Here is an 890,235-nt window from a genome sequence, read left to right on the forward strand (position 1 = left end):
GTGCGAGCCGGCGGTCGTTCGCCGACGAGCCGGTCACGCTCGATACTGTCGCGCAGTTGCTGTGGGCGCTGCAGGGCGTCACACACGAACGGGACGGCATCGACATGCGAGCCGTCCCGAGCGCGGGAGCGACCTATCCGCTGGTGGCCGATCTCGAAATCGCGGACGGCGGCTGTACGGATCTCGAACCGGGCTGCTACCGCTACGATCCGGATCGGCACGCGCTCAAGCGTCGCGTAGAGAGGGAGATCCGCGACGAACTCACAGCGGCCGCACTCGATCAGCCGGTCATCGCCGGTGCACCCGCTGTCGTCGCGCTGTCAGCGGAGTACGACCGCACGACTGGCAAATACCCCGAGCACGGCGAGCGCTACGTCCACATGGAGGCCGGCCACGCTGCACAGAACCTGCACCTGGTCTGTGAGGCACGCGGACTGGGGAGCTGTCCGGTGGGTGCGTTCGACGACGAAGCGCTTTCGGAGGCGCTGGCGCTGGAACCAGCGTTCGAGCCGCTGTATCTGCTGCCGTTCGGCCGGCGACCGGCCGACAGCACGTAGCCGCTTTCGAACCGCTCAAACCGCAGCGGCCCGAGGCTCGACTATGGGCGACCCACTCGATTCTCGCGAGGCACAGGCCGCGGAAGTGATCGATCGACTCCACGAGGAGTACCCCGACTCGACGATCTCGCTGAACTTCTCCGATCGTCTCGAACTGCTCGTCGCGGTCGTCCTCTCGGCACAGTGCACCGACGAACGCGTCAACGAGGTCACCGAGGAACTGTTCGAGAAATACGAGAGCGCCGCGGACTACGCCGCAGCCAGCGAGGACGAACTCGCCGAGGACATCTACGGCGTCACCTTTCACAACAACAAGGGCGGCTATCTCAAGGGGATCGGCGAGCGACTGTCTGCGGAACACGACGGCGAGGTCCCGGATACGATGTCCGAGCTGACCGACTTGCCGGGCGTCGGCCGCAAGACCGCGAACGTCGTCCTCCAGCACGGCCACGATGTCGTCGAGGGAATTGTCGTGGACACGCACGTCCAGCGACTCACCAGGCGACTCGGGCTAACCGAACGCGAGCGGCCGGAAGCGATCGAGGACGATCTCACGTCGCTGGTGCCCCGAGAGGAGTGGCAGGCGTTCACCCACCTGTTCATCGATCACGGCCGAGCGGTCTGCACCGCACGCAATCCCGACTGCACTGACTGTATTCTGGCGGACATCTGCCCGTCCTCGAAGCGTGATCACGACGTGGATCTCGCCAGCGGCGAACCCTGGTAATCAGGACAGCGATCGGACAACCTATCGCGACGGTCCCGAGAGATTCAGTCGCTATCGAGCGCGGAAAGAGCGACTCAATCGCTGTCGAGCGCGGAGATGAACACCGCGAGCACCGGGACGATCTCCAGACGACCGACCCACATCAGAAAGACCATCAGCAGTTTCGAGGCGTCCGAGAAAAACAGGTAGTTTCCGAACGGCCCCAGCCGACCGAAGCCCGGGCCGATGTTCCCGATCGTCGCCAGAGAGGCGCTGACCGCCTCCAGCGTCGAGAGTTCGATCCCGATCCGGGCCGTATCGAGTGAGATGAACACTGCCGAGAACCCGAACAGCAGGATGTAAAGCAACGTAAAGGCCGCGATACCGCGGACCGCGTCCTCGTCGACGACACTGCCACTGAGCCGGACCGGCTTGACCACGTCAGGGTGGGCCGTCGTGTACAGCTCGCGTCGGATCGTCTTGAACACCACCAGCCACCGGACGACCTTCACGCCACCGCCGGTCGAACCCGCCGAGCCGCCGATAAACATCACGAACAGCAGGAAGACCTGCGCGTGCGTGTCCCACTGTGCGAAATCCGAGGTCGCGTACCCGGTAGAGTTCAACAGCGACGCGATCTGAAAGGCGGCCTGGCGGAACGTGTTCTCGGTGACGCCGCCCGTGACGCCGCCGATGTCGAGCGGCGGGGCCGCGCCGCGAACGAGCAACAGCGAGAGCACCGCAGTCGTCACCGCGATCGCACCCGTATAGGCCCGAAACTCCGCGTTTTCGAGCATCACGTCGAATTCGCCTTTCAGGACGTGCCAGAACAGCGCGAAGTTGACCCCCGCGACGACCAGGAAGGGGATCGCGGCCCACTGGACGGCCGCCGAGAAGTACGCGATACTTTCCGCCTGCGGGGAGAACCCGCCCGTCGGCAGCGTCGTGAACCCGTGCGCGACGGCGTTGTACAGGTTCATATTCGGCGCGAACCCGGCCAGATGCAAGCCGTACATCACCACGATATACGCGATCGTGAATCCGAAGTAGATCAGCCAGAGGACGCGTGCGGTCTCGGCGATCTTCGGCGTCAGTTTCTGGAGTTCGGGGCCCGGCGCTTCCGAGGCCATCAGCTGAGCACCGTTGACGGCCACCTCGGGGAGGATCGCGATCATCAGGACGATGATCCCCATCCCGCCGAGCCACTGGGTGAGCTGGCGCCAGATGAGCAGGGCGTGGGAGTGCTGTTCCAGGCTGATCTGGCCCATCACGGTCGCCCCCGTCGTCGTGAACCCGCTCATCGACTCGAACAGTGCGTTGACGGGATCGACAAGCGTCGAACTCGTCCCGAACCCGGCCAGCAGATACGGAATCGTACCGACGAGCGCGGCCGTGAACCAGGCCAGTGACACGAACACCAGCGCTTCTCGGGGCCCAATGTCCGGGTCAGGGTCGACCCGTTCGAGTACGAGCCCGAGCGCCAGAACGAGCACGATAGAGAGCGCGAACACCCAGATATCCTCCATATAGACGACCGCGACGAACAGCGGCACAAACATCGTGACCGCGAGATACTTGAGGCCGGTGCCGAGGAGGCCGACACTCGCCTGCCAGTCCACTCGCCACGACATAGGGGTAGCAAATCCTCTCGGCGGTATCAAAGTATCGGAAAGGTGGCCGACGTCCGGTGCTAGCTCCCGGCCTCAGATCGCTTCCAGCGTCTCCTCGACGATCTCCTGCGCGGCGAAGACCACGATATGGTCGTTCTCCTCGATGATCGTGTCGCCGCGCGGAATCACGTACGTGCCATCACGGGCGATCGCGCCGATCACGACGCCGTCGGGTAGCTCTTTGATCGACTCGCGGATCGGCCGGCCGACCAGCACGCTGTCGGCACCGACTTCGACTTCCAGCACTTCCGCCCGGTCGTCCTCGATGATGGCGACGTTCTCGGCGTGTTGCTCGCGGGTGAACCGCGTGATCTCCTCGGCGATGGCTTCGCGGGGATTGACGGCAATGTCCACGCCGACGGCCTCGAAGAGGTCGCTGTAATCGCCGTCCTCGACGACTGCGATGGAGCGACCGGCACCGAGCCGCTTCGAGAGCAGCGCCGAGAGGAGGTTCCGCTCGTCGCTGCCCAGCGTCGCGATGGCGACGTCGACCTCGTCGATGCGTTCGCGCAGCAGGAACTCCTGGTCGGTCGGGTCGTTCTCCAGCACGGTCGTCTCCGGGAGGGTCTCGGCCAGATACCTGGCTCGCTCCGGGTCAGGTTCGACAAGGCGGTTGGGAATCCCCCGCTCGCTCAGGAGTCCGGCGACCTCGAACCCGATCTCGTCCCCACCGAGGATCAAGACGTCGGAGATGTCGTCGACCTCCGGTTCGATCGTCCGCGCGAACCCGCTAACGCTCTCGGGTGAGCCGATCACCACCACGTCGTCCCCGTCCCGCAGGCAGGTGTCGCCGGTCGGGATCACGACCTCCTCGTCCCGAAGGATCGCCGCGAACGTCAGCGAATCGAACGTGTCGGCTTCCGCGACGGACATCCCGGTGATCGGCGTCTCGTCGGTGACCCGAAACTCCGCCATCTGGATGAGGCCGTCGGCGAAATAGTCGACGTCCTCGGCCCCGGGCAGCCCGATCACTCGAACGATACTCTGGGCGGCGAGCAAGTTCGTGCCGACCATGAGGTCGATCCCGAGCGCGCCCTCCGACTGGTTCCAGGTGTCGAGGAACTTCGTGTTGCGGACGCGGGCAATCGTGAACGCGTCCGAGATCGTCTTGGCGGTCCCACAGGAGACGATGTTCGTCTCGTCGTCGTCCGTGCAGGCGATGAGGAGGTCGGCGTCGACGATCCCGGCCTCCCGAAGCGTCTGCAGTGAGGACCCGTCGCCTTCGACGGCCAGAACGTCGAGCGAATACGTCAGCGTGTCCACACGGTCGCTATCAAGGTCGATCACGACGACCTCGTGGTCGTCGGCGAGGCTCGCGGCGACTGTCGAACCAACCTCGCCGGCACCGACGATCACAACGCGCATCGGTAGCCCCTGAGTTCAGTCATCGGATCGCTGTAACGGCGGGCGTTACAAGTCGATTTCCCTCTCGAACAGTATGCTGTGATCGGCGACAGGCTTACCGGACGGTCGTTGATCTCCCCTCCAACCCGTGCTATTGGGGGTTCGGCCTCGGGTAACAGTCGAACGAATTAAGAAGGCCCTCAGGCAGAGTACGAGTATGAGCACCGTCCGCGAGCTGCGACGGTTGGGTTCGGTACACACACAGGTGATCGACCGTGTCTGACTCACTGTTCAGGCGAGTGATCGTGCCAATTGCTAGCCAAGACGACGCACGCGCGACGACGCGGGCGCTCGCGTCCCACGTCGACAGCGTCGCCGGGACAGTCGTCGCCGTCCACGTCGTCGAGAAGGCCGGCGGCGCGCCGGACAAGGCCTCCGTCGAGCAACGCGAACGCGACACCGAGGAGATGTTCGACATCGTTCGCGCACAGCTTGAGGCCTACGACGTGGACCTGGAAACGGAGATCCTGTACGGCACCGATGTCGCGGAGACGATCGTCGAAGCTGCCCACGAGATGGACGCCTCCTCGATCGTCTTCACGCCGCGAGGCGGGAGCCGCTGGATCAGACTGCTCGCCGGGGATGTCGCCCTGTCGCTGATCTCCGAGAGCGACCTCCCCGTCGTCGTCCTCCCCGACGAACCGGAGGTCGACGACGGATGAGCGCGGGTGACCAGGAACTCGCCCGGGACCTGGGCTTTCTGGAGGCCTACACGATCGGCCTGGGAACGATGATCGGGGCCGGCATCTTCGTCCTCCCGAGCATCGCCGCCAACCAGGCCGGGCCGGCGAGCATGGTGTCGTTTTTCTTCGGCGGGATGGTGTCGCTTCTGGCGGCGCTGTCGCTGTCGGAACTGGCGACGGGCATGCCCAAAGCCGGCGGGAGCTACTACTACGTCAACCGGGCGCTGGGCCCGTTCTTCGGAAGCATCGTCGGCTGGGGAATGTGGGCCGGGTTGACCTTCGCTAGCGCCTTCTACATGATCGGGTTCGGCCAGTACTTCCTGTCGGGGCTCGGATCCTACGTTCCGTTCCTTGCGGAGAGCGAACTCGGCATCACCGTCGCCGCGCTCGTGATGGCCGCTATGCTGACGGGGGTCAACTACTACGGTGTCAAGGAGACCGGTTCGTTGCAAAACGTGATCGTCCTCTCGCTCGTCGCGCTCATTCTCGCGTTCCTGGCGCTGGGCGCGCTCAGTGGACCGACGATCGGCGAGTTCAATCCGTCCGGCTGGCCCGCGGTCGCCGCGACTATCGGGACGGTGTACGTCTCGTTCATCGGCTTCGAGGTGATCGCCACCAGCGCCGAGGAGATCAAGAATCCGAGCCGGAACCTCCCACTGGCGATGATCGCCGCCGTCGTGACGCCGACGCTGATGTACGTCGGCGTCATGTGGATCTCGACCGGGACGCTGTCGATCGGCGCGCTCGATGCCTCGAACATTCCGGTCGCCGACGTCGCCGCGGAGTTCCTCCGCGGGTTCGCGTCGGCGATCCCCTTTGTCTCGGTGTCGCCGGGTGCGCTCGGTGCGGCCGGGTCGATCGCCATGATCGTCGGCGCGGTGCTGGCGACGATCTCCTCGGCGAACGCGTCGATTCTCTCGGCCGCACGGGTCAACTTCGCGATGGGGCGTGACAAGATCCTCGTCGAATGGCTCAACGAGGTCCACGACCGATTCCGAACGCCGTACCGATCGATCACTGCGACGGGCATCATCACGCTGGTCCTCATCGCCGTCGGAGCCGGGATTGGAACGCTCGCGGAGGTGGCGAGTTTTATGTATCTCGTCACGTACGCCCTGGTCCACGTCGCCGTCGTGGTGCTCCGGCGAGCCGAGCCGGCCGATTACGAGCCCACCTTCCAGATCCCGAGCGTCCTGTATCCGTTCGTTCCGATCCTCGGCGCGCTGGCCTGTCTCGCGGTCCTCTTCCAGATGATCGTCACCTTCGAGCCGATGGTGCTTCTCGGCGAGGGGGTCGTCGGCGTCGAGATCGCGCTGCCGTTCACGATCTCGGTCGTGGGCATCATCGGTATCGGAATTATCGCCGCCGGGATCGCGTGGTATTACACCTACGCTCGCGACCGCGCACCGAGTCAGAGCCTGGTCGGCGACGCGATCGCCCCGGAACCGGCCGCGGCCGCGGACAGAGACGGTCGGTATCGGGTCGTCGTCCCGGTCGCGAACCCCGAAACCGAGCGTGATCTTCTTCGGATGGCAGCCGCGAGCGCCCACGCTCACGAGGACGACAACGCCGAGCTCATCGCGGTGAACGTCATCGAGGTTCCCCAGCAGACATCGCTCTCCCAGGACGTCGCCTTCGAGGAAGAGCGGGTCGAGCGCCAGCAGGAACTGCTGTCCGCTGCTCGTGACATCGCGGCTGAGCTGGATATCGGCCTGCGGACGCGGGCGATCGTCGGCCGCGACACCGGATCAGTGATCCTCGACGTCATCGAAGAGGAGGACGCCGACCACGTCTTCCTCGGCTGGAAGGGAAGTCGAAGCACCAGAGAGCACGTGCTGGGTTCAACGATCGATCCGGTCGTCGGCAGGGCGTCGTGTGACGCGACGCTGGTGAAACTCGGGCCGGAGGAAACGCCCGGCGAGGGCGATATCATGGTGCTCGCAGGCGAAGGCCCCCACGCTCCGGTTGCCGCTCGCCGTGCGGCCGAGTTCGTCACCACTGCCGGCGAGGACGCGACGCTCACGCTGTTGAACGTCCAGCAACCGGAAGACGGAGACGAAGACCAATCGCCCCAGGAGCGAGGCGAGGCGTTGATCGACGATCTGGCCGAGCGGGCGGGTATCGAATATATGCAGTACGACCAGCGGGTCGTGGTCGCCGAAGACGTCGAGAGCGCGATACTCGAAGCCGCTGACGACTACGACACGGTCTGTGTCGGTGCGACGCGATCCGGCCCGGTCACGCAGGCGGTGTTCGGATCAGTTCCCGAGGCCGTCGGCGAAGCGGTCGACCGGACAGTCGTCATGGCCCGCGGTCCCGAGGAGTCGACGATGTCGATCCGCGAGGCCATCGCTCGCCGACTCTCGGTGTCATAGACACACGAGTCACCTGCGAGTCGATAGTTTTTCCACCTATTCTCTCTGAATTGCCGATCATGTATCTCATCATCGTCGGCGCGGGCGACATCGGAACGCCCCTGATCGAGATTGCGACTCGATCGGGCAACGAGGTCGTCGTCATCGAACGTGACGACGCGAAGGCAAACCGGGTCGCCAGCGAATACGACTGTCTGGTGTTGAACGCGGACGCGACGGTGCGCGAAACGCTTGAGGACGCGGGTGCTGACCAGGCGGACGCGGTCATCTCCACGACTGATCAGGACGCGACAAACGTTATGGTCTGTCTGCTCGCACAGGAGTTCGACGTTCCGAGTATCCTGTCGGTCGTCCACAACCCCGAGCATATGGACCTTTTCCGGCAGATCGGCGTAAACACGATGGAGAACCCCCAGCAACTCATCGCCGAGCACCTCTATCGGTCCATCGCCCGTCCTGCGATCGTCGACTATATGCGGATCAGCGAGGAGGCTGAAGTCTTCGAAATTACGGTCACGGAAGACGCACCGATTGTCGGGAAAACACTACAGGAGGCCGCAGCCGGGGACCTTAGCGACGACATCCTCGTCGTCGCCATCGAGCGCGAGGGCACGGACAAGCCGATCACCCCACGCGGGAACACGCGAATCGAAGCCGGTGACCTGCTGACTGTCTACTCGGCAGTCGGCGCAAATCCGGAGATCACGGACATCTTCGGCCATTACGAGGACACCACGGAATGAACGGGACGAAAGCGACGCTCGGACGTGACATCGGCCGGATGCTCGAAGCGCTCGCCGGACTCGTCGGGGTCACGGCGGTCGTCGCGCTCGTCTGGGGCGAGTTCTACGTCGTGCCCGCGCTCGCGGTCTCGGCGGCGATCCCGTTCGGCGTCGGGTACGCGCTGACGACGCTGTTCGCGGACGCCGAGGACCCCGGGAAACTCCACGGGATGATGGTCGCGGCCTCGGGCTGGTTCGCGGTCGCGCTGTTCGGCTCGCTACCCTTCCTGCTCGTCGCCTGGACTGCCGAACTCGATCCGGCACTGCTCTCGGTCCCGTCCTCGGCCCGGACCACGACGCTCGCGGCGTTCACGGAACCGCTGAACGCGTTTTTCGAGAGCATGAGCGGCTTCACCGGGACGGGGCTGACCATGACCGACAACGAGGAAGTCCTGCCCCGGACGCTGCAGTGGTGGCGATCGTTCATCGAGTGGATCGGCGGCGTCGGCGTGATCGTCCTGACGACGGCGATCCTCGCCCGACCCGGCAGCGGGTCGCTGACGCTCTACGAGAGCGAGGCGCGCTCGGAGAAGATCCATCCCTCCATCGTCTCGACGGTCCGAACAATCTGGTGGATCTTCGTCCTCTTTACGTTCGTCTCCATCACGCTGCTGTGGCTGGTCGGGATGCCGATCTGGGGGGCGATCAACCACGCCATGACCGGGCTGGCGACCGGCGGCTTCTCGATCACGGATAACTCGATTGCGACCTACGACAGCGTCGCGATCGACTTCGCGCTGCTGCCGATCATGACGCTCGGCTCGATCGCGTTCCCGATCCACTTTCTCATCCTCCGGGGCGACCTGAAGAACTTCTACACCGACCTCCAGACGCGGTGGGTCTTGGGCGGGTTCACCCTCGGATCGGCGTTCCTCTGGGCGCTGGTGTACTTCGGCGGCACCTACGGCTCGGCGTTCACGGCGTTGCGTTACGCGCTCTTCCAGTTCGTCTCCGCGATGTCCTGTACAGGCTTTCAGACGGCCGTCAGCTCGACGAACGTCGCGCTGGGCAACTGGACGGCCGCCGCACAGCTGACCGTCGCTGGCGGGATGGTGGTCGGCGCAGCCGCGGGGTCGACCGTCGGCGGGATCAAGCTCATCCGGCTAGCGACGCTGATCAAGGGCATCCAGCACCGCGTCTCCGACGTGTTCTATCCCGCATCGGCAGTCCGACGGCTTGAGATCGACGGCCGTCGACTGGACGAGCGCGAGGCCAGACGGGAGTTCGAGGAGGCGGGGATCATCGCCGTCCTCTGGGTCGTGTTCCTCACGATCGCGATGTTCGTATTGTTGCTCGTCCTGCCGATGGGCGAGTACACCCTCGAGAACGTCATCTTCGAGGTCGCCAGCGCCCAGGGCAACGTGGGCCTGTCCGCGGGGATCACCGGGCCGTCGATGCCCGATCTCGGCAAGGTGATGTTCCTGTTCAACATGTGGATCGGCCGCCTGGAGATCATCCCCGTGCTGGTGTTGCTTCGGGCGATATTCAAGCGCGGAGGGGTCTACCAATGAACGTCCAGGACGTCCCGCTGATCGGACAGGTGCTCGAATCAGGCGCCGACGACCGGGTGCTCGACGGCCTGCTGCTATCGGGCCCGATCGTCATCGCGCTCATCGTCCTGCTGGGGCGGAATCTGTTGACCGAAGGGATTGCCGTGACGTATCTGCTCGTGTTCGTCGGCTACGTGGCGTATCTGGGCCTGCAGTGAACGTCGGCCGCACATCTATGAGACACTCTCTTACCGTCGTCCGAACAGACGCCGCCAGAGGCTCCGACCGTTCGACCGCTCCGCGATGACGACCGAAGCGTCGACCTCGTCGAGGATGTCCAGATGGAGCGTGTTGCGGACCAGACGCGCGAGCACACCACGCTCGCTGGCTCCGAGGATCAACATCGTGTGGTCCTTGGCCTCGCGTTCGATCGTCGCCTCGATTTCGCCGGACTCGTCGACGAGTATCTCGGCGTCCTCCAGCCCGTGGTCGATCGCCCAGTTTTCGAGGAACTGCTCGCCGTCCTCGACGTCTTCGGGGCCGTCCGCGACGTACAGGAGCGTCACCTCAGCATCTCCGACCGACTGCAGCGCGGACGCGACTTCCGCGCTCAACTCGGCGTTGGGGCCACCGATCGTCGGGAGCAGGATCCGTGACGTGTCGATCCCCTGGTCGTCGACGATCAGGAAGTCACATGGGAGTCGGTTCGTGAGTTCGCCGATCGGCCGTTCGGCGCGCGCGGCGTCCCACAGGCGGTCCTCGCCCCAGCCCATCACGACGAGGTCGGCGTCGTCGCGGTCGGCGATCGTGAACAGCTCCTCGAACGATCGGTGGGAGACGACCGTCGAGGTCTCGACGTCGACGTCGTATGCGTCGGCGACGCTACAGACCTCCGAGAGCAACTGATCCGATTCCTCGACGAGCTCCCGTCTGGAGTTGCTGTCGTATCGGCTCCGGGACGGCGTCTGAACGACGTACACGGCGTGGACGACCGCCTGTTCGTGCGCGCTGGCGATGGCGCTGGCGAACTCGACCAGTCGCTGTTCAGTGCGGGGGTTCGAGATCGGGACGAGGATCCGGTAGGTCCCCTCGTCGGTGCGAGCGTGTTTCGCAGCCGTGTCGATCACGGGGACGTACGACCGTCCGACCAGTCCGCCGAAGGCCCACTCTTTCGGTGAGAGCCGACGGTTCGCCCCCTCGAAGCGGGCCGACTCCAGTCGGTGTTCGGTCGTCTGGAAGTAGTTGACGACTGTCACGAGCACCACGCCTCCAACTGTGTTACCCAGCAAAACGGGAATGACGAAGTCCGTCATTCCGACCAGAACCGCCAGATCACCGACAAACACCAGATACAGCATCTCGGTGAACGAGACGACGACGTGGAAGAGTCCGCCCAGCGGGATCGCCAGAAAGGCGAGATAGACGACGACCAGCCGGGAGATGGTATCGCGTGCGCCGTACTCGACCCAGACGACGCCGGCGACGATCAGGCCGGCGAAGGCGGCCTTGGTAAACAGCGCGGCGGGCGCGGTCTCGATACCCTTGTGGGCAATGTCGTAGGCCACCAGGGCTTCGGCGTCAGAGAGGACGCTCCCGTATGCCAGCGCCGCTGCCCCGAGGGCACCGCCCATGAAGTTCCCGGCCAGGACGACGACCCAGTTACGAAGCAACGCCGGGACGCTTGCGAGGCGCTCGATCGTGAGCGCGACCGGCGGCAGCGTGTTCTCGGTATACAGCTGATAGCCGCCGATGATGATGTAGATGAACCCGAGCGGATATAGTAGCGCGCTCAATATCGGGTGCCCTCCGGTCGAGGCCGTCAGTGAGACGTACAGCAGGAAGGTGATCGTGATCGCGAAGCCGGCTGCCAGCCCGCTAAAGAACAGTTCCCGGCTCCCGGAGGTGATCTCTTCGTCGGCAGCGGCGATGATCCGCTGAAACACCTCGTCGCTCGAGAACCGGTCGCGGATCACCCGGCCGGCCGCAGGAGCGCCGCTTCTGGAGCGCTCGACCGCTTCTCTGACGTCTTCCTCGCCGTCGGAATCCCTCATCGATCGGGTGCTGTGGCGGCACCGGCAAGGGTGTTTCCCTTGACCACCAACGTCGACCGAACGTGGGGAGTCGCTTACCCGCCTTCGCTGATTGCCGGCCCCGGAGGACTCATCCGTCCAGCCACTCTAGTGGACATATGGCACCATACACGAACCAGTATCGAGTCGACGCGACCTTTGACGAGACGATCGACGCCGTGACCGACGCCCTCTCCGAAGAAGGGTTCGGCGTCCTCGCCGATATCGACATGCAGGCCGCGTTCCAAAATAAACTGGACAAGGAATACGCACGATACCGGATTCTGGCCGCGTGCAATCCGCCGCTGGCCTACGACGCGCTCGACATCGAGTTCGAACTCGGGGCGCTGTTGCCCTGCAACGTGGTCGTCTACGAGACCGACGAGGGTGCGACTGGCGTGAGTGTCGTCGACCCCCGGGAACTGATGTCGATCGTCGACAACGAGGACCTCGAACCGATCGTCGAGGACGTTGCAGATCGGCTGGAAGCCGCGCTGGAGGCCGTTCCGCAGGCTCGCCCCGTCGACGACAGCGCAGCGTAATCCCGGAGCCGACATGACCGACAGGATCACGTCATTTTTGTTTCCGCTCCCCCAAGATCCGGATATGCGGGACTCGCGCACGACCGCAGTCCGCTCGTGTACCGACAGCCAGCTCTGCCCAGCCGCGCTGGGCTGTCGGTGACGTTCTCGTCCGCTGGGCATCGTCTCTGACTACCACATAGACTACACGACAAATGTTCAATCGTATCCGCGAGGACGTCCGGACCGCACGCGCCAAGGACCCGGCCGCGACAGGTCCGCTGGAGGTCCTCCTCACGTACCCGGGATTGCACGCTATCTGGCTGTATCGCATCGCACACTGGCTACACGGGAACGGGTTCGGGTTGACGGCCCGCCTGCTGTCACACGTGACCCGCTTTCTCACCGGCGTCGAGATCCATCCGGCCGCCGAGATCGGCGATCGGTTCTTCATCGATCACGGGATGGGGACCGTGATCGGCGAGACCGCCGAGATCGGCGACGACGTGCTGCTCTACCACGGCGTCACGCTCGGCGGGAAGTCCATGCGCCGCGAGAAGCGCCATCCGACTCTGGAGGACGGCGTCACGATCGGCGCGGACGCGACGCTACTCGGCGACATCACCGTCGGTGAGAACGCCAGCGTCGGTGCCGGAGCGGTCGTCCTCAGCGACGTGCCATCTGGGATGACCGTCACCGGCAACCCCGCGGAGGTCGCCGGCGACAGCGACGACGTTCCGCTGACCGACGACGTTCGCGCCAACAGCGGGTCGGCGTCGGACGGTGACGCATTACTCGGGGCGGACTGCTGTGACGACGACAGCGGCCTCCAATAGCGCGCGCAAACGCTCTCGCCGATGACTTTCGATTCCTCCAAATGCCGATGACTCCCGATCCCAACGAGTCCCTTCGAGCCGACTCGAAACTCGGACCCGCCGTCGACGCAGTCGGACCGCTCCGCGTCGAGCCGGCCGAGGACTTCTTCGCGCGGTTCGTCGTCTCGATTCTGCGCCAACAGGTTTCGATGGAATCGGCAGCGGCGACCAGAGAGCGGCTGTTCGACGCGATCGAGGTCACGCCCGAAGGCGTCCTCGACGCCGACGACGAGATCCTCCGGGACGCCGGTCTGTCCCGCCAGAAAACCGGATACGTCAACAACGTCGCTCGGGCGTTCGTCGAGAACGGGTACTCCCGGGCGTATTTCGAGGGGATGGACGACGACGCTGTCCGGGCGGAGCTGACCTCGATCACCGGCGTCGGCGCGTGGACGGCCGACATGCAACTGCTCTTCTCGCTGGGCCGGCCCGACGTCTTCCCGGTCGGTGATCTGGGGATTCGGAAGGGGATGGCCCGACTGTTCGACGATCTCGCCGTCGAGGATCGAGCGGCGATGCGTGACCGCGCCGAGCGCTGGGCACCGTATCGGAGCTACGCGAGCCTGTATCTGTGGCGCGGGGTCGAAGGCGACGATGTCGACGGTTAGTCGACGGGACCGGGAGTCGCTTCGGTCGACTCCCCAGACCGATCGGGTACGTCTACCTCGCGGATCGGCGTCGCGAACACGTACAGCAGCGCGGCCCCGACGAGGAACGAGGCCCCGAGTGCAGCGACGGCAGCGATCGGCGTGAAGAGATCGGCGAACGCGCCGCTGCCGATCCTGAAGGGCACGCCGGCGACCGCCCGGACCATCGCGATCGCGGAGATGACCGTCGCGCGGCCGACCGAGCCGATGTGATCGTTGATGTAGCGGCTCGAGATGGGGAAGATCAGGCTGTTGGAGCCTTTCATCACGAAGAACATCGGGAAGACGGCGACCGGGGCGAACACGGGCACCAGATAGAAGGCGCCGATGGCGACCGGCAACAGCAACATCGCTTTGCGGACGCCGAGCCAGGACTCCACCTCGGCGGCGTAGTCGCTACCGATCGCCGAGATACCCATGAACGAGGCGTAGAAGAACCCGAGCGTCGCGGCCTCCTCGACGCCGTAGGTCGCGAGCACCGCACCGAAGGACTGTTCGAGCGCGTCGCGAACCACCGGCTGGATGTACATGTCGGCGGTCATCAACGCGCCGGAGAACAGTGACAGGTAGACCACGAACCAGCGGAGTTCGCGGGCGGTGATCCGGTCGCGGATCGTCGGCAGGGCGTCGAGCATCGAGAGGCTCTCGCCCTCGGCCTGGCGTTCGTCGTCGGCGGCGTAGGCGGCGTTTTTCGGCAGTCGGAGGACGAGACCAACGTTGAGCACGCTGAGCGCGACGGCGGCGTAGAAGGGGTAGTACGGATCGGCGACGTACAGCAGCCCCCCGGCGATCATCGTGACTGCCTGGACGGCCTTCGAGACCGCTCCTGCACGGCCGGAGACCCTGGTGTACTCGCCTTCGATGTCGTGTTCCTGGAGGGTGTCGTACAGCCAGGCGCTGCCGCTCCCGGAGACGAACGTCTGCCCGAACGACAGCGTTCCAAAGACGAACAGGAACCCCCAGAAGTCAGTCGCAAACAGATAGCCGGCGTTGGAGAGCAGGAACGTGACGGCGGCGATGACGAGGCTGTTGCGACGCCCGATCCGATCGCCGACGTAGCCCGTCGGGATCTCCCCGCCGACGACGATGAGCGCCTGGATCGTCGCGATGATACCGATCTCGGTGTAGCTCAGCCCGTTCAACAGGAGAAAGAGCGTGTAGATCGGATACGTGAATCCCGGACCGCTGGTCGCGCGGTAGAGGTAGTACTTCAGGACGGTGCGAGAGGCGTCGACCATGGCTGTGGATCGGTGTCTGTCAGTCTACGTTTGCGTGCCGAAGTTCGTTGCAACCTGCGAGCGGTGCGTGAGACCAGCGATCTGCGGGCGAGCCGCGCACCAAGGACCGGAGGGACGCGCTCGCGATCATCGGTCGGCGAGCCACTCTTCGGCGAGCAGCCCGTACCGTCGACTGTCGACGTACTCGCCCTCGTAGAACGTCTCCTTCCGGAAGGAGCCTTCCTGCTCGAAGCCGAGCGATTCGAGGGCGGCCTGGGAGGCGTCGTTGGGTTCGATGACCATCGCCCAGACCTTGTTGAGCCGTCGCTGCCCGAAAGCGTGATCCAGCAGGAGTGCCGTCGCTTCCGTGACGTAGCCGTTGCCCTGGTGGTCCGGCGCGATCCAGTACATGAGCATCCCAGATCCGTGCGGCTGGTTGACCCACGGGATGCCGACCTCGCCGACGCGGGTCAGACCGTCCGCGTCGCCGGTCGTCATCGCCTCGCGGTCGCCCGTGCAGATCAGAAACGCCATCCCGTCGTCGTCATCGCCGTACACGCGCTCCTCGAAGTGCTCCTCGACCTGCTGGCGGTTCCGCGGCGAGACGTCCGTCAGCGGTCGCCGGATCGACTCCTCGTTGCGGTGTTCTTCGAAGAACTCGTAGTCCTCTTCTTCCCAAGTGTGGAGACTGACCGACTCGCCACGGAGGAACGCGGGACCGGGCATCAGACATCACTCCATTCCGTTTCGAGCAATCCGTAGCGCAATACGTCGACGTGTGCACCGTCCTGGAACATGGCCTCGCGGAACTGCCCCTCGCGGGAGAACCCCAGTGATTCGAGCAGACCACGGGAGGCTTCGTTCGTGGCGAGACAGTCCGCCCGGACGCGATGGAGCCGAAGCTCTTCGAAGCCGTATTCGAGCAACAGCGACACCGCTTCGTGCCCGAGACCCTGGCCCTGATGTTCGGGCAGGATCCAGTAGGCGAGATCGGCCAGGCCGTCCCCCTCCCGGACGTCCGGGAAGGTGACGGCACCGACTGTCTCGTCGTCGGCCGTCGCGACGAACCAGTAGCCATCCCCACCTGAGACGGTGTCCTCGTGGAACTCCTCGAGGGCCTCGCGGTTCGTCGCCGAGTCGATACACAGCGGGACGCGGAGATCAGGGTCGTTTCGCGCGCGGGCGAACGCGCCGAGGTCGTCCTCCTCGACGGGATGGAGGGACACGCGTTCGCCGGATCGAAAGATCGGACCGGGCATGCCACCCTGTTCTGGAGGGGGACAAAAAGCACTTGTGGGGTCGTGACACGTGTTAACACCCGATTTCGGGCCAAAGCCCATGACGCTGGCAGTCGTGGGCGGGAGTATGGGACTCACGAACCGGAGCGACACGTTCGACCTCGACGGCGAGACGACCGTTCACCGACTGGGGTACGGCGCGATGCGAATCACGGGCGAGGACATCATCGGCCGACCCGACGACGAGGACGAGGCCCGGCGGGTACTCCATCAGGCGCTCTCGCTGGGCATTGATTTCATCGACACCGCGGACTCGTACGGCCCGGGCGTCAGCGAACGACTGATCGGCGAGGCGCTCGCACCCTATCCGGACGAACTGGTCGTCGCGACCAAGGGCGGACTGCTGCGCAATACGGACGGTGACTGGCTCCCGCAAGGCGATCCGGACTATCTTCGCAACGCCGTCCTCGCGAGCCGGGATCGATTGGGAGTCGACACGATCGACCTCTATCAGTATCACCGGCCGGATCCCGATACGCCGTTCGAGGACTCCGTCCACGCGCTCGCGGAGATGAAAGACGAGGGGCTGATCCGCCACGTCGGGCTGAGCAACGTCTCCGTCGAACAGCTCGAAACTGCGCGCGATATCGTCGACGTCGCGACTGTCCAGAACCAGTACAACGTCGCCGACCGCGAGGACGAGGACGTCCTGCAGGCCTGTGAGGAGTACGACGTCGGGTTCATCCCCTGGTTCCCGCTCGGGGCTGGCGAACTCGACGAGAAGGCCGACGCCCTCGATGCGATCGCCGAGGCACACGACGCCACCCGATATCAGATCGCGCTGGCGTGGCTGCTCCAGCACTCGCCGGTCACGCTGCCGATTCCCGGCACCTCAAGCGTAACACATCTGAAAGAGAACGTCGCTGCCTCCGAAATCGAATTGAGCGACGACGAATTGGCTCGTCTGCGATAGCGTCGCCGGAGTGGCTGAGAGGGGCGAGGATCGTCGCTCACAGCATCACTGTCGGGCGTCTCGCTCGGGCTCGATGTAGACTTTCTTGACGAACGGCTCGACTGCCCTCAGCTCCTCCTCGATATCAGTGATATGCCCGTCCATCTCGGCGGTCGCGATCCCGGACTCGAACGCCACGTCGGCGGTCACCAGGAGGCGACCGGGGCCGAAAAAGACCGTCCGAAAGTCGACGATCTCGGCCACGCTATCGTGGGCGGCGACAGTTTTTCGCAGTTGCTCTTCTTCCTCCAACGAGAGACTCTCACCCAGCAGGAGACGCTTGTTCTCCCAGGCCAGCGCCAGGGCGAATCCCATCAGCATGATCCCGATCAAAAGCGCCGCAGCGGCGTCGTAGACCGGATTGTGGGTCACTTCGGTGAGGTAGATGCCGAACAGCGCGAGCCCGGCCCCCGAGAGCGCGACGGTGTCCTCAGTGAACGCCGTCAGCGTCGTCACGTCGCTGGTCTCGTGGAACGCTTCCCGATAGCCGCTCCAGCCGTGGACCTCGATCTGGCGTTTGAGTTCCGTGTTGGCCTTGTGGAGGGCATATGCCTCGAAGAGAATTGCGCCGACCAGAACGGCGTAGTTGACGTAGACGGCGGGGAAGCTGACACCCAACAGCTCCGGTTGCGTCGGGACGCTGTGGGCCCCACCGTGGACCAGTTTCTCGTAGCCGTGGGTGGCACTCTCCCAGCCGGCGATGCCGAACAGGAGCACCGACACGAGGAAGCTGTAGAAGAACTGCGCTTTCCCGTATCCGAACGGGTGGCGCTGGTCTGCCGACTGCTGACTGTAGCGGATGCCAATCAGCAAGAAGACCTGATTCCCGGTGTCGGAGATCGAGTGATACGTCTCCGAGAGCATCGCGGGGCTCCCGGTGAGCGTGAATCCGACGAACTTCAGGACGGCGATCGCGCCGTTCGCCAGCAGCGCCGCGAGCACGACCCCCTTGCTGTTGCCAGCCATCCCCCGTGACTGCTCTGCCGACTGGCAAAGAAGTACTGGTCGTTCAGGTGCGTCGACGGGACCCGCAGGAGAAACTGTAAACAGCCGGCCCCTCGGCACATCGATTTTGTCACATCGATTACTGCCGTTCGTACGTGTGGAAATCGACCGCTTGCTCCAAGAGTTCGTCCGGAATCCCGGGCACTTCCTCGTCGCGGACGGCCCCCAGGTCGTCGAGTCGGTCGGGGTCGCGTGGGAAGTCACGCAACTCGAAGTGCACGTCGATCCCCGCTTTCGCGCCCTGGCCGAGCGCGACCGGGATCTGGTTGTGCCCCGGCGTGCAGTCGCCCACCGCGTAGACGCCGTCGACCGAGGTCTCGCCGTGGTCGCCGACCTCGATCGTGCCGTCGTCGTTGATCGCACAGCCGAGCTCCCGGGCCAGGCCGTTGTTGTACTCCGCGCCGTACATCGCGAACCCGCCCTTGTACTCGCGGGTCTTCCCGTCGCCGGACTCCGCCCGACTGCTCGTGGGGCGCTGTCCCACGCTGTCCTCGAATTCGAGCGCTTTCAGCCAGCCGTCCTCGCCGTTCTGGACGCCCGTGACGTCCGCGTGGATCACGTCGATAGGGTGGTTCTCCAGGACGGCGGCGCTCTCGTCGCTCCATTCGGGCTCCTTGCCGCGGGTCAGCAGGTCCACCTCGTCGGTGAAGTTCAGCATAATCGCGGCGACGTGGACGGCGCTCTCGCCGTGGCCCATCACGTACACCGGTTCGTCGACGAACATGTGGGCGTCACAGTGCAGACAGTAGTGCAGTCCCCGGCCGGTTCTGGGGAGCGGTGGGTCCGGACGGACGTCGTTGAACCCCGTCGCGAGCACGACCATCTCGGCGGCGTAGTCGGCGCTGTTGCCCGATAGTCGGAACTGCTTCTCGCCGTCTTCGGGACGGGAACACGAGGCGACCATATCGCGGTGGCTGTCACAGCCGTACGCTTCCAGTTGCTCCTGGCCGATCTGGAGAAACTCCATCCCGCTGGTCTCCTCGCGGACGCCCAGCAGGTTGTGGACTTCCTGCATCATCGCCGCACGACCGCCGCCGCGACTGACGACTGCCGTCTGGTGGCCGAGTCGCGTGCTGTACAGCGCCGCCGTCATGCCCGCGGGACCGCCCCCGACCACGACGACTTCGTACTCGTGGAGATCGGTTTCGTCGCTCACGTCCGGGAGGGACTTGACCGACGACTAAATAGATGTAGTTACACAGGCGTAACGACCTCTCAGACCGCTCACCCGCTCGATGCTGAACTGCCCCGTCCCCGTGCCAGGTTACGGGTTCGATTCGTCGATACCGTGTTCGACGCCCCAGCTGACCAGTTCCGAGACCACCGGTTCCAGTGCATCCCCGCGCTCGGTCAGCGAATACTCCACGCGAACGGGCTGGTCGTTGACGATCTCTCGATCGACGAGCCCGTCCTCTTCGAGACTCGTCAGGCTCTCGGAGAGCATCTTCGAGGAGATGCCGACGATCTCTCCTTTCAGCGCACTGAATCCCAGCGGGCCGTTCTCGAGCAGCTGGTAGACGATACGGAGGTGCCACTTCCGACTGAGTGTTTCCTGAACTGCGTCGAACACCTCGTCCGGTTCGACGAAAATCGTCCTGTCAATTCCCGCGCCCGATCCGCTCGACGAAACGATCCCCGATTCTGAACTCATGTAGTACTGTGACAGACGCCCGGACGGATAGTTAACCACACTCTGGCGGGAGATCCGTTCTCCCATCTCCACCAGATTTATATATCAGTTCGTCGGTCGACCGTCCCGGAACCGCTCCCAGAACACCTCGTTCAGCCCCTGCTCGGACTCGGCGTCCCGGTAATCCTCTTTGGTGAGGTTCGCCTCCTCGATGAGCGACGCGGCCTCGCCGGCCCACGCGTAGAAGCCGACCAGTGTCTCCTCGCGCATCTCGTCGAGCGCGATCGAGTGGTACACGTTGACGTATCCGCCGGACTCGCGGTTGAGTTGGGACTTCTCCAGCAGTCCGAACTCGACGAGGTCGTTGAGATACGTCCGGACGGTGCTGACGTCGTAATCGAGTTGTTCGGCCAACTCCTCCGGGGAGAGCGGTCCCTCACCGATGACACACAGACAGATATCGAGTCCGGGCTTGGGAAGACCGAACGCGTCGAGCAACACCTGGCGGACATCGGGCGGTCTGATGTCGAGTTTTGTCTCCGTGACCCGCTCCGTCACCTTCTCCGCCCTGAAGGGCGGAGCTTGTCGGTGGACTCCCGTTCTGACCACTAGACAGTGGTAGGCGTGAAGATGCCGTTCACGTTCACCGTCCCCGACTTCAGGGCAAGGTGACCGGTTGCCCCTCCAGAACCAGACTTCTGCCAGTTCTGGAGTAGTTTCCGGGCGATGTTCTTCGCTGCGTTGTAGTCGGCGTGGTATTCGCGCCCGCATTTCAGACATTCGAACTCGTCACCATCGCGGTTATCCTCGTGGGTAAAGCTACAGGCAACGTGACTACACCGTTGACTGGTGTACTGTGGCGCGATTTTCTCGACGGCAATCCCGTACTCGGCGGTTTTGTACTCGGTGTACTCCTGGATGCGACGGAACGCCCACTGCTGGAATTTGGAAGCGTCCGAGATACGTTCGCGGATATGTGTCAGCTTCTCGAACGCGATGTGCGTACAGTCGTGGGCGAGCGCTTCCTGCACCAGTGCCTTCGAAACACGATGCAGGTAATCTTCGCTCCAGTTAGCGAATCTGCCACCGAGTGATTGCATCGTCAAGTGGGCCGACCGTGTGCCTGTTTGTTGCATTTGTCCACGCCGCCTCTCGTATTCTCGGCGTTTGTGGTTGAGGTAGTCGGCGTTGCCGATGAACGCGCCACTCGAAGTGACAGCGAGATGTCCATCCACATTCAAGTCTACGCCGAGAACCGTTCCGTTCTCGGCATCTTCCGGCTCTGTGTCCGTCTCTTTCACGACAGCGATGTGGAGGTAGTAATCACCGTCACGGTGATGCAACGTCGCTTCGCGCTTCTCCCACTCGTCAGCAAAGTAGGTTGTCGGTGGCACATCCTCGTCAGGGAGGATGTACTCGGCTTCGATACGTCCGTCCACGGTGGCAAGCGTGGCGTGCTCGTCGTAGTAGGTAATCGCGTTGCGGTTGTAGACGACCGAATCCGACGTGAACTGTGGTTTCGAGGGATTCTCGCCATCTTTGCGTTTCTCGGCACAGGAATCGAGTGCGTCGGCGGCTCGATTCCGAGCGGCGCACACGAGGTCAGCGTTGAGTTCGTCGGTGGCTTCGCGTACCTCGTCGTATGTCCGGTCGTGTAGTTCAGTTTTCGACGTAACGATGTAGCCGTCTTCTGTGCCGTTCCAGCCGTCGTCTGCAACCATCTGCGCGGCCTGTTTGAAGCGGTCTATCGTCTCTTGGAGAAGGCGGTGAGCATCGTCGTCTACGTCGAGTTTCACGACGGCGGTACGTCGAAGCTCCACAATCACCATATGAGTTTGAATAAGTATAAAATTTATTCATATATTGGAACAGTAATAGAGAGTCAGTTGTGGTGTTGCCGGTGGATTGGGACACGGAGCGTACGCGATTCCCACCCGGCGTGAACGCCGGGATTCCCTCGCTGTATGAAGATGGGGCGGTCCCAGTCCTGAGCAGTCCGGAGCGCGCTCGATCTGCGTTTTCGAAGACGAACAGACCGCACCAGCAGGAGCGGAAGCCCGACCACTCGTCACTGAACGCCTGGGCGTTCCTCGACACGCATTCACGACGTACAGATCCGGCGACAGGACGTCAGCGCGTTCCCTCGACGAGTCGTTTCAGGTGTTCGGACGGGACCGCGCCCCGTGCGGCGTGCCCGTCGTAAGCGAACGTCGGAACGCCGGTGATGCCGTCCTGCTGGGCGTCAGTGAATCGCTCTCGAAGGCGGTCGCGGCGTTCCTCGTCGGCGACTGCCTGTCGGATCTCGTCACCGTCCACGCCGGCCTCTTCGGCGATGTCGGCCAACACGTCGACGTCACCGATGTCCCGCCCTTCGACCCAGAGCGCCTCGAAGACCGCCTCGTCGAAGGCGAGCCACCGGTCGGGATACTCGGCCTGCACATAAAGCGAGGCGACCTGCGCGTCGAAGGAATCGACGTCTTCGGGGAGATCGTCCAGCGACAGCATCTCGTCCGCGCCGTACTCGTCGCGCAGTCGGGCCACGTTCTGACGAACCTGCTCGAAGTACGCGTCGTCTTTCCCGTCCTCGACCGAGTGATCGATCTCGCCGTCTGGTCCGCGCTTGTGACTCCGAAGGTCGAACGGACGCCAGTCGATCGTCAATTCGCTCTCCCGGGTTTGCTGATACTCTTCGAGGGATCGTCGGCCGAGATAGCAGAACGGACACACGTAATCCGAGTACACGGTAATCCGGTCGTCGGTTCGGGTCATCGCCCGTCAGTACGGGCTCCGATCGGAAAAGGAGTCGAGTGAGATCGAGGTAACCGACTCCGGTGGGCGGTCGGCGTGCTAGATGAATTCAGAGTTTTGCGGGCCGTTCGTAACGTGTACCTCGAAGGGCTGGGTGCTCACGTCGTCCTGTTCGACGAGGTGCCAGTAGGTCTCGGCCATCTCGTCGGGATCGAGAAACGTCTCGTCCCTGCGGCCGGGGAACCGTTCGCGGACGCCTGGGGAGTCGATCTGGCCGTCGATCACCACGTGCGCGACGTGGATCCCTTCGGAACCGAACTCCTGGGCGATGTCCATCGCCATGCCACGGGCAGCGAACTTCGCCGCGGTGAACCCGATCGCTCCGCCGAGACTCCGCACTGCGGACGTCGCACCGGTGAAGATGACTGTCCCACCGCCCGTCGCAAGCATGTCCCCGACGGCCTCCTGTGAGCAGACGAACGCCCCGCGGCCGTTGACCGCCCAGGCCTGCTCGAACTCCTCGACACTGGTGTCCATCAGGCCCGTCCAGGAGGCGGCGCTCGCGTGGTTGACGAGTACGTCCACCGGACCGAACGCCTCCCGGACCGCCTCGAACCCATCGCGGATACCCTCGACATCAGTGAGGTCGGTCTGTACTGCGAGTCCCACTCCGGGATCAGGGAGATCGGCGGCGAGTTCCTCGAGGTAGTCCGCCGAGCGGGCGAACAGCGCGACCTGACAGCCCTCGGCCGCGAACTTCCGCGCGAGGGATGCACCGAGCCCTGGACCGACGCCGGCGATGACTGCTGTGCGTGGCATGGGTAGACGTGGCTCTCGCCGGACAAAACCGTGTTGACGAAGCTCGTCGGTCACAATCGCATTGACGAACCACCTCGGACGAAGCCGCATTGATTGCGTTCACGCGATACCGAGTCCGCCGAGGATCAGTCGGATCCCGATCAAGGTCAGAAGCCCGAGGACGCCGGCGCGGCGCTGTCGTTCGCCGATCCTCGTTCGGAGGCGCTTCCCGACGGCAACGCCGGCGACTGCCGGGAGTACAGCAACAGCGGAGGCGAGCGCGATCGCAAGGCTCGGGTAGAGACCGAGCGCGCCGGCGGCACCGATCCGGACCGCGTTGAGCCCGAGAAAGACCATCGCGACGACGCCGACGAACACGCCGTGAGAGAGGTCACAGCTCCGCAGGTACGCGATCAGCTGGACGCCGACGTTCGTCCCGCCAAACAGCAGCCCCGAGACGGCCCCGACGCCGATCATCCCCGCCGTCGACTCGACGAAACAGCCCTCCTTCGCACGGTCGAGGCCCGGAACCGGGACCACACGCTGGGCACTGGCGACGAAGGCCAGCGAGACCGCGCCGAGCCCGACCTTCAGCGGTCCCTGGGGGACGCGATCGAGAACGACGAGCCCGACGATCGTGCCGACCAGCGCGGCGAGGATCAGCGGCGTGAACCGGCGACCACACGTCCGCAGGTCTTCGAGCGAGAGATCCCGGATCAGCGAGAGGTTTACACCCAGAATAGGCGCGATCATGAACACGACGGCCGTCGCGGGGTCGATCGCCGTCGCCAGCGCCATCGTCCCCACGAGCGCGAATCCGAACCCGGCGAGGCCGTTGACCGCGCCAGCGACGACGATCACGCCGGCCATGGCCGCGATCAGTTCGGGCGTGAATGCTTCGAACACATGCTGCACACCGTTGGCAACGATCTAAACAGTATGGCTACCCCCAGGTAAGGGCGTAATCGGAGCGAGGGGCAAGTGTCCGTCGACGTGGCTGCCCCGCCTAACCGAAACGTTACTCGACCTTCTTTAGCGAGGCACTCGTCGGTGTCTCCATGCAAGAATTCGATTTCATGGTCATCGGCTCCGGTTCGGGGCTGGACGTCGCCAACGTCGCCGCCAACCAGGGCCAGTCGGTCGCGGTCGTCGAGAGGGGGCCGCTCGGCGGAACGTGTCTCAACCGCGGCTGTATCCCGTCGAAACACTTGCTGTACCACGCCGACATCCTGGAGACCGTCGAACGCGCCGACGAGTTCCGGATCGACGCCACAGTCGAAAGCGTCGATTTCGCTGAGATCGTTCGGGCAGTCAACGAGGAGGTCAGCGAGGACGCCGAGTCGATCCGTCGGGGGCTCGAATCCTCGGCTCGACACGACCTGTTCAAGGGTGAGGCCCGGTTCGTGGACGACCGGACCGTCGAGATCTCTGGGGGGGAAGACGATGGGGCCCGACTCCGCGCGGAGACAGTCCTCGTCGCCGCCGGGACGCGCCCGGCCGTCCCGAACATCGACGGCATCGACGAGGTCGAGTACATGACCAGCACGGAGGCGCTCCAGCTCGAAACACCGCCCGAGCACCTCGTGATCGTCGGCGGCGGATACATCGCCGCGGAACTGGGCCACTTCTTCGGGACCTTCGCCAGCGAGGTGACGATCGTCGGCCGGCGACCGACCCTCCTGCCGGAAGCCGACGAGGAGGTCGCCGCGGCCTTCACCGACCGCTACGCCGATCGCTTCACCGTCCACACGGGCCACATGGCCACGGCGGTCAGCGAGGAGAACGGCCAGATCACGGTCGAAGCACGGCCCTACGAGTACGGCGAGGACGCGGGCGTCGTCGAAGGCGAAGACCCCGTGAACGTGACGGGTGACGCGCTGCTGGTCGCCGCGGGCCGCGTGCCTAACACCGACGTTCTGAACGTCGAGGCGACCGGCGTCGAGACCGACGATCAGGGGTTCGTCGAGACCGACGAGTATCTGCGGACCGACGCCGAGGGGGTCTGGGCGCTGGGCGACATCGTCGGGGAGTACCTGCTCAAACACAGCGCCAACCACGAGGCCAGGACCGTGGCCCGGAACATCTTCGGCGGGGACCTCCAGCCAGTGGACTACAGCGCCATGCCCTTTGCCGTGTTCGCTTCGCCGGAGGTCGCCGGCGTCGGAGCGCACGAGTCGGAGTTGCGAGAGGACGACCACGAGTACGCGACGAACACCTACCAGTACGGGGACACCGCCCGCGGCGACGCGATGAACGCCGACGGGTTCGTGAAGGGGATCGTCGACCTCGACGGGACGATACTTGGGTGTCACATCGTCGGTCCGGACGCCTCGACGCTGATCCAGGAGGTCGTCGTCGCTATGAAATCCGGCTCGGGCACGGTCCGGGACGTCCGGAACGCGGTCCACGTCCACCCGGCACTGCCCGAGGTCGTCCAGCGGGCGTTCTCGGGGCAGTTCACCCGTGGAGGAGGCGAACACGACCACGATTACTGATCGGCACCACGTAACGTGTCCGTTACCCCGTTACCAGTTCGTTCGCAGAGACTTATTCCGCCACCGCAGCCATCGAGAGTTGTAATGACGAAAGCAGCAGTTATCATTCTGTCAGGAACAGAGTCACATGCGGACAGGGGGCGTCTCGTCAACGGACTGGAGACGGCCAAAGAGTTCGCAGAGACCGAGGGCGACGACGTCGAGTTGATCTTCGACGGTGCGGGCACCCAGTGGATCCCGAAACTCGAAGACGAGCGCAACGACTACCACGACCTCTACCGGACGGTGCGCGAGGACACGTCGGTCTGTGACTACTGTGCCGGGGCGTTCGGCGTCGCGGACGCGGTCGCCGACGCCGGCGTCGTGACGCTCGACGACCACGACGGCCACCCGAGCGTCCGGTCGCTCGTCGACGACAGCTACGAGATTATCACGTTCTGACTCGGTTGTACGATCGGATTGCAGGCCCAGCAGGCGCAAATCGCTGCTATTCGAGACGGCCGTCCGATTCCACAACAGTTGTCACGAGAGGTGCCCAGCGACCCGTATGCTCGTCGCACTCGGGGACACACACGGGACTCGATCACACAGACTCGAAGGCCGGACACGGAACGCGGTTCGAGAGGCCGAATACGTCTGTCATACCGGCGATTTCACGACCGAGCGTGTCTACGAGGCGATCGCCGAAGCGGCCGGTAGCGAACGGGACGGCGCGCCACTATCGGCAGTCACGGGCAACAGCGACGACCCGGATCTCGCGGATCAGCTCCCGGATACCGTCACTGTCGAGTACGCCGACCGGACGATCGTCGTCGTCCACGGCCACGAACACGATCGCACGGCGCTCTCGTTGCTGGCACGCCAGGAGGACGCCGATATCGTGCTCGTCGGACACACACATCGACCGGGCATCGAGGAAACACCACACTGTCTGCTAGTCAATCCGGGTAGCCACGCCGACCCGCGGGGGAACCGACCGGCGCACGGCGAGATAACACAACAGGGCCAGGGGGTACGAATCGAGATCCGGACGCCGGACGGCTCCCTGATAGCCGATCGGACGCTCTCGGACTGAGCGGCGGCAATCGCGTCTGGAGGGCCGAAGCGGATCGGCGGGCACGGGGTGGCGGCTGTAACCCGACCGCTCGTACTCGTCTTCGCGGGACGGACCAACCGTCACCATCGCTGTGTATTGGCGGGACGGTAAAGGTGCTACCGGAGGCTCAAATGACGGTTTGAGTTACAGTCCGAGGGGGAAGAGTCACCGGGCGTACCAGACGAACAGCCACAGCAGCAAGATTGCGAGACCGCCGGCGAAAAACAGGAGTCCGGGTTCGACGCCGGCTGCGACACCGGCAGTGTCGGAGGCCTGCGCTGTTGTCTCCTGGGCAATGGTCGTTGCTGTCGTGTCGACCCCCGTGCTCGCCGTATCGGTCATATTCGGGGTCGTCGCGTTCGCAACGTCGAGTACGTATTTCGTCCCGTTGCGGTCGACGAAATATAGGGACCCGCTGTCGGTCGCGTTCACCAGCGTTTCGTTGGCGACGACATCGGTCACGTTGCCGGTATACGTGTACGTTCCGTTCGCACCGAACGTCACGGCCGACTCATCAATCGTTTCGGAGGTCACTTCGGCCGTCGTCGGTCCCTCCTCGACGGGAAACATCTCGATCACTCCACCCGACTGCGAACCGGCGGTCCCGCCCGGTGTCGGCGTCCCAGCGCCGGTCGAAACGCCGTTGGTATCCCCGACCGTTCCACCGTCGCCGTACAGTCGCTGAACAGCGAGGCCCCCGATCCCGAGCAGCCCGACCCCGCCGAGCAGGCGCGACAGGGCCGCCTTGAGCCCCGTCGTCCCGTCCTCGTCACCGGCGAAGATGACCAGTGGCTTGTCAGCAGGGGCGTAGACGTCCATCTCCCGACCCTTCGCGGAGTAGGCCGTATCGACGACCGAAACCGCACCGGCCGACTGGAGCTTTTCGAGGTGGTACTGCGCGTTCTGCAGCGACGTATCTACCCGATCGGCCAGCTCCGAGGGGGGCGCGGGTTCCTCGTGCAGTTCGGCCAGCAGTTCTCTGGCCGTCCCGGAAGACAGCGCGGAGATCACATCGTCGGCGTCGTCACTGTCGACGCCGATCACCCGTGGCTCGGCGTCAGCGGACGACGTATCCGGCCTGGAGGGCAGCAGCGACATTATCATTCGATTACACAGCCCGGTGTATGAATCTTGTCCGTCGTGTCCGAGCAGCCAGCAGATGTTGACATCCTCCCCCGCGTAAACAGAGGGAGAGCGAAGCTCTCCCAGGCAGTCGGGCGTAGCCCGACGACGCGGAGGAATCCCGACCACGTTTGGGAGTTTCAGGTTTAACGACCCCACCGAACACCCAGTCAGTGCGAATCTGAGCAGGGTGTTCGCGGTCTAAACCGGGTGGGACTGCTGGGAGTGCCAAGCCCCCGGTACTCCTATCCTCGGTCATGTTCGGACTCCCAGAGTTGTTTTTGCCTCGGGGAGTCCGGCAGACTTCAACGGACCCGGAGTTACTTTGTGTGATGTGTGCGGGCAGTCCGGCACCGCGCTGGCTCATTATAGGAACCAACCGTTCACCGGACTGGTTCCGGATACTGTCTCATTGTTTGGGGCGCAGGCCGCCTCCGTAGGACGGGTCGGAATCCGCTCCATTCCGACTGATTCCTACTATATTGTAAGTCGATTTGTTACTTAAATGTTACTGTGTGAAACTCAGAGCAGGAGTTCGAACGGTGGTCTGTTACCCAGAGTGACGGCGCGTATCCACGTCCCCAGAAATCTCCGATTTCTGGTGTGCGAACGAGACGCGTCGCGTCTCGTCAACGGCCCGAAGGCCGTGGTATTGGGCCTGGTCAGCGTATAATACACAGCTATCGGACCCGCGTCGCTGATCGTCTGCAAAAAAACAGTGGTAGTTCAGTCCGACTTACTCGATGCGACCGACGACCTTCTCGTACTCTTGGGCGACCTTGTCCCAGTCGACGACCTCGAAGAAGTTGTCGATGAAGTCCCCGCGGTCCGGGCCGTAATCGTAGTAGTAGGAGTGCTCCCAGACGTCCAGCGCTAGGATTGGGTGGGAGCCCCACAGCGCGCCCTGATCGTGTTTGTCGACGACGAGGTTCCGAAGTTGCTTCGCGACCGGGTCGTATACCAAAAGCGCCCAGCCACCGGCGGCGCCAGCGGCGGCTTCGAACTCGCCCTTCCAGCCTTCGTAGGAACCGAAGTCCGCCTCGATACGCTCGCGGAGATCACCGTCGGGCTCGCCTCCACCGTTGGGGTCCATGTTCTCCCAGAACAGCGTGTGCAGGTAGTGTCCGCTACCGTTGTGGGTCACGTTCCGGATGGCGGCTCCCGAGGAGCCGAACTCGCCGGCCTCGCGGTTCTCCGCGAGGGTCTTCTCGGCGCTGTCGAGACCGTTGACGTACCCCTGATGGTGGGTGTCGTGGTGCCATTCGAGCACCTGCTCGGAGATGTGCGGTTCGAGGGCGTCGTAGTCGTACGGGAGTGGCGGCAGTTCGGGTTCCGAATATTCGCTCATTGAAATTCCTCCATGATACTAGTCGGTCGGTGACCTGTTAAACCTTGAGGAAACATTCGGTAACACCCCACAATATTTGGCCCCAGACGGGGACCATACGGCATCGCTGACCGCCACGTCTTTTCACGACCACCGCGATGTGACAGATATGAAGGTGACGTTTCTCGGGACGGGGAGTGCGATGCCAACCGGTGATCGCTTCCAGACCGGGTTGCTCGTCGAGTCCGGGTCGGATCAACTGTTGGTCGACTGTGGAAGCGGCGTCCTGCACGCCCTCCAGCGGACAGACGTTGGATACGAGGGTGTCGATACTGTCCTGTTGACACACCATCATCTGGACCACGTCTCGGACCTGCTGGCGCTGTTGAAAGCGCGCTGGCTCGCCGGGGCCGACTCGCTGGCGGTCGCTGGCCCGCCGGGCACCTCGACGCTCGTCGACGATCTACTCGACGTTCACGACTACCTCGACGGCCGGATCGACCTCGCGGTGAGGGATCTGACCGGGGAACCGTTCTCGCTGGCCGGATTCGACGCGCGAGCGACCGAAACCAGACACTCCAAGCAGTGTTTCGCCTATCGACTCACCCATCCGGCGACGGACGCGACCTTCGTCTTCAGCGGCGACAGCACAGCGACGCGGGAGCTGCTCGCGTTCGCCGAGGGAGCCGACGTGCTCGCCCACGACTGTTCGTACCCCGACAGCGTCGAGACCGACACACACGCGACGCCGAGACAGCTCGGCCAGGCGCTGGCGGCTACGGGTGCGACGTTCGATCGGCTCTATCTCACGCACCTCTACCCACACACGGACGGGCGCCATGAGGAGATGCTCGATTCGATCGGCGAGTACTACGACGGCGACGTGCGATTCGCCGCCGATGGGCTGACGATCGATCTGGGGTGAGTCGCCGGGATCAGACCCGCGGGAGCGTTACTTTGAACTCAGCGCCGCCGGACTCGCTGTCGGTCGCCGAAACGGAGCCACCGTACGATTCCGTCAGTGCGCGCACGAATCCCAATCCCAGTCCCGTCCCGCCGCTGTCCGGTCCTTTTTGCCCCATCTCGAACAGTTCGTCGCGAATCTCGTCCGGGATCCCGCTACCGTCGTCAGCCATACCGACGGTGACGGTAGAAGGGGTTTCCTCGACGTACATCGTGACCGTGACGTCGCCATCGTTGTGGACGGCCGCGTTCGACAGAATGTTCTGGAAGACCGAATCGAGCAAGTCCCCGCCGTAGACGCGATAGTCGAATGCGGACGGTTCGAACTCGATCGTCAGTGATTCGTACTGCGACCGGATAGTGTCGAGGACGGATCCGAGGACGACCCCGAGCGCGCGCGGTTCGGGTTCCTCTTCGGCCTCGAGCGTCGAGACGAGGTCGCCGACGCGCTGAATCAGGTCACTCGAACTCTCGGCCGCGCGGTGGATCTTCTCCGCGTAGCGCTCGTGTTCGCCGTCGAGTTCGTCCGCGAGGATATCAGCGAACCCGGAGATGACCTGGAGGTCGTTCCCGAGGTCGTGGCGTAACAACCGATCGTACAGTTCGATCATCTCCTTGCGCTTTTCCAGATCCGTCCGTGCCCGTTCGAGTTCCTGGTGCGACCGGATGTTACTGATCGCGGTCGCGGCGTGTGACGCCAGGATCTCGAGCGGTGTGGCGTACCTGTCGCCCATGTTCTCGTTACTAGTGGTTCTGACGACGAGGACGACGACCACGTCGTCGACGATCGTCGCAGGAACCGCCAGTGCCGTCCGTACGCCAGAATCGTCGCTTACGCGTGCCCCGTCCCCCGTCTCCACCGTCGTCTCACCGGTCTCGACAGTCGTGCGCGCGACGGCGCTGGGTCGGTCCCCAACCGAGAGCGACGGATCCGTACTCTCGATGATCTCCGGTTCGCCCGCCCGGACCTCGAGAAACGTCGTCGACGTGAAATCGAACAGCAGCGACACCGCCTCGAGCGTGAGCGAAACGACTTCGTCGACGGTCTCACAGCTGTTGAGCGCCTGACCGTAGTTGTTGAGGTCGGCAACCTGCCGGGCGAAGTCCGGCTGTTCTTCGAATGACATTTTCCGGGACAGACCCTAATTATCCTGGTATTACTGCATGAAGACAAAACCGTTTCGGTCAGCCCCGATATCGCACTCACGAGATCCGGTAACGCAAGAGCGCGGCGATCCCGCCGAGATTTGCCAGCTGCTGACCGGGGTCGAACTCACCGGAGAAGACCGTCACGTCACCGCCTTTCTGTTCGGTCGTCTCGATGATCCGATCGACGTCGATCCCCCACTCGCCCTCGCCGGATCGTTCGGAACGGAGTCGATTATCGAGGACGAGCAGGTGCTCGATCGCGCCGAAGTCAGCCGCCTCGGCGACCTGATCGGGTCCGTAGGCGACCTCCTCGCCGGTCGCGATCCGCTCAGTCAACTCGTCGATCAGTTCGGCCTCGGCCGCGATACGGGTCTGCTGCTGGATGTCCTCGACCGCGCCGCGCTTGAGGACCTCGTGGACGCCCCGATCACCGACGGCGCTGGTATCGACAGTCGTGATCGATTCGGCCAGTTCCGGGGCAGCGTCCTCGATGTGCTCCAGGGCGTCCTGTTTCGTGAATCCAGGGCCGGCGAGGACGATCGCGTCCACGTCGAGACGGCTCAGAACGTCGGCCAACTCCTCGAACAGTTCCGCACGCGAGCGGGCGTACTCGCCTTTCCCGGTCGGCCCGGCAATGCTGGCGCGCTCTTCGGTCCCGTACTGGGCGATCGTATGCACGTACGCCTGTCCCTCCTCGACGGTCGCGACGGCGACGTCGGGGCTGTCCGCCGCCTCCTCGGCCGCTTCGAGTCGTTCGAGCTGATCGGAGCTCCAGACCTTCTCGATCTCGAGTTCGGTGTGTTCCTCGACGTTGATCGTGTGATGTAACCCGAGCTGGTCCTCCCGCGAGCAGTCGGCGATGACGCCCGAGATGCGCAGTCGGTTGGCGAACTTCGCGAACTCGACGTCTTCGACGTCCAGTTTCACCCAGAGGTGCTCGCGTTCGCCCCCGGTGTCCCGGAGTTCCTCGTCGTCGCGCTGGATGCGTCGGGTCGTATCCCCGGCGACCTGATCGCCCGGATCGATCACGTACGAGAGGTGCCACAGGTCGTCGAGGCTCTCCGGGACGACAGTGATCCGCTCGCCCCCGCCCTCGACGCGCTGGCGCTCTGCGATTCGCATATTGTTTGCTCCGGTTGGCGTCGGTAAGTGCCTGCTGATCGCACGGCCGTCACTGCTCGCGATGGACGAGCGTGCCCGGACGGTCCCCGGAGAGAAACGCCCCCAGCTCCGCCGGTCCGAACACCGACGCGGGCGTCCCCAGTTCGAGCAAGGCCCGAACCTTGCCTGCCATGCCACCAGTCACGTCGGTCGCCTCGCTGTCGCCCAGCGCCGACGCCACCGTCTCGAAGTCGCTGATCCGATCGATCACCCTGCCATCGTCGTCGAGGACGCCTGGAACGGTCGAACAGACCCCGACCCGGTTGGCGTCCAACTGTCGGGCGAGTCGCGTGACGATCTCGTCGCCGCTGAGGATCGTCGCGCCCGCCCCCGCCTGGGCGACGACGTCACCGTGGGTGACCGGCACGAACCCCTCCCCGAGCATCGTCGCGATCGGCTCGCCCGGAAACGTCGTCGTCCCGTCGTCGTCCCGGGACGCGACCGAAAGGGGACGGACCGGCAGTGCTGACACACCCCGATCCTGCAGCGCCTCGACGACGGCACTGTTCAACTCACCCATCGCGTCGTGGATCTCCCGGACGCCCGTCGCGTCGTGGGTCCCCTCCGTGTCGGAGACGGCGTGAGCAGCGGCGTGCGGGTGACCGAAGCTCCCGCCGCCGTGAACCACGATCAGTTCGTCGTCCGCATCGGCGACCGCGTCGGCCGCGTCCGCGAGCGCTTCTCTGTCGACGGTTTCGGGCTCGTCTTTCGCCGTGACGACGCTCCCGCCGAGCTTGAGAACCGTCGTCACGCTTCCACCCGGACCCCGTCGGTGTCCAGTTCCGCCCGGAAGACCGACTCACAGCCCCGTGTGTACCGCAGGGCCGTCTCGGCCCCGTCGCCCGGATCGAGCGCGACGATGCAGCCGCCACCGCCGGCGCCGGTCAGCTTCGCGCCCAGCGCACCGCCCTCGCGGGCCGCCCAGACCATCGAATCGAGCGACCGCGAGGAGACCCCCAGCGCGGACAGCAGCCCGTGATTGAAATCCATCAACTCGCCCAGTTCCTCGAGGTCACCGTCGTGGAGCGTCTGCTCGCCCTCGCGGACGATATCACCGATCGCCGAAACCGTATCGGCGGCGAAATTGTATTCCTCCCGGCGCTGTCGGACGCCGGCGACCAGCGCGCCCGTATCGCCGGAACCCCCGTCGTAGCCGATCACGAACGGGAGATTGGGAATATTCGAAATGCGCCGACAGTCCTCGCCCTCGACCCGGACCGCACCGCCCATCGCCGAACAGAACGTGTCCGCGCGGGACGCCTGTCCGTCCTGGACCTCGTATTCGACACGATACGCCCGATCGGCGATCTCGGCGGCGTCGAGTTCGACGCCCAGTTCGCGCGTCGCAGCGTCGATGGCCGCGGTCACGACCGCCGCCGACGAGCCCAGGCCCGCCCCGAGCGGGATCGAACTCTCGATCGTCACGTCGAAGCCCGCGTCGGGTGTGTCAGCGGCGTCGCGTGCCTGCTCGATCGCGCCGTTGATATATCCCATTCCCTCTTCGAGCAGGGGTTCGGCGACGTCGACATCCGGCGTTCCGGCCGCGTCACCGTCGTATTCGACAGTGAACCCGTCGAGTGTCAGGTCCGTCGCGTTGACCCGAAGTTTGTCGTCGTCGCGGCGTTCGGCGGTGACCCGCGCACGACGTTCGATGGCACACGGGACCGCGGGTTCGCCGTACACGACCGCGTGTTCCCCGAACAGATACACTTTCCCGGGGGCGCTTGCAGTGACCATATCCCTCGTTGCAGGCCGGGGTACAAAGTGTGTTTCCAACGAATGTGCCGACGGGGCAATCGACGAGCGCCGATCACGTCGCGTATCGGTCCGGCAGCTCAATCTCCTCGGGAGCCGGCATCCAGAAGTAATCGAACGTCACGCCGAGCGTCAGCGGCAGGAAAACGATCCCGATGACGACCATCGCCGGGGAACCGAGATCAGGCCCGAGACCGAACGCCCCGCCGAGCACGAGCGTCAGTGCCAGCAACACGACCGGACCGATGAGCGCCGTATACACCAGACTCCCCCAGGACGTCGCGAGTCGAACCCTGAAGAATCGAGTCAGCAGTGCCCCGACGGCACTATTTGTGAGGAGAATGACCGCGAGTCCGATCGCGTCCGCGACGCTGACCATACTGACGGTATCGACTCGATGCTCTTTGCCGTATCGCTTGCGGCAACCTCCGAGACGCGAACGACGAGTAGCGACTATTCCAAACCCCGTCGTTCACGACGGGGGGATGTCATTCGAGGCAGATGTACGTCCGCGTGTCGGTGATCCCTTCGAGAGCGCCGATATCGCTGGCGACTGACTCCATCACGTCGTAGATCTCCGCCTCGACCGCCTCCGCGATGATGTCGTACTGGCCGGCGACGATATGCGCCTCCTCGACGCCGTCGGTCGCTCTGACCGACGCCAGAAGGTCCTCCGACTTGCCCGCCGCGGTCTTGATCGTGACGTACGCCCGCACCATTATGTGGAGTGGTACAACACCACACGGTAAGTACGTTGTGCCTGCCGCGGCACATACCTTTATGACTGCGGTCGGTATACCTTCCTGTATGCGATACGTTATCGTGGGTGCTGGACGCGTCGGGCTCCGGACGGCCCGCGCGCTCCGCGAGAGCGGCCACGAAGTCGTACTCGTCGACCGATCCCACGAACGGGCGGAACGGGCCAGGACCGACGGGTTCGACGTGATCGAGGGCGATGGATCGGTCGAGGAAACACTCCGGGACGCGGGACTGGAGACGGCGGACGCGCTCGGCGGGCTGACCGGCGATCTCAACACGAACTTCGCCGCCTGCCTGATCGCCGACCACCACGACTGTCGGACGGTGATGCGGATCGACGAGGACTACCGCGAGGAGATCTACCGCAAGTACGCCGACGAGGTCGACGAAATCGTCTATCCCGAACGCCTGGGCGCGATCGCCGCGAAAAACGCCCTGCTGGGCGGGAGCGTCCGGGCCATCGCCGACGTGGCCCACGACGTCCAGCTCGTCGAACTGACGATCACCGATGCGTCACCGGTGCGGGGCTACAGTATCAGCGAGCTCGAACTGCCGGCCAACACCCGATTGCTCGCGTTCGGCAAAGCGGACGAGCCACTGACGGTCCCCACGGACGACGTCTCGCTCGAGCGCGGCGACCGGCTTGTCGTCGTCGCCGAGTTCGACGTGCTCGGAGACGTCCGAAACATCGTCGTCGGCGAAACCGGCCGAGCGGCTCTCGGAGGTGCCTGAATATGGTTATCGCATACGTTATGGTCAAAGCGCACACCGGCGAGGCGGACCGACTCAAAGACGAGATCGAACGACTCGACGGCGTCGTCGACGCGCACATCGTCGCCGGCGACGTCGACCTCATCGCGAAAGTCGAGGTCGATTCACCGGCAAACGTCAAGGACATCGCTGCGACTCACATCCAGGACATCGACGGCGTCGAAAGCACTCAGACCTACATCGCGATGGACTGATGCGGTCGGTCACGTGTCCGTGACAGAGCGGTCAGAGCGGCGTCCCGCCGCGTTCGCCCTGTGCACCGCCGGACTGGGCCTGATCGAGCAGTCCCGCCACCGGTGGCTGATAATCGTAGCCCGGTACGATCCCTTCGACGTAGGTCCCCTCGACGTACTCGACCAGTGCTTTCGCGACGTCTGCCGCCTGTGATTCGCTGCCGCTAGTGAACGCGTACGTGATCTCGACGGTCTCGTCGATCCGGCGGACCTCGAACGTATCGAGTTCGACGTTCGCCCGTGTGGCCATCGGCGCGTCCTCGAGTCGCCGTTCGAGCGTCTCGAACCATCCCTCGGCGACTGCGGGACCGACGACCTCCCCGACGACCGCCGACAGCGTCGGCACCGTCACATCCACGACGTAGCGCCGGTTCCAGTCCGCATCCGTCTGTTCGACCGTCACGGTCCCGTCGAACGGTGTCGTCGTCACGGCCGCACGGTCGTCCGTGACATCGTAGCCGTCGTGTGTCTCGAACGCTTCACGCACCGCATCGGGCAACTCGTGTGTCATTGGCCTATATACGGTCGGGACGCGCAAAAGGACATCGTGTCCGAAGCTTCGAATCCACCCAGCGACTCATAGTGACCGTTGTAATGATTTACCGGTGCGACCGCACCAGTCGTGCGGTCAACCCGGAACAGACTTACAACGGTCGCTATCACACGACCCTCACGTCTGTTCGCCGCAGAATACGCACGGCTCGTTACACTCGCTGTTCGCCTTTTCGAGGCGCTCCCGATGGTCGCGCCTCGCTATGCGAGGGATGGGATTCGAACCCGACTGCGAGACGATCGGCCTCACTGCGTTCGGCCGCTGCGACTCGCGTAGTTCGAATCCAACAGCGGCACTCGTCGCTCACGAATGTGTGAGCGACAGAGTGCGAGGGATGGGATTCGAACCCATGGACCCCTGCGGGAGCGGGTCTTAAGCCCGCCGCCTTTGGCCTAGCTCAGCCACCCTCGCGCAGCCACCACTCGGGTCGGCCACGGAAAATCGGTTTCGGTCCGAACCGCTACATCTCGTAGGCGTAAATCTGCTCCGGATCCGGGAAAAACGCCGACGGATCGTCGTGCTCGATCGTTCCTAAATGGGTCCCATCGAGCTTCTGTACGTGTGTGAACATTCGACCGCGATCCATTGCGGCTCGAACCAGCGGTGCCGCGAACTGGAGCTTGTAGCTGCCAGCGATAAATACGGCGATCTGTTCGTCGTGATCGAGACACTCCGTGACGAGGAACGCGAGCCCGTCGATCTGGGCCTGATAGACACCCGTCTCGTCGAAGTCGGCCTGCTCGTCCATCTCGGTGAACTCCGCAGCATAGTTTCCGGGGATGACGTGTGAGAAGCCCCACTCGTCGGTGTCTCCGGACGCCGGGGGCTTCGGGGTCGTGTCCCCCGCCGGAATAGCCACCGTGTCGTACCCGCTGTCCTGGCGATCGGCGGCCATCCGTCGCATGTCCGTGATTGTCTGCTCCCATCCGGACTGGGCCTGTTCGCTCGCTTGCGCCAGGTGCTCGGTGATATCTGGCTCCGTTCGGTTCGGACCGGTTCTGACCATGCCTATCAGTGGCACTGCGCGCAAATAAAGGACACGCGTACGTCTCCGGGAATGGGACCGGTGTACCGGCTGTTCGGAGTGATGTCGGGATATCCGTGGCTCCAGAAGCAAAAAGCGGGACGGGCGATATGACCAGCGTGCGCAAGCGGTCAAGACAGACAGACAGACGACAGCAGTCCAAGCGAGTACCGGTCGTCTCAGACAGAGACGCCGGCGAACAGTTCCAGAACGAGCGAGATGCCGAGGACGACGAGGCTCGTCACGAATACTTTCAGATCCCGGCTGACCCGGTCTTCGACCGGGATCTGCAGATCACGAAGCGGCGGCAAGTCGTGGAGTCGCTCCTCGAACCCCCACGGGCTATCGGATTCGACGGTGATGCGTTTCGTATCCTTCGAGGGACGTTTTGGCTGGATGCCGAAGCTCCCGAGTCCGAACAGCAGGAACCCGATATAGAAGAGGACGTATTTCAGTGTCAACAGTCCGTTACCGAACAGGAAAGAGACGACGCCGCTAACCGCGACGATGGCCGCGGCGACGGCACAGACCCAGACGATCAGATCGACCGCACGGTGGGTGTTACTCGTCACTCGTACGACGCTCGATAGTGGATTCGACATCCTCGTAGTCCCCGGTATGTCGATGACAGTAGCTGGCCTTCCCTGATCCGGAAACGTCGTGGAACTCGGGGCTCTGGGTGTCACAGACGCTGCCGAACTCCTCGTACAGTCGCGTTCGCGCCTTGTCCGGATACCCGGCCTTGAGGTCTGCGACGGCCTGCTGTATCTCCGACTCCACACCGTCGGGGAGATCCAGATCGCCGAACAGATCCTCGACGCTCTCGTCGATGTCGTCGAACCGTGAGAACACACCGAGTTGTCGCCTGGCGAGGTCGGACGCGCTCAGATCGATCCGCGACCGCTCGCGGACCACCTCGCGGAATCGCTCGACTGCGTCCCACGCCTCGTTGCTCATTTCCGGTGGCATATGCGCTTCACTGCCGAAGTCCTCATCAAGGAGTTCCTGGCCTCGCTCGGGATACCCGGCTTTGACGTGATCGACCGCCTCCTCGACTCGCAAGTGAGCCTTCGTCGGGAGCATCGCCCCGTCGAGCGCATCTGCGACCTCGTCGCCGATATCGTCGAACTGCGAGAACAGCCCCAGACGGCGTTTCATGCGACCCGTCAGACCGATCTCAGTCTCAGTTCTCTCCCGCACGATCTCACGGACCGACTCGATCGCGGCCTCCGAGGTGGCGTCGAGTTGCGTCGGTCTGATCTTCGCTGGACAGCGTGTCGCGAACGGGCACCCGGCGGGGGGATCACGCGGGCTCGGTGGCGTCCCCGGGAGCGTAATCCGGCGAGATGAGTGCGTCGGATCGGGCCGTGGGATCGCGGAGATGAGTGACTTCGTGTACGGGTTCGACGGGTTCTGGAACAGGTCTTCGGTTTCGCCCAGCTCCATGATCTTCCCGAGATACATCACGGCCACTCGATCACAGATATGTCGAACGACAGAGAGGTCGTGTGCGATAAACAGGTACGTGAGATTGAACTCCTCCTGGAGGTCCTCGAGCAGGCTAATGATCTTGGCCTGCACGCTGACGTCCAGTGCCGAGACCGGTTCGTCGAGAACGAGGAAGTCAGGTTCGAGAGCCAGCGCCCGGGCAATGCCGATACGCTGACGCTGCCCGCCGGAGAACTGGTGGGGGTACCGGAAGTAGTGTTCGTCCCGGAGTCCGACCGCCGACAGCAGCTCGAAGACGCGTTCACGTCGGTCCTGTTTTGTCTGCCAGTCGTGTGCATCGAGCGGTTCGCGAATGATCTCCCCGACCGTCATGCGGTCGTTGAGACTGGATTGAGGGTCCTGAAACACCATCTGGGCGTTCTGGCGCCACTCTTTCAGGTCCGAGCCGGACAGCGCTGTCACGTCGGTCCCGTCGAAGGAGATCGATCCCTCGGTTGCCCGTTCGAGTTGCAGGAGAGTTCTCCCGAGGGTACTCTTGCCACAGCCGGACTCGCCGACGAGGCCGAGTGTTTCACCTCGCTTGATCTGGAAGTCGACACCGTCGACGGCCTTCACCGGCGGGCCGGCGAAGAACCCATCGCCACCGTAGTACTTCTTCAGTCCAGTGACGTCTATGAGTACCTCTTCGTCTGTAACCGTCTCGCGCTGCGCCGTCATCTGACTCATGCTTCGTCACCCCGGTGCTCATCGTCGGCTATCTCGGTGTGCTGCCTGACACGCTCTTCCTCGGATTCCCCGTCCGGGTACAGGAGACATGCCGCAGTATGGTCGTGTTCGTCGTTGACGGACACGTGCTGTGGCGGGACGTTGTCACAGGCGTCGAACGCTTTGGGACAGCGAGGAGCGAACCGACAGTATGACGCAGGTTCGTTCGGAGTCGGAACCTCTCCCTCGATCGTTTCGAGTCCCTCCTTTCGAGACTGTTCGCCCGGAATCGAGTCGATCAGCGCCTCCGTGTAGGGGTGTTTTGGATTGGCGAACAACTCTTCGACCGGTGCCTGTTCGACGATCTGACCGGCATACATGACGTTGACGCGATCCGCGATGTCCGCGATGACCCCCATGTCGTGGGTGATGAACAGGATCGAGAGGCCGCGTTCCGCTTGCAGGTCCTTCAGCAAGTCGAGGATCTGAGCCTGAATGGTCACGTCCAGCGCCGTCGTCGGTTCGTCACAGATCAGGAACTCGGGGTCACAGGCGAGCATCATCGCGATGACGGCTCGCTGGCGCATCCCGCCGGAGAACTCGTGGGGATATTCGTCCAGGCGACGCTTCGGGTCCGGAATACCAACTGCCTCGAGGAGCTTCGTCGCCTCCTCCGTCGCTTCCGGACCGGTTATGCCTCGATTCACCTTCAGCGACTCACGGATCTGATTGCCGACGGTGTAGACCGGGTTGAGCGACTGTTGGGGATCCTGGAAAACCATCCCGATTCCGCTGCCGCGGACGGAGCGATACTCCGCATCCGAGAGTTCCGTGAGTTCTTTCCCGTTAAATCGGATAGAGGACTCCGATCGGACCCGTCCGGGAGAATCGATCAGACCCATGATAGACCGGGCCGTGACGCTTTTACCCGATCCGGACTCGCCGACGATTCCGACCGTCTCACCGCGCTTGACGTCGAAGCTAATCGAATCGACGGCCCGAATCGTCTCACGATCGGTGTAGAACACCGTCTGCAGGTTCTGTACCGAGAGGATCGTATCACTATCTGTCATATTAGTAGTAGATTCTGAACTCATTAGCCGCCACCTCCGGCCGCTGCTTCTTCGCCTTCATCGCCGACAGTCTCGGGGTCGATAGCGTCACGGATGCCGTCACCGAGCGCGTTCAGCCCCGTCACGAGCAGGACGATCATCAGTCCGGGGAGCAGGGAGATGTGCCACGATGGCCCGGACACGTAGTCCTGCCCGAGCGAGATTGCCCGTCCCCAGGCCGGCGTCGGCGCGGAGATGCCGAGGCCGTTACCGAGGAACGACAGCGCCGACAGCGAGATGATGATCCCGCCGGCGGACATCGAGGCGTATACGAGCAAGTACCCGAGGATGTACGGGAACATGTGCTTGCGCATGATCTTGCGTGGTGTCTGGCCGTAGCTTTTGGCGGCCAGGATCCACTCCTCCTGTGCCACCTGTAAGGCGGGCCCACGGACGGCCCGCCACAGGAACGGCCACGTTGTGAATGCAAATACGAGAGCCAACAGCATACCGCCGTCGAGAATCTGCCCGAGCCAGTGGTTCGCGAACACGGCACTGACCATGATCAAGAGCAGTAGCTGTGGGACCGATACGACCCCATCAGCGGTTGTCAACACCGCGAGATCGACACTCCCGCCGTAGTACGCCGAGAACATCGACAGCAGGGCCGCGATGATGGCTGCACCGATGATCGCGATGCCCGTTACGATCATCGTGATCCGGGCACCTCCCATCATGAACGTGAACAGATCGCGCCCGTTCGGGATCGTCCCGAACGGATGGAACCGACCGTAGTCGTCGTAACTCATCGGCCCGACGTTCTGCGAGCCGCCTTTCGACTTGGATCCGAAGTTCGCCTGCCCGACGTACGTCGTCTGGACGCTCCCGTCCTCTTCGGAATAATACTGTATCGTGTACTCGTATGAGCTCTGGATGTTCCGCTCGACCGTCGTCGGACCGAGTGCCGGGCCGAACACGGCCATCGTCAGGAACAACACCAGGACGACGATACCGAACTGGCCCCACTGGTGGTCCCGCAGGTTTTCGATGATGTTGTCCGTCGGCGTCCAGTCGGCTTCGCGGTAGTGTTTCCGGTAGACGAGCCAGCCACGGAACGTCCAATAGGCCGTAAACAGAGAGTACGCGATGATGAGGGAGAACCGGAGCGCCCACGCGTAGGCGGGTGGCAGTCCGAGGAACGTCCCGTTCCAGCCGCTGTTCGGTCCGGTCTGATAACCCTGGTTCGGAATGACATCACGGCTGAACAAGGTGATGATATTATCCGTGAATCCGCCGGCGCCTCGTAGCGTCGACACGAGTGTGTTCTGAACGTCGACGATCATCTGCTCGGCACTCGCCGAAACGAGTCCGACCAGCACGTCAAGCAGTCCGGTCACCCCGAGAACGAGCGCATCCAGCGCGCCGAGCACGATGCCGGCGTACGTGCCGAACTCGACGGCGATCAGAATCGACATCGGAACCGCCCACATCAGGAACGGCCGGGGATTGTTGCGTATCCGAGTGCGCAAAGCGAGACCTTCCCGTTCAGTCGTCTCTTCTCGAAGCGTCGAAGTATCTTCGGACATCTTATTCAGCCTCCTCGAGAGTGATCCGCGGATCGATATACGTGTACAACAGGTCCTGCGTGATGTTGAACGCGACCTGGATGATGATGAACAGGAAGACGAGTGCCATCACGACCGGGATGTCCGGTCCGAGCACGGCCCGGAAGAACAGGTTTCCGAGCCCGTTGATCCCGAACACGCGTTCCACGAGGACGGAGCCACCGATCAGGAGGTAGAACTCGCCCATGATGACCGGTAGCAGCGGAACGACCGCGTTCCGACCGACATGTTTGAAGATGATACGCTGGGTCGACAGACCCTTTGCCTTCGCCGTCTCGACGTATTTCGAATTGATGCTCTCGAGCACGGCAGTCCGCCCGATCCGGACCTCGTTCCCCATCGACGAGGAGCCAAGAACCAGTGCAGCAGGGAGGATCCACTTGAATGCCGTCCCCATCGGACGCGGATTCGGAACTGGGATACCGAGCGCTTCCAGATACGGAACCCCCTCGAACACGGGATAGACGGTGAAGAGACGCCCGAGAACGTCCGGTGTCCCGGACACTGGCGTCTCGACGAGTAACGTCCGATACCAGTCGAGGTGACCGCCGACGGAGATCAACCCGGCGAGCATCACGGCCAGCCAGAAGTTCGGCATCGCACGCCAGATGATGCCGAATCCCGACGCGGTGTAGTCACGGAACGTGTTCGCTCGGAGTCCGGCATAGAGTCCGACAGGAATCCCAACGACCAGTGCAACCATTACCGACCAGAACCCGAGCCATATCGTCGCGGGCATGCGGCCGACGATGAGCGATAGCGCGTTCGTGCCGCGCTGGACCGTCCAGGACTGGCCGAACTGGAAGGTTACGAGATCGGTGATAACCCTGAAGTATTGGCGCCACAGCGGCACCTTCTCACCGTTCGGATAGATGATGTTGAGTTGGATTCTGAGCTGTCGAACGTCGGCCGGGGTCGCTTGCTGACCGAGAATCGTTCCCACCGGGTCGATCGGTCCGAGATAGAGGATCAGAAACGACATCGTGATCCCGAATATCATGACCGGGACCGCGAGAAGGAGACGCTTGACGAGATATAGCGTCCGGTTCATCGCGAGTCACCCCTATAGCTGCTCCGCGCGGGCGCGCTCTCGGTGCGCCTCACGCACGCACGTACACGATACGGTCGGCACAGCGACGATTGCGAAAACGGTTGATCAGCCGGAGTCTGTACCATGGCAAACAGATTACCCGATGGAAACAATGCCGCGGATTTAACTATGTTGGTTCGGGCCGTCTATTGCTCTTTCCAGTGCTGTTCGTATCCCTCAGGACCGCCTGGGTAGACCTGTGGGGGCGTCAGGTGGTATGCGGGCTCACCGCGCCCCTTGAACACGCTTCCGTCACCGGCGTTGACGAAGTCCCCTCGCGTGAGCACGTACGCCATCGCCTGTCGGACGGCTTTCGGGACTTCCTCCATGTTGAAGGCGATGTAGTAGGTGTTGATCGCCGGCGTCCGCGACATGTTCACTGTCGTATCGTCACCGATCGGGCCGTACTCGCCGAGTTGCTGTGCGCCCTCGCTGTCGGTGAAATTGACTTTTGCGGAGTCGTACTGCGAGGTCGGAATCGCGGAGACGTCCGCGTTGCCGTTGATGAATCGGTTGTAGATCGAGTTGGGCTCCGAGAGGATCGCGTCTTGGACCCCGTCGACGGCAGGCTCGCCGTCGTGATAGTCTGCGAATGCGGACGCGCGGAACTCCCCGCCAGTGCCGGACTGCCATTCCTCGAAGACGAACGGGCCACACCCGACCGGGTTCGTCGAGAACTCCTGCCAGTCCATATCGCCGTCGTACCCCTCGATATCGCCGACGATTCCCTCGGGAACGACCGAGAACGCCGAGTAGGCCAGTACTTCCAGCGTGTAGCCGAAGGCGTTCCGCAGCGTGATCGTGAAGCTGTAGTCGCCGGTCGCCTCGACGGCAGTCGAACCGGACACCACGCTCCCGTCGTCGTTCTCCTCTCTGTCGATGTCGAGGACGCTGATCGGGAAGTAGGTGTTCGAGGAGTTGGTCGATTCGACGAGTCGCCGGATCGAATACACCACGTCGTCGGCCGTCACTTCGCCGTAGTCGCCGTGGAACTGGATCCCCTCTTTGAGGGTAAACTCGTACTCCGTGAGATCGTCGTTGACGGAGTAGTCCTCGACGATGAGCGGCTCGACTTCCGTCGTGCCGTTGACGTAGTTCATCGGCGCGTCGAACATGTCCATGATCTTCGATCCGCTCGCAGTGTTGCCTGACGCGATCGGATCGAGCGAGTTGAACGTACCGGAGGTCCCGTTCAGGATATCGTCACCTTCGAGCCCCCTCACCGTCGTGCTGGTCTTCGCACGGGACGGCCCCATCCCGCCCGGCGGGTCGTAGTCGACCTTGTCATACCAGTACACGTCGTCGACGGTGTGATAGACCGGCAGCAGTGCCGCGGACTCCCAGAGGAGTTCCTCCATCCGTGCGGTCGCCTCCGCCCGGACCGACTGGGCCTCCTCGGTCTGCTCAGGGTTGTCCTGGATCCGGTCGAACTGCTCGGTCATATTCTGGCGGACCTCCGAATCGCCCTTTGCGTCTTCCGACCAGAACAGCCGAGCGCCGTTGGGCGTCGATCCCTCGGCGTCGTAGACTGTATTCTCGGGATCGATCAGCTGCAGGAAGTTCCGCGCTCCGGGATAGTCGGCGATCCAGCCGAGCGTGAACGCCTCGTGGTCCCCCTTCTCCGTCGTATTGAGGAGCTGACCGAAGTCCGCGTCGGAGATGTTCATATTGATGTACGCCGAATCAAGCCGGGAGCGGATCGTGTTCGCCATCTCCTTCCACGCCGGCGAGACGTACTGCAGCCAGTCGAGATCGTACCGGTTGTCCGGGCCGTAACCCGCCTCTTCCATGACCGATTTGGCCTCGTCGATCATCAGTTCGTTCGCCCCATACGGATAGGCCGTATCGGAACCGGAATTGGTCACGTTACCGTTATCGTCGTCGTCGTCCCCGGTACAGCCGGCGAGACCGATCGTCAGCGCTGACGCACCGGTCGCCTGCAGGAAGCGGCGACGCTTGATATTCTTTTGGTTGGACATCCTGTGGGATTCATTGGCAGGCCGAAATTTAAGTCTACCGGCTATATCCAATATGGCATCCGTGGAATAGAGTGTCCTGTGTATGTATAGTTAAAAGATATATTGAGATTATATATACCTAAAGGTGAAGCCCGATCTCGGTCGAAGCCCCGAAGCATTTGAGAGTGGGCTGACGAGATTGTGCCATGGTTTCGCCGTCCTGGCACCAGTACGAGAGCGACGAAGGGAGCACTGTCGTCGGCGACCTCCGCGTCTCCGATCCGATCGAAGCCGCACACCTCGATGTAGAGCGGGAACTGCTCGCGTATCTGCCACCGAGCTACGAATCAAGCGACAGGCAGTATCCTGTCGTGTACATGCACGACGGGCAGAACCTCTTCGACGAGGCGACCAGCTACGACGGCGAGTGGCGGGTCGACGAGACGATGACGGAACTCGCCAAAGAGGGGACCGAAGCGATCGTGATCGGGATTCCGAACGCCGAAGACGAGCGACCGATCGAATACGCGCCGTTTTACGATCCGGTCGAGGTCCCGGACGACGCAAACCTCCCCCGAGAGGACATCGAACCGCTCGGGGACGCGTACACCGACTGGCTGCTCGACACCGTCTGTCCGGCCGTCGAGTCGGCGTTTCGCACGTCTTCGAAACGGGGCGTCGTCGGTTCGTCGATGGGCGGGTTGATTAGCCTCTACTCGTTCTTTCGCGATCCCGAAGCGTTCGCGTTCGTGGGCGCGATGAGTCCCGCCGTCAGCGGACCCTGGCACGGGATACAGGAGTTCATCGAAACGGCGGGCCACGTCGACGGACGGATATATGTCGACGTCGGCGGAGCGGAGTTCGCCGACGACCCCGACCAATCGGCACAGTTCGAGGAGGGAGTGAAACAGCTCGTCGAAACGCTGGAGGCGATCGGCTACGCTGACGAGTTACAGTACGTCTACGACGCCGACGCTGTGCATCACGAATCCGAGTGGGCTAGACGATTCCCCGAAGCGATCCGATTCCTGCTCGGGTGACCAGCGACTCAGCGTGTTCCCGAGGTGATCAGGCACACGACTCACAGAGTGCGTGCTGGCGGTATACGGTCGAGCTTTCGAGTTCCTGCCCGCACTCCTGACAGTTCTGGTACGCTTTGACTTGCATACGCTTTCTCACAGTACACTGGGACATAAACAGTTTGCAGAACGGGCGGGTTCTGCCCCTTTTTAGGTCGGCCAAAACAATATTGAGAAGGGAACGTTTTTGCCGTGTCCGAGCAAATTATCCGGTTGAGCCATGGATGCAACAGACCTACAGGAGATGCTCGAACAGAACGGCGAACTGATGGTTGCGGTCAGCGAGTTCGATCAGCCACTCGAACTGCACCTGCACGACGCCGAGATCAACGAGGAGACGGTCCGTCTGGAACTGACCGACGGTATGCTGGAGTTCGACGTCGATGAGGTCACCGGTGCCTGGCAGCACACCCACTCTCTCGCAGACCTCGGTCTCGAATAACGGCCCGTTTTTCGGACATCACTGATATTTCTAACCGCATCGGACGAGCAGCCAGTGCGGGGTTCCGATACTGTCGGAAGAGTACAATCGCTATCGTAGTATTGTAGAGTAGCCAGGAGATATGCAGGACGACAGTACAAAAATCAAGTTCTCGTGCATTATTCACCTATATTGGAGCGGATCCGAGAGTTCGGAAGGCTTTAGTAGTGTAGTATCTATACAATATACTGCAACGGGGACCACTCCCCAGCCGGGGTCGGCGTCGAGCCCCGACCGCGACTGATCGACGCGATGCCATCCATCCCACGGCGGTTGACAAACACGACCGCCACTTGACCGAACCGGAACTTTTGGCCTCCCCGGCGTTCCAGTTCGGTGCTTTTCACGCACGTCAAAAGTTCCAGTCGCAACTACCAGCTCATTCACGGACGGTGCGGGCACAGACTACCAGCCCATCAAAATACCGTCGGGCGGCGTTCCGATCCGGAGTTACAATTCGCGGAGTTTCCGAAGTACCTGGCCGCGGTACTCTTCGTCGCTCTCGACGCCTTTCTTCTCCAGGACGTTGCGCTGGAGCTTATCGAGAGCGACGTTGAACGCAGTTTCGGCCCCGTATCCCTCTCCGGAGCCGGCCATCTGGCCCTTGTTCGTCCGGAGGCGGATCTGACACTGGATCAGCGGCGTCCCGCGGAGTTTCTCCTTGTGCTCTTGGAACCGGACGTGGGCGTGATGGACCTGCATGTCCTGGTACTTGTCGGCGACTTCCTCGATTCCGATCCGGATATCGTCCCGTGAGATAGTATCCAGTAGCTTGATGTTGGTGATCTGGACGTCCATGTGCTCCTCTTCGGTGAACGTCAGCGCCCGAAGGACGTCCGTCTTCGTGATGATCCCGGCGACGAGCGAGTCGTCTTCTTCGGGCGTGACGACCAGTCCAGCGTAGTCGTTTTCGAGCATCGTCTCAACCGCGTCCTGGACGGAAGTCGAGAGCGTCGTCGTCTCGACGGGGCTACTCATCGCGTCGTAGACGGGGAGATCGAGGATGCGATCGACGTCGCCCGCTCGCTCGCCGACAGTCGACTTGTCCATATCGCGGACGACAACGTCGACGATGTCGTGGCGAGTGACCATCCCGGCGAGCTGGCCGTCCTCGTCGATGACCGGGAGACGGGAGATCCCGTTCTCTCGAAGATGGTTGATCGCTTGCCCGACCTGTGCGCTCTGGTCGATCGAGATGACGTTCTCGGTGTAGATCTGATCGACCGTCAGCGCATCGAGATTCTCCAGGACGGCCTCGAGGATGGCGTCGTCGGTGACGACACCCCAGAGACGGTCGGCCTCGAACACCGGCGCGACTTTGATCCCGCCTTCGACGAGCACGCGCGCGGTCTCGCGAAGGTCCGCCGTCCGATCGACTTTCGGTGCGTGCTGGGCCATCGCTCCCGCTTTGGCCTGGTCCTCGACGTGCGACTGTACCAGCTGTTTCTGGGTGATGACGCCCTCGTAGTCGCCGTCGTCGGTCACGAGAATGCCCTTGGGATTGTCCCGCTCGAAGATCGACCGGACTTTCCCGAGGCGTTCATCGACGTCGACTGCGACGTATTCGCTGGTAGCAATATCAGCAATATCCATCGTACACCTAGAGATAGGTTGCCAAGGGTAATCAAAGTTAACCTCGTTTTCGACACTGACATCCGGACGAGTCGTCCGGAGCGGGCGACGGCAATCTGGACAATCGTCACTCTCAAGAGCGTCGGCGTCGGGGATACGCTCGATGCGTCACGACCACATTATCAGCGCGAAACAGCTCTCCAGAGGGGACATCGAGGAGGTGCTGGACCACGCTGCCGAGATCGCGGCCGATCCGGAGGCCTACACGGATCGCCACGCCGGGACGCTGCTCGGTCTGCTCTTTTTCGAGCCGAGCACGCGGACGAAGATGAGTTTCAGCGCGGCGATCAAGCGACTCGGCGGCGACATCGTCGACATGGGACCGGTGGAGTATTCGAGCGTCAAGAAGGGTGAGAGCCTCGCCGACACGGTTCGGGTCGTCGAGGGGTACGCGGACGCGCTCGTCATGCGCCACCCGAGCGAGGGGTCAGCACAGATGGCCGCGGAGTTCGTCGACGTCCCGTTGCTCAACGGCGGCGACGGGGCCGGCCAGCATCCGACACAGACGCTGCTCGATCTGTACACTATCCGGGAGAACGCGGGACTGGACGACCTGACGATCGGGATCATGGGTGATCTGAAGTACGGGCGGACAGTCCATTCGCTGTCGCACGCGCTGACGAACTTCGATGCTCATCAGCACTTCATCAGCCCCGAGAGCCTGCAACTACCGCGCTCGGTCCGGTACGACCTGCACGAGGAGGGCGCGACAATCCGGGAACACACCGACCTGGAGGAGATTCTGCCGTCGCTCGACGTGCTGTACGTCACGCGCATTCAGCAGGAGCGGTTCCCCGACGAGAACGAGTACCGCGAGGTCGCCGGCGAGTACCAGATCGACGCCGCGACGCTCGAGGCTGCCAGCGACGATCTCACCGTCATGCACCCGCTCCCGCGGGTCGACGAGATCGACCACGATATCGACGACACCGACCACGCGACGTTCTTCGAACAGGCGCACAACGGCGTGCCAGTCAGAATGGCACTGCTCGATCTCCTGCTGGAGGGACAACGATGACTGACGATCAGAAGCTCCGCGTCAGCAAGATCCAGAACGGCACCGTCATCGACCATATCGCCGGCGGGCAGGCGCTGAACGTCCTCGCGATTCTCGGGATCGACGGCACCGCCGGCGAACCGATCAGTATCGTCATGCACACGCCCAGCGACCGGCTGGGGACCAAGGACATCATCAAAGTCGAGGGGCGGGAGCTCAGCGAGGCCGAAGTGGACGTCCTCTCGCTGGTCGCGCCCGCGGCGACGATCAACATCATCCGCGAGTACGACGTCGTCGAGAAACACCGGGTCAACCGTCCCGAAGAGGTCGTCGGCGTACTCGAATGTCCGAACCAGCACTGTATCACGACCGAGAACGAGCCGATCGAGTCGCACTTCGAAGTGCTCGAAGACGGCGTGCGGTGTACCTACTGCGATACGATCATCCGGGAGGACCTCGCCGCACACATCCTCGCCGGCTGATACCGTCCGGTTCGAGGGGAAAGATTTTATCCGATCGGATCGTGGGTTGAAGTGATGTCTACGAAAACGAAGCTCCTGCTCGCCGTCGTCGCCCTGGTACTGGTGTACAAACTCGCAATCAAAGACTGAAGAGAGCAGCGATCACGTCTGCGAACGTGACTGACTTGCCGCTGGCTCCCCTGGTGGGGGTATGGTCGGCGTCGTCACGCGAAACGAACCCGAGCTATCGTGGTCGGAATTCGACCGCGCTTTCTACGAGTACAAGGCCGCCAGCGGCCGTGCCAGTGAACCCACGGCCGAGGGTATCAACACGCTCTCGTGTTTCGCCGACGACGCGACCGTTCGCGAGCGGCCCGAACTCGCCGCGCGGACCCGCGACGGCGACCCGGCGACGAGCGACCGCTCGGACCTCGATCGGTCGTACGTCTGTCCGACCCAGGAGTCCTATCGGGACGGCCTGCTAGAGATGATCGAAGACGCCGGCCGGGCGAGCGGTGACGTGCGACTCGACGACGTCGGTTTCTCCCGCTCGACGTACTGTCACTGCGACCGCTGTACCCGACAGTTTGCCGACAGCGAGTACGACGAGTGGGGCACCTGGCGCGCGGGTGTGATCACCGACTTCCTGTCGGCCGCACGCGATCGCGTGCCCGGCGATCTGATCGTCGGCCTCTATCCCGATCCGTATCCCGGGCACCTCTACGAACGGGCCGGGATCGACCTCGACGCCATCGAGTCCCTGGTCGAGGAGTTCGTGATCCCGCTGTACGATACGAGTTACGACACCACCTACTGGCTCGAATCGATCGCGAGCGGGTTCGCCGATCGCCTCGACACTCCCACGAGCGTCGAACTGTACGCCGACGTCGAGATCGACCCGCTACTCGCGGCGACGGCGACCGTCGAGCCGTACGCCGAGTCGGTGCTGTACGGCTACGACGCCAGCACAGCCAGAGCCGCTCTCAGACGGGGGCGGGCCGACGACCGGGACGGGGTCACTCACCGATCGGGCGATCGATGATCGTGTCCATCGACCGGACGGTGCCCGTTCAGGACTCCTCGAGCCACGACCGCAGCACTGACCGATCGCGGGTATCCTCCGGTAACGTCTCGAACCAGCGTGCCTGCAGGATCTCATCGTCCGGATCCTCGATCGACAGCGCCGTCGACTCGGCGCGCCCCGCGAAGATCGGCAGGACGCCCCAGGTCTGGTGGCCGTCGCCGTGAAACTCGACGCGGCCGAGCAGCGCTATCCCATCGAACGTGGCTTCGATACCCGCTTCCTCGGCGAGTTCGCGACTCGCGGCCGCCTCGAAAGACTCCTCACCGTCGACCTCGCCGCCGGGCAACACCCACATGTCGACATCCCGGTGGCGGACGAGCAAGACCGCACCGCTGTCGTCGGTGACGACCGCGTGCACGCCGTACGGGAGGCCGTTCTCGGTCACGCGCTGGGCGATCGTCCGGAATCGGCGCCGGGAGACCCACCGCGTCTTCGTGAACTCGGCGATGCCGTCGTGTCTGGACTGGAGATCGTGATACAGCTGCTCGGCCTGCTGGTCGGCCTCGTCGGCCAGATACCACAGGTTGTCGACGGCCGTCATGACCCTGGAAGAGACGGCGGTCTGTGTGACTGCAAGCGACCATCAGGGGCGTGTGGGGATTTCATACTCCTACCTTGCACGGAGAGCGGTATAAGTTTTCGACCGGGTCGAATCAGTCCCTTTTTTAGCGGTCCCGGAAAACGATTGCCCATGAGCTTCGAAGAAGACGATAGCGTCATTCTGCACGACGAGCACAGCGATTTCGACGGCGAGACTGGGACGATTACCAACAAGATGGAGACGATGTTCGGCGACGCCAACTACATCGTCAGCTTCGAGGACGGCAAAGAGCAGGGCGTCCCCGAGGACAACCTCGAACCCGCCGAAGAAGACGACGAAGCCGAGAAAGACGACTGACCAGATGTCGTCGGTCCCGTTTCACTACATCGATCTCCGGGCGTTCTGCTACGCCACCGAGGACGAGAAACGCGTAACGGAGGCGCTACGGACGCTGTTGCCCGAGGAGTTCGATATCCAGCGCATGGAAAACGAGGGGCACCACGGCGACCGGATTGTCGTCCTCTCGGCGCGCGTCGAGAACGCGGACGACATGCGGGTGGTGCTGGATCAGCTCGGTGAACTGCCGGCCGAGCAGCGCCAGCGACTGCTCGATGAACTCGACGAGCGGGTCACCGACAACACCGAGCTGTTTCTCACCCTGGAGAAACAAGCGGCCTTTGGCGGGGACGTACGCCTCGGTGACGGCATCACGATCCGGGCAAAAGTCGAGGCCTATCCCGCGACCAAAGAAGCCGCCGTCGAGAACGCACGCGACGTCCTCGAATCGCTGTAATGTTCGCGCCCACGATGACACCCTACGAGGCCGTTCACGCCGATCCTGACGGCGACGCGACCGTCGCCAGACTCGCGCTCACGGCGAGCGAATACGGCTACGACGGACTCGTCGTCCGCAATCACGGCGACGCGCTCACCGACTCCGACGCCGACCGCATCAGCGAGGAATACGGGATCGACGTCGTCGATGGCGTCGAGATTCGGGCAGCTGACCCGGCGCGCGCGAGTGGATTCGTCGGCAATCACCGGGATCACCGAACGATCGTCGCAGTCCACGGCGGCTCGGTCGAGATGAACCGCTTCGCCGTCGAACAGCCGGCCGTCGACGTGCTCGCTCATCCGATGGTCGACGACGGCGACTTCAACCACGTCCTCGCGAAGGCCGCCGCGAAGAACAACGTTCACGTCGAGCTCTCGCTGGCGCGCGTCCTGCGGTCCGACGGGGGCGAACGCGTCCAGGCACTGCGCGACCTGCGGAAGCTCCGGGAACTCCTCGGGGACGCCGACGCGCCGTTCGTCGTCAGCGCCGACCCGCGGAGCCACCTGCAGTTGCGCGCGCCACGCGAACTCCGGGCGCTCGGCGAGGTATTGGGGTTTGACCCGGACGTGGTCGAGACCGGGCTGGCGGCCTGGGGCGAGCTCGCCGAGCGCAATCGCGAGCGCGCCAGCGACGCGTTCGTCGAACCGGGCGTGTGGATCGACGAGGAGTGACGGGCACGGCTCGAACAATCGAGCCTTCTTTGCCCGCGCCGGCCGAACGATCCTCTATGACTGACGACGTTGCGGAACACGCGGCCAGGTTCGACGAGAAAGCCGGCGAATACGACGACGGCGACCACAGCCCCGAGTACCGCCAGTGCCGTGATCTGGTGATCGAGCACGCGGCGGTCGACGCGGACGACATCGTGCTCGACCTGGGAACCGGAACTGGCGCGATCGCGCTCGCGCTGGCGTCGGATGCCGACCGCGTGATCGGACGGGACGTGAGCGAGGGCATGCTCGGGCAGGCCCGCGAAAAGGCTGCCGAGGCAGGCATCGAAAACGCCGAATTCGACACCGGGCGGTTCCGGGAGCCGAACGTGGACAGCGACGTGGATGTCGTCGTCTCGAACTTCGCGATGCATCACCTCTCGGATGCGGACAAGCGCGACGCAATCGACGTGATCGCGGGACTCGCACCCGACCGGTTCGTACTGGGCGACGTCATGTTGTTCGGTGAGGCCGATCCCGAGGAGCCGTTCTACTCGCCGGCGGTCGACGATCCGGCGACGGTCGGCGTGCTGGCGGATGCGCTGACCGACGCCGGGTTCGCGCTGACGGCCGTCGAGCGGGTCCACGAACAGGTCGGCGTGCTCGTCGCCGAGCGGGCAGGGGCGGATCAGACGTGAAACACCTGCCGAAACACCTCCAGCCACGGTGGCGATACCTGACCGTCCGGCTCGAAACGTGGCCCGACGGGACCCTTGATCGGGGCCCCTTCCAGCGGGAGGTGTGGTACGCCGCACAGAACCTGCTCGGCGACGTCGCCAGCGCGGACGCCGACCTCACGGTCGTTCGCTTCGAGAGCTGGGAGGGCGGCGCCGAAGCCATCGTCCGGGTCCGACGCGGCGAGAGCGAGCGTGCCAGGGCAATGCTCGCGTGTGTCGACGCGGTCGGGACGGACCCGGTCGGACTGCAAGTCGCGGGCATCAGCGGGACCGTCCGGGCCTGTGAAGAAAAGTATATGCGTGGGCCGCCGGAACGAACGGAGCAGAGACGCGTCACAGTCGAAGACGCGGAGCGGTCGGCCGTCGCCCGGAACGGGCGGCTGGACTACCGCACAGACGACGGGTTCACGGCTGGGACGGAACTCGACACCGAGTAACTATGCAGGGAAACCAACAACAGCAAGCGTACGATCGGGGTATCACGATCTTCTCGCCCGACGGACGCCTCTATCAGGTCGAGTACGCCCGTGAAGCAGTCAAACGCGGAACGGCAAGTATCGGCGTTCGAACACCCGAAGGCGTCGTACTGGCCGTCGACAAGCGGATCCGGTCGCCGCTGATGGAGCGTTCCTCCGTCGAGAAGATCCACAAGGCCGACGACCACATCGGAATCGCAAGCGCCGGCCACGTGGCCGACGCTCGCCAGCTCATCGACTTCTCGCGCCGACAGGCCCAGCTCAACCAGCTGCGCTACGACGAGCCGATCGGCGTCGAGACGCTGACGAAGGCTGTCACCGACCACATCCAGCAGTACACGCAGGTCGGCGGCGCGCGACCCTTTGGCGTCGCGCTGATCATCGCTGGTGTCGCCGACGGCGAGCCGCGCCTGTACGAGACTGACCCCTCCGGAACGCCATACGAGTGGAAGGCCCTGGCCGTCGGGGCCGACCGCAACGACATCCGCGAGTACCTCGAAGAGCACTACGACGCGGAGATGACTCTGGACGACGGGGTCGGGCTGGCGCTCTCGGCGCTGGCATCAGTCACCGACGGCGGCCTCTCGCCCGAGGGGATCGGCGTCGCCACCATCAGCGTCGAGGACGAGCGGTTCGAACAACTCGACGAGCGGACGCGGCGTGAGCACCTCGAAGCCAACGATATCCTGGCTGGCGAGGACGACGAGACCGACGAGGAGTAGCGGTTCGGCGTCGCTCCGTTCTGGTTGCGAGTTCCGCCCGTAGAGGGACGACACGGGCTAGTCTTCGTAGGAGATGCGTTTGACTCGTCCGGGGACCGACCGGTACTCCCAGATGTGACTCCCGTCCCTGGCCGGCTTGACGCGGTCGACCTGTTCGAGCCCCTGTTTGATGCAATCCCACCACGTCGACTCGGAATCATAGCCCGCCGGGAACTCCTCGTAGAGCGCGTCGACGAAGTCGTTGCGTTTGGCCGTTTCGAGGTCGCGCAACAGCGCGAGCGCGGCTCCGACGGCCCGCCGCCGCCGCGCGACGAGGTCCTCGTCGTACCCGGGAACGTCGATGGTATCGAGATCGGCGATGTCCTCGCCGATGCGGCGATCGGTGTCGTTGATGGCCGTCTGTGAGCTGTAGTTGATCCCGGATCCGACGCCGTCGCCGAGCCGTTCGCGCGTCTGTGCCACCGCCCGACGGGCGAACTCGTCGAAGCGGTTCGCCTCGACGTTCGAAAGCGCGTGGGCGCTGTCGGCGATACTCTCGTCCTCGATCCGGGCGACATCGGGTGCGAGGTTCGTACCCATGACTGTCGCCAGGTCGTCGGGATCAGGCGGGTCGGCTTCGACCTCGTGTTCGATCGGCGGCGTTTCGACGTTCTGGAGGTCCATCTCCGTGGCCTGCTCGGCGTACGCGCTCAGCAGCGCGGCGCGCTCGTCGTCGCTGTCGATCGCGAACCGTCGGCTGACGATCCATTCGAGATACGCCTCACGCGTCTCGAAACCCAGCATATCGGCCTCGACAGCTAGCCCGCGTGCCGTCTCCTCGGACACGTCCAACTCGAACGTGGGCATTCGATAGGCGATACACGGGTAGCTGCCTTGAATGTTCCCCGGACAGTCCCGACAACTATCGATCGTGACAAGATGTCTCCGCCCAGAATTGTACCCAGCAGCAAGCCAGGGGAGGGATTTGAACCCTCGAACTCCCGATTACAAGTCGGGTGCTTGGACCACCCAAGCTCCCCTGGCGCGGTTGTACGTAGTGGGGAGGGACTTTAAGACGTATCGCTTTCGACCGACTTTTCGAAGGTCACCCGATGGGGCTGGTAACCACGATCCCGATAGAACTGCCGGGCCATGTCGTTGTCGGCCATCGCCTCTAGCGCGATCGCGTCCGCACCGTCCTCGGCGAGCACCCGTTCGGCAACGTCGAGCAACTGCGTTCCGACCCCCTCGCCGCGGGCCTCGGGGACGACGTAGAGATTCTGAATGACACCGCGGGTCGACGATTTCGCGAAGGTGCTGCCCGCCATCGTGAACGTAACGAAGCCGACGATCCGGTCGCCCGACCGGGCGATCCGGGCCTCGTCCTGTGCGATCCGCCGGGCGAACAGCTCGCTGATCCGAGTTCGATTGCTCTCGGTCCGGAGATGGGAGCCGTACTCGCGCTGCCCTGCCGCCAGATCGATCCACTGGACAACGAGCTGGTCGAGGTCGTCCATCGTCGCGGCCCGGATCTCGACTGTCGTCTCACTCATCGCTTGGATCGCCCGAGAGAGGCAGTGGCAGTCACGATCGGACATCGCGGCAGTCCGGACAGAGCAACTGCCCGTTGAACGAGACGAGATCGGACGTGAGCGCGCCGCATCGCTCACAGATCCCCTGATCGCTGTACCCGCCGTCGGCGTTGGCGGCGCCCTCCGGTTCGGATTCGATGCGCGCCGGTTCGACCTCCTGGTCGGTTGCCGTATCGCCCGGAGTGAACGTCGTCGCCGCGATCACGTCTCGCTGCGTGAGGACGCCGAGCGGTTCGCCGCTGTCGTCGGTCACGACGAGCAGAGTCGCCGACTGGGCGAACAGCGCGTCGACCGCGGCCTCGATCCCCTGGTCGGCCATAACGCTGGGTACCTGTTCGGACATACACTCCGTCACCGATGCGTCGGCGCGCCCGTCGTCGACGAGCCACGAGAGCGCGTCGCTGGCCGTGACGACGCCGACCGGATCCTGTCCCCTGAGAACGACCGCACCCGGAGCGTCCTCCGCGATCAACAACTTGGCCGTGTCGCGAATGGTATCCGAGCCACTCACCCCCACGAAATCACGGGTCATCGCCTCCTGTACTGTGACGTCACCATTCATACCTGACTTTTCGGGAGGTGTCGTCTAAAAGGTATCTGCAGTACGTTTATACGGCTCTCGACCGTATGCTTATTGTTGCCACAGGCGATTACTCACCGGCCGAATACAGGTGATCTCTCAACAGTCGAGTTCGACGTCCGCGCCCGTCGCCCGACACTCCTCCAGCGCGTGTTTGGCGGCCATGCCGGCCTCGTCAGCGCGGCGGCCCTCGCCGACGCCGACCTTGAGTTCGACGCCGACGTCCGCACGGACGTGGTCGATGGCGTCCTGGTAGGCCGCCGCGTCCATCTCCGGGCAGACCGCGATGATGTTGTCACCGCCGACGAAAAACGAGAGGCTATCGTAGGCCTGTCGCATGTACTTCATGAGTGATGCGTAGCCCTGTTCGATCCGGATGAACGTGTCGAACTCGCTGAGCTGGTCGGTGTATTTTCCGGTCGCGTCGTTGACGTCGAAGTGAGCGATGCGGAGGTCCTCGTCGGTCCGGAACTCGTCGTCGATGTGGCGACCGCGCAGGATCTCCCGGCGGGACTTGTCCTGGGCACTGCCGGCGTCTTGCAGCTGTTCGGTCGCCGTCGCGAGCGCGCCTGCAGGCGTCTGTCCAGTCGCGACGCTGAGGCTCATGGTGACGGGATAGCGGTTGCGGATCGACTCCTGGAGCGTCGCGTGATCCTCCATCGACGAGCCGTTCGAGACCGCGATCATGTTGTCGAATCGGGTGAAGAAGGTGTAGCCGCCGCGGTTGCCAAAAAACTGGGCGAGATCGGCGTACAGTCGCGATTGGAGCGTCTGGAGATCGACTTCCCGGCGTGGTTCGGGCGTAACTGTCCAGGGACCGTAGTTGTCGATCTGGACGTGAGTGAGCTGCGTGTTCGTCACAACTGTCCGGGACTAGCGGGCCGGGTGATATTGGTGTGTCGATCCACTACGCACGTTCGTAGGGCCAATAGTCAGCCTCGCGCATCGCTCGCCCGAGCGCTTGGTGGAACTCGGGGAAGTCCTCGAACGTCTCGCTGTCGACATACTCGAAGATGTCCGCGACGCTGACGACGGTCTCGTAGTCGATCCGAACCGGATGGTCGCCGTACCGATCGACGTATTCGGTCGCCGTCAGCGGGAAGTCCTCCTCGGAGACTTTCTTCGCGAGGATGGCGTGACCGTACTTGCGCCGGCCCTCACTGCCTTCCTCGCCGTCCGGATCGTGTGGCCAGTCCATGTCGAGAACTGTTCCGGTCAGGGCAAAAGGATTGTCCTCCCAGCCGTCGATGGATTGATCCGACCGCCCCGCGAGGCACGTCCTGAACGAATGTGTGCGAACAGGGGCCGGACGTGGTCACGCCGTGGGGTGCTGGCAGCCAGCACGGCGCTACTTGCGGGTTGTACGAGCGAAGGACCGCCGGCGACGGACAGCCAACCACCGTCGGCCGATACGGAGACGTCGACGGGCGCGGGGGATGATCTCCGGGACATCGTGTTCCGGGAGACGGCCGACGGCGCACTAAAACTCGATCTGTATCTGCCGGACAGGGGCGACGCGAGCCCGTTCGTCGTGTTCGCGCACGGCGGCGCCTGGATCGTCGGCGACAAGGGACACCGACCGATGTTCGAGCGCCTGACCGCAAGCGGGTACGCCGTCGCGGACATCCAGTATCGACTCGCCCAGCAGGAGCGCTATCCAGGCCCGGTCCGTGACGTCGTCGCCGCGGTCAAGTGGGTCCGGGACAACGCTGGGGAGTACGACATCGACGCGTCGCGTGGCGCCCTCGCAGGGTACTCCGCCGGCGCGCATCTGGCGATGCTGGTCGGGCTCGCACCGGGTCACGAGCGTTTCCGGCCACCGGAGTACAAACCCGGCGTCCCGGCGAGCGTCGACGCCGTCGTCGGCTACAGCGGCCCGTACGATTTCACGACGCCGGATGCCGACGGCAACCCGGCCGTGACGGCGTTTTTCGGATCGGACGCCAGCGAAGCCACCCTCGCCGAAGGGTCGCCCGTGACCCACGTCGATCCCGACGATCCGCCGGTGATGCTCGTCCACGGGACGGACGATTCGATCGTCCCGTACCGGTCCACTACGGTACTCGCCGACACGCTTCGGGAGGCGGACGTTCCGGTCGAGGTGGTCACCGGGGACGGCGCGGGACACGGGATGATCGACGACCAGGACTGGCGCGAACAGACGCTGCCGCGTCAGATCGAGTTCCTCGATACCCATCTCGACGGGACGAGGTAGCGTCGGCAGGGGAACAGCCGGACCGCCGCACCGGTCGAAACGGCCCGGCCGCTACGCTCACTCGGTCTCGCCGTTCCGGATATCTCCGACGACGACTTCGTCACCGACCGAGATCGTGCTCCCCCGGGAGTCGGACGGCGTTCGCGTGTTGACCATCACCCGGTAATAGTGATCGAACCGGTCCTCGTCTGCCCACGGCGGGAGCGTCTCGCGGCGCCGCTCGACGAACGTGGTCCGAAACCCCTCGGTTTCACGGCCGGTATCGGGGTCACGCGCGGGAACGACACAGCGCTGGCACGGCCCCATTCCCTCGAACGTGACGCGGCCGACGTCGAATCGGCGACGTTCGCCACTCCCGGCATAGAGGTGATCCTCCCAGAACGGTTCGGCCTCGACCACGAGATTCGGGCGGAGCCGGCGGCGCATTTCGGTCGGCCCGTCGACGGCGTCGAACCACTCCGCGACGGCGTTCAGGGTGCCCGTCGAGATGACCGTCGGCCCCTTGTCAGTCGTGTCGTCGGGGAACCCGAGCCGGTCGTCCGAGTCGAGTTCGATCGACGGCTCGAAGCGCTCGGTGAGCCACGCCTGCGCGCGTTCCCGTTCGCGTTCGAGATCGAACCTGGCCGTTTCCTCGCCGTCGTCGAACGCCACGATCGTCCCGGCGGGATCGAAGTCGGCGTCGATGCGATGGACCGCGGCCGTTCGTTTCCCGTTGACGTACTCGCCGTCGCCGTCGACCATCGCGTACTGTCGGTCCCGGGCCAGGGAGCCGCCGGGGCCGACCGTCGCCGTCTCGACGCTGCGGCCGGGAAGGGACTTGATCGGGTAGACGTAGATCGACTCGACTCGCGGCATGTACGGATCCAGGTCCGGGCCGATGCAGTCGGTTGCGGTTCGAGCAAATTTGGCGAGTATCCCGTGGTGCGAGCAAACGCGGCGAGTACTGCGGCGGGCGGCTACGTCGAGTCGACGGTTGCACCGCTCGTCGCGGCCTCGACGACGCGCACCCGTCCATCGAGTCCGAGGTCGTCGAGCGCGTCGCGAGCCGTCCGTTCGGCCGCCCCGGCCGTCTCGGCGTGTGTGATTCCATAGACAGTGGGCCCCCAGGAAGACTGTCCGGCCCCGGAGACGCCGGGAATCGAGTCGAGCGCGTCGACGAGTCGACCCGCCGGCGGACGGTAGACTCCGCCCTGTTCGTCGGCGTACCAGGCACCGTTCAGCCGACTCAGTCGTGCGACAGCGCTGCCGAAGGTCTCGTGGTCACCCGTCGCGATCGCCGGCAGCAACTGCCGCGTCACCACGAGCGCGATGTCGTCGGCGATCCCCGGATCGGCCCGCTCGACGACCGATCGAATACCCGCGTCCTCCGGTTCGCCGCTGAGCCCGCGTTCGGTCTCAGGGGTCACCAGCAGGAATCGCCACGCATCGGGCACGTCGTGGCGTGCGATTACCGGTGGGACTGTCCATTCGCCCTCTGCTGGCGGCTCGCTCGTGAACAGCTCCGTCGGATGACCGGCGTCGGCGACGAACCCGCCGGCCTCGAAGGTCGCGACGCCGACGCCGCTTCGACCACCGCGACCGATATCGGGCGCGATGGACCTGGCAGCGACGTCCTCGTCGTATGCCCGGGCGATCGCGACCACGCTCGCGAGGGCGAGTCGCGTTCCACTCCCGAGACCGACGTGTCGCGGGAGGCGCTGCTCGACTGTCACGTCCGCCCCCGGCACGTCGAGTATCTCGACCGCTCGTTCGACGTACGGCGTCCCACCGGACCAATCACAGCGCACGTCCGACGCGCGCTCGGCGCTGAGAACGAGGCGCGGCTCCGAGAGGCCGACGCCGACGCCACCGTAGAGACGGTCGTGTGCCAGCGAGAGGTTCTGGAAGCCGAAATGGATCCGACCACCGACCGTAACGCGTGCCATACGTTCACTGATCGGGACTGCTGTAAGTCCCTTCCGAACCGAACGAAAGCGAGAGTCACTCCGCTCGGTAGTCGGCGATTCGGTTCCGGATTCGTCCGGCGACCTCGAGCGTCCGGTCCCGAGAGCGCTCCATGAGATCCACGTATTGATCGTAATAGCGTTCCGCGAACCAGACGGACAGGAACGCCAGCGCGATCCCGGCGACGACATCAGTCGCCCAGTGAATTGCGAGATACATCGTCGAGAGACAGACCAACGCGGCGAGCACGACCGCGATCGGCGTCCACAGCGGATAGCGATCGCGAGTTTTGACCGCCATGATGGCGATGGTCGTCGAGACGGAGGAGTGCAGCGACGGGAAGACGTTGGTGTTGGTGTTCACCATCGAAGTCAGCAGCTGTGATTCCGGCCACACGTTGTACAGCACTTCGACAGCTCCGAGATTGTAGTAGTTGCGCGGCCCGTACGCGATAAAGGCGATATACAGGATCACACCGACGACATAGTTGAACGCATAGGCCAGTGACAACGTCCGAAACGGTCGAAGGTCGGTCGAAAGGAGGTACGCGAGAAACGGGAACGACAGCAGATACACGTAGCCGAAGACATACACGACCGGGAACAAGAGCCCCGCTCTCGGTATCGGGAGCGATTGAACCGCAAGTACCACGGTGCCGCCCTCAATCTCGTAGATGAGCGAACTCAACTCGTATCCGACCCGCCAGGAGAGTTCAGAGCCGACGCTCCGAAGCGTGGCCATCGATCCGAGCACGATCCCGAGAAATACGAAATACGGGAGCGCTCGTCGAATTTGTCTGCCGATGCCTCGACGAGCTACTGCACGGAGTTGTGCGACACCGACGATAGCGACGAGAGAAATGCCGAGGAGGACTGCAGTAACCGCTATAATCCGCACCACAATCGCTATCAGGATCGCTGTCGAGGGATCGTCCAGAACCATTAGTACACGAGGATGTCGTCGTCGGTATAGTGATACCCGGCGTTGCTGAAATGCTTGCGGGCGTTCTCGGTGAACAGTTCGTCTTCGACTCCTGCGAACGGAACTTCGGGATCGCCGTTGTTCCACCTGAGATCCTCGGGGATCCACGAGTCCTCTAGGACTGGTGTCGTCCGTGGTTCGGCGTATCCGTCGAAGATCGATTCGACAATCGCACCTTTGTTGATGAGGTGGGCGACGGCTCGCCGAAAGGACGGGTTTCGGAGCGGCCGACGACGCGTGTTGAACCCGACGTGATACAACGTCCGGGACTCGCTGGTCGCGAGAGAGAGACCGTCCCGACTGACGACCCCTGAAACGATTTTGTTATCGAGTGACGGGGCGGTAACGTCGGCCGCGTTTTCCCGGAGATAGGCAACCATCGTCAGATCCGAGGGGGTCAGGCTGACGACCAGCTCCGAAAACGCTAGCTGTCCGAACCGGTCGGCGAGCGGAGATCCGTCGTCCCGGTTGAGCGGATGCTCCTCGAAGCGACTGAAACGAACCGATTCCCCCTCCGTCCGGTTGGCCAGGGTCATCGGACCGGACCCGACAGCACCAGTGTTGTCGTGACCAATCGCTCGGGTGATGCCGCGGCGCGCGTTCGAGACGCGAGTCCGGGATCGCCAGACGTGTTTCGGCAATAGCGGAACCGTGAGCAGAGCGGGGGCGGTCGCGGCGGACGAGTCGACCCGGAACCGGACCGTTCGATCGGTTTCGACTGTCACGGTGTCGACGGCCTGTGCCTGGCCCTGGAATCGAGGCGCCGGGTACTCAGCGTCTGCATTGCCGAGCGCCGTGTCCTCGAGGAAGTCGTACGTGAACTCGACGTCCTCGGCAGTGATCGGCTCACCGTCGTGCCAGTAGAGGTCCGACCGGAGGGTGACTGTGAGCTCGTCGTCGTCCGTGACGAGTTCCCAATCTTCGGCGAGCCACGGTCGAACGGCATCGTCGTAATACCGGGCAAGAGGATCGTACAGCAGCGATGTGACGAGATCGAACTCGTTGATCCAGGGGACGAGTGGATTCAACTGCTGGGTGATCGATCCGTCTTTGGTGGTGATCCGAAGGGTCTCGTCGGTCGCCGAGTCCGAGGCGGGTTCGAGTTCGAGCAGCCAGGTCGGATCGCGAAGCGGCGCACGCTCCCAGCCCTCGAAGGCGTCGGTGCTGATCGCGGCAATGGCCTGGTCCGTGGCGATCGGAACGAACGGTTGCTCGCCGGCAACCGTATCGAGGACGCGCCTGATCGTGTCCGTCCGCTCCTCTCCGGTCTGGCGGTGCTGTTGGGCGAGGGACTCGTCCAGCGAGATATCGGCGAAGCCGAAGGGGTTCTGCCATCCGAGCGCATCCGTATACGTCGACGTCAGTAACGGCCGGAGGTAGTCGGGATCGCGTCCGATCGGCATCGTCCCGACGTACAGATCGAAGTCCCGATCGTACAGGACCTGTCTGCGGAACTGCCTGGGCGGGACCAGCGGGAACCGTGTGTCGATGCCGACTTTCTTGAGTCGTTCGACGAGCTGGCCAGCGATTTCGTTCGCCCGTCGATCCCAGTCGGCCGGGGGAGCCATCACACGCAGCGAGATCTGGTCGAGCGACGAGAAACCCAGAAACTGTCGCATCGATCCGAGGCAACCGCCCAACAGTCCGCTCGCAGCGACAGCCCCACCCGCAGCTACCTGGCGTCGTGTTAACCGTGCTCGGTTATCTTCGTCCATCTGTTTCCACCACAGCGTTGTCATGCTATCCGGGGACCAACCGGACCGGTATCGAGCTATATAACCGAACTGGACAGTGGCATATCAAGGTGTCGACTCATCGCTACTGTTAGGAATATATCAATTACGCCGCGGGGCAGCGCGTATCGACCGTCAGCCTATTACAGCGGTGTGCCGAACGGAAAATAGCGATGCCAGTGGAGCTATCGGGCACACACGCGACCGCAACGGTGATGATCGACGACGAGTCGCTTCTGGAGCAGTCGGCCCGCGAGCAGATCCAGACCCTCATCGACCACGAAGCGTTCACCGAACCGGTGGTCGTCATGCCGGACACACACTGGGGTGCCGGGGCACCGGTCGGATTTACGATGTCACTGCCCGACCGGATCGTCCCGAACGTCGTCGGCGTCGATGTCGGCTGTGGGATGGCCGCGACGAACCTCGGGGAGACGCTGCCACTGGACGACAGCGAGCGCGAACGCCGCGTCCGCGAGGCCGTCCCAATGGGGCGAGACGTGCACGACTACGCGGACGCGCCACACCTGGTCGATCAGTTCCCCTTCGAGCGGGCGAACCAGGTCTTCAAACGGTTCGAGGAGGCCTATCGCGAGCGGTTCGGCCGGTCGATCGAGCCGATCACCTTCGAGTTCTCGGGCTACGACGAGCAGTACTTCAAGGACCTCTGTGATCGCGTTCTCTCCCGGAAGCGCCAGGGGATCGGCCACATCATCAAAAGCGCTGGCACGCTCGGTGGTGGCAACCACTTCGTCGAGTTCGCCCGCGCACGCGACTCCGGTGACTACTGGCTGATCATCCACAGCGGGTCGCGCTATCTGGGGCTGGCCGTGGCCGAATACTGGCAGCAGCGGGCGACCGAACTGCGGAACGCCGACGCGATTCGGGCAGCGATACCCGAGGACGACTACCGGTATCTCGAATTCGACCCCGAGTCAGTCAGCGACGCCGAGTTGCACGCCTGGGTCACCGGCGGGATGGGGCAATCCCACATCGACCGTGAGGCAGTGCTCGAGGATCTCGAGGGGGAAGCGATCGAGCGAACATTCGATCGGCTGAACGGTATCGAACCGGACCCACAGGCGCGCAATACGGATCTGGACTACCTCGACGGTCGGGAAGCCCACGGCTACTACGTCGATATGCTGTTCGCCCAGCAGTACGCCCGCTGGAACCGAGAGTTGATGAGCGACGCCATCTGTGCGGCGCTTTCCGTCGAGTCAGTCGATCGCTTCCAGTCGATCCACAACTACATCGACTTCCACGATCTGACGGTCCGGAAAGGTGCGACGCCGGCCAGGGACGGACAGCGACTCGTGATCCCGTTCAACATGGCGGACGGCTCGATACTGGCCCGCGGAACGGGCAACGACGACTGGAACGAGACGGCACCCCACGGTGCGGGCCGGACGATGAGTCGCCGAGAAGCCAGCGAACGCGCGTCAGTCGAGCAACTCCGCGACCGTATGGACGGCGTCTACTCCGAGTCACTGGTCGAGTCAGTGCTGGACGAAGCGCCGATCGCGTACAAGGACGCCGATCGGATCGCCGCAGCGATCGAACCGACCGCAGAAATACTCGATTGGCTAGAGCCGGTGCACAACCTCAAGGCGCTGGAGTGACCGGCCTACGGGAACAGACCGGACTTTTCGGCGGCGTCGAGGACGCGCTGGATCGAGACAACGTACATCGCAGTCCGGAAGTTCGGCGTGTCGTGTTCCTCGTGGGCGTCGGTCATCGCGTCGAACGCGTCAGTGGTGAGCCGTTCGAGTTCCTCGTTGACTCGCTGTTCGGTCCAGGCGAAGCGCTGGCGGTTCTGGACCCACTCGAAGTACGAGACGGTCACGCCGCCGGCGTTCGCGAGGATGTCCGGGACGACGTGGACGTCCTTCTCGGCCAGGATCTCGTCGGCGTCGGGCGTGATCGGGCCGTTGGCCGCCTCGACGATGACATCGGCCGACACGTCCTCGGCGATCTCGGCGTCGATCGCGTTCTCGAGTGCCGCGGGCACGAGCAGGTCGACGTCCAGTGTCAGCAGTTCCTCGTTGGTCAACTGTTCGCTCGCACCGTCGTAGCCGACGACGCTGCCGGTCTCGGCCTTGTAATCTTTGACCGCCTGCGCGTCGAGCCCGTCAGCGTTGTAGATCGCGCCGCTCGAGTCACTGACTGCGACGATGTCGGCACCCTGTTCCTCGATGAGTCGCGCGCCGATCGAGCCGGCGTTCCCGTAGCCCTGCACCGCGACGGTCGCCTCGGAGATGTCCTGATCGAGGTACTCGAAGGCCTCTCGGGCGGTGATGCTGACCGACCGACCCGTCGCCTCGACGCGACCCTTGCTGCCGCCGGTCTCGAGGGACTTGCCGGTGACGACGCCGGGCTCGGTGGTGTTCTCCAGGGTCTCGTAGGTGTCTTTGATCCAGTTCATCTCCCGCTGGCCGGTGTTGACGTCCGGCGCGGGGATGTCCTTGTCCTCGCCGATCAGCGGCCGCAGCTCCTTCGCGAACGTCCGCGTAATCCGCTCTAGCTCGTCTTCACTGTACTCGGCGGGATCGATCTCGATACCGCCCTTGCCTCCGCCGTAGGGGATGTCGACGGCTGCACATTTGTACACCATCCATCCCGAAAGGGCCTTGACCTCCGCCCGGTTGACACCGGGATGGTACCGGATCCCGCCCTTGTACGGCCCGCGATCGCCGTTGAACTCCGATCGGTACGCGCGGAACGTCTCGATGGAGCCGTCGTCCATCTCGACCGACAGCGTCGTCTCGAGAACGCGTTCGGGCTGTTTGAGTCGCTCGATCATCCCCTCGTCGGCGTCGAGGTATTCGGCCGCGTCATCGATCTGCTCCTGTAAACTCTCAAATGGGTTTACTTCGTCCACCATACCCTATCGAAAATCGACGATCGGCAAAAAGTTACCGTTATCAGCCCGATGTATATGAACGATTGAACATTTCCTGATCGGGCGCGTCACAGCCGTTACCGGGGATTATCACCGGAATTGTGCTCCGACAAGGTCGAAGGTGTTAAGCGAGTGTCGGACCCCAGAAGGGGATATGTCCCGCTGGTTCGCCCCCGGAACGTGGTGGTATGCGCTGCCGCTGTTGCTGGTCGCGGGGCCACTCATGTTGCTTGCGCCGTCAGTCGGTGCCGGGACGGCGCTCGCGGGACTTGCCGTGCTGTACTTTCATCGCGATCCCGATCGCGAATCCCCGGACGCGGGGTACGTCTCACCGGCAGACGGGACAGTTTCGGTCATCAGGGAGGAAGGCGATCGGTTGCGCGTCGGCGTGTTCATGAACCTCCATCACGTGCACGTCAACCGCGCGCCGGCCCCAGGTGAGATACGGGAGACGACACACGAACCGGGAGCGCACCGACCGGCGTTCTCGAAGGAGTCGGATCGCAACGAGCGACTCCACGTGGACTTTCCGGACTACCGTGTCACACTGATCGCCGGGGCGTTCGCTCGTCGGATCCATCCCTATGTCGAGGGCAGCGAGTCGGTCGACCGCGGTGAGCGGATCGGTCACATCTCTTTCGGCAGTCGCGTCGACGTACTCTTTCCGCCATCGGTGACACATGCGGACCTGCGGGTCGAGCGTGGCGAGTCGGTCAGAGCGGGTGAGACGGTGCTCGCGACGGAGCCATAAGGCGGTTCGGTGCCGGTCAGAGCGTCCCTTTCGTACTCGCGACGTCGGCGCGACGGTCGTCGATCCGCGTCGCATCGTCAAGCGCACGAGCGAGACATTTGAACAGCGCCTCGATCTCGTGGTGGGCGTTCTGGCCGTCCACCTCGGCGTGTAGCGTCAAGCCAGCGTTCATCGCGAGCGAGCGCAGGAAGTGCTGTGCCATGTGGCTGGTCAGCTCGCCGACGTCCGACTGTGAGAAAGCGCCGTCGAACGCGAAGTACGGCCGCCCGGAGATATCCAGGACGACACCAGCGACGGCCTCATCGAGCGGGACGCAGCGGTCGGCGAATCGCTCGATGCCGCGCTTGTCCCCGAGTGCCTCCTCGAGCGCCTCGCCGATCGTGATCGCGACGTCCTCGACGGTGTGGTGGTCGTCGATCTCCAGATCGCCGTCACAGGTCACGGTCAGATCGAACAGCCCGTGCGTCGCGAACGATTCGAGCATGTGATCGAAAAAGCCGATACCGGTGTCGATCGTCGCGTCCCCGTCGCCGTCGATGTCGAGCGTGACCTCGATCTCCGTCTCGGCGGTGGTCCGCGTCACGGCCGCGGTTCGGTCGGTCATATCAGCACCCACGTGGGCCTGCCCCAAGAGTGTGTCTGGTCGCCGGACACCGGGACTGCGAACAGCTACCCACGGGAGGTCTCAGATATTCGGATCGGCGCGTCTGGCGATCAGGACGGTCGGTGCGACGAGGACGGTCATCGCGAGCGGGATCCACATCGCCGTCCGAATGGAGGTGAGCGCCGCCAGTGCCCCCATCGCGACCGGAACGAGCGCCAGGCTGACCGACGCGACCGAGGTCGAAACCGCATTGATCGGGCCGCTGTACTCCGGCGCGGCCTGCGTCCCGAACGCAAGCAGTGTCGGAAAGATACCCGAGACGAGCGCGCCGAGAACGACGACCCCGGCGAAGACAGCGGTGCCGTCCGCGAGGAAGAAGGTCCAGACGAATACGGGTGCGATGAGGATCTCCAGCGCGATGACCAGCGGACCGTACGGGACGCGCTCGGCGATCAGCGTGTAGACGAACCGTCCGGGGATGTAGGCGACGATGAACGCGCTGAGCAGGAGGTTGGCACGCGTCGCGCCGAGGTCTGCGATCTCGCCGCCGAAGGTCGGCAGCCAGAGGAACATCGCGCCCTCCAGCCCGGTGTGGAAGACGAGCGCGACGACCGTCGCCCCGACGGCCGGCGTCCGGAAGAGTTCGAGCGCGCCCGCGACGTCCAGCGCCTCCTCGGCGTCGACGTTGGGAGGATCGAGTCGCCAGACGAGCGCGGCGACGACGCCGAACGCGACCGCGAGCGTGACGTACGCGTACCGCCAGTTCCCGAGCGCGACCGCGAGGCTCAAAACAGCGGGACCGGACGCCGCGCCGATCGCCCACGCCATATCGTAGAGGTTGAAGACTCGCCCGCGAGCGTTCGAATACAGGTGGCCCAGCAGCGGGCGATCCAGTCCCCGAGAGACGCCCGTCCCGAGGCCGCGGACGACGAGCAGTCCGAGATACGCGACGAACACGGGCGCCAGTGCCATCCCGAGGACGCCGAGGACCGTGACGACGATCCCGCCCAGGAAATACCGTCGCGTGTCGATCCGGCCGGCGACAGCGCCGGCGGCCAGGACCGTGACCGCGAACCCGAGCGTGCCGGCCGGGCCGACCAGCCCCTGCAGTCCCTTGCCGATTCCCCACTCCGCTTCGAGGATCGGCAACAGCGGCCCGCGCATCTGCAAGCCCAGCCCTTCGAGCGCGACGAACAACACGATCGCGAGCGTCCACAACGGCCGGGACGTGTCGGTCCGCGGATCCGTCTGGCCCGTCTCTGCCATACGTCGAACTCCCGATGAGAAACGCAAAAGCGTTGCGAGATGATCGAGCGACGGTCGGAAGGACTCTCATGGCGAGTGACAGTTCCGGCCCGAAGACCAGCTAAAACAGCCCGGCCAACGCTGCGAAAAGCATCGATCACTTATAATCGACAGCCCGACCTCTCGGATCGAAATAGATAATCTTACTTCGGAGGCGAGTAAACACCGATAGTGTGCCGGAACGTCTCGTCGCGTTCGAACGGTCGCAGACGCTGGCTATGGCCGCGAATGGCCAGTCAGTCTTTGCGGGGTCGGACGCGACGCCGGTGTCGCTCACGCGCACCGGTCGGTCCCCGAGCGGGCCGCCGGACGACGGCAACGCGACAAACGGAGGCGAACACAGATGACACTCATTACGGACATCACGCTCCGACGGATACTGGACTCGCGAGGTAACGCCACTGTCGAAGCCGAGGTCACCACCGAGGACGGTGGCTTCGGTCGCGGTGCCGCCCCGAGCGGTGCGAGCACGGGCGAACACGAAGCACTCGAACTGCCGGCCGAGGAGGCCATCGAGAAGGCCGAAGCCGACGCCGTTCCCGCCCTCGTCGGCGAGGTCGACGCCACCGACCAGCGCGCAATCGATGACACGCTACACGAGGTCGACGGGACGGACGACTTCTCGGGTATCGGCGCCAACAGCGCGGTCGCGATCAGCATGGCCGCCGCCAAGGCCGGTGCCGACGAACTCGGACTCCCGCTGTTCCAGCACCTGGGCGGGACCTTCCGGGGCGATCAGTTCCCCACGCCGCTGGGCAACGTCGTCGGCGGCGGCGAACACGCCGAGGAAGCCACCAACATTCAGGAGTTCCTCTCGGCGCCGGTCGGCGCACCGAGCGTGACCGAAGCGGTCTTCGCGAACGCGCAGGTCCACGCCCGTATCGGCGAACTCCTCGAAGAGAAGGGCGTCCCCGCCAACAAGGGCGACGAGGGTGCCTGGGCGCCGCCGATCGGCGACGACGAGGCCTTCGAAATCGTCGACCAGGCCACCACCGAAGTCAGTGACGACCTCGGCTTCGAGATTAGCTTCGGCCTGGACATGGCCGCCGCCGAGATGTACGAGGACGGCGAGTACGTCTACGAGGGTGAGGCCAACCGCTCGACGGCCGAACAGATCGACTACGTCGCCGAAATGGTCGATGAATACGACATGGCCTACGTCGAGGATCCGCTGGACGAAAACGACTTCGAGGCCTTCGCCGAGTTGACCGACCGCGTCGGCGACCGGACGCTCATCTGTGGCGACGATCTGTACGTCACCAACGTTGAGCGCCTCCAGGACGGCATCGACAAGGGCTCCTCGAACTCCATTCTCATCAAGCCCAACCAGATTGGCACCCTCTCCGACGCCGTCGACGCCATCGAACTCGGGGCGGAGAACGGTATCGTGTCGGCAGTCTCCCACCGTTCGGGCGAGACCGAGGACACGACGATCGCCCACCTCGCCGTCGGCGCCGCCGCACCCTACATCAAGACCGGCACCGTCGCCGGCGAACGTACCGCCAAACTGAACGAACTCATCCGCATCGAAGAGCAGGTCTAAGCGACGGTACGCCGCTCGACGAGTCGTTTCCGAATTGCTACATTTTTCGTGCTGATCACCGACAGCGGCGGCTACTGTACCTACGACAGCAGAACGGCTGCTGTACCTGCATCGGCGCGGCGGTTGCTGTCAGTCCGCACGCGAGGGGAACGACACCGACTCGCTGTCGCCGCCGGTGGACGTGGGTCTGACGGACCCCCACCAGGCGGCGATAGATTCGCTGCCCAGCAGCGCGAACCCGGCGAAGACCGTCAGGAAGCCGACGGCCGTCATCACCGAAATCGTCTCGCCGAGCAGTGCCCAGCCGCCGAGCGTCGCGACCGCCGGAACGACGTAGAAGACGAGGTTGGCCTTGATCGGACCGGCAGCGTCGATGAGGCCGAAGTAGGCGACGTAGGCGACCGCGCCGGCGAATATCCCGACGTATCCCAGTGCGAGCAGCGCTTCGCTCGACCAGACGATCGTCGCCGCGGACTCGCCGGCGGCGGCGCTCATTCCGTGCGTGAGCAGCGCCGCGAGCGGCAGCCCCCAGGCGATCCGGGCGGTACTCGACAGCGTCGCGTCCGCCCGTCGGACGAGAACCGTCCCGAATGCGCCGCTGGCGGCGCCGACGAGGATGAGGAGCTTGCCGAGCCCGCCAGCGAGCAGCGTCGCCGGATCGGGATCGACGACGAGCACGACCCCGAGCAGTCCCAGCGCCATCCCGGCCGCACCGCGGGCGGACAGCCGCTCGTCGGACAGCAGGACGGCGGCGAACACCGGCGTCAGGATCGGGTTGAGCCCGAAGACGATCGCACCGACGGCACTGGTCGCGTACTGCTGGCCGACGAACAGCAGCGCGTTCGCGAGCCCGATCACGAACACGCCAGTCGCGACGATACCGAGCAGATCACTCCGGGTGCGCGGAACGAGCTCCGATCGGGGAATCGTCGCGACGGCAAACGCCGCCAGCGCGACCGCGGCGATGTCGAACCGGAAGGCGACGAACAGAAGCGGCGGGAAATACGCCAGTCCGGCCTTCGCGGCGACAAAGGTTCCACCGAACAGCAGACTCGCCGCGGCGAACAGCGCGAGCGTGCGGCGGCCGACCATTCAGCGCGACACCTCCGAAACGAGCAGTGAGATCATACCTATCTGTACGGGCTACAACCCGATAGATGTCGTTAGAAAGGGTTTCACGGGTCTGACGCACCCAATACCGTGCAGCCAACACGGAGGATGCAACAGAAACGCGGCGTGCAACAATTGCACGGTCGGTAGGGTAGTGAGGACACGCCGACAGCGTGATCGCTGTCGGAACGGACAGCGTTTTGCCCCCGTGGACAGATCAACGGATATGGACTCGGTGCTGGAGGAAGTCGAGTTCCTCGCGCGCTCGGAGAACCGCGTCGAGGTGCTGACGGCGCTGGCCGACAGCCGCCGGACGCGACGCGATCTCGAGGCTGAAACCGACGCCTCCCAGGCAACGCTCGGGCGGATCCTCGGTGATTTCCAGGAGCGATCGTGGGTTCGCAAGGACGGGAGCGAGTACGTCGCCACCGCGACCGGCACACTCGTCGCCAGGGGACTGACTGACCTGCTCGAAATCCTCGAAACGGAGTGTGAACTCCGGGGACTGGTCCGGTATCTGCCCACCCACGCGATGGACTTCGACCTGCGCCACCTCGCTGACGCGACGATCACGACACCGACACAGACGCGGCCGAACGCGCCGGTTCGGCGGTTGCTCGACCTCGTGGAGACGGCAGACGAAGTCAGGGCCTTCTCGCACGCGTTCAACGAACAGAACCTGACAGTGATCGAACGGCGTGTCACCGCGGGTGAGCTGTCGTTTTCCGGCGTGCTCTCGCGGAACGCGATCGAGGCACTGGCGGACGATCCCGAACTAAACGACCGCTTGCGGTCGCTACTCGCGGCCGAGGACACCGAGATTCACGTCCGGGAGGAGGGGATCCCGCTCGCGGTCACGATCGCCGACGACACCGTCCACATGCTCCTGCGAGACGAAACCGGCGTGTTGCGTGCGTCAATCGACACTGACGACGAGGCTGTCCGATCGTGGGCGACCGATACGTTCGATCACTACTGGCGCACTGCGACGTCGCTCGCAGACGATGACCTGCAGGTCTGATACGGTCGGTTCTAACGATTTACCGGTACGATCGCATAACGGATGCGATCGATCCGGAACAGACTCACAACCGATCGTATGAGGCCTCGTTCGGACGATCGAACCGCTTTTGACTGCTGAACGGGAATCCCCGTTCGATGAACGTCCTCGTTGTCGGTGCCGGTGAGATGGGTCGCTGGTTCGGGGCTGTCCTGCAAGACGATCCCGATCTGGCAGTCGATCTCGCCGTCACCGACGCCGACCCGGCCATCGCCGAGGCGGCCGCCGACGCGATCGCGGCGCGTGCCGTGCCTCTGGAGACTGACGAGCGGTTCGACCTCGTCTGTGTCGCCGTCCCGATCCCGGCGACCCGAGACGTGATTGCCGAGTTCGCCGACAACGCCACGGCGGCCGTCGCAGATCTAGCCGGCTACATGGCCGGGCCGCTCGCGGCCATGGCCGAGCACGCGCCCGAACGCGAGCGGATCAGCCTGCACCCACTGTTTGCGGCCGCGAACGCGCCGGGCAACGTCGCAGCGGTCGTCGAGAACGGCGGCGAGATCGCCACAGCGGTCCGGTCCGCTCTGAGCAGCCGTGGCAACCGCTGGGTCGAGACGGATGCCCCGACCCACGACGAGGCGATGGAGACCGTCCAGGCGAGCGCCCACGCGGCCGTCCTCGCGTTCGCGCTGGCCGCCCGTGAGGTTCCCGAGGCGTTCCACACGCCAATATCAGCGGGCCTGTTCGACCTCGTCGAGCAGGTGACCGGGAACGACCCGCGCGTCTACGCGGACATTCAGGAGACCTTCGAGGGAGCCGGGGCGGTCGCGGACGCAGCGGGACGACTCGCCGACGCGGACAGAGCGGAGTTCGTGGAACTCTACAGGGAGGCAAGCGATGAGTGACCAACGGCAGGCGATCCGGGAGAACGCACAGTATCTGCGAAACGTCCGGCCGATCGACCCCGAAGAGATCCACGAATACGTCGAGGGACAGCCCCACCCAGGTGTCGTCCGGACGACGCTGCGGGAGCTCGCCCCGGAACTCGACCTCGTCGAGCGCGAGGACGGCACGTTCGTCCCCGCACCCGACGGCCCGGCCGAGATCGATTTCGACGGCGTCGAGGCGTTCCCGGAGCGATACGCGCGGGCACTGGAAGATATGCTGGTCGAGACGTTCGGACCGGGGTGGCCGGAGGGGACTAGCGGCGATCGGCTACGCGAGCGGCTGGTCTCGCTGAAGGACGCCTACTTCGACCAGCGATCAGTCGAGTACGACGAGTTGACCGCGCTCGCGTACGCGATCTACCACCTGCCAAACACCTACGCGGCCACCCAGTACGTGCTGGCGGACCTGGCGCGCGAGGGACGGATTCCGTCACGGCTCCGGGTGCTCGACGTCGGCGCCGGGACCGGCGGGCCGGCGATCGGACTCGCGGAATTGCTTCCGGACGAGACGCTCGTGGAGTATCACGCGGTGGAGCCGAGCGCCAACGCGGACGTGCTGGAGCGGTTGCTGTCCGAGACCGGGCGGAACGTCCACGCGACGATCCACCGCGAGCGCGCCGAATCGTTCGATCCGGACGGGACGTTCGATCTGATCGTGTTCGCGAACGTCCTCAACGAGCTTGCGGAGCCGGCCACGGTACTCGATAAGTATCGCTCCGCGCTCACACCGGACGGCTCGGTCGTGGCGGTCGAACCGGCCGATCGGAACACTGCGACCGGACTTCGGCGCATCGAGCGGGCTGTCGAAGACGAGTACACGATCTACGCGCCGACCTGCCGGCTCTGGCCGGACCGGAGGCCCAGTAGCGACTGCTGGTCGTTCGATCGGAAGCCGGACCTGTCGATACCGCCCTTCCAGCAGCGGCTCGAATCGGCCGCCGATGGCCGTTTCGAATCCGGTGCGTTCGAGAACGTCGACGTGCAATACGCCGTGTCGATCCTGCGGACGGACGGGGCCGAGCGGGTCGAGTACACGCCGGATCGATCACGAGTAATCCCGCTCGGTGAGGCCGAATCGGTCGTGACCGACCGGGTCGATCTGGTCGCGATCAAACTCAGCCACGACCTCGCCGACGGCGGCAACCCGCTCTTTCTGGTCGGCGACGGCAGCGAGAGCGAGGACGTCTTCGCGGTGCTCGTCGACGACTCGGCACTGACCCGTCCGCTCGCGGAGGCCCCCTACGGGGCACTGCTCGATTTTCAGAACGTGCTCGTGCTGTGGAACGGCGACGAAGAAGCCTACAACATCGTAGTCGACGACGAAACGGTCGTCGACGCTGTCGTCTGAGCGCGACGATACAGCGATACCGTCGCGTAGCGACCGCACCAACGCTACGGGTCGATCGGATCGATCCCGTCACGTCGTCCGTCGAGCACGCCGAACCGATCGCCGCGGCGGCGTTCGAGCCAGTGAAGCAGCCGTTCGGCCCAGCGGAGTTTGCGGCGCTTCGTCGGGCCGACCGTCGGATCGTCGAACGCCCAGCCGGGGAAGACGAGCTCGCTCGCGCCGAAGTGATCGGCCAGAAACGCCGCACGGTCGCCGTCCGTGAACCCGCCGAAGTTCCGAACCGGGTGACGCGGGGCGGCCTGGGTGGTGGGAATCACCGAATCGAGCCGACAGCGTGGGACGTACTCCCGGATCACGATCGCGTTGTCGCCGTGGGCGTGGATCGCGACCGGCGTCTCGTAGTTCGTCAGTCGGACGGCAGTGTCTGGCTCCCCGTCGAGATCAGTGACCAGACAGTCCACGGCGATCCCGTTCGCGAGCAACCGCTGTCCGGCGCTTGAGGCGGCGACGACGGTGTCAGCCGCACGAGCAGTGGCCAGTTCGTCCTCCAGGGAAGGGGCCGCGCCGGCGATCGCCACGCGCTCACCGGTGAAATCGAGCCCGTCGCCGAAGGTATCCGCCTCCGATGCGCGCAGGAGTCCGGCGTACACGTCGCGGGCGCGCTCGTCGTCCACCCGGTCGTAGCCCATGTCGGCGAGGATCCGCTCGTAGACCGGTTCCCAGGTGTTAAAATCCATCTCAGTCGAGCCGCTCCGCGATCGTCGCGAGTGCGTTGCCGAGGGCGCCACCGTCGATATCGCTCGCCAGCGCACGGAGCGCGGCCGGCGACCCGACCAGCAGGTCGCTGTCGCCGTCGCCCGGCGCGTAGACGCCGCCGTGTGCCGGCACGTGCGTGTCGAGCCGATCGCGCTCGGTCGGCGACAGTCCCGTGAGTTCGAAGACAGAGACGACCGACTGCGTGGCCGTCGCCGGCTCGGCACCGACGCGCTCGCAGTGGCGCTCGGCATCGCCGACCGTCTGCACGTCGAGTTCCTCGATGTCGATCGCGCCGTCGTCGATACGCTGACGGGTGAACGCGTCCCCGACCAGGGCGGCGTCACGCGTCTCGGCCACGTCGTGGGTTCGAATGACATGTGCGCCACGTTCGACCGCCATCGACGTGGCCGCCAGACTGACCGGCAACGCCTCCTCAGTCGAGCGATCCGCGATCGACCGGAGGAAGTTCTTGCGGTTGATCGAGACCAGGAGTGGTCGTCCAAGTCCCCGAAACTCCCGGAGCCGTCGGAACGTCTCACGGTCGTCCTCGATCGTCTGGGACTCGCTCCAGCCGCCAAAGGCCGGATCGACGATCGTCTTCTCGGTGAGGCCGTGCTGTTTGAGCGCCTCGTAGACCTGATCGACGTACTCGGCCTGGCGTGCCCACTCCGGCGACCGTCGATCGGCCCAGGGCGTCTCCTCGACGGCGCCGGGCCGTTCCAGATCCGGCGGACTCGCCATCTTCGCCACGGCGACGTCGTACTCCCTGCAAATCTCGGGCATCTTCGGGTCCGCGAACCCGGCGATGTCGTTGATCATATCGAACCCCCGATCGATCGCGCGCTCCGCGACCTCGTGATAGCGCGTCTCGATGGAGAACACGGCGTCGCCGCCCACCGACTCGATCGTCTCGATCGCGATATCGAGTCGGTCGAGTTCCTCCTGTGCGGAGAGCACGTCGAAGCGCTTGTTCGCCGATTCGAGCCCGATATCGACGATATCGGCGCCCTGGTCGATGAGTTCGCGATCGACGTATGCGGCCGCCTCGCTCGGGTCGTCATAGACGCTCGGATCGTACGGTGACTCGCGGCTGACGTTGAGTACACCCATGATACGCGGCGGATACCCGTCGCCGACCTGCAAGCCGGCAGCGTCGACAGTCTGCATGTCCGTCCAGACGACCCGGGAGAAGAAAAACGGCAGGGAGGCGGCTAGCCCGTCGTGTTGACGTTGTCAGTCCAGTCCGGCTCCTCGACGGTCGTCGCGTCGACATCCGTCACCGTATACTGGTAGGCGAGAGTGAGCTCGGCGCCCTGGACGGTCGTCCCCGAGGCGCGGATCGTCGTCCGCGTGATCAACCCGTCGTCGGTGACGAGCATCGTCGCGTTGAACGTCTCAAGTTCAGAGAACGACGAGCCGATGCCCGAGGAGAGTGCAGGTAGTCGGTCCCGACCGCTCGCGGTGTACTTCTGGACGGTCTCGTTTTGGAACTCGGTCGTTCCGTCCTCTAGCAACGACGCGTTCATGTTGTCGTACAGGGTCGTCCACCCGACCGACGTGAAGTTGACCGGCGTCGGTTGTGCGGACATGTTGTACGGCTCCTGGTCGTAGTAATACTGCGCGTCCTGGACCTGTGTCGAGTTCGTCCGCTGGAACGTTTCGTCCCCAGCCGTGTATTTCACGGAGTTCTGCTGCAGCGAACCCTGTGACGATGACTGACTTACTGCGGCAGTCTCCAGCCCGACCTGTTCGGCAAGGTCGTAATACGTGACGACCTCGGTGGTCGAAACGCTCGGACTCCCGTTGACCGTATACTGCTCGAGTATCTGCGCGCCCTCGGTCAGCGAGTCCGCGGATTCGACCTGCGTCTCGTGGCCGGCAGCTAATTCGTCGAAGTCGACGTCACTTTGCGGTGTCGTCTCGTTCGGTGTCGTGGTCTCTCCTGGTGTCGTCTCGTTCAGCGGCTCGCCGTCAGTGGACGTGACGCTGGGGGTTCCGTCGCCGCCGGTGTTACAGCCGGCAAGCGCGACGAGCCCCACCGCCAACAGGACGAGCAGCACCTGTTTGGTCTTCGGGGACAGTAGTCGGTCCATCGACTCGCTATTTCATATGAACGGGGATAAGTGATGTCTTTCGTGCGGACTGCTGTAAGCGGTTCCGGAGTGACTGCCCGAAGTCGGGCGGTCGTGGCGATGAGCCTTCAGCAGTCCGTATGGTTCCGAGTTGCCCCTCTCGGCACGTTGAAGTGGCCACTCGCCCGTACGTGTCGTATGTACCTCGCTGCGGAAGCGTGGCCGGATCTGGAATCGTATTTCGAGTCTGAATCGCTCGCGATCGTCCCGCTCGGCTCGACTGAACAGCACGGCCCACATCTCCCCGAAGGGACCGACCACCTGATCGCCGAGGGGTTCGCTCGCGAGACCGCGTCCCGGACCGGATATCTCTGTACCCCGACGATCAACGTCGGCGTCAGTCCCCACCATCGGCAGTTCCCCGGGACGATGTGGGTCGATCCCCCGGTGTTCCGGGACTACGTCGAAAGCTTCTCTCGAAATCTCGCGTATCACGGGATCGACCGAATCGTGTACGTGAACGCTCATGGCGGCAATGTCCAACACCTCCGGGAAGTGGGTCGGCGTTTGCACGAAGACGAGGTGGCGTTTGCTGTGGAGTGGATGTGGGACGAGAGTATCCCTGAGCTGGTCGACGACGTGTTCGAGCAGAACGGCCCGCACGGCGGTCCCAAGGAGACCGCACTGATCCAGTATCTCGAATCCGACCTCGTTCACGAGGATCGCCTCGAAGACGCCAGAGACGGTGGCGTGCCGGACATCGAGGCCGCCGAGACGACGAAGTTCGGCGCTCGGACCTTTTACGACGCGGTCGACAACTCGGACAACGGCGTGTTCGGCGACCAGACCGACGCGACAGCCGAAAAAGGCGAACGGCTGTTCGAGGCAGCTACCGATCAGCTCGTCCAGCTCTGTGACTGGCTCGACGGCCAGGACATCGAGGAGTTACTCCCCGAACCGCGCGTCTGAGCGGTTCCGTCGAGACGATTACGCCACCACGACGTGCGGAGTCACTCTTCTTTGCGGGACTTGAGCCACCGATCCAGACACTCCCGGATCGCAGCGTCGCGATTGCCGCGGTGCTCGGTGAACGCCACGTCGTCGAGCGCCTGCAGCGTCTCCTCGTCGAACTCGATGGTGACCGTGTCCATGTCGAGAAACGTCTCGTCCATTACCCACAACTGGGGTGTTTCGGGCCCAAATAGGTTCGTCAGACGCGCGTCACAGAACGAACAGCAACCCACCAGGCCAGGACTACTCGTCGATGAGCTCTTCGAACTCGGGCAGGATGTCCTCGTCCGTGTCAGCGTCCGTCGTCTCGCGATCGGCTGACGCCTCGTCGGTGTCGGAGGCAGTCTCCTCGGCTGTCGATGTCTCGTCGCTCTCCTCGTCGTCCGATTCGTCCTCGATCTCCTCGATTTCGAGGACTTCCAGCGGGATGTTCTCCAGACGCTGCCCGATCTCCTTGCGTGCGATCCGGGCCGCGTGTTCGTCGCGTTCGACGTTGAACACCGTCATCTCCAGTTCGAGTGCGACGAGGCTCTCGTCGGCGGCGATGTACGCGGGTTCGAGTTCCTCACCACAGTGTGGACAGGACCGACTGCCCATGTTGATCTCGACGTAGTTGAGATCGGGATTGAGCATCTCGCCCGTCTTCGAGATGGCGATCCGAACCGCTTCGTCGGGTGTCTCCACGTCGTAGACGGGAACGGCAGCCTCGACGACAACTCGACAGTTCATATATTGGTATTACTGTCCCACCGATATGAAGGTTAGCCACAAGGAACCGCAACCGAAAAGCGACTGGCTCCCCGAGCGCGACCGAATGAACGCTGGACGGATCGACGTGGCTGAACTGGACGGCGGGCTCGATCTGCAGGCGACCATCGAGAGCGGGCAGTCGTATCTCTGGCGACGCCCGGACGGAGAGATGTACGACGGCGACGAGCAGCGCGGCGGCGACGCCTGGTACGAGACAGTAGTCCGGATCGACGACGGATCGATCCGTCTCGACGCCGGCGACCCGGTCGTCGTTCGCGTCCGTCAGGACGACAGCCACCTCGACTGGGAGTCGACGACCGACGCCGAGTGGATCGTGCGATCGCTGCTCCGGCTGGACGACGACCTGCCGGCGATCCGCGCGGCAACGCCCGACGACGAGTTACTCGAACGCGCCTACGACCGATACTGGGGGCTGCGTCTAGTGGCTGATCCGCCCTTCGGCACGCTGATCTCGTTCATCTGTTCGGCACAGATGCGCGTCTCACGGATCCACGGGATGCAGGTCGCACTGGCCGAGACGTTCGGCGAGACGGTAACTGCCGACGGGCGCTCGTATCCGGTGTTTCCGACGCCGGAGCAACTCGCGGCCGCCACGGAGTCCCAGTTGCGCGATCTCGGGCTCGGCTACCGCGCCCCGTACGTCCAGCGGACCGCGGAGATAGTCGCCTCCGGAGACGCCCACCCCGAGTCAGCACGCGACCGGCCCTACGAAGACGCCCGGGAGTACCTGACACAGTTCGTCGGCGTCGGCGAGAAAGTCGCCGACTGCGTTCTGCTGTTCGCGCTCGACTTTCTGGAAGCGGTCCCGCTAGATACCTGGATCCGGACGACGATCGAGGAGTACTACCCCGACTGTGACCGCGGCAGCTACGCCGAGACGTCCCGGGCGATCCGACAGCGTCTGGGCGGCGAATACGCCGGGTACGCACAGACGTACGTCTTTCACTACCTTCGCAACGAGGAGTGAGTCGTCCTGAGTTCGAAAAGAGACTCGCCTTTGCCGCGTGCGCCGTGCGTTCCTCGTAGGGTTCGAATCGGCTGACGATTACAGTCGCTCGCGGGTTTGCGAGCGACAGAAATGCGTGGGACCGGATTCGAACCGGACCGAGAAATGCTCGCTCCCGATGGTCGCTGCGCGTTCCTCGTTGGGTTCGAATCCTCATCACGATTTTGTCACTCACGGTTTGTTCGTGACAAAAATGCGTGGGACCGGATTCGAACCGGCGGACCCCTACGGGACAGCGCCCTCAACGCTGCGCCGTTGGCCTGGCTTGGCTACCCACGCACGCTGTGGGATTCTGCATCCGTGTATTTCCGAGGGGGAGTAAAATGACTGTCGGTTCGGTCCGCCTCCGGGAGTCAGTGACGTGTCGCCTCCGGTCGAGACGGAATTCAAAACGGTTGTTTCAAGACGACCAATCCATAATACGGAGGTATGGCAAAATACTCGACCGGCGGTGGTTCCGGCGACACCGGCGGGAGCTGCGAGCTCTGCGGTGCGACCGACGCCTCGCTCGAGACGGTCAACATCGCTGGCGCACAACTCCAGGTGTGTTCGAGCTGTGCCCAGCACCGCGACGACGCGAAAGGCACCACAAGCGAGACCGACTCCGAGAGGACGGATACCGACCGAAAAAAGCGGGCCGCCCAGAACGCGGCACGGATCCACGACGCCCAGCAAGCCGACGCATCACACTGGGAGGACGGCGCGGACTACGACGACGATCAGCTCCCATACCTCGTCTCCGATTACGGACGGCGTGTGACCGAGGCGCGACAGGACGCGGGTCTGCAACGCGAGGAGTTGGCCGACGATCTCGGCATCGACGAATCGGAACTGCTCGCGGTCGAACAGGCCCGTGCGACCCAGGCCGGCATCGGCGGCTCCGTCATCACCGCTCTGGAGGACCGACTCGACATCGAACTGGCCGACACCTGACTCATTCTCACGAAAAGCTGGCCTCTCACACACCGCGACGGGCGAAGTAATTAGGCGATACCGGCCGAAACCGCACACGTGAGCGACGCGTACGAGGCCATCGTCTACGATCTCGACGGGACACTGGTAGAACTGGATGTCGACTGGGGACAAGTCCGTCAGGAGGTCGCTGCCATCCTCGAAGCACGCGGCGTCGATACTGACGGCGCGACGCTGTGGGACCTGTTCGATCGCGCTAGAGCGGCCGAAGAGCACCCCGCCGTCGAGCAGCGGGTCGCGGAGTTCGAACGGGAGGGCGCCCGAACGTCGAGGCGTCTCCCGCTGGCGGCGGAACTGCCGCGCGAGGAGGCGACCGGGGTCGTTTCGCTGAACGCCGAATCAGCGTGCCGGATCGCGCTCGAAGTCCACGGACTCGACAGCGCCGTCGACGTGCTGGTCGGGCGTGACACGGTCGACGAATCGAAGCCGCACCCCCAGCCGTTGCGGGCCGCGCTTGCGTCCCTGGACGCGTCTCCGGATCGATCCCTGTTCGTCGGGGACTCGGCGTCGGACGCCGAGACGGCACGACGGGCCGGCGTCGACTTTCAGTCAGTCTCGGACCGGCTCGACTGACGGCGCGCGTACACGTACACGAAAGTCGCAGTCAGGAACCAGACGAGGGCACCGACCCGCACTGCGAAGGCGGCGCGTGCGCCCCACGACGCGAGCTCGACGAACGCCGAGGTGACTGCGACGACCGGCGCGCCGACGACAATCGTCGTGACGAACGTGACCTGCATGACCCAGCCGTAGTCGACGCCGTCCGGATCGGTCGTCTCGACGCGGGCAGGCATGTCAGCCGATCCGCGCTCACGACTCGAATCCGTTTCGGTTCTGGCAAGCCGACTGGGTTTTTCCTTCTCCCGCCCGAACGGTCGGGCATGCGCGCGAAGGACATCCGGGAACGGAAGGGCGACGACGAACCGCTGACGATGCTAACGGCCTACGACGCGCCAACAGCCGCAGTCCTCGAAGAGGCAGGGGTCGAGATGTTGCTGGTCGGCGATTCGGTCGGGAACCTCCGGCTCGGCTACGATTCGACGATTCCCGTCACCGTCGACCAGATCGCGAGTCACACGGCCGCGGTCGCACGGGCGAGCGACGAGGCGATGGTCGTCGCCGACATGCCGTTTCTCTCGTTCGGCGCCGATCCGGACGAGGCGGTCGAACACGCCGGACGGATGCTCAAGGAGGCCAACGCCGACGCTGTCAAGATCGAGTCCGGTCCCCACACGGTCGAACTCACCAGGCGACTCACGCAACTCGGCGTCCCCGTGCAAGCACACCTCGGGCTGACACCGCAACACGAAAACGAGACCGGCCTCTTCCGACAGGGCACCGAGGAGTCCGCCGCCAAGCAGATTCTCGATCTGGCCCACAAACACGAACGTGCGGGGGCGTTCTCGCTGGTGCTCGAACACGTGCCCGCGAACGTCGCCCGGCAGGTGACCGAAGCGATTTCCATCCCCACGATCGGCATCGGGGCCGGTCCGGACTGTGACGGCCAGGTGCTGACCGTCGACGAAGTGATCGGCCTCTCCGAATCTGCCGCGCCCTTCTCGGAGGTGTTCGGGGACGTCCGCGGCGAGATGCGCTCGGCCGTCGAATCCTACGTCGCCGCCGTCGAATCCGGCGAGTTCCCGGCCGACGACCACAGCCACTACGAGGACGACATCGACGACCTGCACTGATCCCGGTGGTGTGCCAATGGCACGAACAACCCGCCGTTCAGTGTTGTCGTACCCGACCGCCGGGCAGCCCCAGAGTGTGAACCGCAATTCAGCCGTTATGTGCTAAACCGACCCCGTACCCCACCAAATCTAGGAAAGATTTATATAGAAGTACTACTAACTTGGAGTTAGCATGACTGCAACCCAACGGTTAGACGAGGACATGCCGGTGAGCCGCTACGAGTACGATGACAGCGTGGTGTTGGCGGCCGATCTGGGCGCGAGCGAGGCCACCGCCGAGATCGTCGGCGACACAGTCATTGTCGTCGCCGAGCCCGAGCAGTACGATCTGGCCCTGCCCGAGGGTGAGGATGCACGAGCGTTTATCAAAAACGGCGTTCTCACTGTCGAGGTGGAGCGATGAAACTCACTGTCAAACCGCTCAAGCAGAAGGACGCGGGCCGGGGGCTCGCCGCGATCGACCGGGTCGCGATGGACGAACTCGACCTGGAGAACGGCGATTACATCGTCCTCGAGGGTCGCCAGGGCGGGCGCGCCGTCGCGCGCGTCTGGCCGGGGTATCCCGAGGACAGCGGCGAGGGTGTCATCCGGGTCGACGGACGGCTCCGCCAGGAGGCCAACGTCGGGATCGACGACGCGGTCGAAGTGGAGAAGGCGGACGTCAAGCCCGCCCGGTCGATCACGGTCGCACTCCCGCAGAACCTCCGCGTGCGCGGGAACATCGGCCCGCACGTCCGCAACAAGCTCAGCGGACAGGCTATCACGCAGGGTCAGACCGTTCCGTTCTCGCTGGGGCTGGGCCCGATCTCGAACGTCGGCGGCCAGAAGATCCCGCTGAAGATCGCCGAGACCGACCCCGAGGGGACGGTCGTCGTGACCGACCAGACCGAGATCGAGATCAGCGAACAGCCCGCCGAGCAGATCACCGAAGGGACTGCCCAGGACGAACGCGAGACGCCAAACGTCACCTACGAGGACATCGGCGGGCTGGACGACGAACTCGAACAGGTCCGGGAGATGATCGAACTCCCGATGCGCCATCCCGAACTGTTCCAGCAGCTGGGGATCGAACCGCCGAAGGGCGTCCTGTTGCACGGCCCGCCGGGGACCGGCAAGACGCTGATGGCCAAGGCCGTTGCCAACGAGATCGACGCCTACTTTACGACGATCTCGGGGCCGGAGATCATGTCGAAGTTCTACGGCGAGAGCGAAGAACAGCTCCGGGAGATCTTCGACGAGGCCGAGGAGAACGCGCCGGCGATCGTCTTCATCGACGAACTCGATTCGATCGCGCCCAAGCGCGGCGAGACCTCCGGTGACGTCGAGCGCCGCGTGGTCGCCCAGCTGTTGAGCCTCATGGACGGGCTCGAAGCACGCGGTGACGTGATCGTCATCGGCGCGACCAACCGCGTCGACGCGATCGATCCCGCGTTGCGCCGCGGCGGTCGTTTCGACCGGGAGATCGAGATCGGCGTCCCCGACCGGGACGGCCGCAAGGAGATCCTGCAGGTCCACACCCGCGGGATGCCCCTCGTCGAGGGCATCGATCTCGATCACTACGCCGAGAACACCCACGGGTTCGTCGGGGCCGACCTCGAGCAGCTGAGCAAGGAGGCCGCGATGAACGCGCTCCGACGGATCCGTCCGGAGATCGACCTGGAAGCCGACGAGATCGACGCCGAGATCCTCGAGTCGATGGAGGTCACCGAGACTGACTTCAAGGAGGCCCTGAAGGGGATCGAGCCCTCCGCGCTCCGTGAGGTCTTCGTCGAGGTGCCGGACACCACCTGGGAGGACGTTGGCGGTCTGGAAGACACGAAAGAGCGCTTGCGCGAGACGATCCAGTGGCCACTGGAGTACCCGCAGGTCTTCGAACAGATGGACATGCAGGCCGCGAAAGGCGTCCTCCTGTTCGGCCCGCCGGGGACCGGCAAGACGCTGCTTGCCAAGGCCGTCGCCAACGAAGCCCAGAGCAACTTCATCTCCGTGAAGGGGCCGGAACTGCTCAACAAGTACGTCGGGGAAAGCGAGAAGGGCGTCCGCGAGGTCTTCGAGAAGGCCCGCTCGAACGCCCCCACGGTGGTGTTCTTCGACGAGATCGACTCCATCGCCGGCGAGCGCGGCCAGGGCATGAGCGATTCCGGCGTCGGCGAACGGGTCGTCTCCCAGCTGCTGACTGAACTCGACGGGATCGAAAGCCTCGAAGACGTGGTCGTCATCGCGACGACGAACCGGCCGGACCTGATCGATTCCGCGCTGTTGCGTCCGGGCCGGCTGGACCGCCACGTCCACGTGCCCGTTCCCGACGAGGAGGCACGCCGGAAGATCTTCGAGGTCCACACGGTGGACAAACCGCTGGCCGACGACGTCGATCTAGACGAACTCGCCGCCGAGACCGACGGCTACGTCGGTGCGGACATCGAAGCGCTGTGCCGCGAGGCTTCGATGGCTGCCAGCCGGGAGTTCATCAACAGCGTCTCGCCGGAAGAAGTCGACGAGAGTATCGGCAACGTCCGGATCAATCGCGAGCACTTCGAGGCCGCGATGGACGAGGTCGGCCCAAGCGTCGACGAGGAGACGCGCGAGCGCTACGAGGAGATCGAGGAGCGCTTCGATACCGCCGAGAGCGAACTCGACGACAGCGGAAGCGTCAGCCGGACGTTCCAGTAGCGAGCCGGTCTGATTTCTGCGGCCGCCGACCGATACGCTCTTTTCGACGCCCGCGCGAACTCGACGCATGAGTCACCAGATCGCGGTGATACCCGGCGACGGAATCGGACAGGAAGTAACGCCTGCAGCCGTCGAAGTACTGGAAACGCTCGATATCGATTTCGAGTTCGTCGAGGGCGAGGCCGGCGATTACGTCGCAGAAGAGACCGGCGAGCCGCTCCCCGAGGCGACCGCCGACCTCGCACGCGATGCGGACGCCACGCTGTTCGGCGCGGCCGGCGAACACGCCGCGGACATCATTCTCCCGCTGCGTGAGATCGTCGGCTCCTACGCCAACGTCCGCCCGGCGAAGGCGTATCCCGGGCTAAACGCCGTCAAACCCGAGACGGACATCGTGTTCATCCGCGAGAACACCCAGGGCGTCTACTCGAAGATCGAAAGCGAGATCGCCGACGGTGTCTCCACGCTGACCCGCGTGATCACCCGCGACGCCTCCCGGAAGATCGCGGAATACGGTTTCGCGTACGCCGAGGAACACGGCTACGAGAACGTCACCATCGCCCACAAAGCGAACGTCATGCGCGAAACCGACGGGATGTTCCTGGAGGCTGCCGAGGACGTAGCGGCCGAGCGAGGGGCCGACTACGACACCGCGCTAATGGACGCGCTGGCGATGAAGCTCGTGATGAACCCCGAAGACTACGGCGTGATCATCACGCCGAACCTCGCTGGCGACGTCCTCTCGGACCTGGCGGCCGGACTCGTCGGCGGACTCGGGCTGTTGCCCAGCGCCAATATCGGCGACGACAACGCACTGTTCGAACCGGTCCACGGCTCCGCGCCCGACATCGCCGGCCAGGGCATCGCGAACCCCTCAGCGATGATCCTCTCGGCCGCGATGTTGCTCGATCACCTCGGATACGACGAACAGTCGACCCGCGTCACCGAAGCCGTCGAAGCCGTGCTGGCTGACGGGCCACACACGCCGGATCTGGGCGGCGACGCCTCGACCGAGGCGTTTACGGCAGCCGTGATCGACCAGCTGTAGACGTTACGAACAGTACTGGCCGACCGGAGACGGATCGACCCGTTTATCACTCCCCGCCGAGTCAACACCGGCTAGTAGACCGCGCCGTGTGACGGCGTGTCGATAGCCATGATACTGACAGTAACACCGAATCCGGCAGTCGACCAGACGATCGAGATGGAGGAACCGCTCGAAGCCGACGCCGTTCAGCGCTCGACCGGCGCACACTTCGACTCTGGGGGCAACGGGATCAACGTCTCGCAGTTCGTCACTGCGCTGGGCCACGAGACACGGGCGACCGGCATCGTCGGTGGCTTCACCGGCTATTTCATCAAGCAAGATCTCAAGCGATTCGACGTGCCGATCGACTTCTGTGAGGTCGACTCGGCGCCGACCCGTATGAACACGGCGATCCTGGCGCCGAATCACCAGTACCGGCTCAACCAGTCCGGCCCCGAAGTCGACGGCGAAGTCGTCGACGAACTCGTGGCCGTCCTCGAGGAGTACGACCCCTCGATCGTCAACATCGGCGGCAGCCTCCCACCGGGAATGGAACCGGAGGACATCGACCGGCTCGCGGGGGCCGGTGACTGGGACACCGCTCTGGACATCCACGGCGACGACATGATGGCCCTGGAGGGGACCTACGAGTACGTCAAACCCAACGAGATCGAACTGGAGGAAGCGACCGGCATCGAAGTGACGGACATCGACGACTGTGCGGAGGCCGCCCGACAGCTCCGGGGCGAAGGGTTCGAGCGCGTCATCGCGTCGCTCGGCTCGGAAGGGGCGATGATGGTCACGCCCGAGGAGACGCTGTACGCGCCCGCCCTCGACGTAGAGGTCGTCGACACCGTCGGCGCCGGCGACTCGATGTTCGCCGCCATCATGTGGGCCTACGAGCAGGGCTGGGACGATGAGCGAGCGCTGCGTGCCGGCGTGGCCACCTCGGCGAAAGTCGTCGGTCACTCCGGGACAGGCGTCCGCCAGCTCGACCCGACGGATCTGATGGACGACGTCCGGGTCTGGACGCTCAAAGGCTGAGCCGTTCGGCTGTTTGCTACCGCCACAGTTCTGTATCGCCGAAAGAGGTAACGAGTAGCCTGTGCAATAGACTGTATGGAACGAAAAATAACAATTGTCCCGGAAGCAGGGTTGCACGCACGGCCGGCGTCGAAACTGGTCGAGACGGCCAACGAGTTCGAGTCCGAACTGCAGATCGCCGCCGACGGCGAGGACCCGGTCGACGCGCGTAGCATGCTCGCAGTGTCGAGTATGGCCGCCGAGCAGGGCGAGGAAGTCCGACTGATCGCCGACGGCGATGACGCCGAGGCCGCGCTGGACGCGCTGGAGCGGGTCCTCACAACGCCGGAGGACGAGTACGATGAGTGAACGGACGCTAGAAGGAATCGGCGTCACACCGCTGTCTGGCGTCGGAACGGTCGTCTGGTATGACCAGGAAGTCGAACTATCCGAGCCGCCCGCGCCGGAGGACGTCGATACCGACGCCGAACACGATCGCTTCTCGAACGCGCTCGGCACGGCGCGCGAGGAGCTGCAGGCCGAACGCGACCGGACCGCCGAGGAAGTCGGCGAAGACGAGGCCGAGATCTTCGACGCACACCTGCAGTTCCTCGACGATCCGCAGATCACCGGTGCCGTCGAAGACGCGATCGACGAGGGGCTGCCCGCCGAGCACGCCATCCAGGAGGGTTTCGAGGGCGCGATCGAACAGCTGGAAGCGGCAGGCGGCCGGATGGCCGAGCGCGCGGACGATCTGCGTGACATCCGCGACCGATTGCTCCGGATCGCCACCGACGCCGAGCGTCTCGACCTGTCGGAACTGCCCGAGGGAACGGTCCTGCTCGCGGAGATGCTCACGCCCAGCGACACCGCACAGCTCGATCCTGATCGGGTGGCCGGCTTCGCGACCGCGAAAGGCGGTCGGACCTCCCACGCGGCGATCTTCGCCCGCTCGATCGGCATCCCGGCGGTCGTCGGCGTCGGGGAAGACCTGCTCGACATCGAAGCCGACGCCGAGGTCGTCGTCGACGGGGACGCCGGCAACGTGATGGTCGACCCCGACGAGGAGACCCGCGAGCGCGCCGCGGAGGGCCGCGACGTTGAGATCCGGACGGACCGCGTCGAGACGGCCGACGGCCAACCCGTCGAAGTGGCGGCGAATATCGGCACCGCCGCGGAACTGGAGGGCGCAGTCGCGCAGGGCGCCGACGCAGTCGGGCTGTTCCGGACAGAGTTCCTGTTTCTCGACCGGGAGACGCCGCCGGACGAGGACGAGCAACTGGAGACGTACGTCGAAGCGCTTGACGCGTTCCCGGAGGGGCGCGTGGTCGTGCGGACACTGGATATCGGCGGCGACAAGCCGATCCCGTACGTCGAGGCCGAGGAGGAGGACAATCCGTTCCTTGGAACGCGGGGGATCCGCCGGTCGCTCGGGCCTGACGCGGAGCTGTTCCGCACGCAGCTACGGGCGTTGTTGCGTGCGGGTGCCGAGGGCGACGGTGACCTGGCCGTGATGTTTCCGATGGTCGCGACTGTGGAGGAGGTCGACCGGAGCCTGGAGATCGTCGAGGACGTGGCGTCGGAGTTAGACGAGGCGGAGATTGACTACGCCGTGCCCGAACTCGGCGTGATGATCGAGACGCCGGCCGCGGTGTTCATGGGCGAGCAGCTGGCCGAGCGGCTCGATTTCTTCTCGATCGGGACCAACGACCTCACCCAGTACGTGATGGCCGCATCACGCCAGAACGAGGCGGTCGCGGACCTGCACAACCCGCGCGACCCGGCCGTATTGCGCGCGATCGATCAGGCCGTCGACGCGGCCCACGCTGGCGACGCCTGGATCGGCATGTGCGGCGAGATGGCGGGCGATCCCGAGCTAACCGAGTTGCTGCTCGGACTGGGGCTGGACGAACTGAGCATGAGCGCGGTGACGATCCCGGACGTGAAGGCGAACGTGGTCGAGACCGACACGGCCGAGGCCCGGGAGTTCGCGGAGCGAACTCTCGCGAGCGAGACGAAGGCACAGGTGAGCGAACTGCTCGACAGTCGATAGAAGGAATTCGGCAGGAGCCGAACGGCACATCGGCTCCAGTGTGTGACTACTGAGTGCTGTCCTGCGCGACAAGTAGATCGAACGCCTCGTCGGCCGGCTCGTCGTCCGGGGTCAAATAGCCCGCTGCGAAGGCCGTATAGACCGTCCCGCCGCCGAGGCTGACATCGAAGTCGGCAACGACCTCGCCGTCGTTTGTGTCGGTGTCGCCGCGGATCTCGACTGTGTAGTCGTTGGCCGCGACTTCGACGTAGCCGGAGCCACCGTACGGGACGCCGTCGAAGAGCACGACGTCGCCGCCGGCCGCCGTCACGTCGACTGCGGGCGCGTCCGGCGACACGTGGACGACCCGGAGACGCGACTGATCGGAACCGACCTCGCTGTTGTCGTCTTCGAGTACGAGCGGCTCGAACGGTTGATCCGCGTCGTCCCCAAGTTCCCCGGTTGCTGCGACCGTGTAGTCAGTGTCCGGGGCGACCGTCACCGGACCGGAGAACACGGACGTGTCCGGATCGCCGGCGGCCGTGATTTCGATCTCGTGTTCGGCGGCCGGCACGGTCAGGTAACTGCTCACGGCACCGAAGGCGACGTCCTCCAGTACGGCGTCACCGTTCACGTAGACGTCGACGTTCGGCGCGTTCGGTGACATGTGAGCGACGCGGAGACGACCCTCAGGTTCCGGCGCCGGGCCGCGACCGTCGACAGTCGCCACGAGCAGGTCGAACGGGGTGTTCGCGGGCTCGTCGTCGGGCGTCAGGTAGCCCGCGGCGAAGGCCGTGTAGACGGTCCCGCTCTCCAGCGTGAGTTCGTAGCTCGCGACGATGTCGCCGTCGTTGTCCTCGGTGTCCCCACGGATCTCGACTGTATACGTCCCGGCCTCGATGTCGACGGTCCCAGACTGGCCGTACCCGACGCCGTCGAAGAGGGTGACCGCGCCCCCGTTGGCTGTGATGTCGACGGCTGGTGCGTCCGGCGACGCGTGGATGACCTTGAGGCGGGCAGTCTCGTCGTCCAGTTCACTGTTGTCGTCGTCGAAGACGAGCGGCTGGAAGGGCCTGTCTCCATCATCGCCGAGTTCGCCGCTCGCCGAGATCGTGTAGTCGGTGTCGCCTTCTACGGACACCGTTCCAGTGAAGACCTCGGTGTCCGGATCTCCAGCGGCCGTGATCGTCACGTCGTGATCGCCCGCCGGGACCGACAGATAGCCACTCACCGCACCGAACGCGACGTCTTCCAGCACCGCGTTGCCGTCGACGTAGACATCGACGTTCGGAGCGTTGGGCGACATATGTGCGACCCGGAGCCGTCCCTCGGGTTCCGGTTCCGGTGCGGGGCCGCGCCCGTCGGCAGTCGCCACGAGCAGGTCGAATGGGGTGTTCGCGGGTTCGTCGTCGGGCGTCAGATAGCCGGCAGCGAAGGCCGAATAGGTGGTGCCGCCCTCTAGCGTGAGTTCGTAGCTCGCGACGATATCGCCGTCATTGTCCTCGGTGTCGCCGCGAATTTCGACAGTGTACGTGCCCGCATCGACCTCGACGGTCCCGGACTGACCGTACGCGACGCCGTCGAAGAGGGTGACTGCGCCCCCATTGGCCGTGATGTCTACGGCTGGTGCGTCCGGCGAGGTGTGGACGGCCTGCAGACGGGCCGTCTCCTCGTCGAGTTCGCTGTTGTCGTCCGCCAGCACGAGCGGTTCGAACGGCTGATCCGCGTCGTCGCCGATCTCACCGATGGCTGCGACCGTGTAGTCGGTGTCGGGGTCAAGCGTGACCGTCCCCGAAAAGACTGCCGTGTCGGGCGTCCCCGCGGGCGTGATCTCGACGTCGTGGTCGCCGGCCGACACGGAGAGATACCCGCTCACGGCACCGAACGCGACGCCTTCCAACACCGCGCTACCGTCGACGTAAACGTCGACGTTCGGGGCGTCGGGCGACATATGCGCGACTCTGAGCCGAGCCTGCTCCGGTTCGGGTGTCGGCGTGTCGGTCGCCGTCTCCGTGTCGGTCTCCGTTTCCGTATCGGTGTCCGACTCGGTCGTCCCGTTGCCATTCCCGTCTCCGTCAGTACAGCCGGCCAGTGCGATGGTCGAGCTCGCTCCGATCCCCACCAGCAGTTTGCGCCGCGTCGTTAGCTTGTCTGTCATGGACACCTGTATCTGACAATGAAAGACGGTTAACAATTTCCGAAGATCAGACTCAAATTCGTCGCGAAAGTGCCGAAGTTCACGCGTAAAACCCTTCACAATCCAATCTGTTTTTGAGAGAGAATTGCGTCTGATCTACCAAAACCCATATCTTGTTGGTTCGGATAGGTCAGACCGATGGGTTCGTTCATGCGGCCACACCCGCTCATACCAGGCGCTGCCGACAGCCGCTGCCGCCTTCGAGCCTCTCGGTCGGACAGCCGCCGATCGCCAACTCCCGGAAAGGGAAGTGTCCGACCGATGGGTTATTTTGTGCCGAGAGCGGATCAAATGGCATATGGAGGCGGTGCTATGGCAAACGTTAGCCGGGACGCGGGGCGGTCCCAACCGGGCGCGTATTCTGCGTGCGCTCGACGACCGGCCGCGCAACGCCAACCGCCTCGCGGAGGAGCTCGATCTCGCGTACAACACCGTCAGACATCACCTCGATGTGCTGGAAGACAACGAGATCGTCACGAGTACCGACGAGAGTTACGGCGTAGTGTACCTCCCGAGCGGGCGGGCGCGCCAGCACTGGGACACCATCGAGGAGATCGCCTCACAGGTAGAATAATGACCGACAGCCGAACTCGAACGCGCGGGGCACAGGGAGACCGACTATGACGTATCTCGAAACGCTCCTGGACGCTGCGCGTGTCGCGGCGACACTGAATATCGTCCTGTTGACGGCATTGATCGTCATCTGGGGACGGCTCTATCGGGAGATCAGATCGACGTTCACGCTCGGCTCGATCGTCTTCGCCGGGTTTCTCCTCGCGGAAAACGTCGTCGCGCTGTGGTACTACTTGAGCGCACCGACCGCCACGCCCGCGCTGCTGACGGTCCCACTCGCTGTCGAAGTCATGATGGCCCTCCAGATCCTGGAAGTCTTCGGCATCGCGACGCTGCTGTACATCACCTGGCAGTGAGAGCGGTTGTCCCGAGTTCGGAAACACCTTTTACCCGTCCCCAAGTAGGACCGATATATGATATCCCTTGACGAAGCAGTCACGGCTCGCCTGGAGAGTCACGGCGAGCGCTTCGAAGTGTTAGTCGATCCGGACGCTGCCCTGGCGATCAAGCGTGGGGAGTTCGACGGCGAGCTCGAGGACGTCATCGCCGCCGAGGACGTCTTCGAGAACGCCTCCCGAGGGGACCGCCCACCCGAGAACGCGCTGGAGGAGGTGTTCGACACGACCGATCCGCTGGAGATCATCCCGGAGGTGATCGAGCGCGGGGAGATCCAAATCACGGCCGAACAGCGCAAGGAGATGCAAGAACAGAAACGCAGGCAGTTGATCCAGCGGATCACGCGCAACGCGGTCAACCCGCAGATGGACGATGCGCCCCATCCGCCCGAACGCATCGAGTCCGCCCTGGAGGAGGCCGGCTTCCGAGTCGACCCGATGGAGCCAGTCGAAAATCAGGTCGATGAGGCGCTGGACGCGCTCCGGCCGGTGATCCCGATCCGGTTCGACGAGGTGACCATCGCCGTCCAGTTGCCGCCGGATTATGCGGGCAGTGGGCAGGCCAGGATCCGCGAGTTCGGCGAACTTCAGCGCGAGGAGTGGCAGAACGACGGCTCATGGGTCGGGGTCATCCAGTTCCCGGCCGGTCTGCAGAACGACTTCTACGACCTCGTCAACGAAGTCTCCAGTGGGAGCGCCGAAACGCGGATGATACAGGACGAGGACGACATCAGCCGGCGGTAGTGAGGGGACTACTCCGGTACGTCGAGAGTGAGTTCCCCGGTACGGACCGCGTCGACGAACTCCCAGGGGAAGTAATGCGACCAGCCGTCGACATACGAGAGGTCCTTGTCGTCGACGACGACGTAGCCGTCCGCATCCGGGAACAGCTCCGCGAGCATCTCGACGCGGCGGGCACGGCGGGGCCAGCCGTCGACGCTGTCGTCGTCGTCAGTTTCGGTAAACTCCCGATACCACTCGTTTTCTAGTTCCAGGACGGCCTCGCGAACGCCAGGGATCCCGGCCTCCGATTTCAGCTCCTGGTTGCCGATCGCCCAGACCTCGTGGTTCGTCTCGGCGTCCCAGTGTTCGATCCAGGAGAGCGGCACCGCCTCTTTGTTCGCGGGCGGGTTCACATCGACTGTCTGATCACGATCGAACGCCAGTATCAGTTGTCCAGGTGTAGTTGACATATGTCCCGAGAGTAGATTACGCTTTTTTGAATCCGACGGCGAACCCGCCGACGAAGCCGGCACCGACGCCGGCAGTGGAGATGAACGTCTCGACCCAGCTCTGGGCCTGCCTCGTGCCGGTTTCGCCGGCTTTCGTCAACCCGGCCGTCAGCCGGTTCCAGTCGACGGAGATGATCCCCCGCGATTCGAGATACTTGAACAGCACGAGTTCGGCACCGACGATGACCGCGATCACCTTCGCGATTTTCTTCGCAGCGAACCCGATGAACAGCCCGAGCGCGCCGCTACCGCCGACTTCTAACCCGAGTTGGGTCATATCGAGCTCTACCATATTCCTGTTGTCACTGTCGGGCGTAATGACTCTTGTGTCCCCTTGCAGACCATGTCGTGTTCACACGGGAAGCGAAAACTCCCGGACCGGCACGTTCCGGTGGCTGTCCCAGACGGACAGCCGATCGGCCGTCCAGCGGACCGGTTCGATCTCCCGGTCGGTAAGCCGACGCGCCGCGGCCAACTCGCCACCGCGTGCGATCGTCACGTGTGGCGTGTAGTCGTCACCTTCGATCCCCGCAACCGGATCGAACACCGTACACAGCCGCTCGTGTAACGCCCGGAGTGCGGGGCTCTCCACGGAGAGATACACGACCGGGGCAGAACCGGTCGGCGCCGTCTCGAACAGATCGATACCGGTCACTCGGAGGTCGAACGGCTCGACGCCCGTCAGTTCCGTGTGCACCTGCGTAGCGAGCCGAGCGCCGTCTCCATCGCCGAGTCGCTTGCCGACGAGCGTGTGTTGGCCGCGCTGGCGAGTACGGGCGCGCGGGAGCTCCCGCGCGAGTTCGCCGGCCAGTCGTGTCACCGTCGACGGCGGCGGGACGTTCAGGCTGTACACGGTCCTCGATAGACGGCTGCCGACAATAAGCGTCGCGATCCGACAGCCGCTACCAGTGGCAATCTGCGCGGAGATCGGCGCTTGCCAGCGGTCCTACAGGCGGTCGAACAGCCACAGCACGATCAACACGACGATCACCAGACCCAGCAGCGGCCGAAACGGTCCGAGTAACCAACCGAGGATCCCGAGGATTTCGCCAACGATCTCCAGGAGGACCAACACGACGACCAGTACGAGAACGATCTTCAGGAGGTCTTCCGCGTCCATGGATAGACGTGTGTCTGACACTCCCAAAGGTGTTGTGGCTGCGCCCGTATCGGATTCGATGCCGCACCGAGAAGCCGTGAGGCCGCTGCGTCGTTCTCTCATGATGTGTGATAACACCCATATAAGAATTAACTCGCCTCCGAATAAAGACTTATTACCGTCTGGCGTCTACAGTTAGATACAATCATGGCTGCAACACTACAATCCCAGCACACGGCACCGTTTACGATCAGTGAGGCGGATAGTGACGCGTTTCCCGGGACTGCGGTAGTCGCGAAAACGAAGCGCTACACCTTCTACTGGCTGGCCGGCGAGGAGCCGATCCTCCTGACAGTCAAAGACTACGATGGAACGAACGTCACCGGCGAGGTCGATCCGCCCGATAGCATGATCGAGCGGGTCGCACAGGCTGGCTAGGAAAGACGCCGCGATCAGTCCGCGGGTCGTTCGATGTCCGCCTGTTCACACAGCGCATCGGCCTGTTCGCGCGGGAGCCGATCGCGGAGCCGCCGCAGGATTCGGCCGCCGTCGCCGCGCTCTGATTCGATCGCGCGAACCAGCGCGAGCGCGCGCTGTACCCTGGTTTTGCGCCAGGACTGTGCCCTGGACTCGTAGGTCCGGATCGCACGCAGCAGGTCGACCTTCCGGAACTCCGGCCAGTACGGCGCACAGAAGTAGACGGCCGCCTCGTTGCCGTTGGCGTGCCACGGCAGGAAATTTGAGGTCCGTTCGTCACCGCCCGTCCGAATGATGAGATCGACGTCCCGGGTCGGCCCGTCGTAGAGTCGGTTCTCGATCGTCTCGACGTCGACGGCCGCGGGATCGATCTCGCCGTCGCGAACGTCCCGGGCGATGTCGCTGGCTGCGCCCAGCAGTTCCGCCCGTCCGCCGTACGCCAGCGCCACGTTGAGGTGGAACTGATCGTACGAACGCGTGCGTCTGTCGGCGTACGCAACGGCGTCCTGGACGCGCTCGGGCAGGCGATCGATCTCGCCGATCGCCCGGATTCGGACCCCGGACTCGTGAACCCGATCGGCATCGGCGAACTCGCGGAGTTTCTCCTCGAGCAGGTCAAAGAGCGCCTCGCGCTCCTCCGGCGGCCGGTTGAAGTTCTCCGTCGAAAAGGCATACAGCGTCAGTTCCTCGATATCCAACTGGGCACACCAGTCGAGCACCGCCTCCGTCGTCTCGGCGCCCTCGCGGTGTCCGTCGGTCGTCTCGGCCCCCTGCTTGCGGGCGTAGCGTCGGTTCCCATCCTGGATGACGGCGATGTGGTCCGGCGTTCCCGACAGTTCCCACTCCAGCAGCGTCTCGTAGAGGCGTGTTGCAGGTCCTCGAAGCAACGATCGCACGTTTCAGTAGTGACGGCGAGTCGATATGAGTGTTGTGTTCCGACCCGGACATCGTGAGGCGTATTAGGCCGGATGACACAGATCCACTAATGCCCGAGGAGATCATCGACGAGGAACTGTACCAGCAGGCCGAAGAACTGCTCGAGCCGGGCGAGATCGAGCTCAACGGCCTGATCGTACACACGGATCTCGGTCGCGACAAAGAGGCCGAACTGAACCAGACGACCATCGAGATCGGCGACATCGTCGCGGAACACGCTGCGCCCGACGAGGAGACGTTCGTCTATTCGGGCACGGACGACCCCGAGTTCGGACTCAACCAGCATCAGGGACTGACGCTCGAAGACGAGGAATTCGTCTGGGAGTGCCAGCAACTCCTCCGGGACGGAACGTTCCGCATCGTCTTCTATTACGAAGCCGACACCGACCAGGACGCGGTCCTGGAGGCCGTCTCCGAAGCCGGGTACACAGTCGTCGGTGTCGAGGGGCCACACTCTGAGTGACCCCGAGTGTGTCACACCGACACATCGGTCTTGGACAGATTTAGATACTGGCGGACGTAATATGACCTAGAGACAGACACCGTGATCGCATCGATAGCAGGTGAGAGTACGTGACAACGTCGACAGGCGTCATTACCGGTGTGAGCGTATCTCATCGGCAGGCCGACGTGGGCGAGATCGAGTCGGCAGCGGCGAGCAGTCAGCGCGCCGCGGTCGAGCGTCTCCTCGACCATGCGGCCGTCACGGAGGCGTTTGCCATCCAGACGTGCAACCGGGTCGAAGCCTACGTGGTCACCGACGACGCCGGGGCCGGACGGGCCGTCCTCGAATCGTACGCGGCCGACATCCCCGACTCGGTCCTCGAGTGGCTGGACCACGAGGCGAGTCTCCGTCACATGATGCGCGTGGCGAGCGGTCTGGAGTCGCTGGTCATCGGAGAAGACCAGATCATCGGCCAGGTCAGAGACGCCTACGAGGACGCCCGGAGTATCGGGGCCGTCGGGCCGGTGCTGGAAAGTGCGATCACCAAGGCGATCCACGTCGGCGAGCGCGCCCGCTCGGAGACGGCGATAAACGACGGAGTCGTCTCGGTCGGGAGTGCCGCCGTCGAGTTGGCCGCCACCGAGCACGACCTGACGGATGCGACGGCGACCGTGGTCGGGGCCGGCGAGATGTCGACGCTCGCGGCGAAAGCACTGGACGCCCGGACGGACGCCGATCGGTTGCTCGTGGTGAACCGGACGGTCGAACGGGCCGAACGCGTCCTCGATGCGGTCGAAATGGACGGACAGCCCCTCGGCATGGACGCGCTGGAGCGGGCAGTGTCGGCCGCCGACGTCGTCGTTTCGGCGACCGGTAAGCCTGACCCCGTCATCGATCCCTCGCTGGTAGCCGCGACCGGCGAGACCGTGGTCTTCGATCTCGCCCAGCCACAGGACGTGCCGGAGTCGGTCGGCGAACTGGCGAACGTGACGCGATACGATCTCGACGCACTCGAATCGGTGACGGAAGAGACGCGCGCCAAGCGTCGGGAAGCCGCACTGGCGGTCGAGGAGGTGATCAACGAGGCGTTCGAGGAGTTGCTCACCCAGTACAAGCGAAAGCGAGCCGACGAGGTCATCTCCGCGATGTACGAGGGTGCGGAACGTCGGAAGACGGCCGAGCTAGAGCAGGCGTTTGCAAAGCTCGATCTCGACGAGGAGGAACGCGAGGTCGTTGAATCGATGGCCGACTCGATCGTCAACCAGTTGCTCGCGCCGCCGACGAACGGGCTTCGGGACGCGGCCGAGGCCGACGACTGGTCGACGATCAACACGGCCCTGCAGCTGTTCGATCCGTCGTTTACCGACGAGGAGACGGACGGACTCGCGGCGATCGCCGAACACGCATCCGGAGGGAGCGAGGGGATGCCGCCGGCGATCCGAGATCGGCTCGACGACAGGACGTGATCGTCACACGCTGGCGGTCAACTTTTTTGCGGCTGCCGTCGGAGATGTACACGTGAACTGGAAGCGCCGAATCCGGAGCAGCTTCGTCACTGGGACGATACTGGTCGCGCCGCTCGTCGTCACGCTCGTCGCGTTACGGTTCGCACTCGGCTGGCTGACCGGCTTCGTCGAGCCGGTCGTCTCCGCGGGGAACCTCGCGCAGTTCACCGGCGACATCGAGTTTCTCGCACGGTTGCTGGCAGTCGTGGTCATGATCGTGTCCGTAGGCTTGGTCGGACTGTTCGCTCAGTGGAGCGTGACCAGCCGGTTCTTCGGGGGGTTCGGTCGACTCGTTGGCTTCATTCCGATGGTCCGCGTGATCTATACGGGCGTGCAGGGGGTCGCGAACTCGCTCGTCGAGTCGACCGACCGCTACAAGAGCGTCGTACTCGTAGAATACCCACGGGACGACGTCTATTCGCTCGGGTTCATCACCGCCGAAAGCCCGGAGAGCGTCACGACGGAGATCGGCGAGGCGTACAACGTCTACATCCCGAACAGCCCGAATCCGACCAACGGCCATCTCGCGCTCGTTCCGGAGTCGGAAGTCCACGAAATCGATATGTCGGTCCGGCGTGGCGTCCGATTGATGGTTACGACCGGGATCGCGGAGACGAAAGACGAACTCGAACAGTTCGACGCCGACATCAGCGGGGCCGTCGAGGCTGCGACCGAGTCGGACGACTAGGGACTATAGATACGCCGCGTCCCAGCGGGTCGGTTTGCGGCTGTTGCCGCAGTTGTCACATTCGATTCGACCCATCGCGTCCATCGCGTTGGCGAGTTGTTCGCAACTGCCACAGTAGTAGCCGTACCGTTCACCGCGGTCCCGATCGGCATACACAGGGTAGAACGGCCCCAGCGAGCCCCGTTCGGCGTCGTCCCGATCGGCGTACACCGTCTCACCGTCCGGCGTCTCACAGGCAGTGAGTCCGGACGGCTCCTCGATGTAGATGTTCTCGACGTGGGTGCGGCTGGCGATCTCGACGTCACGGCGGCCGATCCGCTGGAATCCCTGGCGTTCGAAGAAGCCGTTGCCCTCGCTGTTCTCCGCGAGCACCCGGCCCTGAATCGCGCTTGCTCCGCGTTCGTGGAGGCGATCCCGCGTCGCCTCGAACAGTTCGGTGCCGATGCGTTCGCCACGGTACGACGGATCGACGTGCAACCACAGCAACATCGCCGTTTGCTGGGTGTCAGACCGCTCGAAGACGGCCGCGTCCTCGAGTGTGCTCTCGGAGAATCCGACGACCTGGTCGTCGCGCTCCGCGACCAGCAGGAGGCTGTCCTCGTCGTTCAGTCGTTCACACAGGTTGTCTTCGGTGTACCACTCCTCAATCGCGCCGGTGATGGCTTGCGGGCTCAGCGAGTAGGACGTCTGCAGCGACCGCCGGGCGATGTCCCGGATCGCCGGCCGGTCCGCAGGCGTGGCAGGACGGACGTTCATGCCGGAATGTTCGTCCCCAGTCGTTAAAAAGACAGCCGCTCGTGCGAATTCTGCGCTCGTGGCAGGGGAATCATAAGAGTGTCGTAACGCTAAAGAGTCAAACACGCCTTTTAGTAGGTAACATGAACAACGAACGTGCAGTCGGGAGGGGGTTCTGTGGGTGTCGAGATTAAGGAGTCGCCGGTAACGGACGCCGAATTCGAGGCGATGCAGGAGTTCGTGCGCGACTACCTCAGGGCCAGCGTCGAGACCGAGGACGAGGGGGGCCGCATGCGGTGGTACCCCTGGCACTCGGCGAAGTACCGGTTCAACCACATCCTGAACGTCGTCGACCTCGCCGAGGAGATCGCTCGAAAGGAGGGCGCCAACGCCGACGTGACTCGAGTCGCGGCGCTGTTTCACGACGTCGCAAAGCTCGAAGCCGAGCAGGACCGCCACGCCGAGGTCGGTGCGAAGATCGCACAGGAGTACCTGACCACGCATGGGGACTATCCGCCGTCGTTCGTCGAGCAGGTCGTCGACGCGGTACGGGACCACTCCTATCAGGGCGAGCTAACGGATCTCGCGCTGGAGACGCAGTGTCTCATCGAGGCGGACATCCTCGACAAGGTCGGTGCCAACGGCGCGACGCTCTTGCTGTTGCGGATGGGCTATGAGTCCCGGACACACATGGACGCCGCCGAGATGGTCGGGCGCGTCCTCGAACGCGGACGGGACGCCAAAGAGCGCATCCGCAGCGACACCGCCGAAAGCGTCGCCCACCGCCGCATCAAGCGGGTGAAGTGGCTCAAGGAGTGGCTCGAAGCCGAGGTCGCGGATATGGACGCGGACGACCCATTCGATCCCGACAACGACGACCAAACAGAGCAGTAGATCGGATCGGCGACTCCAGCCAGTCGATCGGTACCGACAATCAGAGGAGGGTACGTACCGCGTCGATGACGAACAGCGCGCCGAACCCGGCGAATGCGACCGCACTCAGCGTCGCGACCGCCGGAGCGAAGCGATCGACACGCTCGCGGCCGGCGACCAGCGCCGCCGGGAACGCGACGATCCAGAGGACGATCCCGGCGAACAGCCCGGCGATCAAAAGCGGCGTCCCGGTCCTAACGATCAACACACCGGCCAGCGGCGACTCCGAGGACAGCGCCGTCGCCAGCACGTCGATCCGTCCCGGATCGAGCAATCCGACGCCGACAGTGAGCCAGAAGACGATCTGATAGGGGTTGGTGATCGCGAGCGTGAACGCCTTCAGGAACCCGTGTCCGGTCGTCTCCGAATCCTCGCCCTGAAACGTCACGGAGAGATCCCGGACGGCATCGTAGGCGAAATACCACAAGAGAAGCCCACCGATACCGACCATGAGTCCCTGGACCGTGGGAGAGCGCTGGACGACCGTGACGGCACCGAGCAGCGACAGCGCGAGAAAGCACGCGTCGGCGATCATCGCCCCGAGCCCCGCGGTAAAGCCCGCACGCCAGCCCCTGACGACGCTCTCTTCGGCAATGACGGCGTTCATCGGTCCCGGCGGTGCGGCCAGCGCGAGCCCGAAGACGGCACCTGCACCCGCGGTCGCGAGCACCTCGAAGAAACTCATCAGCGTGGTTTCGGGGCTGTCGGTGAAAAGCCCGACGAGTTCAGCCACCGGTGCCCCGACGGGTTCACCTACTGATACATCCCCACGGGCTGAGCCTGTGAGCTCTCGTCGCCGGCCTGTTGCATCCGCTGGGCGAGGCGCTCTTTGGCCTCGCTGATCTCCTGGGCCTGCTCGACCAGCGTCTCCGTCTCGACTTCGACGTCGGCGATCGGCTCGACGACCCGGTCGAGGACCGCCTTCGCCGCGGCCGGGTCCGGGAACTTCGGGGACGCCTCGACGACGAACCCGAGCGCCTCCAGCCCCGCTCGTTCGGCGTGATAGATGAGCGCGCCGGTCGGCCCGCTGACGACGCCGCGCTCGCCGGGCGTCGAGACGTCGACGCCGTCCAACTGCGCGCCCGCTCCGGCGATCGAGAGGCCGACGACGTCGGTCGTCTGGCCGTCAGAACGCTGGGTGCCCGAGATATACAGCGGGAGCGCCCCCTGTTCGTCGATCCAGTTCGTAACGCAGGCGGCGAACTCCTCCGCGGCCGACGGCGAGATCGGGACGTCGCTCTGCAGGACCAGTAGATCGCGTTCCGCGTCCGCGTGGATCCGGACCGGCGGCTCGACGCCGTGGCCGCCCTCGTCGTAAATCGCGACTTCCGGCAACCCCTCGCAGTGAATCGACGCGTAGCGGTCCATCCCGTAGGTCTCGACGAGGTGGTCGGCGGCGATCTTGCCGACGAGACCGAGTCCAGGGAGTCCCTCGATCAGGACCGGCTCGTCGAGCTGGATATCGTCACGGTGTACGTTCACATGCGCCATGTGACATCATACGGCGGGACGTGGCTTACCGTTTGGCCTTCGAAACCCACAAGCCCCGAGTTCGCCAAGGGACGGTCGATGGACGTGCTGTCGCGATACGAGCCGATCGTCGAGGACTACGAGGCCTTTCTGTCGGCCTGTGAGCGGCCGCTCCCCTCGGTCGTCCGGGTCAATACGATCAAAGCGACCGTCGAACGTGCCAAACGGGGACTCGCGGAGGCCGGCATCGAGCTCGATCCGGTCGAGTGGCACCCGCGCCTGTTTCGGTTGCCGGCGGACCAGCCGGGCGCCAACTGGCCGTACTCCCACGGCTGGATCCACGGCCAGGAGGAGGTCTCGGCCATCCCGGCGACCGTGCTCGATCCCGACCCCGGCGAGCGGGTCTGGGACGCGACTGCCGCCCCGGGGAGCAAGACCACGCAACTGGCCGCACTCATGGACGACCGCGGACTGCTCGTCGCGACCGACAGCAATCTCGGCCGCCTGTCCGCGCTGCGCTCGAACACCGAACGGCTGGGCGTGACGAACGTCGCCGTCACCAACGAGGACGCGCGCAACCATTCGCTGAAACCGTTCGGGGGCGAGCCCTACGACAAGGTCCTGGTCGACGTGCCCTGCTCGTGTGAGGGGACGATCCGCAAGAACCCGGACACCCTCGAGGAGTGGTCACTGGGCCACGTCACGGGCATTGCCGACGTACAGCGGGCGATCCTCGAACGGGCGATCCAGACGACCCGCGAGGGCGGCACGGTCGTCTACTCGACGTGTACGTTCGCGCCCGAGGAGAACGAGGCCGTGCTGGATTACGCGCTCGACGCCGAGGACTGTCGGCTCGTCGAGTTCGAGTTGCCGCTAACGTATCGGGACGGCGTGACCGAGTGGGATGACGAGGTTTTCGACCCGCAAGTCGAGCGGGCGAAGCGGATCTATCCACATCACAACGACACGGGCGGCTTTTTCGTCGCGAAACTGGAGGTGCTGGGATGAGCGAGAACGTCAGCCATCGGTTCGACCGACTGCCGGCCACGGAAGCCAAACGGGACGTCGAGAGTCGACCGACCCGTGAGGCGATCGTAGACTTCTGGGCGGACCGGTTCGGGGTCGACCCCGAGGCGTTCGAGGCCTACACCTTCTGGGAGCGGGGCAACGGAAAGGTCTGGGCGTTCGCGGACGACCTGGAGACGCCGGTCGACGTCGAGGCGCTGGGGATGTCGTTCATGCGCACACGCCAGGAGCACTGGAAGCCGACGACCGAGGCCGTCCAGCGGTTCGGGGCCCGGGCAACTCGAAACGTCATCCACCTCGACCGCGGGGCGGCCGAGCGCTTCCTGGCCGGCGAGGACCAGCAACGAGAATGGGACGGCGACTGGGGGTATCTGATCGTTACGCACGACATTGCAGGCGAGCCCGAGCCGATCGGTGTCGGCCTCTACGTCCACGGGGAGTTGCGCTCGCAGATTCCCAAGGGCCGTCGCCGCGAGTTCGGCGGCGAATAACGCCGGTTTCGGCCGTTCGAGACGGCAGCGATAAGTGCGCCGGGACGGATCCACGGGTATGCACGCGACTGCGAAGGCCCACCCGATCCAGGGGCTGGTCAAGTACCACGGGATGCGCGACAGTGAGCTTCGGTACCCGTATCACGACAGCATCAGCGTCTGTACGGCACCGAGCCACACGAAGACGACCGTCTCCTTCGAAGCGGAGGCGGAGACCTACGTCGTCGACGGCGAGACGGTGACCGGCCGCGGCGCCGAGCGGATCCAGTCAGTCCTCGACCGCGTTCGCGAACTGGCCGACATCGACCGTCCGGCCCGCGTCGAGAGCGAGAACTCCTTCCCGACGAACGTCGGGTTCGGGTCGTCGTCGTCGGGCTTTGCCGCGCTCGCGATGGCCGCCGCCGACGCCGCCGGGCTCGATCTGACTCGCCCCGAGATCTCGACGATCGCCCGTCGCGGGTCGGCGTCGGCGGCCCGAGCGGTCACCGGCGGCTTCTCCGTTCTCTATTCAGGCAAAAACGACGAGGACTGCTACGCCGAGCGGATCGAGACCGACTTGGACGAGCAGCTACACGTCGTCGCGGCGCTCGTCCCGACCTACAAGGAGACGGAAGCCGCTCACGCCGAAGCGACCGAGAGCCACATGTTCGACGCCCGGCTGGCCCAGATCCACGAACAGATGGACGAGATGCGCGACGCGCTCCGGGCTGGCGACTTCGGACGAGCCTTCGAGTTGGCCGAGCGTGACACCCTCTCGCTGGCGGCGACGACGATGACCGGCCCGTCGGCGTGGGTCTACTGGCAACCGCAGACGATCGAGATTTTCAACGCCGTCCGACAACTCCGGTCCGAGGGCGTCGAAGTGTACTTCTCCGGTGATACGGGCGCGAGCATCTACGTCAACACGACCGAACAACACGTCGAGAGAGTCCAGGAGACGATCTCGGAACTCGGCATCGAGACGCGCCACTGGACGGTCGGCGGCCCCGCTGAAGTACTCGCCGACGAGCAAGCGCTGTTCTGAGCGGTCGCTTGGGAGGAGTGCCCACGATATGAACCCGCATACAGAAGTATCGCCAGCGGACCGGCAGGGACGGCAACCACAGTTCTCCCGTCCGGCGGTCTACCCGTATGACAGTGAGAAACAATGACCCCCTCGACCGGAATCCTTTAATAGCAGAAAACTGTAGAAGGAGGTACCAGAACGCTCCTGGCGTTCGGCAGCATCGTGCGACGCCCAACATGACAGGGAATCTCGTTATCAGGCGCCAGCCGACTTCTAGCGGTGTCTCTGTCACAAACGGGAGCTGTATGGCATCGGAGGGTTTCAAACCATGGCAGACTCGATAGACGAATCCAAGAACGTATCGGTAACAGACGAAGAACTCGAAACGAAGTCCAAAGGCGAGCTTATCAAGCTCGCTGGCAAACTTCGGGATCGACGCAACGACCTCAACCAGCTCGCTTCTGAGCGCGCGTCCGACCGCGACGATCTGAACGCGAAGACGCGCGAGAAAGTCGACGAAGCACAGGAGCACCGCGAGAAGCGCGACGAGCTCAACGAGCAAGTGCAGGAACACAAAGAGAGCCGAAACGAGCTCAACGCGGAAGCAAACGAGCTGTTCGAGGAGGTCGAGCAGAAGAAAAACGAGCTCGAACTCGACGAAGGCAAGAACATCGACCAACTCGAAGACGAGATCGAGGATCTCGAGTTCAAACAGCAGACAGAAGTCCTGGGTGCCGAAGAGGAGCGCGAGCTGATCGAGAAGATCGAGCAGAAACGCGAGAAGCTCCAGGAACGCAAGGAGAAGCTCGAACAGACCGGCGACATCGACGAGCTCAAAGAGGAGGCCGAGGAGATCCGATCCGAGGCGTCCCGCCATCACCAAAAGGTCACGGAGCTGGCCGACGAGGCCCAGAAGCACCACAACAAGATGATCGAGGCCTATCGCGAGGCCGACGAGATCCGTGACGAGGCCGACGAGATGCACGAGAAATTCGTCGAGGCCCAGGAAGCGGCCGACCAGCACCACGAGGACTTCGTGCGCGTCCAGAAGCGTCTGCGCGAGCTAGACAAGAAGGAAGAAAAGGAAGAGCGCCAGGAGCGCGAGCAGAAACAGGAAGCCGCCCGCGAGGAGGCCGAGGAGATCTACCAGAAGTTCAAAGACGGCGAGACCCTCGAAACCGAGGATCTCATGAAGCTCCAGAAGACGGGGCTGCTGTAATCGAGCGCTGTTCTGTCGTCGCTGTGAACGCGAAGTGTCGAAGGTTTTTATAGATTCGCCGTCTGCTCTGTGCTGTGACAACGCTGGTCGTCAGTATCGATCGGGGTGGGGCAGTCACGGGCGGGATGGATGCCCCCATCGTCGGATGGGACGCCGTCGAGTCGCTAGTGGCGGAGTTCGGCGTCAAAGACCCGGAGGACAGCCAGGTGAACTGCCTGCTGGAATCGCTCCGGGTCGCCCGCGATCTCGAAGACAGCGGCGAGGACGCGGTCGTCGCGATCCTCTCGGGCGTTGGCGATCCGGTCAGTATCGACCGGGCAGTCGCACGCCAGACCGACCAGCTCCTCGCGGAACACGACCCCGATTCGGCCGTCGTCGTCGTCGACAGTGCGGAAGACGAGCGGCTGGTCCCGATCATCGAGAGTCGGATCACCGTCGACGCGGTCGATCGGGTCGTCGTCCGGCAGGCCCGCGATATCGAGTCGACGTACTACCTGCTCAAGCAGTTCCTCGGTGACGAGGAACTCCGGGAGACGGTGTTCGTGCCGGTCGGCGCGGCGCTGATCATCTTCCCGGTCCTGCTACTGGTCGGCAGCGTTGCCGTCGCATTCGGTGCGATAGCGGCCGTGTTCGGTGGGTTTCTCCTCTACAAGGGACTCGGAATCGACGAGTTCCTCGAAACCGCAACGGCACAGATCCAGCAGGCGCTGTATTCGGGGCAGGTCGCGATTGTCACGTACGTGGTGGCGGCCGGACTGGCGTTGATCGGCATCTTCGCCGGCGTGCTCGGGGTCTCGAATATCTCGACCGACGCCGAGCTCCTGATCGGTATGCGGTTCATCTACGACGCCATCCCCTGGGTGACCGGCGCGGCGCTGGCAGCCAGTACCGGTCGGCTCGTCGACGAGTTCATCCGCGACGAGAGAGTTCACAGCGCGTACCTGAATCTACCGTTCGGGGCGGTCGCTGTCGGACTGGTCGTCCGCGGGATCGCTGCGTACTTCCTGACGCGAAGCGAGACGGTGGCGCCGGTCACGGTCCCGGCGATCGAATTCGGACCGCTCAGAATCGCCGAGACCGCCCTGGATCCCGGCGTTGGACTCGGGCTCTACCTGACCGCCGGCGTGCTCGTGAGTCTGCTCGGCGTCCGGTTCGCGGCGTATCTGAACGCGACGACCGGCGACGAGGCAGACGCCGCGGGCGAGGGCAACTCGCCGGGCTAGAGGACAATCCCTATGAATGCCGGGGCACCGACCCCGCCGTATGGACGAAACGATCCACGCGACCGGCCACGAGAACGTCACTGCGACTCACGAGAGTACCTTCGAGTTAACCAGCGACGACTACCTCACGCCCGCTGGCGACTGTATCCTCGGGGTGGAGGCCGACCGAGTGCCGACCGATTTCGACGAGGCGTTCGTCGCCGCGTGTCAGTCCGCGGGCGCGACGATCACCGCCACACTCGAAGCCGGCGATCACACGGTGACCGTCACGGGTCGCGGGCACCCGGATCTGTCTTTCGAGAACGACCGCTCGATGGTCGCCCGCACGAGCGAGTACGTCGACGACCGCACGATCATGATCGGAGCCGAGGCCGCCGCGTCGAATCTCGATCGCGGCTTGATCGAGGCGCTGTCGGCTGGTGCCGAGTTGACGCTGACGCTCTCGGTCGAGTGACCGCGGCGTTTTTTCGATTCCGACCCGGAGTACTCCGTATGTCCGACGACGAGCCAGCCGAAAACATCAGCGGCGGCGACGCGGGCGGCGGACAGGCCACGGTCTTCGAGACCGGGCAACCGGCGACCCGTGCCGAAGCCGTCGTCAATCGACTCGGGGAGTTGTACTGGCAGAAGACCTACGGCGGCCGGGACGCCTTCGAGTCGCTGGTCCGGACGATCCTCAGCCAGAACACCTCCGATACGGCCAGCCAGCCCGCCCACGACAGTCTGATGGAGCGGTACGGGTCTGGAGATCTGGTGGCGAGCCTGGCCGAGGCCGACCAGCAACGCCTCGCCGAGACGATCTCCTCGGCGGGGCTGTACAACCAGAAGTCCGAGCGGATCGTCACGATCGCCGGGCGAATCCGGGAGCAGTACGGGAGCGAAGCGGCCTTCGACGAGTTCGTCCGCGAGGGCGACGCCGACGAGGTTCGCGATTCCCTGCTCGCGTACAACGGCGTCGGCCCCAAGACGGCGGATTGTGTCTTGCTGTTCTCGGGCGGGCAGGACGGCGTCTTTCCCGTCGATACCCACGTCCATCGGATCGCTCGCCGGATCGGACTGGCGCCGCCTGACGCCGACCACGAGACGGTCCGGGAACACCTGGAACGGGACGTGCCCGGCGAGAAATGTGGCTTCGGGCATACGGCGATGATCCAGTTTGGCCGGGAGTACTGCAGCGCACGCAAACCGGCGTGTCTGGACGACCCCGAGGCCTGCCCGATGGCCGATCTCTGCGATCAGGTCGGGGTCGACACGGTGGGCGAGGTCGTCGACCCGAGCGAAGCGGCAGACTGAGAGGGGGAGGTATGGTGGCGGTCGCATTTCGGGCCGGAAACGGTGAAAGTGGATTTTTATACACGCCGTCGTCTACACCCGACTACGATGCGCGTAGACAGACGGTCGATTCTCGTCGGGTTCGCTGGTGCCGGTGCCGTCCTCGCGTTGTTGCTGTGGGTGATCGGTATCGACGGAGTCGTTTCCCATCTGAGCGAAGCGCGGCTCCCGGTCGTCGCGGTCCTATTCGGCCTCGTTCCGGTCTGGCTCACCGCCTGGGGGCTCTGTCTCCACACCGTCCTGCGTGCCCTCGGAACGCCAATGTCCCGAGTGCGTTCGGTCGTCGTGTTCGTCGCCGCGACCTTCGCCAACCAGGTCACGCCGTTCGGACAGGCGGGCGGCGAGCCGATCAGCGCGCTGTTGATCTCCGAGGCTGCCGGCACCGAGTATGAGAACGGGCTGGCGGCCATCGCGAGCGTCGATACGCTGCACTTTTTCCCGTCAATCGGTCTGGCAGTCGTCGGGTTCGGCCTGTTCGCGCTGCGCGGGTTCGAGTTCGGTCGGAGCGTGCTCGTGGCCGGCGCCGCCGTCGCGGTACTCGTCGCCGGGGTCGCCAGCGCGCTGGCGCTCGGCTGGCGGTTCCGAGACTGGATCGAATCGATGGCCATTTCGCTTCTCACACCGGTCGCCCGGCGGGCGGGCCGTATACTGCCCCGAGTCAGCCCGCCGAGTCGGGACGGAATCAGCGAGCGCGTGGACGGCTTTTTCGTCTCGATCGAACGCGTCGGCCGCAACCGGCGGCTGCTGGTGCTGGCCACGACGTTCTCGTTGGCGGGCTGGTTCACGCTGGCAGTCTGTCTCTGGGTTGCGCTCGCCGCGATCGGGTTCGTCGTCCCCTTCCCGGCGATGCTGGTCGTACTGCCCGTGGCGAGCATCGCGGGCGTCTTTCCGGTCCCGGGTGGTCTCGGCGGCGTCGAGGCGGCGTTCGTCGTCATGATCGTCTCCACCACCAGCGTCGCGACGACCGCCGCGACGGCGGCCGTCGTCATCTATCGGGGGGCGACCTACTGGCTTCCGATGCTGGTCGGTGGCGGTATCGCTGCCGTGCTCGTCGACGGTCGTCGTCGTGCTCCGAGCAGCGGACAGTGAGCAACTTTTTTTGCGTTCCTTCGGGACCGTTGACGTATGCCCTCCCTGAGTCGAGTCGTTCGTGGGTCCGTCGGCATCGCCCTCGTCGGGCTCGTCGTCTTCCCGGTGTTGGTGAGCGACGTCGCACGATTCGACACGTCCGTCTCGCCCCCTACTCTGCTTGAAACGCATGTGTTGCTCGGGGCTGCGCTCGCCGTCTTCGCAGGCTCGCTGCTGTTGTATCTGGTCTCGCTGCTCGGCGAGGATCCAAATGCGGTTGTCTACTCCGGTCGATCCGTCGAAGCGCTGGTACCCGTCTACGACGAACCCGACGTCCTGCATCGGTCCGTCGAGCGGCTGCTGGCCTCGTCGTACGAGAATCTGACCGTCACGGTGGTCTGTGAACCCGGCGACCGCCCCTCGATCGAACGGGCTGCCGAACTGACAGCGGATCACGACTGTGCCCGATACATCGTCAACGGGCGTCCCGGATCGAAAGCAGGAGCACTCAACTACGCTATCGAACGCAGCGATGCCGATGTCGTCGCGCTGTTCGACGCCGATCAGGAACCCCATCCGGATCTCATCGCTCACGGAATGGCCGCACTCAAAGATCACGAGGTCGCTCGCGTCCGCAGTCTTCCGCGATCGGACGGTCTCTTGGAATCGATCGTCTACTACGAGTATCTGTTGCTCTTTTTCCTGCCGCAGAAACTGGTTCGGACTCTGCTTGGGCTGGGGTTCGTCGGCACCCGGAGCGTGTTGATCGAGCGATCGGTGTTCGAGACGGTCGGTCTGTTCGACGAAGACGCGCTGACCGAGGATATGGACTTCACCCATCGGTGTCATCAGGCGAGTCTCTCGATCCGTGAGCTGTCCTATTACCCCTGTTTCGAGGAGTCAGCACACACGCTTCGGGACTGGTGGGGCCAGCGCGTCCGCTGGATGACTGGGCACGTCTCCGTCTGTCACGGCCACCTCCGGAGGTGGCGAAACGCGCTCGATACCGAGTTCGCAGGTTCGATGCTGACGCTGGTTGGCACGTTCACAGCCGGAGTCGGCCTGACAATGACGATCCCGATGCTCGTCGTGGCGGCCGCCGCCAACCCCGCTCTCATCACCGCGGAGGTGGGCGGGATGTACGCTGTTATGCTCGCGACCCGGGTGGTCGACAACCGCGTCGCGGACCTTGACGGGCTCGATCTCGGATGGCTACTTATGCCCATCGTACTGACGGCGTTCGGATTCGTTATCGTCCGGGCCGTCGTCGGCTACGCCGTCGGCGAAGGCGTGAGATGGTATCAGGTCGACAAGCACAGCTGAGTCGGTCGGGGCACCCAGTTCACAGCCGGGCCGGACGACGCGTCCCCCCACTCGACCGGAATCCGCCGTTCCCGCGTTTCCGCGCGATCGAGCAGCCGTTCGATCCGCTCGTCCATCGAAGGGGCGCGTCGGAAGGAGACGCGTCAGGACCCCGTCTTTGTCGCCCTGAACGTACAGCGCCGCAAGCAGCCCGCGTTCGGCGCCCCCAGAGGGGCGACAGCGACACGCGGATGATCGATCCCCAGCGACGAGCGGAGCCGGCCGGCTCATACGCGTATCAACGGACGGACAGCGTTCACTTTTCGCGACTCCCGGCTACCTCGACAACGGGGTCGCCCGACGCCAGCGTTCGACCTCGCGTGCCAGTTCCCGTCGTTTCAGGAGGGCGAAGCCGCCGAATATCAGCAGGAAGCCGACGCCGGTCGCGGCGTCGATGACTTCCCCGAGAAACGCGAATCCGACGACCGCCGCCACGACGGGGGCAAGGTAGGAGACGAGGTTGATCTCGACGGGGCCGAGCTTTTCGAGCAGATCGAAATAGACGAGAAAGCCGACAGCGCTGGCGACGATCGAGAGATAGCCCAGGGCGACGACTGCCCGCGGCGTCCAGTCGATCGCCGCGATGGACTCGCCGGGCAGCGCCAGCGCAAGCAGGTGCATCAGGAGGGCCCCGCCGACCATCGACCACGCCTCGAGGGTCTCGATGGGGAGTCCGGCGTCGAGCCAGCGAGTGAGGACACTCCCGAACGCGAACGACAGCGCGGCGCCGAAGATCAGCCCCACGGAAACCGTATCACGGGTGAACAGGTTCGCCGGATCGGGGCGGACGAGTACGATCACACCAGCCAGCCCGAGCAGGAGTCCCGCGATGCCGACCGTCGTCAGCCGTTGTTCGGGCAGCAGCAAGCGAGCGAATCCGGTCGTGAGGACGGGCGAGAGGCTCACCACGACGGCGGCCGCGGCACTGGTCGTGCCCTGTTCGCCGACGAACAACAGGGCATGATAGCCCGCGATCAGAAAGACCGATCCGACCGCGACGGCGGCCAGCTCGCGACGCCCCGTCGGATACCATCGGTCGACAGCCACGGCCGCGTAGCCGAGGACGAGCACGCCCGCGACGTCGTATCGGATCGCAGCGAACAGCACGGGCGGGATGTCAGCCAGCCCGGCCTTGATCGCGACGAAGGCGCTGCCCCAGAAGACGGCCAGCGCGACGAACAAAAGGACGTTCCGGTAGCGCACGTCTAGACCGAGACACCCCGTTCGCTGAGCGTTCGGAGCACGTCCTCGCGGGAGATGATCCCGACAAGCTGGTCGTCCTCGACGACCGGCAGTCGGTTGATGTCCCGGTCGGGATCGGCCAGGTGATCGATGACAGATTCGACGCTGTCCTCCGGCGAGACAGTCACGACATCGGTTATCATCACGTCGCGGATCGGTTTGCCGGCGTTTTTGACGAGGTCGACGCCGACGTCGAGGTCGCTCCAGGAGAGATCAACGCTGTAGGTCAGCGTCTCGACGAACGGCGGGAAACCGACCGGGATCCACAGCCGTCGGTTCGACGGCTGGAAGAGATCGACCAGATCCGTTTCCGTGACGATACCGACGACCGCCCCGTCTTCGACGACCGGAAAGCCGCTGAAGTCCGCTTTCGCGAGGCGAGTCAGTACGTCGCTCACGTCGTCGTCGGGCGTGACCGTTTCGACCGGACTGGTCATGATCTCGCGGGCAGTGACCATACGCGGGACAACGGCCGGCCGGGCCGTATGCGTTCCGGTGATGCCTGTCCGACCCGGTGATGATCGACGTACCGTCGCCGTGTCGGAGCCACAGTTTTACGTAACTGGACCACGAACTGCTGATATGGCCGCATACGGCCGGCCGTCACTTCGAGATCTGTTCGACGAGTCGCCGACGCCGCACATCGCGCATCCGCCCCGGACCCATCACCGTGATTTCTACGTCGCCACCGACGGGTCCCTTCGGGACGACGGGGGCGGACTCGGCGTCGTCATCGAGACGCGCGACGGCGAGCGCGTCGACCGACTCTCGCTTGACCACACTGTCTCTGACAACAACGTCGCGGAATATCGGGCGTTGCACCTCGGACTGGACGTGCTCGCCGATCGCACGCCGTCCGACGCTCGCGTTGGTGTGCTCGTCGATCACGACCAGCTGGCCAGCAACGTCAACGCCGCGGTGCTGGACGCCTGTCGATCGACAGCCCCGTCACCCCATCAGCTCGTGATCCCGCCGGCGACGACTCACCACTGGCGTGGCATCCGTGCTCGGATCAACGGGTTCGACGAGATCCGCGCGGCACGGATCGCGAGCGCTGACAACCCCGCCCACCCGCTCGCAAACGCACCCGGGGAATACGGACACGTCAACGACGGCCCAGACCGATGCATCCGACCTGACCCGATCTCCTCGTCCGATCGGCCGATCCCGCCGCCGTCGCGTTCGGATCGCGGTGCGAGCGACTGATCGTTCGGGACACGGGCCAATCCGGCGAATCGACGTGGCCGATGGCTCCCGTCGTACGGCAGACCGAGTTCTGATCGGTTCAAAACGCGCGAAAAAGCGTTAGACGGGGCCGACCGATCAGTTCCCGGTCGAATCGCTATCGGATCCGTCGCCCGTCTCGTTGAACTCCTCCGAGCCGGGCATCTCGGCGTCCATCTCGTCGATGACTTCGTCGGGATCTTTGATCTCGGTGTCGTCGGCGCCCTGTTTGACCGCCTGGGCCTGTTCTTCCATCTCCTCGACGTCGACCTCGGCCTCCTGGTCGATCTGTCCGAGGATCTCCTCGATGTCGTCCAGCCCGAGCATCTCGCGGGTCGCCTTGTCGAACTCCATTCCTTCGAGTTCGTGACCGTCTGTTTTGGTGTCGCTACCCGTGAGATGTTTGCCGTAGCGGCCGACAAGCGAGGTGAGTTCCTGGGGCAGGACGAACTTCGTCGACTCGCCCTTGCCGATCTCCTCCAGAGTCTCCATCCCGCGCTCGATGACGGCACGTTCACCCATCGATTCGGCGGATTTCGCCCGCAGCACCGTCGAGATAGCGTCACCCTGGGCTTCGAGGATCTGACTCTGCTTTTCACCCTGCGCGCGGATGATGTTGGACTGCTTTTCACCCTGGGCCTGCTCGACGGCGGAGCGCCGTTCACCCTGGGCTTCGAGAATCATCGCACGGCGGCGACGTTCCGCGGAGGTCTGCTGTTCCATGGCCTGCTGGACGTCCTTGCTCGGGTTGACTTCCCGAACCTCGACGCTCTCGACGCGGATCCCCCACTCGTCGGTGGGTTCGTCCAGCTCTTTGCGGATCTTCGCGTTGATCTCCTGTCGTTTGTTGAGCGTATCGTCCAGTTCCATGTCGCCCAGCACCGCCCGCAACGTCGTCTGGGCGAGATTCGAGACTGCACGCTTGTAGTCGTCGACCTGCAGGTACGCTTTCTTCGCGTCCATGACCTTGATGTAGACGACCGCGTCGGCGGTCACCGGCGAGTTGTCGCGGGTGATCGCCTCCTGGCGCGGCACGTCCAGGGTCTGGGTCCGCATATCGAACGTGTGTGTATTCGAGACGAACGGCGGGACGAACGCGATGCCCGGCTCCAGGAGCTTCCGGTACTCCCCCAAGACGGTCAGCGCTTTCTTCTCAGTAGCATCCGTGATGACGACCATCTGCCAGACGACGGCGACAGCGACGGCCAAAATGATGAGGCCGACAAGTGCCAGACCGCCCCCCAACAACTGTAGCGGGACCAGTGCAAACATGCGTCCGGGCCTTCGGCCGACCAGGTAAAAAGTGTTCGGTGACCATCACACTCGACCGCTATCGACCGATTGCCTGCGACAGCGATCGGTTACGCTACTTCGGGGTCCGGTTCGCGGTCGCCGTCGTCACGTTCCCGGGCGAGTTCGCGGTCGATCTCGTCTTCCTCCAGATCCTCGAAGTTCTCGACGGTCAGGACGTTGCCGCCGCCGGGATCGACAACGATGATTTCGGTCCCCTCTTCGATCTCACCGCTGAGCGCGCGAGCCTGATAGTTGGGGTTGAACCCACCCTCGTCGAGCTTGACCTCGCCGCTGGTCTCGGTGACGCGTGCGGTGACGCGACCGGTCTTCCCCTGCAGCGAGTCCGAGTCGCTCGTCCGTGCCGTCCCTTTCCCCCCGTAGATATCGAACTCCCGATAGCCGTAGAGAGCTGCTCCACCGATGAGCATAACCGTCACAGCCAGCACGAACATCGTCGCGATCGCACCGAGCGAGCCGGGCAACGCCAGGCCGACCAGCCCGGCGCCGAGCAGCGCGATCCCGAGAACGATGAAATGCGCCCCGGGGACGAACGCCTCGGCGATGACGAGTCCGGCACCAGCCAGTAACAGGAGCGTCGACAGGCCGAAACCGAGCCACTCAACCATATAGATCCGTTCGGCTTCCGACTGGATAATCCTTCGGTCCCTACGGTCCCGCACCGGCCAGGTAGAACTGCAGGAAAAACGCGAGCGCCAGCAGGACGCCGACGATCAAAAACAGGACGTTCTCGAACGCCGGCGACCCGGTCTCGATGACCTCGCTGTCGCTGGTCGGGGAGCCGAAGACGTTGCCCTCGACCGCGCTCTGATCGTCGTCCAGGTCAGAGAGAGAAAACCGCCACTCGCCGGAGGTGTCGCCGTCGTCCACAACATCGCCGCCGTTGCCCTCGCTCTCGTCCATATCGTCGGCACCGAACTCCCAATCAGACTCGTCGTCAGCCATACGGGAACCAACGAGTTCAGTACCAAAAGGACTGGCGCTGCTGGGAGTGTGCGCTACTGGATGCGCATGCCAACCGGCGCGTCGTCGTGCGTCGTCAGCAGGTCGGCCTCGTCGCCGGCGGCCAGAATCATCCCGTTCGATTCGAACCCGAACAGCTCGGCTTGCTCCATGTTCGCCAGCAGGATTATTTTCGTGCCGGGCAGCTCCTTGAGGTCGTGAAGTTGCTTGATTCCGGCGACGACCTGTCGGGTCTCGACGCCGATGTCGACCTCCAGACGGACGAGCTTGTCCGAATCCTCGATCGGTTCCGCTGTCTCGATGCGGCCGACGCGCATGTCGATCCCTTCGAAGTCATCGAAACTGATCCGGTCTTCGACGAGCGGCTCCAGATCCATATCCCCGGATTGGTCTCCGTCAGTGTCGTCACTTTCGGTTTCCGCGTCGTCTTCCGCTGTTGCCTCCTCGACGCGCGCTTCGAGCTTCTCGTTGAGCTGTTCGACTCGGTCCGCCTCGATCTTCTCGAACAACTCGTCGGGCTCGCCGAAGGTCTCGGGCGGAGCGTCGTGAACGGCCTCGGTGGTCGTCTCGTGGACGCTGCCGCCCTCGCCGAGTTGGTCCCAAAGCTGCTGGGCCTTGCCGGGCGTGAGCGGCTCCAGCAAGATCGCGAGTGCCTTCGCGACCTGGACGCAGTCACGGATGACCTGCGCGGCCTGTTTGGGATCTTCATCGGTGAGCTTCCAGGGCTCGTTGCGCTGGATGTACTCGTTGCCGAAAGCCGCCAGCTCCACTGCAGCTTGACCCGCCTTGCGGATCGAGTAGTCGTTGATCGCCTCGCGGTAGGCGTCTACGGCTTCGTCGATCCGGTCGCTGACTTCCCCGGACACGTCCGCGTCGGGCGTCCCGTCGAAGTTCCGATGGGCGAAGAGCAACGACCGATAGAGGAAGTTCCCGACCGTGCCGACCAGTTCACCGTTGACGCGCTCGCGGAACTTCGACCACGAGAAGTCCACGTCTTGCTGGAAGCCGCCGTTGGTGGCAAGATAGTACCGCAGCAGGTCCTCGTGGAACCCTTCTTCCAGGTACTCACGCGCCCAGACTGCCCGGTTGCGCGAGGTCGAGAATCCCTTTCCATTCAGCGTCATAAACCCGCTGGCCATCACGGACCGGGGTGCGTTGTAGCCCGCGACCTTCAACATTGCCGGCCAGAAGATGGTGTGATGCTGGATGATATCCCGGCCGATGATGTGAACGATCTCGCCGTCCGATTTCCAGGCCTCTTCCCAGTCGTATACGTCCGGACCGACCTGCTCGGTGTACTGCTTGGTCGAGGCGATGTACTCGATGGGCGCGTCGACCCAGACGTACAGGACGAGATCCTCCGCGCTCGATTCGTCGTCACCGTCGATTTCGGGATAGTCAAAGCCCCAGTCGAGATCGCGGGTGATACACCAGTCCTGCAGGCCGTCCTCGATCCACTGGCGGGGCTGGTTACGGGCGTTAGGCGTCCCCTCTAGGCCGTCGAGGAACTCGGTGAGATACTCCGAGAGTTCCGAGACCTCGAAGAACTTGTGCGTGCGATCGCGGTACTCGGCGCGATTGCCCGAGATCGTCGAGACGGGGTCCTCGATCTCGCCGGGTTCGAGATGGCGGCCGCACCCCTCGTCACACTCGTCGCCGCGGGCCGTCGCCCCGCAGTACGGACAGGTCCCCTCGACGTATCGGTCGGGGAGGGGCTGATCGTCCTCGGGGTCCCAGGCGACCTTGATCTCCTTCTCGTAGATGTACCCTTCCGCTTCGAGTTCGCGAACGATCTCGTGGGTCAGCTCGCGGTTGGTCTCCTGGTGGGTGTGGCCGTAGTGGTCGAACTCGACCGCGAACTTCGGGAACGTCTCCTTGTACTGCTCGTGATATTCGAGGGCGAATTCCTCGGGATCGACGCCCTCCTGGATGGACTGGACGGCGATGGGCGTGCCGTGCATGTCCGACCCGCAGACGAAGGCGGTCTGCTGACCCAGTTTCTCCAGGGCGCGACTGAACACGTCGCCGCCGACGTAGGTCCGGAGGTGGCCGATGTGCAGGTCGCCGTTGGCGTAGGGCAACCCGCAGGTCACCACCGCGGGCTCGTCGGTCGGAAACTCCTCGTGGCTCATACCCGTTGTTATCGCTATTCGGGACAAAAACCCGCTGGTTTGCCACGCCGAGACGGTACCCAACACGTGCCGCTGCACACTCCGCGGTAGGCCTCGAAACGCGACAGCGAAATCAGAGGGGTCGCTATCAGTTGTTCGCGTCCCGGAACCGATACCGGTAGGGCTGATCGCGGATGATTTCGACATCACCGTACTGGGCGCGTCGCCCGAGGACGGTGGCAATGCGGTGGGCGCTGTCGAAGTCCTCGCCGTGCTCCTCGAGCAGATCGAGAATTTCGCGCGCCGTCAACGGCTCGTCAGCGTCGGTCTGTTCCAACACCGACCGGATCCGCTCGAACTCGCCGCGACGTATGCGCATACGCTTACATACGGGCTACTCACCCATTAAACGGCGTCAGACAGCCGTCAGACGGCTTCTCGACAGAAATCCCCGACTGCAGCCGAACGGTCACCGGCGGTGGTTGTCAGACGATCACGTGACAGTGTCACACTGCCGTGTCGTATTCGTCCTCGAAGTCCCGCTGCTCGCGGTAAGCCGCGACGAACCGCTCGACGTCGAACTCGGACAGCTGTGACTCGAACTCGGTTGTGAGATCCTCGTTTTCGACGTGGCTGATCGCGTGGTCCATCAACTCGACGAGCAGTTCTACGACGACGTGGTGGAGTCGGCGCGCGTCGAAGTCGCTCACCCAGATCAGGGCCGCCCCGACCTGCCCGTCCTCCGAAACGTCCTTGACGGCGACCTCCTCGGGGAACTCCTCCATGACCGACCCCATGAGATGGGGCATCGAGAACTCATCGTACTCGTCGTCGGTATCGATGACCGCCCGTAGCTGGTCGGCGATGTCCTCGGGGACGAACCGCGAGAGCGGATGAGCGTCCGTCACGATCGCGTGCGTCCCACTGCAGTCACAGTCGAACTCGCGCTGGCCGAGGTCGAACTGTCGCGGCGAGACGGACTCCCCGCAAGGTAGCTCCATCCGTTCCCCGCCGCCGGGGACGCGTGGCTCTGACATGTCTGTCGGTTAGACGCTCGCGCGCTTAAACGCGGCGCCTGCGGTATCACTCGTGGACGGAGTCGAACGGCTTTCGAGACCGCATCATCACTGGGGTTACATCGCCGACTGTGCTGCCGTCTCCGTGTCCTCGCGCAACTGGACGTACGTCTCGGTCACGAGTGCCGTCCCGAAGGCCAGGTTGACCCCACTGAGCAGTGGGGCACCGACCGTTCCAGCGGGCCCGGCGAGCAGCGACGCGGGCAGCCACGTCCCGATAGCAACCACCAACAGCACCACTGCCAGCCCGAGCACCGTCCAGCGGTTGCCTTTCACCAGGCCCCAGGAGCCGGAGATTGCCTGAATCGGTCCCTTGTCGGAGACTGCGATCTCCTGACGGACGAACAGGAGCCCCAGATAGACGAACAACGCAGGAACGAACAACAGGAAGAAGGTCAGCGCGGAAACGATCACGATCGCGAGGTAGATCAGGATCACGGCCACGAAGCCGTACGCCGTCGCGATCGGCAGCCGACGTGCCGCCAGCGCGCGTGGTACCCCGTCCAGTTCGTCATTTGCGAACGCTCGCACGGCGACGATCCGGATGGCCTCGACCAGGATCGCTAGCCCGAGCAGTCCGACCAGCAGGACGGGGACCGAGAGGTCGACCGTCAGTCCAGCTGCGTCGATCGCCTGTTCCAGGTCCGTGATGAGCTGTTGGGCCTCGGGTTGGCTGGTATCAGCATTCTCGCGAATGAGCGTCAGGGTGTCCTCGAACACCTGTACGAGCAGCGATTGCGCGAGGACGTCACTCGCGACCCCGACGATCGTCAACGCGGCGACGATCTGGGCACCAGTCACCGACAGGAGACTGTCGAAGGCATCCGCCAGTAGCTGATACAGATCCGGAGATTCATCCAGCGTCGGGTCGTCGAACTGCTCAGCGGACATCGTGCCCCTCCGTGCGCTTCGCTCGCGCATCCGCCCCTATCACTTCCCCAATTCGACCGTGCGAACGATCGGATAGCCTCATCTATCCGAGGTTCGACCAACAGGGAGATAAAACCGTTCGTTTCGGGTGGTTTCACAGCGGACAGACAAGCCCGTATCAGGGCCAGTCGTCGCGCCCGTCCTCACCGTCCTGTCCGGGCGGTTCCGGTTCACCCAGTTCCCAGTCAGCGGCGTCGGCTGCCTCGACGACGTCCAGATACTCCCAGTCGACCGAGGTCGCCAGTTCCTCGTCTTCCTCGCTCGTCCCGATGTAGACGTATCGCGGCGTCTCGAACTGATCTCGGACGTTCTTGAGACTCTCCTCGCGACCCCGTGGACCGGAGAAAAAGTCCTGTCGGATGCGGTGTTTCCGCGTGAAGTTGGTCACGACGTAGGTCGGCTTCTCCGAGACCACGCCGACGTACTCGCTCCACTGGCGCGCGCTGGAGAACACCGTATCCGGTTGCGCCAGTCGCTTCAGTGCTTCCAGATCGAAGGCGAGTGTCATCTCGCCGCTTCCGCCGTCCATATCTGGGTATCGCGGTGGCGCGCGCAAAACGGTGTCGGTCGGGTGTTCGTCGGACAAGTGAACCGTCGCAGGAGGCCTCACAAGCAGCCACCACAGCCGTCGACGAGCAGTCGGATACAGCGGAGATGCGTATATTCGTTAGTGGTTTATCCGATAGGGGCGGCCAGTACCATGACGATGCTGGACAAGAAACAGTATCGCATGAATGCTCGGTTGGCGGTCGTCGGGTTGATCGCCCTTGCAGTCCTCGCGGGCTGTTCGTTTGGGGGAGGCGACCGGACCGTGACTGGCATCGAGTCCTTCACCGAGACGACTGGGGAGCAACCCTGGCACGAGGCCGGCGCGAAGACGATCGACGGCACCGTAGTCGAGGTCATCGACGGTGACACGATCGACGTGCGACTGGCGAACGGCACGATCGAGCGGGTGCGGCTACTCGGGATCGACACGCCCGAGACGCACGTCGAAGTCCAACCGGACGAGTACGAGGGCGTGCCGGATACTGAAGACGGACGGACGTGTCTACGCGATGCCGGTGAGGCTGCGAGTGAGACGGTCGAAAATCGCCTCGCCAGCGAGAGAGTGACGCTGTTCCTCGATCCAGAGGGCGACACCCGCGGCGGCTATGGGCGGTTGCTGGCGATCGTCGTCCACGACAACCGATCGATCAACTACCAGCTCGTTCGTGGCGGATACGCGCGACTGTACGACACCGAGTTCACCATGCGCGACGAATACGCGGCCGCCGAACGGATTGCGAGAGACGATAACCGTGGACTCTGGACGTGTCGCAGTGACCAGCCAGCGTGAATTGAATGTTCCCCCGCGCACGGTGGCGCAGGGAATCCTGCTCTCACGAGGACAGGCTTCCTGTTTCCACGACATGACTTGCAGACACAGACTCAAACTGAGTCGTGCCCGTAGCAGTCACAGTCTCCACAGGCGTTTCTTCGGGCCATCCCAGCCCTAGTGCAGCAAACCCCCGTTTGAGGACGTTCATCGCCGCGTTCGCGTCCCGATCCGTCTCGAATCCACAACTCGGACAGGAGTGGTCCCTGACCCAGATCGGCTTTGCCGTCTCCACGCCGCATCGAGCGCACTCTTTCGTTGTCCCCTTGGGTTCGACCTGCACGACGTGACACCCGTACAGGTCGGCCTTGTATTCGAGAAGCGTGATGAACTGTCGCCACGCCGCGTCCTGCTTGTTGCGAGCGTTACCGTCGCCCTGAAGCATACTCTGAACGTTCAGGTCTTCCACGAACACGGCATCGTATTCACGGACGAGCCACGTCGTTATTTTGTGCTGGTAGTCCAGCACTTTGCGCCGGATGTGACGCTTCACCTTGGCGACCTTCTGGCGTTGTCTCTCGTAGTTGTTCGACCCGTGTGCTTTCCGCGAGAGGTTCCGTTGCTCGCGCCGGAGTCGCTCGTATTCGTCTTCGAGGTCGAGCCAGTCCACGGTCGTCCCGTCCGAAGTGTGGATGTATTTCTGGATGCCAAGGTCGATACCCACGCTGTTGCTCGCGTCCAGCGAATCCACATCGGGTTTCTCGGGCAGAACGGCATCATCGGTTTCCAACCCGAAGGAGACGAACCACTCGCCAGTTGTCTCCTTTTTCATCGTGACTTCGTTGATCGTGGCGTGGTCAGGAATTGGGCGTGAGTATCGGATTTTCACCCAGCCGATCTTGCTGAAGCGGACGTAGGCGTCCGTGTCGTGGCCCCTCTTTTCATCGAGGTCGAAACCACTCTGGTTGTACGTCACGCTCCGGTACTCACTGGGTGCTTGTCGTGTGAGCCGACCGACGTTGTACCCCTTCTCTTTCTTTTTGCGAAGATTCGAGAGATTGTGGTGGAAACGTGCGACGGTGGCTTGGGCGGCTTTCGAGTGCAATTCAGCAAATATCGGCCACCGCTGTTTCCACTCGGGGAGGTTGTTGTTCTGGTCGTACTCGCTGGGCTTGTCGTCCGCTGGGCTGTTCTCGTAGTCCCAGCGGACGTGGTTGTAGAGTTGGCGATGTACATCGAGATGGTGTTCCAGCCGCTCCGCTACCTCGTCTGTCGGGTAAGCCTGGTAGCGGTGGCTGTATTCCATCGCTATCTCCCGATTGTCAATATATCGACTTAATGGTTTGTATCCTGGTGTGACGGCTGCATCCCCGACCACGGTGGGTCGGGGTATTCGCCTCGATATTTACATAAACTACTTTTTGATATAGCAAATGATGGGGGGCTCGGTAGCGCAGCGATGGCTGTAGGTGCAGGCCGGCTATACTCGCTAGATGTAACCGGAGACAGGGAGTCAAAACGGAACGTCGCGCGTCGGGAGGCGAGCAGAAATGCCAGTTCGGATGGCCGAGTTACGACGGCGCCACCAATACGAAGAGCCCGTACAAGAACGCAATACCCCCGAACAAAATACCCCACAGACTCCCGTAGGAAGCTAATCCACCCATCTGTGGAGGGAAAATTTGCAAAGCCATCAATATGACGAGTACGGCGAGTAACTGATCAGTCCGCCCAGACATGTGGTTATAGATCAAATTCACTGGATATTAATTTTTCCTTCTAAAGTATCGCCATCAGTGAGATCCGACTTCAGTAGACCCCGAAATCAGTATATCTATTTGAGAGGTGCGTCAGTGCACGTCAGTATTTGAGGTACTTCAGCGATCTCGACAGGGCATTTGTGGAAACTGGATTCCGGAGTCAGCGCGTGGATGGTCGGGCCGGCTACGAACAAAGAAGTTGTGAGTTGGCCGAACCGTGCTACCCGAACATCTGGCGCATCATCGGGTGCATCTCCATGAGCTGCTCTTCGGCGATCTCCTCGTAGATCTTGTAGGTGATCGAGACAGTCAGCAGCAGTCCCGTTCCGGAGACGCCACCGATCGTACCGAGCATGTTCGCCGCGACGGCGAGCAGCCCGACGAGCGCACCGCCGATGACAGTCACCTGCGGAATGTAGCGTTCGAGCACCTTCTCGAGGACACCGGGGTTCTGGCGGAACCCGGGAATCTGCATCCCGGAGTTCTGGATCTGCTGGGCGGTGGCTTCCGGGCCCATATCGGTCGTCTCGACCCAGAAGATGGCGAAGATTGCGCCGCCGATGACCATGAACGTCAGGTCCACGGCCACCCGAAGCAGGATCTGCCAGACCTCCGGGTTACCGGTCGGGGTCGTGACGAACCACATCCAGTCAGCACGGCTCTGGATCGGCGCCAGATAGTAGAACAGCCCGCTTATCGGCTGCCCGTCGGCGAACTGTCCAGCCCAGGCGGGTAGCGAGGTCTGGGAGTTGAGTAGCTGCCCGATGAACTGAATGTTCTGCTGGAGCGCGCGCACGAGAATCATCGGCAGGACGCTCGCGTAGATGAGCTTCACCGGGAAGCGCCCACGCGCGCCCTTGACTCGAGCGTGGCTCAGCGGAATCTCGACCCGGACAGACTCGGCGTAGACGACGATCACGAAGATCAACACCGTCGTGACGATCGCGAGGATCCCCGAGATCTGTCCGCCACCGCTCTGGAACCCGAAGAAGAGGTTCTCCGCGGAGACGGGCAGGCTACCGAGCGCCATCCGGATGTACGCCGGGATGATACCGAGTGTTGCACCGGGAAGGGCTTCGATAGCGATGAGGCCACCGATCAGACGCTGGCTGACGCCGGCGATGATGAACAGACCGACACCACTACCGACGCCCCACTTGCTGATCACCTCGTCCATGAACAGGATGAGGACACCGCCAACGAAGACCTGGCCGAACATGAGCCACTTGACGCCCATGGTACCGATCCCGAGCGAGTCAGCCACCGCTGGGTCGGCCGGCAGGAAGTTCCCGGCGAACACCATCGGGAATCCCGTCAGGACGACCATCACGATCACCAGCAGCTTCTGTAGTCCCTGATAGAGGACCTGATCTCGGGGATTGTTCTGAGTATCAAGTCCCAGCAGGTCAGCACCACCTAACAGCTGCAGGACGATGCTTCCCGTGACGATCGGACCGATACCGAGATGCACGATCGTCCCCTGACCGCCCGCGAGGATCGATCGGAACTGACCGAACGCGTCCTGACCGCCCGTCCCGAGCCCGAACAGGTAGACGTTCGTCAGGAAGAAATACAGGACCAGGACCCCCGCGGTCCAGCCCAACTTCCGTTTGAACGGCACGTGCCGATCGGGCCGCGCCACGGAGGGCATGCGGGTGAGCAGCGGTTCGGCGGTATCCTTCCAGCTCATCGTTATTCGTTGTCGTCGTCGGATTCGTCTTCAGCCTGTCGCTTCTCGCCGCGCTCGGTGAGCTCGACGCTCCCGCCGGCGGCTTCGACCTTCTCGCGAGCGGTCTCGGAGAAGTCATCAGCGACCACTTCGAGTTCGTTGCGAACCTGCCCGGCACCGAGCACCTTCACGACATCCGTCTCGGCGGTCGTCTCGACGACCTCGCGGGCATCGATCCGATAGCCGCTGTCGGTCTCCTCGGCGAGGCCGTCAGCTGCAAGCAGCGGCGCGTCCTCGTCGAGTTCCCGAACGTCGATCGTCTCGACGGTCTCTTTGGCCTTCTCGGGACGCGTGAACCCCGACTTGCCCAGCGGCTCGTGGTTGTGGAATTCGTGTTTGTCGCGACCAGCGGCACCGCGACCGCCACGGTGGCCGGCCCCGCGTCGGTTCTTGTGGGTGCCGCCGCCGTGCGTGCGCGAGCCGCGCTGGCGTTTCTTCTTGCTCGTCATTATCGCATCGCCTCCAGGAGCTCGTCGATGTCTTCTGTCGTCTGTTTACCGAGCTGCCCGCCTTCCTTGGTGGGATGTTTGATCCCCTCGTGACCGCCCCGCGGCGGGTGCAGTCGCAGCGTCGGCGACAGCCCCTGCTCTTTCAGGGTCGTCTCCTCTTCGAGCAACGCCTCGGCCAGTTCACCGACGCTATCGTAGTCGGTCTCCCAGCTCGCCCACCAGCTATCGTCCTCGAAGCCGTCCCCTTCGAGGGGCTCGGCCCGCTTCTTGAGGAGCGTCTCCAGGACGTCCTGGCTGGGTTCGCCGTGAGCGACCCAGTCGTTGACCTTGGTGATCATGCCTCGGTAGGTGTCTGTGTCCGGCACGAGCGTCGCGTGGTTGACGCGACCGAGGTTCAGCATGTCGAGGGTATCCTCAACCCCGCTCGTCATGTCGATCTCGCCGCGGAGCTGAACGACCGCCTTCATTATTCGATCACCTCACGCTGTTCGTAGGCTCGCTGGGGCACGCGCGCTTCGGCGGTGTTCCGCAGGGCGTTGAACGTCGCCTTCGCGAAGTTGACCGTCGTACGCGTGTTCCCCGACGAGCGCGTCCAGATGTCCTCGATACCCGCGAGTTCGAGCACCTTACGGACGGTTTCCCCGCCCGCGAGGCCGAGCCCGCGCGGTGCGGGCTGGAGCTCGACTTCGACGCTACCGGCCTTGCCGGTCGTGCGCAGCGCGACCGTGTGCGGTCGGCCACAGCCACACTCCCAGGAGCCACAGCTCCGGGAAACGTCGATGAGGTTGAGCTTGGCAACGTCGATCGCTTTCTGGATCGCGCCGCCGACCTGGTCGTCACGCCCCTCGGCGTAGCCGACCAGTCCGTCGCGATTGCCCACGACGACGACACAGCGGAACTTGACTCGGCGGCCCGAGTCGGTCATCCGCTGGACCATGTTGATGTCCAGTACCTCGTCCTCCAGATCGGGGACGAGCTGGTCTACGATCTCCGGCTCTTTCAGCGGCAGGCCGGCGTTGAGGGCGTCGACCATCGTGTCGATCTCGCCCTCGGCTACTTTCCGGCCGAGCCGCGTCCGTGGTGTCCATCCGTCAGATTCGCTCATAGGTCGATGTCTCCCTCCAAGAGGATCTCTCGTGTGTCGTCGAAATGCGACGGCAGATCCGTCGCGTCGAAGTCCCCACTGTAGAGATCATCGTCCAGCGAGTCGGCATACTCGGCGATATGCTCGCCGCGGGTCCGCTCCCAGGGTGCGAGTACCTCGTCGTTGTGGGGAATTTCCAGGCCGGCGTCGATTGCGCCTTCCTGCACTGCGAATACTTTACTACCGGGTGTCGGGGTGTTGAGTCCGATGTCCAGCACGGCCGACTCGTAGCCGGCCTCGACGGCCCGCAGTCCGGCCAGCAGCCCCGTGAGGTAGGCGGCGGGGAGGTTGCCCGTCGGGGCTTCCCAGCCGTACGCCTCGAGGTCGCTGGAGACAGCGTTTGCGACCGTCTGGTCGCCGTTCGAGCCGCGAATCACCAGCTGCGCCCTGACATGTTTGTTGCTCTTGCGAGCGACCAGGCGTGGCTTGCCGGATTTCAACAGGCGCAACCGCTGATGGTAATCCGTCCGGGCCTCGCGGCGCCGGCGCATCGGAACGTTATATCGTGGTCCTGTCGCCATCAGTTCTCACCGAATTGGTCTTCGATATACCGCTCGAGATCGGCGACAGAGTCGAACTCGCCGCCGCTCGCGCGGTCGTATAGCGTGCGATACTCCGAGGCCGACAGCTCGTCTTCCTCGTCGCGAAGCTCACGCAGCCGACGCCGCTGGGCGCGGATGCGCGACCGCCAGTCGTCTTTCTCGTTCTCGCGACCGCCGGATTTCCCCTTGCGGGAACCGTGCCCCTTCTGGTGGCCATAGGAGCGTTTCTGCTGGCGCTCTTTGGCACGACCACGGGAGTTTCCAGCGGCTGCTTCGGTCTGAATGAGTCCCTCATCGACCAGTTCGCGGACGTCCTCACGGGTGATCGCGTCGGCGATTTCGCCCTGGGCGTCGGGGTCGAACCAGACCCGGTTTTTCCCGACGTCCAGCACGTCCGCAGCCAGTCGCTTCTGTGCGCTGAGATCAGTCATTCTGACACCTCCACTTCGACGTAGGTAGGGTTGAGGACGCGAATGCCGGCGTCCTCGGCTTCCTCCTCGATCCGCTCTCGCTTGCGCGCGCCGACTTTCGAAGCGATGCGCACGGCCTGGGTGTCACCGTCGACGCCCTCGAGGTCGTCCACGTTGTGCACGCGGACTTCCTCGAAGCCGCTCGGATGCAGGCCTCGGACTGCCTCGGGGGTCCGGAAGCCGGCTTCGACTTTCGGACCCTTACCCTTGATACCGCGTCGCTGTTTGGAGAGGCCGCCACGGGGCTCGCGCCACGAGGTCGGCGTGCGCTTTTTCTTGTGGTAGTCCTGGCGGTTGAACTGCGGCTTGCCGACCCGCTTGCGCTGGGTCAGCAGTCGCTCGGTCTCCTCGTCCAGGTCGGGCGTCTTCTCGACCAGCCCGCGCGGCTGGAGTTCAGTCTCGACGTCCTCGGCCTCCGCGGCTGCTTCGGGTTCGTCCGTTTCGACGTCACCCTCTGCCTCTTCGGAGACTTCGAGTTCGCCGACGTCGGCTTTGATACGCGCAGCGAGCGCGTTCCCGACACCTTCGGCTTCGGCAAGTTCTTCCTGTGAGGCGGCTCGGACATCCTCGACCGTCTCAAAGCCAGCCTCGCGCAGCGCGTCGGCCTTCGCGTCGCCGACACCACTGATGTCTGTCAACGCTTCGAATTCGTTGTCTTCGTCTGCCATCAGGCGTCACCTCGGTTCGGTTTCTGCGTAATGTAGACGCCGTCCTGGAAGACCCGCACGTCCTTGTCCGTGACGCGCGTCAGCTGCTCGATGTCGGCAGCCGTCTGTCCGACGTCTTCGATGCTCGGGCCGGAGAGCGTGATCTCCTCGCCGTCGACGTCGACATCGGTATCGCCGTGGATCGGCGTCTTTCGCGGGGCCTTCTCCCCGAGGAAGTTTTCGATGACGACCTCGTCGCCTTCCGCACGGACCTGCATCGGGAAGTGAGAGTAGAAGATCTCCATCTCGTACTCCCACCCTTCGGTGACCCCGTGGAACATATTCTCCACGTGGCTCTCGAAGGTCCCGACGGTCGCGCGCGTCTTGGCGTCGTCCTCGTCGGATTCGATGACAAGTTCGTCGCCATCGATATCCACGGAGACGTCCGGGTACCAGAGTCGGCGCGTAACGCTACCCTGCGGTCCCTCGACCGTCAGCTCGAGATGGTCCATCTCGGCGCTGACATCGTCTGGAATTTCGAGTACTGTTCGTGCCATTGTTAGTAGACGTATGCGATCACCTGGCCACCGACGCCCTCCTCGCGAGCGTCGTAGTGGCTCATGATGCCGTGGCTGGTGGAGACAACGAGTGCACCGTAGTCCTGGGCGGGGAGGAACCGCTTCTCCCACTTCTCGAACTCGTCAGCGCCCGCCGAATAGCGGGGCTGCACGGAACCGCACTCGTTGATCGCACCCTTCAGTTCGACCTCGAACCGACCGGCTTTGCCGTCGTCGACGAACTCGAAGCCGCCGATGTACCCGCTGTCGTAGAAGACTTCGAGTACGCTGCCGATCTCGTTCGAGGCGGGCTCGACTGTCTGGGTCAGCTTTCCGACGCTCTCGGCGTTGTCGACTGCCGACAGCGCGTTGCTGAGTGGATCGTTTCCTGTCATTGTTAGCTGTACTTCTCGAAGCCCATGTCACGGGAGATCTCTCGGAAACACTGGCGACACAGCCAGATATCGTACTTCCCGACCAGACCCTGTTCGCGACCGCAACGCTGGCAGGCCTGCATCTGCCCGGTTCGCTTCGCGGCCTGCTCGCCAGTGGCTTCTTTCGATTCCTGCTCGGATTCGCTCATTCGTTCACCTCCACGTCGAAGGTCGACTCGACGAACGCGATCGCGTCCTCGGGATCGAGCCGGTGGTTCGAAGGGATCGGGCGATCGGCCTTGTCGCGCTTGGTGACGCGATAGCCGGGGCGGACGAGGTTGACCGTCACGTCCAGCCCGTAGATCCCGATCGTCGGGTCGTACTCCTGGCTCGGGAACTCGGTGTGTTCCTCGACCCCGAAGCTGAAGTTGCCCGTATCGTCGAACTGTCCGGCCGCAAGGTCGACCAGCGGCAGTGCCGTCTCCAGGAAGGATTCAGCCTGCTCGGCGCGAAGTGTGACCTTCGCACCGATCGGGTCACCCTGTCGGATGTTGAACTCCCCGACAGTCTCTTTGGCCCGCGTCCGAACGGACTGCTGGCCTGTGACCTCTTCGAGGATCTCTTCAGCGTTGGCGAGTTCGCGACCGCCTTCGCCGACGCCCATGTGAACGACAACCTTCTCGATATGCGGCTCGCGCATCTCGTGGAACTCGCCCTCCGCGCTTTCCGAGCTCATTCGTCGTCACCTCCTGCTTCCTCGTCGTCGGTCTCGTCTGCGTCGGCCTCGTCCGGAATGTCGGCGCCCGCATCGGCCTCCGGTGCAGCCTCTTCGTCCTCGTCGTCGCTCGTGAAGTTCTCGTCGATGACGACGACGTACTCCTCGATCGTCTCGAAGCCCTCGCCGCCGTCCTGTTCGACCAGGACGTTGTTCGGCGCACTGCTGGCGGTGACCTGGATCTCGTCGATCGTGCCGATCTCGCCGGCGTGCTGGCCGTCGACCGCCGTGACCAGGGCCCCTTCTTCGTACTCGAAGTGAGCGACGATCTCGTCGTCCTCGTTGGCGATGACGATCGAGTCACTGGGAGCGTACTCGCTAGCGTCGTCGACCAGTAGCGTGTGCCCGTCGTGCAACGTCAACTGGACGTCGCCGCCGGAGACGTGCTGTTTGCCGACGATCTTGCCGAGTTTGGATTCGGCGGCATCGGTGTCGATGGCCGTCAGCGCGAGCCGACCGCCCTCGCCGGGGAACACCCGGTAGTACTCCTCGCGCTCGGTAAACGCCAGGATGTCGAACATCCCGACCGGGCGCGACTCGTCGCTTTCGGGCGTGCCGTTGATCAGGATCTGATCCTGATTCAGCGCGTAGCGGGCTTCCTTGCGGCTGTCGACGTACCCCAGCACGTCCCGAAGGACGATCAGCAGGGGCACGCCGTCCTCACCGTGCGGGCCGGCATCGGCCTTGACGGTGAACGTCTGGGTCTTGCGCTCGACTGGCCAGCTGTTCGGTACCGAGAGTCGTTTCTGATGTTTCGTCATGCGCTATCCTCCTCGCTTTCCAGGCGCGCCTGCCGACGATCGTCCTCGAGATCGAGGTCGATCACGCGGAGGTTGCTCGACTCGAGCGGCCGGGGGACCTCTTCCCCGTCGGCTGTCTCGAGGGTCACTTCCTCGACGTGTACGACAGCGTCTCTGAGGTCGACGTTGACGACATCGCCTTCCTCGCCGGCGAAGTCGCCACGCATGACCTCGACAGTGTCGCCCTCGTTGACGCGGACCGATCGCTGGCCGTACTCCTCGCGGAGGTCTTCGGCCAGCGTCGCCCGCACCTGCGACTGCTTCTCGTGCAGCGGGGCGCGCCGTGTCTGGGTTCGCTGTTTCGATGGTTGCTCGCTCATGGTTCTATACGATCATTGTCGCTGTCGATGCGATACTGCCGAACCGCTCGGCGACTTCCCGCGCGACGGGACCCTTGATCTCGGTCCCGCGGGGGTCCTCGTTCTCGTCGACGATGACGGCCGCATTGTCTTCGTATTTGACGCGCGTGCCGTCTGGTCGGCGGATGGGCTTGCGCTGGCGGATGATCACTGCCTCGAGCACCTGGCGACGCATCTCGGGCGTCCCCTTGGTGACCGAAACGGTGATCTTGTCGCCCAGACCCGCCTTCGGGTGGCGGTTCTTGGTCCCCTGGTAGTTGGTGATGCTGATCACTTTGAGTTCGCGTGCGCCAGTGTTGTCGGCACAGTTGATCAGCGACCCCTTCTCCAGGCCCTGGGTGACGTCTGCTTTCAGCGCTTCCATCACTCGTCACCTCCCTCGACGGAAACGACTGCGTGGGATTTCGTCTTCGAGAGCGGTCGTGTCTCTGCTATCGTGACCGTGTCGCCGACCTCGATGTCGAGGCACGGCGGTGCGTGCGCGGGCACCCGGGACCGACGTTTCATATATCGGTCGTACTTGGGTACCTTGACGTCGTACTCGCGTTCGACGACGACGGTCTTCTCCATGTCTGTGGAGGCGACTGTGCCTTCGAGCGTCTGTCCGCGCACCGAAAGGGTGCCGTGGAACGGACAGTTCTCGTCGTCACAGCTCGTCTCCGGCTGTTGTACGTTCAGTCCTATCGCCATATGGAATCACCTGTGTGTTCTGTGCGTCGGGCCGGTCGTGCGACGAGTCGCTCTCCGTCGACGCGGACTCGCTGTCCGTCCGAAAGAGTGAACTCGAACGTCGCAGCCGCCTTCGGCACCAGTTTCTCGCGGGCGCGAGACGGTGACACCGCCTCGGACTCGCGGCGCGTAGCGCCGCGCTGGCCCGCTCGAACGTCCCGCGGAACGTCGTTCCGCGCTGGCCACGCCCGGTCGGCTCGCTCGATGTGCAACGTGTTGGCCGTCTCCATGACGACCTCGCCTTCGATGTCCAGCAAGTCGGGGTTGGACGCCGCCGTAACGCGGACGTCCAGTCCAACCAATTCGTGTCGCGCGAGCGTCTCGGGCGTGCGTGTCATCTTACTGCTCCTCCTCGAGATTGCCTGTCTCACGGTTCACACCGTTCGACGTATCTGGTGATCTCATTCGAGATCACCCTCTTCACGCTGGACCGTCTTGATCCGCGCGATTGTCCGACGGAGTTCACCGATACGGCCGGGGTTGTCCGGCGCACCACCGGCGGCCTTGACGGCCTCGGCGTTCAGCAGCTCCGTCTCGAGCTCCTCGAGCTCGTTCTGCCGTTCCGCGGGCGTCATGTCCCGCAGTTCTTCGACGTGGACGATGCTCATTGTTCGTCCTCCTCGCTCGTCTCGTCGTCCATTTCATCCAGGAGTTCCTCGGCTTCTGCCTCGGTCTCCTCGTCGAGTTCCTCGTCGACGGCCTCTTCGAGTTCGTCGAGGTCGTCCTCGACATCATCGTCGTCGGGCACGTCGACATCGTCGAAGTCTTCGGGCGCTTCCTCGGCGACTTCCTCGTCGATGTCGGGCGTCTCCTCGGTGTCGGCCGCCGCGGCCTCGCCCTCGTCAGGTTCGCCTTCGAGGAGTTCCTCGACGGACTCGCCCTCGACGTCCTCGACGTAATCGGCGACGTCAACATCGTCGTAGATCTCGAAGTCGTCCGGCAGCTCGGCCTCCGGCGGAATGATCTTGACGTCCACGCCGATCGTCCCGAGCTTCATGACGGCGACGCCCTGGCCGTGATCGACGATCTCCTGGGCGGGTTCGCCGTTGTGCTTGATGTAGCCACGGTTGAACTTCTCCACGCGCGAGCGTGCACCCGTGACCTTCCCGGAGAGGACGATCTCAGCGCCCTTCGCGCCGGCTTCCATGATCCGGTCGATCGTGGTGTGTCCGGCCTTCCGGAAGTACCAGCCGCGTTCGAGGGCGTTCGCCAGTCGATCAGCGACGATCTGGGCGTTCAGGTCCGGCTCATCGACCTCCTGGACGTCGACCTGCGGGTCTTCGAGGTTGAACTCCTCTTCCAGCGTGGTCGTGAGCTTGCGAATGTTCTTCCCGCCCTTGCCGATGACCATCCCGGGCTTCTCGGCCTTGAGGACGATCTGGGTTCCCATCGGAGTCTTGGCGACGTCCATGCCGCCGTAACCCGCACGACCCAGTTCGTCTGCGAAGAACTCGTCGATCTGGGTCCGCTGGAGCCCGTCTTCGATGAACTGCTGTTCGTCAGCCATTATTCCTCGACCTCCTCGAGGATGAGTTCGACGTCGACTTCCATGCTGTTGAACGCAGAGGCCCGCCCCATCGCGCGGGGCTGGCGTCCCTGGGTCTCGCCGACTTTGTGGGCCGCGACGTGCATGATCTCCATACTCTCGCCGTCAAAGCCCTGATGGTCGGCGTTGCCAATGGCGTTCTCCAGCAGGTCCAGGAAGGCGTTGCTGGCCTTCTCCGGGAAGCGACCGGCGTCCCAGCCGTCGATGTTCGTTCGATGGCCGACGCCCGAGTTGTGCTGTCGGAAGGGGACCGGCTGGTCACCCTCGATGACAGCCTCGAGGTACTCGACAGCCTCGCCGGCTGTCTTGCCCTTGATCTCCCGGGCGATGGCCTTGCTGTGCTTGTGGCTCATCTGCCGCTCCCGAAGCATCGCTTTCGCGGTCGTTTCGGGATCGGCTTCGACTGAGTAGCTGATTCCCATGGTTTATTTGAGCGGTACGAACTTCGAGGATCGGGTCGCCCCGATGCCGGCCTGTCCGTGTTCGACCGACGTTCGGGTGAGCTGGAACTCGCCCAGGTAGTGCCCGAGCATCTCCGGCTCGATTTTCACTCGCTCGAAGCTCTGCCCGTTGTGGACGGCGAAGGTCAGCCCGACCATCTCGGGGACGATCGGCATGTCCCGGAGGTGTGTCCGGATCGGGTTGTTGGCCGTCTGTTCCTCTTCGGCCTCGCGTGCCTCTTCGAGCAACTGCTGTTTCTCGTAGGACAGGCCGCGATTGATACTTCGCCGCACGCGTGCGGGGAGCAGTTCCGCGACTTCCTCGAGATCCATGTCCTGCAGCTCGTCGAGCGTGTAGCCACGGTAGGTAAACTCGCCTTCGTGGCCGATCTGGTAATCCGAGCTCATTCGTTACCACCGCGGCCAGTTCGCCGCGAAGAGATGTCCCCGACTTTCCGTCCCGGCGGGGCGTTACGGGAGATCGATTTCGGCTTGCCCGGGTGCTGGCGGCCACCGCCACCGAACGGGTGGTCGACGGCGTTCATCGCCACACCGCGGACCCGCGGCCAAACCATGCCGCGCGCTTTCGCCTTGTGATGTTTGTTTCCGGCTTTGACCAGCGGTTTCTCGGTCCGACCACCACCGGCGACCACGCCGATCGTGGCCCGGCACTGCGGATCGAGCTGTTTGAACTCGCCGCTCGGTAGTTCCACGACCGCGACGTTGCGGTCGTGACTGATGAGTCGGCCGTTCACACCCGAGGCGCGGGCGAACTTGCCGCCGTCGCCCTGGTTAGCCTCGATGTTACACACCGGAACCCCTTCGGGGATCTCCGCCAGCGGAAGGGTGTTGCCAGGTGCGATCTCGGCGCTGACGCCGACCTGGATCTCGTCGCCGACCCCGATGCCTTCGGGGGCGAGTACGAGTCGCTGGTCGCCGTCCTCGAACTCGACGGCCGCGATCGGCGACGAGCGGGCCGGGTCGTGCTCGATGTCGACAACTGTCCCGGAGACGACATCGCCGTCTTCGACAGTGCGATGCTGCAGATCGGATTTATAGCGGTGCGACGGGGCACGGAACGTCGGCGTCCCGCGACCACGTCGCTGTCCGCGAATGCGTCGTCCCATCTTAGAACACCCCGATTCGTGAGGCGACTTCCTGCGCGTCGTCGGCCTCGGACAGTGTTACTTCGGCTTTCTTGTTACCGTTCATCGTCACCATCGTCGTCACGTTCTCGATCGTGACGTCGAACTGCGTCTCGATCGCGTCGACGATCTCGTCTTTCGTCGCGTCGATATCGACGATGAACAGTAGCTTGTTCTGGAAGTCCATCTTGTCCATCGCCTTCTCGGTGACGTGTGGATGCTTGATCACGTCGCGTACGCTCATCGGTCAGCCACCTCCGCGAGTGCACTCTCGGTCCAGATCGTCAGGCGACCGGCGTCGCCACCGGGTGCGAGGTCTTCCGCGTTGACCTCGGCCGCGGTCGCGACGTCCGCGCCGGCGAGGTTCCGCGCGGCCTTCGAGGGTTCCTCGCTGGTCACGAACAGGATCGACTTCGGCCGGCGGTACTTCCGTCCGCGGGACTTGCCCTGTCCGGCCTTGATCTTCGTGTCGTCGGCGCGCTCGATGTCGGCGTGAACGCCGAGTTCCTCGAGGGTGTCGACAACTTCCTGGGTCTTCACGAGGTCCTCGAAGTCGTCGCTGACGACCAGCGGCAGTTCGAGGTCCGACTCGAACTCGTGACCGCGCTCGGCCACGACCTCGCTGTCGGCAGTCGCCGCGATCGCCGACCGGATCGCCTTCTGGCGCTCCTTGTCGTTGAGATCGAGACCGCGGTCTTTCTGTTCTTTCGGCGGGTGGGCCCGGCGGCCGGAGACGGCCTGGGGGACCCGCTTTGCGGTACCATCCTGGCGCGGGACGTGCGCCTGCCCGCGACCGCTGCCGAACGACTCGGCAGGGGTACGGAGGCCGGCGTAGTCGTCGCTGCCGTAGTCCTGCTTTCGGTTTGCCTGGGCGGCTTGGACCGCGCGCGAGATCAGGTCCGGCCGAACGGTCGTTTCGAAGACCGCCGGCAGGTCGATCTCGTCGTCGGCGTCGCCGTCCAGATCGTGTACTGTAGCCTGCATTCAGGTCACCCCTGGTTGGAGTCGGTGGAGACGTAGCGCAACTCGGGATCGAGTCGCGGGCTGTCGCTCGGGCGGACAGCCGGTCGGAAGCGCACGAGGCGCTTTTCCGGACCCGGCAGCGATCCCTTCACCAGCGTGTAGTTGCCCTCGACCTCGCCGTAGTTGACGAAGCCACCCTCAGGGGTGACCTCGTCGTCGCCGATGTCGAGAATGCGCTTGTTCAGCTCCGTGCGCTGGTGGTAGCCGGTCTGGCCCTGCTGGGGCACGGTCGACCGGACGCGGGAGGGGTTCCACGGACCGAGGTTGCCGATCCGGCGCCGCCACCCCTGGCGGGCGTGTTTGCCCTTCCGCTTCTGGACGCCCCAGCGCTTGACGGGACCCTGTGTCCCTTTGCCCTTGGTGACGCCCGCGACGTCGGCGTACTCGCCGGCGCGGAACACGTCGTTCATCGAGTGTTCGCCGCCGTCCTCGATAATCTCAAGCCCGTGTTCGACGCGCTCTTCGAGCGAGCCGCCGCCGACGCGTGTCTCCATCACGTCGGGTTTCTTCTTCGGGACGCCGTCGAGCTCGCTGGGGACGGTGTGGGTAATGAGCCGCACGTCGCCCAGTTCGCCCGCTTCAAGAGCGTCCGTGATCTGTGCCTCTGTACCGTCGGATCCGTCCTCGGGAAGGTCGAGGGTCCGGTCGAGCTCCGAGTGGAACTCGTCGGTCCAGACCTCCGTCAGCGGTCGGAGTCCGTACGGCGTGTCTTCGTAAGCTCGAAGCGCCACAGCCCGCATCGGTGGCGTTTCGACGACGGTGACGGGAACGGTCGTCTCCATTCCCTCGCGTGGCGAGTTCGGTTCGTCGTTGATGAGCACAACGTGTGTCATCCCGGCCTTGTAGCCGGCGAACCCCTGGACGCCAGGCTGTCCGTCGTCGTCGGGCCAGCTGTTGAACCGCGGCGTCTCGCTGGCCGACCGATTGCGCGGACTGAAACCCATCGAGCCTTTGCGTGGTCTGCTTGGTTGTGGCATCGGATTCTCACTCCGTGAGACTGAGGCAGGCCAGTGTTGCGAACATCGCTTCTTCGGTTCGCACCACCTCGCTGCCTTGATCCGGGATCGTGTTCAGCCAGAGGTCGAATCGGGTAGCGTCCGATTCGGATCCGGTGACCGTCTCGATCTCAGTCGGCCCGACACCGTCGGGGTCGATCCCCATGATGGCGGGCAACCCGCGCTCGGGCGAGCCAAACGCGACGGTCAGATCGCCCGCGCCGTCGTCCTCACCGTGGATCGTCCCGACCAGCTGGCCGAGACGGTCGGTCGTGAGTTCGACACCGTGGCGCGATGCGGCGATCCGCACGCCAGCGTCGGTACGCGAGAGCGCTTCGTCCAGGTCCGCACGGTCGACGGCAAACCCCGGAAGGGGTTCGTCGACGAGTTTCGCGCGGACCGGTCGTCGCGAATAGATCCTGACGGCAACGCGCTCCCCCTCGCTGACCTCCATTCCGGAGGGAACAGCCAGAGAGATCGGGTGTTGCATGCCGCAATTGACCCGAACGCGCCCATCAGATCCGACCTCGGTCACGAGTCCCTGTCTCAACGACCCCGAATCGTTCGATCCGGAGCCGGTCCGTGGTGTCACGTGGAGCGGCGGCAGGACGCCAACGGACTCCAGTTCGTCCCGCTTGCCCCACACCTCCTTTCGGAGGTACGGCGGCGTCGCGGCGTACCGTAAGACGGTTTCGACGAACCCGCCGTCCAACTTCCCTTCGCCGTCAGGGTCGGGGATGATCGTCAGCCGATCCGCCCGGAAGACCGTGGCCGCGCGGGCCACGTAACCGAGTTTGCGAGTCGCCTCGCGTTTGTCCTCGGCTTCCCGGGTGAGGGACGACGGCACGAGCACGCTGGTCGTCATGCCGTGACGCTTCCACGCCACGCCACTAGACTGTAGCGATTAGTCTTCGGTCCGCACCTAAAAGGGTAGCGGATTCCAGTGGTGGTGAGACGCCGTCGCACGCCTGCGAGCGACCCTCACGAGCGTAGTCACGGTGTGCCAGCACGTACCGCGACCGGCACCGTGCCATCCCTCCGAGTGCACAGCGCATCACATAGACACGCGCGAAGTCAGTTCGCAAAAATCGAATTTCCGGGACGGAACGGCAGTCAAACGGACAAATCCGGTGGCGGGACGGCGATTCGGAAGCCTTTTATTCTTCTCGGCGGTTGCTTAGAATGCGAACTGACGTGCGCCCGACCGACGGGCGAACGATGTGAGCGCTGGTGGTGTAGTGGTATCACAGGACCCTGCCACGGTCCTAACCCGAGTTCAAATCTCGGCCAGCGCACTTCTGTCGCTCGTAAACTCGCGAGCGACGCACGCGGAATACGGGGATTTGAATGAGAGCAGACACGCGCGCAGCGAATACGAGCACGTCTGCGCGTGGTCCGAATTTCGGCCGTGCAGCGTGTGGCGGCCCATCGGGTGAGTGTTCTCCGAGTCGTTGCTTGGTTCACCGTGAAGCTTTTTCTACTATCGCTACGCAACACCGAACGTGACAGATACGCTGCCGGTCCACGTCAACCGTGATCAGTTGCACGGCCTCGAGGTGCCCAACGAAGTCGAGGTGAGCGGATCGTTCGACGTGGTCCTGCAGAACCACGGGGAATCAGTCCACGTGCACTTGCACTTGGACGACGACCTATCCGATATCGCGACGCTGTCAGCGAACAACCATCACGTCGCGAGCGACTCGACGCGGCGTATCACCGTCGACGTATCGGGGTCCGGCCCCGTCCGCGGGAAGCTCAAAGTCGCCACGGCGTACGGTGCGACGACCCGATATGTGGACGTGATACTCACCGAACCGGAGCCGGAACCGCGGGACGTTGCTGTCGACGAGTCACTCTCGAAGCCACAGCCACGATCGACGCCTACCCGGACACGGGACCGTTCCGTCGATGCGTTCGATATCTCGATCCGTCCGGAGATCGCTGTCCTCGTTCTCGGTGCCGTCGCGCTGGCGGTCGCTATCGCTGCGACGCTTCTGTTCGAAAATACCGTCGTGCTGCTGGGATCGTTCGTCGTTCTGGCTGGCGTTCTCGTCGCGATATACCTCCTCGTCGCCTGACCTAGGCCGGCGTTTCCTCGCGCATGTCCGGCGGCAGCAGGTTCGGGATGCCGTCCTCAATCGGATACGTCTCACCGCATTCCGTACACGTCAGTGTGCCGGTGACGATCTCGCCCTCGTCGCGGTCCTGCGCGTCGAGTTCGAGTTCGGATTTATCGAGTGGGCAACAGACGATGTCGAGCAGATCCTCGTTCATACCACGGGTTCGGGGTCGGCTGGACAAAAAGGCCTCGGGTAGCGGTCGCGATCAGACCGCGCTGTCGTCTTCGACGAGTTGTCGCATCGACCGCTCCAGCTGACTGATCTCGGAGACCTGCTTGCTGTTGGCATCCGCGATCTCCTGGATCTCGTCGGCGGTATCCTCGGCCATCTCCGCAATCTCGTCCATCATCGATGCGACTTCCTCCGTCGAGGCTGCCTGGTCGTCGGTCGCGTTGGCGACCTCCTCCATGCCGGTCGTCGCGTCGCGAATCTTCTCGGCGATGTCATCGAGGGCCTGCATGGTCGCTTCGACCTCGGAGACGCCAGTCTCGATCTCGTCGGTCGCCTGTTCGAGGCTCTGGACGGTCGTCTCGGTGTCACGCTGGACGCCCTCCAGCATGTCCTCGATCGTCTCGGCGTGTTCCTGGGATTCCGTCGCGAGATTTTTGACTTCGTTGGCGACGACGGCGAACCCGTCGCCGGACTCCCCGGCACGTGCGGCCTCGATGTTGGCATTTAGCGCCAGGATGTTCGTCTGGTCTGCGATGTCGTTGATGAGCTCGACAATCTCGTCGATCTCGTTGACCCGCTCCTGGAGACGCGTCACGTCGTCGGCCACTTCGGTCGCCGCCTCGTCGATGTTCTCCATGGCGTTCATCGCGCTCTCGGCGGACTCTTGGCCGTCGTTCGCGGCCTCGACCGCGTCCTCGCTCGTCTTGGCAACGTCATCGGACGTTGCCGCGATTTCCTCGACAGTCGCGGACAGCGTCGACACCTCGCTGTTTGCCTGCTCGATCCGGGTTGTCATCTCCTGGGTGCCATCGCTGATGCCGTCAGAGCTGTCGGCGACCTGTTCGGATCGCGACCGCAGTTCCTGGATCGACGAATCGAGGTCCCGGGCGACCTGCTGGCGTCGTTCCATATCGTCCTGTATCGAGTCGATCAGGCCGTTCACACGGGTCGCGATCTCCCGGAAATCCCCTTCGAGATCGGCCGTGTCGATCCGTACGTCGAGGTTCCCGTCGGTGGCAGCGTCGACAGTCGTGTAGATACGACGCCGCGTGACGACCTGTTCGACGATCTCCTGCAGGTCCCGTTCGGGACGGTCGCCCGGCCAGGGTCGAACGAGGTTCGACACGCCGGCGTCGAGCGCCATCTGGACGATGTCGTCATTACCGGTCTCGGAGATAAGGACGTACGGAATGTTCGACGGGCGGTCGTCGACTTCCTCGTACAGCTCAATGCCGCTAACCCATTCGTTTCCGCGCGAGTCGCGTACTTCGACGAAGCTCACGACGCAGATCACGTCGTTCGTATCGAGTGCAGTCCGGGCGTCCGGGACGGACGTGACTGTCTCGACGGGTACGTCGGCGGTCACCGGCTCCAGCGTTTCGACGGCATGCTCTCGGTTGTCCGGGCGACAGACGACGAGCACGCGCCCAGTGTTTGCGGCCATTATACGGCGTTGGGTGCTCACTATACTTAAAAAATACTCGTGATTATCACGTTTGACTCTTCGACCGGGTAATCGGGACGGCCAACACGACCCCGATTCGAGATGTGATACTCGCACGACAACGCTTATTTATGCGATCGTGTAACCGTCTGACAATCGAATGCAAGTACAAGACATCAATACGAACGACCAACTGATCACGGGAATCCGCGAACAGATCGAGTCCGGTACGCACGAGATCCTGATCGGGACGTCGCCGGAGGTCTACGAGAAGATCGAAGACTCGCTGGCGGAGAGCTACGCCGACGGCGCGTTCATCGCACTCTGTCTCTACACTGACACACAGACGGCAGCCGAATACGACTTCGAGGAGACGGCGACGCTGGTTCGGGCCTGGGACCAGGAGCTCGACACGCTGTTGGCCGTCGACCAGCAGACCGGTGTCATCGGCATGCCCAACGAGGAGGAAGAAGAGGTGATCGGGCTCAAGTACGACACGGATCGACTCTACGGCCTGGCGTTCATGCAGTTCATGTCCCAGCACTGGGACGAGGGTGAGGAGGTCTACATTACGGACGCGCGACAGCTCCCGTACGAAACCGCTAACCTCCGGGACGCGGCACTGAACACCGCGTTGCACCTCCGTGAGGGGAACGCCGTCGGGTTCCAGGCGCGTGTTCGGGAGGCGCCCGCCGAGGAAGATTCCACCTGGCAGACGATGGAAGGGCAACTGACGACCGTCCGTCAGAGCTTCGTCGAGCCGAGTACGAATTCCTTTTTCGGCGAGATCGGGCTCGTCGGCCATACTGACAGGGATGGTCGCGTGACAATGGGAGGCCACGGCGCGTATTTCGAGGACTACGAGGCCCGGGACATCGTTCTCACGCCGATCTGACGACCGGTGTCATTCACGACGTATCGACAAGCCGCTCTTTATCCGCCCGAGAGAGCTGTTTGATCTCGTACTCGCGGGACATCGCCTCGCTTCTCGTTTCGTAGGACTCGACGTGTAGGAGTTCGACAGGCGTGCGCCCGCGGGTGTACTTCGCTCCCTGCCCGGCCTGATGTTCCTCGACGCGGCGCTCGACGTCCGTGGTATAGCCAGTATAGAAGGTGTCGTCGGCACAACGGAGGACGTACACGTGATGTTCGTCCGACATTCACGTCTGGCGAGCGCGCTGCTGGGCCACTTCGGCGATGCCGGCGTTTGCCGAGCAGTTGGGACACGCGAGAATCTCGCCGAACTCGTTGGCGAAGACTCGCGCGAACTGGTCCGAGACGTGTGCATTGCAGTGATTACACTTGGGCATTCGACTCCGCCGGTCTCTGCCGGCAAACTCCTATTAGAGATACGGGGGCAATACCCTTGGCCCGATATAGTTGGGTATGCTGGCCGGATCTGCATACCGCACAGTTCAAATTCGGTGAAGCAGCATGCAAACAGGCGCGAGCGACTCCGAGAGCGGCCGGAAACGGGAACGCTTATAAACTCCCCTCTGGAATAGCTGTCCTGTATGGCAGACCTAATCGTCAAAGCCGCTGTCAAGGAAGCGCTCGATGATATGAACGTCGCCTCGGACTTCTACGATGCCCTCGACGAGGAAGTCGACGAGCTGCTGGAAGACGCCGCTCGTCGCGCCGAGGCCAACGACCGCAAGACGGTGCAGCCGCGCGACCTGTAAGTCGGGCATCGTACTCCATTCCGTTTTTTATACGCTAGTGCACCAGCAGCTGCTATCGGATCGTTGCCGCCGCGACGATCCAGTCATCGTCCGTCGTCGTGGACGTACAGCAGTTCGCAGTAGTACTGTTCGCCGTCCGTTCGCTGGCGGCGTTGTTCGGGGCATGTATCGACGCGATCCGGTCCCATACCCAAAATACATTATCGAACGTTATAGATCTTGGCCACTGCTGATACTGGTGGCTATAGCATTTCGAACTGATTCGGCACGACGGTGTACCGGATGTCTGTACGAACTATACCAGTATGCGACGGGATCGAAGCGGTCGAAAAGAGGCAGAAGAGATATGCGAACAGTGCGGAAAACGCGGGACGTACGAGATCGCGGCCAACCGGGGGACGCTACTGACCCATTTAGGCGTCCAAGCCGAGGTCCTCGGCCCGTTCGTCGATCCAGGTCTGTAGTTCCTCGATGGCTTGCTCGCCTTTTTCCTCGTCCTTGAAGAGGTGCTTGAACCGGCCCTGAGGCTCGAGCCACTCATCGACCGGTTCGCGGTCGCGGATCTTGTTGACGCTGGTGATCTCGCCGTCTTCCATCTCGAAGACCGGGAACAGACCAGTTTCGACGGCTTTTTCGGCCAGATCGACGGTCTTCGCGGAGTCGAAACTCCAGCCGACCGGACATGGCGCGTAGACGTGGAGGAACTTCGGCCCCTCGATTTCGAGGGCCTTCTCGACTTTCTGTTTGAAGTCGTGCGGGTTGGAAATCGACGCCGTCGCGGCGTAGGGGATGCCGTGGTCGGCGGCGATCGAAATCATGTCCTTCTTGTTGGTGTCGTTGCCGATGCTCTCCTTGCCAGCGGGTGAGGTGGTCGTCGCCGCTCCGAACGGCGTCTGGCTGGAGCGCTGGACGCCAGTGTTCATGTACGCCTCGTTGTCGTACATGATGTAGAGAACGTCGTGGCCGCGCTCCATCATGCCCGACAGCGCGCGGAAGCCGATGTCGGCGGTCGCGCCGTCTCCACCGATTGCGATGATGTTGAGATCGTCGCTGTCCTCGACGTCGAGGTGGTCCGGATCACGCCGGTCGAAGGACTTGTAGGCGGCCTCGACACCGGCCGCGACCGATGCGGCGTTCTCGAAGATGTTGTGGATATAGCTGGTCCCCCAGGCGCTCTCGGGGTACGGCGTCGAGACGACTTCCATACAACCCGTCGCGTTGGTGACGATGGTGTTCTCGCCGGCGGCTTCGGTGATGTATTTCATCGCCAGCGCGGGGCCACAGCCGGCACACGCGCGGTGGCCGGGGTTCCACAGTTCCTCGCCGTGCTCGAGTTCGTCGGTGTAGTCCTGGTCTTGTAGGTCGGAGCTCATTGGTCGTCCCCTCCGTTGAGAAGTTCCGGACGCAGTTGCGGCCACGATTCGCTCTCCTTGAAGCCCATCTCGGGAGTCGCCGTCTTGACGTCCTCGATGATCTCGGCGATATCTTCGGGCTTGACGTCACGGCCGGCCATCCCGAGGACGTAGCTTTTGATCGGGGGCTGACTCTCGGCGTGATAGAGCGCGCCCTTGATCTCGCCGGCGAAGGCACTCTCGTAGCCGGGCGACATCTCCTTGGTCAGCACGGCGACGCTTTCGGCGTCGGCCAGCGCGTCCCGGAGTTCGGGAGCCGGGAACGGTCGGAAGACCCGGGGTCGGACCATCCCGACCTTCTCGCCGTCCTCGCGGTAGGCGTCGACGACGTTGCGGATCGTCCCGGCGATCGACCCCATCGCGACGACGATGTGATCGGCGTCCTCGGCGTGGTAGGTGTCAAGCATCCCCCCATACTCGGTGTAGTCCCGACCGAACACGTCGTTGAACTCCTCGACGGCGTCGGCCCAGACCTCGCGGGCGTCCATCATCGCGCGCTGGATCTCGTAGCGGCTTTCGGTCCAGTGTTCCGGCCGGGCGTACGCACCCATCGTCTTCGGGTCCGAGGGATCGAGGGTGTACTCGGGGTCCCGCGGCGGGAGGAACTCGCTGACTTTCTCCTCGTCGGGGATGTTGGCGGGTTCCTGGACGTGAGTCAGGATGAACCCGTCGAAGTTCGATAGCGCCGGCAGGTTGACCTGTTCGGCGACCCGGAATCCCAGCAGCACGTGGTCGATCGCTTCCTGGACGTCCTCGGCGTGGAACTGAAGCATGCCGCCGTCGCGCTCCGCGAAGGCGTCGGTGTGGTCGGCCCAGATAGAGAGGGGAGCCGACAGCGACCGGTTGGCGACCGCCATCACGATCGGGAGGCGCATCCCCGCGGCCGTGAAGAGGGGTTCGCTCATCAGCTTCAGGCCCTGACTGGAGGTCGCGGAGAACGCGCGAGCGCCGGCCGCCGACGCGCCGATACACGTCGAGGCAGCGTTGAACTCGCTGTCGACCTTGATGAACTCGCTGTCGAGTTTCCCGTCGGCGACCAGTTCGGAGAGTTTCTCGACGATACCCGTCTGGGGCGTGATCGGATACGCCGAGACCACGTCGGGATCGGCAGCCATGACGCCTTTCGCGACTGCCGACGTCCCCTTCATGACTTCCTGTTCGTCCGAGGGGTTCTCCTGTTCTGAAGGTTCAGCTCGCGCCATATTATGCCTCCTCCCGTACCATTTCGATGGCGTCGGTCGGGCACACGTCCGCGCAGATGCCACAGCCCTTGCAGTAGTCGAGATCGAACGCGTAGAAGTCCTCGCCTTCGACCGGCTTGGCGGCCTGGTCGGGACAGTACGTCTCACACTGTCCACACTCGATGCAGGTGTCCGGATCGACGACCGGTTTGAGCTCCCGCCAGGAACCGGTCTTGTTCGCTCGGGACGTGTTCGGTTCCGCGACGGCACCGGTCGTGATTTTCAGGTTCTCGTATGGGTCCTGTGTGTCGCTCATGCGTGTACCTCCGTGAACGCGTCAGTCGTTGCCGCAACGTTCTTCTGGCCGATCTCACCCTCGAACTTGCGCGTGATGACCGCCTCGAGGCTCTCCGTACTCAACTTCTCCGTCGCGCCCGCGAACGCGCCCAACAGTGCCGTGTTCATGATCGGGCGCCCGAGGTTCTCCAGCGCGATCTCGGTCGCATCGACGGTGACGATCTCCGCTTCGGTGTCGATATCGACGTCGTCCGGATCGGCGTCGGTATTGACCAGCAGCGTCCCGTCGTCTTTGACCCCCTTCGTCACGTCCACGTACTCGAGCAGGCTCGTGTCCTGAACGATGACGAAGTCCGGCTCTTCGACGTGGCTTCGCTCGGTGATCTTTTCGTCGCTATAGCGTACGTAGGCCTCGACGGGAGCACCGCGTCGCTCGACACCGAACGACGGTGTCGCCTGTGACCAGATGCCCTCTTCGTGGCCAGCCTGTGCAAGCAGCTGGGCAAGCGTAACTGATCCCTGCCCGCCGCGTCCATGAATTCGTATCTCGTACATTGTGTGTCCCTCCGGGAATGGTCCCTGACAGCCATACCGACGCAAACCGTCGGTATCTGGACCACCGTAGACACTCCTACGTCTTCCATCCACTCACCTGTTTACCCCCAAAATACGGGGTGTTTAAGAGATTCGGGGATATGGTTCAGGAACGTTCATCATCGTAGGGAAAATCGTTACAGATTTTCGAATTATCAATCATCAACTTTTCCGAGACGCTCGACCCCTGTAATACGGGAAGCGCGGTCGGAGACGCCGTGGCGCATCGGCCGAAGTGACCTTCGGATCGATCGCGCCGATGTGCGTTCGACCCCCAATATTTGGGCATGTGGATTGCCAATCTATGTCAATCGAAGTAGCGGCCACTGGGTGAGATATTATAATAAGATATATTATATTAGGATCGGTCGATCGTCCAGAAATGCGTGCATGGGGCCAAACGCCCGGTATTGTTACCCACTGAGTAGTATCTTTAACGAACAATACTATGATACATCCATCCCGATCCGCCAACGTTATACCCTAGCCCCTGTCAGAGAGTGGTATGAATTTGCACGCCAGAGAGATCAACCAGGACGTCAGGGAACTGGGAGAGCTCCTGGGATCGGTAATCAAACACCAAAGCTCGGAAGAAGCGTTCGACCTCGTCGAGACGATCCGGAACGCGGCCATACACTACCGACGTGGCGAGGCCGACAGTCGCAAACCGATCCACGACACGCTCGATCGCCTCTCACCCGAGAAACAGGATGTCATCGCACGTGCGTTTACTACCTACTTCGAACTGATCAACCTCGCTGAGGAACGCCAGCGCGTTCGGGAGATCCGAGAGGGGACTCAGGACGGGACGCTCGACGACAGCGTCCAGGAGGCCGCCGAGTACCTGCACGAAAACGACGTCGACCCGGAGACCGTCGAGTCGATCCTGGATGATATTCTCATCCAGCCGACGTTCACGGCCCATCCGACCGAAGCACGGCGGAAAACTGTCAAGGCGAAGCTCCGGGACATCTCCGAGAACCTGGAAGAGCTCGACGAAGTACGACTCACCGACAACGAGGACAGACGAGTCCGTCAGAACGTCCGCGCGCAGGTGACGAGCCTCTGGCAGACGCCGCAGGTCCGTGATCGGCGGCCCGAAGTCACCGACGAGGCCCTGAACGTTCAATGGTACCTCGAAAACGTCCTGTTCGATGTCATCGACGAGATCTACGAGGAGTTCGAGTGGGCGCTGGACGACATCTACGAGTCCGAAATCGACGTGCCCAAGCTCTACGAGTTCCGTTCGTGGGCCGGCTCCGATCGCGACGGCAACCCGTTCGTGACGCCCGAAGTCACCGCCGAGACGCTCGAACGACAGCGTGACGTCGTGCTCCCCCTGTATCGGGACCGTCTCAAGGAACTGTCCGGCGTGCTGACACAGGACGGGCGACAGATCGACGTCGGGGAACGCTTCCAGGAGCGGCTGGACGCCCACTGCGATCGACTGCCGGGTGTCGCCGAGGAAGCCAAAGATCGCTACCCCAACGAGCCCTACCGCCAGAAGCTCAAGCTGATGCGCGAGTCGGTGCTCCGGGTTTCGGACGTCCGATCGGGTGGCTACAGCGACGAAGAGGAGTTCCTCGAGGACCTGCAAGTCATCGCGGAGAGCCTCGAACAGAACGGCGCAGGTCAGATCTCGGAGCGGTACGTCGAGCCGCTGGTCCGGAAGGTCGCAACCTTCGGCTTCAACCTCGCGAGCCTCGACCTGCGTGACCACCAGGAGATGCATACCAACGCCGTCACCGAGGCCCTCGAACAGCAGGAAAACATCGATTACGAGGGTATGGACGAACAGGAGCGTCAGGAGTTCCTCACCGAGTCGATCCTGCAGGACCGACCGGTCATCGACATCGAGGACACCGAGGGCCTCTCCGACGAGGCCGAGCGCGTGCTCAGGCGGTTCGACGAGACGGCCGACTGGCAGAAGGAGTTCGGCGTCGACGCCATCGACACGTACGCGATCAGTATGTTCGAGGAGCCGTCTCACGCGCTGGAAGTGCTGTTCCTCGGCGATCAGGCCGGTATCGTCGATCTGCCGGGCTACTGCGGGTTCGATCTCGTCCCGCTTCTGGAGACCGAATACGCCCTCTCGGGCGCACGCCGGATCATGGGGACACTGTTCGAGAACGAGGCCTACGCTAAAGCCCTGGAAGCGCGGAACAACACCCAAGAGATCATGCTGGGCTATTCTGACTCCAACAAGGAGAACGGCTATCTCGCGGCCCAGTGGTCGCTGTACCGCAACCAGAAGCGGCTAGCGGAGATCCACGACGATTTCGACGTCGAGATGCGGCTGTTCCACGGTCGTGGTGGTTCGATCTCCCGCGGTGGCGTGCCGATGCACGAGGCGATGCAGGCGCTGCCCAACGAGACCTGCAACGGGCAGATCAAGTTCACGGAGCAGGGCGAGGCGATTGCCGAAAAGTACGCCGAGGACAACATCGCCGAACGGAACCTCGAACAGATGGCCAACGCGCAGATCAAGGCGCGACACACGGCCATGCACAACCCGATCGAGGAGATCCCCGACGAGTGGATGTCAGCGATGGAGACCGCGTCCGATGCCGCTCGCGAATCATACCAGGGACTGCTCGAGACCGATGGGTTCGTCTCCTTTTTCGAGCAGGCGACGCCGATCACCGTCATCGAGAACCTCAACCTCGGCTCCCGGCCCGCCTCCCGGAGCGAAGAGCGCAGCGTCGAGGATCTCCGTGCGATCCCGTGGGTGTTCTCCTGGACGCAGGCCCGCTGTATCATCCCTGGCTGGTACTCGCTGGCCTCCGGGTTGAACGCCTATCTCGACGACGGTGGGGATATCGAGACGCTCCAGAAAATGTACGAAGAGTGGCCGTTCTTCAACACGATCCTGGACCACGCGGCGCTGGCGCTGGCTCGGACCGACATGGAGATCGCCGAGGAGTACGCCGACCTGGCCGACGACAACCTCCGCAAACGGATCTTCCCGACGATCCGTACCGAATACGAAAACGCGGTCGACGTCGTGCTCGAAATCACCGGGCGCGACAGTCTCACCCACCGCGAGTGGCTCGAAGAGAATCTCGAACGCCGTAACCCCTACGTCGACCCGCTGAACCTCCTCCAGACCCGTCTGCTGGCACAGAGCCACCTCACGGAGACCGAAAAGCAAACCCTCCGACTGACCGTCCACGGAATCGCTGCCGGCATGAAAAATACCGGATAGCCGGGTCCTTTCCTGGTGGCGACGGCGTCGATTATCAGCCATTTATCACGTTTTCGGGGGACTATTTATTTATGTTCGGGTAGACATGTTCAACAGGAATGACGCTACACACGATCCTGCTGGCAGTCGGACCGGAGGACAACGACCGCGCGGAAGAACTCGCAGAGGCAGTCGTCGAGATCGGAAAGCCGGCCGACGCAGAAGTGGTGATCGCACACGTATTCACGGAAAGTGAGTTCCAGCGAGCCACCGAGCGGCTGGACTTCGACGGCGACATGGCAGACCCGAACGAGGTCGCGAAGCGCCACCAGACCGTCCGATCGATGACCAAGTTGTTCGACGAAGCCGGGATCGATTACTCGATCCGGGGTGAAGTCGGCGAACACGCCGAAGAGATCGTCGACCTCGCGACGAAGGTCGGGGCCGATCGGGTTATCGTCGGTGGCCGCAAGCGCTCGCCGACCGGCAAGGCCGTCTTCGGCTCGACAGCCCAGGCCGTCATGCTCGATGCGCCCTGTCCGGTGACGTTCGTCCGCGGCGCAGACAAAGAATAGAACCGTCGCGAGGTTTTTCGGCCGAAACGATCACTTGATCAGCGCAGCCTCGATCAACTCGAGCGGGTGACGGATGTCGTAGCCGGTTCCGTGTTCCATCTGGCTCGCGCAGGTGGGACACTCGGTCATGCCGGTCGTCCCCTCGGATTCCTCCATGTGTTCGAACATCTCCGACCCGATCTCCATCGACTTCTCGTATTTCTCGGACTTCCAGCCGTACGTGCCCGAGATGCCCGAGCAGGAATCGCCGACATCCTCGACCGAGACGCCGTCCAGGTTCCGGAAGAGTTCGATCGCCTGTCGCTCGAGCCCCTGATTGCGCGCGTGACACGGCGCGTGGTAGGCGAATTCGTCCGCGAGTTCGCCCGAAATCTCGGCCTGCTCGAGTTCCTGACGGACGTCAGTGTGGATACGGAGGTACTCGATGGCGTCGTACGTGTGGGCAGCGAGGTCGTCGATTCCGTCGATGTCGAACAACTCGGGATACTCGTTGCGCAGCGCCATCGAACAGGATGTACAGGAGGCGACGATGTCCGCACCGTCTTCGATCGCTGCGGTGAGGTTCTCGACGTTGGTCTCGGCGTGGCGACGCGCGTCGTCGAGCATCCCGTTTGCGAACATCGGCGTCCCCGAACACTTCTGTTCCGGCACCATGACCTCGTAGCCGAAGTACTCGTAGATGCGGACTAAGGCCTTCGCGACTTCTGGTGTGTTGTAATTCGAGTAACAGCCGTGGAAGTACGCGATCTTCTTGTCCTCAGAGTGGACTTTCGCGCCGCCGCGTTCGGCCCACCACTGACGGAACGTCTGTGTGGCGAACTCGGGGAACTCCCGTTCGCTGGGGATGTGCATGACCTTCTCCATCGCCCACCGGACCGGCCCGAAGTTCATGAAGAAGTTGGCCGTCCGGGGGACCATGCTCGCGAAGTACGCGGAGGTCCGGTAGTTCGCGAGGATCCGGTTGCGGACGTACTTGACGGAGAACTTCGAGACCTGGTTGTCGACGTACTCCCCGCGGGCGGTGTTGTGCATCTGGGCCAGGTTGACGCCCGACGGACAGGACGTATCGCACCGAAGACAGTTCGAGCACTCCGAGATCGACGGATCGATCTCGTAGTCGTCGTCGGTCTGTTTGAGCCGCCACTGCTCGGGGCCCTGGAACTTCGGCCCCGGGAAGTCGTCGTCGACTTCCGCGACCGGACAGTTGGTATCACAGGTCGAGCATTTGTAGCAGGAATCCGCGCCGGGACGGAGGTCGAACCCCTCGTCTTCCGGGAAGACTTCGAGCGGCTCGTATTCTTCTCCTGTGTTCGGTACGACCGGGTCGAACTGCGTCGGGTCTCTAGCGTCGCTCATTGTGCCTCCTGTGCCGCGATTCGGCCAGCATGATATCCTGTTGCGATCGAGACGCCGCTGCCGGATTTCTCGGCAGCGAAGTCATACCCGCCGAGGACCGAGCCGGCGGCCCGCAGGTTCTCGAACTCGGGTGATCCCGAGCCGTCGAGTGGCCGCAGTTCGGGATCGGGATCGACGCCGAACCCGGCGAACGGATGGTCGCCGAAGACGTCCTCGTCGAACCAGTCATACCGGTCCTCGGAGTGGGCGACGTGGCAGTCGAAGATCGGTTCGTAGACGTGCTCGCGATCGGACTCGACGCCCTTGCCGACGAGTCCGCCGGTCGCCAGCACGTACTGCTCGGCGCTGAACGGGATCCGGGCGTCCTGTTTGTCGACGTAGACGGTCTCGACGCGGTCCTGGCCGTCGAAGGAAACGACCGGATTACCGCTCTCGAAGTTGCCACCGACCTCATCGAGGGCCTCGAACAGTCGGTCCTCCAGTCGGACGCCGGGTAGGGACGGCGGCGTCGCCGGCACCTCGAAGACCTCTGTGCCGAGCTCCGCTTCCAGGGCCGCCCGCACGCCGGCGGCGTCTGCGTCGCCGAGGACAGCCGGCAGACCGATGCGCTGTTCGTTCTCGATCAGCGGGTTGAGGCGCTCAACCAGGGCGTCTCGGGCCCCGCGCTCGCGGCCCCGTACTTCTACAGGGCCGTTGTTTTCGAGGAGTTTGGCGTAGCGAGTGACCTTGGCGTCGTCCATCAGGTCCCCGGGGAACTGAATCGTCTCCCCGCGCACGTCGAACGGAACGCCGGCAGCCTCGAGGTGGGCCGCGACGTGCGGTGCGTCGAAGTCGGGCATCGCCTCGAACCCGACCAGCAGAAGGTCGCGGTCGTCGCTGGCGAGCCCGGCGGCCGCGCCGTCGGGGTATCGGGCGGTCGGCTTGACCGTCCCGCCGTAGGTCGGCAGCAGGGCATTGGTATCCGTGTGTCCGCCCCGATACGTGTCGACGACCGCGTCGAACATCGACATCGCGTCTCTGACAGTGTCCTCGCCGACGATGCGGTACGGGTGCTCTTCGGGGAGTTCGGGGATAGCGTCGTAGGGGTCGGTGAGCGGGCCCTCGCCGTTGGGCGTGTACCCGAGCACGTCGATCAGCCCCGAGGCTTGCCGGAGCGTACTCTGCTTGTAGGTTACCAGACGCACGTCCGCGCCCTCGCGGGCGGCCGAAATCGCGCTCGATAACCCGGCAAGTCCGCCACCGATCACCAGTACGTCCGACTCAATAGCCATCTCGCTCACCCCCGTCAGCCGCGACGTCTGCACCGCCAGACTCACCCGGCTGATCGGCTCCCGTATCGAACGCCGCGAAGTCGACCGGCTCGCCGTCCGCGGGGTCGTTGTCGCGGTTCTGAGTCGTCGCGTGCAGCGCGTAGTTCAGCATCGCCTGTGAGAGCTGCTCGCCCCAGAGGGCGTGGCGCTGCCCCTTCCAGCGCTCCTGGAGGAGTTCGTCCCAGGCCTCGCGGGCGACTCCCTCGTCGAAGGTCTCCCCGTCGACGCGGGTGTCGTGGAGTTCGCTCGCCAGCCGATGGACGCACATCCCACCCTGGCAGTTGCCCATCGAGGCGCGGGTCCGGATGCGGACAGCATTGAGGTCCGATCCGGACTGCCCGATGGCGTCCTGCACTTCCGCGCGCGTGACGCCCTCGCACTCGCAGATGACCGGGTTCGGGTCGTCAGTCTTGAGCACCTCGTCCGCGCGCGAGCCGAGTCGTTCGACGCTGCGACGGCCGATCGGCGATCGGAGCCCGAACTCCTCCATGTAATCGCGCAGGACCGAGAAGTCCTCGCTACCGGGCAGCGGTTCGTCGGCAGTTCGGCACTCGCGCTCGATACCGAACTGCTCGCAGACGTGGTCGCTGATCTTCTCGGCCATCAGCCGGTAGGTCGTGAACTTCCCGCCGACGATGCTCGTCATACCCGGCAGGTCGTCGCGCTCCTCGTGATCCAGCAGGAAGAAGTCCCGCGTGATGTCGGTCGGGTCCTCGCTGCCGACGTCCGGCGGTTCGTACAGCGGACGCACGCCCCAAAAGGAGCGGATCGTCCGCGCCTCATCGAGCATCGGCACGAGTTCCTTGAGCGTGTCGATCATCAGGTCGACTTCCCACTGTTCCTCGGGGTAGTCCTCGGGATCTTCGACTTCCTCGTCGGTCGTCCCGAGGATCGCTGTCGTCTCGTGGGGAACGACGATATCGGCGTCGCCTTTCGGTCGACAGCGGTTGATGACCGTGTCGACCTGCCGGATGTTCATGATCGTCATCACGCCCTTCGACGGTCGGACCTCGATGTCGACGTCGGCCATGTCGCCGATCTGGCCCGCCCAGGCACCGCTGGCGTTGACGACGTAGTCCGCACGGATCTCCTCGGTCCCCCCTTCAGTGCCGTGGACGCGGATTCCCGGGCCGGACTTGTGTTCGACCTCGACGCCGACGACCTCCCCGTCCTCGATCAGCAGGTCGGTCACCGGGGAGTGTGTCTCGATGCGCGCGCCGTGTTGCTCGGCGCTGGCGGCGTTCGCGACCACGAGTCGGAACGGGTCGATCGCGCCGTCGGGTACTGCGATCGCCTTGTCGATGTCCTTCGCGAGGTGGGGCTCGCGCTTGCGTGCTTCCTCGCCAGAGATTACTTCTGCCGGAATATCGCACTCTCGGCACCCTTCAAGTTTCTTCTGGAAGTACTCCTCTGTGTCTTCCGGGCGCTTGACGAACATGCCGCCGGTCATCTCGACACAGTGGCTTGCGATGTCCCGGAGGACGCGATTCTCCTGGATACACTCCTTCGCGCTGGCCTGATCGGAGACGGCATAGCGGCCGCCGCTGTGGAGCAGGCCGTGCATCCGGCCGGTCGTCCCGTGAGTGAGGTTCCCCTGTTCGACGAGCGTCACGTCCAGATCACGCATCGCGAGGTCACGCGCGATGCCGATACCGGTCGAACCCCCGCCGATCACGAGAACGTGTGGTGTGGAAGCCATCCGATAGAATGGAATCTGTCCCGAACGTACTTTATTGTTACCACTGTCCCCGAATTGCCCGTAAAGAACCGTCACTACGGATTGAGGTGGATATGTGTGAAGTAATATTTCATCGAAACGCGGCCACATGGCGGAATATTGGCGGATTTGTCAATGAGCTTGCGGCAGTTTTATAACGATTCACTGTGAGTTTTACTACCAACACGGCACTACTCGTAAAGTGTGCCGTGGGCACAAAATCACTAGCCATGTCAGACACATACGTCGGTGCGATCGATCAGGGGACGACCGGCACTCGCTTCATGGTCTTCGACCATGACGGGACGGTCGTCGCGAACGCGTACGAAAAGCACGAACAGATCTATCCGGAGCCGGGTTGGGTCGAGCACGACGCGATGGAGATCTGGGAAAACACCAAAGATGTCGTGATCAAGGCCCTCGGAAAGGCAGGTGTCGAGGCGAGCCAGCTCGACGCGATCGGGATCACCAACCAGCGTGAGACGACGATCGTGTGGGACGCCGAGACCGGCAAGCCGGTCCACAACGCGATCGTCTGGCAGGACCGCCGGACGACCGACCGCGTCGAGGAACTCCAAGAAGAGGACAAAGTCGAGTGGATCCGCGAGAAGACCGGCCTGGAGGCCGACGCGTACTTCTCGGCGACGAAAGTCGAGTGGCTGCTCTCGGAAGGCGATCCGGTCAAGATGCAGCGCGCGCGACCGCAGGATCTCCAGGAGCGAGCCCAGGACGGCGAGCTCATGATGGGGACCATCGACGCGTGGCTCACCTACAACCTGACCGGCAACAACATCACGGACGTGTCCAACGCGTCCCGGACCATGTTGTACAACATCAACGACATGGAATGGGACGACGAGCTCCTCGAGGAATTCGGCGTCCCCGAGAGTATGCTGCCGGAGGTCCGACCGTCCAGTGACGAGGATTACTACGGCTACACCGACCCCGACGGGTTCCTCGAAGCGGAAGTGCCGGTCGCGGGTGCGCTCGGTGACCAGCAGGCCGCGCTGTTCGGCCAGACTTGCTTCGACGCCGGTGACGCGAAGAACACCTACGGGACGGGCTCGTTCTTCCTGATGAACACGGGCAACGAGGCCGTATCGAGCGAACACGGGCTGCTGACGACCGTCGGCTTCCAGCGTTCGGGCGAGCCGGTCCAGTACGCGCTGGAGGGGTCGATCTTCATCACCGGTGCCGCGATCGAGTGGCTCGAGGACGTCGAACTCATCGACGATCCCACGGAGACGGCCGAGCTCGCGCGCTCGATTGATTCAACCGACGGCGTGTACATGGTGCCCGCGTTCACCGGGCTCGGGGCGCCACACTGGGACGGGCGCGCACGCGGGACGATCGTCGGGATGACTCGTGGCACCCGCCGCGAGCACATCGTGCGGGCGACGCTAGAGTCGATCGCCTACCAGACCCGCGACGTCGCGGAAGCGATGCAAGACGATTCCGGCGTCGAGCTGACCAGTCTCAAGGTCGACGGCGGGGCAGTCAAGAACAACTTCCTCGTCCAGTTGCAATCCGACATCATCCAGACCGATATCGCTCGTCCGCAGGTCGACGAGACGACAGCGCTGGGCGCGGCCTACGCGGCCGGGCTCGCGGTCGGCTACTGGGAGACGCTGGACGAGCTCCGGGACAACTGGCAGGTCGACCGCGAGTTCAGTCCGGAGATGGACCCGAACAAGGCAGACAAACTGCACGACCGCTGGGAAGACGCAGTCGATCGATCGCTCGACTGGGCACGGGAGGAATAAACGATGCCGGCAGAACTACTCGACCCGGCACTCGCCGCGGCCGATCAGGCTGACGTGGTACTGGAGACCTCACACTCCTGGGGGGACGTCGATGCTATCACGAACGTCCTCATAGATAACTGGTACATCCTGGTCGGTGCGGCAGCCGGCGGTGCGTTCGGTGCTGCGCTCGGCGCGCTACCCGCCTTCGTCTTCACTGGATTCCTCGTCCTCGCCGGTGTCGCCGGTGGCGGTCCGGGGGTCGCTATCGGGTTCGGCCCGGTCTTCGGCCCGCACATTTCATTCGCCGGTGGTGCGGCAGCGGCCGCCTACGCCGCGAAGAACGGACTGATGGAATCCGGAATGGATTACCACAACGGGAAGGACATTACCTTCGCACTCGGAAGTCGGCCCGATATTCTGGCAGTCGGTGCAGCGTTCGGTGTTTTCGGTATCGTGCTGGAGGAGCTCCTCCGACAGGCCGCGATCCCGACTGACCCGATCGCCTTCACCGTCGTCGCCAGCGCGTTCGTCCACCGAGCGGTCTTCGGCTACTCGGTCCTCGGTACCGTTAGCGACAAGGCCAGCGGACGCTTCGACATGGGTCCGTTCGAGCGCGAAGAGATGGGGAACAACCACAACTTCGGCGACGGTGAGAAGGACAACTCGGATATGCTCGCCGTGGAGCCGTGGCTGCCGAACATGTACAAGTGGTCCCACGTCGCCTCGATCGGACTGGTCGCCGGTGCCGTTGCCGGGTACATCGGTCTCCAGGTAGCAGCAGGTGGCCTGGCCAATCTCATGGTGGTCCCAGAGGGGACGAACCTCGCCAACGCACCTGCAGCCCCAGCAGTCTTCTTCGGGTTCGGTATCAGCGCGGCGTCGCTGATCTTCCTGAATCTGGGTGTCGCTCGGATCCCGGTCACTCACCACATGACGCTACCCGGTGCGACCGCGTTCTTCGCGGTCACCCAGACCGCAGGTAACGACGCGATCCTCGCCGGTGTGGATCCGATCGTGGGCTTGGTCATCGCCGCTCTCTTCGGCATGATCGGCGCACTCGTCGGTGAAGCTGGCCAGCGTATCTTCTACGCGCACGGTGGTACCCACGTGGACCCGCCCGCCTTCGCCATCTTCGTCACGATTTCGCTGATCTGGGTCCTAGCGATGGCAGGCGTCTTCGAGACCGCCGTGTGGGTCCCCGGCGGACTGTAATCGCTCACGAACTGCTTTTTCGGTCATTTTTTTAGCGCGTGTCCAAACGAAGAGGGAGTCGTATCACACAGATGGAAGTACCTCTCGTAGCAACAGCACCGACACGACACCACCGGCGGCGCCGCCGGCGAACGCCACGGCCGGCGTCTCGACGGCTATGATAGCGAGCGCCAGGAACGAACCGACGATCAGGCCGACGCCGACTGCACCGTGATGGTAGTTGCCCGTACCGGCGTGTGACTGGCTTGGAGACTGATCCAGCCCGTATCCAGAGATGCTGGCGAAGTACGGGATCGAAATCCGGACACCGATCGCAGCGAACGCCGCAATTGCGGCGTTGAGTGTGGCGTTGTTCGTAAACAGCGTCGCGAATCCGTACATCCCCATCGCGAAAAACAACGCGACGATTTTGCTCCACCGGTCGGCCTTCAACAACGCCTCGTCTACCTGCTGTTCTGCCATACGTCCCCAATGTCGGCCCATCCGCTTAATTGTTTGAGGCCGCAATCGGGCTGACACAGTCGAAACGATCACTTCATCCCTCAACCAGGGGCCTCGCGTAAAGAGATGGCAGACGCACGAACCACGCGACAAGCCCGTTTACTTGCACGATAGGAGGGTTCGACGACGCGGGAGTTCGGTCGAAGCAAACACCTATACCGGACCGCACAGTCATGTCGACTATGTCGGATCAGTTACTGCTCGAACCCGACGACCGCCGCCGCTTCGCTGCGGTCGTGGGGGCTATAACCGTCGTCACTGCCGTCCTGATCGAAGCAACGATCGGCGTCCGAGTCGCGGCCGCGCTGATCGTCGGACTGTTCAGCGGGCTCGTGTTCTTGCTGACGGCTGCGCTCCTCAAGCGGTTCGCGCCCGAATACTACCGGTGAACTGTCGGTCGATAACGCCGGTCAGATATAATAATCGGTTTGAAATGTTGATATCGAATCAAATCATTTTTTATTCCCGCCGGGCCAGTGGTAGTTATACAATAACGATTAACGATGGATCTTGCACAGCGGATCAGACGGCGGCGACGGCGAGGCGCCGACCGGCCAATCGTCCTCGACTACGAGCCGTTGAACCCGGTCGCGCACGTCCAGGAGCCGGTCGGCCGCGGACCCGTCCTCGAGCGAGTGCTCGATCATCTGGATCCCGTGTTCGAGGGGACGCTACCCCCGGACGTGTACGTCTGGGGACCCTCGGGGAGCGGAAAGTCAGCGATCGTCACCGCGCTGTTCGACCGACTACAGTCGATGACAGTCCAGCCACATGCGGTCATTCATACGTCCACGCGCGCCCAAACAGTCGAGCTTCCGACGTTCGTGTACGTCGACGCGCGGGTCGCCAACAGTGAGTTCCAGCTGTATCATCGTGTGCTGGAAGCGGTTAGCTCGGACGACGTCCCACAGCAAGGAGTGAGTACAGCCGAGCTCCGGTCGCGACTTCAGGACACGGTCGGCGGGAGTTCCGGGGTCGTCCTGGCTGTCGACCACGTTGACGAGCCCGAGTCGCTCACGACGGAGCAACTCACCGAGTGGTTCGAACCGTTCGGACACACCGTCTCACTCTTGCTCGTCGGACGAACCCCTGGTGAGGACGTTCACGGGGAGTGGCCAGATGAGGAGATCGAGATTCCCGGCTACGGACAACAGGTATTGATCGACGTGCTGATGACACGAGGGTCCGACGGTCTCGCTCGCGACGCGCTACAGCACTCCCAGGCGAGGAAAATTGCATCCTGGGCCGGCGGGGACGCACACGACGCGCTGGCGGCACTGTTCGGAGCTGCAGACCGGGCTGATGCCGCCGGCGTCGAGCGGATCCGCGACGAGGACGTCGAGACGGGGATCGACGCCGTGCCATCCCCGTGTGTCCCGCTCGGGGTCGTCCTGTCGCTTCGGGCGAATCGCCAGCGCGTACTCCGGGAGTTGCTCGATCTCGATTCCGACGAGCGCGCCTCGGTCACCACGACGACAAAAGCGATAGCCGGGATCGACAACATCGACCTCTCCCCAGGAACGGTCAAGCGATTCCTCTACGAGTTGGCGGAACGCGGCGTCGTCGAGCGCGTCTCGGCGTCACAGGCCGACGGCCACGGGCGGCCACCGAGCAGAGTCGAACCCAGGTTTCCGACGCTCGTGTTCAGACGACTCTACGACCTGCACCGACACGAGTAATTACTCCGGCACGCGGCTACGGTCGCCAGTCCCTCGCGTGAGACCGCTCGCGAGTGCGCCCTTCAACACGACGTCATCGCCCAGCGTCGTCAGCTTGATATCGGGCATGTTGACGAAGACGTGATCTTCGAGTCGCTCTCGGACCGGGTCGAGTACGAGTTCTTCGTTGTTGAGCGCGACGCTGCCACCGACGTAGATGACCAGCGGCGCATAGGAGTGGATGAGGTTGGCGAACCCCTGGACGTTCCAGTCGTTGACGCGCTCGATGACGTAGTCGGCAAACTCGTCGTCGCCCGCGTTGGCATACACGTCGATCGCCGAGAAGTCATCGCTCAGCACGTCCATATCGGTTTCCCAGTCCTCGGTCTCATAGAGGTGTTTCGCGTATCGAGGGATGTTCTGACCCGAAGCGTAGGCCTCCCAGTGACCGGGTTTTCCACAGCCACACTGCATGGCTCCGTCCGGGTCGAGCGTGATGTGCCCGACTTCGCCGGCGTTGCCGTCCCAGCCGCTGAGCACGTTCCCGTCGACACACACGCCGGCACCGATACCCGTCGAGATGGTGAGGTAGACCATGCTCGTGGGGTTCCGTTCACTGTAGAAGCGTTCGCCGATCACACCGGCGACCGTGTCGTTGTGAAGGTGGACGTTGTCGGTTTCGACAAGATTCCGGATCGGCCCGACCAACGGAATCCGGTCGATGCTATCGGGCAAGTTCGAGGGGTTTTCGACGGCGCCGTCGGTCAGATCCAGCGGGCCGATCGAGCCGATTCCCACGCCCTGCAGTGCTGTCGGATCGACATCCGCGTTCGCGCACGCGCTGCGAAGGGTTTCGAGGACCGCCTCGGTGACTGCAATCCCGGTTGGCCCCTCCGGCGTCCGCTGTTTGTGAGAACCTAGTTCCGCGCCAGTCTCGTCGCCGACGATGGCGCGCACGTGCGTCGCGCCCAGGTCGACCCCTGCGTATGTGGCCATACTATCGGCGTATCGTCCTTGCCACACTTAACTGCATATATTTACTCGCGCCGATGTGTGATTTTGATCTGACATTTCAGGACCGACACAACGCCATCAGAGCGGATGCACTCGAAGAAAAAGCGACTTTCGACCCGATACGTGAACGCAGCGAGCGACTGATACGTGAACGAAGCTGGCGAGCTGTTATTCCTCTCGAGCGCCCACGACGTCACGGTACAGAACCGCTCGTTCGGCATCCAGCGTGACGACAGTGCCGTTCTCGATGTCCGCAGGCACGTCCGCCTCGCCGATCATCGGCAGGTCAAGTTCGCGCGCGAGCACGGCAGCGCGACTGCCGGTCGCGTTGTCTTCGGCGCTGACGATACCACGGATATGATCGGCATCACCGGCGAGTTCGCCGTCGAACTCAGCAGGAATCACCGCGACTGCACCGTCCGGAACAGCCGAGAGGTCACCATCCTCGACACGGTGGATTTCACCCGTGACAATACCGCTGACGATCGGCGTCCCGGAGACAATCGTCTCCGCGGCCACGTGGATCTTGAGCATGTTCGAGGTGCCGATCCCGTCGAGTTCGGTCATCATCCCCGAGACGACGACCAGCGTATCGCCGTTGCGCGCGATGCCGGTGTCCAGTGCGGACTGGACGGAGTTCTGGATGATGGCGTCCGCACCCTCCGTCGTGTACGGCGTCGAGGTCGGGTGGATGCCCCACGAGAGGGCGAGCCGCCGCCGGACCCGATCGCTCGGGGTCGAGGCAATAATGGGAATACCAGGCCGGAACTTCGCGGCCTTCAGCGCGGAGTAGCCAGACTCGCTGGCGGCGACGATCGCGGTGGCGTCGACGTCTTCGGCGAGGAACCGGGCGGCGTGAGCCAGCGCGTCAGCCCGCGTGTCGTCGGCTTCGGGCACGCGTTGTTCGCGCAGTTCCTCGTACTCTTCGCTGTTTTCGACTTCTTCGACGATGCTGGCCATGGTGTCGACGACGCGTGCGGGGTGGTTGCCGATGGCGGTTTCCCCCGAGAGCATCACCGCGTCCGTCCCGTCCAGGACGGCGTTAGCGACGTCGGAGGCTTCCGCGCGGGTCGGCCGCCGGGACTCGACCATCGAATCGAGCATCTCAGTCGCCGTAATCACCGGCACGCCCGCCTGATTGCACTTCCGGATGATCCGTTTCTGGTAGAGCGGCACCACTTCCAGGGGCAGTTCGACGCCCAGGTCGCCGCGGGCGACCATGATGCCGTAGGCCTCTTCGATGATGCTGTCGAGGTTCTGGACGGCACCAGCCCGTTCGATCTTCGCGACGATCGGAATGTCGGCGCCGAACTCGTTGAGGGTGTCGGCGATCTCGCGGATATCCGAGCCGTCCCGGACGAACGACGCCGCGACGAGGTCGGCACCTTTCTCGGCCGCGACTTTCAGCTCTTCACGGTCTTTCTCGGTGACCGTCGGCAGGCCGAGTTCGACGCCGGGGATGTTGACGCCCTTGCGCGCCTGAAGTTCGCCGCCGTTCTGGACGCGCGCGTAGACATCGCTGCCGTCGACCTCTTCGACGGTCGTCTCGATGCGACCGTCGTCCAGCAGGACCCGATCGCCCGCCTCGACGGCCGAGATGTCCAGCGACAACCCGACCGCCTCGGGCGTGGCGTCGTCGCCTTGATAGAATCGAACCCGGGAGTCGGCCTCGAGATGGATCGGCTCGTCGATGTCGGCGGTGCGCACTTCCGGGCCGGGGATGTCGTGCATGACCGCGACCGGATGGTCGACCGATTCGTCGACCGCCCGAATCCGATCGATCGTCTCGCGGCGCTGCTCGGGCGAGCCGTGGCTGGCGTTCAACCGCGCGACGGACATCCCGGCCTCCGCCAGGGCCGTGATCTCCTCGGTCGAATCCGACGCCGGACCGAGTGTACAGACGATTTTCGCGTTACGCATCGCTACAGCCCTCCGCACCTGTCCAAAACCCGTTGGTTGATCCGTTGTACATACCTTGAGACTGCATTCCCCGGGATTATGAAGCTTGTTAGACCGCGCTCGTTCTGTGGCGAGTGACCGACCCACACGGATTCGGCAATCCATGCCGGTTTATCGTCGCTGTCACTGCCCCAGGTACTGTGAGATAATAGTATGACTACGTTCCATTTCAATAGACGATACTGTATGGCAAATCTTTATTTATAGACTGGATCAACCCACTGCCATAGCGAGCCTGGTGACCGTCATGCCGACGATCACTGGCTGCTGATGGGCGCACAACAGGATTACAGATGACGTATTCAGACAGGCACGCACACAGAGACCAACTATGAGCAGTGATCAAACCGACGGGTCGGACAAGAGCTCGAGAGGCGGCGGGCTCATGGGCATCGTACGAAAGATACTCCCGGAATTCATTCGAAAGAGCTTCGCGATCAAATTCGGTATCGCGCTATTGATAATCGGCCTCTCAGTCGGGGCGGCCGGATTCGTGGGATCGGAACTCGTCAAAGACGAGGTCCACGACCAGATCAACGATCAGTACAGCAATCTCGCGAAAAACGATGCGAACGGGCTACAGACGTGGGTCGCGGACAACGGCCAGGAGACGCTGCAGTTGACGAGGATTTTCGACGGGAAGACCGACGCGGAAGTTCACGACTGGCTGTCGACCGAAAAGAACCAGGGCGGAGACTATCTGAGCCAGGGATACACGATCCACTACGTCAAGCCGGGCAACGGTTCGGACCCCGCACAGATCGTCGCGTCCACCGACGGCGCACCCGATCGGTCCGCGATAAATCCGAACGAAAACAGGACGGCACCCGTTTCGGGTATCAACCAGACCGTCGCAGCCGAACTGGCGGACCTGAAAGACTCCGGAGATACGATCAGGCTGACGGACGCGTACATCAGCGACGAGGGGACCTCACGGTTCGGAGGCATACATCTCGCATACATCGCCCTCGTCGATGACCCCGGTACCGGCGAACAGCGGGCAGTCATCTACTCGATCGCAACGGAAGCGTACACTGGCGGCTTTACTGCCGGTCTCGGCACTGGTCTCGACAGTGGCGTCGCGATGGTCGTCGACGACGACGACCAGATCATCATGGAGGGGTACGCGAGTTCGATCCACGACTCGATCCACCAGTACGACCAGTGGAAGAAACCGATCACGGAGGTCCGCAGCCAGAACAGCCGCGTCGGCATGGCATCGGACACGGCTGCGGGCGGTGTCCTCGATGGGTCCAAATGGGATCAGGCGACTAACTATAACCTCAACGGGGAGAGATACGTCGTCGGTGCGGCACCAGTCACCTCTGTCACCCTGAGCGGTTCGACCTCGGTCGAGGTCGACTGGGTCGTGCTCGAACACACGAACCGCCAGACTGCATACGGTGACGTCGAGGCGGTCTCGAACCAGTCGCTCGCTGCGACCCTCGTCGGCGTCCTCCTGATCGGCATCTTCGGTGCAGTGCTCGGCCGGAACACGTCCAAGTCCATCGACCGGCTGAAAGGCAAAGCCGAGGAGATGGAAGAAGGAAACCTCGACGTGGACCTGTACTCGCCACGCGACGACCAGATCGGGCAGCTATACGGCGGCTTCGCCAACATGCGCGATGCGCTGCAACAGCAGATTGAAGAGGCCGAACAGGCTCGCAAGGAAGCGGAGGTATCCCGAGCGGAAGCGATGGAGATGTCCAACTACCTCCAGGACCGGGCCGACGAGTACGCGGAGATCATGCAGCAGTGTGCCTCCGGTGATCTCACCCAGCGGATGGAACCCGACGGGGAGAACGAGGCGATGGATCGTATCGCCAGCGAGTTCAACGAGATGATCGACGAACTCGAGAAGACCACCGGACAGCTCAAAAGCTTCGCCGACGAAGTCGAGACCGCCGGCGAGGTCGTCCAGACCTCTTCGGAAAGCGTCCGGGACGCCTCCGAGCAGGTCGCGGATTCGATCCAGAAGATCTCCGACGACGCCTACGATCAGAAAGAGCGTCTCCAGGAAATCTCCAACGCGATGGACGACATCGCACACGATCTCGAAGAGTTCGCCGCCGAGAACGACGTCGACTTCGGCGACTCACTCGATCGCATCGAGGAGATCGCCACCACGCTGAACCAGGTCGTCGAACTCAGCGAGCAGACCATGGCCGAATCCGAAAACGTCGCCGGCGCTGCCGAGGAGCAGGCCGCTGAACTCAACGAGGTCAGCCAGCGCGCCGAAGACCTCTCACGCTACGCGCGCCCGCTGCGGGAGGTCCTCGATCGCTTCGAGACCGAGTCCGAACACGAGTTCTACTTCCCGACCGGACCCGGCTCGGGCGAGGCCAACGTGCCTGACGACGAACAGTAGCGCCGTATCGTCTACTGTCGTGACCTGACCGAAACTCGTTTTCCGGATCTCGGCGCTGCCGTCAGCACAAGCTACAAATCACGCCCGGCAGTACCTTCGGGCATGTCTGGGGAGGCCGATCGTCGACTCGTTATCGCAGGGACAGGTATCGCCGGCCTGACGGCCGCCATCTACGCGGCGCGGGCGAACAACGATCCACTCATTCTGGAAGGCGACGAGCCGGGTGGCCAGTTGACGCTCACGACCGACGTCGAGAACTACCCGGGATTCCCGGAGGGAATCGGTGGCCCCGAACTCATAAACAACATGAAAGAGCAGGCACGAACGTTCGGGGCCGAGATCGAGAACGGCGTCGTCGAGACCGTCGAGGAGGGAGACCCGATCGGGGTGACACTCACGAACGGACGGTCGCTGACGGCGGACGCGTTCATCGCTGCGTCGGGAGCGAGCGCTCGGACGCTCGATATCCCCGGCGAGGACGATCTCATGGGGTACGGCGTCTCGACGTGTGCGACCTGTGACGGCGCCTTCTTCCGCGACGAGGATATGCTGGTGATCGGGGGCGGCGACGCTGCCATGGAAGAGGCGAACTTCCTGACCAAGTTCGCCGACACCGTCTACATCGCCCACCGTCGGGAGGACTTCCGGGCCGAGGAGTACTGGGTCGACCGTATCATGGAGAAAGTCGACGAGGGCGAGGTAGAACTGCTAAAGAACACGGAAGCGACCGAGATCCACGGCAGTCAGGCCGACGGCATCGATCACGTCTCGCTGGTTCGGCACCCGGACGGCCACCCGAAAGCGAAACTCGAGTCCGGGCAGGGAGATGCGGTCGAACGGTCCGACCTCGATGTCGGCGCCGTCTTCCTGGCGATCGGGCACACACCCAATACCGAGTACCTCGAAGACACGCCCGTCGAACTGGACGAGGCGGGCTATATCCAAACAGAAGGGGGAAGCGGCGGCGGACAGACCAAAACCGGTGTCGAGGGGATCTTCGCCGCAGGTGACGTCGTCGACTATCACTACCAGCAGGCCGTGACGGCCGCCGGGATGGGCTGTAAGGCGGCACTCGACGTCGACGAGTACCTCGAATCGATCGAGCAGGAGGCGGCCGGTATCGAGACGGCACAGGCGGGCGACTGATCTCGATCCGAAGACCCTTGAGTCCGGTCGCCGAAACCAGTGGTATGGCTGACGATACTGTCACGCTGACGATCGAGGACGACGACACGACCGACGAACTCACGGTGCCGATCGCGCTGATCGAGATGCTGCGCGAGGAAGAGGGCGAGACGCCGGCCGAGATTATCGGTGACATCGCAATGTTCGGCCTCGCCCAGCGGATCCACGGAGCGATCCACCACGGACAGGGCGAGCCGCCACAAAACGTCAAAGACGCCGAACAGCGGACGATGGAGCTGTTCGAAGACCGGTTCGGCGCGAGCTACGGCGAACTTACCGGCCACGACCACTAGACTGCCGATCTTTTTGCGGCCGCTATAGCAACGAAGACAGCGACGAATGCGGCGATGAAGCCAAACCCAGGGCCGCTCCCGTCGGCGGCCGTCGTCTGCTCCGCGCTGCTGGCAGTCGTCTGACTCCCGGCGTCGACAGTCGATCCAGCGTCAGCACCGTCCAGATCGGACGGGGAGTCGTGGACAGCCGAGAGCGCCCCGACTGATGGGGCGTTCACGATTCGGACAGTATCACCGGTCCGATCGAGAGCGAACGCATCGGCGAACGGGCCGTCCGGGATCTGCCAGACCCCTGCAGAGACGTTGACTCCGTCTTTCGATCGGATCTCGTCGCGATACGCGTCGAGAAACCGTTGGGCCGTCGTCGCGTTCGACCAGCGCGTCTCCCAGACGTAGCCGTCCGCCGAGCCGTTCGCGTACGCGTAGAGGACGCCGTTACGCCAGGCCAGCGCCCTGTCACCGAGTATCGCCGTCAACCCCATGGCACCGACGCGGTCCGGCCCACCCTGGCGCGTCCAGCCGTCGGCCGATCGGTCGGGCACGGACAACGGCGACGACGGTGCGATCCCGGCCTGGCTTGCGGTCTCGGCCTGTCGTCCGTGTAACGCGGTGACGCTATATTCGGGCGGGTTCCGGTGTGCGGCGTCGACGGCGTCGAACCCGCCCCGATCGACCAGGCGGCTGACGTATTCACCGCCGAGCGTGTACGGGGCTTGGAGATACGGAAAGAGTCCGTACTCGACGCCGACATCCGGCCCAGTCGCGAAGGGACGCTCATCGGCACAGTCCCAGGACCCGTTGGTACAGTACTGTTCGTAGACGCTGTCGAGGTAACTCGCCTCGCCCTCGACGACGGCGTCTTTGGCGTGTTCGCCGTCAAGCGTCGCCCGCTGGTACCGCTCGGCACTGAGATCGAACTGCTGGTGCTGGAGGACGTGGACGAGTTCGTGAGCCAGCAACGTCGGCGGAACGGTCGGCTCGGACGGATCGTCGGTGATCAACACGACGGTTTCGGACCCCTCTTCGGCGGCCCAGCCGGCGACGCTCCCGACGAGCGTCCCGAGAAGGACTCGCTCGGCATTGCGGTCCTCGCCGATCACGAACAGCGCTTCCCACTGCTGGCCGGTGCCGCGAAACTGCGTGATGTTGCCCTCGATGCGATCCTCGACTTCGCCGGGTCCGATAAATTCGATCGCGACATCGTCAGTGAACTCCAGCCCGCGGATCCGTTCCAGTCGAGCCATCGTTCGGTACTTGTATCGCTGTAGTTCGGCGTCCGAGAGCCCGTCATACTGATCGACGTCGACGGACTCGTTGTACCAGTAGCCGCCTTCCCACCCGATTCGGTCCTCGTCAGGGTCCGGTGGCACGTCGGTCGTTTCGTTGCCGACCCGGTCCGACTGAGACGCGTCACCGTCGACAGCCCAAGCGGTCCCGCCGCTCGCCCCAATCACGAGACAGAGCGCCACCAGAACGAAGGCCGTTCGTGGCCACGACATGGTCGTGTAAACGCAGATGCCGCGAATAGTGGTTTCGGTCGTCAAAATCCGTAGCTATCCGAGATTCCTCAAAAGTGGTCCGAAACGGACCGTCAACGGTACAGCCGGATGGCTGCTGTCCTACGACCGCTGAAAGTGTTTACTGCCGGCAATCTGACTAACCGGTCAGTTACTATAATCCTTTGGATTAGTCTGCGCGGAAAGATAGTCAACGACCCACTCGCGAATATTGCCGTAACTATCAGTTATAGATTGCTAGATCTATATGAGTGTAGTACATGACTGATCAGGATTCTGTGGGGCCACAGTACTTCGGGACACGGTGTGTCCACGCCGGCCAGCACCCGGATCCGGAGACGGGTGCGGTCGCACCGCCGATCTACCAGACAACGTCCTACGCCTTCGAAGACGCCGAGCAGGCAGCCGACCAGTACGCCTTGCAGGCGGAGGGCAACATCTACTCGCGGTTCGACAATCCAACCGTTCGGATGCTGGAGCGTCGACTGGCCGACCTCGAGGGTGGCATCGACGCCGTCGCGACCGGGTCGGGGATGGCCGCGCTCGACGGGATCACCTTCCTGCTGGCCGAAGCGGGCGACAACGTCGTCTCGGCGTCCTCGATCTACGGGGGCACACATAGCTACTTCACGAAAACCGCGAGCCGTCGTGGAATCGACGCCCGCTTCGTTGACACCCTCGACTACGACGGCTACGCCGAGGCGATCGACGAGAACACGGCCTACGTCCACATCGAGACGATCGCTAACCCGTCACTGGTGACGCCGGACATCGAGCGCATCGCGGAGATCGCACACGACCGCGATGTCCCGCTGGTCGTCGACAACACCTTCGCGACGCCCGCGCTCTGTCGCCCGACCGAACACGGCGCGGACCTGGTCTGGGAGTCCACGACGAAGTGGATCCACGGGTCGGGGACGACCATCGGGGGCGTCATCGTCGACGGCGGCACGTTCCCGTGGGCCGACCACGCGGAGGACTATCCCGAGATCGGGGCCGAGAACCCCGCGTTCGGGACGAACTTCGCCGAGCAGTTCGGTGATCGGGCCTTTACCGTGGCTGCTCGTCAGCGAGCGGTCCGGAGCCTGGGCGACGGACAGGCACCGTTCGATGCCTGGCAAACGCTCCAGGGCGTCGAGACGCTTGCCCTGCGGATGGAGCGCCACTGTGAAAACGCCGCCCGCGTCGCCGAGTGGCTCGACGACAACGAGGCGGTCGCCTGGGTCCAGTACCCCGGACTGGAAAGCCACGAGACCCATGACAATGCGGCTGAATATCTCGAAAACGGATACGGCGGGATGATCGCGTTCGGTCTGGAAGGCGGCTACGAGGCGGGCAAGCGACTCTGTGAGGAGACCGAACTCGCGCAGTTTTTGGCCAACGTCGGCGACGCGAAGACGCTGATTATCCACCCGGCCTCGACGACTCACGCCCAGTTGAGCGAGAGCGAGCAGCGCGAGAGCGGCGTCACGCCCGACCTCGTTCGGCTGTCGGTCGGGATCGAAGACGCCAGAGACATCATTGCGGACCTCAAAGCAGGTATCGAGTAAGCATGGAGGTCGAGCGCGGGACGGTCTCGCTGGGCGAGTTCGAGTTCGAGTGCGGTGAGTCGATCCCGGACCTGGAGGTCGCCTACGAGGCCTACGGGGAGTTCACCGGCGACAACGCGGTGCTCGTGTGTCACGCCCTGACCGGCAGCGCACACGTCGCCAGCCACCGCGACACCGCCGAGACGAGCGGCCAGGCCCGGGCCTGGTGGGACGACATCGTCGGCCCCGGGAAGGCGATCGACACTAACGAGTACTACGTCGTCTGCGCGAACGTGCCCGGCTCCTGCTACGGGACGACCGGTCCCGCGAGCGAGAACCCCGAGACGGGCGAGCCCTACGGGACGGATTTCCCGCCGGTGACGATCGGCGACTGGACCGAAGCCCAACGTAAGTTGCTTGACGAACTCGGCGTGCCCGCACTACACGCGGTTGTCGGCGGGAGCGTCGGCGGAATGAACGTCCTCGAGTGGGCCAAGCGCCACCCCGACCACGTCGATCGGATCGCCTCGATCGCGGCCGCCGCCCGGGTCGATCCACAGGGTCTCGCGCTCGACGCGATCGCCCGCCGGGCGATCACCACCGACGAGCACTGGAACGGCGGCAACTACTACGGCGGCCCCAGCCCGGACGACGGGCTCGCCATCGCCCGCCAGATCGGCCACGTCATGTACCTCTCGAAAGCCAGCATGGAGAAGAAGTTCGGCCGCAGAGCGGCAGGACGGGACGCCGTTCGGTCGTTCCCGACCGATCCCGCCGCGTCGTTTTTTCCATATCGGGACATCGAGTCCTACCTGGACTATCAGGCCGAGCGGTTCGTCGAACGGTTCGACGCCAACAGCTATCTGTACCTGACCCGGGCGATGGACAACTACGATCTCGCGTCGGGCTTCGAATCCGACAGCAATGCGCTGGCCGCCTTCGAGGGCGAGGCGCTCGTGATGTCCTTTACCGCCGACTGGCACTTCACCGTCGATCAGGCCGAAGACCTGGCTGAGTCGCTCAGAGCCGCCGACGTTGGGACTGCACATCACGTCGTCGAGTCCGACCACGGTCACGACGCGTTCCTGGTCGAACCCGGCAACGTCGGCCCGCCGCTGGCGGACTTTCTGGATGAGGGGGTCGACGGCACAGCCATCTCCGATACCGAGGACGACGGTATCGAGGAGAGTCGGGAGTTCGCACCCGTCCACAACAGCCTTTTTTCGGCGTGAGTGCCGAGCGAGGGTAGAGTCGACAGGCGAGCAGGCCGAGGGCGGTTCACAGATCCGCGAGGAGCCCCGAGACGAACTCGATCTCGTCGTCGTTGATGCCGTGGCCCATTCCCTCGTAGAGCCGTTTCGTCACGTCCCCGCCCAGTCGTTCGAAGACGGCCGCCGACTCGCGGACGCGCTCGGCGGGGATGTGCGGATCGCTGTCGCTACAGCCCAGGAAGACCGGCGTGCCGTCCAGATCTCCGTCGTACGCCTCGAGGTCGATCGACTCGCCGATGAGACCGCCGCTCAGCGCGACGACCCCGCCGTAGCGATCCGGATTCCTCGCGGCGAACTCGCTGGCGAGGCACGCGCCCTGCGAGAAGCCCAGCGAAACAGTGTTTGCAGTCGGAATCCCGGCCGATTCGGCCTCAGAGATGGCTCCACCAATAGCACGCAGTCCCGACGTCCGCCCCGGTTCGTTGGATTCGACAGGCGCGGTGAACGGGTTCGGATACCACGTGTTTCCGGCCGCCTGGGGCGCGAGATACGCGATATTCTCGACCTCGAAGTGGTCGGTTAACTGGAGGACGCTCTGGGCAGTCGCACCCCGACCGTGGAGCAGAATCGCCGCGGCGTCGGCGTCGTCGAGGTTGCTTCCGGCTGTCGTGAGCGGCTGGTCCTGATGTGGCGAGTCGCTGTCGTGCATGCGAACGGTTGGTACCCGAAGTCCTTAACGTCCCCGCAGTCCCCGAAAATCGGAGCTAATTGGACGATTGCGACTGCCCCATCGCAACGGGTCGAAACCTCGCGTGAACGCTACTCGGCTTCGATATACGGCAGGTCCGCGACGGTCTCCTCGACCTTGCTCATGTTCGAGTACATGAGACTCGTCGTGTCCCAGATGCCCTCGACGAGCGCCTGCTGCATCGCGCCGTCGATCTCGACGTCGACAGTGGTGTCGCCGTAGGTGACCGTCTCAGCCTCGACGTCGATGTGGATGTCCTCGTCGGGATTGGCCTCGATCCACTCCTGGATCTCGGTGACGGTCTCGTGGTCGGCCGTGGCTGCGGGGATGCCGAGCGACTTGCAGTTGTCCCGGAAGATCTCGGCGTAGGACTCACCGACGACCGCGTCGATGCCCCACCGCATCATCGCTTGCGGGGCGTGTTCCCGGGACGAGCCCATCCCGAAGTTCTTGTTGACGACTGCGACGTTCGCACCCGCAAAGCGGTTCAGCGGGTGATCGTTGAACTCGCCGTCGTCGCGCCGGGCGTCATAGAAGAGGTAATCGGCCATGTTGTCGAAGGTGACCTCCTTCATGAACCGCGCCGGCAGGATCTGGTCGGTGTCGATGTCGTCGCCGTAGATCGGCACACCGGTCCCCGATACGTCCGTGATATGCTGGGGTTTGTCGACCATCAGTCAGCCACCTCCGAGACATCCTCGGCAGTCAGTGCATCCGCCCGGTCGTCGTAGAAGCGCCGCACGTCCGTGATCTCGCCCTCGACCGCCGCCGCGGCGACCATCACCGGGCTCATCAGGACCGTCCGGCCGTCCTTGGACCCCTGTCGGCCGATGAAGTTGCGGTTCGAAGAGGACGCGGCCGCCTCGTCACCTTCCAGAGAGTCGTCGTTCATCGCCAGGCACATCGAACAGCCCGCCCGTCGCCACTGGAAGCCGGCCTCGATGAACGTCTCGTCGATACCCTCGGCCTCACACTGACGGCGAACGGTCTCCGATCCGGGGACGGCCAGCGCACGCACGCCATCGTCGATGGTGTGGCCCTCCAGGATTTCGGCGGCGCGCCGGAAGTCGCTGACGCGTCCGTTCGTACAGGTGCCCAAGAATGCGACGTCGATATCGTAGCCCAGCATCGACTGGCCGGGTTCGATGTCCATGTGATCCAGCGCCTGCTGGGCGGCTTCTTGATCGGTCTCGGTCTCGAAGTCCTCGGGTGCGGGGACTGGCTCGGAGATCTCGACGACCTGCCCGGGATTGATACCCCAGGTGACCATCGGATCCATGTCGTCGACGTCGATCGTGACGACGTCGTCGTACTCGGCGTCCGCGTCGCTCGCGATGGACTCCCAGTACTCCTTGAGCTGTTCGAACTCCTCGCCCTCGGGGACGTACTCCCGACCCTTCAGGTAGTCGTAGGTGGTCTCGTCGGGGTTGATATAGCCCGCGCGAGCGCCGCCCTCGATGGACATGTTACAGACCGCCAGCCGGCCTTCCATACCGAGTTCCTCGATCGCGGGGCCGCCGTACTCGTAGACGTGGCCGACGCCGCCGTCGACACCCAGCTCCTGGATGATTTTCAGGATGATGTCCTTCGCGTAGACGCCCTCGTTGAGGCTGCCTTCGACCTCGATCCGCCGGACCTTCTGTTTCTCGGCGGCGATCGAGCCGGTCGCCAGGATATCCCGAATCTGACTGGTACCGACGCCGACCCCGATCGAGCCGAAGGCGCCGTGGGTCGCCGTGTGGCTGTCACCGCAAGCGACAGTCATGCCGGGCTGGGTCAACCCCAGTTCCGGCGCGACGACGTGAGTGATGCCCTGCCTGCCGGACTCGAAGTCGAAGAACGTGATGCCGTTCTCGGCCGTGTTCGTGTCCAGCGCGTCCAACATCTTCTCGGCCTGGTCGTCCTCAAGTGGCCGCTTGCGCTTTGCCTCCTCGGTCGGCGCGATGTGGTCGGTCGTCGCGAAGGTCCGCCCGGGATAGGCGACGTCGATGTCGCGCTCCCGGAGCATCCCGAACGCCTGCGGGCTCGTGACCTCGTGGACGAGGTGCAGCCCGATGAACAGTTGATCCTGTCCGTTCGGCAGTTCGGTTACCTTGTGCTTGTCCCATACCTTGTCGTACAGCGTTCCTGAACTCATTCGAAATCGTTGTCTCCGTTGTTTCGTTTCACTTACAATCCGTTACTCGTCGCTCTCGTCCCAGTCGAACAGCTCGCGCAGGCGACCGCCCACGTCTTCGATATCGTGGTTCTGCTCGGCTTCTCGGAGCTGCTTGTAGCTGGGTCGGTTCGTCTGGTTCTCGGAGATCCACTCCTTGGCGAACTCGCCGTTCTGGACCTCCTGGAGGATCTGCTCCATCCCGTCGCGGGCCGAGTCGTCGATGACGTACTCCCCGCGGGTCAGCCCGCCGTACTCGGCAGTGTCGGAGACGGAATCCCACATCTCCATCAGCCCACCCTCGTAGATGAGATCGACGATGAGCTTCATCTCGTTCATAACCTCGAAGTAGGCCATTTCCTCGCTGTAGCCAGCATCGACCAGCGTCTCGTAGCCGACTTTCATCATCTCGGTGACGCCGCCACAGAGAACGGCCTGCTCGCCGAAGAGGTCGGTCTCGGTCTCTTCCTGGAAGGTCGTCTCGATGACGCCCGCGCGGGTGCAGCCGATGGCCTTCGCGTAGGCCAGCGCTTCCTCGTGGGCCTCGCCGGTGGCGTCCTGATAAACCGCGACCAGCCCGGGCACGCCCTCCCCGCGCTTGTAGGTCCGCCGGACGAGATGGCCCGGTGACTTGGGTGCGGCCATCGTCACGTCGACGTCCTCGGGTGGTTCGATCTGGCCGTAATGGATGTTGAACCCGTGGGCGAACTGCAAGGTGTCGCCCTCCTCGAGGTTGGGCTTGATAGCGTTCTCGTAGACGTCCGGCTGGACCGTATCGGGGACCAGCACGGAGACGACATCGGCCGCTTTCACGGCGTCGGCCGGCGTCTGTACGTCCAGGCCGTCGGCTTCGGCCTCCGTACGCGAGGCCGACCCCTCACGAAGGCCGACGACCACGTCGACCCCGCTGTCGTCAAGATTCTGCGCGTGGGCGTGGCCCTGGCTGCCGTAGCCCAGCACTGCGACTGTCTTGTCGTCCAGTACCGATTCGTCAGCGTCCTCGTCGTAGTATACGTCCGTGCTAAATTCGTCTACCATAGGTGAATTCTCGGGGATCGCTCAGTTATCGCTTTCCATTGTCGTCGCGCCCATCGTCTTCGAGCCGCGTTCGAGGGCGGCCGCGCCGGTGCGGACGATCTCGAGCACGTCGAACTGCTCGAAGGCCTCGATCGCGGCATCGATCTTCTGTTTGCTGCCGGTGATCTCGACAGTCACTGCGTTCGTCGAAGCGTCGACGGCGTCGCCACCGTACATCTCCGCGACCGCCTGCACGTCGTCGGGCTTGTCGCCGGCGACCTTGATCAGCGCCAGCTCACGGCGCATGGCCGCCGACTCCAGCTCCTCGACCTCGATGACGGGGATGAGTTTGCGGAGTTGTTTTTTCGCCTGCTGGACGCCCGGCTCAGGCTCCTCGATGACGATCGTCATCCGGGCGGTGCCGTCGTCTGTCGTCGCGCCCACAGTGAGACTCTCGATGTTGAACTGCCGACGGCTGAACAGGCTGGAGACCTCAGAGAGGACGCCGGGCTCGTGTTTGACCAGCGCCGACAGCACAGCCATCCGTGGCTCGTGTGTCGCTTCCGCTTCCGGATCGACACGAATCCCCTGGGAGTTGCGCCGACCCTCGGGCCGCATCCGCTGGTCCGGGGCCGGACCGGGCATTTCTCCGGGCATCTCAGATCATCTCCAGGTGCTGCTCGTTCAGGGCGAACAGTCCGTTGTCGCCGCCGGAGGGAACCATCGGGAAGACGTTCTCGGCGGGGTCGATGATCGCGTCGATCACGGCCGGGCCGTCGTACTCGCGAGCGGCCTGGATAGTCTCCTCGACATCTTCGGGATCTTCCAGCCGGAACCCGCGGGCGCCAAAGGCCTCCGCGAGCTTGTCGAACTCCGGCACCCACGGGTACTCGCTGGCCATCCGGCGGCCCTCGTAGAAGCCGTCCTGCCACTGGCGGACCATCCCGATCGCCTCGTTGTTGAGCACGACGTAGGTGATATCGAGGTTCTCCCGGACCGCGACCGACAGCTCCTGCATCGTCATCAGGAAGGATCCGTCCCCGTCGAAGGCGACGACCTCCGTATCGGGGGCGCCGATCTTCGCGCCGATCGCCGAGGGGACGCCATAGCCCATCGTCCCCAGGCCGTTGCTGGAGACCCACGTGCGCGGGTACTCGTAGGTCCAGAACTGGGCCGCCCACATCTGGTGTTGGCCGACGCCCGTGGTGACGATGGCGTCGTCATCGGCCAGTTCGTCGAACGTCTCGACGACGTGCTGTGGCTTGAGCGGTTCGTCGTCGGGCATCTCGTAGTCCAGCGGATACTCCTCGGTCCAGGTCCGGCACTGTTCGCGCCACTGATCGGCCGTCGGCGCGGCCGTCAGTGCGTCGTCGATCTGTTCGAGGACGCGCTCGGCGTCGCCGATCAGCGGGTGATCGGCTTCGATGTTCTTGGAAATTTCGGCCGGGTCAATGTCGATATGGATGACGTCGGCGTCGGGTGCGAACGTGTCGACGCCGCCGGTCAACCGGTCGTCGAATCGGGTGCCGACACCCAACAGTGCGTCACAGTTCGTGACGGCCATGTTGGCTGCGCCGGTCCCGTGCATACCGGCCATCCCCAGCGAGAGGTCGTCGGTCTCCGGGAACGTGCCGAGCCCGGGCATCGTCGTGATGACGGGGATCTCGTACTCGCGGGCGAACGATCGCAGTTCGTCGCTGGCCTCGCTCTTGATGACGCCGCCGCCGGCGAGGATGAGCGGTCGATCGGCCGCCTTTAGGGTCCGGGCCGCGGCCTCGACGGCCGACTCGTCGGCTTCGACAGGCTCGTCGTGGGTGTCCGGGGCCTCCGGCGGTTTCGGCCACTGGTCGGTCTCGCCTTTCGTGATGTCCTTGGGGAGGTCGACCAGCGTCGGGCCCTGCCGGCCCTCACGGGCCAGCGCGAACGCCTCGCTGACGTCGTCGCCGACCGTATCCGAGTGGTTGGCGAAGTAGTTGGCCTTCGTGACGGGCATCGTGATACCCGTGGTGTCAGTCTCCTGGAAGGCGTCGTTGCCGACGAAGTCGGTCGCGACCTGGCCGGTCAGCGCGATCATCGGGTCCGAATCCATCGCCGCGTCGGCCAGCCCGGTGATGAGGTTCGTCGCACCGGGACCGGAGGTCGCCATCGCCAGGCCGGGTTCGCCCGTGACGATCCCGTAGGCGTCGGCCGCGTGGGCCGCGCCCTGCTCGTGGGCCATCGTGATGTGATGGATCGAGGAGTCGTACAGAGCGTCGTAGACGGGCATGATCGCGCCGCCCTGGACGCCGAATGCGTGGTCGACGCCGGCCTGCTCGAGCGAGGCGATGATCGCCTCCGAGCCCGACTCGACCGTTTCGATGCCGCTCTCTCGTTCAGGAACTTCTTCTGGGTCCCGCTTGGGAATCGATGCGCGTTCACTCATGGTCGATCACTGTGTGTTGGGTGTCGTGTCTGCATTGCTGGTTGCTGGGTTGGTAGTCGGGAGCGATACCGGCCGAAACGAAAAGGGGGTGTAGCGGGGCCTAACGGGCCCCTACAATACCGCCGAGAAGGACGAGCGCGCCGCTGGTGGCGGGGCGATCCCGGATGCCAGCGGACTGTGTCATCAGTACGTGAATCTGTCCGTCCCGAATAATAAAGGTTCCGTGAGAGTCGATGTCGGGGCCGTGGGCGACACCGGGTGTGTGCCGGCGGCTGGTCGCCCGACGGATGGCGTGTCGACCAGTACCGCAGCCGCTGGTCAACCGCGAATGTGAACGCCGTCGGCGACATGGTCAGGCACGGACCTCCTCAGTTCGTGCGCGGTCGACGCCGACCTCGTCGGCGAACCGTTCGAGGACGTCCAGCGTGACCTGCCGTTTCTCCGCGCCGTAGTCCTTGACGCGGCGGGTTACCTGCCGGACCTCCTCGTCGGTCGGGTTGTACCCGGCCTCGGTCAGCCGCTCGCGGACGGAGTGGGTGCCAGTGTGTTTGCCCAACACCAGTTCGCGTTCGGCCCCCACCATCTCGGGCGTCATCACGCCCGGCTCGAAGGTGTCAGCGTTCTCGATGACGCCGGCGGCGTGGATGCCGCTCTCGTGGGCAAAGGCGTTGTCGCCGACGACCGGCTTGTTCCCGGGAGTGGCGATCGAACTCTTCTCCTCGATGAGCCGTGACAGTTCAGTGATCCGGGTCGTATCGATCCCGGTGTCGACATCGTAGAGGCTCTCCAGCGCCATCGCGACTTCCTCGTAAGCGGCGTTGCCAGCCCGTTCGCCGATGCCGTTGACCGACACCTGCGCCTGAGCCGCGCCGGCCTCGTAGCCCGACAGGGCGTTTGCCGTCGCCAGCCCGAAGTCGTCGTGGGTGTGGACGTCCACGCGGGCGTCGGTGTGCTCGACGACCGTCCCGACCAGATCCTCGAACCGGCCGGGGGTCGCGACGCCCGTGGTGTCCGGGATGTTGATCCAGTCGGTGCCCGCCTCGGAGACGGCCTCGACGACCTCGATCAGGAACGACTCGTCGGTCCGGGTCGCGTCCATCGGCGAGAACATGCACTCGACGCCGGCCTCTTTGACGCGCTCGACGGACTCGACCGCGCGGTGCAACGCGTCCTCGCGGGTGGCGTGCATGCTGTCCTGCAGTTGGACGTCGCTGGTCGAGACGAACACGTGAACCAGTTCAACGCCCGAATCGAGCGCCGCTTCGACGTCGTCCTCGACGACACGGGCCAGTCCACAGACGGTCGTCGAGGTCGAGGCGGCGATGTCCCGGACCGCCTCGAACTCCGCGTCGGAGTTGACGGGGAACCCGGCCTCGATGACGTGGGTTCCCATCTCGTCGAGCAGCGCGGCTATCTCGCGTTTGTCTTCGTAACTAAACGACGTACCAGGCGACTGCTCCCCGTCACGGAGCGTCGTATCGAAAATTCGTGCCTCGTCGATTTCAGAGGTGCTATCGAGTGTGCCCTGGAAGAACTCGATCCGCCGGAGACTCCGACGTGCCCTCGGTATGTTGGGTCATTTGCATCCGAATCAAGGTCGCTCGTGATATAAAAAGGTTGTTCTCCATCGTCACAGCGCGTGGACGGTATTTCAATGTCCGGGCCACACAATGGATAGTTGTCCGTTCGGGCACCGAGCTACCCCGATAGTCTGGACGGATGTCCGGTTCGACTCGACGAGAACGATTTTTGGTGGTGGCCGCCAAGGGACAACGTATGGCCGAGTTCGATCTCGATTTGCAGGCCGTCGAGGACAAACTCGATGGAACCGACGACGGGGACGGGCGGATCGTGCTCGATATCCTCGACGGAAGTACAGCCGACGAGGAGTGGGTCGAGTTGATCGAAGACGGGGACGTCCTCGTGCTCAGCGTCGAGGGCGACGTCAACGAGCGCGCGGCCGGTTTCGCCCGGGAGATACGGGATATGGGTGGAGAACTCGTCCACTTCCGAGGCTTTCTCGTCATCGCACCGCCGAACGTGGCAGTCGACACCGACCGACTCAACTGACCACGACCAGTGCCGAAAGTGCCGACGAGACCGCCCCGACGACGGTCTCCCAGACCGAGAAGTCAGTCGTGATCGCGAGTAGCGTATCGGCAGCGAAAAACGCGAAGATCGCCGCGCCGGCGAAGTGCGCCTTTCGGGCGTCGAACTGACTGGAGAACGTGTGGAAGAAGTACGCGTTCGCGAGACTCACGGGGATGATCGCGAGCATCTCGCCGACCCAGATCCCGGGATGAGCGCCGTACTGAGCCGCCAGCGTGATCGTGATCAGTTGGGTCTTGTCGCCGAACTCGCCAGCCGCCATCATCGCAAAGATCGGCAGCCAGCCGCCGAGGGCGTTGGGCACCTCGTAGCCGAACAACGAGACATCTAAGTCACCCTCGCTACCGAACGCACCGCCGTCGGTCGCAGTCGGTTGCGCCTGCTTTGCCGGGGCCGACCGCAACAGTAAGACCGCGAACACCGCGAACAGCGTTGCAGTGAACAGATCCAGGTAGAGCGTCGGCAGTGCTCCTTTCAGCGCGTTGCCGAAAAGGATCTCCAGCGCCGTCCAGCCGGCGAAGGCTGCCCCGGCGGCCGACACGACGACGAGCGGGTGATATCGTGTCGAGAGGCCCGCGATGATGAACTGGACTTTCTCGCCCGGAAGCACCGCGAGCTGTGCCGTCGCTGCGACGATCACGACCGTCAAGAACTCAGACACGGCGACTCCCTCCGGACCGACTCCGTCTCATTGCGAGAATTTAGACGCGTCTAATACGTAAACGTTCCGGAGCTAAATCCGCGACGGGTTCGTGAGCGGCACAGCTGATGAGGAGGTGTGAAATCGCAAGAAACCGTACGGCTGAGATCAGTACTCGGGTTCTTCGAGGACGAGCGACTGGTCGCGCCCGGGGCCGATCCCGACCGCGTAGATCGGCGTGTCGAGTTCGTCGCTGAGATACTCCAGGTACGCCCGGGCGTTCTCGTGCAGCGCCTCGTAGCCCGCCTCGGCGACGGCGCCCCAGTCTTGCTGTGGCCAGCCGTCGAACGTGCGAAGCGTGGCGTCACAGCGGGCCCACTCCTCTGTCGTCGGCGGGACCGTCTCCAGCTGTTCGCCGTCGAGCGTGTAGGCATGGCCGACGTTCACCTCGTCCAGTCCAGCCAGCGTGTCGACGTGGTTGACTACCAAACCAGTGAACCCGGACACACGCGCGGCGTGGCGGAGCATCGGCACGTCGAGCCAGCCGACTCGACGGGGACGGCCGGTGACGGTGCCGTACTCGTCGCCCTCCTCGCGGATGTACGTCGCCAGCTCCTCGTTGTCACCTTCGCCCTGCTCGTCGTACCCGGGCGTGTCCTCGACGACGCCGCCCAGTTCCGTCGGCATGGGGCCGGAGCCGACGCGCGAGAGGTACGCCTTGACGATGCCGATCACCTCGCCGTCGCCGACGACGCCAGGTGCCAGGCCGCTGCCGACGCAGGCCCCGCCAGCGGTCGGGTTCGAGGAGGTGACGTACGGGTAGTTGCCGTGATCGATATCGAGCAGCGTCCCCTGTGCCCCTTCGAGCATGACGTTGTCGCCCTCGGCCCGTGCCTCGCTGAGGAACTGGCCGGCATTGACGGCCATCGATTCCAGCCGGCGGCCGTACTCGCTGAACTCCTCGTGGAGGGCCTCGACGTCGAAGGCCTTCGGGTAGTCCAGTTCGTCCGGATCCAACCCGTAGACGTCCTCGACGATCGCGCGTTTCTGCGGGACGACGTACTCCAGCCGTTCGCGGAGCACGTCGGGATCGAGCAGGTCGCCGATGCGGACCCCGCGACGGCCGGCCTTGTCCTCGTAGGTCGGGCCGATCCCCCGGCCCGTGGTCCCGACTTCCTGGTCGTCCTCGCTTTTGACGTCCTCTTCGATGGAGTCCAGTACACGGTGGAACGGCATGATCACGTGAGCGCGCTCGGCAACTCTGATATCCGGATCGAGCCCCCGATCGCGCAGCGCGTCGATCTCCTCGAACAGTGTCCGCGGGTTGATCACGCAGCCGTTTCCGAGCACACCGATCTTGCCCCGGACCGCACCGCTGGGCACCAGCGAGAGTTTGTAGGTCTCCCCACCCTCGACGACGGTGTGGCCCGCGTTATCTCCGCCCTGATAGCGAACGACGACGTCGGCCGCGTCGCCGTAGAGATCGACGACGCCGCCTTTTCCCTCGTCGCCGAGCTGTGAGCCGACGATCGTGACAGTCATCAGGGTCGATTTCCCACCACCCGGGTAAACAGATTACGGTCCGACACCGTCGAACGGCCACGGACTGCTAGTGAACCCATCACAACCTCTAAATACCGGGGAATCGTAGTTCGCTGTAGCGATTTTCCTTCGGCCAGACAGCAACCTTTAAACCCTGGGCACACAAGTTAACGAATGCCATGATAGACCGGCTTGAGAAGGAAGTCGACATGCTGGAACGCCATCTGCAGGTACTGCGGATGGTCATCGAGAACGAACCGATCGGAATCGTGAAGATGTCCAACGAGACGGGCTACCCCCATCACAAGGTCCGGTACTCGCTGCGGGTCCTCGAGGAGGAAAACCTCATCGAGCCCTCCAGCCAGGGTGCGATCACGACCGAAGAGACCGGCGAGTTCGTCGACGATCTGGACGAGAAGATCGACCACATCGGCGAGAAACTCGAAGGGATGAAGATCGACGACGCGGCCGAAGTCGAAAACTAAAGTTCCGGCACCGAGAGGTGGAAGTCGTCGTCGCGTGACTCGACCAGACAGAGGTGAAAGCCGTCTTTTCTCGATAGTCGCACGAAGCTCTCGCGCTTGTCACGGCTGAGCAGCCCGCCGCCGGTCGCTTCCGCGGCCGTTTCGAGGGCATCCGGGTCGAAGAAGCTCGACGTGACGAAAAACGCGCCGGCGAGTCGCTCGTGTATGTCCCCAACCTGCCTCGCGGCGGTGACGAGGTCGGTCATCATCCCCTCGGTCGTCGCCGACCGGGAATCGTTGAGGTTCGTCACGATCAGCGGATTGCCCATCCGGTCGCGCACCACGACATCGAACGACGTATCCGCACGGGAGTCTCCGTCCTCGGCGTCCGCATCGGCCGAGACCGTACCGGCGAACTGCACGCGATCGATCCGGGGGATCGCGTCATACAGATCCGCGAGCGAACTCCGATGACCCGTGTCCCGGACCGCATAGAGGAGATCCTCGACGAGCCACGCGACGAATCGGTAGTGGATCGTCCCCTCGAGGAACGACTCGTACGGTTCGCCGTCGACGGTGGCCGTCGCGTCGTCGAACTCCGTGTGGTACTCCAGCGAGAGGTTGTCGTTGACGGCCGTCGCGTCGGCGTCGCCATCGTGGGCCGCCGACAGCGTCGCGCCGCTTTTCGAGCCGTAGCGGACGAACAGGTTCGTGCCGGCGATGGCTTCCTGCGGTGTGAGGGACTGTCCCGACGACGTATCACTGCCGGATGGAGGCGATCCCGCTTCGGACGAGGTTGTCTGTGCTTCGAGACGGTCCTCGAGAGTCGCCACCTGCTCGCGAAGCGTCTGCACCTCTTCCCGGAGGTCGTCCCGCTCGTCCCGGACCTGCTCGAGCTGGGCCTGCAGCTCGTCGCGTTCGGCTTCGAGGTCCCCGCGTTCGGCCTCGAGCTCGTCGATCCGCTGCTGAAGATCGGCGATTTCAGCCCGCGTGTCCTCGGACTGTGCGGGCTGGGAGCCCGCTGGCGAGCGCGTGGACGCCGATCGATTGGCTGCTGACCGGGCGGACGACTCGCTGTTCGTCCGGCGGTCGCCAGTCGCGCCCGCGGGCTGTTCGTACTCGGGGTCGGTGCCGGTGTGATCGTCCTCTGGAGTCCACGTCCGGCCGGGATCGACGGACGGGATCACGCGCCGCTCGAGGGAGGTATCACTGGAGCCGCCGTCCCGATCGTCGGATCCGCCCGCCGCGTCGTCGACGTGTTCGGTGATAGCAGCGTCGGCGTCACGGGGCTGGCGATCCCGTCGCGACCCGGACTCGCGGGACGGTGTGTCGGGTCGCCGGTCGCCACCACTCTGCTCGCGCCGACGGCCCTCTTCGCGCTCGGATGGCGCTTGCGCTCGTTCGCTCGGGTAGTCACGCGTGCTCTCGTCCTGTGACCGGGACGGTTGCCCGCGTTCGGACGCGTCGTCTCGCGCCGCCGGGGCATCACGCGCCACGTCATCGTCCCGCGTCGTCGGGGCATCACGCGCCACGTCATCGTCCCGCGTCGTCGGGGTATCACGCGTCGTTTCAGGTGGATCCGTACGCTCACGGGGGACCGTATCAGTGCCGCGCCCACCACGGTGTACGCTGTCGGCATCTTCCGACATCTCGGTCCGATCGGCATCTCCTGTCGAGGCTGCGGACTCGCCGGCGTCGCTCGCTGACGCGGACGAGTCGGTCTCGGCCGAACGGCCAGTATCGGCCGACAACTCGTCCGCTGGCACCGTATCGGTCGCCGGCTCAGCGTCCCGTGAGTCCGCAGTTGCGGACGTCTCCGCCTGCGAGCCGGCCGAGTCGGCGTCGGCATCGGCGTCAGCCGCGTGTGACGGATCAGCCGTCGCCGAGTCGGAAGCGTCGGTCTCCGATTGCGGTTCCTCGCCGGTTCCGGACGGAGGGTCGGATTCTGGCTCCTCGGGCTCCGGGATCTCGATCGGGTCGATCGACACCGGATAGACCTTGTAGATGCCGACCTCCTCGTCGGCACGCTCGAAGGCGTCCTCGCCGTATACCAGTCGCTCGCTCTCGCCGAGGAAGGCGACGCTCATCGATTTGCCGCCCTGGTAGAGAACGTAGTAGTCGCCGCTGAGGACGTTCTCCGAGAGTTCGACGTAGCCAGTGAAACCGCCGTCGGAGAGCTTTCGGTCGGCCTCGCTCAGCGCGGTCTCCTCGCTGTAGTATTTCGCCCGGACGTCGTCGCCCCGTTCCTGCATCACGGCCAGAAGCGAGAGCGCCGGCGTCGGTGCTTCCCGGACCGTCCCGGTCGCGTCCTCGAAGTCCTCGATGGACCCGCCGAGGACGTCGACAGCGGTCCCGTTGATCAGATACAGCGTCGCACGACCCGCCGTGACCGCACCGGAGAACGACCGGTCGGCGAGCGTCCGCAGTTGCTCGTAACCGTCGGTGAACGGACGCGATTCCCACTCGTCCACTCGGTCGGCCGCGCGCGTCGTCATTGTCATGCACAAGTCCCATCGTGGCCAAATAGTTTGCGCCGCTCGTCAGACACGTTCCGTTCGCCCGATACGTTCCCGCACGATGCTCGGAGCGGTAGTGACACGTCCCTCGAGGGGACAGCGGGGCGGCCGACACAACGATTCCGTCAAGGGCCTTGATGACAAACGAGCCAGTATGGATCCAGACGCGAACCGGCAGTCGTGGGCGGAGCGCTCGGGGGAGTTTTCGCCCGAATATTACGCAGGTATCGGAGAAAACGAGGTGAGCGACGCGCTGGCGACAGTACTGGAGTACTACGTCTCGACCGACGCGGCGATCCTCGAGATTGGCTGTAGCTCCGGCCGCCACCTCGAGTACCTGCGTCGGGCTGGGTTCGAGAACCTGACCGGGATCGACATCAACGACGAGTCTTTCGAGGTGATGGCCGAGCGATATCCCACGCTGGCGGAGACGGGGGCCTTTCGGGCGGGTGCAATCGAGGACATCGTCCCGGAGTTCGATGACGATGCCTTCGATGTCGTCTACTCCGTCGAGACGCTGCAGCACATCCACCCCGACGACGCGTGGGTGTTCGAGGAACTGACGCGTGTGACGGGCGATATCCTGATAACTGCCGAAAACGAGGGCAATAGCCCGGAGCGGGGCCGGTCGGACGGCGACGTGAGCTACGTCAACGACGAGTTCCCGCTGTATCACCGCGACTGGAAGCGGGTGTTCACCGACCTCGGTCTCGCTCAGCTCACCACGAAGCCGACGAACCGGGACACGGTACGGGTCTTCAGAACGCCGTGAATTACCCGAGACTGCCGTGAACGGTCAGGATAGGGGGTTCAACGCATCCAGAACCCACGGCAGCGGCTCCCGGTCGTACGGCCACTGTCCACAGGTAGTCTTGTTTATCGATCCGCCGGTCACCATTTCGAAGTACTTCTGTTTGTGACCGAGCCGGTAATGGCAGTTGTCAGGCTTTTGTTTCTCCCAGTAGATCTCCTGCATCGACGGCGAGTTGGGCGGGTCCGGCGGCAGATCCTCGTAGTTGGGAATGTCGTGGTCCTCCTGGAGGTCAACGGCAGCGTCGTTGCCCGGGATTACCGAGCTTTCGGCCCACAGGCCCGAGAGCAGTATCAGGACGACGAGCACGCCGGCGAGCGTCGACTGGCGTGACGGCACCGAGAGCTCGGCCGTGAGCACGCCAGCGCCGAGCGCGAGGAAGACGAAAAACAGGACGAGCTCGATAGTGCCCTGAAACTCCAGGAAGATCTGCAGCGAGTACAGTCCACCGCCGGAAGCGACCCACCAGTACGTCCGCCAGTCTCGCCGGATCGCCAGCGCGTAGCCGGCGAACGCAATCGGAACGAGCAAGAGTCCGGGGCCGAGTTCGACGATCAGCGTGAGCAACCGTCCGACGAGCGTGTACCGTTCGACGCCGTAGATCGGACCGAGGACGACCTCGACGAAGAGCGGGATCGTTCTGCCGGTGAGGACAAAGGGCAATACGGTCAGCACTGTCACGACGAGTCCGCCGGCAATCGTCCGTCCGGCACCGCGAGCGCCGCCGCGATCGGCGTTGATCGCGACGACGAGAAACGCGAGCAACCCGCCGAGTTGCCAGAAGCCGGCCGCGAGCGCGGCAGCGACGCCGCTGGCGAGAGAGCGGTCCTCGAGGGCGAAATACAGAGCCCCGGCACCACACAGGAACGCGAAGTACTTCGGCCGGATGCCGGCGTAGGGGAACGTGTACAGCGACGTGACCAGAAGCATCGACCCGGCGGCGACGAGCGCGGCAAAGCGATCGTCAGTGAGCCGGTGGGCCGTCAGCCCGACGAAGATGATCCCGCCGGAGACGGCGGCGACCGCGGCGATGATGCCGTAGATCTGGAGGACGGCCATGTTGCCGAACGACAGCAGCGCGAGGACGGCCGACACCCAGTAGATGAGCGGGGGCTTGAGATCCCAGATGTCGACGTACAGCGTCCCACCGTTCAGGATGTACCAGCCGCCGTGCTGGAACAGCGCCGAGTCCTTGTGGATGTAGAACGGCGAGCCCGCGAATTTCACGACCGTCGCGAGCCCCACCACGCCGACGGAGCCGGCGACGAGGACGACCCACCAGTTGTCCACCAGCCAGTCGTGCAACTCCCGAGTCGAGTCGACCGGCACGGCATCCGGGAATTCCATGGTAGCCGTCGGTTTCAACGGGACGCATAAATCCATTTTCAAGTTTAGCAGAGAGAGCGAGACGGCGAGCGACGCCGGCAAGAACAACGTTTTTGTAGCCGGTTCCCGGACTCCGACCCGATGGGAACGTGGTCGGGCTGGTTCGGACGCGCGAGCGAGCAAGTCCGCGACGACGTTCGCTCGGACCCGTATCTGGTCTATATCCTGCTCGTCACGCTCGTCCTTGCGGGGTTCTGGTTCTGGCATCGGGTTCCGATATTCGCGACGTGGGACGAACACGACCGGGTGCTCGATCCGCTGGTCACGTACAGTTCGGTCATCAACGACCCCAGTTTCAGCGGGCTCCGGGAGGGAATTACCTGGAGTCGAGAGCCGTGGGCCGGGACTACCTATCTGTACGTGATCGCGGTGTTGCCGGTCGTGCTCGTCGCAGCGCTGACCGGGCAGGTCGACGCCATCGCCGGGATCGGAATTCCGACCGGCGGCTACGCACACTACGAGACCTGGGCCTCGACGCCGCGCTGGGTGTGGACGTGGAGCCTCGTGCTCATCAGGCTCACGAACGTCCTGTTCGCCGTCGGGACGGTCTATCTCACCTATCGGCTCGGAACCCGGATCTGGGATCGGCCGACCGGTCGCATCGCGTCTGTCCTGCTCGGGCTGACGCTCGGATTCGTGAAACTCGCCAAGGAAGGCGGCGAGGACATCCCGGCGACGTTTTTCCTGCTCGCATCGCTGTACGCGCTCGTGCTGTTTCTGGAATCCGACGACGACAGGCGGTTCTACCAGGCCAGCGCCGCCGGTGCAGTGGGGATGGTCTTCAAGCTCACCGTCGCGCCGATCGTCCTGTTGATCGGACTGGCCCACCTGTTGGGTGCGCGGTCGGCGGACGGATCGTTCAGGGACGCGGTCTGGCGGCCGCGGTTGATATTGACAGGTGCCGGGATCGGACTTGCCGTGATGATACTCGGCACGCCGACGCTGCTAGTCGGATCGGTCCGGGAAGTCACGGCGCGGTGGTTTCTGAGCGGGGGCGAACGTGTGTCGACGGCAGTCGGCCCGACGGCCCCGACGTGGTGGTGGTTCCTGCGGACGTACTTCAGCGCGTTCGGGATCCCGCTGTTCGTCGGAGCGGTACTCGGCGTCGGCGCCAGTCTCTACCTCTTCGGGAAGCGGCTCGTCGCGCTCCCGGATCCGAGAGCGGCCGCGCCACAGCTGGACAGCATCTGGCTGCTCGTCGCTCACCTCGGAGCCTTCCTGTTGCTCATCTCGACGTGGCACGACTGGCGTGTTCATCACCTGCTCCCGACGTTCCCGGCGATTATGCTTCTGACAGCGTGGACGTTCAGGGAACTCGGACGCCGTCGCCGGACAGTAGCCAGAGTCGGGCTCGCGATACTGATCGTCTCGACGTCCATATACGCTGGTGTCGGCGTCGCGGGCTACGCGTCGATGCCCCGCGACGAGGCGACCGACTGGTTGCGCGACAACGCCGAGGAGAACGCGACGATGGAGACGTACTATCACGGATTCCTCGAAAACGCGATCCCACACGACATGCGGATCAATCCGATCTGGACGGACGACGAGAGCGCGATCGATCGCTGTCCCGCCTACATCCAGATCGGATACAAGGAACTGCTGTATCTGCGGGACATCCCTGACGACCAGCGGGGCTACGACGTGGATACGAACGTCGACGCCCGGGCGGCGTACGTCCGGGCACTGATTGATGGAAAGTACAACTACACGATCGTCAAGGAGTTCGGCGAGCGACCGCCGAACTTCGTCCCCGACCGCGCGGAGCCGGGATCGCTACGTGATCTGATCCCGCTGGGCATCTACCCTCACAGCGACCAGTACGGCGACGAACAGGAGTTCGCGGCAAACCAGTACGTCGCTATCCTGAAGCTAGACGGGGAGTGCAACCGGTCACGGGACCCGCCGTGGTGAATCGCTCGGGGTCAAGCCCGGGAGCATTCGCCTCGACCGCCGGTAAAGAATGATACCGTGGCCGCTGGGAACGACACGGCGCCTCCCCGGGGTTTATGCGAGCGCCGGGAGTAGATATCGAGAGCAACAGCTATGGCCGACGGAGACGCGGACCCGCTCGCGGAGTTCGAGTATCCCGCCGAGAAGCTCGTGTTGACAGACCGGCAGGCCGAAGTGCTCGCGCTCCGCGAGCGGGGGCTGACACAGGCCGAGATCGCCGATCGCTTCGATACGACGCGTGCGAACGTCGCGAACATCGAATCGAGCGCGCGAGACAACGCGGAGCAAGCGCGCAACACCGTCGCCTTTCTGGAGCTGTTAGACCCGCCAGTGGAGACCGAAATCGAGGCCCATACGTCGCTTTTCGACGTGCCACCGAGGGTGTACTCCGCGTGTGACGAGGCCGACGTCAAGGTCAACAGTTCCGCGGTCGAGCTGGTCGAGGAAGTGCGCTCGTCGGTCGCCGACGCAATCGAAGACAACATTCTCAAACGACCGATCCGAGTCTACGTCACGGAACGTGGCGATGTCCGGATCGCCGCCGGCAACTCGTCCGGTTCGTCATGACGAGCGCGCGAGATCAGTCGCCGGTGTACTGGCGAGCCGTCGTGTACGCGTCCCGGACTTCCCGAAACGCGACCTCATCGCCGCCCTGATCGGGATGGACCTCTTTGACGCGCTCGCGATAGGCGTCCCGAACGTCGGCGAGGGGCGCGCCAACGGGAACGCCCAGACGGGCGAACGCGGCCGCTGCCGGATGACCAGCCGGTCCGGCCGACTCCGCCGGCGTCTCGAACGGCAACCGCGCACCGAGAGCGACGCCGGGGAGTTCGTGCTCGACGAGGACCGGCGCCGTCCCCGTCCCGACGAGTCGGAAGTACGTCCGCGCGTCGAAGGTGATCGCCACGGCTCGCTCCGGGAGATAGAACGCCACTCGCTGGTCGGCGACAGTGTGATCCTCGATAAATTGCTCGCCGATCCGCCCGAGATACGCCCGGATCTCCGAGCGCCGACGCGCCTCGCTGTCGCCGGATCCGGACGGGCGGTCAGCCCCGGTCAGCCGGTCAGTCAGCACGAACAGCCCAGCGACGGCGAGGCTACAGGCCAGCCCCAGCGCGGTACCGACGACGAGCCAGGACGGTAACTGGGCGAGGCTATCGAGCACATCCCGAATACCGAACAGGGCGACAAGAATCGCTCGCTAGAGGCAACGCGTGCCCGATTCTAGCCGATATACCGGAGATCCTCTTCGGACGCTGCGGGGCCGCCGCCCTCCATCTCCTGGATCTTCCGGACGACCTCTTCCATCTCGTCGGCCCGATCTTCGAGCGACGCGAAGTCGACTTCGAAGCCGATGAGATCTTGCAGGACCTCCAGGACGGCCTGGGCACTTTTGGGATCGACCAGGTATCCCGAGGTCTCGCCCATCAGACAGGCCGCCGGGAGGTCGCGCCGGGCGCCCAGTCCGAGCAACAGGCCCGAGACGCCGACGATCCCGCCGGCGGGTTCGTCCTCGCGGAACTCGACGCCGACGGCTTCCAGGTCCTCGACCAGTTCGTCGCTCGTCGCCGCGCCCAACACGTCGTATTCCTCGATGAGTTCGCCGGTCGGGACGCCGCCGAGCGCGAACACCCGTTCGACGCCCAGTTGCTCGGCGACATCCAGGAACGTGTCAGTCAGGCCGTAATGACCCTGGCTGTCCTGGGCCTGGTGGTCACCGGTCAGCGTGATCAGGTCCGATCCAGTCTCGGTCTCGACGGCGTGGAACTCGGCGTGTGCGAGCTCCGCCGTGCCGTCTTCGACGGTGACCTGCGGCGGGAAATGCGTCGAGTAGACGCGCGCGACGAGCTGGCTGTCCAGTTCTTCGAGTACGTGCTCGGCAGCGAGTTTGCCGACGTGTCCGACGCCGGGCAGTCCCTCGACGAGCACCGGGTCCTCCAGGTCGGGCTCGGCGAGAATCTCGGTTTCGAACGTGTCCATACCCGCTACTCGCGGCGTCGCTGCTTAAGTGCCCGTCGGTACGAGCCGTACCGATCTTCCGGCGAAAAGGGGGCAGGGGCACTGTTGATGGCATCGGCCCCGCATTCGGGGCAGGTCTCAGAAAGCGTATAGATCGGCCGGTCGTGGGTATCCTGCCACGCCGAACAAATGCGAATATCGGATTTCATACCAGCGAGGGAGATTACTCCTCGTCGGTGTTGCGTTCACGGTGGTACTGCGCGGTGCCGCCGTGTACCTCGATCTCGTCGGCGGCCCGCTCGGCACTGGCCTCGAGTTGCGATTCGGCAGTCTTGTAGTCCGGCGCCCGGACCTTGATCCGGTACTCCGGCGACCCGACGTAGGTCACCTCGAGTTCGACTTCTTCGGGCACCTCGCCGTTTCCTTCGGCGGCCTGGAGTGCCTCCTTGATCGCGTCGACGCCGTCGCCGTCAAACGCTTGCAAGTCGACGTAGCCGGACACTTCGACGTACGGAACGGAGACGTTCTCCCGGGCAGTCTCGACGATCGCATCCACCTCGTCTTCGGAGAGATCGGTGTCTTCGAGCGCATCGTCACCGTGGATAGCCGCCTGCTCGAAGCCCTCGTACATCGATCCGAACGTCGCGAGCAGGTCGTTTCCGACGGCGGCGTACTTTTCGTCAGAGATGTCCTCACCGAAGGACTGCTCCATCCAGTTGTCGGCCTTGCGCTCGTTTTTCCACTCCTGGATCTTGTCCTTGCGCTGGTGGTCGTTGACGTCCTTCAGCGAGAGGTCGATCTGTTGGGCGGACTCGTCGACATCCAGTACCTTCGCGACGACCCGCTGGTCGGTGTTGACGTGATCGCGGACGTTCTTGATCCACCCGGAGGCGACTTCGCTGATGTGACAGAGACCGCGCTTGTCGTCGTACTCGAGCAGGTCCACGAAGACGCCGAAATCCTCAATCTCGTCGATGCGGCCGACGACGAGTTCGCCCTCTTCCGGCCACCCGCTGTACTTCATGGTTACCGTGCCTCGACGGTGTCGACGATGTCGCCCTCGATCTCGGCCATGCCGCCGGTCGGGACCGCGAGCGTGTGGCCACAGACTGCACAGGCGACCTCACTGGCAGCCTTGCCGAAGACGATCTGTTCGTTCTCACAGTCCGGACAGGCGACGGTGTAGAAGTTTCCAGCCATCGTATCTACTCCTGGAACTCCAGTCGGCCGGCACGCCATCCTTCGCGAACGTGGGCTTTGCCACACTCGCTGCAGCGGTAGGTGAGGTTGGTCTTCTTCGTGGGTTTGTCGCCACCGGGGACCTTCGAGAACTTGCCGTCGTTCCCGATGCCGGACTGGCGCTCACGCTGGCGGTCGTTGACCTTCTTCATACCGGAAGAGCGGCCCGACCGGACCTTCTCGACCTCGTGTTCGTGGTGCTCGTTACAGTTCGGACAGTACGTGTTAAATCGGCGTGGCATCTGCATAGCGAATCGACCTTGCGTGTGATTTCTCGCCGTCGCTTAAAACCCGTTTGGTTCCGTCCGGCCCGACCGCCGGCTCCGAAGTCCCTAAGTGCGGTTGCACCGAACGGGCGAGCATGAAGAACCTCATCATCAACGGCGATCCCGGGGACCTCCGCAAGGACGCCGTCATCGAGTACGACGGCGACGAGTACACCTGTTTCTCCGTCAAGCGCCAGGGCGACTGGCACGGACCGGACCGGCCCCAGCTGTGGTGTACGGTCGGCCAGGAGGACGAGCGTGAAGCCTACGAGCGTCGCCAGTACATCCCGATGCACCTGGATACGCTCTCAGCGGACGCCGAGGCAGTGACCGTCGTCGAGGCGTAGCCGGTACGTCCTCCATCAGGACGTGACCGGGAGTTACGTGCCAGTCGTAAGCGCCGACTGATCGACCCGATAGATCGTGACAGCCTGCCACTGTTTCTCGACGTGCACGGCATCCAGCTGGTCGACAGTGATCGGCCGATAGTGAACCCGCTCGTTCGAGCCGACGTAGATCAACTCGACGTCGTACTCGGCCAGTAACCGGCGCTGTTGGGCCGGCTGACCGGTGAATATCGTCTCGACGTCCTCGACGCGACGGTCGTAGACATCCGAGCCGCGATAGACGGCTTCCGGTGGCTTGCCGACCACGGTCGGAACGCCGGTCAGGCTGGCCGGCGCGTTGTCCCAGCGGTACTGCTGGCCGGGGTAGCTAACCATGTTCGGTTGCCCCTTGACTTCCTCGTCGAGCCAGTAGATGGACTCGTCTTCCGCAGGGTGGTCGGACTCGACGAAGGCCAGCGCGTCCATCGTCGGATCGACGTCCTCGTTCGCCGCGTCGATCAGCCAGATCCCGCCACCGAACGCGGCCGCGACGACGACCAGCCCGACGGCCAGTCGAGCCCCGGCACAGGACGCGTCACGGTCGGACGGTACCAGCGTCGGGGCCGCCCGCATCCCGATTCGTCCGAGAACGGCGAGGCCGAGCAGGAAGCTCGCGAACACGAGCCAGCCGGGCAGGACCGACAGCGGTTCGATCGGTACCGAGCCGGAGTCGGACAGCCCGAAGTGACCGGCGAGAACCAACAACCCGTACAGCGAGAGCACACCGACCAGTCCAGCTGCCACGATCTGGAAGGCGCGTCGCCACTGGCGGCCGGAGAGACCGAGCGCCGGACGGTGATCGGCCAGCAGTCGCACCAGCACGACCCCGGCCGCGACGGACGCGAGCACCCAGGCCTGGGCGTACACCTTGAACACCGTGTTGAACCGGCCGGGGATCGCGCCGTCCTGCAGATAGAGGAACTCCACGAGCACGATCAGCCCGGCGGCGGCGATCAACAGCACCGTCTCGAAGCCGAGTTTCGAGAGGGGGTCTCGATCCGTCGTAGTGGCCGTCTCATCGGACGGTCGCTCGTCCCGCAGCAGCGCCCATCCAATGAGGATCAGCGGAACGAACAGTCCGACAGCGGCGATACCGATCTCCGTCGTCACGGCGAGCGTCAGCGCGACGAGCGCGAAAAAGACCGGACGGGAGGACAGCGACGGTCGGGCGTGGCGATAGAGATACACCCAGAACAGAAGCAGGAACGCGCCGTGAGCGACGAGCAACTCCGCGAGCGTACTCCGGTGAGGAAGTACCCCGGGAGAACCGGTCGCGCTCGCCACCCAGAGCCAGTAGGGGGCCGACAACAGCCAGGCGATCGCGAGGACGGCCACGCCGGCGACAGTCGCGACGGCGAGGGTCCGCGCCTCGGTCCACAGTCGGTCAGTGGACGACACCGGCCGGCCAGTAGACGACGCGGAGCGGCCGGCGGACGACCGCACGTTCAGTATCGGCTGCTCGCGATCGAACAGTACCGCCATCGGCCGGTCCGGCGCGAGCGCGAGTGCCAAGACGGACAGTCCGCCGACGGCGGGGAACGACCAGGAGTTGACGACGGCGACGACGGCCCCGAGCGCCGGGACGACGCCGAAGATGGTCCCGAGCGTTCGGCGACGCGACCGATCCGCGCCGGCGACGAACACCTGAAAGAGCACCGCGGCGACGGCCAGTAGGAACGGCGTACTCATCATGTGGGCGTGCAGGTCGCCGTTGTACCACGCGAACAGCGGGAACTCCGTTATCGCGCCCTCGAGCACACGGCTGGCCGACCAGTAGTGAAACTCCGACAGCGACGATCCGATCCCGTACCCGCGCGGCAACGGGAGCAAGAGTCCGGCGAACGCCTCCCAGACACCTGCCAGCGCCGACGGGACCGTACCCAGCGGCCCGATCCGCGCTGCGACGGCATCCAGCAACGCGGCGCCGAACCGCAGCGGCGTCAGGAGGTTGCTGGCGAACCCGACGAAGAAGGCGGCCCCGATCCCGGCCCGTCGATACGAGAATCCCCGGTGGGCGGCGACCGAGCCGGCCAGCCCGTAGGCCGCCGTGACGAGCATGGCGTAGTACCCCGACAGTGCGAGGTTGTAGGCGAACCGCCCGGTGGTACCGGTCAGCCGCGCTAAAAGCGACGCGAGCAGGTGCCCGCCATAGTAATACCGGACGTGCTCGCCCGCGAACCAGGCGTCCTCGGGCGGGATCGTCGACCCGCGCAGCGAGGACTGCAACAGGCTCATATCGAGGAACTTCTCGCCGCCGCCGGGCGAGGCCGCCGGATCGACAGCCCGGATCGCGACGAGAAAGAGAAACGCGACCGCGAACACGAGCGCAGTGCGAGCGTAGGCGTCGTGATCGACCTCGAAACCGCGATAGATCGCAAACGCCGAGAGTCCGGCGAGCACGAGGAGACCAGTCCAGAGTCCCAGCTGGATAGACACGCGCCCGAGGACGAACACGACGAGCCAGACGACCGCCAGCGCGAGCGGGAGCGCCAGCGAAGCCCCGCGGTCCTCCATATCGGGCAACAGCGCGTGTGCGAGGGGCTGCCCGAGGTACAGCAACAGGAGGTACGTCACCAGCCAGAGCGCGACCAGCCCGTATTCCATCACGACCACGAACGGCGATCCGGGCAAAAGGCTTTGTGAATCGTCCACCTCCGGGGACGAACCCGATTGATGAGGGCTACTGCTCGCCGTCAGCGTTGCTCTCTGCGTCAGTCAGACTCCGAATCGCATAGGCCGCGCCGCCGATCGTGCCGAGCGCGCTCGAGACGACGCCGAACCCGGGACCGAAGCCGTCACCCGTCTCAGTCGCTGTGTCGGTGCCCGTCCCGGCGTCGGATCGAGTCGTGGTGGGGGTGGTCGTCAGCTCCGGTTCGACGGCGACATCGATCGTGGCGGTGTCGGACCCGCCCTGTCCGTCGGAAACAGTCACTTCGACGGAGACGGTGGCCGCCTCGCCGACCGAGGGCGCAGCGAACGAGGTCGTCGAACCGGTGTCGCCGGCGAGGTCGACGTCGGGCCCGCCAGCCTGCGTCCACGCGTAACTAAGCGTGCCGCCGTTGGGGTCAGAGGAGTTGCCGGCGTCGAGTTCGACCGTCGTCCCCGCCGGAACCGGCTCCTCGACGTCCGTGCTGAGCGTGACCTCGGCGACGGGCCCCTCGTTCTCCGACTGGGGCAGAACTGTCGTCGTCGTCGTCACTCCCGTGCTGTTGCCGTCGGTGTCGGTCACGGTCACCGTGAACTCAAGGGCCGTCTCCTCGCTGACCTCCGGTGCGGTGAACGTCGGGTCGGGCACTGTCGCATCGGAGAGCTCGGCCGAGGGACCGGCGACCTGCACCCAGTTGTAGGTGAGCGATTGGCCGTCGGGATCGGTCGATCCTGTCGCGTCGAGAGTCGCCTCCGCCGTCGCGAAGACGGTATCCGGCGCAGTCGCGCTGGCGGTCGGCCGCCCGTCGGCGTCCAGTTGCGGGACGAACGGGAGCCGGGTACCGTCCTCGAACGCCATCGCCTCGGACTGAGGGACGCCCTCGGGCGTGATCATGTCGAGAGCGTTCGAGTTTTCGCCCTCGGCGCTCCCGCCGCCGAAGTTCCACTCGGTCGGCTCTGCCTGGACAGTCCGGACCTGTCCGGCCGCGAACCCGTCGTACCCGAACAAAAGCGGGGCGAACTGGAGTTCCTCCGCGTCGCCGATCACGTCCGCCGGGAAGTCGAAGGAGATTGCCGGCAGGTCCGGATGGACTGTCGTCGCCACGTCCTCGGAGACGATCGATCCGTCGGCCGCTTCGATCGCCTGCAGATCGTAGCCGGTCACGGCAGCGCGGTAGTGGTAGGGCTGTGCGAAGTCCGTGTTCGTCCCCGTCCGGCCCTCCGTCGTCGCCGGAACGGCCGGGTCCGCCGTCGGGTCCCGGATGTAGACCTGCATGAAGTACAGCGAGAAGCCCTGGCTGCCAGACCACTGGTTCGTGATCTCGTCGTTCAGGTAGTAGACGAACCGGTAGCGATCCCCGGCCCGGTACAGCTCGACGTCCGTGATGTCGAACGTCCCGGGCGTCAGTATCTCGGCAGTCGGATATTCGTAGCTGCCGGGCCCGTGATCGTCGCCGGTCGGATCGCTCCAGTCGTGCACGAGCGTCCCGGAGAAGTTCGACAGCGGGAGCAGGGGGACGGCGTCGCCGCTTTCGAGAACTGTCGACTGGTCGGCTTCCTCCGCGAGTAGATCGATGACTGCTGGGGCGTCCTCAGCGTCGGCCCCGCCGAACGTCGTCTCGGTCGCCTCGGACTCGACCGGTCGGATCCCGCCCGGACTGTCGGGGTCGTCGCCGAATACGAGCGGGGCGACGGCCGCGCCGTCCAGCCCGCCGCCGAGAGCTGCCTTCGGCACCGAGACGGCAATCGCCCCCTGAGAGGGGTAGCCCGCAGCGTCGACGGACTCGGAGACAACCGTGCCGGTGGCGTCCTCGACGACGTTGCGACCTCGATCGCCCGTGGCGACGATCCGGTAGTTGTAGGGACTCGCGAAGGAGACGTTGGTGGCGGTTCGACCCTCAGTCGCGGTCGGGCCGTCGCCGTCGGTGGCGACGTACAGCTGGAGGTGCTGCAGGGAGAATCCGAGCCCGCCATCGAGCGGGTTCGTGATCTCGCCGGCCGGTTCGAGCACGAACAGGAGGCGGTCGCCGGTGTCCCTGATGGTGAACCGTTCGACGTCGAACGCGCCGTCGGTGAACGCCTCGCCGGTCGGGTAGGTGTACGTGCCCGGCCCGTCGTCGTCGCCGACCGGGTCGTCCCACTCGGCGAGCAAGTCGCCCTCGAAGGGGTCCGTCAGGACGAGATACGGGATCCCGGCGTCCGATGCGAGCACGTCCGCTGCCGACATGCCCTCCGGCGTGAACAGGTCGATCACGTTGGGCACGTCACCGTCGGCGCCGCCGAAGCGACGCTCGCCGGCGGACTCGTCGACGCGAGCGACGTTGCCCGGCGCGTCCGGATCGTAGCCCGCGACCAGCGGGACGAGTTGCTCGTCGGTCGGGTTGCCCGGCACGGCGTGTTTCGGGACGTCGACCCGGATCGAACGCGTCGACGGACTCGCGAACACCGATCCCTCGGCGATCGTCTCCCCGTCGGGCGTCTCGACGCGTGCACCGTGCTCGCCGTCGGCGACGATCCGGTACTGATACGGCGCCGAGAGCGTCGCGTCGATCCCCTCACGGGCCGCGGTCGACCCCGACGGGTCCGTCGGATCCCGGAGGTAGAGCTGCAAGTGCTGGACGGAAAAGCCGCCGTCGTAACCGAAGGAGTTCTCGATCGGCCCGTCGAACCGGAAGCGGAACTGATAGTCCGTCTCCGATTCGTGGAGGTCGAGACGGGTCAGATCGAGCGCCCCCTCGGCGTAGGCGTCGCCGGTCGGATACGTGTAGGGTACGTCGCCGGCGTCGTCGTCGATGCCGACGACGTGGCTCCCCAGCCCCGACAGCGACGGCGTCTCCAGGATCGCGACGGAGCCGACCTCGACGGTTGTGGTCTCGCCGTCGCCGTCGACGCCGAGGTCGTCGCCGGTACGCAGATCGGTCGTCGAGACGGAGCCGCGGAGATCGACGCGGGCGGAGTCGTCCCCGAAGTTCAGGACGACCACGACCGTCTGGTCGCCGGCGTCCCGGCCGTAGGCGACGACGTTCTCGGAGTCGCTCTCGTAGTAGGCGCCCCGGAAGTCGGCGTCGTGTGCGAGCGCGGGAATCTCCTCGCGGGCCGCGATCAGCGACTTGTAGAACGCCAGATGCTCCTCGTCGTAGTCGTCCCAGTTCATGAACGCGCGGGCGTACCCCTGGTCGGTGACGCGGGGTTCGCTGTACTCCGGCAGCGCCCGTTCCTGCCCGTAGTAGATCATGGGCGTGCCCGGGAGCGTGAACGTCGCCGCGGCGGCGGCCCGCTCGGCCTGCTTGTCGACGTTGTTGAGATACCGCGGGAGGTCGTGGTTCTCCAGGTACTGTAAGAATAGCGTCCGATCCGGGATCCCGCTGCGGTTGCGCTCGGTGATCGCGTCGACGACGTTGCTGGCATCCAGCCCCTGCCCGACGTCGACCAGCGTCTGGTAGAGCACGTCGTCGAAGTGCTGGTCGAACTCCCCTTCGCTAAACCGCCGCATGTAGGGGATGGTCTCGTCCAGCAGGAACGCGTCCTCGTCGATCGCCTTGACGCGCTCGCGGACCTCCTTCCAGAAGCCGTGGGGGACGCCGTAGCCGACGTCACACCGGAAGCCGTCGACCTTCTCGGCCCAGTAGTCCACAGCCGAAAGGACGTGCTCGCGCATCGCGACCGACTGGTAGTTGATGTTCATCAGGTCCGACCAGCTGAAGTAGTTCGCCGGCGAGCCGTCGGCCGTCCGTTCGTACCAGTCGTAGTATTTGGAGTCCTCGCCCGCATCGACGGTGTCCTGGAAGAACGGGTGTCGACGGGCCGTGTGGTTGATCACGAGATCGAAACAGACCTTGATGTCCTGTTCGTGGCAGGCGTCGATGAACGCCTCGTACTCCTCGACGGTCCCCAGTGCGGGTGCCGTCTCGAAGTAATCGATCGTGTCGTAGCCATGGGGACCGCCGACGGGGTCGTCCTCACGGTGGGTCGTCGCGTCGACGACCGGCGTGAGCCAGACCACGTCGACGCCGAGATCGGCCAGGTAGTCGACTTTCGACTGGAGGTACTGGAAGTCCACCTCGCCCGCTTCGGTGCCGAACGACCGGGTGAAGATCTCGTACATCGTCGCGTCCTTGAGCCACTCCGGCGGCGCGTTCAGCGGCGTGACCGCCCCCGCGTCGGCGTCGAGTTCGACCGTCTCGATGACGCTCGGTTGGTCGTCGACGGTGACGACGTGCACTCGCGCCGTGTCGTCGATAGCGTCGGCCGGCACGGTCGCCGTCGCACCGTCGACCCCGAGGTCGGAGTCGGTCAGGCCGTCCCGATCGTCGGTGAGGAATTCGACAGTCACGTCTTCGGGAGAGGTGTCGCTGTCCGGGGCGGTCGCCTGGTTGGCCTCGATCACGAACGCGTCTGCACCGGCGTCGTACTCACCGGTCGGCCGGACACGAGGCGGTCCGGCGGCGTCCGAAGCGGGCTCCGGGAAGACCCGAACCGTCAGTTCGTGCGTTCCGTCCGGCGCGTCGAGTTCGAGGACGTACCGGCCGGGGACGTCCGGATCGAACGCGACGACGTTGTCAGTCCCGTAATCGTACTCGGCGTCGTTCTCGTAGAACCCCTCGAGCTCGCTGTCCGGCGGCGTCTCGACGACTGTCCAGGTGAACGCATCGGCGCCGTAGTTGTCGGGATCGCGTTGGGGATCCGGGACACGGGGGGCCAGCAGATCCCGATCGTCCGGGGAGGGATCGCCCTTGTAATCGGCCGCTGGCGGGTCGACGAGTCGCTCGCCGGCGTGCATAACCCGCGGCGGCCCCGGATGGTGACTCTGTGGCGTGACGCCAGCCGAGAGTGCGCGTGCGGTTCCGTCTACTGTCGGCAAGACCGACAGCGCGCCGAGACCGGCGACGCTGCCGAGGTACTGTCTCCGTCGCATCTCTTGGGTGTGACGCGGTATGGACGGATATGTTTACTCAGAATCACATTTCTGTCCGTTCGATGAAGCGACGGGGGACTGACCGGTCTTGCGACAGTTGATCGGGGATGAGCGGGCCGCATCAGAAGAGTCCGGGCCGCGACGTGAGCACACGTATCGGTTGCGAGATAGGTATGCCGTCGAGATTGTGAAGACTCGTTCGGTACGAAGGGGCGAACGTCGGGCGAGACGGCCCCGGTGGCCGCGGGCACCGACGGCGAACTATCGAGTAGCACAGCATCGACGGCCCACCACCGAGTAGCAACAGCATCGACAGCCCACCACCGAGTAGCAACAACATCGACGGTCCGCCGGGTAGCAACAGGTTGAATCGGTCGCGCGTGGATAGACGAGGTATGTCCGAGTCGACACTGGAGGTTGACACCGAGGCAGCGGCGGACGCGTTCGGGGTTCTGTCCGACGATTCCAGGGTCGACATCCTGCTCGCGCTGTGGGATGCAGAGCAGTCGTCGTTCGAGGACCTCCGGCGCGCGGCGGGGATCGACGACAGCGGGCGGTTCAACTACCACCTCGATCAACTGGTCGATCGGTTCGTCCGGAAGACCGACGACGGCTACCGACTGACATCGCTGGGTGCGAACGTCGTCGATCTCCTCCTGGACGCGCGGTTCGGGCTCTCGCCGTCACCGATCGACGAGCCGACGAACGCCGACTGTCCGGCGTGTGGCGAGCGATTGCACGTCTATTACGAAGACGGGGACATGCGGCTGGCCTGTCCGTCGTGTGAGACCGTCGTCCACTACGGATTTTTCCCGCCGCGGGGCCGAGCGACCCGGACCGCCGAGGAGACCATCGACGCCTATTCGCGGCAGGTCTGGCGCGACGTCACGCTCGCTCATCGGGGCGTCTGTCCGCACTGTAGCGGTCGCATGGAGACACGAATCGAGGTCGATCCCGACTGGGCGATCGACGTCGCAGCCCAGGGACGCTGCAGGGACTGTGGGGCGCCCTACAGTTTCCCGATTGGATTGCACCTCCTCGCGGAACCGGCCGTCGTATCCTTTCTGGCCGATCACGGCACCTTCATCGACGAGCGGCGCTTCTGGGAGTTGGATTTCGTCTACGGCGATGCGGTCTCGGTCGTCTCGGAATCGCCGCCGCGGTATCAGGTCACGATCACAGCGGGTGCAGAGCGTCTAGAGGTGACTCTCGACGAGCAGTGTGTGGTGGTCGATATCGCGCGACACGTCCCACACTGATCGGATGGGCGTTACGCCAGAGACGGGAGATTCCACGGCCAAGGACACCGTATGTCTCGACAGAAACCGCAGTTGGTATGTCGCCTAGCCCACTCTGCTCGGATAAGATGGTAGACGTCAGCGTCATCGGCTGTGGTAACATGGGCGGCGCTCTGATCAGTGGGTTCGCCCGCGACGGCGAGCACCGGGTGACGGCGATCGACGCCGATCCCGACGCGCTCGAAGCGATCGAGGCGGACAGCACGGAGACGACAACGGACCTCTCGGCCGCCGAGGGAAGCGAAGTGGTCGTCCTCGCGGTCAAGCCGGACGTGGTCGCGACAGTGCTCGAAGACCTGGAGTTGTCGTCCGACCAGACGATCGTCACGGTCGCGGCGGGCGTCTCGCGGGCGTTCGTCGCCGATCGGACGGACGCGACGGTCGTTCGTGTCATGCCGAACCTCGCCGCCGAGACCGGCGATATGGCAGCCGCCGTTACTCACGAGGGACTCTCAGAGGGTGTTCGCGAACTACTGGAGACGGTCGGGGAGTACGCCGTGGTCGACGAGGAACTGATGGACGTCTCGACGGCCGTCAACGGGAGCGGGCCGGCCTTCGTCTTCTATCTCATCGGCGCGATGAAAGAAGCCGGAATCGAGGGCGGCCTCGAACCCGAGCAGGCCGAGACGCTCGCGGCCCAGACGTTCAAAGGGGCGGCCGAGACCGTCCTGCGGGACGAGCGCAGTGTCGACGAATTGATCGACGCCGTCTGCTCGCCCAACGGGACGACCATCGAAGGGATGGAGGTCCTGTGGGACAGCGACGTCGAAGGGAAAGTCATCGAAGCCGTGCAGGCGGCCGAACGACGGTCCGCGGAGATCGCGGAGGAGTTCGACGATGAGTGAAACGATCGGGACGGTCGACGCCGAGGAGATCGAGCAGGCACGCCAGCTGGCCGCAGACGCCCAGCGCGTCGTCGTCAAGGCCGGGACGAACTCCCTGACCGACGAGGACTCACAGCTCGACCGAGTCAAGCTCGACAAACTCGTCAGCGACATCATGGATCTGCGCCGGCGGGGCAAGGACGTTCTGCTGGTGTCTTCGGGCGCGATCGGCGCGGGAACGGGGCTGCTGGACAGGGACAGCGACACGGTCGAGGAAGGGCAGGCGCTGTCGACGGTCGGACAGAGCCACCTGATGCACCATTACACCCAGAGTTTCGACCGCTACGACCAGCAGGTCGCCCAGTTGCTGTTGACCGAACACGACCTGGAGAACCCCGAGCGGTTTACCAACTTCCGCAACACCGTCGAGACGCTGTTCGAGTGGGGCGTCGTCCCGATCGTCAACGAGAACGACGCGGTCGCGATCGAGGAGATCCAGATCGGCGACAACGACATGATCTCGTCGTCGATCGCGGTCGGGATCGGCGTCGACCTGCTGGTCACGCTGACCGACGTCGGCGGCGTCTACACCGGCAACCCCAAGCACGACCCCGACGCCGAACTGATCGAGGCGGTTGGCGACAACTACGACACTGTCCAGGGGGTCGTCGAGGAGACGACGACCGGCGGGTTCGGCGGTATCCAGACCAAGGTCCAGGGCGCCCGTGACGTCAGCGAGTACGGCATCCCGGCGATCATCGCGAAATCGACCGAGCGGGACGTGCTGGAAAAAATCGCCACAGCCAAACCAGTCGGGACGCTATTCGTCCCCATAAACGGTGTCCACGATGAGTGAATACGACACGGAAGCCCAGGTGACTGAGGCACAGCAGGCCGCGCTCCGGCTGGCGAACGTCGACGAAGAGACGCGCAACGCCGCGCTCAACTCGATCGCCGACGCGATCCGCGACAACGAAGACGCCATCCTCGAAGCCAACGCTGCAGACGTCGACGAGGCAGAGGAGATGCTCGCGGCAGGCGAGTACACCCAGGCGCTGGTCGACCGGCTCAAACTCGATTCGGGCAAGCTCGAATCGATCGCCGAGATGGTCGAGAGCGTCGCCGAGCAGGACGATCCGCTCGGCGAGACCCTACAGGCTCGCCAGCTCGACGACGACCTGGAGCTGTACAAGGTGGCGGTCCCGATCGGCGTCGTCGGGACGATCTTCGAGTCCCGGCCCGACGCCCTGGTCCAGATCGCCGCGCTCTCGCTGAAGTCCGGCAACAGCGTCATCCTCAAGGGCGGCAGCGAGGCCGGCGAGTCAAACCGGATCCTCTACGAGACGATCGTCGAGGCCACGGCCGAGGCTATCGACGCGATCCCGGAGGGCTGGGCCCAGCTCATCGAGGCCCACGAGGAGGTCGACCGACTGCTGGAGATGGACGACAAGGTCGACCTGCTCATGCCGCGTGGCTCCTCGGAGTTCGTCTCCTACATCCAGGACAACACCCAGATCCCGGTGCTGGGCCACACCGAGGGGATCTGTCACGTCTACGTCGACGGCGAGGCCGACCTGGAGATGGCCGAGGAGATTTCCTTCGACGCGAAGGTGCAGTACCCGGCAGTCTGTAACGCCGTCGAGACGCTGCTGGTCAGCGAGGCCGTCGCCGAGCAGTTCCTGCCCGGGATGGTCGAGCGCTACGAGGACGCCGATGTCACGCTGCGGGGCGACGACCGGACTCGCGAGGTCGTCGATGTCGCCCCCGCGACCGAGGCGGACTGGGACACCGAGTACGGCGACCTCGAACTGTCGATCAAGGTCGTCGAGGACGTCTACGACGCGGTCGAACACGTCAACACGCACGGCTCGAAACACACCGAGTCGATCGTCACCGAGGACGGCGACACCGCCGAGACGTTCATGACCGGGATCGACGCCGCTAGCGTCTTCCACAACGCCTCGACCCGCTTTGCGGACGGCTACCGCTACGGTCTGGGCGCGGAGGTCGGCATCTCGACCGGCAAGATCCACGCCCGCGGTCCGGTCGGGCTTGCTGGATTGACGACGTACAAGTACTACCTGGAAGGCGACGGACAGCTCGTGGCCACCTACGCCGGCGATGACGCTGAGCCGTTCACGCACGTCGATTTCGACGGCGAGTGGACGCCCGGTCAGCTGTCCGATCGGTAGTGGACGCCCTCGGCCTGCAGCAGTCCGATCGCTAGCCGCTCTTTGCTGGCAGACCGCCGGATTCGATTGCCACCACCGCCGAGGACTTAGTCCTGGAACACCAACACGAGGTAATGACAGAAACGGCGACGCTCGGCGGCGGCTGCTTCTGGTGTATCGAGGCGGCGCTCAAGGAACTCCGCGGGGTCGAGTCGGTCACGTCCGGCTACGCCGGCGGCGACGTCCCGAACCCGTCCTACGAGGCAGTCTGTTCGGGTTCGACCGGTCACGCCGAAGTCGTCCAGGTCGAGTACGACCCCGAGACGATCAGTTACCTCGAACTCCTGGAGGTCTTTTTCAAGGTGCACGACCCGACGACGAAGGACCGCCAGGGGCCGGACGTCGGCAGCCAGTATCGCTCGATCGTGCTCTATCACGACGACGAGCAGCGCCGGCAGGTCGAAGGGTTCATCGAGCGCCTGAACGAGGAGGTCTACGACGGTGGGATCGTCACGGAAGTCCAGCCGATCGAGACGTTCTACGAAGCCGAGGAGTATCACCAGGATTACTACGAGAAGAACCCTGCAGACGGCTACTGCCAGGTGCAGATCGAGCCGAAGGTCAAGAAGGTCCGCGAGGAGTTCGCGGCGTTGCTCGCGGAGTAGCCGACACCGTTTCGTAACCGGAACCGGAAACAAGGGCAGCGATCCGGCGACAGTATTAGGTACGTTCAAGAGTTGGTTCGGCTATGGCCATCGATCCAAACTTCGAGCAGAACCGCGAAAAGGTCGATCAGCACAACGGACACGACGTCTGGGGGCCGGTCGACGAACCCGAGTCGCTGGGGATCCACGGGACCCACGTCGCGGTCGATTTCGACATCTGTCTCGCCGACGGTGCCTGTCTGGAGGACTGCCCGGTCGACGTCTTCGAGTGGGTAGAGACGCCCGGTCATCCTGAGAGTGAGATGAAAGCCGATCCGGCCAACGAGAGCCAGTGTATCGACTGCATGCTCTGTGTCGACGTCTGCCCGGTCGACGCGATCGACGTCGACGGCAGCCGGCCGGACAGGGCCTGATAGATAGTCGACAGACAGCAACGATTCGGACCGAGGAGAGAGAGGCGGAATTGACTTACGAGGGGCACGACCAGATCGGGTATGGAGCTTGCGGCCGCGCTCCGGGCGGAGGCCCGGGACTGCAACGAGCGTCGCGTGCTCGTGCTCGCCGGCGAGCCGGAGACGACGCGCGACCGCGCGGTGGATGCGCTGGCGACGGCCGACATCCCTCTGGAGTCCACGACGCTGGTCGGCCCCGAGCCGTTCGTGAACTGTGAGCGACTCGATCCCGTCCACGCCAGCGAGTTGCTCGGTCAAACGCGAACGGCAGTCGTCTACGACGCCCACGAGTCGCTCCGTCCGAACGTGCTCGGCCAGGTCGTCGGGACCGTCGACGGCGGCGGGCTGTTCGTGCTACTCGCGCCGCCGCTGTCGGCGTGGCCCTCGCGACGGGACGACTTCGCCGAGGCGCTCGCCGTCCCGCCGTTCGGTCCCGAGGACGTGACCGGCCACTTCCGGGCTCGGCTGGTCGAGACGCTGTACGCCCATCGCGGGGTCGCCGTCGTCGACGTCGAGAGCGATACGGTCGAGTCCGATGGGCTGACCGATCCTGCCCCACGCCTGTCCGTACCCGGTCCGGCGGTTCCGGACCGGGATGACCGTGCGTTCCCCACCGAAGCCTACCGCGCCTGCCTGACGGGCGATCAATCCGAGGCGCTGGCGGCGATGGAGGCGCTTTCTGAACCGGGTGGGACAGTCGTCGTTGAGGCCGACCGTGGCCGGGGGAAGTCAAGTGCTGCGGGCCTGGCTGCGGGGTGTCTGGCGGCGTCGGGTCGGGACGTGCTCGTGACCGCGCCACAGTACGGGCGCGCCGGCGAGGTGTTCGCTCGTGCCCGGGAGTTGCTGAACGCTATCGAGGAGCCGGTAGCACTCGACGACGAGACGACGCCCCATCGGCTCTCGACTGACGAGGGACGAGTACGATACGCGCCGCCGACAGACGCCGTCGAGTTGCCCGACGATCCGGACGCGGTCGTCGTCGACGAGGCGGCGGCTTTGCCAGTTCGACTGCTTTCGGGGTTTCTCGACGCCCCCGCGGTGGCGTTCACGACGACGATCCACGGCTACGAGGGGGCTGGGCGGGGCTTCTCGGTCCGGTTCAAGGACCGGCTGGCCGAGTCCGATCGGACAGTCCGGGAGGTGCGCATGGACGAGCCGATCCGGTACGCGGCCGGCGATCCCGTCGAGGTCTGGGCGACGCGGGCGCTGTTGCTCGATGCGCGCCCGCCCGTCGAGCCGCTGGTCGCCAACGCCCGCCCGGAGACAGTGTCCTACGAATCCCTCTCGGCCGAGCGACTCCTGTCGGACGAGCACCTGCTTCGGGAGGCGTTCGGGTTGCTCGTGCTCGCTCACTACCAGACCGAACCCGACGACCTCGCGCGGCTGCTGGACGGCCCGAACGTCTCTGTTCGAGCGCTCGTACACGACGGTCACGTCGTCTCGGTCGCGCTCCTGGCCCGCGAGGGCGGACTGGACGCCGACCGGCGGGCAGACATGTACGAGGGCGCTCGGGTCAGGGGAAATATGCTGCCGGACGTGTTGACGACCCAGCTTCGTGACGAGGCCGCCGGGATCGAGACTGGCTGGCGCGTCATGCGGATCGCGACCCACCACGCGGCCCGCGGGCGGGGGCTGGGCTCGCTGCTGCTCGATCGGATCGAAGCGGAGGCGACCGGCGGATCCGTCTCGGCCAGCACGGGGGAAACTGGCGCGTGCGACTACCTCGGCGTCGGATTCGGTGCGACGCCGGAACTGGTCTCGTTCTGGGCCGACAACGGCTATCGGACCGTCCACGTCTCGACGACCCGCAACGACCGTAGCGGCGAACACTCCGCGATCATGCTGCGGGCGCTCTCGGAGGCGGGCGAGGCGCTACAGGACCGACACACGAAGTGGTTTCTCGAGCGCGTCCGGGGGATGCTCACCGACCCCCTCGCGGATCTCGATCCGGACGTGGTTCGGGCGGTGCTGTCGGCTGTCGACGGGTCGACCCGACTGGATCTCTCCGCATGGGAGTGGCGACTGCTCGCCGGCTCACCACACGGCGCAGGGCTGTTCGACACCGCGCCCGACGCCTTCCGCGCGCTCGCGCTCCGGGCGTTGACTGACGCCGGCAGCTCGACGCCCACTGGCGGTGGCGACCCCGCGATGGCCGACGGTCCGACGCGCACCGACACTGATGGCCCGACATCGACTGGCGACGGAGAACCGGCGCTCGAACCCCGGGCCGAACGACTGCTCGTTCGGAAAGTGCTGCAGGCCCACGACTGGGACAGTGTCACGGCGCAATTGGACTTCGTCTCCCGCCGGGAGTGCATGCGCGCGCTCGGGGACGTGACTGCACGACTGATCGAAGCGTACGGAACCGACGAGGCGAGAGCGGAACTGGAGCGATTCGAATGATTCGCGATCCAACGATACTCGCATCCCTGATACGCGGGGTACCGATTCCCGACCCGTTCGTCGCCGTCGCGTTCGCGTTACTGGTCGCGGGAGTCGTCTTCAGCGTCATCCCGCTGTTGCCGGGGCCGGTGTTGTCGGTCGCCGGCGTACTCGTCTACTGGTGGGAGACCGGCGACCCGGGCTGGCTGGCACTGACTGTGCTGCTCGCGGTCGGCGTGGCGGCGGTACTCGTCGACTGGCTGGGCGGGACGGCGGCCGCGAAGGGCAGCGGCGTCTCGACGCGGGTGAGCCTGCTCGCCGGAGTGGCCGGATTCCTCGGCACCGTCGTCGCCGGGCCAGTCGGCCTGCTCGTCGGCGTCGCGGGGACGGTGTTCCTGGCGAGTGTTATCCGCGAACGGGAAGCAGCCGCCGGGATCCGAACGGCGGCCTACGCGACCGCGGGCGTGCTCGGGACGGTCGTCGTCCAGACGCTGTTGACCGGCTCGATCCTCGTTGCGGTCGTCGTGATCGCGCTGCTGTGAGCGAGCCGATCGTCTCGCGGCGATAGCCGACTCGGGTAACCTATTTCACGCACGGCTGAGAAATATAAGGGAATGAGCGTCATCGACGTGGTCGGCCTGACGAAACACTACGGCGATATCCGGGCCGTCGAGGGGGTCGACTTCACCGTCGAAAAAGGCGAAGTCTTCGGCTTTCTCGGGCCCAACGGCGCGGGCAAGACCACGACAATCCGGACGATGCTGGGGTTGCTGAACCCGACCGCAGGACGGGCGACGGTGCTCGGCGCGGACAGCACCGACGAGCCGGCGATGATCGAAGCCAAGCGGTCGATCGGTTACCTGCCGGCCAATCCCGCGTTCGACGACGGTTCGACCGGCCGGGAGATTCTCGACCTCCACGCCTCGATCAAGGGCGACGATCGGCGCGAGGAGCTGCTCGACCTGTTCGAACCACCGCTCGATCGGGAGGTCAGGGAGTACTCCTCGGGCAACAGGCAGAAACTCGGCGTCGTGCAGGCGTTCATGCACGACCCCGAGCTGGTGATCATGGACGAGCCGACGAGTGGCCTCGATCCACTGATGCAACAGCGGTTCAACGAGTTCGTCCGCGCGGAACGTGAGCAGGACGTGACGGTGTTTTTCTCCTCGCACGTGCTCAGCGAAGTCCGACGGGTGTGCGATCGGGTCGCGATCCTCCGGGAGGGCGAACTCGTCACGACCGAGGCCATCGAGTCGCTGCTCGATCGCTCCGGGAAGTTCGTCCGCGCCAGGATCGCCGGCCACGTCGAGAGCGACGCCTTCGACGGCGACGAGGTCCATGGCTTCGAACGGACGCTGATCGAAGACCGCGCCGAGGAGTTGCTCGCGGCGACCGACTTCGAAAGCGACGCCGATGTCGTCACCGAGGTTCGGTTCACCTACACCGGCGATATCAACGACCTCGTAGCGGATCTCGCTTCGTACTCGTTCGTCGATCTCGACGTCGAGGAAGCCCCGCTCGAAGAGGTGTTCATGCGGTTTTACGGCCCCGAGCAGCGCGGACGAGCACCGCGAGACGAACACGGCGTCGCCGAACCTGCTGGAGGTGACGGGGGTGCTTGAACTCGCCCGTTACGAGGCGCGGCGTCGACTGAAGGGAGCACTGTATCTCACCGTCGGACTCACGCTGCTCGCGGGGATGTACATCGCGACGTTCCCGTCGATGGCGGAGGATATGAACCTCGACCAGTTCCTCGAGCAGATGCCCGAGGTCTTTCTGGAGTTGTTCAACATCGCGACGATGAACACGATCGAGGGCTTTCTCGCCGCCGAACTGTATTCGATCGGCTGGGTCCTCCTGCTGGGACTGTACGTGGCCTACAGCGGCGCGGGGCTGATCGCGGGCGACATCGACCGCGAGCGGATGGACGTTCTGCTGTCGCTCCCGATCTCGCGGGCGCGCGTGCTCGGCGAGAAGTTCCTCGGGCTGTTCGTGCCGATCCTCGTCGTGAACGTCGTCCTGCCGGTCGTCATCTACGCCGGGACGGCCGCGATCGGGTACCCGATCGATCCGGTCAACCTGACGGTCGTGCATCTGCTCGCGATCCCGTATCTGCTGGCCTGTGGTGCGATCGGGGTCGTCCTATCGGTGTTGACCAGCCGATCGTCAGTCGCCCAGCGCGGTGCCCTGGTCGCGATTTTCGGGTTGTTCCTGTTCGAGTCGGTGACCATCATCGCAGACTACGAGCAGCTGGGTTCGATCGCACCGATGCGGTACTTCGACGCGACGGCGGTGCTCGTCGAGGGGAGCTACGACTGGGCCGGCGGCGCGATCCTGCTCGGAGCGACGGCACTGCTGGTCGGCGCGAGCATGCTGTACTTCGGCCGCCGGGACATCGCGTGACGGTATCGTCCGTCGCTTCGACCGGTATGTGCCGCCCCCACACGCGGTACGCGCTTCGAAAGCGCTTTTAGGTACGGCAGTTCACTATCGGGTACAGCCTGCGCGGGGTTGATGATGCTCCTAGCCATCTAGGATTTGCGCGCGCCGGTTTCGGCGCGGCCGGAGGGTCGCCCTCCGAAACGGCGGGGGAGCGCGAGCCCACGTGCAGGAGGTGACCAACAATGCCAGTATACGTCGATTTCGACGTCCCTGCCGATCTCGAAGCTGACGCCCTCGAGGCGCTCGAGATCGCGCGGGACACAGGTTCCGTCAAGAAAGGTACCAACGAGACAACCAAAGCCGTCGAGCGCGGCTCGGCCGAACTGATCTTCGTCGCCGAGGACGTTCAGCCCGAGGAGATCGTCATGCATCTCCCCGAGCTGGCCGACGAGAAGGACGTGCCGTTCGTCTTCGTCGCCGAGCAGGACGACCTCGGAGAGGCCGCCGGCCTGGAAGTCGGCAGCGCGGCCGCTGCGATCGTCGACGCCGGCGACGCCGACAGCGATGTCGAAGACATCGCCGAGAAGCTCGAGGAGCTTCGGTGAGGTGAGCACGGATGAGTGCTGAGGAATCCGAAGACAGCGGATCCACGGCCGCCGAAGTCATCGAGGTCGTCGGCCGGACGGGGATGCACGGCGAGGCCATGCAGGTCAAGTGCCGCATCCGCGAAGGGGGAAACCAGGGCCGGATCATCACCCGGAACGTCCTGGGCCCGGTCCGGGAAGGTGACGTGCTCCAGCTTCGGGAGACTGCCCGCGAAGCCGACGCAATCGGAGGCCAGTAAGATGCCACAGACACGCGAATGTGACTACTGCGGGGGCGAGATCGAGCCCGGAACGGGAACGATGCTCGTCCGAACGAACGGGACGACGCTGTACTACTGCTCCTCGAAGTGCGAGAAGAACGCCGAACTCGGCCGGGAACCCCGCGACCTGAACTGGACCGCGGCCGGCCGCGAGAGCGACCGTCAGGAGACGGTCACGGCCGAGCGGGAGGCCGCCGAGAGCGAACCCGAGGAGTCAGAGACGACGCCGGACCCTGAAGAAGACGAGGCGGAGGACGTGTCAGACACGTCGAGCGAGGCAGACACCGAGGCCGAAGAGGACACGTCGGACGACGCCCAGTCGGACACATCAAGCGAGGAATCGGACGACGAAGACACCGAGGCCGAAGAGGCCGAGGCCTGAGCGATCACTTTCATTTCAACAATGAGCGAGCACGACGAGCGAACCTTCGTAATGGCGAAACCGGACGCCGTCCAGCGCGGGCTGGTCGGTGAAATCATCACGCGACTCGAGGAGCGCGGCCTGAAGCTCGTGGGCGCGAAGTTCATGCAGATCGACGAGGAACTCGCCCACGAGCACTACGCCGAACACGAGGACAAGCCCTTCTTCGACGGGCTCGTGGAGTTCATCACGTCCGGTCCCGTCATGGCGATGGTCTGGGAGGGCGCAGACGCAACTCGGCAGGTCCGCCAGATGATGGGCGCGACCGATCCCGCCGAGGCCGAACCCGGAACGATCCGCGGCGACTACGGCCTGGATCTGGGTCAGAACATCATCCACGGCTCCGATCACGAGGACCCCGGCTCGAACGAGCGCGAGATCGACCTGTTCTTCGAGGAAGACGAGCTGGTCGACTACGAGCGCGCCGACGCGACCTGGGTCTACGAAGACGCCGAATAGCATCCGTTCCGGCGTGAACGCCGGAGACTCTTCTCGTCGAGCGAACGGCGGCTACTCGTACTGGGCACAGACCCGTCGGATTCCTTCTTCGAAGTCGATCTCGGGTTCCCAGCCGGTGGCTTCCCGGAGCTTCGTCGCGTCAGCACAGGTGTCGTGAACGTATACGGAGTCGGGGATCGGGTTCTCGACGTATTCGGGGTCGACGTTCGTTCCGAGTTCGTCGTTAAGCATTGCGACGACGGTGTTGAACGAGTAGCGGTCGCCGGTCCCGACGTTGTAGACCCCTTCGAGTTCGTGTTCGGCGGTCAGGATCGCGCCGCGAACGATATCGGAGACGTGGGTGAAATCCCGGGTCTGCGTGCCGTCGCCGTAGAGGACGGGCGAGTCGCCGTGTGCGATGTCGTCGGCGAACTGCGCGATGACGTTCGCGTACTCGCCTTTGTGCGCCTCCGCGCCGCCGTAGCCCTGATAGACCGAGAAGAACCGCAGTCCGGCCATCGTCATGTCGTAGTGGTTGGCGAAGTACTCGGCGTAGCGCTCGCGGGCGAGTTTCGACGCCTCGTAGCCCGTGTTGACCGCGACGGGCATGTCCTCGGGCGAGGGGCCGGTCCGAGTCCCGTAAATCGACGAGGTCGAGGCGTAGACGACAGTGTCACAACCGTCCTGACGGGCCTGCTCGACGGTATTGACGAACCCCTCGACGTTGACGCGGGCGCCGCGCTGGGGGTCCTCTTCGTGCATCGCATACGAGGAACGAGCGGCCAGGTGAAAGACCACGTCCACGTCCGTTGGCAGGTCCGTGCCGACGACGGTCCGTTCGTGGAACTCGACATCGTCGACGAGGTTCTCCGGCGTCCCGAGCGAGCAGTCATCAACGACGATCACGTCGTTGTCCTCGGCGAGCCGATTGGCGAGGTTCGAGCCGATGAATCCGGCACCGCCGGTCACGAGTACGCGTTTCCCGTCCATGCGCGAACCAGCACGTGCGGACGGCAAAGACGTTTCGCTGTCGGACCGGATGGAATGGTTTTCATACGCTGGACAGCCAAGGACAGGTAGACATGGTCGGCTGGCCCCACCGTCGTGACCGCGATACGGGAGACAGCGAGACGAGTCGCCCGAACGAGAGCGAGTCAGTAGGGAAGCGGGCGTCGTCGACGCGCCGGCACTACCTGCAGACGCTCGGCGCTATTACGGCGGGGGCAGGGCTAGCGGGCGAGACGACACAGCTAGCGAACGCGGAGCGTACGTCGTGGCCACAGTTCGGCTACGACACGGCGAACACGGGGCACGCGCCCGAAAACCGGGCCCCGGTCGTCAACGCGGCCAAGCAGTGGGAGGCCGCGAACGACGCAACGAGCGGGTCGGTTCCCGTCGTTGCGGACGGCCGGCTGTTCGTGACCGTCGAGGACAACGTGTACGGCTATAATCTGGAAGACGGTGTAACGGGCGGTGACTGGTCGTGGCGACTCCGGGGCGAGAACGCGGTCGGTTCGACGCCGACAGTCGTGGACGGGACGGCCTACGTCGGCCTCGACAAGGATATCCGAGCAGTGTCGATCGAGGGAAACGAGGGCTGGACGTATATCACGGAGGGGCGCATCGAGACGTCACCCGTGGTGGCCGACGGGGTCGTGTACGCCGGAAGCCGGGACGAAAACGGGCGACTCCACGCCAGGGATGCGACCGACGGATCGGAAGTCTGGACGCACCAGACCTGGTCGCCGATCCGGTCGTCGCCGGCAGTCGCGGACGGAACAGTCTACGTCGGCAACGACTACGGGAACGTATACGCGATAGACACGGCGAGCGGGGAGAGACGCTGGACGTACAGGGACATCCCCGAACCGATCAGATCGGCCGTCGTCGTCGGAGACGGACGGATATTCGTCGCGGATGGCGCCGGTGTGCTGCATGCGATTCGCGATGGATCGGCCGACTGGTCACGCGACCTCGGTGTGCCGGTTGGCGTGTCACCGGCCGTCGCGGACGGGACAGTATACGTACCCGACTCGGACGGGACGCTGTACGCGCTCGACATCGGCGACGGGAGCAACGGCTGGACGGCGAGCATCGACGGTCCCGGAACGACACCAGTCGTAGCTTCGGGGACAGTCTTCGTCGGGACGAACGGCGGGACAGTTCACGCATTCGAGACGGTGGACGGGGCCGAACGATACGCAGCGGACGCCGGATCACCGGTACTGTCAGCCCCATCGGTAGCTGATGGTTGGCTATATGTCCTGACCGAGCAGGGCATCGCTGCGTTCTCGGAGTTCGTCAGCGCAGCCTTCGAGTACGAGCCGTCGAATCCGAAAACCGGACAGACGATTACCTTCGACGCGTCGTCGTCCGGTCCGGACCAGTTGATATCGTCGTACGAGTGGTCGATCGGCGGCCAGCAGGCGACAGGCGAGACGGTCCAGGCAACGTTCGATGATATCGACAACTACACCGTGGCGTTGACCGTCACTGGCGAGAACGGACTCACCGACACGACCGAGCAACTGATACCGGTCAGCGGACAGGCGCCGACAGCAGCCATCGAGCATACACCATCCGAACCCATCCCGAACGAAACCGTCACGTTCAGCGCGGCACCGTCGACCGACCCTGACGGTGAGATCGTCTCGTACCAGTGGCTGATCGGCACGGAATCGAAGTCCGGAGAGCAGATCGAGCACACGTTCGACCGAGCGGGAGAATTCCACGTGCAACTGACGGTAGAGGACGAAACCGGGAAAACCGACACGGTCCAGCAGCGGTTCGTGGTTTCGGAGCCGACGCCGACGGAGCCAACCCCGACACCGACACCAACGGAACCGACTCCGACACCGACACCGACGGAGCCGGCTCCGACCAATGACACCGACAGCGCGACCGGGGTCAGCGAGTCAACCGAAGACGAGTGGGTCCCGATCGGGGCGGGCGCGCTGACGACGCTGACTGGTATCGCCGGCTGGCTTCACTTCGGTCGCGACGTGCCCGAGGACGTACACGGCGTCGACAGCGCAGAAAACGGTCAGCCGGTAGATGACGAGCCGCCGGCGCAACTGCCGGACGACGAGTCCGAATCGGAGAACGAGTGACACGGGGCCGCGGGCGTCACCCCGGTGCCTGTACATATCGGGTGGCGACTGCCAGCACCGGGGAGTTTAAGTCGTATTATAACGAAAAACCGGTAATGTCATCGATCGAATTGACTCCCAGCCAGCGGAACATTCTCCAGGAGCTCGTCAATCTCTACCGCGAGCGGGAGAGTGCAGTCAAGGGCGAAGATATCGCCGAGCAGGTCGACCGGAACCCGGGAACGATCCGAAACCAGATGCAGAGTCTCAAAGCCCTGCAGTTAGTCGAGGGCGTGCCGGGGCCGAAAGGCGGCTACAAGCCGACGGCAAACGCCTACGACGCGTTGCAGATACAGGAGATGGAACAGCCAGCGGAAGTACCGCTCTTTCACGACGGCGAGCGGGTCGAGTTCGCGAACGTCGAGGAGATCAACCTGACGAGTGTCCACCACCCCGAAAAATGCCGGGCGGAGATCAAACTCCAGGGCTCGATTGGCGAGTTCGACGAAGGGGATACCGTCACCGTCGGCCCGACGCCGCTGTCGAAACTACAGGTCGTCGGGACGGTCGAGGGGAAAGACGACACCGGCAACAGCCTGATTCTGACGATCGACGACATGCTCGCACCCGCTGAGGAGCCGGAACACTAGCGCTCGACGGCCGCGCCGAGCGCCTCGAGTTCGTCGAAGAAGCCGGGGAACGACACGTCGACGTGTTCGATACCTTCGACAGTCGTGGTGCCATCAGCGACGAGCCCGGCGACCGAGAGCGACATGACGATCCGGTGGTCCGCGCGCCCGTCGACGGTCGTTCCGTCGAGATCACTGTCGCTGCCGTGGATCGTGAGCGTGTCGTGTTCTTCTTCGACCGAGGCGCCCATCGCAGTGAGCGATTCGGCCATCGCGGCGACGCGGTCGGTCTCCTTGTAGCGGACGTGCTCGCAGTCGACGATCCGCGTGGTTCCGTCCGCGACAGCCCCGAGGACGGCGATCGTCGGCAGCAGGTCCGGAGTGTCCGCGACGCTGACCTCGACGCCGGTCAGATCCGATCGCGTAACGTCGATCTCGCCGGCTTCCCGATCCCAGGTGAGATCCGCGCCCATCCGCTGGAGGACATCGACGATGGCAGCGTCGCCCTGCGCGCTGGGATACGCACCCGTGACAGCCAGGCCGTCCGGCGCGGCGAGTGCGCCCATCGCCAGCAGATACGAGATCGACGAGAAGTCGCCGGGGACGGTGTACTCGCCGCCGTCGGGATCGTAGGACTGTCCGCCCGCGACGACAAACCCCTCGGTTGTCGATTCGGCGTCGATCCCGAACCCCTCCAGCACTTCGAGAGTGATGTCGACGTAGGGGGCCGATTTGAGTTCGGTTTCGAGGGCGATCTCGATGCCACCGTCGGTGATCGCGCCCGCCATCAGCAGGGCGGTGATGTACTGCGAGGAGACGTCGCCCGGGATCGAGACGCGCCCGCCATCGACGGGGCCACCGACGACCAGCGGAGCCTGGCCGTTCCCGCGAGTACTCTCGGCGCGGCCGTCGAGTTGGTCGATGGCGTCCAAGAGCGGGCCCTGCGGTCGCGAGCGAAGGGAGTCGTCACCGGTGAGAACGGTCAGTCCGTCGCCGAGGGCGGCCGTGGCCGTCACGAGGCGCATGGTCGTGCCGCTGTTGGCACAGTCGATCACGTCGTCGGGAACCTCGGGGCGGCCGTCGAATCCCGTCACGTCGAGGCGGTCGTCGTGGCGGTCGACGCGACCGCCGTAGGCCTCGACCGCGCGCATCGTCGCTTTCGTGTCGGCACTCACCAGCGGATCGCGGACGGTCGCGCCGCCGGCGTAGCCGGCTGCCAGGATCGCTCGGTGCGTGTAGCTCTTCGACGGCGGGGCCTGGACGGTCCCGCCGACCGTCGATTGGGTGATGTCTGCGTCCATATGCGACCTCTCGGCGGCCTGGGTCAAACCACTTGCTACTGGGTGTTCGACGTGTGGCAGGAACGAGTACGTCCGGGCGGCGGCCGGGAGCGGCGTTCATGGCGCTCCCCGGGACGGGCAGGCCTGCCGCTCGCAGCTCGCGAGCGGCTACAGAAAGCGCTGGCGTCTTGGCGAGCAGCCAGCGACCGCTGGCCGTCTCGATGCTGTCCTGGTGGACATGAAAAGGGCGAGCGGGCGCAGCCAGGCGCTCGCGAGGGATTTCAGGAGATGAGCAGCTCTTCGCCGCGTTCGACCTTGATGCGACACGGCGGCGTGATCTTGTTGTACGCGCGGCGGTAGGCCTCCTTGACCGCGTCGGCCTGATCGACGTCACAGTAGGCCGTAAAGAGACGCTCGCCTTTCTGGATGCGGGCGGCGGTGCCGACGATCTTCCCGAAGGCGGCGCGCATCCCGTCGGAGACACGGTCCGCGCCGGCGCCAGTGGCCTGTTTGTTCTCTCGGATGACCTGATGCGGGAACTTCCGGAGGGTCATCTTGTAGTTACCCTCACCGAGTTCCTTGATCAGGTGGCGGTTAGCCGACAGCCGAGCGGCCTCCATCGAGCCGTGACGCAACTGTACTTCCTCTTCGACGAGGAGGCTGATCTGGACGGGGTAGTCCTCGGACTCCTTGTCCTTGTTGCCCATCTGGTGCTGTGCGATCTTCGACCCGGGAATGCCAGTGATGTACTCGCGTCGGGTGTACGACGGCTTGTCGATGTTTCGATACATCGAGGCGGGTTTGTCCGACATAGGTACTCTTGAAGAATACGTGGCCCAGCGTCGGGATAAGGGCTTCGAACCCCACCGAATACTGTGTCGCCCTAGCAGGGCCAGGATGATACCGTCGGTCGGTGACATCGACGTTACTGGTCTGTTTTTCCGGGGGGAGGCCGTACGGGGAGCCATGAACATGCTCATCGACGGAGAGTGGCGAACCGACGCCTACCGAACCACGAACGAGGACGGGGAGTTCGAACGCCAGACGACCGCCTTCCGCGACTGGGTTCAGGACGAGCCGGACGCGCGGTTCCAGCCGGAAGCAGACCGGTATCACCTCTACGTCTGTCGGGCCTGTCCGTGGGCCCACCGGACGCTCGTCACGCGGAAACTGAAGGGGCTGGAAGACGTGATATCGGTCGACTACGTCGATCCCTACCGGGGTGAAGACGGCTGGCAGTTCACGCCCGAGAAGGACGGCTGCACGCCGGACACGGTCAGCGAGGCGGACTACCTGCGGGAGATCTACGTACAGGCCGATCCCGAGATGACGGGACGGGTCACCGTACCCGTGCTCTGGGACAAACAGGAGGGGACGATCGTCAACAACGAATCCGAGGAGATCATGCGGATGCTGGATACGGCGTTCGACGATGTCGCCGAGAACGACGTGGATCTCTACCCCGAGGGCTATCAAGAGGAAGTCGATCGGATCATCGACGCGATCTACGAGCCGATCAACAACGGCGTCTACCGCACCGGATTCGCCGATGCCCAGGAAGCCTACGACGAGGCCGTCGAGGAGTTGTTCGACGCGCTCGACCACTGGGATTCGGTGCTCGCCGACCAGCGGTATCTCGCCGGCGACCGCCTCACCGAGGCAGACATCGCGATGTTCACGACGCTGGTCCGGTTCGACGAAGTCTATCACACGCACTTCATGTGTAACCACACGCTCATCCGCGAGTACGATAACCTCTGGCCGTATCTTCGAGATGTCTATCAAACCGGGAATATCGCTGAGACCGTGAACATGGACCACATCAAGGAGCACTACTACACGACCCATCCCGACGTGAGTCCCAAGCGGATCGTCCCGAAGGGGCCGGATCCGGACTTCGAAGCCGACCCCGGCAGGGACGACCTCCCCGGCGAGCCGCCGGCCGACCTGCGCGCAGAGGCGACACAGTAGGCAGGCATAGTCAGCTGGGGTGGATCAGCTCAGCAGCGCGAACGCCATCAACAGGCCGAAATACAGCACGACGAGCACGCCGACGGCGGCGATCCGGTAGCGCTGGAGGGGGTCCGCTTCAGCCTCGTATGCGGACTCGAAAGCCGCCTGTTCCTCGGCGTCGATGCGGTCGGGATGATCGATCCCGCGGTGAAGCGCGAGGAGCCGTTCCTCGGGAAACGGCCGTCCACAATAGGGGCACTCGTAGACCGGTTCGCCCGGCGGTACGTCGTATGTATCGGTGATCATAGGAGCGGGGGTTCGATGGTCGGCTGGGAGACGATGAACAGGCTCGATATCGTGTACAAGATCATGACGACGGTATAGGGATACTGGCTACGGATCGCCTGTAGCCGGCCGGGAAAGCTGTCGAACGCGACTGCGTGGGCGGCCCAGATCGCCAGGACGTGTCCCAGTAGGACGGTCGCCAGTCCGACGGCGTCGAACCAGCCCGGCAGGACGAGCACGGGGACAGTTGCCCGAAGCGTCAGCGGCGTCGCCGCCGTCGTAGCCAGCGACGGGGCCAACGTCAGGAAATAGCCCAGATAGTGAGCGAGGTGATAGCCGGCAGCGATCGCCAGCAGGGGCGGAGCGAACCGACGGGCCAGCGTCGCCGTCGACAGGTAGGTCCCCGCGAGTCGTCGACTGTACCGCGTGCCGAGCAGATAGACGCCCACGAACAGCAGGTACCCGCCGGCGAGAACCAGCAGATACAGCGCCAGCGGCGGGACGCCGGCCTCGACGACCGGTGTCGCGGCCGATTCCCAGGCGGGCGTCGCGACAAATCCGTCGTACGTGGTCGCCCACACCAGCGCGATGACGAACCCGACTTCATCGAATCCGTCGATCAGCCGAGTCTCGGCGAGCGCCGTTCCGGGCAACCGCAGTTTGATCGATCCGTTTTCGCGGGCCAGCGGCGCGAGACGGCCGTAGTACCGGAACACGCGCGCGACCGGGTCGACCGTCCCGAACCAGCGGTCCGGGCCGTAGGTGAACGCTCCGAGCAACGTGACGCCCGTATAGCCGGCGACGACAGCCGCCAGCGTCCGTGGCTCGTCCGCGACCGGACTGACGACTTCGATCCAGATCAGCGCGAGCAGGCCGACGACGCTCGGCCAGGCGCCCAGGCGCTCGGGATAGGACGACTCCAGAGAAGGGAGCCGGTCCGCGAGCGTCCGCCAGGGATTGAGCGCCGGCCAGACAGAGCCGACGAGATACGTCGACATCGTGAACCCAGCCCACCAGCCGACCCACACTAGCAGGACCGCCGCGTTCGCAGTCCCTCGTGACGGTCCGAAAAGGGCGATGACGAACACCCACGCCAGTCCAGCGACGCCGAACAGACGGAGAAGCGGCCGCGCGAGGGGCTCCCCGACGATCGGAAGGTCGCGGCGCCAGCCGTGGATCGCGTCGATCAGCGCCCGATCAGTGACGAGTGACGCGAGCAGGAACGACGCGCCGATCGCGGCCCCGCCAGTCACCAGAAAGAGCCAGGTCGGGATGGCGACGGTCTCGCGACCGCCGTCGCTCAGCGCCGCCCCGTGTGCCGAGACCGAGCCGACGGCCACGGAAAGCAGCGCTAGAAGGCTCGCGAGCCGGCCATATCGACGGCGGGACCGACAGGCGCACATACACGATATCCTTGTGTGGCCTGTCGTGGAATAGCTTCCGGACGGAAGTATAAGCAAACACCCCCGTATTCAGGGGGATTTTTAATATCCGGCCCGCTACGGGTGGGTATGAGTACCGCAGACTCCGAGGACCACGGGGAACATCACCTCCCGGCAGTCGAGGACTGGCCCCGCGGGTTCGGCGAGGCCAGCTGGTGGCCGTTCGTGACAGCCGTGGGCGGGGCGCTGATCTACATTGGCCTGGCGCTCGTGATCTGGAGCCAGAGTTCGAATCCGACGCTGACGACACTCGGCGGACGAGCGATCACGCTCCGGGTCGCCGCCGGCGGTGTCCTCTCGGCGAGCGTCCTGCTGTTGCTGGGTGGGATCTACGGCTGGCTGTATCACGCGTTCGTGGCTAACTACTGGGAACACGGCACCGAGCAGCGAGGCAGTAGCTCCCTCCGGTTCGGCATGGTACTGTTCCTGGGTTCGGAGATCGCCACGTTCGGTGCTGGGTTCGTCTATTACTTCTTCATCCGGTCGGGCGCGTGGAGTACCGATGCGTTTCCCGAACTGCTCGGGAGTCTGGTCGTGATCAACACCGCGATCCTGCTCGCGAGTAGCGTGACCCTGCATTTCGCACACGTCGCGCTTCGCAACGGGAACCGCCGGCGATTCGTGCGGTTGCTCGGGGTGACACTCCTGCTCGGGATCGTCTTCATCGGCGGACAGGCCTACGAGTACTACGAATTTATCGTCCACGAGGGCTTCACGATCCAGGGCGGAGCGTTCAACAGCGCCTTCTACGGACTGACCGGGCTCCACGGCGCTCACGTGTCGCTGGGCGCACTCTTGCTCGGAATCGTCTTCGTGCGGAGCCTCATGGGCCAGTACACCGAGGATCGTCATACATCTGTCAGTACAGTCTCCATGTACTGGCACTTCGTCGATCTCGTGTGGGTCTTCCTCGTCGTCTCGCTGTACCTCGGTGCCGAACTCTGATCGCGATCAAAAATATTTTATAGTAAACTGGTGTCGGACTGCAACAAGGGATAGTGTCACACGCGGGGGAAAGGATCGCCGACCGCACTTGGGGGGTTGCCACTTGGGGGTGGCACCAATGGAAAACGCGACTTGCGGTCGGCCGCGGCCCCGCGCCAGTTTGCTGGCGCACTATCCCGGTTCGATTTCGTCGGTGGCGACCAGCCCGGATCAGTCGTCAGATGCAGGGCCGGCCCCGGAAGCGGTGGGGTCCTGGATCCAGAGGTCGCCGAAAAGATCGTCCTGAGACAGCAGGACCTCCCCCCGGTGAGACAGAAAGAGCAGTCCGAGGAACGTCTCGACACGGGAGCCGGTAACGTCGCTGATCTCACGATAGAGAACTTCCGATCGGCCGGCGTTGTACTGCTCGTTGAGCACACGTTCGACGCTGCCGATGATCTCGTCGATGTTTTCGGCGTGGGCCGTCCCCGTGACCTCGGCCGCGGTCGGCTCCTCGTCCATCCGAAGATCGTCGGCACTTCGATAGTCGAGTTGCTGCGTCCCGCGCTGATACCCGTGTGGGGAGTCGCTGGTGTCGTACTCCCGGGATTCTTTCCACCAGGTGCCCCGCTCGGCATCGCGGAGTTCCCGGACAAGTTCGTCCAGCGTCTGGGGCATCCCGCGAGCGCGCTTGCGCTCGAGTCGGCGGTCGATCTCGGCGTCGAGTTGATCGAAGGGGTCGACGCCCAACTCGTCCTCGCCGAGCGGCTCGACCCAGGGGTCGTCGCCGTCAGCGGGTCCCTGATCCGCAGATTCGCCGTCGTCCAGCATAGCATCACTTTTCATGCGCACGAGCACACTCGCGTAGAACAGCGCACGGCCGGACGTTCGCAGATCCGCCTCTTCGAGTGCGTCGAGGAACTTGTCCGTCACCCGGACGACATCGATATCCCAGGGGTCGATCTCCCCGTCCTCCGCGAGCTGGACGAGCACTTCGACCGGCTCGACATCGTCTCCCGGCGTGCCGTCCGGCTCCGGCGGTCCGCCCGGATCACCCGATTTGCCGCCCGCGAGAACGCTGGTGCCGCCGTCGGGCAAACTGCGGTCGTCGTCCGGTTCCTCCCGGGTCTCGTGACCTGTGATGTCTAGCGGAATCTCGTCGTCAGTCATGGCTCGCCTCCAGGTTGCCACGCGACCGCGCTCGTGAGTCGCGTCTGGCTCCCCCGCTCGCTTTTTCGAGGATCTTCACTTCGTTCAGAACCTCCGGAGTCGCGTCTCTCCCCCCGCTCCCCGTTCTCGCTTTTTTCGAGGATCTTCACTTCGTTCAGATCCTCGCTAGTCTCGCGGGTCGCTTCGCTCGCGGGTCGATGCCCCTCCCCGCTCACTTTTTCGAGGATCTTCACTTCGTTCAGATCCTCGCTAGTCTCGCGGGTCGCTTCGCTCGCGGGTCGATTCTCTCCCCACTCGCGTCCGAGACGCTCCTGACAGTCGCGTCTCGCTCTCCCCGCTCGACTGTCGGAGACGCTCACTACCGTTCGCGTCTCCCTAGTCATCAGCAGGAACACCTCCTGCACTCAGATCGATCCCGGTAACCGCCGAGACGTTGTCCTGTTGCATCGTGACGCCGATTGCCCGTTCGGACCGTTCGAGCAGCGCCGAGCGATGGGAAACGACGACGAACTGGGCGTCCCCGGCGAGTTCGTCGACCATCTCTCCGACCCGCTCGGCGTTGGCCGCGTCGAGAAACGCGTCGATCTCGTCGAGCGCGTAGAACGGTGCCGGGTTGTGTCGCTGGATCGCGAAGATGAACGCGAGCGCTGTCAGCGATTTCTCGCCGCCGCTCATGGCATTGAGCCGCTGAATCGGCTTGTCGCCAGGCTGGGCCTTCATCGTCAACCCGCCGTCGAAGGGATCGTCCTCGTTTTCGAGATACAGGTGACCCGTCCCGTTCGAGAGGCGCTCGAAGATCGACTCGAAGTGATCGTTGATCGACTCGAAGGCGTCCATGAACGTCTCCTTCTTGCGCGCCTCGTAGGTCGCGATCCGCTCGCGGATCCCGTCTGCCTCCTCCTGAAGCGTGGCGCGTTTCTCCTCTAAGTCTTCGAGATCGGCCTGGACGTTGTCGTATTCCTCGATCGCGAGCATGTTGACCGGTTCTAGCGCCTCCATCTCGCTCTCCAGGCGACCGATCTGCGACTCGACCGTGTGGTGGTCCGGGATCTCCTCGGGGTCGTAGTCGCCGACCTCGCTCTCGAGTTCGTCGATCTCCCAGTCGAGGCGCTCTGCCGTCTCCTCCAGGGTGTCGAGATCGCTCTGAACGCGCTCGACGGCCTCTTTCTGCTCGTCGCGTGCGTCTTTGGCCGCGCGCATCTCCTCACGGAGATCCTCGCGTTCGGCCTTGAGATCGGCCAGCTCGTCTTCGAGGTCCTCGACCGCGGCTTCTTTCTCGGCGAGGACCGCCTCTTTGTCCTCGATCTTGCTCTCCAGTTCGGCGATCTCCTTCTGGCGGTCTGCCTTGCGGTTCTGTGCCGTCTCGATTCTCTCGTGGAGATCCTCGATGGCGTCCTCGGCGTACTCTTTCTCCAGTTGCTTCTCGTTCAGGTCGGCGTCCAGCCCGTCGACCTGCTCCTGGAGGTCGTCGATCTCCTCGTTGATAGCCTCTGCCTCGTCGGTGAGATCGGGCAGCTCGGAGTCTTCGATCTCCGCTTCGAGCTCTGCGATGTCCGTTTCGATCGCCTCGATCTCGGCTTCCTTCGCTTCGATGTCGGCTTCGATCTCGTCCATCCGATCGGAGACCTCCTCGCGTTCGGCCTCGATTTCTTCGAGGTCGTCTTCGAGATCGGCAATCTCCTCGTGGACGCCTTCGCGTTCGTCCTCTCGCTTTTCGATCTCGGCTTCGATGTCCCGGACCTGCTCTGTGGCATCGGACTTCCGGTCACGGGCGTCCTCAAGGCGGTCCTCGACGTCGCGGATGTCGGCACGGATGTCCTGGCGCTGGTCTTCGAGGTCGTTGATCCGCTGGGCGACCCGTTCGAGTTTCCCCTCGCTGCCCGCAAAGGAGTAGCGAGAGCCGCTCTGGGAGCCGCCGGTCATCGCACCGCTCTTCTCGACCAGATCGCCCTCCAGGGTCACCAGCCGGAACTCGCCCATCAACTCGCGGGCGGTCGCCATGTCCTCGACGACGAGCGTATCGCCCAGCACGTACGAGAAGACCGGCGCGTACTCGCTGTCGAAATCCACGAGGTTGTAAGCGAAATCGACCACACCCGGATGGTCGGGCTTGCCGGGCAGCGACCGGTGTTGCATCTCCGTGATCGGCAGGAACGTCGCCCGGCCGGCGTTGCGGGACTTGAGGTACTCGATGCACTGCTGGCCGACGCCGTCGTCATCGACCACGACGTGTGCCATCCGCCCGCCGGCCGCGGTTTCACAGGCGGTCGCGTACGTGCCGCTGACGCTGCCGAGCTGAGCGACTGTCCCGTGGACGCCCTCCTTGTCGGCGTTGAGGATCGTCGTCACCGCCCGGCCGTAGGAGCTGTCGCCGCTGTCGTCGGCTTTGGCCTCCAGCTGGGCGTACTCCTGCTGTTTGGCGCTGATCTCGTCCTCGATGGATTCGAGATCCGACTGCAGTTCACGCTTCTCTTCGGTAAGGTCCTCGACGACATCGGCGATCGTCTCGCGGTTCTGCTCGGCCTTGTCCAGTTCCGCCCGCAAGTCCTCGAGTTCGGCCTCGATCTCGGGGATCCGGGCCTCGGCGTCTTCGATCGCCGCTTCCTTCTCTCGCTGGTCGTTCGAGCGCCGCCGCGCCTCATCGAGCAGTCGATCCTGCTCGTGCTGGAGGTCGTTGCGCTCGGATTTAGCTTCCGCGAGGTCGTCCTTGCGCGATTCGAGCTCCTCGCGGACGTCGTCGAACTCCTCACCCAGCGCCTCGATTTCGGCCTCGACCGACTCCAGTTCGGCTTCCCGCTCCTGGATCTCGGCCATCAGTGAGGACTTGTTGACCTTGATCTCGCGGATCTCGCCCTCCAGATCGTCGATCGTCTCCTGCTTGCGGTCGATCTCGACGAAGGCCTGCCGACGCTCGGTTTCGGCGTCTTCCAGTTTCTCCTCGGCGGTGTCGATCTTGTCCTCCAGCCGTGAGATCTCGCCTTTGACCTCCTCAATCTCGCGTTTGAGCTGGAGTTGCTCGTCTTCGCCTTTCCGTTCGATCTCGCGGTTGAGTTCGGCCAGTTCGTCCTCCAGTCGGACGACCTTGCCCTCCCGTTCGTCGAGTTCGGCCTGCAACTCGGCGAGTTCGTCCTCCGTCTCGTCGATCTCGTCGCGGACCGCCGCGAGATCGTCCCGCTTGTCCTCCAGTTCGGCCGCCTTGCGGTAGCCCTCGTACTCTTCTTTTTGCTCGCGGAGATCCTGGTATTCGAGGGCGGTCTCGCGTTCGTCTTCGAGCTGATCGAGCCGATCCTGTTTCTCCTCGATGCGGAGATCGGCCTCCTCGATGCGGTCTTCGACGACGTCCAGTTCCTCGAAGGCGTCCTCCTTTTTCGCGTCGAACTCGGCGACGCCCGCGATCTCGTCGATGATCTGGCGGCGGGCGTGTGGAGTCATGTTGATGATCTCGGTCACGTCGCCCTGCATGACGACGTTGTACCCCTCCGGCGTGATCCCGGCCTGTGCGAGCAGGTCTTGGATGTCCGAGAGGTTGACCGACCGACCGTTGATGTAGTAATACGAGTAGTAGTTGTCGTCGGTCTCCTTGACGCGGCGCTTGATCGTGATCTCGTCGATCTCGCCGACCTTGTCGGTCCCGGCGGCGTTGACGACCTGTGAGCGATCGAGCGTGCCGTCGGCGTTGTCCAGCACGACCTCGACGCTGGCCTCCCGTTCGCCGGCCGTCTCGGCGCTTTCGTCCTGGTGGCCGGGGTTGTAGATGAGGTCAGTCAGCTTCTCGGCGCGAATGCCCGAGGTCCGGGCCAGTCCGAGCGCGAATAGCACGGCGTCGATAATGTTGGACTTCCCGGAGCCGTTCGGGCCGCTGATGGTGGTGAAGTCCTCGTAGAAGGGGATTCGTGTCTTCCGACCGAAGCTCTTGAAGTTGTCGAGTACGAGCTCTTTGATGTGCATAGGGGGTCAATGCTCCGCTGACGCCGGTTGGGCACCCGGTGGCGTCATACGGCAGTCCGTATCATGCGATGATGATGTCCGAATCGCCGTCCGTCTCCGGTTCGTCGTTGCGCTGCTCGTCCGTTGGATCGGTTTCCTGGGTGTTAGGTTCTTCGGCCGAGTCCGGCTCCGCGGCTTCCGAATCCGGACTGAACCCCATATCGGCGTCGACGGCGTTCTCCAGTTCCCGAATGCGAACCTTGCACTCGACCAGCTCGTCCGTCAGCCCGTCGACAGTCGCCTGCAGTTGATTGACCTGCTCTTCGAGCTCTTCGACGCGGTTACCGCACATATCCCTACCACACGTCCCCGTCCGGATAAACTTACGTCAGACATTCACATAGCAGCTGATACGTCCTCCCATCCCGGACCCGGACGCGAACGCTTTTCCGGACACCGCTCGGCCCAACAGGTATGAAACGCGGAGGGTCCGACGAACAGAAGCGCGCCGCAGGCGAATCCGCGGTCGACGCCGTCTCGAACGGGATGGTCGTCGGCCTTGGAACCGGAAGCACGACTGCCTACGCGATCCGTAAGCTCGGCAGACTGATCGATGACGGCATGGACATCGAGGGAATCCCGACCTCCTACCAGTCACGGCAGCTGGCCCGCGAGGTCGGGATTCCGCTGACGAGCCTCGAAGACGCGACGCCCGACCTGGCGATCGACGGGGCCGATCAGGTCGCCGACGGGACGCTGATCAAGGGCGGCGGCGCGGCCCATACTCGGGAAAAGCTGGTCGACGCTGCCGCCGACCGGCTGCTCGTCGTCGTCGACCCGACGAAGGAGGCGGACGCCCTCGATCATCCGGTGGCGGTCGAGGTGCTCCCGGACGCCCGGCGGACGGTCGCCGAGGCGGTGACCGATCTCGGCGGCGACCCGCAACTCAGGGCAGCCGAGCGCAAGGACGGCCCCGTCGTCACCGACAACGGCAACCTCGTGCTGGACTGTGACTTCGGGACGATCGAGGATCCGGCGGCGCTTGCGAGGGAGCTCTCGATGGTGCCTGGCGTGCTCGAACACGGCCTGTTTGTCGGGCTGGCCGACGAGATCCACTGTGGGACTGACGACGGCGTTCGCGTGAAGGAGCTATAGCGGGGTCACCCGGGGTGTTCTAGAGGACGATCCCGGTCTGCAGAATTGCGATCAGCGCAGTCAGCGTCGGGATCGAGACGAGCGTCGAGGTGAACACGACCGTCGAGACGTACGATTCCGGCGTGACGCCCTCGACCGAGCCGCCGGAGAACTCGCCAACGAGGATCAGCGGCGTCACGGCCGCCGGCGTCGCACATTCGAGGACGAACACCCGGGCGACAGTCGCCTGCGGCCCCTCCAGTCCGAGTCTGGCAAACGCTGCCAGCGAAAGCAGTGCGACGCCGACGGCGACGGCCGGCGCGAGGACCATCTTCAACGCGTTCGCGCGGACGACGCTGCCCAGGGCGGCCCCGAGTTCGGCGTTCGACAGCTGGATCCCGAGTAACAGCAACATCACGGGGATCGAGGCGTTGCCGACCATCCCGACGGTCTCCATGGTGGCGCTCTCGGCGGGTGGGAGAACCCCAAGCGATCCCGCGACCAGTCCGACGACGACGGCGTAGACGAGCGGGATCGAGAAGATCCGCCGAACGCCCGCCAACGCGCTCTCGTCGCGACCGCGGGCGGCGAGGTAGACCCCGAGCGTGTACAGCAGGACGCTCTGGACGACGATAAAGAGGACAGCCGTCGAGCGACCGACCGAGCCAAAGGCGAAATCGGACAGCGGGATGCCGTAGTTGCCGGCGTTACTGAACGAGCTCGTCAGTACGAACGCCCCGAGCAGGGGTTCGGTCTCGCCGGCGATCCGGCCGATTCCCTCGGCGAGAGCAGCCATCGTCAGGGTGAACCCCGTGACGCCGATGGCCAGCCACAGCAGCGTCTCCCCGCCCAGCGGCGTGGTCGCGACGCTGTGAAAGACCAGTGCCGGCGCGAGCACGTAGACGGTAATCGTGTTCAGCGGCCCGGCGTCGACGTCCTGCGTCCGGCCGAGCGCGTACCCGACCGCGGCGATGGCGATGATCGGCGCGATGGCGGTCGCGAAGATCGACAGCAGTCCCGAGTCGACTGGCGACACGAACGGGAGTCGCCCCGGAGCGTGCTTGTGCGTTGTGGATCGTTCCGGGGTTTGCACGTCTCGGTTCAACTCGCGGCACGTGCGTCGCGGATCGGCCCGATTTTTGTCCCCCGAGCACCCACCGCGAGACATGGCCAAACAGCCACACTTGCTCGTCGAGGAGGGCGACGTTCACGATCTGGCGCTCGTGCCGGGCGATCCCGGCCGCGTCGACCGCATCGCCGACCACTGTGAGGACATCGAACTCGTCGCCGAGAACCGCGAGTACAGGGTCGTCAACGCCACCTACGAGGGGCGACCGCTGACGATCTGTTCGACCGGCATCGGCAGTCCATCGGCCGCGATCGCCATCGAGGAACTGGCCGCGGTGGGCGTCGAGACCGTCCTCCGCGTGGGGACGACCGGCGCGCTCCAGTCGGGCATCGAGATCGGCGACATGATCGTCGCCACGGGCGCAGCCAAAGACGAGGGGACGACCAAACGCTACGAGTCCGCGACCGTTCCCGCCGTGGCCGAGTACGGCGTCCTCTCCGGGCTCGTCGACACAGCTGAACGGATCGAAGACGGGACGACCGGCGGGACCGTCCACGTCGGCCCGCTCGCGACTGACGACGCCTTCTACGCCGAAACGGACGAATACGTCGAGGCCTGGGAGGCGGCCGGGTTGCTGGCCGTCGAAATGGAGGCGGCGGCGCTGTTCACACTTGCCCGCCGGAAGGGGCTCGCCGCTGGCGCGATCTGCACCGTCGACGGCAACCTCGTCGAGGGGACCCAGAAAGGCGAAACCGAGAGCGAGGAACTCCCGGAGAAAGCCAGGAACAACGTCGAGCGGGCGATCGAGATAGCGCTCGAAGCCGCCGTGAAACTGTAACGCGAGGTCCCGTCGTGAGACTGCCGACAGTGTGAGGCCCGCGCGACGCGGAACAGGGCCGCGGATTTTTTGTCTCTGTGGGTGGATCGAACGGTAAGCTATGCTTGGCCCGGCCGAACGCGTGCGAGGGCTCCGGAAGCAACTCTCCAGACGGTTCCACGGGCAGGTCCGGGCGTTTCGCCGCTGGATCGAGAACACCCGCAACCTGGTACACCTCTCGGTGCTCGTCGCGCTGCCGCTGTTGCTGGGAGCCGTGACGGCGCTGTCGAACGCGATCGACCTCCTGCCGTTTCTCCTGTTCCCGCCGCTAGCGTCGGGGTCGTACACCCTCTTTGCCAACCCCGAGAGTCGCTACGCCTCGCCGCGGCGGTTCGTCGCTGGCCTCACCGCGGGCGCGTTCTCGGGCTGGATCGCCCTGGAACTCGCGCTTCGATTCTGGTATCAGCCCCAGCCCCAGACACTGGCTGCCGATCCCGGTGCCGTCGCACTCGGACTGCTTTTGACCGGTGTCGTCACCTGGGGGCTCGACATCGAAGAGGCGTCGGCGTTCGCAACGGCTCTTTTGGTGCACGTCACCGGCGCGAATCAGTTCGCGTATGTCCTCAGCGTTGCGGCGTCGAGTACTCTGGTGGCCGGCGCGTTCGTCCTCTGGCGGGACACGGTCTACGAACAGCGAGCGAACATCCTCTACGAGTCGACCCGGGGCGACGATCACGTGCTGGTCCCGACCGGCGGCCCCCACGAGGACGCGACCGCGATGCTGGGTGCGCGGCTCGCGGCCGCCCACGACGCGGGGAAGGTCGTCCTCTGTGATATCGTCGAAGACGAGGACATCGCCGCTCAGGAGCAGGCGCTGCTCGACGGGCACGGGGCTCGAACTGACGAGGAGAGCGACGTGCTCGTCCCGCAAGCCGACTCGGCCGGCGTCCAGCCGGGCGACGTACACCAGAACTGGGCCGATTTCGAGCGCGAACCACCCGATCACAGCGAGGGGGTGGACGCCGGCGATATCAGCCAGGACTGGGACGCCTACGACGAACGAGCGATCCGGGACCGTGCCAGAGATCGGGCCGTGGCGTCGTCGGCGACTGCACTGGAGGCCCGTGCCGAACGCATCGAGACGGTCGTCGGCGTCCCCTGTGAGGTCGTCGTCGCGGCCGGCAGCGGATCCCGTGCCCGGACGATCGCCAGGACGGCCAAAGAGACCGGCTGTGATCTGATAACGGTCCCCTATCGGACCGGGAACGATGGCCCCGCCCCGCATATCCGCGAACTGTTCCGGGGCGACATCGACGTGCTCGTCCACCAGTCCTACGACGGGCGGGCCCGGTGGTCGCGGGTCCTGGTGCCGGTGCGACAGGCCAGCGACGTCTCTCATGCCATGATCGACTTCGCGACGCGACTGACCGGCGGCACAGTCAGCGTGTGCCACTGTATCGACGCCGAACGCGAGCGTCGCGACGCCGAGGAGATGCTCGCGAACCTCGCCGAAACCGCGGACGGCCGCGTCGAGACGCGAGTCGCTCGCGCCGATATCGCGTCATTCCTCGAAGCAAACGCCAGCCAGTTCGACCTGATCGTGCTGGGATCGAGCCGGGACCGGAGCACCGCCTCGCGGTTCCTCTCGCCGCCGACGTACGAGCGGCTCGGGGATCTCGAATCGGACATCGCGATTCTCGACCGGAACTATTGAACACCGTCAGTGTCTGCTCGTGACCTACTGTCAGTGTCGGACCGTGACCCGCCGTCAGTGTCGGACGAAGATTCGTCCTCGGCGATCTCTTCGACATCCGCGCCCGAAGTGCCGAGGATCCGATCGGCGACCGACTCGACTTCGGCCCGACCCAGCGCCGACTGGACGAGCAAGTGTCCGCCGATGAGAGCCGGGCTGATGACGGTGTCAGCGCCGGCGCGCCGGAGTTTGTCGATGTTCTGTCGATCGGTCGCCGCCGCGACGATCCGGATGTCAGGGTTGAGCTCGCGGGCAGTTAAGATCGCCAGCGCGTCCTCGGCGTCGTTGTTGGTCGCGGCCAGCGCGCCCGCCGCGCGTTCGATCCCGGCGTCGAGCAACGGCTGTTCGTCGCTCGGATCGCCCGTCAGGACGGTCACGTCGCGACTCCGTAGCGACGACGCCCGGTCCGTGTCCGGTGTAACGACAATGTAGGAGCTATCGGCCGTCGTCAGTTCTTCGAGAATCGGTTCAGTCAGTTCGCCGTACCCCATGACGATGATGTGATTGTCGAGCATATTGAGTTGGGCCTCCGAAACCTGGCCGAGCGCGGCGGCAAACCGGGCTTCGAGCGCCGGGCCCAGTAGCGTCCCGGCGGCGGCGCCGAAGCTGGCGACGCCGAGCACGAGCACGGACATGCTGAACAGTTGGCCGATCTGCGTGGCGGCCGTGATGTCGCCGTAGCCGACCGTCGAGGCTGTCACGAGCGTGAAGTAGAACGCGTCCAGCGCCGTGTTCACGGCCGGGAAGTGCTCGCGCAGTGCGTAGGTCCCGACAGTGCCGTAGATCTGTGCGCCGACCAGCGCCGCCAGCGCCGCCATCTGAGCCGTCGAGAGCGACCACGAGTTCGTATACTGGTCCCGGCTGACCACAACCAGCGGGATCGACACCAGCGAGAGGGCGATCAGCGGCGTTGAGGTCGGCACCGGGACGCCGACCAGCGGCAACGTGAGCACGCCAGCCTGGACGAATCCCTGCAGCGCGGTGACCGGCAACAAAATCAGCGTCGAGTACCAGGCCGCACGCAGGCGTTTCCGGAGGCCATAGGCGCTGACCAGCATGAGAAAACCGGTCAGCGCGCCGGTGAATCCGGCGAGACGCTGGACCGATTCCGGGACGTAGACACCCAGCAAGACGAGTTCCTGGGAAGCGATATTGATGACCCCGACCGCAAACGAGAGGGCCGCGACGACCGTCACCAGCCAGACGGTCGTCCGTGCCCTCGGTCGCCAGACCATACCGCACTGTCGGCCGGGGAACGGTATAAACGTCACCGTCCAGGTCGCGATGCGATCGAACGGTGAAAACAGCGGATCAGCGGGAATTTGAGGGGGCGAGCCGGACTACTTGACGCCCTCGACTTCGAGCCAGGGGACCTCGACGAGCGCCGGGATGTGCGTCTCGATGTGGTGTTCCCAGACGCCTTCCTCGCCGAACGCTTCGCCGTGGTCGGCCGTGACGACGACGTCTCCATCAAGGTCCTCGACGAGATCGACGACCGACTCCATCGCGATCCGGAGGTTCTCCTCGTAGAGATTCATCGCCGCGCCGCGCGTCCCGTCTTTCATCACCGCACGCGGACCGAGTTCCAGCCACAGTCCCATCTTCTGGGCGAATTCGCTGTCGTCGAGCACGCTCTCGACCTTCGGGCGGACCGTCCCGACAACCGACGAGAGCACGCCGTCCTCGTCCTCGGACTGAGACTGCTGGGCACCCTGGCGTTTGATCCCCTTCTGAATCTGCTTGAGTTTCTGGCCCGTGCCACGCGAGAGGTACGGCGCGTGGGGTTGCATGTAGTGGATGACCGTGCGCTCGGCGGCCTCGACGGCGTCCTGATTGGCGTAGAAGGCCTCGTTGAGGCTGTCCGGCGGGACTGTCTCCAGGTCGTCGTCCCAGCCGGACTGCCAGACGTCGATGATATTGCTGATATGCTCGGTTGCCGTCCACTCGTAGCCGGAACTGGCACCCCACTTGAGTTCGTTGAGCGGGATCCCCAGATCGTTGATGAAGGGGTTCCCGGAAAAGTACGCGAGGTCGTGCTCGCCGGTGAACGTCTTCGAGGCCCATTCGGGGGTCGAGGAGCCGATACTCGTTCGCTTTTCGAGATCGCCCTCGAGATAGTCCTCGTAGACCTCGCTGAAGACGTCGTACCGGCAGGCGTCCAGTACGAGAATGTAGTCCCAGTCCGATTCGAGGAAGTTGTGATCCGCCATCACTGGACAGTAGTTCGTGCGTGTCTATCTATGTCTTTGGATTGCAGTCGAGAAAGTGGCTGCCAGGCGATTAGGCGTAGCGTTCGAGTTCGGGTCGGTCGATCTCCTCGAGCACGTCGTCGGCGATCGAATCGAGCAGCTGTCGTCCCTCGGCGGTGACCACACGGCCGTCGTTGCCTTTCGTTTCGACGTAGCCGGCGTCCTCAAGCTGCTGGAGCCCGGTGCGGATGATCTTTCGCGAGCCGTCGCTCTGGCTCGGGGGCCGGACCTGATAGCGGTTGGAACCGCCCTTCGTGTTGCCGTAGGCGGTGGCGAGCGATCCGACACCGACGGGGCCGTCGACGGCGACCTTTCGCAGCAGGCTGGCTGTACGGCGCGACCAGAAGTCGTCCTGCTCGGGCGGGAGCTCGCGGTCGACGCCGGTGGTCGTGAACTCGATCCAGTCGGGTGCCTCGACGTCGCCGTCGTCGGCGAGTCGGTCCGCGACGGCCTCGATGAGGTCCTCCGCGGGGACATCGTACAGTGTCGTCATTGAGCGTTTATACTGCGGTCGGTCATTTAAGGACATCGTCTCACGACGGCGAGCGAGCCGACGCTCCCGTGCGAGTCAGTTTATATCGGGACCGTCCTCGGCGACGATACCGGGCGCGTTACTGGCGACGATGATGATCTCTTCGGTGATGTCTTCCATCTGGTTGGCCAGATCGTCAAAGAGGATGGCCAACTCGCGGTACATCAGCGGTTGTTCGATCGAATCGTCCGCGAAGGCCGTCGCGATCACGTCGTTTCGGATCTCGTCACACCGGCTCTCCATATCTCTGATCGCCTGAATCTCCTCGGTGAGGGAGTCCGAAGCCTCGTAGGTGCCGAGATCGCGGACGAACCGCTCGATGACCGCCTCGAGCAACTCCGTCGTGTCCGCGACCTCGGCGGCCATCCGCTGGAGCCCCTCGAAACATGCGTTGTCGTGTGCCGGTCGCATCATATCGATCTCGTGAGCGATCCGCTCGGTGATGTTCACGACGACGTCGATCGTCCGGTAGAACTCGACGAGGGCGGACTGATTGTAGTTGATGCGCGTGTTGAGTTTGCCCATGTCGATGGGGTCGGCGTTTGTGATCAACGCGACGATCGCGAGATTGCGGTCGTCACAGTCACTTTCGAAGTCCTCGATCGACTCGATGGTCTCGCTGTAGTCTTCTCCGGCGGCGTACTGCTCGAGTAGTTCGGGCAGGAGCTCGATACCTGCCTGGAAGCTGTCCAGGTAGGCATCGGTGTGCGATTCGAGTTGCTGGCTGAAACTGGCTCCCTCGGACATACGACAGGCCAGGACGGCCGCAAGTAAAGAGTATTCGACTAGAGCCCGGTCGGTTCATGGATGAACGTCGTCTTCAGCCCCCACTCCTCGAGGCGATCCTGCAGGGCCTTGACCCCGAAGGTCTCGGTCGCGTAGTGGCCGGCGAAGAAGGCGTGAATCCCGTGTTCTTTCGCGAGATGGTAGGCTTTCTGCTTGCCTTCACCGGTAATGAAGGCGTCAGCACCGCTCTCGGCGGCTTCCTCCAGCCAGTCGACGCCGCTGCCAGTGACGATCGCGATGTCCTCGATCCGATCCGGTCCGAACTCCAGCACCTGTACGCCTTCGCCGCCGTGGACGAGTTCACCCGCAAGCAAGTCGTGCAGTGCGTCGACGCTGTAGGCGTCCGGAGCGGTCCCGCGCTGGCCGACGTGGACCGGGCCGAGTTCGCCGAACGGCTCGGTGTCGGTCAGCTCCAGGAGGTCGGCCAACCCGGCCGCGTTGCCGAGCGTCTGGTGGCCGTCCAGCGGGAGATGGGCCGCATACAGCGCCAGACCGTCCTCGATCAGCGGTGCGAGTCGCCGGTAAGCCGTCCCCGTCACGCGGTCGATCCCGCCCCAGGAGATGCCGTGATGGGCGATCACGAGGTCGGCCTGGGCGTCGACGGCCTGCTCGATCGTCGAGACGGCGGCATCGACGGTGACGGCGACCCGGGCGACCTCCCGATCGGCCGGACCGACCTGGAGCCCGTTGGCGCTCGCGTCGACGTCAGCGTACTCCTCGACTGCCAGTCGTTCGTCCAGCCGTTCGGCGAGTTCACCACAGCGCATAGTCCTCGTTCAGCGTCCTGTAGTGTAGTGGTTGCGATCACGCCCGGACGAGTTCGTCGCCGCGGTCTTCGAGCACGCCGCGGTCGATCAGGGCGTCCAGGATCGCGTGTGTCGTATTCCGATCGATCCCGTAGGCGCTCCGAGCGACGACAGTGATCTCCTCGATCTCGACGGGAAACTCGCGGTTCTGCAGGAGTTTCACGACCTTGTTGTACTCGGCACGCTCGAAGCTAGCGTCGTCCTGGGAATTGCCAGCCTGCTCGTCAGTGCTGTCGGACGTGGCCTCGTCCCCGGTCACAGTTGCGCCATCGGTCGTTTCTCGATCCCCCATCGCGGCAGCGTCCGCAGCTCGATCGTCCGAGGGCGTATCACCGTCGCCGTTGATCGGTTCGACATCAGTCGCGGTCATGTGGTCCTCGTCTGTTGGTTGCTCGAGCGTCTCCAGCGGGTCGTCGTCGAGGTCGACCGAGGGGCCGTCGGTCGCCGATCCGCCGTCGATGGCGGCAGCCAGCACGTCCTCGACGACGGTGGTCAACTTCTGGCGACACGACGGACACAGGACGACTGTTCGTCCGGTCTCGATGCGGTCTGACGTGACGAGCGAGTACTCCTGGAGTTGTGCGTCGACAGCGTCCCCGCAGAAATAACACGACGCGAGTCGATCCATATCGGTAACAAACGGGCACGGACCAAAACTATGGGTGCCTGACACCGAGGAGCGATACAGGGGGCAGTCGACCGTATGCTGAGGGTTACCGATCCGCCGTCGCATCCGCGTGCGCGAAGACGAACCCGCGAGCGAGTTTCGCTCCGAGGACGGCGGCCTGGTCGTCGTCCTGGTCGTTCACTTCGACCACGTCGGCACCGACAGCGTGAGGAGCGACCGCCCGAACGACCCGCCGCATCGTGGCCGGATCGAGTCCAAACGGTTCGAGCGTCCCCGTGCCCGGTGCGAACCCGGGGTCGGCCGCGTCGATGTCGACGCTCAGGTACGCCTGTCCGTCCAGTTGCGGTTTCCAGTCAGGGACCTCGGCCGGGGGCACGACCGTCACGTCGGCCTCGGCCGCTCGGTCCCACTCGCGTTCGCTGCCGGCACGCGCGCCGAGAATCACGGCCCGATCGGCGACATCCAGCGCGTGGTTGGTGACCGTCGAGTGGCTGTACGGATCGCCACCGAACTCCTCGCGGAGGTCGAGATGAGCGTCCAGACAGACGAACACGTCCGGATCCAGCGCCCGGACGGCCGCGACGGTGACGGTGTGCTCGCCGCCGAGCAATAGGGGAATCGCACCGTCTCGGTCAGCATCGCCGAGCACCCCTTCGAGATAGGTCAGATATTCCCCGACATCCCCGCCAGGCCGGACGTCGCCGTGGTCGTGGACAGCGAGGTCAGTGAAGCGACTGTCGGTGTGGTGGTCGTAATCCTCGAAGGATTCAGCGACGGCACGGATGCGCCGCGGGCCGAACCGCGTTCCGGGCTGGTAGGTCGTCGAGCGGTCGAGCGGTGCACCGACGACGACGTACTCGGCGGTCGCTCGATCCGCGTGCGCACCCGGGAACCCCGACATTCAGACGATCTTGCGCTGGCCCTCGTACTCGAGGAACTCGATCTCGTCGTCGGGACTCAGATCGGCCTCGTCGGGACTGACCATCACGAACGTCTCGTAAGTCTCGAGGTCCATAACCTGCAGTTCGTCACTTTCGACGTTGACGACCTGACCCTGCTTGCGCTCGATGATCGGGACCCACACCTTCGCGTCGACCGGCTGGGAGAGCGATCGCTTCTTGCCGTCGAAGACGCCCTTGCCCTCGATTCGAGCCTTGGCGCTGCCGTGTTTGCCCGGCTTGGCCGTGCTGTAACCGGTGATCTTGCACGGCGTCTCGTCCATCATCACGTAGCTGCCCTCGTCGAGCTCGCGGACCTCTGTCTGCTCTTTCGCCATGTAGCGTCGTTGCCCCCCGCCCAGTATAAACGGTTTGGAACGCCGCGAGAACGAAGTCGGTCGCCCGCTCGATCCAGAACGTGCATCCGGGCGCTTTGGCTTTGCGGCACTGCAGCGGCGGGTGACGATCGACCGGAGAGACCGGGCGGGACGTTTACATTACAGCCGGGCGAATCGAGGAGTGAATGGAGGGCGTGCTCTGGCAGTTGCTGGCGAGTTCCCGCGGGGCCGAGACGCGCGCTCACCTCCTGAGAGCGATCGACTCCCGGCCGCGCAATCCCAACCAACTCGCCGACGCCCTGGAAATGGACTACACGACGATCCGTCACCACCTCAGGGTGCTCGAAGAAAACAACGTCGTTACCGCCTCCAGCGACGACTACGGTGCCGTGTACCTGCCGACCGAACAAGTACGGAGTCACTGGGACACTGTCGAAGAGATCCTCGACACCGTCGTAGAGGATTGATCATGGGACGAAATTTGGAAAGTGCATATACTCTCGGCCGATCAAGGGGGTACCGATGGGCGTTTGGATGACTGTCGCGCAGGTCGCCGCCGCGAGCAATCTCGTGCTCATTGGAGCGATGAGTGCCATCTGGTTGCGAAACTACCGCCGCTACGGGGCCAGCCACACGCTGGCGTATCTGGTGTTCGCGGCGTTTCTGCTGGTCGAGAACGTGATCTGGCTGTACCTGTACCTCCTCAACGACGCGTTCGTTGGCTGGTACGCGGTGGCCACGCCGACGATACAGGTCGGAATGGCGCTGCTCTGTGGGCTGGAAACCCTCGCACTGGTCGCGATCGCACGGATCACGCTGGTCTGATTCCGGATGAAATTCGGATCGAGTTCGGAAATCGTACTTACCTTACCCGTCCGTGTATCCTGTCATGGAACCGACGAGACGACAATTCCTCGGGACGGCCGTACTCGCAGCCGCGGTCACCGGCTGTTCCGGAAGAGATAGATCGAACCCGACGACGGACGACGTGACGGTTTCGGTCCGGTCGACCGACGACCACGACGACATTCTGGTCGGCCCGGACGAGATGACCCTGTACATGTTCGCCCCCGACGAAGACGCAGGCGGGAGCACGTGTTACGACGCCTGTGCGGCCACGTGGCCGCCACTGACCGTGGCCGAAAGCCCGTCCGCAGCCGACAACGTGACGGCGACCCTGTCGACGATCACCCGCGACGACGGGTCGACGCAAGTCCTGGCCGGAGAGTGGCCGCTGTATTACTACGGGGGCGACGACAGCCCCGGTGACGTCGACGGGCAAGGCATCGACGACGAGTGGTACGTGCTCCAGCCGGATGGATCGCCACTCCGGGAACCGCCGACGACGGACGACGGCGGTGGAATCGGATACTGATACTGCCGGCTGGACGCTCGGACAGCGGGATGCCGAACGCCTTCGAAACGGCACAGCCCACAGCGTCAGTCGTGAACCTCGACGCTTTCGAGGGTGATCGGTGAGGTCGGTTGGTCGTTCGCGTCGGTGTCCGCCGAGCCGATGGCCTCGACGACATCCATCCCGTCAATCACTTCGCCGAAGACCGGGTGCTTGTCGTCGAGATGGGGCTGGGCCGCGAGTGTGATGAAGAACTGCGAGCCGTTGGTGTTCGGGCCGCGGTTGGCCATCGAGAGGACCCCGGGGCCGTCGTGGCGCAGTTCCTCGTGGAACTCGTCGTCGAAAGTGTAGCCGGGACCGCCGCGGCCGTTGCCCAGCGGGTCGCCGACCTGGACCATGAAGCCCTCGATCACGCGATGGAACTCCACCCCGTCGTAGAGGGGATCGATCCGCTTTTCGCCGGTGTCGGGATCCTCCCACGCGCCGGTGCCGGGCGCAATCTCCGTGTTCTCGTAGTCGTTGGCGCCCTCGGCCAGACCGACAAAGTTCTCGACCGTCCGGGGCGCTCGTTCCTCGAACAGCTGTACCTCGATATCGCCCTCGCTCGTGTGCAGCGTCGCAGTCAGATCCGAACTCATGGGCGTCACTGGCAGTCCGGGCGGCATAACAGTGGCGGTGCGGGAACACGTCGGCTCCGCCACGGGCAGAACAACCGCCCGACGGCAACGGGTATCGTGTCGGTTCGCTAACTCATGGCCAGAACCCTTTTGGTCGTCGGTGAACGTCTCTCACGTATCGCATGTCATCCGGTGACACGCAGACGGTCCTCGTCGTGGACGACGAACCGGACGTCGCTGACGCCTACGCCGCACAGCTGCGCGAGCAGTACACTGTGCGGACGGCTTACAGCGGCCAGAAGGCACTGGACGCGATCGACGAGACGATCGACGTCGTGTTGCTGGACCGGCGGATGCCGGAGATGTCCGGCGACGAAGTGCTCCGGACCCTGCGCTCGGACGGAATCGAGACACGGGTCGCGATGGTGACGGCCGTCGATCCGGATTTCGACATCATCGAGATGCCCTTCGACGACTATCTGACCAAGCCAGTCTCGCGATCGGAACTGTTCGAGACCGTCAGGCGGTTGCTCACGTGTGCCAAATACGACGAGCAGTTCCAGCAGTTCTACTCGCTGACGAGCAAGCTCGCGACGCTGCAGGCCAACAAGAGCCAGTCCACGTTAGCGGAAAGCGAGGAGTACGCCGAACTCACGGAGCGACGGGAGGCGGTCCGCGAGCACCTCGACGAGACGCTCTCGGAGTTCAACGACGACGCGTTCGCTGCGATGTTCCGCGAGTTGAACCCGAGCCCGCCGCTTCCCGACGAAGTGATCGAGTGAGAGAGTGTCGCTTCCGAAAGCCCTAACGTCGGTTCGCCCATAGGACGGGCCGAATGAGCGAGCAGTTGCCGGACGTCCAGGCGACCAGTCCGGACGTTACCGTGGGGTTGAATCGGGTCGGCGTCACCGGCGTCGAGAAACTCGTCAAGCTCGGTCGCGAGGACAAGCGACCGATCGTCCTGATGGCCGAGTTCGAGGTCTTCGTGGACCTGCCGTCCTGGCGGAAGGGCGCGGACATGTCCCGAAACATGGAGGTCATCGACGAGACGCTGGAAGCCGCCGTCGCCGAAGAAGTCTACCGCGTCGAGAACGTCTGTGGCGAGGCCGCCGAACGTCTGCTGGAGAAACACGACTACACCGAACAGGCCGAGGTGAAGATGGAGGCGGAATACGTCACGCGCGAGGAGACACCTGTAAGCGAGAAACCGACGCAGTCGACTGCCGACATCATCGCGTCGGCGACCGCAACCGAAGACGGTACCAGAGAGGAGATCGGTGCCGAAGTCACGGGCATGACGGTCTGCCCCTGCAGTCAGGGGATGTCCGTCGCGCGGGCCAGACAGACGCTGAACGACCTCGACGTCGAGGAGGAGGTCATCGACGAGTTTCTGGAGACGGTCCCACAGCCGGGACACTCCCAACGTGGGCACGCGACGCTGACCGTCGAGACCGACGGTGACCCCCCGGTCGATCTCAACGAGCTCATCGAGATCGCCCGCGAGTCGATGAGCGCCCGGATCTACAACCTGGCCAAACGCCCCGACGAGGACCACATGACCTACCAGTCCCACAGCGACGCCAAGTTCGTCGAGGACTGCGTCCGATCGATGGCTGAGGGTGTCGTCGAAGCGTACCCCGACCTGGGCGACGACGCAATCGTCCGCATGGAACAGTCGAACGACGAGTCGATCCACCAGCACAACGCCCACGCTGAGCGCGTCGCAGCCTTCGGAGATCTAGCCAGCGAGGTCAACGGCGACGACTGACATCCTCCACATAGCTAAAGCCGTGGGGTTCCCCCACTGGGGGTTGAATCCACGAGTAGCCGGAGGTTCGCAGGTTCGTCGTCCCGTGGGACGATGACCTGCGTTTCGGGCTGTGCCAGTACAGCCCCCGCCTCGGACAGCGGTTTCGAGAACTTGCCCAAGGCTCGTTTGCCAATATTGAGCGCACCGTTCTTGTCGGCATTGTCGTCCAGCCCACACTTTGGACACTCGAAGCGACCCTGCGTTGCTCGGACACCTTCGCAGGCACAGCGGTTGCACGTCTGCGACGTGTCGTATTCTTCGACCAACTGCACCTCGATACCCGCGTCGTAGGCCTTGTACTCGATGTAGTTCAAAAGGCGGGCGAACGGCATCTTGTGGGTCTTGTCGTTGACATACCGCCCTTTGTCGTTGTCTTTGCGAATCCCGCCGAGGTCGCCCACGACGATGACCGCGTTCCGTTCCTCAGCATCTTCTACAATCGAGCGAGCAATCTTGTGGAGGCGGTCGTCCACCTTTCGTGCCTCAGCGTCACCGATACGCTCGACTACCTGCTGTCCTTGTCGGGGTTTCGCCTTCCCGATGGACTTCCGCAATTGCTTGTAGTGTTCGCGGAGACGGCGCACTTCCTCGCCGTAGAACGTGGTCTTGCGGTCGGAAAGGAACGCGCAGGTAGCCATCCACCGTGCGCCTATGTCGATTGCCAGTACGTCGTCGTACTCGTCTTGGACGGTCACAGACCGCTTGACGACGAGATGGACGTACCAGTCACCGTCACGGCACACCAGTTCGCTGTCTCGAAGATTTCCCTCACGGACGAGTTGTGCGTCCTTTCGTGGGACGTGGGCTGGACACCAGATTGAGTTGCCCTGTCCTTTCTCGGGGTCATAGACAGGGACTTTCACCCACCACGACGAGAGAACGGTGTCCTCATCGTAGGCCACGTCGAACACGTCGTTGCGAAGGACGACAGGTTGTTCCGTACCGAGGTTCGGGTCTTTCTGCCGTTGTACTTTCGACGCCTGCTGGTCGGTTGCAGAGTACAGGTCAGCGTCTCCACCGTGAACTGCAGTCTGGAACGCCTCGTACTCACGGGCGAGCAGGTCAGCCTTCCTGTTGGTCAGCGAGTGAAGTTTGACCCGCACCGTGGTTGAGACGCTCCGTTGCAATAACTACTCACCTGCTTGGGCGTCGATGTACTCCTCAATGATTTCGCTGGACACGTCGTCCGCGCTTGAGACGAAGTACGAGCGCGTCCACAGCGACGGCAAGCCGAAGTCGAACTCGTCGCGGAGATGCCGCGAGGAGTAGCCCTTGACCTGTTGCATTATCTTGTTCGGGGCGAGTGTCGGGTCGCCCGTGATGAACAGGTGTACGTGGTCGGGGCGAATCGCCAACTCCAGTATCTCTAACCCGAGTTCGTCGGCCTTCTCCTCGATGAGTTCTTCGAGACGGGCGCGTACCCCGCCCTCAAGCACCGATTTACGGTATTTCGGACACCAGATGAAGTGGTACTGGAGTTTGTGGACGCTCGTACGTTCCCTGTCGAACCCACGAGGCATCGTCAGTATATAGATATCACTCACCTAAAGATGTTACGCAAACATCCAACCCCAGCCGTGGCTATGAACGTGGAGAGATTCCCAGTTGTCGGCTTCATCCACACCCGTAAACGGGTGGGCTTTCGCCTCGCTACCGCTGTAATCTCCACGGGCGGCTCACGGGAAGACGTGTCGCTCTCGATTTTGACCGGATATCATACATTCGGTGTGTTCGGGCGACCAAGCTACAAACTGGAGCAGCCCAGAATCATAGTGCCTCGACAGTCCCGATCACCGGTCACCGTCGTGCTGGCCGACACCGGGGATCGAGACGGCCGTCGCAACGCGCTCCATCGCCAGCGCGGTCGTCAACACGAGCGCGAGGTAGAACACCGCGACGATCACGTAGATCTCGGTCGTTCGGAACGTGTCCGAGGCGATGACGTCCGCCCGACCGAACAGGTCCAACACGGTGATGAACGCGGCCAGCGAGGAGTACTTGATGAGGTAGACGAACTCGTTGGTCCAGCCGGGGATGGCGTAGCGCAGCCCCTGGGGCAGGACGACGTGGCGGATCCCCGCCCACTTCGAGAGGCCGACCGATCGGGCGGCGACAAGCTGATCCTCGTCGACGGACTGCAGAGCCGACCGGATGTACTCCGACTGATAGGCCGAGGAGTTGATCGTGAACCCGACGATTGCGACGAAGACCGCCGCGCCCGGGATCGATCCGCTCCCGACGAGGTCGACGCTGTCGATCGCGCCCGCGAGCGGCAGTCCGTAGTACAGCAGGAACAGCTGTGCGAGCAGCGGCGTTCCGCGGATTAACTCCGTGTACGCCAGCGAGAGACGGCTGAGTACGGCCCCGCCGTAGACGCGCGCGACCGACAGCGGGATCGCGATGGCCAGCCCGAGCAGCATCGACGCGACGGTGAGATACACCGTTACGTACGCCCCTTCGGCCAGCGCGGGCGCGCTCTCGATGGCGAACGCGACGATATCGAGCAGCCAGACGAGCCAGCCGGTGGCGACCTCCGGCAGGCCCAGCGACGCGACGCCGTCGGCAGCCGACGCGAACGGTTCGGGCGAGAGCCAGGGCTCGCGATTCCTGACGGGCACCTCCGAGCGGATCAGACCCGGGGCGCCCAGCGCGTTGAACAGTCGGTCCAGTACCGCGTTGTGAGACGCCCAGCGCGCCAGCAGCCACGCCCAGAAGACGACCCCGACCGCGAGCACAGCAACACGTCGCCGCCCAGGGAGCTCGCCGACCGCGGCCGGTTCAGTCTCGTCGACGCTCATCGGTGAAGATCGGTCAGTTCCCCGAGGAACTCGCGGGTGCGGTCGTGGTCGGGCTGTTCGAAGAGCCGTTCTGGCGACCCGCGCTCGACGATCCGGCCGTTCTCGAGGAACGTCAGCCGGGAGGCGACCGAGCGGGCGAAGCCCATCTCGTGGGTCACCGCCAGCATCGTCATGCCGTCGTCGGCGAGGTCGCGCATGACGCCCAGCACCTCGCCGACGAGTTCGGGATCAAGCGCGCTGGTCGGTTCGTCGAACAGCATGAGGTCGGGATCCATCGCCAGCGCGCGGGCGATCCCGACGCGCTGTTTCTGCCCGCCCGACAGCTCCGCCGGGTACGAATCGGCCTGATCTGCCACGCCGACTCGCTGGAGGTACTGGTCGGCGCGCTCGGCGGCCTCCCGTTCGGACAGCCCCAGTACTTCGGTCAGCCCGAGCGTGACGTTCCCGCGGGCGGTCCGATGGGCGAAGAGGTTGAAGTCCTGAAAGACCATGCCGACACGCCGGCGCAGCGCGTTCTCGTCCATCGCGTGGACGTCCGCACCGTCGAGGTAGATCGCGCCGCCGTCGATCTCGGTGAGTCGGTTGACACACCGCAACAGCGTCGACTTGCCCGACCCGCTCGGGCCGACGATCACTTCGACGTCGCCGGCATCTAGCTCGAAGGTGACGTCGTGCAGTACCTCCTCGTCGCCGTAGGATTTCGAGACATCCTCGAAGCGTAGCAGACTCATTCTGTACCACCGGGGATCGAATAGCGTCGATGGACGGCCTCTAACGACCGGTTAGTCACAAAGGTCAACACGAAGTAGATCGCCGTGATCGCGAGGATAACCTCCATCACGGCCGTTCCATGACCGGGTTGCAAGTAGAGGTTCTCGGCGCGAGTCAGCAGTTCCGCCAGCCCGATCGCGAAGGCGATACTGGTGTCCTTGAGAACGATCGTGAACTCGTTTTGAAAGCCCGGCAGCGAGCGTCGCAGCGCCTGCGGGAAGACGACGTGGCGGATCGCCTGGCGCGTGCTCAACCCGACCGAGCGGGCGGCCTCGATCTGCCCGTCGTCGATCGACTGGATCGCACCGCGGAACACCTGGCTCTGGTAGGCCCCGCTTCGGAGCCCGAGCGCCAGCGTCGCCGAGAGAAACGCCGTGAGATCGATATCCAGCCAGGGGACCGATCCGAATCGGGGCAGGGGCAGGCCGAAATGAATCAACACGACAAGCACGACGATGGGCGTACCCCGGAGCAACACGCCGAACGTGCTGACGGCGCCGCTGAGCCGACCGGAACCGTATACTTCGATCGCGCCGGCAGGAAACCCGGCCAGGAAACCCAGCGAGAGGCTCGTGATCGTCAGCAGGACCGTCACGACCGTCCCCGCCAGCAGGTACTCCCAGTTGGCGGCGACGAACGCCCAGTCGCCGGCCTGCAGCGCGGTGTCGATCGGAGTCGCGGCCTGCAGCACAGTGTCGATCGGAGTCGCGGCCTGCAGCGCGGTGTCGATCATCGGTCTTATTCGAACCACTCGGCGACGAGGTCGTCGTACGTGCCGTCATCGCGTATTTCGGCGAGCGCGTCGTTGATGTCACCGATCCGGTCGTCGTCCTGACGCATCCCCATGCCGAACTGTTCGCCCGTCTCGATGACGAACGCGACCGAGACGTCCCGTCCGGCGGCGAAGTTGTTCGCGACGGGCTGGTCGACCACGACTGCGTCGACGTTACCGGCTTCGAGGTCTTCGACAGCCAGCACGTAGTTGTTGTACCGCTTGAGTGCGTCTTCGGCGATCACGCCCTCGTTGCGGAGCCGCTCGGTCTCGCTTTCGCCGGTCGTCCCCTTCTGCGCGCCCACGCGGGCCCCGTCGAGGTCGCTTTCGCCCTCCGGCTGGAAGTCACCGTCCGACTGGACGAGCACCGACTGATTCGATTCCCAGTACGGATCGGTGAACGCGATCTGTTCTTTTCGATCCGGGTTGATCGTCATTCCCGCCGCGATGAGATCGATGTCGTTGTTGTTCAGCGAGGGGATGAGCGAGCTGAACTTGAGATCCGACCAGTCGCCGACCTCGTAGCCGGCTCGGTCGATCGCCTCCTCGGCCAGGTCGATATCGAAACCGACGATCTCCCCGTCCTCCTCGTATTCGAACGGCGCGAACGCCGCGTTGGTCCCGGGTACGATCGTGTCGTCGTTGCCGCCCGAACAGCCCGCGATCGTAGCCGAGACACCGACCGCCCCGACCGTCTTGAGATACGCGCGGCGGTCCATGCTGAATCTGTGAGCCATATCCACGGATTCGTGGTCTCAGTGTTGAACGTTTCGAGCTATCTCGTATGATCGTTCGTTCACTTCCGGACAGCGAAGCGTCCAAAGCTGGCAGTTTTGAGGATCCGATCCTAAACGTGGCTATGACAACGATCGGAGTCGTCGGCGCCGGCGCGGCGGCCGCGGCCGCGACGTACGTGATCGACCGGGCGATCGAGGACGCCGAAGTGACGGTGCTCGAAAAGTCAGGCGGCCTCTGCGGTCGGGCAGCCACCCGTCGGCAGGGTCCGGTCTCCTACGATTACGGCGCGAACTACCTCAAAGACGACGATCCCCGGGTAACCGAGCTGCTCACCGAGACCATCGACGCGGACGGGTTAGTCGACACGCGGGGCCCGATCTACGCCTACGAGGCCGACGGCGAGATCGGGCCCGGGAGGGATAGCGACGGCCACAAGTGGAGCTACGAGGCGGGTCTGACCCAGATCGCAAAGCGGCTGCTCGGACGAACCGACGCGACAATCCACCGGAACACCCGTGTCGAAACAATCCACCGTGAGGGCAAGCGGTGGCGGCTCACCGACACCGACGGGACGTCGTGGGGGCCATTCGACGTACTCGTCGTCAACCCGCCGGCCCCACAGACGGCCGAACTCCTGCGGACGGCCGACTGGGACGATCCCCTGCGCGAGGACCTCTCTGAGGCGATCGACGCCGTCCCCTACCGGAGCGTCTGGACGGCCATCCTGCATTACCCGTTCGAGCAGGATCGGCCCTACTACGCGGTCATCAACACCGACGACGAACACGAGATCGGCTGGGTCGCCCGCGAGGAGTGCAAGCCGGGCCACGTCCCCGACGGCGAGTCGCTACTGGTCGTCCAGGCCGGCCAGGACTGGTCGGCGCGACACTTCGAACGCGACGCCGAGACCAACGTCGCCGAACTGATCGATCTCACCGCGGACCTGCTGGACGATGACCGACTCCGAGAGCCCGACTGGACCGACCACCAGGGGTGGCGATACGCCCTGCCGGACGACGCCGTCAGGCAGGGACCGCTGGATTCCGCGGCCGAAGAGCACGACCTGTACTTCGTCGGCGACTGGATCCCCGGCGAGGCACGGCTCCACGCGGCGCTGCGGAACGGACTCGACACCGGCGAGCAACTCGTCTACCGGCTGTCAGACTGACCGTATCAATCCTCACGGCCAGTGACCTTCCGGATACACGAGGAGCCAAAGGGGCCGAGCTCGCCGGTCTCGAACTGGATGAAATAGCCGGTCGACAGCGACGAGCCACAGCGACGACACTCGAAGTCACCCTCCCGTGAGACGACCTGGCTCTCGAAGCGGACGAACGAACCGGACCGCGTGCGGATTAGCCCGTCCTCGCGCTCGATGACCCCGCGTAGCTCGGCCGTGTCGAGGATCTCCCGGGTGAGATAGGGGTCGGTCGTGATGGTTTCGAGGCGGTCGATCGCCTCGGCGACCGACAGCGACTCGTCTTCGAGGTGGGCGAGCAGCGTCACGCCGAGTTCCACGGGATTGCTGTCCACACCGGCCCAACGGCCGGCGTGCGCAAGAAAGACACGACCACAAGGCGTATTTCGGTGGCCGGCACACCGTCAGGTAATGGACCGGCAGGTGCGGATCCAACTCGCGGGCGGGCTGGCGCTGGCGGCGACCGGCGCCCTCGGCATGCTCGTGGTCACGCCCGAACGGGCGCTCGGGTCGCTGCTGGCACTTGCCGAACGGCCGGGGCTGTTCGCGCTCGCGCTGGTCGTGTTGTACGGCGTCCGCTCGCTGGTGCTGTGGCCCATCTCGGCGCTATCGCTGCTCGTCGGGTTCGTCTACGGGCCAGCAGTGGGGATCCCGGTCGGCCTGGCCGGGGCTGTCTACACCTGTCTACCGCCGTACCTGCTCGCCCGGTACGCACCGCGAGAACGGGGGCCGCTCGCGCGGCTGCACGCCCTCGGCCGCTCGGCAGTCGACGTGACGGGCGATTTCCGCGGACTGATCGCCGCGCGCCTGCTGCCCCTGCCCGCCGACGGCGTCTCCTACGCGGCCGGGCTGACAGGGGTGCCCGTCGGACGCTACGCGCTCGGAACGCTCCTCGGCGAGACGCCGTGGGTGGTCGCGACCGTGCTGGCCGGCGCGTCGATGCGGACGTTCGCGCTCGAACGCGCCGGATCGACGCTGTCGCTGCTGCTGGCGGCGACGCTGCTTGGAGTGGTGCTCGTGAGTGGGCCCGCCTATCGGCGCCTCCGCCAGCGTGGCATATTTGAGGGGGCGACAGTCGATCAGTAGAACGTATCCGCACAGTCGAAGACGACGCCGTGTGCCGGACAGACGTACTTGCAGTGGCGACGATACATCGATCGGTCACACTGCGGACACGGCCGCCCGCCCGAATCAGTCATACATCTGCGTTCCGCAGGAGCGGGCTTGATCGTTGTGCTCGAAGCGGTGCTTTCCGGGAAATTAGCTAGGGAGTGTCAGCACTCGCTCCAGCCGCAGTTCTCGCAGGTCTTGCAGCCCTCGGAGTAGTACAGTGACATCGACCCACACTCGGGACACTCGGGGCTTTCGCCCTTGTCGATCAGTTCCTGCTGATCGCCGGTGGTCGTCTCCTGGGCGGCCGCCGCCCCGCCGTCAGTCGAGCGGGATTCGGTAGGCACTTCGGCCTCGCCCTCTTCGACCTCGTCCTCGAGTTCGGTGAGGTTCTGCTGCTGGGGATAGGCGCGCTCGATGTCGTCGTCGAGATACCGGCGCATCGCGGTGCCGATGGCGTCCGGGATTGACTGGATCTGCTCGCCTTTGTCCCAGGCGACCTTCGGCGAGCGGATGCCCTGGAGTTCGTCGGCGATCTCGTCGGGATCGACGCCGCTGCGTAGTGCCGTCGAGATCGTCTTGGCGAGCGCTTCGGTGAACGAGGCGGTGAAGCCGCCCGAGTTGCCGATGTTGGCGAACAGTTCGAACGGTCGGCCATTCTCGTCCTCGTTGATGTTGACGTACAGCTTCCCGTAGCCGGTGTCGATCCGCTGGGTGACGCCGTGGAGCACGTCCGGCCGCGAGCGCTTCTGCGCGTACTCGTCCACATCGCCGTCAGCGACATCGAGAATCTCCGCGATGGACTCGTCCAGCGCCGCCTGGACCTCCTCGCTCTCGAGGAAGCCCTCGATGCCGTCGAAGACCTCCTCGATCCGCGCGACGATCTCACCCTCGTCCATGTCGGCGAATTCGGCGTTCTGGGCGCGCGTGGTCAGCACCTGCTTGGAGCGGGTGCCGTCGCGGTAGTAGGTGACGCCCTTGCCGCCGTGCTCGTAGATGTACTCGAAGGCCTCCTTGGCGTCCTCGATGGTCGAGTCGTTGGGCGCGTTGACGGTCTTGGAAATCGCCGAGTCCACGCCGTCTTGGAGCGCACACTGGATCGAAGCGTGCTGTTTGGGGTCCAGGTCGCCAGTGGTGACGAACAACTCGCCGATGGCGTCGGGTACCGTCGTGAGACCGTCGATGCCGTCGAACTCGTTTGCGGCCATCTGCTCTTGGGCCTCCTTCTTGACGGCCTCGACGTCGAGGTCGTTCTCCTCCAGCGTCCGGAGGAAGTAATCGTCGAACTCCACGAGCATCTCATCGCCCTGCACGTCGTCGGAGACGTTCTTGTAGTAGGCGACGTTGTAGATGGGCTCACAGCCGCCAGTGGTGTTGCCGACCATCGAAGTCGTCCCCGTCGGGGCGATGGTCGTCGTGTTGTGGTTACGGATCGGGAATCCGTCTTCCCACTCCGCGGGATCGAGACCGGTGTGGTGCTCGAACCAGTCGGCGTATTCGGTAGGATCGGCGTACTTCGATTTCTCCCACTCGTCGAACGTGCCGCGCTCTTCGGCGAGTTCGTGTGAGGCCCACTTCGATTCGTGGTTGATGTGGACCATCAGCCGGTTGGCGATCTCGTTCGCCGGTTCGGTGCCGTACTGGACGCCCAGCTGGACGTACAGCTGTGCCAGGCCCATGATTCCCAGTCCGATCTTGCGCATCTCTCGGACCTTCTGCTCGATCTCCGGGACGGGGAAGTCGGACATCGTGACGACGTCTTCGAGGAACCGGGTCCCCATCTCGATGCGGTGATCGAACGCGTCCCAGTCGACGGCCCCCTCCAGGAACGCCTCGACGGCCTCGTCCGTCGAGTCGTACTCGTCGGCGTGAGCCGCCGACCAGACTCGCCAGTCGGGTGCATCCTCGTCGACGAGCGTCGAGAGGTTGATGTGTCCGAGGTTGCAGGCCTCGTACTCCTCCAGCGGCTGCTCGCCGCAGGGATTTGTTGCAAGCATTCGGTGGTCTGGATTTTTATCCACATCGAACGAATGTTCCTCGTTTGCGCGTTCGAGGTAGACGACGCCGGGTTCGCCGTTCTCGTGTGCGCCCTGAATGATGTGGTCCCAGAGCTCCGCAGCGGGAACCGACAGTTCCTCGCCGACCTCCACGTACTCGCCGAGGCCGAACATGTCGTACAGCTCCTTGGTTTCCTCGGTCGTGACGTGGGGTTCGCCCGTTCGAGGGTTGGTGAAGGTGAATTCCTCGCCTGCCTTCAACGCCTCCATAAAGTCGTCGGTGATCCCGACGGAGATATTGAAATTCGACAGATGGCCTTCGACGGCGTTGCGGAGATGTTCGGGGACCTTCCCGTCCTCGTCAATCAACTCGCGGGCCTCTTCGAGGGCGTCCTCGAAGGAGTTGTGGGTGAAGTCGTCGGGGTCGTTCAGCCGCAGCGTCTCCGCAAGCGAGACGTCCTTGTTCTTCGCGTGGATGAACTGGATGACATCCGGATGGGAGACCCGCATGACGCCCATCTGAGCACCGCGCCGAGCACCGCCCTGGGCGATGGTCTCACACATCTGGTCGTAGGTCCGCATAAACGTGATCGGACCGGAGGCGATCCCGCCGGTCGAGCCGACGGCGTCGCCGTACGGGCGCAGCTTCCAGAAGGCATAGCCCATGCCACCGCCGCTCTGGAACACCTGTGCGGCCTCCTTTGCGGTCTGGTGGATGTCGTCGATATCGTCCTCGGGGGAGTCGACGAAGCAGGCCGACAGTTGCTGGAGTTCGTCGCCGGCGTTCATCAGTGTCGGCGAGTTCGGCATGAAGGAGAGGTGCTCCATCATGTCCTGGTACTCCGTGGCGACGGATTCGACGTGTTCGCGGATCTCCACGGGAAGCTCGGGGACGATCGTCTCGTAGGCGAACTTGTTGACGTTGTACCGCGTCAGCGTCGTCTCGGCGTCGTCGTCGACGGAAGTCCCCTTCCCGAAGACCTCCTCGGCGAGCTCGTCCCGGCGGGGATGGTCGGGTTTAAGCTGGTCAGGGGTGACCGTGATCTCGGTGTCTTCCTTGCGAGCCTCGAAGACGGCCTCCGCCAGTGCGACGTTTTTCGCGACGCGTTCGAAGAGATCGTCCTGGGACTCGATCAGGTCGCCATCGGCGTCTTTCCGGAGGTAGCGAGCAGGGAGAATATTGTGATAGGCGTTGGCGGTGAGTCGCTCCTCCAGGGTGTCGCCTGTCGTGCGCTTGATCGGCAGCGAGATCTCGTCCGCGGAGAGGTCCGGCTGGCTCACGCGTCAGCCCCCCTGACGATGTCGCCCCGTCGTCGGTCGATACGTCCGGCGAAATGCGTACTCGTTTGTATCATTTGTAGCGGAAATCTGTTACTCGCCGATGCCACATTAAGGCGTCGGCTCCGTTACGTCGGTGTTTTCTCCGTCAGCACAGATGTCACTATTCATAACTTTCTCGGCCGCAGTGACGCCTGGTGGGTACTCCGCGTACGCTCGTATGGAATGTGTGGATCCTATTAATGGTGTCTAAACCGAAGTGAAAGTGAAATCCGGCGGAATCGATTCCGACGTTATCCGGCGGTCCCCAGGCGAAACGGAACGGTGTTTTCAGGTGGAGAGTGCCGTCAGCACCGGCGTGAGAGCCACAACAGAGCGCTACTCGGTATTGGTCGCGCTCCAGGTGTGTACGATGGTGCAGGCGGCGACCGTTGCCAGCAGACCGAGGAGTACGAGCTGGATTGCCCACGTCTATAGTCCGAAGAGCTACCAAGAATACCACAACAGGAGAGTACGGATGCGCACGGCTTTTGATTACGACAGCGTCGCGGACGCCGTCACAGCCGAGTGCTGCGCGACTGCGTCGTGTCGAGTTCGGCCACATCCGAGAGCGCCTGCTGACCGAGCCGTTTCATCGCCCGCCGGATCCTGGCAGAGACCGCCTGATCGGAGACGCCAAGTTCGTCGGCCAGTTCGACCATCGTCGTCCGTCGCGGCACGTCGAAGTATCCGCGCTCCAGCGCGAGGGCGATCGTCTGGCGCTGGCAGGGAGTGAGCAACGCACTCGTCTGTCCGCCGGCCGATTCATGGACAACGCGTTCGATCGAAATCGACACGTCTTGCTCGGAACAGCGTCGCTGAAAGTGATTGACGTCGTCGTGTGTGTCAAATCGGAGGTCGAAGTACCACCGGTTCGCGACCCCCCTGGCTCGCAGCACGGCGGCGTCAACCTCGCCGAGACACCGCAAGAACGGATCGGTCTTTGGCTGCCAGTTGACACGATACAGGCACTCCCCGTTTTCGCGCTGCAGGAAGCGGAACGACTCGGCAATCGAATGGCGCTGCATCGCTCCTTCGAAGGTTGCCTGATCAGGCACGTTCACCCACACGTACGAGAACAATCCGTCACCGATCGGCACGACCCGGTCGAATCGAATCCGGATCTCGGGGGCGATATCCAGAAGGCTCCCGAATGAGAGATCCGAACCCGGAATCGAAAGCTCCAGGACGATACTCATCGTTCACCCGCTGTTGACCCCCCGATGAACTGACGGCGGTTCGGCACATCAAATACCGAATTCAGTGCTGTTCTCCCCATCCCATTGTCAACTGGACACACGCATTAGTTATAAATCCTATAGTTCCGGCGAACCTCTCACCTAGTCAGCGCCTCGCTACTGCCGACGAGCGACGACATCCAGGAAATTGCGGATCAGATCGTGCCCGACCGCAGTCAGGACGGACTCGGGGTGGAACTGGACCGCTTCGAGGGGATACTCGCGGTGGCGAATCCCCATAACGAGTTCAGTACCGTCGTCGGTCTCGGTGGTCGCCGTTACCTCGAAGGAGTCGGGCACGTCAGTCGCGATCAGCGAGTGATAGCGTCCGCCCTGGAATCCCTGATCGAGGCCCGCGAACACGCCGTCGCCGTCGTGGTCGATCGGGAACGCCTTGCCGTGGATCGGGTCGGGCGCGCGACCGACCGAACCGCCGTAGGCATAGACGGCCGTCTCCAGGCCGAGGCAGACGCCCAGCGTCGGCACCTCGGGGCTGATCTCTCTGAGGACATCAGCGGAGACACCGACATCGCGGTCGTTTTTCGGATGGCCGGGCCCGGGAGAGATGACGATCGCGTCGGGATCGACCGAACGGACCTCCGCCAGGGAGGCGGTGTTGCGGAGTACCTCGGTCTCGGCGTGCTCGCTGGTGTACTCGACGAGGTTGTAGGTGAACGAATCGAAGTTGTCGATGAACAGCACCTGTGCGCCCTCGGCGGTGGTCGCGCTCATACGATACCCTCCCCGGACTCGGCCCGAATCGTCTCGATAGCGTCGATGACTCCCTGCATCTTGTTTTCGGTCTCCTCGTACTCGCGTGCGGGCACTGAGTCGGCGACGATCCCGGCCCCGGCCTGGACGGTGATCCGGTCAGCCGTAGCGGTGTCGGCGGCTTTCGATGGGGTCGTGGCGGCGTCTCCCGACGTGTCCGCAGTGGCAGGTACCGGCTGATCGGCCTCGATCGTCGCCGAGCGGATGACGATCGCGAAGTCGGCGTCGCCGTCCCAGGAGACGTAGCCGACGCCACCGCCGTACAGCCCGCGCGGCGCGCGCTCGAGATCGTCGATGATCTCCATCGCACGGATCTTCGGTGCACCCGAAAGTGTCCCGGCCGGGAACGTCGCCCGGACTGCGTCGAAGGCATCGGACTCCCCTGCCAGAGTACCCGTCACTGTCGATTCGATGTGCTGGACGTGGCTGTATTTCAGGACGTTCATAAACTCCTCGACGCGAACCGATCCCGGTTCGGCGACTCGCCGAACGTCGTTGCGGCCGAGGTCGACGAGCATCGTGTGTTCGGCCCGTTCTTTGCCGTCGGCCAGCATCTCGCCGGCCAGGCGGCGATCCTCGACGGGGCTCGTCCCTCGCGGGCAGGTGCCCGCGATCGGGTTGACCATCACGCGATCACCGTCGACCGAAACCAGCGTCTCCGGACTGGCACCGACGACGGTCAACTCGTCGTGGTCGAGCAGGTACATGTACGGCGAGGGATTGATCGAACGCAACGCGTCGTACAACCCGAGCGGATCGACGTCGCCGTACAGCTCCCGCTTGCGGGAGATGACGCCCTGGTAGATGTCGCCGTCCAGCACCGACTCTTTAGCCGAGCGGACGGCGTCCTCGTACTCGTCCTGTGGGCCCGCAGTCGCCGCTCGCTGATCGAACCCGTCGGTCGAGAGATCGGCCGCGTCCGCGAGCAGGTTTCCGACCCGGTCGGCCTCGGCCGCGAGTTCGTCGTACCGAGCGGCTGCGTCGTGGCCGGGCCCCAAAAGCGGCGTCGCCACGAGCGAGACGGTCTCCTCTGCGTGGTCGAACACGAGCGTCTTGGTCGTGAGGACGAACTGGGCGTCGGGGAACCGCGAATCGGGCCGGTCGAGTCCGACCTCGTCGAGCCAGAGGTCGTAGACGGCGTCGTAGGCCAGAAATCCGACGAGCCCGCCTTCCAGTAGCTGGCGGTCGTGCTCGGGGAACCCCCGGAGCTCGGCGTCGGGCAGACACGCACGGAGACTATCGAGGACGTCCCCACCGTTGGGCGCGAGCAGGTCGTCGTAGCGGTGGTCGAAAACCTCGACAGTGGTCTCCTCCTCGACGGTGACCACGCCGACCGGGTCGTAGCCGACGAAGGAGTACCGGGCGTGGCGGTCGTCCGGCGTCGGCGCGAACGCTCCGTCGGGATCGCTGGAGGCGACCTTCTCGGCGCTTTCCAGCAGGAACGTGTAGTCGGCCCCTTCGGCGTCGCTCGTCCGGCCGGTGAGCGCGGCGTAGGCCGCTAGCGGGTCGATATCGACGTCGAGGTCGGTCTCGACCCGGACCACGGCCGGCCGGTCGCCGGCGGCCAGGTCAGCGAACGACTCGCGCGTGCGGTCGAACGGCGCCGCACCCTCGCGAGGCGTCTCCGAAATGCCCTCCGCGTCGGTCATGGTACGACCCGGGCCCGGGTAGCCCGCTCGACAAACTGCTCGACTGCGTCGTGATCCTTGCGGCCGCCCTCGCGTTCGACGCCGCTGGCGACGTCGACCGCAAACGGATCGACCGTCTCGACGGCCTCGGCGACGTTGCCGGGCGTGAGCCCGCCGGCCAGGATAACGGGCACGTCGAGGGAGTCGACGATCTCGCGAGTGCGCTCCCAGTCGTGGGTCTCGCCGGTGCCGCCGCCACCCTCGGCGTCGATCGAGTCGACGAGCAGCGCGTCAGCGGCCTCGGCATAGGCGTTCAGATCCGTATCGGTCGGATCGACTGCGGCGATCACGTCGGCGGGCGCGTCCCCGAGCGTGGCGACCGCCTCGGGGTCGAGCCCGTGGACCTGGACGGCGTCGGGGCCAACCTGTTCGATCCGATCACGTGTTTCGGCCACGTCGGCGGGCATCGTCACGAGGACGGTCGAGACGAGCGGCGGAACCGTCTCCGCCAGTCGGGACGCCTCGGCAAGTGGGATCCCACGGGGCGTTTCCACGGTGACGCCGGCGATCAGTCCGACGGCGTCGACGCCGGCCGAGACCGCAGCCGCGAGGTCGGCCTCGTCGGTGAACCCACAGACCTTGACCCGCGTCATGTGCTGGCCTCGCGGAGTTCGTCGAGCTTCTCGGCGGCCGCACCCGAATCGATAGCCTGGCGGGCGGCTTCGACGCCGTCTTCCAGGCTGCTGGCCTGGCCCGCGACGTAGACGGCGGCCCCGGCGTTCGCGAGGACGATGTCCTGTTTCGCGCTGTTGACCGATCCCTCGACGATGCCCTCTAGATCCGCGGCGTTCTCGGCGGGCGTGCCACCTGCGACAGCAGCGATGTCGTGGCGATCGAGCCCCATATCCTCGGGCACGAGCGAGTACTGCTCGACGCCGCTTCCCTCGACTTCGGCGACGGTCGTCTCGTCGTGGACGGTGATCTCGTCCATGCCGGCCCCGTGGACGACTAGCGCGTGCTCGACGGGCATGCGCGCGAGAGCGTCGGCGATCAGCGGGACCAGGTCGTCGTCGTAGACCCCGAGCACCTGCGCGTCCGCCCCGGCGGGATTGGTCAGCGGCCCGAGCACGTTGAAGACCGTTTCGACGCCGAGTTCCTTGCGCGGACCGATGACGGCCTTCATCGCGGGGTGGAACTCCGGGGCGTGCATGTAGCCGATGCCCAGCGATTCGACGTGCTCGCGGACGGATTCGGGGTCGCTTTCGAGCGTGACGCCGACCACTTCGAGCACGTCGGAACTACCGGAAGAAGAGGAGACAGAGTAGTTGCCGTGCTTGGCGATCGGGACGCCCGCACCGGCAGCGACGATCGCAGCGGTCGTCGAAACGTTGATGGTGTCGTAATCGTCCCCGCCCGTGCCACAGGTGTCGACCAGCGGCGATCGATCGGGATCGATCGTCCGCGCGGCCTCGCGCATCCCCTGTGCGAAGCCCGCGATCTCGGCCTCCGTCTCGCCTTTCGCTCGCATCGCCGACAGGAGTGCCCCGATCTGTGCCTCCGTGGCGTCCTCGAAGACGGCCGTCGCCGCCGTCCGTGCTGCCTCGACTGTGAGATCTTCCCCGTCTGTGACGCGTTCGATGTATTCCTTCATGATGGACACCAGTGAACTGGTTCGTGTTGTAATGTACAAATCCGTTCATTGACTTAAGCGTGTCGGGAGAGAGCTCTGTGATCGACAGTACGATCATGCGTCACGTGGACAATCGCCGGACGCGGCGATCGTTTCGAAACCTTCAATTACCTCTGCCTGCAACGATGAGATGCGCTTGACCAGCGAGGGTTCGTGGTCTAGATCGGTTACGACACCTCCTTGACATGGAGGAGGCCGACGGTTCAAATCCGTCCGAACCCATTCGCGATTTTACACGCTTTCAGTTTCCGACGAAAGCGGCCGCTCTACCACGAATTTTGCCTAAACGAAGACCTATCGAACTCCTTACCATCCGGTTCGACAGTCGTTCCGGGAGCATCTGGATGGTGGGTACGACAAAGTGTCACTAGATTCCGGAGAGAGTGGGCGTCGGCGATCGAGAGGTCCCAAGAGTCAAACACCCGTACAGGCACGATGTGGTGAACTTCAAGTCCACGTGCAAATCGCTCTCGGTGCTCTTTATTTGAGATTCCACAAACGACGCATTCGGAGTCATCTCGTCGCAAGGCCCGGCGTCGCTGTCGGTGCCACACACCCCTGTACAACTTGGCCCAGTCAGAAACCGTCGAAATATCCTCCCCCCAGCAAGACATCGAGCAGTACTCTGTATCGAGCGATGCCCGACGCTCGAAGGACTCGCCACAACCCGTGCACGTCACCTCCACTTGGCGCTTTCGCGGTTCGTTAGCGCATTCGTTCGAACAATACTCACCGGCACGGACCGAAGGGTAATATCGAAACGTCTCTCCACACGTCGCGCAGTCGGCAGTCTCGAAGGACTCGCCCGCCGTGATCCCGTGGCGCGCGAGCCAGTAACAGATCGTCGTCTCTGCGACGCCACATATTTCGGCGATCTCAGCCTGATCGCTGCACTTGTGCAGATACTGTTCCCGGAGCCACGATTCGTCCTGATATCGCGGCGAACGCTCGACATCGAGTCGATCGAGCCACCGGCGGATCGTGCTGGACGAAACGCCACATTCGTCGGCGATGTCACTGGCGGACCACTGCTGTTCGACGTAGCGTTCGCGCAGATACGATAGCTCTCGATACGATCGGTCTGGTTTCGTATTCTCCGTATCAGAGTATCTATGATGTTTATTTTATTTGTCATAATTTAAGTATGTATCAGTGCGGGTGGCCGTACCCCGAACTAGACTCGCGACGTGATCATACAAGAACCTGGGGACGCGAACCGTCCAGACAACGGAAGAATGAAGATTGTCGTGTCATCTGATACTGCCGGCTGTAACTTCGTGGAAATATTCGCCACCGCGGGATAGCGACATTCTTCACGTGACCACGGCCGGTAGTATGAGGACAAAGGGCCCTCAACGGACAATCATAGGCTATCGGATGTGTCAGAGATAGGACTGTCAGATCACGCGCTCCGGACGTTCTCACCGACGGGTTCGCCGAACAGTTCCTCGTGGCGATTCTCGTAGACGACCGTCCCGCGGACCATCGTGAGTTCGGGGAAGACCGCGTCCATACCCTCGAAGGGCGTCCACTCACAGTTCGTGTGGGTTTCCTCGCCACGAACCGGCCGCGGATCGTCGGGATCGACGAGCACGAGATCGGCGTCGAATCCTTCCTCGATGCGACCCTTGTTCGAGAGCCCGAAGACCGCGGCGGGGTTGGCGGCGGTCAGATCGCGGACGCGCTCGTAGCTGAGATTGCCTTCGCGAGCCTCGTTCAACAGCAGTGGGAGCGCCGTCTCGACGCCGGGGACGCCGCTCGGTGCCTCCCAGATCGAGGCGTCCTTCTCGTCGCGCGTATGCGGCGCGTGGTCGGTCGCGATCATGTCGACGGTGCCGTCGACGACACGCTCGAAGACCTTCCGGCGACGGTTCTCCCGACGGAGCGGGGGGTTCATCCGGCCGAAGGTCCCCAGTTCGGGGAGATCGTCGCGAGAGAGAAACAGGTGATGGGGCGTGACCTCGCAGGTCATCCCCGCGTCGACCGCGATGTCGATCGCCTCGGGAGTGGATGTGTGAGCCACGTGGATCCGCGCGTCGTGGTCGTTCGCGACGGTACAGGCCCGGCGGACGGCATCGATCTCGGCCTGGGGCGTGCGGTAGGCGCTCCAGGCGTCGGCGTCGTCGCGCTCGCGTGCACTATCGTTAAACCGCGTCGCGTCCTCCGCGTGAACAGTAACGGTCACGCCGCGCTCGCTCGCCCGCGCGACGGCGTCGGCGAACAGATCGGCGTCGATTCCCATGTTGCCCGTCGAGTCGGCGAGAAAGACCTCCCCGAGTGCGAACAGCGGGCGGTCGAACAGTTCCTCCGGCTGCCACTTATCGGTGACGCCGCCGTTGATCCCGAAATCGACCAGCGAATCGGCGGCAAGCTTTGATTTCTGATCGAAGTGCTCGCCGTCGATCGTCGGCGGATCAGTGTTGGGCTGGTCGACGACCGTCGTCACGCCGCCGGCAGCGGCGCTCTTCGATCCGCTCGCCCAGGTCTCCTTGTGGCCGTAGCCGGGCTGGCGAAAGTGGACGTGGACGTCGATCATCCCGGGCAGGAGTCGCTTGCCCGAGGCGTCGATCGAACGCTCCTCGGCGGTAGTCGACAGCATCTCCCCAATCTCGGCGACGGTCTCGTCCTCGATCCGGACGTCCCGGGTGCGACCGTCCGGCAACGTTGCGCCCGTAATAAGCATACACCGGAGTGGAACGCGCGAGTGCCTAACGCTGACGATCTATCTCCCGTGGCGCGACCGCAAGGCCAGGCCCGGCCAGTTCACCAGATCTCACCCTCGTAGGATTCGGCCTCGCCCTCCCCCTCGAAGGAGACGCTCCCCGCGTCGGCGTACTCGACAGTCAGCGTCCAATCTTGCCCGTCCAGATCATCGAGTTCGAGGATCCGTAGTGCCGGAAGCGGCCCGGTTTCGATGTCGCCTTCGGTCTCCAGCGGGATCTCGCCGCGCTCGAACGTCGAGAGACGGTAGGTGACGTCGGTCCGACCGTCACCGTTCCACAGCAGGATTCGCTCCGTCTCGGCGTTGTCCAGGTGGGCCACGCCGACGTCACAGAGCGTCTCGACGATCGCCCGGGCCTGTTCGCCGGTCAGTCGCTCGCGGAAGTTGCCGAGCCAGTCCAGATCCGTCCGCTCGCCCGCGACGAACGCGCTCGCGTAGTCGTCGAGTTGGGATTTCGACCGAGCCGGAATCTCGAGGTGGCGAAGCAGTTCCCGGACGCGATCGAGGCGCGAATCCTCAGCGGCGATGACGTCGGCATCCGAGGCCGCGAGCCGAACGGTCACCGACGAACTGGTGTCGTGTGCGGGAATCGTAACTTCCTGTGTCCGGGCCTCGGGGTCGTACTCGACGGAGCCGTCCGCACCGTCGATCTCGACCGCAAGGTCCTCGCGGACGCCGCGGACGCACAGTTCGAGGTCCCGCGTCTCCGGGACGTGTTCGGTCGCGCCCGTGGCGGCCTCGACGGTCAGCTCGACCTGTCCGGGCTCGTAGGACTGGCGCAGGGTCGTCGTGGCGTATTCGCCGTCGCGATAGGCCCGGCTCGTCCCGTCGTCCTCGTAGAGGTCGAAGGTGTTGTCCGCGCCAGGGAACGCGAGCACTCGGAGCGTCTCGGGGGCAGCGGTGTCGCCGAACCCGGGCTCGCCGTCCATCGGGACGATCGCCCCCGCCTTCGCGTAGGACGGTACGTCGCCGAGATCGCCGTAGCGAGCGTGCAACCCGGCACGGGACGGCCTACCGGAATCGAACTCGAACCACTCGCCGTCGGGCAGCCAGACGGTCTGTCGGGCCAGGTTCGTCGCCTCGTCGCGCTCGCGGACGTGCGGAGCGACGACCAGTTCGCTGCCGAAGTAGTACTGCTGGGGGACGTGGTAGGCGAGTTCGGTCCCGGGGTGGTGGTAGTACATCGGCCGGATCAGGGGGACCCCCCGATCGTGGTTGCGCCAGGCCATCGTGTAGAGATACGGGATCAACGCGTGGCGCAGCCGCAGCGTCTCGCCCAGGGTCTCCCGGACCGTCGGCTCGAACGTCCAGGGGCGCTTGTCGATGTATTCGATGTTGCCGGTGTGGATCCGGTTTATCGGACTGAACGCGCCGAACTGTGCCCAGCGGGCGTACAGCTCGCCGAAGCCGGTCGGCGTCCCGGTGGCGCCGAAATGCCCGCCGATGTCGTGGCTCCACCACCCGAAGTCGACGTTGCTGCCCGTCGCGGTGAGATACGGCTGGAAGGCAAGCGAGTCCCATGAGATGTAAGCGTCCCCCGAGAAGCCGATCGGATACCGGTGGCCGCCGAGGCCACCCCATCGTGAGAGGATAAAGGGTCGCCGATCGTCGCGGGTCCGGTCGAGCGCGTGCAGGTGATTGAGCGCCCACAGCGGATCCAGTCCGTCCATCTCGGGTGATTCCTCCCACTGCTGCCAGTCGATCCACCAGAAGTCCACGCCCGTCTCTTCCAGGGGGTTGATCACGTGCTCGAAGTAGCCACGCAGGAACTGGGTGTCGCTGGCGTCGAACTCGACCGGCCGTTCGCTCGCCGGGTCGATCCCCATGTGCTCGGCGATGTCGGGATAGGCGTCTTCGTGGGGGTAGACACCCTCTGCAGGGTGGATGTTGAGCGTCGTCCGCAGGCCTTCCTCGTGGAGCCAGTCGATGAATCCCTCGGGATCGGGAAACAGTTCATCGTTCCACGTCCAGCCGGTCCAGCCGTTGTGGTACTCGTTATCGGTGACGTGCCAGTCCATGTCGAGCACACAGACCGACAGCGGCAGCTCCTCCTCGCGGAACCGGGTCATGAGTTCGCGGAGTTGGTCGTCGCTGTAGTGGTCGTACCGGCTCCACCAGTTCCCCAGCGCCCATCGGGGGACCATCGGCACGTCCCCCGAAACGGCCGTGAAATCCTCGAGCGCGTCGAGATACGCGTGGCCGTATCCGAAAAAGTAGATATCCTCGTAGTCCTCGTGGGCGTCGCGTGGCGTCACCCAGCCGTCCGCATCGAAGACGAGTCGATCAGTGTCCTCGTGGACGGTCCAGCCGTCGCCGCCGAGCAGCCCCGGTTCGAGGGCGGTGCTGCCCTCAACGCGATCGAGCGTCCGGACCGTCCCGCCCATGTTGCCCAGGTCGTCGTCGCCGTAATGCCAGACCGAGCCGAGTTCGCGAACGTGCGCGGACAGCGTCGACGGGGCGAACGGTTCGTTAGCCGCGTACTCCAGTCGGATCGCCTCGGTCTCGATGACGAGTCGACCGTCGTCACGAGAGGCCTCGAAGTCCGGAACGGGCTGATCACGGTGCCAGAACACCTGGCTCGGGCGATCCTCGAACTCGCCGTCCGGGTCGTACTCCGCCCGGACGAGCCGCGGTGTCAGAACTGTAAACCGAAACCGGTCGCCGCGGACGATCGCCGCCTCGTCGGCAACGGGGGAAAATTCAGGAACATGATACGACGCGAGTGTCATACCAACGACCTCCTCGGCGCGAGGGCAAAAGCGTACTGTCACGCGGCCGGGGGTGCGTGCACGTGCCCGAGCCGGTCAGACGACACGCGCCCGTCCATATCAGATATCTATCGTCGCGTCACCGGTCCCCGACTCGGAGACGGTCACGAAGTTGCCGTAGTTGAGTGAGAACTGCCAATCGTGCGTCTCCATCGTCGAGAGGGGGATCCAGTCGTACTCCGGAAGCGTTCCGTGTCGTGACTCGCCCTCGCGATTCGTCGGAACGCCACTGCGGTCGTACCGGGCGAACTGGTGAGTGATGTCCGTCCGTCGGGAATCGTTCCAGAAGAACAGTCGATCGTCGCCCGCGTAGTCGATCCGCTCGACGCCCGCATCGACTAACGTCTCCGCGATGGCTCGCAACTGTCGATCGGAAAGCGCTGGGGCGAAGTTCCCGAGCCAGTCGAGTGTCATTCGATCGCCTCGCAGGAACGCCGCCGCGTGCTCCTCGAGCGGGGGTTTCGATCCAGCAGGCATCGAGAAGTGCCGGAGCATCGTTCGGATCTGCGGGAGACGCCAGCCCGCGTCGGCACGCAGATTCGTGCCGTCGCCGTCGAGCGAGACTGTTAGCTCCTCGTCCGCATCGATTCGGTCGACAGTCACGGTCAGCGTCGCCGTCTCGTCGTCGTAGGACCGGGTGTACTCGGCACCGTCGACGGTCACGTCCAGACCGTCCCGGACGCCGCGGAAACAGATCTCGTAGGTCCGATCGTCGGGGACGTGTCCGATCTGGCCCCGACCCTGTCCGATGTCGAAAAAGAGCCGGTCGCCGTGCCACTCCTGTCTGAGCTCGGTCGTCGCGAAGTCCCCATCTCGGGAGGCACAGGTGACGCCGTCGTCCTCGTAGAGGTCGAAGGTATTGTCCGCGCCAGGGAACGCGACGACCCGGAGCGTCTCGGGGGCAGCGGTGTCGCCGAAGGTAGGATCGCCATCAAGCGGGACGATCGCGCCCGCTTTCGCGTAGACCGGCACGTCCGACAAATCGCCGTAGCGGGTGTGGAACCCGCCCTCGTATCGCTCGCCGGAGGCGAAGTCGTACCACTCGCCGTCGGGCAGCCAGACGGGACGACGCGAGAGGTGAGTGTCGTCGCCACGTTCGCGAACGTGTGGAGCGGCGAGCAACTCGCTGCCGAAGTAGTACTGGTTGGGTCGGTGATAGGCGGCGTCTTCCTCCGGATGGTGGTAGTACAGCGGCTGGATCGGCGGCTCACCCCGGGCGTGATTGCGCCGAACCATCGTGTAGAGATAGGGAATCAGTTCGTGGCGGCGCACGAGCGCGTCTTCGAGGGCGTCGGCGACCTCGCCGTCGTACTGCCAGGGCCGTTTGTCCACGTAGGGCATCTTCGCAGTGTGGATCCGGTTTATCGGACTGAGCACACCGAATTGTGTCCAGCGGGCGTACAGTTCCCCGAACTCGGTGGGATCGCCGGTCCCGCCGAAGTGGCCGCCGATGTCGTGGCTCCACCAGCCGAACTGGACGTTCGAGGCCGCACCGGTGAGGTAGGGCTGAAACGCGAGCGAGTCCCACGAGATCACCGTGTCGCCGGAGAACCCGACCTGATAGCGGTGGTTGCTGATATCCGCCCAGCGTGAGAGGACGAATGGGCGACGCCCGTCGCGCGTGCGGTCCAGCGCGTGCAGGTGATTGAGCGCCCACAGCGGATCCAGTCCGTCCATCTCGGGGGACTCGCGCCACTGCTGCCAGTCGATCCACCAGAAGTCCACGCCCGTCTCTTCCAGGGGATTGATGACATGTTCGAAATAGCCACGCAGGAACTGGGGGTCGCTGGCGTCGAACTCAACGGGCGTTCCAGTGTTGGGATCGATTCCCATGTGTTCGGCGATGTCGGGATAGGCGTCCTCGTGGGGATGCACGCCGTCGGCGGGGTGGAGGTTGAGCGTCGTTTTCAGCCCCGTCCCGTGGAGCCAATCGAGAAATCTCTCCGGATCCGGGAACAGTCCCTCGTCCCAGGTCCAGCCGGTCCAGCCGTTGTGGTGCGGGTTGTCGACGACGTGCCAGTCCATGTCGATGACACAGACCGACAGCGGCAGCCCTTCCTCGCGGAACCGGGACATCAGTTCGCGGAGGTCGGCCTGTGAGTACTCCCAGTAGCGGCTCCACCAGTTGCCAAGCGCCCACCGGGGAATCATCGGTACGTCGCCGGCGATGTCGGTGTACGCCCCGAGCGCGTCGAGATAATCGTGGCCGAACCCGAAAAAGTACAGGTCCTCGTAGCTCTCGTGAGCGTCTCGTGGAGTCACCCAACCGTCGTCGTCGAAGACGAGTCGGTCGGTGTCCTCGACGACGGACCAGCCGTCGCGCGAGAGCAGGCCGGGTTCGAGATCGGTCTGGCCGTCGACGCCGTCCAGCGTCCGAGTCGTCCCGCCGAGGGTGTCCTCGCCGTCGCCGTAGTGCCACGTTTCGCCGAACTCGGTGAGGACGATCGACAGCGCGTCGTCGCTGAATCCGGCTCCGATCTCGTAGCGCAGCCGTAGATACTCGGTTTCGATCTCCAGCGTGCCGTTCGCGCGCGTGACCGAGAACTCGGGGACCGGCTGGTCGCGGTACCAGACCGCCTGGCTCGGGCGATCCTCGAACGCCCCGTCGGGGGCGTATTCCAGTCGGACGAGTCGCGGTTCGAGTACGGTAAACCGGCAGTGCTCGGTCGTCACGGTCGCCGACTCGTCGGCGACTGGTTCGAACTCGGGCACGTGATAGTCGGCAAGTCCCATCGAGCCACCTTCGGCTGCCGCCGTCTTAAGTTCCGGTGGCGTCTGCCGGGAGATCGTAGGTGACGCCCGTCGCCTCCTCGGAGACGTCCCACAGTCGCTCGGCTGTATCCTGGTCGTAAGATTGCTCGCTGGAGCGCTGGATCTCGGGCGCGCCTCGCATGTTCAAGAACCCACCGGGCCCGACGTAGCTCCCGCCGTCGACATCGTCGGCGACAGCACCGTATATCATCGGGAGTGCGCCTTTTCGGGCCGACTGCGCGAAGACAGTGTTCGCGAGTTTCATCGCGGCATACACCAGCTTCGAGCCCGATTCGCGGCCCGTTCGGGCCTGCAGGTTCGTATCCGCGTAGCCGGGGTGGACGGCGAGGCTGGTGACGTCGCGGACGCCTGCCGTATCGAGCCGCCGCTGGAGTTCGTAGGCGAACAGCACGTTCGCCAGTTTGCTCTGTCCGTAGGCGTCCCATTTGCCGTACCCGCGCTCCCCGTGGATGTCATCGAAGTAGATCTCGCCGCGCTCGTGCACGCCGCTCGACTGGGTGACGACGCGCGCCTCGCCGTCACCGGCGCCCAGGAGACCCAGCAGGAGTCCCGTCAGCGCGAAGTGCCCGAGGTGGTTGACGCCGAACTGGGTCTCGAACCCGTCCGCAGTTTCGCGTCGAGGGATCGCCATCACGCCAGCGTTGTTACAGAGGACATCGAGCGAGTCGTACGTCTCACGAACGTCCTCGGCGAAGTCCCGGACCGACTGGAGGTCCGCCAGATCACACTCGCGGACGTCGAGTTGTCCGTCGGGCTCCTCCGCCTGGAGTTGCCGGCGGGCGTCGTCGCCCCGTTGGGTGCTGCGACAGGCCATGACGACTGTCGCCCCGCGCTGGACGAACACCCGCGTCGCCTCGAATCCGAGCCCGCTGTTCGCCCCGGTGACGACGATCGTTTTCCCGTCGAGTCGTGGCACGTCCTCGACAGACCAGTTGCTCATGGAAGCGTCCACGGGCCGGAAGGCAAAAACGGGCGCGCTCCGAACGGCATCTGATGTCCGATCCGGTTCCGATCACCGTGTACCGCCGCCACCCCTGTGAACTCTGTACGGAAGCGATCGAGACGATCGAATCGGTCGCCGATAGCGCGGAGGTCCCGGTCGACATCGAGACTGTCGACGTGGACAGCGACCCCGACCTCCGCGAGAAATATGGCGATCGCGTACCAGTTGTACTCGTAGACGGCGACACGCAGTTCGAGGTGTTCGTCGACGAGAGCGTGCTGGTCGGCGCACTCAGAGATGCGAGTCAGAGCACCTGACGCTGACAGGTGCCACAGAGGTTCTCCTCTTTGACGTCGACCTCGCGGACGGTCGGCGAGAAACTCATGACACAGCGCTTGTTGTCGCAGTGTTCGAGTCCGAGCGTGTGACCGATCTCGTGGACGACCTCCTTGCGGACGCGCTCGGCGAAGACCTCGCCGGAGGAGCGACTCGTGAGCCCCCCGTCGGAGGACGTCTGGAGCCGATACGTCGAGATGACCGAGCCGTTGCCGTCGAGATACGCGAGCCCGAAGACGTAGTTACGTCGGCGATAGAAGAGGTCCTCGTCCGTGATTGCGATGTTCTTCTGGCCGCCGCCGATCTCGCCCGCGAGTTCGATGAACTCCTCGGCCCGATACTGATCGCGATTAGAATCGTACGCGCCGGTCGGCGTCGCCTGCGCGTCGTGGACAGTCACGTCGCAGTCATAGACAGATCGGAGTCCGGCCGACGCCTCGCGCTTGACCGAGGCGGAGACATCACCGACCGGCACGATGTCAACGTGCATGTGTCCCGGTATGGGAGACAGGAAAGTGAATGTTACTCCCGCGAGCGGCCACAGCAATCCCTATCAATGAGGCAGCCAAGTAGACAGATATGTACGCAGACACGCTCGTGCTCGACGTCGACGGCGTCCTGGTGGACGTCGCAGGGTCCTACCGCCGCGCGATCGTCGAGAGTGTCGAACGGGTCTACGGAGAGACGATCGCCCAGTCCGCGATCCAGCAGTTCAAAGACGCCGGTGGATTCAACAACGACTGGGAGCTGACCGACGCCGTCGCGCTGTACGTGCTGGCCGGGCGCGAGGGCTTTCCGCTGAGCATCGAGACCTTCACCGACCGCATCGCCGCCTCGGGCGGGGGCCTGGTGGCGGCCCAGTCGGTCGTCGACGACGAACTGGACCCGGCCCCGCGCGAGCGTGTCCTCGGTGCCTGGGACCGCGACCGGCTGCGTGACGTCTTCCAGCAACTGTATCTCGGGGCTGACCTCTACCGGGAGATCGAGGGCGGCTCGCCCGAACTGCACACCGGCGGATACATCCACGACGAGCCGGTCCTGCTCGACCCGGAGACCCGCGACGAACTGACCGACCGGTTCGACATTGGGATCCTGACCGGTCGCCCCGCCGCCGAGGCCGACATCGCGCTGGAACGCGTCGGTCTGGACGTGCCCGAGGAGCACCGGTTCACGATGGGCGACTGGGAGGCTGGCAAGCCCGATCCCGCGGCACTGGTGATGCTCGCGGAGCGACTCGACGGCGCGACGGTCGCGTTCGCCGGCGACACGCTCGACGACATCAGGACGGCCGAGAACGCCACAGCGGACGATCCCGGCCGGACGTATCACGGGATCGGCGTACTGACCGGCGGGCTCAGCGGGGCGGCCGGCCGGGAGAAGTTCGAGCGGGCGGGCGCGACAGCGGTGGTCGAATCGGTCAACGACCTCCCGGAGTTGCTGGAACCGGTCGAGGAGACGCCGGCGGACTGATCGCGGAACGCTTAACCACCTCTCGGCGAAGGTACGGGTATGCAGATCGCGATACTCGGCGGTACGGGAGACGTTGGCGAGGGACTGGCGTTGCGGTGGGGCTACGACACCGACCACGAGGTCATCGTCGGCTCGCGCGACACCGAACGCGCCCGAGAAGCGGCCAGCAGCTACGAGTCGAAACTGGCCGAGCACGGTCGAGACGTAACCATCGAGGGTGCGAAAAACCCCGAGGCTGCGGCCGGCGCTGACGCGGTCGTCGCGGCGGTCCCGGCGTATCACCTCACAGACACGATCAAAGCGGTCGCCGACAAACTGGACGACGCGGTGCTCGTCACCCCCGCAGTCGGGATGCAGCGCGACGAGGACGGGTTTCACTACAACCCGCCCAGTGCCGGGAGCGTGACCGCGCTGGCGGCCGGCGCGGCGCCCGAGGACACCACCGTCGTCGGAGCGTTCCACAATCTCGCGGCCGGTCGGCTAGCGGATCTCGATGACGATCTTGAAATCGACACGCTGCTCGTCGGCGACGATGACGACGCCAAGGCGACGGTCGCCGATCTAGCCGACGATATCGAGGGACTGCGGCCGCTAGATGCGGGTGGACTCGCGAACGCCCCCGAGATCGAGGGAATCACGCCGCTGTTGATCAACGTGGCCCAGCACAACGACGGACTGCACGATCTGGGCGTGCGGTTCGAGTAGGTCAGTACCGGGACGACCAACCAGACTACAGTCTCAAGAGCCGAATTGCCAGGCCCAGACGCAGCCCGAGGCAAGTGACGAGGTTGTAATAATATTTAATTAGATGGAGCTGTACGGTTCGAACGTGACAGACCTCGCCCTGGCGGACTGGTTGCTCGCACTGATTCCGGCACCACTGGTTGCCGGGCTCGCCGTGGGCGTCCTCTCGTCGCTGTCGCTCGCGGCGGCGGTCGGGGCCGGCTCGGTCCCGGCGACGGGGCTGGTCGGATACGCGCTGTTCTACTCCGGACCGCAGTGAGGATCGAGTCCACCAGCCCGCAGGTTGGCCCCCGGTCTTTTTGTGCGAAGTCCGAGACATGATACGTATGTCCGATCCGGCCACTGGAGAGAACGTCGCCGGCGAACGACCGGAACCCGAGCCGGAAGGTGTCACCGACGAGACGACGGTCCAGGGCGACGACGTCGAGTTAGAGCGGACGATCGGACTCGTCGGCGGACTCGCGATCGGGATCGGGACGATGATCGGCGCGGGGATCTTCGTCTTCCCCGGGCTTGCGGCCGAGGAAGCCGGGCTCGCGGCCACACTTTCATTCGGGATTGGCGGGGTGATCGCGTTGCTCGTGGCGTTGCCGACCTCGGAGTTGGCGACGGCGATGCCCCGTAGCGGGGGTGGCTACTATTTCATTTCCCGGAGCATGGGTACGTCCTACGGTGCGATCGTCGGCCTGGGGCTGTGGCTCGGGCTCGTGTTCGCCTCGGCGTTTTATCTGGTCGGACTCGGCCACTACATCGTGGCCGTGCTCGCGGAGGTGGGTGTCGTTCTCACGGGACTGCCGGTCGGCCCCCACGTCATCCTTGGGTTGGTGTTCGGCGCCGGGCTGACGGCCCTGAGCGTCGGCGGGACCGAGAACACGGCGAAACTACAGAACGGGATTGTGGTTATCCTCCTCGCAGTCCTCACTGGCTTTCTGACCTACGGCGTCCTCGACGCGGCCGGCGTGTTCGGCCGCCAATCCGTCCCCCAGGAGTTCTTCTCACAGGGGCAACTCCCGGTACTGTCCACCGCGGCGCTCGTGTTCACGTCGTATCTGGGGTTCGCGCAGGTCGCGACGGTCGCCGGCGAGATCAAACAGCCGAGTCGGAACCTCCCACTCGCAATGGTCGGTTCGGTGATCGTGGTCACACTGTTTTACGTGGTGACGATCTTCGTCGCGACCAGTTCGTTCGGGGCCGACCGTCTCGGTACGTTCGGCGAGACAGCGATGGTCGAGGTCGCCCGCGATCTGCTCGGGTTGCCCGGCGCAGTGATGATCCTCATTGCCGGGTTGCTGGCGACCTTTTCCAGTGCGAACGCCTCGATCCTTAGCGCCTCCCGGTCGGTGTACGCGCTGAGCCGGGACGCGTTGCTCCCCCGGTGGGCCAGCAAGATCAATCTCAAGTACGGGACGCCCCACATCGCCCTGGGAATGGCCGGCGGGCCGATCCTCGTCCTCGTGGCGACCGACCAGGTCGAGATCCTCGCGGAAGTCGCCTCGTTCCTCCACCTGGTGATGTACGCACTGATCTGTGTGGCGCTACTTGTCCTCCGTCGGCGCGACCCGCCGTGGTACGATCCGAGCTTTCGGATCCCCGGGTATCCCGCGGTGCCGATTCTCGGCGCGCTCGCCAGCGCCGGACTGATCGCCTTCATGAATCCCGCCTCGATCGTGATCGGCGTCGCGGTCATGGGCGGGTCGTACCTGTGGTATCGCTACTACGCGACCGACGTGAAGCTCAAAGGAGACGTCTGACCATGACAGAACGACCATCAGTACTCGTCCCGATCCGCGTCCTCGAAGGCGAATCGATCCCCGACGGCGTGCCGAAGTTGCTTGCCGACGCCCACGTCGTCCTGCTGGGGTATCACGTCATCCCCGAACAGACCGCACCGGGGCAGGCCCAGATGCAGTTCGAAGAGCGGGCAACTGCCCGCATGGACGAACTCGAAGCACTCTTCGAGGAAGCCGGCGCGACGGTCGGGCGGCGGCTGGTATTCACCCACCAGGCCCAGAAGACGATCAACCGTCTCAGTCACGAGGAGGACTGTCTGGCCGTCCTCATCCCGGATACGGTCGCGGAGATGGACGACGTCCTCGTGGCCGTCCGCGGGACCGTCGGAATCGACCGGCTCGCCCGGGTTGTCGACGGCGTCTTCGCCGGGACCGACGCGACGGTGACGCTGTATCACGTCGCTCGCGAGGGCGAGAGTGAGGCGGACGCCCAGACGCTACTGGACGGGCTAGCCGACAGACTGACCGACAACGGGTTCGACGACGACCGCATCCAGACCCGGATCGAGCGCGAACAGGACCCGGTCGATGCGATCATCGACGCGACGGTCGACTTCGACGCGCTCGTGATGGGTGAATCCGATCCCACGCTATCGACGTTCGTCTTCGGCCTGCCGGCCGACCAGGTGGCCGAGCAGTTCCTCGGACCGGTGTTCGTGGTACAGCGGGAACGACCCGAGAGCGACGAGGAACAAGCGGAGTGACGAGTAGACTGCGGCCGACGGCCGTACGCTCCTCGGACGCGAGGAGACGCGAGCGCAAAAGTTCAGTCACCGAATGGATTGCCGCCGCCACCCATACCGCCCATGCCGCCGCCACCGCCGCCCTGTTGCATCTGTTTCATCATCCGTTCCATGTCGGCGTCGCCCATCCCCTGGAACTGTTTGAGGGTCCGCTCCATCATCTTGTGCTGTTCGAGCAGTTCGCGGATTCGGTCTTCGGGTTTCCCGGAACCACGGGCGATGCGCTCGATGCGCGACTTGCCGACCACTCGAGGGTTCTCCATCTCGCCTTCGGTCATCGAGTCCATGATGACCTGGAAGTCTCGCATCCGCTCTTCGGTGACATCCATGGCGTCGTCGGGGAGCTGGTCCATCATCCCGCCGCCCATCCCGGGGATCATGTCCATCACCTGATCGAGCGGCCCCATGTTGTTCATCGCCTCCATCTGCTTTTGCATGTCGTAGAGGGTGAACTCCCCCTCCATCATGTCCTCGGGGTCCCAGTCGTCCTCGTCGTCCTGGGTCTGCTCCATCGCACGCTCGACGCGCTCGGTCAGTTGCTTGAGATCGCCCATCCCGAGCAGCCGGGAGATGAACCCGTCCGGTTCGAAGCGCTCGATGTCCTGGACCGTCTCGCCGGTCCCGAGGAACGCGATCGTCGAGTCGGTCTCGTCGACGGCCGCGAGCGCGCCCCCACCTTTCGCAGTCCCGTCGAGTTTGGTGATGGCGACCCCGTCGATGCCGATCGCCTCCTGGAAGTCCGCGGCCTGTGACTTGGCGGACTGGCCCATCGCGGCGTCGAGCACCAGCAGATTGCGGTCGGGCTTGACTTCCGCTTCGATGCGCTCGATCTGTGCGATCAGTTCCTCGTTGAGGCCGTCCCGACCGGCGGTGTCGACGATCCGTACGTCGGCGCTCTCGGTCGCGTCCAGTCCCTCGCGGGCGATCTTGACGGGGTCGTCGGCGTCGGGGTCGCCGTAGAACTCGACCTCCGCGTTTTCGGCCATCTGTTTGGCCTGGTCGTAGGCACCGGGGCGGTCGGTGTCAGTCTGGATGATCGCCGGGCGCAGTCCTTTCGTCGAGAACCACCACGCCATCTTCGCCGCGGTGGTGGTCTTCCCCGACCCGTAGAGGCCGGCGAGCATGATCGTCTGTGATTCGAGTGGGAGGTCGGTCGATTCGCCGACGAGTTCCACGAGTTCCTCGTAGACGATCCGCAGCACCCAGTCGCGCGCGGACGTGCCGGCCGGCGGTTCCTCCTGTAGCGCGCGGGATTTGATGTCGTCCGAGAGCCCCATCACGAGGTCGACGTCGACGTCCGCCTGCAGGAGCGAGCGCTGAATCTCCTTGACGACGGCGTCGACGTCTTCCTCGTCGATGCGGGACTTGCCCCGGAGGTCGTCCAGGGCCCCGCGTAGCGATTGGCCGAGATCGTCGAGTACCATTTGCGTCTCGATAGGTGATTGGGGCGGTAAAGCCTTTTTGTCGGCGCTGTTGGTCGCGTTGCGTGACCGAATCTCCGTACGGCCAGTGGAACAGGCGTACTGATAAGGGGTTCCCGGACGACCGCCCGGTATGCAGACGCGCTTGCTGCCGGCGGCGGTCGTCACCGAGCGGACAGCGATCACGGACGTCGTCGACGCCGTCGAGGACGCCTTCGCCGCCTATGCCCGCGGGGACGTTCAAATGCCTGCCAAATCATACATCGACCTCCCGCAGTACAACGGCGATTTCCGGTCGATGCCCGCGTATCTCGATGCCGGTGACTGGGACGCCGCGGCGGTCAAGTGGGTCAACGTCCACCCCGACAACGAGGCGCAGTTCGGTCTCCCAACGGTGATGGGAACGATCGTCTACTCCGACCCGGAGACGGCCTTCCCGCTGGCGCTGATCGACGGGACGACGGTGACCCGGCTTCGAACCGGCTCGGCCGCGGCCGTTGCGACCAGACACCTCGCACGCGAGGACGCGAGTTCGCTGGGACTGGTCGGTGCAGGTACACAGGCGTACACCCAACTGGAAGCGATCGCCACGGTCCGGGACATCGAGGAGGTCGTCGTCTCAGACGTCGACAGCGAGGCCGTCGCCGAATTCGTCGGGGCGTTCGAGGACCGGTTTGCCGTCCGCGAGGGGTCGATCGACGAGGCGGCCGCCTGCGATGTCGTTTCGACGCTGACACCCGTCCAGCAGCCGATCGTCACCGAGGTCGGGCCCGACACCCACGTCAACGCGATGGGCGCGGACGCCGCTGGAAAACACGAGATCGCCGACGACGTGCTCGGGGAGGCGACGCTGGTGATCGACGATTACGAACAGTGCACCCACTCCGGTGAGATCAACGTCCCCTGGAGCGAGGGGTTGCTGGACGAGGAGGACATCTACGCGGAACTGGGCGAGATCGTCGTCGACGCGAAACCGGGCCGCGGCGAGGCCGGTGGCCCCGAAGGCGTGACGGTCTTCGACTCCACGGGGTTGGCGATCCAGGACGTCGCCGCCGCGCACGTCGCCTACGAACACGCCGAAGAGGCCGACGCCGGAACGCCGTTCAATCTGGTCGGAACCGACGTGTAGTGGCATCTACCGGTGTCGGGAATTCAATCGACAGCCATCCTGACGTCAGTTACCTCGAAGCGGGCGCCGCCGTCGTCGCCCGTCGTCGCGGCGATCTGCCAGCCGTGCGAGACGGCGATCTGGCGGACGCTCGCCAGCCCGAAGCCGCTCCCCTCCTCGCTGGTCGTGTAGCCGGCCTCGAAGACCCGGTCGCGTTCTGATTCGGGGATGCCGGGGCCGTCGTCCTCGACGTAGAACCCGTTGGGCAGGGCCCCGACCGTGACAGTCACCTCGTCGCCGCCGTGATCGAAGGTGTTCTTCAGGAGGTTCTCCAGCAGCCGCTTGAGCGCCGTCTCGTCGGCCTGAATCCTCCCGTCAGACTGTATCGCGAGCGTCGCGTCCTCGCTTTCGAGGCCGACCCACACCGACTCGACGGCGTCGACGAGCGAGACCGATCGAACGTCGGTCACGATCTCGGCTTCCCGGAGGACGCTAGAGAGATCACCGATCAGTTCGTCTAGCCGCCCGAGGGCGGTTTCGGCCGCGTCGAGGTGGTCGCCATCGCCCGTCTCACGGAACAGTTCGAGTCGCCCGCGTGCAGTCTCGAGGGGCGTACGCAGGTCGTGAGAGAGGACGCTGCCGAAGTGTTCGAACTGTTCGAGCTGCTGTCGAAGCTGTCGCTCCCGGCGCTTTCGCTCGGTGATGTCCCGTCCGATACCGGCCACTCCGAGAACGGTCCCGTCCGCGTCGACGATCCGGCGCTTGCGGAACTCGTATGGGATCGTCCGCCCGTCGCTGGTCACGAGTTCGGCCTCGATTCGCGATTCCCCTTCGGCGAGAGCCTGCTCGATATCGGCGGCGATCCGCCGTCCGTCGGCCTCCGCGAACAGCTCGGCCGGCTCCATCGTGAGCAGCTCCTGGCGGCTGTAGCCGGTCACCTCGACCGCTCGGTCGGTCACCAGCTCGAAGTTCCCCTCCGGGTCAATGACATAGAAGATGTCCTCCAGGAGGTTGAGCGCCGTCTGTAGCTTGTCGTGGGCGTCGTCCAGGCGCGCCTGGGCCTCGTAGGCCTCAGTCCGGTCTTCGACGACCTGCAGGAAACCGCGGTGGCGGTCGTCACCGTCACGGACCGCCGAAATCGTCACGTTGGCCGGGAACTGCGAACCGTCCTCGCGGACCCGTGGCCCTTCGACCGTCGTCGTGCCGTCGTCCAGCGCGTCCGCGAGAAGGTGGTCCGGGTATGCCTCGTTGCGGTTGTCGGGGTAAAACGTCGAGACGTGCTCGCCGATGATCTCCGAGCCGTCGTATCCGGTGATCCGCTCGGCCCCGTCGTTCCAGCTCGTGATGTACCCGTCCGGATCGAGCGTGAAGATGGCGTACTCCTCGACGGCCTCAACGAACAGCTCGAACTGCGATTGATCGCGCGTTCGGTCCTGCGTTTCGGCTACGTCCCGAACGAGACAGATCATCGCGTCCGCGTCGGTGTACGCGAGGACGTGATCGACGACGATTTCCTCGCCGTCGGCGGTCCGATGAACGGATTCGCCCGTCCAGCGACCCGTCTCGGGAACGCTCGGCAGGATCTCGTCGCAGACCTGTTCGACATGAGCGTCCGGATACAGGATCTCCCAGTGCTCGCCGACCAGCTCCGCGCGGTCGTAGCCGTAGATCTCGGCGTAAGCTGAATTGACATACCGGAACCGTCCGTGTTCGTCGAGGAGACCGATCCCCTCTCGGGCGGTCTCCATCGCCCGATAACTGTTCTGGACCTCCTGTTCGGCACGATGCCGACGAACGACGTTGGTAACCCGGTTGGCCAAGACGGCGTACTGATCGGTCCCGGACTGCTTCCGGAGATAGTCCGTCACCCCGCGGGAGATCGCCTCGCTGGCGATCCCCTCGCTCCCCTTCCCGGTAAACAGGATGAACGGAAGATCCGAGAACTCCTCGCGAACCACGTCCAGCAGGGCCAGGCCGTCCATCCCCGGCATGTCGTAGTCGCTGACGACACAGTCGATCCGCGGACCCTGGTCGAGACGGTCGAGGGCGTCGCTGGCGCTGGTCACGGTTTCGACGTCGAGGGCGTCTTCCTCGCGTTCCATATACACGCCCGCAACCTCGGCGAAGTCGGGCTCGTCGTCGACGTGCAACACCCTGATCGACGCCTGGCCGTTCAGTTCCGCCAGCGCCTCCAGTAGCGGGGGTGGCTGAGAGGGGGATTGTGTCGGCATACGACGTTCACTGCCCGGAAGATAGGACTCGACGTACAAGTGTTCCGGGGCCGACAAGCGGTCAGCGACCGTCGCGTGTGGCCCGCCTGCTACTCGATGTGCACCGCCGGGCGGAACGGTTCGGCCTGGCCGGCCTTCCCGCCGGGATCGTGTGGGTCGCCGTCCTCGGCGTAGACCTCGACAGTGGCGTCGAACTCGCGGGCGAGGAACGACCGGGCGGCCTCGTAGACCGACTGCTCGTCGATTTCACCCATCGCCCGGAGGGTTGCGTCATCGCGCTCGCGGACCACGCTCACCATCTCCTGTGCCAGGTCGTTGACAGCGTCGCCCTTCTCGCGCAGCGACTCGTGTTGCATGACCTCGCCCATGACGGCGCCGACGTCCGGCCCCGTTTCGACGACCTCCTCGAAGACGGTCTGCTTCCAGTCGGCGGCGACGTACAGTCGGATCGTCTCGGGGTCGGTGTCGGTCACGTCGGCGATGTCGGCGATGTCGTCGACGACGTCCGCGACCAGGCGCTCCTCGACTTCCGTCCGCGTGGACTCGAACGCGGGGTCTGGTTCGGGCCAGGCGGCGTCCTCGACGGGCTCGCCCTCCAGTTGCTCGTGGAGTTCGTTCGCCATGAACGGGACGAAGGGCGCGAGCAGCCCCAGTCGCGTCCGCAGCACTTCCCGGAGCGCCCACTTCGCGCCCGGTCGGTCGGTGTCGGTCCGTCGGCGATACCACGTCAGATGCTCGTCGAACTGGTAGAAGGCGGCCTGAGAGGCACTTCTGGTCTCGAAGCGGTCCATCGACTCGGTAGCCTCTCTGATCGTCGCCTGGAGCTTCGACAGCAGCCAGCGGTCGATGTGTTGCAGTTCGTCGCGCGCCCCGTCGGGCACGTCGGTGTCAATGACGTCCTGTGCCCGGCTCCAGAACCGTTCCAGCTGGTCGCGGGTCGTCGCGACCTGGTCGGCCCGCCAGTCGAAGTCCTGCCACGGCTCCGAGGAGTTCAACAGGAAGAACCGAACGGTGTCCGCGCCGTACTCCTCGATGGCCTCGCCCGGCAGGACGACGTGGCCCTTCGAAGAGGACATCTTCTTGCCCTCGAGCAGTCCCATCCCCATGACGGTGATCCCCTGGGGCCAGTCCTCCGGATCGAACAGCTCGGCGTGATGGAACAGGTAAAACGTCAGGTGATTCTGAATCAGATCGTTGCCGGAACACCGGAAATCGACGGGATACCAGTAATCCCACTCCTCGCGCAGTTCCAGGGCGGTCTCGTTGGGCTCCTCGATGTCGACTTCGACACCGTCCGGGGCCTCGTCGCCGTCCGCCCCGTAGAACAGCGTGTCGAAGAACGCCCGATCCATCTCCTCGGGCGGAACGTCCTGCAGCCGGTGGGCAATCGTGTAGTAGGACATGTAGATCGTCGAGTCGCTCAGCGGCTCGATGACGAAGTCCTCGTCCCAGGGCAGGCGCGTTCCCAGCCCGTAGTTGCGGATACAGGGCCACTCTTCGAGCCAGTCGATCGTGTGATCGTACTGCTCGGCGGTGCTCTCGGGAATCGCCTCCAGCTGTGCGACTGCGTCGTGAGCCTTCTGAGACCACTCCTCGTCGCTGTACCGGAGGAACCACGTGTCCTCCTGGGCGACCTCGACGTCGCCACCACACCGGCAGACGACCTCCTCGGTGAACTCGTACAGCAGGTCGAACAGGCCCGCATCGCGGTAGTGGTCGCGAAACCGTTCGCGGACGTCTTCGATGCGTTCGCCGGCGAACTCGCCGTAGCTGTCGAGCAACTCGCCGCTGTGGAACTCGTCTTGATAGAGGTCGGCAGTCACGTCCTCCAGTTGCGGGTCGTCGCTGGACTCGATCCCCGCGGACTGGACGGCGTCGCGGGCCGGGATCTCGCCGTAGCCGTCGATCTTCAGGATCGGGATGGGGTCGATCGCCGCCACGTCGTCGGGATCGATCCCGTACTCGCGCATCCGCTCGTCGTCTGCCTTGGCTTCCCGGAGGGCAACGTAGTCGTCGGGGGAGTGGGCAGGCACCGACATCACGACGCCGGTCGCGTTGTCGGCGTCGACGAAGTCGGCGGGCAGGACCAGTACCTCGTCGCCGGTGACGGGATTGGTGACCCGTTCGCCGATGATCTCGGCCGGATCGATCGTCTCGCGCACCTCGACCTCGCGGGCCTGCAACTCGAACTTCTCGACGGCCTCGCTGGAAGCGAACCAGGTTTCACCGTCGACGTCCGCCAGGACGTACTCGGCGTCGGGGTTGACGTAGGCGTTCGTGACGCCCCGAACCGTCTCGGGACGGAGCGTCGCCATCGGCGCGACGACGTCCCGACCGTCGATTTCCGTCTCGAACTTGACCAGCGTGAACTCCTGGAACTCGGCGTCCTCGCCCTCCAGCAGGTCGTGGGTAGTGACCGGCTGCTGTTCGTTCGTACAGTAGTTGACCGGGTTCAGCCCCTTCTCCAGCAGGCCGCGCTCCCTGAGCGTCTCGTACTGCCAGGTGATGAACTTCGAGTAGCGCTCGTCGTTGGTCGTGAACTCTCGGCGCCAGTCGACTGACAGACCCAGTTGCTTGAACCCCTTCTTGTAGTGGTTCTCGATGAAATACCGGGCGTAGCCCATCGGCGTCTCCAGCTGTTCGAGTTCGTCTTTGGGGACGTTGTAGGTGTCCTGCAGGACCGACAGCTGTTCCGCTTCGCCCTCTTTGAGCCGCTCGACGGCGCCGACGATCGGCGTGCCGGTGACGTGCCAGCCAAGCGGGAACAGAACGTTGTCCCCCTGTAGCCGACGGTAGCGGGCGTAGACGTCTGGGACGGTGAACGTCCGGACGTGCCCGATATGCATCCCGCCGCTGGGGTAGGGATAGGGGACGGTGATGAAAGTCGAATCCTCGTCATCCTGTGGGTCGGCCTCGTAGCGTCCCTGCTCGTCCCAGCGGGTGCGCCACTTGCGCTCTAACTCACCCGGTTCGTACGTCTCACGCGGCGGAGCGGTCATACCCACCGTTTCCGTCTGACTCCCTAAAAGCACTCCCATCCGGTCTTCGAGCGCGCTGGCGTCGGCCTGGCGTCTCCGCGGCGCGGCCCGTGGCGTTTATGTGAGCGGACTCGGTACGTGAGGATATGGCCGACATACTCGCCGAGAACCTCTCCGGCAAAGCCGTCATGGGTACGGACGGGGCTGAACTCGGTATGCTGTACAACATCACGATGGATCTCGAATCGGGCCGCCTCTCGAATCTGATCGTCGACCCCGACGAACACGTCGGCGACGTCGAGTTCGACTACGACGATCAGGGTCGGATCCTGGTTCCAGTCAACCGCGTCCAGGCCGTCAAAGACCACGTGATCATCGATCGCTAAATGTACGTTCTCGATTCGTCGGCGTTCATCAACGAGTATCACACGGACGCGGAGATTGCGACGATCCCGCTCGTCCGAGAGGAGTTGACCGACGAGAGCGCCTACCGGTTCGACGCGCTCGAAGGGTCGGGAATGCACCTCCACATTCCCGACAGCGAAACCGTCGAACGCGTCGAACGGGCCGCCCGCGAGACCGGCGACTACGAGGAGCTGTCCCGCACCGACATCCGGCTCGTCGCCGCGACGTTCGAACTGGACGGGACTCTGGTCACCGACGACTACGCGATGCAGAACGTCGCCGACAAACTGGAGGTCGCCGTCGACATCATCGCCCAGGAGGGCATCGACGAACAGCGCGACTGGCACTTCCAGTGTCAGGGCTGTGGCCGGGAGTTCGAGGAGAACCACGACCGGTGTCCGATCTGCGGGAGCGACCTGACACGCAAGAACCCGGCGTGAGGACTAGACCGTCTCGGCGTCGGTCGTTTCGAGCGCGTCGAGCCCAAGGTCGAGCAACTGCCGTAACACTTCTTCTTCGGTGAGATTGTTCTCGTGGGCCAGTCGCTCGACCGCCCGCGACAGATCGTCGTCACAGACGACGGTGTACCGGGTCGGCATATCGTGTGCTACTATTACTCACACAATAAACACCCGTCAGACGTGCGTCTTGCCTACCGGAAAAACAACAGGATCATAGCAGCCTCGATATCGTAGGTCGCGAGTACCCACTGGCCGGTAAAGAGGTAGGCGTTCCACAGTCCATGGGTGAGTATCGGGACGACGAGGTTGTCGGTCAGTTCGTATATTGTCCCGAGTATGAGTCCGAGCGCGGCAGCGACGGCCACGTAGACGAGTTTGCCGTCGCCCGTCAGCGCCACGAAGTGAACGATACCGAACAGCGCGCTCGCGATCAGCACGGCCGGGAGCGGTCCGTACGCACGCCGGAACAGCCCCTGTACAATCCCGCGGAACAACAGCTCCTCTCCGGGGCTGACGAGCAACAGCGTGACCGGGATCATGGCGATGAAGATCTCGGGGTTGGACTGCCCCATCGTGACGACGGAGTTCTCGGCGCTTTCGAACCCGAGCGACTGGGCGATCGATCCCAGCGCCACGTTCGTGACGAACAACACGACGGTCCCCCCGAGGGCGATCCCGATGTCCCGGAGTGACGGCAGCCGGGCCGTGACGAGGCCCCAGTCTGCCCTGACGTAGAGATACCCCACACCGACCAGCAGGAAGCCGACGAATTGGAGCGCGCTGGAGGCGATGTACGCGGTCGGGAGGAGCTGCTCCTCGGCGGAGTAGACGGGTATGAATTGCCCGATGACGACCACACCGGCGAGCGCAAGCGCGGTACCGACGACGAACGCGGCCACGACGATTCCGATGCTGTGTCCGGCCGCCCGGAGGCGCGTTTCGAAGTCCCCGACTGCGACGTACTTCGAGTCCATCTTCTCGTTTCGGGTACTGGCCGAGCCCGTATGACTGCACCGATCCCGGCCGTTTATTGCCCCATCGGACCAACGTCGGCCGATGACAGACACAGGCGCCGCGGAGCCCGACGAGGAGCGAGCGTACCGTGGCGTGCTCGGGGCCTTCCCTTACGCGTTGCGCCGCAGTGATTCGCGGCTGTTTCGATCGTACGCGCTGGTGGGTGGTCTCGCAGTGCTGGCAGTCACAGCGGCGTTCGTGCTCGCGTTGGTCTATCTCATCGGCGGCTCGTTCGGCGCACGCGCCGGCGTGTTCACGTTCTCACGAAGCTTCTACGTCGTCGTCGCGCTGTTCGTGATCGTGCCGCTCGTCGCTCCGATATTGCTCGTCGCGCGCCGCCACCGCCGGGGGCGGGGCGACCGGCGGTACGACCGCGCGCTGGCCGCGAGTGGCTATCTGTACCTGCTGTCGCTGTATCTCATGCTCGTGGTCTCCGCGCCCGCGGAGTTCCGTGACCCGGCCGAGCAGTACGGCGTTCTGGAGCCGGCGATCCGCTCGCTGTACGCGCTCCCACCGGCTGGCGGGCTGCTCGCACCGCTGTCGGCCGCAGGCGTCGTATATCTCGTCCATCGCTGGGTCCGGTGACAGCCGGCCGGATAGGGCACGCCTACCAGTCGAAAGGGCCAAACCGACCGCATCGTCTATCTGGAGGTATGGAACGGACCGAAGGGACCTTTCTGGTGAGTGAATCCGATTCGGAGACGGCGATTCTCACCGACGTGGCCACCAGCCAGGTGCACCCACTCGGCGAGCAGCCCGATCCGCCGCTGGAGGCCGGCGAGGTCATCGCCGGGATGCTCGTCGCGGAGCCACCGACGACAGCCATCTACACGCTCGATTCGATCGACGACCGCCGGACAATCCCCGTCGAACGGAGCGGCGAATCGCCAACAAAGCAGGAGCAAGAGATCGCCGCCGACCAGCCGGTCGGTGAACTGACTCGCCAACCACGGGCCGGCAAGGGAGAACTTCACGTGCTCACCGTCCCGGACGAGCAGACCGACCAGGCCGTCCAAGACGTACTTGACGATCCACAGACCGTCGCTCGCGCGGCGCGGCTCGGCGTCGACCGGGTCGAGATCCGCGCCGCCGATGGCGTATTGAGCGTTCGATACCTTCCGGAGTAGCGCGGACGACCTTCGGGAGTCCGCGGAGGTGACGAGCGGGGAGCGTTGGCGATCCGTGAGTAGCGCGGACGACCTTCGGGAGTCCGCGGAGGTGACGAACGGGGAGCGTTGGCGATCCGTGATGGCGCACGGACTTAGGAAAACTTATTCACGGGCGTCTCACACCCTGGCCTATGGTCGAGTTCGAAGTACCGGAAATCGATTACGACCGGTACTCAAACCGCCAGCTCGCGGGCCCCCCGCTCGCCGTCCTCGGGTTCGCGCTGCTGGTGCTCGTCGTATACTATCTCCTGCATGGGACGCCCGTCCCGCTCGGGTTCGATTTCACCGGTGGGACGGAGATGCGAATCGTGGCCGACGAGGGACAGTCGGCCATCCGCTCGGCGTTCGAGACGCCGATCGATTCGATCCGGCCGGTCCAGGGCAGCAACGAGTACATCGTAACGTTCCTGGATGAGGGCTCGACTAGCCTCCAGGATCTCCAGGCAACGGCTGAGGCGGCCGGGTTCGAGGTCGATCGGGCCAACACCCGTTCTGCCGCGTTCGGTTCGACGAACCAGCAGAACGCCTTACTCGGGCTCGCGGTCGCGTTCGCCGGCATGAGCGCGTTCGTGTTCCTCATCTTCCGGACGTTCGTGCCGTCGATAGCGGTCGTCATCTCGGCGTTTTCGGACATCGTGATCCCGCTGGCGATTATGGATCTGCTGGCGCTGACCGGCCTGTTCGAGATCAATCTCTCGCTGGGGACGATCGCCGCCCTGCTGATGTTGATCGGGTATTCGGTCGACTCCGACATCCTCCTCAACAACCACATTCTGCGCCGACGCGGCGAGTTTTACGAGTCGACGTACAACGCGATGCGGACCGGTGTGACGATGACGCTCACGTCGATCGTCGCGATGATCGTGATGACGGTCGTCGCGACGCTGCTGTCGATCCCGCTGTTGCCCGACATCGGGCTCATCCTTGTGTTCGGGCTCATGGCTGACCTGATGAACACGTACATGCTGAACCTCAGTCTCCTTCGCTGGTACAAGTTCGAGGGGGTGGCACGATGATCTCGCTGCGCGAGAACTGGCGGATCGTAATGCTCGTGGCCTTCCTGCTCGCGAGTGCGTTCGCGCTCGTCGGCCCGATCGGAGGAAGCGATCCCGGCACGCAGACGGACTTCGTCGAGCTGTCCGGCGAGCAGCAGGAACTCACGCTCGATCGGAGCACGATCCAGCTCGATAACACGACCCTTGAGACCACCAACGGATCGGATACCATCGTCGCGTCGAACGCGACGATCGAGGTCCGGGGAGACATAACTGACCGGACGGACGCCTCGGCGCGGGTGACCAACGGATCGATCACCGTCGCCGACGGCACACTCGTCGTTCCCTCGAACGCCGATATATCGAGGACACAAGGGACGGTCGGCATCCCGAACGAGACGACCCTTCGGGCGGAAAACTCCCAGGTGACGTTGGCCATCGAGCGGCAGGCTGATTCCGGGCTGACGAACCTCCAGTACGGGTTCGATCTCGCCGGGGGCACACGCATTCGAGCGCCGCTGGTCGGATTGCACGCAACGGACATCGACGTCGGGGACAACCAGTCGAGGGAGGTCAACGCCCAAATCGCCGAGGAACTCGGTGTCGAACAGATCGATGTCCGCGTCCGCCAGGGCACGATCGAGGTCTTCGACGACGACGTCAGTCGGGCCGAGTTCGCGAGCGCGCTCCAGTCGGCCGGCTACGGCGTGCAGGCCGAGGACATCAACAACGGAGTCACGTCCGAGACGCGCGCGAACGTCGTCAATATCCTCCAGAGCAAGATCGACCAGACAGGGCTGTCCGGCGGCACGGTGACGACTGTCGGTGACGGCCTCGTCGTCGTCGAAGTGCCGAACGCGGAGCCGTCGGATGTCCGAGACACCGTCTCCGAGCGAGGCGTCGTCCGCATCGTCGCCTCCGTGCGCGAACCCGGCAGCAACACGACCACGAACACCACGGTCATCACTGGCGACGACATCGCCAGCACCGGACAGATCGGGCCGCGGGAGGACGAGAACGGAAACATCGTCGGCTGGCAAGCACCGGTCACGCTCAACGAGCAGGGGGCACAGCAGTTCCAATCGCAGATGAACGCGCTCAATTTCACGGACGCTCGCGGGATCGGAAACTGTGACGCGACTGGGGGCGCGGACCGGCCCGGTAGCTACTGTCTGGTGACGACCCTCGACGGGGAACCAGTCCGGTACAACGGGATGGGGGAAGACCTCGCCGGCGGACTCAGAGACGGCTCCTGGTCCGACACGCCGACGTTCACGATCGGTGCCTCCAGCGCAGAGCAGGCCCAGGAAGTCAAGATCAGCCTCGAAGTCGGATCGCTGCCGACGAACCTCGACCTGACCGGCTCCGAACACGACATTTCCTACCTGCAGCCGAGTCTCGCACAGGAGTTCAAGTCGCTGTCGCTAGTCACTGGCCTGCTTGCGTGGTTCGGCGTTGCCGGAATGGTCTTCCTGCGATACAGGAAGGTTCGGGTCGCAATTCCGATGATCTTCACTGCGGTCGCGGAAGTGTTCATCCTGCTCGGGTTCGCGGCCGTCTCGGGACTCGCGTTGGACCTGTCACACATCGCCGGCTTGATCGCCGTGATCGGGACCGGGGTGGACGACCTGATCATCATCGCCGACGAGATCCTCCAGCAGGGCGAGGTCGCCACGGGGCGGGTCTTCGAGAGCCGCTTCCGGAAGGCCTTCTGGGTCATCGGGGCGGCCGCGGTGACGACGATCATCGCGATGAGCCCGCTCACGATCCTGTCGGTCGGCGACCTGTTCGGGTTCGCTATCGTCACCATCGTCGGTGTGCTCATCGGCGTGCTCATCACCCGCCCGGCCTACGGTGACATCCTGCGAAACCTCGTGTTGAGCGAGGATCAGCGGTAACGACTTTTCCCTCGGTCTCGTCTGTTCGCATATGGACGAGGATCACTACTGTGACACCTGTGAGCAGTCGGTCTCGCGCGAGGACGCCATTCGGCGGGAGACGATGGCCGATCTCGACCCGGACAAGTGGCAGGTGCTGTGCTGTCCGAACTGCGGTAATCGCCTGAAAACGGTCTTCGTCGGAAACGAGTAACGCAACGCGCCGACACCGATCACTCGAAGGCGTCGAGGCTCGCCTGTGCCGCAGCCGCCAGTGCGTCCTTGCTGGTCTGCCAGGAGGCACGGGCACAGTCGGGCAGCTCGTCGTACGTCTCGACGTGTGCCTGCAGGAACGCACGCGTCGTCGGATCCGACGGGTAGCCGCTCCCAACGTCACCGTATTTCGCGCTCAGCGCTCGGACGTGGGCGTCGCGAGCGACCTTCGCGATCACGCTGGCCGCGCCGACAATCGGGTGGGTCGCGTCGGCCTCGTGTTCGGCCCGCAGGTCGATGTCACCGTCCAGACGATCGCGCAGTCGCTGGCCGAATCGGACTGCGTTGGTGTCCCCGGCATCGACGTATCCCGAGAGTTCCGTGTCGTCATCGACAGCGTTGACAACTTTCGACAGTGCGCGAGCGTGGGCCTCGACGGTCAGGGTGTTCATGTCCGTCTCCTCGTCGTCGATCTCCCACACCGGGATCTCGGCGACAGCAACCTGGTCGGCGACCTCGCGGATCTCCTCAGCCATCTCCCCTCGTCGGTCCGGTGGGATATCTTTCGAATCGTCGACATCCTCGGGTAACGCACCCGGATCAGCGAGGACTGCCGCGGCGAACATCGATCCCAGGACGGGACCCTTGCCGGCCTCGTCGACGCCGAAACGCATGGCTATGGAGTTTAACTCGAAGAAAAAAGCCGTTGCGATCGGATCGAAATCGTCTGACGCACGTCGGCCGGGACGGCACTCGTCGGGTTCGATGTGGTATCACTCGACGTCACGGCGCTCTATCATGCGCTGGATCTCGTTGACTTTGGCGGCCTGTTGCTCGTTTGCGGCGGCGATCTCCTCGATCTCCTCGGCGACGCGCTCGGCGGATTCGGCGGTCTCGTCGACCATGCTCGCGACTTCCTCGGTCGAAGCGGCCTGGTCGTCGGTGGCTTCGGCGACCTCTTCGGCGCCCTGGGCGGCTTCGCTGACGGCCTGGTCGATCTTCCGGAGGATCTCGACGGCTTCCTCGACCTGGTCGATCCCCGATTCGACCTGTTCGTTGGCTTCCTGGATGGATTCGACGGTACGCTCGGTGTCGCTTTTGATGTCCGCGACCATCGATTCGATCTCCGCGGCGTTTTGCTGGGATTCCTCGGCCAGTGACTTCACCTCGTCGGCGACGACGGCGAACCCTTCACCCGCTTCACCCGCACGGGCGGCCTCGATCGAGGCGTTCAACGCCAGCATGTTGGTCTGGTCCGCGATGTCGTTGATCACGTCGACGATCTCGTCGATCTCGTCGATGCGATCGCGAAGTTGCGTGACGTCGTCGCTGACCTCCTGATTCGCGTCGTCGACCGACTCCATCGCGTCGATCGCCTCGTCGGCGACGCCCCGGCCGTCGTCCGCGAGTTGCCGGGCCTGTTCGCTGATCGCTTTCACCTCGTTGGCGCTCGATGCGACTTCCTCGACGGTGGCGCTGAGATTCGACACCTCGCCGGCAACCTCGCGCATGTTGTCCGACTGGTCCTGTGCGAGGTCGCTGATCTGCTGGGAGCTGTTCGAGACGTTCTCGGACGCGCGAAGCAATTCGTCGATTGCGCCCCCGAGATCCGCCGCCTCGACGTCGTCCGTCCCGAACTCGTCGTCGAGACCACCCATATCTGAAGCCATATATCGGTATTCGCGGGTCCCGGCTGATTAAACGTGACTCCGCAGTTATCAGGGCTGATAGAACTCGCTGAAGGGGATATCGGACAAACGAATCTCGTGTAACGCGCGCTATCGTGGTGATCCAGCCCCGACAGCAGTCGTGGACGAGCGAACGAGCGACGCGAGTGAGCGAATCAGCTGGAGAGGCGTGTACCGATGCGGCTGCTATATGGCTGTGCGTTGTTGTGGCGGTACGGTTGCTGTGGCGGTGCGGTTGCTGTGGCGGTGCGGTTGCTGTGGCGGTGCGGTTGCGGAAAAGCAAGCATACGGCGACGGAGTCGCCGTTTCCCCGGAATCGCCCTCTAAGGCGATTCCGGCATTTTTCCCCAAGTTTTTGCGATGAGGATTCCCGCAGCGAGCGTCGTGGCGCTCGCGAGGAAATCCGAAGAGGAAAAAGTGGTTCTCAGGCCATCGCGATGCCCTGCTCGGCTTCGAGCAGTTCGTGATAGCGGTTTCGGATCGTGACCTCGGAGATGTCCGCGACCTCCGAGACGGCGGCCTGGGTCGTCTTCTCGTTGGTCAAAAGCGAGGCGGCGTAGACCGCGGCGGCGGCCAGTCCGACGGGCGATTTCCCGGAGTGGACGCCCTGTTCTTTGGCGTTAGTCAGCAGTTCGCGAGCGCGGTGTTCGGCCTCCTCGGAGAGGTCGAGGTCGCTTGCAAACCGGGGGACGTAGCTCTCGGGGTCGGCGGGCTTGACTTCCAGGCCGAGTTCGCGGACGACGTACCGATACGTGCGGGCGATCTCGTCTTTGCCCACGCGAGAGACGTCCGTAATCTCGTCGAGGCTTCGGGGGACGCCGGCCTGGCGTGCGGCGGCGTACACCGCGGAAGTCGAGACGCCCTCGATGGAGCGTCCGGGCAGTAGATCCTCGTCGAGTGCACGGCGGTAGATCACTGAGGCGGTCTCGCGGACGTTCTCGGGCAGGCCAAGCGCGGAGGCCATCCGGTCGATCTCGCCCAGCGCCTGCTTGAGGTTGCGCTCTTTGGAGTCCCGGGTCCGGAACCGCTCGTTCCACTTGCGAAGGCGCTGCATTTTCTCACGCTGGTTGCTGGACAGGGAGTTGCCGTAGGCGTCCTTGTCGCGCCAGTCGATGTTGGTTGAGAGCCCCTTGTCGTGCATCATGTTCGTGGTGGGGGCACCCACGCGGCTCTTCTCGTCTTTCTCCTTGGAGTCGAACGCGCGCCACTCCGGCCCGCGGTCGATCTCGTCGGCGTCGACGACCAGTCCGCAGTCGTCACAGACCGTCTCCCCACGGGCGTCATCGGCGACGAGATTACCCCCGCATTCCGGACAGGTAAGGTCGTTCTGTTCGTCGGTTTCCGATTCTACTGTCGATCGTGATCGCGTGCGTGTTGACTCACTCATGGTTCGAGGGCGGGTGCTGTCCGGGCAGGAACATCCTGGTAAAACCCGGATTGTAGTCGCTGACCAATCGGTTAGTCTTAACCATATAAATATATTTCGGTATCTACAGCTGTAGTAGCGGTAGCGGCCCGGATCGCATGTCGTGGTGTCCCCTGGCACGCCAGTACAAGTGTGACACGAACAGTCAAGCCGGTCGAGGCCGGATCGCGAACCAATGCACGTCGCAGTCGGCAGTGCGAATCCTGTCAAGCAGCGGGCCGTCGAGGGTGTTCTCGATGACGCGACGGTCACACCCGTCGCGGTCGATTCAGGGGTACCGGAGCAGCCACACGGTCGCGCCGAGACAATCCAGGGGGCGGACACCCGGGCCCGTCGCGCACTGGCTGCGGTGGACGCCGATCTCGCTGTCGGTATCGAGGGTGGTGTCGGAACCAGTCCCAGGAGTGACGGGCTGTTTCTGGTGATGTGGGCGGCTGTCACTGACGGGGAGCGCCTCGAACGGGGCGGCGGCCCGTCGATTCGCCTGCCCGGGGCCGTCGCGGATCGGCTCCGCGCGGGCGAGGAACTCGGACCGGTGATGGACGATTGGCTGGACACGTCCGGGGTCGCGACTGGACAGGGCGCCGCCGGCGTGCTCACTGGCGGTGCGATCGATCGGGAGTCCGCGCTCGCTCACGCGGTCGCGGGAGCGCTGGGCCCGTTTCTGACGTCTCACTACGAGTCCTGAGTCGCGGGGACTTCGACCTCGTCGCGGTCGCGGCTCTCCTCGACGGCTGTCGTCAGCGAGACGTTGAGCCAGGCCATCGAGACCAGCCCGCCCGCGAGCGTCACCAGGTTCTTGACGGCGTGATCGACGACCGCGACGCTGATCGCCAGCGCGCCGCCCAGTGGCGTCAGTCCGACGACGATGATCGCGAACGCCCCCTCGTAGAGCCCGAGACCGGCGGGGGTCAGAGGCAACACCTTCGCGAGGTTACCGACGCTGACCGCGAAGAAGGCGACGCCGACGAGGAAGGGGGTAAGCTCGACGCCGAACGCCAACAGGACGATGACAGCGGTGAGCACGTCTATCGTCCAGATCAACAGGCTCGTCGTCCCGACCAGGGCGAACGCCCGCCGGTCGCTGGCGACCGTCTGGACGTCGCCCACGAACCGTTCGATCACACCGGCGACGTAATCGGCGTAGCTGTCACTGCTGAGCCTTGTGACGACCGACCTGACGTGGTTGCGGTCGCTGCGTGCGCTGAGAACGATCACGGCCGTCGCGGCGATCGCGGCCACGCCGACGCCGGCGGCGACGACCATCGCCGTGCGGCCCGCCTGTTCCTGCCCACCGGCCAACTCCGCACCGACGATCGCCGATTGCAGTTCCGCCGGCGACATCGTCGCGACCATACCCAGGACGACGGCGCCGGCCAGCAGCGCGATCGTCAGCAGGTCGAACACCCGCTCGATCGCCAACGAGGCGAACCCCGAGGGGTACGGGACCGACCGGCGAGCCTTCATCACGTATGCGCGGACGGCGTCGCCCAGCCGCGCGGGAAATACCAGGTTACCGGTCTGGCTGATGAAGATCGCGCCCGTCAGGAATCCCGGATCGGAGCGATAGCCGAGGCGATCGAGGATGTCCCGATAGCGCAGTCCCCGCAGGGGCCAGGAGAACACGTACACTACGGCCGCGACCCCGACGAGGGCTACGTCGGCACTTCGCATGTTCGCCCACACCTCGCCGGGATCGAGATACGTCGTCATCAACATCAGCGCGAGGGCGACCAGTACCGTTCCGGCGACGGCGCTCACCCGTCGGTCGATCCGCGGACTGACCGAGACCTGCCAGAAGGTGCGGACGATCTGGCTTCCCATCCCAAGGACATCCCGGACGAGATCGACCTTCGAGTCGCCTTTCGGCGTCCATTCGACGGGGAACTCCCTGACATTGTAGCCCGATCGCTGGGCCCGAACGAGTACTTCAGTGTCCCAGAACCAGTGGTCGTCTTCGACGTCTTCCAGCACGTCTAACAGGGCTGCCCGATCGAAAGCCTTGAACCCACACTGATGATCCCGTAGCTCCGAACGCAACAGCAATCGCACGAGCGTGTTGAACCCCTTGCTCGGGATGCCGCGTTTGGCGGGCCGGTCCGCAGTGTTGCCGGGAACCCATCGCGAACCAGTCGCGAACTCGTAGTCGCCGCTGCGGACGCTCTCGATCAGCTCCTCCAGATGAGACATATCGGTCGCCAGATCGGTGTCGAAATACGCCAGCGTCTCGCCGCGGGCCTGCCGGAAAGCGTACTCCAGCGCGCCGCCCCGGCCGAGACGCCGGTCGCTGTGGACGTGGCGCACGCGCTCGTCTTCGTCGGCCAGCCGGGACGCAATCTCGGGCGTGCGGTCCGCACAGCCGTCTTCCGCGACGATCACCTCGAAAACGCCTGCAGGTAGAAACGCTTCCAGCGTCGTGAGCGTGACCTCGACGGTCTGCTCGATCGTGTCCGCCTCGTTGTACGCGGGCAGGACGACACTCACCTCGACCGCACGGTTCATTGGTAGTTCCTATCGGTTACGGCCGGCAAGAACCTTCTGGTGACCGCCGAGACGACGACTAGTCGAGTTCGTGGCCGTCCTCGCGGGCCAGCCCTTCGAGGACGTACTCCGCGGACGTTCGGGTCGTCGCCAGCGGCGTATCGTGGACGTCACAGATCCGCAACAGCGCCGAGATGTCCGGCTCGTGGGGCTGTGCAGTCAGCGGGTCGCGCAGGAAGACGATCCCGTCGATCCGGTCGTTCGCGGCTTCAGCGCCGATCTCCATGTCGCCGCCGAGCGGCCCCGACTGCTTGCGTTCGACCTCCAGACCCGTCGCCTCGGCGATCCGCTGACCCGTCGTCCCTGTGCAGACAATGTCCACGGTCGAGAGGTACGACTGGTAACTCTCGGCGAAGTCGATCATCTCCGGCTTCTCGTCGTCGTGTGCGATCAGTGCGATGCGCGTCATAGTTCACCGTCTCGGCGCACCGTGAAACAAGTTTCGCGGACATAGCTGTAGGACTATCTCAGACGACCAGCGACACGTCCACTCGCTCCGCCCCGATCAGGACTCGGAGATCCCGACCGCGCCGTCCCGGTCGACAGTCACGGCCACTCCTTCCACGTCGAAGGTCACCGGCGGTTCCGTTTCGCCGGTTAGCACGGCCCGCAATATCTCGAAATCGACGTGTTCTTCGAGGGGTTCGACCGCATCGCGCGTCAGATCGCTCTTGGCGACGATCGCGTCGGCGATTACGTCCGAGGCCGGTTCCGGGGCGATCCAGGCGTCCGCATCGTCGGTGTCGCCGCCCTCGTCGCGAACGATGTACGGCTCATCAGCGCTCATACTCGTTGGTAACTGTGCCGGATATAAAATATTCGCGAACGGTTTCAGGCTCAGAAAGAGCCTGCGTCGTGCGCGAGGCGTGATAGATTCCCGAGACGACGTACTGGGCGAGCATGTCGCTCGCACATTCTTCGACCGTTACTCCGAAACCCCGCAAGCGGCCCAACGAGACGGTCGAGGCGGCGACAGAGCCGCCGAATCAGTCCGTTTCGGGCGATGAATATCTCTCGGTACACCGTGAAACCCTGATGCTATCCGCCCATATGATTTTTATCTGATTATTTAAATGAAGAAGTATAAGCAGATTTATTTATATTCTTGTCACTTCTCTTACTAGGCATGGATGGGAGAGAATCACTCACAGAAACGGGTAGTGACTCGACAGCCGGGTCAGACCGTTCCGTCGTGGACACCACGCACAACGAACTCGCAGTGCCGGAGGACCTCGAACACGATATCGTACCCTACGAGCACCCGACAGTCGCCGAAGTCCTGTACGAAGTAAGAGCATACTTCTCGGCTCACTCCGAGCAGGGCGTCGAGTCACCCACGGAGGAGTTTGTCGCCTCGCAGTTCTTTGATTTCAGCTATCTCGATCGCTATCAGGAACTCGAGTGGGAGTGGGTGCACAAGCCGTTCGCCTACGTCGCGATTCTGCACGACGACGAGGAAAACGAACAGCGCTATCACGTGGTCGAACCCGTGCTCGACGACTTCGAGCGATACGTTCGACGCGATCTCATCGAGTTGCTCCGGAACAACCTGATGTATCGCGACTTCGAGGAGAACGACCGCGAGGCGGTGTTTCGTCGTGAGGTGCGAACGCTCATCGACGAACAGGCCGCGACGATCAAGCCGGGGACGATCCACAAGCTCCTGTATTACCTGATCCGGGACTTCGTCGACTTCGGCCCGATCGACTCGATCATGCGCGACGGCGACATCGAGGACGTCTCCTGTGACGGCCACGACGTTCCGGTGTTCGTCTACCACCGCCGATACCGCGACCTCCGGACGAACGTGCGCTTCGACGCCGACCGACTCGACGCGTTCACCTTCCGGCTGGCCCAGCGGGCCGGCAAGCAGCTGACGATCTCGAATCCCCTGGTCGATGCGACGCTGCCCAACGGCTCGCGCGTACAGCTCACGCTGGGCGGGGACGTCAGCACTCGCGGCTCGAACTTCACGATCCGGAAGTTCTCTGACATTCCGTTCACACCGATCGAGCTCGTCGACTGGGGGACGTTCTCGATACAGCAGATGGCCTACTTCTGGCTGGCCATCGAGAACAACAAGTCGCTGATCTTCGCCGGCGGGACCGGCTCGGGCAAGACCTCCAGTCTCAACGCGGTGTCGTTTTTCGTCCCACCCTCCAGCAAGGTCGTCACGATCGAGGACACCCGCGAGATCGACCTCCCACACGAGAACTGGATCCAGAGCATCACGCGCGGTGCCGTCACCGCCGAGGGGCAGGGCGAGGTCACGATGTATCAGCTCCTGCAGGCCGCGCTCCGCCAGCGCCCCGAGTATCTGCTCGTCGGCGAGATCCGCACCGAGGAGCGGGTCGCGCTAACCTTCTTCCAGGCGATGTCGACCGGCCACACCTCGTATACGACGCTGCACGCCGATTCGATCGAGACCGTCCTCTCACGGCTGCAAAATCCGCCGCTGAACGTCCCGGCCCAGATGGTCCAGGAACTAGACGTCGTCTCCGTCCAGGAGCAAACGTTCATCGACGGCAAGCGCGTCCGCCGGACGAACTCGGTGACCGAAATCCAGTCCGATCCTGACGATCCGAGCACTATCCGGACACACGAAGTGTTCCGCCGGGACCCGACCAGTGACACCCACGAGATGGCCGCCGACTCGCAGCTCCTGCAGGACATCGCCGTCCACCGTGGCTGGAGCGATCGCGATCTCACTCGCGAGTTCGACCGCCGCCAGCGCGTCCTCGAATACCTGCTCGACAACGAGATTACCGGTTACCGTCCCGTTTCGAGTACGATCCGTCGATACTCGCGCGACCCCGACGCACTGCTCGAAGCGATCGAGGCCGGTACGCTCGATCGCGCCACCCTCGCCAACGGAGCGCCGGGCCCCTCGACGATCGACCCGAGCGATCTGGGTGTCGAGAACCTGGTGGAGCGACTATGAGCCAGGAGACCAGCGGAGATACCGAGCAGAGCGAGTTCGGCTTCCAGCAGTTCCCGTACGTCCAGGACGCACCCGGACTGGACGAGGGGGAGCTCCGTGAGACCTACGGCTGGTTCCGGGGCTACTACAAGGCCCGTCCGCAACGACATTTCGACCTCCAGCAGCGGCTCAATCAGGCCCGGTACGGCCAGAGCTTCGACGTCTATCTCGCCCGGAGCGCCTGGTATGCGGTGGCGGGCACGGCGACCGGTATCGTGCTCGGTCTCGTGGTCGCCTGGCTGCTCGCCGCGAGCGGTGCCGTCGAGGGGCTCACGAACCCCCTCGCCTACGACGGAGCTGTCGTCTACTACATCGCCGACCACAAGTCGCTGTTCGCCGGTTCGACGCTCGCGATCGTCTTCGCCGCGACATTCGGACTCGGGGCCTGGTATGTCCGATATCACTACCCGCGACTGGTTGTTTCGAGTCGCCGACGAAACATCGACGTCACTCTGCCGCACGCGATCGTCTTCATGTACGCGCTCTCGCGTGGCGGGATGGACCTGCTCGAGACCTTCAGCGTGCTCGCTGACTCCGAGGAGACCTATGGCGAGATCGCGAACGAGGCCGAGATGATCGTCCGCGAGGTGGAGTTCTTCGGCAACGACATGTATACCGCACTGCGGAACGTCCGCAACCTCACCCCGAGTGAGAACTTCGAGCGGTTCCTCGACGACCTCCTGGGCGTGCTCGATTCCGGGGGCGACGTCACGGTCTTCTTCGAGGACGAGTCCGAATCGTACCTCGAAGAGGCCCGTGACGAACAGCAGTCGTTCCTGGAAGTGCTGGCGCTGTTGAGCGAGTTCTTCGTCGTCCTGTTCGTCGCCGCGCCGCTTTTCGTCATCGTCATCCTTGTCGTGATGAGTCTGCTCGGCGCCCAGACCCTCACGGAGTTGACGCTGCTGGTCTACGTGATGCTCCCGCTTGCGATGGTCGGCTTTCTGGTCCTGCTGGATACCCTTTCGGAGCCGTACGTCCAGCCGGACGTCCACTTCGACGAGAAAGACGACGAGGTCGAGTCCGGCTTCGCGCTGCTGTGGGCGGTCGTCCGCGACACCCTCCCCGGCGTGGCTCCTAGACCGTCCGCCACGACGGCGATGCCCGCAGAACTGCAGTCCCGCCAGGGGAGCTATCTCGCCCACCGCCGACGCCAAGTGCTGCGGGCGAGGCTCGCAGATCCGCTCTCCGCGTTCCGCTCGAAACCGGTCTGGACCGTGCTCGTCACGCTCCCGCTGGCCGTGCTGGTGGGTGCAGCGTTTGTCGCAGCCGGCATCGCGATGCCCACGTGGGACGCGATGCTCGAACGACCGGTCCCGACGACGACGTGGCTGTTCGTCGTGCCGCTTCTGGTCGTGCTCGTGCCGCTGTCGGCCTTCCACGAGCGCAAGCGCCGCCGCGAGCAGTACTTCGCCACCCGGTTTCCCGACACGCTCTCGATACTGGCCAGTGCCAACAAGATGGGTGTCCCCATCGACGACGCCCTCGACCTCGCCTCACGCTGGTCCAGCGGCCCGCTGTCCGAAGAGATGGTCAAGCTCCGCAACGACCTGCGCTGGAACTACGATACGCGTGGCGGACTGCGCGCGTTCGCCGATCGGGTCGGCGTCCCACAGCTGTCCCGGACGATGACCCTGATCGCCGAGGGGATCCGGTCGAGCACCGACGTCGCGACCGTCCTGAGTATCGCCGCCAGGGATACCAAAGAGCGGTTCAAACTCGATCGCGAGCGCCGCCAGGAGTTGAGCCCCTACATCGCCGTCGTCGTGATCGGGTTCCTCGTGTTCCTGCTCGTCGTGGTGTTGCTCGACAGCGCCTACCTGGCGCCGATCGCCGAGGCACAGGCCGAGCCGACCACGCCGACGACGGGGGAGTCGGAGCTGCCCATGTCGATGACAGGTGTCCCCGTCGCGGCGTACAAGGCGCTGTTCCTGCACGCCGCGGTCGTCCAGGCCATCGGAAGCGGCGTCCTCGCCGGCAAGCTCGCCGACGACGACGCCTTTAGCGGCCTGAAATACAGCATCCTCCTGCTCGTCGTCGCTATCGCGGCGTTCGCGCTCATCTGATCATGATTCCGAACCACACCACTCAGTCCGATCGCCCACTCCGAATCGACAACCGCGCCGTCTCCGAAGTGATCGGCGCGATCCTCGTGTTCGCACTGCTGTTTCTCGTCCTGGCGCTGATCCAGCTCAACGCCGTCCCGGCCGCAAACAAGCAGGTCGAGTTCGAACACGACCAGCGCGTCACCCAGGACATCCAGGCACTGCAGGACGGGATCTATCAGGTCGGTACGACCGGAAGCGGTGCGACCGTTTCGATCGAGACCGGCGTCGTCTATCCGGAACGGTTCTTCCTGTTGAACCCCAGTCCAGCCACCGGAGCGCTGTACACGACAGACGCACAACCGCTGACTATCCACAACGCTACCGCGGTCGGTAACGTCGGCGACTACTGGAACGGCTCGAAACAGACGTTCACGACGAAGGGGATCACCTACCAGCCGGGCTATAACGAACTCGGCAACCCGGGAACGCTCACCTGGGAGCACTCGATGTTATACTCCAGGTACGACGGCGGGCAGTTGTACTTCTACGACGGGACGGGTTTCATCGACGGGCGACAGATTCAGCTGACGCTACTCGACGGGTCGCTCTCCTACGGTGGCCTCTCGACGTCAGTCCAGATTGCCCCCGTCAGCACGCGCACCGAGACGGTGACGATCCGTAATACGCCGGGCGAAGACCTCAGTATCGACATCGCGACCGGCCTCACGGCCGAAGAGTTCGCGGGCGTAGTCGACGCCGATCGCATCGATCGGATCGAGGAACGTGCCGACGGGCTCGCGCTGTACCTCGAAGACGGCGAGTACGAGTTGAGCATCGCGAAGGTCCGCGTCGGCCCGACGGCCACTCAGGAGCCGGGCCCGAGATACATCACCGACGCCGCCGGCAACGGGACGAGCATCCCGGAGAACACGACCCAGCGGTTCACCGTCGTCGTCCGCGACGAGTACAACAACCCGGTGAGCGGCGTGCCGGTGACGACCACCCCGACCAACGCGGACCTGTTGGGATCGGTCGAACCCGTGGACACCTCTCTTACTGGTAGCGACGGCCGGACGACGTTCCGCTACACTGCCCCGGCGGACGTCGATGGCAACGAGGACGTCCGGATCAGGACATCGATGGGTGACGGCACCGATCCCGGCAATTCGATCGATGTCCTGGAGCAGGCTACGTTCCGACTGACCGTCGTCGATTCGGATCGCTCCGGCAGTCCATCGAACACGACTGACGACGGCGTGTCGAGAATCAATCCGGGTGACGACGCCGTCCAACTGACGGATATCGCCGCCCCTGGCCCGAGCAGTTCCCTCCTCAATCTGACGTTCCAAAACGAGGGCAACGAAGCGATGACGTTCGACAAGATCCGTCTCCTGTTCTTCCGGACGGACGACAACAACGTCGGGACGACACTCAATGTCACGTCGCCGGTCATCTCTGATGAGATTAAAGCGTATGCCGATTACACGGACGTTCCCGACTTTACGATCCTGGACGGCGAGGAACTCACCGTCTCCTTCGAGGCGGACAAGACAGCAGTGAAAGGCGATTTCGTCGGGCTGTCCGTGCTATTCACCGACGGAACAGTGAACAACTACTTCGCTGACATCCCGTGACCGACGGACGGGGTTCGGTGCAAGGTTAGTTCTTTCCCCGCGTTCCTGCGGCGAATTATCGGAAAACAGATGCGCTACTCGATATTCTCGCCGTGATAGGACCCGTCGTAGGTGCCTTCGTGGTCGGCCTCGGCAAGGACGAGCTGGGCTATTCGTGCGCCCGTCTCGAGTTCGATGTCGTGATACACCTCCAGTAGCCCTTCACCGCGGCCCTCGTAGCCGGCGTCCCAGACCGCCGTATCCAGCATACAGGAGTTGCGAAGCAGCGACGATCGCGGATACAGAAAGCCGATGTGGCCCTCAGGTATCCGGATACGGTCGGCGTATCGCACGACGTATCCGCCGGGCGGGAGTCGGTAGACACCGTCGTCAGCCGCAACTTCCTCGCGCTCGCCGATCTCCTTGCCGTCAGTCCCGATCCGGCCGGGCGAGACCTGCTTGAAGACGGTATCGAGCGTGAGATCGACCCCGTTGGGCTGGACCTGCTCGGACGCGACGCTCCCCAGATGGTCGGCCACGAAGCCGCCACTTCTGAACATACCCACACAGGCGACCACCGCCGACTAAACGACTCCGGTTCCCACGTCGCCGTCGGTCCGATCGAGATTGGTAGCCGTGTCGTTGCGGTCGATCCCGCATTAGACGTTCATCGTCTATTCATATCAACTATCGAAACCGCAAGACGGCATCGAGGCAGTTTTCGCGGCAACACGCGGGATTTATGTCGATCCGCGGCGGACTCGTAGACGTTATGGGACAGACGCTCACGGAGAAAATCCTCTCCGATCACCTCGTCGAGGGCGAACTCGAGCCCGGCGAGGAGATCGGCATCGAGATCGATCAGGTCCTCACACAGGACACGACAGGGACGCTGGTGTGGCTGCAGTTCGAGGCGCTGGATCTGGACGAGGTCCAGACGGAGCTGGCGGCACAGTACTGTGACCACCAGACTTATCAATTCGACTTCAAGAACACGGACGACCACCGCTTCCTGCGATCGGCGGCGGGCAAGTTCGGCGCGCACTTCTCGCGGCCGGGCAACGGCATCTGCCACAACGTCCACAAGGAGAACTTCGCGGCGCCGGGCAAGACGATGCTGGGCAGCGACTCCCACACGCCGACGCCGGGCGGGCTCGGCGAGTTGGCCATCGGGGCCGGCGGGCTGGACGTCTCGGTCGCGATGGGCGGCGGGGCCTACTACATCGACATGCCCGAAATCGTCAACGTCCGCCTGGAGGGCGAGTTGCCCGAGTGGGCGACCGCCAAGGACGTCATCCTCGAGTTGCTGCGCCGGCTCTCGGTCAAGGGCGGCGTCGGCAAGGTGCTAGAGTACACCGGTCCGGGCGTCGAGACGCTGAGCGTCCCCGAACGGACGACGATCACCAACATGGGGACGGAACTGGGTGCGACGACCTCGATCTTCCCGACCGACGAGAAGACCGAGGATTACCTCGAACGGCTGGGCCGCGGCGAGGACTACGAGGAGATCGGCCCCGATACAGACGCCGAATACCACGACGAGATCGTCGTCGATCTCTCGGAACTCGAACCGCTTATCGCCGAACCCTCGATGCCGGACAACATTGTGCCGGTGCGCGAGGCCGCCGGCCAGGACGTCGAGCAGGTCATGATCGGCTCCTGTACCAACGGCGGCTACGAGGACATCCTCCCGGCCGCGAAGATGCTCGAGGGCCGCGAGGTAAACAAGACGACCGAGATGATCGTCGCGCCCGGCTCGAAACAGGCCAGCGAGATGCTCGCCCGCGACGGCTGGGCTTCCGAGCTGATGGCCGCCGGCGTGAACTTCTCGGAGTCGACCTGCGGTGCCTGTATCGGGATCGGCCACGTGCCGGCCTCCGATTCGGTGAGCCTGCGGACGTTCAACCGTAACTTCGAGGGCCGTTCCGGGCTGGAAGACGACAACGTCTACCTCTGCTCGCCGGAAGTCGCCGCCGCCGCAGCGATCAAAGGCGAGATCGTCGATCCGCGCGATCTGGCCGAGGAGCTCGGCGATATGGAAGCGCCGGGATTCGAGTTGCCGGACGTCTACGACGGCTCGAAAGCCGACCTCATCCCGCCGGAGGAGGCCGTCGACGACGAACTCGTGAAGGGGCCGAACATCGGCGACGTGCCGCTGAAGGACGAACTCGACGCCCACCTCGAAGGGCCGGCACTGCTGAAGATGGACGACAACATCACGACCGACCACATCATCCCGGCCACCCAGGACATCCTGATGTACCGGTCGAACATCCCCAAGCTCTCGGAGTTCACTCTCTCGCGGGTCGACGAGACCTTCGCCGACCGCGCCCTGGAGAGCGACGGCGGCTTCCTCGTCGCCGGCGAGAATTACGGCCAGGGCTCCTCGCGCGAACACGCGGCGCTGTGCCCGATGTACCTCGGTGTCGAGGGCGTACTCGCACAGAGCTTTGCCCGCATTCACAAGGCGAACCTGTTCAACTTCGGCCTGCTGCCCCTGGAGATCAACGAGGACACCTACGAGAAGATCGACCAGGGCGACGACATCGAGATCGTCGACGACGTGGCCGAGGCAGTCCGCTCGGGCCAGGAGGAGTTCACCATCCGCGTCAACGACGACTGGGAGGCGACCGGCTATCTCGACGCCTCCGAGCGCGAGCGTGAGATCCTCGCCGACGGTGGAAAGCTCTCGCACACGAAAAAGCAGTACGAGCAGGAAGGCAACGCGCCGGCAGACGACTGATACGGTCGGTTGTATCCACGTCGGTGTATATCCGCACTCGATTTTTCGTGGTCGATCGACAGTGGCCGTGACGGCCTCACTCCGGACCCGGTGCGTGGGGGAGCAGCCCGGTGTGTGGTATGCCAGCATATTCTGTCCAGAAGGGTAGGCCATATATGCGACGGTACCGTATGTGCAGGTGACAACCAGCGTAGGCGGCCGATCGTACCCGCCACTCCCCCCAATAACTATGACCAGTCGCGTATACCGACTCCACTCGACGCTCGAACTGCCGCTCGAAGACGTCTACTCGTTCTTCGAGGATCCGGATCTCCCCGAGGAGATCGAGGACGTAGAGATCACCAGACGGAACAACACGCTCATCCTGAGTGCTGTTGCCACCGACAGCAGCATGAGCAAGTACACGCCGACAGCCCAGCTGAAGGCGAGTGTCACCGAAAACCGGGTCTACGAGGAGGATCCGGAGGAGATGGACGGCCCAGGCCCCTCCCGAAGCGGGGGCGGTCCACAGTGGGGCACGTTCGAAGAGGAAGAGGAGGAGATCGAATCCGAACTGGTCGAGTACGCCTGTTTCAAGGGAGACCGCGAGACCGTCCTACAGAACACGGCCGTCCAGTACCCGATGTTCACCGTGCTTCGGGATGTCGCGAAGATCGCCGAAAAGGGGACGCTGACAGCCATCGTCGTCAACGAAGACGACGAGCTGGAAGCCGTCCGGATCGTCGATGGCGAGCAGCGACCCGCGACGATCACGGTCACCGAAGACCCCGCGGAGGATCAGGACGGTAGCGGCGTCGACTGGCGCAACAACGAATTTATCAGCTAGATCGGGTCTGCCGCCCGTCTCGCCTGTTCGTCATCAAGCAACAGCGACAGCGTCTTGCGCTGTGCGGTCCGGAGGTGCTGGAGGAACGTCGTCTGTGAGACGCCCATCAGCTCCGCGATCTCCTCGCCGGTGTTCTCCCGTGGCCACTCGAAAAAGCCGCCGACGTAGGCCGTCCTGAGCGCTTCGAGCTGGCGGTCGGTCAACTCCGCTTGTAGTTGCGAGCGGACCTCCTGTTCGGTCCTGGCCGGGCGCTCGTGTTCGCGGCGTGCCAGCAGATCGATCCCCTCGTGATCGGCCGTCACGGACTCGACGAGCGAGCGGACGTCGGTCCGCTGTGGGAACTCGACGGTGAGTCGCCCCTGACCGTCCTCGACCGTCTGCCCGGTCACGACGCCGCCGTGATCGACAAGCGTCGATTCGACGCAGGTGTCGGCCAGATCAAGCCGGAAGAGTCCGCCGTCGTCGTGATCGCAGACAAAAGCCGCGTCCGCGATGGCCGGGACATCCTCGACCGTCGATTCGACGGCCGTCCTGTCACAGCCCGTCAGCGTGGCGTACGCGACGAGTCGGCCGTCCGGGGATCGAGAGAGGCGTTCAAGCGTCGCGTCGGCGTCCAGTTCCCTGGCGAGTGCACACACGCCACAGCCCTCCGCAAGCTGGAACTCCAGTTCGACGACGCTGTCGGCCATCAGCGCCTGCTTGCTCTCGGTGGCGTTGATCGCGTACGCGACCGTGTGGCCGAGTTCGACCAACACGTCGTCGTCGATCGCCTCGAACGCTCGCGGTTCGGTCGAGACGACTTCCAGCGCGCCGTAGACCATCCCGTCGTAGACCAGCGGAATCGCTGCGGCCGAACGGTAGCCTCGCTCGGCGAGAGCCGTCTGCCAGGCGTCTTCAGGATCGTCACCGATGTCGTGGACGATCTGCGGTGACTCGGTCCGGATCGAGCGCTGCAGGATGTCTTCGTCGTCGCTGTCGTTGTGTGCGTCAACCAGGGCCTCGATCGCGTCGTCGTCGATCCCCGCGTGTGTGCTCGCACGGAGCGATTCGTTGACCATGTTCCGCGTGCCGATCCAGGCGAAGCTGTAGGGATCCGTTCCGGCGAACTCCGCACAGACCGCACGCTCGATCTCGCCGCGGCTTTCGGCCTGGACGAGCGTCTGATTGACATCACGGAGAATCCGGTTGGTCGTGTTGAGCCGCTGGAGCTGGTCGTTCTGGCGCTGGATGCGCCGTTCGCGCTCCTTGCGCTCGGTCACGTCGGTGTCGACTGCGACGTACCGCTCGATCTCACCGCGCTCGTCGATGATCGGCGCGATCGTCATATCGACCCAGCACTGTTCGCCGTCCTTGCGTTCGTTGACGATCTCGCCTTCCCAGACGTCGCCGTTCCGGACCGTTTCCCACATCGATGCATAGAACGCCTCGTCGTGCTCACCGGACTTCCACATCCGGGGATTTTCGCCGATCACTTCCTCGCGATTGTACCCGGTCAACCCCTCGATCTCAGGGTTGGCGTACTCGATCGTCCCGTCGGTGTCAGTGATGAAGATGCCGTGACCGGCGTGGCGGATCGCCTTCCTGAACCCGCGGAGTTGGTCGTTTTTGGCCGTGAGACGTTCTTTCGTTTGCTGTTCCTGTCGGACGTACTGGGAGAGATAGTAGACCGTCAGTACGGCGAGTCCGCTGACAATCAGCCCAGGGAGTTCCTCGATCCCGGGATCGGCGACACTCAGCGTCAGTGCCTGTCGGACCGCCATCAGTGTCAACATCAGCGTGAGGAAGCCAAACCGGAGGTCCCGGACCCGATAGAGCAACAGCGCGGAGTAGCCGACGCCCACGACGCGAAGCGAGACCGAGAGCAGCGCGATCCCCAGCGGGAGCCAGTCGGTCACGGCTGACCACCCCGTCTATGTTTTGTTGGGTGCCAGTCCATACGCTATCGTTCCGGGCCGCGCCGATAAATGTCGCTCACTCGTTGTCAACTCGTGGGACCGAGCTGTATTGGCCCATCTGTAATAAAGGCCACCCCCGATCCAAGCGTTATTGGTAGTACGCTCTCCCCCCTGGCTGTGCTATCTCTACGTGTATGTCACAGCATCGACCGGGCTGGTCGGGTGTCTCCCGATGAGCCAGTCCAACGCACCGGGCGTGCCGGACGTAGCGGACATCGATCAGATGGTCGAAAACGAGCGCGAGGATCCCGAGTCGGTCCTCGCCGAAACCGACCACAGTACCGACCTCGGGCTGGCGATGGCCGAGGACGCCAAACGCGTCGGGCGCGGCGACCTGGAAAGCGAGGAGTTCTGGGCGAAATACGACGAGGCCGCCCGCGCGGAGTTCGGCGAGGCCTACGAAGCCACTCCAAACCCTGCAGTCGACAGCGACGACCAGACGATCGACGAGGCGGCCGCCGAAAGTCTCTCGTGTTCGGTCGGCTCGATGGATTCGGTCGCGGCGGAACTCGACGAGGAGCCGGCCGCCGAGGCGTCGCAGGCCGACACCGACGCCGACGGGGACGATCCGACCTACGGGATGGTGATCGACCTCCAGAAGTGCGTCGGCTGTGACTCCTGTACGGTCGCCTGCAAGGCCGAGAACCGCACACCGCCGGGAGTCAGTTACAACGTCGTGATGGAAGAAGAACACGGGGAGTTCCCCAACGTCTCGCGGACGAACACCCCCCGGCCGTGTATGCAGTGTACCAATCCCCCGTGTGTGCAGGTGTGTCCGGTCAGTGCGACCTACAAGATGGACAACGGCGTGGTCAACATCGACTACGAGCGCTGTATCGGTTGTCGGTACTGCATGATCGCCTGTCCCTACGGTGCCCGATACTTCGACTTCGGGGAATCGTACGACGACGAAGTGATGGAGGCCGACGAGATCACCAGTCCCGAGTACGGCGTCGACCGCGACGAGGAGGGGCGCGTCGAGCCCGTCGGCAACGTCCGGAAGTGTCATTTCTGTCACCACCGGCTGAACCGCGGCGAGGAACCGGCCTGCGTCGAGACCTGCGTCGGCGACGCGCGCAACGCCGGCGACCTCGACGATCCTGACAGCGACGTCGCACAGATGGCCGACTCCGACCGGGCCTTCCAGCTCAAAGAGGAGGGCGGCACCGACCCCAACGTCTACTACCTCAAGTAACCATGGCAGCAGAGACAGACAGCGGTCGCCTGGAGTTCGACACCGACTTCGGCTTCACGAGCGACCGCGTACGATACGGCTGGTACGGACTGCTGGCAATCTTGCTGTTGGTCGGCGCGTACGCTGTCTATCTCCGGATCACCCAGGGGATGGCGAGCACGAACCTCACTAGCACGACTCCCTGGGGCGCGTGGGTCGCCTTCTACATCTACTTCGTCGGTCTCTCGGCCGGGGCGTTTCTGGTGAGCACGCTCTCGAACGTCTTCGGGATGGAGGGCATGGAAAAGGTCGACCGCGACGCGCTGTTCGCGGCGGCGATCAGTATGGTTGTCGCGCTACTGTTCGTCTGGATCGACCTCGGGCGGATGGACCGGATGTACTACCCGTTCATCTGGCGCCAGATAACGTCGCCGCTGGCGTGGGAGGTCCACGCCTACGTGGCCTACATCGCGGTGCTGGTGACCGAACTGTACTTCGCGATGCGGATCGACCTGGCTCGCCTGGCGGCCCGAGTCGAGGGCTGGCGCGGGACGCTCTATCGCGTCCTGACCCTCGGACGGACTGACACCGGCGAGCACGCACGCGAGCGCGACGAGACGTGGCTCAAACGCGTCGGGATCCTCGGGATCCCGCTGGCGATCTTCCTGGTCCACGGCGGGACGGGCGTGCTGTTCGCGGTCGCGAAGGCCCGCCCCTACTGGAACAGCGGCCTGTTCCCGATCATCTTCGTCGTCTCCGCGATCGTCAGCGGGGCGGCGCTTGTGATGGGACTGTACGTGCTCCGGAGCAAGGTCCTCGGCGGGAGCCTGGACCGGTCGCTGCTGGACCGGCTCGCGAAGCTGACGGCCGCGTTCGTCCTCGTCGATCTGGCCTTCTTCCTGATCGACATGCTGATCGCGCTCAACAGCCTCCACCCCCACGACGTCGAGACCTGGCTATTGATACTGACCGGTGAGATGGCCTGGTCGTTCTGGCTCGTGATGGCCGGGCTTGGCTGGGTCGTCCCGCTGACCCTGCTCTCGAAGCGGTCCTGGCGTCGGACGCCATCGCTGATGGTGCTGGCGGCTCTCAGCGTCGTCATCGGCATCGTCGGCGTCCGGTTCAACATCGTCGTCCCGCCGCTGATCGTCCCCGTGATGGAGGGGCTGCCGGCCGGCGAGTACTTCCCGAGCCTCGTCGAGTGGACGACCAGCGCAGGCATCGTCGCCGTCGGGCTCGCGCTGTACACGCTCGGCGTCGAACTGCTTCCCCTCGAACCCCTCGGTGATGATCAATGAGTACTGACGACCACACGGACGACGCATCGGACACGACAGACGACGGATCGGTCTCCAGACGCGAGTTCGTCGCCGCCGTCGGCGGCATGGGCGCGGTCTCGCTGTCGACGAGCGCCACGATGAGCGGGCTCGACCTCTCCTCGCTGTGGGAGGACGACCCCCAGCACTACGTCGGCACCGACTACGGCGACTACGAGGCCAGCGACGTGCTGCATACGACCTGCGGGCAGTGCAACACGTTCTGCCCGATCAAGGTCCGGCTGGCCGACGATAGCGGGAACGGGGGATACACCTCACTGATCCGGAAACTGGCGGGCAACCCCTACTCGTTTCTCAACACGCAGCCGTTCTCGCAGGTCCCCTACAGCAGCGACCCTGAAGACGTCGCAACGGGCGACCTCGAGGGAACGGGCGACGTGGACACCGACCGCTGGTCGCTCTCGGGCGGCCGGATGTGTCTGAAAGGCCAGGCCGGCATCCAGACCGCCTTCGACGCCTATCGCGTGCGCAAGCCGATGAAACGCGTCGGCGAACGTGGCTCCGAGGAGTGGCAGACGATCACCTGGGAACAGGCCATCGAGGAGATCGTTGGGGGCGTCGACGGCGAACACGTCAGCCACGACGGGCTCGAGGAGATGTACGGCTACGCACCCCGGGAGGAGGTCATGGACGACTGGGAAGCCGTCCGGAACGGCGAGATGGACGAGGCGACCTTCGACGAAAAGTACGAGGAGACCCTGATCGACACGGACCATCCCGACCTCGGGCCGAAGGCCAACCAGATCGTCGACGTGGGTGGGTTCCGCCGAAACTTCATCCGGACGCGGCTCTGGAAGCAGGGGCTGGGCTCGGTCAACAGCCACCACCACGCCGGGACCTGTGGGTTCTCCAGCGTTCTGGGGAACGTCCGATCCTACGGAGCTGGCAAAAAGCGCCAGTACCCCGACATCGAGAACACGGAGTACCTCATCGTCTGGGGGACCAACCCGATGGTCGCCAACAAGGGGCCGACCTGGCTCGCGCCCAAACTCACCAACGCGATCCAGGACGGCATGCGGATGGACGTGATCGACCCGCGGATGTCAAAGACCGCCGAGAAGGCAGAGCAGTGGGTGCCCGTCGACCCCGGCTCGGACGCCGCGCTGGCGCTGGGGATGGCCCGCTGGATCATCGAACACAACCGCCACGACCTCCAGTACCTGCGCAATCCCGACAGCGAGGCCGCGAGTGCCGACGACGAACCGACCTGGAGCGACGCGACGCATCTCGTGGCTGTCGATGAGGACACCCAGCCCAAGGCCCGGGCGGGCGATCTCGGACTGGACGGAGACGGGTACGTGGTCGTCGACGGAGAGACCGCCGAGGTCCGACCCGCAAGCGAGGTCGAGCGGGGCGCACTCGACGTCGATATCAGGATCGACGGCGACCGCTACCGCAGCGCCTGGTCGCTGTACCGCGAGCGCGTCTTCGAGCACACCCTCGCAGAGTACGCCGAGATGGCGGGCGTCAGCGAAGACACGATCGCCGAACTGGCCGACGAGTTCACCAGCCACGGCAAGCGCGCGGCGATCCTGTCCTACCGCGGCCCGGCCAAACACAGCAATGGGTTCCAGAACACCCGCGCGATCGCCACCCTGCAGCACCTGATCGGCAATTACGACTGGCAGGGCGGCCAGATCACGCCGTACGCCGGCTACGACACCATGGGGGGTCGCTACCAGCTGGGCAACGTCCCCGAGGGCAAATCCCCCTGGGGACTGCCGATCCTGCGGGCCGGGACCAACTACGAGGACACCTCGCTGTTCGACCGCGACGACGGCTACCCGGCCGAGCGGCCGTGGTTCCCGGTCGCGCCACCACACCAGGTCCAGGAGCTGTACGCCAGCGCCGCCCACGAGTACGAGGCCGACGGCGAGCGCCGGAAAGGCTATCCATACGACATCGAGGCACTCTTTATCCGGCCGTACTCGGAGAACCACGTGATGGCGGCCTCTGGAGGAGACAAGATCCCGGAGGCGATGACCGACACCGATGCGATCTCGCTGCTGGTCGCGTTCGACACGGTGATCGGCGAGACCAGCAAGTACGCCGACTACATCCTGCCCGAGCCGACCTATCTCGGCCGCTGGGAGAACTTCGGCACCTACCCCAACAAGCGCCTGGCCGACGAGAAGCTTAGCCACCCGACGATCGACGTCGTGCCCGACGCCCGACCGGCCGAGGACGTGCTGATCGACATCTGGAAGGAGATGGACTTCCCCGGCGTCGGCGCGAACGCGATCCCGGACGCCGACGGCAACACCGACGGCGAGACCGCCCGACTGGACAGGGCCGAGGACTTCTACGTGAAACTCGCAGCGAACCTCGCGTACGCGAGCAAGGACCACCCCGCGGCCGACGCGGACGTCGAGGGCGTCTCCCTGCCGGGCGACGCGACGCTCGCTGACCTCGGCGAGGGCCCGGTTCCCGACGCCGACGACGATGAACTGGAGGTGTTCCGGGCGGCCCACGAGAAGGGGCTGGGCGACCGGTTCGAGCTTGAGCAGTGGCAGCGAGCGGTCACCGACGAGGAGTGGCGAAAGGCCGTCACCGTCCTCAACCGCGGGGGTCGCTTCGAGGAGCCGGTCGTCAACTACGAGGCGGCCTTCGCCGAGCACGGCCACGACTACGACTACGTCGACCGCTACGAACCCTCGAACGGCTACGTCGACGGCAAGATGCGGTATAAACTCGCCAGTCGGGTCAACTTCTACAGCGAAGTCCCGCCCAAAGGCAAGGACGCCTACTCCGGGGAACGATTCGACGGGCTACCCGGCGTCGAGGACGTCACGCACTTCGACGGCAGCGTCGAGGTCCCGATCGTCAGCGACGGCGAGCCAGACCGCCCGCTGCATCTCATCAACTGGAAGCCCCGAACGCAAGGGATGCATCGGACGACGAACTCCCCGTGGCTCAGAGAGACCCGCCCGGAGAACCCGCTGTGGATCAACCCCGACGACGCCGACGAGCGCGGCATCGAGAACGGCGACGCGATCGAGATCGACGCCGGCCGCCGAACCGTCGAGGGGACCGCGATGGTCACCGAAGGGATCCGGCCCGGCGTCGTCGGCGCGATGTGGGGCTGGGGTCGCGACGCGAACGGCGCGACCGAGACGAACGTAGACGGCGAGACCCGAGAACCCGCAGGCGACGACGGCCACACGCCCTACGAGTTCGACGAGCCGATGACCGACGACGCCGGGATCGCGGGGCCGCGTGACGCCGGCTTCGCGATCAACCACCTCCAGCCGCTGGACAACGAACTCGGCGACATCGGAATGAGCGACCCCGTCGGCGGGAGCAACGCCCAGTACGACGCCTTCGTCGAAGTCAGCCGGAGGGACTGAGATGGTCGCGACTGCATCGGACGGTGCCGGGCCGGACGCCGCCTTCACACAGGCCCGAGCCGCGGTCTACGAGTTGCTCGCGTCGGCGTTCGACGGCGACGTCGAGACGCTGGCTGCGGCGATGGGCGATGGCTCCTTTCGCGAACTGGCGTCGGCGCTGCCAGTCGAGATCGACATCGAGGCGCTAGTCGTCGAAGACGCCGACCCGGAGGCGCTATCGATTGGCTACGACAACCTCTTCGTCGTGCCCGGACCCCACTACGTGCCGCCCTTTGCCTCGGCACACGCCGACGAGCCAAGCCACGAATTCGAGTCGGATTCGGCGTTCCACGAGGCCGGGAGCGCGGGGGAGCTGTACGGCGACCCCGCCGCGCGGATGGCCCGTCGCTACGAGCGGCTCGGCTTCACGCCCGAGCGGGGCGACGGCATCCCGGATCACGTCGCCGCGCAACTGTCGTTTCTCTCTACACTTGCGGCGGCGCGAGCGGACGCCGACGACGCCGAGCGGAGCGCTCTCCGCGAGGTCGAACGGGAGACACTCACGGCGATGGGCTGGCTCGACGCCTTCGACGAAGCCGTCGCCGGTCAAGACCGTGCGGAAGGGGTCTTCGCGGCCCTCTCGCGGCTCACGCGAACAATCGTCGCGTGGGACGCGAAGCGAGCTCGCGACGAAGCCGAGACTGATCGTGACGAAGACGAGTGCCAGCCTACAAGCCCCGGCTGACAGTCACAGCGCGGAAAACAAAGCCGGACGATGGCGCGGTTGACGCGCGTCGGTCGCCGTCACTCTCTGAACTCTTTTTCCTCGTCGATGCCCGCCGTGCCCTGCTCGACGCGGTCGAGCATCGCCTCGACGGTCGCCGAGTCAGGTTCGGACACGCCGAGGCGGTCCCGCTCGGCGGCGATGGTATCACAGACTAGCGCAACAGTGCGGCGGTAGAACGGCGCGTCGGCGCCAGCGCCGTCGACGCGGCGGCCCAACGCCGGTAGCCAGTCCAGGTGTTCGTCGACGAACGTCGCGTAGGCGTCTCGATCACCACTCTCGACCAGCAACGAGGTGTACTCCAGCAGCAGCGCCAGGTGGTCGGGCTGGTAGGCGGCCGGTGGCGAAACGTCGAGTGCTGCGTACTTCCGGCGCATGTTGTCGGCGGGCGGCCCCCCGAGCAGTCCGTCACTACCGGCACCCTCGTGCCACTCCTTGTATGGCGATTCGATCGGTGGCGCGTAGGGCGTCTCGAAGGCTTCGAACAGCGAGATATACTGGTTGTCCAGCGCCGCCCGGCTGTCCGGCAGGTCGTCGACCGAGGGTGCCACCTCCGTGTCGAGGCCAAGCGCCGAGGTCAGCTGCTCGCGTTCGGCATCGAAACGGCCCGCCGCGACGTCCTCGTAGAACGCCTCGTCCGGGTGTTTCAGGCACTCCGAGAGCAGCGAGTAAAACCGTGCGAGCTCCGTCGTTTCGATCGTATTGTGGGTCATGGATACCCCGTGGAGGTGTTATACACTCACCGATCGCTGGGCGAATCGTACGTACAGCCCGTACCCGATCGCGACGACGCTGATGATACAGACCAGCGCGGCGAGGTTCAGACCGACGAGGTACACAAGCCCGAGCGTGCCGCCCGGGAGCGTGTTCGGCGCGATACTCTGGGTCAGACTCGGTCCGGTCGGCAGCGGCGAGAAGACGTACTGTAGGATAATGCCGGTCCAGATGATGAAGAACAACAGCATCGTCAAAACCATACCGGAAGTCAGAATCGTCGAGTGGGTGCTCTCCTCACAAGGGAGGGTCGTGGTGCCGATGCTGTCTTTGGCCCACTGCTGCCACTCGTTGCAGGCACGCCCGACGTCGACCCGGCCGTGGAACATCGATCCGTCCATCGGGAACTCCTTGACGTGAGTCATAAAGAGGTGGAACGTGACGCCCATCAGCATCGTCACGGCGACAATCGCGTGGACATCGCGCGTAATCAACATCGGGAGGTTCGGCGACGTCGACTGCGCCATACCCAACAACCACAGCAGGAGGCCGGTACCGATCATCACGCCGACTTCGAAGGCGATGATCCAGATTTCCGCCTTCTGGAGGAACGTGTACTTCCCGGATTCGGGTTCGGGTCCCAGTCCCACGAGCCACTTGAGTTGTGCGATGACCTCGTAGATGTCGTCGATACCGAACATAAAGTGTTTCCACGTTGAGGCACCGGTCGCGAGGCCCAGCGCCAGGTACGCTCCGTAGTACAGCATTGTGGCGATCAACACGACACCTGCCGCGATGTGAATATCGATGACGTTCGCGTACCCAAACACCTCGATGAGCCAGCCCAGCGGTTCATAGAACGTCAGTGGCAGACCAGTCAGCCACAGCACGAAGATACTGATCGCCAGGAGGGCGTGGACGTACACCTGCACGCTGTTGAACCGTTCGAGCGTCGCCTGCGTTCTCGTCTCAGTGCTCATATGTTCTCACCCGCCTCGATCACGTAGCGACGCCAGTGGCCGAGCAACTGACCCGCGATGATGAGCAACACGAACGAGATGTACAGCCCCATCATCGCCCGGACTGCCAGCCAGATCGTGTTGAACTGATCGTAGGAGTACTCCCGAGTCAGGTGTCCGCCGACGAGCGGCTCCCAGCTGTTGACAACGGGCGGGATCCGACTGACGAGGAACAACAGTGCCGCCGTGCCGACGATGGCGAAGACTACGGAAGCGGCACTACGCCACCGCGGGTTTCGAGCGAACCACGACTGGTCTTCGGTACCTGTCGCCATGTGTGTCAGTCACCTCCCGAGTCCGGCTCGACCGGCTCGACGAGGGCCCGCCGGCTCCCGTTCACGAACCGTTTGACGGCCGCCTCTGAGGCCAGTTCCATCATCTCCGAGACCGGCCCGGCGTGAAGCGCGTCGGTCACGCAGTTGTCGACGCAGTTGGGCGTGTTGCCGCCTTCTTCGGGCTTTTCGCGGGGTGGCTTGCCGTGGCCGTCGCCTTCGCCTTCACCCAGACAGAGGTGACACTTCGACATCTTGCCGTCGTTGTCGGGGTCGTACGTCGGCGCACCGTACGGACAGGCCCACCCGCAGTAGTGACAGCCGATGCACTTGTCCTGATCGACGGTCACGATCCCGTCGGAGTCGCGTTTGGTGATCGCGCCGGTCGGACAGACTTTCTCGCATGGGGCGTCACCGCAGTGGAAACACGCCGTGGACACCGCCGTCTCCTCGTAGTCCGGGAACGACCCCGTCGGTTCGTGTCTGAGTTCGCGCCAGTTGTCGTCGTCGACGCGGTCGTTCTGGACGTCACATGCGACCGAACAGGCGTGACAGCCGATGCATTTGTCGGGTTCGAAATAAAACGTCCACTGTTCGCTCATCAGTTCTCACCCCCGGTCTTCTCGACCTCGACAGGATGGTTGCGCACGGTCATTCCGGTCACCGGTTCGACGTGTCGTTCGCGGTTGAGTATCATCGTGTTAGCACCTGCACCGTCCGGATGGGACGACGTTTCGCCGAACCCGGACAGGGACGCCACCCGGCCGGGACGGATACCCTCGTAGACGTGTGCCATCAGCTCGATCTCGTCGTCTATCGATTCGATCCGCACCATGTCGCCGCTCTGGATGCCGCGCTTCGCGGCGTCCTCCGGGTTGATGTGGAGCAGGTTCCCGCCGTATCCCTGATCTTCCATATCGTACCGTGCCTGGTACGCTTTGACCGATCGTCCGATCGCCTGATCGTGGCCTCTGTTGATCTGTTCGACGAACACGTCGTTGTACAACAGCGGGTAGTCGTCGTCAGTCGTCTCGCCGTAGTGTTCGTCGTCGGGTGGGTGCCACTCCGGTGCCGTGCTCGCGCCCATCTCCTCGGCGAGTTCGGCGTACTTCTCGACCACGTCGAGGTCGAAGTTGAACTTCCCGTTGACCGTGTCGAAGTCACTCTCCCCGTCGTCGCTCTTCCACTGTTCGTACTCCAGGTCCGAGACGATCGCGAAGCTCTGGGTGTCGAGCTCGTCGAAGGACATGTCGATGGCGTCGAGCTGGTCGTCCCAGTACGCCTCGCCGCTCTCCCAGCGGAAGTACTTCTCCCAGTCCGTATCCATTTTCTCCGCCAGCGTTTCAGCCAGCAGCTTGTAGATCTGGTAGTCCGGCTTGCAGCCGCCGATCGGATCGATCGCCGCCTTCGATCCGGTCACCCACGTCTTCGTGCTGTAGGAACTGTCGCCGCCGGCCTTGAGGAACGGCTGTTCGAGCTGGGAAGCACCCGGGAAGACGACATCTGCGCGTTTGCTGTCGCTGTCCCAGAACGCGTCGACGATGATGACCAGTTCCATCTCCTCGATCGCCTCGAGCCACTCCTGGGTGTTGCCGCTTTTGGGCGGCGACGACCAGTTCGAGACCATTCCCTTGATGTGGCCGTCTCTGACTGCCCTCGGGACGAGATTGTGTGAGACGTTGCGAATCCCGTGTTTCTGGAACGGGTAGTCGTCGTACTCGGCGGGATTAGGGTTGTCCTTGTGGTTCGACGGGACGTCGAGGTCGTATTTCTCGTGCGGATCCGCGAGCGAGGCCGACTGCCACTGTCGCGTGCCGCCCTCCCGATCGATGTTCCCGACGAGTCCGTTCAGCGCGTGCACATTCTGACAGTTCTTGAAGCCGTTCTGCTGGAAAGTCAGCCCGGTCCACGGCAGCACCACGGAACTCGGCGCTGCATCGGCGAACCCGCGTGCGATCTCGCGGATATTGTCGGCGTCGACGCCGGTGATCGCGGCGGCCCACTCGGGAGTCTTGTCTTCGACAGCTTCCCGGTAGGCCTCGAAGCCGTGCGTGTGGTTCTCGACGAACTCCTCGTCGTAGAGATCCTCCTCGATAATGACGTTGCCCATCGAAAGCGCCAGCGCGCCGTCGGTCCGGGGCTTGATCGGGATCCACTTGTCGGCCTTCTGGGCAGTCTTCGTGTACCGCGGGTCGATGCATACGAGCGTCGCGTCGTTGTTCTCCGTTGCGTCCAAGATGGCCTTGGGCTCGTACTGGCCGCGGAAGCACTCCATCACGTTGCGGCCCCAGGCGATCATGTACTCGGAGTTCTGCCAGTCGGGCCACTCCCGCCCGTAGCCGGACATCCACTCCCAGGACGTCGAGAACGGGCCGTGACAGGTCGTCTTGCGCCCGACTTTCAGCGGTGCCCCGTAGAGGTTCTTGAAAAGCAAATTGTGCCAGGGGTGTTTCGCGATCGGATACCCCTGGTAGCGAAGCAGCCGCTCCGGACCGTGCTCCCGATGGAAGGCCGCGAGTTTCTCGGCGGCGTATTCGACCGCCTCGTCCCAGGACACCGCGGTCAGTTCCCCGTCTTTACGGACGTGTGGCCGGGTGATCCGGTTGGGATTGTACGTCTTCTCCAGCTGTGCCATCCCCTTCGAGCAGAGCGTCCCGTCCCTGTCCTGGCCGGCACTGGCTTTCGGATGGCCGTCGACGCCCGTGAGGTTGATCGCACGACCGTCCTCGACGGTGATCTCCTGGCCGCATTCGGCGCGGCAGATCCAGCAGTTCCCGTGGACGACCTCGCGATTTGTGGCCGAGGACGCCTTCGCCAACTGGTTCGAACTGCCGAGACAGCCGGCGGTCGCAGCGACCGCCGCTGCTGTGCTTCCCGTCAGGAACGTTCGCCGGGAAACGGTCGGGTTCTCGCTACTCATCGGCGTCGTCCTCCAGTCCCGGATCGCGTTTGTCCTCGCCGAACTCCTCGAGGACCCGCTCGTGATACTTCTCGTAGAACTCGGCCTGACTCATCTCGCCGTCAGCGACTCGCTGGGCGTCTTCCCCCATCTGTTTCCCGAGTTCCTGATCGTATTCGGAAGCGCCGTCCCGATGTTCGCCACGCGATTTCTTTACTGAGAAGTCCATTATAGGAGTAAAGAACGGAGGAAGACGTTTCCACATTGCTCTTGACTGAGAAAGGATTTATATCCGGTCAGTCGGTCGACGGCGCTCAGGCCGGATCTGTCGGTAGACGGACAGCTATAACCGAAAGCAACTCGAGAAAGCTGTCAGGATCGTATCACCACCGGTAAAGAAGTGATGTGGCGGGAACAGGCCCAGAGTAGCTGATAGCAGGCGTTAAGCCCCCTCCCTCAACGAGCCGCCAACGGCGGCGATGTTCGGGATAGTTCACTCCGGAAACAGCTGGGTGAAGACCCGTCGCTCGGCGGTGGCGAGGCGTTGGGAGAGTGCCTGTTTGGAGATGTCCAGTTCCGAGGCGATTTCCGACAGCGAGATCTCGCTGGGCTGGTCGTAGTAGCCGTGTTCGACGGCGAGTTCGAGTGCCTGTCGCTGTTTGTCTGTCATCGACTCCAGATCGACCGTGCGCGCTCGCTCGGCGCTGGTGCCCTGCTCCTCGATGATCTTCCGGAGGACGACCCGTTCGGAGACCTCTTTGAGGGCGGAAACGAGCTCCCAGATGACGTCGTGACCGGGGAGATAGGCACTGACCACGACGCCGTCCGGTTCGACACCGACGATCGTGGGCACACAGTCGAATTCCGCAAACACGTGACAGCTACAGGGGTGGTCGTGATCTTGACTGGAGTGTTCGACTGAGATGTCGCCGTCTGTACCGGTCGTGTCGACCATGAACTCGCAGTGGCAGACGTCGTTGGCGAGTAGCATCTGCGCGTCGATCACGTCCTCGCCGGTCGTCGTGAGTGGACACCGCTCGCTCGGACGGATCTCGAGAACCGCTTTGGTCGTGCGCGCCTCGGAGTGTTTCTGGACAGCCATAGTTGGTTGTGAGACAGTCCGCTGCCCGACAGTCTCTGAGCGGATCTGCCGCCACAGTAGATACCAGTAGCGATAAAATAGCCCTTTCTCGCGCTCCCAGTTGTTCAGAACGCGCCCACATGCCCGGCAGGACCTCGGATCAGCCCCCGATCTCGCCCGAGACGAATGTCGTCCCTCTCGCGAGTATGCTTGACATACTATGTGGATATGGGATCTTCGAGTTCGATTTCTGAAGGTGTCTTTTGTACTATCCAAAATACTATTTTTGGAGAAGAAAAAGATTTTAGTGTATCACGTTCCACGGTACAGATGCAATGGGAATCGAAGCAGACGATCTGCGCGAGAAGCTCGAACGGAACGGCGAACTGATGATCGCGGTTTCGGAGTTCGAGGAGCCGCTCGAACTGCACCTCCACGACACGGAGATCGAAGACGAGACCGTCCGGATCCAGCTGACCGACGGGGTGCTAACCTTCGAGACTGACGCCGTCGTCGGCGCGTGGCACCACACCCACTCCCTCAAGGATCTCGGTCTCGGAGACTAGACCGGTCGCTTGTCGAGCAGATCGCCTTCGACGAAAACGCTTGCAGACACCTAGCGGACGCGACAGGTAACGACGGTGTTCATCCCGTCCTGTCCTTCGATCGATTCAGTAGTCACGTTCACACCGAGAAGGTCGTCGTCTGCGAAGGCGTCAGCTGCGATCGCGCGCACCTGTTCCGCGTCGGCCCGATCCTCCTCGAGAACGGCCCGGACCTGATTGCGGTTTCGTGTGACCTCGAGCACCGCGTAGCCGCCGTCTTCGAACGCCGTTTCGAGCGCCGAAAGCTGATCGTCCATACGGGACGGTTCGTCTCCGAGAAGGTAAAACCCACTGACGGAGCGTTGCTAACTCGGGTTAATCCGGGTTGACTACCACGTCCGTACTTGTCCGCGGGGCTCTATTACCCGGGCACAAGCATGGTTCCCACGTTCGAGAGCGATCGATTCGAACCGAGTCGCGAAACCACACGCTCGATCGGCAAGCTCCTGTTCGGCGCCACCGCGACTGCGTTCGTGCTGGGGCTCGTGACGCTGCTTCCGGGCGTCGACCGGCTCTTGCCAGGCACCGACATCTCGATTGGGGCGCTCGTCCGCGCGATCGCCGCGCTGGTCGTCGCGGGCACGCTCGTCTATACGGCCTCGGGACTGGCGGCGCTGGTCGCGCCGGCAGGTCGGGGCGAACTGTCACGGAACGCGGCGTCGATCGGCTACTGGCTGTCCGTCCTCGCCGCCGTGCTGATCGCCCACTGGGGACTCGCCCCGCTGGTTGCCGGACTGTTCGGCGGCCTCCTGTGGGTCTACGACACGGCGTTCCTGCTGGCGGCGCTGGGGCCGCTGCTGGTGATCGCCGTCCGGCTGTACGCGTCGCTCGACCCGGCCGCGGACGTGTTCGCCGAGAAGATTTCCGGGGGAGGAACGTAGATGACGGCTCGATCGTCGGTTTCGACGGCGCAGCCGTCCCGTCGCTCGCTCCTGCTGGGGTTCGTCGCGGGCGTCCTCGCCTGGATCGCGGGGTATCTCGTCACGCACCTGGTCGTCGCTCCGGACGTCAGTGGGTCGGATCTCAATCGCCTGATCGAGGTGCTCGACGGCGAACCGGCGACCGCAGAGCTGGTCGGCTGGGTGTTCTTCAACGCGCACTTCGTCGAGACCGTCTTCGAGGGGCTACCGATTCTGGGCAGCCGGACGGCGTCGTACGTCGGCGGCGAGGGCGGATTCACTGTCCTGCTGTATCTGGTGCCCGTCGTGACGCTGTCGGTCGCGGGCCTGTTACTCGCGAGAGCGGACGGGGCCACCGATGTCTCGGACGGCGCGTTATCCGGTCTGACGGCGCTTCCCGGGTACGCGCTCGCGTCGGCCGTCGCTGCGGTCGCGATCGAAGTCACGGCCGCGGGTGCGAGCGCCGGACCGGACTTCCTTGCCGCCCTGGTTCTCGCGGGGATCGCGTATCCGATGGTCTTCGCCGGCTTCGGCGGTGCGCTCGCGGGTGCAGTGAACCGGTTGCAGCGCTCGCCGACGGGCTAGGGGCTTCGGACGCTGCGAGTCCCGAGCCCGGTCGCGACGAGACCGCCGACGACCGTCGGGAGCCAGTAGGTCGCGAGCCGATAGACGAGGACGGCAGCGACGGCACCGCCGTTCGACACCGTCGTCAGCGACACGAGGATCGCGGCGATCGCCGTCTCGATCGCGCCGGAGCCGCCGGGAAGCGGTGTCGCTCCGGCGATCAGACCGATCGGGACGGCGACCAGCGCGGCAGCCAGCGGAATCGAGGCTCCGACCGCGATCGCCGCGGTCCAGAGCGTCACGCCGAGCGTGAACCAGCCGACCGTCGAGAACCCGCCCGCGAGAACGAGTGCCCGTCGGTCAGTACCGATCCGATCGATCGATTCGAAGAAACTCCCGATCCGGTTCTCGACGGCTCGCATACCTGGCGGCGTCCGACCGGGAATCACCCGCGAGAGAACGCGAGCGATCGGCGTGACCGCAGTCGCGAGCGCCTGTTCAATCCGATGGTGGTAGTGATAGATCAGGACGGCGGCACCGACGACGAGGACGAACAACCCGACCAGGATCGCGATAGAGATCGCCAGGTCCCGGGAGGCCGCTATCGCGTCCATCCCGAACAGCGCCATCCCGAGAAGCGCCATCCCGATCGACGGGACGAAATGGAGCGTGTCGACGCTGGCGATAGCCGCGAGCCCGGTCTCGTACTCGCTGTCGGCCGCCTCGGAGATGAGCAGCGCGCTGACCGGCTCCCCGCCGGCCTGCCCGAACGGCGTGATGTTGTTCGAGAACATCGCCGCCGTGAACACGAGCACGGCCTTCGGTGCCGACACTGGCGCGCCGAGCGCACCCAGTACGACGTGCAACGACAGTCCCCAGGAGACGAGCCACGCGACCGTGAGAGCGACGACGACCGCGACGAGCGGCAAGCGCGCGCGTCCGAGCGCTGTCAGCGTCTCCTCAACACCGGCGACCCAGACGAGCGCTCCGAGGACCGCCAGCGCGACGAGAAACAGCAACACGGTCGCTGTCCGGTCGCCGTTCATGCTACCGGATGCATGCCCGACGACGGCTTTAACCCTCCGGATCGAGGTCCCGATCGCCGGTGCTTTTGTCGTCTGGGACCCATTCGGACACATGGACGAGCGGACGATGCTGGGCTTGCTCGCCGATCGCCTCCCACGTGCGGGCGACGACGCAGCCGTGATCGACGGGCTGGTCGTGACGATCGACATGCTGCACGAGACGACGGACTTCCCGTCGGGAACGACTCGATACACCGCCGGCTGGCGATCCGTCGGCGCGTCACTCTCGGACCTGGCTGCAATGGGGGCCGCTCCGACGGGTGCTGTCGCAGTCTACGGTGCGCCCGCATTCGAGCAGGAGGAGATCCTGGCGTTCGTCGACGGCGCACGTGACGTCTGTGAGGCGGTCGGCACCGAGTACGTCGGCGGCGACCTCGACGACCACGCGGAGTTCACCGTCGCGACGGCCGCCGTCGGTCGAGCCGACGACCCTGTGTTTCGGTCAGGAGCCGAACCCGGCGACGCAGTCTGTGTCACGGGCACGCTCGGGCGCAGCGCCGCAGCACTCCGATACTTCGACCGTGGCGAGGCCGAGCGGGCGAACGAACTCTTCCGCTTCCGGCCCCGGATCAACGCCGGGCGCGCGCTGGTCCCCTACGCCAGCGCGATGATGGATTCGAGCGACGGGCTGGCTCGATCACTGCACCAACTCGCCGAAGCCAGCGACTGCGGGATGGCCGTCGAAACGCCACTCCCGATCGACGAGGCCGTCGATGCGGTCGTCGGCCCGGACGAGCGGCTCGAACTCGGCGCGTTCTTCGGCGAGGACTTCGAACTCGTCTGTACGGTTCCCGAACCGGAACTCACTGCGGCCAGGGACGCTATACCGGTTACGCTGACCCGGATCGGGACTGTCACCGAAGACGGAATCACACTCGACGGCCAGCCTCTGCCGGATCGGGGATACACCCACCAGCGCTGACCCCGTCAGACGACGATCCGGAACGGAACCGGCATGAAACAGAGCGCCCCGACGACGAACGTGACCAGACCGATCGCCTGTCGCTTGCGATCGAGCGGTTCCTCACGCATTGGCACGGCCGGGCCGAAAAACGCCAGAACACCCGTGAAAACGCCCCAGACAATCCAGATGCCCGCTTCGATCGAGACGTCACCCCGGAGCAGCAGGATGCCGGCGAACCCGAACAGCACAGCCGGAATCGCGGCCGCGACGGTCTCCTGGCGACGCCCGAGTAGCGCGCGCATGACGTGGCCCCCGTCAAGTTGCCCGACCGGCAGGAGGTTCAGAAAGGTCACGAGCATCCCGAGCCAGCCGGCGAAGACCACCGGGTGTAACTGCCTGGTCGGATCGGCATAGGACAACGGCTGCCCGGTCAGCCACGCGAGCCCGCGAAGCAACAGCGGTTCGGCGAACTCGATTCGGGCCGCGTCGCTCGTTGCGATCGATCGAGGGACTGTGATAGGATCGAGCGACAGCCCGATCACCGTCACGACGACCGTCGCCACGATTCCCGCGAGCGGCCCGGACGCGCCGATGTCCAACAGTGCCTTCCGACTCGGCATTCGTCCGTGCATCCGGATGATCGCCCCGGCGGTCCCGAAGGGTGGCGGGATCGGGATAAAATACGGCAGGCTGGCGTCGACGCGGTGGATCCGGCTGGTGATGTAGTGGCCGAACTCGTGGACGCCGAGGATCGTCAGAATCGCCAGCGAAAACGGCCAGGCCTGCAGGGCGTGCAATGGGTTCGCAGCCACGTCGATGTGATACCAGACCGTCCCGGCGTACAGCGTCGTGAGGATCGTGGCAAGCGCGAGCGCGACGTTCTTCCAGGGGATCCCGTCGATCCCGATCGACCGCTCGCTGGCGACGATGGCGTACTCCCCGGACGGGGACCCGCCGCGTGCCTGGAGGTGCATCTCGAAGCCCTGCTCGTAAAACAGCGGCGCGAGTTCCGATTCGACGGTCGCCGGCGGCTCCCGGGGGTAACCGACGTACAGTACTCGATCCCCGTCCCGACGGACGTCCGTTACCTCGAAGACCGGCGTGAGATCCTCCGGCGAAGGAGCGTCGGCCGGCGGCACCGTCGACATACCTGTCTACCGACACGGGAGAGACTCATAAAATATCGACGGTTCGGGGAGTAGTGGCGACCGTTCGAAAGTACCAGGTCGAAACGGGTACGCCGCGACGGCGGCGACCGCGGGGACGCAGTGTCCGTCAGACCGGTTCCGCGTGGAGGATCAAGCAGGCTCGATTCGCCAGGTCGTCGCGCTCGTGTAGGACCACTTTTCGACTTCGATGTCCGTCGCTGATTCTTTGAGCTTGACCATCAGTGCGCCGATCTCCTTCGAAGAGAGGTCGACTTCGTCGGCGATGAACTTGCTCTTGAAGTAGAGTTCGCCGTTCTCGGTCACCTTCTTTCGGAGATACGAACGGAGACGTTCCTCTTTGGACGCTGTCGACTCCGACTCTGCACTGTCTGGGGAGGGCTGTGTCGTCGCGCTCATCTGGATCACGTCACTCCCTCATACCGTCTGGGGGAGTATATAAACGCAGGACGCTTTGGGGAAGTTCGATCGAATTTAGCCGAATCGCAGGATCGGGAGACGATTCAAAACTCGTTAAATTCGACCGAGACATTTTAAAACAGTATATCAACTATTCTTTCTTCTTTTATGGGCCGTATTCTATTGTCAATTTGCCCCCAGTCTCCACGCAGTATGAAGCGAAAAACGGATATATTCTACTCCAGAGTCGATATCTCATCGCTCGTGGACCCAGAAGGAATCCTCGACGGTGATCTCCTTTTTGAATATCGGGACGTCGTCTTTGAGACGATCGATCCCGTCGGAGACAGCCTCGAACGCTTCCGTCCGGTGGCCAGCGAGTACGACGACGAAGACGATGTCCTCGCCCGCCTCGATCGTGCCGGTCCGGTGGTGGAGTTCGACCGACAGTACGCCGTCTCGGGATTCGAGGTCGCGTTCGATCGCCGCGAGTCGCTGGTCGGCGACGCCTTCGTATTTTTCGAAGGTCAGACGTTCGGTCCGATCGTCGTCCGCTGATTCTTTCGCTCGGACCTGGCCGGTAAACGTGGCGATCGCCCCGGCGCGCTCGGCCGCTGGATCGTCTTTGACCTGCTGGACGAGTGATCCAAGCGTCTCGAAGGGGTCGGTCGCTCCGAGCGCGTCCACGACCGCCTCGACGTCGACGGCGTCGGCGTCGGTGGCAGTCGCGATCGCTTCGCCGGCGTGGTCGCGGTCGCCGATGACGACTTGCGGGATCGCCGCCTCGCTGAACCCCTCGACGAGAACGTAGTCGAACGCGGGCGCGAGATCGTCGAGCGCATCGCGGAGGGTCCGGTCGGCCCCCGTGGCGAACCACTCGCCGTCGTCGACAATGCCGTAGGTCCGATCGGCGCCGGCCGCGCGGTGACGAGCGGTATCTTTCCCCTCGATATCGATATCGAACTCGTGGAGGTGCTTGATCGTCGCCACGCGCCCGCGATCGGCCAGTCGCTCGGCCAGTCGCTCCAGTAGCGTCGTCTTCCCGGTGTCGGAGTAGCCGACGACACCCAGTACGTGCATGTTTCTCCAGAGGAGGGCCGGCGGTTTGACAGTAGCGGTCACTGTCGACGGTATTCGATGACACGGGAGAAGGACACGTTCAGCGACTCCTTGACAATACTTAAGAGCGCCTCGCGGCTACGCCGATCCGATGAAGACAGTCCTCTCTATCGGCGGGAGCGTGCTCGTCCCGGACCTGGACGCCGGGCGAGTGGCGGACTACGCCGACGTCGTCGAATCGCTGGCGGCAGCGGGCCACGACCTCGGGGTCGTCGTCGGCGGTGGTCCGACCGCGCGGGAGTACATCGGTGCGGCCCGGTCACTGGGAGCCAACGAGGGCGAGCTCGATCAGCTTGGAATCGACACGACGCGGCTGAACGCCCGGCTCCTGCTGGCGGCGCTGGACGAGGACCTCGCGTCACCGACAGTGCCGACGAACTACGAGGAGGCCGCCGAGTCGCTCCACCGGGATCGCGTGGTCGTGATGGGCGGAGTCGTGCCGGCCCAGACGACCGACGCCGTCTCCGCGGCCCTCGCCGAGTACGTCGACGCCGACCGACTCGTGTTCGCGACCTCCGTCCCCGGCGTGTTCGACGCCGATCCCAACGAGGATCCCAACGCCGAGCGCTACGAGGAGATGACGGCGAGCGAACTCGTCAGACTGGTCGCGCGCGGCGAGTCGCTGGGATCGGCCGGGTCGAACGCCCCGATCGACCTGCTCGCGGCGAAAGTCCTCGACCGGTCCGGTATCGAAGCGATCGTCCTCGACGGGACGGATCCGGGAGCGGTCGAGCGGGCTGTCCTGGACGACGACTACGAGGGGACTCGGATCGCGCCGGACCATGACTGAACTCGATCCCTACGAGGTCGGCCGATCGAGCGACCGGGTCTTCTGGGCCGACGCCGTCGCCGACGCGATCGAGGCTCGCGACCCCGACGAGCCGATCGTAATCAAGGGGGGCGTCTCCCCCTCCGGCGTGCCGCACCTCGGCCACGTCAACGAGATTATGCGCGGGTATTTCGTCGCCGAGGCCCTGCGCGAGCGCGGTCACGAGGTCCGACAGGTGTTCACCAGCGACGACCGTGATCGGCTGCGCAAACTCCCGCGGCGACTCGCAGATCTGGACGGGAACGTCGTCGGCCTCGGCGAGGTCGACGCCGGGGCACTCGGCCGGAACCTCGGCAAGCCATACACCGACATCCCCGATCCGTTCGGCTGCTGTGATTCGTATGGAGCACACTTCACGAAGATTCTCGAGCGCGACGCCGAGCGACTGGGCGTCCCGATCGAGTTCGTCTCGAACACGGCACTCTACGAGTCGGGGGAGTTCGACGACGCCATCGAACACGTCCTCGCGAACCAGGACCGCGCGCGCGAAGTCCTCAGCCAGTACCAGGCGAAAGTCGACGAGCACTACGTCCCCTTCCAGGCCCAGTGTGCGGAATGTGGCCACCTCACAGAAGAGATCACCGACGTCGACCTCGACGCCGGCGAGATCGAGTACGTCTGTGCGGACGTCGAGGCCGGCGAGGAGACGATCGAGGGGTGTAGCCACGAGGGGACAGCCTCACTTCGAGAGGGGAAACTCCCCTGGCGCTTCGAGTGGCCCGCCCAGTGGGACGTGCTCGGCGTCGACTTCGAGCCCTTCGGCAAGGACCACGCCGAGGGCTCCTGGCCGTCGGGCGAAGACATCGCCCGGAACGTCTTCGACAGCGAGCCGCCGGTCCCGATGGTCTACGAGTGGTTCACCCTCGATGGGGAGGCACTCTCCTCGTCGTCGGGCAACATCGTCACCGTCGAGGAGGTCCTGGAACTGCTGGAACCGGAGGTGCTCCGGTATTTCTTCCTCAAGGATCCGACGACGGCCCGAGACTTCTCTATCGAGGGTCTCGACCAGCTTGTCGACGAGTTCGACCGCTTCGAGCAGCGCTACTTCGGGGGCGGCGAGGCCGACGGCGATCGAGCCGCGGAGCTCGCCGAACGGGAGGCCGAACTCGCCGAGCGCGCGTATCCGCTGCTCGTCGACGAGGTTCGGCCCGAGCGGCTGCGCATCCCCTATACCTTCGCCGCGGTACTCGGGATGACCGACGACCCCGAGCTCCGAGAGGAGATCGCCCGGCGCGAGGGGCACATCCCCGAAGACGCCCCCGACTGGGCCGTCGAGAAGGCACTCGACCGCGTCGAGCGCGCCCGCGAGTGGGCCCGTCGGACGGACAACGAGTTCAACTACGAACTCAAACGCGAGTCGATCCCCGACATCGAGTTCGACGCGGCGACGAGCGCGGCCCTGGCAGACGTGGCCGACGTCGTCCAATCGGGCGGCGACGGCGAGGATATCCAGGCCGAGATTTACGAGGCAGCCGACCGTCACGGTGTCGAGGTCGCCGATCTGTTCGGTGCCGGCTACCGGCTCTTTTTCGACCTCGAAGAAGGCCCGAAACTCGGGCCGTTCCTGGCGAAGCTAGACCGGTCGTTCGTCGTCGATCGACTCCGGCAAGAACGCTAGAAGCGTACGTCTACTGCTCCGACGCGCGGCGTCGGTCGACGAATCCCTGGTTGTTCGCGGTCTTCTCGACGAACGAGCGGAACGCGTCGGGAGTCTCGCCCTCGCCGAAGACGATCGGTTCGCCCGCGTCGCCGCGTTCGCGGATCGACGGATCGAGCGGGATCTGTCCGAGGAACGGCATCGACATCTCCTCGGCGAACGCCTCGCCGCCGCCGTCGCCGAAGATCGCGTGTTCGGAACCACAGTCGGGACACTTGAACGAACTCATGTTCTCGACGACGCCCAGCACGGGCGTCTCGTGTTTGCCGAACATCTCCAGGCCCTTGCGGGCGTCGTCGAGCGCGACTTCCTGTGGCGTCGTGACGATGACGGCGCCGGCGACGGGGACGGTCTGCAACAGCGTCAACTGGGTGTCGCCGGTCCCCGGCGGCAGGTCGACGACCATGTAATCCAACTCGCCCCACTGGACGTCCTCCCACAGCTGGGTGAGGACTTTGTCGACCATCGGGCCCCGCCAGATGACCGGCGCGTCTTCGCCCATCAGCAGATCGATACTCATGAGCTTCAGGCCGTGCTTTTCCGGCGGGATGATCTGCTCGTCGGGGGTCGCCTTGGGTTGCTCGTCCGAGCCCAGCATCCGCGGGACGTTCGGCCCGTAGATGTCAGCGTCGAACAGCCCCACGTCGGCACCGAGGTCGGACAGTCCGGCGGCCAGGTTGACCGCGACGGTGCTCTTGCCGACGCCACCTTTCCCGGAGGCGACGGCGATGATGTTCGTCACGTTCGGCAGGACCTGCTCACTGGCGTCAAGCCCCTCGTCGATTGAAGCCGACAACTCGACAGCCACATCGAGGTCGGCGAGTGCCTCGCGAACGTCCTCGGCGATCTTCGTCTCCGTCGGCGAGTACGGGGCACCGAGTGCGAGGTCGATCACGACGCTATCGTCGTCGATCGTGATGTCGTTGACGAGCCCCAGCGAGACGATGTCGTCACCGAGGTCCGGATCCTCGACGGTTGCGAGCCGATCGCGTATCTCCTGTTCGTCCATGCAACCGAGTTGGCACCGGACCGTCGATAAGGGTTGTGACACGCGCGATTGGTTTCGCCGTCAGCCGAACGCCGACATCTGAAGGGGAATCAGCGTAATTGAAATTAATTACATCTCGCGACTCACGGGGCGAGGCTTAACACCTCGCGTCACGAAATGCGTCGTGACGAATGCTCGTCGACGGGTTCGGCCGCGAGTTGACCGAGATTCGGGTGTCGCTGACCGACCGGTGTAACTTCGATTGCGTGTACTGTCACAACGAGGGGCTGGGTGACACCCGTGGGCCGATGGCACCACAGGACGAGGAGCTGTCGACCGAAGCGGTCCTGCGCGTGCTGTCGGTCGCCGCCGATCTGGACGTCGAGGCGGTCAAGCTCACCGGCGGCGAGCCAATGTTGCGGGAGGACCTCGAAGAGATCGTTCGACGCGCACCCGACGGCATGGAGGTGTCGCTGACGACGAACGGTTCCATGCTGGCGGATCGTGCCGACGGGCTGGTCGAGGCCGGCCTCGAACGAGTCAACGTCTCCCAGGACGCGGTCGACCCTGAGGCGTTCGCCGAGATCACGCAAAGCGGTGCCTACGACCAGGTCATCGAGGGCGTCGACGCGGCCCTGGACGCGGGGCTCGATCCGGTCAAGCTGAACATGGTCGTCTTCGAGGGGACCGTCGAGTACGTCCCGCAGTTGGTCGACCGGGTCGCCGAACGAGACGGGCTGCGGCTGCAACTCATCGAGTACATGCCCGAGATCGCTGGCCACCCCGAGTGGGCGGTCGACATCGATCGGGTCCACGAGTGGCTCGCCGAGCGGGCCGACCGGATCGAGACCCGCGAGATGCACGACCGCAAGCGGTATTTCATCGCCGACGGGGACGGGGACGGCGAGGGGATGGTCGAGGTCGTCGATCCGGTCGAGAACACCGACTTCTGCGAGAACTGCCATCGCGTGCGCGTGACGCACGATGGATCCCTCAAGGGCTGTCTCAACCGTCCGCGCGTCCACCCGATGGGAGAGTTGACCGAAGCGGAGATCCGGGCCGCGTTCCACGAGGTCGTGGCCGACCGCGTCCCCTACTACGGGGAGTTCATGGTCCAGGAGGACGGCGAGTGGGTGCGAAACGAGGAGTACGTCGGCGAGCGGACGGTCGTCGAGCACATATCGGTTCGGGCAGACGACGACTGATTCGAACGGCCGATTGCGCGACTGGTCCGGATCCCTATATAAAGACCTTATATATAAGCGGTGGGTTGAGCGTTGCCCCGCTCGTCAGTCACTGCATGATGACCGTGTTAAGAGACAAGATCCGGGAAGACGCGCGGAACACGAGCCGCACGGCTGACAGTGGGAATGTGGCGTACGTCGGCGAGCGCCTCGTATGAGCGGTGGCCGGACATCCACAGGGGGTTGCAACGACGGGGCAGTCAGCGAGTCGCGGCGAGCATTGACCGTCGAGCTGGCAGTGGAGTTCAACGCCGACGCCAGGGGTTGTCCGATCGCCGTAGGCTGTGATGCGTCGGCCCCCGTTGACCACCACGTGATCGACGACACGTGTTACGTGTCCTGTGCGAGCTCCGAGGACGGGACTGCAGTTCGGCACAGACAGACCCATGTCGACGGCGAGTGTGTCTGCCGAATCGTCGCCAGTCACGGCTGTTGCCCGTCGCTACAGGCGGCCGCTGACGGCGGACTGATCGTCCGGACGAACCCCGCCGACCGGGCGACGCTCCGGGCGATGATCGAAGAACTCCGCGGAGTCGCTGACGCCGTCCGGATCCGGAGTCTGGTAGTCGACGACGGCGAGACGGCCACCCGATCGGAGCTCGTGAGCCTGCAGACCCTGACCGAGATCGAGCGCGAGACGGTCGAACGGGCGATACTTGAGGGATATTACGATCGGCCCCGGACCGTCAGTTTCGACGATCTGGCGACCGATATGGGTATCACTTCGTCCGCCCTCTCGAAACGCCTCGCTTCAGCGGAAGCCAAGATTATGCGTAGTTTATTCGAAGATCGTGATTAATAGTCCGCTTGATTTGTCGTTTTGTCTGACTATTTCCCGTACTACTTAAACAAGGCCACTATTGAGGGTCAGCGGGAGGGGACAGACAGCCCTACAGAACGCCGTGGTGAATCTGCGTGAACGACACTGCGGACACTCGCGAGGAGATGGCGAGTGTGCTAGACGACGAGGACTGGCAACGGACAGTCGAGGACATCCTCGAAGACGGCCCTCACAGCACGGATCTGGGGCAGATGATGGGCCGGGACGCCGTTCGAGTCAGCATCGGGGAGATGTCCGAACAGGCGTTCCACGAGAAGTATCACGACGCCGTTCTCGAGGAGTTCGGCGTCGACGAACGACCCACTGGGCCGGAGGGGTCCGATGAGTGAGCAAGACGGCGTCAGCCGGCGGTCGGTCCTTCTGGGGGCCGGTGCTGCCGCGGGTGCGCTGGGACTGGGCGGCAGCCGTCTCACCTCGCTGTCAGTCGATCCGGCCGCAGCGAGCGTCGAACAGTTCCTCGATCGCAACGACGTGTTGCACGGCTACTGCTCGCCGAACTGCCGGGGCAAGTGCCAGATGGACGTGTACGTCCGCGACGGGCAGATCCGAAAGGTCGAGCCCAAAGTCCCGGACAACCCGGACTACAAGCGGTCGTGCACGCTCGGGCTCAGCCACATGCAGCGAGCCTACAACCCGACGCGACTGAAGTACCCGATGAAGCGGACAGACTGGTCGCCCGGCGATCCCAACCCGACCGGTCGAGGCCCGGACGCCGAGTTCGAGCGCATCGAGTGGGACGAGGCGCTGGATTACGTGGCTGACGAGATGCTCCGCGTGCGCGAGGAGTACTCGCCCGAAAGCGTCTACTTCGAACTCGGCTCGGGGACCGACGGCATCGGCGCGACGGTCTACAGCCGTCTGGCCGGAGCGTTCGGCGGAACGATGAAGGCGTGGTCGATCGACATCAACGTTGGACTGGGTTTCCGCCGGGTCACCGGCGCGGGGTATTTCAACACGCCGACGAACCAGGCGACCGACATCGAGAACGCCAACACCATCGTCATCTGGGGCGGCAACATCTTCGAGAGTCGCTTCCAGATGGACGCCTCGAAGGTACTCGACGCCAAGCAGAACGGCGCGAAGATCGTCGTGGTCGACCCGGCCTACAACACGACAACGGCAAAGGGAGACCTGTGGCTGCCGGTCAAACCGGGCAGGGACGGCCACCTCGCGATGGCGATGATCTACACGGCCTTCGAGGAGGACTACCTCGACGAGCAGTTCCTCCGGGAACGGACGCTCGGACCGGCGCTGGTCCGGGAAGACGGGACGCTGCTGAAGACGGCGGACGTCTTCGACGACGGTGACGAGGAGACGCCGGTCGCCCTCGAGGAGGCGTCGGGCGAACCGGTCGCCCTCGAACCCGAGACGTACGGCGAGTACGCCCTCTTCGGCGAGTACGAGGTCGACGGCGAGACGGTGACGACCGGGCTGACGGAGATCCGGGAGGCCGCCGCCGACTACGCGCCCGAGGAGATGGCCGAGTACGTCGGCGTCGACGCCGAGAACATCCGCCAGACTGTTCGCTGGCTCGGCACGCGCGGTCCGGGCGGCATCCTGACCGGGCTTGGTGTCGACCGCTACGTCTACGGACACATCTTCGGTCAGGCGTACGCGATCCTGCTCGCCCTGCTCGGCCAGTACGGGATGAGCGGCTGCGTGACCGGCGGGATCACCCAGGGCGGTGGCTTTGCGAGCGACTACGGTGCCGTCGAGGGCGCACCGGGTCCCCGGAGCCTGCAGCAGAAGGGGATCCTCTCGGCGATGGCGGGCGACGACGAGAAGCCGATCAAGGCGATGTACGCGATGGCGTCGAACTTCACCGCCAACCAGATGCCCGACCGTCAGGCGTGGCTCGACGCCCTCGAGAACGTCGACATGGTCGCCGTGGCGGACATGCAACACACGCCCAACGTCCAGCACGCCGACATCGTCCTGCCGGCCTCCCACTGGTTCGAGCGTGAAGACGTCGCCGGAACCTGGACCCAGCCCCACGTCCGCTACAGAGAGCCGGCCCACGAGCCGCTGTGGGAGTCCAAAAGCGACCACTGGATGCTCGTTCGCCTGGCCGAGCGGCTGGGCTACGGCGAGCACTTCGACCGCGATCGCGAGACGACCCTGCAGAAAGTGCTGAACGCCGAGGACCGCTTCTCGCTGGAGGATCTCCGCGAGAAGGGGACCTTCTTCGACGACAGCGCGCCAGAGATCATCTGGCAGGGCGAGTTCAACACCCCGAGCGGCCGCCTCGAGCTCTACGACGAGGACGCGCCCACCGAGAACGGGACGTCGCTTGAGGTTCCGGTTCCGATGGAGAGCCGGACGAGTCCCGATCACGAACTCGCCGAGGAGTACCCGCTCACTTTCCTGCAGAAACACAGTCGGTGGCGGATCCACTCGCAGTTCGGCCGGATGCCGTACCTGCGACAGATCGAGTCGGAACCGGTCGTCGACATCCACCCCGCCGACGCTGAAGAACGGGACATCGAGGACGGCGAGTACGTCCGGATCTACAACGACCGCGGCGAACTCGTCGTCAAGGCCCGATATAACGAGGGCTACCGGCCCGGGATGGTCAACGTCAACCAGGGCTGGTGGGCCGACGACTACGTCCGGGGCCATCACAACGATCTCACGCACACGGACGTCAGCGACGCGATCGAGAACTTCGCGTTCTACGACACCCGCGTCGAGGTCGAGTCGGCGCCGGACGACATCGACACCAGCCAGTACACGGACCCGGATCGGGCCCCCTGGCTCGGCGGACCGAATGACGGAGGTGATAACTGATGACACAGTACGGAATGGTAATCGACCAGGAGCGGTGTATCGGCTGTCAGGCGTGTTCGACAGCCTGTATCGAGGAGAACAACGTCGGACTCGGTCAGGTCTGGAATCGGGTCCTGACCGAGGGAGGCGACAGCATCGAGACGCCCTCGGGAAGCTACCCGATCGACGGGAGCGACGGCACCGCGAGCCTGTCGATGGACTTCCAGCCGACGGCTTGCCAGCACTGTGAGAACGCCCCCTGCGTGAAGGTCTGTCCGGTGAACGCGACCTACACACGGGAAGACGGTATCGTGGAGATCGACTACGAGAAATGTATCGGGTGTCGCTACTGCATGGCGGCCTGTCCCTACAACGCCCGCGTGTTCAACTACGACGAGCCCGAGCACGTTCCCGCGGAGGGGACGGGGAACGTCCCGGAGCGATCGCAGGGCGTCGTCGAGAAGTGCACGTTCTGTAGCCACCGTGTAGAGGAGGACCTCGATCCCGCCTGCGTCAACGCCTGTCCGGCCGACGCACGGATCTTCGGCGACCTCGACGACCCGGACAGTACAGTCTCGAAGTACGTCGACAAATACGAGACACACCAACTACTCGAAGATCTCGAGACGTCTCCAAGCACGTACTACGTCCGCGGCAAGATGACGCCCGGCCGCCAGCGGGTCGGGACGGAACTGGAGGGGACAGCGCGCAAGGACGTGTCGCTGCCCGACGGCGGTGACCGACAATGAGCGATGTCGCCACTGACGGCAGGTTCGGCACGCCGGGCACGGTCTGGATCGCCGCGCTGGCCGTCCTCATCGTCGCTGGGCTGGGCGCGTGGATCTACCAGCTCAGCGAAGGGCTGATCGTGACAGGGATGGACAACGTCTTCTCCTGGGGGCTGTACATCATGCTGTTCGTCTACTTCGTCGGCCTTTCAGCGGGCGCATTGGTCGTCTCGAGCGTCCCGAGGTTCTTCCACTCGGACCGGTACGACTCGATCGCCGTCCTCGGCGGGTTGCTTAGCTTCGCGTGTATCGTGGTGGCGGGCCTGATGATCGTTCCTGACCTCGGTCGGCCGAGCCGGATCACGGGATTCCTCACGTCACCGGACTTCCGATCGCCAATGGTCTGGGAGTTCCTCGTCGTCATGGCGTACGGGCTGTTCAGTGCCGGTTACGTCTGGCTGCTGACTCGCCGGGATCTGGCCGCTCGTGGATCTCGGCTGGCGTTCGGGACTGCGGACACCGAGGCCGGTCGGGAACGCGACAGGCGACTGTCGCTGTGGGCGGCGGCAGTAGCGATCCCGCTCGCGCTCGGGCTCGCGGCCATCGACGGCTGGATCTTCGCATTGCAGATCGGTCGGGGTAGCTGGTTCAATCCCCTCGTCGCGCCCATGTTCGTGATGAAAGGGCTGGTCTCGGGACTGGCGCTGCTTATCGTGACAGGAGTCCTGGCCGACAGATACACTCGGTTCGAGCTCTCGGATCGACAGGTGCCCGAACTCGGGAAAGCGCTGGGCGTGTTTATCGCCGTGCACATCGTCTTCCTGCTGGGTGCCGAGCGACTCCCCCACGCGTGGGCAGCGAACTTCGAGTTCTGGACGATTACGAGTTCGTTCCTCGTTGGTGACTCGCTGTACTTCTGGCTGTGGACCGTCGTCGGCGGGGTACTCCCGCTCGCTCTGCTGGCTGTTCCGTCCTTGCATAAGCGGACGTGGGCCGTCGTGGCCGCGAGTGTCCTCGCGATCGTCGGTACCGTCTTCGAGGGCGTGAACCTCATCTTCACTGGCTACACCGATTTGAACATCGACGCTGCCCCGGGCGTGGCTGTCGGACGTGACTACACCGGGTTCGGATCGGACATCTGGGCGACTGCCGGAACGTACACGCCGACGGTGGTCGAACTGGTCGTCTCGGTCGGGATCGTCGCGCTGGGTGCACTGATCGTGACGCTGGGGCTCAGATACCTCCCTGTCGCCCCTGAGAAAACTGCCGGGTTCGGATCGTCGGGCGGGAAACCCGACACGGCAGTCGCCGACGGTGGCGACGAACCGACGGGGCGTGACAAATGAGCGACGCCGCGAATCAGAGTCGCCGGCAAGTGCGTGCGCAGGGATACGCCGTGCTGGCGCGGTGCTGGCGACAGCCGGACAACGACCTGATCGAAGCGATCGACAGCGGCGAACTCGACGCGATCGTTCCCGGCCTACGGGCAGTCTCACTCGGGGACCTCCGAGCGGAACACACCCGCCTGTTCGTCGGCCCGAAGGGGCCGCCCTGCCCGCCCTACGAGAGCGTCTACCGGGACAGCGACGGCGAGGGTCCGAGTAACGTGCTCGGTCCCTCGACCGGCGCGGTCGTCGAGTGGTACCGGGCGTACGGTCTGGGACTCGATCCGGACTGGCCGGACCTGCCCGATCACGTCGCGACGGAACTGGAGTTCGCCGCGCATCTGCTCGCTACCGAGGGGGACGCGACGCTCGAACAGTTCCTCGAGGAGCATCCCCGACAGTGGTTCAATAGGTTCCTCGGGGCGGTTCGAGCGGAGACGCGCGAGCCGTTCTACGCGGAACTGGCCGACGCGACCGAGCGAGTGGTACTCAAATAGGTGTCACTCGCAGCCGTCGGCGAGCGTGTCGAACACCTGTCGCATGACCTTCGATTCGGCGGCACCAAGCCGCTGTGAGACGGCGGCGGCCGAGATGTCGAGCTCGTCGGCGATGTCATCGACCGAGGCGTGCCGCGGCTGTCGGTAATACCCTCTCGTGATGGCCAGAGTCACTGTCTCACGCTGTTTGTCGGTCAGATCGGTGAGATCCATCGTCGTCTCGGCCGAGCTGTCGGTCCCAAGCTGGACCAGCTTTCGGAGCGTCACGCTCTCGGCGACTGACCGCAGGCGTCCGACGACATCCTGCACTTCGGTTCGATCGCCAAGGGGGATGCCAATGACGACGCGTTCGGGGCGTATCTCATTCAGGCGCGGGATATATCCGGCGTCAGTCAGCACTTTCGAAGGACACAGACTATCACACTCCTGGGTGATTCTGATCGTTCGGGGCTCATCACTGTGCGTGCGCACGTCGATCAGACACGTCTCGTCCCGGAATTGCTGGTGTTGCACGTCGACCGGCGGATCCAGTTCGACGAGCGGACACCACTCGATCGGATCCACCCTGACATCGAACTCCGCATACAGAGAACACTCGACGAGGTCGAACGTGGATGCCGTTGTTTGGCCGGGAGTGCTGTTCATGTTTTGAAAAAGAAGAGGGCCACGAAGAGGGTTTTGACGTGGAACCGCGTGCTGAGAGGAGCCGAAACTGCCATGCCCCCCTGAAGCGAAGGCAATGGGAGATGCCCCCCACGTCAGCACGGGCGACGATCCGACGAGTGCTGTGTTCTCGGATTCGAAACTGTCGGTCCACGGCATCTGTGATCACATGCGGCGGACGGTGCCGTTCGGACATGGTTCGAGACATGGCGTGATTGGTACCCGCCGGAGTCGTTCGCGGGACGGCCGATGTCCGGCGACGGGCCGCCACTGCCCGACAGTGACCGCCGATAATCGGAGTACGGGACCCACCGACACGCGGCGACCGATCCGTTGGGCTTATATGCTGGCACGACCGAGCCATCACGTACGAATCGTGCAGGGGGACTGGCCCCCGAGTCCGAGAGGGCGCGAGTACACTGCAAGCGAGTCGTGGTAGCCAAGCGGCCCAAGGCGCATGGTTGCTAACCATGTGGCGTCAAGCCTCCGGGGTTCGAATCCCCGCCACGACGCTTCACCCAACCCACACATGAGTGCAGAAGACCCAGACGCGGACACACCGGAGGACGACGAAGACCTCCAGTACTTCGTCCGCATCGGACAGACGGACCTCGACGGCACGAAGTCCCTCGAGCGTTCGCTGACGGACATGAACGGTATCGGCCACCGCGCCGCTCGGATCATCGCCCAGAAGGCGGGCGTCGATCGACGGGAGACCTTCGGCCGCCTCGACGAGGAGCAGATCGACGAGATCGTCGAACTGGTCGAAGGCTTCGCCGACGAGGTCCCCGAGTGGCTCGCGAACCATCGCAACGACTTCTTCAGCGGGGAGACGTCCCACGAGATCGGCAACGACCTCGATCTCACGAAGCGACAGGACATCAACCGCATGAAGATGATCGACTCCTACAAGGGCGTCCGCCACAAGCGCGGACAGAAAGTCCGTGGCCAGCGCACCAAGTCCACGGGCCGTACCGAGGGGACGATCGGTGTCAACGTCGAAGCGATCAAGGAAGAACAGGCTGAGGAAGCCGAAGCTGAGGAAGAATAATGGCACTCGGATCAAACACCAAGTTCTACGAGACGCCGAACCACCCATACCAGGGTGAACGTATCGGCGAGGAGTCCGGACTGCTCACCCAGTACGGCCTCAAGAACAAAGAGGAGCTCTGGCGCGCCCAGTCCGAACTCCGTGGCTACCGCCGCGAAGCTCGTGAACTGCTCGGTCAGGCCGACACCGGCGACGAGGAGGCCAGCGAGTTCATCGCTCGGCTCAGGCGCCTGGGAATCCTCGGCGAGCAGGACACGCTCGACGACGTCCTGCGACTGGACGTGACCGACGTGCTCGAGCGCCGCCTGCAGACGGTCGCCTACCGAAAGGGACTGGGCAACACGCCCGAGCAGGCCCGGCAGTTCATCGTCCACGGACACGTCACCGTCGACAGCGCCCGGGTCCAGACCCCCTCGAAGAAGGTCGCCGTCGAAGAGGAGAGCTCGATTGCCTTCGACGAGAACAGTCCGCTCGCGGACGAACTCCACCCAGAACGCGCGGAGGAACAATAACATGGCAGAAGAAGAGGACAGCAAGTGGGCGCTCGCCCACGTGCACGCATCGTTCAACAACACGATCATCACGATCACCGATCTGACCGGTGCCGAGACGCTCGCGAAGAGCTCCGGTGGGACCGTCGTCAAGCAGAACCGCGACGAGGCCTCGCCGTACGCCGCGATGCAGATGGCCGAGACCGTCGCCGAGGACGTACAGGCACAGGGCGTCGAAGGCGTCCACGTTCGCGTGCGTGGTCCCGGTGGCAACCTCCAGACCAACCCCGGTCCGGGTGCGCAGGCGACGATTCGTGCCCTGGCCCGTGCGGGGCTGGAGATCGGTCGCATCGAGGACGTCACGCCGATCCCACACGACGGCACACGCAGTCCGAAATCCAGCGGGTAATCTACAATGGCAGACTACGACGTAACGTTCATCGAGCGCGACGACACCGAGGCGAAGTTCCTCGTCCGTGGTGTCACGCCGGCGTTCGCCAACGGCATCCGCCGGGCGATGATCGCCGACGTGCCCACGTTCAGCATCGATACCGTCCGGTTTATCGAGAACTCCTCGGTGATGTTCGACGAGCAGCTCGCGCTCCGGCTGGGACTGATTCCGCTGACGACGCCGCTCGGCGGCGAGTTCGACGATGACGACACCGTCACGCTCGCGCTCGACGTCGAGGGGCCGGAGACAGCCTACTCCGACGATCTCGTCTCCAGCGACGACCTCGTGCAGCCGGCCGAAGAAGGCGTGCCGATCATCGACCTCAAGGACGGCCAGCGGCTGGAGCTGGAGGCCGACGCCGAACTCGGCTACGGTCAGGACCACGCCAAACACCAGGGCGGTGTGGCGGTCGGCTACCGACACCTCCAGCGCGTCGAGGTCGTCGGCGACCGCGACGAATTCCACGACGACGAGCCCAATATCGTCCGTGGCGTCATCGAGACCGAGGACGGCGATCTGGTGCCGACCGAGGAATTCGACAACGATCTCACCGAACGCTACCCTGACAGCGAGGTCGAGGTCACGGACGTCGAGAACGCGTTCGTCTTCGACGTCGAGACGGACGGATCGTTCGACGTCGACACGCTCGTGCGCGCGGGGGTCGATTCGATCCGCGGCCGCGCCGAGGAACTGAAAGAAGCTGTACAGCTATAACGATGAAAACTGCCCTTCGACACCCACGGCGTCCGTCCGCTGCCCCCAGCGGTGCGAGCGCGACGGATCGCCGGACCGAAAGGGGTTTGAAGGGCCACGAAAAACAGACTAACGCGAGCAGGGATAGCCAAGTCTGGCCAACGGCGCAGCGTTCAGGGCGCTGTCCCGTAGGGGTCCGCAGGTTCAAATCCTGCTCCCTGCACTTTTCAGGAGGGACGTTATGAGTAAGAGTAACCCGAGACTCAGTAGTCTCATCGCCGATCTGAAGTCGGCCGCCCGGTCCTCGGGCGGAGATGTCTGGGGCGACGTTGCCGACCGGCTGGAAAAGCCGCGGCGCACCCACGCAGAAGTCAATCTGGGACGTATCGAACGATACGCCCAGGAGGACGAGACCGTGGTCGTCCCGGGCAAGGTTCTCGGCAGTGGTGTCCTGCAGAAGGACGTCACTGTCGCGGCCGTCGACTTCTCTAGCTCGGCCGAGACAAAGATCGAACAAGTCGGCGAGACCGTCTCGCTCGAAACAGCAGTACAGGACAATCCCGAAGGGTCCAACGTGCGGGTGATCCGATGAAAGCAGATACGATCGACGCCGACGTGATCGTCGACGCCCGTGATTGCATCATGGGTCGTGTGGCGAGTCAGGTCGCAGAACGCGCGATGGACGGGGAGACGATCGCCGTCGTCAACGCCGAGCGCGCCGTTATCACCGGCCGCGAAGGCGCCGTGAAGGAGAAGTACCGGACGCGGCGGGATCTGGGTTCGGACAAGGGTCCGGCCTACCCCAAACGCCCCGACGGGATCTTCAAGCGCGCGGTCCGTGGCATGATTCCCTACAAGGAACAGCAAGGTCGCGAGGCCTTCGAGAACGTCCGCGTCTACGTGGGCAACCCCTACGACGAGGACGGAGAGATCCTCGAGGGCACGTCGCTGGATCGGCTATCGAAGATCAAGTTCGTCCAGCTGGACGAACTCGCGGAGAGCTTGGGAGCGAACGTAACATGGTAACGAACACATCAGGCAAGAAGAAGACCGCCATCGCTCGCGCGACCGTGAGCGACGGCGAAGGCCGGGTGCGGATCAACTCTCGGCCGGTCGAACTGGTGGAACCGGAGCTGGCACGGCTAAAGATGCTCGAACCCTTCCGGATCGCCGACGACGACCTGCGCGAGGCAGTCGACGTCGACGTGACGATCGAGGGCGGCGGCACGACCGGGCAGGCGGACGCCACCCGAACGGCGATCGCCCGCGGGCTCGTCCAGCACACGAACGACGCGGAACTGCGCGACGCGTTCATGGAGTTCGACCGCTCGCTGCTGGTCAACGACGTGCGCCAGTCCGAACCCAAGAAGTGGGGCGGACCCGGTGCTCGCGCGCGCTATCAGAAGTCCTACCGCTAAGGTGATTCAAATATGATGGTACCGGTCAGGTGTTTCACCTGTGGAAACGTCATCGGCGGCGAATGGGAGGAGTTCAAAGAGCGGGCCCGTGAGGGCGACGAAGACCCCGAGAAGGTGCTCGACGAGCTGGGCGTCGAACGACACTGCTGTCGGCGGATGCTCGTCTCACACGAGGATCTCGTCGACATCGTCGCACCGTATCAATGATGAGCACACAGCGATACAACCGCTACGAGAAGGCTCGCATCATCGGTGCGCGAGCGCTGCAGATCGCACACGGTGCGCCGGTGCTGATCGAGACCGATCAGACCCAGCCGATCCTCATCGCAGCCGAGGAGTACGACGCTGGCGTCCTTCCCTTCACCGTCAACCGAGGACAACACACATGACACTCATTACCGACATTCGACTACGACGCGTACTGGATTCGCGAGGGAACGCCACCGTCGAGGCCGACGTCACCACCGAGAGTGGTGGCTTCGGCCGTGCGGCCGCTCCGAGCGGCGCGAGTACTGGTGAACACGAGGCGATCGAACTCCCGGCTCACGAGGCGATCGCCAACGCCCGCGAACACGCCGTCCCGCGGCTTGTCGGCGAGGTCTTCGCCGGCGATCAGCGCGAGGTCGACGCCGCGCTACACGCCGCCGACGGGACGGACGATTTCTCGGAGATCGGCGCCAACAGCGCGGTCGCGATCAGTATGGCCGCCGCCAAGGCCGGTGCCGACGTGCTCGGCGCACCGCTGTACCAGCACCTGGGCGGGACCTTCCGGGGCGATCAGTTCCCGACCCCGCTGGGCAACGTCGTCGGCGGCGGCGAGCACGCCGAGGAAGCCACCAACATTCAGGAGTTCCTCTCGGCTCCGGTGGGCGCACCGAGCGTGACCGAAGCGGTCTTCGCGAACGCGCAGGTCCACGCCCGTATCGGCGAACTCCTCGAAGAGAAGGGCGTCCCCGCCAACAAGGGCGACGAGGGTGCCTGGGCGCCGCCGATCGGCGACGACGAGGCCTTCGAAATCGTCGACCAGGCCACCACCGAAGTCAGTGACGACCTCGGCTTCGAGATTAGCTTCGGCCTGGACATGGCCGCCGCCGAGATGTACGAGGACGGCGAGTACGTCTACGAGGGTGAGGCCAACCGCTCGACGGCCGAACAGATCGACTACGTCGCCGAAATGGTCGATGAATACGACATGGCCTACGTCGAGGATCCGCTGGACGAAAACGACTTCGAGGCCTTCGCCGAGTTGACCGACCGCGTCGGCGACCGGACGCTCATCTGTGGCGACGATCTGTACGTCACCAACGTTGAGCGCCTCCAGGACGGCATCGACAAGGGCTCCTCGAACTCCATTCTCATCAAGCCCAACCAGATCGGCACCCTCTCCGACGCCGTCGACGCCATCGAACTCGGGGCCGCAAACGGCATCCAGTCGGTCGTTTCCCACCGTTCGGGTGAGACTGAGGACACGACAATCGCCCACCTCGCCGTGGGTGCAGCCGCCCCCTACATCAAGACCGGCACCGTCGCCGGCGAACGCACCGCCAAACTGAACGAACTCATCCGCATCGAAGAACAAGCATGAGTCAGGACGAAGAAGACGACATCGACGAGACTTCGGAGGCCGCCGGCGACGCCGGCGCTGTCACCGAGACGGAGGAATCGCCGGCGTCCGAGGGCGACACGCCGACGGACGCTGCGAACGAGTCACAGGATACGGAATCGACGGCCGAGACGGCGGACGCCGAAGAGACCGACACCGAGGAGGAGCCGGCTCTCGACGAGGACGTGATGCCGGAAGGCGAGGAGGCTGACCTCCTCATTCCCGTTGAGGACTATCTCGGCGCCGGGGTCCACATCGGGACCCAGCAGAATACGTCGGACATGGAGCGGTTCATCCACCGCGTCCGCACGGACGGACTGTACGTGCTGGACGTTTCGATGACCGACTCCCGGATCCGCACCGCTGCGGACTTCCTCGAGAACTACGACCCCGAGCAGATCCTCGTGGCCTCCTCGCGGCAGTACGGCCGTTTCCCGGCCGAGAAGTTCGCCGAGGCCGTCGGGGCACGCGCCCGGACGGGCCGGTTCATCCCCGGGACGCTCACCAACCCCGACTACGAGGGCTACATCGAGCCCGACGTCGTGGTCGTCACCGACCCGATCGGTGACGCCCAGGCCGTCAAGGAGGCCATCACGGTCGGCATCCCGGTCATCGCGATGTGTGACTCCAACAACACGACCAGCAACGTCGATCTGGTGGTCCCCACGAACAACAAGGGTCGCAAGGCTCTGAGCGTGGTCTACTGGCTGCTGGCCAACGAGACGCTGGATCGCCGCGGTGCCGAACCCGCCTACGCGCTCGAAGACTTCGAGAGCGAGATCTGATCGCAGTTTTTCGAAACGTTTCGTCCGCGCACTTCGAGAGCCGTTTCTGTCTCCGAAAGGTTCACGTGAGCGGCTGATCAGCTACTGTGCATGGGAAACGGAGATACCGGCCTGAACGCAGTGATCGGTGCGGTCGTCACGGTCGTCACGACGTTCATCCCGTTCTCGCCGGTGCTCGGCGGTGCGGTCGCGGGCTACCTGCAGCAGGAAGACTCCTCGACGGCACTCAAAGTCGGTGCGCTCTCCGGAGCGATAGCCGCGATACCGCTCCTGTTCGTCATCGCACTGCTCGGTAGTGTGTTGCCGTTCCTCCCGGCGCTTTTCGACGGTCCGGGTGCGTTCGCGGGGATATTCGTCGTGTTTGCGATCTTCGCTATCCTGGCGTCGGTCGTCTACACCGTCGGTCTGAGCGCCATCGGCGGGTACCTCGGGTGGTACCTCGAAAGCGAGACGGATCTGTAGGCGGCTGCTACTCGCTCGAAGCGGCTGTACCGACGTCGCCGTCACTGCTGTCGGCGTCCGCGGGAACGTCGAGCTTCTCGGATGGCCCGACCAGTCGCGTCCAGACGACCAGCAGGCTCGGGAGCACGAGCACGCTCGCGAGGAACGCGTAGATGATCGTGAGGCCGGTGATGATCCCGAACTGCTGCAGCGACGGCAGGAGTGCGATCGAGAGAGTCCCGAACCCGCCGACGGTCGTCGCCGCACTCCCGAGCAGCGCGCCGCCAGTGCCGGTGACGCTGCGTTCGAGGGCGGCCCAGGCGGAGTCGTGGCGCTCCAGTTCCTGGTTGTATCGCTCGGAGATGTGAATGCTGTAGGCGACGCCGAGCCCGACCGTGAGACTGGTGATCATCCCGGTCAGGACGTTGAACGGGATCCCGGCGAGGTACATCGTCCCGAGGATCCAGGAGACGCTCAGCGCGACCGGGACCAGCGTCACGAACCCGAGTGTCGCGCTACCATCGGTGACGCGATAGACGATCATCAGGAACGCGAACACGGAGACGAGCGTGATCAGCAGGCTCTCCAGGACAGTGTCGAGTAGCTGGTCCTGGACGATCTCGAAAAGGATCGTCTGACCGGTCGCGATCGCGGTGAACTGCTCGGTCTCGGTGTTCGTCGCGACGCTTCGGAGCTGTTCGGTCGCCTCCGCGCCGGACGCGGTCCCCTTCAGATCGACGACGAGCCGCGCAGCCGTGTAATCACCGTCCTCGCGGGCGAGGACCGCACCGGCCTCCTGTGGGTTCGCCTCGAACAGCGCGTCGTAGACGGCCGTCAGGTTCTCCTCCGGAATGCCGTCGTTGTCGGTATCGGCGGCATCGAATGTCCGGTTGAACGCGTCACTCCGGGAGGCGGCACGCGTCTCGTTGAGGACCGTCAGTGGCGTCTGGATCGACGCCTGCCCGTTCGAGAGCCGTTGCGTAATGTCCTTCGAAGCGATTTCGCTCTGGGATCGCCGGACCACGTCCAGCGTTCCGTCGCTCGCGACCTCCCCGCGTAGCAGGATGCTCGCCTGTGCGTCCTGCCGCTGGAAGCGTTCGTTGACGTATTCGAGATTCGCCTTGGCGTTGTACTCGCCGGGCGCGAACGGTTCGGGCAGGTTCTCCGTCCAGCCCGGCGGGTCCTCGGCGAGGAAGTCCTCCTGTGAGAAGGACGTGTCGACCTGCGTCGCGCCGTAGACACCGCCGGCGCTGAGCAACAGCGCGATCGCGATCACGACCGGGGCCGACCGCTTCGCGCCGAGTGAGCCGATCTTGAGTAGCTGACTCAGCCGTCCGCCACCAGTTCCGATGGCGCGTTTCGTCCGGTCGATCCCACGCGCTTCGAGGAACTCGTCGATCTCGATCTTCAGTGCCGGCGTCAAGACGCCGAACACCAGGAATGCGGCGACGATCCCGAAGGAACTGACGACACCGAAGTCCCGAATCGGCGGCACCGGACTGACGAGATTCGAGAGAAAACCGATCACCGTCGTCGCCGTCACCAGCGCCAGCGCGATACCGACGCCGCCGAGGCCGACCCGCATCGCTTTCCGGAGGTTGCCGTTGCCCATCTCGAAGCGCTCCTCGCGATGGCGCATGAAGATGTGGATCGCGTAGTCGATCGAGAGGCCGATCAACAACACGGGGACGGCGATGAAGATCTGGTTGAAGTCGATGTTCGTCCAGCCCATGAACCCGAACGTCCAGACGAGGACGGCCACGATTCCGACGATACCGAGGATTATGTCGAGCAGGTCACGGTACCCGACCGCGAGTGCAACGACGACGAACAGCAACGCGAGCGGGCCGACGAGCGCCATGCTGTCGCTCATCGACTGATTGATCTCGTTGGTGATGATGCCGCTCCCGAACACGACGAACTCGAGATCACTGTCGTCGCCGAGATCCTGCATCGCCAGCTGGGCGTCGGTGATCTCCTCGCCTGCAGTCCCGCCTGCGGCGACCGGGCCGTCGGTCCGCTGAGTGACCAACAGCATCGTCGCGTTCGCGGCGGTCGATCCGGGTTCGTAGTACTCGCCGGCCGGCATAAACCCGAGCGCCTGCTCGGAGGCCTGCCCGGCCTCACCGCTGAGGACGGTTCGGACGAGCGTCTGGAGCTCGGCCTCACTCAGCGACTGGATCGCTCCGATCTGCCGTTCGAGCGTCGGCGATCGGATCGTCGCTTCGATGTCCGACTGTTCGATCGGCTGGGTCAGTCGCTCCTGTCCCAGGAACTGTGCGAATTCGTCTCTGAGTACACCGCTGGTGCCGAGTCGATACGCCTCTCTCTGTTCGGCCCCGGACGTGGCGTTCCGGAGGTCTGCGACCGCCTGCTCGAAGGTCGCACCGTCGGTCCGGTCGAGCTCGATCGGCGTGTTCGCGTTCGCATTCGCAAAGGCAGCTGCGGCAGTTACGTTGGGATCTCGGACCGCAGTCGTCATCGCCGCCCGAAGCGCGTTCTGGGTCTCGTTAATCGCCTGGAACTCCTGCTGGATCGCACTCCGAGCGATCAGGTTCGCAACGCCGAACGTCGCCGGCGTCTGCCCGGCCGATTCATTCACGAGCGTCGCGTTGACCTGTGGATCGTCTCGGAGCCGCTGTTGGTATGCGAGTGTCTCGATCAGCGACTCGTTGGAGAGAACGTTCTCCCCGCGGACGATCACCTGGACGCGCGTCACGTTGTCCGGCCCGGACGCGAAATTCTCGCCGATGTACGCCGAGGCGTCAGCCTCGGCCGTGTCCGACTGGAACTGATCGAGCGACGACTGCTGTTCGACCGCACCCGCACCGGCACCCATGATCACCGTCAACACCAGCATGGCGGCGATCGCGATCCGGGTATGGCCAGTCACGACACCGACGATACGGTCAACGGCGCTCACGGGTCCACCTCGACATTGTTGTTACTTGCATACTAACTGCCTACCACTGAGGTCGAGACGGGTATATGTTTGGCGGTTCGTGCACTGTCGGCCGCCTTCGCGGCGTTATCGCCCGGAGACGTGATACCGCAAGAGAGCGCCGTCGTCGATCCGCTCGATATCGCGCAGCCGCAGTTGCGGGAATCGGTCAGTGAAGCCGTCGCCGTCCGAAAGCGTCGGGGCGTCGCGCCCGCCGATCATTATCGAACCGACGAACACGGAGAGCTCGTCCACGAGGCCGGCCTCGAACAGCGAGAACACGAGTTCGCCACCGCCCTCGACCATCACCTGCTCGATGCCGTGGGTTTCCAGTCGGTCGAATGCCACCGACAGGTCCACACGGTCCTCACCGGCAGTGACGACGGTCGCACCTTTCGTTCGTGCCTCGGTGAGGGCCTGGTCGGTCGCGGTGTCACTGGCCAGCAAGATCGTCTCTGCGGCGTCGTCGTAGACGGTCGCGTCGGTGGGAGTGCGCAGCCGCGAGTCGGCGATCACCCGCGCCGGTTGGGGCGGGTCACCACGCTCGGTCCGGGCGTCGATCCGCTCGCGATCGTCGACGGTCAGCGACGGATCGTCGGCCAGGACGGTGCCGACACCGACCATCACCGCGTCGCTGTCGGCCCGGAGTGCGTCGACGCGGTCGAAGTCCTCGGCACCGCTGATCGCGACTTGCTCGCGGTGTCGTGTCGAGAGTTTCCCGTCGACGCTCATCGCAGCGTTGACGATGACGTGCATGTGAACGATTACTCGGGGCGAGCGAAAACCGCTTGTGATGCAGCCGCTGGTTCACCGAATCGAGCCGCGGGCAACAATCGGAAACGATTGCCGGAAATCGGAGTAGAGCCGATAAGACGCCCGGTCAGTTCTCAATCGGTGGGAACGGGCGGGGTCCGTAAGAGCGGGCAACGGGTACAAACAGGCAATGCCAGCTCGACCAACGGCACGGACGACGGACGGCCGGGACGCCGACGGGACGATCCCCGCAAAGGAGTGGGTCGTGTTCACTCGTGAGACGCCGACGGATCCGGCGGTACATACCGGAACCGTCCGGGCGGACGACGAAATAGACGCTCGCGAGCGCGCGGCGTCGTTGTTCCCGGGCGTTGCCGCGCGGTGGCTCTGTCCGGCGGATGCGATCGATCGCGACAGCTCGACGCCGCTAGAAGCGGGTGAGCCCGCATGATCCAGCTCGACACGCTCCTCTGTGGCTGTGAGCATCCGGCGTCTGCATCGCTCGGCGATCCCGACGTCGAATGGGTGCTCGAAGACGGAGAGCTACTCGGCGACCGGGATCCGCTCTCGCCGTCGGAGCGACTCGCCGTGGTCGATCAGCTCGCCGAATTCGGTATCGAGACCCTGCGGCTGTCCGGTACGGCCGGCATCGACGCCGACGCGATCGACGAGCTCGTCGGACGAGCCGCCGAGCAGGACGTGGAAACGACGCTTCGACTCAACGGTGAGCAACTCGACCGGGACCGTCTCGAGTCGCTTGCGGACGCCGGGCTCGATCGGATCAGCGTCGTCGTGAAAGGGCTGTCGACGCCCCGGCAGAAACACACCGCGTCCGACGCGACGGATACCGCACTGGAGACGCTCCGGGCGGCCGAGGGTATCGATCTGGCGACCGAGTTGCGCTTCCCGCTGCAGGCCGAGAGCGCGGTCGACATGGAGGAGATATACGACCTCGCTGGACTGCTATCGGCCGATCGGTTCCGGCTCGCGCACGTACCGGACGACGACCTCGACGACGAGCGCCGCCGCCGCGCGGTTCGCCGGCTCGCGGATCTGACCCGGGACGCCCACGAGCGGGGCAATCACCTGGAGACGGTTCTGAGCGGCGGGATCGACGCCGGATACGTGACCGAATACACCCGCGACCGTCTCGACGGGGAGTGTGCGACCAACGTTCGCGAGTCGCTCCGGGAACGGCTCGGGACCGCCCCGTCACCGCCGGTCGCGAAGATCGGACCGGCCGGGTCGGTGTACCCGGGCCCGTTCTGGGACCGGTACGCGCTCGGGTCGGTACGCGACCGGCCGTTCGGCGCGATCTGGACCGACGAATCCAACCCGCTGCTGGAGCGGCTCCGCCACGAGGAAGCCGCGCTGCCCGACCGCTGTCGCCACTGTGAGTTCGGCGACGTCTGCAGTGGCGGTTCGCGCGGGCGTGCGCTGGTCGCTCACGACGATCCGTTCGAGCCGGATCCAGTCTGTTACGTGGATAAAGAGAGAGCAGCGAGCGGTTCTACAGTCGAGTCGACGGCGGACTGATACCGAGCCGTTTTTGATCGGTGCCGTCGAAGCCCCGCTCGTGCTCTCGGTCGAGCTTCACGTTCACTCCTCGCTATCCTACGACGGGCGTGACTCCGTCGATGCGCTGTTGGAGAGAGCGCAGAACGCGTCCCTCGATGCACTGGCAATCACTGATCACGACGAGTTCGACGCGAGCCGCGAGGCCGTCGAAAAAGCCCCCGCGTACGACCTCGTCGGTATCCCGGGGATGGAAGTGACCAGTGACGCCGGCCACGTGCTGGCGCTCGGTATCTCCGAGGCGATCCCGTCGGGGCTGCCGTTCGTCGAGACGCTCGACCGGATCCACGATCACGGCGGTATCGCCGTCGTCCCACACCCGTTCCAGGAGTCACGGAGCGGCGTAATGGCGAACATCTCCCGGGTGGAACTGGCCCGCGCGGACGCGATCGAGGTCTACAACTCCCGGTTGCTGACCGGCTACGCCAACAAGCAGGCCCGGGAGTTCGCAACCGAGCACGGGATCCCGATGACGGCCGGCAGCGACGCCCACATCGCGGAGATGGTCGGCCGGGCGATCACGAACGTCGACGCCGACGAGCGATCGGTCGAGGCGATCCTCTCGGCGATCGCCGAGGGCCGAACGGAGATCGAGGGGAAACGAACTCCCTGGCATATCAGTTTCAAACAGGCCGCCGGCGGGGCGAAACGACGCGTCCGATCACGCCTGGCGGACTTCTTCGAATGACGCTGCACGGTGCTTCCCCCGCAGTCGTCCGGGCGGCGATCCAGCGCGGCGATCCGCTCCCCGGTGCCCGTGGGTTCGCCGGCGAGGTCGACGGGATGCTCGTCCGGGACGTGCTCGGCCGGTATCCACTCTTTGTCGACGGCGAGTCCTGGGCGTTCGATCCGTCCGAACTCGCTGACCCGGAGCCGTTTCCGGCCGGCCACGTCCGAACGGCCCAGGGCCTCGAACGGTGGGGCGAGCTCCCCGATCCGTCAGTTGCCGAGCCGAGCGAGGGCGTCGCGGCCGTTCGCTCGGCGCTCGAGCGCGCCTTCTCGACGATCGATACCGATGGGCTCGCAATTGCTTTCTCCGGTGGCGTTGATTCGGCATTGCTTGCGGCTGCGCTTGAGGCCCCGCTGTACGTCGCCGGGTTTCCGGACAGCCACGACGTCGAGGCGGCCAAACGCGGCGCCGCGCTGCTCGATCGGGAACTCACGGTCGTCGAGTTGACCCACGAGGACCTCGAAGATGCCGTGCCCGAACTCGTGCGTGCGACCGGGCGGACGAACGCGATGGATATCCAGATCGCGCTGCCGCTGTATCTGGTCGCCGAGCGGGTCGCAGCCGACGGATTCGATCGACTGGCACTCGGACAGGGGGCCGACGAGCTGTTCGGCGGCTACGCGAAGGTGGCGAAAGCGCCCGAGGACCCACGGCTAGACAGCGATACCGTCCGCGGGGCGACCCACGAGGTGATCGAGACACTCCCCGACCAGCTCGAACGGGACGTGCTGGCCGTCCGAGCGGCCGGTGTCGAACCGGTCGCGCCGCTGTTGCACGACGCCGTCGTCGAGGCCGCGCTGGGGCTGCCGGGCGAATTACTCGTCGAGGGGGAGACCCGGAAAGTCGCGCTCCGGGAGGCGGCCTGGCGGTGGCTGCCCGAGGAGCTGGCGACGAAGGACAAAAAGGCCGTCCAGTACGGCAGTCTCGTCGCTCGCGAACTCGACCGGCTGGCCCGCCAGGCCGGGTTCAAGCGCCGAATGGACGACCACGTCACCCAGTACGTCGAGTCGCTCAGTACGTGATCTGTGGCGCGTCACAGTCAAGTCGTCGCCAGCCGAACGATCGCCTAATGGAAGTTACAATACGCCGAGCCGACGCTGACGACGCGGCGAGTCTCGACGTGCTCCGTGCACAGGCGCTCAAGGCGGCGTTTCAGACGGATTACGATCGGAAAACTGTCGGGGAACTGGTCGCGACTGTCGATTCTGAACTCGCGTCCCGGATCGACGACGACCGGTATCTCGTCGTCGTCGCCGAGACAGAGATCACGATCGTCGCATACGCCGTCGCCGACCGTCAGGACGGCGAACTGGTGACGATCGTGACGAGCCCGGACTATCAGCGGTCCGGCTTCGCCAGCGCCGTGCTCGACCGCATCGAGACAGCGGTCGTCGACGCCGGCCACGAGACGCTCTCGGCAACCGTCCCCGACTCCGCGCTGGCGTTTTTCCAAGCCCGCGGCTTCGATCCGGTCGAGACGACCACGTGGCACGATCTCCCCGCGAGCCGCGTCCGAAAATCGCTGTGATGCTGACTGCCGTGCCGGTGAGGTGCTGAACCACTACGTTCCCTTTTGATTCGACCGAATTGGCGTCTCCCCGGAAATGTCTTCGCAGGCACGGCCGACAGTACGGATCGATGTGAAGTCGTGATTAAACAATATAATGAATACTATGTCTTTCGATAGGTATTGTTTCAGTAGCCCATCCTAGGTGTACGATCGTAATATTTGCCGCCCAGAAACCGAACGTGATGTTAGATACCGTGCGATTTATGAGTCTATTTCCCACAGATATACGCAGACTATGGACAGCACCGATACCGGAAAAAATAGACAGCTGCTTGATGAGACGGCACAGAAGGCAAACTGTGGCGTCGGTATCACGCTCGATCTCTCCGGTGAGCACGATCACGATATCATCGAAGACGGACTCGATCTCCTGGAAAACCTCGATCATCGTGGGGCCCGCGGGGCGGAACCGGACACCGGCGACGGCGCCGGGATACTGATCCAGAAGCCGCACGCGTTCTTCGCCGACGAGGTCGACGGGCTCGGCGAGTTCGACGAGTACGGCGTGGGGATGGTCTTTCTGCCGAACGACGAGCCCAGCGCGCAACTCCGGTCGCTGATCGAGACGGCCGCCGATGGGGAGGGGTTCGACGTCGTCGCCTGGCGCTCGGTCCCGACCGACAACAGTTCTCTCGGTGAGACCGCCGTCGAGACTGAACCGGACATCGAACAGTTCTTCGTCGAGCCACAGGACGACCGCTCGCCCGAGGAACTCGACTCGGACCTGTACGTCCTCCGTCGCGTCATCGAGAACCGGGTCGCCGAGCGCGACCCTCCGGGCAGTGATCGGTTCTACGTCTGCTCGCTCGATCGCCGGAAGATCGTCTACAAGGGGCTGTTGACGAACGCACAGGTCAGGCAATACTACCCCGACCTCTCCGACGAGCGAGTCGTCTCCCGGCTCGCGTTCGTCCACTCGCGGTTCTCGACGAACACGCTGGGCGCGTGGGAACTCGCACATCCCTACCGCAACATCATCCACAACGGCGAGATCAACACGCTCCGGGGCAACCTCAACTGGATGCAGGCGCGCGAGCCCGATCTGGACAGTCCCGCGTTCGGTTCGGACATCGAGAAGCTCAAACCGATCACCGACGAGGACCAGAGCGATACCGCCGTCGTCGACAACGTCCTGGAGTTGCTCGTCGAGAGCGGTCGATCGATGCCCCACGCCCTCCGGATGCTCGTTCCCGAGGCCTGGGAGCAGAACGCCCAGCTCGATCAGGACCGGAAAGACTGGTATCGCTACCACTCGACGATCAACGAACCGTGGGACGGCCCGGCGCTGATCGCCTACACTGACGGGTTCAAAGTCGGCGCAGTCCTGGATCGGAACGGGCTCCGGCCGTGCCGGTACGCCGTCACGGAAGACGATCGGCTCGTGATGGCCAGCGAGGCCGGCGCGCTGGAACTCCAGGAGGAGAACGTCGCACACAGGGACCGTCTGCAGCCGGGGCAGCTGTTCTACGCCGACCCGGAGGAGGGCGGGATCGTCTCCGACGACGAGATGTTCGATAGCCTGACCGACGAGAAATACGGCGAGTGGCTCGAGGAACAGGAGGTCCGTCTGGACGATCTCGACGACGGCGTCGAACGGACGCCTACGTACGTCGACGACGAGATCGCTGCCTACCAGCGGGCGTTCGGCTACACGCTCGATCACGTCGAACACCTCGTCGAACCGATGGCCGAGGACGGCAAAGATCCGGTCGGCGCGATGGGCAACGACACGCCGCTGTCAGTCCTCTCCAGTCGCAACAAGACGCTGTTCACCTACTTCAAACAGCTGTTCGCACAGGTGTCGAACCCGCCGATCGACTACATCCGCGAGGAGACCGTCACCTCGCTGGAACAGCACGTCGGCCACCAGCGCAACCTCCTGGGAGAGAGCCCGGAGCACTGCCGACAGCTCCACCTGGAGTCGCCGATCCTCACGCGCCAGCAACAGGCGACGATCGAGGACATCGATCGGAACGGCGTCACCGCCGAGACGATCGACATCACCTACGAGAAGGGCGGCGACCTGCAAACGGCCGTCGAAGCCGTGCGCGAGCAGGCCGTCGAAGCGATCGAAAACGGCGCGGAACTGCTAGTCTTGTCCGACCGAAACACGGGCCCGGACCGCGTGCCGATCCCGAGCCTGCTGGCGACCGGCGGCGTCCATCATCACCTCGTCCGGGAGGGGCTGCGGACGCGCACCGGCCTGCTCGTCGAGAGCGGCCAGCCCTGCGCCGTCCATCACTTCGCCACGCTCGTCGGCTACGGCGCCGACGCCGTGACGCCGTATCTGGCCTACGAGACGATCGAGAACCTCGTCCACGAGGGGATCGTCGACCACGACGCCGAGGCGGCGCTGGCACAGTACCGCCACGCCGTCGAGGACGGCATCCAGAAGGTTATGGCCAAGATGGGCATCTCCACTCTGGAGAGTTACAAGGGCGCCCAGATTTTCGAGGCAGTCGGGCTGGATTCAGGGTTCGTCGAGGAGTACTTCCGCGGCACCGAGAACCGCACGGAAGGTATCGGTATCGACGAGCTCGAAGCCGACCTGCTCGAACGCCACGAGTACGGCTTCGAGGCCGACATCAGCGGCTCGCTGCACCTGGATCAGGGCGGCGAGCTCAACTGGCGCCGTGACGGCGAGTTCCACCAGTGGAACCCGACGACGATCGGCAAGCTCCAGAACGCGGCCCAGAACGACGACTACGAGGCCTACCGGGAGTTCGCGTCGGTCATCAACGACCAGCAGGAGCGACTGCAGACGCTCCGCGGACTGCTCGCGTTCGATACCGAGTCCAGAGAGTCGATCCCGATCGAGGAGGTCCAGCCGGTCGAGGAGATCACACAGCGCTTTTTCACGGGATCGATGTCCTTCGGCTCGCTGAGCAAGGAGGCTCACGAGACGCTGGCTGCGGGGATGAACCGCGTCGGCGGCTTCGCGGGCACCGGCGAGGGCGGCGAACCGACCGAGCGGTTCGGCACCGAACGCGAGTGTGCCAACAAGCAGGTCGCGTCCGGCCGGTTCGGCGTCACGAGCAACTACCTCGCCAACGCGGAGATGCTGGAGATCAAGATGGCTCAGGGCTCCAAGCCCGGCGAGGGCGGCCACCTGCCCGGCGAGAAGGTCAACGAGATCATCGCCGACACCCGGTCGACGACGCCCGGCGTGCCGCTGATCTCGCCGCCGCCCCACCACGACATCTACTCCATCGAGGATCTCGCCCAGTTGATCCACGACCTGAAGTGCTCGAATCCCGACGCCGGCGTCCACGTCAAACTCGTCTCCGAGGCGGGTATCGGCATTATCGCCGCCGGCGTCTCCAAAGCCAAAGCCGACTCGGTGCTCATCTCCGGAGCGGCCGGCGGGACCGGAGCCTCGCCCAAGACCTCGATCAAGAATGCGGGCCTGCCCTGGGAACTCGGCCTGGCCGAAGCCCAGCAGGTCCTCGTCGAGAACGGGCTGCGCTCGCGGATCAAAGTCCGGGTCGACGGCGGCATGAAGACGGGACGAGACGTCGTCGTCGGCGCGTTGCTCGGTGCCGAGGAATACGGGTTCGGCACGGCGCCGCTGATCACGTGTGGCTGTCTCATGCTCCGGCAGTGTCACAACAATACGTGTTCGGTCGGTGTGGCGACCCAGGACGAGGAGTTGCGCGATCGGTTCCCCGGCGATCCCGAGTACGTCGCCACCTACATGCGCCACATGGCACAGGAGGTCCGCGAGTACATGGCCGAACTCGGCTTCCGGTCGATCGACGAGATGATCGGCCGGGTCGACCTGCTCGAACAGAAAGAGGTGGACCACCCGAAAGCCAAACACGTCGACCTCTCGGCGCTCCTCTGGGAACCCGAGGGCGACGACACCAGGAAGACGACCGAACAGAACCACCACCTCGAGGAGAAACTCGACCAGCAGCTGCTCGATGCGGCCCGGCCGGCGATCGAGGACGGCGACAGCGTCCACGTCGATCTGGCGGCCGGCAACGAGGACCGGACGCTGGGCGCGATGCTGTCCTCTGAGGTCTCGAAGGCGCACGGCGAGGACGGACTACCCGAGGATACGGTCTCCATCGACGTCGAGGGAACTGGCGGCCAGAGCTTCGGCGCCTTCCTCACGAACGGGATCACGATGGAACTAGAGGGGAACGCCAACGACTACTGTGGCAAGGGCCTCTCGGGCGGCAAGCTGATCGTCGAGACGCCCGAAGCGGCCGACTACGAGGCCGGCGAGAACATCCTGATCGGCAACGTCGCCCTGTACGGTGGGACTGACGGCGAGGCCTACTTCAACGGTCGGGCCGGCGAGCGCTTCGGCGTCCGCAACTCCGGAGTCAAGACGGTCGTCGAGGGCGTCGGCGACCACGGCTGTGAGTACATGACCGGCGGAGTCGCGGTGATCCTCGGTGACACGGGCAAGAACTTCGGGGCCGGCATGTCCGGCGGCGAGGCCTACGTCCTCGACGAGAGCGGCGACTTCGCCGAGAACGTCAACAGAGACATGGTCTCCATGGAATCGGTCGAAAGCGACCGCGACAGACAGATGATCAAACGCATGATCCAAAACCACGTCCGCTATACGGGCAGCGAGAAAGGCCAGGAGATCCTCGATCACTTCGAGGAGTACGTCGACCAGTTCGTGAAGGTCATGCCCGACGCTTACGCCGAGGTCGTCCGCCAACATCTCGAAGACGGCGAGGACATCAGGGTCTCGCCGCCGGCCGCGCCGACCACGGCCGCGAACCCAACGGAGGGTGACGACTGATGAGCAAGGACCACCCCGACGGCTATCTGAAGAACGAGCGCGAACCGATCCACAAGCGCGATCCCGACGAGCGCAAGGGCGACTTCGAGGAGATCTGGGAACAGAAGTGGGATGAGGATCACCTCAAGTCCCAGGGCGAGCGCTGCATGTCCTGTGGGACGCCGGCCTGTATGAGCGGGTGCCCGATCGGGAACATCATTCCCGACTGGAACGACCTCGTGTACCGGGGCGACTGGAAGCGGGCGCTCGAACGGCTGCACGCGACCAACAACTTCCCCGAATTCACGGGCTACAACTGTCCGGCACCCTGTGAGAACACCTGCACCCTCAAGTACAACGACGACCCGGTGACGATCAAGTCCATCGAGCGGGCGATCGTCGACAGGGGCTGGGAAGAAGGCTGGATCGAGCCCGACCCGCCCCAGCAGCGGACCGACGAGGAAGTCGCGATCGTCGGCTCCGGGCCGGCGGGGCTGGCCGCCGCACAGCAACTGAACCGGGCTGGCCACCACGTTACTGTCTACGAACGTGACGAGAATCCCGGTGGGCTGATGCGGTACGGGATTCCTGACGCCAAGTTCAGCAAGGCGAAGGTCGAGCGGCGGATCGACCAACTGCGCCAGGAGGGGATCACCTTCGAGTGCGGCGTCGAGGTCGGCGAGGACATCCCCGTCGAGACGCTCGAGACGGAGTACGACGCCGCGTGTATCGCTGTCGGCTCCCAGAAGCCGATCGAACTACCGATCGAGGGCCGCGAACTGGACGGGATCCACCGGGCGATGGAGTATCTGCCCCGGGCCAATCCCGGCCAGAGCGACGGGATGGCCGTCCCCGAAGCGATGGACGCCGACGGCAAGAGCGTCGTCGTCCTGGGCGGCGGTGATACCGGCGCGGACTGCGTCGGAACGGCCCACCGACAGGGAGCCGAGCAGGTCGTCCAGATCGAACTCCTGCCGAAGCCGCCCGAGGAACGTCCCGACGGCAACCAGTGGCCCGACCAGCCCCAGACCTACGAGAAGTCCTACTCCCAGGAGGAAGGCGGCGTCGAGGAGTACTGCGTCGACACCCAGGCGTTCCGGGATACTGACGGCGACGGCGCGGTCGACACGCTGGTCGCTGACCGCGTCGAGTGGGACGAGGGCGAGGACGGCGACTGGGAGAAGACAGTCGTCGAGGAGGACATCCACGTCGACGCGGACATGGTGTTGCTCGCGGTCGGGTTCACCGGCCCCGAGTCGACGCCGTTCGACCCGCTTGACATCGAGATGACCGAAAACGGGACCTTCGCGACCGACGACAGCCACATGACGAGCGTCGACGGCGTCTTCGCCGCCGGTGATGCCAACTCCGGTCCCTCGCTGATCGTCTGGGCGATCGGGGACGGACGGGACGTCGCTCGCCACATCGACGAGTACCTCACCGGCGAGACGGACCTGCCACCCAGCCTGGAGACGCCGAACGAACTGGTCGTCTCGCGACAGTAGCGGCGGTCTTCCGAGCCCTCGACGGGCGACTGTTCCGGCGGATTACACACGATTGATCGGGAACGAGCAGGTCGAACCGTCGGGGTTTTTTCGTTCTGGCCCATGGAAAACGGCGTGAAGAACGTCACACACCGCCGGTCGAACCCGTTCGGGATGGCACCCGACTGCGAGGTGACCGTGCCGGGATACGGCGACGCGAACGCGCACTTCCACGTCATCGGTGACCACCCCGGCGTCCACGGTGGCGCGGATTCCGGAGTGCCGTTCACAGGAACATCGAGCAGCGAGCGCTTCCAGGACGCGTTAGTCCGGGCGAATCTGCTCGAAGCAGCCGGCACGCCACCGGAAATGGCGAAGACGTATTTCTCGTATCTCTACATGTGTGCATCGGAAAGCGAGCCGACAGCCGCGGACTACGCCGACATGGAGCGGTTTTTCGACTCTGAATTACGAGCGATCACCGCGCACGTCCTGCTGCCGGTCGGCCAGCGTGCGACCGACCACGTCCTCGCCACCTACTCGGCATACGACGGTGTCACGGACATCGACGAGCTACACGCCAGCGAGATCCAGGGCGCGGGCTGGTTGATCTATCCGATCAAGGACCCAGATGAGTGGACCGACGCGGACGAACAGGAGCTGATCGACGCGCTCGTCGCGCTGCAACAGCGTGATTACCGACAGCAAGCCGATCTCGGACGGTTCCTGCCCGGCAGCGATCCGTATCGCGTCCGCTGATGCGTGCGGGAAGCCGGTCGTTCCCGGCGACTCGGAGCGAAGTGCCGTCGACAGCCGATCAGAAGAACTGGTAGAGGTCGTCGCGCTCGGCCTCGTGGAGGTGGCTGCGGACGGCCTCGTTGAGTGGTTCGATGTTCCCCCGTTTTGCCGAGATGGGGGCAATGGTGTCCTGCCACTGCTTCCAGGGCGGGTACAGCCCAAGCCGGTCACAGAGGTCGTTCAGCCGCTGATCGCGATCCTCGACTTTGTCCATCTTGTTGACGGCCACGACCGGCGGGACGCCGACGTCACGCAGGAAGTGGAACATCTCCACGTCGTGGGGAACTTCGTCCTCGCCGGAGTGGCGGTCGATGATGTCGATGACGCTCTTGCCGTCGACGACCAGCACGCCTGCGAGTATCTTCTCGGCGTTGTCCTCGACGTAGCGAACCACGTCGGTTTTGATCTGCTCGCGAACGTCCTCAGGGACCCCCTTCATAAAGCCAAAGCCAGGGAGGTCCGTGATGACGAAGTCTTCGCTGGCCCAGTCGTAGTGGTTGGGCTCACGGGTGACGCCCGGCCGTTGGCCCGTATCGAAGGTGTGGCCGGTAATCTCACGCATCAGTGTGGACTTCCCAACGTTCGATCGCCCGACGAGGGCGACCTCCGCGTCGCGGTCCGGCCGCGTGTCGAACATGGGCGTGAATAGCCGGTCAACGGCGAAAAGGCTGTCTGGTTGAGTCGTCTGCCAGGGAGGAGCGGTTGTCCGGACCGGGGGAGACCCACGGTTATTTGCCCGTACCGCCCGACATCCCGGGCGTGCGACTGCTGCAAGTCACCATCCCGACGGGAAAACGGCAGGCGATCGAGCGGGCACTGGACGACGAAGGGGTCGATTACGTCCTCACTGACGAGACAAGCGGTCGCGAGTACACGGCGGTCGCGTACGTCCCCGTCCCGACGAACGCGGTCGAGCCGGTGCTCGAACGCCTCCGGGATGCGGGGCTGGACGATCAGGCCTACACCGTCGTCGTCGAGGCCAACACCGTCATATCCAAGCGCTTCGAGGAGTTGCAGGACCGCTATGCCGAAGAGAAAGACGAGGAGCGAATCGCCCGCCAGGAACTCACCTCCAAGGCCGAGGATCTGGCACCGAGCACCTCGAACTACGTCATACTGACGGTCGTGAGCGCAGTCATCGCGACTGCCGGACTGCTGCTTGATTCGCCGGCAGTCATCGTCGGCTCGATGGTGATCGCGCCGCTGATCGGGCCGGCCATGGCCGCCAGCGTCGGCACCGTCGTCAACGATCGGGAACTGTTCCGCCGGGGCGTCGTGCTCCAGTTCGCCGGTATATTGCTGGCCATCGTGAGCGCCGCGGCCTTCGCCTGGATCGCCCGAACTGCGAATCTGGTGTCTCCCGGGCTAGTGATCACCGAAGTGCCGTCGATCCGGGAGCGCCTGCTTCCGGATTTCCTCTCGCTTGCGGTCGCCATCGGCGCGGGTATCGCCGGCGTTATCAGCCTCTCTGCGGGCGTCTCGACGGCGCTGGTGGGCGTGATGATCGCCGTCGCGCTCATTCCGCCGGCGGCGACTGTCGGGATCGGGATCGCCTGGGGCGACCCCTGGGTGAGTCTGCCCGCAGCCGTGTTGACGCTGGTGAACGTCCTCTCGATCAACTTCGTCGCACTGGCCGTACTGTGGTATCGCGGCTATCGCCCCAGCGAGTGGTTCCACCAGGACGACGCCCGCCGGACGACCATCCGCCGAATCGCCGTTCTCGTGGCCGCAGTCGCGGTTCTCTCGGTGTTTCTGGGCGGGATCACGTACGACTCCTACCAGCGTGCGACGACCGAAGACGCCATCCGAGCGGACATCGATGCGGCCCTCGCAGAGCGACCAGCGGTGACGGCCCTAGATGTCGAAATCGAACGAACCGACAGCGCGATATTCCGGGAACCACAGCGGGTCGTCGTCACCGTCGGGCTGCCGCCCGGGGAGAGCGAGCCGAGTCTGGTGAGCACGCTTGACGACCGCTTCGAGGAGACGACCGGTCGGAACATCGATACCGAAGTTCGGTACGTGGCCGTCGAATCAGCCTGACCATTGCGCTGTCGGCCTGCGTTCCGAGCCCCAAGATTTTGCGGTGGATGGCAACGCAGACCTCGAACCGGACTCACTCCTCGAAGGGCAGTTCCGGCTCGTAGTCGACGGCCTCGACGACGGCGTCGAGCACGGTCTGGACGTTCTCGTCTTCGGTGACACTCATGTAGTGATCAGCCTCGACGTCCCGGGACCGGTCGGCCTTGTTGCAGACGGTTAGTACCGGTGCGTCCGCGAACTGCTCGACCAGCGCGTCCCGGAGCTCGATCTGCACGTCGGTGGGATAGCCACACTCGCCGCTGGCGTCGACGAGCACGAGCACGGCGTCTGCGAGGTGTTCGAGCGCGCTCACGGCCTGGGACTCGATCTCGTTGCGCTCCTGGGGCGGTCGGTCGAGCAGTCCGGGGGTGTCCACGAGCTGGTAGCGAACGTGCTCGTCCTCGAAGTGGCCGACGTTGATCTCCGTGGTCGTGAACGGGTAGGAGTTGATCTCGTTGCTTGCGCGGGTGACCGCGTTGACAAAGGATGACTTGCCGACGTTGGGGTAGCCCGCGACGACGATGGTCGGTTCGTCCGGACGGATGTCGGGAAGGTCCCGCAGGGCCTCGCGAGCCGCCGCAATGGCGAGCAGTGACTCGGCGACCTGCTCGACGACGTCGGCCAGACGGGCGAAGGCCTGCTTGCGGAGTTTCCGGGCGTGATCGACGTCGCTGGCGTTGCGGAGCTTCGTGTGATACTCCCCGCGGATGTCAGCGGTCTTCCGGGAGGCCCAGGTCACTTCCGAGAGGTGCTGGCGCAGCGCGTCGATGCCGCGGTCGTCCTCGCTGCCGATGGCGGTCTCGCCGGAGATCACGGCGTCGGCCAGGTCCCGATAGAACGGATCCAGATCGTCGAAGTCGGGCCACTCGGTGACGACGTTTTCGAGATTGTCCGAGAGGATATTCGCGGCCGTCTGGAGCATCGAGGACTGCGCCTCGAAGCCCTGCTTGGCCCGGCCGGCACGGGACGCTCGCGAGAAGGCCTTGTCGACGAGTTCCGACGATCGCGGGGTCGTCGGGAGGTTTTCGAACGGTTGGCTCATTGGGCACTCGTAGACGACCGGGACGGAAAAGCGACCCTATTGCGATCGCAAGCGATCGAAGACGGGGATTCACTCCAATCTGACGTTGTCCAGGATCCCGACGGCACCGGTCTCCCAGATGATGTTCAGCCCGACCGCGACCAGACCGGTTCCGTCGTGGCTGACGTCGTACTCGTAGGACTTCCAGCCCTCGTGGTCCCACAGGGAGTGTTCGCGGTCGAAATCCGTCTCCACGAGCCCATCTTCGGGGACCGGACCCGTGTAGGTCGCAACCTGTAGGACCGTGTTGAACGAGTTCTGCTCGCTGTAGCCGTCGACGGCCAGCGTCGAGACCTCCGAGAGGTCGACTTCCTGCTGGACCCAGACCGTCCCGTCGTCGGCACTCCCGTCGATGAAGATCCGCAGTGCTGACTCGCCGTCGGAGGCCTGCTCGCCCGTCAGTTCGACCGACGAGTCGACCTTCTCGTCTTCCTCGCCGGGCTTCTCGGGGAGGTCTTTGCCGATCGTCCAGCCGTCGAGTTCGGATTCGAAACTCCCGTTGGCGAGGGTCATCGGTTCTGTCGTGGGTGGTTCGGTGGTTGGCGGCTCTGTCGTCGGGTCCGACCCTGGCGTATCGGTCGGATCGTCGGATTCGGCAGGCGATGCGTCGCTGCCGGAACAGCCGGCGACCAGCGCGGCAGTCACAGCCGTCCCAGCCAGGAAGTGGCGTCGTTTCACACCTGAGACGACGGTGGACATTTAAAAAGTATTCGCGGATGCTCAAACGGCCGTTTGACCGTTGACGCTACGGGACCAGTTGGTCGCCGTCGTCATCGTAGACAGTGATCGCGTCGACGGGACAGGTTCGGGCGGCGAACTTCGCGTCGAGTTCGGCGTCATCGGGCACCTCGCGAACGAAGACGTCTTCGCTGCCTTCCTCGCTGTCAGCAAGGACCGCTTTGCCGGCGTCCTCGTCGCGCTCGAAAGCGTCCCACTCTTCGACGCACTGGAACATCCCGATACAGGTGTCGTAATCGTACTCGATTCGCATATGTCCGCTTGGACCGCATCAATCAAAGCCCTGGCGGCGGTGCGACAATTTAAACCCGACGACGACCCAACCACGTCCCAATGGACGTCGCGGACATCCCGGCGATCCCGGAGTGGCTCCCCGACCATCTCCGGGAGTCAGGTATCGACTCACTCTACCCCCCGCAAGCCGAAGCCGTCGAGGCGGGCGTCACCGAAGGCGAGAACCTGGTGGCGTCGATCCCGACCGCCAGCGGCAAGACGCTCATTGCCGAGCTGGCGATGCTCGCCAGCGTCGCCCGCGGCGGGACGGCCCTCTACATCGTGCCCTTGCGGGCGCTGGCCAGCGAGAAACACGCCGAATTCGAGCAGTTCGAACAGTACGGACTGGACGTCGGCGTCTCGACCGGCAATTACGAGTCCGAAGGAGGATGGCTTGCTGGCAAAGACATCATCGTCGCCACCAGCGAGAAGGTAGACTCGCTCGTTCGTAACGGTGCACCCTGGCTCGAGGAGTTGACCTGCGTCGTCGCCGACGAGGTCCACCTGGTCGACGACGGCGAGCGCGGCCCCACACTGGAGGTGACACTGGCGAAGCTCCGGCGGATCACCGCCGGCCTGCAGACGGTCGCGCTGTCGGCGACCATCGGCAACGCCGGGGAACTCGCCGAGTGGCTCGACGCCGAACTGCTCGATTCGGACTGGCGGCCGATCGACCTCAAGAAGGGGGTCCACTACGGCCAGGCGCTCCATCTGGAGGACGGCAGCCAGCAGGAACTCAGGGTGCGCGACGGCGAGAAACAGACGGCTGCCGTCGTCCGGGACACTCTCGAACCTGACCGCGACGAGGACGGGACCATCCGCGAGGAGGGAGGGTCGTCGCTGGTATTCGTCAACTCCCGGCGCAACGCGGAGGCGGCGGCCGGTCGGCTGGCTGGCGTCGTCTCCGAGTATCTCGACCCCGAAGAGCGTGCGGCCCTGGCCGAGGTGGCCGAGGAGATCAGGGATGTCAGCGACACCGAGACCAGCGACGACTTGGCCGACGCGGTCGCGGACGGCGCGGCCTTTCACCACGCGGGCCTCTCGCGAGGCCACCGCGAACTCGTCGAGGAGGCGTTTCGCGACCGGCTGATCAAGGTCGTCAGCGCGACGCCGACGCTGGCGGCGGGCGTCAACACTCCCTCTCGGCGCGTGATCGTCCGGGACTGGCGACGGTACGACGGGACCGCCGGCGGTATGCAACCACTCTCTGTCCTGGAGGTCCATCAGATGATGGGCCGGGCCGGCCGCCCCGGACGGGACCCCTACGGAGAGGCAGTACTGGTCGCCAGCAGCCACGACGAGCTCGACGAACTCTTCGAGCGCTACGTCTGGGCCGAGCCCGAGCCCGTCCGGTCGAAGCTGGCCGCCGAGCCCGCCCTGCGGACGCACATCCTCGCGACCGTCGCCTCCGGGTTCGCCAGCACGCGCGAGGGACTGCTGGAGTTTCTGGAGGCGACGCTGTACGCGACCCAGACCGACGAGCGCGGTCGGCTGGAAGAGGTGACCGACGACGTGATCGCGTATCTCGAACGCAACGGCTTTCTGGAGCGCGATGACGGTGGGCTCACTGCGACGAATCTCGGCCACACCGTCTCGCGGCTGTATCTCGATCCGATGAGCGCCGCCGAGATCATCGACGGGCTGGACGACGCCGACGATCGGCCCACGGTGCTCGGGCTCTACCAGCTGGTCGCCCGCACGCCGGACATGTACGAACTGTACCTCCGCTCGGGCGAGGACGAGGAGTACACGATGCTGGCCTACGAGCGCGAGTCGGAGTTCCTGGGGTCGATGCCGAGCGAGTTCGAGGACGACCGTTTCGAGGACTGGCTCTCGGCGCTGAAGACCGCACGACTGCTCGAAGACTGGGCCAGCGAACGTGAGGAAGACGAGATCACGGACCGCTACGGGATCGGGCCGGGCGACATCCGCGGGAAGGTCGAGGCCGCCTCGTGGCTGCTCGGGGCCGCCGAGTCGCTCGCGGGGGAACTCGGCCTCGATTGCACGCCCGCGATCCGGGAGGCCCGAACGCGCGTCGAGGACGGCGTCAGGGAGGAGCTGCTCGACCTGGTGAGCGTCCGTGGCGTCGGTCGAAAACGTGCTCGACGGCTGTACGACGCCGGGATCGAGGATCGGGCGGCACTGCGCGAGGCCGACAAAGCCGCCGTCCTGGCCGCGCTCCGTAACCGTCGCTCGACGGCCGAGACGATCCTCGAAAACGTCGGCCATCGAGCCCCGTCGATGGACGGCGTCGAACCCGATCCGGACGCCTCGCCCGACAGTGCCGACTCCGGGCCGACCGATGCCAGTGAGAGCGGCGACGACTCCGCCGAAGACCAGGCGAGTCTGGGTGATTTCTGATGCAGCTACTCGAAGCGACTGTCACGGTCGAGGACCTCGACGCGTTCGTCGCGCAATTGGGCGAGATCGGCGACGAGCACGGTGTGGCTATCCAGGCGCTTGACGCGCGCTATATCGTCGATCGCGAGCACCTGCAACGAGCGGTCGAGCTGGCCGATCGGGCCTTCGAGCGTGGGGACAATATCGCCGAGGACCGAGCGGTGGAGATACTGCTGTACGTCGCCGGCACCCGGCAGATCAGTCGGGCGCTCGAACTGGGTGTCGAACCGAGCGGTTGTCCGGCAGTGATCGTCGCTCACGATCGCGCTACGGAGACGCGGTCTGCGGACGAGCCAGACGGATCACGGGAGCGTGAACGGGCGGCGCTGGAGTCCGTCCGATCGCTCGCGGCAATCGAGCCGGCAGCGACGCTCGGGGGATACGACGAACGGCGGGTCCGGGAGTGGTTCGACATTACGGACGCCGAGCTCCGGACGGGTGCAAACCGGGCCGCAGTGGTGCGCGAACGCGTCGCGTTGCTGGTCGTCGAGAAGTGATGGCTGCCCCCAAGCGTAGCAACGATCGCCGGCGTCTCTAGCCGAACGTTCCCGTATCGAGAGAGTCAGCCTCGAACAGACGGTCAATGTCGTATCGTCGATCCGCGACCCCCTGCGAGGCGGCGTACTCGACGAGCGTCTCGAGAGTATGGCGATTGTCCTCGGTGAGACCGTATTCCCAGGGATCGGACATGATTTCCCGTTCCCGTTCGAGATAGATTTCGGGCCACAGGACCGGCAACCACTGCGGTCGTTCGAGCCGTTCGAGACACCGCTGTTTCGCGGTTTCGAACGCGTCGTACAGCGTCTGGACGATCCAGGGATGGTCCGTCAGTATCTCGTCTCTGATCACGATCGCATGCATGATTGGGAAGATCGACGTCGATTCGTAGTATGCATGCTCTTCCTCGATCGGATCGGCAAAGAGCCGCTCCGCTTCCGGAATGTCGAGCGTGACCGGGTGGAAAACCGCGTCGAGATCACCGGACTGTAGCAGCGATTCCATATACGGAACCGTACCCCCGCCCGCATCGACGTCGACGACGTCGAATTTGTCCGGTACGTCGATCGGGACGATCTCCTCGCCGATGCGGTGCCACTCGATGCGTTCCGGATCGACGCCGTAGTGTTCTCCCAGGATGCCGCGTTGCCAGATCCCGGTCGTCGTCTGCCAGTTCACGACCCCGACGCGACTGCCTTCGAGATCGGACGGGCGCTCGATTCCGGAGTCGGTCCGTTTGTATATATACGAGTGTCTGAATCGCCGATGGGGAAAGACGGGGATCGCGGTGAACGGGAACGATTCCCGGCGTTCCCGGGTCGCGAGATAAGTTCCCATCGAGAGCTCACAGGCGTCGAATTCCAGATTGTTCACCATCCGGGCAAACCGTTCGGGGTTGTGATAGTCCAGCAGCGTGAGATCGACACCCTCCGGAGAGACAGCCCCGTCCCACAGAGCGCGGGTCCATTCGTAGCGACCACAGGCGAGCGAACACGAAACCGTCATACGTTGTGTTATTGAGAAAAGACCAATATATCCACTGGTCGAATGGGTGTCTCATCCGAGAACCCGGCGACCGAGTCTCGATACCGTAGAACACGTGTTTTTAATGCGTAGGCAGTGTTGTCGGCGGACATATGACAATCGAACTGACGCTCTGTGGCAGCGACAGCGATATCATGCGGTCGTTGCTGACCGGCGAGGTCGAGCCGTCGGGAATCGACCTGACAGCACTGACCGAGTACCCACCGCGGCGACATCGACGCTTCTTTCGACACGGCGAGTTCGACATCTGCGAGGTGTCACTGGCGTCGTACCTGTCGTCACGGACCGATCGAGAGACGTATCCGTTCACTGCGATCCCGGTCTACCCGAGCAAACGGTTTCGACACTCGTTCTTCTACAAGCACGCAGACGCTGGGATCGACGGCCCAGCCGATCTGGCGGGCAAGAACGTGGGCGTGCAGTCGTGGCAGACGACGGCGAACGTCTGGGTGCGGGGTATCGCTCGGGAACACTACGGATTAGATCTCGAAGACGTGACCTGGTACAGACGCAAGGAAGACGACGTGCCGATATCGATCCCCGATCGGTTCGACATCCGGGAGATTCCCGGGAAACAGGACGGGGACGCCGTCTCGGATCCGAAGGACATGCGGGAGATGCTCTTCAGCGGGGAGCTGGACGCGGCGATGGACCCCGCCGGATCGCTGTTTCACGCGGTCAGAGAGTCCGACTCGGTCCAGCTCATGTTCGATGACCCGATTCGGGAAGAGAGGCGATACTACGAGGAGACGGGGATTCATCCGCCGATGCACGTGGTCGCGATCCGCGACGAGATCCTGGAGGAGCATCCGTGGGTCGCGGTGAACGTCTACGACGCGTTCTGCGCAGCTCGCGACGAAGCGATCGAACGCAACAGCAGTCCGAGTACGCACATGACGCTGACCTGGGGCCATCTCCATCTCAGCGAGCAACGGGACGTGCTGGGAGACGACGCGTGGGAGTACGGCCTGACGGAGAAGACCCGCCGGGAGCTACGAACGTTCATCGGGTACGCGCACAATCAGGGGTTGATCCCCCGGAAATACGACATCGCCGAACTCTTCGCCGAGGAGATGCTCGATCTGTAAGCAGTACGACGGAATTTAGGTGCGGTCGGGACTGGTAGATTCCGGACCGATATTCGACATAACGGCGTTCTGGTCGCCCTATGCAGGCGTTCATCGCAACTGATAGAACCGGAGCCCGGAGAATCGGAGCACGACGATGGTGACGAACATCAGCCCCACGAAGACGACGGAGATGGCGGACACGAACTCCAGATCAGCGTAATTTCGCCACTGCAGGAAGATGACGACCGAGACAGTTTCAGTTCCGCGAGTGTAGGTCATAATCGGGATCGTGAGCAGCCGGAAGATGTGGATGAAGAGATAGAAGAGGATGACGCCGATGGTCGTCCGAAACAGCGGCAGGAAGACTTCACGGATCTGCTGGAACCAACTCGCACCGTGTATTCGGGCAGATTCTTCCAGTTCGTGGTGTATTTGGACGATATTCCCGACAGCGATTCGCGAAGTGACTGGGAGGAAGACGACGACACTGCCGAGCATGATGATCCACAGCGTCCCGTAGATGTCCAGGAGGGGGTGTATCTTCCCGAGCCAGAGATACGTGAAGACGACCGCGGCCCCGAGGATGATGCTCGGGATCGCAAGCGGCGCCAGCGAGAGGAAATCGACGAAGCCCCGGAACCGATACTCGGTCCGCTCGGTGTAGTACGCCAGGAACGTGACCAGTATCGTGCCCAGGATAGCGCCGCCGATGCCGATGACGAGACTGTTCGTGAACGCCCGCCGGACGAGTTCGGAGCCGAACACCTCGGCGTAGTGTGACAGGGTGAGGGCGCTCAGATCGACGTGACCGACCCACACGTCGTGCAGCGAGGCGAGGGCCATAACACCGAGCGGGAGGATCCAGAAGACGAACAACACACACCAGAGCGCCCCGGCGATCGGCCATCGCCAGTTCCCGAGGTCCCACTGTCTGGTCTGGTAGCCCTCTCCGCTGATCGTCATGAACGCCTCCGTTCGAGCGGTGACCTTCCGGTAGTACCAGACCAGTACGACCGTCACGGCGAGTAGACTCATGGACAGGGCAGCAGCCCCGCCGTACTGGGGCGGGACAGTGCCGGTGATCGACAGCCAGATCTTGGTCGCGTAGACGTGGAACTGTTCGGGGGCCCCGAGGATCGCGACGACCGCGAACTCCCCGAGGCTGATGATGAACGTGAGCAAGACGGCCGAGAGGATGGCCGGCTTGATCAGCGGAAACGTCACCGATCGGAGCGTCTGGAGTGGGCTGGCACCGTAGATCCGTGCGATCTCCTCGTAGGTCGCGTCCATGTCCTGCAACGCGGGCACGGTCAGCAAGTAGAAGGTCGTCGTCGAGTTGATCCCGACGATGAGGACGATCCAGTGGGGTGTGTAGATGTTGAACGGCGGGGAGTGCAACCCGAACAGATCCATGAGCGTGGTCGTCACCAGCCCGCTGTGTGGACCGAAGGTGACGATGTACATCATCGCGAACATGAAACTCGGAATGGCGTAGGGAGAGAGGATGACCAGTTCCATCCAGCCTTTCGTCGGGACGTTCGTGCGGGCCATGAGCCATGCGAACATGAGACCGAAGAACCCGGCGATACAGGTGACGCCGAGACCGACCAGAACGGAGTTCAGAAAGAGACGGTACGTCTCGATCGATGAGTAGACTGCCTGGTAGTTCCGGAGCGTGAACGACGCATCGAACTGGCCGGGCCACCCGGACCAGACGCTCGTCCAGACCAGAAACACGACCGGCGACAGGACGAGAAAACCGACGAGACCGACGCCGACACCCAGTAGCAGCCGTTTCGTCGTGATCGTGGGGAGCCGATCGAAAAGCCGTATCCGCGGCCAGTCGTGGCGGTCACGCAGCGTCTGTTTGATCAGGTCTGAAACGGACATGGATGGCCTTGTTCGCGTGTGTAGGTGTGGAAAGGTGACGAGCTGACGTTATAGATCCGTTTCGGGCTGGCCGAGTACCTCCTGATACACGCTCTCGGAGAGGCTCTTGTACTCGCTTTCCTCCTCGAACCCGATAAGCGAAACGGAGGTGTCCAGCGTTCGCTCGGTGTAGCTGTCGAGGCCGAGCCCCGAATAATCCACGTCGAGCCGGCCGGGCCCGAACTCGCCGACATCCTGGGCGATCCGTTTCTGCACCCAGCCCTCCATCAGGACGCTGATGAAAAAGCGCGCCGTCCACGGATGGGGGGCGTCGACGTATTCGCTCACGATGCCGGAGCTGAGGAACATCGGCACCGGATCGGGGAAGTGAACCTCGGCGTTCAGCTCGTCGACGAAGCGACGGAGCACCCAGGGGTAGTTGTGGTGCATCAGCGGCGCAGTGCCCTGTCCGAGGAACCGCGCACCGGGCGTGTGCGAGGAGACGATCCGCAGGTCGAGGTGGTCGACCTGGGCCTGGAACCACTCTGCGGGTTCCATCCCCCTCTGCTGGGCGTGATGGGAGACGATCCAGCCGAACCGCTTGAGGTTCGGTGACTGGGGGAAGATGACCGGAGTCCCCTCGTACTGGTCTTCGAAGAGGTCGTTCCAGGAGTTCGGCACGTCGAGTCCCCGGTTGTCGAGTTCGACGGGATTGATACCGATCGCGACCGACGGACCACCGTTCAGCGCCGACGCGAACCACTGGGTCGCGTACTCGGAGACGTCCGAATCGTCCGCGAACCAGTAGTTTTCGTCGTGGGTCGGCTCGATCAGCCGCTCCCGGAGATCCTCGTCGCTATATATTTCATCACCTTGACTGATGATGTCAACGCTGGGTTCGCCGGACTGGTGTTCCTGCAGGATCCGATTCGAGATCTGGCCGCCTTTGCCGGCGACGCCGTCGATCTCGAACCACGGATACTCCTCAGCGATCACCTCGCCGATCTGACTCCACGGTTTGAAACTCCCGGTCCCGGCGTACACGACGACTTTCCCGCTCTCGTCGGTTCGGGCTTTCTCGGCCAGTTCCTCCGTCGTCCACGGTGGTTCCGGTCCCTGTTCGCTGTCGTCGGAACCACTGCCGAACACGCCGGCACAGCCACTGAGTGCGGCCATCGCGGTTCCACTCGCTGCCAATAGGTGCCGCCGCGACGCTCGGGGCGGCGTTCGAGTGCCATCCGATATCTGCCGCAGTTTGCGATCAGACGGAGAATCCGAATTCGGAACCATTCAATACAAACGGAGTACGCGATCCAGATAGTGATATATCTTCATATGTTCTCTTTTCTTATATATTGTCATAGGACACCAATTGGCAAGGCGAGAATTACCCCAGCAACGCGGGTACGACCGAAATGAGCGCCGAGATCGATCGCTCGATTGGCAGGCTTATATGTTCTCCGCGACGCGACATCGGAACATGTCGATCGAGCTGACGCTGAGTTGCGATAACAGCGATCTCAACAGGGCGTTGCTGAACGGCGAAGTCGAACCGCGGGGGATCGATCTGACGACCACCGTCACGTATCCGCCGCGGCGTCACCGGCGGTTCTTCAGACAACAGGAGTTCGACATCTGTGAGGTCTGTCTGGCCTCGTACGTGTCCTCGCGGACGAACCCGGAAGCGTATCCGTTCACGGCGATCCCGGTGTTTCCGAGCCGGAAGTTCAGACACTCTTTCTTCTACAAGCACGCGGACGCGGACGTCGACGGCCCTGCCGATCTGGCGGGCAAGTCGGTCGGTGTGCAGTCCTGGCAAACCGCCGCGAACGTCTGGATGCGCGGGATCGCACAGGAGCGATACGGGCTCGATCTGGAAACCGTCGACTGGTATCGCCGCCGCGAGGACGACGTCCCGGTTGAGCTCCCCGAACGTTTCGATATCGACCCGGTGCCGGGCTCGCAGGGCGGCGACGCGATCGAGGAGCCCCGCGACATGAAAGCACTGCTCTTCGAGGGGGAACTCGACGCAGTCATGGACCCGTCCGGGTCGCTGTTCCGTGCCGTGGCCGCCGCGGACGAAGTCGAGTTCATGTTCGACGACCCGATCGCGACCGAGCGTCAGTATTACACGGATACGGGTATCCATCCCCCGATGCACACGGTCGCCATCCGGGACGAGATCCTCGAGGAAAACCCCTGGGTGGCCGTCAGCGTCTACGACGCGTTCCGTGAAGCGCGCGATCGTGCGCTGGAGTGGAACACACGCCCGAGTTACAACATGTCACTGACGTGGGCACACCTCCACTTGCTGGAGCAAAACGAACTCATCGGGGATCGCGCCTGGGAGTACGGGCTCTCGGAGGCGACGCGCCGGGAACTCGAAACGTTCGTCGGCTACGCGCACGACCAAGGACTGATCCCGAGCGAATACGCGCCCGAAACACTATTCGTCGATTCGACCCTCGACGTATAGAGTCAAGCGTCGTCGACCGACGGGGCATCGGGCTGCCCGCGACCGCTGTATACCTGCACCGACCCGAGGTCGAACTGAACGGGGACGTCCCCGCCCCGCGACAGGTCGTGGTGAGTCTCGGAGCGCACGACGATCTCGGTATCGGCGTCGTCGATAGCGATCGTCGTCTCGTATAGCTCCCCCAGGATGCCCTCCGTGACGACAGTACCGTGTGCCTCAAAGTGTGCCCCGGCGTCCGTCCGATCCGCTGTGACGGTAACGTCCGTCGGTCTGAGGAAACACTGAACGGGTCCGTTCGGGATCGATTCCGGGACAACGTCTACGTCCGCAAGCGGGAACACGCCGAACGGGACCTCGATCAGCCGCTCGCCGTCAACCTCGGTGAGTTCGCCGTCGAAGCGGTTCCAGCCCCCGAGGAACTGGCGAGTGAAGGGGGACTCCGGATTTCGCGACAGGGTCGACGGATCGCCCCGTTCGACGATCTCACCGTCGTTCATGATCAGGACGCGGTCGGCCAGATAGAACGCCTCCTCCTGGTCGTGGGTGACGTACAGCACGCTGACGCCGACTTCGTGCTGGAGCTTCTGGAGTTCGTCCCGCATGCTCGTCCGCAGGTTCTTATCCAGGTTACTCAGCGGTTCGTCCAGCAACAGGAGATCGGGGTCGTGCACGAGCGCGCGAGCCAGTGCCGCGCGCTGTTGCTGGCCCCCGCTCAAATTCGTCGCGGGTTCGTCCTTCAGATGGGCGATCTCGACCAGTTCGAGGAGTTCGGTCACGCGGTGCTCGTAGTCCGACTCCGGGAACGGATTGTCGGTGTACTTGAGCGGGAAGACGACGTTCTCGTAGACCGTCTTGTGCGGCCAGATGGCGTAGTTCTGGTACACCATCCCGACGTGTCTCTCCTCCGGTGGTTTCGATACGTCGCCGCTTTCGACGACGTCACCGTCGATCGAGATCGTGCCCTCGTCCGGGGTCTCGACGCCCGCGATACACCGCAGCGTCGTCGTTTTCCCACAGCCGCTCGGACCTAACAGGGCGACGATCTCGTCCGGCCGGACGCTGAAACTGACGTCCGAAAGGACCGGTTCGTCCCCGAATTGCTTGCCGAGGCCCGCCACGTCCATCTGCGTTGTGCCAGACATCTGTGGATCAGTGGCTCACTTCCGGGTGGTCCTGTCCCCAGACCTATTACGATTTCGAACGGTGGGACAACAGGCAGATCCGAAGAGGGGAACTCGGCCGGGCGGCTGTACGTCCGCCCCGCATCGACGGCCTGATAACGGGCGGCCGTGACGGGAGATCGACGGCGCCCGTCTCACGAGCCGTCGACGGCTGACCGTTCTTCAATCATGGCCGCCGCCGTGTCGGCCCAGTTGCCCCGGACGAACCCGGCAGCGACGACACCGGCCCAGCAGGCGAACGACAGTCCCAGCCCGACGTAGGCCCCCACGACCTGGTAGCCGGCGACGATACTCAGGGCGAACGAGACACCCAGGAGGAACACGGTCGAACCGAGAAACCGGGCGTAAAACGGCGTCCGCGTATCGCCGGCGCCGCGGAGGGCCCCGGAGAGCGGGTAGAACACGGCCATGAACACGACGGAAACGGCGAAGACCCGCGTGAACGACACGGCGTATCCGACCACTTCCGGATCCTGTTCGAAGAGGGAGACGAGCCGTCGAGCGCCGACGAACAGGATGGCCGCGACCGCCCCGAGGACGACGAGGCTGAGAGACAGGATGGCCCGCGCCTCGCGGCGCGCTCGAGTCGGCTTCCCCTCCCCGAGCGTCTGCCCGACGATGATGCTGGTGACGGTCGTCAGCGCGCGGGAGAACGGGGCGGCGAGCTGTTGATAGATGCGCCGTCCGACGTGATACGCCGCGTTCGGTGCCGTGCCGAAGGCCAACAGGATGGCGTTGAACGGGAAACGAGCGAGTGACGTGCTCATCCCTTCGGCGAAGTTCGGGAGACTCACGGCGATCAACTGCCGTGCGATAGTAGCGTCGCGCGACCACACCAGGGAGATGTCGTTTCGGGCATACGCGAGAACGCCGACGACCGAGATCGCCTCGGCGGTTCTGCTGGTGAACGTGGCGATTCCGACGCCGACGATGCCGAGTGCCGGTGCGATCCAGAGACCGAGACCGAGAGTCAGTGTCAGGAGGATGTTGAGCACGCTCGCAGCGCTGTTGAGGACCATCGGCGTCTGCGTGTCGCCCGTTCCCTGCAGAGAACGGATCCCGACGAGGCCGACGATACGCATCGGTGCGGCGGCGAAGATGATGAACAGGTATCGTCCGCCGGTACGGACGACTTCAGCGTTGGCTCCGAGAACGCCGATGAGGGGACGACTGAACAGATATCCGACGACGACGAGTGGGATGCCACAGAGGAACCCCAAAACGAGAGCCTGGGAGATGACTCTGTTCCGGCTTACAGTGGCTCCGCGACCGGTGTCCTGGCTCGAAAGCGCAATCGCCCCGGTGCCAAAGCTCAACCCGACCCGGAGCGGGAACTGGGCGTAGAGATCAGCGATGCCGACAGCGGCGATCGCGGCGGGCGAGAACAGGCCCGTGACGAAGATGTCGACCGTTCGCATCAAAGTGTTGAAAAATTGTTGAACGGCGATCGGCCACCCGAGAGACGCCGCTCGCCGCCAGATGCGCCTCGTCTGCTCAGCGACGCGAACCATTCACGGGAGGAACTGTGAAGTCGACCGGTAAAAATCACGGTGGAAACAGGGGCAGGCTCAGCCGAATACGGTATGCGGAAATCGGCGTGGCGTCCCGGTGGAAGCCTCTGTGTCTCCCGCGTGATTGCTTGCCGCTCAGCCCCGTATCGAGCCGCTGACCGCGACGAACAGCGCCATCGCAATCGAGCCGAGGAGGACGAGCCAGCCGCTCGCGACGAGAAGGCGTTCGGTGACAGCCGGAAACCGCTCGACGGTCGAAACAAAGATCCGCACGTCGAGGACGACCACCACCAGCGCGCCGACCACGTCGAAGACGAGATCTAGACCCGTGTCTTCCCAGCCGTAGTAGACGAGCACCGGCTCGATGTCGTACCAGTCACCGATCTCGCGTGCGACGAGTTCGATCAGTTCCCAGAAGACCCCGATCACGAGCGTGCACACGACCGTCAACGCGCCGACTCCCCCCGGCCACGGCGTGTGCTCGGTGAGAGACGGGACCGTGACGACAAAGGCGGCGTAGAGCAGGGCCGCGACGAGTGCTGCCGAGACAGTGTGTGTGAGGTGATCCCACCACCACGTCGAGTCGTACGGCCCGAGCATCCCCAGCGAGTGTAGAAACCCGGCGACGCCGAGCCAGAGCGCAAGCGACGGATCAAAGGCGAGCGCCTGGCCTGACCCCGTCCGCACGACAGCGTCGAGGGCAGTCGGAAGCAATGCGAGGACGAGCGAACCGAAGGCATTGACCGCGGCCGCGACGTTCCGACGACGGACGGCGACGACCAACAGGCCGAGGATCGCACCCTGAAAAAGCAGTATACTGATAACCAACAGATCGATCACAATGTCTCAGTCCGTACCTAGGTGGTGGAGGCGGCGGTACCAAGGTTCTTTGGTCAGCCGGAGCGACGACAGCCGAGAGTGGCGCGTCGGGACGGGGCGACAGGCGCTTACTCCGTCAATCAGAGAGATCCGAAGCGACGAGATTCGGGCCGCAATACCGCGGGGGGATAGACGAACGCACGGGCTCGGGCAGCCACGGTCCGACAACCGTCAGGACGGTGATGGCGAGCGTCGGCAGGTACCGACGGACGGCCGTGTACACGCTCGCGACGGTCAGGGCCGCGATCACCGTCCAGCGGAACGACCCCTCGAGCGCCACCAGCAGCGGGACGGCCAGCGCATACGAAAGCAGGAGGTCCCCGGGCGAGCCGTCGTAACTGATCCACCGCCGGGGCGTGATCCACCGCTTCCGGTAGTGATCGTAGACGGCACGCTCCGACGACCCTTCCCAGGGACGGAGTTCGAGGCCGCCTCCGAGCACGTCGGCGACGCTGTGGACGGCCGCTCCCATCAGGAATACGGCGGCAGAGACTGTCGCGACCGAGGGGGCGAGCCCTGCCACGAACAGCGACGGGACGGCCAGAGCGGAATAGTAAACCGGATAGTGGAGGGATTTCCGGTGGCCGACGTACATATCGAAGTCCGGGAAGCTCCCACCCAGTACTCCGGCGAGGAGGGCGACGCCGGCGAACTCCGGTGCGACGGAGAGCACCGGGAGCGCGAGCAGCATCCCCGCGAGCGCGTGGGTCGGGAGCATCATTGTGTTGGACTGCATGGGACACGAGTTCATGAATGTATCGGTCATAGTCAGCGAGAATCGGATCTCCTCCTCCGTAGCGACTATAGCCGCACTCTTCGGCATGTTCGACGTTAGTCGTCAGGAAACCGCCATCGAACGGGATCGATGGCTGGTGACAATCACTCCGATTCCGGCTCGTCGGATAACAGACGCGACAAGACCGCCCAGAGGACGGCGAACAGTACGACGAACGCCGTCGCCCCCTGGAGAATCATCGTGAATCGGGATTTCGAGTCGGGGCTGCCGTCGGAAGTGATTTCGGTCTCGGTATCACCTTCCCAGTCCGTATCGATCGACTCGGGCCCGAACTGTGCATGTTCGAAATGCGGTTCGAATATGGTTATCTTGGAAACCATATGAGACACAACGATCGCGGAGTACATATAGATCAACTGTCACACCAGGCCAGTAGGAACAGGGGGAATGCTACGGGCGCGAGGGGCGCTCGTTCGATCGTCGAACGGATCGGCCTTTGTGGGGTGAGGAGGCTGAATTCGAAGGGTGTGAAATACACCAAAAGACACAGTAATCTGTATACCCATAGATTTCTGTATGCCCAGTATCACCGTCAACGTTGACGACAATCTCAAAGAGCGAATGAACAACCACCCGGAAATCAACTGGAGTGAAGTCACACGACAGGCCATCCAGGAGAAGATCGAAACACTGGAACTGATGGCGGAACTGACCAGCGAGAGCGAACTCACTGACAGCGACGTCAAGGACATCGCCCGGAAGATCAACGAGCGGGGACGCAAGCGAGTTGACGACGAGTTGGGGAAGACCGAATGAAGCTGGTCATCGACGCCAACGTTGTCATCGCCGCCCTCATCGCCGATGCGAAAACGCGGGAGCTCATCGTGACGCTTGAGCCCAAACTTCTGACGCCCGCGTTCGTCTCCGACGAGATCGAGAACTACGAGGCGATGATCGCGGAGAAGTCCGGGATGGAACCGGACCGAGTGGCACAGTTCATCGATCTCCTGTTCCAGTATATCGACGTTGTCCCAGCGGAAGACTTCCACCCGGCCATCGAGCGCGCAGACGAGGCGATCGGCGACACCGATCCCGACGCCGTGCTCTATCTAGCGTGTACGATTGCCAGCGATGGGGGCATCTGGAGTGACGATTCTGACTTCGATCAGCAGAATCTGGTCGAGACATACTCGACAAGCGAAGTGGTCGAGTCGTTCCAGACGGTCTAACTCAACGTGCGGTTGATTTTCAGGAATCTGATCAGTTTAGCTGTACGTGACTTCCCCGTGACAGCCACTCGCCAGTTGACCCTCGAATGAAAGCATCGGCATTGCGTTCGTTGGATCATGTTTCGACGTTGTTAGTCGATGACGACCTCGAAGGGATTGGCACGAGTGGCACTCGTTCAATGGAAAAACGGATCAACTCTTCTGATGTGAGGCAATCGAAATCGAGCGGCTGAAAAACGAACATTATATAATTCACATTATGTATTGATGGCATACTGCAAGAGACAGGGCGCATATCGATCACCGGTCTTTCGTCAACTGACGAGGAGACAGATCGGTAGAGGCAGAGTGTATACAGCACGACGGCGTCATTTGTTCTACGCCGAAGCCAGTGAACCTTCGGGAGTAAATTGGAACCGTACTCAAAGCCACTGATACCGTCGTCATCGACAGAACAGATGTCTTTATGATTCTGTGTGATAGAATATGTTTCATGCCAGCCAATTCGGATGGATCTCCACAGATGCAGATGCTTGAGCACGAAGATGTGGCGTGGCCATCCGAAGATCAACGGATTCTCGTGCCATTCCACGAGGCTGTGAACGTCACCGAGACCGGTCTTCTCGGGGCTAGTATCGCCAGCGGAACGAACGGCACACTCTATCTTCTCCACGCTGTCAAGCCGGGTGACACGAAGAATACAGATGTTATCCGCCATGACGCAGGCACCAAATTCCTGATCAAGCAGGAGTTCGACGTGCCTGTCGTTCAACAGCAAAAAGAGCTCTCTGACGATCTCTTGCGCGCGTTCATCGAGAGCCACGATATCACGAGTGTCCTCATCAACAGAGAGGAAGAGAGTTTCTTCTCTCGGGCGGGATCCGATCAGACGGACGGCTTGCAGTGTCACACTATCGTCGGGTCAGGAATAGCCGCATTCGACTCACCGACAAGTATTCTCGTGCCAGTTGCTGGAGGTCCCCACTCCGGGCTTGCGATACGGATCGCGGAGGCGATCGCTACCGCGTACGACTGTTCGATCGAACTGCTTCACGTCATCTCCGAAGACGCCTCTGAACAGCAGGAAAACGATGCAGCGAAACTGCTCGATACCTACAGCTCTCGGGTCGCTGGGTCGATCGAAGTACATTGTGACGTTCTCCGCAAACCTGGTGTGGCCGACACGATCATCGAACAGTCTGAAACGCGTGATTTGACTGTTCTCGGCGCGCCAGAAAAAGGAGAACTCCGTCGATATGTCTTCGGATCCACAGTAGACGACATAATGAACAACACTGACCCACAGCCGATACTGACAGTCCATCGGAAAGATACAGAATCCTTGATTTCGCGCTGGTTCTGACTGCCGGGACGTCCGGCAGTCGAAATCACACACGACACACTCCCGCGATTAATTGCATCTCTGCACCTCTCAAAATCCATTTCAACAGTTGCGTCGCCGTGAGACAACACCACTGGTTGATTCGGCGCTCGGTATCTGAACCAACTATCAGACAGAATTTACGACTGTCCCATCGATCGTGCCGCTATTGGGACTGGATTTGCTCCCAGACTTCAACACAGTCATCGCAGAGATATCCGGTGAATCCGTCTACGTCGTACCGCTCAACAGACCCATCCGACCCACATCGCTCACATTTCATGGTTCTTCCGTTCGAAGTGCATGACCTCTATTATAGGTTTATTAATACCAGTCATCGTGTCCCAAACACCTCTAAGGCGTCTTTCTCTAGCCCCGTTTTCGAGAACAGGGAAATCACGTCCCCCGCCTCGATAACCGTTTCACCTTTTGGCGTGATGACATCACCGTCCCGTTCAACACCGACCACCAGCATCTCGTCAGCCAACAACCCCTCATCGACCGCCTCTTCGATAGTCAACCCGGCAACCTCGGCCCCCTCTGACACAGTGAATTCGACGACTTCCGCTCCGCCAGCGAGCCCCATGAAATCCGTCAATGACGGGCCCTTCGGGGCGTCTTCCGGTCCGAACGGGTCGTACGGTCGGTGGTACTCCTTTTCGATCACGCTCTCGTCCTCAATATCGAGCCCGATGTCCGACAGCTCACCCGCAATGCGGCCGATATCGCTCGTGTCCGATCCGACAGCCGTTATTGCCAGGTTCGCATTACCAGTCATCAACTCCCGGACGGTCACGACACCCGAAACCTCCAGGGCCGCCTGCGCGAGACGATCACGATCCGGAATCGGGGCTGTACAGCTAAACTGGTAGGTGACGTGTCCCTCGATAGATTTGTAGTCGATGTCCGCAAGGTAGCCCCGCAGAACCCCCTCCTCTTCGAGTTGACGGATTCGATTCCGGATCGTCGCTGGTGTCACCTCCATCTCGTCGGCGATTTCCGGCGCTGCCGTGTTCCTCGCATCCTTTGCCAGATAATAGAGGATGCGCTTATCGATCTCGTCGATGCGAGATACCATACGAGAGCTACGGTCATAACGCATAATTAACCCCCGATTTGGTTGCGCAACCACTCACTGTTAGATGACCTATATATCATCCATACCCATCAATGTTCTGGAAGAGGGAAATACCCTCCAGTATATTTCTCCTTCGAAAATGAAACGCGAAGTTTTATGCTGTGTCGATAATCTAGGAGAGTGTAGATCACTTCCACGGCAAGACATCCGCACAGGTCGTTCGAAGCAGCCCATCCCGAATCATCGTCGTTCGAATAGATGGGCGAGAATCAGCAGGGAGGCACTCAACATATGACTGCAACTGACCCTACTCCGCCGGGAACAGACGCGATTGAACCACGGGCGGGCGAAGAACTCGTTCATATGGAGGACCACGGCGCGTATACACTCGTGGTCGTCAAACGTCCGGATGCACCAGAGGGGGCGCGTGGCCCCTTCGCCTACCACGTCAGGTGGGTTCCGGATATCGACGGTGACGGTGGTTCATTTCGATGGCAGTACCTCGGGGAAACCTACAACGAAGAGGAGGAGAAGCAACATGACTGAATCAGTCCTCCAGCGAACCATTGTTCCAGTAGCTGACCCTGACGACGCAGCGGCAACTACAGAGGCAGTCGCTTCGCACGTTGACGACGTGGGTGGGACCGTGATCGCCGTCCACGTCATCGAAAAAGCCGGTGGTGCGCTCGATAAAGCCTCAGTTGAACAGCGTGAGCAGGCGGCACGAGACCTATTCGCTGTTGTCAGGGACGGCCTCAGCGATACTGATATCACCCTCGAAACGGAGATTCTGTACGGCACCGATGTCGCACAGACGCTCATCGATGCGGCTCACGACCTCGACGCAAGTGCTATTGTGTTTACACCACGCGGTGGGAGTCGCTGGCAGAAATTGTTAAGTGGAGACGTTACCCACCACCTCCTCAACAACACCGACGTCCCGATCCTGGCCTTTCCCGAGGAAGACGTGAGTGAATCATGATCCGGATCGAACACCGCCTATCCAAGCAGACCACAGACCGCTAATTCATCTCAGATATGTACATCATCATTGTTGGCGCAGGCGATATCGGAACACCACTGATAGATATTGCGACTCGCTCCGGAAACGAGGTTGTAGTGATCGAGAGAGACGCACAGAGAGCCGACGCCGTCGCTGGCGAGCACGACTGCCTGGTGCTCAATGCGGATGCCACATCGAAAGAAACGCTCAGCGACGCGGGGGCTGAGCGAGCAGACGCCATCATCTCGACGACTGATCAAGACGCGACGAACGTTATGGTTTGTCTGCTCGCGGAGGAATTCGAGATTCCGGCAATTACGTCAGTCGTTCACAATCCGGAGCACATGAATCTCTTCCGCCAGATCGGCGTGAATACGATCGAAAACCCGCAGCAACTCATTGCCGGACACCTGTATCGGGCAGTCGCCAGGCCAGCTATTGTCGATTACATGCGAATCGGCGACCAGGCAGAGGTCTTCGAAATCACAGTCACAGAGGGCGCACCGGTTGCTGGAAAGACACTCACTGAGGCTGGTAAAGAGGGGATCCTGTCGGACGATGTCTTGATTGTTGCCATTGAACGTGAGGACAACAACAAACCAATAACACCGCGCGGACAGACGCGAATCAAAGCGAACGATCTATTAACGGTCTATTCCGCATCTGGGGCCGACCCCGAACTTACAGACATTTTCGGCCATTACGAAGACCGAACGGTATAACGGACGAAATTAGATCTGGGCAGTGGATATCATATGTTGAAAGTAGATACGAAGGCTGTCGGACGTGACGTTGGACGGATCGTGCAGGCGATCTCTCTGATGATGGTGGTGTCCATCTTTGTGGCAGCTGTGAACGCCGAGTTCTACGCGATTCCTGCATTCGTCGTCTCTGCGATCGTCATGGCCGGGATCGGGACTGGCCTCGTCTGGCGGTATCGTGGCGCGGATCCGCCGGAAAAACGCGAGGCGATGGTCACCGCTGCATCAGCATGGGCGTTGATCGGTGTCCTCGGTGGGTTGCCATTCCTCCTCATCGCCTGGACGATCCAGATCGATCCGTTTCCTGTCTGGACCAACACGCCACCGATGGATTCGACAACGGAGGTATTCCTCCGTCCGCTGGATGCGGTATTCGAGAGCATGAGCGGATTCACCGGGACCGGTCTCACGATGGCTGCTGTCGAAGAAGAACTGCCCCGATCGCTCCACTGGTGGCGATCGTTCATCGAGTGGGTCGGTGGCGTCGGCGTGATTGTGCTAACCGTCGCCATCCTCCGGCGGGGCGGGGGACGCAGTGGTTCGTACACCCTCTACGAGAGCGAAGCCCGCTCGGAAAAGATCCATCCGAGTATCGTGACGACCGTCCGGGAGATTTGGAAGATCTTCGTGGGTCTCACGCTCGGCTCGATCATCCTGTTTGTGCTCGTCGGGATGCCGTTGTGGGATGCGATTAACCACGGGATGACTGGTATAGCGACGGGCGGGTTCTCCGTGCACGCGGATTCGATTGGCCATTACGGCAGCCCATTGATCGAGTATGCAACGGTACCGGTGATGGTCGCAGGGAGTATCGCCTTTCCCGTCCACTATCTGATCTTCAAGGGAGAAATCCGGAACTTCTACACCGATCTGCAAACGCGGTGGGTGTTCATCTGGTTTACTATCGGCTCACTCCTGTTGACAGTGATCCTCTACGCGAACGGCCAGTACTCTTCGCTCGAAGAGACGTTTCGGATCAGCCTCTTCCAGTTCGTCTCGGCGACGTCGAACACCGGCTTTGCCAGTACGACGATCGGCGGTGGGACGGAACAGGTCTGGAGTGCCGGCGCGACACTGCTTGCGTGTGTCGGGATGCTCACTGGTGCGGCGGCCGGTTCGACGGTCAGTGGCCTGAAACTCATCCGGGTAGCTACGCTTGTCAAAGGAACAGTCTGGCAGATTCAAGAGGTGTTCCACCCGTCGAGTGCGATTCGGTACCTGGAGATCGATGGCCGGCGACTCGACGAGGAACAGGCCCAGCGCGAGTACACGGAAGCGACAGTCGTGTTCGTCCTCTGGCTCACGTTTCTGGCGATCGGTGTTACTGTCCTTTTGCGGGTCCTCTCACCGGCCCATCCACTGGAATACGTGATCTTCGACGTGATGAGCGCCCAGAGCAACGTGGGACTCGATTCCGGGATTACCGGGCCGACCATGCCTGCTCCCGCCAAAGGGATGTTGATCATCAACATGTGGGTCGGGCGGCTTGAAATTATTCCAGTAGCCGTGTTGGCCGGCTCGCTCCTCCAACGCCTTAATCTATACCGATAAGACAGGCAGGCCGCACGTATTGACACCTCCAGACACTCACTCGAATAATGCGCATTTACTCTGCAATCACCGTCTTCAGTATAAGCGAGACTAAAGAGTTCAGGAACCGTCACGGACTATTGTTCGCCTATTTCGGTCGGTTCGTCTCCTCACCGACCCGAAATAGGCCGGTGACCGATACGCATCTTCTACCTACCACTGATTCAGGCCCAGAATCGTGAACTAAACCAACTCTGTATGCTGCGTTCAATCTCTGTATGCAGCACGGGCCTTTTGACAGATCACGAACGATTTGAACGACGATCTCTGCGGACTGCGGTCATATCTTGTCAATCAGCAATTGCTTTTCTGAAAGGGCACCAGTTTGGCTATACGCGAATTCCCGTGACACCCACTCGGCCGCTCGCCCATCGAACGAAAGCAAGGCCTTTGCGTTCGTCCAATCTCACTCCCTCGATTTCGGGCGATTATAGGCGCGAAAATACGGGCGCGAGGGGATTTGAACCCCTGACAACTTGGTCCGGAACCAAGCACTCTGTCCACTGAGCTACGCGCCCTCACGGGACCGTACCAGCGAAGAGAATTTAGTCGTTGTGAACGACAGGCGACAGCTGTGCGACTCACGCGACAGGCGTCGTCCTAGGGTTGTTCGGCCGTTTTGATCGTGAAGTCGGCGGTCGGATAGGCCACACAGGTCAGGCAGTACCCGTCGTCCATCTCCTCTTCGGAGAGTGTGTCGTTGTTGCTGTGGCGCACGAACTCCTCGGCCGGTCCCCCCTCGATGTGGCCGGCACAGGAGAGACACTGCCCCTGTCGACAGGAGTAGGGCATGTCCCAGTCCTCGTCCTCGCCGGCCTCGAGGATCGTCTCGTTGTTCGCGACTTCGATCGTCTCGCCCTCGTTTGCGAACTCGATCTCGTAGTACTCGACGTCCTCGATCGCCTCCGGATCGAACCCGGCGTCTTCGTCGTCGGTCTCCTCGAGTTCCCCCTCCGACGCACCGGACTCGATCGCGCCAGTCGGCGCGCCGCCGCCGACGCCGCGATTGTACGGCTCGGGGAAGTCCGTCTCCGGAACGGACGCGGCCCGCTGTTCGAGCACGTCACGGGAGATGTCCTCGCCGGCCTGCCAGCCGGTCCCGCGCGCGAAATGCAACACGACCGCCACAAGCGTCAACCCCAGGCCGAGCAAGAGGCCCACTGTCTGAACCATGTGCCCGGGTATGAAACAGCGTCTTATAGGGATTGGTGCACCGGCAAATCACCCGGGGATGTTGCGCCGACGGGCGACACGCTACTTGCGCGCGATCTCGTGACGGCCGAACCCGTATCGCAGTCGGTTGGCCAGCCGACGGGAGAACCGCCCCTCGCCGTCGCCGGTTGCCCGGGAGTTGAACCGCTCGGAGAGCGCCTGGTAGATCAGCGGCACCGGCACCTCCTGTTCGAGCGCTTCCTGGACCGTCCAGGTGCCGGTCGAGCCGCCGGCGACGTAGTCCGCGACGTCCCCAAGGTCGTTGCCCTCCTCGCGGAACGCTTCCTCGGCGAGTTCCAGCAGCCACGATCGGATCACCGCGCCGTTGTTCCACGTGTGAGCGACAGCCTCCAGATCGAGGTCGTAGCGGCCGTTGGCAAGCAGCTCGAAGCCCTCGCCGTAGGCCTGCATCAGCGCGTACTCGACGCCGTTGTGGATCATCTTCACATAGTGGCCCGACCCCGAGGGACCCATTCGGTCGTGGCCCTCCGGCCCGGTCGCCACGGCGTCGAACGCCGGCGTCAGCTCCTCGTAGGCCCACTCGGGACCGCCGACCATCATCGAGAAGCCCAGTTCCGCGCCGGCCGGGCCGCCGCTAGTTCCACAGTCGAGATACGCGGCGTCGGTCGCCTCGCCGCGACGGATCGAGTTCTCGAAGTTGGAGTTGCCGCCGTCGACAATGATGTCGTCGCCGCCGACGTGCGGTTCCAGTTCTTCGAGGGCGGCGTCGACGGGATCCCCGGAGGGAACGACCATCCAGATCCGCTTCGGTGCCGAGAGTTGCTCGGCCAGGTCCGGGATCGATTCGGCGGGTGTGGCGCCGTCCTCGGCGGCCTCGGCGACAGTCTCCGGATCGACATCGTACGCGACCACGCTGTGCCCGTCCGCGAGCAGTCGATCCACCACGATACGTCCCATGCGACCGAGTCCGATGACTCCGATCTCCATATCTCTCCCTGCTCTGCCCCCGGTAGTATGGGTTGTGGTTCGAGTTCGCGTGTGTCGGGCGAAGGGTTTTGGTCCGGTCCGCCGAAACAGGCGTAACGCGACCGGCGGCCGCGTCGCGACCCGCGCCACGACACTGGGGAGATACGAATGCACCGAGGACGCACTTACGACCACGAGAGCGTACAGGAGTTCTGGCAGTACCGCTGGAACCAGGAGAACGCCTACGAACTCGACGATCCCGAGGACCCGCTGTACGTCCTGGGGATGTTTCCCTACACGTCGGGCAACCTCCATATGGGCCACGTCCGCAACTACGCCATCACGGACGCCTACGCCCGGTTCAAGCGTATGCAGGGCCACGAGGTCCTGCACCCGATGGGCTGGGACGCCTTCGGGTTGCCCGCCGAGAACGCGGCCCACGAACGCGCGACCGACCCCCAGTCATGGACGGACTCCTGTATCACCCGGATGCGCGAGGAGATGGAGACGATGGGCTTTGGCTACGACTGGTCCCGCGAGATCACGACCTCCGAACCCGAATACTACCGCTGGAACCAGCAGTTCTTCCGGGAATTCTACGAGGCGGGGCTGGTCGACTACCGCGGTGCCGAGGTCAACTGGTGTCCCGACTGCGAGACCGTGCTGGCGGACGCACAGGTCGTCGACCCGCCGCCAGACGTCGATCTCGCTCCCGCAACCGAGGGAGTTTGCTGGCGATGTGACACGCCAGTCGAGACGCGGGAACTCGACCAGTGGTTCTTCACGATCACTGACTACGCCGAGGAACTGCTCGGGGGGCTCGACGACCTTGAGGGGTGGCCCGACAGCGTCTCCGAGATGCAACGCAACTGGATCGGCAGACGCGAGGGCGCACGGATCGCCTTCGAAGTCGCGGAGTACGGCCCGGTCGAGGTCTTCACCGCCCGACCCGAGACGATCCACGGCGCGACCTACCTTGCGGTCGGCCCCGGTCACGACCTCGCCCAGGAGCTGGCAAGCGAGGACGCGACCGTCGCCGAGTACGTCGAGGCCTACGAGAAGAGCGAGGTCGCCGGCGTCGCGACCGACCGAACGGCGATCAATCCCGCGACCGGCGAGGAGATCCCGGTCTACGTCGCCGCGTACGTACTCGACGACGTCGGCACGGGCGCGGTGATGGGCGTCCCCGGGCACAACGAGCGCGATCACGACTTCGCGACAGCGATGGACCTGCCGATCCGCCAGGTCGTCGAGCCCGACGAGGGCGCGGTCGATCTCGATCGCGAGGCCTACAGCGGCGCGGGCGAGTTGCTCGACAGCGGCGAATACACCGGCCGCTCGACCGAGATGGCCCGCTCGGAGATCGTCGAAGATCTCGACGCCGCACAGCCGGACACCCAGTATCGCCTGCGCGACTGGCTGATCTCCCGCCAGCGCTACTGGGGGACGCCGATCCCGATCGTCCACTGTGAAGAGTGTGGCCCAGTGGTCGTCCCCGAGGACGACCTCCCGATCGAACTGCCGGAGTTCGTCCAGACGCGGGGCAACCCCCTCGACGAGGCGACCGACTGGAAGGCGACGACCTGTCCCGAGTGTGGCGGGCCCGCCGAGCGCGAGACCGACACGATGGACACCTTCGTCGACTCCTCGTGGTACTTCCTGCGATTCCTCTCGCCCGACCGCGAGGACGTGCCGTTCGATCCGGAGGTCGCTGACGATATCCTCCCGGTGGACGTCTACGTCGGCGGGAAGGAACACGCTGTGTTGCACCTGCTGTACATCCGGTTTTTCGCCCGTGCGCTCTCGGATGTCGGCCTGCTCGACTGCCGGGAGCCGGTCGATCGACTCGTCAATCAGGGGACGGTGCTCCACGGCGGCCGGAAGATGTCTGACACGGAGGGCAACGCGATCGCGCCCCACGAGTACGGCGCGGAGACGACGCGGCTGTTCGTCCTGAGCGCGGCCCACCCGAATCGGGACTTCGACTGGGCGGCCAAGGACGTCGGCGAAGCCTACGACCTCCAGCAGGGGATCTACAGCCTGGTCTACGAGTACGCCGACGGCCTCCAGCTGGCAGAGCGCGACGGCCCGGCCGAGCAATATCTCACGCGGGAACTCGACCGGGCGGTCGCGGCCGCAACCGAGGACTACGATCGCTTCCGGATCCACCAGGCGATCGACGAGGTCCGCCGACTCACACGGCTACTCGGTCAGTACCGCGCCTACGAGACGCCCGACGCCGGGACCTACCGGACGGGACTGAAGACCCTGCTTCGGCTGCTCGCGCCAGTCGCGCCATACCTGGCCGAGGAGTGCTGGAATATGCTGCAAGCTGACGGGCTGATCGTCGACGCCGACTGGCCGACCGTCGACAGCGAGATCGAGGCCTACGACCGCGAGCGGACGCTCGTCGCGACGGTTCGAGACGACGTGCGCGACATCGTCGAGACCGCGGGGATCGACGACCCCGAGCGGATCGAGCTGGTCGTGGCCCCGGAGTGGAAGTATACCGCTTACGAGATGGCCAGCGAGTCATCGGGCGATTCGGTCGTCTCGAAAGTGATGAGCGATCAGTCGATCCGCGAGCACGGTGAGGCCGCCGAGTCCTATGCGAAGTCCCTCCAGCAGGAGGGGCTGGAGCCGATCCTCTCGCGGGCCACCGAACGCGCAGAACTGGAGCGCGCCGCGTGGCTGCTTGAAGACGAATTCGACGCCGCGGTTGACGTGCGCGGGGCGGACGAGGCTGACGATGAACTTGCCGGGAGGGCCGAGCCCGGGCGGCCGGCGATTTACATCAGCTAATCGGGTGTTTCGGTATGGTCTTCAATTGGATGAGACGGCACTGATGGGTACCACGGCCTGGTGCCGTTCATGTAGTGTTTAGCTAGCGCAGCAATTTGAGCGAGGATACCTCCGATGAGTAACACGTACCCCAACGTTCTGAGACCGGTCGCGAAAACGAAGACAAGACCACTGATAGCCCCCACGATCAAGAGCGATTTCAGAGCAAGCGTCCAGTGGAGTGCGCGTTGATAGTCGTCCGTTGGGAGTTCGCCAGGTGATGTCGATGTCCATTCGACAGGTTCCCACGGTGCGAAACCATACCGGAGATCGCGGAGGAGTGACGCCACCACATACAGAGTCACAATACCAACTAGCGTGATTGCCATTTGTATTGCCCCTGCCCGATAAATTACAGAGATGACGTACAGCACGAATCCAATCGCTGTAATGCGGCCAGCTATCCGCCCAATAGTCGCCGCGATAGCTGACTTCTTCAATACATCTCGGCGCCGATATCCGTGTTCACACATCATTTCTGTTCAATACTATATTAAGTAATAAGTTCTTTGTTATCCCATATGAAATAGAAGATATGTATTTTAACCTGAGTAGTAGCGATCAGATTATCTGGTTTCAGACGAATTCGAACGAGCGAGGCCAGTCGTCGGCTGTATCTGCTTCGGCGGTGCTGAGACTGAGGTGGTTCAGTGTTTTATATCACGAAAATATGTCCGACGCAACAGTCGACGTTCGCGGGGTGGGCGACGCCGACAATGAACTTGCCAGGAGAGCCGAACCCGGACGGCCGGCATTGCATATCTCCTGACGGGGCAGCGGAGCCAGGTGTTCGACCTCCAAACCCACAAGTCGGTGCAGCCCCCAGTGGTGGTAAGCGATGGGAGGTCGCCAGTTGCTCGCGGAGGCCGACGTGTCCTTCGATCCCGAGACCGTCGAGATCGACGACCGGGACGTACTGGAGTTGCTCGATCCGGTCGTCCGCGAGTGGTGGGTCGAGCAGTTCGGCGAATTCGTGCCCGAGAACGGCGGCTTCTTCACCCCGCCACAGAAGGGAGCAATCCCGCACATCCACGGCGGCGAGAACGCACTGATCGCAGCGCCGACGGGGTCGGGCAAGACGATGGCGTCCTTCGTCGGCATCATCAATGAACTGTTCGCCCGCGACCGCGCCGACGACCTCGACAACTCCGTGTACTGCCTCTACATCTCCCCGCTCAAGTCACTGGCCAACGATATCCACCGCAATCTCGAAGTGCCGCTGGAGGGCATCACCGAGCGACTCGACGAGCGCGGCGAGGAGGTCGAGATCCGCCACGCGATCCGCCACGGCGACACCGACGACAGCGAGCGCCAGCGGATGCTCAAGGAGACGCCACACATCCTCAATACCACGCCTGAGACGCTGGCAATCCTGCTCAACTCCCCGAAGTTCAAGAAGAAACTCGAAACCGTCGAGTACGTCATCGTCGACGAGATCCACAGCCTCGCCGCGAACAAGCGCGGGACGCACCTCTCGGTGTCTCTGGAGCGTCTGGCAGCGATGGCCGAGCAGTCGCCGACGCGGATCGGCTGCTCTGCGACCGTCGAACCCCTGGAGACGATGGCCGAGTTTCTGGTTGGCGAGGATGCTGACGACGGGCCACGCGACTACGAGATTGTCGACGCTCGCTTCGCCAGGGAGTTCGACATCGAACTGTCCTGCCCGACCGACGACCTGATCGACACGCCCCCGGCGGTCGTGACCGATCGCTTCTACGAGCAGTTACACGATCTCATACAGGAGCATACCAACACGATCGTCTTCACGAACACCCGATCGGGGGCCGAACGAGTCCTGCACAACCTGCGGGCGAACTTCGAGGCCTACGACGAGGACAACTCCGGCGCCCACCACGGCAGCCTCTCGAAGGACAGCCGCGAGACGATCGAACAGCGACTCAAGGACGGCGAGATCGACGTGGTGACGACCTCGACCAGCCTCGAGTTGGGGATCGATATGCCACACGTCGACCTGGTCGTCCAGGTCGGCTCGCCCAAGTCCGTGGCCGCGCTGCTCCAGCGCGTCGGCCGAGCGGGCCACCAGCTCGGGGAGACCGTCACCGGTCGCGTCGTCGCGCTCGACCGAGACGAGCTGATCGAGTGTGCGGTCATGCTCGAGAAGGCCGAAGCAGGATTCGTCGATCGCGTGTTCGTCCCCGAAAACGCCCAGGACGTCGCTACCCAGCACGTCTACGGGATGGCGATCAACGGACCCAGACCGGAGGCGGAGATCCGCGAGGTACTCACGCGAGCCTACCCCTACCGAAACTACACCGACGAGCAGTGGGAGTCGCTCATGCGGTATCTCACGGCTGACTATCCCGGTCTGGAGGAGAAGAACGTCTACGCGAAGATCTGGCGCGACACCAACGACCCGCCCGAGGGCGAGCACCACTACGAGTCCTTCGACGTTGGCGAGGGGCTGATCGGCAAGCGCGGCCGGATGGCCCGGGTCATCTACATGACCAACATCGGCACGATCCCGGACAGTTTCACCTGTGACGTGTTCACCCGCGCGGGCGACGACTGGGTCGGCCAACTCGACGAAGCGTACCTGGACAGCCTCGAGACCGGCGACGTGTTCGTCCTCGGTGGCGAGCACTTCGAGTTCCGATATCGCCGAGGGTCGAAGGTCTACGTCGACCGGACCGCAGCCAGGCCGACCGTCCCCTCGTGGTTCTCCGAGCGGCTGCCGATGAGCTACGATCTCGGCCGGGAGATCCTCGCCTTCCAGCGGGACCTGCTCGACCGGCTGACCGACGGCGGTCGGCCGCGGGTCCGAACGTGGCTCCGGGAGTTCCCCATCGACGAGCACAGCGTGCGAGCGATCACGCGGCTGTTCGACGAACAGGTCCGATACGCCGGTCCCGAGAGCGTCGCGACCGACAGTCGTCTGGTCGTCGAGGAAGTGCGCGATCGCGGTGAGTACGAGCGCCGGTACCACGTCCACTCGACGTACGGTCGACGGTTCAACGACGGTTTTTCGCGGTTACTTGCGCATCATATCGCCCAGCAGGCGACGGCCAACGTCCAGGTCGCGGTCGCGGACAACGGGTTCACGCTCTCGATGCCACTCAACCGGAAAGTCGATATCGAGGGGCTCGTTCGGGATCTCGATCCCGAAACGGTCAGAGCGGATCTGCGGGCGAGTCTGGACGGGACGGACCTGCTGGAGCGATACTTCCGGATCAACGCCACGCGAGCGCTGCTGATCCTCAAACGCTACAAGGGCTACGAGAAGTCGGCCAGCGAACAGCAGTTCAACGCCGACATGCTGCTGGATTTCGCGACCGACCTCGAGGAGTTCGCCGTCACCGAGGAGACCTACCGGGAGATTCTCGAGGACAAACTCAACGTCGATGCGATCGAGGACGTGCTCGAATCGATTCAGGCCGGCGACGTCACCGTGCACGCGACCAGGATGGACTCGCCGACGCCGCGGGCGTTCGGGCTGGCGACGCTGTCGGCCAGCGACGTCGTCCTCGCCGAAGACGAATCCGCGGTGCTGCAGGAGTTCCACCAGCGGGTGCTCGAAGCGATCGACGACGAGCCCGTCGAGAGCGCGGCTCCCGAATGACGTCTGCCGATCTCAGCGTACGGACGGGTCAGCCGTCGAGTTCCCAGACGCGGACTTCGTCCATCCGGTCCTGTGGATTGAGATATCGGACGCTCGAGCCCGTGACAGTAACGAGTTTCCAGGCGGCTGCGACACCGGCCCGGAGCGCCTTCTCGTCACTCCAGCCCTGTTCGTAGGCCCACAGGATCGCCGCGAACATGGCGTCGCCGGCACCGACGGTATCGACCACCTCGACGTCGACAGCCGAGGAGTATAGCGTCTTCTCGGGCGTCACCATCACCGCTCCTTCTTCTCCCATCGAGGCGATAACGCGCTCGAAGCCCATCTCGTGGAGCTGGAGTGCAGCCTGCTCACAGTCAGTAATGTTCTCAACGGTGATGCCGGTCGCCGCTTCCAGCTCCGTACGGTTCGGTCGACAGTACTCGTAGGTCCCCTCCAGGTCGGTCAGTACGTCACCGTGGATGTCGACAGCTGTCTCCCAGTCACCGGCGGCAGCGATACGATCGACCGCCGCGGCATCCATACCGGGCGGCAGGCTGCCGCCGATGTTGAGAATCGCCGGATCGTGTCTCTTGACCGTCTCGATCAGCAGGTCGACAATGTGATCGGTCACCTCCGGACCGGTCTGCAACAGTCGATACTCCGCCCGATCGCGGTCGGGCACCTCGGCCATTCGAGACGTTTGCAGTTCCTCCCGTGCTGGCGCGAGGATGGTCGTGTTGATCCGGGTCGGTGCGGACTCAATCGAACAGAAGTCAGTCGGGATGTCGAACTCGTCGAGGCTCTGTTCGAGGAAATACCCGGTGAAGCCGCCGGTGATCCCGGTCGCAGTCGTCTCGCCGCCGAGTGCGCGGACGAACTGCGAGACGTTGATCCCGTTGCCGCCCGCGTCGAACTGCGCGCCGGCGGATGTCTGGACGACGTCTGGTTCCAGCGGTTCGTCCATCTCGATCGTCTGGTCGACCGCCGGGTTCGGCGTCAGCGTGAGTATCATACCCGTATCGTCTCGTCGCGGGGACTTAATTGTCGTCGCATCGCATCCACGTTTTCCGGCCCAGGCGTGCGTCGCTCGGAGTCGCGCTACCGTCTGACGACCTCGATCTCGTGGCCGTCACGGCCACTTTTTCCCGCTCGGGTGCGCTTTGCGCACCGCTCGCGGCAAAAACGTGGGGAAAAAGCCGGACTCTCACTACGTTCGAGTCCGAGGAAACGGCTCCCGCCGGTCGCCGTATGCTCACACCGTCTCTCGGATCACTTCGTTCTCCGGTCGATTGACGGTATGCCTCGCGTCGCTCGGAGTCTCGCTACCGTCTGACGACCTCGATCTCGTGGCCGCTCGGATCCTTGGTGAAGGCGTAGTTGTAGTCACAGGACTCCGGATCACGGTAGTCCTCGGCGTGGCGGCTCATCAGCATCTCCCAGTACTCCTCCAGATCGGATTCGTCCGCGCGCACGGCCACATGACCCCAGGCGTCGCCGAACTCGTAGCTGCGGCCGTCGTGGTTGTAGGTCAGCTCCATCGACATCGCCTCTTGAGGGGCGTCCTCGGGCTTGAGAAAGTACAGCGAGAAGCTGTCGTGCTCGCTACGGCGGAACATCTCGTAGTCCAGCTTGCGGGTGTACCAGCCGATGGACTGGTCGACGTCCTCGACGCGGATCATCGTGTGATCGATGGACCATTTCGCGCCGTAGTCGCGCTCGACGATCTCGATCTCGTGGCCGGTCGGACTCTTGACGAAGGCGTACTGGCCGCCACAGGAGTCGGGATCGCGATAGTCCTCGACGCCCTCGTCCATCAGTTGCTCGTAGGCGTCGTAGACGTCCTCGACGCGCACCGCGATGTGGCCCCAGGCGTCGCCGAACTCGTAGCTGCGGCCGTCGTGGTTGTAGGTCAGCTCCAGCACCGCACCGTCCTCGTGCATGTCCTCGGGGCCGAGGAAGGCGAGCGTAAAGGAGGAATGCTCGCTCTTGCGCTTCAGTTCCCAGTCGAAATGCTCGGTGTACCAGTCGATCGATTCCTCGAGGTCCTCGACGCGGACCATCGTGTGGTCGAGAATACCGTCCATGTGCAAGAGATAGGCTGGAGCGTCGAAAAACGTTCTGAAAGCGGGTGACGCTCTCACGATCGCGGACCGACGTTGATGTTCGTCCGGAAGCGGTTGTCCGGATCGTAGGTCGCCTTCAGTTCGGCGAGTCGATCGTAGCTCTCGCCGTAGACCAGCTTCGCCCAGTCCTCGTCGTTCTGTTCCTCGTAGCCGACGTAGCCAGGATACGCGTATTCACCGCCGATATCGCGGGCTTCGCGCTCACATCGCCGCACCCATTCGAGGTTCTGGTCGGTCGTCTCGGGGTCGACCCACTGTCCCTCGACGACGAGCAGGAACTCCTTGTCGGTCCAGGGCGCGGCCGTATCGTGATCGCTGCCCCCGATAGCGCCGCCCATCGGCCAGAGACCGATCCCGTCGAGCGGCGACGGCGCGTCGTCCGCGCCGGTCCGGACGAGTTCGAGGTGTTCGTCGGTCAGATCGTCGAGGAACACCGACCGCTGGCTGTACAGGTGGCCATCGGGAAACATCTCCGCGCCCAGTTCGTGCAACGCCATGTAGGGCATCTCCCCGGACATATCCAGGATAGGATCCCCGAGAGATCGGTACGAATCGAGCACCTGCGGGGCGTCGTCGGAATCGCCGAGATACGCACCCATGATCGCGATCGACGGCTTCCCCTGCAGGTCCTCCGGGACGTCGGGCAACGGCGGGACGTGCGTGTTCAGCAACATAGTGCTGAGCGCGTCCGGTGCCTCGGCCGTCAGCTCGCGGAAGTCTTCGAGAATCGCCTCAGCGCCGTCGAGCGGATAGAAGACGCCAAGTGCCGGGACGACGGGCGGTGTCTCGTATAGTTCGAACGTGAGTTCGGTGACGACACCGAAATTCGCGCCCGCGCCGCAGATCGCCCAGAACAGGTCCGGGTCGCCGTCCGGGCCGACAGTGCGAACCGTTCCGTCGGCTGTGACGAGTTCGACCTCCCGGAGGGCATCGAAACCGGCCCCGTGCTTGCGCCGCATCCAGCCCAGCCCGCCAGCGAGTGTCGATCCGGATATCCCGACCACGGACGCGCTCCCCGTGGGAAACGCGAGCCCGTGTTCGAGCGTCCGTTCGAGAGCCGCCCCGGCGGTCGCGCCGGCACCGACGGTGACGCGCCGTGCGTCGCTGTCGACGTCCACGGCAGTGAGATCCGCGAGGTCGATGACGAGCCCGTCCTCCACGAGGGCACTCCCAGCCTGATGGTGGGCGTTCCCTCGAATAGAGAGCTCGAGGTCGTGCTTTGCTGCGAACTCGAGGCCGGCCGCCACGTCCTCGGGGTGCCGGACCCGGACGATGACCGCCGGACGCTTGTCGACGAGTCCGTTCCACACGTCCCGAGCGTCCTCGTACGCTTCGTGATCCGGGAGGATCAGGTCGCCGTCGAGTCGCTCGCCGAACGTGTCGACTTCCGCGGATGGGATCTCACTGATCGATCCGTTCGGTGATGAGTCTTCACTCATAATCGCCAATGAAAATAAAAGCGACATAATAGTCAGGGAACGAGCAGAAAGTTCCGGTGCAGCGTCAGGTCCGAACCTCGAAAAACACGCCTTTCAGATCCGACCAGTACACCCACCAGACCAGCGTCAGCGTCGTTATCGTCGCAATCGGGACCGCGAGATACGTGCGGCGGCCGCCCCACCCGAGCGCGAACTGCAACTGTGTCAGTCCGACCAAAACCAGCAGTCCCGCCGTCAATCGGCGGTCTTCCAGATCTGCCAGTCCGAGCGCCGCCGAGACCAGTGCCAGTCCGTACAGGACAACGCCGAGCGGCCACGCGTAGACGTACTGTGGCAGTCCTTGCGTGTACACGAACAGATACTCGTGGATCGTCACGATACGCCAGGGTTCGCCCACGCCGAGAAAACCGAACGGGAAGAACAGCGTCGTCACGCCGCCGGTCGTCACCACTGTCCAGGGGATCACGCCGACGAGTGCAACCAGTAGCAATCGGCCACGTGCGTCGGTCATCACCGGTTCACGACGATCCGAAGGACGTCCTCGTCGGCCAGTTCGTGATCGCGTCCGACCTGCTGATCGTCGTGTTTGGCGCTCTCCCCGGACACGCGGGCGAACCGGAATCGCTCGTCGAAGCGACCGCCGATCTTCTTGCAGGCGTCGCCGACGGTGTCGCCCTCGAACAGCATCAGCGGGTCCTCGTAGTCGACGCCGCGGCCGGGCTTGTCCATATAGATCCGGATCAGCCCGAGTTCGTCGTAGATGCGCTCTTTCAGCGCGTCCAGGCCCTTTTCCTCGACAGCGCTGATGAAGATCGCGTCGTCGGGATCGATTCCGTGTCCGCGAAGGTTCTCGTCGACGGTCTCCTTGTAGTCGGGCTCGATGAGATCGGCCTTGTTGACGGTCACGATCGACGGGAGGTACTCGCGGTTGTCCATGATCCCGTCGATGAGCCGGTCGATGTCGACGTGCTCGCCGATGGTGACGTCGGCGTTGACGTAGTCGTGTTCGCGCAGGACGCTCTTGATCGTCTGCTCGTCGAGATCCAGGTCGACCGAGGCGTTGACCGTGATCCCGTCCTTGTGCTTTTTCCGGACCGAGACGTTCGGGGGCTCGGCGTCCAGGCGGACCTTGTTCCGGTAGAGCTCCTCGCTGAGGCGCTCGTACTGGTCGATCTCGAACACAGAGAGGACGAACACGATCAAGTCGGCCGTCCGGACGACAGAGAGGACTTCCTTGCCGCCACCGCGGCCGCCGGCCGCACCCTCGATCAGTCCGGGCACGTCCAGCATCTGGATGTTCGCGCCCTTGTACTGGAGCATCCCGGGGTTGACGTTCAGCGTCGTGAACTCGTACTCGCCGACCTCGCTGTCGGCGTTGGTCATCGCGTTGATCAGCGTGGACTTGCCGACGCTGGGAAAGCCCACGAGCGCGACGGTCGCGTCGCCGTGTTTCTCGACGGCGTACCCGGGGCCGCCGCCCGACCCCGACTGCTGGGCCTCGAGTTTGTCTTTCTTCTCGGCGAGTTTGGCCTTCAGACGGCCGATGTGCTCCTCGGTCGCCTTGTTGTAGGGCGTGTCGGCGATCTCCTGCTCGAGTTCCTCGATCTCCTCTTCGAGCCCCATTACCGGATACTCCGCCATCGTCGCTCAAAAGGGCTTCCGTCCGCGGTCGCACCTCGAGGGCCGAGACCGACGCCGGCACGATTTCCGTGGGCAATCCTCGCACGCCGAACACGGAAAAGCAATTCTTAAACCCGCGCCGACGGATTCTCGGATATGGCAGGTACCATCGAAGTTCTCGTTCCGGGCGGCCAGGCCGATCCCGGCCCGCCGCTCGGCCCCGAACTCGGACCGACACCCGTGGACGTTCAGGCAGTCGTCCAGGAGATCAACGACCAGACCGAAGCCTTCGACGGCACCGAGGTTCCGGTCACCGTCGAGTACGACGACGACGGCTCCTTCGAGATCGAAGTCGGCGTCCCGCCGACGGCCGAACTGGTCAAAGACGAGGCCGGCTTCGAGACCGGCAGCGGCGAACCCCAGGAGGAGTTCGTCGCCGATCTCTCCGTCGATCAGGTCAAGCAGATCGCCGAGCAGAAGCTGCCGGACCTGCTGGCATACGACCTGAAAGGCGCCGCCAAGGAAGTCGTCGGCACCTGTACCTCGCTGGGCGTCACCATCGAGGGCGAGAACCCGCGTGACTTCAAAGAGAAGATCGACGCAGGCGAGTACGACGACGTGTTTGCGGAGGAGGCCGCGGCGTAAGCCGCGTCCGACGACGCAAACACTCAAAAAGACGAATTTTCGTGTAGCCGGTTCCTGATCACATTCGCTGTGGGACCGCAAGGCGTCGCCGGATCGACCGAAAAGGAACACACATTTAAGCAGCCACACGGAAGAGACTGATACTATGAGCAAGAAATCCAAAGGCAAGAAAAAGCGCCTGGCAAAACTGGATCGACAGAATAGTCGCGTGCCCGCGTGGGTCGTCATGAAGACAGACCGGGACGTGCAGCGAAACCCCAAGCGACGCCACTGGCGACGCAACGACACTGACGAATAATGAGCGCGAGTGATTTCGAGGAGCGGGTCGTCACGGTCCCGCTTCGCGACGCGAAGGCAGCACCGAAACACGAGCGTGCGGACAAGGCGATGGCGATCATGCGCGAACACCTCGCAAAGCAGTTCGCCGTCCCGGAAGACGCCGTCCGACTGGACCCGTCGCTGAACGAGGCGGTCTGGTCGCGCAGTCGGTCGAAGCCGCCGAGCAAGCTTCGGGTCCGGGCCGCTCGCTTCGAGGAGGAAGGCGAGGCGGTCGTTGAGGCCGAACCGGCCGAGTAGAGCGTGCCCCGCGCTGCATTCTCCGGATCGTCGTACGTCGGTGTGTTCGCCCGCGCCACCGACGACTGTCTGCTGATCCGGCCGGACCTCGACGAGGATCTCGTCGCGACGATCAGCGACTCGCTTGCGGTGTCGGCCATCGAGACGACCGTCGGCGGATCGGGAACGGTCGGCGCGCTGGCGACCGGCAACGAGAACGGGTTGCTGGTCAGCAGCCGCATCACCGACCGCGAACGAGAGCGGATCGCCGGTGAACTCGATCGATCGATCGTCGAGTTACCGGGCCGGATCAACGCCGCTGGCAACGTTGTCCTCGCGAACGACGCCGGCGCGTACGTCCACCCCGACCTCTCGCGTGAAGCTGTGCTGGCGGTCAAAGACGCGCTGGAGGTGCCCGTCGAGCGCGGCGTCATCGCCGGTGTCGATACCGTCGGGACTGCCGCCGTCGTCACGAACGGGGGCGTACTCGCCCACCCGAAAGCGACCGATAGCGAGCTCGACGCGCTGGAGGAACTGTTCGGCGTCCCTGCCGACATCGGGACGGTCAACTACGGCGGTCCGCTGGTCGGCTCCGGGCTGCTCGCCAACGACGCCGGCTACGTCGCCGGTCAGGACACGACCGGACCGGAACTCGGCCGGATCGAGGACGCGCTGGGCTATATTTAGCGACTGTTTTCATTCCGTTTACAGCAGACCAGTCGTCCGAGAAGACGCGTCACTCCGCAGTACCGCGCCGTCCGCAAAAGGAGGATGGGAAGATTCTTCCCGCTGACTCTCCACCGTTCGTCCATGAGCACGTTTACTGTTCGCGGATCGTTCCAGGCGCGGGACGGTCAGCAGACCTTCGAAAAGGAGATCGAAGCACCGAACGAGAACGTCGCGACCGAGCACACCTACGCGGAGTTCGGATCGAAACACGGCCTGAAACGCACACAGATCGAGGTCACGGAGGTGGAGGCATGAGCCTCGGTGGCGGCGGCGGTCAGGCCCAGGAGATCGCACAGGCGATCGAAGCCCTCGAAGAGGAAAAAGAGGAACTCGAAGGCGACATCGAAGACCTGCAGACGGAGAAAGCCGAGACCGACGAGGCCATCGAGGCCATCGAGACGCTCGAGACCGGCTCGACCGTGCAGGTGCCACTGGGCGGCGGCGCGTACCTCCGCGCGGAAGTCCAGGACATCGACGAAGTCATCGTCGGGCTCGGCGCCGACTACGCGGCCGAGCAGGAACAGGACGACGCCATCGAGACCCTCGAGCTGAAAAAGGAGACGATCGACGAGCGCATCGAAGAGGTCCGCGAGGAGATCGAAGAGGTCGAATCCGAGAGCCAGGAACTCGAACAGCGCGCCCAGCAGCTCCAGCAACAGCAGATGCAGCAGATGCAGCAGATGCAGCAGGAGCAGGGCGACGAATAGGCGATGTTCGACGGACTGAAGGAGAAGCTCGGCCGCTTCAGCGACGACGTCGAAGAGGACGTCGAGGACGCGGAAAGCGCCGAGGACGTATCGACGACCGAAAGCGAACCGTCCGAAGACGCCGATCAGCCGGCGGCAACTGCAGACGAGGACGAGCCGACGGTGCCCGAGAGCGAGCCGGCAAGCGAACCGGTAACTGCGACCGGGCCGGAGAGGACGGTCGACGCCGATGCACCCGGGCAGACAGCTCCCGACGGCGATGCGCCGGTCGAGGAGACACAGGCGCCCGCGGCCACCGAGGACACGGGCGAGACAACGACCGAAGATTCGGGCGATGCGGGCGAGACGGTCGACGCGGGCAGCGACGGGTCGGCGGCGGAAGCGGTAGACGAAGACGACGACCGCGGGCTGGCCGAGAAGGCGAAGCTGTTCGCGACGGGCAAGACGGTCATCGACGAGGACGACCTGCAGGATCACCTCGGCGACCTGGAGATCGCACTGCTCCAGAGCGACGTCGAGATGGACGTCGCCCAGGAGATCCTCGACGGCGTCGAGGCCAACCTCACGGGCGAGACCCGCAGGCGGCTCGAATCGACCGGGAGTCTCGTCCGGGACGCGCTGCGTGAAGCGCTGTACGACGTGATCAGCGTCGGCCAGTTCGACTTCGAGCAGCGGATCGCGGCGGCCGAAAAGCCGATCGTGATCGTCTTCACCGGCGTCAACGGCGTCGGGAAGACGACCTCGATCGCGAAGCTCTCGAAGTACCTCGAGGACCACGGGTACTCGTCGGTGCTGGCCAACGGCGACACCTACCGTGCGGGCGCAAACGAGCAGCTCCGCGAGCACGCCGAGAACCTCGATCGGACGTTCATCTCCCACGAGCAGGGCTCGGACCCGACGGCGGTCGTCTACGACGCCGTCGAGTACGCCGAGGCCAACGACGTGGACGTCGTGCTCGGGGATACTGCCGGTCGGTTACACACCAGCGACGACCTGATGGCCCAGCTGGAGAAGATCGACCGCGTGATCGAACCCGACATGACGCTGTTCGTCGACGAGGCCGTCGCCGGGCAGGACGCCGTCAACCGGGCGCGGGAGTTCGACGACGCCGCGGCAATCGACGGGACGATCCTCACGAAGGCCGACGCCGACCCGCAGGGCGGTGCGGCGATCTCGATCGCCCACGTGACCGGCAAGCCGATCCTCTTTCTGGGGACCGGTCAGGGCTACGACGACCTCGAACGGTTCGAGCCCGAGGCGATCGTCGATCAGCTTCTCGAGGAATAGTCTCTCGTTTTTCGGCTCTCCTCACATATCGTCGAGCGTGAACGCATCGAAGCGACTGACCGCATAGCGATAGCCACCCCAGGACGCGACGCCGAGGATCGTCACGTACAGCAGCCAGCCGAACGCGACCGCCAGCACGTGCTCGCCCGACAGCGTCAGCCAGAGCAACAGGAATCCGATCGCGCCGACGATCATGCCGCCGAACAGAAAGCCCAGCAGGGCCCACTGAGAGGGATGCGCGCGCTCGACGTTCATGTACTCGCGGCGCTCGAACTTCGGGGCGATCGCACCGAGTCCGACGGCAATTCCGGCACTGGCCGTCGTCAGTACGACAGCGAGTACCGACTGGCCGAGCACGTACCCCGGACCGTGTTCGACCAGTGCAAGCGGCGTCCCGACGCCGATCGCGACGGCCAGACCGAAGGCGATACCGGCGAGCATCCGGCCACGAAGCATGACATCGACGGAGGGGGAACTGGTCAGCAACAGTGGCAACTGATCGCGGTCGTCGCCCATCGGGTTCAGACAGTACGCGCCGCCGGCGAGGACGGCCCCGGCGACGACCGCCGCACCGGGGCCGACTGTGAGCAGGATACCGGGATCCTGGAACGCCGAACCGGCCATCCCGAACGCGCCGAACAGGAGCGGCGTGAGATGTGCGAGCATCCGGGGGTCACGTCGCGTCCGGACGAGATACCGCCAGGCGACGCGTGCCGACGTCGTCGCTTCGAACAGACGCGGGACGCCGTAACTTTCCTCGACCTGCCCGGCCGTCGACGAGTCGTTGCCGAGATCGGCGACGAGCATGTACGTTTCGAGGCGGATCGCTCCGAGTACTCCGGCAGGGATCGCTGCGAGGACCAGCCCTGTGACGGCAATGCCAAGCGGCCCCGGCGCCGTCCCGAACGGCGCGAAGACGACGGCTGCGTAGGACTGCAACGGTGTTCCGGGGATGATTGGCCCCACCGCGAACTGGGAGCCGGTCTCGTATCGCGAACTGAGCAGGACCTGCGTCCCGAGGAAGATCGCGCCCATCAGTCCGAGTAGGAGGACCGCCTTCACCCACAGCGACACCTGCAGACGCTCGTTGACGTACCTGGCCGTTCCCCCGACGATTCGCCCGATGACCAGCCCGACCACCGCGAGTGGCAGAACAGCGACGAGCACGACCCCGGCGACGACCGGGCCGCCGCCGATCGCGACCCCCGCGAACAGCAGAGCGCCGATCGGGACGACGAGCCAGATCGACTGGACCGTCTGTGCGACGAGCCGGCCGATCGAGACCGCCCGCGGCGGTATCGACGTCCGGGCCAGCGGCTCGACGGTCCCGATCTGCGACCGGCCGAACCCGTTCGCAGCGCCGAAATACGCGATCGCCACCGTCACGGCCGACAGCGCCATGCCGGCCGTCCCGAGCGGGACATCGCTTTCGAACTCGCTCCCGAACGCGATTGCGCCGGGCAGGAAACTCACCGCCAGAAACAGGCCGAATCCAACGATACCGAAGAGTACCGCGAGCAAGCGCCGCCGGTCCGACCGGATCTGCCGGAACTGCGCGCGCAACTCCGCCCGGGCGAGCGTCCAGCCGTCTCGGAGATCGTCTCTAACGTGTCTCATATCTCTCACCAGGCGGCCGCCGGGTCGTCGGTCAGTTCCAGGAACGCCTCCTCCAGGTCGGCATCCCCGTCGCCCACGTCGTCGGTGAGTTCGGCGGGGGACCCTTCCGAGACCAGTCGACCGTCGTGCAGGACGCCGACCCTGTTGGCGATCTCCTCGACGACCGGCAGGATGTGCGTCGAGAGAAACACCGTCGTCCCGTCGTCGGTCAACTCGACGATCAGCTCCCGGAGGGTGCGAGCCGCTCGCGGATCGAGACCGGACGTGGGCTCGTCGAGAAAGACCACGTCGGGGTCGTGCTGGACTGCCTGGATGAACGCCGTCTTCTGGCGCATCCCCTTGGAGTAGCCGTCGATCCGCCGGTCGAGATCGTCGTCGAGATCGAGCGTGTCGGCGAGTCCGAGCGCGCGATCTGAGACGCGCTCCCAGGGGATGTCCCGGAGATCGGCCGCGAACTGCAACTGCTCGCGGCCGGTGAGCTCGTTGTACAGCGGCGGTTCCTCGGGCAACAGTCCGATCTTTCCGACGAGGTGGCGACGCTCGCTGCAGTGGGTGTCGGCGACGAACGCGTCACCGTTCGTCGGTTCGACGAGCCCAGTCAGCATCCGCATCGTCGTCGTCTTCCCGGCTCCGTTCGGCCCCAGGAAGCCGTAGGTCACGCCCTCGGGAACGGACAGCGACACCCCATCGACGGCGGTTGTTGAACCGTACTGTTTGGTCAGCGACCGTGTTGAAATCGCAGGCGAGGACCCATCCATCGCCTGCCGGTTCGGACGAGGGATATAAAACGTCGCTGAAATGTCTCGCGTGGTTACTCGATGGTCAGCGTGGTCTTCTCGGCGACGGCGTCGGCTTCTTCGAAGTCCCCACCGCCGAGTAGGCCACGAGCGGCCTTCTTGCCCCACTCGACTGCCGGCTGGACGAACGTGTCCACGTCGTAGAGTTCGCCCGCCAGGACGGTCGCGGCCTCCATGCTGTAGAGCAACTCGCCGAGGCCGTATTCGTCGACGCTGTCGATCTCGATCCGGACGTTCGGCAGGTCCGCGGCGGCGAGGCTGGCCTCGGTCGCCTCGAACTCCGCGTCGAGCAACTCGCCCAGCGACGAGCCGCCGAGATACGAGAGCCCCTCGAGGTCGGTCTCCGGAATCGGCGTGTCCTCGCGGTCGGCCGCGCGGACGAGCGTGACCATCTTGTCGTTGGGGCCGGCGCGATAGAGCTGGAGCTGGGAGTGCTGGTCAGTCGCACCGAGTGCGCGCACAGGGGTCTGGCCCAGGCCGTCCTTGCCGAGGCTCTCGGCCCACAGCTGGGCGTACCATTCGGCGAAGGTCTCTAGGGACTCCTCGTAGGGCATCATCGCGTTGATCCCCGCGCCGCGGACGTCAAGCGCGTAGGCGATCGCCCCGTAGGCGTAGGCCGGCGACTCGTACAGCGACGGGGCCAGATCGGCTTCGGCGGCCGCGGCACCCTCGACGATCGCGTCGATGTCGTGACCTTGCAGCGCGGCAGCGGCCAGCCCGACCGTCGAGAGCACGGAGAACCGGCCGGGGACGCCGTCGGGCACTTTCAGCGACGGCAGATCGTGTTTGTCCGCCAGATCCCGGAGGTTGCCCGCCTCGCCGGTGGTGACCCAGGTGCGCTCGGTCCAGTCGACGCCCGCGGACTCCATGGCCTCCCGGACGACCAGGAAGTTCGACAGGGTCTCGGCGGTCGTCCCCGATCGGGAGACGACGTTGACGGCGGTCTTCGAGAGGTCGACGTCGTCGATGATCGACTCGACCCACTCGGGGTCGACGTTGTCCAGATAGTACGCTTCGACGTCGCTGTCTAGCGCGGCCGAGAGGGTGGCCGCACCCAGCGCGGAGCCGCCGATCCCGACGTTGAGGAGGTACTCGCTGTCGTCGAACGGTTCGACGGCCGCCCGAATCTCGTCGGTATCCACGGTATGGGGGAGGTTCAGCGACTCGTAGCCGTGTTCGTTGTTCGCACGCCCCTCCTCGATGCGGGCGTGGGCGTCGGCGACACGGTCGTCGAGTCGGTCGAGTGCGTCCTCAGGGACGCCCGGCGTCGCGACTCTGTCCAGTGCGTTTCCGATGTCTACTCGCATACCCGGACGGTCGCCGCCCTCCTACCTACCTTTATCGGACTCCGATCGACGGCGAGGCGTCCAGGTCAAGCGGTCCGATCGTCGTCGGACGATCGGAGGGCACCCCTACTGGTCGATCTCGGCCCGGCCGCTGGTGGCGCTCCGAATGCGGTCCCGGAGCGCGGCCGCGTCGGGCCGGGGCACTCGCACCGCGAAGACCGCGTCTTCCCCGTACTCGGCCTCGAACTCAACGCCTTCGCTTTCGAGGATTCCCCGTACCGTGCCGCTGTCGTCGTACTCGACAGCGATCCCGAAGCGCTCGTGGGGACGCTCGGTGACGACGCCGGCGTCGTCGACGCCTTCCTTGACGGCTCTGGAGTACGCCCGGGCCAGTCCGCCGACGCCGAGGTTCGTTCCGCCGTAATAGCGCGTCACGACGGCGACAGCGTTCTCGATCTCGCGCTGGACGAGGACGTTCAAGGCAGGCTTGCCGGCGCTACCGGAGGGTTCGGCGTCGTCGTTCTGGTATTCCCGCAGGGGATCCGCCCGGACGCGATAGGCGGGGACATTGTGGGTCGCATCAGCGTATTCGTCGCGGATAGACTCGATGAAGGTCTCGGCTGCTTCGACGGTCGTCGCAGGGGCGACGTGGCCGATGAACTCCGAGCCCCTGATCTCGAAGCGTGCCTGTCCCCGGCCACCGACGGTCTGGTACTGCTCGGACACGCCCGGCGCTTGGCGGGCGAGTACCAAACTGCTTGCGTCTGGCAGGTGTCCCGACAGTGAGATAACAATAAAGCACTTGTACACCAGAACGAAGGGTAAATATGGCGTTCTCGAAGGTCGGCCCCGTCCTCATCATCGTGGGGTTGCTCTGTCTACCTGCGCCCGTATATATCGGCGCGGTCGTGGACGCGACGACATCGGAGGAGACGACCACCGTGTACGAGGCGACGGTCATCGGAGATACGGAGCCCCCGTCGGATTCCGAGACTGCGGGCAATGGCACGCGAGAGCCGGTCGCCTACGAGAACCTCTCGGCCGACGAACGGGATCGGGTGGATCGGATCATCCAGTCGTCGGTGAACGCGTCGGGATCCGACACGGGCTGTTCGCTGCCGGACGATCGATCGGCGTTGGAGCGAGTGCCGATGGTTCTCGAACGGAACGGGACGCTCTACGAGATCGAACACTCGGACGAGGTCGAGTCCAGGCTGCCAGGGGTCGCCAACTACGGCCTACTCGTCACGTTCGTCGGGTTCGTGGCCGTCCTCGCCGGCATCGTGAAGACCCTCGAAGAAGCGATCGAATCGGGAAGACGTGGGTGACGGGGCGCTATCGACCAGTGCGGTAGTTCTCCAGCAACCGCTCGACCTGTGCGTCGAGGTCGGCGAGCGCCGTCTCGACGCCGTGATCGCGGGCGTCGAGATAGGCTTCCTCGACGAGCGTCCGGACCGTGTCGAACGGACCGATCCGAGCACCGTTGGTTGCCGGGATATCCGAACTCGCGAGCAGCTCTTCGAGTGCGGTCTCGAAGTGGGGGTTCTCCCGGAACCAGCCGTCAGAGCGTAGCGTGTCGACCGCACCGTGGTTGATCGGGAAGTACCCCGTCTCGCGGTGCCAGCGAGCCTGCTGGGCTGGCTGGGCGAGCCACGCGAGGAACTCGCCGGCGAGTTGCTGCCGGGAGTCCGGGATCGCTTCGGGCACCCACAGCGAGGCCCCGCCGACGGCCAGCCCGTTGCGCTCCCCGGCGACGGGGATCGGGGCCGTTCCCAGCTCGAACCCGGCATCCTCGGCACCCGCCTGCACGTCCGCGAGCGACGAACTCGACGCGACGAGCATCGCCGCATCGCTATCGAGGAAGGTCGACCTGGCCTCCCCACGGGCCTCCACGCCGGGGTTGTGATAGAGCCCGTCAGTTTCCATCCCGGCCCACCACCCGAAGATATCGCGGCCGGCGTCGCTGTCGAAGTGCGCCTCGGTCGCGTCGCCGCCCCGACCGTTGCGCTTGTTCACGAGTGGCTGGCCGGCCTGTGCGAACCACTGCTCGACGTACCAGGCGTAGTTGGCGAAGGTGATCCCGGAGTCGGCGACGCCCGCATCGACGACGTCTCTGGCGGCGGTCCGGACGGCATCGAACGTCTCGGGCGGCCGGTCGGGATCGATCCCTGCCCGCTCGAAGGCCGTCCGGTTGTAGCACAGCACCGGCGTCGAGGAGTTGAACGGCAGCGAGTACAGCCGGTGATCGGTCGTGTAGTACGACCTGACCGGATCCAGCAGCTCCCCGGTGTCGAAGCCGGTCGGCAGGACGTCCTCGACAGGGACGAACCCGCCGCTGTCCATCGCCCGCTTGGTGCCGATCTCGAAGATCTGGGCGATCGTCGGCGGCTGGCCGTTCTCGATAGCGTTCAGCGTGGCGTTCAGCGTCCCGCGGTAGCTCCCCTTCGCGGTCAGCTCGATCGAGACCTCGCCGTCGTACTGGGATTCGAATTCGCGGGCCAGCGTTTCGAGCAGGACGCCCTTCTGGCCGCTCATCGCGTGCCACATCTCGATCGTAGTGCCGTCGGCGTCGGCCGCGCCCCGAGTCGTCTCGAAGCCTTCGAGCGATTCAGTCAGCGTTTCGGTCCGTTCGGCCAGCGTGTTGGTCGCGGTCTGAACCTCGGTGAGGACGCTGGTCTGATCGCGGGCGGCCGCGGCGACGTCGTCGGCGGTCTCGGCGGTCTCCTCGCTGATCTCGCCGACGTCTTCGGCCATGACCGCCACCTGCTGGGTGGACTCGGCCTGGGACTCGGTCGCGTTGCTGATCTCGCTGACCCGGCCGGACACCTCCTCGACGTCGTCGACGATGTCCTCAAGCGCCGTCAGCGCATCGTCGATCGTCGCCCGGCCGTCGCCGACCCGGTCGCGCGTCTCCCGCATGTCGGCGGCGGCCTCGTCGGCCTCCTCGCGGACCGCCTCGATCGCCCCCTCGATGTCATCGAGCGCCGACTGGGTCTCCTCGGCGAGGCCCTTGACCTCGTCGGCGACGACCGCGAAGCCGGCTCCTTCCTCGCCGGCGCGGGCAGCCTCGATCGAGGCGTTGAGCGCGAGGATGTTCGTCTGCTCGGCGATGTCGTCGATCACCTCGACGATCGACTCGATGTCCTCGACCGAGTCGGCCAGGTTCTCGACGCTCTCGAGGGTCGTCTCCGTGGTCGCCTCGATCTCGTCGAGCTCGTCCAGTGCGGCCGTCGCGGCCTCGCCGCCCGACTGGGCGCGATCCGCGGAGACTTCCGCCGCGTTGGCCACCTCCTCCGCCGAGGAGGCGACCTCCTCGACCGTCGCCGAGAGGTCCTCAACCTCCCCGGCGACGTCCTCGATGTGGTCGTGCTGTCGGTCGGCATCGGCCGAGATCTCGCGGATCGACTCGTTGACTTCCCGGCTCTGCTCGCGGACGGCTTCGGCCGTCGTGGCGACCTGCTCGGTCGCGCCGCTGACCTGCTGACTGAACTCCTGGACGCGTCTGATCGACTCTCCCCACTCGCCGATCAGTTCGTCACAGACCGCGCCGAGTTCCCGTACAGCCGGGTCTTCGGCCGCGATGTCCGTCCGAGCGGTCAGATCGCCGTCGATCGCGCGCTCCATGGTCTCCGTCGTCGCAGTAATGGCCGCCTCCAGCCGGTCGGCCCGCTCGCGTTCCCGATCGCGCTCGTCGCGAAGCTCGGCCACCTCCTCGCGAAGGCGCTCGAGTTCCGCCGGATCACAGTCCGGTTCAGCCCCCCCATCCACCGACGCCACCTGTTCTGTCGATTGTGCTGTCGATGGCTGGTCCCCGTCCTCGTCGCTCGTGTCCGACTGCCCGTCTGCGACCCCGAGGAGGAGACTGGTAACTGACGTGTTCATGAGCTCGGTGTGAGTACTATCGTTTACTCCCGTGCACAATAAGTATATTTATTTTTGATTCCCCGACCAGCGGTAAAGACCCGAAGCGGTTAAAACAGCGAGCAGAACGGTTCGTGCACGAGTTACAGACATCTGATCGTTCCGACACGGACGCCGGTTGGGACGCGGTCCGCTTCCGGAAACGGTGGCACGACAAAAGGGGAAAGTGGCTTCGAGAGCGAAGCGATGGATCGTCCTACTGCGAGTACGCGTCGTCGAGGTACTCACGGACCATGCGCTGGGTGTGGTAGTACGGGCCGTTGAAGGACATCGTGTTGCGCATGATGTCGATCCACTTCTCGCGGTCCTCGTAGTACATCGGGACGACCGTGTTCTCCAGCTGGTCGTACATGTCCATCGCGTCCTGTCGGTCCTCGTCCGCGGCTTCGGTCTCGTCGGGCTCGCTCTCTTCGGGCTCGGGGCCGATCTTCCAGCCGGTCTCGTTTTCGATGTGGCCTTCGACCCACCAGCCGTCGAGCGTGCCGAGTTGCGGGATACCGTTGTATGCGGCCTTCATGCCCGAGGTGCCACAGGCCTCCAGCGGCCGTCGCGGGTTGTTGAGCCAGACGTCGACGCCGGAGGTCAGCTTCGCGCCGACCTCCATGTCGTAGCCCTCGACGTACTCGACGTTGACCGCGTCGTTGAGCTGCCAGGCGTTGTGGAAGATCTCCTGGATGTTGCCGATCCCGTCCTCGTCGCCGGGGAACGCCTTCCCCGCGAACACGATCTGGAACTCGCCGACGTTCTCGGCGATGTGGCGCAGCCGCTCGTGTTCGTAGAAGATCAGGTCCGCGCGCTTGTAGGCGGTCGCCCGGCGGGCGAACCCGATCGTGAGTTTCTCGGGGTCGAGATCCGAGTCCTCGCGCTCGTTGATGAACTCGATCGTGTCCCGCTTTTCTTCCATGTGGGCCTCCCAGAGTTCGTCGTCCGGGATGACCGAGGCGTGCTTGAGCTTGTAGGGGTTCTCGCGCCACCCCTCGACGTACTCGTCGTACAGCTCCTTGAAGGAGTCGCCGACCCAGAACGGGACGTGGACGCCGTTGGTGATGGCGTCGATGTCGTACCCGGGGAACATGTTCCGGGAGACCTCCTGGTGTTTCTTCGCGACGGAGTTGGCGTACCGTGAGAGATTCAGCGCCAGGTACGTCATGTGCAGGTCCTCCTCGCGGCTGTACTTCTTGAGGACGTCCTGGGGCACGAACTCCCCGAGGACCTCGTTGACCAGTTCCCAGTCGAACTGATCGTGGCCGGCTTCGACCGGCGTGTGAGTCGTGAAGACGGTCTGCTCTCGAACCGCCTCGGGGTCCATGTCGTTGCGCTTGAGCAGTTCCAGCGTCAGGAGGGCGGCGTGACCCTCGTTCATGTGGTAGGTGTCGACCTCGTAGCCGAGTTCGTCGAGGATCCGCGTCCCGCCGATCCCGAGGACGATCTCCTGGGCCAGCTGGACGTCCTCGCCGTAGCCGGGGCTGTACAGTCGCTGCGTGTACTCCCGGGCGTCCGGGTCGTTGCTCTCGACGTTCGTGTCGAGATAGATGATCGGGACCGTCTCGCCGCTCTGCTCGGAGACGACGTCGTACTTCCAGGCCGTAACCGTCACGTCCCGACCGTAGACCGGGACCGTCACCTCAACGTCGAGTTTCTCACAGTACTCCTCAACCGGCCAGGGGTCCTCCTCGCTGATCTGTGTGCCGTCCTCTTCGAGCGTCTGCTTGCAGTAACCGCGCTCGTTGAGCTGAGCGACACAGACTGCGGGGACGCCCATGTCCGCAAAGGATCGGATCGTATCGCCCGCCAGGACGCCCAGCCCGCCGCTGTACGTCTTGACGTCGTTTTCGATTCCGATTTCCATCGTGTAATACGCGATCCGTCCGTCCGGGTTGTCCGACACCATGTGCTCCACCTTTCTCGGAGTTACGGATCTCCAGGTATAACTGTTGTTGTTTTATTTCAACAACGATAATCAGGCTGGAGCGCTCTCTTTCTCCTCGAAAACGGAGTATCTGATTATAGTGGTTAGATACGATGAGATTCATTCAATCTCCGGGAACTGTGTGGCACATCGATGTCGGAAGATTGATTGAAGGTCCGATCGCTGATATAGATACATGCACCATCCAGGCCCACCCCGGTTCATGGCAGTCGGAGAGACCCAGGAACTAGCCCCGCGAGATCCCGTCCCCGACGAGGAGTACAACTGGTCGATCACGGACGCGCCTGCGGCTAGTTCGGTCGTCCTCGGTGACGAGTCGATCACGTATCTCACGCCGGACGAACCCGGCACCTACACGGTCGAACTCGACGCACCGGACACCACTCACGAGCTGACCGTTCGAGTCTACCCTGGTGACAAATCAGTGACTCATCAGCCGGGTAGTGGCGGCTACAGTGGCCAGAGCGGCTACAGCGGCTACAGCGGGGTCTCGGGCGGTTCGGGCGGTTCGGGCGTCTCAGGCGGACAGAGCGGTAGCGGCGCCGGCTCCGGACTGTCTCGCGACGTCGGCGAGCGTGGCCGCCCCCGGGTCACGCTCACGGGCGAACGAGTCGGCGACGAGGTCGTCATCACGGCCCACCCCAAGACCGCGCCGGGCGCCCCCGAGGAAGACCTCGACGTCGAGTTCTTCGTCGACGACCGCGACGACCTCGAGGAGTACGAGGTCGACGGGTACGAGTTCCGCGCCCCGCTCGATGCGGTCGCGGAGCCCGTCCGCGTACACGGTGTCGCGATCGGCCACCAGTACAGCGTCCCGGACACCGTCTCGATCCATCCCGACGGCGGTGTCGAGCGGCTCAACAAACCGCCGGAGTGGACCTCCGAGATGTCCGTCTACGAGCTGTACGTCCGCGGGTTCGTCGACCCCGACGACGACCAGACGATCCTCGGAGCGATCATCGACCGGCTCGACTACATCAGGGACCTCGGGCTGAACACGCTGTGGTTCACGCCCGTTCTGCAGAACGACGACTTCGATCACGGCTACAACATCACGGACTTCTACTCCATCGCCGACGATCTGGGTGGCGAGGAGGAGTTCCAGCGACTCGTCGAGGAAGCTCACGAGCGCGATATGAAAGTCCTGTTCGACCTCGTTCTCAATCACTCCGCGCGCGAACACGAGTTCTACCAGCGCGCCATCGGAGGCGACCCCGAGTATCGCGACTGGTACGACTGGCAGGACGAGGAAAACGACGTGCCGGATACGTACTTCGACTGGCCGTACATCGCGAACTTCAACTACGACAACCTGGAGGTTCGTCGACACCTGCTGGACGCCGTCGAGAAGTGGGCCGAATACGTCGACGGGTTCCGCTGTGACATGGCCTGGGCCGTCCCGCGCCCGTTCTGGCAGGAGATCCGTGACCTCACGAAATCGAAAGACAGCGAGTTCCTGCTGATGGACGAGACGATTCCCTACGTCGCGGACTTCCACAACCTCTGTTTCGACGTCCACTTCGACGCCGGACTGTACTTCGATCTGCTCCAGATCGGCCAGGGCAACCAGTCGGCCGATCAGATCTTCGATTCGATCGAGAACCGCTATCAGATCGGCTTCCCGGATCACGCCGGCTTCCTCACCTACATCGAGAACCACGACGAGGACCGATACATCGAGCAGGCCGGTGAACACGCCATCCGAGCGGCCGCGACCGCGTCCTGGACGGTTCCGGGTATTCCGATGATCTACGCTGGCCAGGAGATCGGCGAACGCCAGCGTCGCGGCCACACCCACTGGGAGTACGCCAACGAGGAACTCCGGGAGTTCTACCACCAGCTGACCGAGACCTGGGAGGAGATCGACGCGCTACACGTCGACGCCGACTTCGAGCGCGTCGAGTACGAGAGCGACAACGACGGCGTCACCGCCTACGCCCGCGACGGCGAGGACGGCCGCTATATCGTCGTGCTGAACTTCTCGGACGGATCCGAAGTCGTCGGACTCGACGAGAAAGTCGAAGCGATCGACCAGATCACCGGCGAGAACGTCGCCGCCGAGAACGGCGTCACCGTCGAGGACGCGGTCGTCTTGCCCACGGAGTAACGTTTCCGGTCGGCCTGTTGTTTTGATCGTCGGCTTCTAGTCCGATTCGTCTACCGTCGCGTCCGCGACGACCGTCTCGCGCTCGTCCTCGATGACGCCCTCCTGCCAGCGACCCAGCCGGAACCAGGCCACCGCCACCAAAAACGACAGGAACCCGCCGACCGAGAAGGCGATCCAGATCCCCACGACGCCGATCCCGAGCGTCTCGAGAGTGTGACCGGTCGGGAGCGCGACCGAAAGCGAGAACGCCAAGACGATCGCCACGGGCACCCGGAACACCCACCGGGAGAGCAGCGAGAGTGCCATCGCGACTTTCGTCTGGCCGGCACCACGGAACGCGCCCTGAATGACCATCGTGCCGCCGAAAAATGCCCAGAACGGAGCGATAACGTACAGGAAGGTCGCGCCCTCGCTGACGGTCGCAGGGTCGTCGAGAAACACCCGGATCAGCAACTCGGGGACGAGTAGACAGATCCCCGCCGCGACGCCCAGAAGCGCCATCGTCCCGCCGGTAGCGACCCAGGTGACCCGGCCGGCCCGGTCGGGCGTCTTCGCGCCGAGGTTCTGGCCGACGCCGGTCGCGGTGGCCTGTCCGACCGCGCCCGCGACCGACCACGTCACCGACATCAGGCGGACGCCGACGCCGTAGGCGGCGATGGCAGCGTCGCCGAAGGGCGTGACGAACGCCGCCATCACGACCGCGGCGAAGCTCCGGGCCCAGCCATCCAGCGTCCCCGGGTAGCCGATATCGATCAGCTTTCGGAGAATACGGGGGTCCGGACGGAGGTCGCCCACGTGGAGTTTGACGCCGAACCCGCCGCGCAGGAGGATCCCGATCCCGGCGGCAGTCGCGAGCCCCCGAGAGACGAACGTCGCCCAGCCGGCACCCCGCGTCCCCATCGCCGGGAACGGTCCCCAGCCGAGAATGAGGAACGGGTCGAGGACGACGTTCACGCCCGCCGACAGCAGCACCAGCCACATGGCAGTCTTGGTGTCACCCGCGCCCTGCAGGGACGCACGGAAGGCAAAGAACAGGAACGTCAGCGGCAGCGCGAGAAAGATGATCTCGATGTACGCCAGGGCCTCGGTGAACACCTGTCCGTCGGCACCCATCAGCGAAAGCAGGTCCACTCGGAACGTCCACCCGAGCGCGGCCAGAGCGATCCCGACCACGAGTGTCAACAGCACCGTCTGGGCGACGACCCGATCGGCCCGGCGCTCGTCGCCGGCTCCGACGTGCTGTGAGACCAGCGCGATCGTCGCGGCGGTGATCCCGATCGACGTGGAGACGAACATCCACGACAGCGGAAACATCAGTGCGACCGCGGCGACGGATTCGCGACCCACCCGACCGACCCAGAACATATCGGCGAGGTTGTACGCTGTCTGGAGGAGGTTCCCGAGCACGAGCGGCCAGGCTAGGTGGAGCAGCTTCGGCGAGATCGCACCCGTCGTCATATCGACGCCACGTCGCTCTGGAGAGGCCACTATCCGAACGTTCGTCGGGAGGGAAATGAAGGCGGCGCTTGTACTGGTGGCTATAGCATTTCGAACTGATCCGGCACGCCGTCGTGCCGGATATCGTTACGAACGTATAGCCACCAATATGAGGAGGTGTCGAGTCCCTAGTCGGTCAGTCGGCCGCTCGATTCGGTGATCTCGTACAGTCGCTCGGCGACGTCCGCCGAGAGGGCGTCCTCGCTGACCCGCCAGGCCCAGTTGTCCTCCTCGGTCCCGGGGACGTTGAATCGTGCGTCCGACCCGTATCCGAGAGGGTCCTGTACCTGTGCGAGCGTGATGACCGAGTCGGACCCCCAGATGGTATCGAGAATGTCCCAGTGGACGTCCCCGCCCTCGTAGTCGACGGCGTAGTGCAGGCAGTCTTTCTGTTGCTCGTCGAGATCCGCGTACCAGCCCGCGACGGTGTCCGTGTCGTGGGTGGACGTGTACGCGACGGAGTTCTCGTCGTAGGAGGAGGGATGGTAGCGGCTGTCCCCGTCACACCAGTCGGTGAAGGCCGCGACGTTCATACCCGGATACCCCAGATCCTCCCGGATCCGGTCCATCTCGTCGGTGATCTCCCCGAGGTCCTCGACGACGATCGGCAGTTCGCCCAGTTCGTCCCGAACGGCGTAGAAGATGTCCTCGTGGGGGCCATCGACCCATTCGCCTTCGCGGGCGGTGTCGGCGTCGGCCGGGATCTCCCAGTAGCTCTCGAATCCTTTGAAGTGGTCGATGCGGAAGATATCGACCCGCTGGAGGAGCCGTTCGAAGCGGCTGACCCACCAGCCATAATCGCGCTCGGCCAGCGCGGCCCAGTCGTAGACCGGGGTCCCCCACATCTGACCGTCGTCGGAGAACTCGTCCGGCGGGACACCGGAGACATACTTCGGCTCGCGTTGCTCGTCCAGCTTGAAGATCTCCGGGTTGGCCCAGACGTCCGCGCTGTCCAGGTCGACGTAGATCGGCATGTCGCCGACCAGATCGACGCCGCGCTCGTTCGCGTAGGCTTTCAGTTCGGACCACTGCTCGTCGAACAGCCACTGGAGGAACTTCCGGTACTCGATGGTCTCGGAGAGCTCCTCGCGATACTCCGCGAGCACCTCGGGATCACGCATCTTCGCGCCCTCGGGCCAGTCCAGCCAGGAGACGCCATCGAAGTGCGTTCGCAGCGCTCGATAGAGCGCGTATTCGTCGAGCCAGTCGCCGGCATCGTCCGTGAATGCCTCGAAGTCCGCTCGGTCGTCGTCGGACGCGTCGGTTTTGAACGTCTCGAAGGCGTCCTCGAGACGCGCTTCCTTGTACTCCCTGACCGGCCCGTACTCGACGTTCCCGTCGTCGAAGTCGGGACGATCGAGGTCCTCGAGCCAGCCGCGCTCGACCAGCTCGTCCAGATCGATGAACAGCGGGTTGCCAGCGAAGGCCGAATACGATTGATACGGCGAGTTGTCGTGAATCGGGATCGTCGGACCGAGCGGGCAGAACTGCCACAGCGACTGCCCGGAGTCGGCGAGAAAGTCGACGAATGTTTTGGCCGGATCGCCGAGGGTGCCGATACCGTCCGGTCCGGGTAACGAAGCGACGTGCAGGAACAGTCCGCTCTGTCTATCGAAGTCCATCCGTATCAACCGGGTTGTTCACCCGCTGACTTGAAAGTAGCAGATTCGTTTCGCCTCGCTCATGTGTATACACCGGGGAGCAGGTGTGAAGAAAGATTACAAACAATATATGTACTCCGAGTGAGTACGTGGGAAGTAGGATGTGGCCTCACAACTCGGTGTCAGATCAGATCGGATACGTCGTCCGGGCGTCGGGAGGCGAGCATCGATGAACACCGTCGCGCTAGAAAACCAGCTCAAACAGTTCGGCCTCTCTGAAAAAGAGATTCAGACGTATCTGACGATCCTCGAACACGGGGAGGCGAAAGCGAGTACGATCGCGGACGACACGGGCGTCTCGAAACGGTACGTCTACAGCATCTGCGAGGAGCTCGAAGAGCGGGGGTTCGTCGACGTCGACGATCACGTCGTGCCGACGAAGATCCGGGCGAAACCCCCAGAAGAGGTCATCGAAATGCTGTCGAACCGGCTCGAAGACATCGAGCCGGTATTGAAACAGCGCTACTCGGAGACCTCCTCGCGACCCCAGCGGTTCGACGTCATCAAATCCCGCGTCACCGTCATCAAGCGCCTGCGGGAGTACATCGAGAGCGCCGAGCAGGAGCTGGTCGTCGCCGTTCCGGAGGGCTATCTCCCCGAAGTCGCGGAGCAGCTGCGGGCCGCGGTCGATCGCGGCGTCCTCGTCCTGCTGTTGATCAGCGACGTCGACGATCCCGAACACGTCCTCGACGGCGTCGACAGACCGGTGGGGAGCGTCATTCGGACCTGGGAACTCGGTATGCCCGTCCTGCTCGCGGTCGACGAACAGCTGGGAATCGCCTCGCCCGCCGAGATGGTCTCGCGGGCCAACAGCGACGATCGCGCGATCGCGATCGTGCAGGGACAGATCGTGCCGATCATCGCCGGTTCGTTCCTGGCGAACTACTGGCCGTTCGCCCAGCAACACACGGTCGTCGACCCGGTCGAGCTCCCGGCGACCTACCGGAGCTTCCGCCACGCGACGCTGCAGGCGACGCTGCACAATCAGGCCGAAGCGACGGTCTACGCCCGGGCGACCGCCCAGCCCGTCGACACTGACGATCCCTTCACGACGCTCGAGGGAACCGTCGTCGAGACCCGCCAGGGGATGGTCGAACCGCGGACGAACACGATCCCGATCGAACATACGATCATCATCGAAACCGACGAGGAGACCGTCTCCGTCGGCGGTCCGGACTCGTTCCTCGAAGACTACGAGGCGCGCAAGGTCACGCTGGAACGACCGTAAGATCCGTCCCCCGAACCCCGGAGTCAGTGTTTCACTTTCACCGCGGCACCGAGAAGGCTTTAAGCCGGGCAGAACTGGGTTTGTCTAACGAATGCCATCGATGCAGTCGACGCTGGGCGATTCGGGGATCGCCGAGGAGCTGGCCGAGAGCCAGCGACAGATCTCTATCGCCGAGTTCTTCGAGAAGAACAAGCACATGCTCGGGTTCGACTCGGGAGCCCGGGCACTCGTCACGGCCGTCAAAGAGGGCGTCGACAACAGCCTCGACGCCTGTGAGGAAGCCGACATCTTCCCCGACATCTACGTCGAGATCGAGGATCTGGGGGATTACTACCGGCTGGTCATCGAAGACAACGGCCCCGGAATCACCAAAGAACAGCTCCCGAAAGTCTTTGGGAAGCTACTGTACGGTTCGAGATTTCACAAGCGTGAGCAGTCGCTAACTCCCGATCAGCAGGTACTCGTCAGACGTGATGACACGATAGAGACTATCCCGATCGGCGTCCTCTGTGATGCGTACTTACCGGAGGGCGGAGAAGCGACGCAGCCGGTGCCTGACGACATCGAAGTACCGTCTTTCAACCGTGAAACGCAGGAGATGTCGTGGGAGTCAATCACCCACGCGATTCGACACGAAACCGACGAGGCCACGTACGAGATCACGACCGAGAAAGGCCGGACTGTCGAAGTGACAGGGAATCACAGCCTGTTCTCAGTGACGAGCATGGGAGAGACAAAAGAAATCAAAGCTGGTGATCTAGAGGCCGGTGATACGGTTCTCACTCCCAGAACGCTCCCATCTTTCGAGGAATCGATCGAATCGGTGAACCTGCTGGGGCACATCACGCCGGACCAACTCGACGGTCGGCGCGTGTACGTGTACGGGTTCGACCGGGAGACGCTCGAACAACTGCAAGACGGAGAAAAGATCCGAAAGAAGCCGTCACCGGACAGCGACCGAAAACGGACCTACTATCGGTACGACGGTGTCGACATTCTCAAAGACAGTCTCGAAACGAACTACCTCGAAAAGGGCTACTTGCCAGCGGAGACAGTAATCGAACTGGGCTGGGAAGAGAAAGCAGCCGATTGCCGGTTCAAAACGTACCAGGTTGGCGGAGAGGAGACGACGATGCCGGTGTCCGTTCAGCTCGATCAGTCGTTCATGCGCCTGCTGGGGTACTACGTCGCCGAGGGACACGTCGACGACCGGCAAGTCGGCTTCACCTTCGGTTCCCACGAGCAAGAGCTGATCAAGGAGACCGAGGCTACCGTCGCTACTGTGGGCGGGAGGACAAAGACTGTCGATCGCGAGCGTAACTCGACGCGAGTGAAAGCGTTTGGATCAGTGCTCTCGATGTTCCTCGAAACCGCCTGTGGCGAGGGGGCAGAGAACAAACGGATTCCGGACTTCGTGTTCAGGACAGGTCGCGAACGCCAGCAGGAGTTTATCACGGGACTCTACCAGGGAGACGGCTCCGATTCGCATCCGAGTAACGAACTTTCGCACACGACGGTCAGTGAAACACTCGCACAGCAACTATCAGTACTGTGGAACATGCAAGGCGTCCTGGCGAGTACGGAAGTCGTGACCGATGGCAGTGGCTACAGCGACGACCCCAGCACGCGCTACAGGACGAAGGTCTACGGCGAGGACGTCAATCTGTCCGACGTATTCGGTGAGCGCCGGCGACCGGGCGAACAACAGTACAAGCGCGTCCCCATATCGTTGCTCTCTGATCACCGGGTAGGACACGTCGGTCACGAAACTGTTCCGGATACGATTCCAGGGTTGTTGCTCGGAGTCGGTGTCGGTTCGAACCTTGAACACGCCGAAGTGTACGAGTCGTTGATCGAACGGGCCCTCGATGGGGAATACGTCGAGAAGCCCCGATACGTGCACAATCTCAAAGAGATGGGGCTGCTCCACGACGACCATCAGCCGACGGAAACGCTCGAAGAGCTCTGGGAGACGATCCACGAGCTTCAGGGGATCACCGAGACGGATATGTGCCTGCTTCCGGTGAAAAATGTCGAACGGACGGACCCGCCCGAATACGTCTACGACATTTCGGTTCCGGGAGCGACCGGCCACGACGAGAACTTCGTCGTGGTCAACGAGGGGGCACTCTCAGTCAAGAACAGCCGCGGCCAGCAGGGGATCGGGATCTCCGCCGCGGTGCTGTACTCCCAGCTCACCAGCGGCAAACCCGCGCGGATCACCTCCCGGACCAAGGGATCCAGCGACGCCGAGTACTTCGAGTTGATCATCGACACCGACACCAACGAACCGGAGATCAGCGTCGACGAGACGACGACCTGGGACCGGCCACACGGCACGCGCATCGAACTGGAGATGGAAGCCAACATGCGCGCGCGCCAGAGTCTCCACGAATACATCGAGCAGACGGCCGTGGTCAACCCCCACGCTCGTATCGAGTTCGTCGAGCCCAGCCTGGACGAGCCGGCGAAGTTCGAGCGCGCCGAGGACGCCACACTTCCGGACGAGACCGAGGAGATCCGCCCGCATCCCCACGGCGTCGAACTCGGGACGCTGTTGAAGATGCTGGAGGCGACCGATTCCTACTCGATCTCCGGGTTCCTGCAGGAGGAGTTTACCCGCGTCGGGCAAAAGACCGCAGACAGCGTCGTCGACCGGTTCCGGGACCGCCACTTCGGCCGGGAAATGGCCTGGCGACCGCCACAGGCCCACGAGAACGCGGACGTCACAGCAGCCGTCCGGGGCGCGGTCGCCAACAAGGGCAAAGAGGCGACGAAAACCTTCGCGGCGGCGGTCGCCGAGGCCGTCGACGACCACGACCGCCTCGCCCATCACGAACTCCGTGGGATCGTCGATAGCGAGGCCGAGGCCGTCGAATCGGAGTCCGGGACGACCTTCGGTTCGACAGTCCGGGAGAAGGCCACTGAGGCCGCCTGGACACAGGTGCTGGGCGGCGACGAGGAGGAGGTTCGCACGGACGCGATCACCTCCGATCTCTATACGCTGATCGACGAGGCGACCAGCACGCGGAAAGACGACGCCACGCTCCAGGGGCTTGCCGAGCGACTGGCCGCGAAGTTCGTCGGGAGCGAGGACCGTCAGCACCGACTGACGCGCGAGGAGCTGGCCGAGTACGTCTCCCGGGCAGCCGACGCGACCGAGGAGTACGATGACGCAACCTTCGGCGAGACGGCCCGCGAAAACGTGATCGAGGCGATATGGGACGTGATGGCGACGGTACCGGACGATCCGCCGACAGTCTCGTCGATCGCGGACGACCGGGACGCGTCGTCAGAACTGCTGGAGGCGATGCGGGAGACCGACATCATGTCGCCGCCGACGGGTTGTCTCGCACCGATCACCGAGGAGCTGGTGTTGTCGGGGCTACAGAAGGAGTTCGACGCGGACTTCTACGCCGCCGCCACCCGGGACGCCGCGGTCCACGGCGGTGACCCGTTCATCGTCGAGGCCGGGATCGCCTACGGCGGCGACCTCGAAGACGGCGGCTCCGTCGACGTGATGCGCTTTGCCAACCGCGTGCCGCTGGTCTATCAGCGCGGGGCCTGTGCGACGACGGACGTGGTCAAGGCGATTAACTGGCGCAACTACGGTCTGGATCAGCCGGGTGGGAGCGGCATCCCGAACGGCCCCGCGGTGATCATGGTCCACGTCGCCTCGACGAACGTGCCGTTCACCAGCGAATCGAAAGACGCCGTCGCGAACGTGCCCGAGATCGAAAGCGAGATCGAACTCGCGATCCGGGAGGCCGCCCGCGACCTGAAGAGCTACCTCAACAAGCGCCGCTCGATGCAGCAGCGCCGGGAGAAACAGGACAAGCTGGCGACGATCCTGCCGGAGATGGCCGAGAAACTGGCCTCGGTGACGGGACAGGACGAGCCCGACATCGACGAGGCGCTGGCCCGCATCATGAACAACGTCCTGGTCGAGCGCACCGTCGAGGACGGCACGGCGACGATCAGCGTCGAGAACAACGCCGATCGCAACGCCGACATCGAGGTGACCGAGATCCTCGACGCCGAGCCAGGGGACGTCAACGGCGCGAACGTCGTCGAGATGGACGGCGAGTACTATCTCAAGTGGTCGCCGACGGTGGGCAGCGGCGAGACCGAACGGCTGGAGTACCGCATCGACGAGGCCGCCAACAGTGAGGTCGCCGTCGAGGGAATCAACGAGGAGAAACTCACGATCCAATCATGAGCACAGACGACGACACCAACTACGGCGAGGGCGATGCACGCCAGCGACTGCTGAACCTGGCCGAACAGTTCTACGAGCAGTTCGAGGAGGGCGACGTGCCGCGGCTGCAGGTTCCGACCCGGACGAAGACCAACATCGAGTACGACGAGGATAGCAACGTCTGGGTGTACGGCGACCGCACGTCCACCCGCAGCGCCAAGACGATCTCGGGCGCCCAGAAGCTCCTGAAGGCGGTGTACACGATCGATTTCCTGGCCCAGCAACTCGGCGAGGACCGTTCCTCGACTCTGCGTGAGTTGTACTACCTCAGCGAGTCATGGGATCTCGACGAGGCGCAGTTCAACAGCCAGGACGAATCGAACCAGCTGATCGAGGACCTGGAGATCGTGTCCGGGGTCACCCGGGAGGACTTCCACATGCGTCCCGAGGAGTCGGGCGCGACGCTGATGGGACCGCTCCTGTTGCGTGAACAGACCCGCCGGGGCGAGCGGGAAATTCACTGCCAGGAGGACGTCGGCGAAGGTGGCTATCAGATCCCGAACAACCCGGATCAGATCGAGTTCCTGGAGTGTGACGCCGACTTCGTGCTGGCAGTCGAGACCGGCGGGATGCGCGACCGACTCGTCGAGAACGGCTTCGACGAGGAGATGAACGCGCTGATCGTCCACCTGAAAGGCCAGCCTGCCCGTGCGACCCGCCGGATCACGAAGCGGCTGCACGACGAACTCGACCTGCCGGTGACGGTGTTCACTGACGGTGACCCCTGGTCGTATCGCATCTACGGATCGGTCGCCTACGGTTCGATCAAGTCGGCGCATCTCTCGGAGTATCTGGCGACGCCCCAGGCGCAGTTTGTCGGCGTCCAGCCCGAGGACATCGTCGAGTACGACTTGCCGACCGACCCCCTTTCGGATTCGGATATCAACGCCCTGGAATCCGAGCTGGAGGATCCGCGCTTCCAGACCGACTACTGGGAGGAACAGATCGAACTCCAGCTAGAGATCGACAAGAAGTCCGAACAGCAGGCGCTGGCCTCGCACGGGCTTGACTTCGTCACGGAGACGTACCTGCCCGAGCGCCTGGACGCGATGGGCGTCCTCTAGACGCGCGGGGGCCGGGCGCAACTTCTTTGTCCTACGACGAATTGATCGACGACGAGACCGCGGAGGCGATGAACCGGCCCACAAAACTGTCTCGTTCTACCATCCCCCTGATCACCCCCGTTTATACACCCCCGTTATGCACGATAGTTGCTGATAGTTATAGGAGAACAATTACCATATGAGAACGATGGCAACTATAGAAGTCAGCGACGCAGTCTACGAGATCCTGGACGAGGAAACGGGGGAGAACGAGTCGATCGACGACTTGCTGGTGGACCTGCTGGGGATCGAGGACGAAGAGCCACCGAAACCGGACGTCTCCGAGGTCGAATCGGGCGACATTCACGGGGGCGATACGAACATGTGGACCGTTTACGACCAGCTCGACCGGGAACGCGCGGAAGGCGAATCGCTCGCGGACACGTTCCGCAGGATCCAGGGGTAAGTATAGCCGGCAGTGTACGGATCCGGTTTCGGAACGAAGAGAAGCCGCGGTAGCCGCCGCCGGGAAGCGGATGGGCTCGCGGCACCGTCACGGACCGGCGGTCAGGGGCACCGATCCGGGATAGACCGGCGAGGTCGGAGCACACTCGACTCGCCTTCCGTCGGACACTGGTTGCACGCTCACGGGCACGTGAGATCGGTTTGCGAACGATACGATCAGTCTGCCGTTTGGTCTCTGTGTATGTTCTCCCTCGATTTTCTTACTATCCTATCGACGTGTGCGGGTGAAATGCCACGTCCTTGTGTTTTCATCGGCAATTAGTCGCAGGAACGAGTAACATATAAGGATTTTGTGCAGATGTGCTTAGTTGATTGGAGGATCATTATATTATATCAAGCGGTGAGTCCTCGCTGTCGCGACGCAGCCGGAGAACGCCCAGACAACACATCCAGAGGGCGACAGTCGGCACGAGCGAGTGGCCGGTCGTCCCCGGATCGAAGTGGTACGCCGTCTCGACCAGCGGGGAGAGAAACGGGACGCCCTTCGGCGTCGTCGTATCGAGGAGTAGATGCGATCCGTAGGCGGCTGCGACCGCCAAGGCCGTCCGTCGGTCCCGATACGCCACTACCCCGGCTGTGAGTCCGCCGACAAATAGCGTGTGCGTGATCCCGCGGTGGATGAACGGCCAGCCAAGCGCGGCAGGAAAGAGAAAATCGACGTCCGGGGCAACCCCGGCGGCCAGCCCGGCGACCGGGCGATCGAACAGTGCCGTCCCGAGCGTGTAGCCGACCACGGCGTGCGTGGCGATCGCGACAGTCAGGAAAGCGGCCTGCGCGAGCGGGACCATCAGTTCCAACCGGCATCCGAGTCGGCAAAACGCTGTCGTCCGCCCGCCTCGCTTGCGGAGACGAACGGCTTTTGCGATCGCCGCCCTCACTTTCGAATATGAATATCGACGACACGCCGGTACTTGACAACCACATGCACCTCGATCCGATCGAGGGCCGGAACACCGACGCCGTCGAGGATTTCGTCTCAGTCGGCGGGACACATCTGCTCGTGCTCAACAAGCCCTCGTGGCACCTCCGTGAGGCCGCCACCGACGAGGCGATCTTCGAGGAGGTGTTCGAACTGACGATCGACGCGGCCGCCGACGCGAGTGAGGTGTTGCCGGGTCGGGCCTGGCCCGTCCTGGGCGTACACCCGGGGTTGATCTCGCAGTTGGTCGAGGAGGGATACACGCCGGCAGCGGCACGCGACATCATGCAGGCCGGGCTCGACATCGCGGCTGGATACGTCGCCGACGGGCCGGCACTGGCGATCAAGTCGGGTCGCCCGCATTACGACGTGAGCGACGAGGTCTGGGCGGCCTCGAACGCGGTGATGCGCCACGCGTTTGATCTGGCAGGCGAAGTCGGTTGTGTCGTCCAGTTGCACACCGAAGGGAGTGAGGACCTCACTGAGATCACCGAGTGGGCACAGGCGGAGGGACTGCCGCCCGAACAGGTCGTCAAGCACTACTCCGGCGGTCGGCTCGAGGGGCCGATCAAGAGCGTCATCGCCGAGAAGGACGAACTGGAGATCGCCGTCGAGGCCGACGAGCCGTTCCTCATGGAGACGGACTTCATCGACGATCCCGAGCGGCCGGGCGCGGTGCTGGGTCCGAAGACCGTCCCGCGGCGGGTGCGGTGGATGCTCGAAAACGGCTGGGACGACGCCGTGCGACGCGCGCACGTCGAAACACCTGCGAGGGTGTACGGAATCGACACCGAAGCGACGCTGGATCGGTGAGCGATTCTGTCGTTCCACGCAGTCGTCCCCCACGCCGAATCTTCTTCCTGTCGCCGATCGAATCGGCGGGCATGCAACAGCGACGGTGTCCCGGGTGTGGGCTGCTGCGTCAGTACGTCGATCCGGATTTCTGACCGTGTCCGCCGGTCGCTATCACGAAAGCGGTATGCGGAGTCCCCGCAGACGGATCTGGCAACGAAAACCCTATCCCCCGACGCACGAACAGGGTTGACATGAGCACACCGCCAGGGGAATACTACACCGAGGAACGGTGGCAGAACTGGCTGGACCGTATCGCAGCGGAAGACATCGATCCCGAGGACGAGGACTCGGCGCGCCTGCTGTTGAATCTGCAGGACGACACGGCTATCGCCGTCGCGAAGATCGTCATCGATTACCAGGACGATGAACTCGACGAAGACGTCGCCCTTGAGGAGCTGGCCGACATCCGCGAGGTCGTCCTCTCGGAAGTCGACATCGACGACGAGGAGAAGCTCATGCTGGTCGACGGCGTCCAGACGTCGCTGGTCTGTGTCTTCTACGCGGCCGAGGAATACGTCGCCGGAGGTCCGCCGTCGGATGGAACTGTCGGCGAGTACATCGAAGCCGCGAGCGAGGCCGAAGGCGAGGAGGAACTCGATGCCGCGCTGGGCTACTGCGCCCAGGCAGGCACGCTGATCATCGACGGCGCGGAACTGGACCGGGACGTGACCGAAGACCTGGAGTTCGGGCTGGTCGCCGAGTGGGTCAACGGACTCGATAGCCTGCAGACGGCGATGAGCGATCCGGAAGTCGTCGAAGAGGACGAGGAGTAGCGCGGCAGCTTTTTGCGTGTCGGGCAGTGATATGGTGCCAATGCAGTTCCGGGGCGACCGCCGCGGCCAGGCGATCCAGATCGGTGCCGTGCTGTTGCTCGGCGCGATAGTCATCTCCTTCGGGATCTATCAGGCGACGGTCGTCCCCGAGCAGAACCGCGAGATCGAGTTTAAACACAGCCAGACCGTCCAGGGGCAACTGGGGGATGCACGCAACGCCATCGTCTCGACTGGCTCGACCGGTGACGGTCGCTCGGTATCGGTAACACTTGGCACGCAGTATCCCTCGCGTATCATCGCGATGAACCCCGGTCCCCCGTCGGGACAGCTTTCGACCGTCGGGACGACGGACGAGTCGATCAATGCGACGATCGCCAACGCGGAGGCAACTGGCGAGACGGGCGACTTCTGGACGGGCGAAAACCGGTCGTACAACACGGGGTCGCTGGCCTACCGACCGGGGTACAACGAGTACCGGAACGCGCCGACGACGTGGTACGAGCACTCGGTGCTGTTCAACCAGTTCCGGGACGCGAACCTGACGGAAACCGGCCAGCGACTGATCGACGGGACGACGATCTCGCTCGTGGCGCTCAACGGGTCCTATCAGGCGAGCCAGTCCGGGAGCGTCTCGCTTGATTTCCGCGGGGCGAGCGTGTCGAGTCGGACTGTTTCGGTCACTAATGAAACTGATTCGAACGTCTCGATCACGCTGCCGACACGGCTGGATGAAAAGAGCTGGGAGGAGGTGCTCGACGGGGAGCGCCGGGTTGCAAGCGTGCGTACGTCCTCGGTCGCCGGAGCGGACTATCAACTGGTACATATCGTCCTCGAACGGGGCGTGATCTACGACCTGCAACTGTCGCGGGTCGGCGTCGGCACCGGTGTCGTCAAGCCGGAACCGGCCTATCTGACGCGAGTCTCGGAAAACACGCCGACAGTGCCGGAGGACGGGGAGATTGACATCGCCGTCGAAGTCCGAGATCGGTTCGACAATCCGAAGCGAAACGTGCCGGTGGTCGCCGGGACCGAGCGAAGTGACTCGTCAGTCTCGCCGAACAGCACCGCAAGCGACGGCGACGGACAGGTGACGGTGACCTACGAGGCACCGAATATCTCAGACGCAGGCCAGCGGACTGATTACGTCCAGGTGAGTCTGAATACGTCGCTTTCGGGTGCGGTGAACGAGTCGGGTTTCAACGGTTCGACGCCGGTCAACGTCTCGGTGCCGATTCGGGTCGACAACAGCGACGGGAGTGGACTTGGTGGTGACGGTGGCACGGCACCATCGCGAGCGGGACAGGGCGGCGAGTCGACGTACTCCCCATCGCAGTCGACCGAACTCCTGACCGACGAGAACGGCGTCTGGTCGGCGATCAACAAGACCGATCAGATCATCTTCAGCGACGGCTACCCGGTGGTGGAGCCAGATGATAGCGACGAATACGTTCTCTCTGAATTCACAATCGCGAACGCAAGCGAGGCCTTCTCGGTTGAAACGGAGGCCTACCGGACGACCGGCGGGACCTACGGCGGGACGGTCAGTATCTATTCGTTCGCAGCGGATGACCAGCGAACGTCCTCGCTGACGCCCGCCGCTGCCGAGGACGTACTCACCGCCGACAGATACAACGGAGCTGACGTGATCAACCGGGCGAGTTACGCAAGCACAGATGCTACGTTCCGCTCGTATCTGCGAGCGATCGCTGAGATGGATCGCTCGACGACGGGGGTCATCTTCTCGGATCAGGACGGCCGCGTGAACCTGACGCTGCAAGGCGAAAGTCTGTTTACAGCGGTCATGGCCAATTCGAGTACGGCCAACGACGGAGACGAGTTCGCCCGACTGTACTTCGAGAACGAGACCGACACGGGCGGTTGGACGATCTCTGATACTGATGACACGGCGTCGCTACCCGACGAGCGACTGCAGGGAGAGTACTACTTCACGAAGAACAAAACGGCGCTGTTGAACGCCGACTCGGATCTCGACCCTGCCCGAGTCTACAACACCTCGCTCCGGTTGGCCGACGGTGGCGAGGCGCTGGAACTCAGGGACGCACAGGGAGATCTCCGTGACGAACTCGCGTACGGGACCGAGCAGACGAGTCACGGATGGAATCTGACACTCGGTGAAGACGAGGTAGCCAACCGGACGACCTATGATGACGGCGTCTACGTCGATACTGACAATGCCAGCGACTGGACAGTCGAAACCAGAGGCGAGTTCTTCGATGAGGCGGTCGCCGATAGTATCTCTTACAACGGTGACGGGACGGCTGACGGGCCCAACGGGGACCAGACTGGTGTGAGCTTTAGCGTCACCAACAACGGCAGCAGTGACGCAAACTTGACCCAGATATCGATCGATTCGTCCAGCGCGGCGATCAAGGTATACGAAGGCAACACCAGTGGTGGCCAGTGGGGCCGGGAAGTGTTCGTGAACGCGAATACTGACGGGTATCTCGAAGCTGGTAACGGCAACTACAACCAGGATGGATACACACTAGGAAGCGGACCAACACCGCTCACTTCGAATGCCGTGATCGGCAGTGGCGGGACGGCGACGGTCTCTATTTACGAGTTCCGCGACGGACAGGGGAATAACCAATATATCAATATGAATAGTAAATCGGTAACAGTGACGCTGACGTTCAGCGACGGATCGACCAAAACGGTCACGTTCACTGGGTGACAACAAGTGTCGCGCTCCCTGCACGACAAGTGGACGCGTGCCCAGTCGGAAGTCGTCGGCGTCGCCCTCCTCGTCGGTGTGTTCGCGCTTCTCGCGTTACTCGTCGGCACTGTCGTCATCGGCAATGTCACCGACCAGGCGAGCAACGAACCGCTGGCCGAGATCAACACCTCAGCGACGGCAGAGAACCTCACGCTAACCCACGGCGGCGGTGATGGCTTCGAAGAGACTGCTATCACCGTCATCCTCCGACAGAACGGAGACGAAACACGGTACGGACTCGAATCGTTCACCGAAAACCGGGGCAGCGATACAGCGCGCTTCTCGGCCGGCGAGCGATGGGTCAGAAGCCATACCCTTACCACTGGGCTGGCACGCGTGCTTGTCGTCCACGAACCGTCGAACGCAGTCGTCCACGACGAGCAGATCGTCGTGCCGGCTGCTCCGAACCGCGAGCCAGTCGCCGCGTTCGAGTATAGTCCTGAAGCCCCTGGGGCCAACGAGTCGATCACATTCAACGCCAGCGACTCATACGATGGCGATGGGAACATCACTAGCTACGAGTGGGACTTCAACGGCGACGGGAGTACGACTACGACGACCGAGCCAGTGATCAATCACACCTACGACAGCGGCGACACCTACAACGTGACGCTGACGGTGATTGACGACGATGGCGCGACGAACACGACGGCCGAAACCGTCCCAGCCACGGTTGTCACGGTCGTCACGGCGATCAACGCCGGCGGGAACGACTACACGGCCAGTGACGGTACCGAGTATGTTGCCGATACGAGCTACACGGGTGGGTTGACGTATGCTACTGGGGATCCGATCGCAGACACGAGCGATGACCCGCTGTATCAGTCTGAACGCTACGGTGACTTCAGCTACGAGATACCGATCGAAAATGGCGAGTACCGCGTAACCTTGCAGTTCGCGGAGATCTATTGGGGTGGCAACGGCAACGGCGGCGGGGACGGGTCGCGCGTGTTCGATACGAGTATCGAAGGTCAGCAAGTGCTCTCGGCGCTGGATATCCACCAGCGGGTGGGCCACGACCGCGCATTCGACGTCCGGAACGTGACGACGGTCACGGATGGGGCGTTGACGATCCGGTTCTCGACGATCCAGGACAACGCCAAGGTCAGTGCGATCGTCGTCGAGAATGCCACGGGACCCAACCAGCCACCGACGGCGAACTTCACGCCCTCGGACACAGCGGTTGGGGTTGGCGAGACGGTACAGTTCAACGATACTTCGACCGATTTCGATGGCGTTGTCCAGAGCTGGCAGTGGGATTTCGACGACGGGACGACCTCGACCGGACGCAATCCAACCCACAACTACAGCCAACCCGGCAACTACACAGTGAGTCTGACGGTGACCGACGACGACGGCGCAACGGATACCGTGTCTCGGGAGATCGAAGTCAGCCAGCCGCCCACAGCGTCGTTCACGTACGACTGCACCGGGACGAACTGCACGTTTGATGCCTCCGATTCTTCCGATCCGGACGGGACGATCCAGACCTACGAGTGGGACTGGACTGACGACGGCGCGGTCGATCAGACCACGACGACAGCGACTACTACTCACACGTACGACCAGGCGGGGACGTACACGGTGACTCTCGTCGTCACTGACGACGACGGTGTCACCGACACTGTTCGACAGACGGTTTCGACTGGCGGTGGTATCTCATACGGCTCCACGGCGCGAGGGCCAAATTACGATTCTGTGGTCGAACAGGTGTTTACCAGCAATCGAAACGACGATGTCACTGTCGTCAGAGCGAAAACCAATGAGACAAGCAACAACTTGGTCCAAATCGACGCGAGCGGGACACGCTACTATGAGGTCGAATGGTATGACGCGTATGGGCTCGTGGGGTATGGAAGTCCCGAAAGCGGATACACTCTCCCTGCTGACGTGAATTTGTCTGCTGACGGCGTCCCGGCACTGTTCGAGGCTGGCGAGTACAGAACCTTGTATCTCACTCGCTTCCTAAACAATGGAGGACAACCGGTAGATATGAGCGGCGAACAGTTGCGAATTACGATCACGTATGAAGTCGGAGGCCGCCGTTACACAGCCAGCGAAGTTGTGACTGTCGGCTAATTTGCAGTGGCACCTGCAGACCAGTGTCGACTCGCCGCAGGTGTTTACTTGCTGCTATGAGTACTAGAAATATGCCCACAATTACAGTCTGGAACGAGTACATCCACGAGAAAGAGAACGACCGCGCTGCCGAACTCTATCCCGACGGCATCCACGCCCATATCGCGGACGTGCTCGCCGAGGCTGGCCACGACACCCACACTGCAACCTTACAGGAACCCGATCACGGCCTCACCGAAGACGTCCTCGAGGACACTGACGTCCTCTACTGGTGGGGCCACATCGCCCACGACGAGGTCGACGACGCCGTCGCTGACCGCGTCGCCCGCCACGTCCGCGAGGGGATGGGACTGATCGTGTTGCACTCGGGCCACCACGCCAAACCCTTCCGGCAATTGCTGGGGATGGACGCCGACCTGACCTGGCGGGAGGCCGAGGAGCGCGAGCGCCTGCACGTGATCGATCCCGGTCATCCGATCGCCAGTGGCTTGCCCGAGAGCTTCGTCGTGCCCGAGGCCGAGATGTACGGTGAGCCCTTTACCGTGCCTGAGCCCGACCGGCTGGTGTTCGTCTCCTGGTTCGAGGGCGGGGAAGTCTTCCGCTCGGGCTGTTGCTATCGCCGCGGCAAGGGCCGGATTTTCTACTTCCGACCCGGCCACGAGACCTACCCGGTCTACCACCAGGACGAGATCCAGACCGTCCTGCGCAACGCCGCCGAGTGGGCCGCGCCCGTCGAGGGCAGCCCCTACCCGACGGCGCCGCGCAACGTTCCCGATCCCGCCGAAGACATCGACGGCTACGACCGCTGAACGCGACTCGCTACCGGTCCGCTCGTCACCGGTCGCAATGATCAGGATTAATGCATCCTGGGGGAAACTCGACCTATGACGCTCCGTAGCGCTCTCGACGATTACAAGCGCACCCGCAACGACGCGCGCGTGTTCCCTGGTGAACGTCGCTCGACGACCGGTACGTTCTCGGGACTGGACGAACGGCTCGTCTACGTCGACCAGGACGGCTGGCATCGCGATTACTCGTATCCAATCTCGGGCCTCTCCGGCGTGAACCGATCGCGGTTCGGGATCGAACTGCTCGATGGAACGACCTGGCTCGGCGACCTCGAAACCGTCGAACATGGGTACGTCGACGATACCGCGCTCGTCCGAACCGTCCACGAGGCGGGCGATTATACAGTCACCCAATACGATCTAACGCTCGGTGCCGTCCATCTCACACGGTTCGAACTCGAGGGCGAACTACCGACCGATCCGACGCTGCAGGCGTTTTTCGATCTGACCCCCGAACGGCAGGAGAGTCGGCTCGGAAAACTCGAATACGAGAACACGCTCGAGATCCACCATCGTCGGCAGTCCAACCTCGTCACTGCCACGACCGGCCTCGAGAACGTGTTCGGCCAGTTGCCCGAACAGTTCGACGAACTCGTCACCGGGACCGAAACCGTGTCGTTCCCGCGGGCGAAGACCGGCGGCCAAAAGTACGAGGACGCACTGTTGAACGGGACGGTCGCTCTGGAGATACCCTTCGACGTCGAGCAGACAGACTCCGAAACGATTGCGACGACGACTGTCGGATCGCTGCTGCTGGACCTCGACGGGACGGCTCGCGAGGACGGGCTGACGACAGTTCACGAGACCGCCAGCGAACACGATTCGGTCGCCGCACTGCGGGCGGCTGCCGAAACGCAGGCCTCGATTACGGTTCCGGACGACACGCCCCGTCGGGAGGTCGCCGTCGATGATCTGCGCGTACTGTCGCTGCTGGCCGCCGAGAGCGGCGCACACATCGCCGGCCCCGATCCGGATCCGTTCTACGTGTACACCGGCGGGTACGGCTACACCTGGTTCCGTGACGACTCTGAAATCGCCCGCTACCTGCTGGAGGCTGACCAGCGACTCGGCATTGGGCTCGAGGACTGGTTCGCCGATAGCGCCGACTTCTACATGGAGACACAACTCGAGGACGGCTCCTGGCCACACCGTGTCTGGGCACACGACGGCTCGATCGCACCCGGATGGGCACACGCGCGGCTGGAAGCCGGCGACGACGTGGACTATCAGGCCGACCAGACCGGGAGCGTTGCCTCGTTCCTGGCCACGTATCTTCGCCTGGGCAATCCGTCGGACCCGGATGCTATCGAATCGGCGCTCGAACGAGCGCTGGATGGGCTCGACTCGACGCTGGAAGACGACGGACTCCCGATCGAGTGTCAGAACGCCTGGGAGAACATGACCGGACGGTTCGTCCACACGGCCGCGACGTTCCTACAGGGGTATGCGGCCATCGCCCGCGCACCCGTTTCCGATTCGCTTCGTGAACGTGCACGCGAAGGGGCCAACGCCGTCTACGACGGTCTCGATCAGTTGTGGAGCGATCAGAACGACGTCTTTGCGCTTCGGATTGATCCCGACGGCGACCTCGACGCCCGGCTCGATTCGGGGTCATTCGCGCTCGCGGAAGCTCACCGCGAGTATGCGGCTATCGGCTCGATCGGCGAACGACGGATCGACCGGTTGGTCGCTCATTTCGAGACCACCCTCGACGGACTCTGGCGCGAGACGGACTCGATCGCGGGGCTATACCGGTTTGAGGACGACGAGTGGCGTCGACGAGTGCAAGACGACGAGAAAGTCTGGACCGTCTCGACGGCGTGGGGTGCGAACGCCACAACACAGCTGGCAGCGCTGTTGGCTGACCGTGCGGACACCCGGGCGGACGAGTTCTATGCGGAAGCCAGGACACTATTCGACGAGATCGACACCGGTGGTTCACTCGTGATGGACAACGGCTACCTGCCGGAACAGCTGTTCGACGACGGCACACCGGACTGTGCGACGCCGCTCGGATGGCCCCACGCGATTCGACTCGCGACGGTAGCCCAACTCACAACAGCGGGCGAACTCGCCCAATAATAGCCGGACTGCTGTCGCTATCGAAGTTGGCGACAGAAAGACGGGAAAGAGCAGTCTAGTCGTCGGCGATGGAACTCTCGTCGGCGCTCGATTCCGCGGTGGTGACACCGCCCGTATGACCTTGTTCGTACAGGACTGACGATCCGGTTGCCGGATCGAACAGGTGGACGTCTTCGTCGGAGAAGACCACTTCGACCTCCTGGCCGGTTTCGGGCGCGAACGACGCGTCCGTGCGAGCGATGAAGTCGGACTCCTCGACCCGTTCCGCTGACATACCGGTGTCGAGCTCGCCGCTCAGATCAAGGTAGACGTAGTTGTCCGACCCGATCGGCTCGACGACTTCGACGACTGCGGTGACTGTATCCCGCTCAGTCCCCTCAGCCGGGAACACGTCTTCCGGTCGGATCCCCATAACGTACTCGCCGCCGCTTTCGAGTACTCCGAATCGATCGACGACGTCCGGGGAGAGATGATACCGGAAGTCTTCATCGACGCCGACCAGAACCATCCCGCTGTCAGTCTGCTCGACGACGACATCGACGAAGTTCATACTCGGCGAGCCGATGAATCCGCCGACGAACTCGTTTATCGGATCGTTGTACACCTCTTCGGGTTTCCCGACCTGCTGCTTTTTGCCGTCACGGAGGATGAGGATCCGGTCACCCATCGTCATCGCCTCTTCCTGGTCGTGGGTCACGTAGATCGACGTGACGCCCAGCTCGTCCTGCAGGCGCTGGACCTCCGTCCGCATGGTCTTGCGGAGTTTGGCGTCGAGGTTACTCAGCGGCTCGTCGAAGAGGAACACTTCGGGATCACGTACGATTGCGCGCCCGAGCGCAACGCGCTGTTTCTGTCCACCCGAGAGCTCGTCAGGCTTGTCCTCGAGCAGCTCCTCGATCCCCATCATCTCGGCCGCCCACTGAACCTTCTCGTTGCGCTCTTCCGCGCTGAGGTCGGTGCTCATCCGGAGCCCGAACTCCATGTTCGCCTTGACCGTCTTGTGCGGATACAGCGCGTAGTTCTGGAACACCATCGCGATGTCCCGGTTTTTCGCGTGCAGGTCGGTTACGTCCTCATCGCCGATGACGATCGACCCGCTCGTCGGCCGTTCGAGGCCGGCGACCATCCGCAGCGTCGTCGTTTTCCCGCACCCTGACGGGCCGACGACGGTGATGAATTCCCCGTCGTTGATCTCCATGTCCAGGTCGTCGACCGCGACGATGGTTCCTCGATCGTACTCCTTTCGGAGGTCACGCAGTTCGACGCTTGCCATTGGCTAAACCCAGTATAGTCAATGATATAATTCTTGCCCTCCTCGCTCGATTCAGGATAAAATATTTCAACAAACGTTGGTGGCGCATATATTACATACTCCGGCGTAGCTCACGTCCGACGCACGTTCCTGCCGTATCCGTCGGCTACCGATAGATTCCGCCGACAGCGGTTCAGTTGTCTTGAACGAATGTTCGTAATACATAAATAGGTGAAGACGTAATTCATCAGGTGTTCACACAATGTCCTACGACCGTCGAACACTGCTAAAATACATGGCCGGCACGTCGGCTGCCGGTCTACTCGCGGGGTGTGGAGGCGACGCAGATGACAGCGGCGGACCTGCCGAGACAGTCACGACGTTCCTCGGCGACTGTCCGGACGGCTGTAACTGCTCGACCATCAACCCGGAAGTCACCGAAGGGAGTTTTACCCTGTGGCACAACCGCACTGACGCTGCGTCCAGGCTCTTTAACGGGTCGCAGAACAAGTTCAACGCGATGGAGGGGCCGACAGCGAAGCTCCAGAACATTCCCACCGCGTTCCAGGACAAGCTCCGACAGGATATCGGTGCCAACCAGGGCCCGCACGCCTTCCAGTGGGCACACGACCTGATAGGTGAGTTCGTCAACCAAAACATGCTCACGGACATGTCCGATCAGCTCCGTGTCGACGAATGCATGTTCACGGATCGGGCGTGGGAGGCAGCCCAGTACGACGGTGGCGTCTACGGGCTTCCGTTCACGACGGAGACGCCGGCGCTGATCTACAACCAGGACGCGCTGGACGACATGGGCGTCGAGCCGCCCGAAACCATCGAGGAGATGAAGTCCATCATGGACGACTGGGACGGCGACTACGGCTTCTGCCAGCCGATCGACACCTACCACGTGACCTGGGCCGCCCACATGTTCGGATCGGTCATGTACGACGGCGAAGAACTCGGGCTGGGCGATGAGGAGTTCGCCGCAGGACTGCGTGTCCTGCTCGATGAGCTCAAACCGTATATGCCGACTGACGGCAATTACGGCGCACAGACAGCCGCATTCAAGGACGCCGCAGCGCCCTTTGTCATCACGGGTCCGTGGGAGATTACCGGCTTCATCGAGGACGTCGACTTCAACGTCGGTGTCACGAATATTCCGGACAAGACCGGTCACAGCGAATTTGGCGACGGTACCGCGCGACCGTATATGGGCGTGAAGCTAATTTACTTCACGAGTATGCTCGAGTCGCCGGACAGCCAGACAGCCAAGGCGGCCCGCGACTTCGTCGAATGGTATGCCACCAGCAACGAGCGCCAGATCAACCTGGCCGAAAACGCCGGCTTCCTGCCCGCGAAGAGCAACCTCTCCGGCAGCGATCAGCTGCCCAGCAAGGTTCAAAGCTTCAGCAAACAGACCGAAGAAGCGGTTCTGATGCCGCAGAATCCGCGACTTGCTGCCGTCTGGGCGCCGTACTCCGACGTTCTGACGCAAGCGTGGGACGGCGGCACCGACGGTCTCGAAGGCGACCTTCAGGATGCGGCTGAAGACGTCCGGACCACCTGGGAAGAAGACTACTAACGACAGCTGTCGCTTACGACTACTACGGTATTTCACACGATCAAATCATGAGTACATCCAACGTCGTACAGAGATACAAGGAGAGCAATATCAGCTCAGTCCTTAGCGAGAACAAGCCGGCACTGCTGGTCCTACCGGGATTCCTGCTGTGGGCGGCGTTTATGGTCGTCCCGATGTTCTACCTTTCTGTCCTCTCGCTGACGAATGCGACACAGTCAGGTCAGAACAGCCTGTACCGTGGCGATGGGACGCTCCTCGGAATTCTACCGGTTGGTTCGGCGGATGTCGTTGGTCTCGAGAACTATATGGATCTGCTGTTCACCGACAGCGCACTCCAGCAGGGCGTGATCAACGCGTTCATGTCCGATCCGCTGTCGATCTTCGAGTTCGCGTTCTGGAACTCGATGCTCGTGACGTGGCTGTTCGTCGCTGTCAGCGTGTTCGGAAAGGTCGTACTCGGTGTTGGCCTCTCGATGGTTCTCACCGGCAATCGAGTTCGTGGGAAACGGTTCTTCCGCGGCATTCTGATTATGCCGATGGGCATCCCCGTGATCTTCTCGATCGTCGTCTGGCGGGCCGTGTTCAGCAGTGCTGACTTCGGCTTGCTGAACAATCTGCTCCTCCGTGCCGGGCTGATATCCGAGTCGATCGGGTGGTTACAGGACCGGTGGCTCGCGTTCGGCACGTACGTCGTGACGGAGATGTGGTTGGCGTATCCGTTCATGATGCTGATTACTGTCAGTGCGCTACAGAACGTCAATGGAGAGCTGCTCGACGCGGCGAAAGTCGACGGTGCGGGCTGGTTCGCACGGTTCTGGCACGTCGTTCTGCCATCGATCAAGCGCCCGGTCCTGTTCGGCACGATCCTGACTTCCGCGGCGTCGTTCCAGCAGTTCCTCGTTCCGTGGATCTTCAACAAAGGTGGTCCCGGGACCGAACCGGGCCAAAACGCGCTGATTCTCGTCTACGCGTATCGGGAAGCGCTTGTCTCGCCGGCCGACTACGCCCTCGGTGGAGCGATCAGTATCGTGATGTTGGTCTTCCTCGGAGGGTTCATGTACGTCGCAGTCAAGCGTGGCAATCTCGCAGAGGAGGCTGGTGAAACATGAGTCAAGCATCGGATATCGCACGGCTGCTTTACGAGGACATCCGTCACGTGGCGCTCGCGCCGTACCGAGGTGCGAAGGAGATTCGATACACGGTCAACGGGCTTCAGGAAGGGACGATCCCGCCCAAGAAGGTCGCCTGGACGGTCGTGTCGACGATGGCAGCGTTCCTCGTGACCGCGATGCTGATGTTTCCGATCTACTGGATCTTGACCATCGCGCTCAATCCCTCCGGCGGGGTCTACACGACCTCCGGAGTGCAACTCATCCCAAATACTGTTTCACTCCGGGAGTTCGCGTGGGTCATTGGACCGATCACCACGCCGGAGGCGATTTCGATCAGCCTTCCCTTCATCGGGAAACTGTTCTCGATTCCGGTTCCGGGAGCGATTGCTAACAAATACGTTTTCAACCCCGCCGCGTTCGGGGTCGAAAACATATACACCTCCGGGCAGATCATCCAGTACGGGAAAAACAGCGCGTACGTCGCCCTCTGGACGGTCGTCATCGGGATGTCGGTAATCCTCCCCGGCGCGTACGGAATGTCCCGGCGTGACTTCCTCGGGCGGAAGCGCCTCCTGTACGTGTACGTCCTGCTGACGCAGGTCGCCGGCAGTCTCGGGGTCGCACTCCTGATCTCACTGTATGCCCTGTTCAACCTTCTGGGCTTTATGGATCCAGGAGCGAGCACCCGGTTCTGGCTGGCGGTCTACTACGCTGGTGGCGCAGTTCCCTTTAACACCTGGCTGTTGAAGACCTACATGGACGGGATCCCGATCTCCTACGAGGAGGCCGCTATCGTCGACGGCGCCCCGTCGTGGCGTATCGTCTACGAGATCATCATACCCCTCGCGAAAGCGGGGCTCGCAACCGTGTTCGTGTTCGTCTTCCTGGCCGGGTGGACCGAGTACATTGTCGCACAGACGATCCTCGGTGCAGGACAGTACACGCTTCCGGTCGGTGTGTACGCGCTCTCGCCGGCGAGTCCGGGCTTCAGCGTTGCCTGGTCGAAATTCGCCGCGTTCTCACTGACATTCGCGGTCCCGCTCATGCTGGTGTACTTCTTCATGCAGCGGTACATCCAGCAAGGTCTCTCCTTTGGCGGCATGGAAGGATAGACCGCACAATCTCGTTTCAGCGACGCGACGGTTTCCTGCGTTTTTCGGCGCGTTCGGACGTGTCACTCATTCCCAATACAATTGAATAGTCTCACGCGCGCACGTGAGACTTAAGGGATCGGCCGGCATACGTCAAGATACTTCATGAGCCAGGACAGCGACTACGGAGCGGATTCAATCCAGGCCCTCGAAGGGCTGGAGGCCGTCCGCAAGCGCCCGGCGATGTATATCGGTTCGACCGGCGCGCGCGGGTTACACCATCTCGTCTACGAGGTCGTCGACAACTCGATCGACGAGGCACTCGCGGGCCACTGTGAGTCGATCGACGTGACGATCCACGACGACGGATCAGTGTCCGTTCGGGACGACGGTCGGGGGATCCCGGTCGATACCCACCAGGAGTACGACCGGCCGGCCGTCGAGGTCGTCATGACGGTACTACACGCCGGGGGGAAATTCGACAACAAGTCCTACCAGGTGTCGGGCGGACTGCACGGCGTCGGCGTCTCCGTCGTCAATGCCCTCTCCTCGGAGTTGATCGTCGAGGTGACCCGGAACGGCGGCGTCTATCGGGAGCAGTTCGAGCGGGGAGTTCCAAGCGGCGTCGAGAAGATCCGGGATTCCGATCCCGGGGAATCGACCGGCACCGAGATCCGGTTTTGGCCCGACGAGGAGATCTTCGAGACGACCGACTTCGAGTTCTCGACGCTCGAAAATCGACTTCGCGAGCTGGCGTTTCTCAACTCCGGCGTCGAGATTACGCTGACCGACGAGCGCGACGGGACCGAACAGCGATTCTACTACGAGGGAGGCATCAAAGAGTTCGTCGAGTATCTCAACGAGACCAAAGGGCCACTCCACCGGGGCGTCATCTACTTCGAGGACGAATCGGAGGGCGTCCACGTCGAAGTGGCGATGCAGGCGACCGACGAGCTCCAGGGCTCGATCCACGCGTTCGCGAACAACATCAACACCCGCGAGGGTGGAACCCATCTCACCGGGTTCAAGACCGCGCTGACACGGATCGTCAACGACTACGCGACCAGCAACGACCTGCTGAAAGACCTGGACGACACGCTCAAAGGCGAGGACATCCGCGAGGGACTGACAGCCGTTATCTCGGTCAAACATCCGGATCCTCAGTTCGAGGGCCAGACCAAGACCAAACTCGGGAACAGCGAGGTCCGTGGCGTCGTCGAGTCGGCGGTCCACGAGCACCTCGGTACCTACTTCGAGGAGAACCCCGACACCGCCGAGGCGATCATCGGCAAGGCTGTCGAGGCCGCGAAGGCCCGCAAGGCCGCCAAGAAGGCCGAAGAACTCACGCGGCGAAAGAGCGCGCTGGATTCGACCGCACTCCCGGGGAAGCTGGCCGACTGCCAGACCAAAGACCCCAGCGAGGCCGAACTGTTCATCGCGGAAGGTGACAGCGCCGGCGGCAGCGCAAAGCAGGCGCGCGATCCCGAGTTCCAGGCCGTGTTGCCGATCCGCGGGAAGATACTCAACGTCGAGAAACACCGCCTCGATCGCATCCTCGAAAACGAGCAGATCCGCAACATCATCACCGCGCTCGGGACTGGCGTCGGCGACGAGTTCGACCTGGAGGAATTGCGCTACGAGAAGATCATCTTCGCGACTGACGCCGACGTCGACGGAGCCCACATCAGGACGCTACTGCTGACGTTCTTCTATCGGCATATGCGCCCGCTGCTGGAAGGTGGGCACATCTATGCTGCCCGGCCGCCGCTGTACCGGATTCGGTATCGCGGGGAGACCTACGACGCGATGACGGATGCGGAACGCGACGAGATCGTCGCGGAGAAATGCAACGGCAACCCGGATCAGGTCCAGCGGTTCAAGGGCCTGGGTGAGATGAACCCCAAACAGCTCTGGGAGACGACGATGAATCCCGAGAACCGATTCCTCAAGCAGATCACGATCGAGGACGCCGCTGCCGCGGACAAGATGTTCTCGGTGTTGATGGGTTCCGCGGTCGAACCGCGCAAGCAGTTTATCAAGGAGCACTCGCCTGAAGCAGAATGGGTGGACATATGAGCTCGGACGTACCTGATGGACCGGACGTGACAGCCGACGCAGCCCGCGTCGAGCACGTCCGGATCGAAGACGAGATGGAGCAGAGTTACATCGACTACGCGATGAGCGTCATCGCCGGCCGGGCGCTGCCGGACGTTCGGGACGGTCTCAAGCCCGTCCATCGGCGCATTCTCTATGCGATGTCGGAGCTGGGCGTCTCCTCGGGGTCCTCTCACCGGAAGTCCTCCTCGATCGTCGGGGAGACCATGGGGGACTACCATCCACACGGCGACAGCGCGATCTACGACACGCTCGTGCGGATGGCCCAGGACTTCTCGATGCGTTATCCCCTGGTCGACGGACAGGGCAACTTCGGATCGATGGACGGCGATCCGGCCGCAGCGATGCGGTATACCGAGGCCAGGATGGCCCCGATGGCCGAGGAGTTGCTCGCGGATCTGGAGAAAGACACTGTCGACTTCACGTCGAACTACGACGACCGTCTGCAAGAGCCGGATGTCCTCCCCGCGGCGTTCCCGAACCTGCTGGTCAACGGCTCCTCGGGTATCGCCGTCGGGATGTCCACGAACATCCCGCCACATAACCTCGGAGAGGTAATCGACGCGACCGTTCACCTTATCGACAACCCCGAGGCCGAAATCACGGACCTGATGGAACACGTCAAGGGGCCGGACTTCCCGACGGGCGCGAACATCGTCGGCAAGGACGCAATCTACTCGGCGTACGCGACCGGTCGAGGGCGACTGACCGTCCGCGCGGAGTTCGCGGTCGAGGAGACCGCAACCGGGGGGGATCGGATCGTCGTCACCGAACTCCCATTCCAGGAGAACAAGGCCCGGATCGTCGAGCGGATCGCCGACGACGTCAACGAGGGCGTCATCGAGGGCGTCTCGGATCTGCGGGACGAGTCCGACCGGGACGGCGTCCGGATCGTCATCGAGTGCAAGCGCGGCGCGAACGTCGACGTCGTGAAAAACCAGCTGCTGGAACATCACCTCGAATCGACCTTCGGCGTGATCAACCTCGCCCTGGTAGATGGCCAGCCAAAAGTGCTGACACTGAAGGAGACGCTCCAGCACTACGTCGAGCACCGCCGAGAGGTCGTTCGCCGGCGGTCGGAGTTCGACCTGCAGGAAGCCGAGGATCGGGCACACATCCTCGAAGGGCGGCTGACGGCCGTCAACAATGCCGAGGACGTCGTGGAACTCGTTCAGGAGGCCGAGGACCGGTCGGCCGCTAAGGAGGCGCTCGTGGAGCGATACGACTTCTCGACAGAGCAGGCAGAACACGTCGTCCGGATGCAGATCGGGTCGCTGACCTCCGCCGAAGCCGGTGAGATCGAGGCCGAGTACGAGGACGTGCAAGCGGAGATCGAGCGACTGGAAGCGATCCTCGAAAGCGAATCGAAACTCGACGAGGTGATCAAAGACGAGTTGCGCGCGGTCAAAGACGAATACGACGACGACCGCCGGACCTCGATCGTCGAGGACGCCGGAACGGTCACCCGTGAGGACCTCGTTCCCGAAGAGGACGTCGTGGTCGTCATGACTGCCGACGACTACATCAAGCGAATGCCCGCCGAGAACTTCGATCCCCAGCGCCGCGGCGGCAAGGGGATCATCGGGTCCGATCCGAAGGACGGCGATCGGGTGACGACGGTCTTCCAGGCGCACAGCCACGACTACCTGCTATGCTTTACCAACCACGGCCAAGTCTACCGGCTGAAAACCTACGAGATTCCGGAGATGTCCAGGACTGCCCGCGGAAAGTCCGCGATCAACCTGCTTGATCTGGACGACGGGGAACAGATCACAGCGGTCGTGCCGACGGACGACCTCGATCCCGAGGAATCTATCACGATGGCGACCCGGCAGGGGTACGTCAAGCGCACGCCCTGCTCGGAGTTCGAGAACATCCTCTCGACTGGCATCAGGGCGGCGAAACTCGAAGCGGGCGACGAACTCGTCGACGTCGAGGTGACCGATGGCACGAAGGACCTGGTCGTCGCCACGGAAGGCGGGATGACGATCCGATTCGACGAGAGCGACGTCAGGGAGATGGGGCGGTCGGCTCGTGGCGTCCGCGGGATCGATCTCGAAGACAGGGACGCGGTCGCCGGACTCGTAGCGATGAACGACGACGACGGCCGTGCGCTGCTGACGGTCACGAAACGCGGCTACGGCAAGCGGACAGCACTCAGCGAGTATCGCCGTCAGTCCCGCTACGGCAAGGGCCTGATCGACATCAAGACCGGCGACCGAAACGGGCCAGTCGTCGACGTCAAAGCCGTCGAGGAAGACGACCACCTCGTCGTCATGAGCGAGGCCGGCCAGATCATGCGCTGCCCGGTCGCGGACATCTCGACGGTCGGCCGGAACACGAAAGGCGTGGTGATCATGGACGTCGAAAGCGACGACAGCGTGGCCTGTATGGACGTGATTCCGGCGGGTTCGGAGACCGAAGAAGACGACATCGACGAGTAGGGCGGACTCTCGACGCTTTTCCCCACGTTTTGCGCGAGTGACCAGTGGGAACGAGCGGAAAAGTGGTCATTGGACGTCGAAGGCGACGACAACGTGGTCTGTGTGGACGTGATTCCGGCGGGATCTGATTGAGGGGCTCAGTCCGCGTCTGAGTGCCGTTCCGCGACCGGTCGATATTTTTTCCAGCCGGTAGAAGCGACGGTATGGACATCAGTCGAGAAGCCGCCCTGATCGGAATCCTCCTCGTCGCGGGTGCCGTCCTGATCGCGCTCCCGATTCTCGTTCCGCCAGATATCCCGGACGACCGGGTCGAGTACTACGTGGAAGACGACTGGATGGACAACGAGGATCAGTCGAACCTCGTCTACGCGAACCTCACCGAGGCCGAACGTGCGGTCTTCGAGGAGGCACGTCGGACGAACGAGCGAACGGAACGCGGCACGACAGTCAACTTCTCAGTCCGCGATACACCCGAGTCGCTAACGCCACCACCGGACAGTATCAGGATCTACAACGTTCGATACGAGGGCGAGTGGTACCTTCTGCAGGTCAAACATCTCACGTACGAGGCGGATTTCGTGACCCAACACCTCCCGCGGCTGGGGTCGATGGCTCTCGGGACCGTGTGTCTCCTCGGAGCCGCGTACCGACGGTTCGCCGTCTGATCGCCGAGTACTTTCGCACGACTTTTGAGTATGCCCCAATTATAGGGGGTCACGATACGATGATCTCCAAGGGTTGCGAGCAGTGTGCCAAAGGCGGGAAGATGGTCATATTCGTCTACGGCTACTGTGACCAGCGCGATTGTTTCTACTGTCCCCTTGGGGAGAACCGCAAGAACGTCACCGACGTCTACGCCAACGAACGGAAAGTGGAGGAAGATCAGGACATCATCCGCGAGGCCGAGCGGATGAGTGCGATGGGCTCGTCGATCACTGGCGGGGAACCCCAGGAAGTGATGGATCGGACGACACGATACATCTCGCTGCTCAAAGACGAGTTCGGCGAGGACCACCACATCCACCTCTACACTGGGATCACTGGCGGTCGGGAGAACATGCGCCGGCTGGCCGAGGCCGGACTGGACGAGATTCGGTTCCACCCGCCCTTAGAGCAGTGGGGCGATCTCCACGGCACCGAGTGGGAGGAGATCCTCTATATCGCTCGCGAGGAGGGGATCACACCCGCCTTCGAGATTCCGGGGATCCGGCCTGAGACGGAGTTTCTGGAGTTCCTCGACGAGGGAGCCGCGGAGTTCTGTAACGTCAACGAGTTCGAGATGTCGGACGGGAACTTCCGGCGGATGCAAGAGCAGGGCTACGAACTGCGAGAGGGGCACATGAGTGCCGTCGACGGCGACCGCGAGGAGATCCTGGACGTGATGGGAAGCCACGAGAAGGTCTACTTCTGTACGTCCGTGTTCAAAGACGCCGCCCAGCATCGCCGTCGGCTCAAGCGGATGGCCCGGAACGTCCGGCGGCCGTTCGACGAGATCACCGACGACGGGACGCTGGTCTACGGGAAGACGACGGTCGATCCCGAGCGATTCGAAGCTTTGGGCGTTCCAGAAGAGTACTACACTGTCAAATCCGAGCACGTCGAGGTCGCCTGGTGGCTCCTGGAGGAGATGATCGCGGAAGGCGATATCGAGCGTGGCGAGATCGTCGAGCAGTACCCGACGGTCGATGGAACCGTTGTCGAACGGACGCCGGTGGCGTAGCAGACGCCGAACTGCGTGAGGCGTTTCACCGGAGCCGAGTGTAACGAGGCTCCGGCTTTTTCCCCATGTTTTTGCGAGGAGTGGTAGCCGAGAGAAGCGAGGCTACCCGACGAGGAAAAAGTGGGACTGGGACCGTTGTCGAGCGGACGCCGGTGGCGTAGCAGACGCCGAACTGCGTGAGGCGTTTCACCGGAGCCGAGTGTAACGAGGCTCCGGCTTTTTCCCCATGTTTTTGCGAGGAGTGGTAGCCGAGAGAAGCGAGGCTACCCGACGAGGAAAAAGTGGGACTGGGACGCCGATGGCGTGATCACCCGCAGCTGTTTCCCGATCAGTGCCCACCCGACGTGAGGTTGAGGCCGACGATGCCGACGACGATCACGCCGATGAACGCGATGCGGGCGGGCGTGACGGGCTCGTCTAGGAGCACAATCCCGAGTGAAGCGGTCCCAACGGCTCCGATACCGGTCCACACCGCATACGCCGTCCCGACAGGTAGCTCCTGAACAGCGTGTGCGAGCAGAATCATACTGACGAGGAGTGCGACGATAGTTCCGAGCGTCGGGAGCGGCTTCGAGAGCCCGTCGGAGTACGCGAGCCCGATTGCCCACGCGATTTCGAACAGTCCGGCGACGAACAGCACGGTCCACGACATATTGATCACAGCTCCGTGCTGGAGCCGTATGGGTGCTGTTCCTCGGGAGCTGTCGTTGGCCAGGCACGGCGCCTACCGTTCGCCGACGACCCACTTCTGGCTGTATCGCTGGCCGCAGTTACAGACTGCATAGGCGTGGACGACATCGCCCTCCGCGTAGAGGCCACCGACCTCCTCGTTCTGTTCCTCGGCGAACGCGAACACGAAGCGTGTCGTGTGATCCGCGTCCGGGTCGTCCCCGGCGACAGGGCAGACACCGCCGGTCAGATCCGACTCGACTGTCCCGTCGGTTCCCATGGCAGCCTGTGCGAGCTCCATCGGATCGGTTCCGGCGGCTTTCTGGAAGGCGTTGCGGCCGTTCTCTCCGGGGAGGACGAGGACGACGCCGTCCTCGACAGTCTCCGCGTAGTCCTCCAGGGCATCGAGGTTCTCGACGGCGTCTTCGTGCAGGAAGAAGGCGATGTCGTCCGGGCGCTCACCGGCCAGGAACTCGGATCGCTTGCTCATGCCTATCAGGAGGCGATCCGCGTGGAAAAGTGACCCGATGCGGACGGAGAGCAGTTGCAAGAGCATACGGCGGCCGTCGCCCGCCGTTTCCCCGGAATCGCCCTGACGAGGGGATTCCGGCCATTGTCCCCAAGTTTTTCTCGCGAGTGGTGCCCGCTGCGAGCGCCTGAACGCGCTCGCGAGGACACCCGAGCGAGAAAACGTGGTGCCTAGATAGACAGGAACTGCGAGACCATCCACTTGGTGAGGATAGCCGTCAGCGCACCGAGCCAGGTGAGAAGCACGAAGTGCATGTAGGAATTCATGTTGTGGCCGCCGTCGAGCGTACGGACCATCAACGCCGAGAGCATCGCGTTGAACACGATGACGACGATCAGCAGAAACTCGATGAGCGGGATGTTGTAGACGCTGGTGTTGATCAGCGACGCGACGTCGAGCTGGCTCGTACTGGCGAGATTGAGCGTGAGACCGGCGAGGATGTTGACGACCTGGAGCCCGATGAAGAAGGCGAACGTCGAAGCGGCGGTGATCCCGTAGAGGAGGCCGATCAGGGTGGTCGTTTCCTGCCGGCGCTGCTGGCGAAGCTGGAGCACCTCGTTCATGTTCTCTGCGATCAACTCGCCGAGCATCTTGGGATCTCCGCCCATCTCCCGGCCGACGAGATACATTTCGGAGAACGTCTGAATGAGATACGAGCGCGACTCCGCGGTGAAGTGGCGCCACGCGCTGGCGGGTTCGATTCGCATGTTCAATCGCTTGTAGAGGTTGTCTATCTGTGGCGTCAGCGATCCGAAGTCCTTCTTTCGGAGGCTCTGCAGGACCGTCGACGTCGTCGATTGCTTCGCACCTTCGGTCGCGCCCAGCCCCCGGATGAAGCTGGGGAACTCGGCGTCGCGGCCCTGGATCCGCTGCTCTTCTGCGCGGGCGACGAGTCCGGGGATCAACAGCGGTGTAACCGGCACTGCCGCGTACAGCGTCAGCGGCACCGGTGACCAGATCGGGACGAGCATATCGAGCGTGATCGGGCTGATGCCGGCTCGGCCGCCGAACGTGATAAACGAGAGGACGGCAGTCAGCGCGACCCCGATCGCGAACGCGCGATCGAGCCGCCCGTCCACGGGCGAGGGATACTCCTCCGGGTGGAACCAGATCGGGTCGTACGGCGCGATCGACCGGATCGCGAGATAGAACCCCGCCTGGACGAACACGAACAGGAGAATGACCGAGGCGACCGTCATCGTCGGATTCGTTCCGGTCAGGACGGGCAGCACAACCGAAAACACGAGCGCGAACGTCATCGAGAGGATCATCGACAGGTAGAGGTCTTTCATCACGTTGAGATTGCCGAGCGTCCCCTCGTAGACGGTCGTGTAGTTCTCGATGATCATGTCCTGCTCGTTGACGAGGTAGTCCTCGAGGGACTGGCCGGCACCGATATTGTACGCCAGCCGGTCGAAAAAGTCCGACAGCGTATCGCTTGGCACCTGTTTCGCGCGGCGACGACAGGCGTCGTCGAGGCTCTGATTCCAGGTATCGACCAGCTCGACGACCCGTCCTAGTTCGGTCGCGAGTTCACCGTACTCGTCTTCGGACGCGAGCGCGCGAAACACCTCCATCCGGTCGATCTTGGTCGTCGAGAGGACGGTCATGTGCGTGACCATCAGATGAAACCGGTTGTTGAGCTGGCGCTTGCGCTGTGACAGCTGGACCTTGGGGAAAAACACAGCAGTTCCGAAAATCAACAGACCGAGCAGCGGGATCGGCGCTCGGATGAACAGCGGCATCTCCAGGAGCAGCGTCGCGAGGAGCGAACCGACGAAAAACACCGTCGCCGGTAGCAGGATCGTCAGGAGATACCGCTGCAACGGAATGTCGAGCCTCCGGTAGGAGTCCAGTAGCCCCGCGAAGGTGCTCGACAGCGACAGATCGATCGTAGCGGAGTCTTTCGTTGCCATCAGTCAGGGCGGTGGATGTCGAAGGGGACGCCCTCCAGTCCGTCCCGCTGGAAGTCCTCGATGAACTCGTTGACCTCGTGGTAGCCGAGGATGTTCTCCTGGATCGCACGCTCGATCAGGTCCGCCCGGAACTGCAGATCGTCGTAGATGTCCCGAGTGTCCTCGTAGCCCAGCAGCGTCGCGATCTGCTCCTCGAGGACGAACGAGTTGTTCATCCCCTGGAAGACGATCTCGTCCTCGACGGGATCCCAGTAGAACACCTGCCGGGTGATGACCCCCTCCATCTCCTTGGAGTAGCCTTCGATTTCCTGGACGCTCGTGACCCGACGCAGCACGTCGTCGCCCTGCTTGACTCGGTTCTGGAACAGCGCGATGTCGGCGACGTCCATGAACGTCTCGGGGACGTTGATCGGTTCACCGGTGAACCGCTGGATCATCGAGACGATGTCGCTGGCGTGGAACGTCAGCATGACGGGGTGGCCAGTCTGTGCGGCCTGGAAGGCCATCCGACCCTCCTCGCCACGGACCTCACCCACGATGATGTAGTCGGGACGGGACCGCAGGGCTGCGGCGACCAGATCGAACATGTCGACGCCGGTGCCGCCGCTTTGCTCGTCACCCTCGCGGGTCAGGAGTTGTTGCCAGGTGTCGTGTGGCGGCAGCACCTCGGCGGTGTCCTCGGCCGTGTAGATCTTGTGGTCCCGGGGGATGAACGCCATGCTGGCGTTCAGCGTCGTCGTCTTCCCGGAGGCCGTCTCCCCGACAACGAAGACGGTCTGTTCGTTCTCCAGGGCGAGCCAGAGGTACGCGGCCAGTTGCGGACTGAGCGTCCCCCACTTGGTGATCTGGAAGATCGACAGCGGCGTCTCGTCGCCCTGACGGATCGTGAGACTGGGACCTTTGACGCTCACGTCGTCGGAGTAGATGAGGTTCAGACGCGAGCCGTCCGGTAGCGTCGAGTCGACGATCGGATCGCTGTCGGAGACGGGATCGCCGATGCGTTCGCCCATGTTGCGCAGCCACTGGTCGAATCCCTCGTTGCTGTCCCATTCGACGGTCGTCTCGAGCATGCCGAAGACGCCGTGGTCGACGTAACACTCCGTGGGCCCGATGACGTGGATGTCCTCGTTGGCCGGGTCACGCATGACCGGTTCGAGGGGGCCGAGACCGACGATGTCCCGGTTGAGTCGATACCGGATGTTCTCGTAGGTCTCGGGTTTGACGTCGACCTTGCCGATCGAGCTGATGTTGTTCCGCAGTCGGCTCAGGACGCCGCTACCGCTCTCGCGTTTCTTGACGTTGGTCGTCTCCTGGAGGAGTTCCTCGATGCGGTCGTCGTACTCGGACTCGTCGGTCGGCGCGGGCTTGTTGACGCTGCGCTGGAGCAGGCGGTTGCGAACCTTGTTGAACACGACCTGCTCCTCGTCGGACAGCTCCGGCTCGATCGCGTAGTACTTCATGTCCTGGCCGACGTCGCCGTAGATGTGTGTGAAGATGGGGCCGCCGACGGGATACAGCACGTTCGGCCGGTCGGTTTCGAGGTCGCCAGCGGCTTCCTCGGCGAACATCGGGAACTCGCCGGTGATCTGCTTGAACTTCTTGAGATGGTCCCGGAGGTGCGGGCGGTTCGACGCGTACTGTCTGAGTTCGTCCGACGGTTTCGGTCGTCCCTGTTCTGTCATTGTGCGCCCTCCATCATGCCACGCTCCGTGATTCGATCACGATGCCGGTCCCCGAACGGACCGAGTAGCCGATCGTGTCGCCGACCTGTTCGCCCATGCCGGCGAACCGCTTGACAGAGATCTGTCGGCGGACGTCGTTGCCGACTTCGATCATCTCCAACTCGAGGAAGACGTCGGCGATCGACCGGAACGGCCCGATAGCGTCCTCGTCGAGCGTCGAGGGGTCGACCGTGAGTACGATCACTTTCCCCTCGGCGATGATATCACGGAAAAACGAGATGATCTCCAGAGCCGCCTGTCGTTCCTCGTTTTTCCGGACGAGCGCCTCGAACTTGGGGTCGTTGCGCAAGATGGCGTCGAACGTGTCGATGATGATCACTTCGGAGTCCCACATCACTTCCGCGTCCATCAACCGCTTGAGGAGGTCCATGCGGTCGCCCCCGTCGTCCTCGTCGGAAAACGTGTTGGAGTCCCCGATGTCAGCGTGCAAAAACAGCACGTTCTCATCGAGCATGTGCTCGACCATGTCGTAATCGAGACTGTGCATCTGATCGAGAAAGCTCCCGACGGTGAGTTCGGTCGAGAGCATCGTGACGCGGTGGCCCTCCTCACAGAGCCCGTAGGTGAACCGCTGGCTCATCGCGGACTTGCCGGCCCCGTAGTCACCCTCGACGAGGACGATACTACCCGGGGGGATGCCGCCACCGAGCTCCTTGTTCAGCCGGTCTCGCTCGTCGAGTCCGAGTGAGAACAGATCAGTCGTTGCGATACTCATAGGTTGAACCTGAACACCTCTTTGTCACCGTTGACAGTCACCTGGACCCGATGGTCGCCGGTGTCGAGATTCGGCACGCTGACGTTGACCCGCACTACGTCACCCGGCTGCCAGCTGTCCGGACTCGCCCCGTCGACGACCGTCACCCCGACTGCCGACTGAAACTGCCCGTCGACGAGGACGTCCATCTGAGAGGGTTGTGGGACGAGCGATCTCGATCCGGTGTTTTTCACCAGGAGCGTAATGTTCCCGTTCCCGTCCCGGTCGTACACCGGTGCGCCGCTGTCGCTTATGATCTCGATGTCGGTCTGAACGTCCTGACTCAGCGCGTCGCCTTGCTGAGAGATGCCGTCGCTCAGACGCCCGACTGTCGTCGTGATCGTCCCGGCGACGCTGGCAGCGACGAGGACGCTCGCGATGAACAGGATCAGATGCGAGGCGGAGACGCTAGCCACGGGTGACCACCTCTGTCGCAGCCACGCCGGTTCCAGTCGCCACTTTGACTCGGTCGGGCTGGGTCGCGACACTGACGTTGTAGGTGAGTCGCTGGCCGGACGCCCAGACGTCGGTCCCGGCGTCTCCATCCACGTCACTGCGTTCCGGGAACAGATACTCGTTGTCGGCGATCAGATCCGTCTCGTCGACCGACAGCGCCGTTGCGCCGGTGTTGTTGATCTCGACGGCCAGACGTTCAGTCGTGTTGTTGTAGGTCGCAGCGGTAATCTCGATGTCCGTGTTCCGCTGGGCGAGGTCCCGATCCCCCCAGTCCGACCGCGCGTCAGTCACTTGCTCCATCGTGTTGGTACTGGCACTGTAGAAGGTCCCGAACGCGATAAACAGCCCGACGAAGACGATCGCGGCCGAACCACTAACGCTGAAGCCCATCGGAACCACCTCCGGAAAGCCCCATCTGCGTCCCCGGGGTGCCGTTGAGCTGGCCGATGTACTTCAGTGACTGTGTGTGATGGTCGATCGTCAGATCAGCGTCGACACCGCGCTCGTCGAACCCGCGCAAGTACTCCTGGAGGTCGTCCGCGACCGGTTCACTCACCCAGTCGATGCGCTCGTAATAGTCGATCGCCTCCGCAGTCGACCGGATTCCGACCTCCTCGACGAGATATTCGAGCCACTCGATGACGATCAGCTCCGATCCGAACCCCTCCGGCATCGCCGCCAGGTACGGCTTGCCCTCGCCAGTAGCCGTCGCCTCGGACTCCGATGGCGTATCCGTGGATGGAGTCGGCTGCGCCTCGGCTTCGCTCGGTTCGTCCGTCACTGATTCAGATCCACTGACTGGCGAGGTCCCGGATGTCGCCTCGTCATCTACTGCGTCGGCGACTTCGTCGGGGTCCGAGTCGTGTTCGCCGTCAGCCTCGGACGTCGATGCGGCCTCGCCATCCGTTTCGGACGCTGACTGGCCATCAGCAGCCGTCGCCGATTCGCTGTCGTCACCGTCGTCCTCGATGACTGTATCGAAGAGGTCGTCGTCGGCCAACTCGTCGTCGAGATCGTCGACGTCGCTGTCCGACTCGTCGGTCTCGAACGCCTCGGAAGCGAACGCGTCGGCGTCGTCCTCGATGCTATCGCCAGCATCGTCATGCGAATCCTGCTCGGTGCTACTCGTTTCACCGGGTTTTTCTTCGTCTTCGGCCCAGTCGGCGTCGCCGGACTCGTACTCGTCTTTGAGCTCCTGGAACGATTTGCCGCCGCCACCGCCGTCGTCACTGTCCGTCTCCGCCTCGAATCCGCCCTCGTCCATGCCGCTGTCGCCGAACCCATCGTCGTCGAAATCATCGTCGAGCCCGTCGTCGTCGAACGCGTCGTCGTTGAACTCCTCTTCGAACGGATCGCCGCCATCATCGACGTCATCGCCCATCATGTCGTCGACGGACTCGTCGAAGCTCTCGTCGTCGTCTTCCACCAGGTCGTCGTCGAAGAACCCTTCCGCGTCCGCGTTCGCGATGTCCTCGTCGAGGTCCTCGTCGTCGCTCTCGTCCTGGCCGTTATCGAAGAGACCGAACGAGTTGCCGTCACCGCCACCGCTGAGGCCGCCACCCTCGATGTCGTCGGCAAAGGGGTTGACGCCCCGTGTGACCATCTCGTAGATGTCGAGCAACTTCCGGACGTTCTCTTCGACGTCGTCGACGGTCTCGCTGATCTGCTCGTTCTCGTTGCGCACGGTGTTGACCGTCGAGGAGAGACTCCCGACCTCGGTCTCGAGCTCGTCGAGCCGATGCTCGAGTTCGTCCGTATCGGCGCCGCCGTCCATGTCGCCGAACTCGTCGTCCCCGAAGTCGCCGAACTCGTCGTCACCCTCGTCTTCGAACCCACCGAGGCCACCCAGATCGTCGCCGCCTTCCTCGTCCATCAGACCGGCTCCGTCGCTCATCTGCTCGCCCGCGTTCTCTTCGTCCTCGTCCGAGAGAATAGAGTCGAAAACGTTCTTGATACTCATGCCAACGACACCCGCCGAAAACAGCGTCAAAACGGCTGGATCCGTCGGAATTGCCACCTGACCGATGCCGGACACACCGCTGGTTGCGGCCATCGCTGACCCGACCAGACTCGATAGTGCGGCGACGGTGGCGAAATCACTCATTGGTATGAGAAACCGCTCTCATACCCTTCAATGTACCGTTTAGAGTATCGTATTTGATAATTGACGGGTGTATACACGCGCGCTCGGCAGAAACAATCGTCAGACACCAGAGTGAAACAGATTATGCCAGACACGATACGAGTACAATTCTCAATATTTCGGTCGTGCTGAGGGATTTACAGCGGATCTGTCTATATCTGGAGACGATCCGTCGGCCGAAGTGGTTTCCGTTTTCTTGTCGATTCGATTAAGCCATCAGCGCGAAAATTACAGCGTTCTGCTGCCCTTGTTCGCACTTTTGACAACCAATTCACCACTCGCGCCTTTGAGTTTGATCGAGCGGCCGTGGTTCCCACCGACGTCTTCGCCAACGACGGAAATCCCGTAGTCGTTGAGTGTCTCTTTGACTTGCTCGACGTTTCGTTGTCCGATACCGGACCCGCTCTCGGAGAAATCAAGCATGTCACTGCCGCCAGCGATTTTCGCGACCATATTATTTCTGTTCCCCCCTGCGTCTTCGAGCGCCTCGATGAGCGTCTCGACGCCGGTGTCAGCGAACTTCGCTCGATTTCCGTCTTCCATGTCGTCGGCGGACGGCAACATCACGTGCACCAGCCCGGAGACGGGCACAGTCTCGTCGTGGAGTGCAACCCCGATGCAGGACCCGAGACCGCTCGTCGTCAACACGGCCCCGTTCTTGCTCACGTCGTACTCGGCGATCCCGACCTTGATCTGTTCGGGTTTACTCTCGGTCTCCGAACTCGTCTGTCCGTCGTAGACCTTCATCCTTGGAATATCTGTTCGGGGTCCGCCTCGGTCTCGTCGACCCGGTCGACCAGCAGCTCGTCTAGTGCTTCCCGGAGCTCCTGTTCGTTCGGCAGCGCGTGGATCTCCGCTTCGAACTCGATCTCGTCGGTCCGCATCGTCGAGTCGACGATAAACGCATGTTCCTGCTGGCGACCGACCTGTGCCGCGAGCGGATCGATGATCGCCTGGCCCATATCGTGGACCAACCGCGGCGGCGTGTGATCCACCGAGGTCTGTAGCACGTTCGCCCACCCGTCGACGAACCCGCTCGTCATGATGTTCCCCAACTCTTCGATGGCTGCCTTGTGTTGGTCGGTCAGTTCGTCGCCTTGGACGTCGATTGGCATCATCGCCTCGGCGACGTTCTTGGCCGACACTTCGTCGAACAGCACCATCAGATAGCCGCTCGGGAGGCCCGTGAACTCGACGACCGTTCCCACGTACGTCTCGTTGCTCACCTGCTTTGGGACATCCGTGACGGGTGCGAAACTGATCTGCGAGACCTCGGCCGTGGTTTCGACACCGGTCATCATAGTGACGTTCTCGGCGGCCTTTTCGGTCCCGCTGCGGGTCATCTCGTTGAACACTTCGAGCTTGTCGACGGGGATCGCGTCGTCGCCGGTGTCAGCGTGATCGGCCATGATCGAGGTCAGCGGATCGTACTCCGGGAGCATATAAATGTAGAACTCGACCGACTCGTCGACCCACTCGATCCGGCTTTTGAACACGAAGACATGGTCCGAATCGTCACTGCCGGTCGTGTCCGGGAGCACAGCAGGTCCGTTGCCCTCGATGTACGTCGGCGGCGAGTGATCGATCGAGGTTTCGAGGTAGTCGGCCCACCCGTCGATGAACCCACTCATCATGATGTTGCCGATCTCCTTGACACCGCTTTTGGCCATCGCCTCGTCGTCCGCACTGCCGATCAGCGCCTCGACCAGCGACGCACTGCACGCCCGGCCGAACACCAGCACGGTTTCACCCGCGAGTTCGCCCTCGTAATCGAATTGCACACCGACGAACGCTCTGTCACCGAGCTCTTCCCCGAGATCTTTGCGGTCGACGAGCGACATCTTCGTCACTTCGACGTCGGCCTCGATCCCGGTCATCTGGGTCATCGACGCTGTCGCCTGTTCGGCACCCTCGCGAGCCAGCTGATTGAACGTTTCGAGCGACTGAATGTCGACTTTCATTTATGAGGGAACGACGTCCTCGATGGCTTCCATCACGCTCGGTTTCTGGAACGGCTTCGTGATATACCCGTCCGCCCCCGCCTTGACCGCCTCTTTCATCTTCTCTTCCTGGCCGACGCTCGTACACATGATGACGTTCGCGTTGGGGTCGGTATTCTTGATCTCGTCGGTCGCTTCGATACCGTCCCGGATCGGCATCACGATATCCATCATGACCAGATCCGGATTCTCCTCCTTGTATGTCTCGACGGCTTCGACGCCGTTTTCGACTTCACCCACGATCTGGTGATCCTCTTCGAGGATCTCCCGCAGGAGGTTGCGCATGAACTCGGAGTCATCGGCGATCAGCACTTCAGGCATGATCAATCACTCCGTACGTACTGCGATCGTTCAAATAAATGCTTCCGCCGGATTATCGCCATTGATACCGATCGACGGCGGTAGTTACAGCCGGAATCCGTCTTCGACCTGTTCGAGTAATTCTCCGATCGTATCGTCCGGTTCGAGCCCCTCGCGTTTGATCGCTTCCGAGAGACTCTCGGTCGGATACGTGATCGGCACGTTCGACTCGGTCAGCAGGATCCCGAGAATCTCCTCGACCGGCGTCTCGCTGTCGATATGCTGGGCGTACCAGAGAATGAGACTCTCGAAGATCGTCACCACGTCGTTGGACATCATCCGCCGCTGGAACACTCGGCCGTCGAACGTCGCGGTCACGTGAAAACCATACCGGGAATTGGCGTCCTCGAAGTTCGATTCCAGCCACTGCGAGACGTCCCGTTCGGTCAGCTCGGAGACGTCCGTCGGCTGACTGTCGGTTGCGGGCGGACGATCCGGGCTGTTCGATTGCTTCGGTCGTGACTCGGGTTCGCTGTCCGCGCCAGCCGCGGTATCGGCGCGCTCGCGCGCAGGCTGACTCGAGGCGACGTTCGGCTCGTCGTCGATCGGATCGTTCGGGGAGACGACGTATCGGCCGTCGTCGATCTCGGCGACGTGTTCGTCTTCCGAGATATCGAGCTCTTCGGGGGCGAGCACGCGGCCGTCGTCGTCGTTCGGGTCGTCCCCGGATCCCATACGTGTGTCTCTATGGCGGGCGAGTATAATTCCGTCGGTGATGTCACTCGCCGGTATGATAAAACGGAAAATCGAAATTTGCGCGTTACAGCTGGACGGTGTTCTTGTTCGACAGCGAATCCGGCACGACCAGCGTTATAGTCGTCTGCCCGCCCGAGCGCGTTGAGATCTGCAGTTCAGCCGACTGACCGGCATCAAGCGTGTTCAGTTCGTTCTGTGACAAATTGACCGTGACTTCCGCTCGGTCAACCGGGTCGTTAAGCGTATCATCGTTCTGGACCGACGCGTCATTATCCCGGACGGTCGTCCAGTTGAATATTGGGTAGTTATCATCAGTTGACGTCTTTCTAGCAACGAGTTGGCTACTCCCATCCGGTGAGACCCATTGCATCGTCGTGTCGTTAAGGTTCACGTCGCTGGATCCCGGCGCAAGTCGAGTCGTCATATTCACCCAGTCGACCTGCCCGTCCGTCACGTTCCCGACGGTATTCACTTCGACCAGGCGGTTAGTAACCTGCTCGGAGGCTTGTTCACCACTCTGTTCGGCACTGCTCTGGAGGAAGCCGGCCGTGTTGATCAGTACGCCCGCGGCAATGGCGGCGACCAGGACCATCGCGATGAACACGATGAGCGTCCCGATCCCGACCTGCCCGCGGTCTCGGTCTCGTCTGTCGTCAGTTCGGTCAAACATTGGTGGGTCACGCCTGAGTTGTCAGGCTCTACCCAAACTGAAACGCATTCCAACTTAACCCTAACCCCCTAGTTATCACGTCTGAATACGGCTATACGAGGGATATGAATAGATCTCATCTATGAAAACAGGCGAGAGAACGGCTACACAAAATTAGCGCAGAGCAACACTCGACAAGGGCGGAACCATTAGCCCCCGACAACTCGTCGGACGTTCGACGGCTCAGGTAACGGACACGCTCTCAGCAGAACATAGTCCAAGCAACGAATCTTGAAAGTGAAGTGTCTGTACAGGCGACTGTGCGAAAACAGAAAGAAGCGTCGGCGTTACAGCTGGACGGTGTTCTTGTTCGACAGCGAATCCGGCACGACCAGCGTTATAGTCGTCTGCCCGCCCGAGCGCGTTGAGATCTGCAGTTCAGCCGATTGACCGGCATCAAGCGTGCTCAGCTGAGTCTGGTTGAGATTGATCGTGATTTCTGCCCGATCAACCGGGTCGTTAAGCGTATCATCGTTCTGGACCGACGCGTCATTATCCCGGACGGTCGTCCAGTTGAATATTGGGTAATCACCGGAAGTCGACGTATCTCTTGCAACAAGTTGGCTGCTCTCGTCGGGTGAGACCCACTGCATCGTCGTATCGTTGAGGTTCACGTCGCTGGATCCCGGCGCCAGTCGAGTCGTCATATTGACGTAGTCGATGGTACCGTTCTCAATCAGGTCCTCTGCACCAGCACCGGAGTCATTCGCGTTGTTCACATGGCCGACTGTATTCACTTCGACCAGGCGGTTAGTAACCTGCTCAGAAGCTTGTTCACCGCTTTCTTCGGCACTGCTCTGGAGGAATCCGGCCGTGTTAATCAGTACGCCCGCTGCAATCGCCGCGACCAGGACCATCGCGATGAACACGATGAGCGTCCCGATCCCGACCTGCCCGCGGTCTCGGTCTCGTCTGTCGTCAGTTCGGTCAAACATTGATGGGTCACGCCTGAGTCGTCAGGCTCTACCCCAAACTGAAACGCATTCCAACTTAACCCTGCTCCCCCGATTATCACGTCTGAAATAGAGATGTTACGTCCAAATAGATGTTGTCACTGGTGAAAATGACAGTCACAAACTCCAAAACAGCCGATACCAGACTAGTCTGGTTTGGACCACATTATGCCTCGTAACTTACGAGGCTGTAGATCACGAACAGGTATCCGAACGTGGTCAACGCGCTGTTGACCAGTAACAACGACTCGGGGTTGGTAGTCGAGGACGCACCGAAGTCGGTCATGAACGCACTGATCATCGTCGCAGCCGCGCCGGCGACTGCAAGCGCGAACCCCAGCGAGAGGTGCAACATCGCCCGCCGTGATGTCTGCACGTACGCGCGCATCGCCATACCAACCATAGTCAGGCCCGCCACGACGAAGACGAGCGTCAGGACAGCATAGAGGAACTCGATCATCCTAGACGTACCTCTCTCACATCTACTATTAAATCCACCCTCGAAAATATCGTCGGTGATAACTGTACCCGCGAGCGCGCGACTACCCCTCGGAGAGCGTGCGCCAGGCCTCGTCAAGCTTGTTCGTCACTTCCGACCGTTCTTCGACGGAGATGGCCATCGACTGATCGAAGTCGACAGTAACTGACTCGACGTTTCGACGGTAGACCTTGATCCGTCGCCGATCGTCGGAGAGCACACTATCGTGTAATTCGAGCAACCCGTGCTCGGTCAGTTCGTCGATACGTCGATAACAGGTCGCGATCGGAATGTCGAGTTCGTCGCTGAGGTCCTGAGCAGATTGTGGCTCGTCCGCCGCGTCGAGGATCTCCGCACTGTATTTGTTCCCCAGTGTCCGGAGAAGATCCACCGAAGCCATCGTTATCAGCACTTGAATTCAGCCACCAATAAATGTACCGTCTTCCACAGCTCTCGATTAGGATGGAGCCGTAGCTTTCAGCTGTGATATTTTCGGCGTAGCGGCGCTAAAAGCGGACGCAAGGACGTCGACTACTGGATGGGTGAGTCACCGTGATTCATCATCGAGAACTCGCTGGCGTTCTCGTGTACGGTGATGCCACTGTCGGTAATCTCCATCGGGAAGATGTCGGTCTCGATATTCTGTTTTCGCATCTTCGAAACCCAGACGTAGCGTTTGACGCCCGAATCGGTCGGCGTCTGCAACAGGTAGATGTTTCCGTCAGTGAGGTAGTTCTCCAGTCCGATGTCGGACTGCGGGATGGCGGCACCCTGTTCGTTGGTCATCAGCGTCGTCAATCCGTTCTCCTTGAGGATGTCCGAGAACTTCAGCAGATACGTACGCCGTTCGCGCTCGTCGTCGAAGAAGAGGTTGAACATCGCGAGCGAATCCAACACGAGTCGCTCGTAGTCGCTGTCCGTGAAGTCCTCGAGCAACATGTCGAGCGACGACGAGAAGTCGTTCTTGCTCAGGAGTTCCTTCTTATCGTAGACGAGGATGTCGCCCCGTTCGACGTACTCCGACCACTGCTCGAGCCCGATCGCCTCGGCGGCTTCCCGAAGGTCCTGCTGGTTCTCCTCGAAAGAGAGATAGATCCCTTTCTCGTCGAACATATCGACGCCGTTGTAGATGTACTGTAGTCCCAGAATGCTCTTTCCGGCACCGGGATTTCCGCTGACGAGCGTCGTCGAGTCTTTCACGATGCCTCCGTTGAGAATCGCGTCCAGGCCGTCGATGCCAGTTTCAGTGAGTTCGATCATTGCTCTCCCTGCGTCACGCGACGCTCGGTTGGATGTGATTCCGATGGCAAAGCAAAAAAGTCTTGTTCATGTCGAGTTACACCCTGACCCGGCAACTGAGATTCCCAGGACAAGTGAGATACTCAGGACATCTGTATCGCGTCCGGGTTGACCCAGATGACGAATCCGTCGTCGCGTTTGACGACCCCGCGGACGGAGTTGGCGCCTTCGGTCGTCGGCGACTGGTCGACGTTTGCAGGGTCGACCTGACTCACCTGGTCGACTTCGTCGACCAGCCAGCCGACGGCGCCCTGTTCGTCGTCGGCGACCTCCGGATCGAAGACGATGATCCGGGACGGTGCACCGCCGTCGATATCGAAGACGACTTTCGGGTTGACGATCGACGTCGTTCGACCCCGTAGATCCATGACTCCCTCGACGTGGGGCGGCGCGTTCGGAACTGTAGTCAACTCACCGACGTCGACGATTTCCGTCACGTAATCGATACTCACACAGTATGTCTCGTCCCCGAGCTGGAATTCGAGGACCTGATTCGTTGCGTCTGACATGGTCTTGTTAGGTACGAACGGCTCGGTTCCGGCAGTCGATACCTGAATCTCCCGGCAGAATCCCTTAAACGTGTCTCCTGTGCTATCAAGATTGATTACCAGGGCGGTGTCTTTATTTTGGCGCTCCGGATAGACGAGGGCAACGTGGACGGACGACCGGGTGAGATTTACGTCGTGTCCACATACCTCACAGGTAACTGACCTATGCCACGATCATCGACGCGGGCTGTCGTCGCCGACGACTCCCACTTCATGCGGAGTGTCATCTCCGACATCCTCTCGGAGGGCGGAATCGACGTCGTCGCACAGGCGAAAAACGGCCGCGAGGCCGTCAAAGCCGTACGTGAACACGAGCCCGACGTGGTCACGATGGACGTCGAGATGCCGGAGATGGACGGGATCGAGGCCGTCGAGCGGATCATGGCTCAGCATCCGACGCCGATCCTCATGCTGAGCGCACACACCGACGAGGACGCAGACGTCACGTTCGAGGCGCTCCAGAAGGGCGCGGTGGATTTCTTCACCAAGCCCGGCGGCGAGGTCTCGATGGAGATGTCCCGGCTGAAAGACCAGCTGGTCGATATCGTGCTAACCGTTGCGGAGGCCGAGCCGAGGACGGAAGCCGATGCCACGAACACGAACGCCGCGGCTGACGTCGCTACCGAGAGTTACGGCGGTCAGCCGACGCTCGTGATCGGCTCTTCGACTGGCGGCCCGACCGTCGTCGAGGAGGTCATGTCGTCGCTGCCGCTTTCGGCCTCGCTTCGGATATTGGTCGTCCAGCACATGCCCGGCGGTTTCACCGGCCGGTTCGCCGAGCGGCTGGACGCCCGAAGCGAATACGACGTTTCGGAAGCACGTGACGGTGCCCGCATCGGGGGCGGCGAGGCGCTCGTGGCCGCCGGTGACCGGCACATGGAGGTCGCCAACTACAGCCACGGACGGCTCCGCGTGTCGCTGACCGACGATCCGCCAGTCAACAGCGTCCGCCCGTCCGTCGACGTGACGATGCGGACGGCCGCGGAAGCGATCGACGACGCGCTCATCGGCGTCATCCTCACCGGCATGGGCGAGGACGGCGCCGACGGAATCCGGGCCCTCAAAGAGCGAGGGGGTCGGACAATCGCCCAGGACGAGGCCAGTTCGGCGGTGTTTGGCATGCCAAAGAGGGCGATCGAAACCGGCTGTGTCGACACGGTCACGTCGGTCGAGTCGATCCCGGCTGCGATTCTCGATGCGGTACCACAGGAGGCCTACTAACATGGACGATCAGTATCTCGACGCGTTCATCCGCGAAAGCGAGGAAGCGATCACGGAACTGAACAACTCGCTGCTCGAACTCGAATCGGACCCGGAGAACACCGAGGCGATGGATTCGATCTTTCGGACGGCCCACACCCTGAAGGGTAATTTCGGCGCGATGGGCTTCGACGACGCATCCGATCTCGCTCACGCCATCGAGGACCTCCTCGATGAGATGCGGGACGATCACCTGGAAGTGACTCCGGAGATCATGGATCTGATCTTCGCCGGCGTCGATCGGATCGAAACGATCGTCCACGAAATCGACGAGACCGGCGGATCGACGGCCGACACCGACGCCATCGTCGCCGACATCCGCGGGATCATGGACGGGGAGGGTGGTAGAGCCACAACGAGGGAGGAGACAGCGGACGAGCAGGGCACCGATCCAGCCGAGCTCGTCGACGGCGTCGCGGTTTCGGCCGTCGACGGACCGGTCTATCACGCGTCCGTATCGGTCGGCGATTCGCAGATGCTCGGCGTCGACGCGATGCTGGCACTGGAGTCAATCGAAGCGGAGCTGGACATCGTCGCGACCGATCCGGATCGCGATGCGATCGAAAGCGGTGACTTCGAGGACGCGTTCGGCGTCTTCCTCACTGGAGCCCAACAGTCCGCGGTCGAAGCGGCGCTCTCCGCGACGGGGAAAATCGACGACGCGACAGTGACCGACGTGACCGACGCCATCGAGGCGAGTTCAGTCCCGGTGGGCGACGGAACGGACGATAACGTAGCGGGTGACGACGCTGGCTCTAATACTGCTGGGGAGTCAGCTCCGGCCGCCGCGTCCACAGGGACGACGGAAAGCGTCGACGACGGCGACGGCGCCGGTTCGGTCGAGGAGATCAAGTCGGTGCGGGTCGACGTCGATCAGCTCGACGAACTGCACGGACTGGTCGAACAGCTGGTGACGAGCCGGATCAAACTCCGGCGGGCCGTCGAGCAGGAACAGCTCGACTCGGCCTCGGAGAATCTCAACGAACTCGACAAGATCACCGCGAACCTCCAGAACACGGTCATGGACATGCGGTTGATCCCGCTGAAGAAGGTCGTCGGGAAGTTCCCGCGACTGGTCAGAGACCTCTCTCGGGACCTGGGAAAGGAGATCGATTTCACCATCGAGGGCGAGGAGATCGAACTCGACCGAACGATCCTCACAGAGATCTCCGACCCGCTGATGCACATCCTGCGCAACGCCGTCGATCACGGGATCGAGCCGCCGGAAGAGCGCGAACAGGTCGGCAAGCCTCGGACGGGCGAGGTCACGCTGTCGGCCTCGCGCGAGCGCGATCACGTAATCATCGAGGTCGCCGACGACGGGGCCGGACTCGACGTCGAGGCGATCAAGCAGCAGGCGCTCGATCAGGGGGTTCGCTCCCCGGAAGAGATCGAGGCGATGACCGATTCGGACCTCTATGATCTGGTCTTCCATCCCGGCTTTTCGACCGCCGACGAAGTCACTGACACAAGCGGTCGTGGCGTCGGGATGGACGTCGTCCACGACACGGTCACGAAACTCGACGGGAGCGTCAACGTCGAGTCCACGCCTGGTGAGGGGACGACCGTCTCGTTGCGTCTGCCGGTGACGATGGCGATCGTGAAGGTCCTGTTCGTCCAGGTCGGCGACGAACAGTACGGCATCCCGATCAAGAACGTCGACGAGATCACCCGGGCGACCGAGGCCAAAACGATCAACGGCACCGAGGTCATCAAGCACAACGACGACATCTATCCGGTCGTCAATCTCGCGGAGACCTTCGACGTACCCGGAGAGACGAAAAACGGCGACGGGATGCTCGTCCGGATCCGCGAGTCCGAGCGCCGGGTCGCCCTGCACTGTGATTCCGTCGAAAGTCAGGAGGAGGTCGTCGTCAAGCCCCTGGAGGGGATCCTGTCGGGGACGCCCGGCCTCTCCGGGACAGCAGTCCTGGGCGACGGAAACATCGTCCACATCCTCGACGTGGTGACGCTGTAAGATGGTCCGAATCCTGTCGAGGTGGCGACGATGACGCGCCGATCCGGATCACAACAGGGGTTCGAGCAGTTACTCGAATACATCGGCGAGCACCTGGACTTCGAGTCCGGCTTCTACAACGACGCCTACATGGACCGGCGGATCACCGCGCGGATGCGCCGGACTGACACGGACAGCTACCGGGCCTACCGGCGGTTGCTCGAACGCGACGACGGCGAACGCGAGGAACTGCTCGATTCGCTGTCGATCAACGTCACCGGCTTCTTCCGCAATCCCGATGCCTGGGACGGGCTACGGTCGGTATTGCGGGATCTGACGGGACAGAACCGTCAGGTGGACGTCTGGAGCGCACCGAGTGCCGACGGACGCGAACCGTACTCGGTCGCGATGCTCGCACTCGATGACCCCGAGATCGACGCGGACCGGATCGACATTCTCGGGACCGACATCAACCACGAGATTCTCCGGACGGCCCGGGCAGGTGTCTACGAGACCTCGAAGACGACCGATATCGCCGACGAACTCGAGCCGCTCTCGGAGATCGAACCGTACGTCGACCGGGACGGCAACGCCTTCGCGGTGCGCGACGGCGTCAAGGACATGGTTAGCTTCGAGCAACACGATCTCATCCGCGGCGACCCGAAGGGGACTTTCGATCTGATCCTGTGTCGGAACCTGCTGATCTACATCGATTCCGCCTACAAGGTACCGATATTCGAGACGATCGAAGGATCACTGCGCGATGGCGGCCACCTGATGATCGGTATGACCGAAACGATCCCCACGGAGATGCGCGACACCTTCGAGGCGGCGGACAAACAACACCGCATCTACCGGAAGCGCTGAAATGTCCCTCTACCAGCTCGAACGCGACGGCGACGCACAGGAACTCATTCGCCTGCTCCGGGAGAGCGACAACCCCGAGATCCGGGAGCGTGCGGCCGATATGCTCGGCGGGTTCGACGATCACGACGACCGTCGCGACGTCGTGAACGCGCTGATCGAGGCCGCCGAAACCGACGACGCCGACAGCGTGACAGCGGCCGCCGTCGACTCGCTTGAAGAGCTGGGCGGTGACGCCATCGAGCAGTTGATCGCCAGCATGGCCGGGATCGACTTCGACGAGGGGGCTGACTGGGTGAAGGCGAAGGCCTTTACCCGGGCGCTGGACAGCAACATTCCCGAACTGCGTATGGCCGCCGCCAACGGTCTCGGGCAGTTCGGCGAGAGCGACACGCTCGGGCAACTGATCGAGGCGTTCGATGACGAGGACTACCGGGTTCGCGCACGGGCCGCCCGGGCGACGGGTACGATCGGCGACCCGCGTGCGACCGACGCACTCGAAGCGCTCCTCGACGATCGGAGTCCGGCGGTCCGGCGGGAGGCGGCCGACGCGCTGGGACAGATCGCCAACCGGCAGGCGCTGCAGGCGCTGCTGGAGCTGTACGACGACCCGGACGAGCGCGTCCGGCGGGTCGCGATCGGCGCGTTCGGCAACTTCGACAACGGCCGCCCGGTCGAACACCTGGTCGAAGCACTCGACGACGGGTCGGCGGTCGTGCGGCGGACGGCGGTCTACTCGCTGATCGAGTTGCTCTCGAACGTCCCCCGCCAGCGCAGCCACGAGATCAGGGAATCGATCGTCGACGAACTCAGCGCCACCGAGGACGCGACGGTCGTCGTCCCGCTGGTCGAGATACTCGAGGAGAGTACCCAGACCGCACAGCGGCGCAACACGGCCTGGCTGCTCGGCCGAGTCACCGACGGCGACCACGAGCGCGTCATCGAGGCGCTGATCGACTGTCTCGACGACGACGATCAGATGACCGGCCAGTTCGCGGCGACGAGTCTGGCTGAGTTCGACGGCGAGACCGTCGAAGACGAACTTCTCGATGTCGTCGAAGACGACGACCGCAGCAGCGACGTGCGTGCACAGGCGATTTTCACGCTGGGCAAAGTCGGCGGACAGCGCTCGCGGGACGCCTTGGAGTCGATCATCGACGAGACCGAGGACGAGCAGATCCGCAAGCGGGCGTTTTCGGCACTGTCGAAGCTCGGCGGACAGGCCGGGGACGTGCTGTGACCGCATCGAGCGCCATTCCCCGATGTCGACCGGCACCGTGAGACCAACCGTTATTAGCGCGGCCGGCCAACGTAGCGGTACCGAGAGACGATGGCCGAGGGCGAACAGAAACTCGCGGACGTGCAGGGCAGGTTCATGCAGGTCGTCTCGGACGGCCGCAAGGCCAGCGACGTCGAGTGGCAGTCGTGTCGCCTGCTGTTGTCGAACAAACGCCTGCTCATTCTGACTAACGAGGACAAACAGACGATCCCCCTCGGGAAGGTTTCCAGCATCAAGAGCCGCGGAGACGTCAACGAGGCGATCGCGCAGGTGTCGAGTTACCTCTCGATACAGATCGCCTCGGACGTCTACCTGATTGCTCCACAGGACCAGGAATCCTTCGAGGAGAAGGTGTACGGCGCCGTACTCGACCAGCAGGTCGTCTACGTCAAGCACCCGGCGGTCAAGGGCGGCGTCGTTCAGGACGCCGGCTGGCAGAAGTCCCGGCTCAAGATCGGCGATGGAACGGTCGACCTGGCGATCGCCTCGGGCCAGTTCGTAGAGATCGATCGCAGCGATGTCGGGACGGTCGAGATAACCGAACAGACCGTCAACGACGCCCAGCGCCGCGTCGCGGAGATCGAACATCTCGTCGACGATACCGTCGTCCAGACGCACGTCACCGGGCCCGGTCGGATCGTGACGATTCTCGCCGGATTAGTCGGTCAGGAACACGAACCCGAAGCGGACATCAGCCAGGCCGAACACGAGGTGTTGATGGCACTGTATTCTGGCGTCTCGCCGTTCAAGATCCCCGATTTCGTCGGGATGGAGGTCGAGAAGGTCGAGGAGATCTACGACGTGCTCGTCGAGAAAGGGCTGCTGCAGGAAGTGCGAGCGCGGCGGGAGGTTTCGCTGCAACCGCGCGGGCGCAACATCGCCAGCGAGGTCATCGAAAACCAGTGACCGCAAACGCGGCCACCAGATGCCAACGACCTCAACCGAAGTGACGGTGATCGCTCCGGTCGGTTTCGAGAAGCCTATGGGCCGCGAGCGCCTGCGCTTTCGGCATGGACGGGGCACTCGGGGCACCCGAAAAGATGACCGAACGGGCCGACGAGCTGACGCCGATGATGGCCCAGTACTTCGAGTTGACCCGCCAGTACGACGATGCACTCGTGCTCTTTCAGGTCGGTGACTTCTATGAGGCCTTCTGCGAGGCGGCCGAGCGCGTCGCCCGCCTCTGTGAGATCACGCTCACGAAGCGTGAGGACTCCACCGGCGAGTACGCGATGGCCGGCATCCCCATCGACAACGCCGAGAGTTACATCGAAACGCTGCTCGATGCCGGCTATCGGGTCGCCATCGCCGATCAGGTCGAGGATCCCGAGGAAGCGAGCGGGGTCGTCGACCGGGCAGTCACCCGCATCATCACGCCGGGCACGCTCACCGAGGACGAACTGCTGGGCGGGGCCGCGAACAACTACGTCGCCGCGCTGGCCCGCGAGGACGACCGCTACGGGCTGGCAGTCCTGGACGTCTCGACCGGCGACGCCTACGCGACCGGCAGCGATTCGCTCGCGACGATCGAGGACGAACTCGGTCGTTTCGCCCCCTCGGAGGCGATCGTCGGGCCGGCCGCGCCGACCGACCCCTTCGAGTGTATGGTCACACCCTACGACGAACGTTCCTTCAGCGCCGAGCAGGCACGCGAGCGGGTCGGAGAGTATTTCGGCCCGCCGGAGCGGTTACTCGCAAGCGACGCGGAAGTCCGCGCCTGTGGGGCATTGCTCGCGTACGCCGAGTACACCCGCGGCGGGACTGGCATCGGCGAGGACGGTCGGCTGGAGTACCTCAATCACCTCACGCGATACGATCCGCGCGAGTACATGGTGCTCGACGCCGTCGCGCTGGAGAGTCTCGAGGTGTTCAACCGCCGTTCCGTCCGGAGTTCGGATGGGCTGACGCTGGTCGAAGCGATCGACGAGACCGCGTGTGCGATGGGGCGTCGGGAGCTGACCGACTGGCTGCGCCGGCCATTGATCGACCGCGATCGGATCGAGGCGCGCCACGAGGCGGTCGACGAACTCGTCGGCGCGGTCCGGACCCGTGAGCGGCTCCACGGGCGCCTGCGGGAGGTGTACGACCTTGAACGGCTGATCTCGCGCGTCTCCCGTGGGCGGGCGAACGCCCGCGATCTCGACTCGCTCGGTTCGACGCTGGACGTTGTCCCCGAGATACGCGAGACGATCGCCGACAGCGACAGCGCGAAGCTCCAGGCGATTCACGACCGCCTGGACGACGTACCCGAGGTCAGATCGCTCATCGCGGAGGCGATCGCCGACGATCCACCGCCGGAACTCACAGAGGGTGGCGTCATCGCACCCGGCTACGACGGGACGCTCGACGAGTTGCGCGAGACCGAGCGCACCGGCAAGGCCTGGGTCGAGGACCTGGAGCAACAGGAGCGCGAACGGACCGGTATCGACTCGCTGAAGGTCGGGCACAATTCCGTCCACGGCTACTACATCGAGGTGACCGACGCCAATCTCGATCAGGTGCCCGAAGACTACCAGCGCCGCCAGACGCTGAAAAACAGCGAGCGCTACTACACGCCCGAACTCAAAGAGCGCGAAGAGGAGATCATCAGCGCCGAACAGCGGGCCGACGACCGCGAGTACGAACTGTTCGTCGACGTACGCGAGACCGTTGCCGCTGAGTCCGAACGCATCCAGGACCTGGCGGACGCGCTAGCGCAACTCGACGTGCTCGTCTCCTTTGGGACCGTCGCCGCGGAGTTCGACTATACCCGCCCGGAAATCGTCGAGGCGGGTATCGAGATCGAGGCCGGCCGCCATCCCGTCGTCGAGCGGACGGAGGACGCGTTCGTCCCGAACGGGGCCAGTCTCGACCGCGAGCATCGCGTGATGATCGTCACCGGGCCGAACATGAGCGGCAAGTCCACCTACATGCGCCAGGTCGCGCTGACCGCGCTACTCGCCCAGGCCGGGAGCTTCGTGCCCGCCGAGCGCGCGCAATTGGGTATCGTCGATCGGATCTTCACGCGCGTCGGGGCCAGCGACGACATCGCCGGCGGACGATCGACGTTTATGATCGAGATGTCCGAACTCGCCGAGATTCTCGACCACGCGACCGAGGACTCGCTGGTCTTGCTCGACGAGGTCGGGCGCGGCACCTCGACGACCGACGGGCTGGCGATCGCCCGCGCAGTGACGGAGTTCGTTCACGACGAACTCGGCGCGACGACGCTCTTTGCGACCCACCACCACGAACTCACAGACGTCGCCGACGAACTGCCGGGTGTGTTCAATCGGCACTTCAGGACCAGCCGCGAGGACAGGGTCGTCTTCGAGCACGAGATCGCCCCGGGTGCGGCAAAGGCGTCCTACGGCGTCGAGGTCGCCGACGTCGCGGGCGTGCCCGAAACGGTCGTCCAGCGAGCCGCCGACTTGCTCGAAGGTAGCGAGACGACCGCCCCGGCGGACGACGGCCGCACGCCGACACGGACGAACGGCCACGGACCGACCGCGCCGGGCCACGATGGCGAACTGGCGAGCGCGGACGACGAGACAGTGGCCGGGTCCGGCGCGATCCGCGATCGTCTGCGCGAGGTGTCGATCGCCGAAACGACACCACTGGAGGCGTTGCAACTACTCTCGGAGTTGCAATCCGAGATCGAGGAGTGACCGGTCGCGGCGTTTCGAGGCTGACACTTTTAATGACACGTGCCGAAGTTACTGAGAATGACACGTTTGCGGCGGTACTTCGGCGAGCGCCACCGCCTGCTCGTGTGGACGCTACTGCTCGCTGGCGGGGGCTGGGTCGCGCTGACGGAGTTCGAGAGGACACTCGCCACGTACGCGGATCGACCGACCGCGATCGCCGCGCTCGCGGGCGTGTGGCTGGCGGGCGTGCTAGTCGTTCGACGACGCGAGCGACGCGCCTGGCGACGGTTGATCGATGAGACGCCGTTCGAACCGCAGCACGAGGGCGATCGGCGACCGCCCCTCCAGCGGTCGCTGAAGGGCAGCGTGATCACTGCCGAGTCGGTCGGGCGCGGGCTCGTCCGCCAACGGGGTATCCGCATCGAAGCGACGGCCGGTGGCGTCACCGAGCCGATCGACGTGACGCTCACCTATGTCGGGAGCGGCGGAACCGAACGCGGTATCCGAACCGGGACCGACGCGCTCGACGAACGGTTCGTCTTCGAGGTCGACGCCGGATCGAACCTCGCATCGGTGTTCGACGCCGAGGTCCAGTCGGCGCTGCTGGATATCTCGGTCCCCGGACGACTGCGGATCGACGGCCGCCACGTCAGTTACGAGATTCCGTTCACGCACGTCCGGCCGTCGGAGCTGGGAACCGTCTCGAAGACCGTGGCGACGATAGCGGCCCGCATGGAACATCTCGTCGGGGCCGGTCGACTGTGAAGGGGGCCGAAGAGCGGCCCGTCACGGTTCCAGCGCCACGAACTCCAGTTCACGCTCGGCCAGCAGCGACCGGGCACGGTCGGTGACCGACGGCGCGACGAGTATGCCACGGACGCCGGTCTCGGCGTGGAGATCGCGCTGCAGCGCCTCGACGTAGCGCGCCAGTTGGCCGACGGCGTCCGGACCGACGCGACGGCGCTTGAGCTCCAGGACGACGGCTCGTCCGTCCCCGTCTTCGCCGTAAATGTCGACGGCACCGGCAGGGGTTTCTCGCTCGGTCGCCAGTGGGGTGAATCCGGGCTCGATCAGCGACGGCTCCGCCAGGATCCGCTGGCGGAGGTCCTCTTCGGTGCCGGACAGCGACAGTTCCTCGGGATCGGTCACGTCGAACGCCGCGACGTGCTCGACGGCGTCGAACGTTACTACGAGCCGTTCGTCGGGGTTGTCCCGCTGACTGTCGAGCACGAGCGCGTCGTCAGTGATCGACACTTCGTGGGTGCATCCCGGCGGTTGCCAGTTGACCGGCTGGTGACCCTCGTCGGTGTGAACGAGGACGGTCCCGTCCGGCTTGCACATGACGTGACGATCGCCGGGGCCGAGCGTGCTCGCGGCCCGACCGTCGTACTCGACCGTACATTCGCCGAAGATCGTCACGACGGCACCGCTGTCGAGACCCGTCTCGACGACCGACCGTGCCGTCTCGATTGCGGGATCGGTCCGGGCGCGAACGTTGGATGGCACGTCAGCCCGTATTCGATCCGGCCACTAATACCCGTCCGTTCCGTCCGGTCGATGGATCTCGCCGTCCACGCGTGTTCGAACCGCCTCCGTGAGTATCCTGTCGGCATCGGCCACACCGAGCGCTCCGTCCGAGATGCCGTCCGCGAGCACGCCTTTCGCCGACTGGAACCACGTCCGGAGTCGAGCCGCCTCGTCCGGACCATCGACGGCGACGATCAGCCCACGGTCCGCCGGCGCGTCCGGGCCGACGTAGTGGTCGAGTCCGAACCACAGGGGCAGGTACGTCCTCACCCGGTAGTCGGTCCCGACACGGTAGATCGCCTCGTGTCGGGCGAGATCGACCATCGTGAGCACGTGCTCGAACGGCCGCGCGACGACGTTCGGTTCCGGGTCGACATCGCCACCGGCGTATGGGTCGGTGGGCGAGATCGTCCGGGCGAGGCGGCAGTCGAGTCCGCCGAGTCGCGACGTGTGCACGTCGTATCGGCCGTCCGGTCGCTCGTAGGCGACCAGCGCGCGGTGGGCCACTATCGTCCCCCCTGACCTGGTATCGTCTCGTTCACGACCCGGCGTGGGTCGGATCTCTATATAAACGTCCGGCCACCGCTGTTACTTCGGGGATCGCGAGCGGCCCACGCTGTCGATGAGTTTGAGTGCGATGAAGATCGGCAGGAGCGGCAACAGCAACAGTGCCACACCCAGTCCGATGATGTAGCCCATCATGCCCATGTGCAGAACCCGTTTCGGACCGCTGGCTCGTGCGATGCTCTCCGCCATGCGCGATAATACACCCGACAGCGCGAAATAGCTTCGTGAACTGCTTTCCGAGTCGATGGCAGTTCATGCCGAGAGCAGCGCGGAAGCCTGCGGATGTGGATTACCTTACCGCAACTGTCCGGCGAGGCCGGATTCCGCCCCACCATCGTCGTCCTTGTAGTAGTGCAAATAGCCGTACAGTCCGACCTGGACGGCGATACCGACGACGAAGACGCCGTACAACCACGGGGAGACAAACGCATCGACGACCTCGGTGACGCTCGTGACGTCGTCGATCGGGGGCGCGAGTGCGATCGAGACCAGCGCCGCCCCCCAGGCCGCCGAGACGACGAGGACGATCACTTTCCGGAGGAACCACCCCGCGATCGCACCGATCAGGACGCCGGCGGCAACCACCGGATCGACCAGCGTCATGGGTTCGGTGATCGATCCCCCGACAGCGTACAGTCCGACCGCCAGTCCGCTTGCCCCGCCGGCCGCGAGGATCGCCGTCCGATACCCGGCCGTCACGAGCCAGACTCCGACGACCGATCCGACGAGAGCGGCCCCAGCGAGCACGACTGGCTCAGCTGAGACGCCGGTCCCGGCGAGCAAGCCGCCCGCCGCCCCGGCAAGTCCGCCGAAGCCGTACAGCGCCTTTCGGTAGATGAACACGCCAGTCGTCGCCAGCACGAGTCCGACCACCGCGAGCAGTAGATCGAGTGGGAGTGCCATATCACGATAGCGATAGGCCGGCTACAAAAGCCTGTCCGCCGAGCGGATTTCGACCGTTTGATAGGGGACCGCGTCCACGTTTCGCATGCTATGGCAACCTGTCCTGAATGCGGTGGCGACGTGACACTGCACGACGACGTCGAGATCGGTGAAATCGTCGACTGCTCGACCTGTGGTGCGGAGCTGGAGGTCGTCGCGGTCGACCCCGTCGAACTGGAGACCGCCCCGGAACTGGAAGAAGACTGGGGCGAGTAACGCGACCCCGTTTTCGAGTAGCGCCGCGCGTGTCCCGCTAGTGGCTGGTGTCCGCCGGTAGCCCCGCGTCGCCGGTGCCCAGACGCGCACAGTAGCGAACGTCGGCTTCCGGATCGAGCAGATGCGTCCGGCGACAGAAGGCCTCGACAGGTTCGCCGGTCACGGCGACGAACTCGTCGCCCTCGAGTAACTCCCGCTTCTGTTCGAGGCTGCCCAGCCGCTCCTCAGCCCAAAAGTACGTCGTCCGCACGCGGATACAGTCATTGCCGTCACTGACGAAAAACGCTCGTTCGACCCGCGCATCGCCCGCGGCATGGGACCCCTCATACCGGAGCGCCGCGCCGTCCTCGACGGTCACTGTCCGGGCGGGTTGAAACGTGGATTGAACGTCCACGTCCGGCGAGTCGTGCGCCGTCCGTTCCCCTTCGAGACAGAACCGGATGTCGGTGGCGGGATCCTCGAAGTGGTGTGTGCGACAGAACCGTGCCAGCGGTTCGCCCGTGTGTCGGAGGTGACCGTCCGCGAGCAGCCAGCTCTCCGTGACAGTCGTTACCTCCGCTCCCGCGTCGATGTATGCGGTTTCGACGTTGAGAACCGATCCCTGCGTATAGTACGTGCGCTCGACTGTCGCGTGCTCGTAGTGATGCGTCCCTCTGAACAGTGGCTGTCCGGCTGTCGCCGTTTCGAGGGCTTCGAACTCCGAGTTGATGTCGTCCGCCGATGGTTCGGGGGAGCCCATCACTATGATATGGGCTGGCAAGCACCAAAAGTCACTCGCCAGCCAGCGTCTTTCGCATCTCGACGTGTGGGATTCCGGCCTCTTCGAACCGCTCTCCGACGCGCTCGTATCCGAACCGGGCGTAGAACGGGGCGGCCCGGACCTGGGAGTGCAGTCGCATGGTTTCGAGACCGCGGTCGCGGGCCACCGCTTCGAGTCGCTCCATGAGTGCAGTGCCGACGTCGCGCTCGCGATACGCCGACCGTACCGCGACGCGTTCGACTTTGCCAGTCGTCTCGCCCGGCCGTCGAAGCCGGGCCGCCCCGATGGGTTCGTCGTCGTCGTAGGCGACGAGATGGATCGCGTCCGATTCGTGTTCGTCGACTTCGAGGTCGGCAGGAACGCCCTGTTCCTCGACGAAGACGGTCGTCCGAACCGAAAGGGCGTCTTGATAGACGGAATCGTCCTCGTCCGGTGCGTCGACGGTCCGTATCTCGGGGTTCATATGCGTCGATACGTCCCGACCGGCCCAAGAGCCTGACCATCGGTCCGGAAGGAACTTACAGATGTCACTCCGAATACCCAGGTATGGATCCACGCGTTCGCGAACACGCCGAGATCATCGTCAATCACTCGATCGACTGCAGCGAGGGCGATCACGTCGTCATCGACGCCCACCCGGTCGCGGAGGACCTCGTCACGGCCATCGTCGAGTCCGTCGCCGAGGTGGGCGGTCACCCGCTCGTGATCCAGGAGCGACTGGGCAAGCGCTTCCGACGGGCGTATCTCAAGCACTACGACGGCGAGTTCGAGGAGCCAGAGCATACCCACGCGCTCTACGAGGCGATGGACGCCTACATCGCGATCAAGGGCGGTGACAACGAGACCGAGCTCGGCGACGTCGACACCGAAACCCAATCCGCCTACGAGAAAGCGTACGAGCCGGTCAGAGAAACCCGTCTGAACAAGACCTGGAACCTGACACTCCATCCGGCGGCGGCCAACGCCCAGCAGGCCGAGATGGCGACCGAAGAGTACGAGACCTTCGTCTACGACGCCATCAACAAGGACTGGGACGCGGTCCGCGAGCAGCAACAGGAGATGGCCGACCGGCTGACCGACGCCGAGAAGGTCCGTATCGTCTCGGGCGACACCACCGACATCACGATGTCGGTCGCCGGCAACGAGACGCTCAACGACCACGGCGAGAACAACCTCCCCGGCGGGGAGGTCTTTACGGCCCCCGTCAAAGACAGCGTCTCCGGGGAGGCGTACTTCGACATCCCGATCTACCACCAGGGCCGGGAGATCGCGGGCGCCCGTCTCGTCTTCGAGGACGGAGAAGTCGTCGAGCACAGCGCCGAAAAGAACGAGGCGCTGCTGACCGACGTACTGGAGACCGACGACGGGGCCAGCTACCTCGGTGAACTCGGAATCGGCATGAACCGCGACATCGATCGGTTCACTCGCAACATCCTCTTCGACGAGAAGATGGGCGACACCGTCCACATGGCCGTCGGCCGGGCCTACCCCGAAACGGTGGGCGAGGACAACGAACAGAACGAATCCGCCGTCCACGTCGACATGATCCTCGACATGAGCGAGGATTCGTACATCGAGCTGGACGGCGAAGTCGTCCAGCGCGATGGGAAATTTTGGTTCGAGGAGTAGGAGTCGCGACCAACGGGAGCGACTCCAGACCGACGCGGGGAGGGACGACCCGCGGAGGCGTAGGGAGACTCGACTGAAAGGAGCGGCTCGGGTTGTACGAACGGCGAAGCCGTGAGTAGGGAGCGACTCCGAACGTGTGTCGTGTGACCGACCAACACGCATTACCTGTTGCAGTCCGTACGGCGGCGCATGGAAGCGGTCCTGGCCCTGGTGATCACGGTCGTGATCGCCGTCCTGCCGGCGCTGTTGTTCCTGGGGCTGTGGCACGGGCTGAACTACATGCGGGACGACGATCTCGTCCGGCGGGCCCGCGACCGGGCAGAGGTAGCAGTCCCACGTATCCGGCCGCGTCGCCGACCGGGTCGGGGCCGCGGTGTCCGAACTGCGGGGCGGTCAACCGCGGCGGGATGGACTACTGCAAGCAGTGTCTCGGCGAACTGTAGCGAGAGGGGAGACGGTGCGGTCAAGCATACGCCGACCGCAGGGAAGCGTTTCCCTCGACCGAGCGAAGCGAGGTCGAGCCTTTTTCCCCAAGTTTTTGCGCGAGGGGGTCGCTTTGCGACCCCCTCGACGGAAAAAGTGGGTTAGAAGTAGTCGATCATCTCGGGCAGTTCCGTCTTCATGCCCTTGCGCTCGCGGATTTCGGCGATCTTCTCGGGCTGGAGGTTGTCGGCCATGACCCGGAAGCCGGCGTTCTCGGTGTTCCAGGAGGCACGACCCTCGGTCGCGCTCCGGATGTCACTGGAGAAGCCGATCATCTCGTCGACGGGCGCGATACCCTCGACGACCATGAGGTCGCCTTCCTGGTACATGTCGTCGACGCGGCCACGGCGGCCCTGAATCTCGCCGCTCGCTGCGCCCATGTGCTCGTTGGGGACGTCGATGCGGACGTCCTGGATCGGTTCGAGCAGCCGGATCTCGGCGTCCATCAGGGCGTTGTGGACGGCCTGTCGGACGGCCGGGATGACCTGCGCGGGACCGCGGTGGATGGCGTCCTCGTGCAGACGGGCGTCGTGTAGGCGGATGAGCGACCCCTGGACCGGCTCGTTGGCCAGCGGGCCGTCGTTGAGCGCCTCCTGCAGCCCCTCGATGACCAGTTCCATCGTCTCGTTGAGGTGCTGGATCCCCTTCGTGTCGTCGACGAAAATGTTGGATCCATGGATGGTCTCGACCTCCTGGGACGTGTCCTTGTCGAGGCCGGCCTCCTGCAGCGCCTCGCGGCGTTCGAGTTCGGGCATGTCCATCGATGCCTCGCCGCGTTTGATCGCTTCGACGATGTCCGCATCGAGCGGCTCGACTGTGATGTAAAAGCGGTTGTGGCGGTTCGGCGAGATGCCTTCGACCTCGCGGGAGGACTCCTGGGGCGCCTCGCGGTAGACGACGATCGGTTCGCCGGTGTTCACGGGGATGCCCTGGTTGCGCTCGATGCGCTGGGTGACGACTTCGAGGTGAAGCTCACCCTGCCCGGAGATGAGGTGTTCGCCGGTGTCCTCGTTGATCTCGATGTTGATCGTCGGGTCCTCCTTGGCGACCTGCTGGAGCGTCTCGATGAGTTTCGGCAGGTCGTCCATGCTCTGGGCCTCCACGGACTTGGTGATGACCGGCTCCGAGATGTGTTCGATCGACTCGAAGGGGGTCATCTCGGTGCTGGAGACCGTCGATCCCGCGATGGCGTCTTTCAGACCGGTGACGGCGGCGATGTTCCCGGCCGGTACTTTCTCGACTTCCTCGCGCTCGCCGCCCATGTAGATCCCGACGGACTGGACGCGGTTTTTACCCGCAGTGCCGGAGACGTACAGCTCCTGTCCTTTCTCGATGGTGCCCGAGAACACACGACCAGCGGCGATCTCGCCGGCGTGGGGGTCGATCCCGATGTCAGTGACCATCAGGACGACTTCGCCGTCTTCGTCGACCAGTTGCATCTGCTCGGCGACGTCGGTGTCCTCGTCGCCGCGCCAGATGCGCGGAATTCGGCGGGGCTGAGCGTCGACCGGGTTCGGGAAGTGCTCGACGACCATGTCCAGCACGACGTCCGAAAGGGGCGTCCGCTCGTGGAGCTCCTGGCGCTTGTCGGCCCGCTCCAGTTCCATGATCTCGCCGAAGTCCATGCCGGTCCGCTGCATCGAGGGCATCGAGACACCCCACTTGTAGAGCGCGGACCCGAAGCCGACGGTCCCCTCCTCGACGCTCACCGTCCAGTCCTCGTCGATGTCGTCCATCTCCTCGGTCATCCCGCGGATGAGTTCGTTGACGTCCCGGATCACGGCCAGGAGACGCTCCTGCATCTCCTCGGGACCTTCCTGCAGTTCGGAGATGAGACGGTCGACCTTGTTGATGAACAGGGTCGGCTTGACGCCCTCGCGGAGTGCCTGCCGGAGGACGGTCTCGGTCTGGGGCATCGCGCCCTCGACGGCGTCCACCACGACGAGCGCGCCGTCGACGGCACGCATCGCGCGGGTGACGTCCCCGCCGAAGTCGACGTGGCCGGGCGTGTCGATGAGGTTGATGAGGTGGTTGGTACCCTCGTATTCGTGGGTCATCGAGACGTTGGCCGCGTCGATGGTGATCCCGCGTTCCTGTTCGTCCTCTTCGGTGTCCATCATCAGCTTCGTCGCCTCGCCCTCGTCGGCGATCATGCCGGCACCGGCGAGGAGATTGTCTGTCAGCGTTGTCTTACCGTGGTCGACGTGAGCAGCGATGGCGATGTTCCGGATGTTCTCCGGTTTGTCCATCAGCGTCTCACATTCCTGGACAATTTTCTTACGTCGGCCCATTATGCGCGACTCTACCGGCAGGAGGGTCAAAAGGGTAGTGTTTCGTGGCGAGCGGGGCGTTAGCCCCCAAGCCACGAAGCTCGAAAGAGAGCGACTGTAAAGGAGCGATCTTTCGGTGTTTCCGTGTGAGTGCGCTATTGGCACGCGAACACGGAAGCTCGTTGGAGGCAGCCGATCAGGAAGGATCCAACGGTGTTTCGACGGGTGGAGTGGGAGTGTCGAGGCAGGGGAGACGTGACTTTCAAGAACGTCTCCACTGTTTCGCCGCGAGGTGTCAACAACCAGTATCGAAGCCGAATCCACGAGCGGACACAACAGTAATACGTCTGCATACCTTGGCAACGCTACCCATGGACGTACAGGTTCGGGGCGGCGGCCCGGAACGACCGTTTCTCGGTGCAGCGAGTCTCTTCGGGACGGAATACGACCTCCAACGGCCGGTGCAGGTCGAGGTACGGGACGATCCAGACGAACGCACGCGCGTTGGCCACACCGACGACCGCCACCGACTGATCATCTCCCGGCAGGCCGCGACGAGCGCGATGGCCCGCGAGCTCGCGCTTCACGAGTTCGCTCATATGTACCGCCACGAGCGGAGCCATCCCTCCCACGTCCAATCGACGGACGAAGTGCTCTTTCTGGCGCTGGCCGGTCGCAGCGTCGAACGCCGGAAGGTCACCCACTGCTATCAGATCGCCAATCACGTCAAGGATATCTACGCCGACGACCTGTGGCTGGACCTGGCTCCGGGGGAGAAACTCGTTCGGTTCTTCGAGTCGACGCTGGCGATTGCGGTCTCGGATCGGCCGGCCGAACGGCAGCCGACCTGGACGCGCCGGACACCCGCGTCCGACCCCGACATCACGGCTGTCAACGCTGCCTTCGCGCTGGCGCAGGCGGAACGACACGACCTGATCGACCGTGACCACCGATTGTACGACCTCGCTCACGCGGCCGCCGAAGACGCCCCAGACGTGAGTCTCAATACGTTCAAGCACCGATTTCTGTCGCTCGAACCCGACCCGGACGACAGCGGGTTCCGCAAAGCGCTGGTCGATCTCACCCGCGAGTACGTGCTGGAGGAAAGACGGGCCGCCGATTGACGGCGCAACCGCTATACCCGGCGGAGAACTGAGAAGACAGAGAGTCGTTACCGCGCGGCGGCCGCGACGCGTTCTTTCTCCTCTTTCTGGGAGACGGCGTAGGTCTGCACGTCGTTGTTGGCGGCGCCGATGAGCTGCTGGGCGAGCGCCTCGGCGGCGTCGGTCGTCGTCTTGAACGAACTGTTGTAGACGCCCTCGGCGATGAACTTCAGGGCCTGATCGACGCGGCGCTGGGGCGCGACGTCGACGGCCTTCGGGACGGAGATGCCACCGTACTTCAGGCGGACGGTCTCCTCGCGCGGGGCGCTGTTCTCGACGGCGCTGACGAGGATCTGGACCGGGTTGTCCTCGGTTCGCTCGTGGACGATCTCGAAGGCCTCACGAGTGATCCGGGTCGTCTGCTGTTTCTTGCCCGTGTTCTCGTCGGTCTGCATCAGACGGTTGATGAGCCGCTCGACGATGGAGATCTCGCTTTTCTTGAACTGCTTTTCGGCGTGACGCCCCATCGTGTGTGCGATCGGAGTGACCGTGATGTAGCGCTCGGTCGAGGGATCGCTGAACTCGATGTCGTCGACGCTGTAGACGCCGAACAGCTGTGCGCCCGTCTCGGTGTCGGGGGATTCTGCTTCGGACATAGTTATCGCACCGGCTTTTCCGCGTTACCACGGACGAGTTCGATCAGCGAGACGCCGTTGACTTTCTCAACCTTGTAGTTGACACCCGAGAGGTCACCCATGGCACGACCCTTCGCGCCACCGATCCCGGCGATGGTGACTTCGTCGTGCTCGTCGATGAACGAGATCGCCCCGTCGCCCGGCGCGAACGCGGTGACCTGTTTCCCGTTTTTGATCAGCTGGACCCGGACGCATTTCCGGATCGCGGAGTTGGGCTGTTTGGCCTCGATGCCGACCTTCTCGAGTACGATACCTCGACCCTGGGGGGCGCCCTCGAGGGGGTCGGACTGCTCGCCCAGCCCACGCTCTCGGCGCGCGTAATCAGAGTCGGACCACCGGTGTTTCTGGCGGTCCTTCTTGAGTTTGCGTGCGGCGTATTTGCCGTTCGCCATAGTACAAGCTCGTACCCTGCCGAGGCACTTAAGCGTCTTCTTTTGGATTCCGAGCCGTGTGTCGGTGTCACAGGCCCCATCTCGCGGTTCGGCCGGCCAGCTGGAGGCGAGGACCCAACCGGGGAGAAGCGAGCCGATCGCCAGCCTGAAGGGCGAAACCCGGCGGTTTTGTGTGGCGAGTCCAATGAGACGACGATGAACGCGATACGTCCGGACGAGTTGGACGAGCGCCTGTCCGCGGGGCAGGAACTGCACGTCCTCGATATCCGACCGGCGTCGTCCTACGAGAACGGATCGATCGAGGGCAGCGACAACGTCCCGGTATACGACGAGCTGCGAAGCGGCGACGAGTCCGCCCTGCGGGATCGACTCGACGAGATACCGAGCGACCGGGAAGTGGTGGTCGTCTGCAAGATGGGGATCGTCGCGAAAAAGGCCACCAGACTACTCGAGGGGGAAGGATACGACGCAACCACGCTCCGCGGCGGGATGAGCGGGTGGGACGGATACCAGAAGGGGTCGCTGATCTACAGGATTCGGTCGCTGTTCTGGAAGCTCCGGTAGTTACTCCATATAGCCGAGTTGCTTGAGGCGTTCGGAAACCTCCTCGCCCGCGCCAGCGCCGCGGTTGGCGTCGGCCAGCGGATCGCGTTTCTCGATGTCGGGTTCGTCAGCGAAGATGTCCAGTACGTCGCCGCGCATATCGGTGGGGATCGCACAACCGGCGTTCGCCAGCACTGTCGGGGCGATATCAGTGATCGAGATCTGCTCGCGCTCGCCGTCGGACCGGAACGAGGGGCCCGAAGCGACGAAGATTCCGGTGTTCGTGTTCTCGGCGGCCCAGCGAGCGGGTTCGGTCATGATCTCGCCGCCGCCCATCCCGTCGTTGACGTGGACACCGGGCCGTTGTTCGACGACGACCTCCGGCGCGTCGTCGACGTAGGGGCCGTTGTAGACCTCCTCGCCGCGGTAGACGTTCGTGAAGATCCGGCCGTGCTCGTCCTCGACCGTCCGGAGGTCCTCGATCAGCGACTGGGCGACGCTGTCGATGTCGTATGCGGGGTTGATGTAGATCGGTCCCTGGGAGCTGGCGACGGCTTTCGTATTCGGCAGGTCGATGGCGTCGAGTTTCTGCCCGCGTTTGAGTCCGGCTTCCTGTGGCACGAGTTGCTGGACGCGCTCGGGGACGACACGCGAGAGTACTCCGACGAGACCGAGGCGCTTGGCGATAGTCAAAGCGTTCTCCCGGGTGACACCGACCTGCTGGAAAATACTTCCTATCGAACGCGTGCGGGCCTGGTAGCCGTTCTCGGCCAGCCACTCGTTGACGTAAAACTCCGTCTGGGTCGGACCGCTACCGTGATCAGACATGACGATCAGGTCCGTGTCGTCGAGGTCGTCGATCCGGCCGATCCACTCGTCGACCAGTTTCCAGCCGCGTTTGGTCGGCTCGGCGTCCCAGAAGAAGTGATGGAGCACGTTCAGATAGAACAGCGTCAGGTGCATGAACTCCAGATCCCGCTCCTCGAACAGCGTGAGCGCAGCCTCGAACCGGGCCTCGAACAACTCCAGAATTGCGTCGACTTCCGCGCCGGTCTCGTCGTTGCTGGACAGCAGTGGCTCGGGGTGGACCCGATACCCGAATCGGTCCTCGAGTTCCGCGGCCAGTTCGGGCGGTGACGTATACCCCTCTTCGAGCGATCGGTACTCGCCCTCGACGGCGTCGGGACCGCCCGAGACCATGAACCCGTCCAGTTCGCGCGGCGGGTACGTCGAGGGCATGTTCATCACGCCAGTCGATTGTCCGTCGTCGTTGAGGTAATCCCACAACTCGGGCGTGTCGAAGTCGCTGCCGTTGCAGACAGTGATCTCCTCGGCGTCGAGATCGACGTTTTCGAACCAGAACACGCCGAATCCGCCGGGATCCTTGCCCGAGGCGTAGCATTTCCAGTTCGGGAACGTCACGGGCGGGAGACAGCTCCGGCTGTCCGCCCAGGTGCCCGACTCCCGCAGGGCTTGCAGGTTCGGTAGCTCGCCGGCTTCGATCCAGGGATCGAGCAGCCGCCAACTGGCCCCGTCGAGACCCAGTACGAACGTTCGGCTCATTGGGTTTCGTTCGGGGGGTGTGTCATATGTAGTTTTATACTGACGGCGGCGCGTGCCCGCAGCTAACCAGGTATCGAAAGTCTCAAACGAGTACTGAGTGATGTACCGCCTGATGGACGACATCGTCTTCGTCACCGCGGACTCCGTGCGATACGATTATATGGACGCAATGGAGTTCCTCTCGTCGTTCGACGTGCAGAAGGGGGTGACTGCCGCCCACTACACGCGGCCGAGTCTCGCGAGCATTCAGGCGTCGAGTCTCAGTTCGGTCCTGACGGGTCGCGTCGAGCGTCCGACGCTCGCCGAGACGCTCTCGGAGGCGGGGTATACGTGTCTCGGCCTGTCGCCGAATCCGAACACCGATGGGGAGTTCGGGTTCGACGCCGGCTTCGATCGCTACGACAGTTTCCTCGAGACCGGGAACCGGGGGAGCAGTCTACGCCAGTACCTCGCCAGGTTCGATCTCCTCCGGCGGATCTACTACAAGTTCTATCCGCCCCAGGCCAAAAGCGAGGACCGTCCGAGCGACCGCGAGGTCGTCGAGCAAGCCATCGAATGGTTCAACGACGCCGAGTCGCCCCGATTTCTGTGGATCCACCTGATGGAAACCCACCGACCCTACGGCGCTGGGGAGGAGGCCGTCTCGAAGAAACTCGACCAGAAGGCCTTCTTCAAGCCGGACAAGCTCACGGCGGCCGAACGCGACGAGATCGAGGGGAAATACCGGGATTCGCTCCGTCGAGCCGACGAAAACGTCGAACACCTCCTGTCGGAAGTCGACAGCGATCCCGCGCTGGTGTTCACGGCCGATCACGGGGAAGGGTTCAACGACAACGGGTACTACTTCCACCAGCCACAGCTCCGGCGCGTCGACGACTGTCTGCTAGACGTGCCGGTCGTCTTCGACGGGATCGACGTCGCCGACGGTCCACTGAGCCTGCTCGATCTCGCCCCGACGATCGCCGCCAGTGCGGACGCGTCGGTCCCGGACCGCTGGCTCGGCAACAACCTCCTAGAGACGACGACCGACTCCGCGGTCACGATCGCTCCCTGGCACGAACAGGCCACGGTCGCCTGGCAGGACTTCGAGAACAAACTCATCAGCCGTGACGCGGACGTGACGTTCGAGGGGAGTTCACGATCGACCGATGCCACGGACGAACAGGAGGTGCCCGAAGATCTCAAAGAACAGATGCGTGACCTGGGGTACGTAAAGTGATGGGGACGAGCGACAGCACGGTACCGGCCGTCCTCTCGATCGACCTGGAGTATTTCTCGCATACGCCAGCCTACCGGACAGCGGCGGGGACGACAAACGAATCCGCAGTCGGCCGCGAGGCGATACCGACGATCCTGAATGCGCTCGCGGAGACTGACTCGACAGCGACGTTTTTCACCGTCTCCGAGATGCTGGAGGAGACGCCGGAGGTCGTTGAAACGATCGCCGACACCGGCCACGAGATCGGATCGCACACGCACACACACAAGCATCTTTCCGAACTCAGCGCAGCACAGCGACGGGAGGAGCTGGCAACGTCACGGCGACGCCTCGAATCGGTCACTGACCAGTCGGTGGTCGGGTTCCGGGCACCCTCGTTCGACATCACCGAGGACCACTTCGAACTGCTCGAGGCGACCGGATACGAGTACGATTCGAGCGTCGTGCCGTGCCGTTCGATCCCCGGCTGGTACGGCGGCGAGTACGACGAGACGAGGCCGGTGTCGGCGGCCGAGATCGACCCGACGGCTCCGACGGCGCTCACGGAGCTGCCGGTCGCCGTGATGCCCGGAGTCGGACTGCCGCTGACCGGGACCTGGATACGGTTTTTCGGCGTCCGGTACACGATATTGGGCATGCGACTGCTCGCTCGTCGCGGGATCCCGCCCGTCCTGTACATCCATCCGTGGGAACTCGTCGACCTTCCGCGCGTTGAGGGGGTGCCGGCTCGGGTCTACGTTCGGACGGGAGCGTATATGCGACGTGCACTGCGGCGGATTCTGGCGGAGCCCTACGAGTTCGTCGCGGCCAATACCGTCGTCGAAGACCGCGTGCTGTACGGTCGGGGGTGACCGACGTGGCTAGCTGGCGACGTATCCTGATCCTGGGACTGCAGGCCGCTATTGCCGTCGCGGCACTCGCGTACGTCACGACCCAGATCGAGTTGCGTCGGGCCGGGGCGCAACTGCTCGCGCTTGACGCGACAGTCGTCGGTGTCGTCGTGGCTCTCACTGCCGTCGAGTTCCTGACGCGGTTCTCGATGTGGTACGCACTGCTTCGGGGACTCGACGGGGTCTCGTTCGCGACGAGCGCGCGGGTCGACCTCGTAGTCAAGTTCATCAACCACGTCCTGCCTTCGAAAGCCTCGGGACACTCGGTCGCACCGCTGGTCGTGCGCCACTACACGGGCGTGGACTGGACCGACGCGGTGTCCGTCGCCGGCGTGAACACCGGCCTGTACGCCACGCTATACGGTATCGTCTCGGCAGTCGGCGTCGGGATATTCGTCACTCGGCTCCCGGACGGAGTGGCAGCCGTCGTCGTGCTCTCGACGGCGATGTATCTCGGGGCCGGCGCGGTCGTCCTGCTGGCCGGTCGTCGACTGGAGGTTGCGGGCCGGCTGTTCGGCCGACTCGAACACCTCGCTCGGATGCTCCCCCGAATCGGGGACCGGGTCGCGTCGCTGGTGGCCGCGCTGCCGACGTTTACCGCCGACTCGGCCGCCACGTTCCGCACGCTGTCGTCTCGTCCGGCCGTCGTCGTTCCCTACGTGCTGGGCTGGGTCGGGACGTTGGCCGTCGTTCCCGGAATGCGTGTCCTGGTGTTGCTCAACGCACTTGGAGACGGATTCGCGCCGGGCGCGTTGCTACCGCTCGTCCTCGTGATGGCGTACAGCGTGACGATTCTGCCGCTCACACCCGGCGGAATTGGCGTTTCAGAGGCCTCGGCCACGCTCGTGCTCGTCGCGCTCGGGGTCGCACCCGAAGTCGCCGGCGTCGTCGTGTTACTGGACCGATCGTTCGGGGTCTACCTGCCGGCACTGATGGGATGGGTACCGGCCGCCCGGATCGATCTCTCCTCGGTACTGTCATGAGGAGGACGGCCGATCGTGCCACTCGCGAGAGACCAAGACACTTATTTCGAGGGGGCTGTACAATCCATACAGTAGATGACAGCCGCAGGTGCGGTCCTTCAGGCGAGTGGGCTCAACAGCCCGGAATTGACGGTGGCGCTTGTCGGCGTCGCGCTCGTGACGCTCGTATGGGGACTCGAACGGTATCGAACGACGTTCTCGAAGGGGGAACTCGGCCTCTCGCTGGCGCTGGCGTTCGGGATCGCACTCCTGGCGCTCGCGCCGGACGTGTTCGCCGGTATCGGTGAACTGCTCTCGATCGAGCGGCGGCCGCTTGCGGTGGCACTGATCGCGAACGTCACGCTGGTGTTTCTGGTCCTGTACCTGTTCGCCAGAACCCGTGACAACAAGCAGACGATACACGAGTTGACCCGCAGTCTCGCCGTCGAACAGCTCTCGGACGTGGAAAGAGCAACCGACCCGTCGGTGTTCATCGTGATCCCGGCGTACAACGAGGCATCGCAGGTGGCTGATGTCGTCGCTGAACTGCCCGAACGGATCGACGGCTACGACGTGACACCGGTGGTCGTCTCGGACGGCTCGACGGACGGTACCCGACGAGCGGCCGCAGAGACACGCGCGCTGGTGGTCGAGCACCCGATCAATCAGGGCCAGGGCGGCGCGTTACAGACCGGATTCACGATCGCTCGAGAACACGACGCCGACATCGTCGTCACGATGGACGCGGACGGCCAGCATCCGGCCGAGCAGTTGGACGAGATGATCGCACCCATCGCCGAAGGCGAGGCCGATTACGTCGTCGGCTCGCGCTATCTCGGCACCGATCGGTCGGACAACGGGCTCGCGCGACAGTCCGGGATCCGGGTGTTCACCGCGCTGATCAATCTCATCGCGAAGATGAACATCACCGACTGCACGAACGGCTACCGAGCGATCCGCGGGACGGCACTCAAGCAGATGACGCTCACCGAGGAGCGGTTCAGCGCGCCCGAACTGCTCATCGAGGCTCGGAAATCGGGGCTGCGCATCGCGGAGGTGCCGGTCACGATCGAACAGCGTGCCGCCGGCGAGACCAAGAAACCGCAGTTGGGCTACGCGCTGGGTCTCACACGGACGATACTCGTCACCTGGCTTCGGTGAGTTCCGTATCCGACACACAATTATTGACGGATTGAGACAGCACACACATGCGGTTCTCGCCACTCCATCGCGCCCGCAAGCAGGTCAGAGACGACCTTGAGGCGGACCCCTATCTCAAGTACATCCTGTTGCTCTCGGCGGTGCTGTCGCTGTTCTGGATCTGGCATCGGCTCCCGAACTTCGCGACCAGAGACGAGCGCTGGCGAGTCGTCGATAGCATGGAGATCGCCGGCTTCGTCGTCAACGACGGGCTCACCGTCGAAGCGCTACAGGACGGCTCGACGTACTGGCGTGTGTTTGGGCCGACGCTGTATCTCTACGGGCTCGTGGCTCTACCCGCGATCGCCATCGTCGTCCTCACCGGCGAGGCGAGTGTCTTCAGTGACCTGTTGAGCGCGATCGGGACGGATTTCTACGCGCACTGGCAGGCCCTGCCGGCCTGGGTGTGGTGGGCGACGGTCCTGCCGGCCCGGCTGGTCAACGTCGTGTTTGCCGTCGGATCGGTGTACCTGCTTTACCGGATCGGGACACACGTGCGCGATCGGGCGACCGGTCGGCTCGCCTCGTTGTTGCTCGCGCTGACCTGGGGCGTGGTCGTTCTCACACACGAGGCCGGCGAGGACGTCCCGGCGCTGTTCTGTCTCCTGCTCGTGTTCTATCTCGCGTTGCGCTACGTCGAAACCGGCTCGCGGCGGCTGTTCCTGACTGGGAGCGCCATCGGTGGCTTCGCGATTGCGCTCAAGCCGACGACCGGCGTGACGGCGATCTTGCTCGGGATCGCGTATCTGTTCCGTATCCGACGAGCGCCCGACACTCGCGACGCACTGTTCCGGCCCGAACTACTGATCGGCGGACCGGCCGTCGCGATCGTCGTGATGTACCTCTCGTACCCGAGCGCCGTGCTCAACACCCTGCCGAGTAGCCTCTCCGGCGACATCCTGGCCAGCATGTGGGACGGTCCCGAAGTGTTGATCGACCGGATCGATCGCCTGGCCGGCGAGAAGACGTCATCCCACGGCTGGCTCTCCAGACCGGCCTGGTGGTGGTACGTCCGGGGCACAGCCAACGGGCTCGGGTGGCCGCTGACGCTGGCTGCCGTCGGGGGGATCGCGGCGTCCATCGTCGTTCTCGCTCGGCGTGCGGGGGCGACGCTGCGGTCCGAATCGGGAGTCCTGTCCGACAGTCAGGATCCGGCCCCGTCGATCGAGACCGCAGCGATCGCCTTCGCGCTGTCGGTGATCGCCGTTATGACCGCCGTCTATTCGACGTGGGCGTACTTCCGGACCCACCACCTGCTGCCGATGTTCCCGATGGCGATCCTCCTGATCGCGCTTGCCTTCCAGTGGCTCGATGTCGAGTACGGGCAGGCCGCACGCGTGCTGGCCGTCCTGTTGATCGTCTCGACGGCGATCTACACCGGTATCGGGACGCTCGGCTACGCCAGCCAGCCGCGCGACGAGGCCGTCGGCTGGTTGCAGGCCCACGGCGGTGCCGACGCGACAGTCGAGACCTACGCGGAGGACTCCCAGGAGGCCGCCGTCCCCCATGGGTGGACGATCTACCGGCCGACCGCCGAGACCGGCGGATACGCCAGGGTCGCGTGGCTGCAAGACGTCGAGCAGCGCTGTCCCGACTACATCGCGCTCAACTACCAGCGAGCGATGCTGTGGCTTGCCCCAGACAACCACAGTCAGCTCTCCGAACGCTGGACGTACGACGGCGACGCCGCGTACATCCACGACCTGCTGGCCGACAGTGATTACCAGACTGCAAACGCCCCCTACCCCTACGACGTGGCCGCGACCTTCGGTCGGGAGCCGCCGTTTCTCGACGGCGGACAGCCCTACGACCGGACCTGGAATATGATCCGGGCCGGAATCTACCCGCGGACGATCCAGTACGGCGATCCCCAGGACCTCGGCGTCTACGGATACGTGATCGTCCTCGAACGGACGGGCGAATGCGGAGAGCAGAATTGAACTCGACAATAGCAATTCAGCCGTCTCACATCCATTCGACGGAAGAATGGGCCCGGGCGGAGTTGAACCGGAGTGAGACGGTCGTCTCGCTCCGCTCGACGCTGCGACTCCCGGGGTTCGACTCCGGCCGGCAGTACGATTCGCTCCTCACCTTCGTTCGTCGCAGAATCGATGGGCCCGGGCGGAGTTGAACCGCCGATTTCGGCCTTGTAAAGGCCGCGTCATAACCAACTAGACCACGGACCCGCAGACCTGTCTTGCTCGCCCGAGTGAATAACGCTTTCTCTCTGGACCGACGACCTTACGCCCTCGCCGCCCGTCGATACAGTATGGACTGGCCCGACCGGGATCGAGTCGTCACGCTCGTCTCCATTGGCCTCGTGGTCCTCGCGATCGGGATCTGGGCGTTCCAGCCGACCGGGCCACTCGCGGGCGTGTTGTATCCGCTGGAGTACGAGGAGACGACGGTCACCCTCGCCGCGGACGACGGAACCAGACTGGCGACCGTCGACGTGCGGGTCGCTGACAGCGATCGCGAACGCTACATCGGGCTGAGCGAGACCGAGTCTCTTTCCGACGGCGAGGGCATGCTGTTCGTCTTCGAGGAGTCACAGCGTCGGGAGTTCGTTATGCGTGAGATGGACTTCCCGCTGGACATCATCTTCGTTGCGCCGAACGGCACGATCACGACGATTCACCACGCGCCCGTACCCGAGGAGACGTCCGGCGACGATCTGCGACCCTACCCCGGTACCGGCCAGTACGTGCTGGAGGTCCCCCGTGGCTACACCAACGAGACCGGCGTCGAAGTGGGCGACAGCGTCGTCATACCGCACAGTGTGAACGCCTGACGCGCTGGCGACGGGCTTTTTTCCGCCGGGTTCCTGAAGCGGGTGTGGACGCACCGAATCCCGACGACGATGACGTGTTCGAAGCCCAGCGCGAGCGCGTCGAGCGGCCGATGGCTCGGCTGTTTCGCGAATACGGGCGAGACAACGCCGGGTACTTCGGCGTCGGACTGTTCGCCAGCGTCTTCGCACGCGTCCTGGACCTGCTGCCGCCGCTATTCCTGGGGATCGCGATCGACGCGATCATCCGCCAGGAGACGACGTTCTCGCTACTCTTCGTCCCACAGTCCTGGCTCCCGACCGCGCCGCGCGAGCAGTTGTGGATCGCATCGGGAATCGTCGGCGGGGCCTTCCTCTTCGCGGCAATCTTTCACTGGGCGCGCAACTGGGGCTGGAACAACTTCGCCCAGCACATCCAGCACGACGTCCGGACCGACACCTACGACAAGATGCAGCGGCTGAACATGGACTTCTTCGCCGACAAGCAGACCGGCGAGATGATGTCCGTCCTCTCAAACGACGTCAATCGCCTTGAGCGGTTTCTCAACGACGGGATGAACTCCGCGTTCCGGCTGATCGTGATGGTGATCGGCATCGCCGCGATTCTCTTTTATCTCAACTGGCAGCTGGCACTGATCGCGCTGGTCCCGGTGCCGCTGATCGCCTTTTTCACCAAGAAGTTCATCGAGACGATCCAGCCCAAATACGCCGAGGTGCGCTCGTCGGTCGGACAGCTCAACTCCCGGCTGGAGAACAACCTCGGCGGCATCCAGGTCATCAAGACTGCAAACACCGAACCCTACGAGTCCGAGCGGGTTGATGACGTCTCACAGGATTACTTCGACGCCAACTGGGACGCCATCCGGACCCGGATCAAGTTCTTTCCCGGCCTGCGACTGATCTCGGGGATCGGGTTCGTGTTGACCTTCACCGCCGGCGGGTACTGGGCGCTGACCTACGAGACGACCGGAACGGCCCCGCTGATGTTCACCGAACCGCTGACGACCGGGCAGTTCGTCGTCTTCATCACGCTCACCCAGCGGTTCATCTGGCCGATGGCCCAGTTCGGCCAGATAATCAACATGTACCAGCGGGCCTACGCCTCCGCCGAGCGGATCTTCGGGCTGATGGACACGCCTGCCCGGATCGCCGAGGACCCCGACGCCGAGCCGCTCGAAGTGACTGACGGACGGGTCGCCTACGAGGACGTGACGTTCGGATACGACTACGAACCACCGTCCGGGCCGGACAACGAATCCAGCGGCGAGCCCATCGTCGAGGACATCGAGTTCACCGTCGAGGGTGGCGATACCGTCGCGCTCGTCGGGCCGACCGGCGCGGGCAAATCGACGATACTCAAGCTCCTGTTGCGGATGTACGACGTCGACGAGGGCGCGATCACCGTCGACGGTACGGACCTGCGCGAGGTGACCATCCCCAGCCTCCGTCGACAGATCGGCTACGTCAGCCAGGAAACGTTCCTGTTCTACGGCACCGTCGAGGAGAACATCACCTACGGCACGTTTGGCGCCGACCACGAGGCAGTCGTCGAGGCCGCTGAGATGGCCGAGGCCCACCAGTTCATCCAGAATCTTCCCGACGGGTACGACACCAAGGTCGGCGAGCGCGGCGTCAAACTCTCCGGGGGCCAGCGCCAGCGAATCGCCATCGCCCGCGCGATCCTCAAGGACCCGGAGATTCTCGTGTTGGACGAGGCGACCAGCGACGTCGACACCGAGACGGAGATGCTCATCCAGAAGAGCCTCGACGCGCTCACCGAGGACCGGACGACCTTCGCCATCGCCCACCGGCTCTCGACGATCAAGGACGCCGACACGATCGTCGTGGTCGAGGACGGCCGGATCGTCGAGCGCGGCACCCACGAGCAGTTGCTGGACGCGGACGGTCTGTACGCCAACCTCTGGGCGGTCCAGGCCGGGGAAATCGACGAGTTACCCCGGGAGTTCGTCGAGCGCGCGGCACGACGGCGGTCCGAGGTCGACGTCGAGGCGGACGACGACTGATAGTGACTACTGTAACGACGTGCCGCCCGCTCGTGACAAACGTCTGATGCTGTTGGTTGTGACAATTTACCGGTACGATCGCATACCGGGTGCGATCGATCCGGAACAGACGGACAACCGACCGTATGAGAGGCCCGCTTCTTTTAGGTATCCGCGTCGTACCCCCAGGGTAGATGACAGGCGAGTTCGAACTCGTGGAACCGGAGGCGGTCGACGGCGTCGGCGACGAGTGGGAGGAAATCGACGTCGAGGACACGGAAGCCGACCGCATCGCGCGCCAGCGCGACCGCGAGTTCAGCGAGTTCCGCAAGCGGATCAAAAACACCGAGCGGTTCAAACTCGAAGAATCGGTGTTCGACGAGGCCACCTACGCCGCGATCTACAAGCTGGTGCAGGACGGCTACATCGACGCCTTCGGCGGCCCGATCTCGACGGGCAAGGAGGCCAACGTCTACACGGCAAAAGCCGGCGACGAGACAGTCGCAGTGAAGGTCTACCGGATCAACGCCAGCGACTTCAAGGACATGCGCGGCTATCTCGACGGCGATCCGCGCTTCGAGGGGATCGGCCAGGACAAACGCAAGGTCGTGATGGCCTGGGTCCGCAAGGAGTTCGCCAACCTCAAGCGCGCCCAGAAGGCGGGCGTCCGCGTCCCGAATCCTATCGCCGTCGAGCGAAACGTCCTCGTGATGGAGTACATCGCCACGGACGGCGACCGCGCCAAGCGACTCAGCGAGGTCGATGTCGAGAATCCCGAGACTGCCTACGAGGTCGTCGCCGAGTACATGCGCCGGCTGTACGACGCCGGGCTGGTCCACGGCGATCTCAGCGAGTACAACATCGTCTTCCAGGACGGACAGCTGGTCGTGATCGATCTCGGCCAGGCCGTGACCAAACACCATCCCAACGCCGACGAATTCCTCGAACGCGACTGTGAGAACGTGGCCGCGTTCTTCTCCCGGCAAGGCATGGCCGCGACCGGCGAGGAGCTGTGTGAGTTCGTAGTGAGCGAAGACGGCTGACCTTCACGGTTCCACAGACACGTTACCATCGGCTGGGAATCCCCGTGACCCCCTTTTATTGGGGGTAGCAACGCTGGACTGGAACAATGGTTTCAGTAGACGAGTCAATCTGTACGGGTTGTCAGGTGTGCGTGTCGGTCGCACCGGAAACGTTCGAGATGGACGGCGCAGTCGCGACGGCCGTCAGCGACGAGGTTACGGACGAGGCCGAGCAGGCCGCCGAACAGTGCCCCGTCGACGCGATTTCGCTGTAAGATCGCCGATTCCGTTTTCGTTTCGAGCAGCCAACCAGTATCACGAGCCGTCGCGCAATCGACTCGCCGCCGCCCACGAGGGGTCTGACTCGGGCGGCTCCACGCGCTCCCCACGGGCGTACACACCGTCCCCCTCGGTCACTCGACCGACGACGGCGGCCGGCGTGTCCCGGTTTTCGAGCGCGGCCACCACGTCCGACGCGTCGCCGGGCGCGACCGCGATCAACAGCGTCCCGCAGCTGGTCACGTGCCACGGGTCGACACCGATCGCGTCACAGACCGCCTCGACGCCGTCGGCCATCGGGACCGCGTCGGGATCGATCTCGAAGCGGACGCCTGCGCCGTCGGCCATCTCGTTCAGGCCGCCGGCGATCCCGCCCTCGGTGGCGTCGTGCATCGCCGTCACTCGACCGGCGTCGTGCGCGGCCAGCGCGTCCGCGACCGCCGGGACGTCCGCGAGTCGCTCCTGGGCGGTCGCGACGGCCCCGGGATCGAGGCCGAGCCGTTCGGGATACAGCGTCGAGAACAGGCCCGCGACCTCCGCGGCGGGGCCGGTCGAGATCACCAGCGCGTCGCCCGGTCGTGCTCCGTCCGGACGGACGAGGTCGTCGGGATCGCCGACGCCGAAGGCCGTCCCGGAGCCGATCCAGGAGCTGTCGACACCCGAGTAGCGGCCGGCGCGGCCGGCGGTGATGCTGACCCCGAGCTCGCGGGTGTGGGCGTCGATCCCCCGCCACAGCGTCGCCAGGTCCGCTGGCGGATACTCCGGTGGCAGCGTGAGTGTCACCGTCAGGTGCGAGGGGTCGATTCCCGAGACGGCGACGTCCGAGAGGACGATATCGGTAGCCAGGCGGCCCGCGCGTTCGAGCCCGAGGGTCGGGAGCACCGATATCGGGTCAGTCGCGGTGACGACGGCCCGTCCGCCGAGTTCGAAGACGCCGAAGTCGATCCCCGCAGTCGGACCGAGCGAGACCGCTCCGCGGTCGGCGCCGAGGTTCGGCGCGACCACGCGTTCGAAGAAGTCGGCGTCGATCTTGCCGAGGTCCGTCACGGTTCCTCCAGGAGCGTCACGTCCTCGCGATCGAACGACAGCGTCACCGCTCCGCTCGGCGGTTCGTCGGCGTCGATCTTGGCCAGTAACTCCCGACCCTGCCACTCGCAGTGAACGCGATAGGCGTCACCCATGAACTCGACCGTCGAGACGGTCGCCTGCAGGGTGATCGACCCGGCCGCGCCGGCGGACTGACGCTCGGCGTCCCCGACGATCGAAACCGATTCGGGCCGAATCGAGAGCGTCACCTCCCGACCGACTCCCGAGACGCCATCGACGGGAATCGTCGTGCCAGGCGCGTCGTCAGAACCCGGATCGAGGCCGACTCGGGGCGGATCGGCCGAGACGACGACACCGCCGAAGAGGTTGTTATCGCCGACGAACTCGGCGACGAAGTGGGTCGCCGGTTCGCGGTAGATCGCCTCCGGGGGGCCGACCTGTTCGACGCGACCGTCAGCGATCACGGCCACCCGATCGGAAATCGCAAGCGCCTCGGCCTGGTCGTGGGTGACGTAGATCGTCGTGATACCGAGGTCCTGCTGGAGGTCCCGAATCACGACACGCAGGCGTTCCCGAAGCCGGGCGTCCAGTGCCGACAGCGGTTCGTCAAGCAGGAGTACGTCCGGTCCGGGCGCGAGCGCGCGGGCCAGCGCGATCCGCTGTTGCTGGCCGCCCGAGAGTCCCTCGGGATCGCGGTCTCCCATCCCGGCCATGTCCACGAGATCCAGCAGTTCGGCGACGCGCTGTTCCGTGGAGACCTCGCCCGGCGGGTCCCGGTAGCGAAGGCCGTAGGCGACGTTCTCGCGGACGCTCATGTGCGGGAACAGCGCGTAGTTCTGGAAGACGATCCCGACGTTGCGGTCCTCGGGCGGGAGCCCCACGACGTTCTCGCCGCCGATCGAGACGGATCCGGTATCGGGGGATTCGAACCCCGCGACTGTCCGAAGCGTCGTGGTCTTCCCACAGCCGGAGGGACCGACCAGCGTGAAGAACTCGCCTTCCTCGATCGACAGTGAGACGTCCGCTAGTGCCGGGACGCCGTCGAAGGCGACCGAGATGTCCCGGAGCGTGACGCTGCTCACGGTTCCCACCGCCCGCCCAGCCGATCGATCGCGACGAAACTCAGGCTGGTGATGAAAAGCAAAACGGTTCCCATCGCGGTCGCCGGGCCGAGGTTGGGGCCCAGCGATCGGTTCCCGACGTAGCGTTCGAGCGCGACCGGCATCGTGTAACTGTCGACGCCCTCCGCGAGTAAGACCGTCGAATCGAACTCGCCGATGCTGATCGCGAAGGCGAAGGCCGCCCCCGCAAGCACCGCCGTGGCCACCAGCGGGAGCTCGATCTCGACGAGCGCGCGCAGCCGGCTCGCACCCAGCGATCGGGCAGCGTCCCGGAACCGCGAATCGAGACCGCCCAGCGCAGGCGCGACGTTGCGCGTCACGAAGGGATACGCAGCGGCGGCGTGGGCGAAGACGATTGCCACGGGCCCGGCGGCGGTGATCCGATAGCCGAAGAGGACCGTGCCGAACACGAACGTCTGGAGCAAGCCGAGTCCGACGACGATCCCACTGACCGCGAGCGGCGCCGTGAGCAGCGCTTCCGCGAGCCGACTCCCGCGGCCACCGCGGGTGGCGACGACGGCGACGACGACCCCCATCGGGACCGCCAACAAGAGCGTCCCGGCCCCGTAGACCAGCGAGTTGACGATCGCCGGCAGCGGTTTGGTGGTCCCGACGGCCGTCGAAGTCTGCCGGGCGAGCAGGAACTCGTAGTAGGCGGTCGTGAACGTGCCATCGGGCGTAGTGACGCTCTCGATCAACAGACTGAGAAGCGGGCCGACGAACACGACGGCCACGACCACGCCGTAGCCGGCGATCGCCAGCCGGACCGGACTGCGAAGCGTGTCCCACCCGATCGCGAGGGACTTGCGAGGGAGGGGCTGACCAGCACCGCTGGCCGAGCGCTGGCGCGCCTCGTAGCGCAGATAGAGGTAGGTCAGCGCCAGCGAGAGAACGGTTTCGAGCGTGGCGAGCGTGGCCGCCTCGCTCAGGTCCAGCGCCTGGACGCGGGCGTAGATCCAGACCTCGACGGTCGCGAGGTCAAGGCCGCCCAGCGCCAGCACGATCGGGAACGACATGAACGTGAACACGAACGTCAACAGCGACGCGGTCAGCAGTGCCGGCAGCAGGGCCGGCAGCACCACGTCCCGGAACGCCCCCAGTCGAGAGGCACCCATCGCTCGGGCGGTCTCGACCTGCCGGCGGTCGACCGACTCCCAGGCCGTCGCCACCAGACGAGTCACCAGCGGCGCGTTGTAGAAGGCGTGCGCCAGCACGATCAATTGCAGCGTAAACGTCAGTTCCACCGGGCCGAGTCCGGCGACGCTCAGCAGGTCGTTGAGCAGACCAGTCCGGCCGAACATCGCGAGAAAGCCCACGGCGACCATGATCGACGGCAGTACGAAGGGGACGATCGTCAGCGACCGCAGGGTCCGCCGACCCCGAAACTCGTACCGCGCGAGGACGTACGCGCCGGGCAACCCAAGCAGGACGCTCGCAGCCGTCGAAAGTGCCGCCTGATAGGCCGTGAACCCGAACAGCCCGAACGCGATCGGCGAGAATCCGGCCGTGATCCACTCGAGCAGCCCCGCCGGGACGCCGAGCGGATCGGCAAACAGGTGGTGGGCAACTCCGGTATAGAACGGATCAGTCAGGACAGCGAGTAGCGGATCGAGAGTGAAACGGCCGGCCTCGCGGACGGACTCGGAGAGAACAGTGCCAACCGGATAGTAAAACACGCCCAGCAGTGTCACGAGCGTGGCGAGAAAGCCCGCGGGGAGTGCCGCGCGTTCGACCCACCTCGCAGTCCTCATGCTAGTGACGGTTGGCCGGCGACGGTTCGGTCTTTCGACAGTGGCCGGTCAGTGGGACGCGACCCCGGGGCCATCGTCGTCAATCGCTGTCGACCTCGCGATAGCATCGTCAGTTGCTGACGACCTCGCGAGCCCAGTCGTCGATCCACGTGTCGACGTTGCCCTGCAGGCGGTCGTAGTCGAAGGTCACGGCTTCGGGCGGTTCGTAGGCGTACTGTCCGAATTCCTCGCTGAGTTGGGCGTCGGTGACGGCGGGGAACTGGACGTTCCGTTCGGCGATCTGGGCCTGGTGTTCCGGCCAGAGCATGAAGTCTATGAACTGTCGTGCGAGAGCGGGTTGATCGGTATCGGCGAACCGGGCTACCGCCTCCGGGTTGGCGTAGCCCTGATCGTTGATGAACCCGACCTGATGACGGGACATATCGACGCCCTCGCCGTGGTAGTAGACCTGGTCTGTCGAGTAGGAGACGACCATCGGAGCCTCCTCGTTCATATATGCGTTGTAGGCCGGTTCCCAGTCGTCGGTCACCGTGACGCCGTTGTCGTCCAGTTGCGACCAGTAATCGAGGTAGCCGTCCTCGCCTTTCGCGTCGATCGTCCAGAGCACGAACGCCCGTCCCGGATCCGACTGACGTGCGTCCTGGGTGATGAGTGCGTCTTCGTATTCGGGTTCGAGCAGGTCGTCGAAGGTTTCCGGCGCGTTGATAGCGCCCTCGTCGTAGACCAGACTGATGTACCCGGTGTCGTAGGGGACAGCACGGCCGCGAGGGTCGATTTGCAGATCCGATTTGAGCGCGTATCCGCGCCCGAGATAGTCCCGGGAGTGCATGAACAGCGACGAATCGAGTTCGTCGTCCGCGCGGACGAGTTCGCCGGTGTTGAGACCGACGTAGAGATCGGCGTCGATACCGGCTCCGGACTGCTTGCGCTGGATGTACTGATTGACGCCGTTCTCGGGCACCTCGAACTCGACAGTCACGTCCGGGTACTCCGCCTCGAACGCGGACTTGAGATAGTTACCGGCCGTGCCGTCGCCGGTAAACGACGAGTAAGTCGCGACGGTGAGCGTCCCGCTCGGTGGGCTAGCACCCGGGACCGTTCCCGTTGTCGTCCCGTCGTTTCCCGGCCCGTCGTTCGTCTCCGTCATGCTACACCCTGCGAGCGCGATCAGGGAACCGGCACCGGCCGTCTTGATGAAGGTCCGTCGATCCATTAGTCGGTTGTTGTACTCGGTGGTATTAAGCGACACGCAACAGGACCCCTGCGATCACAGGCACGTCGACAGAAAAGAACGAGATCGGAAGGCCGCGAGCGATCTACGTATCGAAGTCCTGCAGCGTCTCGTAGGCCTCGGTGGCGTACATCAGCGCCGGGCCGCCGCCCATGACGACGGCGATCTCGAGGGCTTCGACGATTTCGGCCTCCGTGGCACCGGCCTCCAGTGCCGCATCGAGGTGCCAGACGATACAGTCCTCACACCGAAGCGTGACGCCGAGCGCCAGCGACATCAGTTCCTTGGTCTTCGCGTCCAGCGCGCCGCCGCTCTCGGCGTTGTGGACGAACCCCATGAACGACTCGATCGAGTCCGCCTCACCGGCGAACGCCTGTACGTTCTCTTTCTTCTCCGCGACCACATCTTCTGGTGACGTCATATGCACTATTACAAATGGACTGCAAGATAATAACAGTATTTATAAACGATTTTCGATGCAAGAATTGCCTATAGTTGGCGGTTCCACTCGTCGGTGGCAAATTGCTCGTCGGCGAGCGTACGGGCATCCGCGAGGGTGCTCTCGGATAGTTCGCCCTCAACAGTGGCATAGGAGTCGCCGGCAGTATCGATCATCGTCTCGATAACCTCGCTTCGGCTGGCGTCGACGTGATCGTTGATGCGAGCGACGCGTTTCTCGGCGGACGCGACGGCCTTGTCGGAGACCTTTTCCTCACCGATTCGAAGGACTCGGAGCATCTCCGCGATGTCGAGGGCGTAACTCATCGTCGTGTGATGAACGACAGCATCGTCCGTCCGGAGCTGGGCTGCCCCACCGATCTTGCCGTCGGGGTGCGCGATGTCGTTGAGCGGCTCGTGGCGGACGTCCAGCCCGAGGCCCCGAAGGGCGTCGATGGCGAACTGATCGAGTTCGGCGTAGCTCGCTTCGACGTCGTCGGAGACGGCCGAGCGGGGGAGATACAGCGAGTAGGTGATCACTGCGCCCGGTTCGACGTACATCGCGCCGCCGCCGGTGATCCGGCGCACCACGTCGACGTCGTGTTTCGCGACGTAGTCGGCCGCGACCTCGTCGGCGTAGGCCTGAAACCGGCCCAGCGGCACCGCGGGGCCGTCACGATACCAGAACCGCAGCGTCGGCTCGATCTCGCCGTCTCCCAGCCGATCGATCAATACGCGTTCCAGGGCCTGCTGGACCGGTTCGCTGTACGTGCCCGAGTCGACGACGCGAAGGTTCATGCGATCGCCTCCATCGTCGCCTCGGCCAGATGATCGGCGTCGAAGCCGATGAACTGCGCGTCGACGGCCTCGATCGCTTCGACCAGCGCCTCGCGGTCGACGTCCAGGGGCTTGCCTTCGAGTGCCGCTTCCAGTTCGGCTCGCGCCTCGGGCGGTTCGAGGAAGAAATCGCCCGTCACGCGGGCGGATTCGATGCGTTCGTCGCCGGTGAGCGTCACCTCGACGAGTTTACCGTCGGGTACCTTGACTGAGCCACTGCGTGTCATACGAGGACAAAAAGGGTGGAGCGTGTTTCGGTGTGTCGGTCTCTAGGCCGCGGCGGACACCGTCTCGAAGGCGTCGGTCTCGACGGTCACGTCGGCGTGCAGTTCCTCGCGCAGCGCCGTGTGGACGTGGCAGTACTGCTCGCCCAGTTCGACCAGTTCCTGGGGGTTTTCGACGTCGGCCTCGACTTTCAGCGTGAAGCTGATCGACTCGAGGTTGTTCTGGTCGGTCAGGTCGGCCTCGGCTTCTATCTCCATTTTTCCGAGATCATCGTAGCCGGATTTGCGCGCACCCATCCGAACCGCCGGCAGGAAACACGCCGCGTAGTCGGCGACCAGTACCGAGTTCGGATCGGGGCCGGTCTCAGTCATCGGGTCGATCCCGACCGCGAAGTCACCGATAACGCTCTCCGTGTCGAACTCGCTCTCGTTCGTCGTCGTCAGACTGATATCCACCATGTCTGTATTGTGTGGTTAACACTATATAGTAAAAGACTTTATGAAGTGATTCTCCAGCATAGCATCTGACTGAAGAGTTAAACTGATCAAAAACCGTTATTGATTCCGGCGTGGATCAGCGTGTGTGGACGGCTTCGCCGGCGGCGTCGGCGGCGGCCTCCATGACCGCTTCCGAGAGGGTCGGGTGAGTGTGGACGGTACCGGCGAGTTCTTCCAGCGTGAGACCGCGTTCGACCGCCAGCGCGACCTCGCCGACAAGTTCGGAGGCTTCGGGCGCAACGATCTGAGCGCCGAGGACAGTACCGGTCGGCTCGTCGGCGACGATCCGGACGAAGCCCTCGGGTGCCTCGACGGTCAGCGCGCGACCGTTTCCGCTCAGCGGCATTTGCCCGACAGCGGGCGTATAACCGGCGTCGTCGGCTTCCTCGGACGTCATCCCGACTGTCGCGACTTCAGGATCGGTAAAGACTGCCGCGGGCATCGCCGTGTGATCGAGCGCGGCGGGTTCACCAGCGATCGCGGCCGCGGCGACCTCACCCTCGTGGCTGGCCTTGTGCGCGAGCATCGGTTCGCCGGCTACGTCGCCGATAGCGAAGACGTGCGGGCGCTCGGTCCGACCCTGTGCGTCGGTCGGGATGAATCCGTCCTCGTCGGGTTCGATCCCGATCGCGTCGAGTCCGACCGTGTCGGTGACCGGCTCCCGGCCGGGTACCGCGAGAATTGCATCGGCCTCGAGCTCCGCTGCGGGCCCGTCCTCACTTTCGGTGTGGACGACGACGCCGTCGCCGTCCCGTTCCCAGTCGGCGGCGAGTTCGCCAAACCGGAAGTCGATCCCCAGGTCGGTGGCTTCCTCGCGGACCACCCGCGAGATGTCCGCTTCGTAGGTCGGGAGCACGTCATCGAGCATCTCAACGACCGTCACGTCCGTCCCGAGCTTCGCGAAGACGGTCGACAGTTCCATCCCGATGTAGCCCGCGCCGACGACGACCAGCGAGCCAGGGACCTCTGGGAGATCGAGCGCATCCCGTGAGTCGAGGATGTACTCGCCGTCGGGTTCGAACCCGGGAATCTCGAGGACGCGGCTGCCGGTCGCGACGATCGCGTTCTCGAAGGCGAGCGTCGAGGTCCCGTCCGCTGTCTCGATCTCGGCGACGTGGTCGTCGACGAATCGCGCGGTCCCCTCGACGAGCGTGGCCCCGGCCGCCCGACAGAGGTTCTCGACGCCGCCGGTGAGTTGGTCGACGACGCCGTCTTTCCAGTCGACGAGCTGGTCGAAGTCGACGTCGACCTCCGCAGTGATCCCGAGGTGTTCGGCGTTCCGTACCTCGTGGGCGAGGTCACTCCCGTGGATAAGCGCCTTCGAGGGGATGCAACCGTAGTTCAGACAGGTCCCGCCGTAGGCGTCGCGCTCGACGAGCGTGACATCGAGTCCGAGCTTGGCGGCCCGAATCGCGGCGACGTAGCCGCCCGGCCCGGCCCCGACGATCAGAACGTCCGTCTCCTCGTCGGCGTCTCCCGGGGCAGCCGAGGCGCCCCCAGTTCGCGAGACGGCTGCAGTCGGTTCGTCATCGGCCCCGTCGTCGTCCTCGACCCGCGAGACGGCCGAGGTCGGTTCGTCGTCGGTCTCGTCGTTGTCCCCGACTCGCGAGACGGCCGAGGTCGGTTCGTCGTCGCCGTCATCCACGCGCGAGACAGCAGAGGTCTGTCCGTCGTCGGTCGGTTCTCCGGCGTCCTCCGGCGCCGATTCGACTTCGTCGACCGCCTCGTAGGCGACAAGCGACTCGCCAACAGGGATGTCGTCGCCGACCGAGTGGAGCAGTTCGGTGACGACCATCGGCCCGGGTGCGGTGACCTCGACCACCGACTTGTCGGTCTCGACGTCGGCGATCCGGTCGCCGGCTTCGACCGTGTCGCCGGGTTCGACGTGCCAGGCGACGAGTTTCCCCTCGTCGCTCCCGTCGTCGCACTCCGGCATCTCGAATTCCATTGTCATCACCTCGATATCACGACTGAACCACCAATAGGGCTTTGATACACCGGACACCCAATTGATCTTTCATGGAAAACACACAACCAGCCACGTCTATACGAGCGAGGTGATGACAAGATGCCGTGCCGATCTCCGACGGCATGGCCAGAGATCTCGAATACTGGATTGAATCCGGAGAGACACCGATGTCATGATTAAAAGAACAGAAATTGCGCTATTAAACAGGGTTAATACTTTCGACGAGTTGAAGGCAGTCCAGTATAGAAAAGACACAAACACACAATACTATGAGCCAGGTCAATTCGACATCGACGGAGCGATCGAGGATCGCGAATACGGTCGAGTTCTTCGGCCCACAGTGGTTCGGTTCGACGATGGGAACTGGGGCGCTCGGGGTCGCACTCGCGCTGGTCGGAGCGCAACTCGGCGTCGGCGCACTGCTCCCGTTCGCGCAGTTTTTCGTCGCGCTGACGGCCGTGATGACGGTTACCTACACCGTGCCGTGGCTGGCGCGGATGTGGCTCTACCCCGGCCGCGTGTGGGACGACCTGACCCATCCGATCCGGAGTCAGTTCTTCCCGACGATGCCGATCACGCTGATCGTCCTCGGGCTCGGAATCGCGCAGACGATGAGCGACATCGTCCCGACGAGCGTGCTCGAACCGCTATTGACGGGGCTGTTCGTCGTCGGGAGCGCCGGTATCTTCGGGTTCGGGCTGCTCGTCGTCTCGATCATGTTCACGAACGACCGGATCGGGACCGAGCACGGCGTCTTCGCCTGGTACATCCCGCCCGTGAGCCATCTCGTCATTCCGCTACTGGGCTTCGAACTCGTCGCCGGCCACCTCGCCGGCACAATGATGGGCCAGCTCGTGTTTCTGCTTTCGATGATCGCCCTGGGGATCGGGAGCTTCATGTTCCTGTTTTTCGGATCGATCGTTCTGCACCGCTACGCCTACGAGAGTCTCCCGCGCGAGAAGCTCGCGCCGACGTTCGTCATCGGGCTGGCTCCGACGGCCGTGCTCACCATCGCGGTCGTGAAACTCGCGCACGCGCTGGAAGCCGGCACCGGGCTCGGGCTGGCGACCGAGCCACTGATACCGGGGTTGAAGCTCGTCGCGCTGGTGCTATGGGGCTTTTCGGCCTGGTGGTTTGTGCTGACCGCCGCGCTGGTGACCCACTACGTCACTCGCCGGACCCACCCGTTCTTTTTCACCTGGTGGGCCTACACCTTCCCGCTCGGTGCCTTCGCCCTATCGGCGGGATCGCTCGGTAGCTTCCTCGGAATCAGTGCGTTCGTGCCTGTCCTCGTGGCCGTGACCGGACTACTGACGGCCGTCTGGCTCGTCACCGCAGTTCTCACCACTCGCATGGTCGTCCGCGGCCACGCGTTCACTCCGGAATAACGCCGTTTCACGGCCAGGAACCCGTCTTTTGGAGTATTGGGTAAAACGCAAAATATAACACAGTCAGAGTACCAACGTTGGAGTAGAATGTCAGTCCTCTCCGCAGACGACCGCAGTCAAGTCAACGAACTTCTGAGCACCCTCGAGGAGACAGTCACCGTCCACGTATTCACCGAGGACGATTGTCAGTATTGCGAGGAGACGCTCGATCTCTACGAAGACGTCGAAGGCGAAAGCGACGACATCGTCATCGAGACCCACGACATGAACGATCCGCTGGCCGAGGAACTGGGCGCGACCAAGTACGACGGCGCGCCCGTCACCGTCATCACTCGCGATGGCGTCACCGGCGTCCGGTACTTCGGTATCCCGTCGGGCCAGGAGTTCAGCGCCTTCCTGCAGGGACTCATCGCAGTCGCACAGGGCCCCGGCGCGACGGAGCTACCCGACGAAGTTCGCGAGAAAGTCCAGAATATCGACCAGCCGGTCAACATCAAGGTGTTCGTGACGCCGACCTGTCCGCACTGCCCGCAGGCAGTTCAGGTGGCCCATCAGATGGCGATCGAAAACGAGGGGATCACCGCCGACGGGATCGAGTCCCAGGAGTTCATGGAACTCTCCCAGGAGTACGGCGTCCGGGGCGTCCCGCAGATCAACGTTAACGACGACGGGCAGTTCACCGGCGGACTCCCGCCCGAGCAGTTCGTCGACGAGGTTCTCTCCGCTCTCGAATAACGCCAGTTATCGCGTTCGGCGACGGTCAGGACCTGATTCAGTACTCCTGATCGAGGTGTTCGCCGATCCAGCCCGTTTCCAACTCCTCCAGCAGCGACGGCTTCGGCGCGAACGGCTTGAGATCGAGCACGGGCGTTCCATCCAGCAGGTCCAGCCCTTCGACGTACAGCGTCGTCCCCTCGATCGAGTCGAGTCGGACGACCGTCTGGGCGATCGGGTTCGGCCGATTCGGGCTGGCAGTGGCGAACACGCCAACTTCGAGCCCATCCGCGAACGGCGGGTGCGCCCGGAGCGTGTCAGCCGGACTCCGGTGCAGGTGTGCGAGGATCGTAACGTGTGAGAATCCGTCGAGTCCATCGAGACCCGGTTCGAACTCGGGGTCGAGTTCGACCCGTCCGGCCGCGCCCGACGGTTCGTCCGGATCGACCGGGACCGCCGACGGCTCCTCGAACGGTGACCGGATCTCGCCGATCGGGTCGTAGGTTACCTTCTCCATAGCATCAGTTGCACGGGCGGTCAAATAGAGGCGACGGTGTCCGTGGTCGGAGCCGGGGTCACGACGCCCAATTACTCGGGGAACAGCTCGACCTCGCGTTCGATCCCGTCGATGCGCTCGATGTCCCCGTGATCGAGCCGGAGTTCGCGCGCGGCGAGGTTCGCTTCGAGGTGCTCGCGACTGGAGGCCTTCGGAATCGTGACGACGTTTTCGTGTGAGAGGACCCAGGCGATCGAGACAGCCGCCGGCGAGGTGTCGTGTTTCTCAGCGACCGCCCGGATCTCGGGTACGTCGAACACCTCGCCGCCGGCCAGCGGCGAGTACGCGACCACTGTGTAGCCGTGTTCACGGGCGTGATCGAGCAGGTCCGACTGCTGAAACAGGGGGTGGAACTCGACCTGGTTTGCGACCAGCGGGGCGTCACAGTGGGCCTGGGCACGCTCGTACTGCTCGGGCGTGAAGTTGCTCACCGCGAGGTGTTCGGTCAGGCCCCGCTCGCGGACGGTTTCGAGTGCGGCCATCGTCCCCTCGGGATCGTAGCCGCCGCGAGGCCGGTGAACGTACAGCAGATCGACCCGATCGACACCGAGCCGATCGAGGCTGGCCCGCGTTCCCGATTCGACGTCCCCAGGTGCGAGCGAGTCCACCCAGAGTTTCGTCGCCAGCGTCACGCCTTCGCGCGGGAGAGCGCTGTCGGCCAGCCCCTCGCCGACGACGCGTTCGTTCTCGTATATCTGTGCGGTATCGAGATGTCGATAGCCGACCTCGAGTGCCGTCGAAATTGCGGACGGCTCGTCGATACCCATCGTGCCGAGACCGACTGGCGGGAGGTCCATATCGGCAGTACGGCGACATGGTAGTAAGGCGTGTCGGGAGAGGCGAGACTCCGAGCGAAGCGAGGAGTCTCGGAACGGCGAGCGGGGAGAGCGAGACGCGACCGCAGGGAGCGTCTCGAACGCGAGCGGGGAGCAGAGCGAGCCGTGAGCAAAACGACCCGCGAGCAGCGAGATACCAAACCAGTCGAGCGAAGCGAGGAGTCTCGGAACGGCGAGCGGGGAGAGCGAGACGCGACCGCAGGGAGCGTCTCGAACGCGAGCGGGGAGCAGAGCGAGCCGTGAGTGAAACGACCCGTGAGTAAAACGACCTGCGATCAGCGGGACAGTCGCCCCCAAAGAGCAACGCTTTTGCGCGCGCTGGGTTGACTGTCGGCCAATGTTGGGGCTGCGCTCGGCCGTCGGTCGCGCGAAGCGACGGCTCGTCGCCGACTTGCGTTCGGATCCGTACCTCGTGGCGATTCTCGTCGTCACGGTCGTACTCGCGGGATTTTACGTCTGGCACGGCGTCCCAAACTTCGCAACCTGGGACGAACGCGATCGGCTCCTCGATCCGCTCGTGGCCTACGGCCGGGTCATCGACCAGCCGAGCCTCGGGGCGCTCCGGGAGGGAGTCATCTGGGGTCGCCAGCCCTTCGGCGCGACGTTTTACCTCTACGCGCTGGCGCTGTTGCCGGTGGTGATCGCGGCGGCCGTCACCGGTGATCTCGGCGCAATTGCGGGTTTCGGGTTGCCGGCCGAGCAGTTCGGCTTCTGGGAGCTGTGGCACACCACCCCCGAATGGATCTGGTCCGCGAGCCTGGTGAGCGTCCGGTTACTGAACGTCGCTTTCGCCGCCGGCATCGTCTATCTCACCTACCGACTCGGGACGTACCTTCGCGACCGAACGACCGGCCGACTGGCTGGGGCCTTCCTCGCTGTCACGTGGGGGTTGATTACGCTCGCCCACGAGGGCGGCGAGGACATCCCCTCGGTGTTCGCGCTGCTGTTGGCGCTGTATCTGCTGGTGCAGTACGTCGAGACGGGCAAGCGTCGGCGGTTCTTCGAGGCCAGCGCTGTCGGTGCAGCCGCGATGGCGCTCAAACTGACGACCGCACCGATCGTGTTCACAATCGCGATCGCACACCTGCTGCGGATCTATCGCGAGGGCGACTCCTGGCGGCGACTGTTCGACGATCGCGATCTGCTGATCGACGGGGCTGCCGTCGGCGCGGTCGTCCTACTGCTCGGGTTCCCGACGCTGTTGGTCGGCGGCGTCATCGAGTTCCTCATCCGGATCGTCGGCCACCCGGCGAATCGGGTGTCGGCCCAGAATGGCCCCAACGCCTCGATTCTGTGGTGGTTCCTGCGGGGCTATGTCAATGCCTTCGGACTCCCGCTGTTTCTCGCAAGTATGGCCGGCCTGGGCGCTGGGCTTGCCCGCCTTCGGAAGAGACTGACCGGCGGTTCGACCGTGTTGCTTGCCTATCTTGGCCTGTACGCGCTCTTGCTCACGGGCTGGCACGACTTCCGGCCACACCACCTGCTGCCGACGCTGCCGCTGCTCGTTGTCTTTCTCGCGGACGGGATTTCGCGGCTCCGCGAGCGCCGGCCCGCCCTGGCCCGGCCGATCGTCGCGGTCCTGTTGGTCACGTCAGGTGCATACGCCGCGGTCGGCGCGGCTGGATACGCTTCGACACCGCGGGCCGAAGCGGTCGACTGGATGGACGACAACGTCGAGCGCAACGCGACCATGGAGTTTTACACCCGCGGATTCGAGGAGTCGGCGACGCCCCACTGGATCGACGCCCAGTACCCCTACGCCGGAGACGACCGGGGATCGCTCGATCCCTGTCCGGAGTACGTGCAACTGTCCTACCGGGATCTACTGTACCTTCGGGACGTGCCCGACGACCACCGAAGTGCGTACGTTCGTCACAACACCGAGGAGCGAGCGACACACGTCCGGGCGCTGCTCAACGGCAGCTACGGCTACGATATCGTCGCGGAGTTCGGGGAGCGACCGCCGGAGTACGCCCCGGATCGGCCGACGCCCGGCTCGGTTGGCGAGATCCTGCCGCTGGGGATCTATCCCCAGTCCGATCAATATTCCGACGAGCAGGAACTGCGAGCCAACCAGTACGTGGTGATCCTCCGATACAACGGGAGCTGCGAGCAGCCGTTGCCGCGTCCGGATTAGCGAGGGCGATCGTCACGGACAGAGCGGCAGTATCAGCAGCATCCGCCGGCCGGGACAGGCTTTTAGCGCTGGCGAGCGTGCCGGTCGCCAATGGATCCGGTCGAGCTATTCAACGAGATGCCGTTCACGCGATTGCTCGGGATCGAACTCACAGCGGCCGAAGACGGACACGCGGAGGGGCGACTGCACGTCACGGACGACCACACGACCAACCCGGAGACCGGTGTGGTTCACGGCGGAGCGACGTTCGCGCTGGCCGATAGTGTCGGCGACGCCGCGGTCGTCTCGCTGGCCGGCGAGCTCGTCCCGACGATCGACATGCGGATCGATTATCTCGCGCCGGCGACGACCGACGTGTACGCCGTGGCGGACGTACTCCGGGACGGCGGATCGCTGGCGGTCACGGAGGTGGAGCTATTCGACGACAGCGAGACACACGTCGCGACTGCACACGGCGTGTACAAGACGGACGGTGCGAGCGAGGCGAACGTCTGGCAGGGCGACGCTCAGACGTCCGGCTCGGAGAGCAGATAACCGACAGCCAACACGAGGCGCAGGTCGTCGTGCTCGTCGAGATACGATCCGAGGGCAGTCGGCGTCTCGAAGGCGTTGCCGTACTGGTCGTACAACAGCGTCTGCTCGCGGTCCCAGTCGATCACGCCCCTGATCTGCCCGAGCAACTTCTCGCCGAGTGGGGAGTCGACCGGAGTCGTGTTCGGCAGATTCGCCCAGTCAGTGACCTCACTGAGGTCGAACGCGTCGAAATCCCGGACGAGGTCGAACGTGTCCTCGGGGGACGCACCGTCCGGCAGCGACGGGCGTCCGTCGCGGTGTTTGAGCGCCCCGGTCGCAAGCGCCTGCGAGACCGCGGGGTGGTCCGCAGGGACGAGTACGGCGATGATGTCGTCGAGATACGCCGTGACGCCGGCCGGGGCCGACGTGGTCGGGCCACCGACCTGCGGCGTCGGCTGATCGTCCGACGGGGGCGTCGCGTCCGGAGTGGAGTCGCCACGGCGGTCTCGATCCATAGACGTGGATGACGGTTCGCAAACGGTTAAAAGTATAGCTCGAAAGTCAACGGCGTCGTTTACCGGGACGTAAAGCCGCTGTCGACGGTGAGCGCCTCGCCGTTGGTGAACGACGCGCCGTCCGAGCAGAGCCACATGACGGCGTCGGCGATCTCTTCGGGCTGACCGAGTCGATCCTGGGAGTGCATGCTCTCGATCTGACGGCGGATCTCCTCGTTTTCGGTGATGCCGCCCTCCGCCAGCATCTGGGTCTCGATGAAGCCGGGACAGACGGCGTTGACGCGGATGTCCTGATCAGCGTACTCCCAGGCGGCAGTCTTGGTCAGTCCCAGAACCCCGTGCTTGGCCGAGACGTACGCCGAGGAGTTCTCGAAGCCGACCTTGCCCAGCACCGACGCCATGTTGATGATGACGCCGCCGTCGTCCTGCTCGGTCATCTGTTCGAGTTCGGCCTTCTGGGAGCGCCAGACACCGTTGAGATTGATGTCGACGACCTGTCCCCAGCTATCCTCGTCCAGATCCCCGGCCGGGGCCTGCTGGCCGCCGATCCCGGCGTTGTTGACGGCGTAATCGAGACGGCCGAACTCGTCAACGGCCGTCCGGACCATCCCCTCGACGTCGTCCATGTTGGTCACGTCAGTGTGTACGTAGACGGCGTCCCCACCGTCGCTCTCTATCTCGTCGACGACCGCCTCACCGCTCTCGTCGTCGACGTCGGCGACGACGACCGACGCGCCGTGTGCGGCGAACTGTCGAGCGGTTTCGCGACCGATACCCGAAGCGGCGCCGGTGACGGCGACGACGCGGTCCTCGAAATCAAAGTGATGCATTGCATTCGGATCGACGGCGCGCGCTCTCTTATAATTCGGGGAGGGGGCAGAGATCTACGATTCCGTCTCGTTGCGACAGAGCGCCATCCCTTCGCGGACGGCTTCGGTTGGACCGAGCAGAGTAATTCGATCCTTCGCCTCGATCGTGTAATCGGCTGTCGGGACAACGGTATCGCCGTTGCGACAGACCAGTGCGATCAAACAGCCGTCCGGGAGCATCGGGCCGACTTCCCGCACGGGCCGATCGAGGAGGTCCGGGTTCGTGACTTCGACCTCCTGTACGTCGCCGCTGCGCTCGGGGTCGGTCATCCAGTTGGCGAGAGCGGGCCGTTCGATCTGGTTGTCGATCGCCCAGGCCGTCGCCATCGACGAGGAGATCGTTTCCACGCCCAGTTCCTCGAACGGTTCGACGTTCTCCGGGTTGTTCGCCCGCGCGATGACGTTCTCGACATCGAACTTCGAGGACGCCAGCTGGGAGACGAGCAGGTTCACGTCGTCGTCGCCGGTCGCGGCGATGACGATCTTGGCCTTGTCCGCACCGGCGGAGCGTAACACTTCCGTATCGGTCCCGTCACCGTGTTCGACGGTGTAGCCCGCGTTCCGGTTTTGTTCGACAGCGATGTCGTTCTGTTCGATTATGACGATGTTCTCGCCTCGGTCTTCGAGGCGGTCGGCGAGCGCACGGCCCACTCTCCCGCCTCCGACGATGATGACTCGCATTGGTATCACGTCCAGGTATTCAGCGATGTATCGCGCCAGTCCGCCCTCGAACAGCGCGGTTACGAGGATGACGAGGAAGACTGTCCCCAGGAGGATATTCGCGTCCTGGGTGGCACCTTCCGCCTGCAACTGCACGGCAAACAACGTGGCAACGGACGCCGGAATGATCCCCCGGGGTCCGACGAAGCTGACGAAGATCTTCTCCTCGGTCGTGAACCGATCGCCGACCATCGAGACGAAGACCAAGACCGGTCGGATCACCAGCGCGACCGCGAACACGACGATCAGCCCCGGGATGCCGACTTCCGCGAGGGCGTCGAATTCGAGCAGGGCAGCCAGCGCGATGAACACGAACGACAGCACGAGCAGCGTGATATCGCCTTTGAAGTCGATGATGTCCTCCTCGTAGGGGATGTCGGCGTTCCCGAGCAGGAAGCCAGACACCGCCGCGGCGGCGACGCCGGCCTCGCCGGCCAGATAGTTCGCCCCTGCGTAAGAGACGAGCGCGCCAGTGAGTACGAGCAGTCGTGCGTTTCGGGGCGCATCACCGGGCGAGAGATCGATGTACCGCAAAATGTAGTAGACAGCTCCGGCGACGACGATCCCGACGAGCAGTCCCTGCCCCAGCCGGGCGGTGAATTCAGTAAACAGGTTCGCAGGTGAGTGCCCTTCGAGGATGATCACTTCGAAGATCGCGACAGCGACGATGGCTGCAGTCACGTCGTTGACGATCCCTTCGGTTTCGAGTGCAGCGGCGACGCGGTCTCTGACGGGCACGATCTGCAGGATCGGCGCGATGACGGTCGGGCCGGTCGCGACGAGCAACGCGCCGATCAGGAACGACATCCCCCAACTCGCACTCGGAAACACCAGATGCACCACGACGGCAGTACCGGAGAGCGCGATCGCCGCGCCGAGCGTGATGAGGCGGAACGTCGCCGTCGGAGCCTCCTGGATGCGATCGATCTGCAGGTGAAACGCCCCTTCGAAGACGATGATCGCGACCGAGAGGCCGACGATTGCGGATAGCGTCGTCGCCCCACCGAACGTCGACAGCGTGATGATTCTATCCTCGAGAACGAGGCCGGAGACGGGACCGAGCGCCAGGCCAGCGACGATATAGAAGATGATACTCGGGAGTTGGAGCCGGGCGGCCAGCAACTGTGCAAGTACACCCAGTGCGAAGATCGTCGCCACAAGGGCGATCAACGTCGCTGTCCCAGCACTCATCTGACGGCCTCCATACGCCCCCGTGTTCGACAGGCTAATACAAAAACAGGGCGGTCCCGTTCCGGGAGCCACGGCCAATCGCGGTATCCGGATGATTCGCCGAGACACCGTACGAATATACGGGACTATATAGATGTATATAGCCAACATAGCACCATTCAAGTATTACTCAGTTCCGAGTAAAAGATGCGAGCGGGTCCCGACGCTCGCATGTGCCCACTTGGTCGCTCCGGACATTGTGACCACTCCCCCTGCTTTCGTGTTCGTTCCCCCCCACACCCTGCTTCCGTATATTTCTAATAGCTTTGTCAATATTGTCTCCGACCGTTAGACGCCCGCATGACGCCACCTGCTTCCCGCGTTTTTACAGCACTATCAGAAAGGATAATTGATGAAAGACATATATGTGCCATGGTCCGTAGAGCCATGACATACCCCCTACGAGAAGGCGGGTATCGAATAGACCATGCACGGTGACAGACAGGGTACGGCGACATCGGAAGAAGTGCACGATGGATCCCAGGCGAGGACAGCGAGCGCGTCCACGAGCGTCTCGATCGCTGACGGCCGATCGGCAGCGACGGGCGAACCCGTAGGCCTCCAGTATTTCGACTACGACGAGGGGCTGGGACCGACGGGCGATCACTGGAATCGAATCGCCCGCGAAGCCGATCGCATCGCCCGCGCAGGCTACAGTGCCGTCTGGGTCCAGCCGCCGATGGAGCCCAACACGTCCGACAGCAACGGCTACAATCCCCGCGATCACCTCACCTGGGACTCGCCGCTCGGCACCGAAGCGGAGTTCGAGGCGATGGTCGAGGCACTCGCCGACGCACAGGCCGGCGACGTCGAAGTGTATATCGACGCGATCGTCAACCACACCGCGACGGACGATCCAGGGGACGGAACCTACGCGCATCTGGACGATCCGGAGCACTACCACCACCCCCACGAGGGCGGGCGGACGACGATGCAGCTGTTCGATCTATGGGATCTCGATCAGACCAACCCCGAGGTCACTCGCCACCTCCGGGCGTACATCGAGAAGATCGCCCAGACCGGCTGTGCCGGGGTCCGCTGGGACGCCGCCAAGCACGTCCCGATGTGGTACTTCGAGGAGTTCCTCAACGACTGGGCCGACAGCCACGACTTCTTCCGGGTCGGGGAAGTCTTCGACGGCGACACCGACTTTCTGGAAGCCTACGCCGACACGGGGATGCGGGCGTTCGACTATCCCCTCTTTTTCACGATGCACGACGCCTTCCACGAGGGCGGGGACCTCCGCTGGCTGGAGGGTGCACTCCAGCACGAGGACTCGTTGCTCGGGCGCGACCCGGACAGTGCCGTTACCTTCGTCGCCAACCACGACGAGGGGCCGCCACAGCTCTCGCGGCTGGCCTACGCGTTTATTCTCACGGCTCCCGGCTACCCGTTCGTATACAGCAACCACGCCACGGCCGAGGGCGTCGACTACGATGCCGAGTGGCTATCGAACCTCGTCTGGACCAAACGCACGCTCGCGGACGGCGAGCAGTTCGTCCGACACGCCGATCGGGACCTGTTCGTCCACGAGCGCTACCGAAACCTCCTGACGGGGATCAACAAGGCCGACTGTCCGCGCACCGAGTGGGTCTACACCGGCTGGAAAAAAGCGACGCTGCAAGACTACACCGGGACCGGAGAACCGATCGAGACCGACGAGGACGGGTGGGTCGAGTTGACGGTGCCCGCGAAGGGCTGGGTCTGTTACGCACCTGCGTAGAGCACCCCGGAGATTTACTTTTTCGTCCGTTCGATCGCGTTCGCAGCGATCGCTTCGAGATCCGCCTGGATCGGACCGTTCGACGCGACGATCTCGATCGATCCGTCCTCGATCCGGGACGGGCGACGGCGAACGGCCCCGCCGGCCTCCTCGATCAGCAGGATGCCGGCCGCGACGTCCCACTCCTGTATCGAGAGGATGAGGTAGCCGTCGGCGTGGCCCGCCGCGACCTGCGCGAGGTTGATCGCGGCACTGCCCGGCCGTCGGAACTGGCCGTCCCGATCGAGGATCTCCCGAACTGTGATCTCGTCGATGGCCCGGACGTCGGCGTCGCGCTCGCTCAGCCGACCGAACACGACCGCCCCGGAGAGTTCCCCCCGGTCGCTGACCGCGAGCGGAGTGCCGTCGAGGTCGTCCGCCCCGGCCACTCTATCGACCCCGTGGTGGACGAACGCCCCTTCGTCGCGGACGCCGTACCAGAGTCGATCGAGCGCGCGCGGAGGTGAGGCGACGACCCCGACTCGCACGAGGCCGTCGACGACCAGCGCGATCGAGACACAGTAATAGGGAAAGCCGACCGCGAAGTTGGCCGTCCCGTCGATCGGGTCGACGACCCACTCCCGGCCGTGGCCGCTGTAGTGTTCACCCGTTCCTTCCTCGCCGACGACGCTATCCTCGGGGAACGCGGACTTCAGTACGTCGAGGATCGCGTCCTGGCTAGCCTGGTCGGCCACCGTCACCATATCGTTGACGTTCGTTTTGGTCTCGGTCCCGCCGGCCTCACGGAGGTCGCCGCGCTCGGCGCTCATGGCTTCCATTCCTGCGGTCGCGGCCCGGATCGCCGCGTCGAGTTCAGCCTCGTAGCCCATACGACTAGCTGGCGGGCGACGGGCGAAAACCTACCGATGCATAACAACTGCAAAGAATCAGATTGCGTCTTATCGTCTGTCAACTAGCCATGAGACGATCAACAGACCAGGAGAGGTATCCTGTTCCGCTACCGTCAGCTGTAGCACGGCCATACCAGTCCCAACCAAGGCAAGGTACGGTAACGTCGTGAACGCGTGTTCGCCCATCCGGATCAAATAGAGACCGTACAAACCGCCGCTTATCGTCACGAGACCAGCAGCGAGCACAGTCGGATTTTCACGATGTCCGCGCGCTTCGGCAAAACCGTATCCGACGACGCCACCCTGGACGATTACTCGCAACGCGACGGTTGCAGGCTCGCTGTTTCCAAATGTAGATGCCCCCACGAGGGCAGCGACGACGAGGCCGATAGCGACCTTTAATCCGGCATACTCGCCATCAGACTCCATCAATATATACTTGAAACTAATAGCACGAAAAGGCTATGAAATCCCGCCAGCCTGGTTCCTGCCAGCGGCTCCGATTTCGATGACATCCAGCAGTGTTCGATCACGACGACGCTGTTCCAGCGACGGAGCAATCTCGCAACAGTGCGTGTCGAGACCGCTGCATATCCGCTGTCGATCGGTGCAGCGGTGCCAGATATGGAGCTCGACGCGGCGAAGGATCTCGCTGAAAGAATCCGCGAGTCGCCTGCTCCAGGCTAGAAGTCGTACAGGTCCGTCGAGAGATATCGCTCGCCGGGATCACAGACGATCGTCGCGACGAGTTCGTCCGGTCGTTCGCGGGCGACCTCCGCGGCGACGTGGACGTTCGCGCCCGTCGAGATCCCGCCAGCGATTCCCGCTTCGCTGGCGAGTTGTCGAGCCATCTCGATCGAGTTGTCCTTGCTCACTGTGCGGACCTCGTCCAGCAGGTCCCGCTCCAGAATCTCCGGGACGAACCCGGCACCGATCCCCTGGATGCCGTGGCTGCCCGCCTCGCCGCCGGACAGCACCGCCGAGTCCCCAGGTTCGACGGCAATCAGGTCGACGTCGGTATCGGCGTCCTCGAAATAGGTCCCGACACCGGTGATCGTCCCGCCGGTTCCGACGCCGGCGACGAAGACGTCGAGTTCGCCGTCGGTCGCCTCGTCCAGTTCCGGACCGGTCGTCCGCCGGTGGGCCTTCGGGTTGGCGGGATTGTCGAACTGCTGGGGGACGAAGGTGTCGTCGTACTCCCCGGCGAGTTCGTCGGCCCGTTCGATGGCGCCGCCCATACCCCCGTCGGCGTCAGTCAACTCCAGTTCGGCCCCGAGCGCCCGGAGGAGTTTGCGTCGCTCCTCGCTCATCGATTCGGGCATCGTCAGGATCAACTCCTGGTCCCGGGCGGCACAGACCGCTGCCAGGCCGATCCCCGTGTTCCCGCTCGTCGGTTCGATCACGACTGTCTCGTCTGTCAACTCGCCCGCCTCGGCGGCCGAATCGAGCATCTCGCGGGCGATCCGGTCTTTGACCGAGTAGGGGTTGAACGACTCCAGTTTTACCAGCAGGTTCGGCGCGATCGAATCCACTCGAACCAGCGGCGTCTCCCCGATCAGCTCTGTCACGTCGGCTGCGACGTTCATCGAGAAAACAGTCCGGGCCGCCACCTGTATTAGGTTGCCCTAAAGTATACAGAATATTTTAAGGGGTCGCGAGGATCTCGTCCATCAGTTTCGACTGGGCTGCGGCGAGGTGCTCGGTGAACGTCGAGGCGTCGATCCCCAGCGCGTTGGCGACGTCGGTGGCGTTTGCCGAGCGGGGATAGGAGAAATAGCCCATCTCGTGAGCGGTCTCTAAGACTTCGAGCTGGCGGTCAGTCAGGCGGGCGCGGTTGATCGGAACGACGTCGTCGGCACCTTCCTCGTCGCTGTCGACCTGCAGCAGATAGCGGATGCGCACCGAACCGAACTGCTCGCGGAGTTCGGTCACGAGATCGCGCAGGTCAGTGATATTGGTCAGGTGAAGCGTCAGGACGAGCGAGCCGTCCTGTGCCCGGACGTCGGCGATCGGATGTTCGTGCTGTTCGACGTACTCACAGACGCAGTCTTTCAGGTCGTGGGTGAACTGAAAGACCTGTGCAGACTGGTACTCGAACAGCGATTCGAGGTTCTGATCGAACGCGTCCGGATCGACGTTTCCGGTCGCGGTGAACTCCTCGGTGTATTCCCCGTCCCCGTTTCTCGCGCGGCGTACCGAAGTGACCGACCCGTCTGTGCGTTCGGTGAACCGGGCGACAGGGCAGGCCTCGGTCGCCGGTATCTCGAGTTCGGCGCGCATCCCGGACATCGTACTCTTCACTCGGCCCCTTCCGGCCATAACCCTCGCGTGCGTTCCCATCGACTGAAAACTAGCAGGGATGATCGTTCGGAACGGGAGGATGTTTTTTACGCTGGCACGCAACGACACCGGATATGGAACTAGGGCAGTTCGTCGAAGACACCGTCCACGAGCCGACTCAGACCGACGGACCCGGATTCGATCTGACCGTCGCGGAAGTCTTCGAGGTTGACACACCAGGTCGAATCGACTTCGGCGGCGGCGAACTTGAAGACGCGGAGATGACATCCCCCGAGCGGACGCTCCGGAATCCCGACGACGACTACGAGTGGTGGCACCTCGATTCGGGACAGTATCTCCTCGAATACAACGAATCGCTGTCGCTTCCGTCAGACCTCGTCGCCGAGATTCAGACCCGGGAAGCCGTCCGCGAACGCGGAGCGTTTCACCCGACGCTGACTGTGCAGTCGCTTGGTCGCGTTCCGCTGTCGGTCGGCGGTGCCGGAGTGAGCCTGAAGGAGAACGCTCGCGTTTCGACGATCGTCGGGATCGACCGGCGGTGACCGAACGGGAGAGACGCCGTTGCGGTTCGACGGGCTTTTTAAGCGGGACTGGCAGGATACAGGTATGGCAGATTTCACCGTCGCCGTTGCGGATCCCGACAGCGGCGTGACGTACCAGATTGACGTCGACGGACAGGACGCGAACCGATTTATGGGCCGAGAGATCGGCGACGAGGTCGAGGGTAGTGCCGTCGGTCTCGACGGGTACACGCTCGAGATTACCGGCGGCTCGGATACGGCCGGTCGCCCCCTCCGCGGGGACGTTCGCGGCCCGGACCTCAAGTCAGTCATGCTAGAGGGTGGAGTCGGCTACGAGCCGTCCCGCGACGGCGAGCGAAAGCGCGTGACTGTCCGTGGCCGCGAGATCAGCGACGAAGTGCGCCAGATCAACGCGACGGTCGCTGAAGCCGGTAGCGGTGACGTCGCCGAGTTGCTCGGCGAATCCGACGACGAATAAGGTCATGGCCGACCGGATCGCCAGCGACCACGAGGCAGTCGAGACCCACCGCATGACGCTCGGCACCGCCGGTCGGACCTCGCGCCCGAAACTCGAACTCCCCGAGACGATCGAGGCCGGCGACGGCGACGTCGTCCGGATCACGCTCGATGGCCAGGCCTATCACGCACGCGTCGAGTCGGGACTCGACGGCACGCTCGTCGTCCGCGGGGCGTTCGACAACGCCCGTCTGGCACGGAGCGACGAGGGCGAAAACCGCCTGATCGAGTGGGTCGAGGACGCAGACGTGGACCCGGGCCGGTCGCTGTTGCTCGACGTGTTACACGACGGGTACCACTACGGGTTGCGAGAAGCCGGACAGCGCGTCGTCTACACCGTTAGAGAGCCCCCAAAAGGGTCGCTGTCGGACATCGCCGAGTCGCTCGAGTAAAAGACCACAGTGTGGGGCGTGCCGTTCTCTCCATTGATACTCCCTCGAAACCCTCAATATTCGTCCGCTGTAACTACTGGGTAGCCAAGGGATGTCGGAATCGATCATCGCGGACTTCGTCGGCAGCTTCAACTCCCAGAAGTCCGCGCGTGCCGAGCCCGTAAAAGGGCGGATCCTCCTCAGTCGCAAGCGGCTGGTGTTGGCCGCCCAAGAGGGCAAGACACAGATCCCGCTATCGTCGATTTTCGACGTCGCAGTCGGACAGGTACCGGACGATCTGGGCGACTTCTTCAACTCGACGGTGACGGTCGCCTTCGAGCGCAACGACCAGCAGTTCGTCGCTGCCATCGAGGCTGACGACGAGACGATCGAGAAGTTCAACACGGTGCTGTTCAAGGCGTTGCTCAACGGCACGGATGCGACGGTGAAACACCCCGCTCGGATCGGTGGTCGAGTCACCGGCGCGGAGTTCACGCCGGCCAAGCTATTCATGGAGCCTCGTCAGATTCGGCTCAAGCGACCGGACGGGGAGTTCACGATCAGGCTCGCGACCGTCACTGGGTTCGAGCGGCTGTCACGGGAGATCAGCGGCGCGACGCGCCCAGTGCTGGCAGCGACACACAACTCGAACGGACAGGCGGTAGTCACGCTCGCCGCGCTCCCCTCCTCGCGGAAGATGAACATCCTGGGGCGGTATCTCCGGCGGGAGTACCGCGAGGTCATGGACGAGATCAGGGACATCGATCTGTCCAAGCCGGAGAAAGAACTCCTCGTTTCCGTCTACTCGACCGGGGAGATGGACGGCATTCCCCTCGCGAAAGTGCTTGACATGGAGACCAGCGAGGTCGAACTCCTCCGGGGCCAACTCGAAAAGAAAGACCTCCTCATCGACGGCGAGGACGGCCTGCAGTTGACACCGGCCGGTCGCGTGGTGGTCAACAATCACCTCGAGGACGTCAACGACTAGTTACCTCCCAGACCCGCGAGTTTATGAGTGAACCCGGAGGTAAGACGAGTCGATGGAGGCTGCTGGCGTTCGGCTGGTCGTCGATCCGACAGCGACTGCCCTGGTTCTCGCCTACATCGGCGGTGGGGTCTGTCTCGGGTCGATCAGCGGACTCACGCCCGGCCTACACGCGAACACGTTCGCGCTGTTGCTCGCGTCGTTCGCGTCGGCGGTGCCGGGGCCGCCGCAGTACGTCGCGGCCGCGATGCTCGCGGCGGGAACAACCCACACGTTTCTGGACATCGTGCCGTCGCTGGCGCTGGGCGTGCCCGACCCGGCAATGGCTGCGACCGCACTGCCGGGTCACGAGCTCGTCCTGGAGGGGCGGGGCCGCGAAGCGTTGCGGCTGTCGGCGATGGGGAGCGGGCTGGCCGTGGTCGCGGCCGTCCCGCTGGCGCTGCCGCTGACCGAGGCGATGGCCGCCGGGATGCCGTGGCTCGAGTCGCACCTGTCGATCGTGCTCACTGCCATCGTCGCCGTCCTGCTCATGTCGGAGCCGAACCGGCCCGCGCGGATCGGCGCAGCCCTCTCGTTCGCTGCGAGCGCGGCCCTCGGGTTCGTCACACTGGATGTGTCGGTCGGCGGGATGGTTACAGTTGGAAACACGCTCGCGCCGCTGTTCGCCGGGCTGTTCGGCGCGCCGATCCTGCTCGATTCGATCGGTGGTTCGGGCGTCCCCCCGCAGGACGAGCCGGTCGTGCTGACGACGCGCTGGCTGGTCGTCGGCCTGGCCGGAATGGGTGCGCTCGCGGGGGCAGTCGTCGGCTTCCTGCCGGGCGTCTCCAGCGCGATCGCGGCCACGATGGTCCTGCTCGCAGTGCCGCGTTCGCGTGGCGCCCGCGGGTTCGTCGTCGCGACCAGCGGCGTCAACACGGCGACGGCAATTTTCGCGCTCGTGGCGTTCGTCACCTTCGGCTCGACCCGGACGGGTGTGGTCGTCGCCGTCGAATCGGTCAACGCCCCGCAGTCGCTGGCACTGTGGCTGCTCGCGATCGCCGTCGCCTCGCTTGTCGGGTTCGCGCTCGTGATCGTCCTCGGCGATCGGTATCTCGCGGTCGTCGGGCAACTCGACAACACCCGGGTGTCGATCGGCGTGCTTGCCCTGCTGGTCGCGTTACTCTGGATCCTGAGCGGCGTGGTAGGCGTCGGGATCTTCATCGCAGCGACGGTGGTCGGACTGGTACCGCCGCGGGTCGGTGCCCGCCGCGTCTCGCTGATGGGGGTGTTACTCGGCCCGCTGATCCTCTAGATGTACTCCCGACGGCGGAAGAACCAGCCCATACCGGCGGCGGTAGCGACCATCAGCCCCAGCACGGCCGGGTACCCCCACCGCCAGCCAAGCTCGGGCATCCACTCGAAGTTCATCCCGTAGACGCCGGCGACGAAGGTGAGCGGGATGAATATCGTCGCAACCACCGTGAGAACCTTCATCACCTCGTTGGTCGATTGGGAAAGGGTGTTGAGATAGATGTCCCGCGTCCCGGCGATCAGATCGCGGTAGGTCTCGGTCAGGTCGACCAGCTGGACGAGGTGATCGTACACGTCGCGGTAGTACTTTTCTGTCTCCTCGGAGATTGGCTTGGGATCGCCTCGGGCGAGCGTCCCGACGGCTTCCCTGGCCGGCCACAGGAGCTTGCGAAAGGAGAGCAGCTCCCGCCGGACGCTGTTGATCCCTTCGAGCAGGTCGATGTCAGTCGAGGCGACGACCTCGTCCTCGATAGATTCGATCTTCGTCTCGATGCTGTCCAGCAGGTCGAAGTACCGATCGACCATCGCGTCGATGATCCGGTAGGCCGTGAAGTCCGCGCCACGCTCGAGCAGCCGCTCGTCTCGAGATTCGACGGCAGCGCGCACCCGCCCGATCTCCTCGGCCGTGCCGGTCGTCAGCGTCACCACCCAGTCATTGCTGAAGAAGATCCCCACCGGGTCGTCGGTAATCTCCTCCTCGAAGGTGGTCGCACCCCGCGTGAGTCGGGCCGTCTTCAGCAGGACGAACACGTAGTCGGAGAACTCCTCGGTCTTGGCACGGATGTTGCCGGTGATGTCGTCGATCGCGAGCGGGTGCAGGTCAAACGCCTCACGCACGCGTTCGCGCTCGTCGTCAGTGACCCCCGTCGCGTGAACCCACGTCGTCCCCTCGGCGGCTTTCGCCCTCGCGAGATCGTCGTAGGACTCGACGGCACCGCCGCGGTAGACGAGGGATTCGATCATATCCGGGCGTCGCCGCCGAGGGAAAAAAGTCTGTGGCCTACTCGATCCGCGCGACCGGACCGTCGTCGGTATCTTGGACCTCGACGCCGAGCGATTCCAGTTCGTCCCGGAGTTCGTCGGCGCGCTCGTAGTTGCCAGCCTCGCGTTCGTGCTCGCGGATCTCGAGAACGAGGTCGATCACGTCTTCGGCCAGTTCGACATCGCCGCCGTCGGCCCCGCCCAGCGAGAGCCCGAAGACGCCACCCGCAAACTCTTCGATGGTCTCGATCGCCCGCCGGAGTCCGCGGTAGTCGTACTGGTCGTGCTCGTCGATATGGGAGTTGACCTCGCCCACGAGTTCCAGGAGTGCCGTCATCGCCGCCCGGGTGTTGAAGTCGTCGTTCATCGCCGTCTCGAAATCCTCGCGAGCGGTCTCGACGGCCGCCCGGAGGTCCTCGTCCTCTACCTTGGTCCGGGCGTCGACGCTGTCACAGACCTCGACGGCGCGCTCGTAGCCCCGCTCCAGCCGTTCGAAGCGCTCGATGGCTTCGTTGATCGTATCCTCGCCGTAGACGGCGCTGTTGTGGTAGGCCGTCGACAGCAGGAAGGTCCGTACGACGTCCGTCCCATAGCGCTCGATGGCCTCCTGGACCGTCTCGAAGTTGCCCAGCGACGAGGACATCTTCTCGCCTTTAGTCTCGAGCAGGCGGACGTGCAGCCAGTAGTTGGCGAAGGTTTCGCCGGTCGCAGCCTCGCTCTGGGCGATCTCGTTTTCGTGGTGGGGGAAGACCAGATCCTGCCCGCCGACGTGGATGTCCAGCGTCTCGTCGAGATGGGTCATACTCATCACCGAGCACTCGATGTGCCAGCCCGGACGACCGTCGCCCCACGGGGAGTCCCACGTCTCGGCGGTCCCGCAGGCCTCCTCGGCGGGTGCGGCCTCGGCGTGTTGGTGATCGGCAATCTCCGCAGGATCGACACCGCCGCCCTTCCAGACCGCGAAGTCCGCCGGGTGGCGTTTCTCGGCCTGTTCGTCCGCGCTGCCCTGGGCCTCCAGTTCGTCGATCTCCTGGTTGGAGAGTTTGCCGTAGTCCTCGAAGCTCGTCACGTCGAAGTAGACCGAGCCGTTCGACTCGTAGGCGTAGCCCTTCTCGATCAGCGTCTCCACCAGGTCGATGATCTCCGGAACGTGCTCGGAGACGCGGGGGTAGACCTCCGCGCGCTTGAGGTTGAGATCGCGCATAGACCGAATGACCTCCTGGATGTAGGACTCTGCGACATCGGCCTCGCTCGATCCGTCCTCGCCGACGCGGGCGACGATCTTCTCGTTGACGTCGGTGAAGTTCTCGACGTGATGCACGTCATAGCCCAGCCAGGAGAGCCACCGGTCCATCACGTCGACGTGGACCCACCCACGGGCATGACCCAGGTGGGGCGGGTCCGAGACCGTCAGCCCGCAGTAGTACAACCGGACGGCGTCGGAATCTTCGGGTACGAACTCCTCGCGCTCGCCGGTCAGCGTGTTACTCACGCGCAGCGTCATTGCCCGTCACTACGCGAGCCAGCGTTTCAATCCGTCGGAGTCGCCATCACGCCTCGCTTTGCTCGATCAGCCGCACCGCGTCCGGCCCGTCCCGGCGCCCGACGACGACCACAAGCGTATCCGACCCGACTGCCGCAGCTTCGACTGCAATCTCGGCGGCCGCGAACCGACCCAGGACCGTCCCCAGCAGATCGGGACTGACATCGCCGGTCGCGACGACCGCCGTCGCGTCGCCGCCGTCGGCCGCGAGTGCCGTCTCACCCACCTCGAGCAGTGGCTCGTCGCTGTCCTCGGCGGGACCGACGCCGCTGTGCATCGTCACCCGGAGTTCGCGCTCGGCCGCGTCGCGTTCGGGCAACTCCTCAGCGTAGCGCCGCAGTGCCGCCGCGACGGCGTCGGTCTCGCCGACGTCCAGAAACCGGGCCGCAGCGGAGTAGTTGAGGACCCCCGCACGCAGTCCCTCGTAGACGAACGGGTGTGCTCGAACCGCCTCCCGAGTGTCCGCAGCGAGTGACATAGCAGTGGCTCGGACCTGATTGATCAAAATACCGCCGATCACGGCCGCGAGTCACCCCTCCGAAGCGTGACCGTGACTGTCGTCCCGGAGTCGCCGGTCTCGAACGCGACCGTCCCGCCGACGCGTTCGATCGCCCAGGTGACCAGCCACAGCCCGACGCCGCTGGCGTGTTCCATCGGCGTCTCGGTGCCGGCGTCCAGGACTTCGAGTTCTTGCTCGGGGATCCCGGGGCCGTCGTCAGCGACCGCGAGTCGGGCGCGGCCGTCGTCGACCGTGAGATCGAGCCGCACCGTCGGATCCGGGCGCTCGGCGTGCTCGATCGCGTTTGCGAGTAGCTCCTCGATCGCGATCTCGATCGAGGGGTCACCGACGACGACACACGAGCCGGGCGAATCGAGCGTGATCGACGCCGCAGGGTTGTCGGCTCGGGCCGACGCCGCCAGCGACTGCAGAATCGAGCAGAGATCCAGCGACTGGGTCGGCTCGTCCGCGACCGACCGCGAGAGCGCGCTGATCTTCTCGCTGCGGTCGATCACGTCGTTGGCGGTGTCGATGATCGTACTCGCGTGTTCGCGGTGTTCCGGCGTCTCGACGCGCGTGGCGAGCAACTCGGCGTGTCCGCGGACGACGTTCATCTCGTTGCGGAGGTTGTGTCGGTACAGACGGTTCATCACGTCCAGGCGCTGTTCGCGACGAGTGCGCTCGGTGACGTCCCGAAGGCTGATGATCCGCCCGGTCACGGTCCCGTAGGCGCGATCCAGTTCCGAGACGCGAACGTCGTAGTAACAGCGCATCCCGTCGCGATCCATGGTGATTTCGGCGACGCCATCGAGATCAGCCAGTTTGGGGGCGAGCGCAGCCAGATCACTGCCAATCGCGTCCGCCGCGGAAGCGGCCAGCAACGACTCGGCAGCGCGGTTCAGATCGACGATCGTCCCGCCCGCGTCGACGATGATCACCGGATCGTCCAGTTGTCCGATCAACTCTTCCCGTCCCAGTTGCCGCGTCGCCGGCGTAACATCGAGCAAGTGCTCACGGAGGATCGCAGCCGCGATGACGGCGCCCGAAAACACGAACGCGATACCGGTCGGGTCGATCGCCCCAGGGATATACCCGAAAACATAGAGCGCGTTGACGACCATCGGGACGACGATCGCGATCAGCAACGCGGTGCTCTGATCGCGGAAGATGCCATCAGTCCGCCAGAGCACGCCGACCAGCAGCGCAGCACCGGCCGCGATCAACCCGTACGCATACGCCTGATTGCCCCAGAACGCAAGTCCCGGCACAGCGTCGAGCACGTAGTACTGGCCCGAGAGCACCACCTGGCTCGAGCGCCAGACGAGACCGTGGCTCCCGTTCGTCCAGATGAGCGCCGAAAAGACGATCGGCTCGACGACGAGCGCGAGCAGTCGGGGACCGGACAGCCAGCGCTCGCGGCCCGTGTACTCGAAGACGAGCGCGAGCCACGAGAGCGGCACCAGGGTCGATATCGACAGCTTCAGCGCCGTCCAAAACACTGGCGCGTCCGACGCGATGCTCAGTGCGTCAGTCAGCGACCAGAGGCTAGCTGCGAGCAGGAACAGCGCGAGCGGCGCTGCACCAGGCGTATCGCGGTGCAGCCAGGCGAACACAGCGAGTCCCGACCCGGCGACGGCAGCGAGCAACATCAGCGGCACGTACAGCGACGAAACCATTCCGATAGCTGTGACCTTGGACGGTGGGCCCTAAAGCGTTTGCCGGGATCGGAGCGAGTATGCGTGGCGAATCGCAGGACAGCTCACCGGCGCGCGGCGAGCGCCGCCCAGACACCGAGCACACCGAGTCCCAGCGCAGGGACGAGCGGCACAATCAGAAACGTCTCCCGCCAGGGGAGACCGACCGCCGCGACCGCGTCCCGTGCGGACGACAGCAGAATCAGCGTCCACGGGACGAGCAGAAACGAGACGACGACCGCCCCGACGAGCACCCAACCGCGCCAGCCAAAGTCGCTGTCGGCGTCGCCGGCCGACGCGTCCGGTCGATGGACGTACCGTTCCCCGTCGGTGTCATCACGCATCGTACTCGCAGGTGGAACCACGGATCCAAAACGGTGACGGGCAAATTAGTGAGTGTGTGTCACACGACAAGATACAACATAGAATGGGTCCAAGGGAACGGTATGGCAGACGAGCCAACCACACCCGACGAACTGCCGGACGTACCGAACGAACTTGCCAGCGAGCACCCCGAAGTCTGGGAGCGATACAGCGACCTCGGTGCGGCCTGTGCAGCGGCCGGGCCGCTTGACGGCGAAACGAAACGGCTCGTCAAACTCGCGCTCGCGGTCGGCGCGGGATCGGAGGGGGCCGTTCACTCACACGTCCGTCGCGGCCTCGAGGAAGGTGTCGACCCCGAGGCGTTACAACACGTCGCAACGCTGGCGATTCCGACACTCGGGTTTCCGACAGCGATGGCTGCCCGGAGTTGGATCGGCGACGAACTCGAGTGACAGTATCAGCGCCAGTCGTATACCGAAACCGCACGGTCGGACCGCGTGCTCGCGCCGTGTGGGTTGCGGGCGATCGACCGGTCGCACGCTCGGGCCGATAGGCCGTCTTTCAGTCCCACGGCTGCGCCAGAGAGGACGTCACGCCCGGTCGAGAGCCACTCCGACGGGCCAGTCTTGCGACGGACCACGTCCCGCAGTGAGTCGAGCGCGTCGCTGCCGGCGTGGCCGACCAGTCGCCCGAGGACCGTCGGCCGTGTCCCGTAGTTCTTGCTCAGTCGGTACGCGAGCGACCGGTACTTCCAGGCCCAGTCGCGCTGTAGCTGCCCGCCGTCGGCGCCGTAGGTCCGCTCGACGGCCATCGTTTGTGCCCACTCGACGCGGAACTCGCTATCGGCGAGTCGATGTGCCAGGTCGCGAGAGCCACCGATTGGGAGGTACTCGTCGTAGCCGTCGAGAGCATCGAGCACGGCCCGATCGAACGCGACGTTGCCGCTGTTGAAATGGGTAACATCCCGTCCGGCGACGGTCCGCTTTTCGACGGTCTCAGTCGCCGCCCCCGCGCGGCGCGGCCGGTGTGTCGGGCCGGTGACCACGTCGCCGTTGGAAAGCCCTGTCCGCACCGCGTCGGCCCAGGACTCGTCGACCGCCAGTCCGTGATCGACGAGCGCGACGACGTCCCCGGTCGTGTGCCCGATCCCGGCGTTGCGCGCCGTCGTGACCGACCGGTCGGCGATCTCGACGAGTACGTCCACGTCGTCTCGATCACGAACCATCCCGGTCGTTCCGTCGGCCGACGGACCGTTGACGACCACGATTTCGGCCTCGGGGACGACCGTCGCGAGGGCTTCGAGCGTCCCCGCGAGGCGGTCCCGGCCGTTGAGCGTCGGGACGACGACCGAGAGTTCCATACACGTCGTAACTCCCCCAGTGACTAAAAACGTCGCGGAACGGATATGTATAGTCGGTGGGGAGCGTACAACGGCAAATCACGGACCGTACCGGCCGGACTATCGATCCCGGGTCACCGTCTCCCCGGGCGTCGTGGTCGCTCCCGCCGAGAGAACGACGCCCGCGTTCAGGCTCGTGTTGATAGCAGTCTTGACCCCGTCGCCGGCGACGACGCCGAACTTCCGTCGGCCGGTCGAGACGCGTTCGCCCTTGACCGTGATCCGCACGTCTGCGCCGTCGTGACGGAGGTTCGCCACGTTCGTCCCGGCCCCGAGGTTCACGTCCCGTCCGAGCACGCTATCGCCGACGTACGAGAGATGCGGGACGTTGCTGTCGGCCATAACGACGCTGTTTTTGATCTCGACGCTCTGGCCGACGTGGACGTTCTCCCCCAGTAGCGTCCCGCTGCGGACGTACGCGTTCGGCCCGACCGTGGCGCCCGAGCGAAGCAGTGCCGGGCCGTCGATCACGACCCCCGGCTCGACGGTCGCGCCCGCCTCGACGACCACGGGACCGCGTAGCTCGGCGTCGTCGCTCACGTCCCCGGCGATCCGTCGGTCAAGCTCGGCGAGGTGCCACTCGTTTGCTTCGAGCAGTTCCCAGGGCCGGCCGACGTCCAGCCAGCGATCGAGTTCGACGGGCGTGACGTCGAACTGTTCGATCACCCGCGAGACGACATCGGTGATCTCGTGTTCGCCGCGCTCGCTCTCGGGGACGTCCAGCCACTCGCGGGCGGTCTCGGGGAAGACGTACGCGCCCGTGTTCGCGCGGTCAGTCGGCGGATGAGCGGGCTTCTCGACGATCCCGGATACCCGCCCGCTATCGACCGAGATCACGCCGTAGTTCGAGGGATTGGCGACACGATAGGTCGCCAGCGCCGGCCCCGAACCGAACAGCGTCTCGATACTGTCCGAATCGTAGAGGTTGTCGCCGTTCAACACCGCGAACGGTCCGTCGAGGGAGTCGCTGGCTGCTCGGACGGCGTCAGCGGTACCCGCCTGGGTTTCCTGACGTGCGAACGTGACGGGCACGCCCCGATACTCGTCGCCGAAGTACGTCCGGATCGTGTCGGCCTCGTACCCGACGACGATCACGAGTTCGCTCGCGCCGGCCTCGACGGCGACATCGGCCGTATGCGCGACCAGCGGCCGATCGGCGACCGGCAACATCGGTTTCGGGAGCGACTCGGTCAGCGGTCGCATACGGGTCCCCTGTCCCGCCGCGAGGATGACAGCTTGCATGCTCAGGGCGTCCGGGCGCGTCCGCATAAGTTCCACGGGATTGTCGGCGGCAGCCGTCAGAACGACCCTGCCCGTCGATCACTCGAACGCGCCGAGACTCGACTGCAACTGTCGCGAAGACGGCTCCCGACGTACCTCGTGACCGACCAGTTCGCGCATGTCCACAGCGTAGGTACTGTCGTTGCGGTCGAGTACGAGCACCCGCCCTTTCGTCCCCCGAATCGTGCCGGTCGCCATCCGTTCGACGACAGGTCGTTCGGTGAGTTCGAGCCCGTACTCGAAGGTGTAGGTGCCGATCGGATCGTAGTCAGCGAGCAACGCCGACCACGCGTCGGCGTCGACGGCCCGGTGAAGCCCCTCGATCTTCGTCGGTACGCGGACCCGGTCGCCGACTTCCCTGGCGATGTCGGCTTCGACCTGTCTGGCGATGCGGCCGTTCTCGACCGTGCGGATGTGGGCCGCCCGGTCGGCACCCTGTTCGCGCAGCCGGGTGTCGAGGCGCCACGAGCGGGTGACCCCGACTTTGAACGTTGCCGGCGCGAACGCCGCCAGATAGACAGCGTGTTCCTCGCGGCACGTCTCCAGGGGCAGATCACAGTCACCCGTACAGCGCGCACACGGCCAGCGGTCGGTGTGCTGCGGACAATAGGGGGCCCGGGGCGCGTCACACCGAATGTGGCGTGACGTCTCTCCGGAGCGGTCGATCGCACCGGCACAGTGGCGCTCGTCCAGCGTCAGCGCGAGTCGATCGCCCGGGTCGAGCGGCTGTCGGTCGATCTCGCCGTCGTCCGCGAGGAGCAACGCCGCCACGCCGTCCGGCGCGCCCGTCTCGTACCCGACGATCTGCACGCCCGGTCGTAGCGCCCGGGGGGATTTGGCCCTTGGCATCGCACGGCTGGTCGTTCCCCGACGTCACGGGCAGGGGCAAAACAGGTTCAAATAGACGATATTATCATGGTCGGGAACGGATCGAGATCCATGACAGACCACACACCGACGACACGCCGGGGATTTCTCGCAGGTGCGACCGCCGTCGGCTCGGCCGGGCTCGCGGGCTGTGGCATACTCGGCGGCGATGGTGATCCGGGACCGATCTACGAGCCAGACGTATCGACGGAGACGGTGACCCCTGACAGCGACGGGTTACTACCGACGCCGGTGCTGGGCGATCACGACGCCGACGTGACCGTCATGGTGTTCGAGGATTACGCCTGTGGTCACTGTGGGACCTACGTGACCGAGCATTTCCCGCAGTTGGGCTCGGAGTATATCGATCCGGGGACGATCCGCTACGAGCACCACGACTTCCCGCTGCCGCTGAACGAGGAATCCAACCGTGCGCCCAACGCGGCCCGCGCGGTACAGGACACGGTCGGCAGCGCGGCCTACTGGGAGTACTCACAGCGACTGTACCGCAACCAGTCCGATCTGGGACCCGACCGCTATGCGTCGCTTGCCGAGGAAGTGGGGGCGGATCCCGACTTCGTTCGGAACGCGGCGATCAACAAGCGATACAGCGAAACGATCCAGGCGGACAAACAGTACGGCGAGAGTCTCAACGTCGATTCGACGCCGACGGTCTTCGTGAACGAGTCCGCCGTCGCCGGCTACGACTTCGACACGGTTTCACAGGCGATCGACGACGCCTGACCGGGACGAGCGCCTGCCGTTTCGAAAGCGGCTAATCCGTGCCCGAAGAGAGATGACGTATGCAAGACGAACCGCCGGTCGTCGTGCTCAGACTCGGCCATCGACCGGGTCGCGACGAGCGGATGACCACCCACGTCGGACTCACCGCTCGCGCGCTCGGCGCCGATCGACTCGTCCTCGAAGACGCCGCGGCGGGACGCAAGGAGACTGTCACTGACATCACCGACCGCTTCGGCGGCCCGTTCGAGGTCGAGGTGACCGACCGACCGCTGGGGCGGCTCCGGTCGTGGGACGGGGCGATTGCGCATCTGACGATGTACGGCCAGCCGGTCCAGGACCGCGAAGACGAGATCCGGACGGCCCATCGGGACGAGCCGCTGCTCGTCGTCGTCGGTGCCGAGAAGGTGCCGTTCGAGGTCTACGAGCGTGCGGATTTCAACGTCGGCGTGACGAACCAGCCACACTCCGAGATCGCCGCGCTAGCCGTGTTTCTCGACCGGTTGTTCGAGGGGCGCGAACTCGACAGAACGTGGGAGGACGCCGAGAAACGCGTCGTTCCGAAAGCGGCGGGCAAGCGCGTGGTCGACCTCGACGACGAAGCGTGAAGACAGGCCGTGCCGGGTCTGTCACTGCAGTTCGATCTTGCGGACGAACGGCATTGCCTGGATCTCGTTGATCAACTCGCCCGGGAGTTGCTGATCGGTAATGACGTACAGTTTCGGCGCGTCGGAGAACTCCGGATCGTCGCTGATGACCTGCCGAATCGTGATATCCCGGTCGGCGATCGCACTCGTGACCGCGGCGACGATGCCCGTGTCTTCGGCGTCGCCGACGGTCACCGTCAAGACGGTCAGATCCAGCACCGGCGCGAGGTCCATCAGACTCGGAATCGCGGAGATGTTCTGGAAGATGCGCCGGAGCTGTTCGTCCGCGAGGATCGCGTCGGTCGTGGCGTCGACGACCCGCCGATCGACGCCGATCTCCCGGGCGATCCCCGTGTTCGGGATCTCGATCCCCCCGGAGACGACCCGCCCCTCGTCGTTGACGGAAAAGCCCCGTTCGAGCAGCAGGCGGATCACCCGCTGTTGACTCGGGCTGTCCTCGAACTTCTCCATGATCTCGTCGAACATACCCGAGACAGGACGCCCCAGGGCCTTGAGCGTGGTTATCGGTTCGGCCCGCGCAGTGCGCGGCCGTGTCGAACGAGCCGATGCATTCGAGTGGGCACGCGGAGGACAGATGGACGATCTTTCGAAGATCTCTGAGAATTCGTCTATAAAGACAGCGGATGACCAGTTATGGATCCGCTAAAGTGTGTGTCGCGCTACCAAACATCCACAAACAATTATTATACTCCGACCCGAAGAGAGTCATGTATGGCGACACGCCAGCAATCCCAGACGGGGTATCACACGTGTACCTGTGGCGCCGAGTTCGAGAGTACGGAGGCACTCCTCGAACACGCACGGGAGTCACACGGGATCAGCGTATACTAGCTGGCGACGTTCCGAACGAACGATCTATACAAAAACAGTTTTGCCCGTCGGTACGGTGGTATAATCCACCGACCAATGTCAGGTATCGAGCTTACGGCGAGTCAACAGACGATTTTGCAGGAACTGGTCAACAGCTACCGCGAGAGCGACAGTGCGGTCAAAGGCGAGCGGATCGCCGAGGAGATCGATCGGAGCGCAGGCACAATCCGCAACCAGATGCAGAGTCTCAAAGCGCTGCAGCTAGTCGAGGGCGTTCCGGGGCCGAAGGGCGGGTACAAACCGACGGCCAAGGCCTACGACGCGTTGCAGATTCAGCAGATGGACCGCTCGGCGGAGGTGAATCTCCATCACAACGGCGAACACGTCGAGGACGCCAACGTCACCGAGATCAACCTGACGAGCGTCCACCACCCCGAGAAGTGCCGCGCGGAGATCTACCTCCAGGGGTCGATGTCCGAGTTCGAGCCCGGCGACACGATCACTGCCGGGCCAACCCCGTCCGCGGGCCTGCAGATCATCGGTACGATCGACGGCAAAGACGAGACGAACAACGTCCTCGTGCTGGTCATCGACGACATGCGCGCCCCGGTCGAAGAGGACGAGTAGCCCAGCGCGATCGTGTTTCGAGCGCGGGACAGAGCTTTTCACTCCGCCGGTCGTACGTGAAGTGATGGCAGAGGTCTGCCCGACGTGTGGACTCCCGGAAGAACTTTGCGTCTGTGAGGACGTCGCGAAACAGTCACAGGAGGTCGCGGTCGAAACCGACGAACGACGCTACGGCAAACAGATGACGATCGTCGACGGACTCGATCCGGACGACGTCGACGTCGGAGAGCTGGCGTCGGAACTCAAATCCCGGCTCGCCTGTGGGGGCACCGTCGACGACGGCCGGATCGAACTCCAGGGCGATCACGTCGATCGCGTCGAGGACTACCTCCAGGACGAGGGCTACAGCGTCGAGTGACCCCGGGTACACACATACCTTTTTACGCTGCGCCACGTACTAGAAGTATGGGTAAACGAATCAAACAGGCGATGAGCCGTGCGAAGTACGCCGCTGTCGGCGCCTCGATCGGCGCCGCAGCCGGTGGACTCGTCAGCCGGAACGCGGCCAGCACCGCCGCCGGACTCGGAGCACTCATCGGTGCAACGATCGGTGAAAAGCGCGTCTCAGTCGACGAGTTCGTCGGGCAGGTCAGAGACAAAACCGGCGAGAAATCCGCCGACGAGTAGCCGAGCAGGCACGTTTTTATATTCGATCACGCCGTAGCGACGGGTGTGACCACGGACCCGTCGTTCGAGATCCCGGCCCGACCCCAGCGGCGCTATCCCTACGACAGTGGGGTCGAATACGAGGGGGAGACGGTCTTTCACCTCCGGCCGGCGGCCGGGAGATCGGAGCGGGAGTTGCGGCGGCTCGTCGAAGCGGTGCTCGACGGCGAGACCTACACGTACGGCGACTGGCTCGATCTCCCGCTCCCGCTGTATCTTGTCCACGACGAACACACGGGTGACGTCTTCCGGGTCGTCGTGCGTGACCAAACCGTGGAGCTGCACGTCCTCCCGGCGACGGAGTCAGCGGGACTTCGCGCGTTCTACGAGGCGCTCACGGATCGAAGCGACGGCGAGTGGACTGTCGAGTTGACGGTCGAGCAGGCGCAATGACGATCAGGGGATCTCTTCGAACGTAGCGTTTTCAGACAGTCAGAAGCCGCTCTGCTCGATCGAATCGACGAGTCGGTCGACCTCCGCCTGATCGACGGTCGCCAGTGGCCCGGGGATCGTCCGGGAGAGCGACGCGGTCGCGACGGCCGTCGACAGCGCCGTGTCCGGTTCGCCGCCGTCGAGCAGTATCGCGAGGAACGCGCCGATGAACGCATCGTGTTGGCCCGTATCGTCGACCGTGTCGGTCTCGATCGCGTCTCGGTCGTGGATGACACCGTCGTGATAGACCAGCGCGCCGTGCTCGCTGCGGGTGAGCACGACCATCTGCAGGTCCCACTCCGCGGCGATGGTCGGGGCGAGTTCTCTCGCCTGGCCCGTCCGATCGAGCACCGTCCGGACGTCGTCTTCGGAGCCGAACAGCACGTCGACCGACTCGAAAACGCCCGTCAACGTCTCCCTGGCCTTCGCCGGTGACCACAGTTCGGGGCGATAATCGAGTTCCAGGGCGGAGACGCCGTCCCCGCTTGCGCCCGCTCGCAACACCGCCGCGCCGGTCTCGGCGGCCGTCTCCGAGAGCGCGAGCGTGCTGCCGGCGACGAAGACGCTCGAAGCGTTCTGGATCAGATCCATGTCCAGATCGCCGGGGGACATCGTCTCGGCCGCCGCCCGTTTGCGGTCGTGGATCCGGACCGCCTCGCGTGGCTCACACGGCGGCTCGTAGAAGGACAGTCCCTGTCGTCCCTCGTCGCTCCACCCGACCTGCGTCTCGATGCCGTGCTCGTGGAGTTCGGAAACGACACGCCGTCCCAGCGGCGTGTCGGGGAGTTTCGAGAGCCAGACCACGTCGGTCCCGAACCGACTGGCAGCGACGGCGACGTTGCTCTCCGTTCCAGCCGCGTGCATCCGGACGTCGGTCGCCGTTTCGAGTCGCTCGTTGCCCCGCGGTGACAGTCTGAGGGAGGTGTCCCCGACAGTGACCAGTTCGACCATACGGGAGGTATCAGAAGCGAGGGGCTTAGGTCTAGGTGCTCGGGACAGCAGGCCGGCCCCGGAGCTACGGGTGACCGGGATAGTCACGCTCGAACCGGTTCTGTATCTCCGCGGCGTCGATTTCGATCAACACCGGGCGGCCGTGCGGACAGGCATAGGGGTTCTCACAGTCGGCCAGTTCCTCCAGCAGCGAGACGACCGACCCGTCCGTCATAGCGGTGTTAGCCGTGATCGACGGATAACAGGCCAGATCGGAGAGGAGTTCGTCGGCGACTGCTTCGACGGTTTCGGCCCCATCGCTATCACGCTCGACGAACGACGAGAGGACGTCCCTGACGAGTTCGGGGCCGCCGCTCTCGGCGATCAGCGCCGGGACCGTCCGCACCTCGATCGTCCGGCCGTCGAGCCGATCGGCCTGGAATCCCAACCGAGACAGCGCCTCGGTGAACTGCTCGAACAGCGCCGACTCCCTGGCAGTCAGTTCGATCTCGACGGAATCGGCGAGCACCTGCGTAGTCGTCTCGCCGAGGAACCGCTCGCGGAGTCGCTCGTAGTTGATCCGCTCGTCGGCCGCGTGCTGGTCGATCAACACCAGCCCGTCGTCGGTCTCGGCAACGATGTAGCTGTCCCGTATCTGCCCGAGCACGCGCATCGACGGCAGCGAATCGAACGACTCGACCGCGGGGTCGGCGTCGCCGAACCGCTGCTGTTCGGTCGCCGTCACTGTCGGAGTCGGATCGTTCGCGTCCCCGTAGTCGCCGTCGGCTACATCCGACCCGTCCGTGGCAGAGTCGTCGGCGTGACCGCTGGATTCGGACGCGGATCGACCACTCGTGTCGCTCGGTCCGGACACGTCGGGCTGTCTGGCCATGTCACTCGACCCGGATGCGGTGGGCTCTCCGCCTCTGTCACTCGATTCGGACACGTCAGGCTGCTCTCTCGTGTCGCTCGATCCGGACGCGGATCGACCCGTCGCGTTACGGGTGTCGGATGCGACGCGTTCGTCCGCGGTGAGTGTCCCACTATCGTGGTCCGTCGAACGACCGTCGGGTGCGTTCGAATCTGTGGACGGCATCGCGCTCGGTGCGTCGCTCGTGGCTTGCTGGTCGGTATCGGTCACGGACCGATCATCGTCGGATCTACCGTCGGATTCGCCGCCGGGTGTGATCTCCGTCTGCTCGGGTGCCGAGCGACCGCGTGGCGCGCGCGAGCGCAGTCCACCCTCACGTCGCAGCGCGTCCTCGACGGCGGCGGTGATCTGCTCGCTCACGCCCTCGCTATCCGCGAATCTGACGTCCATCTTCCGGGGATGGACGTTGACGTCGACCAGCGCGGGATTGACTTCGACGAACAGGACGGCGAAGGGGTAGCGATCGCTCGCCAGTTGCCCCTCGTAGGCGTCCAGCACCGCATCGCGGACGGCGTCGGCGGTGACGAACCGCCCGTTTACGTACGTCGAGAGGTACTCGCGGCTCGCGCGGTTTGTCTCGGGATGGCTGACCAGCCCCGACACCGATTCCAGCGGGCCGTCGGGCAGGGCCCCGCCGTCGATCTCGATCATCGCCTCGGCGACCTCCCGTCCGTACACGTCGAGGACGGTCTCGGTGAGGTTCCCGCGGCCGGCCGTCGCGAAGATCTCCCGGCCGTCGTGTTCCAGCGTCACGGCGACGTCGGGGTTCGCGAGCGCGTAGGCCGTGACGACGCTGTTGACGTGGGCGAACTCCGTCGCGTCCTGTGCGAGGTACTTCCGACGCGCGGGAACGTTGTAGAACAGGTCCTCGACCTCGACGGTCGTCCCGACCGGACAACCCGCCGGCCGGACCGCCCCAACGTCGCCACCCTCGACGGTGATCTCCGCGCCGCTTGAAGCGCCCTCCCGCGGACGGGAGGTGATCGTCATCCGCGAGACGGCCCCGATGGCGTGCAACGCCTCGCCGCGGAACCCCAGCGTCGCGAGCCCACCCTCCAGGTCGTCGATGGTCCGTATCTTCGAGGTCGTGTGCTGCTCGATCGCGCGCCTGAGGGCGTCCTCGTCCATGCCGAGTCCGTCGTCGCTGACGCGGATCGACTCGGTGCCGCCGCTCTCGACGCCGACGCTGACGCGACCGGCCTCGGCGTCGAGGCTGTTCTCGACCAGTTCCTTGACGACCGACGCCGGCCGCTCGACGACCTCGCCGGCCGCGATCCGCTCGACGGTCGTCGGATCCAGTTCCCGGATCTGCTGGGCCATTCGATGCCGTCTTTGTGCGGCACGCTCTTCATACTGGTGGCTATACGTTCGTCCAGATATCCGGCACGACGGCGTGTCGGATCAGTTCGAAATGGTATAGCCACCAGTATCAGTCCGCGCGTTGATCGCTGCGTGTCACGACGCGACAGCCTCGGCCGAGTGGGCGACGACGCCTTCGACGACGATCCGGATCCCCGACTCGTACTTCGCGTCGAACGTCGGCGTCCACCCGTGGGCGCGGGCGAGCGTGCGGAAGCTCGGCAACGCCATGCCGGCCTCGGCGGTCGGAACCGACTCCTCGAACTCGAAGAACGTCTCCGCGCTGGTCGTGGCCGGGCGGTCCCCGTCGGTCTCGAAGACCAGCTCGCCGCCGTCGAGCGTGACCGTCACCGACGACCCGTCGACGGCGCCGGCGAACACGAACGCCCGGTAGAGCAACTCCTCGAAACGACTCTCGTCGGCCTCGATGGCCCCGTCGCCTTCGATCGCCAACTGCAGTCCGTCCGTATCGGCTCGATCCCAGGCCGCCTCAACCGTCTCGCGGAACGCGACCGGCTCGATCTCCTCGACGGTCTGGCTGTATTCGGCCAGCATCGAGAGATCACCGATGATATCGCGCATCTGGTCGGTCGTCGACGACGCCGTCGAGAGCGCACTCGCAGCTGTGTCGGGATCACTGTGGACGTACTGCTGGGCGGCCTCGACGTTTCCGGAGACGATCTGGAGTGTGTTGCGCAGTTCGTGGCGAATCCCGACAGCCAGATCCTCCAGTTGTTCGTTGTGGCGCTTCAGTTCGCGGCGCTGGCGTTCGATTCGGCTGACATCGGTCAACACGAGCATCCGCCCGTAGCCCGTCTGTCCGAGCGAGAAGTCACTTTTCGTGACCAGGAAGTGGCGGGTCTCGTTGCCGAGCCGGAAGTCGAGGACGGTCCGTTCGGCCCCGAGCGCGTCGGCGAGCGGCTGCACCCGGTCGATCGGGTCACCGCGTCGGCCGTTCAGTCCGGGGACGATCCGTGCGGCGGCGTCGTTGAAATCCCGGATCCGATCGTCGTCGTCGAGAAAGACGACCGCGTCGTCGACGTCGGCCGAGAAGTGAACCGCCAGGAACCGCTCCTGATAGAGAAAGAGCGTCCCGATCGCGAACGCGGCGACGCCGAAGGGTGCGTGGATGATATTGACCAGTTCCGGGATCGAATACGCCGCGATGTCGAGCACGACCGGTACCGCCGTCAGCGACGCGAGCGCGGCGACGATCCGCGTGTCGTGTTCGGACTCGGCGAACTGCTCGAACAGCATGAACAGCCCGATCGACGCCAGCGCGTAGGACAGCCCGGTCACTGTCCAGTGGACGATTCCCTGCTGGATCACCAGGTGCGTGAACCCATCGTTGACGAGTTCCGCCTCGTAGTAGCCGTGATGAAACGGGTTCGTCAGTTTGATCGCGACGACGATCAGATACGTCGCCAGCCCTGCCCGACGGAACGTCGACTCGCGGTGATACGAGCGGCCGGTGTACGCCGAGGTGAAGTACAGCCACGCCCAGACCGTCGAGAATCCGAAAACGAGCCCGACCAGGTACGCACCGTTCTTCAGCTGGAATCCCGGGAGCAGGAGCACTGCGGTGTGTGCACCGGCCCACGCGCCGCTGCCAGCGAGCAGCCCCATCATTCCGACTCGAGTATCCCGGTCCGAGATCCGCCTGGCGCGGAGGAGACCTGCGAAACAGGCCAGCGACGTGAACGCGAACGCGAAAATATACACGAGATTTGAGAGAGCCGTCACAGTCGTACAGCAATCGGGGCCGGATAAATATAATTCCCTAGGGGGAGATATCCTCCATCGAGAGTAGAGTGACATCCCCCGCATTTGATAGTGATCGGGGGCGATACTCCGGGATAATGAGTCTCGAAGACTACCCGGAAGACATCGAGATCGTCGAGACGAACTTCAAGACCGACCAGCAGTCCGAGGCCGCCGAGAAGATCGCCGCGGAGTGGCCGGTTGACCTCGATCGGCTCGCCGAGGAAGGCCAGCACGTCAAGATGTTCTACAAGCAGGTCCTCGAACAGTTCCTCGGCCCCGACGGCGAGAACGCGACGTTCGCCGAGATCAAGGACGAATACGGCGACCTCGAACAGTGGGCCGAGAACGGCGATGCCGAATCGGCCGACGAAGACGTCGAGGTGCCCGACGTCGACGATATCGAACCCGGGACCGACGAAGCGGCGGGGGCAGAGCCGACGACAGTCGACGAATCGGCCGACGCCCCGACGCCGCCGGGTGCTCTGGAGTCGTCCGGGTCAGACGACGGCCAGCCGTCCCCGTCGGAGATCGGTGCGTCGCTCGCGGCGGAACCCACAGGTGCCGGTGACGTCGACGCGAACCGCCGGGCGTGGTTCCGGGCCGGGTTCCGGGAGGGCGTCGAGTTCGCCCTCGAAAACCCCGATCTGTTCGAGTCGTCCTGATTCGTTTAGGTACTTCTCGTCGCAATGGCTGATAGTGGGCCTTCTCGAGAACACTGGTCCGGGAGCGACTGCCACTGACGGGGATCCGGATTGGGCCACCTCGCCTGTCGACTCCCGCTATTCGATGTCGGCACCGGGGGCGTTTCGCTTGACGCTCTCGATGGCGTTGTGGACCTTGTTTCGCTCGGCGTAGCCCTCGCCGCTGTCGGCGATGACGTTGCCGTTGCGGTGGCGCAGCCGCCAGCGCCACTCCTCGGAGCTGTCCTCGAAGACCTCGAACGCCGCGAGACCGACGTCCAGCGCGTCGGCATCAGGTGCGGTCCACGTGATCCGCTCGACCGCCTCGTTGGCATCGGATTTCGAGGTGTACCCCTCGCCGCTCGTGGCGACGATTTCACCGTTTGCGGCCTGCCATCGCCAGCGGAACTCCCCGCGGTTGTCCTCGTAGACCTCGAAACGGTCCTCGGAGACGTCGTCCCTGAACGACTCGACCGCCCGTTTGGCGTCACGTCGCCGGGAGTACCCCTCGCTGGCCGCCGCGAGGATGTTTCCGTTGCGGTGGAGCAACCGGAAGCGCCACTCGCCGGCGTTATCGCGGTAGATCTCGAAAGACGCGGGATCGAACTGCAGGTAACTCGCCGGGCCGGCGTTGTCTTTGACGCTGGTGATCCCCTGTCGGGCCTTCTGCTTGCTCGAATAGCCCTCGCCGCTGTCGGCGATGATGTTGCCGTTGTCGTGGCGTAGCCGCCAGCGCCACTGTCCGGCGTTGTCTTCGTACACCTCGAACGTCGCCTGGCTCTCCTCGGCCACATCGGGAATGAGAGGGGCGTCCTCGAGCGCGTCTTCGGACGCTTCCTGTGGCTCCGGGACGATCTCGAGTAGCGTCGCCCCGAGGGCGTTGCGCCTGACACTTGCCAGTCCCTTCTTCGCGTTGTGCTTTCGCGTGTAGCCCTCGCCACTGGAGGCGATGATGTTGCCGTTGCGGTGGCGCAGTCGCCAGCGCCACTCCGACGCTCTGTCCTCGTAGAGTTCGAACTGTGCCTGACTGGTGTGCAGTGACTCGACCAGCGACTCGAGTTCTTCGAGGTCGGCAGTCAGCTCCGACTGAACGGTTTCCCGCTCCTCCCTAGCGGCCTCCAGTTCAGCCGCAAGCTCCGAGCTGTGCTGTTCGCTCGCCTCAAGCGCCTCGCGCGTCGCGCCCCCGACGATCGATCCGACAATCCCGGCCAACGCGATAAGTCCCATACCTGCGGCGTACAGGAATATTACTGGCTGATTGCCGGTGAGCGTCGACCAGTCTGCAGGGAAGGCGGCTGTGAACCAGGCGACCGCAACGAAGCTGATTACCTGTCCGAGATAGGCCATCGACGTGGCCCACGACTGCAAGGGCAACCGAATGACCGGGCCCGCGAGCAACATCGATAAACCCACCGCGAGTAGCATGATACTCCCTTCCCGGAGCGTGAACCCGTCAGCCCCGGACGCGGACTCGCTGAGGAAAAACAGGACGAGTCCGAGGGCACCCAACAGGATGCCGATCAGAAACACCCAGTAGCCCCGAACCTCGTCGTCCGTGTCCGGTTCGCCGACCCGGTTGCGGTAAAACCTGTACAGCACTCCGTTCTCGGTATTCGTTCCCATACAATACTACCTATCACAGACAAGACTCATAAAGGATGATGAAGATTTAGGATGTCGAAGGGCCCGGCAGCGGAACGAGCGGCGATATCACGCTTCGTCACCGAGTGTTATAGCCTCGTTAGCGGCGTTCCGGAGCGCGTCCGATCGGCCGTATTCGCCGGGCGCGATCGCGACCGTTCGCAGACCTTCGCGCGCAGCGCGTTCCAGGGCCGGCTTGAAGTCGGTGTCCCGGGACGCGATCGCCAGCGTGTCCGCCTGGTCGTGGGCGGCAACCGCCGTCGCGTCGACGGCGAGTCGGACGTCCACGTCGCCGCTAGTCGTGACGACCTCAAACCCGCGAGCCTCGGCCGCCTGGATCAGTCCCGGCGTCGCGTGTTCGTCGAGATACAGCCGTGCCGTCACGAGCCGCCCCCGTTCGCTCGCGAGTGCCCGGAGTTCGTCCAGATCCACGTCGAACTCGTCGCGAAACACGTTCGGTCCGTCGACCAACAGCGCGACTCGTGACTCGCCGGCGGACGAGCCGAACAACCGGCCGAGCAGTCCCATACGTGTCGCTACCGTCCGGTCGATATGGATGTTGCGGACCGGACGGCTCGATCTTGTGATAGTATAGCACGCACCTCTCTCGATTCGATTGGTGTGATTTATATGCCCGCAAGCCATCGATTCCGATAGCGGACGCTCGGTTGGTGTAGTCCGGCCAATCATCTTGGCCTTTCGAGCCGAGGACCAGGGTTCAAATCCCTGACCGAGCATGTAGGTCCGTTCCCCTTCTCGCACTTTTCTCGCCTCTGAGCTATGCAACTATGTCACCACGCAAAGCCAATGAGGCGGGTGTTAGGGACACATCCCTACGCCGTCTTGCGATTGTAGTATCGTATCAGGCCAAATATACGAATCGCCATACGGGGGCAGGGCTATGAGCATCGAGACAGGCGGTTCCAGTGATGAACGCCCGTATCCAGAGAAAATTAGAGGCGTATCAGTCGTTCCAGAGCCGTCGCGCGAGCGACTTGGCGAGCGAGAGTTGATTGACTACGGCCAGCACCGTACTGATCTACTCCGCTGGGCATTCGACTTGGGAAAGAACCCTGACCGTGCAGACGGCTACGCACAGCAAACTGTGTATGGCCGTGCCTACCGTCTTGATCAATTCTACAGATGGGTGTGGGACGAATACGATGGATACACGACGAACATCACGCATAGTCATGCAGACGACTACACACGGTATCTTGTCCGTCGAGACGGGGGTGATGAAGACAAGTCAAATCACCAGAAAGCGATTAAGATGCTGTTCAGGTGGAAAGCATGGAACGGAACGGGAGAGACGTGGAACCCCGATGTGACGATCAACAGTAATAGCGGGACTACGAACCCCGCAGACTTCTTCACAGTCGATGAACGGTCACAGATTCGTGAGACGGTCCTATCATTCGATTCTGTCCCGAACTATAGCAGCTGTAGCCCCAAGCAACGTGATCGAATCAAGCAACACCTTGCACAACGCTTCGAGAAACCCAAGCGTGACGTGACGCCAGAGGACTTTGAACGGGCGAATTCGTGGAAACTCCCGTCACTGTTCTGGACTGCTCTGGATACGGGCCTACGTCCGATTGAAGTGAAGCGGGCAAACGTTAGTTGGGTAGATACCGACAATAACGTACTTCGCATTCCTAAAGACGAATCCTCGAAGAACAGAGACAACTGGATTGTCTCACTCACAGATCGGACTGCCGAGGCACTACGTCGCTGGTTGCACGAACGTGAGGCTTATCCGAAGTACGAAGACAGTACAGCACTCTGGTTGAATCGGCAGGGGAATCGCTACGAAGGCTACTCCCTGAATAGACGACTACGGCAAATCTGTGACGAAGCGGGCATAGACACAGAGAACCGTGACGTATCGTTCTACTCGATTCGCCACTCTGTCGGCACGTATATGGCCCGCGAAGAGGGGCTTGCGGCAGCACAGGCACAACTACGTCACAAGTCAGAACAGACGACTATGCGCTACGATCAAGCCCCCGTTGAAGATCGACGTGACGCCCTGAATCGTATGGGGTGAATTTCCACAATCCCTTTCAACAATATATCAGATATTCATAAAAAGTTCACTCTGATAAGGGGGGAGTGTGAATCTACGAAACCAGATATGGATGCTGACACTGACGATATTGCGTACGCAAAAACTCAAATAAAGGAAGCCCGTCGCCGTTTGGAATCAGTCCGTGACAGAGTGACTGAAGTGCAAAAAGAGCAGGTAGTTGGTGCTATTGACGAAATGACTGATGAGGTTATATTTGGTCTTGGGATTGACGATGTGCCCGAAGAAGATCGAAGAATGGTGAAAATAACAAAAGAAACTAATGAAGTGACAGATATTGAGGGACATATTCAAAATATTATAATCGACTGTCAGATGTCGATTGAACTATCTGTAAAAGCAATGTTCAAAGCAGTAGGTCAAGATTTTGACTACTCACATGGGGTCGGATTTGGGTCACACAATACGCAGGGATTCAATAACAAAGTCCCAGCCGATTACCCAAGAAAACAGGATCTCATACGATCAATTTTCTTAACTCAACTCTGGGAAAGTTTCTACCAACTGGCTAAATACGGTGCGCCAGAACTGAATGTAGGGCCTGATATTATTTTCAGTATAAATGATGGGGAAAGGGCTCTCAATGACGCCGAATTTTGTGTTGACTTAGCAGAAGACTTTATTGATTACATAGAAGGATAGCCAAATATGGGTGAGCAAAGAGAGTCGGCTAAAAAGGCCATTGTCCAAGGTGAATTCCACCTTTCGAATAAGGATGTATCTTCACTACTTGATCGAGACCTAGAACAGTGGGACACACTACTTGTCGAAGGGAGAGAACCAGTACATAATTTTGAGAACGCTAAATTCGGATTTGGATACTATACAATTGGTACTATCTTTGTTAGATCATCTGTTTTATATGTGCATAAGATACTTGATATCCTTGGTTTAGCCTCTGAAGACCCAATTGACGACGCAAACATTGATACGAACAAAAATATCGACGCAGAACACAAAGAGATCTGGAATAACAGTAGTTGGATTCTCCGTTGGGCCTTACTCACTCTCGCGGCAATTGGCTCAATAGCCGTTCTAATAAAGCCACAATTTATCGTAGATCTATACTGGAGAGTCTTCTACTGGTGGGATACACCATTTTGGTATACGTATCTTCTATTCTTCCCTGGATTGCCAGGATTGGTCCATATCTTTGCGGTAGTCAATCCCACCAATTCAAAAGCGAGGAACAGGATTATGGTCGAAAATGTAGTAGACTACACAGCTGATAATGACTCAGAGCAGGTGCTGATTCTAGTTGGTGAATTGCATCGTGAGGGGGTGGCAGAACGTCTTAAAGATCAGGGATGGTCTGTCGAGAGTGATAAGACTAATAGTAAGTTTGGGAAATTGCTAACCCGTGTTTATAGAATACTTGGAGATTGGAAATAAGCCTGAAACCGAAAGCAACCTCATCCAAACGCGGACCTATCCGAACCTATAGGATCTATTTCAAGGGACAGTTGTCTATATATTGGTCTTTCCCTTCACAAGTACGTGGGGGTTCTTTGTGCTGCGGAGCCTCGCCGTATTCTCGCTCGCTCACAGCAACAGCAATGCAACGCCGCTCTCTCCGAGACGGGTTTCCTTGCACTCACCCCACCGCACTTAGGAGTAGGACCGACACCATTCAACAGCGACAGCCAGCCACATTCAATTGGTTGCCCCCGATCCACCACCCTGTAGCAACACGATCGTGTCGTGTAGTAACTTGTTGGATAGGTTCGTGACGTGTAGTAATGTGCCCTGTAAATTCGTCGGGGGAATGTCTCTGCCATAGGTATGCGGGGAGAGACGTGTCCGAGGAATTTCCCCCGCACATCTTTGCGGGGAGTAATCTTTGCCGACACGCTCATATCGATTCTAAGAGCCGTGAATGGGGCCAGAATCGATTTCGTTCCCCATCGAGTGTCTTCCACCATGTACGTCTCAACGCTCTTAGAACCGCTATAAACCCCTATAATTTGAATATACTTGTGGCTGAATATAATTGTGACAGTAGACACCCATCGAGGGGTGTGCATATCCAGAATTCTTCACGGGACAACACAATCTATGTCTTTGTCAGTCCTACAGGTTCGTATCCTTCCTACGCTGTCAGGGAGCGGAAACCCGTTCGGTGAGCGTTGATCCGCTGCGGTGCGGGAAAGGATCAAAAGCGAACCAACGGTGAAGCGACCAATCAACTTGGAAGGAAGGAACACTCACCTGCCACATCACGAATCTGTCGGGTACGTTTCTAACACATCAAATATCTTCACTGTCTACTGTCACTGTCAAATATCTTCAACCATACACTCCTTCACCACCCCTCCACTACGTACTAACATTACCGCCTTTATATAGGTTTAAGTAGGGGTGTATATGGGAAAGTGGGGTGAAAGTGTAATCGCAAGACGGCTCAATTGTCATTAATATGTAATTGAGTGGAAAAAGAGATGACAGCGAACGAATCTCGAATCCGAGTGTTGGCAGAACAGTTGGCTGAATTGAACGAACTTGAACGGGCAGTATACGGCTCAGAAACCGAAGTAAGCCACAATACGATGTTGATCGAGTTGATTGACTGCTACAAAGAACAGAACAATCTCTAATCGCATTACGGAGACGTGTAGTAATTTCTATGAAGACAATCCGAATTTCGACAGATGTTCGTGACGACCTTAAGAATCAATTTTCAAATAAATCATACAGCAAAACTATCGCAGCTATGGCAGGGAGATACGCTAATCAGCAGACGGCTACGTGTAGTAACCACATCGAACGGGGACGTGACGAGACTGTTCCCATCAAAGTCTCTGACAATTGCCATAGTGTTTTGACTCGGATGGAATCTGATGTGTTTCACGATCCAGAGACAGTTTCCATCAACGACGTTGTGAGGTGTCTGCTGTGACTCGGTGGAAGAACCGTGATCCAACAGACACGGGGGTGGATATGGATACCGACTACCTCGACGTTGGTGAGTCAGAACGGGCAGACGGCTGTCAGACCGATCCTGTTGGCTTTGACACCACACCATTCGACTACAGCCGAAAGGCGAATGGGGCGGACAAGAAGCGCGAGAAAGAGGATACTACGACAGAAAAGCCCGAGCTTCAACAAAAATCAGAGATACGAACATATCCGTCTAAATATCGTGCAGACGGGGAGAAAATTCCCGAAGAAGATCAGTGGGATGCTGGTGGGAACCTGTGGCGGGCACATGTCGGTAAACCGATGAAGGATAAAGAATCTGCTGAGGGTGAGGAAGTTGCATATCATTATTGGCACGTGGGTAGCGACTTCGATACGGGTAAACAGAGCCGTAAAGATCGGGTGGAATTGATTGTTGATCACATCCTCAATGGGGACTATCGAACGGAAGATGTGGTGTACGATGTGCTGCACTCTCCAAATAAGCACAGTTGGAATTCCAAGGGATTAGGCTTCGACGGTATGGCTGTCGGCTATTCAGCATACGTTCTTAGTGACGATCCGAAAGACGCCACTGCAAACGTGCTTGAACGAATTGACGATAGTCTACTACAAGGAACTGATTTATCTCGCGGAGATGTGTTTAAGGCTGCTCGCAAGGCATTTGACGAGATTGCCGATCGGCAGACTCGGCTGTAGTCGGTATGAGAATGGGGTAACAGAAAACCGTCACCCCATCACGACTGTGATATGTCGCCACAAGACAGAGTTTGACATCGAACCCAATGCAGGTTCGTGAGTTGTCTCAGTCCCCTGCATATCAAACTAACATTACCGCCTCTTTTAAAGTTTTTATATACTAATAATTTTAGTTTGAAATAGAAGGATGCGAGTGATTAAGACTGGAATCGAAGTCGGTGACGTACTGAAATTCGGAGAACTTTCGCACATCAAATTGGACAGCGGGCACGGAACTTCACTCCGAGCAATCTCCCACGGGGAGGAACAGGAATACGTACTCCTAACAGAGCCAAATGCCCCCGAAAAAGACGAACTTGATCTACATGACGATTCTGTAGTTCTTGGATTCGTCTCGGGGCAAGGCGTCATGTCTGAAACTCTGTGGTACGGAATACCTCGAAGCGTGTACGGGGGTGACGAATAGATGAATCTATCCCCGTCGCAAGCAGCCGAGTGTACTGCGCAGAAGCGTGACGACCGCCCCGAACGTAGCAACGACCTTTACCTGCAGCGACGTGTCGGGTGGGAATCGGGTTCCCCCGCAGTCGAATCATTCGAGAAGGTTCCTCTTGACGGAGATGTGAGTGAGTATTATGACGGATATATGCGAGGCAGTCGGCTGCTCCGCCCCGAAGCACACGACTTTCTCACCAATCTGTTTGACTCTGAGTTAATCACGTCCGTGGAAAAGGCGTCAGACGAAATCAACACAGACGAATCCACCATATGGCAGTCCTGCTCGATTCACGGGATTGATATTCCAGAGGGGGGTGACGACGGGGACGAATCTAACCCGTCTGAATTGACTCTGCCAAGCCAGGAGACTTGGAAAATTAGTCTGCTAACCACCCCCGTGTATGAAGACCCTCGTGTTCTCACACAGCTGTTGGCGGGTGACGGTCTTAGCGTCAAGGAGAGTGCTCGCTATCTCAGTGACCGACTTGACACACAGGTGTCTGAGAGCGACGTAAGAGACGCTGCACGTCGCTGCAACTTGCTATGAATGAAGCACGAACCTATCTCTCGGGATAGCCTTTGTGATAGGGACGTGGTGAGGGATCTACTGAAAAAGGCACGTGATCACCCGCAAGTCGGTGGAAACGACGTGTTCGCTACGACAATGCTGGTACAGAATGGCCTTGAGACAGACGGAAATATCTTCTTGAGTGACGTAGCCACCGCTCTCGAATATTTCTGTGACATAGAAACCCCGTCACGACGATACAGTCGGTCAATGGAATTACGCATAGAGCGTAGTGACCAATAGATCCCTTTGAGAGCAAAGGATATATATGGGGAGTAGAACTACTATATAAATGTATGGGATTGATGACTGTCGAAGAAGCGAAAGAGAAGCCAATTGTTGAAAGTGTTGAAAGGCACGTTGAGTGTGGTAGATGTGGAAAAGAGTATCAACAGGAATCAACTGAGAATGAGAGTTGCCCCGAGTGTGGTCAGGAAGCTGAATGGGAAAGGGTGGAAGATGTGATCGCCCTAAATACTGAAAATGTCTGTAACGGGGCAGAAATAGGTTCAATAGAAGATCTACATGGCGAATTACAGGGTTCAGCTACGGCAATCCATGCTCTGAACGCCAAGGGTTTCCGCTTGAGCCATAACCCTCGCCCTCACAAACCCGTCCTAAGAAAAGACTACTGACGACACAGACAAATTCGGAGAGCGAGCGGATTTGAATGGCGGGTCAATCATAAGTATACTTATATTTAGTAAGACCTATTCAAATACGGGTGAGGCCGCTATACAGCCATAATCCTAAATTTAGTAACTTTTCTTGTCATACTGGTTTTCGGTAGTGTATTCGCCATACGGCAGATCCATTCGGCCCCGAAATACTTACTGATAAGTGATATATCGGGATTAGATTCTCTGACCGACACGGATCTGACTGCACGGCTCTGCCCCAATACCTCTTTAACCTGATATATCCTTTCCTGATTTGAATATCGGTTATCAATACGAATTTAGTCAAACCGCAAGAAGGCAACCGAATTCGGGGGCACGACGGTACAGTCCCACTTTCGAACCTAATGGGTTTAGTCCTTAGTAGTGACACCAAATACCCCTGATTAGGTTCCCCGATCGGGAACACGGCTGTGCCTACACACTTGTTATTGGAAAGTGATACGTATGGTCGATTGGTGTGGAGAGTCACGCGTATGCGGGTCTAATAGAAATTCTGGCCGTCTTTGCTCTCCCCAGCGGTCAACAGTCACGTACACGCAGACGCTTCTATAGACTATTCTGGCGGATTCGTGGGAGAAACGTACGATGACACCCACCTGTTTCGGAAACAACTCTGTAGACACTCACAGCAAACTCTCACCCGATTCTACTATGCATCGATGTGGGTGCATCGGCAGGTTTCTGACGGGGGTATCCGACTTTCTGACACGTTTCTGTGGCTTTCGTGACGACAGTTTAGGCTAATTTTGTTGGTTCTGTTGCAACATAGTAGGGGGCAATGTATACAGCAGTAGATCGGGAGGAATCAACCCCCTCTCGGCAGGCACGTCGGTGCTGTATCGCAAGAACCTACCCCCGTCACCTGTTCAATCTCGTTGGCCCTTGGTCCAAGTAGGCGGGTGTTTTATGACGAATGCCCCTTTCTGTATACGTACAGAGGCGTTGAAAGTGCGAATAGCGGGGTGAACCCGCTCGGTTGGTGGGAACCCGAATCTTGGCCTTTCGAGCCGAGGACCAGGGTTCAAATCCCTGACCGAGCATATTACTGCGGACAACAACGACTTGGAGTGTCATCTCAGCGTCATCTGTCGGCAGTTCTGTGGTGTGATGAGACTTGAACCACGGCAGACACGAGCAACGTTGTGAGTATGTTCGGCTCCGGGTTCAAACCCTGACTGAGCACACCACTAGTGTATACAAATCAACGCGGAATTGCTATTTAATCGAGCGAGACTGCACACAAAGCACTTATGGCCACATTGGGTCGGTTTGACGTGTGAAACGTGAATACGCACTCATCGGGGCGGCGGTGGTCGTGGTGGTCCTTACGGTCCTGATCGCCCTGCTCGTTCCGGGGACGCTGGCCGAGGACGAGCGAACGGAGCCAGTTCGGGAAGGGGACTTGCAACTGTCTGAGATCCGTCTCACGCCGGGGAACGTCTCCGAGGAGTCGGCGACGCTGACGGTGACCAACTGGCTGTCACACGGGGGCGGTACGTCGGAGAACGTCACGGTGCTCGTCCGTGCGGTCGACACGGACGACGAGCTGGTCAAGACCCGCCAGCGCCGGTCGATCGACCAGTTGACGGGCGACCGTGACGACGCGGTCGAGGTGAACGTGACTGTCGAGCGATCGGGCGGGTATCGCTTCGAGACGCTGGTCTTCGTCGATGGCGAACGCCGGGACACTCGGTCGGTCACGGTAGACGGACTTGAAGGGCTTGAACCCGCATCCGCCAAGTCTGGACTGCAATTCCACGACTTCGGATCGCTGTTCCCGACGATCACCTACGAGGTCACGACCGTCGACTCCAACGACGTGACGCTCAACGCGACGGCGTTCCTGACCAACCGTGGAGACCACTCGGCCGAGGATCTGCAACTTCTCGTCCGCGCTCGCCAGGGCGATTCGAACGTCATCGCTGACCGTGCTGTCACCGACATCAACGACGTGCGCCCCGGTCGAACGGGCACGCCGACGGTCAGTCTGACCGTACCGGACAACTACTCCTACCAACTGGACGCGGTGCTCACCCGCGACGATGTGATCGTCGACACCGCGGCTGCCGCGGCAAACCTTGATCCGACACAGACTGTCAAGGTGAACGAGACGACCGAATCGATCGACCTTGACGTCGAGGATTTCGTCAGTGACGACCAGCCAAACGACGAGGGTCGTGATACCGTGGAATCGACGACCGAATCCGGCGGCGGCGACGGTCCCGGATTCGGGCTCGTTGCCGGCCTCGCTGCGCTGCTCGTGAGTGCACTCGCCATCAGATACTCCGGGGGAGATCAACTATGACAGATACAGACGACACTGACGACGACCAGACCGACCAGTCGACCGACGACAACGCACAAGCCGAGCGATCGGTTGACGACGACGGACAGAGTGATCGATCGATCGGGACACCGCCCTCGGGCGAGGAGACACCAGAACCGGACGACTCGTCCGATGACGCGTCCACAGCTTCGGAGGACAAGTCACTGGGTTCGACAACCGATTCGGTGACGGGCCGAGAGGAAGCGACGAACGATAGGTCAATGGCGGGTTCGACAGCGGGCACTTCGCCATCCTCGACCGACCGCAGGCGGGACACCGGTCGCCGAGACCGGCATCATAACACCGAGCGTACGCCTCGGGAGTATCTCGAATTGTTCGCACTGATCGGTCTCGGGTTGTTTGCCGCCGTGAGCGCGTACGGCTTCTACGTGAACGCGAATCGGGCGATCGCACAGCTCGCTGCCGCGACACACGAGTCGCTGTTCCAGGCCGCGTTCAATCTCACGTTGCTGTTGCTCGCGCTCGCGGGACTGTCACTGCTGGCGCGACGGCGGTTCGACCTACCGTAAGACAACGCTTTTCCGAACTCCAGCCGAAAGCCGGAGCATGACAGACGAGGAACCCGACGAATCCGAAGCCGAACAGCAAGACGACATCCCCTCTCCCCGGAACACGCCCCGGGCGTCCGACCCGGACGAACAGGACGTCGAAGGGGACGACGCCGAGGGCGGCGACGACGGGAAATCCTTCCGCGAGCGAGTCGAGGAGATCCGCCAGCAGCGCGCCGAGGAAGGAGACGGCGACGAAGGCGAAATGAGTCGCGAGGAACGGATGGAAGAGATGATGGGCGGCGGTGGCGGCCCCGGCGGCATGGGCGGCGGCAACCCCTTCGCGCAGATGATGGGCGGCATGATGGGCGGTGGCGGCCCCGGTGGCATGGGCGGCGCTCCCGGCGCTCCCGGCGGTCGCGGTCGTGAAGAGGAGGACAGCGGTAACGAGGAAGTCGTTCGCGAGCTGCGCAAGCTCCGCGACGAGGTCCACGACCTGCGCCGATCGGTCGATCGCGTCGCCGACGCGCTCGAAGACTGATCGCGGTTCTTCTCTAGCCACTCGGTTGCGAAGTCGACAAGCGCCGGCTGTGCCAGAAGCGTCCCATCGGCCTCGCCGACGGACCTGCGCCTGGTGATGATCGTCTGAGGGTGTCGGATCGCAATATCCGGGGCAGCATGTGGCCGAACGGGGCGAGATTGTCAGCTCGACGAGAGCAGCTACCGCCGCGTGTCTTCCCAGTCGATCCAGTCCTGTTCCCAGCCGGGACGGGACTCGGCGTGTTTGCGGGCGAACTCCTGGTCTTCCCGACGCGTTCGATTGCGTTCGATCTCGTGGGTGGACTCGCCGTCGACCAGCATCGGCTGGAAGGCGACGGTGCCGTGGCGTTCGATCTCGCCGTCCTTCGAGACGACCGACAGCGTCTGCGTGCCCGCGCCAAGCGGCATGACGAGCCGGCCGTCCGGGGCCAGCTGTTCGAGCAACGCCCGTGGCGGCTCGACGGCGCCGGCTTCCAGCAGGATGCAGTCGTAGGGAGCGTAGGCGGCCAGCCCGTCCGCGCCGTCGCGACAGTCGACGAGCACCTCGTCGTAGCCCGCGGTCGAGAGGTTCGAACGCGCCTCGTAGACGAGCTGGCGGTTGATATCGATCGCGTGAGTGTCGGTGGCGCCGACGATCTCGGCGATCACTGCAGCGGTGTAACCCACACCGGCACCGACGACCAGCGCGCGCTCGTCGGGTCTGGGTGCGAGGGCGTCGAGCAGGCGCGCAGCGGTGCTCGGCGCGAGGACGCGCGTGCCGTGGCGCTCGCTGGTTCGGTCGGCGTAGGGAGCGTCCTCGACGAACGGCTCGCGTTCGACTGCTCGCATCGCCAGGGACACCTGCTCGTCTTCGAGACAGCCCTTGCTCTCGTGGTGGAGGCTGTCGACCATGTCCTCGCGCAGTACCGCGGGGTCCATATCGAGACGTTCGGCCGCGAGGTAATGAATGGTCCGCTAGAGGAATGCGACACCGGCAGTCCCGCCGAGTACGACCACGCCGAGGCCGAACAGCGCCTTGTTGGCGATCGAGTCAGCAGTCCAGAGCCCGAGTGAGTACGACCGCCCGAGCGGCGCGAACGGTCGGATCCCCATCGGCGTCAGCAGATCCCCGACCAGATGACCCAGCATCGAAAACGCCACGACACCGCCGGTGTAGGACCCCAGCACCACTGGATCGTAGACGGCGAGTTCGGGGACGGACGACGCGATGGCCGTGCCGGCGTAGTAGACCGGAATCGCCACCGCAACGCCGAGAGCACCGGCCGCCCAGACGGTGTGCGTGATGCCACGGTGGGAGACCAGCGGCAGCCGGATGTCGATGTCCGGCATCGACGCCGTACTGAAGACGACCACAACGCCGACAAGACCGAGCACGGCGTGTCCACTCAGCGCGAGCGCTGCGAAGGCGGGTGCAAACAGCAGGAGGTTGACGCCCTGATGGCCAATCCGGTACACGTCGCGTCCTCCGTTGTCGAGACGGATAGGTCTGTTCGAACGCCGCCGTCGCGGGATTCAGGTGCTGGAGGCCCGTACGGAGAAGCATGTGTACGATCGTGTTCGCCTGGCAGACCTTCGCCGAGGCGCCGCTCGTCGTGGCCGCGAACCGTGACGAGGCACTGGATCGCCCGTCACAGCCGCCCGAGACGTTCGGCTCGGATCCGACGATTCTCGCCCCGAGGGACGGGGAAGCCGGCGGCACCTGGATCGGCGTCAACGATCGGGACGTGTTCGTCGCGATCACCAACCGCTGGACCGACGCCGAACTGACGGGCGAGCGCTCCCGCGGGCTACTCGTCCGTGACGCGCTCGGTCAGGAGAGCGCCGAAGACGCCGTCCGTTACGTCGAACGCGAACTCGACGCGCGCGGCTACGAGCCGTTCAACCTCGTCGTCGCCGACCGTGCCGCGGCGCTGTTCGTCGAGTACGACGGCGGGGTGGCGGTCCGGCACTTCGATCCGGGCGTCCACGCCGTCGCCAATACCGGCGCGGACGGCCGCTACGCGATCCCCGAACACCGGCGCGAACACGCCCGAAAGCAGGCCGAAAACGTCGACCGCCTGCGGGAAGACCTGTGGCCCGAACCCGGTGCGGACGCCGAGACGTGGCGACGCCGGGCGCGGGACGCAATCGGCGATCACGACTACGGCGTCTGCGTCCACGGCGACGGGTTCGGCACGCGCTCGTCGTCGCTGCTCACGGTCGGGACAGACGGCGTGAGCTATCACTTCGCGGACGGACCGCCCTGCGAGACTGACTACCGGCCGGTCGAAGTAGACCTGTAGTCCACCGCAAAGGTCGAAAGCCACCTTTAAGCGAATCCGGGCGCCAACAGCACATATGAGCACGTCACCGGCCGAGGACGACCTCTCGGAGGACCAGCGACGCGGCCTCGAACTCATCCGGGAGACCGGGGGGATCCACCAGAGCGACTTCTGGAAGGAACTGGACGTCAGTTCCCGAAAGGGGAGCCGCATCGTCGAGTCGCTCGTCGAGGAGGACCTGATCGACCGCGAAGACACCGTCTACAACGGACACAACACCTACTACCTCTCGCCGAAAGCCAGGGACCTGGACTTCTCGCTTTTGATGGCCGGAGATATGCTCTCGCCGTTCATCGGCGACGAGGAGATCAACGCACAGAGCGACGCCTTCACGCAGTGGATCATGAACCTGGCCTACGAGGAGTGACCGGTCACGTCCGGAACGCATCGAACCGTGGGAAAGTCATTTTCCGAAACACCGAACCGCGAGGCGTTCGTTCCCGAAAGATCGTTTCGTTTTCTGCGGATTCGAAAGGCGTGAATAGCCCTCCGACCAATCGGACCCAATGACCGGACAGGACCACCCGCTCGCGCGGGCCGAGCCACTGTTTTTGATCGCGGTCGGCGGGTTCGTCGGGGCAGCGCTCCGGTATGCCGTCTCGACTGCACTGCCGGGTGGATTTCCCTGGGGGACGCTGGCGGTGAACGTCCTGGGGAGTTTCGCGCTGGGACTGTTGCTCTACGAGGCGCGTCTTACAGATCTGCTGAGCGCGGAGACGCGGCTCATCCTGGGGACCGGCCTGCTCTCGTCGTTCACCACTTACAGCACCTTTGCGGTCGAGACGGCGAGTCTCGACCCGGCAATGGCAGTGGCCAACGTCGGCGCGAACTACGCGCTCGGGTTCCTGGCTGTAGTCGCGGCACGTGCCGTCACCAGGGGGTCGTTACCGTGACGAGTCCGGCCGTACTCGTCGGCCTCGGCGGCGTACTCGGCGCGGTCGCCCGCCATCTCGTCGGGGCACGGATCGAGACGGACAACGCCGATACCTTCGCCGTCAACGTGCTCGGGAGCGTGGCGCTGGGGTTGCTCGTGACGCTGCCGCTCGATTCCCGGCTGTCGTTCGTGTTCGCGACCGGCTTCTGTGGCGCGTTCACGACGTTCTCGTCGTTCGCGTTCGAGACAGTCCGCCTCTACGAGACCGGCCGGCGCCGTCGTGCGATCGCCAACGCCGTCGGCTCGCTTGGGGCCGCGCTGGTCGGCGTCGCGCTGGGCGCTGGCCTCGGCAGTGTGCTCGCGAGCACGTTGTGAGAACCGACCGAGGAGTGCCACCGCCGACAACATCAAGACCGCCGGACTGTCACACTCGAATATGAATCCCGAGCAGTTGCGGGCGGACATCCCGGCGCTGGACCGTGCCGTCTATCTCAACACCGGCGCGTCCAGTCCGAGCCCGCGTCGCGTCGTCGAGGCGATGACAGCGTTCGCGGAGTACTTCGAGTACGAGGTCCCGGCCGGCGATGGGGTCTACGAGGTCGGCTGGGAGACCTACGAGGCCGCGCGCGAGACGATCGCGAACTTCCTCGGTGTCGATCCCGAAGGGATCGCACTCACCAAAAGCACGGCCGACGGGATGAACCTGCTCGCCGCGGCGATGGACTTCCAGCCCGGCGACGTCCTCGTGCGAACGGACCTGGAACACCCGGCCGGGATACTGCCGTGGAACCGGCTGGCGGATCTCGACGACATCGAGGTCCGCGTGCTCGAAACCGAGAACGGCCGGGTCGATCTCGATTCGGTCGCGGCTGCCGCCGAGGACGCGCGGCTGTTCGCGCTCAGTTCGCTCACCTGGACCCACGGGACGCGCCTGCCGATCGGCGAGATCAGCGACATCGCACACGACGCCGGCGCGCAGGTCCTCGTCGATGCCGTCCAGTCACCCGGCCAGTATCCCGTCGATCTCACGCAGTGGGGCGCGGACTTCGTCGTCGGAGCGGGACACAAGTGGCTACTCGGCCCGTGGGGCAGCGGCTTCACCTACGTCGATAGCGACGCGATCGACACGCTGGAACCGCGCCGGATCGGCTACCGATCCGTCGAGGAGCCGTCTGATCGCGACTACACCTACCACGAGGGGGCGTCCCGCTTCGAGGTCGGCACCGCCTCGCCGCTGCCACACGTCGGGCTCGCCGAAGCGATGGACCTCCTCGAGGAGATCGGGATGGACACCGTCGAATCCAGGATCGAACGGCTGACCGATCGGCTCAAAGACGGAATCGACGACGAGCGGCTGCTCAGCCCCCGGGAGTACGAGTCCGGCCTGGTGACGTTCCGCGTCGACGACCCCGAATCGACCGTCGAGCGGCTCCGCGAGCGGGACGTAATCGTCCGGTCGCTTCCGTATCCGAAGGCGGTTCGGGCGTCGGTCCACGCGTTCAACACGGCCGAGGACGTGGACGCATTGCTGGACGGACTGTAGCCTCGGGGACGGAGAACACTCCTGGTTACTCGTCACCGACCGGTCGACGACGAAGCTCGTCGATCCGGGCGCGGAGCTGGTCGAGTTCCGACTCCAGTTCCTCGCGGCGGTCGATCAGCCCGCTCAGCTCCTCGGTGTTGACCGAGTGGTCCTGTTCCAGTGACGCCTCCAGGGAGTCGTTAGTCGCCTGCACGAGATAGATCGCGACCTGCAGCACTTCCTGGGGGGACTCGGTGGCCTCCAGCAGCGGCAGTTCCCCGGACTGCATCGCATACCGGATCAGCGGGACCTCCTCCTCGGCGTGGTAGGTCGTCGTCGTCGAGAGCCCGGTCACGGGGTTGTACCGGTCGTGAGACTGCTCGGTGCGGACGACGTTGAAGGGTTCCTCAAGGGACGGATAGGTGTCGGCGAGCTCCCGGAGTGTATCGGCAGCAGTCACGTCCAGCTGGGCTTCGACATCGCCGAAGAACTGCTTGGAGCCGGTGAGACTCAGCGCGACCGCGAAGAACACGCCGGGACTGTTCTCGGCGAGCGCCCGGATTCGCTCCCGTGCCTGCTCGCGTTCGCCCTCAAGGACGAGCCGTTCGAGTTCGTCCAGCAGCGCGTGTGTCCCGGATTCCCGTTCGAGAAACTCCGTCACGAGCGCTCCGGGGAGTTCCGTCTCGTCAGCGTCGTCCCGGCTGTCCATATCTATCCGTTCGATTACCGGGCCTAAACCTTTGGTGCATCGCTCTGCCCGCGTTCGCGGTACCGAGGCAGCGCTGCGTCTGGCACAACCCTCTTGACCGACCGGCCTGGATGGCCCAGTATGTCCGAGTGTCCCTACTGTGGCGGGCCGATCGCGGAGGACGATCGTTACTGTCCGCGCTGTGGCGAGCGCCAGACCGACCGCGGCGACCGCGAGGGGTTCCTCGATCCGGCCGTCGTCCAGTACCTCGACGGGATTCGCAACGGCGCGCGCACCTTCGACCCGGACTCGCCGTACCACGATCGCTTCGAGCGGGAAGTGGCCGCTGCCATCGGCGATTTCGCGCACCTGCTGGGCGCGGGCGTCGATCTCCACGACGTACTGACAGTCGATCAGTCGGCGCCGATCGAGTCGCCGGTCGATCCAGTCGAAGCCGACCCTGCGACCCGACAGCTGCTTGGACTGGCCGTGCTGCTCGGGCTCGCCACGGAATCGTTCTCCGGCGTCGACAGCGACGAGCTGCTCGCGAGCTACCACGAATTGCAGGACCGGGATTGACAGAAACGTGCGCCGGGAGCGCGAGACTGCACGCCCGAACCACGGCGTACTTCCGGCCCCGATCCACAGGGCACCCATGCCACCACGAAACACTGACGGGCGAGATCACAGAGACGAAGCGATCCTCGCACTCGCGGACGGCGATCATCGACAGGCGGGCGACGCCTACACGCACGCGGCGTACGGTGAACTCGCAGGGCTGGAGAATCACCGTCGCGAAGCACTCGATCCCGACGCGCAGGGATGGGCCGGCGATGCCCTGTCGGCGCTGTGTCTGGCCGGCGTCTGCTATCGAATCGCGGGACGGGATCGGCGAGCCGAAAACCGAGCTACGCAGGGCCGGACGATTGCGACCGACCAGCGGGAATTCGTCCTTGCGGACCCGATCGATCAAGCCGAGGCGACGGCGTTCATCGGGGACTTTTACGTGCTCGCTGGCGACCAAGAACAGGCGGCGGCCGCCTACGATGGGGCCGCCAAGCGATACGCCGACGCTGCTCCGACGGATCCCGCCGGCGCGACCACGCGCCCCCTGCTCCAGGCGGGAACGGACCTGCTCTTGCAACTCTCGCGGCCGGACGATGTTTCCTGGGACGACATTCACGGCACCGGGAGCGACGCGCTCCATCGGCGCGTTCGCTTCCGTCGGACTCGCCTGCCGGAACTGTTCGACGACCGACTCGAAGCGAGTCGTCTGCACCCGCCGCGCGGTTCGACCGAATACAACGCCGACTTTCGGTGCCCCGACTGCGGGGCGACCGATGTCAACTACATCGCCGACGCGGTGCTCTGTCTCCGGTGTGCGAGTGTGATCGAACAACGCTGACGGAAAAAGGCATCGCGCGAACGAGACCGTCCTACGGCCGGTGGCTCGGTCCGAGTACGCTCGGCGTCTCGAAGATTCCGAGCGTCTCGACCTCGACGCGGGTCGCGTGGTTCGTCCCACCGGTTTCGCAGTTCTCGCCGGTAAACAGGTTACAGGGGTCGACGACGTTGCGCAGGTCGACCGTCGCCGGCCCGTCGCCGAAGTTAATCACGACGACGACCGACTGCTCGTCGGTCTCGCGACCGAACACGAGCACGTCATCCGGATCGATGTTGCTGTGTGGTGCCTGGGCGAGGTCGGCTGCCGGCTTGAGGACGTCCAGTTCGTGGTAGAGATCAAAGAGATCCTGATAGAACTGAAGATGCTCTTCTGGATACTCATCCCAGTTCATAAACGCCCGCTTGTAGGGGTCGTTTTTGATGTCGTCGTCCGATCGATCGTCATCGTCGCCGAAGGCGCTCTCGCGTGGCATCCCGTATTCGCCGATGAGTCGCTCCTGCCCGTAGAGGACGAAGGGGACGCCCGGCAGCGTCACGGCGGCGGCCATCGCTGCCCGCTGGGCCTTGGCGACGTTCTCGCGCCGTCCCTCGGCTTTGGCCTCGTAATAGAGCCGGCGTTCGTCGTGGTTCTCTGTCGTGTTGAGAAGGCGCGTGAACGTCGGGAAGCCGTCGATGAACCGCTGTTCGATCGCCCGGACGATATCCGAAGCGGGCCGATCGCCGCGCGCGACGGCGTGAGCGGCGTCCATGAACCCGGTCGTGTCGAAGTGGGCGTCGAACTCCGATTCGGCGAAGGACGGCATCCGCGGAATCGTCTCGTCGAGCAGCATGAACTCGCTGTCCATCGCCCGGACGCGCCGGCGCAGTTCCTTCCAGAAAGAGTGGGGGACGCCCCATGCGATGTCACACCGGAACGCGTCGACCTTCGGGGCCCAGAACTCCGCAGCGGCCATGATATGTTCTCGCAGCGCCACGTTGCCGTAGTTGAGATTGGGTTGCAGGCGCGTCCCGAAAAAGTACGTCGCCGCGGGCGGCGCGTCGGTATCGGTCCCGCCGGATTGGCGGTCGAACCAGTCGAAGTACTTCGAATCCTCGTCCCACTCCTCGACGTGTGGCAGGACGTACTTGTCCCCGATGTCCTCGCCCAGTTTGGCGATCGTATCCTGGAAGCGAGGGTTCGTCCAGCCGGCGTGGTTAATCACCAGGTCGAAACAGACCCGGATGTCGTGATCGTGGCAGATCTCCACGAACCGCTCGTACTCTTCGAGCGTCCCCAGATCCTCGGCGACGTCGAAGTAGTCTTCTGTGGAGTAGGCGTGGGGGCCGCCCGGCGCGCGGTCGATCTGAGCGGACCAGGCGGGCACGATCGGCGTCAGCCAGACCACGTCGATGCCCAGCTCGTCGAGGTAGGGGACTTTCTCGACGAGGAACTCGAAGTCGGTACCGGCGGGTTCGGCCGCGAACGAACGCGTGAAGATCTCGTAGACGACGGCGTCGTCGAGCCACTCCGGCGGCCGGTTGGGCAACTCGACGGTTCCGGCCTCGGGATCGAGCAGGACCTCGTCGACGTTGCCTACGACCTGCCCGTCGTAGGGAGCCCCGAACAGTCGCGTCACCCCATCCAGTGCGTCGGCCGGAATACGGACCTGCTGGCCGACGACCCCGTCCGACTCCGAAGGCGGCGTCGGCGACTCAGTGATCGGCGACTCGATCGTCACGTCCGACAGCGAGAGCCCCGACCCGGCTTCAGGGAGCCACTCGACGGTGAGGTCCTCGCGGAACGCGTTGCTCGTCGGGGACAGTTCCGCGTCGGCCAGCAGGACGAACTCCTCGTTCTCGGCGTCGTACCGACCGTCGAGTTCGAGCCGGGGTGGCCCACCGGCGTCCTCCGGCGCTTCCGGAAAGACGCGGACGGTCTGGCGGTGCGTGCCGTCCGGAGCAGCCAGTTCGAAGACATACGTTCCGGGCACGTCCGGCTGAAACTCGGCAGTGTGGTGATCGCCGTGGTCGTACCGTTCGGCGTCGTCGTAGGGCGTCAGCGCGAACTCCACGACCGCGTCGCTGTCCTCGGGCTGGTCGGACAGCGACCACGAGAACGCCTCGGGATCGTAGGGATCCGGGTCGCGTTCGGGCGTGCCGTCGATCGTCGGTGCGAGGTTGTCCCGATCGAGACCGTGGTGGCCGTCGACGAAGATCGGGTCGACGATCGTCTCGTCGGCGTGCATGAACCGGGGTGGACCGGGGTGGTGTCCCGCGGCAGCGTCTCGGTCAGTCATTGTTTAGTGCCTATCGAGCGCGAGAAATAACCTTTCTGGTCCGTCGAACAGCACCGATCCGGTGACGAAAGGGGACGTAGCTGATGCGATCACAGACGGAAGGGGTGCGATCACAGATGGAAGGGTTCCAGTACGCGCGACGATCCCCGTGCTGTCCTCGAACTGCTGGGATTCAGGCCGTTTCGGCTGTATTTTTCGAAAACATATATTCTCTCGTGGTGAGTTAACATACCATGTGATGGATGGGGAGCTTTCGACGGGAATCATGGCACTGGATCGGCGTCTCGACGGTGGGCTGTATCCGGGAGATGTCCTCGTGGTCGTCGCACCGCCGGCCGCACAGAGCCATACGCTGCTCTATCAACTCATGAGCGAGCGGCCCACACTGTACGTGTCGACGCTGCGACCGGAAGAATCAGTCCAGCGGGACTTCGACAAGCACGGCGGTCTCAACGTCACCTACCGAATCGAGACGACGGGGAGCAAGCTCACGATGGAGGGCGAACTGATCCACGAACTGACCGGGAGCCGGACGTACACCGGCAACTCAGCTGTCAAAGACGATCCGCTCGACGATCTGTACGACCTCGTCGAGACGATCGACGGGTCGATCAACGTGATCGTCGATCCGATGAACCCGCTCGAGCGCGGTGACTCGCGCGATGCGTACAACGAGACGCTCTCGTTTCTGGGCGCGAAGCTGGCGGACACGGATAGTCTAGGCGTGCTACTCTGTCACACGAGCGATTCTCCGCCCCCGTTCCGCGATCTGACACTCATCGTCGCGGACGTCGTCTGGGAACTCGACATCGTCTCGGTCTCGAAAGACGACGTCGAGTATCAGCTTCGGGTGCCGAAAAACCGAGGTGGGAAAGTCATCACGGAGAACCTGTCGCTCGACATCCGGAACCGCACCGTGACGATCGACGACAGTCGAACGATCTGATGGCCCACTCCGCGGATCGGTGCCTCCCTACTCGCGTTCGCCCGCACCGACAGCGCTCTCGCCGACGGGATCGTGGCCCTCGATGACCGCCTGGCCGCCCAGGTACGGCCGGAGCGGTTCGGGCACCATCACGGTGCCGTCGTCGTTCTGGTAGTACTCCAGAATCGCGACCATCACACGCGGGAGCGCGAGGCCCGAGCCGTTCAGCGTGTGGACGTACTCGGCGGACTCGTGGCGCTCGGGCCGGTACTGGATTCCCGCACGCCGGGCCTGGAAGTCCTCGAAGTTCGACACCGAAGAGACTTCCAGCCACCGCCCGCCTTCCTCTGGACCGTCGTCCATGTCGTCACCGGGCGCCCATACCTCGATGTCGTATTTCTTGGCCTGTGTGAAGCCCATGTCACCGGTACACATCTCGAGGACCCGATAGGGGAGATCCAGCCGCTTGAGGACTTCCTCCGCTTCCTCCAAGAGGCCCTCCAGGCGGTCGTAGCTGTCCTCCGGCCGGACGAAGTTGACCATCTCGACCTTGTTGAACTGGTGGACCCGGACCATCCCGCGAGTCTCGGTGCCGTGTTCGCCGGCCTCCCGCCGGAAGTTGGGCGTGTAGGCCTGGTACTTCAGGGGGAGGTCATCGTCCAGCAGGATCTCGTCGCGATGCATGTTCGTCACGGGGACCTCCGCAGTGGGACAGAGCCAGAGATCGTCGTCGTCGTACGGTTCGTCGTTGTCCCCGCCCAGTCGGTAGGCGTCCTCGACGAACTTGGGGAACTGACCCGTGCCTTCCATGGACTTCGATCGGACGGGAACCGGCGGGAAGACCTCCCGGTAGCCCTGCTCGCGGTGGATCTCGCGCATAAACTGGATGAGCGCGTGCTCCAGTCGGGCGCCCTCGCCCTTCAGGAAGTAGAAGCCGCCGCCGGAAACCTTCGCGGCGCGGTCGAAATCCAGGATGTCGAGGTCCTCGCCGACGTCGTAGTGCGGGATCACGTCCGCGGGTAGATCCCGCAGGTCCTCGAATCTCCGGCGGTAGCGCTCGACGTTGTCGCTCTCGTCGTCGCCGACTGGAGCGTCTTCGTGGGGGATCTGTGGAATCTCCAGGAGCGCGTCTTCGAGTTTCGCTTCCAGTTCGTCGGCGCGTTCCTCGACGTCCTGAAGCTGTTCTTTGAGTTCCTGCGAACGCTCGATTGCCTCCTGGGCTTGCTCCTCTTTGCCGTCCTGTTTCAGCTCGCCGATCTCGCTGGAGACCTCGTTGCGCTGGTGTCGCAGGTCGTCGCCTTCGGCCTTGAGTTGTCGCCACTGTTCGTCGATCTCCAGAACCCGATCGAGATCGACCCCCTCGACACCCTTCGTTTCGATGGCGTCCCGGACTTCCTCGGGGTTCTCGCGGAGATACTGCCGTGGAATCATTGCGTGGTGATTCTGCGCGACGGGTGAAAATCGTAGCGATACCGTGCCCCGGCGTGTCACACTGACACACGTGTGGGCTCACACTGGGGAGCAGCCGGCGCTCACAGCCACAGCAGCTGCGCGTGCCGCGTCCCGTCAAGGTCCATGACGTTGGCCTCGTCGACGAACCCCTCTTCGACGGCCAGCCCGACGGCCGTCTCGCCGACGAGGTTCGCCGTCGAACAGCGGGCGAGACTCGCGGCGACGGTGTCCGGATCGGCCGGTTCGCCGTCGTAGAACTCCTCGGAGACCGTCAACGACACGTCTTCGCCCTCGAAGGTCTCCCCGAGGATGTCGGGATCACAGACCGCGACCAGCGTCCCTTCCTGGGTGTCGCGTTCGGACAGCAGGAGTTGGCGTTCGGCAGCCATCCGTTACTCCATGAGCCGCTCTTGCTGTTCGGCCTGCAGCTGTTCGGCCTCCTCGGCGACCTCTTCGGCGCGGTCGTGCTCGCCGGTCTCCTCCAGGGCTCGCGCCTTCTCCTGGAGCACCTCAGCGTTGCGGAACCCGAGGCGGGTGGCGTTGTCGAAGGCGTCCAGCGCCTCCTCGGCGAGGCCACGCTCGAGCAGGAAAAAGCCCCTGTTGTACCAGGCCTGGCCGGAGCGCTCGTCGATCTCGACGGCCCGTTCGGCGTGTTCCAGGGCCTGCTCGGTCCGGCCGGCTTCCCAGTAGGCGTACGCGAGGTTCGTCTCGGCGGGCGCGGCGTGGACGGAGTCGTCGTCGATCCGCAGCGCTTCCTTGTAGGCACCGATGGCCTGATCGTACTCCTCCATCTCCGCGTGGGCGACACCCTTGTTCACCCACGCCTCCTGTTCGACCAGGTCGTCCTCGGCGTACTGTGCGGCCCGCTCGAAGGTATCGACCGCCTGTTCGTTGCGGTTGATCCCCATGTAGCTGAGGCCGACGTCGAGCAGTTGCTCGGCATCGACGTCGTCAGCGCCGACGTTGTGCTCGTCGAGCAGGTCCGCCAGGGCCCGGCTGTCGACCGGATCGATCTGATCGGGGTCGACTTCGAGCTCGGGCGGATCGAGGTCGAACCCCTCGTAGGGCTCGTCGAACCCCTGCCCCTCCGAGAAGTCGTGATCGCGGCGTTCCTCGTCAGTCATAGCGATAGATTGGCGAGCCGGAGGGTTAAGGGCTACGTCACGGCGAGAGCGACTCCGATCGATCGTCGGAGGTGGCCACGTCGATCGGATCGTCGATATCGCCCATGATCGTCTCCAGCAGATCGGTCACGGTCACCATCCCGACGACCTCGCCGTCCTCGATGACGAGCGCGAGCTCCTGGTTTTCGGCCTGGAACTGATCGATCGCGTCGCTGACGTCGGTGTCCGGTGAGACCGTCATCGTCGGAGCAGCCACGTCGGCGAAGTCGAGGTCGCCATCGGTCAGTTCCTCCCGGTGTCGAGAGAGGATCGGCGAGTAGACGATGCCCCGGAAATCCGTCAGTTCGTCGCCGATCAACGGATAGCGCGTGTGCGGGTGCTCTTCCATACGCCGGAAGTTCTCCTCGGTCCCGACCGCCGTCGAGAGTGCGACGATCTCCTCCGCCGGGAGCATCACGTCCCTGACTGGCTGTTCGCCGATCTGGAGGGCGTTCATCACCTCGTCACGTCGCTCCTCCGAGATATCCCCCTCGTCGAGGACGGAGCCGAGCTTGTTCCGGAGGTCGGCGCGGGACTCGATGACGTCCTGTTCGGTTTCGAGCCACGCGCCCGTCATCTCGATGCCGAACAGCTTCAGCGTCGCCTTCGCGATCCAGTCGCCGAACGTGATGATCGGGGAGATCGCGTAGTGGAACCAGTATAGCGGCGGCGCGCCGTACCGGCAGACGAACCGGGACCGCTCGACTCCGAGGTACGTCGGCGTCTGTTCGCCGTGAGTCAGGTGGACCAGGTTGATGATGAGGAAGGCGATGATCGCGCCCGAACCGACCGACGCCAGCACCGTGTTCTCGAACAGCGGTTCGAAGAGTGCCGCCAGTGCGGGTTCGGCGACGATACCCACCGCGATGCTCGAGGCAGTGATGCCGACCTGACAGGTCGTGAGATACAGTTCCAGGTTCTGTGTCATCTCCCACGCCCGTTTCAGTGCGGGGTGACCGTCACCGATGAACTCCGATCTGTCGAACTGGCGGGCCCGGGTCAGCGCGAACTCGATCGCGACGAAAAACCCGTTCGTCAGGATCAAGAACACACCCGCGGCTAGGCGGATCGTCAGTTCAAGTGAATTCATCCATCGGATGCTGTCGTTCTCGACTGAAATATGTGGTGATACGATTACATTCGTCGTACGGCCGAGGAGCAAGAAGAGCCAGAAGCCACGAGACGGATCCAGGACCGGATCGGTTTTTTTATCGACGCAGGGAAAGAGAGATCCATGAGCAAGCGACTGTTCGTCAGCGTCGATCTCGACGGGCTGGCCGAGGACGTGTCGGCCGTCCAGGAGCTGTTCGAAGGAGCTAGTGGGCTGAACTTCGTCGATCCCCGGCAGGCTCATCTCACGCTGAAGTTCCTCGGCGACACCGACGAGGACCAGATTCCGGAACTGATCGATGAACTCGACGCCGCAGTCGACGCCGCCGGGGTCGATCCGTTCACGGCGCGTTTCGGCAGTCTGGGCGTCTTTCCCAGTCTGGAGTACATTAGCGTCGTCTGGCTCGGAGTTCGAACGGGCAGTGACCAGCTAACCGCCCTGCACGAAGCCATCGAGGACCGGACCGTCGAGATGGGGTTCGACCCGGAAGATCACGACTTTACACCGCACGTCACGCTCGCGCGGATGAACCACGCCGGTGACAAGGAACTCGTCCAGGAAACCGTCCGGGAGCGCGATCCCGACGTCGGTACGCTCGCCGTCGACGAAATCCGACTCACCGAGAGTGTACTTACCGACGACGGGCCCCGGTACTCGACCGTCGAATCGTTCGAAATGTAACAGATACGGTACAACGATAGTATCCTCGGAGTCCGGTAGAGAGACGTTAGGTCGACCGAACGTCTTAGGCCGACCAAAGTAGTAATATTACTGATAAGTCTTAAGTGCGGCCGGCCCATACGAGTGCGTGATGGATCTCTGGTTCAATCTGACGCTGGTGTTCGTCGCGGGGTTCATCACCGCGCTGGCGACCGGGCTGGGCGCGATCCCGTTCTTTCTGGTCGAGGAGATCGGCGACCGCTGGAACGTCGGGCTGTGGGGATTCGCTTCCGGGATTATGCTCGCCGCGTCGTTGTTCGGACTGATCTTCGAGGGGCTGGAAAACGGCGGCAGTCAGCCGGTCCCAAAGCTCGTCGCGGGGCTGCTGACGGGTGTCGTGCTCGTCGTCGTGAGTCACCGACTCCTCAACGACAGTGATATCGACCCACAGGAGTACGAAGAAGCCGATTTCAAGAAGCTCGTGCTCATCCTCGGCATCCTGACCGTGCACAGCTTTCCGGAAGGGGTCGCCGTGGGCGTGTCATTTGCGGAACTGGGCTTCGAGGGCGTTGACGGGTTTACCATCGCTGGACAGGTCGTACCGCTGCTCGCGGTGTTCATGACGATCGCCATCTCGATTCACAACATCCCGGAGGGGATCGCCATCTCGATCCCGCTGCGGGCGATGGGCGTCAGCGAGTGGCGGATGGTCGGCTGGGCAATCTTCTCCAGTCTCCCCCAGCCGATCGGTGCCGTCATCGCCTTCTCGTTCGTCCGGGTCGCCCAGGAGTTCCTGCCCTTCGGCTTTGGCTTTGCCGCCGGGGCGATGATCTATCTCGTGCTCACGGAGTTCATCCCCGAAGCGCTCGATCAGGGCGCCGATCTGGCCGGCGGCGGACGTCGCGAGCTGACCGCGGGAATCGCCGCCGGGGTCGCGCTGATGGTCCCGCTGGCGTTCATCTAGATCGGGAGCGTACTCGAAACGACCTTCAGTGTAAGCTGGACCGTGAGCCGCTCGTCGTTGGCCGATGGATCGCTCTCGTAGTTCGAGTTATCGAGGACGAGATACCCCGTCCCGTCGACGTTCAACGGTTCGCGACCCTTGTTCTCGGTCGAGGCCTCGTGCAGTTCGTCGGGCGAGCCCCGGAGCATCACCGTCCGCTTGCTGAGCGAGTCGACACCGCTCGGCCGGTCGTCAGGTGTCTCCTCGTCCTCGTCGATGTACATCTTGTACGCTTCGAGGGCGCTATCACTCCCGAAGACGTACACCGAAAACGGCCTGTCGTCCCGTGCGATGTATTCGATCTCGTCACCGTCCGACGGCAGTTCGAAGATACGACCGTCTTCCGGAGGTACCGGGACCATTTCGTCTTTCGTGAGTATTACCTCGCCACCGATACAGCCGGCGGTTCCGACGACTGCCCCGGTCGCCGCCCCTGTCAGGAATCTACGACGCCGCATTGGATGAGTATCGCTCCGTCCGGTAAATATATCCACGCCCGCAGTTCTCAGCCGTGATAGTAGCCAGCAGTCTCGGCTCGTCGTGCTTCGAACCGATGGGCTCGTGAGTCACTGTGCGCACATTCGTTCGCACCTCGCCTGCTCACGGGTCGCTGCCGCTCCCCGTTCGTGCAGTTCGCGGACTCCCGTCGGTCGTCCGCGCGCCGCTCGCTCATATGGAAACGCTCGCCACTCACGGGTCGCTGCCGCTCCCCGTTCGTGCAGTTCGCGGACTCCCGTCGGTCGTCCGCGCGCCGCTCGCGGATCCCGGCTCACGGGTCACGTTCGTTCCCCGTTCGCTCACATGGAGACGCTCGTTACACTCGCGGATCCCGTTCGCGGGTCGTTTCTCCCCGCTCACGTGTTCGAGGCCCTCACACAGTTCAGGCCTCGCCTGCTCACGGGTCACGTCCGTTCCCCGCTCGCACATTTGGATCCGCTCGCTGACGCTCGCGGATCCCGTTCGACGGCTTTAAGTTTCGCATCGGCTTCTGATCGTACGAGACAGGCATCCGCCTGTTTCACTGACCCGTAGAAGCCATCTGGCGCACTACGGAGGTGAACAATGGCAGATCAGGAAATAGAGAACGCAGTCTCGCGCGCACTCGAGGAAGCACCTGACCGGAATTTCCGGGAGACGGTGGACCTCGCGATTAACTTGCGCGATCTTGACCTCAACGATCCATCGAACCGTGTAGACGAAGGTGTCGTCCTGCCGGAGGGGACCGGCCAGGAGACGACGATCGTCGTCTTTGCCGAGGGCGAAACGGCCATCCGGGCCGAAGACGTCGCGGACGACGTCCTCGACGGCGACGACCTCGAAGACCTGGGCGACGACGACGGCCAGGCCAAAGATCTCGCCGAGGACACCGATTTCTTCATCGCGGAAGCGTCCATGATGCAGGACATCGGTCGATACCTCGGGACGGTCCTCGGGCCGCGCGGGAAGATGCCCGAACCGCTCCAGCCGGACGACGACGTCGTCGAGACCGTCAACCGAATGAAAAATACGGTCCAGCTTCGCAGCGGCGAGCGGCGGACCTTCCACACCCGCGTGGGTGCCGAGGACATGTCCGCCGAGGAGATCGCCGACAACATCGACGTCATCCTGCGCCGACTTCACGCCAACCTCGAGAAGGGGCCGCTGAACGTGGATTCGGTGTTCGTGAAGACGACGATGGGGCCGTCCGTGGAGGTGGCCTAACATGAGCGCCGAGTCCCAGCGTAAGACCGAGCACATCCCCGAATGGAAACGCGAGGAGATCGACGACCTCGTCGCCACGATCGAGTCCTACGACAGCGTCGGAATCGTCGATATGACCGGTATCCCGAGCCAGCAGCTCCAGGACATGCGCCGTAACCTCTACGGTACGGCCGAGCTGCGCGTCAGCCGCAACACGCTACTGGCCCGCGCCCTGGAGGAAGTCGACGACGGCTTCGGACAACTGACCGACTACATCTCGGGCCACGTCGGGCTCATTGGCACGAACGACAACCCCTTCGGGCTGTACAAGCAACTGGAAGCCTCCAAAACGTCCGCCCCGATCAACGCGGGCGAGGTCGCGCCCAACGACATCGTCATCCCCGAGGGTGACACGGGCGTCGATCCGGGACCGTTCGTCGGTGAGCTCCAGGCGATCGGTGCGAACGCACGCATCCAGGAGGGCTCGATCCAGGTCATGGAGGACAGCAAGGTCCTCGATGCCGGCGGAGAAGTCTCCGCGGACATGGCCAACGTCCTCTCGGAGCTGGGCATCGAGCCCAAGGAAGTCGGGCTGGACCTGCGCGCCGTCTACGCGGAGGGCGTACTCTTCGAGCCCGAGGATCTCGAACTCGATTCCGAGGAGTACCGCTCGGACATCGAGACGGCCGCCGCGCGCGCTCGGAACCTGGCACTCAACACCTCGTTCCCGACCGCTCAGACCCTGCCGGCACAGCTCGGCAAGGCCAGCGGCGAGGCCAAGAACCTCGCGATCCACGCGTCCATCGAGAACGAGGACGTCATGCCGGACCTCCTCAGCAAGGCCGACGGTCAGGTCCGGGCACTTGCCGCCCAGATCGAGGACCAGGAGGCGCTTCCCGAGGAACTGCGTGACCTCGAACAGCCGGACACTGAATCGAGCGACGAACAGACAGCAGACGACTCCGAGGACGCCGACGACGAAGCCACTGACGCCGACGAGGCGGCAGACGAAGACGCTGGCGAGTCGGAAGACGACGACGGTGACGCCGGCGCGGCGCTCGGAGACATGTTCTAATAGGTGACAACAATGGAATACGTATACGCAGCACTCATCCTGAACGAATCGGGCGAAGAGATCAACGAAGACAACCTCACGGACGTCCTCGACGCCGCGGGCGTCGATGTCGAGGAGTCCCGCGTCAAGGCACTCATCGCCGCCCTCGAAGATGTCGACATCGACGAGGCCGTCGAAGAGGCCGCCGCCGTCCCCGCGACGGGCGGCGCCACGACGACTGAAGCAGCCGAGCCCGCCGACGACGGCGACGAGGAGGCCGCCGACGAAGACGAGGCCGCCGACGAGGAAGACGACGGCGACGACGAGGACGACGAGGCCAGCGGCGAGGGCCTCGGCGAACTCTTCGGATAACCGCGATTACCACATCGTTTCTTTCGAGCGCGATCGGATAGCGGCGCGATTGGCATCACACTCCTCGAATTTCTCCAGCAGTCGCTCGTAGAACCCATCGCCGTCTTCGGCCAGTTTCTCGACGATCAACTCCGGTGTCGAACGGGCGAGTTTCCCCGTTCACTGGCGAGCGGTTGACAATCATTTCCCAGTCTCCCAGCCCGATGACCGATTCCTGGCGATAAATAACAGTATTTCGTATAACGTTCTGGATTGGCTTAAGATTGCTGTGCGATCACCGCATTTTGGGAAGCGATCGTCCGGTTATATCTACGGACATTCAACCTATGCAGTGCATGGACGCAGCCAGATATTACGGACAGGAAGACATCCGCGTCGAAGACGTCGAACCGGACGCAGTCGGACCAGAGGAAGTTCGGGTCGACGTCGAGGCCTGCGGGATCTGTGGTTCGGATCTCCACGAGTACACCGCCGGTCCGATCTTCGTCCCCGGGGACGCACCGCACCCCGTCTCGGGCGCACAGGCACCGCTCACGATGGGGCACGAGTTCAGTGGCGTCATCTCGGAGGTCGGCTCGGACGTCACCGACCGCTCGGAGGGCGAGGCCGTCGCGGTTAACCCGATCATCTACTGTGGGGAGTGCCCCCGCTGTGAGGCTGGAGAGTACCACCGGTGTGAATCGCTCGGGTTCGTCGGCCTGGCGTCGAACGGCGGGTTCGCCGAGAACGTCGTTGTCGACGCCGAGCAGGCCGTCCCGCTCGGGGATATGCCAGTCGAACACGGGGCGCTCGTCGAACCGCTGGCGGTCGCGCTGCACGCCGCGCGTGTCGCCGACGTTTCGCCCGGGGACTCGGTCGCCGTGTTCGGAAGCGGTCCGATCGGCCTCTGTGTGATCCAGGCCTTGCGTGTGGCCGGTGCCGGCCCGATCATCGTCTCTGAGCCGCGCGACCAGCGACGCGAGCGTGCCGAAGCGTGCGGTGCGGACGTGCTGATCGACCCGGCCGAGGAGGCTGCACTTGAAGCGATTCGCGCAGAGACCGGCGAAGGTGTGGACATCGCGTTTGACGTCGCCGGCGTCGAGGCGACGTACAACCAGGCGATCGACAGCACGCGCCCCGGCGGACGCGTCGCGGAAGTCAGCATCTTCGAGGAGAGCGTCGAGACCCAGCCGAACGACCTAGTTATTCCGGAGCGCGAACTCGTCGGCTCGATCGCCTATCAGGGCGGCCCCCGATCGGCCGAGGAGTTCGGAATGGTCATCGATATGCTCGAAGACGGTCGGTTCGACCCCGATCCGCTAATCACCGACCGGATCGAACTCGACGATATCTCCGAGAAGGGCTTCGAGCGTCTCATCGATCCCGATAGCGATCAGGTGAAGATTCTCGTAAAGCCCTAGTCGGGTCACCGACCATCGATAATCGATTTGACCCGCTGTGGCATTCACGGTTCGAACTTCTCCAGCAGTCGCTCGTAGAATCCGTCGCCGTTCGCGCGGTACTTAATCCCATAATTATATAATCTTACAAAATACTGTATATCTACAGTATGAAAATGAGAGAAGGACTAAAAGACAGGATGCTCAGGACCGATCACCAGGGATGGGACCGCCAGTGGTTGCCATATCTTAATGCCGTCACATTTGTTCCGTTGGGTGTGATTCTCGCTTGGTTGTTGGTGCCAGCTGGAATTAGTCCAGTCTGGGAAGGTCTTAGCTATGGTCTCGGTGCAGGAGTTGGGAGTGTAATCGGAGGGCTGATCCTAGCTTCTATTGACATACATATGTGACTAAGCCGGTCTCTGGCCGACTGTCTCACTCCTCGAATTTCTCCAGCAGTCGCTCGTAGAACCCATCGCCGTCTTCGGCCAGTTTCTCGACGATCAACTCCGGTGTCGAACGGGCGAGTTTCCCCTTCACTGGCGAGCGGTCGACGATCAACTCGCCGTCTTCCAGGCCGACGGCCTCGATGCCGTCGACGGCGATCTCGGTTGCGGCGACGTCACGGATCTCGCCCGCCAGGTGGGAGACGAACACGGCCGTCGCGCCCCGCTGTTCGAGGGCTTCGAGGATGCCGGCCATGATGTTCGCGCTCGCGCCGGGTTCGGTGATGCTCTCCAGTTCGTCCACGAGAACGAGCGTCTCCCGGTCCGCGGCGACACCGGTGACGAGATCGCCGAACTCCCGAAGCGTCGTCTCGAAGGCCCCGGCATCGAGGGTGCCCTGGGTCTTGGCGTAGTAGTGGAATTCGTCGATCCGCCCCACTCGGGCGGCGTCGGCGGGCACGGGCAGCCCCATGTGTGCGAGGACGACCACCAGCGCGATGAGATCGAGCGTCGAGGTCTTCCCGCCGCTGTTGACCCCCGACAGCAACGCGACACCGTCGACGTGGTAGTCAATCGGCTCGACCTCGCCGAAGGGCACGTCCAACAGCGGCGAGCGCCCGCCCTCGATGGCGACACCTGTTGTCGGTGCGCCCGCGTTTTCGTCCGCCTGCGAACCGTCGGGGGCAGCGACATCTCCGATCGCAGGTAGCGTGCAGTCGAAATCCGCGGCGAAGCGGGCGACCGCAAGTTCCATGTCCAGTTCCAGCGCCGCGTCCACGAGCGCCTCGGCGTCCGCCCGGAGGTCAGCGAGATTGCCGGCCAGTTCTCGCTTCAGGCGGGCCGCACGCCGGTCGCGAGCCGTCGTCAGTTCCTCCCGCAGGCGAGCGACGACGTCCTCGATGTGCTCGACCGGGTAGGTCGGCTCGTCGGGAAACGCACGGCGGGCGATGGCTTCGGTGTCCTGCAGTTGTAGGGTGTCGATCAGATGCTCACGGGCAGCCGCGATAGCGGCGTCGTACTCGTCGGCGAGCTCGCGAGAGAGCAGCGAATCGACGCCCGCGCCGCGCTCGACCAACGAGAGCAGATCTGTGCCCTCGATAGTGACATCGCGCTCTTCAATGGCCTCCCGGAGATGGTCGTTAGCGACCGACTCAGCGGTCGAGACGGCGGCATCCAGATCGTCGACGGCCGTCGCAAGCCGATTTAGTTCGTCGTCACCGCGGGGCCGGCCGTCCTCGTCCAGCGTCTCCAAGGCCGACTCGAGCGTGTCCAGACCACAGGGGGGATCGAGGTCGGCCGCGCGGTGGACCGCGACGGCCGCCCGTAGCGGCTCGCGGTTGGCAGCGAAGAAGGCGAGCGGGCGCTCGGGGACGACTTCCTCGGGCCGCTCCAGGGCGTCAGGTTCGACTCGCACGTCGCCCTCGATGTCGACGCCCGCGAACTGTTCGTCCAGCACGACGACAGTCGCGTAGCTGCGGGCGAGTTCGGCGACCTGTCGGGTGTCCTCGACGACCTCGACGCTGACCTCCGGGATGGCCTCCTTGGCCTCGGCGTAGCGCTCGGCGTCGCTCGTGGCGAGACAGCGATCCCGGACCCGCACGTCACCGGGGACAGAGAGCGGCTCGACTCCGGCGAGTGCCTCCAGTATCGCAGGGTCGGGATCGCGCTCGATCGCCGCGCCGGTGAACGACCGCACTTCCCGGATCCGGCTCTCGGTGGCGCTGGGATAGAGCGTCTCCAGGCGGGCGGCCGCGTCGTCGGTGACGGTCCGCGCTTTGAGTAGCGCGATCGCGTCCCGGTAGATCTCACGGGCACGGTCGGTCGCCAGAAAGTCGCCGTGGTCGCCGTGGCGCCGTCGGATCGCACCCCGGGCGATGCGAGCGGCCCGACCCTCGCTGATCCCCGGGGCGCGAGCGAGCGCGGCGACGTCACCTGTTTCGAGTGCGCGCTCGGGATCGTCGAGCTGCGAGAGCGCCTCGGCCGTCTTGGCTCCGACGCCAGGCACCGACTCCAGGTCCATTATCGACCCTGTATGTAGCCACCCCCAATACACTTTTTCAGTGCACGCGCTCGGGGTCAGAAGATCGAAGCCTGCTGGTAGACGTCGATGCCGTCGAGCGTGATGTCATAGGGCTTGGTCGCCCGGGAGTGGTTGGCGTTGCGGATCTTCTGGATCTCGATCGCCAGACGCGTCTCCTGGGTGTCCCCACGGACGTACTGCAGGACGAACACGGCGTCGGTGAGATACTCGATGATGCCGTGCCGGGACGCGTAGGGGTTGTCCTCACTGGCCTCGCTGACGAGCATCGTCGTAACCCCGGCCTCCTTGAGCGACCGCGTGAAATCGAACACTTCCGTCCGGCGTTTGGACTGGTCGTCGTACATCATCTCCAGCAGCGACACCGAGTCCAACACGAGTCGTTCGGCGTCGAACTCCCGGATGAGTTGCGGGAGTTCGCCGCGGATGTTGTCCAGACTGTTGGCCATCTCGACGGGGTCGAGGTCGACGATCGCGAGGGAATCCTCGCGTTCGTAGCGGTCGAACTCCCAGCCGCGCTCGTTGGCGGTGTCGAGGATCGCCCGGCGGCTCTGCTCGAGCGTGATGAACACGGCGTTATCGCCCTGTTGGAGCCCGTGATAGAGAAACTGCAGGCCGAAGGTCGTCTTCCCCGTCCCGGGCGCGCCGATCGTGACCATCAGGTGCCGTTCGGGAACGCCGCCCTGTATCATATCGTCGAGCCCGGAGATACCCAGATCGATCCGCGGGATCTCCGTCTCGAAGTCCTCGTCCTCGAAGTCGTCCGAATCGCCGCCGTCTCCGGGGCCGGCGTTGCGCATCGCGCTCGCGAAGTCGTCGTCGAACAGCGATCCGCTACCTTCGGCTTCCCCGGACGCGATCGGATCGTTATCGCTACTGAACGGGTCGTCCGTCTCGGTGTCGGCGAACTCCGCTGTCTCGTCTGTCCCAGAGACGCTGCCACCGCTCTCGAACGAGCCCTCACCCGTCCCGAAACTGTCGCCCTCGGTCGCGGCACCGTCGAACGGGTCCGCATCGGGGGCGTCGGACCCTTCGAACGGGTCCGCGCCGGTCTCCTCAGACCCACCGGAATCACCGTCCTCGAAAGCGTCTGTCTCGTCTTCCTCGAAGGCGTCTGTCTCGTCGTCTTCGGGAGCCTCCTCGTCGGAGACGGGATCGTCCGCAGCGTCCGCATCAGTCTCGTCCTCGAAGGCGCTCTCGAACCAGTCGTCGTCGCTCATCGACGGACACCACGGCCGTTGGCCATACCTACCGTATTATCCTTCGGTGAATTAAGCTTGTCCGTGGGAGGAGCAGTTCGCCTGGCTTTATTCGTCTGGATGAACAACCCTCCCGGGTATGCAACTCGGGATCGTCGGTCAGAAGGGGAACCCACGTGCACAATCGCTCGTCGAGGCCATCGGCCGTAGTTTCCGGGACGACGGCGTCGAGGTGCTCGTCGACTCGGTGACGGCCGAGACCCTCGCGGACGAGCAAGGCCGAGGGTACGGACCGAGCGGCAGCGAGCGGTTCGAACCCGACGCGATCGCGGTACAGGATCTCGACACCTGCGATCTGGTCGTCTGTATCGGCGGCGACGGAACCTTCCTCTATGCGGCCCGCGGCGTCGGCGATACGCCAATCATGGGCGTCAACCTCGGCGAGGTCGGCTTCCTGAACGCCATCGCGCCGGACGACGCGATCGAAACGGTCCACGAGGTGGTCGACGACCTCCGGACGGACGGCGAGACATCCACACGGGAGATGTCCCGCGTACAGGCCAGCGGCGAGGGCTGGGAGCTGCCGCCGGCGCTCAACGAGGTCGTTATCCAGGGGCCCCAGCGCGGGCACGGCAACGGCGTCGGCGTCACTGTCCGCGTCGACGGCTCGCTGTACACCAGCGGCCACGCCGACGGCGTTCTCGTCGCGACGCCGACCGGCAGTACGGCCTACAACCTCAGCGAGGCCGGCCCGCTGGTGCATCCCGACGTCGATGCGCTGGTCGTCACCGAGATGGCCGCCGAACTGGAGATGCCGCCGCTCGTCGTCGGCGAGGACAGCCAGATCACCGTCCGCGTCGAAGGCGACGACAGCGCGACCGTCGTCAGCGACGGTCGGGTCTCCCGGGACATCGACACGCCATCGCAGATCACCCTGCAGCGAGCCGAGGACAGCGTCCGCGTCGCAGGCCCGCCGCTCGATTTCTTCACTGCGCTGGGCAAGCTGGAGTAGACTCTCTAGCGACTACCGTCTGGCCGTGACATACAGGATGGGCGCGGCGAAGACGAGCACCAGTCCGAGAGACTTGTACGCGATCGGCTCGCTCAGAAGGCTGTTTTCGGCCGCAACGAGCATCGACGTCGGTGTGGCGACGAAGATGACACCGAACAGCCCCGACTGCAACGCCAGCACCTTCCGCGAGCGGACGACCAGCGCAGCGACGAGTGCCAGCCCGAAAACCAGCAGTAGCGCGTCCCCGACGTTGTACTTCAACAGAAAACTATCGATCGCCTGCAGCGGTACTGGCGTCGCCATACCTGCTATGCAGTGGCCGCGTTTCGCTGTTTAAACTTCCGCTAGCGGCAACCAGTGAGATCACTATCCGGTCGATCTAGCACGGACTCACGACCGACCGTATGACAGGAACGTATTTACGGCCTATTGCCCAGAAACGAATATGGAACTGACCGACAAGCGACTGCTCGTAACCGGCGGTGCCGGCCTGATCGGGACGGCACTCACCCGGCGGCTGGTGGCGGACAACGAGGTGCGCGTGGTCGATGACCTCTCGAACGGGATCCGCGACGCCGTGCCCGAGGCGGCGACGTTCGTCGACGGCGACCTCACCGATCCGGACGTGGTCGCGGACGTTTTGACGAGCGATCTCGACGCGGTCTTTCACCTCGCGGCGGACAAGTACGTCGACGCCGACCGCCCGCGCGAGCAGTTCGAGGTCAACGAGGCGATGACGTACAACGTGCTCGAACGGATGGACGAGGTCGGCGTCGACAACGTGCTCTTTACCTCCTCGTCGACGGTGTACGGGGAAGCACCGCGGCCGACGCCCGAGGATTACGCCCCGCTGGAGCCGATCAGCGAGTACGGTGCAGCCAAACTCGCCGAAGAGGGGCTGCTGTCGGTCTACGCGAATACGCGCGGGTTCACCGTCTGGAACGTCCGGTTCGCGAACATCGTCGGCCCCCGATACGGCGCGGGTGTCGTCCCCGATTTCGTCTACAAACTCCGGGAGAATCCGGACTCGCTGACCATCCTCGGAGACGGACGCCAGGAGAAGTCCTACATGTACCTCGCGGACTGCATCGACGCGATGTGCCACGTGGTCGAACACACAGACGGCGGGATGAACACGTACAATCTCGGAACCCGGACGACGACGTCGGTGACCCGGATCGCCGACATCGTCAGCGACGAGATGGGACTGGATCCCGAGTACGAGTACACCGGCGGCGACCGGGGCTGGGACGGCGACGTGCCCAAGATGCGACTCTCGATCGAGAAACTGTCCGCGCTGGGCTGGGAACCGTCGTACGCGAGCGACGAGACAATCCGCCAGGGAGTTCGGGATCTGCTCGACAGTCCCGAGAACGAGCCACACTTGCGTTGAACGGCGGGTGTGGTCGAATCGAGACGGTCGACAAGCTCTGGGACGAGGCGGAACGGATTTGGTGGTCTCGCCGATAGACCGGGCGTGGACGAGACGATCGACTGGCTTCGCGAGCGCCCGTACTACGACGGCCAGATCGCCGCCGAGCGAACGCTCCCGGGTCGCGACGCGACGTTCGCGGACGTGGAACTGGACGCCCGGGTCGGGAGCGTCCTCGAATCGGCGGGCATCGACAATCTCTACAGCCATCAGGCAGAGGCAATCAACGCCATACGGGACGGCGACGACGTCGTGCTGGCGACGCCGACCGCCAGCGGGAAGAGCCTCGCCTACACCGTGCCGGCGTTCGAGCGAGCCCTGGAGGACCGACGGACGACGCTGTACGTCGCGCCCCAGGTCGCGCTCATCAACGACCAGGCCGAAACGCTGTCGGAGCTGGCTCGGGGGCTCGGGTTCGCTTCGGGGGTCACCGTCGATCGATACACCGGTCGGCTGTCGAGAAGCCAGAAAGAGGACGTGCGCGAGCGCCAGCCGACCGTCCTGTTGACCACTCCCGACATGCTCCATTACGGGATATTGCCCCACGCCCACCGGCTGTGGGAGTGGTTTTTCGATCGACTGGAGACGATCGTCCTCGACGAGGTGCACGAGTACCGCGGGATCTTCGGCAGCCAGATCGCGCTCGTCCTGCGGCGACTCAACCGCGTCGTCCAGCGATTCAAAGGCGACGGTCGGGGACCGGGCGAGACGGTCGAGCAGCCCCAGTACGTCTGCTGCTCGGCGACGATCGGGAACCCGGTCGAGCACGCCGCGACCGTCACCGGACAGGACCCGGACGCGTTCACGCTCGTCGATCGGAGCACCGCGGCGACGGGCCCGACTCACTGGCTGCTGTGGAATCCCCCGACGTACGACCACGGCGGCGGAACCATGGGTCGTCGCAAGTCCAGCCACACCGAGGCAAAGCGGCTGTTCGTGGACCTGCTCCAGCGCGGGCTCCAGACCGTCGTATTCACGTCCTCCCGGCAGGTGGCCGAGCGATACGCGACCGAGAGCGCCGACGCGTTGGTCGATCGCGGCGAACACGACCTGGCGGCGGGTGTCGGGGCCTACCAAGCGGCGCTGGGAAGCGACCGCCGGCGGGAACTGGAGAGCGGGCTGCGCGAGGGGTCGATCCGCGGGCTCTGGAGCACGAACGCGCTCGAACTCGGCGTCGACATCGGCGGACTGGACGCGGTTGTCCTGGACGGCTATCCCGGGACGCGGATGGGCGCCTTCCAGCAGGCCGGTCGCGCCGGTCGCGGGACCGATCCCGCGCTGGTCGCGCTCGTCGCCAGCGAGGATCAACTCGACCAGTATCTCATGTCCAACCCCGACGCGCTGTTCGAGCAGGAGCCCGAGCGGGCAATCTCGAACCCGGACAACGAGCAACTGCTCCCCAGGCACGTGCTGGCGGCCGCCAGGGAGAACTGGCTCAACCCCGACGACGACGCCCACTTCGGGACTCGATTCCCGGCCGTCGTCTCCGATCTCGAAGCCGCGGGCGAACTACAACGCCGGGAGACCGACAGCGGGATCCGCTGGACGTACGCCGGCGACGGCAGCCCACAGCACGAGATGTCCCTTCGAAGCGCCGACGATCGGGAGATCACCCTCCAGGCCCGGAATCGTGAGGACCCCATCGCGACGCTGCCGCTCGGCGACGCTTTGCGGGACGCCCACCCCGGCGCGATCTACCACCACCAGGGGACGAGCTACGAGGTGACCGATCTCGATCTGGGGCACGACGTGGCCACGCTCCAGCGAACCTACGCCGACTACTACACGAAGGTGTTACACGACAAGGAGATCACGGTCGAGCGCGACCGCGAGGAGAAGCCCTTCCCGACGCGCGAGGACGTGACTGTCCGGCTCGCGGACGTGACCATGCACAAGCAGATCACGGGCTTCGAGCGGCGGGATCGGTCCTCCGGGGAGGTCCTGGGACGCGAATCGCTGGATCTGCCCGAGACGAGTCTGGAGACGACGGCGCTGTACTACACGCTCCCGCCGGCGCTGACCCGACACCTGGAGACGCTGGGCGATTTCGCGGGCGGGATTCACGCCGCCGAGCACGCCATGATTTCGCTGTTCCCCTTCGAGTTTCTCTGCGATCGACGGGACATCGGCGGGCTCTCGACGCCGATCCACCCACACACCGACCGCAGCACGATCTTCATTTACGACGGCTACCCCGGCGGCGTCGGACTGGCCGAGAGCGGCTACGAGACGATCGGCGACCTCGCGTCGAGGACGCTGGAACTGCTGCAGTCCTGTGGCTGTGCGGACGGCTGTCCGGCCTGCGTGCAGTCGCCCCACTGTGGCAACGCGAACGAGCCGCTTGACAAGGGCGTCGCGACCGCGCTGCTGGAAGCACTAGCCGAATGACGGTCGGGGTGGATAGCGTCCGTCGGGTCCCTACCGCGTCACGAGCAGGACGCCGGCGCTGACGACGAGGCCACCCCCAGCCCCCACGAGCAGGGCGAACGGCAGGTCGGCACGCATGCCGTAGGTGAGGACGAACAGTCCGAGAAACGTCGTGCCGAACGCGCCGCTGGCGAACGCGATGCGGAACTCCAGGCTCCCCGGCGTTGCGGCCAGCCCGACGTACGTAGCGGTCATCGTGGCCGCGCCGAACCCGAGGCCGATCGGCATGCTGATCACGCCGGGGTCGGGAAAGACCGTTCCGAGCGCGGTGGCGGCGGCCACAAACACGAGCGCGAACACGGCGATTCCCGCCGAGGTCGAGAGGACGGCGTCGACGTAACTCATCAGTCGACACGTCGAACGAACGCGGCAAATAGCTTCTGACGGACAGGATGCCGTAGCTGTTTTGTACGCACGAACCGTCGCTGCACGTGACAGGAATGACGGACGACACTCACAGCGGTCGGGAGTACGGCCGCGTCGTGTTCGTCCTCGGCAGCGTGCTCGCGGTGCTGGTTGCCGGCGCGCTGTTGCCGACGCTGATCGGCCCGCTCGGGGCGGCACCGCTCGAATCGCTCATCTCACCGCAGAGCGGGGCCGGCGGAGACAGCGGGGGGCTCGGGGCGCTCAATCCGGGCGACTCGACCGATATCGGCGGGTTCAGCAGCGACGGTGACACGAACGCGCTACAGTCACAGAGCACCGAGACGCACTTCACGGTCACGGCCACTGAGGGGGCCTACTGGCGGACCGGAGCCTACGACACCTACACGGGGAGCGGCTGGGAGCGCACCGGCGAGACGACCGCCTACGACGGCGGGATCAAGACCGACGGACTCGCCGGCGAGGAGATTACCTACCAGGTCGAGCTACGGCGAGCGGCGACGGCACTGCCGACGGCCTGGCGCCCGAAGACGGTCGACGCCGGGACGCCGATCGAGGTGACCGACCAGCGGGCGATTGCCGCACCGCGCGGTCTCGCAGCCGGAACGACCTACGAGGCGACCAGCGTCCGCCCGTCCAGAGACGCGGAGACGCTCGCGGCCGCGGGCGAGGAGTACCCGACGACGATCGAACAGCGGTACACGCAACTACCGGGATCGACGCCCGACCGACTCGGTGCGTTCACCGATCAGTTGACCAACGACACCGAAACGCAGTACGAGACGGCAGTCACCATCGAGCGATGGCTAGAGACGAACAAGGACTACTCGCTTGGCGTTTCCGCGCCGGGCGGCAACAGCGTCGCCAGCGATTTCGTGTTCGGGATGGACGAGGGGTACTGTGAGTACTTTGCGACGTCGATGGTCGCGATGTTGCGCACACAGGGTATTCCATCCAGATACGCCGTCGGGTACTCGACCGGCAATCAGACCGGCGAGAACACCTACACGGTCCGGGGGATGAACGCCCACGCCTGGACGGAAGTGTACTTCCCGGACGTCGGCTGGGTCAAATTCGATCCGACGCCCGGCCAGGAGCGGCTTGCGACCGAACAGCGGGCAATCCAGGAGCAGGAAGGAATCACGAACTACGACCCCACCGAGGAGGGGAGCCCGGGCGAGCAGTTCAGCCCAGACGAGTCCGGAACGCCCGACGACCCCACGCAGGACGACGGCGATCCCGGAACCGATCCGGGGGACGACGGTCCGGGAATAGATCCCGGTGACGGTGACGGACCAGGCTCCGGTACCGGCACTGACACGGGCGGTGAGAACCAGTCGGGGCCGTACGACGTGTCGCTGTGGGGGGATCCCGTGCCTGGAACGGACGTGACGGTACGGGTGACCCGTGACGGCGAGCCGGCGAGCGGCGTCGTCGTGCGCTTCAACGGTGAGCCGATCGGGACCACTGCCCGCGACGGCACCATCACCGGCCAGGTTCCCTACGAGGCGCCGACGCTGAACGTGACGGTGCAGGCGCAGTCGACGGCGTCGATCGACGCGACGGCTCCTGCGATCAGGGTGGACGACGACCGCAAGTACGCGCTGGACTCGCCCGTGGGGGACGAACCACCGCCGACCGCGAACCGCAGCTTCGAGGTGCCGACCAACGCGACGCTGTCAATCGCCGGGACAGCCGTGACAGGCGAGACGGTCACGCTGACAGCGACTGTCGCCGGGGAGCCCGTGCCGAACGCGACGGTCGAGGTGGACGGCGAACCGGTCGCGACAACCGACGAGAGCGGACGCACAGACGTGACACTGCCGGCGGATCCCGGTTCGACGACGGTCTCGGTTCGGCGGGGTGCGGTCGCCGGGAACCGGACGCTCCGGCTCGCGGCACTGACCGTCGAAGCCGAGCCGCAGCTGCCGGTCGCGCTGCCCTGGACCGGCGTGACCGTCACGGCCGAGCTCGGTAACGAAACGGTCTCCGGTGTGCCGGTCTCAATCAACGGCGAAAGCGTCGCGACGACCGGTATCGACGGCACGGCCGCGGCGTCGCTGCCGTTCGCGGACAGCGCGTCGCTGGCCGTGAGCGCCCACGGCCAGCGTGCGACAGCGACGGTGGGAGGCCTCTGGCGGAACCTGGCGGTCCTGCTGGGCACGTTCGCGGTGGCGGTCGCCGGAGCCGTCTTCGCGATACGGCGGGTCGACGTTCGCCTCGGGGCGATACTCGATCGGCTCGTCGGGACCGTCCTGGCGTTGCCGCGCTATCTGCTGGTCGGACTCGTCACCGGCGTCGACAGGGTCGTCGACGGAATCGACCGCGCACTCGAAGCGGGGCTGGACGGGCTGCGTTCGCTGTGGACAGGGGACAAACAGGCGATTTCGGCAGCGATCCGACAGCGGATCGAGACGGTAGCTACCAGGATCCGGTCGATACGGTCGGGGCCGGAGACGGCCAGCCGGACGGAGATGTCATCCGCACGGGTGACGATCCGCGAGGCCTGGGAGCGGTTGCTCGATCACGTGTCGGTTCGCGACCCGGGGACGAAGACGCCGGGCGAGATCGCCACGCACGCGGTCGATCGCGACGGACTCCCGGCGGACGCGGTCGCGACGCTCAGAGACACCTTCCGCGCAGTCGAGTATGGAGCCCGGTCGCCCGAACAGCGCCTCGAAGCCGTCCAGTCCGCCGTCGAACAACTCGACGGTGAGCGCGAACGAACGGACGACGAACGACCGGACGAGCGATGAGCCGGATCCGAACGCTTGTCGGAGTCGTCGGCCTGCTGGGCGCAGCGGTCGCGCTCGGGCTCGTCGTCGCACCGGGATCGCTCGCGTCGATCCGGCCGGTGGCCGTCCTGACGGACGCGCTGCCGGCTGGCAAACCCGATCTGCTGTTGCTGGGACTCGGCGCGGTCGTCGGGCTGGGCGCGGTGACGATCGCCTACTCCGTGAGCGGCGACGGACGGGCCGGCCCGCTGGTCGATCACCCGCCCGAAGCCGTCAACGCGCGGACGCCGTCCCGGCCCGGACGGGCGTTCGACCGCCAACTCGCCGGGGACGGCGAATCGAACGTTCGGGAACCACTCCGGGCGGCCGCGGTCGAGACGCTCGTTCGCCGAACGGGCATTGATCCGACGGACGCCAGCGAAGCCGTCGACCGCGGGACGTGGACGGACGACCGGGTCGCGGCGGCGTTTCTGGGTGCGCCCAGCCAGTCGCTGGGTGCCAGGTTGCGCCGCTGGCTCGACCCGGACGGCGAGCGGCGACGGCGCGTCGAGCGAACGATCGCGGCGATCGAACGGGTGCAACGATGACCCGATACAGCCACCACAGATGGAGCGTCGGCCTCGCAGCCACCCTGTTGCTGGTGAGCGTCGGGCTGCTGTACGGCTCGTCGGCGCCGTTCCTGCTCGCGGTCGTCCCGCTGGCCTATGTGGCCTACGGGGCGCTGTCGAGCTACCCCGAGCCGGTCGTCGGCATCGAGCGATCGCTCTCGCCGGAGACGCCGACGCCCGGATCGACCGTGACCGTCGCAGTGACGGTCACCAACGACGGGGACCGGACGCTCGCGGACGCGCGAGTCGTCGACGAGGTCCCGGACGAACTGGCAGTCGTGAGTGGGACCCCGCGGGCGGGGTTGTCGATCCCACCCGGGGAATCACGGACGTTCGCCTACGAGGTGATGGCCAAACGCGGGGAGTACGCGTTCGGGTCGCCGACGATCAGGGTGCGGTCGATCAGCGGGTCACGCATCGTGACCGAAACTGTCGAGCCCAGCGGGGCGAGCACGCTCACCTGCTCGACGACAGTGGAGGGGACACCGCTCGAGCGGACGGCACGCGAGCGGACCGGGACGCTCCCGACCGATTCGGGCGGGCCGGGACTGGAGTTTCACTCGACGCGGGACTACCGGCCGGGCGATCCGATCAACCGGCTCGACTGGCGTCGCCTCGCCCGGACCGAGGAACTGTCGACGGTCAACTTCCGCGAGGAACGTGCCACGCGCCTGATCGTCGTGCTCGACGCACGAGCGCCGACCCGAATCGCGCCCCATCCGGGCTACCCGACCGGGGCTGGACTGGCGGCCTACGCGGGCGAACGCGTCTACGAGGCGCTGCGGTCGGCCGGCCACCAGGTCGGCGTGACGGCACTCGGGCTTGAAAGTACCGACCTCGCGAGTGAGGGGCGGCTACCGTGGGTCGAGCCGCCGGCGGAAGGGGGCTCAACCGCGGCCGCGCGGACGCTGTTCGAGGCCGCTGCCCGCGCCGAAAGCAACGCGAGCGAGGTCCCGGACCCGACACAGCGGACGGAGGACGCGACCGAGAGCGCCTTTGGCGAGCAGTTGCTGGCCAGACTGACGCCCGGAGCACAGGTGCTCGTGGTATCACCGCTGCTCGACGAGGAGCCGGTCGCGCTGACGGGGACACTCCGGACCCACGGCGTCCCCGTGACGGTGTTGAGTCCTGACGTGACAGTCTCTGACACAGCCGGCGGTCGGCTGGCGGCGGTCCGGCGTCGAAACGCCGTGACGACGCTGCAGTACCGCGGCGTGACCGTCATCGAGTGGCCGCCGACCGAGTCGCTGGAGGTCGTGCTGGATCGATCGCTCCCGGCGGTGATACCATGAGCGAGACAGTAACCGACACCGACGCGGCAAATGGGACGTCTGACAGCGTCGGGAACACGAAACCCACCGGCGGTATCGAGCGTACGACGGCCGCAAACGGTGCCGAAGACACGACCGAGCGGCCGACGCGGCTGAGCACGGCCGTCGTCGTGGGCCTGACGCTGCTGGTGACGGTAGAGCTGGTCACAGCTGTCGGCCTGGGCCAGCGAGCGACGTACGGAGTGGTCGGTGCAGTCGCACTCGCGGCCGTGCTCGGACTGCTCGCAAACGACCGACTGGAGCCGATCGGCGTCGCGCTCGTCGGCCCGGTCTTCCCCGTCGTGTCGCTCGCGGTGATCGCCGGTGCTGGAATTACGCTCGTAGCGCAGTTACGGAACGCGCTCTCCGTCGGCTCGGTATTCGTGGTGCTGGGGGCGACGGTCGCCGTCTTCGGGGCCACGCTGGCCGTTCGGGACGTTCTCTCTCACGACGCGCTCGCCCGGGCGGTCGCTGCCGGCGTGCGCACGACAGTCGTCGTCGCCACGGCGGCGGTCGGGGCGCTCGCGATCCGGTTCGGGCCGGCCAGGACCCGAGCCGGTCCGGTGCTCGGCGACATCGTGACGTGGGTGTTCGCGCCGACAGCGCCGGTCCCGCTCGCGTCGTTGCTGGCCCTGACTGTCGCTGTCGTGTCCCTGACCCGGACGACAGTCGTGGCGCTGCCGATCAGCGAGTTGCTCGGCGACCGGGTCGGCGAGCCCACGCGAGCGAGGCTGTCGCGGTTCGATCGTGCCCTCAAACTGACCGCGCCGCTGGCGCTGACGGTCGTCGCCGCGGCGGTCGGGATCGAGGCAGTCGCGACGGAACCGTACGGGTGGCTTCCCGGCGGTCTCAGGGAGTTCCTCGGCGGGCTGGCACGCGCCGAAACGCTACGGCTCCTGCTCGTGGACGCCGTCGTCGCCGAGGGACTGATCGTCGCCACAGTCACGGGCCTCAAGCGAGCGTATCGTGGCTCCGGGCGTGCGGCACTCGTGGGGACGCTCCCGTACGTCAGCGGCGCCCTGGTCGTCGCGGCGGTACTCCAGTACCGGGAGCCGTTCGTCGCGGCGATGATCGGGGAGATCGAACGGCGACTGCCGATACAGCTACTCGATGAATTCAGACGGCTCTCGACGCAGGCCATCGATCTCTACGGCGAGGCCGCGATCGGGCTGATGGTCGTGACACTGTTGTCCGGACTGACGCTCGTCGTCGTACTGGCACTGTTCGTGAGTTCGACGTTGGGCGTGCTCACCGAGCGGGCGAGCGGAGCCGGACTCGCCGGGGCCGGCCTGTGTCTCGTCGCGGCGTTCGCGTCGACGCTGGGGGTGTCACTGCTCGTCGCGCTGGCCGGCGTCGTCGCGGCCTTTGTCGTCTGGGACACCGGCACGTTCGGCGTCACTCTCGGAGCGGAACTCGGAGACAAAGCGAGTACGGTACGGACCGAGTTGGTCCACGGCGGCGCCACAGTGCTGATCGGGGCTGGAGCCGCCGGCGTGGCGATCTGGCTCGACCGTATGACTGGCCCGGTCACGGCCAGCGGCGTCCCCGTCGTGGTGGCGCTGGTCGGCGCGATCGGCGGTCTGTTGTTGCTCGCGGTCGCCAGCCGCTAGGTGTCCGCCACGGCGGGCACCGGAACCTCCTCGAGAACGTCCGCGAGCACGTCGTCAGGTGCGACGCCGCGGACGCTGGCCTCTGAGGTGAGCACGAGCCGGTGGCGAAGCGTCGGTCCGGCGACGCGTTTGACGTCGTCCGGTACGACGTAGGTCCGCCCGGCCAGGACTGCGTTCGCACGGGCCGTCTCGAAGAGTCGCTGGACCCCGCGCGGAGAGACACCGACGTCGACCCGCTCGTCCTCCCGGGTCGCCCGTCCGAGATCGACCACGTAATCACGTATCTTCCCGTCGACGCGAATCGTCTCGGGAACGGTCTGGAGTTCGGTGACGGCCTGCCCGTCGAGCACCGGCTGGATGGTCGGGATCTTGGCGTCGCGGTCGGCGCGGCGGTCGATGAGTTCCCGCTCGCCGGCCCGTTCCGGGTACCCCATCTCTGCTTTGACCGCGAAGCGATCCCGCTGGGCCTCCGGCAGGGCAAAGGTTCCCTCCTGTTCGATCGGGTTCTGGGTCGCGATGACGAAAAACGGGTCCGGCAGTTCGTGCGTGTCGCCGTCGACGGTGACCTGGCCTTCGCCCATCGCTTCCAGCAGCGCGGCCTGGGTTTTCGGTGGCGCACGGTTGATCTCGTCGGCCAGCACGACGTTCGCGAAGATCGGCCCCGGCGAGAACTCGAAGTCGCCGGTCGATTTGTCGTAGATGTGCGAGCCGGTGATGTCCGCGGGCAACAGATCCGGCGTGAACTGTACGCGGCGAAAGGACAGCCCCAGCGCGTTCGCGAAGGTCCGGGCAGTCAGCGTCTTGCCCGTCCCGGGGACGTCCTCGAGGAGGACGTGTCCGCGGGCGAGAATCCCGGTCAGAACCGTTTCCAGGAACTGTTCGTCGGCGATGACGGCTTCGCCGACCCGGTCGAGTACGTTCCGGCAGGCCAGCGCCGCGTCCTCGGCGTCCATAGCGGCGGCTAGTGCTGGGTTGGCCTAATACTGACGGTCGGGCCCACTATCAAAAGTGATGAACGAGGGTGACCATTAAGAGCCCGCTCCAAGGATATACGGATAATGTCGAACGCAGCCGACCGCGACCGCGTCGAAGAGCAGCTCACGGCCGTCAGTGAAACGCTCTCGCTGCCGAGCAGCACCGTGCAGATCACACGCGTCCGACTCAACCAGCTCGGATCCGAGCCGGAGATCGAGGACAGTTCGCTGGCGATCGTCGGTGCGACGACGCTCGCGCTGTCCGCACGCGAGGACGGCCTGCCGGTGACAGTCTCGGACATCGCGGACGCATGGTCGGAGGCCCTGGAGGGGACGACGATCGATCCCGGCGCGATGACGGCACTGTTCGACGATATCGCGTCGAACCTGGACATCGAGGGAGTGCCGCCGGAGCCGCGAGCGTTGATCGAGCGGTTCGGAACCGAACTCGATCTCCCCGACGGGATCGTCGTCGTGGCGAAGCGGATCCTCGAAGACGCCTTCGACGCCGACCCGCAGGCGATCGCCGGCGGCACCTCGCCCGCCGGGACCGCCGGTGCGGTGCTCTATCTCGCCGCCCACGTCAACGACATCGACGGCGTCGAGGAGGACGCTCTCGGCGACGTCACCGACACGAGCCAGGTCACCGTCCGAAACCGGTACAAGGAGTTGCGCGACCTGCTGGGCGAGGACCGCCTCGAGACCGCACAGCGATACCGGCTCGATCCCGACACGGGAGCGCCGATGGCGACCAACAGCGGGGCCGGTGGCGACGAAAACAGCCAGGCAGAATCGGAGACCGGCGATGCCGTGGACGCGGGCGACGGCGAAGGGAGCTCGGCAGTCGAAGACGGGGACAGCACGAGCGCGACGGCCGGCGGAGGCGGCCCCCAGACGAGAGACGGGGCGGAACTGAGCGATGTCGTCGGAGAGCTGTTCCCCGCGGAGCTCCCGACGACCGATCGCGTCGCAGCGGAGGGGGACGCTGACGCCCAGGTGGTCGAGGACGAGCTGGACGCGCTGGCCGAGAGGGGCGTCGTCGAGCGCAAGCGTGCCGGTTCGACCGACGTCTGGTTGCCCGGAGACCGGGACGTGCTCGGCCCGGACCTCACCGAGGACGCCGTCCAGCGAGAGGTAGACACGATCGCCGAAGCGCTCGATCTCGACGCGTCGATACGGCTGTTCGCCCGCGGGCTCGTCAGCGACGTCGTCGAGGACGTCGACGTCGAGAACGCGGACGAACTCGGCGGCGCGGCGCTGCTTGCGGCCTGTCGGATCAACGACGCCGAGATCGAGGCCAGCGAGATCGCCGAGGCGGGAGCGTTCCGGAGTCGGGCGCTGTACGACTGGCTGGAGACGCTCGAGGCGGCGACCGACGTCGACATCCCCACAGCGGACGCCGAGACCTACGTCGACCGGCTCGCGGGCGCGCTCGATCTCAACGAGTCGGTCCGTACGGAGAGCCTGCGCGCGCTCGAACAGTACGAGCCGCGGCTCGACGAGCGCGAGTTCACGCCGCCGGAACTGGCCGCCGGCGCGACCGTCTTCGCTTCGACGGTAGGCGGAGCGGGCGTCGAACCGGAGGAACTGGCCGACGCGAGCGGTGCCGACCCGGAATTCGTCTCCGAGGCGACTAACGCCGTACTGGTCTCGCTGTGTCTCGGCCTCGTCCAGGAGGACATCGACTACGAGGAAACAGCCTGGACAAGTGACCTACTGGATTCGGAGCTGTCTCCGGAGTTCGGCGACTCGGAGACCGGCGCGGCGATCGCGCTGGCGAAAGCCTACGCCGCCGGCCGCGAGTCTCAGCCCGTCGACGAGACCACCATCGACGTGCTGGTCGGCCGCTGACTCATCTGGCAGTCAGTTATCTCTGTTTCTCAGTTAATCAAAACGTAAAATCTCTCTCTTTAATTAAACTACAGTCCGATGCCCAATTGCGGAGTCCGCAACACGTGCTTCTGACAGATTGACGCGAACTCGCGGACTCCCTGCTGTATTCACTCGATAGACAGCGTGGCGTCGAGACGCCACGAGCCGACGGCGAAACCGTCAGCACCGAGATGCTCTCGGTGAATTAATACGCGTCGACGGTGATCCTCAAAGCGAGAATGGCCGACGACGACATCGACGACATCGCGGACGCACTGGGTGCGGTCAAGGCGGGGACAGATCTCTCGACGCTGCCGGTCAAATCGGTCAGCGACGACGGCAACGTCGTGCGAATCATCCTCGAGACGCCGGCCGGGAACGTCTTCGAACGCGAACTGAAGCGTCCACCGGTGTGGGGTCCTAACTGCGATCTGAAGACGCTGCTTTCGGCCTACGATCTCGGCCCCGACGAGGTGGAAGCTCTGGAGGGGACGGACCTCCCCGTCCGGCGGGAGGTCGCCGACGGGCGGCCGCGGTTCGAACTCGACCTCGACGCGCTCAACGAGAGGAGTGCGTAACACGCACCGAATTGCCCCGCCTCGACACCGGCCTGGAGCCGACGCGCCGGAGATGGCAGCCGGTCGCGATACACCGCTTCGCGTATCAATTCGTCTGTGAACACCAACCGTGACATGGCCAGTCACTGCTGTTCAGTCGTGCGGTTTGTCCCAGTTAACTCCGTTTTATCGGTCGAAAACGGAATCAAAGCGGGCGTAACCGGTCGGAAGGCCTGACCGGTTCAAGGGGGTGTAGCGACTGGATCGGGTACGATGAACACGGAACGACTCGCACTGCTCGCGGTCACACTGGCGCTGCTCGTCGGTGGGGTCGCGACGCTGCTGGCACCGACGGTCGTCTCCGGACCGGGCGCAGCCCCCGGTCACGCGGACGCGGTGACGACGATCACTGCCGACGCCGGTCTCGGCTCACTGTTCGGAATCGCGCTGTGGGGAGTGACGATTCTCTTTGGCGGTACCGCACTCCTGTGGGTCGTGTTGACCTACGTGATCGGCGCGGGGTACGAGGCCCCGCCCGTCGAATACGGCCCCGAAGCAGTACAGGTCCGGATTATGACTGTCGACGCCGCCGCGGTCGTCCAGGAGACGGTCGACTCGCTCCCGGACGGGCTTGACGACGTACACGTGATCGCCGAGGAAGCTATCGACGTGGCCGGCGCGAGCGTCCACGTCGTTCCCGAGGACTTCGAGTCCCGGGCCGTCCGGAAGGGCCGCGCCCAGGAGTGGGCGCGTCGAGCGATCGACACCGACCGGGAGTTCGTCCTCTACCTTGACGAGGACAGCGTCGTCGAGTCCTTCGAGGGACTTCCCGACGCGGACATCGTCCAGCTTCGGGAGCAGCCGCGGCGGACGGATTCGAGTCTGAGCTTCCTCGCGGACGTCTACCGGATGGGCGTCCAGATCGAACAGCGAGCGTTCGCGCGACTTTCGATCCCGCTTTTCGCCTGGGGCGGCGGGATCGCCGTCCGGAGCGACGTCGAGGACGCGGTCACCTGGGATCGGGAGACGCTCGTCGAGGACACCGCCTTCGTCTGGGCGGCTTTCAGTGAGTACGACATCGACTTCGCGCTGTCGGAGTCGGTCTGTCGCAACGAAGCCCCGCCGTCGCTGTACGAGATCGGCCAGCAGCGCCGGCGCTGGTCGGCCGGCAACGTCCAGGCCGCGAAGTTGCTCCCGCGTCGCTACGAGCTGCTGACCCGTGTCCGCAATTACGCGTGGGCGCTGTCGCCGATCGTGACCCTGCTCGTGTTGCCGCTGTCGATACTCGGCGCGTCGGTCGCATACGGCGGCGCGCTGCTACTGGCATCGGTGGGGCTGGGGCTGTTCACGGCCTTCTGGTTCCTCCGCGGGGTCGCGTACTACGGGGAGGGCCACGCCGGCTGGCTGCTGGCGCTGCCGCTGGCTCCGCTCGTGACCGTCGTCCACTCGATGGGGACCGTCGCCGGCATCGTCAACCCGCCCGAGCACTTCCGGGTGACGACGAAGGTCGGCGGGGATTGACAGTCGTCCACGAACGCTGTCGCTCCCGAAATCGTTTTGACCCGCGCGGGCGCACCGTCAGTATGCCCACTGACTCCGACACGGGGTACGACCCCACACTCGGGAACAAGTTCGTCTTCGTGACCGGCGGGGTGATGTCCGGTCTCGGCAAGGGGATCACGGCCGCCAGCACCGGCCGACTCCTGAAAAACGCCGGGTTCGACGTCACCGCCGTCAAGATCGACCCGTACCTGAACGTCGACGCAGGCACGATGAATCCCTTCCAGCACGGCGAGGTGTACGTGCTCAAGGACGGCGGCGAAGTCGACCTCGATCTGGGGAACTACGAGCGATTTTTGGACGAGGACATGACCTTCGATCACAACGTGACCACGGGGAAGACCTACCGGCACGTGATCGAGAAGGAACGCGCCGGCGACTACCTCGGCAAGACCGTCCAGATCATTCCCCACATCACCGACGACATCAAACGACGGATCCGCGAGGCAGCGGAAGGAACTGACGTCTGTCTGGTCGAGGTCGGCGGCACCGTCGGCGACATCGAGGGGATGCCCTATCTGGAAGCACTGCGGCAGTTCGCCCACGAGCAGGACGACAACGACATCCTCTTCGCGCACGTGACGCTGGTGCCCTACTCGAAAAACGGCGAGCAAAAGACCAAGCCGACCCAGCACAGCGTCAAGGAATTGCGCTCGATCGGCCTCCAGCCGGACATCCTAGTCGGACGGTGCGAGGACCGACTCCACCCCGACGTCAAGGAGAAGATCGCGCTGTTCTGTGACGTGCCGACGGAGGCGGTCTTCTCGAACCCGGACGTCGAGGACATCTATCACGTCCCGCTGATGGTCGAGGAGGAGGGCCTCGACGAGTACGTCATGCAGGAACTCGGGCTGGCCGAGCGCGCGCTGCCCGAAGACGAACGCGACAACCAGTGGCGGAAACTCGTCACACAGGAGACCACCGGCGAGGTCGACATCGCCCTCGTGGGGAAATACGACCTCGAAGACGCGTATATGTCCGTCAACGAGGCGCTGAAACACGCCGGCCTGGAGAAGAACGTCGACGTCAACGTCCGGTGGGTCGATTCGGACAAAGACGACGTCACCGAGAGCGCGAACCTCACCGAGGCCGATGGGGTCGTCGTCCCCGGCGGCTTCGGCGCTCGCGGGACGGAAGGCAAGATCGAGGCGATCCGCTACGCCCGCGAGAACGACGTGCCGTTCCTGGGGCTGTGTCTGGGCTTCCAGATGGCCGTCGTCGAGCACGCCCGGAACGTCCTCGGCTACGGGGAGGCCCACTCCGCGGAGATGGACGAGGAGACGCCCGATCCGGTCATCGACATCCTGCCCGAACAAGAGCACACCGAAGATATGGGCGGCACGATGCGGCTGGGCGCTCACAAGACCGACATCACACCCGGGACACTCGCCGAGGACATCTACGAGTCGACGGTCTGTACCGAACGACACCGTCATCGCTACGAGGTCAATCCCGAGTACTTCGAGGACTTCGCCGAGACCAGCATGGTCTTCTCCGGGCGTGCCGGTCGTCGGATGGAGATTCTGGAACTCGACGATCACCCCTACTTCATCGGAACGCAGTTCCATCCGGAGTTCCGCTCGCGACCGACGCGTGCCTCGCCGCCGTTTGTCGGCCTGCTCGAAGCGGTGCTGGGCGAACGGGACTGGGCGGACCAGCAAGAGATCGAAGTCTGAGAGGATAGCAGCTCCCCGTGGTCGTCACCTTCTTTCCGAACCGGACCGAAGCGGCGCCTATGAACTACGACGGGTCACGCGATCTGTACGATCGTGCGCTGTCGGTCATGCCCGGCGGCGTCAACTCCTCGGTGCGGGCCACACAGCCGTATCCCTTCTTCGTTCAGAAGGGTGACGGCGGGCACGTGATCGACGCCGATGGCAACCGGTATATCGATTTCGTGATGGGGTATGGACCGCTCTTGCTCGGCCACGACCTGCCCGAGTCGGTCCAGTCAGCAGTCCAGCGACGCGCCAGCGAGGGTCCGATGTACGGCGCGCCGACCGAGGTCGAGGTCGAACTCGCGGAGTTTCTCGCCCGACACGTCCCGAGCGTCGAGATGGTCCGGTTCGTCAACAGCGGCACCGAGGCGACCGTCTCGGCCGTCCGGCTGGCTCGCGGGTACACCGGCCGGGACAAGATCGTCATCATGGAGGGGAGCTACCACGGCGCACAGGAATCGACGCTCGTCGAGGGCAAGCGCGACGAGACCGCCCCGTCCAGTCCGGGGATCCCCGAGAGTTTCGCCGAGCACACGGTCACCGTTCCCTTCAACGACGAGGACGCAGCTCGCGAGGTCTTCGAGGAACACGGCGAGGACATCGCCGCCGTCCTGACCGAGCCGATCCTGGGCAACCACGGCATCGTCCATCCGGTCGAAGGCTACCACGAGACGCTCAGAGAACTGACAGCGGAACACGGTGCACTCCTGATATTCGACGAGGTCATCACGGGCTTTCGCGTCGGCGGCCTCCAGTGTGCCCAGGGGACGTTCGGCGTCGAGCCCGATATCACGACCTTCGGCAAGATCGTCGGCGGCGGCTTCCCGGTCGGGGCGATCGGCGGCAAAAGCGAGATCATCGAACAGTTCACGCCCGCCGGGGACGTGTTTCAGTCCGGTACCTTCTCGGGCCATCCCGTGACGATGGCCGCCGGGCTCGAAACCCTGCGCTATGCCGCCGAGAACGACGTCTACGAACACGTCAACCGGCTGGGTGAGGAGTTGCGCTCAGGTATCGCCGATATTCTTGAGGATCAGGCACCGAACTACACCGTCGTCGGGACTGATTCGATGTTCAAGGTTATCTTCACCCGCGAGGGGGCGTTCGGCGACGGCCACTGTGAGGGTGGCTGTACGCAGAATCCGAGTTGCCCGCGCTACGAACACTGTCCCAAGAACGGGGCCGACGTCGACCGCGCCGAGACCGAGCGCTGGGAGCGGCTGTTCTGGCCCGCGATGAAAGAACAGGGCGTGTTCCTGACCCCGAACCAGTTCGAATCACAGTTCGTCTCGGCCGCTCACACCGAGGCCGACATCGAGGAGGCACTCGAAGCGTACAAAGAGGCACTGTAACGGCTAGTCGTCAATATCAGCAAGCCAGTCGGCGGTCTAGCTCACTCGAAGAGGTACTCGTCGCCCTCACCGATCGCGATCGCAGCCCCGACGGCGAGCAACGCGACGCCGGCCGCGAGCAATCCGATCGCGATGGCGAGATTCGATTCCGCCAGCAGCGTCACGGTACCCGCAACGAGAGCCAGAAAGCTCGTCGCGAGGACGACCGCGAAGACGACCGATCGCTGACGACCGTGTTCGTCCGATTCGACCAACTGCTCATCGCCGATTTCGACCATATTCTGTGATATACGATCATTCATGAATAATGTTGGGGCCCGGACGCTGTCGGTTTACTGTCCATCGACCACGATCCGATAGTGACGTGCCCGCTCGCTCCGATCGTCGCTCGCGCAAAAACGTGGTTCTCGCGAGCGAAGCGAGCGAGAGCAGGGAAGGCGCAGCCCGCATAGCGAGTGCAACGAGCGGGCAGGACCGCCTTCCCGTGGGAAAAAGACCCCACCCACCTACACACGTTCGCTCGGCTTTGCCACCCTTCAGTTGCCACTTTTTCCGCTCGCTCCCATCGTCGCTCGCGCAAAAACTTGGGGAAAAAGACCCCACCCACCTACACACGTTCGCTCGGCTTTGCCAACCTTCTTGAGTGAGTGCGCCCAACCCTGTTTCGATCGAATGGCCACCGCGGACAACACGGAACTCATCGATCGTTTCGAGGAGTTCTACCGGGACTACTATCGCAACGAGATCGGCGAACTCGCACAGAAGTACCCCTCCGAACAGAAGTCGCTATTCGTCGACTGGCAGGACCTCTACCGGTTCGACCCGGATCTGGCAGAGGACGTCCGCAACCAGCCCGAGCAGCTGCAGGAATACGCCGAGGAGGCGCTGCGACTCTACGACCTCCCCGTCGACGTGAAACTCGGGCAGGCCCACGTCCGCATCGAGAACCTCCCGGAGACGACAGGCATCCGGGACATCCGCGCGGACCACCGCGGCCAGCTCATCAGCGTCCAGGGGATCGTCCGCAAGGCCACGGAGGTCCGCCCGAAGGTGACGACCGCGGCCTTCGAGTGCCAGCGCTGTGGCACGCTGACCCGTATCCCCCAGACGACGGGCGATTTCCAGGAACCCCACGAGTGTCAGGGTTGTGAGCGTCAGGGCCCCTTCCGGATCAACTTCGACCAGTCGGAGTTCATCGACGCCCAGAAGATCCGCGTCCAGGAGTCCCCCGAAGGGCTGCGCGGCGGCGAGACCCCCCAGTCGATCGACGTCAACATCGAAGACGACATCACCGGCAACGTCACCGCGGGCGATCACGTCCGCGTGAGCGGCATCCTCAAACTCGACCAGCGGGAGAGCGGCAACGAGAAGACCCCCATGTTCGACACGTACATGGACGGGATGACCGTCGAGATCGAGGACGAGCAGTTCGAGGAGATGGACATCACCGACGAGGACAAAAAGGAAATCGTCGAGCTCTCAAACGAACCCGACATCTACGAGCAGATGGTCGGCGCGATCGCCCCCTCGATCTACGGCTACGAGCAGGAGAAGCTCTCGATGATCCTCCAGCTGTTCTCGGGCGTCTCGAAGGACCTCCCCGACGGCTCTCGGATCCGTGGGGACCTGCATATGCTCTTGATCGGTGACCCTGGTACAGGAAAGTGCCTCGCAGGCGACACGAGCGTGACACTCGGAGACGGCACGACACGTCCGATTCGAGAACTCGTCGAGTCAAATCTTGACGATCGCAAGCCGGTCGATGATGGGGTGTGGGACACAGCTGAGTTCAGTGTTCCCTCACTGCAAGCCGATGGACAGATTGAACAGCGACAGGTGACCAAGGTCTGGAAGCGAGAAGCGCCGGAGAAGCTGTACCAGATCCGAACGTCAACAGGGCGTGAAGTCGAAGTAACGCCGTCACATCCCCTGTTCGTCCGGACGAACAGGGGATTTCAGGCAGTTCGGGCAGACAACCTCAAAGACGGGCAGCGGGTTGCCGTCGAGCCAGCCGCTACGGACACCGCCAGTGAGGTCGCTGACGCGATAGCGGACGGTGGGGCCGCTCTTGCAGGAACGGATGTCATCGATCGCATCGAGCGCCTCGAACCCGACGACGACTGGGTATACGATCTCGAAGTCGAGGGAACGCACAACTACATTTCGAACGGGATCGTCTCTCACAACTCTCAGATGCTATCATATATCCAAAATATCGCCCCGAGATCCGTCTATACGTCGGGGAAAGGATCCTCGGCGGCTGGGCTCACCGCTGCGGCTGTTAGAGACGACTTCGGAGACGGCCAGCAGTGGACGTTAGAGGCTGGAGCGCTCGTTCTCGCCGATCAAGGGATCGCGGCAGTCGACGAACTCGACAAGATGGCCGCGGACGATCGATCGGCAATGCACGAAGCACTCGAACAACAATCCTACCACCCGAATTCGGAGATACTGCTCGCTGACGGTCGACGGGTCGAGATCGGGCAGTTCGTCGACGAGCGGATGGACGACAACCCCGGAGACGTCGTCGACGGCGTCGACTGCGAGATTCTCCCGATCGACGACGCCGGCGTTCATACGGTCGATCTAGAAGACAACGACGTACAGAAGACGTCGATCGACCGGATGAGCCGCCACGAGGCACCCGAAGAGTTCGTTCGGGTCACGTTCTCGAACGGCCGCGACGTCATCGTGACGCCCGAACACCCGATGTTCGCCGACGTCGACGGCGAGATTCGGACGGTTGCCGCCGAGAACATCGAGGAGGGAACGTACGTCCCCGCACCGCGGAAGCTCCCCAACAGCAGCGCGGCAGTCGAACTCGACGACGAAGCACGCATCGGCAAAGAGAAAGACGTCTCGCTGCCCGAGGAGTTGTCGCCCGATCTGGGTGAGATCCTTGGCTTGCTGACAGCCGAGGGCCACAGCTACGCCGGCTCGGCACACGAGATCGGCTTCTCGAACCAGGACGAGCGCCTCCTCGGCCGGATGGACAGACTCATGGACGACGTGTTCGGGATGGAGAGCACCGACACGACGAACGAGGCGGGAACCGTAACCAAACGGTGGGTCTCGACGAAGCTCTACCGCTGGTTCGAACGCAACTTCCCCGAGATGATGCACACTGCACGCGACAAGCGGATCCCGTCTGTCGTCCTCGGAGCGTCGGAAGAAACGATCCGCCGGTTCCTCGTCGGTGCGTTCGCCGGGGACGGCGGAGTCGAGAGCGAGGCGATGTCGTTCTCGACTGCATCGGACGGACTCGCCGAAGACTACGCCGACGCCCTTTCGAAGATCGGCGTCGGATCTCGCATCCATCACGATAGCGCAGAGGACGCCTGGAAGGTCTACGTGATGGGTGACTCAACCGGGGAGTTCGTCGAACGCGTCGTCGAACCAGCGGACGACCGCTACGAGGAGGCCGTCGCGTTCGCCGAGCGAAGCGACGAGACGGTACGCCACCACGACGTGTTGCCGCCGGGTGCGGCCGAGGAGTTGCGAACACTGCGAACGCTACTGGGGCTGGCCCTGACCGGTCGGTATCGACCAAATCTGGACGAATCATACGGCGTCCAGATCGAGACAGTCAAGGACGAACTCGCGACGTTGCGCGAACGGATTGCCACCGTGCGCGAGGGGGCTGAACGAGCCGACACGCTTGGAGAACTCAGGACAGCAATCGGCTGGTCCGGTCGACAGCTAGCCGACCGTCTGGACGGCGAGACGGCCAGCGCGGTCCACTACGCAGAGGACGGAGGCTACGACCAACAGCGTCGTGACGAGCTCGCGACCGTTGCGGAGGGAGCGATCGAGGACGCACTCCAGGAAGCCCAGCGTCGGATCAACGCCCTCGAAGAGAAGTGTGACCTCCGATACTACGAAGTCACGGATATCGAGACGGTTTCCAACGAAGACGAGTACGCGACCGAGTGGGTCTACGACGTGACCGTCGAGCCGACCAACACGTTCGTCAGCCAGGGCGTCGTCCTGCACAACTCGATCAGCGTCTCCAAGGCCGGAATTAACGCGACACTGAAAAGTCGCTGTTCGTTGCTCGGCGCGGCAAACCCCAAGTACGGCCGGTTCGACCAGTACGAACCGATCGGCGAGCAGATCGATCTGGAGCCCGCCCTCATTTCTCGGTTCGATCTGATCTTCACGGTCACGGACAAGCCCGACGAGGAGAAGGATCGAAAGCTGGCCCAGCACATCCTGACGACCAACTACGCGGGCGAGTTGCACACCCACCGTCAGGAGAACGCGACGCCGGACTTCTCGGCGGAGGAAGTCGAGACTGTCACCGAGGAGGTCGATCCGACGATCGAGCCCGAACTCCTGCGCAAATACATCGCTTACGCCAAGCGCAACTGCTTCCCGACGATGACCGAGGAGGCCAAAGACGAGATCGAGTCGTTCTACGTCGACCTGCGCTCGAAAGGCCAGGACGAGGACGCCGCAGTCCCCGTCACCGCCCGGAAGATCGAGGCGCTCATCCGGCTGGCGGAATCCTCTGCCCGAGTTCGTCTTTCGGACACTGTCGAGCAACGCGACGCCGAGCGAGTGATCGAGATCGTCCGCTCGTCGCTGCAGGACATCGGCGTCGACCCCGAGACCGGCGAACTCGACGCCGACGTCATCGAGACCGGAACCTCGAAAAGTCAGCGCGATCGCATCCAGAACCTCAAGGGAATCATCGCCGACATCCAGGACGAGTACGACGACGGCGCGCCGGTCGAGGTCGTGATCGAGCGTGCCGAGGAGGTCGGCATCGACGAATCGAAGGCCGAACACGAGATCGAGAAGCTCAAACAGCAGGGCGAGATCTACGAGCCGACCAACGGGAACCTGCGGACGACGTGATAACGGCTGGCCGCCGCGGAATCACCGACCGGCGTCGATCGTGTGTTCGTCGGAGACGAAATCGAGCGCCGTCGCGGCGTGCGCAAGCAGGAGTTCGAGCAGTTGCACGTCCTCGTCGTTGAAGCCGTCCGGATCGTCAGCCAGCGCGAGCAGGACGGCCGAGCCACCGTCGAGTTCGGTGATCCGAAGCGAGAGTGCGCCGTCGGCCCGGTCGCTGAGCGGACCGGGAAGCGAGTCGTGAATCACGACGGTCGTCGGCTCCTGGTCGCGCGAGCGCCGGGCCAGTTCGGCGAGCGCGCTGTCGGGGACGTCGACCATCGTGCTATCGACGAGGCGGTAGTCCTCGTCGCCGACGACGACAAAGGCCGTCTCGGTCAGGCCGAGAAATCCCTGGAGGGCCTGGATACAGAGCGCGCTCACGGCGTCGACGGAATCGCTACGGGTGAGCTCCCGGCCGTAAGTGTTGATGTCCATGGCCTTGTTGGCGAACTGCTCGGTGCGGTCGCGCTCGGCTTCGAGCGCGCGCTGGTGTGCCCGGCCGCGGGCGTCGTACAGTCCGACGAGGACGCCGACGACGACGCCGATAGTGACGTGGTTCACCGCGATGTACCGGGCCTGATCGAGGATATCGACCGTCGGCTTGACCTGTTGGCTGAAGACGATCAGTGCCGAAACCGAGGCGAACAACAGCCCACCGCCGAGACCCCACAGGGCGATCCGCGGGAGATCCGGTTCGTACTCGTCCTGTAGACTCAACCAGTAGCCGACGTAGGTCAATGCCAGCCCGACCAGCACGAACGGGACCGTCTCGACGCTGAAGACGATCCCCCTGGTCTGGCCCTCGAAGCCGTCGAGTTGCTGAACTCCGTGGACGAGCTGGATTGCAGTGAGAACGAGCCCGGTGAGTGCAATCGCGCCGCCGAAGACGTGCCGTCGCTCCATGTCTGCTCGATAGGTGAAAGGCGAGGACAATCAAACTACCCGACCACTTGCTCCGGTGGGCGAACGTTTTTGCCCGCGAGCGGTCAATCTACGGGCGTGGCAACAGAGCCGTCGTACCTCCGGTTTTTCCCCTACGACCAGCCCTACGACCACCAGCGAGATGCGATGGGGCGGATCCACGACGCGCTCGGGGACGGCCGAGACGTGCTCTTCGAGGGGGCCTGCGGGACGGGCAAGACGCTGGCGTCGCTGACGCCGGCCCTTGAGTACGCCCGCGAGACCGACAAGACCGTCGTCATCACGACGAACGTCCACCAGCAGACGCGGCAGTTCATCGAGGAAGCCAGTGCCATCGCACAGACGGAGGACCTCCGGGCGCTCGTCTTCCGCGGAAAGGCCTCGATGTGTCACATCGACGTGGGCTACGAGGAGTGTCAGGCGCTGCGAGACACCACGCGCGAGCAGGTCGAACTCGAACGTGACCGAGCCGAACTCGAGCGTCGCCAGCGGGAACTGCTCGAGGCCAGCCAGGCCGGCGAGGGCGAGGCCGCCGAGGCCCGGTCGGCCGTGATGGACGACCTGGAAGCGATCGAAGACGACCTCTCGGAATTCGAGGACCGTGCGACCTGCGAACACTACTACCGGAATCTGACCGTGGATACGGAGGAGTTCTACGCGTGGCTGTACGACGACGTCCGCACGCCCGAAGACATCTACGAGTACGCCGACCGAGAGGGGCTGTGTGGGTACGAACTCCTCAAGGAGGGAATGGACGGGGTCGATCTGGTGATCGCGAACTACCATCACCTGCTGGATCCGATGATCCGCGAGCAGTTCTTCCGGTGGCTGGGTCGGGACCCCGAAGACGTGATCGCGGTCTTCGACGAGGCACACAACGTCGAGGACGCCGCCCGCGAGCACGCCCGCCGGACGCTCACCGAGAACACACTCGGGCAAGCGCTAGACGAACTCGCTGACACTGACGACCCGCGCGTCGAGGCTGCCGAAAACGTCATCGAGACCTACCGGGACGCGCTCGAAGCGACCTACCGGGAGACGATGGGAGCCGACACGGTCCGGGAAGCGGAGGTAGACGATCAGTGGACGGATCTGCCGATCGACAGCCCCGACCGGAAGGACGATCTGACGCTGTCGTTCCTGCGGTCCTACACCGGTCCTGGCTACCGAGAAGAGCTAGAGCGAGCGCTCGAACTCGGCCGTGAACTCGACCAGCAGTACGAACAGGCCTACAAGGACGGTGAGACCACCGTCCGGAAGGAGTGTCAGACGCTGCAAGCGGCGACGTTTCTGGACGCGTGGTTCGACGAGGGCGACAGCCAGGGGATGTATCCCGTCATAAGCGTTCGGCGTGATGGCGAACGAAGTGAGCCATCAACGGGAGCAAGCGGGGAGGAACGACCCGCGAGCCGCGCGGACGACCGTGAGGGATTCACAGGCAGACAGGACGGCCTCGGAGACGGTGGGGCCGGAGAAATCTACGGGCGTGCCGAGTTGTACACCTGTATCCCCGAGCGCGTGACCCGCTCGCTGTTCGATGATCTGCACGCAGCGGTGCTGATGAGCGCGACGCTGCGACCGTTCGAGGTGACCGAGGACGTACTCGGACTTGAGGACCCGGAGACGATGGCCTACGGCGCGCAGTTCCCCGAGGAGCGACGCCGGACCTACGCCGTCGAGGCGCCTGCGCTGTTTGCCAGCGAGCGCGACGATCCGTCCACGCAGGACACGATCACGGGCGTCTTGGAGGACGCCATCAAATTCACGCCGGGAAACACGCTCGCCTTCTTTCCGAGTTACGCCGAGGCCGAGCGGTACTACCACCGCGTCGAGACCGACGGGAAACGGTATCTCGACGAGCCAGGGGTATCCGCACAGGAGTTGCGCGAGGAGTTCACCGACGGTGACGACGGCGTCCTCTTTTCGTCGCTGTGGGGAACGCTCACCGAAGGCGTCAGCTACGACGGCGACGACGCCCGGACGGCCGTGGTCGTGGGCGTCCCCTATCCGCATTTAGACGAACGAATGGACGCCGTCCAGGACGCCTACGGAGCGGCCTTCGGCGGTAGTGACGCCGAGGACGCCGGCTGGCGCTACGCTGTCGAGATCCCGACGGTCCGGAAGACCCGACAGGCGCTGGGACGAGTCGTGCGCTCGCCGGCCGACTTCGGGGCGCGGGTGCTCGTGGACAAACGCTACACCCGCAGCGGCGAAGTAGAGATGCAGGGGTACGCCGTCCGCAAGACCTTCCCGGCCGAAGAGCGTGCCGAGATGATCGACGTCGGGCCGGAGAAGCTACAGTTCGGACTCCTGAACTTCTACAACGACCTGGACGCCTACGACGGCAAGCCGCCACAACCCTGATCTGCGGGAATGGTTCGATGCAGGGTGTCCGATCAGACGTCGTCGACGCCGTCAGGTTCGTCCTCGACGGAGCGTTTCATCGAGTCGCGACGGGCCTTGGCGTCGCGTCCGGTCGCCTCGAGCAGGAACTCGTTTTTCAGCGAGACGGCTTCCTCGGCGGCTTCGACGTCGCCGGAGGCGATGACCTCTTCGGCGGGGCGCTCGTCGATGTCCAGCGCGAGCTTGTCTTTCTTGCTGCCGTACTCGACGGTCCCGGCGACGACACGGTTGAACACCGCGTTGTCGGGGTCCTCGACGACGTACAGCTCGGTGTCCCTGTACTCGTCAGTTCCGGTGATGGGGCCGAAATACTCCTCGATGGTCGCTTCCATGTCCGGGATGCGGTCGGAGAGGTACTCGCCGCGCCGCATCTTGTATTCTCGCATGAACGGCCGTTGGCCGGGGGACGGTATACCCTTTTCGCGTTCTAGTTGCCGTCCTGGGCGTGAACGAGCGTCCCGCGGTGACACTCCGGACAGAAGTCGCCTTCACGCAGCGAGGATTCCTCGACCGGCGTCGAGAACCCGCACTCCCGACAGACGTACGACCCGTCCGGTGCCGTGACAGCGCCGGGGCCAGCCGATTCCGGTTCGCCCGCGGCGTCAATCTCGTCTTCGGAGGGCCACTCGTTAGTCTGGGTCTCGCCCTCGTCGGCGACGAACTCGGCGTCGGTCTGCTCACCCCCTTCCGAATCCGATTCCGCCCCGGTGAGGATGTCCGCGTCGGGTTGTGACTCGGATTCGTCGTCCTCCTGTGGCCACTCCCCCGGCTCCCGATCCGACGTATCGGAATCGTCGTCGAGAATCTCGGCATCGTCGGTGACCGGCGGTTCGTCGTCGATATCCGACGTGCCCGAAGCGCTCGGCCCCGAATCCCGGGTAACGTCAGCCGGGGGGGACTCCACCTCCTCAGTCGGAGGTTCAGTCCCGACAGCATCGCTCGATGTGTCCGCGATCGTGTCGTCCGTCGCGCCGGAGGACGCCGACCCCGTCTCGGGCTGTGGACTCTCCATGGCTGCCTCCGGCTGGGTGGGTCCGGCCGTGTCCGGTGGGGACGACTCATCTGTCTCCGTATCGACAGCGTCGTCCGGGGGCTCCGCACCCACATCGTCGGGCGTTTCGAGCGTCGTCACCTCCTTGTTCTCGGAGACGATACGCGTCTCACCGCAGCGCGTGCACGTCTGAACCTCCCGGATAGTGATCACCACCTCGCTCCCCTGTTCCTCACGCTCACGTTCGACGGTGGAGTCGTCGAAGGAGTGGCCGAACAGCGAACACTTGATACTCATTGTCACTACGTGGCCGCCTTCGGACCATAAGCGTACTGCTTGGGGGACAAGTGTAAGAGAATCGCGGCCGAACGAACGCGCATGCAAGCCAAGCCGGAGTACCGCGACCGCGACGACGACGAAGTCGCGGTGCTCGACGCCCTCGCCGACAGGGCCGAGGACGGAATGACGGTCTTCGAACTGCGCTCACACGTCGACCTGGAAATCGACGATCTGGAGACGGCGCTGGCCGAACTCAAGGCTGACGGCCTGATCTCCGCCGACGAAGACGACGAGCGGACGGTCGTGGTCCCCGACGAACGCGTCGTCGGGACCCAACAACAGGACGAGGACTCGTCGCTGAGCTGGCTTCGCGATCGACTGCCGTTCTAACGGCGACGTTTTGCCTCCGGGACCCGAACCGCGTGTATGCGCGTCGTGTCGCTGTTGCCCTCGGCTACGGAGATCTGTTTCGCACTGGGCGTCGAACCCGTCGGCGTCTCCAGTGGGTGTGATTACCCGCCGGCCGCCGAATCGATCCCCGCCGTCGAGCGGTCCCGAATCGACGAGGCCGCCGACAGCGCCGATATCAACGCGCAGGTCGCGGCCGCCGAGGAAAACGGCGGCGTCTACGAGATCGATACTGACCTGCTGGCTGACCTCGATCCGGACCTGGCGATCACGCAGGGAATCTGTGACGTCTGTGCCGTCGACGAGGTGCAGGTGGCGACGGTGGTCGACGATCTCGGACTGGAGACGGATATCCTGACGACGGACCCACATTCACTGGCGGACCTCTACGAGGACGTTCGGCGGATCGGGCGCGCGACCGACACCGAACCGGCCGCAACCGAGCGTGTCTCGGCGTGGAACGATCGGATCGCCGCGATCCGCAACCGGTCGCAGGCGATCGAGCCGGAGCCGACAGTCGCCGTTCTCGACTGGATGGACCCCGTCATGGGTGCCGGTCACTGGATACCCGAACTCGTCGAGATCGCCGGCGGCGAGTATCCGCTGGCCGAGCCCGGCGATCGGTCGCGACCCCACGAGTGGCGCGAGATTCGCGAGATCGATCCGGACGTGCTGATCGCCGCCCCGTGTGGGTACTCCATGGAGGAGACGCTCGCGAACCGAGACGAGCTCACCGACCGTCCGGGCTGGGACGAGCTGACTGCCGTACAGGAGAGCAGAGTGTACGCGTTTGACGGAGACCACTACGTCAACCGACCGGGACCGCGGCTGATCGAAACGGCCGAGTATCTAGCTGGAGTGCTCTATCCCGAGGAATTTCCACGTCCGCCGGGCGACGTTGCCACCGCGCTCGACTGATCACGCGACGGCGGCGAGCCCGACGTAGACGTTCCCGGCGACGATGATCGAACCGACCGCGAGCAGCGAGCCGAACCAGAGACGCCACCCGGGCACGCTCTCGATGAACGCACGCTGAGAGAGGAGGAGGCCGCCGGTGATCGCGACGACAGCAGCCTTGACGACGATCAAAAGCGCCGGGTCGTACGCCAACACCGCGTGGATCCAGGGGTTGGCCTCGCCGCTGATCGAGCCCGTCGCCTCGATCGCCCACAGCGTCGAGACCGCGTCACCGAGCCCCCACACTGCGACGAGCGCAACGACTAGCCCGACGTACCCGGGCAACCGGACGTCGAATTTCGACTGTGATAGCTGTCGGGCCGGCATCGGAGTTACGCTCCGAATAGAGGACTGAAACGGTCATAAATCACATCGTTAAATTCTCAGTATTGATACTTGGAGAGGGTGAGCGAGGAAGCGACCACCTGAAAGAGGACAGCCACACGCCGTCGTCACTCGCTCGCGATCCGGCACCGATCCGGGTAGTCGACGTCGTCGACGGACGTGACCACGGGATCGTCGCCGCAGACCGGACAGTCGGGGTTTCGGCGGATCGGGACCGTCTCCACGTCCATCGCGGCGGCGTCGAAGCTCCACAGTCGACCTTCGAGGGACTCGCCGTACCCGAGGAGGAGTTTGATCACTTCAGTCGCCTGGATCGTCCCGATCAGGCCCGGGACGACGCCGAGGACGCCGGCGGTCGCACAGTCCGGGACGGCACCCTCGGGCGGGGCCTCGGGAAACAGACAGCGGTAGCACGGCGAGTCCGCCCCGCGTTCGAAGGTGGTTACCTGTCCCTCGAAGCGGTAGACGGCACCGTGTGACAGCGGCGTGTCCGTCAACACGCAGGCGTCGTTGAGGAGAAACCGGGCCTGGAAGTTGTCGGTCGCGTCGACGACGACGTCGTAGTCCCCGATCAGATCCAGCACGTTGTCGGGACTGACACGCACCTCGTGTGTCCGGACGGTCACGTCGGGGTTCAACTCGGCGACGAACTCGGCCGCGCTGTCGACTTTCGGCCGATCGATGTCGGACTCGCCGTGGATGACCTGTCGCTGGAGGTTGCTGCGCTCGACCACGTCGTCGTCCGCGACGCCGAGTCGTCCGATGCCGGCGGCCGCGAGGTACTGGATGACCGGCGACCCCAGCCCGCCGGCTCCAACGACGAGCACGGAGCTATCCAGCAGCGCGGCCTGTCCCTCCGGACCGACGTCGTCGAGGATGACGTGGCGGGAGTAGCGATCGAGTTGCGTCTGATCGAGCCCGAGCGACATGAGAGAGAGTTTGCCCCCTGAGGCGAATAAACGACCGGATCGACAGCGGGGGAATTATATTCCTCACAGTTGTACCCGCCCGTATGGACTGTTCCCGGTGCGGGGGCGACCTGGAGGTCTACTCGCTTGGCGAGGAAGAGGCGTACGTGTGCGCCGACTGTGGATTCGTCGACACGCCAGTCGACCACGAGGTATCGACACAGCCGGATCCGGAACCGTGGGAGCGGGCCCTACGGCGGTTCTACGAGAAACACGTCGACGGAGACGCCGCGATCGTCGGTTCAGGTGAGACGGCCGCTCTGGTCGAGATCGACCGTTCCCAGAAGCCCGCTGTCGTGCCGACCGACGACACGGGCGCCGAGCACGCGACGGCGGGGCTGGTCGGCGGTGGAAACGAACGGACGGCGGGCGGAGACGAAGCGGACGGCGAAGACGAGGCGAGTAGCGACCCTGGGGACGAGGAGACTGACGAGGAAGCCGAAACAGGCGACGAAAGCGATGCGGACGGTGGGACTGGCGAGGAAAGCGACGCTGACGACGAGGCCGATGCGAGCGAAGGGACTGGCGAGCAAGCCGAAACAGACGACGAAAGCGACGCGGACGACGGCACCGCGGGCGACGAGCAGGCAGCGTGATCGCTCGGTCGACACTCCCGAAAGCGCGGCCTCGAAACGAAACAGCAGGTGACGGTTAGTCTTCGGCCTCGACGGCTTCGGCGTCCTCTTGCTCTTCTTGCTCGGGCTGTTCCTCGTCGGAGCGGGCGGCGACGAGGCCACCACGGGCGACCGAATACATCGGCTCCTCGACGTGGGAGACACCGCTGATCGAGAACGGAATGTTGGCCTCTTCGAGGTGGCGCTCGAACAGCTCGGTGAACCCGTCGGGGGTCGAGGTGCCGCCAGTAACGACGACCGGCACGTCCAGTCCCTCCTCGACGTCTTCCTCGTCGATCTCGCGCTGGATGAGATCGATGACGTAGTCCAGCAGATTCTCGTAGTAGATGCTGAGTGCGCCTTCGACGCCGCCGACGTCGGTCGTGAAGTCCAGCTCGAAGTCCTCCTCCTTGATCGAGGTGACCTTGTCGACGGGCGTCCCCGTCGCCTGGGCGGCCTGCTCGTCGATCCAGTCGCCACCGCGTGCGACCGAGAACTTCATGACGGGCACCGCGTAGTAGGCCAGACAGACGTTGGTCATCCCGGCACCGAAGCTGATCCCCAGTCCGGTGAAGTCGTTGTCGGCCAGCTCGGAGTAGATGACGGACATCCCCTCGTTGATGGGTTCGGCGTCGTAGCCCATGTCGTCGAGGAAACTCTCGATCGTCTTCTGGTGATACAGCGTCGACAGATCCGAGTCGATCGGATCCGCGGGCGTCGAGAAGTACACCTTCTCGTTGGGATGGTCCGGGGAGCCGACGACCTGCTCGATGATGAGTTTCATCATCGGAATGGCCGACTTCTCGTCACTCGAGAGAATCCCGTGTTTCATCGGCCGCCGGGTCTCCTTGTTGAAGATGTTCGCGAAGTTCAGCGCGTCGTCGCCGACGACGTATACCTTGTCGTCCTTGCGGATGTGGAGTACGTCCGACCGACTGAGCATCTGCTCGGCCATATCGGAGTACTCGATCTCGACGAACGAGTTGCGCTGCTGGACGAAGACAGTCTCGTTGCCTTCCTGCTGTGCCGAAATGATGTTCATTGTGCCGACGTCTAGTCCTTTCGCCATGTTCTGGACAACTATGGGCGGTCTAATAAAACTATGTGAAATGGGCTAAATAGATTATGACTGTAAGTTTCCGCTGGCTGAAATCGGGCGACTGAGACGGTGTACGGCCGTTCTATCGCGAGAGACCGGCCAGGAAAGATTTGATCCGTTCGAGGAGCCCCGCCTCGGACTCCGGGGCCGATGCGGCCGTCTCCTGTTCGTCCTTCCGGCGCTGTCTGAGTTCGTTGAGTTTCGTGGTCTGATCGTCGACCGTCGACTCGGACGTGGCCGTCTTCTTTTCGCCGCCTTTCAGAGCCTTCAGGCCCTGTACCTGTGTATCAGTCGAAGAAGTGCTGGTGATCCGTTCGGCCTCGACATCCATGCCGGAGAGATCGTAATCGTCGTCGATGTCCAGCTGCAACGACTGTCCCTCGTGGCGCTCGACACCGCCCCAGGTGATGTCGACGTCCGCCATCGCGGCCTCGATGTCCTGTCGGATTTCCTCGTCGGTGTAGGATTCCTCGGGTTCGGGCTCGTCCATCGGCTCGATGTCCGCGGGGCTGGGCTTGGCACGCTCGATCTGGTGAGCGACCAGCGCCGCCCCAGTGGAGACAAGCACCAGAGACATCCCGACGGCGTATCCGAGGACGACGTGGGCCGTGTACTGGGCCCCTTCGACGTTAAACTCGTAGGGGTAGAGATAGACGAACCCGGCGACGGAGACGACAGTGATCACAGTCCCCACGAGTCCCGCGTATATCGCCCGCTCGTCGACGGGTAACAGGACCAACACGCCGAGCAGCAGCGTCGGGACCGACAGCATTCCCATCCCGAAGGCGATCTCTCGGAACAGCCAGAACGCGTCGCTGCCGTGTCCGAACAGATACGCCACCAAGAAGAACACGAGGCCGAACGCTGCCAGCGCGATCCCGCCGAAGAACAGCCCGAACCCGAGATAGACGTCAGTCTGGTCGTCAGGCTCGCCGATGTACTGCCGGTACAACTCGAAGAGGACGTTGTCCGGGAGGTCGTCGTCCGAAGGGTCGTCTTCCGCCATTAAACTGTGTTTCCCGCCCCTCTGTAATTATTGTTCCCCCATATGTGGGCGTTCCAGTAGTAAAATATTACATATCTTTGGGCCGTGATTATATTGGACTCGGGAGCGTCGGAGGGGCCTAGCTGGAAGAGAGGTGCTGAAGGCAGCGACGGTAATCCGTCCAACATGGTTGGATCAGCGGGACACGGCAGATCCAGGCGTTCGAATCGTGTGTGCCGAGACGTATCGGCAAATATTGTAGGGATAGATCGGGCCGGAGCGGATCTGCGACGGTTTTTCTCGGACGTTTTCAACAGCTTTGTATCGGCGCCCGTCCGAAGCACGGGTATGACTACACAGGTCGTCGTTTTGGGCTCGGGATACGCCGGTGCGGGCGCTATCAAGAGCCTCGAAGACGAGTTACGGGGGCAAGCGGATATCACGTGGATCTCGGACGTCGACTACCACCTGGTTTTACACGAGGTCCACCGCTGTATCAGCGATCCGAGCGTCCAGGAGAAGATCACGATCCCGATCGAGGAGATCAAATCCCCGAGTACGCGATTCGTCGAGGGACACGTCAAGGACGTGGCCGTCGACACGCGGGCGGTCGAGCTGGCGGACGGACGGACGATCGAGTACGACTATCTGCTGGTCGGTGTCGGCAGCGAGACTGCGTTTTTCGGCCTCGATGGGCTCGAAGAGCACGCACACACCCTCAACAGCCTCGAGGACGCACTGGGGATCCACGACGCGACCAGGGACGCGGCGCGTCAGGCAACGCCGGACGATCCCGCACGGGTCGTCGTCGGTGGTGCCGGACTGTCCGGGATCCAGGCCGCCGGCGAGGTCGCGCGCTTTCGGGACGACGTCGACGCGCCACTCGAGGTGATGCTCGTCGAAGGGCTCGACTCCATCCTGCCCAACAGCGACAGCGGGCTCCAGCGGGCGCTTCGAGAGCGACTCGACGAGCGGGACGTCCGGATCCGGACCGGCGACTTCATCCGCGAGGTCGACGCGGAGTCGATCACTGTCGGCGACGAGGAGATCGCGTACGACGTACTGATCTGGACGGGCGGGATCACCGGCCGGCGGGAGATGGCAAGCGTCGATCTCGAGAAGGACCACGACTCCAACCGCGTCAGAGTCGAGACCACGTTCCGGACGAACGACGAGCGCGTGTTCGCGATCGGTGACGCGGCGATCATCGAGCAGTCCTCGGGCGAACCGGTCCCGCCGAACGCACAGGCAGCCTGGGATGCGGCCGAGGTCGCCGGCGAGAACATCGCCCGGGCGATCCGCGGACAGCCGCTCCAGACCTGGTCGTACGAGGACAAGGGTACGGCCATCTCGATCGGCGAAGACGCCGTCGCACACGGCGTGCTAAACCTCCCGATCACGACGTTCGGCGGGCTCCCCGCACGCCTGCTGAAAAAAGCGATCGCCGCTCGCTGGATCGCCGACATCACGTCGCCGGGACGTGCGCTGGGTGCCTGGAACGACATGTAAAGGCAGGTCGTGAGACTTATTCCGCCCCGCGCGTAGGTAGGGATATGGATCTGCGGGTCATCGAGAAAGACGACACCGCGCTCTCGATCGAGATCGCGGGCGAGGACCACACCTTCATGAACGTACTCAAGGGCGCGCTGCTGGAGACCGACGGGGTCGCCGCCGCGACCTACGACATGAATCCCGAGCAGTCGGGCGGTCAGACCGACCCGGTGTTGACGATCAAGACCGAGGAAGGGACCGACGCGCTCGAGGCACTAGAAACCGGGACCGACCGCGTCATCGAGAAAACCGACGCACTGACCGACGCGTACGACGACGCGGCGGCCTGAAGACGCGATTTCTGGCGGGGCTCGATTTCTGGCGGGCTAGCAGTACGCGATCGTGACAGCGACGGAGTCGTCCGGCGTCGCGTGCGCGTCGATTCCGAGTTGTGCAACCTCGCCATCAGTGGTCGAGGGGTAGTCAGCCAGTAACTGCAACAACAGCCCCGACACGACGCTGTCAGCGGTCGCGTTCGCGCCTGCCGGGCGTGCGGCCCCGCCGAAGACGATCTCCTCGTCACACGTCGTGTCGAACTGCCGGAGCTCCGACTCGCTCGTGACGTTCTCGGCGCCCGTGTAGGCCTCCTTGACCGCGCCTCTGTTGAGGTACGTCGCCATCGCGTCGAGTCCGTCAGTTCGGTCCGGCGACCCGGTTCGGTTGCTCGCGAGCGCTTCAAACAGACGTGACTCGACTTCGGACAGGTCGACACCGTTGACGGTCGCCGGATCCCCGGGCACGTCGTCGATCGTGGGTTGCGCCTGGGGGGTGAGACCCGGCACGTCGACGACGCCAGTGACACCGAGTGCGGCGACGACAAGCAACGCCACGATTGCCAGGGCGGCCGCCAGTTCGAACCGGCCAGCGAGATCGAAGTAACTGGCGGAGCGGCCGGAGTCGTCGTCGTACGTGAGCGGTTTCTTCTCGAAGGTCGTCCCGCCACAGCGGCTACAGGGCGGGTTGTTGCGCTGGTGGTGGCGCCCACAGTCCGTGCAGGCCCAGACGAACTGTTCGCGGCCCTCCTCGGCGGTCGTCTGTGGGACGACTGCCCGCTCGAACGCGTGGTGTCCGCAGTTGTCACACGGCGGGTCGTTGCGCTCATGGGGTTTGCCACACTGCGGGCAGCGCCATTTCATAGTGACCGTTGTACCGATTTACCGGCACAACTGCACGCCGTCGTACGGTCGATTCGAAACAGCCGGACAACGGTCAGTATCATAGCCGGACGGGCACGTCACGCTCGTCCAGGTACTCCTTGGTCTCCTGAATCGAGTACTCGCCGAAGTGGAAGATCGACGCCGCCAGCCCGGCGTCGGCGTCGGCCTCGGTGAACACCTCGTACATGTCCTCGGGGCCGCCACAGCCCGACGAGGCGATCACGGGCGTCGAAACGGTGTCGGTGACGGCTTTCGTCAGCGGGATGTCGTAGCCCTCCTTGGTGCCGTCGGCGTCGATCGAGTTGACGAACAGCTCGCCCGCGCCGCGCTCTTCGGCTTCCTGAACCCACTCGATGACGTCCATGTCCGTCCCCTCGCGACCGCCCTTGACAGTGCACTCGAACCAGGCCGACTCGCCGTCGATGTCGACGTAGTGTTCGCCCCCCTCGTCGAACCGGCGGCGGGCGTCGACACTGATGACGATACACTGGTTGCCGAAGGCCCGTGCGCCGTCCTCGATGAGGTCGGGGTTCGCGATCGCCCCCGAGTTGATCGAGACCTTGTCCGCACCGGCCCGGAGCGTTTCCTTGATGTCTTCGCGCGTCCGGACCCCGCCCCCGACCGTCAGGGGGATGAACACCTCGTCGGCGACCCGCTCGACGGTTTCGAGCATCGTCGCCCGCCCCTCTGCAGAGGCCGTGATATCCAGAAAGACGAACTCGTCGGCCCCGGCCTCGTTGTAGCGTTTGGCCATCTCGACCGGATCGCCCGTGTACTCCAGGTCCTCGAAGTTGACCCCCGTGTACACCGCCGCATTGCCGTCCTCGTCGAGATCCACGTCGATACAGGGGATGATCCGTTTGGTGAGCATCGCTTGTCTTCGTTTCGACCGAAGCGGGTATGACGGTTTCGCTCGTTGGAGCCGTCCGACATCTAAAAGAGACCCCCGATCGAACGGCAGGTATGGACGAACCAACGACCCCAGAGGGGACGTACGATCCGGGAAACGTCTCGTTGCCGTCGCGAGCGCCACCGCTCCGGAGCACGGCACCGCAGAGCCCGTTTACGGCCGGCCAGGTCGCGACCGGTGCGGTCGTGCTCGCGATCGGGCTCGCTGTCGTGTTCGGCGTGCCGCTGGCGCTGGCGTGATCACTGCTCGACCGGCGCGGACTCCCGATACTGCTCGCGGAACTCGCTGATGAGCTGTCCCATCTTGGCGTACCAGTCGTTGAGCACTCGCTGCATGTCGTCGGCGATCTGGTCCGGATCAGTCGGGTGATAGACGTGATAGTACCCACCCTGGTCGTAGTTCACCTGTTCTTTCTGGATGAATCCCGACGAGAGGAGACGCTGCACCGACCGATAGGCCGTCGAGCGCTCGCGGCCGACTGTCTCGGCGATCTCGTCGACGGTCAGCGGCTCTTCGGCATCCGACAGCGTCCGGAACACCTCCTTGTCGAGTTCCTTGAGACCGTGAATACACTCGAGAAGCCCCTCACAGTGCATGTCCTGTGAGAGGTACTCGGTCATCGCTTCTGGCATTGTGACTAGACTATTGGCGGAGCCAGCCTAAAAGCCTTGTGAGTAATGTACACTACCGCTAAATCCGGTGGAAACGCCGTTTCGATCGGGAATACAGGAGTATCGGTGTGGCGGAATCGCGGCAGACGTACGGCAGGAATATACCCCGACCGCGGAAACGAATTAGACCTATATTGTAGTAATAGCGAATCTCCGCCGGTATAATTGGAGGTTAATAGACGGTCGCACTGGGATAGGCGGCCGTCAAAGGTCTGTTGTCCCCGAACAATATTGTACAACAAGGTCAAAACTATTAAGAAGTCTGGACGGGTAGAGAGAGGTACAATGAGTGAAGCAGACGACATCGAGGAGATCAAGAAACAGAAGATGGAAGAGCTACAGTCCGAAGGAACGGAGACGGACGCGGAGGCGCCTGAGGAGCCGATTCACGTAGAAAGCTCCGATCACTACCAGGAGATCCTCGAGGACCACGACGTCGTCCTCGTCGACTTCTACGCCGACTGGTGTGGCCCGTGCCAGATGCTCGAGCCGATCACCGAGGACATCGCCGCCGAGACCGACGCTGCCGTCGCGAAGGTCGATGTCGACGCCCACCAGCAGCTTGCCGCGGAGTACGGCGTCCGCGGCGTTCCGACCGTGGTGCTGGCAGTCGACGGCGAGACGGCCGAGCAGATGGTCGGCGTCCGCGACAAGTCCCACTACGTCTCCCAGATTCAGCAGCACACGTGAACCCCCTCGGATCAAGTCCCGAGGCACTCGGCCTACTCCGCCTGTAGACCGAGACGCGGCCAGTTTCCGCGTCGGCCCATCGGACGAATTTCTGCGACCAGTCGTTTTTTGTGCGAACTAGCTGTAGCAGTCGTATGCCCCGCTATTTCGAGGACATCTCCGTCGGAGACACGGAGTCGTTCGGTGCCTACACGGTCACCCGCGAGGAGATTATCGAGTTCGCCCGCCAGTACGACCCCCAGCCGTTTCACGTCGACAGCGAGGCGGCCGCACAGTCCCCGTTCGGGGGGTTGGTCGCCAGCGGCTGGCACACCGCCGCGATGACGATGCGAGTGCTCGTCGATGGCTTCCTGGCGGAGAGCGAATCACGGGGCGCGCTGGGCGTGGACGAACTCCGGTGGTACGACCCGGTCCGCCCGGGCGATACGCTGACTGCGGAGACAGAGGTGATCGCCACGGAGCCCTGGGACGACAACTACGGAAAGGTCGAGGTCCGCGTCGAGACGCTCGTCGAGAGCGATGTCGTCTGTTCGATGATCGGGTTGATCCTGTTCGCAAAGCGGGAAGTCTGACACGGATCAGTCGTCGGCGGGCCGTTCAGCTGTCGCGACGGCAGTGTCGACCGCCGAGGGGAGGGCATCGAGATCCGCCGTCTCCGAGCGCTCTCGGAGTCGCTCGTATCGCCCGCGGGCACGCTCGCCGGCGTGCAGGCGTTCAGCGAGCGGCCGCGCCTCGATCAGGACCGTCGACGGCGCGCCCTCGGCCAGATCGAGCGTCCACTGACGCGGCCCGATGTCGGCGTCGGCGAAGACGAGGACAGCGGCGTCGGCGGCCAGATCGTGTGCCGCCGCGATCGCGTCCGGATCGGCGGGACCGACTGCAGGCGTGGTCGCGACCGGGACATCGAGCGATCGTGCGGTCTCGAGTGCGAGATCGCCGTCTCTGAGAACGCCCGCGCTCGGTTCGTGGCCGGCGTCCCGGAGCGTCGCGATCGCACGTGCGCCGGCCTGGCCACCGCCGACGACGTGGACACGTCGGGCGTCGACACCGAGCCCGTCGACTACTGTCCCATCACCAGCGCCAGCGGTCACGGTCGGCGTGCCGGTGACGGGGTTGGTCGCCGTCGCCGTCGTCGTCTCGAAGGCCGGATCGAGCACCTCCGAGCGGAGGACCGACTCCGGTGGGCCGACCGCGCGGATCCCCGCGTCAGACAGCAGCGCGAGCCGGTCACAGAAGCGCGCCGCGAGTTCCAGATCGTGGATCGCGGCCAGGGCCGCCCGCCCCTCGCCGACGAGTTCCCTGACGAGTCGGAGGATCTCGACCTGGTGGTTGACGTCGAGACTGGCCGTCGGTTCGTCGAGCGCGAGCAGGGGCGTGTCCTGAGCGAGCGCGCGAGCGACGAACACCCGCTGGCGTTCGCCGCCGCTGAGTTCGTCGATCGGTCGGTCCCGCATATCAGCGGTGTTGGTCAGCTCCAGAGCGTCCTCGATGCGCCGGCGGTCGGTCTCGGTAGTGCCGAACTGCGTGCGCCGACGGTGTGGCGCCCGCCCCATCTCGACGATGTCCGCGACGCGAAACGAGAAGGAGACGCTGGTGTCCTGGGGCACGGTCGCGACCCGGCGGCTCCACTCGCGGGCCGAACAGTCGGCCCGTCGGTCACCGTCGACGCTGACCGTCCCCTCGTCGGGGTCGCGGACGCCGTTGATCGTCCGCAGCAGCGTCGTCTTGCCAGCACCGTTCGGCCCGACCAGTCCGACGAACTCCCCGCGCCGGACGGCCAGCGAGACCGAGTCGAGTACGCGAGCGTCGCCGAACGCGGCCGAGACGTCGTCAACCGAGAGCAGCGGCTCGCTCACAGTTCGTGCACCTCCCGGCGACGGAGCAAAAACAGGAAGAAGGGTGCGCCCAGCGCGGCAGTGACGATCCCGACGGGCAGCTCCTGTGGGTTCGCACGGGCGATCGTGTCAGTCACGACCAGAAAGAGCGCGCCGGTGAGGGCGCTGGTCGGCAACAGCAGTCGGTGATCGGGCCCGACGACCAGCCGCATCATGTGCGGGACGATGAGCCCGACGAAGCCGATGACGCCGGCGACGGCGACCGCGGCGGCGGTCAGGAGACTCGACAGTGCCAGCAACAGGCGCTTGGTCCACTCGACCGGAATCCCCAGCGTCCGGGCGTCTTCCTCGCCGAGCATCAGCACGTTCAGATCGCGCGCGAACGGGACCAACGCGAGAAAGAGGACGGTGATCGCGGGCAGCGTCGCCCCCACATCGGCCCAGCCGGCCCCGTAGAGGTTGCCCATCAACCAGTAGACGGCCTCTTCGAGACTCTCGCCGCTCTGGAGCAACAGAAACGACACGACCGCGCCGAGGAACGTCTGGACGGCCACGCCCGCGAGCAACAGCGTCGCGACCGGCGTCCGGCCGCCCTCGGTCGCGAGCAGGTAGACGACGAAGGCCGTCACGACCGCGCCGAGGAACGCGGCCGTCTGGAGCCCGAACGGGACGGCCATCGGGACGGCGATCGTCGCGACCGCGCCCACCGCCGCACCGGTCGAAACGCCGATGATCGAGGGGTCCGCCATCGGGTTCCGGAAGAAGCCCTGCATGACAGCCCCGGCCCCGCCGAGCGCGAACCCGACCGTCGCCCCGAGGACGATGCGAGGCAGTCGGATCGACCGAACGATGAGCTCGCTCGTCGGGGCGATCTGAAACGCGAACGGATAGGCGTACTGCACGTCGACGGTCGGCCACGGTACGGACGCGCCCGCGACCGAGGCGGTGCCGATCGAGACGCCCAGACCGGTGGGGATCCCGACGGCGTTCAGCGCGGCCTTCGCGACGACAGCAAGCCGCAATTCAACAGGTCCGATCGTCGCGCTGGCGAGGACGGCAGCGACTAACGCCGCCAGCAAGAGCCCCGACCAGACGGCGACTCGGTATCGGATCCGCATCTACTCCAAGTCCATTTGCTTTAGATAAATATTTATTGGACTGTCCGCAACGAGCGAGGTGATGACGCGATCACGACTCGCGGTCGTCGCGATGGCGCTACTGTTGGTCGTCTCGACCGGCGCCGTCGGGGCGGTCGCACCGACCCAATCAGTCGAATCAGCGGACGGAGCACAGGCACACGGCGCGTCGATCGCGCCGGAGATGGATCACGGACAGGTCCTGCAGGCACAGCAGTCGAGTTGTTCGTTCCCGGTCGAGGTGACCGACGCGACCGGCGAGACGGTCACCGTCGAGGAGGAACCCGACCGAGTGGTCGCGCTGGGTGCGAGCGTCGCCCAGACGATGTGGGCGATCGACGCCGAATCGAAGGTCGTCGGGTTGCCGACCGGGTACACGACGGCGTATCTGAACGGCTCGCAGAACCGGACGAACGTCCTCGGGACGAGCATGAACCCAATCGTCGAGAATATCGTCGATCTCGATCCCGATGTGGTGCTGGCGGCGAACATCATCGACGAGGACGACGTCGAAACGCTCAGGGAGAACGGGTTGACAGTCGTCTACTTCGAGGAAGCGGGCTCCCTGGACGACGTGAGCGAGAAGACACGACTGACGGGCGAACTCGTCGGCTCGTGTGAAGACGCCGACGCGGTGGCCGACGAGATGGAATCGACGATCGAGTCGATCCGCGAGAGCGCCGACGACGGGGAGAACCCGACTGTCTACTACGCGATGGGCGGGGGCTACACGGCCGGTCCGGACACGTTCATCGGCGACGTGATCGCGACCGCGGGCGGGGACAACGTCGCGGCCGCGGCGGACATTCAGACGTACGGCGAGATCAGCGAGGAAGTGATCGCACAGGAGAACCCCGACTGGATCGTCATGCCGGAGGGACGGCAACTCCGGACGAGTGCCGCGATCAACGCCACGACGGCCGTCCGGAACGACCAGATCATCAGGGTGAACGCGAACTTCATCAGTCAGCCCGGACCGCGCGTGACTGAGCCGTTTCAGGATCTCTCGGCGGCGTTTAACCCCGAAAACGCCCCCAGTTCGACGACAGACACACCGGGGACGACCGAGGCCGGCGACGGCTTCGGTCCCGGCTTCGGACCGGTCGCAGCACTGGTCGCGATCGTCAGCGCCGGACTGCTCGCGCGTCGCCCCTGAGATGCACGCGGGGTCGCACGACGCAGTCTCGTTCGATTGCTTCGGGACGCTGCTATCGGTCGATCAGCCGGACGATCCGGCCGCCGCGATCGCCGAGTCGCTGGCGAGTCGCGGGATCGAGCGACCGGACGACTGGGAGCGCGCCTACGCGACGCCACACCAATCTGTCGAACCCGGCCGCGAACAGTCGCTGGTGGCCCACGTCAGTGCGGCGCTTTCGAGTCGCGGGATCGATCCCCCGGATTCGGCCGTGCGTGACGCCGTACTGGCGGCGTTCGAGTCGCCCGTCCGGACGCGTGACGGCGCAGGCGAGGCGGTCGCGGCCGCCGAGCACGTCGGCTCGGTTGGGGTCTGCTCGAACTGCAGCGTCCCCGGACTGGTCGAACGCTCGCTGGAGCGATCGGCGCTCGGCCCCGACCGGTTCGACGCGGTCGTGACGAGCGTCGGCTGTGGCTGGCGCAAGCCCGATCGGCGGGCGTTCGAGGCCGTCGCGGACGCGCTCGGAACCGTGCCGGCCGACCTGTTACACGTCGGTGACGATCCGGAGACCGACTGGGCCGCGCCCGAATCGGTCCTGCTTTCCGAGCGGTCGCTGTCTGAGCTGGCCGGGCGATGGAGGGGCGACTGATGGGGGCGGCTGCCGCGCTAGCGATCGGACTGGCGGTCGGCCTCGACGGGCTCGTCGGCGAGTTACCCAACCGGCTGCACCCGGTCGCGTATCTCGGCCGACTCGTCGGATGGACGGATCGCGAGTGGCGCCATCCCCGGCTCGTCGGCGCGCTCGCGGCCGTGACGATCCCGATTATCGCCGCCGCGATCGCCTGGGGGTTCGTCACGGGCGCTGGGCGCGTCGGCTGGATCGCCGGCGCGCTCGCGGCCGGGTTCGTCCTGTTCGTGACGACGAGCCTGCGCGCGCTCGTCGAGACTGCCCGGGACGTGATCGAGGCGACGGAAACCGACCGCGAACGGGCCCGCGAGCGGGTGCCGGCACTGATCGGTCGCGACCCCGAGGACCTGTCGCCGTCGGAGCTCCGCAGCGGTGCCGTCGAGAGCGCCGCCGAGAACCTCGCTGACGGGCTGGTCGCGCCGCTCGTAGCGTTCGTCGTCGGCGTTTCCCTGGGCGGAGTTGCGCTCGGAGCCGCGGCCGCCGGCTGGGTCAAGGGCGTCAACACGCTCGATTCGATGCTCGGGTACCGCTCGAAGCCGGTGGGCTGGGCCGGCGCCCGCCTGGACGATCTCGTGATGGCCGTGCCCGCCCGCGTGGCCGCCGTCGCGATCGCGCTCGCGGCCGGTCGGCCCGGTGCGGTCGTGGCCGCTCGCCGGTGGGCCCGCGAGCCCCTGTCGCCGAACTCGGGGTGGCCGATGGCGACGCTGGCGGTCGCGCTCGACGTGGGGCTGGTCAAGCCCGGTGCTTACGATCTCAACTCCGATGCGGCACTGCCGGATCGCGAGCGAGGCCGACGCGGCGTACGGGTCGTCACCGGGGCGGGCGTCCTGTCGATCCTCGCGGGCGGGGTGATCGCGTGGTTGTAGACGCCCTCCGCGGGGCGGTGGGCTTTCTCTCGCGGCTCCCGATCGGCCAGGACGACACCGCCTGGGAGGCGTTCCGGCACCGGCCCGCGTCGTTCCCGCTCGCGGGCTACCCCATCGGCGCGCTCGCGGCGGTCCCGCTGGCCGTCCTCTCGCCGCCGGCGACCGCCGCGGCCGCGTTCCTGGCGTGGACGTACGTCCTCACGGGGGTCGCCCACGCCGACGGGCTGACCGACCTCGGTGACGCGCTGGCGGTCCACGGCGACGCCGCGAAACGGCGGGAAGTGATGCGAGACACGACCGTCGGCGTCGGCGGCGTGCTCGCGCTGGCGATCGTGGTGCTCGCGCTGGCGCTCGGCGCGATCGGACTGACCGGGACGACTCGCGGGTGGCCCGCGATCGTGGCCGTCGTCGTGGCGAGCGAAGTGGGCGCGAAGGGGGCCGTCGCGACGCTGGTCTGTCTCGGCACGGCGACCCACGAGGGACTCGGCTCGGCGCTGACTGCAAACGCGGGCCCCGGGTCACTGCTCGCCGTCGTCGGTGCGCTCGCCCCCGCGTTCGGCCTGGTCGCGATCACGCCGGCGGCACCGGTCGCGACGCTCGGCGCCCTGACGACCGGAGCGGTAGTCCTGTGGCTCGCCCGCTCGACGGTCGGCGGGGTCAGCGGCGACGTGCTCGGCGCGACCAACGAACTGGCGCGGGTCGTCGCGATACACGCGGGGGTGGTCGCGTGGGCACACTGGTGACGGGGCGCGTGGAGGTGATCCCGTGGACGCGCTAGTGATGTGCGGGGGCCGCGGGACGCGTCTGGACGCCCCCGTCGAGAAACCGCTCTACGAGATCGGCGGCCGACCGATGGTCGATCGGGTCCTCGAGGGCGTCAGGCCGGCCGTCGGGACGACCTACGCCGTCGTCTCGCCGCACACACCCGAGACGGCCGCCCACGTCGACGCCCCGACGATCGAAACCCCGGGCGAGGGATACGTCGCTGATCTCGAACGGGCGCTTTCGACCGTCGAACAGCCGGTACTGACAGTGGCAGCCGATCTGCCGCTGCTGACTGGTTCGATCGTGGCCGGCGTCGTCGACGCCCACGAGCGGGGCTCGCTGTCGGTGTCCGTCCCGGCCGATCTGAAGCGCGACCTCGGAGTCAGCGCCGATACGACCGTCGAGAGCGAGAGCGGGGAACTCGCTCCGACCGGCCTCAACGTCGTCGGCGACGGGCCGGAGCGGCGACTCGTGCTGGCGGACGAACGGCTGGCGGTCAACGTCAATCGACCCGGTGACGCGAGGATCGCGGAGGAGTTACTATGACCCACGACACGAACGAACACGCGAGAGCAGCGATGGGACTGGTCGTCGGGACGACCGAGACGGCGACGATCGAGGGGATCAGCGCTGCCGGGGCAGATCCCGAAGCAATGGCACACACGCCCGCGGCCGACGCGGAGTTGATCGCCTACGGCGACGTGCTCGAAGCGCCGGCGGTGCCAGTCAGCCCGAGCGGCTGTCCGACCCCGGCGCTGGTTACCCGCGCCGTCCGGGACCTGGTCGGGTTCGACCTCGTGACGATCGACGCCGGTCTCGGCGTCGAAACGGCCGCTCCGACGGTCTCACTCGGAGATCGGGCGGGAAACGACATCCGCAAACCGACCGCGGTCCCCGACGCGGCCTCGCTGTGGGAGCGGGGACGACGGTACGGCCGGCGGCTCCCGGCGGATCGACTCGTGCTCGCCGAGAGCGTTCCCGGCGGCACGACGACGGCGCTCGCGGTCAGCGAGGCCCTGGGCGTCGACCTGTCGGTCTCCTCGTCGCTGCCCGAGAACCCTATCGACCGCAAACGGGCGGTCGTGACCGCGGCACTCGCGACGAGCGGCTACTCGCCGGGCGAGCTGGCGGGCCAGCCACGAGAAGCGCTGGCGGCGGTCGGCGATCCCGTGCTGGCCGTCCTCGCCGGGACTGCGGCCGGCGCGCTCGAAAGCGAGACCGACCTGCTGCTGGCCGGCGGGACCCAGCAACTCGCTGTCGTCGGTCTGCTGCGGGCGGCCGGAATAGATCAGCCGGTATCGGTCGCGACGACGCCGTTCATCGCCGAGGACCCGTCGGCGAACGTCCGGGAGGCGGCCGAGCGGCTGGGGGTGGAGGTGCTCGTGACCGACCCCGGATTCGATCGCGAGTCCGGGACCGTCTTCGAACGCTACCGCGCCGGCGAAGCCAAGGAGGGGGCCGGAATGGGCGGCGCGCTCGCGACGGCGGCCCGCGAGGACGTCTCGATGGAGCGGGTTCGAACGCGAATCGCCACACGCTACGAACACCTATGATCAGAGCACGGACACGAGTATGAACCGAGAGACAGCACACGGCGTCGGGCCGGTCACCCACGGGAGCAGCGACGATCCGGACCTGCTGGATTTCAGCGCGAACACGAACCCGCGGACGCCACCCGGCGTCGACGAGGCCTACGAGACAGCACTGAACGCAGCGACGTCGTACCCCCCGGAACCGCCGAGCGAGTACCGCGAGGCCGCCGCGGCGTACGTCGGCGTCGCGCCCGAAGCGGTCATCCCGACTCCGGGCGGGCTGGCCGCGATCAGGATGGCGATCGGGCTGGCCGTCGAGCCCGGGGACAGCGCACTCGTTCCGGCCCCGAGTTTCGGCGAGTACGCCCGGGAAGTCCGACTGCAGGGCGGGACGCCGGCGTTCGTCCCGCCGGCGGAGATCACCGAATCGGATCCGGGCGATTACGCGCTGGCGGTCGTCTGCAACCCGAACAACCCGACGGGCGAGGCGATCGACCACGGAGCGCTGCGCGCGTTCGCCCGGCGGTGTCGCGAGGGCGACACGCCGTTGCTCGTCGACGAGGCGTTTCTGGGATACACCGACCGCCCGTCGATGGCCGGCACCGAGGGCGTCGTCGTCGCGCGATCGCTGACGAAGCTGTTCGGACTGCCGGGGATCAGGGCCGGCTTCGCCGTCGCGACCGGCTCGTTCGGCGACGCGATGGAAAACGCCAGACGCCCGTGGAACCTGGGTGCGCCGGCGCTGGCCGTTGGAAGCCACGCGATGAGACAGACGGCGTTCGTCGAGGCGACGCGAACGCGAGTCGAGCGCGAGCGTCGGCGGATGCGCGAGACGCTGGACGGTCGGTTCGACGTGCGCGAGTCGGCGACGCCGTTCCTGTTGCTCGACGTGGGTGACCGACCGGTCGGCCCGCTCGTCGCCGCGGTGCGCGAACGGGGCATCGCCGTCCGGGACGCCACCACGTTCCGGGGGCTGGATTCCCACATCCGGGTCGCCGTCCGCGAGCCCGAGGAAAACGACCGGCTGCTGGAGGTCCTGCTGGATGTTTGAAACGACAATCCGAGAGGGAGTGTTGCAGCTCTCCCGGCCGGGGACGCGCTGGCTCTCGACTGGCTGGGACGGCGGCCGCTCGCACGGTAAGGCGGCCTACAACGTGACCGTCCCCAGCGGCTGGGAGCGGACTGACCTCGAACGCTACGCGACCGATCGGCTGGAATCGGCCGGCTTCGACGCTGACGGTCCCGTCCTGCTGACCGGCGTCTCCCAGGAACACGCGCGGTTCGCCCGACACGGACCGGTCGTCGCGGTGGCCACTGTCGGGCTCTCGAACCCGGCGGCGCTGGCGGTCGATCCGGACGACGAACCGGCCGACAGTGACGCGACGACAGAGCGTGGTCGCGCGCCGACGGGGACCTGCAACCTCTTCGTGGGGACGACCCGGGATCTGGCAGCCGGAGCGCTGGCGAACGTCCTGACCGTCGCGGCGGAGGCGAAGGCGGCGACGCTCCTGTCGGCAGTCGGATTCACGGGGACGACGAGCGACGCCGTCGTCGCGGCGTGCGATCCGGCGGGTGAGCCGGCGGCGTTCTCCGGCAGCGCGACGCCCGTGGGTGACGCCGTCCGAGCCTGCGTCCGGGACGCCCTGACAGCTAGCCTCGAGTCGCGGTACGCCGACGGATCCCCGCCGGCGAGCGTCGCCGACGCCGACCACGGAATCGTCACGACGACGACAGCGGAGGTAGACAAACTATGACAGACAACGGCCGAGGGGACCACGCACAGCAATCGGAAACGCCGGGGCAGGGCGTCATACGGTCGGTTGTACCGATTTACCGGTCGATCGCCTCCCGGCTCCGATCGATCCGGAACAGACGTACAACCGACCGTATCAGGCCCGTCGCGGAGCCGATCGAGGCAGCTGCACCCGAGGAATTCGGCCGCGTCCAGGCCTGGTACGGCGACGGGAAAGGCAAGACGACGGCCGCGCTCGGGATGGGGCTGCGGGCGGCCGGTCACGGCTACCGCGTCCACGTCCTGCAGTTCATGAAGGGCGGGGCCGACAGCGTCGAGGCCGCCCGCGGCGAGTACAACGCCATCGCACGGCTGCCGGGCATCACCTACGAGAACAGCGGTCACTACGGCTGGCACGGGCTGCTCGACGGCTCCAGCGACGACGAACACGCCGCCACGGCCCGGGCGGCCTTCGAGCGCGCCCGCGAGCTCGTCGACGCCGCGAGCGAGGCGGATCTGTCCTCGCCACTGCAACTGGACGGCGAACCCGACGCGGGCGTCCGGGGCAGCGTACGTATTCACACGCAGTGACGGCACCTGGAGCCAGCAAGCCAAACTCACCGCCAACCGCGGCGATGGTGACGACAAATTTGGGAGTTCAATCGCACTGGCAGGAGACACTGCCCTGATTGGATCCGAGGGTGACGAAGAGCCAGACTGGGATAACGCCGGATCGGCATACGTCTTCACCCGCAGTGACGGCGCCTGGAGCCAGCAAGCCAAACTCACTGCGTACGACAGTGATGAAGGCGACTACTTTGGCAACGCGGTGGAGCTGGCAGCCGATACTACATTGATTGGGGCCGAGCGCGATAATGATCCAAATGGAGAGAATGGCGGATCGGCGTATATATTCGATATCAAATAGCCCTCGAAATTCGGCGATATACTGAGCCCTGTCCTGGCGAGGAAAGACGCAAGACTGTCAAAGGGTCGGCTATGGTCTGAACGCGTTCGATACGTGATGACGAAGACGGGGCCATTAACGCTCGAATAGCCCCGAGAACTGAGAGGGAAACAGCGCACTCGCCCGACCAGTAAGGCGTTTACGTCCGGCCCGCCCACCAGAAGATATGGTCGAGAACGTCATCTGGCCCGCGGCCCTCGACGCGACCCGGACCCGCAACGAGGGGCGCCGGGTCGCCGAGGACCTGGCCGTCCCGGAGCCGACGGTCGAGGAGATCGCCAAGTCCGTCCAGCAGGTGGGCTACGACGCCCGGATCGAACGCGAAAAGACCTACCCGCGGGAGTACGAACCGCGCGGGCGGGTCGTCGTCACGAACGCCGACGACGCGAGCAAGAGCGATCTCCTGGGGGCCGTCGCGGCCTACCTCCAGGTGCTTCGGGACTGATGCAGCGCGCCGGCACTGTCCGGGAGATCGCCCAGAGCGTCGCCGTCGTGCGCTGTCCCGGCGACGCCCATCCCGACCTCGGAACGCCGCTGCTGGACGACCAGCTCGATACGGTCGGGCGGGTGGTCGACGTGTTCGGCCCGGTGGATCGGCCGTTCCTGGCGGTCTCGCCGGACGACGGCGTCCGGCTCGCCCCGCTTCTGGGTGAGACACTCTATTATCGCGATTCCTGACACTCTCGGGTACACGATCGGAGGCTAATCCGACCACGAGTTGGAGACCGGGTCCGACCGCGACTCACAGGAGTTATTCGGCTCGCTGGCGGATGGCCGCCCATGGAACAACGGACGCGAGCGGCCGTGGCTGCGCTTGGGATTGCGATGATCTTCCTGCTGGTCCAGCTCGGTGCGCTGGCGCTGGTCGGGCCGTTCGAACAGGCGGGACTGCAGGCGACCGAGGACCCACAGAACGCGACCAACAGCGTCGTCTACATCGGCGCGTTGCTGGTGATGACCGGGTTCATGCTGCTGGCGTTCAAGTACGATCTCGACATCGTGATCCGGGGGCTCGTCGTATTCGTCGGTGGCTACATCGGCTTTATAGTCCTCGCGTCAGTCGTCCCGACCACGATCGTCCCCGTCGCCGGTGCGAGTGCGCTCGCCTGGGCGGCCGCGGGGGCGATCGTCCTCGGGTTGGTCGTCCACCCGGAGTGGTACGTCATCGACGCGGCCGGGACCCTGATGGGTGCCGGGGCGGCAGGTCTGTTCGGGATCTCCTTCGGCGTGCTCCCGGCGCTCGTGTTGCTCGCCGCGCTGGCGGTCTACGACGCGATCAGCGTCTACGGGACCGAGCATATGCTCACCCTCGCGGAGGGTGTGATGGATCTCCGCGTTCCGGTCGTGCTGGTCGTCCCGCTGTCGCTGTCGTACTCGTTTCTGGACGCGGACACGCCCGACAGCGTCACCGAGGCGGAATCGGAGAGTGAGGGCCGAGAGGATTCAGACAGAGCAGACGGGGACGACTACAGCGAGCAAGGCGCAGACACGGAAACGGACGGCGACGAAGAGCCGCTCGACCGGGACGCATTGTTCATCGGGCTGGGCGACGCGGTGATCCCGACAGTCCTGGTCGCGAGTGCGGCCGCGTTTGCCCCCGCATCGGTCCCGACGGTCGCGGCCGGCGGGCTGGCGGTGCCGATGACGGCCATCGGCGCGATGGTCGGGACGTTCCTCGGGCTCGCCGTGCTGCTTCGGATGGTCCTGCGCGGGCGCGCCCATGCCGGACTGCCGCTGCTCAACGGCGGCGCGATCGCCGGCTACCTCCTCACCGCACTGGCGAGCGGGCTCTCGGTCGCGGAGGCAGTCGGGCTCGCCGGCGTCTAGTCTCGCGACCCAGTTGCTGACGAGCTTGTTATAGAAAGCTTCGCAGGCTCTGCCTACTGTCAAGACTCGCGTGTGAGATAGAAAGCGCTTATCGGCCACCTGTGTGCTCTTATAAAGGGCAAGGAGAATACCCGCGCCTTTAGACTGGGATGAGCCGATGCAGTGCCCGACTACCTGGCAGCAACCGTGAACGCGGAGAGGGATGTCAATTCTTTTCACTCACTTGGGAGACTCGTAATAATCGATTCAGTGAGAGCCGGCTCTAGTCCAGTGTCCCGGTATCCCGCTGCGAGGTTGACGTCGACAGCCCAATACTGGCCGTCGCCATCTTTGACCAAGTCAACCCCGACACCCCGAAGGTCAAATCGTTCAACAAATTCTCGGAGCGACGCTGCAAGTGCTGGCCTGATCTCTATCTGGCCGATGAATTGTTTCTCCCCGTGGAGCTTCGAGGTGACGCGCCGCCCCGCGACGTGTATTTCTGACCCGTCGTTGACGGCATAATACTTGTAATCGACTGGTTCCGTCGGAACCAGCTCCTGATAGAAATCTCCCTCGCCGTTGAGTTCGGGTTCGTCGTTCCAGATGTAGTAGCCTTTAGCGACGTACTCACCATCAGGTTTCTCGAAGGAGACTTCAGGTGTGAGAAATCCCATCTCCGAAAGCGCTCGAAGACCGACAAGCCGTGAACTGAACAAAATCACCGCCTGCAAGTTGTTCCACAGCACTATCCCCGTCCGTCGAGCATGCCTGAGAGCTGGGAGTGCACTCGGGAGTGTTTTCTTGTTAACGATCAACGAGAGGTCGGCGATCTGTTCTGGTGAGAGGGGTGATTGGGGATGGAAGAATCGAACCTGAAAGCCTGCACTCCGAAGACGCTCGGCTACGTCGCTGAACACCGGCTTGTGCTTTTGACACAGGATACCGATACCGCGATTACGTTCCATACGGCTCTACGGTGGTGTTCAAGCGCGAATTTGAATAGCATTCGGGTGTGTAGCGATTTCAATGAGTGGGGATGGCCCGACAGATGTGAACACACTGGCCAGTCCTATCGACTCAATACGGCGGGCGCATTTATTGGTGCAGGCTGTGTACTACCTTTTGTATGCCTGAAGAAGTACTGTTCAAATCAGAAAGCGACCAGAGTCGAGAAGAGATTGCATCGTACCTACGGAAAGTCGCGGACACCCTCGACAGCGGCAACGCTATCACGCTGAAAGCAGGCTCCGAATCTGTAACGCTGAATCCCCCTGCCCGACCGACCTTCGAAGTCAAAGCTGAACGCGAAGGTCCGGCTGGCAACATGACTGAACGAAGTATCGAGTTCGAACTCGAATGGGACGAGAACGACGGGGAGGAGGGTGGCGGAAGTGATCAGTTAGAAATCGAGTAGTCACTTCGGACGCACGCTGAGCAGCTGATTCAGGGGAACAGGTCTGGAGCAAATGTGGCCTCTGTGCTGACTTGGTCTCCTACATCTTTCATAATGGATTGAATATGGTTTGAGACTGACGGATAGATTAGGAACTGATGCGGAGGTGCGCTAATCGACTGTGAGATGTCTTATGAAACGCTATGCTGGCGTTTAGTCCATCGCTTCGCTCGCGGGGGCGAACGAGATCGACTCACCGAGATCGCGATCGGCGGCCTTCTCGTAGAGCATATGAGCGGCAGCGACGGTCTCGATCGCAGTGCCGCCGCTGTCGAACAGCGTGATCTCCTCGTCGCTGGTTCGGCCCTCGGCGGTCCCCGCGACGACGTCCCCGAGTTCCGCGTGGACGTGGTCGTCGTCGACGGCGCCCGCCTCGCGAGCGAGGATGAACGCCCCGGCGTCCTGTTCGATCCGGGCGCGCAGGTCCGGGACGTAGGTCGCCCGCTCGACGGTCCGCGCGTCGACCTCACGTTTCTCGGGGTGATATTGCCCCATCGCCGTGACGTGCGTGCCGGGTTCGAGCCGATCGCCGTCGAACACCGGCTCGCCGGATTTCGTCGCCGTGATGACGATGTCTGCGCCTTCGACGGCGGCCGCGGGCGAGGCGACGGCGGCGACGGTCGCGTCCAGTTCAGCGTTCATGTCGGCGGCGAAAGTCTCGCGGTGGTCGGCAGTCGGCGAGTAGACGGCCACCTGATCGAGGTCGCGGACGGTCGCCGTCGCCCGGAGCTGCCCCCTGGCCTGGATGCCGCTGCCGAACAGCCCGACCGTGCTGGCGTCGGCACGGGCGAGCGCGTCCACACCGACGGCCCCGGTCGCGCCGGTCTTGCGCGGATTGAGATGCGCTCCGTCGAACACCGCCAGCGGTCGCCCCGATTCGGCATCGTACACCGGTAACATGAAGTGCGCGTCCCCATCGCCGAACCCGGCGGCGTACGTGTAGCCACCCATTGCGCCCGTCTCGGGCAGAATCGCGAGATACCCCGTCAACATCCCTGGCGGATCATCCCGCGTCAGCGCGGTCCGTGGCTCGGCCGGGGCACCCTCGCCGCGCTGGCGATACCCCTCCCGAACCGCCGTGACGTACTCCGCAGGCGTCGCGAGCTCCTCTGTCTCCTCGCTCCGATAGAACGGTACTTCGACCATACGAGATGGGTTCGGTCCCGACGGTTGTATACCTGGCCGTCGCTGGATCGCGCCGGTCGAAACGGAGTTATCGGGCGTGATAACAGAGGTTGGCAGCCAGTAGCAGCCGGAAGAGCGTAGGCAGACCAGTACAAGGGTGGCATGTGGAACGCTCCGCAGTCAGGCAGTTTCAGTACCTGACGGCGAGATTTGTTGTTTTATCGAATGATAATCAGGGGCTAGCCCTTATACGAGAGGGATCCCCAGTTGAAAGTAGGCGGACGGTGGAACAAAACCCCGTCCACACAGGACAATGGACAGTGATGCTACGGACGACACGGCCGGGCTAGCGGGGGACGACGACCAGTCTCAGCGATACGCCGAGCTGACACTCGACGACGAGTTCGTGATCTACGACCGGGAGAACCACGAGGCCTGGATCCAGTCGACCGTGGCGGTGTCGATCGAGGACTATCAGTAAGGGTCCGTTTTCGTGCGGCGTTCGTTTCGCAGTCGATCACCCGCCGTACAGCCACGCGATCGTCATCCGCCAGGGAACGAGCAGCGCCAGTCCGACGCCGATCGAGACGGCCACAAACGTGAGCGCGACGCCGCCGGGGACGAACGGCAGCGCGCGAATCGCCATCGTGATCAGGACGGCCATCACCCAGGCTGGAGCCGTCCACGAGAACGCCCGAAGCGGGAATTTCCACGCGTCCGCCGTATAGAGACCCCCGACGAAGGCGGCCAGCAGCCAGCCGAGCAGGAAGGGGACGAACGCCTCGATTGCCGCGACCGGGGCGTTCCACGGCGGCGAGCCGTGTGTGAACTCCCCGATCGCGACGAACAGCCCGATCAGGACGACGTCACCGGCGGCGACCAGCGCGGACAGCCCCGTTCGATCGACGCGGCGATCGATCGCTCCGACCACCTGTATCATACCGGTAGCTCGGACCCCGAGCCTATGTGCCTTCGCGTTTCGAGGCGACACCGGCGACCGTGTATCCGAACCCGCCGTCGAGGAGGTGCGTCTCGAAGCCGGCAGTTTCGAGGCGGTTTCGAAGCTCGTCGGGAGCGACAAAGCGAGAGTCGAAGCCCACGAGTCGTTCGCCGACAGCCAGCACCCGGCCCGGGACAGTCGTCGGGTCGAAGTCGCTGACGACGATCACGCCGCCGGGGGCGAGCACGCGAAACGCCTCTTCGAAGAGACGGTCCCACTCGTAGATGTGATGGAGCGCGTCGACGATCGTGATCGCATCGACGGCGCCCGTCGACAGCGGCATGCGGCCGGCGTCCCCCTGCACGCTCGGAAGCGTCGCCTGTTCGAGCATCCCTCTGGACGCGTCGAGGACGAGTCGCTGTTCGACCGCGAGCGTCTGCGCCGCACGCCCGGTCCCGCCGCCGACGTCGACCAGTCGCCGGACGGGACGGTCGGCCAGTTCGAGCCCGCGAGTGAGATGAGTCGCCTGTGCGCCAGGCATAAACAGATCGTAATAGCGCGCGAACCGATCGAAGAGAGCGACGTCGCCAGTGGACATGCTACAGATAAGGCCCGGGACGATCAAAAGGAACGCGGAGCAATACGTCTTTGCCGCCGGGCGCCCTGGCCGACGTATGGAATTCGAACTGCTCGGCTGGGCCGACGACGGGCCGACGCTACGGCTCGACCACGAGCGGTTCAGCTACGCCGGGAAGTTCGTCATGTCGGCGACCGGCAAGGCCGCCGTTCGCGACGGAGCGATCGTCGCCGCGGCGGCGTTCGACCGCGACCGGACGGACGAGTCGACGCTGCGGATCCGCTACGTGACGGTCCGGCGCGACCGCCAGGGTGAGGGGATCGGATCGCAGCTCCTGCGGACGATCCGGGAGCGGGCGGCCGCTCGGGACTTCGAGCGAGTCGTGATCGCGGTGAACAACCCGTTCGCCTACGAGGCCGCCTCGAAGGCCGGGTTCGGCTACACGGGCGAGCAAACCGGGCTGGCCGAACGCGTCATGGCGTGGCCCGCGCCGGATCGCTCGGGATGGTACCGCGAGGGGATCGAAAGTTTCCGTGACGAAGAACTACCGCCGGAAGCCAGTGCGTTCATCGACGCGCGCGAAACGGCCCCACCGGTCGTCGATTCGTTTCCGGACGCGTAAGTCGGCGTTCGACCGTCGATTCGTTTCCGGACGTATAGGTCGGCGGCTACAGCACAGCGAGACGAAACAGCGCTCGTTCACGCCGACTGTCCGTCGATCGGCGCGGACTCGAACAGCCGCGAACCACACTCGTCACAGTCGACGGCTGCGACCTGATAGCTGCCACAGCAGGACTCGACGGTCTCGGTGTCGAACACGACCGGCGTGCCACACTCGGGACAGGTCTCCAGAAACAGTCGCAGTCCCTTGAGCAGGCGGCTCCGGTCGGCAACCGGCAGATCGTGCCACTCCTCGAGGCGGTCTTCGAGCAATCGAGCGGCGGCCAGATCCGCGTAAAAGGCCGCCTGTGACTCCAGCGCACCGATCAGCGCGCCGTCGACGGTGATGCGAAACGCATCGTCGACGGCCTCGAGTTCGACTTCGCCCGCCGAATCGATCCCCATCACGTCGATCAGTTCCTCGCGGTTGGTTCCGTCGCTGGACTTGACGGCCGCGATCTCCGCCTGCCAGGCCTCGTTGAACGACGAGGTGACCTGCAGATCCCCGGATGGCGCTTCTTCGAGGGCACCCGCCGCGAGTAACTCCGTCTCGGGATTCTCGACTGTCGGCCCCCCGTCAGTGCGAACCCGCCGTCGTGACGACGACTGTCGGTCTCGATCGGTCATACGCCCGCCGATTAGACACCGGGGCTTGTAAATTAATCCACTCGTGTCGTCGAACGCACGTCCGGTAAGGTGAAACCGCTGTCGGCCTAACGGCCGCTCGATGGGAAACGCAGCGCTTCGCGATCTGGCGGTTATCGAGGACGTGCCGTTCGCCGAGTTGCAGGGCTCGGTCGTCGCGGTGGACGCCCACAACTGGCTGTACCGCTATCTGACGACGACCGTCAAGTGGACCAGCGACGACGTGTACACGACGAGCGACGGCGAGGAAGTCGCAAACCTCGTCGGCGTCGTGCAGGGGCTCCCGAAGTTCTTCGAGCACGATCTGACGCCGGTGTTCGTCTTCGACGGTGCGGTCACGGATCTCAAGGACGACGAGGTAAAGCAGCGACGCGAAAAGCGCGAGGCGGCAGAGCAGCGCCTCGAGCAAGCACGCGAGCGCGGTGACGACCTCGCAGTCGCTCGATTGGAGTCACGGACCCAGCGACTGACCGAGACGATCGTCGAGACGACACGGGAGTTACTCGAACTGCTCGACGTGCCGATCGTCGATGCGCCGGCCGAAGGAGAGGCCCAGGCGGCGGTGATGGCCCGCCGCGGTGACGTCGATTACGCCGGCACGGAAGACTACGACGCCCTGCTGTTCGGCGCGCCGCTGACGCTCAGGCAACTGACCAGCAAGGGCGATCCCGAGTTGATGGATCTGGACGCGACGCTGTCCGAACACGACCTCACCTGGGAACAGTTGATCGACGTGGCGATCCTCTGTGGGACCGACTTCAACGAGGGCGTCTCCGGATACGGCCCGAAGACGTCGGTCAAGGCGGTCAGGGAACACGGGGATCTGTGGGGCGTCATCGAGGCCGAGGGGCTACAGGTCGAGAACGTCGACCGGATCAGAGGGCTCTTCCGGGATCCGCCGGTCGCCGAAACGCCGGCGTTGGATCTCGATATCTCGCCCGACGTGAGCGCGGCCCGCGAGTACGTCACCGAGACCTGGGAGGTCGACCCCGGAGAGGTCGAGCGCGGGTTCGAACGGATCGAGCAGTCACAGGTCCAGACCGGGCTCGATCAGTGGTCATAGCCGGGGTCGCAACACTCACCAACGGTCCAGTCGGAAGGTACGTGTATGTATCAAGTGCGTTCTCCCGGGGCGACAGTCCTGTTCGGAAGCCGGACGATGGACAGCGACGGATACGCGCTGGCGATGGCGACGGACCGAGCGACGACGATCGAGGCGACGCCGTCGGAGGCGGTGACGGTCACCGCAGGGGGCGAAACCCGGACGTTCGCGACCGACGAGACCGACCCAGTCGGCGACTGGACCGACCCGATCCGAGGGTGTTATGCCGTCCTGGCGGAGCGCGGTTTCGAACCCGGCGGGTTCGAGGGGACGATCGACGGGGAGCTGTACGAACGCTGGGCGGAGGTGGGCGATTCTGGAATCGGCGACCCGGAGGCGAGGGTGAGCCTGGAACTCGCGGTCCTGGCGTTGCTGGGCGCGGTGTCCGACCTGGACCTCGATCGGGCGGACATCGCCGGATTGGCAGAGCGCGTCGAGGCCGAGTTCTTCGGCCGCGAATACCGGACCCCGTTGCCGTCCGCGATTGCGCTTTCGAAGGCCGGGTCGGTGCTCTTTCTGGACGGGAGTAGTGACTCACAGGCCCGAATGGCCGTCCCGGAGCCCCTGGAGTTTCTCGCCGTCGAAACCGACGGCAGCGGGACACACGCTGACGACGTGCGGGCAAGCGTCCGGCAGGCACTGGACGAACTGGGCGTCGATTCCTCGACGGCGGTCGACCTGGCGACGCTCTCGCGGTTGGAGGGGGCAGACGCCGAGGACCTCGGCTACGTCGTCCGCGAAAACGCCCGGGCGCGCCAGGCGACAGTGGCCCTCGACGACGGCGAGTCCGAGCGGTTCGGCGCACTGCTCGACGAAGCACACCACGACGCGATGGAACACATCGGAGTGGGGACGGCCGAAGAGAGTCGAATCATCGAGACAGCAACGGAGAACGGCGCGTACGGTGCGCGAACGACCGAGACAGGTATCCTCATCGCGGTCGAGGGCGCTCGTATGGCCGCAGTGAGGGAGGCCATCGACGAAGTCAGCACGGACGGACGAGAAACGATACGTCTCGACCCGGCCGACGGCGTCGTCGTCTCGGAAGACGAATAGCGGTTACTCCGGGTCGCTCCGGGCTTCGTGACCCAGGTGCTGTTCGACCGCCTCGACTTTCTCGCTGGCCTGCTGTGCTGTGGTCCGCTTGTCGTCAATCTTCAGGAACGTCTCGACGCGGTCGGCGTCCACGGCCTGGTGGGCCGCCTGTGCGGCCGCGAACAGCTCGTCGGGATCGTCGGTCTCGATGATCGTCCCCATCGGCGTCGTCTCGTAGCTGACCCCGAAGTCCTCGAGGGCGGCGACGGCCTTCGCGACCTCGCCGGACATGCTCCCCTCGATCACCGGTGCGACGCTCAGAAACGCGATCAACGTCATATCTGAATGCAGCGGAGATCAGGAAATAAAGGTCTCGATGCGATCCAGCGCCTCCTTCAGGTCCGACATCCCGGTCGCATACGAGACGCGGAGATGGCCCTCGCCGCCCTCGCCGAAGGCCGTGCCGGGGACGACCGCCACGTGCTGGTCTTCCAGCAGTGCCTCGGCGAACGCTTCGCTGTCGTCCCAGGGCGATTCCGGGAAGGCATAGAAGGCACCCGAAGCGGGGAAACACTCGATTCCCATCTCCTCGAACCGCGAGAGCACCAGCCGACGGCGGCGGTCGTACTGCCGTCGCATCTCCCCGACGGCGTCGTCACAGCTCTCCAGCGCCTCGATCGCGGCGTACTGGGCGGTCGTGGGCGCCGACAGCATCGTGTACTGGTGGATACGGTTCATCGCCGCGATGGCCTCGGGCGGGCCGAGCGCGTAGCCCAGCCGCAGCCCGGTCATCGCGTAGGCCTTCGAGAAGCCGTTGAAGACGATCGTCCGCTCGCGCATCCCCGGCAGCGTCGCGATCGAGGTGTGGTCGTGTTCGTATGTCAGCTCCGAGTATATCTCATCGGAGAGGACGACCAGATCGTGCTCGCGCGCGAACTCGGCGATCGGCTCCAGCTCCGAGCCGGTCATCGTCGCGCCGGTCGGATTGTTCGGATAGCACAGCACCAGCGCGTCGGCCTCGTCGGCACCGGCGTCGTACAGCGCCTCAGTCGTGAGCTTGAAATCCGTCTCCGTGGTGGTCGGGACGGGCAACGGCTCGCCGCCGGCGAAGATCACGCCGGGGACGTACGAGACGTAGCTCGGCTGGACGACCGCGACGGTGTCACCGGGGTCGATGACCGCGCGCAGCGCCAGATCGAGGCCCTCGCTCGCGCCGGTCGTGACGAGGACCTCCTCGTCGGGATCGTACGTGAGGTCGTATCGGCGATCGGCGTCCTCGGCGATCAGCTCCCGGAGTTCGCGCCGGCCACGGTTGGCGGTGTAGGAGGTCTTGCCGAGCTCCAGCGAGGTGATCGCGGCTTCACGGGCGGCCCACGGCGCCGAGAAGTCCGGCTCGCCGACCCCCAGCGAGATGATCTCGTCCATCTCCTCGGCGAGTTCGAAGAACCGACGGATTCCCGAGGGCGGGACCGTCTCGACACGCTGGGACGGTTCGATCGTCATGGTGAGATCGAGAGCCGGTCGTCGTCGTCGCCGTCCCCGAGGACGATACCCTGTGTCTTGTAGGTGTCCATGTGGTAGTGAGTCACCGTCTGGGTGATCTCGGGGATGGGCGCGATCTTGTCGCTGATGAAGTGGCTCACCTCCCGCATCGAGTCGCCCTGCACCTCCATGTCGAAGTCGTAGTCGCCGCTGACCAGCCGCAGCTCCCGCACTTCGGGGAACTGGACGATCCGATCGGCAATATCGCCGTAGCTCGTCTCCCGATCGAGCGTGACGTTGAGTTCGACGATCGCCCGAACGCGCTCGCGCTCGGTCTCCTCGAAGTCCACAACGGCCTGATACCCGCGGATGACCCCCTCCGACTCGAGGCGCTCGATCTCGGCCTCGACCTCGTCTGGTTCGGCGTCGGTCATGCGGGCGAGGTCGTCGATGCTGTACCGGGCGTTCTCCTGGAGTAACTCCAGAAGTTCCTCGTGCAGGTCCATATCGGCTCAGGGGCCACCGCGAGCAAAAGGATTTCCCATCCGTGAGACGTCTTGTCGATCGACCGTTTGCCGGCCCCAGATAGATGACAGCGAGATCGACGACTGTGTGTCGTCGACAATTGCCATGATAAAGCGTGATATTTTGGCCGTGAATCCGGATACAGGCCGGCGTGAATCGAATTTCAATCCTGAAAGTGGGGTTTCTCAACCACAGAAAACGGCAAAACACCCACGGTCTTTATACCAATACAATCGAATAGCACTGCACACGCACGCAGAAGCAGCGTGCAGGTGAACGACAATGAACCCGAAAGAACTACTCACAGACGACGACGCAGTCAGCCCGGTCATCGGCGTGATCCTGATGGTCGCGATCACCGTGATCCTCGCGGCCGTCATCGCCTCGTTCGTCCTCGGACTTGGCGACTCGACGAGCACGACGCCGACCGCGGACTTCAACTTCGACTACGACAACAGCACGAAGAACGTGACGGTCTCACACAGTACTGGCGACAATATCGACGCTGATCGAGTCGAAGTGCTGATCGACGGTGATCCGGCAGACGTTCAGTTCTCGGGCGAGATATCGTCCGGCTCTTCGATCTCGTTCAACCAGACTGAGACTGGTGACAAGATTGGCGGCGGCGAGACCATCAAGGTCACCTGGGAGTCCGAGGATCAGGAATCCTCAAGTACGCTCAGCGAGTACGACGTCCCGGACAACTAACGACTCACCATCCACCCGCATTTCGGGTGGCGCGTTTCGAACCACAGAGACCGAAGAGACTGCTTGCTGCCGGAATATAACCATCGTCTATCTTGACTCGGCAAACGGATAGCTTGCCGAGTGTGGCGTGTGATTCCGCCTGTTCGGACATCGACGCAGACGTCGTGACTGTCTATTCCACCCACCGCAAACATTTTCAGATGAAGAAATCTGAGAAAGATTCGATGTATTTATTACGGTGCGACTGGTCGTCACCGATTGCACACGTGAAATCGGGTGCGAAGAACATCATGAATCCGAAGAAACTCCTCACAGACGACGACGCAGTCAGTCCGGTCATCGGCGTGATCCTGATGGTCGCGATCACCGTGATCCTCGCGGCCGTCATCGCCTCGTTCGTCCTCGGTCTTGGCGATTCGACGAGTACGACGCCGACCGCAGATTTCGACTTCGAATATAACAACAGCGGCGACGGTAACGTAACCATCACGCACAACACTGGCGACACACTCGATGGCGACCGAGTGTCGGTACTGATTAACGGAGAGGAAGTAGATTCGAAATATCAGTTCGGCAGCGGTGACATTTCGTCAGGTTCGAGGACTGTGCTTGATAATAGTAGTAGTGGTCTCTCGGACAAGATTAAAGGCGGCGACACGATCAAGGTCACGTGGACATCCGAGAGTGGCGATTCGTCGAGTACGCTCGGCGAGTACACCGTCCCCGACAACTGACGACTCCTAAGCTCCACCCATATTCAGGTGGGCGTTTTTCACGCTCGGTAGTAGCAACTGCGTGACCCCTGTTATTGAGCATACTCAGCCCGGTATCGGCCCGATCAGACGATGCTGTAGTAGAATGATCTCAACAGTCTGCATCTGCTATGCAGTCCACGTCAAGCCGTACCGCTGGCGAGGACGCCAATTAGACAACCAGAACAGCCAACACATCAGTCACGTTCACGGGCTCACCACTGTCCCTTCTCGTTTAGTTCACAGCAGAATAATGGGCCAAACCGGATTTGAACCGGTGACCTCCCGGTTATCAGCCGAGCGCTCAACCTGACTGAGCTATTGGCCCAGGCGAGCGCATTCCTGCCTACTGGGCAAGTAGTTTTAAACGTTGCCTTTCGATCCAGTCTCGGGGACGGCTCCCGTGTTAGTTGTCGTCACCGTCGTCGATGTCGTAGTCGTCCGCGCCCACGTCGTACGTGTCATTGCCCGGTTGCCCGCCGGGGACTCCGTCGCCGCCGTTGCCGGGGAACCCGGTGGTATAGATCCGGCCGGTGGCGAACCCGCCGGTCTTGCTGTCGACGTAGGGAGTGATGACCCACTTCTTGAGCGCGACGCGGACCGGATAGCGGGTCACCGGGACGACCAACAGCAGGCCGACGAGGTCGGTCACCAGCCCGGGCGTCAGCAGGAACGCGCCGGCGGCGATCAACAGCCCGCCGTCGATCAGCTCGTCGGTCGGCGGCTCACCCCGGGCAAGTTTGCGCTGGATCTTCGAGATGGTGTGGCGTCCCTCGGCGCGGGCCAGCAGCATCCCGACGAGCGCGGTCAACACGACGACCAGCACCGTCTCGAGCCCGCCGATGACCCCTGCGACCGCGAGCAACAGCAGGATATCTAACAGCGGGATGAGTAGCAGGACCGCGATCAACCGAAGCATCATCTCTCCCTATCGGGGCACGATGTATCAACCTTTTCGAGTTACGCCTCGTAGTGCAAGCGTTCTTTTCTCCGCGCCTCAGACGAGGCCGTATGGACGAACAGCCGAAAGTCGAGTGGCGCGAGTGGGGGCCGGAAGCGTTCGCGACAGCCGAGCGGACGGGCTCGCCAATCTTGCTGTCGCTCGTGACGCCGTGGTCGCCCGAATGTGCGGCGATGGACGCGAGTACCTACGCCGAGCCGCGGATCGCCGCCCACGTCAACGACGGGTTCGTCCCGATCCGGGTCGACGCGGACCGACATCCACAGGTCCGTGATCGGTACACGATGGGCGGGTTTCCCTCGACGGTCTTTCTGACCCCCGACGGGCGAGTGCTCACCGGCGCGACGTACCTGGGTGTCGACGGCTTCCGGGAGATCCTCGATCGCGTCCGGGAGACCTGGGACGCCAAGGGCGAGGCGGGCGGATCGATCCCGCGCCAGTTGCGGGAAACCGAGCCACCGGGCGGGTCGCTGTCCGCAGCGGTCGAAGAGCGGATGATCGAGCAGTTGCTCGCGGCCTACGACGAGGAGTTCGGCGGGTGGGGTGCGGACGTGAAGTTCCCGCTGCCCCGCACGATCGAGTTCGCGCTGGTGCGGGCGCGCGAACAGGCCACACGAACGCTCGAGGCGGTACGGACCCACCTGCTGGACACCTACGGCGGCGGGTTCTACCGGTACGCGACCGAGCGCGACTGGAGCGAGCCCCGACGGGCGAAGTTGCTCGACGACAACGCGGCGCTGATACGGGCGTTCGCCCACGGGTATCGCTACACCGGCGAGGAACCCTACCGCGAGACGGCCGAGCGAGCGATCGAGTACCTAACGACCACGCTGTGGACCGACGACGCGCCCGGGACCGGCGCGTTCGCGGCCAGCCAGGCCGGGCGAGCCCGCTACTATCAGCTCGACGCGACCGAGCGCGAAGACGCCGACCCGCCGCCAGTCGACGGCACAGTGTTCGCCGACCGGAACGCGCTGGCGGTCGACGCGCTGTGTACCTACTACGCCTACACCGACGACAACCGCTCGCGACGGTTCGCCGAGCGTGCGCTGGATACGGTAACTGAACTCGTCGATGAGGAGGGGGCCGTCACACACTACCCGGGAGCGGACAGCCCGCGCGGGCTACTCGTCGATCAGTCACGCGTGCTCACCGGACTGACGACCGCCTGGCAGGTGCTTGGCGAGCCCGGGCCGGCGCGAGCGGTCGCGGACTGGACGATCGAGCACCTCGCCGAGGACGACGTGTTCAGGGACGGGCCGCCCGGTGAGGCCGGACTGCTGGATCGGTCGCTGTATCCGTTCGACTACGCCGTCGCGTTCGCCGACGCCGCGATCACGCTGGCGGCGCTCACCGGCGAGTCGAGCTACCGGGAGACGGCTCGCGAAACGCTCGCGGCCTACGCGGACGCCACCGACCGGATGGGCGTCGAGGCGGCCGAGTACGCCACGAGCGTCGCCCGCGTCCGCCAGCCGCGGACGATCGAAGTCGGCCCGGCGGCGGGCAGTGACCTCCACCGTGCCGCGCTCCGGCTGGCCGATCACGAGGCCGTCGTCGTGCCCGGCGTCGGCGGCGAAACGACGACAGTACTCGACGGGGAGGCGACGGTCGGATCGGCCGAGACGCCGACGGAACTGGAATCGCTGCTCACGGACGCGTGATTGGATGCGTAAACTCACGATAGGTTTTTGATCGGCCGCCGCGACAATCCGATATGGCCACACTCCGCGACCTCGGGCTGTCGGAATACGAGACTCGAGCGTACCGATCGTTGCTCGAAACTGGGCCGACAACGGCAAAGGAGTTGTCCAGGATCAGCGACGTGCCGATGGGTCGGATCTACGACGTGCTCAACAGCCTGGAGACACAGAACCTCGTCCGGAGCCAGGCCGCGAGCCGACCGAAAAAGTACGTCGCGGTCGAGCCAGAGACCGCGCTCGATCGGCTACTGGAGGACAAAAAGCAGGAGCTCGAAGAACAGGCCAACCAGTACGAGGAGATCGTCGACTCGCTGGCGGAGGACCTGGAGGCGGCCGAACCGATCGGGGAGACGTTCTGGACGGCCGCGGTCGGGCCCGAAGAGACCGCGGAACTGCTCATCGAGCGGTTGACCGCCGCCGACGATCGGATCGTCATCGTCACCTCGCAGTTCTCACAGCAGTTCGACCTCGACGAGATCGGCGATCGGAGCGTCGCCACCCTGAAAGACGCACTCGACCGCGGCGTCGAAGTCAAACTGCTCATGCCGCCGGAGATGGTCGAGGCGCTGCCGGACAGCGTCGGCGAGCGCTACCGGGAACTCCTGCAACCGCACGACGGCTTCGAGGTCCGGACCAGCGAAGACGTCATCGGAACCTTCGAGACGATTGACGACACCGAAGTCTGCATCGAGGTGCCACACCCGCTCCGGGAGAACGAGACGTTCGCTGTCATCGACTTCAAGGATCCGGAGTTCGCCGCGACGGTCACGGCTGAATTCGAGGCGCGCTGGGCGGACGCCGATCCCCTCGAACTGTAGCGCGGAATCACCCTACTCGAAAGTCGTTACTCGTCCTGCATCGGGACGAATCGAACGCCACCGTGTCGGGTACGCTCGAGGGTGCCGTCCTCGCGTTTGATCGCTTTGACCAGCGTCTGATGACCCTCGCCCAGCGGCCCGAGCAACACGCCGCCGGGCCGGACCTGCTCGACGACCGCCTCGGGAAAGGCGGGCGCAGCGCAGGTCAGGTACGCCCGGTCGTAGGGGGCGTGCTCGGCCCAGCCGTCGTGGCCGTCGCCGGCGCGGATGGAGACGCCGTCGTATCCCAGCTCGGCCAGCCGCTCGCGGGCCTCGCGGGCGAGCGATTCGTAGTATTCGACGCTGTAGACGCCCTCGGATCCGACGAGCTCGGCCGTGACAGCGGCGTGATAGCCACAGCCAGTGCCGATCTCCAGGACCGTCTGGCCGGCTTCGAGATCGAGGAGTTCGGCCATGATCGCGACCATGTGCGGGGCGCTGATGGTCTGGCCCTCGCCGATCGAAAGCGGACGGTCGGCGTAGGCGCTCGAGCGCTGGCTGTCGGGGACGAACGCCTCGCGCGGGACCGCGGCCATCGCGTCGACGACCGCCTGGTCGTCGACCCGCTGGCGAAGCCCCGCTAACAGGCGGTCTCGGCTCGCGTCGTCGTCGCTCCCGAACATCCTACCACGCCGACCACGCGGTCGAACTCTCATCGCGGACGAGCAGGCGCTTGATGTCCTTGGCGAAGGCCATATCGCCGTCGTGATCGAGTTTCTCGTGGTTGTAGCCGTGGGCGTCCTCCCGGAGGTGGATCCCTTCGACGGTGAACTCTAACTCGCCCAGTTCGTCGATCTCGCCGACGACGAACTCGTAGTCGCCGGGGACGTGCAACTCCTCGCTGCGGGTTCCCTCGCGGTCGCCGCCCTTCGGATGGACAGTCGTGTTGACGCTGACGTTGCCGACCGCCCGTGTCCAGATCGTGCGCACGTCCTCGGCCGGGGCTTCCTCGACGCGGCCGGTGGCCAGTTCGAGGCTGGTGATCCGGACAGTCAGAATCGCCTCGTCGGTTTCCAGCAGAAACTCCTCGCCGACTGCAAGCGTCTCCTCGGCGGGCACGTCGGTGCTCGCGCTGAATGAGTCGCCGTCCTGGGAGACGACGACGTCCCGCTGGAGTGTCGTCTCTTCGGGCAACGTCGTCTTGTGGACGTGCCCGCACTCGGTACATTTGACGGTGGCTTGCCCGCCCTCCGAGAGCACCTCGTGGACGGTCTCGAAGTCCGGCGAGCAGGCCGGACACGGCACTGCAACCTGATCCGTGGCGTCGGTCATACGTGTCGATACTCGGCACGTACGTAAAAGCCGTGTGACAGCCTGCGGGAGAAAGATCCGGTCCGAACGCCGCTACTCGGCGCGGTCGATATCAAGTTGGTCTTCGACGCCCTCAAGCCACTCCGAATCCGCGAGTTCCTCCATCCGCTCGCGGAAGTGCTCCTTGCAGACGCCGACCTTGATCCCGTCTTTCTCGACGGTGACCTCGGCGTCGCGATCGCAGTAGTGACAGTTCATGCCTGACGGTAGAACGGCGACGACATTGAACCCTGCGCTGTCGTCTTGCGCGTGTCGGACGGCGCCCGTCAACGACGGGGATGAGGGAGTCGCTTGCGGACGCGTTCGAACTGCTCGGCGTCGAGCCCGGCGATCCCGAGTCGGCGCCCGTGTGCGTCACTGCCGCCGGTCGCCAGCAGGCCGTGGCGATCGATCGCACGCCGGACCGGGCGTCGGTCGGCGTCGTGATCGTAGGGATAGGCCAGTTCGACGGCGTCCAGATCCGCCGCCAGGGCGAGCGCGTGATCGGGGTCCCGATAGCGAAGCGGATGCGCGAGCCCGACGAACGCGGCCGCCTCCGCGAGCAGTCGCCGCCCGGTCTCGAACGTCGGGATCTCCCTGGAGACGAAACAGGGGTCGTCGTCCCCGATGAGTGTCTCGAAGGCTTCCTGATACCCGAGATCCGCGTCGCTCGCGTCGATCGCGCGAGCGATATGCGGTCGACCGACACCGGGGTGAAACTCGACGTTCAATGTGACACCGAGTCGGTCCTCGACACAGTCGACGATCGCGCGGGCGCGCTCGACCCGGTCGCGCTGGATGCGCTCGCAAGCCGCCTCGAGATCGGGTGTCGGATCCAGCCCATATCCGAGCAGATCGACCCGCTGTTTTCCGGCATCGACCCGGAGTTCGATACCGTGGACGACAGTCACGCCGTCGCGACGGACGACAGGGGCGTCCAGGCCGGGCTGGATCCGATCGTGGTCGGTGATCGCCACAGCGTCGAGTCCGGCCTGTCGCGCGGTCGCCGGCACCGCTGCCGGGTCGAGTTCGCCGTCGGAGACCGTCGTATGCACGTGGAGATCCGCCCGGACCATACCCCGCGTTGGACCGACTGGCCAAAGCGACTTCCGATCCTAGAACACATACCGATACCTTCGAGCATTCTGTATGATTAATAGTTAAGGTTTATTGCCGTCCACCAATTTCACGGTTGTATGCGACTCACAGCCGCAATAGAGCAGTTCGAGACCCACGAGTATCCGGCGACGACCGAGGAGTTGATCGAGGCCTACGGCGATACGGAGTTGGTCCTGCCGAACGGAACCGAGTCACTGGGCGAAGTCCTGGGACGGCTCGGCAACGAGACCTTCGAGTCGGCGACCGACGCGCACATGGCCGCCTACGGTGCTGTCTCGAGCAAGGGCATCGGCCGCAAGTACTACAGCGACAGAGATCCGGTCGGGCCCGGCGAGGACGGACCGGATCCGCTCTCGCTGTAGGATCGCATCGATCGATTACTTGTCCAGGAAGTCCGGTTTCGAGACGCGATCGCGACTGTCGGCGTCCGGACGGTCGAGGATTTTCGCCTTGTCGAGGGCCGCAGGCAGGCGGTTCTGCCCGCCGGTCGGCACCTCGTCGCGTTCGACGGTGACCGTCTCGCCCTCGACCAGTTCGGACCAGACGTCGTCCTCGTCACCGTTGTCGCTCTCGTGGCGTTTCTTTTTGGCCTTGTTCTTGCCCTCTTCGAAGGCCAGCTCGACGATACTCCGGTTGTAGGAGCTGTCCATCTCGGCGACAATCCGCTCGTACTCCTCGGAGTAATCGTGGCCGAACGACGCCGCGACACCGATGGCGAACGCGCGGCTCATCGCCCCGTCGCGATCGAGCGATTCCCAGTCGGTGTCGTAGGTCTGTTCGTACATGTCAGCTCTGTATCTTCTCGTCGGTGTGGACCATCAGCCCGCTATCGCTGAAGGAGATTCGACGGATGTCACAGTCGATGGCCGTACCGCGCATCTTGATCACCTGAATACCGCGGGTCATCCCACCGGACTCCAGGTAGTTGTGGAAGAAGATGACGCCGTGGGCGAGGTAGTGCTCGTCCGAGTACGCTGAGGGATCGGTCATCTCCGAGATCAGTATGATCGTCGTGTCGGTCTGTTTCAGCGCCGAGAGGAAGCCGGTGATCTCCTGGTTGGCGTCCGAGAAGAAGTGCTGGAGCAACATCGTCGAGTCGATCACCGCACGGTCGATGTCGTTCGAATCGAGAAACGCGACCAGCCGGTTGGTCAGTCCACCCTCGTGGCCGAACTGCGTGATGGTCCGCTTGCCGCTCTCGGTGACCAGATTGAGGAACTGGACGGCGTCGGACTGCATGGCCTTGTCGAAGCCGAAGTCGAACCCGGCCATGTCCTGCATCAGTTCCTCCTTGGTCTCGTGCATCGTCACGTACAGGCAGTTGTCGCCCTGCTTGGCGCCCTGGGTGATGAACTGCGAGGAGAAGGTCGTTTTCCCGCTGCCCGGCGGTCCGCTCACGACGTACAGTCGCTGTGGGAGCAAGCCGCCGTCGACGAGCTCGTCGAAGCCGGGAACGCCACTCGAGATGCGCATGTCCGAAACAGCGTGACCTCGCGACATAGATGTTTCTGCATTGTTCCCAAGAGTGATAACTCCCCCGTCACGGGACCGGATGCCAACCGTCGGGCTGGTCGGGCAGCCCGCGGACCCGAAATTCCGGGCCATCGTCACCCTCTCGAACGATCACGCGAGCGTCGAACGCCTGCGCAACTGTCGCGAAGGCCTCGTCGTCGATCGCGTCGGGATCGATCGCGAACACGCCGAGTCCGTCGGCGGTCCTGATCCGGCCGGTAACAGTATGCAAGAATCGATAGACTGCCCGGAAGTCCTCGGCGAATGCAAGCAGCGTCGGGATCGAGTACAGCCCGACCCGTGCTCGGTCGACGCCGCTCTCGCGCAGCGATTCGTACAGCGAGGAGAACTCGATGCCGATGCCCGTGAGGTCGCTCGGCCCCGAGACCTGCCTGACAGCGCCGGTCGACTCCGGACTGTGGTCGGTGCAGTCGATGACACACATCCGGCTGGGGTCGAACGTGTGCCCGGCCGTCTCGTAGTCCTCGATGATGCTGACTCCGTCCTCGTCGGCCGAGACGAACAGCAGACCCTCGCCCTCGTCGGCCCCGGTGACCATCGAGAGCAGGAGTCGCTGGGTCCCGACCAGCGGCGGGCCGGTGAGCAACAAGTTCGTTCCGGCGTCGACCGGATCGAGCGGCAGTTCCGGGAACGCGTATGCGTCCTGTAGTTGGGCCGTCATTTGATCCCCTCGTGATCGGGTTTCGGAACGGCCCGCTCGACGTCCGAGAGCCGTCGGCGCAGTTCCAGTTGCTCCATCAGTTCCTCGGCGAAGCGGTGCAGATCCTCGATGTCGTCGTCGGAATACGACCGGGGCTCGTCGTGGATGAGGCACATCGCGCCGATCGGAAGCCCATCGGGAGTCGTCAGTGGCACGCCCGCATACGATCGGATGTCCAGCTCCGCAAGGACCTCAATGTCGGCGAACCGCGCGTCGGACTGGACGTGTTCGACGATCAGGTGTTCGTCCTCGAGCAGTGTGTGGCTACAGATAGCGTCCTCACGGTCGAGGCGGTCCCAGTCGGCCCCCTTGCAGGCGAGAAACCGCTCCTCGTGTGCGTCGACGATCCCGACGAACGCGACAGCGACGTCGAAGTGGTTGGCGAGCAGTTCGGTGAGACGATCGACCGCCGTCGTCGCCTCGAGGTCGTCGACATCGTAGCGCTGGATGGCCGCCAGTCGCTCGTCTTCTGTCTCCGGGAGGGGGTAGGCGAGCTGGCTGCGTTCGTCGAGGACGTTCCGGACGAGCCGGGCCAGCGACCGGACCGGGTCCGGGATGTCTCGCGGGAGGTATTCGACGACGGCGTCCCGCGCAGCCCCAGTGTGGATCGCATCCGGCCCGACGTCGGTGTAGAGGATACAGGGAACGTCCGGGCGGTCGTCTCTGAGCCGGTCCAGCAGGTCGATCCCGGTGGCATCGGACAGTTCGTACTCGGTGACGACGCAGTCGATTGCGTCGGCTTCCAGCGTCTCAATCGCCGTCGAGAGGGAGCTGCAGGTCCGGACGTCCACGTCGAGCAGCGGAGACGCTTCGAGATCGGTCCGCGTCTCCAGGCACGCCTGCTCGTCGGGGTCGACATAGAGGAGTGAGACGGCCTCGTCGCCTGACATAGCACACACTGACGGCTCCGACCCTATAGATTTGCTGGGGGAGTCCCGAACGCGAAGCGCTTTTGCTTGCAGGCTGACTGCAACACATCAATGACTGTTCGAACGTGCCGGATAGCGACGACGGTCCGCACGCGCCGGAGGTGTCGCCCGTGACGAGCGAGATGACCGAGATCACGGTCGTCGGCGAGGACGACACCGGACTGATCGCCAACGTCACCTCGCTGTTGTTCGAGCGTGGCATCAACATTGAGGACCTCGACCAGGCCGTCCGGGAGGGAGTCTTCCGGATGACGATGCACGTCGACACCGGCGAGATGGTCTGTACGGAGGCGAAACTCCGCGAGGACCTCCGAGAGCTGGGCGACGAACTCGACGTCGACATCAAGGTCCGCTTCCCGAAAGACCGGGAGACCCAGTCGATCGCCGTCCTCGTGACGAAGGAATCGCACTGTCTGGAAGCGATCTTCGAGGCCTGGGCCAGCGGCGAACTCGGGGCCGACATCGACGTGGTGATCGGCAACCACTCCGACCTGGAGCCCCTCGCCGAGAAGTACGAGGTCCCGTTCCACGACATCGGCGACGAGAAGGGCACGCCCGACGAGGCGGAGCTGCTCGATCTGCTCGAGGAGTACGACTCGGATCTGATCGTACTGGCCCGATACATGCGCATTCTCAGCCCGGACGTCGTCTTCCGGTACGAGAAACAGATCATCAACGTCCATCCGAGCCTGCTGCCCGCGTTCCCGGGCGCGTCGGCGTACATGCAGGCCATCGAGGAGGGCGTTCGTATCGCCGGCGTGACCGCCCACTACGTGACGACCGACCTCGATCAGGGGCCGATCATCACCCAGCGCGCGTTCAACGTCCCCGACGACGCCACCGAGGAACAGCTCCAGCGGATCGGCCAGCCGCTGGAGGCCGAAGCACTGCTTGAAGCGATCAAACTCCACCTCGACCAAGAGGTCTCGGTCCATCGCGGCCGCACGAAGCTCCGCAACCCCGAAGAAACCGACGCGCAGTTGGGCGCACCGGAGCAGCTAGACGAACTCACTCCCGACCGGCCGGTCGACGGGCTCGGGGAGTTCCTCGCGGAGCAAGACGACGCCCAGGCCGAAGCCGACGACTAGGCGAACGCTGTCCGCTGTCGGGACCGTGATAGCGCGGAATTATAAATTGTAAACTCGTGTCGAGTTGTCAAACGCTTATGAGCACTCACCACAGAGCTACGGATAGAGAACGATGTACGCCACGAGCGACCGGACAGATACTGTCGTCGCGTCGACTTCGGCGGACCGGTTGGTCGGACCGGAGAGACGAGTACGCCCACTAGACGATAACTATCGCGACCGAACGGCTCTGAGGCGGGTGACATCACGGGACGATCGTCCCGGAAACGTTGGTGGTGGACGGATCGGGGGCGGTCGTGCATGACCCGAACGCGGCGATCGGGGGGCCGAGGCGAACGGATCGTCGCGCTCGCGCTCGTGACCCTGCTCGTGGCGAGTTCGATCGGCGGCGTCATCACGTTCGAGACGGGTATCGCCAGGGCAGCCACGTCCGGATACGTCGAAGGGACGCCGTATCTCAACGCCAGCGCGCCCGACGCGCAGCTGACGCCCGGAGAAGACGGCTCGATTTCGGTCAGCCTGACGAACAACGCCGAGATCGACGACAACAACGAGACCCACCCGGCCGGGGCGCGCGAGCGGGCCGGTGAGGCACGGTCGATCGAGGTCAACGTCAGTGATACACGGGACGCGCCGTTGACAGTCGAGACGGGGGCACAGCAGGCCGGCACGATCCAGGACGGCGACACGGGCGGGCCGTACACGTTCGACGTACAGGTCGAGGAGGACGCCGAACCGGGCACCTACGAGGTGAACGTCACGACCGACTACCGCCACGCGAAGAACGTCACCTACGACGAGGTCGCCGACGGCGAGTACCAGTACAGCGAAGAAGTCATCAATCGGACGGAAACCAGTACAATCACCGTCGAGATCGAGCCCGAACCCGACATCGCGGTCGAGTACGATTACCACGACGTCCCCGTCGGAGGCGAGGGGATCGTCTACGTCAACGTGCACAACGACGGCGGCGAGGGTGTCACGGACGCGACGCTATCGCTGAGTTCGAGCGACTCCGACTTCTATTTCGGCTCGGGCACGGCAACCTCCGAGACGAATATCGGTGATCTGGGAGCCGGGGAAACGAAGGTGCGCCGGTTCCGCGCGGGGACCGTCGAGAGCGCGGTCGATCGACCCTATCCGATCGACGCGACGGTCCAGTACACCGACAGCGACGACAACCAGGCGAGTCAGTCCGACTCGTTTTCGATCGTCCCGGACGAGCGGACGCGCTTTACCGTCGGGGAGTTGACCCACGACGTGCCCCGTGGCGGTGAAGGCACCGTCACGATGAACGTGACCCATACCGCCGGCAAGGACCTCGAAGACGTCACCGTCACCGCGACCACCAACGACGGTGACGTGTATCTCGGATCCCAGGGCTCGCGGTCCTCGTCCACGCAGTTCGATCAGTGGGGTGCCCGGCAGGCCCGCCAACTTACCTTCCGGGCCGGGACCGACGACAGCGCCGTCAACCGCTCCTATCCGATCGAACTGGAGTTTCAGTATACCGACAGCGAGGACAACGACAACACGCGGACGACGACAGTCGAGTTCTCCCCACGCGAGCGAAGCGAGTTTCGCGTCAGGGAGCTCGCCCACAGCGTGCCCCAGGCCGGTGAGGGCACCATCACGATGAACGTCACGCAGATCGTCGGCAAGGACATCGAGGACGTCACCGTCACCGCGACGGCCCCCGACACGGCGGTGTATCTCGGCACAGAGGCCTCTCAGTCGGCGACGACACGATTCGAACAGTGGGACGACGGCGACTCCCAGCAGCTCACCTTCCGGGCCGGCACGGACGACAGCGCCGTCGATCGCTCCTATCCCATCGAGTTGCAGTTCGAATACACCGACAGCGAGGACAACGACAACACCCGCACCGAGTACGTCCAGTTCACGCCGCGGGCGCGACCGGATTTTTCGGTTCGGACGGTCGACCAGCAGGTCCCTCGCGAGGGAACCGGATACCTGACTGTCAACGTGACCAGTGCGGTCCCACGGAACATCTCGGAAGTGACAGTAACCGCGACATCCCCGGATTCGGAGGTCTATCTCGGCTCGGAAGCCTCCCCGTCGGGGACGGCGTTCGTCGAGACCTGGAGGGCGGGCGAGCGAAGACAGCTCACCTTCCGTCCGGGAACGACCGCGAACGCGGTCGCCGACCGGAGCTATCCCATCGAGTTGCAGTTCCAGTACACTGACAGCCAGAACAACGACAACACCCGCACCGAGTACGTCCAGTTCACGCCGCGGGAGCGTCCGCAGTTCACAGTCGAATCAGTCGATCACGGGGTTCCGATCGGCGACAGCGGACTGATCGAGGTGACGTTGCGAAACGAGGGGCCGTTGAACGCGACCGACGCGACGCTGACGGCCAGTTCGAACGTCGACGCGCTGTTCTTCGGAACGGGCGGCGCACAGGACCCGGTCGAGGCCCCGGGCGGGTTCTCCTTCGAACCGCCCCAAACGGGAACCCCGACCTCGGCCGCCTACATCGGCGAGTGGGCCGCGGGCGAGACCCGGACGGTGACGCTCCGGGGCGGATTCGACGAGAACGCGATCCGGCAGGCCTACACGGCGGATCTCAGCGTCGATTACGAGAACGAATACGGCGACGATATGCCAACTCGATCGACGACAGTCGGGATCGAACCCGCGCCCGAGCAGACGTTCGACTTCGAGCGCGTCGAGAGCGACCTCTACGTCGGCGAGGAGGGCGACCTAATCGGGGAAGTCACGAACCGCGCGAACCGGACCGTCGACGGCGTCGTCGTCACCGTCGCGAACGACCGGCAGGCGATCAACTTCTACAACACGCGCTACGCGGTGGGACGGCTCGAACCGGGCGAGTCCGCGACGTTCCGCTATCGCGTCGGCGTCACCGGGGAGGCCGCACACGGCCCGAAGCTGTTCGAACTCTCCACGCGGTATCGCGGCAGCGAGGGGACGGTCCAGCAGACCGACTCGCGGGACCTCTCCGTCGAGGTCCGGCCCGAGCGTGACGATTTCTCGATCGAGCGCACGGACGGGTCGTTCAATCCCGGAGGGGGTGGATCGCTGACACTCACCGTCACCAACCAGCGCAACGAGACTGTCTCGAACGTCCAGGCGAAACTGTTCAGCGACGATCCGCTCGACAGCAGTGACGACGAGGCGTTCGTCTCGTCGCTCGAACCCGGCGAGTCGGAGACGGTGACGTTCGACCTGTCAGTCGGCGCGAGCGCGATGGCCAAAGACTACTCCGTCTCGGTGGATTTCCGGTACGATAACGCTCGCGGCGAGAGTCAACTCTCGGATACCTACCGAGTGCCGGTGACCGTCGAAGTCTCCGATTCTGGCCTCAGTCCGGCGTTCATCGGGGGCGGGCTCGTCCTGGTCCTGGTCGCCATCGCGCTGCTGGTCTGGTGGTTCGATCTCGTTAGCGCGCTACGCGAGCGACTGAGCAGCTGACTACCATGACCACGCGAGCCAGGGGTGAGAGGCGGTGATCGATCACGAGCGCGTGCTCGACGCGCTGAGTCACTGGATCGTCGACAACCCCGAGCGGATCGTCGTCGCGTTCCTGCTCGTGACGGCCGTGTTCGCCGGCGGACTCAGCGGCGTCGAGATCGACTCCGGGACCGATCGGTTCTTCGAGAGCGTCCCGGAACACGACACCCAGCAGTACGTCGACGATCAGTTCGGCGCGACCTTCGAGACGGGCGAGGACACGACACAGCTCGTCGTCACCGACGAGAACGTCTTCAGCAAGCGCGCCGTGTTGCGGACGCTCGAACTCCAGCAGGATCTCCAGTCCGACCCGTCGTTGCGGGTGCGCGAGACGACCGGGCTCGCGACCGGGATCGCACAGGTGCTCGATCCGTTCGCGACGACGCCCGAACAGCGGATTCAGGCCGTCGAGACGGCGTCACCGGCCGAGATACGGGACGCAGCCAGAACGTTGCTCGATCGCAGACCGGGGATCACACAGGTGTTGAGCGAGGACCGCAACCTCGAGGAGCCGCGGGCATCCGCGACGATCGTTGTCGTCACACACACAGTCCCCGAAGGCGATCAGGCGACGCTGGAATCCATCCAGGAGCGGATGAAAGGCACCGCTGAAACCGCGGACGGGGACATCCGGGTCTTCGGCGCGGCGATCCAGCAGGCCGGGTTCGATCAGGCGATCTTCGAGTCGCTGTCGTTGATCGTGCCGGCGGTGGTCGTGTTCATCCTGCTGTGTCTCGTGCTCGCCTACCGGGATCCGATCGATCTGTTGCTAGCGCTCGTGAGCCTGATCTTCGCGCTCGTCTGGACGTTCGGGTTCATGGGCTATGCCGGCATCAGGTTCAACCTCATGATGATCGCCGTCCCGGTGATTTTGCTCGGCGTGGGGATCGACTTCGGGATTCACGCCGTCAACCGCTACCGCGAGGAGCGGGTCGACGGCGCCGAGCCCCGCGAGAGCATGCTGCTGGCCAACGATCAGTTGCTAGTTGCCTTCTTCATCGTCACGGTGACGACCGTCATCGGCTTTCTAGCAAACGTCACCAGCAAGCTCGAACCGGTCCGGGAGTTCGGCCTCGTCGTCGCGGTCGGACTCGTCTTCACCTTTTTTGTGTTCGGGATCTTCCTGCCCGCGCTGAAGCTCGCGACCGACCGCCGTCGGGCAGCGCTGGGGATCGGACAGTTCTCGATCGCGCCATTCGGCGGGGAGGACTCCCGTCTGGGCGCCGCGCTTCGATCAAGCGCCGTCGTCGCCAAACGCCATCCGTTCGCACTGCTGGCGGTGATCCTGCTGATCACCGGCGCGGCCGGCGCGTCGGCGACCAACGTCGAGTCGAAGTTCGAGACCGAGGACTTCCTGCCCTACGCCGACCATCCGCCACAGATCGAGGTCATTCCCGAAGAGATCGCCCCCTCCGAGTTCGAGATTACTGACACGTCGAATTACATCAAAGACACCTTCGAGACGACCAACACCGAACAGGTGACCGTCTACGTCGAGGGGCCGATGGAGCAGGACAACGCCCTCGAAGTCGTCCATCGTGCGGGGGCGGATCCGCCCCCGTCGTTCGTCCGCGAGGACGGGCGTGCGGTCTCGCAGGGCCTGATTTCGGTCATCCGGACCTACGCAAACCAAGACCCTGAGTTCGCGGCGATGGTCGAGCGCAACGACCTCACCGACAACGGCGTCCCCGACCGGAACCTCGATGCGATCTACGCGGAGCTGTTGCGCTCGGAGTACGCCGATCAAGCCGAGCAGTACCTCACCGAGGACCGCCGCGCGACGAAGGTCGTCTACCAGGTCGAATCGAGTTCGACCCAGAAGGAGATCACCGCGGACTCACGCGCGTTCGCGGCGGACGTACACTTCGACGCGGAGGCGACCGGGGACACGATCGTCTTCCGGGCGCTGACCGAGGCGCTGATGTCCTCTGCCGTGGTGAGTTTCGCAGTCGCGTTCGGTCTGACGGCGGTCTTCCTCGTGGTCGTGTTCGGCCTGCTGGAAGGGCGGTGGTCGCTCGGACTGGCGACGATGGCCCCGATCGTCGTCGCCGTCGTCATGCTCGTCGGCTCGATGCCGGTGCTCGGGATCGCGTTCAACGCGCTGACGGCGACGATCCTGGCGATCACGATCGGGCTCGGCGTCGCCTATTCCGTCCACATCGTCCATCGCTTCATCGACGAGTACGACGAGCGCGGGGACGTCCACGGCTCGCTGTTGACGACGCTCGGGGGCACCGGCGGCGGCGTCACCGCGAGCATGCTCACTACTTCCGGCAGCGTCGCGTGTATGACCCTGGCGGTCAACCCCATTCTCGGGCAGTTCGGACTGTTGACCGCGATCAGCACCTTCTACTCGTACGTGACTGCCATCGTCGTTCTGCCGCTCGCACTGCGTGCGTGGGCACGGCTGTTCGGGTGAGTTCGGCGCGGAATCGACTGGTTCCTCGCAGTCCTACAATTCCTGCACGGCTTCGACGGCGTCCCCGATATCGGGGGCGTCGAAGATATCGCTGCCGACGTAGGCGTTCGTGCCGGCACAGTAGAGATCGCTCGCGGCCTCGATCACGGCGTCGTCGAGCGGCTCCGGAGTGCGATCGCACAGCGACTTCCAGTCGGCGACCCCACGCTCGTCGGCCTCGGATTTGGCCTCGGAGACGGCCTCGACCCATTCGGGTTGGGTGCGCTTGTGGTACTGGCGGATGACCTCCTTGCTGACCTCCTGGCCGTCGTAGGAAAAGCGGTTCTCGTCGAAGGTGCCGACCACGTCGGCGACGCGGATCTCGCCCCGATAGTAGAGACACTCGATCTTGCCGTCCTCGTGGACGAACCCGGCCCGCTCGGCCTGCCGGTTCAGGATGTGATCGACCGACAGCGCGAGCTCTTCCAGCCGGTCGATATCGACCGTCCCGGCGATCCGGTCGGCCTCCTCACGGTCGAGATACCGGTCCTGGCGCTCGTATTTCGTCGAGAACTCGACGACCGGCTGGGGAAGGTCGACCGGCTCGTCGGGCCAGACATTGTAGTCCAGGCCGTGATCGGCGGGGTCAGTGCGCTTGCGCAGCGAGGACCCGACCGGGACAGTGTTCCGGAAGACGATCTCCAGGGGGATCAGATAGTTCTCCCCGGCGGCGTCGTGGTAGGCGTCGTAATCGTAGTCGTCACCGTCGTGGGGAAGGTCGGGGACCTGTGTCAGCGAGATCGCCATCTCGCGGGGCGCGACCCCGGCGGCGAGCGCGTCCGCGAGATCCACCGTCACCCGCGAGTCCGCGGCCCCGACCGCGTCCCCGTCGATGGCGACGCCCTCGTAGTGTGTCGGGACGTGGTTCTGTTCGAGCAGCTCGAAGTTGCGTGCGCCCATCGCGCACAGCGACGCGCCCTTGTGGGGTATCTCGTCGGGCATCTTCCCCCAGTCGAACACGGAGTAGTCGTCGGTGAACACGAACGCCCCGCGGCCGAGTGCCTCGGCGGTCGGCTCCTCGTCGACGCGGAAGTCTTTGACGCTGGTCATTGGCGGCGTTTCCCCCCGGACCACCATAGGGTTTCACATCGACTCGCGAGAAACACTCTAGTTGGGATGTACGAAAAGATCCTCTTTCCGTTCGACGGGAGCGACGGGGCGGCCGAAGTACTCCACCACGCGGGCGAGCTCGCCCACTGGGCGGACGGCTCGATCCGGCTGTTGTACGTCGCGGACACCAACGAGGCCAGCGTCACGCGTGTCGGCGGCGAGGTCGTCGACGGCCTGATCGAGCGGGGAGAGGAGATCCTCACGGAAGGAGGTGGCGCGCTCGATACGCTCGAGGTGCAATACACGACGGACGTCGTCCAGGGGACGCCCGCGGAGACGATCGTCGAATACGGCGACGAGCACGACTTCGACGTGATCGTGATGCCGACACAGGGGCGCAGCGGCCTGTCACGGTACCTGCTCGGGAGCGTTACCGAAAAGGTCGTCCGCCTCTCGGAGACTCCCGTCCTGACGGCCCGGATGGCCAGCGACGAGAAGTTCGTCGTCCCGTTCGACCGGCTCCTCGTGCCGACTGACGGGAGCGAGGCGGCCGAGAGCGCGGCGAAACACGCCTTCGATCTGGCGACCGCGATGGACGCCGAAATACACGCGCTGTCGGTCATCGACACCGGGGCCTTCGGTTCGGACGCCCGGACGGAGCAACTGGCCAGCGCGGGCGAGCAACACGCGAGAGAGGCCGTCGAAACCATCGAGAACGCCGCCCAGAAGGAAGGGATGGGTGCCGTGACGAGCCACGTCGAAACCGGGTCGCCCGCGGCGGAGATTCGTGACGTCGTCGAGCGCGAGGGAATCGACGCCGTCGTGATGGGGACGACCGGTCGCCAGGGGGTCGAACGGATCCTGCTCGGCAGCGTCGCCGAGAAGGCCGTCCGGTCGGTTCCGGTGCCGGTCATCACGGTCCGAAACGGCCCCCGAGCGTTGCTGTAGAAGGGTAGCGATCGGTAGATAGTTACAGCCGACGGCCGACCACCGACCTAATGGCGACGCTGGTAGTCGATGTCGCGATCATCCTCGTGACGACGGGAGCGATCTGGCTCGGAAGCGGGTGGCTCGAAGGCGCAAGCGAGAAGCTTGCGGCCTACTACGGGCTCCCGGAGGTCGTCCAGGGGTCGATCGTCACCGCCGTGGGATCGAGTTTCCCCGAACTGGCGACGGTCGTCTTCGCCGCAATCACGGTCGGCGACCTCGAACTCGGCGTGGGGGCGATCGTCGGGTCGGCGATCTTCAATATCCTCGTGATCCCCGCGGTCGCCGGCATCGCCACCGACGAGGACATCGAGTCCAACCGGACGCTGGTCTACAAGGAAGCGCAGTTCTACATGCTCGCGGTCTCGGTACTCGTGATCACCTTCGCGCTGGGCGTGATCTACTATCCCGCGCCCGACGCCGCCGACCTCGCGGGCGATATCACGCGTCCGCTTGCGCTGATCCCGCTGGGGCTGTACGGGCTGTACGTCTTCATCCAGTATCAGGACACCGCCGACTACGACGCTGACCCGTCGGACGCCGACGGCATCGACGCCACCCGCCAGTGGGGACTGCTCGTGGCGGGCCTGGTTGTCATTCTGGTCGCCGTCGAGCGGCTGGTTCACTCGGTTGATATCATCGGCTCCGCGCTGGGCGTGCCCGGGTTCATTATGGGTGTGACAATCGTCGCGGGTGCGACCAGCCTCCCCGACGGACTTGTCAGCGTCCGCGCCGCCCGGAACAACCGCGGAGTGGCCTCGCTGGCGAACGTCCTCGGCAGCAACACCTTCGACCTGCTCGTGGCGATCCCAGTGGGCGTGCTCATCGCCGGGAGCACGACGATCAACTTCGCAATGGCGATCCCGATGTTCGGCGTGTTGACGCTGGCGACGATCCTGCTGTTTACCGTGTTGCGGACCGGTCTGGCCCTGTCGGACGCCGAGTCGTACGCGCTGTTGGTCTCCTATCTCGTCTTCGTCGGCTGGGTCGTCCTGGAAACGGTGAGCGACGCGGTGAATCTGCTGCCGAACTGATAAGACAGGGGGATCTGGCGACAGAAAGATCTACGCGACAGCTTCCTCACCGTCGACGCTCTCCTCGATGTACTTGTCCTTCCAGGTCCCCCGGAGGAACCACGGGATGGCGATGAGTGCGCCGACGATATTACCCATCGCCATCCCGACCCAGATCCCGGTCGCGTCCCAGCCGAGCCCGAACACCAGGAGTGCGATCGTGCCGACGCGCCCGACCCACAGCGTCAGGATCGACAGTACCATCGCCGTCCGGGTGTTCCCGGCCCCGCGGAACGCGCCGAAGAGCACCTGCGAGACGCCGATGAAGGCGAACTCGACCGACCGGATCCGGACGTACTCGACGCCGAGACCGATCGTTTCGATCCGATCCTCGACGCCGCTGCCGAGGAAGACGCTGACGATGGGCTCGGTGAACGCCAGCGCGACCACGGCGACAACGAGCATGACGCCCGCGCCGGTCCCGGCCGCGAGCCACGTCGCCCGTGCCGCCCGGTCGGCGCGGTCGGCTCCGAGGTTCTGGCCGACCATCGTGTCGATGGCCCGCCCAAGCCCCATCGCCGGCAGGAACACAAGCGAGATGAGCCGGTTGCCCAGCCCGTAGGCGGCCACGACCGGCGGCGCGAACGTGACAACGACTGCCGTGAGCGTGATCATCGCCAGCGCGCTCGCGGACTGCTCGACCATGCTGGGCGTCCCCAGCCTGATGATGTCCTCGATGACGCCCAGATCCGGGCGGAGATGCGAGAGCGACACGGCGGGGCCGATCCCGGTCGCGAACAGCAGGTACAGCCCGATCGCGGTCGCGACGCCGCGCGAGAGGATCGTCGCCAGGGCGGCTCCGCCGATCCCCATCCCGGTAAAGCCGGTCGCCGACTGCAGCGCCGCTTCGAGTCCACCCAGCCCGAGCATCCCAAAGAGCGGGTTAGACTGGAAGCCGAAGATGAAGATCGGATCGACCACGACGTTCAGCCCGACCGAGATCGCCATCACGAACATCGGCGTCCGCGTGTCGCCGTACCCGCGCATCAGCGCCGAGAAGACGAAGAATCCGAACATCAGCGGGATTCCCAGGAAGATGACCTCCATATAGTCGGCCGCCAGCGGAATGACCGCGGCGGACGTCTGAGGATCGCTAGGGAGCAACTCCAGGGCCGGTCGGGTGTAGAAGTACCCGACGATCCCGATCACGACCGACAAAAGCGAGACGAACGTGACGGTCTGACCGGTGACCAGCCCCGCAGATCGCTCGCCTTTCGCCCCGGTGTACTGGGCGACGAGTATCGCACCCGCGGTGGTGAACCCGCCGGCGACCGCGATCAGCAGGAAGATCAGCGGGAATGCGAGGCTGATCGCGCCGACGGCGTCCGTCGAGAGCCGCCCGAGCCAGAGCGTGTCGGCGATGTTGTAGGTGACCTGCAGCAACTGGATGACGATGATCGGCCACGCGAGTTTGATCAGCGGGCCGATCAGACCGCCCTCCGTGATCGAATCGGCCGGCTCGTCGCCCGGCCCGGAGGACGGATCGTCGCGTTCATCGGAGGGCGATCGCCGATCGGTCTCGTCCCACGAAGAGCGATCGGACTCCTCGTCGGTGGGATCTGTCACTGCAATACCGGACGGGGGTCCGGCAAATCAGCGTTGCGTTTGCCGGGCGTCAGCGCGTCAGTTTCGATACAGGACAACCGCGACGCGACCCGTGCCGTTTTCACGCTCGCAGCCCCGTGTCGAACTGATGGTTGCCTTCGAATCGGGGACGAACACCGCCGGGGGCGCGCTCGATTTCGAGCATCGCCCCACGAGTGACCAGCACTTCGAGAACGCGCTGGCGAAGGCTCGCGACGGGACGCGGCTGGCGGTCGCGGACGCGATCGAACTGCTGACGACCGGCAGCGACACCGCGGGGATCGACCGCGAGCGCAAGGAGGCCGTACTGGAGGTTGCCGACCGCCGCCGTGCCGAGGTCGTCGGTCAGGAAGTCACGTTCGTCGCCAACCTCAACAACAACGTCACGACCGCCTGCAACACGGGCTGTCTGTTCTGCAACTTCAAGGACCGCTCCGATCAGTTCCTCGAAGCCAACGACGATGATCACGGCGGGTTCACGAAGACGCCCGAACAGTCCCGGGAGATCGTCGCCGACGCCGTCGATCGCGGGATCTACGAGGTGACATCCGTCTCGGGGCTCCATCCCGCGCTGGCGCTCGATTCCGAACACCGCGAGCTCCTGGAGGCCAGCGAGCGCGGCGACCTGAACTACCGCTCACCGGCGGCCTACGAGGTCGACCCGGGCACCTACGTCGAACAGATCGAGGCCATGAGCGTCGACGGCGTCCACGTCCACTCGATGACCCCTGAGGAGGCCGCCCACGCGCGCCGCGGCACCGACTGGAGCTACGAGGAGGTCTACCGTCGACTCGTCGATGCCGGCCTGGATTCGGCGCCGGGGACGGCCGCCGAGATTCTCGTCGACGAGGTACGGGACGTCATCTGTCCCGGCAAGATCGACACCGACGGCTGGCTGGAAGCGATGGCGGCCGCCGCCAGGGTCGGGCTGGACGTCACCGCGACGATCATGTACGGCCACGTCGAGAACGAGGCCCACCGGGCGATCCATCTCGACCGCGTTCGCGATCTGCAGGACCGGACGGGCGCGATCACGGAGTTCGTCCCGCTATCTTTTGTCCACCAGAACACGCCGCTGTACGACTACGGGATGGTTGAAGGCGGGCCAAGCGTCCACGAAGACGAGTTGCTGATCGCCGTCTCGCGACTGTTCCTCGATAACATCGAGCACATCCAGGCTTCGTGGGTCAAGTACGGCGACGAGCAGGGCCTGAAGATGCTCAACGCCGGGGCGGACGACTTTATGGGGACGATCCTCTCCGAGGAGATCACCAAACGCGCCGGCGGCGAGTTCGGCGAGTATCGCTCGTTCGATCAGTACGTCGAGTTGATCGAGTCGATCGGTCGGATCCCCGTCGAGCGCTCGACCGACTACCGGCAGCGTCGCCGGATCGACAGTGAGCCACCCCACGGGCCGACACTCGGCCCGAAGGCCGACGGGACACCGCTGCTCTGATACGGTGGGTTGTACCGATTTACCGGTACGATCGCATACCGGGTGCGATCGATCCGAAACAGACGTACAACCGACCGTATGAGGCAGTGTCTTTCATACTGGTGGCTATACGTTCGTACAGATATCCGGCACACCGTCGTGCCGGATCAGTTCGAAATGGTATAGCCACCAGTATCAGGAATCGTCCAGCACCGCACGGAACCGCCGGCCGGCTTCGTCCGCTGCTTCGATGGCGTCCTCGATGCGGTCCGGACACCATCCCTCGCGGTAGTAGCGTTCGTACACCGGCAGTCGTTCGCGCAGGGGGACACCCGCCGCCGAAGCGATTGAGCGCAACTCCTCGACGGCCGGCCAGGCGTGATCCGGGTTGATGTGATCGTCAGTCACCGGCGAGACGCCGCCCAGGTCGTCGATCCCACAGTCCAGCAGTTCTCTGACGGGCGCGAGGTTCGGCGGGGACTGAATGCTGACTGCCTCGGGCAGCGCGGCCCGGGCCATCGCGGTCGCCCGCCGCAGCGTCGCCAGATCGGGCGTGCCGCCGTTCCACCGCTCGTTCTCGACGACCGGCTGGACGATCACCTCCTGAATGTGGCCGTACCGTTCGTGGAGCGTGCGGATGGCGAGCAAGCTCTCGGCGCGGTCGCGCCAGTCCTCGCCGATCCCGACGAGGATTCCGGTCGTGAAGGGCACGCCCAACTCGCCGGCCGTCCGGATCGTCGCCAGACGCTGGCCGGGCGATTTCGCCCGCGGGCCACCGTGAGCCTGTACGTCGGCGGTCGTCTCCAGCATCACGCCCATCGAGGCGTTGAGATCGGCGACCGTCGCCATCTGCTCGCGAGTCTGGTCGCCGGGGTTGGCGTGGGGAAGTAGCCCCTCCTCCAGGGCGATCTCGCTGGCTGCCCGCAGATACTCGTGGATAGAGTCGTGACCCCACTCGGCCAGCTGGTCGTGAACGTCGGTGTATCGAGCGTCTGGATCGTCACCGAAGGTAAACAGCGCTTCCGTACAGCCTCGCTCGGCGCCGGTTCGACAGATATCCCGGATCTCCTCCGGTGAGAGGAGCGAAGCCTGCCCGGGCGGATCGTAGTAGGTACAGTACGTGCACGTGTACCGACAGGCCGTCGTCAGTGGAACGAAGACGTTCCTGGCGAAGGTCAGCTCCCCAGCCGGCTCGACGTCCGCAGGCATCACTGTCAGCAACCGCTCGACATCCTCCTCGTCGATCGCGATGTCCACGTCGTAGTCGTCCGATCCCGGAAACACGGGCGAGCATAGCAGTGAGAGGGGCAAAAGGGTGGCTTTCGGCCACGCTCATACTGCCGGCTGTAATCACGTGACGAATTTCGCCACCCCGGGGCGGCGAATATTTCCACGAAGTTACAGCCGGTAGTATCAATCCGGATATCCGGGCGAGTCTACGAGGAATCCGGCATCAGACTCGTGAGAACCACGATAAGCGCCATCAGCCCCGCGAAGACGAGATACCCGACATCGAACCCCGAAAACACGAGTGCGTCCGTGCCGGCGAAGATGAAGTCCGGGATCGGGATTTCGAAAGGGCCGCGTTCGGCGATCGAGCCGAACGCAACGGGGCCGAGCGAACCGAGCGAGGCGGCGGTCGTCCGCACGACGCCGAGTCCGGTCCCGCGGATGTCGGCCGGGATCGCGTCGGAGAGATACGACTGGGTGATCGCGCCGGATCCGAGCATCGTCGAGATGACGGCAGTGAGCCCCACGATCGGCCAGAACCCCTCGACGAACGGCAACGCGGCCAGGCCGAACACCGGCCCGACGAGCACGGCCAGAAGCGACCCACGCATACCGATCCGATCGTAGGCAGAGCCGGCGATCGGCTTCACGACGACGCCGAAGCCGAAAAACAGCGCGAATATCGACCCGGCGACCGGCTCCGAGAGCCCCTTCATCTCGGCGAGATACGTCGGGTAAAAGCCGGTGAACGACTGCCAGACCAGAATGTACAGAAAGAGAACGACAGTGACAAGCGCCATCGTCTTCGTCCGCAGCGCCGCGAATACCTCCCTGGCCAGGTCCGGCGACAGTTCGATATCCTGTGAGTCGACGACGCCGTCGGGGACGACGACCCAGACGAGCCCAGCCAGGACGAGCAGGGCCGGCACGAGGAGTCCAAGCCCGAGTTGCCAGGCGACGGCAGCGGCGACAAACCCGACCGCCGGCGGGAGCACCGTCTGGCCGATGTCACCGGTCGCCATCGTCACCCCCAGCGCGCGCCCGACTGCGTTCGGATAAATCTCCGTCAGCACGGTGATGCGAGCGATGGGATACAGCGAGAGCCCGAGTCCGACGAGTCCCGTCGCGAGAAAGAGGACGACCGGGCTGTTCGTCGAGGCGACAAGCGACAGTGCCACCGCGACGGCCGCCAGCCCGACGGCCATGATGCGTCGCTCACTGTAGCGGTCGGCCAGGATCCCGCCGGGGAGTTGTCCGAGCGCCGAGCCGAGCCAGAGGACCGTCACCAGCAGCCCGGCGACCGAAAGCGAGAGCCCGTAGGTGTCCTGAATGTACGGGAGGAGCACGGGATAGGCCATCCGCGTCCCGACCAGCAGTCCCCAGCCCGAGGCGACCGCGAACAGGATCCGCCCGCGACCCGCACCACGAAGCGACGCGATCGACCGCTGAAACGACCGAAGTGGGTTCATCGAGTGGCGGGAGTTAGAGACAGTCCGTGAAAGGCCGTTCCGTTCGACGGCGATCCGTGAAAGAGAGACACGGTAGCACGCCACCTTCGATGGACACGATAGCACGCCACATCCGAGGGGCACGATAGCACGTCACTTTCGATGCACACGCCAGGTAAGCAGGCTCTCGAAGGTGTAGTTGACGAAGAAACCGACGCCGATCCCGACGGCGTTAGCCAGCGGATACCAGAGTCCGACCGTCTCCGTGAGAGTGAGCAGCACTACCGTAGCCGTCACAAGGCCGCCGAGACGGACGCCGTTAGAAGTTCCGAACCGTCGGATCCGGGCTCGAAACGAAGAGTCACCGAACGACGAGAACGTCCAGCGCTCGTTGATCACGAACATCACGAGATACGAGATCTCCGCCCCGGCGAGTTTCGAGACCACCAGCGGCAGACCCGCGACGCTGTGAAAGAGGACGAGCAAGGACATATCGACGCTCGCGCCGATCGTTCCGACCGCGACAAACTGCATGAGTCGGTCGGCCGCGACCAGACTGCGGAGCCGGTCGCGAAACGGGATCGACACCATGCGATTCAGTCGTCGGTCTCGTCTCAGGGCGCATATATGCTTTCATGTGTGACTCGTCAATCGAGTGAAACCACGTCGACCGTGGATACCGTTGATGATCGGTTGTGGCCGCGCTATGTACCCCGATCGATCGTGACGCGTCCCTCAGAGACAGCAGGGGTGATATCGTGCTCACGAAGCCAGGTAGCCGCCGCACGGTCGCTGTGCAACAGGACTTCCGCGAGATCCGGCGGCTCGTCCACGTCCGTCGCGAGCCGAAACGAATCGACAGTCGTGGGCTCGACGCCGATCGCGGCCGCCTGCTTGCGGTGGTCGCGGATCGAAACCCCGTGATAGTCGACCCGGAAGTCGGACCGACGAGTGAGGACGGCGTTCGTCCCGCCGCCCCGCCCCGGCACGAGGACGACCTCGCCGTCAGCCGCGAAGACGCGTTCCAGCGATTCGGGCGTCGCCAGCGCGAGATCCGCCATGACGACCGCGACCGCCCGGTCGCTGTCCGCGATGGCGCCGTTGACAGCGTCGCTCAGCGGTCGATCGTCGACCACGACGGGCCAGTTGGTGTCAACGTCGGTCGTCGAAAGGACCGTCGGCTCACGATCGGTCGCGGCGATGGCCGCACAGACGTCAGCCAGCATCACGCGCGCAAACTCGCGGCGCTCGTCGGTGTCGAGAACGGGGAAAAGGCGGGTTTTCGGCTCGCGAGCGTCGAACGGAACGAGAACGTCCATTACCGGAGTTTGTCGTAGCTGTCCTGCTGTTGGCTGCGGTAGTAGTAGACGCCGCCACCGATCAGCACCAGGACGACGATGGCACCGATCCCGTAGAGGAGGACGGGCGTGTCGTTGGATCCCTGGGCGTTATTGGCGGCCTGTTCGGCGCTCTCGGCGTTGCTGATCGCCCGATCGAACTCGCCTTCGTTGTACCAGTCGATCGCGTTCTGCAGGTCCGACTCCGCGTCGGCGCTGTCGGTACCGTTGACCGCGGCCTCTGCGCTTTCGATCGCGTTCCGGGCCTCGCGACTATCCTCAGTGTAGTGGTGGATCTCGACGGTCTCGATGTCGGATTCGCCGCCACCGAGGGCTTTCGTCAGCTTCATCCCGTCGAACGTCTGCGGGGAGTTGTAGGAGAAGTCGTCGATATCGGGTGCGTCACCGGTAACTGAGATAGTTATCGACCGGAAACTATCGCCCGAGGACACGTCCAGTTCGAACTCCGACTGCCCCGCGTAGTTCTCGTCTGGCTCTACGGTTGTGCCGTTGAGAGATGTCTGAGTTACTTGCCAGGACGTGACGTTGTCGAGCTGGGTCGTCCCCCGGAGCGTCCAGTCGTCATCCGGCTCGTACAGCTCCGTGATGGTGACTTCGACGGTCACTTCCTCGTCGACTTGTGCCTCCTCGGGAGCCGTCGTCTCCGAAGTCGTGACCGCAGCGGCAGTACCGACTGCCGCCATCGCGATCAACAGCGTTACCAGCAGCGCCGTGCCCTTAGAAGAGGGGATCGAGTTCATCTTCGTCATCTTCGACCAACTGCTCTAAGTTTTCTTCGCTTTCTGCGCGGATCTCGTCGATGTTCTCCTGGGCCTCGATGGCCACCTGCTGGAGTTCCTTGATCCGGGGCACGTTGTGCACGCCGGATAGCAGGATGACGCTGGCGACGTACGAGGAATCGGAGACGGGGTAGTCGCCGCCGCGGACCTCCATGCTTCCGGTCTGCTCTTCGAGCCACTTGCGGCCGCGCTCGATTCCCTTCCGATTGAGTTCCGTCGGCGGACCCGATAGCACGAGCAGCGCACGCTCGGCGCCGTCGATCTCACAGGGTAGCGTCAGCCGGCCGAGTGCGGCCTTGCGGACCAGCGACGTGATCCGATTGGTGGTGTTGGCCGCGTCCATGTTGTCGTCGCTGCCGTCGCTTTTGAACCGCGAGAGGAGCCCACCGCTGGATTCCCTCGTGACCTGTTCGGCGGCGTATCCGACCGTCGAGACGCCGCCGGAGGCGAGCGTGTTGACGATCTCGCTGGAGTCGACGACGCTCTCGGCGACCTCGCTGTCACCGGTGACTTCCCCGGCTCCGAAGAGGATGCCGAACCGCTTGACGATCTCGTCGTTGATCTCCTCGTAGCCGCTCTCCATCGACTCGCCGGTCTTGCGCCAGGCGTCGTTGTCGAACACCAGGAGGTTGTCGACCTCGCGGACGAACGTCTGGAACGACCGGGCGGCGTTGAGCGTGTAGATTCCACCCTCGTCGCTGGAAGGGAGGATGCCAAGGCCATAAACCGGCTCGGTGTAGATCCGCTTGAGATGCTTTGCGAGCACCGGCGAACCGCCCGAGCCCGTCCCGCCGCCGAGACCGGCGATGATGAGGAACGCGTCGATCTCGTGGACCGGGATGTTGTCGATGACGCTCTGGACCTCGTCGATGTCCTCCTCGGCGATCTCCGCGCCGAGTTCGTTGTCGGCACCGACGCCGTGCCCTTTCACGCGTGTCTGACCGATCAATACGCGGTTCTCCTCCGGGACGCGTTCGAGTCCGAGCAGGTCTGCCTTCGCCGTGTTGACCGCCACGGCCGACCGGACGATTCCGCTACCCGTCCGATCGTCGTATTCCAGGAACTTGTCGACGATCTTCCCGCCGGCCTGCCCGAAGCCGATCATGGCGAGCTTCATAGCTGGTTCTTGACGTGGAAAGTGACGTATAACCACTAAAAGCCTTGTGCCCGACTATCGCTCCTAATAACGAGGCAAGTGTGGAAACAAACACGGCCGGGCGGTGTTCGTCGCTGACACGACGGACGGGACTGGTCGGTCGTGCTCCGTTCACTCGACGCCGAGATACGCCGCGAGAGTCGTCAGCGAGTCGGCCGTGACGCCGAACGCCTCGATGTCGTTGTCGTCGGTCGTGTTGTCGAACTGCAGCGACCGGTACTGGTCAGCCCCCATCGGGAACCCGGGGACGGACCCCAGCGTCTTGAGTCCGATGCCGGCCAGTCCCATCGGCAGACTCACGATCCTGATCGATCGGTCCTCGCTCTCGTAGACCAGTTCCGTGACCTCCCGGAGCGTCAGTACGTCCGGTCCGCCGAGTTCGTAGGTCTCGCCCGCGTGAGATGCCCCGGCGACCGCGTCGGCGAGCATCGGTGCCAGATCGCCGACCCAGATCGGCTGGAATCGCGTCTGCGTCCCGCCGCCGGGTAGAGGATACACCGGCACACCCGGGGCGAACAGCTTCTTCAGGCGCTTGGTGAAACTCACGAACTCCCCACCCTCACCGAAGATGACCGACGGCCGGACGATCACGTCCGCGAGCCCCGACTCCCGAACGACTCCCTCGGCGCGTCCTTTCGCCCGGATATAATGGGTCGGTCCGTCCGGGTCGGCACCGAGCGCGCTCATCTGGACGATGCGATCGACGCCGGCCGCTTCGGCGGCCGCGACGACGTTCTCGGTGCCACCGAGGTGGATCCGTTCGTGCATCTCGTCGCCGCCGCTGGGCGTGAAAAGCGGCGACAGCGCCACGAGGTTGACCACAGCGTCGACACTCTCGAACGCGTCGCCAAAGGAGTCGGGATCGGTGACGTCGCCCGGGACGGTCTCGACGCCGTCGGGTAACACCGACGGGTCAGGGTCCCGGGAGAGGCTCACCACGTCGTGGTCGCGATCGGTCAGTTCGGCACACAGGTGACGGCCGACGAAGCCGTCACCGCCGGTTACGAGGACGCGCATGTCGATATACAGGGTCGGATCCTTGATAAATCCCTGGCGCAACCGGTTCGGTCGCCGGGAGTTGAAACCGTCCACGGATGTGACCGCCCGTGCCGAGGGCAAGCGCGGCGTTTACGGGTCGGGGCCGCGAGGTGCGGATATGCTCATCACGCTGGAGGGGATCGACGGCAGCGGCAAAACGAGCGCCTGGGAGGCGCTCCGGGCGGCCGAGCTGGGCGTCGAGACGACGTTCACGCGCGAACCGACCGAGTCGTGGTACGGCGAGGCTGTCGCCCGCTCGATCGCCGACGACGACGCCGATCCGCTGGCCGAACTGTTCCTCTATACGGCCGACCACGCCGATCACCTCTCGCGCGTCGTCCGGCCCGCGCTCGACCGGGGCGAGGTCGTGATTTCGGATCGCTACTCGGACTCGCGGTACGCCTATCAGGGAGCGACGCTTTCGGACCATCCCGAACTCGACGACCCGCTCGCGTTCGTCCGCGAGGTCCACGACCCCTGGACGCGCGAGCCCGATCTGACGATCTATCTGGACGTCTCGCCGGCTGTCGGAGCCGAGCGGGCGGGCGCGACAAACAAGTTCGAACAGACGGGCTATCTCCAGTCGGTCGCCGAAAACTACGAACAGTTGATCGCGGCCGAGCCCGAGCGGTTCGTCCGGATCGACGCCGAGCGGCCGCCGGACATCGTTCAGCGTGATGTCGTCGAAACCGTCCGTGAACGACTCTGAACGTGCAGAGCAAGGGTATTATCGATGCCGGGTCGACATCCAGTCGTCATGCACTCTCTCGGCGAGTACTTCGACGAGTTTACCCACCGAGACTGGCAGACTCTCGATCCAACTGTCGTCGACGACACAGTCAGGCTTGCAGTCGTCGGCCTCGGCTGGTTCACCCGCGAGTGGGCACTTCCCTCGAATATGCCGAAATCGCAGCCGATCAGGGCACTGCTCTCCTCTGTGAGAAACCGCTGGAGGCATCTCTCGACCGAGCAAGACGCCTCGTGACCGCTTGCAACGATGCTGATATCCCCCTGATGGTGGGATCTCGGATGCGGACCGACCCCGTAGTGCGTCGTCTCAAAGAACTGCTCCGCGGGGACTTCATCGGTGATGTCCTCCACATTCACGGCACCATGTCACAGTCGATGCTCGGAGAGTTGAGCGAGGAGACCGATCAATGGCGATTGGACCCCGACCTCTCGGGCGGGTGTGCACTCATGGACATCGGCATCTACCCACTCAACACGACGCGGTTCATCCTTGAGGCCGACCCGACAGAAGTGTACGGTCACACACGCTCGGAGCACGATCCCTTCGAAGCGGTCGACGAACACGCCACCTTCCAGTTGCGATTCCCCGATGGCGTTCGCGCGCTCTGTTCAGTGAGTCAGAACGCACAGCACGCCAGCCGACTTGAGATCACTGGCACCGACGGACAACTCTTACTCGATCCCGCGTTCTACGAGCGGGAAGACCGAGAGCTCACACTCGTCCGCGATGGCGTCGAGTCGGAAATCGAATTCGACCCCGTCCACCAGCTCGAAGAGGAGTTCGCGTACTTCGGCCATCACCTGCTGACCGACACCAATTTTGTCTCTATCAGAGATCGTCACTGCCAGAAGTCGCGTTTCGACGATATCTGTGGTGATACGTCCCCGATATCTTGTACGCCCATTCTAACATCTATCCGACACGTCCCTCTCTCGGGCAAGACAGAGAGCGCGTATCTCGCACCGAACCCAACACGAGCGAGGCAAAGGTGCACCTGAAGAGGGAGGGTTCGAGTAGGCGAATAGTAACTGTCTTGCCTGAATCTTGTGCACCTCAGACGCGCTACTGCATCTGGATTGTTTAGGAGAATTACGAACACTCTAAGACTCAGAGATGGGTTTCGACTGGACGGTTAGGAAGATCCTACTCCGAACACCGGGACGGAGGCATCCTCCGTATCAGTCACGCCGTTCCTGATGGACTTCGGATAAGTAAATGCGTGCAAAATGGAGTTCCGATAGTTAGCGACACGGTGTCTCTTGTTGAGTAGTAATTAATTCACTTCGAGAGGGAAATTATTTCCCGAGTGGTCACATTATCTCACAAGAATGACTGGTCCACGAACGACAGCGGATGGGCGGGATGCTGAGTCTCCGTTGCGGCGGATAATCGAGCGCCGACCGCTCCAGTCGTTCGTGCTCCTGGCGATACTGGTTTCATGGCCAGCCTGGGGGATGCTTGCCGTGTATGGCCTCGTGCCCGGCCTCAACTTGGCCGGCGTGTTGTGGTTACTCGGTGGGCTCGGCCCACCGATCTCGGCAGTCATCGTGCTCGGTGCCGCCGAGGGGGGCCATGCAGTGTGGCGGCTTCTCGACCGATTGATGCTCTGGCGTGTCGAACGCCGATGGTACATCGTTGCGGTTCTGCTGCCCGGGGTCGTGGTAGGTGTGGCTCTTTTCATTGACGCGATAGTGTTCGACGTACCCACACCGGTACCCTCGCTCGATTTAGTGCCCTTATTCGTCGGTTCGATTCTCGCAAACATGGTGATCGGTGGCGGGTTAGAGGAAATCGGTTGGCGTGGCTTTGCGCTCCCTCGATTGCAGGCAGAATACAGTGCCTTGACTGCGAGTCTGATGATTGGCGTCGTGTGGGTGGGCTGGCACGCACCGCTGTTCGTCGTGCCTGGAGCGATCCAGGCCGAGTTAGCTTTCCTGCCGTTCTTCGTTCAGGGCATTGCACTGTCGGTACTGTTCACGTGGCTGTACAACAGCACGCGGGGTAGTCTGTTGCTCGTCGTACTCCTTCATGGCGCGGTCAACGCCTGGCTGACGAGTGTGTGGTTTCTGCGTGGGGACGTCAATTCAACTACGCTGTGGGTGTTCGCCGGTCTAGTTGGTGTGACGGCGGTTTGCGTGGTCGTCATGTACGGCGGCGAGCATCTCTCCCGGCATCGGCGACAGATTGATCGGACGACTGGTTCGGACGGGTCGAGGTGATGCCATGAGCGAGTTTTACCAGTGAACACATCTCACGGACCGCCGGGAGACTCAGCCTCCAACTCGCTCGCCAGCCACGACGCGACCGTCCGGGCGATCCGGTCGCGCTGGCCGACGAAGAAGTGATCGCCGTCGACGCACTCGACAGTCGCACTGCGCTCGCGGGCGGCCTCGAAGACGCTTCGCCACGCGACGGTCTCGTCGCGATCGCCGACCAGTACCTGCATCGGGACGACGACATCGGCCACTGCGGCTGCCACGTCGCGATCACCGATCGTCGCCGCGGGCGCGAGCGCTGAGAGCGCGTCAGGCTTGGCCTCGGGTGCAGCCAGGATCGCGACCCCACCGCCGAAACTGTAGCCGAACAGCCCGACGCGGTCGTATCGCTCGCGCGCCCATCGACAGGCTGCGACGGCGTCGCTCACCTCCCCGTACCCCTCGTCCCAGGTGCCGTAATCGAACCGCAGCGTTGCGATCGAGCGCGTTGCGAGGGTGTCGGCGACAGCTGTCAGCCGGCTGTCCGTCCGCGAGCCCCCCATCTGTGGGTGCGGTGGACACGCCACGACGAGCGCCGGGGCGTCCGCAGGGCCGTCCAGAGTCGCCCGAACGTCACGTCCGCCCGGAATCGGAACGCGATCGGCCATACGGACGCATAGCTCGCCTCGTCCTTCAGGATGGTCGTTGTGCCCCGTTCAAGACCAGGGCACACCATGTGACGAGACGTGTAAGAGATTTAAGAGTGCCCACACCCAAACGACGGGCATGGGAATCATCTCGCGCGCGTCGTACATCATCCGGTCGAAGGTCAACAGCCTCCTCAACCGGGCGGAGAACCCCGGAGAGACGCTGGATTACTCCTACGAACAGCTTCGCGACCAGCTACAGGACGTCAAGCAAGGAATCGCAGATCTGACCACCCAGAAAAAGCGCCTCGAAATCCAAAAGCGCCGTCTCGAACAGAACGTCGAGAAACACAACGACCAGGCTCGCGAGGCAGTCAGACAGGATCGCGAAGATCTGGCCCGCAAGGCCCTTGAGAAGAAAAAGCAGAAAATGAGCCAGATCGAGCAACTGGAGAGCCAGATCAGTGACCTCCAGCAACAGCAAGAGCAGCTCGTCGAGCAGAAGAACACCCTGCAGAGCCGGATCGAGGAGTTCCGGACCAAAAAGGAGACGATGAAGGCTCGCTACGAGGCGGCCGAGGCCTCCTCGAAAGTCAGCGAGGCGATGACCGGCGCCGGCGACGAGTTCGAGGACGTCGGCCGGGCGATCGAACGCGCCGAGGAGCGGACCGAGGACATGGAAGCACGGGCAGAGGCGATGGACGAACTGCAAGAGACCGGCGCGTTCGAGGACGTCATCTCCGATAAAGATCAGGTCGACCGGGAGCTGGAGCAGCTGGGAACCGACAGCGCGGTCGATTCCGAGCTCGAGACGATCAAATCCGAGATGGGTGAGGCGGAAACGGACACCGCCGACGAGTCAGCGTCAGAGAGCGCGAGCGAACCGGCAGATACGGATGAATCCGACCTCGAGACGGATGACGTCGAAGACGTCGACGTTGAGGCGGAGATCGATCAGTCGGAGGTCGACGCGGAACTCGAAGACCTCAAGCAGGAAGAGAGCAGCCAGTGACGACGGCTCCGAGTGGTGTGTGCACGTACAACTATGTCGGGGGCGGCCGAACACACGGGTGATGTACGATCACATCCTCGTGCCGACCGACGGGAGCGATGGGACTGTCGAATCGATCGATCACGCGAGTGCGATCGCCCGGGACAACGATGCGACGGTCCACGTCCTGTACGTGATCGACGAACGGCTCTACCGGGCAGCGTCGAAAGACACCAAAGACGAGGTCATCAAGTCCCTCGAGGAAGAGGGAGACCACGCGATCGAGGACGCCGTCACCCGCATCGAGGAGCGCGGAGTGGACACTGTGACCGAGCGACGGCGCGGGATCCCGTACAAATCGATCCTGAGCTACGCCGGCGAGGAACCGATCGATCTGATCGTCATGGGGACCCACGGCCGAACGGGACGCGATCGGGTCGCGACGCTCGGTAGCGTCACCGAGCGCGTCGTCAAACAGGCCGAGGTGCCGGTGCTCGTGGTCGACATCGACGGGGAGTAGCGGCGATCCACAAGCGTTTTCTCCCGGCGTCACGGCCGGTCCAGTAATGGCTGACTACACCGCGACAGTGACAGTGCGGCTCAAAAGCGGGGTGCTCGATCCCGAGGCCGAGACGACCCAGCAGGCGCTGGAGCGACTCGGATTCGAGCTGGCGGATCTCCGGTCGACCGATCGCTTCGAGATCGATCTGGACGCGGAGTCGGCCGACGCAGCCGCGGACCGAGCCGACGAGATGGCCGAGCGACTGCTCGCGAACCCGACCATCCACGACTACGAGGTCGCTGTCACGGAACGATGACTGTCGCTACACCGACGCCGACGTGCTGTCCGCATGTGGGGTGGTCGCTGTGACTGTCGCAGTCATCAGATTCGGGGGGAGCAACTGCGACCGGGATACCGTCCAGGCCCTGGAGTCGTTGGGGATCGACGCCGAACTCATCTGGCACGAGGATAGTCTACCCGGGGACACCGACGGTATCGTCCTGCCGGGCGGGTTCTCGTACGGCGACTACCTGCGGGCCGGCGCGATGGCCGCCCACTCCCCGATCATGGACGAGGTCCGGGACGTGGCCGAGGCCGGGACGCCCGTACTGGGAATCTGCAACGGCGCACAGGTCGGCTGTGAGTCGTCGTTGACCCCCGGCGCGTTCACGACCAACGAGAGCGCACGCTTCCAGTGTGAGCACGTCCACGTCCGGGTCGAAAACGCCGACACGCCCTGGACACGGCAGTTCGAGGCGGGCGAGATCCTCGAACTCCCGATCGCGCACGGCGAGGGACGGTTCGAGATCGAGGACGAACGCCTGGCGGCGCTCGAAGCCGATGATCGCGTGCTCTTTCGATACTGCGAGTCCGACGGGACTGTCACGCCGGAGGCCAATCCCAACGGCTCGAAACACAGCGTCGCCGGCGTCACGGGCGAGGCCGGCGACCACGTGGCCGTCCTGATGCCCCATCCCGAGCGAGTCACGCTCGAAGATATCGGCCCGACCGACGGACAGGGCATCCTCGAAGGGTTCGAAGCGTAGCAGGCGCTCCCGGACAGTGTTCCGAAAAACGGTCCGTGAGGACCGAGTGTACCATGGCAGGCTGGCAGCGTGTACTACCGTCCCGCCAGGTTGGCCTACGCGCGGGAGAACTTACGTTACTCGGATCGTGCAAAAGTTGGTGACAAGCAATCGGCGGCATGGCCACTCGCAGCGTGGAAGCAAAGGGGAGCGGGGCCATGGAGCGTGTGACAGTGATCCGAGGCCCCGTAACAGTAGTTAGCGACTCCCCGGATATGAACCCCAGCCTACCGTGGCGAAAGTGAAAGTGCGGGACGCGACGGAGCCGTCGAATCAGCGCCGCCGGAATATCGGGGCCGCATCGAGCAGCGCCTTCCGTTTGAGTAGCGCGAAGCCGGTGAAGATCGCGGCGAACCCGCCGAGCGTCGAGAGCGCGATCGTCTGGCCGAGCACGAGCCAGGAGAGGCCATTGGCCACGACGGGTTCAGTGTATCCGACGAGGTTGATCTCCGTCGGGCCGAGCTGATCGAGCAGGCGGAAGTACAGCGCGTATGCGACAGCTCCGGAGATCACGCCCAGATAGACGAGCGCGGCAACCGTCGACGGCGTCACGGCTGCGGCCGAAAACACCTCGCCACGCAACGGACTCGCCAGATGCAGGAAGGCAGCCCCGACGAGCATCGCCCAGGCCTGGACGGTCGACAGCGGCAGATCGACGTCGATCGGCCGGGACGCGACGGTTCCGAACGCGAAACTGACTGACCCGAGCAGGACGATCCCGACGCCGATCGTGTTCGTGTCTAGCAGGGCTCCGGGGCTGGGATCGGCGACGAGCACCACGCCCGCAATCGCAGCGAGGAAGCCGAGCGCGCCGATCCGGTTCGGCGGCTCCTCGATGCCGAGCGTGGTCGCGAAGCCGGCAGTCAGGACCGGCCCGAGGCTGATGACGATCGACGCGACAGCCCCGGAAACGTGGTCGATCCCGATGTAGATCAGGGCGTTGTACGCGCCGAACATGAACAGTCCGAGAAAGGAGACCAGCGTCCACTCCCGGCGCGAGCGCGGCCGCCACCGATCGGTCCTGTGAGCCGCATATCCGAGGACGAGCGCGCCCGCGATGTCGTAGCGCATCGCCGCGAACAACACCGGCGGAAGATCCCGAAGCCCGATGTCGATCGCCACGAACGAGCCGCCCCAGAGTAGCGAAAGCAATACGAACAGCAACCCGGTCGTTGGGACAGAGATCCAACTCCTCTGCGATATCATAGATCCTATTCAACAATCTCTCTCACCATCAGTTAAATCTTTCTTCAATAGATTTCGCGTTGGGAGGTAGAATTTCTCAGAGAAGTGTTCCGACTTGCATTTATCTACAAAATATCCCCTATATTCGGAACAGATCTAGTGGTGTCTTTATCCCCGACGTTGATAGGGGAGTACGTCGAACGCTCGGGCGATGGACGAGCGCGACATCCGTATTCTCAAGGCGATCGCAGATCTGGGGACGGGCAGTCCGGACGAGTTACACGAGGAGACCGGGATTCCGGTCTCGACGATCCACTACCGGCTGGGGAATCTGCGGGAGGAGGGGATCATCGAGAACGACCTCTACGACCTCGACCTCTCGGAGCTGGGGCTAGACGTCACCGTCCTCGTCGAGGTGCTGTCGGATTACAGCGACGACCACGAGGACGTCCTCGAAAAGCTTCGCGAGGTCGAGGGCGTGACCCAGATCTTCTCGACGATGGGCGAGACGGACTTCATCGCCATCGCGAGACTCCCCGGCAGCGACGAAGTCGAGCGGCTCATCAGAGACTTCGAGATGATCGAGGAGGTCGACCGCACGAACTCGACGTACGTGATCTCGACCGACCGGGACTTCACGCGCGGTATCGAGAGCTACAGCCTGGAGACGCTCGTCGAAACGCTCGTCGAGGAGTGACGACGAGGGGGAGAGTGAGAACGCAACAGACGGACGATTACCGCGCGAGCGGGAGATTATAGCCTGTCTCCCGTTCGACGACGGTCTCCCAGGTCAGTTCACAGTCACAGGAGACTTGCCCGAAGACGCTGGGATCCTGGCGGAGGTTGAAGTCCTTGATCGCCGTCTGGACACGGTCGTCACACTCCCCGCAGTTGTGCGCGCCGCGGTCGGAGCCGTGCCCGACCGGATCGGAGACGACGATGACGTCTTCGTCGACCGTCGCTTCCAGCACCTCGGCGACGCTCCAGAGCCACGGCGGTCGGTAGCCGTCCGCAAAGTACAGCTGCTCGACCTCGGTGTACTTCTGGACGTTGGTCGGGTTCATCGAGACGGTGTGACAGCCCTCGACGCCCGCACAGCGACGGATCGAGGATTTCATATCCTCGATGGCTTCCGACTCGCTGAGGAACGGGGGCTTCATCAGGAGGTATGCCTTGATCCCCACGTCGACAGCGTCGGCCTCGGCGTCGGCAGCCCGCGCTTCCGCGCAGGCGTCCTCGAAGTCCGCGAAGTCGAAGTACTTGTTCACGCAGTCGTGGCGGACGCGATCCGTGGCGGTCTCCAGGCCGACGGCGACGTCGGTCGCCAGACCCTGGTCGGTGAAGTCGGCGATCTTCTCGCGGTCGACGAAGTCAGGCAGGCTCTCGACGACGATCCGCTCGCGATCACTGAAGGTCTCGGCGATGGCCTGTCTGGTCTCGGCCGGGACCTCGCGCTCGTCGAGGAACGAGCCCGAGGTGTAGATCTTGATCAGCCCGGATTTGTCGTCCGCGTTCTCTTGCTCGTGCTCCAGACAGGCGTCGATCTGAGTCATCAGGTCATCGTGGGCAACAGTGCCGCCCTCGACGCTCTCGGCGACGTAGCCACACATCGTACAGCCGCCGGCGCGGGCCCACCGACAGCCGCCGGTGTTGAGGATGATCGTCAGGCTCTGGTAGACTCCGTCGGGCGTGTTGTCCTCGTCGAGCCAGACCCGCGTCGGCTCGGTCGGGTCGTAGCTCTTGTCGTTGCGCCCGCGGATCTCCCGCATCACCTGGTTGTGGGCGTCCATCCCCTTGCCCTGCTCGTAGACCTCGGGGCTCGGCTTGCTCATCGCCGTGACGTAGCCGGTGCGGTCGTAAATCCCCTGCGTTCGGTCGCGACGCTCATCGCAGGCGGACGTACAGAGCCCATCCAACGAGCACGATCCCCGCGCCGATGGCATTTGCTATCGCGTCTGCGACGCTGGCGTGGCGGTACGGCACCAGCAACTGGACTCCCTCGATGAGGAGGCCGTAGGCCGTCACGACCGGGGCCGTCACGGGGATCGACAGCGCACTGGTCGGTAGCGACAGCTCCCGGGAGCCGACGATCGCCGCGAGAACCGCGGCTTCCAGCACGGCGTACGCCAGCGCGTGGAGCCACAGATCCAGCCCCAGGCCGAACGGACCGGCCCGGGCGACGGCGTCACCAGTCGGGACGACCGCCGAGACGAGAATCACGAGGGCGACGACCGCGACGACCACGATCCGTCGAGAGCGATTCCAGTGCACGGAGGCCGATCACTTCTCTTCGGTGTGCCGAACTTCGCTCGCGATCCCGCGAGTACTCTCGACCATCTCCGGGCCGGACATCTCCGCGCGGCCGATCGAAATGGCTTTCGGTCCCTCGAAGACCACCTCGTCACCGGGTCGGATGTCATCGTCGGCGTCGACGATCCCCGGCGCGAGGACGCTCCCTCGCGGGACGAACGCGTCGATCTCGGCGCGCTTGGTCGGGATGTCGCTGTCGAGCCAGCGTCGCGCCCCCGCGAGCGTCAGCGACAGTGTCCCGTAGTTCGGGACCAGTGCCGCCAGCTGCTCGCCGTCGGCGTCGTGGGCGCGTAGCTTGGGATAGCGACTCTCGATGTGCAGGTCCTCGAAGAGCTCCTCGCCCGCACCCTCGCCGAACTGGTAGTCTGCGATGGCCCTGATCGTGTTGTGCTGGCGCTCGCGCTTGCGATACTTCGGTTCGCCCGAAAGGGTGCTCGCAAGGTTCGCAAGTGACTCCGTGTCTGTCGGGTGCTCGGCGACGGTGTACTCGAACTCGATATCCAGCCGGTCCTCGACGCGCTCGACGATCGGCAGGTAGTCCTCGGGCAGGTGAGCGATATACCGGGGATACTCGTTGCGTTCGAGGTAGGCCGCCAGCACGTCGGCGACGAACTCGATCTCGGTTGCACTCCAGCGACCGGTCACGACCGAATCGTAGTGCTGGGCGGGGTAGGTCAGCTCCAGTTCCTGCGGGACGACGCCGATGGGTGACGTCATCGAGACGGTGTGGCCGCGGAACTGGACGGCGTCGTGGAACTGCCCGTGACTCCGGGACTCGCTGTATGGCTTCCGCGCCGAGCAGGGAACGAGCACCAGTGGGGCCTCAAAGCGGTTGCGATAGCGGTTCGTGACCCGGTCGGCGAAGCGCTGGATCTCGACCCGCCGCAGCGTGTCGTCGCTGGCGGCGGTGATCTCGGCCCCCCGGACGATCGGCGTCCGCTGTTCGAGATACGCGTACTGCTGATCGAGCCGTCGGAAGGCGGCTGTCAGCCACTGGTCGTGGCGGGCCTGGCCCTCGATGTAGTCCCGGAGCCGGCCCGACCGGATCCGCTCGCGAACGCGGGCCAGTTCCGCCCGCAGGGCGTTGACGTTGTGCTCGATACAGGCCTCGCGGTCCGCGCTCTCGGCGGGTTGCTGGCAGGCCGGGCACGAACAGGGCAGCTCTTCCAGATCCTCGAAGAAGACCTCGCCGTCGCCGGTGAGATACTTGCCCTGGGTGCCCTTGATCACGGCACGATCGGTATCGACGAGATCGACGCCGGCGTAGACCAGCGTCGCGACGTTGGCAGGGGTGGCGACACCCGGCAGATAGAGAGCGCTGTCGGCGGGAATCGACTCGCGGACGTCGACGATCGTCTCGACGAACGCCTCGGCGTGGCCGACGATGCCCTGTGCACCCGAGAGGACGTAGACGTCCGCACCGAAGTCGGCGGCCGTCTCCTGGGAGACGACGACGCCGTTCGGGTACTCGACCTCGGGATACTCGGGCGCGAACGCGTCCTGGACTTCCTCGGGCGTCCCGCTGGGGAACCCGCGATGGGGCAGGATCGTTACCTCGTCCTCGCTGCCCGCCGGGAACTCTCGACCGCCGGGCCACTCGCTGCCGGCGTCGATCGTCAGATCGTCGGCCAGCGTCGGCGTCCGGACGGCGTCGGACAGGCGGAGTTCACCGACCCGCGCGGCCCCATCGCGGTGGTGAACCTCGAAGTAGTCAGTCATACCTGCACTGGGTGGCGGCGCGTGAATGAGACTGTCGGTCCCTGTCGGAGAGCACGAGTCGCGATGCGGTGATCAGTAGGAGTCGACGTTCGTCCCGACCGAGCAGACGTACTCGCCGGTCGCGACCTGCGGGAGCCGGCGGGTCCGCCAGAAGATCCCCTCCGAGTCGGCCGTGACCCGTTCTTTGACTTGGCCGAACACGTCGGTGATCGCAAAGAGCGTCTCTCCACGCTCGACTTCGTCGCCGAGTTCGAGCTTGAAATCCACGAGCCCGCCGGCGGGTGCCCCGTACTGATCGAAGCCGCCGGCCCGGGTCTGGGTCGAGAGGGTCACGTCGCCTTTGAGGAAATCGTAGTATTCGAGGACGTTCCACAGCCCCTGGAGGCCGTATTCGATGCTCTGGTTGTCCCAGCCGACGGCCCCGCCCAGTTCAGGGTCAATCGTCGGGACGCCCTCGTCGGGAGCGGCACGGGCGAGCTGGCCGTCCGGCCCTTTCTGATCGAGTACGTACCCGCAGTTGAACACCTTCGCGAGCTCCAGACAGGACTGATGGCGGCGGTGGCGCCGTCCGCACCGCACCCGGACCTCGTTGATCATCCGGCTGGTCGATCCCTGATGGAGGTCGACAACCAGGTCGGCACGGGTGGCGGCCTCGAAGGTCGCCGCCGCGATGCGCTCGCTGGAAGTTCCCTCCTCGTCGCCTGGGTAGACCCGGTTCATCTTCGTGTCGTCGACCGGGTTGCGGTGTTCGGCGACCTGGAAAGCGTGGTAGTTGACGATTCCGGTGACGAGAATCGTCCCGGAGATGGCCTCGGGATCGAGCCGCGGGAGCCAGCGCTGGAGGACGCCGACACCGTTGAGTTCGTCGCCGTCGCTCGCGGCCTGCACGTAGAGGGTCTTGCCCGTCTCGGCGCCGTTGACGACCGCTACCGGCAGCTCGATGTCGGTGCCGTCGCGCGTCTCGCCGACCCACAGCCGCCCCGTGTCGATCTCGCCCGGGGCCGCACTCGCCGTGCCGAGGCTCGTCATTACCATAGAGAGACGGACGGACGGTCTTAGTCGATTCGATCCCGGCCGAAAAACACGCTCACCTCGCAGTGACGGGCGCGTCGGCGGTCGCGACCAGTGCGGTTTTGTCGCCCGGAGCCGAACGGTCGGGCGTGTCGAACGATCGCCCCGAGTCCGGCCGCGCGCGCTTTCTAGAAGCACTCGAGGTCCGCAAGCACGCGATCCGCGGGTTCGGGCTCGGGATCGCCCTGACGGTCCTGGCGTACGTCCTCCTCGTCGTCCTGCCGGGCGGGGGCGAGTCGTGGATCTGGTATCTCGGACTGGGCGCGTCGCTGGCGCTGTCGCTCGGCGGACTGCTCACGATGGTACTCGTGGCCGTCCAAGCGCGCAGACTCGCGAAAGAGCTGTGATCCAGCCGCTCAGCCGACGAGTTCGGCCAGTCGATCGGCCCCGGTGCGAGTCCCCTTCGCGAGGAGGATGTCACCGGGTTCGATTTCGGTCGTCGCCCCCGGAGAGATGACCCAGTCGCCGCCCTCAAGGCCGGTGCGGCGGCTCTCGCGGTCGGGGTGTCGAACCGCGATGACGCGCATTCCCGTCTCGGTTTTGACCGCCACCTCGCCGAGGGTCCGCCCCGCCAGGCCGCTGTCGGGGTCGACAGTCGCGCGGACGATCACCTCGTCGCTCTCCTCGACGGCCGCCGCGACGACGGGGTGGGTGCCGATCCCGCGGAGGACGCCCTCGCTGATCTCCAGGGCGGCGTCGGAGATGACCTCCGTCGAACGGGCAAGTTGCACGAGTCCCCGCAGATCGACCGGATCGTCGACGCGGCTGGCCGCCCGGAGCACCCAGGCCTCGAAGCGCGATTGCAGGGCGTCGACCTCGGCTTCCAGTTCGAGGACTTCCTCGGCGACGGGTTTGCTGTCGAACAGGACCGACCCGTAGGCCAGATCGACCGCGAGTTCGCTCATATTCTTCATCAGGACGATCGAATCGACCGCCCGCTCCAGGTCCGAGGAGTCGCGTTCGGGAGGGTCCGGCGGGACGTATTCCTCGCCGGTCAGCGTCTCGTAGACCTCCGTGAGTCCGTCGCGCGGACCGCGAAGCAGCGCGACGTCCTCGGCCCGGACGGTCGTCTCGGGGCCGGGGTTGAGCAGCCACTCGCCGTCCCGGCGGATCGCGATCACGCGGACGCCGGTCTCGGTCTCTAAGGTGATCTCGCCCAGCGTCCGCTCGGCGTAGGCCGACCCGAGGGCGACCGTCGCGCGCTCGACAGACTCGACGGCCTCGGGCAGGGCGGCCCGCATCGCCTCCGGGAGGCCGATGTCCTCCAGGACGACCTTCGCGATGTCGCCGGCGGCGTCGCTGATCTTCTCGGCGGCCCCGACCACGCCGAGCACGGGCGCGAGCGACTCGGCGTCCTCGGGGCTGCGCGCGGCCATCAGCAGACTCATCCGCGCCTGTAGGTGCAGCACTTCCATCTGGGATTCCAGATCGAGCACCTCCTCGGCGATGTCGTCGCTGCCCAAAAGCACCGCCGAATACGAGAGGTCGATCAGCAACTCGGCGGTGTCTTTCATCTCGGCCAGCACGTCCTTGACGCTGACCGGTTCGTAGGCCACCCTGTCCTCGTCCATACCCGGTCAGTTCGCGGGCCGCCGGAAAAAGCGTTCCCCAGAGGATGGGAAGCCACCACGGCGGTCGCACGTGCCAGCACCTCCCGCGGAACGCTTTTGCGACCGAGACACGTACAGTCGGGCAACAATGGGAATCGGCGGCTCGGATATGTACCGACAGCAGATCCTCGATCACTACAAGAATCCCCGCAATTACGGGGAGATCGAGGACGCGACGTTCACCCACGTCGGGGAGAACCAGTCCTGTGGCGACACGATCAAGATGGACGTGGTGCTCGACGACGACGAGGAGACCATCGAGGCGGTGGCCTTCCGCGGCGACGGCTGCGCGATCAGCCAGGCCTCGGCCTCGATGCTCAGCGAACGACTGCCGGGCACCTCCATCGAGGAACTGCGGGAGATGGACCGGGACGACATCATCGACATGCTCGGGGTCGAGATCTCGCCGATGCGTGTGAAATGCGCCGTGCTGGCCGAGAAAGTCGCTCAGGACGGTGCGGAGATCTACCTCGGCGAGAAAGATCTTGAGACGACCCAAACCGAGGGCGACGATCCGGACGTCCCCGAGTAATAGGACCGCTGGCGACGCCGACGGCGAGCCAGCGGGTCGTTTTATACTAAATTTTGCGACGAGTGGTTCCCGCAGTGAGCGGCGTCGCCGCGAGCGAGGAAACCCGAGGAGTGAAATTTAGGTGAGAAAGATCTTGAGACGACCCAAACCGAGGGCGACGATCCGGACGTCCCCGAGTAATAGGACCGCTGGCGACGCCGGCAACGGTCGCCCGGCAGACTACTCCTCTGGAGCGGTCACGACCGTCTGTTCGTCCTCACCGTGTTCGATCGCCACGCTGTGGCGGGTGTGGCGGGCGTGGGTCTCTGCCCACCGCTTGGCGGCGCTTTCTTCGAGACGTTCGACGGTTTCTGGACACTGGCGGCAACTCGCCTGCCAGGTCGCGATCCCGTCGGGGTAATGACCCGTGTGTCGGTGGTGATCCAGCGCGAACTGCTGAACCGCCTGATTGCCGACGGCCAGCTCCGTCAGTTCGTACTCCAGGTCCCAGGCGCGATCGCAGCGCTCGCAAGTGATCGTCGGCGTGTCGTCGACCTCGCCCGGCCCGAGAGCGTCGTCGCGTGGCGGTCGGTCGGGGTCGCGTCGGTCTCGGTCGTCCATCACCCTGCGATTTGGGCTCCCTGAAGAAAGAGTCTACTGACTATCCGAACCGAAACAGACAGACAACCGACCGTATCAGTCCTGAGGGAGGGCCGTCTCCTCGGGGGCCAGCGTCACGGCTTCCGGGCTGTAGCGCTCCCACAGGACCAGCAGACTCGGCAGGACCAGCAAGCTCACCAGGAAGGCAGTGAGCAATGCGATCACGACGATCGAGCCGAAACTCTGCAGTTGCGGGTGTGGCACGAGCGCGATCGTCGCGAACGCTCCCGCTGAGGTCAGTGTACTGCCGAGCAACGCGCCGCCGGTGCCGGTGACCGCGGCCTCGAGGGCCTGGACAGCTGTCTTGCCCTCGCGGCGCTCGTCGGCGAAGCGATCGCCGATGTGGATGTTGTAGTCGACGCCCAGCCCGATGACGAGGCTCATCAGCAACGCTGTCAACAGCGTCAGCGGGATCGACAGCAGGTACATCCCGCCGATCACCAGCCCGAGGACGAGCGCGATCGGGACGGCGACGACGAGACCCAGCGTCGCACTGCCGTGCATCACCCGGAAGGCGATCGCCATCGTCAGCGCGATCGCCGCCAGCGCGAGCGCCATCGTCTGGAGGATCCCACCGACGATCGAATCCAGGACGGCCACGTTGATGGCCAGTGAGCCGACGACGGTCGCCGTCCGATCGCCGCCGTCCATGCGAGCCGCGCCGGCTTCGAGGTCGGCGACGGTCTCGTCCGCATCGGCGTAGCCGCCGTCGAGCGTCACGCGAACGAGCATCGATCGGTACTCGCCGTCAGTGCGTTCGAGCACCCGGCTCGCGATGTCGCTGTCGGCCTCGTAGAAGGCGTCGTAGACGGTTTCGAGGTCACGATCCGGCAGCCCGTCGCCGTTCGTGTCTCGCGTGTCGGCTTCGAAGACCGCCCGGAACGCCGGATCGCGCTGGGCGACGGCCCGCATCGCCGTGACCGGTGAGGTAACCGATTGGACGCCGGGCTGTTCGAGCAGGACGCCCCGTTCCTCGATCGTGTCGACGCCCGCCTGGAGATCGGTCAGCGTCCCGTTGGCCGTCACGTCACCTTCGAGCAGGATGCGTTCCTGGATCGCGTCGTCGGCGGTCGCCGGCTGATAGACATCCTGGACGTGGTTCAACTGCTCGGCGACGGGATGGGGTTCCCAGCCGACTGGGTCCGGAAGCTGTTGTTTCCACTCCGCAACCTCGCCGTCCGGTTGCTGGAAGCTCTCCTCGTCCAGATCGGACCAGGCCGCCGCGCCGAGCGATCCGACGACGATCGCAACGACCAGCACGACCGGCGCGCCGCGGCGGGCGAGATCGACCGTTCGCGAGAGGATCGGTCGCAGGAACCGACCGTGGCCCAGCGCCCGCTTCCGTCGGCTCCAGCCGATGCGTTCGAACAGGCCGTCGATGCTGATCTTCAGCGCCGGCACGACGGTGACGAACAGCAGCAGCGACGCGATGACACCGAGCGTGATCGAGACCCCGAGATCGCGGATCTGCCCGAGCGGGTTGACCACGTTCGAGAGGAAGCCGATCGCGGCGGTGACAGTCACCAGCACGAGCGCGGTCGCGACGAGTTTGACGCCGCGGTTCATCGGCTCGCGGATCCCCTCCTCGACGCCGCGTTGCTCGCGATATCGGTTGAAGACGTGGAAGCCGAAGTCGATACTCAGCCCAGTCACGAGGACGACCGGGACGATGCTGACCAGCCCCGCGGAGACGCCGAGCCACCCGAGCAGGCCGAACATCCACAGCACCGACAGGATCACACCGGTCATCCCGACGACGATATCGACCAGATCCCGATACGTGAACGCGAGCACGCCCAAGATCAACACCAGTGCGGCCGGCAGCACCAGCCAGACGATCTCCCCGAAGAAGTGGCTGTTGTACGCGTTGTAGGCGAACTGGTTCAACACGAACAGCCCGCTGTCGGAGTGGGCCTGTGCGGTGTCGTAGAGCGCCGCATCGACGGCATCGCCGGCCGTTGCCGATCCGGCCGTCGCGTTGAGCACGACGAGCAGCCGACGGTCGGTCGCGGCCGTCTCCCCGGGCTCGTGACCGGCAGGCAACAGCCGGAGTGCCTGTGGATTGTTCGCGAGCGTCGACTCGATCTGCGACTCGACTGTCTCCGGATCTGCACGATCAAGGGCGGCGATCTGTTCGTCGATCGACGCGTTTCGGTCGTCGACAAGCGCCACCGCGACCATGTTCGCGATGTCGACGATTCCGTCCTCGTGTAGTACTGTGGCGACAGAGGCGTTGGCACGGATGTCCTGCTGGTATCGCAGCGTCGCCAGCAGCGAGGATTTCGAGAGGACGTCCCCCTCTTGCTGGCGGACGTACACCGTCGCAACCGTCCGATTCGAGTCGTTCCGGGAGGTGTCGTAGTTGGCCGCGACGTAATTCGCCTTCTGGACGCGGTCGATGTCCTCAAACGCCGACGCGTCCGCCCCGGCCTGGCTCGCCGTATCGAGCATCGGGATACCCGCCAGCACGACCGCCGAAACGACGACCATCACCACCAGCGTGAGTCGATTGTGTTCTGTAACGAGATCGACCGCTTTCGCTAACCCCTCACGTAGCATTCCTGTCAGTGTGTTCACCTACCGGACACATATAGGTCCTGTATGGACAAACAGCGATGGGCGTCTCAAAAGGGTTTATACCCGGCTAATCGGCCAGGAGGCCCTACGCCAGGAAGACGTGTCGCGGTGTATCGGCGAGGACCTCCCGGCCCCACTGGACGGTCTCGCGGAAGTCATCCGACCGGAAGAACGTCATCGCGTCCTCGCGGGAGTCCCACTGCGAGGCGATGAACATGTCGTTCTCGTCGTCGTCGTTGACCAACAGTGCGGTCTCGCGGTGGCCGTCCATCGTCGCGAGTTGCTCTCCGACGGTTCCGAAGGTCTCGACGAACTCCTCGCGGTAGTCGGGCTTGACCGTGTAGAACATCCCCATCGTCCCGAAGCCGTCGCCCTCGCCCGCCTTCCGGACGACGCCGGGGACCGCCTCCAGGTCGTCGCTCGCCGCCTGGGCCGCGTCCTCGTCGGCCCAGAGGCTGACGACGGCCGCGATCTCGCTGTCGGGGTCGTCGTAGACGGCCGTCTTGACGTGGTCCTCGCCCTCGAAGGCCCCGCGGAGTTCCTCAACAGTCGGTCGAAGCCGGTCGAGATCCGCCTCGGAGTAGACCACGAGCGCGTAGACGTCCTCGCCGTGAGGCTGGCCGGCGTAGATGTCCTGGTCGGCCAGTCGCGACCGGATGTCGCTGTCCCCGTCCGTCCCGGCCGGTTCGCTCGCGCCGTCGGCGTCGCCGGCGCCCGCCCAGCCGCGCGCGCCGGTGTTGACGCCGTCGAGATCGGTCAGGAATCCCGAGGCCGTCTGGGCGGCGTCGTCGGTTTCCCAGAGACTCACCAGGAAGGTGTGCCCGCCGCTCGCGCGGACCGCCGTCGTGACGTGGGTGTCGTAGTGATCGAAGTTCGAGGCCAGCCCCTCGACATCCTCCGCCAGCTCAGCGGCGTCGCGGTCGGTCTCGAAGACGAGCGCGTACGTGCGGCCTGCGTAGTCCTCACCCTCATAGAGCCCGGCTTTGCCGAGGCGAGCGTTCATCCCGTCGATCTCGGCGATCGCCTCGCTCCAGGAGTCGGTCGTCGTCGGCCGACCGCCGCCGGTACTGGGATGGCTGTCCCCCTCGTCCGTGTCGTCGCCCGAGTGCTCGGCGTCGCCGTGGGGATGGCCGCCGCCAGCATCGGACTCGCCGTGTGGGTGATCGCCGCCATCGTCGTGTGGATGTCCACTGCCGTCGTGCCCGTGGCCCTCGTCTGCCGCGGCATCCTCGGGCGTCGCTGGCGGCTGGTCGTGCGCCGGCTGCCCACTGGTGTCGTCCCAGGGCGTCGAAAGGGGGTCGCCGGCCAGCAGCGCGTCCAGGTCCGCGGGGTCGAAGCGCCGGCCGATCCAGAAGGGGCCGAACTCGGCGAACTTCGAGGAGGAGGGGTCAAAGCGCATCTCATAGAGGAGGTCCTTCACGTCGGTCATATCGTCGGCGTACAGCGTGACGCCCCACTCCCAGTCGTCCATACCGATCGCGCCGGTGATCATCTGGGTCACTTTGCCGGCGTACTCGCGGCCGACCTCGCCGTGGGCGTCCATGTGCTCGGCCCGCTCTTCGAATGGGAGGTCGTACCAGTTGTACTCGGGGTCGCGGCGCTTGTCCATCGGGTAGAAACAGACGTGTTCTTTCTCGGGGATCTCGGGGTACAGCCGCGAGCGCATGTATCGTGCCAGTCCCGAGTCGTCGTCGAGATCGCCCTCGATGAACTCCCGGCCGCGTTCGGAGTAACCCGACGCCTCGGTCACGGAGACGAACGACCGATCCCGTTTGGTGAACGTCGCCAGCGCCGTGCGCTCGAATCGCCGCTCGAGGTCGTCGAGATCCGCGAGCGTCGGCCGCATGTGGACGAGCATGAGATCGCCCTTGTGTCCCAGCATCGAGACGACCATCGAATCTCCCTCGTCGTCTTCGACAGTCGTAGCCGACTGGAGAAATTCGATGCCCTCCTCGATAGCCCGATCGCGGGTGCGCTGGGATGCCTCGTTCCAGGCCGCCCAGTCGATCGTCCGAACGTCGTGTAGCACGTACCACCCTTCCGCCGTCGGGGGCGCGTCCCGTCGCTCCGTGGTCATCGTTGCCCGCTCTTGGTGCGAGAGCGTAAGGAACCTTGCCCTTCAGGAAACGGGCGCTGTCTTCAGGAAAGGAGTTGCGGGCCGAACAGCATCAGGAGCAGGCTGACGCCCATGATCAGCCCGATCGAGATCGTGACCACCTGGACGTGCCGGCGGTGGTTCAGCGGCGTCCGGGCGAGAATCGCCTCCGTGCTCGTCCGCAGGAGGTGCCCGCCGTCAAGCGGGAACGCAGGGATGCAGTTGAACAGCCCGAGATTGAAGTTGATCCAGCCGGTCCAGAACAGCAGGTTCGCGAGCAGGAACACGCCGCCGCCGAGCGGTTCGAGCGGTCCCTGGACGACGTAGAAGTTCGTGATCGGGTCGAGGAAGCCGGCGAAATTAAAGCCCAGCGACGGCGACGCGACGGCCGCGAAGGGCAACACCAGCAGCGTCACGGCGATCGTCGCGAGCGACCCCTCGCCGAGTCCGCCAAGCGCGCCGTCACCGGACAGCGCCGCCAGATAGGACTCGGCGGGATAGACCTGGACCCCGAAGTCGTTGACCACGATCCCGCTGTAGCCGGGCTGGACGCCCAACACGCCCACGAGCGCGCCGCCGGTTCGGCTGTTCTCCTCGAGTTTGACGTCATACTGCTCCGGGGAGCCATCGACGTACGCCTCAATAGTAACAGTCGTCCCGGCATCGAGATCGGCAAGGATATCCTGCAGTGTCTCGGCGTCGGGCGTGCGAGTGCCGTCGATACGGGTCACGACGATCGGCTCGCCCGCGGGAGCACCGGCGTCGGCCAGGGGGCCGTCCTCGCCGACCGCGCTGGCATAGGCGCCGACCGGGGCGGTAACGGTCGAGCCGTTGTCGATCGTGAGCGTCGCGACCGTCCGGTTGCTCACCGCGTCGTGGAACTGGCTTTCAGTCGAGACGGTCGTGTCGTTGACGGCGACGATCGTATCGCCAGCATCGACCGCGAGCGGGCCGTCCGCCAGCGCGCGTGTCACCAGCGCGGAGCGGTTGACCATCACGGATTCGCCGGCGGCGGTCGTCACCGATACCGTCTGCTCGCTATGGTTGGCTAGCACGGCGTCGATGTCCGACGCCGACTCGACGTCCATCCCGGCGATAGAGACGAGACGATCGCCACCGTCCAGTCCGGCCGCCCGGGCCGGCGAGTCCTGCATCGAGCCGCCGACCGGGACGCCGCCGGCGACGGCGATCGATCCCGTGACCGGACCGAACAGCAGGGCGAAGGCGATGACGGTGATCGCGAAGTTGTTGGTGACGCCGGCGGCGAACATCCGGCTCTGTGCGCCGCGGCCGGCCGCCTTGCGGTCGTCTTCGTCAGGTTCAACGAACGCGCCGAGTGGAATGATCGTCAGCAGGACGACGCCCATCGATTCGATCTCGATGTCCTCGACGCGACTGAGCAGACCGTGCCCGCCCTCGTGGACGACCAGCCCGACGAGAAGTCCGAAGACGATCTCGGGGGCGGCCGACAGCGGCAGGAAGTCGTTGAGACCGGGGATGACGAGCGCGTTCTGTGGCTCCTGGATCGCCGAGGCCGACGGCTGGCGGAGGCTCTGGTAGGCCGACAGCAGGACTGTCAGAAAGAGTCCGACCAGCAGGACAAGCGCGATCCCCAGCCCGAGGTTGCCCCAGGCCCGCCAGAACCGCTCTCGTCGCGCCAGTCGGTCGAGAAACGCCTTGCCACGCTGTGTGTGAATCGTCGTCAGCGGGCCCGAAACGTGCACGAACTCCGGCAAGATCCCACGCTGTCGGAGCCCCATGACGACGACCGTATAGAGGACCATCCCCGCGACCACCAGGGTCAGCGTCGAAACCATTACCCGAAGCCAGGGGGTACGCCGTCAAGAGGATTGTGCATAGGGGATTGCAGGCCGCCGAGTTGGCGCGGCCAGTCGTCACACCTGATCGTCCGGATCGTGCCGCTCGATCATGCGCTCGGCTTCGGTAGCGTAGCGCTGTCGCGTCTCCTCGTCTGGGACGGATTCGAGCCGCTCCGGTTCGACGTCCTTGGCGGCGGTCGGCGGCCGCTTGGTCAGCAACGCGGTCGACAGTTGCTGGGTGAGATGGCGCTGTCCGTCCGGGGTCGCGTAGACGAGCGTCACCAGGTCCTCGTCGTAGTAATCGCGCTCGACCAGCCAGCACCGGACCGTCTCTGACATATCGTCCGTTTCGATCGGCCAGGAGTTGTATCCTCCGACTGCCGGTCGACGGTGCTGTTATACCGGCGGGTACCGAATGGACCGATCGATGAGCCGCTGGAACGATCGGGTCGAGGAACTGCTCTACGAGGGCGAGTCAGTTGTCGACCGAATCGAGGTCGGGACGGCGACAGTGGTCGTCACGAGCCACCGGGTGCTGGCGTTCACGCCCCGGCAGGACGGCGCGAACTTCCAGCAGGCCGACCGGCCGAACGTCACTGGCGTCTCGATGAGCACGGACAGCGACTCGGCCGTTCTCGGGTACGCGCTCCGGGCCACGGCGTACGGTCTCGTGTTGGTCGTCGCAGGCGTGTTCCTCCCGATCGACCGGTTTCTCTCCGGAGTCACGATCCCCGAGACGACGGGGCAACTCGGTATCGGCGGCGTGCTGGGACTGTTCCAGCGGCTCCTGTCGTTGCTCAGGAACCTGGACGATCTCATGCAGGTGTTCGGCGCGCTCCTGTTGCTGTTCGCGATCGTCCCGTTCGGCATGTACCTCTGGTCGCGAGAGCAGTCACTGGTGATCGAACTCGCGGCGGAAGACGAATCGATCTCCCTCCCCGTCCCCGAGTCCGACAGCGAGGCGGTCGCCGACCGGCTGGAGGGGGCTCTCGTGCCCGGTAGCGATAGCGCGGACGGGTAGCGCTGGCCGTACGCAAGTGGACAGACCCACGGGCAGCGGCCGACAGACAAGCCTTTTTACTGCGCATGCGAATCAACCGGTAGTGCCGGACGACGATCGGAGCATCGAAGATATCCTGGATACGATCGGTGACGAGCACGCACGGCGCGTCCTCGCGGCGATCGGTCGCGAGCCCAAGTCCGCGAAGGAACTGAGCGAGGAGTGTGAGCTCTCGCTGCCGACGGTCTACCGTCGCATCGAGATGCTCGAGGAGTACGACCTCATCACCAACCGGACCCTGGTCGCGGAGGACGGCAACCACTACAAGGTCTTCGAATCGAACTTCGAGAGCACGGTCATCTCGCTGGAAGACGACGAGTACCGGGTCCGGATCTACCGGACCGAGAATCTCCCCGATCGGTTCAGCCAGCTCTGGGACGAACTCGGTTCGGAGTAGGGACTGATGAAAATAGCTTAGTACGTCAGCGTCCCAGACAGGGACGATGCCGGATCTCACTATCTGGGCCGCCCGTGGCGTGTTGATCCTGCTTCGCCTGGTGTTGTTCGGGCTGTCCCTCGGGCTGACCGTGATCAGCTTCCAGGCCTATCAGTCCCAGCAGACCGAGCGGCTGCAGTACGCGTTTATCGGCTTCGCGTTCATCAGCATGGGCGTCGCCGTGAGCAACGTCGTCGCCCAGATCGGTTGGGTCGCCGACACGGTCGAGATCGTCCGGATCTTCTTTCAGGCCTCGGAGACAGTGCCGTTCATCGTCGGATTCGCGATGCTGTACCTCTCGCTGTACCGGTGACTGCTTCCGAATATCGAAACGGATATACTTCTGGCATGATCCGCTGTAACCAACGGGGTGTGGGAATATGCCAGAATGTCAGAACTGCGGTTCGTTCGTAACTGAAGCGTACGCACGAGTGTTTACGCCGCGCGGCGTCGATAACCCGCGAGTCTGTCCGGAGTGTGAGGACAAACTCCGGGACGGTGCCGACATCAGGGAGGCGCGGTCGCCACGCCACTCCTGATACCGGTAGCTGTACGTGCGCGCGGATAGTCGGCCCACCGCAGTGCGATGTCACAGCCGCCAGTAGGAAACTCGGGCCCGCGGCAGCCAAGTCACGTTGTTTATGAGGGACAAGCCCGTTTCTAGCGTCGATGACTGACGCGAATCCCCAGATCGTCCGCCTGTTCGGCGGACCGGGGAGCGGGAAGACCACCGCATTGCTCGACCGCGTCGAGGAGTTGCTCGAACGCGACGACATCGACGTTCGCGACGTGCTAGTGGTCTCCTATACCCGTGCGGCCGCAGCGGAGATCCGGGACCGACTCGCCGAACGGCTGGACATCTCGCCACGTGCGCTGAAAGGCAACGTGAGCACGATGCACGCGAAAGCCTACGAGTTGCTGAACCTCTCGCGAGGGGACGTCGTCGGCGAAGACGACAAAAAGGAGTTCTGTGAGAGTTACGGCCTGGATTTCGAGGACGAATACGAAGGGTCGAGACGGCGATCGGCCCGGTCGACGACGATCGGGAACAAGATCATCGCGACCAGCCAGTGGCTCCAGCGGACCCGCCGGGACGTCGCCGACTGGTACGACGTCCCCTTCAAGTGGGACGAAGAGGAAGTCCGTCTCCCGCCGGAGATCGACGACAACGCCCAGACGGGCAACAAGTACACGCCGACCTGGCCGAGCGACGACGACCGGATCGACGTACCCGAGGCGATCCGCGCCTGGCGGTCGTACAAGGGCGAGCAGGGACTGGTCGGGTTCGCGGACATGCTCGAACGGGTCAAACAGCGCTCGCTGTTGCCCAGCGTCGATTACCTGATCATCGACGAGTTCCAGGACATCACGACCCTGCAGTACGACGTCTACGAGGAGTGGAAGCCACAGATGGAGAAGGTCCTGATCGCGGGCGACGACGACCAGGTCGTCTACGCCTGGCAGGGGGCCGATCCGGATCTGTTGTTGGACGAGGACGTGACCGACGACGAGATTCTGCCCAACTCCTATCGACTACCGTCGCGGATCCTCAACGTGGTCAACAGGCAGGTTAGCCACATCGACAAGCGCCAGGAGAAAGACCTCAATCCCCGCAAGGAAGGCGGGACCGTCGAAGCCGTCTCCGGGCCCTCGATGCTCGATCTGGCTCGTAACGTCAAAGCGACCATCGAGGAAGACGACGACGGGACGGCGATGGTGCTGTTCCGGGCGCGCTATCAGATGTTCCAGTTCATCGACGAGTTCATCGACGAGGGGATCCCCTTCCAGTGTCTGACCGACCAGCGGATGTGGACCGATCGACTCACCCAGTACGTCCGGGGGATCGAGAACCTCGCCGCCGACGAGCAGCTGACGGCGCTACAGGCCCGCCGGCTGGCTGATATGCTGGCCGATTCGGCCTTCGGCACCGGCGAACGCGACGACCTGTTCGACGCGATCGACGAGATCACCGACGAGAAGGAAACCGACGACCTCCAGGAGATCTACGTCGAGCCGGGCCTGATCGAGGAGCACGCGCCCTTCGCGCCCGATCCGGTCGCGGCGGGGGACATGCTCCGGAAGATCACGAGCTTCCAGGAGCGGACCGTCGACGCGTACTTCGGCGGCGAGTACGAGGGGATGGCTCCCGATCGGTTGCGACTCGGGACGATCCACTCCGCGAAGGGTCGGGAAGCCGATCACGTCTTCGTCGCGACCGACCTCACGGAGAAGGTCGTCGAGCAGATGGCCGCGACGGTCGAACAGGACGGCATCGACGTGCCGGGCATCGACGAGTTCACCAAGCACACCTCGCCGGTGCCGACGCTGACGGACAACGAGCGACGGGTCTTCTACGTCGGGATGTCCCGAGCGCGCGAGCGGCTGGTGATCCTCGAAAACCTCATCGACGGGGCGCCGACCCTGCCGGTCGACGTGTTGCTCAACAACGAACCGACCGACGCCGACCTCGAAACGCTACTCGACGAGGCCCAGGGTATCGCCCCAGCACAGTAGCCGGGCGCGTCGACTCCCCGGCGCCGTCGTCGGCTTCGGGATGTGTTTTTATTAGTTACTTCCCCGAATGTATCGGTAGCTTGGCCGCCGTGATCCGGTCCGGATCGCGGCGGAGGATGGATCGCATGGACTCGAACACACCGAAACTGATCGCGGATCGACGGCGCACAGTCGGCGAGTTGGATCTAGCCGCGGAAACCGGGATCGCGGCAGATATCGAACGGATCGCGGCGGCCAGCCGCCGACGGACCACACAGATCGAGCAGAGCCACGAGGCCGTCCAGCGTCTGAGAGGAGGGAGCGACTGACCGATGCCCCCGGATTCGGAAGCCCCTGGTACCGTCGTGCTCGTCGACCCGGACGGTCGCCTCGAGCCGATCGCGGACGCGCTCACGGCTGCAATCGACGATGTCCGGACCGTCGGGCGAGCCGACGCCATCGAGTCGGTCGCGGAGCCGATCGCTTGCGTCCTCGTCGCGCACGATCCGCGAGACGGCGAGGAGCGGATCGACGGCATCGAGGCGATGGCGACCGCTCGCGACCGTCTGGAAGACGTGCCCGTCGGCGTGTACGCACTCGATCAGCGGCGGGAGACAGTGACGGACCTGTGTGAGGCGGGAGCTGATACCGTCGTCCGCGTGCCCCCGGAGCGCCAGTCGTTGCTCGTCGATCGGATCCGCCATCTCGCCGGTGTCGCCGAGAACGAGCCGCTCGGGACGCAGTTCCAGTCGTTCCTCGATCACTACCCAAACCAGGTCTATTTCAAAGATCGGAACAGTCGCTTCGTGAACGCGACACAGAACGAGAGCGTCGAATCGTCGGGACTGGACCGCCAGCAGGTGATCGGGCTCACCGATTACGACATTTACGAACGATCGCTCGCCGATAAGTTGTTCGAGGAGGAACAACGGCTGCTGGAGACGGAAGAGCCGATCAAAGAGAAGATCGAACACTTCACCGAGGGCGGCGAGGACAGGTGGATCTCGACGACGAAAGTCCCGCGATACGACGAGGACGGACAGCTCCTCGGGCTGGTCGGCAACGTCAGGGACATCACATCGATCAAACAACAGGAACGGGCGATGGCGACGCTCCACGACGTGAGTAGACGGCTCGTTCGCGCCGAATCGCGGCAGGAAGTGGGCGAGGCAGCGGTCGAGATCGCGACGGAGATAGAGCAACTCCCCAAGGCGCGTATCGATCTGTTCGATCCCGAAGACGGCGGGCTCCGGACGGTGGCCGAAACCGACAGCGTCGATTGGAACGAACAGTCGTTCCGGCACACGGCCGCGACGCGGACGCCGCGCTACCGGGCGGATGCCGGGGAGTTCGTGTCGGTCGAGGTCGACGAGCACGAGCATCGCGAACTGGAGTTGCCGGGCGACATCGATGCGGTGTGTGGGTTGCGGCTACCGGTGGGCGAACACGGTGTGCTGGGGGTCGACAGCGGGGGCGAGACGCTCGATCCGTTCACCGTCGAGCTCGCGCACGTCCTGGCCTCGAACGTCGAGGCCGCGCTCGACAGGGCACAACAGGAGCGTCGACTCACCGCCCAGTCGGAACGCCTCGAAGAGTTCGCCGCCCTGAGTTCTCACGAACTGCGCAACCGCCTCCAGATCGCGCTCGGAACGGCCGAGCGGGCGCGTGCCGAGGACGACCTCGGCGCGATCGAGGAGGTGATCGAGACGCTCTCGCGGATGAACCGGCTCGTCTCGCAGCTGTTGACGCTGGCTCGGACGGGATCGGTGACCAGGTCGACTGAGTCGATCGCGCTTTCGGGAATCGCCGAGCGGGCGTGGGACGTCGCTGGCCGGGGCGGGATGAGCCTCGCTATCGAGGACGACGCGGTCGTCACGGCCGATCGGGACGCACTGCTCGAAGTGTTCGAGATGTTGTTCCGGGCGATCGTCGACGCCACCGGGAGCAGACACGTTCGCGTCGGGACGCTGCCGGACGGCTTTTGCATCGAGGACGACGGGTCGGCGGTCGACCCCGCTGATCTGTTCGAACCGACTCACTCCGACGGCGGACCGGCGGGCGACAGCATCTATCTCGTCTCCGCGATCGCGGACGCGCACGGCTGGGACATCGAAGTCGAACCGAGCGATGGCGGCGGTACGCGCTTCGCGTTCCGCGGGGTCGACATCGCGCACGTGGAGTGAACACAACGGTCTGCTCTCTGAGCTTACGAGTCGGGAATCGGGGGCGTGTCACTCTCGGGATATATACTCTTGAGATGCGATTGCTATGATCGTGAATACGAGATAGATAGATATCGTGAAAAGGAAAAACCAACTGAGAGTCTCGATATCGGTTGATAGATATTGGCTCCCAGAGTTGAAATACGTAGATGACCCACCGGCGAGGAGTGCGATAAATCCGCGCTCTGGCGACCACCAGTAGTCTTTGTGTCGTGAATCCATATTTGAACGAGCCACGCTGTGATTTTTGCCTGGACTACGGTAATCGCTCTCAGAGCAGGTCCCGAACTTCCGAGTAGAACATGTCGTGATCGTCGACGGCGTCGACCTCGCGGGCGATCTTCACCGCGAGGGCGTGCCAGCACAGCTCGGTCGGGTCCTCGGCATCGAGGTTGTACTCGGCGTCCTTGCAGGTACAGCCGTCGTCCTCGACGATGTATTCGTCGTCGTGGCCGACGACGACCGTGAAGTCGTTGTACTGCTTGACTCGCCCCTCGGCGACGGCCTCGATCGCCTGGACGCCGCGGGAGCCATGCACCGAGATGATGCGGTCGGTCACCTCGGAATCGATTTCGCCGGCCTCGGCGAGCGCCTGTCGCCACTGTTCGACCGCGTTCACGCACTCGACTATGGCAGGGCGGGACAAAACGCTTCGGTGCTGGCGTCGGGGGACGACAGCGTGTCGGCGGATCGATTACTGACGAACTTGCTGGACCCAGTCGGGCGCTTCGACCGTCGTCGAGCCGACGTCCGAGATCGTCAGTTCCCACTCGAACCACTGTGAAGTCCCATCGCTGTCGGTCCCCTCAACCTCGTAGAGCTGGTATCGCGGGACGCCGTCACGGTCGACGAGTAACTCGAAGCGAGCGCTGGCCACATCGAACTCCGAGTCGGGGGTCTGGCCGCCGAGGTACTGGTCCGTCGCCTCGTAGACGTAGCGGCGGACAGTCACGCCGTCGTAGGTCTCGGTTCCCTGATTGGTCCACTCCTCGAAGGCCGAGGTGTCGTAGGCGAACCCGTAGTCCCAGACGGAGCCGGCGTCGTCGAAACTCGACTCGGACTGGAAGTACGAGGCATCCGAGCCGTCATTGGAGGAGAATCGAGTGTGCTGCACGCCGTCGGCGTAGTAGTTGTCGATGAGGGTGACCTCCTCGCCACCGATCCGCATCGTATTGTGAACGCGATCGGTTGTAAAGTCGACCCGGGCCGTGAACGTCATCTCTTCGACGTCGTCGGCGTTGGATCGCCAGACCCAGGTGCTAGTGTAGCTGCCCGCCGACTCCAGTGCGACCCGGGCGTTCGTGCGTTCCCAGTCGTCAGGATCGTCGGTCGTCGGCGGTTCGTCGGTAGCCGGCGGTTCGTCGGTAGTATCATTGCCCGAATCCACCGGCGTGTCGGTCGTCGGTGACGCCGCAGGGCCGTCACCAGTACCGCCCGAACAGCCCGCTAAGACGATGACGAGCCCGAACAGCAGTGCGACTAGTAGCTTTTGTGTCATGCCCACTATACAACCTGCAAGAACATAATGTTTTTTATGGTTAGAGTAGTGTGACGATGTCGACAGCACAACGGCTCGACAGGTCGGCTGCCTACTACATCGACGCGGACGCCGCGCTGCTTCAGAGCGCAACGACTTTGCTCGCGGGTGCGCGAGCACCGGTATGCGCGTCACGGAGGGCAACGTCGAGGTCGAGGTCCCCGAGCAGGCCGAGGACGGAATCGGCGACGGCGTCTTCTACAACCCCGTCCAGGAGTTGAACCGCGATCTGACCGTCGCCGTCCTGCGAGCCGCCCGCGAGCGCTTCGAGTACGCCGACTCGTATCTGGACGCGACCGCCGCCAGCGGCGTCCGCGGCGTGCGGGCCGCCGCCGAGGGCTGGGACGTTACACTGAGTGACCACGACGAGGAGGCAGTCGAACTCTGCCGGGCGAATCTCGATCGCAACGATCTGGACGGCGAAGTCGTCAATCGGGACGCTAACTCGCTCATGCACGAGCGACGCTTCGACGTGGTCGATCTGGACCCCTTCGGGACGCCCATTCCCTTCGCTGATGCGGCCGCTCAGAGTGCGATCGATCTGCTTGCGGTCACTGCGACCGACACCGCGCCGCTGTGTGGCGCACACTTCGAGAGCGGCGTCCGATCCTACAGCGCCGTCCCCCGAAACACCGAGTACCACCAGGAGATGGGCGTCCGGATCCTGCTGGGTGCGCTGGCCCGGACCGCCGCCCGCTACGACCGGGCGATCACGCCGATCATGACCCACGCCACGAACCACTACGTCCGGACGTACCTCGCCATGGCGGACGGCGCAACGGTCGCCAACGGAGCCATCGACCAGCTCGGACACGTCCACCACTGCCAGCACTGCCTGTGGCGCACCCACGAAGCGGGGCTGATCGCTGATCCGCCCGCCGAGTGTCCCCACTGCGGTGAGCACCTCCAGACGGCGGGCCCGCTGTGGCTCGGCTCGGTCCACGACCGCGAGTTCCTCACGGGCGTCCGCGAGAACGTGACCGAGGAGATGGGGACCGCCGAGGAAGCGCGAGCGTTGACCGAGCGGCTGGCCGTCGAGCTGGAGACGCCGACCCATTACGACCAGCATCGACTCACCAAGCGCTGGGGCGAGGGCGCGATCGCGATGGACGACTTCCTCGAACGGTTGCGATCGGCCGGTTACGAGGCCTCGCGAACCCACTACGGCGGGACGACGTTCAAGACCGACGCCGACGTGACCGAGATCCGCGAGGCGGTCCACGCAACCGAGTGACGCGGCTCAGACGGCGCGTGCGATCCGCGAGAGCAGGCTGCCGAGAGTGAAGTAGACGGGACGGAGCAGATAGTTGAACAGTCCGATCAGCCCGACGACCGCACCCAGCGTCTGTAACTCGGCGGCCGTGGCATCGAGGAACGCGACGAGCACGAGTGTTGCCACGGCGACTCCGGCCCAGACGGCCTCGAAGTACAGGCCGAGCCAGGGGGCTGGCGCGAGCGCGCGCACCTCCTCACGAACGACGAACGCAAGCACGGTCACGCCGAGAGCTACGGCCGCAAGCGCAGCCGAAGGAGCGACCCCGGCGAACGCGGGGGCGAGCAGCGCCGCGGCAGCGACCAGCGCGATCGACGTGAGGACGCCGGTCGCGCGCTCGATTCGATCGTGCATGCCTATCCGTTGTTCGGACGGGGCGAAACGCGTTTCGGTCCGATCCGCAGCTATTTGCCGGGGACGAACGCATGTGAAAACGTGCGCGACCGAATGAACCGAACGGTGGCCGTCGGCTGGACGCTACTGAGTGTCGTCCGGGACTCGCAGCTGACGCTGCTCGCGGCGGCGATCGCCTACTACGCGTTCGCGTCGCTGCTCCCGCTGTTTCTGGTGGTCCTGACGGTCGCTTCGGCGGTCGGTGGCGATGCGCTCGCCAAGGCAGTCGTCACGCAGTTGAGTGGCGCGCTTACCCCGAGCGGGGAATCGCTCGTCCGGAACGCGCTGACGAACGCCAGCGGGCGCGGCAGCGTGACCGCCATCGGGCTCGCAATTTTGCTCTGGAGCGGTCTCAAACTGTTTCGCGGGCTCGATACCGCCTTCTCGATGGTCTACGGGACCGAGCAGTCGGTGACGCTGCTCACCAAGGCCCGCAACGCCGTCACCGCGCTCGTAGCGGTTGGAGCGGCGATCGGGGCGGTCGTCCTCGCGGCGGTCGCTGCCGGCATCGTCGGTCTCTCGACTGCCGGGATCCCGACGGTCGTCGGCCTGCCGTTCGTCCTGACGGTCGCGTTTCTCCCGCTGTACTACATCTTCCCCGACGTCGAGATGACGCTCCGGGACGCGGTTCCCGGGGCGGTGTTCGCGGCGGTCGGCTGGACGGTACTCAGCGCGGCGTTTCAGGTGTACGCCGTCAGGGCCAGAAGCGCAGTGCTGTACGGAATCCTCGGGGCGGTCCTGTTGCTGGTGACGTGGTTCTACGTCGGTGGGATCGTCCTGTTGCTCGGGGCGGTACTCAACGGCGTGCTGGCCGGAGACGTGGGGGCCGAAAGCATCGAAGACCGGCAACTACAACAGGGTCGGCTTCCAGATACCGAACAACGAATGAGCGACTCGGGGGCCGACAACGTGGCCGATGGCACCGACGAGTCCCGACGGGACGACGTCGACGTCGCGGAGTTACGGGCCGAGATCGATGCGCTCCAGGAGCGCATCGACGAGCGGACGCTTCACCGCGACGAGATCGAGCGGGACCTCAAACGCTACGTCCGCAAGCGCGTCCGCCGCGGGCACGCCACCGGCTGGGGCCCGTATCTCGTGTTGCTGTACGGGACCGTGATGACGCTCGGGGCCTTCTACTTCCTGTCGGGCTGGGTCGCAGTGGCGTCGATGCTCGTCATCTGGCTGTCGACGCTGGGACTGTACGCGCTGATGCTGCTGGTCGGCGTGACGGTCAACACAGTCGGCGTCCCCTGGAAGCTCCTAGACAAGGTCCGTGACTTCCGGCGATAGCGATGCGCGGACTCGGCGTCCAGTCGTGGCTGAGCGGGTTGCCGGACGCAGTCGTCGTACTGTTCTCGCTCGTTACCCAGCTCGGCGACGTGTGGTTGCTGACGCTGCTAGTGCTTTCGACCTACTGGTTCGGGCCGCGACTCCCGCGGGTCGGGGACGCAGTCGACCGCGAACGGGCCGCCGTCGCCGCGGGGATCCTCCTGGCCGGCTTCGCCGTCGTGGCGGTGGGCAAACCCATGTTCGAGTTGCCCCGCCCGCCCGGTGCCGGGCAGGCCTCGCCGACGGCCCTGGTTCCGGAAGTCCTGTGGCCACTGTACGAGTATCTCTCGACGGGGACCGGTCACGGCTTCCCCAGCGGGCACGCCGTCGGCTCGACGACGGCGTTCGGCGGGCTGGCCTGGGCGATCCGGACTGACCGACACCGCCGGCGTGTCGCTGTCGCCGCCGGGCTGATCGCGGTCGTCTCGCTGTCCCGGCTGGTGCTCGGATTGCACTATCTCGTCGACGTGCTCGCCGGGATCGGATTCGGTGTCGTCGTGCTCGGCGTTGCGATCCGGCTCCGGTCGCCCACGCGCGTGTTCGGGTTCGGGGCGCTGATCGCCGCGGTGGGGCTCGCGGTCGTCGGACCGCTGTCCGATATCGTCCTCGTGGCGGGCGTCACTACGGGAGCGTGGCTCGGCTGGATCGCCGTTGGTGACGAAATGGCACGTCCACCGACGCGAGAGGGGGCGGCCGCGACCGCGACGGCCGGTATCGTATCGGGCGGCCCGCTATTGATCGCCGTAGAAGTCGTCCCGACGACGGCCGTTACCGCCGGGGCGGTCGCGTTCGTCGGCGGCCTGGCGGTCGTCGCGATGCCACTGACCGGCGAGCGCGTCGCGAAAAGAATCGGCAGTAAAACCGGCTAGGAAGCGCGTCTAGAACTTCTCGAGGTACCGGTCGATCTCCCACTCGGAGACATCGACCAGGTAGTCACGGAACTCCTCGGTCTTGGCTTCGACGAACTTCTCGGAGATGTGCGGGCCGAGCGCCTCGAGCACGACCTCGTCGTCTTCGAGTTCGTCGATCGCTTCGCCGAGGTTGGTCGGCAGCGTCTCGATGCCGTACTCCTCGCGCTTTGCCTCGTCGAACTCGTAGATGTTCTCCCGGACCGGGTCGGGACACTCCAGGTCGTTCTCGATCCCGTCGAGCCCGGCGTGGATGAGTGCCGCGAAGGCGAGATACGGGTTACACGACGGGTCGGGGAACCGTGCCTCGATGCGGGATGCCGCCGGGATCCGCGCGGCGGGCTTTCGGATCAGCGCCGAGCGGTTGCGGTCGGACCAGGCGACGTAGACGGGAGCCTCGTAGCCGGGCACCAGGCGCTTGTAACTGTTGACCGTGGGGTTGGTGACCGCCGCCAGCGCGGGCGCGTGTTCGAGGATCCCGGCGGTGAACTGCTTGGCCGTCTCGCTGAGGTTGAACTCGTCGTCCCCGTCGTGGAAGGCGTTCTCGCCGTCGTCGGTGAAAAGCGAGAGGTGCGTGTGCATCCCCGAGCCGTTGATCCGCGGGATCGGTTTGGGCATGAACGTAGCGTGCAGATCGTGTTCCGCGGCGATGGCACGGACGACCGACCGGAAGGTCGCGACGTTGTCCGCCGTCGCCAGTGCGTCGTCGTACTCGAAGTTGATCTCGTGTTGGCCCTCGGCGACCTCGTGGTGGGAGGCCTCGATGTCGAAGCCCATGTCCTCCAGGCCGTAGATGATGTCACGGCGCACGTCGCTGGCGAGGTCCTTGGGCGCGAGATCGAAGTAGCCGCCGGCGTCGTTAGTCTCGGTCGTCGCGCGGCCGTCCTCGTCTTCCTCGAACAGGAAGAACTCGGGTTCGGGCGCAGCGTTGACCGTATAGCCCATCTCCTCGGCGCGGTCGAGCGCGTCCTGCAGGACGCCACGCGGGTCGCCCGCGAACGGCTCGCCCGTCGAGGTGTTGTGAACGTCACAGATGAGTCGTGCGCTGTTGCCGCCGTCGATGTCATCACGGCTGCGCCATGGCAGGATGGAGAACGTGGCCGGATCCGGGACCAGACGCATGTCCGACTCCTGGATGCGGACGAAGCCGTCGATCGACGACCCGTCGAAATAGATGCCTTCGGTGAATGCTTTCTCGGCCTGATCCGCCGGGACGGAAACGTTCTTGACCGTCCCGAGGATGTCGGTGAACTGTAGACGCAGGAAGTCTACGTCTTTGTCCTCGATCTCGTCGAGGACGTCCTGTGCCGCCTCTGAGAGTTCGCCCGTCATGGTTATCGACAGGTGTGAGATATGGGGCTGCCATAAAAACCCTGCTGCTTTGCGCAATTCTGTTCGAACACCGAACTAGAAATGCATGTTCGTAAAATTCTAATGGGACGGTACCGAGGTGCGCTAGTATGACGTACGAAAATCTGGATCGAAAGTTGGTGAATGCGCTTCTGGGGGATGGACGGGCAAGTCTACGCAGTCTCGCCGACGACCTCGACGTGTCGGTGACGACAGTCTCCAATCATCTCTCGACGCTGGAAGACGAGGGAACAATCCGGGGGTACACGCCGAAAGTCGATTACGACAAGCTTGGCTACGACGTGACAGCGATCGTCCAGTTGAAAGTCGAAGGGAGTGCGCTCCCGGACGTCACCGAGACGCTTCGCCAGCACGATCAGATGGTCAGTGTCTACGAGGTGACCGGCGATTACGACGTGATCGCCGTCGGGAAGTTCCGCGATACCGACGATATGAACGAACAGATCAAGGGACTACTGACCGACCCCGAGATCAACGAATCGAACACGAGCGTGGTCCTCAACGCCGCAAAGGAACACGAGCAGTTCGATCTTGAAACCGAGTGAAACTGCCGGTTGATTGGGTCGTCGACGGCCGAATCGGCCGATTGGAACTACGGACGCAGGGAAGGGGGAACCTTCATTGTCGTCGGCGAACCACTCCGTGGTATGTCACCCGGGGTCGCTGGGGGGGCCGTCGCCCAGGCCGACGCCGTCACGTCACTGCCCGGGGGCCGCCCCGCGATAGCAGCCGGTGCTGTACTGGTCGTCGTCGCGCTCGTCGCCGTCGGCTGGTGGTTCAGGCTACGACGCTCGCCAGCGGCCCGATTCCGGGCCGTCCTAGCCGGCCGCGACGAGATCACGGTGTTGTTGCACCCCAACCCGGACCCGGACGCGATGGCCGCAGCGATGGGCGTCCAGGCGCTCGCTGGGACCGTCGACACCGACGTGACGGTCCAGTATCCCGGTCAGATCCAGCGACAGGAGAACCGTGCGTTCCAGACCGTGCTCGAACAGGACTTCGAGCAGATCGAGACGGCGGGTGATCTGGAGGCGGACTCCGTCGTCCTGGTCGATCACAACGAGCCTCGCGGGTTCCACGGCTCGGACGCCATCGATCCGGTCGCCGTCGTCGACCACCACCCCGGTAGCGGGACGGGTGCGGAGTTCACCGACGTCCGGCCCGAGTACGGGGCGTGTGCGACGATCCTCGCGGAATATTTCGACGAACTGGGATGGGAACCGCATAACACGGACGGTGGACCGAGCGTATCGGATACACTCGCGACCGGACTGCTGTATGGCATCCAGTCCGACACGAAGCGGCTGACGAACGGCTGCTCGCCGGCGGAGTTCGACGCTGCCAGCTTCCTGTACCGGGGTGTCGACGAGGAACGACTGGACCGGGTTGCCAACCCACAGGTCAACGCCGAAGTCCTGGAAGTCAAAGCCAGGGCGATCACGAACCGCGAGGTCCGCAACGCGTTCGCCGTGAGCGACGTTGGGGACGTCGGGAACGTCGAATCTATCCCGCAGGCGGCCGAGGAACTGCTCCGGTTAGAGGGCGTGACAGCGATCGTCGTCCTCGGTCGTCGCGACGGCACGCTCCACCTGTCGGGGCGCTCGCGGGACGACCGCGTACACATGGGCAAAGCGCTGAAAGCCTCCGTGAAAGATATCCCGATGGCCGAGGCCGGCGGCCACGCCCGCATGGGCGGCGGACAGCTCTCGATCGAGCACATGGAGGGGCTCGGCCCCGGTGACGGTCTCACTGTCCCGGAGTTTCGCGACCGGCTCTTCGAGGCGATGACCGGCGAACTGCAGTGACGACGCGATCCGGTCGTCGGTTGTTGCAGCCACCGCGCGGCTTTTGCGCGTGCCGACCCAACCGCGCCCATGGCGACCCACGAGGGGACCTGGGCCTATCGCGACCGCTTCCACGAGCGCTTCGCTCGGACGTACTTCCGGCCGTTCGGCGACCTGGCGCTGTCGAGTATCGGCGTCGGCACGTACCTCGGCGACCCGACCGACGAGGCCGATTCGGCCTACCGGGAGGCGATCGTCGCGGCCCTGGAGTCGGGGAGCAACGTGCTCGACACGGCGATCAACTACCGCCACCAGCGCAGCGAGCGCGTCGTGGGCGCGGCGATCGACGATAGCGAGATCGGCCGCGAGAGCGTCTTCCTGGCCACCAAGGGCGGCTTTCTACCGTTCGACGGCGAGCGACCCGACGACCCCGGTCGATACATCTACCGGGAGTTCGTCGAGCCCGGAATCGTCGACCGCGAGGAGCTGGCGGCCGGCCAGCACTGCATGGCGCCGGCGTTCATCGACGATCAACTCGACCGTTCGCTCGACAATCTCGGGGTCGATCGCGTCGATCTGTACTACGTACACAACCCCGAGACGCAGCTACAGGCTCGGTCCCGGGCGGACGTCTACGACCTGATCGAGGCAACGTTCGAGCGACTGGAGCGACGGGCCGAAGCCGGCGACATCGGCGCGTACGGCGTCGCGACCTGGGACGCCTTCCGGGTCGGTCCGAGCGACGGGAGTTCGCTCTCGCTGCCCGAGGTGATCGATCGTGCCGAGCGTGCGGCCGGGGCGGTCGGCCACGAGAGCAGCCACTTCGAGGCGATCCAGTTGCCGTTTAACGCCTACATGGCCGACGCGTTCACGGCGGCCGTCCACGACGGTCGGAGCGCACTCGAAGTCGCAAGCGAGCACAACCTGCACGTCTTCACCAGTGCGAGCCTCATGCAGGGGAAACTGGCCCGGGAGATGCCCGATCGGGTCGAGGCCGAGCTAGCGGGCAAGACTCGCGCCCAGCGGGCGATCAACTTCGCCCGGAGCGCCCCCGCCGTGACGAGCGCGCTGGTCGGGATGGGATCGACGGAACACGTCGAAGAGAACCTGGCGGCAGGCACCGACGAACCGATAGGCGCGAACGCGTTCGACGCGATCTTCGAGTGATCGGTCATCCCACCTCCTTCCACTCCGCACCACACGCCGGACAGACCCGGACAGTGCCGATCTCGTCGGGGTCGTTCTCGGATTTCAGGACCTCGTCGCAGCCGGCACAGATGAGCCGCTCGTAGGTGTCTTTCTCGATATCGCCCGAGCGGATCCCCTTTCTGACAGATTCCATACTGAGAGGTATGCGAGCGACTCTCAAAAAGCTCGGGGCGGGAGCCGTCGGATGGCGGTTCGCAAGTTTTGACACCGCCCCGTCCGAAGCGCGGTCGTGACACGACGCCGGCTGTTCGGCTCGCTGTGTACGCTGGTCTTTCTGGTCAACCTCGCCCGCGTGGTGTTCGCGCCGCTGGTCGAACCGCTCCAGGCGGCGTTCGCCACGACCAACGCGACGATCGGGCTGACCGTGACGCTGGCGTGGCTCGGCAGCGCGCTCCCGCGGATCCCGACGGGCTATCTGCTGACGCGGGTCCCACGTCACTACGTCGTCGGTTCGACCGGGCTGGTGCTGGCCGCGGCGTCGGCGTTCATCGCCGGGGCCGACAGCGTCACCGAAGTGATGGTCGGTGCGTTCCTGATGGGGATCGCCAGCGGCGCGTACTTCATCGCAGCCAACCCGCTGGTGAGCGAGCTGTTCCCCCGTCGAGTCGGCACGGCGCTTGGCGTCCACGGGATGGCGAGCCAGATCGGCGCGGCCGTGGCCTCGCTGCTCGTCTCGGCCGCGCTGATCGTCGGCGACTGGCGGACGACCTTCCACGCGATCGGGGCGGCGGCCCTGCTCTCGACGGTCGGCCTCGCGATCGCCACCCGGCGGACGCCGCTGCCCGAGGCGGGTGCGGACGACCGGGACCTGCTCGCGGCCGTCCGCCACCAGTGGCGGATCGTCCTCGCCGGCGTGGTCGTCATCAGCGCCAGCGGCTTCGTCTGGCAGGGCGTGTTCAACTTCCTCGACAGCTATCTTCGCACCCGGGGGTTCTCCGGCAGCGACGCGCGACTGCTACTGACTGGCGTGTTCGCGGCCGGCGTCCCGGCGTTCGCGGTGACGGGCTGGCTGGCCGACCGCGTCCCGATCGTCCCCCTCCTGCTGTCGATCCTGGCCGGCTTCGCGCTCTGTGTGTTCGCGCTGACGCTGCCCTTCGGCACGGCCTGGGTGGTTGCGGTCGCGCTGGTGATGGGCTACGTGATCCACAGCCTCTTCCCGGCGATGGACACCTACCTGCTGGGCTCGCTACCGGATCGCCACCGCGCCAGCGCCTACGCTGTCTACAGCGGGACGATGATGCTGCTCCAGGCGACCGGGAGCTGGTCCGTCGGGCTGTTGACCGACGCCGGATTCTCGTTCCCCTCGATCTACCGATCCTTTGCCGTCGGGCTGGCCGTCGTCTTGCTCGGGCTCGTCATCGCCTATCGGGCAGGTCGGTTGCCCACCGGAGCGCGCGCCTGACTGCGTCGGCGACACGGGGCAACATTCAACCTGCCCGGGACCGCATCTCCCGGCAATGGAATACGCCCAGGAGCGGATCACGACGCTCCACGATTTCGAGGGGGCCGACCCGGCGGCACCGACCGACCGGGCGACGGTCGTCGTGCCGATGACCGAGCGCGATCACGCCAGCCTTGCGGCCGAGCGGGTTTTCTCGACGCTTGCAGCCGTCTCGCCCGGTCGCGTGCTGGTGGCGCTCCGTTCGGATCCGGACCGAGTCGACCAGGTTCGCACGTGGCTAGAGGGGTTCGACCTGTCCCTGGAGGTGCTGTGGTGTGACGCACCGCCGTTGACGGAAACGCTCGACTCGGCGGGACTGAACGGCCGTCGCGGCAAGGGGCGGGACGTCTGGCTGGCGCTGGGGATCGCCGCCGCCGACAGCGAGTTCGTCGTCGTCCACGACGCCGACGCGAAGAGCTACGCACCCACGCACGTCCCGCGGCTACTCTTCCCGCTCGATCGCGGGTTCGCGTTCTCGAAGGGGTACTACGCTCGCGTGGAGAACAACCGGCTGTACGGCCGGCTCAACAGGCTGTTTTACGAGCCGCTGCTCCGCACGCTCGAGGATGCCCACGACGCGTCGGTCCTCTCGTATCTGGCGGCGTTCCGGTACGCGCTAGCCGGCGAGTTCGCGATGACTGCCAGCCTCGCGCGCCGGGTCCGCGTGCCTCGCACCTGGGGACTGGAGGTCGGGACGCTCGGCGGCGCTTTCGAGTACGCTGGCTTCGAGCAGACCGCGCAGGTCGATCTCGGCCAGCACGAACACGATCACCGCTCGGTCAGCGGTCCGGACGGGCTGGGCGAGATGTGCCGGTCGGTCGGCCGGGCGCTGTGGTGGGTACTCGAGGACGCCGGGGTCGAACCCGACTTCGAGACGCTGCCTGCCAGGTATCGCGAGCACGCCGAGACGCTGATCGACCAGTACGGCGCCGACGCCGCCTTCAACGGGCTGGCGTTCGACCGAGGCGACGAGCGCGAACAGGTCGACGCCTACGCCGAACGGATCGCACCGCCGGAGGAGGACACACGACTGCCGGCCTGGACGGACGCGCCGATCTCGCCCGAAACTGTCCGAGAGCGCTCGCGAGCGGGGCTGAACGCGGTCGAGTGATTCACAGTTCGAACGACAGCTGGTCGCCAGTTTTGACGCCACGGTCGGTCGCCCACCCGTACAGGACTTCGAGGACGTACTGTCCGCGACCGGGATAGTGCTGGTCACTTCCGTCTTCGTCAGGCCCTGGCGCGGGCGCGTGGTGAATCGTCGTGATCGTCCCGTCACCGTTGGCGTAGACGATATCGATCCCGAAGTCCATCTCCCGCATGACGAACGATCGGTCCGCGGTAGAGTCGAAGACAAAGAGCATGCCGCGATCGCCCGGCAGCGCCTCGGTGTCGCTGAGGCCCCGGTATCGGAGGTCGTGGGTGTCCGCAACGGCTGCCGTCACCGTCCCGAGGAGTTTACCAGTGGGCGTCGAGACGCGGACCTGCGTCGTCTCGTAGCTCTCGTGGATCGTCGATCGGTCGCTCGTCGGTCGCGATCCGGCGGTCGTCCCCGTGGATAGGGGCCGGTCGGGCTCGCGACCGACACAGCCGGCCAGTGCGGCGACGCCACCGCCTGCGATCCGGAGATACGTTCGGCGATCCATGGGGGGCGTTCGACCGCCAGGGTGAAGACGGCGGCGGCCGCTCTACCACGCATGGAGTTCTCGTCGGACGAACTCGCCGGGATCGCCGATCTGTTCGGCGCAGTCGATCGGCCGACGCTACGGCGGGCCTGCGTCGAGCTCGCGTACAAGCAAGGCGTGGACCGCGAACCCGCGAGCTTCGACGACGCGATCGACGGTGCCGTCGACGGCTACCACCTACTCGAAGTCGAGCGCGACGAAGGGACCTTGTTGGTTCCCGGGCCGGTCGCGTTCCCCGAACTGCCCGAGGGCGCCACCGATCTCCCGCACATCCTCGACGTCGAGTCCCGGGCGATCGACGACGATCGACTGGCGGGGGCGGCACAGGAGCGGTTTCGCGCCGACGCCGCGGGTGCCATCGAGGCCGGCGAGCGCGAGCGCATCGAGCGACTGCTGGACGTGAGCTACGAACTGGAAGTCTGGGCGCCGGTCGAGCTTGCGGACGCGCGGCGACGGCTCGACGACGCACTCGAATGAACATCGCAGATGTCGAAAGGCGGGTGAGTTATTACCGCTCGCGTTCGTGTATCGATATGGACCTGGGAGCGATCCGCGAGTACGAACCCACCGAACTCGACGGCGACGCACGGGAAGCGTCGGTGTTGCTCCCGGTGATCGACCGGTCGGCAGGCCCACATCTCCTCTTCACCAAGCGTGCCGAGCACCTCAAAGACCATCCCGGGCAGATGAGTTTCCCGGGCGGCGGACGCGAACCGGAAGACGAGGATCGAGTCGCGACGGCCGTCCGTGAAGCCAACGAAGAGATCGGACTCGAACCCCCGGAAGTACAACTCCACGGGCGGCTGGACGATCTCGAGACGGTCTCGGAATACGTCATCCGACCGTTCGTCGGGACGATCCCCGACCGGTCGTACACGCCCAACGACGGCGAGGTCGCGGAGATCACGGCCTTGCCGCTCTCGGAGCTTCTCGATCGGGACAACCACGAAAGCGAGTGTCGCGAGCACCCCCGTTACGGGGACATCCAACTCCACTTCTTCCACGTCGACGGCTACACCGTCTGGGGCGCGACGGCGAACATCCTCGTACAGTTCCTGGAACTCGTGGCCGACTGGCAGCCACCCTCACAGTCCGACTGCGCGACCAGCCCCGGGGATCTACTGACGTGATCGGCGAGTAGCGATCACGCCTCGTCGTCGACCGTCTCGGAGTCGGTCTCGTCGTCTTCGGTCTCGGCTTCGGTCTCGGCTTCGGTCTCTTCGTCCGTCGTCTCGGCTTCGTCTTCCGTCTCGGAGACAGTCTCCTCGGTCGCGTCCGGTTGCTCGTCGGCTTTCGGGACCTCGACGTGAAGCGTCCCGTTGTCGTGCAGCGTCGCGGTCGCGTCCTCGGGTTCGATGGCGACATCGTCGGGTAGGGTCACGGACCCATCGAGGGACAGTCCCCGTCCGGGCAGCACCATCTCGAAGTCCTCGTAGACCCCCCGGAAGCGGTCGATCCGCACCTCGATCGTGCGGTCGGTAAAGCGGACCTGCACGTCACTGCTGGTTGCTCCGGGCGCGTCGAAGACCGCCAGATACGCCTCGTCGCTCTCCAGCAGATCGACCGGGAGCGGCGTCCGTTCCTGTGCGCGTCCCATCGCTCGGCCGACGTTCTCGAGCACGGCACTGCTGATCGTCTTCCCCACGTCTCGAATGGAGGTCATACCCCTACTTTGGCCGGTAGCATCTTAGGGGTTGTGTCCCACCGGTGAGGACAGAAGGGTCGCAGGTGCCAATCAGCGTCAACGGAGCTGCTCGGTGACGAGTTCGTCGCCGAGGCCGGTGTACTCGGCAGGCGTCAGTGTTCGCAGTTCCTCGCGAACGGAGTCGGGAACATCCAGCTCGTCGAACAGCGCCTGGAAGTCCTCCAGGGAAGCGCGCTGACCGCGTGTGAGGGCCTTCACCTGCTCGTAGGCGTCGCCGTGGCCCTCCCGCCGGAGGATCGTCTGGACGGCCTCGCCGATGATTTCGGGATTCGACGCCAGGTCCTCGCGCATGACGTCTGCGTTGGGCGTGACCTTCCCCAGGCCCCGCTGGAGCTTCTCGTAGCCGATCAGGCAGTGAGCGAAGGCCGCGCCGATGTTGCGCTTGACCGTCGAGTCCGAGAGGTCCCGCTGCAGGCGGGAGCTGGTCACGTAATCGCCCAGGAAGACCAGATCGGCGTTGGCCTTCGAGAGGTTGCCCTCGCTGTTCTCGAAGTCGATCGGGTTGACCTTGTGGGGCATCGTCGAGGAACCGGTCTCGCCTTCCGTGGCTTCCTGACCGAGATACCGGTCGGAAACGTACAGCCACATGTCCAGATCGAGGTCCAGCAGGACGTTGTTCGCGCCCCGCAGCGCGTCGAAGACGGCCTGGAGGTCGTCACAGGGGTTGACCTGGGTCGTCAGCGGTTCGTGCTCCAGCCCCAGCGAGTCGACGAACGACTCGGCAAAGGCCGGCCAGTCGACCTCGGGGTAGGCGGCGTGGTGGGCGGCGTAGGTGCCCGACGCCCCGGCCAGTTTGCCCGAGAGGTCGCCCGTGGCTCGCTCGATCCGGGCGATCGCCCGACCGAGTCGTGAGGCGTAGACGGCCATCTCCTTGCCGAAGGTCGTTGGCGTCGCGGGCTGGCCATGGGTGCGAGCGAGCATCGGCAGGTCGCGGTGCTTTTGGGCCAACTCGACGAGAGCGTCCCGGACCGCCCGGAGTTGTGGCACGAGCACGTCCTCGACGGCCGGCTTGACCAGCAGTCGGTACGCGAGGTTGTTGGCGTCCTCGCTGGTCAGCCCGAAGTGGATCCAGTTGGCAACGTCGAGCCCCTCGGGTAGCCCCTCGCGGACGAAGTACTCGACGGCCTTGACGTCGTGGTTGGTCGCGCTGTAGTCCTTGTAGCCGGTCGTCTCGATCCGCTTGACGATCTCGGCGTCTTCCTCGTCGAAGTCCTCGTAGAGTGCGCGGAGTTGCGTGCGCTGCTCGGCGTCGATCTCGAAGGGCGTTACGTCGAGATCACTCAGCGCGATCAGATACTCGACCTCGACCTCGAGGCGGGCGCCCAAAAGCGCCTGTTCGCTGGCGTAGGGGACGAGCGGTTCCGTGTATCGGGCGTACCGGCCGTCCAGCGGCGAGACAGCCTGGAGTGTGGACCGATCTGTCATAGATACGTCTCCCGGGAGCGAGCGCAAAAGATTGCCGAAGACCGATCGGTGTCGATTCCGCAACTACTTTGCGCGCTGCCCGCGCGCCTGCAGATATGAAACTCGCCGGTATGGCCTCGAATCGGGGCCGCAACCTGCTGAACATCGCCGATCGATCGCCGGGCGGCGCGGAGTTCGCCGTCGTCCTCACCAACGAGGAAGGCGCTCCTGTCTTGGAGAAAGCAGCCGAACGCGACATCCCGACGGAAGTCGTCCCGCGGGCCGACGACGAGAGCCGTCGCGAGCACGAACGGCGCGTCGAGGAGGCGCTGGCCGAGTACGACGTCGATCTCGTCTGTCTGGACGGGTACATGCGCGTGCTGACCGAGGCGTTCGTCGACGGCCAGCCGACGATCCTCAACGTCCACCCCTCGCTGTTGCCCGCCTTCCCCGGAATGGACGCGCACGAGCAGGTACTGGACGCGGGCGTCAAACAGACCGGCTGTACGGTCCACGTCGTCGACGAAACCGTCGACGGCGGCCCGATCGTCACACAGGAACCGATCCCGGTCTTCGAGGGCGACGACGTCGAGGACCTCAAAGAGCGCGTCCTCTATCAGGGCGAGTTCAAAGCCTATCCCCGCGCAGTGAAGTGGTTCGCCGAGGATCGGGCGACTGTCGACAACGAGAACAACGTCGTGCACGTCGAGGGCGACGAAGGAGGGGAGTTCCCGGCACGACGCGTCACCAGCGAAGACCGAGTCGAGAGCCTGCGATACGGCGAGAACCCACACCAGGACGCCGCGCTGTACGCCGACACCACTTGCGAGGAAGCCAGCGTCGTCTCGGCCCCCCAGCTCAACGAGGGCGCGAAGGGGATGGGCTACAACAACTACAACGACGCCGACGCCGCCCTGAACATCGTCAAGGAGTTCGAGAAACCGGCGTGTGCGGTCATCAAACACACCAACCCCGCGGGTGCGGCGGTCGCCGACTCGATCTCGCAGGCGTACGCCGACGCCCTGTCGACCGATCCCAAGAGCGCCTTCGGCGGAATCGTGGCCCTCAATCGCGAGTGTGACGCCGCCACCGCCGAGCAGATCATCGAGTCGTTCAAAGAGGTCGTCGTCGCGCCGGGCTATACAGAGGAGGCCCTGGAAGTCCTCTTCGAGAAGGACAACCTCCGAGTACTCGACGTGAGCGAGCAGTTCGAGACCACCGAGACGCTGACCGAGAAGGACCTGGTCGGCGGACGACTGATCCAACAGCGGGATCGACAGCGTCTCGACCGCGAGGATCTGGAGGTCGTCACCGACCGGGTTCCGACAGACGAGCAGATCGAGTCGATGCTCTTCGCCTGGCAGACGATCAAACACGTCAAATCCAACGCGATCCTCTTCGCGAAAGGCACCGAGACCGTCGGCGTCGGCGCGGGCCAGGTCTCGCGGGTCGACGCCGTCGAGATCGCGAAGATGAAAGCCGACAGCGACGCCGAGGGCAAGGACGCCGACGGCGGGGTGATGGCCTCTGATGCCTTCTTCCCGTTCCCGGACGGGATCGAGGCGGCCGCCGAGGCCGGCATCGAGGCGGTCATCCAGCCCGGCGGGTCGGTCAACGACGACGACGTGATCGAGAAGGCCGACGAACTCGGGATGACGATGGTCATGACCGGGACGCGGTGTTTCCGACATGACTGAGCGCTAGCGAGGGAATGTCGGACGCTCGAAAACGAGCGAAGCGAGTTTTCGGTGTTTCCGGCACGATTGAGGCGAAGCCGAGTGAGTGCCGGAAGCTTGCGGCAGCTTCGCTGACGCAGTGTTTCCGACATGACTGAGCGCTAGCGAGGGAATGTCGGACGCCCGAAAACGAGCGCCAGAGCGTTACAGCTGGCGCTCGATCGATTCCGCGGTCGCCTCGCCGACGCCCTCGACGGACTGGAGAGCGTCCCGACTCGCCTCCCGGATCGCTTCGACGCTGCCGAAGTGTCGGAGCAGTCGCTTGCGGGTCTCGGGACCGACACCGGGGACCGCATCCAGCGGGGTCGAAACGTCGTCCCGGAGCGACTGGTGGTACTGGACGGCGAAACGATGGGCCTCGTCCCGGACGCGCTGGAGGAGATGCAAGTGGGGAGCGTCGTCAGGCCAGTTCTCGACGCCGTCGGGCGTCACGACGAGCTCCTCGGCCTTCGCGAGAGCGACGACGGGCACGTCCCAGCTGGTCTCGGCCAGCGCGTCCCGCGCGGCCCCGAGTTGCCCCTCGCCGCCGTCGATCAACAGGAGATCCGGATCCGGACGGTCGTCCCGGCCCTCGACGGCGCGTTCGGCCCGCCAGCGGACCAGCGTCCGCATGTTGGCGTAGTCGTCGTTGCGCTCCGGGAGTCCCTTCCGGCGGTAGTCGGCCTTCTCGGGGGAGCCATCGACGAAGGCCACGTCGCTGCCGACCACGTCACTGCCTTGGGCGTGGCTCACGTCGAACCCCTCGATCCGGTCGGCACTCTCGATTCCGAGCGCGTCGGCCAGGGCCCGCGTCTCGTCGCGGTCGCCGCCCTGCCTGCGTGCGTTTTTCAGGGCTAGCTCGACCAGCGTCGCCTCCCGGCCCGCGCCCGGCACACGGACGTCGACGCCCTCGCCGTCGAGCCACGCCAGCAGTTCCTCGTCGTCGGGTCGATCCGAGAGCAACAGGGCGTCGGGCATCTCGCGCTCGGCGTAGTACTGGGCCACGAACGCCCCCAGCACCGCTCCGGCGTGCTCGCCCTCGGGGGCGTCCAGCCGGTGGCGTTCGCGCTCGACCAGCGAGCCGTCCGAACTCCGCAGGCGGGCGACAGTCGCCCGTTCGCCCTCGATAGCGACCCCGAGAACGTCGACGGCGCGCTCGCTCTCGCCGGGGTCTGCGACCGCGTCGCTCCCGGACCTGTGCAGGGACTCGACAGCCTCAAGCCGGTCCCGGAGGTTCCCAGCGCGTTCGAACTCCCGGTTCTGTGCCGCGGCCTCCATCTCCCGGCGAAGCGGGTCGGCGACGACGCCCGTCTCGCCCTCGAAGAATCGCCGGACTGCCTCGCAATCCTCGCGGTACGCCTCCTCGCTGATTTCGCCGGTACAGGGGGCGGTACACAGCCCCATGTCGTAATCCAGGCAGGGCCGATCGCGATTGTGATACTTGTGATCGGAACAGCCGCGCAGGCCGTAGGTCTCGCGGATCGCCTTGCGGACCGTCTCCAGGCGGCCTTTGTCGGTGAAGGGGCCGTAGACGGTCGCGTTCTCGTCGGGGTCGCGAGTGATTTCGATCCGCGGGACTGGGTGGTCGGTCAACTGTACCAGCGGGTAGGACTTGTCGTCTTTGAGCCGGACATTATAGCGGGGCTGATGGCGCTTGATCAGGTTGGCCTCGAGCAGTAGCGCCTGCGTTTCGGTGTCAGTGACAACCGTATCCACAGTTTCAGCCCGCGTTACCATCTTCCGGATACGCTCGCCTCTGGGATCGGCGTACGAGCGCACCCGATCGCGGAGGTCGACGGCCTTGCCGACGTACAGCACCGTGGCGTCGTCGCTCTCGCCGTCGAGAAACCGGTAGACACCGGGTTCACGAGGGAGGGCACCCGATCGCTCGCGCACTGCATCGGCATCCATCGCCAGTCCCTAGCGGTAGCGACGATTTGAACGTGACGCTGGGCTCAGCAGGTCACGACCCGACAGGGCTGAATTCAGATCTGCGTTGTCACTGCTCACTGTCGTTCCCAGAAGCGGGCCGGATGGGAATTGAACCCATGACCGTCTGGTTAAAAGCCAGACGCTCTGCCTAACTGAGCTACCGGCCCTCACTCACAGGTCAGACGGTGACCGCTTAAGACCTTACGGTTGGTCGTCGCATCGATTCCGGATCGGCCATCCGATAGCGGGCAGTCGAACCAACGCCAGTCAACACGCTGGGTCGTCGTACTCGATGGCGTCGGCCAGGAACTCCCCGGGTTCGGCGTTCGCCAGCGACGCCTGTCGGCGGAGGCAGAGGTACGCATCGACCGGCAGATCGATCGTCAGTTGCCCGAGTCGGGATCCGGTTTCGGCCTCGAGTGCCTCGGCAACGCTGTCGCCGTCGTTGATCCGGCTGGCGATCGATCGGATTTCCCGAACAGTCAAATCGTGATCGAGCGCCACCCAGGCCAGCAGATAACGTGCCGTCCCGGAGACGCGAGCGATGTGTTTCGCGGCCGTCGGTGCGATCTCACCGCGGGCGACGTACCGGCGGATCGCCTCCGGGAGATCGTGGACGCGCGACCACTTGCGGATGAACGCGACCGTCACGCCCGCGCCGGCGCGCTCGGCCGCGGCCTTGTAGGACCCCTCGCCACGGACCAGCGCCGCACAGGCGGCCGCGCCCCGCAACACGTAGACGTTATCGGCGTCCCCCGCGGTGTTGTCGGCGAACGACGCGACCGTCTCGGCGGCTTTGGCGACGCTCTCGGAATCGTCGGGATCGAACTGGACCGCCTCGTCAGGCTGCTGTCCCGTCAGCTCCGGATCGCCCCGGATGACTGGCTCCCCGACTGGCGACTCGCGATCGACTGGCGGCTCTGGTCCCTCCGACGGCATTACTCCTCGAAAAGGAGTCACCGCGGAAAAGTCTCTCGTCGCCGGCGATTTCTGGACGGTGTCATCGCGTCCGTGCCGTCATCTCCCGGACGCCCGCGAGATCACTCCCGCTGCTCGACTGGGACGTACGCCTGGTCGGTCGCGCCGACGTAGCGTGACCGCGGTCGGATGAGACGGTTGTCTTCCTGGTACTCCAACACGTGGGCGATCCAGCCGCCGACCCGACTCAACGCGAATATCGGCGTGAACAGATCGATTGGGATCCCCATCTGGTAGTAAGTAGAGGCCGAGTAGAAGTCCACGTTCGGCGCGATGCCCGTCTCCTGTTGCATGAACTCCTCGATGACCTGACTGTAGGAGAACCACTTGAGCTCGCCGGAGGCGTTGCCCAGCGCTCGCGATTGATCGCCGAGGATCGCCGCGCGGGGGTCCTTGACGTCGTAGACCCGGTGGCCGAATCCGGGGATTCGCTTGCCCTCTTCCAGGGCGTTACGGGTCCACTCGACGACGCTCAGCTCGCTGTCGTCGATCTCCTTGAGCATCGCCATGACGTTCTGGTTCGCCCCGCCGTGGAGGCCCCCCTTCAGCGTCCCAATGGCGCTCGTGATCGAGCTGTAGATGTCCGACAGCGTCGAGGCCGTGACCATCGCGGCGAACGTCGAGGCGTTGATCCCGTGATCGACGTGCAACACCAGTGCCATATCGAAGACCTCGGCAAGCTTGTCGTCCGGAGCCTCGCCGTTGAGCATGTACAGGAAGTTCGCGGCGTGATCGAGGTCCTCCCGCGGTGCGACCGGGTCGTTCCCGTCACGCAGCCGCTTGAACGCCGCCACGACCGTCGGCATCTTGGCGGTGATCCGTTTGCCCTTCGACAGGTCTTCCGCCCGCGTGCCGGGCTCGCCGTCCTCGTCGTCGTAGGCCGACAGCATCGAGGTCGCCGTTCGAAGCGCTGCCATCGGGTTCGCGTCGGCCTCGGCCAGCCGCCGCACCGTTTCGAGAACGTCGTCGTGCACTGTCCGGTTCGCGGCGAGTTCGTCCTCGAAGGTCGAGAGCGCCGACGCCGTCGGCAGTTCCCCGTGCCAGAGCAGGTAGAGCACTTCCTCGAAACTGGCCCGCTCTGCCAGATCCCCGATCTCGTAGCCGCGATAGACGAGTCGCCCCTCGTCGCCGTCGATGTAACTGAGTTCCGACTCGGCGACGAGGACGCCTTCGAGCCCCTTCTTGAGGTCGTCGGACATACTGTACTGCAATCAACCTCGGCGGAAAAACATTGTCGTTTCTGCGCTACACGTTCCCACATCCCCGACCCGTACGCCTATAGGCCGTCCCTTCGTATCCCCGGATCACCGCACGCCGATGGCCCCGTTCGACGACCTCCCTTCACCGTCGCTGCCGGAGTTGACGGCGAGACGGATCGCCGCCACCTACTTCGCGTTCGGGGTGCTCTGGATCCTGTTTTCGGATGCAGTCGTGTATCTGTTCGTTCCCGATCCAGAGGCCCGGTTCCGGATCGAGGCGCTCAAAGGCGGCCTGTTCGTGGTCGTCTCGGCACTGCTGGTCTACGGGTTGACCGCACGCGCTCACGAACGCCAGCGCGAGACGGAACGACGGCTCCGCCAGCAGACCCGGGAGCTGAGTATCCTGCATCGGATCGTCAGGCACAACCTGCGCAACATCGCGACCGTCATCGGCGGCCGAACGGAGACGGCGCGCGAAACCGGAGAGGTTGAACCACACCTTGAAATCGTCGAACGCAAGGTCGACAGGCTGGAGACGCTGGCGGAGAAGGCGAATATCCTGCGTGGAATCTCCGAGCAGTCGGCCGACCGGCGCGTCGAGCAGGATCTCACGAAGGCGATCACCGAGATCTGCGCCCAGCTCCGAGCGGAACATCCAGATGTGACGATCGAGTTCGACAGTCCAGAGCGCGTCGAGACGCTGGTCCCCGCACGAATGGGTTTTGCAATCTCCGAACTGCTCGAAAACGCGATTGTCCACGGCGGGCCGGGTGGGTCAGTGGTGATCTCACTGGCGGTCAACAGCGACGAGATCCGGATCGCTGTCGAAGACGACGGGCCGGGTCTGCCAGCGGGCGAACGGACAGCCATCGAGGGAAACGTCGAAGACGTTCTCACTCACTCGGAGGGGCTCGGCCTCTGGCTCGTTCGGCTGATCGTCGAGAAAGCCGACGGCCACCTCACCGTGACCAAGAGCCAGCTTGGCGGTGCGGCCGTGACGGTGTCGGTCCCGCGTGTCGACAACGAGCAACCGTAATGGCACTCTCCATCGTATTCGCCCGAGGACCTCCGACTCGAAGGGGGACGATACCGGAAAATGATTCCCCGATGACAGCACTCTGTCACATCGAACACCTGCTGTAGATATAGGTATATCGCAGATACGGGACCTTGTTGCCGGTATTTCGATCTACACATAACGAAAGATCGGATCTGATATCAGAATCTGAGAACGCTTTCCAGCCATCGAGAACGAACTCGACTATATAATCCCCTTCACAGTAAAGGCAGAGTGAGGTCAACACAGATGTCATACCAGGCGACGAACCCCCTATCAAACGAATTCGAACTCGAGCTGTCGCGACCGCTGACTGCCTACTGGCTCGCGACGCTGCGCGTCGTGGTCGGCTGGTGGTTCTTCCACGCAGGAATCACGAAGCTCATCGAGAACGGGCTGTCGTTCACCGGCGGCCCGGCATATCTCAAGGGCATGACCGGCACGGCACTCGGGCCGATCCCGGTCTGGATGGGTAACAACCTCGCGTGGCTGATCGAGCCGGGCGTCCCGCTCGGCGAGACGCTCATCGGACTCGGGCTGATGGTCGGTGCCCTGGTCCGGTTGGCCGCTTTCTTCGGGGCCGTGTTCATGACTCTGTTCTGGGTCGGCAACGCCGGGTTCGGCAACGGCATCGTCACCGGCGACTTCCTGGGACTGTTGCTGTTCGTGACGATGATCGTGCTCGCGACGGGCCGGTACTTCGGCCTCGACGCGCTCATCGAGCGGACCGAATTCGTCCGGAACCGCCCGCGGCTCAAATACCTGCTCGGCTAAGGAGGGACAAAATATGGAATACAACACTATCGACAGAGTGCTGCTCGGAGCCAGTAGCGGCCTCGTACTGTTCAGCGTCGTCGTCCTCGGCGTCCTCGAGATACTCGCCGGCAAACCGTACAGTCCGGTCGAGATCACCAACGAGGCGGGCGAAGTCGTCGCGACACCCGCCATCGACCCGACGATCCGCACCGGGCTGGTCCTACTGGGGCTCGCGGTCCTGCTAGTCTGGTTCGGCTACCGCGCCCTGGTGCCCGCGGACGCCGGAACGTCCGAATCAATCCACAGCCGCGAACAGACCGCGGACTGAGCGTCGAAAAACGGCTCGAACCAGTACCGTTTCTGCGGACCGGGACGTTTTTACTACACCGATCACGGACCGCCAGTCACAGCGGCCCGTGACGTATCAGGCGAACAGCTGCCGTGCGTCGTCGATCGCCTCGACCAGCACGTCGATCTCCTCGCGCGTATTGTACACGTAGAAGGACGCGCGCGCGGTCGCGGCGACGCCGAGTTTGTCGTGCAGCGGCTGGGTACAGTGATCGCCGGCCCGGATCGCGACGGCGTAGTCGTTGAGGATCGAGGAGAGGTCGTGAGCGTGGACGGAGTCGAGATTGAACGAGACCAGGCCGCCGCGTTCCTCGCCGGCGGGCGGGCCGAAGGTCTCGATGTCGTCGAACTCCGCGAACCGCTCGAGTGCGTATTGGGCGAGTTCGTTCTCGTGGCGAGCGATAGCTCCCATGCCGATCTCATCGAGGTAGTCACACGCCTCCGCCAGCGCGATCCCCTGGGCGATGGAGGGTGTCCCGGCCTCGAACTTCCAGGGGAGTTCGTTCCAGCGGGACTCCTCGAATGTGACCTTCTCGATCATGTCGCCGCCGTAGAGGAACGGACCCATCGATTCAAGCAGGTGTTGCTTCCCGTAGAGAACGCCGATCCCGGTCGGACCAGCCATCTTGTGACCCGAAAAGGCGTAGAAGTCAGCGTCGATAGCCTCGACGTCGACCGGGCGGTTCGGGACCGCCTGCGCGCCGTCGATAAAGGCCAGCGCGTCGTGATCGTGCGCCAGATCGACGAGATCGGCGACGGGATTGATGGTCCCCAGCGTGTTCGAGACGTGGAGCGCCGACAGCATGGCAGTGTCGTCGTCGATCACCTCGCGGGCATGGTCCATATCCAGGTAGCCGTCCTGGTCAACCCGAATGTACGCGACGTCCGCACCGGTTCGCTCGGCGATCTGTTGCCAGGTGACCAGCGAGGCGTGGTGTTCCATCTCCGTGAGGACGACCGTATCCCCCGGCCCGAGTTCGCGCAGCCCCCAGGCGTAGGCGACGAGGTTCTCGCTCTCGGTGGTGTTTTTCGTGAAGACGATCTCCTCGCGGCCCGCCGCCCCGATGAACTCGGCGACGCGATCGTGGGCCTCCTCGTAGGCGATCGAGGCTTCCTGGCTGAGCTGGTGGAGTCCGCGGTGGACGTTGGCGTTGTACTCCCGGTAGTAGTCGCCGATGGCATCGATTACCCGGTTTGGGGTCTGGGTCGTCGCGGCGTTGTCCAGATACACCAGCTGCGTGCCGTCGAATTCCCGGTCGAGCACCGGGAAATCCTCGCGGATGCGCTCGACGTCGAGCGCCCCGGATTCACGTACAGTCATTACTCCGATATGAGAGCCAGAGACACCTGGTTCCTTCGGTCCGCCTAGACCAGTCGTACCGACGAGCCGTGACTGGAGTCTGGCGCGCTCGCCGGGTCCCGGACCGCGTCACACGAGGACGTCGACCGCGTACCCGTTCGCCTCCAGGGACTCGATCAGTGCCTCGACGTGGTCGGAGCCTTTCGTCTCCAGGTCGAGCTCGACTTCGGCGTCGTTCAGCGCGATGTCCCGCGAGGCGCGGTCGTGCTCGATGGCGTAGATGTTCGCGCCCTGTTCGGAGATGATCTCGACGAGTCGTTCGAGTTCGCCGGGGCGGTCCTTGAGAACGGTCCGCAGGCGGAGATACCGACCGGTCTCGATCAACCCGCGCATGATAACCGTCGTCAGGACGTTCAGGTCGATGTTCCCGCCACAGAGCGCCGGGACGATGACCTCGTCGTCCTCGTAGTCGAACCGTTCGGCCAGCAGCGCCGCCAGCGGAACCGCGCCCGCTCCCTCGACGAGGGTCTTCGAGCGCTCCAGCAGGGTCGTCAGCGCGACGGCGATCTCCGAGTCACTGACCGTGACGACCTCGTCGACACGCTCGCGGATCACCTCGAAGGTCCGCTCGCCGATCTTCCGGGTGGCGATCCCGTCGGCGATCGTCTCGACACTATCGCGTTCGACGATCTCGCCGCTCTCCAGGGACGCACGAGCACTCGCAGCACCCTCCGCCTGCACGCCGATCACCCGGATATCCTCGTCTTTCCCTTTGAGCGCCGTCGCGATCCCCGAGATCAGCCCGCCACCGCCGATCGGGACGACGACCGTCTCGACATCCGGTAAGTCCTCGTAAATCTCCAGACCGATAGTGCCCTGGCCGGCCATCACCATCTCGTCGTCGAAGGCGTGGACGTACGTGCGTCCCTCCTCGCGTTCGATCTCGTGGGCGCGCTCGGCCGCGGCATCGTAGTCCGCCCCGTCGAGGACGACCTCGCCGCCGTAACTTTCGGTCGCCTCGATTTTCGAGACGGGGGCGTGCTCGGGCATGACGATCTTGGCGTCGACGCCCATTCGCGTGGCTGCCAGCGCGACCCCCTGAGCGTGGTTGCCGGCGCTGGCGGTGACGACGCCAGCCGCTTTCTCGGCGTCGCTCAACGTCGCAATACGGTTGGTCGCCCCACGGATCTTGAACGCACCCGTCCGCTGGAAGGTCTCCAGTTTCAGGTGGACGGTCGCGCCGGTCATCGACGAGAAGGTATGGGAGTACTCGAGCGGCGTGTGGCGGGCGGTCTCGGTGACCCGGTCCCGCGCGGCCAGTACGTCCGAAAGCGACAGCATGCCCGCCAGTTGCGTCGCTGGCCAGTTAGGTGTGAGGGAGAAGGATGGAACGTGTGACTGCATCAGAATCTGGGTCGGGAATGAGTATAAACGTCAGGGAAGCGGACTGAAAGTGAAAGTGCCGGACTGGGACCGGATCCAAACCTCCGTCAGACGGCTGGCAGACGACTGGTCGACCACTCAATTTCGGGGCCACCGATCAAAGAGAGAACCTCTCAGGGCCTATGGTAACGGGACTCTCGGAAGCCTTACATATCCCCCTCCCATCTGAACAAAGGCAATGGCAAACGGTACGGTTGATTTCTTCAACGACACAGGCGGCTACGGTTTCATCGAGACTGAGGACGCGGACGAGGACGTTTTCTTCCACATGGAAGACGTTGGCGGCCCGGACCTCGAGGAAGGACAGGAGATCGAATTCGACATCGAAGAGGCCCCCAAGGGTCCGCGCGCGACTAACGTCGTCCGACAGTAGACTTCGCACTATCGCTTTATTGCGATCCCGTTTTTATCGACGCTACAATCGAGAGCGGCAGTGCCAGGTAGGCCCCGGCACCGGCTGCCGCCGAGCGGCTGCTTGTATCCGACAGATTCGAAGAAGCCTCGAGAGCAAAACAGCCAGCCTACCGTCGATCCTCTAGCTCCGTTCGGAGATCCGACAGATCCATCCCCTTCATCGAGAGCAACACGAGCATGTGATAGACGATATCGGCGCTTTCGTGTGCAATTTCCTCGTGATCGTCGTCCTTCGCGGCGAGAACGAGCTCGGTCATCTCCTCGCCCAACTTCTCCAGGACGGCGTTCTCGCCTTTCTCGTGGGTGAACAGCGAAGCCGTATAGGAATCCTCGGGCAACGTCTCCTTGCGATTCTCGATGACCTCGAACACCTCGTCGAGCACATCAGCGTCAGCCATACTCGGGATGAAGCGGGCGGGGAGCAAAAAGGCCGCTACTCGACCGTAATCGCGACGGTCACGTTCACTCGAAGAAGGCCAGGTCGTGGATCCGCGAATCGCCGGTCAGTTCCGGGTGGAAGGAAGTTCCGAGGACGGGACCGTCCCGGACCGCGACGGGACGGCCGTCCCAGGTAGCCAACACCTCGGCGTCACCGACGTCGTCGATGACCGGCGCGCGGATGAACACGGCGTGGAACGGGTCGTCCAGACCAGAGACGTCGAGATCGGCCTCGAAGCTGTCCTTCTGGCGGCCAAAGGCGTTGCGCTGGACGCTCACGTCGAGCAGATCCAGCGTGTCGACGCGCTCGTCGTTGGCATCGCTCGAGGTGACGATCAACCCGGCACAGGTCGCCAACAGCGGCTTGCCGTCCGCCACGTGGGCCTGCACTTCCCTGTCGATGCCTTCGCGAGCGAGTAACCGCGAGATGGTCGTCGATTCCCCGCCCGGAATCGCAAGCAGGTCACATTCGGGGACGATTCCAGATTCGCGGATCTCGCGAACGTCGACGGACTTGTCGTGGGCAGCGGCCGCCGACTCGATCGCCGCGGCGTGTTCGCTGACGTCGCCCTGGACGGCGACGACACCGGCTGTGAGACTCATTGACGGCGCTAACTGACCGACCGCGAAAAACCTCTCGTTCCGTCCTTCGGTAGGGAACTTCGACGCAGCCGGTAGTGAACCGCCGGGAGTATTAGGTGCCGCGAGTCCGAGAGCCGGATATGGGCACTCGACGCGATCCGGTTCAGGCGCGCACCGACGGATCGCTCGACCTGCACGACGTGGTCGAGTGGGAGCAACAAACGCTGCTGGACGCAGTCGCCGTGTTCGTCTATCAAGCGCTGCTCGTCGCGACACGGGCGTTCGTCGTCGTCCTCGCGCTGTTCATCCTGCTCGCCGAGATCGCGCTGGGCACGCTCGGTGGCCTCACGGATCCGTGGATCGGGGTGATGACTGTCCTCTCTGCGGTGCCGGCGCTCGGGCTCGCGGCGTACGTCTGGCACGCCGACGTGACGACCCAGGAGCCGCTGTCGCTGCTCGTCGGGACCTTCCTGCTTGGAGTCCTCGTCGCGGGATTCGCCGGGATACTCAACACGGCAGTGCCGGCCGTCTTCATGAGCTGGGGGGTCGACATCGGCCTGATCGGACTGTTCTTCCTGGTCGTCGGTCCCGTCGAGGAGGGGGTCAAGTTACTCGCGGTCAGGCTGTACCCGTTCCGCGACAATCGCTTCAACGCCGTGATCGACGGGGCGGTCTACGGCGCGGTCGCCGGTCTCGGGTTCGCCACGATCGAAAACGCGCTGTATATCACCCAGAGCGTCGCCGCGACGAGTGCGAACCCGCTGGCGGTCGGCGGCGGAACCTCGATCGTCCGCGCGCTGGCCGGTCCGGGGCACGTCATCTACTCGGCCATCGCCGGCTACTACCTCGGGCTCGCGAAGTTCAACCCCGACGACGCCGGCCCGATCGTGATCAAGGGGCTGTTGATCGCGGCCGTCATCCACGGCGGCTACAACACCCTCGCGCAGTTCGTTCCGGAAGCGCTGGCGGCTGTGACAGGGCTCAGTTGGTTCGGCGGGTTCGTCGTGTTCGTGCTCGTCTTCGATGGCGTGTTCGGACTCATCCTCGTCTGGAAGATTCGGGCGTACCGTCGGGCCTACCGGCTCGTCCACGACCGGCCGATCCCGAGGTCGGAACCCACGGAGTTCGATCCGTGACGGTCGCGCGTCCAGTTACAGGAGCGAATAGATGGCCCTGAACACCGACTCGCGGGTGCTGACGCTGTCGGTCGCCCGGATGGCCGACGCGCTGGGCAACTCGTTTCTGATCATCGTCCTCCCGCTGTACATCGCCAGTGGCGAGATCTCGCTCGTGGGGATCGCCGGCACCGAGATCTCGCTCCCGGGTACCGCACTCGGCGGGTTCGTCCTGCGCGAGGAGACGCTGATCGGTGTCGTCCTCTCGTTGTTTGGCCTGCTCAACAGCTTCGGCCAGCCCTTTACCGGGCGGTGGTCCGACAGGCTCGGTCGGCGGAAAGTGTTCGTCCTCGGCGGGCTCGCCTTGTTCGGGGCCGGCAGCGCGGCCTATCCGTTCGCCGGCACGTACTGGACGGTGCTACTGGCACGGGCGCTCCAGGGCGTCGGAGCAGCCTTCACCGTCCCGGCGACGGTCGCGCTGATCAACGACTACGCCGAAAGCGACAGCGAACGCGGCAGCAACTTCGGCGTCTACAACACGCTCCGGTTGCTGGGCTTTGGCTTCGGGCCGATCATCGCCGGCGTCGTCATCACGGGCGGGCTCGCCGCCGAGGGAGTCGTCACATACGACCTGCTCGGACTCGTGATCTCCGGGTTCGACGCCGCCTTCGCCGTGGCCGTCCTCGGCGCGGCCGTCAGCGCCGGCCTGGTCGTGCTGTTCATCGAGGACCCGCCGGAAGCGGCCGACGCGGCGAGCAAGGACCTCTCGATCGCGATTCGCGGCCCCGACGGTCGCGGTCTCGATTCGGTGTTCGTCCTCGGGATCGGGACCTTCCTGATGGCGACGACGATCGCACTGTTCGCCACGCTGGAGGGGCCGATCCGGGCACGACTCGGCGAGTCGACCTTCTTCTTCAGCGTCCAGTTCGCCGCAGTGACGCTCGCGAATGTCGCGTTCCAGATCCCGATCGGCCGGGCCAGCGACCGGTACGGTCGCCGCCCCTTCGTCGTCGCCGGGTTCGCCGTGTTGATCCCCTCCGTGTTCGTCCAGGGTCTCGTCACCGATCCCTGGCTGATGCTCGGCGCGCGATTCATCCAGGGCGTGGCCGTCGCGCTCGTGTTCGCGCCGTCGCTAGCGCTGGCCGGCGACCTGTCGGGCGAGCGCGGTTCGGGAACGACGCTGTCGGTGCTGACGATGGCGTTCGGCCTCGGCGTCGCCGTCGGGCCGCTGGCCTCCGGCGTGCTGTACAACGTCGGGAGCTTCGAAACGCCGTTTTTCTTCGGTGCGGTCCTGAGTGTGCTCGCGCTCGTGCTCGTCTACAGCCAGGTCGAGGAGACGCTGACAGAGCCGACACGAGAGTCAAAAAATATATAATACCTTGCTATCACGTCCGATATGCATGTCCTCCAATCCACAGCCGGCAGACGAACGTGGCTGTCCAAAATGCGGGCACGACGAAGTCGACGTCAATCGTATCTCGACGACGGGTGGTGGCCTCTCGAAGCTGTTCGACATCCAGACGAACAACTTCCAGGTCGTCTCTTGTCTGAACTGCGGCTACTCCGAACTGTACCGGCAAGGTGGCGACACCGGGAGCGATATCGTCGATGTCTTTCTGGGATGAGCGCCGCTGGGACTATCTCTCTGATCGTTCTTCTGTCGGTCGGGGTCGGTAGCGGCCTGGTGCTGTACGCGCTCGTTCGGCGCGAGCGTGAGCAGGGGACGGTCACCGACCGTGAGACTGGCGAACAGCTAGCGCGTCGAGATACTGACGAACCGGGGGAGTGAACGCGGCGCGCGAGCGAGGATCCGCGCTACGTCCCCGACAGCTGGATCGCGCGTACGATGACGTACATGAGCACGATCCCCGACCCGACCGCGAGGATCAGCTGACCGAGCCACGTCAGTACGGACCCGATCAGAGATCCGACTCCGTACGATACGGTGAAGGATGCGCCGACGTAGAACGGTAGCAGTCCGAGGACCCCGAACAGCAAGACGAGTCCCAGAATCGGGTAGGCTTCCCGCCAGATCTGTTCGAAGTCGAACGTGCCGGTGTCCATGTCGACGAACGGTGGTGAAGATGACATCGAGCGTGCCTTCGGACACCCAGCCAAAACCGCTTCGGGAAAGTACAGTCGCTGTTTGGGTTTCACACCACCGGCAGTATCAACACAACATAGATTCGAGCGTCCCGGTGACGGCCTCGGCCGCGGCGTGTACCTCGGGCAGTCGGACGTACTCCCGCTCGCTGTGGGCGACCGCACCAGTCTCGTCGGCCAGCACGCCCGGCCCGAACACGACCGTCGGCGCCTCTTCGGCGAAATACGAGGCCTCGGTCGCGGCTCCGAACGGCCGCACCGCGCCGCCGCTCTCGGCCGCGAGCGTCTCGACAAGTGTCTCGTCGGGGTCGGTCGCGAACGCCTCCAAAAACGGGGTCTCGCGATCACTGAGCGCGACCGAGAGGTCTACGCCCTCGGGCAGTCGCCGGCGGAGCCACTCGGACAGCCCCGACCGGAACCCCTCGGCCGTCTCGGGAGGGACGCTCCGGCGATCGAAGGTGAGACGACACTCCGCGGGGATCTGGTTCGGGGCCTCGCCGCCCTCGATCAGCGTCGGCACGAGCGACGGTCGACCCAGTTGCTCGTGCTCGCCTGGCCCGCCTGACTCGTCGTAGCTCGCCAGTCTCTCGAGGATCGGGGCGGCGGCCGCGATGGCGTTGTCGCCGCTCTCGGGTTCCGCGGCGTGGGCGCTCGTGCCCGAGATCGTGATGCTGCCCTCGAATCGCCCGCGAGCGGCGGTACAGACGTCCAGTCCAGTGGGTTCGCCGACGATGAAGCCGTCGGCATCGAGCCGTCCCCGGAGCGCCGCCGCGCCGGTCGAGTGAACCTCCTCGTCCGGCGTGATCGCCAGCGTGACCGCCCCTCGCTCGGGTTCGACGGCGAAAAAGGCCGAAAGCAGCGCGGCGAGCGGCCCCTTGGCGTCACAGGAGCCGCGCCCGCGGACGATCTCGCCGTCGCGCTCGTGGGGGACGTGCGGCGGGACCGTGTCGATGTGCGTGTTGAGGACGAGATGCGGCCCCGCTCCGTCCCCGTCCCGGGTCGCCAGCACGTTGCCGGCGTCGTCGACGGTGGGCTCGAACCCCGCATCTCGTAGGGTCTCGACCAGCAGCGATCGCATCTCCCCGACAGACTCGTGAGACGGAGTGGTCACGGCGCGTTCGTGGAAGGACTCGATATCGAACGTCATCGCTGGGCCACCTGTCCGTCCGCTGGCACGGTCGTCTCGAACTCGCGTTCGACCGGTCCCTGCAGCGTCGCGCCCGTCTCGGTTCTGGTGACGACCAGTCGTCCGCCCGGCGGATGGACGGGGACGGACTGGCCCGTCTCGACGTCCCCGCGTTCGTGGGCGGCGGCGACGACGGCGACCGCACCCGTCCCGCAGGAACGGGTCTCGCCCTCGACGCCGCGTTCGAAGGTCCGCTGGTCGTACCCCTGGACGGGGCCGGCGGTTCGCTCCGAGGCGATCGTGACGTTCGCGCCCTCCGGGAAGACGTCGGCGTGCCGGACGGGCGGCGCGACGCGTTCCAGATCCACGTCGGCGACGTCCTCGACGAACGCGACGGCGTGCGGGACGCCGGTGTTGACCGCCGTCACGGTCAGCCCCTCGACCTCGCGCTCGATCAGCGACTCCCCGAGCGTGGTCGGGACGGCCCCGGAGTCGAAGGTCGGCTCGCCCATCCCGATGGTGACGCCCTCCCGGCCGACTTCGGCGGGATATTCGCCGGCTGGCGTGTCAATGACGAACGCCCGTCGACCCGTCTCGGCGGCCGCCCAGGTCGCGACGACGCGAGCGCCGTTGCCGCACATCTCCGCGATCGAGCCGTCGGGCTGGACGAGCGTCATCTCGACGCGGGGCGGTTCGGCGTCGGCGTCCAGGTCCAGAAAGAGGACGCCATCGGCACCGACCCGCTCGCCGTCGGGGTGGTCCAGTCCCGTCTCCCGATCGGCGAGCCGCCTCGCGAAGGCCTCCCGATCCTCGACTGGAGCGTCGGCCGCGACCACGACGAAGTCGTTGCCGGTGCCGTGGTACTTCTCGACAGTGATCATTGCTCGATCTCTAGTCGGGTCAGGTCCGAAAGGGTTTCGCGTTCGACGGCCAGTTCCGACTCGCTACCGTCGAGGGACACGACCGCCGGGCGCGGCCGGGAGTTGTAGTTCGAGGCCATCTCGTAGCCGTACGCACCGGCGTTGCCGATCGCCAGTACATCCCCGCGTTCGGGTGCCGGGAGTGGCCGGTCGCGACCCAGTACGTCGGCAGTCTCGCAGATCGGGCCGGCGACCGTCGCAGCGGTCGCCTCGCGGTCGTCGGCGTCGGGGGCCAGCGATCGGATCTCGTGGTAGGCGTCGTACATCGCCGGCCGCAACAGCGTCGTCATTCCCGCGTCGACGCCGACGACTGTCGTCTCGGGGGTCGGCTTGACCGTGTTGACGGTCGTCAAGAGGACGCCCGCGTCAGCGACGACGTACCGGCCGGGTTCGATGCCCAGCGTCGCGTCGAGATCGCCGGCGGCCTCGCGAGTGGCGCTGGCGACGCGGTCGAGGTTCAGCGGCGCCTCGTCTGGCCGGTAGGGCACGCCCAGGCCGCCACCGACGTTGAGAAAGTCCAGATCGTGATCGAGATCGCGCGCCAGCTCGCCCATGCGGGCGACGAGTTCGCGATGGGCCTGCAGATCGTCCTCGTCGTGGATCCCGCTGCCGGCGTGAGCGTGCAGTCCGACGAGATCGAAGCCGCGATCGAGGACGTCGCTTGCGAGGTCCGGGACGCGGTCGAAGGGGACGCCGAACTTCGGGGCGTCACCCGTGGTGACCTTCGCGTGGTGACCCGCACCGACACCGGGGTTGACCCGGATCGCGAGCGGGCCGTCGTAGCCGCGTTCCTCGAGCGCCGCCAGCGTGTCGGCCGCCCCGATGGTGATCACCAGGTCGAGGTCCTCGACGGCGTCCGAAAGCGAGACGACGTGATCGAGGTCCGCCGCGGGCGGGTTGACCGCGGTGTAGCGGACCGCCTCGAAGCCGGCCTCGACGGCACGCTTGACCTCGCCCGCGGAGGCACACTCGGCGTCGAGGCCGGTGTCGGCGACGGTCTCTAGGGTCGTACGGACTGTATTGGCTTTGACCGCGTAGCTGATCGCCTCGGCGTGGAAGGCCTGCTCGAGGTTGGCGACGTTCTCGCGGACGCGCCCCTGGTCGATGACGTACAGCGGCGTACCGTGTTCGTCGGCGAGATCGCGCAGGCGAGCGGCGTCCCACTCGGACAGGCGACGGATTGGCGGGGGATCGTCAGTAGTCATTGGCTCGGTATCGGTGTGGCAGCGGTTCAACGTTTGTGATCGTAGCTGCTCGACAGACGAGTGTACCACCGGAACCGAAACCCGGCTAATTATCCCGCAGGATGTCCTCTTTCTCGGCGGCTTCGAGCGTCTCTTCCTCGACGTGAGTCGCCACCACGGCAGGCTTGTACGCGCCGCCGTCGAACAGGTCGTGCTCGCTCACAGAGGACTCGACGAAGCGGGTGAAGGCCCGCCGTTCGGGCGGCAGTTCTCCGTAGATTACCTCCTCCTCGACCAGGTCGTAGACGGGAATTCGCGGGGTCAGCAGGGTGTTCTCGCCGACGATCGAGTTTTCCCCGACTTTGAAGCCGCTCGTGACACGACAGCCAGCGCCCAGCGAGGCGCCGTCCTCGATGATGACGGGGCTGTCTTCGACGGGCTCGAGCACACCGCCGATCAGCGTGTTCGCGCCGAGTTTGACGTTGTCGCCGATCTGGGCACACGAGCCGACGGTGTCGCTGGAGTCGACCAGCGTCCCGTCGCCGACGTGCGCGCCGACGTTGACGAAGCTGGGGCTCATCATGATCGCGTCGCTGCCCACGTAGGCCCCGCGGCGGATCACGGTCCCAGTCGGCGTGTTTCGCGTGCCGCGCTCGCCCAGGTCCTCGGTCTCTCGAAGCGGCAGGACATCGTGATAGGTGACGCCGCCGTGCTCGCGGGGCTTGGTCTCGCGCAGGCCGAAGTTGAGGAGGATCCCCCGTTTGACCCACTCGTTGACGGTCCAGTCGTCACCGGCAGGTTCGGCGGCCCGGACCTCGCCGGCTTCCAGGGCTGCCAGGAACCGTTCGAGCGTCGCCAGGGCGTCGCTGTCGGCCTCGGCGGCAGTCAGGCCGTCGTCGTAACGCTGCCAGAGACCTTCGATATCGGATTGCAGGCTCATTAGAGGGTGCTGGAGCCTCAATAGATAACTATGCGTCGGTCCTCACCCGTCGATCACGTCGCCGAACTCGTACCAACCCGGTTCCTGGTCGGTGAGCCAGACCGCCGCGTCGATCGCGCCCGCCGCGAAGACACCGCGGTCCTCCGCCCGGTGAGAGAGGGTCACGACCTCGTCGTTGCCGGCGAGCATGATCTCGTGTTCGCCTCGGATGTCGCCCGCCCGGCGGACGTGTACGCCGATCTCGTCGTCCTCGCGAGGCTGGATCCCCTCGCGGCCGAACTGCTGCTCAAAGTCTTCCTCACGCGCGTCCCGGATCTCCTCTAAGATGGTATTTGCGGTGCCACTGGGGGCGTCTCGCTTGCCATTATGGTGGGTCTCAGTGACCTCGATGTCGTAGCCCGGCAGCGCCTCGACGGCCGCCGAGACGGTTCGCAGCAGGGCTTGAATCCCGCGAGCGAAGTTCGTCGCCTTCAGCACGGGCGTGCGCTCGCTGGCGGCCGCGACCGTCTCGAACTGCAGGTCGTCGTGACCGGTCGTCCCGGTCACCAGCGGCACGCCGGCGTCTGCACAAGCGGTCGCGAACTGCATCGCGGCCTTCGGTACTGTGAAGTCGATAACTGCGTCCGGATCGTGGGTTTCGAGCAGGTCCTCGAATGCGTCTGGGTCCTCGACCGGCACGCCCAGCACCGACTCGACGTCCGCCTGATCGACGCCGAAGACGACCTTGACGTCGTCGCGGTCGGCAGCGGTCTCGATGACCGCCTCACCCATTCTCCCGGCAGCACCCGTGACACCAAGCGAGATCATCGCTCAACCTCCGCGTAATCGCCCTCGATATCCGCCTCGGCCAGCCGGTCCAGTTCGGCTTCCAGGGCCTCCCTGTGGGGCTCCGAAAGGCGGGTCAGCGGCGACCGGAGATACGGTGTGCCGTGCCCGCGGATGTGCATCGCTTCCTTGATCGGGATCGGGTTGGTCTCGACAAACAGCCGTCGGGTCAGCTCCCCGAGTTCGTGATGCAGGTCCCGGGCGAACTCGTAATCGCCGGAGAGGGCCGCCCCGACCATCGCGCAGGTCCGCTCGGGTTCGACGTTGGCGACCACCGAGACACAGCCGTCCGCGCCGGCCGACAGCATCGGCAGCGTCATCCCGTCGTCGCCGGACAGCACTGCGAACTCCTCGTCGCGGGTCCGCTCGATGATCTCGCTGATCTGGCCCATATCACCACTGGCAGCCTTGAACGCCGCGATATTGGGATGACTAGCCAACTCGACGGCGGTGTCGGGATCGACGTTTCGACCCGTCCGGGAGGGAACGTTGTACACGATCTGGGGGGCGTCGACCTCGTCGGCCAGCGTCCGGTAGTGTTCCAGCAGGCCCTGCTGTTCGGGCTTGTTGTAGTACGGCGAGATGAGCAACAGGGCGTCAGCACCGGCGTCGGCCGCCCGCTGGGAGAGTTCCAGCGCCTCGCGGGTGTTGTTGCTCCCGGTGCCGGCGATCACGGGGACGTCCTCGACGGCGTCGATGACCGCCTCGACGACCTCGACGTGTTCGTCGTGCGAGAGCGTCGCCGACTCGCCCGTCGAGCCGACGGGGACGAGCCCGTCGACGCCCGCCGCTTCCAGCCGCTGGGCGTCGGCCTGCAGTTGATCGAAATCGATGCTTCCGTCCGTCTCGAAGGGCGTCACCATCGCGGGGTAGACGCCCTCGAAGAGATGGGTTGTCATGAGTGGTGGTTGTTGGTGTCGTTAGCGCGCGAGCTATTAAAACGGGACCGACCCGTGACGGGACGCCACCCCGCCGCGAGTCAAAACCCAAGTTTGCGTTTCGAAACCGCCGTCTCGCCGGACCGATCACAAACCGCAGCGGCGAGACGGGCCATACGTATCATATCAGCGTTCGGCAACTTATACCCTATCATTAGTCCAGAATTGTAAACCTCAAATTTCGAGGGTCATAATCCCATACCGTAAGAAAAGTAACCCTCAGTCTCGGAGTGGAAGTGAACAATGGCACACAGTATGTTGCACGACAGTTGCGGACCGGACGGTAGCGGTCCGCTACTGCCGTCGTGGGAGGTGTCGCCGTGATCATCGGCGTCCCGAGCGAGGTCGGCGAGGAGGATCGTGTCGCGCTCGTGCCGCCGGTCGCGGCGGAGCTAATCGAAGACGGACACGAAGTCATCGTCGAGACCGGCGCCGGGGAAGATGCCGGCTGGGCCGACAACGAGTACGAGTCGGTCGGCTGTACAGTCCTCGACGATCGGGCAGCGGTCTTCGAGGACGCGACAGTGATCCTGCAGGTGGAAGCGCTTGGGAACCACGAAGACCCTGACCTGGAGCGCTACCGCGAGGGGCAGATCGTCGTCGGGATGCTCGGCCCCTACGAGGTCAACGACGAGCAGCTCGAAACGTTGGCCGACCGGGGCGTGAGCGCGTTCGCGCTGGAGCTCATCCCGCGGATCAGCCGCGCCCAGAGCATGGACGCGCTGTCCTCGCAAGCCAGCCTCGCCGGCTACAAGTCCTGTCTGCTGGCCGCCGAGGAACTGCCGAAGATGTTCCCGATGGAGATGACCGCCGCCGGGACGATCCAGCCGGCGGACGTGTTCGTCATCGGGGCCGGCGTCGCCGGCCTAAAGGCCATCGCGACGGCCGAACGGCTCGGGGCGTCCGTCAAGGCCTACGATATCCGCCTGGAGGCCAAACGCGACGTCGAGAGCCTCGGCGCGGAGTTCGTCGAACTCGATCTGGAGACCGAGGGATCGGGCGACGAGGAAGGCTACGCCCGCGAGATGGACGAGGAGTTCTACGCGGCCCAGCGCGAGCAGATGGAGCAGGTCGTCCCCGAATCGGACGTCCTCATCACGACGGCCGCGATTCCCGGTGCGCCCGCGCCGGAGCTGGTCTCGACGGAGATGATCGAAGCGATGGACGACGGCTCGGTCGTCGTCGATCTGTCGGCCGCGACCGGCGGCAACTGCGAGCCGACCGTCCCCGGCGAGACGATCGAACACGACGGCGTGACGGTCCACGGGCCGACGGATCTGCCCTCCCAGATCAGCCACACTGCGAGCCAGCAGTACGCCAACAACGTCGCCAACTTCCTTGAGAACTTCCTCGAAGAGGGCGAGCCGGCCTTCGACTTCGAGGACGAGATCATCGAGTCGACGCTGCTCGTCCACGACGGGACGGTTCGGAATCCACATAAGGACGATGGCGATGCGGACGCCGACGAAGACGATGCCGACGAGACCGATACAGACAGCAATGGCGACACCGAGGAGGTGAGCGAGGCGTGACGTTCGTCGAGAACCTGACGCTGTTCGTGCTTTCGGCGTTTATCGGCTACGAGGTCATCACGAAGATCCCGACGAACCTGCACACGCCGCTGATGTCCGGGGCCAACGCTATCTCCGGGATCACCCTGCTGGGGTCGGTCGTGGTCGCCGGCCAGGGCGAGACGACTCTGGCGACGGCGCTTGGCTTCCTCGCAGTCGTCATGGCGACGATCAACGTCGTCGGCGGCTATCTGGTGAGTCACTTTATGCTGAGCGAGTTCAGCCAGGGGGGGCGGTAAGATGGCCGGAATCCTCGCCCAGCAGTTGCCCGAGCAGGCGCTGCAGTTCGCGTATCTGGTCTCCGGGATCATGTTCATCCAGGGCCTGCGCGATATGACCCACCCGCGGACGGCCACGCGCGGGAACCTGATCTCCTCCGGCGGGATGTTCCTGGCCGTGGCGGTCACGATACTGTGGTTCGAGATCCTCACGCCCGCGATTCTCGCGGCCGGACTGCTCATCGGCGGTGTGGTCGGTGCGTACCTCGCGGTCGCCGTCGAGACGACCGAGATGCCCCAGCTCGTCGGGCTGTTCAACGGGTTCGGGGGCGGTGCCTCGGCGGTCGTCGCCGGCGCGGAACTGGTCGACGTGCTCGCCGGCAGCGGCGACCTCGGCGTCGGGCTGACGGCGTCGGCGGCTATCGCCGCGATCATCGGGTCGGTGACGTTCTCCGGGAGCTTCGTGGCCTCGGGCAAACTCCACGGAATCGTCGGCGAGTCACCGGTCAGCACCAACGTCGGGCACGCGCTCAAGGTCACGTTCCTCGGGGTCGCCCTCGTCGCCGGTGCCGTCCTCGTCGTCCAGCCGTCGCTGTTCGGCGGCGTCCCCACGGCCGAGTGGGTGCCCGTCTACTGGGTGATCGTCGCCGCAGCCCTGCTGCTCGGCGTGTTCCTCGTAGTGCCCATCGGCGGCGCGGACATGCCAGTGGTCATCTCGCTTCTGAACTCCTACTCGGGACTGGCGGCCGCCACGACCGGGTTCGTCCTGAACAATACCGTGTTGATCATCGCCGGGACGCTCGTCGGCGCGGCGGGAATGATCCTGACGATCATCATGTGCGAGTCGATGAACCGCTCGCTGGCGAACGTCTTCTTCGGTGGCCTCGGCGGCGACGATACTGCCGAGGAGATGGAGGACATCTACGAGGGACAGATTACCGAGACCTCGCCCGAAGAGGTGACGATGCTGCTGGAGACCGCCGAGCGCGTGGTCATCGTCCCCGGATACGGGATGGCCGTCGCCCAGGCCCAGCACGCCGTCGCCGAACTCGTCGATCTGCTGGAGGACAGCGGCGTCGACGTCGAGTTCGGCATCCACCCGGTCGCGGGACGGATGCCCGGCCACATGAACGCCCTGCTAGCCGAGGCCGACGTGCCCTACGACAAGATGCGGGAACTCGAGGAGGTCAACCCGACCTTCTCCCAGACGGATCTGGTGATCGTCACCGGGGCCAACGACGTCGTCAACCCGCGGGCCAACGAGGACGACGACAGCCCGATCGCGGGCATGCCGATCCTCAACGTCGAGGATGCCCGCCACGTCGTCGTCAACAAGCGCAGCCTCAGTCCCGGGTTCTCCGGGATCGCCAACCCGCTGTTCGCTCGCGACAACACGAGTATGCTCTTTGGCGACGCCAAGGCGTCGATGCAGTCGCTGGTCAACGAGTACAAGGAATCGAACTCGTAGGTGTCCGTTTCCACCCCGCGTTGATGCCAACGTTTTCTACGATCGGCCCGAAGAGACGGGTATGGACCTCACAGAGCGCCCGCGGCGGCTCCGCCGGGACGGTATCCGGGGGCTGGTCAGCGAGACCGATCTCTCGGCCAGCGATCTGATCGCCCCGGTGTTCGTCGACGCGACGACCGACGAGCGAGTCGCGATCGAGTCGATGCCCGGCCACGAGCGCGTCCCCGTGGCGGAGGCTGTCGATCGCGTCGAAGAAATACGGGACACCGGCGTCGAGGCCGTCATCGTCTTCGGGATCCCCGAATCGAAAGACGAAGCAGGGACTCGCGCCTGGGCCGAAGACGGGGTCGTCCAGGAGGCCGTCCGGCGGATCGACGCCGGGACCGACGCCTACGTCATCACCGACGTCTGCATGTGTGAATACACCGATCACGGCCACTGTGGGATCCTCGAACCCCACGCCCACGAGGATCCGACGCTCACCGTCGAGAACGACCGGACGCTCGACGCGCTGGGGCGGATCGCCGTCTCCCACGCCGAGGCCGGGGCGGACATGGTCGCACCCTCCTCGATGACGGACGGGATGGTCGGCGCGATACGGGAATCGCTCGACGAGGCGGGTCACTCGGCGGTGCCGATCATGAGCTACGCCGCGAAATACGAGTCGGCCTTCTACGGGCCGTTCCGGGACGCCGCCGACGGCGCACCCGCCTTTGGCGACCGCCGCCACTACCAGATGGATCCCGCCAACAGCCGCGAGGCCATCCGCGAGGTCGAACTGGACGTCCAGCAAGGCGCGGACGTGTTGATGGTCAAGCCGGCACTCCCCTATCTGGACGTGGTCCGGGACGTACGCGAGCACTTCGACCGGCCCGTCGCCGCCTACAACGTCTCCGGCGAGTACGCGATGCTCCACGCGGCCGCCGAGAACGGGTGGCTGGACCTCGAAGAGACGGCCTACGAGTCGCTGCTGTCGATTAAACGTGCCGGTGCCGACCTCATTTTGACGTACTTCGCCGAGGACATAGCTGCCCGGCTGTAGGTGCCGGCCAGCACGCTCTCGCTGCTCGGCTGCAGGTGCCGGCCAGCACGCTCTCGCTGCCCGGCCGCAGTTGCCGGCCAGCACGCTCTCGCTGCCCGGCCGAGGCGTTTCGCCAGCGCAACAGTCGGCCCGTCACAGCAATGCTTCGATCGAGCAGTCCGACGCTGGAGGACGGCAATATTTGCGGGACAACGACAACCGAGACCGAGCGCGCATGCCGAAATAGCCCCGCAAACAGAGGATCAAACTCGGATATGGGTGGACGAACGTCCAGATTGTGACCGAAATAGCAGTATGAATATTTACGTTCAATGTCCTTATACACACTATATTCTACACAATATTAGACGATCGTCTACCACCACATCCCAATTTTTTCGATTCTGAAGCAAATCCTTATGTAGGCTTCTCCCATGGCCCCAGGCGTGAGAAGGCGAACGAACGTAGCTAGAATGAGCCAGAAGTTGGACAAACAAGGACAAAAATCGAGGTAGACAACATATGATCGAATCAATACCACTGCAGGTCGAACCGAGCGCGATTACCGACGCCATCAACAACACGTGGATCCTGACGGTCTCGTTCCTGATCTTCTTCATGCACGCCGGCTTCGCGATGCTGGAGGCGGGTCAGGTACGGGCGAAAAACGTCGCCAACCAGTTGACGAAGAACTTGCTGACCTGGAGCGTCGGCGTCACGGTGTTCTTCTTCATCGGAGCTGGCATCTCCGGGCTCGTCGGCGGCAGTCCGTTCACCGAATCGCTGCCGTACCTTGCCGACGACGCCAGCGGATACATCGGCTGGCTGTACGGCGCGGTCTTCGCGATGACGGCGGCGACGATTGTCTCCGGGGCGGTCGCCGGCCGCGCGAGGCTGCGCGCGTACGTCACCTACACGTTCCTGCTGGCGGCGATCATCTACCCCGTCGTCACGGGGATCACCTGGGCCGGCGCGTACCTCCAGATCGGGGACGCCGTGTTCCACGACTTCGCCGGCGGGATGATCGTCCACGGGATGGGCGGTATCGCCGGTCTCACCGCGGCGTGGATCCTCGGACCACGCATGGATCGCTACGACGCCGACGGAACGGCGAACGTCATCCCCGGTCACTCGATGACCTTCGCGGTGCTCGGGACGCTAATGTTGGCCTTTGGCTGGTACGGGTTCAACGTCGGCACGGCCGCGGCGATGTACGAGACCGAAGCGGGAATGATGGCGTACAACGGCGCGGTGCTCGGACGGGTCGCGATGGGAACGACCATCGCGATGGCCGCCGGCGCGATGGGCGCGGGACTCGTCGCGTGGCTCCGCACCGGGAAGGTCGATACGCTGTACGTCGCGAACGGCCTGCTAGCCGGGCTGGTCGGGATCACTGCCATTCCGGACACGACGCACTACCTCGGTGCGCTCCTGATCGGCGGACTCGCGGGCGCACAGCTCCCGATCGTCTTCAGCTTCGTCGAAAAGCGACTGAAGATCGACGACGTGTGTGCAGTGTTCCCAGTTCACGGAAGTGCCGGTATCCTCGGCACGCTCGCGTTCCCGTTCGTCCACTACGATCTGGGCGTCCCGCTCGCGGAAGCGGCGCTCACCCAGTTCGTCGGCGTCGTCGTGATCGCAGGCTGGACGGTCGGCGCGACGGCCGTCGTCTGGTACGCGCTGAAAGCCACGGGTCAGGCTCGCGTCACGCCCGAACACGAGCGTGACGGGCTAGATCTCTCCGAACACGGCGTCGATACCTACCCCGAATTCGGCGACGAGGAAGGCGTCGTCGCCGACGGCGGCCGCGTCCGTACCGACGGCGGCAGAGTCAAGACCGACGGCACCGTCGCAACCACGGACGGTGATGCAGAATGAGCGAGACTGACATCAAGATGGTCGTTGGGATGATCCGCCCCGATAAGCTCGGGGACGTGAAACAGGCGCTGGTCGAGGCCGACGCGCCCTCGATGACGGTAACGAACGTCTCCGGCCGCGGTTCGGAGCCGGCCAAGAAGGGCCAATGGCGCGGCGAAGAGTACGTCGTCGACCTCCATCAGAAGATCAAAATCGAGGTCGTCGTCGCCGATACGCCCGTCGATGACGTCATCGAGGCGATCAGAGACGGCGCACGTACCGGCGAGAAAGGCGACGGGAAGATCTTCGTCCTGCCCGTCGAAGGGGCGACCCAGATCCGTACCGGCAAGGAAGGTCCCGAGGCCGTCTGACCCACTGACTGGACGGATTCGTGACCTCTGAACTATGACATCGACCGACGCCGACGCCGATCTACCGTCGGAGCTCGACGACGACGACCGCGCAGTACTGGAAGCCCGGATTCGGGACGCTCGGATCGACGCCGGCGAGATCGCCGCTGAAGCGGGGATCGCCGCGGACCGCGTCGAGGCGAAACTCGCGCGTCTCGAAGACGGCGGCGTGATCGACGGCTACAGTGCGCGTCTCGATTACGACGCGCTCGGGCGGGACGTGACGGTCCTCTTCCGGCTGTCGGTCGCCGACGACGGGGCGCTCGAACGATTGCGAAGCGATCCGCGACTGGTCGCCATCTACGCCGTGACCGGCGGGGACGACGCCGTCGCGATCGGGAAGTTCAGCGATACGGACACGCTCAACGAGGCCGCGACGGAGCTGCTGACCGACGACGGGGTCCGCTCGCTGACCGTCACCGTCGTTCGGGACGTGCTCCGGGAGTTCGACCCGACGGCGCTGATCGACGCTGACCGCGACTAGCGGTCGCGGATTCACAACTGTTTTGACCGCACCACGAAAGAAAGGGCATATGAGACGATCGTACACGGATTCTCCAGTGACCGATCCGAACGCGCGGCGACGGAGGGTGACCGCCTGATGGTCGACGTCGATTCGTTCATCGACGAGAAGATCGAGGAGATTAGCGAGGCGATCGGCGACGCCGAAGCGATCATCGCACTGTCGGGCGGGGTCGACTCCTCGACGGCGGCCGCGCTGGCCTACGAAGCCGTCGGCGACCAACTCCACCCGGTCTACGTCGACACCGGCCTCATGCGAAAGGGCGAGACCGAGCAGATCCGCGAGACGTTCGCGTATATGGACAGTCTGCAGGTCGTCGACGCGAAAGACCGGTTCCTCGGAGAATTGGAGGGGGTCACCGATCCAGAGGAGAAACGCCACGCTATCGGCGAGCAGTTCATCCGCGAGTTCGAGACCGTCGCTCGCGAGGTCGACGCCGACTATCTCGTGCAGGGGACGATCTACCCCGATCGCATCGAGAGCGAGGGGACGATCAAATCCCACCACAACGTCGGCGGCCTGCCCGAGCACATCGACTTCGAGGGGATCGTCGAACCGATGCGGGACCTCTACAAGGATGAGGTCCGGGAAGTCGCCCGCGAACTCGATCTAGAAGAGATCATCTCCGAGCGGATGCCCTTCCCCGGACCCGGGCTCGCAGTGCGAATCATCGGCGAGGTCACCGAGGAGAAACTGGCAGTCGCCCGGGAGGCCAACCACGTCGTCGAGGAAGAACTCGAGGAGTACGAGCCCTGGCAGGCCCTGGCAGCCGTGATCGGCAAGGCGACGGGCGTCAAAGGCGACAACCGCGTCCACGGCTGGGTCGTGTCGGTGCGATCGGTCGAGTCCCGCGACGGGATGACCGCCCGCGCACAGGAGATCGACTGGGAAACCCTCCAGCGGATCCAGTCCCGAATTACCGGCTCACACGAAAACGTCGCACGCGTCGTCTACGACGTGACCCACAAGCCGCCCGCGACCATCGAGTACGAGTGACCCTAGCCAAAAATACTAACAATTAGCCGTCCTATCGGTTACTCGTAATGTTCAGGGTACTACAACAAGGTGTGCCGACCAGCCTTAGCGAATTTACGAGCCAGTACGGCGACTTGCTCGTTTCCTTTGCGGTCACTGTACTGTCCTTCGTCGTCACGTTCCTGATACTGTATCTCGTCGGGAAACCAGTGCTCGTGCGCGCGACCAAGCGGGCGCTCAACGAGCGGGAGTTCTCGCAGTCGATCGTGAGCCTCGGGTCGAGTCTCGCCGGGACGATCGCCGTCTTCGGCGCGGTCGCCATCGCCGCGGTCGTCGCCGGATTCCCGATAATCCTCTCGGCGTTCGCGACGATCTTCGCCGCCCTGGCACTCGGGTTCGCATTCGCCGCGAGCGACATCGTCGAGAACTTCATCGCCGGGATCTTCATCATCAAAGACAAACCGTTCGAGGTCGGCGACTACATCGAGTGGGACGGCAACGGCGGTGTCGTCCGCGAGATCAACCTGCGCGTGTCGAAACTCGATACGTGGGACAACGAGCAGGTCACCGTCCCGAACGGTGATCTGGCGAACGGCACCGTCACCAACCTCGTCGCGAACGAGACGCGGCGAGTTACCTTCGACTTCGGGATCGAGTACGACGCGAGCATCGAAGACGCCCGATCGATCATCCTCGAGGAAGCCAGCAAAATCGACGGCGTGCTCGACGATCCGGAACCGTCGGCCCCGGTCACCGGGCTCGGCGATTCCGCGGTCATCCTCAACGGTCGCGTGTGGATCAACCCACAGGAGACGGGTGCCGGCGGCGTCAAGCACAAACTCGTCGAGAACGTGAAACGCCGATTCGACGAAGAGGATATCGGGATGCCGTATCCCTACACGGAACTCACCGGCTCCATCGAAGTCCGAGAACAGAACGGCGAAGGAGCCGTCGCCGACGACTGAACGTCGTCCAGGTCGCGCGCCGCCTTTTTGCTTGACGCTGTTTTCGTCTGGCTAACCTGCAATCCCCACGACGACGATCCCGCCCCCAAGGACGGTAAAGACCGCACCGAGCAGCGTGCCGACGACCGCGACGACGTACGGCCAGGAGTTCGTCGACCGCTCCAGGACGGCCTGGCCCGGCATGCTCGTCAACAGCGTCGCCGTTACAGTCTCGCCTTCCTCGTAGTCCGAAAGGAACGACTCGGCGACCTCGCGGCTCCCCGAGGGCGGCTGTGTCCCCTCCCGAACGATCGTCGAGTCGTAGGTCTCGCCGTCGAACTCGTAGCGAAACCGGACAGTCGGCTCGAAGACGCCGTCCTCGATCTCAGTTATCGATACCTCCCGGATGTCGGCTTCGACGGTTCGGGTCTGTCGGTGTCGACGATAGAGACCAAGCCCCAGCCGACTGCCGTACTGCAGAACCAGCCCGCCGACGAGCAGGAAGGGCAACCCCACGAGGGCGAGCAACTCGACCATACGCTGAACGAGGTGGCGGGGCGAAAAGACGCTTGCGACCCGTGACGGAACACCTTAATTCGCGCCCGCCGAGCACAGCGTATGCACGTTATCGTCGCCGGAGCCGACACCGAGGGGATCGCGTCCGCGATAGAGGAAGCGGGTCACGACGTTGCAGCCATCGACGTCGCGAACCAGTCAGCACTCGACGACGCCGGGATCGAACGCGCCGGCGCGCTGGTACTGACTGACGTGTCCCAGGCGACCGCCGTCCCGATCGCCAAAGAACGGAATCCGGACGTGCGGACAGTCGTCTACGCGCGCGAATCGCTGCCGGAGTTCGTCCGCGGACAGGTCGATCTCGCAGTCGATCCCGAACTGCTCGACCCCAACACCGTCGCCGAGGAACTGGAGCAGTAGCGATCGGAACGGAGCTGCGACCGCACGAACGCACGAGTCGATCCCGTAGTTGCTCGATTTCTGTGGCTACCCGATCGGGAAACGTCGGAACGCACAGCGAGACGGAACTACCGCCACTCGGGGAGCGCCGCAGCGTCCTCGAGCGGGGCTGTTACGTACGCGTCGTCGCGAGTGATGTCGGCGAGGATGAACGTCTCGCCAGCGGGGCCGGTTTCGACCGAGGCCATGACCTCGGCGTCCTCAGCAACGGCCGCGACCGCGTCCGTCTCCTGCGACATGCTTGTTACTCTGTAACACGTACACATAAACGTGCCGGAAGCAGGACGCGAGTCCGGTTCGAAAAGGCAATATTCTAACAGTATCGGAGAAGTGCGGATATCCGGCGGAGACTCACGCGCGTGACCAATGTGTAAGGTCTTAGTAGATGGACGCGGGAGTAGTTGGCATAATGAACGTCGCAGACGTCATGACGCCGCGCGAGGACGTGGTGACGGCGGTAATCCCCGGCACCAGAGACGACGTCCTCGAATACCTCCAGGAGCGGACGTTCTCCTCGGTACCGGTGATCAAAGAGACCGACGACGGCGAACAGTTCCGCGGGATCGTCTCCCGGGACACCCTGATCAACAACCCCGACGAGGACCAGCTCGCGCTGCTGGTCGAGGAGGTCCCGACGGTCGCCGCCGACGCCACGATCGAAGACGTCGCCCGTCTCATCGTCGAGGAGGGCGAACGCCGGATCCCCGTCGTCGACGGTCGCCTCGAAGGGATCGTCACGGTCACGGACGTCATCCGCGCGATCGCCGAGGGTGCAGTGGACGGCGACGTGCCAGTCGGTGAACTGGCCCGCGAGGACGTCAACTGCGTCTACGCCGGGACGCCTCTGCCCGTCGCCGAGCGGGAACTGTCCTACGCCGACGTGCCGTACGGCGTCGTGCTCGACGAGGTGGGGGATCTCACGGGGATCCTCACCGAGGTCGACATCATCGCGGTCGCCAAGGTCGTCGAGGGCGAGGCCGACACGGGCGAGTCCATCGCCAACCAGGACGACGAGTGGATGTGGGAAGGCATCAAGGCCGTCGGCAACAGCTACATGCCGACTCGAAACGTCGAGATTCCGAACGAGCCGGTCAGCGAGTTCATGACCAGCGATCTGCTGACCGTCGGCAAACGCCGGACTGCCCGCGAGGCCGCACAGACGATGCTCAACAACGACATCGAGCAGATCCCGCTGCTGAGCGGCGATACGCTCGTCGGCATCGTCCGGGACGTCGACCTGCTGGAGGCGCTCGTATGAGCGAGGGGAACCCGGTCGTCGAACTGGCCAAACGGCGCGGGTTCTTCCTCCAGTCGGCCGGTGCCTACGGCGGCGTCGCCGGCTTTTACACGTTCGGTCCGGAAGGCGCAGCCCTCAAACAGAACATCGAGGACACGTGGCGCGAGCGGTTCGCGATCCAGGAGGGCAACATGGAGGTCGACGCCCCCACGGTGATGCCCGAGCCCGTCTTCGAGGCCTCGGGACATCTCGACGGATTCGACGATATGCTCGTCGAGTGTCCCGAATGCGGTGACTCCCACCGGGCCGACCACGTCGTCGAGGACAACACCAACATCGAAGAGGCCGAGTCGATGGCCATCGAACGCGTCGAGGAGGTCGTCGCCGAGTACGAACTGACCTGTCCGACCTGCGGCGCAGGGCTGGCCGGGCAGGCAATCCGGCAGTTCAACCTGATGTTCGAGACGAACATCGGCCCGGGGTCGTCCTCGCCCGGCTACCTGCGGCCCGAAACCGCCCAGGGGATCTTCGTGGAGTTCCCCCAGCTGGCCGAGTACGCCCGCAACCAGCTCCCCTTCGGCGTCACCCAGATCGGACGGGCCTACCGCAACGAGATCAGCCCCCGGAAGTCCCTGCTACGGGTCCGGGAGTTTACCCAGGCCGAACTCGAACTGTTCATCGATCCCGAGGAGGACGAACCCGATCTCGGAAGCATCGAAGACGTGACGGCGCCGTTCTACCCGGCCGACGAGCAGGGGGCCGAGGACGGCGAGATAATCGAGGCGACCGTCGGCGAGGTCTTCAAGGAGGGAATCGTCGGCGATCCGTGGATCGCCTACTACCTGGGGATCGCGAAACGATGGTACGAGTCGATCGGCGCCGATATGGACCGGTTCCGATTCCGCCAGCACCTGCCAGGAGAGTTGGCCCATTACGCCGCTGACTGCTGGGACGCCGAGGCGGAAGTCGACGGCGACTGGATCGAACTCGCCGGCTTCGCCTACCGTGGCGACTACGATCTCTCGAAACACGCGGCCCACTCCGACGAGGAGTTCACGGTGTTCAAGCAGTACGACGAGCCGGTCACCGTCGAGCGGCCGACGGTCGATCCGGACATGAGCTACCTCGGACCGGAGTTCGGCGGCGACGCCGCGGCCGTCGCCGACGCGCTGGAAACGCTTGCCGAGCGCGATCCCGACGCGTTCCGGGACGCGCAGGCCGACGGCGGAGCCGTCACCGTCGAAAGTGACGGAACGGAGTACACCGTCCCTGTCGAGCGGACCGGTTTCGAGGTCGAGGAGGTCACCGAGAGCGGCGAGCACATCACGCCCCACGTCGTCGAACCCTCGCTGGGGATCGATCGGGCGCTGTACACCGTCCTCGATCACGCCTATCGCGAGGACGAGATCGACGGCGAGACCCGACGAGTCCTCGAACTCCCCGCGGACGTCGCGCCGACGACGGTCGGGGTGTTCCCGCTGATGGATCGGGACGGCCTGGCCGAGCGCGCCCACGAGATCGTCGATGGGTTGCGAGACGCCGGGCTGGCGGTCACCTACGACGACTCGGGCGCGATCGGGCGGCGCTACCGCCGCCAGGACGAGGTCGGGACGCCCTTCTGTGTCACCGTCGACTACGAGACGCTGGGGGAGGGCGACGATCCGGACCTGGAGGGGACGGTCACGGTGCGGGAGCGAGACACGACCGAACAGCGACGCGTCCCGATTTCGGAGTTGCCGGAGACGCTGACGGCACTGCGGGACGGGACGCTGCCCTTCGACGACCTCTAACCGTGCCATCGCGACTCGAAGCCATCGAATCGGAGATCGCGCGCCGGGGAGTCCACGTCAGCGGCAGCGCCGTGCCACTCGCGTACGTCGCCGACCTGCTTACCTGGCGGCAAGTCCAGGCGATCCTCGTCGCGGGGCTGGTCGCCGTCACGATCCTGGAGGTGATCAGGCTCGGTATCGGCCTCGACTGGTGGATCTACGAGTATCTCACCAGGGAGTACGAACAGGACAACGTCGCGGGCTACGCGCTCGCGCTCGTCAGCACGACGACCGTCGGATTGCTGGCGCCGCCGACGATCGCCGTCCCGGCGCTGCTCATGCTCACACTCGGAGACCCCGTCAGCGGGTTGCTCGGATCGGGGAAGATCCAGTCGGTCGGCAGCGGGCGGTATCTGGAGTTGATCCTCAAGTCGCCGCGCGCGCTCGCGGTGACCTTCGGCGTCTGCACGACGATCGGCCTCGCCTTCGTCGCCCCGCTCGCGGCACTGTTCGGCGGGATCGCCGCGACCGTCGCCGACGGCATCAAACCCGTGATCGTGACCTACGTGATCGACGACAACCTCACGATCCCGCTGGCGTCGGCGGTCGGCATCGCTGCCGGTCTCGCCGTGATCTAACGCAGAACAGAGACTATTGTGCGGCCGGCGAGCCGTCGTCGGGATAGGCCTGTTTCATCTGGAGGGCTGCGCTGGCGGCCAGTCCCGTCGCGAGGTCCTCGCGTTCGTCGTCGTTGATCGAGACGTCGTCGTCACCGTCGGGCGCGTAGCCGGCACTGACGGGCGAGCCGACCGGCGGCTGGACGGCGATCGTCGCTTCCAGTCCCGTCGCGCCAGTCCGAAGTTCCGAGCCGACGACGAAATCACCGGGCAGGAGTTCGCGGGTTCGGGCAGCCACGCTCGCGAGATCGCGCCGGAGCGCGCGGCGTTGCTCGGGCGACAGCGGCGGATCGTCGGCAGCGTCGATACCGCCGGAGAGGTTTCCGTACATTGATTGCTACACCAGTATGCGAGGCGGACTTAAAAAAGCGCTGGTCACCGACCAGACTTGCGGACGGTCACCACGGCCCCGCTCACAGGAGCGGTTCACTCCGCCCGTACGCCGCGACGACGACCGCCGCGGCGTGCTCGTCGGGGTCGGGATCGGCCGTCGCGATCTGGATCTGTGGCTCTTCGTCGAACTCCCACTCGCGGAGGTCACGCCCGGCAGAGATCCCCTCACGGATAGCTGCCTCGACACCGTCACGGTCGGTGCCCGAGACCTCGTAGAAGATGCCGCGACCTGACTCGCTGCGGAGCCACCCCACCCCGGCGACGGCGGGGTCGTCGCTGCCTGGTTCGACGATCTCGTGACTCTGGACGACGTGCAGGCCCTCGCCGGCGGGTCCGAGGTCCGGTGCGGTGTCGACGCGTTCGATCGTCGCGCCGGCGGGGATGACGGAAGACAGGGAGAGCAGATTGTAGTTGTGGACGTTCGCCGCCGCCAGCGCGGCGTCGTAGGCGGACAACGCCGTCGGCGCGGTGGCGTGGCCCCAGGCGACCCGAATGACGCTCATAGTCGAACATCGATCACTGCGACAAGAAGGCGTTTCGTTTTCCTCGTGTCGAGCGTCGTCTTGGGTAACGCGCCATCCGAGCGGGCGCGTGTCACCGCTCCAGAGCCCATATCCGCCGACCTTACCGGCCGTGTTTGGTCACGCAGGTCGCCAGCCCCTTCAATTCGACCGGCTCGGAGTTGTCCGGCGAGTAGACGACCATCTGGCCCTTCTCCATGTAGGGCACCTTCGATTCCAGATTCGAGGGGATGTTCACCGCCGAGATGGCGTCCTCGTCACCGAGGTTGAGGACGACGGTCGTGTTGATCTGCTTGAAGACGGGATCGGCGATGTCCTGGGGGTCCTGGGTGATCAGGAAGAGCCCGAGCCGTTCCTTGCGGCCCTGTTTTGCGGCGTCGGTGAACTTGCCGATGACCTTCCGGGCCTGGACAGTGTCGGCGTCGGTCAGGAAGTTATGGGCCTCATCCATACCCAGGATCAGGGGTGTCTCCTCGATCCGGTCGAAGGTCGGGTCATTCGAGAGTTTCTCGTCGACCAACAGTGAGGCGAGCGCGAGTACGACCGTCTCGGTCGCCCGTGAGTCGTTGATGTGGTAGGTCGGGACGACCGTCAGCCCGCCGGGGCGGACGAACTCGCCGACGAGATCGGTGATCGGGCGGGCGTCCTGATCGAAGACGCCACCGAACCCGAGTGCGCGCCGCCGGACGGCGTCGAAGGTCGCCTCGTGGACTGTGCCCGATTCGTCGAGTTCCTCGCGGAGGGCCGGATCGTCGAGGAAGGACGTGAACTGCTCGTAGGTTCCGCTTCGACCGTACTCCTGTTTGAAACGTTTCAGGAGGACGTTCACCAGCGCGTTGTACTGGTTGTCGTTGAGCCCGCTGGAGGCGATCAGCCAGGGGTTGTCGTAGACCATCGAAAAGGGAATGGTAAAGGGGACCTGCTCGGCGCGGTGATGGTCGGCGGCGTAGCTCGCGCCCTCGACATCGGGGACGAACGCGACGGTGTCCTCAACGCCCCCGTAGGCGACGCCCTGTCGCTCACACCGTCGTTTGAACGCCTCGGGCAGTTCGCCGTCGTCGTGCATCTGGGCGTACTCGTCCTGGGGGTCGAAGACCACGAGCGCGGGCGAGACTGTCCGGTCGCTCCCGGATTCGACCGGATAGGCGCGTTCCTCGTCGAGGTACTGCCGGAGGACGTTCTTCGCGCCGTGAGTCTTGCCCGAGCCGGTCCCGCCGGCGATCAGGGTGTGTCGGAACACGAGCGGGTCGCCGTCGGCGTAGTCGTCCTTCAGCCGGTAGTCGATCGTCGGCGGCTGGGCCGCGGTCTCGACGCGCTCGCCACCGACCGAGAGGTGGCCGAGGAAAACCCCCTCGGCGGGGATCTTCAGGCCGGTCTTGATCTCGGTCGGGTCGTCGGCCTGCCGGACGACCGTCTCGGGTTTGGGGACGCGGTCGGTCATTCGCCGCTTGAGGTCGCCATCCTCCGAATAGAGGACGGCGACGGGCTCCAGCGTGGCCATGAACTTGAAGTCCTGCTCGTCGATCTCGCGGGAGGCCATCGCGCGCTGGGCGTGGATCTCGGTGGCGTCGTCCGCGCGGAACTCCGGAGCGTACTCCAGGGCGGTGATCCGACAGAAGAGTCGTTCCCCATCGGGATAGGGCACCAGCAGGTACTTGCCGATCCGGACGGCCGAGCGATTCGAGACGGTGATGTACGCCCGCAGACGGGTGTCGTCCTCGTCTTCGCTGATCGTCAGTCCGTCCGCAGCCGAGAGGACGCCGATACCGTGCTCGGCGCTGACGGGATCGACGTCGACCTCCTGGAAATCGTCGGTCCGGTCGGCGTCCACAGGAGCGTTCGCGGCACTCTCGTCGTCGGCAGAGCCGTCTTCGTCGCCGTCGAATTCGGTGAAATCCCCGAGATCGGACATACCCTACTCGAGGAGTGGCGGCGACTAAGTAGTTCTGCCACGCGAGAGACCGGTGGAGAGAGAATCCCGTGATCGTGTGGCTACCTTCCGCGTAGGAATTCCTCACAGCGATCGATCATACGGTCAGTGAACACCTCCGTGATTTTTCCCTGTGGATTTGCGACTGCCTGGTGTTTGACCGTGCCGATGACCCACGGCGAACAGTACGACGTCTTATCGGGGTGGCTCCCGGTCACCCAGTCGTCCCCAACCTTGTGATTTGCCGGGAGGTCACTCGTCGTGAGCGCGGCACAGAGGTATTCTTCCCCCGGAAACGGGAGATTGTCTGCGGTAAGGACTACCCAGAGACGCGGATGTGACCCCTTTCTGAACGGGTCCGGAGCCCAGAAGACATCGCCTTTCCGATAGCGCTCACGCACGGTCCTCACGGGGATCAACCGCGTAGTCTTGCCAGTCGTCGTATGCCATCGGTTCGTCTTCGTGGCTCGCCGCGACATCGGCTGCGTGGCCTGCAGCAGCGTCGACGCTCCGAACGTGGTCGCTCACACGCCAGTAGTTCCCCTTGTGGTCGACGCGTCCGGCTTCGCGAAGACGAACGAGCGTCGGCCCGACGGAGCCGTCGGTAACGTCGGTCGCTTGCGCGATCTCTCCCCGAGTGAACGCCTGATCGGCGTGGGACTGGAGAAACGAGAGTATCTCGTGTGCATTTGTCTCCGGGGATGGACCACTATCGTCATCAATTTCATCAAATCGATCCGTGCTGATCGGCATATGTACTAATTTGTATTGGATGTACTAATTCGTTCGGGCCTGGTCAACTGTACGATTCGGGAGTGACCTGATCAATGCGCCCCATCCAGTTGCATCCCAAAAGGACACCAAGGGGGACACCCAATAGGGGAGTGATGACCGCGTGGTTTCGCGTCATGACCTACAACGTCCGCTACGATAACCCCGAGGACGGCGACCATCGCTGGGAGTACCGCCGGGAGGGCGTCGCGGACACCATCCGCTTTCGGGAGCCGGCACTGCTCGGCCTCCAGGAGCCGCTTTCGAACCAGCTCGCGTACCTACAGCGCCACCTCCCCGGCTACGAGTGGGTCGGCGACCCGCGCGTCGACGGCGACGGCGAAGGGGAGTTCTCGCCGATCGGCTTCGACGAGAAACGCTTCGCCCTCGAAGCGTCCGACACGTTCTGGCTCTCGGAGACGCCCGACCAGCCCGGGACCGTCGGCTGGGACGCGCGCCATCCGCGGATCGTCACCTGGGCGCGCCTGCGCGACCGCCGCTCGGACACCGTGTTCGTCCACGCCAACACGCACTTCTCCCACGACGGCCCGCAGGCACGCCGGGAGAGCGCTCGACTCCTGCGCGAACGACTCGACGACGTCACCGACGGCGAGCCCCTGATCGTGACGGGCGATTTCAACTGTATCGCCGGCGAGCCCGCCCACGAGACGATCGTCGATCCCGAGGCGGGCAGACGGCGACTGGACAACGCGCTCGAACGCGCCGAACACGGCCATTACGGTCCCGAAACCTCCGTTACGGACTTCGAACATCTCGTCCCCAACCGGAAGATCGACCACGTCTTCGTCACCGACAATGTCGAGGTCCGCCAGCACGGCGTGTGCACGGATCTGTACGCCGTGGACCGCTACCCCTCCGATCACTTCCCCGTGCTCGCGCAAGTGCGACTCGAGTGAAGAAAAACCGGGCGAGGAGCAGCGGCCCGAAAGACTCGTGTCGGCGCCCTTTTTCGTATCAGCCACATAGATGTTGGTATGTTACTCGTCCGTGGGGAGGCCGGCGGGACGGCCCTGACGGGAACGCTGTACGAACCCGGCGACGACCCGCCGTCGTTCGAGGGCGCGCCCGACGAAGGAGCGCCGTACGTGTGGGTCTGTGATGCCTTCTACGAGGTCGAAAGCGGCGGGCAGGTCCAGCAGATCGGAGACCGTGAGATCAACGTCGCCTTCGAATCGCCGAGTCCGCGCGGATTCGAAACCCGTGATCGGGCAATCGAGGCCGCGAAAGAACACGTCCGAACCCAGTTTCAGCGGATCGGCGTCAGCGCCGGGGACGTGGCGATCGCGATTGAAGAATCGTGATCTCGGGTATCGGATCGCTGTGACGGTTTAACCAGGTGGCTATCAACAACAGAGCAGGCTGCCGTAGCGGTGGACTCGCAACCGCCGTCCACAACTTCTCGGGAGTCGAATCCGGGGAAATGACGTCTTTTGTGGGATCATTCCGACGACCACAGAGACGCTAGTTCGTCGTTTCGGGTTCGGAGACGGCGACGACCTGCTTGCCGATGTTGTCGCCGGAGAAGAGCCCGAGGAACGCGTCGGGCGCGTTGTCGAGGCCGTCGACGACACTCTCGCGATGGCTGATCGCGCCGGAGACGACCCACTCGCCGAGCTGTTCGCTGGCTTCTTCGAACCGGGTGGCGTAGTCGCCGACGAGCAGTCCCTGGACTTTCGCGCGCACCGAGATGAGTTGTGGGAGTTTCCGCGGCCCGGTCGGCACGCCCTCGTCGTTGTAGTGGGCGATCTGTCCGCAGACGGCGACGCGAGCGTCGAGATTCAGCTTCGTGAACACGGCGTCGGTGATCGGACCGCCGACGTTGTCGAAGTAGACGTCGACACCACCGGGCGCGGCGTCGTCGAGTGCCGCACGGTAATCCTCGACCTGTTTGTAGTTGATTGCGGCGTCGAAGCCGAGGTCCTCGGTGAGCCACTCGACTTTCTCGTCGGTGCCCGCGAACCCGACGACCCGGCAGCCGTTGCGTTTCGCGATCTGGCCGACGACAGAGCCCACTGCGCCCGCAGCACCGGAGACGACGACAGTGTCGCCGGGGTTGGGCTCGCCGACCTCCAGCAGCCCGAAGTACGCGGTTCGGCCGGGCATGCCGAGGACGCCGAGGTACGCCGGCAGGTCCGCGACCGACGGGTCGACGGGAGCGACGCTATCGGCGTCCAGCACGCTGTAGTCCGCCCACGTTCCGTTGCCGGTCACGAGGTCGCCAGGGTCGTAGGCGTCGCTCTCACTCTCGACGACTTCGCCGACGACGGCACCCGCCATCGGGTCGCCGACATCCCACGGCTCGGCGTACGACTCGGCGTCCCGCATCCGTCCTCGCATGTAGGGATCGACCGAGAGGTAGCGTACGCGCACCAAGAGTTCGCCGTGTTGTGGCTCCGGTACGTCGCCCTCGCGGAGTTCGAAGCTGTCCATGTCCGGTTCGCCGTCAGGGCGCTGTGCGAACACCCACTCGCGATTCGAGTTACGCATGCGTTGTCTTGCGTTCTCGCACCGAAAGCAGTTCCTCTTCCAGCAGCGGCGTCCGGTAGCGGAAGCGTTTCTAGTCGTCGGCCCGGGCGGCCGTCGGCGTCTCGGGCGGAGCGATCGGTTCGCCCATCGCGTAGACCGTGTTGTGGCCGGTGATCTCGACGTCGACGAAGTCGCCGATCTGCAGGCCCTGAAGCTGTGCCTTCGGGAGTGCGACCTGGCGGTGGGCCTCGTCGTATCCGACCAGCGAGTCGTCGGTGCCATCCTCGGTGAGCAGGACCGATCGCTCGGTGCCGACCATCGCCTCGTAGGCCTCGCCGACGACATCCATCTTCACCTCGCTCATCGCCTTCGAGCGTTCCTTCTTGAGCGTGCCGCCGAGCCCGTTCATCTCGGCGGCGTCGGTGCCCGGCCGCTTCGAGAAGCGCGTGACGTTGAGTTTCTCCGGGCGGATCTCCCGGATGAGATCCATACTCGCCGCGTGATCGTCGGGCTCCTCGGTCGGGAACCCGACGATGAAATCCGTCGCGAGCGTCCAGTAGTCCAGATGCTCGTCGAAGGTGGCGACGATCTCGCGGAACTGCTGGACCTGGTGCTGACGACGCATGTCCGCGAGTACGTCGTCGGAGCCGCTCTGGACGGGCGCGTGCAGGAAGTTGTAGATTTCGTCGTGTTCGGCGAAGACTGCTGCGAGTTCCTCGGCGATGCCATAGACGCCGCCGGGGTTGGCCATCCCCAGGCGAACCCGGAAGTCGCCCTCGATCTCGGTACAGATCCGGCTCAGGAGTTCGGGAAGCAGGCTCTCGCCCTGATTGATGTCCCAGCCGTAGACGCCGGTGTCCTGGCCGGTGATCCGGATCTCGCGTGCGCCGCCGTGCACCAGCGCGCGGGCCTTCCGGACGTTCTCCTCGACCGACGGGGAGTCGATCCGGCCGGTCGCCTGCTTGGTGATGCAGTACGAGCAATCGCTCATGCAGCCGCGGGCGATCGGCAGGATCCCGGTCGCGTCCGTCAGGACCGGCTCCGTGTCGGCCGTGATCGTCGGACACTCGCCGTTGAGGACGTACCCGGGGACGTCGTCCCAGTGGAGGATCTCGGCGTCGAGGTCGTCGAACTGCTCGCCCTGAGCCAGCGCCATACAGCCCGTGACGATCAGGTCAGCAGGCGTCTGTTCGTCGAGTTCTTTGGCCCGCCGGAGCATATTGCGCTCGGTCTTCTCGACGACCGTGCACGTGTTCAGGATCGCGACATCTGCCGCCTGTGGCGAGGACGCCGGCCGGTGACCGCCCTCCCGCAAGGCGCGCTCGATCTGCTGGGTCTCACCCCTGTTCGAGGTGCACCCGTAGGTCTCGACGTAGTAGCGGGCCATCGCTACCGTTCACTAGACGTGTGGGGGCAAAAGGACGGCGGATCCGGAATGGCGCTCTCAGACGGACCCATCGCGGATCGAATGGAGCGACACGTCCACCGGCAGGTCGCCGAACTCCGGATCCCCACCGATCACAAGTGTCGCGTCCGATGCAAGCGCGAGCGCGGCCGCGTAGGAATCACCGAGTGAAATACCACCGGCGCCTTTGATACGGGCGACGGCGTGCCAGGGCGGGGTCTCGATCGTGATTCCGTAGCCGCGAAGAATGCGCAGGTCATGCTCCCCGACATCGAATTCGTCGTCACCGGGCGAGACGTGGTTTGGATCACCCGTTTCGAGACGCGCGATCTTGTATACGAGTTCGGTCGCAGTGGCATGGGAGAGTGCGCCGGTCGCCTCGTCGTTGTCGATTGCCGTCAGCCGTTCAGTCACGTCCGAAGCGCCGGGCTCGTCGTAGAAGTACGCAATGAGCGGCTCCGTATCGAAGACGTAGTCGGTCACTGGTCCCGGGCCTCATCGCGTTCGAGTCGCTTGTCCGCTTCTTTCATTTCCTCCAGGTGTTCGAGGACGTCGCCCCGTTCGTATCGGCCAGCATGAACGCCCTGCATCTCCTCGACCGAGGGGAGGGGCTCGACGACGATTTTCCCGTCGTCTTCGTGAATGAGTACCTTGCCCGGCGCCTCGATGCCGAACCGTTCGCGGTATTCCTTGGGGATCGTCGCCTGCCCCTTCCTGGACACGCGGACGACCGTTCCGTCGTCAGTATTGCTCGGCATATATGTATTACATTTCGAAGTCGTACTACTAACCACTTTTCGTAGTACGTATGCTCCTGAGAAACAGGACACGAGTCCCCATGTATCGGATCGATACCCTTTCTGTCGTCGCGGACGGCCCTATGCACATGCCACTCCTGCCCAGCGGGTTAGTCGTGCCGCCGCTCGCGTATCTCCTGGGGTTGCTCGTCGGAACTGTCACGGTGACCGCGTTCCTGCTCGCGTTGGGGCCGCGCGTCCAACAGCGCCACGTGCTCGCGCTGGTGCCGTGGATGGTCGTCGGGGCGAGCGCGCACGCGCTCTATCAGATCGATCCAGCGGCCGGCGTCTACCCGGACGTGGTCGAGCCGCTGTTCGGTGCGCCCGCTGTCTACGTCACGACGTTTGTCGCGACCGGGGGCGTCTGGGCCGTCCTCTCCTTTCTCTCGAACGTCAACCCGAGCGAGAACACGGTCGCGCGCGATCTCGGGGCGATCGGCACGATCGCACTCCTCGGACTCGGCGTGTTCGCGAGCCAGCAGGACGCGTTCGTCGCTGCCAGGCCACTCTGGTCGGCCATCGGGATCGTGATCACGGTCCCCGTGACGGTCGGCGTGTATTTCGGGATGGCGTATCTCACGACGGAGGTCGTCGCCAGAGCACGACTTGTCGGCGGGCTCGTCATCTTCGCGCACGCGCTCGACGGGATCACGACCGCCATCGGAATCGACGTGATCGGGACGACCGAGCGGTCACCGCTCCCGCGAGCGATCATGGACCTCGCCGGCTCGCTGCCGATCGCCGAGACGGTCGGCGTCGGCTGGCTGTTCGTCGTCGTCAAGCTCGCGATCGCGATCGCGATCGTCTATGCCTTCGCCGAGTACCTCGAGGACGAGCCCGTTCGGGGCAACCTGGTGTTCGCCCTCATCATCGCGCTCGGTCTCGGGCCGGCCGTCAACAATCTCGTGCTGTTCGCGCTGCGGGAGAGTGCGGTCGCTGCGGTCGTCGCCGGATAAGGGTACTGATCCGTCCTGTCCTCGTGGCCGGTTCCACGTCGATACGTGATCATCGCTCTAGAGATCGCGCGCTGACGACCCGCTTCGATACGGGATATCGTGGATATCCGGTTCAGCAGTCGCGGCCGGACCGGGACCGCCCCTGGCGCTCCAGGGAATGCGGCATCGACCGCTCGCAGATCAACCCCCCTGAGACGTATCTCCCCCATTGATCGCCGGAGCGCAATGCTTCCTGCATCACGTGTGTGACCGTCTGGATCGACACGATCCGGACGGACACCGACACCGCCGGCATCGCCCGCGTCCGTCTGTGCTCGTTCAGCGGGAGACTCAGCCTGTGATTTCTCGGATAGTGAGTTCGCGTCTGCTTCAGCCGGGCCGCCGTTGCTGTACCCGGCCGTGGTGGCAGAGATTTCGACGACGGGGTTCGTGTCGAGGAAGCGCGTCAGGACAACGCTGCCGGAGCACGAGTGCTGCCGCTATCGGGCGCGAAAAAATGAAGAAACGTCAGGAGTCGGCGAAGCCGACTTAGTTGTTGCGGCGGACAGCGAGCAGCGCAGCGCCGAGGAGCGCGACGAGCGCAACGGCGATGCCGAAGCCGGGTCCGTCACCGTCACCTTCGTCGGTGGTGGTGTCAGCCGGCTCGTCAGTCGTCGTGGTCGTCGTGGTCGTCGGCGTGTCCGTCGGCGTGCTCACGGCGGAGTCGGGCACTCGGACAGTCGCGCTGTCGGTGACCGCGTCGCCGTCAGCGTTGGTGTACGGCGCGTCGGCACCGGGGAAGTCGAACGTCTGGTTGTCGTTGTCGTCCTGGTGGGCCATCGCCGTCACCTGGTTGTCACCAGCGGACAGCGTGGTGTCCAGCAGAACGTCAACGTCTTCGACCGTGCCCGGAGCGATGTAATCGGAGCTGCCGATGACGTCACCGTCCGCGTTGTGGATCACGACGAAGCCACCCTCGGGCAGGTAGGCCTCGGCGACCGTGACGACGTCACCGGTGGAGCTCTGCTGCTGGCGGAAGTCGACCGTGGCGATCTGCGGTTCCTGGACCGTGTAGGTCTGGCTGTCGTCGTCGATCGTGGCGGTGACTTCGTCGCCGGCGCTCAGGTCGCTGAGATCGAACTCGCCGGCGAAGGTGCCGTCATCCTGGACCGTCGCGTCGACAGTCTGGACGAGGCCCGGACCGCTGAGCTCGATCGTGACGGTCGTGCCGGCATCAGAAGTGCTGGTACCGGAGATGACCTGTCCGTCGGCAGCGTAGAGCTCGAGGTCCTCGTCGAGCTGCGCGTCAGACTCGACCTGGAAGCTCTGGGTCATCGGCTCGAAGCCGGCGGGTCGGGTCTCGAGCGTGTAGGTCCCGAGTTCGGCATCCGAGGCGATCTCGATGGTCGCGACGCCGTTCTCGTTGGTGGTGAACGAGCCGATCACGTTGCCGTTCGTGTCGGACAGCGCGATGCTGGCGAGGTTGAGCGGCTCACCGTTGGACTCGCGCGTGACCGTCACGTTGAGCGTGCTGCCCGGCGTGACGGCCTCGCTACCGAGTGCAAGGTTGACCTGCTTGTTCGAGCGCAGGACGTCGAACGTGATGTCCTCGTTGTCGATCGTCTTGGTGATCGGACCGCTGGCGTTGCCGCTGCGCAGCGCGATGATTCCGTCACCGGTACCGGTCGGCGTCACCGTGAGGTAGCCGACCTGTCCAACTTCGTACGGGACGTTCGGATACGGCGCCGGGTTGTCACTGACGAGCGTGTCAGTGTCGTTGATCAGGCTCGTGTCCGTGTTGATCGTGGTCTCGGCGACCGGGTCCGAGGCCGTGTCGATCGCGAAGCTGAGCGACGGGACCGGGAGGTCGCCGTCGTCAGCCGGGAAGGCCTCGACGCGCAGCGTCTGGGTCACGTCGTTGGCCAGGATCATGTTGCCAGTGTCCTCAGCGGTCGGCAGCATGGCGCCTGACTGGTCGTAGACCTCGACGCGCGGGAGCTGGCCTTCGGGCGTGTCGTCCCATTCACCGACCGGACCGTTGCTTCCAGGGGTGAATGCACTGGCGTCCGTGTACGCCTCTAGCGAGTACCTTGAGAGGTACTCGCCGTTGGCGTCGGACTCGTTCGGCTTGATGTCGAACATGACGAGACCGGTCTCGTTGTTCAGCGTGACAGTCGAGCCGGCCGCGGAGTTGTTACCCGTAGAGAGGAACTCAACGGTAGCGTCACCGACGCCGCTGTCGATGAGGGTCAGGTTCGTATCGTCAAGCACGGTACCGTTGATCGGCGTGCCGAGGGCGTCAGTGACCTGTCCCTCGACGCGGTACCAGCGGTCGATACCGATGGTCATCGTCTCCACGCCTTCGACAGACGTGAAGTTGTCCGCAAGGTCGTGGTTGACGTCGGACTCGTTGACACCAATGATTTCGGTGTCGATGTTGGGGTTCGCAGCGTCGAAGTAGCCCGTTTCCTCATCGGTCATGTAGGAGGCGTCGGGCGTCGTGATCCCCAGCTGGAACGTGTCGACGTCGTTGGCGCTGTTGTTGAATCCGAAGACATCGCCAGGACTCGCTACATCGTTGTTAGCGCTGTCGACGTAGGTGCTGTTCTGGATGTCGTCGATCACGTAGGTGCCGTTGGCCGGGTCGCTGGCGCTCTCATTGAAGTAGACGCCGTGCGAGTTCCCGTCCGGGCCAACAATTTCGACGAACGGTTCGCCGTCGAGCGATGCGTTGGCAAGGGTGTTCAGCGAGACGGACGTATTGCCGATTCCTTCGGTCAGGTTGACCGGCTCACCGTCTGCGGTGGTGAGCTCGAAGGCGATCTGTTCGTATTCGACGCCCTTCGTGAGCGTGAACTGCTCACCGTCTCCAGTGTCCTGGAATCCGCTGTACGTGCTGGTCTGCTCCGGCAGGTATTCGACCTGGAGCGTGTCGTCAGCAGCGAGGTCGACCGTGCGGACCGCGGCATGGTCGACTTCCTGCTGTTCCAGCGCGTTGTCATGCGGGTTCTGGTCGGCATACTGGTACGCCGTGAAGGTCAGCTGCGAGATGTTTTCGGCGAGACCGTCAGAGTTGTCGTCGATCCCGCGCGGACCGAGCGAGATGTTCTCGAAGACGTACTCGCCGTCGTTAATGTTCGAGGTCCGGCCGTCTGTCTCAGTGTCGAGCGCGTGACCCGACTGAGTCAGACGGACCAGACCGTTGTTGACCGGCGCGAAGTTGTCGTACGGCGCGTTGACGACGGACGTCAGATCGACGTTCTGGTCACCGAGGATCTCATCGGTTTCGTTACCGTCGATGAGGAACTCCTCGATTTCGAGACCGGACGCGTCCAGCGGGAGGGTAACCGGATCCTCGCCCTGGACGTAGATCTCGTGAGTGATCTGCTCGTCAGCCTCGTCCGTCGCTGTCGGACGGATCAGGAACGCGTACTCGAGATTGCCGTCAGTGTCGACATCGGTGTAGTTCGCGTCGAGCACGTTTCCGTTCTGGGCGTCAACCTTGAGGGCGCCAGTATCGTTGGCGTAGACGGTCGCATTAATCTCAGCGCCGTTGATCTCGATCCGGTCGAACGACCCGTTAGGCGTGATAGCCTGGTTGGTCTCGTTGCGGAGCTCGAAGGACGGACGGTAAACCGTCATCCCGTCGAGATCCTGGAAGCTGTCGTTACCGAAGCGCTCGTTGTTGCTGATCCGGTCGCCGGTGGAGTCAGCGAGCGGGAGCACTTCGACAACAGCCGGACCGTCGTCGGTCAGGATGTCGGTGTAGGTGCCACCGAATCCAGTCTCGTTAGTGAAGCTGGGGTTGGCGGTCTGGGGCTCTTCGACACGCTCGTCGATGATGTTTACCGGGTCGGCACCGCCGAGAGGGATGGACTCACTCGCCGTGTAGTCCGGCTCGGACGGTGAGGCAGCCGCGTCGTCCATCTGCTCGAGACCTTCGTAGGTCTCGCTGCCGTTCTGCAGTTCGAGCGTCGCGGTGACATCAGCACCCTCTGCGGGCGTCGCGTTGAACGACGCTGCACCGGTGCTGTCCGTCTTGACGCGGATCCAGTCGATTTCGCCGTCTGTAACAGAGTCGTTGGCGAGGATGCCATCCTGAGCGTCATCGAAGGAATCCGCAAGGAACGGTCCAGTGACGTTGATGTATCCGCGGACGTGGCTCTCGTTGGACGTGTTCGAAGCCTCAACGTACTGGTCAGTCACCAGCGGGAAGCCGTTCTCCGAGTCGTTCAGCTGGATGTTGTACGTTTCTTCGAAGGTCGCCAGGTTTTCGCCCTCAGCCGAGAACTGCAGGTCGGCCTGCTGGGCGTCAACGACGATGTCCTGGTAGCCGATGAACGCGCCCTCGTTCGTGCCGAGGTTCCACGTTCCGGCGTCGTTCAGTTCGAGCGTGAACCCGAAGGAACCGTCACTCGCTGACGTCGTGGTCTTCTGGGTCGAACCCGTCGGGTCCTCGACGCGCAGCGCGTAGCTGCCGAGGCCGCCGTCGGCGTTCGCGACTGAGCCATTAACGACGTCGACGGTCTGACCGTAGACCGGGTCAGTTTCCGTGCCGTCCTGATCGACGACGTCACCGCTGACTTCCAGTCGGGTGTCGATCTGAGCACTACCGTTGTGCAGGTAGTCAGTGTCAGTGGTCGTGTTGGTTCCCGCGTAACTCTCCGCCACATAGGCGACGTAGCTCGGCTGTGCGTCGACGCCGACCTCCGCGTCGTCAGTGGGGTAGTCGTTCTGGAAGTCGGTCGCAACCTCGTCGAAGGTGCGGACGACCTGGAACAGACCGCTTCCCGTGTCCGAGGACGCGACGACAGACACAGTGCTGTTAGCGTCCTGGTCCGAGATGTTCGAGTCGTAGGCGAGTCGGTAGTCGACGGTGTGATCGTCGACGAGGTCACCGGGGTACTCGTAAATCATACCCTCGATGGTCGAGGTCTCGCCCTGGAGGACGGTATCGTCCTCAAGCTGGACATCATAGTTCGAGGTGTTGTAAGTCTCTTCCATCTGGCTGTCATTCGCGCCAGAGACAACGACCTTGCTGGAACCATTATAGGTCTTCCCAGCGGTCAGCTCGACCTGAATCTCGCCAACAGCGTTGTTCAGATCGTTTGTGCCGTTATCAGTTACCTCGATTGTCTGTTTCACTTCACCATCGACATAGTTCTCGACGGTGACCGTTTCGCCGTTGCCCACAGTGATATTCACTGTGAACGAGTCGCCAACAGTATCCTGGTCTGCGATGGGATCAACAGCAGTAACGTCGGCTGCTGCTCCACCCGTGAACGCAATACCCATCGCGAATGCCGATCCGACCATCAGCACTGCGAGGAATATCGCGCGCAGTTTCTCACCAGGAGTTGTATTGTGTCCTGTCATGATTGGGTATAGGGTGTGTTACTGCCGCGCACATACGTGCGGGAATCCGATCCGCCTGTAAGAGTTCGTATCATTGCGTTTACCAGCCTCAGTTATGGCTACGTCAGAAACAATCCGATGGCGTCGTTAAATACTTTGTGTCCTCGATTGAACGCCAATTACGGATTTCGTATATATCTTTGCACATCCAGATGCCGGCAAAAACACAGTTTCAGGCACATATAACACACAGATCGGCTAATAGGCTGCCGGCACATGATAGAAATATGACTGAGAAAATCGGGCCGCGTCAGACGCTCGTGTGACGTGGTACCACTCGACAGGAGACGGCCGTACAGCGCGTGAGAGGGTGGATTCGCGACTCACGCACGCGAGCAGACGCGACCGCGCAGAGATTGTATCTATTTGAGGAGAGTTCGTAGAGAGTCATACTGGTGGCTATACCATTTCGAAATGATCTGGCACGCCGTCGTGCCAGATATCTGTACGAACGTATTGCCACCAGTATCAGCCCGCACATTGAAATAGCACACAAACCAACTAGACAGCAGATGTCCACACAGACTGCTCGCATCGCCAAGGACCTGCTCGATGAACCCCACATCGAGGGTCGCCGAATCCCTGTCCTCACGATCGCCGAGCGGGTCGAGGGGCGAGGATTAGAGCCGAAAACCGTCGCCGATCGGTATGATCTCGACGTCACCGAAGTGTATGCCGCGCTCTTGTACTACCACGAGCATCCCCGAGCGTTCGAGGAACTGCGACGCGAGCGTGACGAACTGATGGACGAAATCGAGGCCGATATCAACCGGCCTGAAGGTGTATCGCCGCCAAACTGACGATGCGCTGGGCCTTTTTCGTCGACTCCAACCTGGAGGCACGAGTCGCTGAATTGCTCCAAAAAGAGGGGTATCGGGCCGAACATTCCGACCGGACGCTTGACCCGGATGCAGACGACGTCGACGACATTCTCCCGTACGTTCGCGAGGAAGAACTCATCGTCATCACGTCCGATGTGAAGAACTTCGCCCGGTTCGATGAATCCCGGCACGAAGGAGTCTTCTTTCTCAACAACCAGCGCGAATCTGCCTACACGATTGCGAACGCTATACTCGACATCGTCGACGCCTACGGCAGCCCGGACGAGATGAACGGCAAAAGGGAGAACCTCGATAAGTGGATTCGATAGCGCCCACTGCTGTGAGGAGAGTCGGGAGTCCGCCGCTATGCTTCGAAGGGGTCGTCAGCCGTCGTAAGACGGGTGATCTCGGGTACACTGTCGAATCCGTCATCGAAGCTATAGAGGTATTCGACATCCTCGCGTCGCATCGCTGCGACGATGACTGCATCGGTCAACGAGAGTGCCTCGTACCGACGAAACAGCGATCGACCGGTGCTGAAATCGGACTTTGACGTCCAGAGGACGGTGAACCCACTACTTTCGACGAGCGCGTCGAGCGTTTCGGTGGCGGCGTCGTGGCCGGCTCGCGCCTGGAGGTAATTGAGGACCTCCGTGAGCACGTCAGTGAGGACGTACGCCGTCGGTAGCTGGCCCTGATCGATGGCCGTCGAGATAGATCGCCCTCGCTCGTGGTGCTGATCGCGAGCGAGACGGGCTGCGATGAGGACGTTCGCGTCCACGACAGTTCGGGCCATCAGAAATCCCCGAGAACGAGATCGTGATCGTCCGCTGCATCGGTCGGTTCACCGATATCGATGGCATCGAGCTTGAAAAACGCGCCGTACTGTTGTTTGACGAGCTCGACCGAAAGTGCGCCGTCCTCGTCGACGCGCCAACGGAGCTTGTCACCCGCCTCGACGCCCGCTTCCCGCCGGACCGCGGCCGGGACCGTAACCGAATAGCTTTCGTTGACGGCCGTTTCGTCCTCGATCTCGTGGGACATAGCCGAATGTACGCCGCACGTGCACAAGTAATTTGCCTCCAAATTTGCCGGGATCTGGGGGCAACCTGCGGGTACCGGCCTGAGACAATCTCACGACAGCGTAGCTACCAGCCGAACATAGCGATTACCGGACCACTACGACTCGTCCTCGTCGGGATCGTCCGCCGTCTCGGCGTGATCGCCCGTCTCGCCCGCCTCGATTGCGTCGTCGGTCTGCGTTTCGACATCCCCACGCCCGCCGGCTCCGCCCGAGGCCGCAAGCGGATCGTCACCCCGTGGCAGCGAGGGCGGATCGTAGCTGTAGACGGTCCCGTCCGCGACGACCAGATACCGGTCGGCAGGCGTTTCCAGTACCCGTCGGTCGGTGTCGATCGCCAGGTCGACGAGCCCGCCGAGCGTCGCTGTCTCGATCCGGTCGTCGGCGTCGGCGAGTCGGGCCGGGGGCGTGTCGACCGCGGTGATCCACTCGTCGAACTCGCGGCGGTCCGAGCGGTAGTCGAGATACGCCCGCTCGCGGTCGCCCACGTCGAGCCAGCCCCGGCGGTGGGACACGGCGACCCCGAGCAGACCGCCGAGACCGACGATTGCGAGCAGCGGCCCGCCGTAGGACCGAAGCGGCCCCGTCGTCACCGGTACGGTCCGTTCCGTGAGGACCGTCCGCTCGCCGCTTTGCACGTCCGGGCCGCTGTCGTTGACGCGATAGACGCCGTCTTCGATGGTGAAGGGGAGCCGATAGGACCGGGTGGTCTCGACGGGCTCGCCGTTACGGCGGCCGTCGAGTGCCACCGTCGTCTCGAAGAACGTCTCCGTGGTACCGACGGTCGCGCCCAGCTCCGACCGGATCTCCTCGACCGTCGTCTCGACGGCCGTCACGTTCTGCTCGAAGCCCATCCGAAGCGTCTCGCCGGGTGCGAGCGTCCGCTCGGTGCGGTCGAGGGGCTCCGTGACACGCCACTGTTCGGTCCCGTCGTCGGTGACCGAGCGTACGACCAGCGCCGTCGACGCGTTCGCCGTGAGCGAGCCGTTCGAGGCCGCGTAGTCGTAGGTGAACGTCCCCTCGAGCGTCGGCGCGATCCGCTGGAAGTACTGCGTTCGGTTGGTGAGCGTCTCGCCCGCATCGAAGACCCGCGTGTCCTCGACGACCGTCGCCTCGTGGGCGAACTGTCCGGTCGCATTCCAGGTGACGACCTGTTCGGTCGTCGTCTCAGTTCGTTCGTCCGGTCCGGTGTGTGCGTCGTACGCGACGCCCCCGCCGACGACGACCAACACCGCGAGCGCCAGCACGACGACGCCGAGATATCGGTCGACGGCAGCGCGGACGCGGAGTCCCCGAGATCCCATCACGTTGACCATTCAACGGCCCGATATTAATACTGTCGCCGGGTGGCCCCGCTGGCGCTATCGCAATCGGGCGAGCAACCGGTCGACCGCGGTCGGTCCGTCCCTGTCACGCCGGCGGACCCGCCCGGACCCGACGAGCGCGATCCCGACCACGTAGAAGGGCACCCCGATCAGGGCGTCGATGACGACGATCGGGAGCCAGGGATGGAGCTCGTACAGCGTCCGGACGTGCGGTTCGGGGAGCACGCCGAGATACCGATATTCCGTGAGGAAGAGTCTATACGTCCCGGTCTCCGGCGGTGCGGTGAGCGTCAGCGTCCCGTTCCGAACGTCGTTGCCCGCAAGCGTGAACGACGCCGGCCGCATGTCGACGTTCTCACCCCCCTCCTCGAAGTAGACGTACACCGGCACCTGACCGCCGTTGCCGACGGTGTACTGCAGCGTCTCGTTGGTTCCCTGCTGGATCACGTCGGACCGCTCGGACTCGAACTCGGCGCTGACGATCTCGAACGACTGCGGTCCGGCGGGAGCGACCATCGCCGCCGTCGCGGCCAGCACGAGCGACGCGGCCATCACCCCGACGAGCAATCGCGCGCTGAGGCCACGGTCTCGGCCGCGGCTGCGATCCCGGCGACGGTCGTTGCTGAACCACACGTCAGCCGCGTACAGCACGACCGTCAACCCGAAGATGAGATACGCGAGCCCCTGGGTCCCCAGCAGCGACCGAGTGCCCAGAAGGCCAGCCAGCCGGAGCTGTGCGGCCTGGACGACCGATTGCACGCCCTCGGCGAACGTCCCGAGATAGGGAATCGTCACCGGTTCGCCGCCGACCTGCCAGGCCACGGCGACGATCTGTTCGCGTTTGACCGGCGGCTCCCCGCTGTCCTGGTCGGTGAACGGGTTGGCGTCCCCTCGCGTGACGTAGCCGCGGTCGGTCTCCTCGACGATCCGGTGAGTCGTGAGGCCACCGCCCTGGATCTCCTCGGCCTCGAACACGACGATATCGCCCTCCTCGATCGGACCCGCGGCCTCCGCCGGGATCGCGACGAAGCCGTCGCCGGCGGCGATCGTCGGCTCCATGCTGCCCGTGGTGACGTAACTCAGCAGGACCGGCTGGCCGAGCAACTGACCGGCGACGAGCGCGAGGAGCACGAGGGCGATCACCGCCCCCGCGGCCTTCGTGACTGTCCCCCGCCAGTCCATTGTCCGGTCTTTGTGGCCGTCGTGATAAATAATCGATGGCTCACGCAACCGGATACGGCGCGCGCTGGAGGTGATGATAGAGATACGACGCGATGAACCCCAGCGCGTAGCCAACGACGTGAACGTAGAGGTTGAACACGCGGGTGCCGGAGACCGGGTCGGACGGAAACGTCGCGAACGGCACGGCAAGGAACAGCAGCAGCGCGCCAGCCGCCAGTTCGGCGTAGCCGGGTCTGTCGATCGCCGCCCGGAGCCGCGTGCGCGCGCTCGGATTCCCGTCGGCGATCCCGAGCGCGTACAGCGCCACGACCAACACGAGGAGGACCAGCAACTCGGCGAGCGTCGCCGCGAGTACCCACGTGACCGGCGCCGGGACGCCGTCGACGGCGACCGTGACGGGGTTGGCCAGCACTGCCCGGAGCGTCTGAACGGTCACGAAAAAGAGCCCGGAGAAGAACAGCAAGGGCGCGCCGCTCGTCACGTCGCCCAGGTCCAGACGCGACTGTGCGTAGGCGGCAAGCGCGAGCGGCAGGGTCCCGTAGTAGACCATCACCACGCCGGAGAACCCGAACGCCACGCCGCGACGGACGACCGCGAGGTTGAGATACGACAGCAGCGGCGGACTCGCGACCAGCAGCGACGCGAAGACGATCAGAAACTCCCGGCGACGGTCGCTGGCGACGCTCAGCACGTACGTCGTCCCCGCGATGAGAGCGTACCCGACGACGTTGAACAGGAGATGTGTCCGCTCGAAGTGGACAAACGGAGAGGCGGCCGCGGTCCGGGCTGTCGGTGACGCGTACCGGAACACGAACGCCTCGCGTGTCGCGGTCGGCAGGGCGTAGACCCCCAGCAAGGCGACCGGAACGACCGCCAGCAACAGCACGTCGACGGCGGACGCACGCCGTCGGACGGTCTGCCACAGTGGCCGCGGTGGGGGTTCGGAAGCGTTCGCGTCCATCTCGTACGTGGCGTGCGGGGGAACGGTCCTATTCTTGACGGTCCGGGAAAGACGCCGACGGCGTCACCGTCGATACCACGCCAGAGCGGCCAACAGCAGCGCCAGCACCAAGAGGACAGGAAGCAATACAGGAGACCCGAAGCCACCGACTTCGGAGGGGAGGCCGCCGGCGGGCGGCTGCTGGGCGTCGTCCGCATCGGTCGTCGTCCCGTTAGTCGGCGGCTCGGCGGGCGGTGCCAGTTCGATTGTCGTCGTCACTGTCGACGCGGTCTCAGTCGCACTCCGCGTGGGTGTCGTCGGCGTGTCGGTCGTCGTGTCGATCGGCGTCGATGTGTCAGTCGGCGGCGTGTCAGTGGAGGTCTGCGTCGTCTCCGTCGGCGGTTCCGGCTCCGCGGTCGGCGTGTCAGTCGGGTCGTCCGTGACCGGCGTCTCCGTCGGCGATTCGGGTTCCGTGGTCGGCGTCTCCGTCGAGGTTTCAGTAGGGGTGGCCTGTCGGGCGCGAACGTCGAACGACGAGACACTCTCGACGTCGTGGTCGCCGCGGGTGTCGACGAGTAGTCCGACACGCACCGTTTCGTTCGGACCGAGCGTGACGGCGTTACCCGCGCCTTCGAGGGGATCGTCCGGGTCGTCTCCCCGATAGAACCGGACATCCTCGGCGTCGTCGGTGATCCAGACCCGCGCGAACAGATCGCCGGTGTAGGTGATCGTGAACACGCGGTCGAGCGGCGTGACCGCGTCGTCGGCGACCCCGCCAGCTTCGAGATCCGGGTTCTCGTCGGCGAGCAGTAGCGCGATCTCGCCGTCCCCGTCGATCACTGCGTACTTCCCGTTGGGGCCGTCGGCGGGCTGCATCACGATGTCGCTGCCCTCGATCTCGTCAGTGCCGTCAGAGAAGGGGACCGCTCCCGTCGAGACAAGCAGGGCTGTCGAAGCGACGAGCACGGCCACGAGCAGAGCGGTTCGGGTCACGGGCAGACTGCCGACAGTGGCGTCGGTACGAGAGACTTACCGGTCGAACGTCCCTTGTATTGATCCGCGAGACAGGCTTCAAGCAGTGTCTGAACTGGGTCGTCCGGCCGCTGACTGCGGATCTGCGATGTCAGTTTCGTGATGCTTGTTATTATGTCTGATGCTGCGAGTAGAGACTGCTTGAGGGAGCACACGCACGATATTACAAAGGGGATCGGAGTCTAGACTCCTACTGGGATGCCCATCGAAAAACGGACCGACGACGCGGATCTCTCGTCGCTCCAGAGCCATCTGACGGAGGCACTGGAACACGCGGAGGACGAAACCACGAGATACCATATCAGGGAGGCGTATCAGAAGGTCGTGTTCATGGAAGTCGAGGAGTGAGGGTGGGCGCTACTCTGTCTGTGGGGGATGGCGTAAAAAGCCGGGTGGTGCTGCTCGTTGCAACGCCGAAATCTGCCGTGTAACGACTACGTGGATGGTGGGTACGTCGGTGTGAACACCTCATCAAATCGGTGGGTTCGTTCTGTCGTATCCGCCACCGTTGGTCTCCTGTCGGGCAACAAACTCTGCGATTCCCGAGAGGTCGTCGTCCGGCGACGCATTCGGGCCAGTTGTATCGACTGTGATCACCATGTAGTACTCTTCGCCAACGTTGAACCGGTAGCCCTCGGTATTCGATCCGAATCCGCTTCCGGTCGGTTGTGCAAGTGGGTAGTCCTTATTGTAGCCGTTCTGAATCGGGAAGCTCTGCGAGGAAGAGCCAGTGGGAGCGTCTCCAGTATCGTACAGCGTGAAATTGATGAACGACTGGCCGGCCCCACCATCCAGCCAATCCGTATTGGTAAAGTAGTAGCTCATCTTGAGCATCAGGCTCTGGGTTCCCTGATTGACGATTTTGAACGCGTGCTCGTCCGCAGGGTTTTCGTGACTCCCAATTCGCGTAACTGCGTCGAAGTTAACACCCGAGGCATTGGTGCTAGCCCCGTCAAGATTGATCTGAAGCATTCCGTTGCTCTCCTCGACAAGTCCGGTATCACCTGGCACAAGACCGAGGAACGCGTTCGAGTCATCGGCTACCCGAACGCTCATAGTCCGATCTGCACTGACGCTCGTGAACGCACCACTGCCCACTACAGCCGTCCCACCGGCGGTGATCGCCCCTAACGTTGTAAGGTATGTGCGTCGTTTCATTGTTCTGTCCCCACCTACGGGGAAGACCCACCGGCGGAATCGAACCGCCGAGATGCCAGCGTGGGAGACAGCTGTCGCACTATTCGAGTCTCGCAGCGACCAGCAGTCCGGTCGGGTTCCCGTTCGAACCGGTCAGGTTAGTGACCTCGGCTCGCAGGGTGTGGGTCCCGGCGTTGACCGACTGCGTGGGGATATCGGACCGGAGTGGGTCGAACGCCTCCTCGCCAGAGTAGCCCCCGATTGAACTCTCGTCAAGGAAGAACTCGACGGGGTTGTCCGCGCCGTACTCTTCGATCACGAGGTCGCGGCTCCCCGCGTCGACCTCGAAGTCGAGTTCGTAGACGTAGGGGACCTCATCGTCCGCCGGGTCGCTCTCCAGGCCCCCTGTTCCGAAGGGGTCGACCCAGTTGGCCTGATTTGAGGTATCCCACGCGCTCGGCGGGTCGGTGATGACTTGCGCGTCGCGCGTGTCTGAGAGGGTCGGACCGCTCGTCACTTTCCAATTTGCTGTCCCTGTGTCGAGTCGCCGCGCACTCGGCTCGGGCGGGAACGCCGGTTCGCCGCAACTGGCCTCGGCGTCGGCGTGGACAAGCATCTGGTGTTCACCATCCTCGTCGACAGGCTGGAAGAGATTTTGGAATTCGTCGGGGTCGATGCCCTGCGTTCGTGCGACGAGGCCGACGCAAATACACTGGCCTGTATCGAGGCAGATCGCGTTGTCTGCCCCCGTGACTGGCGCGTTCTGCGTGCTGTCTCGGTACAACGACACGGCGTCATCACCATTATCGTTCTCAACAGGATTGGTTTCGAGCCAGACACCAACCGACTGAGTGCCCTGGTTGCAGATCTCGAAGATATTGTGGATCACGGTCGTAGCGTCGGGATTGAGTCCCGATCCAGCGACGTTGTTGTTCGAGTCCGAGAGATTCAGCGTCATTGTACCAGAGTCCGCCCCAGTCACGTAGTCACCGTTCTGGCTCTCCGAACACGGGGCCAAACGGAGGAAGGCGTTAGCGTCACTGGCGACTGAAATCGAGACGTTTCGCTCGGCGCTGACGCTGGTAAACGCACCCGATCCCATCGTTAGGGCCCCACCAGCACTGAGCGTCCCGAGTGCGGCCAGTACGTTGCGTCGTTTCATATGTTACCCCACCTACGGGGGAGGCCCACCGGCGGAATCGAACCGCCGTGACGCGCACCAACGTGGGTTGACTGATTTATTGACTGCTCTCTTATGACGAAGGGTCGTAATCCAGACCAGTTTCGTCTAGCGCGATCGCATTGAATGTGAGAGTCGCTTCAGAGAGATCCAAGTCGTCCGGAGGATCTCTGAAACTGAAACCAACATCGTTCATCGTTTCGCCAGGCTCAACAACAGGAAGGTTTCCGCCGTCCACACCGCCATATACGTTTGCGTTCAACGATGAACTCGAATGGTCTTTAGATTCGATGTAGTTCAACTCGGAATCATCTGTGTATACACTCATATTGGGCTCACTAGGAACAGACACACTGACGACAACAGGTTGGGTTCCCAGGTTAGTGACTTTCAGAACATCCCGAATAATTGTGGTAGCGTCTTTGTTCAGACCTTGACCTGCTTCAGAGTAATCTCCCTCTTGAGTTTCGTTCGTATTCGTGAAATCAAGACTCACAGTCCCGTCAGACCCAACATCCGCATACTCGTTTCCGTTTGGTGTGTCTTGGGGTTCAATAGCAAGGAAAGCCTCGGCGTCGTCCGCAACTTGAACTGCCATACCCCTATCTGCACTCACACTCGTGAACGCGCCACTTCCAATTGCAGCTGCCCCACCGGCAGCGAGCGATCCCATTCCGAGCAGGAACTTGCGTCGTTTTGTCATGGTTGGTCTACCTCTTGTCCGCACGCCCCCGAACCCCACCTACTTCGACACCGACCGTTCGGCGTCACCGGCCTGATCGTGGTCCCGGGGCGCGCTTGTGCAAGACAAGTGGCCCTTCCCACCTTGTATTGACCCGCTTGACCGACCCGATATCGGTGTCTGAAACCTCGGATTACTCCCTTTGAAACCGGATCGCGCCGTCCAAAGGATCCCTGAAATCACTCTTTGAATGGGCGAATTAACCAGCTCCGTATCATTCCGTGAGTAAGAGGATAACATCAAGGGAATAGTTAGAAAAATCACCAGAACCAGAGGTAGGCGACCGTTTATCGATCGGGAATATCACACCGTCCCATACCTTTTTGTTCGATTAGGTAGATGTGTCTGACGCGTAGGTGGGCCTTAATGGCAAGCAAACCGGAGGCAGTTACAGCCTCACGAGACGAGCAACCCGTCGCACGTGTGGGGACGGACGACGGGGCAGAGGGAAAGGACGAACGCGACGCGCCCGCAGGGCCGGATGGGGCGACGCTCTCCAGGGACGACGCGTTCGAGATACTCAGCAACCGTCGGCGTCGGTTCGCGCTACATCACCTCCAGCACAACGGCGAGCGTGCGGAGCTGGGCGAACTCTCCGAGCACGTCGCCGCCTGGGAGAACGACAGTAACGTCCAGGAGATCTCCGCGAGCGAGCGCAAGCGCGTCTACACCTCTCTCCAGCAGTTTCACCTGCCGAAGATGGACGACAAGGGCGTCATCGAGTTCGACGATCGCGAGGGCGTGGTCGAACTCACGCCCGCCGCCGAACAGATGGACGTCTATCTCGAGGTCGTCGAAGGCAACGACGTCCCCTGGAGCCAGTACTATCTCGGGCTCTCAGCGGTAAATATCGGCCTGCTCGTCGCCGCCATGGCCGGGACCTACCCGCTCCGACTGGTTCCGGACGGCGGCTGGGGACTATTCGTCGCGACGACCTTTTTCGTCTCTGCGCTCGTCCATACGTACTACAGTCGTACCGAAATGCGACTCGGTGACTCCGAGAGCCCGCCCGAAGTGGAGGACTGATATGAACCGCCGCTGGGTGTACGGCGCGCTACTCGCACTCGCCGTGGTCTTACTGCTCGGTACAGGCGGCTTCAGTGCCATCTCTGCCGACCGCGGCGTTTCCGTCGCCGTAACGGGCAACGACGATGCCTATCTCGGCTACGAGACTGCGTGTCACAACGGGACACTCAATATAACGATCACCAACCGGTTCGACGAGACGCTCACGGACGGTTCGGTCACGGTCGACGGGAACGAAACGGAGCTACCCGAGATCAAACCGAGCGAGAGCGCGACTGTCACGTTCGACGTGTCCGCGTCGGACGGCCAGACCATCGAACCGGGCGATCCAGTGACTGTCGAGGCCAGTGGATCGGGAATTTCGGTCGAACTTGACCGCACCGTTCCCGAGCAGTGTTGAGAAGACAAATCAGTCCGATCGAGAACCCCCCGTCGGACGGAAAAAGCAGTTACGACGACTCTTCGGCGAGGTCAAGCACGTCGTCGAAAAAGCCGAGCGAGTCGTGTGGTCCGGGGTTCGCTTCGGGATGGTACTGGCGGGTGATGATCCCCAGCTCCTCGTTTTCGAGGCCTTCGGGCGTGTCGTCGTTGACGTTGATCTGCGTGACGTCGAGATTATCGCCGGGATCGGCCACGGTGTAGCCGTGGTTCTGGGTCGTCATCACGACCTGGTCGGTCCGCAGGTCACGGACGGGCTGGTTGACCCCGCGGTGGCCGAACTCCATCTTCTCGGTCTCGCCGCCGAGCGCGCTGGCGACGACCTGCTGACCCAGGCAGATCCCCGCGATCGGTACGTCCCCGACGTAGGTGTCGACGACCTCGCCCGCCTGCTCGAAGTTCTCGGGATCGCCGGGTCCGTTCGAGATGAAGAGCAGATCCGGATCGACCGCCTCGATATCGTCCTCGGTCGCGTCGTAGGGCAGGACGTGCACCTCGGCGTCGCGCTCGACCAGCGACTCGATGATCGACCCCTTGGCCCCGCAGTCGACGAGCGCGACCCGCTGGCCGTCGCCGTCCTCGTTGTAGACGACCGGCTCCTCGACGCTGACCTGCGCGCCGATGTCCCGGTGCTCGGACATGTGCTTGCACTGCTTGAGCTGTTCGAGGGCGTCTTCTTCGGTCGCGTCCGGGCCGGCTGCGATCCCGCATTTCATCGCTCCCTCATCGCGAATCTCGGTTACGATGTCCCGTGTGTCGAGATGATCGACCGCGGGCACGCCCTCACCGTCAAGCCACTCGGCGACGTCGTCGGTCAACTCGCGGGCGACGACGGCGTTGGGCTGGACCCGGTCGGACTCGAAGCGCTCCTCGCGGACCCCGTAGTTGCCGATCAGCGGGTACGAGAACGTCAGGATCTGCTCCTCGTAGGAGGGATCGGTCAGACTCTCCTCATATCCGGTGTAGGCGGTCGTGAACACCAGCTCCCCGTTGGCTGTTCCGGGAGCGCGTGCGCGCGCCTCGACGATACGTTCTCCTTCGAGCGCCACGTAGGCGTCAGTCATTACGAGATGCGTATGTGAGACCGGCAGATAAGCGTTGCTTTCGAAGCTCCGTTACGAAATTCGTAATACTCAAGTGACGACCACGGGAAGGTACACACCTCGATGGACGAACTGGACCGGGAAATCCTCGGAATCCTCCGTGAGGACGCCCGGACACCGTACACGGAGATCGCCGACGACGTGGGAACCTCGGAGGGAACCGTCCGGAATCGGGTCGAGCAACTGATCGAGGACGGCGTGATCGAGCGCTTCACCGTCGCGACCCGGACGGGTAACATCAAGGCGATGATCGAGCTACGCGTGGACGTCAACGTCGACACCACGGGCGTCAGCGAACGCCTGGCGGAGTGGCACGAGGTGGACTTCGTCTGGCAGGTCGGCGGCGAAGAGGACATCGTGCTCATCGTCGACTGTGCCGATACCGCCAGCGTGAACGACCTCATCACACGGGCCAGAGAGTTAGAAGAGGTCGTAAACACGAAGACGAGGCTAATCCTCGACGAGCGCGTCGGGTGAGCGATAGCGAATCAACGCGAAGGTTCGAGGATTCGCCGAGTATGGCTACTCCTCGACGAGCGCGTCGGGTGAGCGATAGCGAATCAACGCGAAGGTTCGAGGATTCGCCGAGTATGGCTACTCCTCGACGAGCGCGTCGGGTGAGTAGCGGGACGCCGAACGAGATGAGCGATCCCGAAACAGCGAGTGGCGAGATTACGACCGGACCCACGACGTTACAGCGACAGCGACGGCCACGACGAGCGTGATGCCGACGAACGTCACAAGGTCGATCCGCGATCCCAGCCCGGCGATATCGACGTAGAGGACGGCCAGCAGTAACACGACCGTGAGGCCAAAGCCAGCAATCCCATCGAGGAGGCACCGGGCTGTTGGTCCGAAACGACTGTATCGCCAGCCGACCAGCACCGCAGCCCCGGCTCCTGTCAGGAGGCCGACCGGGAGACCGACGATAGCCGAGAACTCGTAGGGCAGTGTCTCGATCAGGAAGACTGCGACCAGGAGCGCGACCGTGATGCCGGTCCCGAGCGCGGCCAACGTCGTTCGGGTACCCATGCCAGATCGTTCGGCGGCCACGGGGGTATATCTACGGGGAAAGGAGTTCATTTTATATTCGGTCCGCACGGGCGTTCACCTATGCGAGAAACCGTCAACACCGACGACGCACCGGCCGCGGTCGGGGCCTACAGCCAGGCGACGGAAACGGACGACCTGGTGTTCACCGCGGGTCAGATCCCGCTCACGCCCGAGGGAGATCTGCTCGATCACGCCGATATCGACGTGCAGACCGAGCAAGCGCTGGAGAACGTCGAAGCCATCCTCGAAGCGGCGGGGTCGAGCATGGACGACGCCCTGAAGATCACAGTCTACCTGACCGACATCGAGCAGTTCGAGACGATGAACGACGTCTACGAGACGTTCTTCGAGGCGGATCCGCCGGCACGTAGCGCCGTCGAGGTCGCTTCCCTGCCGAAAGGCGTCGACGTAGAGATTGAGGCTGTCGCAGCGAAGTGACATGAATCCACAGCGTCGAGGTGCCGTCCTGTGGGGACTGGTCGCCGCGCTCGCCTTTCTGGTGTTGCTGCAGGGATACGAGCTGTTGGCCGACCGGCGCACTACCCTTCTCGTGAAGTTCGGTGTCGCGGCCGCCGTCGGACTCGTGGCTGCAGCGACGACGTGGTCGCTCGCGCCCCGCTTGTCACGGATCTGACGGTACTCTCCGACGGTACCAGTGCCGAACACTTATCCAGTCCCATCGCATAACGTCGGCTATGCAACACGTGAAGATTCCGCAGGACCGGATCGGTGTGCTCATCGGTGAGGGGGGTGAGACGATGCGCGAGATCGAGTCCAGGGCGGAGGTCCGCCTGGACATCGACAGCGAGAGCGGCGCGGTCAAAGTCGAGTCCGTTGGCGACCCGGTGACGGCCCTGAAAGGGCCGGATATCGTGAAGGCGATCGGTCGCGGGTTCGCTCCCGACGACGCGATGGCGCTGCTCGAGGACGATCTCATGCTGTTCGATATGATCGATATCGACGAGGTCGCTCGCAACAAGAAAGACCTCAAGCGGATCAAGGGCCGGCTGATCGGCGAGAACGGCCGGACCCGGGAACTGATGGAGGAACTCTCCGGCGCGTCGGTGTCGATCTACGGATCGACCTTCGGCATGATCGGTGATCCCGAACAGGTCGAGGCCGCCCGTGAGGCCGCCGAGATGATCATCGAGGGGGCACCCCACGGATCGGTCTACTCGTTCCTCGAACGCAAGCACAACGAGATGAAACACAAGGGCATGGACTACCACCAGTTCACCGGGTGATCGCGGATCAGTCCCGCTCTCCTCAGACGCAGCGACCGGTTACACGCGCCAGCCCGCGTCTGACGCCCGTGTGACGCTTCTTTCGACGTATTTCGCTCGTTTGGATGGGGAAACGATATGTCCTCGCACCGCAAACCACACCATGATAACCGCCACAGGGGGTAGATAGTGACCGAAAACTCCGATTCCGCCGTCGACGTCACTCGCTCGGACGGTCAGCGCGTCGGCGACGTCGTCGAGCGGTTGCGCGAGATGCGCGAGGAGGACCAGGACCGCGCGGAATCGCCGTCGGAGGGGGTGTTGCTGGACCAGCTCGCGGAGGTCAGAGAGCGGCTGCTTTCCTTTGGCCGAGCGATCGGCGGCGAGCCCGAAGAAGTGACGGACCTGCCGTTTACCGAGGAGGCTAGTCTCTCGCGGATGCCCGAACCGCTGTACGTCCGCCACGACACCGAGATGCTCAATCAGGTCACTGCCTGGCTGTTGCAGGACCAGCATATCGGGCTGGTTAGCCCCTACGGGACGGGCAAGACAGCCTTCAGAGAAATCGTCCGCCGAGATCTGGGCAAGCACGACGGCTACGTGCTGGCGTATCTGGACAACCCACGGGAGACGACACCACGGAAACTGTACGCGACGCTGCTGAACGCGGCCGCCGAGGCCGGCTACGTGATCGATCCCGAGGAGTACGAACAGGTCCGGGACGGCGTCCCCTGGGTCACCGAGGAGGCCAAGGCCGCTGTGCGGGACGTCGTCACCGAGATCCGCGAGTCGGGCAAGACACTCCTCTTGTTGGTCGACGAAATCGAGGTCCTGCCCGAGGGGCTGCTCTCGACGTTGCAGGTCGCCGGCGACATGGGCGTGCGCCTGTTTTTGATGGGGACGCCGGAAGGCAAGCGTCGGATCGCGGAGCTACGTGGGACGCTGGGGTCGCGGCTGCGCTATTACGAGGGGATCGACCCCTTCGAGCCCTCGGACATCGCGGAGTACGTGGGCCGGTCGCTGGCGTATTTCCGCGGCGAGGAGTACGACGGGTCGTTCCCCGATCTCTTTACGCGGGAGGCGATCCGGGACATCCACGAGCGGACCGAGGGCAACCCGCGCGAGGTTCGCATCGAGTGTCGCGAGCTGTTCATACGTGCGGCCTTTGTCTGGTATCGGACCGGCCAGGACGTAGAGCGTATCCAGATCACGCCGGAACTCCGAACGCGTCGGTTCGGGATGGAATACTGATCGGCCTGCACCCGAATCGAAACGCCGTTCTTTCGCTGGTCCCGAGCCGTCCGTATGAGCTCCGGGCAGCGCCGTGGCACGCTCGCGGTGATCCTGGCCTCGGCGACGCTGACGGTGATGGCGGGCGCGATCATCGGCCCGGTCGTCCGACAGATCCAGCTCGGCGTGGGCGTCTCCGAGTCGCTCGCGGGACTCATCATCACGACCCACGGCGTGTTGATCGTCATCGTCAGTCCGATCGCGGGGCTGCTCGTCGACCGCGTGGGACCGCGCCGCCCCTACGTGTTCGGACTGTTGCTGTATGGCATCGGCGGCGGCGCGGGCGTGTTCGTCGATTCCTTTGTCCCCCTGCTTGCCTCACGAGTCGTTCTCGGTGTCGGCGTCGCGTTCGTCTACACGGGCGTGACGGTCCTGCTCTACACGCTGTATGCGGGCCAGCGGATGGAACGCGCGCTCGGCCTCCGGAGCAGTGCCAACAGCGCCGGCGCGGCGGTCTGGCCGCTGGTCGGCGGCGCGCTGGGAACGCTTACCCTACAGGTGCCGCTTTTGGGCACGCTCACCTGGCAGACTCCCTTCGCCGTCTATTTCGTCGCGATCCCGCTGGGGCTGGCCGCGATCGTGGCGATCCCTGAAACTGAGCACGGCGGTCGGTCGGGCTCGACCGGTCGTACTCGATTCGAACGGCTCCGGGAGTTTCTCGCCGTCTTTCGGGACGTGCCGGCCATTCCGGCGGTGTATCTGTTGTATTTCGGCGCGAACCTCCTGCTGTACGCGATCGTCGTCTTCTACCCGCAGCTGCTCGCGGAATTCGGGATCACCTCGTCGGGCATCGTCGGGATCTATCTGGCGGTCAACGGTGCGGCCGGCGGCGTCTCGGCCGTGCTGTACGACCGCCTCTTGGGGCTGACTGACCGACACACGCTCGTGCTCGCGGCGTTTGCACTGTGGGTCGGCGGTCTCGGGGCCGCGACCGTCGCCGCCTCGCCGCTGGCCGCGCTCGTCCCGGTCGTCTGCTTCGGACTCGGGCTCGGGCTGGTCTTTCCCTCGTCGTTCGCCTGGATCGAAGCGCTCGCGCCGTCGGATCGCCAGGGCTCTCTCAGCTCGTATCTCGCGTCGGCGGGGTATCTCGGCCAGTTCGCCGCGCCGATCGTCTTCGGTGTCGTTCTCAGCCTGAGTGGTATCCGCGGTGTGTTCGCGGGTGCGGCACTTGCGGCGCTTGCGGCGTTCGCTATCTTCGGTTTCCTGCTGGTCCGGCGCGAACAGTCCGGCCGCCCGTCCTGACACGCGAGCGAGGCGGGACGGCCCGCGCGGTCCTGAACTGTTATCAGTTCTCTGTCACGGCCTCCCCGACAGCGCGGCCGGCCCGTTCACAGGCGGTACAAGGCGGATGCCTCGACCCTTGAGGTCGGGGAGGACAGCGCGGAACCGAGTTCCGCGGGCCGTGCGAGCGGGCCTGCGGCCCGCGAGCAGAAGCCGACAACCGATGAAACAAACCACGCCACAATGGCAGGCCGACTCCCAAACATATAATTAATACCAACTGTATGTGTGAAAATTCAGTGGAATGCCGTCGTACCGCCGTCATCAAACTCGACACTCCCGAAGGAGCAGACGCCTCCCTCCGAGAGACGGTCGAGCAGTTCAAACACTGCGCCAACACCGCGAGTGAGTGGTGCTGGCACGGCGACGACGGCTACCACGTCACCTCGAAAGCGAAAGCCGAACGCGCCCTCTACGACCGACTCCGCGACGAAACCGACCTTACCGCGAATCTCGTCCAGAAGGGGATTCGCAGGGCAGTCGAAGCCGTCAAAAGTGGAGTTGAACACCTCAAACGTGGCGAAAACACGTCGCAACCGCACTTCTCGGCGGACAGCGCGGTGTACGACAAGCGGAGCGCGACGTTCCACCGCGACCATGTTTCCCTCTCGACCGTAGACGGGCGCGTCGAGTGCGACTACATTCTCCCCGACGACTCGGAGACACCGCCGACGAAGTATGTCTCCGACGAGGACTTTGAGTTTCGGATGGCGCACTTGCAGTACCGCGACGGTGACTGGTATCTCCATGCGTCGATGCGGAACGTCGAAGCAGACGAGGACCCGACTGAATACGAATACAAGCACAGAACAGTCCTTGGTGTGGATTTGGGCGTCAACAACCTCGCCGTTGCTTCGACGGGGCGATTCTGGTCGGCAGACGAGTTCAACCATTGGCGACGAGAATACGAGAAACGCCGTGGCTCGCTTCAACAGTGTGGTTCTCGCTACGCCCACGAAAACATCGAGAGTGTTGGGCAGAAAGAGTATGGGCGGTTCGAGATACACCTGCACACGGTAGCGAACGAACTTATCGAGGAAGCCGTCGAGAACGACTGTTCGCACATCGTGTTTGAGGACTTGACCCACATTCGGGAGAACATCCCCGAGGCGACGTGGCACCACATCTGGGGGTTCCGACGCCTCTACGAGTACGTCGAATACAAAGCCAAAGAACACGGCGTCGAAGCCGTACAGGTTGACCCGCGCAACACCTCGAAGCGATGCTCGACGTGTGGGTTTACTCACTACGATAACCGTAACGGGGAGTCGTTCGAGTGTCAGCAGAGTGGGTATGAGAACCACGCTGATTACAACGCTTCCAAGAACATTGGTTTGCAGTATCTCCGTCGTCCCCAGAAATCTTCGATTTCTGGTGTGCGAACGAGACGCTCCGCGTCTGGTCAACGTCGGCAAAACGCAGGCGACGGAGGCGCACCAGTAGATGTGCGCCTGAATCGCGGGACGCTGAACGTGAGCGGGGAGTACGTACCCCCTGCCTCTATTGAGGCATAGAACGGGAGTCCACGCGAAAGCCTCGGGGTCGTACGGAAATCGAAGATTTCCGTGATGAGCGTGGGACGAAGTCTCTCGAACCACTTGGCTCCGAGGCGATTTACGCTGCCAGCGGTAGCACGACGAATGCCGCATACGATAGTGCAGTCGCAACCGATGGCCCGATAATCCAGAAGGCCACGAACCGGACGACGGCCCTGCGGTCGAATAACTCAGTCGCGTCCTGTACGTATTCGGGGTCTTCGTCGCCGGCGCTCGATACGTCCGCTGGGGTCTCGGCTGTCACCGCGTCCACGGCAATGTCTGCCTCCAGGTTGCCCCGGATCATATCAGCCGCCGAGGTCGGTCTGGTCGCTCGCCCCCATCCGAGTCCGACGATACACATCACCGTCGAGAGAGCCAGGCTCATCGGGATCCCCAGTGACGACGCGATCGTCGTGATACTGGCGGCCACGACCATCACGATCATCGCCGCCAGGAGGGGGAGATCAGTGAGGTCGTTGCCGACTGATTCCATCGTCCGACGGGCGATCGTGAACGCACCGAGACCGATCGCGACTGTACCCAGTCCAACACCGCCTTCGACGCCGATCAGTCCGCCACCGACGAGCGGTGCGACCGCGTTTGCGACGTTGCTCGCCCCTGCACTGAACGCCATATAACAGGCGATTACCAGCACGATGGCCGTACTGGCTACCTCACGCGGTGTCGTTCCTGGTCCCAGGGCCGGGCGGGGGATCACCCCGGACCGATCGAGCGTGAGCAGCGGCCCGTCTGACTGGTCGAGTGCGATCCGCTGGTCTAGATACGCGTAGAGATACCGACCGATGACGGCACCGAACCAGAAGCCCACGACCGGTGCGATGAGCCACCAGACCATAATCGAGCCGACGACTGCATAATCAAGTTGGCCTGTCGCCAGACCCAGTCCAGCGATTGCCCCGACAGCCGTCATTGAGGTCGAAACTGGGACGCCGTAGAGGTTTGCTAACAACATTCCCAGGCCGATAAAGAACAGTACGACAACGCTTGCCTCGGCCGAGAACGCCGTTTTGGGCACGAGATCTCCGCCGAGCGTATCGATCACGTTCCGACCGACAGTCCAGCCCCCAAGGAACACGAAAAACGTCATCAGTGCCGCGGCGGCGGTCTTGTTGATGATGTCAGCGCCGACCGGTGGCCCCCAGGCAACACCTGTCGATGAGCCTCCGATGTTGAACCCGACAAAAATCGCGGCCGCAATAGCGATCAGGAGGATAGCAGAAACCATAGGGTAAGTTATGCTACTTTCGCAGATAGAAGTTCTGTTTCGCCTGTCTCTCGACCGCTGTTTTATCCCTGATTCCCACGTAGATATGATATGGTATCCCAGATACTCGTCCCGATGGATGACTCGGAGATGGCGACACGAGCGCTCGATCACGCCCTTACGATTCACCCCGACGCGGAGGTCACTGTGCTTCACGTCGTCGGGAATCCGTCGCCGATGATGGGCAAGGCGATGGGGCTGGCGATGGAGGACAACCTCGAACAGGCCGCAGAAGAGCACGCGTCGGAGATCTTCGAGCACGCCCGTGAGATCGCTCAGTCTCACGACACCGAGATCGAAACAGATGTCGCGTGGGGCAGTCCAGCGAAAGTCATCGTCAAGCGGGCCGAATCGTTCGACGCCGTCGTACTCGGGAGTCACGGGGGCTCGATTGCCGACCGGCTCTTCGTCGGAAACGTCGCCCAGACTGTCTTTCGTCGATCGCCCGTTCCCGTGACCGTCGTCCGGTAGGCGATCCGGAGAGGAAACGTCGATCGTCTCGCTGACCGAGACCGAAGTCGTCTTTTCGGTCCCTGTCCGACAAGTATTCGATGGACGGTTCCCGACCGCTTCGCGTCCTCGCGATCGAAGGCACGGCCTGGGCGGCCTCAGCCGCGGTCTTCGAGACGAGCGACCCGACCCGCCCTGACGACGAGCGCGTCGAGATCTACACCGACGCCTACGAACCCGACAGCGGCGGCATCCACCCCCGTGAGGCCGCTGAACACATGCACGAAACGATCCCCGAAGTGGTCGCGAACGCCCGCGAGACGGCTCGCGAGTGGGCCGACGAGTCCGGTGGGGTAGACGCGGACTCACACGACGGAGACGCCCGACAACCCAGCGACGACGACCGACGATCGCGGGAGGCGTCGCCGATCGACGCCGTCGCGTTCTCGCGGGGCCCCGGACTCGGCCCCTGCCTGCGGATCGTCGGCACGGCCGCTCGCGCCACGGCCCAGCGCTTCGGCGTGCCACTGGTCGGCGTCAATCATATGGTCGCTCACTTGGAGATTGGTCGTCACCGCTCGGGGTTCGACTCGCCGGTCTGTCTGAACGCTTCCGGCGCGAACGCGCACATCCTGGGCTACCGCAACGGACGCTATCGCGTGCTCGGGGAGACGATGGACACCGGCGTCGGCAACGCGATCGACAAGTTCACCCGCCATCTCGGCTGGTCCCATCCCGGCGGTCCCAAAGTCGAGCAACGCGCGAGAGACGGCGAGTTCGTCGATCTCCCCTACGTCGTCAAGGGGATGGACTTCTCGTTTTCCGGGATCATGAGCGCCGCAAAGCAGGCCGTCGATGACGGCGAGGCCGTCGAGGACGTGTGCTTTGGCCTGCAGGAACATATCTTCGCGATGCTGACTGAAGTGAGCGAGCGGGCGCTGTCGCTGACCGGGAGCGGCCAGCTCGTCCTCGGCGGCGGCGTGGCCCAGAACGACCGGCTCCGGGAGATGCTGCGGGAGATGTGCGACCAGCGTGGCGCGGACTTCTATGCTCCTGAGCCGCGATTCTTGCGTGACAACGCCGGGATGATCGCGGTGCTCGGCGCGAAGATGTACGAGGCCGGCGACACGATCTCGATCGAGGACTCGGCTATCGACTCGAACTTCCGGCCCGATCAGGTGCCGGTCACCTGGCGCGAGGCGGACGACTGGACTGCCGACGGCGACAGCGTCCGCCTCGACGACACGGCCGTCCAGGGGGCGGAGGCGACCGTCACGATCGAGGACGGGACCGTCTCCAAGCGCCGGAATCCACGCGCCTATCGTCACGACCGGCTCGATTCGCGCCTGCGCCGCGAGCGAACCCGTCTGGAGGCCAGGCTCACCAGTCAGGCCCGCCGCGTCGGCGTCCCGACGCCGGTCGTCGAGGACGTCGATCCCGACCGTGGACGCCTCGTCTTCGAACACGTCGGTGACCGCGATCTCCGGGCGAATCCGACCGAGAGTCGCGTCAGAGCGGTCGGTCGCCATCTCGCGACGATCCACGACGCCGGGTTCGTCCACGGCGATCCAACCACCCGGAACGTCCGTCTCTCGGCCGATCGGACGTATCTCATCGACTTCGGGCTGGGCTATTTCACCGACGATCCCGAGGACTACGCGATGGATCTCCACGTCTTCGATCAGTCGCTGACCGGGACGGCCGACGACAGCGACTCGCTGATCGCGGCCGCTCGCGAGGCCTATCGTGCTAGCAGTTCGGATCCTGGCCCCGTGCTCGACAGCCTCGAGGCGATCGAGGGGCGCGGCCGGTATCAGTAGCGCTTGCCGCTCTCAGGTCAGTAATTCTTCGAACAGCGCCAGTAGATCCGTCGGCGTCCCCGCGAGCCCGTCGCCGTCGACAGCTCGGATGGACAAACGACTTAGTGTGTGCCCACCTACACCAGGGTATGACGGACAAGCCACAGTCCGGCGAGATATTCGGTGTGCCGTACAACTTCGACCGACCGAGTCTGAAACGGCTGCTGTCCGCCTACTGGCAGCCTGGCGAGAGTATGCTCGTCGAGAAACCGTTCGGCGTCGGCTACACGCTGAACCTCGCAAACTGGCGGTCCTGGATCGTGCTGGCGACCGCTGGCGTCCTGCTCTATCAGGAAACCGGCGGCGATGACGACCACGAGGCGGCGTCCGACGAGGAACCCGTCGAGGTCATCGTCGACTGACTACAGCAGGTCCCGCAGTACCGTCCCGAACCCGGCGGCGCCCACGAAAAACGACACGAGCCCGCCGATTCCCGTGATAGCGAGCCCACCGTTGATCCCCGCGGCGACGACGAGTGCCACGAGCCACCCGTCCTCGTGACCGACCAGACTATCGGCGATCGCCAGAAACGCGATGGCCGCGCCGATCGCCCAGAGGACGATCGCGAGCACGAGCAGCGCGACCGCAACCGGGACGCCGATGATCGTGATGAACAGCAGCAGCGACAGAAGCAACAGCGCGACTAGCGATATCACTCCGTAGACGAACGCGCCGACGACGTTCTCGCGTATCTCGTCGATCCGTCTCTCGGTGTAGCTGGGGACGAGCGCTACCAGAATCGCCCCCATCAGAAACGTCGTCAGGAACGCGCTTGCGGCCCCACTCCCGAGGCTGAACACGATATCGACGCTGCCGGGATCGGGCGGGTCGAACGACTGGAGGGGCGCCGTGTGTAGATCCATGGTAATACATCTCAATCGATCGAGAAAAGTCCTGCGACGCGGACATACGGTTTCGGTCGCTCCATCGCCGAGATATAAATATTCGAAGGACGACGACACAGTCACATGCGCCGTCGAAGGTTTCTCACTGTAACAGGGGGTTCACTCGCCGCCATCGCGGGTTGTGTCGGCGACGAGACACCGGACGAAACACAGACGGTGCCGGATACACAGACCGCCACCGAGACCACCGAACCCACGCCGACACCGGACGGTACCGAGCAGCCGGCGGATGTCGTTGCCGCCGGCGAGTTGCTCGTTTCGGATATGCAAGCCGGCCGGTTCGAGGCGGCAGTCGAGCGGTTTCGCTCGGACGCCCAGTCTGCCATCTCAGCGGGCCGACTCGAGGAGATCTGGCTCGGCTACACGGCTGTGGGGGGCTCGTTCCAGAGAATTACCGACACGGAGGAAACCGTCCAGTCCGGGTACGACGCTGTCGGCCTGTCTCTGGAATTCGACCGGGGGACCCACGTCCTGCGAGTGCTCGCCGACGATCAGGACGCGCCCGCAATCGTCGGTATCTTCGTCAACGACGAGTACAGCAGGCCCGAATACGTCGACCCGAACGCGTTCCGGGCCGAGGAAGCGACGGTCGAAACTGACGACTGTCTCATGGACGGCGAACTGACGATTCCCGCGGAGGGCGACGGCGTCCCCGGGATCGTTCTCGTCCACGGCAGCGATCCGAACGGCGCGGCGGATATGGATCTCACCACTGGCGGATCGAAACCGTTCAAAGACCTCGCGGAGGGGCTCGCGAGTCGCGGGGTCGCCGTGTTGCGGTACGACCGCCGGTCACACGCCTGTCCGAACTCGCTTGCCCCCGAGGAGTGGACGCTCGACAACATCACCGTCGACGACCCGCTGGTCGCGATCGAGGAACTCCGGGCAGTGCCGGCCGTCGATAGCGACAGGGTCGCCGTCGTCGGCCACAGTCTCGGCGGGATGGCCGCTCCGCGCATCGCCGAGCGCGACGGCGGCCTCGCGGGGATCGCGATGCTTGCCGCCCCTGCGCGGAACTTCTATGAGATCTTCATCGAGCAGTTCGAGCACCTCGCGACGGTCGGCGAGTACGAGTGGGACGCGATGGCCGAGCAATACGAGCGCTGGGACGAGCGCATCGACCGGATCAGGGCGGGCGATTACGAGGCCAGCGACACCGTCCTCGGGTATCCGGGCGCGCTCTGGAGCAGCGTCGACGCCTACGACCAGGTGGCGACGGCCAGAGCGATCGACACGCCGACGTTCGTCCTGCAGGGCGATCGGGACTATCAGGTGTCCGTCACGGCCGATTTCGAACGCTGGCAGACGCAACTCGCCGATCGTCCCGACGCCACGTTCGAGCTGTACGAGGGACTCAATCACGTGTTCCAGTACGGTGAGGGGCCGTCGACCCAGACCGAATACACGCTGGCGAACCCCGTCGATCGGTCCGTCGTCGAAGACATCGCGTCGTGGGCGACCCAACTGTAGTCCGATGCAGGTGCGGGGCAAGCGGGGCTCTAGAAGTCGCTCAGTTTCGCCTGCAGTCCGGCGACCAGCTCTGACTTGCGCCGGAGCGCACCCAGCGAGACCGGCAACTGCTCGGTCACACCCGTGATGGCCTCCCGAAACGTCTCGCTTTCCCCGTGCTGGCCCTCGAAGGCGTTGCGGACCCCCTCTCTGACCTGCCAGACGCCGACAGGTGCCCAGTACTCGTCGGTCACCTCCCGGAGGACGAGACACTTCGCCTGGCGGCCCCGATCGTGGAGGTGCTCGAGCACGCCCAGTCGGGAGGCGTAGTACGCGCCGGCGGTCTCCTCGACGTAGCCGGTGCGGCCCTCGTAGCCCTCGTGGGCGCTGGCGAGGTAGTAGGCCTCGCCGGCGGGGTTCCAGACGCTGTCGGGGGCTTTCATCTCGACGAGTTCGAACTCCCACTGGCCGGGCGTCAGGACGACCCAGTAGCGGTTGCCCATGTACTCGTTGTAGTGCACCTCGGTCTCGCTGATGGTCGAGGCGTTCCGAATGCCGCCCCGCAGGTACTGCCCGACGGTGTCGTCGACGGCGGTGATCGACCACCGCGTGGGGACGAGTCGTCGGTCCCGGCCGCGACCCAGCGCGCCCGCCGAGAGGATCGTGTTGATGTCGTAGACGTCGAACCCCCGCCGGTAGAGATAGGCCATCGCGCCCTCGGCCTGCCAGTCGTCGTCCTCCAGCGTCTTCTCGACCGGCCGGGGGACGTGGGGATTCTCGGCCAGGTCCGCCGACTCGGCGCTGGCTCGCGGCCCGGTCGGTGCGCCCACGTCGTCAAGCGAGAGGTCGATGTCCGGTTCGCTGTCCAGTCCGACCTCGACGTCGACGGGGTGATCGGCGATGGCGACTTCCCGCTGGACGCCGACGAACCCGTCCCAGACGTCCCGCACGTCGACGTTTGCCGACCGGGTCGAGTTCAGCAGGCCGGTCCGACGCTGGAGCACGTCGGAGACGCCCAGGCCCTGCCGGTACCACTCCCCGGAGGTGGCAAAGTCGGCGGCGTCGCCGTCCGTGACGGGTGAGAGCACGCCCGTCGAGACGTTGGGGTACGACGAGCGACCGACGAAGATCTCCGGGGCCGTCGCACCGAACAACGAATCCCCGGAGACGGCCTGTTCGAACTCCCGTTCGACCTCATCGAGGTAGTCGGTGATCTCGTAGGACTTCTCCTCGGCGAGGCGTCGCTTCTCGGCGGCCTCGTCGCGCTGGAAGTCCTCGATGAAGTCGTCTAGTTGCATCTATCGACTGTTCGGCGTTCAGCGTCATGAATGTTGCACTCGTCGTGTCTGCCCAGGACGGGCGATGGGAGGTCGACGAACAGCGACCAGATCGCCCCTGCTGTATGTTATGTTTAACCAAGGTATTCCCGCCCGAATCTCGGAGTATGCACCTGCGGTTGATCTCACCTTCGATCGAACTGTCGCCGGATCGTTCGATATGGGTGACTGCGATCCTGTTTTATGGTGTCGGTGACGTGGTGACGACGAGTATCGGGGTCGGCATGGAGGGACTCACCGAAACGGGGCCGCTCCTGGCGTTTCTCATCGAGCAGTACGACCTGGATTTGGTGGCGACGTTCGTCGCCGCTGTCGGGGTGAAGGCTGCCTTTTTGGGTGGTTGCTATGCGGTATGGATGCGCTTGCCCCGGCCACAGTGTGTTTCCGTTCCACTCGGACTAGCACTCGTTGGCATACCGGTGACTGCGTGGAACCTCTATCACGTGATATCCCTGGCCCGGCCGTTCTAGTGTCGATCGGACTGGCGGCTGTACTGTGCGAAACCGTCTTTCGAAACAGGCGGAGTGCGCTAGGTGGAAAGAACACGGCTGTGCTTCGAGAATCGGCCACGCGACGCCGAGAGATCGCTACAGGTTTTGCTCCACCCTCGATCTGTCCGAATGTCCTGCCGAGGTGCGAATGTCAGCGAGGTGTTCGTCGACACTGAACAGTTCCCCGTCGGTGACTGCCGGTGAGCAAAACCGGAGTTGCCCGCCCGTGTATTCGAGAACCATCTTGTGGGGGACCATCGTCACGGTGTACTCCATGTCGTTGAAACGAGTTTCCGAGACGGTCGTCGTTCTGATTCCGGGGATACTGGCGTCGTTTTCCTCGGCCCACGCTTCGATTTCAGCGAGGCGCTGGGTGAGGTGTTGGGCGATCGGGACTCCGTCGTAGTCGCCCTCGTGAATGATCCCGTCCCCGACGACGTGGATCGTGTACTCGGAAACGAAACCGTCCGCAGCCAGCGTCTCGAGGGTCTGTATTCGTTCGATATGTGGCCTGATCGCAGTCCGCGGAGCCAGCGACCGAACGTAGAGTTCGAGCGAATTTTGTCGGTTTTCTGTCATTGTATTCACGATTATCCTAACTGTGTCGTTCGAGATTTACCGCCCAAAACGCCCCGGTTGGATCGCCACGGTGTTTTTCTGTTGTGCGGCGATCTGATTGCGACACACGGTCTGGCCGAACGTCTTCACGGGCGTGCAGCCGGCAGTACGAGGCGTCCACACCGGGACAGTCGCGCTCAATCGATCAGATTCTGCGATTCGATCTGTTGCCAGATGTCGTTTCCGTCGGTGGTGATCCCGTAGACGCGTCCTTTCTTGCGCTCTTCCGGCACCAGGAGTTCGACGAGCCCCCGATCGCGCAGTCCCTTGAGTGCCCGGGAGACGTGGGCGATACCGATATCGGCTTCGTCGGCAATCTGTGATGGCGTGGCCGGTCCCTCAGCGAGGCGTTTCAGCGCAGTGACCCGGTAATCGGAGCTGATCACGAATCCGATTTCATCCCATTCATCCGACATTTTTGCCCCCGCGTGTCTGCTCTGCCCGTAGACGTGCTGGTCGAAGGTGTGACACGGATTCGATAGCCTCGGAGGATTCGGCGACCTCCACGAGGATATCCGAGAGGTTGACCATGTCTTTGACGTACGCGTCCCGTCGCTGTCGCCACGTCGATTCGGTCTCGTCGTCGGTGAGCAGTGAGATCGCCTTGTCGACGATTTCGGTCGCGTCCCGGAGGTTGACGATCAGCCCGGCCCGCTCCAGTTCCAGGAAGTTGCCCATGTCGTCCTCCCCGACGAAGGAGTTCGATCTGATGGCGGGCGTCCCCAGCAGTGCGGCTTCCGTGACCATCGTCTGTGTGTCCGCGACGAGCACGCTTGCTTCGGCCAGTGCGTCGTGCAGCTTCGCCGGGTGGAGATCGAACGGGCGGGCCGAGACCGTCGAGAAGTCGAGCGAGTCGTCCTCGTCGGAGACGAAGACCGTTGCGTGCTCTGCCAGGCGCTCGATCAGTGGCCCTCGTACCTCCGGCGTGAGGCCAGCCTTACCGACGTCGTGGTGGGAGCCGAAGGCGTTCAGCCGGAGGATGACGTACTGCTCGTCGGGCCCGACACCGAGATCGTCCCGGATCGTCGGATCGGGCTCGAACACCGACGGGTGGAGATACGCCGATTCCTTGAACCCCTCGAAGGTGTAGTGGGACTCCCCCAGGTCTTTCCGGAAGGCCGACGGCGTCAGGATCACGCGTGCAAACGGCGTCGATATCGCGTGATCGAGCGACGTGGGTTCGGAGTCGAGAACGAGTACCGAAGGCGTTCGCGAGAGCAGCCCCGCGTGGGCCCCGTACGCCCCCATCCCGAAGATGAGGTCCGGGTCGAGTCGGCGGACCGTTCGAGTGATGTGGTAGTAGTGACCGGGCAACTGCTTGAACAGCGACCGCCGGTCGGTACCACAACTCCCGTAGACCGTGTAGTCCAGTCCCTCCCAGTCGAGCAATGCGAGCGTACACCCGTAATCTCGTGCCAGAATGGACGTCCGATGACCGCGCTGTTGTAACTTCCTGATCACATGTTTGTACATGTGGACGTGGGCAGGCGTGTTCGTGAAGAACAGATAATGCATCACTCTCTACACAGTTCAAACTGTGACGGTATTGTTAGTCAGCCCTTGCGAGCGGTGAACGCGACCAATCCCGACCTTTCTCAGATGGGCCGATCCACCTCTTAGCCCGACGGACATCTCGACTGTCGGGGTGGCAGCGTCCGAGAAGTGATACGGATTGCTGTACCGATTTACCGCTCCAACCGCTATCGGGCGGTCGATACGGAAGGGACGTACAGCGATCCGTACGAGGGGTTTCGTCTATCCCGTCTCGCGGTAACCACCGCCTACGCCTTCGGGAACAGGACAGGAATGTGTACGTCCCTCATAACAAGGATGGCAGACGGAGACAGGCACTTGCAGGATGAACTACTTTGTCTGTCAGCACCGTCGCCCGAAGCGGCGTTCGGTCCCGCTGTCCCCGGACAGGTGCACCTGATGTGGCCCTGGGAACATCTCGCGCTGGCGTACCTGTTCGGGTCGGCCGTCCACAGAGTCGCGGCCGGTCGTGGTCCGACCACTGCAGCGGTCGGTGCGATCGCGGTCGCCTCCCAGCTGCCCGATCTGATCGACAAGCCGCTGGCCTGGACGTTCGGGGTGCTTCCCAGCGGGCTCTCGCTGGGCCACTCCCTGCTGTTTGCGGTCCCGCTGTCAGCACTCGTGATCCTGCTCGCCCGCACCGACGGGAGAACGACCCTGGGTATCGTGTTCGCACTCGCCTACGGCTCACACCTGCTAGGGGACGCCACGTACTCGCTTTTGACCAGCGGTGAACTCGCGACCGGGTTCCTCCTGTGGCCGCTGATCCCGGCCTCGTCCGAGGCTGGCATCGGACTCCTGTCCCAGGCAGGGGTGTTCTTCGATGCGTTCGTCGAGTTCCTGGGAACGCCACGGGGGCGCCTGTATCTCCTCTTCGAGGCGACGCTACTGGGTGGTGTCACCCTGCTCTGGCATCTCGACAGGCGGCCTGGGCTGTCGTGGTTCAGACGACGGCTTCGTGTGTCGACGGAGTGATCCCCATGCGATCGAACGGACAGCTGTCCCACAGGCTGCTATCCGTCAATTCCGGATCGACCCTGGGCGATTTCAACGCCACATCCGCACAGGAGTCCGTATCAGGAGATGCGATACTCCGAGTCGGCTCTGGCTCCGATGGTCCCGTCGTCACTGATCCGGATCTCGTGCTGCTGGCAGGTAAAGTGGAGCTCGTTCGCCCCGCGATCGGATGAAGGCCCTCCGAAGAGTGCGTTGATCGCCTCGGGTTCGATATAGTCGAAAATAACGACATCGTCCTCGACACCGTCGAGTTCGTCGAACGCACGGTCTAGCGCGAGTACGATGTCTTCCTGCCGGTCCCAGTGAGTGAGAACCGTCCACGACTCGCCACGAGTGTTAGATTGCACGACCGCCAGTAATTGCGAACACCATATAAATCTCATCATATCATATTTGAATTAAAAAGAGCCAATAGCAGAGATGTGGCAAGTATCTGGAAACCAGGCGTCATCAGCGAAGCGCACCGAGACAGGCAACAGGGACGCGGACAGAGCGGCAACTACTCCGGATGTATTCGTGGACAAGTGGCAAGAACACCTAATACGGTAATACCGTCATACCAATGTATGGCTCATAGCGACGGAGAGAAACAATCTCCTACCGACGCCTCGTCGACGAGGAAGGAACTACTTACCGAGAGTAACGTGAACCAAACACGGGGATCGAGTGCCGGTTTCGGCCCAGCGGGGATACTCGGACCGGCCGCAGATTCGTTCGGACGGGCAGGGGCTGACCGATGACGAGTGATATCGATGGCGACGAGCAACGCTCTGAACCGGTCGACTGGGAATCCGTGCCTCCCGATCCCGATCTGGAGGACGATCTCGGGTACGAACTCGGGGACATGGACGTTATCGAAACCAACAACGGATCGGGACAGATCCTCCTTCTCCCCCCGGACGAGGAATCTATTCGGGACCAGAGTTTTATCGTTTCCCAGGAGAGTTTGCTCGTCAATCTGATCGACAACTGTTAGCTGGTTGCAGGCGCTAGAGGAGAACGCTCGTCCCATCGATGCAGTAGGGTGCCTTTGACTAAGGGGACAGCATCCAAGACCCCACACACGAATGTCGTCACAGGAAATCCTGATCGTGGGACCGGAACAGAGCCGGACCGGTGGTGTGTCCCGTTACATAGCCGAGCAACAGCGACATCTCGATACCGTCACGACGACCGTATACGAGACTGGACCTGCCAGCGCCGCCACGACACGGGCCCTGCTCGTCGGAGCCCTCCTGTCGATCTGGCGGATGGTGCAGTTCCCGCTGGAGCGACGGCCCGACGTCATACACGTCCACTCGTCGTTTCATCACTCCTTCTATAGGAACTCGTTCTACGTCCTCTTCGGGCGGTACGTCTGGGGCTGTCCCGTCGTCCTCCACGTCCACGGGTCCTCGTTCGATACGTTCCTGCAACCGGACTCGCGGGTCGTGTCGTGGTTCCAGTCGGCCGTTCTCAACGCGACCACGCGGGTCGTGGTCCTCTCGTCGTACTGGCAGTCGGTGCTCGCAGCGGTCGTCCCCGAGGACCGGATCGTCGTCGTCCCGAACGCCGTTCCGGCCGGGGGATACGACCCCGAATACCCGGAGATACCCCACGTCGTCTTCCTTTCGAACCTCATCGAGCGCAAGGGCATCACCGAGTTCGTGGCCGCCGTCGAAGCCGCGAGCGACGACCCCGACGTGGCGCCCTTCCGAGTCTCGATCGCGGGGAGCGGACCACTCGCCGACCGCGTGGAGCGGCTTGCCGCCGAGCACGACCACGTGACCTATCTCGGCTACGTCGACGAGGCCGAGAAACGGGCGTTGCTCTCCTCGGGGACGATCTACGCGTTGCCGACGCGGGCCGAAGGCCTCCCGATCGCGATTCTGGAGGCGATGGCGGCGGGCATGGCGATCGTCTCCACGCCGGTCGGTTCGATCCCGGAGGTCGTCGGTGAGGACAATGGTCTCCTGGTCCAGCCCGGCGACGCCGACGCGCTCACCGAGGCCCTCGTGGAGTTGCTGGCCGATCCGGACCGTGTCGATCAGATGGGCCGGACCAACCGAGCGGTCGCCATCGCTGACTACTCCTGGGAGGCCGCTGCCGACCGGCTCACAGAGCTGTACGCGACGGTGGACGACGCCACGACGGCACGCGCCACCCCGGTCACTGCGTCGTGATCGCACAGCGGGTGCGACCACAGGTTGTTTCGAAGCGACACAGCGATCCGCGTCACTGTTCGGGGATGTATTTGCGGATGAAGCCCAGTCGCATGTTCGTGTGGTTCTCGACGAGTTCGACGAGCAGTATGTCGTCCGGTTCGAGGCTCCTGACGGCCAGGGCGATCACGACGGCCAGCAGCGCAAACGAGACGGTGAAGAGCATGATCATCGGGAGCGTGACCGGGACCAACTGTCGGACGCCGAAGCCCAGTGGAACGAGCACGACCGGTATCGCGATAAATGCTCGCCGGGATCGGCGAGTGAACGGCGTGATACCGAACCGATACCGAAGGAAGACGTAGACGGTGGCGTTCAGTAGGATGTAAGAACCCGCTGAAGCCACGGCGGCACCCATAAATCCGTACCGCGGGATCAAAAAGAGGTTCAGCAGGACATTGACGACGAACGCGACGGCGTTGGAGACGAGGATGACGCTTGTCTCCCCGAGCGCCGACAACGTCTCTTTGTTGCGTCCCACTGCCGCGTTCGTAAAGAACCCGATCGCCACGATAGCCAGTGCACTGCCACCCGCGGCGTACTGGCTCCCGAAGACGATCGAAATAATCCGGTCAGGAAACACTAACAGGGTCACAAATAGCGGCACGAGGAGAACGAATACCCACTTTGTCGTGATCTCGTACACGTGTTCGACGGAGTTGTGGCTGTCACTATCGAGCCGAGATGCAACCGGGAGATACATGTAGCCGACCGCCCCGCCAGCGATCGTCAGCACGCCGGCGAGCGGATACGCGGCGTTGTAGATGCCGACTTCGGCGGACGAGCGGAAGTACCCCAGCATCAGTGTGTCCGTCCGTGTCAGGAGTGTCCCCACGATCGTCGAGACGATCAAGGGGGCCGAAAACGTCGTCATCTCGCGTGTGTGCAGTCGAAACGCTCCGCGAATGGGAAACAGTCGATTGAGGAGAGCGTACGTGAGAACCACGGTGATCGAGAGGGTGAAGAGGTAACTGAACCCGGTCGCGACGATCCCCACACCGGATGCCAGGAGGACACTGACCAGCGCCAGGCGGAACCCGGGATAGAACACGTTCGACGTCAGGACCTTGTACATCGTGTTCTCTTGTCCTCGTATCGCAGCGACCCCGATAGTGTAGACCACATAAACCGGGATGGCGATCACGAAGATGACAAACAGAGTGGTCGCTTCGTTCGACTCGAACAGCTGTGGGACGATAATCGGTGCAGCAAGTATGAGTACGATAGCGATCAAGACGGACAGCCCGGTGGTGAACAACAGGCCCGTGAGCCACGCGCCCCGGACGTCTTCGAGGTCGTCGAACCGGGCCATGAAACGCGGGATCCCCTGGGTGTACCCGGCAGCTCCGAGCGTCGCTCCGAGCGTGAACACGGCGAGCGCAACGCTGAATTCACCGTAGCCGCCAGGGGTCAACAGTCGGCCGATGACGACCCGTTCCAGTAGCTTCGCCGCCGAGCTCACCATGGTGGCGATAAACACGAAGACGGCACTGGACAGTATCTTCCCGAGGTCGCCCTGTTCTGAATTCATGACTCAGACGGCACAATCTTCTTCGACGCGTCCGAGTGCCCCGACCCTGGACGTACGCGTCTGGTCCTCCAGCTGCTGTCCGGGCTGTGCGGCGTCCGGAACGTCCAGATCACCTTTGCTCGGGTTGCAGACGCCGAACCAGTCCTGTTCGTGCATCTCTACCGTGAGATCGACGACAGCACTCGGGGGAACCGTCCTGAGTGACTCGTCCCTGCAATCGAGCACGTCAGTGTAGCAGACACGGAAGAACACGTCGCCGTCGATGCCCTCAATGAACTCCCGGCTATGTGTCCCTTGTGAGACGATCCAGTGTAGTTCTCCGTCTATCGTGTTGTATTCGGCGAAGTGATCGAACTGACAGCCATCTAGAACGACGAGGTTATCCAAGTCCATCACGTTCATGCCCGGCCCGTATCGACGTCGAAACTGAACCTTCGAGAGGGCTCGTTCGGTCTCTCTGACGAACGCACGCAGCGATCGGATCGCGTACAGCAGATTCGACAGCGCGTACCGCTCGCGGAGACGAGTTGACGACATCGAGTGTACACAGACGTCTCCCTCGTATTGTTATGGCTTGTTTACTGTACGGCGGACGGCTGTCCCGGCACGGCGAGATTCCCGGCCGCGACCGGCAGTGTCACTCGCTCGAGCCGACAGTGACCCAGAGTGAGAGCGTGCGGTACGCGGTCTCCTCGTTGACGTCCTGCGGTGGCTCGCCCCGATAGATGAGATACTGCAGACGGAGGTCCTCGCCGATCATCGTCGGCGCGATCGTGTGGGGTTCAGTCCAGGTCTGCCCGGGCTGGACGGTTTCCTGCTCTTCCAGGATCCGCTCCGTCTCGCCGACGGCCCCCGACGCGTCCACGCGCTGGAGCGATACGATAGCGGTGTACGTCGTTTCGACGCCTTCGTGGTTTTCGACACGGAGCGTCAACTGCTCGCTCGCTCCGGCATCGAGTGTCGAGGGATATCCGGATGCGACGAGCTCCCCCTCGCCGTTTTCGGTGAGGAGCGTCGTACTGGTGTACGCTTCACCACTCGCAGGGAACGTAACGGCGAACCCGATCGAAGCGAGCGCCACGACGACGGCCAGGACGAATACGACTGAAAGCAAACCGCTTTGGTCCCGGCCGAACATCGTTCCCAGCGAGTCGCGCACCGAGCGGGACGGGAGCTGCAGTCGCTCGTTGGCGGGGAGGACGCTCCGCCGAGCGACCGCGGCAACGGTCCCGACGAAAACAAACGCGTTCAGCCCGTGAAACACCGACTGCGGTGAGAGCGAGCCGGTGAACGGCGTGACGAGAAGACCCAGTATCGGAACGATCGCGACGCTGAGACCGAACGACAACACGAAGCGCTCGCTCCAGGACGGACGGCCGCCGTGTGCGAGCCTTTGGACCGCTGGCGTGGCCGACTCGACCGGACCGGTCCCATCGACGGTCGACTGTCGGCGCGGAAAGAGGACGGCCAGAAACAGATAACCGGGGACGAACAACACGACTGCCAGACCGACCACCGCACGCAACGGCGGAACGGCAGCCGGGTAACCGAACACGAGACCGTCGAAGACGATGAGCAGGATGGCGATACCGACGAGATCGGTGGGAATCGCAGCAGTGATCCCGCCGATCCCCCTCGTCGTGTTTTCCGTAGTCACCATTGTTCTCCTGAGCAACCGCAAGCGATCGATATGGGGGTTTCTCCATCCGGGTTGTCTCTCTCTACTCTCATCCGTATCGACTACGTACCCACGATAGACCCATTGTAATGGTGATCCTTCCGGTCAGTGTCGTCGGGTCCTTTTGGACCAGTCTCGTCATGTCGGTTGTGCATCGGCATACCCGGGCCGGCACGCGCGTCACTACAGGTATCCAAGGTCGTCGAGTTGTTTCCGCGTTTCCGCATTGAACTGGGCGGTACGCGTCTCACCGATCGGCTGGCCGAATCGCTCGAGCCACTCCTCGGCACGGTTCCGGAATCTGTCGACTGTGTCCTGGTTCCCGTCACGCTGGTCGACGTCCTCGCTCGGACGCTCGAACAGCCGTGAGTACGACCCTGCCGTGTCGTATCGATATCCCTGCGTTCGGAGTGTGGTGAGGTCGCCAGCGGGAAAGTCCCCGACTGGGAACCGTTCATTATAGGCGCTGATCGCTTCGAGTTTTCCTCTCGCGCGAACCCCGCCACGCTGTGTAACAGCGACGTCTCGCCGTCGATCGCGCACGTCCTGACCGACCGGGACGGGATGGTCGACATCCAGCTCCGAACAGAGTATCTGCATCACGTCCGCGTGCTGAACGAGCCCCCCGTTCGGTAGCCCGTCGAGACCACTGACTACCAGCGGTACCCGTGACACAGCGCTGTGAGTGGTCAACATGTGTGCGAGCAGCCCGTGTTCGTCAAACAGCTCGCCGTGATCCGCCGTGACCACGACGATCGGATCCGATAGGTTCGCTTGCGCGTAGTCTATCAGTTCGCCGGCGAGTGAATCGACGTACGCGATCGCCGAGTCGTACATGACACGCAGTGCCTGCCATTCCTCGTCGGTGAAGGGGTCGTCCTGCGCGATATATCGATGAAGGTTACTGGACATGTCGAGTGCGATGTCGACGGCTTCGTCGACGGTCACTGGGAGGTCGTCGACGAACCGGTCGCGCCACGTCACCGGAGGGACGTACGCGTGGTGTGAGTCGCCGTGGTGAATGTACAGAAACAGCGGTTCGTCGTCGGCTCCGGCGTTTCTGATGTGTTTCTTTGCGATCTCGTTGCCGAGATATCCGACACAGTGCTGGTTGCCATCGGTCGTCAAGCCGCCGGAGTGACGTCGGAAGTTCAGTAGCCACTTCGCGACGGATGTCGGTCCGGCTTCGGAGAGCAGACTCGATTTGACGAGGTAGTGGAAGTCGTCGAACCCGCGATCGAGACCGGTGCTCGCACTCAGCTGTCCGTTCGGTGAGATGCAGGCGGTTCGATATCCCGCGCTCCCGAATGCCTCAGGGATCGTCGTGATCTCATCGGGGAGTTTCGCGTCAGTTGACCACGTCCGGTGGGCCGACGGAGCCTGCCCAGTCAGGATACTCGCACTCGAGGAACGCGTCCAGATGTCGTGTGAGAAACACTGGTCGAACGACTGGCCTTCGGAAGCGAGGGCCGAGAGGTTCGGAGTCGTCTCTCGGTCGTGACTCGCAAGCGACGTGTGATCGAAGCGGATACTCTCTAGGGTTATCCACAGGATATCTCTTTGGGACATGCTCGGTTTTCAGGGAACGAAGTACAGTTCCGTATCGCCGTTCGAGAAGACCCGGTCCACGCCTCGCTGGCGTTCGAGGGACTCGAAGGACCCGCGCGAGAAGCGATACTCTCGATACGCGGTAACTTCGCGCTCGTAGGTGTTCCGGGAAAGTACGAGGTACCACTCGGAGCCTGGTCGATCCTGCAGGTTCCGTAGTTCACTGTCGTTGAGGGTATCAGACAGACGGGGGTCGCTATCGACGGAGCGCAGCGCGTCGTGGTACCGGTCCGGTTCCTGGACGACGCCGCTGATCACGGCCGAGTCGCTCGTCACGTCGAACGTCGTCTGGTAGCCGTCGATACGTGATTCAGTCACGTGCTGGTTGGCGAGATTGAGATACGGGGAGTTGAAAAAGACCACTGCGGAGAGCACGAACAGCACCACGAACACGGTCACAGCGGACGGCTTCACGGCTGTCTGAAGCCCCGTTTTGGAGAGTTTCAACAGCCCGTACGTCATCGCGATCGCACCGAGGATCGTCACGATGACCATCATGAAACTAGCCTGTCTGAAGTAATACCGTCCGACGTTGCCAAACAGGTACGCGCCGAAGACGGGTGCCGTCAGAACGAGTCCGCCGACGAGAGACAGGAGTAGCCGTCGGGTATCGGCCGAATCTTCCAGCCACGTCGGGCGGTTAGTGAGAGCGGCCACAGCCAGCGCGACCGCCGCAGCGATGTACAGCGTACTCACGGTGAACAGTTTGAGGTAGATCACCGCGGGACTCGAGCCGATCGACTGGAGGGAGTTCGACTGTGTGCCGATCGCAGCACCGGCACCGGGGGACACTCCGGAAACGTATTCGCCCAGCGAGGCGACGATGATACCACCCGTATCTAGCACGCCAGGGGACTGGATGATCCAGGCGACGTAGGCGATCACGGAGAGGAAGACGACTGGAACCAGCGACCGATGGTCCCACCACGACTGCGTGTTCGACCACCGGGAAGCCACGAAGCCGACGAGAGCGAACGCAACAAGTAGCAGGATGACGTTCAGTGCCTGCATCGGGTGCAACAGGATCGACGCACCGATCGTGACCAGCACGACGGCACTGAACGCCGTGGCAGACCCGTATCCTAAATCGGGTGATCGAAGATAACCGACGATGAGATACAGGATAATCGGCACGAACAGCACCGCCTGGCTGCTCGGGTGCGGAAAGAGGCTGGTCGCGAACTGGTGTATCGGGACGAGCAGAAACGCCGTGAACGCACCGACGACCAGTGCCATCTCGCCGCCGACGACCGCGCGAACCACCAGCGGGACGAAGACGAAAAAGGTGATTGCCACGACCGGCGGGACCAACAGGGCGGATTGCCACACCGAAAATCCGGTCACGCCGGACAGGAACGCGGCGAGCGTGTGGACCGCCGGGTAGGCCGTTCCGTAGGGCGTCAGTGTCCCGGCCGTGAGTTCTCTGGTTATGCCGGCGTGGGTCATCGCGTCGTTGACACCGTAGTAGAAGTATCCTCGAATGAGGGGGAGTGCAACGACCGCGAAACTCCCGGCCCCGCCGAGGACGAGCCCGAGGCGCCGGTGCAAGGCGTTGGTCGTCGAAAACGAGACGACTGCCGCGGACAGATAGGCGATGCCGATGCCGACCCAGAAGAGCGTCGGCGTCGACGCGTAAATCGACAGTTCGTAGGCAGTCGCAGGGTTCACGTGTGCGATCAACACGGCACTCGTGAGACTTACAAACCCGACGAGCCCCACGATCGCCGTGAACCGATCATCGCTGTGAGCGGGCCGCTTCATCATACCCTCACTCGATCCATGAGACGCGTAGTTATCATCATCCTACTGCCTTCGATCGGACCGCTGTTTTCGGAAGGTGCCATCGAACATCGCGTTAGGAGCTCGTTACTATTCTAGAGGAGTCTTACTCAGCAGTATGCTCATAAACACTTTCCAGACGCACGAACAGTGTACAGGTATGACTCTCTCCCGCCGGCAGTATCTACTGGCTGCCGGAAGCACCCTTGCCTTCGCAGGATGCTCAAGCAGTGGCACGACCCCGACGGATACACGGACAAACTGCACGGTACACCTTGACATTCCCACCCTCGAAGACGCGATGTACGATCTCGATTACACAGTCGGAAAGAACGGGGTTGGCGAGTATGAGACGATCGCCGACGCGTACCGAAACGCAAGTGCAGGGGACGTGATCGGCCTCGGAAACGGGAACTTCTCACTGAAGCCAGTAATGACGACGATCAGTGATTCCCCTATCGGATCGTTCGGATTCCTCGAAATACCGGAAATCACCGTGGTCGGCAGAGGAATCGATCAGTCGGTGGTGGATTTCGGGTCCGAACACGAGGTGCTCGCGCTCCCGTCGTGGCAGTTGCGACACCTGACGGTCAGGGCCGGAGACAGTATCGTCGGGCCCAGGAGCAACACCTTCCGAACGTGTCGCATCACGTCCCCGATCATGGACCCGCCAGGGTACGGAGGCGAGTCCCATCGAATCGAGACTGACGACGTAATCACTGCGTCCGGTTTGCCACGGACACAGTCGGCAGCCCGGACCTATTACGGAATCGCCTTCGACACGGTTCTGGACGCCGTCGAAGATCTCGGGTTCGACAACACGGGGACTGAGCCGATCGACGATGCGTTCGAGGCGGCATACGAGTCGGGGACGCTCATCGAGTTTCCGCCGGGTGAGTACCTGACCGGGCGCGAGCACGAGGGTAATGACGTCTCCCGGTTCGGCATCAGGGGTCTCGGCGCCAGTCGCCGGGACGTCCAGATCAAGCCGGTCGAAGGGACGGCACTGAAGTGGCTGAACGCCACCAACAGCGGCCCACACCTGGTCGAGAACCTCTCGCTACACGAACGTAGCGACGACACGAGTCAGTTGTCGCTACGACTCACGACGAGTGACGGATCGGTCCTCAAGAACGTCGAGTGGCTCGGCCGGACGCCGAACGACTCCGGTGTGGGATACTCACTGGCCGCGGAGGTGACTGACCAGGACGGCGTCTTCGTCATCGACGGGATCTACGCTGGCCTCGACGAACCGGCAATAGAGGTGTCATACCCGAACGGCGTCGCATTCCTCCGATCCGGGCCGCTACACGAAGGAGAGGTCGTCCTCAGAGATCCGGTGATCCACGAGCGCAACTCCGCTGCAACCCGTTCGACGGCACCGACCGGCGTACTGACCATCGAGGGTGGGGAGTTCGTCAACAACCAGAACGCGAACATCCGCTTCGGTGCCGGCGATCACCCCTCGAAAGTCTCCAGCGCGACCGGCTGTTACGTCAAAGTCGATGGATCCCGAAATTCGGGGGACGCGGTCCGCGTCGAGGCTGGCGACAATGGGTATTCCGGGGCGATGTTCCGTGACCTCGAGATCGAGTGGTCCAAGGAGGCTAGCCGGGGTGTCATCACGATCCCGGACTATGCGACCCACGGCCGGGCGGAGTTCTACGACTGCGTCGTGCGCAACGACGGCGCGGACACCCTGACGGTCAACGCAGCCGCGACATCGACACCGAACAAAAAAGACGCGGTCGTGTTCGAGAACTGCTCGTTTATCGGTTCCGGGCGTGGTTTCGATGCGGCGAACCGCGACGGGAGCGTCATCCGAGACTCCTGTATCGACATGCCGAACGCGTCGATCGAAACCTTCGCGACGGAGAACGTGAAGCGGGCGAATTGCAGGGAGCCTCGACGGCCGGCGAGCGTCGTCCCGACCATCACCGCGAACAAGCAGGACGGAACAGAGGTCACTCTCTCGGCAGCAGACGCTGCCTATCGGGACCGACGCATCACGAGCTACAGTTGGTCCATCGAGGGCGGGACCGCCAGGGGAAAAACCGTCTCGCAGACGTTCCCGGAACCGGGAACCTACATCGTCGAGCTCACCGTCGAAGCCGACGATGAGACGACAAAGTCGACGACGGCCGAACTGATCGTGAACTATCCGGACCTCGTGTGAAGCGCGGACGTACTCGATCTTCCTCCCGAATACACGGTATATTACTATTACATCACAGCGATGACTTGCTCGACATGTCTCGGGATCAAGACGAGGGGTGGCGCTGTCAGTCCGATGGTTCCCTGTATCCGATCCGTCGTCGCGACGTCATCAGTGCCGTAACGGGGGGGTTCCTCGTGGCTGCTGCGGGGTGCCAAGAGCGCTCCCCTCTCGATGATGGTCGTGACCGGACCGACGCACGCTCACGGACGCAGGCGTCGACGGACAGACACGTTCGGAACGGACTCGGTCCAGACACGTTCGAGCGACTGTCGGACCTCGAAGTGTCCGGCGGGACACTCCTCGCGAACACGGACCGTCACGTCACCGGAACCCAGTGTGCGGAGTTGCGAACAGACGGTGACGGGACGTGGCTCCACATCCCGCTGGACGAGCCACTGGATTTCAGCAATGCCCGTCTGTCGTGTGCCATGTCGGTCGGTGGGACGGTCCCGGGACGCTATCCGTACGTTGACTTCCGCGACACGGCGGAACGTAGATTCAGGACACGAGCGGCTGTCCGGAGTCGCAGCGAGTTGGTCAGAGTGGATTTCGGCGTGCTGGACCCGCAGGTCGACGAGGCCGACGTCGATCTGGAAGCCATCACTCGGGTCTCGTTCCGGATGGCGCCCAGGGACGAAGCCGGGACCGAGACCCTGTATCTCGATGCCCCGGCCCGCGTGCCCGTTCCGGAGACGCCGCTGGTCGTGTTCATGTTCGACGACGGGAACGAAACCGACTACACGGAAGCACTGCCCGCGCTCTCGCGGTACGGCTACCCCGCGATCACGTACGTCAACACCGACACGATCGGCGACGACGGAAACTTGGACGAGGCTCAACTCGACCAACTCGCCGCGGCGGGGTGGCTCGTCGGCTCACACACGGCGGACCACACCGACTTGCGAGACGCCGAGCCGGCGGCGATAGAATCGACCGTCCGGCGGGCACAGCAATGGCTCCTCGAACGGGGGTTCACAGAAGGTGCCCGACACTTCGCGTATCCCTACGGGGGCGTCGACGCGCAAGCGATCAGTGTCGTCTCCCAGTTTCACGATACCGGACGCGCCGGCGGCTGGCAACCCATTGCCTACCCGTCGAATCTCCAGTTGATCCCCGGTAAGGGCGAACTGACTGTCTCGGAGGTGCGCAGATCGCTCGGGCAGCTGGTCCGATACGGTGGCACTCTCTCGCTATTCTACCACGGACTGAACACTGACGAGGACATCGAACAGTTCCGGGGCGTCGTCGAGGAGGTCCACAGACGTGATCGGGCCGGCGAACTGAATGTCGTCCGACTCGACGAACTGGCGGCCAGAGCACAGTCCGTGATTGGTGCCCAGTAGGGATACTCGTTCGTTCGGCACGGCCCCTGGCAAGAGCGGGGAGACGGCGGTTGACTTCTCGGCGGCGGACTCCACGTACCGTGATGGCGCTGTCACAAGCTACACGTGGGAGTTCGACGATACGACCGAGACAGGCGAGACCGTCTCACGGACGTTCCCGGAGGCAGGCACGTACAGCGTCACGCTCACTGTCGAAAGTGAGAGCGGAGAGACGAGCTCAACGACGGCCGAACTGATCGTGGATTATCCCCGGCTGGTGTGATCTATCCTTCGACCGTGATCTGTCCGTCCCCGTAGACGGTGACCCTGTACCCGGAATAATAAAACGTCACTTCGCCGGGCGGTCCATCGGCCAAGTCCTCGAACATTTTCTCCAGCGACTCGACGTCGATCGAATCCTGCAACGGCGGGAGCTCAGTCTTCTCGACACCCTCGTGAGACGCCACGGCCGTCAGAATCGAATCGACCGGGAACTCGTCCGTCGTCGGCGACTGGTGTGTGGTCTCCCGGGCGAGCTGCGTGATTTCGATGTCCCACGCCAGCGTTGTCTCGCTCTCGGGAACGATCTGCCACCCACCGGTAACATCGAGACCGTTTTCGTGTGCCGAAATCAATAGTTCTCGCAGGGCCTCGCGGAAATTCCTCTCGGACCTGGAACCGCCCCCTGAAGCGTGTTTTTCTACGTCTTCAGACACAATGGCGGCGTTTAGTGTCAGTAGGGTAAATAAGTTCCCCCCAAGGGAATTGGTATTCGTCACCCGTCGCACGCGATCCGGACCGCGGGCGTTCGTGTACGCACGTGTCGGCTACTGTTACTCATATAATCAAAATCTCCCCAATTGTGAAAATATCGCACAGTGATGTGTGTGGAGGTCGAACGTTCGCCCATGAGAGAACCGATCATGGACGAGTGTCTCCAGTTGCTCGCTGACGGTCGACGGCGTCGGGTGATCCGGAGTCTACAGGTAGAGGGTGAGACGACAGTCGAAGACCTCACGATGCGGCTACTCGCCGATGGTCCCGAGAATTCCCGTGAGAAGATCCACACCGAACTCCATCACACGCACTTGCCGAAGCTCCAGTCCTACGGGATCGCCGAGTACGACCGCGACAGTGGGACCGTGCAGTATCAGTCCCACGACGGGCTCGAGCAGGTCCTGGATTCGCTCCCGGAGCAGACGATCGTTCCGCCCGCTACGGCTGGAAACAAGTAGGGCTCACGCCGACGAGTCGGTTCCGTCGTCGTCAGTTCGATCGAGTTGCCAGGTGAATATCGCTTTCAGGACGACGACCAGGCTGTTCGTCTCACCCTTGCCCCAGATCGCGGTTTCCGACCGTGGGTCGGACGGGGCCGCGTCGTCGCCGTTGACCAGGACACTCACGAGCGTCCGCTCTCTGTCGATCATCAGCAGTCGGCCGGCGGGCGTATCCGACCAGTCCCACAGAGACTCGAAGGTCTCGACGTCCGGGACTTCCGCCTGGATGCGATCCCGGACTGGAGTCGAGACGCCCGCGAGGTTGACCGTGACGCCGCGCGCGCTCGCGTCCTGCAATCCTTCGAGCAGGTCATCAGTCAGGAGGTCCGCGACGGTCATGTAAACGATCTCGTCTTCGGCACTGGCGAGAAACTCCACGATCCGCTGGGTGACCGCTCGCTGGCCCTCGACCGTCCAGACGCCTCGCTGTTCGTCCTGTCGGGTTTCCGGTTCGAGTTCACTCAGTGCCGTCCGGAGCAGATCCGTACGATGCTGGAGTTCGCGCTCGAAGGTTCGAGTCGCGGTTTCCGCCGAGATGGCCCAGAATTCCCTGGGCGAGGACTGCCGGACGTCGACGAGGCCCCGGCTGTGTAGTTCATCGATCGCGTCGTAGACCCGCGTGCGCGGGACATCCGACACTCGGCTCACGTCCCTTGCCGTTCCCGTACCGAGACTCGAGAGCGCGACGAACGTCTGCGCTGCGTACGCGCTCAACCCGAACTGTTCGAGTTGCTCGATGGCGGCCGTCTGTGGGTCCGCTGTTGGATCGGGTGTCATCACTCGGGAGTAGTATGTACCCAGCCGGGTGGACCGGCTGGGTGACACGCAGCAGCAAGGTGGTTGGGACACAGCACTGGACTGCGTGCCAGTTGCACGGTACGGAACCGTACCGTATATCTCTTTTGTGATTAACTGAGTTACGTGATTCCACATCTACAGTTCGGGGCGCAGCCGGACCTATTCCGGACCCGAAAAGTGTGACTCGAATACTCACAAATAGTTCGGCACCGTCGAATTGCGGGGCATAACAGCCGACAAACCCCAGCAGCCTGTCCGTCCAGTCACAAATAGAGTGACAATACATATCCGTTGTGGACGCGTACCAGTATACAAGGCCCGGGACAACTCCCGGGCGGTTGGGACACAATGAGCACGAAGGAAAACCTGGAGGAAGCGATCGAACTCCTCCAACAACTCGGCTTGAAAGAGTACGAAGCGAGGTGTTTCGTCGGACTGTCGCGCCTGGAGACGGGCACGGCCAAACAACTCAGCGAGATGACCGAGGTGCCGCGCACGCGGGTCTACGACGCGATCCGGGTGCTAGAGGCACAGGGACTGGTCGAGATCCACCATTCGAGCCCACAGCGGTTTCGGGCAGTCTCGATCTCGGAGGCCACCGAGACGCTCCGTGATCAGTACGAGGCCCGCGTCGAGCGGTTGCAGAACTCCCTCGATACGATCGAAGTGGTCGAGCAGGACGACGAATCGCCCGTCCAGCAGGTGTGGTCGATGGTCGGTCAGGAGGCCATCGAGAACCGGACGAACGGACTCATAACCGATGCGAACGACGAGGTCGTGCTGGTACTCGGCGACCAGTCGCTGCTGACCCCAGCACTCGTCGACACGCTCAACGCGGTTGAGGACGACATCGAGTTGATCGTCGGCGCGTTGAGCGAGCCGCTCCAGGAGCAGATCCGGGACGCCGTACCGAACGCGACGACGTTCGTCTCCGGGCTGGAGTGGCTGCAGGGAGGGAACGATACCCAGGACGAGACCGCTATCGGCCGGCTGCTCATGGTCGACCGGTCGACGCTTCTCGTGAGTTCGATCATGCCCGAGAGCAAGGAAGAACGGGCCATTTTCGGTGAGGGGTTCGGGAACGGACTCGTCGTGATCTCACGGCGACTCATGGCGCAGGGCCTGCTACAGAACCGCGATCCCAAACACTGACAGCAACCGCTGTGAAGGATCTGCGTCCACGGCCGGGCGACAGATCTCGCGAGAGCGGTGTCTCGGTCGGCACGAAACGGAAGGAATGTCGGATATGGTGGGTGTGGGAGCTACGTCGACGGTTCCTTCCGGTTGGAACGCAACCGATCAGGCCGGTCGTGGGTCCGCGCCAGGATTGGGCACGAATATACCCGTCTGAGGTGGGGGCGATCGATCGGGGGGATCTATCACAGTGATCGGAAACCGATCACGATCAGCGGGTGACCGATCCCGGCACAGCCAGCCGACCTGACAATATCTTCGGTCGGAATCGGGTTGTACGTTAGCATTGGATATCCACACCCAACGAGGCACACGACAGAACAGCGACAATCGATTCGGTGCCCGGCCGATGGTGGAAACTAGCGCTGTTTCGGTGGTGCCTGCTTGTGTTCCTCGGACTGGTAGGGCAAGAGCAGTTGCTGTGAGAGCTTTTTGGTGGCTCGACGGATCCGGGCCGAGACCGCCTGATCGGAGATGTCCAGTTCCGCCGCCAGTTCCACGAGCGTCGTCTTTCGCGGCACGTCGAAATACCCCTTTTCGAGGGCGAGCTGGACGGTCCGGCGCTGGGATTTCGTGAGCTTCTCCTCCAGCGGGTCCGAGACGCTCTTGGTGGTGACTTTGTCGACGGAGATCGAGATCTCCCGGTCGGCACACTTCTTCTGGAAGGCGGAGACGGTTTCCTGGTCGGCAAACCGGAGTTCAAACTCCCAGGCGCTGGCTGTGCCGCCAGCCCGGAGCACGACCAGGTCGGTGGTCCGGAGACAGCACAGGAACCCGTCCGTGTCGTCACACCAGGCGACGTCGTACAGTGCCCGATCGTCCTCCTGGTGAACCATCTCCAGATCCTCGACGGCCGGATTCCGCTGGAGGAGCTGACAGAACAGCGTGTGATCGTCCGTCGAGACCCACATGTACGGAAACAGCCGGCCGCCGGTCGGTACCACTCGATCGAACGTCACGTACACGTCCTCGATCGGCGCGAGCGACGTGCCGAGTTCGAACGCATCGCCGGGGACAGTGATCTCGGTAACGATCCCCATTGATCAACTCGCCTGTCCCGGGCTGTCGATCACCGGTCCGATCCTGGGCTGGCAGTGGCGGCCGTATCGTTTCGACAGGGTGCGACCCCCCATATCGTCGCACACCCGTCTAAACGGATGATCGCCTATCCGAGTACGCTGCTGTGTCCCACACATGCTGTCATACACACACTCCGGATTTACTTAAAAGGTAGCTATTGTCGCATAACCAGTCACAGGTAAACGAATCTATGTGCGAGTATGCTGCTTCTAGTGGCCGACACCTGAAGGAAGTCGGAACGTACTTATACGGCTTCCAGTCCAAGTGGGGGTGATGACGAAACACCTCTCGAAAGAAGACAAGGAACTGATTCGGAAGTTCGCGAACAGACCGCGGTACAAGCGGAGTCCGGAAGAACTGGTTCCCGTCGAGGACGAGGACTAGTGCTCACTGCTCCTGGACACCCCCTGTGACTCACGGCGCCGCACGAGGAAGTACTGGACAGTGAGGACACCGAACGCGAAGAGAATCGTGAGACCGACGATCGTCGGTGTGAGTGCAGCAAAGACGGGAAGCTCGAGGACTGTCGCGGTGAAGACGACGGTGCCGGCCACGACCAGAGCCAGATAATAGCGGTGCCACTGGTCGGACCGGTCTTCGTCGTCCTGTAGGTAGGTCGTGACATCGTCCGCATGGCCAGTCAGCGTGATCAGCCCGCTCTCGCTATCGTAGTCGACGACCCCTTCGGCTTCGAGTTTGGGAATATGTGTCTGGTACAGAGAGACGTACACACGTTTTTGCTGTTTCTTCGAGACCTCTTCGGCGGCGATCTCGTTCTCCCAGGCGGCGAGCTGGCGTGCGAGTTCCTGAAGCTTCTCTCCCTCGGGCTGGTCCGAGAGGTAATGCAGGGCATACCGACGACGCTGGTTGCTCAGGATATCGAACGCCTGGTCGGGCGAGAGCATATCTTTTTCTTCTGACATTATATCGGTGCTGTCTTGACCGCGTATACTCGTCCGAGCGATCAGACCTGCCGAAGAAGAGACAACGTATCCACTTTGTTACGACGTGACTATGGTCACCAGCGGAGCGTAGTATTCACCTACTGTGGAGCGATACAGCCGCCTACCAATACGCGTAGATCGTCTCTCGGGAGTCCATTTATCGTGGTTGGTATGCGTCTTTTTCGGGTTTGACCGCACGACAGCGAAGCGGTGAGTGCCGAGAGCGAACGGCGTGACCGCTTCCGACGTGTGGTCGTCTCGGCAGGTCGGTATCGCAACCACGGCCACGCGGCTCACGGGAGAATATCGGACCGATGTCCTGCGATAGTACGAACCTGTGGTCCCCGCAAAGCACTCAATAACAAAGCGGCAATCGACCCGAGTCATGGCGTAAGCGCTGGCCACCCGTGAAACCGGTCAGCGAGGACCCGCAATGGAATACGTCACACTCGGTATCGACTGTACAGTAGACGAGAATGCGACGCTCGGCCACTCCAACGGCAGCGACACGGATCAGACGCAGATCGGCAACGACGCGACGATCCGGTCGGGAACGGTGATCTACGACGACGTCGAGATCGGTAACTCCTTCTCGACCGGTCACAACGTGCTGGTCCGGGAAGACACGACGATCGGCGACGACGTCCTGCTCGGGACGAATACCGTCGTCGACGGGGCCTGCACGATCGGTTCGTCGGTGAGCTGCCAGACGAACGTCTACGTTCCCCGGCAGACGACGATCGGCGATTCTGTCTTTCTCGGGCCGAGCGCGGTCCTGACCAACGACGAGTACCCGGTCCGCGTCGAGCAGGATCTGGAAGGCCCGACGCTGGAAGACGACGTCTCCATCGGCGCAAACGCGACGATCCTCCCCGGCGTGACCGTCGGCCGCGGATCGTTCGTCGCCGCCGGGAGCATCGTCACCGAGGATGTCCCACCGGAGACGCTGGCCGTGGGCACGCCCGCGCGACACGAACCGCTGCCGGACCCGCTCGAAGGGGGGAACACGATCGCATGATCTCGCTTGCAGCCCCGGACATCGGCGAGCCGGAGTTCGAGAGCGTCGAAGACGTAATCAAAGAGGGTCGACTCGTCGCCGGAGAAGAGGTCGAACAGTTCGAGGCGTCGTTCGCGGAGTACGTCGGTGCCGAGCACGGCGTCGCGACCGTCAACGGGACCGCGGCGCTGCACACCGCTCTGGAAGCGCTCGGTATCGGCGAGGGCGACAGCGTCGTCACGACACCGTTTTCGTTCATCGCGACCGCGAACGCGATCCGGTTTGCCAACGCCGAGCCGGTGTTCGCCGATATCGATCCCGAGACTCTCAATCTCGACCCCGACAGCGCCGAGGCGGCCGTCCGCGAACACGACGCCGACGCGATACTCGTCGTCCACCTCTACGGCCAGCCGGCGCGGATGGAGCGGTTCCGCGAGATCGCCGACGCCCACGACCTGGCGCTGATCGAGGACGCCGCCCAGGCCCACGGCGCGACCATCGACGGCGAACACGTCGGCACGATCGGGGACGCCGGCTGTTTCTCGTTTTACCCGACCAAGAACATGACGACCGGCGAGGGTGGGATGGTCGTCACCGACGACGAGGCCGTCGCTCGTCGAGCCGACCAGTTCATCAATCACGGGCGCACGGGCTCGTACACGCACGCGACGCTGGGACACAACTACCGGATGACCAACATCGCCGGCGCGATCGGTCTCACCCAGCTGCAGAAACTCCCGTACTACGTCGACCAGCGCCGCCGCAACGCCCAGCGCCTGCTCGAGGAACTGGACGGCGACAGGTTCGAGTTACCCGAACCTCGCCCTGGAACCGAGCACGCCTACCATCAGTTCACCGTCCAGTACCCCCAGCGCAACGCGCTGAAACTCGACCTCGAGGAGCGCGACATCGGAACCGGCGTCTACTACCCGACGACGATCCACAAGCAGGGGGCTTACGCCGGCGAGGAGGCCACCACTCCGGTCGCCGAGCGAGCCACGGATCAGGTGCTCTCGCTGCCGGTCCATCCGGGGCTCACGGACGAGGACATCACCGCTATCGTCGAGGCAGTCGAGAGACACCTCACTCGCGCCTGGGAGGCGATCGGCGAATGACCGACGAAACCCTCGCCGCCGGCGTCTACGGCGTCGGACAGATGGGTAGCCATCACGCCCGCGTCTACGAGGAGCTCCCGAACGTCGATCTGGTGGGCGTCTATGACAGCGACCCGGAACGGGCGTCGTCGGTCGCCGCCGACCACGGGACGAGTCCCCGCGACCCCGAGGACCTCTTCGAGAGGGTCGACATCCTCTCGATCGCGGTCCCGACGGCGTATCACTACGATATCGCCAGCCGGGCGATCGACCGCGGCGTCCACGTGCTCGTCGAGAAACCGTTCGTCGAGACCGACGGACAGGCCGAGACGCTGATCGAGCAGGCCGAGGACAACGGCGTGGTGCTGCAGGTCGGGCACATCGAGCGGTTCAACCCCGCCGTCAGGACCCTCCAGGACGTCGTGGCCGACCTGGACGTGATCGCCGTCGACGCCCGCCGGCTCGGACCGCCACTGGACCGGGACATGGGCACCAGCGTGGCGCTCGATCTCATGCTGCACGACCTGGACGTGGTTCTGGACGTGCTGGACGTTCCGGTCCGAAGCGTGACGGCCGACGGGACCGAGGACGGTCAGTACGTCACCGCCTCGGTGACCTTCGAGGACGGTGTCATCGGGACGTTCACGGCCAGTCGACTCACCCAGCAGAAGATCCGGAAACTCTCGATCACCGCCCGCAGTTGTAAGGTCGATGTCGACTACATCGATCGCTCGGTCCACATCTACCGCAAGTCCTACCCCGAGTTCGTCGAGGAGCAGGGGTCGGTCCGGTATCGATACGAGAACCTGATCGAGCAGCCGATGGTCGGGAACGGCGAACCGCTGAAAAACCAGCTCGAATCGTTCACGGCCGCCGTCCGATCCGGCGAGGAACCGATCGTGACGGGCGAAGACGGACGGCGGGCACTGGCGCTGGCCAACCGTATCGATGCGCTGGCCGCGGACGAATCGGAGGTGGCACCAAATGTCACGATCTGAACAGTCACTGGAGCGGTTGTACGGTTCGGGAGCGACGCCGGACGAACAGCGGCGTGCGTTCACCGACGGACAGGTACCGGTCGCCGTGTACGGACTCGGAAAGATGGGGCTGCCGCTCGCGGCCGTCTACGCGTCCGTCTCTGGAAACGTCACCGGCGTCGACATCAGCGAGTCGGTCGTCGGGACGATCAACGACGGTCGCTCGCCCGTCGAGAACGAACCCGGGCTGGAGGCGGAGATCGAGCGAAACGTCTCCAGTGGAGCGCTGTCAGCCACCACCGATGTCGAGGAAGCCGCCGCCGGTGCGAGCATCCACGTGTTGATCGTCCCCACCCTGCTCGACGATCAGGACGTGCCGGATCTGTCGACGCTGACGGCCCTTATCCGAGACATCGGCATGCATCTCGATCCCGGCGACATCGTCGTCGTCGAGTCGACGGTGCCGCCCGGGACCTGCGCGGAGACGCTGTGGCCGATCCTCCGCCGGACCGTCCCCGATCCCGAGAGCGTCGGGCTGGCGTTCTGTCCCGAGCGGACGATGAGCGGACGCGCGTTGCAGGACATCCGCGGGGCCTACCCGAAGATCGTCGGCGGGATCGACGACGAGAGCACGCGCGTCGCGAAACTCGTCTACGGGGAGATCACGACCAACGACGTCCACGCCGCCCCGGACGCCCGGACTGCCGAGTGTGTGAAAGTGTTCGAGGGGATCTACCGCGACACCAACATCGCCCTGGCGAACGAACTCGCCATGGTCGCCCCCGAACTCGGCGTGGACGTCCCCGAGGCGATCGAACTCGCCAACACCCAGCCGTTCTGTGACATCCACAGGCCGGGTATCGGCGTCGGCGGTCACTGCATTCCGGTGTACCCCTACTTCCTGCTGGACAGCATCGAGACCTCGGCACCGATCGTGCGCATGGCCCGCCAGATCAACGACAGCATGCCGCTGTACGCGATCGAGCAACTCCGGGAGGCCATGGACGGGTCGGATCACCCGCTGTTCGGCGCGAACGTCGCCGTCCTCGGAGTGACCTACCGGCCGGACGTCGACGAGATCCGGTACTCGCCGGCGTTCTCCGTCGTCCGGGATCTGAACCAGCTGGGCGCGAACGTCTACCTCGTCGATCCAGTCTGTTCGGACCTCTCCCCGTTCGAGGGAACGCCGGTAGCCGTCGAGCGACTGCACAGACTGGATCTCGACGCCGCCGTCCTCGTCACTGATCACAGCGCGTTCGACCGCATCCGGTGGGACCGGATGGACCCCATGGTCGTCGTCGACGGTCGGCAGGCGCTGACCCTCTCGGGTTCGGGTCACACCGTCCGAACGATCGGCGACGGCCGCGGGGTGGAGTGATGTACAAGGGCCAGACCGTTGGTGTCGTCATTCCCGCCTACAACGAGGCGGGGTTCGTCGGAGAGGTCATCGCGACGGTCCCGGCCTTTGTCGACCGGATCTACGCCGTCGACGACGCCTCGACTGACGACACCTGGACAGAGATCACCGAACAGGCACAGCGAATGAACGACCGACAGAGCGAGCAGCCACTCGTCACGGCCGACGGCGGCGTCAGCTACCGGCAACGCGTCGTGACGGCCAGACACGAACGGAACCGGGGCGTCGGGGCCGCGATCAAGACGGGGTATCGCCAGGCCGTCGAGGACGGCATCGACGTCGTGGCTGTGATGAACGCCGACAGACAGATGGACCCCGACATCCTCAATCGGATCGTCGACCCGGTCGCGGAGGGGCGGGCCGACTACGCCAAGGGCAACCGGCTCGAACGACCGGAGTACCGGGCGGCGATGTCCCGCTGGCGACTGTTCGGCAACGCAATCTTGACCCTCCTCACCAAGGTCGCCAGCGGCTACTGGGGGATGATGGACCCACAGAACGGGTACACGGCAGTCTCCCGGGAAGCACTGGAGACGATCGATCTCGACGCGGTGTACGACCGGTTCGGGTTCTGCAACGATATGCTCGTTCACATGAACGTCCATCGGTTCCGGATCGCCGACGTCGACATGCCCGCGGTCTACGGCGAGGAGACCAGCCACATCGAGTACTCCTCGTTCGTGCCACAGCTCTCGCTGTTGCTGGCACGACAGTTCCTGTGGCGACTCCGGGTTCGCCATCTCGACGACGGTGTCCATCCCCTTGCCGCCTGCTACGGGTTCGGCGCGACCGGGTTGCTGGCCGGGTTCGGCCACGGCATCCGGTCGCTGTGGAGCGCCGGAGAGAGCGGGCGCACAGCCACGTACGGGCTGCTGTTCGGCGTCGTCATGTTGATCGCCGCGGTCCTGTTCGACCGGCGGGACAACGAGGAACTGGAGGTCGAGGGATGAAAGTCCTCACCGTCGTCGGTGCCCGACCGCAGTTCGTCAAGGCCTTTCCCGTCTCCGAACAGCTCAGCCGCCACGAAGAGGTACTCGTCCACACGGGCCAGCACTACGACGAGATGCTGTCGTCGGTGTTCTTCGAGGAACTCCCGATCCCGGAACCAGCGTACAATCTCGGCGTCGGCTCGGGCAGTCACGCCGTCCAGACCGCCCAGGTCATGGAGCGACTCGACGACGTCGTCGACGAGGAAGCCCCCGACGTCGTACTCGTCTACGGCGACACGAACTCCACGCTCGGGGCTGGTCTGGTCGCCGCAAAGCGCCCGGTTCGGCTCGTCCACGTCGAAGCCGGCGTCCGCAGCGGCGACTGGTCGATGCCCGAGGAGGTCAACCGCGTGGTTGTCGACCAGTGTGCGGACCTACTGTGTGCCCCCACTGACCGGGCTGCCGAAACGCTGCGAGCCGGCGACGTCCGGGGCGAGGTCGTCGTGACCGGCGACGTGATGTACGACGCGCTGCTGGCGGTCCGGGAGCACGCACTGGCGCACTCCACGGTCGTCGATGACCTGGGACTGACCGGCGAGTCGTACGTCCTCGCGACGGTTCACCGCGAGCGAAACACCGATTCCGAGGATCACCTGCGGTCGATCGTCGAGGGACTCGCGAGCGTGTCAGCCACGGTGGTCCTGCCCGCTCACCCGCGTACGGTCGCGGCACTCGAGGAGTACGGTCTCCACGAGGAGGCGGCCTCGGCACTGGAACTCGTCGACCCGGTTGGCTACCTGGACTTCGTGGCCTTGCTTTCGGGCGCAGAGCGAGTCGCCACCGACTCGGGCGGCGTCCAGAAGGAGGCGTTCTATCTCGACCGCCCCTGTGTGACCCTCCGGGAGACGACCGAGTGGCCCGAGACGGTCGAGGCCGGCTGGAACGTCCTCGTCGGTGCCGACCCGGCGTCGATCCGGACAGCACTCACACGCCCGCTTCCGAACGCCGCGGCGAAGCCGACGCTGTACGGTGGCGGGGAGGCAGCCGAGCGCGTCGTCCGGGCGCTGAGTCACCCACACGCTGCCACCGCGGACGATGATTGACGATCACTCCTTCGCGCTGTGTCTCACGCACGACGTTGATCGGCCGTACAAGCGGTTCCACCAGGCGCTGTATTACACACTCGCGGAGCGGTCGATGGATCACCTGCGGTCGTTTTTCGCCCGGGAGAACCCCTACTGGCAGTTCGAGGAGATCATGGCGTTGGAAGACGATCTGGGCGTTCGATCGGCGTTTTACTTCCTCAGCGAGCCGGGACTCTTCGCCAGCGGAAGACCCCTCGACTGGGTCCGACCCGACACCTGGATCCAGAAGCTCGGTCGGTACGATCCGACCAACGACGACATCGCAGCAGTGATCCGAGAACTCGACGACGGCGGGTGGGAGGTCGGTCTCCACGGCTCGTATCACTCCGGAGACGACATCGAGCGTCTGCGTCAGGAGAAAGCGCGACTGGAGGACGTGCTCGGCCATTCGGTCCGTGGCGGCCGCCAGCACTACCTCCGGATGAACACACCAGGAACCTGGCAGATACAGGCCGAACTGGGGCTGGAGTACGACTCGACGCTCGGATCCAGCACCGACTACGGCTTCGTGTATGATTACGGACTCGTGAAGCCACTCTCGGAGTCGTTCACCGTGTTCCCGCTGACGCTGATGGAACAGGCCCTTCCCGATCCCGCGTCACGACCCCAGGCGGCCTGGCAGGTCTGTGCGGACCTCGTCGCCGAGGCGCGCGAGAACGAGGGCGTGATGACGGTGCTGTGGCACCCGCGGTATTTCAACGAACGGGAGTTCCCGGGCTACCGACGGTTGTACCGTCGATTGATCGAACTCTCCCAGGACGCCGGCGCGTGGATCGGACCGCCGGCGGCACTGCTTGATCACCTTGACGAGTCTACCCCGGGGACGACACGCTCGTCTCTGGCGGCGGGCACGGAAACCTGGTAGCCCGCCACCGGAGAGACGGACCGCCCGAGCGAGACGCACTCGTCCGGACAGGATCGTCACGGGCGCAGACGTGTCGGATAGTAATACCCATAGGATAATGATTATATTGATCTATAATGAATAATATCGTATGGCCAATCCCGAAAAGACCGATCGAAGAGCCGCCAGTAGCAGCGACTCACGGCTGTCCGAGGACCGGTTCTACGACGCGCTCTCGTCGGTCCAGCGACGCCGGGTGCTGTATCACTTGCTCGAAGAAGGGGAGACCCCGATCGAGGAACTCGCCACTGTGCTCACGGGATGGGAGGCCACCCAAAGAGGAACGATGAGCACCCCAGCCGATCACACGAAGCACCATCTCGCGCTCCACCATATCCATCTACCGTTGCTCGCCGAGGCAGGCCTGGTAGCCTGGGACCGCGAGAGCGGGGCAGTCACGCCCGAGTCGCTCGAACCTCTCGTCCGGGATATCGTCCGCCGGAGTGTCGAAGCCAGCCGTTCGTGACGATGTTCGAGTCGTACTTCCAGGAGTTCCAAGCCACTGATTACCGGCTCACAGTCTATCGAAGCGATGGGCCAACCGACATCGAGGAGTGGTTCGACGCACACGGCGTCACCGTCGAACACCGCCACCTGCCTCCGGGCGGTCCGGACCCGTTCGTCGCCCTCGAGGCGGACGGCGAGTTCGTGGGATCGCTGGGAGTCACGGCACTCGAAGGGTTGCTCGAACCGCCGCTCGTCCGGCCGACCGAGCGCGAGGGGGTCGCGGCGGGCTACAGCGCTGTCTTCGATCTGATCGACGACACGCTGGTCAGAGGAATGACTCGACGCGAACTGCTCGCGGTCAGTCGGGAGATCGAAGACCGCGCCTATCGCGTCGGACGCGGGACGCTCCGGGTGAGCTTCCAGGCGCTCTCGACGTTCGAGTCCCAGGCCGACGTGTATCGAACGCTCGCGACCGACACGGACCTCGACATTCACATCTACGGCGTCGCCGACTGGAACCCACCGGGGATCCAGGGAGTCACCTACCACGGCCGGCCAGCCGAGGGGATCGACCGCCACTGGGTCCTCGCGTTCGACGGCGGGACTGACGTGACGCAGGCCTGTGGACTGCTCGCACGGGAGCAAGCGGACGGATACGACGGGGTCTGGACCAACGATCCCGAGCAGGTTGCGGAGATCGCGACGACCCTCGCCGAGAGTGGTGCCGACGAATGATAGTGACTGCTGTACCGATATACCGCTGCGATCGCCTGCAGTCGGGCAATCGATCCAGAAGGGACGTACAGCAGCCACTATGATAGGGATTAGCGTCGCCGATCGGAGGGACCCCCACTCCGATCGGGCGACCGGATCATCGTTCCCGGGCGAAATCTACAGCGTTCTACGCTCGTCCCGATGAACGAGACCGGTTCTTCCCCCGACGCGGTCGTGACGACGTTACCCGGGCGGAGTCCCCGTGCCCGCAAGTAGCCGATCCATTACTAACTGGAATAGCCGCCCTGAATCGAACAGGCCTTCAATGCAGTCTAATACTGAGCCAGGTTCCGACCGCTCCGACGGGCGAGTGCCGGTCCATCGCGAGCGTAACACACCGGGGGACAGCCCCCCGACAGTGCTGCTGCTCGACGGTGACTACGACAACACGCTCGCTGTCGCGAGAGAGCTATCCGAGGATCTCGACGCCCGGATAATCGGGACGGGGACGACCCGATACAGTCGACTCTTGCGGTCGAACTACTGTGATATTGGCGAGGTCGTTCCAGCCCCTGGCGAAGCTGGGTATGCCGACGCGCTACTCAAACTGATGGCCAAATACCGGCCGCAGATCGTCTTGCCCGTCGGATACGACTCGATGGCGGCCGTCGATTCGATCCGATCGGAGATCCCGGACGCGGTCGAGATCTGTCTCCCGCCGTCGCAATCGTTTCACGTCGCCGTAGACAAAGCCAGCACGTTACAGCGGGCCGACCGTCTCGGGATCCCCGTCCCGACCGACTATTCGGGTGCTGCCGAGGAACTCGACGAGATCGGGCGCCCGACTCCCGCCGACACGCTCCCGTTTCCGGTGTTTCTCAAGGCCAGACGCGAGAACGGAACCGTGACGACGGCCCGTGTCGACGAGCCGGCGGATTTCTGGACGGCCTACGACGGCATCGCTGCCGAGGCCTCCGACGGAAACGTGCTGGTCCAGGAGTACATCGACGGTCCCGACGTGACGTTCGGCTGTGGCGTGCTCTGTCTCGACAACGAGATCGAGTTGCTGGTCAGCCACCAGGAACTCCGTTCCGTGCCGCGCCACGGCGGCAGCGGGACCCATCTCCGTCTCGTCGGAAACCCGACGATCGAAGCGAACACGGCAGCGTTGCTCCGCGATATCGGCTGGAACGGGATCGCTCTCGTCGAGTTCAGACAGCGGTCCGACGGCACGTACGTGCTGATGGAGATCAACCCGAAGTTCTGGGCCTCCTACGCGCTGGCCAGCCGGTTCGGCTACCGGTTCGCCTCGACGATGGTCGCCAGTGCCCTCAACCTCGACGTGCCCCGCCCGGTCGGCACCCCACAGCGAACTGGAGAGATGGTGTTTCCCCTCCGTGAACTCCAGCAGTACGTTCGGAACCGGCGTGACGAGCGCCTGCTCGACTGCGTCGGCACGGTCCTGGCGGCCGACGCCTGCTGGGACATCGACACGTCGGATCTCGGTGCCTGGTTGACGCCACCGACAAGGATACTCCGGAAGATACCCACGCTCCCCGGAAGCCGACGAGCGGAGCGGACGCGCTCCGGGCCCGAGCGAGCGACAGCACCCAGCGAAAAATAGGGACAAAACACATGGATCAAAAGCAGGTCACACCGTCAGGAGAATCACACGCCGTCTCGACCGACGTCGTTACCCTCTGTCGAGACGTGCTCGCGTATTCGCGCGAGCGAGACTACACCGGCTGGGATTACGTCGACGGGTTGAGTAGCGAGTTCGTCCAGCGACTCCCCATCGAGAACAGGTACCTCAATCTCGCCGTCCAGGAAGGCATCAAGCGTGCGCCCGTCAATCTGCGCCCGTACTTCCGCGTCGAGCAGCGGCGCAGCTACCTGGGGGCAGCGCTGTTCGCGATGGCGAACATCGATATGTACCGGCTCACCGGGGAGGACCGATACGCCCGGGAAGCGACGGCTCTCGTCTCCTGGCTGGACAGCGAGCAAGTCGAGGGGTTCAGCGGCTACGCGGGCGGCGGTCACCGACACCCGATCCAGAGTCTGGGGCGTGACACGGCCTCGACGCCCGGAGAGAGCTCGGGCGTCGTCTCGGCGACGCTCGGTGCGGAGGCGTTCCTCCGGTACGACGAGACGTTCGATGCGCCCGAATACGCCGAACTCGCACACTCGGCCGCCGACTTCGTCATCGAAGACCTCGAGTACACGGCGGTCGATGAGGGTGCACATATCAATTACATCCCAAGAGACACGGATGCGTACACGCTCAACGCCAACGCACTGGGCGCTCGCCTGCTCGTGAACCTGTATGCGCGGTTCGACGAGGACCGGTTGCTCGACGCCGCGAGAGAGATTATGGACTACGTCGCCTCGAAACAGGCCATAAACGGCGGGTGGATGTACATGGACCCGCCCTCGGCGTCTCACCTCTCGATGGACAACTTCCACAACGGGTTCATCATCGAATCGCTCCTGCGCTATCGGGCGGTGACTGACTCGGACCGGTATGATCCGACAATCCAGCGTGCCCGGGAGTTCTACCGGGAGCAGCTGTTCGAGGCCGACGGTGCTCCGAACTGGGACGAATCGAGCACGTACCCCCGTGACATCCACGCGGCCGCGCAGGGGATCATCGTGTTCACCGAACTGGGCGAGTTCGCGTTCGCCCGCCGGATCATCGACTGGGCGCGGGACACGCTCTACGCCGGTGGCGGTCAGTTCTACTACCAGCAGCGGCGGTTCTACACGAAACGGTTCACCCTCATGCGGTGGTGTCAGGCCTGGATGGCTTACGCGCTCTCGACGTACGCCGCGGCAAGCGAAACCGCCCGGTAGCCGGGTGTCACTTCTCATCCGGCAGGAATCTTGGAGGGGGTTTTATAATTTTGTGGGTTACAAGCGTATACTATGGGAGCCTCTGATCTGGCGGAGCCTGCTACCTTCAACGTGGTAAATACCGTTGCCGAGACGAAGGGCGTTTCGCCCGAAGACCTTACACCCCTTGCGGACGTCATCGATCCGGATGCACTCGAGGCGCTGTTCGATTCTCCGTCGGATCATCGACAGGAGTTGCGGTTCGAGTACGAAGGTTGCACTGTGATCGTAACGAACGACACAGGAGTCACGGTGCGTGCACACGCCGACCAACACGCTGCAAACCCACCAGTCAACTGATTCGCTCGGCAGAGATCGCCCCCAGCGGCCGCGAAGACCGGGCTACAGCAGCTGGCTCTCGACGAGACGCTTGACGCCGACGACAGCCGGGAGCGGGTCGTCGGCGTGGAAGTCGTCGAAATTCGGCGTTTCGGCGAATGACGCGAGTATCTTCAGCAGTTCAACAGGCGGTGACGGGCGCTCGACGAACGGCGACTCTTCCTGAAACAGGCTGCGGAAGTATTTCATCTCCCCGTACAGCGTGTGGGTTCCGACGCCGGTCTCGTAGTCGCTGTCGATCTCGTCCGAGCGTCCCTGCGACTGGAGCCAGTAATATACCGGAAAGTCCGCTCCCGCCTGGATCGCACAGTTGGTCGACTGCCACAGCCGCGGGTTGATCTCGATGAATTTGAACTCGCCCGTTCGGGCGTCCTCCATGTACTCGATACAGGCGAGCCCGTGCCACTCGAGGCTGTCGAGCAACGCCCGCCCGGTCGATTCGAGTTCCGGGATGTCGACCGATTTCCGGTAGACACCGCCGCCGTGAGTGTACGAATCGCCGCGGATCTGTCGGTGCTGGAACGTCGCCAGCGCGTCGCCGTGATCGTACAGCGCACCGAAGACGTACTTCCCGGCGCTGTGGATGTACTCCTGCACGACCGGTTCGTGGTACATCGCCTCCCTGATCGCGTCGGTGTCCGGGACTGTTCCGTCCCGAACGAACTCGACCGTTTTGACTGTGCCGGGGATCACACTCGTATCTTGACCGAGGTACTCGTCCGCCAGGAGGTTGTACCGGGCTTTGATTATCAGATCGGAGTCCCAATCATCCACGTCGCCGAGCAACCGCGTCTCAGCCGTCGGGACGCCGGCTTCCCGGGCTGCTTCTGCCAGACGGAGTCTGTCGTGACAGAGCCGCAAAGTATCGAACGACGGGACGACGAGATCGACGTACTGTTCGAACTCCGATCTGTATTTCGCGAAGACGTACGGGTCCTGGGGCCGTATCGGGAGGATCGTATCGACGTCCGGCCTGGCGGCAATCCCGACGAGCGCGTCCTTGTACGCCTCCAGGTCCGCCGAGATCGGCGGAATCGATATCGATTCGTCACAGCTCCGCGACGCAGCGGCGGGAAGATCATCGTACTCCGATGCGACGATCGTGTCGAGACCGGCACGCGACAGCGACCGCACACAGGAGTAACTCTTCCCGGGATCGATTCCCGCGGGCACGACGACCGTGTTCTGGTTCGGCTCCGGCTTTGCCATGTGCGATCGTACACGACTCGGTCCCATCAGTATAGACTTGATACCACCCAGACGGCCGTTCCAGAACAGCGGACGTTCACTGTCGTCTGGCGATCGATCCGAGGCAGGCACATGGTGATCCGAGGTAGTCGCCGAGCCGACGCAGGCACACAGTCGTCTGTATGTGACTCTATCCGTCGTCTCGGCGGGCGCGTCACTTCCGGTGTTTGTACAGCCGTGCTGCAAGTGAGCCGAGCAAGGAGGCCCGCTCGATTTCGTAGAACGGTGTCAGTCTCGGCCCGAATTTCGACTTGTAGCGGTTGATACGGGGGGTGTTCGCGCCGACGAGATCGTACGTCGTGCAACCGATCTCCCGCCCGGCGCACAGCACTTCCCAGTCCAGCACGTCGTTGACCGGGAAGTCCCGATCTGCGTCGGGTTTGACACCACCCTGCCAGCGGGCGATGGTGTCGCCGAACGCCACGGTCAGGATGCCGCCGACGAACGATCCGTCAACGCGGCAGGTAAAGGGGCGAATCGTTCCGTCGGGTGTTTGCTCGTACAGCTCCCGGACGAACGAGGGTGTCACGTCGTAGGGAACGTCCTGGGCCGCATAGCGCGAGCGGACCTGCTTGACGATCCGGTCGATCGCCCCCGGGCCACGCTCGTCGACGTCGTAGTCGGTCGCCGCGGCGTCCCTGATGTTGGTGCGGGCGTCCCGACTGAACCGATCGAGGAGGTCCGACTCCGGGCCGGTGATATCGAGGTGATAGGTGTAGGTCGGGGACACCGCACAGTCGTTCCAGGTGAACGGGCGGACGTCCGGGTATCCCGGCGTGGTCCGGACGTGGATGTAGCTAGGATCGATGCGCTCGTCGATCCACGCCAGGACGCCGTCGATGAACGCCCGCTGGCGCCGCTCGGTCTTTCGCTGCGTGAGTTTGTCCATGTTGAGCAGCCCGGGACCGAGATAGACGATCCGGAGCCCCGGCGGCGGGGAGAAGACTGCCGTTATCGGTCCATAGCGTCGTTCGAATACCGGGAAGACTCCCACAGGCTCCTGACCCTTGTATCCGATCAACCGGTGGACAGTGCTGTCGGTCTCTCTCGCGATGACCGCCAGCGCTTCCCACTGGTGCATCGCGTCGGTGTAGCGCGCGCGTTCGACGAGGCCGTTCCACTCTGCGGGCGTCAGTCCCTCCGCGCTCGCGATCTCGATGGTCATTCTATGTAGCCCAGATCTGTCAGGCGTTGCTCGACGGTCGCGTCGTCGGTCGTGGTCCGCGTGGCCCGCTGTGGGTCGGGATAGTCCTGCCGGCCAACCCCCTCGACGATCCGTAGCACCGTCCCGTCCATCCGTCGGTCGGCCGGGACATCGAACGTCGCGAGGACGGTCGGCGCGATATCGAGCAGCGTCGCCCCCTCGAGCGACTGGCTCGCGTCGATCGCCTCGCCTCGAGCGGCGACGAGACCGTCCAGCTTGTGGTTCCAGGATTCGGTCGGTCGGCCGAACACCGAGCCCCGGATCTCCGCCGACAGGAAGTGCTCGAACCCCGCCGGGACGAGGACGATGTCGACCGCCCGCTCGGTCTGTGGCCCCTCGAACACCGCTTCTCGCGGCAGAACCCCCTCGAACAGGGAGGAGCCGTCGGGAGCCTCGACCTCACGGAGCACCGCGATCAGTTCGGCCCGGACGGTCTCATACTCCGCGGGCGGGACGACGCCGTCCGGCTCGCGCCCGACGAGATTGAGGCGGATCCCGCACTCGGTTCTGGAGCGCATGTACGCGGCCGAGTTCGGGAAGTCGACCCGCTCGGTGCCGGATCTGATCACGCTCGTCGGAACCGCGCGAGCAACCGTCTCGGCGAGCCCGACGCGCTCGAGTGCGCGACCGATCCGCTGACTCGTGAGTCCGAGGCGAGCGGCCGTACTGACCGCGGCTGCCAGGGCGCTGTCCCGCAGTGCCGCCACCTGCTCCCGGCGCGGCGGATCCGCCGCGTCCCCGCCGGCTTTCAGCTCGCTGTCACGAACCGTCGACCAGGTCGGCATCCCGTCACCGCCTGCAACGGTCCGAACGTCCCCGCGCCCGGCGAGGAAGTCGTTGGCGCGGAACTCGACGCCCGCGAGCGGTCCCATCCCGTGGTCGCTGACGACGAAGACGTTGTCCGGATCGCAGGCGTCCAGTACCAGCTGTATTTCGGTGTCGACCGCACGGTAGATCGCCTCGATGGTCTCCCAGTCGTCCGGCCGATCGTGAAAGACCGTGTCCGTCGCCTGAAACTGCAGGAAGCCGAAGTCCGGGTCGAACCGATCGGCGAGGTAGCGAAACGCCGCGCCCCGAGAGGAGACAGCGGCCGTGTATCCGTGCTCGCCCTCAGACTCGTCGGGATAGATTCGATAGGATCCGATCGCGTCTTCCAGTTCATCGAAGAGACCGGCCGGATGGCACGTCGGCGATTCTGGAGCCATATACCCGGGCACCAGCGCGCCGTCGAACGCCGTCGGCGGATGTGTCACCGGGACGTTTACGACGACGCTACGGAACCCGTAACGATCGAGCAGTTCCCAGATCGGTCGTTCTCGGCAGTGGGTGGCGTTGACGACGTCCCACTCGTATCCATCGAAGGACAGGAAGTCGAAGATTCCGTGTTTGCCCGGATTCATCCCTGTATAGATGGAGGGCCACGCGCTGGGTGTCCAGGGAGGCACCTGTGACCGCAGGGGGGCGTCGACACCGGCCTCGAATATCGAACGGAGCGTCGGGACCGCGTCCTCGGGGAGTCGATCGAGAACGCTGTGACACGCGGCGTCGAGGCCAAAGACGACCGTCCGCACGCCGCTATCCCGATTGTCCATAGCCGACAGACGACCGCACGCGGCTATTGTTATGGCTATGCTTACGAAACACCTCACAGAAACAACAGAATGGGCCGCGGATAACGACTGTATACTAATACGCGGATACGGCTTGCATTTCAGCATGGTAGACAGGAAAATCGATTCGCTGACCAGACGAACTGTTCTGGGCGCGACCGGCACACTGATGCTTGGCGGGACCGCCTTCGGGACGAGCCGGGTCGGGGGCGAATCGGGAACGTTCGTGCTCGAGCAGGGCGAGAAGTGCCTCCCGATCACGCCCCTCCGCGGAGACGAAACGGCCGAGGACCTCTACGACTGGCGAAAGGCACAGACTCAGTACAGCTCCGCCGGCACGACCGATCTCCAGCGTGACGATACGAGTCTCCTCTTCCTGTATCGAGACCCGCAGGGCGAGTACTATCTCGTCGTCGTTCACGACAGATACGACACTGACCGTTCCGGGAGTCAGTACGGCGGTGGTTCGGCCACGTTCCGATTCAATGGCCCGGATTCGGGACAATGGGTCGTCACCGACGACCTGTACTCGGGCCCGGCGCGCTACGACAGGTGGGCGCTCGATCAGGATCCCCAGCAGATCGACTGGACCTGGGACGACTTCCGGACCGACGGCGGCGTGTACGGTCCGCTGGGCGATTCCTTCGAGGTGACGATCGATCCGGCGTTCAACGAGGACGCTGCACTGTTCGACCAGCACTACGAGGGTCGGATCACCGACTGGCAGGTGCTCTCGGGGGATCGGTCGGATCCCGATCGGACCTCGATATCGATGGTCGAGCCGATCCGGATCCACACGGGTCACTGCGAGGACGAGCCACAGTCGGGTCGACTCGACGTCAGGATCCCGCAGGACCGCGTTAACCCACGCAGTCGCGGGCTACTCGGTGTCGATCTCTACTCGACCGACACGCATCCGGTCGAGGACCTCGATCACGGAACCATCCGCACGCATAGCGGTGTTCGACCCGTCAAGATACGCCGCCAGTCAGACCGGGACGGGGTCGTCAGGCTGTTCTTCCGGATGTCGGACGTAGACCTCACGGGCGAGGAAACCGCGACGATCCGGCTCGAAGCCGAGACCGCTGCCGGCACCCACGGGACCGGATCGGCGACCGTCCGGCTGGTCCCTCGGTCCCGAGGGGGGCGGGACGAAGCAGACCGGGATCGTTCGGGCCATCGCGAAGACGATGGCGGTGACTCGAAGGACAACGACGATGACGAACAGCGAGGGCCCCCGGACCACGCGAATACGAACGGTCGAAACGGAGGTGATACCGATGATGCGAAGGAAGACGATGACGAACAGCGAGGGCCCCCGGACCACGCGAATACGAACGGTCGAAACGGTGACGACAGCCGTGGAGGCCCACCCAGGGGACCTGGCCGACGCAGTCCCTGATGGTACGCATGTCCGTGCCAGGTCGGTCGCGGGATCGTTCAGCCCCATCCGCGCTGCCGGCCGCTGTAACTGTCTGCAGGGACGGCAGCCACGACACCGTCGTCGGAGTTTCGAACCCAGCGTATACCGTCGGCTGTACTCGCGTGAGTGACGGCGTCACCCCCGGATGGCGACTGTCCGCACGGAGAGGCAGCCAGCAGTATCAAACACAGCCGATACCACAGTACTAGGCCATGGAAATCAAACGAGTGACGCTGGACGAGTGGGGACAGCTGCTCCCGGCGTCCGGGTTCGAGGTGTTTCACACTCCGGAAGCGCTGTCAGTTCTCGATTCCCACACGAGCGGCGACTTACAGTTGCTCGGCGGTTTCAAAGGGACGTCCCCGGTCGCCCTGTTGCCGGTGTTCGTCCGCGAACTGTCTGTCGGTCGGGCGGTCTTCTCCCCGCCGCCGGGGATGGGCGTGCCGCGTCTCGGGCCGATCGTCATGCCCAACAGCCCCAAGCGGAGCAAGCAGGAAGCGGTCACACGCGCGTTCATCGAGGGCGTGATCGAAGAACTCGACGCGAACGATCCGCTGTCGCTGCTCAGAATGCAGTGTGGTCTGTCGTTCACTGATCCCCGTCCCTTTCACTGGGAGGGGTTCCACGTGGAACCGGCGTTCACGTATCTCGTCGACGTCGACAAGCCGGATCTCGAGACGATCCTCGAGTCGTTCAGCCGGAGCCGTCGCCGGGAGTTTCGGCGGGCGGCCGAGACGGAACTCACGGTAACGAGAGAGGGGCTGGAGGCCGCCGAACGGATCGTGGATCACGTCGGCAATCGGTACGACGAGCGCGACGATATCGGACAGGTCGCGTGGCCGTACGTCCGGGATCTGCTCGATGCACTCCCGGATCGTTCGAGAGTCTACGTCGCCCGAGATTCCACTGGAGAGTACCTCAGCGGCATCATCACGCTCATCTCTGACGGTATGGTGTACTTCTGGCAGGGAGGCGTCAGTGAAAGCTACGAAACAACTGACGACGGTGACGGCAGCACCGTCAGCGTGAACTCGTTAGTACATCGGACGATCATCGAGGACACCCTGATGGACCCGGAGTTCTCGAACGTCGGCTACTACGACCTGGTCGGTGCGAACACCCGCCGACTGTGCGCGTACAAATCGAAGTTCGGCGGGCAGCTATCCCCGTACTACGTCGTCGAATCCTCGGGCATGAGTACGACACTCGCGAAAGCAGGCTACCGGTTTCTGACCCGTCACCGGTAGCTATCGGCATGAGCGTAGAAACCCATAGCGGGAAGCTGACATCCGTCTCCCGGTCGGAGTGGGGCCCACCGACGGCGACGCTACTCCCTGTGCTGGCAGGACGCGAGCGGTAACTGCCGGCGTCGCTGTGGCGGTTCCTGGCTGGTGACACGGAGGTGTTCTGCGAGCGCGTAGGCCATCCAGGCCTGGCACCATCGCATGAGTGTGATCCGCTGCGTGTAGAAGCGATGCTTCCGGAAGTAGTACCGCCCATCACCGACGTAGAGGTTGTCGAGGACCCACTGAATGACGGTCCGCGCCCTGCCGAACTCCCCGGCGTAGGTGAACACGAGGATTCCCTGGGTGGCTGCGTGGATGTCCCGCGGGTACGCTGCGGACTCGTCGAAGCGCGGCGCACCGTCGGCCTCGAACAGTGACCGATAGAACGGTAGCGCTCGATCGAGCGTGTCCGTGTAGCGAGCGTCGTCGGCGACCTCGGCGTATCGCTGGAAGGACTCGATGACGAAGCCGTTGTGATGGGTATCCATCGAGAGATGGGACGCATCGGCCGGGTCGCGATAGTACCATCCGCCGCGATCGGTCTGCAATCCGGCGATGTGATCCAGCAGAGCCGTCGCCCGGTCGAGATGCGTCTCGTCGCCGACGGCCACGTAGAGGTCCAGAAACAGGCGGGCTCCGAGTGCACCGGCGTTGATCGTGTAGTGATCGCCGTGGTTTAGGTGATAATCGATGATCGCGCCGTCCTCGACCTCACGGTAGTCGAGGTCCTCGACGACGAACTGAGCGGCACTGCGGGCCGCCTGCAGATAGCGATCCCCGAGGTCCGCGTTCGAGAGTAACGCCCGAACGGCGTAGGACGTCGACACCACGTCCGGATCGGTTGGGTCCCCGACTTGCCCGTTGAGATGCTGCAGTCGGTGCTGGTGTCCGCCACAGAACCCGCTGTAGCCGGGACACTGGTTGTCGAGCAACCAGTCCAGCAGTCGAATCGTTTCCGCTCGCACGTCGAGATCTGTGTGCTCACCTGCCCCGTCAGTGAGCTGGTAGCACGTTCGGTTGGCCATCGCGAACAGGGCCGTTCCCTTGAAGTTGCGGCGCTGTTCGACCAGAAACAGCGGCCTGAGGTTGATCGGCGGTCGCTTGACGGTCTCCTGGAACGCGATGTTCAGCCACTTGCTCTCGATAGGGAGTGCCTGCAGGAGTCGACTACTCATCCCGTCCCCGTAGTCCCAGCCTGTGTAGTCGTGGCGGCGACTGTACGCCAGTGTCTTCCGAAGTAGTGAAACCACTTCCCGGTCCGTGAGATGGGGGCCTGCAGCTGATGGGTCGATTGAGCCGACTCGAGCGCGCTGTTTAGTCATCTGTGTGGACGCCCCACGGGACGAACTGCGCACGAGAGAACGACGATGTGGGTCATATAAAAGATATCTCGGCCTGACCTGAATTGGTAATATTCGTATTACCAGCGGAAAGGTGCTCTGAACAGGTGGGGCATACTAAAAGCGTTGGTGGCCCAACCAGTTAGTTCTCGGTAGTATGCCAGAAACGTACTCCTATGAGCGTGGGGATACGGCCGCTCGGTGGTAGAGAGTTGACTAGCGGTGGTGGAGAGTGGGCTAGGAAACTCATACTGGGGCATCGATGCAGGGACACAGCTAAAACAGGGGGCAATCGCATGACATCGAAACGAACCCGTACGACGATCGGCGAATCGAGTCTGAACAGGTCACACACGGGAGGAACGGCTCTGCAGAGGGGGGTTCGATGAGTAGTATTGGTCAGGCTACCAAAGAGGCGCTGGAAGATGCGACATCGAGTGTGGCCTCCGAGAAGAGCGAAACCGAAGACGAAACGGTAGTCGAGGAGCCAGCCGAACCAGCGCCTGATCTCTCGGTCGACATCATCTTCGAGGTTCTCAAGAACGAGCGCAGGCGGCGAGTGATCCAGTACCTGCAAGCGAACGAGGGCCCGGCGAAACTCGGGACTGTCGCCGAACACATCGCGGCGCTGGAAAACGACAAGGACGAGTCGGCAATCTCCTACGACGAGCGCAAGCGCGTCTACGTCGGCCTGTATCAGTGCCATCTTCCGAAGATGGACGACATGGGGGTCATCGACTTCAACCGGGCGCGCGGCCGGATGGAGCTGACCGATCAGGCCCAGCAGCTCGATCCCTACCTGCAGGGACCTGTGTCGCGCCGCCCGTGGTATCACTACTACGGTATGATCGTGCTCGGCGGTCTGGGGATGTACGCCGCGGTGCTCGCACAGATCGCACCGTCGATACTGACGCCACAGGTGGTTCTCGGCGGTGTACTCGCCGCGATGGCCGTGTGTACGGTCTTTCACTCGTTCGACGAAACGTCACAGGACGCCCCGGACCTATCGCTGCAGTCGCGATAGTGACCGGTATACGTCACTCGCGGTGTCGATCGAAGTGTTGCTGGAGCCAGATCTCGAGCGTCGTGAGTGCGCTGATCACGTTCATGTCGGCTCCGTCGCCCAGTTGTTCCCGGTAGGCGGCGACCGCCTCGTCGTCAATAAACGGTCGTTCACCGACGGCGTCGAGGAGATCGTCAATTTTCGTCCGGAACTCCTCGTGGGTGTTGTACCACGTCTCGGTCCTGCTGCTTGCGCTTCCGTAGGTCGGCCTGGACAGCAACTGTGCGATGGCGGTCGCGGTGTAGAACCCGATCACGTGGAGGGGATACGGCATGGAGGGTTTCAGCCGCGACCGCTCGTAGGGGATCTCCGCGAGGTCGGCGTTGAGCGTACGGATCAGTTGGATCTTCGGCTCGACGAGACCGTAAATGAGTTCCCCGTCCGAGAACGGGAGCGCGCCCATCCGCCAGGAGACGGGGAGTTTCGCGGCTTGCGACAGGAACTCCCCGTCGGCGTAGGGGACGCGTGTTCCGACCTGATTGCGCGCGACGGGATTGCTCGCGTGCGCGAGACGCGGGAAGTAGTTCTGGTAGTGGGCGTCGACGATTCCCTCGGTGAGCGTCGGTTCGTCGATCCGGCGGGCTTCCTTGCGGAACGAGCCCAGCGGGTCCACCGGCACGGTCAGCAGGTCTTCGACCGCTTCGGCCGTCAGGGTCGCCTCGCTCGCGTACATCGACTCGACGAGCGACGACGGTTCGGTCAGGTGGTGTCGGGAGAGATGGTGGCCGGCGAACGACCCCGCGATCCCCTCTAGCATGATGTCCGGGTCGCGATCGTCGATGTTGAACGTGGCGGTGAGGTTGAGCAGCGTGTTCCACTTCAACATCCCGTCAGTGACGGAGACCGCCTTCTCCAGCATCGGGGTGAACTGCTCGACCGTCAGCGGAACCGTCTCGTTGTCGAGGCCGAGGACCTCGGCCGTCTCCGCGGCCAGCCTGAGGTTGACCCCGCCGCCGGGGTTCGCGTCGTAGGTGTACGTCACCAGCGACTCGAGGGTCCCGTCGTCGGCGCGAGCGAGTTCGTTCGCCGTCGCTCGGCTGTCGAGGCCGCCAGACAGCCACAGCCCGACGTCACCCGCCATCGTGTTGACTGTCCGTTCGGCCGAGCGCTGGTAGGCGTTCGTCCACTCGTGACGGTACTCGTCGGTCGGCTTCGCCGGCCTGTAGTCGGGCTTCCAGTATCGTCGTTCGTCGATCTCCCCCGCTCGATACTCGATGACCGTCGCGGGATGGACTGCGTTGACTCCCTCCAGAAGCGTCGTGTCACTCCACATGTGCCCCATGAGCAGGAGGTCGCTGACGCCCTGGGTATCGATCGCTGCCTCGTCGAGATATCCCAGGAACGGTGCCAGCCTGGACGCGAAGGCGAAGCCACGCTCGGTCGTGTAGAGGGGGATTCGACTGCCGATCCGGTCGGTCGCGAGAATCACTCTGTCGTCGGCGGCGTCCACACAGGCGATCGTAAACGGCCCGTCGAGCGCTCGAAGCGTCGCCTCCGGGGAGCGAAGGAGGCGCTCGAATATCTCCCGGTCGTCCCAGCCCAGCGCGTCACGGTTCGAGACCGCGCCGTCGATCACGCCCGCGGCCTGCCCGTCGCCCCAGAACGTGTATCCCTTGGGGTCTTTCTCACCGTGGTGCTTGAGCGCGAGGCCGAGTTCACCGGCCTCGAAGCGCTCTGTCTCGTACCACGGCTCCTGTGGCAGTGTCTCGACCATCCCTTCTAGCTGTGCCCGATCGACGGTGCCGCCGACGATTCCGGTCATTGGGGATACAATACCCGGTCCAGTCAATCAGTATACGCCCGCTACCTGTCGAGACAGGGGCCTATAACGAAGTGTCCGCCGGCGTCACCCACGGACGCACGTCGATTCACATGGTTGCCAACCGCCGGTCGCCTGCCGGGCGACAGCACGCGAGTTCCTCGACGGACAGCGCCGCGGCCGCCGGGCTCGCGGCGCTCGAGTACGCCGCCCGACGGGAGTACACGGGCTGGGACTACGCCGACGGCATGAGCAGTCGCCTCCGGGAGACGCTCCCGTTCGACAACCGATGGGTGAACCTCGCCTTCCAGGAGACGATCAAGCGCAGTCCCGTCAACGTTCGCCCGCTGTTTCTGGTCGAACAGCGCCGCAACTTCAAGGGAACGGCACTGTTCGCGCTGGCCCACCGGGCGTTCGACCGCACGTCGCTCGACACCGACTTCGAGCACGCGCGCGAGGCGACGCGACTGGCCGACTGGCTGCTCGACAACCAGTGCCCCGGCTATAGCGGGTTCTGCGGTGGCCATCGCCACGAGAACCAGCACCTCGACCACCGGACGTTGCCGACCGAGCCCGACGTCGTGTCGACTGCCTACGGCGTCAAGGCACTGCTCGCGGTGGCCGAGTACGATCCGGAATACGCGGCCGTCGCACGCACGGCCGAAGCGTTCCTGGTCGAGGATATGCACTACCGCGAGGTCGAAGACGGCGCGAAGATAGACTACTACCCGAAAGACACGGCCGACCACTACACGCTCAACGCCGGCGCGCTCGCTGCCCGGACGCTCGTGGACCTCTACGCCCACGTCGGCGACGACCCGCTCCGCGAACGGGCACGGAAACTCCTCGATTACGTCGTCGCGCGCCAGACCGACAGCGGCGGGTGGTACTACCGCGACCCGCCCGACGCGTCCCATCTCTCGATGGATACCCATCACAACGGGTTCGTCATCGAGTGCCTCCAGCGGTACCGCGAGGTCACGGGCTCGCGGCGATACGACGGGGCGCTCGATCGCGCGGTCGAGTTCTTCCGGGACGCGCTGTTCGAGGCCGACGGCGCGCCGCGCTTCGACGAGTCCGCGGCGTACCCGCGGGACATCCACGCGGCCGCGCAGGGAATCCTCGTGTTCACCTACGCCGGCGACCTGCAGTTCGCACGCCGGATCATCGACTGGACGCTGGAGCACCTCTATGCCGGGGACGGACGGTTTTACGTCCAGAAACGCCGCTTCTACACGAAGCGGATCACCCTGATGCGGTGGTGTCAGGCCTGGATGGCCTACGCGCTCGCGGTGTACTGCCGGTCAGCAGAAGCCGATGGCGAATGATCCCTGCCAGTCGGCAGCAGCCAGTAGCGAGTGACTCCCTCAACGCGAGCGAGCGCTCGGGAACGACGGGGTAGCCGGAGCGATGGAATCCGCGTCAGAGGACGAACGTAATGATCGCGAGCACGACAAAGAGAATGACGAGCCATTTGGCGATGGTCATACTCAATCCGGCGACCCCGCTCGCGCCGGCGATCCCCGCGATCACCGCCAGGATGAGAAAGAGAATCGCGAGTTCGATGAGATCGCCGCCGAACTGGAGCGGTATGCGTGTGGCTTCGGTGAGTGTGACCGGTGTGAGTGCCATGTCAGGGCCTTCGACAGCAGGTCGTATAGTTAACAGACCGTTACGACTGGCTCTCGCCAGGGAGCACGCGCTGTCGTATCGACTCTGCAGCCAGATAGGCACCTTGCAGGAGCGCACCGGCGGTCGGAACCGGGTCGTCGAGCGAAACGAACGTGTGGCGCGTCGTCCCGAACGAGCGGACGAACGGGACGACTGCTCCGGGGCGACCGCTGGCGAGGTGCTCTCCGAGCCACTTGATGTCCTCGTAGAGCAATCGGCGCTGGAGCACGTCGGTCCGGTAGGCCCCGACGTCGATCAGCGGTGACGGATCGAAGCCCCTGAGCAGGAGATAGTGGAACCACGGGATGTCCACGCCGCTCTCGACGGCGAACGGGAGCGATCCCCAGTATCTGCCGTTGACCTCGATGACGTAGAACTCCCCGTCCGGCGTCCGCATGAACTCCACCATGACCGGCCCCGTCCAGTCGAGGCGGTCGAGCACGCGCTCAGTGTATTCGAGCATCGTCGGCTCTCGAACCGCCGCCAGTAGCGCCGAGTTCCCGCCCGAGGCGGGGTAGGTCCGGAGTCGCTCCTCCTGGAAGTACGCCAGCACGTCACCGCCGTCCGCGAGCGCGACCGTCGTGGTCGTCGTTCCCGGCACGTACTCCTGAACGAGGGGATAGCGCCCCTCTGCGTAGTCCTGTTCGCGACTGAGTCGCCGATAGGTTCGTCGCAGTTCCGCGGGCGAGTGGACGTAGTTCTCGTCACCGACGAGCGTCACCGTATAGCCGGTGTCGTGGAGGTGACTCTTGCAACGGGGCTTGACCAGCGCCGGGTATTCGATCTCGTCCGCGATCGCAGCGACGTCGTTCATATCGGCCGGACTGTGCGTCTCCGGCGTCGGCACGTCGATTGAGGCGAGCGCGTCCGCGAGTTTGCCCTTGTCGAACGCCCGGTCGAACGTCTCCCAGTCCTCGACGGCGACGGTCGTTCCCGTCCGCTCGATCCGCTCTTTGTACCGCGAGAGGATGAGCGAGGAGTGATCGGTGGCCGGGATGACGGCGACGTAGTCGGACCGACGCAGGTGATCGACGAGGTGATCGACGAACGCCGTATGATCCGAGTCGGGATCGGGATAGACGTACGTCTCGTCGCTATACCGCGAGAACATCCCCAGCGACCATCGGGAAGAACCACCAGCAGTGATCGGCACGTGTTTGCTACCCAGCGAGCGGATCACGCTCATCGCACACTGCGTGTCGCTGTCCAGAACGAGCACGCCGTCGGTGCCGTCACGGGATGTCACGCGAGCCCCCTCCGTTCGGACGAGAGAACGCCGTGATGTCGATAGAACCGGCGCACGCGGTCGTCGGCGAGGAGCGGACCGTGTGCCTGTATGTCCGCGTCGGCTGACTGTGGATCCCCCTCTAACACCGTGATGGACCCCGCGTCGTCCCGGACGACGACATCCCAGCCCACGTGTGGCCACAGTCGGGCGTACGCCCCGGCGAGTTCGCGGACGGACGCGCTGATCCGTTCCCATCCGGGGACGGTGCAGTCGACGATCCGGGTTCCGGTCTCGGGGTGACTGTCGTTCCATCCCTCGACGACTGTGTCACTGTGTGGATTCGCCACGGCCCTGCTCAACGTCCCGGTATCGAGATCGATCTCGGCGCTGAGCCCGCCCGCCTCCCAGTTGTCGATGTGTCCGCTCGATGGTGTCCCGAACCGATGGACCGCTCTGGCGACGAACGGCTCGCCGGTTTCGGGATCGGACATCGTGAGAAGCCGGATCGTGTTCGTCGAGTCCGGGGCGATCCGTGCCGCGTACTCGGCCTGACTGACGTGTTCGATGAGGAGTCGGTCCCGGCCCCCGGTCAGGGTCTCGGACAGGGCCGTCCGTTCGATCGGGCGACCGTCGAGACGGAGTTGTCCGTCCAGCCTGTCGATGCGCTGTATCTCGTCACCCCTGGCGGCCTGTATGGGTTTCGCGATAGCGGGGGCGTCCGCCAGTCTCTCGAGGAGCTGTTCGAACGAGCCGGCCTCCGAGATCCCCGGGACATCGACGAACGTGCCGTCCATGACGACGCCGTAGATGTCCGGGAGGAGGTGGTCGTGCGTCGGCGAAACGAGCAGGTGAAACAGCAATTTGTTCGCCAGGGCCTCGGTATAGGGATCGTCGATACCTCTGACCCGGCGGTACTCGACGTCCGACAGGTACTGTGCTACAGTCCCGGGTGTGAGATCCCAGACGGCGTCTTTCGTGGAGAGAAACCCGTGCCGGTAGAGCCAGAGCCGACGCTCCCACGTGAGATCGGATTGGTCGACCCCTCGAATCTCGGTCTCGAGGGCCGAGCGGGTCGACTCGAGAAGTGCGCGCAACCCCATTGTCGAGGCGTTGTATCCCGCAGGCGTTGTTATGAGCCCCATTCACCCGCGACGGCGGACTGTCACGACGGAAGACAGGTACTACTGGATCGATCCGACGGTAGCGAACAGCTTACAACACGGCTGTGACGCCATCCTCGACCGACAGCAACCGCATGATCTCTACACGGCAACTCAAACAGGCACTCACGTGGGCCATCGCGAGCCCGAACCTCCTCGTGAGAGAGGCGAACCGACTGTACCACACGCGCGGCTACAGACGCTCGTTCAACCACGACGGCATCGACGTCGTTGCCGAGGACTGGGACACGCTGATCGTCCTCGATGCGTGCCGATACGATCTCTTCGCAGAGCGGTCCACGCTCCCTGGGACGTTGCGCGCGCGCGAGTCACGGGCGGCCCACACCTCCGAGTTCATCCGGGGGAACTTCCACGAGCGGGACCTGACGGACACCGTCTACGTGACCGCGAGTCCGATCCTCCAGCGGGGGTACCCCGAGCGGTACAACCCGGCGTTTCACGCCGTGGTCAACGTCTGGCAGGAGGACGGCTGGGACGCGGAGTACAACTCCGTCCATCCGGAGACGATGGTCGAGTACGCGCTCGACGCCGCGGAGCAGTACCCCCAGAAACGACTCGTCGTCCACTTCATGCAACCGCACTACCCGTTTATCGCGTCCGATACGAAACTGGACAAACAGACCGTGCCCGACCCGACCGAGATCACGACCGACATCTGGAACGAGATGATGTACAAATCGGCCGACATCGACCCAGAGACGATTGTCGACGCCTACCGAGCGAACTTCGATCTGGTCGTTCCGTACGTCCAGCAACTGCTCGACGAACTGTCGGGAAAGACAGTCGTGACGTCTGACCACGGCAATATGCTCGGCGAGCGGTCCTGGCCGCTGCCGATCCGCGAGTGGGGACACCCACCCGGCGTGTACACCCCCGAACTCGTCCGCGTCCCCTGGCTGGAGTACGAGTCCGGGCCGCGGCGGACGATCGTCGCCGAGCCCCCCGAAAGCGACACGGCAGACGTCGAAGACGACGTCGTTCGTGACCGGCTCCGACAGCTCGGCTACGCGGAATAAACTATCATCTTCTGCGAGTGAGTTGGCAGTGGTAGCGGATGACTGTCTTCGTCACAGGGAGCACACACCCCACCGAAAACAGCGACCGGCCATATCAGTACGAGAACGCGCTGTGACGGGGGGCGGTAAACATCGATTATCGACGGACAGGCCGATCTCCGCCCCACAAGCCCGTTCATAACAAAGAGAATATTGAACCGTCTGTCTGTATGCGCCTCAGAGACGCGAATCGTGATCCGACGCGTGCGACCACGACTCGCAGCGCTCCCTTCCGAACCCGTGTGCAACTCGCGCCCGGCAGTGGCCCGGTGCAACGTCCGTCACTGACCGGCTACTCGAAACGGCCATCGACATCCGGTTCGAACGCTCACTGCCAGCCGTGTTGGGCAATATATCATACTGGAGTGGCTGAGGACCCGTCCGCCGTCACGTCGGAGGTGTCGCTCTGATGTGTGGGATCACCGCCCGGGTCGGGAGCGACGACTCGCTCGACCCGCTGCTGACCTCGCTCCAGAACCTCGAATACCGCGGGTACGATTCGGCGGGTATCGCAATCCAGAACGGGACAGGCATCGATATCAACAAGCGTGAAGGTCAGGTTTCGGAACTGCAGTCCGAACTCGCCGCGGGTGACGTCGACGGGCCGGTCGGCATCGGCCACACGCGCTGGAGCACACACGGTCCGCCGACTGACGACAACGCCCACCCACACACCGACTGTCACGAGCGGGTCGCGGCCGTTCACAACGGGATCATCGAGAACTACACCGAGCTTCGGGAGGGACTGCAGGCCCGCGGCCACGAGTTCACCAGCGACACCGACACGGAAGTGATCCCCCACCTCGTCGAGGAGCGACTCGCCGCGGGCCAGGACCCCGAATCCGCCTTCCGCGACGCGGTCGACCAGCTCGAGGGCAGCTACGCCATCGCGCTGCTGGTCGACGGCGACCCAACAGTGTATGCGACTCGAAACGGCTCGCCGCTGGTGATCGGAGACGGTCAGTCGGCGAACTACCTGGCCAGTGACGTCCCCGCGTTCCTGGAGTTCACCGACCGCGTCGTCTATCTGGAGGACGACGACATCGCTGCGATCACGCCCGAGGGGTACCGGATCACCGACGTCGACGGGACCCCTGTCTCCCGTCCGGTCGAGACCGTCGACTGGGATCCCGAAGACGCCGAGAAGGGGAGTTACGACCACTACATGCTCAAGGAGATCAACGAGCAACCGATGGCACTCCGGCAGACGTTGCACGGTCGGATCGACGGCAGCGACGTCGTGCTCGAGGACTTCCCGCCAGGGTCGTTCGAGGACGTCTCGAACGTCCAGTTCGTCGCCTGTGGAACCTCCTACCACGCGGGGATGTACGGTGAGCGACTGCTCTCGGATTGGGGAATCAACGCCGACACGTTCATCGCCAGCGAGTACGCCGCCTATCCTGCCCCCGTCGACGAGAACACGCTGGTGATCGGTGTCACCCAGTCCGGCGAGACGGCGGACACTCTGGAAGCGCTGCAGCGCGCTCGGGACCGTGGCGCGCGGACGCTCGCGCTGACGAACGTGATCGGCTCGACCGCCGCCCGCACGTGTGACGACGCGCTGTTCATCCGTGCCGGACCCGAGATCGGCGTCGCCGCGACCAAGACGTTCTCCTCGCAGGTCGCGACGCTGGTCCTCCTCGGGGAGCGGCTCGTTCGGGACGTCACCGGTGAGCCGACCGAGGGCCACGAACAGCGCCTGCGTGCGCTCGAAGCACTCCCGGAGAACGTCGAGTCGGTGATCGAAACCACCGACGCGGAAGCCGTCAGCCGACGCTGCCTCGGTGACAACGGCCACTTCTTCATCGGCCGCGGGAGCGCCTTCTCGGTCGCGCTGGAGGGCGCCCTGAAATTCAAGGAGATTACCTACGAACACGCCGAAGGATTCGCTGCGGGAGAACTGAAACACGGCCCGCTGGCGCTCGTGACCTCGGAGACGCCGGTCTTCGCCATCGGCACGGGCCAGCACCTGAACCGCCTCGAGAGCAACGTCCGGGAGATCCAGACCCGCGGGGGGCCAGTCGTCGCCGTCGGACCGCGCACGGCGTCGCAACTCGCACAGACGGCCGACGAGTTCCTCCCCGTCCCCGCGACGCATCCGGATCTGGTCGCTGCGCTCGCGAACGTCCAGCTCCAGCTAATCGCCTACCACGCCGCCAACGAGATGGGGCGCTCCATCGACAAACCGCGCAACCTCGCGAAGAGCGTGACCGTCGAGTAATCGCCTACAGACTGATCGCGATACTACAACAATATGGCAGACGACAAAAACGGCAGAGAAAACCAGGCGGATCGAGAGGTACAGAGACAGCGAGAACGGGAGATCGAGGCGGAACTACAGCGCGGGGACGAACCCGAGCCCCCGGTCGATACCTCCACGCTCGCCTTCTTCGAGACGGAACTAGACACGGTAGCGTTCCCGGCAACGGGGGCCGAGATCGTCGAGACGGTCGGTGATCGGGAGATCGAAGCCGAGACCGGCGTCTACACCGTCGCCGAGCTGCTTCCGGTGACGGACGTCGAGACCTTCGAGTCGCCAGCCGCCGTCCGGACGCGGGTCCAGCGGCCGACGATCGCCTCGGCCATGAAACGGATCGTCGAGGCAGCTGCAGGGATCGCGCAAGCGGACTTTGGCACGTCTCAACGGGAGGCCTACGAGCGGACCTTTCTGGAACTGCAGGCGATCGACGCTGTCGACGACGACGAGGGCATCTCGGTGGTCCGTGACTGGGTCGTAGAACAGATCGATACGAAGGGCAAACTCCCGGGATCACGCGACGTGCGCCGGCGAGCGGCGAAGTACTGCCGGGCGAACGGCTATCAGGTCAGCAACGACGAGTGGCTCGGTGTGTGATCGCAGTTTGCGACCCTTTCGTCGACGGGATCAGATCGCCGAGACGTCGACCGCTTCGCCGTCGACGAAGACGTCGGCTTCGCCTTGCAGGAACTCGACGCTCGTCAGTTCGCCGGTAAAGGTGAACTCGTCGACGTGCGAGGAGTTGGTGACCCAGCCGTTCGCGGTGTCGCCGGAGACGTCGTCCCAGCCTTCGAGAGTGTCCGAGACGCCCTCGATCTCGCCGCCGACCTCGACGGCGTATTCAGTGGGCGTGCCGGTCCCCTGAATCGTCAGTGTGCTCTCCGTCGGGTAGATCCGGTCGCCGTTCCGATAGACTTCCGCGCGGCCCTCGAGGAACTCGAAGGACGCGATCTCGCCCTCGATCCAGAACTCGTCGCTGTGGCCGGTCTCGGTGACGTAGCCCGTGGCGCTCGTACCCGAGACGTCGTCCCACTTCTCGATGGTCCCGGAAACGGGTTGCAGCTGTTCGCTCACCTCGAAGGCGTACTCGGTGGTGGTGCCGGTCCCCCGGATCTCGAGTCGATCCATGGTCGGGTCGATCTGCTCGCCGTCGACGAAGACGTCGGCCTCGCCTTCGAGGAACTCGAAGGACGTGATCTCGCCGTCGAAGGTAAACTCGTCGCTGTGGCTGGTTTCAGTGACGTAGCCCATGGCGCTCGTCTCGGTGACGTCGTCCCACTCCTCGATGGTCCCGGAGACGGGTTGCAGCTGTTCGCTCACCTCGAAGGCGTACTCGGTGGTGATGCCGGTTCCGCGGATCTCCAGGTGCTTCTCCAGAGCGGTTTCGCTGACAGACACCTCGGTCGTCGTCGAATCGGTCGCACCGTCGTCGTCCTCGACGACCAGCGTGACGCTGTAGGTCCCCTCGGAATCGAAGGTGTGTGAAACCGACTTGCCCTGGTAGGAACTGCCGTTGACATCCCAGTCGTAGGCGACGATATCGCCGTCACTGTCCGTGGAGTCCGCGCCCGAGAGCTCGACCGTGAGGTCGGTCTTGTCCGTCACCGTAATCGACGCCGACGGTCCTCCGTTGGTGTTTCCGCCGCATCCGCCGTTCGAGACGTTCTCCGTGTCGAAGGTTTCGATCGACGCGTTCGGCATGTCGATACAGGAGTCGCGGATGACGCTCCCGTCGCGGTCCGCCGCGTCGAAGCCACGCCCGGAGCCGGTAAACGAACAGTTCTCGAGTACGACCGCGTCGTCGTCGGGCGACACCGAATCCGCGTTGACAGTCAGCGTCTTCTCGCCGTCGTTGTGGACGGTGCAGTCGTAGAACTCCGCGCTCCCGTGACCGCCCCAGTCGGGCAGGGCGATGACGCCACGGCCCGCTTCTTTGGTCCACTCGATCTCGATGTCACGAAAGACCGCTCCGGCGTAGCCGTTGTCACTCGCGTCGACGCGGATGGCATCGCCGGAGTGGCGGGACCCGTCGACCTTGACGTAGCAGCCGGTCGCGCTGGAGACTTTCGATGGGTGATTGCCGGCACCGAAGCGGATGTTCGCGTTCTGGTTGTTGACGAACTCCACGTTCTCGAGGGTCGTCACGCCGGGCCCGGCCGTCAGCCGCGTCGCGGCGGAGTTGCGCTCGTGGATCGCGGAGTCCCGGAGGATGACCTCACCCTCGTGGCCGACGCCGGCGCGGAAGAAGGCCACACCGTCCGGGTAATCAGCCTTTACTGCCGGCTTGTCGAGGCCAGCGTAGACGTTCTCCCAGATCCCGACGGCGTCCTGATCCCAGACGTCGACCGCGAGCGAGTGGCCGTTTTTGTCGTCCAGCGGGGTCACCCCGAGGAACTCGATGTTGTTGACGTACACGCCCTTGTTCGATCTGATGTCGAGATACATCATCGATACCTCGTCGTCCCGTTCGTTGAACGAGACGTTCTCGACCGTGTACGGGCCCGGGCCGCCTCCCTCGAAGAACCCGATCGCCGATCCTTTCGCCGGAAGGAACTGGACATCCCGACGATGGTTCCCGAGTCCACGGACGCCGAACCGTGAGACGTCCGAGATGTAGTGATCGTCTTCGAGCAGGTACTCGCCAGGCGGGAACTCGATGAGCGTCCCCGTTTCGAGCGCGCTCTCGAAGGCAGCATCGATCGGCTCACTCCCCGTCGGGTCCATTCCCAGATCGTCGACGGCGTCGACCACTCGATCGAACGTGATCCCGTTGTACGTCGTCTCGGCGGACGCGATACCGGACAGTCCAGAAACTGCGGCCGCAACTGAGGTCGAACCGATCAGCTTCAGAAGCGAACGGCGCTGTAGGTCGCTGTTACTGCCGGTAGGGTCTTCATTCTCCCCGTCACTGAAACTGGTAGTATTATCTTTCGTGCCACTCTCCGTCTCGTCGCATGGCGTATGATCATCGTACCTGTCTGCCATGGCTCGGTAGGAGTACCATTCCCGTAAAACTCTTCTCGCCCGTTCAGTAGTGGTACGGCCAATTTCTGTGCCGGATGGATACCAGATACATATTATATATTCCCGGATAGCGATATTTGACCATCTCTATCACTTGATCGATCTGCGATCGAGTATGATACTCTTACTGCGCGCCAGCCCAGGTAGGAACAACATACGATCGGCAGAACCGTCGAAATCAGCCGGTAATATCACCTTACTGCCGATCGCACGGATTCTACGCCGACGTGCTGCTTGACTACCGATCGAAGCGGTGGCCGTACGGCAACTGGCATAGACCACAGTGGACAGTACCAGCAACGAGGGAGCTTACTGCGTGTATCGAAGTAATAACTACCCGTCCAGCGTGACAGGACTGTACATGGCCGAACAGACACACCGAGAGCGAGCCCGGGATACGAGCAAGCAGGTCTATACGATGGCCTTGCAGGCCACGGCCGCACTCGTCGTCCTTCTCGTCTTCGCGGGCCTCGCATACCTCGTCAGTATCGATCGAATCGACGGAAGCGCGCTCCTGCTGTATGCTGGCGTCCTCCTCGGGTATATTCTCAGCGCCACGTGGCGCCGACGGTGAGACGGACGGAGGGGCTCATTCGGGGGTGTACCTAAGCCGCGAGTGCGTCGAGATATTGGCCACACTGGGATGGTGGATACCCCAAAATGTCACAGCCGGCAGTATCAGCTGTGGATCCCCATCGCTTCGATCTGCTCCTGGTAGCGGTTCCGGATCGTGACTTCCGTCACCTGAGCGACGTCGGCGACTTCGCGCTGGGTCTTTTTCTCGTTACAGAGCAGGGAGGCGGCGTAGATCGCGGCGGCAGCGTACCCCGTCGGGGACTTCCCCGAGAGCAGTCCCTGCTCGGCTGTCTCTTCGATTATCTCGTTGGCTTTCGTCTGGACCTCTTCGGAGAGGTCGAGTTCAGAACAGAAGCGGGGGACGTACTTCTTGGGGTCGACGGGCTCCATCTCCAGGGCGAGTTCCTGGGAGATGTACCGATACGTGCGGCCGATCTCCTTGCGTTCGACCCGCGAGACCTCGGAGATCTCCTCGAGGCTTCGGGGGATTCCCTCCTTCCGGCAGGCGGCGTACAGCGCCGAGGTGGCGACGCCCTCGATCGAGCGTCCGCGGATGAGATCGTCGTCGAGTGCGCGCCGATAGATGACCGAGGCGACTTCACGGACGGAGCGCGGGACCCCGAGCGCCGAGGCCATCCGGTCGATCTCCGAGAGTGCGAACTGGAGGTTGCGCTCGCCGGCGTCTTTCGTCCGGATCCGTTCCTGCCACTTCCGGAGGCGGTGCATCTGGCTGCGCTTCTTCGAGGAAATCGAGCGGCCGTAGGCGTCCTTGTCCTTCCAGTCGATGGTCGTCGTCAGGCCCTTGTCGTGCATCGTCTTCGTCGTCGGTGCGCCGACCCGGGATTTCTCCTGGCGCTCCTGATGGTTGAACGCCCGCCACTCCGGACCCGGGTCGATGTTCCCCTCTTCGACGACGAGCCCGCAGTCGTCACACACCAGTTCACCCCGATCGTCCTTGACGAGTTCTCCCGACCCACACTCCGGACACTCCTGAACGGCTTCCTCCTCCGCTTCTGTTTCCGTCTCGGACTCGCGCTCCCGCTGACGGGTAGACCGTGTCATCGCACTTTTATAGTAGTATTTTCCCCCAACTTAAATCTTCGGCGAGGTGGAAAATATGACCTTTCGTTAAGGACAGGAATCGACAGTTCCCGTAATCGCAACCCGTAAGCCCGTTCCGGCGTGAAATCGTCTCGAATGCCGGTCATAGAGTGCGATCCAGAACGCGCGCGAGAGCGACTAGAGGCGGCTGGAGTGGCGATCGAGTCCGGAAACACGGACCACGAACGCTGGCGCGCGCACCACGGCGGCGCGACCGCGGTCGCCTACGACGGGAAGATCGTCGTGCAGGGCGACGACCCCGAGCGTCTCGCCGGCCTGCTCCGTGACCACGGCGGTCGGGCGCACGCGTACTTCGACGGCGCGTCGCGGGGCAATCCCGGCCCGGCGGCGGTCGGCTGGGTCCTGTTGACCGGTGAGGGCATCGTCAGCGAGGGCGGGGAACGGATCGGGCGGGCGACCAACAACCGCGCCGAGTACGAGGGGCTGATCAAAGCGCTGGAGGTCGCCGCCGACTACGGCTTCGAGGAGGTTCGGATCCGCAGCGATTCGGAACTCGTGGTCAAACAGCTCCGCGGGGAGTGGGACACGAACGATCCGGACCTTCGCGAGCGGCGGGTCCGTGCCCGGGAACTGCTCACGCAGTTCGACTCGTGGTCGATCGAACACGTCCCGCGGGAACTAAACGAGCGCGCCGACGGACTGGCCAACGAGGCGCTCGACGGGGAGTGACTGTGATGGGAATCCGACCACGACTGGCCCGCTGGAGGCGACTATGACCGAGTTACCGGACGACGTTGTCGACGAGGCCGAGCGACTGACCCGGCTGACTCGCCGGGCCAGCGGCGAGGAGGCCGCGGCGTATCGGCGCGACCGCGACGAGCGGCTCGCGGAGTACGGTTACACGGCCCGGATCCGGGAGAAAGACGATACGCTCGTCTGCTACCCCGCCGAGTGGCTCGACGAGGACGAGCAGGTCCGGACTGAGTGGATCGAGGATGTCTCACGCGGCGTCGAGCGGTCCCTATCCGGACCGGGCGACCCCGACGACTGGGACGCCGTCGACGCACACAACCGCGAGGTCGCCGCCCGCGTCGCCGACGAACACGGCGAACCGCACGGGGAGACGGCGCGGGCGCTGGCCGCGTTCGCGAGCAACCACTACGCGAAACCGATCGAGGATCTCACCGAGCCGGAACTGACGGAGTTCCGCGAGGAGTACTTCCCGCGCAACGCCTGGCCGAGCGACGAGCAACGCGAACAGCTGTCGCTCTCGGTCGAATATACGAAAGCGATAGCCGAAGAGAACAGTTAGTTCGCTCGCTCGATGCGCTCGCGCAGATCCGCCGCCCGGTCCTCGTCAGTCGCGATCTTCGAGAACTCCCAGCCGAGCTGGTCGAGCAGCGCCTCGTAGCCCACCTCGGTCAGCTCGTACTGGTTGGTTCGCTTGTCCAGTTCGCTTTTCTCGACCAGATCCATCTCGACGAGGTCGTCGAGGTTCGGGTACAGACGGCCGTGGTTGACTTCCGAGTCGTAGTACGACTCCAGTTCCCGCTTGATCGCGAGCCCGTACCGTGGTTCCTCGGCCAGAATAACCAGCACGTTCCGCTGAAACGCCGTCAGCTCCTTGGTCACGCCAGGATCGTTCCGAACCGCTTGTGCTTCTGACATGGTTAGTTGAATGTCACCAGGACATTTAACCCTTATTAACTCTCTTTTCCAGTCCGGTCGTTTTCGAGGCTTTTCGGCGGGATGACTACTGTATCGGTTGTATCGGAATAATGTAGTATATCTTTCGTAGTAGTAACTATCGGTCGTCTCGTTGTCGCGCCCGCTTCCCGTAGGGACTGCTGTCGAAAGGACTTTTTGGCCGCTACCCGGAGGAGCGAGTGATGACGAACCTCTGGGAAGACCTCGAAACCGGACCGAACCCGCCCGAAGAGATCTACGCCGTCGTCGAGTGTCTCAAGGGCGAGCGAAACAAATACGAGTACGACAAGGACATCCCCGGCGTCGTGCTGGATCGGGTCCTCCACAGCAACGTCCACTATCCCTCCGACTACGGGTTCATCCCGCAGAGCTACTACGACGACGAAGACCCCTTCGACGTCCTCGTCCTCGTCGAGGACCAGACGTTCCCCGGCTGTGTCATCGAGGCGCGCCCGGTCGCGCTGATGAAGATGGACGACGACGGCGAACAGGACGACAAGGTCATCGCCGTCCCGAGCGAGGATCCCCGCTACGATCACATCGAGGATCTGGACGACATCCCACAGCAGACCCTCGACGAGATCGACGAGTTCTTCGCGACCTACAAGAACCTCGAAGAAGGCAAGGAAGTCGAGACGCTCGGCTGGGAGGACAAGCAGGCGGCCTTCGACGCGATCGAACACGCCCAGGACCTCTACGACGAGCAGTTCGCGTAGCGACGGCTCGTTTTCGCCGCTTCGTTCGCACTGTCGAGTCACTCGTACCGGAAAGATTTGTCACCCCGGCTTTCGTGAAACATCGTATGTCCTCGTTCTTCCGGGCGCGGCCGACCGTGTGGCGGCTGGGCGCAGCCGGGTTCATCAGCCTCCTCGGAGTCGTATTGGTCGTCCCGACGATCGCGCATCTGATTGCCCTCCAGGGACCGCTCTCGGGACTCGTCGTCGCCGGCGTCGGATCCCTCGTTGCGGCGGTCCTCGTCGCTGCGGGATTTCTCCTGTACTGGGCGGATCTCACCGGCGCTCACCTGCTTCGGATCGCCGGCTGGGCGACGCTCGGAACGGTGCTGCTTGGCCTGGTCATCACGCTTATCGTGTTTGCGGGCATCGATCTGCCGGTCTACGCCGCGGCGACGTTGCTCTCGGTGAGTACGTTCGCTCACGTCCTCATCGGCGTCCGGGACGTGCAGCGAATCCGCGCCGAAGAACTCGCCCGGCAACGGGAACAACTGGCCGTTCTCAACCGGATCGTGCGACACAACCTCCGGCAAGTGGCCCAGCGCCTGCTGGGGGTCGGCGGCCGGCTCCCGCACGTCGAGGACGACGCGCGGGCCGAACTCGGGGACGACATCGAGGGGATCGCGACGGATCTCACGGAGATGAACGAGATGCTGGATCGTAGCCGTGCCGTCATCGATACCGACCGGGCCGGCGAGTCAGTCGTGAACCTGACACAGACGATCGAAGACGTCGCCGCGAAGTACCGCGATGCGCATCCGAACGCGGCTATCGAGACCGACTTCGGCGGGAAATATCACGTCCGCGGCGGGGATCACTTGCGGGACGCGCTCGCCGAACTCGTGGAAAACGCGATCGTCCACGCCGAAACGACCCCGCACGTGACGATCGCGGCGAACGCGCGTGGAGGACGTGTCATCGTCGAGATCGCGGACCGAGGGCCGGGGATCCCGGAGAGCGAGCGGGCAGTGATCATGCGGGAAGCCGAGATCGACCAACTCACGCACAGTCAGGGGCTCGGACTGTGGTTCGTCCGATGGGTCATGGATACCTACGACGGCGATATCGAAATCGAATCCGACCGATCGGGGGGCACGACGGTCCGTCTGGAGCTGCCCCTCGCGCAGCCTTGAGGTCAGACCCGTCCCGCGCCTTCTGACCTCGTTGGCTTCTGTCCACGACGTGTCATTCCTCGTGCGCATCGTGACCGCCGTCCGCATGAATTATGAGCATGAGTAATTATATGTGTGTCCGGCCCGTCCGTTCGATTGCAATGTCATCTACCCGTCCGCCAGCGGGGATGGACCATCCGACGGTCGTTCCCGAGCGCCGTCCCGAGTCGGGGCTCGACCACGTGACAGTCGTGCCGGCGAACTACGATCCGTCGGCGGACGAGAACGAGCAGTAATTGCCGATTTCTGGAACGCAGTCGCTAGAAGAAGCTTCTTGTGCCCGTCCCTGGTAGCGAGGGGTATGGGACTGTTCGATCGGATTCGCGGTGACGACGGCCCCCGCGTCGCGTTCTTCGGGATCGACGGGGTGCCCTACAGCTTGCTCGCTGAGCACACTGAGGAGTTTCCGAACCTCGCCGCGATGGCGTCGGAGGGTAGCGCCGGCGCGATCGACAGCATCGTACCACCGGAATCGTCCGCTTGCTGGCCGTCGCTGACGACCGGCGTCAATCCCGGCGAGACGGGCGTCTACGGCTTCCAGGACCGCGAGGTCGGCTCCTACGACACCTACGTCCCGATGGGTCGGGACGTCCAGGCCACCCGCGTATGGGACCGCATCGAGGACGCCGACCGGAGCGCGACCGTCATGAACGTCCCCGTGACGTTCCCGCCCCAGCGCGACGTCCAGCGGATGGTCTCGGGCTTTCTCTCGCCCGGCGTCGAGAAGGCCGCCTACCCCGACGAACTCCGGGACTACCTCGAGGGGATCGACTACCGGATCGACGTCAACGCCAAACTCGGCCACGACGAGGACAAGAGCGACTTCATCGAGGACGCCCACGAGACGCTCGACAAACGCTTCGAGGCGTTCAAACACTACATTCAGGAGGACGACTGGGACCTGTTTTTCGGCGTCTTCATGACGACCGACCGGGTCAACCACTTCCTGTTCAAACACTACGAGCAGGACGGGGAGTACAAAGAGGAGTTCCTCGAGTTCTACCGGACGGTCGACGACTATCTCGGCCAGCTTCGGGAGCTACTCCCCGACGACGTGACGATGATGGTCGCCTCCGATCACGGGTTCACCAGCCTCGAATACGAGGTCCACTTCAACGAGTGGCTCGCCCGTGAGGGGTGGCTCTCCTACGCCGACGACGACCACGAGGAACTGGGCGACATCGCGTCGGAGACGACGGCCTATTCGCTGATCCCGGGTCGCTTCTATCTCAACCTGGAGGGGCGCGAACCCCGCGGGAGCGTCCCCGAATCCGAGTACGAGGCGGTCCGATCCGAACTCAAGGCTGAACTCGAAGCGCTCGAGGGGCCTGACGGCAACCCGGTCGCGGATCGGGTCGTCACCGGCGAGGACGCCTTCCGCGGCGACCACGACGACATCGCGCCCGATCTCGTCGTAATTCCCAACCACGGATTCGACCTGAAGGCCGGGTTCAAAGGCGACAACGACGTCTTCGGCGTGGGGCCGCGCAACGGCATGCACAGCTTCGACAACGCGACGCTGTACGTCGATGACCCCGACGCGACGATCGACGACGCCGACCTGTTCGACATCACGCCGACGATCCTCTCGCTGATGGACATCGAGTACGACCGGACGGAGTTCGACGGCCGCAGTCTCGTCTAGCTGACGCTGTCACACCCTTGGCTCTTGCACAACTCCGCGAAACACGTTGGCGATGAAGCAGTCAAGAAGCCCGTGCAGTGGTGCTCCAGCAAGATTGAGCGTCCGGACGAACCCGTACGGACGGACTGCTCCAGTCCTGGTTTGGAGAGCCCACGGAATTTCTCCAGCCACGGATTCAGTCGCTGTAGTCCGCTGTGAGTTCCTGCAGTCGATCGATCCGTGTAGCAGTTGCAGGGTGAAACGCGGTTCGCCGAACGATCCACTCACGCAGTGTCTCCGGGAGAATCTCGAGCGGCGTCTGCCAGCCACTCGTCCAGGCGTCGGTCGAATCGGCGACAGGAACGATCGCCAGCGGGTTCGCCCCGCCAATCCGCGGATCAGTGTCCGGGACCGAGCGACCGTCAACGGTCTCCAGTGCTGTCGCCATCGCCGTCGGGCTCCCCGTTAGCGCGGCCGCACCGCGGTCGGCTGCTAGCTCCCGATAGCGAGCGAACGCGGCCGTCGCGAACGAGGCGAGAATCCAGAACAGTCCAGCGAAGACGCCATATACAGCGGAGACAACTCCCTCGAACTGCACGCCACGATAGACTGCTCTGGGATGAGATGCGGTCGATTTGTCCTTGGGACCGGTCGTGGCCGCCGTCCAGAGCCCGGACGCGACGACGACCGGCAGCATCACTGCATTCATCACCGCTGCGTCGCCGTTCTTGATGTGGCTCAACTCGTGTGCGAGGACGGCACGACGCTGCTCGGGCGAGAGAGTCGCGACGAGTGCGGTCGTGACTGTGATCTGTGCCGACGCAGGTCGCAATCCGGTCGTGAACGCTGTCAGGGCGCTCGACTCGATCACCCGAAGGTCGGGAACCGGTACGTCCGCGGTCGTCGCGAGCATCGTCAACTGGCGCTGGAGTTCCGACGGCGGGTCGCGCGTTCCGGCCCCAATCCGCTTTCTGAGCAGGCCCCGACGCCAACGGTGTAGCCACGTCAGGCCAGCGAACACGGAACCGGCTGCCACGACCGGGATTCCCCATGCGTACCACCAGGGTCGGCCGCCCGACTCGACGGAAAGGACGATATCCGGGAGACGTGCGAGCGACTGGACGGACAGCGCGAGTATCGCTATCCGGACCAGCAATGCGAGGACACACGCGAATAGGACCGTCAAAAGCCCGATCAGCACCGCCGTAACAGCCATATGTGCGATCAGTCTGTAATCGCGCGACCAGCTGTCGGACATAGTCCTAGTCGAAGTATTCCGGCCAGAGCAGCGTCGATGCGATAGCGATCGTTCCAATAGCAACGATAGCGGCTATTGTATCTAGAGATGCCTGGAATGTCACGTATCCCCACATACCGCTAGTGATTGACACTAATCCAACCGTTTGGATAATTCTAATGTTTTGGATATGGTTGTATGCGATGGCGACCGTTCCGAGAGCAACGAAAGCGGCTAATGCATACAGAGACGCTATCTGTATCACGTATGTCCAGATTCCAAGGAAGACTGAAATACTCCCAATCATTTGCATAATTCGCTGTTTCGGCACTACCTTTACCGGCCCTAGTAGCATAACCGAAGCAAGTGTAATATAAGCCACGCGAATCGACAATGATCTATCTGCCCACGGAGGAGGAACAACACCGACAGCGATAACAAGGACAACGCCAGTCAAAAATATTGCACTCGGAAGTATATATCTTGGATCGGTATTAATATAATTTGATAAATTAGTCATTTTTTATGATGAGTTTGTTATGCAGCGGCAGGGATAAACACTGATCCAATGACGATTGCGAGGGCTACGAATGCTAGCTTTACTGCAACAGAATTCCCCGTTGTCCCACGGTTCAGACGCCGGTCGCTAAGGTATTCGATCATCTTTGAAATATCCGGAGAATAGTCCTGAAGTTCATCGACAACATCATCAACTGCTGCAGTAGGACTGGGTGGACAGTCCGTCGCTTCATATCTGCAACTGGTTCGTCTTAGTACGCAGAATTAAATCTTTTGATCTATACTATATTCAAGTATTTTTTACGACAGGTATATAAAATCCGGAATAGACGATATCGACGATGACTCGCGGATCCGACACAGGTGTATTTATACCTCGACCGAGATATTGGAAACGATGGCGGACGTTTCCCTGGACCTCGATGCGGCGATGATCGACAATCTGCGCCGCGAGGCCGACGAGCACGGGTTCGACGACATCGACGGCTACGTCGAGTGGCTGCTCGGCCATCGCGATACGGTGCTCGGCGAACACGACGTCTGGGACGAACCTCCGGGTGTCGACCCCGACGCCGATCTTGGGCAGTCCTCGGGTCCGTCGCTTGATCCCGGCCGCTCCGGCGAGGCCTCGCTGGAATCCGATAGCACACCTTCGGCTGCGGACGCCGCTAGCGACGCCGAACCGTCCGAGTCGGACGCCGACGACACGGCATCGTCCGACTCGGACGGCGAATCGCCGGAAGACGGCGCTGACGACGACGACGTCGCCGCGGCGCTCGAAGAGATCGAATTCGACGACGAAACGGAGTGACGGCCACCCCCATCCGACCGTCCTCGGAACAGATCGACTCAGTGATCGGCCTCAGAACAGATCGTCTAGCTGCTCGTTCTCGAACGCGTCGTCGGGATCCGGCGTCGGCTCGCTGGCCCGCTCGTGGGCTTCGCGGGCCCGCTGGAGGAATTCGTCGATCCGGTCCGATCGCTCGACGCCGCCGAGCAACACCAGCGCGGCCAGCCGCTCGCTGTCGAGCGGGAAGTCACCGCCGCGGACCTCCAGACTCCCGGTCTCTTCCTCGACCCAGTTGCGCGCACGCTCGACGCCCTTTCGCGAGATGCGATCGGGGTCGCCGGCGACGACGAGCAGTGCCGTGTCGGCTTCGACCGCGTCCGGCAGGCTCGTCCCCGCGAGCAGGGCGTTTCGCGTCGCAGTGATGATGTTGTTGACGTTGTCGGCGCTGTCCTCGGCGGCCGCCGCCGAGGCGTAGCCGATCGAGGCGATCCCGCCAGGTCGGAGCGTGTTGATGACCTCGCTGGAGTCGACGACGCTCTCGCCGACGCCGTCGACGACCTCGCCCGAGGCGAACAACAGTCCCACACGCTGGGCGATGTTCTGATTGATCGTCTCGAAGCCGGCCTGGATGCTCTCCTCGTTGTCGTGCCAGGCGTCGTTGTCGATCAGGATCGTCGCGTTGGCCTCGCGTGCGACTGTCTTCAGCGACCGGCCGGCGTTGGCCTGGTAGATCGCGCCCTCGTCCCGACCGGGGAGCACTCCGAGCACGTAGATCGGGATGTCGTAGATCCGCTTGAGCTCGCGGGCGAGCATCGGCGCGCCGCCGGATCCGGTCCCGCCGCCGAGGCCAGCGACGATCACGACCCCTTCCGCGCGGGAGGTGATCCGGCCGTCGAGTTCGTCGATCACTTCCGTCGACCCCTCGCGCATGATCTCCGCGCCGAGTTCGTTGTCGCCGCCGACCCCGTGGCCTTTCACGCGATCGCGTCCGATCAGCTGTGTGTCGATATCGAGTGCCTGCAGATCGGCCTCGGCGGTGTTGACCGCCAGCGCCCCCTGTACTGCGTCGAACCCCATCTCGTAGTCGTGTTCGGCGAGGGCCTGGGTGATCTTGCCGCCGGCTTGACCGACCCCGATCAGGACGACCTTCATACACGCAGGGTCGGCACACCGCGTAATCAACGTTTGGTCCGCATCGGTCGATATCTGATCGACGTTCGATCCGCGCCGAGCGCCTCGGTGGCTACACTAACTCTCCGACCACGTCCTCGACCGGGACCTGTTCCTCGTCGCCACTCGCCATGTCCCTGACGGTCACTTCGTCGTTTTCGAGGTCGCGCTGGCCGACGATCAGGACCGTCTCGGCGTTGATGCTGTCGGCGTAGCCGAACTGCCCGCCCAGACCGCGACCCGCCAGCCCCGTCTCGACGACCAGTCCCGCCTCGCGGAGTTCGCTCGCGAATCCGAGTGCCGCCTCGCGCACGTCGTCCGAGACCGCCGCCACGTACACGTCCGTCGACAGCGCTTCGCCGGGCCACTCGCCCTCTTTTTTGAGCAGCTCGCGGGTCGTCGAGTAGCCGAAGGCGAACCCGACGGCAGGCACGTCCTGGCTGCCGAACAGCCCGACCAGGTCGTCGTAGCGACCGCCGCCGAACAGCGCGCGCAGCTCGCCCTCGCTGTCGAAGGCCTCGAACACCAGGCCGGTGTAGTAGGCCAGCCCGCGGACAATCGACAGATCGAGCTTGCAGGCGTCGGCGACGCCGTACGATTCCAGGGCGTCGGCCAGATCGGCCATGCGGTCGACCGCGGCTTGGGCGTCCTCGTCGTCGGGCGCGATGGCGGCCATTCGCTCGACTTCCTCACGGATCGGCCCCCGGACGCTGGTCGTCTCCACGACGTTGTCCACGATATCGCTGCTGACCCCCGCACCGAGGAGTTCGGTTCGGAACTCCGCGTCGGAGAGTTTCTCCTTGTCGTCGATCACTCCCATGACCGCTTCGGTATTGTCGATGCCGTAGGCGCTGAGAATCGACTCCAGCAGCGTGCGATCGTTGATCAGAAACTCGACGCGGTCGGCGACGCCGAGCCGCTCGTAAATAGTCGCGGCGACGGCGATGACTTCGGCGTCGGCCTCGACGCTCTCGATCCCGAAGACGTCGATGTCGGTCTGGAAAAACTCCCGGTCGCGCCCCTTCTGGACGTTCTCGTAGCGCCATCGCTTGGAGGTGTCGTACCACTTCATCGGCGTCTTGAGGTCCTTGCGCTGCTGGACCAGCCGGGCGCGAGTCGGGGTCTGCTCGGGCGTGAGCGTCACCGCTCGCCCGCCCTTGTCCTCGAAGCTGTAGGTCTGGTCCATCAGCTCTTCGCCGGATTTGATCTCGTACAGCTCCCGGCGCTCGACGGCCGGCGTGTCGATCTCCCGAAAGCCGAACTCGGCCGCAGTGGTCTCCACGACGTCGATGACCTCCCGCCAGGCCGCGAACTCCTCGGGGTACCGGTCGTAAAAGCCCTTCAGGCTCTCGATGTCAGTCATTACCCCGTTGTGGTCACGGCAGCGACATAGGGGTTCGGAAACGCGACTCCGACGCTGGATATCTGTATTTCTCTTGTGCGACTCGTCGCCGATACTCCAACGGACCGGGCCGTGACGCCGAAGTAGCAGCCGAAACGGCTATCTGTTGGTCGGGAGAACACTATTTATGGACGCTTTCCAGATTACGCTCGCCCTTATGGGTCTGGCCGGGTTCGTCATACCCATCTTCTTCATTATCGGCCAGGACACTGACGGAGCAGTCGCTGACCCCTCCCTCGAAGAGATGGAGCAGCGACAGCAGCGTGATCGCGACGACGAATAGTTCCCTCTCCTGGATTTTTCGGCCGGATTTCTCGGAATCGTAATCGTTCATCCCGACGACTGTAGTCCTGTATCCCATCTATAGCTAGTATCGACTGCCCGGGCCGTCCATACTCCATCTTTGAAGACAAAATATTTTCAGTACTGCAGATAGCATGGCTAGATACATTCAGTGATCCACTGTGCCCGCAATGAATGCAGCAACGTTCGACACTGACCTCAGTTTGTTCAAATACGACAATCTGGAGCAGTTGCCACCGGAGTACCGGGATCTGGACGAGTCGGAGCGAGCCGACCGCATCGGGGCTGCCCTCGAAACCCTCGGTGACGATGTCGTCGTGCTGGGCCACAACTACCAGCGCAGAGAGATCGTCGAGCACGCCGATTTCGTCGGTGACTCCTACCAGTTAAGCAAACAGGCAGCCGAGGCCGACGCCGAGTACGTCGTCTTCGGCGGCGTGACGTTCATGGCCGAGTCGGCCGACATCATCACCGACGACGATCAGACGGTGATACTGCCGAGCATGGAGGCCTCCTGTCCTATGGCGGGGATGGCCGAAGCGCTACAGGTCGATGCCGCCTGGGCGGAGCTGACCGCCGAGACCGACGCCGATATCGTGCCGGTCACGTACATGAACAGCTACGCCGATCTGAAGGCCTTCTGTGCCGAGCAGGGCGGGCTGGTCTGTACGTCCTCGAACGCCGGGCGGGCCTTCGAGTACGCTCTCGATCGGGGGGAGACGGTCCTGTTCATGCCCGACAAACACCTCGGGGAGAACACCGCTCACGCGATGGGACTGGCGGAGGAGACCGTCGCGTGGGATCCCTGGGATCCCGACTCGAAGGACGCGAGCAGGATCGTCGACAACGACGTGATCCTCTGGGAGGGGTACTGTCAGGTCCACGAGCGCTTCCGGGTCGAACACGTCGAAGCGGTCCGGGAAGAACATCCCGACGCCAACGTGATCGTCCATCCGGAGTGTCGTCGCGAGGTCGTCGAGGCCGCCGACGAGGCCGGCTCGACTGCCGATATCACCCGCGCCGTCGAGGAGGCCGACCCCGGCGAGACGTGGGCGATCGGTACGGAGGTCCACCTCACCAACCACCTTCAGCGGTGGCACCCCGAGGTGAACGTCGTCCCGCTGTGTGGTGATTCCTGCATGGATTGTAACGCGATGCGTCAGATCGACCCCAACTATCTGACGTGGGTCCTCGAAGAGCTGGTCGAGGGTCGCGAGCGCAACGTCATCGAGGTTGATCCCGAGGAGAAAGAACTCGCGGAACTGGCACTCGACCGAATGCTCTCGATTTGAGGTGCTCAGAATGAGCGAACACACCACCGACGTACTCGTGATCGGTTCGGGCATCGCCGGCTGTGCCGCCGCGCTTGCGGCGACTGGCCAGGGGGCAGACGTGACCATCGCGACCAAGGCGACCCGCCCGGAGGGGGCCTCTTCGTGGTGGGCACAGGGTGGCATCGCCGTCTCGAAAGACGACCCCGAGCAGTTCAAACGGGACATCGTCAAGGCCAGCGACGGCACGGCCGATCCCGAGGCCGTCGACGTACTCGCCGAACACGCAAACGACGCCGTCCGCGAGGTGCTACTGGAGACCCTGTCCGTCGAGTTCGACCGCGTCGAGTCACGCACGACGGACGACGAACGGGCGGAGCCCGTGAGTAGCGCCGACGGCACGGGTGACTCGTCTGTGGGCAAACGGAACCTGGATTTCGGACAGGAAGCCGCCCACAGCGACGAGCGGATTCTGCACGTCGACGCCTCCACTGGCAAGGCGATCCACGTTCCCTTCCTGAACTACCTTGAGGATCACGACAACGCCGAGATCCGCGAGGACACCGCCGCCCTGGAGTTGCTCAGCCGTGAGGGGCGCGTCTACGGTGCGATGGTCGAATCCGACGGCGAGGTCGAACCCCTCTTCGCGGATGCGACGATTCTCGCGACCGGCGGCATCGGCGAACTCTACCCGAACTCGACCAACCCGAAGGGGATGACCGGCGACGGGATCGGGATGGCCGCGCTCGCCGGCGCGGCGGTCACCGACATGGAGTACGTCCAGTTCCACCCGACGGTCTGTACCGAGGCCGACGAGCAGTTCCTGGTCAGCGAGGCCGTCCGCGGCGAAGGTGCACTCCTGCGAAACGGCGAGGGCGAGCGGTTTATGCCCGACTATCACACTGACGCCGAGCTCGCGCCCCGGGACGTGGTCGCGCGTGCGGTCACGACCGAGCGCGACCGGACCGGCGAGGTCCGACTCGACGTCAGTCCCCTCGATTTCGCCGGCGAGTTCCCGGATCTGGCCGAACTGTGCGAGGACAACGGCATCGACTACCGTGAGGGGGTTCCAGTCGCGCCGGCCGAACACTTTCTCTGTGGCGGCGTTGTCGTCGACGACCGGGGCCGAGCCTCTCTGGAGGGTCTCTATGCGGTCGGCGAGACTGCCCGGACCGGCGTCCACGGCGCGAACCGCCTGGCGAGCACGAGCCTGCTGGAGGGGCTGGTCTGGGGACTGCGCGCTGGCGAGGACGCCGCCGGGTCGCGCCGTGACGGGGAGATACGAACGATCGATCCCCCGGAGCTGCTGGAGCGTGATCCCGACCTGCCCGAGCGGTTCGCCCGCGAGAAGTTCCGCCGCCTGCGGCGCGTGATGGACAAACACGTCGGCCTCGAACGCACGCCCGAGGACCTCGAACGCGCTCAGGGCGTCCTGCGGCGACTCAAGGGCGAGGTCGATGCGTACGCTCGCACGCGAACCTCGCGGTCGCTGTACGAACTCCGCCACGCGACGGTCACGGCGCTGTTGATCGCCCGGGCCGCGAGCGAGAACAGAGAGAGCCTCGGCACCCACTACCTCGTCAACGAAGCGAGCGCGGACTGACAGCATGCTCACCGACAGCAAAATAGAGTCCTGGCTCCGGGAGGATCTGGGCCATCACGACGTGACGAACGCGGTACCGGGCGTGACTGAGGGTCGACTCCTCGCCAACGAAGCCGGCGTCGTCGCGGGACTGGACGCCGCTCGTGCGGTCTTCGAGTACCTCGGCGTCGACGTCGAGACGCCGGTCGAACCCGGCGATTGGATCGAGGCCGGTGATGTCGTCCTCCGGACAGACGGACCTGCTCGCGAGACGCTGCGGGGCGAGCGCGTCGCGGTCAACGTCGCCGGCCACGCCTCGGGTATCGCGACCAAAACGCGCCGGGCAGTCGACGCTGCTCAGGCAGTCGAGGATAGCGTCCGGATCGCCTGCACGCGCAAGACGACGCCCGGCCTTCGGGGGATCGAGAAGCGCGCGGTCGTCGCCGGCGGCGGCGACACCCATCGGCTGGACCTCTCGCATATGGTGATGGTCAAGGACAATCACGTCGCCGAGATGGGGCTCCCGGGCGCGATCGAGCATTTCCGGAAGCAGGCGTCCTTCACAACGAAGATCGAGGTCGAGGTCGAATCCCCGGACGACGCCCCGCGAGCGGCCGAAGCCGGCGCTGACATCGTCCTGCTGGACAATATGGATCCGGAGATGACCGCCCGAGCCGTCGGGTTGCTCCGTGATGTCGAGTCAGACGTGCTCGCGGACGCCTCGGGCGGGATCACCGTCGACGACGTGCCTGCCTACGCCGCGACGGGCGTGGACGTCATCTCGATGGGGTCGCTGACCCACTCGGCGGCGACGCTGGATCTGTCCTTTCGGACGGGCTGATGCCGTCCGGATTCACCTAATTCGAGGCGGAGGCCCCACCCTCAAGGAGTCGTGCGAGAATCGAAGATTCTCGTGATCCCGAAAATCGGAGATTTTCGGACGACGCCGGGCTTCCGGCCCCGGCGGAAGCACAAGCGAGTAGGGTGGGGAGGACAGCGAGGGATCGAAGATCCCTCGGGCCGTGCGAACGGGCCTGCGGCCCGTGAGCAGAAGCCGACCCAGTACTGACCACTCTCCAGACTATTGCCTACTAACCCCCAACTATTAAGTAACCACAATTAGATATATGAAAATATTGTGGAGTACCGTCGTACCGCCGTTATCAAGCTCGACACGCCCGAAGGCGCGGATAAACATCTGCGGGAGACTATCGAGCAATTCAAATACTGTTCCAACACCGCGAGCGAGTGGTGCTGGCACGGTGACGACGGCTACCACGTCACATCCAAGGCGAAGGCCGAAGATGCGCTGTACGACCAACTACGCGAGGACACGGAGTTGACCGCGAATCTCGTCCAGAAAGGGATTCATCAGGCCGTCGAATCCATCAAGAGCGGCGTCGAACGGCTCAAAAACGACCAAGATACGTCCCGTCCGAAATTCACGGCGGATACCGCCGTCTACGACAAGCGAAGTGCCACGTTCCACCGCGACCACGTTTCGCTATCGACACCGGACGGGCGAATCGAGTGCGATTATATTCTCCCTGAAAATCCCAAGACACCGCCGACGAAGTACGTCGCCAACGAGGACTACGAGTTTCGGCGGGCAACACTACATCGGCGCGACGGTGACTGGTATCTCCATGCGTCGATGCTCAAAGAGGACGACGACACCGAACCCACCACCGGGCACAGAACAGTCCTCGGTGTGGACCTCGGTGTGAACCAACTCGCAGTCGCTTCGACCGGACGGTTCTGGTCGGCAGACGAGTTCACCCACTGAAGCAAGAGTACGAACAGCGGCGGGGCGACCTCCAGCAGTGTGGAACACGGGCGGCACACGACGCGATAGCAGGTGTCGAGCGCAAGGAGGACGGACGCTTCGAGATATTCCTGCATCGTGTCGCCAACGAAATCGTTGCTGAGGCCGTCGAACACGACTGTTCGCATATCGTATTCGAGGACCTGACCGACATTCGTGAGAACGTCCCACAGGCGTCGTGGCACCATCTGTGGGCGTTCCGCCGCCTCTACGAGTACGTCGAATATAAAGCCAGAGAGCAGGGCATCGAGGCCGTCCAGGTGGACCCACGGAACACCTCGAAGCGGTGTTCGACCTGTGGGTTTACCCACGATGATAACCGCGACGGTGAGGACTTCGAGTGTCTGGATTGCGGCTACCAGAACCACGCCGACTACAACGCGGCGAAAAACATCGGCCTTCAGTATCTCCGGCGTCCCCAGAAATCTTCGATTTCTGGTGTGCGAACGAGACGCTCCGCGTCTCGTCAACGTCGGCAAAACGCAGACGACGGAGGCGCACCTGTAGACGTGCGCTTGAATAGCGAGGGATCGGAGATCCCTCGGACCATGCGAACGGCGAAGCCGTGAGCAGATCGCGGGACGCTGAACGTAAGTGGGGAGTACAACCCTCCTGCCTCAGCTGAGGCATAGAACGGGAGTCCACGCGAAAGCCCTTCCCTCAACGAGCGAGCGGGGCCATTGCCCCCGAGCGAAGTAGGGGAGGGTAGTTTACTCCTCTTCGAGCAATCCCAGATCGTCGGCGACCAGGTCGGCGATTCGATCGGCAATCTCGGGATCGACCTGTGCGATCTGCTCGCCGTCGTGGCGGTTCTCGTTGTGCCGCTCCAGCGTGTCGGCCAGGCTCTCCAAGGGGACGCGCGTTTCCGTCCCGCACGCCTCACAGATGATCGGCACTGTCGGGTCCTCATCAGCCATAGCTCGTAGTGGGTACTCTCGCGCCCACCGAAAAAGCGTGTTCGGTTCGACTGTCCCGGCCAGTCGTATTTTGCCGCTGTGTGGTATTGGATGCGATGCAGTGCCTAAAACAAAAAATTATTAATAATCGACGAGAATATCATCCCGACGATGCAACGCGACAACCTAGTGCTTGCGGCTTCGATCGTGGCCGCGATTGCTGGCGCATATCTCGTCTCCGGTGTAACGGGTGACAACCGACTCGCGGTTGGCGTGCTCCTCGCCATCGGTGTCGTCGTGCCGACGATTCTCACCGGCGGCTACGGCGCACTGCCGGACCGGTCCTGACGTTGTCGGTATCGCTTCCGGGATTGCACAGATACATCTAGCTTCACTGACTATTCCATCACCGAAAACAAGGCTCTGACGCTACGCTTCCTTCTGGTCGGCACCGGCGACGGCGCGGTCTTTCAGCGTCGGCAGCGCCTCTTTCATCTGCTCGATCTCCTTCTCGGAGAGGCGGACGCCCGATTCGATCGTCGTGTCGACCGACTCGCCCGATTCGACGTGGGTCGCCGACGCCTCCAGCGTGCCGTCCGATTGCACCTCGAAGTCGATTTCCAGCGTCGGCTCGCCGGCGGGTGCTTTCGGGATGCCTGAGAGCACCATCTCGCCGAGTTTGGTGTTCTCCTCGGCCGCCTCGGCCTGTCCCTGATAGATCGGGAACCGGACGCCGGTCTGATCGTCCATGACGGTTGTAAAGCGGTCGTCGCTCTGGCTGATCGGGACCTTCTCGTCCTGGTCGACGACCGGCGCGAAGTCGCCGTCGTGGAGTTCGATCCCGATCGGCTGGGGCGTGACGTCCACGAGCAGCAGGTCCTCCTCGCCCGGCAGCACGTCGTCGGCAGTCGTGTCCCCGCTCGTGGACATCAACTCGGCCTGGGTTGCGGCACCGAGCGCGACCGCCTCGTCGGGGTTGACAGAGCGCAGCGGCTCCATCCCGAAGTAGGATTCGACCGTCTGCTGGACCTGTGTCATCCGGGTCGCACCGCCGATCAACAGCACCTCGTCGACCTCCTCGATGTCCTTCTCCGAACGGTCGAACAGCTCGTCGACCGAGTCGATAGTCTGATCGAGCAGGTCCGCGGTCAACTCCTGGAACGTCTCGCGAGTGAGCGTCGTCTCCAGGTTGTACTCGGGACCGAGATACGGGATCGTGATCTCGGTCTGCTCGCGACTGGACAGATCGTGTTTCGCCCGCACCGCGGCGTCGTAGAGCCGTTGTTCCTGTTCTGGATCGCCCGCGACCTCAAGGTCGCCCTCCTCGCGTGCGATATCTGCGAGGTGGTCGACGATCCGCTGGGTCCAGTCCTCGCCGCCGAGCTGGCGGTCGCCGTCGGTGTTTTTGACCTCGATGTGGTTGTGTTCGAGATCGATTTCGACCAGCGTCGCGTCGAAGGTTCCCCCGCCGAGATCGTAGACGAACACGTGCCGGCGCTCGTGGGTCTCCTCCTCGTCGGCGTCGCCTGTCTCCTGGAGTCCGTAGGCCAGACAGGCCGCCGTCGGCTCGGTCATGACGTGTTCGACGTCGATCCCCGCGATCTCGCCGGCGCTGCGGGTGGCCTGCCGTTCCGCGTCGCCGAAATAGGCCGGCACAGTGATGACCGCCGAGTCGACGTCACGACCCAGGTATGCCTCGCCGTCGGCCAGCAGCCGCGAGAGGATCAGCGCCGAGATCTGTTCGGGCCGATACGCCTCGCCGTCAATCTCGACGGCGTAGTCCTCCTCGCCCATGTGACGCTTGATGCGCTGTATCGTCCGCCCGGCCTTGCTGACGGCCTGGTTGGCCGCCGACTGCCCCACGACCGTCTCGTCGTTCTCGTCGATCATGACGACAGACGGCGTCGTTCGTTCCCCGTCGCTGTTCGGAATGATCTCAGGTTCGTCCCCCGTGACCGCCGCGATGGCGCTGTTGGTCGTTCCGAGGTCGATCCCCACTGCGTACCCGTCTACCATACCCCTATGTGCTCGGTCATCTCCTAAATGGTTTTTTGTTGTGTCCGTCCGACACGAGATCCTTATACGACGCCGGTGTTACACGTCCGATACGGCAGGCATGCCAGAGCCCGACCCGGACGCCATCGATTACTACGCGCGGATCGGCGTGTCGCCCGAGGCCGACCGCGAGGCGATCGAGCGCCGGCGCAAGCAGGCCGATCGGCGCTTCTCTCCGATGGGGTCCAGCCCCGACGCCGACGAGAAACGCCACATGCGGATCAACGAGGCCAGTAACGTCCTCGAAGACGCCGACAGACGGCGCCGCTACGACAGTCTCTACGAGTCGCTCGGCCCGATCAACGGGACGCTGGCGTTCGAGACGCTCTCGACGGACGTGATCGACGCCGTCCGGGACAGCGAGCGTCTGTCCGCGCATCTCCGCGGGTTCATCGAGGTTCTCGGGCCGGAAGCCGGCTCCCGCCAGTTCGCCCGCTATTACGACCGTCTGGAGACGCCCGTCCCGGACGCGATCGACTCCACGGCGTTACCGAACGGCTATTCGGTCGCGGACACCGGATTCGGCATCGCTGCCTGGAGCTGGCAGCAGGCCGGCCGACCCTGCTCGTTCTCGCTGTGGGTGACCGGCGGCCAGCAACTCTGGCGCACGGCAGTTCTGGAGCCCGAATCGGTCGATCGGCTGGTTGGCGACCTTCGGGCGAGCGGTCCGGCAGCCGTCCCTGATCCGGCCGGCGACGCGTCGTCCGACCCGTCCCTGGATCACAGTGACGGCGTGTCGAGCGACGGCACGCCGACGACACAGATCAGTCTCGGCCATCCGAGCTCGGCCGTCGTCGACCGGCTCGAAGACGACGACTCGCTCCCGTCGATGGCCGAGACCTCCTCGTGGGTATCGACGCCGGTCGACCGACTTCGCCGCGTCGTCTCGTACGTCGTCGCGACGGGCGGCTGGGCCGTTGGCACTGCTGTCGGCTCGATCGGCAGCGGGGTCGTCGGCTCGCTCCTGGCGGCAGTCGCGTTCCTGCCGCTGTTGGCCGTCACGCTCGTGGTCCAGTCGTCGCTGCCCGAGCTATCGATCACCGGACTCCCGCTTGTCGACCCCGCCAGCCCAGTCACGTCTCTCGGGCTCTTCCACTACCTGGTCGCCGGTGTGGCCGCGACCACCGCCGCGTGGATCACGGGACGACTGCTCGTGCGGATCCACCGTCACAGAGCGGCGTCGCTCCCGCGTGACGCCTGGCTCGTGTTCGGCTCGGCGCTGCTGGCGCTCGCGGGCGCGCTGTTCCTCGGTATCGGCCAGTCCGAACTGTCACAGTGGCCGGGGCTGGCCCTCACTGCCGTGCTGGCGGCGTTCACCTTCCAGGCGTCGATGGACGTCGGCGCACCGCGGTCGCTGGCGCGTCTGTGTCGAACCGTCGCGACGCTCTCGTTCGCGCTGGCCGGCGCAGTCGCCGCTCTCGCCGTTCTCGCTCTCGTCGCCGCGAACGTGTCGTCGTCGGCCTTCGAGGCCGTCGCCACGGTCGTCGTGACTGTCCCGGTCGTCGATTCGACGCTGTTCAGCCCGGCAAACGCCGAACTGGTCGTCGTCGGGTTCGCCGCGCTGGCTATCGTTCCGCTCGCGCTGACGACGCTGTACAGCCTGGCCTACGCGCTCGAATCAGCCGCGCTTCGCATCCGCTCGTACGTGTCCTGATTTGTGCTTGCGACGCGACCGTACGGATAGCCGGGCGTATCAGTACTCGAACCCCTCGGCGAATTCGCTTCTCGTCTCTCGCCAGTCCGCGACGAGCGCGTCAATGAACGCGTCGTCTTCGCTGGTTATCGCGTCGCGCTCTTCGAGATACGCGATGACCTCCCGGGCGCCGCGTTCGAGGCTGATCGACTGCTCGTAGCCCAGGTCCCGACGCGCTTTCTCGGTGTCGAAGGTCGTGCTGTAGCGGCCGTGGTCCGCCAGAAAGTCAGTCTTCTCGGGCGCAATCTCCAGCAGCACGTCGGTGGGGACGTGCACCAGTTCGGGTTCGGGCGCACCCAGCGCGTCCGCGAGCGTTCGGTAGTACTCGTTCCAGGTCGGGACCCCCTCGGCGGTGACGTTGTAGGCCTCCCCGTAGGCGGCCCGGTTACCCACAGCACCGACGTAGGCCCCGGCCACGTCCCGCCGGTGGGTCGGGCCCCACAGGCCAGTCCCGTCGCCGTGGACGACGATCGGCTCGCCGTCACGGAGCCGCCGCAGATAGGTCGTATCGACGCCGAACGTGTGACAGAGGTTTCCGTTTCCGTGCGGGCCGTAGGTCGTCCACGGGCGGACGATCGTGGCCGCGAACGCCCCGCGGTCGTGGGCAGCGCGGATCGCGTCTTCGGCGTTGGCCTTTCTGGCCCCGTAGTCGCTGGTCGGCGGCCGGCGCGGGGCGCTCTCTGTGACGGGGTTTGATTCGACCGGGCGGCGATACACGTCGATCGTCGACGTCAGCACGTACTGATCGATCCGGTCTTCGAAGGCCTCGATCGCGAGCTCGGCGTCACTTTCAGAGAAGCACAGCATGTCGATCACGACCTCGGGATCAGTGCCCGAGACTCGTGCGGGGAACTCGTCGCCGAACCGATCCGCCCGGACGTGATCGACCGACTCCGGAATCGCGGCGTCGCTCTCGCCGCGGTTGCAAACGGTCACGTCGTGGCCGGTGGCGTCGAGTTGCCTGGTTATCGCCGTCGAGATGAGGCCCGTACCGCCGAGGATCAGCACGTCCATGTCCGTTTCTCCGTCGGGCATCGCTTAGTAATTAGGGCAGAACGAAACTCGACCGGGGAATACAAGCCCGATATCCGGCACGTGAATCTGTGAAGCCGCTCTAGACCCCATTCATGACAACTATCTGTGGGATAAACGGCGGGAGAATCGATCATGTGCCATATATTTACTCATCACTATGACAGATATTCTATACTCGCTTCGCTATCGCTCAATATCCGAATATTCTGAGATCTTTTCTTTACTACTGATTCAAGTATTCGACGGGATAGGACGATATAGTCATTCAGTGAAACTACTCTGCAGAGAGTTATATCCATCTCCAAATAAGCGCATTTCAGTCGTTAAGGCGTGTTTTAGGGCGATCAAGACCGGAAGCAGTCTGCCACAATCCGTATCAGGAATGATAGGATATGGGGGCGGCCGATCGGCGCTATCTCCACATTTTTACTAGTACTCTCGAACCAGCAGTAAACATATGTATTAGTAGTGCAACACACTACCTATGGCGACGGCCCAACAGGGTAGGCGTCCCACGGAACGGCTACACCAGGACTCGAAGTACGATTTCCTCTCGCTGGCAGTCGACCGCGAGCCGGGCGACGTGATCTCGGAGTTCTCGACGGAGATCAACGCTGCGCTGGATCGTGCCGTCGAAGACGATCTCGATGTCGCATGGCTTCAGGGGCAGAGCTGCACCGGCTGTACGATCTCGCTGCTCCAGGGGGAGTACCCGGAACAGTTCCAGCTCGAACGGTTCCGGGAGTCGATCGCCTTCCACCCGACGCTGATGACCGACGCTGGAGACAGGGCACTCGAGGCGATCGAGACTGCTCCGGACGTGTTGATCGTCGAAGGATCGATTCCGGTAGACGTCCCGCGCGCAGCGACGCTCGGCGTCGATCGGGACGGGGCTCGTCGACCGATCCTCGACTGGGTGGTCGAACTCGCGGAACGCGCCGAGGTGGTCATCGCCGTCGGGAGCTGTGCCGCCTACGGCGGGCTGCCGGCCGCCGGGAAGCGTGATCCGGAGGCGGTTCGAGCGAGTCCGACCGGTGCGTCCGGCGTCCAGTTCGAGGGGATCGACCGGGGCGGCGTGTTGGGTCCGGAGTTCACCGCCGGCTCCGACCTTCCGGTGATCAACGTTCCCGGCTGTCCCACGCACCCGGATCACATCCTGTTGACGCTCGCGACCGTCCTGAACGGCTACATCCCGACTCTCGACGAGTTCAACCGGCCGCTGCCGCTTTTCGCCCCGCTCGTTCACGACGACTGTACCCGTCGGCCGGACTACGAGGCGAAAAACTTCGCGTCGGAGCCGGGCGAATCGGGGTGTCTCTACGAGGCCGGCTGTGCCGGCGTCCACGCCAACTGTGACGACTCCAAGCGGCTGCGAAACGGCGGGACCACCATCTGCCGGGACGTCGGCGCGCCCTGCATTGGCTGTGTCGAGCCGGCCTTCTGGGACCGGTTCACCCCGTTCTACGAGACCCGCGAGACGAGAGAGGAGATCGGCGAGCCCGAACCGATCGAGGAATCGAGTCGCGCGATACCGAGGCCGGAGAGCCGTCTCGCCGGGTTGCTGATCGCGATTCCGGTGTGTGTCCTGCTTTTGCCCCTGCTTCCCGTCGTTGGGGCGTTGTGGCTCGTCGGTCGCTGGTTCGGCCCGGACGGACCGATCGCCTGGCGCGACGATCCACGAAACCGAACGGTCGGTGATCGCTGATGCCGGAGATCGAGATCAACCCGACGACGCGAATCGAAGGCCACCACAGCACGACGATCGACGTGCGGGACGGACAGATCGCGTCGGCCAAAAGCCACATGGAGATGTTCCGGGGCATCGAGAACATCACCGTCGGACGACCCCCCTCGGACGTCCCACAGATCACGCAGATGGTCTGTGGAGTCTGTTTCACTTCCCACCGGAAGGCGGCGACACTTGCGCTCGAGGACGCGGCCGCTCGCGCTGGCGTCTTCGGCGGTGTACCGTACAACGCTCGCCTCCTCCAGAACGTCATGGAGGGGATGTTCCTGCTCTGGAACCACGCGATCCACCTGTTCACGCTGGCCGGACCGGACTACAGCGACGCCGTCGCGGACACTGGCTACGCGCGACTGAACCCGAACGAGGGAGCGGGGTACGAGAGCGCGCTGTCCAACCAACGGACGCTGTTACAGGCGTTCACCGAGTTCGGCGGCCGCGCACCCCATCCGCTGACGTACGCGCCGGGGGGCGTCGTCGCCCAGCCCGACGAAGAGACGATGGATCGGGTCCGCGAGCGCATCGCGTCGGTCGACGAGTGGGTTGGGCCGACCGACGCGGTCCCGGAGGTGCTGGCTGCGGTCCGCGACCGGCGCGGGCCACCGAGTGACGCTCGCGGGCTGTACGACATGGTGAGCGTCCTCGTCGCGGCCGCGGAGGAAGGCGCCGACGAGTTCGGTGTCGGTCCCGGACGCTTCTACGCCAACGGGATGTTCTACGACGACAGCGGCGGCCTCGTGTTCCCCGGCGGTGTCTTCGTCGACGGCTCGGTACGCGACCCGAGTCGGACGGAGTTGCTCGCGAGTATCACGGAAGACACGAGTCACGCCTGGTACACCGAGGAATCCGGTGGCCACCCCCAACGTGCGCCGCCGCCCGAGCCGGCACCGGACAAGGAAGGCGCGTACTCTTGGGGAAAGGCCCCTCGGTTCGACGGCCAGGCAGTCGAGACCGGGCCGCTCGCCCGGCTGATCGCCGCCGGCGACGACCCGTTCGATCTCCGATCGGAACTCGGCGGCGATCCCCAGCGGAGCAGCACGCTGAACCGTCTCATCGCCCGCGTGCAAGAGTTCCTGCTCGTCAGGGACATGCTCGGAGAGTGGATCGAGTCGGTGGACATCCACGGGCCACTGCGAGCCGAGTGGACCGACGACTTCACCGCCGAGGGCGTCGGTCTCTGGGGCGCTTCGCGGGGCGCGCTCTCGCACTGGGTGCGGGTCGAAAACGGCGAGATCGCCAACTACCAGATCATCTCACCGACGCTGTGGAATCTCGGCCCCCGGGACAAAGCGGGTAACCCGAGCATCCTGGAGTACGCACTCGAAGGGATGGCAGTCGAGGATCCCCGCGACCCGGTGAACGTGATGCGGACGATCCGGTCGTACGACCCCTGTCTCGGCTGTGCCGTCCACGTCCAGGACGGCGAGGAAACGCGGTTCGTCGGGGATCTGGAGCCACCGCGCCCCACGGATTCGCTCGGCGACTAGAGCCGAAGGGCGGACTCGCGGATCGTCAGGACGGTGCGATCGCTCTCGGACAATAGTGGCTGCGGGGAGTAAGCCCCCTTCTGTTCGGCCCGGCATTCGGCTGAGCGTCCGCGCCGCGTCCGGGCTACCTTGTGGCGCGGACTTGCACCGGTGAGGATTCGCCGTTCCATCCGTTCTCTGCTGTCGGCCTTCGGCGGGTCAACTCCCCGTTCCTTTCTCGGCAGGTCACCCTGCCGGGCTTTCGTCCGGCAGTCGACCCGACCTTCGTCAGTCGGGGTTCGCACGCCTCATTAGTCGAGCAGAGCGGTCTCGTTTCTGTTCCAGTGCCAGCGGTCTCCCGCTCCGGGTTTGCACCCGGTCACCTGCCCGGTCGGTGGGGGGACTTTCCTCATGCCCGTTCTGCGGAACGCAGTCTCGGGCACGGGAACCGGGCTCCCGCTGCCATCAGCGTTACTCCGCGCTCGGGATTAACGCTGTCGACTGACCGACCCGTTCCTGCCGTTCGAACTAAAAACGTGGGTTTAACAGTCCGGGTCACGACGGTCCGGGTATGCAGGGTAATCTGCCGCCGGAAGCACAGGAGAAACTCGAGGAACTGCAGGATCTGCAGGAGACGGCACAGCAGGTCGCAACACAGAAACAGCAGGCCGAGACCCAGCTCGCCGAGGCCGAGAGTGCCCTCGACGCGCTCGAGGACATCGACGAGGACACGGGCATGTACCGCCAGGTCGGCGAACTGCTCGTCGAGAGCGACTACGACGAGGCCTACGACGACCTCGAAGAGAAGGTCGACAACCTCGAAGTCCGCGTCGAGAGCCTCGACAAGCAGGAAGAGCGCGTTCAGGAGCAGTTCGAGGAGCTCCAGCAGGAACTCCAGCAGATGCTCGGTGGCGCTGGCGGCGGTGGCGCTGGCGGCCCGAGCCCGGATGTCGGCCCCGGCGGCGACTGAGACGATGGTCGAAGACAGCGAGGTCGTCCAGACGGCCGCTGACGCGGCCGAGAACGTCATCTTTTCGCGCTGTGACCGCTCGGCAGTCGCCGACTTCGACATCACGGTGACTTTCGAGGACGACGTACTGGAAGTCGACGTCTATCTCAACGTCGAGGACGACCGGATCGACGAACAGCAAGTCGCCGACGACGCCGCGCTGGCCGCCCGCGGTGCCGTCGACGAACTGTTCTCCTAGCTCTGGCCCTGGTCGCGGACGAAACCCGTCCGGAACGCGATCCAGCCAAGCACGCTGATGAACAGAATCGGCGGCAGGATGAGAAACGCCCACAGCGGCTTCAGTCCCCAGCCGAGCAACAGCGCCAGGTTGCCGAGCCCCAGTACCAGGAAGGGCGCGACTGCCAGCGTCGCCTGCTTGCGGTCAAGTTCCCGATCGGCGCTGGGGAGGCTCATGACGATCCGTATGTGAGTCCGGTAGAAAAGACCGACGTTACCGGCGATCGGGTGTCGGATCGGTGGAGGGCCGAGCGGTCGGGAACGGATCCTCTCAGCTTTCGACCGTGGTGTCGTCGTCGCTATCGGTCGATTCGTCGTCCGTCTCCTCGTCGTTCATTTCGTCGTCCGCTGCTTCGTCGTCTTCCATGTCATCTTCGGGCGTTTCATCGTCGCTGTCAGACGCGCGCTCCGCTTGCTCGTCGAGTTCTCGATCGTCAGCCGACTGCTCGTCATCGGCCGAGTTCTCGTCGTCCGGCACGTCGTCAGCGTCCTCGGGCGTGACGTCGGCGATCGCTGCACCCAGGTCCCCCTCGAGTTCGCCGGAGAGGAACTGGTTGATCGTCTCGTGGAGTTCCGTCACGAAGTCGGGAACCTGCTCGGGCATGTCAGTCGGCGGGCCGCGCTCGGCAGCCGAAGCGTTCTCGCTCATGTGGGGGCCGCGCTCGGCGGGCGGTCCGCGCTCAGTGGCTTCGTGTGGCCGGCGGTCCGCTCGGTCCGCCGACTCGTCCGTCTCGTTTGCGTCGGCTGCGTCGGTTACTGTTTCGTTCGTGTTCGCCTGGTCCGGAACCGGTGCGTCCGCGGGTGCGTTGCCCGGCAGTGCTGCCGCCGTGCCGCCGGCGATGAGCACCACTGCGAGGGCAATGCCTGCGATCTTTGGTAGATTCATTTTCGTTCGCTCCGACTGACCCTCTATCGGGAAGCCGTTTTAACCGGGTACTCCCCGAAGGCGATTCAGCCTCGATTGCGTCAGCTTTCCCCGGTTTGTCCTCTCAAACGGCGTTAATCGACGACAGATTTATATACGAGGTTCGGGTTCCGGCGCCAGGGTGTCAGTTCCGGCCCCTGGCACGCCCGAGTACTTTTGGGAATCGCCGCCGAATCTCGTGGTATGGAACACGAGGCCACAGTCGAGGGGGTCGGCGTCGGCGTCGGGGACGACGGGGCGGGTGCACCCGTGGTGCTTCTGCAGGCGCGCGACCAGTACGTGCCGATCTTCGTCAGCGCCGATCAGGCCCAGTCGATGCAACTGGCCATCGACGAGGAGCCGTTCGAACGCCCGCTGACCCACGACCTCATGATCGAGATGCTCTCCGAGTTCGGTGGGGCGATCGATCGCGTCCGGATCGACGATCTCGCTGATGGCACCTTCTACGCGAAGATAGATGCCGAGCAGTACACCGGGGGCTCGCGCAAGGACGCGGTCTTCGATGCCCGTCCGAGCGACGGAATCGCGGTCGCGCTCCGGGTCGACTGCCCGATCATCGTCGACGACGCGGTCATCGATGCGGCCGGACAGCCCCCGGAGGCATTCAAGACCGACGCCGAGGCCGATCCGTTCGGGGCCGAGGACGATCTCGATGAGGGATCCGACGTCGACGCCGAGGACGACCCCGACGACTTCGAGTTCTGATCCCGCTCTGACTGGCGACCGAAACTGTCAGGGCTATCTATGCCGTACGATCGCGCATGTACGAGGCGGTCATCTTCGATAACGACGGCGTACTGCTGGAGTTGACGGGCATGCCCCCGCACTACGAGGGTGCTCGCGAGGCGTTCGCCGCCGTCGGCGTCGATGACCCGGACGGCGAAGACGTCGAGGCGATGAGTCTCGGCGTCACAGTCCCCAAACTGCAGCGAGTCTGCGAACGGTACGGTCTCGATCCCGAGACCTTCTGGCGGGCTCGCGACCGTGCGCTGGCCCGCCGCCAGCAGGCCGAGATGCGCGCCGGCCGGAAACAGCCCTACGACGACATCGGGTATCTCGCCGCGCTCGACCGTCCGCTGGGTGTCGTCAGCTCGAACCAGCACGCGACTGTCGAATTCGCGTTCGACTTTTTCGACCTCGACCGACACTTCGAGACGGTGTACGGTCGCCCGCCGACTGTTGAGAGCCTCCGCCGAAAAAAGCCCGCACCCTACTACCTCGAACAGGCGCTCGCGGACCTCGGGACGCGCGATGCGCTGTACGTGGGCGACAGCGAGACGGACGTTCAGGCCGCCCACGCCGCCGGCATCGACGCGGCGTTCGTCCGGCGATCCCACCGGGCCGACACCGAACTGTCGGTCACGCCCGACTACGAGGTCGAGGGACTCGGGGCGGTCGCCGAACTGGTCGCGGGCCGGTCCGCAAGCGACTAGGTAGGCTTTGCGCGCGCCCGATCGCGCCGGGTGTCGTGGGGTCGCTACTTGCCCCACTCGCGCTGGTCTTTGGGGCGGTCGCCGATGGCCTGGACGTTCAGCGGCTCGTCGGCGGAGTTGATCGCTTCCAGGACCGCCTCGGCGCTCTCGATGGTCGAGAAGTAGGTCACGGTCTCCTCGACGCAGGCTTCCAGCACCTCGCGGTTGCGCGAGAGCACGAGATCGATCTCGCCGTCCTGAATCGCATCGACGACGGCCTCGGTGTCCTCGAAATCATCGAGATCGACTGTCTCGAAGTGCTCTTCGAACCCAATTACCGGCAGATCGACGAGCGCCGTTCCCTCCAGGGGGATCGGTTTGCCGACGGCCATCTGAGCCTTCTGATAGGCCTTGCCGAAGCTGCCGGCAGTGCCCATGACCTCGCCGGTGGATTTCATCTCCGGGCCGAGACGCGGGTCGGAGCCGGGCAGACGGTCGAACGGTAGCACGACCTCCTTGATCGAGACCTGATCGGGGATCTGCTCTTGAATGTCCAACTCTTCGAGTGTTGTGCCGGTCATCACCTGTGCGGCGATCTTGGCGATCGGAACGCCCGTGCTCTTTGAGATGAACGGCACAGTACGGGACGAGCGCGGGTTCGCCTCGAGGACGTACACTGTTCCGTCACGGACCGCCAGCTGGACGTTCAGCAGGCCGACCGTATCCAGCGCGTCCGCGATCTGCTCGGTCACCTCGCGGATGCGTGGCATGACCTCCTTGATCTCCTGACTGCGCGGCGGGATCATGCAGGCGGAGTCGCCGGAGTGGACCCCGGCGGTCTCGACGTGCTCCATCACGCCGCCGATCAGCACGTCCTCACCGTCGGCGACGGCGTCGACATCCAGTTCAGTGGCGTCGGCCAGGAAGTCGTCGACGAGGATCGGCTTGTCGGGACTCACCCGGACGGCTTCCTCGATGTAGGTCTTCAGATCCTCGTCGTTGTAGACGACGTCCATCGCGCGGCCGCCCAGCACATAGGAGGGGCGTACCAGCACGGGATAGCCGATTTCGCGGGCCAGTTCTAGCGCTTCTTCCTCGCTCGTTGCCGAGCCCCCTTCTGCCTGGGCGATGCCCAGATCGTCCATCAGACGGTTGAACCGGTCGCGGTCCTCCGCCAGGTCCATCGCGTCGACGCTGGTCCCCAGAATCTCGCAGTCGAGATCCCGACGCTGCAGTTCCTGCTCGAGCGGGTGGCCGATGTCGACGGAGGTCTGGCCGCCGAACTGGACCATCACGCCGTCGGCGTTGGTCGCCTCGATGACATCGGCGACCTCCTCGGCGGTGACCGGTTCGAAGAACAGGCCATCGGAGGTGTCGTAGTCCGTCGACACAGTTTCGGGATTGTTGTTGACGACGTGGGCGTCGATGCCCATCTCCCGCAGGGCGCGCACCGCGTGGACCGAGCAGTAGTCGAACTCCACGCCCTGGCCGATGCGGATCGGGCCGCCCCCGACCACGACGACGCTCTCGACGTCACGGTCGACCAGCAGTTCGTCCCGGTCGATCCCCGAGAGCGGGTCGCGCGTCGAGTAGTAGTACGGCGTCGTCGCCTCGAACTCCCCTGCACAGGTGTCGACCAGCTTGAAGTCCCGGTCGGTGGTCTCGGCCTCGACGGTCTCGACGGTGACGGTGTCGGGGACGGCGGTGGTACCGCCGTCTTGACGAGACGACTTCGCCGTCTCGCTCCCACCATCGGCAGTCGCCTCTGCCCCGTCGCTGTCCTCGCCCTCGACGTCCGCGGGCAGCCAGGAGTGGTGGGTGTCGTTGAACTCGCCGCCGGCGATAGCGGTGATCTCCTGGTCGGTAAACCCGGCCTGGCCGGCGGTGTAGAAGTCGCCTGCGGCGGCGTCCTCGGCGGCCTCGGCGACCTCCTGGTAGCGTTCGAGATACCACTCCTTGATGTCGGTCAGTGCCGCGACCTCATCGACGGCGTAGCCGCGCTGGAACGCCTCGAAGATCGCGTAGGTCCGGTCCGGAGTCGGGCGTTCGAGATACTCCGCCTCCAGCGTTTCGTCGTCGAGTTCTCCGAGGTCCTCTGCGGGGTCGTACTCGCTCGACCGGAGGGCTTTCAGCAGGCTCTCGGGGAACGTCCGTCCGATGGCCATCGCCTCGCCGGTCGATTTCATCGCGGGGCCGAGTTCGAACTCCACGTCGCGGAACTTGTCTTTGGGCCAGCGCGGCACCTTCGTGACGATGTAGTCGATCGCGGGCTCGAAGGCGGCGGTCGTCTCGCCGGTGATCTCGTTTTCGATCTCGTGGAGGCGCTTGCCCATCGCGACCTTCGCGGTGACGCGGGCGATCGGGTAGCCGGTCGCCTTCGATGCGAGAGCGGAGGAACGAGAGACGCGGGGGTTGACCTCGACGACGCGGTACTCGCCGCCGGGCGTGCCGTCGTCGTGCCAGGCGAACTGGATGTTACAGCCGCCCTCGATGCCGAGTTCCCGGATGACCTTCAGCGCGGCGTCGCGCATCTCCTGGTGGCCCCTGTCCGGGATGACCTGGCTGGGCGTGACGACGATCGACTCGCCGGTGTGGATGCCCATCGGGTCGATGTTCTCCATGTTGCAGATGATGATCGTCGAGTCGTCGGCGTCGCGCATCACCTCGTACTCGAGTTCGACCCAGCCGTCGATGGACTCGGTGATCATCACCTCGTCGTTCCGCGAGAGACGTAGCCCCTTCCGGGTGGCCTCCGTGAGTTCGTCCATGTCGTCGATGACGCCCGATCCCGCGCCCCCCAGGGTGTAGGTCGTGCGCATGATGACCGGCAGCCCGCCGACCGATTCGACGGCGTCCTCGACCTCGTCCATGCTCCCGATGGTGACCGACTGGGGGACCGGCTCGTCGATCTTGTGCATCCGGTCGCGGAACTGCTCGCGGTCCTCGGTCGCGTAGATCGTGTCCAGCGGCGTGCCCATGACCTCGACGTCGTGTTCCTCGAGGACGCCCTCCTCGGCGAGTTCCGCAGTGACGTTCAGCCCCGTCTGACCGCCCAGCCCGGCGATGACGCCGTCCGGCTGCTCCTTGCGGATGATCTCGGCGATGGGCTCGGTCTCGATCGGCTCCAGATACACCTTGTCGGCCATCTCCGGATCGGTCATGATCGTCGCCGGGTTCGAGTTGACCAGCACGACCCGCGCGCCCTCCTCCTGGAGTGCGCGACACGCCTGCGCGCCGGAATAGTCGAACTCCGCGGCCTGTCCGATCTGGATCGGGCCGCTCCCGATCAGCAGGATCGTCGGTCTCTCGTCGTCTGTCATTGTCCCACCGGAGTCCGTACATCGTAATAAGCCCGGCGAAAGATTACGAACCTCGAAACCCATTTTCGGAAATCGTAATGGCATCCGGTGTCACACTCGGTGATGGCCTCGACCCGGCGGGACCCCTACAGCGTCGTCGAGAATTTTATTACTTAGTAATACAACTCGATAGTACATGGCACAGACACAGCTACAGCGAGCCGGAGACGGCGAGATCACCGACGCGATCGAACGGGTTGCCGAGCGGGAGAACCGCGATCCCGAGTTCGTCCGCGAGCAAGTCGCCGAGGGTCAGGCAGTGATTCCGGCAAACCACAACCACGAGTCGCTCGATCCGACGATCATCGGCCGGGAGTTCGCGACGAAGGTCAACGCCAACATCGGCAACAGTGAGGAGTCAAGCGATCTCGGGACGGAACTGGAGAAACTCAAGACCGCGGTCCACTACGGTGCGGACACGGTGATGGATCTCTCGACGGGGTCGGACCTCGATCGGATCCGTTCGACCCATATCGCACACTCGGCCGTTCCCATCGGAACCGTTCCCATTTACGAGGCGATCACACACGTCGACGAGCCCGCGGATCTCACGCCCGATCTCCTCCTCGACGTGATCGAAAAACAGGCCGAGCAGGGGGTCGATTACATGACGGTCCACGCGGGCGTGCGAAAGGAACATCTCCCGCTGACGGACGGTCGGAAGACGGGCATCGTCTCCCGTGGTGGGTCGATCCTCGCTCAGTGGATCGAGGCCCACGACGCAGAGAACCCGCTGTATACGCATTTCGAGGAGATCTGTGAGATCTTTGCCGAGCACGATGTCACTTTCAGTCTCGGGGACGGGCTCCGGCCCGGTTCGCTCGCGGATGCCTCCGACGAAGCCCAGTTTGCGGAACTGGACACACTCGGGGAGTTGACCCGGACTGCCTGGGACCACGGCGTCCAGGTTATGGTCGAGGGCCCGGGCCACGTCCCGATGGATGAGATCGCCGACAACGTTCGGCGCCAGCAGGAGGTCTGCGGCGGTGCGCCCTTCTACGTGCTCGGCCCGCTGGTCACGGACGTCGCACCGGGCTACGATCACATCACCAGCGCCATCGGTGCGACCGAGGCTGCCCGGGCCGGCGCGGCGATGCTGTGTTATGTCACTCCCAAAGAACATCTCGGACTGCCCGACAAAGAAGACGTCCGGGACGGGCTGGCGGCCTACCGGATCGCGGCTCACGCCGCGGACGTGGCAAACGGCCTCCCCGGTGCGCGGGACTGGGACGACGCCGTCTCCGAGGCCCGCTACGAGTTCGACTGGCGCGAGCAGTTCGATCTCGCACTGGACCCCCAGCGAGCCAAGACCTACCACGATCAGACGCTGCCGGGAGACAACTACAAAGAAGCGCGCTTCTGTTCGATGTGCGGCGTCGAGTTCTGCTCGATGCGGATCGATCAGGACGCTCGAACCGGGGGCGGCGAGATGGAGACCCTTGAGTCAGGAACCGATCTCGCGGACTCGGAGGCGGCCGAGGTGAACCAGCCGCCGGTCGGCACCCACGACACCAGCGGCGTCCCCGACGAGATTGAGATTGACGGTGTCACCTTCACCCCCGAGTGTCACGCCGACGATTGATACGGCCCATGTAACTCTGTTTCGGGGCGGTATCGGTCAGTCTTTGACCGTGACGCCGCCGAACACGGCGAATCCGGTCACGATCAGATCGACGTCATCGTGTTCGTGTTCCGTCCGGAGCCGATCGTCGCTCGCCCCACCGAAGATCGGCAGGACGTCGAGCGTGACGTTCCATTCGCGGGGGACGATGATGTCGACGCCGCCGAACGCGGCCGTCGCGGCGATGGTCACCGGGCGGTCCTCGAGCGTCGTATCGCGTAGATCCAGCGACGCGCCGCCGAACAGCGCCGTCAGCGTGCCGCCAGTGAACAGTTTCGACGCTCGCTTCTCGGATCCGCCGAACACGCCCAGTCCGCTGACATACGATCCATCGACGGTCTTGACCCGCGAGCGGTATTGTCCCAGCACGATCGACAGACCAAACAGGACGATCGCGAGCGGCCACAGCTGGATGACTTCCTCGGCCGTGAGATACTCCAGGGCGACGAGCTGCCACGCGCTTGCGACGGCGACGACGATCACCGGCCCGACGACGTTCCGGAACCCGCTGGCGACCAGTGTGAACAGCCCCAGCAGGACGAACAGCGACGGCACGTACGTCCAGAACACGCTGACGTCGGCGTATCCCGTCGTCTCCGCTAAGAGTGCGAGTCCGATCACGATCACGAGCGCTCCGAGTACTGACTGTGAAGAGATGCGACGCGTTTGCATACGATATAGACGATCGCAGAAGCGATAAGTGTACCTGAGTGACAAGATGGCATGCGGGTGGCTGTCGTTCCGGCCGTCACAGCAGTGCGGTCACGCTGGCGAACCCGACGATCGTCACGAGGAGCCGACCGACACTTCCGGCGAAGGTCGCGGCCGCGAACCGGACGTAGTCTTTCTCCAGTACCGAAAACGCGTAGATCGAGATGGTATCGGGAAAGCCCGGGACCGACAGCGCGAGCGCGAGCCCGATGTAGCCGTACTCCTGCGCGAGCTGGACGGCGGTCTTTTCGGACCACTCGACGATGTCGAACCGCGAACGCCGGACGAACCTGATGATCGGTCCCGACTGTTTGGCTTCCTGGCCAATGTGGAACGCGAAGACGCTGCCGGCCGCTTTCCCGAGGCCACTGACGAGGACGATCAGTCCCGTCGTAGCGCTGAGGGGAAGCCCGAGACGCATCGACTCGGCGGGCGCGAGCACGATCTCGCTGGGCAGTGGTAGGACGAACGCGATCAGAAACGAATAGATACCGATCAACACGAGCCCGATCGGGCCGGTCGCGGTCCTGACAGCCTCTTCGGTCGCGGCGTACACCCCCTCAAGCATACCACTCGCGAGGACGGGAACCAGTTCGACGGGCACGGTAGTCACTGGGTCGCATAGGACGCTAAAACCTACCGGTTTCGGTTCGGCAAACTCGGTCAGCGACTCACAGCCGGTAGTATCAGTACCAGTCGAGATCGGCGACGAACGACCGCAACATCGACCGGGTAACGTGGGGCATACAGACGACCCGGAGTTCGTCGGAGCCGGTTTTGGCAACGCGCCAGCCCCGGTCGCGGAGTTTCTCGACCAGCGGGAGCGACACGTCGGCCGCGACCAGTGGCAACTCCGGTTCGACCACGTCGTAACCTCGCTGGGCCAGTTCCTCGGCCAGCCATCGGGCGTTGTCCATCGAGCGGTGATACTGCTCGCGGTACCCGTCCGGCCACAGCGCGTCCATGGCGGCGACGGCGCTCGCGACGCCCGCCCCCGACCGCGTCCCAGTGAGCGTCACTTGCTTGGTCGACTCCAGGTAGGGCGTGTCGATCGACAGTTCGTCGAGCAGTGTCGGCGAGCGTGCGAGCAGTCCGCCCGCGGGCACCGCGGCCTGGCCGACCTTGTGGGGATCGATGGTCATGGTGTCGACGTCGGCGTGTCCGAAGTGCCACTGGTGTTCGGTAAAGGGCAGGTAAAACCCGCCCCAGGCGGCGTCGACGTGGACGAGCGCGTCGGCGCCGTGGGCCGTGCTGGCCAGTTCCGGGATCGGATCGACGTAGCCGTACTCCGTCGACCCCGCCACGCCGACCACGAGGACGGTATCGTCGTCGATCAACTCGGCCATCGCGTCCAGATCGGCCCGGTGGTCGCTCGCGGGCGCCGTCCGGAGTTCGACCCCGAGGAGATCCGCGGCTTTCCAGAAACTGAAGTGGGCGTGTGTCGGGACGACGACGTTCGGATCGTCGGTGTCGGCGCGGTCCCGCGCGATCCGGACGGCCTGGATGTTCGCTTCGGTCCCGCCGCTCGTGATGTAGCCCGCCGGCTCCGGCAGTCCCGTTACGGTTCCGAGCATATCCACCGCTTCCCGTTCCAGGTCGGCGACTTCCTGATAGGTGGCCGGATCGCCCGGGTTCGTCGCGAGAAACCGTTCCGCCGCCTGTCGGGCCGCCGGATGTGGCTCCGTACACATCGAGGACAGCACTCGATTGAAGTCCTGCGGCACCGACTCGACCCGCTGCATACTGACTATCAGTTCGTCTTTCTTCGGTATAGGAGTTGCGCTATCGGTCGTTTTCGGCGTATAAACCGTTGAGGATCCCGAACAGCGGCTCGCCGCGTTAGGCCTCGATTATATCGTCGTCGTCGCTTTCGGGGACGACGATCGAGCCTTCCAGTGTCGTGACGGCTCGGCCGCCGACCTTGACCTCGGCCCCGATGCTGACCGAGACGGTTCCGGGTCGGCCCAGGAAGTGTCCCTGTTCGAACGTCATCGCGGCGGTCTCGTCCAGCGCGCCCAGCCGGTCAAGATAGGCCCCGACTGCGCCGCTTGCCGTTCCCGTCACCGGGTCTTCCTCGACGCCCGCGCCCGGGGCGAACATCCGTCCGTGCAGCGTCGACTCGCCTTCGAGGGTGTCGAAGGTGAACGCGTAGATTCCGGTCGCGTCGTACTCCTCGGACAGCAGTTCGATCGCCCGCATCTCCGGCTCCATCCCCGAGAGATCCGAGAAGTACTCGACCGGCACCGCGAGGAAGGGCAGTCCGGTCGAGGTACGGGCGATCGGCAGCCCCACGGCCCTGATCGATTCGGCGCCGACGCCCAGCGCGTCGGCCACTCGCTCGATGTCGACGTCGAGTTCGGTCACGGTCGGGTCGTTCTGGGTCATCCAGACGAGTCCGCCCTCGCCGATCGAGATATCGAGCACGCCGGCCTCGGTCTCTACGGTGTGTTTTCCGTCGTCGATCACGCCTCGCTCGTACAGCAGCGCGTGGCTGGCGATCGTCGCGTGTCCGCAGAGATCGACCTCCGTCTCGGGCGTGAAATACCGGAGCTGCCGGTCGGCGACCTCGCTCTCGCGGACGAAGGCGGTCTCGCTCGCCCCGAGTTCGTTCGCGATCGCGCCCATCTGGTCGGCGTCCAGGCCGTCCCCGTCGGGGAGGACGCCCGCGGGGTTGCCGCTGGTCGGCTCGTCGGTGAAGGCGTCGACGAGAAACGCGTTTCGCGTGTCCATGGCGGTTGGTGGGTCGGCCGGGCGGTTAATCGTTGGCGTTTCCGGAGACTCGCGTCCGATACCGTGGTTGGCCGAACCCGTCGGGTTAATGGCCGGTCGGGCCGATGGCCCCGATAGTGACCACCCGATGACCGATCTGCCCGACGAGTTCCCCTGTACGATCACGAACTGGGAGTACATCTACAGCCTCACCCGCGAGGTCAGCGACGAGATCAAGGCCGACGACTTCGAGCCGGACGTCGTCGTCGCGCTGGCCCGCGGCGGCTGGTTCGCCGGCCGGACGCTCTGTGACTTCCTCGGCCTGGACGACCTGACGAGCCTGAAGATCGAACACTACGTCGGGGCCGCTCAGGCCACCGGCGAGCCGGAGGTCCGCTACCCGATGCCGGAGGGGTCCGTCGAGGGCAAGGACGTGCTGATCGTCGACGACATCGCCGACACCGGCCAGTCGATGGCCCACGCCGCCGAATACGTCCGCGAGCGCGATCCCGGTGCGGTCCGGACGGCGACGCTGCAGTTGCTCGGCACCAGCGAGTTCGAACCCGACTTCGTCGGCGAGCGCTTAGAGGAGTGGGCCTGGATCGTCTACCCCTGGAACTTCATCGAGGACATGGTCGAGTTGATCGAGGGTGTGATGTCTAAATCCGACACGGAGACCTTTCGGAAGGACGACATCCGAAACGCGCTCCGGGAGTACCACGAGATAGAACGCATCGAGATGGAGATCGCTCAGCCCGACCGCCTCGACGAGGTGCTCTCGGAGATGGAGCGCCGTGGCGTGATCGAGGCGGTCGGCGACGAGTGGCGACTGGCCTGACGAGCGCGGCGTCCGGAGGTGCCTTCGTCACTCTCCGTCGCGGCGCATCGCGATCTCGAACCACGGGCAGAGCCGGAGCTGGCGGTACTGTTCGGGGTTGTCCTGGAGGCGCTCGTAGGGGGCCCACAGTAGCCCTGCGACCTCCTCGGGATCGGGATCGAAGGTCGTGTCGGTGAGCGTCGCCTGCAGGACTGCACAGACCTCGTGTTCGACGCCGGCGTTCTCGAAGAAGCGTTTGTACTCAAAGCGGTCGGTGACCCGGAGATTCTCGTACTGGTCGGGCGTGATCCCGAGTTCCTCTTCCAGGCGGATCCGGGTCGCCTCTTTCTGGCTCTGGCCCTCGCGAGGGTGGGAGGCGACCGTCCCGTCCCAGTGGGTGCCCCACAGGCGTTTTTCGGGCGCGCGCTGGGCCAGCAGGACGTTTCCGTCCTGGTCGAACAGCAGTGCGGTGAACGCGCGGTGGCGGATCCCGTCACCGGTGTGGGCGTCCAGCCGATTGACCAGCCCTTCGGCGTTGTCGTCGGCGTCGACGGCGATGACGTCCTGTGCTGCGTTCTCGTGGGTGTCGTCCGTGCTCATATAGCTATCACGTGGGAGTGTGACTTGAAACAGTCTTCGACTTTCGACACCCCTCTTTCGCGCGCCCGTTCGTGTCCATACTGTGCGGGGTCTCTGCCCAACTGTGTGTGGGAGTTACACGCGCCGAGCGCTCGTTTCCGAACGTTTTAGCCAGTGATTCGACTGGTGTGTTCCAATGAGCTACAAGATCGGTCTCGTGGGCAAACCATCGGTGGGCAAGTCCACGTTCTTCAACGCCGCGACGATGAACGACGTCCCGGAAGGAGCCTATCCCTTCACGACGATCGACCCCTCGGTCGGCGAGGCCTACGTCCGCGTCGAGTGTGCTGCCCCGGAACTCGGCCACACCTGCACGCCGAACCACGGCTACTGTGCCGAGGGCGTCCGGTTCGTCCCGACGAAACTGGTCGACGTGGCCGGACTCGTCCCCGGCGCCCACGAGGGGAAGGGGCTTGGCAACCAGTTCCTCTCGGATCTGAACGAGACTGACGTACTCGTCCACGTGGTCGATTTCACCGGCGAGACCGACCTCGAAGGCGAGCCGACCGACGATCACGACCCCCGCGAGGACATCGATTTCCTGGAGAACGAACTCGACATGTGGTATCTCGACGTCCTGGAGAAGGGGATCGATCGCTATCACACCGGCTATGACGGCGCGGAACGGGACATCGAAGCCGATCTGGCCGAGCAGCTGTCGGCGTTCGGGATCACCGAAGACGAGGTCAAGCAGGTCATCCTCACGCTGGATCTGGCACTCGATCCCGACACCTGGGACGCGACCGATCGCGAGGCGCTGGCCCGGGAGATCCGGATCCGGACCAAGCCGATGGTGATCGCGGCCAACAAGATGGACACCGAGGCCGCACGGGACAACTGGGAGCGGGTCACGTCCGATCCCGAGTACGAGCACCTGACGTTCGTCCCGGTCTCGGCCCACGCCGAGAAGGCGCTGAAGCAGGGCGACGAGCGGGGCGTGCTCGAGTATCGGCCCGGGGACGAGGACTTTGAGGTGACGGCGGACCTTCCCGAGGCGAAGGCCGCCGGTCTCGAACGGATCCGGGAGTTCGTCAACGCCTACGGCGGGACGGGCGTCCAGGAGGTCCTGGAGACCGCGCTGTTCGAGGAACTCGGCGCGATCGCCGTCTTCCCGGGCGCGAACAGTCCACAGGACGACGGCACCTTCTTACAGGACTGTTTCGTCCTCCCGGATCGATCGACTGCCGAGGACTTCGCGTATTTCCTCCACTCGGACATCGGCGACGGGTTCCTCCACGCCCACGACATCCGCTCGGGCCGGCAGGTCGGTGCTGACACGGAACTCGATCATCGCGACGTGATCGAGATCACCACGACGAACTAGGCGGCCGGCCTCGGCACACAATTCTCGTATGACATACCGAATACTTCAGCTCCTTCTGTCGACCCTTCGAGTTTGAATATCCGATAATAATTGTCGAGAAATGCTATTTGAGGCCCTGGTAGGCACGAAATACGCCGTTCGACTATAGTACGTATTTATATACTAACAAGTGGTCTATATGGTATGGCATCTGCTATTGAACTTACAGGCTTGACCAAGCACTTCGGAGACGTGGTCGCGCTCGACGGCGTCGATCTCACTGTCGAAGCGGGCGAGATATTCGGGTTTCTCGGACCCAACGGGGCCGGCAAGTCGACGACCATCGACACCTTGCTGGACTTCGTCCGTCCGACGGCCGGCGCGGCGAGCGTTCTCGGCAGGGACGCTCAGGAAGACACCCTCGAGATTCGGCGACGAACCGGCGTCCTGCCGGACGCCTACCAGGTCTACGGCCGGCTGACCGGTCGCCAGCACGTCCAGTTCGCGATCGACTCCAAGGAGACCGACGACGATCCGCTGGCCCTGCTGGAGCGGGTCGGTATCGCCGACGCGGCCGACCGGCCCGCTGGCGGCTACTCAAAGGGGATGCGCCAGCGGCTCGTCCTCGCGATGGCACTGGTCGGCGAGCCCGAGATCCTGATTCTCGACGAGCCTTCGACCGGGCTGGACCCAAACGGGGCCCGCGAGATGCGACAACTCATCCGCGAAGAGAACGAACGCGGCGCGACGGTGTTTTTCTCCTCGCACATTCTCGAACAGGTCGAGGCCATCTGTGATCGCGTCGCGATCCTCAACGAGGGTCGGATCGTCACCGTCGACACCATCGAGGGACTGCGCGACACCGCCGGGACGGCCACGCAACTGACGATTCGCGTCGACGCCGTGCCCGAAGACTCGATCGCGGCTATCGAGGTGCTCGAGGGCGTCCACAGCGTGACCGCCACCGGAACGACCGTCACCGTCCGGATCGAGAACGGCAGCAAGACCGCGATCCTCGACGTGCTCGAATCCGCGGGCGCCGAGGTGCTGGATTTCTCGACCGCCGAGACGTCCCTGGAGGAACTGTTCGCGCAGTTCACGACGGAACCAGGGCGTGACGAGACCGACGCTATGCAGAATGCTGCAGCCCAACCGGACACCGAGGCTGACTCTGCGGAGGTGGCCCAATGAGCTGGACCGTCATCGCACGCAAGGACTTCAACGACGCTCGCCGGTCGCGATCGCTGTGGGGGCTTTCGGCGACGTTCCTCCTGCTGGCGTTGCTGTTCGCCGGCCTCTACGCGTTCGTGCCCGAGGTCACGGCGGACGAGGAGGTCTCGACGATGGGGCTGATGACGTTCCTGTCAGCTCCCGTGGCGCTGTTCGTCGCCGTCGCGGCGCTCGTCGTCGCGTACAAGTCGATCGCCGGTGAAGCCGAGTCCGGCTCGGGCAAGCTCCTGTTGAGCCTGCCGCACACCCGCGGTGACGTCGTTCTCGGGAAAATCGTCGGCAGGTCGCTCGTGCTGGCGATTCCTGTCCTGGTCGGGCTGGTCGCGATGCTCGCTGTCGTCTTCGTGGGCGACGTGAGCTTCTCGGCCGCCGACTACGTCCTGTTCGGGCTGGTGACGCTGCTGTTCGTGCTGGTCTACGTGGCCTTCTACGTCGGCATCTCGGCCAGCACCACCTCGACCGCCAGGGCAGCCACGCTCAGCGTGCTCGCGCTCGTGTTCCTGGAGTTCGCCTGGGACATCGTTCCGCTCGGTGCCTGGTTCGTCGCCAACGGCTTTCAGGTCCCCCCGGGCCTGTTCAGCGGCGCGGCGATGCCCGACTGGGTCGCGTTCCTCGCGAGCATGCCACCCAGCTCAGCCTACCTGAACGCCGTCGGTGGCGTCCTCACGGGCTCGATGAGCGGTGCCGGTCCGTGGTACCTCTCGCAGTGGTCCAGCCTGGTCGTCCTCGGGATCTGGGGCATCGTTCCCGTCGTCGTCGGCTACCTGCGCTACAACCGCGCCGATCTCTAGATTTTATTTTTTCCAGATAGTATCGGTTGTCCGCTCCCATGCACGAGGTGAGAATCATCGTACAAAGCTATCGTCTCTCCAAACATCTATATAGACGTGAAATTATATGAACGAGATAGTTTCTGACACGGTCCCGGTTCGCGAGTCGCTGGCCACACCTCACCGACGTGCCGGTGCGTTCTTCCTCGTGCTCTCGGCCCAGTTCATGACCGCTATCATGCTGGCGGCCGCGATGGCACCCGACTACGACTTCGGGGCCGGCGCGATCAGCGACCTGGGCGTGTTCCCGGAGACGGCGCTTTTGTTCAACGGCTCGCTCGTCCTCGTGGGCGCGCTCAACGTCCTCGGGGGCGTGTACTTCTACCGGACCCACGGCAAGCGGTGGCTCCTGTCGCTGTTCGTGCTTGCCGGCATCGGTGCGGTCGGGACCGGGCTCGTCCCGCTCGATGCCAGCGACGCCCACGGACTGTTCGCACTCGTCGCGTTCCTGTTCTTCAACGTTCAGGCGATCGGAACCGCGACGTGGCTCGACGGTCCGATGCGCGTGCTCTCGATCCTGGCTGGCGCGATCGGCCTGGCCTTCCTCGTCCTCATGGCAATCGGTGACGCCGGGACCACGGCCGCGTTCGGCCCGATCGGCCACGGCGGCACCGAGCGGATGATCGTCTATCCGGTCATGATCTGGCTGGTCGCCTTCGGCGGCTACCTGCTCGGCGCGGACGAGTCAGTGGCGCGATGACCGGTCGAACCGTCGCCATCGCGCTCGGCACGGGATTCACGACCGCGCTTCTCGTCGCGGTGTCGGTCATCGAGGCGCTCCCGTACGAGTTCTCAGCGATAATCGGTCTCCCGGTCGGGCTCGTCGCCGGCGTTGCCGTCGCCGTACTGGTCGGCTGGCGCTACGAACGCACGCGCCCCGCTGCCAGAGGTGTCGCTGGCGGGGCCGCCGGCTTCGGCTACGCGGTCGTGTTGTTGCTCGCCGTTCGATACGCCGATTTCCTCGGTCTCGAATCCGCCATCACGTTCGAGCGACTCGTCGTCGTTTCGGCCGTGGTTGGGGTGGCTGCACTGGTCGCGTCCTGGCTGCACGCCTCGCGCCCCTGGAACTGATCGGACTCACTGCTCGATCTGACGCCCGTCGACACGTCAGTCGCCGTCGAGACAGCGGCCGCTCACCTCGGTGGCGCCCTCGGTGAACCGGACGACGACCAGCTTCTCGGTGCATTCGTGGCCGGCCCACCCGATTGTCGTCGCCCCCAGCGGCAGTTCGACGGCCAGTTCGTACGTCCCCGCCTCCAGGTCCCGCGGGTCGGCTTCCCGGGTCGTTCCGGGTTCGATAGCCGTGAGCCTGAAGAACTCGTAGCGATCCGCCCCGGCGGTCCGGACGTCCAATCGGAACGTAACGTCGTGGATCTCGTCGCTCTCGTTCTCGACGCGGATCCGGAGTCTCGACGGCCGGGGCGTCGGCGTCGAAGTCGCCTGCTCACCCGGGTCGGCACAGCCCGCGAAGCTACCGGCTGCCAGTCCGGCTCCGAGAACGGTCAGCATGCGTCGGCGATACATACATGTTCTTCGACCCCACCCGGCTTGTAGATGCCCCTCGGTTCGTCTCCGCGAACCCTTTCCCGGCTGGGCGTCGATGGCTCACACATGCTCACGATCGACGGTTCCAACGGGGGCGGGCAGCTTCTCCGGACGGGGCTGGCGCTCGCGGTGCGGACCGATACGCCCCTCCGGTTCGAGTCGATCCGCGGCTCGCGCCCCGACCCGGGGCTCCGACCCCAGCACCTCGCGGCGGTCGAGCTGCTCGCCGACTACTGTGACGCCGATCTCGAAGGGGCCCGACTCGACTCGGAGACGCTGGTCTTCGAACCTGGCGAGTCCCGCACGCAAACGCTCTCGGCCGACATCCCGACTGCCGGCAGCGCGACGCTGTTGCTCGATGCGGTCCTGCCGCTGGCGACGGCGATCGACGCGCCGCTCACGGTGACTGCGACCGGCGGGACTGATGTCAAATGGTCGCCGCCAGTTGCGTACGTCCGCCACGTGAAGCTCCCGCTGCTCGCGCGGTTCGGACTGGACGCGGCCCTCGAACGCAGTAGCGTCGGCTACTACCCGGCGGGCGGCGGCGAGGTCACGTTCCGGCTGTCGCCGTCGTCGCTGTCCCCCATCGAACTGGACGAGCGCGGCTCGCTGGCGGCGGTCGATGTCTACTCGAAGGCCTCGACCGATCTCGAAGACAGCGACGTGGCGGACCGGCAGGCGGACCGCGCCAGTGACCGACTCGACGCGGCCGACGTTCCGCTGGGTGAGCGTGCTGTCGAGTACGTCGAGACGGACTCGACTGGGTCGTCGATCACGGTCCGGGCGCGATACGACCGGACGCTCGCCGGCTTCGACGCGCTGGGCGAGCCCGGTCGTCCGTCCGAGACGGTCGCGGACATGGCGGTCGACGACTTCGAGCGGTTCCACGGGACTCGGGCGGCCGTCGACCGACACATGGCCGATCAGCTGCTCGTGTTTCTTGCGCTCGCCGGCGGACGGATCGCGATCCCGGAGGCGACCGATCACGTCCGGACGCACCGATCGCTGCTCGCCGAGTTCGGATACGACGTCTCTCTCGAATCGGAAGGTGGCACCGTGACACTCACTTCGTCGGGTGATTCCGCGGATTGACATCCTCCCCGCCGACGTTTGCTGTCGCCGCAAGCCGGATCGAATCCCCGCCGAGCGTCGCGTCACCGGTGACCACGCCCGACTCCTCGATCACGACCGATCCGGCGGCCCCGTCGAGGTTCCCGTCGATCGTCCCGCGGACGATGACCGTCCCACTGAACGTCGACAACCCGTCGACCGTCTCTCCCTCCTCGACGACAACTGTCCCGCCACTCCTGGTTTCGGCCGCCGCGACGCCGGAGAACGTCCCCGCGACGACTGCGATCGCCACCAGCAAGACGGCACTCCCGCTAATCGCTCTCTGTCGCTGCATACCTCCGATTCCCTCACGAAAATATATAAAGGTCAGTCCGGGCCGCTCGAGAGAGCGTAAACCAACAGCCGCTATATAGAATGTGGCCAACGCAGGTGAATCGACAGTGGAGTCGAAGCGACAGAGACCGCTCCGGCCGTCGAAAGCCTGCGACCGCTGCTCCGGGCGAGGCGGCCACGGGAGCCACAACAACAGCGACACGGTGGCACGGGCTGTGGCAGCGAGGACGATCGGAGCGGTCTCGGAGCAGAGGAGGAGCCCCGGGCGAGGCGGACGGAACGCGCTCGAAGGTGCGACTATACTCGGAGAGTGTCTCAAGCGAACGCCGCGACTCGTGACGATACCACTGCGTTCGATTGCGGTAGTACGCGACTACTACCGACCGGGTATGGAGCCACGGAACAGATGGCAGAAACAGCCACACCGCACGAGCAGATCCCGTGATCGACTCGGCCAGGAAAGGGGCGGCGGCTGCAAACGGGCGGGCGATCGGGGCGCGAGCCAGACTCCGATGAGCCATCCAGCAGTTGCGCCAACGTCGCCAGATCCACTTTCCGGAATGGAAAGGGCAGCTCGGGGGTAGGCGGTTCGCGCGAGGCCCCAGCGTCGGGATTCTCTCTGATGAGCCGACCAGGCCCGATCGGAGGAATCACGAAGCCGGCGACTGACGATTCTATATAGCGATATAAGATATACTACTTGAATGGGCGAGAAAGAGGACAGCAAGAGGAGTGTTTAACAGCAGCCACGCGAATGGGCGGATATGGCGTTTCCACTGCGTGCAGCAGCGTCGCCGCGCCGGATCTACGGGATCGGCGTGTCGATACTCGGGATCGGGAACTTGAGCTACGGTGTCGGGCAGTACGTCGGCGGTTCGCAGCTCCCGGTCGTGTCGCTGCTGCAGTTGGTGATGGGGACGACACTGGTGGTGATCGGCGGGCTCGTGATCGCGGGATCGGACCGGCTATCGCCACCGGACCTGTCCGATCGGGCCCTGCTGGCGATCGGGGCCGTCGGCGGACTGGTCGGCGCATACATGACTGCTGGGGGGATTGTACTACTTGGGTGACACCGGGCGGTTTTTGACGTGGTGTGACCTATCGAAACGTATGCAGACGCTCACGCTGGGACCGAGCGGGACGTATTCCCACCGGGCGGCACAGTCGGTCTCCGATGACATCGCGTTCACCGAGTCGGTGACCGATATCGTCCAGGCCGTCGCCAACGACGAGTTCGATCGCGGCGTCATTCCGATCGAGAACAGCATCGAGGGCAGCGTCACCGAGAGCCTCGACTCGCTGGCGGAGTACGACATCGCGGTCGTCAAGGAGATCATCACACCGATCCGCCACGCACTGATGGCCCGTACCGGTGACTTCGAGACCGTCGCGAGCCACGCGCAGGCGCTGGCCCAGTGTCGCGGCTATCTCGAGGAGCACTACCCGGACGTTGAACTCGAAGCGGTCGCGTCGACGGCACGCGGTGTCGAGCGCGCGCGGGAGGACGACTCGGTAGCTGCGATCGCTCACCCCGATAACGCGGGCGATCTAGAGACTCTTGCGACGGACATTCAGGACCAGACCTCCAACGCGACGCGATTTCTGGCCATCGCAGGGGCCGACGAGCGATCGCCGGCCGGCGGGAAGACCTCGATCGTCATCTACCCGAACTCCGATTACCCCGGACTCCTGCTGGAACTGTTACAGCCGTTCGCCGAGCGGGACATCAACCTCTCGCGGCTGGAATCGCGACCGAGCGGGGAGCGACTGGGCGATTACGTCTTTCACGTCGATTTCCAGGCCGGGCTCTACGAGGATCGCACGCAGGCCGCCCTCGAAGAGATCGAATCCCTGGCGGAGAACGGCTGGGTCCGACGGCTCGGCTCGTACGATACCGAGCACGTCGTCTCCGACTAGGCGCCGCAATTCTGACCCACCGACAACAACATTAAGTTCGGAGAGGGCGTACTAGCGGGTAGCTATGCCGTCCAGATCCGACCCCTTCGACGACATCGAGCGGATGTTCGACCGTCTGAGCAAGCAGTTCGCGGACATCGATCCCGTCGAGTTCGGCAGCGGGTTGACCGGACCGGCGATCGACCTCCGTGACGAGGACGATCAACTGGTCGTTATCGTGGATCTTCCGGGATACGATGCCGAAGACATCGATGTGACGCTCCCGGACGAGCGGACAGTCCACATCGCCGCCGAGCGCGAACGGGAAGTAGAACACGAGGAGGGGATCTACGTCCGCAGCGAGCGGTCCCACGAATCGATCGAGCGATCGGTGCGGCTCCCCGATCCGGTCACCGAAGACGGAACCAGCGCGGCCTACGAGAACGGCGTCCTGACGGTCACACTGCAGAAACAGCACCCTGACGACGAGGGGCAGTCGATCCCGGTCGAATAACGGCCATCACTCGTTTTCTTCCTCGGGCGTCTTCGCGACCCAGCCAGCCACACGCTGGGCGGCGGTTCCAGGCACGTCGCTGGGCCGCTTGACGTACTCGGAGATCGCAACCATCACGCCGGCGATCGCCAGCAATAGGCCACCAGTGCCGGTCTGCCCGCTAGCGAGGAGACTCGCGCCGGCCACCACGACCGGCACCACGAGAATCGCGGTCGCCATCCGTCCGACCGTGTCGACGATACTGGCTGTCATCGGCTCGTGTTGGCTGCCGATCGGCAAAAGAACACCGCTTGGGACCGCTGTTCCCTGCGCCTGAGAACGAAAGGCAACCCTTTCGCCGACCCCGTCCGAAAGCGGTAGTATGTTCACCGGCATCGTCGAGACGACGGGCGAAGTCACAGAGATCAACGACACCGACGGCGGGCGACGGCTCACTATCGAGTCACCGTTTGCGGATCTCGAACAGGGCCAGAGCATCGCCGTCGAGGGCGTCTGCCTGACTGTCGAGGAGTACGGCGAGGACTGGTTTTCGGTGTTTCTGGCCGAGGAGACGCTCGACCGGACGTTCTTCGGCCAACTTGCGGAAGGCGACGGCGTCAACCTCGAACGCGCACTGCCCGCGGAGGGGCGATTCGACGGCCACTTCGTCCAGGGCCACGTCGACGGCACCGCCGAGATCCTCGACATCGAGGGGGTCGGCGAGGACTGGCGGTTCACCTTCTCGATCCCCGACGAACAGGGCAAGTACCTCGTCGAGAAGGGCTCGATCGCCATCGACGGCATCTCGCTGACGATCGCCGCCCGTAACGAGGATTCGATAGAGGTGGCGATCATCCCGGAAACCTACGAGGTGACGACGCTCTCGCAGAAATCTGTCGGCGATCCGGTCCACATCGAAGTGGACGTGATGGCCAAATACGTCGAGCGGCTTCTGGAAGCCGACGACCAACAACCCGGCTGGGTCGAAACGGCGACTGACGAATAAAACGGATATTATCGGGTGTCTTCGACAGTGCCGACGTTTCGGCCGAGTGCCTTCACGAGCGCCAGCGCGACGCCGAGGCCGGCCTTGACCTCGGGGTCACGTAGTGCCTTCGCGAAGCCGATCGCGCCGACCGGTTCGGGCTCTTCCTCGCTGACGTCACCGACGGAGTGCAGGACGTCTTCGAGTCCGCGCGAGATGTCCTCCTCGGCAGCCGTATCGGCGACGCCGCCCAGCTCAGAGGCCAGGTTCGAGAGGCTCATCACCATCTCGTCGTCCATCGCGCCCATCAGCAGCGAAGCGACCTGGGACAGTTCGAGCAGGTCATCGAGCGTGCCGGTGCGCTGGATCTGCGCGAGGGATTCCAGTCCCTCGGCCAGTTCCGCCTCGTTGCCGTCGATCGCGTCCGAGAGCGGTGACGACGCCTCGCTTGCGGCACCAAGGTCGATGTTTGTCTCCTCGCTCGACCCGTTCAACAGTGCGGCGACGTCAGTCCCCTCCGTATCGAGGCGTTCGAGTAAGGCCGCAACATCCTCGGGGTTATCCTCGACGAGCGCCTCGAAGTCCTCGCCGGCCTGCATTGATTCCGTGTCGCTCATCTCAGATCAACCCCCTGGCAGTCAGCCAGTAGGACTCGTTGTAGCCCAGTTTCGACCAGTGGATCGGCTTCGAGGGTTCACGCATCGTCGGTTCGGAGCCGTAGTCGAAGGAGACGAACGTGGCCTCGTCCATCCCGGTCTCGATGAAGCAGACCGTCTTCCCGTCGAACGTCGTGACGGGTTGCTGGTCTCGAACGCGGGACGAGATCCGGTCGGCGACCGTTCCGGCCGCGTAGTGGGCGACGCTGCCCGCTTTCGAGGTCGGGATGTCCGCGGCGTCGCCGACGGCGTAGACGTCCTCGGCGTGTTCTGCCTCCAGGGTGTGCTGGTCGACCGCGACCCAGCCGTCGTCACCGAGACCGGCCTCGCGGACGAGGTCGCTCCCGTCGTGGGGCGGGATCCCGACGAGCAGGTCGTATTCGAGGGACTTGCCCTCCATCGTTTCGAGAGTCTGGGTGTCCGGATCGACCTCCTGGACGTTGAAGAACGTCTCCAGGTTGATGTCGCGCTCCTCGAAGATCGGAGTGACCCAGTCGGCGATCGACTGCAGTCCGTGAGCGCGCTGGATGGGGTAGGTGTAGGTGATCTCGACGTCCTCGCGGAGCCCGCGCTTGCGCAGCCAGTCGTCGACCATCAGCGTGAACTCGACGGGTGCAGCCGGACACATGTGTGGTACGCCGATCACGCTGAGGACGATGTGGCCCTCGCGGAACTCGACGAGTTCCTCCCGAAGTGCCTCTGCACCCTCTGGCCCGTAAAAGTGGTGTCCGCCTTCGACCAGCCCGGGCGTCTCCTCGGGGACGAGGTTCGAACCCGTCGCCACCACGAGATGATCGTACGCAAGCCCGCCGCCTGATGCGAGTGTTACCTGTTTGCGGTCGGTGTCGATGCGCTCGACGCGGTCGACCCGGAAGTCGACCGCCCGCGGGATCAGATCGGGGATCGGCTTGGTCGCCTCCGAGACCTCCTTCTTTCCGAAGGGGATGTACAGATACGCCGGTTTGTAGAACTGCTTCTCGCCGTCGTTGATCAACACGATCTCGACGTCGTCTGTCTCCAGTTCCGGTTCGAGCCGTTCGGCGAGTCGGTTGGCAAGCACCGTGCCGCCCGTGCCGCCACCGACGATGACGATCCGTTCTGTCATCTGTATTTCACCACACGATATTGTATAATCATTACAATACTATTCTGTCTTCTCCACGTAGAGACTCCAGTAGTCGTCGTGTTCGACGGTGTCCAGCAACTCGTGGCCCGCTTCCTCGACCCACTCGGGCACGTCGCCCTTGGAGCCGCTGTCGCTGGTCTGGAGTTCGATCACGGTCCCGGGATCAGCGTCCTGGACCTTGCCGATCAGGTCCATCAGCGGACCGGGACAGGCTGCACCACGCGAGTCGACCGTCACGTCGGGGGAAATGGATTCACTCATTGTGCTCACCTTAGACGAACAGCACCTGTTTGTCCGACGCCTTCTGCAGGAAGCCCGACACGCCGAGCACGCCATCGAAGACATCGACGTAATCGTCGATTTCGTTATCCATCAGGTCCATCACCATCTCGCAAGCGTAGACTTCGAGCGGACCGAGGTTCTTCGCTCGTTCGAGCTGTTCTGTAAACATCGGCACCTCGTCGCCGTCCGATTCGAGCATCGCGTAGCCCGCGGGCCCGGCAACGTCGAAGTCACCGTTCTCGACGGTCTCCTTCTCGAAGGCCGTCAGACCGTTCATCGTCGCGAACACCTGCACCGGCGTCTCCGAGGCCGCGGCGATCGAGCCGATCATACTTACTGCCTGTACACGTTCGAGTTCGCCCGAAGCGAGGACGATTGCGTATCCCGTCATCGTTGGGTCACACTCAACCGTAGGCTTCTGGATATAATAGTATTGCGCTATATTTCCAAAAGTGTGAGAATCCCATCTGTCAGCGAAATCGCGTGCGGTTTTTTGCCCGTCGCGGTACTTGGACCCGACAATGACACGGCGGTCGGTCGCTATCGGGGCCTACCGTGAAGGGTTACCAGCGCTGTCGGCCAGCCTCGTCGGTGGTCTGATCGCAGGCGTGGTCCTCGGAGGGATGCGGAGCGACCTGCAGGCCGTCGAGGGACTGCTCGTACTCGTCCCGGCGCTGCTCGCGACGCGGGGGAACGTCTACGGCTCGCTGGGCGCACGGATCGCGACCGCACTCCACCAGGGGTTGCTCGAACCGCGTGTGAGTGAGGCCGACGAGCGACTGCTTCGAGCCGTCACCGCCGCAATAACGAACGGACTGCTCGCGAGCGTCTTCGCGGCGGTCGTTGCGACGCTCGCGCTGGTGATCCTGGGGCGTCCCGGCGCGGGGCTGGCGACGTTCGCTGCCATCGCCGTCGTGGCCGGCCTGCTCTCGGGGGTCGCGCTCGCGACGACGGTCGTCCTCGTCGTCTTCGCGGGCTATCGCCGCGGCTACAACCCGGACACGCTCGTCGGGCCGATCGTCACCACGGCCGGGGACGTCTTCGGGATGGCCGCGCTATTGATCGCCGTTCGGACCGTCGCCGTGCTCGGAGGGGGTTGACGTGCCGACCGACTGGACGATTCGGGCGATTACCCGCGCCATGCTCCCCGTCTTGCTGGTGTTGACCGTCATCGAGATCGGCAGCGGGCTCGTGCTGGGGAGTTTCGAGGGCGACCTGCTTAGATACCCGTCGCTTTTGATCCTCGTCCCGGTGACGATCGGCACGGCCGGCAACCTCGGGTCGGTCCTGGCCGCCCGGCTCTCGACGGCGTTTCACCTCGGAACGCTCTCGTTCACACCGGACGACGAAACGTTCGCCGGCAACGCGCTCGCGACGGTCGCGCTGGCGCTGACGGTCTTTCCGGTCGTCGGCGGCGGCGCCTGGCTGCTGGCAGTTGCGACCGGCGGTGCCGCGCTCGATCCGGGGACGGTCGTGCTCGTCTCGTCGCTGAGCGGTGCCGTATTGGCGCTGCTGGCAATTGTAGTCACCGCCCTCGCGACCTACGTCGCATACCGGCGCGGACTGGACCCCGACGACGTCGTCATCCCGGTGGTGACGAACCTCTGTGACGTGCTGGGCGTCGTCGTCCTGTTCGGCGTCGTGAAAATGGTCGTCTGAGAAGAGCACTGTCGAGTAAGCCCGTCCGAAACGGCGTGCGGGCAGCCCTAGTCGCTCTGGACCCGCGGCGCGAGCATGTAGGTGACGTTGCCCTGCCCCTCGGCGATCTCGAAGTGCAACTTGACGGGGAACTCCTCGCCCAGTTCGACCGTGACCTCGGCGTCTTTCGGGATGGCCTTGTTCATGTCCTTGAGATAGTCCAGCGAGAACAGCGAACTGGCCGGCCCGGCAGTGAGATCGATGAGATCCTCGGCGGTGAGTTCGAGATGCACGTCGTCGGTGTCGCCCTCGGCGTCGACGTAGAACAGTTCGTCAGTGTCGTCGACACCGAGTTCGATGTGATCGGAGACCATGTCCGAGGCCGTGACCGCACGATCGATGTCCCGGCCTTCGAGGACGATCTCGGCGGGCAGGTCCAGATCGGGCAGGTCCGGTTCCTGGCGGATCGAGTCGGGGTTGATCAGCGCCAGCGTGTACTCCAGCCCGTCGATAGCGATGTGGAGCTTGCGGGTCTCCTCGTCGAGTTCGAGGTGGATCAACTGATCGGAGTCGG

At 64.1% G+C, this 890,235-nt stretch carries 899 protein-coding genes, 13 tRNA genes, 1 other RNA gene and 7 pseudogenes (2 of these 920 running past the window's edge); 461 read left to right on the forward strand and 459 right to left on the reverse strand.

Going from position 1 to position 890,235, the window contains the following annotated elements; all coding sequences use genetic code 11:
* Both HSEST_RS08555 and nth read left to right on the forward strand, forming a co-directional pair.
* A protein-coding gene (locus HSEST_RS08555; RefSeq protein ID WP_229120520.1) for a SagB/ThcOx family dehydrogenase crosses the window boundary here: on the forward strand, positions 1–557 show its 3' portion. It extends 67 nt beyond the left edge of the window; 557 of the gene's 624 nt are visible here — the last part of the coding sequence; the start codon falls outside the window, past its left edge; its stop codon occupies positions 555–557.
* Between the two features lie 43 nt (positions 558–600).
* The gene (gene nth, locus HSEST_RS08560; protein ID WP_229120521.1) at positions 601–1,284 is read left to right on the forward strand and encodes an endonuclease III; all 684 of its coding nucleotides are present in this window, start codon (positions 601–603) and stop codon (positions 1,282–1,284) included.
* Between the two features lie 74 nt (positions 1,285–1,358).
* On the opposite strand, the gene HSEST_RS08565 is transcribed toward nth, so the two are convergent.
* Both HSEST_RS08565 and trkA read right to left on the reverse strand, forming a co-directional pair.
* The gene (locus HSEST_RS08565; protein ID WP_229120523.1) at positions 1,359–2,894 is read right to left on the reverse strand and encodes a TrkH family potassium uptake protein; all 1,536 of its coding nucleotides are present in this window, start codon (positions 2,892–2,894) and stop codon (positions 1,359–1,361) included.
* A gap of 72 nt (positions 2,895–2,966) precedes the next feature.
* Complete coding sequence (gene trkA, locus HSEST_RS08570) at positions 2,967–4,298, reverse strand: Trk system potassium transporter TrkA (RefSeq protein WP_229120524.1); 1,332 nt, start codon at positions 4,296–4,298, stop codon at positions 2,967–2,969.
* Positions 4,299–4,552: 254 nt separating this feature from the next.
* Between trkA and HSEST_RS08575 the strand changes: the two genes are divergently transcribed.
* From HSEST_RS08575 to HSEST_RS08595, 5 genes are read left to right on the forward strand one after another with little or no spacing between them, the layout of a single operon-like run.
* Positions 4,553–4,999, forward strand: coding sequence for a universal stress protein (locus tag HSEST_RS08575; protein ID WP_229120525.1), 447 nt, complete (start codon positions 4,553–4,555; stop codon positions 4,997–4,999).
* Entirely contained in the window at positions 4,996–7,395 is a 2,400-nt protein-coding gene (locus HSEST_RS08580; RefSeq protein WP_229120526.1) for an amino acid permease, read from the forward strand. The genes HSEST_RS08575 and HSEST_RS08580 overlap by 4 nt, the downstream gene beginning before the upstream one ends.
* Before the next feature lie 59 nt (positions 7,396–7,454).
* Complete coding sequence (locus HSEST_RS08585; RefSeq protein WP_229120527.1) at positions 7,455–8,138, forward strand: potassium channel family protein; 684 nt, start codon at positions 7,455–7,457, stop codon at positions 8,136–8,138.
* A complete protein-coding gene (locus tag HSEST_RS08590; RefSeq protein ID WP_229120528.1) occupies positions 8,135–9,688 on the forward strand; it encodes a TrkH family potassium uptake protein in 1,554 nt (517 codons plus the stop codon). The genes HSEST_RS08585 and HSEST_RS08590 overlap by 4 nt, the downstream gene beginning before the upstream one ends.
* Entirely contained in the window at positions 9,685–9,885 is a 201-nt protein-coding gene (locus HSEST_RS08595) for a hypothetical protein (protein WP_229120529.1), read from the forward strand. Before HSEST_RS08590 ends, HSEST_RS08595 begins: the two co-directional genes overlap by 4 nt.
* 30 nt (positions 9,886–9,915) lie before the next feature.
* On the opposite strand, the gene HSEST_RS08600 is transcribed toward HSEST_RS08595, so the two are convergent.
* Entirely contained in the window at positions 9,916–11,718 is a 1,803-nt protein-coding gene (locus tag HSEST_RS08600) for a formate/nitrite transporter family protein (RefSeq protein WP_229120530.1), read from the reverse strand.
* Between the two features lie 137 nt (positions 11,719–11,855).
* Here HSEST_RS08600 and HSEST_RS08605 point away from each other — a divergent pair, with 137 nt between their 5' ends.
* The 3 genes from HSEST_RS08605 (at position 11,856) to HSEST_RS08615 (ending at position 13,740) form a co-directional block, all read left to right on the forward strand.
* Entirely contained in the window at positions 11,856–12,278 is a 423-nt protein-coding gene (locus HSEST_RS08605) for a DUF302 domain-containing protein (RefSeq protein WP_229120531.1), read from the forward strand.
* A 194-nt stretch (positions 12,279–12,472) separates the two neighbouring features.
* Positions 12,473–13,093 carry a serine O-acetyltransferase gene (gene cysE, locus HSEST_RS08610; protein ID WP_229120532.1) on the forward strand — a complete coding sequence of 207 codons (621 nt, stop codon included), beginning with the start codon at positions 12,473–12,475 and terminating at the stop codon, positions 13,091–13,093.
* 47 nt (positions 13,094–13,140) lie between these two features.
* Positions 13,141–13,740, forward strand: coding sequence for a DNA-3-methyladenine glycosylase family protein (locus tag HSEST_RS08615; RefSeq protein ID WP_229122976.1), 600 nt, complete (start codon positions 13,141–13,143; stop codon positions 13,738–13,740).
* Here the strand turns inward: HSEST_RS08615 and HSEST_RS08620 are convergent.
* The 3 genes from HSEST_RS08620 to HSEST_RS08630 form a co-directional block, all read right to left on the reverse strand.
* On the reverse strand, positions 13,737–15,017 hold the full coding sequence (locus tag HSEST_RS08620) for an MFS transporter (RefSeq protein ID WP_229120533.1): 1,281 nt from the start codon (positions 15,015–15,017) through the stop codon (positions 13,737–13,739). The genes HSEST_RS08615 and HSEST_RS08620 overlap by 4 nt on opposite strands.
* A gap of 126 nt (positions 15,018–15,143) precedes the next feature.
* Positions 15,144–15,722, reverse strand: a complete 579-nt coding sequence (locus tag HSEST_RS08625; RefSeq protein ID WP_229120534.1) for a GNAT family N-acetyltransferase — start codon at positions 15,720–15,722, stop codon at positions 15,144–15,146.
* Positions 15,722–16,255 carry a GNAT family N-acetyltransferase gene (locus HSEST_RS08630; RefSeq protein WP_229120535.1) on the reverse strand — a complete coding sequence of 178 codons (534 nt, stop codon included), beginning with the start codon at positions 16,253–16,255 and terminating at the stop codon, positions 15,722–15,724. Before HSEST_RS08630 ends, HSEST_RS08625 begins: the two co-directional genes overlap by 1 nt.
* Before the next feature lie 106 nt (positions 16,256–16,361).
* Here HSEST_RS08630 and HSEST_RS08635 point away from each other — a divergent pair, with 106 nt between their 5' ends.
* Positions 16,362–17,207 carry an aldo/keto reductase gene (locus HSEST_RS08635; RefSeq protein WP_229122977.1) on the forward strand — a complete coding sequence of 282 codons (846 nt, stop codon included), beginning with the start codon at positions 16,362–16,364 and terminating at the stop codon, positions 17,205–17,207.
* Between the two features lie 45 nt (positions 17,208–17,252).
* Here HSEST_RS08635 and HSEST_RS08640 read toward each other — a convergent pair whose 3' ends face one another.
* The 8 genes and pseudogenes from HSEST_RS08640 to HSEST_RS08675 all read right to left on the reverse strand — a co-directional run bounded on the left by HSEST_RS08640 (position 17,253) and on the right by HSEST_RS08675 (position 24,333).
* Positions 17,253–18,212 (reverse strand): cation diffusion facilitator family transporter, encoded by a 960-nt coding sequence (locus HSEST_RS08640; RefSeq protein ID WP_229120536.1) that lies wholly within the window; start codon positions 18,210–18,212, stop codon positions 17,253–17,255.
* 118 nt (positions 18,213–18,330) lie between these two features.
* A complete protein-coding gene (locus HSEST_RS08645) occupies positions 18,331–19,407 on the reverse strand; it encodes an NAD(P)/FAD-dependent oxidoreductase (protein WP_229120537.1) in 1,077 nt (358 codons plus the stop codon).
* A 108-nt stretch (positions 19,408–19,515) separates the two neighbouring features.
* Positions 19,516–19,902, reverse strand: coding sequence for a winged helix-turn-helix transcriptional regulator (locus tag HSEST_RS08650; RefSeq protein ID WP_229120538.1), 387 nt, complete (start codon positions 19,900–19,902; stop codon positions 19,516–19,518).
* A gap of 84 nt (positions 19,903–19,986) precedes the next feature.
* Positions 19,987–20,433: pseudogene (locus HSEST_RS08655) on the reverse strand (helix-turn-helix domain-containing protein); the annotation flags it as partial.
* A gap of 56 nt (positions 20,434–20,489) precedes the next feature.
* Positions 20,490–21,710, reverse strand: a complete 1,221-nt coding sequence (locus HSEST_RS08660; protein ID WP_229120540.1) for an RNA-guided endonuclease InsQ/TnpB family protein — start codon at positions 21,708–21,710, stop codon at positions 20,490–20,492.
* Positions 21,711–22,011: 301 nt separating this feature from the next.
* Positions 22,012–22,650: a DsbA family oxidoreductase gene (locus HSEST_RS08665; RefSeq protein ID WP_229120541.1), complete on the reverse strand. Its 639-nt coding sequence runs from the start codon at positions 22,648–22,650 to the stop codon at positions 22,012–22,014.
* Between the two features lie 78 nt (positions 22,651–22,728).
* Positions 22,729–23,448, reverse strand: coding sequence for an SDR family NAD(P)-dependent oxidoreductase (locus HSEST_RS08670; protein WP_229120542.1), 720 nt, complete (start codon positions 23,446–23,448; stop codon positions 22,729–22,731).
* Positions 23,449–23,547: 99 nt separating this feature from the next.
* The gene (locus HSEST_RS08675) at positions 23,548–24,333 is read right to left on the reverse strand and encodes a TSUP family transporter (RefSeq protein ID WP_418886512.1); all 786 of its coding nucleotides are present in this window, start codon (positions 24,331–24,333) and stop codon (positions 23,548–23,550) included.
* Positions 24,334–24,485: 152 nt separating this feature from the next.
* Between HSEST_RS08675 and HSEST_RS08680 the strand changes: the two genes are divergently transcribed.
* The 3 genes from HSEST_RS08680 to HSEST_RS08690 all read left to right on the forward strand — a co-directional run bounded on the left by HSEST_RS08680 (position 24,486) and on the right by HSEST_RS08690 (position 26,997).
* Entirely contained in the window at positions 24,486–25,922 is a 1,437-nt protein-coding gene (locus tag HSEST_RS08680; RefSeq protein ID WP_229120543.1) for a dihydrolipoyl dehydrogenase family protein, read from the forward strand.
* 84 nt (positions 25,923–26,006) lie between these two features.
* Positions 26,007–26,363 (forward strand): DsrE family protein, encoded by a 357-nt coding sequence (locus HSEST_RS08685; RefSeq protein ID WP_229120544.1) that lies wholly within the window; start codon positions 26,007–26,009, stop codon positions 26,361–26,363.
* Positions 26,364–26,469: 106 nt separating this feature from the next.
* Positions 26,470–26,997 (forward strand): metallophosphoesterase, encoded by a 528-nt coding sequence (locus HSEST_RS08690; protein ID WP_229120545.1) that lies wholly within the window; start codon positions 26,470–26,472, stop codon positions 26,995–26,997.
* Between the two features lie 186 nt (positions 26,998–27,183).
* Here the strand turns inward: HSEST_RS08690 and HSEST_RS14660 are convergent, their stop codons facing one another.
* Together HSEST_RS14660 and sod are read right to left on the reverse strand one after the other, a co-directional pair.
* A complete protein-coding gene (locus tag HSEST_RS14660; protein WP_229120546.1) occupies positions 27,184–28,116 on the reverse strand; it encodes an ArsR/SmtB family transcription factor in 933 nt (310 codons plus the stop codon).
* A 760-nt stretch (positions 28,117–28,876) separates the two neighbouring features.
* Entirely contained in the window at positions 28,877–29,488 is a 612-nt protein-coding gene (sod, locus tag HSEST_RS08700; protein ID WP_229120547.1) for a superoxide dismutase, read from the reverse strand.
* A 148-nt stretch (positions 29,489–29,636) separates the two neighbouring features.
* Here sod and HSEST_RS08705 point away from each other — a divergent pair, with 148 nt between their 5' ends.
* Positions 29,637–30,392: an MBL fold metallo-hydrolase gene (locus HSEST_RS08705; protein ID WP_229120548.1), complete on the forward strand. Its 756-nt coding sequence runs from the start codon at positions 29,637–29,639 to the stop codon at positions 30,390–30,392.
* Between the two features lie 10 nt (positions 30,393–30,402).
* Here HSEST_RS08705 and HSEST_RS08710 read toward each other — a convergent pair whose 3' ends face one another.
* From HSEST_RS08710 to HSEST_RS08735, 6 genes are all read right to left on the reverse strand, one after another.
* Positions 30,403–31,557, reverse strand: coding sequence for a sensor histidine kinase (locus HSEST_RS08710; RefSeq protein WP_229120549.1), 1,155 nt, complete (start codon positions 31,555–31,557; stop codon positions 30,403–30,405).
* 76 nt (positions 31,558–31,633) lie between these two features.
* A complete protein-coding gene (locus tag HSEST_RS08715) occupies positions 31,634–32,701 on the reverse strand; it encodes an mRNA surveillance protein pelota (protein ID WP_229120550.1) in 1,068 nt (355 codons plus the stop codon).
* A gap of 49 nt (positions 32,702–32,750) precedes the next feature.
* Positions 32,751–33,491: an isopentenyl phosphate kinase gene (locus tag HSEST_RS08720; protein ID WP_229120551.1), complete on the reverse strand. Its 741-nt coding sequence runs from the start codon at positions 33,489–33,491 to the stop codon at positions 32,751–32,753.
* Positions 33,488–34,477 carry a mevalonate kinase gene (gene mvk / locus HSEST_RS08725; protein WP_229120552.1) on the reverse strand — a complete coding sequence of 330 codons (990 nt, stop codon included), beginning with the start codon at positions 34,475–34,477 and terminating at the stop codon, positions 33,488–33,490. The genes HSEST_RS08720 and mvk overlap by 4 nt, the downstream gene beginning before the upstream one ends.
* A 73-nt stretch (positions 34,478–34,550) precedes the next feature.
* Positions 34,551–34,874, reverse strand: a complete 324-nt coding sequence (locus tag HSEST_RS08730) for a hypothetical protein (protein ID WP_229120553.1) — start codon at positions 34,872–34,874, stop codon at positions 34,551–34,553.
* Positions 34,875–34,983: 109 nt separating this feature from the next.
* Positions 34,984–35,214, reverse strand: coding sequence for an Lrp/AsnC ligand binding domain-containing protein (locus tag HSEST_RS08735; protein ID WP_229120554.1), 231 nt, complete (start codon positions 35,212–35,214; stop codon positions 34,984–34,986).
* A gap of 88 nt (positions 35,215–35,302) precedes the next feature.
* Between HSEST_RS08735 and HSEST_RS08740 the strand changes: the two genes are divergently transcribed.
* Both HSEST_RS08740 and HSEST_RS08745 read left to right on the forward strand, forming a co-directional pair.
* Positions 35,303–35,986: a potassium channel family protein gene (locus tag HSEST_RS08740; RefSeq protein WP_229120555.1), complete on the forward strand. Its 684-nt coding sequence runs from the start codon at positions 35,303–35,305 to the stop codon at positions 35,984–35,986.
* 2 nt (positions 35,987–35,988) lie between these two features.
* Complete coding sequence (locus tag HSEST_RS08745) at positions 35,989–36,219, forward strand: Lrp/AsnC family transcriptional regulator (RefSeq protein WP_229120556.1); 231 nt, start codon at positions 35,989–35,991, stop codon at positions 36,217–36,219.
* 31 nt (positions 36,220–36,250) lie between these two features.
* On the opposite strand, the gene HSEST_RS08750 is transcribed toward HSEST_RS08745, so the two are convergent.
* From HSEST_RS08750 to HSEST_RS08790, 9 genes and pseudogenes are all read right to left on the reverse strand, one after another.
* Complete coding sequence (locus HSEST_RS08750; RefSeq protein WP_229120557.1) at positions 36,251–36,769, reverse strand: DUF5813 family protein; 519 nt, start codon at positions 36,767–36,769, stop codon at positions 36,251–36,253.
* A 368-nt stretch (positions 36,770–37,137) separates the two neighbouring features.
* Positions 37,138–37,222 (reverse strand) — tRNA-Leu (locus HSEST_RS08755).
* A gap of 49 nt (positions 37,223–37,271) precedes the next feature.
* Positions 37,272–37,817, reverse strand: coding sequence for a DUF7529 family protein (locus tag HSEST_RS08760; protein ID WP_229120558.1), 546 nt, complete (start codon positions 37,815–37,817; stop codon positions 37,272–37,274).
* A gap of 197 nt (positions 37,818–38,014) precedes the next feature.
* Positions 38,015–38,407, reverse strand: coding sequence for a DUF7555 family protein (locus HSEST_RS08765; RefSeq protein WP_229120559.1), 393 nt, complete (start codon positions 38,405–38,407; stop codon positions 38,015–38,017).
* Positions 38,408–38,971: 564 nt separating this feature from the next.
* Positions 38,972–40,010: pseudogene (locus tag HSEST_RS08770) on the reverse strand (ABC transporter ATP-binding protein); the annotation flags it as partial.
* Entirely contained in the window at positions 40,007–41,086 is a 1,080-nt protein-coding gene (locus tag HSEST_RS08775; protein WP_229120560.1) for an ABC transporter ATP-binding protein, read from the reverse strand. The gene HSEST_RS08775 and the pseudogene HSEST_RS08770, both read right to left, overlap by 4 nt.
* Positions 41,086–42,627: an ABC transporter permease gene (locus HSEST_RS08780; protein WP_229120561.1), complete on the reverse strand. Its 1,542-nt coding sequence runs from the start codon at positions 42,625–42,627 to the stop codon at positions 41,086–41,088. Before HSEST_RS08780 ends, HSEST_RS08775 begins: the two co-directional genes overlap by 1 nt.
* Before the next feature lies 1 nt (position 42,628).
* A complete protein-coding gene (locus HSEST_RS08785) occupies positions 42,629–43,717 on the reverse strand; it encodes an ABC transporter permease (protein ID WP_229120562.1) in 1,089 nt (362 codons plus the stop codon).
* A gap of 185 nt (positions 43,718–43,902) precedes the next feature.
* A complete protein-coding gene (locus HSEST_RS08790) occupies positions 43,903–45,735 on the reverse strand; it encodes an ABC transporter substrate-binding protein (RefSeq protein WP_229120563.1) in 1,833 nt (610 codons plus the stop codon).
* 185 nt (positions 45,736–45,920) lie between these two features.
* Here HSEST_RS08790 and HSEST_RS08795 point away from each other — a divergent pair, with 185 nt between their 5' ends.
* Together HSEST_RS08795 and HSEST_RS08800 are read left to right on the forward strand one after the other, a co-directional pair.
* Complete coding sequence (locus HSEST_RS08795; RefSeq protein ID WP_229120564.1) at positions 45,921–46,754, forward strand: alpha/beta hydrolase; 834 nt, start codon at positions 45,921–45,923, stop codon at positions 46,752–46,754.
* A 259-nt stretch (positions 46,755–47,013) separates the two neighbouring features.
* Positions 47,014–47,235, forward strand: a complete 222-nt coding sequence (locus HSEST_RS08800; protein ID WP_229120565.1) for a hypothetical protein — start codon at positions 47,014–47,016, stop codon at positions 47,233–47,235.
* Between the two features lie 489 nt (positions 47,236–47,724).
* Here HSEST_RS08800 and HSEST_RS08805 read toward each other — a convergent pair whose 3' ends face one another.
* Positions 47,725–48,867 carry a CBS domain-containing protein gene (locus HSEST_RS08805; RefSeq protein WP_229120566.1) on the reverse strand — a complete coding sequence of 381 codons (1,143 nt, stop codon included), beginning with the start codon at positions 48,865–48,867 and terminating at the stop codon, positions 47,725–47,727.
* Between the two features lie 142 nt (positions 48,868–49,009).
* Between HSEST_RS08805 and pyrB the strand changes: the two genes are divergently transcribed.
* The 3 genes from pyrB to HSEST_RS08820 all read left to right on the forward strand — a co-directional run bounded on the left by pyrB (position 49,010) and on the right by HSEST_RS08820 (position 51,406).
* Positions 49,010–49,924: an aspartate carbamoyltransferase gene (gene pyrB / locus HSEST_RS08810; RefSeq protein WP_229120567.1), complete on the forward strand. Its 915-nt coding sequence runs from the start codon at positions 49,010–49,012 to the stop codon at positions 49,922–49,924.
* Entirely contained in the window at positions 49,921–50,385 is a 465-nt protein-coding gene (gene pyrI / locus HSEST_RS08815) for an aspartate carbamoyltransferase regulatory subunit (protein WP_229120568.1), read from the forward strand. The genes pyrB and pyrI overlap by 4 nt, the downstream gene beginning before the upstream one ends.
* Before the next feature lie 190 nt (positions 50,386–50,575).
* Positions 50,576–51,406 (forward strand): hypothetical protein, encoded by an 831-nt coding sequence (locus tag HSEST_RS08820; RefSeq protein WP_229120569.1) that lies wholly within the window; start codon positions 50,576–50,578, stop codon positions 51,404–51,406.
* A gap of 28 nt (positions 51,407–51,434) precedes the next feature.
* Here the strand turns inward: HSEST_RS08820 and HSEST_RS08825 are convergent, their stop codons facing one another.
* Positions 51,435–51,989, reverse strand: coding sequence for an NUDIX hydrolase (locus HSEST_RS08825; RefSeq protein WP_229120570.1), 555 nt, complete (start codon positions 51,987–51,989; stop codon positions 51,435–51,437).
* A gap of 150 nt (positions 51,990–52,139) precedes the next feature.
* Here HSEST_RS08825 and HSEST_RS08830 point away from each other — a divergent pair, with 150 nt between their 5' ends.
* Genes HSEST_RS08830 through psmA form a run of 6 tightly spaced genes read left to right on the forward strand, consistent with a single transcriptional unit; the run spans position 52,140 to position 55,409 of the window.
* On the forward strand, positions 52,140–52,346 hold the full coding sequence (locus tag HSEST_RS08830; RefSeq protein ID WP_229120571.1) for a DUF1918 domain-containing protein: 207 nt from the start codon (positions 52,140–52,142) through the stop codon (positions 52,344–52,346).
* A gap of 4 nt (positions 52,347–52,350) precedes the next feature.
* Positions 52,351–52,782 (forward strand): RNA-binding protein, encoded by a 432-nt coding sequence (locus HSEST_RS08835; RefSeq protein ID WP_229120572.1) that lies wholly within the window; start codon positions 52,351–52,353, stop codon positions 52,780–52,782.
* Between the two features lie 14 nt (positions 52,783–52,796).
* Positions 52,797–53,495, forward strand: coding sequence for an RNase P subunit p30 family protein (locus tag HSEST_RS08840; RefSeq protein ID WP_229120573.1), 699 nt, complete (start codon positions 52,797–52,799; stop codon positions 53,493–53,495).
* A 56-nt stretch (positions 53,496–53,551) separates the two neighbouring features.
* Positions 53,552–54,172, forward strand: a complete 621-nt coding sequence (locus tag HSEST_RS08845) for a class I SAM-dependent methyltransferase (RefSeq protein WP_229120574.1) — start codon at positions 53,552–53,554, stop codon at positions 54,170–54,172.
* Positions 54,169–54,648: an Rpp14/Pop5 family protein gene (locus HSEST_RS08850; protein ID WP_229120575.1), complete on the forward strand. Its 480-nt coding sequence runs from the start codon at positions 54,169–54,171 to the stop codon at positions 54,646–54,648. The genes HSEST_RS08845 and HSEST_RS08850 overlap by 4 nt, the downstream gene beginning before the upstream one ends.
* A gap of 2 nt (positions 54,649–54,650) precedes the next feature.
* The gene (gene psmA / locus HSEST_RS08855) at positions 54,651–55,409 is read left to right on the forward strand and encodes an archaeal proteasome endopeptidase complex subunit alpha (RefSeq protein WP_229120576.1); all 759 of its coding nucleotides are present in this window, start codon (positions 54,651–54,653) and stop codon (positions 55,407–55,409) included.
* Positions 55,410–55,466: 57 nt separating this feature from the next.
* Here psmA and HSEST_RS08860 read toward each other — a convergent pair whose 3' ends face one another.
* The 6 genes from HSEST_RS08860 to HSEST_RS08885 all read right to left on the reverse strand — a co-directional run bounded on the left by HSEST_RS08860 (position 55,467) and on the right by HSEST_RS08885 (position 58,758).
* The gene (locus HSEST_RS08860) at positions 55,467–56,255 is read right to left on the reverse strand and encodes a hypothetical protein (protein WP_229120577.1); all 789 of its coding nucleotides are present in this window, start codon (positions 56,253–56,255) and stop codon (positions 55,467–55,469) included.
* Between the two features lie 103 nt (positions 56,256–56,358).
* Positions 56,359–56,432: transfer RNA gene (locus HSEST_RS08865), tRNA-Thr, on the reverse strand.
* Between the two features lie 26 nt (positions 56,433–56,458).
* Positions 56,459–56,941: a GNAT family N-acetyltransferase gene (locus tag HSEST_RS08870; RefSeq protein ID WP_229120578.1), complete on the reverse strand. Its 483-nt coding sequence runs from the start codon at positions 56,939–56,941 to the stop codon at positions 56,459–56,461.
* 31 nt (positions 56,942–56,972) lie between these two features.
* A complete protein-coding gene (locus HSEST_RS08875; RefSeq protein WP_229120579.1) occupies positions 56,973–57,542 on the reverse strand; it encodes a CBS domain-containing protein in 570 nt (189 codons plus the stop codon).
* Positions 57,543–57,659: 117 nt separating this feature from the next.
* Positions 57,660–58,421 carry a GTP cyclohydrolase III gene (locus HSEST_RS08880; RefSeq protein WP_229120580.1) on the reverse strand — a complete coding sequence of 254 codons (762 nt, stop codon included), beginning with the start codon at positions 58,419–58,421 and terminating at the stop codon, positions 57,660–57,662.
* A 46-nt stretch (positions 58,422–58,467) separates the two neighbouring features.
* The gene (locus HSEST_RS08885) at positions 58,468–58,758 is read right to left on the reverse strand and encodes a DUF5785 family protein (protein ID WP_229120581.1); all 291 of its coding nucleotides are present in this window, start codon (positions 58,756–58,758) and stop codon (positions 58,468–58,470) included.
* Between the two features lie 90 nt (positions 58,759–58,848).
* Between HSEST_RS08885 and HSEST_RS08890 the strand changes: the two genes are divergently transcribed.
* Complete coding sequence (locus tag HSEST_RS08890; protein WP_229120582.1) at positions 58,849–59,775, forward strand: alpha/beta hydrolase; 927 nt, start codon at positions 58,849–58,851, stop codon at positions 59,773–59,775.
* A gap of 57 nt (positions 59,776–59,832) precedes the next feature.
* Here HSEST_RS08890 and HSEST_RS08895 read toward each other — a convergent pair whose 3' ends face one another.
* The 4 genes from HSEST_RS08895 to HSEST_RS08910 form a co-directional block, all read right to left on the reverse strand.
* Positions 59,833–60,630: an MOSC domain-containing protein gene (locus tag HSEST_RS08895; RefSeq protein ID WP_229120583.1), complete on the reverse strand. Its 798-nt coding sequence runs from the start codon at positions 60,628–60,630 to the stop codon at positions 59,833–59,835.
* A 101-nt stretch (positions 60,631–60,731) separates the two neighbouring features.
* Entirely contained in the window at positions 60,732–61,700 is a 969-nt protein-coding gene (locus tag HSEST_RS08900; protein ID WP_229120584.1) for a beta-ribofuranosylaminobenzene 5'-phosphate synthase family protein, read from the reverse strand.
* A gap of 55 nt (positions 61,701–61,755) precedes the next feature.
* Positions 61,756–62,460, reverse strand: a complete 705-nt coding sequence (locus HSEST_RS08905; protein ID WP_229120585.1) for a phosphatase PAP2 family protein — start codon at positions 62,458–62,460, stop codon at positions 61,756–61,758.
* A gap of 200 nt (positions 62,461–62,660) precedes the next feature.
* Complete coding sequence (locus HSEST_RS08910; RefSeq protein WP_229120586.1) at positions 62,661–64,415, reverse strand: ABC transporter substrate-binding protein; 1,755 nt, start codon at positions 64,413–64,415, stop codon at positions 62,661–62,663.
* 191 nt (positions 64,416–64,606) lie between these two features.
* Between HSEST_RS08910 and HSEST_RS08915 the strand changes: the two genes are divergently transcribed.
* Positions 64,607–66,055, forward strand: a complete 1,449-nt coding sequence (locus tag HSEST_RS08915; RefSeq protein ID WP_229120587.1) for an RtcB family protein — start codon at positions 64,607–64,609, stop codon at positions 66,053–66,055.
* Between the two features lie 5 nt (positions 66,056–66,060).
* On the opposite strand, the gene HSEST_RS08920 is transcribed toward HSEST_RS08915, so the two are convergent.
* Entirely contained in the window at positions 66,061–67,317 is a 1,257-nt protein-coding gene (locus HSEST_RS08920) for a Glu/Leu/Phe/Val family dehydrogenase (protein WP_324254827.1), read from the reverse strand.
* Between the two features lie 172 nt (positions 67,318–67,489).
* Here HSEST_RS08920 and HSEST_RS08925 point away from each other — a divergent pair, with 172 nt between their 5' ends.
* Positions 67,490–68,086 (forward strand): protein sorting system archaetidylserine decarboxylase, encoded by a 597-nt coding sequence (locus HSEST_RS08925; protein ID WP_229120588.1) that lies wholly within the window; start codon positions 67,490–67,492, stop codon positions 68,084–68,086.
* A 16-nt stretch (positions 68,087–68,102) separates the two neighbouring features.
* Here the strand turns inward: HSEST_RS08925 and hisB are convergent, their stop codons facing one another.
* Positions 68,103–68,690 carry an imidazoleglycerol-phosphate dehydratase HisB gene (hisB, locus tag HSEST_RS08930; protein WP_229120589.1) on the reverse strand — a complete coding sequence of 196 codons (588 nt, stop codon included), beginning with the start codon at positions 68,688–68,690 and terminating at the stop codon, positions 68,103–68,105.
* Positions 68,691–68,771: 81 nt separating this feature from the next.
* Positions 68,772–69,956, reverse strand: coding sequence for an MFS transporter (locus tag HSEST_RS08935; RefSeq protein WP_229120590.1), 1,185 nt, complete (start codon positions 69,954–69,956; stop codon positions 68,772–68,774).
* Positions 69,957–70,338: 382 nt separating this feature from the next.
* Here HSEST_RS08935 and eno (HSEST_RS08940) point away from each other — a divergent pair, with 382 nt between their 5' ends.
* Positions 70,339–71,538 (forward strand): phosphopyruvate hydratase, encoded by a 1,200-nt coding sequence (eno, locus tag HSEST_RS08940; protein WP_229120591.1) that lies wholly within the window; start codon positions 70,339–70,341, stop codon positions 71,536–71,538.
* Positions 71,539–71,667: 129 nt separating this feature from the next.
* On the opposite strand, the gene HSEST_RS08945 is transcribed toward eno (HSEST_RS08940), so the two are convergent.
* A complete protein-coding gene (locus HSEST_RS08945) occupies positions 71,668–72,630 on the reverse strand; it encodes a DMT family transporter (protein ID WP_229120592.1) in 963 nt (320 codons plus the stop codon).
* Positions 72,631–72,874: 244 nt separating this feature from the next.
* Here HSEST_RS08945 and HSEST_RS08950 point away from each other — a divergent pair, with 244 nt between their 5' ends.
* The 3 genes from HSEST_RS08950 to HSEST_RS08960 all read left to right on the forward strand — a co-directional run bounded on the left by HSEST_RS08950 (position 72,875) and on the right by HSEST_RS08960 (position 75,943).
* Positions 72,875–73,669, forward strand: a complete 795-nt coding sequence (locus HSEST_RS08950) for a helix-turn-helix transcriptional regulator (protein WP_229120593.1) — start codon at positions 72,875–72,877, stop codon at positions 73,667–73,669.
* Positions 73,670–73,806: 137 nt separating this feature from the next.
* Positions 73,807–74,553 (forward strand): prephenate dehydrogenase/arogenate dehydrogenase family protein, encoded by a 747-nt coding sequence (locus HSEST_RS08955; RefSeq protein ID WP_229120594.1) that lies wholly within the window; start codon positions 73,807–73,809, stop codon positions 74,551–74,553.
* Positions 74,546–75,943 carry a small ribosomal subunit Rsm22 family protein gene (locus HSEST_RS08960; RefSeq protein ID WP_229120595.1) on the forward strand — a complete coding sequence of 466 codons (1,398 nt, stop codon included), beginning with the start codon at positions 74,546–74,548 and terminating at the stop codon, positions 75,941–75,943. Before HSEST_RS08955 ends, HSEST_RS08960 begins: the two co-directional genes overlap by 8 nt.
* A 44-nt stretch (positions 75,944–75,987) precedes the next feature.
* On the opposite strand, the gene HSEST_RS08965 is transcribed toward HSEST_RS08960, so the two are convergent.
* Genes HSEST_RS08965 through HSEST_RS08975 form a run of 3 tightly spaced genes read right to left on the reverse strand, consistent with a single transcriptional unit; the run spans position 75,988 to position 78,792 of the window.
* Entirely contained in the window at positions 75,988–76,680 is a 693-nt protein-coding gene (locus tag HSEST_RS08965; RefSeq protein ID WP_229120596.1) for a 6-hydroxymethylpterin diphosphokinase MptE-like protein, read from the reverse strand.
* 1 nt (position 76,681) lies between these two features.
* The gene (gene folP, locus HSEST_RS08970; protein WP_229120597.1) at positions 76,682–77,866 is read right to left on the reverse strand and encodes a dihydropteroate synthase; all 1,185 of its coding nucleotides are present in this window, start codon (positions 77,864–77,866) and stop codon (positions 76,682–76,684) included.
* A gap of 44 nt (positions 77,867–77,910) precedes the next feature.
* Positions 77,911–78,792 (reverse strand): DUF7537 family lipoprotein, encoded by an 882-nt coding sequence (locus HSEST_RS08975; protein WP_229120598.1) that lies wholly within the window; start codon positions 78,790–78,792, stop codon positions 77,911–77,913.
* Positions 78,793–78,969: 177 nt separating this feature from the next.
* On the opposite strand from HSEST_RS08975, the gene HSEST_RS08980 reads away from it, so the two are divergent.
* The gene (locus HSEST_RS08980; protein WP_229120599.1) at positions 78,970–79,740 is read left to right on the forward strand and encodes a creatininase family protein; all 771 of its coding nucleotides are present in this window, start codon (positions 78,970–78,972) and stop codon (positions 79,738–79,740) included.
* Between the two features lie 41 nt (positions 79,741–79,781).
* On the opposite strand, the gene HSEST_RS08985 is transcribed toward HSEST_RS08980, so the two are convergent.
* Positions 79,782–79,943: a ribbon-helix-helix protein, CopG family gene (locus tag HSEST_RS08985; protein ID WP_229120600.1), complete on the reverse strand. Its 162-nt coding sequence runs from the start codon at positions 79,941–79,943 to the stop codon at positions 79,782–79,784.
* Positions 79,944–80,025: 82 nt separating this feature from the next.
* Positions 80,026–80,511, reverse strand: coding sequence for a DUF555 domain-containing protein (locus HSEST_RS08990; protein WP_229120601.1), 486 nt, complete (start codon positions 80,509–80,511; stop codon positions 80,026–80,028).
* Positions 80,512–80,596: 85 nt separating this feature from the next.
* Here HSEST_RS08990 and HSEST_RS08995 point away from each other — a divergent pair, with 85 nt between their 5' ends.
* Positions 80,597–81,520, forward strand: a complete 924-nt coding sequence (locus HSEST_RS08995) for a DNA-3-methyladenine glycosylase family protein (RefSeq protein ID WP_229122980.1) — start codon at positions 80,597–80,599, stop codon at positions 81,518–81,520.
* 233 nt (positions 81,521–81,753) lie between these two features.
* Here the strand turns inward: HSEST_RS08995 and HSEST_RS09000 are convergent.
* Positions 81,754–81,838, reverse strand: a tRNA-Leu gene (locus HSEST_RS09000).
* A 150-nt stretch (positions 81,839–81,988) separates the two neighbouring features.
* Here HSEST_RS09000 and HSEST_RS09005 point away from each other — a divergent pair.
* Together HSEST_RS09005 and HSEST_RS09010 are read left to right on the forward strand one after the other, a co-directional pair.
* Complete coding sequence (locus HSEST_RS09005; protein WP_229120602.1) at positions 81,989–82,492, forward strand: helix-turn-helix domain-containing protein; 504 nt, start codon at positions 81,989–81,991, stop codon at positions 82,490–82,492.
* A gap of 78 nt (positions 82,493–82,570) precedes the next feature.
* Entirely contained in the window at positions 82,571–83,104 is a 534-nt protein-coding gene (locus tag HSEST_RS09010) for an HAD family hydrolase (protein ID WP_229120603.1), read from the forward strand.
* Here the strand turns inward: HSEST_RS09010 and HSEST_RS09015 are convergent.
* On the reverse strand, positions 83,077–83,325 hold the full coding sequence (locus HSEST_RS09015; protein WP_229120604.1) for a DUF5822 domain-containing protein: 249 nt from the start codon (positions 83,323–83,325) through the stop codon (positions 83,077–83,079). The two genes, HSEST_RS09010 and HSEST_RS09015, sit on opposite strands and share 28 nt — an antisense overlap.
* An 87-nt stretch (positions 83,326–83,412) precedes the next feature.
* Here HSEST_RS09015 and panB point away from each other — a divergent pair, with 87 nt between their 5' ends.
* The 7 genes from panB to ptsP all read left to right on the forward strand — a co-directional run bounded on the left by panB (position 83,413) and on the right by ptsP (position 90,995).
* On the forward strand, positions 83,413–84,222 hold the full coding sequence (panB, locus tag HSEST_RS09020) for a 3-methyl-2-oxobutanoate hydroxymethyltransferase (RefSeq protein WP_229120605.1): 810 nt from the start codon (positions 83,413–83,415) through the stop codon (positions 84,220–84,222).
* Positions 84,223–84,394: 172 nt separating this feature from the next.
* Positions 84,395–84,625: a DUF7127 family protein gene (locus tag HSEST_RS09025; RefSeq protein ID WP_229120606.1), complete on the forward strand. Its 231-nt coding sequence runs from the start codon at positions 84,395–84,397 to the stop codon at positions 84,623–84,625.
* Positions 84,622–86,892 (forward strand): CDC48 family AAA ATPase, encoded by a 2,271-nt coding sequence (locus HSEST_RS09030; protein ID WP_229120607.1) that lies wholly within the window; start codon positions 84,622–84,624, stop codon positions 86,890–86,892. Before HSEST_RS09025 ends, HSEST_RS09030 begins: the two co-directional genes overlap by 4 nt.
* A gap of 67 nt (positions 86,893–86,959) precedes the next feature.
* Complete coding sequence (locus tag HSEST_RS09035) at positions 86,960–87,940, forward strand: isocitrate/isopropylmalate dehydrogenase family protein (protein WP_229120608.1); 981 nt, start codon at positions 86,960–86,962, stop codon at positions 87,938–87,940.
* Positions 87,941–88,048: 108 nt separating this feature from the next.
* Complete coding sequence (pfkB, locus tag HSEST_RS09040) at positions 88,049–88,963, forward strand: 1-phosphofructokinase (RefSeq protein WP_229120609.1); 915 nt, start codon at positions 88,049–88,051, stop codon at positions 88,961–88,963.
* Positions 88,964–89,038: 75 nt separating this feature from the next.
* Positions 89,039–89,311 carry an HPr family phosphocarrier protein gene (locus tag HSEST_RS09045; protein ID WP_229120610.1) on the forward strand — a complete coding sequence of 91 codons (273 nt, stop codon included), beginning with the start codon at positions 89,039–89,041 and terminating at the stop codon, positions 89,309–89,311.
* Complete coding sequence (gene ptsP, locus HSEST_RS09050; protein WP_229120611.1) at positions 89,304–90,995, forward strand: phosphoenolpyruvate--protein phosphotransferase; 1,692 nt, start codon at positions 89,304–89,306, stop codon at positions 90,993–90,995. Before HSEST_RS09045 ends, ptsP begins: the two co-directional genes overlap by 8 nt.
* 46 nt (positions 90,996–91,041) lie before the next feature.
* Here ptsP and HSEST_RS09055 read toward each other — a convergent pair whose 3' ends face one another.
* Complete coding sequence (locus HSEST_RS09055; RefSeq protein WP_229120612.1) at positions 91,042–93,132, reverse strand: DUF4397 domain-containing protein; 2,091 nt, start codon at positions 93,130–93,132, stop codon at positions 91,042–91,044.
* A gap of 337 nt (positions 93,133–93,469) precedes the next feature.
* On the opposite strand from HSEST_RS09055, the gene HSEST_RS09060 reads away from it, so the two are divergent.
* The 3 genes from HSEST_RS09060 to HSEST_RS09070 are packed head-to-tail and all read left to right on the forward strand — an operon-like array spanning position 93,470 to position 94,883.
* Positions 93,470–93,745 (forward strand): ArsR/SmtB family transcription factor, encoded by a 276-nt coding sequence (locus HSEST_RS09060; protein WP_229120613.1) that lies wholly within the window; start codon positions 93,470–93,472, stop codon positions 93,743–93,745.
* Between the two features lie 46 nt (positions 93,746–93,791).
* Entirely contained in the window at positions 93,792–94,100 is a 309-nt protein-coding gene (locus HSEST_RS09065) for a hypothetical protein (RefSeq protein ID WP_229120614.1), read from the forward strand.
* Between the two features lie 57 nt (positions 94,101–94,157).
* Positions 94,158–94,883: a ribosome assembly factor SBDS gene (locus tag HSEST_RS09070; protein WP_229120615.1), complete on the forward strand. Its 726-nt coding sequence runs from the start codon at positions 94,158–94,160 to the stop codon at positions 94,881–94,883.
* Between the two features lie 8 nt (positions 94,884–94,891).
* Here the strand turns inward: HSEST_RS09070 and HSEST_RS09075 are convergent, their stop codons facing one another.
* The 4 genes from HSEST_RS09075 to HSEST_RS09090 all read right to left on the reverse strand — a co-directional run bounded on the left by HSEST_RS09075 (position 94,892) and on the right by HSEST_RS09090 (position 96,491).
* Positions 94,892–95,332, reverse strand: coding sequence for an adaptin protein (locus HSEST_RS09075; RefSeq protein WP_229120616.1), 441 nt, complete (start codon positions 95,330–95,332; stop codon positions 94,892–94,894).
* A gap of 16 nt (positions 95,333–95,348) precedes the next feature.
* Positions 95,349–95,663 carry an FUN14 domain-containing protein gene (locus HSEST_RS09080; protein ID WP_229120617.1) on the reverse strand — a complete coding sequence of 105 codons (315 nt, stop codon included), beginning with the start codon at positions 95,661–95,663 and terminating at the stop codon, positions 95,349–95,351.
* A gap of 60 nt (positions 95,664–95,723) precedes the next feature.
* Positions 95,724–96,224 carry a 2'-5' RNA ligase family protein gene (locus HSEST_RS09085; protein WP_229120618.1) on the reverse strand — a complete coding sequence of 167 codons (501 nt, stop codon included), beginning with the start codon at positions 96,222–96,224 and terminating at the stop codon, positions 95,724–95,726.
* A gap of 93 nt (positions 96,225–96,317) precedes the next feature.
* Positions 96,318–96,491: a DUF7554 family protein gene (locus tag HSEST_RS09090; RefSeq protein WP_229120619.1), complete on the reverse strand. Its 174-nt coding sequence runs from the start codon at positions 96,489–96,491 to the stop codon at positions 96,318–96,320.
* A gap of 186 nt (positions 96,492–96,677) precedes the next feature.
* On the opposite strand from HSEST_RS09090, the gene HSEST_RS09095 reads away from it, so the two are divergent.
* Positions 96,678–96,908: a hypothetical protein gene (locus HSEST_RS09095; RefSeq protein ID WP_229120620.1), complete on the forward strand. Its 231-nt coding sequence runs from the start codon at positions 96,678–96,680 to the stop codon at positions 96,906–96,908.
* Between the two features lie 14 nt (positions 96,909–96,922).
* On the opposite strand, the gene uppS is transcribed toward HSEST_RS09095, so the two are convergent.
* The gene (gene uppS / locus HSEST_RS09100; RefSeq protein WP_229120621.1) at positions 96,923–97,843 is read right to left on the reverse strand and encodes a polyprenyl diphosphate synthase; all 921 of its coding nucleotides are present in this window, start codon (positions 97,841–97,843) and stop codon (positions 96,923–96,925) included.
* An 89-nt stretch (positions 97,844–97,932) separates the two neighbouring features.
* Between uppS and HSEST_RS09105 the strand changes: the two genes are divergently transcribed.
* The 3 genes from HSEST_RS09105 (at position 97,933) to HSEST_RS09115 (ending at position 100,521) form a co-directional block, all read left to right on the forward strand.
* Positions 97,933–98,346, forward strand: coding sequence for a DUF5778 family protein (locus HSEST_RS09105; protein ID WP_229120622.1), 414 nt, complete (start codon positions 97,933–97,935; stop codon positions 98,344–98,346).
* 110 nt (positions 98,347–98,456) lie between these two features.
* On the forward strand, positions 98,457–99,794 hold the full coding sequence (gene hemA, locus HSEST_RS09110; protein ID WP_229120623.1) for a glutamyl-tRNA reductase: 1,338 nt from the start codon (positions 98,457–98,459) through the stop codon (positions 99,792–99,794).
* A gap of 52 nt (positions 99,795–99,846) precedes the next feature.
* On the forward strand, positions 99,847–100,521 hold the full coding sequence (locus tag HSEST_RS09115; RefSeq protein WP_229120624.1) for a DUF502 domain-containing protein: 675 nt from the start codon (positions 99,847–99,849) through the stop codon (positions 100,519–100,521).
* Between the two features lie 3 nt (positions 100,522–100,524).
* Here the strand turns inward: HSEST_RS09115 and HSEST_RS09120 are convergent, their stop codons facing one another.
* Positions 100,525–101,277, reverse strand: a complete 753-nt coding sequence (locus HSEST_RS09120) for a GNAT family N-acetyltransferase (RefSeq protein WP_229120625.1) — start codon at positions 101,275–101,277, stop codon at positions 100,525–100,527.
* Positions 101,278–101,433: 156 nt separating this feature from the next.
* Here HSEST_RS09120 and HSEST_RS09125 point away from each other — a divergent pair, with 156 nt between their 5' ends.
* Positions 101,434–102,150, forward strand: coding sequence for an HD domain-containing protein (locus HSEST_RS09125; RefSeq protein WP_229120626.1), 717 nt, complete (start codon positions 101,434–101,436; stop codon positions 102,148–102,150).
* 40 nt (positions 102,151–102,190) lie between these two features.
* Here HSEST_RS09125 and HSEST_RS09130 read toward each other — a convergent pair whose 3' ends face one another.
* Both HSEST_RS09130 and HSEST_RS09135 read right to left on the reverse strand, forming a co-directional pair.
* On the reverse strand, positions 102,191–102,874 hold the full coding sequence (locus HSEST_RS09130) for a LysE family translocator (protein WP_229122981.1): 684 nt from the start codon (positions 102,872–102,874) through the stop codon (positions 102,191–102,193).
* Positions 102,875–102,942: 68 nt separating this feature from the next.
* Positions 102,943–103,680 carry a proteasome assembly chaperone family protein gene (locus HSEST_RS09135; protein ID WP_229120627.1) on the reverse strand — a complete coding sequence of 246 codons (738 nt, stop codon included), beginning with the start codon at positions 103,678–103,680 and terminating at the stop codon, positions 102,943–102,945.
* 78 nt (positions 103,681–103,758) lie between these two features.
* Here HSEST_RS09135 and HSEST_RS09140 point away from each other — a divergent pair, with 78 nt between their 5' ends.
* The 9 genes from HSEST_RS09140 (at position 103,759) to HSEST_RS09180 (ending at position 112,347) form a co-directional block, all read left to right on the forward strand.
* A complete protein-coding gene (locus HSEST_RS09140; RefSeq protein WP_229120628.1) occupies positions 103,759–104,667 on the forward strand; it encodes an RsmB/NOP family class I SAM-dependent RNA methyltransferase in 909 nt (302 codons plus the stop codon).
* Entirely contained in the window at positions 104,664–105,176 is a 513-nt protein-coding gene (locus tag HSEST_RS09145; RefSeq protein WP_229120629.1) for a DUF7122 family protein, read from the forward strand. The genes HSEST_RS09140 and HSEST_RS09145 overlap by 4 nt, the downstream gene beginning before the upstream one ends.
* A 58-nt stretch (positions 105,177–105,234) precedes the next feature.
* Entirely contained in the window at positions 105,235–106,200 is a 966-nt protein-coding gene (gene mvaD / locus HSEST_RS09150; RefSeq protein ID WP_229120630.1) for a phosphomevalonate decarboxylase MvaD, read from the forward strand.
* 310 nt (positions 106,201–106,510) lie between these two features.
* Complete coding sequence (locus HSEST_RS09155; protein WP_229120631.1) at positions 106,511–107,401, forward strand: coiled-coil protein; 891 nt, start codon at positions 106,511–106,513, stop codon at positions 107,399–107,401.
* A 74-nt stretch (positions 107,402–107,475) separates the two neighbouring features.
* The gene (locus HSEST_RS09160) at positions 107,476–108,624 is read left to right on the forward strand and encodes a DUF373 family protein (protein WP_267491855.1); all 1,149 of its coding nucleotides are present in this window, start codon (positions 107,476–107,478) and stop codon (positions 108,622–108,624) included.
* 40 nt (positions 108,625–108,664) lie between these two features.
* Complete coding sequence (locus HSEST_RS09165) at positions 108,665–109,078, forward strand: DUF371 domain-containing protein (protein ID WP_229120632.1); 414 nt, start codon at positions 108,665–108,667, stop codon at positions 109,076–109,078.
* A 38-nt stretch (positions 109,079–109,116) separates the two neighbouring features.
* The gene (locus tag HSEST_RS09170; RefSeq protein ID WP_229120633.1) at positions 109,117–109,917 is read left to right on the forward strand and encodes an endonuclease III domain-containing protein; all 801 of its coding nucleotides are present in this window, start codon (positions 109,117–109,119) and stop codon (positions 109,915–109,917) included.
* A gap of 87 nt (positions 109,918–110,004) precedes the next feature.
* On the forward strand, positions 110,005–111,045 hold the full coding sequence (locus HSEST_RS09175; RefSeq protein ID WP_229120634.1) for a lysylphosphatidylglycerol synthase transmembrane domain-containing protein: 1,041 nt from the start codon (positions 110,005–110,007) through the stop codon (positions 111,043–111,045).
* 36 nt (positions 111,046–111,081) lie between these two features.
* Positions 111,082–112,347 carry a glycosyltransferase gene (locus HSEST_RS09180; protein ID WP_229120635.1) on the forward strand — a complete coding sequence of 422 codons (1,266 nt, stop codon included), beginning with the start codon at positions 111,082–111,084 and terminating at the stop codon, positions 112,345–112,347.
* Between the two features lie 315 nt (positions 112,348–112,662).
* Here HSEST_RS09180 and HSEST_RS09185 read toward each other — a convergent pair whose 3' ends face one another.
* Together HSEST_RS09185 and HSEST_RS09190 are read right to left on the reverse strand one after the other, a co-directional pair.
* Positions 112,663–113,589 (reverse strand): DMT family transporter, encoded by a 927-nt coding sequence (locus HSEST_RS09185; RefSeq protein WP_229120636.1) that lies wholly within the window; start codon positions 113,587–113,589, stop codon positions 112,663–112,665.
* A gap of 2 nt (positions 113,590–113,591) precedes the next feature.
* Entirely contained in the window at positions 113,592–114,086 is a 495-nt protein-coding gene (locus HSEST_RS09190; RefSeq protein WP_229120637.1) for a CBS domain-containing protein, read from the reverse strand.
* A gap of 124 nt (positions 114,087–114,210) precedes the next feature.
* On the opposite strand from HSEST_RS09190, the gene HSEST_RS09195 reads away from it, so the two are divergent.
* Positions 114,211–114,834 (forward strand): reverse transcriptase-like protein, encoded by a 624-nt coding sequence (locus HSEST_RS09195; RefSeq protein ID WP_229120638.1) that lies wholly within the window; start codon positions 114,211–114,213, stop codon positions 114,832–114,834.
* A gap of 117 nt (positions 114,835–114,951) precedes the next feature.
* Here the strand turns inward: HSEST_RS09195 and HSEST_RS09200 are convergent, their stop codons facing one another.
* The 8 genes from HSEST_RS09200 to HSEST_RS09235 form a co-directional block, all read right to left on the reverse strand.
* Positions 114,952–116,124: an SPFH domain-containing protein gene (locus HSEST_RS09200; protein ID WP_229120639.1), complete on the reverse strand. Its 1,173-nt coding sequence runs from the start codon at positions 116,122–116,124 to the stop codon at positions 114,952–114,954.
* 89 nt (positions 116,125–116,213) lie between these two features.
* Positions 116,214–116,771 (reverse strand): NfeD family protein, encoded by a 558-nt coding sequence (locus HSEST_RS09205; protein WP_229120640.1) that lies wholly within the window; start codon positions 116,769–116,771, stop codon positions 116,214–116,216.
* Positions 116,772–116,811: 40 nt separating this feature from the next.
* Entirely contained in the window at positions 116,812–117,108 is a 297-nt protein-coding gene (locus HSEST_RS09210) for a DUF7312 domain-containing protein (RefSeq protein ID WP_229120641.1), read from the reverse strand.
* Positions 117,109–117,161: 53 nt separating this feature from the next.
* Positions 117,162–119,258: a methionine--tRNA ligase gene (gene metG, locus HSEST_RS09215; RefSeq protein ID WP_229120642.1), complete on the reverse strand. Its 2,097-nt coding sequence runs from the start codon at positions 119,256–119,258 to the stop codon at positions 117,162–117,164.
* Between the two features lie 127 nt (positions 119,259–119,385).
* On the reverse strand, positions 119,386–119,616 hold the full coding sequence (locus HSEST_RS09220) for a hypothetical protein (RefSeq protein ID WP_229120643.1): 231 nt from the start codon (positions 119,614–119,616) through the stop codon (positions 119,386–119,388).
* A 127-nt stretch (positions 119,617–119,743) separates the two neighbouring features.
* Positions 119,744–120,274 (reverse strand): DUF5815 family protein, encoded by a 531-nt coding sequence (locus tag HSEST_RS09225; RefSeq protein WP_229120644.1) that lies wholly within the window; start codon positions 120,272–120,274, stop codon positions 119,744–119,746.
* Between the two features lie 96 nt (positions 120,275–120,370).
* Positions 120,371–121,204 (reverse strand): hypothetical protein, encoded by an 834-nt coding sequence (locus HSEST_RS09230; protein WP_229120645.1) that lies wholly within the window; start codon positions 121,202–121,204, stop codon positions 120,371–120,373.
* Between the two features lie 157 nt (positions 121,205–121,361).
* Entirely contained in the window at positions 121,362–121,772 is a 411-nt protein-coding gene (locus tag HSEST_RS09235; protein ID WP_229120646.1) for a DUF7124 domain-containing protein, read from the reverse strand.
* Between the two features lie 201 nt (positions 121,773–121,973).
* On the opposite strand from HSEST_RS09235, the gene HSEST_RS09240 reads away from it, so the two are divergent.
* Entirely contained in the window at positions 121,974–122,582 is a 609-nt protein-coding gene (locus HSEST_RS09240; protein WP_229120647.1) for a thermonuclease family protein, read from the forward strand.
* 43 nt (positions 122,583–122,625) lie between these two features.
* Here the strand turns inward: HSEST_RS09240 and HSEST_RS09245 are convergent, their stop codons facing one another.
* From HSEST_RS09245 to HSEST_RS09370, 26 genes are all read right to left on the reverse strand, one after another.
* Entirely contained in the window at positions 122,626–123,867 is a 1,242-nt protein-coding gene (locus HSEST_RS09245) for an RNA-guided endonuclease InsQ/TnpB family protein (RefSeq protein WP_229120648.1), read from the reverse strand.
* 674 nt (positions 123,868–124,541) lie between these two features.
* Positions 124,542–126,011, reverse strand: coding sequence for a preprotein translocase subunit SecY (secY, locus tag HSEST_RS09250; RefSeq protein ID WP_229120649.1), 1,470 nt, complete (start codon positions 126,009–126,011; stop codon positions 124,542–124,544).
* 2 nt (positions 126,012–126,013) lie between these two features.
* Entirely contained in the window at positions 126,014–126,499 is a 486-nt protein-coding gene (locus tag HSEST_RS09255) for an uL15m family ribosomal protein (RefSeq protein WP_229120650.1), read from the reverse strand.
* Positions 126,499–126,966 carry a 50S ribosomal protein L30 gene (gene rpmD / locus HSEST_RS09260; protein ID WP_229120651.1) on the reverse strand — a complete coding sequence of 156 codons (468 nt, stop codon included), beginning with the start codon at positions 126,964–126,966 and terminating at the stop codon, positions 126,499–126,501. Before rpmD ends, HSEST_RS09255 begins: the two co-directional genes overlap by 1 nt.
* Entirely contained in the window at positions 126,966–127,604 is a 639-nt protein-coding gene (locus HSEST_RS09265) for a 30S ribosomal protein S5 (protein ID WP_229120652.1), read from the reverse strand. The genes rpmD and HSEST_RS09265 overlap by 1 nt, the downstream gene beginning before the upstream one ends.
* Positions 127,601–128,164, reverse strand: coding sequence for a 50S ribosomal protein L18 (locus tag HSEST_RS09270; RefSeq protein WP_229120653.1), 564 nt, complete (start codon positions 128,162–128,164; stop codon positions 127,601–127,603). The genes HSEST_RS09265 and HSEST_RS09270 overlap by 4 nt, the downstream gene beginning before the upstream one ends.
* The gene (locus HSEST_RS09275; RefSeq protein WP_229120654.1) at positions 128,164–128,616 is read right to left on the reverse strand and encodes a 50S ribosomal protein L19e; all 453 of its coding nucleotides are present in this window, start codon (positions 128,614–128,616) and stop codon (positions 128,164–128,166) included. The genes HSEST_RS09270 and HSEST_RS09275 overlap by 1 nt, the downstream gene beginning before the upstream one ends.
* Complete coding sequence (locus tag HSEST_RS09280) at positions 128,613–129,323, reverse strand: 50S ribosomal protein L32e (protein WP_229120655.1); 711 nt, start codon at positions 129,321–129,323, stop codon at positions 128,613–128,615. The genes HSEST_RS09275 and HSEST_RS09280 overlap by 4 nt, the downstream gene beginning before the upstream one ends.
* Positions 129,323–129,859 (reverse strand): 50S ribosomal protein L6, encoded by a 537-nt coding sequence (locus tag HSEST_RS09285; protein WP_229120656.1) that lies wholly within the window; start codon positions 129,857–129,859, stop codon positions 129,323–129,325. Before HSEST_RS09285 ends, HSEST_RS09280 begins: the two co-directional genes overlap by 1 nt.
* 2 nt (positions 129,860–129,861) lie before the next feature.
* Positions 129,862–130,254, reverse strand: a complete 393-nt coding sequence (locus tag HSEST_RS09290; protein WP_229120657.1) for a 30S ribosomal protein S8 — start codon at positions 130,252–130,254, stop codon at positions 129,862–129,864.
* Positions 130,255–130,256: 2 nt separating this feature from the next.
* On the reverse strand, positions 130,257–130,442 hold the full coding sequence (locus HSEST_RS09295) for a 30S ribosomal protein S14 (RefSeq protein WP_229120658.1): 186 nt from the start codon (positions 130,440–130,442) through the stop codon (positions 130,257–130,259).
* Positions 130,439–130,969 (reverse strand): 50S ribosomal protein L5, encoded by a 531-nt coding sequence (locus HSEST_RS09300; RefSeq protein ID WP_229120659.1) that lies wholly within the window; start codon positions 130,967–130,969, stop codon positions 130,439–130,441. Before HSEST_RS09300 ends, HSEST_RS09295 begins: the two co-directional genes overlap by 4 nt.
* Positions 130,966–131,769, reverse strand: a complete 804-nt coding sequence (locus HSEST_RS09305; protein ID WP_229120660.1) for a 30S ribosomal protein S4e — start codon at positions 131,767–131,769, stop codon at positions 130,966–130,968. Before HSEST_RS09305 ends, HSEST_RS09300 begins: the two co-directional genes overlap by 4 nt.
* Positions 131,766–132,128: a 50S ribosomal protein L24 gene (gene rplX, locus HSEST_RS09310; protein WP_229120661.1), complete on the reverse strand. Its 363-nt coding sequence runs from the start codon at positions 132,126–132,128 to the stop codon at positions 131,766–131,768. Before rplX ends, HSEST_RS09305 begins: the two co-directional genes overlap by 4 nt.
* 4 nt (positions 132,129–132,132) lie before the next feature.
* On the reverse strand, positions 132,133–132,531 hold the full coding sequence (locus tag HSEST_RS09315) for a 50S ribosomal protein L14 (protein WP_229120662.1): 399 nt from the start codon (positions 132,529–132,531) through the stop codon (positions 132,133–132,135).
* On the reverse strand, positions 132,531–132,857 hold the full coding sequence (locus HSEST_RS09320; protein WP_229120663.1) for a 30S ribosomal protein S17: 327 nt from the start codon (positions 132,855–132,857) through the stop codon (positions 132,531–132,533). The genes HSEST_RS09315 and HSEST_RS09320 overlap by 1 nt, the downstream gene beginning before the upstream one ends.
* Positions 132,848–133,234 carry a ribonuclease P protein component 1 gene (locus HSEST_RS09325; protein WP_229120664.1) on the reverse strand — a complete coding sequence of 129 codons (387 nt, stop codon included), beginning with the start codon at positions 133,232–133,234 and terminating at the stop codon, positions 132,848–132,850. The genes HSEST_RS09320 and HSEST_RS09325 overlap by 10 nt, the downstream gene beginning before the upstream one ends.
* A gap of 63 nt (positions 133,235–133,297) precedes the next feature.
* On the reverse strand, positions 133,298–133,504 hold the full coding sequence (rpmC, locus tag HSEST_RS09330) for a 50S ribosomal protein L29 (RefSeq protein ID WP_229114616.1): 207 nt from the start codon (positions 133,502–133,504) through the stop codon (positions 133,298–133,300).
* Positions 133,501–134,403 (reverse strand): 30S ribosomal protein S3, encoded by a 903-nt coding sequence (locus HSEST_RS09335; protein WP_229120665.1) that lies wholly within the window; start codon positions 134,401–134,403, stop codon positions 133,501–133,503. Before HSEST_RS09335 ends, rpmC begins: the two co-directional genes overlap by 4 nt.
* Positions 134,403–134,864: a 50S ribosomal protein L22 gene (locus tag HSEST_RS09340; RefSeq protein ID WP_229120666.1), complete on the reverse strand. Its 462-nt coding sequence runs from the start codon at positions 134,862–134,864 to the stop codon at positions 134,403–134,405. Before HSEST_RS09340 ends, HSEST_RS09335 begins: the two co-directional genes overlap by 1 nt.
* Positions 134,865–134,867: 3 nt before the next feature.
* Positions 134,868–135,290: a 30S ribosomal protein S19 gene (locus tag HSEST_RS09345; protein WP_229120667.1), complete on the reverse strand. Its 423-nt coding sequence runs from the start codon at positions 135,288–135,290 to the stop codon at positions 134,868–134,870.
* Positions 135,287–136,009, reverse strand: coding sequence for a 50S ribosomal protein L2 (locus HSEST_RS09350; protein WP_229120668.1), 723 nt, complete (start codon positions 136,007–136,009; stop codon positions 135,287–135,289). Before HSEST_RS09350 ends, HSEST_RS09345 begins: the two co-directional genes overlap by 4 nt.
* A 1-nt stretch (position 136,010) precedes the next feature.
* The gene (locus tag HSEST_RS09355) at positions 136,011–136,271 is read right to left on the reverse strand and encodes a 50S ribosomal protein L23 (protein WP_229120669.1); all 261 of its coding nucleotides are present in this window, start codon (positions 136,269–136,271) and stop codon (positions 136,011–136,013) included.
* Positions 136,268–137,011 carry a 50S ribosomal protein L4 gene (gene rpl4p / locus HSEST_RS09360; RefSeq protein ID WP_229120670.1) on the reverse strand — a complete coding sequence of 248 codons (744 nt, stop codon included), beginning with the start codon at positions 137,009–137,011 and terminating at the stop codon, positions 136,268–136,270. Before rpl4p ends, HSEST_RS09355 begins: the two co-directional genes overlap by 4 nt.
* Before the next feature lie 5 nt (positions 137,012–137,016).
* Entirely contained in the window at positions 137,017–138,027 is a 1,011-nt protein-coding gene (locus HSEST_RS09365) for a 50S ribosomal protein L3 (RefSeq protein ID WP_229120671.1), read from the reverse strand.
* A 7-nt stretch (positions 138,028–138,034) separates the two neighbouring features.
* Positions 138,035–138,910, reverse strand: a complete 876-nt coding sequence (locus HSEST_RS09370) for an RNA methyltransferase (RefSeq protein ID WP_229120672.1) — start codon at positions 138,908–138,910, stop codon at positions 138,035–138,037.
* A gap of 359 nt (positions 138,911–139,269) precedes the next feature.
* Between HSEST_RS09370 and HSEST_RS09375 the strand changes: the two genes are divergently transcribed.
* Positions 139,270–139,340, forward strand: a tRNA-Gly gene (locus tag HSEST_RS09375).
* Between the two features lie 207 nt (positions 139,341–139,547).
* On the forward strand, positions 139,548–140,123 hold the full coding sequence (locus tag HSEST_RS09380) for a DUF7524 family protein (RefSeq protein WP_229120673.1): 576 nt from the start codon (positions 139,548–139,550) through the stop codon (positions 140,121–140,123).
* Between the two features lies 1 nt (position 140,124).
* On the opposite strand, the gene HSEST_RS09385 is transcribed toward HSEST_RS09380, so the two are convergent.
* Positions 140,125–140,319, reverse strand: coding sequence for a methytransferase partner Trm112 (locus tag HSEST_RS09385; RefSeq protein ID WP_229120674.1), 195 nt, complete (start codon positions 140,317–140,319; stop codon positions 140,125–140,127).
* Between the two features lie 51 nt (positions 140,320–140,370).
* Positions 140,371–141,780 carry a methyl-accepting chemotaxis protein gene (locus HSEST_RS09390; protein WP_229120675.1) on the reverse strand — a complete coding sequence of 470 codons (1,410 nt, stop codon included), beginning with the start codon at positions 141,778–141,780 and terminating at the stop codon, positions 140,371–140,373.
* A gap of 160 nt (positions 141,781–141,940) precedes the next feature.
* On the opposite strand from HSEST_RS09390, the gene HSEST_RS09395 reads away from it, so the two are divergent.
* Positions 141,941–142,675 carry a TrmB family transcriptional regulator sugar-binding domain-containing protein gene (locus tag HSEST_RS09395; protein ID WP_229120676.1) on the forward strand — a complete coding sequence of 245 codons (735 nt, stop codon included), beginning with the start codon at positions 141,941–141,943 and terminating at the stop codon, positions 142,673–142,675.
* 13 nt (positions 142,676–142,688) lie between these two features.
* Here the strand turns inward: HSEST_RS09395 and HSEST_RS09400 are convergent, their stop codons facing one another.
* Positions 142,689–142,940, reverse strand: a complete 252-nt coding sequence (locus HSEST_RS09400) for a GIY-YIG nuclease family protein (RefSeq protein ID WP_229120677.1) — start codon at positions 142,938–142,940, stop codon at positions 142,689–142,691.
* On the reverse strand, positions 142,941–143,090 hold the full coding sequence (locus HSEST_RS09405; RefSeq protein ID WP_229120678.1) for a DUF7563 family protein: 150 nt from the start codon (positions 143,088–143,090) through the stop codon (positions 142,941–142,943).
* A gap of 204 nt (positions 143,091–143,294) precedes the next feature.
* On the opposite strand from HSEST_RS09405, the gene HSEST_RS09410 reads away from it, so the two are divergent.
* Positions 143,295–143,462: a DUF1931 family protein gene (locus HSEST_RS09410; RefSeq protein WP_049994193.1), complete on the forward strand. Its 168-nt coding sequence runs from the start codon at positions 143,295–143,297 to the stop codon at positions 143,460–143,462.
* A 413-nt stretch (positions 143,463–143,875) separates the two neighbouring features.
* Here the strand turns inward: HSEST_RS09410 and porB are convergent, their stop codons facing one another.
* The 4 genes from porB to HSEST_RS09430 are packed head-to-tail and all read right to left on the reverse strand — an operon-like array spanning position 143,876 to position 146,907.
* The gene (gene porB / locus HSEST_RS09415) at positions 143,876–144,835 is read right to left on the reverse strand and encodes a pyruvate synthase subunit PorB (protein WP_229120679.1); all 960 of its coding nucleotides are present in this window, start codon (positions 144,833–144,835) and stop codon (positions 143,876–143,878) included.
* A complete protein-coding gene (locus HSEST_RS09420; RefSeq protein ID WP_229120680.1) occupies positions 144,832–146,076 on the reverse strand; it encodes a pyruvate ferredoxin oxidoreductase in 1,245 nt (414 codons plus the stop codon). Before HSEST_RS09420 ends, porB begins: the two co-directional genes overlap by 4 nt.
* 1 nt (position 146,077) lies before the next feature.
* The gene (locus tag HSEST_RS09425) at positions 146,078–146,371 is read right to left on the reverse strand and encodes a 4Fe-4S binding protein (protein WP_229120681.1); all 294 of its coding nucleotides are present in this window, start codon (positions 146,369–146,371) and stop codon (positions 146,078–146,080) included.
* Positions 146,368–146,907, reverse strand: a complete 540-nt coding sequence (locus HSEST_RS09430; protein ID WP_229120682.1) for a pyruvate ferredoxin oxidoreductase subunit gamma — start codon at positions 146,905–146,907, stop codon at positions 146,368–146,370. The genes HSEST_RS09425 and HSEST_RS09430 overlap by 4 nt, the downstream gene beginning before the upstream one ends.
* Before the next feature lie 544 nt (positions 146,908–147,451).
* On the opposite strand from HSEST_RS09430, the gene ppc reads away from it, so the two are divergent.
* Positions 147,452–150,151 (forward strand): phosphoenolpyruvate carboxylase, encoded by a 2,700-nt coding sequence (ppc, locus tag HSEST_RS09435; RefSeq protein ID WP_229120683.1) that lies wholly within the window; start codon positions 147,452–147,454, stop codon positions 150,149–150,151.
* A 98-nt stretch (positions 150,152–150,249) separates the two neighbouring features.
* Positions 150,250–150,705 carry a universal stress protein gene (locus tag HSEST_RS09440; protein WP_229120684.1) on the forward strand — a complete coding sequence of 152 codons (456 nt, stop codon included), beginning with the start codon at positions 150,250–150,252 and terminating at the stop codon, positions 150,703–150,705.
* Between the two features lie 30 nt (positions 150,706–150,735).
* Here the strand turns inward: HSEST_RS09440 and HSEST_RS09445 are convergent, their stop codons facing one another.
* The 3 genes from HSEST_RS09445 to glpA are packed head-to-tail and all read right to left on the reverse strand — an operon-like array spanning position 150,736 to position 155,070.
* On the reverse strand, positions 150,736–152,061 hold the full coding sequence (locus HSEST_RS09445) for an anaerobic glycerol-3-phosphate dehydrogenase subunit C (protein WP_229120685.1): 1,326 nt from the start codon (positions 152,059–152,061) through the stop codon (positions 150,736–150,738).
* Positions 152,058–153,332 carry a glycerol-3-phosphate dehydrogenase subunit GlpB gene (gene glpB / locus HSEST_RS09450; protein WP_229120686.1) on the reverse strand — a complete coding sequence of 425 codons (1,275 nt, stop codon included), beginning with the start codon at positions 153,330–153,332 and terminating at the stop codon, positions 152,058–152,060. Before glpB ends, HSEST_RS09445 begins: the two co-directional genes overlap by 4 nt.
* The gene (gene glpA / locus HSEST_RS09455) at positions 153,322–155,070 is read right to left on the reverse strand and encodes an anaerobic glycerol-3-phosphate dehydrogenase subunit GlpA (RefSeq protein ID WP_229120687.1); all 1,749 of its coding nucleotides are present in this window, start codon (positions 155,068–155,070) and stop codon (positions 153,322–153,324) included. The genes glpB and glpA overlap by 11 nt, the downstream gene beginning before the upstream one ends.
* 248 nt (positions 155,071–155,318) lie before the next feature.
* On the opposite strand from glpA, the gene glpK reads away from it, so the two are divergent.
* Complete coding sequence (gene glpK, locus HSEST_RS09460) at positions 155,319–156,851, forward strand: glycerol kinase GlpK (protein WP_229120688.1); 1,533 nt, start codon at positions 155,319–155,321, stop codon at positions 156,849–156,851.
* Between the two features lie 3 nt (positions 156,852–156,854).
* Positions 156,855–158,045 carry a hypothetical protein gene (locus HSEST_RS09465; RefSeq protein ID WP_229120689.1) on the forward strand — a complete coding sequence of 397 codons (1,191 nt, stop codon included), beginning with the start codon at positions 156,855–156,857 and terminating at the stop codon, positions 158,043–158,045.
* 63 nt (positions 158,046–158,108) lie between these two features.
* On the opposite strand, the gene HSEST_RS09470 is transcribed toward HSEST_RS09465, so the two are convergent.
* Positions 158,109–158,507, reverse strand: a complete 399-nt coding sequence (locus HSEST_RS09470) for a hypothetical protein (protein ID WP_229120690.1) — start codon at positions 158,505–158,507, stop codon at positions 158,109–158,111.
* A gap of 221 nt (positions 158,508–158,728) precedes the next feature.
* Between HSEST_RS09470 and HSEST_RS09475 the strand changes: the two genes are divergently transcribed.
* A complete protein-coding gene (locus tag HSEST_RS09475) occupies positions 158,729–158,935 on the forward strand; it encodes a hypothetical protein (RefSeq protein WP_229120691.1) in 207 nt (68 codons plus the stop codon).
* 114 nt (positions 158,936–159,049) lie between these two features.
* Positions 159,050–160,225, forward strand: coding sequence for a Cdc6/Cdc18 family protein (locus HSEST_RS09480; RefSeq protein ID WP_229120692.1), 1,176 nt, complete (start codon positions 159,050–159,052; stop codon positions 160,223–160,225).
* On the opposite strand, the gene HSEST_RS09485 is transcribed toward HSEST_RS09480, so the two are convergent.
* A complete protein-coding gene (locus HSEST_RS09485) occupies positions 160,226–161,200 on the reverse strand; it encodes an ROK family protein (RefSeq protein WP_229120693.1) in 975 nt (324 codons plus the stop codon).
* A gap of 186 nt (positions 161,201–161,386) precedes the next feature.
* On the reverse strand, positions 161,387–163,138 hold the full coding sequence (gene pyk, locus HSEST_RS09490) for a pyruvate kinase (RefSeq protein ID WP_229120694.1): 1,752 nt from the start codon (positions 163,136–163,138) through the stop codon (positions 161,387–161,389).
* Between the two features lie 370 nt (positions 163,139–163,508).
* Here pyk and HSEST_RS09495 point away from each other — a divergent pair, with 370 nt between their 5' ends.
* From HSEST_RS09495 to HSEST_RS09505, 3 genes are all read left to right on the forward strand, one after another.
* Positions 163,509–165,545, forward strand: a complete 2,037-nt coding sequence (locus HSEST_RS09495) for a HAMP domain-containing protein (RefSeq protein ID WP_229120695.1) — start codon at positions 163,509–163,511, stop codon at positions 165,543–165,545.
* A gap of 102 nt (positions 165,546–165,647) precedes the next feature.
* Positions 165,648–166,691: an NAD(P)/FAD-dependent oxidoreductase gene (locus tag HSEST_RS09500; RefSeq protein ID WP_229120696.1), complete on the forward strand. Its 1,044-nt coding sequence runs from the start codon at positions 165,648–165,650 to the stop codon at positions 166,689–166,691.
* A gap of 44 nt (positions 166,692–166,735) precedes the next feature.
* The gene (locus tag HSEST_RS09505; RefSeq protein WP_229120697.1) at positions 166,736–167,023 is read left to right on the forward strand and encodes a DUF7545 family protein; all 288 of its coding nucleotides are present in this window, start codon (positions 166,736–166,738) and stop codon (positions 167,021–167,023) included.
* Here HSEST_RS09505 and HSEST_RS09510 read toward each other — a convergent pair.
* Positions 167,020–168,522, reverse strand: coding sequence for an Hvo_1808 family surface protein (locus tag HSEST_RS09510; protein WP_229120698.1), 1,503 nt, complete (start codon positions 168,520–168,522; stop codon positions 167,020–167,022). The two genes, HSEST_RS09505 and HSEST_RS09510, sit on opposite strands and share 4 nt — an antisense overlap.
* Positions 168,523–168,800: 278 nt before the next feature.
* On the opposite strand from HSEST_RS09510, the gene HSEST_RS09515 reads away from it, so the two are divergent.
* Both HSEST_RS09515 and metX read left to right on the forward strand, forming a co-directional pair.
* Complete coding sequence (locus HSEST_RS09515) at positions 168,801–170,090, forward strand: O-acetylhomoserine aminocarboxypropyltransferase/cysteine synthase family protein (protein ID WP_229120699.1); 1,290 nt, start codon at positions 168,801–168,803, stop codon at positions 170,088–170,090.
* A 2-nt stretch (positions 170,091–170,092) separates the two neighbouring features.
* Positions 170,093–171,301 carry a homoserine O-acetyltransferase MetX gene (gene metX / locus HSEST_RS09520; RefSeq protein ID WP_229120700.1) on the forward strand — a complete coding sequence of 403 codons (1,209 nt, stop codon included), beginning with the start codon at positions 170,093–170,095 and terminating at the stop codon, positions 171,299–171,301.
* 46 nt (positions 171,302–171,347) lie between these two features.
* Here the strand turns inward: metX and HSEST_RS09525 are convergent, their stop codons facing one another.
* The 7 genes from HSEST_RS09525 to HSEST_RS09555 form a co-directional block, all read right to left on the reverse strand.
* Complete coding sequence (locus HSEST_RS09525) at positions 171,348–171,989, reverse strand: alpha/beta hydrolase (protein WP_229120701.1); 642 nt, start codon at positions 171,987–171,989, stop codon at positions 171,348–171,350.
* A gap of 110 nt (positions 171,990–172,099) precedes the next feature.
* Positions 172,100–172,702, reverse strand: a complete 603-nt coding sequence (locus HSEST_RS09530; RefSeq protein WP_229120702.1) for a 3-isopropylmalate dehydratase small subunit — start codon at positions 172,700–172,702, stop codon at positions 172,100–172,102.
* Positions 172,702–174,165, reverse strand: a complete 1,464-nt coding sequence (gene leuC, locus HSEST_RS09535; RefSeq protein WP_229120703.1) for a 3-isopropylmalate dehydratase large subunit — start codon at positions 174,163–174,165, stop codon at positions 172,702–172,704. Before leuC ends, HSEST_RS09530 begins: the two co-directional genes overlap by 1 nt.
* A 42-nt stretch (positions 174,166–174,207) precedes the next feature.
* Positions 174,208–175,221 carry a ketol-acid reductoisomerase gene (ilvC, locus tag HSEST_RS09540; RefSeq protein WP_229120704.1) on the reverse strand — a complete coding sequence of 338 codons (1,014 nt, stop codon included), beginning with the start codon at positions 175,219–175,221 and terminating at the stop codon, positions 174,208–174,210.
* A 21-nt stretch (positions 175,222–175,242) separates the two neighbouring features.
* Positions 175,243–175,845, reverse strand: coding sequence for an acetolactate synthase small subunit (ilvN, locus tag HSEST_RS09545; RefSeq protein WP_229122983.1), 603 nt, complete (start codon positions 175,843–175,845; stop codon positions 175,243–175,245).
* A gap of 13 nt (positions 175,846–175,858) precedes the next feature.
* Positions 175,859–177,622 (reverse strand): biosynthetic-type acetolactate synthase large subunit, encoded by a 1,764-nt coding sequence (ilvB, locus tag HSEST_RS09550; RefSeq protein ID WP_229120705.1) that lies wholly within the window; start codon positions 177,620–177,622, stop codon positions 175,859–175,861.
* Positions 177,623–177,974: 352 nt separating this feature from the next.
* Entirely contained in the window at positions 177,975–179,192 is a 1,218-nt protein-coding gene (locus HSEST_RS09555; RefSeq protein ID WP_229122984.1) for a LeuA family protein, read from the reverse strand.
* A gap of 206 nt (positions 179,193–179,398) precedes the next feature.
* Between HSEST_RS09555 and HSEST_RS09560 the strand changes: the two genes are divergently transcribed.
* The gene (locus HSEST_RS09560; RefSeq protein ID WP_229120706.1) at positions 179,399–179,692 is read left to right on the forward strand and encodes a DUF5779 family protein; all 294 of its coding nucleotides are present in this window, start codon (positions 179,399–179,401) and stop codon (positions 179,690–179,692) included.
* Here the strand turns inward: HSEST_RS09560 and HSEST_RS09565 are convergent.
* Both HSEST_RS09565 and HSEST_RS09570 read right to left on the reverse strand, forming a co-directional pair.
* Positions 179,685–180,392 carry a TMEM165/GDT1 family protein gene (locus HSEST_RS09565; RefSeq protein WP_229120707.1) on the reverse strand — a complete coding sequence of 236 codons (708 nt, stop codon included), beginning with the start codon at positions 180,390–180,392 and terminating at the stop codon, positions 179,685–179,687. The genes HSEST_RS09560 and HSEST_RS09565 overlap by 8 nt on opposite strands.
* A 147-nt stretch (positions 180,393–180,539) precedes the next feature.
* A complete protein-coding gene (locus HSEST_RS09570; protein ID WP_229120708.1) occupies positions 180,540–181,913 on the reverse strand; it encodes an adenylosuccinate synthase in 1,374 nt (457 codons plus the stop codon).
* A 179-nt stretch (positions 181,914–182,092) separates the two neighbouring features.
* Between HSEST_RS09570 and HSEST_RS09575 the strand changes: the two genes are divergently transcribed.
* On the forward strand, positions 182,093–182,398 hold the full coding sequence (locus HSEST_RS09575; protein WP_229120709.1) for a hypothetical protein: 306 nt from the start codon (positions 182,093–182,095) through the stop codon (positions 182,396–182,398).
* Here the strand turns inward: HSEST_RS09575 and HSEST_RS09580 are convergent.
* Complete coding sequence (locus HSEST_RS09580) at positions 182,395–184,872, reverse strand: DUF7527 domain-containing protein (RefSeq protein WP_229120710.1); 2,478 nt, start codon at positions 184,870–184,872, stop codon at positions 182,395–182,397. The two genes, HSEST_RS09575 and HSEST_RS09580, sit on opposite strands and share 4 nt — an antisense overlap.
* 175 nt (positions 184,873–185,047) lie before the next feature.
* Between HSEST_RS09580 and HSEST_RS09585 the strand changes: the two genes are divergently transcribed.
* Positions 185,048–185,665: a class I SAM-dependent methyltransferase gene (locus tag HSEST_RS09585; protein WP_229120711.1), complete on the forward strand. Its 618-nt coding sequence runs from the start codon at positions 185,048–185,050 to the stop codon at positions 185,663–185,665.
* A gap of 24 nt (positions 185,666–185,689) precedes the next feature.
* On the opposite strand, the gene HSEST_RS09590 is transcribed toward HSEST_RS09585, so the two are convergent.
* Entirely contained in the window at positions 185,690–187,051 is a 1,362-nt protein-coding gene (locus HSEST_RS09590) for a DolP-mannose mannosyltransferase (protein WP_229120712.1), read from the reverse strand.
* 120 nt (positions 187,052–187,171) lie between these two features.
* Here HSEST_RS09590 and HSEST_RS09595 point away from each other — a divergent pair, with 120 nt between their 5' ends.
* Together HSEST_RS09595 and HSEST_RS09600 are read left to right on the forward strand one after the other, a co-directional pair.
* Positions 187,172–189,004, forward strand: coding sequence for an ArnT family glycosyltransferase (locus HSEST_RS09595; RefSeq protein WP_229120713.1), 1,833 nt, complete (start codon positions 187,172–187,174; stop codon positions 189,002–189,004).
* A 132-nt stretch (positions 189,005–189,136) separates the two neighbouring features.
* A complete protein-coding gene (locus HSEST_RS09600) occupies positions 189,137–189,610 on the forward strand; it encodes a Tfx family DNA-binding protein (RefSeq protein ID WP_229120714.1) in 474 nt (157 codons plus the stop codon).
* Positions 189,611–189,623: 13 nt separating this feature from the next.
* Here the strand turns inward: HSEST_RS09600 and HSEST_RS09605 are convergent, their stop codons facing one another.
* Genes HSEST_RS09605 through HSEST_RS09630 form a run of 6 tightly spaced genes read right to left on the reverse strand, consistent with a single transcriptional unit; the run spans position 189,624 to position 192,489 of the window.
* Entirely contained in the window at positions 189,624–190,208 is a 585-nt protein-coding gene (locus tag HSEST_RS09605) for a J domain-containing protein (RefSeq protein ID WP_229120715.1), read from the reverse strand.
* Positions 190,209–190,267: 59 nt separating this feature from the next.
* Positions 190,268–191,023, reverse strand: a complete 756-nt coding sequence (locus HSEST_RS09610; protein ID WP_229120716.1) for a proteasome assembly chaperone family protein — start codon at positions 191,021–191,023, stop codon at positions 190,268–190,270.
* Between the two features lie 5 nt (positions 191,024–191,028).
* Complete coding sequence (locus tag HSEST_RS09615; protein WP_229120717.1) at positions 191,029–191,211, reverse strand: RNA-protein complex protein Nop10; 183 nt, start codon at positions 191,209–191,211, stop codon at positions 191,029–191,031.
* 14 nt (positions 191,212–191,225) lie between these two features.
* Complete coding sequence (locus HSEST_RS09620; protein WP_229120718.1) at positions 191,226–192,026, reverse strand: translation initiation factor IF-2 subunit alpha; 801 nt, start codon at positions 192,024–192,026, stop codon at positions 191,226–191,228.
* 2 nt (positions 192,027–192,028) lie between these two features.
* The gene (locus tag HSEST_RS09625) at positions 192,029–192,202 is read right to left on the reverse strand and encodes a 30S ribosomal protein S27e (protein WP_229120719.1); all 174 of its coding nucleotides are present in this window, start codon (positions 192,200–192,202) and stop codon (positions 192,029–192,031) included.
* A 5-nt stretch (positions 192,203–192,207) separates the two neighbouring features.
* Complete coding sequence (locus HSEST_RS09630; protein ID WP_229120720.1) at positions 192,208–192,489, reverse strand: 50S ribosomal protein L44e; 282 nt, start codon at positions 192,487–192,489, stop codon at positions 192,208–192,210.
* A gap of 113 nt (positions 192,490–192,602) precedes the next feature.
* Between HSEST_RS09630 and HSEST_RS09635 the strand changes: the two genes are divergently transcribed.
* Positions 192,603–192,854 (forward strand): HAH_0734 family protein, encoded by a 252-nt coding sequence (locus HSEST_RS09635; protein WP_229120721.1) that lies wholly within the window; start codon positions 192,603–192,605, stop codon positions 192,852–192,854.
* A gap of 33 nt (positions 192,855–192,887) precedes the next feature.
* Here HSEST_RS09635 and HSEST_RS09640 read toward each other — a convergent pair whose 3' ends face one another.
* Positions 192,888–195,497, reverse strand: a complete 2,610-nt coding sequence (locus tag HSEST_RS09640; protein WP_229120722.1) for a DUF2298 domain-containing protein — start codon at positions 195,495–195,497, stop codon at positions 192,888–192,890.
* A 76-nt stretch (positions 195,498–195,573) separates the two neighbouring features.
* A complete protein-coding gene (locus tag HSEST_RS09645) occupies positions 195,574–200,454 on the reverse strand; it encodes a glucodextranase DOMON-like domain-containing protein (protein WP_229120723.1) in 4,881 nt (1,626 codons plus the stop codon).
* Positions 200,455–200,849: 395 nt separating this feature from the next.
* Between HSEST_RS09645 and HSEST_RS09650 the strand changes: the two genes are divergently transcribed.
* The 14 genes from HSEST_RS09650 (at position 200,850) to ndk (ending at position 212,373) form a co-directional block, all read left to right on the forward strand.
* Entirely contained in the window at positions 200,850–201,713 is an 864-nt protein-coding gene (locus HSEST_RS09650) for a winged helix-turn-helix domain-containing protein (protein WP_229120724.1), read from the forward strand.
* A 107-nt stretch (positions 201,714–201,820) separates the two neighbouring features.
* A complete protein-coding gene (gene proC / locus HSEST_RS09655) occupies positions 201,821–202,597 on the forward strand; it encodes a pyrroline-5-carboxylate reductase (RefSeq protein WP_229120725.1) in 777 nt (258 codons plus the stop codon).
* Entirely contained in the window at positions 202,590–203,432 is an 843-nt protein-coding gene (gene proB / locus HSEST_RS09660) for a glutamate 5-kinase (protein WP_229120726.1), read from the forward strand. Before proC ends, proB begins: the two co-directional genes overlap by 8 nt.
* Positions 203,425–204,768, forward strand: coding sequence for a glutamate-5-semialdehyde dehydrogenase (locus HSEST_RS09665; protein ID WP_229120727.1), 1,344 nt, complete (start codon positions 203,425–203,427; stop codon positions 204,766–204,768). Before proB ends, HSEST_RS09665 begins: the two co-directional genes overlap by 8 nt.
* Positions 204,769–204,881: 113 nt before the next feature.
* Positions 204,882–205,412: a peptide-methionine (S)-S-oxide reductase MsrA gene (gene msrA / locus HSEST_RS09670; RefSeq protein ID WP_229120728.1), complete on the forward strand. Its 531-nt coding sequence runs from the start codon at positions 204,882–204,884 to the stop codon at positions 205,410–205,412.
* A gap of 83 nt (positions 205,413–205,495) precedes the next feature.
* Positions 205,496–205,825: a 4Fe-4S dicluster domain-containing protein gene (locus HSEST_RS09675; RefSeq protein WP_229120729.1), complete on the forward strand. Its 330-nt coding sequence runs from the start codon at positions 205,496–205,498 to the stop codon at positions 205,823–205,825.
* Between the two features lie 81 nt (positions 205,826–205,906).
* Complete coding sequence (tmcA, locus tag HSEST_RS09680; RefSeq protein ID WP_229120730.1) at positions 205,907–208,267, forward strand: tRNA(Met) cytidine acetyltransferase TmcA; 2,361 nt, start codon at positions 205,907–205,909, stop codon at positions 208,265–208,267.
* Positions 208,264–208,788 carry a DUF456 domain-containing protein gene (locus tag HSEST_RS09685; RefSeq protein WP_229120731.1) on the forward strand — a complete coding sequence of 175 codons (525 nt, stop codon included), beginning with the start codon at positions 208,264–208,266 and terminating at the stop codon, positions 208,786–208,788. Before tmcA ends, HSEST_RS09685 begins: the two co-directional genes overlap by 4 nt.
* Before the next feature lie 72 nt (positions 208,789–208,860).
* A complete protein-coding gene (locus tag HSEST_RS09690; RefSeq protein ID WP_229120732.1) occupies positions 208,861–209,868 on the forward strand; it encodes an ABC transporter ATP-binding protein in 1,008 nt (335 codons plus the stop codon).
* Positions 209,861–210,649 (forward strand): ABC transporter permease subunit, encoded by a 789-nt coding sequence (locus HSEST_RS09695; protein WP_229120733.1) that lies wholly within the window; start codon positions 209,861–209,863, stop codon positions 210,647–210,649. The genes HSEST_RS09690 and HSEST_RS09695 overlap by 8 nt, the downstream gene beginning before the upstream one ends.
* Positions 210,650–210,870: 221 nt before the next feature.
* Positions 210,871–211,233 (forward strand): 50S ribosomal protein L7Ae, encoded by a 363-nt coding sequence (gene rpl7ae, locus HSEST_RS09700; RefSeq protein WP_229120734.1) that lies wholly within the window; start codon positions 210,871–210,873, stop codon positions 211,231–211,233.
* Positions 211,234–211,244: 11 nt separating this feature from the next.
* Positions 211,245–211,472, forward strand: coding sequence for a 30S ribosomal protein S28e (locus HSEST_RS09705; RefSeq protein WP_049993279.1), 228 nt, complete (start codon positions 211,245–211,247; stop codon positions 211,470–211,472).
* A gap of 1 nt (position 211,473) precedes the next feature.
* Positions 211,474–211,875, forward strand: a complete 402-nt coding sequence (locus HSEST_RS09710) for a 50S ribosomal protein L24e (RefSeq protein WP_229120735.1) — start codon at positions 211,474–211,476, stop codon at positions 211,873–211,875.
* A 21-nt stretch (positions 211,876–211,896) separates the two neighbouring features.
* Positions 211,897–212,373, forward strand: a complete 477-nt coding sequence (gene ndk / locus HSEST_RS09715; RefSeq protein WP_229120736.1) for a nucleoside-diphosphate kinase — start codon at positions 211,897–211,899, stop codon at positions 212,371–212,373.
* Between the two features lie 51 nt (positions 212,374–212,424).
* On the opposite strand, the gene HSEST_RS09720 is transcribed toward ndk, so the two are convergent.
* Positions 212,425–213,342, reverse strand: coding sequence for an NAD-dependent epimerase/dehydratase family protein (locus tag HSEST_RS09720; protein ID WP_229120737.1), 918 nt, complete (start codon positions 213,340–213,342; stop codon positions 212,425–212,427).
* A gap of 92 nt (positions 213,343–213,434) precedes the next feature.
* On the opposite strand from HSEST_RS09720, the gene HSEST_RS09725 reads away from it, so the two are divergent.
* Both HSEST_RS09725 and HSEST_RS09730 read left to right on the forward strand, forming a co-directional pair.
* The gene (locus HSEST_RS09725) at positions 213,435–215,462 is read left to right on the forward strand and encodes a PQQ-binding-like beta-propeller repeat protein (RefSeq protein WP_229120738.1); all 2,028 of its coding nucleotides are present in this window, start codon (positions 213,435–213,437) and stop codon (positions 215,460–215,462) included.
* Between the two features lie 95 nt (positions 215,463–215,557).
* Complete coding sequence (locus tag HSEST_RS09730) at positions 215,558–216,091, forward strand: HTH domain-containing protein (RefSeq protein WP_229120739.1); 534 nt, start codon at positions 215,558–215,560, stop codon at positions 216,089–216,091.
* Here HSEST_RS09730 and aroA read toward each other — a convergent pair.
* Together aroA and HSEST_RS09740 are read right to left on the reverse strand one after the other, a co-directional pair.
* Positions 216,088–217,371, reverse strand: coding sequence for a 3-phosphoshikimate 1-carboxyvinyltransferase (gene aroA, locus HSEST_RS09735; RefSeq protein ID WP_229120740.1), 1,284 nt, complete (start codon positions 217,369–217,371; stop codon positions 216,088–216,090). The two genes, HSEST_RS09730 and aroA, sit on opposite strands and share 4 nt — an antisense overlap.
* Before the next feature lie 260 nt (positions 217,372–217,631).
* Positions 217,632–218,162: a 50S ribosomal protein L16 gene (locus HSEST_RS09740; RefSeq protein WP_229120741.1), complete on the reverse strand. Its 531-nt coding sequence runs from the start codon at positions 218,160–218,162 to the stop codon at positions 217,632–217,634.
* Positions 218,163–218,316: 154 nt separating this feature from the next.
* Between HSEST_RS09740 and HSEST_RS09745 the strand changes: the two genes are divergently transcribed.
* Entirely contained in the window at positions 218,317–219,321 is a 1,005-nt protein-coding gene (locus tag HSEST_RS09745; protein WP_229120742.1) for a glutathione S-transferase family protein, read from the forward strand.
* Positions 219,322–219,345: 24 nt separating this feature from the next.
* On the opposite strand, the gene HSEST_RS09750 is transcribed toward HSEST_RS09745, so the two are convergent.
* Both HSEST_RS09750 and HSEST_RS09755 read right to left on the reverse strand, forming a co-directional pair.
* Positions 219,346–219,609, reverse strand: a complete 264-nt coding sequence (locus HSEST_RS09750) for a DUF7410 domain-containing protein (protein WP_229120743.1) — start codon at positions 219,607–219,609, stop codon at positions 219,346–219,348.
* Positions 219,606–220,991 carry a hypothetical protein gene (locus HSEST_RS09755; RefSeq protein WP_229120744.1) on the reverse strand — a complete coding sequence of 462 codons (1,386 nt, stop codon included), beginning with the start codon at positions 220,989–220,991 and terminating at the stop codon, positions 219,606–219,608. The genes HSEST_RS09750 and HSEST_RS09755 overlap by 4 nt, the downstream gene beginning before the upstream one ends.
* 108 nt (positions 220,992–221,099) lie before the next feature.
* On the opposite strand from HSEST_RS09755, the gene HSEST_RS09760 reads away from it, so the two are divergent.
* A complete protein-coding gene (locus HSEST_RS09760; RefSeq protein ID WP_229120745.1) occupies positions 221,100–221,975 on the forward strand; it encodes a cytochrome c oxidase subunit 3 in 876 nt (291 codons plus the stop codon).
* Positions 221,976–222,185: 210 nt separating this feature from the next.
* Here the strand turns inward: HSEST_RS09760 and HSEST_RS09765 are convergent, their stop codons facing one another.
* The 4 genes from HSEST_RS09765 to HSEST_RS09780 all read right to left on the reverse strand — a co-directional run bounded on the left by HSEST_RS09765 (position 222,186) and on the right by HSEST_RS09780 (position 227,403).
* Positions 222,186–223,124: a segregation/condensation protein A gene (locus HSEST_RS09765; protein WP_229120746.1), complete on the reverse strand. Its 939-nt coding sequence runs from the start codon at positions 223,122–223,124 to the stop codon at positions 222,186–222,188.
* On the reverse strand, positions 223,121–223,507 hold the full coding sequence (locus tag HSEST_RS09770) for a cytochrome P450 (RefSeq protein ID WP_229120747.1): 387 nt from the start codon (positions 223,505–223,507) through the stop codon (positions 223,121–223,123). The genes HSEST_RS09765 and HSEST_RS09770 overlap by 4 nt, the downstream gene beginning before the upstream one ends.
* The gene (gene smc / locus HSEST_RS09775) at positions 223,500–227,072 is read right to left on the reverse strand and encodes a chromosome segregation protein SMC (RefSeq protein ID WP_229120748.1); all 3,573 of its coding nucleotides are present in this window, start codon (positions 227,070–227,072) and stop codon (positions 223,500–223,502) included. Before smc ends, HSEST_RS09770 begins: the two co-directional genes overlap by 8 nt.
* 61 nt (positions 227,073–227,133) lie before the next feature.
* A complete protein-coding gene (locus HSEST_RS09780) occupies positions 227,134–227,403 on the reverse strand; it encodes a DUF7518 family protein (protein WP_229120749.1) in 270 nt (89 codons plus the stop codon).
* Positions 227,404–227,525: 122 nt separating this feature from the next.
* Between HSEST_RS09780 and rpiA the strand changes: the two genes are divergently transcribed.
* The gene (gene rpiA / locus HSEST_RS09785) at positions 227,526–228,206 is read left to right on the forward strand and encodes a ribose-5-phosphate isomerase RpiA (protein WP_229120750.1); all 681 of its coding nucleotides are present in this window, start codon (positions 227,526–227,528) and stop codon (positions 228,204–228,206) included.
* A gap of 19 nt (positions 228,207–228,225) precedes the next feature.
* Here rpiA and HSEST_RS09790 read toward each other — a convergent pair whose 3' ends face one another.
* Complete coding sequence (locus HSEST_RS09790) at positions 228,226–229,221, reverse strand: AEC family transporter (protein WP_229120751.1); 996 nt, start codon at positions 229,219–229,221, stop codon at positions 228,226–228,228.
* Between the two features lie 130 nt (positions 229,222–229,351).
* Here HSEST_RS09790 and HSEST_RS09795 point away from each other — a divergent pair, with 130 nt between their 5' ends.
* Together HSEST_RS09795 and HSEST_RS09800 are read left to right on the forward strand one after the other, a co-directional pair.
* The gene (locus HSEST_RS09795) at positions 229,352–230,092 is read left to right on the forward strand and encodes a nucleoside phosphorylase (protein ID WP_229120752.1); all 741 of its coding nucleotides are present in this window, start codon (positions 229,352–229,354) and stop codon (positions 230,090–230,092) included.
* A gap of 100 nt (positions 230,093–230,192) precedes the next feature.
* Positions 230,193–231,785, forward strand: coding sequence for an HPP family protein (locus HSEST_RS09800; protein WP_229120753.1), 1,593 nt, complete (start codon positions 230,193–230,195; stop codon positions 231,783–231,785).
* Here the strand turns inward: HSEST_RS09800 and HSEST_RS09805 are convergent.
* From HSEST_RS09805 to HSEST_RS09840, 8 genes are all read right to left on the reverse strand, one after another.
* Positions 231,779–233,059, reverse strand: coding sequence for an NAD-binding protein (locus HSEST_RS09805; protein ID WP_229120754.1), 1,281 nt, complete (start codon positions 233,057–233,059; stop codon positions 231,779–231,781). The two genes, HSEST_RS09800 and HSEST_RS09805, sit on opposite strands and share 7 nt — an antisense overlap.
* Positions 233,060–233,164: 105 nt before the next feature.
* Entirely contained in the window at positions 233,165–234,034 is an 870-nt protein-coding gene (locus HSEST_RS09810) for a hypothetical protein (RefSeq protein WP_229120755.1), read from the reverse strand.
* A gap of 70 nt (positions 234,035–234,104) precedes the next feature.
* The gene (locus HSEST_RS09815) at positions 234,105–234,566 is read right to left on the reverse strand and encodes a 30S ribosomal protein S19e (RefSeq protein ID WP_229120756.1); all 462 of its coding nucleotides are present in this window, start codon (positions 234,564–234,566) and stop codon (positions 234,105–234,107) included.
* A gap of 75 nt (positions 234,567–234,641) precedes the next feature.
* A complete protein-coding gene (locus HSEST_RS09820; protein ID WP_229120757.1) occupies positions 234,642–235,352 on the reverse strand; it encodes a DUF47 family protein in 711 nt (236 codons plus the stop codon).
* Between the two features lie 38 nt (positions 235,353–235,390).
* A complete protein-coding gene (locus tag HSEST_RS09825; protein WP_229120758.1) occupies positions 235,391–236,158 on the reverse strand; it encodes a Nif3-like dinuclear metal center hexameric protein in 768 nt (255 codons plus the stop codon).
* A gap of 37 nt (positions 236,159–236,195) precedes the next feature.
* Positions 236,196–236,825: a hypothetical protein gene (locus HSEST_RS09830; RefSeq protein ID WP_229120759.1), complete on the reverse strand. Its 630-nt coding sequence runs from the start codon at positions 236,823–236,825 to the stop codon at positions 236,196–236,198.
* Positions 236,826–236,910: 85 nt separating this feature from the next.
* Complete coding sequence (locus HSEST_RS09835; protein ID WP_229120760.1) at positions 236,911–237,726, reverse strand: arginase family protein; 816 nt, start codon at positions 237,724–237,726, stop codon at positions 236,911–236,913.
* The gene (locus HSEST_RS09840; protein ID WP_229120761.1) at positions 237,727–238,101 is read right to left on the reverse strand and encodes a translation initiation factor IF-5A; all 375 of its coding nucleotides are present in this window, start codon (positions 238,099–238,101) and stop codon (positions 237,727–237,729) included. It lies immediately after the preceding gene.
* Between the two features lie 185 nt (positions 238,102–238,286).
* Between HSEST_RS09840 and HSEST_RS09845 the strand changes: the two genes are divergently transcribed.
* The 3 genes from HSEST_RS09845 to HSEST_RS09855 all read left to right on the forward strand — a co-directional run bounded on the left by HSEST_RS09845 (position 238,287) and on the right by HSEST_RS09855 (position 239,476).
* Positions 238,287–238,568 (forward strand): winged helix-turn-helix domain-containing protein, encoded by a 282-nt coding sequence (locus HSEST_RS09845; RefSeq protein ID WP_229120762.1) that lies wholly within the window; start codon positions 238,287–238,289, stop codon positions 238,566–238,568.
* A 67-nt stretch (positions 238,569–238,635) separates the two neighbouring features.
* The gene (locus tag HSEST_RS09850; RefSeq protein WP_229120763.1) at positions 238,636–238,926 is read left to right on the forward strand and encodes a hypothetical protein; all 291 of its coding nucleotides are present in this window, start codon (positions 238,636–238,638) and stop codon (positions 238,924–238,926) included.
* A gap of 64 nt (positions 238,927–238,990) precedes the next feature.
* Positions 238,991–239,476 carry a hypothetical protein gene (locus HSEST_RS09855; protein ID WP_229120764.1) on the forward strand — a complete coding sequence of 162 codons (486 nt, stop codon included), beginning with the start codon at positions 238,991–238,993 and terminating at the stop codon, positions 239,474–239,476.
* Positions 239,477–239,541: 65 nt separating this feature from the next.
* On the opposite strand, the gene HSEST_RS09860 is transcribed toward HSEST_RS09855, so the two are convergent.
* On the reverse strand, positions 239,542–240,093 hold the full coding sequence (locus HSEST_RS09860; RefSeq protein ID WP_324254828.1) for a peptidylprolyl isomerase: 552 nt from the start codon (positions 240,091–240,093) through the stop codon (positions 239,542–239,544).
* A gap of 161 nt (positions 240,094–240,254) precedes the next feature.
* On the opposite strand from HSEST_RS09860, the gene HSEST_RS09865 reads away from it, so the two are divergent.
* Both HSEST_RS09865 and mptA read left to right on the forward strand, forming a co-directional pair.
* Positions 240,255–240,854, forward strand: a complete 600-nt coding sequence (locus HSEST_RS09865) for a response regulator transcription factor (protein WP_229120766.1) — start codon at positions 240,255–240,257, stop codon at positions 240,852–240,854.
* A 53-nt stretch (positions 240,855–240,907) separates the two neighbouring features.
* Positions 240,908–241,840 (forward strand): GTP cyclohydrolase MptA, encoded by a 933-nt coding sequence (gene mptA, locus HSEST_RS09870; RefSeq protein WP_229120767.1) that lies wholly within the window; start codon positions 240,908–240,910, stop codon positions 241,838–241,840.
* A 14-nt stretch (positions 241,841–241,854) separates the two neighbouring features.
* On the opposite strand, the gene HSEST_RS09875 is transcribed toward mptA, so the two are convergent.
* From HSEST_RS09875 to HSEST_RS09900, 6 genes are all read right to left on the reverse strand, one after another.
* A complete protein-coding gene (locus HSEST_RS09875) occupies positions 241,855–243,009 on the reverse strand; it encodes an RNA-guided endonuclease TnpB family protein (RefSeq protein ID WP_418886513.1) in 1,155 nt (384 codons plus the stop codon).
* A gap of 3 nt (positions 243,010–243,012) precedes the next feature.
* Positions 243,013–243,402, reverse strand: coding sequence for an IS200/IS605 family transposase (gene tnpA / locus HSEST_RS09880; protein ID WP_229120769.1), 390 nt, complete (start codon positions 243,400–243,402; stop codon positions 243,013–243,015).
* Positions 243,403–243,672: 270 nt separating this feature from the next.
* The gene (locus HSEST_RS09885; protein ID WP_229120770.1) at positions 243,673–244,680 is read right to left on the reverse strand and encodes an amino acid ABC transporter permease; all 1,008 of its coding nucleotides are present in this window, start codon (positions 244,678–244,680) and stop codon (positions 243,673–243,675) included.
* Positions 244,677–245,411: an amino acid ABC transporter ATP-binding protein gene (locus tag HSEST_RS09890; protein ID WP_229120771.1), complete on the reverse strand. Its 735-nt coding sequence runs from the start codon at positions 245,409–245,411 to the stop codon at positions 244,677–244,679. Before HSEST_RS09890 ends, HSEST_RS09885 begins: the two co-directional genes overlap by 4 nt.
* Positions 245,408–246,184 (reverse strand): amino acid ABC transporter permease, encoded by a 777-nt coding sequence (locus tag HSEST_RS09895; RefSeq protein ID WP_229120772.1) that lies wholly within the window; start codon positions 246,182–246,184, stop codon positions 245,408–245,410. Before HSEST_RS09895 ends, HSEST_RS09890 begins: the two co-directional genes overlap by 4 nt.
* Positions 246,185–246,189: 5 nt before the next feature.
* The gene (locus HSEST_RS09900) at positions 246,190–246,960 is read right to left on the reverse strand and encodes a basic amino acid ABC transporter substrate-binding protein (RefSeq protein WP_229120773.1); all 771 of its coding nucleotides are present in this window, start codon (positions 246,958–246,960) and stop codon (positions 246,190–246,192) included.
* A gap of 122 nt (positions 246,961–247,082) precedes the next feature.
* Here HSEST_RS09900 and HSEST_RS09905 point away from each other — a divergent pair, with 122 nt between their 5' ends.
* Positions 247,083–248,129, forward strand: coding sequence for an NAD(P)/FAD-dependent oxidoreductase (locus HSEST_RS09905; RefSeq protein ID WP_229120774.1), 1,047 nt, complete (start codon positions 247,083–247,085; stop codon positions 248,127–248,129).
* 5 nt (positions 248,130–248,134) lie between these two features.
* On the opposite strand, the gene HSEST_RS09910 is transcribed toward HSEST_RS09905, so the two are convergent.
* Complete coding sequence (locus HSEST_RS09910) at positions 248,135–248,494, reverse strand: DUF5830 family protein (protein WP_229120775.1); 360 nt, start codon at positions 248,492–248,494, stop codon at positions 248,135–248,137.
* A 76-nt stretch (positions 248,495–248,570) separates the two neighbouring features.
* Between HSEST_RS09910 and HSEST_RS09915 the strand changes: the two genes are divergently transcribed.
* Positions 248,571–249,245 carry a TVP38/TMEM64 family protein gene (locus HSEST_RS09915; RefSeq protein ID WP_229120776.1) on the forward strand — a complete coding sequence of 225 codons (675 nt, stop codon included), beginning with the start codon at positions 248,571–248,573 and terminating at the stop codon, positions 249,243–249,245.
* Here the strand turns inward: HSEST_RS09915 and HSEST_RS14590 are convergent.
* From HSEST_RS14590 to trpD, 7 genes are all read right to left on the reverse strand, one after another.
* A complete protein-coding gene (locus HSEST_RS14590; protein WP_324254829.1) occupies positions 249,239–249,358 on the reverse strand; it encodes an HVO_2523 family zinc finger protein in 120 nt (39 codons plus the stop codon). The two genes, HSEST_RS09915 and HSEST_RS14590, sit on opposite strands and share 7 nt — an antisense overlap.
* Before the next feature lie 75 nt (positions 249,359–249,433).
* Positions 249,434–252,547, reverse strand: a complete 3,114-nt coding sequence (locus HSEST_RS09920) for an adenosylcobalamin-dependent ribonucleoside-diphosphate reductase (RefSeq protein WP_229120777.1) — start codon at positions 252,545–252,547, stop codon at positions 249,434–249,436.
* A gap of 554 nt (positions 252,548–253,101) precedes the next feature.
* Positions 253,102–253,782: a helix-turn-helix domain-containing protein gene (locus tag HSEST_RS09925; protein ID WP_229120778.1), complete on the reverse strand. Its 681-nt coding sequence runs from the start codon at positions 253,780–253,782 to the stop codon at positions 253,102–253,104.
* 156 nt (positions 253,783–253,938) lie between these two features.
* Entirely contained in the window at positions 253,939–254,553 is a 615-nt protein-coding gene (gene trpG / locus HSEST_RS09930; RefSeq protein ID WP_229120779.1) for an anthranilate synthase component II, read from the reverse strand.
* On the reverse strand, positions 254,550–256,241 hold the full coding sequence (gene trpE, locus HSEST_RS09935; RefSeq protein ID WP_229120780.1) for an anthranilate synthase component I: 1,692 nt from the start codon (positions 256,239–256,241) through the stop codon (positions 254,550–254,552). The genes trpG and trpE overlap by 4 nt, the downstream gene beginning before the upstream one ends.
* On the reverse strand, positions 256,238–256,873 hold the full coding sequence (locus HSEST_RS09940) for a phosphoribosylanthranilate isomerase (protein WP_229120781.1): 636 nt from the start codon (positions 256,871–256,873) through the stop codon (positions 256,238–256,240). The genes trpE and HSEST_RS09940 overlap by 4 nt, the downstream gene beginning before the upstream one ends.
* Positions 256,870–257,871: an anthranilate phosphoribosyltransferase gene (gene trpD, locus HSEST_RS09945; protein WP_229120782.1), complete on the reverse strand. Its 1,002-nt coding sequence runs from the start codon at positions 257,869–257,871 to the stop codon at positions 256,870–256,872. Before trpD ends, HSEST_RS09940 begins: the two co-directional genes overlap by 4 nt.
* Before the next feature lie 186 nt (positions 257,872–258,057).
* Between trpD and HSEST_RS09950 the strand changes: the two genes are divergently transcribed.
* Positions 258,058–258,132, forward strand: a tRNA-Val gene (locus tag HSEST_RS09950).
* Between the two features lie 44 nt (positions 258,133–258,176).
* On the opposite strand, the gene HSEST_RS14665 is transcribed toward HSEST_RS09950, so the two are convergent.
* The 5 genes from HSEST_RS14665 to HSEST_RS09970 all read right to left on the reverse strand — a co-directional run bounded on the left by HSEST_RS14665 (position 258,177) and on the right by HSEST_RS09970 (position 267,112).
* Positions 258,177–258,965: a helix-turn-helix domain-containing protein gene (locus HSEST_RS14665; RefSeq protein WP_418886546.1), complete on the reverse strand. Its 789-nt coding sequence runs from the start codon at positions 258,963–258,965 to the stop codon at positions 258,177–258,179.
* 347 nt (positions 258,966–259,312) lie between these two features.
* Positions 259,313–260,593: a dihydroorotase gene (locus HSEST_RS09955; protein ID WP_229120783.1), complete on the reverse strand. Its 1,281-nt coding sequence runs from the start codon at positions 260,591–260,593 to the stop codon at positions 259,313–259,315.
* Between the two features lie 80 nt (positions 260,594–260,673).
* The gene (locus HSEST_RS09960; RefSeq protein WP_229120784.1) at positions 260,674–263,361 is read right to left on the reverse strand and encodes a glycoside hydrolase family 31 protein; all 2,688 of its coding nucleotides are present in this window, start codon (positions 263,359–263,361) and stop codon (positions 260,674–260,676) included.
* A 99-nt stretch (positions 263,362–263,460) separates the two neighbouring features.
* Positions 263,461–266,133, reverse strand: a complete 2,673-nt coding sequence (locus HSEST_RS09965) for a glycoside hydrolase family 31 protein (protein WP_229120785.1) — start codon at positions 266,131–266,133, stop codon at positions 263,461–263,463.
* A 25-nt stretch (positions 266,134–266,158) separates the two neighbouring features.
* Entirely contained in the window at positions 266,159–267,112 is a 954-nt protein-coding gene (locus HSEST_RS09970; protein ID WP_229120786.1) for an oxidoreductase, read from the reverse strand.
* Between the two features lie 53 nt (positions 267,113–267,165).
* Between HSEST_RS09970 and HSEST_RS09975 the strand changes: the two genes are divergently transcribed.
* Positions 267,166–267,432: a glutaredoxin family protein gene (locus HSEST_RS09975; protein ID WP_229120787.1), complete on the forward strand. Its 267-nt coding sequence runs from the start codon at positions 267,166–267,168 to the stop codon at positions 267,430–267,432.
* On the opposite strand, the gene HSEST_RS09980 is transcribed toward HSEST_RS09975, so the two are convergent.
* Positions 267,420–267,941 carry an archaemetzincin family Zn-dependent metalloprotease gene (locus tag HSEST_RS09980; protein WP_229120788.1) on the reverse strand — a complete coding sequence of 174 codons (522 nt, stop codon included), beginning with the start codon at positions 267,939–267,941 and terminating at the stop codon, positions 267,420–267,422. The genes HSEST_RS09975 and HSEST_RS09980 overlap by 13 nt on opposite strands.
* Positions 267,942–268,030: 89 nt before the next feature.
* Here HSEST_RS09980 and HSEST_RS09985 point away from each other — a divergent pair, with 89 nt between their 5' ends.
* From HSEST_RS09985 to HSEST_RS10005, 5 genes are all read left to right on the forward strand, one after another.
* Positions 268,031–268,921 (forward strand): TIGR01548 family HAD-type hydrolase, encoded by an 891-nt coding sequence (locus tag HSEST_RS09985; protein WP_229120789.1) that lies wholly within the window; start codon positions 268,031–268,033, stop codon positions 268,919–268,921.
* 39 nt (positions 268,922–268,960) lie between these two features.
* A complete protein-coding gene (npdG, locus tag HSEST_RS09990) occupies positions 268,961–269,626 on the forward strand; it encodes an NADPH-dependent F420 reductase (protein WP_229120790.1) in 666 nt (221 codons plus the stop codon).
* Positions 269,627–269,750: 124 nt separating this feature from the next.
* Positions 269,751–269,924, forward strand: a complete 174-nt coding sequence (locus HSEST_RS09995) for a hypothetical protein (protein ID WP_229120791.1) — start codon at positions 269,751–269,753, stop codon at positions 269,922–269,924.
* A gap of 67 nt (positions 269,925–269,991) precedes the next feature.
* Positions 269,992–271,416 (forward strand): APC family permease, encoded by a 1,425-nt coding sequence (locus HSEST_RS10000; protein ID WP_229120792.1) that lies wholly within the window; start codon positions 269,992–269,994, stop codon positions 271,414–271,416.
* A gap of 2 nt (positions 271,417–271,418) precedes the next feature.
* Positions 271,419–272,159, forward strand: coding sequence for a universal stress protein (locus HSEST_RS10005; protein WP_229120793.1), 741 nt, complete (start codon positions 271,419–271,421; stop codon positions 272,157–272,159).
* Positions 272,160–272,221: 62 nt separating this feature from the next.
* Here the strand turns inward: HSEST_RS10005 and HSEST_RS10010 are convergent, their stop codons facing one another.
* Positions 272,222–273,622, reverse strand: a complete 1,401-nt coding sequence (locus HSEST_RS10010; RefSeq protein ID WP_229120794.1) for a signal recognition particle protein Srp54 — start codon at positions 273,620–273,622, stop codon at positions 272,222–272,224.
* 130 nt (positions 273,623–273,752) lie between these two features.
* Between HSEST_RS10010 and HSEST_RS10015 the strand changes: the two genes are divergently transcribed.
* Positions 273,753–274,748 (forward strand): ornithine cyclodeaminase family protein, encoded by a 996-nt coding sequence (locus tag HSEST_RS10015; protein ID WP_229120795.1) that lies wholly within the window; start codon positions 273,753–273,755, stop codon positions 274,746–274,748.
* Positions 274,749–274,771: 23 nt separating this feature from the next.
* Here the strand turns inward: HSEST_RS10015 and HSEST_RS10020 are convergent, their stop codons facing one another.
* Positions 274,772–276,958: a PAS domain S-box protein gene (locus tag HSEST_RS10020; protein WP_229120796.1), complete on the reverse strand. Its 2,187-nt coding sequence runs from the start codon at positions 276,956–276,958 to the stop codon at positions 274,772–274,774.
* 89 nt (positions 276,959–277,047) lie between these two features.
* Positions 277,048–279,957 (reverse strand): leucine--tRNA ligase, encoded by a 2,910-nt coding sequence (gene leuS / locus HSEST_RS10025; RefSeq protein ID WP_229120797.1) that lies wholly within the window; start codon positions 279,955–279,957, stop codon positions 277,048–277,050.
* Between the two features lie 125 nt (positions 279,958–280,082).
* Here leuS (HSEST_RS10025) and HSEST_RS10030 point away from each other — a divergent pair, with 125 nt between their 5' ends.
* Positions 280,083–280,322, forward strand: coding sequence for a PRC-barrel domain-containing protein (locus HSEST_RS10030; RefSeq protein ID WP_229120798.1), 240 nt, complete (start codon positions 280,083–280,085; stop codon positions 280,320–280,322).
* Complete coding sequence (locus HSEST_RS10035; RefSeq protein ID WP_229120799.1) at positions 280,323–280,781, forward strand: NOB1 family endonuclease; 459 nt, start codon at positions 280,323–280,325, stop codon at positions 280,779–280,781.
* 3 nt (positions 280,782–280,784) lie between these two features.
* Here HSEST_RS10035 and HSEST_RS10040 read toward each other — a convergent pair whose 3' ends face one another.
* Both HSEST_RS10040 and HSEST_RS10045 read right to left on the reverse strand, forming a co-directional pair.
* Entirely contained in the window at positions 280,785–280,940 is a 156-nt protein-coding gene (locus HSEST_RS10040; protein WP_229120800.1) for a CopG family transcriptional regulator, read from the reverse strand.
* Between the two features lie 53 nt (positions 280,941–280,993).
* Positions 280,994–281,776, reverse strand: a complete 783-nt coding sequence (locus HSEST_RS10045; RefSeq protein WP_229120801.1) for a CPBP family intramembrane glutamic endopeptidase — start codon at positions 281,774–281,776, stop codon at positions 280,994–280,996.
* Between the two features lie 82 nt (positions 281,777–281,858).
* Between HSEST_RS10045 and HSEST_RS10050 the strand changes: the two genes are divergently transcribed.
* From HSEST_RS10050 to HSEST_RS10070, 5 genes are all read left to right on the forward strand, one after another.
* Positions 281,859–282,401 (forward strand): hypothetical protein, encoded by a 543-nt coding sequence (locus HSEST_RS10050; protein ID WP_229120802.1) that lies wholly within the window; start codon positions 281,859–281,861, stop codon positions 282,399–282,401.
* Between the two features lie 68 nt (positions 282,402–282,469).
* Positions 282,470–282,943 carry a DUF5812 family protein gene (locus tag HSEST_RS10055; RefSeq protein ID WP_229120803.1) on the forward strand — a complete coding sequence of 158 codons (474 nt, stop codon included), beginning with the start codon at positions 282,470–282,472 and terminating at the stop codon, positions 282,941–282,943.
* A 173-nt stretch (positions 282,944–283,116) separates the two neighbouring features.
* On the forward strand, positions 283,117–284,001 hold the full coding sequence (gene secF / locus HSEST_RS10060; RefSeq protein WP_229120804.1) for a protein translocase subunit SecF: 885 nt from the start codon (positions 283,117–283,119) through the stop codon (positions 283,999–284,001).
* Entirely contained in the window at positions 283,998–285,878 is a 1,881-nt protein-coding gene (locus HSEST_RS10065; protein ID WP_229120805.1) for a preprotein translocase subunit SecD, read from the forward strand. Before secF ends, HSEST_RS10065 begins: the two co-directional genes overlap by 4 nt.
* Positions 285,879–285,909: 31 nt before the next feature.
* Entirely contained in the window at positions 285,910–286,071 is a 162-nt protein-coding gene (locus HSEST_RS10070) for a hypothetical protein (RefSeq protein ID WP_229120806.1), read from the forward strand.
* A 19-nt stretch (positions 286,072–286,090) separates the two neighbouring features.
* Here the strand turns inward: HSEST_RS10070 and rnhB are convergent, their stop codons facing one another.
* The 3 genes from rnhB to HSEST_RS10085 all read right to left on the reverse strand — a co-directional run bounded on the left by rnhB (position 286,091) and on the right by HSEST_RS10085 (position 289,145).
* Entirely contained in the window at positions 286,091–286,744 is a 654-nt protein-coding gene (gene rnhB / locus HSEST_RS10075) for a ribonuclease HII (RefSeq protein WP_229120807.1), read from the reverse strand.
* A 99-nt stretch (positions 286,745–286,843) separates the two neighbouring features.
* Positions 286,844–287,740, reverse strand: coding sequence for a methyl-accepting chemotaxis protein (locus HSEST_RS10080; RefSeq protein ID WP_229120808.1), 897 nt, complete (start codon positions 287,738–287,740; stop codon positions 286,844–286,846).
* A gap of 442 nt (positions 287,741–288,182) precedes the next feature.
* Positions 288,183–289,145 carry a transcription initiation factor IIB gene (locus tag HSEST_RS10085; RefSeq protein ID WP_229120809.1) on the reverse strand — a complete coding sequence of 321 codons (963 nt, stop codon included), beginning with the start codon at positions 289,143–289,145 and terminating at the stop codon, positions 288,183–288,185.
* Between the two features lie 214 nt (positions 289,146–289,359).
* On the opposite strand from HSEST_RS10085, the gene yjjX reads away from it, so the two are divergent.
* A complete protein-coding gene (gene yjjX / locus HSEST_RS10090; RefSeq protein ID WP_229120810.1) occupies positions 289,360–289,872 on the forward strand; it encodes an inosine/xanthosine triphosphatase in 513 nt (170 codons plus the stop codon).
* On the opposite strand, the gene HSEST_RS10095 is transcribed toward yjjX, so the two are convergent.
* From HSEST_RS10095 to HSEST_RS10105, 3 genes are all read right to left on the reverse strand, one after another.
* A complete protein-coding gene (locus tag HSEST_RS10095; protein WP_229120811.1) occupies positions 289,860–291,686 on the reverse strand; it encodes a flippase-like domain-containing protein in 1,827 nt (608 codons plus the stop codon). The two genes, yjjX and HSEST_RS10095, sit on opposite strands and share 13 nt — an antisense overlap.
* 58 nt (positions 291,687–291,744) lie before the next feature.
* Entirely contained in the window at positions 291,745–292,134 is a 390-nt protein-coding gene (locus tag HSEST_RS10100) for a methylglyoxal synthase (protein WP_229120812.1), read from the reverse strand.
* 96 nt (positions 292,135–292,230) lie between these two features.
* Positions 292,231–292,512, reverse strand: coding sequence for a HalOD1 output domain-containing protein (locus HSEST_RS10105; RefSeq protein ID WP_229120813.1), 282 nt, complete (start codon positions 292,510–292,512; stop codon positions 292,231–292,233).
* Between the two features lie 339 nt (positions 292,513–292,851).
* Between HSEST_RS10105 and HSEST_RS10110 the strand changes: the two genes are divergently transcribed.
* Genes HSEST_RS10110 through HSEST_RS10120 form a run of 3 tightly spaced genes read left to right on the forward strand, consistent with a single transcriptional unit; the run spans position 292,852 to position 298,384 of the window.
* Positions 292,852–294,666 (forward strand): type II/IV secretion system ATPase subunit, encoded by a 1,815-nt coding sequence (locus tag HSEST_RS10110; RefSeq protein ID WP_229120814.1) that lies wholly within the window; start codon positions 292,852–292,854, stop codon positions 294,664–294,666.
* Positions 294,663–296,768: a type II secretion system F family protein gene (locus HSEST_RS10115; protein ID WP_229120815.1), complete on the forward strand. Its 2,106-nt coding sequence runs from the start codon at positions 294,663–294,665 to the stop codon at positions 296,766–296,768. The genes HSEST_RS10110 and HSEST_RS10115 overlap by 4 nt, the downstream gene beginning before the upstream one ends.
* Positions 296,769–296,770: 2 nt before the next feature.
* Positions 296,771–298,384 (forward strand): Ig-like domain-containing protein, encoded by a 1,614-nt coding sequence (locus HSEST_RS10120; RefSeq protein ID WP_229120816.1) that lies wholly within the window; start codon positions 296,771–296,773, stop codon positions 298,382–298,384.
* 74 nt (positions 298,385–298,458) lie between these two features.
* On the opposite strand, the gene HSEST_RS10125 is transcribed toward HSEST_RS10120, so the two are convergent.
* Complete coding sequence (locus HSEST_RS10125) at positions 298,459–298,923, reverse strand: deoxyuridine 5'-triphosphate nucleotidohydrolase (RefSeq protein WP_229120817.1); 465 nt, start codon at positions 298,921–298,923, stop codon at positions 298,459–298,461.
* A 212-nt stretch (positions 298,924–299,135) separates the two neighbouring features.
* Here HSEST_RS10125 and HSEST_RS10130 point away from each other — a divergent pair, with 212 nt between their 5' ends.
* The gene (locus HSEST_RS10130; protein WP_229120818.1) at positions 299,136–301,106 is read left to right on the forward strand and encodes an aconitate hydratase; all 1,971 of its coding nucleotides are present in this window, start codon (positions 299,136–299,138) and stop codon (positions 301,104–301,106) included.
* Positions 301,107–301,335: 229 nt separating this feature from the next.
* Positions 301,336–301,932, forward strand: a complete 597-nt coding sequence (locus HSEST_RS10135; RefSeq protein WP_229120819.1) for a DUF7110 family protein — start codon at positions 301,336–301,338, stop codon at positions 301,930–301,932.
* On the opposite strand, the gene HSEST_RS10140 is transcribed toward HSEST_RS10135, so the two are convergent.
* On the reverse strand, positions 301,929–303,827 hold the full coding sequence (locus HSEST_RS10140; protein WP_229120820.1) for a bacterio-opsin activator domain-containing protein: 1,899 nt from the start codon (positions 303,825–303,827) through the stop codon (positions 301,929–301,931). The two genes, HSEST_RS10135 and HSEST_RS10140, sit on opposite strands and share 4 nt — an antisense overlap.
* Before the next feature lie 232 nt (positions 303,828–304,059).
* Here HSEST_RS10140 and HSEST_RS10145 point away from each other — a divergent pair, with 232 nt between their 5' ends.
* From HSEST_RS10145 to HSEST_RS10160, 4 genes are read left to right on the forward strand one after another with little or no spacing between them, the layout of a single operon-like run.
* Complete coding sequence (locus tag HSEST_RS10145) at positions 304,060–305,082, forward strand: 4Fe-4S dicluster domain-containing protein (RefSeq protein WP_229120821.1); 1,023 nt, start codon at positions 304,060–304,062, stop codon at positions 305,080–305,082.
* A gap of 2 nt (positions 305,083–305,084) precedes the next feature.
* Positions 305,085–306,359 (forward strand): NrfD/PsrC family molybdoenzyme membrane anchor subunit, encoded by a 1,275-nt coding sequence (gene nrfD, locus HSEST_RS10150; protein WP_229120822.1) that lies wholly within the window; start codon positions 305,085–305,087, stop codon positions 306,357–306,359.
* Positions 306,356–309,745, forward strand: coding sequence for a molybdopterin-dependent oxidoreductase (locus tag HSEST_RS10155; protein ID WP_229120823.1), 3,390 nt, complete (start codon positions 306,356–306,358; stop codon positions 309,743–309,745). The genes nrfD (HSEST_RS10150) and HSEST_RS10155 overlap by 4 nt, the downstream gene beginning before the upstream one ends.
* Position 309,746: 1 nt before the next feature.
* The gene (locus HSEST_RS10160; protein ID WP_229120824.1) at positions 309,747–310,469 is read left to right on the forward strand and encodes a TorD/DmsD family molecular chaperone; all 723 of its coding nucleotides are present in this window, start codon (positions 309,747–309,749) and stop codon (positions 310,467–310,469) included.
* Positions 310,470–310,528: 59 nt separating this feature from the next.
* Here the strand turns inward: HSEST_RS10160 and HSEST_RS10165 are convergent, their stop codons facing one another.
* From HSEST_RS10165 to HSEST_RS10200, 7 genes are all read right to left on the reverse strand, one after another.
* Positions 310,529–311,221, reverse strand: coding sequence for a TorD/DmsD family molecular chaperone (locus HSEST_RS10165; protein ID WP_229120825.1), 693 nt, complete (start codon positions 311,219–311,221; stop codon positions 310,529–310,531).
* Positions 311,222–311,239: 18 nt separating this feature from the next.
* Entirely contained in the window at positions 311,240–312,202 is a 963-nt protein-coding gene (locus HSEST_RS10170) for a cytochrome b/b6 domain-containing protein (RefSeq protein ID WP_229120826.1), read from the reverse strand.
* Positions 312,199–312,516, reverse strand: a complete 318-nt coding sequence (locus tag HSEST_RS10175; protein WP_229120827.1) for a hypothetical protein — start codon at positions 312,514–312,516, stop codon at positions 312,199–312,201. Before HSEST_RS10175 ends, HSEST_RS10170 begins: the two co-directional genes overlap by 4 nt.
* 5 nt (positions 312,517–312,521) lie before the next feature.
* On the reverse strand, positions 312,522–313,115 hold the full coding sequence (locus tag HSEST_RS10180) for a 4Fe-4S dicluster domain-containing protein (RefSeq protein WP_267491858.1): 594 nt from the start codon (positions 313,113–313,115) through the stop codon (positions 312,522–312,524).
* The gene (locus HSEST_RS10190; RefSeq protein WP_229120828.1) at positions 313,115–315,433 is read right to left on the reverse strand and encodes a molybdopterin-containing oxidoreductase family protein; all 2,319 of its coding nucleotides are present in this window, start codon (positions 315,431–315,433) and stop codon (positions 313,115–313,117) included. Before HSEST_RS10190 ends, HSEST_RS10180 begins: the two co-directional genes overlap by 1 nt.
* Positions 315,426–315,641 (reverse strand): 4Fe-4S ferredoxin N-terminal domain-containing protein, encoded by a 216-nt coding sequence (locus HSEST_RS10195; protein WP_229120829.1) that lies wholly within the window; start codon positions 315,639–315,641, stop codon positions 315,426–315,428. The genes HSEST_RS10190 and HSEST_RS10195 overlap by 8 nt, the downstream gene beginning before the upstream one ends.
* Before the next feature lie 264 nt (positions 315,642–315,905).
* Positions 315,906–316,514: a helix-turn-helix domain-containing protein gene (locus tag HSEST_RS10200; RefSeq protein ID WP_229120830.1), complete on the reverse strand. Its 609-nt coding sequence runs from the start codon at positions 316,512–316,514 to the stop codon at positions 315,906–315,908.
* A gap of 320 nt (positions 316,515–316,834) precedes the next feature.
* Here HSEST_RS10200 and HSEST_RS10205 point away from each other — a divergent pair, with 320 nt between their 5' ends.
* Positions 316,835–317,059: a hypothetical protein gene (locus tag HSEST_RS10205; protein ID WP_418886547.1), complete on the forward strand. Its 225-nt coding sequence runs from the start codon at positions 316,835–316,837 to the stop codon at positions 317,057–317,059.
* 50 nt (positions 317,060–317,109) lie between these two features.
* Here the strand turns inward: HSEST_RS10205 and HSEST_RS10210 are convergent, their stop codons facing one another.
* Positions 317,110–317,355, reverse strand: a complete 246-nt coding sequence (locus HSEST_RS10210) for a hypothetical protein (protein ID WP_229114200.1) — start codon at positions 317,353–317,355, stop codon at positions 317,110–317,112.
* A 120-nt stretch (positions 317,356–317,475) separates the two neighbouring features.
* Between HSEST_RS10210 and HSEST_RS10215 the strand changes: the two genes are divergently transcribed.
* The gene (locus tag HSEST_RS10215; protein WP_229120832.1) at positions 317,476–317,979 is read left to right on the forward strand and encodes a hypothetical protein; all 504 of its coding nucleotides are present in this window, start codon (positions 317,476–317,478) and stop codon (positions 317,977–317,979) included.
* Entirely contained in the window at positions 317,980–318,582 is a 603-nt protein-coding gene (locus tag HSEST_RS10220; protein ID WP_229120833.1) for a hypothetical protein, read from the forward strand.
* Here HSEST_RS10220 and HSEST_RS10225 read toward each other — a convergent pair.
* A complete protein-coding gene (locus HSEST_RS10225; protein WP_229120834.1) occupies positions 318,579–319,607 on the reverse strand; it encodes a lysylphosphatidylglycerol synthase transmembrane domain-containing protein in 1,029 nt (342 codons plus the stop codon). The genes HSEST_RS10220 and HSEST_RS10225 overlap by 4 nt on opposite strands.
* A 91-nt stretch (positions 319,608–319,698) precedes the next feature.
* Here HSEST_RS10225 and thiL point away from each other — a divergent pair, with 91 nt between their 5' ends.
* The gene (gene thiL / locus HSEST_RS10230; protein ID WP_229122985.1) at positions 319,699–320,568 is read left to right on the forward strand and encodes a thiamine-phosphate kinase; all 870 of its coding nucleotides are present in this window, start codon (positions 319,699–319,701) and stop codon (positions 320,566–320,568) included.
* A gap of 5 nt (positions 320,569–320,573) precedes the next feature.
* Here the strand turns inward: thiL and HSEST_RS10235 are convergent, their stop codons facing one another.
* From HSEST_RS10235 to HSEST_RS10245, 3 genes are all read right to left on the reverse strand, one after another.
* Positions 320,574–321,698 (reverse strand): site-2 protease family protein, encoded by a 1,125-nt coding sequence (locus tag HSEST_RS10235; protein WP_229120835.1) that lies wholly within the window; start codon positions 321,696–321,698, stop codon positions 320,574–320,576.
* Between the two features lie 150 nt (positions 321,699–321,848).
* Positions 321,849–322,115, reverse strand: coding sequence for a DUF7123 family protein (locus HSEST_RS10240; protein ID WP_229120836.1), 267 nt, complete (start codon positions 322,113–322,115; stop codon positions 321,849–321,851).
* A 255-nt stretch (positions 322,116–322,370) separates the two neighbouring features.
* Entirely contained in the window at positions 322,371–323,195 is an 825-nt protein-coding gene (locus HSEST_RS10245; protein WP_229120837.1) for a molybdopterin synthase, read from the reverse strand.
* A 130-nt stretch (positions 323,196–323,325) separates the two neighbouring features.
* Between HSEST_RS10245 and pyrH the strand changes: the two genes are divergently transcribed.
* Both pyrH and lysS read left to right on the forward strand, forming a co-directional pair.
* A complete protein-coding gene (pyrH, locus tag HSEST_RS10250) occupies positions 323,326–324,024 on the forward strand; it encodes a UMP kinase (RefSeq protein ID WP_229120838.1) in 699 nt (232 codons plus the stop codon).
* Entirely contained in the window at positions 324,017–325,681 is a 1,665-nt protein-coding gene (lysS, locus tag HSEST_RS10255) for a lysine--tRNA ligase (protein ID WP_229120839.1), read from the forward strand. Before pyrH ends, lysS begins: the two co-directional genes overlap by 8 nt.
* Positions 325,682–325,691: 10 nt before the next feature.
* On the opposite strand, the gene HSEST_RS10260 is transcribed toward lysS, so the two are convergent.
* Complete coding sequence (locus HSEST_RS10260) at positions 325,692–326,729, reverse strand: Mrp/NBP35 family ATP-binding protein (protein WP_229120840.1); 1,038 nt, start codon at positions 326,727–326,729, stop codon at positions 325,692–325,694.
* Between the two features lie 170 nt (positions 326,730–326,899).
* Between HSEST_RS10260 and moaA the strand changes: the two genes are divergently transcribed.
* The 7 genes from moaA to HSEST_RS10295 all read left to right on the forward strand — a co-directional run bounded on the left by moaA (position 326,900) and on the right by HSEST_RS10295 (position 334,169).
* The gene (gene moaA / locus HSEST_RS10265; protein WP_229120841.1) at positions 326,900–327,913 is read left to right on the forward strand and encodes a GTP 3',8-cyclase MoaA; all 1,014 of its coding nucleotides are present in this window, start codon (positions 326,900–326,902) and stop codon (positions 327,911–327,913) included.
* A 193-nt stretch (positions 327,914–328,106) separates the two neighbouring features.
* A complete protein-coding gene (locus tag HSEST_RS10270; protein ID WP_229120842.1) occupies positions 328,107–328,751 on the forward strand; it encodes a helix-turn-helix domain-containing protein in 645 nt (214 codons plus the stop codon).
* Positions 328,752–328,897: 146 nt separating this feature from the next.
* Positions 328,898–329,122, forward strand: coding sequence for a 4Fe-4S ferredoxin N-terminal domain-containing protein (locus HSEST_RS10275; RefSeq protein ID WP_229122986.1), 225 nt, complete (start codon positions 328,898–328,900; stop codon positions 329,120–329,122).
* Positions 329,115–331,580: a molybdopterin-dependent oxidoreductase gene (locus HSEST_RS10280; protein ID WP_229120843.1), complete on the forward strand. Its 2,466-nt coding sequence runs from the start codon at positions 329,115–329,117 to the stop codon at positions 331,578–331,580. Before HSEST_RS10275 ends, HSEST_RS10280 begins: the two co-directional genes overlap by 8 nt.
* Entirely contained in the window at positions 331,580–332,308 is a 729-nt protein-coding gene (gene dsrO, locus HSEST_RS10285) for a sulfate reduction electron transfer complex DsrMKJOP subunit DsrO (protein ID WP_229120844.1), read from the forward strand. Before HSEST_RS10280 ends, dsrO begins: the two co-directional genes overlap by 1 nt.
* Positions 332,305–333,633, forward strand: a complete 1,329-nt coding sequence (gene nrfD, locus HSEST_RS10290) for an NrfD/PsrC family molybdoenzyme membrane anchor subunit (protein ID WP_229120845.1) — start codon at positions 332,305–332,307, stop codon at positions 333,631–333,633. Before dsrO ends, nrfD (HSEST_RS10290) begins: the two co-directional genes overlap by 4 nt.
* Positions 333,630–334,169, forward strand: coding sequence for a TorD/DmsD family molecular chaperone (locus HSEST_RS10295; RefSeq protein ID WP_229120846.1), 540 nt, complete (start codon positions 333,630–333,632; stop codon positions 334,167–334,169). Before nrfD (HSEST_RS10290) ends, HSEST_RS10295 begins: the two co-directional genes overlap by 4 nt.
* A 3-nt stretch (positions 334,170–334,172) precedes the next feature.
* Here HSEST_RS10295 and HSEST_RS10300 read toward each other — a convergent pair whose 3' ends face one another.
* A complete protein-coding gene (locus tag HSEST_RS10300) occupies positions 334,173–334,814 on the reverse strand; it encodes a helix-turn-helix domain-containing protein (RefSeq protein WP_229120847.1) in 642 nt (213 codons plus the stop codon).
* 447 nt (positions 334,815–335,261) lie between these two features.
* On the opposite strand from HSEST_RS10300, the gene HSEST_RS10305 reads away from it, so the two are divergent.
* The 14 genes from HSEST_RS10305 (at position 335,262) to HSEST_RS10370 (ending at position 341,786) form a co-directional block, all read left to right on the forward strand.
* Positions 335,262–335,344, forward strand: a tRNA-Ser gene (locus HSEST_RS10305).
* A 17-nt stretch (positions 335,345–335,361) separates the two neighbouring features.
* On the forward strand, positions 335,362–335,883 hold the full coding sequence (locus HSEST_RS10310) for a 30S ribosomal protein S13 (RefSeq protein WP_229120848.1): 522 nt from the start codon (positions 335,362–335,364) through the stop codon (positions 335,881–335,883).
* Entirely contained in the window at positions 335,883–336,395 is a 513-nt protein-coding gene (locus HSEST_RS10315; protein ID WP_229120849.1) for a 30S ribosomal protein S4, read from the forward strand. Before HSEST_RS10310 ends, HSEST_RS10315 begins: the two co-directional genes overlap by 1 nt.
* Before the next feature lies 1 nt (position 336,396).
* A complete protein-coding gene (locus HSEST_RS10320) occupies positions 336,397–336,783 on the forward strand; it encodes a 30S ribosomal protein S11 (RefSeq protein WP_229120850.1) in 387 nt (128 codons plus the stop codon).
* A gap of 6 nt (positions 336,784–336,789) precedes the next feature.
* Positions 336,790–337,539, forward strand: a complete 750-nt coding sequence (locus HSEST_RS10325) for a DNA-directed RNA polymerase subunit D (RefSeq protein WP_229120851.1) — start codon at positions 336,790–336,792, stop codon at positions 337,537–337,539.
* Between the two features lie 117 nt (positions 337,540–337,656).
* A tRNA-Leu gene (locus HSEST_RS10330) sits at positions 337,657–337,741 on the forward strand.
* A gap of 18 nt (positions 337,742–337,759) precedes the next feature.
* Positions 337,760–338,110: a 50S ribosomal protein L18e gene (locus HSEST_RS10335; RefSeq protein WP_229120852.1), complete on the forward strand. Its 351-nt coding sequence runs from the start codon at positions 337,760–337,762 to the stop codon at positions 338,108–338,110.
* The gene (locus HSEST_RS10340) at positions 338,107–338,544 is read left to right on the forward strand and encodes a 50S ribosomal protein L13 (protein ID WP_229120853.1); all 438 of its coding nucleotides are present in this window, start codon (positions 338,107–338,109) and stop codon (positions 338,542–338,544) included. The genes HSEST_RS10335 and HSEST_RS10340 overlap by 4 nt, the downstream gene beginning before the upstream one ends.
* The gene (locus HSEST_RS10345) at positions 338,538–338,936 is read left to right on the forward strand and encodes a 30S ribosomal protein S9 (protein ID WP_229120854.1); all 399 of its coding nucleotides are present in this window, start codon (positions 338,538–338,540) and stop codon (positions 338,934–338,936) included. Before HSEST_RS10340 ends, HSEST_RS10345 begins: the two co-directional genes overlap by 7 nt.
* 12 nt (positions 338,937–338,948) lie before the next feature.
* Positions 338,949–339,143, forward strand: coding sequence for a DNA-directed RNA polymerase subunit N (locus HSEST_RS10350; RefSeq protein ID WP_229120855.1), 195 nt, complete (start codon positions 338,949–338,951; stop codon positions 339,141–339,143).
* On the forward strand, positions 339,143–339,325 hold the full coding sequence (locus HSEST_RS10355; protein ID WP_229120856.1) for a DNA-directed RNA polymerase subunit K: 183 nt from the start codon (positions 339,143–339,145) through the stop codon (positions 339,323–339,325). Before HSEST_RS10350 ends, HSEST_RS10355 begins: the two co-directional genes overlap by 1 nt.
* The gene (gene eno / locus HSEST_RS10360) at positions 339,322–340,521 is read left to right on the forward strand and encodes a phosphopyruvate hydratase (RefSeq protein WP_229120857.1); all 1,200 of its coding nucleotides are present in this window, start codon (positions 339,322–339,324) and stop codon (positions 340,519–340,521) included. The genes HSEST_RS10355 and eno (HSEST_RS10360) overlap by 4 nt, the downstream gene beginning before the upstream one ends.
* Positions 340,518–341,324: a 30S ribosomal protein S2 gene (gene rpsB, locus HSEST_RS10365; protein ID WP_229120858.1), complete on the forward strand. Its 807-nt coding sequence runs from the start codon at positions 340,518–340,520 to the stop codon at positions 341,322–341,324. The genes eno (HSEST_RS10360) and rpsB overlap by 4 nt, the downstream gene beginning before the upstream one ends.
* A gap of 90 nt (positions 341,325–341,414) precedes the next feature.
* Positions 341,415–341,786, forward strand: coding sequence for a DUF5518 domain-containing protein (locus HSEST_RS10370; protein ID WP_229120859.1), 372 nt, complete (start codon positions 341,415–341,417; stop codon positions 341,784–341,786).
* Positions 341,787–341,793: 7 nt separating this feature from the next.
* Here the strand turns inward: HSEST_RS10370 and HSEST_RS10375 are convergent, their stop codons facing one another.
* Together HSEST_RS10375 and HSEST_RS10380 are read right to left on the reverse strand one after the other, a co-directional pair.
* Positions 341,794–344,688, reverse strand: coding sequence for an efflux RND transporter permease subunit (locus tag HSEST_RS10375; RefSeq protein WP_229120860.1), 2,895 nt, complete (start codon positions 344,686–344,688; stop codon positions 341,794–341,796).
* Between the two features lie 105 nt (positions 344,689–344,793).
* A complete protein-coding gene (locus HSEST_RS10380; protein ID WP_229120861.1) occupies positions 344,794–345,462 on the reverse strand; it encodes a 2,5-diamino-6-(ribosylamino)-4(3H)-pyrimidinone 5'-phosphate reductase in 669 nt (222 codons plus the stop codon).
* Between the two features lie 187 nt (positions 345,463–345,649).
* Here HSEST_RS10380 and HSEST_RS10385 point away from each other — a divergent pair, with 187 nt between their 5' ends.
* The 8 genes from HSEST_RS10385 (at position 345,650) to HSEST_RS10420 (ending at position 356,318) form a co-directional block, all read left to right on the forward strand.
* Positions 345,650–345,910 (forward strand): rSAM-partnered protein, encoded by a 261-nt coding sequence (locus tag HSEST_RS10385; protein WP_229120862.1) that lies wholly within the window; start codon positions 345,650–345,652, stop codon positions 345,908–345,910.
* Complete coding sequence (locus HSEST_RS10390) at positions 345,907–346,995, forward strand: radical SAM/SPASM domain-containing protein (RefSeq protein WP_229120863.1); 1,089 nt, start codon at positions 345,907–345,909, stop codon at positions 346,993–346,995. Before HSEST_RS10385 ends, HSEST_RS10390 begins: the two co-directional genes overlap by 4 nt.
* A gap of 40 nt (positions 346,996–347,035) precedes the next feature.
* Positions 347,036–347,722, forward strand: a complete 687-nt coding sequence (locus HSEST_RS10395; protein WP_229120864.1) for a PHP domain-containing protein — start codon at positions 347,036–347,038, stop codon at positions 347,720–347,722.
* Between the two features lie 2 nt (positions 347,723–347,724).
* Entirely contained in the window at positions 347,725–348,786 is a 1,062-nt protein-coding gene (locus tag HSEST_RS10400; protein ID WP_418886548.1) for an asparagine synthase C-terminal domain-containing protein, read from the forward strand.
* Positions 348,787–348,833: 47 nt separating this feature from the next.
* A complete protein-coding gene (locus HSEST_RS10405) occupies positions 348,834–349,292 on the forward strand; it encodes a GNAT family N-acetyltransferase (RefSeq protein WP_229120866.1) in 459 nt (152 codons plus the stop codon).
* Positions 349,293–349,569: 277 nt separating this feature from the next.
* Positions 349,570–354,096: a glutamate synthase large subunit gene (gene gltB, locus HSEST_RS10410; protein WP_229120867.1), complete on the forward strand. Its 4,527-nt coding sequence runs from the start codon at positions 349,570–349,572 to the stop codon at positions 354,094–354,096.
* Positions 354,096–355,580, forward strand: coding sequence for a glutamate synthase subunit beta (locus HSEST_RS10415; RefSeq protein WP_229120868.1), 1,485 nt, complete (start codon positions 354,096–354,098; stop codon positions 355,578–355,580). Before gltB ends, HSEST_RS10415 begins: the two co-directional genes overlap by 1 nt.
* Before the next feature lie 114 nt (positions 355,581–355,694).
* Positions 355,695–356,318, forward strand: a complete 624-nt coding sequence (locus HSEST_RS10420) for a uracil-DNA glycosylase family protein (protein WP_229120869.1) — start codon at positions 355,695–355,697, stop codon at positions 356,316–356,318.
* Between the two features lie 58 nt (positions 356,319–356,376).
* On the opposite strand, the gene engB is transcribed toward HSEST_RS10420, so the two are convergent.
* The gene (gene engB / locus HSEST_RS10425; protein ID WP_229120870.1) at positions 356,377–356,994 is read right to left on the reverse strand and encodes a GTP-binding protein EngB; all 618 of its coding nucleotides are present in this window, start codon (positions 356,992–356,994) and stop codon (positions 356,377–356,379) included.
* Between the two features lie 122 nt (positions 356,995–357,116).
* Between engB and HSEST_RS10430 the strand changes: the two genes are divergently transcribed.
* Complete coding sequence (locus tag HSEST_RS10430) at positions 357,117–358,400, forward strand: TIGR00341 family protein (RefSeq protein ID WP_229120871.1); 1,284 nt, start codon at positions 357,117–357,119, stop codon at positions 358,398–358,400.
* 73 nt (positions 358,401–358,473) lie between these two features.
* Here HSEST_RS10430 and HSEST_RS10435 read toward each other — a convergent pair whose 3' ends face one another.
* The 3 genes from HSEST_RS10435 to HSEST_RS10445 form a co-directional block, all read right to left on the reverse strand.
* Positions 358,474–359,481 carry an NOG1 family protein gene (locus tag HSEST_RS10435; RefSeq protein WP_229120872.1) on the reverse strand — a complete coding sequence of 336 codons (1,008 nt, stop codon included), beginning with the start codon at positions 359,479–359,481 and terminating at the stop codon, positions 358,474–358,476.
* Between the two features lie 69 nt (positions 359,482–359,550).
* Complete coding sequence (locus HSEST_RS10440) at positions 359,551–360,198, reverse strand: twin-arginine translocation signal domain-containing protein (protein WP_229120873.1); 648 nt, start codon at positions 360,196–360,198, stop codon at positions 359,551–359,553.
* 67 nt (positions 360,199–360,265) lie between these two features.
* Complete coding sequence (locus tag HSEST_RS10445) at positions 360,266–360,511, reverse strand: ferredoxin (RefSeq protein ID WP_229120874.1); 246 nt, start codon at positions 360,509–360,511, stop codon at positions 360,266–360,268.
* Positions 360,512–360,591: 80 nt separating this feature from the next.
* Between HSEST_RS10445 and HSEST_RS10450 the strand changes: the two genes are divergently transcribed.
* Positions 360,592–362,892: an ATP-dependent DNA helicase gene (locus HSEST_RS10450; RefSeq protein WP_229120875.1), complete on the forward strand. Its 2,301-nt coding sequence runs from the start codon at positions 360,592–360,594 to the stop codon at positions 362,890–362,892.
* On the forward strand, positions 362,892–363,428 hold the full coding sequence (gene cgi121 / locus HSEST_RS10455; RefSeq protein ID WP_229120876.1) for a KEOPS complex subunit Cgi121: 537 nt from the start codon (positions 362,892–362,894) through the stop codon (positions 363,426–363,428). Before HSEST_RS10450 ends, cgi121 begins: the two co-directional genes overlap by 1 nt.
* Positions 363,429–363,465: 37 nt before the next feature.
* Here the strand turns inward: cgi121 and HSEST_RS10460 are convergent, their stop codons facing one another.
* On the reverse strand, positions 363,466–364,434 hold the full coding sequence (locus HSEST_RS10460; RefSeq protein WP_229120877.1) for an ABC transporter substrate-binding protein: 969 nt from the start codon (positions 364,432–364,434) through the stop codon (positions 363,466–363,468).
* A 131-nt stretch (positions 364,435–364,565) separates the two neighbouring features.
* Between HSEST_RS10460 and HSEST_RS10465 the strand changes: the two genes are divergently transcribed.
* On the forward strand, positions 364,566–365,561 hold the full coding sequence (locus tag HSEST_RS10465; RefSeq protein ID WP_229120878.1) for an ABC transporter substrate-binding protein: 996 nt from the start codon (positions 364,566–364,568) through the stop codon (positions 365,559–365,561).
* Positions 365,562–365,651: 90 nt separating this feature from the next.
* On the opposite strand, the gene HSEST_RS10470 is transcribed toward HSEST_RS10465, so the two are convergent.
* Positions 365,652–367,433 (reverse strand): ABC transporter permease, encoded by a 1,782-nt coding sequence (locus tag HSEST_RS10470; RefSeq protein WP_229120879.1) that lies wholly within the window; start codon positions 367,431–367,433, stop codon positions 365,652–365,654.
* A 48-nt stretch (positions 367,434–367,481) separates the two neighbouring features.
* Positions 367,482–368,588, reverse strand: coding sequence for a hypothetical protein (locus HSEST_RS10475; RefSeq protein WP_229120880.1), 1,107 nt, complete (start codon positions 368,586–368,588; stop codon positions 367,482–367,484).
* A 304-nt stretch (positions 368,589–368,892) separates the two neighbouring features.
* Between HSEST_RS10475 and HSEST_RS10480 the strand changes: the two genes are divergently transcribed.
* Positions 368,893–369,888: an ABC transporter substrate-binding protein gene (locus HSEST_RS10480; protein ID WP_229120881.1), complete on the forward strand. Its 996-nt coding sequence runs from the start codon at positions 368,893–368,895 to the stop codon at positions 369,886–369,888.
* A gap of 2 nt (positions 369,889–369,890) precedes the next feature.
* On the opposite strand, the gene HSEST_RS10485 is transcribed toward HSEST_RS10480, so the two are convergent.
* The 5 genes from HSEST_RS10485 to HSEST_RS10505 form a co-directional block, all read right to left on the reverse strand.
* The gene (locus tag HSEST_RS10485; protein ID WP_229120882.1) at positions 369,891–371,030 is read right to left on the reverse strand and encodes an ABC transporter ATP-binding protein; all 1,140 of its coding nucleotides are present in this window, start codon (positions 371,028–371,030) and stop codon (positions 369,891–369,893) included.
* Between the two features lie 173 nt (positions 371,031–371,203).
* The gene (locus HSEST_RS10490; RefSeq protein ID WP_267491859.1) at positions 371,204–372,580 is read right to left on the reverse strand and encodes an MATE family efflux transporter; all 1,377 of its coding nucleotides are present in this window, start codon (positions 372,578–372,580) and stop codon (positions 371,204–371,206) included.
* Positions 372,581–372,715: 135 nt separating this feature from the next.
* The gene (locus HSEST_RS10495; protein ID WP_229120884.1) at positions 372,716–373,420 is read right to left on the reverse strand and encodes a hypothetical protein; all 705 of its coding nucleotides are present in this window, start codon (positions 373,418–373,420) and stop codon (positions 372,716–372,718) included.
* A 115-nt stretch (positions 373,421–373,535) separates the two neighbouring features.
* Positions 373,536–374,180, reverse strand: a complete 645-nt coding sequence (locus HSEST_RS10500) for a metal-dependent hydrolase (RefSeq protein ID WP_229122987.1) — start codon at positions 374,178–374,180, stop codon at positions 373,536–373,538.
* A gap of 158 nt (positions 374,181–374,338) precedes the next feature.
* Complete coding sequence (locus tag HSEST_RS10505; protein WP_229120885.1) at positions 374,339–374,575, reverse strand: hypothetical protein; 237 nt, start codon at positions 374,573–374,575, stop codon at positions 374,339–374,341.
* Positions 374,576–374,771: 196 nt separating this feature from the next.
* Between HSEST_RS10505 and HSEST_RS10510 the strand changes: the two genes are divergently transcribed.
* From HSEST_RS10510 to HSEST_RS10520, 3 genes are all read left to right on the forward strand, one after another.
* The gene (locus HSEST_RS10510; RefSeq protein ID WP_229120886.1) at positions 374,772–375,011 is read left to right on the forward strand and encodes a hypothetical protein; all 240 of its coding nucleotides are present in this window, start codon (positions 374,772–374,774) and stop codon (positions 375,009–375,011) included.
* The gene (locus tag HSEST_RS10515; RefSeq protein WP_229120887.1) at positions 375,008–375,424 is read left to right on the forward strand and encodes a PIN domain-containing protein; all 417 of its coding nucleotides are present in this window, start codon (positions 375,008–375,010) and stop codon (positions 375,422–375,424) included. The genes HSEST_RS10510 and HSEST_RS10515 overlap by 4 nt, the downstream gene beginning before the upstream one ends.
* A 493-nt stretch (positions 375,425–375,917) precedes the next feature.
* Positions 375,918–376,787 (forward strand): universal stress protein, encoded by an 870-nt coding sequence (locus HSEST_RS10520; RefSeq protein ID WP_229120888.1) that lies wholly within the window; start codon positions 375,918–375,920, stop codon positions 376,785–376,787.
* 352 nt (positions 376,788–377,139) lie between these two features.
* Here the strand turns inward: HSEST_RS10520 and HSEST_RS10525 are convergent, their stop codons facing one another.
* Entirely contained in the window at positions 377,140–377,883 is a 744-nt protein-coding gene (locus HSEST_RS10525; RefSeq protein WP_229120889.1) for an Lrp/AsnC family transcriptional regulator, read from the reverse strand.
* 291 nt (positions 377,884–378,174) lie between these two features.
* On the opposite strand from HSEST_RS10525, the gene HSEST_RS10530 reads away from it, so the two are divergent.
* From HSEST_RS10530 to HSEST_RS10545, 4 genes are read left to right on the forward strand one after another with little or no spacing between them, the layout of a single operon-like run.
* Positions 378,175–378,429, forward strand: coding sequence for a hypothetical protein (locus HSEST_RS10530; protein WP_229110559.1), 255 nt, complete (start codon positions 378,175–378,177; stop codon positions 378,427–378,429).
* Positions 378,422–378,865, forward strand: a complete 444-nt coding sequence (locus tag HSEST_RS10535; RefSeq protein ID WP_229110560.1) for a universal stress protein — start codon at positions 378,422–378,424, stop codon at positions 378,863–378,865. Before HSEST_RS10530 ends, HSEST_RS10535 begins: the two co-directional genes overlap by 8 nt.
* Before the next feature lie 56 nt (positions 378,866–378,921).
* Entirely contained in the window at positions 378,922–379,608 is a 687-nt protein-coding gene (locus tag HSEST_RS10540) for a potassium channel family protein (RefSeq protein WP_229120890.1), read from the forward strand.
* A 33-nt stretch (positions 379,609–379,641) separates the two neighbouring features.
* Positions 379,642–381,198 carry a TrkH family potassium uptake protein gene (locus HSEST_RS10545; RefSeq protein ID WP_418886514.1) on the forward strand — a complete coding sequence of 519 codons (1,557 nt, stop codon included), beginning with the start codon at positions 379,642–379,644 and terminating at the stop codon, positions 381,196–381,198.
* 484 nt (positions 381,199–381,682) lie between these two features.
* On the opposite strand, the gene HSEST_RS10550 is transcribed toward HSEST_RS10545, so the two are convergent.
* The 3 genes from HSEST_RS10550 to gnd form a co-directional block, all read right to left on the reverse strand.
* Positions 381,683–381,755 (reverse strand) — tRNA-Arg (locus tag HSEST_RS10550).
* Positions 381,756–381,837: 82 nt separating this feature from the next.
* Positions 381,838–382,410 (reverse strand): 2Fe-2S iron-sulfur cluster-binding protein, encoded by a 573-nt coding sequence (locus HSEST_RS10555; protein ID WP_229120891.1) that lies wholly within the window; start codon positions 382,408–382,410, stop codon positions 381,838–381,840.
* An 81-nt stretch (positions 382,411–382,491) separates the two neighbouring features.
* Entirely contained in the window at positions 382,492–383,397 is a 906-nt protein-coding gene (gene gnd, locus HSEST_RS10560; protein WP_229120892.1) for a phosphogluconate dehydrogenase (NAD(+)-dependent, decarboxylating), read from the reverse strand.
* Positions 383,398–383,544: 147 nt separating this feature from the next.
* On the opposite strand from gnd, the gene leuS (HSEST_RS10565) reads away from it, so the two are divergent.
* Together leuS (HSEST_RS10565) and HSEST_RS10570 are read left to right on the forward strand one after the other, a co-directional pair.
* Positions 383,545–386,178 (forward strand): leucine--tRNA ligase, encoded by a 2,634-nt coding sequence (gene leuS, locus HSEST_RS10565; protein ID WP_229120893.1) that lies wholly within the window; start codon positions 383,545–383,547, stop codon positions 386,176–386,178.
* Between the two features lie 877 nt (positions 386,179–387,055).
* Positions 387,056–389,794, forward strand: coding sequence for an ATP-dependent helicase (locus HSEST_RS10570; RefSeq protein WP_229120894.1), 2,739 nt, complete (start codon positions 387,056–387,058; stop codon positions 389,792–389,794).
* 28 nt (positions 389,795–389,822) lie between these two features.
* Here HSEST_RS10570 and pfkB (HSEST_RS10575) read toward each other — a convergent pair whose 3' ends face one another.
* The 5 genes from pfkB (HSEST_RS10575) to HSEST_RS10595 all read right to left on the reverse strand — a co-directional run bounded on the left by pfkB (HSEST_RS10575) (position 389,823) and on the right by HSEST_RS10595 (position 394,961).
* On the reverse strand, positions 389,823–390,788 hold the full coding sequence (gene pfkB, locus HSEST_RS10575; RefSeq protein WP_229120895.1) for a 1-phosphofructokinase: 966 nt from the start codon (positions 390,786–390,788) through the stop codon (positions 389,823–389,825).
* Between the two features lie 310 nt (positions 390,789–391,098).
* Positions 391,099–391,860 carry a VOC family protein gene (locus HSEST_RS10580; RefSeq protein WP_229120896.1) on the reverse strand — a complete coding sequence of 254 codons (762 nt, stop codon included), beginning with the start codon at positions 391,858–391,860 and terminating at the stop codon, positions 391,099–391,101.
* 53 nt (positions 391,861–391,913) lie between these two features.
* Complete coding sequence (locus HSEST_RS10585) at positions 391,914–393,338, reverse strand: FAD-binding oxidoreductase (protein ID WP_229120897.1); 1,425 nt, start codon at positions 393,336–393,338, stop codon at positions 391,914–391,916.
* Positions 393,339–393,402: 64 nt separating this feature from the next.
* Positions 393,403–393,849 carry a TIGR04206 family protein gene (locus HSEST_RS10590; protein WP_229120898.1) on the reverse strand — a complete coding sequence of 149 codons (447 nt, stop codon included), beginning with the start codon at positions 393,847–393,849 and terminating at the stop codon, positions 393,403–393,405.
* Positions 393,849–394,961 (reverse strand): OBG GTPase family GTP-binding protein, encoded by a 1,113-nt coding sequence (locus tag HSEST_RS10595; RefSeq protein ID WP_229120899.1) that lies wholly within the window; start codon positions 394,959–394,961, stop codon positions 393,849–393,851. The genes HSEST_RS10590 and HSEST_RS10595 overlap by 1 nt, the downstream gene beginning before the upstream one ends.
* 153 nt (positions 394,962–395,114) lie before the next feature.
* Here HSEST_RS10595 and HSEST_RS10600 point away from each other — a divergent pair, with 153 nt between their 5' ends.
* The 7 genes from HSEST_RS10600 to ftsY all read left to right on the forward strand — a co-directional run bounded on the left by HSEST_RS10600 (position 395,115) and on the right by ftsY (position 398,881).
* On the forward strand, positions 395,115–395,603 hold the full coding sequence (locus tag HSEST_RS10600; protein WP_229120900.1) for a 50S ribosomal protein L11: 489 nt from the start codon (positions 395,115–395,117) through the stop codon (positions 395,601–395,603).
* Between the two features lie 145 nt (positions 395,604–395,748).
* A complete protein-coding gene (locus tag HSEST_RS10605) occupies positions 395,749–395,901 on the forward strand; it encodes a 50S ribosomal protein L39e (protein WP_229120901.1) in 153 nt (50 codons plus the stop codon).
* Complete coding sequence (locus HSEST_RS10610) at positions 395,901–396,179, forward strand: 50S ribosomal protein L31e (RefSeq protein WP_229120902.1); 279 nt, start codon at positions 395,901–395,903, stop codon at positions 396,177–396,179. The genes HSEST_RS10605 and HSEST_RS10610 overlap by 1 nt, the downstream gene beginning before the upstream one ends.
* A 3-nt stretch (positions 396,180–396,182) precedes the next feature.
* The gene (locus HSEST_RS10615) at positions 396,183–396,845 is read left to right on the forward strand and encodes a translation initiation factor IF-6 (protein WP_229120903.1); all 663 of its coding nucleotides are present in this window, start codon (positions 396,183–396,185) and stop codon (positions 396,843–396,845) included.
* A gap of 123 nt (positions 396,846–396,968) precedes the next feature.
* Positions 396,969–397,142 carry a 50S ribosomal protein L18Ae gene (rpl18a, locus tag HSEST_RS10620; protein ID WP_229120904.1) on the forward strand — a complete coding sequence of 58 codons (174 nt, stop codon included), beginning with the start codon at positions 396,969–396,971 and terminating at the stop codon, positions 397,140–397,142.
* Positions 397,139–397,594, forward strand: a complete 456-nt coding sequence (pfdA, locus tag HSEST_RS10625; RefSeq protein WP_229120905.1) for a prefoldin subunit alpha — start codon at positions 397,139–397,141, stop codon at positions 397,592–397,594. The genes rpl18a and pfdA overlap by 4 nt, the downstream gene beginning before the upstream one ends.
* A gap of 3 nt (positions 397,595–397,597) precedes the next feature.
* Positions 397,598–398,881, forward strand: coding sequence for a signal recognition particle-docking protein FtsY (ftsY, locus tag HSEST_RS10630; protein ID WP_229120906.1), 1,284 nt, complete (start codon positions 397,598–397,600; stop codon positions 398,879–398,881).
* Between the two features lie 21 nt (positions 398,882–398,902).
* On the opposite strand, the gene HSEST_RS10635 is transcribed toward ftsY, so the two are convergent.
* The 4 genes from HSEST_RS10635 to HSEST_RS10650 form a co-directional block, all read right to left on the reverse strand.
* Positions 398,903–400,498 (reverse strand): hypothetical protein, encoded by a 1,596-nt coding sequence (locus HSEST_RS10635; RefSeq protein ID WP_229120907.1) that lies wholly within the window; start codon positions 400,496–400,498, stop codon positions 398,903–398,905.
* Between the two features lie 5 nt (positions 400,499–400,503).
* A complete protein-coding gene (locus HSEST_RS10640) occupies positions 400,504–401,256 on the reverse strand; it encodes an ABC transporter ATP-binding protein (RefSeq protein ID WP_229120908.1) in 753 nt (250 codons plus the stop codon).
* 53 nt (positions 401,257–401,309) lie between these two features.
* On the reverse strand, positions 401,310–402,602 hold the full coding sequence (locus tag HSEST_RS10645) for a glucose-6-phosphate isomerase (RefSeq protein ID WP_229120909.1): 1,293 nt from the start codon (positions 402,600–402,602) through the stop codon (positions 401,310–401,312).
* 105 nt (positions 402,603–402,707) lie between these two features.
* Entirely contained in the window at positions 402,708–403,307 is a 600-nt protein-coding gene (locus HSEST_RS10650; RefSeq protein WP_229120910.1) for an IMPACT family protein, read from the reverse strand.
* A 101-nt stretch (positions 403,308–403,408) separates the two neighbouring features.
* On the opposite strand from HSEST_RS10650, the gene HSEST_RS10655 reads away from it, so the two are divergent.
* Positions 403,409–403,909 carry a hypothetical protein gene (locus HSEST_RS10655; protein WP_229120911.1) on the forward strand — a complete coding sequence of 167 codons (501 nt, stop codon included), beginning with the start codon at positions 403,409–403,411 and terminating at the stop codon, positions 403,907–403,909.
* Between the two features lie 7 nt (positions 403,910–403,916).
* Here the strand turns inward: HSEST_RS10655 and HSEST_RS10660 are convergent, their stop codons facing one another.
* Positions 403,917–406,463: an extracellular solute-binding protein gene (locus tag HSEST_RS10660; protein ID WP_229120912.1), complete on the reverse strand. Its 2,547-nt coding sequence runs from the start codon at positions 406,461–406,463 to the stop codon at positions 403,917–403,919.
* A 235-nt stretch (positions 406,464–406,698) separates the two neighbouring features.
* The gene (gene glgP / locus HSEST_RS10665) at positions 406,699–408,393 is read right to left on the reverse strand and encodes an alpha-glucan family phosphorylase (RefSeq protein WP_229120913.1); all 1,695 of its coding nucleotides are present in this window, start codon (positions 408,391–408,393) and stop codon (positions 406,699–406,701) included.
* Between the two features lie 214 nt (positions 408,394–408,607).
* Here glgP and malA point away from each other — a divergent pair, with 214 nt between their 5' ends.
* The gene (malA, locus tag HSEST_RS10670) at positions 408,608–410,539 is read left to right on the forward strand and encodes an alpha-amylase MalA (protein ID WP_229120914.1); all 1,932 of its coding nucleotides are present in this window, start codon (positions 408,608–408,610) and stop codon (positions 410,537–410,539) included.
* A gap of 36 nt (positions 410,540–410,575) precedes the next feature.
* Here the strand turns inward: malA and HSEST_RS10675 are convergent, their stop codons facing one another.
* Together HSEST_RS10675 and malQ are read right to left on the reverse strand one after the other, a co-directional pair.
* Complete coding sequence (locus HSEST_RS10675; RefSeq protein WP_418886549.1) at positions 410,576–411,997, reverse strand: MATE family efflux transporter; 1,422 nt, start codon at positions 411,995–411,997, stop codon at positions 410,576–410,578.
* 167 nt (positions 411,998–412,164) lie between these two features.
* On the reverse strand, positions 412,165–413,658 hold the full coding sequence (malQ, locus tag HSEST_RS10680) for a 4-alpha-glucanotransferase (protein WP_229120916.1): 1,494 nt from the start codon (positions 413,656–413,658) through the stop codon (positions 412,165–412,167).
* Positions 413,659–413,866: 208 nt separating this feature from the next.
* Between malQ and HSEST_RS10685 the strand changes: the two genes are divergently transcribed.
* From HSEST_RS10685 to HSEST_RS10700, 4 genes are all read left to right on the forward strand, one after another.
* Positions 413,867–414,925, forward strand: a complete 1,059-nt coding sequence (locus tag HSEST_RS10685; RefSeq protein WP_229120917.1) for a TrmB family transcriptional regulator — start codon at positions 413,867–413,869, stop codon at positions 414,923–414,925.
* A gap of 91 nt (positions 414,926–415,016) precedes the next feature.
* Positions 415,017–419,144 carry a DNA topoisomerase VI subunit B gene (locus HSEST_RS10690; protein WP_229120918.1) on the forward strand — a complete coding sequence of 1,376 codons (4,128 nt, stop codon included), beginning with the start codon at positions 415,017–415,019 and terminating at the stop codon, positions 419,142–419,144.
* Positions 419,141–420,247, forward strand: a complete 1,107-nt coding sequence (locus HSEST_RS10695; protein WP_229120919.1) for a DNA topoisomerase IV subunit A — start codon at positions 419,141–419,143, stop codon at positions 420,245–420,247. The genes HSEST_RS10690 and HSEST_RS10695 overlap by 4 nt, the downstream gene beginning before the upstream one ends.
* Positions 420,248–420,434: 187 nt before the next feature.
* A complete protein-coding gene (locus HSEST_RS10700) occupies positions 420,435–420,692 on the forward strand; it encodes an antitoxin VapB family protein (RefSeq protein ID WP_229120920.1) in 258 nt (85 codons plus the stop codon).
* 382 nt (positions 420,693–421,074) lie between these two features.
* Here the strand turns inward: HSEST_RS10700 and HSEST_RS10705 are convergent, their stop codons facing one another.
* A complete protein-coding gene (locus HSEST_RS10705; protein WP_229120921.1) occupies positions 421,075–421,539 on the reverse strand; it encodes a metal-dependent hydrolase in 465 nt (154 codons plus the stop codon).
* Between the two features lie 98 nt (positions 421,540–421,637).
* Here HSEST_RS10705 and HSEST_RS10710 point away from each other — a divergent pair, with 98 nt between their 5' ends.
* The 6 genes from HSEST_RS10710 to HSEST_RS10735 all read left to right on the forward strand — a co-directional run bounded on the left by HSEST_RS10710 (position 421,638) and on the right by HSEST_RS10735 (position 431,044).
* On the forward strand, positions 421,638–422,483 hold the full coding sequence (locus HSEST_RS10710; protein WP_229120922.1) for a TatD family hydrolase: 846 nt from the start codon (positions 421,638–421,640) through the stop codon (positions 422,481–422,483).
* Positions 422,484–422,716: 233 nt separating this feature from the next.
* On the forward strand, positions 422,717–423,298 hold the full coding sequence (locus HSEST_RS10715) for a DUF2150 family protein (protein ID WP_229120923.1): 582 nt from the start codon (positions 422,717–422,719) through the stop codon (positions 423,296–423,298).
* Between the two features lie 40 nt (positions 423,299–423,338).
* Entirely contained in the window at positions 423,339–425,993 is a 2,655-nt protein-coding gene (locus tag HSEST_RS10720) for a hypothetical protein (RefSeq protein ID WP_229120924.1), read from the forward strand.
* A gap of 6 nt (positions 425,994–425,999) precedes the next feature.
* On the forward strand, positions 426,000–428,114 hold the full coding sequence (locus tag HSEST_RS10725) for a PKD domain-containing protein (protein ID WP_229120925.1): 2,115 nt from the start codon (positions 426,000–426,002) through the stop codon (positions 428,112–428,114).
* 71 nt (positions 428,115–428,185) lie between these two features.
* Positions 428,186–428,923, forward strand: coding sequence for a ThuA domain-containing protein (locus HSEST_RS10730; RefSeq protein ID WP_229120926.1), 738 nt, complete (start codon positions 428,186–428,188; stop codon positions 428,921–428,923).
* A gap of 75 nt (positions 428,924–428,998) precedes the next feature.
* Complete coding sequence (locus HSEST_RS10735; protein WP_229120927.1) at positions 428,999–431,044, forward strand: glucan 1,4-alpha-glucosidase; 2,046 nt, start codon at positions 428,999–429,001, stop codon at positions 431,042–431,044.
* Between the two features lie 55 nt (positions 431,045–431,099).
* On the opposite strand, the gene HSEST_RS10740 is transcribed toward HSEST_RS10735, so the two are convergent.
* Entirely contained in the window at positions 431,100–432,317 is a 1,218-nt protein-coding gene (locus tag HSEST_RS10740; protein WP_229120928.1) for an ABC transporter ATP-binding protein, read from the reverse strand.
* 241 nt (positions 432,318–432,558) lie between these two features.
* On the opposite strand from HSEST_RS10740, the gene HSEST_RS10745 reads away from it, so the two are divergent.
* The 7 genes from HSEST_RS10745 to HSEST_RS10775 all read left to right on the forward strand — a co-directional run bounded on the left by HSEST_RS10745 (position 432,559) and on the right by HSEST_RS10775 (position 442,363).
* Positions 432,559–433,881 (forward strand): substrate-binding domain-containing protein, encoded by a 1,323-nt coding sequence (locus HSEST_RS10745; RefSeq protein WP_229120929.1) that lies wholly within the window; start codon positions 432,559–432,561, stop codon positions 433,879–433,881.
* A 47-nt stretch (positions 433,882–433,928) separates the two neighbouring features.
* Positions 433,929–434,990 (forward strand): carbohydrate ABC transporter permease, encoded by a 1,062-nt coding sequence (locus HSEST_RS10750; RefSeq protein WP_229120930.1) that lies wholly within the window; start codon positions 433,929–433,931, stop codon positions 434,988–434,990.
* Positions 434,987–436,105, forward strand: a complete 1,119-nt coding sequence (locus tag HSEST_RS10755; protein ID WP_229120931.1) for an ABC transporter permease subunit — start codon at positions 434,987–434,989, stop codon at positions 436,103–436,105. Before HSEST_RS10750 ends, HSEST_RS10755 begins: the two co-directional genes overlap by 4 nt.
* Before the next feature lie 144 nt (positions 436,106–436,249).
* Positions 436,250–438,160, forward strand: a complete 1,911-nt coding sequence (gene gyrB / locus HSEST_RS10760; RefSeq protein WP_229120932.1) for a DNA topoisomerase (ATP-hydrolyzing) subunit B — start codon at positions 436,250–436,252, stop codon at positions 438,158–438,160.
* Positions 438,157–440,643 (forward strand): DNA gyrase subunit A, encoded by a 2,487-nt coding sequence (gyrA, locus tag HSEST_RS10765; protein ID WP_229120933.1) that lies wholly within the window; start codon positions 438,157–438,159, stop codon positions 440,641–440,643. Before gyrB ends, gyrA begins: the two co-directional genes overlap by 4 nt.
* 203 nt (positions 440,644–440,846) lie before the next feature.
* A complete protein-coding gene (locus HSEST_RS10770; protein WP_229120934.1) occupies positions 440,847–441,308 on the forward strand; it encodes a hypothetical protein in 462 nt (153 codons plus the stop codon).
* Between the two features lie 59 nt (positions 441,309–441,367).
* Complete coding sequence (locus HSEST_RS10775; protein WP_229120935.1) at positions 441,368–442,363, forward strand: radical SAM protein; 996 nt, start codon at positions 441,368–441,370, stop codon at positions 442,361–442,363.
* A 328-nt stretch (positions 442,364–442,691) separates the two neighbouring features.
* On the opposite strand, the gene sugE is transcribed toward HSEST_RS10775, so the two are convergent.
* The 18 genes from sugE to HSEST_RS10865 all read right to left on the reverse strand — a co-directional run bounded on the left by sugE (position 442,692) and on the right by HSEST_RS10865 (position 457,576).
* Complete coding sequence (sugE, locus tag HSEST_RS10780) at positions 442,692–443,015, reverse strand: quaternary ammonium compound efflux SMR transporter SugE (RefSeq protein WP_229120936.1); 324 nt, start codon at positions 443,013–443,015, stop codon at positions 442,692–442,694.
* Between the two features lie 72 nt (positions 443,016–443,087).
* Positions 443,088–443,522 (reverse strand): DUF5807 family protein, encoded by a 435-nt coding sequence (locus HSEST_RS10785; RefSeq protein ID WP_229120937.1) that lies wholly within the window; start codon positions 443,520–443,522, stop codon positions 443,088–443,090.
* 209 nt (positions 443,523–443,731) lie between these two features.
* Entirely contained in the window at positions 443,732–445,477 is a 1,746-nt protein-coding gene (gene flaJ, locus HSEST_RS10790) for an archaellar assembly protein FlaJ (RefSeq protein WP_229120938.1), read from the reverse strand.
* The gene (locus HSEST_RS10795) at positions 445,477–447,159 is read right to left on the reverse strand and encodes a type II/IV secretion system ATPase subunit (RefSeq protein WP_229120939.1); all 1,683 of its coding nucleotides are present in this window, start codon (positions 447,157–447,159) and stop codon (positions 445,477–445,479) included. Before HSEST_RS10795 ends, flaJ begins: the two co-directional genes overlap by 1 nt.
* Positions 447,160–447,172: 13 nt before the next feature.
* On the reverse strand, positions 447,173–447,934 hold the full coding sequence (locus HSEST_RS10800) for an ATPase domain-containing protein (protein WP_229120940.1): 762 nt from the start codon (positions 447,932–447,934) through the stop codon (positions 447,173–447,175).
* A complete protein-coding gene (locus tag HSEST_RS10805) occupies positions 447,931–448,389 on the reverse strand; it encodes a flagellar protein G (protein ID WP_229120941.1) in 459 nt (152 codons plus the stop codon). The genes HSEST_RS10800 and HSEST_RS10805 overlap by 4 nt, the downstream gene beginning before the upstream one ends.
* Positions 448,382–448,819, reverse strand: coding sequence for a flagellin (locus tag HSEST_RS10810; protein ID WP_229120942.1), 438 nt, complete (start codon positions 448,817–448,819; stop codon positions 448,382–448,384). The genes HSEST_RS10805 and HSEST_RS10810 overlap by 8 nt, the downstream gene beginning before the upstream one ends.
* Entirely contained in the window at positions 448,803–450,533 is a 1,731-nt protein-coding gene (locus HSEST_RS10815; protein WP_229120943.1) for a FlaD/FlaE family flagellar protein, read from the reverse strand. Before HSEST_RS10815 ends, HSEST_RS10810 begins: the two co-directional genes overlap by 17 nt.
* Positions 450,534–450,800: 267 nt before the next feature.
* A complete protein-coding gene (locus tag HSEST_RS10820) occupies positions 450,801–451,319 on the reverse strand; it encodes a chemotaxis protein CheD (RefSeq protein ID WP_229120944.1) in 519 nt (172 codons plus the stop codon).
* Positions 451,316–452,533, reverse strand: a complete 1,218-nt coding sequence (locus HSEST_RS10825) for a chemotaxis protein CheC (protein ID WP_229120945.1) — start codon at positions 452,531–452,533, stop codon at positions 451,316–451,318. The genes HSEST_RS10820 and HSEST_RS10825 overlap by 4 nt, the downstream gene beginning before the upstream one ends.
* Positions 452,534–452,893: a chemotaxis protein CheY gene (gene cheY / locus HSEST_RS10830; protein ID WP_418886515.1), complete on the reverse strand. Its 360-nt coding sequence runs from the start codon at positions 452,891–452,893 to the stop codon at positions 452,534–452,536.
* 84 nt (positions 452,894–452,977) lie between these two features.
* Positions 452,978–453,607, reverse strand: coding sequence for a DUF7500 family protein (locus HSEST_RS10835; RefSeq protein ID WP_229120946.1), 630 nt, complete (start codon positions 453,605–453,607; stop codon positions 452,978–452,980).
* 85 nt (positions 453,608–453,692) lie between these two features.
* Positions 453,693–454,298 (reverse strand): archaellin/type IV pilin N-terminal domain-containing protein, encoded by a 606-nt coding sequence (locus HSEST_RS10840; RefSeq protein WP_229120947.1) that lies wholly within the window; start codon positions 454,296–454,298, stop codon positions 453,693–453,695.
* 326 nt (positions 454,299–454,624) lie between these two features.
* Entirely contained in the window at positions 454,625–455,272 is a 648-nt protein-coding gene (locus tag HSEST_RS10845) for an archaellin/type IV pilin N-terminal domain-containing protein (RefSeq protein WP_229120948.1), read from the reverse strand.
* 184 nt (positions 455,273–455,456) lie between these two features.
* Positions 455,457–455,750, reverse strand: coding sequence for a DUF7521 family protein (locus HSEST_RS10850; protein WP_229120949.1), 294 nt, complete (start codon positions 455,748–455,750; stop codon positions 455,457–455,459).
* Positions 455,751–455,832: 82 nt separating this feature from the next.
* Complete coding sequence (locus HSEST_RS10855; RefSeq protein WP_229120950.1) at positions 455,833–456,168, reverse strand: winged helix-turn-helix domain-containing protein; 336 nt, start codon at positions 456,166–456,168, stop codon at positions 455,833–455,835.
* Between the two features lie 131 nt (positions 456,169–456,299).
* On the reverse strand, positions 456,300–457,028 hold the full coding sequence (locus HSEST_RS10860) for an RAD55 family ATPase (RefSeq protein ID WP_229120951.1): 729 nt from the start codon (positions 457,026–457,028) through the stop codon (positions 456,300–456,302).
* A gap of 122 nt (positions 457,029–457,150) precedes the next feature.
* Complete coding sequence (locus HSEST_RS10865; RefSeq protein WP_229120952.1) at positions 457,151–457,576, reverse strand: chemotaxis protein CheW; 426 nt, start codon at positions 457,574–457,576, stop codon at positions 457,151–457,153.
* Positions 457,577–457,780: 204 nt separating this feature from the next.
* On the opposite strand from HSEST_RS10865, the gene HSEST_RS10870 reads away from it, so the two are divergent.
* The 7 genes from HSEST_RS10870 to HSEST_RS10900 all read left to right on the forward strand — a co-directional run bounded on the left by HSEST_RS10870 (position 457,781) and on the right by HSEST_RS10900 (position 467,366).
* A complete protein-coding gene (locus HSEST_RS10870) occupies positions 457,781–458,836 on the forward strand; it encodes a protein-glutamate methylesterase/protein-glutamine glutaminase (RefSeq protein ID WP_229120953.1) in 1,056 nt (351 codons plus the stop codon).
* A 1-nt stretch (position 458,837) separates the two neighbouring features.
* Positions 458,838–460,853: a chemotaxis protein CheA gene (gene cheA, locus HSEST_RS10875; RefSeq protein ID WP_229120954.1), complete on the forward strand. Its 2,016-nt coding sequence runs from the start codon at positions 458,838–458,840 to the stop codon at positions 460,851–460,853.
* Positions 460,854–460,883: 30 nt separating this feature from the next.
* On the forward strand, positions 460,884–461,699 hold the full coding sequence (locus HSEST_RS10880; protein ID WP_229120955.1) for a CheR family methyltransferase: 816 nt from the start codon (positions 460,884–460,886) through the stop codon (positions 461,697–461,699).
* 1 nt (position 461,700) lies between these two features.
* Entirely contained in the window at positions 461,701–462,936 is a 1,236-nt protein-coding gene (locus HSEST_RS10885) for a HEAT repeat domain-containing protein (protein ID WP_229120956.1), read from the forward strand.
* A 90-nt stretch (positions 462,937–463,026) separates the two neighbouring features.
* The gene (locus HSEST_RS10890) at positions 463,027–463,881 is read left to right on the forward strand and encodes a CheF family chemotaxis protein (RefSeq protein ID WP_229120957.1); all 855 of its coding nucleotides are present in this window, start codon (positions 463,027–463,029) and stop codon (positions 463,879–463,881) included.
* Between the two features lie 104 nt (positions 463,882–463,985).
* Entirely contained in the window at positions 463,986–466,622 is a 2,637-nt protein-coding gene (gene mutS, locus HSEST_RS10895) for a DNA mismatch repair protein MutS (protein ID WP_229120958.1), read from the forward strand.
* Between the two features lie 57 nt (positions 466,623–466,679).
* Positions 466,680–467,366, forward strand: a complete 687-nt coding sequence (locus tag HSEST_RS10900; RefSeq protein WP_229120959.1) for a hypothetical protein — start codon at positions 466,680–466,682, stop codon at positions 467,364–467,366.
* A 21-nt stretch (positions 467,367–467,387) separates the two neighbouring features.
* Here the strand turns inward: HSEST_RS10900 and nucS are convergent, their stop codons facing one another.
* From nucS to HSEST_RS10920, 4 genes are all read right to left on the reverse strand, one after another.
* The gene (gene nucS, locus HSEST_RS10905; RefSeq protein WP_267491860.1) at positions 467,388–468,107 is read right to left on the reverse strand and encodes an endonuclease NucS; all 720 of its coding nucleotides are present in this window, start codon (positions 468,105–468,107) and stop codon (positions 467,388–467,390) included.
* A gap of 24 nt (positions 468,108–468,131) precedes the next feature.
* Positions 468,132–468,635 (reverse strand): DUF6735 family protein, encoded by a 504-nt coding sequence (locus tag HSEST_RS10910; RefSeq protein ID WP_229120960.1) that lies wholly within the window; start codon positions 468,633–468,635, stop codon positions 468,132–468,134.
* A gap of 81 nt (positions 468,636–468,716) precedes the next feature.
* Positions 468,717–468,884 carry a hypothetical protein gene (locus tag HSEST_RS10915; RefSeq protein WP_229120961.1) on the reverse strand — a complete coding sequence of 56 codons (168 nt, stop codon included), beginning with the start codon at positions 468,882–468,884 and terminating at the stop codon, positions 468,717–468,719.
* 105 nt (positions 468,885–468,989) lie between these two features.
* Positions 468,990–469,598 (reverse strand): hypothetical protein, encoded by a 609-nt coding sequence (locus HSEST_RS10920; protein ID WP_229120962.1) that lies wholly within the window; start codon positions 469,596–469,598, stop codon positions 468,990–468,992.
* A 90-nt stretch (positions 469,599–469,688) separates the two neighbouring features.
* Between HSEST_RS10920 and lysW the strand changes: the two genes are divergently transcribed.
* Positions 469,689–469,853 carry a lysine biosynthesis protein LysW gene (gene lysW, locus HSEST_RS10925; RefSeq protein WP_229120963.1) on the forward strand — a complete coding sequence of 55 codons (165 nt, stop codon included), beginning with the start codon at positions 469,689–469,691 and terminating at the stop codon, positions 469,851–469,853.
* Between the two features lie 37 nt (positions 469,854–469,890).
* Here lysW and HSEST_RS10930 read toward each other — a convergent pair whose 3' ends face one another.
* A complete protein-coding gene (locus tag HSEST_RS10930) occupies positions 469,891–470,592 on the reverse strand; it encodes a hypothetical protein (protein ID WP_229120964.1) in 702 nt (233 codons plus the stop codon).
* A 31-nt stretch (positions 470,593–470,623) separates the two neighbouring features.
* On the reverse strand, positions 470,624–471,076 hold the full coding sequence (locus HSEST_RS10935; RefSeq protein ID WP_229120965.1) for a GNAT family N-acetyltransferase: 453 nt from the start codon (positions 471,074–471,076) through the stop codon (positions 470,624–470,626).
* Positions 471,077–471,159: 83 nt separating this feature from the next.
* Between HSEST_RS10935 and HSEST_RS10940 the strand changes: the two genes are divergently transcribed.
* Together HSEST_RS10940 and HSEST_RS14670 are read left to right on the forward strand one after the other, a co-directional pair.
* The gene (locus HSEST_RS10940) at positions 471,160–472,242 is read left to right on the forward strand and encodes an aminopeptidase (protein ID WP_229120966.1); all 1,083 of its coding nucleotides are present in this window, start codon (positions 471,160–471,162) and stop codon (positions 472,240–472,242) included.
* Positions 472,243–472,502: 260 nt separating this feature from the next.
* Positions 472,503–472,685 (forward strand): DUF7577 domain-containing protein, encoded by a 183-nt coding sequence (locus HSEST_RS14670; protein ID WP_418886516.1) that lies wholly within the window; start codon positions 472,503–472,505, stop codon positions 472,683–472,685.
* A gap of 141 nt (positions 472,686–472,826) precedes the next feature.
* Here HSEST_RS14670 and HSEST_RS10945 read toward each other — a convergent pair whose 3' ends face one another.
* Positions 472,827–475,016, reverse strand: coding sequence for an elongation factor EF-2 (locus HSEST_RS10945; protein WP_229120967.1), 2,190 nt, complete (start codon positions 475,014–475,016; stop codon positions 472,827–472,829).
* A gap of 350 nt (positions 475,017–475,366) precedes the next feature.
* Here HSEST_RS10945 and HSEST_RS10950 point away from each other — a divergent pair, with 350 nt between their 5' ends.
* Positions 475,367–476,119: a DUF5781 family protein gene (locus tag HSEST_RS10950; protein WP_229120968.1), complete on the forward strand. Its 753-nt coding sequence runs from the start codon at positions 475,367–475,369 to the stop codon at positions 476,117–476,119.
* Between the two features lie 47 nt (positions 476,120–476,166).
* Here the strand turns inward: HSEST_RS10950 and HSEST_RS10955 are convergent, their stop codons facing one another.
* Positions 476,167–476,754: a 30S ribosomal protein S7 gene (locus tag HSEST_RS10955; RefSeq protein ID WP_229120969.1), complete on the reverse strand. Its 588-nt coding sequence runs from the start codon at positions 476,752–476,754 to the stop codon at positions 476,167–476,169.
* A gap of 2 nt (positions 476,755–476,756) precedes the next feature.
* Positions 476,757–477,185, reverse strand: coding sequence for a 30S ribosomal protein S12 (locus tag HSEST_RS10960; RefSeq protein ID WP_229111026.1), 429 nt, complete (start codon positions 477,183–477,185; stop codon positions 476,757–476,759).
* Between the two features lie 195 nt (positions 477,186–477,380).
* Here HSEST_RS10960 and HSEST_RS10965 point away from each other — a divergent pair, with 195 nt between their 5' ends.
* Complete coding sequence (locus tag HSEST_RS10965) at positions 477,381–477,749, forward strand: rhodanese-like domain-containing protein (protein ID WP_229120970.1); 369 nt, start codon at positions 477,381–477,383, stop codon at positions 477,747–477,749.
* Here HSEST_RS10965 and HSEST_RS10970 read toward each other — a convergent pair whose 3' ends face one another.
* On the reverse strand, positions 477,750–479,291 hold the full coding sequence (locus tag HSEST_RS10970) for an alkaline phosphatase family protein (protein ID WP_229120971.1): 1,542 nt from the start codon (positions 479,289–479,291) through the stop codon (positions 477,750–477,752).
* A gap of 112 nt (positions 479,292–479,403) precedes the next feature.
* Here HSEST_RS10970 and HSEST_RS10975 point away from each other — a divergent pair, with 112 nt between their 5' ends.
* From HSEST_RS10975 to HSEST_RS10995, 5 genes are all read left to right on the forward strand, one after another.
* On the forward strand, positions 479,404–480,510 hold the full coding sequence (locus HSEST_RS10975) for a sulfatase-like hydrolase/transferase (RefSeq protein ID WP_229120972.1): 1,107 nt from the start codon (positions 479,404–479,406) through the stop codon (positions 480,508–480,510).
* Positions 480,510–481,361: a polysaccharide deacetylase family protein gene (locus HSEST_RS10980; protein ID WP_229120973.1), complete on the forward strand. Its 852-nt coding sequence runs from the start codon at positions 480,510–480,512 to the stop codon at positions 481,359–481,361. The genes HSEST_RS10975 and HSEST_RS10980 overlap by 1 nt, the downstream gene beginning before the upstream one ends.
* A 5-nt stretch (positions 481,362–481,366) precedes the next feature.
* A complete protein-coding gene (locus HSEST_RS10985; protein WP_229120974.1) occupies positions 481,367–482,383 on the forward strand; it encodes a lysylphosphatidylglycerol synthase transmembrane domain-containing protein in 1,017 nt (338 codons plus the stop codon).
* A gap of 75 nt (positions 482,384–482,458) precedes the next feature.
* A complete protein-coding gene (locus tag HSEST_RS10990) occupies positions 482,459–483,523 on the forward strand; it encodes a glycosyltransferase family 2 protein (protein WP_229120975.1) in 1,065 nt (354 codons plus the stop codon).
* A 47-nt stretch (positions 483,524–483,570) separates the two neighbouring features.
* Positions 483,571–485,502, forward strand: a complete 1,932-nt coding sequence (locus HSEST_RS10995) for a glycosyltransferase family 39 protein (protein ID WP_229120976.1) — start codon at positions 483,571–483,573, stop codon at positions 485,500–485,502.
* Between the two features lie 172 nt (positions 485,503–485,674).
* Here HSEST_RS10995 and HSEST_RS11000 read toward each other — a convergent pair.
* Positions 485,675–485,748: transfer RNA gene (locus tag HSEST_RS11000), tRNA-Val, on the reverse strand.
* 83 nt (positions 485,749–485,831) lie between these two features.
* Here HSEST_RS11000 and HSEST_RS11005 point away from each other — a divergent pair.
* From HSEST_RS11005 to HSEST_RS11020, 4 genes are all read left to right on the forward strand, one after another.
* On the forward strand, positions 485,832–486,353 hold the full coding sequence (locus tag HSEST_RS11005) for a DUF192 domain-containing protein (protein ID WP_229120977.1): 522 nt from the start codon (positions 485,832–485,834) through the stop codon (positions 486,351–486,353).
* Positions 486,354–486,397: 44 nt separating this feature from the next.
* Positions 486,398–488,374 carry an ABC transporter ATP-binding protein gene (locus tag HSEST_RS11010; RefSeq protein ID WP_229120978.1) on the forward strand — a complete coding sequence of 659 codons (1,977 nt, stop codon included), beginning with the start codon at positions 486,398–486,400 and terminating at the stop codon, positions 488,372–488,374.
* A gap of 173 nt (positions 488,375–488,547) precedes the next feature.
* Positions 488,548–489,396, forward strand: a complete 849-nt coding sequence (gene rio1, locus HSEST_RS11015) for a serine/threonine-protein kinase Rio1 (protein ID WP_229120979.1) — start codon at positions 488,548–488,550, stop codon at positions 489,394–489,396.
* A gap of 86 nt (positions 489,397–489,482) precedes the next feature.
* Positions 489,483–489,650: a ferredoxin gene (locus tag HSEST_RS11020; protein WP_229120980.1), complete on the forward strand. Its 168-nt coding sequence runs from the start codon at positions 489,483–489,485 to the stop codon at positions 489,648–489,650.
* A gap of 40 nt (positions 489,651–489,690) precedes the next feature.
* Here the strand turns inward: HSEST_RS11020 and HSEST_RS11025 are convergent, their stop codons facing one another.
* The 10 genes and pseudogenes from HSEST_RS11025 to HSEST_RS11070 all read right to left on the reverse strand — a co-directional run.
* Positions 489,691–490,701, reverse strand: coding sequence for an AIR synthase family protein (locus HSEST_RS11025; RefSeq protein WP_229120981.1), 1,011 nt, complete (start codon positions 490,699–490,701; stop codon positions 489,691–489,693).
* The gene (locus HSEST_RS11030) at positions 490,698–491,792 is read right to left on the reverse strand and encodes an ABC transporter ATP-binding protein (RefSeq protein ID WP_229120982.1); all 1,095 of its coding nucleotides are present in this window, start codon (positions 491,790–491,792) and stop codon (positions 490,698–490,700) included. The genes HSEST_RS11025 and HSEST_RS11030 overlap by 4 nt, the downstream gene beginning before the upstream one ends.
* Positions 491,780–493,573 (reverse strand): ABC transporter permease, encoded by a 1,794-nt coding sequence (locus HSEST_RS11035; protein WP_229120983.1) that lies wholly within the window; start codon positions 493,571–493,573, stop codon positions 491,780–491,782. The genes HSEST_RS11030 and HSEST_RS11035 overlap by 13 nt, the downstream gene beginning before the upstream one ends.
* 109 nt (positions 493,574–493,682) lie before the next feature.
* Positions 493,683–494,786 carry a thiamine ABC transporter substrate-binding protein gene (locus HSEST_RS11040; RefSeq protein ID WP_229120984.1) on the reverse strand — a complete coding sequence of 368 codons (1,104 nt, stop codon included), beginning with the start codon at positions 494,784–494,786 and terminating at the stop codon, positions 493,683–493,685.
* Between the two features lie 103 nt (positions 494,787–494,889).
* Positions 494,890–495,225: a carboxymuconolactone decarboxylase family protein gene (locus HSEST_RS11045; protein ID WP_229120985.1), complete on the reverse strand. Its 336-nt coding sequence runs from the start codon at positions 495,223–495,225 to the stop codon at positions 494,890–494,892.
* Positions 495,226–495,293: 68 nt separating this feature from the next.
* Complete coding sequence (locus tag HSEST_RS11050) at positions 495,294–496,040, reverse strand: lipoate--protein ligase family protein (protein WP_229120986.1); 747 nt, start codon at positions 496,038–496,040, stop codon at positions 495,294–495,296.
* Entirely contained in the window at positions 496,037–496,306 is a 270-nt protein-coding gene (locus HSEST_RS11055) for a lipoate protein ligase C-terminal domain-containing protein (RefSeq protein WP_229120987.1), read from the reverse strand. The genes HSEST_RS11050 and HSEST_RS11055 overlap by 4 nt, the downstream gene beginning before the upstream one ends.
* A gap of 42 nt (positions 496,307–496,348) precedes the next feature.
* Positions 496,349–496,762: an OsmC family protein gene (locus HSEST_RS11060; protein ID WP_229120988.1), complete on the reverse strand. Its 414-nt coding sequence runs from the start codon at positions 496,760–496,762 to the stop codon at positions 496,349–496,351.
* Positions 496,763–496,877: 115 nt separating this feature from the next.
* The gene (gene lpdA, locus HSEST_RS11065) at positions 496,878–498,251 is read right to left on the reverse strand and encodes a dihydrolipoyl dehydrogenase (RefSeq protein ID WP_229122991.1); all 1,374 of its coding nucleotides are present in this window, start codon (positions 498,249–498,251) and stop codon (positions 496,878–496,880) included.
* A 294-nt stretch (positions 498,252–498,545) separates the two neighbouring features.
* Positions 498,546–498,755: pseudogene (locus HSEST_RS11070) on the reverse strand (biotin/lipoyl-containing protein); the annotation flags it as partial.
* Positions 498,756–499,039: 284 nt separating this feature from the next.
* Between HSEST_RS11070 and HSEST_RS11075 the strand changes: the two are divergent.
* The gene (locus HSEST_RS11075; RefSeq protein ID WP_229120989.1) at positions 499,040–500,158 is read left to right on the forward strand and encodes a C4-dicarboxylate transporter; all 1,119 of its coding nucleotides are present in this window, start codon (positions 499,040–499,042) and stop codon (positions 500,156–500,158) included.
* Positions 500,159–500,245: 87 nt separating this feature from the next.
* A complete protein-coding gene (pdo, locus tag HSEST_RS11080) occupies positions 500,246–500,893 on the forward strand; it encodes a protein disulfide oxidoreductase (protein WP_229120990.1) in 648 nt (215 codons plus the stop codon).
* A 37-nt stretch (positions 500,894–500,930) separates the two neighbouring features.
* On the opposite strand, the gene tsaA is transcribed toward pdo, so the two are convergent.
* Together tsaA and HSEST_RS11090 are read right to left on the reverse strand one after the other, a co-directional pair.
* Positions 500,931–501,389 carry a tRNA (N6-threonylcarbamoyladenosine(37)-N6)-methyltransferase TrmO gene (gene tsaA, locus HSEST_RS11085; RefSeq protein ID WP_229120991.1) on the reverse strand — a complete coding sequence of 153 codons (459 nt, stop codon included), beginning with the start codon at positions 501,387–501,389 and terminating at the stop codon, positions 500,931–500,933.
* Positions 501,390–501,460: 71 nt separating this feature from the next.
* Positions 501,461–502,225: an aldo/keto reductase gene (locus HSEST_RS11090; protein WP_229120992.1), complete on the reverse strand. Its 765-nt coding sequence runs from the start codon at positions 502,223–502,225 to the stop codon at positions 501,461–501,463.
* 144 nt (positions 502,226–502,369) lie between these two features.
* Between HSEST_RS11090 and HSEST_RS11095 the strand changes: the two genes are divergently transcribed.
* The 3 genes from HSEST_RS11095 (at position 502,370) to HSEST_RS11105 (ending at position 504,935) form a co-directional block, all read left to right on the forward strand.
* Positions 502,370–502,507, forward strand: coding sequence for a hypothetical protein (locus tag HSEST_RS11095; protein ID WP_229120993.1), 138 nt, complete (start codon positions 502,370–502,372; stop codon positions 502,505–502,507).
* A 94-nt stretch (positions 502,508–502,601) separates the two neighbouring features.
* A complete protein-coding gene (locus HSEST_RS11100) occupies positions 502,602–504,401 on the forward strand; it encodes an ArnT family glycosyltransferase (protein WP_229120994.1) in 1,800 nt (599 codons plus the stop codon).
* Between the two features lie 90 nt (positions 504,402–504,491).
* The gene (locus HSEST_RS11105; protein ID WP_229120995.1) at positions 504,492–504,935 is read left to right on the forward strand and encodes a PaaI family thioesterase; all 444 of its coding nucleotides are present in this window, start codon (positions 504,492–504,494) and stop codon (positions 504,933–504,935) included.
* Here HSEST_RS11105 and HSEST_RS11110 read toward each other — a convergent pair.
* Genes HSEST_RS11110 through HSEST_RS11120 form a run of 3 tightly spaced genes read right to left on the reverse strand, consistent with a single transcriptional unit; the run spans position 504,908 to position 508,209 of the window.
* Positions 504,908–505,429, reverse strand: coding sequence for a hypothetical protein (locus tag HSEST_RS11110; RefSeq protein WP_229120996.1), 522 nt, complete (start codon positions 505,427–505,429; stop codon positions 504,908–504,910). The two genes, HSEST_RS11105 and HSEST_RS11110, sit on opposite strands and share 28 nt — an antisense overlap.
* Before the next feature lie 59 nt (positions 505,430–505,488).
* A complete protein-coding gene (locus HSEST_RS11115; protein ID WP_229120997.1) occupies positions 505,489–506,259 on the reverse strand; it encodes an SDR family NAD(P)-dependent oxidoreductase in 771 nt (256 codons plus the stop codon).
* 54 nt (positions 506,260–506,313) lie between these two features.
* The gene (locus HSEST_RS11120) at positions 506,314–508,209 is read right to left on the reverse strand and encodes an NAD-binding protein (RefSeq protein WP_229120998.1); all 1,896 of its coding nucleotides are present in this window, start codon (positions 508,207–508,209) and stop codon (positions 506,314–506,316) included.
* Between the two features lie 466 nt (positions 508,210–508,675).
* Here HSEST_RS11120 and HSEST_RS11125 point away from each other — a divergent pair, with 466 nt between their 5' ends.
* A complete protein-coding gene (locus tag HSEST_RS11125; RefSeq protein WP_229120999.1) occupies positions 508,676–509,971 on the forward strand; it encodes an alpha-amylase domain-containing protein in 1,296 nt (431 codons plus the stop codon).
* 14 nt (positions 509,972–509,985) lie between these two features.
* Here the strand turns inward: HSEST_RS11125 and HSEST_RS11130 are convergent, their stop codons facing one another.
* The gene (locus tag HSEST_RS11130; protein WP_229121000.1) at positions 509,986–510,840 is read right to left on the reverse strand and encodes an inositol monophosphatase family protein; all 855 of its coding nucleotides are present in this window, start codon (positions 510,838–510,840) and stop codon (positions 509,986–509,988) included.
* Positions 510,841–510,909: 69 nt separating this feature from the next.
* Positions 510,910–511,290 (reverse strand): hypothetical protein, encoded by a 381-nt coding sequence (locus HSEST_RS11135; protein WP_229121001.1) that lies wholly within the window; start codon positions 511,288–511,290, stop codon positions 510,910–510,912.
* Positions 511,291–511,374: 84 nt separating this feature from the next.
* On the opposite strand from HSEST_RS11135, the gene HSEST_RS14675 reads away from it, so the two are divergent.
* The gene (locus HSEST_RS14675) at positions 511,375–511,548 is read left to right on the forward strand and encodes a PH domain-containing protein (RefSeq protein ID WP_418886550.1); all 174 of its coding nucleotides are present in this window, start codon (positions 511,375–511,377) and stop codon (positions 511,546–511,548) included.
* Here HSEST_RS14675 and cysK read toward each other — a convergent pair.
* Complete coding sequence (gene cysK, locus HSEST_RS11140; protein WP_229121002.1) at positions 511,545–512,447, reverse strand: cysteine synthase A; 903 nt, start codon at positions 512,445–512,447, stop codon at positions 511,545–511,547. The two genes, HSEST_RS14675 and cysK, sit on opposite strands and share 4 nt — an antisense overlap.
* Before the next feature lie 58 nt (positions 512,448–512,505).
* Positions 512,506–513,150 carry a helix-turn-helix domain-containing protein gene (locus HSEST_RS11145; RefSeq protein WP_229121003.1) on the reverse strand — a complete coding sequence of 215 codons (645 nt, stop codon included), beginning with the start codon at positions 513,148–513,150 and terminating at the stop codon, positions 512,506–512,508.
* 125 nt (positions 513,151–513,275) lie between these two features.
* Here HSEST_RS11145 and HSEST_RS11150 point away from each other — a divergent pair, with 125 nt between their 5' ends.
* From HSEST_RS11150 to HSEST_RS11170, 5 genes are all read left to right on the forward strand, one after another.
* Positions 513,276–513,704 (forward strand): dCTP deaminase, encoded by a 429-nt coding sequence (locus HSEST_RS11150; protein WP_229121004.1) that lies wholly within the window; start codon positions 513,276–513,278, stop codon positions 513,702–513,704.
* 64 nt (positions 513,705–513,768) lie between these two features.
* Positions 513,769–514,161, forward strand: coding sequence for a 30S ribosomal protein S6e (locus HSEST_RS11155; RefSeq protein ID WP_229121005.1), 393 nt, complete (start codon positions 513,769–513,771; stop codon positions 514,159–514,161).
* A 4-nt stretch (positions 514,162–514,165) separates the two neighbouring features.
* Entirely contained in the window at positions 514,166–514,591 is a 426-nt protein-coding gene (locus HSEST_RS11160) for a DUF7112 family protein (protein ID WP_229121006.1), read from the forward strand.
* 91 nt (positions 514,592–514,682) lie between these two features.
* Complete coding sequence (locus HSEST_RS11165; RefSeq protein WP_229121007.1) at positions 514,683–515,558, forward strand: CheF family chemotaxis protein; 876 nt, start codon at positions 514,683–514,685, stop codon at positions 515,556–515,558.
* Positions 515,559–515,610: 52 nt separating this feature from the next.
* On the forward strand, positions 515,611–516,846 hold the full coding sequence (locus tag HSEST_RS11170; RefSeq protein ID WP_229121008.1) for a tripartite tricarboxylate transporter permease: 1,236 nt from the start codon (positions 515,611–515,613) through the stop codon (positions 516,844–516,846).
* Here the strand turns inward: HSEST_RS11170 and corA are convergent.
* From corA to HSEST_RS11195, 5 genes are all read right to left on the reverse strand, one after another.
* On the reverse strand, positions 516,843–517,808 hold the full coding sequence (corA, locus tag HSEST_RS11175) for a magnesium/cobalt transporter CorA (RefSeq protein WP_229121009.1): 966 nt from the start codon (positions 517,806–517,808) through the stop codon (positions 516,843–516,845). The two genes, HSEST_RS11170 and corA, sit on opposite strands and share 4 nt — an antisense overlap.
* A 37-nt stretch (positions 517,809–517,845) precedes the next feature.
* The gene (cysS, locus tag HSEST_RS11180; RefSeq protein WP_229121010.1) at positions 517,846–519,330 is read right to left on the reverse strand and encodes a cysteine--tRNA ligase; all 1,485 of its coding nucleotides are present in this window, start codon (positions 519,328–519,330) and stop codon (positions 517,846–517,848) included.
* A gap of 46 nt (positions 519,331–519,376) precedes the next feature.
* Positions 519,377–519,847, reverse strand: a complete 471-nt coding sequence (locus HSEST_RS11185) for a DUF7523 family protein (protein WP_229121011.1) — start codon at positions 519,845–519,847, stop codon at positions 519,377–519,379.
* Positions 519,848–519,885: 38 nt separating this feature from the next.
* Positions 519,886–521,544 (reverse strand): histidine kinase N-terminal 7TM domain-containing protein, encoded by a 1,659-nt coding sequence (locus tag HSEST_RS11190; RefSeq protein ID WP_229121012.1) that lies wholly within the window; start codon positions 521,542–521,544, stop codon positions 519,886–519,888.
* 83 nt (positions 521,545–521,627) lie between these two features.
* Positions 521,628–521,906, reverse strand: a complete 279-nt coding sequence (locus HSEST_RS11195; RefSeq protein ID WP_229121013.1) for a hypothetical protein — start codon at positions 521,904–521,906, stop codon at positions 521,628–521,630.
* Positions 521,907–522,008: 102 nt separating this feature from the next.
* On the opposite strand from HSEST_RS11195, the gene HSEST_RS11200 reads away from it, so the two are divergent.
* Positions 522,009–522,338 (forward strand): carboxymuconolactone decarboxylase family protein, encoded by a 330-nt coding sequence (locus tag HSEST_RS11200; RefSeq protein ID WP_229121014.1) that lies wholly within the window; start codon positions 522,009–522,011, stop codon positions 522,336–522,338.
* A gap of 5 nt (positions 522,339–522,343) precedes the next feature.
* Here the strand turns inward: HSEST_RS11200 and HSEST_RS11205 are convergent, their stop codons facing one another.
* From HSEST_RS11205 to HSEST_RS11215, 3 genes are all read right to left on the reverse strand, one after another.
* The gene (locus HSEST_RS11205) at positions 522,344–523,246 is read right to left on the reverse strand and encodes a glycosyltransferase family 2 protein (RefSeq protein WP_229121015.1); all 903 of its coding nucleotides are present in this window, start codon (positions 523,244–523,246) and stop codon (positions 522,344–522,346) included.
* 99 nt (positions 523,247–523,345) lie between these two features.
* Entirely contained in the window at positions 523,346–524,527 is a 1,182-nt protein-coding gene (gene glmU / locus HSEST_RS11210; protein WP_229121016.1) for a bifunctional sugar-1-phosphate nucleotidylyltransferase/acetyltransferase, read from the reverse strand.
* 78 nt (positions 524,528–524,605) lie between these two features.
* Positions 524,606–525,376, reverse strand: coding sequence for a DUF2797 domain-containing protein (locus HSEST_RS11215; protein ID WP_229121017.1), 771 nt, complete (start codon positions 525,374–525,376; stop codon positions 524,606–524,608).
* A 129-nt stretch (positions 525,377–525,505) separates the two neighbouring features.
* Here HSEST_RS11215 and HSEST_RS11220 point away from each other — a divergent pair, with 129 nt between their 5' ends.
* Both HSEST_RS11220 and HSEST_RS11225 read left to right on the forward strand, forming a co-directional pair.
* A complete protein-coding gene (locus HSEST_RS11220; protein ID WP_229121018.1) occupies positions 525,506–526,177 on the forward strand; it encodes a DsbA family protein in 672 nt (223 codons plus the stop codon).
* A 59-nt stretch (positions 526,178–526,236) separates the two neighbouring features.
* The gene (locus tag HSEST_RS11225; RefSeq protein ID WP_229121019.1) at positions 526,237–526,782 is read left to right on the forward strand and encodes a tRNA (cytidine(56)-2'-O)-methyltransferase; all 546 of its coding nucleotides are present in this window, start codon (positions 526,237–526,239) and stop codon (positions 526,780–526,782) included.
* 21 nt (positions 526,783–526,803) lie between these two features.
* On the opposite strand, the gene HSEST_RS11230 is transcribed toward HSEST_RS11225, so the two are convergent.
* On the reverse strand, positions 526,804–527,307 hold the full coding sequence (locus HSEST_RS11230) for an amino acid-binding protein (RefSeq protein WP_229121020.1): 504 nt from the start codon (positions 527,305–527,307) through the stop codon (positions 526,804–526,806).
* A 441-nt stretch (positions 527,308–527,748) separates the two neighbouring features.
* On the opposite strand from HSEST_RS11230, the gene HSEST_RS11235 reads away from it, so the two are divergent.
* From HSEST_RS11235 to HSEST_RS11250, 4 genes are all read left to right on the forward strand, one after another.
* On the forward strand, positions 527,749–528,279 hold the full coding sequence (locus tag HSEST_RS11235; RefSeq protein ID WP_229121021.1) for an HTH domain-containing protein: 531 nt from the start codon (positions 527,749–527,751) through the stop codon (positions 528,277–528,279).
* Positions 528,280–528,343: 64 nt separating this feature from the next.
* A complete protein-coding gene (gene yciH / locus HSEST_RS11240) occupies positions 528,344–528,637 on the forward strand; it encodes a stress response translation initiation inhibitor YciH (RefSeq protein ID WP_229121022.1) in 294 nt (97 codons plus the stop codon).
* A gap of 47 nt (positions 528,638–528,684) precedes the next feature.
* Positions 528,685–528,906: a hypothetical protein gene (locus HSEST_RS11245; RefSeq protein ID WP_229121023.1), complete on the forward strand. Its 222-nt coding sequence runs from the start codon at positions 528,685–528,687 to the stop codon at positions 528,904–528,906.
* 45 nt (positions 528,907–528,951) lie between these two features.
* Entirely contained in the window at positions 528,952–529,338 is a 387-nt protein-coding gene (locus HSEST_RS11250; protein WP_229121024.1) for a hypothetical protein, read from the forward strand.
* 39 nt (positions 529,339–529,377) lie between these two features.
* On the opposite strand, the gene HSEST_RS11255 is transcribed toward HSEST_RS11250, so the two are convergent.
* The 3 genes from HSEST_RS11255 to HSEST_RS11265 form a co-directional block, all read right to left on the reverse strand.
* Positions 529,378–530,328, reverse strand: coding sequence for a sugar kinase (locus HSEST_RS11255; RefSeq protein ID WP_229121025.1), 951 nt, complete (start codon positions 530,326–530,328; stop codon positions 529,378–529,380).
* A gap of 64 nt (positions 530,329–530,392) precedes the next feature.
* On the reverse strand, positions 530,393–532,558 hold the full coding sequence (gene mutL, locus HSEST_RS11260; protein ID WP_229121026.1) for a DNA mismatch repair endonuclease MutL: 2,166 nt from the start codon (positions 532,556–532,558) through the stop codon (positions 530,393–530,395).
* 135 nt (positions 532,559–532,693) lie between these two features.
* The gene (locus tag HSEST_RS11265) at positions 532,694–534,424 is read right to left on the reverse strand and encodes a histidine kinase N-terminal 7TM domain-containing protein (protein ID WP_324254832.1); all 1,731 of its coding nucleotides are present in this window, start codon (positions 534,422–534,424) and stop codon (positions 532,694–532,696) included.
* Between the two features lie 32 nt (positions 534,425–534,456).
* Here HSEST_RS11265 and HSEST_RS11270 point away from each other — a divergent pair, with 32 nt between their 5' ends.
* Entirely contained in the window at positions 534,457–535,023 is a 567-nt protein-coding gene (locus HSEST_RS11270; RefSeq protein ID WP_229121028.1) for a hypothetical protein, read from the forward strand.
* Positions 535,024–535,140: 117 nt separating this feature from the next.
* Here HSEST_RS11270 and HSEST_RS11275 read toward each other — a convergent pair whose 3' ends face one another.
* Positions 535,141–536,664 carry an HVO_2922 family protein gene (locus HSEST_RS11275; protein WP_229121029.1) on the reverse strand — a complete coding sequence of 508 codons (1,524 nt, stop codon included), beginning with the start codon at positions 536,662–536,664 and terminating at the stop codon, positions 535,141–535,143.
* 87 nt (positions 536,665–536,751) lie between these two features.
* Positions 536,752–537,210, reverse strand: coding sequence for an NYN domain-containing protein (locus HSEST_RS11280; protein ID WP_229121030.1), 459 nt, complete (start codon positions 537,208–537,210; stop codon positions 536,752–536,754).
* A gap of 134 nt (positions 537,211–537,344) precedes the next feature.
* On the opposite strand from HSEST_RS11280, the gene HSEST_RS11285 reads away from it, so the two are divergent.
* The 11 genes from HSEST_RS11285 to HSEST_RS11335 all read left to right on the forward strand — a co-directional run bounded on the left by HSEST_RS11285 (position 537,345) and on the right by HSEST_RS11335 (position 547,508).
* A tRNA-Glu gene (locus tag HSEST_RS11285) sits at positions 537,345–537,419 on the forward strand.
* A 164-nt stretch (positions 537,420–537,583) separates the two neighbouring features.
* Entirely contained in the window at positions 537,584–538,732 is a 1,149-nt protein-coding gene (locus HSEST_RS11290) for a tyrosine-type recombinase/integrase (protein WP_229121031.1), read from the forward strand.
* Positions 538,733–538,819: 87 nt separating this feature from the next.
* Positions 538,820–539,413 carry a hypothetical protein gene (locus HSEST_RS11295; protein WP_229121032.1) on the forward strand — a complete coding sequence of 198 codons (594 nt, stop codon included), beginning with the start codon at positions 538,820–538,822 and terminating at the stop codon, positions 539,411–539,413.
* 6 nt (positions 539,414–539,419) lie between these two features.
* Entirely contained in the window at positions 539,420–540,163 is a 744-nt protein-coding gene (locus tag HSEST_RS11300) for a hypothetical protein (protein WP_229121033.1), read from the forward strand.
* A 1,545-nt stretch (positions 540,164–541,708) separates the two neighbouring features.
* Positions 541,709–542,386, forward strand: a complete 678-nt coding sequence (locus HSEST_RS11305) for a hypothetical protein (RefSeq protein WP_229121034.1) — start codon at positions 541,709–541,711, stop codon at positions 542,384–542,386.
* Between the two features lie 193 nt (positions 542,387–542,579).
* The gene (locus HSEST_RS11310) at positions 542,580–542,852 is read left to right on the forward strand and encodes a hypothetical protein (RefSeq protein WP_229121035.1); all 273 of its coding nucleotides are present in this window, start codon (positions 542,580–542,582) and stop codon (positions 542,850–542,852) included.
* A gap of 896 nt (positions 542,853–543,748) precedes the next feature.
* Positions 543,749–544,087, forward strand: coding sequence for a hypothetical protein (locus HSEST_RS11315; RefSeq protein WP_229121036.1), 339 nt, complete (start codon positions 543,749–543,751; stop codon positions 544,085–544,087).
* 1,015 nt (positions 544,088–545,102) lie between these two features.
* Positions 545,103–545,172, forward strand: a tRNA-Glu gene (locus HSEST_RS11320).
* Positions 545,173–545,408: 236 nt separating this feature from the next.
* Positions 545,409–546,437 (forward strand): DUF7490 domain-containing protein, encoded by a 1,029-nt coding sequence (locus HSEST_RS11325; RefSeq protein ID WP_229121037.1) that lies wholly within the window; start codon positions 545,409–545,411, stop codon positions 546,435–546,437.
* Positions 546,434–546,988 carry a hypothetical protein gene (locus HSEST_RS11330; protein ID WP_229121038.1) on the forward strand — a complete coding sequence of 185 codons (555 nt, stop codon included), beginning with the start codon at positions 546,434–546,436 and terminating at the stop codon, positions 546,986–546,988. Before HSEST_RS11325 ends, HSEST_RS11330 begins: the two co-directional genes overlap by 4 nt.
* A 37-nt stretch (positions 546,989–547,025) precedes the next feature.
* Positions 547,026–547,508 (forward strand): hypothetical protein, encoded by a 483-nt coding sequence (locus tag HSEST_RS11335; RefSeq protein WP_324254833.1) that lies wholly within the window; start codon positions 547,026–547,028, stop codon positions 547,506–547,508.
* Between the two features lie 179 nt (positions 547,509–547,687).
* Here HSEST_RS11335 and HSEST_RS11340 read toward each other — a convergent pair whose 3' ends face one another.
* Both HSEST_RS11340 and HSEST_RS11345 read right to left on the reverse strand, forming a co-directional pair.
* Positions 547,688–548,425, reverse strand: a complete 738-nt coding sequence (locus HSEST_RS11340; RefSeq protein WP_229121039.1) for a protein-L-isoaspartate O-methyltransferase family protein — start codon at positions 548,423–548,425, stop codon at positions 547,688–547,690.
* 36 nt (positions 548,426–548,461) lie between these two features.
* The gene (locus HSEST_RS11345) at positions 548,462–548,962 is read right to left on the reverse strand and encodes a metal-dependent hydrolase (RefSeq protein WP_229121040.1); all 501 of its coding nucleotides are present in this window, start codon (positions 548,960–548,962) and stop codon (positions 548,462–548,464) included.
* Between the two features lie 86 nt (positions 548,963–549,048).
* On the opposite strand from HSEST_RS11345, the gene HSEST_RS11350 reads away from it, so the two are divergent.
* The 5 genes from HSEST_RS11350 to HSEST_RS11370 all read left to right on the forward strand — a co-directional run bounded on the left by HSEST_RS11350 (position 549,049) and on the right by HSEST_RS11370 (position 552,245).
* Complete coding sequence (locus HSEST_RS11350) at positions 549,049–549,789, forward strand: NRDE family protein (RefSeq protein ID WP_229121041.1); 741 nt, start codon at positions 549,049–549,051, stop codon at positions 549,787–549,789.
* 55 nt (positions 549,790–549,844) lie between these two features.
* Complete coding sequence (locus HSEST_RS11355; RefSeq protein ID WP_229121042.1) at positions 549,845–550,195, forward strand: helix-turn-helix transcriptional regulator; 351 nt, start codon at positions 549,845–549,847, stop codon at positions 550,193–550,195.
* Positions 550,196–550,334: 139 nt separating this feature from the next.
* Positions 550,335–550,721: a fluoride efflux transporter CrcB gene (gene crcB / locus HSEST_RS11360; protein WP_229121043.1), complete on the forward strand. Its 387-nt coding sequence runs from the start codon at positions 550,335–550,337 to the stop codon at positions 550,719–550,721.
* Positions 550,718–551,077: a fluoride efflux transporter CrcB gene (crcB, locus tag HSEST_RS11365; RefSeq protein ID WP_229121044.1), complete on the forward strand. Its 360-nt coding sequence runs from the start codon at positions 550,718–550,720 to the stop codon at positions 551,075–551,077. Before crcB (HSEST_RS11360) ends, crcB (HSEST_RS11365) begins: the two co-directional genes overlap by 4 nt.
* Before the next feature lie 61 nt (positions 551,078–551,138).
* Positions 551,139–552,245 carry an aminotransferase class V-fold PLP-dependent enzyme gene (locus tag HSEST_RS11370; protein WP_229121045.1) on the forward strand — a complete coding sequence of 369 codons (1,107 nt, stop codon included), beginning with the start codon at positions 551,139–551,141 and terminating at the stop codon, positions 552,243–552,245.
* A 25-nt stretch (positions 552,246–552,270) separates the two neighbouring features.
* Here HSEST_RS11370 and HSEST_RS11375 read toward each other — a convergent pair whose 3' ends face one another.
* The gene (locus tag HSEST_RS11375; protein WP_229121046.1) at positions 552,271–552,933 is read right to left on the reverse strand and encodes a hypothetical protein; all 663 of its coding nucleotides are present in this window, start codon (positions 552,931–552,933) and stop codon (positions 552,271–552,273) included.
* Between the two features lie 120 nt (positions 552,934–553,053).
* On the opposite strand from HSEST_RS11375, the gene HSEST_RS11380 reads away from it, so the two are divergent.
* Together HSEST_RS11380 and HSEST_RS11385 are read left to right on the forward strand one after the other, a co-directional pair.
* Positions 553,054–553,491, forward strand: a complete 438-nt coding sequence (locus HSEST_RS11380) for a zinc ribbon domain-containing protein (protein ID WP_229121047.1) — start codon at positions 553,054–553,056, stop codon at positions 553,489–553,491.
* A gap of 76 nt (positions 553,492–553,567) precedes the next feature.
* The gene (locus HSEST_RS11385; RefSeq protein WP_229121048.1) at positions 553,568–554,317 is read left to right on the forward strand and encodes a hypothetical protein; all 750 of its coding nucleotides are present in this window, start codon (positions 553,568–553,570) and stop codon (positions 554,315–554,317) included.
* 31 nt (positions 554,318–554,348) lie between these two features.
* Here HSEST_RS11385 and HSEST_RS11390 read toward each other — a convergent pair whose 3' ends face one another.
* Positions 554,349–556,592, reverse strand: coding sequence for an alpha-amylase family glycosyl hydrolase (locus HSEST_RS11390; protein ID WP_229121049.1), 2,244 nt, complete (start codon positions 556,590–556,592; stop codon positions 554,349–554,351).
* 238 nt (positions 556,593–556,830) lie between these two features.
* On the opposite strand from HSEST_RS11390, the gene HSEST_RS11395 reads away from it, so the two are divergent.
* Positions 556,831–557,538 carry an RAD55 family ATPase gene (locus HSEST_RS11395; protein ID WP_229121050.1) on the forward strand — a complete coding sequence of 236 codons (708 nt, stop codon included), beginning with the start codon at positions 556,831–556,833 and terminating at the stop codon, positions 557,536–557,538.
* A gap of 27 nt (positions 557,539–557,565) precedes the next feature.
* Here the strand turns inward: HSEST_RS11395 and serS are convergent, their stop codons facing one another.
* The 4 genes from serS to HSEST_RS11415 form a co-directional block, all read right to left on the reverse strand.
* Positions 557,566–558,948 (reverse strand): serine--tRNA ligase, encoded by a 1,383-nt coding sequence (gene serS, locus HSEST_RS11400; RefSeq protein WP_229121051.1) that lies wholly within the window; start codon positions 558,946–558,948, stop codon positions 557,566–557,568.
* 101 nt (positions 558,949–559,049) lie between these two features.
* Positions 559,050–559,358 (reverse strand): DUF424 domain-containing protein, encoded by a 309-nt coding sequence (locus tag HSEST_RS11405; RefSeq protein ID WP_229121052.1) that lies wholly within the window; start codon positions 559,356–559,358, stop codon positions 559,050–559,052.
* A gap of 3 nt (positions 559,359–559,361) precedes the next feature.
* Positions 559,362–560,093: a tetratricopeptide repeat protein gene (locus HSEST_RS11410; protein WP_229121053.1), complete on the reverse strand. Its 732-nt coding sequence runs from the start codon at positions 560,091–560,093 to the stop codon at positions 559,362–559,364.
* 37 nt (positions 560,094–560,130) lie between these two features.
* The gene (locus HSEST_RS11415; RefSeq protein WP_229121054.1) at positions 560,131–561,222 is read right to left on the reverse strand and encodes a hemolysin family protein; all 1,092 of its coding nucleotides are present in this window, start codon (positions 561,220–561,222) and stop codon (positions 560,131–560,133) included.
* A 144-nt stretch (positions 561,223–561,366) separates the two neighbouring features.
* Here HSEST_RS11415 and thpR point away from each other — a divergent pair, with 144 nt between their 5' ends.
* Together thpR and HSEST_RS11425 are read left to right on the forward strand one after the other, a co-directional pair.
* Positions 561,367–561,924, forward strand: a complete 558-nt coding sequence (gene thpR, locus HSEST_RS11420; protein ID WP_229121055.1) for an RNA 2',3'-cyclic phosphodiesterase — start codon at positions 561,367–561,369, stop codon at positions 561,922–561,924.
* Between the two features lie 130 nt (positions 561,925–562,054).
* Positions 562,055–562,867 carry a ZIP family metal transporter gene (locus HSEST_RS11425; protein WP_229121056.1) on the forward strand — a complete coding sequence of 271 codons (813 nt, stop codon included), beginning with the start codon at positions 562,055–562,057 and terminating at the stop codon, positions 562,865–562,867.
* Here the strand turns inward: HSEST_RS11425 and HSEST_RS11430 are convergent.
* Complete coding sequence (locus HSEST_RS11430) at positions 562,864–563,364, reverse strand: twin-arginine translocation signal domain-containing protein (RefSeq protein ID WP_229121057.1); 501 nt, start codon at positions 563,362–563,364, stop codon at positions 562,864–562,866. The two genes, HSEST_RS11425 and HSEST_RS11430, sit on opposite strands and share 4 nt — an antisense overlap.
* Positions 563,365–563,596: 232 nt before the next feature.
* The gene (locus HSEST_RS11435; protein ID WP_229121058.1) at positions 563,597–563,833 is read right to left on the reverse strand and encodes a hypothetical protein; all 237 of its coding nucleotides are present in this window, start codon (positions 563,831–563,833) and stop codon (positions 563,597–563,599) included.
* A gap of 135 nt (positions 563,834–563,968) precedes the next feature.
* On the opposite strand from HSEST_RS11435, the gene HSEST_RS11440 reads away from it, so the two are divergent.
* The 3 genes from HSEST_RS11440 to rpl12p are packed head-to-tail and all read left to right on the forward strand — an operon-like array spanning position 563,969 to position 566,012.
* The gene (locus tag HSEST_RS11440) at positions 563,969–564,607 is read left to right on the forward strand and encodes a 50S ribosomal protein L1 (RefSeq protein ID WP_229121059.1); all 639 of its coding nucleotides are present in this window, start codon (positions 563,969–563,971) and stop codon (positions 564,605–564,607) included.
* Position 564,608: 1 nt separating this feature from the next.
* Positions 564,609–565,661 carry a 50S ribosomal protein L10 gene (locus HSEST_RS11445; RefSeq protein WP_229121060.1) on the forward strand — a complete coding sequence of 351 codons (1,053 nt, stop codon included), beginning with the start codon at positions 564,609–564,611 and terminating at the stop codon, positions 565,659–565,661.
* Positions 565,662–565,673: 12 nt separating this feature from the next.
* Positions 565,674–566,012: a 50S ribosomal protein P1 gene (gene rpl12p, locus HSEST_RS11450; RefSeq protein WP_229121061.1), complete on the forward strand. Its 339-nt coding sequence runs from the start codon at positions 565,674–565,676 to the stop codon at positions 566,010–566,012.
* A gap of 6 nt (positions 566,013–566,018) precedes the next feature.
* On the opposite strand, the pseudogene HSEST_RS14680 reads toward rpl12p, so the two are convergent.
* A pseudogene (locus HSEST_RS14680) lies at positions 566,019–566,214 on the reverse strand (hypothetical protein); the annotation flags it as partial.
* A gap of 133 nt (positions 566,215–566,347) precedes the next feature.
* Here HSEST_RS14680 and HSEST_RS11455 point away from each other — a divergent pair.
* Positions 566,348–567,412, forward strand: coding sequence for a 2,3-butanediol dehydrogenase (locus HSEST_RS11455; RefSeq protein WP_229121062.1), 1,065 nt, complete (start codon positions 566,348–566,350; stop codon positions 567,410–567,412).
* 414 nt (positions 567,413–567,826) lie between these two features.
* Here the strand turns inward: HSEST_RS11455 and HSEST_RS11460 are convergent, their stop codons facing one another.
* Together HSEST_RS11460 and HSEST_RS11465 are read right to left on the reverse strand one after the other, a co-directional pair.
* Positions 567,827–569,857, reverse strand: coding sequence for a MutS-related protein (locus tag HSEST_RS11460; protein ID WP_229121063.1), 2,031 nt, complete (start codon positions 569,855–569,857; stop codon positions 567,827–567,829).
* 56 nt (positions 569,858–569,913) lie between these two features.
* Positions 569,914–571,095: a KaiC domain-containing protein gene (locus HSEST_RS11465; RefSeq protein WP_229121064.1), complete on the reverse strand. Its 1,182-nt coding sequence runs from the start codon at positions 571,093–571,095 to the stop codon at positions 569,914–569,916.
* Between the two features lie 118 nt (positions 571,096–571,213).
* Here HSEST_RS11465 and HSEST_RS11470 point away from each other — a divergent pair, with 118 nt between their 5' ends.
* A complete protein-coding gene (locus HSEST_RS11470; RefSeq protein ID WP_229121065.1) occupies positions 571,214–572,086 on the forward strand; it encodes an NAD(+)/NADH kinase in 873 nt (290 codons plus the stop codon).
* Positions 572,087–572,098: 12 nt separating this feature from the next.
* Here HSEST_RS11470 and HSEST_RS11475 read toward each other — a convergent pair whose 3' ends face one another.
* Complete coding sequence (locus HSEST_RS11475; RefSeq protein WP_229121066.1) at positions 572,099–572,389, reverse strand: hypothetical protein; 291 nt, start codon at positions 572,387–572,389, stop codon at positions 572,099–572,101.
* A gap of 142 nt (positions 572,390–572,531) precedes the next feature.
* Here HSEST_RS11475 and HSEST_RS11480 point away from each other — a divergent pair, with 142 nt between their 5' ends.
* Together HSEST_RS11480 and HSEST_RS11485 are read left to right on the forward strand one after the other, a co-directional pair.
* The gene (locus HSEST_RS11480; RefSeq protein ID WP_229121067.1) at positions 572,532–573,479 is read left to right on the forward strand and encodes an NAD-dependent epimerase/dehydratase family protein; all 948 of its coding nucleotides are present in this window, start codon (positions 572,532–572,534) and stop codon (positions 573,477–573,479) included.
* A gap of 84 nt (positions 573,480–573,563) precedes the next feature.
* On the forward strand, positions 573,564–575,906 hold the full coding sequence (locus HSEST_RS11485; RefSeq protein WP_229121068.1) for a DEAD/DEAH box helicase: 2,343 nt from the start codon (positions 573,564–573,566) through the stop codon (positions 575,904–575,906).
* 30 nt (positions 575,907–575,936) lie between these two features.
* Here HSEST_RS11485 and HSEST_RS11490 read toward each other — a convergent pair whose 3' ends face one another.
* Positions 575,937–576,290 carry a hypothetical protein gene (locus tag HSEST_RS11490; protein ID WP_229121069.1) on the reverse strand — a complete coding sequence of 118 codons (354 nt, stop codon included), beginning with the start codon at positions 576,288–576,290 and terminating at the stop codon, positions 575,937–575,939.
* Positions 576,291–576,385: 95 nt separating this feature from the next.
* Here HSEST_RS11490 and HSEST_RS11495 point away from each other — a divergent pair, with 95 nt between their 5' ends.
* The 4 genes from HSEST_RS11495 to HSEST_RS11510 are packed head-to-tail and all read left to right on the forward strand — an operon-like array spanning position 576,386 to position 582,592.
* Complete coding sequence (locus HSEST_RS11495) at positions 576,386–579,085, forward strand: DUF3488 and transglutaminase-like domain-containing protein (RefSeq protein WP_229121070.1); 2,700 nt, start codon at positions 576,386–576,388, stop codon at positions 579,083–579,085.
* A complete protein-coding gene (locus tag HSEST_RS11500; RefSeq protein WP_229121071.1) occupies positions 579,082–579,651 on the forward strand; it encodes a DUF7269 family protein in 570 nt (189 codons plus the stop codon). The genes HSEST_RS11495 and HSEST_RS11500 overlap by 4 nt, the downstream gene beginning before the upstream one ends.
* The gene (locus tag HSEST_RS11505) at positions 579,648–580,964 is read left to right on the forward strand and encodes a DUF58 domain-containing protein (protein WP_229121072.1); all 1,317 of its coding nucleotides are present in this window, start codon (positions 579,648–579,650) and stop codon (positions 580,962–580,964) included. The genes HSEST_RS11500 and HSEST_RS11505 overlap by 4 nt, the downstream gene beginning before the upstream one ends.
* Positions 580,961–582,592 (forward strand): DUF7519 family protein, encoded by a 1,632-nt coding sequence (locus HSEST_RS11510; protein ID WP_229121073.1) that lies wholly within the window; start codon positions 580,961–580,963, stop codon positions 582,590–582,592. The genes HSEST_RS11505 and HSEST_RS11510 overlap by 4 nt, the downstream gene beginning before the upstream one ends.
* Here the strand turns inward: HSEST_RS11510 and HSEST_RS11515 are convergent.
* Positions 582,589–583,545 carry an AAA family ATPase gene (locus HSEST_RS11515; protein ID WP_229121074.1) on the reverse strand — a complete coding sequence of 319 codons (957 nt, stop codon included), beginning with the start codon at positions 583,543–583,545 and terminating at the stop codon, positions 582,589–582,591. The genes HSEST_RS11510 and HSEST_RS11515 overlap by 4 nt on opposite strands.
* Positions 583,546–583,650: 105 nt before the next feature.
* On the opposite strand from HSEST_RS11515, the gene HSEST_RS11520 reads away from it, so the two are divergent.
* The 5 genes from HSEST_RS11520 to hemL all read left to right on the forward strand — a co-directional run bounded on the left by HSEST_RS11520 (position 583,651) and on the right by hemL (position 590,625).
* Entirely contained in the window at positions 583,651–585,417 is a 1,767-nt protein-coding gene (locus HSEST_RS11520) for a hypothetical protein (RefSeq protein ID WP_229121075.1), read from the forward strand.
* Positions 585,418–585,677: 260 nt separating this feature from the next.
* Entirely contained in the window at positions 585,678–586,016 is a 339-nt protein-coding gene (locus HSEST_RS11525; RefSeq protein ID WP_229121076.1) for a hypothetical protein, read from the forward strand.
* Between the two features lie 252 nt (positions 586,017–586,268).
* Complete coding sequence (locus HSEST_RS11530) at positions 586,269–587,516, forward strand: glycosyltransferase family 2 protein (RefSeq protein ID WP_229121077.1); 1,248 nt, start codon at positions 586,269–586,271, stop codon at positions 587,514–587,516.
* A gap of 62 nt (positions 587,517–587,578) precedes the next feature.
* The gene (locus tag HSEST_RS11535; RefSeq protein ID WP_229121078.1) at positions 587,579–589,231 is read left to right on the forward strand and encodes a CTP synthase; all 1,653 of its coding nucleotides are present in this window, start codon (positions 587,579–587,581) and stop codon (positions 589,229–589,231) included.
* 59 nt (positions 589,232–589,290) lie between these two features.
* Entirely contained in the window at positions 589,291–590,625 is a 1,335-nt protein-coding gene (hemL, locus tag HSEST_RS11540; RefSeq protein WP_229121079.1) for a glutamate-1-semialdehyde 2,1-aminomutase, read from the forward strand.
* A gap of 41 nt (positions 590,626–590,666) precedes the next feature.
* Here the strand turns inward: hemL and HSEST_RS11545 are convergent, their stop codons facing one another.
* Positions 590,667–590,903 (reverse strand): hypothetical protein, encoded by a 237-nt coding sequence (locus tag HSEST_RS11545; RefSeq protein ID WP_229121080.1) that lies wholly within the window; start codon positions 590,901–590,903, stop codon positions 590,667–590,669.
* Between the two features lie 394 nt (positions 590,904–591,297).
* Here HSEST_RS11545 and HSEST_RS11550 point away from each other — a divergent pair, with 394 nt between their 5' ends.
* A complete protein-coding gene (locus HSEST_RS11550; RefSeq protein WP_229121081.1) occupies positions 591,298–595,485 on the forward strand; it encodes an LAGLIDADG family homing endonuclease in 4,188 nt (1,395 codons plus the stop codon).
* 21 nt (positions 595,486–595,506) lie between these two features.
* Here the strand turns inward: HSEST_RS11550 and HSEST_RS11555 are convergent, their stop codons facing one another.
* Positions 595,507–596,427 (reverse strand): hypothetical protein, encoded by a 921-nt coding sequence (locus HSEST_RS11555; RefSeq protein WP_229121082.1) that lies wholly within the window; start codon positions 596,425–596,427, stop codon positions 595,507–595,509.
* Between the two features lie 96 nt (positions 596,428–596,523).
* Between HSEST_RS11555 and HSEST_RS11560 the strand changes: the two genes are divergently transcribed.
* Positions 596,524–598,809, forward strand: coding sequence for an ATP-dependent DNA helicase (locus HSEST_RS11560; RefSeq protein ID WP_324254834.1), 2,286 nt, complete (start codon positions 596,524–596,526; stop codon positions 598,807–598,809).
* Positions 598,810–598,841: 32 nt separating this feature from the next.
* On the opposite strand, the gene HSEST_RS11565 is transcribed toward HSEST_RS11560, so the two are convergent.
* Positions 598,842–599,234, reverse strand: a complete 393-nt coding sequence (locus HSEST_RS11565; protein WP_229121083.1) for a DUF5611 family protein — start codon at positions 599,232–599,234, stop codon at positions 598,842–598,844.
* Positions 599,235–599,275: 41 nt separating this feature from the next.
* On the reverse strand, positions 599,276–600,136 hold the full coding sequence (locus HSEST_RS11570) for an MSCRAMM family adhesin SdrC (protein WP_229121084.1): 861 nt from the start codon (positions 600,134–600,136) through the stop codon (positions 599,276–599,278).
* An 81-nt stretch (positions 600,137–600,217) separates the two neighbouring features.
* On the opposite strand from HSEST_RS11570, the gene HSEST_RS11575 reads away from it, so the two are divergent.
* Positions 600,218–600,508, forward strand: coding sequence for a DUF6432 family protein (locus tag HSEST_RS11575; protein WP_229121085.1), 291 nt, complete (start codon positions 600,218–600,220; stop codon positions 600,506–600,508).
* Positions 600,509–600,544: 36 nt separating this feature from the next.
* Complete coding sequence (locus tag HSEST_RS11580) at positions 600,545–601,444, forward strand: ABC transporter substrate-binding protein (protein WP_229121086.1); 900 nt, start codon at positions 600,545–600,547, stop codon at positions 601,442–601,444.
* On the opposite strand, the gene HSEST_RS11585 is transcribed toward HSEST_RS11580, so the two are convergent.
* A complete protein-coding gene (locus HSEST_RS11585; RefSeq protein ID WP_229121087.1) occupies positions 601,445–601,810 on the reverse strand; it encodes a hypothetical protein in 366 nt (121 codons plus the stop codon). It abuts the gene before it with no gap.
* Between the two features lie 125 nt (positions 601,811–601,935).
* Positions 601,936–602,757 carry an SAMP-activating enzyme E1 gene (gene ubaA, locus HSEST_RS11590; RefSeq protein ID WP_229121088.1) on the reverse strand — a complete coding sequence of 274 codons (822 nt, stop codon included), beginning with the start codon at positions 602,755–602,757 and terminating at the stop codon, positions 601,936–601,938.
* Positions 602,758–602,840: 83 nt separating this feature from the next.
* On the opposite strand from ubaA, the gene HSEST_RS11595 reads away from it, so the two are divergent.
* Entirely contained in the window at positions 602,841–603,392 is a 552-nt protein-coding gene (locus tag HSEST_RS11595; RefSeq protein ID WP_229121089.1) for a hypothetical protein, read from the forward strand.
* A 55-nt stretch (positions 603,393–603,447) separates the two neighbouring features.
* Here the strand turns inward: HSEST_RS11595 and HSEST_RS11600 are convergent, their stop codons facing one another.
* Together HSEST_RS11600 and HSEST_RS11605 are read right to left on the reverse strand one after the other, a co-directional pair.
* Positions 603,448–604,479: a hypothetical protein gene (locus HSEST_RS11600; RefSeq protein WP_229121090.1), complete on the reverse strand. Its 1,032-nt coding sequence runs from the start codon at positions 604,477–604,479 to the stop codon at positions 603,448–603,450.
* Between the two features lie 112 nt (positions 604,480–604,591).
* A complete protein-coding gene (locus HSEST_RS11605; RefSeq protein ID WP_229121091.1) occupies positions 604,592–605,515 on the reverse strand; it encodes a DUF7139 domain-containing protein in 924 nt (307 codons plus the stop codon).
* A gap of 327 nt (positions 605,516–605,842) precedes the next feature.
* Here HSEST_RS11605 and HSEST_RS11610 point away from each other — a divergent pair, with 327 nt between their 5' ends.
* Both HSEST_RS11610 and HSEST_RS11615 read left to right on the forward strand, forming a co-directional pair.
* Positions 605,843–607,003: an NAD(P)/FAD-dependent oxidoreductase gene (locus tag HSEST_RS11610; RefSeq protein ID WP_229121092.1), complete on the forward strand. Its 1,161-nt coding sequence runs from the start codon at positions 605,843–605,845 to the stop codon at positions 607,001–607,003.
* A 44-nt stretch (positions 607,004–607,047) separates the two neighbouring features.
* Positions 607,048–607,335, forward strand: coding sequence for a DNA-directed RNA polymerase subunit L (locus HSEST_RS11615; RefSeq protein ID WP_229121093.1), 288 nt, complete (start codon positions 607,048–607,050; stop codon positions 607,333–607,335).
* A gap of 36 nt (positions 607,336–607,371) precedes the next feature.
* Here the strand turns inward: HSEST_RS11615 and HSEST_RS11620 are convergent, their stop codons facing one another.
* Both HSEST_RS11620 and hisF read right to left on the reverse strand, forming a co-directional pair.
* A complete protein-coding gene (locus HSEST_RS11620; protein WP_229121094.1) occupies positions 607,372–608,181 on the reverse strand; it encodes a hypothetical protein in 810 nt (269 codons plus the stop codon).
* Positions 608,182–608,260: 79 nt separating this feature from the next.
* Positions 608,261–609,073: an imidazole glycerol phosphate synthase subunit HisF gene (gene hisF / locus HSEST_RS11625; protein ID WP_229121095.1), complete on the reverse strand. Its 813-nt coding sequence runs from the start codon at positions 609,071–609,073 to the stop codon at positions 608,261–608,263.
* A gap of 92 nt (positions 609,074–609,165) precedes the next feature.
* Here hisF and HSEST_RS11630 point away from each other — a divergent pair, with 92 nt between their 5' ends.
* Positions 609,166–609,351, forward strand: a complete 186-nt coding sequence (locus HSEST_RS11630) for a DUF7550 family protein (RefSeq protein WP_229121096.1) — start codon at positions 609,166–609,168, stop codon at positions 609,349–609,351.
* Here the strand turns inward: HSEST_RS11630 and HSEST_RS11635 are convergent, their stop codons facing one another.
* Positions 609,352–609,744, reverse strand: coding sequence for a helix-turn-helix domain-containing protein (locus tag HSEST_RS11635; RefSeq protein WP_229121097.1), 393 nt, complete (start codon positions 609,742–609,744; stop codon positions 609,352–609,354). It abuts the gene before it with no gap.
* 324 nt (positions 609,745–610,068) lie between these two features.
* On the opposite strand from HSEST_RS11635, the gene trxA reads away from it, so the two are divergent.
* Together trxA and HSEST_RS11645 are read left to right on the forward strand one after the other, a co-directional pair.
* Positions 610,069–610,473, forward strand: a complete 405-nt coding sequence (gene trxA, locus HSEST_RS11640; protein WP_229121098.1) for a thioredoxin — start codon at positions 610,069–610,071, stop codon at positions 610,471–610,473.
* A gap of 134 nt (positions 610,474–610,607) precedes the next feature.
* Positions 610,608–611,045: a MaoC family dehydratase gene (locus tag HSEST_RS11645; RefSeq protein WP_229121099.1), complete on the forward strand. Its 438-nt coding sequence runs from the start codon at positions 610,608–610,610 to the stop codon at positions 611,043–611,045.
* Positions 611,046–611,051: 6 nt separating this feature from the next.
* Here HSEST_RS11645 and HSEST_RS11650 read toward each other — a convergent pair whose 3' ends face one another.
* Together HSEST_RS11650 and btuC are read right to left on the reverse strand one after the other, a co-directional pair.
* Positions 611,052–612,329, reverse strand: coding sequence for an ATP-binding cassette domain-containing protein (locus HSEST_RS11650; RefSeq protein ID WP_229121100.1), 1,278 nt, complete (start codon positions 612,327–612,329; stop codon positions 611,052–611,054).
* Positions 612,326–613,426 (reverse strand): vitamin B12 ABC transporter permease BtuC, encoded by a 1,101-nt coding sequence (btuC, locus tag HSEST_RS11655; protein ID WP_229121101.1) that lies wholly within the window; start codon positions 613,424–613,426, stop codon positions 612,326–612,328. The genes HSEST_RS11650 and btuC overlap by 4 nt, the downstream gene beginning before the upstream one ends.
* A 61-nt stretch (positions 613,427–613,487) precedes the next feature.
* Here btuC and HSEST_RS11660 point away from each other — a divergent pair, with 61 nt between their 5' ends.
* The 13 genes and pseudogenes from HSEST_RS11660 (at position 613,488) to HSEST_RS11715 (ending at position 622,956) form a co-directional block, all read left to right on the forward strand.
* The gene (locus HSEST_RS11660) at positions 613,488–614,600 is read left to right on the forward strand and encodes a PGF-CTERM-anchored ABC transporter substrate-binding protein (protein ID WP_229121102.1); all 1,113 of its coding nucleotides are present in this window, start codon (positions 613,488–613,490) and stop codon (positions 614,598–614,600) included.
* A gap of 1 nt (position 614,601) precedes the next feature.
* On the forward strand, positions 614,602–615,228 hold the full coding sequence (locus HSEST_RS11665) for an HAD family hydrolase (RefSeq protein WP_229121103.1): 627 nt from the start codon (positions 614,602–614,604) through the stop codon (positions 615,226–615,228).
* Complete coding sequence (gene cbiB, locus HSEST_RS11670) at positions 615,228–616,133, forward strand: adenosylcobinamide-phosphate synthase CbiB (RefSeq protein WP_229121104.1); 906 nt, start codon at positions 615,228–615,230, stop codon at positions 616,131–616,133. Before HSEST_RS11665 ends, cbiB begins: the two co-directional genes overlap by 1 nt.
* Positions 616,124–616,876 carry an adenosylcobinamide-GDP ribazoletransferase gene (gene cobS / locus HSEST_RS11675; protein WP_229121105.1) on the forward strand — a complete coding sequence of 251 codons (753 nt, stop codon included), beginning with the start codon at positions 616,124–616,126 and terminating at the stop codon, positions 616,874–616,876. Before cbiB ends, cobS begins: the two co-directional genes overlap by 10 nt.
* 37 nt (positions 616,877–616,913) lie before the next feature.
* Positions 616,914–617,444 (forward strand): NTP transferase domain-containing protein, encoded by a 531-nt coding sequence (locus HSEST_RS11680; protein WP_229122994.1) that lies wholly within the window; start codon positions 616,914–616,916, stop codon positions 617,442–617,444.
* Positions 617,441–618,451 (forward strand): nicotinate mononucleotide-dependent phosphoribosyltransferase CobT, encoded by a 1,011-nt coding sequence (gene cobT / locus HSEST_RS11685; RefSeq protein ID WP_229121106.1) that lies wholly within the window; start codon positions 617,441–617,443, stop codon positions 618,449–618,451. The genes HSEST_RS11680 and cobT overlap by 4 nt, the downstream gene beginning before the upstream one ends.
* Before the next feature lie 19 nt (positions 618,452–618,470).
* Entirely contained in the window at positions 618,471–619,481 is a 1,011-nt protein-coding gene (locus HSEST_RS11690) for a threonine-phosphate decarboxylase (protein ID WP_229121107.1), read from the forward strand.
* Entirely contained in the window at positions 619,474–620,184 is a 711-nt protein-coding gene (locus HSEST_RS11695; RefSeq protein ID WP_229121108.1) for an adenosylcobinamide amidohydrolase, read from the forward strand. The genes HSEST_RS11690 and HSEST_RS11695 overlap by 8 nt, the downstream gene beginning before the upstream one ends.
* Positions 620,181–620,723: pseudogene (locus HSEST_RS11700) on the forward strand (cob(I)yrinic acid a,c-diamide adenosyltransferase); the annotation flags it as partial. The gene HSEST_RS11695 and the pseudogene HSEST_RS11700, both read left to right, overlap by 4 nt.
* Positions 620,677–621,090 carry an FG-GAP repeat protein gene (locus HSEST_RS14685; protein ID WP_418886551.1) on the forward strand — a complete coding sequence of 138 codons (414 nt, stop codon included), beginning with the start codon at positions 620,677–620,679 and terminating at the stop codon, positions 621,088–621,090. The pseudogene HSEST_RS11700 and the gene HSEST_RS14685, both read left to right, overlap by 47 nt.
* Before the next feature lie 205 nt (positions 621,091–621,295).
* Positions 621,296–621,574 (forward strand): signal recognition particle subunit SRP19, encoded by a 279-nt coding sequence (srp19, locus tag HSEST_RS11705; protein ID WP_229121109.1) that lies wholly within the window; start codon positions 621,296–621,298, stop codon positions 621,572–621,574.
* The gene (locus tag HSEST_RS11710; protein WP_229121110.1) at positions 621,574–621,807 is read left to right on the forward strand and encodes an H/ACA ribonucleoprotein complex subunit GAR1; all 234 of its coding nucleotides are present in this window, start codon (positions 621,574–621,576) and stop codon (positions 621,805–621,807) included. The genes srp19 and HSEST_RS11710 overlap by 1 nt, the downstream gene beginning before the upstream one ends.
* A 102-nt stretch (positions 621,808–621,909) precedes the next feature.
* Positions 621,910–622,956, forward strand: coding sequence for a presenilin family intramembrane aspartyl protease PSH (locus tag HSEST_RS11715; RefSeq protein WP_229121111.1), 1,047 nt, complete (start codon positions 621,910–621,912; stop codon positions 622,954–622,956).
* 215 nt (positions 622,957–623,171) lie between these two features.
* Here HSEST_RS11715 and HSEST_RS11720 read toward each other — a convergent pair whose 3' ends face one another.
* Complete coding sequence (locus HSEST_RS11720) at positions 623,172–623,903, reverse strand: hypothetical protein (protein WP_229121112.1); 732 nt, start codon at positions 623,901–623,903, stop codon at positions 623,172–623,174.
* A 161-nt stretch (positions 623,904–624,064) separates the two neighbouring features.
* Here HSEST_RS11720 and HSEST_RS11725 point away from each other — a divergent pair, with 161 nt between their 5' ends.
* Positions 624,065–624,352, forward strand: a complete 288-nt coding sequence (locus HSEST_RS11725) for an amphi-Trp domain-containing protein (RefSeq protein ID WP_229121113.1) — start codon at positions 624,065–624,067, stop codon at positions 624,350–624,352.
* Positions 624,353–624,544: 192 nt separating this feature from the next.
* On the opposite strand, the gene HSEST_RS11730 is transcribed toward HSEST_RS11725, so the two are convergent.
* Positions 624,545–625,537: an ornithine cyclodeaminase family protein gene (locus HSEST_RS11730; protein WP_229121114.1), complete on the reverse strand. Its 993-nt coding sequence runs from the start codon at positions 625,535–625,537 to the stop codon at positions 624,545–624,547.
* A 292-nt stretch (positions 625,538–625,829) separates the two neighbouring features.
* Between HSEST_RS11730 and HSEST_RS11735 the strand changes: the two genes are divergently transcribed.
* A complete protein-coding gene (locus HSEST_RS11735; RefSeq protein ID WP_229121115.1) occupies positions 625,830–625,997 on the forward strand; it encodes a DUF7331 family protein in 168 nt (55 codons plus the stop codon).
* A gap of 36 nt (positions 625,998–626,033) precedes the next feature.
* Here the strand turns inward: HSEST_RS11735 and HSEST_RS11740 are convergent, their stop codons facing one another.
* Both HSEST_RS11740 and HSEST_RS11745 read right to left on the reverse strand, forming a co-directional pair.
* The gene (locus tag HSEST_RS11740) at positions 626,034–626,456 is read right to left on the reverse strand and encodes a DUF3054 domain-containing protein (RefSeq protein WP_229121116.1); all 423 of its coding nucleotides are present in this window, start codon (positions 626,454–626,456) and stop codon (positions 626,034–626,036) included.
* A 22-nt stretch (positions 626,457–626,478) separates the two neighbouring features.
* Entirely contained in the window at positions 626,479–627,054 is a 576-nt protein-coding gene (locus HSEST_RS11745) for a class I SAM-dependent methyltransferase (RefSeq protein WP_229121117.1), read from the reverse strand.
* Between the two features lie 76 nt (positions 627,055–627,130).
* Here HSEST_RS11745 and HSEST_RS11750 point away from each other — a divergent pair, with 76 nt between their 5' ends.
* Positions 627,131–627,655: a GNAT family N-acetyltransferase gene (locus HSEST_RS11750; RefSeq protein WP_229121118.1), complete on the forward strand. Its 525-nt coding sequence runs from the start codon at positions 627,131–627,133 to the stop codon at positions 627,653–627,655.
* Between the two features lie 77 nt (positions 627,656–627,732).
* Here the strand turns inward: HSEST_RS11750 and HSEST_RS11755 are convergent, their stop codons facing one another.
* Positions 627,733–628,320: a hypothetical protein gene (locus tag HSEST_RS11755; RefSeq protein WP_229121119.1), complete on the reverse strand. Its 588-nt coding sequence runs from the start codon at positions 628,318–628,320 to the stop codon at positions 627,733–627,735.
* 100 nt (positions 628,321–628,420) lie between these two features.
* On the opposite strand from HSEST_RS11755, the gene fen reads away from it, so the two are divergent.
* Both fen and HSEST_RS11765 read left to right on the forward strand, forming a co-directional pair.
* Positions 628,421–629,401 carry a flap endonuclease-1 gene (gene fen / locus HSEST_RS11760; RefSeq protein WP_229121120.1) on the forward strand — a complete coding sequence of 327 codons (981 nt, stop codon included), beginning with the start codon at positions 628,421–628,423 and terminating at the stop codon, positions 629,399–629,401.
* A 45-nt stretch (positions 629,402–629,446) separates the two neighbouring features.
* Complete coding sequence (locus HSEST_RS11765; RefSeq protein ID WP_229121121.1) at positions 629,447–630,496, forward strand: hypothetical protein; 1,050 nt, start codon at positions 629,447–629,449, stop codon at positions 630,494–630,496.
* Positions 630,497–630,499: 3 nt separating this feature from the next.
* Here the strand turns inward: HSEST_RS11765 and HSEST_RS11770 are convergent, their stop codons facing one another.
* The 3 genes from HSEST_RS11770 to HSEST_RS11780 are packed head-to-tail and all read right to left on the reverse strand — an operon-like array spanning position 630,500 to position 632,463.
* Entirely contained in the window at positions 630,500–630,814 is a 315-nt protein-coding gene (locus HSEST_RS11770; RefSeq protein WP_229121122.1) for an MTH1187 family thiamine-binding protein, read from the reverse strand.
* Between the two features lie 18 nt (positions 630,815–630,832).
* Positions 630,833–631,978, reverse strand: a complete 1,146-nt coding sequence (locus HSEST_RS11775) for a pyridoxal phosphate-dependent aminotransferase (protein WP_229121123.1) — start codon at positions 631,976–631,978, stop codon at positions 630,833–630,835.
* Positions 631,975–632,463: an Lrp/AsnC family transcriptional regulator gene (locus HSEST_RS11780; RefSeq protein WP_229121124.1), complete on the reverse strand. Its 489-nt coding sequence runs from the start codon at positions 632,461–632,463 to the stop codon at positions 631,975–631,977. The genes HSEST_RS11775 and HSEST_RS11780 overlap by 4 nt, the downstream gene beginning before the upstream one ends.
* A gap of 301 nt (positions 632,464–632,764) precedes the next feature.
* Here HSEST_RS11780 and HSEST_RS11785 point away from each other — a divergent pair, with 301 nt between their 5' ends.
* Both HSEST_RS11785 and HSEST_RS11790 read left to right on the forward strand, forming a co-directional pair.
* Complete coding sequence (locus HSEST_RS11785; protein WP_229121125.1) at positions 632,765–633,190, forward strand: type IV pilin; 426 nt, start codon at positions 632,765–632,767, stop codon at positions 633,188–633,190.
* 290 nt (positions 633,191–633,480) lie between these two features.
* The gene (locus HSEST_RS11790) at positions 633,481–633,924 is read left to right on the forward strand and encodes a type IV pilin (RefSeq protein ID WP_229121126.1); all 444 of its coding nucleotides are present in this window, start codon (positions 633,481–633,483) and stop codon (positions 633,922–633,924) included.
* A 272-nt stretch (positions 633,925–634,196) separates the two neighbouring features.
* Here HSEST_RS11790 and HSEST_RS11795 read toward each other — a convergent pair.
* Positions 634,197–634,270, reverse strand: a tRNA-Ile gene (locus HSEST_RS11795).
* 78 nt (positions 634,271–634,348) lie between these two features.
* Positions 634,349–634,861 carry an FxsA family protein gene (locus HSEST_RS11800; protein ID WP_229121127.1) on the reverse strand — a complete coding sequence of 171 codons (513 nt, stop codon included), beginning with the start codon at positions 634,859–634,861 and terminating at the stop codon, positions 634,349–634,351.
* Positions 634,862–634,953: 92 nt separating this feature from the next.
* Between HSEST_RS11800 and HSEST_RS11805 the strand changes: the two genes are divergently transcribed.
* Together HSEST_RS11805 and HSEST_RS11810 are read left to right on the forward strand one after the other, a co-directional pair.
* Entirely contained in the window at positions 634,954–636,564 is a 1,611-nt protein-coding gene (locus tag HSEST_RS11805) for a DUF255 domain-containing protein (protein ID WP_229121128.1), read from the forward strand.
* Between the two features lie 53 nt (positions 636,565–636,617).
* Complete coding sequence (locus HSEST_RS11810) at positions 636,618–637,421, forward strand: TrmB family transcriptional regulator (protein ID WP_229121129.1); 804 nt, start codon at positions 636,618–636,620, stop codon at positions 637,419–637,421.
* A 26-nt stretch (positions 637,422–637,447) separates the two neighbouring features.
* Here the strand turns inward: HSEST_RS11810 and HSEST_RS11815 are convergent, their stop codons facing one another.
* From HSEST_RS11815 to HSEST_RS11830, 4 genes are all read right to left on the reverse strand, one after another.
* Entirely contained in the window at positions 637,448–638,083 is a 636-nt protein-coding gene (locus tag HSEST_RS11815; protein WP_229121130.1) for a protein-L-isoaspartate(D-aspartate) O-methyltransferase, read from the reverse strand.
* Between the two features lies 1 nt (position 638,084).
* Positions 638,085–638,732 carry an HVO_0476 family zinc finger protein gene (locus HSEST_RS11820; RefSeq protein ID WP_229121131.1) on the reverse strand — a complete coding sequence of 216 codons (648 nt, stop codon included), beginning with the start codon at positions 638,730–638,732 and terminating at the stop codon, positions 638,085–638,087.
* Between the two features lie 72 nt (positions 638,733–638,804).
* On the reverse strand, positions 638,805–638,969 hold the full coding sequence (locus tag HSEST_RS11825; protein WP_229121132.1) for a DUF6757 family protein: 165 nt from the start codon (positions 638,967–638,969) through the stop codon (positions 638,805–638,807).
* A 68-nt stretch (positions 638,970–639,037) separates the two neighbouring features.
* A complete protein-coding gene (locus tag HSEST_RS11830) occupies positions 639,038–639,826 on the reverse strand; it encodes a PHP domain-containing protein (RefSeq protein WP_229121133.1) in 789 nt (262 codons plus the stop codon).
* 120 nt (positions 639,827–639,946) lie between these two features.
* On the opposite strand from HSEST_RS11830, the gene HSEST_RS11835 reads away from it, so the two are divergent.
* Positions 639,947–640,231, forward strand: coding sequence for a DUF5789 family protein (locus tag HSEST_RS11835; RefSeq protein ID WP_229121134.1), 285 nt, complete (start codon positions 639,947–639,949; stop codon positions 640,229–640,231).
* Positions 640,232–640,246: 15 nt separating this feature from the next.
* Here the strand turns inward: HSEST_RS11835 and HSEST_RS11840 are convergent, their stop codons facing one another.
* The 4 genes from HSEST_RS11840 to HSEST_RS11855 form a co-directional block, all read right to left on the reverse strand.
* The gene (locus tag HSEST_RS11840; protein ID WP_229121135.1) at positions 640,247–640,654 is read right to left on the reverse strand and encodes a hypothetical protein; all 408 of its coding nucleotides are present in this window, start codon (positions 640,652–640,654) and stop codon (positions 640,247–640,249) included.
* Position 640,655: 1 nt separating this feature from the next.
* Positions 640,656–641,342, reverse strand: coding sequence for an RAD55 family ATPase (locus tag HSEST_RS11845; protein ID WP_229121136.1), 687 nt, complete (start codon positions 641,340–641,342; stop codon positions 640,656–640,658).
* A 67-nt stretch (positions 641,343–641,409) separates the two neighbouring features.
* On the reverse strand, positions 641,410–642,063 hold the full coding sequence (locus HSEST_RS11850; RefSeq protein WP_229121137.1) for a DUF7504 family protein: 654 nt from the start codon (positions 642,061–642,063) through the stop codon (positions 641,410–641,412).
* A complete protein-coding gene (locus HSEST_RS11855) occupies positions 642,060–642,992 on the reverse strand; it encodes a GAF domain-containing protein (RefSeq protein ID WP_229121138.1) in 933 nt (310 codons plus the stop codon). The genes HSEST_RS11850 and HSEST_RS11855 overlap by 4 nt, the downstream gene beginning before the upstream one ends.
* Positions 642,993–643,153: 161 nt before the next feature.
* On the opposite strand from HSEST_RS11855, the gene HSEST_RS11860 reads away from it, so the two are divergent.
* The 3 genes from HSEST_RS11860 (at position 643,154) to HSEST_RS11870 (ending at position 650,033) form a co-directional block, all read left to right on the forward strand.
* Positions 643,154–644,119 carry a formyltetrahydrofolate deformylase gene (locus HSEST_RS11860; RefSeq protein WP_418886552.1) on the forward strand — a complete coding sequence of 322 codons (966 nt, stop codon included), beginning with the start codon at positions 643,154–643,156 and terminating at the stop codon, positions 644,117–644,119.
* Positions 644,120–644,419: 300 nt separating this feature from the next.
* Entirely contained in the window at positions 644,420–647,575 is a 3,156-nt protein-coding gene (locus HSEST_RS11865) for a COG1361 S-layer family protein (RefSeq protein ID WP_229121139.1), read from the forward strand.
* Positions 647,576–647,609: 34 nt separating this feature from the next.
* Complete coding sequence (locus tag HSEST_RS11870; protein WP_229121140.1) at positions 647,610–650,033, forward strand: efflux RND transporter permease subunit; 2,424 nt, start codon at positions 647,610–647,612, stop codon at positions 650,031–650,033.
* A gap of 33 nt (positions 650,034–650,066) precedes the next feature.
* Here HSEST_RS11870 and HSEST_RS11875 read toward each other — a convergent pair whose 3' ends face one another.
* Positions 650,067–651,122 (reverse strand): phosphoribosylaminoimidazolesuccinocarboxamide synthase, encoded by a 1,056-nt coding sequence (locus tag HSEST_RS11875; RefSeq protein ID WP_229121141.1) that lies wholly within the window; start codon positions 651,120–651,122, stop codon positions 650,067–650,069.
* A 66-nt stretch (positions 651,123–651,188) separates the two neighbouring features.
* Here HSEST_RS11875 and HSEST_RS11880 point away from each other — a divergent pair, with 66 nt between their 5' ends.
* Together HSEST_RS11880 and HSEST_RS11885 are read left to right on the forward strand one after the other, a co-directional pair.
* Positions 651,189–652,070, forward strand: a complete 882-nt coding sequence (locus HSEST_RS11880; protein WP_229121142.1) for a universal stress protein — start codon at positions 651,189–651,191, stop codon at positions 652,068–652,070.
* A gap of 50 nt (positions 652,071–652,120) precedes the next feature.
* A complete protein-coding gene (locus HSEST_RS11885; protein ID WP_229121143.1) occupies positions 652,121–653,143 on the forward strand; it encodes a sodium:calcium antiporter in 1,023 nt (340 codons plus the stop codon).
* A 30-nt stretch (positions 653,144–653,173) separates the two neighbouring features.
* Here the strand turns inward: HSEST_RS11885 and HSEST_RS11890 are convergent, their stop codons facing one another.
* Positions 653,174–654,754 (reverse strand): MATE family efflux transporter, encoded by a 1,581-nt coding sequence (locus HSEST_RS11890; RefSeq protein ID WP_418886553.1) that lies wholly within the window; start codon positions 654,752–654,754, stop codon positions 653,174–653,176.
* Between the two features lie 121 nt (positions 654,755–654,875).
* Between HSEST_RS11890 and cofH the strand changes: the two genes are divergently transcribed.
* Positions 654,876–656,222 (forward strand): 7,8-didemethyl-8-hydroxy-5-deazariboflavin synthase subunit CofH, encoded by a 1,347-nt coding sequence (cofH, locus tag HSEST_RS11895; RefSeq protein ID WP_229121144.1) that lies wholly within the window; start codon positions 654,876–654,878, stop codon positions 656,220–656,222.
* A gap of 174 nt (positions 656,223–656,396) precedes the next feature.
* Here the strand turns inward: cofH and cofG are convergent, their stop codons facing one another.
* From cofG to HSEST_RS11930, 7 genes are all read right to left on the reverse strand, one after another.
* Positions 656,397–657,485: a 7,8-didemethyl-8-hydroxy-5-deazariboflavin synthase subunit CofG gene (cofG, locus tag HSEST_RS11900; protein ID WP_229121145.1), complete on the reverse strand. Its 1,089-nt coding sequence runs from the start codon at positions 657,483–657,485 to the stop codon at positions 656,397–656,399.
* Positions 657,486–657,637: 152 nt separating this feature from the next.
* Positions 657,638–658,900 carry an MFS transporter gene (locus tag HSEST_RS11905; RefSeq protein ID WP_229121146.1) on the reverse strand — a complete coding sequence of 421 codons (1,263 nt, stop codon included), beginning with the start codon at positions 658,898–658,900 and terminating at the stop codon, positions 657,638–657,640.
* 132 nt (positions 658,901–659,032) lie between these two features.
* Positions 659,033–659,470, reverse strand: coding sequence for a GtrA family protein (locus tag HSEST_RS11910; RefSeq protein WP_229121147.1), 438 nt, complete (start codon positions 659,468–659,470; stop codon positions 659,033–659,035).
* A gap of 113 nt (positions 659,471–659,583) precedes the next feature.
* Positions 659,584–660,198, reverse strand: a complete 615-nt coding sequence (cofC, locus tag HSEST_RS11915) for a 2-phospho-L-lactate guanylyltransferase (RefSeq protein WP_229121148.1) — start codon at positions 660,196–660,198, stop codon at positions 659,584–659,586.
* Positions 660,198–660,986, reverse strand: coding sequence for a hypothetical protein (locus tag HSEST_RS11920; protein WP_229121149.1), 789 nt, complete (start codon positions 660,984–660,986; stop codon positions 660,198–660,200). The genes cofC and HSEST_RS11920 overlap by 1 nt, the downstream gene beginning before the upstream one ends.
* The gene (locus HSEST_RS11925) at positions 660,955–662,133 is read right to left on the reverse strand and encodes a tubulin/FtsZ family protein (RefSeq protein WP_229121150.1); all 1,179 of its coding nucleotides are present in this window, start codon (positions 662,131–662,133) and stop codon (positions 660,955–660,957) included. Before HSEST_RS11925 ends, HSEST_RS11920 begins: the two co-directional genes overlap by 32 nt.
* A 150-nt stretch (positions 662,134–662,283) precedes the next feature.
* Entirely contained in the window at positions 662,284–663,189 is a 906-nt protein-coding gene (locus tag HSEST_RS11930; RefSeq protein WP_229121151.1) for a complex I NDUFA9 subunit family protein, read from the reverse strand.
* A gap of 139 nt (positions 663,190–663,328) precedes the next feature.
* Here HSEST_RS11930 and tmk point away from each other — a divergent pair, with 139 nt between their 5' ends.
* From tmk to HSEST_RS11950, 3 genes and pseudogenes are all read left to right on the forward strand, one after another.
* Positions 663,329–663,919 carry a dTMP kinase gene (gene tmk / locus HSEST_RS11935; RefSeq protein ID WP_229122997.1) on the forward strand — a complete coding sequence of 197 codons (591 nt, stop codon included), beginning with the start codon at positions 663,329–663,331 and terminating at the stop codon, positions 663,917–663,919.
* A gap of 48 nt (positions 663,920–663,967) precedes the next feature.
* Positions 663,968–664,782, forward strand: a pseudogene (locus HSEST_RS14690) (Gfo/Idh/MocA family oxidoreductase); the annotation flags it as partial.
* Between the two features lie 633 nt (positions 664,783–665,415).
* Positions 665,416–666,180, forward strand: a complete 765-nt coding sequence (locus HSEST_RS11950) for a CPBP family intramembrane glutamic endopeptidase (protein WP_418886554.1) — start codon at positions 665,416–665,418, stop codon at positions 666,178–666,180.
* Between the two features lie 32 nt (positions 666,181–666,212).
* Here HSEST_RS11950 and HSEST_RS11955 read toward each other — a convergent pair whose 3' ends face one another.
* A complete protein-coding gene (locus HSEST_RS11955) occupies positions 666,213–666,824 on the reverse strand; it encodes an alpha/beta hydrolase (protein WP_229121155.1) in 612 nt (203 codons plus the stop codon).
* A 118-nt stretch (positions 666,825–666,942) separates the two neighbouring features.
* Between HSEST_RS11955 and HSEST_RS11960 the strand changes: the two genes are divergently transcribed.
* The 4 genes from HSEST_RS11960 (at position 666,943) to purQ (ending at position 669,342) form a co-directional block, all read left to right on the forward strand.
* Complete coding sequence (locus HSEST_RS11960; protein WP_229121156.1) at positions 666,943–667,815, forward strand: PspA/IM30 family protein; 873 nt, start codon at positions 666,943–666,945, stop codon at positions 667,813–667,815.
* Positions 667,816–667,876: 61 nt separating this feature from the next.
* Positions 667,877–668,314: a universal stress protein gene (locus tag HSEST_RS11965; protein ID WP_229121157.1), complete on the forward strand. Its 438-nt coding sequence runs from the start codon at positions 667,877–667,879 to the stop codon at positions 668,312–668,314.
* 46 nt (positions 668,315–668,360) lie between these two features.
* On the forward strand, positions 668,361–668,612 hold the full coding sequence (gene purS / locus HSEST_RS11970; protein WP_229121158.1) for a phosphoribosylformylglycinamidine synthase subunit PurS: 252 nt from the start codon (positions 668,361–668,363) through the stop codon (positions 668,610–668,612).
* A 49-nt stretch (positions 668,613–668,661) separates the two neighbouring features.
* Entirely contained in the window at positions 668,662–669,342 is a 681-nt protein-coding gene (gene purQ / locus HSEST_RS11975) for a phosphoribosylformylglycinamidine synthase I (protein WP_229121159.1), read from the forward strand.
* A 312-nt stretch (positions 669,343–669,654) separates the two neighbouring features.
* Here the strand turns inward: purQ and HSEST_RS11980 are convergent, their stop codons facing one another.
* Positions 669,655–670,587, reverse strand: coding sequence for a DMT family transporter (locus HSEST_RS11980; protein ID WP_267491868.1), 933 nt, complete (start codon positions 670,585–670,587; stop codon positions 669,655–669,657).
* Positions 670,588–670,777: 190 nt separating this feature from the next.
* On the opposite strand from HSEST_RS11980, the gene HSEST_RS11985 reads away from it, so the two are divergent.
* The gene (locus HSEST_RS11985; RefSeq protein ID WP_229121161.1) at positions 670,778–671,263 is read left to right on the forward strand and encodes an Lrp/AsnC family transcriptional regulator; all 486 of its coding nucleotides are present in this window, start codon (positions 670,778–670,780) and stop codon (positions 671,261–671,263) included.
* A 37-nt stretch (positions 671,264–671,300) separates the two neighbouring features.
* On the opposite strand, the gene HSEST_RS11990 is transcribed toward HSEST_RS11985, so the two are convergent.
* The 4 genes from HSEST_RS11990 to HSEST_RS12005 form a co-directional block, all read right to left on the reverse strand.
* Positions 671,301–672,398 (reverse strand): archaeosine biosynthesis radical SAM protein RaSEA, encoded by a 1,098-nt coding sequence (locus tag HSEST_RS11990; RefSeq protein WP_229121162.1) that lies wholly within the window; start codon positions 672,396–672,398, stop codon positions 671,301–671,303.
* A gap of 52 nt (positions 672,399–672,450) precedes the next feature.
* Positions 672,451–672,837 carry a VanZ family protein gene (locus HSEST_RS11995; RefSeq protein WP_229121163.1) on the reverse strand — a complete coding sequence of 129 codons (387 nt, stop codon included), beginning with the start codon at positions 672,835–672,837 and terminating at the stop codon, positions 672,451–672,453.
* A 9-nt stretch (positions 672,838–672,846) separates the two neighbouring features.
* Complete coding sequence (arcS, locus tag HSEST_RS12000) at positions 672,847–674,595, reverse strand: archaeosine synthase subunit alpha (protein WP_229121164.1); 1,749 nt, start codon at positions 674,593–674,595, stop codon at positions 672,847–672,849.
* Positions 674,596–674,667: 72 nt separating this feature from the next.
* Positions 674,668–675,624, reverse strand: coding sequence for a succinylglutamate desuccinylase/aspartoacylase family protein (locus HSEST_RS12005; protein ID WP_229121165.1), 957 nt, complete (start codon positions 675,622–675,624; stop codon positions 674,668–674,670).
* 131 nt (positions 675,625–675,755) lie between these two features.
* Between HSEST_RS12005 and HSEST_RS12010 the strand changes: the two genes are divergently transcribed.
* Entirely contained in the window at positions 675,756–676,013 is a 258-nt protein-coding gene (locus tag HSEST_RS12010) for a DUF7536 family protein (RefSeq protein WP_229121166.1), read from the forward strand.
* A 9-nt stretch (positions 676,014–676,022) separates the two neighbouring features.
* Here the strand turns inward: HSEST_RS12010 and HSEST_RS12015 are convergent, their stop codons facing one another.
* Complete coding sequence (locus HSEST_RS12015; RefSeq protein ID WP_229121167.1) at positions 676,023–677,237, reverse strand: potassium channel family protein; 1,215 nt, start codon at positions 677,235–677,237, stop codon at positions 676,023–676,025.
* A gap of 127 nt (positions 677,238–677,364) precedes the next feature.
* On the opposite strand from HSEST_RS12015, the gene sufU reads away from it, so the two are divergent.
* Positions 677,365–677,808 carry a Fe-S cluster assembly sulfur transfer protein SufU gene (gene sufU, locus HSEST_RS12020; protein ID WP_229121168.1) on the forward strand — a complete coding sequence of 148 codons (444 nt, stop codon included), beginning with the start codon at positions 677,365–677,367 and terminating at the stop codon, positions 677,806–677,808.
* Between the two features lie 219 nt (positions 677,809–678,027).
* Here sufU and HSEST_RS12025 read toward each other — a convergent pair whose 3' ends face one another.
* From HSEST_RS12025 to HSEST_RS12045, 5 genes are all read right to left on the reverse strand, one after another.
* Entirely contained in the window at positions 678,028–678,408 is a 381-nt protein-coding gene (locus HSEST_RS12025; RefSeq protein WP_229121169.1) for a hypothetical protein, read from the reverse strand.
* A gap of 75 nt (positions 678,409–678,483) precedes the next feature.
* Positions 678,484–681,006 carry an efflux RND transporter permease subunit gene (locus tag HSEST_RS12030; protein ID WP_229121170.1) on the reverse strand — a complete coding sequence of 841 codons (2,523 nt, stop codon included), beginning with the start codon at positions 681,004–681,006 and terminating at the stop codon, positions 678,484–678,486.
* Between the two features lie 103 nt (positions 681,007–681,109).
* Positions 681,110–683,101 (reverse strand): heme-binding protein, encoded by a 1,992-nt coding sequence (locus tag HSEST_RS12035; RefSeq protein WP_229121171.1) that lies wholly within the window; start codon positions 683,099–683,101, stop codon positions 681,110–681,112.
* 62 nt (positions 683,102–683,163) lie between these two features.
* Positions 683,164–684,936: a site-2 protease family protein gene (locus HSEST_RS12040; RefSeq protein WP_229121172.1), complete on the reverse strand. Its 1,773-nt coding sequence runs from the start codon at positions 684,934–684,936 to the stop codon at positions 683,164–683,166.
* A 78-nt stretch (positions 684,937–685,014) separates the two neighbouring features.
* Positions 685,015–685,278 (reverse strand): hypothetical protein, encoded by a 264-nt coding sequence (locus HSEST_RS12045; protein WP_229121173.1) that lies wholly within the window; start codon positions 685,276–685,278, stop codon positions 685,015–685,017.
* 88 nt (positions 685,279–685,366) lie between these two features.
* Here HSEST_RS12045 and HSEST_RS12050 point away from each other — a divergent pair, with 88 nt between their 5' ends.
* The 7 genes from HSEST_RS12050 (at position 685,367) to HSEST_RS12080 (ending at position 691,111) form a co-directional block, all read left to right on the forward strand.
* Positions 685,367–685,960: a hypothetical protein gene (locus HSEST_RS12050; RefSeq protein ID WP_229121174.1), complete on the forward strand. Its 594-nt coding sequence runs from the start codon at positions 685,367–685,369 to the stop codon at positions 685,958–685,960.
* Positions 685,961–686,042: 82 nt separating this feature from the next.
* The gene (locus HSEST_RS12055; RefSeq protein ID WP_229121175.1) at positions 686,043–686,396 is read left to right on the forward strand and encodes an ArsR/SmtB family transcription factor; all 354 of its coding nucleotides are present in this window, start codon (positions 686,043–686,045) and stop codon (positions 686,394–686,396) included.
* A 46-nt stretch (positions 686,397–686,442) separates the two neighbouring features.
* The gene (locus HSEST_RS12060; RefSeq protein ID WP_229121176.1) at positions 686,443–686,748 is read left to right on the forward strand and encodes a DUF7521 family protein; all 306 of its coding nucleotides are present in this window, start codon (positions 686,443–686,445) and stop codon (positions 686,746–686,748) included.
* 67 nt (positions 686,749–686,815) lie between these two features.
* The gene (locus HSEST_RS12065) at positions 686,816–686,974 is read left to right on the forward strand and encodes a DUF7563 family protein (RefSeq protein ID WP_229121177.1); all 159 of its coding nucleotides are present in this window, start codon (positions 686,816–686,818) and stop codon (positions 686,972–686,974) included.
* Between the two features lie 130 nt (positions 686,975–687,104).
* The gene (locus HSEST_RS12070; RefSeq protein ID WP_229121178.1) at positions 687,105–688,949 is read left to right on the forward strand and encodes a UvrD-helicase domain-containing protein; all 1,845 of its coding nucleotides are present in this window, start codon (positions 687,105–687,107) and stop codon (positions 688,947–688,949) included.
* 125 nt (positions 688,950–689,074) lie between these two features.
* Positions 689,075–689,257 carry a hypothetical protein gene (locus HSEST_RS12075; protein WP_229121179.1) on the forward strand — a complete coding sequence of 61 codons (183 nt, stop codon included), beginning with the start codon at positions 689,075–689,077 and terminating at the stop codon, positions 689,255–689,257.
* A 3-nt stretch (positions 689,258–689,260) separates the two neighbouring features.
* Complete coding sequence (locus tag HSEST_RS12080) at positions 689,261–691,111, forward strand: PAS domain-containing protein (protein WP_229121180.1); 1,851 nt, start codon at positions 689,261–689,263, stop codon at positions 691,109–691,111.
* Between the two features lie 310 nt (positions 691,112–691,421).
* Here HSEST_RS12080 and HSEST_RS12085 read toward each other — a convergent pair whose 3' ends face one another.
* Positions 691,422–691,769 carry a hypothetical protein gene (locus tag HSEST_RS12085; protein ID WP_229121181.1) on the reverse strand — a complete coding sequence of 116 codons (348 nt, stop codon included), beginning with the start codon at positions 691,767–691,769 and terminating at the stop codon, positions 691,422–691,424.
* Positions 691,770–691,844: 75 nt separating this feature from the next.
* Entirely contained in the window at positions 691,845–692,648 is an 804-nt protein-coding gene (locus tag HSEST_RS12090) for a DUF7537 family lipoprotein (protein ID WP_229121182.1), read from the reverse strand.
* A gap of 163 nt (positions 692,649–692,811) precedes the next feature.
* On the opposite strand from HSEST_RS12090, the gene HSEST_RS12095 reads away from it, so the two are divergent.
* Positions 692,812–693,921: a tRNA (guanine(26)-N(2))-dimethyltransferase gene (locus HSEST_RS12095; RefSeq protein WP_229121183.1), complete on the forward strand. Its 1,110-nt coding sequence runs from the start codon at positions 692,812–692,814 to the stop codon at positions 693,919–693,921.
* Between the two features lie 6 nt (positions 693,922–693,927).
* On the opposite strand, the gene HSEST_RS12100 is transcribed toward HSEST_RS12095, so the two are convergent.
* A complete protein-coding gene (locus tag HSEST_RS12100; RefSeq protein WP_229121184.1) occupies positions 693,928–694,314 on the reverse strand; it encodes a hypothetical protein in 387 nt (128 codons plus the stop codon).
* 81 nt (positions 694,315–694,395) lie between these two features.
* Between HSEST_RS12100 and HSEST_RS12105 the strand changes: the two genes are divergently transcribed.
* On the forward strand, positions 694,396–695,646 hold the full coding sequence (locus HSEST_RS12105) for a YihY/virulence factor BrkB family protein (protein WP_229121185.1): 1,251 nt from the start codon (positions 694,396–694,398) through the stop codon (positions 695,644–695,646).
* A gap of 2 nt (positions 695,647–695,648) precedes the next feature.
* On the forward strand, positions 695,649–696,554 hold the full coding sequence (locus tag HSEST_RS12110; RefSeq protein ID WP_229121186.1) for a phosphatase PAP2 family protein: 906 nt from the start codon (positions 695,649–695,651) through the stop codon (positions 696,552–696,554).
* Positions 696,555–696,563: 9 nt separating this feature from the next.
* Here the strand turns inward: HSEST_RS12110 and glnA are convergent, their stop codons facing one another.
* On the reverse strand, positions 696,564–697,925 hold the full coding sequence (gene glnA / locus HSEST_RS12115) for a type I glutamate--ammonia ligase (protein WP_229121187.1): 1,362 nt from the start codon (positions 697,923–697,925) through the stop codon (positions 696,564–696,566).
* A 128-nt stretch (positions 697,926–698,053) separates the two neighbouring features.
* Here glnA and lrp point away from each other — a divergent pair, with 128 nt between their 5' ends.
* The 3 genes from lrp (at position 698,054) to HSEST_RS12130 (ending at position 700,915) form a co-directional block, all read left to right on the forward strand.
* A complete protein-coding gene (gene lrp / locus HSEST_RS12120; RefSeq protein ID WP_229121188.1) occupies positions 698,054–698,509 on the forward strand; it encodes an HTH-type transcriptional regulator Lrp in 456 nt (151 codons plus the stop codon).
* Positions 698,510–698,611: 102 nt separating this feature from the next.
* Positions 698,612–699,769, forward strand: coding sequence for a DHH family phosphoesterase (locus tag HSEST_RS12125; protein WP_229121189.1), 1,158 nt, complete (start codon positions 698,612–698,614; stop codon positions 699,767–699,769).
* A gap of 69 nt (positions 699,770–699,838) precedes the next feature.
* Positions 699,839–700,915: an aldo/keto reductase gene (locus HSEST_RS12130; protein ID WP_229121190.1), complete on the forward strand. Its 1,077-nt coding sequence runs from the start codon at positions 699,839–699,841 to the stop codon at positions 700,913–700,915.
* Between the two features lie 4 nt (positions 700,916–700,919).
* Here the strand turns inward: HSEST_RS12130 and HSEST_RS12135 are convergent, their stop codons facing one another.
* Positions 700,920–701,090 carry an HVO_0758 family zinc finger protein gene (locus tag HSEST_RS12135; RefSeq protein ID WP_229121191.1) on the reverse strand — a complete coding sequence of 57 codons (171 nt, stop codon included), beginning with the start codon at positions 701,088–701,090 and terminating at the stop codon, positions 700,920–700,922.
* 96 nt (positions 701,091–701,186) lie between these two features.
* Between HSEST_RS12135 and HSEST_RS12140 the strand changes: the two genes are divergently transcribed.
* Both HSEST_RS12140 and HSEST_RS12145 read left to right on the forward strand, forming a co-directional pair.
* On the forward strand, positions 701,187–702,359 hold the full coding sequence (locus tag HSEST_RS12140) for an MFS transporter (RefSeq protein ID WP_229121192.1): 1,173 nt from the start codon (positions 701,187–701,189) through the stop codon (positions 702,357–702,359).
* Positions 702,360–702,414: 55 nt separating this feature from the next.
* A complete protein-coding gene (locus HSEST_RS12145; protein ID WP_229121193.1) occupies positions 702,415–703,509 on the forward strand; it encodes a glycosyl transferase family 2 in 1,095 nt (364 codons plus the stop codon).
* A 1-nt stretch (position 703,510) separates the two neighbouring features.
* Here the strand turns inward: HSEST_RS12145 and HSEST_RS12150 are convergent, their stop codons facing one another.
* Positions 703,511–704,044: a DUF192 domain-containing protein gene (locus HSEST_RS12150; protein ID WP_229121194.1), complete on the reverse strand. Its 534-nt coding sequence runs from the start codon at positions 704,042–704,044 to the stop codon at positions 703,511–703,513.
* Positions 704,045–704,095: 51 nt separating this feature from the next.
* Here HSEST_RS12150 and HSEST_RS12155 point away from each other — a divergent pair, with 51 nt between their 5' ends.
* Together HSEST_RS12155 and HSEST_RS12160 are read left to right on the forward strand one after the other, a co-directional pair.
* Positions 704,096–704,560, forward strand: a complete 465-nt coding sequence (locus tag HSEST_RS12155; protein WP_229121195.1) for a DUF7109 family protein — start codon at positions 704,096–704,098, stop codon at positions 704,558–704,560.
* A gap of 56 nt (positions 704,561–704,616) precedes the next feature.
* Positions 704,617–705,213, forward strand: a complete 597-nt coding sequence (locus HSEST_RS12160) for an NUDIX hydrolase (protein WP_229121196.1) — start codon at positions 704,617–704,619, stop codon at positions 705,211–705,213.
* Between the two features lie 14 nt (positions 705,214–705,227).
* On the opposite strand, the gene HSEST_RS12165 is transcribed toward HSEST_RS12160, so the two are convergent.
* Together HSEST_RS12165 and purB are read right to left on the reverse strand one after the other, a co-directional pair.
* The gene (locus HSEST_RS12165) at positions 705,228–705,746 is read right to left on the reverse strand and encodes an Hsp20/alpha crystallin family protein (RefSeq protein ID WP_229121197.1); all 519 of its coding nucleotides are present in this window, start codon (positions 705,744–705,746) and stop codon (positions 705,228–705,230) included.
* Positions 705,747–705,824: 78 nt separating this feature from the next.
* A complete protein-coding gene (gene purB, locus HSEST_RS12170) occupies positions 705,825–707,213 on the reverse strand; it encodes an adenylosuccinate lyase (RefSeq protein WP_229121198.1) in 1,389 nt (462 codons plus the stop codon).
* A gap of 95 nt (positions 707,214–707,308) precedes the next feature.
* Between purB and purH the strand changes: the two genes are divergently transcribed.
* Positions 707,309–708,889, forward strand: coding sequence for a bifunctional phosphoribosylaminoimidazolecarboxamide formyltransferase/IMP cyclohydrolase (gene purH / locus HSEST_RS12175; protein ID WP_229121199.1), 1,581 nt, complete (start codon positions 707,309–707,311; stop codon positions 708,887–708,889).
* Between the two features lie 183 nt (positions 708,890–709,072).
* On the opposite strand, the gene HSEST_RS12180 is transcribed toward purH, so the two are convergent.
* The 4 genes from HSEST_RS12180 to citZ all read right to left on the reverse strand — a co-directional run bounded on the left by HSEST_RS12180 (position 709,073) and on the right by citZ (position 713,016).
* Positions 709,073–710,818, reverse strand: a complete 1,746-nt coding sequence (locus HSEST_RS12180) for an excinuclease ABC subunit C (protein ID WP_229121200.1) — start codon at positions 710,816–710,818, stop codon at positions 709,073–709,075.
* 114 nt (positions 710,819–710,932) lie between these two features.
* Positions 710,933–711,006 (reverse strand) — tRNA-Lys (locus HSEST_RS12185).
* Positions 711,007–711,106: 100 nt separating this feature from the next.
* Positions 711,107–711,778, reverse strand: a complete 672-nt coding sequence (locus HSEST_RS12190; RefSeq protein WP_229121201.1) for a DUF7119 family protein — start codon at positions 711,776–711,778, stop codon at positions 711,107–711,109.
* A 101-nt stretch (positions 711,779–711,879) separates the two neighbouring features.
* Positions 711,880–713,016 (reverse strand): citrate synthase, encoded by a 1,137-nt coding sequence (gene citZ / locus HSEST_RS12195; protein ID WP_229121202.1) that lies wholly within the window; start codon positions 713,014–713,016, stop codon positions 711,880–711,882.
* Positions 713,017–713,134: 118 nt separating this feature from the next.
* On the opposite strand from citZ, the gene HSEST_RS12200 reads away from it, so the two are divergent.
* The 3 genes from HSEST_RS12200 to HSEST_RS12210 all read left to right on the forward strand — a co-directional run bounded on the left by HSEST_RS12200 (position 713,135) and on the right by HSEST_RS12210 (position 715,157).
* Positions 713,135–714,052, forward strand: coding sequence for a sensor histidine kinase (locus HSEST_RS12200; RefSeq protein WP_229121203.1), 918 nt, complete (start codon positions 713,135–713,137; stop codon positions 714,050–714,052).
* A 270-nt stretch (positions 714,053–714,322) separates the two neighbouring features.
* A complete protein-coding gene (locus tag HSEST_RS12205) occupies positions 714,323–714,847 on the forward strand; it encodes a DoxX family protein (RefSeq protein WP_229121204.1) in 525 nt (174 codons plus the stop codon).
* A 13-nt stretch (positions 714,848–714,860) separates the two neighbouring features.
* Entirely contained in the window at positions 714,861–715,157 is a 297-nt protein-coding gene (locus HSEST_RS12210) for a hypothetical protein (RefSeq protein WP_229121205.1), read from the forward strand.
* A gap of 96 nt (positions 715,158–715,253) precedes the next feature.
* On the opposite strand, the gene HSEST_RS12215 is transcribed toward HSEST_RS12210, so the two are convergent.
* Both HSEST_RS12215 and ilvA read right to left on the reverse strand, forming a co-directional pair.
* Positions 715,254–716,498, reverse strand: a complete 1,245-nt coding sequence (locus tag HSEST_RS12215; RefSeq protein WP_229121206.1) for a cysteine desulfurase — start codon at positions 716,496–716,498, stop codon at positions 715,254–715,256.
* A gap of 108 nt (positions 716,499–716,606) precedes the next feature.
* Positions 716,607–717,818: a threonine ammonia-lyase gene (gene ilvA, locus HSEST_RS12220; RefSeq protein ID WP_229122998.1), complete on the reverse strand. Its 1,212-nt coding sequence runs from the start codon at positions 717,816–717,818 to the stop codon at positions 716,607–716,609.
* 280 nt (positions 717,819–718,098) lie between these two features.
* Here ilvA and HSEST_RS12225 point away from each other — a divergent pair, with 280 nt between their 5' ends.
* Positions 718,099–718,293: a cold-shock protein gene (locus HSEST_RS12225; RefSeq protein WP_229121207.1), complete on the forward strand. Its 195-nt coding sequence runs from the start codon at positions 718,099–718,101 to the stop codon at positions 718,291–718,293.
* A gap of 148 nt (positions 718,294–718,441) precedes the next feature.
* On the opposite strand, the gene hisE is transcribed toward HSEST_RS12225, so the two are convergent.
* Positions 718,442–718,732: a phosphoribosyl-ATP diphosphatase gene (hisE, locus tag HSEST_RS12230; RefSeq protein WP_229121208.1), complete on the reverse strand. Its 291-nt coding sequence runs from the start codon at positions 718,730–718,732 to the stop codon at positions 718,442–718,444.
* A gap of 64 nt (positions 718,733–718,796) precedes the next feature.
* The gene (pdxT, locus tag HSEST_RS12235) at positions 718,797–719,375 is read right to left on the reverse strand and encodes a pyridoxal 5'-phosphate synthase glutaminase subunit PdxT (protein WP_229121209.1); all 579 of its coding nucleotides are present in this window, start codon (positions 719,373–719,375) and stop codon (positions 718,797–718,799) included.
* Positions 719,376–719,494: 119 nt separating this feature from the next.
* Between pdxT and HSEST_RS12240 the strand changes: the two genes are divergently transcribed.
* Genes HSEST_RS12240 through HSEST_RS12255 form a run of 4 tightly spaced genes read left to right on the forward strand, consistent with a single transcriptional unit; the run spans position 719,495 to position 722,258 of the window.
* Positions 719,495–720,490: a PrsW family intramembrane metalloprotease gene (locus tag HSEST_RS12240; protein WP_229121210.1), complete on the forward strand. Its 996-nt coding sequence runs from the start codon at positions 719,495–719,497 to the stop codon at positions 720,488–720,490.
* A gap of 31 nt (positions 720,491–720,521) precedes the next feature.
* Positions 720,522–721,844, forward strand: coding sequence for an MFS transporter (locus tag HSEST_RS12245; protein ID WP_229121211.1), 1,323 nt, complete (start codon positions 720,522–720,524; stop codon positions 721,842–721,844).
* Between the two features lie 25 nt (positions 721,845–721,869).
* Positions 721,870–722,094 (forward strand): zinc ribbon domain-containing protein, encoded by a 225-nt coding sequence (locus HSEST_RS12250; RefSeq protein WP_229121212.1) that lies wholly within the window; start codon positions 721,870–721,872, stop codon positions 722,092–722,094.
* A complete protein-coding gene (locus HSEST_RS12255; protein ID WP_229121213.1) occupies positions 722,091–722,258 on the forward strand; it encodes a hypothetical protein in 168 nt (55 codons plus the stop codon). Before HSEST_RS12250 ends, HSEST_RS12255 begins: the two co-directional genes overlap by 4 nt.
* A gap of 26 nt (positions 722,259–722,284) precedes the next feature.
* Here the strand turns inward: HSEST_RS12255 and HSEST_RS12260 are convergent, their stop codons facing one another.
* The 7 genes from HSEST_RS12260 to dapA form a co-directional block, all read right to left on the reverse strand.
* Positions 722,285–722,560 carry a hypothetical protein gene (locus HSEST_RS12260; RefSeq protein ID WP_229121214.1) on the reverse strand — a complete coding sequence of 92 codons (276 nt, stop codon included), beginning with the start codon at positions 722,558–722,560 and terminating at the stop codon, positions 722,285–722,287.
* Positions 722,561–722,639: 79 nt separating this feature from the next.
* The gene (locus HSEST_RS12265; protein WP_229121215.1) at positions 722,640–723,719 is read right to left on the reverse strand and encodes a M20 family metallopeptidase; all 1,080 of its coding nucleotides are present in this window, start codon (positions 723,717–723,719) and stop codon (positions 722,640–722,642) included.
* Complete coding sequence (gene dapF, locus HSEST_RS12270) at positions 723,716–724,579, reverse strand: diaminopimelate epimerase (protein ID WP_229121216.1); 864 nt, start codon at positions 724,577–724,579, stop codon at positions 723,716–723,718. Before dapF ends, HSEST_RS12265 begins: the two co-directional genes overlap by 4 nt.
* Positions 724,576–725,823 (reverse strand): diaminopimelate decarboxylase, encoded by a 1,248-nt coding sequence (lysA, locus tag HSEST_RS12275; protein ID WP_229121217.1) that lies wholly within the window; start codon positions 725,821–725,823, stop codon positions 724,576–724,578. The genes dapF and lysA overlap by 4 nt, the downstream gene beginning before the upstream one ends.
* 85 nt (positions 725,824–725,908) lie before the next feature.
* The gene (locus HSEST_RS12280) at positions 725,909–726,742 is read right to left on the reverse strand and encodes a 2,3,4,5-tetrahydropyridine-2,6-dicarboxylate N-succinyltransferase (RefSeq protein WP_229121218.1); all 834 of its coding nucleotides are present in this window, start codon (positions 726,740–726,742) and stop codon (positions 725,909–725,911) included.
* Positions 726,743–726,784: 42 nt separating this feature from the next.
* Complete coding sequence (dapB, locus tag HSEST_RS12285) at positions 726,785–727,549, reverse strand: 4-hydroxy-tetrahydrodipicolinate reductase (protein WP_229121224.1); 765 nt, start codon at positions 727,547–727,549, stop codon at positions 726,785–726,787.
* Positions 727,546–728,466, reverse strand: a complete 921-nt coding sequence (gene dapA / locus HSEST_RS12290) for a 4-hydroxy-tetrahydrodipicolinate synthase (RefSeq protein WP_229121225.1) — start codon at positions 728,464–728,466, stop codon at positions 727,546–727,548. Before dapA ends, dapB begins: the two co-directional genes overlap by 4 nt.
* Before the next feature lie 359 nt (positions 728,467–728,825).
* Here dapA and HSEST_RS12295 point away from each other — a divergent pair, with 359 nt between their 5' ends.
* The 9 genes from HSEST_RS12295 to HSEST_RS12335 all read left to right on the forward strand — a co-directional run bounded on the left by HSEST_RS12295 (position 728,826) and on the right by HSEST_RS12335 (position 737,513).
* Positions 728,826–730,037 carry a Re/Si-specific NAD(P)(+) transhydrogenase subunit alpha gene (locus tag HSEST_RS12295; RefSeq protein WP_229121226.1) on the forward strand — a complete coding sequence of 404 codons (1,212 nt, stop codon included), beginning with the start codon at positions 728,826–728,828 and terminating at the stop codon, positions 730,035–730,037.
* Entirely contained in the window at positions 730,034–730,315 is a 282-nt protein-coding gene (locus HSEST_RS12300; protein ID WP_229121227.1) for an NAD(P) transhydrogenase subunit alpha, read from the forward strand. Before HSEST_RS12295 ends, HSEST_RS12300 begins: the two co-directional genes overlap by 4 nt.
* A gap of 1 nt (position 730,316) precedes the next feature.
* Positions 730,317–731,762, forward strand: coding sequence for an NAD(P)(+) transhydrogenase (Re/Si-specific) subunit beta (locus tag HSEST_RS12305; RefSeq protein ID WP_229121229.1), 1,446 nt, complete (start codon positions 730,317–730,319; stop codon positions 731,760–731,762).
* A gap of 61 nt (positions 731,763–731,823) precedes the next feature.
* Positions 731,824–732,804 (forward strand): porphobilinogen synthase, encoded by a 981-nt coding sequence (gene hemB, locus HSEST_RS12310; RefSeq protein ID WP_229121231.1) that lies wholly within the window; start codon positions 731,824–731,826, stop codon positions 732,802–732,804.
* A gap of 501 nt (positions 732,805–733,305) precedes the next feature.
* On the forward strand, positions 733,306–734,661 hold the full coding sequence (locus tag HSEST_RS12315) for an ammonium transporter (RefSeq protein ID WP_229121232.1): 1,356 nt from the start codon (positions 733,306–733,308) through the stop codon (positions 734,659–734,661).
* A complete protein-coding gene (locus HSEST_RS12320; RefSeq protein ID WP_229121233.1) occupies positions 734,658–735,011 on the forward strand; it encodes a P-II family nitrogen regulator in 354 nt (117 codons plus the stop codon). The genes HSEST_RS12315 and HSEST_RS12320 overlap by 4 nt, the downstream gene beginning before the upstream one ends.
* A gap of 34 nt (positions 735,012–735,045) precedes the next feature.
* Positions 735,046–735,534, forward strand: coding sequence for an Lrp/AsnC family transcriptional regulator (locus HSEST_RS12325; protein ID WP_229121234.1), 489 nt, complete (start codon positions 735,046–735,048; stop codon positions 735,532–735,534).
* A gap of 117 nt (positions 735,535–735,651) precedes the next feature.
* Entirely contained in the window at positions 735,652–736,569 is a 918-nt protein-coding gene (guaA, locus tag HSEST_RS12330) for a glutamine-hydrolyzing GMP synthase (RefSeq protein WP_229121236.1), read from the forward strand.
* A 47-nt stretch (positions 736,570–736,616) separates the two neighbouring features.
* Positions 736,617–737,513, forward strand: a complete 897-nt coding sequence (locus tag HSEST_RS12335; protein WP_229121237.1) for a mechanosensitive ion channel family protein — start codon at positions 736,617–736,619, stop codon at positions 737,511–737,513.
* A 51-nt stretch (positions 737,514–737,564) separates the two neighbouring features.
* On the opposite strand, the gene HSEST_RS12340 is transcribed toward HSEST_RS12335, so the two are convergent.
* Positions 737,565–738,029: a DUF3592 domain-containing protein gene (locus HSEST_RS12340; RefSeq protein WP_229121238.1), complete on the reverse strand. Its 465-nt coding sequence runs from the start codon at positions 738,027–738,029 to the stop codon at positions 737,565–737,567.
* A gap of 81 nt (positions 738,030–738,110) precedes the next feature.
* On the opposite strand from HSEST_RS12340, the gene HSEST_RS12345 reads away from it, so the two are divergent.
* Entirely contained in the window at positions 738,111–738,428 is a 318-nt protein-coding gene (locus tag HSEST_RS12345; protein WP_229121239.1) for a DUF7126 family protein, read from the forward strand.
* Between the two features lie 107 nt (positions 738,429–738,535).
* On the opposite strand, the gene HSEST_RS12350 is transcribed toward HSEST_RS12345, so the two are convergent.
* On the reverse strand, positions 738,536–738,706 hold the full coding sequence (locus HSEST_RS12350) for a DUF7556 family protein (RefSeq protein ID WP_229121241.1): 171 nt from the start codon (positions 738,704–738,706) through the stop codon (positions 738,536–738,538).
* 170 nt (positions 738,707–738,876) lie between these two features.
* Here HSEST_RS12350 and HSEST_RS12355 point away from each other — a divergent pair, with 170 nt between their 5' ends.
* From HSEST_RS12355 to HSEST_RS12365, 3 genes are read left to right on the forward strand one after another with little or no spacing between them, the layout of a single operon-like run.
* Complete coding sequence (locus tag HSEST_RS12355) at positions 738,877–739,725, forward strand: CBS domain-containing protein (RefSeq protein WP_229121244.1); 849 nt, start codon at positions 738,877–738,879, stop codon at positions 739,723–739,725.
* A complete protein-coding gene (gene glyS, locus HSEST_RS12360; RefSeq protein ID WP_229121246.1) occupies positions 739,722–741,494 on the forward strand; it encodes a glycine--tRNA ligase in 1,773 nt (590 codons plus the stop codon). Before HSEST_RS12355 ends, glyS begins: the two co-directional genes overlap by 4 nt.
* Positions 741,495–741,517: 23 nt before the next feature.
* Positions 741,518–742,111 (forward strand): dolichol kinase, encoded by a 594-nt coding sequence (locus HSEST_RS12365; protein WP_229122999.1) that lies wholly within the window; start codon positions 741,518–741,520, stop codon positions 742,109–742,111.
* A 13-nt stretch (positions 742,112–742,124) separates the two neighbouring features.
* Here the strand turns inward: HSEST_RS12365 and HSEST_RS12370 are convergent, their stop codons facing one another.
* From HSEST_RS12370 to HSEST_RS12385, 5 genes are all read right to left on the reverse strand, one after another.
* On the reverse strand, positions 742,125–742,481 hold the full coding sequence (locus HSEST_RS12370) for a DUF5811 family protein (protein WP_229121249.1): 357 nt from the start codon (positions 742,479–742,481) through the stop codon (positions 742,125–742,127).
* A gap of 82 nt (positions 742,482–742,563) precedes the next feature.
* Positions 742,564–743,046: a pyruvoyl-dependent arginine decarboxylase gene (locus HSEST_RS12375; RefSeq protein WP_229121250.1), complete on the reverse strand. Its 483-nt coding sequence runs from the start codon at positions 743,044–743,046 to the stop codon at positions 742,564–742,566.
* A 121-nt stretch (positions 743,047–743,167) separates the two neighbouring features.
* Positions 743,168–744,976: an ATP-binding protein gene (locus tag HSEST_RS12380; RefSeq protein ID WP_229121251.1), complete on the reverse strand. Its 1,809-nt coding sequence runs from the start codon at positions 744,974–744,976 to the stop codon at positions 743,168–743,170.
* A gap of 80 nt (positions 744,977–745,056) precedes the next feature.
* Positions 745,057–745,473, reverse strand: coding sequence for a hypothetical protein (locus HSEST_RS14695; RefSeq protein WP_418886517.1), 417 nt, complete (start codon positions 745,471–745,473; stop codon positions 745,057–745,059).
* On the reverse strand, positions 745,388–745,747 hold the full coding sequence (locus HSEST_RS12385) for a MarR family transcriptional regulator (RefSeq protein ID WP_229121252.1): 360 nt from the start codon (positions 745,745–745,747) through the stop codon (positions 745,388–745,390). The genes HSEST_RS14695 and HSEST_RS12385 overlap by 86 nt, the downstream gene beginning before the upstream one ends.
* A 134-nt stretch (positions 745,748–745,881) precedes the next feature.
* Between HSEST_RS12385 and HSEST_RS12390 the strand changes: the two genes are divergently transcribed.
* A complete protein-coding gene (locus tag HSEST_RS12390; protein WP_229121253.1) occupies positions 745,882–746,682 on the forward strand; it encodes an endonuclease/exonuclease/phosphatase family protein in 801 nt (266 codons plus the stop codon).
* A 78-nt stretch (positions 746,683–746,760) separates the two neighbouring features.
* Complete coding sequence (locus HSEST_RS12395) at positions 746,761–747,087, forward strand: DUF7113 family protein (RefSeq protein WP_229121255.1); 327 nt, start codon at positions 746,761–746,763, stop codon at positions 747,085–747,087.
* A gap of 160 nt (positions 747,088–747,247) precedes the next feature.
* Here HSEST_RS12395 and HSEST_RS12400 read toward each other — a convergent pair whose 3' ends face one another.
* The 4 genes from HSEST_RS12400 to HSEST_RS12415 form a co-directional block, all read right to left on the reverse strand.
* A complete protein-coding gene (locus HSEST_RS12400; RefSeq protein ID WP_229121257.1) occupies positions 747,248–748,273 on the reverse strand; it encodes an NADP-dependent oxidoreductase in 1,026 nt (341 codons plus the stop codon).
* 70 nt (positions 748,274–748,343) lie between these two features.
* Positions 748,344–749,639 carry a tRNA (N(6)-L-threonylcarbamoyladenosine(37)-C(2))-methylthiotransferase gene (locus HSEST_RS12405; protein WP_229121259.1) on the reverse strand — a complete coding sequence of 432 codons (1,296 nt, stop codon included), beginning with the start codon at positions 749,637–749,639 and terminating at the stop codon, positions 748,344–748,346.
* A gap of 57 nt (positions 749,640–749,696) precedes the next feature.
* Positions 749,697–750,140, reverse strand: a complete 444-nt coding sequence (locus HSEST_RS12410) for a PIN domain-containing protein (RefSeq protein ID WP_229121261.1) — start codon at positions 750,138–750,140, stop codon at positions 749,697–749,699.
* Entirely contained in the window at positions 750,137–750,415 is a 279-nt protein-coding gene (locus tag HSEST_RS12415; RefSeq protein ID WP_229121262.1) for an AbrB/MazE/SpoVT family DNA-binding domain-containing protein, read from the reverse strand. The genes HSEST_RS12410 and HSEST_RS12415 overlap by 4 nt, the downstream gene beginning before the upstream one ends.
* A gap of 128 nt (positions 750,416–750,543) precedes the next feature.
* On the opposite strand from HSEST_RS12415, the gene HSEST_RS12420 reads away from it, so the two are divergent.
* Positions 750,544–751,410, forward strand: a complete 867-nt coding sequence (locus HSEST_RS12420; RefSeq protein WP_229121264.1) for a DUF63 family protein — start codon at positions 750,544–750,546, stop codon at positions 751,408–751,410.
* Positions 751,411–751,938: 528 nt separating this feature from the next.
* On the opposite strand, the gene HSEST_RS12425 is transcribed toward HSEST_RS12420, so the two are convergent.
* Complete coding sequence (locus HSEST_RS12425; protein ID WP_229121266.1) at positions 751,939–756,765, reverse strand: DUF7282 domain-containing protein; 4,827 nt, start codon at positions 756,763–756,765, stop codon at positions 751,939–751,941.
* Positions 756,766–757,316: 551 nt separating this feature from the next.
* On the opposite strand from HSEST_RS12425, the gene HSEST_RS12430 reads away from it, so the two are divergent.
* Together HSEST_RS12430 and HSEST_RS12435 are read left to right on the forward strand one after the other, a co-directional pair.
* A complete protein-coding gene (locus HSEST_RS12430; protein WP_229121268.1) occupies positions 757,317–757,604 on the forward strand; it encodes a DUF433 domain-containing protein in 288 nt (95 codons plus the stop codon).
* Between the two features lie 2 nt (positions 757,605–757,606).
* Positions 757,607–757,954 carry a DUF5615 family PIN-like protein gene (locus HSEST_RS12435; protein ID WP_229121269.1) on the forward strand — a complete coding sequence of 116 codons (348 nt, stop codon included), beginning with the start codon at positions 757,607–757,609 and terminating at the stop codon, positions 757,952–757,954.
* Between the two features lie 35 nt (positions 757,955–757,989).
* On the opposite strand, the gene HSEST_RS12440 is transcribed toward HSEST_RS12435, so the two are convergent.
* From HSEST_RS12440 to HSEST_RS12465, 6 genes are all read right to left on the reverse strand, one after another.
* Complete coding sequence (locus HSEST_RS12440; RefSeq protein ID WP_229121272.1) at positions 757,990–758,421, reverse strand: type II toxin-antitoxin system VapC family toxin; 432 nt, start codon at positions 758,419–758,421, stop codon at positions 757,990–757,992.
* On the reverse strand, positions 758,421–758,669 hold the full coding sequence (locus HSEST_RS12445) for an AbrB/MazE/SpoVT family DNA-binding domain-containing protein (protein ID WP_229121273.1): 249 nt from the start codon (positions 758,667–758,669) through the stop codon (positions 758,421–758,423). The genes HSEST_RS12440 and HSEST_RS12445 overlap by 1 nt, the downstream gene beginning before the upstream one ends.
* Positions 758,670–758,804: 135 nt before the next feature.
* Positions 758,805–760,010, reverse strand: coding sequence for a DUF5305 domain-containing protein (locus HSEST_RS12450; protein WP_229121274.1), 1,206 nt, complete (start codon positions 760,008–760,010; stop codon positions 758,805–758,807).
* Positions 760,011–760,067: 57 nt separating this feature from the next.
* The gene (locus HSEST_RS12455; RefSeq protein WP_229121275.1) at positions 760,068–761,213 is read right to left on the reverse strand and encodes a signal peptidase I; all 1,146 of its coding nucleotides are present in this window, start codon (positions 761,211–761,213) and stop codon (positions 760,068–760,070) included.
* A 40-nt stretch (positions 761,214–761,253) separates the two neighbouring features.
* Positions 761,254–762,174 (reverse strand): hypothetical protein, encoded by a 921-nt coding sequence (locus HSEST_RS12460; protein WP_229121276.1) that lies wholly within the window; start codon positions 762,172–762,174, stop codon positions 761,254–761,256.
* Positions 762,175–762,237: 63 nt separating this feature from the next.
* Positions 762,238–763,146, reverse strand: coding sequence for a hypothetical protein (locus HSEST_RS12465; protein ID WP_229121277.1), 909 nt, complete (start codon positions 763,144–763,146; stop codon positions 762,238–762,240).
* A 237-nt stretch (positions 763,147–763,383) separates the two neighbouring features.
* Here HSEST_RS12465 and HSEST_RS12470 point away from each other — a divergent pair, with 237 nt between their 5' ends.
* Positions 763,384–763,533, forward strand: a complete 150-nt coding sequence (locus HSEST_RS12470) for a hypothetical protein (RefSeq protein ID WP_229121279.1) — start codon at positions 763,384–763,386, stop codon at positions 763,531–763,533.
* Between the two features lie 123 nt (positions 763,534–763,656).
* Here HSEST_RS12470 and HSEST_RS12475 read toward each other — a convergent pair whose 3' ends face one another.
* The 3 genes from HSEST_RS12475 to HSEST_RS12485 form a co-directional block, all read right to left on the reverse strand.
* Positions 763,657–764,343, reverse strand: a complete 687-nt coding sequence (locus HSEST_RS12475) for a hypothetical protein (protein WP_229121280.1) — start codon at positions 764,341–764,343, stop codon at positions 763,657–763,659.
* Between the two features lie 79 nt (positions 764,344–764,422).
* Complete coding sequence (locus HSEST_RS12480; protein ID WP_229121281.1) at positions 764,423–765,484, reverse strand: DUF1102 domain-containing protein; 1,062 nt, start codon at positions 765,482–765,484, stop codon at positions 764,423–764,425.
* A gap of 91 nt (positions 765,485–765,575) precedes the next feature.
* Positions 765,576–766,205: a hypothetical protein gene (locus tag HSEST_RS12485; protein WP_229121282.1), complete on the reverse strand. Its 630-nt coding sequence runs from the start codon at positions 766,203–766,205 to the stop codon at positions 765,576–765,578.
* Between the two features lie 405 nt (positions 766,206–766,610).
* Between HSEST_RS12485 and HSEST_RS12490 the strand changes: the two genes are divergently transcribed.
* Complete coding sequence (locus HSEST_RS12490) at positions 766,611–767,270, forward strand: DUF7344 domain-containing protein (RefSeq protein WP_229121283.1); 660 nt, start codon at positions 766,611–766,613, stop codon at positions 767,268–767,270.
* Position 767,271: 1 nt separating this feature from the next.
* Entirely contained in the window at positions 767,272–767,670 is a 399-nt protein-coding gene (locus HSEST_RS12495) for a hypothetical protein (protein ID WP_229121284.1), read from the forward strand.
* A 49-nt stretch (positions 767,671–767,719) separates the two neighbouring features.
* Here the strand turns inward: HSEST_RS12495 and carA are convergent, their stop codons facing one another.
* Complete coding sequence (gene carA / locus HSEST_RS12500; RefSeq protein WP_229121285.1) at positions 767,720–768,772, reverse strand: glutamine-hydrolyzing carbamoyl-phosphate synthase small subunit; 1,053 nt, start codon at positions 768,770–768,772, stop codon at positions 767,720–767,722.
* A gap of 102 nt (positions 768,773–768,874) precedes the next feature.
* On the opposite strand from carA, the gene HSEST_RS12505 reads away from it, so the two are divergent.
* Positions 768,875–769,288 carry an Lrp/AsnC family transcriptional regulator gene (locus HSEST_RS12505; protein WP_229121286.1) on the forward strand — a complete coding sequence of 138 codons (414 nt, stop codon included), beginning with the start codon at positions 768,875–768,877 and terminating at the stop codon, positions 769,286–769,288.
* 195 nt (positions 769,289–769,483) lie between these two features.
* On the opposite strand, the gene HSEST_RS12510 is transcribed toward HSEST_RS12505, so the two are convergent.
* On the reverse strand, positions 769,484–769,843 hold the full coding sequence (locus HSEST_RS12510) for a hypothetical protein (protein ID WP_229121289.1): 360 nt from the start codon (positions 769,841–769,843) through the stop codon (positions 769,484–769,486).
* Between the two features lie 81 nt (positions 769,844–769,924).
* Here HSEST_RS12510 and HSEST_RS12515 point away from each other — a divergent pair, with 81 nt between their 5' ends.
* From HSEST_RS12515 to HSEST_RS12540, 6 genes are all read left to right on the forward strand, one after another.
* Positions 769,925–770,302, forward strand: coding sequence for a Rid family detoxifying hydrolase (locus HSEST_RS12515; protein WP_229121290.1), 378 nt, complete (start codon positions 769,925–769,927; stop codon positions 770,300–770,302).
* A 1-nt stretch (position 770,303) separates the two neighbouring features.
* Positions 770,304–770,498, forward strand: coding sequence for a hypothetical protein (locus HSEST_RS12520; RefSeq protein ID WP_229121291.1), 195 nt, complete (start codon positions 770,304–770,306; stop codon positions 770,496–770,498).
* 61 nt (positions 770,499–770,559) lie between these two features.
* Positions 770,560–771,108, forward strand: coding sequence for a KH domain-containing protein (locus tag HSEST_RS12525; protein WP_229121292.1), 549 nt, complete (start codon positions 770,560–770,562; stop codon positions 771,106–771,108).
* A 252-nt stretch (positions 771,109–771,360) separates the two neighbouring features.
* The gene (locus HSEST_RS12530; RefSeq protein WP_229123000.1) at positions 771,361–772,338 is read left to right on the forward strand and encodes an ATP-binding protein; all 978 of its coding nucleotides are present in this window, start codon (positions 771,361–771,363) and stop codon (positions 772,336–772,338) included.
* 54 nt (positions 772,339–772,392) lie between these two features.
* Positions 772,393–773,619: an MFS transporter gene (locus HSEST_RS12535; protein ID WP_229121293.1), complete on the forward strand. Its 1,227-nt coding sequence runs from the start codon at positions 772,393–772,395 to the stop codon at positions 773,617–773,619.
* 278 nt (positions 773,620–773,897) lie between these two features.
* The gene (locus tag HSEST_RS12540) at positions 773,898–775,172 is read left to right on the forward strand and encodes an RNA-guided endonuclease InsQ/TnpB family protein (RefSeq protein WP_229121294.1); all 1,275 of its coding nucleotides are present in this window, start codon (positions 773,898–773,900) and stop codon (positions 775,170–775,172) included.
* Positions 775,173–775,272: 100 nt separating this feature from the next.
* Here HSEST_RS12540 and HSEST_RS12545 read toward each other — a convergent pair whose 3' ends face one another.
* Positions 775,273–776,442: an inorganic phosphate transporter gene (locus tag HSEST_RS12545; RefSeq protein WP_229121295.1), complete on the reverse strand. Its 1,170-nt coding sequence runs from the start codon at positions 776,440–776,442 to the stop codon at positions 775,273–775,275.
* Between the two features lie 90 nt (positions 776,443–776,532).
* Here HSEST_RS12545 and HSEST_RS12550 point away from each other — a divergent pair, with 90 nt between their 5' ends.
* From HSEST_RS12550 to HSEST_RS12560, 3 genes are all read left to right on the forward strand, one after another.
* On the forward strand, positions 776,533–776,952 hold the full coding sequence (locus HSEST_RS12550; protein ID WP_229121296.1) for a universal stress protein: 420 nt from the start codon (positions 776,533–776,535) through the stop codon (positions 776,950–776,952).
* Positions 776,953–777,032: 80 nt separating this feature from the next.
* Positions 777,033–778,751 (forward strand): bifunctional N(6)-L-threonylcarbamoyladenine synthase/serine/threonine protein kinase, encoded by a 1,719-nt coding sequence (locus HSEST_RS12555; RefSeq protein ID WP_229121298.1) that lies wholly within the window; start codon positions 777,033–777,035, stop codon positions 778,749–778,751.
* 128 nt (positions 778,752–778,879) lie between these two features.
* Positions 778,880–779,152 (forward strand): DUF5808 domain-containing protein, encoded by a 273-nt coding sequence (locus HSEST_RS12560; protein WP_229121299.1) that lies wholly within the window; start codon positions 778,880–778,882, stop codon positions 779,150–779,152.
* Here the strand turns inward: HSEST_RS12560 and HSEST_RS12565 are convergent, their stop codons facing one another.
* The gene (locus HSEST_RS12565; RefSeq protein ID WP_229121301.1) at positions 779,153–779,653 is read right to left on the reverse strand and encodes a hypothetical protein; all 501 of its coding nucleotides are present in this window, start codon (positions 779,651–779,653) and stop codon (positions 779,153–779,155) included. It abuts the gene before it with no gap.
* A gap of 105 nt (positions 779,654–779,758) precedes the next feature.
* Here HSEST_RS12565 and HSEST_RS12570 point away from each other — a divergent pair, with 105 nt between their 5' ends.
* Positions 779,759–781,165, forward strand: a complete 1,407-nt coding sequence (locus tag HSEST_RS12570; protein ID WP_229121302.1) for an alpha/beta fold hydrolase — start codon at positions 779,759–779,761, stop codon at positions 781,163–781,165.
* A 29-nt stretch (positions 781,166–781,194) separates the two neighbouring features.
* Here HSEST_RS12570 and nreA read toward each other — a convergent pair whose 3' ends face one another.
* The gene (gene nreA / locus HSEST_RS12575) at positions 781,195–782,442 is read right to left on the reverse strand and encodes a DNA repair protein NreA (protein ID WP_229121303.1); all 1,248 of its coding nucleotides are present in this window, start codon (positions 782,440–782,442) and stop codon (positions 781,195–781,197) included.
* Positions 782,443–782,588: 146 nt separating this feature from the next.
* On the opposite strand from nreA, the gene HSEST_RS12580 reads away from it, so the two are divergent.
* Positions 782,589–782,951, forward strand: a complete 363-nt coding sequence (locus HSEST_RS12580) for a hypothetical protein (protein ID WP_229121305.1) — start codon at positions 782,589–782,591, stop codon at positions 782,949–782,951.
* Positions 782,952–783,068: 117 nt separating this feature from the next.
* On the opposite strand, the gene HSEST_RS12585 is transcribed toward HSEST_RS12580, so the two are convergent.
* The 3 genes from HSEST_RS12585 to HSEST_RS12595 form a co-directional block, all read right to left on the reverse strand.
* Positions 783,069–783,551, reverse strand: a complete 483-nt coding sequence (locus tag HSEST_RS12585) for an HTH domain-containing protein (RefSeq protein ID WP_229121307.1) — start codon at positions 783,549–783,551, stop codon at positions 783,069–783,071.
* Between the two features lie 176 nt (positions 783,552–783,727).
* A complete protein-coding gene (locus HSEST_RS12590; RefSeq protein WP_229121308.1) occupies positions 783,728–784,006 on the reverse strand; it encodes a winged helix-turn-helix domain-containing protein in 279 nt (92 codons plus the stop codon).
* Positions 783,996–785,105 (reverse strand): DUF354 domain-containing protein, encoded by a 1,110-nt coding sequence (locus HSEST_RS12595; RefSeq protein ID WP_229121309.1) that lies wholly within the window; start codon positions 785,103–785,105, stop codon positions 783,996–783,998. Before HSEST_RS12595 ends, HSEST_RS12590 begins: the two co-directional genes overlap by 11 nt.
* Before the next feature lie 315 nt (positions 785,106–785,420).
* On the opposite strand from HSEST_RS12595, the gene HSEST_RS12600 reads away from it, so the two are divergent.
* The gene (locus tag HSEST_RS12600; protein ID WP_229121310.1) at positions 785,421–786,098 is read left to right on the forward strand and encodes a metal-dependent hydrolase; all 678 of its coding nucleotides are present in this window, start codon (positions 785,421–785,423) and stop codon (positions 786,096–786,098) included.
* Between the two features lie 101 nt (positions 786,099–786,199).
* Here HSEST_RS12600 and HSEST_RS12605 read toward each other — a convergent pair whose 3' ends face one another.
* On the reverse strand, positions 786,200–786,487 hold the full coding sequence (locus HSEST_RS12605) for a HalOD1 output domain-containing protein (RefSeq protein WP_229121311.1): 288 nt from the start codon (positions 786,485–786,487) through the stop codon (positions 786,200–786,202).
* A 389-nt stretch (positions 786,488–786,876) separates the two neighbouring features.
* On the opposite strand from HSEST_RS12605, the gene HSEST_RS12610 reads away from it, so the two are divergent.
* Both HSEST_RS12610 and HSEST_RS12615 read left to right on the forward strand, forming a co-directional pair.
* Positions 786,877–787,116 carry a hypothetical protein gene (locus HSEST_RS12610; RefSeq protein WP_229110959.1) on the forward strand — a complete coding sequence of 80 codons (240 nt, stop codon included), beginning with the start codon at positions 786,877–786,879 and terminating at the stop codon, positions 787,114–787,116.
* Positions 787,117–787,261: 145 nt separating this feature from the next.
* Complete coding sequence (locus tag HSEST_RS12615; RefSeq protein WP_229121312.1) at positions 787,262–788,302, forward strand: glycosyltransferase family 4 protein; 1,041 nt, start codon at positions 787,262–787,264, stop codon at positions 788,300–788,302.
* A gap of 52 nt (positions 788,303–788,354) precedes the next feature.
* On the opposite strand, the gene HSEST_RS12620 is transcribed toward HSEST_RS12615, so the two are convergent.
* From HSEST_RS12620 to HSEST_RS12640, 5 genes are all read right to left on the reverse strand, one after another.
* Positions 788,355–789,872, reverse strand: a complete 1,518-nt coding sequence (locus HSEST_RS12620) for a flippase (RefSeq protein ID WP_229121314.1) — start codon at positions 789,870–789,872, stop codon at positions 788,355–788,357.
* A 3-nt stretch (positions 789,873–789,875) separates the two neighbouring features.
* Positions 789,876–790,409 (reverse strand): hypothetical protein, encoded by a 534-nt coding sequence (locus HSEST_RS12625; RefSeq protein WP_229121315.1) that lies wholly within the window; start codon positions 790,407–790,409, stop codon positions 789,876–789,878.
* Between the two features lie 100 nt (positions 790,410–790,509).
* Entirely contained in the window at positions 790,510–791,532 is a 1,023-nt protein-coding gene (locus tag HSEST_RS12630) for a DUF1616 domain-containing protein (protein WP_229121316.1), read from the reverse strand.
* Between the two features lie 201 nt (positions 791,533–791,733).
* Complete coding sequence (locus HSEST_RS12635; RefSeq protein WP_229121317.1) at positions 791,734–793,119, reverse strand: sulfatase; 1,386 nt, start codon at positions 793,117–793,119, stop codon at positions 791,734–791,736.
* A 9-nt stretch (positions 793,120–793,128) separates the two neighbouring features.
* Positions 793,129–794,922, reverse strand: coding sequence for a hypothetical protein (locus tag HSEST_RS12640; protein WP_229121318.1), 1,794 nt, complete (start codon positions 794,920–794,922; stop codon positions 793,129–793,131).
* 316 nt (positions 794,923–795,238) lie between these two features.
* Between HSEST_RS12640 and HSEST_RS12645 the strand changes: the two genes are divergently transcribed.
* The 3 genes from HSEST_RS12645 (at position 795,239) to HSEST_RS12655 (ending at position 798,760) form a co-directional block, all read left to right on the forward strand.
* Positions 795,239–797,113, forward strand: coding sequence for a PKD domain-containing protein (locus tag HSEST_RS12645; RefSeq protein ID WP_229121319.1), 1,875 nt, complete (start codon positions 795,239–795,241; stop codon positions 797,111–797,113).
* 74 nt (positions 797,114–797,187) lie between these two features.
* Positions 797,188–798,498 carry a polysaccharide deacetylase family protein gene (locus HSEST_RS12650; protein ID WP_229121320.1) on the forward strand — a complete coding sequence of 437 codons (1,311 nt, stop codon included), beginning with the start codon at positions 797,188–797,190 and terminating at the stop codon, positions 798,496–798,498.
* Positions 798,488–798,760 (forward strand): PKD domain-containing protein, encoded by a 273-nt coding sequence (locus tag HSEST_RS12655; RefSeq protein ID WP_229121322.1) that lies wholly within the window; start codon positions 798,488–798,490, stop codon positions 798,758–798,760. Before HSEST_RS12650 ends, HSEST_RS12655 begins: the two co-directional genes overlap by 11 nt.
* A gap of 1 nt (position 798,761) precedes the next feature.
* Here HSEST_RS12655 and HSEST_RS12660 read toward each other — a convergent pair whose 3' ends face one another.
* Positions 798,762–799,193 (reverse strand): HalOD1 output domain-containing protein, encoded by a 432-nt coding sequence (locus tag HSEST_RS12660; RefSeq protein WP_229121324.1) that lies wholly within the window; start codon positions 799,191–799,193, stop codon positions 798,762–798,764.
* A 192-nt stretch (positions 799,194–799,385) separates the two neighbouring features.
* On the opposite strand from HSEST_RS12660, the gene HSEST_RS12665 reads away from it, so the two are divergent.
* Positions 799,386–799,712: a DUF7344 domain-containing protein gene (locus tag HSEST_RS12665; protein WP_229121325.1), complete on the forward strand. Its 327-nt coding sequence runs from the start codon at positions 799,386–799,388 to the stop codon at positions 799,710–799,712.
* A gap of 3 nt (positions 799,713–799,715) precedes the next feature.
* Here the strand turns inward: HSEST_RS12665 and HSEST_RS12670 are convergent, their stop codons facing one another.
* Complete coding sequence (locus HSEST_RS12670; protein WP_229121327.1) at positions 799,716–800,531, reverse strand: TrmB family transcriptional regulator; 816 nt, start codon at positions 800,529–800,531, stop codon at positions 799,716–799,718.
* Between the two features lie 369 nt (positions 800,532–800,900).
* Between HSEST_RS12670 and HSEST_RS12675 the strand changes: the two genes are divergently transcribed.
* Positions 800,901–801,704 carry a TrmB family transcriptional regulator gene (locus HSEST_RS12675; RefSeq protein ID WP_229121328.1) on the forward strand — a complete coding sequence of 268 codons (804 nt, stop codon included), beginning with the start codon at positions 800,901–800,903 and terminating at the stop codon, positions 801,702–801,704.
* A gap of 401 nt (positions 801,705–802,105) precedes the next feature.
* Here the strand turns inward: HSEST_RS12675 and HSEST_RS12680 are convergent, their stop codons facing one another.
* Positions 802,106–802,786, reverse strand: a complete 681-nt coding sequence (locus HSEST_RS12680) for a helix-turn-helix domain-containing protein (RefSeq protein WP_229121329.1) — start codon at positions 802,784–802,786, stop codon at positions 802,106–802,108.
* Between the two features lie 420 nt (positions 802,787–803,206).
* Positions 803,207–803,749, reverse strand: a complete 543-nt coding sequence (locus tag HSEST_RS12685) for a DUF7344 domain-containing protein (protein WP_229121330.1) — start codon at positions 803,747–803,749, stop codon at positions 803,207–803,209.
* 454 nt (positions 803,750–804,203) lie between these two features.
* Between HSEST_RS12685 and HSEST_RS12690 the strand changes: the two genes are divergently transcribed.
* From HSEST_RS12690 to HSEST_RS12745, 12 genes are all read left to right on the forward strand, one after another.
* Positions 804,204–804,788 (forward strand): acyltransferase, encoded by a 585-nt coding sequence (locus HSEST_RS12690; RefSeq protein ID WP_229121331.1) that lies wholly within the window; start codon positions 804,204–804,206, stop codon positions 804,786–804,788.
* The gene (locus tag HSEST_RS12695; protein ID WP_229121332.1) at positions 804,785–805,882 is read left to right on the forward strand and encodes a DegT/DnrJ/EryC1/StrS family aminotransferase; all 1,098 of its coding nucleotides are present in this window, start codon (positions 804,785–804,787) and stop codon (positions 805,880–805,882) included. Before HSEST_RS12690 ends, HSEST_RS12695 begins: the two co-directional genes overlap by 4 nt.
* Positions 805,879–806,859: a Gfo/Idh/MocA family protein gene (locus tag HSEST_RS12700; protein WP_229121333.1), complete on the forward strand. Its 981-nt coding sequence runs from the start codon at positions 805,879–805,881 to the stop codon at positions 806,857–806,859. The genes HSEST_RS12695 and HSEST_RS12700 overlap by 4 nt, the downstream gene beginning before the upstream one ends.
* Positions 806,846–808,216: a nucleotide sugar dehydrogenase gene (locus HSEST_RS12705; protein ID WP_229121334.1), complete on the forward strand. Its 1,371-nt coding sequence runs from the start codon at positions 806,846–806,848 to the stop codon at positions 808,214–808,216. The genes HSEST_RS12700 and HSEST_RS12705 overlap by 14 nt, the downstream gene beginning before the upstream one ends.
* Positions 808,216–809,205, forward strand: coding sequence for a glycosyltransferase (locus HSEST_RS12710; RefSeq protein ID WP_229121335.1), 990 nt, complete (start codon positions 808,216–808,218; stop codon positions 809,203–809,205). The genes HSEST_RS12705 and HSEST_RS12710 overlap by 1 nt, the downstream gene beginning before the upstream one ends.
* Complete coding sequence (gene wecB / locus HSEST_RS12715; RefSeq protein ID WP_229121336.1) at positions 809,202–810,287, forward strand: non-hydrolyzing UDP-N-acetylglucosamine 2-epimerase; 1,086 nt, start codon at positions 809,202–809,204, stop codon at positions 810,285–810,287. Before HSEST_RS12710 ends, wecB begins: the two co-directional genes overlap by 4 nt.
* Positions 810,280–811,194, forward strand: a complete 915-nt coding sequence (locus HSEST_RS12720) for a polysaccharide deacetylase family protein (protein ID WP_229121337.1) — start codon at positions 810,280–810,282, stop codon at positions 811,192–811,194. Before wecB ends, HSEST_RS12720 begins: the two co-directional genes overlap by 8 nt.
* Before the next feature lie 130 nt (positions 811,195–811,324).
* Positions 811,325–811,699 (forward strand): DUF7344 domain-containing protein, encoded by a 375-nt coding sequence (locus tag HSEST_RS12725; RefSeq protein ID WP_229121338.1) that lies wholly within the window; start codon positions 811,325–811,327, stop codon positions 811,697–811,699.
* A 2-nt stretch (positions 811,700–811,701) separates the two neighbouring features.
* On the forward strand, positions 811,702–812,415 hold the full coding sequence (locus HSEST_RS12730) for a DICT sensory domain-containing protein (protein WP_229123001.1): 714 nt from the start codon (positions 811,702–811,704) through the stop codon (positions 812,413–812,415).
* Between the two features lie 304 nt (positions 812,416–812,719).
* Complete coding sequence (locus HSEST_RS12735; protein ID WP_229121339.1) at positions 812,720–814,018, forward strand: hypothetical protein; 1,299 nt, start codon at positions 812,720–812,722, stop codon at positions 814,016–814,018.
* A gap of 11 nt (positions 814,019–814,029) precedes the next feature.
* Complete coding sequence (locus HSEST_RS12740) at positions 814,030–815,244, forward strand: antibiotic ABC transporter permease (RefSeq protein WP_229121340.1); 1,215 nt, start codon at positions 814,030–814,032, stop codon at positions 815,242–815,244.
* Positions 815,245–815,316: 72 nt separating this feature from the next.
* Positions 815,317–815,583 (forward strand): HalOD1 output domain-containing protein, encoded by a 267-nt coding sequence (locus HSEST_RS12745; RefSeq protein WP_229121341.1) that lies wholly within the window; start codon positions 815,317–815,319, stop codon positions 815,581–815,583.
* A gap of 42 nt (positions 815,584–815,625) precedes the next feature.
* On the opposite strand, the gene HSEST_RS12750 is transcribed toward HSEST_RS12745, so the two are convergent.
* The 3 genes from HSEST_RS12750 to HSEST_RS12760 all read right to left on the reverse strand — a co-directional run bounded on the left by HSEST_RS12750 (position 815,626) and on the right by HSEST_RS12760 (position 819,666).
* On the reverse strand, positions 815,626–816,831 hold the full coding sequence (locus tag HSEST_RS12750) for a carboxylate--amine ligase (RefSeq protein ID WP_229121342.1): 1,206 nt from the start codon (positions 816,829–816,831) through the stop codon (positions 815,626–815,628).
* 193 nt (positions 816,832–817,024) lie between these two features.
* A complete protein-coding gene (locus HSEST_RS12755) occupies positions 817,025–818,035 on the reverse strand; it encodes a lipid II:glycine glycyltransferase FemX (protein WP_229121343.1) in 1,011 nt (336 codons plus the stop codon).
* On the reverse strand, positions 818,032–819,666 hold the full coding sequence (locus HSEST_RS12760; protein ID WP_229121344.1) for an alkaline phosphatase family protein: 1,635 nt from the start codon (positions 819,664–819,666) through the stop codon (positions 818,032–818,034). The genes HSEST_RS12755 and HSEST_RS12760 overlap by 4 nt, the downstream gene beginning before the upstream one ends.
* 124 nt (positions 819,667–819,790) lie before the next feature.
* Here HSEST_RS12760 and HSEST_RS12765 point away from each other — a divergent pair, with 124 nt between their 5' ends.
* Both HSEST_RS12765 and HSEST_RS12770 read left to right on the forward strand, forming a co-directional pair.
* A complete protein-coding gene (locus HSEST_RS12765; RefSeq protein ID WP_229121345.1) occupies positions 819,791–821,086 on the forward strand; it encodes a hypothetical protein in 1,296 nt (431 codons plus the stop codon).
* Positions 821,087–821,319: 233 nt separating this feature from the next.
* Positions 821,320–822,354: a GNAT family N-acetyltransferase gene (locus HSEST_RS12770; protein ID WP_229121346.1), complete on the forward strand. Its 1,035-nt coding sequence runs from the start codon at positions 821,320–821,322 to the stop codon at positions 822,352–822,354.
* A gap of 80 nt (positions 822,355–822,434) precedes the next feature.
* On the opposite strand, the gene HSEST_RS12775 is transcribed toward HSEST_RS12770, so the two are convergent.
* The gene (locus HSEST_RS12775) at positions 822,435–823,715 is read right to left on the reverse strand and encodes an antibiotic ABC transporter permease (protein ID WP_229121347.1); all 1,281 of its coding nucleotides are present in this window, start codon (positions 823,713–823,715) and stop codon (positions 822,435–822,437) included.
* Positions 823,716–824,118: 403 nt separating this feature from the next.
* On the opposite strand from HSEST_RS12775, the gene HSEST_RS12780 reads away from it, so the two are divergent.
* Positions 824,119–824,757, forward strand: coding sequence for a DUF7344 domain-containing protein (locus HSEST_RS12780; protein ID WP_229121348.1), 639 nt, complete (start codon positions 824,119–824,121; stop codon positions 824,755–824,757).
* Between the two features lie 13 nt (positions 824,758–824,770).
* On the opposite strand, the gene HSEST_RS12785 is transcribed toward HSEST_RS12780, so the two are convergent.
* On the reverse strand, positions 824,771–826,558 hold the full coding sequence (locus HSEST_RS12785) for an asparagine synthase-related protein (RefSeq protein WP_229121349.1): 1,788 nt from the start codon (positions 826,556–826,558) through the stop codon (positions 824,771–824,773).
* Between the two features lie 110 nt (positions 826,559–826,668).
* Between HSEST_RS12785 and HSEST_RS12790 the strand changes: the two genes are divergently transcribed.
* Entirely contained in the window at positions 826,669–827,883 is a 1,215-nt protein-coding gene (locus tag HSEST_RS12790) for a prenyltransferase/squalene oxidase repeat-containing protein (protein ID WP_229121350.1), read from the forward strand.
* A gap of 94 nt (positions 827,884–827,977) precedes the next feature.
* Here HSEST_RS12790 and HSEST_RS12795 read toward each other — a convergent pair whose 3' ends face one another.
* The 3 genes from HSEST_RS12795 to HSEST_RS12805 are packed head-to-tail and all read right to left on the reverse strand — an operon-like array spanning position 827,978 to position 830,596.
* Positions 827,978–828,187, reverse strand: a complete 210-nt coding sequence (locus HSEST_RS12795) for a DUF1328 domain-containing protein (protein WP_229121351.1) — start codon at positions 828,185–828,187, stop codon at positions 827,978–827,980.
* Positions 828,188–828,227: 40 nt separating this feature from the next.
* A complete protein-coding gene (locus HSEST_RS12800; protein ID WP_229121352.1) occupies positions 828,228–829,472 on the reverse strand; it encodes an ATP-grasp domain-containing protein in 1,245 nt (414 codons plus the stop codon).
* Positions 829,469–830,596, reverse strand: a complete 1,128-nt coding sequence (locus HSEST_RS12805) for a sugar-transfer associated ATP-grasp domain-containing protein (RefSeq protein ID WP_229121353.1) — start codon at positions 830,594–830,596, stop codon at positions 829,469–829,471. Before HSEST_RS12805 ends, HSEST_RS12800 begins: the two co-directional genes overlap by 4 nt.
* 113 nt (positions 830,597–830,709) lie before the next feature.
* On the opposite strand from HSEST_RS12805, the gene HSEST_RS12810 reads away from it, so the two are divergent.
* The 3 genes from HSEST_RS12810 to HSEST_RS12820 all read left to right on the forward strand — a co-directional run bounded on the left by HSEST_RS12810 (position 830,710) and on the right by HSEST_RS12820 (position 834,544).
* Positions 830,710–831,651, forward strand: a complete 942-nt coding sequence (locus HSEST_RS12810; RefSeq protein ID WP_229121354.1) for a hypothetical protein — start codon at positions 830,710–830,712, stop codon at positions 831,649–831,651.
* A 448-nt stretch (positions 831,652–832,099) separates the two neighbouring features.
* Positions 832,100–833,911, forward strand: a complete 1,812-nt coding sequence (gene glmS / locus HSEST_RS12815; RefSeq protein WP_229121355.1) for a glutamine--fructose-6-phosphate transaminase (isomerizing) — start codon at positions 832,100–832,102, stop codon at positions 833,909–833,911.
* Positions 833,912–833,944: 33 nt separating this feature from the next.
* The gene (locus HSEST_RS12820) at positions 833,945–834,544 is read left to right on the forward strand and encodes a DUF5789 family protein (protein ID WP_229121356.1); all 600 of its coding nucleotides are present in this window, start codon (positions 833,945–833,947) and stop codon (positions 834,542–834,544) included.
* Between the two features lie 30 nt (positions 834,545–834,574).
* On the opposite strand, the gene HSEST_RS12825 is transcribed toward HSEST_RS12820, so the two are convergent.
* Positions 834,575–836,932: a PKD domain-containing protein gene (locus HSEST_RS12825; protein WP_229121357.1), complete on the reverse strand. Its 2,358-nt coding sequence runs from the start codon at positions 836,930–836,932 to the stop codon at positions 834,575–834,577.
* A gap of 400 nt (positions 836,933–837,332) precedes the next feature.
* Between HSEST_RS12825 and HSEST_RS12830 the strand changes: the two genes are divergently transcribed.
* A complete protein-coding gene (locus HSEST_RS12830) occupies positions 837,333–837,545 on the forward strand; it encodes a hypothetical protein (RefSeq protein WP_229121358.1) in 213 nt (70 codons plus the stop codon).
* Positions 837,546–837,649: 104 nt separating this feature from the next.
* Here the strand turns inward: HSEST_RS12830 and HSEST_RS12835 are convergent, their stop codons facing one another.
* Complete coding sequence (locus HSEST_RS12835) at positions 837,650–838,609, reverse strand: transcription initiation factor IIB (RefSeq protein ID WP_229121359.1); 960 nt, start codon at positions 838,607–838,609, stop codon at positions 837,650–837,652.
* A gap of 135 nt (positions 838,610–838,744) precedes the next feature.
* On the opposite strand from HSEST_RS12835, the gene rnhA reads away from it, so the two are divergent.
* Positions 838,745–839,338: a ribonuclease HI gene (gene rnhA / locus HSEST_RS12840; protein ID WP_229121360.1), complete on the forward strand. Its 594-nt coding sequence runs from the start codon at positions 838,745–838,747 to the stop codon at positions 839,336–839,338.
* Positions 839,339–839,381: 43 nt separating this feature from the next.
* Positions 839,382–839,921, forward strand: coding sequence for a DUF7108 family protein (locus HSEST_RS12845; RefSeq protein WP_229121361.1), 540 nt, complete (start codon positions 839,382–839,384; stop codon positions 839,919–839,921).
* Here HSEST_RS12845 and HSEST_RS12850 read toward each other — a convergent pair.
* Positions 839,918–840,277, reverse strand: coding sequence for a PadR family transcriptional regulator (locus HSEST_RS12850; protein ID WP_229121362.1), 360 nt, complete (start codon positions 840,275–840,277; stop codon positions 839,918–839,920). The two genes, HSEST_RS12845 and HSEST_RS12850, sit on opposite strands and share 4 nt — an antisense overlap.
* A 221-nt stretch (positions 840,278–840,498) precedes the next feature.
* On the opposite strand from HSEST_RS12850, the gene HSEST_RS12855 reads away from it, so the two are divergent.
* The 4 genes from HSEST_RS12855 to HSEST_RS12865 all read left to right on the forward strand — a co-directional run bounded on the left by HSEST_RS12855 (position 840,499) and on the right by HSEST_RS12865 (position 843,867).
* Positions 840,499–841,032 carry an inorganic diphosphatase gene (locus tag HSEST_RS12855; protein ID WP_229121363.1) on the forward strand — a complete coding sequence of 178 codons (534 nt, stop codon included), beginning with the start codon at positions 840,499–840,501 and terminating at the stop codon, positions 841,030–841,032.
* 86 nt (positions 841,033–841,118) lie between these two features.
* Positions 841,119–842,183, forward strand: coding sequence for a sensor histidine kinase (locus HSEST_RS12860; protein ID WP_229121364.1), 1,065 nt, complete (start codon positions 841,119–841,121; stop codon positions 842,181–842,183).
* Positions 842,184–842,323: 140 nt separating this feature from the next.
* Entirely contained in the window at positions 842,324–842,458 is a 135-nt protein-coding gene (locus tag HSEST_RS14550; protein ID WP_267491885.1) for a hypothetical protein, read from the forward strand.
* A gap of 65 nt (positions 842,459–842,523) precedes the next feature.
* Positions 842,524–843,867 carry an alkaline phosphatase family protein gene (locus tag HSEST_RS12865; RefSeq protein ID WP_229121365.1) on the forward strand — a complete coding sequence of 448 codons (1,344 nt, stop codon included), beginning with the start codon at positions 842,524–842,526 and terminating at the stop codon, positions 843,865–843,867.
* A 175-nt stretch (positions 843,868–844,042) separates the two neighbouring features.
* On the opposite strand, the gene HSEST_RS12870 is transcribed toward HSEST_RS12865, so the two are convergent.
* Complete coding sequence (locus tag HSEST_RS12870; protein ID WP_324254836.1) at positions 844,043–845,104, reverse strand: M48 family metallopeptidase; 1,062 nt, start codon at positions 845,102–845,104, stop codon at positions 844,043–844,045.
* Positions 845,105–845,999: 895 nt separating this feature from the next.
* Here HSEST_RS12870 and HSEST_RS12875 point away from each other — a divergent pair.
* Complete coding sequence (locus tag HSEST_RS12875; RefSeq protein ID WP_229121366.1) at positions 846,000–846,413, forward strand: hypothetical protein; 414 nt, start codon at positions 846,000–846,002, stop codon at positions 846,411–846,413.
* Between the two features lie 51 nt (positions 846,414–846,464).
* On the opposite strand, the gene HSEST_RS12880 is transcribed toward HSEST_RS12875, so the two are convergent.
* The 3 genes from HSEST_RS12880 to HSEST_RS12890 form a co-directional block, all read right to left on the reverse strand.
* Positions 846,465–847,544 carry a tubulin/FtsZ family protein gene (locus HSEST_RS12880; RefSeq protein WP_229121367.1) on the reverse strand — a complete coding sequence of 360 codons (1,080 nt, stop codon included), beginning with the start codon at positions 847,542–847,544 and terminating at the stop codon, positions 846,465–846,467.
* A 91-nt stretch (positions 847,545–847,635) separates the two neighbouring features.
* Positions 847,636–848,925 carry a histidine--tRNA ligase gene (hisS, locus tag HSEST_RS12885; protein ID WP_229121368.1) on the reverse strand — a complete coding sequence of 430 codons (1,290 nt, stop codon included), beginning with the start codon at positions 848,923–848,925 and terminating at the stop codon, positions 847,636–847,638.
* Positions 848,926–849,085: 160 nt separating this feature from the next.
* A complete protein-coding gene (locus tag HSEST_RS12890) occupies positions 849,086–849,298 on the reverse strand; it encodes a hypothetical protein (protein WP_229121369.1) in 213 nt (70 codons plus the stop codon).
* A gap of 139 nt (positions 849,299–849,437) precedes the next feature.
* On the opposite strand from HSEST_RS12890, the gene nadA reads away from it, so the two are divergent.
* The 4 genes and pseudogenes from nadA (at position 849,438) to HSEST_RS12910 (ending at position 854,577) form a co-directional block, all read left to right on the forward strand.
* A complete protein-coding gene (nadA, locus tag HSEST_RS12895) occupies positions 849,438–850,559 on the forward strand; it encodes a quinolinate synthase NadA (protein WP_229121370.1) in 1,122 nt (373 codons plus the stop codon).
* A 10-nt stretch (positions 850,560–850,569) separates the two neighbouring features.
* A complete protein-coding gene (locus HSEST_RS12900) occupies positions 850,570–852,141 on the forward strand; it encodes an L-aspartate oxidase (RefSeq protein WP_229121371.1) in 1,572 nt (523 codons plus the stop codon).
* 4 nt (positions 852,142–852,145) lie between these two features.
* Complete coding sequence (gene nadC, locus HSEST_RS12905; RefSeq protein WP_229121372.1) at positions 852,146–852,961, forward strand: carboxylating nicotinate-nucleotide diphosphorylase; 816 nt, start codon at positions 852,146–852,148, stop codon at positions 852,959–852,961.
* 297 nt (positions 852,962–853,258) lie between these two features.
* Positions 853,259–854,577, forward strand: a pseudogene (locus HSEST_RS12910) (RNA-guided endonuclease InsQ/TnpB family protein).
* Positions 854,578–854,655: 78 nt separating this feature from the next.
* Here the strand turns inward: HSEST_RS12910 and HSEST_RS12915 are convergent.
* On the reverse strand, positions 854,656–854,862 hold the full coding sequence (locus HSEST_RS12915) for a hypothetical protein (RefSeq protein WP_229121373.1): 207 nt from the start codon (positions 854,860–854,862) through the stop codon (positions 854,656–854,658).
* 150 nt (positions 854,863–855,012) lie between these two features.
* Here HSEST_RS12915 and HSEST_RS12920 point away from each other — a divergent pair, with 150 nt between their 5' ends.
* The gene (locus HSEST_RS12920; protein WP_229121374.1) at positions 855,013–855,189 is read left to right on the forward strand and encodes a hypothetical protein; all 177 of its coding nucleotides are present in this window, start codon (positions 855,013–855,015) and stop codon (positions 855,187–855,189) included.
* An 81-nt stretch (positions 855,190–855,270) separates the two neighbouring features.
* Here the strand turns inward: HSEST_RS12920 and HSEST_RS12925 are convergent, their stop codons facing one another.
* A complete protein-coding gene (locus HSEST_RS12925) occupies positions 855,271–856,857 on the reverse strand; it encodes an Hsp70 family protein (protein ID WP_229121375.1) in 1,587 nt (528 codons plus the stop codon).
* A 100-nt stretch (positions 856,858–856,957) separates the two neighbouring features.
* Here HSEST_RS12925 and HSEST_RS12930 point away from each other — a divergent pair, with 100 nt between their 5' ends.
* Positions 856,958–858,550, forward strand: a complete 1,593-nt coding sequence (locus HSEST_RS12930) for a J domain-containing protein (RefSeq protein ID WP_229121376.1) — start codon at positions 856,958–856,960, stop codon at positions 858,548–858,550.
* 39 nt (positions 858,551–858,589) lie between these two features.
* On the opposite strand, the gene HSEST_RS12935 is transcribed toward HSEST_RS12930, so the two are convergent.
* Positions 858,590–859,603 carry an NAD-dependent epimerase/dehydratase family protein gene (locus HSEST_RS12935; protein ID WP_418886555.1) on the reverse strand — a complete coding sequence of 338 codons (1,014 nt, stop codon included), beginning with the start codon at positions 859,601–859,603 and terminating at the stop codon, positions 858,590–858,592.
* 505 nt (positions 859,604–860,108) lie between these two features.
* Between HSEST_RS12935 and HSEST_RS12940 the strand changes: the two genes are divergently transcribed.
* Positions 860,109–861,329 carry a hydrogenase small subunit gene (locus HSEST_RS12940; RefSeq protein ID WP_229121378.1) on the forward strand — a complete coding sequence of 407 codons (1,221 nt, stop codon included), beginning with the start codon at positions 860,109–860,111 and terminating at the stop codon, positions 861,327–861,329.
* Positions 861,329–862,855: a nickel-dependent hydrogenase large subunit gene (locus HSEST_RS12945; RefSeq protein WP_229121379.1), complete on the forward strand. Its 1,527-nt coding sequence runs from the start codon at positions 861,329–861,331 to the stop codon at positions 862,853–862,855. Before HSEST_RS12940 ends, HSEST_RS12945 begins: the two co-directional genes overlap by 1 nt.
* 57 nt (positions 862,856–862,912) lie before the next feature.
* On the opposite strand, the gene rnpB is transcribed toward HSEST_RS12945, so the two are convergent.
* Positions 862,913–863,298: RNase P RNA component (gene rnpB / locus HSEST_RS12950), an RNA gene on the reverse strand.
* Between the two features lie 107 nt (positions 863,299–863,405).
* Here rnpB and HSEST_RS12955 point away from each other — a divergent pair.
* On the forward strand, positions 863,406–863,804 hold the full coding sequence (locus tag HSEST_RS12955; protein WP_229121380.1) for a prefoldin subunit beta: 399 nt from the start codon (positions 863,406–863,408) through the stop codon (positions 863,802–863,804).
* Between the two features lie 4 nt (positions 863,805–863,808).
* The gene (locus HSEST_RS12960) at positions 863,809–864,042 is read left to right on the forward strand and encodes a DUF3194 domain-containing protein (protein ID WP_229121381.1); all 234 of its coding nucleotides are present in this window, start codon (positions 863,809–863,811) and stop codon (positions 864,040–864,042) included.
* Here HSEST_RS12960 and HSEST_RS12965 read toward each other — a convergent pair.
* Complete coding sequence (locus tag HSEST_RS12965) at positions 864,039–864,257, reverse strand: hypothetical protein (protein WP_229121382.1); 219 nt, start codon at positions 864,255–864,257, stop codon at positions 864,039–864,041. The genes HSEST_RS12960 and HSEST_RS12965 overlap by 4 nt on opposite strands.
* 94 nt (positions 864,258–864,351) lie before the next feature.
* The gene (locus HSEST_RS12970) at positions 864,352–864,966 is read right to left on the reverse strand and encodes a hypothetical protein (protein WP_229121383.1); all 615 of its coding nucleotides are present in this window, start codon (positions 864,964–864,966) and stop codon (positions 864,352–864,354) included.
* Between the two features lie 222 nt (positions 864,967–865,188).
* Between HSEST_RS12970 and HSEST_RS12975 the strand changes: the two genes are divergently transcribed.
* Both HSEST_RS12975 and HSEST_RS12980 read left to right on the forward strand, forming a co-directional pair.
* A complete protein-coding gene (locus HSEST_RS12975; RefSeq protein ID WP_229121384.1) occupies positions 865,189–865,710 on the forward strand; it encodes a bifunctional nuclease family protein in 522 nt (173 codons plus the stop codon).
* 56 nt (positions 865,711–865,766) lie between these two features.
* Positions 865,767–866,438: an HAD family hydrolase gene (locus HSEST_RS12980; protein WP_229121385.1), complete on the forward strand. Its 672-nt coding sequence runs from the start codon at positions 865,767–865,769 to the stop codon at positions 866,436–866,438.
* A gap of 44 nt (positions 866,439–866,482) precedes the next feature.
* Here HSEST_RS12980 and carB read toward each other — a convergent pair whose 3' ends face one another.
* A complete protein-coding gene (gene carB / locus HSEST_RS12985; protein ID WP_229121386.1) occupies positions 866,483–869,737 on the reverse strand; it encodes a carbamoyl-phosphate synthase large subunit in 3,255 nt (1,084 codons plus the stop codon).
* Between the two features lie 175 nt (positions 869,738–869,912).
* Between carB and thiC the strand changes: the two genes are divergently transcribed.
* Positions 869,913–871,358 carry a phosphomethylpyrimidine synthase ThiC gene (gene thiC, locus HSEST_RS12990; RefSeq protein WP_229121387.1) on the forward strand — a complete coding sequence of 482 codons (1,446 nt, stop codon included), beginning with the start codon at positions 869,913–869,915 and terminating at the stop codon, positions 871,356–871,358.
* 36 nt (positions 871,359–871,394) lie between these two features.
* On the opposite strand, the gene HSEST_RS12995 is transcribed toward thiC, so the two are convergent.
* The 4 genes from HSEST_RS12995 to HSEST_RS13010 form a co-directional block, all read right to left on the reverse strand.
* Positions 871,395–872,069 (reverse strand): LiaF transmembrane domain-containing protein, encoded by a 675-nt coding sequence (locus HSEST_RS12995; RefSeq protein ID WP_229121388.1) that lies wholly within the window; start codon positions 872,067–872,069, stop codon positions 871,395–871,397.
* A 76-nt stretch (positions 872,070–872,145) separates the two neighbouring features.
* Positions 872,146–872,676 (reverse strand): YqaA family protein, encoded by a 531-nt coding sequence (locus HSEST_RS13000; protein ID WP_229123003.1) that lies wholly within the window; start codon positions 872,674–872,676, stop codon positions 872,146–872,148.
* A 118-nt stretch (positions 872,677–872,794) separates the two neighbouring features.
* Positions 872,795–873,862, reverse strand: coding sequence for a tyrosine decarboxylase MfnA (gene mfnA, locus HSEST_RS13005; RefSeq protein ID WP_267491935.1), 1,068 nt, complete (start codon positions 873,860–873,862; stop codon positions 872,795–872,797).
* An 85-nt stretch (positions 873,863–873,947) separates the two neighbouring features.
* Complete coding sequence (locus tag HSEST_RS13010; RefSeq protein WP_229121390.1) at positions 873,948–874,838, reverse strand: PhzF family phenazine biosynthesis protein; 891 nt, start codon at positions 874,836–874,838, stop codon at positions 873,948–873,950.
* Between the two features lie 127 nt (positions 874,839–874,965).
* On the opposite strand from HSEST_RS13010, the gene HSEST_RS13015 reads away from it, so the two are divergent.
* Positions 874,966–875,655 carry a phosphoribosyltransferase gene (locus HSEST_RS13015; RefSeq protein ID WP_229123004.1) on the forward strand — a complete coding sequence of 230 codons (690 nt, stop codon included), beginning with the start codon at positions 874,966–874,968 and terminating at the stop codon, positions 875,653–875,655.
* A 27-nt stretch (positions 875,656–875,682) separates the two neighbouring features.
* Here the strand turns inward: HSEST_RS13015 and HSEST_RS13020 are convergent, their stop codons facing one another.
* Positions 875,683–876,234: an isopentenyl-diphosphate Delta-isomerase gene (locus HSEST_RS13020; RefSeq protein WP_229121391.1), complete on the reverse strand. Its 552-nt coding sequence runs from the start codon at positions 876,232–876,234 to the stop codon at positions 875,683–875,685.
* Positions 876,235–876,409: 175 nt separating this feature from the next.
* On the opposite strand from HSEST_RS13020, the gene HSEST_RS13025 reads away from it, so the two are divergent.
* The 5 genes from HSEST_RS13025 to HSEST_RS13045 all read left to right on the forward strand — a co-directional run bounded on the left by HSEST_RS13025 (position 876,410) and on the right by HSEST_RS13045 (position 880,707).
* Entirely contained in the window at positions 876,410–877,597 is a 1,188-nt protein-coding gene (locus tag HSEST_RS13025) for a redox-regulated ATPase YchF (RefSeq protein ID WP_229121392.1), read from the forward strand.
* 183 nt (positions 877,598–877,780) lie between these two features.
* Positions 877,781–878,767: an ABC transporter ATP-binding protein gene (locus HSEST_RS13030; RefSeq protein WP_229121393.1), complete on the forward strand. Its 987-nt coding sequence runs from the start codon at positions 877,781–877,783 to the stop codon at positions 878,765–878,767.
* A complete protein-coding gene (locus tag HSEST_RS13035; RefSeq protein WP_229121394.1) occupies positions 878,764–879,597 on the forward strand; it encodes an ABC transporter permease subunit in 834 nt (277 codons plus the stop codon). Before HSEST_RS13030 ends, HSEST_RS13035 begins: the two co-directional genes overlap by 4 nt.
* Before the next feature lie 106 nt (positions 879,598–879,703).
* Positions 879,704–880,336, forward strand: coding sequence for a DUF998 domain-containing protein (locus tag HSEST_RS13040; protein WP_229121395.1), 633 nt, complete (start codon positions 879,704–879,706; stop codon positions 880,334–880,336).
* Positions 880,333–880,707, forward strand: a complete 375-nt coding sequence (locus HSEST_RS13045; protein WP_229121396.1) for a hypothetical protein — start codon at positions 880,333–880,335, stop codon at positions 880,705–880,707. Before HSEST_RS13040 ends, HSEST_RS13045 begins: the two co-directional genes overlap by 4 nt.
* A gap of 36 nt (positions 880,708–880,743) precedes the next feature.
* Here the strand turns inward: HSEST_RS13045 and HSEST_RS13050 are convergent, their stop codons facing one another.
* Positions 880,744–881,160: a hypothetical protein gene (locus HSEST_RS13050; protein WP_229121397.1), complete on the reverse strand. Its 417-nt coding sequence runs from the start codon at positions 881,158–881,160 to the stop codon at positions 880,744–880,746.
* Positions 881,161–881,190: 30 nt separating this feature from the next.
* On the opposite strand from HSEST_RS13050, the gene rtcA reads away from it, so the two are divergent.
* Positions 881,191–882,273: an RNA 3'-terminal phosphate cyclase gene (gene rtcA / locus HSEST_RS13055; RefSeq protein WP_229121398.1), complete on the forward strand. Its 1,083-nt coding sequence runs from the start codon at positions 881,191–881,193 to the stop codon at positions 882,271–882,273.
* On the opposite strand, the gene HSEST_RS13060 is transcribed toward rtcA, so the two are convergent.
* The gene (locus tag HSEST_RS13060; protein WP_229121399.1) at positions 882,245–882,586 is read right to left on the reverse strand and encodes a polymer-forming cytoskeletal protein; all 342 of its coding nucleotides are present in this window, start codon (positions 882,584–882,586) and stop codon (positions 882,245–882,247) included. The genes rtcA and HSEST_RS13060 overlap by 29 nt on opposite strands.
* A gap of 763 nt (positions 882,587–883,349) precedes the next feature.
* On the opposite strand from HSEST_RS13060, the gene HSEST_RS13065 reads away from it, so the two are divergent.
* The 3 genes from HSEST_RS13065 to HSEST_RS13075 all read left to right on the forward strand — a co-directional run bounded on the left by HSEST_RS13065 (position 883,350) and on the right by HSEST_RS13075 (position 884,995).
* Positions 883,350–883,655, forward strand: a complete 306-nt coding sequence (locus HSEST_RS13065; RefSeq protein ID WP_229121400.1) for a hypothetical protein — start codon at positions 883,350–883,352, stop codon at positions 883,653–883,655.
* 40 nt (positions 883,656–883,695) lie between these two features.
* Entirely contained in the window at positions 883,696–884,502 is an 807-nt protein-coding gene (gene pheA / locus HSEST_RS13070; RefSeq protein ID WP_229121401.1) for a prephenate dehydratase, read from the forward strand.
* A 64-nt stretch (positions 884,503–884,566) separates the two neighbouring features.
* Positions 884,567–884,995 (forward strand): Hsp20/alpha crystallin family protein, encoded by a 429-nt coding sequence (locus tag HSEST_RS13075; protein ID WP_229121402.1) that lies wholly within the window; start codon positions 884,567–884,569, stop codon positions 884,993–884,995.
* 6 nt (positions 884,996–885,001) lie between these two features.
* On the opposite strand, the gene HSEST_RS13080 is transcribed toward HSEST_RS13075, so the two are convergent.
* Positions 885,002–885,247, reverse strand: a complete 246-nt coding sequence (locus tag HSEST_RS13080; protein WP_229121403.1) for a DUF7533 family protein — start codon at positions 885,245–885,247, stop codon at positions 885,002–885,004.
* Between the two features lie 109 nt (positions 885,248–885,356).
* On the opposite strand from HSEST_RS13080, the gene HSEST_RS13085 reads away from it, so the two are divergent.
* Positions 885,357–885,980, forward strand: coding sequence for a riboflavin synthase (locus tag HSEST_RS13085; protein ID WP_229121404.1), 624 nt, complete (start codon positions 885,357–885,359; stop codon positions 885,978–885,980).
* Positions 885,981–885,988: 8 nt separating this feature from the next.
* On the opposite strand, the gene HSEST_RS13090 is transcribed toward HSEST_RS13085, so the two are convergent.
* Genes HSEST_RS13090 through HSEST_RS13105 form a run of 4 tightly spaced genes read right to left on the reverse strand, consistent with a single transcriptional unit; the run spans position 885,989 to position 888,414 of the window.
* Positions 885,989–886,576, reverse strand: a complete 588-nt coding sequence (locus HSEST_RS13090) for a DUF1641 domain-containing protein (protein ID WP_229121405.1) — start codon at positions 886,574–886,576, stop codon at positions 885,989–885,991.
* Position 886,577: 1 nt separating this feature from the next.
* Positions 886,578–887,720: an NAD(P)/FAD-dependent oxidoreductase gene (locus HSEST_RS13095; RefSeq protein ID WP_229121406.1), complete on the reverse strand. Its 1,143-nt coding sequence runs from the start codon at positions 887,718–887,720 to the stop codon at positions 886,578–886,580.
* Positions 887,721–887,759: 39 nt separating this feature from the next.
* Positions 887,760–888,002: a sulfurtransferase TusA family protein gene (locus tag HSEST_RS13100; protein WP_229121407.1), complete on the reverse strand. Its 243-nt coding sequence runs from the start codon at positions 888,000–888,002 to the stop codon at positions 887,760–887,762.
* A 10-nt stretch (positions 888,003–888,012) separates the two neighbouring features.
* On the reverse strand, positions 888,013–888,414 hold the full coding sequence (locus HSEST_RS13105; protein ID WP_229121408.1) for a hypothetical protein: 402 nt from the start codon (positions 888,412–888,414) through the stop codon (positions 888,013–888,015).
* Between the two features lie 130 nt (positions 888,415–888,544).
* Here HSEST_RS13105 and HSEST_RS13110 point away from each other — a divergent pair, with 130 nt between their 5' ends.
* Both HSEST_RS13110 and HSEST_RS13115 read left to right on the forward strand, forming a co-directional pair.
* The gene (locus HSEST_RS13110; RefSeq protein ID WP_229121409.1) at positions 888,545–889,123 is read left to right on the forward strand and encodes a magnesium transporter; all 579 of its coding nucleotides are present in this window, start codon (positions 888,545–888,547) and stop codon (positions 889,121–889,123) included.
* A gap of 1 nt (position 889,124) precedes the next feature.
* Positions 889,125–889,682 (forward strand): magnesium transporter, encoded by a 558-nt coding sequence (locus HSEST_RS13115; RefSeq protein ID WP_229121410.1) that lies wholly within the window; start codon positions 889,125–889,127, stop codon positions 889,680–889,682.
* 47 nt (positions 889,683–889,729) lie between these two features.
* Here HSEST_RS13115 and HSEST_RS13120 read toward each other — a convergent pair whose 3' ends face one another.
* Positions 889,730–890,235: the 3' portion of a DNA polymerase sliding clamp gene (locus HSEST_RS13120; RefSeq protein WP_229123005.1), read on the reverse strand. Its footprint extends 238 nt past the window's final position; only the last 506 of its 744 coding nucleotides appear in the window; the start codon falls outside the window, past its right edge — the gene reads right to left on this strand; the stop codon is at positions 889,730–889,732.

The sequence above is a fragment of the Halapricum desulfuricans genome, from assembly GCF_017094465.1.
Classification (GTDB): Archaea; Halobacteriota; Halobacteria; order Halobacteriales; family Haloarculaceae; genus Halapricum.

What these genes read in the sequence shown, in the direction of transcription:
- nth (WP_229120521.1), top strand. Translation starts at nt 601, where the DNA reads ATGGGCGACCCACTCGATTCTCGCGAGGCACAGGCCGCGGAAGTGATC.
- HSEST_RS08565 (WP_229120523.1), bottom strand. Translation starts at nt 2,894, where the DNA reads ATGTCGTGGCGAGTGGACTGGCAGGCGAGTGTCGGCCTCCTCGGCACC.
- trkA (WP_229120524.1), bottom strand. Translation starts at nt 4,298, where the DNA reads ATGCGCGTTGTGATCGTCGGTGCCGGCGAGGTTGGTTCGACAGTCGCC.
- HSEST_RS08580 (WP_229120526.1), top strand. Translation starts at nt 4,996, where the DNA reads ATGAGCGCGGGTGACCAGGAACTCGCCCGGGACCTGGGCTTTCTGGAG.
- HSEST_RS08585 (WP_229120527.1), top strand. Translation starts at nt 7,455, where the DNA reads ATGTATCTCATCATCGTCGGCGCGGGCGACATCGGAACGCCCCTGATC.
- HSEST_RS08590 (WP_229120528.1), top strand. Translation starts at nt 8,135, where the DNA reads ATGAACGGGACGAAAGCGACGCTCGGACGTGACATCGGCCGGATGCTC.
- HSEST_RS08595 (WP_229120529.1), top strand. Translation starts at nt 9,685, where the DNA reads ATGAACGTCCAGGACGTCCCGCTGATCGGACAGGTGCTCGAATCAGGC.
- HSEST_RS08600 (WP_229120530.1), bottom strand. Translation starts at nt 11,718, where the DNA reads ATGAGGGATTCCGACGGCGAGGAAGACGTCAGAGAAGCGGTCGAGCGC.
- HSEST_RS08605 (WP_229120531.1), top strand. Translation starts at nt 11,856, where the DNA reads ATGGCACCATACACGAACCAGTATCGAGTCGACGCGACCTTTGACGAG.
- cysE (WP_229120532.1), top strand. Translation starts at nt 12,473, where the DNA reads ATGTTCAATCGTATCCGCGAGGACGTCCGGACCGCACGCGCCAAGGAC.
- HSEST_RS08615 (WP_229122976.1), top strand. Translation starts at nt 13,141, where the DNA reads ATGACTCCCGATCCCAACGAGTCCCTTCGAGCCGACTCGAAACTCGGA.
- HSEST_RS08620 (WP_229120533.1), bottom strand. Translation starts at nt 15,017, where the DNA reads ATGGTCGACGCCTCTCGCACCGTCCTGAAGTACTACCTCTACCGCGCG.
- HSEST_RS08625 (WP_229120534.1), bottom strand. Translation starts at nt 15,722, where the DNA reads ATGCCCGGTCCCGCGTTCCTCCGTGGCGAGTCGGTCAGTCTCCACACT.
- HSEST_RS08630 (WP_229120535.1), bottom strand. Translation starts at nt 16,255, where the DNA reads ATGCCCGGTCCGATCTTTCGATCCGGCGAACGCGTGTCCCTCCATCCC.
- HSEST_RS08635 (WP_229122977.1), top strand. Translation starts at nt 16,362, where the DNA reads ATGGGACTCACGAACCGGAGCGACACGTTCGACCTCGACGGCGAGACG.
- HSEST_RS08640 (WP_229120536.1), bottom strand. Translation starts at nt 18,212, where the DNA reads ATGGCTGGCAACAGCAAGGGGGTCGTGCTCGCGGCGCTGCTGGCGAAC.
- HSEST_RS08650 (WP_229120538.1), bottom strand. Translation starts at nt 19,902, where the DNA reads ATGAGTTCAGAATCGGGGATCGTTTCGTCGAGCGGATCGGGCGCGGGA.
- HSEST_RS08660 (WP_229120540.1), bottom strand. Translation starts at nt 21,710, where the DNA reads ATGGTGATTGTGGAGCTTCGACGTACCGCCGTCGTGAAACTCGACGTA.
- HSEST_RS08665 (WP_229120541.1), bottom strand. Translation starts at nt 22,650, where the DNA reads ATGACCCGAACCGACGACCGGATTACCGTGTACTCGGATTACGTGTGT.
- HSEST_RS08670 (WP_229120542.1), bottom strand. Translation starts at nt 23,448, where the DNA reads ATGCCACGCACAGCAGTCATCGCCGGCGTCGGTCCAGGGCTCGGTGCA.
- HSEST_RS08680 (WP_229120543.1), top strand. Translation starts at nt 24,486, where the DNA reads ATGCAAGAATTCGATTTCATGGTCATCGGCTCCGGTTCGGGGCTGGAC.
- HSEST_RS08685 (WP_229120544.1), top strand. Translation starts at nt 26,007, where the DNA reads ATGACGAAAGCAGCAGTTATCATTCTGTCAGGAACAGAGTCACATGCG.
- HSEST_RS08690 (WP_229120545.1), top strand. Translation starts at nt 26,470, where the DNA reads ATGCTCGTCGCACTCGGGGACACACACGGGACTCGATCACACAGACTC.
- HSEST_RS14660 (WP_229120546.1), bottom strand. Translation starts at nt 28,116, where the DNA reads ATGTCGCTGCTGCCCTCCAGGCCGGATACGTCGTCCGCTGACGCCGAG.
- sod (WP_229120547.1), bottom strand. Translation starts at nt 29,488, where the DNA reads ATGAGCGAATATTCGGAACCCGAACTGCCGCCACTCCCGTACGACTAC.
- HSEST_RS08705 (WP_229120548.1), top strand. Translation starts at nt 29,637, where the DNA reads ATGAAGGTGACGTTTCTCGGGACGGGGAGTGCGATGCCAACCGGTGAT.
- HSEST_RS08710 (WP_229120549.1), bottom strand. Translation starts at nt 31,557, where the DNA reads ATGTCATTCGAAGAACAGCCGGACTTCGCCCGGCAGGTTGCCGACCTC.
- HSEST_RS08715 (WP_229120550.1), bottom strand. Translation starts at nt 32,701, where the DNA reads ATGCGAATCGCAGAGCGCCAGCGCGTCGAGGGCGGGGGCGAGCGGATC.
- mvk (WP_229120552.1), bottom strand. Translation starts at nt 34,477, where the DNA reads ATGGTCACTGCAAGCGCCCCCGGGAAAGTGTATCTGTTCGGGGAACAC.
- HSEST_RS08730 (WP_229120553.1), bottom strand. Translation starts at nt 34,874, where the DNA reads ATGGTCAGCGTCGCGGACGCGATCGGACTCGCGGTCATTCTCCTCACA.
- HSEST_RS08735 (WP_229120554.1), bottom strand. Translation starts at nt 35,214, where the DNA reads ATGGTGCGGGCGTACGTCACGATCAAGACCGCGGCGGGCAAGTCGGAG.
- HSEST_RS08740 (WP_229120555.1), top strand. Translation starts at nt 35,303, where the DNA reads ATGCGATACGTTATCGTGGGTGCTGGACGCGTCGGGCTCCGGACGGCC.
- HSEST_RS08745 (WP_229120556.1), top strand. Translation starts at nt 35,989, where the DNA reads ATGGTTATCGCATACGTTATGGTCAAAGCGCACACCGGCGAGGCGGAC.
- HSEST_RS08750 (WP_229120557.1), bottom strand. Translation starts at nt 36,769, where the DNA reads ATGACACACGAGTTGCCCGATGCGGTGCGTGAAGCGTTCGAGACACAC.
- HSEST_RS08760 (WP_229120558.1), bottom strand. Translation starts at nt 37,817, where the DNA reads ATGGTCAGAACCGGTCCGAACCGAACGGAGCCAGATATCACCGAGCAC.
- HSEST_RS08775 (WP_229120560.1), bottom strand. Translation starts at nt 41,086, where the DNA reads ATGAGTTCAGAATCTACTACTAATATGACAGATAGTGATACGATCCTC.
- HSEST_RS08780 (WP_229120561.1), bottom strand. Translation starts at nt 42,627, where the DNA reads ATGTCCGAAGATACTTCGACGCTTCGAGAAGAGACGACTGAACGGGAA.
- HSEST_RS08785 (WP_229120562.1), bottom strand. Translation starts at nt 43,717, where the DNA reads ATGAACCGGACGCTATATCTCGTCAAGCGTCTCCTTCTCGCGGTCCCG.
- HSEST_RS08790 (WP_229120563.1), bottom strand. Translation starts at nt 45,735, where the DNA reads ATGTCCAACCAAAAGAATATCAAGCGTCGCCGCTTCCTGCAGGCGACC.
- HSEST_RS08795 (WP_229120564.1), top strand. Translation starts at nt 45,921, where the DNA reads ATGGTTTCGCCGTCCTGGCACCAGTACGAGAGCGACGAAGGGAGCACT.
- HSEST_RS08800 (WP_229120565.1), top strand. Translation starts at nt 47,014, where the DNA reads ATGGATGCAACAGACCTACAGGAGATGCTCGAACAGAACGGCGAACTG.
- HSEST_RS08805 (WP_229120566.1), bottom strand. Translation starts at nt 48,867, where the DNA reads ATGGATATTGCTGATATTGCTACCAGCGAATACGTCGCAGTCGACGTC.
- pyrB (WP_229120567.1), top strand. Translation starts at nt 49,010, where the DNA reads ATGCGTCACGACCACATTATCAGCGCGAAACAGCTCTCCAGAGGGGAC.
- pyrI (WP_229120568.1), top strand. Translation starts at nt 49,921, where the DNA reads ATGACTGACGATCAGAAGCTCCGCGTCAGCAAGATCCAGAACGGCACC.
- HSEST_RS08820 (WP_229120569.1), top strand. Translation starts at nt 50,576, where the DNA reads ATGGTCGGCGTCGTCACGCGAAACGAACCCGAGCTATCGTGGTCGGAA.
- HSEST_RS08825 (WP_229120570.1), bottom strand. Translation starts at nt 51,989, where the DNA reads ATGACGGCCGTCGACAACCTGTGGTATCTGGCCGACGAGGCCGACCAG.
- HSEST_RS08830 (WP_229120571.1), top strand. Translation starts at nt 52,140, where the DNA reads ATGAGCTTCGAAGAAGACGATAGCGTCATTCTGCACGACGAGCACAGC.
- HSEST_RS08835 (WP_229120572.1), top strand. Translation starts at nt 52,351, where the DNA reads ATGTCGTCGGTCCCGTTTCACTACATCGATCTCCGGGCGTTCTGCTAC.
- HSEST_RS08840 (WP_229120573.1), top strand. Translation starts at nt 52,797, where the DNA reads ATGACACCCTACGAGGCCGTTCACGCCGATCCTGACGGCGACGCGACC.
- HSEST_RS08845 (WP_229120574.1), top strand. Translation starts at nt 53,552, where the DNA reads ATGACTGACGACGTTGCGGAACACGCGGCCAGGTTCGACGAGAAAGCC.
- psmA (WP_229120576.1), top strand. Translation starts at nt 54,651, where the DNA reads ATGCAGGGAAACCAACAACAGCAAGCGTACGATCGGGGTATCACGATC.
- HSEST_RS08860 (WP_229120577.1), bottom strand. Translation starts at nt 56,255, where the DNA reads ATGCCCACGTTCGAGTTGGACGTGTCCGAGGAGACGGCACGCGGGCTA.
- HSEST_RS08870 (WP_229120578.1), bottom strand. Translation starts at nt 56,941, where the DNA reads ATGAGTGAGACGACAGTCGAGATCCGGGCCGCGACGATGGACGACCTC.
- HSEST_RS08875 (WP_229120579.1), bottom strand. Translation starts at nt 57,542, where the DNA reads ATGAATGGTGACGTCACAGTACAGGAGGCGATGACCCGTGATTTCGTG.
- HSEST_RS08885 (WP_229120581.1), bottom strand. Translation starts at nt 58,758, where the DNA reads ATGGACTGGCCACACGATCCGGACGGCGAGGAAGGCAGTGAGGGCCGG.
- HSEST_RS08890 (WP_229120582.1), top strand. Translation starts at nt 58,849, where the DNA reads ATGTGTGCGAACAGGGGCCGGACGTGGTCACGCCGTGGGGTGCTGGCA.
- HSEST_RS08895 (WP_229120583.1), bottom strand. Translation starts at nt 60,630, where the DNA reads ATGCCGCGAGTCGAGTCGATCTACGTCTACCCGATCAAGTCCCTTCCC.
- HSEST_RS08900 (WP_229120584.1), bottom strand. Translation starts at nt 61,700, where the DNA reads ATGGCACGCGTTACGGTCGGTGGTCGGATCCATTTCGGCTTCCAGAAC.
- HSEST_RS08905 (WP_229120585.1), bottom strand. Translation starts at nt 62,460, where the DNA reads ATGGCCACGCTTCGGAGCGTCGGCTCTGAACTCTCCTGGCGGGTCGGA.
- HSEST_RS08910 (WP_229120586.1), bottom strand. Translation starts at nt 64,415, where the DNA reads ATGGACGAAGATAACCGAGCACGGTTAACACGACGCCAGGTAGCTGCG.
- HSEST_RS08915 (WP_229120587.1), top strand. Translation starts at nt 64,607, where the DNA reads ATGCCAGTGGAGCTATCGGGCACACACGCGACCGCAACGGTGATGATC.
- HSEST_RS08920 (WP_324254827.1), bottom strand. Translation starts at nt 67,317, where the DNA reads ATGGTGGACGAAGTAAACCCATTTGAGAGTTTACAGGAGCAGATCGAT.
- HSEST_RS08925 (WP_229120588.1), top strand. Translation starts at nt 67,490, where the DNA reads ATGTCCCGCTGGTTCGCCCCCGGAACGTGGTGGTATGCGCTGCCGCTG.
- hisB (WP_229120589.1), bottom strand. Translation starts at nt 68,690, where the DNA reads ATGACCGACCGAACCGCGGCCGTGACGCGGACCACCGCCGAGACGGAG.
- HSEST_RS08935 (WP_229120590.1), bottom strand. Translation starts at nt 69,956, where the DNA reads ATGGCAGAGACGGGCCAGACGGATCCGCGGACCGACACGTCCCGGCCG.
- eno (WP_229120591.1), top strand. Translation starts at nt 70,339, where the DNA reads ATGACACTCATTACGGACATCACGCTCCGACGGATACTGGACTCGCGA.
- HSEST_RS08945 (WP_229120592.1), bottom strand. Translation starts at nt 72,630, where the DNA reads ATGGTCGGCCGCCGCACGCTCGCGCTGTTCGCCGCGGCGAGTCTGCTG.
- HSEST_RS08950 (WP_229120593.1), top strand. Translation starts at nt 72,875, where the DNA reads ATGGACTCGGTGCTGGAGGAAGTCGAGTTCCTCGCGCGCTCGGAGAAC.
- HSEST_RS08955 (WP_229120594.1), top strand. Translation starts at nt 73,807, where the DNA reads ATGAACGTCCTCGTTGTCGGTGCCGGTGAGATGGGTCGCTGGTTCGGG.
- HSEST_RS08960 (WP_229120595.1), top strand. Translation starts at nt 74,546, where the DNA reads ATGAGTGACCAACGGCAGGCGATCCGGGAGAACGCACAGTATCTGCGA.
- HSEST_RS08965 (WP_229120596.1), bottom strand. Translation starts at nt 76,680, where the DNA reads ATGGATTTTAACACCTGGGAACCGGTCTACGAGCGGATCCTCGCCGAC.
- folP (WP_229120597.1), bottom strand. Translation starts at nt 77,866, where the DNA reads ATGCAGACTGTCGACGCTGCCGGCTTGCAGGTCGGCGACGGGTATCCG.
- HSEST_RS08975 (WP_229120598.1), bottom strand. Translation starts at nt 78,792, where the DNA reads ATGGACCGACTACTGTCCCCGAAGACCAAACAGGTGCTGCTCGTCCTG.
- HSEST_RS08980 (WP_229120599.1), top strand. Translation starts at nt 78,970, where the DNA reads ATGTACCTCGCTGCGGAAGCGTGGCCGGATCTGGAATCGTATTTCGAG.
- HSEST_RS08985 (WP_229120600.1), bottom strand. Translation starts at nt 79,943, where the DNA reads ATGGACGAGACGTTTCTCGACATGGACACGGTCACCATCGAGTTCGAC.
- HSEST_RS08990 (WP_229120601.1), bottom strand. Translation starts at nt 80,511, where the DNA reads ATGAACTGTCGAGTTGTCGTCGAGGCTGCCGTTCCCGTCTACGACGTG.
- HSEST_RS08995 (WP_229122980.1), top strand. Translation starts at nt 80,597, where the DNA reads ATGAACGCTGGACGGATCGACGTGGCTGAACTGGACGGCGGGCTCGAT.
- HSEST_RS09005 (WP_229120602.1), top strand. Translation starts at nt 81,989, where the DNA reads ATGGCAAAATACTCGACCGGCGGTGGTTCCGGCGACACCGGCGGGAGC.
- HSEST_RS09015 (WP_229120604.1), bottom strand. Translation starts at nt 83,325, where the DNA reads ATGCCTGCCCGCGTCGAGACGACCGATCCGGACGGCGTCGACTACGGC.
- panB (WP_229120605.1), top strand. Translation starts at nt 83,413, where the DNA reads ATGCGCGCGAAGGACATCCGGGAACGGAAGGGCGACGACGAACCGCTG.
- HSEST_RS09025 (WP_229120606.1), top strand. Translation starts at nt 84,395, where the DNA reads ATGACTGCAACCCAACGGTTAGACGAGGACATGCCGGTGAGCCGCTAC.
- HSEST_RS09030 (WP_229120607.1), top strand. Translation starts at nt 84,622, where the DNA reads ATGAAACTCACTGTCAAACCGCTCAAGCAGAAGGACGCGGGCCGGGGG.
- HSEST_RS09035 (WP_229120608.1), top strand. Translation starts at nt 86,960, where the DNA reads ATGAGTCACCAGATCGCGGTGATACCCGGCGACGGAATCGGACAGGAA.
- pfkB (WP_229120609.1), top strand. Translation starts at nt 88,049, where the DNA reads ATGATACTGACAGTAACACCGAATCCGGCAGTCGACCAGACGATCGAG.
- HSEST_RS09045 (WP_229120610.1), top strand. Translation starts at nt 89,039, where the DNA reads ATGGAACGAAAAATAACAATTGTCCCGGAAGCAGGGTTGCACGCACGG.
- ptsP (WP_229120611.1), top strand. Translation starts at nt 89,304, where the DNA reads ATGAGTGAACGGACGCTAGAAGGAATCGGCGTCACACCGCTGTCTGGC.
- HSEST_RS09055 (WP_229120612.1), bottom strand. Translation starts at nt 93,132, where the DNA reads ATGACAGACAAGCTAACGACGCGGCGCAAACTGCTGGTGGGGATCGGA.
- HSEST_RS09060 (WP_229120613.1), top strand. Translation starts at nt 93,470, where the DNA reads ATGGAGGCGGTGCTATGGCAAACGTTAGCCGGGACGCGGGGCGGTCCC.
- HSEST_RS09065 (WP_229120614.1), top strand. Translation starts at nt 93,792, where the DNA reads ATGACGTATCTCGAAACGCTCCTGGACGCTGCGCGTGTCGCGGCGACA.
- HSEST_RS09070 (WP_229120615.1), top strand. Translation starts at nt 94,158, where the DNA reads ATGATATCCCTTGACGAAGCAGTCACGGCTCGCCTGGAGAGTCACGGC.
- HSEST_RS09075 (WP_229120616.1), bottom strand. Translation starts at nt 95,332, where the DNA reads ATGTCAACTACACCTGGACAACTGATACTGGCGTTCGATCGTGATCAG.
- HSEST_RS09080 (WP_229120617.1), bottom strand. Translation starts at nt 95,663, where the DNA reads ATGGTAGAGCTCGATATGACCCAACTCGGGTTAGAAGTCGGCGGTAGC.
- HSEST_RS09090 (WP_229120619.1), bottom strand. Translation starts at nt 96,491, where the DNA reads ATGGACGCGGAAGACCTCCTGAAGATCGTTCTCGTACTGGTCGTCGTG.
- HSEST_RS09095 (WP_229120620.1), top strand. Translation starts at nt 96,678, where the DNA reads ATGGCTGCAACACTACAATCCCAGCACACGGCACCGTTTACGATCAGT.
- HSEST_RS09105 (WP_229120622.1), top strand. Translation starts at nt 97,933, where the DNA reads ATGCCCGAGGAGATCATCGACGAGGAACTGTACCAGCAGGCCGAAGAA.
- HSEST_RS09120 (WP_229120625.1), bottom strand. Translation starts at nt 101,277, where the DNA reads ATGAACGTCCGTCCTGCCACGCCTGCGGACCGGCCGGCGATCCGGGAC.
- HSEST_RS09130 (WP_229122981.1), bottom strand. Translation starts at nt 102,874, where the DNA reads ATGAGTTTCTTCGAGGTGCTCGCGACCGCGGGTGCAGGTGCCGTCTTC.
- HSEST_RS09135 (WP_229120627.1), bottom strand. Translation starts at nt 103,680, where the DNA reads ATGGCGCATGTGAACGTACACCGTGACGATATCCAGCTCGACGAGCCG.
- HSEST_RS09140 (WP_229120628.1), top strand. Translation starts at nt 103,759, where the DNA reads ATGGACGTGCTGTCGCGATACGAGCCGATCGTCGAGGACTACGAGGCC.
- HSEST_RS09145 (WP_229120629.1), top strand. Translation starts at nt 104,664, where the DNA reads ATGAGCGAGAACGTCAGCCATCGGTTCGACCGACTGCCGGCCACGGAA.
- mvaD (WP_229120630.1), top strand. Translation starts at nt 105,235, where the DNA reads ATGCACGCGACTGCGAAGGCCCACCCGATCCAGGGGCTGGTCAAGTAC.
- HSEST_RS09155 (WP_229120631.1), top strand. Translation starts at nt 106,511, where the DNA reads ATGGCAGACTCGATAGACGAATCCAAGAACGTATCGGTAACAGACGAA.
- HSEST_RS09165 (WP_229120632.1), top strand. Translation starts at nt 108,665, where the DNA reads ATGGACGAAACGATCCACGCGACCGGCCACGAGAACGTCACTGCGACT.
- HSEST_RS09170 (WP_229120633.1), top strand. Translation starts at nt 109,117, where the DNA reads ATGTCCGACGACGAGCCAGCCGAAAACATCAGCGGCGGCGACGCGGGC.
- HSEST_RS09175 (WP_229120634.1), top strand. Translation starts at nt 110,005, where the DNA reads ATGCGCGTAGACAGACGGTCGATTCTCGTCGGGTTCGCTGGTGCCGGT.
- HSEST_RS09180 (WP_229120635.1), top strand. Translation starts at nt 111,082, where the DNA reads ATGCCCTCCCTGAGTCGAGTCGTTCGTGGGTCCGTCGGCATCGCCCTC.
- HSEST_RS09190 (WP_229120637.1), bottom strand. Translation starts at nt 114,086, where the DNA reads ATGGTCACTGCCCGCGAGATCATGACCAGTCCGGTCGAAACGGTCACG.
- HSEST_RS09195 (WP_229120638.1), top strand. Translation starts at nt 114,211, where the DNA reads ATGGCCGCATACGGCCGGCCGTCACTTCGAGATCTGTTCGACGAGTCG.
- HSEST_RS09200 (WP_229120639.1), bottom strand. Translation starts at nt 116,124, where the DNA reads ATGTTTGCACTGGTCCCGCTACAGTTGTTGGGGGGCGGTCTGGCACTT.
- HSEST_RS09205 (WP_229120640.1), bottom strand. Translation starts at nt 116,771, where the DNA reads ATGGTTGAGTGGCTCGGTTTCGGCCTGTCGACGCTCCTGTTACTGGCT.
- HSEST_RS09210 (WP_229120641.1), bottom strand. Translation starts at nt 117,108, where the DNA reads ATGGCTGACGACGAGTCTGATTGGGAGTTCGGTGCCGACGATATGGAC.
- metG (WP_229120642.1), bottom strand. Translation starts at nt 119,258, where the DNA reads ATGAGCCACGAGGAGTTTCCGACCGACGAGCCCGCGGTGGTGACCTGC.
- HSEST_RS09220 (WP_229120643.1), bottom strand. Translation starts at nt 119,616, where the DNA reads ATGCGCATACGTCGCGGCGAGTTCGAGCGGATCCGGTCGGTGTTGGAA.
- HSEST_RS09225 (WP_229120644.1), bottom strand. Translation starts at nt 120,274, where the DNA reads ATGTCAGAGCCACGCGTCCCCGGCGGCGGGGAACGGATGGAGCTACCT.
- HSEST_RS09230 (WP_229120645.1), bottom strand. Translation starts at nt 121,204, where the DNA reads ATGTCCGCTGAGCAGTTCGACGACCCGACGCTGGATGAATCTCCGGAT.
- HSEST_RS09235 (WP_229120646.1), bottom strand. Translation starts at nt 121,772, where the DNA reads ATGGACGGCGGAAGCGGCGAGATGACACTCGCCTTCGATCTGGAAGCA.
- HSEST_RS09240 (WP_229120647.1), top strand. Translation starts at nt 121,974, where the DNA reads ATGAATGCTCGGTTGGCGGTCGTCGGGTTGATCGCCCTTGCAGTCCTC.
- HSEST_RS09245 (WP_229120648.1), bottom strand. Translation starts at nt 123,867, where the DNA reads ATGGAATACAGCCACCGCTACCAGGCTTACCCGACAGACGAGGTAGCG.
- secY (WP_229120649.1), bottom strand. Translation starts at nt 126,011, where the DNA reads ATGAGCTGGAAGGATACCGCCGAACCGCTGCTCACCCGCATGCCCTCC.
- HSEST_RS09255 (WP_229120650.1), bottom strand. Translation starts at nt 126,499, where the DNA reads ATGACGAGCAAGAAGAAACGCCAGCGCGGCTCGCGCACGCACGGCGGC.
- rpmD (WP_229120651.1), bottom strand. Translation starts at nt 126,966, where the DNA reads ATGAAGGCGGTCGTTCAGCTCCGCGGCGAGATCGACATGACGAGCGGG.
- HSEST_RS09265 (WP_229120652.1), bottom strand. Translation starts at nt 127,604, where the DNA reads ATGAGCGAATCTGACGGATGGACACCACGGACGCGGCTCGGCCGGAAA.
- HSEST_RS09270 (WP_229120653.1), bottom strand. Translation starts at nt 128,164, where the DNA reads ATGGCGACAGGACCACGATATAACGTTCCGATGCGCCGGCGCCGCGAG.
- HSEST_RS09275 (WP_229120654.1), bottom strand. Translation starts at nt 128,616, where the DNA reads ATGACTGATCTCAGCGCACAGAAGCGACTGGCTGCGGACGTGCTGGAC.
- HSEST_RS09280 (WP_229120655.1), bottom strand. Translation starts at nt 129,323, where the DNA reads ATGGCAGACGAAGACAACGAATTCGAAGCGTTGACAGACATCAGTGGT.
- HSEST_RS09285 (WP_229120656.1), bottom strand. Translation starts at nt 129,859, where the DNA reads ATGGCACGAACAGTACTCGAAATTCCAGACGATGTCAGCGCCGAGATG.
- HSEST_RS09290 (WP_229120657.1), bottom strand. Translation starts at nt 130,254, where the DNA reads ATGACAGGAAACGATCCACTCAGCAACGCGCTGTCGGCAGTCGACAAC.
- HSEST_RS09295 (WP_229120658.1), bottom strand. Translation starts at nt 130,442, where the DNA reads ATGAGCGAATCCGAGCAGGAATCGAAAGAAGCCACTGGCGAGCAGGCC.
- HSEST_RS09300 (WP_229120659.1), bottom strand. Translation starts at nt 130,969, where the DNA reads ATGAGCTCGGAAAGCGCGGAGGGCGAGTTCCACGAGATGCGCGAGCCG.
- HSEST_RS09305 (WP_229120660.1), bottom strand. Translation starts at nt 131,769, where the DNA reads ATGACGAAACATCAGAAACGACTCTCGGTACCGAACAGCTGGCCAGTC.
- rplX (WP_229120661.1), bottom strand. Translation starts at nt 132,128, where the DNA reads ATGAGCGAGCAACCATCGAAACAGCGAACCCAGACACGGCGCGCCCCG.
- HSEST_RS09315 (WP_229120662.1), bottom strand. Translation starts at nt 132,531, where the DNA reads ATGGAAGCGCTGAAAGCAGACGTCACCCAGGGCCTGGAGAAGGGGTCG.
- HSEST_RS09320 (WP_229120663.1), bottom strand. Translation starts at nt 132,857, where the DNA reads ATGGCGATAGGACTGAACGTACAACAGCCGGAGACGAGCTGTGACGAC.
- HSEST_RS09325 (WP_229120664.1), bottom strand. Translation starts at nt 133,234, where the DNA reads ATGACACGCACGCCCGAGACGCTCGCGCGACACGAATTGGTTGGACTG.
- rpmC (WP_229114616.1), bottom strand. Translation starts at nt 133,504, where the DNA reads ATGAGCATCGTCCACGTCGAAGAACTGCGGGACATGACGCCCGCGGAA.
- HSEST_RS09335 (WP_229120665.1), bottom strand. Translation starts at nt 134,403, where the DNA reads ATGGCTGACGAACAGCAGTTCATCGAAGACGGGCTCCAGCGGACCCAG.
- HSEST_RS09340 (WP_229120666.1), bottom strand. Translation starts at nt 134,864, where the DNA reads ATGGGAATCAGCTACTCAGTCGAAGCCGATCCCGAAACGACCGCGAAA.
- HSEST_RS09345 (WP_229120667.1), bottom strand. Translation starts at nt 135,290, where the DNA reads ATGAGCTCGGATTACCAGATCGGCCACGAAGGCGAGTTTACCTACCGT.
- HSEST_RS09350 (WP_229120668.1), bottom strand. Translation starts at nt 136,009, where the DNA reads ATGGGACGACGCATTCGCGGACAGCGACGTGGTCGCGGGACGCCGACG.
- HSEST_RS09355 (WP_229120669.1), bottom strand. Translation starts at nt 136,271, where the DNA reads ATGAGCGTACGCGACGTGATCAAGCATCCACACGTCACCGAGAAGGCG.
- rpl4p (WP_229120670.1), bottom strand. Translation starts at nt 137,011, where the DNA reads ATGCAGGCTACAGTACACGATCTGGACGGCGACGCCGACGACGAGATC.
- HSEST_RS09365 (WP_229120671.1), bottom strand. Translation starts at nt 138,027, where the DNA reads ATGCCACAACCAAGCAGACCACGCAAAGGCTCGATGGGTTTCAGTCCG.
- HSEST_RS09370 (WP_229120672.1), bottom strand. Translation starts at nt 138,910, where the DNA reads ATGACGACCAGCGTGCTCGTGCCGTCGTCCCTCACCCGGGAAGCCGAG.
- HSEST_RS09385 (WP_229120674.1), bottom strand. Translation starts at nt 140,319, where the DNA reads ATGAACGAGGATCTGCTCGACATCGTCTGTTGCCCACTCGATAAATCC.
- HSEST_RS09390 (WP_229120675.1), bottom strand. Translation starts at nt 141,780, where the DNA reads ATGGCCGCAAACACTGGGCGCGTGCTCGTCGTCTGTCGCCCGGACAAC.
- HSEST_RS09395 (WP_229120676.1), top strand. Translation starts at nt 141,941, where the DNA reads ATGCAAGTACAAGACATCAATACGAACGACCAACTGATCACGGGAATC.
- HSEST_RS09400 (WP_229120677.1), bottom strand. Translation starts at nt 142,940, where the DNA reads ATGTCGGACGAACATCACGTGTACGTCCTCCGTTGTGCCGACGACACC.
- HSEST_RS09405 (WP_229120678.1), bottom strand. Translation starts at nt 143,090, where the DNA reads ATGCCCAAGTGTAATCACTGCAATGCACACGTCTCGGACCAGTTCGCG.
- HSEST_RS09410 (WP_049994193.1), top strand. Translation starts at nt 143,295, where the DNA reads ATGGCAGACCTAATCGTCAAAGCCGCTGTCAAGGAAGCGCTCGATGAT.
- porB (WP_229120679.1), bottom strand. Translation starts at nt 144,835, where the DNA reads ATGAGCTCCGACCTACAAGACCAGGACTACACCGACGAACTCGAGCAC.
- HSEST_RS09420 (WP_229120680.1), bottom strand. Translation starts at nt 146,076, where the DNA reads ATGGCGCGAGCTGAACCTTCAGAACAGGAGAACCCCTCGGACGAACAG.
- HSEST_RS09425 (WP_229120681.1), bottom strand. Translation starts at nt 146,371, where the DNA reads ATGAGCGACACACAGGACCCATACGAGAACCTGAAAATCACGACCGGT.
- HSEST_RS09430 (WP_229120682.1), bottom strand. Translation starts at nt 146,907, where the DNA reads ATGTACGAGATACGAATTCATGGACGCGGCGGGCAGGGATCAGTTACG.
- ppc (WP_229120683.1), top strand. Translation starts at nt 147,452, where the DNA reads ATGAATTTGCACGCCAGAGAGATCAACCAGGACGTCAGGGAACTGGGA.
- HSEST_RS09440 (WP_229120684.1), top strand. Translation starts at nt 150,250, where the DNA reads ATGACGCTACACACGATCCTGCTGGCAGTCGGACCGGAGGACAACGAC.
- HSEST_RS09445 (WP_229120685.1), bottom strand. Translation starts at nt 152,061, where the DNA reads ATGAGCGACGCTAGAGACCCGACGCAGTTCGACCCGGTCGTACCGAAC.
- glpB (WP_229120686.1), bottom strand. Translation starts at nt 153,332, where the DNA reads ATGGCTATTGAGTCGGACGTACTGGTGATCGGTGGCGGACTTGCCGGG.
- glpA (WP_229120687.1), bottom strand. Translation starts at nt 155,070, where the DNA reads ATGGCTTCCACACCACACGTTCTCGTGATCGGCGGGGGTTCGACCGGT.
- glpK (WP_229120688.1), top strand. Translation starts at nt 155,319, where the DNA reads ATGTCAGACACATACGTCGGTGCGATCGATCAGGGGACGACCGGCACT.
- HSEST_RS09465 (WP_229120689.1), top strand. Translation starts at nt 156,855, where the DNA reads ATGCCGGCAGAACTACTCGACCCGGCACTCGCCGCGGCCGATCAGGCT.
- HSEST_RS09470 (WP_229120690.1), bottom strand. Translation starts at nt 158,507, where the DNA reads ATGGCAGAACAGCAGGTAGACGAGGCGTTGTTGAAGGCCGACCGGTGG.
- HSEST_RS09475 (WP_229120691.1), top strand. Translation starts at nt 158,729, where the DNA reads ATGTCGGATCAGTTACTGCTCGAACCCGACGACCGCCGCCGCTTCGCT.
- HSEST_RS09480 (WP_229120692.1), top strand. Translation starts at nt 159,050, where the DNA reads ATGGATCTTGCACAGCGGATCAGACGGCGGCGACGGCGAGGCGCCGAC.
- HSEST_RS09485 (WP_229120693.1), bottom strand. Translation starts at nt 161,200, where the DNA reads ATGGCCACATACGCAGGGGTCGACCTGGGCGCGACGCACGTGCGCGCC.
- pyk (WP_229120694.1), bottom strand. Translation starts at nt 163,138, where the DNA reads ATGCGTAACGCGAAAATCGTCTGTACACTCGGTCCGGCGTCGGATTCG.
- HSEST_RS09495 (WP_229120695.1), top strand. Translation starts at nt 163,509, where the DNA reads ATGAGCAGTGATCAAACCGACGGGTCGGACAAGAGCTCGAGAGGCGGC.
- HSEST_RS09500 (WP_229120696.1), top strand. Translation starts at nt 165,648, where the DNA reads ATGTCTGGGGAGGCCGATCGTCGACTCGTTATCGCAGGGACAGGTATC.
- HSEST_RS09505 (WP_229120697.1), top strand. Translation starts at nt 166,736, where the DNA reads ATGGCTGACGATACTGTCACGCTGACGATCGAGGACGACGACACGACC.
- HSEST_RS09510 (WP_229120698.1), bottom strand. Translation starts at nt 168,522, where the DNA reads ATGTCGTGGCCACGAACGGCCTTCGTTCTGGTGGCGCTCTGTCTCGTG.
- HSEST_RS09515 (WP_229120699.1), top strand. Translation starts at nt 168,801, where the DNA reads ATGACTGATCAGGATTCTGTGGGGCCACAGTACTTCGGGACACGGTGT.
- metX (WP_229120700.1), top strand. Translation starts at nt 170,093, where the DNA reads ATGGAGGTCGAGCGCGGGACGGTCTCGCTGGGCGAGTTCGAGTTCGAG.
- HSEST_RS09525 (WP_229120701.1), bottom strand. Translation starts at nt 171,989, where the DNA reads ATGCACGACAGCGACTCGCCACATCAGGACCAGCCGCTCACGACAGCC.
- HSEST_RS09530 (WP_229120702.1), bottom strand. Translation starts at nt 172,702, where the DNA reads ATGGTCGACAAACCCCAGCATATCACGGACGTATCGGGGACCGGTGTG.
- leuC (WP_229120703.1), bottom strand. Translation starts at nt 174,165, where the DNA reads ATGAGTTCAGGAACGCTGTACGACAAGGTATGGGACAAGCACAAGGTA.
- ilvC (WP_229120704.1), bottom strand. Translation starts at nt 175,221, where the DNA reads ATGGTAGACGAATTTAGCACGGACGTATACTACGACGAGGACGCTGAC.
- ilvN (WP_229122983.1), bottom strand. Translation starts at nt 175,845, where the DNA reads ATGCCCGGTCCGGCCCCGGACCAGCGGATGCGGCCCGAGGGTCGGCGC.
- ilvB (WP_229120705.1), bottom strand. Translation starts at nt 177,622, where the DNA reads ATGAGTGAACGCGCATCGATTCCCAAGCGGGACCCAGAAGAAGTTCCT.
- HSEST_RS09560 (WP_229120706.1), top strand. Translation starts at nt 179,399, where the DNA reads ATGGCCGAGTTCGATCTCGATTTGCAGGCCGTCGAGGACAAACTCGAT.
- HSEST_RS09570 (WP_229120708.1), bottom strand. Translation starts at nt 181,913, where the DNA reads ATGACTGTCACGATCGTCGGCTCACAGCTCGGCGACGAGGGAAAAGGC.
- HSEST_RS09575 (WP_229120709.1), top strand. Translation starts at nt 182,093, where the DNA reads ATGATAGACCGGCTTGAGAAGGAAGTCGACATGCTGGAACGCCATCTG.
- HSEST_RS09580 (WP_229120710.1), bottom strand. Translation starts at nt 184,872, where the DNA reads ATGACGACGCGCGCGGCCGACCGAGTGGACGAGTGGGAATCGCGTCCG.
- HSEST_RS09585 (WP_229120711.1), top strand. Translation starts at nt 185,048, where the DNA reads ATGGATCCAGACGCGAACCGGCAGTCGTGGGCGGAGCGCTCGGGGGAG.
- HSEST_RS09590 (WP_229120712.1), bottom strand. Translation starts at nt 187,051, where the DNA reads ATGGAATTCCCGGATGCCGTGCCGGTCGACTCGACTCGGGAGTTGCAC.
- HSEST_RS09595 (WP_229120713.1), top strand. Translation starts at nt 187,172, where the DNA reads ATGGGAACGTGGTCGGGCTGGTTCGGACGCGCGAGCGAGCAAGTCCGC.
- HSEST_RS09600 (WP_229120714.1), top strand. Translation starts at nt 189,137, where the DNA reads ATGGCCGACGGAGACGCGGACCCGCTCGCGGAGTTCGAGTATCCCGCC.
- HSEST_RS09610 (WP_229120716.1), bottom strand. Translation starts at nt 191,023, where the DNA reads ATGGACACGTTCGAAACCGAGATTCTCGCCGAGCCCGACCTGGAGGAC.
- HSEST_RS09615 (WP_229120717.1), bottom strand. Translation starts at nt 191,211, where the DNA reads ATGAAATCCGATATTCGCATTTGTTCGGCGTGGCAGGATACCCACGAC.
- HSEST_RS09620 (WP_229120718.1), bottom strand. Translation starts at nt 192,026, where the DNA reads ATGAAGTACAGCGGGTGGCCGGAAGAGGGCGAACTCGTCGTCGGCCGC.
- HSEST_RS09625 (WP_229120719.1), bottom strand. Translation starts at nt 192,202, where the DNA reads ATGGCTGGAAACTTCTACACCGTCGCCTGTCCGGACTGTGAGAACGAA.
- HSEST_RS09630 (WP_229120720.1), bottom strand. Translation starts at nt 192,489, where the DNA reads ATGCAGATGCCACGCCGATTTAACACGTACTGTCCGAACTGTAACGAG.
- HSEST_RS09635 (WP_229120721.1), top strand. Translation starts at nt 192,603, where the DNA reads ATGAAGAACCTCATCATCAACGGCGATCCCGGGGACCTCCGCAAGGAC.
- HSEST_RS09640 (WP_229120722.1), bottom strand. Translation starts at nt 195,497, where the DNA reads ATGGAATACGGGCTGGTCGCGCTCTGGCTGGTGACGTACCTCCTGTTG.
- HSEST_RS09645 (WP_229120723.1), bottom strand. Translation starts at nt 200,454, where the DNA reads ATGCGACGGAGACAGTACCTCGGCAGCGTCGCCGGTCTCGGCGCGCTG.
- HSEST_RS09650 (WP_229120724.1), top strand. Translation starts at nt 200,850, where the DNA reads ATGTCCGAGTCGACACTGGAGGTTGACACCGAGGCAGCGGCGGACGCG.
- proC (WP_229120725.1), top strand. Translation starts at nt 201,821, where the DNA reads ATGGTAGACGTCAGCGTCATCGGCTGTGGTAACATGGGCGGCGCTCTG.
- proB (WP_229120726.1), top strand. Translation starts at nt 202,590, where the DNA reads ATGAGTGAAACGATCGGGACGGTCGACGCCGAGGAGATCGAGCAGGCA.
- HSEST_RS09665 (WP_229120727.1), top strand. Translation starts at nt 203,425, where the DNA reads ATGAGTGAATACGACACGGAAGCCCAGGTGACTGAGGCACAGCAGGCC.
- msrA (WP_229120728.1), top strand. Translation starts at nt 204,882, where the DNA reads ATGACAGAAACGGCGACGCTCGGCGGCGGCTGCTTCTGGTGTATCGAG.
- HSEST_RS09675 (WP_229120729.1), top strand. Translation starts at nt 205,496, where the DNA reads ATGGCCATCGATCCAAACTTCGAGCAGAACCGCGAAAAGGTCGATCAG.
- tmcA (WP_229120730.1), top strand. Translation starts at nt 205,907, where the DNA reads ATGGAGCTTGCGGCCGCGCTCCGGGCGGAGGCCCGGGACTGCAACGAG.
- HSEST_RS09685 (WP_229120731.1), top strand. Translation starts at nt 208,264, where the DNA reads ATGATTCGCGATCCAACGATACTCGCATCCCTGATACGCGGGGTACCG.
- HSEST_RS09690 (WP_229120732.1), top strand. Translation starts at nt 208,861, where the DNA reads ATGAGCGTCATCGACGTGGTCGGCCTGACGAAACACTACGGCGATATC.
- rpl7ae (WP_229120734.1), top strand. Translation starts at nt 210,871, where the DNA reads ATGCCAGTATACGTCGATTTCGACGTCCCTGCCGATCTCGAAGCTGAC.
- HSEST_RS09705 (WP_049993279.1), top strand. Translation starts at nt 211,245, where the DNA reads ATGAGTGCTGAGGAATCCGAAGACAGCGGATCCACGGCCGCCGAAGTC.
- HSEST_RS09710 (WP_229120735.1), top strand. Translation starts at nt 211,474, where the DNA reads ATGCCACAGACACGCGAATGTGACTACTGCGGGGGCGAGATCGAGCCC.
- ndk (WP_229120736.1), top strand. Translation starts at nt 211,897, where the DNA reads ATGAGCGAGCACGACGAGCGAACCTTCGTAATGGCGAAACCGGACGCC.
- HSEST_RS09720 (WP_229120737.1), bottom strand. Translation starts at nt 213,342, where the DNA reads ATGGACGGGAAACGCGTACTCGTGACCGGCGGTGCCGGATTCATCGGC.
- HSEST_RS09725 (WP_229120738.1), top strand. Translation starts at nt 213,435, where the DNA reads ATGGTCGGCTGGCCCCACCGTCGTGACCGCGATACGGGAGACAGCGAG.
- HSEST_RS09730 (WP_229120739.1), top strand. Translation starts at nt 215,558, where the DNA reads ATGTCATCGATCGAATTGACTCCCAGCCAGCGGAACATTCTCCAGGAG.
- aroA (WP_229120740.1), bottom strand. Translation starts at nt 217,371, where the DNA reads ATGGACGCAGACATCACCCAATCGACGGTCGGCGGGACCGTCCAGGCC.
- HSEST_RS09740 (WP_229120741.1), bottom strand. Translation starts at nt 218,162, where the DNA reads ATGTCGGACAAACCCGCCTCGATGTATCGAAACATCGACAAGCCGTCG.
- HSEST_RS09745 (WP_229120742.1), top strand. Translation starts at nt 218,317, where the DNA reads ATGAACATGCTCATCGACGGAGAGTGGCGAACCGACGCCTACCGAACC.
- HSEST_RS09750 (WP_229120743.1), bottom strand. Translation starts at nt 219,609, where the DNA reads ATGATCACCGATACATACGACGTACCGCCGGGCGAACCGGTCTACGAG.
- HSEST_RS09755 (WP_229120744.1), bottom strand. Translation starts at nt 220,991, where the DNA reads ATGTGCGCCTGTCGGTCCCGCCGTCGATATGGCCGGCTCGCGAGCCTT.
- HSEST_RS09760 (WP_229120745.1), top strand. Translation starts at nt 221,100, where the DNA reads ATGAGTACCGCAGACTCCGAGGACCACGGGGAACATCACCTCCCGGCA.
- HSEST_RS09765 (WP_229120746.1), bottom strand. Translation starts at nt 223,124, where the DNA reads ATGACTGACGACGAGATTCCGCTAGACATCACAGGTCACGAGACCCGG.
- HSEST_RS09770 (WP_229120747.1), bottom strand. Translation starts at nt 223,507, where the DNA reads ATGACTAGGGAGACGCGAACGGTAGTGAGCGTCTCCGACAGTCGAGCG.
- smc (WP_229120748.1), bottom strand. Translation starts at nt 227,072, where the DNA reads ATGCACATCAAAGAGCTCGTACTCGACAACTTCAAGAGCTTCGGTCGG.
- HSEST_RS09780 (WP_229120749.1), bottom strand. Translation starts at nt 227,403, where the DNA reads ATGTGCGGTAACCGCGTCGAAGAGCTCGAAGAGCAGGTCAATCAACTG.
- rpiA (WP_229120750.1), top strand. Translation starts at nt 227,526, where the DNA reads ATGAAACGCGGAGGGTCCGACGAACAGAAGCGCGCCGCAGGCGAATCC.
- HSEST_RS09795 (WP_229120752.1), top strand. Translation starts at nt 229,352, where the DNA reads ATGGCCAAACAGCCACACTTGCTCGTCGAGGAGGGCGACGTTCACGAT.
- HSEST_RS09800 (WP_229120753.1), top strand. Translation starts at nt 230,193, where the DNA reads ATGCTTGGCCCGGCCGAACGCGTGCGAGGGCTCCGGAAGCAACTCTCC.
- HSEST_RS09805 (WP_229120754.1), bottom strand. Translation starts at nt 233,059, where the DNA reads ATGGTCTGGCGACCGAGGGCACGGACGACCGTCTGGCTGGTGACGGTC.
- HSEST_RS09810 (WP_229120755.1), bottom strand. Translation starts at nt 234,034, where the DNA reads ATGGCGGATCACAACTTCCTCGAATCGGACTGGGACTACATTCTCGTA.
- HSEST_RS09815 (WP_229120756.1), bottom strand. Translation starts at nt 234,566, where the DNA reads ATGACGACACTGTACGATGTCCCCGCGGAGGACCTCATCGAGGCCGTC.
- HSEST_RS09820 (WP_229120757.1), bottom strand. Translation starts at nt 235,352, where the DNA reads ATGTCCGAGGGAGCCAGTTTCAGCCAGCAACTCGAATCGCACACCGAT.
- HSEST_RS09825 (WP_229120758.1), bottom strand. Translation starts at nt 236,158, where the DNA reads ATGCGCTGTGGTGAACTCGCCGAACGGCTGGACGAACGACTGGCAGTC.
- HSEST_RS09830 (WP_229120759.1), bottom strand. Translation starts at nt 236,825, where the DNA reads ATGGATCGACTCGCGTCGTGTTATTTCTGCGGGGACGCTGTCGACGCA.
- HSEST_RS09835 (WP_229120760.1), bottom strand. Translation starts at nt 237,726, where the DNA reads ATGTCGGGGTTCCCGGGTGCGCACGCGGATCGAGCGACCGCCGAGTAC.
- HSEST_RS09840 (WP_229120761.1), bottom strand. Translation starts at nt 238,101, where the DNA reads ATGGCGAAAGAGCAGACAGAGGTCCGCGAGCTCGACGAGGGCAGCTAC.
- HSEST_RS09845 (WP_229120762.1), top strand. Translation starts at nt 238,287, where the DNA reads ATGGAGGGCGTGCTCTGGCAGTTGCTGGCGAGTTCCCGCGGGGCCGAG.
- HSEST_RS09850 (WP_229120763.1), top strand. Translation starts at nt 238,636, where the DNA reads ATGACTGTCGCGCAGGTCGCCGCCGCGAGCAATCTCGTGCTCATTGGA.
- HSEST_RS09855 (WP_229120764.1), top strand. Translation starts at nt 238,991, where the DNA reads ATGGAACCGACGAGACGACAATTCCTCGGGACGGCCGTACTCGCAGCC.
- HSEST_RS09860 (WP_324254828.1), bottom strand. Translation starts at nt 240,093, where the DNA reads ATGAGTTCGGATCTGACTGCGACGCTGCACACGAGCGAGGGCGATATC.
- HSEST_RS09865 (WP_229120766.1), top strand. Translation starts at nt 240,255, where the DNA reads ATGTCATCCGGTGACACGCAGACGGTCCTCGTCGTGGACGACGAACCG.
- mptA (WP_229120767.1), top strand. Translation starts at nt 240,908, where the DNA reads ATGAGCGAGCAGTTGCCGGACGTCCAGGCGACCAGTCCGGACGTTACC.
- tnpA (WP_229120769.1), bottom strand. Translation starts at nt 243,402, where the DNA reads ATGCCTCGTGGGTTCGACAGGGAACGTACGAGCGTCCACAAACTCCAG.
- HSEST_RS09885 (WP_229120770.1), bottom strand. Translation starts at nt 244,680, where the DNA reads ATGAGCGTCGACGAGACTGAACCGGCCGCGGTCGGCGAGCTCCCTGGG.
- HSEST_RS09890 (WP_229120771.1), bottom strand. Translation starts at nt 245,411, where the DNA reads ATGAGTCTGCTACGCTTCGAGGATGTCTCGAAATCCTACGGCGACGAG.
- HSEST_RS09895 (WP_229120772.1), bottom strand. Translation starts at nt 246,184, where the DNA reads ATGATCGACACCGCGCTGCAGGCCGCGACTCCGATCGACACTGTGCTG.
- HSEST_RS09900 (WP_229120773.1), bottom strand. Translation starts at nt 246,960, where the DNA reads ATGGCTCACAGATTCAGCATGGACCGCCGCGCGTATCTCAAGACGGTC.
- HSEST_RS09905 (WP_229120774.1), top strand. Translation starts at nt 247,083, where the DNA reads ATGACAACGATCGGAGTCGTCGGCGCCGGCGCGGCGGCCGCGGCCGCG.
- HSEST_RS09915 (WP_229120776.1), top strand. Translation starts at nt 248,571, where the DNA reads ATGGACCGGCAGGTGCGGATCCAACTCGCGGGCGGGCTGGCGCTGGCG.
- HSEST_RS14590 (WP_324254829.1), bottom strand. Translation starts at nt 249,358, where the DNA reads ATGACTGATTCGGGCGGGCGGCCGTGTCCGCAGTGTGACCGATCGATG.
- HSEST_RS09925 (WP_229120778.1), bottom strand. Translation starts at nt 253,782, where the DNA reads ATGAGTATCGTCCTGGAGCTTTCGATTCCGGGTTCGGATCTCTCATTC.
- trpG (WP_229120779.1), bottom strand. Translation starts at nt 254,553, where the DNA reads ATGAGCGCGACCACCGCCGAGGGCGCACAGGTGCTGTTCATCGACAAC.
- trpE (WP_229120780.1), bottom strand. Translation starts at nt 256,241, where the DNA reads ATGACCGACGCGGAGGGCATTTCGGAGACGCCTCGCGAGGGTGCGGCG.
- HSEST_RS09940 (WP_229120781.1), bottom strand. Translation starts at nt 256,873, where the DNA reads ATGACGCGGGTCAAGGTCTGTGGGTTCACCGACGAGGCCGACCTCGCG.
- trpD (WP_229120782.1), bottom strand. Translation starts at nt 257,871, where the DNA reads ATGAAGGAATACATCGAACGCGTCACAGACGGGGAAGATCTCACAGTC.
- HSEST_RS09955 (WP_229120783.1), bottom strand. Translation starts at nt 260,593, where the DNA reads ATGCTTATTACGGGCGCAACGTTGCCGGACGGTCGCACCCGGGACGTC.
- HSEST_RS09960 (WP_229120784.1), bottom strand. Translation starts at nt 263,361, where the DNA reads ATGACACTCGCGTCGTATCATGTTCCTGAATTTTCCCCCGTTGCCGAC.
- HSEST_RS09965 (WP_229120785.1), bottom strand. Translation starts at nt 266,133, where the DNA reads ATGGGACTTGCCGACTATCACGTGCCCGAGTTCGAACCAGTCGCCGAC.
- HSEST_RS09970 (WP_229120786.1), bottom strand. Translation starts at nt 267,112, where the DNA reads ATGAGCAACTGGTCTGTCGAGGACGTGCCACGACTCGACGGGAAAACG.
- HSEST_RS09975 (WP_229120787.1), top strand. Translation starts at nt 267,166, where the DNA reads ATGTCCGATCCGGTTCCGATCACCGTGTACCGCCGCCACCCCTGTGAA.
- HSEST_RS09980 (WP_229120788.1), bottom strand. Translation starts at nt 267,941, where the DNA reads ATGCACGTTGACATCGTGCCGGTCGGTGATGTCTCCGCCTCGGTCAAG.
- HSEST_RS09985 (WP_229120789.1), top strand. Translation starts at nt 268,031, where the DNA reads ATGTACGCAGACACGCTCGTGCTCGACGTCGACGGCGTCCTGGTGGAC.
- npdG (WP_229120790.1), top strand. Translation starts at nt 268,961, where the DNA reads ATGCAGATCGCGATACTCGGCGGTACGGGAGACGTTGGCGAGGGACTG.
- HSEST_RS10000 (WP_229120792.1), top strand. Translation starts at nt 269,992, where the DNA reads ATGTCCGATCCGGCCACTGGAGAGAACGTCGCCGGCGAACGACCGGAA.
- HSEST_RS10005 (WP_229120793.1), top strand. Translation starts at nt 271,419, where the DNA reads ATGACAGAACGACCATCAGTACTCGTCCCGATCCGCGTCCTCGAAGGC.
- HSEST_RS10010 (WP_229120794.1), bottom strand. Translation starts at nt 273,622, where the DNA reads ATGGTACTCGACGATCTCGGCCAATCGCTACGCGGGGCCCTGGACGAC.
- HSEST_RS10015 (WP_229120795.1), top strand. Translation starts at nt 273,753, where the DNA reads ATGCAGACGCGCTTGCTGCCGGCGGCGGTCGTCACCGAGCGGACAGCG.
- HSEST_RS10020 (WP_229120796.1), bottom strand. Translation starts at nt 276,958, where the DNA reads ATGCCGACACAATCCCCCTCTCAGCCACCCCCGCTACTGGAGGCGCTG.
- leuS (WP_229120797.1), bottom strand. Translation starts at nt 279,957, where the DNA reads ATGACCGCTCCGCCGCGTGAGACGTACGAACCGGGTGAGTTAGAGCGC.
- HSEST_RS10030 (WP_229120798.1), top strand. Translation starts at nt 280,083, where the DNA reads ATGGCCGACATACTCGCCGAGAACCTCTCCGGCAAAGCCGTCATGGGT.
- HSEST_RS10035 (WP_229120799.1), top strand. Translation starts at nt 280,323, where the DNA reads ATGTACGTTCTCGATTCGTCGGCGTTCATCAACGAGTATCACACGGAC.
- HSEST_RS10040 (WP_229120800.1), bottom strand. Translation starts at nt 280,940, where the DNA reads ATGCCGACCCGGTACACCGTCGTCTGTGACGACGATCTGTCGCGGGCG.
- HSEST_RS10045 (WP_229120801.1), bottom strand. Translation starts at nt 281,776, where the DNA reads ATGGACTCGAAGTACGTCGCAGTCGGGGACTTCGAAACGCGCCTCCGG.
- HSEST_RS10050 (WP_229120802.1), top strand. Translation starts at nt 281,859, where the DNA reads ATGACAGACACAGGCGCCGCGGAGCCCGACGAGGAGCGAGCGTACCGT.
- HSEST_RS10055 (WP_229120803.1), top strand. Translation starts at nt 282,470, where the DNA reads ATGGAACGGACCGAAGGGACCTTTCTGGTGAGTGAATCCGATTCGGAG.
- secF (WP_229120804.1), top strand. Translation starts at nt 283,117, where the DNA reads ATGGTCGAGTTCGAAGTACCGGAAATCGATTACGACCGGTACTCAAAC.
- HSEST_RS10065 (WP_229120805.1), top strand. Translation starts at nt 283,998, where the DNA reads ATGATCTCGCTGCGCGAGAACTGGCGGATCGTAATGCTCGTGGCCTTC.
- HSEST_RS10070 (WP_229120806.1), top strand. Translation starts at nt 285,910, where the DNA reads ATGGACGAGGATCACTACTGTGACACCTGTGAGCAGTCGGTCTCGCGC.
- rnhB (WP_229120807.1), bottom strand. Translation starts at nt 286,744, where the DNA reads ATGCGTTTCGGCGTCGACGAGGCCGGCAAGGGTCCCGTCCTGGGATCG.
- HSEST_RS10080 (WP_229120808.1), bottom strand. Translation starts at nt 287,740, where the DNA reads ATGGCTTCAGATATGGGTGGTCTCGACGACGAGTTCGGGACGGACGAC.
- HSEST_RS10085 (WP_229120809.1), bottom strand. Translation starts at nt 289,145, where the DNA reads ATGAGTGAGTCAACACGCACGCGATCACGATCGACAGTAGAATCGGAA.
- yjjX (WP_229120810.1), top strand. Translation starts at nt 289,360, where the DNA reads ATGCACGTCGCAGTCGGCAGTGCGAATCCTGTCAAGCAGCGGGCCGTC.
- HSEST_RS10095 (WP_229120811.1), bottom strand. Translation starts at nt 291,686, where the DNA reads ATGAACCGTGCGGTCGAGGTGAGTGTCGTCCTGCCCGCGTACAACGAG.
- HSEST_RS10100 (WP_229120812.1), bottom strand. Translation starts at nt 292,134, where the DNA reads ATGACGCGCATCGCACTGATCGCACACGACGACGAGAAGCCGGAGATG.
- HSEST_RS10105 (WP_229120813.1), bottom strand. Translation starts at nt 292,512, where the DNA reads ATGAGCGCTGATGAGCCGTACATCGTTCGCGACGAGGGCGGCGACACC.
- HSEST_RS10110 (WP_229120814.1), top strand. Translation starts at nt 292,852, where the DNA reads ATGGATGGGAGAGAATCACTCACAGAAACGGGTAGTGACTCGACAGCC.
- HSEST_RS10115 (WP_229120815.1), top strand. Translation starts at nt 294,663, where the DNA reads ATGAGCCAGGAGACCAGCGGAGATACCGAGCAGAGCGAGTTCGGCTTC.
- HSEST_RS10120 (WP_229120816.1), top strand. Translation starts at nt 296,771, where the DNA reads ATGATTCCGAACCACACCACTCAGTCCGATCGCCCACTCCGAATCGAC.
- HSEST_RS10125 (WP_229120817.1), bottom strand. Translation starts at nt 298,923, where the DNA reads ATGTTCAGAAGTGGCGGCTTCGTGGCCGACCATCTGGGGAGCGTCGCG.
- HSEST_RS10130 (WP_229120818.1), top strand. Translation starts at nt 299,136, where the DNA reads ATGGGACAGACGCTCACGGAGAAAATCCTCTCCGATCACCTCGTCGAG.
- HSEST_RS10135 (WP_229120819.1), top strand. Translation starts at nt 301,336, where the DNA reads ATGACCAGTCGCGTATACCGACTCCACTCGACGCTCGAACTGCCGCTC.
- HSEST_RS10145 (WP_229120821.1), top strand. Translation starts at nt 304,060, where the DNA reads ATGAGCCAGTCCAACGCACCGGGCGTGCCGGACGTAGCGGACATCGAT.
- nrfD (WP_229120822.1), top strand. Translation starts at nt 305,085, where the DNA reads ATGGCAGCAGAGACAGACAGCGGTCGCCTGGAGTTCGACACCGACTTC.
- HSEST_RS10155 (WP_229120823.1), top strand. Translation starts at nt 306,356, where the DNA reads ATGAGTACTGACGACCACACGGACGACGCATCGGACACGACAGACGAC.
- HSEST_RS10160 (WP_229120824.1), top strand. Translation starts at nt 309,747, where the DNA reads ATGGTCGCGACTGCATCGGACGGTGCCGGGCCGGACGCCGCCTTCACA.
- HSEST_RS10165 (WP_229120825.1), bottom strand. Translation starts at nt 311,221, where the DNA reads ATGACCCACAATACGATCGAAACGACGGAGCTCGCACGGTTTTACTCG.
- HSEST_RS10170 (WP_229120826.1), bottom strand. Translation starts at nt 312,202, where the DNA reads ATGAGCACTGAGACGAGAACGCAGGCGACGCTCGAACGGTTCAACAGC.
- HSEST_RS10175 (WP_229120827.1), bottom strand. Translation starts at nt 312,516, where the DNA reads ATGGCGACAGGTACCGAAGACCAGTCGTGGTTCGCTCGAAACCCGCGG.
- HSEST_RS10180 (WP_267491858.1), bottom strand. Translation starts at nt 313,115, where the DNA reads ATGAGCGAACAGTGGACGTTTTATTTCGAACCCGACAAATGCATCGGC.
- HSEST_RS10190 (WP_229120828.1), bottom strand. Translation starts at nt 315,433, where the DNA reads ATGAGTAGCGAGAACCCGACCGTTTCCCGGCGAACGTTCCTGACGGGA.
- HSEST_RS10195 (WP_229120829.1), bottom strand. Translation starts at nt 315,641, where the DNA reads ATGGACTTCTCAGTAAAGAAATCGCGTGGCGAACATCGGGACGGCGCT.
- HSEST_RS10200 (WP_229120830.1), bottom strand. Translation starts at nt 316,514, where the DNA reads ATGGCTGTCCAGAAACACTCCGAGGCGCGCACGACCAAAGCGGTTCTC.
- HSEST_RS10210 (WP_229114200.1), bottom strand. Translation starts at nt 317,355, where the DNA reads ATGGACGATCAGCTTTCGGCGCTCGAAACGGCGTTCGAAGACGGCGGC.
- HSEST_RS10215 (WP_229120832.1), top strand. Translation starts at nt 317,476, where the DNA reads ATGGTTCCCACGTTCGAGAGCGATCGATTCGAACCGAGTCGCGAAACC.
- HSEST_RS10220 (WP_229120833.1), top strand. Translation starts at nt 317,980, where the DNA reads ATGACGGCTCGATCGTCGGTTTCGACGGCGCAGCCGTCCCGTCGCTCG.
- HSEST_RS10225 (WP_229120834.1), bottom strand. Translation starts at nt 319,607, where the DNA reads ATGAACGGCGACCGGACAGCGACCGTGTTGCTGTTTCTCGTCGCGCTG.
- thiL (WP_229122985.1), top strand. Translation starts at nt 319,699, where the DNA reads ATGGACGAGCGGACGATGCTGGGCTTGCTCGCCGATCGCCTCCCACGT.
- HSEST_RS10235 (WP_229120835.1), bottom strand. Translation starts at nt 321,698, where the DNA reads ATGTCGACGGTGCCGCCGGCCGACGCTCCTTCGCCGGAGGATCTCACG.
- HSEST_RS10240 (WP_229120836.1), bottom strand. Translation starts at nt 322,115, where the DNA reads ATGAGCGCGACGACACAGCCCTCCCCAGACAGTGCAGAGTCGGAGTCG.
- HSEST_RS10245 (WP_229120837.1), bottom strand. Translation starts at nt 323,195, where the DNA reads ATGCACGTACTGGGTGTCGTCGGCTACTCCGACACCGGGAAGACGACG.
- pyrH (WP_229120838.1), top strand. Translation starts at nt 323,326, where the DNA reads ATGAAGACAGTCCTCTCTATCGGCGGGAGCGTGCTCGTCCCGGACCTG.
- lysS (WP_229120839.1), top strand. Translation starts at nt 324,017, where the DNA reads ATGACTGAACTCGATCCCTACGAGGTCGGCCGATCGAGCGACCGGGTC.
- HSEST_RS10260 (WP_229120840.1), bottom strand. Translation starts at nt 326,729, where the DNA reads ATGGACGAACAGGAGATACGCGATCGGCTCGCAACCGTCGAGGATCCG.
- moaA (WP_229120841.1), top strand. Translation starts at nt 326,900, where the DNA reads ATGCTCGTCGACGGGTTCGGCCGCGAGTTGACCGAGATTCGGGTGTCG.
- HSEST_RS10270 (WP_229120842.1), top strand. Translation starts at nt 328,107, where the DNA reads ATGAGCGGTGGCCGGACATCCACAGGGGGTTGCAACGACGGGGCAGTC.
- HSEST_RS10275 (WP_229122986.1), top strand. Translation starts at nt 328,898, where the DNA reads ATGGCGAGTGTGCTAGACGACGAGGACTGGCAACGGACAGTCGAGGAC.
- HSEST_RS10280 (WP_229120843.1), top strand. Translation starts at nt 329,115, where the DNA reads ATGAGTGAGCAAGACGGCGTCAGCCGGCGGTCGGTCCTTCTGGGGGCC.
- dsrO (WP_229120844.1), top strand. Translation starts at nt 331,580, where the DNA reads ATGACACAGTACGGAATGGTAATCGACCAGGAGCGGTGTATCGGCTGT.
- nrfD (WP_229120845.1), top strand. Translation starts at nt 332,305, where the DNA reads ATGAGCGATGTCGCCACTGACGGCAGGTTCGGCACGCCGGGCACGGTC.
- HSEST_RS10295 (WP_229120846.1), top strand. Translation starts at nt 333,630, where the DNA reads ATGAGCGACGCCGCGAATCAGAGTCGCCGGCAAGTGCGTGCGCAGGGA.
- HSEST_RS10300 (WP_229120847.1), bottom strand. Translation starts at nt 334,814, where the DNA reads ATGAACAGCACTCCCGGCCAAACAACGGCATCCACGTTCGACCTCGTC.
- HSEST_RS10310 (WP_229120848.1), top strand. Translation starts at nt 335,362, where the DNA reads ATGAGTGCAGAAGACCCAGACGCGGACACACCGGAGGACGACGAAGAC.
- HSEST_RS10315 (WP_229120849.1), top strand. Translation starts at nt 335,883, where the DNA reads ATGGCACTCGGATCAAACACCAAGTTCTACGAGACGCCGAACCACCCA.
- HSEST_RS10320 (WP_229120850.1), top strand. Translation starts at nt 336,397, where the DNA reads ATGGCAGAAGAAGAGGACAGCAAGTGGGCGCTCGCCCACGTGCACGCA.
- HSEST_RS10325 (WP_229120851.1), top strand. Translation starts at nt 336,790, where the DNA reads ATGGCAGACTACGACGTAACGTTCATCGAGCGCGACGACACCGAGGCG.
- HSEST_RS10335 (WP_229120852.1), top strand. Translation starts at nt 337,760, where the DNA reads ATGAGTAAGAGTAACCCGAGACTCAGTAGTCTCATCGCCGATCTGAAG.
- HSEST_RS10340 (WP_229120853.1), top strand. Translation starts at nt 338,107, where the DNA reads ATGAAAGCAGATACGATCGACGCCGACGTGATCGTCGACGCCCGTGAT.
- HSEST_RS10345 (WP_229120854.1), top strand. Translation starts at nt 338,538, where the DNA reads ATGGTAACGAACACATCAGGCAAGAAGAAGACCGCCATCGCTCGCGCG.
- HSEST_RS10350 (WP_229120855.1), top strand. Translation starts at nt 338,949, where the DNA reads ATGATGGTACCGGTCAGGTGTTTCACCTGTGGAAACGTCATCGGCGGC.
- HSEST_RS10355 (WP_229120856.1), top strand. Translation starts at nt 339,143, where the DNA reads ATGAGCACACAGCGATACAACCGCTACGAGAAGGCTCGCATCATCGGT.
- eno (WP_229120857.1), top strand. Translation starts at nt 339,322, where the DNA reads ATGACACTCATTACCGACATTCGACTACGACGCGTACTGGATTCGCGA.
- rpsB (WP_229120858.1), top strand. Translation starts at nt 340,518, where the DNA reads ATGAGTCAGGACGAAGAAGACGACATCGACGAGACTTCGGAGGCCGCC.
- HSEST_RS10370 (WP_229120859.1), top strand. Translation starts at nt 341,415, where the DNA reads ATGGGAAACGGAGATACCGGCCTGAACGCAGTGATCGGTGCGGTCGTC.
- HSEST_RS10380 (WP_229120861.1), bottom strand. Translation starts at nt 345,462, where the DNA reads ATGCACGTCATCGTCAACGCTGCGATGAGCGTCGACGGGAAACTCTCG.
- HSEST_RS10385 (WP_229120862.1), top strand. Translation starts at nt 345,650, where the DNA reads ATGCCAGCTCGACCAACGGCACGGACGACGGACGGCCGGGACGCCGAC.
- HSEST_RS10390 (WP_229120863.1), top strand. Translation starts at nt 345,907, where the DNA reads ATGATCCAGCTCGACACGCTCCTCTGTGGCTGTGAGCATCCGGCGTCT.
- HSEST_RS10405 (WP_229120866.1), top strand. Translation starts at nt 348,834, where the DNA reads ATGGAAGTTACAATACGCCGAGCCGACGCTGACGACGCGGCGAGTCTC.
- gltB (WP_229120867.1), top strand. Translation starts at nt 349,570, where the DNA reads ATGGACAGCACCGATACCGGAAAAAATAGACAGCTGCTTGATGAGACG.
- HSEST_RS10415 (WP_229120868.1), top strand. Translation starts at nt 354,096, where the DNA reads ATGAGCAAGGACCACCCCGACGGCTATCTGAAGAACGAGCGCGAACCG.
- engB (WP_229120870.1), bottom strand. Translation starts at nt 356,994, where the DNA reads ATGTTCGACACGCGGCCGGACCGCGACGCGGAGGTCGCCCTCGTCGGG.
- HSEST_RS10435 (WP_229120872.1), bottom strand. Translation starts at nt 359,481, where the DNA reads ATGAGCCAACCGTTCGAAAACCTCCCGACGACCCCGCGATCGTCGGAA.
- HSEST_RS10445 (WP_229120874.1), bottom strand. Translation starts at nt 360,511, where the DNA reads ATGCGAATCGAGTACGATTACGACACCTGTATCGGGATGTTCCAGTGC.
- HSEST_RS10450 (WP_229120875.1), top strand. Translation starts at nt 360,592, where the DNA reads ATGGACGTCGCGGACATCCCGGCGATCCCGGAGTGGCTCCCCGACCAT.
- cgi121 (WP_229120876.1), top strand. Translation starts at nt 362,892, where the DNA reads ATGCAGCTACTCGAAGCGACTGTCACGGTCGAGGACCTCGACGCGTTC.
- HSEST_RS10460 (WP_229120877.1), bottom strand. Translation starts at nt 364,434, where the DNA reads ATGACGGTTTCGTGTTCGCTCGCCTGTGGTCGCTACGAATGGACCCGC.
- HSEST_RS10465 (WP_229120878.1), top strand. Translation starts at nt 364,566, where the DNA reads ATGACAATCGAACTGACGCTCTGTGGCAGCGACAGCGATATCATGCGG.
- HSEST_RS10470 (WP_229120879.1), bottom strand. Translation starts at nt 367,433, where the DNA reads ATGTCCGTTTCAGACCTGATCAAACAGACGCTGCGTGACCGCCACGAC.
- HSEST_RS10475 (WP_229120880.1), bottom strand. Translation starts at nt 368,588, where the DNA reads ATGGCCGCACTCAGTGGCTGTGCCGGCGTGTTCGGCAGTGGTTCCGAC.
- HSEST_RS10480 (WP_229120881.1), top strand. Translation starts at nt 368,893, where the DNA reads ATGTCGATCGAGCTGACGCTGAGTTGCGATAACAGCGATCTCAACAGG.
- HSEST_RS10485 (WP_229120882.1), bottom strand. Translation starts at nt 371,030, where the DNA reads ATGTCTGGCACAACGCAGATGGACGTGGCGGGCCTCGGCAAGCAATTC.
- HSEST_RS10490 (WP_267491859.1), bottom strand. Translation starts at nt 372,580, where the DNA reads ATGGTTCGCGTCGCTGAGCAGACGAGGCGCATCTGGCGGCGAGCGGCG.
- HSEST_RS10500 (WP_229122987.1), bottom strand. Translation starts at nt 374,180, where the DNA reads ATGATGCTCCCGACCCACGCGCTCGCGGGGATGCTGCTCGCGCTCCCG.
- HSEST_RS10505 (WP_229120885.1), bottom strand. Translation starts at nt 374,575, where the DNA reads ATGGTTTCCAAGATAACCATATTCGAACCGCATTTCGAACATGCACAG.
- HSEST_RS10510 (WP_229120886.1), top strand. Translation starts at nt 374,772, where the DNA reads ATGCCCAGTATCACCGTCAACGTTGACGACAATCTCAAAGAGCGAATG.
- HSEST_RS10515 (WP_229120887.1), top strand. Translation starts at nt 375,008, where the DNA reads ATGAAGCTGGTCATCGACGCCAACGTTGTCATCGCCGCCCTCATCGCC.
- HSEST_RS10520 (WP_229120888.1), top strand. Translation starts at nt 375,918, where the DNA reads ATGCCAGCCAATTCGGATGGATCTCCACAGATGCAGATGCTTGAGCAC.
- HSEST_RS10525 (WP_229120889.1), bottom strand. Translation starts at nt 377,883, where the DNA reads ATGGTATCTCGCATCGACGAGATCGATAAGCGCATCCTCTATTATCTG.
- HSEST_RS10530 (WP_229110559.1), top strand. Translation starts at nt 378,175, where the DNA reads ATGACTGCAACTGACCCTACTCCGCCGGGAACAGACGCGATTGAACCA.
- HSEST_RS10535 (WP_229110560.1), top strand. Translation starts at nt 378,422, where the DNA reads ATGACTGAATCAGTCCTCCAGCGAACCATTGTTCCAGTAGCTGACCCT.
- HSEST_RS10540 (WP_229120890.1), top strand. Translation starts at nt 378,922, where the DNA reads ATGTACATCATCATTGTTGGCGCAGGCGATATCGGAACACCACTGATA.
- HSEST_RS10545 (WP_418886514.1), top strand. Translation starts at nt 379,642, where the DNA reads ATGTTGAAAGTAGATACGAAGGCTGTCGGACGTGACGTTGGACGGATC.
- HSEST_RS10555 (WP_229120891.1), bottom strand. Translation starts at nt 382,410, where the DNA reads ATGGTTCAGACAGTGGGCCTCTTGCTCGGCCTGGGGTTGACGCTTGTG.
- gnd (WP_229120892.1), bottom strand. Translation starts at nt 383,397, where the DNA reads ATGGAGATCGGAGTCATCGGACTCGGTCGCATGGGACGTATCGTGGTG.
- leuS (WP_229120893.1), top strand. Translation starts at nt 383,545, where the DNA reads ATGCACCGAGGACGCACTTACGACCACGAGAGCGTACAGGAGTTCTGG.
- HSEST_RS10570 (WP_229120894.1), top strand. Translation starts at nt 387,056, where the DNA reads ATGGGAGGTCGCCAGTTGCTCGCGGAGGCCGACGTGTCCTTCGATCCC.
- pfkB (WP_229120895.1), bottom strand. Translation starts at nt 390,788, where the DNA reads ATGATACTCACGCTGACGCCGAACCCGGCGGTCGACCAGACGATCGAG.
- HSEST_RS10580 (WP_229120896.1), bottom strand. Translation starts at nt 391,860, where the DNA reads ATGGACGGTATTCTCGACCACACGATGGTCCGCGTCGAGGACCTCGAG.
- HSEST_RS10585 (WP_229120897.1), bottom strand. Translation starts at nt 393,338, where the DNA reads ATGAGTGAAGACTCATCACCGAACGGATCGATCAGTGAGATCCCATCC.
- HSEST_RS10590 (WP_229120898.1), bottom strand. Translation starts at nt 393,849, where the DNA reads ATGACCGACGCACGTGGCCGATTGCTACTGGTTGCACTCGTCGGCGTG.
- HSEST_RS10595 (WP_229120899.1), bottom strand. Translation starts at nt 394,961, where the DNA reads ATGGGGCTCGAAGAGGAGATCGAGGAACTCGAGCAGGAGATCGCCGAC.
- HSEST_RS10600 (WP_229120900.1), top strand. Translation starts at nt 395,115, where the DNA reads ATGGCAGGTACCATCGAAGTTCTCGTTCCGGGCGGCCAGGCCGATCCC.
- HSEST_RS10605 (WP_229120901.1), top strand. Translation starts at nt 395,749, where the DNA reads ATGAGCAAGAAATCCAAAGGCAAGAAAAAGCGCCTGGCAAAACTGGAT.
- HSEST_RS10610 (WP_229120902.1), top strand. Translation starts at nt 395,901, where the DNA reads ATGAGCGCGAGTGATTTCGAGGAGCGGGTCGTCACGGTCCCGCTTCGC.
- rpl18a (WP_229120904.1), top strand. Translation starts at nt 396,969, where the DNA reads ATGAGCACGTTTACTGTTCGCGGATCGTTCCAGGCGCGGGACGGTCAG.
- pfdA (WP_229120905.1), top strand. Translation starts at nt 397,139, where the DNA reads ATGAGCCTCGGTGGCGGCGGCGGTCAGGCCCAGGAGATCGCACAGGCG.
- ftsY (WP_229120906.1), top strand. Translation starts at nt 397,598, where the DNA reads ATGTTCGACGGACTGAAGGAGAAGCTCGGCCGCTTCAGCGACGACGTC.
- HSEST_RS10635 (WP_229120907.1), bottom strand. Translation starts at nt 400,498, where the DNA reads ATGAGACACGTTAGAGACGATCTCCGAGACGGCTGGACGCTCGCCCGG.
- HSEST_RS10640 (WP_229120908.1), bottom strand. Translation starts at nt 401,256, where the DNA reads ATGGATGGGTCCTCGCCTGCGATTTCAACACGGTCGCTGACCAAACAG.
- HSEST_RS10645 (WP_229120909.1), bottom strand. Translation starts at nt 402,602, where the DNA reads ATGCGAGTAGACATCGGAAACGCACTGGACAGAGTCGCGACGCCGGGC.
- HSEST_RS10655 (WP_229120911.1), top strand. Translation starts at nt 403,409, where the DNA reads ATGGCGTTCTCGAAGGTCGGCCCCGTCCTCATCATCGTGGGGTTGCTC.
- HSEST_RS10660 (WP_229120912.1), bottom strand. Translation starts at nt 406,463, where the DNA reads ATGAACACGTCAGTTACCAGTCTCCTCCTCGGGGTCGCAGACGGGCAG.
- glgP (WP_229120913.1), bottom strand. Translation starts at nt 408,393, where the DNA reads ATGGTGTCGGACAACCCGGACGGACGGATCGCGTATTACACGATGGAA.
- malA (WP_229120914.1), top strand. Translation starts at nt 408,608, where the DNA reads ATGCACCATCCAGGCCCACCCCGGTTCATGGCAGTCGGAGAGACCCAG.
- HSEST_RS10675 (WP_418886549.1), bottom strand. Translation starts at nt 411,997, where the DNA reads ATGACGACGGGTGCGATCTCGCCGAAGCTGCTCCACCTAGCCTGGCCG.
- malQ (WP_229120916.1), bottom strand. Translation starts at nt 413,658, where the DNA reads ATGGACTTCGATAGACAGAGCGGACTGTTCCTGCACGTCGCTTCGTTA.
- HSEST_RS10685 (WP_229120917.1), top strand. Translation starts at nt 413,867, where the DNA reads ATGAACACCGTCGCGCTAGAAAACCAGCTCAAACAGTTCGGCCTCTCT.
- HSEST_RS10690 (WP_229120918.1), top strand. Translation starts at nt 415,017, where the DNA reads ATGCCATCGATGCAGTCGACGCTGGGCGATTCGGGGATCGCCGAGGAG.
- HSEST_RS10695 (WP_229120919.1), top strand. Translation starts at nt 419,141, where the DNA reads ATGAGCACAGACGACGACACCAACTACGGCGAGGGCGATGCACGCCAG.
- HSEST_RS10700 (WP_229120920.1), top strand. Translation starts at nt 420,435, where the DNA reads ATGGCAACTATAGAAGTCAGCGACGCAGTCTACGAGATCCTGGACGAG.
- HSEST_RS10705 (WP_229120921.1), bottom strand. Translation starts at nt 421,539, where the DNA reads ATGGTCCCGCTCGCGCAGGCCGCTTTCCTGACTGTCGCGATCGCCACG.
- HSEST_RS10710 (WP_229120922.1), top strand. Translation starts at nt 421,638, where the DNA reads ATGAATATCGACGACACGCCGGTACTTGACAACCACATGCACCTCGAT.
- HSEST_RS10715 (WP_229120923.1), top strand. Translation starts at nt 422,717, where the DNA reads ATGAGCACACCGCCAGGGGAATACTACACCGAGGAACGGTGGCAGAAC.
- HSEST_RS10720 (WP_229120924.1), top strand. Translation starts at nt 423,339, where the DNA reads ATGCAGTTCCGGGGCGACCGCCGCGGCCAGGCGATCCAGATCGGTGCC.
- HSEST_RS10730 (WP_229120926.1), top strand. Translation starts at nt 428,186, where the DNA reads ATGCCCACAATTACAGTCTGGAACGAGTACATCCACGAGAAAGAGAAC.
- HSEST_RS10735 (WP_229120927.1), top strand. Translation starts at nt 428,999, where the DNA reads ATGACGCTCCGTAGCGCTCTCGACGATTACAAGCGCACCCGCAACGAC.
- HSEST_RS10740 (WP_229120928.1), bottom strand. Translation starts at nt 432,317, where the DNA reads ATGGCAAGCGTCGAACTGCGTGACCTCCGAAAGGAGTACGATCGAGGA.
- HSEST_RS10745 (WP_229120929.1), top strand. Translation starts at nt 432,559, where the DNA reads ATGTCCTACGACCGTCGAACACTGCTAAAATACATGGCCGGCACGTCG.
- HSEST_RS10750 (WP_229120930.1), top strand. Translation starts at nt 433,929, where the DNA reads ATGAGTACATCCAACGTCGTACAGAGATACAAGGAGAGCAATATCAGC.
- HSEST_RS10755 (WP_229120931.1), top strand. Translation starts at nt 434,987, where the DNA reads ATGAGTCAAGCATCGGATATCGCACGGCTGCTTTACGAGGACATCCGT.
- gyrB (WP_229120932.1), top strand. Translation starts at nt 436,250, where the DNA reads ATGAGCCAGGACAGCGACTACGGAGCGGATTCAATCCAGGCCCTCGAA.
- gyrA (WP_229120933.1), top strand. Translation starts at nt 438,157, where the DNA reads ATGAGCTCGGACGTACCTGATGGACCGGACGTGACAGCCGACGCAGCC.
- HSEST_RS10770 (WP_229120934.1), top strand. Translation starts at nt 440,847, where the DNA reads ATGGACATCAGTCGAGAAGCCGCCCTGATCGGAATCCTCCTCGTCGCG.
- HSEST_RS10775 (WP_229120935.1), top strand. Translation starts at nt 441,368, where the DNA reads ATGATCTCCAAGGGTTGCGAGCAGTGTGCCAAAGGCGGGAAGATGGTC.
- sugE (WP_229120936.1), bottom strand. Translation starts at nt 443,015, where the DNA reads ATGTCGTGGACCGTGCTGTTCGTCGCCGGACTGTTCGAAATCGCGTGG.
- HSEST_RS10785 (WP_229120937.1), bottom strand. Translation starts at nt 443,522, where the DNA reads ATGAGCAAGCGATCCGAGTTCCTGGCCGGTGAGCGCCCGGACGACATC.
- flaJ (WP_229120938.1), bottom strand. Translation starts at nt 445,477, where the DNA reads ATGGCAACGAAAGACTCCGCTACGATCGATCTGTCGCTGTCGAGCACC.
- HSEST_RS10795 (WP_229120939.1), bottom strand. Translation starts at nt 447,159, where the DNA reads ATGACAGAACAGGGACGACCGAAACCGTCGGACGAACTCAGACAGTAC.
- HSEST_RS10800 (WP_229120940.1), bottom strand. Translation starts at nt 447,934, where the DNA reads ATGAGTATCGCAACGACTGATCTGTTCTCACTCGGACTCGACGAGCGA.
- HSEST_RS10810 (WP_229120942.1), bottom strand. Translation starts at nt 448,819, where the DNA reads ATGGGCTTCAGCGTTAGTGGTTCGGCCGCGATCGTCTTCGTCGGGCTG.
- HSEST_RS10815 (WP_229120943.1), bottom strand. Translation starts at nt 450,533, where the DNA reads ATGAGTGATTTCGCCACCGTCGCCGCACTATCGAGTCTGGTCGGGTCA.
- HSEST_RS10820 (WP_229120944.1), bottom strand. Translation starts at nt 451,319, where the DNA reads ATGAAGGTCTACGACGGACAGACGAGTTCGGAGACCGAGAGTAAACCC.
- HSEST_RS10825 (WP_229120945.1), bottom strand. Translation starts at nt 452,533, where the DNA reads ATGAAAGTCGACATTCAGTCGCTCGAAACGTTCAATCAGCTGGCTCGC.
- cheY (WP_418886515.1), bottom strand. Translation starts at nt 452,893, where the DNA reads ATGCCTGAAGTGCTGATCGCCGATGACTCCGAGTTCATGCGCAACCTC.
- HSEST_RS10835 (WP_229120946.1), bottom strand. Translation starts at nt 453,607, where the DNA reads ATGGGATCCGGGGACGACCCGAACGACGACGACGGCCGCGTGCTCGCC.
- HSEST_RS10840 (WP_229120947.1), bottom strand. Translation starts at nt 454,298, where the DNA reads ATGTTTGACCGAACTGACGACAGACGAGACCGAGACCGCGGGCAGGTC.
- HSEST_RS10845 (WP_229120948.1), bottom strand. Translation starts at nt 455,272, where the DNA reads ATGTTTGACCGAACTGACGACAGACGAGACCGAGACCGCGGGCAGGTC.
- HSEST_RS10850 (WP_229120949.1), bottom strand. Translation starts at nt 455,750, where the DNA reads ATGATCGAGTTCCTCTATGCTGTCCTGACGCTCGTCTTCGTCGTGGCG.
- HSEST_RS10855 (WP_229120950.1), bottom strand. Translation starts at nt 456,168, where the DNA reads ATGGCTTCGGTGGATCTTCTCCGGACACTGGGGAACAAATACAGTGCG.
- HSEST_RS10860 (WP_229120951.1), bottom strand. Translation starts at nt 457,028, where the DNA reads ATGATCGAACTCACTGAAACTGGCATCGACGGCCTGGACGCGATTCTC.
- HSEST_RS10865 (WP_229120952.1), bottom strand. Translation starts at nt 457,576, where the DNA reads ATGTCAGACGCAACGAATCAGGTCCTCGAATTCCAGCTCGGGGACGAG.
- HSEST_RS10870 (WP_229120953.1), top strand. Translation starts at nt 457,781, where the DNA reads ATGCCACGATCATCGACGCGGGCTGTCGTCGCCGACGACTCCCACTTC.
- cheA (WP_229120954.1), top strand. Translation starts at nt 458,838, where the DNA reads ATGGACGATCAGTATCTCGACGCGTTCATCCGCGAAAGCGAGGAAGCG.
- HSEST_RS10880 (WP_229120955.1), top strand. Translation starts at nt 460,884, where the DNA reads ATGACGCGCCGATCCGGATCACAACAGGGGTTCGAGCAGTTACTCGAA.
- HSEST_RS10885 (WP_229120956.1), top strand. Translation starts at nt 461,701, where the DNA reads ATGTCCCTCTACCAGCTCGAACGCGACGGCGACGCACAGGAACTCATT.
- HSEST_RS10890 (WP_229120957.1), top strand. Translation starts at nt 463,027, where the DNA reads ATGGCCGAGGGCGAACAGAAACTCGCGGACGTGCAGGGCAGGTTCATG.
- mutS (WP_229120958.1), top strand. Translation starts at nt 463,986, where the DNA reads ATGGACGGGGCACTCGGGGCACCCGAAAAGATGACCGAACGGGCCGAC.
- HSEST_RS10900 (WP_229120959.1), top strand. Translation starts at nt 466,680, where the DNA reads ATGACACGTTTGCGGCGGTACTTCGGCGAGCGCCACCGCCTGCTCGTG.
- HSEST_RS10915 (WP_229120961.1), bottom strand. Translation starts at nt 468,884, where the DNA reads ATGGCGGAGAGCATCGCACGAGCCAGCGGTCCGAAACGGGTTCTGCAC.
- HSEST_RS10920 (WP_229120962.1), bottom strand. Translation starts at nt 469,598, where the DNA reads ATGGCACTCCCACTCGATCTACTGCTCGCGGTGGTCGGACTCGTGCTG.
- lysW (WP_229120963.1), top strand. Translation starts at nt 469,689, where the DNA reads ATGGCAACCTGTCCTGAATGCGGTGGCGACGTGACACTGCACGACGAC.
- HSEST_RS10930 (WP_229120964.1), bottom strand. Translation starts at nt 470,592, where the DNA reads ATGGGCTCCCCCGAACCATCGGCGGACGACATCAACTCGGAGTTCGAA.
- HSEST_RS10935 (WP_229120965.1), bottom strand. Translation starts at nt 471,076, where the DNA reads ATGAACCCCGAGATACGGACCGTCGACGCACCGGACGAGGACGATTCC.
- HSEST_RS10940 (WP_229120966.1), top strand. Translation starts at nt 471,160, where the DNA reads ATGGATCCACGCGTTCGCGAACACGCCGAGATCATCGTCAATCACTCG.
- HSEST_RS10945 (WP_229120967.1), bottom strand. Translation starts at nt 475,016, where the DNA reads ATGGGCCGACGTAAGAAAATTGTCCAGGAATGTGAGACGCTGATGGAC.
- HSEST_RS10950 (WP_229120968.1), top strand. Translation starts at nt 475,367, where the DNA reads ATGGACGTACAGGTTCGGGGCGGCGGCCCGGAACGACCGTTTCTCGGT.
- HSEST_RS10955 (WP_229120969.1), bottom strand. Translation starts at nt 476,754, where the DNA reads ATGTCCGAAGCAGAATCCCCCGACACCGAGACGGGCGCACAGCTGTTC.
- HSEST_RS10960 (WP_229111026.1), bottom strand. Translation starts at nt 477,185, where the DNA reads ATGGCGAACGGCAAATACGCCGCACGCAAACTCAAGAAGGACCGCCAG.
- HSEST_RS10965 (WP_229120970.1), top strand. Translation starts at nt 477,381, where the DNA reads ATGAACGCGATACGTCCGGACGAGTTGGACGAGCGCCTGTCCGCGGGG.
- HSEST_RS10970 (WP_229120971.1), bottom strand. Translation starts at nt 479,291, where the DNA reads ATGAGCCGAACGTTCGTACTGGGTCTCGACGGGGCCAGTTGGCGGCTG.
- HSEST_RS10975 (WP_229120972.1), top strand. Translation starts at nt 479,404, where the DNA reads ATGGACGACATCGTCTTCGTCACCGCGGACTCCGTGCGATACGATTAT.
- HSEST_RS10980 (WP_229120973.1), top strand. Translation starts at nt 480,510, where the DNA reads ATGGGGACGAGCGACAGCACGGTACCGGCCGTCCTCTCGATCGACCTG.
- HSEST_RS10990 (WP_229120975.1), top strand. Translation starts at nt 482,459, where the DNA reads ATGACAGCCGCAGGTGCGGTCCTTCAGGCGAGTGGGCTCAACAGCCCG.
- HSEST_RS10995 (WP_229120976.1), top strand. Translation starts at nt 483,571, where the DNA reads ATGCGGTTCTCGCCACTCCATCGCGCCCGCAAGCAGGTCAGAGACGAC.
- HSEST_RS11005 (WP_229120977.1), top strand. Translation starts at nt 485,832, where the DNA reads ATGGACTGGCCCGACCGGGATCGAGTCGTCACGCTCGTCTCCATTGGC.
- rio1 (WP_229120979.1), top strand. Translation starts at nt 488,548, where the DNA reads ATGACAGGCGAGTTCGAACTCGTGGAACCGGAGGCGGTCGACGGCGTC.
- HSEST_RS11020 (WP_229120980.1), top strand. Translation starts at nt 489,483, where the DNA reads ATGGTTTCAGTAGACGAGTCAATCTGTACGGGTTGTCAGGTGTGCGTG.
- HSEST_RS11035 (WP_229120983.1), bottom strand. Translation starts at nt 493,573, where the DNA reads ATGAGGACTGCGAGGTGGGTCGAACGCGCGGCACTCCCCGCGGGCTTT.
- HSEST_RS11040 (WP_229120984.1), bottom strand. Translation starts at nt 494,786, where the DNA reads ATGGATCGACGGACCTTCATCAAGACGGCCGGTGCCGGTTCCCTGATC.
- HSEST_RS11045 (WP_229120985.1), bottom strand. Translation starts at nt 495,225, where the DNA reads ATGACGTCACCAGAAGATGTGGTCGCGGAGAAGAAAGAGAACGTACAG.
- HSEST_RS11050 (WP_229120986.1), bottom strand. Translation starts at nt 496,040, where the DNA reads ATGAACCTTCGCGTCGTCGACTCGGGCACGTACAGCGAACCGGTCCAG.
- HSEST_RS11055 (WP_229120987.1), bottom strand. Translation starts at nt 496,306, where the DNA reads ATGACACGCAGTGGCTCAGTCAAGGTACCCGACGGTAAACTCGTCGAG.
- HSEST_RS11060 (WP_229120988.1), bottom strand. Translation starts at nt 496,762, where the DNA reads ATGGTGGATATCAGTCTGACGACGACGAACGAGAGCGAGTTCGACACG.
- HSEST_RS11075 (WP_229120989.1), top strand. Translation starts at nt 499,040, where the DNA reads ATGAGCCAGGTCAATTCGACATCGACGGAGCGATCGAGGATCGCGAAT.
- pdo (WP_229120990.1), top strand. Translation starts at nt 500,246, where the DNA reads ATGTCAGTCCTCTCCGCAGACGACCGCAGTCAAGTCAACGAACTTCTG.
- tsaA (WP_229120991.1), bottom strand. Translation starts at nt 501,389, where the DNA reads ATGGAGAAGGTAACCTACGACCCGATCGGCGAGATCCGGTCACCGTTC.
- HSEST_RS11090 (WP_229120992.1), bottom strand. Translation starts at nt 502,225, where the DNA reads ATGGACCTCCCGCCAGTCGGTCTCGGCACGATGGGTATCGACGAGCCG.
- HSEST_RS11100 (WP_229120994.1), top strand. Translation starts at nt 502,602, where the DNA reads ATGTTGGGGCTGCGCTCGGCCGTCGGTCGCGCGAAGCGACGGCTCGTC.
- HSEST_RS11105 (WP_229120995.1), top strand. Translation starts at nt 504,492, where the DNA reads ATGGATCCGGTCGAGCTATTCAACGAGATGCCGTTCACGCGATTGCTC.
- HSEST_RS11110 (WP_229120996.1), bottom strand. Translation starts at nt 505,429, where the DNA reads ATGGATCGAGACCGCCGTGGCGACTCCACTCCGGACGCGACGCCCCCG.
- HSEST_RS11115 (WP_229120997.1), bottom strand. Translation starts at nt 506,259, where the DNA reads ATGCATCACTTTGATTTCGAGGACCGCGTCGTCGCCGTCACCGGCGCC.
- HSEST_RS11120 (WP_229120998.1), bottom strand. Translation starts at nt 508,209, where the DNA reads ATGAGTGCTGGGACAGCGACGTTGATCGCCCTTGTGGCGACGATCTTC.
- HSEST_RS11125 (WP_229120999.1), top strand. Translation starts at nt 508,676, where the DNA reads ATGCACGGTGACAGACAGGGTACGGCGACATCGGAAGAAGTGCACGAT.
- HSEST_RS11130 (WP_229121000.1), bottom strand. Translation starts at nt 510,840, where the DNA reads ATGGGCTACGAGGCTGAACTCGACGCGGCGATCCGGGCCGCGACCGCA.
- HSEST_RS11135 (WP_229121001.1), bottom strand. Translation starts at nt 511,290, where the DNA reads ATGGAGTCTGATGGCGAGTATGCCGGATTAAAGGTCGCTATCGGCCTC.
- cysK (WP_229121002.1), bottom strand. Translation starts at nt 512,447, where the DNA reads ATGAACGTCGCAGCCGACGTGACAGAGCTGATCGGGGAGACGCCGCTG.
- HSEST_RS11145 (WP_229121003.1), bottom strand. Translation starts at nt 513,150, where the DNA reads ATGTCCGGGATGCGCGCCGAACTCGAGATACCGGCGACCGAGGCCTGC.
- HSEST_RS11150 (WP_229121004.1), top strand. Translation starts at nt 513,276, where the DNA reads ATGGAACTAGGGCAGTTCGTCGAAGACACCGTCCACGAGCCGACTCAG.
- HSEST_RS11155 (WP_229121005.1), top strand. Translation starts at nt 513,769, where the DNA reads ATGGCAGATTTCACCGTCGCCGTTGCGGATCCCGACAGCGGCGTGACG.
- HSEST_RS11160 (WP_229121006.1), top strand. Translation starts at nt 514,166, where the DNA reads ATGGCCGACCGGATCGCCAGCGACCACGAGGCAGTCGAGACCCACCGC.
- HSEST_RS11165 (WP_229121007.1), top strand. Translation starts at nt 514,683, where the DNA reads ATGTCGGAATCGATCATCGCGGACTTCGTCGGCAGCTTCAACTCCCAG.
- HSEST_RS11170 (WP_229121008.1), top strand. Translation starts at nt 515,611, where the DNA reads ATGGAGGCTGCTGGCGTTCGGCTGGTCGTCGATCCGACAGCGACTGCC.
- corA (WP_229121009.1), bottom strand. Translation starts at nt 517,808, where the DNA reads ATGATCGAATCCCTCGTCTACCGCGGCGGTGCCGTCGAGTCCTACGAC.
- cysS (WP_229121010.1), bottom strand. Translation starts at nt 519,330, where the DNA reads ATGACGCTGCGCGTGAGTAACACGCTGACCGGCGAGCGCGAGGAGTTC.
- HSEST_RS11185 (WP_229121011.1), bottom strand. Translation starts at nt 519,847, where the DNA reads ATGTCACTCGCTGCGGACACTCGGGAGGCGGTTCGAGCACACCCGTTC.
- HSEST_RS11190 (WP_229121012.1), bottom strand. Translation starts at nt 521,544, where the DNA reads ATGGTTTCGTCGCTGTACGTGCCGCTGATGTTGCTCGCTGCCGTCGCC.
- HSEST_RS11195 (WP_229121013.1), bottom strand. Translation starts at nt 521,906, where the DNA reads ATGCGTGATGACACCGACGGGGAACGGTACGTCCATCGACCGGACGCG.
- HSEST_RS11200 (WP_229121014.1), top strand. Translation starts at nt 522,009, where the DNA reads ATGGCAGACGAGCCAACCACACCCGACGAACTGCCGGACGTACCGAAC.
- HSEST_RS11205 (WP_229121015.1), bottom strand. Translation starts at nt 523,246, where the DNA reads ATGGAACTCTCGGTCGTCGTCCCGACGCTCAACGGCCGGGACCGCCTC.
- glmU (WP_229121016.1), bottom strand. Translation starts at nt 524,527, where the DNA reads ATGCAAGCTGTCATCCTCGCGGCGGGACAGGGGACCCGTATGCGACCG.
- HSEST_RS11220 (WP_229121018.1), top strand. Translation starts at nt 525,506, where the DNA reads ATGACAGACCACACACCGACGACACGCCGGGGATTTCTCGCAGGTGCG.
- HSEST_RS11225 (WP_229121019.1), top strand. Translation starts at nt 526,237, where the DNA reads ATGCAAGACGAACCGCCGGTCGTCGTGCTCAGACTCGGCCATCGACCG.
- HSEST_RS11230 (WP_229121020.1), bottom strand. Translation starts at nt 527,307, where the DNA reads ATGTTCGACGAGATCATGGAGAAGTTCGAGGACAGCCCGAGTCAACAG.
- HSEST_RS11235 (WP_229121021.1), top strand. Translation starts at nt 527,749, where the DNA reads ATGTCAGGTATCGAGCTTACGGCGAGTCAACAGACGATTTTGCAGGAA.
- yciH (WP_229121022.1), top strand. Translation starts at nt 528,344, where the DNA reads ATGGCAGAGGTCTGCCCGACGTGTGGACTCCCGGAAGAACTTTGCGTC.
- HSEST_RS11245 (WP_229121023.1), top strand. Translation starts at nt 528,685, where the DNA reads ATGGGTAAACGAATCAAACAGGCGATGAGCCGTGCGAAGTACGCCGCT.
- HSEST_RS11255 (WP_229121025.1), bottom strand. Translation starts at nt 530,328, where the DNA reads ATGGTCGAACTGGTCACTGTCGGGGACACCTCCCTCAGACTGTCACCG.
- mutL (WP_229121026.1), bottom strand. Translation starts at nt 532,558, where the DNA reads ATGGCCCAGCAGATCCGGGAACTGGATCCGACGACCGTCGAGCGGATC.
- HSEST_RS11265 (WP_324254832.1), bottom strand. Translation starts at nt 534,424, where the DNA reads ATGCGGGGGATGTCACTCTACTCTCGATGGAGGATATCTCCCCCTAGG.
- HSEST_RS11270 (WP_229121028.1), top strand. Translation starts at nt 534,457, where the DNA reads ATGAGTCTCGAAGACTACCCGGAAGACATCGAGATCGTCGAGACGAAC.
- HSEST_RS11275 (WP_229121029.1), bottom strand. Translation starts at nt 536,664, where the DNA reads ATGGGAACGAATACCGAGAACGGAGTGCTGTACAGGTTTTACCGCAAC.
- HSEST_RS11280 (WP_229121030.1), bottom strand. Translation starts at nt 537,210, where the DNA reads ATGGGACTGCTCGGCCGGTTGTTCGGCTCGTCCGCCGGCGAGTCACGA.
- HSEST_RS11290 (WP_229121031.1), top strand. Translation starts at nt 537,584, where the DNA reads ATGAGCATCGAGACAGGCGGTTCCAGTGATGAACGCCCGTATCCAGAG.
- HSEST_RS11295 (WP_229121032.1), top strand. Translation starts at nt 538,820, where the DNA reads ATGGATGCTGACACTGACGATATTGCGTACGCAAAAACTCAAATAAAG.
- HSEST_RS11300 (WP_229121033.1), top strand. Translation starts at nt 539,420, where the DNA reads ATGGGTGAGCAAAGAGAGTCGGCTAAAAAGGCCATTGTCCAAGGTGAA.
- HSEST_RS11305 (WP_229121034.1), top strand. Translation starts at nt 541,709, where the DNA reads ATGGATACCGACTACCTCGACGTTGGTGAGTCAGAACGGGCAGACGGC.
- HSEST_RS11315 (WP_229121036.1), top strand. Translation starts at nt 543,749, where the DNA reads ATGGGATTGATGACTGTCGAAGAAGCGAAAGAGAAGCCAATTGTTGAA.
- HSEST_RS11330 (WP_229121038.1), top strand. Translation starts at nt 546,434, where the DNA reads ATGACAGATACAGACGACACTGACGACGACCAGACCGACCAGTCGACC.
- HSEST_RS11335 (WP_324254833.1), top strand. Translation starts at nt 547,026, where the DNA reads ATGACAGACGAGGAACCCGACGAATCCGAAGCCGAACAGCAAGACGAC.
- HSEST_RS11340 (WP_229121039.1), bottom strand. Translation starts at nt 548,425, where the DNA reads ATGGACCCCGCGGTACTGCGCGAGGACATGGTCGACAGCCTCCACCAC.
- HSEST_RS11350 (WP_229121041.1), top strand. Translation starts at nt 549,049, where the DNA reads ATGTGTACGATCGTGTTCGCCTGGCAGACCTTCGCCGAGGCGCCGCTC.
- HSEST_RS11355 (WP_229121042.1), top strand. Translation starts at nt 549,845, where the DNA reads ATGAGCACGTCACCGGCCGAGGACGACCTCTCGGAGGACCAGCGACGC.
- crcB (WP_229121043.1), top strand. Translation starts at nt 550,335, where the DNA reads ATGACCGGACAGGACCACCCGCTCGCGCGGGCCGAGCCACTGTTTTTG.
- HSEST_RS11370 (WP_229121045.1), top strand. Translation starts at nt 551,139, where the DNA reads ATGAATCCCGAGCAGTTGCGGGCGGACATCCCGGCGCTGGACCGTGCC.
- HSEST_RS11375 (WP_229121046.1), bottom strand. Translation starts at nt 552,933, where the DNA reads ATGGACAGCCGGGACGACGCTGACGAGACGGAACTCCCCGGAGCGCTC.
- HSEST_RS11380 (WP_229121047.1), top strand. Translation starts at nt 553,054, where the DNA reads ATGTCCGAGTGTCCCTACTGTGGCGGGCCGATCGCGGAGGACGATCGT.
- HSEST_RS11385 (WP_229121048.1), top strand. Translation starts at nt 553,568, where the DNA reads ATGCCACCACGAAACACTGACGGGCGAGATCACAGAGACGAAGCGATC.
- HSEST_RS11390 (WP_229121049.1), bottom strand. Translation starts at nt 556,592, where the DNA reads ATGACTGACCGAGACGCTGCCGCGGGACACCACCCCGGTCCACCCCGG.
- HSEST_RS11395 (WP_229121050.1), top strand. Translation starts at nt 556,831, where the DNA reads ATGGATGGGGAGCTTTCGACGGGAATCATGGCACTGGATCGGCGTCTC.
- serS (WP_229121051.1), bottom strand. Translation starts at nt 558,948, where the DNA reads ATGATTCCACGGCAGTATCTCCGCGAGAACCCCGAGGAAGTCCGGGAC.
- HSEST_RS11405 (WP_229121052.1), bottom strand. Translation starts at nt 559,358, where the DNA reads ATGGCTGCCGAACGCCAACTCCTGCTGTCCGAACGCGACACCCAGGAA.
- HSEST_RS11410 (WP_229121053.1), bottom strand. Translation starts at nt 560,093, where the DNA reads ATGACTGACGAGGAACGCCGCGATCACGACTTCTCGGAGGGGCAGGGG.
- HSEST_RS11415 (WP_229121054.1), bottom strand. Translation starts at nt 561,222, where the DNA reads ATGAATTCACTTGAACTGACGATCCGCCTAGCCGCGGGTGTGTTCTTG.
- thpR (WP_229121055.1), top strand. Translation starts at nt 561,367, where the DNA reads ATGAGCAAGCGACTGTTCGTCAGCGTCGATCTCGACGGGCTGGCCGAG.
- HSEST_RS11425 (WP_229121056.1), top strand. Translation starts at nt 562,055, where the DNA reads ATGGATCTCTGGTTCAATCTGACGCTGGTGTTCGTCGCGGGGTTCATC.
- HSEST_RS11430 (WP_229121057.1), bottom strand. Translation starts at nt 563,364, where the DNA reads ATGCGGCGTCGTAGATTCCTGACAGGGGCGGCGACCGGGGCAGTCGTC.
- HSEST_RS11435 (WP_229121058.1), bottom strand. Translation starts at nt 563,833, where the DNA reads ATGTGCGAGCGGGGAACGGACGTGACCCGTGAGCAGGCGAGGCCTGAA.
- HSEST_RS11440 (WP_229121059.1), top strand. Translation starts at nt 563,969, where the DNA reads ATGGCAGATCAGGAAATAGAGAACGCAGTCTCGCGCGCACTCGAGGAA.
- HSEST_RS11445 (WP_229121060.1), top strand. Translation starts at nt 564,609, where the DNA reads ATGAGCGCCGAGTCCCAGCGTAAGACCGAGCACATCCCCGAATGGAAA.
- rpl12p (WP_229121061.1), top strand. Translation starts at nt 565,674, where the DNA reads ATGGAATACGTATACGCAGCACTCATCCTGAACGAATCGGGCGAAGAG.
- HSEST_RS11455 (WP_229121062.1), top strand. Translation starts at nt 566,348, where the DNA reads ATGGACGCAGCCAGATATTACGGACAGGAAGACATCCGCGTCGAAGAC.
- HSEST_RS11460 (WP_229121063.1), bottom strand. Translation starts at nt 569,857, where the DNA reads ATGGACCTGGAGTCGGTGCCTGGCGTCGGAGCCAAGACGGCCGAGGCG.
- HSEST_RS11465 (WP_229121064.1), bottom strand. Translation starts at nt 571,095, where the DNA reads ATGAGCGACGACGACTGGTTCGAGAGCGCCTTCGAGGACGAGACTGAT.
- HSEST_RS11470 (WP_229121065.1), top strand. Translation starts at nt 571,214, where the DNA reads ATGCAACTCGGGATCGTCGGTCAGAAGGGGAACCCACGTGCACAATCG.
- HSEST_RS11475 (WP_229121066.1), bottom strand. Translation starts at nt 572,389, where the DNA reads ATGGCGACGCCAGTACCGCTGCAGGCGATCGATAGTTTTCTGTTGAAG.
- HSEST_RS11480 (WP_229121067.1), top strand. Translation starts at nt 572,532, where the DNA reads ATGGAACTGACCGACAAGCGACTGCTCGTAACCGGCGGTGCCGGCCTG.
- HSEST_RS11490 (WP_229121069.1), bottom strand. Translation starts at nt 576,290, where the DNA reads ATGAGTTACGTCGACGCCGTCCTCTCGACCTCGGCGGGAATCGCCGTG.
- HSEST_RS11495 (WP_229121070.1), top strand. Translation starts at nt 576,386, where the DNA reads ATGACGGACGACACTCACAGCGGTCGGGAGTACGGCCGCGTCGTGTTC.
- HSEST_RS11500 (WP_229121071.1), top strand. Translation starts at nt 579,082, where the DNA reads ATGAGCCGGATCCGAACGCTTGTCGGAGTCGTCGGCCTGCTGGGCGCA.
- HSEST_RS11505 (WP_229121072.1), top strand. Translation starts at nt 579,648, where the DNA reads ATGACCCGATACAGCCACCACAGATGGAGCGTCGGCCTCGCAGCCACC.
- HSEST_RS11510 (WP_229121073.1), top strand. Translation starts at nt 580,961, where the DNA reads ATGAGCGAGACAGTAACCGACACCGACGCGGCAAATGGGACGTCTGAC.
- HSEST_RS11515 (WP_229121074.1), bottom strand. Translation starts at nt 583,545, where the DNA reads ATGGACGCCGAGGACGCGGCGCTGGCCTGCCGGAACGTACTCGACCGG.
- HSEST_RS11520 (WP_229121075.1), top strand. Translation starts at nt 583,651, where the DNA reads ATGTCGAACGCAGCCGACCGCGACCGCGTCGAAGAGCAGCTCACGGCC.
- HSEST_RS11525 (WP_229121076.1), top strand. Translation starts at nt 585,678, where the DNA reads ATGGCCGACGACGACATCGACGACATCGCGGACGCACTGGGTGCGGTC.
- HSEST_RS11530 (WP_229121077.1), top strand. Translation starts at nt 586,269, where the DNA reads ATGAACACGGAACGACTCGCACTGCTCGCGGTCACACTGGCGCTGCTC.
- HSEST_RS11535 (WP_229121078.1), top strand. Translation starts at nt 587,579, where the DNA reads ATGCCCACTGACTCCGACACGGGGTACGACCCCACACTCGGGAACAAG.
- hemL (WP_229121079.1), top strand. Translation starts at nt 589,291, where the DNA reads ATGAACTACGACGGGTCACGCGATCTGTACGATCGTGCGCTGTCGGTC.
- HSEST_RS11545 (WP_229121080.1), bottom strand. Translation starts at nt 590,903, where the DNA reads ATGGTCGAAATCGGCGATGAGCAGTTGGTCGAATCGGACGAACACGGT.
- HSEST_RS11550 (WP_229121081.1), top strand. Translation starts at nt 591,298, where the DNA reads ATGGCCACCGCGGACAACACGGAACTCATCGATCGTTTCGAGGAGTTC.
- HSEST_RS11555 (WP_229121082.1), bottom strand. Translation starts at nt 596,427, where the DNA reads ATGGAGCGACGGCACGTCTTCGGCGGCGCGATTGCACTCACCGGGCTC.
- HSEST_RS11565 (WP_229121083.1), bottom strand. Translation starts at nt 599,234, where the DNA reads ATGCGAGAATACAAGATGCGGCGCGGCGAGTACCTCTCCGACCGCATC.
- HSEST_RS11570 (WP_229121084.1), bottom strand. Translation starts at nt 600,136, where the DNA reads ATGAGTATCAAGTGTTCGCTGTTCGGCCACTCCTTCGACGACTCCACC.
- HSEST_RS11575 (WP_229121085.1), top strand. Translation starts at nt 600,218, where the DNA reads ATGCAAGCCAAGCCGGAGTACCGCGACCGCGACGACGACGAAGTCGCG.
- HSEST_RS11580 (WP_229121086.1), top strand. Translation starts at nt 600,545, where the DNA reads ATGCGCGTCGTGTCGCTGTTGCCCTCGGCTACGGAGATCTGTTTCGCA.
- HSEST_RS11585 (WP_229121087.1), bottom strand. Translation starts at nt 601,810, where the DNA reads ATGCCGGCCCGACAGCTATCACAGTCGAAATTCGACGTCCGGTTGCCC.
- ubaA (WP_229121088.1), bottom strand. Translation starts at nt 602,757, where the DNA reads ATGTCGCTCGGGCTCGATCAGACGCAACTCGATCGCTACTCCCGCCAC.
- HSEST_RS11595 (WP_229121089.1), top strand. Translation starts at nt 602,841, where the DNA reads ATGGACTGTTCCCGGTGCGGGGGCGACCTGGAGGTCTACTCGCTTGGC.
- HSEST_RS11600 (WP_229121090.1), bottom strand. Translation starts at nt 604,479, where the DNA reads ATGGCGAAAGGACTAGACGTCGGCACAATGAACATCATTTCGGCACAG.
- HSEST_RS11605 (WP_229121091.1), bottom strand. Translation starts at nt 605,515, where the DNA reads ATGGCGGAAGACGACCCTTCGGACGACGACCTCCCGGACAACGTCCTC.
- HSEST_RS11610 (WP_229121092.1), top strand. Translation starts at nt 605,843, where the DNA reads ATGACTACACAGGTCGTCGTTTTGGGCTCGGGATACGCCGGTGCGGGC.
- HSEST_RS11615 (WP_229121093.1), top strand. Translation starts at nt 607,048, where the DNA reads ATGGATCTGCGGGTCATCGAGAAAGACGACACCGCGCTCTCGATCGAG.
- HSEST_RS11620 (WP_229121094.1), bottom strand. Translation starts at nt 608,181, where the DNA reads ATGAAATGGCGCTGCCCGCAGTGTGGCAAACCCCATGAGCGCAACGAC.
- hisF (WP_229121095.1), bottom strand. Translation starts at nt 609,073, where the DNA reads ATGCTCACCAAACGGATCATCCCCTGTATCGACGTGGATCTCGACGAG.
- HSEST_RS11630 (WP_229121096.1), top strand. Translation starts at nt 609,166, where the DNA reads ATGGACGAACCAACGACCCCAGAGGGGACGTACGATCCGGGAAACGTC.
- HSEST_RS11635 (WP_229121097.1), bottom strand. Translation starts at nt 609,744, where the DNA reads ATGCCAGAAGCGATGACCGAGTACCTCTCACAGGACATGCACTGTGAG.
- trxA (WP_229121098.1), top strand. Translation starts at nt 610,069, where the DNA reads ATGAGTGAAGCAGACGACATCGAGGAGATCAAGAAACAGAAGATGGAA.
- HSEST_RS11645 (WP_229121099.1), top strand. Translation starts at nt 610,608, where the DNA reads ATGCCCCGCTATTTCGAGGACATCTCCGTCGGAGACACGGAGTCGTTC.
- btuC (WP_229121101.1), bottom strand. Translation starts at nt 613,426, where the DNA reads ATGCGGATCCGATACCGAGTCGCCGTCTGGTCGGGGCTCTTGCTGGCG.
- HSEST_RS11660 (WP_229121102.1), top strand. Translation starts at nt 613,488, where the DNA reads ATGACGCGATCACGACTCGCGGTCGTCGCGATGGCGCTACTGTTGGTC.
- HSEST_RS11665 (WP_229121103.1), top strand. Translation starts at nt 614,602, where the DNA reads ATGCACGCGGGGTCGCACGACGCAGTCTCGTTCGATTGCTTCGGGACG.
- cbiB (WP_229121104.1), top strand. Translation starts at nt 615,228, where the DNA reads ATGGGGGCGGCTGCCGCGCTAGCGATCGGACTGGCGGTCGGCCTCGAC.
- HSEST_RS11680 (WP_229122994.1), top strand. Translation starts at nt 616,914, where the DNA reads ATGTGCGGGGGCCGCGGGACGCGTCTGGACGCCCCCGTCGAGAAACCG.
- cobT (WP_229121106.1), top strand. Translation starts at nt 617,441, where the DNA reads ATGACCCACGACACGAACGAACACGCGAGAGCAGCGATGGGACTGGTC.
- HSEST_RS11690 (WP_229121107.1), top strand. Translation starts at nt 618,471, where the DNA reads ATGAACCGAGAGACAGCACACGGCGTCGGGCCGGTCACCCACGGGAGC.
- HSEST_RS11695 (WP_229121108.1), top strand. Translation starts at nt 619,474, where the DNA reads ATGTTTGAAACGACAATCCGAGAGGGAGTGTTGCAGCTCTCCCGGCCG.
- srp19 (WP_229121109.1), top strand. Translation starts at nt 621,296, where the DNA reads ATGGTCGAGAACGTCATCTGGCCCGCGGCCCTCGACGCGACCCGGACC.
- HSEST_RS11710 (WP_229121110.1), top strand. Translation starts at nt 621,574, where the DNA reads ATGCAGCGCGCCGGCACTGTCCGGGAGATCGCCCAGAGCGTCGCCGTC.
- HSEST_RS11715 (WP_229121111.1), top strand. Translation starts at nt 621,910, where the DNA reads ATGGAACAACGGACGCGAGCGGCCGTGGCTGCGCTTGGGATTGCGATG.
- HSEST_RS11720 (WP_229121112.1), bottom strand. Translation starts at nt 623,903, where the DNA reads ATGGAACGTAATCGCGGTATCGGTATCCTGTGTCAAAAGCACAAGCCG.
- HSEST_RS11725 (WP_229121113.1), top strand. Translation starts at nt 624,065, where the DNA reads ATGCCTGAAGAAGTACTGTTCAAATCAGAAAGCGACCAGAGTCGAGAA.
- HSEST_RS11730 (WP_229121114.1), bottom strand. Translation starts at nt 625,537, where the DNA reads ATGGTCGAAGTACCGTTCTATCGGAGCGAGGAGACAGAGGAGCTCGCG.
- HSEST_RS11735 (WP_229121115.1), top strand. Translation starts at nt 625,830, where the DNA reads ATGGACAGTGATGCTACGGACGACACGGCCGGGCTAGCGGGGGACGAC.
- HSEST_RS11740 (WP_229121116.1), bottom strand. Translation starts at nt 626,456, where the DNA reads ATGATACAGGTGGTCGGAGCGATCGATCGCCGCGTCGATCGAACGGGG.
- HSEST_RS11745 (WP_229121117.1), bottom strand. Translation starts at nt 627,054, where the DNA reads ATGTCCACTGGCGACGTCGCTCTCTTCGATCGGTTCGCGCGCTATTAC.
- HSEST_RS11750 (WP_229121118.1), top strand. Translation starts at nt 627,131, where the DNA reads ATGGAATTCGAACTGCTCGGCTGGGCCGACGACGGGCCGACGCTACGG.
- HSEST_RS11755 (WP_229121119.1), bottom strand. Translation starts at nt 628,320, where the DNA reads ATGACCGATCGAGACCGACAGTCGTCGTCACGACGGCGGGTTCGCACT.
- fen (WP_229121120.1), top strand. Translation starts at nt 628,421, where the DNA reads ATGGGAAACGCAGCGCTTCGCGATCTGGCGGTTATCGAGGACGTGCCG.
- HSEST_RS11765 (WP_229121121.1), top strand. Translation starts at nt 629,447, where the DNA reads ATGTATCAAGTGCGTTCTCCCGGGGCGACAGTCCTGTTCGGAAGCCGG.
- HSEST_RS11770 (WP_229121122.1), bottom strand. Translation starts at nt 630,814, where the DNA reads ATGACGTTGATCGCGTTTCTGAGCGTCGCACCGGTGATCGAGGGGAGC.
- HSEST_RS11775 (WP_229121123.1), bottom strand. Translation starts at nt 631,978, where the DNA reads ATGACGATCGAACCGTCCCAGCGTGTCGAGACGGTCCCGCCCTCGGGA.
- HSEST_RS11780 (WP_229121124.1), bottom strand. Translation starts at nt 632,463, where the DNA reads ATGGACCTGCACGAGGAACTTCTGGAGTTACTCCAGGAGAACGCCCGG.
- HSEST_RS11785 (WP_229121125.1), top strand. Translation starts at nt 632,765, where the DNA reads ATGAACCCGAAAGAACTACTCACAGACGACGACGCAGTCAGCCCGGTC.
- HSEST_RS11790 (WP_229121126.1), top strand. Translation starts at nt 633,481, where the DNA reads ATGAATCCGAAGAAACTCCTCACAGACGACGACGCAGTCAGTCCGGTC.
- HSEST_RS11800 (WP_229121127.1), bottom strand. Translation starts at nt 634,861, where the DNA reads ATGCTTCGGTTGATCGCGGTCCTGCTACTCATCCCGCTGTTAGATATC.
- HSEST_RS11805 (WP_229121128.1), top strand. Translation starts at nt 634,954, where the DNA reads ATGGACGAACAGCCGAAAGTCGAGTGGCGCGAGTGGGGGCCGGAAGCG.
- HSEST_RS11810 (WP_229121129.1), top strand. Translation starts at nt 636,618, where the DNA reads ATGGCCACACTCCGCGACCTCGGGCTGTCGGAATACGAGACTCGAGCG.
- HSEST_RS11815 (WP_229121130.1), bottom strand. Translation starts at nt 638,083, where the DNA reads ATGTTCGGGAGCGACGACGACGCGAGCCGAGACCGCCTGTTAGCGGGG.
- HSEST_RS11820 (WP_229121131.1), bottom strand. Translation starts at nt 638,732, where the DNA reads ATGACCGACGCCACGGATCAGGTTGCAGTGCCGTGTCCGGCCTGCTCG.
- HSEST_RS11825 (WP_229121132.1), bottom strand. Translation starts at nt 638,969, where the DNA reads ATGAACTGTCACTACTGCGATCGCGACGCCGAGGTCACCGTCGAGAAA.
- HSEST_RS11830 (WP_229121133.1), bottom strand. Translation starts at nt 639,826, where the DNA reads ATGGTCCGGGCGGATCTCCACGTGCATACGACGGTCTCCGACGGCGAA.
- HSEST_RS11835 (WP_229121134.1), top strand. Translation starts at nt 639,947, where the DNA reads ATGCGACTCACAGCCGCAATAGAGCAGTTCGAGACCCACGAGTATCCG.
- HSEST_RS11840 (WP_229121135.1), bottom strand. Translation starts at nt 640,654, where the DNA reads ATGTACGAACAGACCTACGACACCGACTGGGAATCGCTCGATCGCGAC.
- HSEST_RS11845 (WP_229121136.1), bottom strand. Translation starts at nt 641,342, where the DNA reads ATGCGCATCTCGAGTGGCGTTCCCGGCTTCGACGAGCTCGTCGACGGC.
- HSEST_RS11850 (WP_229121137.1), bottom strand. Translation starts at nt 642,063, where the DNA reads ATGACGGCCCAACTACAGGACGCATACGCGTTCCCGGAACTGCCGCTC.
- HSEST_RS11855 (WP_229121138.1), bottom strand. Translation starts at nt 642,992, where the DNA reads ATGTCAGGCGACGAGGCCGTCTCACTCCTCTATGTCGACCCCGACGAG.
- HSEST_RS11860 (WP_418886552.1), top strand. Translation starts at nt 643,154, where the DNA reads ATGACCGAGATCACGGTCGTCGGCGAGGACGACACCGGACTGATCGCC.
- HSEST_RS11865 (WP_229121139.1), top strand. Translation starts at nt 644,420, where the DNA reads ATGACCCGAACGCGGCGATCGGGGGGCCGAGGCGAACGGATCGTCGCG.
- HSEST_RS11875 (WP_229121141.1), bottom strand. Translation starts at nt 651,122, where the DNA reads ATGACCAGCGTCAAAGACTTCCGCGTCGACGAGGAGCCGACCGCCGAG.
- HSEST_RS11880 (WP_229121142.1), top strand. Translation starts at nt 651,189, where the DNA reads ATGTACGAAAAGATCCTCTTTCCGTTCGACGGGAGCGACGGGGCGGCC.
- HSEST_RS11885 (WP_229121143.1), top strand. Translation starts at nt 652,121, where the DNA reads ATGGCGACGCTGGTAGTCGATGTCGCGATCATCCTCGTGACGACGGGA.
- cofH (WP_229121144.1), top strand. Translation starts at nt 654,876, where the DNA reads ATGGTTGCCTTCGAATCGGGGACGAACACCGCCGGGGGCGCGCTCGAT.
- HSEST_RS11905 (WP_229121146.1), bottom strand. Translation starts at nt 658,900, where the DNA reads ATGAACCCACTTCGGTCGTTTCAGCGGTCGATCGCGTCGCTTCGTGGT.
- HSEST_RS11910 (WP_229121147.1), bottom strand. Translation starts at nt 659,470, where the DNA reads ATGGTGTCGATCCCGTTTCGCGACCGGCTCCGCAGTCTGGTCGCGGCC.
- cofC (WP_229121148.1), bottom strand. Translation starts at nt 660,198, where the DNA reads ATGGACGTTCTCGTTCCGTTCGACGCTCGCGAGCCGAAAACCCGCCTT.
- HSEST_RS11920 (WP_229121149.1), bottom strand. Translation starts at nt 660,986, where the DNA reads ATGACGAAGATGAACTCGATCCCCTCTTCTAAGGGCACGGCGCTGCTG.
- HSEST_RS11925 (WP_229121150.1), bottom strand. Translation starts at nt 662,133, where the DNA reads ATGAAGCTCGCCATGATCGGCTTCGGGCAGGCCGGCGGGAAGATCGTC.
- HSEST_RS11930 (WP_229121151.1), bottom strand. Translation starts at nt 663,189, where the DNA reads ATGCGCGTCCTCGTAACCGGCGGTGACGGCTTCGTCGGCCGTCACCTG.
- tmk (WP_229122997.1), top strand. Translation starts at nt 663,329, where the DNA reads ATGCTCATCACGCTGGAGGGGATCGACGGCAGCGGCAAAACGAGCGCC.
- HSEST_RS11950 (WP_418886554.1), top strand. Translation starts at nt 665,416, where the DNA reads ATGCTTGCCGTGTATGGCCTCGTGCCCGGCCTCAACTTGGCCGGCGTG.
- HSEST_RS11955 (WP_229121155.1), bottom strand. Translation starts at nt 666,824, where the DNA reads ATGGCCGATCGCGTTCCGATTCCGGGCGGACGTGACGTTCGGGCGACT.
- HSEST_RS11960 (WP_229121156.1), top strand. Translation starts at nt 666,943, where the DNA reads ATGGGAATCATCTCGCGCGCGTCGTACATCATCCGGTCGAAGGTCAAC.
- HSEST_RS11965 (WP_229121157.1), top strand. Translation starts at nt 667,877, where the DNA reads ATGTACGATCACATCCTCGTGCCGACCGACGGGAGCGATGGGACTGTC.
- purS (WP_229121158.1), top strand. Translation starts at nt 668,361, where the DNA reads ATGGCTGACTACACCGCGACAGTGACAGTGCGGCTCAAAAGCGGGGTG.
- HSEST_RS11980 (WP_267491868.1), bottom strand. Translation starts at nt 670,587, where the DNA reads ATGATATCGCAGAGGAGTTGGATCTCTGTCCCAACGACCGGGTTGCTG.
- HSEST_RS11985 (WP_229121161.1), top strand. Translation starts at nt 670,778, where the DNA reads ATGGACGAGCGCGACATCCGTATTCTCAAGGCGATCGCAGATCTGGGG.
- HSEST_RS11990 (WP_229121162.1), bottom strand. Translation starts at nt 672,398, where the DNA reads ATGAGCAAGCCGAGCCCCGAGGTCTACGAGCAGGGCAAGGGGATGGAC.
- arcS (WP_229121164.1), bottom strand. Translation starts at nt 674,595, where the DNA reads ATGACTGACTACTTCGAGGTTCACCACCGCGATGGGGCCGCGCGGGTC.
- HSEST_RS12005 (WP_229121165.1), bottom strand. Translation starts at nt 675,624, where the DNA reads ATGACGAGCCTCGGCACGGCGAGTGCGGCCCCGGGCGAGATCGACACG.
- HSEST_RS12015 (WP_229121167.1), bottom strand. Translation starts at nt 677,237, where the DNA reads ATGGACGAGGACAGGGTGGCCTACGAACCGGTCAGCGTCAAGGACGTG.
- sufU (WP_229121168.1), top strand. Translation starts at nt 677,365, where the DNA reads ATGGGAATCGGCGGCTCGGATATGTACCGACAGCAGATCCTCGATCAC.
- HSEST_RS12025 (WP_229121169.1), bottom strand. Translation starts at nt 678,408, where the DNA reads ATGGACGACCGAGACCGACGCGACCCCGACCGACCGCCACGCGACGAC.
- HSEST_RS12030 (WP_229121170.1), bottom strand. Translation starts at nt 681,006, where the DNA reads ATGCTACGTGAGGGGTTAGCGAAAGCGGTCGATCTCGTTACAGAACAC.
- HSEST_RS12035 (WP_229121171.1), bottom strand. Translation starts at nt 683,101, where the DNA reads ATGACCACGGAGCGACGGGACGCGCCCCCGACGGCGGAAGGGTGGTAC.
- HSEST_RS12040 (WP_229121172.1), bottom strand. Translation starts at nt 684,936, where the DNA reads ATGGTTTCGACGCTGACCCTGGTGGTCGCGGGGATGGTCCTCTATACG.
- HSEST_RS12045 (WP_229121173.1), bottom strand. Translation starts at nt 685,278, where the DNA reads ATGTCAGAGACGGTCCGGTGCTGGCTGGTCGAGCGCGATTACTACGAC.
- HSEST_RS12050 (WP_229121174.1), top strand. Translation starts at nt 685,367, where the DNA reads ATGAGCCGCTGGAACGATCGGGTCGAGGAACTGCTCTACGAGGGCGAG.
- HSEST_RS12060 (WP_229121176.1), top strand. Translation starts at nt 686,443, where the DNA reads ATGCCGGATCTCACTATCTGGGCCGCCCGTGGCGTGTTGATCCTGCTT.
- HSEST_RS12065 (WP_229121177.1), top strand. Translation starts at nt 686,816, where the DNA reads ATGCCAGAATGTCAGAACTGCGGTTCGTTCGTAACTGAAGCGTACGCA.
- HSEST_RS12070 (WP_229121178.1), top strand. Translation starts at nt 687,105, where the DNA reads ATGACTGACGCGAATCCCCAGATCGTCCGCCTGTTCGGCGGACCGGGG.
- HSEST_RS12075 (WP_229121179.1), top strand. Translation starts at nt 689,075, where the DNA reads ATGGACTCGAACACACCGAAACTGATCGCGGATCGACGGCGCACAGTC.
- HSEST_RS12080 (WP_229121180.1), top strand. Translation starts at nt 689,261, where the DNA reads ATGCCCCCGGATTCGGAAGCCCCTGGTACCGTCGTGCTCGTCGACCCG.
- HSEST_RS12090 (WP_229121182.1), bottom strand. Translation starts at nt 692,648, where the DNA reads ATGACACAAAAGCTACTAGTCGCACTGCTGTTCGGGCTCGTCATCGTC.
- HSEST_RS12095 (WP_229121183.1), top strand. Translation starts at nt 692,812, where the DNA reads ATGCGCGTCACGGAGGGCAACGTCGAGGTCGAGGTCCCCGAGCAGGCC.
- HSEST_RS12100 (WP_229121184.1), bottom strand. Translation starts at nt 694,314, where the DNA reads ATGCACGATCGAATCGAGCGCGCGACCGGCGTCCTCACGTCGATCGCG.
- HSEST_RS12110 (WP_229121186.1), top strand. Translation starts at nt 695,649, where the DNA reads ATGCGCGGACTCGGCGTCCAGTCGTGGCTGAGCGGGTTGCCGGACGCA.
- glnA (WP_229121187.1), bottom strand. Translation starts at nt 697,925, where the DNA reads ATGACGGGCGAACTCTCAGAGGCGGCACAGGACGTCCTCGACGAGATC.
- lrp (WP_229121188.1), top strand. Translation starts at nt 698,054, where the DNA reads ATGACGTACGAAAATCTGGATCGAAAGTTGGTGAATGCGCTTCTGGGG.
- HSEST_RS12125 (WP_229121189.1), top strand. Translation starts at nt 698,612, where the DNA reads ATGTCACCCGGGGTCGCTGGGGGGGCCGTCGCCCAGGCCGACGCCGTC.
- HSEST_RS12130 (WP_229121190.1), top strand. Translation starts at nt 699,839, where the DNA reads ATGGCGACCCACGAGGGGACCTGGGCCTATCGCGACCGCTTCCACGAG.
- HSEST_RS12135 (WP_229121191.1), bottom strand. Translation starts at nt 701,090, where the DNA reads ATGGAATCTGTCAGAAAGGGGATCCGCTCGGGCGATATCGAGAAAGAC.
- HSEST_RS12145 (WP_229121193.1), top strand. Translation starts at nt 702,415, where the DNA reads ATGGAATACGCCCAGGAGCGGATCACGACGCTCCACGATTTCGAGGGG.
- HSEST_RS12150 (WP_229121194.1), bottom strand. Translation starts at nt 704,044, where the DNA reads ATGGATCGCCGAACGTATCTCCGGATCGCAGGCGGTGGCGTCGCCGCA.
- HSEST_RS12155 (WP_229121195.1), top strand. Translation starts at nt 704,096, where the DNA reads ATGGAGTTCTCGTCGGACGAACTCGCCGGGATCGCCGATCTGTTCGGC.
- HSEST_RS12160 (WP_229121196.1), top strand. Translation starts at nt 704,617, where the DNA reads ATGGACCTGGGAGCGATCCGCGAGTACGAACCCACCGAACTCGACGGC.
- HSEST_RS12165 (WP_229121197.1), bottom strand. Translation starts at nt 705,746, where the DNA reads ATGACCTCCATTCGAGACGTGGGGAAGACGATCAGCAGTGCCGTGCTC.
- purB (WP_229121198.1), bottom strand. Translation starts at nt 707,213, where the DNA reads ATGACAGATCGGTCCACACTCCAGGCTGTCTCGCCGCTGGACGGCCGG.
- purH (WP_229121199.1), top strand. Translation starts at nt 707,309, where the DNA reads ATGAAACTCGCCGGTATGGCCTCGAATCGGGGCCGCAACCTGCTGAAC.
- HSEST_RS12180 (WP_229121200.1), bottom strand. Translation starts at nt 710,818, where the DNA reads ATGGATGCCGATGCAGTGCGCGAGCGATCGGGTGCCCTCCCTCGTGAA.
- HSEST_RS12190 (WP_229121201.1), bottom strand. Translation starts at nt 711,778, where the DNA reads ATGCCGTCGGAGGGACCAGAGCCGCCAGTCGATCGCGAGTCGCCAGTC.
- citZ (WP_229121202.1), bottom strand. Translation starts at nt 713,016, where the DNA reads ATGTCCGACGACCTCAAGAAGGGGCTCGAAGGCGTCCTCGTCGCCGAG.
- HSEST_RS12200 (WP_229121203.1), top strand. Translation starts at nt 713,135, where the DNA reads ATGGCCCCGTTCGACGACCTCCCTTCACCGTCGCTGCCGGAGTTGACG.
- HSEST_RS12205 (WP_229121204.1), top strand. Translation starts at nt 714,323, where the DNA reads ATGTCATACCAGGCGACGAACCCCCTATCAAACGAATTCGAACTCGAG.
- HSEST_RS12210 (WP_229121205.1), top strand. Translation starts at nt 714,861, where the DNA reads ATGGAATACAACACTATCGACAGAGTGCTGCTCGGAGCCAGTAGCGGC.
- HSEST_RS12215 (WP_229121206.1), bottom strand. Translation starts at nt 716,498, where the DNA reads ATGACTGTACGTGAATCCGGGGCGCTCGACGTCGAGCGCATCCGCGAG.
- ilvA (WP_229122998.1), bottom strand. Translation starts at nt 717,818, where the DNA reads ATGCTGTCGCTTTCGGACGTACTGGCCGCGCGGGACCGGGTCACCGAG.
- HSEST_RS12225 (WP_229121207.1), top strand. Translation starts at nt 718,099, where the DNA reads ATGGCAAACGGTACGGTTGATTTCTTCAACGACACAGGCGGCTACGGT.
- hisE (WP_229121208.1), bottom strand. Translation starts at nt 718,732, where the DNA reads ATGGCTGACGCTGATGTGCTCGACGAGGTGTTCGAGGTCATCGAGAAT.
- pdxT (WP_229121209.1), bottom strand. Translation starts at nt 719,375, where the DNA reads ATGAGTCTCACAGCCGGTGTCGTCGCCGTCCAGGGCGACGTCAGCGAA.
- HSEST_RS12240 (WP_229121210.1), top strand. Translation starts at nt 719,495, where the DNA reads ATGGGCACTCGACGCGATCCGGTTCAGGCGCGCACCGACGGATCGCTC.
- HSEST_RS12245 (WP_229121211.1), top strand. Translation starts at nt 720,522, where the DNA reads ATGGCCCTGAACACCGACTCGCGGGTGCTGACGCTGTCGGTCGCCCGG.
- HSEST_RS12250 (WP_229121212.1), top strand. Translation starts at nt 721,870, where the DNA reads ATGTCCTCCAATCCACAGCCGGCAGACGAACGTGGCTGTCCAAAATGC.
- HSEST_RS12255 (WP_229121213.1), top strand. Translation starts at nt 722,091, where the DNA reads ATGAGCGCCGCTGGGACTATCTCTCTGATCGTTCTTCTGTCGGTCGGG.
- HSEST_RS12260 (WP_229121214.1), bottom strand. Translation starts at nt 722,560, where the DNA reads ATGTCATCTTCACCACCGTTCGTCGACATGGACACCGGCACGTTCGAC.
- HSEST_RS12265 (WP_229121215.1), bottom strand. Translation starts at nt 723,719, where the DNA reads ATGACGTTCGATATCGAGTCCTTCCACGAACGCGCCGTGACCACTCCG.
- dapF (WP_229121216.1), bottom strand. Translation starts at nt 724,579, where the DNA reads ATGATCACTGTCGAGAAGTACCACGGCACCGGCAACGACTTCGTCGTG.
- lysA (WP_229121217.1), bottom strand. Translation starts at nt 725,823, where the DNA reads ATGACTACTGACGATCCCCCGCCAATCCGTCGCCTGTCCGAGTGGGAC.
- HSEST_RS12280 (WP_229121218.1), bottom strand. Translation starts at nt 726,742, where the DNA reads ATGAGCCTGCAATCCGATATCGAAGGTCTCTGGCAGCGTTACGACGAC.
- dapB (WP_229121224.1), bottom strand. Translation starts at nt 727,549, where the DNA reads ATGATCTCGCTTGGTGTCACGGGTGCTGCCGGGAGAATGGGTGAGGCG.
- dapA (WP_229121225.1), bottom strand. Translation starts at nt 728,466, where the DNA reads ATGACAACCCATCTCTTCGAGGGCGTCTACCCCGCGATGGTGACGCCC.
- HSEST_RS12305 (WP_229121229.1), top strand. Translation starts at nt 730,317, where the DNA reads ATGGCCGGAATCCTCGCCCAGCAGTTGCCCGAGCAGGCGCTGCAGTTC.
- hemB (WP_229121231.1), top strand. Translation starts at nt 731,824, where the DNA reads ATGGACCTCACAGAGCGCCCGCGGCGGCTCCGCCGGGACGGTATCCGG.
- HSEST_RS12315 (WP_229121232.1), top strand. Translation starts at nt 733,306, where the DNA reads ATGATCGAATCAATACCACTGCAGGTCGAACCGAGCGCGATTACCGAC.
- HSEST_RS12320 (WP_229121233.1), top strand. Translation starts at nt 734,658, where the DNA reads ATGAGCGAGACTGACATCAAGATGGTCGTTGGGATGATCCGCCCCGAT.
- HSEST_RS12325 (WP_229121234.1), top strand. Translation starts at nt 735,046, where the DNA reads ATGACATCGACCGACGCCGACGCCGATCTACCGTCGGAGCTCGACGAC.
- guaA (WP_229121236.1), top strand. Translation starts at nt 735,652, where the DNA reads ATGGTCGACGTCGATTCGTTCATCGACGAGAAGATCGAGGAGATTAGC.
- HSEST_RS12335 (WP_229121237.1), top strand. Translation starts at nt 736,617, where the DNA reads ATGTTCAGGGTACTACAACAAGGTGTGCCGACCAGCCTTAGCGAATTT.
- HSEST_RS12340 (WP_229121238.1), bottom strand. Translation starts at nt 738,029, where the DNA reads ATGGTCGAGTTGCTCGCCCTCGTGGGGTTGCCCTTCCTGCTCGTCGGC.
- HSEST_RS12345 (WP_229121239.1), top strand. Translation starts at nt 738,111, where the DNA reads ATGCACGTTATCGTCGCCGGAGCCGACACCGAGGGGATCGCGTCCGCG.
- HSEST_RS12350 (WP_229121241.1), bottom strand. Translation starts at nt 738,706, where the DNA reads ATGTCGCAGGAGACGGACGCGGTCGCGGCCGTTGCTGAGGACGCCGAG.
- HSEST_RS12355 (WP_229121244.1), top strand. Translation starts at nt 738,877, where the DNA reads ATGAACGTCGCAGACGTCATGACGCCGCGCGAGGACGTGGTGACGGCG.
- glyS (WP_229121246.1), top strand. Translation starts at nt 739,722, where the DNA reads ATGAGCGAGGGGAACCCGGTCGTCGAACTGGCCAAACGGCGCGGGTTC.
- HSEST_RS12370 (WP_229121249.1), bottom strand. Translation starts at nt 742,481, where the DNA reads ATGTACGGAAACCTCTCCGGCGGTATCGACGCTGCCGACGATCCGCCG.
- HSEST_RS12375 (WP_229121250.1), bottom strand. Translation starts at nt 743,046, where the DNA reads ATGAGCGTCATTCGGGTCGCCTGGGGCCACGCCACCGCGCCGACGGCG.
- HSEST_RS12380 (WP_229121251.1), bottom strand. Translation starts at nt 744,976, where the DNA reads ATGTCCGATCTCGGGGATTTCACCGAATTCGACGGCGACGAAGACGGC.
- HSEST_RS14695 (WP_418886517.1), bottom strand. Translation starts at nt 745,473, where the DNA reads ATGTCGCGGCGAGCCACGAAGACGAACCGATGGCATACGACGACTGGC.
- HSEST_RS12385 (WP_229121252.1), bottom strand. Translation starts at nt 745,747, where the DNA reads ATGCCGATCAGCACGGATCGATTTGATGAAATTGATGACGATAGTGGT.
- HSEST_RS12390 (WP_229121253.1), top strand. Translation starts at nt 745,882, where the DNA reads ATGACCGCGTGGTTTCGCGTCATGACCTACAACGTCCGCTACGATAAC.
- HSEST_RS12395 (WP_229121255.1), top strand. Translation starts at nt 746,761, where the DNA reads ATGTTACTCGTCCGTGGGGAGGCCGGCGGGACGGCCCTGACGGGAACG.
- HSEST_RS12400 (WP_229121257.1), bottom strand. Translation starts at nt 748,273, where the DNA reads ATGCGTAACTCGAATCGCGAGTGGGTGTTCGCACAGCGCCCTGACGGC.
- HSEST_RS12405 (WP_229121259.1), bottom strand. Translation starts at nt 749,639, where the DNA reads ATGGCCCGCTACTACGTCGAGACCTACGGGTGCACCTCGAACAGGGGT.
- HSEST_RS12415 (WP_229121262.1), bottom strand. Translation starts at nt 750,415, where the DNA reads ATGCCGAGCAATACTGACGACGGAACGGTCGTCCGCGTGTCCAGGAAG.
- HSEST_RS12420 (WP_229121264.1), top strand. Translation starts at nt 750,544, where the DNA reads ATGCCACTCCTGCCCAGCGGGTTAGTCGTGCCGCCGCTCGCGTATCTC.
- HSEST_RS12425 (WP_229121266.1), bottom strand. Translation starts at nt 756,765, where the DNA reads ATGACAGGACACAATACAACTCCTGGTGAGAAACTGCGCGCGATATTC.
- HSEST_RS12430 (WP_229121268.1), top strand. Translation starts at nt 757,317, where the DNA reads ATGTCCACACAGACTGCTCGCATCGCCAAGGACCTGCTCGATGAACCC.
- HSEST_RS12435 (WP_229121269.1), top strand. Translation starts at nt 757,607, where the DNA reads ATGCGCTGGGCCTTTTTCGTCGACTCCAACCTGGAGGCACGAGTCGCT.
- HSEST_RS12440 (WP_229121272.1), bottom strand. Translation starts at nt 758,421, where the DNA reads ATGGCCCGAACTGTCGTGGACGCGAACGTCCTCATCGCAGCCCGTCTC.
- HSEST_RS12445 (WP_229121273.1), bottom strand. Translation starts at nt 758,669, where the DNA reads ATGTCCCACGAGATCGAGGACGAAACGGCCGTCAACGAAAGCTATTCG.
- HSEST_RS12450 (WP_229121274.1), bottom strand. Translation starts at nt 760,010, where the DNA reads ATGGGATCTCGGGGACTCCGCGTCCGCGCTGCCGTCGACCGATATCTC.
- HSEST_RS12455 (WP_229121275.1), bottom strand. Translation starts at nt 761,213, where the DNA reads ATGGACTGGCGGGGGACAGTCACGAAGGCCGCGGGGGCGGTGATCGCC.
- HSEST_RS12460 (WP_229121276.1), bottom strand. Translation starts at nt 762,174, where the DNA reads ATGGACGCGAACGCTTCCGAACCCCCACCGCGGCCACTGTGGCAGACC.
- HSEST_RS12470 (WP_229121279.1), top strand. Translation starts at nt 763,384, where the DNA reads ATGCCCATCGAAAAACGGACCGACGACGCGGATCTCTCGTCGCTCCAG.
- HSEST_RS12475 (WP_229121280.1), bottom strand. Translation starts at nt 764,343, where the DNA reads ATGAAACGACGCACATACCTTACAACGTTAGGGGCGATCACCGCCGGT.
- HSEST_RS12480 (WP_229121281.1), bottom strand. Translation starts at nt 765,484, where the DNA reads ATGAAACGACGCAACGTACTGGCCGCACTCGGGACGCTCAGTGCTGGT.
- HSEST_RS12485 (WP_229121282.1), bottom strand. Translation starts at nt 766,205, where the DNA reads ATGACAAAACGACGCAAGTTCCTGCTCGGAATGGGATCGCTCGCTGCC.
- HSEST_RS12490 (WP_229121283.1), top strand. Translation starts at nt 766,611, where the DNA reads ATGGCAAGCAAACCGGAGGCAGTTACAGCCTCACGAGACGAGCAACCC.
- HSEST_RS12495 (WP_229121284.1), top strand. Translation starts at nt 767,272, where the DNA reads ATGAACCGCCGCTGGGTGTACGGCGCGCTACTCGCACTCGCCGTGGTC.
- carA (WP_229121285.1), bottom strand. Translation starts at nt 768,772, where the DNA reads ATGACTGACGCCTACGTGGCGCTCGAAGGAGAACGTATCGTCGAGGCG.
- HSEST_RS12505 (WP_229121286.1), top strand. Translation starts at nt 768,875, where the DNA reads ATGGACGAACTGGACCGGGAAATCCTCGGAATCCTCCGTGAGGACGCC.
- HSEST_RS12510 (WP_229121289.1), bottom strand. Translation starts at nt 769,843, where the DNA reads ATGGGTACCCGAACGACGTTGGCCGCGCTCGGGACCGGCATCACGGTC.
- HSEST_RS12515 (WP_229121290.1), top strand. Translation starts at nt 769,925, where the DNA reads ATGCGAGAAACCGTCAACACCGACGACGCACCGGCCGCGGTCGGGGCC.
- HSEST_RS12520 (WP_229121291.1), top strand. Translation starts at nt 770,304, where the DNA reads ATGAATCCACAGCGTCGAGGTGCCGTCCTGTGGGGACTGGTCGCCGCG.
- HSEST_RS12525 (WP_229121292.1), top strand. Translation starts at nt 770,560, where the DNA reads ATGCAACACGTGAAGATTCCGCAGGACCGGATCGGTGTGCTCATCGGT.
- HSEST_RS12530 (WP_229123000.1), top strand. Translation starts at nt 771,361, where the DNA reads ATGCGCGAGGAGGACCAGGACCGCGCGGAATCGCCGTCGGAGGGGGTG.
- HSEST_RS12535 (WP_229121293.1), top strand. Translation starts at nt 772,393, where the DNA reads ATGAGCTCCGGGCAGCGCCGTGGCACGCTCGCGGTGATCCTGGCCTCG.
- HSEST_RS12545 (WP_229121295.1), bottom strand. Translation starts at nt 776,442, where the DNA reads ATGGTTTCTGCTATCCTCCTGATCGCTATTGCGGCCGCGATTTTTGTC.
- HSEST_RS12550 (WP_229121296.1), top strand. Translation starts at nt 776,533, where the DNA reads ATGGTATCCCAGATACTCGTCCCGATGGATGACTCGGAGATGGCGACA.
- HSEST_RS12555 (WP_229121298.1), top strand. Translation starts at nt 777,033, where the DNA reads ATGGACGGTTCCCGACCGCTTCGCGTCCTCGCGATCGAAGGCACGGCC.
- HSEST_RS12560 (WP_229121299.1), top strand. Translation starts at nt 778,880, where the DNA reads ATGACGGACAAGCCACAGTCCGGCGAGATATTCGGTGTGCCGTACAAC.
- HSEST_RS12565 (WP_229121301.1), bottom strand. Translation starts at nt 779,653, where the DNA reads ATGGATCTACACACGGCGCCCCTCCAGTCGTTCGACCCGCCCGATCCC.
- HSEST_RS12570 (WP_229121302.1), top strand. Translation starts at nt 779,759, where the DNA reads ATGCGCCGTCGAAGGTTTCTCACTGTAACAGGGGGTTCACTCGCCGCC.
- nreA (WP_229121303.1), bottom strand. Translation starts at nt 782,442, where the DNA reads ATGCAACTAGACGACTTCATCGAGGACTTCCAGCGCGACGAGGCCGCC.
- HSEST_RS12580 (WP_229121305.1), top strand. Translation starts at nt 782,589, where the DNA reads ATGCACCTGCGGTTGATCTCACCTTCGATCGAACTGTCGCCGGATCGT.
- HSEST_RS12585 (WP_229121307.1), bottom strand. Translation starts at nt 783,551, where the DNA reads ATGACAGAAAACCGACAAAATTCGCTCGAACTCTACGTTCGGTCGCTG.
- HSEST_RS12590 (WP_229121308.1), bottom strand. Translation starts at nt 784,006, where the DNA reads ATGTCGGATGAATGGGATGAAATCGGATTCGTGATCAGCTCCGATTAC.
- HSEST_RS12595 (WP_229121309.1), bottom strand. Translation starts at nt 785,105, where the DNA reads ATGCATTATCTGTTCTTCACGAACACGCCTGCCCACGTCCACATGTAC.
- HSEST_RS12600 (WP_229121310.1), top strand. Translation starts at nt 785,421, where the DNA reads ATGGCAGACGGAGACAGGCACTTGCAGGATGAACTACTTTGTCTGTCA.
- HSEST_RS12610 (WP_229110959.1), top strand. Translation starts at nt 786,877, where the DNA reads ATGACGAGTGATATCGATGGCGACGAGCAACGCTCTGAACCGGTCGAC.
- HSEST_RS12620 (WP_229121314.1), bottom strand. Translation starts at nt 789,872, where the DNA reads ATGAATTCAGAACAGGGCGACCTCGGGAAGATACTGTCCAGTGCCGTC.
- HSEST_RS12625 (WP_229121315.1), bottom strand. Translation starts at nt 790,409, where the DNA reads ATGTCGTCAACTCGTCTCCGCGAGCGGTACGCGCTGTCGAATCTGCTG.
- HSEST_RS12630 (WP_229121316.1), bottom strand. Translation starts at nt 791,532, where the DNA reads ATGGTGACTACGGAAAACACGACGAGGGGGATCGGCGGGATCACTGCT.
- HSEST_RS12635 (WP_229121317.1), bottom strand. Translation starts at nt 793,119, where the DNA reads ATGTCCCAAAGAGATATCCTGTGGATAACCCTAGAGAGTATCCGCTTC.
- HSEST_RS12640 (WP_229121318.1), bottom strand. Translation starts at nt 794,922, where the DNA reads ATGATGAAGCGGCCCGCTCACAGCGATGATCGGTTCACGGCGATCGTG.
- HSEST_RS12645 (WP_229121319.1), top strand. Translation starts at nt 795,239, where the DNA reads ATGTACGATCTCGATTACACAGTCGGAAAGAACGGGGTTGGCGAGTAT.
- HSEST_RS12650 (WP_229121320.1), top strand. Translation starts at nt 797,188, where the DNA reads ATGTCTCGGGATCAAGACGAGGGGTGGCGCTGTCAGTCCGATGGTTCC.
- HSEST_RS12665 (WP_229121325.1), top strand. Translation starts at nt 799,386, where the DNA reads ATGAGAGAACCGATCATGGACGAGTGTCTCCAGTTGCTCGCTGACGGT.
- HSEST_RS12670 (WP_229121327.1), bottom strand. Translation starts at nt 800,531, where the DNA reads ATGACACCCGATCCAACAGCGGACCCACAGACGGCCGCCATCGAGCAA.
- HSEST_RS12675 (WP_229121328.1), top strand. Translation starts at nt 800,901, where the DNA reads ATGAGCACGAAGGAAAACCTGGAGGAAGCGATCGAACTCCTCCAACAA.
- HSEST_RS12680 (WP_229121329.1), bottom strand. Translation starts at nt 802,786, where the DNA reads ATGGGGATCGTTACCGAGATCACTGTCCCCGGCGATGCGTTCGAACTC.
- HSEST_RS12685 (WP_229121330.1), bottom strand. Translation starts at nt 803,749, where the DNA reads ATGTCAGAAGAAAAAGATATGCTCTCGCCCGACCAGGCGTTCGATATC.
- HSEST_RS12690 (WP_229121331.1), top strand. Translation starts at nt 804,204, where the DNA reads ATGGAATACGTCACACTCGGTATCGACTGTACAGTAGACGAGAATGCG.
- HSEST_RS12695 (WP_229121332.1), top strand. Translation starts at nt 804,785, where the DNA reads ATGATCTCGCTTGCAGCCCCGGACATCGGCGAGCCGGAGTTCGAGAGC.
- HSEST_RS12700 (WP_229121333.1), top strand. Translation starts at nt 805,879, where the DNA reads ATGACCGACGAAACCCTCGCCGCCGGCGTCTACGGCGTCGGACAGATG.
- HSEST_RS12705 (WP_229121334.1), top strand. Translation starts at nt 806,846, where the DNA reads ATGTCACGATCTGAACAGTCACTGGAGCGGTTGTACGGTTCGGGAGCG.
- HSEST_RS12710 (WP_229121335.1), top strand. Translation starts at nt 808,216, where the DNA reads ATGTACAAGGGCCAGACCGTTGGTGTCGTCATTCCCGCCTACAACGAG.
- wecB (WP_229121336.1), top strand. Translation starts at nt 809,202, where the DNA reads ATGAAAGTCCTCACCGTCGTCGGTGCCCGACCGCAGTTCGTCAAGGCC.
- HSEST_RS12720 (WP_229121337.1), top strand. Translation starts at nt 810,280, where the DNA reads ATGATTGACGATCACTCCTTCGCGCTGTGTCTCACGCACGACGTTGAT.
- HSEST_RS12725 (WP_229121338.1), top strand. Translation starts at nt 811,325, where the DNA reads ATGGCCAATCCCGAAAAGACCGATCGAAGAGCCGCCAGTAGCAGCGAC.
- HSEST_RS12730 (WP_229123001.1), top strand. Translation starts at nt 811,702, where the DNA reads ATGTTCGAGTCGTACTTCCAGGAGTTCCAAGCCACTGATTACCGGCTC.
- HSEST_RS12735 (WP_229121339.1), top strand. Translation starts at nt 812,720, where the DNA reads ATGCAGTCTAATACTGAGCCAGGTTCCGACCGCTCCGACGGGCGAGTG.
- HSEST_RS12740 (WP_229121340.1), top strand. Translation starts at nt 814,030, where the DNA reads ATGGATCAAAAGCAGGTCACACCGTCAGGAGAATCACACGCCGTCTCG.
- HSEST_RS12745 (WP_229121341.1), top strand. Translation starts at nt 815,317, where the DNA reads ATGGGAGCCTCTGATCTGGCGGAGCCTGCTACCTTCAACGTGGTAAAT.
- HSEST_RS12750 (WP_229121342.1), bottom strand. Translation starts at nt 816,831, where the DNA reads ATGGCAAAGCCGGAGCCGAACCAGAACACGGTCGTCGTGCCCGCGGGA.
- HSEST_RS12755 (WP_229121343.1), bottom strand. Translation starts at nt 818,035, where the DNA reads ATGACCATCGAGATCGCGAGCGCGGAGGGACTGACGCCCGCAGAGTGG.
- HSEST_RS12760 (WP_229121344.1), bottom strand. Translation starts at nt 819,666, where the DNA reads ATGGACAATCGGGATAGCGGCGTGCGGACGGTCGTCTTTGGCCTCGAC.
- HSEST_RS12765 (WP_229121345.1), top strand. Translation starts at nt 819,791, where the DNA reads ATGGTAGACAGGAAAATCGATTCGCTGACCAGACGAACTGTTCTGGGC.
- HSEST_RS12770 (WP_229121346.1), top strand. Translation starts at nt 821,320, where the DNA reads ATGGAAATCAAACGAGTGACGCTGGACGAGTGGGGACAGCTGCTCCCG.
- HSEST_RS12775 (WP_229121347.1), bottom strand. Translation starts at nt 823,715, where the DNA reads ATGACTAAACAGCGCGCTCGAGTCGGCTCAATCGACCCATCAGCTGCA.
- HSEST_RS12780 (WP_229121348.1), top strand. Translation starts at nt 824,119, where the DNA reads ATGAGTAGTATTGGTCAGGCTACCAAAGAGGCGCTGGAAGATGCGACA.
- HSEST_RS12785 (WP_229121349.1), bottom strand. Translation starts at nt 826,558, where the DNA reads ATGACCGGAATCGTCGGCGGCACCGTCGATCGGGCACAGCTAGAAGGG.
- HSEST_RS12790 (WP_229121350.1), top strand. Translation starts at nt 826,669, where the DNA reads ATGGTTGCCAACCGCCGGTCGCCTGCCGGGCGACAGCACGCGAGTTCC.
- HSEST_RS12795 (WP_229121351.1), bottom strand. Translation starts at nt 828,187, where the DNA reads ATGGCACTCACACCGGTCACACTCACCGAAGCCACACGCATACCGCTC.
- HSEST_RS12805 (WP_229121353.1), bottom strand. Translation starts at nt 830,596, where the DNA reads ATGGGGCTCATAACAACGCCTGCGGGATACAACGCCTCGACAATGGGG.
- HSEST_RS12810 (WP_229121354.1), top strand. Translation starts at nt 830,710, where the DNA reads ATGATCTCTACACGGCAACTCAAACAGGCACTCACGTGGGCCATCGCG.
- glmS (WP_229121355.1), top strand. Translation starts at nt 832,100, where the DNA reads ATGTGTGGGATCACCGCCCGGGTCGGGAGCGACGACTCGCTCGACCCG.
- HSEST_RS12820 (WP_229121356.1), top strand. Translation starts at nt 833,945, where the DNA reads ATGGCAGACGACAAAAACGGCAGAGAAAACCAGGCGGATCGAGAGGTA.
- HSEST_RS12825 (WP_229121357.1), bottom strand. Translation starts at nt 836,932, where the DNA reads ATGGCAGACAGGTACGATGATCATACGCCATGCGACGAGACGGAGAGT.
- HSEST_RS12830 (WP_229121358.1), top strand. Translation starts at nt 837,333, where the DNA reads ATGGCCGAACAGACACACCGAGAGCGAGCCCGGGATACGAGCAAGCAG.
- HSEST_RS12835 (WP_229121359.1), bottom strand. Translation starts at nt 838,609, where the DNA reads ATGACACGGTCTACCCGTCAGCGGGAGCGCGAGTCCGAGACGGAAACA.
- rnhA (WP_229121360.1), top strand. Translation starts at nt 838,745, where the DNA reads ATGCCGGTCATAGAGTGCGATCCAGAACGCGCGCGAGAGCGACTAGAG.
- HSEST_RS12845 (WP_229121361.1), top strand. Translation starts at nt 839,382, where the DNA reads ATGACCGAGTTACCGGACGACGTTGTCGACGAGGCCGAGCGACTGACC.
- HSEST_RS12850 (WP_229121362.1), bottom strand. Translation starts at nt 840,277, where the DNA reads ATGTCAGAAGCACAAGCGGTTCGGAACGATCCTGGCGTGACCAAGGAG.
- HSEST_RS12855 (WP_229121363.1), top strand. Translation starts at nt 840,499, where the DNA reads ATGACGAACCTCTGGGAAGACCTCGAAACCGGACCGAACCCGCCCGAA.
- HSEST_RS12860 (WP_229121364.1), top strand. Translation starts at nt 841,119, where the DNA reads ATGTCCTCGTTCTTCCGGGCGCGGCCGACCGTGTGGCGGCTGGGCGCA.
- HSEST_RS14550 (WP_267491885.1), top strand. Translation starts at nt 842,324, where the DNA reads ATGTCATCTACCCGTCCGCCAGCGGGGATGGACCATCCGACGGTCGTT.
- HSEST_RS12865 (WP_229121365.1), top strand. Translation starts at nt 842,524, where the DNA reads ATGGGACTGTTCGATCGGATTCGCGGTGACGACGGCCCCCGCGTCGCG.
- HSEST_RS12870 (WP_324254836.1), bottom strand. Translation starts at nt 845,104, where the DNA reads ATGTCCGACAGCTGGTCGCGCGATTACAGACTGATCGCACATATGGCT.
- HSEST_RS12875 (WP_229121366.1), top strand. Translation starts at nt 846,000, where the DNA reads ATGGCGGACGTTTCCCTGGACCTCGATGCGGCGATGATCGACAATCTG.
- HSEST_RS12880 (WP_229121367.1), bottom strand. Translation starts at nt 847,544, where the DNA reads ATGAAGGTCGTCCTGATCGGGGTCGGTCAAGCCGGCGGCAAGATCACC.
- hisS (WP_229121368.1), bottom strand. Translation starts at nt 848,925, where the DNA reads ATGACTGACATCGAGAGCCTGAAGGGCTTTTACGACCGGTACCCCGAG.
- HSEST_RS12890 (WP_229121369.1), bottom strand. Translation starts at nt 849,298, where the DNA reads ATGAACGATTACGATTCCGAGAAATCCGGCCGAAAAATCCAGGAGAGG.
- nadA (WP_229121370.1), top strand. Translation starts at nt 849,438, where the DNA reads ATGAATGCAGCAACGTTCGACACTGACCTCAGTTTGTTCAAATACGAC.
- HSEST_RS12900 (WP_229121371.1), top strand. Translation starts at nt 850,570, where the DNA reads ATGAGCGAACACACCACCGACGTACTCGTGATCGGTTCGGGCATCGCC.
- nadC (WP_229121372.1), top strand. Translation starts at nt 852,146, where the DNA reads ATGCTCACCGACAGCAAAATAGAGTCCTGGCTCCGGGAGGATCTGGGC.
- HSEST_RS12915 (WP_229121373.1), bottom strand. Translation starts at nt 854,862, where the DNA reads ATGGCTGATGAGGACCCGACAGTGCCGATCATCTGTGAGGCGTGCGGG.
- HSEST_RS12920 (WP_229121374.1), top strand. Translation starts at nt 855,013, where the DNA reads ATGCAACGCGACAACCTAGTGCTTGCGGCTTCGATCGTGGCCGCGATT.
- HSEST_RS12925 (WP_229121375.1), bottom strand. Translation starts at nt 856,857, where the DNA reads ATGGTAGACGGGTACGCAGTGGGGATCGACCTCGGAACGACCAACAGC.
- HSEST_RS12930 (WP_229121376.1), top strand. Translation starts at nt 856,958, where the DNA reads ATGCCAGAGCCCGACCCGGACGCCATCGATTACTACGCGCGGATCGGC.
- HSEST_RS12935 (WP_418886555.1), bottom strand. Translation starts at nt 859,603, where the DNA reads ATGGACGTGCTGATCCTCGGCGGTACGGGCCTCATCTCGACGGCGATA.
- HSEST_RS12940 (WP_229121378.1), top strand. Translation starts at nt 860,109, where the DNA reads ATGGCGACGGCCCAACAGGGTAGGCGTCCCACGGAACGGCTACACCAG.
- HSEST_RS12945 (WP_229121379.1), top strand. Translation starts at nt 861,329, where the DNA reads ATGCCGGAGATCGAGATCAACCCGACGACGCGAATCGAAGGCCACCAC.
- HSEST_RS12955 (WP_229121380.1), top strand. Translation starts at nt 863,406, where the DNA reads ATGCAGGGTAATCTGCCGCCGGAAGCACAGGAGAAACTCGAGGAACTG.
- HSEST_RS12960 (WP_229121381.1), top strand. Translation starts at nt 863,809, where the DNA reads ATGGTCGAAGACAGCGAGGTCGTCCAGACGGCCGCTGACGCGGCCGAG.
- HSEST_RS12965 (WP_229121382.1), bottom strand. Translation starts at nt 864,257, where the DNA reads ATGAGCCTCCCCAGCGCCGATCGGGAACTTGACCGCAAGCAGGCGACG.
- HSEST_RS12970 (WP_229121383.1), bottom strand. Translation starts at nt 864,966, where the DNA reads ATGAATCTACCAAAGATCGCAGGCATTGCCCTCGCAGTGGTGCTCATC.
- HSEST_RS12975 (WP_229121384.1), top strand. Translation starts at nt 865,189, where the DNA reads ATGGAACACGAGGCCACAGTCGAGGGGGTCGGCGTCGGCGTCGGGGAC.
- HSEST_RS12980 (WP_229121385.1), top strand. Translation starts at nt 865,767, where the DNA reads ATGTACGAGGCGGTCATCTTCGATAACGACGGCGTACTGCTGGAGTTG.
- carB (WP_229121386.1), bottom strand. Translation starts at nt 869,737, where the DNA reads ATGACAGACGACGAGAGACCGACGATCCTGCTGATCGGGAGCGGCCCG.
- thiC (WP_229121387.1), top strand. Translation starts at nt 869,913, where the DNA reads ATGGCACAGACACAGCTACAGCGAGCCGGAGACGGCGAGATCACCGAC.
- HSEST_RS12995 (WP_229121388.1), bottom strand. Translation starts at nt 872,069, where the DNA reads ATGCAAACGCGTCGCATCTCTTCACAGTCAGTACTCGGAGCGCTCGTG.
- HSEST_RS13000 (WP_229123003.1), bottom strand. Translation starts at nt 872,676, where the DNA reads ATGCTTGAGGGGGTGTACGCCGCGACCGAAGAGGCTGTCAGGACCGCG.
- HSEST_RS13010 (WP_229121390.1), bottom strand. Translation starts at nt 874,838, where the DNA reads ATGGACACGCGAAACGCGTTTCTCGTCGACGCCTTCACCGACGAGCCG.
- HSEST_RS13015 (WP_229123004.1), top strand. Translation starts at nt 874,966, where the DNA reads ATGACCGATCTGCCCGACGAGTTCCCCTGTACGATCACGAACTGGGAG.
- HSEST_RS13020 (WP_229121391.1), bottom strand. Translation starts at nt 876,234, where the DNA reads ATGAGCACGGACGACACCCACGAGAACGCAGCACAGGACGTCATCGCC.
- HSEST_RS13025 (WP_229121392.1), top strand. Translation starts at nt 876,410, where the DNA reads ATGAGCTACAAGATCGGTCTCGTGGGCAAACCATCGGTGGGCAAGTCC.
- HSEST_RS13030 (WP_229121393.1), top strand. Translation starts at nt 877,781, where the DNA reads ATGGCATCTGCTATTGAACTTACAGGCTTGACCAAGCACTTCGGAGAC.
- HSEST_RS13035 (WP_229121394.1), top strand. Translation starts at nt 878,764, where the DNA reads ATGAGCTGGACCGTCATCGCACGCAAGGACTTCAACGACGCTCGCCGG.
- HSEST_RS13040 (WP_229121395.1), top strand. Translation starts at nt 879,704, where the DNA reads ATGAACGAGATAGTTTCTGACACGGTCCCGGTTCGCGAGTCGCTGGCC.
- HSEST_RS13045 (WP_229121396.1), top strand. Translation starts at nt 880,333, where the DNA reads ATGACCGGTCGAACCGTCGCCATCGCGCTCGGCACGGGATTCACGACC.
- HSEST_RS13050 (WP_229121397.1), bottom strand. Translation starts at nt 881,160, where the DNA reads ATGTATCGCCGACGCATGCTGACCGTTCTCGGAGCCGGACTGGCAGCC.
- rtcA (WP_229121398.1), top strand. Translation starts at nt 881,191, where the DNA reads ATGCCCCTCGGTTCGTCTCCGCGAACCCTTTCCCGGCTGGGCGTCGAT.
- HSEST_RS13060 (WP_229121399.1), bottom strand. Translation starts at nt 882,586, where the DNA reads ATGCAGCGACAGAGAGCGATTAGCGGGAGTGCCGTCTTGCTGGTGGCG.
- HSEST_RS13065 (WP_229121400.1), top strand. Translation starts at nt 883,350, where the DNA reads ATGGCGTTTCCACTGCGTGCAGCAGCGTCGCCGCGCCGGATCTACGGG.
- pheA (WP_229121401.1), top strand. Translation starts at nt 883,696, where the DNA reads ATGCAGACGCTCACGCTGGGACCGAGCGGGACGTATTCCCACCGGGCG.
- HSEST_RS13075 (WP_229121402.1), top strand. Translation starts at nt 884,567, where the DNA reads ATGCCGTCCAGATCCGACCCCTTCGACGACATCGAGCGGATGTTCGAC.
- HSEST_RS13080 (WP_229121403.1), bottom strand. Translation starts at nt 885,247, where the DNA reads ATGACAGCCAGTATCGTCGACACGGTCGGACGGATGGCGACCGCGATT.
- HSEST_RS13085 (WP_229121404.1), top strand. Translation starts at nt 885,357, where the DNA reads ATGTTCACCGGCATCGTCGAGACGACGGGCGAAGTCACAGAGATCAAC.
- HSEST_RS13090 (WP_229121405.1), bottom strand. Translation starts at nt 886,576, where the DNA reads ATGAGCGACACGGAATCAATGCAGGCCGGCGAGGACTTCGAGGCGCTC.
- HSEST_RS13095 (WP_229121406.1), bottom strand. Translation starts at nt 887,720, where the DNA reads ATGACAGAACGGATCGTCATCGTCGGTGGCGGCACGGGCGGCACGGTG.
- HSEST_RS13100 (WP_229121407.1), bottom strand. Translation starts at nt 888,002, where the DNA reads ATGAGTGAATCCATTTCCCCCGACGTGACGGTCGACTCGCGTGGTGCA.
- HSEST_RS13105 (WP_229121408.1), bottom strand. Translation starts at nt 888,414, where the DNA reads ATGACGGGATACGCAATCGTCCTCGCTTCGGGCGAACTCGAACGTGTA.
- HSEST_RS13110 (WP_229121409.1), top strand. Translation starts at nt 888,545, where the DNA reads ATGACACGGCGGTCGGTCGCTATCGGGGCCTACCGTGAAGGGTTACCA.